Below are 922,746 nucleotides of genomic sequence, written 5' to 3'. Positions count from 1 at the left end.
GATGCCCGCTGGCAGCTGTTGGTCTTCGCTATGCTGATGCTGGTCGCCGCAGTGATGATGTGGCGCAGCAATATTGGCGAGCTTGGCAACGGCAAAGCATTTAAGCCGGTAAAAATTGTTATCGATGGCTTAGCTGTGGGTGCAATAACCGGCTTTGTTGGCGTGGGTGGCGGCTTTTTAATAGTACCTGCCTTAGTGTTACTAGGCGGTTTAACCATGCCGGTTGGTGTGGCAACCAGCCTGGTAATTATTGCCATGAAGTCTTTTGTCGGTTTTGGTAAATACTACTGGGTAATGGCTGCAGACGGCGCCATATTTGACTGGAACACTATCGGCCTGATGATTGTTGCCGGTATTGCCGGTAGCTATGCCGGCGCAGCGGTTGGCAAACGCTTACCCAAACAGCAGCTACAACGTGCCTTTGCCGTATTTTTAGTGATTATGGCGGTCGTCGTCATTTATCAATCTGTTATTTAATTTCAGCAGGCGGGAGTGTCAAATGAAAACAGCACAACAGTTGGTGGCCGAGGCCAAAGCCGTAATTAAGGAAGTGAGTATCAATGAGCTGAGCACAGCGCTTACTGCCGACGCTGAAACCCTGGTGGTTGATGTGCGCGAGCCGGCAGAATTCGCCCAGCAGCATATTAGTGGTGCGGTAAATTATCCGCGTGGCGTACTGGAGATGAATATTCATAATCACCCCAAAGTCGCAGCAAGCGGCTGCGCGGCAGACGTGGCGCTGGCGCAGTTAGCGCAAAGCCCGCTGTATTTAATTTGCCGCTCTGGCGCACGCTCGGCATTGGCAGCAGAATCATTGCAACGTATGGGGTTTACGCAGGTATATTCGGTAGCCGGTGGTATGCAAGCCTGGCTGGACGCAGGTTTGGCTGTTAAATAAGAGCTGGAGCAGACAATGGAAAACTTCACCCCGGTTGAAGCCCTGATTGGCGGCGCCATGATAGGCTTGGGCGCGCTGATTTTATTGGTATTTTATGGCCGTATCGCTGGTATTTCCGGTATTACCAGTTCAGCCTTATTTACCCGCGAAGGCCGCAGTTGGCGGCTGGCATTTTTAGCCGGTATTGTTGCCGGCCCGCTATTAGTTGCGGCAATAATAACGGATTACAGCTACAGCACACCGCAGCTTAGCTGGCAGGTTATTGTTGCCGGTTTATTAGTGGGCGTTGGCACCGGCTGGGGCAGTGGTTGCACTTCGGGCCATGGTATTTGTGGCGTCAGCCGCTTATCACCACGATCCATCACCGCTACTGTGCTGTTTATGTTAAGCGGCATGCTGGTTGCCACCCTGCTGAGTTAAGGAGACTGTCATGCCGATTATTTTCGCTTTTATCGCCGGGCTGCTGATGTCAGTCGGTATTGCTTATTCACACATGATAGACCCAAACAAAGTGCTGGGCTTTTTAACGCTAAATACTAACTGGGACCCAAGTTTAATCCTGGTTATGGCGGCGGCACTTGCCGTGTATAGCTGTGGCTACTGGCTGTTTATCGGCAAAGGCAAACCGGTGTTTGCTCAAAGTTTCAGCTTGCCCACTAAAACAACCCTGGATAAACCGCTGCTTATCGGAGCGTTGCTGTTTGGCGCAGGCTGGGGTTTAGCCGGTTACTGCCCGGGCCCGGCATTAGCGGCTTTAAGCTCGGGTAGCCATGGCACACTGGCGTTTATCATAGCTATGATTACAGGTTGGTTTATTAGCCGTAAACTGGCGATTTAACATAAGTTTGCGCCAGATCAACCGCATTACGGCGCAATGGTCGCAGCGTCTAAAACGCTATGTTATGCTATTTTCTATTATTATATTCTGGCAGGACTTGCGACCTTATGGCTGGTTTTACCTCTCTTTACCTGTTTATTGAACGCACTTTCTTTGGCACTTTAAGCCGTAAAATTGTTGGTAATATCAGCTTTTTAGCGCTGTTTTTCCTGCTGGCGTTGTATCTGGCGTATCCTGCCTCCGGGGCGGACAGCCGCTGGTGGTTATTGCTGGTGCTTGGCGTAACAGCCTTTGTATTTACTATCGGCTATATGCACTACCTGATTGTACGACCGGTGAAAGCTCTGGTATCAGCCCTGCACGACACCAACCGCAAAGGTACCGATCTTAACCACCGCCTGCCTGCTTTTACTTATGATGAATTTCGTACCCTGTCAGAAGAATACAACCAGTTTGTCAGCCAGTTGGGGGTGTTGCTGGGCGATATTCACCAGCAGGCCGGCGAAACCCATTTAGTTAACGAGCAGGTATCCGGTGCAGTAAAAAGTACCCGCAGCCATTTGCAGGATACCGAAAAGCGTAGTGGCCAAATTCGCCGTGAAAGTGATGAAGTGCTGCAATACTTATCCGATATCGTGCAGCATGGCGATCAGGTGGGCCTGGTTTCCGGCGTCGCTGTAGATAAAGCCAGAGTCGCCAGCAATCAGATGCAGCAACTAACCGGCCAGTTATCGGGCATTGTTACACTGCTTAATAGTTTTGGCAGTACTATCAACGGCTTGCACAAAAATTCAGAAAATGTGCGGCAAATTCTGGTGATGGTAGAAAACTTTTCCGATCAAACCAACCTGCTGGCGCTGAATGCCGCAATAGAAGCCGCCCGCGCCGGTGATGCCGGCCGCGGTTTTGCCGTGGTAGCTGATGAGGTGCGTACGCTGGCCGCGAAAGTCAATGACGCCACCAAACAAATTTCCGGCTTTTTAAATGAAATGGAGCAACTGGTTGGTGACACCCGCACCGAATCGCAAAGCCTGAACCAGCAAGCGCAACAAGCGCAGCAGCAAATTGACAGCACCAGCGCCGAATTCAGCCAGTTGCAACAAGAACTGCAACAAGCCAAAAGCGGTATTCAAAACATTAATAACACCGTACTGGAACTGGAGCAACGCTACCAGCAAACGCATCAGCACTTATCAGCTATTGAACAGGTGACCGGTGATGCCTATAACCAAATGGCCTCTATTGATCAGGCAGCAAAAGATCTGTTATCCGGCACCGCCCGTACTCAGCAACAACTGGCACGTTTCGCCCGTAACCAGCAGTAAAACGTTAAGCCGGCTATATTTGCTTACAGTTGCTCACTTGCTGGTATTTATAGCTGCCGGTATATTCCCCTCTAACGCTATACTGCTCTGAGTTTATTGCTGCTGCCAAGGATTTTTCATGTTTAAAAAGCTTTCTTTCTCCCCTGTTGTTATTGCCGTGATCTTAAGTCTGGCGCTTATTTTTTGGCTGTTTAGCGGCGACAATTACAGCGCTAAAGCAGATGCACCTGCTGAGCAGCAAATCCCTGTTGTTGAGTTGTCACAAGTAGAAGCACGCTGGTCAGATGCCGAGCCCTATCAGGCTAAACAAATTGCCCAGGGGCAGGTATTGCCCTGGCGCACGGTAAGTATTAAATCGCAGCAAGCCGGCACAGTTGAAGCCTTACTAAAACAACAAGGCGATACGGTTAAACAAGGTGACAAACTGCTGCGCTTGTCAGACGAAGGCCGCACAGCGCTGCTGGCACAGGCGCAGGCCAATCTGAAACTGCGCAAAAACGAGCTGGAAAGCGCCCGCACACTGGGGGAATCAAAATTTTTATCGGCAACTGAGCTAACCAGGCTGGAAAGCGAAATGGCTACAGCAGAGGCTGAACTGCAAACTGCCCGGCTTGCTGTAATACAAACTGAGCCGGTAGCGCCGTTTAATGGTGTAGTAGATCGCCGCCATATTGAAGTAGGTGATTTAATTCAAACCGGCACCGAACTAATGCAACTGGTACAAATTGACCAGCTTAAAGTAACCGCCCAAATTCCGCAGCAGCATATTTCCGCATTAAAACAGGGCCAGGATGTTACCTTGCGCTTGCTTGAAGGCCGTGAGCTAAGCGGCGAGCTTAGCTTTATCAGCTACGCTGCCGACACCGCCACCCGCAGTTTTTATATTGAAGTCACCGTAGCCAACCCCGAGTTACTGCGTATTGCCGGTGGCAGCGCCACTGTTGAAGTACAACTGGCGCCAGTGCAGGCGCACCGGATATCCCCCGCACTGCTAAGCCTGGATACCAGTGGCCATCTTGGTGTGTCAGTTGTTGATGAACAACAGCAGGTGGTGTTTTATCCGGTGGCGATATTAAGTGCTGATAACGACGGAGCCTGGGTAAGTGGCTTGCCACAACGGGCGCAAATTATCACTCAGGGCGCCGGCTTTGTCCGCGCTGGTGATAAAGTTCTGGTTGCCGGAGCCAAGTCATGAACAGCATCATTCAGGCGGCTATTCAGCGCAGCCGCGCCAGCTTAATGCTACTGCTGTTTTTGTTTATTGCCGGTATTACTGCTTACCAGTCTATTCCCAAAGAAGCCAACCCGGATGTGGCTATCCCGATGATGTACGTGTCGATGTCGCTTGACGGCATCAGCCCGGAAGATGGTGAACGCTTGCTGGTGCGGCCGATGGAACATGAACTGCGCTCATTAGAAGGCATTAAAAAAATGACTTCTACCTCCAGTGAAGGCCATGCCTCGGTAATGCTGGAATTTGATGCCGGTTTTGATGCCGACAAAGCACTGGCCGATGTGCGGGTTAAAGTTGATGCCGCCCGGGCTAAACTACCCAGCGAAGCTGACGAACCCACGGTAAATGAAATTAACGTTGGCTTGTTTCCGGTATTGTCAGTGGGCTTATCCGGACCGATATCAGAAAACCAGTTGGTATTTATCGCCCGCCAGTTACAGGAAAATATAGAGGCTATTCCTGAAGTTCTGGAAGTCGATATTGGCGGCGACCGCGAAGACTTGCTGGAAATAGTGGTAGATCCGCAGGTACTGGAAGGCTACGGCCTGGATTACCAGCAACTGTTCACACTGGTATCAAACAATAACCGCCTGGTTGCTGCTGGTAGCTTAGACACCGGTGCCGGCCGTATGGCGATGAAAGTGCCGGGCGTTATTGAAAATTTAGACGATGTATTGTCGATGCCAATTAAGGTCGACGGCGATACCGTTATCACTTTTGGCGATGTAGCTACCATCAGCCGCAGTTTTAAAGATCCACTCGGTTTTGCCCGTATTAATGGCCAGCCGGCAGTGGTGCTGGAAGTGAAAAAACGTAGCGGCGCAAATATTATTTCCACCATAGAACAGACCAAAGTACTGATTGAACAAGCCAGTGCAGCCTTTCCTGAAGGTATGCAGATTAACTACATTATGGATCAGTCTACTGAAGTGAAAAACATGCTGTCAGATCTGCTGAACAACGTGTTAACTGCTGTGGTGCTGGTACTGATCCTGATTGTAGCCACCATGGGTGTGCGCTCGGCAGTATTGGTTGGTATTACGATTCCGGGTGCGTTTTTTGCCGGTATTTTATTGATTTACGCACTGGGCTATACCATGAATATTATCGTGCTGTTCGCACTGATTTTAGTCGCCGGTATGTTGGTCGACGGCGCTATAGTAGTCAGTGAATTGGCCGATCGTAACCTGGCTGAAGGGCAAAAACCGAAAAAAGCCTGGGCTAATGCCGCCGGACGCATGGCCTGGCCTATTATCGCCTCCACCGCTACCACTGTTGTGGTATTTATGCCGCTGCTGTTCTGGCCCGGTGTGGTAGGTCAATTTATGAAATACCTGCCTGCCACCGTCATTTTGTGTTTGCTGGCATCGTTATTTATGGCGCTGATTTTCTTACCGGTAATGGGTGGGCTCAGTAAAGCGCAGCCCCCTGCACATGAAGTTGCACAAAGCCGGGCGGGTAAAGCCTATCGCGGTCTGCTTTCACGCTTGTTACGCCGTCCAGGCCTGACCTTTGCCGGTATGCTTGGCGCTATGGTATTAATCTTTTTTGCTTACGGTAAATATAACCATGGCCTGGAGTTTTTCCCGTCGGTAGAACCAGAATCAGCCCAGGTTTGGGTGCGCGCCCGTGGTGATATGTCTATTTATGAAAAAGATATTCTGCTGCAAAAGGTAGAGCAGCGCCTGCTGGGGTTATCAGAGGTAAAAGCACTCTATGCCCGCTCACTGGCCAGTAGCAGCGGCGAACTGGCACCCGATGTGGTTGGTACCTTGCAATTTCAGTTTATTGACTGGTACGACAGACGCCGCGCGGCAGATATTCTTAGCGAAATGCGCGAGCTGACCAAAGATATCCCGGGCGTTATTCTGGAGTTTCGTCAGCAGCAGGAAGGTCCGGCGGCAGGCAAACCGATAGAGCTGCAGGTCAGTGCAATGGAAGCTGCCGCAACTGAAGAGGCAGTAACACAAATTATCAGCCAAATGCAGCAAATGGGCGGCTTTGTTGATATAGAAGATGACAGGAGCTTACCCGGTATCGAGTGGCGCATAGAAGTTGACCGCGCTGCAGCTGCCCGTTTTGGTGCCGATGTGCTAACCGTTGGTAATGCCGTGCAGATGATCAGTAATGGTTTGTTGCTGGCTAAGTTTCGCCCGGAATATGCCAGCGATGAAGTCGATATTCGGGTGCGCTTTCCGGAGAATTGGCGCTCTTTAGATCAGTTGGGCCGGTTAACTATTCAAACTCAGCGTGGCCAGGTACCGCTGAGCAACTTTGTTAAACTGGTACCTGCCCCGAAAACCAGTATCATTAAACGTATTGACGGCAACCGTGCTGTAACGATAAAAAGTGATTTGGCACCGGGAAATCAGGTTGGCGAGCGCTTACAAGCACTGCTGGGCAGTGATATTAAGTTACCTGACAATGTGCATATTAAAACCGCCGGTGAAAGTGCGGATCAGCAAGAAGCCATGACCTTTCTGATGGGCGCTTTTGCTACCGCTATCTTCCTGATGCTGATGATTTTACTGGTGCAATTTAACAGCTGGTATCAAAGCCTGCTGATTTTATCAGCCATTATCTTCTCTACGGCCGGTGTTCTGCTCGGCTTGCTGGTTAACGGCCAGAGCTTTGGCATAGTTATGGTGGGTATGGGCATTATCGGCCTGGCCGGTATAGTGGTAAATAACAATATCGTCTTAATTGACACCTATAATCAGCTGCGTGACAGCGGCTTATCGGCTATTGATGCCGCGCTGGAAACCGGCTGCCTGCGCTTACGCCCGGTGCTGCTTACGTCAATTACCACAGTATTGGGTTTAATGCCGATGGTGCTGGCGGTGAATGTTAACCTGCTGGAACCCAGCCTGGGCTTTGGCGCGCCGTCAACCCAGTGGTGGACGCAGTTATCCAGCGCTATTGCCGGCGGGCTAACCTTTGCCACCCTGCTAACCTTGTTTTTAACCCCCTGCATGCTGGTGCTGGGTGAAAAACTGCGGCCACGCAAAACCGAACCAGATGCTGAACCAATCAGTAGCAGTGACGATATTGCGCTATTGCTGAAAAAACGTGCCTGATACTGCAATAATCACGGTGCCGCGGCGGGCATGTTTATTTTCGCCCGGCACCTTCTTATTATTGCCGGCTAACCGTCTGCTACCTCTGTGCCGAGGGTTACTGCACCCGCAACGCCGCAGATAATTGCTGTTCAATATCGCTAAAGCTGGTTGGCCTGGCATATAAATAGCCCTGACCAAACTCGCAGCCAAGCTCAGCCAGTACCTCCTGCTGCTTCGCCGTTTCAATACCTTCCGCTATTACGGCTACACCTATTGCCTGTGCCATCGCCAGCATGGCTTTGACCAAACTCAGGTTGTGGCCGTTTTCAAGCGCCTGGACAAAGGTTTTATCAATCTTAATATAATCAATAGGTAAGGATGTAAGATAAGATAATGAAGAATAGCCAGTACCAAAATCATCAATCGCAACTTTAATACCGGCATTGCGAAAAGCATTCAGGTTTTCCAGAATAGCCGGCGAATTATCCATTGCCACACCTTCGGTAATTTCCAGTTGCAGACACTCTGCCGGTAACTCCATCAGTTGCAGCTTGGTAATAACATAACTGTGTAACGCCTGATCTGAAAAGTGTTTAGCGGTAATATTTACCGCCACAGGTTGCGGCTGCAAACCGGCTTGCCGCCAAAGTTTGATTTGCTGCAACGCTGTTTTAATTACCCAACAATCGAGCTTTTTGCCCAGATTTACTGCCTCGGCCACTGCCACAAAAATGTCTGGTGCAACAAAACCCAGTTCGGCATCGTGCCAGCGCACCAGGGCTTCATAGCCCACCAGCTTTTTACTTAATAAATGGTACTTTGGTTGCAGCACTACGCTGAGTAAATCCTGCTCCAGCGCACGGCGTAAGCCTTGCTCTATCTCCAATTGCCGGGTGAGTGCATTGTGAATATCTTCATGGTACATCCGCAGTGGCAATGCTTGCTGCTTGGCTTCAAACATGGCCGACTCAGCCTGACGGATCAGCACATTTAAATCAGTGTCATCATCCGGATAGCTGCTGATACCAATACATACCGAAGGTGAAATTTTCTGGTTAGCCAGCCAGTAAGGCTCTGTACACTTATCAACCACGCTCTGAGCAAAAGGCAGCAAGCTGCTGTGATCGGCCACCGGCAATAACACTATGTAATCATCTGCCCCCGGTCTGCAGGCAAAAGCCCCATCGGGCAACATACTTTGCAGCCGGTGGGCAGCCTCTATCAGCATTAAATCACCAAAATCATGGCCGTACTTTTCATTGATAAGGCGAAAACGATGGCAATCAATAAACAGTACCGCATAAACCAGAGTTTTGTCCTGCCGCCGGCTAAATTGCTCTATCAAGCCATCGCGGTTTAACAAACCAGTTAAGGCGTCAAAATGGGTAAGAAACTTAGCATGATTTTTCGCTTTTACCTGCTCGGTAATATCAATGCCCACCCCCTGAATTTCATCAGCCGAATCAACCTTCCCAATTAGTGTGCTGAATGTCCAGTCTACCCAGTGCACACTGTTGTCCGGCCCCAGCATGCGCACCAATAACGAAATGGTTTGTGCCAGCTCTGCCTGGCGCAGTTGGTCCAATAGTGACTCAACATTGTAACGCTCGTCTGCATGAATAAATTCAAAGATAGAGATACCCAGCACCTGAATAATCGGCTGATTAAGTTGACGGCAAAATGCGTTGTTGACGAAGGTAAGCCGTGAATTTTTGCTTAAACGACAGATAAATTCTTTTTGGTTTTCAACTATATCGCGATAACGCTGCTCAGCAGACGTTAAACGCTGTAATACCGCTTTAAACTCAGATAAGTCGTGGCATACCCCGACAAACAACCGGCCATGCTCAGTGCGAGACTCTCCCACCGACAAATGCATCGGAAACACTGAGCCATCTTTGCGTTGCGCTGGCACATCCCGGCCAATGCCAATAATTTTGGCCTTACCACCGCCTTTAAAGTTTTGCAGGTAGCTATCATGCTGGTTACCATGCGCCGATGTCATTAGCATGCTGACATTCTGGCCTATCACCTCATGCTTTTTGTAACCAAATAACTGTTCAGCGCCGCGGTTAAAGCTTTGCACTATGCCCCATTCATCAATAGAAATAATGCCATCTACCGCAGCTTCCAGCAGTGCATCCTGCATAGAGCGTAAACTAAGGTGGGCTTTAACACTGGCTTCGTATGCCGTTAAATCATGGCAAATACCAACAAAATAGCGTTTAACGCCTGCTTTGGCTTCGCCAACAGAAAGGTGCATAGGAAAAATACTGTGGTCTTTACGTTTACCCTGTACATTACGGCCAGAGCCAATAATCTTAGCCGCCAAACCGTGCTTTACATAATTAGCCAGATAACCGTCATGCTCACTATGAAACGGCTCTGGCATTAACATACGTACGTTCTGGCCAACACATTCGGCCGGGCTATAACCAAACAGCTTTTCTGCCGAGGGCGAGAAAAAACAAATTAAACCTTGCTGATCAATAACGATAATGGCATCAACAGCAGAATGCGCTATGGCATCCTGCAGCTGGCTTAGCTCAAAAGTATCCATACCTGGCGTAACCTTGTTGTTAAAAGCTAATTCAATAAACTGCTAATCTACGCTGTAGTTTTTTGACAAGTGTTACAACTTTAGAAGTGAAGTGGCTGTTTTTCCACTGTGGCAACAAAAAGAGTGTGTCAGCCCATTTCAGGCCGGGGCTATGCGGGGAAGTTAGCTTTCGCCAGCAGTAATAATTGTGCAGGATGAGATAGTAAAAACGGATTGCCCTGCCGGGCAATCCGCATAACGCGCTTAAATATCGCTGATGTTAGAATGTCCGTTAGTTAAAAAGCGTAGTTAAAACTAACGCTAACATTACGTGGCGTACCATAGCGATACTGGGTGTAAGCACTGCCGAACGCTGTCATGTAGTTGTAGTACTTTTTATCAAACAAGTTGGCAACGTTAAGCTGCAGGTTCATATTGTCGGCAATATCATAGCGCGCCATCAGGTTTGTTAATGAGTAAGCCTGTTGAGTCAACTGCACACCACCGCCTGCAGCAGAGGTTTCGCTTTGCCAGTTAATACCGCCACCAATGGTCAGCTCTGGCAGTAAATCGACAAACTGGTAGGTAGTAAACAGCTTAAACTGCTTACGCGGGCTATCGGTATTCACTTTAGTGCCAAGAGCGTCTTCAGCTTTAAACTGCGAATAACCGGCGCTGATATTCCAGCCTTCCAATGGCTTACCTACCACTTCCAGTTCAAAACCTTTGCTCTGTGTGCCGTCTGCTCCATAGTAAGCGGTTTGCTGCTCGGCTGTTGGTACAAAGTCCGGATCTACTACAGCCAGGTTCTCCTGATCAATCTGAAACAGGGATACAGTAGTGTGCAACAAATCATTTAAGAAGGTGCTTTTCAGCCCCACTTCGTAGCTTTTGCCTTCAACAGGGTCCAATAAACTGTTGCTGGCATCCCTTCTGTCCTGCGCTTTAAAAATCTCTGTATAGCTGGCATATAAACGGTGCTGCTCAGTCAGGTCGTATAATGCACCTACATAAGGTACAAATACGCTATTGTTGCCGTAATCTTCCATCGCGCCATACCAGAGCCCTTCACGGTCCCAGCTGGACATACGGCCACCAACAATAAACTTCAGCGCATCAGTAACAGACAAACGGGTAGCTGCATAAACCCCTTCCTGCTTAATGGTAACGTCTTCGGCTCTTACCGGATTGGCTTCCCATTCTGGCTCTGCCAGACCACTCCACTGGTAAAAATTGCCAACATCAACGCGATCATAACCACCACTCATATCACCACCGATAGGGGTATACGAGTCAGTTGCAATATCCTGTTTGCTGGAAATGGCACCGATAACAAACTCATGTTGCTGGTTAAACAGCTGGTAGTCACCTTTTAGCTGGATGTCAAAACTGTCTTGTTCAGTTTCGCCATAGGCCCAGTAACGTTGAGCATTAAGCCCTTCGCCGGTTTCTTTATCCATGGCACCATAGAAATACAACAGTTTAGAGTCTTTTTCGTATTCCATACGGTTATAGTTGGCTACCAACTGCCAGCCATTGCTAAAAGCATGATTGAGGTTAACAAAATAGTTGGTATTAGATGTGTCCCAGCGGGTCCAGTCGGTGCCGGTGGTTTTCGACACATCCCAGTCGATAAAAGTGCCGTCACTAAAGACAGCAGGTAACGCGCCCCAGGTTGCCGCTTTAGGATCACGATTCTGGTAACTTGCGCCGACCCTTAGCAAGGTTGCAGCAGATAAGTCAGCTTCCAGCACACCGTATAACACGTTGCTGCGCTCTTCATACTGATCCCAGTAAGACTCAGTATTCAGGTATTTACCCACTACACGGCCGCGTATAGTGCCACTGCTGTTAAGCCCACCGGCAACATCAGCCGTAACCTGCTTTTTATCCCAGCTGCCAGCGGCGACATTAACATAACCTGTCAGATCTGTGCTGTTTGCATGCTTTCTTACCAGGTTAATCGAAGCCGACGGATCGCCAGCGCCTGTTAGCAGGCCTGTGGCACCACGCACAAACTCGACCCGCTCGTAAATCGCGACATCCGCTACGGTTTCACCGGAATCACCAGCTAAACTCCAGGCAATGGGTACGCCGTCAATCTGGTAATTGGTAACTTCAAAACCGCGAGATTTAAAAGAGCTGCGCACATTATCCAGTTCGGTAGAGGATACACCAACGGCATTTTTTACCGTTTCCAGCACGGTATTAATATTCTGATCACGCATCCGTTGCTCAGTGATGATACTCACCGACTGTGGCGTTTCACGCAATGTCAGCCCAAGGCCGGTAGCAGTGTCAACCACTTCATTTACTGTGTAAGAACCTTTAACTTCAAGCCTTTCTATTGCTTTGCTGTTTTGTTCTTCAGCAACAGCAACAGAAGATGTGGCCGCGATTGCCAGAGATACCGCTGTTGCGACTGGCAATAACCGGAATTGAATAGTAGACATGGGAACAAACCTTTGACTGCATGAGGAAGTTGCATTTTATTTTAAATAGCAACGATTATCAATAAGGTTTGCATTAATGATCTGAAAGCGGGCATAGCGTTATCAGCAAGCCCCAAAGATACAGGTATCAACGGGGCTCGTTTTTTACTTATAACAGTGTAATACGGGCAAATTTGCGTTTACCCACCTGATAAATTTCAGAGCTGCCTTTAACGATTTCCAGTTTGCTATCATCTATTTTGGTTTCGCCATTCAGTTTTACTGCACCTTGTTTAATCATGCGGATAGCTTCAGAAGTGCTGTCGACCAAACCAGCTTCTTTTAGCAGGTTGGCAATCAACATAGATTCAGCATCACAGCTTACCGTAACGTCGGGAATATCATCCGGCAAGGCATTTTTACTAAAGCGCTGGGTAAAATCCTGATGCGCAGCTTCTGCTGCAGCATCATTGTGAAAGCGGGCAATAATTTCTTTTGCCAGCATAATTTTAATATCACGCGGATTAGCACCGTCAGCAACCTGCTGTTTTAACGCAGTGATTTCTTCAACCGGTTTAAAGCTAAGCAAATCGTAGTAACGCCACATCAGCTCGTCTGAAACAGACATAATTTTGCCAAACATGTCGTTAGGTGCATCGGTAATACCAACATAGTTGCCCAAAGACTTCGACATTTTCTGCACGCCGTCCAGGCCTTCCAGCAACGGCACCATCATTACTGTTTGCGGGCGTTGGCCTTCGTCTTTTTGTAACTCACGCCCCATCAGCAGGTTAAAGCGCTGATCGGTTCCGCCCATTTCAACATCAGCTTGTAACGCCACAGAATCCCAGCCTTGTACCAGCGGGTATAAAAACTCATGAATAGCAATTGACTGATTATTGCCAAAGCGCTTTTTAAAATCATCACGTTCCAGCATACGCGCAACGGTCTGACGCGATGCCAGCTTAATCATACCGGCGGCGCCCAGCTCGCCCATCCACTCTGAGTTAAACGCCACCCTTGTTTTGGCCGGGTCAAGAATTTTAAACACCTGCTCTTTATAGGTTTCAGCATTGGCTAACACATCTTCACGGCTTAACGGCTTGCGGGTGACGTTTTTACCGCTCGGATCGCCAATCATGCCGGTGAAATCACCGATCAGAAAAATCACTTCGTGGCCTAACTGCTGAAAAGCACGCAACTTGTTGATCAAAACGGTATGGCCAAGGTGTAAATCTGGTGCAGTTGGGTCAAAGCCTGCCTTTATTTTCAATGGCTTGCCTTCTTTTAACTTGGCTATTAGCTCTTCTTCCAGCAGAATTTCTTCGCAGCCGCGTTTTAACTCAGCTAAAGCCAGCTCCCAGTCCGCCATTTTAGTCTCCTGATTTTTAACCTGATTGGGCAAAGAAACCGCATTCTATAGCATGTTCAGCCTTGGGGAAACGCACAAAAGTCTGGTGTCAGGCAAAAAAACCGTATATGCTCGGTTTTTGTGCATTTCCTGAGCCAAGACAAGTATTATGCGCCAATTAGTAACCAAAATACCCAAACAACACCGCGTCTTAATTGTCGCCACTTCGGTGTTCTTATCCATTATTTTATTACTGCCATCAGAACAAGCCTCTGCGTCTAAAGGCAGTAAAAGCGAAAGCCTGGAAATAGGTAAACGCTACAGCCTGGATATTCCGCAAAGCGCGGAAGATTTAACCCTTGAGCAAGCTATCTCTGAGTTACCTGCCCTGCCGGAAGAAGATCTGTCGTTAAACTGGTCGGTACTGCAGGTACAGAAAGGTGATGCGCTGTCAGCTTTGTTCAAAAAAGCTAATATCAGCCAACAGGTTATGCTGGACGTTCTGGCACTGGGCAATAGTGTAAAAACCCTGACCCGGCTGTTCCCGGGCGAACAACTTGAATTTGGTTTAAACGAAAACGGTGAGTTACAGGAACTGCGTTATGCGCTGAACCACTTAACCACCTTGCGTGTTAGCCGTAACAGCGACGGCAGTTTTATTGCAGAAGAGCTGAAAAAAGAAGTTGAGCTGCGTAGCCAGTTTGCCAGTGCAGAAATACGTAGCAATTTTTGGAGCGCAGGCATAGAAGCAGGCCTGAGCGAAGCACAAATTATGAGTCTGGCCGGTATTTTCGGCTGGGATATCGACTTTGGTCTGGATATCCGCGGTGGCGACAGCTTCAGTGTGCTGTACGAAACCCAATATGTTGATGGTGAATTTATCAGTAACGGCAATATTGTTGCTGCCCAGTTCCAGAACCAGGGGCATGTGTATCAGGCCGTACGCCATACCGATGGTAACTACTACAAACCCGATGGTGCCAGTATGCGCCAGGCGTTTTTACGCGCACCGGTCAGCTTTCAGTATGTTAGCTCAAACTTTAACCCACGCCGCCTGCACCCTGTGCTGGGCACTGTACGCGCCCATAATGGCGTAGATTACGTGGCGCCGGTAGGTACGCCAATAATGGCAGCAGGTGACGGCCGGGTGATTGCCTCAGCCTACAATAAACTGAACGGCCATTATGTATTTATCCAGCATGCGAATAATATCGTCACTAAATACCTGCACTTATCCAAGCGTTTGGTCGCGAATGGCGCTAAAGTGCGTCAAGGTGAAGCCATTGGCCGCTTAGGTGCCACTGGCCGCGTTACCGGCGCGCATTTACATTATGAATTCTTAGTGTCTGGTGTGCACCGTAACCCCAGAACAGTTAAGTTGCCGCAAGCTACACCGCTGCAAGGCCAGGAAAAACAACTGTTCAGCCAGCAAGCACAGCAAATAATTGCACAGCTGGCGACTAAAGAGCGGGTGTTACTGGCGAAAACTGCAGCTGACGCCACCGCAGCACCTTAATCTGATAACCATTAAAAAGCCCCATTAAAAAAGCCCGGTCAAAAACCGGGCTTTTTTTATCTGCGCTATCCTAACCAACCAGTGCCAATAAAATACCAGCTGCAACGGCAGAGCCTATTACACCTGCCACATTAGGCCCCATCGCATGCATCAGTAAGAAGTTGTGCGGGTTGGCTTCTAACCCTACCTTGTTTACCACCCGCGCTGCCATTGGCACCGCAGATACACCAGCCGCACCAATTAACGGGTTAATTGGCTGCTTGGAAAACTTAGCCATAATCTTTGCCATAATAACGCCCGACGCTGTGCCTATAGCAAAGGCAACCGCGCCCAACACCAGAATGCCCAGTGTTTGCAGCGTTAAGAACTTATCCGCACTAAGCCTGGACCCTACAGCAAGGCCGAGGAAAATGGTCACAATATTAATCAGCTCGTTTTGGGCTGTTTTACTTAAGCGGTCTACCACGCCGGATTCACGCATCAGATTGCCCAGACAGAACATACCAATCAGCGGCGCAGCACTTGGCAGCAATAAAATAGTCAGCAGTAGGACCGCCAGCGGAAAAATAATCTTTTCTTTCTTACTGACAGTACGCAATTGCACCATCTGGATATTGCGCTCGGCCTTAGTGGTTAAAGCCCGCATAATCGGCGGCTGAATAATAGGTACTAGCGCCATATAAGAATAGGCCGCTACTGCAATGGCGCCAAGTAGATCAGGCGCCAGCCTTGAGGCAAGAAAAATGGCAGTAGGGCCATCTGCACCACCAATAATGGCAATGGCAGAGGCTTCTTTCATGGTAAAACTCAAACCTGGTACTGCATTTAGCGCAACAGCACCTAATAAGGTAGCAAAAATACCAAACTGCGCTGCCGCACCTAATAACAGCATTCTGGGGTTAGCAATTAAGGCGCCAAAATCTGTTAATGCACCAACGCCCATAAAAATCAGCAACGGAAAAATACCGGTGCCAATACCCACTTCGTAGATCATATACAGCAAACCACCCGGCTCACCCATACCGGCCAGCGGAATATTTGTCAGTACAGCGCCAAAGCCAATAGGTAACAGCAACAGGGGTTCAAAGCCCCGCGCAATAGCCAGATAGAGTAATAAAAAACCGACCAGCATCATTACTACCTGCCCGGCGGTAAAATGCACTAAACCGGTAGAAGCAATTAAGGTTGCAACAGCGTCCATGAAAATTCCTCAGTTCAGTTTAGTCAAAGCTGATCAGCACATCGCCAGTGCTCACTGCATCACCGGCCGCAACATGAATATTGACTACAGTACCGTCAGACACTGCCCGCACTTCGGTTTCCATTTTCATTGCTTCCATAATAATCACCACATCACCGCGCTTCACCTCTGCGCCAACTTTGGTGACAATTTTCCAGATATTACCCGCCAGTGGTGCGTTTAACGTTGCACTGCCGGTAACAGAGGCGCTGCCGGGGATATTTTCTGACACAACGGGTTTAACTGAGCTCAGCTCACCGGTTGGTGCCACCTCAACTTCATATACCTTGCCATCAACCCGCACGCTGTAGCTGGCAGGGCCACTCTGCACTGTCTTGGCTTTGCTGGCTGGCTTTTTGCTATCAGCACTTTCAGTCTCTGGCGCCGGTTCAAACGCCGCCGGGTTGTCACGGTTTTTCAAAAACTTTAAGCCTACCTGTGGAAATAACGCATAGGTCAGCACATCATCAATCTGTTGATCTGCCAGACGGATATTCTCGCTTTTCGCCAGGCTGCTAAGTTCTTCCTGCAGTTTATCGAGCTCTGGCTGCAGCAAATCAGCCGGACGGCAGGTAATGGCTTTGGCGCCTGCCAATACACGTGCCTGCAGCTCTACATTCATCGGCGCTGGCGTAGCGCCATATTCGCCTTTTAAAACGCCGGCGGTTTCTTTGGTAATACTTTTATAGCGCTCACCGGTAAGCACGTTTAACACCGCCTGGGTGCCGACAATTTGTGATGTTGGCGTAACCAGCGGTAAGAACCCCAGATCTTCGCGCACATGGGGAATTTCTTTTAGCACGGCATCCAGCTTATCGAGTGCGCCCTGCTCTTTTAGCTGGCTTTCCATATTGGTTAGCATGCCACCTGGCACCTGCGCCAGTAAAATACGGGCATCCACGCCTTTTAATGAACCTTCAAACTGAGCATATTTTTTCCGCACATCACGAAAATAAGCGGCAATCTCAGCCAACAGTTCTAAATTCAGCCCGGTGTCGCGCTCGGTCCCTTCCACAATCGCGACCATGGTTTCAGTAGCACTATGACCATAAGTCATACTCATTGACGATATCGCGGTGTCCAGCATATCAATGCCAGCGTCTATCGCTTTTTGGTAAGTGGCTGTGCTTAAACCTGTAGTGGCGTGGCATTGCATGGCTAATGGAATTTTGGTGGCTTCTTTAATTCGGGTAACCAGCTCTTCACACTCGTAGGGTTTAAGCAAACCGGCCATGTCTTTAATGCATACCGAATGACAACCCATGTCTTCCAGTTGCCGCGCCATATCTACCCACATATCAATAGTGTGTACCGGGCTAACCGTGTAAGAGATAGTGCCCTGGGCATGAGCCCCCACTTTAATAGCGGCCTGAACTGCGGTTTGCAGGTTTCGGATGTCGTTCATGGCGTCGAAAATACGAAACACATCAACACCATTTTCATGCGCACGTTCAACAAAGGCTGTTACTACGTCATCAGCATAGTGGCGGTAGCCTAATAAATTTTGCCCACGCAACAGCATTTGCTGTTTGGTATTAGGCATGGCTTTTTTTAATTCGCGGATACGATGCCAGGGGTCTTCACCAAGATAACGGATACAGGCATCAAAGGTAGCGCCGCCCCAGGATTCCATTGACCAATAGCCCACTTTATCCAGCTTGGCTGCAATAGGCAGCATATCGTCCAGCCGTAACCGGGTTGCCAGTAATGACTGGTGCGCGTCACGCAGCACAAGTTCAGTAAGTAATAATGGCTTGCTCATGCCTGAGTCCTCTTATTGTTGTTGGCGATATTGATGTATAGCACCTGAAATAGCGGCAATAACTGCCGGGCTTGGGCCATTGCTGCCACTCTCTGCTCTGGCAGTTTTATCGGTTGGTTTTACCGGGAAATAACGCTGCATAACGCTGCTTATTATCTGTACGACAAACACCAGCAATAATAAGAATGCAAACACTGCCACCATGCCAATTAACATCAGGCTTGCGGCTTCCCATAATAATTCTGCGACCATAGCCGTTTCTCCTTCAGTTGGCTGCACCTTGCTGACAAAACACAGGTATAGTCAGAATAGTTGAACACTGCCGGCTCAGCCTGGTTTTCTGTGGCCGACCCAGCATTATGCGCAGTTAACTTTAGTACGCTAAATAAAACTCAGTGATAGCTGCTATTTATGCTAACAATTTGCATAACATTACTACACTACACGTAAAGACATTCAAATGTCTAGCCATCTGAAAACAATTGATAGCAGTTGCTTACCACGCCAGGGTAATAAGCAACTGTGAATTATGCTGCTCCAGCAAGTTGCCGGCTGATTTGTTGGCTAAGCTGTTGCACTGCCTGCCCCAGCGCTTGCACCAAAGCAGGATAGCCATCATCGGCTAACGCGATACGAATATTAAATGGTTGTGAGCCTGACTGGGCACTGACCGCAAAGCGGCCACTGACAATGGCATGGCCATCAGCCAGGCCATGAAACTGATCCAACTGCACAGAAACACGCACGGTGTCGGGCCGGGCCTGCAGCACTGCAGTATAACCCGAAGCTTGCGCAACTATTCTGTCGCGCAGCTGACGCTGCAATTGCTGATCCAGCGCCTCTGCCCACAAGTGTTGGCGTGCTGTTATCATTTCAACGTCAGATAGCTGCAGCACCAGGCCACGGCCATTGAGGTAGCTGGCTACCTGCACCGGCTCAACATAAAGAGATTTCGCTTCAGCTTCTGCACTACCTGCCATTACCGGCGCCGCGGGCAACTGATAATAGCTGCTGGCAGGCTGACTGGAACAACCCGTTAACAGTAAAAACAGCGCCGCTGTAATATACCTCATTGTTTTGCCCTCTTCGGTTCAGGATCAGTAGGAGTATCAGCTTCAAACACCAGAGCATTACTTTGCTGATTTAACGTATGTAATACCGGTTGCAGCTCACGCAGTACCTGATCTAATGTTTGCAGGTTGCCATTGAGTCTGTCGTAAGCCACTGACCCCGGACTTAACCCGGCCAGCATCTGCTGTAGATCCTGCAGGCTTTGCTGCAACTGTGCCGGTAACTGTTGCACCTGAGGGCTGGACACCAACGCATCAAGCTGAGTAACCATTTTGTTGGCGTTTTGCAGCAACACCTCGGTACTTTGCATAGTTTGTTCACTTTGCACCAGCAACTGTTCAACCGGCAGATTATTAATTTTATCCAGCGCCATCAGGACTTTTTGTTCAATATTACTTAAGCCGCTACGGGCAGTTGGCAGCATCGGGTAACCAGCACTCTGGCTTAGCGCCAGTTGCTGTGCCTGCATGGCCTGTTGCTCAACATCTATTACCGTATCCTGGTTGATATCCAGATCAATATAGAGCGCGCCGGTTAACAGGTTGCCGGTTTTTAATGTCGCATGCATACCTTGTTGTACCGCCTTCTCCAGCTCCTGACGCAGTTGCGCTAAGCTAAGGTTCTCATATAACCGCCCGGCTTCAATGCGAATAAGCACCGGTATACCCTGTTGCAGCGATACCTCAAACGGTTTGTCGATAGAAAAAAAGAATGGCACGCTGGTAACCGTACCCACCCGCACTCCACGGTATTCTACCGGTGCTCCGGTTTTTAAACCCCGCACTGATTCTTCAAAAAATAGCAGATATTCAACAAATTCACTGTACAAACCTTCCTGAATACTTTGTTTATTCGGAAACAGCTGAAATTCGCTGCCATTCTCAACCGCTCCACCGGCAGGCCAGCCCTGCATTAAATCAAAGCTGACGCCGCCACTGAGCAAGGTCGTGGCAGAGCCAACATCAACCTGTAGGCCTTCAGCCGACAAATCTACAGAAAAGCCACTGCTAAGCCAGAAACGCACATTCTCTGATACCAGTACATCAAAAGGTGCGCGGATATATAACTGATATTGTGTACGGCGCAGCGCCAGATCAAATTCACTGTCTTCTACGGTGCCAACCTCATAACCGCGATATAACACCGGATCGCCAACGGCAAGGCCACCGCTGTCGGCTGTACTTAACACCACCCGCACGCCTGGTGCATCGGCCGGAGCAATGGGTGGCGCATCCAGCAAGGGGTACTCAAGCTGCTCTTTTTGCGCATCGCCTGGTTGCAGCTCTATATACACACCCGACAACAGGGTATTGAGCCCGGTAATGCCGCCGCGGCCAACCTGTGGCTTTACCACCCAAAACTGTGAACCAGTATTTAGCAACGGGCTAACATTGGGCTTCATCCGCGCTTTAATGATAACTTGCTTTAAATCATCGCTAAGCTCAACCGACGCCACCTGACCTACATCGACACTGCGGCTTTTGATTTGGGTTTTCCCCGCGACAATACCTTCAGCGTCAGCCGTTAATAAGGTTAGTAAAGCACCTTGCTGCTGATAATGGTTATACAACATCCAGATACCTATCAGCACCGCCGCTATTGGCACTACCCAGATTGGCGACCACTGTTTTATCCGGCTTACCTGTGCACTATGTTGTTGCGTCAAAACGGGCTTCCTCTTGTTCGGGCAATGGGTCCCATAGTAATCTGGGGTCAAAACTCAGTGCCGCCAGCATGGTCAGGATCACCACTGCAGCAAACACTAAAGCCCCGACACCGGGATATACACTCATTAATAAATCAAACCGTACCAATGCCGCCATAATGGCGACAACCAATACATCCACCATAGACCAGCGTCCTACCCAGTCAACCAAACGGTAAATCTGGCTGGAATGGCGCTGGCGGCGTGAAAACGGCAAACGGGTTAAATAGCACAACCAAAACATAATCAGTATTTTAGCTACCGGCACTATGACACTGGCGATCAGTATAATAATGGCGACCGGGTAAGCGCCATCCTGCCACATTAATATCAGGCCACTGATAATAGTAGAATCAATGGTTTCACCAAAAGACACAGTACGCATTATCGGCATTAAATTCGCCGGTATATACAGCAAGGTCGCTGCGATTAACAATGCTAAGGTGTTTTGCACACTGCTGCGGTGGCGTAACCGCACCTTAGTATGGCAACGGCTGCAATGCGTTTGGGTAATCGGGATAATAGCGGTACACACCTGGCACAGCTTTAAATTTTGCTGTAGCCCGGTTTTGCCGGCATGAGCGGCAACCTGCGGCGGCGGACAAGGTGCAATTTTCGACCACAGCTCGCGCCGGTCAATTACCTGAAAAGTGCGTAAATGCAGCAGGCAAAACAGACAAAAAGCCCAAAAACTCGGCCCAAGTGAAATATCGGCATCAGCCACCAGCTTAACAAAACTGATAATCAGCCCCATTAGAAAAATATCGACCATGCTCCACGGCTTTAGCATGTATAGCACCCGAGCCACCCAGGTACGGGCCGGCAGCGAATATAACATACCCAATTTCAAGTACAACACCGCCAACATGCAGGTAGCAGGCACCGCCTGAATTAACAACCAGATCAGAATAGCCAGCCATTGATGATGCTCAGAGAACAATACCGAGGACGTATCGAAAAAACTCATCTCGTTGCTGTTGCCGGCAGCAAACATGCTGACAAAGGGGAAAAAATTGGCCAGCAGTAACATAAATAATGCGCTACCGGCATACAGCACCGGCCGTAATACCGGTTGCGGATGACGCGCGTCCAGATGCAGGCCACAGCGGGAGCAGCAGGCTTCTTCCCCCGGTGCCAACTCAGGCATTACCTGAACCAAATCACAATGCCGGCATAATGCCAGCTCGCCCTGCGACGGTTGCTGCGCTGCCGGTGGTGATAAAGGTACTGCTGCAATATCAGATATCATCACGTGTCAGGCTTACCTGTTATAACGCGGTGACATGGTTCTAGCAAAATAAAGCTGAACTCTGCCTGAGCGAAAACCATATAAATTCGGACACAATTTATAGCATAATCACAAGCACTTAGCGATGCAGCCAATACAGATAAAGTAGGTAAATATTAGGGCGTGTTGACGTTATCTAACAGACAATTCGCATAAAAAGTGGTAGTAGCCGGCCAGTCAGAAAATACCCCCATAACACCGACATCCTGTGCCAACACATGTAACAGCTGCAAAATAACCCCATCGTTGCTGGCCAGTGCAGGCAGCGATTTATAATACCAGTCAGCGCCCTGTATCAGCGGGGGTGAACGCTCCAGACTCCAGGCAATAATCTTAAGCCCTGCGGCCTTTGCGGCAATGGCATAAGGCGTTGGCACTATGTTGCCATTTTGCTCGGTCACCAGCATCCACAGCGGTGGAGCAATAATATTCAGCCCACTGGCTTTAAGCTCTGCCATCGACGGTTGCCAACTGTCGCTTTGCATCGGGTCAAACTGCGGTTGCTCATAACGGCCATCCAGCCATACGGCCTGGCGGCCAAACTCGGGCTCATGCTCCAGCCAGTACAAAATATCCTGCAGATTAAACGATTGCAGGTACACCTGCGAAGGTGCCACACCAGCAGCTTTATATTCATCAACCAGTTGCTGCGCATAGTGTTGCTGGCTGTACTGGCCGTTAAACGGCATCGTGACTTCTGGCTGTTTTAGCTCAGGTGTCATCTTTACACCGTGCTGTTTAAACAGTGCTACCGATTCTTTATGTGTCATCGGCTGGGCGCACTGGCTATATAAATCGGTACGCCAACCTGGCGTACCCTGTACGTAATCTTCAACATTATGCGCCTGAGCATTTACGCCATCCATTTTGGCACAAAGCCCGCTAAATTCCTCTGCAGTAATATCACTGGTACAACACTGAGCACTGGCTGTTTTGCCACTTGCTGCTTCTGCCGGGCTAAAAGGCGCAGTGCATTTTGCTGCCAGTTCCGGCCGTAGCAAAATGTCGGTGGTCTGGTGTAAATCACATTGTGCATGCCGGCATACCAGTTGCTGGTCGGCTGTAAAGGCCACATCGCATTCCACTATGCCAGCGCCCATATCTATCGCAGCCTGGTACGATTGCTTACTGTGTTCAGCAAACATCAGCGGCGCACCGCGATGGCCAATTGAAAAGTCATGCCGGTAAAAAGGCTGCGTTTTACACGCCTGCAGACGCTGCTTTAACTCGCCATCGGGTAAAGCGTTTGACAAATACAGCGGCCTTGGGCCGGGTGACACCTGCTGCTTCGCGTCCGATTCAGGGCTACTAAGTGACTGACAACCAATCAGTAGCACGGCTAAACAAAACAATACTGGTTTCATAAAAACTCCTGCTGTTTGCCAAAGCCTGGCCAAACATTATGACAACCAGATGAAAATTACTGCAGCTATAAATTGGCATAACAGAATTACAGAAATTGAAATAAAAAAAAACCGCTAAGGCGTTAACCGTAGCGGGTTCTTCGTAGATGGTGGACGCAGGAGGATTGCAGGCGGCTATCCTGCCGCCTGCCCTGCGGGCCAGCTAGCGCTGCGCCAATTTGCTCCAGGCAAATTGGTCGAACCTTGCGGAGCTTCTCACCCGCCTGCGTCAAGTTGCATCGTGCCAGAATTAAAAAACCCGCTAAGGCGTTAGCCGTAGCGGGTTCTTCGTATATGGTGGACGCAGGAGGATTCGAACCTCCGACCGCTCGGTTCGTAGCCGAGTACTCTATCCAGCTGAGCTATGCGTCCAGGGTGTAACTATTACAGCACAATTATTTTAAAGCACAGTGCACGATGCTTCCCAAATCAGATGGTGGACGCAGGAGGATTCGAACCTCCGACCGCTCGGTTCGTAGCCGAGTACTCTATCCAGCTGAGCTATGCGTCCGTCTGACAAAAAATGGCGGAGAAAGAGGGATTCGAACCCTCGATAGAGTTTCCCCTATACACCCTTAGCAGGGGTGCGCCTTCAGCCACTCGGCCATTTCTCCGCTCTGTGTTGCGGCGTGTATATTAATGTCTCAGGAAAATAAGTCAAACAATTTTTAGAACTGAAAAGTGCGTTTGCCGACCTTTTAAGCAATTCACCGGAAATGAGTCATAAAACGTACAAAATCGGCAGAATTCGTCGGCAATCAACGGGTATAGCTGGGTTGTTAGTCGTCGTCACCATAATTTGTATCAGGTGAACCTTTCTCGGCCTGTATACGCATATAAATCTCTTCACGGTGCACAGATACTTCTTTTGGTGCATTAACACCAATACGCACCTGATTACCTTTCACACCCAGCACCGTTACTGTTACTTCATCACCGATCATCAGTGTCTCACCAACACGACGAGTAAGAATTAGCATTCGTTTGCTCCTTGTTCCTTTAACCCAGCGTGACTCACACCGGTGTATACGCTAAAGCGAAGTATCATAACTCAGCTGACTGACCTATTAAAAGGCAGCAGATTAAATTAATGATATATGCGCTCAGCAATTTTGCTGCAAAACAGCAGTATTGTAGCAATTTGCCGTTCTGCTACGGCAGATATTCGATATTCCGAAGTCGATTCACGGCAGATAACCATTTTGCCCTGATACGGCTGCACGCTGCGGCAAGATCAGCAAAGAAAGGCGCAAGCGCCCTTCTTTACAACAATTCAAGCAGTTTAGCTTAGTTTTGCCGCGATGTTCGCTTTTGCCTCATTCAGCACCTTCGGCAATGCGGCAACATCTGCACCACCTGCTTGTGCCATATCAGGTCTGCCGCCACCTTTACCACCTAACTGCTCAGCGGCCCAACCAACCAACTGGCCGGCATGTACTTTGGCAGTCAAATCGGCAGTCACACCGGCAATCAGGCTGATCTTGTCATCATTTACTGTCGCCAGCAAAATAATGCCCGAGCTAAGCTTATTTTTTAGCTCATCAAGCATAGTACGTAGTGCTTTGGGATCTGTGGCCGGTAGTTGTGCTACCAGCACAGTAGCGCCTGCTATTTGCTGCGCCTGATCCAACAAGGAGGCTCCGGCATGGCTGGCCAGTTTGGCTTTTAGCTGCTCGATTTCTTTTTCCAGCCCTTTACTGCGTTCCAGCGTTTGCTGCACCCGCTCGCTAATGCTGAATACATCGCCTTTCAGCGCGCTGGCCACACTTTGCGCCTGCTGCTCCAGTTGCTGCACAAAAGCCACAGCACCGGCACCGCTAACGGCTTCAATCCGGCGTACACCGGAGGCGATGCCGCTTTCAGACACTATTTTGCACAAGCCAATATCACCGGTGCGCGTAACGTGCGTACCACCACACAGTTCAATCGAAAATTCGCCCATGCTTAGCACGCGCACTTCATCATCATATTTTTCGCCAAACAGCGCCATAGCACCGGCAGCTTTAGCCTGGTCAATTGGCATTAACCGGGTTTGTAACGCATGATTCTGCTGAATTTGCTCGTTAACCAGCTGTTCAATGCTGCGCAGCTCTTCTGCTTTTACCGCTTCAAAATGGCTGAAATCAAACCGCAGCCGATCGGGGCCAACCAGCGAGCCTTTTTGCGTTACATGCTCACCCAGTACTTTACGCAGTGCCGCATGCAATAAGTGCGTAGCAGAGTGGTTTTGTTTAATAGCGCTGCGGCGCACACTGTCTATCTGTGCATCAACTTTATCGCCGACCGTTAAAGCGCCGCTTATATGGCCTTTATGCGCGAAAGCTTTGGCCAGCTTAATGGTGTCTTGTACGGTAAACACCGCGCCACTAGCCAGCGTTAAGCTGCCGCTATCCCCCATCTGGCCGCCGGATTCAGCATAAAACGGCGTTTTATCCAGAATAACCAATGCCTGATCGCCATCGCTAAGGCTGTCTACTGCCTGGCCATCGCGCAGTATTTCTACTACTACCGCATTACCAAACTCCTGCTCGTAGCCGGTAAAGGTAGTTTGCTGGCTTGAGGTTAAGGTGGCGTTGTAATCTGCACCAAAATTAGACGCCTGCTGCGCGCGTTTGCGCTGCTGCGCCATAGCGGCATCAAAACCGGCCTGATCAATTGTCAGGTTACGCTCACGGGCAACGTCGTTGGTTAAATCAGCCGGGAAACCGTAAGTGTCGTACAGCTTAAATACCAGCTCGCCTGGCAGCTCAGTGCCGGTTAAGCCGGTCAGGGCGTCTTCCAGTATTGTCAGACCACGCTCCAACGTTTTACCAAACTGTTCTTCTTCCAGCTTCAGTACTTTTTCCACTACCGCTTGTTTTGCCACCAGCTCAGGATAGGCTTCGCCCATCTGTGCCACTAAGGCCGCCACCAGCTGATAGAAAAACGCACCTTTAGCGCCCAGCTTATTACCATGGCGCACAGCACGGCGCACAATACGGCGCAGTACATAACCGCGGCCCTCATTGGAAGGCTGTACACCGTCAACAATTAAAAAAGCACAACTGCGAATATGGTCAGCTACTACGCGTAATGACTTATCGGTCAAATCAGTTGCCCCGGTGGCATCTGCGGCCGCTTTAATCAGGGCAACAAAGGTGTCAATTTCATAGTTACTGTGTACGTGCTGCAAAATAGCGGCTATACGCTCCAGCCCCATGCCGGTATCAACACTGGGTTTTGGCAGTTTTTCCATCCGGCCATCACTGTGGCGGTTAAACTGCATAAACACGATGTTCCAGATCTCGATATAACGGTCGCCATCTTCTTCCGGCGAACCCGGTGGGCCGCCCCAGATGTGCGCGCCGTGATCATAAAAAATCTCGGTACAAGGGCCGCAAGGGCCGGTATCACCCATGGCCCAGAAGTTATCTGACGCATAAGGCGCGCCTTTGTTATCGCCAATCCGGATAATCCGCTCAGCCGGCACACCCACTTGTTTTAACCAGATGTCGTAAGCTTCATCGTCGGTTTCATACACGGTAACCCAGAGTTTTTCTTTGGGCAGCTTAACCACGTCGGTTAAAAACTCCCAGGCATAGGCGATGGCTTCCTGTTTAAAATAATCGCCAAAACTGAAGTTACCCAGCATTTCAAAAAAGGTATGGTGGCGGGCGGTATAACCGACGTTTTCCAGATCGTTATGTTTACCACCGGCGCGCACACAGCGCTGGGCTGATACGGCCCGATTGTAGCTGCGCGGGTCCTGGCCGAGAAATACGTCTTTAAACTGCACCATACCGGCATTGGTAAACAGTAAAGTGGCATCGTTACCCGGGATCAGCGAGCTGCTGGCCACCACCTGGTGCTGTTTGCTGGCAAAATAATCTAAAAAGGCGCGCCTGATACTGGCCGATGTCATAGTCATGGAAAAATCCTGTCCGCTTGGGTTTTACTCTGTTTGATTAATGGCAAATTGAATTTGTTCGTTACTAAAACCACGGCGCTGCATATACGCCATGCGTTTAAACTTGTCTTTATATTCGGTTACCGTGCTTTGGCCGTATTTCTTTTGGTACAGCTGCTGCGCCAGCGCAAACCAATCTATTTCCAGTTCTGCTACACATTGCAATACCTGCTCACGGCTGATGTTTTGCTGACGGCATTCCTGCACTATATAGCCCAGGCCATAGCCTTTATTTACCCGGCTACGCACTAACATACTGATAAAACGCTGCTGATCAAGGTAGTTTTCGGCTTTACACCAGGCAATGACCTTTGCAATATCGCCAGCTTCACCGCCCTGGCGGCTTAAGCGCTGGCTTAGCTGCGCTTCGCTGTAGTCGCGCCGGCTTAACCAACTCAGCGCCATGCGTTTTAAATCAGCAATATCGGCCAAGGTTACACTTCCAGCACGGCTTCATCAGTGGGTTTAACCTGCAGCGCAAAGAACTCATTAAACGATAAGAAGAATGCGATATTCAGCAGTGGTATCACCAGCAATAAACCAATAAACAGCGTTGGCATGGTAAGCATTATCAACCCCATACTCAAGAGGCCAAACACCACCAGCGCGGTAATATTACGCCAGCAGGCAATAAAGCTGGCTTGCATAATAGCCAGTAGCCTGCGCTCCTGCAAAAAGTACGCAATGGCTACCGCATAAGCAAATACCATCCAGGTCAGCAGAAAACCAATAACAAACAGCAGCATTAGAGCGCCGCTGACAGCTTGCTGTTGATGCTGCTCTAACAACTCAGCCGCCAGTACACTAAGCGGAATTGACGCCAGCATATTCAGCGCTGCAATACGGATAAATACAGCGCGGCATGCGGTTTCCTGTAGCGGCTGAAATAAATTAACAAACTGAATACTCTGTTTTTGCTGCACTGCCACAACACTTTTATACACGCCTGCGGTTAAAAACGGGTTGAGTAAAATACCCACAATAGCGGTTAGCGGATGTAACTGGCTAAGCATAGCCACCACGCCCAGCGTGATAAACATCAAAACCCACACCAGTGGCGCCTGCATAAAAATAGCCCAGCTTTGTTTAAACCAGCTCAAAGAAGCCAGCGCATTAACCCGGCGTACAATAAGTTTTACCTTAAACTGCTTATCCACGATAACTCCACAAAACAGATAACAGCACAGCTGCTACAAAACTGGCGGCTATGATACTGCAAAATGCGGCAAATTAAGAGGGTATAACGGATAACCGCCCGGATGGGCAGTTATATTCAGAAACTAACAGCCATTTCGTCGAGCAAATGCCGGTTTGTACTACTCTGGCGCAGTTGCCATAACAGATAACGAATATCCAGATGCACCGCCCGGCTGCGCTTAGCATCATAGTGCCAGTTTGCCAGCTGGTTTTCTGCCACCCCGGAAAACATCAGCCCAACCAGTTCACCTTGTGTATTGAAGGTTGGCGCACTGCTGCCCCGCCCGCAAGTATCTATGCTGCTAAGAAAATTAACCGGCAGTGGTGTGTCCGTTGCAGCAAGCGCACTGGCTTGTGGCTGCACCGCCATACCCTGCACTGTACTAAATGGCTGATACCAGACTGCATCAACCGGTTGATAACCTTTCACCTTGCCAAAACTCAGCCGCAGGGTGCCGTTGGCGTCAGCATAGGCCAGTTGACCATTTGCTTCGGCGTAGGCCATATGTATTTCCATCACCAACGGCCGTATTTGTGCTAACTGGCTGGCCAGTTCAAACCGTTGTTGATCCAGCTCTTCGCCCACTTTATGCATGGCAACGGCAAAGCTGAGCAAGGTATCGCGGCTTTTTTCAAACTGCTTTGCACTACGCTGCAACCATAACTCGCGCTGCCCGGCATCGCGCAGGCTGGTGCCACGATACATGGTTTCCAGTTTGTGCCGCACAATCTCCAGGTTAAAACCATCACCCAGCGCAAAATAATGATCTAAAGCGCCAATGCGGGCAGCCGGCGGTAAACTGGCATACTGGCGCAGAAAATGTAGCGCCAGCTCTAAATCGACACGCACATCAAACTGCTCTGGCATTTCACTGATAAGTTGCTGCAGCTGTGCCATTTCAGCAGCGGCCTGTTGCTGCTCGGTGCTGTTTTGCGCCTGTTCTTTTGCCAGTGCCGCTTTATATAAACGCCTGGCCAGAGTGGGCAACTGGGCACGGCTTAGATAGGTTAATACCAGATCACGCTGCGCCATAATGCGCTGCTGCGCACTAAGTTGCTTTAAGCGTGCCAACCGCGGCTGATAAAGCTGCTGGCGTACCGGGCTACCGGCAATCCAGGCTTTCAGTTGCTGGGTTGCCGCATCTTTTTTTTGCTGCAAACTACTTTGCTGGTAACGCTCGATCATATTTTGCTCTTCAAGCAGGCTGTGCTGCAAAGAGCGGACTAAATCCTGATATTGCGTAGCGCGGGCAGACCCCTCCGGCGCCAGTTGTGTAATAAGTGCTAACGCCTGCTGACGGTACTGCACCGACTGCGGATAATATTGTTCAAACAAAAAACGCACTTCATCGGCACTGGCATAACGGGCACTTTGCTGCGGAAACGCGGCGGCCATTACCGTGTCACCCTCGCTAATACCTTTTGTCGACAAAGTTAAATGTGCTGCTGGCTTTAAAGCGGTATTGTCGGCGGTATAAGCGCGTAAAAAAACATAGTCGGCCTGATAACGTGGCCAGCCCCAGTTTGGCGCCTGCTCAGGTGATACAGCCGATAACGGTAAATGCACCAGGCGCAGCTCGGCGATGGGCTCTGACTTAACCAGATAATATTCCAGGCCATCATGCTGGCTGGTCACTTCACACAGGTAGTTGCTGCGCTGCTGGCACTCATCCACCATTTTCTGGCTCAGTTGCTGTAGTGCTATCGCTCGCTCGCTGGCACTGGCGCTGGCATCAAGCTGGCGATTTATTTGTACGGTGACGTTTTGTACCTGCTGTGTCAGTAATGCTCTGACGCCCGGCAGCGCTATTTCAGCAGCTGGATTGGCAGCGGTAAAATCCTGCTGTAGTGCACTAAACCCGGCTTGCTGCAGGCTACTGGCCACACAGGCATAATTAGTCAGCAACAAGCCCGACGCCGACACAAAAGCAGCGCTGCAGTTATTTAACCGCACTAAGGCATTTAAAGGCAGCGCACTAAACGCATCAGCCTGCTGTGGCGCTGTCAGTAAACCTTGCGCGACTAATCTGTGTTTTAACTCAGCTAGCTGCTGTGGTTGCCATAAGCCTTCGTCAGCTGCAGCAGCGCTACAACACAGTGTCAGTAACACAGCGATATAGCGATAAATTTTTCTCATATGGGAACATCTGTAAGCTTCAACGGCGCAACGCTATCATATTCCACCCGGCCCTAAGCCAAGCTTGCGGTAAAGTGCACAAATATGCGGTAACCGACAGCTGAGAAAGCAATGAAATTCAGCACCGGCGTACTTGACCTATCGCCTGATCGCCGCATAATACACGCTGCTAAATTGACTGGAAAAATTATGGAAAATTTTATTGAAAGACTGATGTATGCATCGCGCTGGATCATGGCACCTATTTATCTGGGTTTAAGCCTGGCGTTGCTAGCTCTTGGCATTAAATTTTTTCAGGAAGTGTTTCATATACTGCCGATCATTTTCAGCATGAAAGAAGTAGAACTGATTCTGGTGGTACTGTCATTAATTGATATAGCCCTGGTCGGTGGCCTGATCGTTATGGTGATGTTTTCCGGTTATGAAAACTTTGTCTCGCGGCTGGATCTGGAAGGCAACGATGACAAACTCAGTTGGCTGGGTAAGCTGGATTCCGGCTCGCTAAAAAATAAAGTAGCAGCATCCATTGTTGCGATATCATCTATTCATCTGTTAAAAGTATTTATGAATACCGAAACCATCGCTAACGATAAAATTCAGTGGTATTTGCTGATACATATCACCTTTGTGTTATCCGCCTTTGCCATGGGATATCTGGACAAAGTATTGCGTAAATAAACCAATACGCGCTCAGCCTGTCTGATTAACAGCCTGCTGACTTTTGCCAAGCGTATTCAGCTGTGCGAACAGGAGGGTGAGCATAGTGAAGAGCCAATTTAACCGCTGCCGGGTGCTGCTGTATATAGCGTTGCTGTTATGCAGCTACCCTATGCTGGCATTGTCATCCGGCCAATCTGGCACCCCGCTGCTAAGCAATTTTAAACCGAAAGATTACAACGGCGGTACGCAAAACTGGGCTCTGATTCAGGATCAGCGTGGTCTTATTTATGTTGGCAACAACGTAGGGGTACTGGAATACGACGGTGCCCACTGGCGTATGATCCCCACCCGTAATAAAGCGGTAGTACGCTCGTTAGCACTGGCCAAAGACGGCCGTATTTATGTCGGTTCTAAAGGCGAGATCGGTTATCTTGATACCAGCCACGCCTCTGGCAGCCGCTATATTTCGTTGCTCGACCGTATTGCGCCGGAGCAGCGCAATTTTCAGGATGTACGTCAAACCTTCGCCACAGATGATGGCGTGTACTTTGTCAGCCGCAATTATATCTTTCTGCTTACGCCGCAACACGTCAGAGTTTGGACCAGCAACAGCGCTTTTCTCAAAGCATTCTGGCTGAATAACCGCCTGATAGTGCGTGAAGAAGGCACCGGCCTGCTGGAGCTGAAGCAAGGCGATTTTACCCTGCTGCCCGGCTCTGAACACTTTGCTACTACCAGTGTGTTTATGCTGGAAAGCTATAACGACGACACTCTACTGGCCGGTAGCCGCGAAGAGGGTCTGTTTTTGCTGGATAACACCGGCGCCAGGCACTGGCACACAGAAGTTGACGACGTATTACCCCAGGCCCTACTTTACAGCGGCATTAAATTAACCAATGGTGATTTTGCGCTGGGTACCACCCAAAATGGTTTATATATTCTTAGCGCCGATGGCAGGTTAAAAAGCCACATTACCAAACAGTTTGGTCTGGTAGATCAAAACATCCGGGCGCTTTATCAGGATCATCAGCAGGGCTTATGGTTGGCGTTGGACCACGGCCTGAGCAGAATTGACTTATCATCTGCCCTGTCGTACTACAACAACGCCAGTGGTTTATATGGCAATGTGTTGTCGTTATACCAGCACAACGAGGTGCTGTATGCCGGCACCAGCCTGGGCTTATACCGCCGCAACAGCCAGAATCAGTTTGAAGCCATCAGCGAAGTACAAAAACAAACCTGGGACTTTATCAATTTTGAGCAGCAACTGCTGATTGCCAACAGTAATGGCGTTTATGCATTGCGTCAGCAGGAAATCAAGCTGGTTCGCCCGTCTGAGCTGGCCAGCAAAGTGCTTTATCAGTCGGTGCAAAACCCACAGCGGGTTTTTGTAGGTTTACAGGATGGCCTGGCCAGTATGCGCTATGAGCAGGGCCAGTGGCATAACGAAGGCCGTGTACCCGGCGTTAGCGGCAATCTGAACAGCATATATGAAACCGCCGGTGGCGATTTGTGGCTGGGGACACTGGCACATGGTGTGTATCGCATCACTTTGCCACAAAACTGGCAAGGCGGGAATTCGGTGCCACTGGTGGTAAAACGCTTTAACCGAAGCACTGGCCTGCCCAGCGAAAACCGCAACTCAGTGCATTGGTACAAACAACAACTGCTGTTTGCTACTGTCAGCGGCTTTTACCGTTTTGACAGCCAAAGCGCGCAATTTGTCCCCGACAAGGTGCTGGGCGCAGCCTTTCCGGATACCCAACCCTGGGTGCGTTATCCACAAATCGACCAACACAATAATCTCTGGCTACTAACATGGGACAACATTACCGGCAGCCGTCAGGCCGGAGTATTATTTGCCGACGATAATGGCTTATATCGCTGGCAGGCTTCCTCATTGCTACCACTGCAGGATATTCCGCTCGATACGCTGCTGATTGATCAGCAAAATGTTATTTGGTTTGGCGGCGCAGAAGGCATTTTCCGCTTTGCTATTACAGAGCATCGCAACCTGCCGCCGCGGCTGCCGTTAATACGGCAACTCAGAACACTCGACGGCGATATTTTCTACAGTGGCGGCACTTTACCTAAGCGGCTAAAACTGGATGCAGCCAGCACAGAGCTGCGTTTTGAATACGCCAGCCCCAACTTCAGCCACTTATTTTTGCCGCAGTTTCAGGTGAAATTACAAGGCCACGATAAAAACTGGTCGGGCTGGAGCAACGAGTTATACCGTGATTACACCAACCTGCCCGCCGGCGACTACCAGTTTATGGTACGCAGCCTGGATTATCAGGGTAACCTGCAGTTATCGGCACCGCTGAATATTCATATTGCCCACCCATGGTACGCCAGCCCACTGGCCTGGTTGCTGTACGCGCTGCTGGCTGCGGCTTTAATATATCTGCTGCTAAAATGGCGCACCCATCAGCTAACGGCTGAAAAACAGCAACTTACCACCTTGATAGAGCAACGCACGCTGCACCTGCAACACACTATGCAGCAGTTACAACAAGCTAAACACACGGCAGAGTCGGCTACGGCAGCTAAAAGCGAGTTTCTTGCCAATATGAGCCATGAACTGCGCACACCGCTAAATGCCGTACTCGGTTTTGCCGAACTGGCGCAGCACAGCCAGGATGCTAAAACCCAGCAAAGTTATCTGGCTAAAATTCGTGCTTCCGGCAAAATTTTATTAAGTATTATTAATGACATTCTGGATTTTTCCAAAATAGAAGCCGGTAAGCTGGAGCTGGAGCAAGCACCGTTTAATCTGCAACAAACCATTTTGCAGGTTACCGATATGTTCAGCGCCCAGTTGCAACAAAAGTGGCTGAATTTCTCGCTGGAACTGGATAACAATATCCCACCGGTGCTGAAAGGCGATGCGCTGCGACTCAGCCAGGTATTAATTAACTTACTCAGTAACGCCATTAAATTTACCGAGCGCGGCAGTGTCAGCCTGACAGTAAGCCCGATCGGCAATGCTGATAAATGCCTGTTGCAGTTTACCGTCACCGACACCGGCATTGGCATTAGCGAAACGCAGCAAGCCCGCTTGTTTACCGCTTTTAGCCAGGCTGATAGCTCTATCAGCCGCAAATACGGTGGCACCGGCCTGGGCCTGACCATTTGTCAGCGCCTGCTAACACTAATGGGCAGCAAACTTAATGTTCAGACTGCCGAAGGCCAGGGCAGCAGCTTTAGCTTTGCTGTGCAATTTAGTGCGGCCAGTGCCGACAGCCTGGAACCTGCGGCCCCGTCGCCACTGCAACTGGCTGACGACAAAACATTTCAGCACACAGTGCTACTGGTAGAAGACAATTATTTTAATCAGGCACTGGCGCAAATTATTCTGCAAAAACTCGGACATAAAGTAATTAGCGCCAACAATGGCGGACAGGCATTACAGTTCGCCACGCAACACACCATCAGCTTAGTATTAATGGATATAGAAATGCCGGGGCTTAACGGCTATGACACGGCACGCCAATTACGCCAGCATCATAACTATACACAGACCCCGATTATCGCCATGACAGCGCATCATTCTGAGCATGTGCGCCAGCAATGCCTGCAGGCTGGCATGAATGACATGCTAACTAAACCGATAGACGCCACTATGCTGGCTGCACTGCTGGAGCAATGGCGTTAGCCAGCCGGTTGCTGTGTGCTGACGGCTTGTATGTCGTTGCAATAAAACCGGTTTGGCAGTTCCTGGTTAAGCTGCAACAGGTATTTTAACTGCAGTTGCTCGTACCAGTTATCCAGCAGTACGCTGAGTAACGCCTGATCAAAACGACGCTGCAACACCGGATCACGAAAAGCTGCCCGGTATAAGGTCGAGCCAAACAGCTCGTGAATAACTGCCGGCAGTGCACGTTTTGATTGTTGCTGATGGTAGGTAAAGATATTCCGATCCAGCACTATTGCTTTAACGCGGCCGCTAAACAACATTTCAACCTGAGCTTGCTGATCCACCGTTTCCAGATAGCCCGGCTGTAACGCCATTGCATCGCGGTAGTCAGCTCCAAGCACCACCGTCGCGCCCTGAAACGCAACGGTAGTCAGCAACGCCATATCAGCAGGATGTTGCAGGGTTAACTCATCGCTTTGCCGTGCAACCACCACGTTCTGATAGCGAATATAAGGCTGGGAGAAAAATAATCCGGGTTCATCCGGCTCATTAGGCTGCAAACTGGCAATATCACCAAAGCCACTTTCCAACTGACTGCGAATGCGGGAGTTGGGTAAAAAAGTAAACTTTGCTTCATAGCCCATGCGCCTGACTACTTCACGCAGCAGCTCAATTTCATAACCGCTGACAGTATCCAGCTTAATATACGGCGGTTTATGTTGCCCCACCAACACGTTAAGCGGGGCAGCCCACACAGACTGACATACCAGCAGGCAAGCTACTACCCATCCTTTTCCGGCCATACGCACTCCGCCATACTTTTTATTAAGCTTAGACGGTTTTACCCGACAGCGCGGAGCAAATGCAAGCTATTTGCTATAGCAGAAACAACGATGTTTTATTTTATAACAAACACTTAGCCGCGTTATTGCTGCATGCAGGCTAGCGCACTAGCGCAGGTTAGGCGCTAGCCAGCTTTGCGCCTGCTCAGGGCTCCAGCCTTTTTTCACCGCGTATTCGTTAAGCTGATCAACGTCAATTTTGCTGACGGCAAAGTATTTGCTGTCGGGGTGGCCAAAGTACCAGCCACTTACCGCCGCGCCCGGCCACATGGCGTAGCTTTCGGTTAATACGATGCCGGTTTGCGCTTCTACATCCAGCAGCTGCCACAAGGTGCCTTTTTCAGTGTGCTCCGGGCAGGCCGGGTAACCCGGTGCCGGGCGGATGCCCTGATACAACTCGCGAATAAGCTGCTCGTTATCAAGTGTCTCATCGGCGGCATAGCCCCAATACTCACGCCGAACTTTTAAATGCAGGTATTCGGCCAGCGCTTCAGCTAAACGGTCGGCCAACGCTTTTACCATAATGCTGTTGTAATCATCATGTTCAGCAGCAAATTTGGCGGCGAACTCATCAGCGCCAAAGCCGGTGCTAACGGCAAAGCCACCAATATAATCTTTAACACCACTATCAACCGGCGCAATAAAATCAGCCAGGCTGCAATTGGGTGCATTATTTCTCAGCTGTAACTGCTGGCGCAGGTTATATAAACGGGCTTTTTCAACGCTGCGCGTCTCATCGGTGTACACCACTATATCTTCGCCATCACTATTAGCCGGAAACAAACCAAACACTGCCTTGCCTTTGACATGGCCGCCGTTAATCATGCTGTCAAGCATCGCATTGGCGTCTTTAAACAGCTTACGCGCTTCTATGCCGACTTCAGCATGGTTTAAAATCGCCGGGTATTTGCCGGATAACTGCCAGGTTAAAAAGAACGGTGTCCAGTCGATATAGTCGCGCAAAATATTAAGATCAACATCCGGCCATAAGTGCACGCCCGATTGCTTTGGCGCTGGTGCTACCTTAGTTAAATCAAGCTGGAATTTATTCGCTTTAGCCTCAGCTAAACTAAGCAGCTTTTCACCAGGCCGGCTACGGGCATGTTGCTCGCGCGCCACTACATATTCGTTTTTAATCCGCGCTAAATAATCGGCTTTGCTATCGGGCGTAATTAACGATTGCACCACCGACACACTGCGCGACGCGTTGGGTACATACACCACACCGTTGGCATAATTGGGTTCTATTTTTACTGCAGTGTGGGCTTTTGAGGTGGTGGCGCCGCCAATTAACAGCGGCTGGGTAAAACCCAGGCGCGTCATCTCTTTGGCCACATGCACCATTTCATCCAGTGACGGCGTAATCAGGCCGGATAAACCAATCACATCCACATCACGCTCTTTGGCCACGCGCAACAACTCGGCGCAGGGCACCATTACGCCAAGATCTATCACTTCAAAGTTATTACACTGCAGCACCACACCAACAATGTTTTTGCCGATATCATGCACATCGCCTTTTACCGTGGCCAACAGTACCTTGCCCTGGGCCCGACCGCCTTCTTTTTCCAGCTCAATGTAGGGCTGCAAATAGGCCACAGCCTTTTTCATTACCCGCGCCGATTTCACCACTTGTGGCAGAAACATCTTGCCTTCGCCAAACAAATCGCCGACCACGTTCATGCCGTCCATTAAAGGCCCTTCAATCACATGCAGCGGTTTTTCCGCCTGTTGCCGCGCCTCTTCAGTGTCGATCTCGATAAAGTCGGTAATGCCTTTAACCAGCGCATGCTCCAACCGTTTGTTAACCGGCAGGCTGCGCCAGGCATCATCGATTTTTTCTGCCACGCTGCCATCGCCTTTAAACTGGGCGGCAATCTCCAGCAGCCGCTCGGTGGCATCATCGCGCCGGTTAAGAATAACGTCCTCTACCCGCTCTTTTAATAATGCAGGAATATCGTCATACACGGTAAGCTGGCCGGCATTAACAATGCCCATATCCATACCGGCGCCAATAGCGTGGTATAAAAATACTGAGTGAATGGCTTCGCGCACCGCATCATTGCCGCGAAACGAGAACGACACATTGGATACACCGCCGGAGATTTTCGCATGCGGGCACAAACACTTTATCTCGCGGGTAGCTTCAATAAAGTCGACCGCATAGTTGTTGTGCTCTTCAATACCGGTGGCGACAGCAAAGATATTCGGGTCAAAAATAATGTCTTCTGGCGGAAAACCAATTTGCTCAGTGAGGATTTTATAAGCGCGCTGGCAAATCTCGACTTTGCGCGCTTTGGTATCGGCCTGGCCCTGTTCGTCAAACGCCATCACCACTACTGCAGCCCCATAGCGGCGTAATAAACGTGCCTGGTGTAAAAACGGTACTTCGCCTTCTTTTAGTGAAATAGAGTTAACAACAGCCTTGCCCTGAATGCATTTTAACGCCGCTTCGATAACTTCCCATTTCGACGAGTCGACCATAATCGGCACCCGCGATATATCCGGCTCTGAGGCCAGCAGCTGCAGGTAACGCACCATGGCGGCCTTGCTGTCGAGCATGGCCTCATCCATATTGATATCAATGATTTGCGCGCCGCTTTCAACTTGTTGCCGCGCCACATCAAGCGCCGCCTCGTAGTCGCCGTTTAAAATCAGCTTTTTGAATCTGGCTGAGCCGGTAACGTTAGTCCGCTCGCCAACGTTGATAAATCGGGCCTGTTGTCGCATTACCACTCCAGAGAAAAGGCTTCAAGGCCGGCTAAATGAAAACTATGGTTCGGCGCTTTAGGTTGGCGGGCCGGTGCATCCTTTACTGCCTCGGCGATGGCTTTAATATGCTCCGGCGTGGTGCCGCAGCAACCACCAACAATATTGAGAAAGCCCTGTTTGGCCCAATCGCTAATTTCAGTGGCCATCTCGGTGGCGCCTAAATCGTATTCGCCAAATTCATTTGGCAGGCCGGCGTTAGGGTGCACCGACACATAAGCTTCTGATACACCAGACAGCGTCTCGACATAAGGCCGCAATAAATCCGGCCCTAAAGCGCAGTTAAGGCCAAAACACACCGGCTCAACATGGGCCAGGCTGTGATAAAAGGCTTCGGTAGTCTGGCCGGACAAAGTACGGCCGGAGGCATCGGTAATGGTGCCGGAGATCATCACCGGGAGTTTAAAGCCGACTTCATCAAATACTTTTAGCACCGCAAAAGCCGCCGCCTTGGCATTTAGGGTATCAAAGATAGTTTCCAGCATAATAATGTCGGCGCCACCTTCGATTAAAGCGTGGGTCGATTCGGTATAGGCGTCCACTAACTCATCAAAGCTGACATTGCGAAAGCCCGGGTCATTCACATCCGGCGATATCGACGCGGTGCGGTTAGTTGGCCCTAACACACCGGCAACAAAGCGCGGTTTATGTGGTTCAAGTGCGGTCACTTCATCACAAACTTTCCGCGCCAACGCGGCCGCTTCGTGGTTAATTCGTGCTGACAAGGCTTCCATCTGGTAATCGGCCATCGCAATAGGCGTGGCATTAAAGCTGTTTGTTTCAACAATATCGGCACCGGCCAGCAGGTACTGACGGTGAATATCGGCTATCAGATCCGGCTGACTTAATACCAGTAAATCATTATTGCCTTTTACATCACAGGGCCAGTTAGCAAATTCGCTGCCGCGGTAATCGGCCTCTTCCAGGCGGTGCTGCTGGATCATGGTGCCCATAGCGCCATCAAGAATGAAAATACGCTCAGATAACAGCTTACGAAAATGGTCAGGCGTCAGTCTTGCAGTCATAAAATGCTCGTTTTAATAATCAGTAACTTAGGTGTTACGACCAATCTGGCTTAGCTCAAACGGCGTGGCCTGGTAGACATAATAGTTCAGCCAGTTGCTAAACAGTAAAAAGGCGTGACTTTGCCACAGCTTTTGCGGCCCCTGCAAGGGGTCATTGTGGCGGTAATAATTTTCCGGTAATTTGGCCGCGACACCGGCAGCGACATCGCGCTGATACTCTTCGTCCAGCGTACTTAAATCATACTCCGGGTGGCCGGTAACAAATACCCGACTGCCACTGCTGTTTTGCAATAAATAAGCGCCGGTGACATCGGCCTCGGCCAGGATATGTAAGTCAGCGTGCTGCTGGTACTTTTGCTTCGGCACCTGAGCATAACGCGAGTGCGGCACTAAAAACTCGTCATCAAAACCGCGCACCAATGGGCACAACGGCTGGCTGACCTGTTGCCAGTACACGCCGGATAATTTTTCACCGCGGATTTCGCGCTGTAAACCATAATACTGATACAAGGCGGCATGCGCCGCCCAGCATAAAAACAAGGTGGAGGTAACATTGTTATCGGCCCAGCGCAGAATATCGCCAAACTGCGCCCAGTAGGTAACGTCTTCATAATCGACCAGCCCCAGCGGCGCGCCGGTAATAATTAAGCCATCATATTTTTGCTGTTGTACTTCAGAGAAATAGCGATAAAAGCAATTTAAATGGCTTGGTGGCGTGTTTTTGCTGACATGATCGTCAATGCGCAGCAAATCGACATCTACCTGCAGCGGGCTGTTGGCCAGCAAACGCAATAGCTGAATTTCAGTGGCAATTTTATTTGGCATTAAATTTAAAATAGCAATTTTCAGCGGCCGGATATCCTGCGACTGCGCCCGGCTTTCGGTCATTACAAACACATTTTCGGCCGACAAGGCTTCCACCGCCGGCAACTGATCGATCACTTTAATAGGCATAGCCACACCCGGTTAACTGACATAGCCGCTACTTTGCGTAAAATGCACTGCAAAGTCAACTTCTATACGTTTAGATGGCTAAATAATAAGGACTGATTGTCAGTTTTGCGCTACAGCCAATCATGGTGATGGCTGCTAAACGATTGCTGAAAAAGGCGTTACCGGCTATTTTGAGTAAAATGCTTTTGGCGTGGCAACTTATCAGGGTAACTTATGGCAATACAATTTATTCCACTTATCAAAGCACTTGCGCCCTATCTGACAACAATAGCCACTAGCGCTATTCCGGCTTTTACCTCTAAATCTGAAGTGGCCAAATCAGACCCGGTGGTGGCACAGCAAATTACAGAGTTACAGGATGCGGTAACGAAAAATGCGCAATCACTGCATATTATTGCCGAGCAATTGCAAAAGGTTATTACCTCTGCCGAAGAGGCATCAGTAGAAGCACAGCGGCAGGTTGCTACTTATAAAACGCTGGTGCTGGGCAGCAGCATGGTGTCTGTTATTGCTATTGTTGTAGCGATTTATGGCCTTATCGTCTGAGGCCAGTCAATGCTGGTCTATGCCTTGCTGAAATATAGTCTGTTACTTCGCTCGGTTTTATAACTGCGCCCAATCATTCAGGTATTCTGCTAACTCGCGGGGCTTTTCCAGTGGCAGCATATGGCCTGAACCTGCGGTGCTTATAACTGACAGTTTGGGGTTTGCTTTGCTAATCTCATTAAGCCACTGAGCACTTACTAAGCTGTCGCCAACGCTGTAGTAAAAACATGTATGGCGTGGTAGCTCATTTACCCTGGCAGACAAATCCATTCTGTTTGAAGTGTATTGGTACTGGCTGATAAACTCAGCTTCACCTAGGTCGTTGTCCATTTCTAAGATGATATCTGTAAGGCGATCTATTTGGCTGCCAGCATCCAGTAATGTTTTAGCCCTGTGCCTGCTAATACCTTTATAGCCATATTTCTTCACCAACTGTAGGGTGTCTTTTCGCTGATTTAGCTCTGCTGAGGACAAGCTGGTAGGGCTATTGGATATGACAAATAACTTGTTTACGCGCTGCGGGTACCGCAACGAGAAATAGGTTGCGATATAGCCACCAAGCGAAAAGCCAACCAGATTTACGCTATCGCCAGCAAATAACTTGTTAAAGTGCTCAGCCAGCTCGTCGAAGTTCTTTTCCCGCGGGATGTTCAGATAAACCAGCTCAACTGAGCTATGCAAGTAAGACAGCACTTGCGCCCATAACTTTTCGTTGCACATTGTGCCAGGTATTAAATAAAGCTTACAGGTCAAAAGCCCCTCCGAAAGTTATAGCGTAGCCAGCAGCAAGTTTTAATTTTTATCTGCCCCCAATTATCATTACTCCAAAGAAAAACTACACCAAGCTTTCGGGCGATGACATAGCGGCACAATCGCGAAGTGCCGCTGCGTTACTATCTAAGTTACCGAATGGAGCGAGTTTGTGATGTGAGTGTTTATTTCAGACTCCATGTTTTGGAGTTTTCGTCAATGTAATCAACGATGGCATTAAACAATGGGTACCAAGTATTTTGGTCATTAACTCCAGCCCAAACGTAGTCGAGATGTTTTTCAACGACGAAAATATCCTCCAAAGTATCTGGCTTCGTAAGAATAAACTGGGCGTACTCCTTGCCATTTTCTCTTCTGGTATCAAATCTCAGCCATAAAAAAGGTTTATATGCTTTATACGCTTTGTTGATTCCTATTTTTTCACGCACAGATGGAACTTCTTCAGTTAGATCGTTTTGAATGATCAGCGTTTCTAAATCATCTAAAGTAATTGTTGCATTAAAATAATTAATATTTCCGATCTGGCCTTTGACGAAGTCATTGTCTGGCAACAACAGTAATGACTTCATCGAGTCAAGATCGACAGGGGAACTTTTAACTATAGTAGCTTGATTTTTCGTCGGAAAGCGCCCAGTGGTTGGATCCAGTTGAGCAACTTTCATACTGCTACAAGCAGTTAAAAGCAAGGCTGATATAACTAAAAAATATTTTTTTAACACTTAAAACTCTCCATATTGTTGATTTAATTCAGTACATAACGCCAACTGTAATGTTTTCATACTCGTTGAACCTATCCCCCAGCCCAACCAGATTAACTAAATTGGAAGGCGTCGAAAACAAAAAGGAAAAGATTCAATGAATTTTATACTACACAATATTCATACTATTTTGGAATGGATTTTATTCTTGACAGTACTGTTTATGACAAATTTTTTCCGAAAGAATTTGTACAGCGATAGCTGGCACGAGGTGATAAGTACTGGATGTGCTTTTCAGGGCGATTAATGGTGGCAAAGCTAAGACCGACTCCACCTGTGCTGAGCCTGAAACTAACTGGCTTTAAGCCCAACGCCCTGAATAATGCCAGCAACAGTTTAACCGATGAATGTCTGGTGCCCCTGCTGTGGGCAAGGATGCTGAAATCAGCAGGCGCTCATTGAGCATGAGATAAGAGAGCCCCGATATGTATTTGTTGCAAGCTATCGCCTGGCAACCATGATGACAGATGAAGCAGTCTATCTTGCTGATGGACAAGAGCCTGGCCGTTAACGCGGCCAGAAGAGCGGTTTTACCTATTGACTCCGAGAAGGCTCATATGTGTTAGGTGCTTTCACTCATAGCAGATATCGGAAATTCAATTATTTTTATAAGCGATCTCATTTTTACAACAGGGACATCTCTTTTTTTATCATCAGACTACAAACACTTAATCGCCTTCATCCATTTCTCTGGGTCCGCCTCCAGGTTCTATAACTAAAGTTTTTCCAGATACACCGCCACCCCGTTCTTGTTCACGATCTGTCATTCGGTGAGAGTATCCGAACGGTCCAAGTTCGCTTTGATTTTCTGGTCCAGGTCTGACCTGAGATACATTTTGCCCTTGCTGCCTCATAGTTTCTTCGAATCTCTTTGCACCATATAGACTATTACGGGTTGCTGCTCGCCCACCATACATAGCTGGAGTAGGTATCGCCAATTCCCCCTGGCCAGTTTCTGCCACCCTATCTACATAGCTGCTAGTTATATCTGCCGTACTGGGTCGAGTTCCTCGATTTGTTCTAGGATACCTAAACCTCAAATCTGTCGTGTTAAAAGGTAAAGTAGACTCTTCAGCCAACGGCGATTCTTGTACATCCACACCTGTAAGAGCTTCCCCTCCCCGTTTTTCCAGCTCCTCTCTTGCCATTCTGGACTCTTCATCTGCAGGGAATTCAGCGCTTGGTGTTGTAGCTATATACCTGTTTCCCCTCCTTGATAGACTGGGATCTCTCCTTACTTCTGCGAGTGCCCCCCTGCAAGATTCTTCTCCGTAGGCAAGCGTTACGGTTGGGGGACCTGGGCCACCCAAAAGCTCATCTTCCGTTATTTCATTTCCTAAACAATCTTCCATCGCACTATCGGCTTTCAATATAGTTTCGTAAGACTCGTGAAAATTCTCAACAAGCCATGTATTGATATCTACAGGTTCGGAACCAGTTTTTATCGTTTGAAAATTCTCGACGAAGGAAGGGTGAAATTTTCCTACCCATCTCTCAATTGGCCCCAAGTGTCTTGCTCCCATTGGGCCACTACTCAAAGTGAATTGACCTTGAATGCATTCATTTGAACCAGCCGATGCCATTAATTTATTCGTTTTAGTGTTATTATTCGACATATCCTGAAAAGCTCTTAATTGCTGAACCTGAGGGCGATTATTCGCGAGCTCTATCAACTTTCTTTGAGCAATGGTTTCATCACGATTATCCATAAACTGGAATGTAGAGCCACCACCACGATGCTTTTGAGATACCTCATTTGCAACTGATTGGTTTTTATTTTTTTGCGTTTTGTCAGCGTAAGTATTCATGTTCTGTCCTTTTGGATTTTATCTTATCGCCCGATTTTGCACATAACGCTCAAAGCAGCTGCGCGGTACGCGTCGGCTGGCTTTGCTTGTTATATGCGATTGCATTAAATTTTGAACCTTTGAAACGTTTTTTTGGCGATAAATAGCATCAAGCCAAAAAGCACTAACATGACAAGGCCAAAAGCACCAAAAAACATGGTTATTTCTATACCTGATAACTCACTGCTGCGAATAGGTTCATTGATATCGAATTTCATCAAGTTACCCAACACATAGATAATTCCTGTGCTTAATCCGGTAAATAATGGCAATAAGACAAGATAAACGCATACCCTAAAAAAGCGTTTCTTTTCACTAAATGGAGCATCAATTCGGTAGTTGAAATTTGAACTCAATATCTACTCCCATTGCAGCATATAACAGCTTATTCAAAGGATCTAAACCCGCAAGTTACAACATTTCATCCAGTCTAGGGCGCTAGCTGAATGTAAATCAAGCATTTTTATCTTGTAGCAATTTATGTTGCTGCAACTTGCGATTTTTGTACCCGCGAGTTGCTGATAAAAAACTCAAAGACCAAACTGTATTTTTGAACAGGTATTTCAGCTGGCTTGATGCCAGGTTCGTTAAACCCTGCAAGTTTTACAATTCTTACCCTATACCATGAATACCTTACCGGGCCGGGCAAAGGGCGTTGTTGCTAAAACGCCCTGCTGGCGCGCTCTTGCCGGTGTGGAACAGCTCTTGCTGCTGTATGGGTAGCTTAACCGCGCGGATACCATTCGCGTTGTCGACAACACCACTTACCAACTAAGGAGCACCACATGGCTATTATCAAATGGGCTACTGCAAAATATGAAGGTCTTGGCAAAGACGGTAAAGGACATGTTTCTACTGAATCGGGCGCTTTGAAAGATCAGCCTTATGGCTTTAATACACGGTTTGAAGACAAAGCAGGTACCAACCCGGAAGAGCAAGTCGCTGCGGCGCATGCGTCGTGTTTTACGATGGCGCTGTCTTTTGGCCTGGCAAAGCTCGGTTTTAGCAAAGGCAGTTTAGCGTCTAAGGTAGCTATTACACTGGTAAAAGAAGGTGACGGTTTTACCATCTCAAAATCTGAAATCTGGTTAGATGCCAAAGTACCGGGTATGAGCGGTGAGGATTTTGAAAAAGCAGCGGTAGAGGCCAAACTAACCTGCCCGATATCCAGGTTATTAACGTGTGACGTTACCTTAGATATTACCTCGTTTGAAGGTAGTTAATTGAGCTGAGCTAGTTAGCTATCTCAGAGTAACTAATAAGGCCCGTTTTAATAACGTTAAAACGGGCCGCTTTAAACACAATGGAGCCTGATTAATGACAACTGAGCAACCTGAAGAAGAGTCACGTAGTTTTATGCACTATGCGGCACTGAAAACCGCCATTGTTAATAATGAAGAGCAGCGGGTAAAAGAGCTGCTGGCAAACCAAAGTATGCAAGCGCTGGAAAAAGGCTACCTGCTTGATTTAGCCGGGTTAAACAATAACAGCACTATTGTGGCGCTATTGGAAGCGGTGCCAGTCACGCCATAAATTCAGCAAGAAATGCTTTTGCCTCTGGCTGCCGTTACTGGTATTTCCCACGATAAGGCTACTGCAGTAACTTAAGTATTTACTAAGTTCTGGTACATCTGCGCCAGCGCTTGCGCTACCTGCGCTTGCTGCTCTGTAGTTAGGCCAACCAGCATTTTGCCGGCTATCTGGCGTTTTTTTGCCTTTACCTCTGCGGCCAATTGCTGGCCTTGTGCCGACAATACCAGTAGCTGGCGCCTGCCATCTGCAGGATCGTTTTGGCGCTGTAATAAAGCAGCTTGCTGTAAGTCATTTAACAACCGGGTAATTTGCGCTTTATCCCGCCTTAAAAGCTCTGTTAGTTGCTGCGCTGTGCTGCCTGGTTTTACAGCCAGCATCAGCAGCAGGCGGCCATGCATTGCTGTTAGCCCCGGTAATTCTGGGGCCAGTTGCTGAAAAAACTGGCCGCGTAATTCCGCAGTTAGCTGTTGCAGTTGGTCGAGCAAATCCCGCTTTTCATCCATAACGCTGCCTTAAACACCATCAACAAGTTGACATTATCAACTAAAAACCCAACAATTAAGTTGATTATATCAACCAATACAACAAAAACCAGTTAGGAGTTAATAATGTCTGACGTACACAGCTGCCCCACCTGTAATGCCCGAGCGAAAAAGATCATCGACCCACAAAGCGGCGAGCCACGGCTTAAAGCGTTGCAAGATGATGAGGTTGCAGCCAAAGTAGTGCAGCTGAAGCTGATGCTGCAAAAAGAAAAACAGCGTAATGAGCAGTTAAAAGCCAGGCTGGCTGAGCTGGAACAACGCAACTCAGCGCAATAACTGCTGCAGTTCAGCGCTATGATGATAGTAGCCCGTAGCATTAAATGCCTGTGATGCCGGGTTCATAAAACCATGCGCAAATGGCGTTGCAACAGCGCCTACACCCGGTTTTTGCTGCAACTGCGCGCAGATGTCGGCTAGCGCAAAATGCGGCTCGCTAGCGCCAAAAATTATCTGCGTTGGCACTTGCGGCGTCACAAACAGATGCCGGTGAATTTGACCGGGGTAAAATAATACTGCCTGTTTTACTGTGCTGGTTTCTATGTCCGCCAAAGCACGCCACAGCGCACTGGCACCGGCGCTAAAACCAATAGCAAGCTCAAACGGCTGCAGCACTGTTTGCAGTGCCTGCAAAACCTGCCCGGCATATATATCATGGCCACACTGGGCGCTGTAGGCGGCATAAGCCTGTTGCTCATCGGCAAAGTGTTGCGCCGCGCCCTGATAGGGATCGATAAGCTGCATCTGCACAGCTGCAGTGGCGGCCAAATCCTGTGCCAGCCGGTTAAACCCGGCACAAAGGCCAAAAATATCGCTTACGATAACCAGATGCTGCATATAACCTCTGCTTAATTAATTCTCACAACTTTGCTGCCATTGCTGCATATTTACGCCTTTAATTATCATCCATAAGCTTAACGACAGCTCGGCCAGCAATACCGGCAACATGATCCAGGGAAACAACAGCGCGGCTAAGTCATCTGCCAGCAGCAACGCCAGGCTGTTTAGCAAATAACAGACACCGGCCAGGCCGAGCATAGCGCCCAGCAGACGCGGGAAATAAGCCGATTTCATAATAAGATAACCACGGATAATACAGGCCAGCGCAAAAAACAGCAGGCCGATAGCAAAACCATAGCTATGCAACCGGATAGCGACATACGACAGCGCATCCAGTTGCGGTTGGGAAAACGCACTGAGATAAGCCGCGCCGCCCAATAGTAGCAGAGGCACCAGCAGTGTAAGCTTGTTCGCGACTAATACGGCGGTCTGGATCAGATTGAAAAAGGTGGCCGTTAAATTCAGCCCGGCATTAACACGTTTAAACAGCAGATAAAACAGCACGATAACCGGAATATCCAACAGTTGCATGCAAAGATCTGCCACTATGCCAAAGCTCCACAATGACGGCGCACCGGCGATGTACTGCGCCGTTGCCGCCGCATCAGCAGACACTACCAGCGAGCCGCGCACCGCCAGCTCAGCAAACAGGCCCAAACAAATAATGGCCAGGTAACAAACCCCGGCAAAACGCACATAACGCTGCGGCGAGCGATCAAAACAGGAAGTCATAGCGGGCCTTTTCAGTAAGGTGTTAACAAGCTGCAATTATGCTAGCGGCAAAAATAGGCTTTATCCTGCGCCATCAAAACGTTATTACCTACAGCTTTATTGTTACAAGCCATTACAGCAATTAATAACCGGGCACACAGATACAATACGCGCGCAAGCACGTAGTATCGGTATCTTCCCTTTTTGTTTGAAGGATTTTTATGAAAACTCTGCTTAGTATTGCCCTGTTGCTCGGCAGCTGCCTTAGCCTGCAAAGCTGTACCGGCGTGCCGGATGGTGTTACGCCGGTAACACCATTTGAACTTAACCGCTATTTGGGGCAGTGGCATGAAATTGCCAGGCTGGACCACCGCTTTGAGCGTGGTTTAACTGACGTAACGGCTAACTACTCCTTGCGCGATGATGGCGGTGTTAAAGTGATTAACCGCGGTTTTAATAGCGAGGATAACGAATGGCAACAGGCAGAGGGCAAGGCGTACTTTGTTGGCGACAGCGATACCGGCGCGCTTAAGGTGTCGTTTTTTGGCCCGTTTTACGGTGGTTACAATGTGGCTAAACTTAGCGCTGACTACAGCATTGTTTTGGTTGTAGGCCCGTCAACAGATTTCGCCTGGTTACTGGCGCGTAGCAAAACACCAGACAAAGACCTGTGCGACGACTATATGGCCTTTGCTGAGCGCCTTGGCATTACTGCTCAGCAATGGATTTGGCTGCAATCATGTGTTTGATTTAATATGCGCTTTACATAGATAAGTAAAAGGGCAAAGCCCTGAATGGCCAAAGTTTGTACATTGTGCATTGCATTAGTAGCGCGCTGTGTTTAAAGTAATTTTAATCAGCCAGTTAGAGCCACCTAAACCATGAGCACACTCCCCCCTGCCGACAACGCCGTGATTTCTGAAGTGGCGCCCGACACCTTTGTTGACAGCAGCGGCCAGCAACTGACTGATCGCCAGGTTCGGGGTGTGGTTACGCCACATGTATTTGCCGTAGCACCGGAGTTAATTGGCCAGCCATTGGCCAGGCCCGCGCGCCGTGGTGTGGCGATACTGATTGACGGTTTTTTTATTGCCGCCCTTACTTCCGGCAGCCTGATTTTTCTGTTGCCTATGCTGGCTTATCTGGCGTGGTCGCGCTGGCAGGTAGGTAAAACCGGACAGGTGGCTATTCTGGCCTGTACGGCACTGGTGCTGTTTACCAGCAATAACTGGACTGCATCGCTGCCCTCAGACACCACTATTAAACGTATTACAGACAGCACCGCCGTATCGGCGAATGCCCTGCGCTTAAGCCAGGCTGACTGCGATGCAAGCTGTGCACAAGCACAGCTACAGGCGGTGATACAACAACTGCAAAAAACCCAACTGAGCATTGCCGAGCGGGAAGAAATGCTCAGCGATTTGCTGGATATCAGCCAGCTGTCTGCCAGCGAAAAAGCTTCAGTGATGACAGAAGCGATTACCAGCCTCAAAGTTGGCGCGACTGTGGAACAAATGAGCGCGACAGTACAAGGCAGCACCAGCTCGCCCGAGCCGGCAGCTTCGATTACCGGCGCTTCGCTGTGGCAAAGGCTGCAGGAATCGGATCACAGTGTACTGAAATGGGTGCAAGGTATTTTAGCTGATTTAGGTATCGGTTTTGGCTGGGCTATCGGCTATTTTACGCTGTTTATTGCCTGGAATAATGGCCAGACTATTGGCAAAAAGCTATGCGGTATTCGCGTAGTGCAACTGGACAACAAACCCATCTCCCTGTGGGGCGCCTTTGGCCGCCAGGGCGGTTATAGCGCCGGCTTTGCCACCGGCTTACTGGGCTTTTTACAAATCTACTGGGACCCAAACCGCCAGGCCATTCAGGACAAACTGGCTGATACCCTGGTACTGCGGATAAAAAGCTAAACCGGGCGATGTTTTAATGCCCACTCAAAAGGCCAACTTATAACAAAAATCGGCAATATTGAAAAAATACCGAACTTTATACTGTAAAAATACACATAAACCATGTGAATTATGGTTTTTTAGCCAAAATACACTAGCCTATTTTGCCATATTTTCATTAGTATGCGCATAGTAGATTAATGTTAACCGGGCGTTGCCAGCACCATGGCGCAGCGCCGAGCTATAGGCTGATTTATGTTATTTGATGCAGATTTAACCACCGCTTGCCCGCTGCGACAAAAGATCCGTAATTATTACCGCATCGACGAAAATACTGTTATTGACCATTTATTACCCCTGGCAGAAGTGGGCGTTAAAGCCCGCAGCCGTGCCTGGGAGCGTGCCAGACAAATTGTACTTACTATTCGCAAAGAGCAGGACGGCCAGGGTGGTATTGATGCATTATTAAATGAATTCTCCCTGTCGAGCGAAGAAGGCGTAGTGCTGATGTGCCTGGCTGAAGCATTATTGCGGGTGCCGGATAAAAGCACCCAGGAAGCGCTTATTCGCGACAAACTGGCCAAAGGCGACTGGAGCGCACATTTGGGCAGCAGCGACTCGTTGTTTGTTAATGCGTCGTCATGGGGCTTGTTAGTTACCGGTAAAATGGTGAACTACTCGGATCAAAACAAAGCGCATCAGTTTGGTATTCTGAAAAAAACGCTTGGCCGCCTGGGCGAGCCGGTGATCCGCAAGTCGGTTAACTTTGCCATGAAAATTATGGGCAAACAGTTTGTGATGGGGCGCGACATTGATGAAGCGATAGAGCGTGCGGCAGACACCGAGAAAAAAGGTTATGTGTATTCCTACGATATGCTGGGCGAAGGTGCCCGCACTATGGCCGATGCCGAGCGTTACTACCAAAGCTATTTAACCGCCATTCATGCTATTGGCAAAGCTGCCAACGGCCGCGGCCCGATTAAAAGCCCCGGAATTTCCGTTAAGTTGTCGGCTATCCATCCGCGCTACGAGTTTAGCCACCGCGAACGGGTTATGGCCGAATTGCTACCTAAGCTCAAAGCCCTGGTGCTGTTAGCCAAAAACTACGATATTGGCTTTACCGTGGATGCCGAAGAAGCCGATCGCTTAGATATTTCGCTGGATATTATTGCAGCCGTGTTCAGCGATGAAGACCTGGGCGACTGGACAGGCTTTGGCCTGGCAGTACAGGCATATCAGAAACGGGCCATTTTTGTGATTGAATGGCTGGCTGAATTAGCCCGCAAAGTTAACCGCAAAATGATGGTGCGGCTGGTAAAAGGTGCCTACTGGGATACTGAAATTAAAACCACCCAGCAAGATGGCCTGGAACACTTTCCGGTATTTACCCGCAAGGCCTCTACCGACGTATCTTACAAAGCCTGTGCGATTAAATTACTGGAAGCACGCGATGTGTTATATCCGCAATTTGCCACCCACAATGCTTACACCGCCGCCACCATTTTAGAGGTGGCCAAAGGCAACAACACTGGCTTTGAGTTTCAGCGTTTGCACGGCATGGGCGAATCATTGTTCGACCAGATCGTTACTGAAGAGAAAATTCAGTGCCGGGTGTATGCCCCGGTTGGCGAGCATGAAAACCTGCTGGCTTACTTAGTGCGGCGTTTGCTGGAAAACGGCGCTAATTCGTCTTTTGTCAATGCTATTGTTGATACCACCCAACCGGTAGAAGCATTGCTGCCCGATCCGGTAGAAACCCTGCAGGGCCTGCGCAACAAATACAACAGCCAGATAAAAATGCCGCTAGATTTATACGGCGCCGAACGGGAAAATTCCCGCGGGCTGGATTTAACTGATGTTAATGCCCTGATGCCGTTTAAAGCGAATTTAGACAAATGGTTTAATGAGCACAGAATCACTGCCGACACTCTGCCAACAGGTGTGTTAGCGGTAATAAACCCGGCCAATCACCGGGAAATAATAGGCCATGTTAGCCTGCACAGTACTGAACAAATGCAGCAGTTGCTAACGAACGCCGATAAGGCATTTAGCAGTTGGTCACAAGTGCCTATTACACAGCGGGCCAACTTACTGCGCCGGATAGCCGATATTTTAGAGCGCCACAACGACGAGCTGGTGGCCATCTGTATTAAAGAAGCCGGTAAAGTGGCGCAGGATGGTATCGACGAAGTGCGTGAAGCGGTCGACTTTTGCCGCTATTACGCCGCACGGGCAGAAGAGCTGGCCAAAGATGAGCGCTTTGAACCACGCGGGGTAATTTTATGTATCAGCCCGTGGAACTTCCCGCTGGCAATTTTCCTGGGCCAGGTAGCCGCCGCTATTGTTACCGGTAATACCGTTATCGCCAAACCTGCCGAACAAACCAGCCTGATTGCGCTGCGTACCATTGAGCTGATGCACACCGTTGGCTTGCCTGAGCATGTGGTGCAGGCTGTGCTTGCCCGCGGCAGTGATGTAGGTAAAACCATAGTGCCGGACAGCCGCATTCAGGCAGTGATGTTTACCGGTTCTACCGATACCGGCAACCTTATTGCACAAACACTGGCCGGACGCAGTGATATTCAGGTGCCACTGATAGCCGAAACCGGTGGCCAGAACTGTATGATTGTCGACTCGACAGCGCTGCCGGAACAGGTGGTTGACGATGTCATCAGCTCGGGCTTTCAAAGTGCAGGCCAGCGCTGCTCGGCACTGCGGGTGCTGTTTATTCAGGAAGACGTGGCCGACAACATTATTACCATGCTAAAGGGCGCTTTAAAAGAGCTGCATGTTGGCGATCCGGCACTGCTTAGCACTGATGTTGGCCCGGTTATTGATGCAAAAGCACTGAAAAATCTGCAGCAGCATGTCGAGTATCTGCAGGATAAGGCCACACTGCACTACCAGTGCGATATTCCGGATAACGACAGCAACGGAGCTTACTTCTTTGCTCCGCGTTTATATGAAATTAAAGATTTGTCTGTGTTAAAGCGCGAAGTATTTGGCCCTTGCGTACATATTGTCCGCTTTAAAGCGAAAGATCTGGATAAAGTTATCGATCAGATCAACGGTACCGGTTTTGGCCTGACCATGGGTATTCATTCACGGATTGAAGAGCGCTGCGATTATCTGGCTAAAATGTCACGCGCGGGCAATGTGTATGTTAACCGCAATATGATTGGTGCCATTGTCGGCTCTCAGCCCTTTGGCGGCCGTGGCTTGTCAGGCACCGGCCCCAAAGCAGGCGGCCCGAACTACTTAGTGCGGCTGGTAAAAGAAAAGGCCTCGCCGGACAATATACAAATGACGAACCTATCACCCGACGAGCTGGATTTACACCATGCACCCGACGCTGAAGCGCAGGTGCAGCAACTGATGGAAAACTCGCTGCGCGATGAAAAAATCTGGCGTTCAACCGCATTAAATGATCGTATTTCCGCAGTACGGCAATTGTTGGCCAAAATAGCCACCGTTGACATTATTGACGAGCTGGCTGACGATTTAGGCTCTACTCTGGCCGATGCCCGCGCGCAGCTAAACCGGCTGGAAAAACATATGCGCAAAGCCATCGAATTACCCGGGCCTACCGGTGAATCGAATACGCTGCGTTATGAACCACGTGGCTGCGTGGTGTGTTATGCCGATAAGAGCACCTCGTTTAACTTCTGGACCCTGTCTATTATTACCGCACTGGCTGCGGGCAATACTGTCATTACGGTAGCGTCCGAGCTGTTTTATGAAGAAGCACAGACGTTCAGAGAAAAGTTTATCGCCACAGGTGTTGCCAAAGGCGTGTTTCAGGTGGCGAAATCTAACCAGTTGCAGGCTATTCTGGCTCATCCGCATTTGGCCGGTGCGGTTGTTGCTGCACGCTCGTCGCGTTTGGGGTATTTCAGCCAGCAGTTGGCCAAGCGCGAGGGCGCTATTTTGCCGGTGATCAGCGCCGAGTATTACGACACCCTGATCAAACGGCTGATAACGGAAAAAACCATCAGTATTGATACCACCGCCTCGGGTGGTAACACCTCGCTAATGACGATGGTGGAAGACGACGAGTAACCTGCCAGCCATAAGTTACACCATAAAAAGCCAGGCGGTGACACCCTGGCTTTTTTGTCTGCCAAAGCGCAGCCGTTGCCTATGCCAGCGCTGCTGCAGCTGTGTGTAAGCCTTTTGGCCTGTGGCAGGTTTGTGATGCAGCCCTTGTTAGGGTAGACTCCCCCGGTTTTTAAACATAACAATATCGCGCAAAGCGCGTCTTTTCAGACCAAGGGAAACTTATGGGGAGCATAATCTATGGCAAGATTTAAAGTGCCGCACACCCTTACCTTATTGTTTAGCATGATGGTGCTGGCAATGATTGCCACCTGGATAGTACCGCAAGGCTTTTTTGAAACCCAAACCCTGGCCAATGGCCGATCGGCAGTGGTGCCCGGCACCTTTGCCTTAGTAGAAGAGCGCCAGTATTTAAGCCCGTGGCAGCTGTTAACGGCCATACCGCGCGCTTTTGCCAGCGCTCAGGATGTGATTTTCTTTGTGATGATTCTCGGTGGCGTATTGTCTATCGCCCGCGCTACCGGCACGGTAGATGCGCTGATCGGCCGCTTGCTAACCCGCTTTGGTGAAAAGCCGCATATGCTGATCTTTATGGTGGTGTTCTGCTTTGCTATGGCGTCCAGCGCTATTGGTACCGCCGGTGAATATATTCCCTTTGTGCTGATTTTAGTCGCGCTGTGTAAAGCCATGCGGCTGGATGCGATGACAGCTGTGGGCATGACAGTGGCCGGTTATGGTATTGGCTATGGTGTATCGGCTATTAACCCTTTTACGGTGATTATTGCCCAGCAAATTGCTGAAGTGCCGGTACTGTCTGGCATTGAACTGCGCCTGGCGATTTTTATTCCCTTTGTGCTGATTGGCTTTCACCATGTCTGGAGCTATGCCAAAAAAGTACTGGCCGATCCGGCCAGCTCCATGGTAGCCGATTTACCCTGCCCGCTGGGTGATAAACAAACCAGCACTTACCCGCAACTGGCGTTAAACCATAAACTGATTTTAGCCAGCTTTGTCGGTACCATAGCGGTGGTGGCCTATGGCATCCGGGTGCATGGCTGGTACCTGTATGAACTAAGCGCCTGCTTTGTTGCCTGGGGCCTGTTTACTGCAGTGGTTGGCCGTATTTCTGCTGATACTACCGCGCAAAAGTTTATCGATGGCGCTATGGAACTGACCACCACAGCGATGCTGATTGGCGTGGCGCGCGGTATTTCACTGATTATGGAAGATGGCCAGATTTTACACTCGCTGGTGCATGGTATGTCGCTGCCGTTGTCTTATGTTGGCGCTGAAGCGGCGGCTGTGGGTATGCTGATTATTCAAACCCTGCTGAATTTCTTTATTCCCTCCGGCAGTGGCCAGGCCTATGTCACTATGCCGTTAATGGTGCCGCTGAGCGACTTACTCGACATTCCGCGTCAGGTAGCGGTACTGGCGTATCAGTTTGGTGATGGTTTCTCCAATATGCTCATCCCCACCAATGCCGTACTAATGGGCATTATCGGTATTGCCGGTATTCCTTACGGCCACTGGTTCCGCTTTTGTGCGCCGCTGCTGTTAAAGCTGATGCTGGCAGCCTCGGTGGTTTTAGTGCTGGCAGTAGTATTTGACTATGGCGATAGCGTACAACCCCAGGCAGCCGCTGACACCAACCTGAGCCAGCAGGAATAAGCAGTGTGTAACATTGCCGGTAACAGCGTTACCGGCAATGTTACTGGTAATTCAATAGTTTCCTGATTAAAGTACGTTAATCAGGCAACAGCCTCCCTTAACCGCAGGCCGCTATATGAGTCAGGCGAAACAAATTGCTGAAATTATCTTAAAAGGCTTTCGCCGCCACTTTAGTTTATTTCAGGCCATTACGGCCAAAGCGAAACAACGTTTTGAGCTGGCCGACTGGCGCGCCTTTCAGCAGGACAGTTCAGATCGCATTTCGTTTTACGATCAGCGTGTTACCGAAGCCATTGCCCATCTGGCCACTGAGTTGCCAACCCAGTGCTTAAATGAAACACTGTGGCAGCAGGTAAAGCAGCACTATATGGAGTTTCTGGCGTTTCACCCTCAGGCAGAGCTGGCAGAAACCTTTTATAACTCAGTGTTTTGCCAGTTATTTGAGCGTAAGTATTTTCATAATAAGAATATTTTTGTTGAGTCGACGCTAAGCAAACAGCATTTACCGGCGCCGGTGGCATCGGTGTACGACAGCTACTTTCCGGCCCAGGATGGCTTAAAACAAACTATCCGTAATATTGTCTCCGGCTTTGGTTTTATTACCCCCTTTATTAACCTCGACCGGGATATCCGTCTGATTGTAAAAAGCTTTATGGCGCAGTCCAGCCATGGCCGCCATCCGGTGTACCAAATTCGTTTTGATATTTTAAGGTCAGTGTTTTACCGCAATAAAGCCGCTTATATTGTTGGCCGCGCGGTAACGCCGGATGGCCAGCAGCCGTTCATTATTCCGCTGCTGCACCGCGAAGGCGCCGGCTTGTATATCGATACTCTGGTAACAGACGCCAAGCAGATGACGATTATTTTCGGCTTCTCGCGTGCTTATTTTATGGTGGCCAGCCAGGTACCCTCGGCGCTGGTGCATTTTTTACGCGAGCTGCTGCCGCATAAAACCCTGGCCGAGCTGTATGCCAGCATCGGCTTACATAAACAGGGCAAAACCGAGTTTTACCGCGAGCTGTTAAGCCACCTGGACAAAAGCAATGATCAATTTGTTGCCGCGCCGGGTATTCGCGGCATGGTAATGATGGTATTTACCCTGCCCTCTTTCCCTTATGTGTTTAAGGTTATTCGCGACAAGTTTGCGCCCAGCAAAGAATTTGGCCGCGACACGGTAAAAGCGCGCTACCTGCTGGTAAAAAAACATGACCGCGTTGGCCGTATGGCCGATACGCTGGAATACTCTTATGTCGCCTTACCGAAAAACCGTTTTTCTGTTGAGTTACTCGAAGAATTACAGCAGGTTATTGGCGACTCACTTAGCTTTGAAGATGAGCTGGTGGTGATTAAGCACCTGTATATTGAACGGCGGATGATCCCGCTGAATATCTATCTGGAAACTGCCTCGTTGGCGGAGAAAAGCCATATTATGGACGACTACGGCCAGGCGATTAAACAGATGCTGGCCGCCAATATTTTCCCGGGTGATATGCTGCTGAAAAACTTTGGCGTAACACGGCATAAACGCGTGGTGTTTTACGACTACGACGAAGTGCAGTATATGCTGGATGTGAATTTCCGAAGCTTTCCGAAAACCGATAACTACGAAGATGCACTGTTTGCCGAAGGCACTGTGTGCGCTGCGCCGGGTGATGTATTCCCCGAGCAGATGGCCACCTTTGTTACGCCGCAGCCGCAAATCCGCGAGCTGTTGTTTAGCAAACACCCTGAACTGCTTGATGCCGCTTACTGGCGGCAGAAACAACAAAATATCCGCAATGGCGTGGTAGAAGATATTTTTCCCTACCCCGACAGCATGCGGTTTTATCACTATTATCAGGATGACAGCAGTAACGAAGCGCACTAACTTTAGTACTATAACGTCGCTACACAGGACAGTTAATGATGAGCGCAAGCACTATTCAGCCGGTTTCAGCACAGTGGCTAACACGCCTGTTGCCCGCCAGATCGCCACAGGCGCATAAAGGCGACTTTGGCCATGTACTGGTGCTCGGTGGCGACCACGGCTACGGCGGCGCGGCCATAATGGCGGCACAAAGCGCAGTGCACTGCGGCGCTGGTTTAGTTAGCCTGTTCACCCGGCCGGAGCATGTCAGCGCTATGCTGAGCCGCCAGCCGGAAGTGATGGTAAGCCACCAGCATTTCAGCGACATGCTGACGCGCGCCAGCGTGCTGCTGGCTGGCCCGGGGCTGGGCCTGTACAGCTGGGGCACCGCTTTACTGGCTCAGGCATTGGCATCTGACAAGCCGCTGTTACTGGACGCCGATGCGCTGAATTATCTGGCAGCACTAACACAGGCAGAGCAACAGCAATTAAAACGCGACAACTGGCTGCTGACACCACACCCGGGCGAAGCCGCACGTTTGCTCGGTTGCAGCAGCGCTGATATTCAACACGACAGAGTCGCTGCTGTACAGCAACTGCAGCAGCGCTTTGGCGGCACTGTACTGCTAAAGGGCCATGCCAGCCTGATTGCCGGGCCACAGCAGCTGGCCCGGCTTGATTGCGGCAACCCCGGCATGGCCATCGGGGGTATGGGCGATGTGTTGTCCGGCATTATTGCCGCGCTGCTGGCACAAGGCTTAAACAGCTTTAACGCGGCTGCACTGGGCGGTTACCTGCATGGGACTGCGGCAGACCAGTTGGCAGCCATACAGGGCGAGCGCGGCCTGCTGCCAACTGCTATACTGCCGCGCCTGCAACCGCTGCTAAACGGAAAATCCTGATTGATGAAAATATACGTCGACGCTGATGCTTGCCCCGTGGTGATTAAAGACATTATCTTTCGCGCCGCAGAGCGCAAACAGATCGAAACGCTGTTGGTGGCGAATCAGCCGATCCGGGTACCGCCTTCAAAGTTTATCTCGGCCATTACCGTATCCAGCGGCTTTGATGAAGCCGACAACGAAATAGTACGCCGCTGTGAAGCCGGTGATTTAGTTGTCACCGCCGATATTCCGCTGGCAGCCGACGTGTTGGCCAAGGGCGGCTATGCGCTAAACCCGCGCGGCGAGCTGTACAGTAACGACACCATTAAACAAAAACTGACGATGCGTGATTTTATGGACACCCTGCGTGGCAGCGGCGTGCATACCGGCGGCCCGCCACCGCTAAACCAAAGCGATCGCCAGGCCTTTGCCAATCAGCTGGATAAGCTGTTACAGCAGCATGCGAAAGGTTAACCCGGCCATGCCGACAGCTGCTGCTTACTGCTGAATTGTTGCGGTTGCTGTGTTAGCGGATCAGTAAAACTTAACTGTTTTGCCAGTAATTGCAGCGGCTTTTCAAACTGCGGCGCCTGCTTCGGTTTAAGTTCAGGGTAATAATTATCATGCAAAATCGGCATCGCCAAACTGAGCATATGCAAGCGTAGCTGATGGGTTTTGCCGCTGTGCGGTGTCAGTTCAAACAGCCCGAGTTCGCCGCTTTTCGCCACCAGGCTGATAGTTGATTGCGCATTTGCCTCACCGGCCACTATGGCGTTAATAAAACGCGGTGTGCTTTTCTCAATCCGGTTTGCAATATGCCAGTGCTGTGGTAACGCAGCTGTGGCAGCCTGCTGTGTTAACCGGGCCACTGCCTGATATTGCTTATTGATAGTGCCCTCACTAAACAGCTGGTAATAAGCCGCCCGGCTTTGGGCATTAACAGAAAACAACACCAGGCCGGCGGTATCACGGTCCAGCCGGTGCAGCGGTGCAATGTCGCTTAAGCCGGTGTCGCGCTTTAAGCGCGCCAGTAAGCACTCATTAACGTATTCACCGCCTGGCGTTACCGGCAAAAAATGCGGCTTGTCGGCCACCAGTATATGCTCGTCCTGATAGACAATTTGGTGCGCAAATGGGATCACAGGCTCGGCTGTTACTTCACGGTAGTAGCACAGCCGTTTGCTTGGCATAAAAGGTGTATCTGCGCTAATAGCCGCGCCGTTAAACCAGTGCACTTTGCCTGCCGCAATACGCTGACGCCAGATAGCCTCGCTGATAAACGGAAACTGGCTGCACAGAAACTGCAGCACCGTATGCCAGCCGTCATTAACAGCAGGCAGGGTAATTTCAGAGGCTTGGCGGGCTATCGACACTGTGTATTCCGGCAGAAAAATCAGCGCGCAGTGTAGCATAAAAGCGGCTACAATAGCCGCCCGTTGCCGTTCAGATGCTGTTGGAACCTGCATGTCGCATATTAATTCTGTCCTCAGGCTCCGCGCCCAGGAGCTGGCAAAAGCCACAAGGGTGTTTAACGCCCGCGGCAGCAAAGTGAAACGCTGTCAGCAGTGCCTGCTACCGGCCACCGACTGCATCTGCGCCAGCAAACCCGGCGTCAGCAGTAACAGTGCCTTTTGTTTTATTATGTACACCGGCGAGTGCTATAAACCCAGCAACACCGGCCGCATTATTGCCGATGTTATCGCCGACAATCATGCCTATGTCTGGGACAGAACCCGACCCGATGCAGCTATGCTGGCATTGCTGGCCGATGCGCGTTATGCGCCGATAGTGGTATTTCCGCAGCAATACGCTGAAGCGCAGCGTTGTATCAACAGCCCGCTTGAACTTGGCACAGTGCAAAACGGCAAAATACCGCTGTTTATTATGCTGGACGGCACCTGGCGCGAAGCCAAAAAAATGTTTAAAAGCACTTATCTGGCAAACTTACCCGTGCTGGGTATTCAGCCAGAGCAAGGCTCAAGTTATCAGCTGCGCGAAGCGGCCCATTTGCATCAACTATGCACTGCCGAGGTCGCTATAGAAGTATTAAAACTGGCGAATGACACCGCCGCTGCAGTAGCGTTGGCCGAATACTTTGCCGTATTTCGCCGCGCTTACATTGTCGGCAAACCCCACCTTAATTTTACTGAATTAGCAGAGTAGTCTGCCAAGGATCTGACATGCGTGATGTAATACTGAGTAAACCCGCGGTAGAGCTGTATAAAATACTCAAATTTGAGGGCCTGCTTAGCAGTGGCGGCGAAGCAAAAGCAGCCATAGACAGCGGTTTGGTAAAAGTGAATGGCGAAGTAGAAACCCGCAAACGCCGGCAAATTAACGCCGGCGATATTATTGAAATTGGCGGCGATAAACTGCAAATGCGCTTGGGTTAACATCAAGGTTAAACCAAGTGATTGGGGTGAATGGGAGTTGCCATTGAAGAACTGAAGCTGGCGAACGATAATAGCGCTGCCACAGCATTGCAATACTACTTTGATACCTTTCGCTGTGCGTATATTGCCGGTAAACCTCATCTGAGTTTTGCCTTGTAACACAGCAGAGACAACAGCAGGAATACTATGATCCAGGCAGTTATTTTTGATATGGACGGCGTACTGATTGATTCAGAGCCTATGTGGCATCAGGCTGAGCTTGAGGTATTTGGCAGCCTTGGCGTAACGATTTGCCCACAGCGTCAGCAGCAAACCGTAGGCATGACCACCAAGGCCGTTACTGCGCACTGGTACCAGCAGTCGCCGTGGTCTTCTATGTCACTGGATGAAGCCGAGCAAGCTGTATTGCAACATGTTGCCACGCAGATACAGCAGCAAGGTGTAGCAAAAAAAGGCTTGTTGCCGTTACTAAACCGGCTAAAGCAAGCGGCAATACCTACTGGCCTTGCGACTAACTCTCCCGGTTTTTTAATGGACACCACCTTAGAAAAACTGCAGATCCGCCATTATTTTAACACCCACTGCTCGGTAGAGATGGTAAAGCAAGGCAAACCGGCACCGGATATTTATTTGCTGGCAGCAGAAAACCTTGGCGTAGCGCCACAGCACTGTCTGGTATTTGAAGACTCGTACACCGGGCTAAGCGCAGCAAAAGCAGCCGGGATGCAAGTAATAGCCTTGCCCGCGGTGCACGACTGGCACCTGGAAAAATTTGATCTGGCCGAGCTGAAACTACGCTGCCTCAGTGAGTTTGACTTAAATCAGCTTAACAGCACCCCCTTTTCGGTGGCGCAGTTTAACGCCCAGCCTGCCTGATAGCAGTAAGGTGCTGTTGGTATTGTGCTACAAGCCAGGGTGCGTCATCCAGCGCTAAATCGTGCCCGGCCCAGGGGTGCTGAATATGTGCCGACTGCCAGTAGCGGGCTAAATCAAGCGAGCATTGCGGGCTAACCAGCGTATCACCCAGGCTGCTAAGCAATAATGTTGGGTATTGCGGCGCGGGTGTTACCGCAAAACGACTGGCCGCCCACAATTGGCGCAGGGCATTTACTTTACTTACCGGCCTTTGCTGCTGCCATAACTGCCAGCTGGCAACTATGTCGGTATGTTCTGCAGGCCTGGCGCTGGTTAACTGCAAAATAGACTGTTCGCGCTGCGCGGCCCCCACGACGATACTGCGTAAAATAGCCGGGTAATTACGCCAGCATAAACGGCGGTAAAACGGCGACAACGGCTTGGCACTGCTGTTAATCAGCGTGACCGAGGCTACTTCATGCGGATATTGCGCCGCCCAGTCGGCCGCCAGCATTCCGCCCAGTGAAATAGCCAGCAGATGCACCCTGCCGTTGTATTGTGGCGCCTGCAACCATTGCTGGCGCACTGACTGGCGCAAACCGCTGATGCTGCAAGGCGAACGCTGCTGGTATAGCTGGCCTGTGCCGGCAAAATCAAAGCTCAGCACCGGGTTGGTTATCGCCTTAGCCAGCAAAGGTTTGAATTCGCCCCAATGGCGCTGCTCACGGGTTAAACCACGGATCAGCAGTACCGGTGTGGCATCGGCTAATACCATAAGGCTTTGGCCTGTGCCTGCAACTGCTCGCGGTTAAGCTGCGGCAGCCAGTTTTGATATGACATAGTGCTGTTAATAAGAAAATTAATCAGAATAAGGTGGCTGCGTAGCACCCTTTTTACCCGGTGCGGCTTTACCGGATGAAACATACCCAGGCTGGATAACAGCTGAAACGGGTTTTTTCGCACCCAGTTCCACGAGCCCATTTCCAGTGTTAACGGCAACATAGTGGTGTTGTGCGCCAGTGATAAATCATACAGGTAGTCCCATAAATCACCATGACAAAGATAATGTTGCGATTGCGGCTCAAAAATATAATTCTGGTGCGGGTAGGTTTGAAACAACAGTTCACGCAGCCGGTACATTTCAGCCAGGTGTGCGATAGGTTGACGCTTGCTTTTAGCATAAGGAAACCATAAGCGGTCAGTAGTGCCGAAGCCGGAGTGGCAATCCAGCACCAGCGAAAAGGGCCGGTTAAACAGCTCGCGCTGAATAAAATCGGCTACGGCCTGGCTTTCTGTTTCCATTTTGTCGGTGCGGCCGCGATGCCACGGAATGGTACGGCTGATACGCTGGCCGCCAACCAGCCAGGCGGCGCCTTCGGCGCACTCCACCGGGGCATTGCGCATTAAATCAACACTGTTACCATTGGCACGCCAGCCATTGGCCATGCCGGCCGGGTTTACCAGCGGGATAAAATAAATACAACAATGTGCCAGCGTATGTTGCAGGCAAAGATCCCAGGGCAAGCGGTTTAGTAAAGTTTGCAGATAGGCCAACACCACTTGTGTGCCAATACGCTCCAAGCCATGAATGCCGCCTACCAGCACGACTGCTGGGGCTGATGCGCTGCGGTTGCCAAGAGCCAGACCATATAACGGCAGGCGCTCTGCCATATGCGGTATGCTGGCAAGTAATTCAACCTGTAATTGTGGCGGGGCCGTATCAATTAACTGCTGCAGCTGAGCCAGCTCGGGCAGCATGGTATCAGTATCAACCAACAGCTCACTCCGTTAGTGAAAGTTATATGACAGCATACCTGATGCCCGTCAGACGAAAATGGCAGTTTTATGAAGATTAACAGTAAAACGCCGCCAGAGCGGCGGCGTGGTTAGCTTAGCAAAAAGCTAAGGTTAGTTGGCGGCTGTATCAAGCGGAGCAAAACTTTTTACTAAGTCATCTACTGCTTTCATTTGCAGTAAATAATCTTCCAGCTTGGCCAACGGCAAGGCACAGGGGCCGTCACATTTAGCCTGGTTTGGATCCGGGTGCGCTTCAATAAACAACCCCGCCAGCCCCAATGCCATGCCAGAGCGCGCTAACTGTGCTGCCTGGGCACGGCGACCATCGGCCGAGCTTTCGCGGCCACCGGGTTTTTGTAATGCGTGGGTGGCATCAAAAATAACCGGTCCGTAGTTTTTCATTTCATCCATACCCAGCATGTCTACCACCAGGTTATTGTAACCAAAACAACTGCCTCGCTCGCACAGGATCACCTGTTCATTACCGGCTTCTTTAAACTTGGTAATAATATGGCGCATTTCATGCGGCGCTAAAAACTGCGGTTTTTTTACATTAATTACCGCGCCGGTTTTTGCCATTGCCACCACTAAATCGGTTTGCCGCGCTAAAAACGCTGGTAATTGGATCACATCTACCACTTCTGCGACCGGTGCGGCCTGGTATGGCTCGTGTACATCGGTAATTAAAGGCACGTTAAAAGTACGCTTAATTTCTTCAAAAATTCTTAAGCCCTCTTCCATACCCGGGCCCCGGTAAGAATGCACTGACGAGCGGTTAGCCTTGTCAAACGAGGCTTTAAATACATAGGGAATGCCCAGCTTAGTGGTGACTTCCACATAGTGCTCGGCAATACGCATGGCCAGATCGCGTGATTCCAGCACATTCATGCCGCCAAACAGCACGAAAGGTAAATGGTTAGCCACTTGCGTGCTGCCAACCTGAATAATTTGCGCAGTCATAGTTTTTCCTAAAAACACAGGCGCAACGCCTGTGATGTTCTTATCAGAATGCAGTTAAAAACACCGGCTGTTTGGTCATGGCTACCCGCAGTACCAGGCCCAGCCAACCCAGCGCACCTAAAAAGCAAATCCAGCGAATGGCAGCAGTGCGGCCTTTAAATGCCATTACACCCAGCCCGATATAGGCCAGCACGGCAAGAAACTTTTCTGTCAGCCAGGCATGCACAAACGGATATTGCTGCAGTGTGATCATTAGCAGCACGGCACTTACCAGCAGCAGTGTATCAATAACATGTGGCGCTATTTTAAAAAACTTAGTTTGTAACATTGCTGCCGGCTTTAGGCTCATGGCATAACGCACTAACAGAAAACTAACACTGAGCACCACCATTAACAGGTGAAAATGCTTATAAGCCATATACATAACGCTTGTCCTTTCTTTATTAATAAAACAGCCAGCATAAGCTGGCTGCAGTTACTCGTTGCTGTCCGGGTATTTTTGCAGTATTGCTTCCAGTTTGTCGACCCGGCTTTTAAATATTTCTACCAGTTTGGGGTCAAATTGCTTACCGGCTTCTGCTTCTATTGTTGCCATTACCTGATCCAGCGGCCAGGCTGACTTATAACAGCGCCGGTGGCGCAATGCATCATAAACATCGGCCAAGGCAGCAATACGGCCGTAAATATGAATATCTTCGCCTTTTTTACCGGCCGGGTAGCCTGTGCCGTCCCATTTTTCGTGGTGATCCTGCGCGATAACTGCACCGGCCTGAATAATACTGCGTTTGGAATTTTTTAATATGTCATAGCCAATGCTGGTATGGGTTTTCATTACTTCCCATTCCTGCGCTTGTAGTTTAGCCGGTTTATTCAGAATGCCATCCGGAATACCTACCTTACCGACATCATGCAGCGGCGCAGCAAACATTAAACGTTCGGCTTCTTCTTCAGGCATGCCATAAGCTTTGGCCAGATCATAACAAATAAAAGCCACTCGTTTCACATGATTACCGGTTTCAATAGAGCGATGTTCTACCGCTTCACTTAGGCGATAAACAATTTCGCGTTGGGTGTCTTCTATTTCATGCTGCAGCTGCACATTTTCATAAGCTATTTGCACATTTTGTGAAAATAGCTCAATCAGCTTTTTCTGATTATCGGTAATGATGCCCGGCAAGCCAGAAATATACAGCAAAGAGCCATGGGTAAATTTACTGGTGCAGTAGGCCACCAGATAGTTGTCGCGATACACAATACCGCGTGATTTAAGGGCGGTATCAAAGGCGTCCATTAACTCGGGCGCCAATACCTCCTGCACCGGTTTACCTTCTTTGCTCTCAAACTCGCCCTGGCCGGCAAATACCACTAAGTTGTGTGGATCTGTTACTTCACCGGCAACATTACCCGCCACCAGCGATGAGCTGACCAGCAAAGCGTCCTCGTTACAGCCAAGAATAGAGGTGAGCTGCTGTAATACGCCATCGATAAACTGCTCCATCGAGTGCGATGAAAATAAGTCGGCCGAGGCATTAATGATTTTTTCCAGGCCCTGACGGCTTTGCTCCAGTGACATAATATCGCGGTAGGAACGCAGGCTGGACATAATAACGGTAAATAGTTTTTGCGCGGTAAGCTCGGTTTTAGATTTATAGTCGTTAATATCGTAGTTAATAATTACCTGTCGCTCTGGCGCCTGCCCCGGCTGGCCGGTGCGTAAAATAATGCGCACATGTTCATTGTGCAGCTCTTCACGGATATAGCGTGCTACCAGCAAACCGGCATCGTCGGTTTCCATCACTACATCCAGCAAGATAATGGCGGTATCGGGGTGTTGTTTAATCAGTTCTTTAGCTTCACTGCCAGAGTAAGCACTGAAAAAGCTCAGGTTTTTACTTTGAAAGGTAAAATCACTCAGCGCCAGTTTGGTAACGGCATGCACTTCAGGTTCATCGTCAACAATCAGTACTTTCCAGCTGCCGTTAAGCACTGCGATTATGGGTTCTGGCTCTTCGGCAAATAAAAAATCATCGCTCATCCGCTTTTCCTTTAGCTTGCTTTAGTCTGAGTAATTGCTGAATTAGTTATATGCTGTATCCAGAGCAGGGTCAAAGGAAATGGATAAAAACAACCGCTTAACCTGGTAAACAACCACCACTGATACGCCAGTTATTACCATAATCACGCTTTGACTCAACCTGGGTAAAACCGGCTTGTTGCAGCAATAACCGCACAGCATCAGCCTGATTATAGCCATGTTCCAGATAAAGCCAGCCATTGGCATTCAGGTGCTGCGGCGCCTGGCATATGATCTGGCTAATATCAGCCAGCCCTTGTTGCGCGGCAGTCAGTGCGGTAACCGGCTCATATTGCAGGGTGGCTAAATGTGGGTCCTGCGGGTCGATATACGGCGGGTTGCTGACAATCAGATCAAACTTTGCGCTGCCCAGTGCGCTAAACCAGTTACTTTGCACCACGCTGCAATTTTTTATCTGCAGTCTTTTCCGGTTGCGTTCGGCCAGTGCAGCCGCTTCGGTAATATAGTCTACCGCGGTTAGCTGCCACTGCGGTTTATTATGTGCCAGTGCCAGCGCAATAGCGCCGGTGCCTGTGCCTAAATCCAGCACAGTTGCCTGTGCTGGTAGTGGCAGCGCCAAGGCTTGTTCTACCAGCAGTTCGGTATCTGGCCGCGGGATCAAGGTGCTGGGGGCGACTTCAAGCTGTAAGTCAAAAAAGTGCCAGTAACCAAACAAATAAGCCAGTGGCTGGCCCTGCAAGCGCGCGCTTAGCAGCTCAGTTAGCTGTGCCAGCTCTGCACTGTTAAGTTCGCGCTCGGGGTAGCTGTATAAATAGCTGTTGCTAACATTAAGCACATGGCACAGGCATAACCGGGCTTCAATATCAGCTGTTGGGCTGATTTCTACGAGTTGTTGCTGCGCCTGTTTTTGCCACTGTGCCAGTGTTTGCTGCACTGTTTGTTGCACTTAGCGGTTCTCGTCGGCCAGGGCAGCTAATAAGTCGGCCTGATGCTCGTGTTTCAGCGGCTCTAATACCTGGTCTAAATCGCCTTCCATTACTTCGTTTAAGCGGTAAATGGTCAGGTTAATCCGGTGATCGGTTAGGCGGCCCTGCGGGAAGTTATAAGTGCGGATACGCTCTGAACGATCGCCACTGCCCACTAGCGAGCGGCGGGTAGATTCTTCCACTAAACGGCGTTTTTCATCTTCTGCTGCCTGAATACGTGATTGCAGCACGCTCATGGCCCGGGCGCGGTTTTTATGTTGCGAGCGTTCGTCCTGACACTCTACCACTATGCCGGTAGGTAAGTGGGTAATGCGAATGGCCGAGTCGGTACGGTTAACGTGCTGGCCACCGGCACCGGAGGCGCGGAACGTATCTACTTTTAAATCGGCCGGATTAATTTCTATCGCTTCGCTTTCCGGCACTTCCGGCATAATAGCCACGGTACAGGCTGAGGTATGCACCCGGCCCTGTGATTCAGTGGCCGGTACCCGCTGCACGCGGTGGCCGCCAGATTCAAACTTCAGCGTACCGTAAGCCCCCTCGCCCTGCACACTGGCAATGATTTCTTTATAACCGCCATGCTCGCCATCACTGGCGCTGACAACTTCGAGCTTCCAGCGGCGTTTTTCGGCAAAACGGCTGTACATACGAAATACATCACCGGCAAAAATAGCCGCTTCATCGCCGCCGGCGCCGGCACGAATTTCTAAAAAGCAGCTGCTGTTGTCGTTCGGATCTTTGGGCAGCAATAAAATTTGCAGGTGTTGATCCAGTTGTTCAATCCGTTCTTTGGCTGCTTTATATTCTTCCTGCGCCATTTCACGCATATCAGGATCGCTGTCTTTTTGCATGTCTTCAGCCGAGGCTAAATCCTGCTGCGCCTGCTGGTAGTCGGCAAAAGCTTTGCTGATATCTTCCAGTTGGCTGTATTCTTTTGACAGCTCGCGGAATTTGCTTTGATCGCTTATTACGCCAGCATCACTTAATAATGCCTGCACTTCTTCGTAGCGCTCAGCCAGGCCTTCCAGCTTGCGGTATACCGATTCTTTCATGGTGTTTTATTTGCCTGATTACAGATCTAACAAAGTGTTGATCAATGTTTGTTTGTTCGGTTCATCATCCTGCACTAACTGGCGGATGGCTTTGGTTGGGCTATGCATCAGCCGGTTACTCAGTTTAGTTGACAGCTCAGCCAGCACTTTTTCGGCATCTTGCCCGGCGGCCAGCTGGTTAGCAGCTTTGGCCAGTAATTCTGTACGCACCTGCTCGCAGCGCTGGCGATAATCGCGCACCCAGTCGACACTACCTTGCAGCGTTAACCACTGGGCAAACTCAGCTGCGCCAATCGATATCATTTGCTTGGCCTGTTCGGCGGCCTGCAGGCGGTTATTCAGGTTTTGCGCCACTATCGACTGTAAATCATCTACGGTATACAGGTAAGCATCCTCCAGCTCTGCCACTTGCTGCTCAATATCACGCGGCACGGCTAAATCAACCAGAAACATCGGTTTGTGCTTGCGCTGTTTAAGCGCCTGTTCAACCATACCTTTACCAACAATAGGCAAGGTACTGGCGGTAGAACTGATAACAATATCTGCATCTGCTAAAGTTGACGGCACCTGCGCCAATGTAATGGCTGAGGCAGAAAACTGCTCAGCCAAATGCACCGCCCGCTCATAAGTGCGGTTAGCTACCGTTAGCTGTCCGGCGCCCTGCTCTTGCAAGTGCTTAGCTACCAGCTCAATGGTTTCACCGGCGCCAATCAGCAGCACCCGTACTTTGGCCAGGTTACCGAAAATTTGCTTGGCCAGGCTTACCGCCGCATAAGCGACAGATACCGCATTGGCACCAATATCAGTCTCGGTGCGCACCTGTTTGGCCACCGCGAAGGTTTTTTGGAATAAACGTTCAAACTGCGGGTTAACGGTGCCGGCACTGCGCGCCTGATTATAAGCCTGTTTTACCTGGCCGAGAATTTGCGGCTCGCCCAGCACTAATGAATCCAGGCCGGAGGCCACTTGCATCAGATGCTCGGCGGCAGCATTGTCCTGATGTAAATACAAGTGCGGTTGCAATTCACTGCCATCAATCGCATGAAATTGTGCCAGCCAGGCAATTACCTGTTCCGCTTGGGTGGCAGTACCGTTAAAATACAGTTCAGTGCGGTTACAGGTAGATAAAATCACCGCATCGGAAATACTGGTTAAGGTAGTCAGTTCGCGCAAGGCTTCAGGCAACTGCTCAGGCGCAAAAGCAACTTGCTCGCGCAGGGCAACCGGTGCCGTTTTATGATTAATGCCGAGTGCGAAAATGGCTGTCACCTGTATCATCAGAATTGTCAGGGGGCGAATTGTACAAAAAGCCCCAACTTAATAAAAGCGAAGAAAGCTCAGTGAAGGACTTTAGTGTGGTGCATCCGTTTATTCGTCCGTTATTTATCAGCATTGTTATTTTATTGCTAAGTGCCTGTACCGTATTTCAGCGCCCGGCGCCGGCTGAAACGCCGCTGAGCACCAACGAGCGCGAACAACACATACTGGCTATGCAGCAATTTTCATTGCAGGCCAGTGTTGGTATTAAAACACCCGAAGAATCACTGAGCGGTAATTTACACTGGCAGCAGGACAGCGCAACTTATAACGCCCGTTTAAGTAATTTTCTTGGTATCAGCCTGTTTGAGCTGAGCGAAACCGAACAAGGCAGCGCTATTACTATTAAAGGTGAAACCTACCGCGCCGTAGATAGCAGTACCTTATTGCTGCAACTCTCGGGCTGGTCAATGCCGTTGCATGATATGCCGCTTTGGCTGCGAGGCTTACCCGGCAGTAAAGGCCGCGACATAATGCGTGACGAATTTGGTAGGGTTACAGCGTTTAATTTAACTGACAGCACCGGTATTGTCTGGCGGCTGCAGTATCAGGGCTTTTTCCCCGACAGTCTGGCGCTGCCCAGACGCATGCTGCTGCAAAGCAGCGACAGCCAAATTAAAATTGTTATCCGGAGCTGGCAATGAAGCGCCTTACCCTGCCAGCAGTGGCAAAACTGAATTTATTTTTACATATTACCGGCCGCCGCCCGGATGGCTACCATAACCTGCAAACCTTGTTTCAATTGCTGGACGTGGGCGATGAACTGACATTTACGCTGCGCCAGGACGATGAAATCCGGCTTGATTGCAATAACAGCGAACTGATCAACGAACAAAACCTGGTACTGCGGGCTGCCCGCCTGTTGCAGCAATACAGCAACTGCACACAAGGCTGTGATATTTATCTGGCTAAACGCCTGCCAATGGGTGGAGGTTTAGGCGGTGGCTCATCTGATGCCGCCACTACCTTGCTGGGGTTAAATAAATTATGGCAACTTAATTTAACCACCGATACGCTGGCCGGGCTGGGGTTGAAACTGGGTGCCGATGTGCCCTTGTTTGTCCGCGGTTACACTGCTTTTGCTGAAGGCGTAGGGGAAAAATTACAACCACTGCCCATGGCTGAGAAAGTTTACCTGGTGGTTACACCAGATTGTCATATCAGCACAGCAGAGATTTTCCAACACCCTGATTTAATACGTAATACACCATCTATAGGCTTTGAACAGGTGTTAACAGCACCCTGGCGCAATGACTGCCAGCCTTTGGTAGAACAGCTCTACCCTATTGTTGCAATAACCTTACAGTGGTTGGTAGAATACGCGCCGTGTCAAATGACGGGTACTGGCGCCAGTGTGTTCGCCGCATTCCCGGACCAGACCAGTGCTCAGCATGCTCTTGCGCAATTACCGCCGTCCTGGCGTGGTTTTATTGCCAAAGGGGTCAACCAGTCGCCTGTGTGGGCTGCGTTGGCAGATACCGAATAAGTAACCGCAGCGGTGCTTTTGCCGCTGTTAATTGATAAACCGGACTCACCACCGCCCTGAGGATCCTACCGTGCCTGACATGAAGGTTTTCGCTGGTAACGCCATACCAGAACTCGCAAGTAAAATCGCCAGCCGTCTGTATATTAAACTTGGAGATGCCGAAGTCGGCCGTTTCAGTGATGGGGAAGTTAGTGTCCAGATCAATGAAAATGTGCGTGGTTCTGATGTGTTTATTATCCAATCTACCTGCGCTCCGACCAACGATAACCTGATGGAACTGATAGTCATGGTAGACGCCCTGCGTCGTGCCTCTGCCGGCCGTATTACCGCAGTAATGCCGTACTTCGGTTATGCGCGGCAAGACCGCCGCGTACGTTCTGCGCGGGTGCCTATTACTGCCAAGGTAGTAGCCGACTTTTTATCCAGCGTAGGCGTAGACCGCGTATTAACGGTAGATTTGCACGCCGAGCAAATTCAGGGTTTCTTCGATGTGCCGGTAGATAACGTGTTCGCCAGCCCGGTGCTGCTGGACGATATGCGTAAAAAAGGCTTCACTTCTCCGGTAGTGGTATCACCGGATATTGGTGGTGTGGTGCGTGCCCGTGCTATTGCCAAACTGCTGAACGATGCCGATTTAGCCATTATCGACAAACGCCGGCCTAAAGCTAACATTGCCCAGGTAATGCATATTATCGGTGATGTGAAAGATCGCGACTGTATTATTGTTGATGACATGATCGACACCGGCGGCACCTTATGTAAAGCCGCTGAAGCATTAAAAGAGCAAGGCGCAAAGCGCGTATTTGCTTATGCCACCCACCCGGTATTTTCCGGTGGTGCAGCAGAAAATATTGCCAATTCTGTCATCGATGAGCTGATTATCACCGACACCATTCCGCTAAGTGCTGAAATGAGGGCGGTGTCTAAAGTACGCCAACTGACGTTGAGCGAAATGCTGGCCGAGTGTATCCGCCGTATCAGCAATGAAGAATCTATCTCGTCGATGTTCGATTAAGTTTTTCAGCTAAAAAACAGCGCTCACGGGGCGCTGTTTTTTTATCTGCCGAAGATAAAAGCCCGATGCAATCAGGGCATGACTTTAATAAAACGCCGGAATTGGACGCGGGCCTTGATTAGCCAACCGGGTGTCCCTGCACCACTGCCTGCAAGCTGCAATTGGGGATGGCGGCGCATGGTACGGTTTAGGATAGCCTCATCTTGTAAATCAACATCAACAAATAACACATGCTTACCTTGTTTAAGAATGTCTTTAAACTGCTTAAAGTGAGTATTGGGCTCCTGAATGCCAATAAATCCGCCTTCCCAGGTACAAAACCCCAGCACCACAATAGCCAGAAAGATAAACGGGATCCAGCCAGCTGCCGTGCCAGTCCAGCCCAATGCATATGCGATAAGCAATACCAGTAAGGCGCCTATGACCCCAATTATTGCGCCCCGTTCTGTAGCGTGAACCACATCACTTTTTAATACCGGCGAAACCTCTGGTAACTGATGCAGCTCGATATTGGCATCCTGTTCACTTAGGACATGTATTTGTTCAGTATTAATACCCTGCTGTTCCAATTCATGCTCAACTGTTTTGAGCTCGGTCAGATCTTCACTGACAAAATACCGTCTTAACATAACATCCTCCGCAAAACCCTGGTGGATACGCCACTTCCTGATTACATGCCGGCTATTAGCTAAAATGACAGTATTGCAACCATACCACTGCGCAGCTGATTATTTTTTAAACAACGCATCGAGTATAGCTGCTATCAGGCATTAGGGTAAATTTGCCATCACTTTACAATTGCAGCCGTCAGGGTCCGGTGGTAATATGTCGCGCCCCTGAAAAGGGCATCCAGCCTGAGACTGGTCGCGAGTCTTGGGAAACCTTAATTTTTGGAGTACACCATGTCTGATGCAATTTTTACATTAAATGCAGAAGTCCGTACTGACGCGGGGAAAGGTGCGAGCCGCCGCCTGCGTCACGAAGACAAAGTACCAGCTATCATCTACGGTGGTAGCAAAGCCCCGGTTTCTATCACTTTAGAGCATTCTAAACTGTTAAAAGCACAAAGCTTTGAAGCGTTTTACTCTCACATTCTGACTATCAAAGTTGGCAAAGAAGACGTAAAAGCTATCGTTAAAGCGATGCAACGTCACCCGTTCAAGCCGAAAATCATGCACGTTGACTTCCAACGCGTTGAAGCTGGCCACGAGCTGCACACTATTGTTCCGATCCACTTCTTAAACGAAGATGCACCGGTCAAGAAAGGCGGCGTAGTAGTACACGGCGCGAACGAAATCGAAATCTCTTGTCTGCCAAAAGACTTACCAGAGTTTATCGAAGTTGACATGAGCAACGTTGAAGTTGGCACTACCCTGCACTTATCTGATCTGAAAGCGCCTAAAGGCGTTACTTTCGTTCAGTTAACTAAAGGTGCCGGCCATGACTTAGCCGTTGTATCTGTGAACAAACCAGCTGGTAAAGCAGCTGATGCAGAAGAAACTGAAACTGCTGAGTAATGTCTGACACTACTCAATCAGCCATTCAGTTGATTGTGGGCCTGGGTAATCCGGGCCCGGAATACAGCCAGACACGGCACAATGCCGGTGTCTGGTTTGTTCAGCAGCTGACCCACGCCTTTAAGGTCAGCTTAAAAAACGAGCCGAAGTTTTTCGGTTATACCGGCAAGTTTGTCTGCGCCGGGCAAGAATTCAAGTTACTTATTCCCTCTACTTATATGAATTTAAGCGGTAAAGCCGTGCTAGCTATGGCACAGTTTTACAAGCTGACACCTGAACAAATTCTGGTGGCGCATGATGAAATGGCGCTGGAACCGGGTGTGGCAAAATTTAAACTCGGTGGTGGCCATGCTGGTCATAATGGCCTGCGCGATATTATCTCCCGCCTGGGTAATAACCAGAACTTTTATCGCCTGCGCTTAGGTATTGGCCATCCGGGCCATAAAGATCAGGTTACCGGTTATGTGCTGGGCAAAGCCCCTGCCAGTGAACAAAACCTGATTGAACAAACAATAGATGAAGCAGCGCGTTGTTTTGATATTCTGGCCCGTGACGGCCTGGTTAAAGCACAAAACCGCCTGCACAGTTTTAAAGCCGGCTAAAGCAGCAGGCGCAGCAATTTCCAGCACGTAAAGGATACTAATTATGGGTTTCAAATGTGGCATCGTCGGCTTACCTAACGTAGGCAAATCCACCCTGTTTAATGCGTTAACCAAGGCAGGCATTGAAGCGGCTAACTTTCCGTTCTGTACTATTGAACCGAATACCGGCGTAGTACCGGTACCGGATCTGCGACTGGATAAGCTGGCGCAAATTGTTAACCCACAGCGCGTGCTGCCTACCACCATGGAATTTGTTGATATCGCCGGTTTGGTAAAAGGCGCATCGCGGGGCGAAGGCCTGGGCAATAAATTTTTGGCTAATATCCGCGAAACTGATGCTATTGGCCATGTTGTACGCTGCTTTGACGACGAAAATATTATTCACGTAGCGGGAAAAATTGACCCGGCCGACGATATCGACACCATTAATATGGAATTGGTATTGTCTGATATGGACAGCGCCGAGCGCGCTATTTTCCGTGTCAGCAAAAAAGCCAAAGGCGGCGACAAAGACGCCAAAGCTGAAATGGCGGTGCTGGAAAAAGTAAAAGTGCATTTAGAGCAAGGCCACACATTGCGCCAGCTCGAGCTGGATAAAGAAGAAAAGGCCTTAATTGCCTATATGAACTTCTTAACCATTAAACCGACGATGTATATCGCCAACGTAATGGACGATGGCTTCGAGAATAACCCTTACTTAGACATAGTACAGGCTATTGCTGACAAAGAAGGCGCTATAGTGGTGCCGGTATGCGCCGCTATTGAATCTGAAATTGCAGAGCTGGACGATGACGAGAAAGCCGAGTTTATGGCCGATATGGGCTTAGAAGAACCCGGCTTAAACCGCGTGATCCGTGGCGGTTACTCACTGCTTAACCTGCACACCTATTTTACTGCTGGTGTTAAAGAAGTACGCGCCTGGACAGTTGCAGTAGGTGCCACAGCACCACAAGCGGCAGGCGTTATTCACACCGACTTTGAGAAAGGCTTTATCCGCGCTGAAGTGGTCGCCTATAACGACTTTGTCCAATTTAACGGCGAAGCCGGTGCCAAAGAAGCCGGTAAGTGGCGTTTAGAAGGTAAAGACTACATCGTAAAAGATGGCGATGTAATGCATTTCCGTTTTAACGTTTAACTACGTTTTAGCGTCAAAAAAGCCGTTGTTTGCCGACAGCGGCTTTTTTATTGCTTGTGAAACCAGCGTTTTGCGTATTAATTCGGCAAACGAACCAACATTGATTTTTAAACGCAAAAAAACGGTTGACGCTATAGGGGCAGTTCTGGATAATACGCGCCACTTGCTTAGGTCAAGTTAGCGTGGCTACATAGCTCAGCTGGTTAGAGCACAGCACTCATAATGCTGGGGTCGCAGGTTCGATTCCCGCTGTAGCCACCACTTAACTTTACCTGTGCATGCGGGGATGGCGGAATTGGTAGACGCACTGGATTTAGGTTCCAGCGCCGCAAGGTGTGAGAGTTCGAGTCTCTCTCTCCGCACCACTTATAAAGTGGTTGCACACAAGTTTTTGCAGGGGCGTAGCCAAGCGGTAAGGCAGCGGGTTTTGATCCCGCCATGCGTTGGTTCGAATCCAGCCGCCCCTGCCATTAAACAGAAAAACCCAGCTTAGGCTGGGTTTTTGCTTTCTGGTTTGATCTCACTTTTCCGGTTACAACATCTTTTGGGCTCGCCGCAGCAACTATTCCGGGCATCCTGCCCTACACCCTTCGGGCCAGCTGAAGCTGTTCAAACTCGTTCCAGACGAGTTTGTCACCCACGCTTCGCATTTGCGAAGACACTCTGCGGCTGCGCCAAAAGAGTTCTAACCTGCTTAGCTGAGAGGTTGGAACCCTGCAGCGCACAGCCACAGAGTGTCTGAGTCCTGCCGTAGGCATAAGGACGAGTTGCTGTGGCGAGCACTGTAGGTGTTGCAACCGTATCGCTGAGCAAAAGTTCCAATCTACTTTGACAATCAGTTATTCAGAACCAACTGCATAACGTGCTACTAAGGTTTTTAGCATAGTACTGCGCGCCGCCACACTTAATACCAACTGGCGCAATTTACGTACTGGCGGAATGTCATTGCCAAACACCTGATAAAAGCCATCCATCGCGCTCATCATTAATAAATTCGCCGGCTTACGCTTACGCTGATAGCTTTGCAGCAGTTGCGCACTGCCAATATCGTTGTTATGCCGTCTGGCGTCGATAATCAGCTCTGTCAGCAGTTTAGCATCAGCAAACCCCAGGTTAACCCCCTGCCCCGCCAGTGGGTTAATGGTATGGGCGGCGTCGCCCGCCAATACCACACGGCCGGCGTAATAGCGGTTCGCATCCATCCGTGCCAATGGGAACCAGGAGCTGGCGACTACTTCTACCTCGCCTATTTGTGGCGGGAAGGCTTTAAGCAGCTGCTGCGTTAACTGTGCCGGACTAAGTGCCGCCAGCTGTTTTACTTTGGTAGCTTCCTCATACCATACCACTGAGCCTTGCTGGCCGCTTAGCGGTAAAAAGGCTTTTGGCCCGCTTGGGGTAAATTGCTGCCAGGTCACATCTTGCTGCGGGTAAGGCGTATTCACTAAGGCGACCAAGCATGCCTGACGGTATTGCCAGCCATTGCTGCCAATGCCGGCTAACTGGCGCAGTTGTGAGTTACCGCCATCGGCGGCTACCACCAGCTTACTGCTAAGCTGCTCGCCACTGTCGAGCGTTACTATGGCGCTATCTGCCGTTTGCTCAAGTGCCGTTACTGAGGATGGGCAAAACAGCCGCACATTCGCGCCGAACTGCTGCCACAGCGCCAACTGCAGCAGATTGTTTTCCACGATATGGCCCAAATGGCTGCGTTTAATATCTGCCGCATTAAAGGTGACAATGCTGTGCGGTTGTTCAAACGCTTGCAGGCGCTGATACGGACATAACCGCATTCGCTCTAAGACTGGCCAGGCTCCCAGCGTTGCCAGCCAGGCTTCGCTGGCCAAATTAATTGAGGATACACGCAAATCCGGTGCGCTATCTGGCTCAAACTCCGGCGGCGCCTGCTTTTCTATTAACGCTACCTGCAACCCCGCCTGGCTAAGTGCCACAGCAATAGCCGCGCCGACCATGCCGCCACCGACGATACTGATATCAAACTGTTGTACTGTTTTCTCGTTGGTCATAGATAAGAGTCTTATTAACTGATAAAGCATTGTACGCCAGCGCCGCACAAAAACGAAAACCGGCTTTTTTTCTGCCGCTGAAAGCAAAACCGGTTTAACCCTGTCTTTGTTAGGCAAACAACTCAACCTGACAAGGAACCGCTATGAAAATTTACCTTATTCCGTTTGCTGCTATGTTGTTCAGCATCAAACTTTTGGCCGCTCCCGCTATTGCTCCCTCACCTGAGCAGGTAACACCGCTGCTGAACGGCTTAACCATTCCGGCAGTCACCTTAACCGATGCAGATAACAACCCAGTTGCCTTGCAGCAGCTTGTACAGCAAAAACCTGCTGTGCTGGTATTTTACCGTGGCGGTTGGTGCCCGTATTGCAATGCGCAGCTATCTGCCCTGCGCGATATCATGCCGCAGCTTAATAAGCTAGGCTATCAGTTAATTGCCATCACGCCGGATAGCGTAGCGTCGATCAATAAAAGCTTAACCGACACCGGCGGCCAAAAGCTGAACTATACGCTGTTGTCTGATGCCAATTTCGCTGCCAGCAGCGCCTTTGGCCTGGCCTATTATCTGGATGATAAAACTGCTGCCGCTTATAAAGGTAAGCTCGGCAGCCTGATCACCACTGAAGCCGGCACTGAAAAAGTGGTGCTACCGGTACCGGCGGTGTACATCGTCAACACTAAAGGCGAAGCGCTGTTTAACTATGTACATATCAACTACAAAACCCGGTTGGAAAGTGAATTACTGCTAAAAGCAGCACAACTGGCGTTGCAATAAAGCTCTCTTTTTTCAGGTCGTCTCTCACCTGTTTACAGCAGCGGACAAAGTAGTATTTTTCGCTGCTGTTTTTTTATTAAAAAGCGTTGACGACAGGGCAAAAATACGGCATTTTTCGCGCCCTGTTTGGCAAGTATCTGAAGGGATGCTAGCCTGTTGGTTTTACCCTCTGCCGGAGATAACTGATGCGTAAAGTAACCGTTGCTGCAACCCAAATGATTGGCGGCTGGAATGTGGATGAAAACATTGCCCGTGGCGAGCGTTTAGTACGCGATGCTGCAGCCAAAGGCGCACAGATCATCCTGCTGCAGGAGCTGTTTGAGCGCAATTATTTCTGCCAGAAACAAAAACCGGATTATTTAGCCTTTGCCACCACAGTGGCAGAGAACAAAGCCGTGGCGCACTTTACTAAGATTGCCAAAGAGCTGAACGTAGTGCTGCCAATCAGCATTTACGAGCGCGCCGGCAACTGCCTGTACAACAGCGTAGTAATTATCGATGCCGACGGCGAGAACCTGGGTACTTATCGTAAAAGCCATATTCCGGATGGCCCTGGTTACAGCGAGAAGTACTATTTCACGCCAGGCGACACCGGCTTTAAAGTGTTTGCCACCAAATACGCTAAAATTGGTGTCGGCATATGTTGGGATCAATGGTTTCCTGAGTGCGCGCGTAGCATGGCATTAATGGGCGCCGAGCTGCTATTCTACCCAACCGCTATCGGCAGCGAGCCGCATGATCCGACCATCAGCTCACGCGATCACTGGCAACGCACCCAGCAAGGCCACGCCGCTGCTAACTTAATGCCGTTAATTGCCTCTAACCGTATCGGTACCGAGACCGAAGGCGATTACCATATTACCTTCTACGGCAGCTCCTTCATTGCTGATGAAACCGGTGCCAAGGTGCAGGAAGCCAATGAAACCGACGAAGCCGTGCTGGTGCACAGCTTTGATTTAGACGCTGTTGCCGCTACCCGCCGTGCCTGGGGTATTTTCCGTGACCGTCGTATCGATATCTACGGTGCTGTTATGACTAAAGATGGCGAAACCAAACAACCTGTTAAACAAGGTGGTAACTAAGTGGCCTCTACAACCCTGAACAGTACACCACGCGCCGATGGTTTTAGCATGCCAGCCGAATGGGCAGCGCATAAACAAACCTGGATGGTGTGGCCCGAGCGTACCGACAGCTGGCGTTTAGGCGCCAAGCCGGCACAACATGCCTTTGTTGCGGTAATAAAAGCTATTGCCGGCTTTGAGCCGGTAACGGTAGGCGTATCAGCTAATCAATATGCTAATGCATTAGTACAACTGTCTGACGCTGGCACGAAATTCCCTATCCGGGTGGTAGAGATTTCCAACAACGACGCCTGGTGTCGTGACACCGGCCCTACTTTTGTTATTAACGCACAGGGTGAAGTGCGTGGTATCGACTGGACCTTTAATGCCTGGGGCGGTTTAAACGGTGGTTTGTATTTCCCATGGGATAAAGATGATCAGGTTGCCAGCAAAGTGTTGGGCATAGAACAGCTACCGCGCTACCGCACTGAAGGCTTTGTGCTCGAAGGCGGTGCTATTCATGTTGATGGCGAAGGCACACTGCTAACTACCGAAGAGTGCTTACTAAACAGCAACCGTAACCCGCATTTAAGCCGTGAGCAGATTGAACAGCAGATGCGCGATTATTTGGGCATCGACAAAGTGCTGTGGTTAGAAGACGGTATCTTTAACGACGAAACCGATGGCCACATTGATAATATGGCCTGTTTTGTTAAGCCAGGCGAAGTAGTACTGGCGTGGACTGACGATACAACCGATCCGCAGTATGCCCGCAGCAAAGCGGCTTTGGATTACTTAGAAGCAGCCACCGATGCGAAAGGCCGTAAAATAAAGGTGCATAAGCTGCCGGTACCGGCGCCTATTATCGCCAAAGCGGAAGAGTACGCCACCGTAGATGCCACCATGAGCGCCATTCCACGCGAAGCGAATGCCCGTTTGGCCGGCTCTTACATTAACTTTTATTTGTGTAACGGCGGTTTAATATTGCCAACTTTTGATGACCCGAACGATAAAGTAGCCGCAGAGATCCTGCAAAGCCTGTATCCGCAGCATAAAGTGGTAACAGTGCCAGGCCGTGAGATCTTGCTTGGCGGCGGTAATATTCACTGTATAACCCAGCAACAGCCTCGCTAATTAAAGTACTCTGCTGACGTGAATAGCAGATGCGAAGTAGTCTTTTCTTCGACCGTTGAACGCCTGGACGGCGTGAGACGAGCCCCCAGGGATGGGTTCACGGCGTGTCGAAGAAAAGATCTACGTAGTAGCTGCGGTATCGCTGAGCTGGTTCATTGAGCGAGCAAGCTCCGATTGCAACACCCGCCCCGGCTCGTCACAGCAACTCGCGAGTGTTAACACACTCACTCAGACACTCTGTGACGACCGAAACGGGGTTCCAATCTACGTATAGCCAACTCTATTGAGGATTCATGAATGTCCAAAGCCTGCGCTTTACATATACTGGTAAAAACCCGTGAAGAAGCGGAAAAACTCAAACAGCAACTGGCCAAAGGCGCTGATTTTGGCAAGCTGGCCAAGCAGCATTCGCTGTGTCCGTCGGGTAAAAAAGGCGGCGATTTAGGTGAGTTTCGTAAAGGTCAGATGGTAAAAGCCTTTGATGATGTTGTATTTAAAGGCCCGCTATTAGAAGTACAGGGGCCGGTAAAAACCCAGTTTGGTTTTCACCTGATTAAAACGCTGTATCGCAGCTAGATTAGCTAAAACTGAAGCAGGATGGCTATGCGCAACTGACTATCTGATTAACAGCGCTGATACTGCCGTTTTGCCAGATCATCTCATAATGGCCGCACTGGACAATTTGCCTGACATACTGTGGGCTAAATAAGCCCCAACAAACAGCACCGCTGTTGCGCACAGAGTAATACTGCACACCGGCACTGCCCTGCTCGCGCAAATGGATCCCAAGCGCACGGGCCGCACTGTAATCCTCTTTCGCATAAACAGCATGCTCTGGCGACAAAGCAGTTAAATCTGCCAGGCTAACATCAGCAAACTGACAACTTAAGGCCCGAAACACAAAACGCTCATAGGCCAGCCCGGATACTTTGGCCCAGTAACGGCCCTGATGATAAGCCACTTCGCTAATAGCTGTTTGCACACTATCGGCCAGATATAACACACCAAAACGACCATCAGAAAAACGGCTGCCTGCCGGGTTTACATGAGTAAAAGGCGCTACCGCATAAGAGCAACCAGCAATGCCAAACGGGATCTCAGCGCGTGGCAGCAAACTTAGGTTACCTGCCTGCGCCTTTAACCTGGGATTGGTTAATGCCTGCAGTGCAAATAAGGCGTCAAACTCATCGACGTCGGCTACGTCGTCAAACACCGACTGCGGCGGGTATTTTGAATTAATCAGCCGGTAGCTTTGCTGCTGATGCAATTTAACCTGAGATAAATTATCCTGCCCCACACTCACCTTTACTACCACATGCCACCACGCAAGGCATCGATATGTTTAAATGTTTCGTACAATGCAGCAAACTGGCCACTGCTGATCACATCCAGCGGGCTCTTGCCGTTAAAATACGGGTTATGATTGGGCAACGCCATAAAACCATACAGGTTTTGCGGGTTATCAAACAACAACCGTAAGCTGCTGTGAATATTCAGCAGGTAGCTTATGCGCTCGATTTGGTCCTGCGTTAAGCTGGCGCAGTAAGGGTCGTTACGGTATTTGTAATACGCCGCTTTGGAGATCTGTAAGATACGTTGGACCTGCTCTGGTGAGCATTGCCATTTATCCAGAATAGTAAATACCGCTTTAAGCCCTATAGCAGCAGCTTGCCGCTGGCTTTGTCTGTCTAGCTGGACCGCCTGCATAATACCCTCGTATCTGGCTAAATTGGTATTAATATAGACTATTAATATAAATATGTCCACATAGAGACAAATATACGCCTAAAAAAGCAGACACTATGGTCTGCTTCGTTTTATGCTTTGCGCCTTTATGCTTTACCCAGCGCCTTAGCGCGTAGCTTGGCTTTAAGCATACCTTTCTTTGCTGGCTTTTTCGGCCCGTCACCGTGGCGAGCCTGTGCATGCTCTGGCGACACATAGGTAGGGTCGTGCTCGTAGCCCGGCAATATTTTAGCCGTAATCACCTGCTGAATAAGCCGCTCTATCTCTTGCAGCGCTTTAATTTCTTCCGGTGTGATTAATGTTAACGCCACACCACTGTTACCGGCACGGCCGGTGCGGCCGATACGGTGCACATAGTCTTCCGACACTTGCGGCAAATCGTAATTCACTACATAGGGTAGTTCGTTAATATCCAGACCACGGGCGGCGATATCAGTGGCAACCAGAATCCGTACTGCTCCGGCTTTAAAATCGGCCAGGGCTTTGGTGCGGGCGCCCTGGCTTTTATCGCCATGAATGGCTGCGCTTTTTAAACCGTCTTTTGCCAGTTGCTTAGCCAGGCGGTCAGCGCCATGCTTGGTACGGACAAACACCAGCACCTGCGGCCAGTTATTTTTACCAATTACATGCGATAACAGCTCGCGCTTACGGTGCCGGTCAACTAAATACGCCAGCTGCTCTACCCGATCAGCTGTGGCGTTGGTTGCAGCTACTTCAATCAGTTGCGGAGCGTTTAACAGCTCATCGGCCAGCTGTTTTATCTCATTGGAATAGGTAGCAGAGAACAGCAGCGTTTGCCGTTTGGCCGGTAGCTTGGCCATAATGCGTTTGATATCAACAATAAAGCCCATGTCCAGCATGCGGTCGGCTTCGTCCAGCACCAGTACTTCCAGCGCAGATAAATCAAGCGTTTTCTGATGCAGATGATCAATAAGGCGGCCTGGGGTGGCAACCAGGATATCCAGCCCCTGCTCTGCCTCATCATACTGCGGCCGAATAGACACGCCGCCATAAAACACCGCTGAGCGTGTGTTCAGGTACTGGCTATATTTACGTACATTGTCATACACTTGCTGCGCCAGTTCACGGGTTGGCGTTAACACCAACACCCGCACCTGGTTTGGTGCTACGACCTTAGGCGCATTGAGCATTTGCTGCAGCAACGGTAAAGTGAAAGCCGCGGTTTTACCTGTACCTGTCTGCGCACCAGCCAGCACATCTTTACCGGCCAGAATCACCGGTATACTTTGCAATTGCACCGGCGTAGCAGCAGCATAGCCTTGCTCTGTCAGCACGCGTAAAATAGGCGCGGCCAACGCGAGAGATTGAAATGACATTAAAATTCCTGTTTTGCCAAGCATTACCAGCGCCCGTTACTGTGTTAATACAACACGCCGCGCAGCATAAAGCGCGTATTATAACAGAACAGTCCCCGGCGGAGTTAGCGCAGTGAACAACTGGTATTTGTATATGGTGCAAACCAGCAATGGCTTGCTTTACACCGGTATCAGCACTGATCCGCAGCGTCGCTTGCGCCAGCACAGTGGCGAGCTGGCTGGCGGTGCTAAAGCGCTACGCGGTAAAGGGCCGTTGACGCTGGTATATCAGCAGCCTGTTGCTGATAAAAGCGCTGCAGCCAAGGCAGAGTATCAACTTAAACAACTACCCAGAAGTGCAAAACTGGCGCTTGCCGCCAGCTATAACCCAAGTGAGATTTAATGGACAACTTTCTGCTTATCCTGGCTTATCTGTGCATCGGCGTTATGTTGCGCCGTTTACCTGCCATGCCACAAAACAGCGGTATTGCGCTGAATATGTATGTGCTTTATGTCGCACTGCCTGCGCTGATCCTGAAAAACGTACCGCAGTTACAATTTTCTGCTGAATTGCTTATTCCGGCCGTTACACCCTGGCTGTTGCTGCTGGCGGTAGTAGCAACAGTATTACTGCTCAGTAAACTATTGCACTGGCCACGTGAGGTGACCGGCGCCTTGTTAATCGTGCTACCGCTGGGCAATACCTCGTTTTTAGGCTTTCCAATGACGGAAGCGTTATTTGGCAGCGACGCTATGCCTTATGCCGTGGTGTACGATCAGTTGGGGTCATTTATTGCGCTGGCAAGTTATGTCACGGTTATTGCTGCGTTGTACAGCCCAACCGCAGCCAAACCTACTGTTAAAGGCATCATTGTTAAAATTATTACCTTTCCGTCTTTTGTGGCTCTGGCACTGGGTTTACTGCTGCGCGGTACTGAATATCCGCCTTTTGCCACACAGTTAATTGATAATTTAGCGGCAACTCTGGTGCCAGTGGTGATGGTGGCGGTAGGCTTTGCCCTGACTATCAAGTTTAGTAAAAGCGAAATATCCCCGCTTATTTGTGCGTTGCTGATTAAACTGGCGCTGATGCCTGCGCTAGTGGCTGCGCTGTGGTTTAGTGTTGGCCAACGCGGCACTGCAGTGGATGTCAGTATTTTTCAGGCGGCAATGCCACCGATGATCTCCGCCGGTGCTATTGCCATTATGGCGGGGCTGGCGCCGCGCCTGGTTAGCGGCATTATCGGTATTGGTATACTGCTGGGCTTGGTTAGCTTACCGGTAGTGTTCTGGTTATTGCATTAATCATCTTCAGGCTGATCTTTTGCAGGTTTTAACCGGCCGGCTTTTTTCAGCGCATCGTTAAGTAAAAACTCAATCTGGCCATTAACACTACGAAACTCATCATCTGCCCAGCGCTGCAAAGCGCTGAGCATTTTTTCGTCAATACGTAAGGCAAAGGCTTTTTTAGCCACAACAACCCCTATTGATACAGGCTGCCGGTATTAATTACCGGCTGCACATGATGATCTCCACACAATACCACCAGTAAATTACTGACCATTGCGGCTTTGCGCTCATCATCCAGTTGTACTACGTTACGCGCAGACAACCTTTCCAGTGCTGTTTCTACCATGCCCACGGCGCCTTCAACAATTTGCTGACGTGCAGCCACTATTGCTGCTGCCTGCTGGCGCTGTAACATGGCGCTGGCAATTTCCGGTGCATAGGCTAAATGGCTAATTCGGGCTTCCAGCACCTGCACACCGGCTTTATTTAGCCGGGCCTGAATTTCGCTTTTAAGCAGCTCTGTTATGTCGTCAGTGCTGCTGCGCAGGCTGATAGCCTCATCGTTGCCGGCATCATAAGCATAACTGGAGGCTAAATGGCGGATAGCCGACTCGCTTTGAATACTGACAAAGTTCTCGTAATTATCCACTTCAAATACCGCTTCAGCGCTGTCTACTACTTTCCATACTACTACAGCAGCAATTTCCACCGGGTTACCGGCATTATCGTTTACCTTCATTTTGCTGCTTTCAAAGTTACGCACCCGTAACGATACCTTTTGTTTACTGTACAAAGGGTTAGACCAGCGCAAGCCATTATTAAGATCGGTACCAACATAACGGCCAAACAACTGCAGCACCGCCGACTGGTTCGGGTGCACCATATAAAAACCAAACCAACAGATAAACACCACTATTGCCAGCAATAAAGCCACAACTTTTACAGCCCCCGGCAACACCACTACCCCTGCTAATGTCAGTAACTGCGCCAATAGCAAGACCCCAATCATGCCAAAACCGCCCTTACTGTTAATCATGCGTTCCTGCAACATAGCCAGCCCTCTTAAATTGATATTATTTTGATATCAATTTAGCGCAACTGCAGAAAAATGCAACTGTTTAGTATTGTGCAAGCAAACCTTACAGAGTAATGGGCGGCAACGTGCTTTTCTGCTAAGGTAAAACAACAACTTACTTAGCTGAATAACTTATATGACCGAAAAGCTTTTAGTATGGTGGCAACATGTTGTGATTCAGCTGCAGCAAGCAGAACTGTGGTACCAGTTAACTGCAATAGCCTGCTGTATTATGCTGGCAGCTATTATTAATCGTCTGGTGGGCAGGTTCCTGATTGACAGTGGTGGCGAAGGTTTACGCCATGTAGCTATGCGCAGCTCTCACCGCATTTTACTGCCTTTTAGCCTGGCGGCATTGCTGGCAATAAGTAGTGAACTCTTCAGCCTTTATCAGCTAAAGAACAATCTTATACAGCTGTTTATTCCCATTGCACTGGCGTTGGGCATGATCCGCCTGCTGATCTATATCCTGCGTAAAGCGTTTTCATCCGGCCCTTTGATGAAATCTGTCGAACCGGCTGTTGCGGTAATTATCTGGTTAGTAGTGGTGCTGCATTTGGCAGGCTGGCTAACGCCGGTGCTGAACGTTATGGATTCACTGGCTTTTACGCTGGGCGAAAGCCGGTTTTCATTATTAAGTGCGGTAAAACTAACGCTGGTGATTATTCTGGCGTTTACTCTGGCGCTATGGCTGGCTGAACTGTTAAACCAGCAAATGAAAAAAGCCCAGCATATCAGCCCCAGTATGCAGGTGGGTTTTAGCAAGTTCAGTAAATTTCTGCTTATTACCATCGCGTTTTTAATTGCGCTAAATGCTGTGGGTATTAACCTCAGCTCGCTGGCAGTGTTTGGTGGCGCACTGGGCGTGGGGTTAGGTTTTGGCTTACAACGTATCGCCTCAAATTTTATCAGCGGCTTTATTCTGGTGCTGGATCGCAGCATTAAACCCGGTGATGTTATTTCAGTCGGCCAAAACTTTGGCTGGGTACACGAACTTAAAGCCCGCTATGTAGTGGTGCGTAACCGTGAAGGTGTCGATACGCTGATCCCAAATGAAAACCTGATCACATCAGAGGTAATTAACTGGAGTTATGAAGACCGTAATGTACGGGTAAAAATTGTCGTGCAGATAAGCTACGAGGACGATCCGGAACAAGCCATGGCGCTGATGTTACTGTGTGCCAAAAAATCAAAACGGGTGCTGGATACGCCAGAGCCAACAGTAATGTTAAAGAACTTTGCCGACAATGGCATTGAACTGGAACTACGGGTGTGGATAGCCGATCCGGAATACGGTGCCGACACAGTAAAGTCTGATGTCAATGTGGCAATATGGCGTGCCTTTCAGCAGGAAGGCATTACCATACCTTACCCCCAGCGCGACTTACATATTAAATCGGGCCAGTTACCGCCCTCATCTGAGCTGTAGTACAGTAAAAAGCGCCTGCTATTCGTGACAGGCGCTTGCAACTGTTACCGTTTTTACGCCTCGCCTATCATCCTGCGCAGCACGTAATGCAAAATACCACCATGCTGGTAATAGGCCAGCTCGTTGCCGGTATCAATGCGGCAAATAACGTCCAACTCCTGCTTGGCACCATCAGCGTAAGTAATAATCAGCTGCAGCTTTTGCCGTGGTTTCAGGCTATTTAAGCCGCGCAGCGTAAAGCTTTCTTCCCCGGTTAGTTTCAGGGTTTTACGATCTGCCCCGGATGGAAACTGCAACGGCAGCACGCCCATACCAATTAAGTTAGAACGGTGAATACGTTCAAACGATTCTGCCAAAACCGCCCGCACCCCCAGCATCAGCGTGCCTTTTGCAGCCCAGTCACGTGATGAACCGGTGCCGTACTCTTTGCCGGCCACCACGATCAATGGCAGCTCCTGCTGCTGATAACGCATGGCGGCATCGAAAATTGGCAGGGTTTCACCAGACGGATAATGCTTAGTTACACCACCTTCAGTGCCCGGCACCATTTCGTTACGAATACGCACATTGGCAAAGGTGCCACGCACCATCACCTCGTGGTTACCCCGGCGCGAACCGTAAGAGTTAAAGTCGGCTTTATCAATATCATGGTCAAGCAAATACTGGCCGGCAGGGCTACTTTGCTTGATTGAACCAGCCGGTGAAATATGATCGGTCGTCACCGAATCCCCCAGCACAGCCAACAAACGGGCATTAACAATATCGGCTATTGGTTTTGGCTGGCGCGTCATACCACGAAAAAAGTCCGGCTGGCGAATATAGGTCGACTCCGGCCAGGTATAAGTTTTTGCCTGCGATACATCAATAGCGCGCCAGCTTTCGTCACCATCAAACACCTGGGCATATTCTTTACTGAACATGCCGCTGTTTACCTGCGCTACCGCAGCAGCAACGTCTTTACTGTCGGGCCAGATATCTTTTAAGTATACGTCTTTACCATCTTTACCCTGCCCCAGCGGCTGAGTACTTAAATCAATATTGATGGTGCCGGCCAGAGCAAACGCTACCACCAATGGCGGTGAAGCCAGCCAGTTTGATTTAATTAACGGATGTATACGACCTTCAAAATTACGATTGCCTGACAATACCGCCGAAACATTTAAATCTGCACTGCTAATGGCATTTTCTATCGGTTTTGCCAGCGGGCCGGAGTTACCGATACAGGTAGTACAACCATACCCCACCAGATTAAAACCCAGTTGCTCAAGCGGTTGCATTAAGCCGGCCTGCTGCAGATAGCGGGTAACCACTTTAGAGCCTGGCGCCAGTGACGTTTTTACCCAAGGTTTACGCGTAAGCCCTTTAGCAACCGCATTTTGGGCCAGTAAGCCTGCAGCCATTAGCACACTGGGGTTTGATGTGTTGGTACAAGAGGTAATTGCTGCAATAACCACGGCATGGTTGTCCAGCTGTATCCGGTGGCCATCAAGCTCAAAGCTGCGATCCGGTTGTTTTGCATCTGTCTGTGCCGCCCCCTCATTTACCATTTCAGCATCACGCTCTTTGCTTACTTTTGGCTCAAGTGTCAGCGCATCATCACAGTGTTGTTTAAGCCCGCTTAGTGTCACTTTATCCTGTGGTCTTTTCGGGCCGGCCAGTGATGCCACAACCGTATTTAAATCCAGATGCAGCGTATCGGTAAATACTGGCGTAACCCCTTTTTGCCGCCACAAGCCCTGTTCCTGGCTGTAGGCTTTAACTCTGGCAATAACGGCTTCGTCACGGCCGGTAAGCTGCAAATAATCCAGCGTTACCTGATCAACAGGGAAAAAGCCGCAGGTAGCACCATATTCCGGTGCCATATTGGCAATAGTGGCACGATCAGCCAGTGCTAACTGATCCAGCCCATCACCGAAAAACTCGACAAATTTCCCCACCACACCGTGCTTACGCAGCATTTGCGTAACGGTAAGCACCAAATCGGTTGCTGTGATACCAGCGTTTAACTTACCGGTAAATTCAAAACCGATAACCTCGGGGATAATCATCGACACGGGCTGGCCCAGCATGGCGGCTTCAGCTTCAATACCGCCAACACCCCAGCCCAGAATACCCAGCGCATTAATCATAGTGGTGTGAGAATCGGTGCCCACCAGTGTATCAGGGTAAGCTAACTGGCCGTCAGCAGTTTGCTCTGCCCAAACTGTCTGGCCCAGATATTCCAGGTTCACCTGATGGCAAATACCGGTACCCGGCGGCACTACACGAAAATTGGCAAAAGCTTTAGCGCCCCAACGTAAAAACGCATAGCGCTCGTAATTGCGCTGCATTTCAATATCGACATTTTGCGTAAAGGCTTGCTCTGTAGCGTAGCGGTCTACCATTACTGAGTGGTCAATCACCAAATCCACCGGCGATAACGGGTTTACTTTGTCCGGGTCTTCACCCAGCGCAGCTACTGCGGCACGCATAGCAGCTAAATCGACCACCGCCGGCACGCCGGTAAAATCCTGCATTAACACCCGGGCCGGGCGAAAAGCAATTTCGCGCTCAGAAGTGCCGGTTTTTTGCCAGTCGACCAATGCCTGAATATCAGCATCGGTTACGGTATCACCATCAAGGTTACGTAACAGATTCTCCAGCAAAACCTTAAGTGAAAACGGTAAACGGCTGATATCACCAAACTGGGTCGCGGCCTTATTCAGACTGAAAATACGGTACTGCTGTTTATCTACCGTAAGTTTGTCGGCGTAGGGGTTGGGAGTGGTCATAACATACCTCATACTGATTACTGTTAACTAAGTGTAGCTCATCAGCATTACAGTACGAGGATGAAACGGTGAGCGGGGTAGCAAAAGAGATAGCACACAGCGCGGCAGATAAATTAAAGACAAAGTAACTTTACCCATTGCGTGCCATTCGTCGCACAGCCTGCGGCGGTATACCAAAACCCCGGATAAAAACTTCGCGCAGATGACGCCGGTCCCGAAAGCCGCTTTCCCGCGCAATAACGTCCAGCGAATGCCGGCTTTGCTCAATCATCAACCGCGCAGCTTCCAGCCTTAATTGTTCTATGGCTTTGGCTGGCGATTGCCCGGTTTCAGCGCTGAACACCCGGCTAAACTGACGGGGGCTAAGATGCGCTACTTCGGCCAGCTCTTCTACGCTAAGCGCTTTATGCAGATGCTGCCGGGCATAACTCAGCGCATTTTGAATGCGATCCGACTTTGGTGCCAGTTCCAACATTTCCGAATGCTGTGACTGGCCGCCCGCACGGCGCTGATGCATTACCAGTTTATGCGCTACTGAGCGCGCGACTTCAGCGCCCAGATCCTGCTCGACAATTCCCAGCGCCAGATCAAACCCGGCTGTCATACCGGCGGATGTCCAGATTGGCCCGTCAACAACAAAAATACGATCCTGCTCTACCTGCACGCCGGGGTAGTTAGCCTGCAACTGCCGGGTATAGGCCCAGTGCGTGGTAACGCGCCGGCCATCAAGCAAACCGGCCTGTGCCAGCACAAAACCGCCGGTACACAGCCCGACGATACGTCTGGCTTTTGATGCTTCGTATCTGAGAAAGGTGGTAATTGCCGGATCCTCTGCCGTTAGCAACGGATTATTAATGCCGGCTACAATCCAGCTGTCGGTGGCAACAGCCGACGACAGCTGCTGAGTGGCAACAGCGAAACCCAGCGAAGATGACACCAGACCACCTGATGCGGAGAATAAACCCAAAGTGTAGAAGTCTGCTCCGCTCACCCGGTTAGCGTATTCAAATACCGTTTGCGTGCCCAACGTCAGCAACTGAAAACCTTCTGTCACCAGATAACCAATACGATGCATTGCTTCAGCCTCAATGTCACAAAATATGACTATATATGTCATTTGAGACACCGTCAAATTGGCGCATTATGTAACGACTTACTCAGCAGGAGATAAAAAATGACGCAAGTAAATAAAGGTACGGCGCTAATCACCGGCGCATCAGGTGGCATTGGCGCGGTGTATGCCGAACAACTGGCACAACGCGGTTACGATTTAATTCTCGTGGCACGCAACACACAGCGGCTGCACGATGTGGCACAGCGTATTCGTAGCAACAGCGGGCAACGGGTTGATTTAATCGCAGCCGACTTAACGTCAGATGCCGGACTGGCTGATGTCGAAGCCCGGCTGCGCGACGACAGTGGCATTACCTTGCTGGTAAATAATGCCGGCACCGGTACCCATACCACCCTGCTGGATAGTGATATTACGCAAATGAGCAAGATGATTACGCTTAATATCAGCGCCCTGACCAGATTGACTTACGCCGCCGTACCCGGTTTTGTCGCCCGCGGCCACGGCAGCATTATCAATATATCGTCAATTGTCAGCATAGCGCCGGAGATCCTCAATGGTGTTTACGGTGCCAGCAAAGCCTTTGTAACGGCGTTTAGCCAATCACTGCATCATGAATTGGCTGATAAAGGGCTGCGTATCCAGGCAGTACTGCCAGGAGCCACAGCAACGGAGTTCTGGGAAAATGGCGGCCTGCCGCTGGCACATCTGGACCCGGACATTGTCATGTCGGCAACGGATCTGGTTAGCGCAGCATTACTGGACTTTGACCGTGGCGAACTGATCTCTATCCCATCCCTGCAGGATCTCAGCCAATGGCAGGTGCTGGAAGCGCAGCGCAAATCGCTGGCCGGTAAGTTATCCGGCAACCGGCCTGCTGCACGCTATAACCTGACCAGATAATTATCTGGCTGCAACAGCAATTGAACTGGCGGAGAGCATAATGAACATGCAACTGAAACGTAAAATAGCCTTTGCCCTGTCAATGGGGGTAGTCACTACCGGCATTATCTCGTTTGTGCTGATTGCCCTGAACCTGGGGTTTGTGCAGGGCTTTGTATTAACCTGGCTCAAGTCGTGGGGCATGGCATATCTGATTGTAATACCAGCCATTTTGCTAATCGGACCCCGCCTGCAGGCGAAAATTGAGCAGATAATTCACTGAAAACAGCATACAGCGCTGGCTGCCGCTAAGCGGAAATTGGCCGCAATACCAAACCGGCAGCTACTGTTTGAGTACCAGGGATTGTTCAGATAAACTCAGTGCAGCTCAGCAAACAAGGCCCGTCATGCAGCATATGGAACATATTTTGGTCGTCGATGACGATAGAGAAATCCGTGAATTGGTAGGCAGCTACCTGACAAAAAACGGCATGCGGGTCAGCCTGGCAGCCGATGGCCGGCAAATGCGCGCTTTTCTCGACGCCAATACTGTGGATTTTATCGTACTGGACATTATGATGCCGGGTGATGATGGCTTACGGCTTTGCCGTGAATTGCGCAGCAGCAAACATAAAGCCATTCCGGTATTGCTGCTGACCGCCCGCAGCGACGAAACCGATCGCATCGTCGGGTTGGAAATGGGTGCCGATGACTATCTGACCAAACCCTTTTCGGCCCGTGAGCTGCTGGCACGGATCAATGCGGTACTGCGGCGCACCCGCATGTTGCCGCCAAACCTGCAAATCACCGAAAGCAGCCGGTTAATTGGCTTTGGCAATTGGCGGCTGGATACGAGTGCCAGGCATCTGCTTGATACAGCAAACACTATCGTTTCGTTAAGCGGCGCAGAGTACCGGTTATTGCGGGTGTTTCTCGATCATCCGCAGCGGGTGCTCAGCCGTGAGCAATTACTGAACCTGACTCAAGGGCGTGAAGCTGACATTTTTGACCGTTCCATCGATCTACTGGTCAGCCGCTTACGTCAGCGTTTGCGTGACGATGCCCGGGAAGCAGCTTGTATAAAAACAGTGCGTAACGAAGGTTATGTTTTTACCTTACCGTTGCAACTGCTTGAAACAGATTGATCGCCATGCGATTACTTATGCCGCAGAGTCTGGCCGCCCGTCTGTCATTAATTTTACTTGTTGGTTTGGTGCTGGCGTATGGTTTGTCGTTCAGCTCGCAATTTTACGAGCGCTACCAAACCGGCCGTAACGTGATGCTGAATAATTTGTCGACAGATGTCAGTACTGCAGTGGCACTGCTTGACAGATTACCGGCAGAAGAAAGAGCGAACTGGTTACCTTTAGTGGAAAGAGGAAACTATCGCTATTTGCTGGATCAGCCCATCACCGGCGAGCCTATGGATATGCAACAGCCCCCTATGGCAGCTCTGACTATTGCTCAAACCGTTGCCAATCGATTCGAACCTGTATTTCAGACGATGCCTGGATCACGGCCCCACTTTCAGGTGCATATGACATTAAGTGACGGCAAGTTATTAACGTTGGATGTCACTCCCGGGGCCATACCTGTAGCACAGTGGTTGCCTGTGGTGCTGATTCTGCAACTGCTGGTGTTATTGGGTTGCATCTGGCTGGCTGTGCATATGGCCATTCGGCCGCTAACCCGTCTGGCACAGGCTGTTGATCAACTGGCCCCCGATGCGCCAGGTCCGGAACTGGATGAAAAAGGTCCCAGTGAGGTGGTGTATGCCGCCAGGGCTTTTAATACGCTGCAAGGCCGTATCGGCACTTATCTGAAAGAACGGATGCAGTTATTAGCCGCTATTTCTCATGATCTGCAAACGCCTATCACGCGGATGAAATTGCGGGTAGAGCAAATGGATAACCCGGAGGAAAAAGACAAGTTGTGGAGTGATTTAAGTGAAATGCAACATCTGGTCAGAGAAGGTGTAGCCTACGCCCGCAGTATAGATACAACGGCTGAACCGGCATGCCGGATTGACCTTGATGCGTTTCTCGACAGTTTAGTTTGTGATTATCAGGACAGCGGCCAGGCCGTCAGCCTCAATGGCAGCACAGCAGCAGTGATCAACACCAGACCCCATGCGCTACGCCGTATTCTGACCAATCTGACAGATAACGCGCTGAAATTTGGCGGCAGTGCCGAATTAACGGTGCAAAGCACCGCGTCCGGCATCCAGCTGCAGGTGCTGGATAACGGACCTGGTATACCAGAAGCTGAACTGGAACAGGTGCTGCAACCTTTTTACCGCGTCGAAAGTTCACGTAACCGTGATACCGGCGGCACCGGTTTGGGGCTGGCGATAGCGCAGCAACTCAGCCAGGCACTTGGCGGTCGTCTGACCTTATACAACCGTGCAGAAGGCGGGCTGTGCGCAAATTTAGTGTTGCCTCACAACAGGTGATACAAAAACGCAGATACACAAAGATACAAAAGACCGGATCACAGACACACTGAGGATACAGCCGACAGACAAAATGGACAGTGAAGCAGCTGCTGCATCCCGCCGGCCGCGCTTAACCTGAAGGATCCTGTCCATGACTTATCCCAACTCCGGGGCCGGCCTGCGTGGCTGGACGTTATTTTCGCTGCTGTCTTTAACTGTGCTGTTGTTTGCGACCAGTACCATGCTGTGGCATAGCGAGTTAGTGGAGGCATTACGCAGCGCTATTCGTGTCACCGCCCGAACCTCCTTTGCACTGTTTTTACTAACATTTTTAGCCTCTTCGCTGGCAACGCTGGTGCCAACCGGCCGCACCAAAGCGTTACTCCGGGAACGGCGGTTTCTCGGCTTGTCTTTCGCGTTTTCTCATCTGGTGCACGGCATTCTGATCCTGATTTATGCCAATATGTTTCCTGAAACCTTCTGGAATGGCCGCACCGCTGCCGCCAATATTCCCGGCTCTGTCGGCTATCTGTTTATTTTGTTGCTTGCCGTGACCTCTTTCCCTGTGATGGTCCGGCTATTGGGTTTCAGCGCCTGGAAACTGCTGCACTCAACCGGTAGCTGGGTTATCGCCGCTCTGTTTTGTTACTCGTTTTATAAACGTATTCCGCTGCACCCGTGGTACCTGATTGCGTTCAGCATCATGGTGTCGGCCATTGTGTTAAAGCTCACGGCAAAAGTAGCAGTACGTGCCCGTAAATCAGCAAAAATTGGAGCTGTGTGATGATTTATTCTGTGAATTCCCTGACAAAAACTTTATCTGCTTCGCTGAATTCAGTGGGGCTGTGGCTGGCCGATATTCCACTACGCCTGTTTCTGGTCTGGGAGTTTTTTGATGCAGGTCTTGAGAAATGGAATGGCGAGAACTGGTTTGCTCAAATCCAGTCAAACTTTCCTCTGCCGTTTAATCTGTTGCCGGTCAACCTGAACTGGCAGTTGTCGATGTGGGCGGAGTTAATAGCACCGGTTTTGATACTGCTTGGCTTTGGTACCCGTCTGGCAAGCCTCGTACTTATCGTACTGACTATAGTCGCGACCGCTGCCGTGCACTGGCCGGCGGAGTGGTCCAGCTTGTCAGAGCTGGCTATGGGCTACTCCATCAGCAATAAAGGCTATGGCAACTACAAATTACCGTTGATTTATATGGTCGGGTTATTTTTCCTGCTGCTCAAAGGCTCAGGCCGGTTAAGTGTGGATGCCCTGCTGCGTAAGCGCAGTTGATACTCAATTAATTGCTGTACTGCAGGTCGCAAAAGGGCTGAAATTATCTTCAGCCCTTTTTTATGCTTCAGTGTCTAGCCCGAAATAACTGCCTGCTGATGCAGCTGTTCCAGCAGCGCTTTGCCTGCAGGTAAAACCGCTTCCAGTGCGACCCCCATGCTATCTGCCAGTGCGGCCAGATGCTGTCGCCCTGTCCACTGCTGTTGCTGCACAGATATCAGCAGAGTATAAGCCAGAGGAGCCAAGCGGGAGAAGTGAACTTTATGGTCCGCTTTGCGCTGTGCCAGCAGCAAAGTTGGCTCTGGCAAAGGCGGCTCTGACAAATAACCAAGACCAATATCACAGACCGGCCACTGGTACGCTAAAGGCCAGGCCAATTCAGAGAGCACAAGCACAGTATCCAGCAGTTCAGTCTCTGGATTAACTGCAGAGTGCTGAGCATTGCTAAGCAGCAACACCGTCTCGACCTGCTCATAATGCGCAAGCTCGGCCAGCCACAGCGGTAGTTTTAAACGCTCAGCGACACCTTGTTCAGTCACACCCGGCTCCAGATAGAGCGCAAACTCAGAGGCAAGTTCGGTGAATAAAGGCGTTTGACTGCAGTAATGGGCATAAAAATCCTGCACCAGCCGATGCCAGTCGGCAGAGCCAAGGCTGGCACACAGCACCGGAAAGCCTGAGGCCAGCATGGCTTCGATGTTGCCATAAAACAAGCGGCGGTAAACCGCCAGACGCCGTGGCTCCATCCCTGGCGGGGCGGCAGAACCTGCAGGGTCGCGCACATAATGCGCCAGACAAAGTAATTGCTGCTCTAAGGTCTTATTCATGGCGGACTCCCTGCTGTTGCAACTGACGTATCTGTGATACCTCGCCCAATAGCTCTGACAAGGGCGGAAAGTTAAAGTCCCGTTCCAGCAACGACGGCACAGCCCCAAAGCGCTGATAAGCCTGACGCAGTAAACTCCAGACATCGTTTTTTACAGGCGCACCATGAGTGTCTATCTTCAAATCAGCTGCTTCGTCATAGTGACCCGCCACATGCATATACACCACCCGTTCAGCCGGAAGCGCCGCCAGATAAGCCGATGCGTCATAACGATGGTTGATGGAGTTCACATATAAATTATTGATATCAAGTAGCAAGTCACAATCGGCTTCGCTCATCACCGCCTTTAAGAACTCAATTTCAGCCAAAGCCTGAAAAGGCGCACCATAATAAGAGATATTCTCCACCGCAATACGTCGCCCAAGCACCTCCTGCACCTGACGAATACGCGCAGCCACATGCAAAACGGCTTCGTCCGTAAAGGGCAAGGGCAGTAAATCGTATAAATGGCCTTCATCGGAGCAATAGCTCAGATGCTCACTGAACAGAGGCACCTGATAACGGTCAAGAAAAGCACGGGTGCGTTGCAGTAACTGCATATCCAGTGGCGCAGGCCCCCCTAAGGACAAAGACAAGCCATGACAGCTCAGTGGAAAACGCTCCGCAAGGCTCATCAGCTGCTGGCCATAGGCACCACCGACATCTATCCAGTTCTCCGGCGCACATTCAAGAAAATCAACCGCATGGGTATCCATAGTCAGTAATTCAGGCAATAAACCCCGGCGTAAACCAAGGCCAGCACCTTGTAAAGCAGGACGTGTAGTCATCCGTTCTCTCCTCAAATAAAAAAGCCCCCGACAGCACAAGCATGGCGGAGGCCGTTCGCAGAACAACTGTTGAATTAGTTGGTCTGATTCAGGCTGGTAAACAAGTCTTTTGGCACTGCTTTGCCATTGCTCTCATACACAGTTTTCAGGTAGTTGTAGGCTTCCAGTTCAGAGATAAAGCCATCTTTATCGGTATCAATGGTATTAAAATCGCTGGCGCGGGTTGGGGCTACTGCCAGGAACTCTTTGCGTGAAACAAGAGCGTCACCATCGGTATCGGTGCTTGCAAAAGAGGCATCACCACATTTACCTTCGCCGCACTTTCCTTCCGTTGCCGCTACTTTAGTGTTGCTTTCTGCTGCACCACATTTGCCTTCGCCACATTTACCTTCACCCACTTTCACTAAAGTCGTCAGTTGGTAACCTTGAGGTAAAGAGTCCATTGCAAAAGCAGCGGAGCTCAGATTCACAGCACCCACTAAGGCAACTGCCATAAATCCTAAACGAGTTGTTTTTAAAGAGTGATTACGAGACATGTTGTTTCTCCAGATATGTAACGCGGCATGTCCGCGTGCTGATGCCAAGATGGCGTGTTGCCGAACAAACTCTGCTTGTTCGGGTAGAGCTATTAAGCCCTACGCTTGTATCCGCAACGTATCGGAGAAGCAGTGGATTTGTATCACTCTGTATCTGTAAGGCTGGCAACTACAAAACATTACATCAGAGCCTGATCGGGACATATCGCAAGTACATTGAAATGAAAAACTAACTCCTATCGGGTTGTGACAACCCGACAGCGCTTTTAATGCGCAAGCCACTCACCACTGAAAGGAAAGAATGATGATTACTGCAATTGAAAAAGTTGTTTACACCGGCAAAACGCACACCACCGGCGGTCGCAATGGCGAGTCTCACAGCTCTGATGGCCGCTTAGCGGTTAAACTGTCGGCCCCGGGCTCAGCAGGCCCCGGTACTAATCCGGAGCAGTTGTTGGCCGCTGGCTGGTCTGCCTGTTTTATTGGCGCCATGAGCAAAGCTGCAGCGGAGCTTAATCTTACGCTGCCTGCAGATACGGCTGTTGATGCAGAAATTGATTTGGGTTTAACAAACAATGCCTTCTTTTTGCAAGTACGGCTCAATATTAGCCTACCGGGGTTAGATCCTCTGCTGGCAAACCAACTCACCGAAAAAGCTCATCAGATTTGCCCCTACTCTAAAGCCACCCGCGATAATGTTGCTGTGACCCTGCGACTGCTTTAAGTCAACAAAGGCCCGGGCTACATCAGACGGGCCTTACACTCACTCGCCATCACGTGATGCTTATTGCTGTTGTAGCCGTGCCAACAGGAAATCAATAAACACCCGCAGCCTGAGCGGCACATGCCGGGCATGCGGATATAACAGATACACCGGCCGCGATGTGCCACTGTGCTGTGACAGCAACTCAACCAATTCGCCTTGCGCCAGCTCGCGTTCAAACATAAAACGGTATGTCTGAATAATACCGCCCCCTTGTTTTGCTAAAGTTACCACGCCCAATAAATCGTCACTGCAGTGATAACTGCCGCGGGTTTCTATCTCTACCTGCCGGCCGTTTTGCATAAATGGCCAGTTGATGGCTTTACCGGTGCTGGGTAACTCAAATTGCAGACAGTCATGTTGTTGTAACTCGTCCAGCCGGGTTGGCGTGCCGGCCCGGCGCAAGTACGACGGTGCTGCCACAGTTGCCAGTTCGGCATCTTCCAGTTTACGGGCGATCAGGCCGGAGTCTTTCGGATCGCGCATCCGAATGGCCAGATCAATATTGTCGGCTGCAAAATCAATATTGCGGTTACCCAGATGCAGATGAAACTGCACATCGGGATAAAGCAGCCTGAACTGCGGCAATAACGGCAGCAAGCGAAAATGCGCATAGGGCGTCGGCGCACTGAGCCGCAACATCCCAGCTGGCGCGACCTGCCCACCGCTGACTTCGCGCTCAGCTTCTGCCAACTGCGCCAGTGCATCGCGGCATTGCAGATAATAGCGCTGGCCGTTATCCGTTAGCCGGATTTGCCGGGTGGTACGGACAAACAGCCTGACGCCCAGCCGGTCTTCCAGCCTGGATATCGACCGGCTTACGGCGGCCGGTGTGATACCGGCATGAAGTGCCGCCTTAGTAAAACTGCCCGCCTCTACCGCCAGACAAAACAGCTCAATACCACTGTATTGTTTATCATCGAATATATGTGTCATCAGAGCGCTCCGCCCGCACCATTAGTTACATTATGTATCAAGTGATTCAACCATACCGATATTTATCGCGCCTTAAGTTAAAAGTAAAGTGGCGTTGCTGACCGGTTTTCGGTGCCAACATTTCAGCTACGAGGAGCAAAATATGCGCAACAGCAAACAGACCGTTATAGTAACAGGCGCTTCCAGCGGCATTGGTTTTGCCATTGCCCAAGCTTACTTACAACGTGGTGATAACGTGGTAGGCAATGCCCGCACGGCAGAGCGCTTAGCAGAGGCCGCAACCAGGCTGGGTAACCCGGCCAACTTTCTGGCCGTGGCCGGTGATATTGCCAAACCTGAGACAGCCAAAGCGTTATTCGACCAGGCGATTAAACACTTCGGCGGTGTCGATGTGCTGATTAATAATGCCGGTGTATTTATCGCCAAGCCGGTTAATCACTACACTGAAACCGACCTTAACGCCTTAGTTGCGACCAACCTGCAGGGCTTTTTCTACCCGGTGCAGCAAGCCGTCACCCATATGCAAGCTCATGGCGGCGGCCATATTGTTAGTATCACCGCCAATATCGGGCTGCAGCCTACCGCCAAACTGCCTGCTACCTTGCCGGTACTGATTAAAGGCGGTATTAATGCCGCCACACGCCATCTGGCGGTGGAGCTGGCACCGGCCAATATCCGCGTTAATGCGGTTGCGCCCGGCATTATTCAAACGCCGCTGCATGGCAGCTTTGCTGACTCTGAAGCGTTCTTGAATCAGCTGTCACCCAGCGGTAAAACCGGCACTGTGCAGGACATTGTCGCAGCCGTGTTGTACCTGACCGATTCTGCCTATGTCAGTGGTACTATTATGGCGGTTGACGGCGGCGCCGCGGCCGGTGTCTGGTAATTCATGGTTAAAGGAGCACAGCTATGCCATACGTTAATATCCGTGTCACTGAAGAAGGCGTAACAGCAGAGCAGAAACTGCAGTTAATTGAAGGTGTAACAGACTTACTCAGCGACGTGCTGGGTAAAGACCCGGCCACCACCTTTGTCATTATCGATGAGGTAAATACCGACAATTGGGGCCTGAACCGGGAAAACATCACCAGCCGCCGTCAGCGCGAAGCGGCGAAAAAAAACTGAGCAATAAGTAATTGCAATAAAAAGCCCGGCGTTGCAGCCGGGCTATATCATTCACCATGCCTGTACCGCTGCAGAATATCAGTTTGGCGCGCCATTTCAGCTACTCGGCCACGAGTATGAAGCGCACCAGACTCCGGCAGGTCATATACAAAAATTTGTTTACTGCTTTTGCAAAAAGCTAAGCTAGTTTGTCTAAAGTCGACTATCACACTGCAATAACACCTTTTTCAACAGCATTAACTATTGCGTTGTAGTTATTTTTAATAAAAGACTGCACACCAGCAGGTAGAGCTTCAAACTTAAATTTTATCTGCTGCTTTGATTTCTTATTTTTCCCCGGACCGACATTGCCAACTATATCGGTACCACTCCCTTCGAAATAGTAATGTGTTCTCCCGTCGGTATCACATGTAACATGTTTCGGTTCATTTTCATCTATATGATATTTTTTGCCATCGTAAGCAAAACATGGGTAGCCTCCCTCATTTACAACCAAAGTGCCGGCAACGACTTCTCTTTGTGCTACACAACCTGGCACCAGCCTACTGTGGACAGCAGACGATAATTGTGTGGTTACCTGAGCAGCGTTCAGCGCCTTTGCCCCCATCACATCAGCTTCATGCTCCAGGCCAGGATCGTCATTTATTGCTTCACCTTTTAGCTGGGTGGTGGCTTGTACCCGGCCCTGCTTTTGCTGCACTACATGCCAGGCTTCGTGTGGCAGATGTTGTTCCTGCCCCGGCGCTATATGGATATCGGAGCCCTGCGCATAGGCATGTGCCTGCATTTGTGCCGGTTTAGCCGAGTTGTAGTGCACTTTTACATCGTCCATCACGTAGCCGGACAAACTTTCAATGCCACTTTTTAACTGATCCGGCATACCGGTGTTATTAGCTGGTGCCGCATCTGCCTGACGCTGATTAACAGCGCCAGGCTCAAACTTTCCCTGTAACGGCTCCTCTTCATCCGGCTGCCGTTGCACTGTCGCATCAAACTTGCCTTGCATTAGCTCTTCGTCTTCCAGGCCCATCTTTTGCGCTGTTTCAAACTTGCCCTGCATAGGCTCTTCATCTTCCAGCGCAGCTTGCTGGCTTACCGTGCTTTCATCTGGCTTGTGCTGAATCAAAGCAGCTTTACTGTGTTTTAGCGCCTGCAGCTGGCGGGCCTGTTGTTGTTGCCGGCTACTTTGCTGTAAAGCAGCGCTGGCAGCACTGCCAGGCGCTGCAGCTACCGGTTGTTGTGATTGTGAGGTACGGCCAACAGCAAATTTCATGGTGGTTTCCTTAAGTTTGCAAAGCCTGTACTGCGGCTGCAGGTTAATAAAGTGTAGACGCTAATATTGTACGTTAGGGATAATGTTCCCGCTTTTGCTGTAAGCGGCGATATAACATCAGACCCAGCACGACAAATGCCAGCACAGCCACTAAAATCAGTGCCTGAAATTGATGCCAGTATGGGTCACAGGACAAAATCAGTAGTAATCCGATAGTAAATACACCGGGTACGCCATACAGCATAGCCGGATGCTCCAGCCAGCGTTGCAACGGGTAGTAAAACAACGTAGCCAGCAGATATAGCGCTGCCACCGCCAGCAGCAATAGCACCAGCACCAAACGCCAGAACCAGCGTTTAGGGCATACCCGGTCACATATCTGTTGCATATATTGCTGATAACCATAACTGTCCTGGATGGCAAAAGCTCGCTGCACTTCGGCATATTGGCTGCTGGTCAGCGGTAGGGTCCAAAAAGCCGCGCCGCTGAAATTCCAGTTGGCATAGGTTAAGTCATTGCGCAGATCCTGTGTGGCCAACTGGCCGCTTTGCTGTAGCGGTAAAACCTCAAACAGCGGCAGTATTTTTTCCAGCAGTAAGTTAGCTTTGTCGGTATCGGGCATTGCATCTATTGCGCTTTTTAACAACTTCATTTCACGGCGAAACGGATATTTGTCCTGCCCACTGGGCACGTGACTGCTTAATTTGGCTTCTATGCTATGGTCAAACTGCACCAGCAACAGGTTTACCAATGGCGCCAGTGCGGTTAGTTTGTCTGGTGCGTACAGCGTATCTGAGTTGTATAAGGTTAGTGCCGGCATGCTGTTGGCTATTTCTTCCGGTAACTTAGCACCGCTTAATACCGCTTTGGCCGGTACCTTTAAGTTAATAAAATACCCATCGGTATTGGTAGCCTGTGGCGGCAGCTTAAGATCAAGGCGCAGTTCACGTAAGAAAGTAATGAAATTTAACTGCTCTGCTGCCGTTAGCGCGGTTAAATCCAGATTAAAGGTAATGCCATCGGCCAGAGTGCGGCGCGAACTGGCACCAAAGCTCAGCCAGGGCTGCAGGTTATTCAGCGCAAAACCGGCCATCGGTGTGGTAAGTTCAGTCACTAATTGCTGACGCAAACGGTGCAGATCAACTTCCCGATAGCTGATACGGTCAAAAGCGGTAATCACGATATCCAGATAAGTATTGTGGGCCTGAGCGGTGTTGATAAAGTCATTAAAATGGCGGTTGTTGCGCCAGTTAGGTGGGCTTAACAGCTGATTGTCATCGCCCAGGGTAAACGAGTATAAGCCAATGCGGTTAAAAGCACTGAATGTAATCTGATTAGTGCCACTTTGCCAGTAAGGCACAAAACCATAGCTGAAATTGGTAAAGCGTTCCTGTTTAACAATTTCCGGCGCACAGCCACAGCGGGACGAGGGTTGTAAATTCAGCGGCAACGGTGCTTGCTCAGGCCAGTGGCCAGCTTTAAAGCTGTTGTTAAATACCAACTGGCGTAACTTTGCCTGCTCTGCAGCGTCAGGCGGCAAAGCGGTTTTATCAATGCTTGCAGCAAAACCGATGCTATCGAGCGCTACTGACATAATGCGCTGATTGCGAAAAATCTGCTGCTGTAACGTTTTCAGCTGCGCAAACTGAGCAGGTGGCAGACTGGCAAATTCGGCTTGCTGCTGCAAACGTGCCAAATCCTGCTCTGTCAGCTGGTAGTAACCAATAGCACTGACCGGAGCCGGGGTAGCTGCAGCCATAGCCGCACTTACCGGCAACACTAAGCTGCATACCACCAGCCATACAACAGTAAACAGGCGCAGTAACTGTGTCATACCATCATGCCCTCTTTGCGCCGCTCGCGGCTTATGCCTTGCAGTAAATCAGCTTGCGTCAGGGCTTTATCGTTGCGTAATAACGCAGCCACTGCGGCGTAACGCACTACGTTGGTCATAGCGCCGCCAGCCAGCTCAAATTCATGGGCCAGGTAATTCAGATCGACATCGCTGCTCAGTGCAACATGCTCTCCCAGAATATGCTGCCAAAGCCTTAAACGCTCAGAGATATCCGGTAACGGAAAGTACACCATCGATTGAAAACGGCGGGCAAAAGCTTCATCAATATTGGCTTTAAGGTTGCTGGCCAGCAGCACTACGCCCGGAAAGTCTTCAATGCGCTGCAGCAGGTAAGATACTTCCTGATTGGCGTATCTGTCGTTACTGCTGCTGGTTTGCGTACGTTTGCCAAATAACGCATCGGCCTCGTCGAAAAACAAAATCCAGTGTCGCGCCTGCGCCTGATCAAACACTGTGGCAAGGTTTTTTTCGGTTTCACCAATAAACTTGGATACCACGGCAGATAAATCTATCCGGTAAACATCGGCACCGGTTTGCTGGCCAATTAAGGTAGCGGTAAGGGTTTTACCGGTACCGGGCGGGCCATAAAACAACGCCCGGTAACCGGGTTTTATACTGCGGCCCAGTTGCCATTGCTGCATTACCGTATGCTGATGCTCTGCCCAGCCGATAACATGCTGCACCTCAGCCATTACTGCGGCCGGTAATACCAAATCCTGCCAGTTTAACGGCGTGGTAAGCAGCTTGGCCGGAAAGTGAATGTTGTAATCGGGCTTTTGTCTGGTACCACTACAAAACAGCTGCAAATATTCTGCACTAACCGTTAGCTGAGCGCTTAAAAAAGGCTCTTCTGCCACGTCGTGGCGCAGGCGGATAATATTTTCCCGGCACAGCAGTTGGTCTGGCTGCAGCAGTTGTATTACCTCCAACCGGGCAGATAAATCATTAGCGGCCAGCAAAAATGCTGCCGTTTGCGCACTGGGCAAAAACCCCTGATGCTGCTTACTGTTGCAGCCGCCAAATTCACTGAAATTACGCGCCAGGTTCTCATTACGGACAAAAAAGGTATCCAGTAATTGCGGCTGTAAATGTGGTGCCAGCGCCAGCAATAAGATCAGCCGCTGCGCCGCGCTCAGCTGTTGTTTAATAACAAAAGCGGCATAACTGCCCTGCGCAGCGTCCAGTTGTGGGGTTGGGGCCTGTTGCAGCATATTCAGCGGCTGTTGCTGAAAATAACTATGCAACCTAAGCTCAATACAACGCGCCAGCCAGTCCAGCTCCTGCTGCATGCAGGCGGCGTTATCAGGCGTTACGTCGTTTCTTAGTTTAACCGCGCCAGTGAACATACACTTCTCCTTGCATCCACGGATAACGGATCAGCGAATAGGACCACGGCAAGCCGTCGAGCAGCATATCGTAAGGCCCGCTGTCGAGTTGCAGTTGCCAGCCGGAGCCATTGCCAGCGCGCTCCAGTGTACCGCCACGCTGTAAAAAACATTCGCGCAACGTGGTTACTGAGCTGCTGGCCAGCTTTGGCCACTGTGCCAGTATGCCTGCCAGCAGGCTATCAGCCATGGCAAGTGCTTCGCCGTTCAGCTGTGGCACAAACCCTACCGGACAAGGCGGCTGTACGCCGCTTAGCAACATAGGCAACGGCCATTGCTGCCAGTAGTCCGGTACAAGTTCCGCCTGCCAGTGTCCTGTGGTCATATAGTGTAATAAAGCGCACGCCTGCCAGGCCTGTTCCGTGCTGGTAAACCGTTGCGCCGATACCCAACCCAGCCGCTGCAGTAACATCGGTATATAAGGCGCTGCCAGCACTATACCGGCGTTGGCAACCCAGTGTGTTTGTGCCTGTGCTTGCCCGCCAGTGGTATGCTCTTGTACTACACCCTCTACTACTACCGGTGGCAATGCCGATAACACCGCCAGGCCAGATGCCGCAGCCTTTGGCGCTAAGGCTAAAGCCGGCTGCGCTGCCGAAGTAGTTGTAGCGGCCATGCCAGCAAGTTGTACCTTTAACTGCTGTAGCAATTGTGGCCTGCTGCCCTGTGCCGAATTAGCGGTGTAATGTTGCAGTTGCTGCGCCAGTTGCTGCAACAGCGTGCGGCTGGCAGCACTGCCGGTTTCAGCCTCTAACCACTGCTGTAATTGGCTTATTAACAATGGCAATGTCAGTGGCTGGCGCTGCAGACTACATTGCAACAGTGGCTGCCAGCGCGCCTGTCGATATAATGGCAACGGCAGGCTGATACCACCTAACCCCCACTGCAGCAGGCTGGTATAAGGCTGCATACTGGCAAAGCTGGCAGGTTGTAACTGCTGAAACAACCGCTGCAAATGATCGTCAGACGCATACTGCACCAGGCGCGCTAATAACGAACTGCCAGACAACTGCTGGCGTAAACCGTCCAGCCACAGGGCATTGGGTTGCTGCAATAATTGGCGCAGCAGCAGGTTAAACTGCCGCTGCTGCGCCAGTGTAAGCTGGCCAAGTAATAACAACTGCTGCCACTGCCGCCATCGTCTGGCCTGATGCTGTAACGCGCTGCGCTGTGCTGGCCGCGCTGTGCCAACCTGAGGTAAGGCGGTTACCGGCTGTGCCAAACGATAACTAAAGTAACCCGGTAAGGCACTAAAGCTGTCGGCCAGGCCATCGGTTGCCAAAGATGCAGGCTCTGCAATACCCGCCAGCAACTCAGTCAGTTGCAGCAATAACGGGCTGTGCCAGGAAAACAGCTGGCGGCTGCGCTGTAATACCCGTTGCATATGCTGCACCAGGCTTTGTACCGACAAGTTGTCATGCGCGGCCATTTTGCGCAGCAAATAATGCAGGTAGCTGCGCCGGTTAAACTGGCTGCCACGCTCTACCAGCAAATAACTCAGGCTAAGCTGCCATAAATGGCGCTGGCGTTGCTGCAATGCTGCTGGCGGCAATGGCGCTGATTGAGATTGAGGCTGAGTTTTAACACTGCTTTGTACCACACTGAATAACTGCGGTTGTGCCATAAGTTGCAGCATAAACCGCTGCTCAGACGGCGCCAGAAGTTGCAACAGCTGCGCCAGCATGGCATGGTTTAAACCAAAGGCCAGCACCTGACATAAGTCGCTATGGCTGGCCAGTTGCCGCAGTATGGTTAGCAATTCAGCGCTATGTTGCAGGTACAAGGCCCAGTTTCGCTGCAAGGCTGTGTTGTCTGCCAAACGTAATGCCAATAGGAGTTGCTGATGCTGAGATACTGTTAAACCACCTTGTAGAACCTCTTTAGCAGAGGCTATTTTAATTACCCCCGGCGGCTGTAACGGAGCATCTGCCATACCGGTTAGTAACTCTGTCAGTTGCAGTAATAACGGGCTATGACGGGCAAACAGCTGACGGCTGTGCTGCAAAGTCAGCAACATATGCTGCACCAGGCTTTGCAGCGATAAATTGTCATGTGCGGCCATTTTACGCAGTAAATAATGCAGGTAACTGCGCCGGTTAAACTGGCTGCCGCGCTCTACCAGCAGGTAACTGAGGCTAAACTGCCATAAATGCCGCTGCCGTTGCTGCAGTGCCGGCGGTGGTAACGGTGCGGGCTGATATCGAAAATCCGCTTTGCTGCTGCCCGGCACCACACTGAATAACTGCGGCTGAGCCATCAGCTGCAGCATAAAGCGTTGCTCTGACGGCGCCAGCAACTGCAGCAGTTGCGCCAGCATGGCATCCGTTAAACCAAATGCCAGGGCCTGGCATACATTACTGTGGCTGGCCAGATACCGCAGTATGCTTAGCAATTGTGCCGCGTGCTGCAAATACAACGGCCAGTGTTGCTGTAATGCTTTACTGTCGGCCTGCTGTAACACCATGATCAGTTGCTGTTGTTGCGCAGCAGTTAAACCTGGCTGTTTCGTTACATCTGGCTGCGGCACAGCCGCTGGCAATAACAACCATAATTGCTGGCGCAGTGCTTCGCGAAAGCAATGCTGCAAAACATAGCGATCAGCAGGCAAATGCAGCGGCGGCAATTGCAGCTGAATTTCATCCAGCCGCACAGCCATACCGGTGTCAAACTCATCTAGTACCTGCTGGGCCAAAGGCAGCAGCTCGTCAACAAACAGCTGCTCGCCAGCTGCGTTAAACCACTGTGCCATCGTTGTTGAATGGCACTGAAAATCAAGCTCAACCTGCATCAGCTGGTGCATCGGCATCCTCCACAGGCTGGTTTAAGCGGTAAATAAACTGCGCCAGTGCCCGGCGTTGTTTATCCGCACCTTGCCGATCAGCTTTTAGCGCCGAGCGCCAGTATTTAAACAAGCGCTCAAACCGGTTCATTTGGGCAAAATCAAGAAAAAACACCCGGCAGTTTAAATGCGCCGGGCAGTTCATTTGCAGCGTTTCGCACACCAGTTGCTGAAAACCGGCATCGGCAAAACGTGCGGTCCAGGCCGGGCATAAGATACTGATATTGCCTGCATAAAATGGAGCAGGCAGTTCCGCATCGCTGTTTGCTGGCGGCAGCAATAACAGGTGTTCCATTACGTGCAGGCCTTCAGATGCACGGCTGACATAAGATAAAAACATCACCAGGCTGTTGGCCATAATTAATGCCCGGCGATAATAACGGTAACTGCCGACCAGCCACCATTCATCCTGCCTGCTATGTGGCACCTTAAGTAACACCTGATAGCGGTTTTGCTGCAGCAAAATACGGTAGTTGCTTAGCTGAATACCCGTTTGCAGCAAGATCTCAGGCAGGCAGTTACCATCAAAACAACAGGCGTCGTCCAGTTTACGCCGCAGCGCCTGGCTATCCGCGGCGTAGCGTAAACGCAGCGGTGGCACTTGCTGCAGCACCAGGGCGCTGCTGCTGGTTTCATCCAGATAAAGCTGCTGCAGCTGATCAGTATCACTACGCAGCCGCAACTTATGTTGCAGCACTGCCGTGGTTAATGACTGGGCCGTTTGCGCCAGATCCAGCACCAATGCCTGCTTGCGCACAAAGCCGCCCACTGCATCACGCCACAACGGCGCATGATGATCCGGCGCGGCTACACGATCCCGCGTCATCAGCACAATCTGCTGTAAATAACTGACTTTTTGCTGCAACCGCCTAAGTGCCGCTGACTGCGCTGTGTGGTAGTAATCAAAATGCTGCAGACTGTGCTGATGCAGGCTTTCACCATACAGCGCCAGCAAATAATCCAGCAGCCGGTGTTTACGCTGCAGCACATTGTCCAGCCGTTGGTAAAGTTGCGCCTGGGTGGTGTCCATTTGCTGGTATAACAACGCATCCAGATCGCGGATACCGGCATCTTGCAACGACTGATAATAATAACTTTGTGTAATATGCTGCGGTGAAAACAGTGCAGGCAACTGCTGCAACTGCGCGAGAAAATTAGCCAGTAACTGTTCAAATAACACTAAGTAGCCTTTTAGCTGCAACTGCCGCGGCGAACTTTGCGCCAGCGGCCGTTGCAAGCCGTAATTTTGCGGCAGCAGTGTCTGCAAGGAATGATAGCGCCCTAACGCCCGGTAACGGCCAGCCGGTGGCGGACACAGCGCTGCGATATCTGTTTGCCAGCGGCTGTATTGATGAAAACGCTTTTGCTGGTAACGCTGCACCACTGCCGGCCAGTCAATATTGATGCTCTTATTGCCCATACTCAGGCGTACCTGCGGTGGATGCGTAGCATCAGGCAAGGATAAATAATATACCGGTAAGCCTTGTTGCAATGGCAAATTATCGTAACAAGGGTTGCCCCCGCAGCGCAGATGAAACTGCCGCAGTTGCACTACGCCATCAATATGCTGCAGTGGCTGAAAAAAGTCGGTGATATGCAACTGGCGCTGTTCACTTTCACTATATTCCAGCACGCCGCCTGCGGTTAGCGGCCCGGTAAACAGCTGTTCATAATCAGCGCCCTGTGCCAGCAAATCGGTATAACTGCGCCGGGCACTGCTGCGCTGCAACAGCTGCTGGCAGCGGTAGTAAAATTCTGCCAGCAGCTCTACCGCATCTGCAGATGATTGCACATCCAGCTCTGCCACCGGCTCACAGTACAGCGGAGCAATAATATCTATCTGCCCCAGTTGCTCACCTAAATTGCGTTGTGCGCTGTAACAGCGCCTGATAGCGGCAATAAGGGGGGCCGTTGGCTCATCAGGTTGGGCTGCCACGGCAACAGCGCGGTATAAGCCCAATACAGCGCCGGGCAGTAAATAAATGTCGGCCAGCTGCGGCAGCTGATCCAACAGATAACGGCGGTAATCGGCAGCGGTGGTTGGCCTGCTGCTGAGAATTTGTTCTGGCGATACCAGGCCCAGGGCGGCAAAGTCTATTTTGCCATCCGGGCCACTGAGCAAATCAGCCATAGAAAAATTACAGCGGTACTGCAGCTCTGTCAGGCTGAAACATAATTGCTCCAGCAAGGTAATACCGGGGTCATGCAGGTTGTAGTCGGTCCAGCGTTTACCGGCCAGTTGCTGAATATCGGCCAGCGCTTGCTGTTTTAAGGCTGTAAAGCTGTCTTTCTCGTGCGTCTGGCGCCGCTTAATACTGTACTCAGCCACCGGTGCCTCCGCGGCCACTGGCAGGATCCTGCCAGCACTGGCTCATATCGGCGTCAAACCAGAGCTGGGTCAGGTAGTAGCTGATGCGAATATTAGCTCCCAGATCCGTGCGCGAGCGCAACTGCAAACAATAACCCTGCTCCAGCGCCTGCCAGCGTAAATCCAGCTTGCTGCTGCGTGACAAATAATACGCCTGCTGCACACGAATACGTTTTTTACGGTTGAGAAAATTAAACCACCAGCCACCCGGGTTATGCGTGTTAAGTGCCACTGCCTGCAACAAGGCATACTTGCCCGTGCCTTTATTACCGGTACCAGCCATTATTTCAAACGCCTGACAGCCCTGCAAAGGGCCACTGATATCATGCCACTGCCCGTTGGCCAGCACCTGGCGTTTACCGGTGGGTTGATACCCCTGCCGCCCCTGCTGCGTGATCACACCGGCAACCTCAAGCGTGCTGGCAGGATTAGCGGTGCCAATCCCCAGCCGTTGCTGGGGTGTCAGGGTTAGCAGGGCTTGATCAACATGCTTAAATTGCAGCGCATTGCTGCGCTCGTCAAAGCTGATACTCCACACCGGCTGCTCGCTGAGGTTATCGCGGAAAAAACTGAGTAACTCGGTGTGTTTACCCAGCACCGTGATTTCAAAACCATAACGGGCCGATTTATCAAAACCGTCTTCCAGTGTATTTAATGACGAGTCAATCAGATCAGAAAATTCCTGCGCCGAAGGCATAGCGCCATCGCGGAAAAAGTTTTTCAGCGTATTACGGTTACGTTTAGCCATCGCGTGCTTCCTGCTGAATAATAAAGGTATGGCCAATTTCCAGTTCGCTAACTCCGGTGCGCTGCGCCAGTTCAGGTTTAGGCACTGCCAGCACGCGTAAACTGTGCTGCCGCGCCGGTGTTAGTAAATTCCAGGGCCGCACCGGCTGTAATACCAGTTGTTCGGTATGCTGGTAGCTGGCACTGTCCTGTAACTGATACTGACGGCTGCCATACTGGCTGATATGCAGCAGAGAAAAGTCTGTCACGTAGTCAACGTAAGGTTGTTGCTGAATAAAAGATTGCACTAACTGTGGCCTTAACTGCCAGCCAAAGCGCGCATCCAGCCCCTGTTCATGCCACGGGCAAAGATAGTCAGAAAGGGCCTGCTGCAGGCGCTGCAAGCCGTCGCCACTGTGTAAGGACTGATTAAGCTGCACAGCACAGCGTACCTGTAACTGTTCAAAACCGGGATTCGCCACTTCGATGCTGGCAAAAGGCGATGCCAGCGCTGCGACATAGTGTTTAATCTGGCGTAGCAACTCGCCACTAACCAGGCTGCGCTGGCAAGCCTGATGCTGACAGCCCGGCGGTTTTGCCACCACAATAAGCAACAGCCGGCCGCTCATAAGGCTGTTTTGCTCCAGCGCGGCATTAGGGAAACACTTTACCTTAGCCAACTGCGGAAAAGCCTGCAGCACCAGGCGTTCAAAATCCCATGCTGTGCTGGCGCGTTGCTTGTGGCTTAAGCGTTCGGCAATACGCTGCACTCTGGCTACGCTGCTTTCCTCACGCGGGGTTTGTTGTAAAACGGGCAAATAACCGCTAACCGTAATACCTGCCTGCTTGCTTTGCAGCGCCCACTGCAAGGCACTGTGGCTTAGCATAGCGGCATCGGGCAATGGCTCTGTTGCCAGTAATTGCACGGCATTTGGCATAATGCGCCTCAGGTTGCCATAGCGCCGGCTTTGCCCGGCGCAGCACAGCCGTAACCAGGCCTGTCCCGAGGGCATTAACTGATGCTGTTGTTGCAGGGCATGCGGCAATTGCAATATCACAGCACCACTTGATGTCAGGCCACGGCTGCTATCTGTCAGCAGCGCCTGATCGGTGAAATCCAGCCATTCATCATCATGCAGATACTGCCAGCGCAGCGCATTTTCCGGTACGGTATTGCTGCTGCCGCTGGCGGGTTCAATATCAAATAACAAACTAAGCTGGCCGCTAACACTGGCCCCGGTTAAACCAATAAACACATAAGCCTGATGCGCAAAATGTGGCAATAGCCGCACAGCATCACGCCGGGCGCTGGGGTAGCTTTGGCGCTGGCCAAACGGATACAACTGCAGCAAGCGATCACGGTTGCCACTGGCGGGATCACGGCTGGTATGAATATCGCAATAAGCGCTGTAACTTACACTTAGCAGTTGCAACAGCGGCGCATAGGGCGGCTGCGGCAATGGCCGCGGTTTTTTGTGCTTAGCGTTATAAAGCAGGGTTTCACTCAGGGCTGTGCTATAACGGCCATGGCCAAAACCGCTGACCGGCTGGCTAAGGCTAAGGCGGAAAAAGCCCTGACTGGCGGCAGGATGATACGGTTGGGCAGCCTGTGCCGCCGTTAACCTGAAACCACTGACAGCACTGAAAACCAGTTGCTGCTTAGGCTGCACCGGAGCATGGCTGTGCGCTGCAGCAAACAGGCAAAACTCGGCCTGGTGTTGATAATCTTCAGTTACCTCTTGCCAGCGGCCCTGATCCAACAACGCCAGCCGGGCCTTAAAACTGTAGTTGCTGATATCTTCACCGTATGCCACATAATGGCCGGCCAGCCCTTCGCTGGCAACCGGCAGTTCAGCCCAGTCCAGTTCAAGTTCAAGCTGCTGTAAATGTTTGTGTTGCCAGTCACTGTGGTTAAACAACAGATAACTGCCTGGCAGTGGTACCGGGCCAAACGGCCAAAACGGTTTAGTGGCATCCAGTGGCCCCAGCTGATTACTCAGGTTAAGGCTGCGGGCATTTTTTACGCTTACTTCAAGCCGGCATTGCGCAATGTCAAACTGGCTGCACAGCGAGTAACCGCACAGCTTCGCCATGGGGTTTAATGTCAGACGCATACTGGCGTCAGTGTCGTTAAAAGCACATATCGCGGCAAAGCTGCTGCTAAGCTGACAACGTAACTGCAGCCCCAGTGTAGCCGGGCCCAGCGGCTGGATAGAATATTCAGCCACACTGACAAAACCAGTGGCGGTAGATAGCGATAATAAAAATAAGTCGCTGCAGTAACGGTAAAACACCGTCATCCTGTCGTCACTCAGCAATTGCTGCACACACTGGTAACTTTGCACATTGCCATTTTGCAGTGCCAGCAGCTCAGCTTTCGCCAACACCGCCTGGCTGTCTTTTGCGCTTAACCAGTTGTCGGGGCCAAACAGATAGTAACTAAACAACATCCCGAACAAGCGGCTGAACTCTGGCTGTTGTTCGGTACGCAGCAGCAACAGCAGCAGTACCTGCTGATAAAACGCCAGCCAGCGCGCTGCCACCGGCATTACCGGTAAATCTGGCAGGCTGCTGGCAAGCACAGTAGCATCCTGCTGCAACTGTGATGGCAATATTGCATAGTCCAGCGTGGTTAAAATTATCGCCAACGCCTGCTGTAAACGTTGCGGCCAGCTGTAATCTGCCCGCTGCAGCAACTCAGTTAACCTGGCAGCCAGTTGCTGCGGCGGCGTTAAGCGCAGTTGCAGCTCTATACAGCGCTCGCCCTCGCTCAGCTGCAAAGTAGGCGACACTATGGCGAACCCCGGCATACGGGGTATGTCGTCATTCGCCACAAACAGCGCCCGCCCGCCGGATGCATCAATACTGGCGCCACTGCTGTAAATACGGCTGACAAAACCCAGTTCCTGTTCGGGTGAAATACGTTTACTGCTGAGCAAACTCAAACTGTATAGCTGTTGCACCTGCACGGCCTGCAGGTATTGTGGAGCGGTAGTATGAAACAACAGCGGCGTACCGTCGGCTGTTTTACCGGCACTAAAACGGGTGTTGGCTGGCAATAATACTGCAGTTGCCGCAGGTTGCAGGCTAAGCCAGATACTTTGCGCTATCGGTTTACGCCAGGGCATTTTCAGGCAGTCATCATAGTAAAATGCCAGATGACGCTCAGTTAACTGGTTTAGCTGGTGCTGGTTGCCCTGATACAAGCGTAAAAATGCCAGAAACAGTGCCAACGCCGGCTCATTTTGCTGTGAACGCAATAACTGGTTAAGTTGCCCGGCGGTTTCCTGCTGCAAATAGCGGCATAGTTGCAAGCTACCTGCCGCACTGCGTTGTAGCGCTTCATCCACACTGCATGTTGCAGCACTTGCCGGCGCAAACTGCAGCAACGCAGTAAAGTCTGCCGTGCCGGGCAGGCTTGCTGTGGCTTGCTGTAACAACGGCAAATAAGGCGCCAATTGGGTTTGCCAGCTGCTGTGTAATTTGTCGGCCAGTATCACGGCAGATTCAGAGCCCAGTTGCAGCAATTGGTGATACCACTGGTGATATTGCTGTAGCAGCGTCATTACAAAATTAAATTGCCTCAGCGGCGTTTGTTGCTGCAGTATTTCCAAGTCCTGTTGCAGCCGGTTTGCATCCAGTGCGGCTATCTGTGCCAGAATGGCCGGTTCGCTGCGGCTAAATAGTTGGCGCCAGTTGCCCTGCGTACTGCCGTCCAGATCAACAAAGCGAATATTCTCTGCCAGCCCGGCGGCAAGGCTCAGCAACTGGTTAAAATTCAGCGTGTCGGGCTGAAAATAATCGCTTTGCAGCGGCGCATAACGCTGCTCACTTTGTGCCGTGCCATCAGCATGAAACAATGCCGGCCAGTGTGCATATGAGCTTAGGCCGACTGTCACTGCGCCACCTCTGTGCCTTCAAGTAAGTAAAACGGATACACCATATTGTGCCGGCTGTTAGTGCCGCGGATCTGATAACTTAGCTGCAGCATTAACACACCATCAAAAATCTGCTGCAAATCTGGCGTTACCTGCAGTAGCTGAATACGCGGCTCAAAAAACAGCACCGCATGGCTGATGGCATCAATAATATTGGCCAGTGCATGCTCATCCAGAGTGCTAAATACATAGCGCTGCAAGGAACAGCCATATTCCGGCTGCATTACCCGCTCACCGGGGCGGGTAGAAAACAAAATGCGCAGGCTTTGCTCTATATCCTGCTGATCTGTCACCATTTCGCTGTGGCAACTGCCACGGCCAAAACCGGGCGGAAAAGCCCAGCCAATGCCTAAAAATGCGTTATCCGGTTGCTCGGCGCTCATTTAGCCTCCTATCATCACGGTGGGCGCACCCATGATTACTGCACCGCCATGAGCACAGGTATCACCGAGCCGGGCGGCCGGTTTACCGCCAATCATTACTGTGGCAGAACCTTTAATAATGCTATCTGGCGGGCCCACGCACACGCAGCTGTCACCCAATACGGCTGCGGGCAGTTTTTCAATCAGCACTGTGGGTACTCCTGGCCCAATCACCGGGCCACCGACATGCGGGATCGGCGGCAGGCCGGGCGTTTGCATCGGGCACTGGTGCATATCGGTTAAACGCGCTGCTGGTGGCATACAAAGCTCCTAGTTAATCATTACCATGGCACCTTTCACCGTGGTCTGGCCGCTGGCAGATAATTCGGCGCTGGCATTACCTTTAGCGGTAAAACCGACATTGGCCTGCTGGCTGATATTAAGCGCTTCGGCCTTAAAATCGGCTTTGGCGGCCAGTTCAATATTAGACACCGCCTGCAAACTGATTTTGCCTTTAGCGTTTAAGCTGATGTCTTTGGGGCTATCAAGCAAAATGCCGCTGTCAGACAGCTCAACCTTGTTGCCATGCTGGTCTTGCAGCAAAATGGTTTTACTGTCGTCGTCCAGCACGGCTTTATTACCTGCCGGAGTCCAGATACTGATTTTTTTCTTCTCTTCGTCGTACTCCAATGTCAGCTTGGTGCGGCTGACAAAAGCTTTAATGTTGTTATCTGCTGCTGCGGCATAAGGCGGCTGTTTATTGCTGCTGTAAACACTGCCGAGGATCACCGGATAACCGGGGTCATTATTCAGATAGCCCAGGATCACTTCGTCCCCCACTTCCGGCAGGCAAAACTGGCCAAAGCCGTTTGAGGCATAAAAACTCAGTAAACGGGCCCAGATGCCTTCGGTTTCAGCCTCCAGTAACGGTACTTTGACCTGAATGCGGCATTCGCCCGCCGGATCGCTGTCCAGTTGCTGCACGACACCAATTTGCAAGCCACTGACGCCGGGTAACACGCCGCCAGCTAAGGGGGCGCTGATATCGGTATTTTGCGCAAACCACTGCGCCGACATACCAAAACTCACCTGAGATATCCAATCGCCATCTGCAATAATATGCCGCACCTGAGACACAAAAACGTCACCGTTAAAACGCTCGCCTACACCACTGACTGTAATTAATACGCCGGGTTTTAGCAGCGCAGAGCCCTGACAGCGCAATTCACCGCGAATTCGCGCCAGTGCGGATTTCAGCTGCTGCGCTTTCGCCCAGCTGGTTAAACTGGCATCAGTAAGCGGGGCATTACTTTGCAAACGAAATTCTTTTACTGCTGCGACATCGGCCAGCGTGCCGGCAGCTATATTTCCCTGCGCAGTAAGGGTTGCACTGGCGGCTTCTTCGCTTTGGATCTGCTGGTTGGCAGGGTTCCAGCTAACTGTTTTAACCGAGCTAAACTGCTGGCTGGCATCCAGGCTGGCGTTAAAGCTGAGTAAATCATCACCGTAAGTTACGCAAAGTACCGCTGCTGCAGTGGTATCCGGCGGCGCTATACTCAGCTTGCCGTCATCGGCGCACAGCAACATGCCGTTTACTTCAGCACGCAGCAGCATAAAATCCCAGTCAGTGCTGTAGTATTGCACCAGCTCGGCATGGCTTTCAGCGGTTGCCGTAGCATTGCAGCTAACAGCATACTTACCGGCCAGTTGCTGCCAGATATCACTGTCGGTCATGTTGGTATAATTGGCATTAGTACGCGCCAGCGTGGCAGCAAAAACAGGGTCGCGGCACTCAACAATAAGCTGCGCCTGATTATTACCACTAATCGCCAGGCTGTGCTTTACCACTACGCCGCTAAAGATTTGTTGTTCATCATCACTATAACCGGCACTGACCACCAGTTTGGCGCCCGGCACCAACGACGCCTGATTAGACAGTGGAAAATCTTTCGCCGGCATATCGCCGTCACTGAATGTCAGCACAGCCAGCGGCACCCGGTTTAGCGCCTTGGTAATATCGACACTGATAATACTGATGCTGTCGGCCAGCGCAGTGCCATCGCTGGTTATGCTAAGCCTTACCGGTCCGTCGGCACCTTGTAACGGGGAATTGGCCATAACTTACCTCAGTGGTGGAAAATACAACTGGCGGCCGGGCGTAAGCACGCTGACACTGTCCAATTGATTAAATTCAGCGACGGCCAGGTAGTAACTGCTGTCACGGTAGATGCGGTAACACAGGTTAGGCAGGGTATCACCAGCTTTTACCAGTACCTGATGCGTCAGATCCGGCGATTGCCTGTCGGCTTTTAGTGCCTCTTGTTTGTTTGACATGTAGCTGCCGAAATTCAGCTTAATTTTTGCACGTAGCGGGTCGCCACCGGGTTTGAACAGGGTGTAATCCACTGTCATGCTATTTAAGCGGCCGACAAAACTGAAGCTCTGGCCCCACTGCAGCTTTACGATGCTGGGTTCGTGTTTTTCCCCAACATAGTGATACACCACGTTTTTCAGCTGTTTTATCTGCTTGCTGACATCGGGCTCCTGTTGCGCTGAAACCGGCACCACGCCGGTGCCATCCAGCACCAGATCAAAGCTGAGTTTTTCTTGCTGGTACTGGCTAAGTTTGCTTTCTACTGCCGACTTACCCACCGGCAGATTGTTGCTGTTATCGGTGTTATAACTAATACCCAACTGATGATTCAGGCTGGCCGGGTTAATCATGGCCTGAAACTGCCCTTCGCCCGTGGGCTGGCCATTGTTGTCACAACAGCTGATGGTTAACAGCGACTTACTGCCACTCATCAGCGCGGCCTCTGCTCATACTGCGCCTGTTGCAGTAGCCGCTGGCATTCCTGCAGGATGTCCTGCTTTAATTGTTGTAAATCCTGTGCCGGGTAAGGTGGGCGTGCCGGGCTGTCGCTTGGCGGCTCCAGCAGAGTAGATTTTACAATCAGTTTGGTGACTTCAATCGGCATAGTGTTAGCGCTCCCGGTTTACGTACTGATAACTGAATTCCAGCTTTTCTATGGCCACCTCGTTTTTACTGGCGTTAAAGCCTTCTACCTGCCAGCTAACGGGGTAAGCGTTAACAAAAGACCAGCTGCGGGCGGGTTGCCCGGTTTCATCCAACAATTCCACGGTGATTGTCATCGGTGTAATGGCTATATCCACCCCTTGTTCAAACACCTTAATGCACCATTGCACCAGCAAAGAGCTGTTTGGTGCTATGCCGCGTTTTAATACCAGATTGCCGTGCTTGACCGCTTTGGGCAGTTTATGCACAAAACGGTTTTCACCGCCCTCCACCACATCTTCGGTATCCAGTTGTGCACCTATACCCGACACTTCCTGAAATGCCGTGTCGGCGCTATCACCGGATGAAGCAAACTTCACCCGGAAATAAAACGCCGGTAACGGATAATCTGACGTGGCCAGTTCACTCATACTGCGTATTACCTGTTACGGGTTATCAATGGTGATACCTTCATGCACAATTTCAATGGTTTCTATTGCCACCTCATTGCCGTCTGACTTCAGATCAGTGCCGGTGATTTTAGTTGGCCAGGCGTTGGTTAAGGTCCACACCATCGTGGTGCCGCCTGCTTCATCCAGCAAACTGATGGTGATGGGCAGACGCTTGATGGTGTTCATCTTGATCTGGCTAAACCAGGCCCAGAATTTGTTATCCGATTTATACACGCCTTTTTTCATCGTCACGTTGCCGGACTTTTTCAGCCCCGGCATTTTGGTGGCAGAAAACACCGGGTTATCACCGGCGCGGTATTCAATAATTTGCGCCTCGACATCCAGGCCGGATACCTCCTGAAACGACATTACTTCAGAGTCCCATTTCACCTGGAAATAAAACTTCGGTAAGGGCCATACCGAAGTGGATTGGGTTGAACCGTCATCAGCCATTGTTAAGCTCCTTGTATTCGTTTAATAAACCGGTTAGTTAATTAAGATTTCTGCATCTGCTGCTGGAACGTAATTTCAATAAACTCGGCCGGGCGGATCAGCGCCACTAACACCGTGACACGCAAAATGCCTTCAAGAATATCTTCTGATGTCATGGTTTCACCCAAACCCACGCTGACACTAAACGCATCTTCCGGTGACGCACCGGCTAAACCGCCACGTTTCCAGATACCGGTAAGAAAATTACGGATCATGCTTTTAACGGTAACCCAGGTGCTGGCAGTATTGTTTTCAAATACATAGGCTTTGGTGCCAAGCCGGATAGATTCTTCCAGCATGATCATGGTGCGCCGCACACTAATGTAGCGCCAATCCAGGCTGTTACCATCCAGCGTGCGGGCGCCCCACACCAGAGTGCCTTCGCCAATAAAGGTACGAATGGCATTAACCGACTTACCCTGGGTGCTAACGTTTAAATCTTCCTGCTCATCGTGGGTAATATTTACCGCCGGTGATACCACAGCACTTAAACTGACATTAGCCGGGGCTTTCCACACACCTTTGGTGTTATCCACCATGGTGTAAATACCGGCCATTGCGGCAGCGGGCGGCAGCAGGTTTAACACATCACGCATTTGCCCCAGTAACTGGCTGTACAGCGGGCTGATAGCTTTTAAGCTTTTGTGCAATAACATCTGGCTGGCAACCATTTCAGCTTGATCCAGCTTGCTCCAGTCTTTGCTGATATCGTTAATGGCATCCAGTTGTTGTTGTAGTTTTAGCTGGGCTGCTTTATCAGCAGCGGTGGCTTTCTCATCCAATGCGGGCAGTTCGTCTGGCAGGTTCCGCTCCGTTTTAAGCAACTGCTGTAGCAGATCGGCGGGAGTCAGGTTCAGATAGCTCAGATCACGTTCCTGCACTATGGTGGTGTTGAGCCAGGGGTAATAAGCGCTGGCAAAATCCAGATAGTTAATGCCCAGCTTACCGCGGAAATTATCAATGCAATCGCCGTCCGGGTGCTGGCGTGGCTTATACCCCTGCCATACATCCAAAATAGCAATACGGTTGCGCATTTTGCCGCCACAGTGTGCCAGTGCCGCTTGTTGTACTGCGATACAATCGTCTTCGGCCAGTAGCACCGCCTCGGGGATCACCAGCATGGTCGGTTCCTGCTCTTTGATCAGTTGATCAATACCGGCCATTAATTTCGCCCCTTCAACATCGTCTGCGTAGTTGCCTACCGACACAATGTAACAAGGGCCTCCACCGTTTTGATAAAACAGCATCATGGCGTAGTACAGCAGGTTTTTACCGCTGTCGTGGCTGAGCTGATACGACTTACCGCCAACAATGAAGGTGTTGTCGCCCGGCGCCTTGGCTTCGGCCAAACCAAACATCGGTGTCGGTGCAAAACCAAAGTAATTATGAAACTCTGACATTGAACTGATACGCATAGGCTGGTTAGTCAGTGACTTATTGCCGTTCAGTGCTTTTTCGGTATAGCCGATAAAAGCCGGCACGGCCGTTGCCACTTCCACCACCGAATTGGGAAAGGCATTTTTCTCTACGATATAAACGCCTGGCGTTTTCATCTGCCCCATGATGTGTTCCTTTCTGGTTAATAGTTAAGGTAAATTTCCGACACGTTGCTTGCTACTCCATTGACTACTGCTTTATCGATTTGCCCGGCCACTGCAACCGGCAGCCGTTTGATCAGAATTTTCTCACTACCATGTGTTGTGGTTATTAGTTGAAACCGGTACGGGCTGAATTGCTGCAGCTTTAAAGGCTGGGCAGAATCAAATACCTGCGCCACAAGGCCATTGGCCAAACGGGTATCGTTTTGCTGTATAAAATGGGTTTGCTGCGCCATATCCTGAATGCGCAGCGGTTGCGCAAAGGCTGTGCCACAGAGGTAATAGCGCCAGACACTTTGCCTGCTGCCAAACCGCAACAGATAAGATATTGCGTTATCCGCTGTAAGTTGCGTTATGTGCAAAGCGGTTATATCAAGGGCCAGCAGCATTACAGGTAAGGGTTTGCCTTTTGGCGGCAGTACATCGGCCACTGGCGCATCATTAGCACTTATTACCTCTGCGCTGCCAAGCTCCGGTTTGGCATGTAAACGTAAGGCCGCATCATCCGGCACCGGTGCCCGGTTATCGCAGTACAACAATTGTTGTGCCTCTAACACTGGCAGGCTGTAACTGCCAAACTGCGGGTCGTCGCTGTACAACAAAAAATATAATGTCAAAATTGGCTCACAACAGGCAGCAGCTATGTCGCGACGGCTGGTATCCAGCAGCAACACGGCGCCCTGTTTTGTCGGCTTAACCAGCAACTGGGCATTTTGTAAGTGGCGCTGTGTTTGAGCTGCAGGTACCAGACGTAGCTGCTGCGCCAAACCATCACTAAAATATTGATGCTGCAGCACAATATGACATAAAGGCAGGTAACTCATGACTGAGTTCCAACATCAGTGGCCGGTTTGCGCAATAAGCTGCTTTGGCTGTAAATATCCGCGCCGTCAAAGCTAATCATCCGCACTTTGTATAGTACCGATGGCAGGTATTTACCGCTTAACATGCCCCACAGGTTACTGGCATCCTGAATGCTCAGGTTTTCCATATCCAGCGCCAGCCGTTCAATAGAGGGGTCAAGATCAGGCAGGTTTTGATGAGTAAACAGCGGATTGCGCTGAAAAAAACTGATACTGGCCGACAGTAATGTCAGCGCATCGCTGTAGTTAGTGCCATTAAAATTGGCGGCCAGCATGACATACAAATTCAGATGCAGTGGCGGGGCACTGTTAGCACTGCGGGCAAAGCCGGTATCCAGCAATGTTGTTTTACTGCGCGAAGCGGCTTCTTTTTCGATGCCAACTAAAAATAGCACCAGTTTGTTATTAACCTGGGTCAATACGGTGCCATCGGCCTCATTTAAGTTCGACACCAGCACCACATCTTCTTCCAGTTTGAAGTTATGCCGCAAAAAACGGTTTAATTGCACCGCCAACTGTGACAACGTCTTTGCTATCATGTTGTGTTTCCAGCCAAACGAACACCACACAGCCTTCTTGGCTGTGAACGATACTTCAGATTAACAGTGAATACCGGCAGCGCTTTTAACTGCGCTTTTAGTCCCCAACAACAGTAAAAACAAATAACAAAAACAAACAGCGGGTTATTTATACAAGGAGCATTTACATAATGCGATTAAAGATAGTGATTGTTTAGCGCTTTGCAAACATATAATAAATTTATCAAATAAATTGATATTTTCATTAGAAATACATTTAATATCTGCATTAGCTATATTAGGCCTGGCTGATGAATTACATAAGGTGATACAGTGAATTGCAGTGATTTTCGTTTAGATATTGGCAGATATTATTTATGACTTTTTTAATGAAACCATGCCGCCAGCCCGCTCTGTTCTGTTTTGTTATTGCTGTGTTTTTGCTGCAGTTCACAGCCACTGCTAATGCGCAGTGGCAACAAAAGTCGTTTCAGACACTGGGTACTCAGGCCTATATTGAGCTGTGGAGTGAAGACAGCAAACAAGCAGAACAGCTGATCAGTGAAGTGCAGGCCGAGTTTGAGCGGATAAACCAGCTGATGAGCCCTTACATTGCCAGCAGTGAACTCAGCCTGTTAAACCGCGAAGCGGCAAAAAAACCGGTGCAGGTATCTGCTGAGATGTATCAGTTATTGCAGCGCGCCAAGCAGATTTCACAGCAAAGCAACGGTGCTTTTGATATTACCTTTGCTTCAGTCGGTTTTTACTACGATTACCGTAACCATAAAAAGCCTGACGCTACAGAGCTACAAAAAGCCAGACAATATGTTAATTATCAGAGCGTTGAACTACTAAAAAATAACACCGTCCGCTTTGCCCAGCCTGGCGTTAAAATTGATCTGGGCGGCATAGCCAAAGGTTATGCGGTTGAGCGCAGCATTGCCTTACTGGCACAGCATGGCATCAGCAATGCGTTGCTTACTGCCGGTGGTGATACCCGCCTGTTGGGCGATAAAAGAGGCAAACCCTGGCTGGTAGCCATTAAACACCCGCGCCAGGACGATAAATACGCCGCCCAGTTACCACTGGAAAACAGTGCTATCAGCACATCAGGCGATTATGAACGTTACTTTATTGAAGATGGTGTGCGCTACCATCATATTCTGGACCCTAAAACCGGCCAAAGTGCTACCGGCCTGCTTAGCGTAACAGTGACCGGTGCTGACACCACCCAAACCGATGCATTATCTACCACATTATTTGTATTGGGATTAAAGCAGGGTATGGCACTGATTGAACAAATCGATGGTTATGACGCCATATTTATTACCGCAGAGCGGCAAATGCATTTTTCCAGCGGCCTGAGCCAACCCTGAGTTGCCTGCTGGTTTATTCTGTTGCAGGCAATAAAGAAGCGGGTTTGGGCAGTTTAATCTGATAACCGGACAGCGGATAACGCTGCACAATAGCGGCCAGAGTGCCGTCTGCGTACAGTTTTTGCCAGGCCTGCGCTAATTGTTGTAACTGTATGCTGCTAATGGTGCGAAGGTTAAAGCCAAAATACACCATGCTCTGATGCACCTGAAACAACGGTATGTAATCTGCCGTGGGTAAACCTGGCTGTACTTTCCAGTAATGGTAAGCCGCAATGTCTTCCAGCACACCGTGCACCCGGCCATTGAGTAATAATGCCTGCTTATCTTCGTTACCGCGGATAAACACAAAACGGGTGCGGTTTTTTGCATCATTTAAAATGCTGTCCAGCTTGTCACCGTAATAAGCCCCATTTAGCAGCGCGATAATGCCGGTGGTGCCGCTGTTTTGTAATTGCTCTACCGCAGTAAGGCCGGGGAAAGCACGCGGCAAACCTACCAGATAAATGGTTTCCTGCTGATGCGGGCCAATAAAAGCAAACTGTTTGCTGCGTTCAGCGTTATAGCTAAGGTGGCTTAACACATCCAGCTCGCCCTGCTCGATTAGCTTTAACGAACGCAGCCAGGGGCTGTGAATAAACTCAAGCTCGCAGCCTATCTCTTGCACCAACCGTTGCAGCAGCTCAACATTCATACCTCGCCAGCTGTCGCCGTGCTGCATGATGTAAGGTGCGAAGCTGGTTTCAATGCCCATACGTAAAGTGCAGCTGTATACCGGCTGGCTAAGAATGCAGCTAACAATAAGCGCCAGAAACCCTTTCATTATGCACCCTGCAATAAAACGCACAGACATCAACTATAAGCCCGGCGAAGCCACTTTGCCTGCCGCTGCAAAAAAATAGCTAAACAATAGGCTCAAATGCTGTAAGGCGGTCAATACTGGCAGCATTACCTAAACCATGAAACGGTGCCACTTCGGCCAGACGGTTTTGCTCACCGCTTAGTGCCAGATAGTTTAACAGCACTGTTTGCACCAGCAGGTTAACGTTGTTCGCTGCCACCGATGAGCCGGTTTCTACCGACGCATCCGGCCGCATAAAGCCAATTTGCTGATGTCTGGCCTGCTCCGCCGTGGTACCACCCAGCAAAGAGGGGCGGCCATTGGGGCTGTATACCAGCAGAAAAGAGGCAGCAGTGGAGGAGTTATCGCCAGTCCACTCGCCTTTACCCCGACCTGCTTCTGAATCGTCAATACGGCCGTTGCTGTCTACCGAGCCATCACTGTACACATAAATCATCAGCGGCTGGTTCATTCTTGCGGCATATTCCAGGCAGGCGCCAATACAACGGCCGGCGCGTAAATCGCGCAGCTCACCGGTACCGCGTTCACCGGTGTGGTAGTCGTAACCCCCAATGGTGATGGAACCCGCACCGGCAAAGCCATTTACCACCAGCTTCATTACCGAAGCGGTTTTACGAAACTCGGCATCGCCGTTAAATTCTGCCGCGCTAAAAATACCGGCCGCACCGACAATATCCACATCAGCGGCCGGATCCAGTGTCGCCGGGTTACCAAAGCGATCGGCCAGATCAGCACTTTTTACATAACCACAGCGGATCAGATCTTTAATCACCGCATCGCGGCTGATATTGGTATTAACCCGGCTTAGTTTGCTGTCGCTGATGCGCTGCACAGATTCCATCACCGCCACGGCATCATTTTGGTTTAACAGGCCGAACAAATCGCCAACATCAACCAGGCCGGTAACATCACTTGGCCGGTCAATTTTGGTCGGCCGCAGTTCGGCATTATAAAACTCCATTGGTGCCATAGAGTTAGCGCCGGAATCTGAATTGCGCGACCCTACCAATGGCATTAATGAACCGCTGGCACCGGCTTTGGCAATAGCGTACATCGGGTTATGCGGGTTATTGCCGGTATCGTTTTCCGAGCGTGACGGTAACACAGCGCCATTGGTCATGGCTTGGGTAGCCAAAGTGGTACGCTCTAAAATGCCGGCCAGCATTTGTGAATCGCTGTGAAACGCCAACCCCAGCTGATTATTAACAAAGCCCCCGGCCGGGTTAGCGGCATTAACTGCTGTTGGCACCATATCCGGCGGCAGGCCCAGTTTACTGTAGCCCTGCACCGATAAAAAATCGAGCTGGCCCCCTGCACCGCCCACCAACACATTAGAACCGGCAATATTGGCGCCACCGGCTAAGTCGAAGCAAATAAACGGAATTTTACCAGCGCCCTGCACATTAATACCGCACAGCTGTTTTAGCGCTTCTAAATCAGGTGATAACTGCGCCTGTGCTTTACCGGGGTTAGCAAACATGCCAAATACCGAGCCAGTGGTTAGCACTGCAGCGCCGTAACTTAAACCACAGGCGATAAAGTCGCGTCGGCTTACCGGTTTACTGTGGCAGGCATGCAGCAACGGGCTGTCGGGGTGCAAAGGTTTTGCTCTTTTCATCTTTTATCTCCTACTGCACCAGCAGTTCTGCACTGGCCAGTACCGCAGTACAGGCCGCTTTGGCAATGGTAAGGCTGCGGTCACTGCTACAAGCGCCGCTGCAGGTGCTTAAGCGGGTGATCAGCGCATCCAGTTCAGCTTCAACATCGGCCGGCGATGCTGAGCTTGCCGGTGACAACGGCATTAACCGGTTAAGTAGCGGCTGCACAACCAACGGCCGGTTAGCCAGGCTGTAGGTGATAGCCGGGCTGGCACTAAAATCTGCCGCCGGGAACCAGCTTTGGCGCAAACTGGTATCTTCAATAGCGGCATTACAGTAAGCGATAGCTAACTGCGTGATCGCCATCTGCTGCGCCGAGACAAAGGTATCGATAGCCTCAGCTGCCGGTAACTGCCGCTGTATGGTCTGGTAAATGTCTGCTACCGCGCTTTGTTCTTGTGCTACGCCGGTCAGCGCGCTCATACTGGCATGAATTTCTGCAAAGGTTCTCAGGCCAATATCACTACTCTCTCTGGTGCTGGCGGTAATCTGTTGCACCGGCACACTGATGCCGGTGCGCACATTTTCCAGCTCGCCAATACGGCCGAACGATAAAAAGAACTCGTCGCTGGCCGCGCCTTGCTCAGCAGCAATAATAGTGCCCTGCGCCGACAACTCGGCCCCTTCTGACAGTGGCGTGCCGGATGCCAGGTTAAAACGTTGTTTTAGCCAGCTCTGGCCGGTTACCGCTTCTTGACCGTTAATGCCTATCGCCATGCCGCTAATCGTCAGTGCCTGTGGCAGGCTGCGCCCCTCCAGATTTACCAGATAGGGCGAGTTAAACAGATAAGAGTAATTATCAAACTGGGCTACCTCAAACACAATATAACTGTCGGGCAGGTTAATCAGCTCGCCAACGCCAAATAACAGGTAAAACTTCTGCCCGACACCAACATTATAGTTTTGCTGAATTTGCGCTGCAGTTAAGGCTTTATTGTGAATAGCCAGCAAGCGCATGGTGCCCTGCCATTGGCGGTTGCCGTTGGCTTCGTTACCGACAATCAGCGCATAGCTGTCATCCCAGTTACGGATAGCATCTGCGGTGTCGCGCGCACCGCTGTCCTGGCCATTGATATAAATGCGCCGGCCGTTTACCGGGTCTTGTGTCAGCACCACATGCTGCAATGTAGCCTGCAGCAGTTGATCGGCATCTGCTGTGCTTAATGCCGGCAAACCGGCAAAATCCGTGGCGGCAGAGCGCAGTAAAAAGTTGTAGTTGTACTGTGTCTGGCCCAGCGTAAAGTTACGCTCGGTGCTGCTGCCAGCATAGCTGACAATAGCGGCCGGGCCTTCCTGCGTCACATTAGCCGGCACTACCCAGGCTTCTACCGTCATTTCACCGGTGGCGCTGATAAGCCGGGCCAGCTTGTTGCTATTTTGCGTGCTGGCCTGCGCCCGGCCACTGTTAATCTGAATACCCCAGCCGGTTACCCAGCCAATATCACCCTGCAGGCTTAAATTTGCCGCTGGCTCTACGCCTGAGGTGTCGTAGGCAATAGCGCCACTGCCGGTTTTAAACTGATAAAACGCAATCTGGTTAGCTTCAAAGCGGCCACCACTGGAGGCCACCACACCATCGTCCAGCCGCAAAGCCTTAGACGGCACTAATGCCGGGTCAAGTTCAGTTAGCTCAACACTGTCGGCTATCTGGCGCACCGCTGCCAGCATAGTGGCCGCATCATCGTCACAGTTTGACCAGCAGTTATGAAACTCTCCCGCCAGCCGGGCAACAAAGCGCGACAGTTCTGGGCTGTCGAGGTTAATCAGTTTACGGCTGGCCTGATAGGCCGCGGCAAGATCGCTGTCGGCAAAAAATGGCGACTGGGTTTGTGGTGCATCCGGCGCGTGGCAGTTTACACAGTGCTGGCGCAGCAGCGGATACACCGAACCGCCAAACAAGGTGGCATCGTCCGGCAACGCTTTGCTGGCACCGGGCTCGCGCACCGGCGGCGCAACCAGGGTTACGGTAGCGCTTTGGGTGTCGGTGCTGTTAGCCCAGTTACGCACCCACTGCGCCATAGTGTCGGCACAGGCACTGTCGCTGGCCTGCCAGCAATTATGGCCACCGGCCAGTTTAGTTACCAGCAGCGATTGCGCCGGATCGGCCAGATTAACCAGCGGGGTGGCAGCAGCATAGGCCAGGTTAATATCGTCGTTACGGGCAAAAAATGGCGCGGTATTACCGGCAACATGACAGGCACCGCAGCGGTTACCGGCGGCGATATTATCCCACAGCGTAAGTTTAAACAGCTGGATATCAGCCGTTTGCGGTGCAGGCCCGGTGTAATTAACATTGTCTTCCTGTACCGGTGGTGGCGGGTTTTGCTCTACTTCTGCCCCACCGCAACCGGCTAACAACAGGCTTAACGCCAGTAATGGGAGTAAAAATAACTTCATCGGTTAGTCTCCCATACAATAAGTAGCGGTGTCGGCAAACACCTGTTTCAGGCGGTAACCGCCACTGCGAAAACTGTCGGTAATGCTGTGCAGTGCAGCCACATCACTGAGGTTTTCCGGCTCGCGCAGGCACACCGTACGAAATACCTTTTTTACCTGGCACTGAGCAAAAGCAGCGCTGTTGGCCAGCTCCTGACCCAGGCTTCTGGCGCCGTTACCTTCACCCGGCAGGCTGTTATCCCAGCCCAGCGCCTGGTTTTGTCCTTCGCGCCAGTAGTTAGTCCAGCTGTCGTCCTGTGTGCGAAAGCCATAAGGGAAGGTGCCGGCATTGATATGGTATTTGGGTTGCACCCGGCTTTGGGTGCTTTCATTTTGCGTGCCGCTTTGCTGATAAAAAACCCGGCCGTTGCTGCCGCTTTCATCAGTAAACTGATAATCGTAATAGGCAAAGGCTTGCGCCAACGAGTCCATGCCGGCGTGACAGCCGACACAGCGGTTGTTAAAAATACGGCTGTCACCACCGGGGCTGCGGCTGACATCCTGCCGGATCCGGTCGGTTGGCGTGGTGATATCCTGCAGCGGCTCTAAGTCGGTGCACAGTTGGCTCATCAGCGTAAAACGAAACATGGCGCGGTTAGTGCCAAGGTAAAAAAATGCCTTCGCGGCGGCGCGACTGGTCATTACCCCCGCGGCTGCATCTGCCGGAATACCATTTAACGTGCTTTGCGCCCGAGGCTGTAAGTGCTGGGCTAAATCGACGGCTTCGCGCTCCAGCGCCAGATAGTGTTCGTTATTGTTACTTTGATACTGCGGTAAACCCAGGCTGTCGGCACCGACATATAAAATGTCGGTTTGCAGCAACTGGCGAAAATCTACATCATCTCGCACCAGACCGATCACGGTGGCGCTGTAATCGTTCAGCGGCTCGAACACATCCAGCTCGCGGTTGGTTGCCGCTGAGGCAAATAACTTCAGCGTTGTGCGGTAAAAATCCGGGTGCTGCATGGCCAGCTCCGCTGCCGCCGTGGCATTACCGCCATCAATCAGCGCCTGCATCTGGCTTAAGGTGGCGGCATCTGCCGGTACACCTGCGATACGGTCATGCAGCCTTTTTGCCTGCTCCAGTGAACCGGCCTGCGCCATCGCAGCAAAGAGCAAACTGCCAAAAACCATTACTCTGACATAGCCTAGATAACGCATTTTTATCACCTCCGGCTGTGTTATCAGCCCGGTAAAAATTCTACTGTCCACCGTGAACGGGTTAAAGCTACAGCTTCAGCACCAAAATTAACGGAACCTAAGCGCAGCACCAACTGCCGCTCCAGCTTGCTGTCGTTAAGCTCACTTTGCACTATGGTAACTTCTGCCAGGCTACCGTCTGGCTTAATAACCAGCTCAAACACCACCTTGCCTTTTAGTAAAGGGTTAGCACGTAAAGCCCGGCTGTACAGCGTGTACAAGCTGCTTTTATTTGCTTCCAGCACCCGACGGATAGCCGCTTCTGAGCGGCCCTGCCCGGCGCTGTTAGTGCTGGCATTGGCATTGCTGCGGCTTTGCTGCTCAGCGCTGCCGGTGGCCGATAAGCCCTTTAGTTCAGCTTCGGCCAGCGCGGTCGTGCCGGTATCAGCCAGTTCAGAACGTGCTATATCGCCAGCCACTGCAGCCGCCTGCGCCGCCGCAAATTGTTTACTGGCGTCATTGCGCAGCAGCTTACGCTCTACCTGGGTAGCTTGTTGTTCACCGCTGCTTTTTACCTGTGGTGCGGTATTGTTCAGCAGAAAGCTTTGCCTAAGCTCTGCCAAATCATCTTTCATTGCCAGCAAACCGGCCTGCTGCGCCTGTTCACGCGCACGTTGTGGGTCCGGCTTTACCGGTTCAGCGACGGCGGGCACAGGTTCGGTTACGGCAACCGGCTCGGGTTTTGGCTGTGGCAACGGTTCCTGCACGGGTGGCGGCTCTGGTGGCGGTGGGGCTTTGCGCTCTTCCAGCACTACCCGCGCCAGCTGCGGCGGCAGTTGCTCCTGTACTTGCCGGCTACGCTCTGGCACTGTCAGCGCGGGTATCAGTACCGCAAATATCAGCCATAGCGCAAAACCCAGCCATAACAGCCGGTAAAAGCGCTTATCTTCAAATTGCCAACTGCTGTCAGTCAGGATCGCTGCTGTCATGGCGCCTCCACAGCTGGCGCCATAGCTTCCACCGCCAGCGATAAATCGCGGTATTCGGTAGCAGCACAAATAGCCATTAACTGGCGCAGCAGCGCATAAGGCGTAGCAGCATCACCCAGTATCGTCAGCGCCCGGCCAACCGGCTGTTGCTCTGGCGCTAAAGGCCCGGCCCGGTTGGCCAGATAATTCAGCTCGACAGTTAACGCCTCAGTAAGCTCAGGCAGCCAGTTGTTGCTGTCTTGCTGCCAATCGCCCTGCCACACCGGTTTACCCTGCACCAGCACACCGTTGGTGGTAATGGTTAACATCACTTTTTCGCTGGGTAACTGCTCAGATACTGAACGCGGTAAGTTGATCTCTTTATTGCTTTGCAGCACTTTAACTTCAGACTGGTTCACCATTAAAAAGAATACCAGTATGGTGAAAATATCCATCAGCGCGACCAGGTTCAGTTTACCAGCCTGCGCCAAACGTTGGTTCTGCCGCTCTAAGCGTTTGGCGCGAAATGACATTTTCATTCACTGCCCTCCGCTTTGGGTAACTCGCCCAGTGATATTTGCGGAAATAGCTCTGCATCTACCAACTGCGCGGCTACCACGGCTTTAAACGAGCGCACGGTGTCCATTGCCGTTACCAGCGTCTGGTAGTCCAGATCGTCGGGTGCCAGAATGGTAATATCTTGTTTTTTTATCTGTTTTTGCGAAAAGGTTAGCTTTAAATCCTGTAAATACAGGCTAAGCGCGGCAAAATCCAGCCTGCCTTGCTCTGTCAGTTCAAATACCCGCAGCGGTTCACCGGCCGGATAATTCAGCCGCAGCCTGTCGGCGTGAATTTCCAGTTCCAGTTGCTGCGGCTGTTCTTGCTCTTGCTGCAGTTGCTGTTCGCTTAATGGCGGCAGCTGAATATTCAGCACGCGAATTTGCGCAAACACCAGGCTTAGCAGTAATACCGGCACCAGCACGATCATCAGGTTCATAAAGGACGTGATATCAAGCTCGGCATCGGCAAGGGGTGCTTTACGCCTTTTTATCATCCGCGCCACCATCAGTTTGTTTGGCAATACTGTTCATCAGCTTAATGCCGACCATTTCCATGGTATCGATAATGCTGGCTGTTTTGCCCTGCAGTAAGGCATGGACAAACACCAGTGGAATGGCGGTAATAAGGCCAAAGGCGGTGGTGTTCATTGCTACCGAAATACTCGATGACAGCAAGCTGGCTTTCTCTGAAGGATCAGCATTGGCTACCGCCGAAAACGCGGCAATTAAACCCATAATGGTCCCCAGCAGGCCAAGCAAAGTGGCTACGTTGGCCAGGGTGGCCAGAAAAGGTGTGCGTTTTTGCAGACGCAGACTGTATTCCAGTACCACTTCTTCCATCGCGTACTCCATATCTTCACGCTTGGACGATGAGCGCAGCCGGTGTACGCCACTGGCCAGCATCGCCAGAATTGGAGCACTACTGCTGGCGGCCAGTTGTACAATGCGGCTGGTGTCGGCCTGTGCTACTGCACTTTGTACCTGCGCCATAGCGCGCTGGTTTACGCCATACACACTGCGTAAAAACCACCAGCGTTCAACGGCAATAACGATGCCAAGCACCAGGATAAAGGCGATAGGGTAAATAAATACGCCGCCTTCCTGTAAAAACCGAACCATGCCGTTTAACAACTCCATGAAAAATGTCCTCTTATTGCTTTTGTGGATTAACTGTTGGGGTAGCCGCGCCAGCCTGGTTGCCCTGCTGTACAGCGATAAAACGTAAAAATTGCTGCCGATCCAGTGGCGACAGTGCCGGTGCCTGCTGGGTTAATGGCTCACCGGGAATGCGGATCACGCTAACCGGGCTTTGCCACGGCAGCACATAAATGGTTTTCGGTTGCTCCTGATTACCACTAATAGTGCTTTCCACCTGTACCTGCTGCGTGCGCTGTTGCGCCAGCAGGCTAAAACTGGCCACTAACACTATGCCAACTAACATCAGCCTATTCATTCGCTGCCTCCTGATCCAATTGTTGTTCCAGCAGTGCCAGCCAGGCTTTCGCCTGCTCATCTTGCGTCATGGCATAGTATTGCTGGTAGTGGTAATGCGCCGCTAGCGGCTGGCCGAGGTACAGCTCATATAAAAATGCCAGATTTTTATGCACTATGGCGTAATCTGGTTGTGCCTGTAACGCCCGCTGAAAATGCCGCTCAGCCTGGCGAAAGTTACCTTGCTGGCGGGCCAAAATACCTAGCAAATTATGGCTGGCACTGTGAGCGGCAGAGGCATGCACCGCCTGTTGCAGGCTGCTTTGTGCGCTGGCAGCATCACCACTGTGCCACTGGCTTAACGCCAGGTTATACCAGATACCGGCAAAGCTGCTTTGCTGCGTTGCCAGCGCACTGAAGATGTTTTGCGCCGCACTATACTGGCCGGCGACTAACAACGCTTTGCCCTCATCAAACTGTTGCTGCTGTAAAGCGCTTAACTGCGGTGCTGCAACAACAGGTGTTACAGGGGCAGTATTTACCGGCAACTGGCTGCAAGCGGCCAGGCTGCATAAGGCTGCTGCCAGAAAATACTTAACCAAAGCAGGCTTAATCAGCGGCATCGGCTACTCCGGTATAGGCTTCGGTTTTATTAAATTTGGCCGGCAGCAACTGCGCCAACCGGATAAAACTTTGCTGCACCCAACTGTCCCATACCTGCTGTTGAGTCAGGCGGGTATTTTGCTGGTAAATAGCAATGGCTTGCTCTTCAAACGGAAACGCCTGCTCTTCCAGCAATAGCTCGTATTCTTCCAGCGCCAGCTCGTCCAGCCCTTTGGGCCGGTCTGACTGCAGCAAAGCCGTGGCCATTTGCTGATATAACTCCGCTACTCTGAACTGGGCTTCACTAACCATTGAGGCCACGCCATAGCTAATGGCTTGCTCATAGTGCTTAATAGCACCACTCATATGCTGACGTTTTTGTTGTAAGCTTTGCCGCAGCGGATGGCTAAGCCTGATTGCGGCAAATAAACTGCTTTCGTGCTGCCCCAGTTGCAGCAACGCCTGCGCCGCTAACTGCTGGGTACGCTCGTTTCCTTCGCTGGCAAACTGTTGCTCAAAGCTGGCAATTTTTTCCCGCCAGAAATTTTGCCGCGACAGATCCCGCTGCGCCTGATACAGCTGCACCAGTTGATAACGCGCTTCCTGCGCCAACAGATGCGGCTGCGGATAACGGTTGGCATAGCTGCGCCAGGCATCAAGCGCTTTGTCGTTACTGTTAGCGCGCTGATAATACTGTGCAGCCAGGTACAGGGCTTCGCGCTGTTGCTGCACATCACCTTCGCTGCTCAGTGCTATTAGCTGAGCGGCGGCTTTGTCCCATTGCTCTGCTTGCTCGTAACTGTCCAGCAGCAGTGCTTTGGCGGCCACCGTGCGCTCAGTACCAGGATAACGCTGAATAAAAGCACTTAGCAGCGTAATTGCTGCCGGATAATCCCTGGCCGCCAGCTGTAATTCTATTTGCTGATAAGCCGCGGCTTCGTGATATTCCGACTGCGGCAATGCGCTTAACAAACGCTGTAAATGTGCCTGCACTGCTACTAAAGTTGCATCTTTTTGCTGTGCCTGCTGATAAATACTGGACGCCAGTTGTGCCGTTAACAGTTCGCGGCGATCTGCTGACAAGGTTTGCTGTAATAGCGAGTTAATACTCTGCTCTGCAGCGGCATATTGCTTTAGTGCCAGCTCGCTCTGGCTTTGTAAAAACTGCGCTTCCTGCACTAATGCGCGCTGGCTTGGCGCTGCTGAGTTTTGCGTAGCTGAGTTATTCGTAGCTGAGCTTTGCAGATTATCGCCCCAGTTAATCACATCAGCGCTGTGTAGCAGTACGGCATGGTAATCCTGCTCGCTATAACGTTGTTGCAGCTGTTGCAACGCCACTTGCTGTGCTGCAGGGTGCTGGCGGTGCTGCGCCACAAAACGGCTTTGCTGTTGCCACAGAGCCAGTGCTGCTGCGTCACTTTGAGACGATAACTGCTCGCTGAGCAGTAAAGCTTTATAAGCGGCATCCTGCGCACTAAACAAGCTGGCATCGGTTAATGGCGCTTGGTAGCCAAGCCAGGTATAAAGCTCAAGCGCGGCATCATACTGGCCAGCACCGGCATAAGATTCTGCCAGCAGGTAGCTTAAGTCCGCCTGCGGGTAGCTAGTATCCGCAGGCGGGTGCGCGCTGTTTGGCGTTTGCTGCAGTACTGTCAGCATGGCTTGCCAAAGCGGTATGGCCGCGGCAAAGCCGGTTATTCTCTCCCCGCCCTGCAACGCCGTGGCGCGGGCATAATGGGCGCGGGCAAAGTAATCCAGATACTGCAGCAATAATGGTTGCACTTGCGCCAGCTCGGCGCTGCGGGCCTGCTGCCAGAATGCTGAGCCGGGGCCAAACAGGCTGATATATTCCTGCTGCGCGCTAAGGGCTAAATCGGCTTCACCTGACGCCAGATAATGTTCAATCAGCAGCAGCTGAAATTCTGCTGCGGTGATGGTTGCCGGGTAATGCTGAATAAACAGCCGGTAACTTTGCAGGCTTTCGCTCAGCAATTGTTTTTCTGCTAAAAAACGCGCCAGTGTCTGATACAGCTCGGCCACATACACCACTGAGCGCTCACCACTGCGATAAGGCACCCGTTGTAATAGTGCCTGCAGGCTTTGGCCTTGTTGCTGATAACTGAGTGAAATGCTTAAGGTCCGCAGTACTTCACTGCGCAGGCTTTGCTGTGGCTGGGTGTTTTCTGTCAGCAGTAATTCAGTATAGGTATCATCCAGCAGATGCAAAAACTGCTCATCGGCCTGTTCAAACTGCTGTAATTTAAAGTAACTCCAGCCAGCCATATAACGGGCGTGCTGCTTTAAGGTCAGGTCGGTGCCGTTCAGCACGGCTAAATAGGCAGCTAAGGCGGCCTCGTAATCAGCAAAGCTGTAGTGAATATCGGCTTTACGAAACCATACTTCGCTGGCAAAGGGTGAAGATGGGTAATCGCGCAGCAAAATATCCAACTGCTGCAGGCAGGCGTTTTGCTCGGCCAGTAAATCGTAACTGCGCGCCAGCTGATAGCGGATAAGCTCGTTGTTTGGTTCTTGCGGATAATCACGCAGCAGTTGCTCGTAGCGCTGCACTAAAGCACGCAGTGCAGTTTGCTCCTGTGCCGTTGGCAGCTCAGATTGTTCCAGTTGGCTGGTGTGCATTTGCGATAAGCGATACAAAATACGCTTACGCGTTTGTTCGGCTGGCTGCATGCTGAGTATCTGCTGGTATATCAGATCCAGTTGTTGCTCGCTTACGCTAAGATCAGCAGACAGCATGCTGCGATCAAACGCCGGTAAATCCGCCAGTCGCGGCCGTTTGTTTTGCTCGGGCACTGAACTACAGCTTTGTAGCAGTAAACTACAGGCTGCGGCCAGCACACTAATGCGTAACAGGCTCATGGCTGGCCTCCGCTGTTAGCGGCACGCTTTAGCAATACCAGTTCCATCACCCGGGCCAGTGATTCTTTATTGTGCCGCTGCAACTGTTGCAACCGCGCGATATCTTGCTGGCGGTGCTGTTGTAACCGCTGATTCAGCTGCGCCAGTAATTGCTGTTGCTGGCTTAACAGCGCCAGGTTCAGCTGTTGCTGCTGCGCGCTTAATTCGGTTAAGCGTTGCTGTTGCCGACGCAGCCGGTCAGTTTGTGTGCCTTGCCGGCGCAGTGCCTGTAAGCGGTTATCCAGCTCAGTAAGCGCCATGCTGATTTGCTGCTGCAACCGGCTAAGCTGATATTGCTGCGCGGCGCTATCTTCATAATATTGCCACTGCAACAAACCACGCAGCCGGGTCAGGCGCTGACTGTAAGTGTCGGCCTGCTCAGGCGGTAACTGCTGTAAATGTTGCCCGGCACGCTGCAGCCTGCTTACCTGCTGGTACAGCTTGCCCTGTGTCAGAGCCAGCGGCAGGCTATTGTCTGTTAATGCGCTGATTTGCTGCTGTACTGCCGCAAACTCACCCTGCAATTGCTGGCGCCGTGCACTAAGCTGTGGCAACTGGCTGCTGAGTAATTGTTGTTGCTGGTTTAACTTAAACTCAGCCGTTTGCTGCAAGCTCGTCAGCCGCTGCTGGCGCTCTGGTGCAGCCGTAAGCTGTTGCTGTAGCGCAATAATATCCTGCTGTAGCCGGTACAGATTGTTGTCGTTAGTTAACTGTAATTGCTGCCACTGGCTGGCACCTTGCACCACTTGCTGCACCTGAAGCGGATTCGCCTGCTGATTAATCAGCTGGTATTGCTGCTGATAGTAATTGTCGGCCCAGTTGTAAGCGGCCAGCGCATCATCGGGCTGCAATGCCCGCTCTAACTGCTCGCCGATGCGGGTTGCCGCTTGCCAGGCCGTGTTGCTAAACGGTTGCTGACGGATCTGTTGCTGCAATACTGCCAGCAAAGCCGGAATATGCCGCTGCTCGGTAAGAATATAGCTATATAGCTCCAGCGCATTGCTGCTAAGCACACTGTCGCGGCCAAAGTTAGCCAGAATAGCATCGGCTGCGGCATAATCCTGCAGCTGAATATGCAGCTGGGCCTGAGTAAGCTGTAGGTAATCATCCAGCGCCTGCTTTTCGTCATCAGGATAAACAAAACCATCAGGCCGGCTAAGTAAACTCCAGCGTCCGGAAAACAGCTGTTGCCAGAAGCCTTGCTCAGCTGGCGTGACAAATTGCTGCTGCAACCCGGCCAGCCAGTTAAGCGCCTGTTCTGGCTGCTGCTTTGCCAGCACCAGCGCCTGATTACTGATGACATAAGGCATTTCTGGCTGATCTGCCAGTGAGACAAAATCCGGCTGGGGCGGCACACTGATATCCGGCCAGTGAATAAGCTGGCTTAGCAGTTGCTGCTGGCCGCGCCAGGCACCATCGGCGGTAATATTCACCTGCTCCAGATACTGGCGGGCAGCGGTTTTATTGCCCAGTTCTAACTGATAACGGGCAAACTGCAATAAGGCAATATTTTTCAGAGCCTGAGGTACGGCGTTATCATCTGCAGGCTGTGCCAACACCTGTTCCAGCGCAGTAGCAGCATGTTGCGGCATAGCCAGTTGCAAATACAAACCGGCTTCCAGTAAGCGGATGCGGCCATCCTGCTGCGGCGCCAGTTGCAGCGCTTCAAGCGCGCTGGCAGGTTGTTGCTGATAAAAGGCCCACGCCGCCTGGCGATAATGTTTTTCGCTAAGCGATACCGGCTCTGCCATCACAAAAACAGATAGCAATACCAGGCTGACGGGCACTATCAGTCGTTTGACCATGGCTGCACAATAAATTCAGGTTGATAATCACTGCTGCGATCTTTTACCTGCAGCTCCAGCAATACGGCATCTTCTGCTTTATTAAAGCGGTAACTTACTGCACGGCGGTAGTCGCGGTTGTCCGGCCCTTTGCCAACAAATACCGCCGTCAGGTTATGCTCTCCGGCTTTAACATTGCCTTTGTACAACGGCTGGATAGCACCACGTTTTAGCGCATCCCACTGCTGAGCAGTGTATAAATGGCCCTCTACCGGTTTGTCGTTCAGCATTAGCTCAACACTGTCGAGCTGGAAAAACTGGCCGCTGTCTACCGACAAAAACACAGCAAGTTGAGTTTGCGGTGGAAATAACAATTCTTCCTCCAGCAAAAACAGCTCGCGGTTTAACTGAATAACCTGCTGTTTCAGCTGCTCCAGCTGATCACTGGCGGGCGTATTGGCACCTGCCTGGGCGCTTAGCAACAGCAAACAACTTAGTAGTAGCGCTCTCATTATTTTGTCCTGTTAAAAAGTAAGCCCGGTTAAAAATACAGACTAAAAAACGCCCGCAACACATTGGCGTCCAGCCGGTACAGTGGCTCCAGGCCAACGTCGGTGTCGGTGGCGGTTACATCACGAAAATTGTTATAGCTAAAGCGGATGTGGTCCCACTGCAGGTTAAGTTCGGGTTTGGCCAGTGGCCAAAAGTCCCAGCCCGGCAGGCGGTAACTGGCCCCGACGCCAAAAGTCCAGTTGGTAAAGTCGCTCAGCTCTTTGTCACGCGCCATAAAGTTTTGCTGGCTGGCAAAATCAAATAAGTCACGGTAAAACTCGGCCTGGCTTTGGCTGTACCAGCGTATTTTCGCGTCCAGCGTCCAGCGCTGGCTAAGCGGGTGCACATATTCCAGCTCGGCATCCAGTGCACGGATATCCCAACTGTCCTGATAATGGCGCAGGTTAAAGCTAAGTGCAGCGCGATAGGGCAAATACACTTTGTTTACCACGGCAACTGCCAGTGAATTACGGGTAGAGGGATACACCTCGCTTTGATAGCCATAGCCGAGCGGCTCGGTATTATCACGGTAACGCACACTGCGATAAGGGTTATTTAAAAAGCCTTCGTCTAAATCAACCTGCACATTCAGGGCGCTGATCCAGTTGCTGCTTAGCACCTGGGTCCAGCCCAGTTTGTAGTTGTAGCGTTTTACGCTTTCGCTAAAACTTTCATCGCCGTTGCGGCCGACGTCGTCATCGCCAAGACCAGCCTCCAGGCTAAGGGTGGTCATGCCGCCAAAGGTGTCATGAGCTATAGCAAAAGACACCGATTTAGCCTTGTAATCATCTTCGTCGCTTTGGGCGTAGTTGGCGCTTAAAATGCTGTTACCTGCCAAATAATCAATGCCAACACGCTTTTCATGGCGTGTTTCGCTATAAGCCGACGCTGTGGCTACCACATCAATAGAGGCGCCGGATACGGTATCAATATAGTAATAGGCCGATAACGACACCGCCTGACCGGCTTTTTTACGCAGCATCACCGCCGGGCCATCAATAGACACACCACCGCCCTGATAGCTGTGGTACATCAGATCAGCCCTGTCTTCCGGCAATACTGCCGCCTGCGCTACTGAACACATAAAGCACAGTAATGCTAACAGCCTAGTTACAGCCACAACCACCGCCTCCGCTGCCATTTGCGCCTTTGGCGGCTTCACGTGAGTCCTGCACGTGGGCAACATGCTGCAATGCCACCGGATGGCGGCCGAACGCCATGATCGGATCGGCCAGTTTGTCGCGCTCGTAGGGTTTTACCCAAGGCTCCATACCGGCACAGCCACTGAGTAACAGTAGCACCGCTGCGGCGCTTAGCAGATGTTTATTCACGTAATAAACCTTTGATGTCGTCTTCATATTTTTTTTCATACCCCGGCTTATATCCGCGGTGCACACTGCGCACCTTACCGTCTTTATCCAATATCACTGTGGTGGGCATCGCCTCTACGCGATAATCTTTCGACACACTGTTATCAACATCAAACAGAATAGGAAACGCCACCTGCACCTTGCTCAGGTAGGCTTTGGCGGCGGAGTTGTCACTTTCGACATTCACGCCCCAAACCTGCACCCCCAGCATCTGGTATTTTTGCGCCAGTTTGTCCAGCGCCGGCATTTCCTGAATACAGGGGCCGCACCAACTGGCCCAGAAATTAATAAGCATAATGTCGCCACGTTGCTCGGCTAAACGCAGGTTATTGCCATCCAGTGCCTTTAAGGTGAAATCGGGTGCGGTTTGCGCCTGCACCGTAGCTGACAACCCCAGTGCCAGTAGCAGCATGCTGCTTTGTATTAATCGTTTCATTACTACCTCTGTATCAACAACTAGAAATACACCGCCATACCCAAAGCCAGGCTAAGGTTATGTGTGGTTTTGCTGCGCGCCAGTATGGTGGTTTCAAAAATATAGTCGCTAAAGGTCAGCTCAAGCGCCAGCCAGTCTGTGGCGTATAGTTTGAACTGGCTGCCCAGTTGCAGCGCGAATACCTTATCTCCGGCAAAATCGACATTTCCACCACCGGCAAATACCGACAGGCCGCTGTTCATCGCGTAGTTACGGTTTAAAAACACTTCGCCCGGTAACAGCACATAGCCGATATGAGCGCCGTAATAACGCCACTCGCGTTCGCTGTCGGTCAGCAGTGGCGCCGCGCCGCTCAGCTCTTCAAACGAGGTGCGCCCAGCTTTAGCCATGGCGTACTCGGCGCTCAGGTAAAAGTCTTCGTTAATGTGGTAACTAAGCTGCAATGCACCCAGTGCACTGCTGCCAAAATCTTCAATATTGATCATGCCGCCATGCAGGCCCAGCAACCAGTTTTCGCTATCCAGCACGTTTTCGCTGATACTGCTTTGGTTGATATCCGGCTCAACCTGCTGTGCATAAGCCAGAGCGGGTGCCAGACCCAGCACTAAAAAAATACGCTGAAACCAAGTTTCCATGTGTCTATCTCTTCGTTGTCATTGCGATCGGTAACGATAATACTGCGCCGGTAACCGGCACGGGCGATAAAATTACGGCGAAGGTAATAACGTACCCCCAACTCAGCACTGGCCAGGCTGTTATTACGATCCGGCGTTTGCACCAGCACCGTTCGCGGCGTGGTACGCAGCACACCACCGCCGATGCCAAAATAAGGTGACCAGCGCCAGTGTGGCATCGGGCTTAAATACACGCTTAGCTCGGCTGACAGGTTGTCAGCCTGATCTCCATTAGCCTGCCCTACCGCCAGCTCGGTTTGCACATAGGGGCTAAACAAATACGCCAGCGACAGCTGATAAAAACTGCTGCCGTTAAAGTCGCCAAACATAAAGCCCGCTTCAAGCGAACGCTGCTCATACAATGCTATGCGCTCATCCGACACAGTGAATGTCTGCTGTTGTAGCGTAACCAATTGCGTCAGATCAGCTCGCGCCAGCCAGTACTGCTGTTGTTTAAACTCTACCTGTACCCAGTCGGTCCGGCGTTTATTGAGTACTAACGCCTCACCTTTAATGGCTACCTGCACGATGGGGTAACCGCGGCCGGGGCCGGAATGCAAATTGACAAAGTCGCCGCTTACTTTAACAGCGACTGTTTCAGCCATTAACTGCAGGCTTAATACACTAAGAAGTAACATTAATAGCCGTATCATTTATTGCTCCGGCACGGCAAAAGGCGAGTTGTAATACTGTGCACCAATATCCAGCCAGTCGGCCAGCAGTTTAAGCTCGGTGGCTGTTAAATAACCCTGATGGCTGCCAGTATTACCAAATAAACTGAAAAATGCGCCACTGCCCACAGCGCTGCCAGCGCGCATGGCGGGGGTAACCGCCACTGTTACCATCACAGGAATGGGATTGCCGTTGTCATCAAGTACCAGATTGCCGGCGCCGTCGGTAACAAACAGCAAATTACCGTCAGCATCGGTAGCCTGCACCAGGCGATCAACCAGCACAGCGCCCACCAGCTCCTGCTCGTTATCGGCACTTAACAGTTCGCGGTAACTGCGATAATGCTCAGCTTGCAGATCTGACGGCTCTGCATCCAGTTCCAGTTGTGCCAAAGGTACCCGGCTATCGCCGTTAGCATCGGTTCTGCTATGGCAACTGACACAGGTATGATCGGCAATCAGTTCGTTACTATCCGGATCAAAGCGGCGCCGATCTTCCTGCCACAGTGGTTGAATATGGGTTGGGTAATCTATGCGTAACCGGCAACTGGCCAGCCACTGCGAAAAGCACTCCAGCCCGGCCGGTAAAGTTGTGGTCAGATCCTGCAGGCTGATCTGCACAGCTGCATCCGGCGCACGCCTGGCCGGATCGGTCCAGATATCTAAATACTGCAATGCTTCGCTAAGCTCTGGTATGCCATTTAACCTGGCGGCGGTTTGCGCCATGGTTTCACCGGGCTGCGCCAGCAATTGCGGATTAGCATTAGGGAAGGCAGCCAAACCTGCTGCTCCGGCATTAGCACTGGCCGCTTCACCTTCGCCGTTTACTCTGCCATGCGGCGCGGTACTTTGCGGCGTATGGCAGCCATTGCAGCTAAGCGTTTCGCCGGGGCGCAGTGTTATCCATTGCTGGTGCAATGCAGAAACAGCCTGGCCTTCGCCATTAAGCACCGCCAGATTAAATGGCACATTGGCGGGTACTTTTACCTGCACAGAGCCATCGGGCTCAATGGCAACAGTACCCAGAATCTCGCGCATCAACTGACGGCGGCTAACGCCAAAGGCAAAGTCTGGTGTGTCCAGCACCTCTTCTGGCGGCAAAGGCACACCGCGTGCCAGCCGTAAAAACCGCGCGGGGCGCTGCGTAGCATTGCTTTGCATCGGATCAGACAACCGGGCAATATCCACCTCAGCCACACCGGCAAAATCATATACGCTACGAATATCCAGCACGGCGGCATTTTGCGCAGCCAGCTCTGCGTCCAGCAATGGATTTGCCGGTAAAAAAGCGCCGGCAGTGTAAGGTTGCAACACGACAGGCTCTGTTACCAATACCCCTTCCTGGCCGGGCCGCACCGGCACCTGAGTTTGCTTTTGTGTATCAAACAACCATAAACCGTACAAAGGTTCTGCCAGTTCCAGCCCGGCATCTTCTGCCACCTGAGCACAACTTAAGATGGTTTCTTCCTGCACCACGCGACACGGTGACCAACTCACCAGATAACGGCCAGTGCCATCTTTCAGTGCAGCGTAGCTATTAACTGCCCCGGCACGCTCGGCGCGGCTGGTATTGTCAAACGCCCAGGCAAATAATGGTGTCTGCGCTGGCATATTCAGTGTTTCACCTGCCAGGGCTTGCTCATTGTCACTGGCAAGATCCAGTGCCACACGTTGTGGCCAGCTGTTGTAATAAGGTGCATCTACCCCGGCCAGAGCCAGAGACACAGCGCCATCATCCAGCACTGTCGCCTTAGCAAACTCCACTGCCGATTGCTCCGCCCCGCTGTTATGCGAATGCCAGCCATACACCAGTTGGTTCTCGCTGCCATCGGGCCGCATACGATACCAGTTAAGCATTGAGCGATCGCTCTGGTTGTCCCAGCGGCTATATAAAATATGGCCATCGTCCAGTACTACCGGATAGAGGTCGTGGCTCAGGTTAAAACTCAGTTGGCTAATATTGCTGCCATCGGCATTCATAACATGCAGGTTAAACGCTGGCGAGTTTATGTCTTCATCCAACGCCGTATATTGCGGCTTAAACTCATCTAATAAAATTTGCCGGGAAATAATCTGCCGGGTAGAACTGAAAATAATACGGCCATCAGGTAAAAATGCCGGGCTGATATCATGGCCGCGCTGGGCCAGTTGTGTATCGGCAATTAACGGGCTAACCGTTTTACTGGCAACGTCGTAACGCCATAAATCCCACTTCGGCTGCAGCTCATCGGCAACATTGGGTAATTGCGGCGCGCGCAGGGCAAACAACAAGGTAGTGCCATCTGGCGAAGCGGCTAAATCTTTTACATCGTATAGGGAATTTTCGGTAAACAGGCTGGCAGTAAGATCGGTTTCAGCTGACTGGGCAAACGCATTTTGCTTAAGTACTAACCGTGCACCGGGATTAAAGGCTGAAGGGTCAAACAAATTGCTTTGATAGCGTTCGTCGTCAACCAGTAACGGGCGTTCAACAAAAGCGAGGGCAATTTCCTGCACTACCGGATCGGTGGGTTCATCCTGTACGCTGATATCTGCTTTGCATGCTACCAGTACAATACAAACTGCGATAAGGCATAGCCTTGTTATTATTATCATTATTCTGATACCGGCTACCGTTTACTGCTTGTTTACGTTTTGGGAGCAACAAAACTGGCTAAGTCAACAGCTTATCGCTGCATGAACAACAGAGCAAGTTAAAATTTATCACAAAAAAAGCCAGCTTAAGCTGGCTTTATTAACGGCAGATGAACACGACTTATAAGTCGGCTTCAAACGCCTCTGGTATGCTTTCTTCAATCGGTTTTTCACCCGGCTTTAACAACAGGCGCGAACGCAGCTCTTTTTCAATTTCGTCAGCAACAGGTTGGTTATCTGCCAAAAACTTCATCGCATTTGCCTTACCCTGGCCAATTTTATTGCCCTGATACGCATACCAGGCACCGGCTTTATCTACTAAGCCCTGGGCTACACCTAAATCAATCAGTTCGCCCAGCTTATTAATGCCGGCACCGTACTGAATAATAAACTCGGCTTGTTTAAACGGTGGCGCCACTTTGTTTTTCACTACTTTAACGCGGGTTTCGTTACCGGTAATTTCATCACCGTCTTTTACCGAGCCAATACGGCGGATATCTAAGCGCACAGAAGCGTAGAATTTCAGCGCATTACCACCGGTAGTGGTTTCCGGGTTACCGAACATGACACCGATCTTCATGCGGATTTGGTTGATAAAAATACACAAAGTATTAGAGCGTTTAATATTACCGGTTAGCTTACGCAGTGCCTGTGACATTAAGCGGGCTTGCAGGCCCATATGGCTGTCGCCCATGTCACCTTCAATTTCAGCTTTTGGCGTTAAAGCAGCTACCGAGTCGACTACTACAACATCTACTGCAGCAGAGCGCACTAACATGTCACAAATTTCCAGTGCCTGCTCACCGGTATCCGGCTGCGATACCAGCAGGTCTTCTACCTTAACACCCAGCTTTTTGGCATAAACCGGGTCCAGCGCATGCTCGGCATCGATAAAAGCACAGGTTTTACCGGCTTTTTGCGCTTCAGCAATAACCTGTAAGGTTAAGGTAGTTTTACCAGACGACTCCGGGCCATAAATTTCGACGATACGGCCATAAGGTAAACCGCCGATGCCCAGTGCAATATCCAGCCCCAGTGAACCGGTAGATACGGCAGCAATATCCAGCGCGGTGCTATCACCCAAACGCATAATAGAACCTTTACCGAACTGACGTTCAATTTGACCTAAGGCGGCAGTGAGCGCTTTTTGTTTGTTGTCGTCCATTTTTATATCCATGGTTGAGCCGGGCTTGCCGGACAATTAACACTGTATGCTCGTACAGTAGTCTAGTTTGCTAAAGCTGTCAACAGCTCAATGCTTTGTTTGAGGGCGTAATCGATGGCTTGCTGGCGTACCTGTTGGCGATCACCGGCAAATACCAAATGGCTGCTGGCTACATTACCATTAAGGTAAAAGCCAAAACACACAGTGCCCACCGGCTTATATACTGAGCCGCCATCCGGGCCGGCAATACCGGACACGGCAATGGCCATATTCGCATTGGCAGCTTTGGCAGCGCCTTCGGCCATTTCACGTACGGTTTCTTCACTCACCGCACCAAACTGTAGCAAAGTTGCGCTGCGCACAGCCAGTAATTGCTGCTTGGCTTTGTTGCTATAGGTAATAAAGCCGCGGTCAACATAAGCTGAACTGCCGGGTACTGCGGTTAACCAGTAACCTATACCACCGCCGGTACAGGATTCAGCAGTGGTGATAGTCCATTTTTTCTGCACCAGTAACTGCCCAAGCTGTGCTGCCAGTGTCATACTGTCTGCGGTCGCCATAATTCACCTACATCGTAATAAGTGCCTGCTATTATGCCGCCAGAACCGAAAACGGAGCAAGTACCGCTTGGCCACGCTGTAAAACCGTCAGCCTTGCTATATTCGCCACAAAAATGTAACGCATTACATTCAAGACTAGCCAGCCATACCAGACTAAATTGGCCTGGTTACCGGCTAATTATGCCGCAGCACTGTAGCAAATATCGAGTTTTTGCACTAAAAAAGCGCCGTCTGTTTATCGAATTACTCTTTTATTTTGTAGCTGTTTGCACTATAACAGCAAACACAATGATATCGGTTACATTGAAACAGTGCCTATAACAACAATCACTGCAACAACAGGAGAACGACCTTGAAAATCAGACACCAACTTTACGCCCTGCTGCTAGCGCTTGGTAGCTTTGGCGCACTCGCCGCGGATAATCAGTTAACCGCGCAAGAGCAACAGGATGGCTGGCAACTGCTGTTTAATGGCAAAGACCTGTCGCAGTGGCGTAACTTTAAACAGCAAGGGTTAAGCGATAAGTGGGTCATTGAAGATGGCGCTATTAAGCTAACCGGTAAAGGCGGCGGCGACATTCTAACTAAAGCCCAATATCAGGATTTTGACCTTAAGCTGGATTGGAAAATTGCCGAAGGCGGCAATAGCGGCATTTTTATTCTGGTAGACGAAACCGGCAGCCAGATTTATTCGCATGCCCCGGAAATTCAGATCCTGGATAACGAACGCCACCCCGACAACAAACTGGCAAACCATTTATCCGGCTCTTTATACGACATGATCGCCTCGCCTGCGGCTTCGCACAAAATAGCCGGTGAGTGGAATCAGGTACGCATCCGGCTGCAGAAAAACCAGTTAACCATTTGGCAGAACGATGTGCAGGCAGTATCGGTGGAGCTCCACAGCCCAGAGTGGCAGCAACTGGTGGCCGCCAGCAAGTTTGCCAACTGGCAAGGGTTTGCCGCCAACAGCAGCGGCCATATCGGTTTGCAGGATCATGGCGATGTGGTGTGGTTTAAAAATCTGAAAATTAATGAGCTGAAATGATGAACGATTTTGCTTATGACGTATTGGTTGTCGGCTCAGGCGCCGGTGGCGCCATGGCCGCTTATGAGTTAACCCGGCAAGGCCACAAAGTGCTACTGCTGGAAGCTGGCCGTAATTACGACCCTAAAACAGAAACTCCGATGTTCAGGCCTAACTCAGCCGCACCGCTGATGGGCACCTCCACACCAGATAAAGACTTCGGTTTTTATGACTCCACCGTAGACGGTGGCTGGCAGGTACCAAACGAACCCTATACCACAGCCGAAGGTTCAGACTTTTTATGGTGGCGTGCCCGCATGCTGGGTGGCCGCACCAACCACTGGGGCCGCTATTCGCTGCGTTTTAGCGAGCATGATTTTAAAGGCAAAAGCCGCGATGGTCTGGGCGCCGACTGGCCCTTTAACTACGACGACATCGCCCCCTGGTACGACAAAACCGAAGCTTTAGTAGGCGTTTGCGGCACCAATACCGGCCTGGATGATATGCCACCGTCACCGGAAGGGGTGTTACAGCCGCCACCCGCACCACGGGTACCAGAATTACTGATAGCCGCTGCGGCAAAAAAACACGGTATTACAGCGGTGCCTATGCACCGTGCTGTGCTGACCAAACCGCTGGATAACCGCGCAGCCTGTTTTTATACCACGCCCTGCGGCTACGGCTGCTCAATTGGTGCCGCTTTTCAAACCACCACGTCATTGCTGCCGATGGCACAGGCTACCGGTAATTTGCGTATTATTACCGACGCTATGGTTAAAGCAGTTACCACTGATGATCAAGGCAAGGTTACCGGCATCAGCTATATCGATAAAAAAACCGCCACTGAACAACAGCTCAGTGCCAAAGTGGTGATCCTGGCCGCCAGTGCCTGTGAGTCAGCACGTATTTTGCTTAATTCAAAAAGCGCCAGTCATCCTAACGGCCTGGCCAACTCCAGCGGCCAGGTTGGCCGCAACCTGATGGACTCTACCGGCGCTGGCCTGTCAGCACTGGTACCAGCACTAATGGACCGGCCGCGCTATAACGAAGACGGCCACACCGCCAACCATCTGTTTATTCCCTGGTGGGGCCACAAAGCGCAAGCCAATAAAGAACTGGATTTCCCGCGTGGTTATCACTTTGAGCTTGGCGGGCGCTTTGGTGAACCAGGCGCTTATGTCAGCGGTAACCTGCAAGGTTACGGCACGTCGCTAAAACAGCAGGTACGCTCCCATTACGGCTCTTATGTTTCGTTTGCGCTACGCGGTGAAATGCTGCCAAACGAGCACTGCTACATGGATATAGACCCCCAGGTAACAGACAAATGGGGTATTCCGGTAGCACGTTTTCATTGGAAATGGTCCGAGCACGAGCTTAAACAAGTCGAGCATGGCCTGAAAACCGCCAAAGCCATTTTGGAAACGATGGGCGCGACAGTTAACGAGTTACCGTCAGCCGAAGATGCCATTAGAAAAGGCGGCGAAATTATTCACGAAGTGGGCACCACCCGGATGGGTAGCTCAAGCAAAGACTCAGTAACTAACCAATGGGGCCAAAGCTGGGATTGTCCGAACCTGTTTGTCATGGACGGCGGCGTTTTTGCCTCCAACCCACATAAAAACTGCACCCTGACCATTATGACACTGGCAATGCGTAACAGCGCCTGGCTGGCAGATCAATTAACAGCGGGGAAACTGTAATGCAAAAACCAACCATAATACCAAACCCAAACACCACTGAGCACGCCGACGGCCTGACACCGGCTTACACCAACCATTTAAGCCGGCGTGATTCGTTAAAACTGCTGGCCGCACTGGCCGCCAGTGCTATGCTGCCTTCGCTGTCAGGTTGTGAGCCAACACCTACGGCAAAAACAGCCAGCGGCACAACAAGCGCAGAGCACTGGCCAGAACTAAAGCTGCAACCTGTCACCGCCAAAGGTTACGGTAAAGATCCCAATCTGATTATGCCACCCGAAGCCCCCTGGCCTTTAACCTTAACAGCCGCGCAATTATCACTGGTAGCTTTGCTGTCTGACATTATCGTGCCGCAGGAAGGCCAATCGCCGTCGGCTTCTGCCGTGCAGGTACCAACGGTGATCGATGAATGGGTTAGCGCGCCCTATCCCAGCCAACAGCGGGACAGGCTGACTATTCTATCGGCACTGGCTTGGCTGGACGACGAAGCGGCTCTGCGCTTCTCGCAGCAATTTACGGCACTTGGCACAACGCAACAGCTGGCAATTATTGACGATATTGCCTACGACAACGAGCAAACCCCGCAACAATTCCAGCGCGTAGCCAAAGCCTTTGGCCGACTGCGCAATCTGGTACTGGCAGCTTATTTCTGTACGCCGGAAGGCATTAAAGATATCGGCTATCTGGGTAATGTTCCCATCGCCGGCGCCTACCCCGGCCCCACGCCGGAGGCATACAGCCACTTAAATAAAACACTGGCAGAACTGGGGTTGAGTGACTTTGCTTATCCGGTGAGTTAAGCCTTAGCCAGCATTTTTTATTAAGCTCCCTGATCGCAGAGACAGGGAGCTTTTTTATTTTCATCCTGCAGTGCCACAAGTGAATGGTCTGTAATTATCAGCTGAGCCAAAAAACACTTGTACCTGGAAGTTAATTTAGATTTATTTAAATAGTCGTAGCCAAACTACGATAATTACAACTTTTCTAAATATTCACCACCTGTACCTAGCGATCACACGCGCTAAAAAACTTCTGTTATAATCCCCGGCTTTATCAACGCTAACGGCCGCGGATAAGAACATCTGTATGACTATTATCAAAGACCTGTCTTCTCATACACCCATGATGCAGCAGTATCTGGGGTTAAAAAGTGAACACCCTGACATTCTGCTGTTTTATCGTATGGGTGACTTTTACGAACTATTTTATGACGACGCTAAACGCGCAGCGGCACTGCTGGATATTTCGCTGACCAAGCGCGGCCAGAGCGCCGGTACACCGATCCCGATGGCGGGCGTGCCTTATCACGCGGTTGAAGGCTATCTTGCCCGTTTGGTACAGCTGGGCGAATCGGTGGCGATTTGTGAGCAAATTGGCGATCCGGCCACCAGCAAAGGCCCGGTTGAGCGCAAAGTAGTACGCATTGTTACCCCCGGCACTGTTACCGATGAAGCCCTGTTAAATGAGCGGCAGGATAATTTACTTTGTGCTATCAGCCAGTTGCGTGGCCAATACGGCCTGGCACAGTTAGATTTAAGCAGCGGCCGTTTTTTGCTGAATCAGGTAGACAATATAGATGATTTAACTGCGCTGTTGCAGCGGCTAAACCCGGCAGAGCTACTGTACCCGGAAGATTTCGCCGACAGTTATCTGGTAGAAAAACGCAAAGGCGCGCGCCGTCGCCCGGTGTGGGAATTTGAGCTGGCCACCGCTAAGCGTTTACTGTGCCAGCAGTTTGCTACTAAAGACTTGCTGAGCTTTGGTGTAGATGAAGCACCGGTAGCGCTAATGGCGGCCGGTTGCGTAATGCAATATGTTAAAGACACCCAACGCGCCGCCCTGCCGCATATCCGTGCAGTGGCGCTGGAACGCTCACAAGACAATATTGTGCTCGACGCCGCCACCCGCCGTAATCTGGAATTAACGCAAAACTTAGCCGGCAACTACGAACATACGCTGGCTGCCGTGCTGGACCGCAGCCAGACAGCAATGGGTTCGCGCCAGTTAAAACGCTGGATCCATGCACCGCTGCGTAATCAGGCACAGGTTAACGCTAGGCTGGATGCCGTAACAGAACTGAATACAGAATATGAGCAGCTGCAACCCCTATTAAAACAGATTGGCGATATTGAACGGGTTATCGCCCGTTTAGCGCTGCGCAGTGCCCGCCCGCGTGACTTTGCCCGCCTGCGCCAGGCACTGCAGCAATTGCCGGTACTAGCACCGCAGCTGTCACCACTTAGCAGTGCTTTACTGCAACAAATCAGCCTGGCTGCCCAGCCATTGCCGCAGCTATGCACGCTGTTAGAGCAGGCAATTGTAGAAACACCACCGGTATTGATCCGCGATGGTGGTGTTATTGCCAGTAGTTACAATGCCGAGCTGGACCAATGGCGGGCTTTGGCTACCGGTGCCACCGATTATTTAGAACAACTGGAACAGCGCGAGCGCGAGCGCACCGGTATTGCTTCACTAAAAGTAGGCTTTAACCGTATTCATGGTTATTACATTGAAACAGGCCGCAGCGCCGACACCAAGGTTCCACCGGAATATGTACGGCGCCAAACACTGAAAAACAACGAGCGCTATATTATTCCCGAGCTTAAAGAGTACGAAGACAAAGTACTTGGCAGCCAGAGCAAAGCACTGGCGCTGGAAAAGCAGTTATACGAACAGCTGTTTGAACTAACAGCACCGTTCCTGGCACCGTTGCAACAGCTGGCGCAGGCACTGGCCGAGCTGGATGTATTGTGTACTTTTGCCGAGCGGGCCGACAGCCTGAACTACTGCCGGCCACAGCTTAGCAGCCAAACAGGCATAGTGTTGCAGCAAGCGCGTCACCCGGTGGTAGAGCAGGTATTAACCGAACCCTTTATTGCCAACCCGCTGCATTTACACCAGCAACGCCGCATGCTGATGATTACCGGGCCAAATATGGGCGGTAAATCTACCTATATGCGCCAAACCGCACTGATTGTGCTAATGGCCTATATCGGCTGTTTTGTACCAGCCGACAGCGCCCAAATTGGCCCGATAGACCGTATCTTTACCCGTATTGGCGCTTCAGATGATCTGGCCTCCGGCCGCTCTACCTTTATGGTAGAGATGACCGAAACTGCCACTATTTTGCATCACGCCACCGAGCACAGCCTGGTGCTGATGGACGAAATTGGCCGTGGTACCAGTACTTACGATGGTTTAAGTTTAGCCTGGGCCTGTGCCGATTATCTGGCAACTAAAATTAAAGCCTTAACCTTGTTTGCCACCCATTACTTTGAACTGACTGAACTGGCAGAGCAATTGCCGGGGCTGGCTAATGTGCATCTGGACGCAGTAGAGCATGGCGACAGCATAGTGTTTATGCACCACGTGCAGGACGGCGCCGCCAGCAAAAGCTTTGGCTTACAGGTAGCACAACTGGCCGGTGTGCCTAAAGCCGTTATTAAGCAGGCACGATATAAACTCAGTGAGCTGGAGCAGCACAGCAGCACAGCATCGGTAAAAACAGCGATACAACCGCAACTTAGCCTGCTGGAAACCGAACATCCGGTAGTAGAGCAACTGCGCGATATTAATCCGGATGATTTAACCGCCCGTCAGGCACTGGAGTTGTTATATCAATTAAAGCAACATCTGTAGCTCAGATGTATAACCCAGCCAGAATCGGTTTGTTCTAAACTGACCGTTGCAGGCCGGGATGGCCGAATCGAGCCTACAGGGATGTATTTACGGCGTGTCAGTGTGGACAAACCGGTTCGGGCCGCCACACCAATCTGCATTCCTCTCACTGTAATTACTTGACAAAAAATGTATACATTTTAAATTAGGTATACTTTTTCAAGTTTGGGTTAGCTTATGCGGATTAACGATCTTAGCCTCTCGGCCATAGTCGCTGGCTTTGTTGCGGTGCTGGTCGGCTTTGCCAGCTCGGTAGCGATAGTGCTGCAAGCTGCAGCTGCTGCCGGTGCCACTCAGGAGATAATGGCATCCTGGCTGTTGGCGCTGGGCCTGGGTATGGCTGCTACCTGTATTGGTTTGTCCTGGTATTACAAAGCGCCGATTATTACCGCCTGGTCTACTCCCGGCGCGGCCCTTTTAGCAACCAGCCTGCAGGGCTTAACCATCAACGAAGCGGTAGGTGTATTTATATTTACCGCGGCACTTGGCGTTATTATCGGCCTTAGCGGTTGGTTTGATAAGTTAACCCGGCTTATTCCGTTGCCACTGGCCAGTGCCATGCTGGCGGGTATTTTGCTGCAGTTTGGCTTAAGTATTTTTACCTCACTTCAAAACCAGTTATTACTGGTTGGCCTGATGTGCTTAAGCTACTTGCTGGCCAAACGCCTTATGCCGCGCTATGCCATTTTGTGGGTACTGTTAACAGGGCTGCTGTGTGTAGTGGCACAGGGCCAGTTTAATTACAGCGCCGTTACGCTAAGTTTAACCACACCGGTATGGGTAACACCGCATTGGTCACTCAGCGCCTTACTCGGTGTTGGCCTGCCACTGCTGCTGGTTACCATGGCATCACAGAATATCCCCGGTGTTGCGGTGATCCGTACCAGCGGTTATCAAACGCCGGTGTCACCGCTTATCAGCAGCACTGCCCTATCAACCTTACTGCTGGCCCCCTGGGGCGCTTTCTCCATTAACCTGGCTGCTATTACTGCGGCTATTTGCACCGGCACTGAAGCACACCCCGACAAAGATAAACGTTATATTGCCGGTATAGCGGCCGGTGTATTTTACCTGCTGGCAGGTTTAGCCGGTGCCACTGTAGTGGCGCTATTTGCCGCTTTCCCTAAAGAAATGATTGCTGCGCTGGCTGGCCTGGCGTTGCTTGGCACCATTGGTGCAAACCTGGCCGTAGCTACTGCTGAAGGCGAGCACCGCGAAGCGGCTGTCGTAACCTTGCTGGTTACAGCAAGCGGCGTGAGTTTCTTCGGTGTTGCAGCCGCGTTCTGGGGCATTATTGCCGGTGGTTTAATCCTGCTGATAATCAATGGCTTGCGCCGGAGCCACTGATGCTGAAAAAGCAACAGCTTTACAACCAGCTAAAAAAGCATATTCAGCTGCAGCACTGGCCACCAGGTACCGTGCTTACCCAGCAACAACTGGCAGAGCATTATGGCGTAAGCCGTATTGTTGTGCGCGATGTACAACAGGCACTATTAAGCGATGGCTGGCTGGAGCCACATGGCAAAGCCGGTATGCAGGTGCCGGGTTTTAGCGCTACTGAAGCACAAGAGCTGTGTTTGTTGCGTTTACAATTGGAGCCGCTGGCACTGCAATTGGCTGCAGCCAATATGAGTTTCAGCCAATTGGGCCAGGCTGAAGACTTACTGGCCTATATTGCGGCGCATAAACATCTGGCGCCTTATCAGCGCGGAGAATTAAACTGGCAGTTCCACCGCATATTGTATCAAAGCTGCGCTAAGCCACATTTACTGCGCTTGCTGGACCAACTGCATCAGCAGGTATCACGCTATCTGGGGTATCAGGAGCAAGCCTTGGCCTATGCCGATACCAGTGCCGCTGAGCATGCAGAATTACTCACTTTGTTGCGCCACGGCGACACAGAACAAGCCGGTAAACTGCTGGTGCGCCATATTACTGAGGCCGGTAATTTGCTGGTGCAGTTGCTACAAAAACAACAAGGCGCCAGATAGCGCCTTGTTTGGTTTCAGCTAGTTTTAGCCACGTTTTAACATGGGTTAATCCTGAAACAGGGTTTCTATGTTTAGTCCCTGATGGGTAACAATTTCCCGTAAACGCCGCAGCGCTTCAACCTGAATTTGCCGCACCCGTTCCCGGGTTAAACCAATTTCATGGCCAACATCTTCCAATGTCGAAGGCTCATAGCCAAGCAAACCAAAACGCCGTGCCAGTACTTCACGCTGTTTTGGATTCAGCTCATTTAGCCATACTACTAAGTGCTGGCGAATATCTTCATCCTGCAGTTCAGTTTCCGGCCCCAACTCTTTTTCATCAGCGATAACATCAAGCAACTGCTTTTCTGATGAGCCTGCTACCGGCGTATCTACCGAGGTTATTTTTTCATTTAACTTCAGCATTTTGCGCACTTCTTCTACCGGCCTGTCCAGCGCACTGGCAATTTCTTCCGGTGTCGGTTCGTGATCCAGCTTTTGTGACAATTCCCGCGCAGCACGCAGGTATATATTCAGCTCTTTCACGACATGAATGGGCAGGCGGATGGTGCGGGTTTGGTTCATAATAGCGCGTTCTATGGTCTGGCGGATCCACCAGGTGGCATAGGTTGAGAAGCGGAAACCGCGTTCAGGATCAAATTTTTCTACCGCGCGGATCAGGCCAAGGTTACCTTCTTCGATTAAATCCAGTAACGCTAAACCACGGTTAATATAGCGGCGGGCAATTTTAACTACTAAGCGTAAATTGCTTTCTATCATACGCTTACGTGCTGCCTGATCGCCTTTTAATGCCAAACGGGAAAAATATACTTCTTCTTCAGCAGACAATAATGGCGAAAACCCTATTTCACCCAGATAAATTTGTGTTGCATCCATAGTTTTATGGCTGTCATCACGGGCAAAAACATCTTCAGTCACACTTTCTTCAGCCGCTAAATCAGCCACATCCGGCTCTGCATCGTCTTCCAGCAAGGCAGCTTCGTCTATCAGTTCATCTTCTTTAAAATCTAAAACGTCATCGTCACTCTTTTGTCCCATATCCTTTCTCCCACGTCTACAGGGTCAGGAGCCAACTAAGGCATATCGCGTCCATTCCTGATATTACTTGTGTTTTTGATCTTATTATTTTGGTAAATATTTTAATGGGTCTACGGAGGTGCCACGAAAGCGGATCTCGAAGTGCAAACGTGGATCCGTAGCATCAGTACTGCCCATTTCGGCTATCTGCTGCCCGGCAGTAACCATTTGTCTTTCTGTTACCAACAATTTACGGTTATGCGCGTAAGCACTTAAGTAATCATCGTTGTGCTTGATAATAATTAAATTACCATAACCTCTTAACGCACTACCGGCATAAACCACTTGGCCGCTGGCTGCTGCATTTATTCTGTTACCTTCACGCCCGGCAATATCCACCCCTTTGTTGCCTTGTTGCTGATGCGAAAAACCGGAAATTATTTTGCCTTTTACCGGCCATTGCCATTGCACCACGTTCCCACTTAGGGTAGGATTTTGCGCCTTTTTTTCCGGCGCTGTTCTGTTCTGAACATAACCCGTTTGATTTTTCGGTGCAACAGGTTTAGCCGGTTTTACCGAACTATTTGATTTTGCTTGGCTTGAATTATTCTTATTTGTATTTTTTACAGCCTTTGGCGCGGGCTTAGCCACGGTTTTAGCAACCCGGCGGGCCGCAGTTCCGGTAAGTTTAAGCTGTTGTCCGGGGTAAATAGTGTAAGGGCTGGCAATGGCATTCAGCCGTGCCACTTCGCGCACATCTTTACCGGCCCGAAAAGCAATAGAATAGAGGGTATCGCCGCGTTTAACGGTATAACTGCTGGCAGACAATGAACCACGGTTGCGCTGTTGATAGAAATTCTCCCGCAGCTCCAGCGTGCTGACCGGTGCCGGTGTGGAGCGGGAAGAACAGCCACTTAGCACCATTATCAACAGTATTAACCACAGCCAAAAGGCACGCGCCAAAAACCAGACCGGACGTGTTGTTGCGCTTTGCAGGTAGCTGTGGCTAGTACAACGAATAAAAACCTCCTTTAGTCTTTCGTCGTCGCATTTTCCGCCGTAGCAGGCAGAGTAAACCATTTTTCCAGATTTAACAGCAGTAACATAATGCCTATGCCAGCAATCAGGCACACCAATGCCATACCAATATCTGCATCACCCACCTGCCTGGCATACTGCCATGGCAGATACATTTTTTGCTCGGCCTGCCAGGGCCAAATCCGGTAAAAAGCGCCAATTACCACCCCAATTAACAGCGCCAGCGTGGCGTCATGGTAATGCTGCAGCAGCCAGTTTAGTAAACGGGAAAAACTCAGTAAACCAAAAATGCAGCCTGCCAGAAACAGCGCCAGCACACCAAGCTGTAATTCCGTTACCGCCAACAGTACCGGCGCATACATACCTGAAATCAGCAGGATAAAACTGCCGGAAATACCGGGCAGGATCATTGCACATATTGCTATCGCACCGGCAATAAAGAACAACCAGGGTGCAGGCTTAAGTTCATGAGGCGCCAGCATGCCAACCGATACAGCGAAAGCCACTCCCAACAGACACAACCCGACACGCAGTAAGTTCCAGCGCAGGCTTTTTATCAGCGTGGGTAATGCCGCCAGAATCAGGCCATTAAATAGCGCCCACAACGGAATGGGCCGATACTCGAGAAAATAGCTTATTACCCCAGCCAGAGAGAAAATGCTGATGAAAATGCCGCCAAACAAGCAAAGTAAAAATGTGCCATCAATATGCTGCCACAATGCAGCAATTTTGCCTCGCCCAAGCAAGCGCAATGCCTGCACATTGCAGTTGCTGATGGCGGCCAGCAAACGCTCATAGATGCCCAAAATAAAGGCCAAAGTACCGCCTGACACACCCGGCACCACATCAGCAGCCCCCATCGCCAGCCCTTTGATAATCCACTGAATATATTGCATTAATTTTCCTTAATCAGGCCAGTGCACCCGGCACAAGAGGCACAAAACGCACCGCTTCAATGTCCGTGCTGCTAAAATCATCGCCATTACGCTGGTACACCCGCAACACCTGATCATGTAACCCCACCGGGATCACTAACCGGCCGCCCTCAGTCAGTTGTTGCAACAAGGCTACAGGCACTTCAACCGGGGCCGCAGTAACAATAATACTGTCAAACGGGGCTTTACTGGGCCAGCCCTGCCAGCCATCGCCATGTTTCATCGATACATTGTGTAAATCCAGCTGTTGCAAGCGCCGCTTAGCCTGAAACTGCAGCGCTTTAATGCGCTCAACACTGCATACATGCGAAAATAGCCTGGCCAGTATTGCAGTTTGATAACCTGAGCCGGTACCAATTTCCAATACCTTACCCGGCGCTTTGTCCTGCAATAATAATTCTGTCATGCGGGCAACAATATAAGGCTGAGAAATAGTCTGGCCCTGCCCAATCGGCAGGGCGGTATTTTCATAGGCTTTGTGTGCCAGGACCGCCTCAACAAACAGATGGCGTGGTGTGTGTGCTATAGCCGCCAGAACCTGTGGGTTGCGGATGCCTTCAGCCTGAAGTTTTTGCGCCAATACCGCGGCGCTGCGTGATGTTGCTACTGCCATGTTACAAACTGATCCCCTCTAACCACTGACGTAATGTGTCCATGCTTTTATAAGCTGACATGTCAATTTGCAGTGGTGTTACAGACGCATAACCATTAGCTATGGCATGAAAGTCGGTGCCCTCGCCAGCATCCAGCTCCGGCCCCAGTGAGCCATACCAGTAAATTTTCCGACCCCAAGGATCGGTAGCACTGGTCATGGTTTCGGCTTTATGGCGCCGGCCCAGACGGGTTACCTGAATGCCTTTTAGCTGCTCTATTGATACCGCCGGTACATTAATATTTAAAATCTGATCTGCCGGTAACGGGTGTGACTTTAGCTTTTTAATAACCTGCACAGTAACATAGGCGGCTGTAGCAAAATGCTCTTCATCACGCCCGGCCAGTGAAACCGCAATGGCAGGTAAACCTAAGTGCCGCCCTTCTGTGGCTGCAGCGACAGTACCCGAGTACAGTACGTCATCCCCCAGGTTAGCGCCATGGTTAATACCGGCTACTACTAAGTCTGGCGTAAAATCCAGCAGCTGGCTGATAGCTAAATGCACGCAGTCTGTCGGTGTGCCGTTTACCGACAAAAAGCCGTTATCCATCTGCTGCACCCGTAACGGGTTTATCAGCGTTAATGAATTGCTGGCACCGCTACAGTTGCGATCGGGCCCGACTGTTGTTACTTCAGCTATCTGGCTCAGCGCCTGTTGCAGCACCTGCATACCTTTAGCATGCACACCATCATCATTACTTAATAAAATTCGCATCTGGCTACTCCATATCAACGGTTTTACGGCCGCAATCCTGATACTTCAGCAGCTCTCTGAGCACGCTGGTAGCAAAACAACCTGCGGGTAACGCAAAGCTTAGCGTTATATCATTACCCTGTTGTTGCACTGTTAACTGTTGTGGTAACAGCCGTATCGCCCGCCGTTCGGCTTTTAAGCGATAATCTTCCAGTCCCTGCACCAGGCCACTGTGCTGTGCAAGCACCTGCTGCTCAAATTCTGCTGCTGTACCGCTGACCATTGGCTCGCCAATGCCCGCCAGCACCGCGGTAATATGCAGGTCCTGCTGTTGCAGGCGCTGCTGCAATTTGGCATCAGCCTCGGGCGCCCGAAACACCGAGCCAGAGCCATTTAACTGCAGCACATCACCATGTTGCACGGTATTAAATAAACCCGCACTGATGCGGGCACAAACCTGCTGATTAAACACATAAGATCGGGCGGCCGATAATGCCAGGCCACGCAGTTTACGATCAGTAATACTCTGGCCATTAAACAGTTGTTGCGCTAACGCCAGATTGCCACCGTTAATACCAAAACGCTGCTCACCATAATAATTAGGTACGCCCTGGCTTAGCAACTCAGCACGGCTAAGCACATCGTTAATATCTGATACCTGGCGCAAGCGGATCTGAAACAGATTAGCTTTAAGTGCGCCTAAACGCAGTTTGCGATAATGGCGCTGCATATCCAGCACAGTGCAACCTTCCAGCTGCCAGCTTTGCCAGTCAAGCGGCTGCTTAATTGGCCACTTGAAACAAAACCACTGCCGGGTAACCGCATGGCGGTCTTTTAAGCCGGCATAACTGATATCGCGGGCACGCAAGCCGGTAAGCTCTGCCAGTTGCTTGGCAACATACTGGGTGTTCTGGCCGGTTTTTTCGATATGCAGCAAAATATGCTCACCGGCGCCACTCGGGCTGAAATTAAGCTGCTCTTCAACAATAAAATCATCACTGTGCTGGCGTAATAACGCTGTAGCTGCAGGTTCACCGTACAGATAACTCAGGGGCTGTGCAGCGGTCATGCGCCAACCAGCAGTACCACGGCCTCTGCCGCTATACCCTCTTTGCGGCCAACAAAACCGAGCTTTTCTGTGGTAGTGGCTTTTACATTTACCTGTGACAACTGACAAGCTAAATCATCGGCAATACACTGGCGCATGGCATCAATATGCGGCGCCATTTTAGGCGCTTGCGCCATAATAGTGATATCAAGATTACCGACTTTATAACCGGCTGCACTAACATCAGCAAACACCTTACGCAGTAGTATCCGGCTATCAATACCTTTAAAAGCAGCGTCAGTGTCAGGAAAATGATGGCCGATATCACCAAGCGCTACTGCACCAAGTAAAGCATCGGATAATGCATGCAACACAACATCACCATCAGAATGTGCCAGCAGGCCCTGCGTATATTCAATTTTAACGCCACCCAGCGTTACCGGACCTTCGCCACCAAAGGCATGTACATCAAAGCCGTGACCAATACGCATATTCATTAACTACTTTGCTCCAGATAAAACGCAGCCAGGGCTAAATCGGCTGGCTGGGTAATTTTAATATTGTCGCTGTGGCCTTCCACCAGCAGCACACTGTGGCCGGCCCATTCCATCGCGGATGCTTCATCAGTAATATGAACTCCGGCGCTGATAGCGTCCTGCAAGGCGGCTTTTAACAAGCCGGTAGGAAAAAACTGCGGTGTCAGAGCATGCCACAAATGCTCGCGGCTCACTGTTTCAGCTACTATTAATTCACCGCGTTTCATGGTGTCGCGCACACGGCAGGCCAAAATGCCGCCCTCGCCACTGGCTAAACAACGCTGAATTAGCTGTTCAATATCAGATTGGCGCACCAACGGCCGGGCTGCGTCATGCACCAGCACCCAGGGGTATTGATGTTCATCTACAAAATTCAGTGCATTGAGCACCGAATGCATACGCTCTTCACCACCTTTAACCCGGATAACATTACTGTGGCTTAACGCAGTAGCATCAAAATAGGGATCATCTGCTGCCAGCGCCAGCCAGATTTGTTCAACACCAGCAACCGCCTGCAACCTGGCAACACTGTGTTCCAAAATGGTTTTACCATGCAAAACCAGATATTGCTTGGGCCGATCAGCCTGCATGCGTGCACCAACGCCAGCGGCAGGCACTATGGCGGCAATAGCAGGATAATTAAGGTTAGTCATTAATTGTTTTACCCGGCTCTGCCTGGCTGAATAAACGGAAGAATATTTCGTCTTGCTTAATTAACCCAAGCTCATTGCGGGCGCGCTCTTCAATCGCTTCCAGCCCCTGTTGCAAGTCGGTCACATCGGCTTTTAATAAGCGGTTACGCTTTTCCAGCTCCAGATTGCTGGCCTGCTGGGTACGCAGCTCTTCTTGCAAACGAAAGTAATCGGCAATACTGTGCTGGCCCAACCACAAACGGTATTGCAGCAAGCCCAGCACAATTACCAACAGTAAAGTGAGTATTCGCATAATACAGCTTCATTAAACAGACTGCGGTTATTATGAAGCCTCTGCCTCAGATTGCAAAGCAGGAAAACCAACATCAGGCTAACAATGCCGGTAAAGGTTTGGCAAAGTTTTGCCAGTTTAACCGACTCGCCAGCAACAATTCGCGCAGGCTAAGCAAACGCGGTGGCTTTTTGTCACCATTTAACCACTGATGGCCACAGCAGGCGGCAGTCATAATAGCTTTGGCGGGTTTCAGCACAAACTTATCGCTGTTTTCCTGTGCCAGCGGTGTGCCGGAAAAACTAAACCAGCCGTGCTCATTGCAATGCAGGCGCTGCCCGGTGAGGTCAACTTCATCTACGCTATCAAGCACTATCTGCTCGTGCGTCAGTTGAGTTATGTACACCGGCACTATCAGGCCGGGTTTGGCATATTTGTTGTAAAACGCATCTATCGGATCGGCCTGCTGTTTACGTGCCGGGCAACTTGCTGCCTGTTTGTGATACCAGGACGCATTTTGGCTATCCAGCTGCAACGCGTTATTTTGCTGCAATATATTACTGGCCGCCCGGCGGATATAAAACGGCAAGCTGGCTAAACGGTTTGGCAGACGTAGTAATTGCTCCGTACTAAGCTGCGACAAACGTAGCAGTTCACGCTCATACAAAGCATTACACAGCTCAGTATAAGTCTGGTTGTCTCTGGACACCTGCCAGAAGTGGGGTTGGTTGCTACCGGCGTCAATCATGGCCAGATGTTAGCCAATCGCCCGGCGCTTGTAAAAGCAAACATGCACTTATTCCATATCCGTTTTTTTATGCAGTTTTACTGTTTCATGCTGGTTTTTCTTGCGTACTTTAAGGTTGATAAGTTCAACACACATTGAAAATGCCATAGCAAAATAGATATAACCTTTGGGTACATGCACATCCAGCCCTTCTGCCACCAGTGCAAAACCAATCAGCATTAAAAACGACAACGCCAGTACTTTTATAGTGGGGTGTTGATCGACAAATTCACCTATCGGTTTAGCCGCAAATAACATCACCAGTACCGAAGCTACAACAGCAATAACCATAATTGACAGGTGCTCAACCAGCCCTACTGCGGTAATAACCGAATCGAGCGAGAACACGATATCCAACAGCATAATTTGTACTAAAATTGCCAGATAACCCGTTGCCGCTTTCGTTGCGCTGATCTGGCTGGCGCCTTCCAGGCTGTCGTGAATTTCATGAGTAGATTTTGCCAACAGAAAAAAGCCACCGACAATCAGTACAAAATCACGGCCGGAGATATCAAAACCAAACACACTAAACCACGGCTCTGTCAGGCCAATAACCCAGGCCAGGCTGAATAACAGCAACAGACGCGATAACATTGCCAGGCCAAGGCCAATACGCCGGGCTGAATCGCGCTGCTCTGGCGGTAATTTCCCTACCAGAATAGAAATAAAAATAATATTGTCGATCCCCAGCACAATCTCAAGTGCCATTAAAGTGCCTAACGCCACCCAGGCTTCCGGGCTGTAGATCCAGTCAAACATGATGTGTCCTTCGCTAATCTGGTTGCGACAATATCGTTATGCCATGCTACTCAGGTTTGCAGATATTTACATCAGCCAAATCAGCTTAATTTAGTGGCAGCTTGAATATAAACAAGCTAACGTAAGCAAAAAATAACCTGATACCCGATTTTGGCATGAACCGACGCAAATTTCTTTTAACCGCAGTTGGCGCACCTTTGGCAGTGGCATTTGGCACTAAAATGGTGGCTATGGCACGGCACTACCCGCTGGATGAACTGTTGGCGCAATTAAAACGCTTACCGGCAGCTACACTAACCAGCCACGGCAACTGGAGCGTTAGCAAAGTGTTTCAGCATCTTGCGCAAAGTATCCGCTACTCGCGCCTTGGCTACCCGCAGGCAAAATCAGCTTTGTTTCAGTACACCGCAGGTGCGGCTGCATTAAATGTATTCTCAGCCAGCGGCACCATGTCGCATCCACTGGATGAACCCATTCCCGGCGCAGCAAAATTGGTTGATGCTGTGCCTAACGACGTAGCGCTGGCTGAACTAGTAACCGAAATTGAATTATTTATTGCCTGGCAAGGCGATTTAGCGCCGCATTTTGCTTATGGTAAGCTGACCAAAGCACAATATTACAGCGCTCATTACCTGCATGTGCAAAATCATCTGCAGGAAATAACACTAAGCTAATGCTATACCCGGCGGGCGACTGCGCCGGGTAAGTGTTCGTATTACAGATACTGATAGGCTTTATCGCCCCAGCCGCTAAGCTTGTTTTGTTTAAAAATAAGCGGCGTACATTCATCTTTGGTGGTTTTACCATCACTTTTTATATGATGCGTGCGATAAAACAATACCTGTACCGTTTCACCGTCTTTATTAAACGACTCAGTAAAATCGGGCGTACCCAATAAGGTGCGTACGTCTTCTGCGCTGCTATTCAGGGCCAGCCGGTTAATCTGTTCCTGATTATACTGCTGAGTTTTCTTCCAACTGCTGTCATCATCTAATTCGTGCTTGCCCCCTACTGCAATCACACATCCTGATAACGTAACTGCTAAGGCAGCGGCCACAAATACTTTTGCTAACATAATGATTTTCCTGTGTTGTTTTAATAATCAGCTGCAGTAGCAGCCTGCCATTAGCTCAGCAAATGCCATGCCACAGATTAAAACAATGTAAAACAGTAACTTATAAAATTATCGCTACTATCTGTAAGCACTTAGTGGTAAATTTCGCTATTAGTTAGTCAAACAGGCAAAAGCCATGACAGATCCCATACAACTGTTACAACAAGTTGCTGCACAACTGCAACGTGAGGGCAAAACGCCCAGCCTGGCGTTGTTCCGTGCCCGCTTAGCCGGGCGTATCGCGCCACAACAGTTATTTGCAGCCTACCAGCAGTGGCGAAATAACCCGGTATTTGACGAAACAGCCCCAAGCACAGACCCCTTACCTGCGCTGGCCGCTCCTGAATGCCCAGACTCCACCCTGGCGCAAACTCTGGCACGCATTGAAGCTAAACTGGATTTGCTGCTCAGCAAGCTGGATAAATAGCCATGTATCTGGCAGAGCTGCAGTTTAAGGTTATTGCTGATACCGACTTTAATAGCGCCGAAAGCGCTATTCGCCGCTATATTGAAACCTTGATATTTAATGGCCAGGTGTTGGGGCGGGAATTTCCAACCGCCTGGCAACAGGACAGCTTTAACAGCCGTATAGTGCTGCCGGATGAGCAGGCTTTACAACAAAAACACCACAGCGCCAAAGGCTTGGATGCACTGCAGCAATTAGCTCCGGCAGGCCTGGCTTATCCGCAAGTCCATATCCTGGGTATGGATCTGATGTCGCAGCATACCGATCCCTGCCACAGCGCAGATTTTTATATTCTGTACAGCCGTTTTAATGACACTTGCTCGCCGGTACGCTGCGGCGAACATCTTGCGCCAGTGCCGTTATATCAGCTAAATGCCGAAACGACAGATCATGAAAAACTTATTCGCTGGCAGTTGCAGTACCAGGCGCTGGACGAGATACAAATGCAGCAAACACGGGTACTGGTTAAAAGTGCAGAACGCAGTTTGCAGCAGCTAAATAGCAGATTAAACAAACAGGGCCGGCAGCTGGCGCGCCAGTTGGAGCAGGCCAATAACACGCCGGTGTACTATGCGTTGTACAGTGGCAGCAGTAATAACTGCGAAAAAGAAGCAGATAAGCCCTGCCCCGGCTGCGGCGGAAACTGGCGTTTAAAGCAGCCATTACAGCAGTTATTCGACTTTAAATGCGATAACTGCCGCTTGCTGGGTAATATTGCCTGGGATTGTCAAAGCCCGTCGTAACTACAAGGTGCCAGCTGGCTGATAAAATCAGCCAGGTTGTCGGCCAGCTTTTCTTTTACTTCCTGCCCTACATGCTCTACAAACACTTCACCTGTGCTGTTAAGTACCGACAGCAAAATATCATCATCTTCAGTGGTGGCAAAAAACACTGTCTCGCGCTGCTTTAACCGCCGCTTCATAATAATATGGCCGATAATGTTCTCCTGTAGCCGCTTTACATCATCGCTGTTCCATACCATTAGCAGCAGCAGCTTGCCGCGGCTATGCTCAGCGGCCAGGCCCGCACCATACTGTAACTGATAAAAGCTTTTTATATCCGGGTGTAACTCCAGCTCAAGTGCCTGCTCAACATTAGAAAAATCAGCAGGCGGTTGCTGCAATACCGGCTGCCATTGCACCTTGTCGTCAACAGCTTCTGCCACCTGACAGGGTGACGGGCTTTTGGGATCGGCCCAGGTCGTTAATGCCAGCTGTTGCTGCTGATGCCACAGTACTGCACGCTGAATAAATTGACTGTAATTCGTTGCCAGAGCCACGCGACCTTCCATCAAACTTTATGATAAACTTGCACCATTGTAACGCTAACTACGCCGTGATGACAAAAACAGACATGACCAGCAACCACTCAGAACTTCTTGCCGGATTAAGCCTTGGTAAAGTAACCGCCTATGCCGATCAGTATGATGCCAGTTTATTGCAGGCAGTACCCCGCAGCCTGGGCCGGGATGATATTGGTCTGGCGGCAACAGCCTTACCCTTTGTAGGTCAGGACATCTGGCACGGTTACGAGTTATCCTGGCTTAATGCCAAAGGTAAACCTATGGTAGCGCTGGCTACCTTTGTGGTGCCTTACAACTCGGCAAATTTAATTGAGTCCAAGTCATTTAAGTTATACCTCAACAGTTTTAACCAAAGCCGCTTTGCTGATCTGGGCCAGGTGTATCAGCATTTGCAGCGCGATTTATCAGCCTGTGCCGGTAAAGAAGTAAAAGTCAGCCTGCATAACGTTAATGAGATTATGGCGTTTCAGCCTACCTGGATCCCAGGGCGCTGTATTGATGATCTGGATATTGAAATTACCCAGTACCACTATGATGCCAGCTTACTGCAAACCCAGACTGATGCCGATATCGTTGAAGAGAAGCTGCACTCTCACTTACTTAAATCGAATTGTTTAATTACCTCTCAACCCGATTGGGCCAGTGTTTATATCCATTACCGTGGCAAAGCGCTGGATCACGCAGCGCTGTTACGTTATTTGATCAGCTTTCGCAGCCACAACGAGTTTCATGAACAATGTGTTGAACGTATTTTCAGCGACATCTGGTCACATTGTCAGCCCAGCTTTTTGTGTGTTTACGCCCGCTATACCCGTCGCGGTGGGCTGGATATCAACCCCTGGCGCGCCAGTGAGCCCTGCACCCCACCGGCAATTCGCTTAAGCCGACAGTAAACATGTAACATTACAAAAAGACTTTCAAAATCAAAAACACCCAATAAATAAATACCAACTAAATCAGTGAAATATAAATCTGTAAATTTAAATTAACAGCAAAAGGTTTATAAAATCTGAAATAAGCACAGAAACATTACATACCAACTTTCAAAAACCAATTTTTTCTGTTTAAATATGCAGCGTCTGGCAGATGGACTGCCGGACAGTAGTTCCAACAAGGGATGCTGATTATGCAACACCTGACCTCTGCTGAAGAACAAACCTGGTTACCTTATTACCTGTGTAAAAAGTAAACCGGACAATAATAAAGATAAATCCCCTGCTACAGCAGGCCTTAGGGCCTGCTGTTTTTTTATCTGCTAATACATTTTGCTTAAAACAGTGATCGCATTTATTACTTTTGCCGATATACTTAAATCTAAACATAGATTTAACAGCGAACCCTCAGGTGGTGGTCTTGCAAGACGACACACAAAAACAACTGGCTAGCGCACTTAAAGCACGTAAAGCGCTTGAAGACACTTATGAAACCCAGTTTAAAATTCTGGCCCAGTTTGTCTCGCGGCTGTCTCTGGCGTGCAAAGGGGGGGATGTCGATTTAGATAACCGGCTGGCAAAGTTGCGAACCGAACTAAACCGCGGCACCGATCTGGAAAAACTGCTACCGTTTATTGAGGCCACCAGCGACAATCTTAAACTGTTAGAATCAAGGCACCAGGCCGACATTCAAAGCATGCAGCAGGGCCTGGCAGACGCCGGTAAGCTGTTGCAGCAACAAAAAGGTTTGCCCGACCAGCTACGCCGCGATTTACGCCTGTTATTGGGAAAAGTCGGCCAACCCTCTGCTACGGTGCATGCATTTTTACCGCACTTAACTGAACTGGCCAAACTGTATCAAAACGTACTGCAAGCCAAACAGTACCTGGCCGACAGCGATGACGATGATGACGTACGCTACGGCCATATTTGCCGCCAAATCAGTGTCGAGTTAACCAACTTGCTGAGCGAGCTGGCGTTTGCCGAAGAAAGTGCTGCCGAAATTGATGCCATCCGGCTGAGTTTGCTGGGCAAACTGCCCATTGATGCTTTGCTGGAAGCTTGCTTAAAAACCATCGGCATTATTATCAGCAGTATTAACCGCGAGCGTCAGTCGGCTGAACATTTTTTATTAAAACTCAATGATGCCCTGACCAGCGTGCAACAATCAGTGGTATCGTCGTTAAGTGCATCGACCGATCTGAAACAAAAAATGCTGGTGCTAAATCAGCAAATTGAGTTGCAAATTGATCATCTTAGCCATGTCAGCCAAAAGGCCACGTCGCTGGAACAGTTAAAATTACTGGTCAGTGATAAGTTAACTGCTATTACCGGATCGTTACGTGAAAAAGAGCAGCTGGAACAGCAGGAACGGCAGCAATTGCTGTTAACACTTGGCAATATGGAACAACGCCTCGGCGAGCTGGAAACAGATGCCGGCACTTTTAAAAAGCGCATTGCCGAGCAAAATTTCCGCAGCCTGCAAGATGCACTCACAGAAATACCCAACCGCGCGGCTTTTGATGAGCGCTACCAATTAGAAATTAAACGCTGGCAACGCTATAAAAAACCACTTTGCGTGGTGCTGGCAGATGTTGATCATTTTAAAAACATTAATGATAGCTACGGCCACAGTGCCGGTGATAAAACGCTCAAAGTGATTGCTAAAACGCTGAAACTCAACCTGCGCGAAACCGATTTTATCGCCCGTTACGGTGGTGAAGAGTTTATTATGCTATTTCCGGAAACTGAGTTAGCCGAACTGGAAAAGCGGCTTAACGCCTTAAGGGAGAAAATTGGTAAAATCCCTTTTAAATTCAAAAATGTAAATGTGCCTATTACCATTTCATTTGGCGCGACCCGATTTACAGAACAAGACACCAATCGCAGTGCTTTTGATCGTGCCGATGAAGCGCTGTACGAAGCCAAAAAAGCAGGCCGTGATAAAGTTATTCTTAAACCTGCCTCCTGACACGGCATTAACCTAATGTATAAAGGAGCACATATGCATGTGCAGTTAAACCCACTTGGGTCTATGGATTTATTATCACAGCTGGAAGTTGACCATTTAAAGCAAAATACCCAGCAAGAAGCCTTCCGTTTATTTCGTAACTGCTGTTTGGCAGTGCTGAATGTGGGTAGCCACACCGACAGCTCAGCCGAAATTTATGAGCAGTTCAGCGATTTTGCCGTTAATCTAATCAGCCGTGAACGCGGCATTAAAATTGAATTATTTAATCCGCCGCACAGCGCCTTTGTTGACGGTAAGATTATCAAAGGTATACACGAGCACCTGTTTGCCGTACTGCGCGATATTCTGTTTTACCACAGTCGCTTACAAAGCAGTAAAAGTTGGCTGGATCTAAACAACAGCGATCATATTACTCACACCGTATTTGATATTTTGCGCAACGCCCGTGTAATTGATGCCAGTAACGAGCCTAATATGATTGTTTGCTGGGGTGGCCACTCTATTAATGAAGTGGAATATAAATACACCAAAGAAGTAGGCTATGAACTTGGGCTGCGTGGCATGGATATTTGCACCGGCTGTGGCCCTGGCGCTATGAAAGGCCCGATGAAAGGCGCCACCATCGGCCACAATAAACAACGCATTAGCACTGGCCGCTACCTTGGCCTGACAGAGCCGAGCATTATTGCTGCCGAACCACCAAACCCTATCGTGAATGAGCTGGTGATCCTGCCGGATATCGAAAAACGGCTGGAAGCTTTTGTCCGGGTAGCGCACGGCATTATTATTTTTCCTGGCGGCGCAGGTACCGCAGAAGAACTGCTATATCTGCTTGGCATTATGCTGCACGAAGAGAACCAGCAGCAGACATTACCTATTATTTTAACCGGGCCAAAGCAAAGCGAGGCTTACTTTGGCGAAATTGCCAGTTTTATCGAAAATACCCTGGGTAGTGCAGCATTAGAACTGATTGAAATTATTATTGATGATGCCCCAGCAGTAGCGCGTAAGCTTAAGCTGGCTGCTGCCGAGGTACGGCATTACCGCAAATCTGTCGGCGATGCCTACCACTTTAACTGGACACTGCAGATAGAACCTGACTTTCAGCAGCCTTTTATCCCGAATCATCAGAATATGGCCGCACTGGACTTGCACCTGGATCAGGACAGCGCAACACTGGCAGCCAACCTGCGCCGTGCATTCTCCGGCATTGTTGCCGGTAATGTCAAAGACGAAGGTATTAAAGCCATTCGCCAACATGGTCCGTTCCAGATAAGTGGTGAGCCCAAACTGATGCAAATGATGGATACACTATTACAGGCTTTTGTGGACCAGGGCAGAATGAAGCTACCTGGCAGCAAATATGAACCCTGTTACAAGGTAGTACGCTAACATGGCACACTTGCTGTTAATTGATGCGCTTAACCTGATACGCCGGCTTTACGCCGTGCAGGAGCGGCCATACTTGCCTGTAACCGACGATGTTGCTGAGGGCACCAAAACTCAGATCATTCGTAATACAGAAAATATGCTGCGTCAGGCACTGGCAAGATTACAGCAAGAATTAGCACCAAGCCACGCTGTACTGGTATTTGACGGACGCAACAGCCTGTGGCGTAAAACGCTGTACGCTGAATACAAAGCTAACCGTAAACCAATGCCAACCATTCTGGCAGATGCCCTGCCCGGCTTGCAGCAGTGCGCCAAAACGCTTGGCTTTGACAGCGTGCAACAAGATGAATATGAAGCCGATGATATTATTGCCTCTATCGCAGTAAAACTGGCGCAACACGGCCAGCAGGTTACCATAGTGTCAACAGACAAAGGTTTTTTACCCTTACTAAGCCCGCACATTCAAATTTACGATGCCTTTGCCCGCCAGCACCAAACCGAAGAAGCGGTGCAGCAAAAGTTTGGGGTTAGTACAGCTCAGCTGGTGCGTTACTGGAGCCTGGTGGGTGATAGCACCAACAATATTCCCGGTGTAAATGGCATTGGCCCCAAAGGTGCCCATGATCTGCTGGCGCTTGGGGCTACGCTGACCGAAGCACTAGAACACCCGGATTGCCATAAAAAATTGCGCGAAAAGATTCTGCAGCATAAAGAACAAATTAAAGTTTTTATGCAAATTCTGGCATTAAAAACCGATGTACAGCTGGGGCTAAACTTGCAGGATATGCGGATCCAGCCGGTGGTAGCCCCCTGATATGATGCAAAAAGCCACTTCAATGTTTCAGCTGAAACTACGTAAATGGACCTGGCTCAGTATCGGGCTGGTAGTGTATCTGTTGCTCACGGCTACAGTATTTTTCTGCTATCAGGATGATGTCGACCAAATGACCTGGGTAGACCGGGAAGCCTTTAACTATAAACTGATCAACCAATATAAATTGACTGACAACCTGACACAGGACGACGTTATGCGCCGCCTTGGCACACCAGATATTACTGAGGCAGTGTTGCAGGGCAAAGATCTGTATCAGGTATTGTATTACCGCACCCACCGCAGCGTTTCAGATGGCATAACGACTGCTGATGAATGCACAGCCTTGCTGTTTAAAAACCGCAACCTGCAAGCCATAGGCGAAGAGGCGGTGCAGCGCTACACTGTTATTAGCGGCCATGCAAACTGACCCAGGCCCATGGCAGCGTTATCAGCAACTTTACCAACACTGCGTTAGCCAGGATGACACCACTGCCACAGCTGAGGCGCTGTATAAAACAGCAATACGGCTAAGCAAACAGCGCGAAGCACTTGATACTACAATCACTTATGACGGCATTAACCAGCCAATCCACCAACTGCCAGCATCACTGTGGCGTATTGAGGTATTGTTATATCTTGCCGGTTGCTATCAGCTACAACCGATTAACCGGCGTTTACTGCTTCTTGCCGGCTGCTGCAGCGCTTTAGTGTCTGCAGTGCAAACATCGCCATTGCCGTACCCTGCCCTGACAGCCGCCAGGCAGCTTAAAGCGCTGCCGCAAGCTGCCAGCGTAGTGAAAGTGTTAAGTGGCTGCTATGCCACTGAGCGCAAACAACCGCAATGGCAACAAACATTGTTGAGCCTGCTGCTAACACAAAGTGAGTATCTGTCTAACCGCAGCGAATGGCAGGGGCAGTTAGCCACGCGCCTGATGCTAAGCCAAAGTGACTATGAATTAGATATTTTGCACCAGCTACTGCAGCAGCCAGTTACAGAGCTAACACCACAACCGGATACCTTTGCCCATTTGCTGCAACATTCCCGCTTTAGCGAACTGCGCCATTATGACAACAAAACCTTAGAGCATTACCTGACAACCAGCCCGGAGCGCTCAGCACCCTTGCTGGCACTGGCAAGCCAGTTAAACCGCCAGCAGCAAAGTGTGCATAGCGTAAAGCTGGCTATTGGCATTATCGGCCGTGATGCCTTGCCTGCAGCGCTGGCTCAGGCAGAGCTGCAGCATTATCTTAGTGCCCTGCATCACCCGTGGCAGGACGTGTTTAGTCAGTTTTGTCATGTGCTTGCACAAGCGCTGCAACTGTTTATGCCCAAGCTGCAAAGCACCGATAGCCGCTTGCTGGCACTGTGTTGCTGCGCCCCGCTATGGCTTAACCCACTTTACCAGCGCACTGCGCTGGTTAATCGTACTACCACCGGTTACCAAAGCGCTTTTACTCCGGCGCTAAATTGCCAAAGTGAAACTTACCTGCCACAGCTTATTGAACTGCTGCAGCTATACCAGCTGGATCATTACAGCGCCGCGGTTACGGCCTGGCTACAACCCAGTACAAGCCAGCGTTTAACAGTAGTTGCGGTTAATCTGCAACTGGCATGGCATAGCAGCCTGGTGCTGTACTGCGCAGCATCAGCCCAATCCTTTAACGCTCTGCTGAGTAAAACTGCAACGGCTGGCAATACAGCGGTTGCAGCAGATGTGTGGCTGCAACAACTGATACAACGCAGCCAATGCTATTACCCCATCAGCCTTAAATTGTAGTTTTATTACAACATTCACCAGCCTTATAGCGTATATAACACAGATAACTGCGCTAAACTGGCACCAAACTGGCGTAATGTGCCGAAAAATGCTATATTCTGCGCCGTTTTCAGGCCCGCCAGAGGCCCTCTTTCCTAATAAATACGACAGCTAAGGATCCCCCATGAGCAAGCAAATTATTACTGTCATTAAAGGCGATGGCATAGGCCCAAGTATCGTTGAAGCCGCCATTCAGGTACTGGATAAAGTGGGCTGCAACTTCGATTATGAATATGTCGATGCCGGTTTAACTGCGCTGGAAAAAACCGGTGAGCTGTTACCACAGGCCACGCTGGATGCCATTGCCCGCAATAAAATCACCTTAAAAGGCCCTCTGACCACGCCGGTGGGTGAAGGTTTTACCTCTATTAATGTAACGCTGCGCAAGAAATTTAACCTGTACTCTAACGTGCGCCCGGTTATTTCATTTAAAGGCACTAAAGCCCGTTACGAAAACATCGACATCATCACTATCCGTGAAAACACGGAAGGTATGTACTCTGGCCATGGCCAGGTCGTGTCTGCCGACGGCCTGGTAGCAGAAGCAACCAGTATTGTGACTAAAGACGGTGCCGAGCGTATTGCAGTATTTGCCTTTGAAACGGCACGGCGCGAAAAGCGCAAGAAAGTGACTATTGTACACAAGGCCAATATTCTGAAATCCACCTCAGGTTTATTTCTGAAAACAGCACGTGAAGTAGCTACCCGCTACCCGGATATTGAAGCACAGGAAATGATTGTTGATAACGCCTGTATGCAGCTGGTAATGAACCCGCAGCAGTTCGACGTTATTGTTACTACTAACCTGTTTGGCGATATTTTGTCAGATTTATGCGCCGGTTTAGTCGGTGGCTTAGGTATGGCACCAGGCGCGAACATTGGTACAGATTGCGCTATTTTTGAAGCAGTACACGGCAGCGCGCCGGATATTGCCGGTAAAAACCTGGCGAACCCAAGCTCAGTGATCCTGGCCTCTATTCAGATGCTGGAATATTTAGGTATGCAGGATAAAGCGGAGAAAATCCGTAGCGCACTGGCAGATGTTATCGCCACCGGCGATCGCACTACCCGTGATTTAGGCGGCAGCTTCGGCACCACCGACTTTACCGCTGCGATGTTAGAGCGTTTATAAACCTGGACTGTATGCAGCCGGTTCAGGCATGAACCGGCTTGCTCACGCCAACACGCCGTAAACCCCTCCCTGGGGGCTCGACTCAGGCATCCATGCCTTCAACGGTTGACTTAGAGCAAGTCGATTCCTGCGTGAAATTATTAAGTGGCTATTTTTTTCCGTCAACAACAGAGGACTCTATATGTCTCAACCGAAGAACCCGCTGCATGGCGTTACGCTGGAGCAAGTTGTCACCGCACTGGTTGATCACTTTGGCTGGCCGGGCCTGGCAAAACAGATTGATATCAACTGCTTTAAAACAGATCCATCGGTAAAAAGCAGTTTGAAGTTTTTACGTAAGACGCCCTGGGCAAGGCAGAAAGTAGAAGAGTTATATGTAGCAACCAAGCTGTATCAGTAACGCTGATCCAGCTTTGGTTTGTTTAGCCGTTAAACCCTAGCCATTATAAATGGCACCACCGCTACCAATATAATTCTGCAATACGCTATTGGCTGCATCACGCTGTACCAATTGCACCACTTCTACGCCAGCGTCGCGTAAATACTGATAACTTTGCGCAAATACCGGGCCTTCATCAAAACCGATAGCACGGGCATCTGCTGCCGTGGCAGCGCATACTAGGCGCTTTACACCACTCCACAAAGTGCCGCCTAAACACATGGCGCAGGGTTCACACGAGGTAAATAGCTCACGCTTAACACCATCGGCCGATAAGCTAAAGCTCTGCACATTTTGCTCTGCCAGCATTATCGCCATCATCTCACCATGCGCAGTAGAGTTATGCAGTGGCACTACCCGGTTTACACCAACGCTAACCAGTTTGCCGCTGTCGCAGTCGAAAATAGCACTACCAAATGGGCCACCGGTGCCGCGCAGCACGTTTTGTTTTGACAGCTCGACCGCCAGCGCCATTTTTTCATCGTCGTTCTGATACACTTTTTGCCAGTCGACTACGTCGTTAATCCAGTCCGGCAAGTGCAGATTTAATTGTTGTACTGCGGTCATAGTTACTTCTCAGCCAACGGCTTGCTGTAGGCCAGTTCCATATCCCATGGCAGCTGGATCCAGGTGTCCTGCTCGATATCTGTTACGTATTTATCCACCAATGGCTTACCTTGCGGCTTGGCATACACAGTCACAAAACAGGCTTTAGGGAAGTGTTCGCGCAGGGCTTTGGCCGTTTCACCGGTGTCCACCAGATCATCCACAATCAGCAGTTTGTCAGAATCAGCCAGGCTGGCGTCTTTTAAAATGCTCAGGCTGCCTTGTTTATCATGGTCGTAACTGGCAACACAAATGCTGTCTACCACACGGATATTCAGCTCGCGGGCCAAAATAGCGGCTGGCACCAGGCCACCACGGCTTACAGCTACTATAGCGTTATAGTCCTGCCCCAGCAGCTGATGTGCCAGCTCTTTGGTGGCGCGGTGAAACGCTTCCCACGATACATAAAACATTTTATTGCTTGATAATGACATCTGTCTGTCCTGCAAAATCGGTTAAACGAAAATTATAAGCAGCCCAGTGCCACTTCAACCATTTCATTAAAGCTGGTCTGGCGCAGCTCAGCACTTAGTGCTTCACCGGTACGGATATGGTCGCTTACCGTAAAAATAGCCAACGCATTAATGCCGTATTCTGCTGCCACGCCATATAAACCGGCCGCTTCCATTTCTACCGCCAGCACGCCGTATTTTTCCAGGGTGTCGAATAAGGTTTCGTCCGGGTTGTAGAACAAATCTGAGGTAAAGACATTACCTACTTTTACATTGATATTTTTTGCCCGCGCAGCAGCTACGGCTTTTTCCAGCAGGTCAAAACTGGCAATAGCGGCAAAATCCATGCCGGCTAAACGGTTACGGTTTACGCTGGAATCGGTGCTGGCGCCCATACCAATCACCACATCACGTACTTTTACGTCCAGCGGCAAACCGCCACAAGAGCCAATACGGATAATGTTTTTAACACCATAAAACTTTACCAGCTCGGTGGCATAAATAGACATAGACGGTACGCCCATACCCGAGCCCAGCACGCTTACCGGTTTACCTTTATAGGTTCCAGTGTAGCCAAACATATTACGTACGGTATTGACACATACCGCGTCGGTTAAAAAAGTTTCTGCGATATGCTTGGCCCTTAGCGGGTCGCCCGGCATTAATACTGTTGCTGCAAAAGCGCCCTCTGGCGCATTGATGTGCGGAGTTGCCATAAAAATCTCTTAGTTAATTTTATCTAAAAAGGAGTCGCCGTAGGCCATGGCCTCCAGCTCAAAATAACCTGCCAGAGTCTGGCCGATGTCAGCAAAGCTCATGCGCTCGCCTAAATTAATGTCTTGCATACCGTTTTTGTAGGCCAGCACCGGAATATACTCACGGGTATGTTCTGTACCATGCCAGGTTGGATCGCAACCATGGTCTGCCGTCAGAAGCATTAGGGTGTCATCACCACAGGCTGCCATCAACTCAGGCAGGCGGCTGTCAAAGTATTCCAGCGCTTCGCCATAGCCGATAGGATCACGGCGGTGGCCAAAGTTCTGATCAAAATCGACCAGGTTAGTAAAAATAATGCTGTTATCAGCCTGTTGGGCCATTTGCGCCAGCGTTTTGTCTACCAGTGCTTCAAGGCCGGTGGCTTTTAAACTTTCACTAATGCCCTGATGAGCATAAATATCAGCAATTTTACCAATGCTGATCACCTTACCACCGGCATCTGTCAGCTTATCCAATACGGTTGGTGCCGGTGGCAATACTGAATAATCGCGGCGGTTACCGGTGCGGGCATAGTTATTGGCGTGATCACCCAGAAACGGCCGGGCAATAACACGGCCAATGTTGTACTTATCTAACAACTCACGGGCTACCAGGCAAAAATCCAGCAGTTTCTGCAGGCCAAAATGTTCTTCATGCGCCGCTACCTGAAACACGCTGTCGGCCGAGGTATAACAAATCGGCTTACCGGTTTTAATATGCTCATCCCCCAGCTTTACCAGAATATCAGTGCCTGAAGCATGGCAATTGCCCAAAATACCGGGCACGCCGGTACGCTGGCATAGCTCGTTAATCAATTCTGGCGGAAAACTGTCGGTTTTATCATGGAAATAACCCCAGTCGAACAGTACCGGCACACCGGCAATTTCCCAGTGGCCGCTTGGCGTGTCTTTGCCACTGCTTAACTCACGCGCATAGCCATAAGCGCCGGTTATCGCCCTGGCACCGGCTATATCGGCCTGCACACCATTTGAGGCCGCGGTGGCAGCCTTAACCAAGCCCAGCTGCGCCAGATTAGGCAGCGCCAACTGGCGGCCTTTTTGCGCATGAAAGGCTTTTGCGATACTGGCAAAAGTATTAGCGCCAACATCACCAAACTTATCGGCATCCGGTGCATAGCCAATACCAAAGCTATCTAATACCAGGATCACTGCTTTTTTTGCCATTGTCCTGCTCCTGATCTTTTGTTGTCCATCTGTGACAAACCAGTTGTGATAAAACCAGTTGTGATAAAACCAGACCAGCATAACCGTTACACGGCTGGCATAACAGGCTGGCGTGCACATTTAAAAAAGGGCACGCAGTGTAAAACGAAGCGCTAATCTTTACAATATCAACCTTAGTTAAACACTAAACTGTCTGAAACAGTATTGGGTAACTGTAGTAAAAACAAAGAACCCGCTATCACAGCGGGTTCTTATCATCGCTCAGCCGGTTAAGGCAGTTGCTTATAGCCCATGTTATACAGTGTAAAGCTGACCATATCGGCCGTTTGCTCAATCTGCTTTGATACCGGTGTGCCAGCACCGTGGCCGGCGTTGGTTTCAATGCGGATAAGCTGCGGGTTAACACCGGCATCTTTTGCCTGTAACTCAGCAGCAAACTTAAACGAGTGTGCCGGTACTACGCGGTCATCATGATCGGCAGTGGTTACCATCGTTGCCGGGTACGCCACGCCTGCTTTTACATTATGTACCGGTGAATAAGCGAGCAGGTAATCAAACATTTCTTTACTTTGCTCACTGGTGCCGTAGTCGTATGCCCAGCCGGCACCGGCAGTGAAGGTGTGGTAACGCAGCATATCCAGCACACCAACCGCAGGCAACGCCACTTTAATCAGCTCGGGCTGTTGTGTCATTACTGCGCCAACTAACAAGCCGCCATTAGAGCCGCCACGAATTGCCAGCTTGTCTTTCGAGGTATAGCCCTCTTTTTGCAGATACTCTGCGGCTGCAATAAAGTCGTCAAACACATTCTGCTTTTGCAACTGCGTACCGGCTTGATGCCAGGCTTTACCGTACTCACCGCCGCCGCGTAGGCTTGGCACCGCATATACGCCACCCAGATCCATCCACACCGCATTGGGAATGTTAAACGCCGGGGTCAAACTCACATTAAAACCACCGTAGCCATACAACATGGTTGGGTTGCTGCCATCGCGTTTCAGGCCTTTTTTGTAGCTGATAATCATCGGTACTTTAGTGCCATCTTTTGAGCTGTAAAATACCTGCTCTGACACATAATTATCGCTGTCAAACTTCGCGCCTGATTTGCTGTAAACTGCTGAGTTACCATCAGTTGGGCTAAAATCATAAATAGTTTGCGCCGTAATATAGTTGGTAAAGGTGTAATACAGCTTTTGGTCATCTTTTTTACCACTAAAACCACCGACACTGCCCACACCCGGCAGCGTAATATCACGTACCAGTTTGCCGCTGTAATCGTACTGCTGCACTTTGGCAATGGCATCAACCATATACTCAGCAAAGATATAACCGGCGCCGGTTGAGGCGCTAAGCACATTATCTGTTTGCGGGATAAGATCCTGCCAGTTTTCCGGTTGCGGTTTGGTAGCATCAACCGTAACCACTTTTTTATTTGGTGCATTTAAGTTGGTCACCAGAAACAGCTTGCTGCCGTCGTTATCCAGTAAGTCGGTATCCGAATCGGTATGACCCAAAATGGTCACCAACGGGCTGTCCGGGTTGGCTAAATCTTTTAAAAATAACTTATTGCCAGAGGTCGATACCGCAGCAGAAATCAGCAGGTAACGATCATCCTCAGTTACCGTAGCGCCAACATAGCGGTGCTTTTGTGCTTCAGTGCCGCCAAAAATAACGGCGTCATCTTTTTGTGCACTACCCAACTTGTGGTAGTACAGCTTATGTTGATCCGTTTTTGCCGACAGTTCACTGCCATCTGGCTTGTCGTAACTGGAATAGTAAAAACCTTCGTTGCCAAACCAGCTGATGCCGCTGAATTTAACATCTGTCAGCTCTGATTCCAGCGGCTTTTTCGTCTCAACATCGATAATGATAATTTTACGCCAGTCGCTGCCGCCTTCAGAAATAGAATACGCCAACATAGAGCCATCTTTAGAAAAACTAACTTCAGCCAACGATGTTGTGCCGTCACTGCTAAAGGTGTTGGGATCTAAAAACACCTCACTGCTGCCATCTTCCAGTTGACGGTACAATACATACTGGTTTTGCAGGCCATCATTTTTATAGAAGTAGGTGTATTTACCTTCTTTGAATGGCGCTGTAACTTTTTCGTAGTTCCACGATGCCGCCAGCTTTTGCTTCACCTGCTCACGGTATGGAATTTGCTCCAGATAATCAAAAGTAACTTTATTCTGTGCTGTCACCCAGGCTTCCGTTTCGCTGCTGCGATCATCTTCCAGCCAGCGGTACGGGTCGGCAATTTTTTGTTCAAAATAGCTATCTACCACATCGCCTTTAGCGGTTTGCGGATAGGTAAAGGTGGTTTTTGCAGCTTCTGTCATGGTTACACTATTGGGTTGGGTTGCAATATCAGTTTTTGATTCGCTGCCACAGGCAGCCAGTAAGGAAACGGCCAGGATACTTAAAACGTGCTTCATCGTGAGGAACTCCCTGATTCTTGTTGTTATAGCCCGCCTGAGCTTAACAAAGAAGCCGGTGTTTGCCTATTTCAGCTCAGCAGATTTTCAACGCTGTTAAACGAAAAAACCCTAACCAAATGGTTAGGGTTTTTAAAGATGGTGCCCAGAGGCGGAATCGAACCACCGACACGCGGATTTTCAATCCGCTGCTCTACCGACTGAGCTATCTGGGCAAAACTGGCTGACGCAAAATGGTGCCGCTTATCCGAGTCGAACGGATGACCTACTGATTACAAGTCAGTTGCTCTACCAACTGAGCTAAAGCGGCTGCGACAACGTGACACAAGTTGAATAACTCTGTTACTTTAGTACAACTTGAGCACCGAAAACTGATGGTGCCCAGAGGCGGAATCGAACCACCGACACGCGGATTTTCAATCCGCTGCTCTACCGACTGAGCTATCTGGGCAACGCGGGTCGTATTAAACGGATTTTACGATCTTAAGTCAACAGATATTTTAATGCTGCTGGTGCGTTAGCCTATTAGTTGAACAACCCGCTACAATAAGCAGCAAAAACCAAGACTGCTACCTAAATTATGAAAAGTTGTTAAAATGCCCGCCACTGCATAAAGTCTGCTGAGCTGGCAGCAAAATATTGGATAACTAATGGAAAACACGTCGTTTAGTAAACCGATTTTTAAGCGCCTGACTGTACTGTCTCTGCTGATTTTATTTGCTCAGGCAGCGCTGTTTGCCTGGCTAAACCAACCTGAGCCTAGCCTAAATGAACAGCAACTAAACCGGCTAACAGCTGACAGCCGCTTGCTAAGCCGCGTTTTACAGCCGCTGCTGGCAGAAAACAATACCGCGGCTACTGAGCAAATGCTGTTTCAAACCCGGGATGGTAATACCGACCGTGCACTTTATGTATACCGGACACTGCCCAACCAACAGACAGAACTTATTGCCAATACCAGTAATGTGCAGGGTTTTGTACCCCAGCCTGTATGGCAAGACAGTGCTCAGCAGCAGGATAACTATCTGATCGTCAATCAGCTGATTAATTTACCACAGCAGCAAAGCGCTATTCTGATCTACGTACAACAGTTAAAACTGCGCCCAAGCTGGCCTTTTTTTGCTGCTTTTGGCGTAAGTTTAGTATTGGCACTAACACTAAGCGCAGTATTTGCTGCCACTATTTCAGGCTTTTTCAGCCGCCGTATTAAGCCTTTATTAGTTAGCACCCGCCAGGCGCTGGATAAAGATCAATACGACAGCAGCGTCGACAGCCACGCACAAGACAGCTACGGCACTCTTGGTAGTTATATTAACCAGCTGTTCCGCCGGATAGAACATGCACAGGGAGCGCTGGCAGCATCGGAGCAGAACATTAAAAACCTGAAGCTGGAAGTAGAAACCCGCATAAAAGAGCGCACCGATGCGCTGGAAACCGCCAAGCTCACCGCAGAAAAAGCCAACGAAGCCAAATCGACTTTTCTTGCTACCATGAGCCATGAAATCCGCACACCAATGAATGGCATTATCGGTACTATTGATTTACTGCGTAAGACTCAGCTATCCACCTCGCAGTTTCGCATGACAGACACGGTACGTGAGTCGTCATTTTCATTGCTGCGCATTCTGGACGATATTCTCGACTTTTCAAAAATTGAAGCCGGTAAACTGCAACTGGAAACTATACCATTGTCGCTGGTGGATATTATTGAAGCTGTCGGCCGTATTCTGGTATCGGTAGCGCATCAGCGGCAAATTGACTTAAAACTGTTTATTGACCCCCGCATTCCCGACGGTCTGATTGGCGACCCGGTACGGTTGCGGCAAATTCTGTATAACCTGGCCGGTAATGCAATTAAGTTTACCCAGACCACGCCGGAGAAAACCGGACTGGTCATTATTAAAGCTGAGCTGCTGGAAGAAAATATGGATTTCAGCCAGATCCAGTTTAGTGTGACAGACAACGGCAAAGGCATGACGCAGCGCCAAATTAACTATGTATTTCAGCCTTTTAACCAGGCAGAGGGTTCAATTACCCGTAAATTTGGTGGTACCGGCCTTGGTTTATCTATTTGCCAGCGCTTAACCACACTGATGTACGGTGATATCAGCGTGAACAGTCAGGTTGATCAGGGCACCGAATTTATTGTGCGTATACCAATGCGCCGCTCGGATGAAATTCAATATCCGGATAAAGAACTACTGCGTGATATTTATGTATGCCTGTTCAGCGCAGACGTACACAATATGGCGCATTTACATGATTACCTCAGCTATACCGGTGCCGAACTTGATGTTGCCACCCATTTTGACACTCTGCTGCAAAAAGCACAGGCTCTGAAGCCATTACCTCCCAAACAGGCTGCAGTATGGGTGCTGGATGCAACCTATGAGCAGATCTCGGCAAATGAAATAGATCAATTGCTGCAGTTACCCACTATGGCCCAGGTACAGTTTGTGGTGATCACCAATCAGGTTGAATTGTCAGAGCGCAGCACCGACAGGGTGTATTATCTGCACAGCTCACCGATATGTCGCAGCCATTTATTTGATGCCGTGTTAATAGCCGCAAAGCGCAAAAGCAAACCGGTTTATACCAGCAGCGAACCACAACAAAACCGTCTGGTGCCCTCGCTTGAAGACGCACGTAAACAGCGCCGTCTGGTATTGCTGGCTGAAGATAATTTAATGAACCAGCGTGTAATTGTTGATCAGTTAAATGCGCTGGGTTACGCCGTAGAGGTTGCCGATGACGGCGCGATAGCGCTGGAAAAATGGCGCCAGTACCACTACCCGCTGCTGCTGACAGATTTGCATATGCCCAATATGAGTGGCTACGACCTGACCAGCGCGATCCGCAAAGAAAGCCTGCATTTAAGCGAAGGCGCCGAATTCACCCGTATCGTTGCGGTAACCGCCAATGCACTCAAAGGTGAAGAGCAAAAATGTCTGAGTGTAGGCATGGACGGCTATATCACCAAACCGATTGAACTGGCAGCGCTGGAAACCATGCTCACCCGCTGGCTACCGCACGCGGCTGAACTGAAAAAAACCACTGTATCAGCTACCGAAAACAATCAGAACAATTCGCCGATATGCTTTACCACTATTGCTAATTTCCTTGGCAATAACCCGGCCAAGCATGAAGAATACCTGAACTACTTTGTAAAACATGCCGCTGAGCTACTCAGTAATATGGCCACTGCAGTGCAGAATCAGGATCGCAGTACAGTGCGCTCAGTAGCACATCAATTTAAGTCGGTCGCAAAAAGTGTCGGTGCGCTTGGCTTATCCGATGACGCGCTAAAACTGGAAAAAGCAGCCGAAGAAAGTGACTGGCCGGTAATTAACGAGTATATCCGCCTGATGCAGGAGAAATATCAGGACGTAGTCAGCTACGTAAAACAGCGTTATTGAGCGTAAAACAACAGCGTCGGCAATAAGCCGACGCTGTCTTATTTTAGTTACCCCAGATAGCGCTGACAAATTGCGGATGATCAATAAAAGGGTTACGGTTACCCTGATACTGATATGCCGCATCGTTGCGATCACGCTCTTTCTGGCTAACCGGATCTTGCTGGTGCCATTGTTTCAGCAACTGCAACAACCAGTTTTCAAATACCTGAGTGGTCGTGCCGTTTAACGCTGCATTGGCTTCTGTGCTGTTGTTTTGCCAGTTTGCCAGCTGACTCTGATACCGGGTTGCCATATAAAAATATGCCCTGGCTATATCACCTTTAAACTCATCTATCGGTTCAAATACAGTGCCACTATAACCGCTACCGGCGATGGCGCTACCCAGTTTAGATCCGTTGGTTGAAGTGAAACTGGCGCTGCCTACTTTACCAAACGGATAGCTACCGCGTTTTGAGTTAACAAAACCGTCAGTGGCGAAAATATGATGGATATCGGAGTTCATCGGCTCTATGGCACCACCAAACCAGCTGCGCGGAAAGCTGTGCTCACGGTTATAGCAATCCGCTTCGCTGTTATAGCTACCACATTGATCGCTACCTGCAGCATATACATAGCTGTCTGTCGCAGAGGGTTTTTCCGAGTAGATATCCAAAATAGAGCCATCGTTCTCGTAGTAGTTATCCAGCTCATAAACATTGTAAAAACCCCAGATAGCGCTATATCCGCGCGCAGTGTGGTTATTAATGATGTTATGCAACGCTGTTTTCAGGTTGTAGCCGGTTAAGCCTGCAGCATCCGCGTAGTAGCTGCCTAAATCAACATCGCCACCACCAGCGCTGCCAAGCGTAAAACTATGACTTTGCTGAGCGCCGAAGCTGCTGCCGCTGAACACGGGCTGGTTGTTAAGTGTCAGGCTATAACTGCCATTACCGTAACTACAGCAAATACCATCACCATAGCTGTCAAAAATGGTAAAGCTGTATTCGCCATCGGCCAGACACCACTGCTCGCTGTAGCTGGTGTTACCGGCATAGCCTGAGCCGGCATATTGTTGCTGGTTTTGCGCATTAGTTAACTGCCAGCTGGTTTCTGCACCGTAGTTATCGGTGTTCAGTGCAAAGCTCAGGCTGGTATTGCTGCAGCCTGTCGCGGGTGGCTCTGTTGTGCTGGCCGGTTTAAACTCGTCAACATATACCAGCTCGGAGCCATCAAAGCCTGCTACATCATAAAAACGTAAACCGACTTCTATATTGCCACTGCTGGGTGCGGTGTAACTGTGGCTAAGTGTTTGCCATTGCCCGGTTAGTTGCTCATTGGAATAGCCCTGATAGCCGTTTACATAAAGCCGGGCTCTGACATTGCCTTCAGTATGATAAACCGCTGTACTGAAGGTATAAGTCTGACCGGCCGTTACGCCAACCAGCTGGCGAAAGTCAGTGTTAGCCTGATCTGCCGTATTAACACTGATGGCTGCGGCGCTACTACCGCTGAGTTTTATTGTGTTTGACTGACTAACGCTAATACCGCTGTCAATTAAGCTCCATGCCGTAGGCTGGCCCTGAGCCCATTGCTCAAAACCACCGTTAACTACGGTAGCCTGCGCCGGTGTTGCCAGCGCAGTAAGTACACCAAGTAAGAAGGTTGTTCTTTTCATCGTATTAGTCCTGTGGCTAAAAGCTGCCAGCCCAACGGTCAGCAGTGCCACTACACTATTGCAAATAAGCTGCATAAAAATAAAGCAATTATTAATTATTGATGAATTTATCAATAAAAAAGGCAGCTCAAGGCTGCCAACACTGTCAGTTTCCTGACCACGTAGTGTAAAACTAAAATTAACTCAAAACTTAACACTCAGCAGTTAAAACTGATTCATAGTGTTATGCGTACCACCGGCTTTTAACGCGGCTTCGCCGGAGAAATATTCTTTATGGTCATCACCCACATCAGAGCCGGACATATTCTGGTGTTTAACACAGGCAATACCCTGGCGGATTTCTTTACGCTGCACCCCTTCAACATAACCCAGCATACCAGCCGCACCGAAGTACTCTTTCGCCAGATTGTCGGTAGACAACGCTGCCGTATGGTAGGTTGGCAAGGTGATCAGGTGATGGAAAATACCAGCCTCCTGCGCTGCATCAGCCTGGAAAGTACGAATACGGTTATCGGCTTCCAGCGCCAGTTCGGTTGCATCGTAATCGGCACTCATCAGCAGAGCGCGGTCATAAGCGGATACGTCTTTACCGGCAGTTTTCCAGGCATCAAATACCTGCTGGCGGAAGTTTAACGTCCAGTTAAAGCTTGGGCTATTGTTGTACACCAACTTGGCGTTGGGTACCACTTCACGAATGCGGTTTACCATTTCGGCAATCTGGCCTACGTGTGGTTTTTCCGTTTCAATCCACAGTAAGTCAGCGCCATGCTGTAACGAGGTAATACAATCCAGCACTACCCGGTCAACGCCACTGCCCTGTTTAAACTGGAACAAACCACTGGCCAGGCGTTTTGGTTTCAGTAATTTGCCGTTGGCTTTTACCACCACATCGCCGTTGGCAATATCCTCAGCGCCGCTGATCACATCACCATCTAAAAAGCTGTTGTATAAGTCGCCCAGATCGCCCGGTTTATTGGTAACGGCAATTTGTTTGGTTAAACCGGCACCTAACGAGTCGGTACGGGCGACAATAATACCGTCATCCACGCCAAGCTCTAAAAAGGCGTAACGCACGGCGTTAATTTTCGCTAAAAAGTCAGCATGTGGCACGGTAACCTTACCGTCCTGGTGGCCGCATTGTTTTTCGTCCGACACCTGGTTTTCAATCTGAATAGCGCAGGCACCGGCTTCAATCATTTTCTTTGCCAGTAAATAAGTGGCTTCTTCGTTACCAAAGCCGGCGTCGATATCGGCGATAATCGGCACCACATGAGTTTCAAAGTTATCAATTTTGCTTTGTACTGCAGCAGTTTTGGCACTATCACCGGCAGCTTTGGCGGCATCCAGCTCACGGAATAAGCCACCCAACTCACGGGCATCGGCTTGCTTTAAAAAGGTATACAGCTCTTCAATTAAAGCAGGTACTGCGGTTTTCTCATGCATGGATTGATCTGGCAAGGGGCCAAACTCAGAGCGCAGCGCTGCTATCATCCAGCCAGACAAATACAGGTATTTACGTTTGGTAGTACCGAAATGTTTCTTAATAGCGATCAGTTTTTGCTGACCAACGAAGCCGTGCCAGCATCCCAGTGACTGTGTGTACTGGCTGCTGTCAGCATCATAGGCGGCCATATCGGCGCGCATAATTTTGGCAGTGTATTTGGCAATATCTAGTCCGGTATGAAACCGGTTTTGCGCCCGCATTCTGGCAGCTGACTCAGGGTTTATCGCACTCCAGGCCTCGCCATTGTGTTGGCGTAGCTGGGCGATGTGTTGTATTGCATCTTGGTAAGCTGACATAGCAGTATCCTCTTTTGCTTATTGCCCGGCTTGCCGGACGCTGACTGTTCCCAGGCTGATGTGCTACCTGTTGCATTACACTATAGGTTTCATTTTTGTAATTCATAAAGGTGATTTTTGTGATGCTGACCATTCATAAAACTAATACCAAAGTCAGCTTGACGCTGGCCACTGTGCTAATGCTATGATTCAGTTCAGTTATGGAATATCGCCGGGTTATTTAACTAATGAATATTAATAAAATGGATTTAAATTTGCTGGTGTACCTGGATGTACTGCTGCGCGAAAAAAATGTTACCCGTGCCGCCGGCAGGCTTAATATCACCCAGCCAGCCATGAGCAACGGCTTAAAACGGCTGCGCGACTTACTTAATGATCCGATACTGGTACGCACGTCTGACGGTATGGTACCAACAGAGCGGGCGCGTGAACTGGCACCGATAGTACGCGGCGTATTGTTAACGCTGGAAGAAACCTTGCAGCCGAATAAAGACTTTGAGCCGCTTAACAGCCAGCGGGTATTCCGTATTATGGCCAGCGATTACGCGGCATCTACGTTAATACCGGCATTACTGAAAAAAATGCGCGTGCAGGCACCACACACCAGCCTGGATATTATGACGCCATCAGACGTTACTTTTCATGATGTCGAAAACGGCAAGGTAGATATGGCGATTAACCGTTTTGATCAGCTACCGCAGTCGTTTCACCAAAAAACGGTATGGCGCGACAGCTTTTCCTGTCTGATCAACACACAAAACCCGGTGCTAAAAAACTTTAATTTAGACAGTTACTTAAAAGCGCAGCATATTTGGGTAAGTAAAACCGGCTTTGGCGTGGGTGTGGGCATGGACCCAAAAGACGTGCAAAAACTGGGCTGGGTAGATGAGGCCTTGGCTAAGTTGGGTAAACAACGCAGTATCTCGGTATTTACCCGCAACTACCATGTAGCAATGCATTTAGCGGTAGGCATAGATTTAATTGCCACTTTACCCAGCCGTGCAGCCCGCCTGTACGAAAATGATAGCGCAATGGCCATCATGGACCCACCGTTTGCTATTCCATCGATTGAGCTGAAGATGATCTGGAGCCCATTGCTGCATCAGGACGCCAGCCATATCTGGTTCCGCCGCTTAATTGTCGAAACCGCAGATGAGTTAAACTAACAACAAGCGAAGGCTGGAATCACGATTTGGTCGACACAGAGTGTCTGAGTGAGTGCGTAAGCGCGAGCGAGTTGCTGTGGCGAGCCAAAGCGGGAGTTGCAGCCGAAGCCTTGCTGCTGGCTTAGTAAAACACCCAGCCTCACTCGCCGGGGCAACTCGCCCTAATGCCTACGGCAGGGCTCAGACACTCCCCGGCTCCTTCAACAGGGTCTTTTCCACGCTGCGGAACAAGGGTGTTCTTCCTAACAGACGGGAACCACAATTTTGTCGGCACAGAGTGTCTGAGCCGCAGGCGAGTTGCCGTGACGAGCCAAATTGTGTGTTGCAGTTTGTTGAGGCTTCAAAACAAATCCACATAAAAAAGGCGCTGTCAGCAAGTCAGCGCCTTTTGCATTGGTGGTTTACTCAGGTTAATCAAGTAACTGATAAGCTGGCAGGGTCAGAAAATCTACCAGTTGATCAGAAGTCGTGATATCAAGCAATAAAGTTTGCGCTTTGGCAAAATTTTGTTCTGCCCATAACGTTTCACCTACTTCTGCCCGTACCACTTTTGCCTCCTCCTCTAACATAGAAGCAAATAAAGCTTTGGTAATCAGCTTGCCGTTACTTAAGCTTTTACCGTGTTTAATCCACTGCCAGATAGAGGTGCGGGAAATCTCTGCCGTGGCAGCATCTTCCATCAAACCATAAATCGGCACACAGCCTTTGCCGCTGATCCAGGCGGCAATATATTGCAGTGCCACCCGAATATTGGTGCGCATGCCCTCTTCAGTGCGCTCACCGTCACAGGGCTCTAACAGCTGTGCTGCAGTGATATCTTCATCTTCTGCGCGGCTGATATCCAGCTGGTTTTGCTTGCCGCCGGGCAGATACTTAGCAAATACTGCATTGGCCGTAGCCGCAAGGCCAGGGTGGGCCACCCAGGTGCCGTCGTGGCCGTTAACTGCTTCCAGCTCTTTATCTGCGGTTACTTTTGCCAGTATAGCGGCGTTTTCTGCACCATCTTTGGCTGGTATAAATGCGGCCATACCACCCATCGCCAGTGCTCCGCGTTTATGGCAAGTTTTTACCAATAAACGCGAATAGGCATTTAAAAACGGTTGCTTCATGGTAACTATCTGGCGGTCCGGCAGTACACGGTCAGCATGATTTTTTAACGTTTTGATATAGCTAAAAATATAATCCCAGCGGCCGCAGTTAAGCGCTACGATGTGATCGCGTAACATATACAGAATTTCATCCATCTCAAACACGGCCGGCAGCGTTTCAATTAATACTGTGGCGCGAATGGTGCCAATGGGCTGGCTGAACTTTTGCTCGGTGTAGCGAAACACATCGTCCCACCATTTGGCTTCCAAGTGGCTTTGCAGCTTTGGCAGGTAATAGTACACACCGCTGCCATTGGCTAAGCGCGTTTGGTAGTTGTGCAAAAAATACAGCGCAAAATCAACCAGAGAGCCCGGCACCTGCTCACCATCTACCAGCAAATGTTTCTCCCATAAATGCAAACCGCGCACACGGGCAATCAACAAGGCCGGATTATCCTTTAATGCATAGTGCTTACCGCTTTGCGGATCGGTATAGCTGATGGTGCCCAGATTAGCATCGCGCAGGTTGATCTGGCCTTCAATAACGCCAGCCCAGCTAGGCGCCTGCGAGTCTTCAAAGTCGGCCATAAACACTTTTACATCGGCGTTTAGCGCATTAATGATCATCTTACGGTCGACCGGGCCGGTAATTTCCACCCTTCGGTCCTGCAAATCGGCCGGTATTGGCGCCACGCGCCAGTCAGACTGGCGGATATTCGCCGTTTGTGGCAGAAAATCCGGCAAAGCTCCCGCATCATATAGCTGTTGTATTGTCTGGCGTGCGGCCAATAGCTCTTTTAAACGCGGACTAAACTCGCGGCTTAACGCTACCAGCAAGGCACAGGCCTGCTCTGTCAGAATAGTGTCGTAATCGGCATTTAACGGTGCATTTATGCTTAAACCGGCACGGCTGATGCTTGTTGTCATAAGTCTGTCCTTTTTTGCTGCCTGTACGCTATTTGCTGGTAAGGCTGTCGGGTATCAGGGGTAGGCATTAACTATAAGCGCTTTTCAACTATAAAATGTATTAATGCAGACAATGCCAGCCATTCGCAACATAAATAGTAAAAGCATGAATACATAAGAAAATATGGCACAACTTATGCTTTATCTATCACAGTCTTATGATGTGTCAGACATTGAGTCAATTTTCTGTCGGAGGTATGCATGGAATTTGTCCTGCTGTTAATTTTACTGTTAGTCATTGTTGTGGCTATGGTAGCCAGCCGCTTTATTGACAGTGGCAACCCTTTTCCGGTGCAGAAGAAAAACAGTTTATTCAGCCCGGTAGAGCGCTCTTTTATGCAACTGCTGGAAAAAGCCGTGGCTAACGATTACAAAGTAATGAACCGGGTAAAGCTGGCCGATATTATGGAGCTTAAAAATGGCACCAGCGATAAGACCCGTGCCAGCACCATGCTGAAGTTAAATACCAAGTACCTGGATTTTGTTTTATGTGATCCGCAGGATTTTAGCGTCATAGCAGTGCTGGATTTAGTTAACAACAGCAGCAAAGAAGGCCACAAGGCTGTACCCGACTGGTTTGTTAACGGCGCATTGGATGCGGCAGGCGTACCTTACCTGCGGATGAAAATAAAAGCCGGTTACACCGCCGCCGATATTCAGGCAGCCATTGCAGCCCGTTTAGGTAAAACGGTAGCCAAACCTGAACCGATGTTTAAAGGTTTAGTGAAAAAAGGCCCTACCCGGCCAGTACGCTCACTAAAACCGGCAACAACTGGCGGCAATACTTTGCCGGTGCCAGCTTTGTCGCACTCACAAATTAAGGCGCAGCAAACTGCGCTGATACAGGCTTCTTAACGCACTTGGAGAAATGAGTCACTCCGCGCTAAGTTGGAATGCCGCCCGCTGCAACGGGCGGCATTTTTTTATGCTTAAAAAAATTTTAAATAAACGCTAAAGATATTTATCTTCCAGCCGTTACAGTCTTGAGGAATTGGCATAGGAGGTAACTATGAGTCAATCCGTTGGCGCTGCGACGTCAAACCAGGGCTTTGAAGTACTGGGCGCCGTTATGGCGAAAAAGCAACAAAACCAGGAAGCTAAAATGGCAACCATGCTGGTACAAAGTGCTATGCAATCGGTTGAGCAGGTACAGGCTTCATCCCCTGTAGGCAACCTGGGACAAAATATAAATATTACGGTGTAAGTAATATTGTATGTAACAAAAACAAAGGCCAGCATTCGCTGGCCTTTTTATTAATACTACCTGGCAAACCGTACTACCAGCTCATGCAGTTCATTGGATACCAGCTGCAGCTGTTTAATACTGTCAGCAGAATTACCTGCTTCTATCAAAGTGTTATTGGCCAGGCTGGAAATATTCACCACCTGCTGATTCACTTCTTCAGCGACATTTGCCTGTTGCTCTACCGCCGCTGCCATTTGGATAGACATATTGGCTATGCTGCCCACAGCATCTGAAATACCATTTAGCATTTCTTCCGTCTCTTTCACGCGGATAAGCCCGGCCTCTGCGCCACTGGTGCCGTTTTGGGCAACCCGCACTGCAGTGTCGGCTCTGGTGGTTAAATCACTGATAATCTGATGAATTTCTTTAGTAGACTCTTGTGTACGCCGCGCCAGATTGCGCACTTCGTCGGCCACAACGGCAAAGCCGCGCCCTTGCTCACCGGCCCGCGCGGCCTCAATAGCAGCGTTTAGTGCCAGCAAGTTAGTTTGTTCAGCAATTTGTTCAATCATCTGCGCAACAGTAGCGATTTTCTTGGTTTGTTCGGACACTTCCGTTACAGAGCTGCTAATTTCGTTTACTGTGTGGCGCAGTTCTTCAATAGCCTTGCGGGTAACCGCTGCTGTTTGCCTGCTGCGCCCGGCCAGTTCGTTTGATTGTTCAGCACGCTCTGCCGTTTCCTGTACATGCTTTGATACTTCAGCGATAGTAGTGGTCATTTCGTGCATTGCTGTGGCGGCTTGCTCGGTTTCCTGCTGCTGGCGCTGGATCAGCTTCATAGAAGATTGCGCCAGCTCCAGGCCAAGATCCGATTGTTCCGATACGCTTTTCGCGGCATCTTCCATCCGGCTTAATACCGCACCTAAATGCGCTTTTGAGCTCATAACTGCCACTTTAAGCTCACCGACGGCAAGCCCATCATCAGTAAAGGTTTTCACCGCCAGCTCATGGCGGAACGAATTTGCCAGCAACATTTTGACGCTGTCTAACGCGTTTTTCTTACTAAAATTGGCCCACACCACATAACCAATTAACGCCGCCAGAATCAGCAGCTCAGATAAACCAGCAAAGCCGGAAAAATACAAAGCAGCGGCTATCGCCAACACCACAGCTAATACCACATTGGCCGCGCCAAGATGAAAATGCCTGCCGCGGAACTTCCCCTTATTAATGGCATCGTACAGCTTTTCTGCCCGCTTAATATCACTCCGTGCCGGGCAAGATCTCACCGACTCATAACCTATAACCCTGCCATTTTCCGTAACAGGTGTTACATAAGCATCAACCCAATAATAGTCACCATTTTTACTACGATTTTTCACCAGCCCCATCCAGGGCTTACCAGCCTTTAAATGCTCCCACATTATTTTATATGCCAGCGGCGGCATATCAGGATGGCGTACTATATTGTGCGGCTGACCGATTAACTCTTCTTTGCTAAAACCGCTGATAGCGATAAAGGCGTCGTTGCAGTGTCGGATATTACCGTTAAGGTCTGTGTTGGAAATCAGTTTCTGATTTTGCGGGAAAGTTCTTTCGGTATTTGTAACCGGCGTGTTACGGCGCATAACAGTGTATTCCTTACTGAAAATAGAAGAGTCCGAGTCCTAAAAATAGCAATACTTCACAATAAGGCAATGAAGGTTAAATAATAAACTCTAAAAACGGTTAATACCTTAAAAAAACCAAACGTTAAGATAGGTTAAGCAAGGTAAAGCTGGGTAAAACTATGAACTGAATAAAATAATAACCTTCTTAGCGCTGTTAAGAACTTACTTTTATGAGGCGTTATGCGTATTTTTTTATTACTTTCTCTGCTGTTGGGCACTACTACATTAACCGGGTGTGGTGGCAGCAGCTCTGATGATACTTCTGCCACTTACACCAGCAGTTATATTCAGCTATATAATGGCTCAGCCAACAGTACTTCAACCAGGTTAATACTGACAGACAGCGATGACAGCAGTGTGCTGGCCGGGGCTGCAACTTATACCGATGCAACTTCTTTGGTAACTTATACCCCCGCGACTTACGATATTAAACTAAGCCGCCTTAACAGTGATGGTGATGATATTAGTGCGCTGGAAACCAGCATTACTTTGCGTCAGAGCTACAAACATCTGTTGCTGCTCACTGGTGATTACAATAGCCCTGAATTGCTGACACTGGAGTTTCTGCGTGATGACAGCCTGACAGACACTTTTAAGCTGTATGTGGTGAGTTTACTTCCGGACGACGCCTATGACGTATATTTAAGTAAGTCAGATACCACCTTTGACGACGCCACCCTGGCGGCAACACTGAACTACAGCCAAGTCAGCTCTGCAGTGGAGTTTGATAGTGGCAACTATATTATTTATGTTACTGCCGCAGGCAGCCGTGACATATTATTTCAGTCATCCAAATATAACTTTGAATATCTGACCGAATATGTGCTGGTGCCGCGTATCGCCTCCGGCCCGCTAGCAGGCAATATAGCCGTAGACGTAATTAACAACACCACGACAGTAGGTAACCTGACAGATTTAACAGCCCAGGCCCAGTTCCGGTTGTATAACAGTATCGACAGCATCGGCAATAGCGATATTTATCTGAACGACAGCGTGGCCTTTACTTCATTAGCTGCCGATAGCTTGTCAGACTATGTTGAATTAGCAGCGAAAGATTATCGTTTGTCAGCATCAGACGAACAAGGGCTGTTTTATTTAAACAGCGCCTTAATGACATTAAACCAGGGCCAAAGCAAAGCAGTGGTACTGTATCAAAATGCCAGCGCCAACACTGCAGCTGTCGTGGTAGAAGAAAGTAATGCGCCACAGATTTATGATTTTGATATAAACGTGGTAAACACCATCACCTCTTATAGCTCTTTAAGCGTCTATTTTGTGCCACCCAATGAAACCATTGATACAGCAGAGTACTATATTACGTCGCTAAACAGTGGAGCCCAAAAAGAGATTAACGTGCCTGACGGCGAATATACGGTTTTTCTGCTTTATACCGACAGCAATAAGAACCAAACCCTGTTAGCTGAGTCTGAAGTGCAGCAATTTGTTGCCGGAAGCAATTATTTATTGATAGCCGAACCCGACAACAGCAGCAACAGTGGCTACAAACTAAGCGTGTTACGTTAACTTTTCCGCGCCAGAGGTAGATGTGATCCGGTTATTATTAATTGATGATGATGTAACACTAACCACTTTATTGGCAGAGTATCTGCAAAAAGATGGTTTTCATCTTACCGTTATAAATGATGGTATAATCGGATTACGCAGTTGCCAGCAGCAACAGTTTGACTTGATTATTCTGGATGTGATGATGCCGCAACTGGATGGCATTTCGGTGTTAAAACAGCTACGGCATTTCAGCAATGTCCCGGTGATCATGCTAACTGCGCGTGGGGAGGATCTGGACAAAGTGATTGGCCTGGAATTGGGAGCGGATGATTACATTGCCAAGCCTTGTTTACCGCGGGAGCTTAGTGCCCGTATTAAAGCAATATTGCGCCGCGTACAGCAAAACAACAGCCAAACTGAATTGAAGCTTGGCGCTTTACACATTAAGCCGGTTAACCGCAGCGTATCGCTACACCAACAGATAATTGAATTAACCGGTGCAGAGTTCAACATTCTGTACTTACTGACACAGTACGCTGGTACCATTGTCAGCAAAGCTGAGTTGTCGCAACAGGCCCTTGGCAAACCTTTAGGCAGCTATGACCGTAATATTGATGTGCATATCAGTCATATCAGGCAAAAATTAGGCAAGCCACCTGCCGGGCAACAATGGATCACCTCAGTCCGGGGTAAAGGTTATCAGTTCACTTACCCGTTTGGCGGTGGGGCTTAACAATATGCACAAATTGTTCTGGCGCTTTTTCCTTGTGTTTTGGGCCACACTGTTAATGGCTGTTATTCTGGTACGCTTAACCTTTACCTGGGACAACTCGTCACGCTTGCTACCGCCAGAGAATATGTTGCCAGCCGGCGCGTTTTTTTTTGCCACACCATCAATACCGGCAACACCATTGATAGCCGCACAGAGTATAAATCCCACCGACTTACCTGCGTCAATCGATATATCAAGACACCCTGTACCGCCATTCTGGCGCCATCCGCTGTTACACTTGTCGGTGTTGCTGGCTGCCAGTATCTTGTTCAGTTGGGTACTGGCACGCAATATTGCCGCACCGGTTGGTCAGCTAAAGCTTGCTTTGGCGGGGCTGGCAGCGAATAACTGGCGTACCCAGTTAGGCCCGGAACTGATAACCAGACGGGACGAATTTGGTAGCCTGAGCCGGAACTTCAACCAAATGGCTGGTCAGGCGGCAGAGGCGATTGCCTCGCAACGTCGCCTTCTGCACGATGTATCACACGAGCTACGATCCCCCCTGGCCAGGATGCAAATTCTCACCGGGCTGGCGGCGCAATCGCCGTCTTATGCCGCCATAGCGATGGAAAAAATAGAGCAGGAAGCCAGTAAGCTGGATGAACTTGTCACTGAAATCCTGACCTTTTCCAGGCTGGAGAGCGGCGCAGTCAGCGCCGAACATATTGATATAAACCTGGCGGAACTGGTTTCCTCAGTTTGTGATGATGCACGGTTGGAAGCTGATAGCAGCAACAAGTCGCTTTGGCTACATCTGGAAAATGTACCATTAATTAAAGGCGACCCGTCGCTGTTGTACAGCGCAATAGAAAATGTGATCCGTAACGCGGTGAAATACACACCACCTTATTCTGAGGTAAGTGTTTGCTTACGACAACATCAACACCAGTTAAGTTTGCAAGTTCGCGATCAAGGCCCGGGCGTACCGCCGCAATATCTGTCTAAGTTATTTACCCCCTTCTTTCGGGCACAAAGTAACCACAACGGCATAGGCCTGGGATTAAGTATTGCCAAACGCGCTACAGAGGCTTGCAACGGCAGCATAGTTGTAGCCAATATTATGACAAATAATGAAATTACCGGCTTTAGCGTAGTGATCAGCTTGCCACTCAATTCATCTTTAATTCAGCTACCCTGAGTATATTGAAAAAAATTTTCCCAATTCAGTTAAAGGTCAGCCATACTGTGTAGATTGGCTAACAGCTACAGGCAAGGATCGCTATGACGCAACAGCAATGTTCAGTACTTATTATTGATGACGCCTACACGGTACGGGAATACCTGCGCCAAACACTGCTTCATCTTGGCATTAGCAATGTGCAGGAAGCGGCCAACGGCAAGCGCGGGCTATCAGCTTTTGCTGAGCAACAGCATGATTTAGTATTTCTTGATATTGAACTGCCTGACATTAACGGCCAGCAGTTACTGCAACAAATTAAAACCCAGGCTGATAAGACCCATGTTGTGATGGTTACAGCCCACAATTCAGTTGATAATGTGCGTAACAGCATAGCCTCGGGAGCCAGTGGTTTTATCGCCAAGCCCTTTTCGCCACAAAAAATCAAAAACATTGTTGAACGCTGTTTATCAGCCAAACTAAATTAAACATTTGCAATATTCAGCCTGAATTCAGCCGCTTTAAAGTACGGTATTGGTACTGATTTTTATTAACTAGGAGTGTCAAGATGAAATTGAGCCTGAAAACATTGTTACTCACTGCAACAGTATCAGCGATTTCACTTTCTGTGCAAGCAGATGATATGGAAGGTAAAATTGATGCTATCAATGCTGAAGCCCAGTCTTTTGTTGTGCAAGGCATAACTTTCTTTACCGAGACAACAACCGATTATGATGATGGCCTCAGAACCTTTGCCGATTTAAAAGTCGGACAAAACGTTGAGGTAGATTTTGAATATCGCGATAAACGTCACATTGCTACAGAAATAGAACTCGAGAAATAAAGCGTTCTGCTTCTGAAAAGGCTGCCCCTTTTATGGTGCAGCCTTTTTTATTGCTAGTTGTTGTTTACAGCTACTTTAATTGCTGCAAAATATGCTGCCACGGCACCAGCTTCAGGTTTTGTCCCTGCTCCGGCATACGGTTGCGGCCATCCTGCACTATTAATGCCCCCTGCTCAAACCCTGGCCCCAACGAGCGCGTGGTTACCTCAAGGCCATCGGTTTCAGAAGCACCGTCGATACCCAGCTGCGGGTTAGTGCTGATACGAAAGTGTAAGCGTTGTGCATAAGGCGCAGTTGCATCAAATACCAGGTAACTATCATTACCCTGGCTTGATACCAGTAAATAACTACTACCGTTATGCTCTGCCAAAGCAATGCCTTCAATATCATCTACCAACTGCTCGCCATCAACGCGGATTACCGCTTCACCCGTTGTCGCTGCATCTGCTTCAGCGGCAAAACGCCAGATGGCTTCATCTTCTTCGCCGACAAATAACACACCACGTTTATCATCCGCCACACAACCTTCAGGCTGCGAAGGCACCTGCAATGAGCGCACTAAAGTGCCCTGCCAACCTGTGCCAGCGGTATCGATACGATACTGCTCAATTAAACCGGACTTATCATTAACAAACACATAGTGCTTATTGTTTTGTGCACTGTGATACATGCACAGGCCGTAAATCTCGCTCATACTGGTTGTAACGTTACCGGCATTATGCAGCTTGCCACTGTTATCAATAGCAAACAGTTGCAGGCTGTTGTCGTCACGCAAACTGGCTGCGGCGATATCGTGCGGTGCACCTTGCCACTGCAAGCCATAGCGCACATCAACATTATTTAGCCGCCCCACGCTAAGCTGCTGCACGCGTTTACCCTGCATATTGTATGCATCCAGCCCGGCGCGTTTGTCGGTGCCAAGCAGCAGGCTAAGCTCCGGTCTCGTCGGATGATGCCACACTGCCGGGTCGTCCATCACATCGCCACGCTGACTGGCCGCTTCGGTCTGCAGTGTTGGTTGCAGCTGCGTTATCGCCGCTTTAGGGCTACGCTCATTTGCCGGCGGCAGTGTTAGAGATAACTGCTGCACCGCTTCGGCATCTTCGCTGCTGATATAGGCTGTCGCGGTGTTGTTCTGCACACTAACAGCTAAACCACTGGCTTCAGCCAGTACCGCAACCTTGACAGCCTGCGCTATCTGGCCATCACTATTAATATGTAGCAACCTGGCAGGCTCTTCTTCCAGCGCCAGCACACTGCCATCACTTAATACCCGCAAAGCTTTAACTTCGCCCTGCAGTGCACCAAAAGGCTTATTTACCTGCACTAAACTGCGCCCCTCATCAGCTTCGGGTTCAGCCTGATAACGCCAAATGGCGCGATCTGCTTCTGCGATATACAGCGCACCAGCGGTTTGATCCACCGCACAGGCGGTGCTGTCGTAAGGCACATTCAGCTCACGTATTACCACCGGCTGGGCCAGCCATTGTTGTTGCTGTTGCAGCAGTAACTGATCGGCACCGCCGCGGCCACCGAGCAAAAACAGGCTTAACTGCTGGTTTTCGCTACTGTGGTAAAAACACAGATCGTCTACTACCCGGCTGCTGATCAGCTGCTGGTGCAACAGCTGCAACGGCATTGACTCTGCCGGGGCAAAACGCCATATGTACAGGCTGTTACTGTTGTCTTCGATCGCGGCCAGTAGCACACTATCGTCGCTAAGCGGCTGCACTGTCAGCCGGATAAAAGCACCGCTGTAATGGCTAAGCACCGTAGTGCCCTGTTGCACCTTTAGCCCTGTTGGGTCAGTAAACAGCTGATATTCCGTGCCAGCCAACTGCACATCTTGATAATGGCTGGCATTAACAGCCAGCGCCTGTGGCACCGGCATGTGTAAGCCCGGCTTATCGGCCTGGCAGGCACTTAACAAGCCTGCCAGCGCCAGACTAACGACGCTGAGTTTAAACATATTTTTATTGTTTAACATTGTGCTTTCCTTGCTTACCAGTTGGTGATCTGTACGCCCAGCACAAAGGTGCGGCCATATTGCTCATACTGGAAGTTATAAGGCTTGCGCCCGGTGTAGGCATAGTAAGGTTCGTCATTCAAATTGACCACGTTAAAGTACAGTTGCATGCCACGCCGGATGGTCCACTTACCGGTAAAATCGAGCTGCATATGGTCATCAGAATACACATCATAAGCCGCATCGGTAACATCGCCCACTTCAGCCAGGTACTTAGACTTATAGTTAGCTGCCAAACGCAGGCTGATTACATCAGTTTCATAACCCAGGCTCAGGTTAGCGGTTTTGTCTGACTGGCTGGGCAGCGCCACTTCGCGGCTAAACAAAGCGCCATCGTCAAACCATTCAATATCGGCGGCAGAATCTGTTAATGTCAGGTTGGCGGATAACAGCAGGTTATCCAGCCAATTACCGAAACCCGATACCTTATGAATAGCGTTCAGCTCCAGGCCATATAAATCGGCCTTACCACCGTTAACATAGGTTTCGGCCACCGCAAAATCGGCATACGCGCCGCGGCCGGCTAAATCGGCTTCATAGATAAAATTATCAATTTGCTTGTAAAACAACATGGCAGAGAGCACGCCAAGTTTATCGGCGTAGTGCTCAATACCCAGGTCAAAGTTATTTGACGTCAGCGCCTTTAACTCCGGGTTACCAAAGGCAGCCTCGAACTCATCGTCATCTTCTTCCAGAATAAAAGCCGGCGATAGCTGCTCAAAGTTAGGCCTTACCAAACCAGTGCTGAACGCCGCCCGCACTATACTTTGCTCCGACAGGTTATAGCGCCCTACTACGGCCGGTAACCAGTAGCCTTCAGAGCTGTTCACCTGATTGGCACTGAATACTTCTTCAATAGCATCATAGCGGCTACCTGTTGCTTCACGTTTCTCGTGCTCATAGCGTACACCGGTGATCAGCTGCCAGTTATCACGCTCCCACTGCGCCATAAAGTACGCCGCGCTGATATCTTCATCTACCTGATAGTCGTTAATTTGTGACTCAACTTCATCAATAAAATCGTCACGCTCTAAGCTGCTAACCAGCTGATAAATACTGCCGCTGTTAATGGCCGCGCCCATATTACCCAAGCCGTAATCCACCGTGCCGCTGGCATAATCACTCAGGCTTAGCGCGCTAATGCCCAGATCAGCAAAGTCTTCAAACAGCCAAACATCCTCTTCGGCGCTTTTCTCGCGCTGGCTGAACTTAGCACCGCTTTTCAGTAGCAGGCTGCCGTGGCGCTGAATAATTTCGCGGCTGAGATCAAACTTAATATTGCGTTCGGTTTCTTTGGCGTAGGTATCGCCCATTTCGACTTCTTTTAGCTCATAACCGTCGGCCAGAAATGCTTCTGCCGGAGCGGTTAAACGCAAAATATTGCTGCCGGTAAAGCCGACACCGTCGTCAAACTCCTGTTCAAAATCTGCCGCGCCGATATTAAACGGCGTATCTTCATCGGCTTTACTGGCGCCCGCTTCCAAAAGCCATTCCCAGCTGCCGGAAGTTTGTTTGGTACCAATCACCAGCGCGCTGATACTTTGGGTTTCGTCACGCTGCTTCAGTGAGCGGATCAGCGCCGCTTCGCCACTGCTACCGGCAAATTGCGCATCGGCCAGCTCTACTATCATGCCCTGGCGCGTTTCGGTGTCACTAAAGCGGCTGTAAAGGCTACGCAGGTAATACTCGTTGTTGTTACCCGGCCGGTAATCCATGTTCAGCGCCAGGCCGATGCGTTCGCGGCTGATAACATAATCGCGTAGTTCAAACTCTTCCAGTCCTTCGTCAAAATCCCAGCTGCCGCCGGTTTCAACGTTTTCAGAGCCGAATTTACGCTCGGCGTAACTGGCTGCTATGGCAATGCCTAAACTATCGGTTTCACCACCGGCATCCAATATTTTACTGAACACGCCGGAGACCTTCGGACTGGTTTTACTTTGCTGCTCGTTATAGCCGGCTTCTGCAGTAAAGGAATAGAAGTCGTTGCTGCGATCAAAAGCCGACAAGCTTTTAATTTCAACGGTACCGCCTAAGGACCCGGCCGGCATATCCGGTGTCAGGGTTTTGTTTACTTCTACTGATTCGAGCAGATCCGATGGGATCACGTCCAACGCTACTGCGCGACGGCCGGCTTCGGGCGCGGCTAACTGAGTACCGTTGTAGGTTACTGCGTTGTAATCCGGTGCCAAACCGCGCACACGGACAAAACGGCCTTCGCCCTGGTCACGCTCTACTGATAAGCCGGCAAGACGTTGCAAGGCTTCGCTGACATTGCTGTCCGGGAACTGACCCATTTCATCGGTACTGGCTACGGTAACAATACCGCCGGCATTACGCTGGCGATTCAGCGCTTTACTTACTGCGCCGGATTGCCCCACCACTTCTATATGCTCTACATCTTCACTGGCAGATAGCAGCTTAATGTCGCCCAGACGCTGTTCGGTATCGGCTACCACCAGCACCCGGGTTTCCGGCACAGCACCAAGGTAATTAACCAGCAGAGTGTAAGTGCCGGACGGCAGCTGATTAAACTGAAAGCGGCCGTCCGCTGCGGTGGTACGGCTTAGCTTCAGCTCAGGAATACTGACTTGTGCACCGGTCAGCAGGTTGCTGCGGTTGTCAGTAATACGGCCCTGCACGTCGGCATCGGCTAATACCTGGGTGGATAAAGTGGCAAACGCCAGGCTTATGGCACAGGCCAGCGCGCTGCGTGAAGTATGTTTATGATGGGTGGGTTTCATCGGTTACTCTCAGATCACGGCTAATAATTGCGCTAAAGTTTGCCGGGTCTGTGTGACAAAACGCCGTTTGTTAACAGTACGCGCTGAGCCGATATGACCCGGGTCTTAACGGTGCAATGCAATGCCGTAAGCAGCAAAGCTTGTCATCCGGCTGTCATACAGGGCGCGGAAAATTGAGTTTATTTGTGCGGATAACCTGACTATGTGGCGACAACACCGCTATAAAATACTGTTCAGCCTGCTATTGCTGTTAAGCGGCCTGCTGCTGGCTATTGATACCGGCGATGCCAAACAAAATAATGAATTTGACGCTCTGGACATTCTGGGTGAGGGCACTACCTTATTGGTGGCCTGTGGCTGGCTGGGGCTGATTATCAGCAGCCGGCCAACCGGAAGGGTAACTGAATGGTTGTACTATGGCAGCCTGCTGTTGGTGTATTCATACTTTCTTGACCTGCTGGACGAATTTATCCGCTACCCGGATCATATCCGGCTGATGAGCTGGCTGGAATCGTTACCGGCGCCGGTTGGCATGCTGGTATTAACCTATGGCCTGATAGGCTGGCACCGTGAACAACGGGCTATTAACCGCCAGTTGCGTGGCCGCGAGCTGTTTTTACGCGACCACCAGCTTATTGATCCGCTGACCCAGCTGTACGGCATTGAGTATCTGCAAGCGGTATTGCAACGCGAAATAGAGCTACACCAAAGCCAGCATAAAACCTTAAGTTTACTGGTGCTGGATATTGATAATTTTGCCGCTGTTAACCGCCGCCATGGCATGGCCGCCGGTGATGCTTACCTTAGCCAGCTAAGTGAGTTGCTTAGCAGTCAGCTGCGATACAGTGATGTGGTGTGCCGCTACGCCGGTGACCGTTTTATTGCGCTATTGCCCAACACCGCTCTGCCACAGGCACAAATTATGGCACAGCATTTACGCCAGCAGCTATCACAACTGTCGGTTGCAAACACCGGGCCGCAACTGACATTGGTAGAAATGGCCGTTCAGCAAGACAGTGCGAAAAGTGCTTTACACGCTGCTGACCAGGCTATGGCACTGGCGAAGAAAACCACCGCACTTAAGTTGCAGCCAATCTGATGAGTATGCGCCACTTCGGCTATCAGGATAAAATCCTGCTGTTGCAACATGGCAGCACTGAGCTGCTCTCGCTGGCACAGCGGCGTGGCGCCCTGTTGCATAAGCTGCTAAGTGGCACCGGCATTTTTGAACAGGATTTACACAAACCGCATGGCAGGTTGCACCATAACGACTGGCTGAAACTGCTGCAAAATTGCCAGCAACAGCTAAACAGCCCTGAGCTGCCCTATTTGCTGGGCGGCGCTTTACTGAACAGCCGTTATATTTCGCTGTGTCAAAGCCTGCAATATGCGCAAAACCTGCGCCAGGCAATGGCCCAGCTGTACTACTTCCGCCATCAGCTGTTTCCTTGTTTTTATGTGCGGCTTTACCAACAACAGCATTGCATCTTGATCGAGTTTAAACCGGCGCTGGGTTTAGCTAATCAGCAGGGGTTTATGCAGACCGTCGTTTTTTCGCTGCTGCTGGGGTTAATAAAACAACAGCTTGGTAGCGTTTGTGGCATCAGCCTGCAGTTGCAGCAGGCGGCATCACATCAGTTACAGCACCAGCTGCATTGGGGTGTAGATGTCAGCTTTAATCAAAGCGCTGACAGCATCAGTATTCCGCTTGCTTTGTGGCAACAATGCTTTACTGATGCTGACGCGCAAAAATTCAGCGCTACCCGCCGCACCTGTCGCCAGCTTAACCGCGTGCTGAACAAGCAGCGGGCTTTGCCGGAGAGCATTTGCCGGCTGCAACGCAAGGCCCTGCCGCAACTGCTGAATCAGGATCAGGTTGCCTCCGCGCTGGGGTTAAGCAGTAGCAGCTTAAAGCGCCAGCTTAGCCAACATAACACCAACTTTGCCAGCCTGCTTGACGAGGTACGCCGCGATGCGGCCCGACAACTGTTACAACAGGGCCATTATTCTAACCGCCAACTGGCGCAAAAGCTGGGTTACTCCGACGAGCATAACTTTCGCCGTGCCTTTAAACGCTGGACCGGGTTAATCCCCAGCAGCTTTAAAGGCATGTTTAATTTCAACTAACCTCAACTTCACTACCAGGGATTTTTAATGAAACTGTTTACTACTGTCAGCCTGGCGCTGCTAAGCACTTTGCTCATCGCCTGCTCACCGGCCGATACAACGAAAACCGGCCAGACACCTGCCGCCGCCGCAACAACAGAAAATGTAGTGCTGCGCTTTGCTGTGCTGGGTGATGCCGAACCCAAACCTGAGCCGCAATTTCCGCATCTGGCGGCAGCGGTAGCCGACGTAAACCGGCTGGCAACGCAAACTAAACTGGATTTCGTTGTTGGTGTCGGCGATATTGCTCACAAAGGCACCTTAGTGCAATACGACAATGCCACGCCGGTACTGCAACAGCTAACGCTGCCGTTTTACCCGATTATGGGCAATGAAGAACATGGCAGTACTGTTGAGCGCTTTATGCAGTACGCTAACAGCTGGAATGCCGGCAAGATTACGCTGGATTCACCGAGCTACGTACTGGAATTTGACACTGTGGCGCTGGTATTCGCCTCGCCCGATCATGGCCGCGATTTTAATGACAGCGGCATAGCCTGGATGCTAAACCAGCTAAAACAGTTGCAGCCAAAGCCGGTGTTATTAATCGTGCACGGTGCGCAAACCGGTGTATATCCGGAAAACGCCGATAAAGGCATTAAGCACCCGGGGTTTGCCGACGTGATTGCTCAGCCCAACCTGGCCGCCGTGATCTCCGGCGATTTACATATGGATATGAACCGCGTTGAGCATTCAAAACAACTTGGCAAAGTGCATTACCTGCATATCCCGGCACTGGAACGCACTAAAATTCCGGATGAAACACAACACACTGCCATGTTTCGCGTATTTAGCCTCAACAACAACGGTGTAATGCAGGTAGATACCTACCAAACCGGCAACGCTACCCCGCTGGCACAACATAGTTATAGTTTTAACATCAGCCGCCAGCCATAACTGTCCATACCTGAAGCAAGGCTTGCTTGTAACATAGTTTGCAGCTATGTTACGCAGCTTTATTAAAGCTGCCGTTTGCGTGCGCCCTGCTTATATCCAAGGATGTTATGAAGTTACTCTCTGCCTCTGCTAAAACACTTTCTGTTGTTACTATATTGCTGGCGCTGCTCCTGAGCGGCGCGGCAAAAGCGGAGATATCCGCGCTGGAGCAGCTGTTTGAACAACAGCAATATGACGCCTTCTTGCAACAAGCACAGCAGCAGGCCAGCGAAAACAATGCTGATGCATTATTTTTACTCGGTAAAGCTTATGATCTCGGCCGCGGCGTTACAGCAAACCCCGGCACTGCCAGTCAATATTACCGGCAAGCCAGAGCATTAGGCTCTGCCCGCGCCAGCCATAACCTTGGCAATATGGCACTGGGCAACCGTAAAAAAGCTGAGGCAATAAAGTTGTTTGAAGAAGCTTTAGCAGGTGGCCTTACATTACCCACTTTATACAACCTGGGGCTGGCACACAGCCCGGCAGATCCAACGTCAATATTTAATCTGGCACCCACAATAGAAGCCGCGCAGCGGGCTGGCAGTTACTTTGGCCAAGCCTATGAACTGGACGAAGACAGTTTATATCTGGATAAAGCATCACGCGAATACTTGCGCGCCTATTTAATTGCTATGCAAAGCTACGGCAGCGAAAGAGAGCAGTTCGACATGGCGCAGTTGCGCCAGCAAGCAGTGCACTGGCTGGAGCGTGGTATGGCTGCGGATCAGGGCACAGCCTGGACAAACTATGGCGCCCTGCTACTGAACGAGAAAGACTACAGCGGCGCTAAAGCGGCCTTTTTACAAGGTGCACAGCGCAATATTGCTGTGGCAAACTATCATCTGGCCACCATGGCAGACAAAGGCCTGGGCGGGCAAGCCGATAAAGCACAGGCACTGGCGTATTATGAAAAAGCGGCCTTAGCCGGGATGGAGCAAGCCAAAGTTCCGGCTTACCGGCTGCTTAAAGATCAGCTTGAGTACGAAGACGACATAGTAGTGCTGGAGCAGGGTATTGCCCGTTTTGATGCGCTAAAACAGCAAGAAAAATATACCCCCATTTCGTTGGACGCCGCCATTCGCCGGCTGGCATGGGGCAAGTTTTTGGCGCAACAACGCCAGCAAAAAATAGACTTGCCCACTTCAGGCGACACACAATTAGTCCTGCAGGCCTGTGGCTTAGATCTTGGCCAACAGCATGGTGCAGCATACAACCTGGGAGTCAATTCGCACTGGCGTATGGCAGCCTATCTGACGCTGGCAGACAGAGTCGCTTTACCGCTCGAAGGCAGAGTTGACGCGCAAGGCTGCGCCCGCTTTACCACCGCAATAACAGAGCAACTGCAAAGCTTGTTACAACAAGGTGCAGTATTTGGCTTGCGCTTTCCTAACTATACCCTGCCACTGGCACTAAGCCGGCAAGGCAATATGCTGCAGCTATCGCTGTTGCCTGTAGGCACGCCATTACCGGCCAATTAAAAGCTGCAGGAGCGATGATGAGCGAACATGAAATTATTATTCTGCTGCAGGACCCGCAACTGCAGCCAAACGCGGACATTATTGCTGCCACTAAGGCATTTATTGCCGGGCTGTTTCCGGCGGCGGAACATATAGACGTTACCTGCACGGACGAAGTACGTTATTACGACTGCGGTGGCAATTTTGAGCATATTCACTGTCCGGCCTGCCAGACAGAGCTTAGCGTGGAACAATGGCATAGCCTGATGGAGGCAGACTACAATGCTGAGCACAACAGCTTTGCTATGCGGCAGCTGGCATTGCCGTGCTGTGGCAAACTATGTAATTTAAATCAGCTGCAGTATGCTTTTGAGCAAGGCTTTGGCCGTTTTGCCATCATTATGGATAACAGTGTCGGTGTAGTTGATGGGGCCACTCAGGCAGCCATAGAGGTATTTTTAGGCAACCAGCCGGTAAAAATTATCTACCGGCATTAGTTGAGTAAGCGCTATAAGCAGGCTTTAGCCCTGCTTAGCTTTTATCCTGTTTTTCCAGAAAGTCTCTAAACTCAATGGTGTAAAGCTTAATCAATACATGGGTTAGCGCAAATATAATCGGGCCGTAGATCAAGCCAATAACGCCAAATAACTGCAAACCACCAATAAGTGATAGGAAAAGCACTAGTGTGCTCATATTAGACGTACCCTGCATCAGAATCGGCCGTAAAAAGTTATCAATAGAGCCAACCAGTATCGCGCCCCACAAGGTTAAAAATAATGCCCAGGGCCAGTCACCCGTGAGTAATAAATATAAACTGGCAGGAACCCAGATTAACGCCGCGCCAACCAACGGGATTAATGACGCAAACACCATCATTGTTCCCCAGAACAAGCCCGGCATACCGACAATTGCCATACCAATACCGCCTGCGGCCCCCTGAGCTAAGGCAGTCAAAAAGGTTCCCATTACTGCAGAGCGCGCAACAGTGTTGGCTTCAGTGAGTAATTTCTCTTCCTGTGAGCGGGCTAGCGGTAATATCCAGAACAGGCTTTCGATAATTTTTTTATGGTCGCGCAGCAAAAAGAACAGCACAAATAACATCAGGAAAAAACTGACAATTATTCCGGTTACGTTACCAACCACTTTAGTACTTAAATCAAGCAGTTCTGTACTAAAGCCTGAGGCAAACTCGGTTAATCTATCAATAATGTCTCTGATACTGAAATCACCAACGGGTAGAAATTCGTTTATTCTTTCAATGCCATTCTTAATAAACGGCTGTTGCAACAGTGCTTCAGCTTTGCCATCTTCAACCCATTGGTAACTTTGTTTAGCAAACGTAATACTTTGCTGAACTATCGCCATTAACACAACAGTAGCCGGTACCAGAATCACTACCACCAGCAAAGAACAGGTTATGGTCGATGCCAGGTTAGGTTTATCAGGAAATTTACGCACAATTTTCTGATGCACAGGAAAACATAGTAACGACAGTACGAATGCCAATACTACCGGACCAATAAAGGGCGCTATTAGCAGATAACTGGCATACAGCGCCAGTAATAAGAAGATAATCAACACCCAATGACCAGGCTCGATTTTAACTTGGTTACTCACAGGTAAAACTCCCTTTTCTGATTACTGCACGGCTATTTTTTGTTACGGCTGTTTTATATTACGGCGCCACCTGTTGCATAATCAGGCCGCAAATATAAGCACCATAAGTACCAAGGCCATACCCCAGCACTGCCAGTAATACACCAACCGGCGCTAAGGATGGATGAAACGCTGCAGCGACCACAGGTGCCGAAGCGGCCCCACCGACATTTGCCTGGCTACCCACCGCCATATAAAACATCGGTGCTTTTATCAGCCGGGCTACAACCAACAACAATACCGCGTGCACCAACATCCAGATTATACCGACTAAAAACATCAGCTTATTACTAAAAATAGCCGTAACATCCATATGCATACCTATGGTGGCTACCAGGATATATAAAAACGCCGAGCCCACTTTGGATGCGCCTACCGCCTCCAGTTTACGTACCCGGGTAGTAGACAAATAAAGCCCTACAGTAGTGGCAATAACCACCAGCCAGAAGAAGGTGCTGGTTAAGCTGTACATAGCCAGCTGCGGCGCTACACGCTCAATCCAGGGTGCGATAATATCGGCCAGAGCATGAGACAACCCGGTTACGCCAAACGCTACTGCAACAATCAGCATAATATCGTTTAAATTAGGAATACGGGCATTTTGCGCCTGATATTGCTCAATTTTCTGCCGCAGGTTCATAATGCCACGGGTATCAGCACCGTTTTTGCGATCAAAAAACTCGGCCCGGCTGGCAATAAACAGTAACACTGCCATCCAGACATTGGCGACCAGCACATCCACGGTGATCATGACGGAAAAAATATTGCCATCAACATTAAACACCTCTTTCATTGCCGCCTGATTCGCGCCACCGCCAATCCAGCTACCGGCAATGGTTGTCATGCCGCGCCAGACATCACCACCCAGTTCCTGCGGAAAAAAGTAGCCGACACTCATCAGTGCGATGGGCCCGCCAATAACAATGCCTAAAGTACCGGTTAAAAACATGATTAGCGCTTTAGGGCCAAGGCCAAGAATGGCTTTAAAATCAACACTAAGAGTTAACAGCACCAGACTGGCAGGCAGCAAGTAGCGTGACGCCATTTTATAGAGTGATGAGCCTTCGCCGTCAATCACGCCAAAGCTGTTAAACAGCGAAGGGATGAAATAACACAATAACAGTGCCGGCACATATTTATAGAAGGCTTTAAAGAAGCGGTTATCGCTATGGCTGGTATAAAACACGGCACCCAAAATGGTGGCCATTAAACCAAGTACCACTGCATCGTTAGTGATAAGTACGCTGGATTCTTGCATCGGATACCCTGAAAATAGTTAGTAATTAGCTGAGGTTTTATGACATCGCTTTTTGCGCAAACATACCACAGCGCTACGGCTTAACAAAGCTGTAGCCGTTGTTTTGCCGCAATACTGCGGCAATCCGACAACAGAAACTAGAGCTTCGGCAGATTTTATGCTGTTATGTTGCGGCAAAACACACCATAAAACGCATGGAGGAAGAATGCGAAACCTTACCGGGAGCATCACACTACTGCTGGCATTTGCCTGCACAGCTGTTGCAGCTAAACCTATTACGCTGGAACAAACTGTCAGCATACAACATGTCACTCAACTGGTTGTAAGCAACGATGGTAACTACACCGCCTTTGTCCGTAACCGGCCACGTAACCCCTACAGCGAGAATGATGGCTCCAGCCATCATGAATTATTTCTACTCGACAAAAACGGCAAAGAAACCCCCTTTGTCACCGGCGATGGCCGGGTTGGTAATATTAAGTTCAGCGCCGACAATACGCAGCTGTATTTCACCGCTAAAAGAGGCGATGACAAATTTACCAGCCTGTACCGCATAGCCGTTAGTGGTGGCGAGGCACAAAAAGTACTGAGCCTGCAAAACAATATCAGCAGTTACGATATCAGTGCCGATGGCAAATATCTGGCGTTGCTGGCCAGGCCGGCGGAAGCAAAACAGCTGGCTGACTTAAAAAAGAAAGGCTTTAAAGCCGAAGTGTATGAAGAAGATTTAATCAATACCCAGCTATGGCTGGCACAACTGCAACAGCAGCCATTAAAAGCTGAAACCGTGCCGGTTGAAGGCAATGTGTTGTCGGTAGCCTTTGCACCAAAACAACAGCAATTACTGGTGCGTGTAGCGCCGACAGCATTGATTGACGATAACTACATGGCCAGCCAGTATCAGTTGGTTGATTTTAGCGGCAAGGTGCAACAACGTTTTGCCACTGTCGGTAAACTGGACAAAGCCGAACTGTCGCCGGACGGCAGCAAACTGGCGCTAATTGGCAGCGAAGATATCCACGACCCTTCAGCCGGGCGCTTAATGCTGGCCGATGTAAAAACTGCCAACCTGAGCGAGTTGCTGCCCAACTACGCAGGCCACGTGCAGGACATTGCCTGGCGCAGCAATAATGAACTGCTTTATGTCGGCCATATTGGTACCGAAGCAGAACTGGGTGCTGTAAATGTGCGTAGTGGCAAAACCAGCCAACTGGTAAAACCCGGTTCAGGCATTATTACCCGCGTAGCACAGCCGGAAAATGCCAAACACAGTGCGCTGCTCGTTAACACTGCTGCTCACCCGGGTGAAGTTTATCGCCTCAGTGGCAACAAGCTTAACCGGCAAACGCAATCTAACCCCTGGCTGGCCGACATTAGTATGCCAAAACAGGAAACCATCAGGCACACAGCCAGCGACGGTGTTGAGCTGGAGGGCATTCTGGTCTACCCGCTGGATTATCAGCAAGGCCAGCGCTACCCGCTGATCATGGTGGTGCATGGCGGACCGGAAGCGCATATGTCTAACGGCTGGCTCGACCGCTACGCCAGCCCGGTTAAACTGGCCGCCAGTGAAGGTTATATGCAGTTTTTCCCTAACTACCGTGGCAGTACCGGCCGGGGTGTGGCATTTTCCAAACTGGGACAAAATGATTACGCTGGCAAAGAATTTGATGATTTAGTCGATGCTAAAAATTATCTGGTTGCGCAAGGGCTGGTTGATACCGCCAAAGTGGGTATTACCGGTGGCTCTTATGGTGGTTATGCGTCGGCCTGGGCCGCCACCAAGCAAACAGAGCACTTTGCCGCCAGCGTGATGTTTGTTGGGATCAGTAATAATTTATCTAAATTTGGCACCACTGATATCGCCAATGAAATGCATTTGGTACATGCCCGCAGTTACCCGTGGCAAAAATGGCAATGGTATTTAGAGCGCAGCCCGATTTACCATGCAGAACAAGCCAAAACCCCCATTTTGATTATGCATGGCAAAGAAGATACCCGTGTACACCCCAGCCAATCAATGGAGTTATACCGCTACTTAAAAACCCACGGCAAAGTGCCGGTACGTTTAGTGCTGTATCCGGGTGAAGGCCACGGCAACCAGAAAGCAGCAGCCCAGCTGGATTACGGTATGCGCCTGATGCGCTGGATGGATCATTTTTTAAAGCAGAGTAATAAAGATTTGCCACCGCACGAGCTGCCACACGCTGACAATATAAAAGCAGCCACTAAAGAAAAAGACGCGGCCTAAAAGCCGGATAACGGAAGATGCCCGGCTTGCCGGGCATTTTTTTACTCAGCTGCTTTAGCACTTAGTGCTGGCGCTGCAAACGCCACACCATCCCAGCCGGTACGGATAAAATTACGGATATTCTGGTGATCGGTGCCCTTGGGAGTATCCAGTACAGTGCGGTAGTAATCACCAAATAAAAATAACGTTTGCGGTGCCGATAACTGGTGCAGCAAACCAAAAGCCAATATTTTGCATGAACCGTTGTTTTCACCGGCAACGTTGTGCAACTCGCCATTTTTAAACGCTACCGGCGTAAACTGGTACAGCGTATCGATCAGCACAATACTTTGCTCAAAGCTGATACTGTCGGGTTCAGTACTCAGCTGAATAAAAAAATGCTCTAGCATAGGAACTCCTGTTCGTTATGGCCAAGCGGGCCTGCAGCAATCTGCTGATACTAAGCGTTGCCTTTAAGCTTAGCAATAACACAAATAACGAAGTAACACATCTTTACTATTGAGTACCGGATCCGGCTAACGTCACGGTTATTGCCTGATATACTCTGGCCATTATCCGTAAGCCGGACCACATTATGTTAAGCACCGATATCTGCCAGCAGGCTCGCCTGGCAAGAGATGCCCGCTTTGATGGCCTGTTTTTTACTGCAGTAAAAAGCACCGGTATTTATTGCCGCCCTGTTTGCCCGGCAAAAGCACCGGCCGAGGCCCAGGTTAGCTATTATTTTTCATCTGCTGCTGCCTGCGCAGCCGGTTACCGGCCATGTCTGCGTTGCCGGCCAGACAGTGCACCCGGCTCTGCCGCCTGGCAAGGCACAGATACGACCTTACAACGTGCCTTAACACTGATTGATGCAGGTGGGTTACAACAACAAAACCAGACACAATTGGCAGAACGGCTGGGTATTAGTCAGCGTTACTTACGTAAAATGTTTCAGCAGCAACTGGGGCTGGCGCCAAAGCAATATGCCATTACCCAACAGGTGTTATTTGCCAAAAAGCTACTGCACGAAACGGCTCTGCCTATCAGCGCTATTGCTTATCAGGCTGGCTTTAACAGTGTTCGGCGCTTTAACGATGCCTTTAAACAACAACTACAACTTAGCCCCGGCGCTATCCGCCGGCGCCATGACAACACTGAACCAGACGTGATTCGGCTTGAGCTGAGTTATCGCCCGCCACTGGCTTGGCACACTATGCTGCAGTTCTGGCAGGCCCGTACGCTGGACGGTATTGATTGGGTAAATCAGCAAAGCTATGGCCGCACGTTCAGCTATCAGCAAAGCGTGGGCTGGTTTGAAGTAACGCCAAAAACGGACAGCAGTTTACAGCTGAGCCTGCACTGGGCCGGCAAGCAAGGTCTGTTTGGCCTGGTGCAGCAGCTGCGCCGCCTGCTGGATCTGGATGCCAATATGTTGCAGATAGAACAGCAACTGCAGCAGCATGCTTTGTTTAGTAACGGCATTATCAGTGGCCTGCGTATACCCGGTTTATGGTGCAGCTGGGAAGCAGGTGTCAGGGCCATACTGGGACAGCAAGTCAGTGTTGCCGGTGCCCGCACTCAGCTTAACCGTTTGGTACAGGCGTTGGCCGAGTCCGTAAACGGTGACAAAAAGTTGTTTCCGACACCGCAGGCGGTAGCGCAAAGCAGCCTGGAAATGATAAAAGTACCGCAGGCACGGCGTGACACGCTAAAAGCCCTGGCGCATTTTGTGATGGCAACCCCTGACGCATCACCGCAGCAATGGCTCAGCATTAAAGGTATCGGCCCCTGGACGGTAAACTACGCCTGCCTGCGCGGTTTGTCTGCCAGTGATATCTGGCTGGCCGGCGATCTTGGTGTACAAAAAGCGCTGGCCCGTAATGGCCATACTGCCGCAGATACCAGTAGCCTGGCGCCATGGCGCAGCTATGCCACCTTTCAGTTATGGTTTAGTCCCGGAGAATAATATGTTTAGCCAATATATCGACAGCCCGCTGGGGCCGGTACATATTTTAGCAAGCGCCAGTGGTATCAGTGCCATCAGCTTTGTAACAACGCGTCTGACAGCAGAGCAACCTTCAGCGCTTACAGCTTTGGCCGCGCAGCAGCTCAGCGCCTATTTTGCCGGCACCTTAAGCCATTTCAGCTTACCGCTGGCAGCCAGTGGCACTGTGTTTCAGCAACAAGTATGGCGCCAGCTGTGTGCTATACCTTTTGGCCAAACCTGCAGCTATGCCGATATCGCCCGCGGCATCAACAATGTTAAAGCAGTAAGAGCGGTAGGTGCCGCTAATGGCCGTAACCCTGTGGCGATAGTGGTACCGTGTCATCGAGTAATAGGCGCCAATGGCACCTTAACCGGTTATGCCGGCGGGCTGGATAAAAAAGACTGGCTGCTAAAACACGAACAGCGCCAAAAGGCGCTGTTCGGTTAAACGGTTGTGCAGTTAAAAAACCGGCACATATTAGAACTGGTAAGACACACCGAAACGGAATTCGTTTTTAGTATCGCCGCTATTTAGCGCCACATTGCTGCGAATGGCCCAGTCCGGGCTCAGGTGATAAGCGATACCACCGGCAAAACTGCCATAATTATCGCCGATAGAGTGGTAACTGGCTTCAGAGTAAAGCTCTACCTGCGGTGTTAACGGGTGACGTACGCCCACACCACCATAACCACCGCTGTCATCTGCATCACCGGATGCATTCTGAAAACCGGCCAGAATATAAGTTTGGGTATTGGGTGAAAAATCCAATTTAAAGCCGGTTAAGTAATTTACACCCAACTTCAGCATGTTAGCGTCAAACGGGCCTTGCGATACGCGGGCAAACTCGGCGTCCAGTACCCAGTTTCCGTCCAGGCGGTATGAAGCTTCAACATAAGGGCCATCCGGTCCGATATCAGTGTAACCTGCACCAACATAATCCCAGTTGATGTTAGCCTGTGCACCGGCGGTAAAAACAGCGGCAATGATACTTGCTGATACGATTGATTTTTTCATCTTATACTCCTAGGTTTCTCACACTGAGTCACACTTCGTTGCGACGTGAGACTTATTTTTATTAAGGCACAGCTTAGCCTCAGCGTCTTAACGCTGGCTGAACCCACCAAGATGGTGCAAACATTCTACTTTTTAGAATGTTTTAGCGTGAATAATGTAATTTTCTTTCCATTAACACTAAGCTTTAATAGCAGGCATTATTTCTGGAGAAATCATAATGACAACTCGCACAGTGCAACGCCTGATCCCTGCCATACAGGCATCGGATGGCGCCGGGGTAAAAATTAAGCGCAGCCTGGGGCAAAACCAGCACACCCGGCTGGACCCGTTCTTAATGCTGGATTTTTTTGGCTCGGACCAGGCCGGAGATTACATTAAAGGTTTCCCGCCCCACCCTCACCGCGGCTTTGAAACGGTAACCTACATGCTGGCAGGCCACATGCTGCACGAAGATCATCTGGGTAATCAGGGTCATCTTAAAAGCGGTGGCGTACAATGGATGACCGCAGGTCGGGGTATTATTCATTCAGAAATGCCGCAACAGGATGCCGGCTTAATGCAAGGGTTTCAGTTATGGCTAAACCTGCCTGCGGCGGAAAAAATGAAACCGGCTGCTTATGTTGATATCAGCCCGGAGCTGATCCCAAAAATCACATTAGCCCAGGGCACAGCCAAAGTGATTGCCGGCACTTTGCAAACCAATGATATCCAGCAAAGCGGGCCAATACAGGGCTTAACCACTGAACCACAGTATTATGATCTACACCTGACAGCCGGGCAGACAATAACGCTGCAACTGGCGCTGACCCACAGTGCTTTTGTCTACCCCTATGCCGGCGATATAAAAGTGGTTGATGATAAAGAACAGCGCAAAGTGCCCGAGCATCATGCCGGTGTTTTAACCAACGGTACTGCGGTCACTTTGTATGCCGAGCACGATTGCCGTTTATTAGTATTGGCAGCCGCGCCTATTGGCGAGCCGATCGTGCAGTATGGCCCTTTTGTAATGAACTCTATGGCCGAAATTGAACAGGCCATCAGTGATTATCAGCAAGGCCGCCTGACTGACAATAAAGCGGCCAACAGCATTGTACTGGCACGATAAAGGGTTTAAACAACGCTTTAGCTAATGAAAAGCGGGATTTTGTCAGCACAGCGTTTTATACTAACGCCTTTGTCATGACAGAGACTGCAGTATGCAATTAATCGGTATTATCGGCGCCATGGAGCCGGAAGTGGCGCTGTTGCGCCAGCAAATCGTTGATGTAGAAACCACAGAACTGGGCTCCTATGTATTTTACAGCGGCCGTCTCAATGGCGTAGCTGTTGTGCTGGTGCAATCCGGTATCGGTAAAGTCGCCGCCGCAGTTGCCACTACTTTGATGATCCAGCACTTTAAACCAGACGCCGTTATTAATACCGGTTCAGCCGGCGGCTTTGACCCGCAATTAAGTGTTGGTGATGTGGTTATCAGCACCGAAGTACGCCACCACGATGTTGACGTTACCGCTTTTGGCTATGAAATTGGCCAGGTACCGCAAATGCCAGCCGCTTTTACACCGCACCCGGCGCTGGTAGCCGCTGCCGAGCAAAGTATTAAAATGCTGGGCTATTGCAAAACCAAACAAGGACTTATTGCTACCGGTGACAGCTTTATCTGTGATCCGGCGCGTATTGCCGTTATCCGCCAGCAGTTTCCCACCATGCTGGCAGTAGAAATGGAAGGCGCCGCTATTGCTCAGGTATGTCATATGCTGCACACACCTTTTGTGGTGATCAGAAGCTTAAGCGATATAGCCGGTAAAGAATCGCCACAATCTTTCGAAGCGTATCTGGAGGTCGCCTCAAAAAACAGTTCCGCCATGGTTGCTGAACTGATTAGCAGCCTGGCCGGTGTACGCCTGTAACGTGCTGCCTCAAGGGCTCTGGTATGCGCCGTTAATACTGCTGGCCGTGGTGCTGGCAGCAAACTGGTTTAGCTTACCTGCGGCCTATCATCCGTTAACATTGTTTCGTTATTATGCCCGGCAACTGGCAAAAAAAGTACACCCTGATCCTGGCCGGCCAGCACAGCAACAATTCACGTCCGGTAGCCTGGCAGTAGTGGTCGCTGCGGCACCGCCGTTACTGTTGTGCTATAGCCTGTATCAATTCTCAGAACTGCCGCAACTGCTGGATGCCTTGCTGTTGTATATCAGCCTGGACTGGCAACAACAACGTAAACACATGCTGGGCATTAGCGATAGCCTCAAACGCGGCCAGCTAACGCTGGCAAAAGAACAAGCGACAAAATTACTGCTGCGCGACACCAGCCGCCTGACGGCAATGGGCGTAAGTAAAGCCATAGTGGAAAGCACTGTACTACGCAATACCAGGCTGATGCTGGGTGTGTGGTGCTGGTTTTTAGTTGGCGGCGGTATTGCCGCACTGGCATACCGGCTGTTACAGGAACTGGCTCAGCAATGGAACAGTAAACTGCCGCTAAACCGCCACTTTGGCATACCTGCTGCCTGGCTGGCCACTATTACTGCGGCCCCGGCGGTACTGATTAGCAGTGTTATTCTGGCATTGCAGCATGGGATCAGCCGCTGCTACAGGCAAATTCGCCAGATCCCACGGCTTAATCTCAACTACCTGTCTTTTTTACTGCTGTGCTGTGCCAGTGTGGCCGTGCGCTGCAATCTTGGCGGCCCGGCTTATTATGGCAACCGTAAACTGCTGCGCAGCCGTATACCGTATCAGCGAGACCCAGCCTGGCAAGATATTGGCAACGGTGTAAGGGTTGTGCATTTTGTTCAGCTGTATTTTATGCTGCTGGCGCTGAGTGCAACCTTAGTGCAATTTGCTCTGCTTTGGTTGAAATAACAGCGATAACAAGTGCTGTCGTCAGAAAACTGGACAAGCTATTCACTCTCAGTATATGTTCTGCACAATAACGCAGATGTAGCAGCAATAATAATAATCACGCTACAGTGAACGGGAGTTTCAGTGAATTTTGTGCAGCCTTTGATGCGTATTGCAGCCCTGTTTCTGGTGTTGGCTGTGTTCAACTTAGCTGCGGCCCCGCTATTACGCCCTCTGACACCGGATCAGGGGCTGACACAGGGTTCAGTTAATGATTTGCTGCTGGACCAGGAAGGCTTTCTCTGGCTGGCTACCGAGGGCGGCCTTAACCGTTTTGACAGTAATCAGGTGGTGCAGGTTGGTACTGAGCTGGCCAGTTTAAAAGAAATTTCATTTACCCGCTTACTGCAGGACAGCACCGGCAGTATTTTTGCGGCAACCGCCACAGGCGATCTGTACCGTTTTAACCGCGCCAGTGGTTATATCGAACTGGCGGGCAGTTTACGCCAGCAGAACGACCAACCCAACAGCACTTTTATCTCAGACGCTTTTATCTCCGGTATGGTGTCGTACAACAGCGATACGTTATTGCTGAGCACCCATCACGCTGTATTTCGTTTATCGTTAATTGATGGCAGCCATGAGAAGCTATTTGATATCCGCGAAGCGGGTTATAGCGATGGCTGGCTGCGCAATATCCAATATTATCAGGGCTACGCACTGCTAGCCGCGTTTAACGGTGTTATTGCCGTTAACCTTAGCAACAATCAACACCAGTACCTGCCTTACTTAGACAGTAGTACGGTATCAATTGACCGGCTGCACAGCAAAGTGCTGAGTATTAAGCATAACCGTTTGTGGATAGGTACTGTCGATGGCCTTTACAGCGTTAACCTTGACGATATGCTGGCCTACTTACAACACCAGACGCCCTATCAAGCTAAAACAGAGCTGGCCGCACTGAATGTCTGGCAGGTAAAGTGGGTTGATGATCACGCCCTGATACCGACCGAGCGCGGGCTATACCGCTTTTATCCGCAACAGCAAAATACAGAATTTGTGCTGCGCTTTAGCGATGCTAATCTGGGCTTATTTGAAAACACCATCATAGATATAGTGGCCGATAAAGCCGGGGGTTACTGGCTGGCATCGCGCGACAATGGTGCTTATTACTGGCATCCACGCAGCCAGGCTTTCAGCCAGATTATCCGCACCGATAACGATAACACCACGCTTAGCAGTAATGTGGTTTATAGCCTGCTGGCCAGCGACAACCAGACACTGTGGATAGGCACTGCCAATGGCCTGAATAAAAACCAGCTGCATAACGGCAGCAATACCAGTTATCTGGTAAACCCGGACCCCAAAGCTATTGAACATGATGGCACTATTTATGCTATTTATCCGGCAGATAACGGCAACCTGTGGCTGGTTAATGCCAATGGCTTGCGATTATTTAACACCAGCACGGGCAAACTGCAGTTGCCTGCCAATATTAAAGACAGTGACAAACACTATTTAGACGCCAGAAACAACAGCTATTTTCTGTATCAGCAGCAGTGGTACTTCTTTTACGATACCAAACTGATGCGTTACACACCGGCCACCGGCACAGTTGAAGACATCAGTAATGATTTCAGCGCGTCCGGCGACAGCCGCGGTACTATTTTGGGTGTTTATACCGGTAAAAATATGGGCTTGTTAGTGGCAAAACCGGATGAGATCTGGTTATGGCAGCCACAGAATAACAGCCGCCGTCTGATTTATCAGGCGCCTGGCTACCAGCCTATGCTGGGCCGTATTGCCAACTCTATGCAACAGGATAAACAGGGCCGGTTGTGGATCAGTATGTCGGGTGTAGGCTTACTGGGCTTTGCCGCAGACACGCTGGAGCTGCTGCATTTTTACAGCATAGACGACACCTTATTGTCAGATGCGGTATATAACCTGCAACTGGATGCACATGACGATATCTGGTTTTCCAGCCATTATGGCCTGGCCCGGCTTGATGCCGATACTCTGCAAATTGAGTTTTTTACCCGCGATGACGGTATTTATACTCATGAATATAACGGCGGTGCAGTAGCAACACTGGCCGACAACCGGCTTGCCTTTGGCAGTATGCGTGGCGTAACACTGGTAGAGCCCGCACGGCTGCAGGAGCAAACCGCCGAGCCAAACGCCATTATTACCGGCCTCAGTGTGTTGTCTGGCAATTTAAAGCCGGTAAATGCCAATTTAAATGAACGCCATTTTACGTTATCGCATAAAGATCTCGGTATTACCCTGCAATTTAGCGCGATGAATTTTAGCAACCAGCACAAAATGCGTTATCGTTACTGGCTGGAGGGCAAACAAAATATCAGTTACCCGCCGCAGCGTGGCAACAGCGTTATTTTCCCGCAGCTAAGCAGTGGTGATTACACCTTTAACGTGGTGGCTATTTCCCCCGAAAGCGGCACTGAAAGCGCACCGGCAAAAATTCATTTACACATAAAACCCGCTCTCTGGTTATCCGGCTGGGCATTGCTAAGCTACGCCGCCCTGCTAACCCTATTGTTGTATAAATTTTACCGGTTACGCCGCCATCAGCATGCGCTGCTGCGCAGCATACATACCAAAGCCCTGCAAAGTGAGCAGCGCCTGAAACAGGCTCTGGCCTCGGTAAACAGCGGTGCCTGGGAATGGCAGGCTGACACTAACCTGCTGTTCGCATCACGCATTCACAGCATGCTCGGTTACAATGAAGCCATGAACCCGCTGACGTTACAGCAACACCAAACGCTGATCCATCCTGACGACCGGGAGGGTTTCAATGCGCAGTGGTTACGTTTCTTACAGCAGCCAGAGCTGGGATTTGATTTTACCTATCGTATGCAGCACCAAAGCGGTAACTGGCTATGGTTTCGCGATCTGGGCAAAGCCACTGAATATGATAACGACAAAAGCGTAAGCAAAGTTATTGGCACCTTTAGTAATATCACCGAAACCCGCGCCAATCAGGAAAAAGCCCGGCTATTTGGCGAAGCCTTCCAGCAAACCCGCGACTGGGTGGTTATTCTGGACAACAACCAGCGGGTCATTGCTGCCAATCAATCTTTTGCCGATGCCTTTGGCAGCGTGGAGCAATACCTTGACCAGCCCCGTACCCACCATTTGGGTATTAGCCTGATGCGAAGGCGTTTTTACACCAAGCTGTTAAAAGAAATGAAACCAGGCCAGCACTGGCAAGGTGAAGAGCTGGTTATTACCCCGGATGGCCGTGAGCGTCCTACGCTGATTAACATCAGTGCCATTGGCGAACAGCAGGAACTGGCATTTTTTGTCTTGGTATTTACCGATATTACCGCGCAAAAAATGGCCGAAGATGAACTGCGTTACCTGGCCAACTATGATGCCCTGACCGGCCTGCCCAACCGGGCTTTATTAATGGACCGTATTTACCACGGCATTGATCAAGCCAAGCGTGACAAGCGCTCCTTGGCGCTGTGCTTTATCGATCTGGACAAATTTAAGCAGATTAATGACTCACTCGGCCACGATGTCGGCGATTTATTACTTAAAGAAGTAGCCCGGCGTTTAACGCTGACGCTGCGGGACAGCGACACCGTGGCGCGCTTAGGCGGCGATGAATTTATTGTGCTGCTTGAAGGCTATAAAACCGCAGACAATATCAGCCATGTCGCCCGTAAGATGCTAACCGTTGTCAGTGAACCTATGCAGTTAGGTACTCATACCGTTGGCGTATCCCCCAGTATTGGTATAGCCATATATCCTGACGATGCCATTAATGCTATCGAACTGCTAAAGCACGCTGATGTGGCGATGTACCATGCCAAAGAAGCCGGGCGTAACAACTTTCAGTTTTTTACCGCCGAAATGAACGAAAAAGCCCATATGCGGCTGGCGCGGGAAACCCGTTTACGTAAAGCACTGCAGAATGATGAGTTTGTTAACTTTTATCAGCCCATCGTTAACAGTCAGACCCGTCAGGTGGTGGGGGCTGAAGTGCTGATCCGCTGGCAAAGCAGCGAAGGGTTAATTTCTCCGGCTGAGTTTATTCCGCTGGCTGAAGAGCTGCGGCTTATTATTAATATGACACACCAGTTACTGGAAAGAGCCTTAAACGACTTACGCCAATGGCATCTGGACGGCTATCAGCTGTATTTGTCTGTTAATTTATCCACCCAGCATCTGGAACAACCGGCACTGGTAGAACATACCCGGTTTTTGTTGCAAAAATATCAGGTGCCTGCCAATTGCCTGCGGTTTGAAGTTACCGAAAGTGCACTGATGCGCGACCATCAAAGCGCTATTGATACCATGCTGGCGCTTAGCGAGCTTGGCGTACAACTGGCACTGGATGACTTTGGCACGGGTTACTCATCACTAAAATACCTGAAAGAGCTGCCGATTGATGGCATTAAAATTGACCGCAGCTTCGTGCAGGATATCGGCATCGACAGCAGCGATGAAACCATTATTGAAGCCATGCTCAGTATGGCCAACAGCCTGGGCATGTATTGTGTGGCAGAGGGCGTAGAAACCGAGCAACAACTGGCGTTTTTCAACCGCCGCCAATGCTACCTGATCCAGGGTTATTTATTCGCCAAACCCATGCCAGCAGCCGATATTCCGGCATTTTTACAAACCGAACTGTGACAAACGCCAGGCTGCTGCTGTGCTGCGATATATTCTGTCAGCAGCGGCTAATGCAGCTACCGGCTCTGATATACTAGTCAGCCTTATCACCCACGCTGCAGGCTGTTATATTGTCGCCGTTAGCCAAAGGAGCCTTGCTACTGCTGCTGGCCGAAGCATGCTTCGCTGGTATTGGCGCTATTGTTAAATTTACCAGCGGCACCGCGTCAGAAGTGCAGGTGGTGTTTTTCCGTAACTTTTTTGCCCTGCTGCTAATGCTGCCGTTTTTATACAAACACGGTTTTAGCCTGCTAAAAACCCAACGCTGGTACCTGCATCTTAGCCGCGCATTAACCGGGCTTATTTCGATGTACTGCTTTTTCTATGTGCTGGCGCGCTTGCCATTAGCACAGGGTATGCTGGTGCTGCTGCTCTCACCCTTTATTGTGCCTATTATCGCCAGATTCTGGTTAAAAGAGCGCCCCAGCCGCCTGACACTGTTTGCCATAGCACTGGGTTTTGTTGGCGTAATGCTGGCACTACCCGGCACCGCTGGCACTATTGATGCCATTATGCTGGTGGCGCTGGTATCTGCTGTGTTGGTAGCCGTGACCAAAACCACTATCCGTTATATGTCTGATACCGAGCCTGCGGTGCGTATTGTGTTTTACTTTTCGCTGCTGACTGCCATTTTATCTGCGGTGCCGCTGCCGTTTTACTGGCAGCCGCTAAACAATGAGGTATGGCTGGCTTTTATTGGTATGGGCGTACTGGCAGCCATCGGCCAACTGGCGATGACGCGCGCTTATGCCGTGGCGCCAGCCAGTGATATTGGTATGTGGACTTACAGCAGCGTAATTTTTGCCGGTTTATTTGGTTATTTATTCTGGCAGGAGCCGGTAACCATGGCCTGGTTTGGCGGTGTATTGGTGATTTTCTACGCCGGTTATATCACAACCCGGCAAAGGCTGTTATAGCGATTCTGCAAACTCATTATGAACAGGCAGGGATCGGTTTACTCTAAGTCAACCGTTGAAGGCATGGATGCCTGAGTCGAGCCCCCACGGATGGGTTTACGGCGCGTTGACGTGGGTAAACCGATCTCGGCCCTACTTCGAAGTAGCCATTTTACGCCAGTGCTGGCAACGCGGGCCCGAACAGGCTAAAATACGCTCCCTTTTTTCCAAGTGACAATACAGGTAACGACACACAATGGGCAAAAAACTGCACATTAAAACCTGGGGCTGCCAGATGAACGAATACGATTCATCCAAAATGGCCGACCTGCTGGATGCTACCCACGGCTTTACGCTGACCGAAGAGGCAGAAGAGGCAGATGTTATTCTGCTAAACACCTGCTCTATCCGCGAAAAAGCACAGGAGAAAGTATTCCATCAGCTGGGTCGCTGGCGTCCGCTGAAGGAGAAAAACCCGAATTTAGTGATCGGTGTCGGTGGCTGCGTAGCCTCACAGGAAGGCGCAGCCATTCGTGAGCGCGCACCCTATGTTGATATCGTCTTTGGCCCGCAAACCCTGCACCGGCTGCCCGAAATGATCAACGCCGTACGCGGCAACAGATCGCCGGTGGTGGATGTGTCCTTCCCGGAAATTGAAAAATTCGACCGCCTGCCTGAGCCTAAAGCCGATGGCCCAACCGCCTTTGTCTCGGTAATGGAAGGCTGCTCAAAATACTGTACCTTCTGCGTAGTGCCTTATACCCGCGGTGAAGAAGTCAGCCGGCCGTTGGATGATGTGTTATTTGAAATTGCCCAGTTAGCCGAACAAGGCGTGCGCGAAGTCAACCTGTTGGGCCAAAACGTTAACGGCTACCGCGGTGAAAAATTCGACGGCACTATCTGTCATTTCTCGGAATTACTGCGTTTAGTCGCCGCGATTGACGGTATCGACCGTATTCGCTACACCACCTCGCACCCGGTGGAATTTACTGACGATATTATCGAAGTATACCGCGACGTACCTGAGCTGGTTGATCACCTGCACCTGCCGGTACAAAGCGGCTCTGACCGCATTTTAAACCTGATGAAACGCGGCCATACCGCGCTGGAATATAAATCGCAAATTCGTAAGCTGAAGAAAATCCGGCCGAATTTAAGCATGTCGTCTGATTTTATTATCGGTTTCCCCGGTGAAGACGATGCCGATTTCCAGGCCACGATGGATTTAATTGCCGCAATCAATTTTGATATGAGCTTCAGCTTTATTTACAGCGCCCGCCCAGGCACACCAGCTGCAGACTTGCCGGATGATGTCAGTGAAGAAGCGAAAAAACAGCGGTTGTATATATTGCAAGATCGCATTAACCAGCAGGCGCTGAAAATTGCCCGTGGCATGCTCGGTACCGAGCAGCGTATTTTGGTAGAAGGGCCATCGAAAAAAGATATTATGGAACTGACTGGCCGCACCGAAAATAACCGTGTGGTGAATTTTGAAGGCTCGCCAGACATGATAGGCTGCTTTGTCGATGTGAAAATTACTGATGTATTCAGTAATTCATTGCGTGGTACGCTAATCCGCACTGAGCAGGATATGGGCTTGCGCCGTGAAATAGCACCGCAGCAAATTCTGGCACGGCAAAAAGCCGCGCCGGTAGCAGACGTACTTGGCGTAACCACTTTTACACCTTAACTGATCCGGGGGCATTAATGCCCCCTTTTACACTGAGGCAGGCATTTGAGCACAACTTTACATACTGCAGATTTAACGCTGGAAGGTGCTGACAACCGGCGGTTAACGCTGTTATGTGGCCCCTTTGACGATAACCTAAAACACGTTGAACGCCGTTTACTGGTTGAGATCAGCCAACGCGACAACCAGCTGAAAATAGCTGGCCCGGCCGATAACGTTGCCGCTGCTTTAGATGTACTGCAGCAGTTGTATGCTGCCACGGCTTTGCCGACGGCAGAGTTAACGCCCGAGCAGGTGCATTTGCTGATCAGCGAAAACTACGATATTCAGTACCAGCAACATGACGACGAGCCGCGCGATTTCAGCCTGAAAACCAAAAAAGGCCTGATCAAACCGCGCAACCCGAATCAGGCGGCTTATGTTGGCAATGTGCTTAAACATGATGTCTGTTTTGGTATTGGCCCGGCCGGTACCGGTAAAACCTATTTAGCCGTAGCCTGTGCGGTAGACGCGCTGGAGCGTAACCTGGTGCGGCGCATTGTATTAACGCGCCCGGCGGTAGAGGCCGGTGAAAAACTGGGCTTTTTACCCGGCGACTTAGCACAAAAAGTCGACCCGTACCTGCGGCCTTTGTACGATGCCCTGTTTGAAATGCTTGGCTTTGAAAAGGTTGAAAAGTACCTTGAACGCGGCATTATTGAAATCGCGCCGCTGGCTTATATGCGCGGCCGCACGCTGAACGACGCCTTTATTATTCTCGATGAAAGCCAGAACACCACGGTTGAACAGATGAAAATGTTTTTAACCCGCATTGGCTTTAGCTCAAAGGCGGTGATCACCGGCGATATTACCCAGGTAGATTTACCCCGCGGCCAGTATTCCGGGTTAAAACACGCCATCGATGTACTGAGCGAAGTAGACGAAATCAGCTTTAACCACTTTACCGCCAAAGACGTGGTGCGCCACCCGATAGTGCAGCGCATTGTTATGGCTTATGAAGCCTTTGAAGCGGCCAAAGCGGCAGCAGATAACGCAGCTAAAGGCCAATAATGGCAATTACTCTCGATTTACAGCTGGCCAGCACAGCAGATAACTTACCCACCGAAGCACAGGTTCAGCAGTGGCTGGATGCGGCCATACTGCCTTTTCATGCTGAAGCCGAAGTAACCGTGCGGATTGTTGATGACGCCGAAAGCCAGCAGCTGAATTTTGATTATCGCAGCAAAGATAAACCCACCAATGTGCTGAGCTTTCCGTTTCAGTGTCCGCCGGGCATCGAGCTGCCACTATTGGGCGACTTAGTGATTTGTGCTCCGGTTGTGGCTGCAGAAGCGGCAGAGCAACATAAAAGCCTGCAGGCCCACTGGGCACATATGGTAGTACACGGATGCTTGCATTTATTGGGCTTTGACCATATAAATGACGACGATGCCGAGCAAATGGAAGCCAAAGAAGTCACCATATTGCAGCAACTTGGCATTACTAACCCCTATTTGTTGGATAACGAATAGGTTTTTTTTGTTTTTTGGAGCAACAGTTCACCCATGAGTGACGACAATCCCCACTCTAGTCGCGGTTCTGCCGGTAAATCCTGGTTAGATCGGATCGCCAGTATCTTTAGTGCAGAACCACAAGATATATCTGACTTACAAGACATCATCAGCGAAGCGCAAGCGCGTAACCTGATCGATGCCGATACCAAAAGTATGCTGGACGGCGTGCTTGATGTTTCCAGTATGCGGGCCCGTGACATTATGGTACCGCGCTCCCAGATGGCCACCATCGACATTGACGACTCTGTCGCTGATATGCTGCCCATCCTGATGGAAAACAATCACAGCCGTTATCCTGTCGTCAATGAAGACAAAGACCATATAGAAGGCATACTGCTGGTGAAAGACCTGCTGCAGTACGCGCTGGACCCCAATGTTAACGACTGGCACCTGCGCGATTTACTGCGCCCGGCGGTGATTATCCCCGAGAGTAAGCGGGTTGATGCGCTGCTAAAAGAATTCCGCCAGAAACGTTACCATATGGCCATAGTGGTGGATGAATACGGCGGTGTATCCGGCCTGGTAACCATTGAAGATATTCTGGAACAAATTGTCGGCGAAATTGAAGATGAGCACGACGATGAAGAAGAAAACGATATCAAGAAAATGGCATCCCGGGTGTTTCAGGTTAGCGCCCTAACACCGCTGGATGAATTTAACGAATCATTTAACACCACCTTTGATGAAGAAGACGCCGACACCATAGGTGGCATAGTGCTGCATGCGTTTGGCCATATGCCTGCCAAAGGTGAAAGTATCGAGCTTGAAGGTTTAACCTTTAAAGTCAGCAAAGCGAACAGCCGCCGTTTAGTGCAGCTGCAAGTGATCCGCGCTAAAGAGCCTGCCGAGACAGAGGAAAACTAACTATCTTGCGTCCTGTTGTCGCCAGGCTGTCACAAGCCCTGCCCCATCTGCTGCTTATTGCTGCCGGTGGGGTTACTACTCTGGCCTTTGCGCCTTACACACTCTGGTGGCTGCCACTGCTTAGTCTGGCGCTGCTGGTGTTTTTATTGCAGCGTGCAGCAACAGCAAAGCAGGCAGCACTAAGAGGTTTCAGTTTTGGCCTGGGCTGGTTTGGTGTCGGCATCAGTTGGGTGCATGTCAGTATTGACCAGTTTGGTGGCTTGCCACTGGCAGGCAGTTTGGGGCTAATGGCCTTGCTGGTTAGTTATCTGGCATTGTTTCCGGCTCTGGCCAGTTGGCTTAGCTATAAATTGCAACGCCCGGCTTTTACGCCACTGTTATTTGCCGCCTGCTGGACAATGACAGAATGGCTGCGTAGCTGGTTATTTACCGGTTTTCCCTGGTTATCTATGGGCTACAGCCAAACCAGCCAGGGCCTGCGTGATTTCGCCCCACTGATTGGCGAAACCGGCATCAGCTTTTTGCTGGTGTTTTCTGCCGCAGCACTGGCGCAGCTTTTTTTGCAGCAGCGCGCTATCAGCCGTTACAGCTATATGTTTATTGCCGGCTTGTTATTTGTGCTAAGCCCGCATCTGGTAAAGTTCAACGGCTGGCAGTACAGCGATAAACAACTGTCTGTCGCGCTGGTGCAGGGCAACATAAAACAAGACTTACGCTGGGCGCCGGAGCAGGAATGGCCCACCATGCTTAAATATATGGATATGACACGGCCAAATTTCCAGGCCGATTTAATTATCTGGCCGGAAGCGGCGATCCCCCGGCTGGAGCCTGTAGCACAGGATTTTCTTGATAACCTCAACCGTGCTGCACTGTATCAAAATACCGCAGTCATCAGCGGCATTCTCGATTACAACAGCCAAACCGAACAAGCCTGGAACAACCTGATTGTGCTGGGTAAACGCCATACCGACTCCACCGATGGCGATTATTTTTACGGCCACGGCAACCGCTACAGCAAGCACCATTTGCTGCCAATCGGCGAGTTTGTGCCACTGGAGGGCTTATTACGCAAACTGGCTCCTATTTTTGATTTGCCGATGAGCTCGTTTACCCGTGGTGCTTATGTACAACCGAATCTGGTAGCCAACAGCTACCATTTACTGCCTGCCATTTGTTTTGAAATTGCCTTTCCAGCCCAGATAGCGGCCAATATGACCGACGCAACGCAACTGCTGCTAACGGTAAGCAATGACGCCTGGTTTGGTGACAGCATAGGCCCGCACCAGCATTTGCAAATTGCCCAAATGCGTGCGCTGGAGTTTGGCCGGCCGGTATTGCGGGCAACGAACAACGGCGTAACAGCCACCATTAATGCCAGCGGTAATATTAGTGCCACCGTACCTCAGTTTACCGAAGCGGTGTTAAAAGACGAGCTACGCCTGAGCACAGGCACCACGCCCTACAGCCGTATTGGTGATAAGCCATTGTGGTTAATATGCGGTTTTTTCCTGTTTTTGTTCAGTACTATTAAATGGCGCAGTGCAAAAATGGTTGTTAAAGCTATTTAGTCATTAACATTTAACTTGAGAAGCCATCTCAGTCAGGTAGACTGTCAGCACGCTTTTGTTTTGCCGGCCCCTGGTATGACCCTACTGCACAATATCAGCCGCACCCTGCAGCGCCGCCGTAACAGCACCTGGCATGCACTGGGTTATGACACTACAGTGCGCGCTGAAACCCCGGCTGACTACGAGGCAATAGCCAGCCTTACCCGCTCTGCGTTTAATAATGAAGCTGAAGTCAACCTGATCACGGCATTGCGCCAGCAGGCAACTGACTGCATAGCCTTAGTGGCTGAACAACATGGTCAGCTTGTCGGCCATATCCTGTTCTCAGCCGCTACGCTGGATAAAGCACCACAAACCCGGTTAATGGCGTTAGCGCCAATGGCGGTAAGCAATGTATTGCAGCATCAGGGCATAGGTTCGGCACTGGTGCGGGCCGGGCTGGAGCAATGCAAAAAACAGGGCGTTGCGGCAGTAGTCGTGCTGGGCCATCCGGCGTACTATCCGCGATTTGGCTTTATCCCGGCCAGCCGGTTTACTATTAGCTGCCCGTGGCAAGCACCGGACAACGCCTTTATGTTGTTAGAGCTGACACCCGGCGCGCTTAAAGGTAAAAGCGGCCAGGTGCTGTATCATCCGGCTTTTGCAGCGCTTTAATCCGTGGATATAACACGAACCGGTTTACCCACGCTAACACGCCGTGAATACGTCCCTGTAGGCTCGACTATAAACTTCATCCATGAAGTTTATCCTGCGGACCAGCATAGCTGTTCAAATTCGCTCCCGGCGAATTTGTCAGTATCCATGCCTTCAACGGTTAGCTTAGGGTAAACCGATTCTCATATGGAAGTGTTAACTAATCCTCATCCATACTGCCATTTACTATTTCAGCAATCTCTGCCAGCCGCACCAAAGCGCGGCCATTAACTGATTTTTTTGGATACTGGCCGCGGCTGTTTTTCTCGCCGGCTTCTACACCGGTTAACAGGGTTAACGCCTCATCCACGGTTTTTACTACATACAGATGAAACTTCTGCTGTTTTACTGCAGTAATAACATCGTCATTCAGTACTAAATTCAGCTGATTACTGGCCGGAATAATCACGCCCTGCTCGCCGGTTAAACCGCGGCTTTGGCATAAGCGGAAGTAGCCTTCTATTTTTTCATTTACCCCGCCAATGGCCTGCACCTGGCCATGCTGGTTAATAGATCCGGTTACCGCCAGGCTTTGCTTAATTGGAATATCGGTAATGGCCGATAACAGCGCACACACTTCGGCCAGCGAGGCGCTGTCGCCGTCAATATGGCCATAGCTTTGTTCCATGGCAATATTGGCCGACAGTGTCAACGGAAACTGGCGGGCATATTTAGCGCCAAGGTAGCCGGTTAACAGCAGTACGCCTTTAGAGTGAATAGCTTTGCCCAGCTCAACCTCGCGTTCAATATCGACTACACCGCTGGAGCCGGCAAATACCGTAGCACTAATACGTGCCGGTGTACCAAAGGCGGTATCACCAATTTCCAGTACCGTCAGGCCATTAATTTTGCCCACGGCCAGGCCGTCGGTATCAATTAAAATCTGGCCTTCCTGAATATCTTCCAAAAAGCCCTCGCTAATACGGCCGGTGCGATGCTGCTTACCTTTAAGAGCCTGCTGAATATGCTCTGCCGTTAAGCTGCTGCTATGCTGCTGACCAGCGTAATAACAGGCTTCACGCACCAACTCTAATACATCGGCAAAGCGGGCCGACAACTTACGTTGGTGTTCGGCCTGGCGAAAACTAAAAGTCAGCAGTTGTTTAAAACCGCTGGCGGTCAGCTCGTCAATATTCAGCAAGCGCATTTGCTCACGAATTTGCATCGCCATATAAGTGATGGTTTCAGCGGTATTAGGCAGGTAATGCTCAAAGTCGGCCAATACCCGGAACAGCTCGTTAAACTCATCGTCAACGTCCTGGATCAGGTAATACAGGTCGCGCGAGCCCAACAGCACCACTTTGACATTCAGCGGTATCGCCCGTGGCGTAATAATGGTTGAGTTGGTAACCGCATGCTCCGACAGCGTATCAATTAACAGCTCGCCGGATTTTAGCGCCAGCTTAAGCGCATCCCACAGTTGCGGTTGTGTCAGCAGCCGGTCAGCATCCAGGATCAGATAACCACCATTGGCGCGGTGCAAAGCACCGGGGCGGATCATGCGGTAGTTGGTATATAAGTTACCGCTACTGGAGTTGTATTCTACCCGGCCAAACAGGTTGCCGTAGCTGGGGTTAGGTTCAAAAATAATCGGCGCGCCCGACATGCTCTCGTAATGCACCAAGACGTTGGGCACAAATTCTTCAATAAAAATTTCGCGGTTGTCGGCCTCTTCTTGCTTCTCCGCTTCAGATTCATCCGGCATCAGTTCCAGCACAGCCTTTACCAGATGGCTGCGCATTTCGCGAATGTAGCGCAGTACACCCAGCTCAGCAGCATAGTCATGCTCCAGCTGCTTCAGCAGCGGTTTAATCGCCTGTTCTATGGTGTCTTTACGCAAAGCGCGCAGGCTTTCTGACAGCTCACGTTTCCACTGTGGCAGCTCAAGCAACTGCTCATTCAGTATGGTTTCCAGCTCGCTGACCAGACCATAAAAATATTGCCGCTGCTCTTCGGTTAACTTAGAAAACTCCTGATCGTCCAGCGGCTTGCCGTCGATAATTGGCGAAAAGCTTACTGCGCCGTTTTCTTCATACAGCACAACATTTTTTTCCAGCGCCTTGCTCTCTACCAGCTCAATAGCATTTTCGTATTTATCGTCAAAAGCACGGGCGATGGCTTTTTTCTTACGCTGATAACCGGGGTTATCAAAAGCGGCCGGAAAGGTATCCAGCAGTTCGTCGATCAGGGCTTCAATTTTTTTAACCAGGATTTTGCCTTCACCCGGCAGTAAACGCAGGGTGTTGGGTACACGCTCATCATCAAAGTTATTCAGGTAACACCACTCTTCCGGCGTGGCTTTTTCACTGGCAGCCTGCTGCAGTATGTCCTGCACCAGCGTAAAGCGCCCCAATGCCGGCTCACCCATTACGTACAGGTTGTAACCGGGCATATCCATGCCAATGGCAAAAGCCAGTGCCGATTTAGCCCTGTCCTGGCCAATAAATGCCGGGATCAGTTGCTTAACATCCAGCGCCTGTTTAATCAGCTTGCTGTCCAGATGCGGCCCGAGTTGTTGTACCGTCAGTGCCAGAGGATTGAGGTGTTGTGTCATGTATTACCTTAGCTTAACCAGCTGTTATAGCGGCTATACTAGCAAAAAGCAGCCCTGCTGTGCTGGTCAATTTCATTGTTTAGCTAAAGAAATTGCCGTTGTTGTCGATACAGTATTTATCAAGGCAAACAGTACACGGAGCCAGTTATGAACGAGACTTACCGCTTACAAAAAATCCGCAACCTGGGCGTACGCTTACAGGAGCTGGAATTAGTGTCATTAACACCGGGTAAATCTTACACTTCGGCTGCACTTAACTTTCTGTTTGCTGACCACGAATTAGAACGCCCTGCCGGCGTGCCACTGGAGCACACGCTAAAAACACTGGGCGATGCCATAGTAAGCAAACGTAAAGTGCGCTTTACCAACCTTGACGCCGATGCGGTGATTGATTTTTTCTGTCGGCTTTACCGCGTACACTAACCTCTTACTGCGCAGCAAATTATCGCTGCGCTGAAATACATCTGCCTGCCAGCCGTTCTTATACCTCAGTTAATCTGATTACGGGGCCCGCAGATGCAAGCGGCACTATCGTTCTATCATCACACCATTACACAAAGCCAGCGGCTATCAGGTCTGGCACCGCTATTGCTCAGGTTATATCTGGCGCCGGTGCTGTTGCAGGCGGGCTGGAATAAATATCAGCATTTTGACAATACCGTCGCCTGGTTTGCCAATACTGACTGGGGTTTAGGCTTACCGGCTCCGGCGCTGTTGGCCGCGTTGGCAATTGCGGCAGAAACCCTGGGGGCAGTGTTTTTATTACTGGGCTTATTTACCCGCCTGGTAAGCATTCCACTGCTCATTACCATGCTGGTGGCTATTTTTGCCGTGCACTGGCCCAACGGCTGGCTGGCCATCGCCGATAACAGCAGTTGGCTGGCCAACGAGCGGGTTATCAATTCGGCCGAACAACTAAGCAAAGCCAAAGAGCTGTTACAGCAACACGGCAATTATGACTGGCTTACCAGCAACGGTAATGTGGTTATTCTGAACAACGGTATCGAGTTTGCGGCCACTTACGTTGTCATGTTAGTCAGCCTGTTTTTTAGCGGTGGCGGCCGTTACACCAGCCTTGATTATTGGTTATGCCGCCAGAGCCCCGCAAAAATGCAGCAAAGGTCAGCCTATGAATAACATTCATTTTTTGCCAGCGAAGCACAATAGCGCTAGGCTATCAGCCAATTCAGCAGCTATTAAAGCCAGTGCTATGCCAGAGCAATCAACCACGCCACCAGACAATTCGGTAACACCAGTGCCGCATGTTGCGCTGCTTAAACCCAGCGGCAGTAAAAATAAGCGCTATGAACAGTTGGTACAGCTTTACCATGCTGATATCTACCGCTATGGCTACTGGCTGTGCAAAGACCCCGATATCGCCCAGGATTTAGTGCAGGAAACCTTTTTGCGCGCCTGGAAACACCTGGACAGCCTGCTGGATGCCGCTGCAGCTAAATCCTGGTTAATTACCATACTGCGCCGCGAAAATGCCCGCCGCTTTGAGCGTAAACAATTTGACTACGACGATGCCGCCGAACAAGACAGCCTGCCGGACACCCAGCAAAGCAGTGCTGAACAGGATTGTGACAATAATAAGTTACGTAATTATATGGCGGCTTTGCCGGAAGAGTACCGTGAGCCACTGGTAATGCAGGTTATTGGTGGCTTTAGCAGTGATGAAATAGCCAAGCTGTTGCAGCTGAATGTCAATACGGTCAACACCCGCTTGTTTCGTGCCCGCAAGCTATTGCGTGAACAACTGAATATTAACCAGCATGGGGAGACTCACCATGAATAACACTGAAGTGCGCCGTATTTTACTGGTTGATCCCTTTAGCCAGGAACCTGCGGTACGCGATGCCTTAGCGCGGGATACTGCTCTGCAGCAATTTGCCCTTGAACTGCAACAACAGCAGCGTGATCTGGAAGATGCCTTACAGGTGCCGGTACCGCCGATGCTGGCCGAACGCCTGCTGCAAATACCGGCACAGCAGCAACGTAAACCGCTACGCCGCTGGTTTACGCCACTGGCGCTGGCTGCCAGTATTGCGCTGGTATCGGTGCTGAGTGTACAGCTTTATCAAAACAGTTTTGCCACGGATCTTGGCAGCCACGCGCTGGCGCATGTGTACCACGAGCATAACCGCTTGTTGCAGCATACTAAAAGCCAGCCGCTTAGCGAGGTAAACCTGAAACTGGCCGATTTCAGCGCCAGCCTGCAGGATTGGCAGGATGAGATAATTTATGCCCGTTATTGCACCTTTCAGGGCGTACGGTCGTTACACCTGGCTGTGAAAACCGCCACCGGTTACGCCACAGTGTTTATTGTGCCCAAAGAAGCTGAACTGGATTTTGTCGCCAGCTTTGCTGATAACCGTTATCAGGGCTTAACCATGGCGATGTCTAAAGCTAATGTTGTAGTGGTAAGTGACAACGCAACAGACTTAAAGCAACTGCCGCAGAAACTCAGTAACAAACTTATTTTTTCAGCATAAAAAAACGGCCCGCAGAGGCCGTTTTTAACCGCGCTTAAACGCTATATCAGTTGCTGTAGCGCATACGCATGCGTAAACCCGCTAAGCCTGCTGCAAACAGTAAAATGCTGGCAGGTGCCGGAATATCATTTACCGGATCAACCTGATCACCAATAAAGCCGATCAGGTTTTTGGTTAATTCCTGTGAATTGGGTAAATCAAACTGATTCATCATAAAATTCACATCCAGGATCGTGGTTAACGCGCCAGCCATTGCATTACTCAGGCTGCCGACACCAAAAGCCACACCCGAGCCCATAGAACCGTCAGCACGTGACGTGATCCACTGGCCAGTACCGTTATCCATAAAACAGCCAGAGGCAGCATAGGTTACTTCGCTTACTGCATTAGGGCCGGTAAACGGCGCATGTACCATCTGAGTACCGTCGAAACAGCCATCGAAGCCAAGAGCCCCGCCACCTAACAGCTCGATAAGCTCCAGTACCGAATTATTCCGGTCCATAAAGCTTGAATTTTCACCCATTAAAAATAAACCGCCACCACCACCGAGGTAGTCCATGTAGGTATTTTGTGCTGCAGAATCCAGTGCAGCAGCATTAAAAAAACGCACATCCCACACCTGGCTATAGCCAGAAATATCGGCCAGCAGGCTATCAACAATAGTAACTGTATTGCCTACAGCTAAATGCAGTGCCTGTAAGTTCGCCGTTAATGCACTGGTAGTACCCGATTCTGTAGTTTGATCTGCACCATTTATAATAAGGATCGGGCCAGCTGACACTGTGCCAGACAGGGCAAGGCCCGCCACACACAGTAAATGTTTTAATGTTTTCATGCTTCACTCCGTGAATTAGTCTTGCCTGATATGGCAAAGGCACAGAGCAACATTCGAGCCACTAAATATAATATTTCAAAAACATCAGCTTATATTCTAAATTGCTTAATAACGCAGAACCAACGTAAAAAAAGCCGACAAGCCAGGCCCTTAAACAGCTGGCAATTTACTTAAACGGCGCCATAAATACAGGCCATACCAGGCGTTAAACCAAAAGCCGGTATACACAATAGCGGTAAGCTCCAATTCGCGCGAAAAATACAGCGGCACCGCCAGCGTATTTACAATCAGCCAAAACCACCAGGTTTCCAGCTTACGGTTCATCAGTAAAAACTGGGCAATAACACTGAACATTAAAATGGCCGAGTCAACAAAAGGCGCGTAGGCATCAGTAAAGCGGTGCAATACAAAGCCATACAGCAACGTAACCAGCAGCGCCAGTGCTGCATAAGCCAGCAACCGGACAAGCGGGGCTGAGGTTACTGCTTTAACACCGCTGGCACGGCCCCACTGATACCAGCCAATAAAGTTAGTGGCGATAAAAAACAGCATCAGCACCACTTCGGCATACAGCTTTACCTGATAAAACAACACAGCAAACAAGGCACAGCCAATAACGCCCAGCCACCAGGTATGAATGCTGTTACGGGCAGCCAGAAACACCGCCAGCAAATAAAAGCCGTTGGCGCCATATTCCAGATAGGTGGGGTTCATCAGGGTTTCCTGCAATTAAAAACGATCATTACCGCCAATACCAAGGTTGTTAATCTTGCGTTTGCTCAGTAGTTTCAGCAGCAGATTACGGAAGAAGCGTAACAGCGGATACAGCCACTTTGCCAGCCGTTTTGATTTAAACAAATGATAATTCAGCCGGTTAAATAGCCCGCTGCGGCTACTAAGCAGCGACAGCATATAAATAGCGTCGCTGCCGTAGTACCAGTTGTCACCCATTTTCAGCACCATACCCTGATCAATATCCAGCCCCTGTGCGGTAATTTGCTGCATTACCTCTGTGTCTTCACGGGCGTTAATCAGTTTAAGCTCGCCGACACTCTGGCGAATACGTACCATCTGGCAATAAGCATTACAGGCCGGGCAGTCTTTGTCGTAAATCAGCAGTATAGGGTTTTCAGCCATTAGGGTGCTTTGTCGGCGTTTAGGTTATCAGTTAGTGCCAGTCTAACAGCTGCAGCGGCGTGGATCACCGTAGTATCAAACAGCGGCACGGCGGCATCAGCTTTGCCCACCAGCAAACCAATTTCGGTGCAACCCAGAATAATGCCATCCACGCCTTGCCAGGCAAGGCCGGCCATCATCTTACGCACGGCTTGTTTAGATTCCGGTGTAATTATCCCCAGGCATAGTTCCTGATAAATAATCTGGTGCAGACTGTCTTGTTCGGCTTCATTCGGCAACAGCACTTCAATGCCGTGTAACTCAGTTAGCCGCTCGCGGTAAAATGGCTGCTGCATGGTAAATTTAGTGCCAAGCAGCCCTACACGGCTGCAACCTGCATGTTTTATTGCAGCGGCAGTAGCATCGGCAATATGCAGCAGCGGAATACTCACTGCAGTTTCAATGCTGCTGGCCACTTTATGCATGGTGTTGGTGCAAAGCACAATAAAATCGGCGCCAGCCGCCTCAAGCGAGCGCGCAGCATCGGCCAACATAACACCAGCGCCGTCCCAGTCGCCGGCATGTTGTAGGCGTTCAATTTCATAAAAATCGACGCTGACTAAAATACATTTAGCAGAGTGCAGCCCACCCAGTTGTTGTTTTACACCTTCGTTAAGCAGGCGGTAGTAAGGAATGGTAGACTCCCAGCTCATACCGCCGATAAGGCCAATGGTTTTCATCGTAAAACTCTCTTTAATCTTCAGGCAGATAACATGGCGTAAAAACCCATCGTCTGCAATATCAACGCAGTAGTGCCGATCAGTTCAGTAAAGCTCATGCCTATTCGTTTGTGCTGCCAGCTGTTTGATATCTAATCACTGATACGAGATACAACCACCGATAAGAATGGCTTCGAAATATCGCTGCCATATAAATAATTTACTGATACTTCGATGTTTTTATCTGGCATAGCTAAATCTGTTGCAGAGTACGAGGCGCTGTTCTGAGTGTAAGAAAACGTACTGTAAACAGCTTGATGTCCGGTTAAGCATTGCTCAAGACCAGCCACAGTATTCCCCATAAACTCCTTCGAGCTATTTTGAACCAGCCAGGCACAAAACTGCTTTTCAGATTTCAGTTGGTTGTGAATACAAGAGATACTCATATTGCCCCAGTCACTTTCCAGTTTAAACATGACTGGTTGTTCCAATGTCGAAGACTGCGCAAAAATTCTGAATTTTTCGCAGAGCATTTCGGTTGCACTGCCATTGAATGCGACAAGAACCAGAATTAATAATAGTGACTTTGTTTTCATAAGAAATAGCGCCGACGATAGTGGCCGCACGTAGCAAGGTCCGGCCCCAAAGGAGCGATGCTGCTTAGCTTTGTCAGCAGTGGATTAGGGATCCATGACTTGATGAACAATTTCATGCATGCGCTCCATTGTAATCACTGTGGTCAGAGAAAAAGTAAACTCATGCTTTTAAGCAACTTAATTGTTATCTGACCAGTTAATTCATGAGCAATAGTCGCTCAGTTTCCAGTGATGGAAATACCATCGGAATTACTCCATGAAGTTAACGCCCAGCCCGCAGGGCGATGATGCCTTTGCTATGTGTTTCACTTTACTAAGCACTTACCAAGGAGTGTATGAGTAGTAGTTATTTGGGAGCGAATCAACGATGCCTTATACCACCCATTTAGACCTTTTGAACTTTCGCCTAATTTATGCTCAATTGTGAGCAATTCACCAAAATCACCCGCATAAGTAGTTGAATACGCCTCCCAACCCTTTTGCTCTAAAAGCACCCATTTAATGCTATTTGTACCCCGCTTTTTACCGTCGAGTTTCAATGTTTTATCCGATGTAGTGCCTGCCACAATTTCAACGCTTTGATCGATGGCAGTATATCCCGTCATTTCAGGTACTTCGTGATTGACTTGATGATACTTATCAAAATGGCAATTGATAGTTTCTGTTGCATAGCTCCAACAAGGTAGAAACAAAATTACTAGAAAAATAGTTCGCACGTTCAGGTTTCCTTACACATCACGCTTATTCAGCGGGTCACGCGCAGTTAAGCAGGGTCGCCCCGTACTTGTAAGTATGATGTTTTCCAGAGTAATGATCATTTATAAAAAATACAATAACTTGAGCTTACGCTGCCTTGTACAAAGTGCCGGGCATAAAAAAACCTGCTTACGCAGGTTTTTTCGGGTCTGTTAATTACTCCGGTAATTACACCAGCTTTGGTGCGTCGAAATTGGCTGGTTCGTCGCTGTAAATACACACATTCCAATCTACTGCCAAGCCGGTTTCAGCAACGCAGTAAGTTTCAAAGAAGTGTTTTATTTCTGCACGCTGGCAGTGTGCTTCAAAGCTTGGCAAGTCGGCCCAGATTTCGTTAAAGGCAATAGCGAAGCTTTTGCCTTCTGCAAACGGGCTGGCTATATGCCGGGTTACGATATACTGCAGGCAGCCGTCTTCGCGCAGGGTGTTTGGCTCCAGGCCTTGCAGCACTTTAAACAGCTCGTCTGCCTTGCCCGCTTTGGGCTGAAACTGGGCAACGCAATATACTTTTTTTGACATGGTAAGTCCTTAATAAGTGCTAGTGCCCGGCGGCGCTGCTGGCTACATCGCCGACTATATGAAACAAGTCGGCGTTTAAATATAAATGCGTTATTACGCTGGCGATATAACCCAGCAAAATAACCGGTGCCCATTTTAAATGGCCGGCAAAGGTGTAATACCCACGCGCCTGGCCCATTAACGCTACACCGGCGGCCGAACCTATTGATAACAGGCTGCCACCAACACCGGCGGTTAAGGTGATCAGTAACCACTGGCCGTGTGACATAACCGGGTCCATGGTTAGTACGGCGAACATCACCGGTATGTTATCGACTACAGACGACATCAGGCCCAGCGCTACGTTAGCGTAGGTTGGGTCGAAGTTACCGTACAGGCCATTAGATAACAGCTCCAGATACCCAAGGAAGCCCAGGCCGCCGACACACACCACTACGCCGTAGAAAAACAACAACGTATCCCACTCGGCGCGCGCTACCCGGTTAAATACATCAAACGGTACTACCTGGCCCAAAGCGCGGATGCGTTCCATATCACCTTCACGCTCGGCTAGTGCGCGTTTGCGTGCCAGAGAACCGGGTAACGTCATCCGTAAAAAGTAACCAAAGAATTGTAATAAACCCAAACCTGTCATCATGCCCAGCACCGGCGGCAGGCCCAGCACAGAATGGAACACAACCGATAAGGCAATGGTGCAGATAAACAGCGTAAGAATGCGCAGCGCACCGCGCTTTAGCTCAACCACTTCTTCATCACCATCGTGCTTGCCGGGGTAACGGTTCTCGACAAAAAAGCTCATGATGGCGGCAGGCACTAAAAAGTTAACCACAGCGGGAATAAACAACACGAAAAACTCAGCAAAGGTGACTTTTTCTGCCTGCCACACCATCAGAGTGGTAATGTCACCAAAGGGGATAAAAGCGCCACCGGCGTTGGCGGCCACCACCACACTAACACAGCACAGGCTGATAAAGCGTTTATCACCTTCGGCCACTTTCATTACCACCGCACACATCAGCATTGCCGTGGCCATATTGTTAGAGAACGTCGAAATACAAAACGCCAGCACGCCACAAATCCAGAACAGGCTGCGATAGCTAAAGCCCTTGCGGATTAACCAGCTGCGCAGCGCATCAAACAGCCGCCGTTCTTCCAACGCGCTGATGTAGGTCATGGCTACCAGCAAAAACAGCATTAACTCGGCGTATTCGAGCAAGGTATGACGAAATGAATCCTGAGCAATATCAGACATGCCCTGCTGGGTATAATGCCAGCCAATCATGCCCCAGATAATACCGGCAGCCACCAGCACCGGCTTGGATTTACGCAGATGAATTTTTTCCTCTGCCATCACCAGCATATAAGCAAAGATAAATAAGCCCAGGGCAACGATGCCCAACATAGAGCCGGTAAGATCAATTGGCCCGGTATCGGCCAAAGCAGAGGCTGGCAACAAAGCCAGTACAGCGATAAAAGCGGTGATAAGTTTCATGTTTAACATCTTTATTTCTGCGCAAGTAAAGTGTGTTGTTACACGGGTTGATAAAAAACAACCCGGCCAGGCCGGGTTGCAGTAACTAACGTAAAATAAGCAGGGAGCATTTAGCTTTGCAAATCATGGCAGTGGTGGTACTACCAACAATAAATTGCCGGATGCGGGAATGGCCATAAGCCCCCATCACCATTAAATCTATAACATGCTCTTGCTGGTACTGGTGCAGCACCGTTTCCGGCTCGCCGGCCACTATTGCGACTTTGGTATCAAAACCAGCGTTGCGTAGTATTTGTGCCGCGCTGTCCATTTGCGCCCGTGTGGCTTCTGTGTCGGCACCGGCCATTACCAGATGCACAGGCAAACCACGGCCCAGCGGGCTGCCTGCCAGCATTTCCAGGCCTTTTAGTGCCGTGGCGCTGCCATCATAGGCCAGCATAATACGCTGTGGCGCTTTATAACTTTGCTGCGTAAGCAAAATGGGCTTGTGTAAACTGCGGATCACCCGTTCAACATGCAGGCCCATATGGCCGTGTGCTTCAGCGCTGCTAAAACCGCGTTTGCCCATCACCAGCAGCCGGGTTTCCTCTTCCAGTTCGGTTAAGGTTTCTACCAGCTGGCCGTGGCGTAAGCGCTCATCTACTGCTTTCACACCAGCTTGTTCAGCACGCGCTTTGGCGGCGTCTAAAATGCTGCGGCCGCGCTCCATTGCCAGCTTGCTGTGTTTTTCATCCAGCTCGGCCAGCTGCTGTAATAATAATTCCTGCGATCCCAGGCCAATACTGCCGCTAAGATCCGGTGTCTGGGTGTGTTGCGCTTTGTCCAGCACATGCACTACCGACATCGCCACATCGAGTTTTTTGGCTGCCCATACAGCGTAGTCGCATACCGCTTCGGCATAAGGTGAGGCATCAATACACGCCAGTACTTTTTTAGTCATTGTTGTGCTCCTCGGTAAAATTAGTGACCCATCAGCTTTTCAACCGCATCTGGCCGGTTATGCACGCCAAACTTATCTACTAGCGTAGCGCTGGCTTCATTTAAGCCAATCAGTTCTACTTCGGTGCCTTCGCGGCGAAACTTAATTACTACCTTATCCAACGAGCTAATGGCGGTGATATCCCAAAAATGCGCCCGGCTTAAATCAATGCGTACCTTTTCTACCGCCTCTTTAAAATCGAAGGCGGCAACAAATTGCTCAGCTGAGGTAAAAAATACCTGTCCTACTACCTGATACTGGCGCTGATGGCCATCGGCAGACAGTGTAGAGCCGATATACAGAATTTTGCCCACTTTGCTGGCAAAAAACAGTGCGCTAAATAACACCCCCACCAACACGCCATAGGCCAGGTTATGGGTAAATACCGTTACCAACACCGTGGCTATCATAACCACGCTGGAACTTTTCGGGTTTTTGCGTAAGTCTTTCACCGAGCCCCAGCTAAAAGTACCAATAGACACCATAATCATAATGGCCACCAGCGCCGCCATAGGTATCAGCCCAACCCAGGCATCTAAAAACACCACCATAATCAACAGAAATACACCGGCCAGCAAGGTGGATAAGCGTGTACGGCCACCGGATTTTACATTAATAATGGATTGACCAATCATGGCACAACCCGCCATACCGCCAATTAAACCCGAGCCGATATTCGCCACGCCTTGGCCCACACATTCGCGGTTTTTATCGCTACTGGTATCGGTTAAATCATCCACAATGGTGGCTGTCATTAGCGATTCCAGAATACCCACCACGGCCAACGCTAAAGCATACGGCAAAATAATTATCAGGGTATTCCACGTCAGTGGTACGTCAGGCCATAAAAATATCGGCAGGCTGTCAGGCAACTCGCCCATATCAGCCACTGTACGGATATCAAAACCAAAGTACACAGCCAGTGAGGTTAGCACTACTATACATACCAGCGGTGAAGGTATGGCTTTGGTGATATAAGGAAACAAATAAATAATGGCCAGGCCCAGTGCCGTCATGCCGTACACCAGAGTTGTGCCATGCTGGCCACTTAATTCGGGCAGTTGCGCCATAAAAATCAGGATCGCCAGCGCATTAACAAAACCGGTGACCACAGAACGTGATACAAAGCGCATTAGATCGCCAAGCTTAAACAGGCCAAAAATAATTTGCAGCACCCCGGTTAGCAAGGTGGCAGCAAGCAGGTATTCCAGCCCGTGGTCGCGGACCAGTGTTACCATCAGCAGTGCCATCGCACCGGTAGCGGCAGAGATCATGCCCGGCCGGCCACCGGCAAAGGCGGTAATTACCGCAATACAAAATGAGGCATACAGGCCAACTTTGGGGTCAACGCCAGCAATAATAGAAAAAGCAATGGCTTCAGGTATCAGCGCCAGGGCCACTACAATAGCAGCAAGCACATCTCCACGCAGGTTGGAAAACCAGTGTTGTTTTAAATAGGTTGTCATTTAACAGTCCGGATCAGGTAACAGGTTATCCGCCAGGCAAACTGCATTAGCGGTATTAAGTACTATCAGCTATCGGCAATCTGTTACATTGGCCCGGGTATCCTGCACGATGAAAAGAAAAGGTGTCTGGTGTTACGGCGGCGCAGTTTAGCAAAAAAACACTATGCTGCCCACCGCTGAAACAGGAATTAGCTGGAAAAATGCGTGTGGCTATACCGGCAGGCCTTCACGGAAAAACTGTACGCCACCGCATTCACCGCAAGCCAGCAGCTCTGCCGGATGGGTGTAATCAATATGTTGTAAGCAGTGGCTGCAACGATAGCGCCCCATGCCGACAATTTCGCCCTGATAATAGATGCCTTTGTGCTTAAAATCCTGTGCCAGCTCCTGCCACTCTAACTGGCTTTTATCGGTAATGCTGCTTAGCTCCTGCCATAGCGCTTCCGGCCATAGCGATGGTGCTTCTGTGCTGTTTTTAGCGGCCTCATCCGCTTCGTGATCCTGCCACTGGCGCTTTAGCGTTTCAACAAACAGCGCTGCTTCATAGGCGCTCAGCTCTTTACCAGCTTTAACATAGGCTTTTAACTGGTCTACAAACTCCAGCATATTGTCCAGTTGCTGCCGTTCTGTCTCACGCAGGGCTTGGCTAAATTCGCTTAACCAAACCTTGTACCTGTTTTTTATGTCACTCATAATTTCTATAAGCTGCGTTTAGGTCGTGTGGAGATAACACCTACAACGGGCAGGATGTATCCAACGTTATGCTCTCAGCTTCTGCAACTAGCTTTTGGATACCCTGATCAGAAGTTGATTCACTACCTAAAAGCATACTCCTCTTTTGCTGATAATTCTGTAAATCACATTTTAGCAGCTGTCTTAGCACAAGTGAGCGTTGTTCTTCCGTTGTAGCATTAGAAAAACGTTGATACACTCCATAGCTTTCTTTTAACTTTGCACTAACATGAGTTGATAATTGGTAATTGGTAAGGAGTAAAGCAGCCGCTGCAGCACCTGCAAAAATGCCTAGCACAAATATTAGACTAATTAGCAGTACTTTCTTCATGACTTAACTCTCCACCCAAAAGCAAATTAGACTAGATACGAACTTGGTTCCAATACCTGAGTTAGTAAATCCCAGACGGCACCGATAGACCAACCCACCACTGCTGGCTGAGTTATGATTGACAAAATACTCACCTCCGCCAAAAGACAAATGATTATTATTGGACATTTCAATTAATTTGCAATTTGAATCCATAGCCGTGTCAGGAAGCATTATAAATGGTAGCGTCCCTAACAGGTCCCCTGTCTGCCATTGAATTGAAGAACCATCATTAAAGGATGTAGTTACAAGCAACGGTCGCTTCAGAAAAAATTGTGATATCGCCGCTTTCACTGCAGTATTTGTTAAGCCAAATATATTAGACAAATAGGTGTTCCTTAACATCTCGCGGACTAATCTCTGCTTGTTGTCTATATCACCATCCAAATCTTTGACAGAATTTGCAATATACGGTGGCACAGGGTTACTAACACCACTTATTTCACAAGAGAAATCACTTGAAATATTTGCACCTCCATTCGGATAACTGGCTATTGAGAGATGTTGTGGAATTTTGGAATACATCATAGAGCCATCATTTTTTATTGCAGCTTTTACTTCGTTATAAAGATGAACTGACTCAACTATCTCAGATGGAATGGAAGAGGAAAACGCCTTTTTAAAAACTCGCACAGGCTCATATTCAACCAACATGTTAAAAGCATAAGATATCGATTGATTAATATTAACAACAACTACTTTAGTGTAATATCTTGCATCTATTTTATCTAACGCAACTTGCTCGAAATCACTTTTAACAGTACAAAGATCACAAATTTCTATTTGATAGTTCAACTCTTCAGCCCAACTAAAATGACCAGCCAGAAGCAAAAACAAAAAAATAAACAACTTGCGCATAAAACACTCATTAAATTAAACCTATACGCACACAATTAACATCACATTTCAGAAACGTCAATGCTTATTTGAAACATCGATTTGACTTTACAGTTAAAGACTCCTGTCGAATTGTTGTTGTCAAAACGCCGCTGCGGTATGCTATAGCCACTTTTTTGCCGCTTTAGCGGCGCTTGTACTAACCCCCTTTTCGGAAGACCTTAATGCAAGAACAATATAACCCGCAGCAGATTGAAACCGTACTGCAGCAGCAATGGGAACAAACCAACGCTTTTAAAGTGACAGAAGACGCCAATAAAGAGAAATTCTACTGCCTGTCTATGTTCCCTTACCCCAGCGGGCGCTTGCATATGGGCCATGTGCGTAACTATACCATTGGTGACGTGGTCAGCCGTTTTCAACGGATGCAGGGTAAAAATGTAATGCAGCCTATGGGGTGGGATGCGTTTGGTTTACCAGCCGAAAACGCCGCTATTAATAACAAAACCGCACCGGCGAAATGGACTTACGAAAATATCGATTACATGCGTACTCAGCTAAAACGCTTAGGTTTTGGTTATGACTGGAGCCGTGAAGTCGCCACGTGCAAGCCTGAGTACTACAAGTGGGAGCAGTGGTTTTTCACCAAGCTGTATGAAAAAGGCCTGGTGTATAAAAAAATGGCCACCGTTAACTGGGACCCGGTAGATCAGTGCGTGCTGGCTAACGAGCAGGTTATCGATGGCCGTGGTTGGCGCTCTGGCGCTTTGGTTGAGCAACGCGAGTTAGCCCAGTGGTTTATTAAAATTACCGCCTACGCCGAAGAGCTGCTGCAAGATTTAGATCAGTTAGATGGCTGGCCGGAACAAGTTAAAACCATGCAGAAAAACTGGATTGGCCGCTCTGAGGGCGTTGAGATCCGTTTTGATATTGCCGGCTCAAGCCAAAGTTTAAGCGTATACACCACCCGCCCGGATACGTTGTACGGCGTAACCTATGTTGCCGTTGCGGCCCAGCACCCACTGGCACAGCAGGCTGCTGCCACTAACCCAGCACTGGCTGCGTTTATTGAAGACTGCAAAGGCGGCAAAATGGCCGAGGCCGAACTGGCCACGATGGAGAAAAAAGGCTGCGCTACCGGTATTTATGCCGTGCACCCGTTAACCGGCGAACAAGTGCCGGTATGGGTAGCCAACTTTGTGCTGATGGATTACGGCTCAGGCGCCGTAATGGCCGTACCGGGCCATGATCAGCGCGATTATGAATTTGCCACTAAATACAGCCTGCCAATTAAACAGGTTGTCGCGCCGGTTGATGGCGCAGCGCAACAATGCGATTTAAGCCAGGCTGCCTACACTGAAAAAGGTGTGCTGATCAACTCTGCCGAGTTTGACGGTTTAGCTTTTGAACAGGCCTTTAATGCCATTGCCACCAAGCTGGCAGCAATCGGCCGCGGCGAAGTAAAAGTAAATTACCGCCTGCGTGATTGGGGTGTATCGCGCCAGCGTTACTGGGGCACCCCCATACCTATGCTGAATCTGGCGGATGGCTCAGTCGTGCCGGTGCCGGAAGATCAACTGCCGGTACGTTTGCCGGAAGATGTAGTGATGGATGGTGTAACCTCGCCGATTAAAGCCGATCCAGAGTGGGCTAAAACCACTTACAACGGCAGCGACGCCTTCCATGAAACCGATACCTTCGACACCTTTATGGAATCCAGCTGGTACTATGCCCGCTATTGCAGCCCGGATCATGACAAAGCCATGCTGGACCCGGCCAAAGCCAATTACTGGCTGCCGGTCGATCAGTATATCGGCGGTATTGAACACGCCATTTTGCACCTGCTGTATGCGCGCTTTTTCCACAAGCTGCTGCGTGATGTGGGCCTGGTAAGCACCGACGAGCCATTTAAGCGTTTATTGTGTCAGGGCATGGTATTGGCTGAAACCTTCTACCGCGATACCGATAACGGCGGCAAACAGTGGTTTTCACCGGCCGATGTTACCGTACAGCGTGATGATAAAGGCCGGATTTTAACCGCCATACTAAATACCGACGGCCTGCCGGTGATAGCGTCCGGTATGAGCAAGATGTCGAAGTCGAAGAATAACGGCATCGACCCGCAAAAAGTGATCGACCAATACGGTGCCGATACCGTACGCTTGTTTATGATGTTTACTGCCCCGCCAGAGCAAACGCTGGAGTGGTCAGATTCTGCCGTGGAAGGCGCCCACCGCTTTATTAAACGTATTTATACGCTGATCAGCGACTTTGCTGCGGCAGGCTCTGTCGGCCCGCTGGATATTTCAGCTTTGAATAACGAGCAAAAAACCCTGCGCCGCGAGCTGCATAAAACCATTGCTAAGGTATCAGACGATATCGGCCGGCGTTATACCTTTAATACCGCTATTGCCGCCGTTATGGAGCTGAGCAACAAGTTGCAAAAAGCCAGCCTGGCCACTGAGCTGGACCGCGCTGTAATGCAAGAAGCGGTGCTAGCACTGCTGCAGTTACTCAACCCTATTACGCCGCACGTTGCCCAGTATCTGTGGTCGCAACTGGGCCAAAGCCAGAGCATTGAGCAAACGCCATGGCCGGTGGCAGATGAAGCCGCGATGGTTGAAGATGAAAAACTGGTTGTGGTACAGGTTAACGGCAAAGTGCGTGGCAAGGTAACCGTAGCTGCCGATGCAACAGAAGATGCTGTACTGGCGATGGCCAAAACGGATGACAACGTTAGCCGCCATTTAGAAGGCGTAAGCGTGCGTAAAGTGATTTACGTCCCGGGCAAATTGCTAAACCTGGTGGTGGGCTAAGATGGCCCGCCTTAGCCTGCTGGTTGCTCTGCTAAGCAGTATGCTGCTTAGCGGCTGCGGCTTTCATTTACGCGGCGATTTGCCGCTTAGCCATTTTCCGGCCATGTATATTCAAAGTGATCGCCACTCTGAACTGGCGGCACTGGTAAGCAACCGGCTGGAGCACAATAAGGTAGAACTGCTGGACTCCTATCAGCAATCAACCCCTATGTTGCAACTGCTTAGCGATTCGCTGGAGCGGCGCACGCTATCGCTGTTCCCTAATGGCCAGGTGGCAGAATATGAGCTGATTTACAAAGTAAGCTACGCGCTGACCATGCCGGATGGCGAACCGCAGCAATATCAGTTTGAGCTGTTCCGCGATTATCAGGACGACCCAAACCAGGCCGCCGCCAAAGCCAAAGAGCTGGAACTGATGCTGGGCGAGCTACGCCAGCAGGCCGCCAACCGTATTGTGCGCCAGCTGTCGCGGTTGCATTAATGCCAACCGGGCTGCACTGATGCAAAAACTCTATGCCAATCAGTTGGGGCAGCACTTAGCCGGGCAACTGGCCCCCTGCTACCTGCTGTTTGGCGAAGAACCGCTGCAAAAACTTGAAGCCATAGATGCCATCCGCGCCGCGGCAAAGCAGCAGGGCTACCTTGAGCGCATCAGCTTAGCCGCTGACGCCCAGTTTGACTGGAATGAACTGAGTAACGAGTTGCAGGCCATGTCATTGTTTGCCGAGCGGCGCTTAATTGAATTAGAGCTGGTGCAGCAAAAGCTTTCTGCTGTGGCCAATGACCAGTTAAAAAACCTGCCGCAACAGTTACACAGCGATATTATTTTGCTGATCCACGGCGAGCGCAGCCACAGCGATGTCAGCAAACTGGCCTGGTTTAAGCAGTTACAAACCCAGGCAGTACAAATACCTATTTATGCTCTGGACGAACGCCAAAGCCAGCAATGGTTAAGCCAGCGCGCGCGCCAGTTACAGTTACAGCTAAGCAGTGACGCCCTGGCGTTACTACAGCAGCATTGTGCCGGTAATTTACTGGCCGCACGGCAAGAGCTGGAAAAGCTGGCGCTAAGCAATTTACCCCAGCCACTGGATGCCAATGCGTTAAGCAGCTTTTTGGCTGACCATTCCAGCTTTACCGTGTTTCAGTTGGTTGACGCTATTTTACAGGGCCAGACCGACGAGGCGCTGCACCGTCTGCAACGCTTATGTCAGCAGGACACAGAGCCGGTTATTATTGCCTGGCAGCTGCAAAAAGAAGTGCTGCAACTGCGTCAGTTACAACAGGCACCGCAGCACAGCCTGAACGACAGCTTTAAAAGCCTGGCTATCTGGCCCAAACGCCAGCCGCTGTACCAAAGCGCGCTGAAGCGTTTATCGGCGAACTGGCTGGATTATCTGCTGCAGGAACTGGCCGCATTCGACCGGCTGTACAAAAGCGGCCAGCTAACTAACAGCGAAGTGGCACTGGCGCACCTGGTTACGTTATTTATTAAACCGGTGCCCAAAGCGTTTTCGCTACAACAACACGCCAGCTATGACTAAGCGCGTATGATAAAACACATCGGTATTCTGGGCGGCACCTTTGACCCTGTGCACAGCGGCCACATTCGCTGCGCCCATTATGTTCAGCAGCACTGTGCCCTGGATGAAGTACGGCTAATGCCCTGCCATCTGCCGCCACATCGGGCCTCGCCAGGTGTAAGCAGTGAGCAGCGCGCCGCCATGGTACAGCTTGCTATTAGCCACTACCCGCAGCTGAAGCTGGAACGGCTGGAGCTGAATAAGCCCAGCGCCTCCTACACTGCAGACAGCCTGCAATTGCTGAGCGAGCAAGAGCCCGACAGCCGGTTTTACTTTATTATCGGTATGGATTCGCTGTGTTATTTTCGTAGCTGGAAAAACTGGCCAAGCATATTAGAACGTGCCCATTTACTGGTATGTCAGCGCCCCGGTTACAGCCAGCAAGACGGCGACGCCCCGGCGTTATTGCAGCAGTTTGGCGTAACCGACCTGGCGACAATGCGCCAACGCCACAGCGGCTGCATTATGCTGCTGGCAAACCCGTTAACAGACATCAGCGCCAGCGAAATCCGCCGGCAATTGCAGCAACAGCAAAGCCCGGTAAAAACTTTAGATCCCGCCGTATTGAACTATATTCAAACACAGCAACTCTATCAGGCTTAAGCGCTATATCCGCGTTTAAACTGTGCTAAAATGCCGCTTTTTTAACGCGCAGAGGAATCAGGGTGCAAACAGCCGAACTGGTAAGTTTTATTCAGGACAAAATTGACGACATGAAAGGCCGCGATATCGTGACTTTAGACGTACGCGGCAAATCCAGTGTCACTGAGTTTATGATAGTGTGCTCCGGCACATCAAACCGTCACACTAAATCTATTGCTGATTATGTGGCTGGCGAAGCCAAAAAAGCCGGCTTGCCAACGCTAGGCATTGAAGGCCAGGCATCCGGCGAATGGGTATTACTGGATTTAGACGACGTGGTAGTGCATGTGATGCTGGAAGAAACCCGCAGTTTTTACCAGTTGGAAAAGCTTTGGAGCGCCTAGGCTGACATGAAGTTAGTGCTGATTGCTGTAGGCAACAAAATGCCCGCCTGGGTACAAACCGGTTTTGACGAATATGCCAGACGCTTTCCGCGTGATATGCCGCTGGAGTTAATTGAAATTCCGGCCGGCAAACGCGGTAAAAATGCCGACATTAAGCGTATTCTGGAACAGGAAGGCGAAAAAATGCTGGCAGCAATACCGCGCGGCAGCAAAATAGTTACGCTGGAGGTAACCGGCGATAACTGGAGCAGCCCCACCCTTGCCGCCAAGCTTACCGACTGGCAGCGTGATGGCCGCGATGTATACTTACTGGTTGGCGGCCCTGAAGGCCTGGCACCAGCCTGTATTAGCGCCAGTGAAGCGAAATGGTCGCTGTCAGCACTGACCTTACCGCACCCACTGGTGCGGGTGGTACTGGCCGAAAGCCTGTACCGGGCCTGGAGTATCTGTACTAACCATCCTTATCATCGCGAGTAAAGATGTTTAAAAAGCGCGTTGCCATTCAGGATTTTGCCGCCGAAAGCCGTTTGTTTAATCAACGGGCGGTGTTTGCCATTCTGTTTGTCGTGCTGATGTTTAGCATTATTGTGTTTAACCAATATCAACTGCAGGTTGTGTCTTACCAGGATTACCAAACCCGCTCTGAAGGTAACCGCATTAAAGTGGTGCCGCTGGCACCGAATCGCGGTCTTATTTATGACCGCAGCGGTATTTTGCTGGCAGAAAACCGGCCGGTATTTTCACTGGAGCTGGTGCCAGAGCAAATTAAAGATATGACGGCCACGCTGGCTGAACTGGCAGCATTAATTGAGTTTAGCGCCGAGCAGCAAGATGCTTTTTTAAAACAGGTCAGAGCGCAGCGACGCTTTAACAGCATCACGCTGAAAGAACAGCTTAATGATCAGGAAGTGGCCATTCTGGCGGCGAACCAGCATCGTTTTCCTGGTGTCACTGTAGAAGCCCGTTTAAGCCGGCATTATCCGTTTGGCGATCTGTTTACTCATGCCTTGGGTTATATCGGCAAAATAAACACCCGTGAATTACAGCAACTGGAACTGGATGGCGAAGCAGCAAACTATGCCGCCAGCCGCGATATCGGTAAAATTGGCCTGGAGCGCTTTTACCAGCGCGAGTTGCACGGCACCATGGGCTACCAGGAAGTTGAAGTGAACAACCGCGGCCGGTTAATCCGGGTGCTGCGCTCGGTGCCAGCTGTTTCTGGCCAGAATATCCATCTTGGGCTGGATGTCGGGCTGCAGCTAACCGCGCAACAGATCCTAAAACAGCACCGCGGCGCAATAGTGGCTATAGATCCACGCGATGGCGCAGTATTGGCGTTTTACAGCAACCCCAGTTACGACGCTAATTTGTTTGTGCATGGCATCAGCTCGGCTAATTACAACGAATTGCTGAACTCACGTGACAGGCCACTAATTAACCGCGTGACTCAGGGTGTTTACCCGCCAGCGTCTACCATTAAGCCGCATCTGGCCTTGCTGGGGCTGGAAACCCGCACCATTACAACCAGCACCAAAATCTGGGACCCCGGCTATTATACGTTGCCTAACAGCGACCACCGTTTTCGTGACCATATCCGCTGGGGCCATGGCTGGGTTGATATTTACACCGCCATTACCAAAAGCTGCGACACCTTCTTTTATGATATGGGCATTAAGCTGGGTATTGACCGCATTTCCGAATATATGAGCAAAATGGGCTTTGGCGAAAAAACCGGCATAGATATTCTGGAAGAAAGCAGCGCTAACATGCCATCCCGCGGCTGGAAACGGGCACGGCACAACCAACCCTGGTATCCCGGTGATACGGTGCCCCTGAGCATAGGCCAGAGCTACTGGACCACCACACCATTACAGCTTGCGGTTGCCACTACGCCTTTGCTTAACCGCGGCAAATTAGTTACACCGCATATGGTTACTGCCTTTAGTAATGGTGAAACCACCGCTGCCAATAATTTACCGCCAAGGCAGGTGCTGGAGGTTGAAAATGAGCAAAACTATGCCGTTGTTATGGACACCATGCACCAGACAGTAAGTATACTGGGCGGCACCGCACACAGAGCCTTTATTGGTGCACAATACAGCTCAGCCGGTAAAACCGGTACCGCGCAGCTGGCCGCCATAGCACAAGATGCTAAATATGATGCTGATGCCATTGACGAGCGCCTGCGCGACAACGCTATGTATCTGGGTTATGCCCCGCATGACAAACCCACAATATTGGTGGTTGTGGCTTTGGAAAATGCCGGTGGTGGTGGTAGTACTGCCGCACCGCTGGCCCGCCAGTTGATGGATTACTATTTTACTGCCGGAGTAAACCGCGATGAATGATGATTTCACCGGCAACGCCCGGCACAGCCGGCTGGCACAGTTTCATATCGATACGCCTTTATTATTGGGTTTACTGGCGCTGATAGGCTTTGGTTTAATGGTGTTATACAGCGCCTCTGGCCAAAGCATTGTGATGATGGAGCGGCAGATGATCCGCCTGGGCATAGCACTGGCCGTGATGGTTGCTTTCGCTCAGATAAAACCCCAGACATTAAAACGCTGGTCTTTTCCGCTGTTTTTAGTTGGCGTGGCGTTACTGGTAGCCGTAATGCTGGTGGGCAGTGTTGGTAAAGGCGCGCAGCGCTGGCTGGATCTGGGCTTTATGATGTTCCAGCCTTCAGAGGTGATGAAACTTGCTGTGCCTATGGCGGTTGCCTGGTTTATTTCATCGCACAGCTTACCCCCCCGCATCTGGCACCTGCTTGGCGGGGCGCTGCTATGTGTTGTTCCTACCTTGCTTATTGCCCAGCAACCGGATTTGGGTACATCCATTCTGATAGCCACGGCCGGTGTTTTTGTGCTGTTTTTATCCGGTATGAGCTGGCGTCTTATTGCTGTAGTAGCAGGCTTAATTTCGGCATTTTTGCCCATATTGTGGCTGTTTTTAATGCGTGAATATCAGCGCCAGCGTGTGCTGACATTCCTGAACCCGGAAAGCGATCCGCTGGGCTCCGGTTACCATATTATTCAGTCGAAAATTGCCATCGGTTCCGGCGGCTTTGACGGCAAAGGCTGGCTGCATGGTACACAATCGCAGCTGGAGTTTTTACCCGAGCGCCATACCGATTTTATTTTTGCCGTACTCAGTGAAGAGTTTGGCATGCTGGGTGTGTTAATATTGCTGGCAATTTACTTGTTTATCATTGTGCGCTGCATGATTATTTCCAGCCGGGCACAGGATAACTACAGCAAGCTGGTAGCCGGCAGCTTTACGCTGACATTTTTTGTTTATGTATTTGTTAATATAGGCATGGTATCCGGCCTGTTACCGGTGGTAGGTGTGCCTTTACCCTTAGTCAGTTTTGGCGGCACGTCGATGGTGACACTGATGGCCGCCTTTGGTGTAATAATGTCGGTAGGAACTCATAAACGCATGTTGGCGGCGCCTTAATGAAATATTTAATGTTAACTCTTTCAGTACTTGCTTTACTCAGCGCCTGTAGCAGTAAACGCAGCAGTACAACAACCACAACAGAGCCCGAGCCGAACGCCGGACGCTATCAGCAAAAAAAAGACAGCATTCCACCGCGCCTGCCTACCATGCTGGAAATGACTGATCCTGTACCCCAGGCAGAACCCCTTAGCCGCGGCGGCAACCGGCCCTACAGTTTGTTTGGCCAGCATTATACGCCGCTGGTGCAAAGTACAGATCATCGTGAAATTGGTATCGCCTCCTGGTACGGCAATAAGTTTCATGGCCACCTGACATCCAACGGCGAAACCTACAATATGTTTGCCATGAGCGCGGCACATAAAACCCTGCCTTTGCCGTCTTATGTTAAAGTAACCAATCTGGACAACAATAAGTCGGCCATAGTACGGGTTAACGATCGCGGCCCGTTTCACCGTGACCGGGTTATTGATTTATCCTACTCAGCCGCACATAAAATAGGCATGCTGCAGCAGGGTACAGCCAGAGTTCAGCTGGAACTGCTACAGTCGCCCGCCATGTATGCGCAGGCTGCTGTGCCAGGAGCTTTGCCATCTCAAACCAGCAGCTGCTTTATTCAGGTGCTGGCCAGTTCAGACAGCAACCGCCTTAGCCAGTTGCAGCAAAAACTGCAACGCGAGCAAGCACTGCCCAGTGAAATACAGCCGGGTAGCGGAATTTTTCGCTTATTAGTCGGTCCTACTGCCAGTAAGCAGCAAGCGCAGCAATGGCTGCAACAGTTAAAGTCCGGGCCTTTCCCGGATGCATATTTTTTTGATAGCCGTCAGTGCAGCTGACATCTGATTAAACATAACGATTAAAAAAGAACAGGTCTCATGAAAAGTTATTGCCATATTTTTGCCGTCGCCGCCGTTTCCCTTGCCAGTGCCAGCTTCAGCTTGTCTGCTATTGCCCAGACGGTTATTCCGCAGCCACCTGAAGTTGCAGCCAAAGGCCATATTCTGATCGATTTTGATACCGGCAAGGTGTTATCCGAGCAAAATGCCGACATGTCACTGGCCCCGGCCAGTTTAACCAAGATGATGACCAGCTACGTTATTGGCACCGAGCTGAAAAATGGCAATATCACCAACGAAGATATGGTGACCATCAGTGAAAATGCCTGGGCGAAAAACTTCCCTGGTTCATCGTTAATGTTTATTGAAGTAGGCACTAAAGTATCGGTAGCCGACTTAAACAAAGGCATTATTATTCAATCTGGTAACGACGCCTGTGTGGCACTGGCAGAACATATTGCCGGTAGCGAAAGCGCCTTTGTTGACTTAATGAACGCCCATGCCCAGCGCCTGGGCATGACCAGCAGCCGCTTTGGCAACAGCCACGGCCTGCCAAGTGCCGAGAACTACTCTACCCCGCGCGACATGGCCAAATTGTCAGCCGCGTTAATCCGCGATGTACCGGATGAATACGCTTTATATGCCGAAAAAGAATTTACCTACAACAACATTAAACAGTACAACCGTAACTCGCTGTTGTGGGATCGCAGCCTGGAAGTAGACGGCATTAAAACCGGCCACACCAGCGAAGCCGGCTTTAGCTTAATTACCTCGGCCACCCGTGACGGTATGCGTTTAGTGTCTGTTGTTATGGGCACTAACAGCGAACGCGCGCGCCAGACCGAAAATAAAAAGCTGCTTACTTACGGTTTTCGCTTTTTTGAAACCTTTTCACCTTATCAGGCCGGGGAAAAATTTGCTGAACAACGTATCTGGCAAGGCGACAAAGAAAATATTCAGTTAGGCATACTGCAATCAGCGCAGGTTACTATTCCACGCGGCCAGCGTAAAAACCTGCAGGCCGATTTTACCTTGAATCAGCAACTGCTTGCCCCCATAACCAAAGGCCAGCAGGTGGGTACTATTTACCTGAAGCTTAATGGTGAAGATATTGCAACTTATCCGCTGGTGGCGCTGGAAGACGTAGCCGAAGGCGGTTTCTTCAGCCGGATGATTGATTATATTAAAATGCAGTTTAATTAATTCGCCCAGATTATAGCGTTCTAAGTCCCGGCAATAGCCGGGATTTTTTGTTACAATCAGGCCAAAATGGTAAGGCAACGGCAAACGCCGTGATAGTGAGACAAAAATGGCGCACGAAGTTAAAGACACTAAGTTTGATGAATATCTGGAATTCCCCTGTCAGTTCAGTTTTAAAGTACTGGGCGTGGCCGATGACGCCCTGGTAGACCATGTAATGGCCGTTGTGCGCCAGCACACTGACGCCGGTGACTACAGCCCGGCCGTTAAACCCAGCAGCAAAGGCACTTATCATGCGGTTTCGGTTAGCGTAACAGTTACCAGCAAGCAGCATATTGAACTGCTGTACACCGAGCTTGGCAAAATTGAACTGGTGCGTTACGTACTGTAAGCCAGTACCTGCAACTCAGCCATTCGTATTGCGCGCATAAGGCGGTATAATGCACAGCGTTTCACAGCAGGCCGGACAACAGGTGACAACACAGCCAACGGTAGCAGAGCAACTGATCATCAGAGAGATTGGCGTGCAGGACTACACCACAGTGTGGCAGGCCATGCAGCAATTTACTGATCAGCGTAATAGCGACACCGCCGATGAGCTATGGCTGCTGGAGCACCACCCCGTATTTACCCAGGGCCAGGCCGGTAAAGCAGAACACTTGCTGTTCCCCGGTGATATTCCGGTGGTAAAAGTAGACCGTGGCGGCCAGGTAACTTATCACGGCCCGGGCCAGTTAATGGTGTACGTGCTGCTGGATTTAAAGCGGCGTAATATGGGTGTACGCCAGTTGGTAACACTGCTGGAACAGGTGCTTATTCAGTTACTGACGCCTTATGGCATTAATGCCTACGCCAAGCCTGATGCGCCCGGTGTTTATGTTGACGGTGGTAAAATTGCCTCTTTAGGGCTGCGGGTACGCAAAGGTTGCACCTTTCACGGCCTGGCACTGAATGTAGATATGGATTTAAGCCCGTTTTCACGCATTAACCCCTGTGGTTATGCCGGATTACAAATGATCCAAAGTAAAGATTTAGGCGGCCCGCAAAGCATTGCAGAGGCCAAACAACGAATAGTGCAGTGTTTTTCGCAGCAACTGAATGTAGCCACACTGCAGCACACTACAGGGTTAGATTGGCAAAATGACTAAAACTGCACGTATGGAACCGGGCGTTAAACTGCGCGACGCTGACAAAATGGCCTTAATTCCTATTAAGGTGCTGCCAACCGAGCCAGAACAAATGCTGCGTAAACCTGAGTGGCTGAAGATCAAACTGCCAAAAAGCTCAGAGCGCATCGATCAGATTAAAGGCGCCCTGCGCAAGCACGGCCTGCATTCTGTATGTGAAGAAGCCGCCTGCCCTAACCTGACCGAATGCTTTAACCACGGCACTGCTACCTTTATGATTTTGGGTGCCATCTGCACCCGCCGCTGCCCGTTTTGTGACGTTGCCCATGGCCGGCCATTGCCACCAAGTGCCGAAGAGCCGGAAAAACTGGCTTTAACCATCCGCGATATGAAGTTAAAATACGTGGTAATCACTTCGGTTGACCGCGATGACTTACGTGACGGCGGCGCCCAGCATTTTGCCGACTGTATCAGCGAAATCCGCAAACATAACCCAACCATTAAAATTGAAGTACTGGTACCTGACTTCCGTGGCCGTATGGACACCGCGCTGGATATTTTAACCCAGACACCACCAGACGTATTTAACCACAACCTGGAAACAGCGCCGAGGCTGTACAAGCTGGCCCGTCCGGGTGCCGACTACAAGTGGTCACTGCAGCTGTTAAAACGCTTTAAAGCCGCCCATCCTGAAGTGTCGACCAAATCCGGTTTAATGGTCGGCCTGGGTGAAACCACCGAAGAGCTGATCGAAGTATTAAAAGACCTGCGCGAGCACGATGTTGATATGTTGACCGTAGGCCAGTACCTGCAACCGAGTAAGCACCACTTACCGGTAAAAAGGTACATGCCCCCGGCCGAATTTGACGAAATTAAACGTATTGCTTATGAACTCGGCTTTAAACACGTCGCCAGCGGCCCCTTTGTGCGATCTTCATATCATGCAGATCGCCAGGCAGCCGGTGAAGATATTAGCTAACCATCAGCAGGCCTGTTGTTGTGCAAAAAAATGCGTTTTATAGCGCATTTTTTTATTGCTGTGTCGCCTGTGATTACAGCGCTAATCTATTACACTGATGCACACTTTTATATCCGCAAGCACCCGCTTTAACTTACTCAGCTTTTACCAACAACAACTTGCAGCACTTTCGTTGCTGCGATAGCAGGTTTATACTGGCCGGCACTGCATGCTGTTGTTTCGGTGAAAAGCCGCTATGCTTCTTTACAACTTTAAGGGGAAAACCATGGAACACAGACGATTTAGCCGGGTGAGCTTTCAGGGTAAAGCCCATCTGGATATTGGCAGCCATAGCCTGGCCACTGAAGTGCTGGATTTGTCATTGCAGGGCGCTTTGATTAAAAAGCCTGCCGATTGGCCCCCCTCGTTGCCCAAGCTGATGTTACTGCGCATTCTGCTTAATGAGCTGCCGATAGAATTAAGTATGAAAGTTAGTGTGGCGCATGCATCTGATACTGTAGTGGGCTTACATTGCGAGAAAATTGATATTGAAAGCGTATCGCACCTGCGCCGCTTACTGGAGCTTAATCTGGGTGACGCTGAGCTGTTAAGCCGTGAGTTGTCTGAGCTAAGCGCCGGCTGATCAGGGTGCCAGCGCTTGTTGGGCTTCGCTGTAGCCCAGCTCTGAGGCCTGCTGCATATAATGCTGCCAGCGTTGCCAGTTTTGTTGCTGCCGGGCCAGATAGGCAAAGTAATACTGCACCGGCATCAGCTCTTGCGGTTGTTTCAGGATTTGCTGTGCCAGCTGAAAATACAGCGGCGGCATCTGCAGCTCAAAAGAGCGCATCAGATTACTTTCTGCCACCACCCGATATGCCTGCCAAGACGTATGTTTGCAGCTCTCTACCGCCGTTAAGGTGATATCCTCTGCACCGAGCTGCCATTGCTGCAAATAGGCTGCAACGTCTGCATTAGCCGATTCTGTAACAATAATATTAGGGTAAAACTTTCCGCTTCTACACAGCTGCTGTGCTGTGGCTTCAGGCAGCTGATATTCGTCGATAAAACCGAGTATATGCATAAATTCATGACGCAACAGCGCCAGGCTGGCGTTATCTGGAAGTTGCAAAATACCGTTGTTATAACTGGCTTTACCCCGCCCGGCCACCACCACTAACTGGCTGAAATCGCCATTAGCGACCAGTTGTTCCAGCGCCTGATAACGGCATTGCAGCAGGCTGTTGCTGTCTTCTGAGCACTGCAGTGAGGTGCTGTTGATGGTATGCAGGGGTAAAAAACATACTGCTAATTGCGACAACTGGGCGTCATTTTGCCATTGCTGCAATAGTTGCTGCCAGGTATCCACCCCGGCTTGCTGGCTGGCAACAGGTTGCAAGGTTAACTGACAGCCTTGCGGGTGCTGATAACCAACAGAGCTTGCGTTATTACCCTGCCACAGCCCCAACTCTGCGCGCTGGGCAGCCGAAACAGCGCTTACTGCCATGGTGTTACTATCAAGCTGCTGTTGTAGCCACTGTGCTGTAGCAAGCCGCCCTTGCTGGCGCTGCTGTAATTGCAATGCATGTTGCAAAGCCTGGCTATCACCTAAATGCGCCGCCTGGCGCATCCAGTGCAGTGCGGCGTCATACTCGGCGTTGGCTAACCGCTGGCGCGCTAATGTCATGGCCGCGCCAGCGTCTGTTTGCGCCTGTTGCATCAGCACTGCCTCACCATCAGGCGCGGGTTGGCAGGCGCTGAGTAATATAAATGCAAAAAAGCCAGCAAGCTGGCTTTTAATTCGCGTACTGATAAACCACTTAAGGTTCATCGAAACCTTCAGGGCTGGTGTTTTCACCACGCAACCTTGCCATTTCTAACCGGGCATAACGGTGTTCAACAAACTCGAATACATTGGTTGCCAGTACTTTTTTATAGTACTCCAGCGCTTGCTCGGGTTGTTGCTTGCTTTCATGCCACTTGGCCAGATAGAAATACACTTCACATAAGCGCTCTGCCAGTAACTGCGGGCCAGATAAATCCTGCATTACCGAGTCCAGTAAAGCGCTTTCTGTCATCTCCCCGGCTAGAAACCGCACAATATTAGTAGACCATTCGGCCTGATCCAATATCAGTGCACGCTGCTGCAATTGCTGCTGCGCCTGCTCTGCAGATAGTTCGCTTTGCGCCAGATATAGCCATATTACACGATATGCATCGGTCGGTTTTAACGCCAGAAAGCGTTCAAAATCGCCTACGGCTAATTCTGTTTTACCGGCATAATACAATGCTATGCCACGGTTTAAATAAGCAAACTCGTGCTCAGGTGCCAGCTCCAGCGCAGAATCAAAAGCTTCGTATGCTGAGTCAAAATCACCGCTAACGGTATGATGAATGCCAACAAAGTTGTATGCATCTGCCATATCGGGTTTTAACCGCAACGCTCTTAAAAAATCCAGCCGGGCCAGCGATCGCAGGCCCACACTGTCATACATTACACCGCGATCGTAATACAGCTGAGCAGATTGCTCTTCTGATAGCTCGGCGCGGTACAGAATTTCAGTTAAGCGGGCGATAGCCAGTTCAGTACGGTAAGATACCGCCAGAGGCTCTGGCGTTAGCCAGCCTCCAGTAGTAGCCGACTGAGTGGTTGCACAACCACCCAGTAATGTTACCAGCAGCGCCAGAGGCGCTGCACGGCGTAACAGCCTATCAGGCATTTTCTTCAACATTAGCAGACTCAGTAGCAGGTTTAGCGGTGGCTTCCTTGATACTCAGGCGTACGCGACCTTGCTTGTCAACTTCAAGTACCTTAACAGCCACTTTCTGGCCAACTGTTAAGTGCTCAGATACATTGTTTACGCGCTCATCAGAGATTTGCGAAATATGTACTAAACCATCTTTGCCAGGCAGTACGTTAACAAAAGCACCGAAGTCAACGATACGTACTACTTCACCTTCATAAATGGTACCCACTTCAATCTCGGCGGTAATAGCGTTGATCTTGTCGATAGCGATTTGTGCGGCTTTAGCAGTAGTTGCGGCAATTTTAATGCTGCCGTCATCTTCCAGCTCGATAGTAGTACCTGATTCTTCTGTGATTTGACGAATTACCGCACCACCTTTACCGATAACTTCGCGGATTTTCTCCGGGTTAATCTTCATGGTGTAAATACGCGGGGCGTATTCAGACATCTCTTCGCGGTGACCGCTGATGGCTTGGTCCATTACGTTCAGAATATGCAAACGGGCAGCTTTAGCTTGCTTCAGTGCAATTTGCATAATTTCTTTGGTAATACCGTCGATCTTAATGTCCATTTGCAGTGCGGTAATACCTTCGGTAGTACCGGCTACTTTAAAGTCCATATCGCCTAAGTGATCTTCATCACCTAAGATGTCAGACAGTACAACGAAATCGTCGCCTTCTTTAACGAGGCCCATAGCAATACCTGCCACAGAGGCTTTAATAGGTACGCCGGCGTCCATCAGGGCTAAAGAAGAACCACATACTGATGCCATAGAGCTTGAACCGTTAGATTCAGTGATTTCTGACACTATACGTACTGTGTACGGGAAGTCATTGAAATCAGGCATTACCGCTAATACACCACGCTTGGCTAAACGGCCGTGGCCGATTTCGCGACGCTTAGGTGAACCTACCATGCCGGTTTCACCCACACAGTACGGCGGGAAGTTGTAGTGCAGCATAAAGGTGTCGGTTTTAGCACTTAACAAATCGTCGATGTTTTGTGCATCACGCGCTGTACCTAAAGTGGCTGTTACCAGCGCCTGAGTTTCACCGCGGGTAAACAGTGCTGAACCGTGGGTACGTGGTAATACGCCAGTCATTACGCTTAAGCCACGGATCATTTCCGGGTCACGGCCGTCGATACGTGGTTCACCTTTGGTGATACGGCCACGTACTACTTTAGATTCCAGCTCGTGGAAAATCTCGCCTACTTCGTTTTTATTCAGCTCTTCGCCTTCGGCCAGCTCAGCAGTCAGTTTTTCTACTAACGCGGCTTTGATCTCACCGATACGCTCATAACGCTTGGCTTTTTCAGTGATCTGATAAGCTTCACCCAGTTGCGCGCGCGCCAGGCCGTCAATTTTTTCAATTAACGGCAGGTTTTTCGCCGGTGATTGCCAGTTCCACTTCGGCTTAGCGCCTTCAGCAGCAAATTCGTTAATGGCATTGATGGCGGTTTGCATCTGCTCATGGCCATACATTACTGCACCGAGCATTACGTCTTCAGACAGAATACCTGCTTCGGATTCAACCATTAATACCGCACCGGCAGTACCGGCTACTACTAAATCCAGCTTAGAGCTTTTCAGCTCTTCTTCTGACGGGTTCAGTACGTACTGGTTATTGATATAACCAACACGGGCAGCACCGATAGGGCCGGCAAACGGAATGCCTGACAACGCCAGCGCAGCAGAAGTACCGATTAACGCCACGATGTCTGGCTGAATTTCCGGCTGTACTGACACAACAGTGGCAATAACCTGAACTTCATTGTTAAAGCCTTCAGGGAACAGCGGACGAATAGGCCGGTCGATTAAACGTGAAGTTAAGGTTTCACCTTCTGACGGGCGACCTTCGCGTTTAAAGAAACCACCCGGGATACGGCCGGCCGCGTACATTTTTTCCTGGTAATTTACCGTTAACGGGAAGAAATCCTGGCCTGGTTTGGCCTCTTTCTTGCCCACTACCGTTACTAAAACTGACGTATCACCCAGGCTGGCCAGCACTGCGGCATCTGCCTGACGGGCGATAACGCCGGTTTCTAAGGTGAAAGTATGTTGGCCGAACGGGAATGATTTTACGATGGGAGTCACGTGTTTGTTTCCTTTACTTAATCGCCTAATTGCGATGTCATTTTTGTCGTTTAATTCTTACGTAGTATACTCTGTAACCAAAGCACAAAGATAGTTCAGTCAATCGTTAACTTTAGAGAAAAATAGTCTGCACGCTGGCAAGCTGAATTAAAAAAAGGGGCTTAAAAGCCCCTTTTTTACTTAAACCGATTAACGGCGTAAGCCTAAACGCTCAATCAGTGTGGCGTAACGGCTCTGGTCTTTACCTTTTAAGTAATCCAGTAACTTACGACGCTGGCTAACCATACGCAGCAAACCACGACGTGAGTGGAAGTCATGCTTGTGCTCGGCGAAGTGGCCTTGCAGGTGGTTAATAGAAGCAGTTAACAGTGCTACCTGTACTTCTGGTGAACCTGTGTCGCCTTGCTTAACAGCGTAGTCAGCAACGATTTTTGCTTTATCAGCAGCGCTTAAAGACATATTTAACTCCAAATGTGAGTGAACTATAGTCAGGGAATCGCCGATCACTCATCCAGCAGACCCCAAAAAATCCGCCGTATAATAGCATTTTACTGCTTTTTTACAAGGCGTTTCTGCTACAACACCCTTAGGGTAATGTGGCGGTATTTAATAAGCGCCGCGAGCTCAGCACGCCTTGTTCAACCTGGCCAATACCAAAGAAGTTATCGCCAGCGCCATGTAGTTTAATGGCGGCAATATCAGCTATTGTTACCTGACAGTTCTGGCCATGCTGTAGCCGGTGTTGCTCCTGCTCTGTCAGGACCAGCTTAGGCATATTTACAATACCGGCGTCCAGTGGTAACAGCAGCGCATCCATATTGCTAAAATCGCCACTGGCATGGCATTGCTCTGCCAGTGCATCCAGCTGCGGCGGCGTAACCATTTGCGCAGCACTAAAAGGCCCAACCTGCGTGCGGTGCAAGGCACCAACATGGGCACCGCAACCAAGCGCTTCGCCCAGGTCATCTATTAGCGTACGGATATAAGTACCTTTAGAGCAATGCACAATAAAATCGGCGGTGCTGCCGCTGAATTTCAGCAACTCAAAGCGAAAAATACTAATTGGTCTGGCTTCACGCGGTACGGTAATCCCCTGGCGGGCATAGCGGTATAACGGCTGGCCCTGATATTTAAGTGCCGAAAACATCGTAGGCACCTGCAAAATATCACCGCGAAACGCCGTCAGCGCTTGCTCCAGCTCAGCCTGGCTAAATTGCACCGGTTTTTCGCTTATTACTTCGCCTTCAACATCGCTGGTGCTGGTACGAATACCAAAGTTAGCCGTAACCAGATAGGTTTTATCGGTATCAAGTAAAAACTGGCTGAACTTGGTGGCTTCGCCAAAACAGATTGGCAGCAAACCGGATGCCATAGGATCCAGTGCACCGGTATGGCCGGCTTTTTGTGCCTGAAACAGCCAGCGCACGCGCTGTAAAATACCGTTGCTGCTAACTTCCAGCGGCTTGTCTAACAATAAAATGCCATTAACGGCCCGGGCATTTTTCCGTGCCATTAGTTTGCCGGCTCGTCGCTGCTGTTATCGGTGCTGTCGGCAGCGTCAGCCACATCATCCAGTGCCTGGCCTGACTGCAGTCTGCGACGGTCATCTTCAGCCCGTGCAGTGCTAACTAAGGTTGCCATGCGAATGCCTTCGTTTAATGATTCATCAAAGGCAAAGCGGATATGCGGCACGATACGCGCCTGAATACGTTTACCGATTAAGCTGCGGACAAAACCAGAGGCATCGTTAAGGATCTTAAGATTGTCCTCAACCTTATCATCGGCCAGGCCTAAAAAGGTCACAAACACTTTGGCGTGAGATAAGTCGCGAGATACCTCAACGTCTGACACCGTAATCATACTGTGCAGGCGCGGGTCTTTAATTTCGCGTTGCAGGATCACCGCCATTTCTTTTTTCATTTGCTGCGACAGTCTGTCGACGCGCGAGAATTCTTTCATAACTGTATTTCCACTGTCTGTTGCAGACAAAACAGGGGCCAAAGGCCCCTGTTTTATTGCTGCGTTGCCTGTTACAGGGTGCGTTCAACCTGTATTACTTCAAACACTTCGATCTGATCGCCTTCGCGCACATCGTTGTAGTTCTTCACGCCGATACCACATTCAAAGCCGTTACGTACTTCACTAACGTCATCTTTAAAGCGACGTAGCGATTCCAGTTCGCCTTCAAAAATAACCACGTTGTCACGCAGTACACGGATAGGTGCATTACGTTTAATCACACCTTCCGTTACCATACAGCCGGCTATAGCGCCAAACTTAGGTGAACGGAACACATCACGTACCTGTGCCAGGCCGATAATTTGTTGTTTAAACTCAGGCGCTAACATACCGGTCATGGCGGCGCGCACTTCATCTAACAACTCATAAATGATGCCGTAGTAACGTAAGTCGAGGCCTTCATCTTCTACCAGTTTACGCGCTGTGCCATCGGCACGGACGTTAAAGCCGATAACAATCGCAGATGAAGCTGCTGCCAGCGTAACGTCGGTTTCAGTAATTCCACCCACGCCGCTACCAACAATTTTCACTTTCACTTCGTCGGTAGATAACTTCATCAATGATTCAATGATAGCTTCAACAGAACCTTGTACGTCTGCTTTAAGTACAATGTTCAGCTCTGACACATCGCCTTCAGTCATATTAGCGAACATGTTTTCCAGCTTAGACTTCTGCTGACGCGCTAACTTAACATCACGGAATTTACCCTGACGATACAGTGCTACTTCACGTGCTTTACGCTCGTCTTTAACCACGGTTACTTCGTCACCGGCTTGTGGTACACCGGATAAACCTAAGATTTCTACCGGAATAGACGGGCCGGCCGTTTTGATTTCTTTACCGTTTTCGTCACGCATCGCACGAACCCGGCCGTATTCAAAACCACACAGTACGATTTCGCCCTGTTTCAGCGTACCTTCCTGTACCAGGATAGACGCTACCGGGCCGCGGCCTTTGTCCAGACGTGATTCAATAACCACACCGCGGGCCAAACCTTCTTTAACCGCTTTTAATTCCAGCAGCTCAGATTGGTTCAGAATGGCTTCAAGTAAATCATCAATACCCATGCCGGATTTTGCCGACACTGGTACAAACTGCGTATCACCGCCCCACTCTTCAGAAATAACATCGAATTGCGACAGTTCGTTACGTACACGATCCGGATCAGCTTCTGGCTTATCCATTTTGTTCACAGCAACCACGATTGGCACACCGGCGGCTTTCGCATGCTGGATAGCTTCTTTGGTTTGTGGCATTACGCCATCATCGGCTGCAACAACCAGAATAACGATATCGGTTGCCTTGGCACCACGGGCACGCATTGACGTAAATGCCGCGTGGCCTGGTGTGTCAAGGAAAGTCACCATACCTCGGTCAGTTTCAACATGATAAGCACCGATATGCTGGGTAATACCACCGGCTTCACCGGCTGCTACTTTAGCTTTACGGATATAATCCAGTAGTGAGGTTTTACCATGGTCAACGTGGCCCATAACCGTGACTACCGGCGCACGAGGCTCCAGAGCACCCTCACCCTGGCGGTCAGACATTACCGCTTCTTCCAGCTCGTTTTCTTTGGTCAGGGTAAACTTGTGGCCCATTTCTTCACAGACAATAGCCGCAGTTTCCTGATCAATCACCTGGTTAATGGTCGCCATAGCGCCCATTTTCATCATCACTTTAATCACTTCAGACGCTTTAACGGCCATTTTGGCAGCCAGCTCAGCTACAGTGATGGTTTCGCCAATTTTTACTTCGCGCTCAACCGGCTGAGCAGGTTTATTAAAACCATGCTGCATACTGGTTGGGGTTTTCTTTTTCTTTGAATGACGGTTAGCACGGTTAAAAGCTTCTTTGTCATTGGCATCGTCTTTTTTCTTGCCTTTAACAACCGGCGCCTTTTTACCGGCACCGCGACGGCCTGCCCGCTCTTCTTTAGCGTCTACTTCGTCTTCTGCCTGTTTGGCAAATTCGTTGCTGGTCAGGTGATAATCGTCGGTATCCGCTGGTTTGGCTTTTTCTTCCTGTGCCCAGCGCTCGCCGTTTTCTTCGGCCAGTTTACGCGCAGCTTCTGCCTGCTTAGCGGCTTCTTCTTCCAGCTTACGCAGTGCTTCAGCTTCTTGTTGCTGACGAATACGATCAGCTTCTTTACGCGCCTCTTCTTTCGCTGCACGACGCGCCGCTTCTTCCGGATCGTCTTTTAACAGCTGGGCCTGCTTAGCATCTTCGCGACGTTTCGCCTCGGCAGCTTTGCGCTCGGCTTCTTCTTTTGCTTTAGCTGCAGCAATTTCTTTCGCTTTACGATCTGCTTCAGCACGGGCCTGATCAGCTTCGGCGCGGGCTTTTTCTTCTGCCACGCGCGCTTCTTCCTGCGCTTTTAAAGTCGCTTCGTCAATCATCGGCTTTTTCACGTAAGTTTTTTGCTTACGCACTTCAACCTGAATTTCGCGGTTACGACCTGCACCACCTGCTACGCTTAGTGTGGTTTTTTCTTTGCGTTTTAATGTTAAACGCGCAGGTTCTGCCGACTTACCACCATGCTGAGCACTTAAATGTTCCAGCAGGGATTTTTTCTCATCTTCGCTGACTACCTGACCGGCTGCTTTACTGATACCGGCATCAGCGAATTGCTGCACTAACCGCTCAACAGTAGTACCGACATCACTGGCTAGCTTTTCTATAGTGACTTCTGCCATTTGTGTTGTTACCTCCGTTGACTACTTATTTTCTTCGCTAAACCAAACGATATTACGGGCTGCCATAATCAGGTCGGCGGCTTGTTGTTCCGACATGGGGGCTATTTCCAGTAAATCGTCTACACCCAGCTCTGCCAGGTCGTCTAACGTTGTTACCCCTTTACTGGCCAGAACATAGGCCGTGTGGGTATCTAATTCTTTCAGCGCTAACAGCGCTTCAGTGGGTTGCGCATCTTCCAGTGATTCCTCACTAGCCAGAGCGCGGGTGGTTAATACTGCTTTGGCACGGCCACGCAGCTCTTCCACGGTCGCTTCGTCCAGACCATCGATGCTTAACAGCTCGCTGATTGGTACATAAGCAATTTCTTCCAGTGTAGCGAAACCTTCATCTACCAGCACATCGGCAAAGTCTTCGTCAATTTCCAGTGCATCAACAAATACCTGACGTACCTTGGCGGTTTCTTCCTGGTGTTTTTGTTTCATGGCGCTAACCGACATAACGTTCAGTTCCCAGCCGGTAAGCTGGCTGGCTAAACGTACGTTTTGGCCGTTACGGCCAATGGCCATTGCCAGGTTGGCATCTTCTACCGCGATATCCATTGAGTGCGTATCTTCATCAACGATGATCGAGGCCACTTCAGCCGGAGCCATGGCATTGATAACAAACTGCGCATCGTTATCGTCATACAACACAATATCAACGCGCTCACCGGCCAATTCGTTCGATACGGCCTGCACACGTGAACCACGCATACCCACGCAAGCGCCTACCGGGTCAATACGACGGTCGTTGCTTTTAACGGCAATTTTGGCACGGGCGCCCGGGTCACGGGCAGCACCACGCAGTTCGATCATTTCTTCACCGATTTCCGGCACTTCAATGCGGAACAATTCCAGCAGCATTTCCGGCCGTGAACGGCTTAAAAACAGCTGAGCACCACGCGCTTCCGGTTTTACTTCAAACAACAACGCACGAATACGATCGCCCGGGCGGTAGGTTTCACGCGGTAACATTTCATCACGGCCTAACATCGCCTCGGCGTTGTTACCTAAATCAACAATGATGCTGTCACGGTTTACTTTTTTCACCACGCCGGTAACTAATTCACCCACCTGGTCAATATAAGCTTCTACTACCTGTGAACGCTCGGCTTCGCGTACTTTCTGTACGATTACCTGCTTGGCCATCTGGGTAGTAATACGGTCAAACTCGATAGAGTCAATTTGCTCTTCGTAGTAATCGCCAATCTTTACCGAAGGGTCGTCGTACTGCGCCGCCGATAACGTCATTTCGCGGTATGGGTGCTCTTGCACCTGATCGTCCGGAATAACCTCCCAACGACGGAACGTTTCATAAGATCCGGTTTTACGGTCAATGCTAACGCGAACTTCAATATCGCCTTCATTCTTTTTCTTGGTGGCCGCTGCCAGTGCAAACTCCAGTGCCTGGAAAATCTTTTCCCGTGGCACAGATTTTTCGTTTGAAACTGCATCAACAACTAATAATATTTCTTTTGCCATTGTGTGTTGCCTCGCTTTGCCCCGATACCTTAAAACACCGGTACCACGTTTGCTTTATCTACATTATCCATCAGCAAACGATAGGGTTTGCCATCTACTTCCACTATCAACATATCGTCTTCAATAGCTGTTAGTATGCCTTTAAACTTACGCCGGCCATCCTGTGGAATAGCCAGTTTTACTTCAATTTTTTGCCCTACTACCGCCAGAAAATGTGCGGGTGTAAACAATGGCCGATCCAGACCAGGTGAAGATACCTCAAGCAGGTATTCATTGGTGATTGGATCTTCCACATCTAAAATGGCACTCACTTCGCGGCTAACCAGCGCGCAATCGTCAACATTGATGCCATCCGCATGATCAATATACAGCCGTAAAGTTGAGTGACGACCAGCCTGCACCAGTTCGAGCCCCAACAACTCAAAGCCTGCGGCTTCAACGGTCGGCAGCAATAACTCTGTCAGTGTCTGTTCTTGCTTAGTCAACGAGACCTCCGGAAATTCTGCTGTAACCCGCTACTTTGTCAGTAACAGTGGCAACAACAGTAAATAAAAAAAGGGCGTTTAGCCCATTACTGCGTAAAACTGAGTCTGCAGATACGAAAACGCCCCGAACTAGCGGGGCGAATGGGCATCCAATCAACTAACATATCGCCAATGTTAATTGAAAATCTAATCACTTCATAAGAAGTTGGTTGCGGGAGCCGGATTTGAACCGACGACCTTCGGGTTATGAGCCCGACGAGCTACCAGGCTGCTCCATCCCGCGTCCGTAATTGGCGCTTATTATATAGCGCTGACTGGCTTATCGCAAGCATTGCCTTGGCAAACTGCTGATAAATTTGGTGCCGAGAGCGGGACTTGAACCCGCACGTCCGAAGACACTACCCCCTCAAGATAGCGTGTCTACCAATTTCACCACCTCGGCTAAATTAAGAGGATTAGTTACCTACAGGAATATCGCTGGTATCGTCTTTTTTCGGTTCAACTTGCTCAGTAACTGGTACTGACAAATCGTCCCAGGCATCAACTTTTTTGCTGCCAGCGCTGTAGTTACCCAGCACAATACTTAACACAAAAAAGATAGTGGCCAATACAGTGGTGGTTTTGGTAAGAAAATTACCCGTGCCTGAAGAACCGAATACGGTAGCAGAAGCGCCAGCACCAAAAGCAGCACCCATGTCAGCACCTTTACCGTGCTGAATTAACACCAAGCCAATTAAAGCTATGGCAACTAACAAATAAACTACTATCAAAACTTCGTACATGCTTATTCCTTTGCACCTTTTGTAACTGCAAGGCAAATTTGCGCAAATTCTGCTGGTTTGAGGCTTGCGCCGCCTACCAGAGCACCGTCTATATCAGCTTGGCGAAATAATGCAGCAAAATTGTCTGCATTAACACTGCCGCCATACAATAATTTTACCCTTACTGCTGACTGCGTATTGTACCTGGCCAGATGCTGCCTGATAAATGCATGTGTCGTTTGCGCCTGTTCTGGCGTTGCCGACTCACCTGTGCCAATCGCCCAGATGGGTTCATACGCAATCACTGATTTCGCCAGTAATTCGGGCTGCGAAGCATACACCGCATCAAGTTGCCGTGCAAGAACCTGCTGCGTTTTTTCTTGCTGCCGCTCGGCTGCAGATTCACCAACACACAGTATCGGTGTTAAACCTGCTCCAACAGCTCGAGCCAATTTAGCCGCGATAAGTTCATTACCTTCGCCATTTAGCGCACGTCGCTCTGAATGTCCGACAATTACATAACTGGCTCCGGCTTCCTGCAGCAAATCAGCACTGAGTTCACCGGTAAAAGCACCGCTTATTTCATGGCTTAATGTCTGCCCGCCAAGAGCAAAATTACACAGTGCAGGGAAGCGTGTTAACAACGTGGCTGGTGGACACACCACAACAGCTTGCTCTGCTAACGGTAGCGCCGTTAACACCTCGACCATTTCCTCAACCAGTGCGGCTGAACCGTTCATTTTCCAGTTCGCTGCGATCAGTGGTGTGCGTTGCATGGTGCTGTTTCCCTGTAATTAGACGGGCGCGATATTAACCAACCACGCCGGTGCAAACAAGCTTTAATGGCGCCTTCGGACAATCAACTGGCGATTTTTACTGCAGCAGCAATCTGCTCGGCATACTGTTGTACGTCAGTGGCATCTTCACCTTCTACCATTACCCGGATCAATGGTTCGGTGCCACTTTTACGGATCAGCACCCTGCCTGAACCATTCAGCTTGGCCTCAACATCGGCAATCACTTGCTTCACATGTTGTTTTTCCAACGGGGCGGTGCCTTTTTCAAATTTTACGTTCACCAGCACTTGTGGCAGCTTATGCATACCCTGGCTAAATTCAGCCAGCGTCATACCCGCCTCAATCATTGCCGTAAGCACTTGTAGTGACGCAATAATACCGTCACCGGTGCAGGTATGGTCTAAATTCAATACATGGCCTGAGTTTTCACCACCAATACGCCAGTTATTCTCGCGTAGCAGCTCCATTACGTAGCGGTCGCCCACTGCACTGCGGGCAAACGGGATACCTAACTCTTTAAGTGCCAACTCCAGTCCCAGGTTACTCATTAAAGTACCGACTACGCCGCCTTGCAGTTTATTCTGCTCTTTGGCAGCACGGGCAATAATATAAACAATTTCATCGCCATCAATAACCCGGCCGGTATGATCAACCATCATGACACGGTCACCATCGCCGTCATAAGCAATACCGAGGTCGGCTTCACGCTCCACAACAGTTTTCTGCAGCAATTCAGTATGGGTGGCACCACAATGATCGTTAATATTTAATCCATCCGGGCTGGCACCAATTACAATGACTTCAGCACCCAATTCTTTAAACACTGCAGGTGCTATGTGATAAGTGGCACCGTGGGCACAGTCGATAACAATTGTCATGCCGCTTAGTGATAAATGGTTAGGTAAGTGGCTTTTACAAAACTCGATATAACGCCCGGCAGCATCATCAATACGCTGAGCTTTGCCCAGCTTTTCCGATGACTCGCACACCATCGGCTGTTCCAGCTCGTATTCAATCGCCAGTTCAACTTCATCCGGTAATTTTGTGCCATCAGCGGAGAAAAACTTAATGCCGTTGTCGTAATAGGGATTGTGCGAGGCACTGATCACAATACCGGCCTCAGCTCTGAATGTGCGGGTTAAATAAGCTACCGCAGGTGTAGGCATCGGCCCCAGCAAACGCACGTTGATACCAGCTGCAATTAAACCGGCTTCCAATGCTGTTTCTAATAAATAACCAGAGATACGCGTATCTTTGCCAATTAATACTTTACGGGTGCCACGCTGTGACAACACACGGCCGGCGGCCCAGCCTAACTTCATCGCAAACTCTGGCGTAATAGGAAACTCGCCGACACGGCCACGCACGCCATCAGTTCCAAAATATTTTCTGCTCATCCTTTATGCTCCATACTGCATTGCCGTCACAACCCTGACCGCCTGCACGGTTTCTTTAACATCATGCACCCGGATTATCCGGGCCCCTTGTAATGCTGCAATAGTAGCGCAGGCTACACTAGCTGCCAAACGCTCATTCACCGGTATGTTCAGTAATTGACCAATCATTGATTTACGCGACATACCTGCCAGTACCGGATAGTCAGAATCGGTAAATTGTGTCAGTTGCTGCAACAGTAAATAGTTATGGCTCAGGCTTTTGCCAAAACCAAAACCGGGATCCAAAATAATATGCTGCCTTGGCATGCCTGCCTGTTCACAGACAGTGGCACGCTCCAATAAGAACTGCTTAACTTCTGCCACAACATGCTGATATTGCGGTAAATGCTGCATACTGCGCGGCGCGCCCTGCATATGCATCAGGCATACCGGCAGATCTGCTGCAATAGCAACTTTTAAAGCACCAGGTTCCAGCAAGGCCCTGACATCATTGATAATATCGGCACCAGCCTGAACCGCAGCTGACATAACGGCAGCCTTGCTGGTGTCAACCGAGATGGCACAGTCAAAACGTTGGCGGATGGCTTCAATAACAGGTATTACGCGGTTTAACTCGTCCTGCTCTGCTACATCAGCGGCGCCGGGGCGGGTAGATTCACCGCCAATATCTAAAATTGCTGCACCGTCTGACAGCATCTGCTCGGCCTGACGCAGAGCGGCGTCCAACTGCTGGTGTTTACCGCCATCAGAGAAAGAGTCCGGTGTAACATTTAAAATCCCCATAACCAGTGGGCGGCTTAAATCCAGCGTGCGCTGACGCGGCAAGGACAACAACATAATTGCTCCTGTAGCAGATATTTTGGCTCTGACAATAAAAATAAACCCCGGCATAACCGGGGCTTTCGTTTAATTAAATGCAGCAGATTTAGTGCAGATTACCTTCTGATGGCTTACCGGGTGCGGCAGCATCATCATCCTGGCTCACTTTGCTATCCGGCTTGTCATCTGAGCCTGGCTTATCACGTGGTTCCCAGTTCTCTGGCTGGCGAACTTCGCGACGGGCCATCAGGTCATCAATCTGTTTAGCGTCTATGGTTTCATACTTCATCAATGCATCTTTCATTGCATGCAGGATGTCCATATTTTCTTCAATCAGCTTTTTCGCGCGGTCATAATTACGGTCAATAAAGTCACGAATTTCTGCATCAATGGCTTTAACGGTATCTTCCGACATATGCTTGTTTTTGCTGACAGAGCGGCCAAGGAACACTTCACCTTCTTCATCGGCATACAGCAACGGGCCCAGTTTCTCTGAGAAACCCCACTGGGTAACCATCTTACGCGCCAAATCTGTAGCCCGCTCAATATCGTTCGACGCACCGGTAGTGACATATTCAAAACCGTAAATCACTTCTTCGGCAATACGGCCACCGAACAACGAGCTGATCATACTCTCTAGTAAACGTTTGCTGTGCGATACACGGTCACGTTCTGGTAAGTACATGGTGACACCTAAAGCCCGTCCACGCGGAATAATACTGACTTTATACACCGGGTCATGATCAGGCACCAAGCGGCCAACAATGGCATGGCCAGCTTCGTGGTAGGCTGTCATTTCTTTTTCTTTCTCTGTCATCACCATAGAGCGGCGTTCTGCGCCCATCATGATTTTGTCTTTGGCTTTTTCAAACTCGTCCATCGACACCACGCGGCGATTACCACGGGCAGCAAACAATGCCGCTTCGTTAACCAGGTTGGCTAAGTCGGCACCAGAAAAGCCCGGCGTACCGCGTGCAATAACTGACGGCTCTACACCTTCAGCCAGTGGCACTTTACGCATATGCACTTTTAAAATTTGCTCGCGGCCTTTTACATCCGGCAAACCTACCACTACCTGGCGGTCAAAACGGCCGGGGCGCAATAGCGCAGGGTCCAGTACGTCAGGACGGTTAGTTGCAGCGATAACAATAATGCCCTCGTTACCATCGAAGCCATCCATCTCTACCAGCATCTGGTTTAAGGTTTGCTCACGTTCATCATGGCCACCGCCTAAACCGGCACCACGCTGACGGCCTACTGCATCAATCTCATCGATAAAGATAATACAAGGTGCAGCTTTTTTGGCTTGTTCAAACATGTCGCGCACACGGGATGCACCCACACCGACAAACATTTCCACAAAGTCTGAACCGGAAATGGTAAAGAAAGGCACTTTGGCTTCACCGGCAATGGCTTTGGCTAACAGTGTTTTACCTGTGCCTGGCGGGCCAACCATTAAAATACCGGTTGGAATTTTACCGCCCAATTTTTGGAAACGGGATGGATCGCGCAGGTAATCAACCAGTTCAGATACCTCTTCTTTAGCTTCGTCGCAACCTGCAACATCAGCAAAAGTGGTTTTGATCTGATCTTCACCCATCAGGCGCGCTTTGCTTTTGCCAAACGACATGGCACCTTTGCCACCGCCGCCTTGCATCTGGCGCATAAAGAAAATCCACACGCCGATAAGCAATAACATCGGGCCCCAGGACAGCAAAATAGTGCCCAGCAAGCTGCTTTCTTCCGGCTTACTGCCTAAAGTTCTGACGTCATTTTTGATCAGGTCGTCCAGCAGCTTTTCATCATAGCCACCCGGAATAACTGTTTCGAAGCTGTCACCGCTGCGTTTTACACCGGTAATCACACCAGAGCGCTCAACTTTCACCTCGCGGATCTGGCCCTGATTTACCTCGTTGATAAACTGGGTATAGCTGGTTTGCCGGTCGGTACTGTCGCCGGGGCCAAAGCTATTAAACACCGACATTAATACGACGGCGATCACTAACCAGACAATCAGATTCTTTGCCATGTCACTCAAGGTTATAACCTCTTCTTACCGATAAATAGATAATTACCCGGCTACTTTACTAGACTTTGAAGCCGGTCGCCACGATATATGTCTCACGTGAACGCGCACGGGACGAATCGGGCTTACGAATTTTTACAGTGGTAAAGGCGGCGCGCACATCTTTTAAAAATTGCTCGAAGCCATCACCCTGAAATACTTTGACCACAAAACTGCCATTTTGCTTCAGTACTTTGTGACACATATCCAACGCCAGCTCTACCAGATACACCGACCTTGCCTGATCAGTAGTATCATTGCCACTCATATTCGGTGCCATGTCAGACAATACCACATCTACGTTCTGACCACCGATCCGGCTCAGTAATGCATCTAATACTGCTTCATCACGAAAGTCTCCCTGCAGGAAACTGACACCGTTAATCGGGTCCATTGGCAGAATGTCGCAGGCTATCACGGTACCTTTGTCACCGACAAGCCCCACACAGAACTGTGACCAACTACCCGGCGCAGAGCCTAAATCAACCACAGTCATCGCCGGTTTTATCAGTTTGTCCTGCTGGTTTATCTCTTCCAGTTTAAACGCTGCACGTGAACGCAGGCCTAATTTTTGTGCTTTTTGTACAAATTGATCATCGAAATGCTCTTTCAACCAGCGGGTGGAACTGGCGGAGCGTTTTTTCTTGGTCATGCTTTCACTCTTGATTAGTGTTATGCGTTAGATGGCGCTACAATAACGCAAATTCAAGCGTTATCTGCGGAAATAGTCATTTTATGAGTTTAACCAACAAACAGAAACAATTTTTAAAAGCAAAAGCCCATGAGCTTAAGCCAGTAATTTTACTCGGTGGCAATGGCCTGACCGAAGGTGTGGTAGCAGAGATTGAAGTAGCACTAAACTTTCACGAATTGATTAAAGTAAAAGTACCAACGGAAGACCGCGAGCAAAAAGTACTGATTATGGATGCCATCATCCGCGAAACCAAAGCAGATAAAGTTCAGGTTATAGGTAAAACCCTGGTGTTATTCCGCCAAAGTGAAGCGAAAAAAATTCAGCTGCCACGTGGCTAAATATTTATTAAACATAAAAAAAGCGCCGTCAGGCGCTTTTTTGTTAGGCTAAAATTCAGATATATTGCACTGCGGTAATTTCAAACTCAACTACACCTTTGGGCGTAGTGATATTTACCACATCATCGGCAGCTTTGCCGATTAAGCCACGCGCAATCGGCGAATTAACTGAAATCAGGTTATTTTTAATATCCGCTTCATCATCACCAACGATGCGGTAAGTCACTTCTTCGTCGCTATCCAGATTCAGAATAGTAACAGTACTGCCAAAGATAACCTTGCCGGTATTGGGTAGCTTGCTGATATCAATGATCTGCGCATTAGACAGCTTGGCTTCAATATCCTGAATGCGGCCTTCGCAAAAGCCCTGTTGCTCACGGGCAGCATGATATTCAGCGTTTTCTTTTAAATCGCCGTGCTCACGTGCTGTGGCAATGGCCTGGATAATCGCAGGCCGTTTTACTGATTTAAGTTCATGCAGCTCAGCGCGCAGTCGTTCTGCGCCCTGCACTGTCATCGGGATTGCACTCATCCGTTAACTCTCTTATGTAGTTCCTGCACTGAGGCTACGTTTTCAAACGCACTGGCGGCGTTTGATTTTACCGTAGCAAAGGCAGCATTTAATGTCGTGGTGTAGTTGGCTTTGTACTGCAGCGCACCACGGCGAATGACTTTAGAGTCTTCAATCGCCTGGCGACCATCGGTCGTATTGACGATATAGCTGTATTCACCGTTTTTAATGCGATCCAGAATATGTGGACGGCCTTCAGACACCTTATTTACCGTGCGGCATGTAATACCTGCGGCCTGTAATGCCTTGGCGGTACCGCCGGTAGCATCCAGCTCAAAGCCTTTTTCAACCATACGTTTTGCCAGTTCAACAACGCGCACTTTATCGCTGTCACGCACGGAAAGCAAGGCGCGACCACCGGTTGGAATTAACGTGCTGGCACCCAGCTGGCCTTTAGCGAAAGCTTCCTCAAAGGTATCACCCACGCCCATCACTTCACCGGTAGAACGCATTTCAGGGCCAAGGATCGGATCCACACCCGGGAATTTGTTAAACGGAATAACCACTTCTTTTACCGAGAAGAACGGTGGGATAATTTCTTTGGTTATGCCCTGCGCAGCCAGCGATTTACCAGCCATACAACGAGCACCCACTTTAGCTACAGCAACACCTGTGGCCTTAGAGACAAACGGCACAGTACGGGCGGCACGCGGGTTAACTTCAATTAAGTACACTTCGTTATCTTTTACTGCAAACTGGGTGTTCATCAGGCCAACTACACCTAACTCCATCGCCAGCTTACGTACCTGCTCACGCATTACGTCCTGGATTTCTTTGCTCAGGCTATAGGGTGGTAAAGAACAGGCTGAGTCACCGGAGTGCACACCGGCTTGTTCGATGTGTTCCATAATGCCGCCAATCACCACCTCTTTGCCATCACAGATAGCGTCGATATCTACTTCAATCGCATCATCAAGGAAGTTATCCAGCAGTACCGGTGAATCGTTCGATACGCTAACCGCATCGGTCATATAACGGCGCAGGTCCTGCTCGTCATAGACGATTTCCATCGCGCGGCCACCCAGTACGTAAGATGGGCGTACTACCATCGGGAAACCAATTTCCGGAGCCTTGGCAATCGCTTCTTCCATGCTGGTTACGGTGGCGTTTTTCGGCTGCTTTAAGCCTAAACGCTCTACCGCTTGCTGGAAACGCTCGCGGTCTTCTGCACGGTCAATGGCATCCGGCGAAGTGCCAATAATGGGCACGCCGTTGGCTTCCAGTGCGCGGGCTAATTTCAGTGGCGTTTGGCCACCGTATTGCACGATCACACCTTTTGGCTGCTCTTTACGCACAATTTCCAGCACGTCTTCCAGCGTGATGGGCTCGAAGTACAGACGGTCTGACGTATCGTAATCGGTAGACACCGTTTCAGGGTTACAGTTAACCATAATGGTTTCAAAGCCGTCTTCGCGCAGTGCCAGTGAGGCGTGCACACAGCAGTAATCGAACTCGATACCCTGACCGATACGGTTCGGCCCGCCGCCAATAATCATAATTTTATCGCGGTTGGTTGGCGCCGCTTCACACTCTTCATCATAAGTGCTGTACATGTAAGCGGTGTTAGAGGCAAATTCTGCCGCACAGGTATCAACCCGCTTGTACACCGGGTGCAACTTGTAGCCGTAACGCTTTTTTCGTACTTCATTTTCGCTGACACCTAACACGTCGGCGATACGTTTATCGGCAAAGCCTTTGCGTTTTAAGCGTTTTAACCGGGCTTCATCCAGTGCGGCAAAGCCGTCTTTACCCAATGCCAGCTCTTCTTTTACCAAATCTTCGATTTGCACCAGGAACCAGCGGTCGATATTGGTTAAGGTGAAAATCTCATCCATGCTCATGCCAAAGCGGAACGCATCGGCGATATACCAAATGCGGTGTGAGCCCGGCTCTTTTAATTCACGGACAATTTTATCTTTGGCTTCCGGCAGCGTGATATCGATAACAGGGTCTAAACCACAAACGCCAATTTCAAGGCTGCGCAGTGCTTTTTGCAGCGACTCCTGCTGGTTGCGGCCAATGGACATCACCTCCCCGACTGACTTCATCTGGGTAGTAAGGCGGTCATTGGCACCGGCAAATTTTTCAAAGTTAAAGCGTGGCACCTTAGTCACCACGTAGTCGATACTCGGCTCAAACGACGCCGGGGTTTTACCGCCGGTAATGTCGTTGGCCAGCTCGTCCAGTGTATAACCAATCGCCAGTTTGGCGGCTACTTTGGCAATCGGGAAGCCGGTAGCTTTAGAAGCCAGTGCAGATGAACGCGACACACGCGGGTTCATCTCAATAATAACCATACGGCCATCAACCGGGTTAATACCAAACTGTACGTTTGAGCCACCGGTTTCAACGCCGATTTCACGCAGTACCGCCAACGAGGCATTACGCATGATTTGGTATTCTTTGTCGGTCAGGGTTTGCGCAGGAGCTACAGTGATAGAGTCACCAGTATGCACGCCCATAGGGTCGAAGTTTTCAATGGCACAAACGATAATGCAGTTATCGTTTTTATCGCGAACCACTTCCATTTCGTACTCTTTCCAGCCGATTAACGACTCGTCAATCAGCAACTCTTTGGTAGGCGATAGATCCAGGCCGCGGGTACAAATCTCTTCAAACTCTTCGCGGTTGTAAGCAATACCACCACCTGAGCCGCCCATGGTGAACGACGGCCGGATAATACACGGAAAGCCAATGTCTTCCAGTACCTGGTAGGCTTCGTCCATAGAATGCGCAAAACCGGCACGTGGGCAAGCCAGGCCGATAGAACGCATGGCTTTATCAAAGCGACCACGATCTTCTGCCTTATCAATGGCATCGGCGGTAGCACCAATCATCTCAACATTATATTTAGCCAGCACCCCCTGACGTTCTAATTCCAGTGCACAGTTCAGTGCAGTCTGGCCGCCCATGGTAGGCAGAACGGCACAAGGGCGCTCTTTTTCAATAATTTTTTCCACTACCTGCCAGTGAATTGGCTCAATGTAGGTGGCATCGGCCATTTCCGGGTCGGTCATAATGGTGGCCGGGTTCGAGTTCACCAGAATAACGCGGTAGCCTTCTTCTTTTAATGCTTTACAGGCTTGGGCACCTGAATAGTCAAATTCACAGGCCTGGCCAATCACGATCGGGCCGGCGCCTAAAATCAGAATGCTTTTTAAATCTGTACGTTTTGGCATTGCTGCTATATCTCCGTAATTCGTGTTTGCTTATACCCTTCGTCTGTCATCATGCACGGGTGTTGCCTGCGCCCGTTACCCCCAATCACTTAGTATAACTAAGCTCATGGGGAGTACCGGTCTTGCCGCCTACGTGCATTTCGACATTCATTGGGTAGCGGCGTTATGCTGTTGCATCAGCGCAATAAAATGGTCGAACAGCTCAGAGGCTTCGTGCGGACCCGGACTGGCTTCAGGGTGACCCTGAAAGCTGAACGCCGGTTTGTCGGTACGATGTATGCCCTGTAAGGTGCCGTCAAACAACGATTTATGGGTGGCGCGTAAATTCGCCGGTAAACTGACTTCATCGACAGCGAAACCGTGGTTTTGCGCCGTAATAAGTACCCGTTTGGTATCCAGATTCTGCACCGGGTGATTACCACCATGGTGACCAACCGTCATCTTCACCGTTTGCGCGCCACTGGCCAGTGCCAGCAACTGATGGCCTAAACAGATACCAAACACCGGAATGTCGGTCTCAAGGAAGGTTTTAATCGCGTCGATTGCATAGGTACACGGTGCCGGGTCGCCAGGGCCATTGGATAAGAAAATACCGTCCGGATTCATGGCTAATACTTCACTGGCCGGCGTTTGTGCCGGCACTACCGTTAGCTTGCAGCCGCGATCCGCCAGCATGCGCAGAATATTGCGCTTTACACCAAAATCATAGGCTACCACATGAAACTGCTGTGGCGCTGCAGCGCGATGGCCTTCGCCCAATGCCCAGCCGCCTTCAGTCCATTGATAAGCTTTTTTCACGCTAACTTCTTTGGCTAAATCCATACCTGATAAGCCGGGAAAGCCTTTAGCTAACTCAAGTGCTTTGGCTTCATCCAGATCATCGCCAGCCATTAAGCAGCCATTCTGGGCGCCTTTCTCGCGTAAAATACGGGTTAACTTGCGGGTATCGATATCGGCGATGCCGAGAATATTGTGTTGTGTTAAATACTGACTAAGAGAGAGTTGGTTACGGAAATTACTGGCAAGAAGCGGAAGGTCACGGATTATCAGGCCCCTGGCCCAAATTTGTCCGGATTCTTCATCCTCTGGGTTAGTACCGGTATTGCCAATGTGTGGATAAGTGAGAGTAACGATTTGTTCTGCGTATGAGGGATCAGTTAATATTTCCTGATACCCGGTCATGGAAGTGTTAAACACCACTTCACCTACAGAAACTCCTTCAGCGCCAATGGCTGTACCGCGAAATACGGTGCCGTCTTCCAGTACGAGCAGGGCGGACTTAGTCAAGATAACCTCCAAACAGCAAAAAACGGGCGAAAACCTGACACTGTTTTACAACCCGTTTTGACCCAAAATGTGATACCCGATTTGCCTTAGGCAAACCTGACTATTTTAGGCGATCAGCGCTGGATAAGCTACGCTTTTTTTGATTTTTATTACAAATGACAACTCTAGCCTGTTTTTAACCTTAATAGCGCAAAAAGCTAGCTTAAATCAGCTAAACCTAACACTTGTTGCATAGAATAAAGTCCGCTCTGTTTACTTTGCAACCACAGAGCAGCGCGCAGTGCGCCTTGGGCAAAGGTGTTACGACTGGAAGCTTTGTGGCTTATTTCCAGCCTTTCGCCTAAATCAGCGAATAAGGCGGTATGGTCGCCAATAATGTCACCGCCACGCACAGTGGCGAAGCCGATAGTTTGCTGCTCTCGTTCGCCGGTAATGCCCTCACGGCCATACACTGCAACCTTAGCTAAATCGCGATCCAGCGCTTTGGCAATGCTGGCGCCGATAGCCATAGCCGTGCCCGACGGTGCATCTTTTTTAAAGCGGTGATGCGCTTCAATAATTTCAATATCGGCGGTTTGCCCCATCACTTTGGCAGCGGTTTGTACCAGATGCAGCAGCAGATTTACGCCAACGCTCATATTCGGCGCCCAGACAATTGGAATATGCTCGCTGGCCTGCTGCACCTGCTGGTATTGCGCATCGGTTAAACCGGTAACACCTATTACCATGGCTTTTTTTGCTGCTACCGCCAGTTGTAAGTGCGCCAGCATCGCTTCAGGCATAGTGAAATCAACCCAGATATCGGCGTTATTAATACTGTCAGGGCCGGTGGCGCTAAGTGGTAAAGCCAGCTTACCGACACCGGCCAGCTCGCCGGCATCGACGCCTATAAGGTCTGATCCGCTACGTACTGTGGCAGCCGTAAGATTTAGCTGTTGCTCTTTGGCAACGGTAATTAACGCCCGGCCCATGCGGCCGTTAGCACCAAAGATCCCGATAGATGGCATAATCTGGTTCTGTGTAAAAGTAATAATGGCGGCTATTAGAGCAAAAGCCGCCAGCAGGGGGAAGTAAAATAGCCATTAAGATGGCTATTTTTTACTACGACGCCCGACGTTACAGTTAAAGGTCGTGGCAACTGATGGGGCGACACAGAGTGTCTGAGCGAACGCGCCAGCGGTAGCGAGTTGCTGTGGCGAGCCCAGCAGATGTTACGACCTTTGCTGTCCGGCTCCATACCTGAATCTAAACCGCCCGTTGTAGGATCTGTCGCGATATGTCCGGAGTAATATCACCATGCTCACCTAACTTCAGCATACCGTTCGCTTGCAGCGCTGCTACCAGCTTATCGACTGCATCGGCTTTAATGCCGTAGTCGGCTAAGCGGGTCGGCACGCCCATTTGCTCGAAAAAGGCACGGGTATGGTTAATTGCATCGTCAATTAAGCGCTCTTCATCCTGATGCTGTAATTGCCAAACACGGCGGCCATACTGCAATAGCTTGTCGCGCTTTTGTACGCGTTGTTGTTGCAACAGGGATGGCAATACTATTGCCAGTGTTTGCGCATGATCGAGGCCATACAGCGCGGTGATCTCGTGGCCAATCATATGAGTAGCCCAATCCTGCGGCACGCCCTGGCCAATCAGGCCGTTCAGTGCCATGGTTGCCGCCCACATTACGTTGGCGCGCACGTCGTAGTTATCCGGCTGGCTCAGCGCTTTGGGGCCTTCTTCTATCAGGGTTTGCAGTAAGCCCTCAGCAAAACGGTCCTGTACCGGTGCATTGACCGGATAAGTCATATACTGCTCCATCACATGCACGAAGGCATCCACTACGCCATTGGCCACTTGTTTTGGCGGCAGGCTAAAGGTGACGGTAGGGTCTAAAATAGCAAACTGCGGATACACCAGCGCGCTGGAGAACGATAGTTTCTGCTGCGTTTCATAACGGGTGACAACTGAGTTGCCATTACTTTCAGTGCCTGTAGCGGGTAAGGTAAGCACACAACCCAGCGGAATAGCAGCGCTTACTTTGGCGCCTTTGGCCAGAATATCCCAGGCATCACCGTCAAATACCGCAGCGGCGGCAATAAACTTAGTACCGTCAATAACACTGCCGCCGCCAACCGGCAACAGAAAATCAATTTTCTCGCGGCGCACCAGATCTGCCGCCCGCATCAGAGTTTCAAAGCTCGGGTTTGGCTCTATGCCACTAAATTCCTGCCAGTTAAAACCGTCTAATGCTTTCACTACCTGATCGTACACACCGTTCTTTTTAATAGAGCCGCCGCCATAAGTCAGCAGCACTTTACTGCCCGGTGGGATAAGTTTGGCTAACTGTGCCAGCTGATCTTTACCAAATACAATACGGGTGGGGTTTTGAAATGAAAAATTAAACATCTTGCCTCCGGGACTTTGGCATTCGCCAACGCTAGACAGCGGTTATGCGGCCAGCCAGCTTTGAGTTCAAGGCCGACCGCGCCCGTTGCGCCAAACGTCGCTATGTTTAAGTTAAATTGCTGCCTTTTAAGTAAAATCGCCGCGTAACAGCCGCACCTGCCGTTCCAGCTCAGTTGCACTGGCTTGCTCTGCAGGTACAGGGGCGCTGGCTGTCAGCATAATTTTAGACCAGAAGCGACCTTTAAACTTAAAAGCGCCATTGCCATGATGGCTGAAAAACGAGCCCCATAAGCCCTGCAACGCCATTGGCACTACTGGTACCGGTGTTTCTGCCAGAATACGCTCAATACCGGGACGAAAGCTGTCGATATCACCGCTTTTGGTTAAACGCCCCTCCGGGAAAATACATACCAGATTACCCTCAGCCAGCTCACGCTTAATGGCAGCAAAAGCGGCTTCATATACCGCTTCATTTTTCTGCTTTGAGCAAATAGGAATAGTGCGTGCGGCTTTAAACAGCCAGTTGGCCACCGGCAAATCATAAATACCTTTTTCCATTACAAAACGCACCGGCCGGCGCACTGCCCCCCCAATCAGCAAGGCATCAACATAGCTGACATGGTTAGCTACCAGCACAGCCGCACCTTCGGCCGGAATATGTTCCAGCCCGATACTTCTGACCCGGTACATGGTGTGGCTAAGCAGATAAATAACAAAACGCAGTACAAACTCCGGTACTGTGCTGTACACATACAGCGCCACCACCGCGTTCATAATAGCCAAAACTAAAAAATACTCCGGGATGGATATACCCAGCACGGTTAAAAATACGATACCGGCAATGGCGCTAACCACCATAAACAGCGCATTAAAGATATTGTTGGCGGCTATCACCCTCGCCCGTTGTTGTGGCTCGGCGCGCTGCTGCAACAGTGCATACAGCGGCACAATAAACAAACCACCAAATACACCTATTAATGTTAAGTCTATCAATACCCACCAGCCAAAGGCCGTAGCCAGAAACTGCGACAGGCCAAGCAGCTCAGCCGGTAGCTGTGCCGGGCTGCTAAAAAATAAACTGATACCAAACACGGTTAAACCGATAGAACCAATTGGCACTATACCAAGCTCTACCCTGTCGCCGGATAAACGTTCACACAGCATTGAGCCTATACCCACGCCGACAGAGAACGCCACCAGCAACGCTGTGACGACGGTGTTATCACCACCGAGCACCGTTTTGGTAAAATTAGGAAACTGCGTTAAATAGCTGGCGCCTAAAAACCAAAACCAACTAATCGCCATAATAGCGAGATATAAAGTACGGTTCTGGTAACTGATACTGATAGTGGCCTTGGTTTGCTGCCAGGGAGCAAAGCGGAATTTTTCAGCCTTATGTACCTCACCCACAGCAGGAATATATCGGCTTACCAGATAACCCAGTACAGAAAATACCACAACAACAAGTGCAACCCACACCGGCGCATCCGCAAACCCCACCAACAAACCGCCTGTAATGGTGCCCAGCAAAATAGCAACAAAAGTGCCCATTTCTACCCAGGCGTTGCCGGCTAATAACTCTTTGTCACTGAGTAACTGCGGCAAAATAGCGTATTTTACCGGGCCAAAAAATGCTGATTGGCTACCCATTAGAAACAGCAGCCCCAGCAACATCAGATATTGTTGAAAATAAAATGCTACGGCAGCCAGCAACATCAGGCCTATTTCCAGCAGCTTTAACGCGCGAATCAACTTAGTTTTGCACACGGCATCAGCCAAAGTACCGGCAGTGGCAGAAAACAACAGAAATGGCAGAATAAATAACCCTGCAGCCAGGTTCATGGTTAAATCGGTATCCCATGGCAACGCATTGGCGGCAGTAAAGGCCAGCATTAACATTAACGCATTTTTAAACACATTATCATTAAATGCGCCGCTGGCTTGAGTGAGGAAAAATGGCAAAAAGCGTTTGCTGCTGATTAAGCGGTTTTGTGACATATCCACTCCATCGGAAAAAGAGATAGTAATAAATAAGTTGCCAGCATAATCAACTCAGGTAGCTTATACCAGTAGATAAAAACACCTGCCGAAATTGACAGGACGTCTAGCCATCTATATATTGCGCAACCAATAAGGCTGTTACACAGCCTGCGTATTTATAAGGTAAACCTATGAACGATACTACGCTGGTACCAGCGGGTGCTAAACGCTCACTGCTGCCACTGCTGTTTTTTGTTGCGCTGTTTCTTGGCACTGGCCTGTACCTGCAAAGTCAGGAGGTGGCTTATGCGTTTTACCAGTTGCCAGGCCATGTCGCTATTATCCCTGCCCTTATATTGGCTATCTGGCTGCATAAAGCGCCGCTACAACAATCTATCGATGTGATGATCAAAGGCGCAGGTAACAGCAATATTATTACCATGTGTATTATTTATTTGCTGGCTGGCGCCTTTGCCAGCGTAGCCACCGCCACCGGCGGTGTTGATGCTGCAGTTAACGCTGGCCTGAGTTTAGTGCCGGCGCCCTGGTTACTGCCGGGTTTATTTGTGATAGCAGCACTGGTATCTACTGCAATGGGTACCTCTATGGGCACTATAGGTGCTCTGGCTCCTATTGCAGTGGGTTTGGCTAATCAGGCCGGGTTGGATCAGGCGTTAGTAGCGGGTGTGCTGCTTAGCGGAGCTATGTTTGGTGACAACCTGTCGATTATTTCCGATACCACTATTGCCTCTACCCGTACTCAGGGCGCAAAAATGGCAGATAAATTTCGCGAGAACATTAAAATTGCGCTGCCGGCTGCCGCGTTAACACTGCTGTTGTATATCGTGCTGGCCACAGATGGAGCTCCGGTACAGATTGACGCCGTAAACTGGAGTGGCGTAGTACCTTATGCGGCAATACTGGTGCTGGCCGTAATGGGATTGAATGTATTTGTCGTGCTGCTGCTGGGCATAGTGCTGGCGGCGCTGCAAGGCGCCTTCTTTGCCGATTACGCTATCGCTAACCTCGGTAAAGATATCGCCAGCGGTTTTGCCAGCGTGCAGGAAATTTTCCTGCTGGCAATGCTGGTAAGTGCACTAAGCGAGTTTATAAAGCAGCAAGGTGGCTTACAGTGGATCGCCGGTAAAATCCAGCAAGCGGCAAACAGGCTTAAGCTGGCAGGCAATAAAGCCCAGCAATTGGCAATCGCAGCATTAGCGTTTAGCAGTAACCTGTGTATCGCCAATAATACCGTGGCGATAGTGCTTACCGGTGAGATCAGTAAAACGCTGGCCCAACAACATCAAATAACCCCCAAACGCAGCGCCAGCCTGCTGGATATTTTTGCCTGTATCAGTCAGGGGTTAGTACCTTATGGTGCTCAGGCATTGTTGTTGGGTGCCAGCTTTGGTATATCGCCATGGCAGGTAGTAACACAAAGCTACTATTGCCTGATTTTGCTACTGGTGGCTGTACTTACCATTTTACTAAGGCCGGTAAAGTCGCTAACAGCGGCAGCGGTTTAAGATTTATGTCCTGGTAGCCAGCGCCGCAACCAGCGTTGCATGCCGCTGGCAGGTTTAGCCAGGCTATGATAAACCAACACCTGCCAACGCATTTTCAGGCTGTGGCCGCGTACAAACCAGAGCTGGCGGGCAAACCAGGCCCGGGCAGGCTGGTCCTGTAACATAGTCAGCAACAAATTACACACCAACGGTTGAGGCCGCGGCAGCGCAGAACTTTGCAATACCACCTGCGCAGCGCCATTATTAAACAATCTGCTCAGTACCCAGCACGCATTGATCACAGCAGATTGCACCGACATCCCGACAGCTTGCTCAAGCATAAAATCCAGTTGCTGCTGACTCTGTACTTCAAGCAGTAAGTCATTTAAATCAATCACATCTTTAGTTAGTTTATGTGTTTCTTCCTGATAAAACAGGTGCACCGCCGCATGAATAAACAAATGCGCGCTAGCAGGCACTTTAAACGCTGATCCAGGCACATTAACGGCATAGGTAAACAACGGTGTGATATCTATAGTTCTGGCGGATGCTGTTGGGTAAATATGATGGTGTAAATCGATCACTGTGCCACGCTGATAATGCTGTAATGGCGGGTTTTGATGTGACCAGTTCAGATAATAATCACGATCGTAATCGGTCATTTCACCTTCACGAAAGCCATAAAAAAACAGTCTGTCACGCACATGCCGCAGTTGCACAGCAGGTACCAGAATATCGATATCGGAAAACAACCGGCCAAAACTCACCGTTAAAGCTTGTGTTCTGTAAGCTGCGCCTTTTAACAACAAGCACGGGTAATCGGCAACAGCAAATAACGACTCTAACTGCTGTAACTCAGAGTATAAACTGTGTTGCTGCTTCTGGGCGTAGCGCGCACCCGATTCGCCATGCAGCTTAACCTGCAGCGGCACCTGGTCAAGTAATTGCTTTGTCTGCAGTACATAGTAAAACCGGGCAGTAAGGCCTTGTTGGCGGGCTTGCTGTAAAAATGTGGTCCATTGCTGCGGCGTAGCCTGCTGCACAAATTCGGCCGGAGAGGCAAAAAACGCCAGCAATTGCGACCTTAACATAACTTATTTAACTCGCTTAAGGCTTGCTCAATGCAGGCATATTCCAGCCGATACGCATCAATTTGTTCAGTCAGTCTGCTCAGGCTGATAAAGCCCTGCTCTGCCAATACCGCGTAATTAAATGAATTATTGGCCAAATGCATAAATGCATCAGCCTGGCTCACCTTCGACAGCGTAAGTTGTTGCTGGGCGGCATTATACTGCGGGAAAATAACCCAGGCTGCCGTTGCCGTTTGTTGCATACCAGACCAGCTTAATGCCGACGGCAGCATATAGCCTACTGTACCTTTGGTCGTGCCAGCGGTAATCTGCCGGATCTGTGCCTGCGGATACCAGCTTTGTAATAACGTCAGTGATTGATTTTTCAGGCTTACCGGCCGGACATAAGGCACGATTGCGCCACTGACTAAATCGACCAGACACATTTCATCTGACAGTAAACGCCAGCCTTCCTGCATTAATACCGCACACAAGGTACTTTTGCCCGAGCCTGGTGGTGCAGGCATAATGAGTGCTTTGCCATCACGCTCAAGCACTGCTGCATGAATGGCCAGAAACTGGTGCTGATAAGAGGCCACACACCAGTTAACGCCCCACTCAAAAACCGGTACCAGCTGAGCTGAGTCCGTCATTCTGAAATGCTGATCTCCGGATGAAACGTGAAACGGCCGTCCCCAACCCGCCCATTTACGCTGTACTTGCAGACAAAAATCGTAAATAAGTTGTGGATTTGGGCGTGTTATCAGTTCTGCCGGATATAATTCAGCAAGCGCAGCAGTAAGCTTGTTACTGTGATTGGCAACGAGTACAGAAAAAGGTGCCGTATGAATAGCAAAATCAGTCAACGTCAGGCTCTTTTGCCTCAGTTGCTGTGCCAACCAGATGCGTTTCGTGGTCTTGTTTTGAAAACAACACACTGCTGGCATCGTCAAATATTGCCGTCAATGTGTTGTTATCTGTAGCTTGCTGAGATAGCCAGGCAGCATAACTCAGGGTTACGTCCATCAGGTTACCCCATGTAACCGTCTATATAGTAAACCAGTAAAGCCGATAGTTGATCTTTCTGCTCCTGAGTAACAGCGCCCTGATAGGCATTTACTATTTCGTCAGGCGTAGGAATACTGGTGCTGACACCTTCTAACTGATAGTACAACGCATGCAGGAAAATTGCGGCAATATTACGGATCAGCGCATTGCTGCCACCAAGGTTAACTGCTTCGCGCAGCGTGCCACTATAGCCATACTGAAAAATGGTATTAAACTTAGTGTTTTGGTTAATGTCGATACCATGCCACTTTTTATACCACTTACTACCCGATTTATAGAAGTAACCGCCTTTACCACCACCAATACCCGGCTTTTTAGTCTCAAAGTACAGTTTAGCACTGCCATGAGAATCATAACTTTTTTGACACTGTTCAAACTTATCGGGCTGCACCGACTGCATCTGTGATGCATTTTCACTTAACGAACAGTTAAGCGTGCTAGTACCCCAGGCGGATTTACTTTTTAGTGTCAGCAACACCGGCAAACTACCCAAGCCTGCGCGCATTAAAAACTTTCTGCGACCAGACTGCGTTGCCTTCATTTCCTTGTCATTAACAGGTTCCATAGCTACATTCCATAAAGCAAACTGCGTAAAGTGTAATGCCAGTTACATGCAAGATCAAATCCAACAATATAACTTCATAACAGGCATAAGAAAATTCTTAAACCTGAACTTACGGCATCATAAGTTGTAAAGCAAGCTGACGCTAAAATCAGACTTTACAGTTAGGCAAAGCGCCAGTGGCTTTGCGGTCGTTATACGTTTTCATTGCTTGCGGCATATTATCGCGTAAATCTTTAATCCGTGTTCCCGCCAATGGATGGGTAGACATGAATTCAGGTATGTTATTGCCACCCAACGCCGCCATATTTTGCCACAAATTAACAGATTCACGTGGCTCAAAACCAGCTTTGGCCATCAAATCTAAACCAATCGTATCTGATTCTGACTCGTGTGCACGACTGTAAGGCAACTCAATGCCATAGTGAGCACCAACGCCCATCACGGCCATGATTTCTTGTCGATATTGCACACCTTTCGTTTCTAACCAAGCACTACTCACGGCAAGCACCATATCTTTCCCTTGAGTGGTTGATAAACGCTCGTTACTGTGGCCGGCAATAACGTGGCCTATTTCATGGCCAACTACTGCAGCCAGCTGGTGCTGGTTTGCAGCTAATTTTAACATGCCGGTATATACGCCTATTTTTCCACCGGGCAACGCAAAGGCATTGACCTGGTCAGAATCAAATACCACAATTTCCCAGCTTTGCGCCCGCATACTGTCCGGTGTTACAGCCAGCAGGCTGTTTGCCACGCATTTAACATAGTTGTTGGTTTTTACATCTTTAACAATCGGTGTTTCCGCTTTCATGGTATCGAAGGTTTGCGTACCCATTTTACCTAAATCAGCATCACTAAACAGCATGAGTTGAGACCGCCCGGTGGGCGATTGCGCGCAGGCCACAATCAGTAAAGAACAGGTGGTAAGCAGTAATAACTTTTTCAACATGAGCATATCCTTATTTGACACTTTTACCGCAGCTGGCGCCGCAATGTCTTGTTATTGTATCTGTTGAGCAATAAAAAACCACCCGCAGGTGGTTTTTCATTACAACTTAACTGGTTAAATCATCAAAGAACTTCTTCACACCATCAAAGAAGCCTTTCGATTTAGGCCGGTGTTTAGCCTCACCATCACCCGCCATGCTGTCATCCAGCTGACGCAGTAAATCTTTTTGCTTATCACTCAGGTTAACCGGAGTTTCGATCACAACCTTACAGACCAGATCTCCCACGCCGCCACCACGTACCGATTGCACGCCTTTACCACGCAGGCGGAACATTTTTTCGGTTTGTGTTTCTGCCGGAATTTTCAGCTTAACGCGGCCATCCAGCGTTGGTACATCAATTTCACCACCCAGCGCAGCAATAGTGAAACTCAGTGGTACATCGCAGTACAGGTTGTTGCCATCGCGCACGAAAATCGGGTGCTCTTTAACATGCACCTGCACGTACAGGTCGCCTGCCGGTGCACCATGCATGCCAGCTTCACCTTCACCGGTTAAACGGATGCGATCACCAGTGTCAACGCCGGCCGGAATTTTCACCGACAGCGTTTTGGTTTTCTCTACGCGGCCTTCGCCATGACACTTAGTGCACGGTTCAGGAATAATTTTGCCACGGCCATTACAGGTTGGGCAGGTTTGCTGCACGGCAAAAAAGCCCTGACGCATAGTAACCTGGCCGGCACCATGACAAGTTGGGCAGCTTTTCGCTGAGGTGCCTTTTTTCGCACCCGAGCCATCGCAGATATCACAACCGACCATAGTCGGTACTTTAATATCGACTGATTTGCCGCGTACCGCCTCTTCCAGACTCAGTTCGAGGTTGTAGCGTAAATCTGAACCGCGTTGTGCCCGTGACTGGCCCCGACGGCCACCGCCACCGAAGATATCACCGAATACATCACCAAAAATATCGCCAAAATCAGCATTGCCTGCACCAGCGCCACCGCGGTTTGGATCTACCCCGGCATGGCCATAACGGTCATAGGCTGCGCGTTTTTGCTCATCCGACAACACCTCATAGGCTTCCTGGACTTCTTTAAACTTCTCTTCCATGGCTTTGTCACCCTGAGTTCTGTCCGGGTGAAATTTCATGGCGAGGCGTTTATAAGCCTTTTTGATGTCTTTATCGTCGGCGCCTTTAGCGACACCTAGTACTTCATAATAGTCACGCTTCGACATAGCTTAGTGCTAACTTCTCATGTTAAAGGGGCTGCAGTTTACTACAGCCCGGTTAAACCTTAATTATTTTTTGTCGTCTTTCACTTCTTCAAACTCAGCATCAACCACGTCGTCGTTGCCGCCAGCCTGCTGCCCTGCGTCACTGCCGCCTTGCTGGGCTTTGGCCTGAGCCGCTTCCATCAGCTTTTGTGATGCCTGAATAAGTGCCTGAGACTTCTCATCAATTGCCGCTTTGTCGCTGCCTTTTAATACAGCTTCCAGCTCTTTGATTGCCGTTTCAATGGCTTCTTTATCATTTGCTGCCAGTGCTGTGCCCACTTCTTCCAGTTGTTTGCGGGTGGCGTGAACCATCGCATCGGCCTGGTTACGGGTTTGCACTAACTCTTCAAACTTTTTATCGTCTTCAGCGTGCGCTTCAGCATCGCGTACCATGGCCTGAATTTCTTCGTCACTCAAACCTGAGTTGGCCTTGATGGTGATTTTTTGCTCTTTACCGGTATCTTTATCTTTAGCAGACACATGCAAAATACCGTCGGCGTCTAAATCGAATACTACTTCGATTTGTGGCTCGCCACGACGACCGCCGCGAATGCCCTCTAAGTTAAACTGACCCAGTGACTTATTGTCAGAAGCGCGCTTACGCTCGCCCTGCAGCACGTGAATCGTTACTGCAGACTGGTTGTCTTCAGCAGTTGAGAACACCTGCGATTTCTTCGTTGGGATCGTGGTGTTTTTCTCAATCAACGCTGTCATTACGCTGCCCATGGTTTCAATACCCAGTGACAGTGGAGTAACGTCAAGCAGCAATACGTCTTTAACATCACCTGACAGTACCGCGCCCTGAATAGCCGCACCTACTGCTACCGCTTCATCCGGGTTAACGTCTTTACGCGGTTCTTTGCCAAAGAAAGCCGTTACCGCTTCCTGTACTTTTGGCATCCGTGTTTGGCCGCCCACCAGAATGATGTCGTTAATTTCACCTACGCTTAAATCAGCGTCTTTCAATGCTTGCTTCAGCGGCTCGATAGTGCGCTGAATTAAGTCTTCTACTAAAGATTCCAGCTTGGCACGGGTTACTTTGATGTTCAGGTGTTTCGGGCCTGAGGCATCAGCAGTAATGTACGGCAGGTTCACTTCAGTTTGTGATGCTGACGACAGCTCAATCTTAGCTTTTTCAGCAGACTCTTTTAAGCGCTGCATCGCCAATGGGTCGTTACGCAGGTCAATGCCCTGCTCTTTTTTAAATTCTTCAACTAAATAGTTGATTAAACGGTTATCAAAGTCTTCACCACCTAAGTGAGTGTCACCGTTAGTGGCCAGTACTTCAAAGGTTTGCTCGCCGTCTACATCGTCAATTTCAATGATAGAAATATCGAAAGTACCACCACCTAAGTCATATACCGCAACCTTGGTGTCGCCTTTCTTCTTATCCATACCATAAGCCAGCGCCGCTGCGGTTGGCTCGTTGATAATACGTTTTACGTCTAAGCCTGCAATGCGGCCGGCATCTTTGGTTGCCTGGCGCTGTGCATCGTTAAAGTATGCTGGTACCGTAATTACTGCTGCAGTTACCGCTTCACCTAAGAAATCTTCTGCAGTTTTCTTCATCTTTTTCAGCACTTCAGCTGAAATTTGTGGCGCGGCTAACTTTTTGCCTTTAACTTCAACCCAGGCATCGCCATTATCTGCTTTTACGATAGCGTAAGGCATAATTTTAATGTCGCGTTGTACTTCTTCATCTTCAAAGCGACGGCCAATTAAACGCTTAATCGCGAATAAGGTATTTTTCGGGTTGGTAACTGCCTGGCGTTTTGCCGGTTGGCCAACTAATACTTCGCCATCTTCAGCGTAAGCAATAATAGAGGGCGTGGTACGGGTACCTTCAGCGTTTTCTAATACGCGTGGTTTGTCGCCATCTAAAACCGCAACACAAGAGTTGGTTGTACCTAAGTCAATACCGATAATTCTGCCCATAACTACACTCCACTTAATATTCTGAACAATCACAAATTGCGTTGAGCGATTAATGGGGATTAGCCCTGATCCATTCAAGGTTATTAGATTAAAAATTTTGCCATCTGCGCAGTTAATCCGGTTTTAGCGCCGGTTTAACGCTGTTATCTGCCGATAACGGTTAACTTATCCGGTGTTACCTGCCTATAATAGCCGCCATCTGTAGCATTTATTTTGAGGGTGTTATTATGCCATTACTCGACAGTTTCACCGTAGACCATACCATTATGAAAGCCCCCGCTGTGCGCGTAGCAAAGAAAATGAATACGCCAAAGGGCGATGCCATCACGGTATTTGATTTGCGTTTTTGCGTACCAAATGAAGAAATTCTGTCAGAAAAAGGTATTCATACGCTGGAGCATTTATTTGCCGGTTTTATGCGCGATCATTTAAATGGCAATGACGTAGAAATTATCGACATTTCGCCGATGGGCTGTCGTACCGGCTTTTATATGAGCTTAATTGGCACACCGGACGAGCAACGTGTCGCCAAAGCCTGGCAAGCGGCGATGGACGATGTGCTGCATGTTGCCAGCCAGAGCGATATCCCGGAGCTGAATATTTACCAGTGCGGCACGGCGCAAATGCACTCGCTGGAAGAAGCTAAGCAGATTGCCAAGAATATTCTTAACCGTGGTGTCGGCGTAAACCGCAATGACGAGCTGGCCTTGCCGGCTGAAATTTTAAATAAGCTGTAATACTTAGCGGCGTCTGACCGGTATCGCATGTTGGCTTCAATTGCCAACAACACGAAAAGACGCGGTGAGGCAACTGACAATTAAGAAAAGCGTCTGTGGCAGGGATGCCACAGAGGAGCCTACAGGGAGGTATCTACGGCGTCTTTTCGTGTTGTCAGTTGTCGACCCGAAGCTCGATCCCGATGACTCACTTCAGTTAAAAACCCGCTAAGAGCATTTATCCAGCAAATACACCAGATGCTGATACTCAATACCACTATGCCGTGATAAGCCTATCTCACAAGTACGGCTGGTTGACACCCCTTGCGAGCACTCACTTACCTGCTGCTTTAAGCCAGACAACGCCGAGGCATTTAGCTCTGGCAAGACAAAACCTTTATCGCCGGCAAAGCCACAGCAACTGATGCCTTCGGGGATCACGACAGTATTACTGCAAGCCTTAAGCAACTGTTTTAGTTTATCTGCCTGGCCCAGCTGGCTGGCGCTGCAGGTAATATGCAGTGCTACCGGCTCATTAAGCGGCGTAATATTCAGCTTAGGCAGCACCTTATCATGCAAAAAATCGACGCTGTCGAAAATACTGAGCCTGTCATCAAGTTTGCCCTGTAGGGTTAAGCTGCACGGGCTGGTATCGGATAAAATAGGGATTTCACCATTATTACTTACGTCGAGTAGCCACTGCTCCAGCTCACGCTGTTTTTGCGTGGCAACAGCAAACTGGCCCTTCGATTGAAACGGCATGCCGCAGCACTGGCTGCCAAGACCCTCAGGCATTATCAGCTGATAACCGGCTTTAGCCAGTAAGTGGGCGCTTACCTGCTGCAAACTACGTTTATCTTTGCTATTAGCCTGGGGCGCCATAACCCGGCCAGAGCAGCTGGCTAAATAAATAACGGGTTTCAGCTGGGTATCTGCATGGGCCATTGGCAGCACATTGTTATAGTTCGCAGTTGGCATAGCGCTATGCCACAACGCACGTAGCGGCAGCAATTTAGCCAGCGTACTGCCTATTCCCAGGCCAGCACGGGCCATAGCCGATACCGCCGTAAAATGCCGGGCCATAAAAGCCGCCAGCCCCTGCCAGGGGCGATTATGTTCCGCCCGTAATTGCCGGGTAAGGTCGCCGGTATTAATGCCCACCGGGCAGGCAGTGCTGCACATACCGCAGGCGGCACAGGTGTCGTTACCGGCATACTGATAAGCGTTGCTAAGTTCAGCTAACCGCTCTGGCTCATCACCACTGCGTTGTAAATGCGAAATCTCGCGCTGGGTAACAATACGCTGGCGTGGCGTGAGCGTTAGTTTGCGTGACGGGCACACCGGCTCACAAAAGCCGCATTCAATACATTTATCTACCAGCGGGTTAGTGGCAGGTAAGGGTTTAAGGTTTTGCAAATGCAACTGGCTGTTGTAACTTAGCACGACGTCCGGGTTTAAAATATGCTGCGGATCCAGCAGCTTTTTAATCTGCCACATCAGTGTATAGGCCTCTGTGCCCCACTCCAGCTCAACAAAAGGTGCCATATTACGGCCAGTGCCATGTTCAGCTTTAAGTGAGCCACCAAACTCTACCGCCACCAGTTGCGCCACCTCCTGCATAAAGGCATCGTAACGTGCAACCTGGGTGGCATCATCAAAGCCCTGCGTAAAAACAAAATGCAGGTTGCCCTCTAAGGCGTGGCCAAAAATAATCGCTTCATGGTAGTAGTACTTATCAAACAACTGCTGTAGCCGCGATACCCCTTCAGCCAGTTGCTCAACCGGAAAAGTAACATCTTCAATAATCACTGTCGTGCCAGTTTTACGCACCGCTCCTACTGCCGGGAAAGTACCTTTGCGGATAGCCCATAGCTGGTTGTATACGGCTGCGTCAGTACTAAAATCGACCTGCTGCTCCAGCGCAAAAGCGGTTAAAGCACTTCGTACCTGTGCCAGTTGCTGTTGCAATATGGTGCCGTTTATCGCCGTACTTTCTATCAGCAAAGCACAGGCATTATCAGACAAACCCTTTACCCAGGCTGGCATGCCCGGCTTATGTTCTACCGAGCGCAGGCTGCGCCGATCCAGCAGCTCTACCGCCGATACCGGCTGTTGCTTTAATACCGTAACGGCACGGCAGCAGCTTTCCACTGACGGAAACACCAGCAACGCGCTGGCCCGGTGTGGATAATCCGGCACGGTGTTGTACGTCACAGCGCTGATAAAACCCAGGCAGCCTTCAGAGCCGACCATTAAATGGGTCAGGATATCGATAGGGTCGGTAAATTCGGTTAGCGCATTGAGTGAAAAACCGGTGGTATTTTTTAAGCGGTACTTATGACGAATTCTTGCACTAAGTTCAGGGTTATCCTGAGTTTGTTTGCCCAGCAGCGCCAGCTCGGCTAAAAGTTTGGCATGTGTCTGGCGAAACGCCGCTACGCTTTGCGTATCTTCAGTATCCAGCACGGTGCCGTCAAACAATACCAGCCGCATTGCTGAGAGCGTATTAAAACTGTTATGCGCCGTGCCGCAGCACATACCGCTGGCGTTATTTGCGACAATACCGCCGATTTTGCAGCTGTTAATTGACGCCGGATCAGGGCCGATTTTGCGCTGAAACTTTGTCAGTACATTGTTAGCCGCAGCGCCGATAACACCGGGCTGCAGCCGTATTTGCTCACCTAAACCGCGCACTTCACGCTGTTGCCAGTTTTCGCCCAGCACCAGCAGCACAGAATCGGTTACCGCCTGGCCGGATAAACTGGTGCCGGCGGCGCGAAAGGTTAGCGCAACCTTAAAGTCGTTTGCCAGTTTTAGCAGCGCCACCACTTCAGCTTCGCTTTCAATGCGCAGCACTAATTTAGGCAGCATACGGTAAAAGCTGGCGTCAGTGCCAAAGGCAAGCGTAGCGATAGGGTCGTCAAAATAACGCTCAGCCGGAATAAGCTGTTTAACGGCCTGAATAAACTGCGGTTGCATGCAAACCTCTGGCGCTGAAAAACTAAACCTAGATTAACCGATAATACGGTATTCGCGCGCCGCTTGCATAAATTTTTTGCTATATAAATTCATATATGAATAATTTATTCATAACTAATGTAGTTTCAACCGCTATAACACACTGTTTTACCTGCCAGCACCGCGCCGGCACAGTTGCAGTGCTAAGCCCCAGGGGTCGCGCAACATGGCCAGGTGTGAACCGTCGTTCAGGTGTACATCGGTAACATGGCTGGCGCCGGCGGCGATTAAGCGGGCGCTGTCGGCGACCGGATCGGCTGATACCAGCGCCAGGTGTAAAATCAGCGGGTCCATACTGGCATAATCAGGCACCTGATCGGCCGGGTTGCAGTAAATTTCTATCATCATTACACCGCTGTCATCAGCGAGAAAATGCGTTTGTGCTGCATCGTTTAATGCGCGTTTTAAGCTAAAGCCCAGATGCTGCCTATACCAGTTGGCCATTTGTTGCGGTTGGGCAACATTAAAAGCGACATGTTCGATACGCATAACTTAAGGTTCCTGTGGTTTGTTACCGGCCGGAATAAAGCTGTCCAGCCAGGCCTTGATATTGTCTGTTGGCACGTCCAGCGGCCGGTACACCGGCTTAATTTGGGGATAGCCACCCACTTGCTGTTGGCTGTCGATAATACGGCCGTTACGGTTAACGTAACTTTGCACTATGCGCCGCTCAATAGCGTCGCGCTGCCAGTATCGTGCTCCAACAACAGGTAACAGCTGGTGTTCAACCTCTTTCGCTGCCATAACGCGAACGCCTTTCGGCCATACCGGTGCTGCAGCTAAAGGCGTGATAACCCCAGCAGTGTCGTACATGGCTTTGTCATCGAGGTTAAAGGTCAGGTTATCCTGCAGGTAAGCATCGCCATGATAGGACACCAGGGCTAAATCTGAATACGAATCGCGGCCATAGCGCAGCACATTACCGACAACTGCCACCTGCGGGTTCTCAGGTGTATAAGCAGTATGCGCCCATTCAGCATCAATAAAACCCAGCTTTACGGCATTGGCGTCGGCGTTGTAAATAATATTGTTCAGCACCACGCCTGTGGTATGGGCTTTAAAGTATGGGTTACGCCGTGCGTTATGGGCAAACAGGTTACCGATAAAGGCAATGTGGCGGCTAAAATCGTGCACCAACGCGCCTTTGCTGTGTTTGCCTTTAATGTGAGTAGCGTAGTCCAGTGCTTCTGCCAGAATATTGTAGCGAAAGGTAATGTGCTTCGACGTTGCCTGCGGCCCTTTATCACGCGGACCTGACGCCGACACCAGCTCGTCGGTGGCCCAGCTTATCGAATTATGCTCAACCAACACATTGCAGGCATTGCTGCCGGTTACCGCTATGCCGTCGGTGTCCCAGCCGGCACGCTTGGGCAAACCGGCATCACCCGGCCGGATATGTAAATGCCGCACTATCACATCATGACTGATAATACGCAGGCCGCCTTTAATCAGCGTAATGCCGGGTGCTGGTGCGGTTTCACCGGCGATGGTCAGGTACGGCTGGTTTATTTCCAGATTAGTACGCTGAAGATCTATCACCCCAGCCACTTCAAATACCACGATGCGCGGCCCGCTGTGTGCCAGGGCTGCTGCCAGAGAGCCCGGCCCGTTAGGGTTCAGGTTAGTGACCTTTAACACCGCACCGCCTGTGCCGCCTGGTGTATCGAGGCCAAAGTTAGTGCAGTGCTTATCTGCTGCAGCCTGGTCATATTCTGCCAAAAACTCTGCGGCAACGCTTTGATACCAGCCATAACCGCGTTGGCGTTCCAGCGATATCTGGCTGACATCGCTGTACGTTTGACCGTCGCGGTCGAAAAATACCGGCTGGCCAGTTTTCAGATCATAAAACCGTGACCAGATCACACTGCCGGGGCTGTCGATTAATAACAAACGGCCATCAGCGTCGCGGTGACGGTCTTTATCGTTTATCTGCTTTTGCCGCAGCCAGTTAGCAGCATCCGCCAGGCTTTGCGCTACGCCGGGGTAATCTGGCGCATAACGTAGCAACAACTGCAGAATTTTTCCACTTTCACTACTAACCAGCGAAGCTTTCTCATACTTACGCGCCGTTACCGGCTCACCCGTTAACGGATGATGCTGTGCGCCCCACACAGTGCGCTTGCCATCGACGACGACCTGATTAGCCAGTAACCAATCGACCGCACGATAAAAGGCTGCGGCGGCCTCGGTTTTAGTACTGTCGGCCAACATAGCAAAGCGCGGTTCATTTGCCACTTGCCACAATAACTGCATCAGTTGATACAGTGCATTATCGTTCAGCGTTATCGCATCATGATAACCGCCACGCAGCGGATAAGACTGCGGAAAACCGCCATTGGGATACTGCGCTTTTAGCACCAACGCCACACCACGCTCTATACCCTGCACTATATGTTGTTGCAGTTGCGGCGTTGCTTGCGGGTAAAAATCGGCCAGCCAGTGCAACTGCGTGCTGGTGGCGTCATTATCAAAAGTCGGCACATAATTGGCTTCAGAGCCAAACTGTTGGCCGCTTAGCCTGGCAATACGCATATCAGTGCGTTTGCTCCAGCCGCCTGAAGGTGTTTGAAAGCTCAGCACCGCTTGCGCCTCAGCGGCATTACTAATGCCGGTTAAACCAAACTGATTATGCCTGGTTGCCGCAGTTAGCGCTCCACCCTGTTGCTCAGCGGCCAGCACCGCCGCATCCTGCTGTAGCAGCTGTGCTGATTGAGCTAAATACTGCTGCCACTGTGCAGGTAGCTGCTGATCCTGCCAGTAATTTGCGCTGGCAACACAGGAAAACAACAAACCAACCAATAGCAGCAGATGGCGCAGCCGGTAAGGCATCAGAACAAAAAATCCGTCGATAAAAAGCGCGAATGTCGCTCTTTCACCATCTGTTTCACAAAGTCGACATCACTATCCTGATATTTAGCGGCCACTAAGGTCGGGGTTGAGAATTGCCGCAGCGCATCCACCACCGACAGCGTACCTTCAGCAGAATCTTTGCGGCCGTTAAACGGAAAGCTGTCCGGCCCGCGCTGACACTGGCTGTTGATATTAATCCGCCCCACCTGGTTGGCAAAAATATCTACCAACTCACCCACCTGCTGTGGGTTTTGGCCAAAGATACTCAGTTGCTGGCCAAAGTTAGAGTTCACCACATAATCAATCACTTCATTAATATCGTTATAAGGCACCACCGGCACCAGCGGGCCGAATTGCTCTTCGTTGTACAGCCGCATACTGCTGTTTACCGGATACAACAGCGCCGGGGTAAAGAGCGAGGCCGTAGTTTGGCCGCCTCCGGGGTTTTGCAGCTTAGCGCCTTTGCTTAGCGCATCTTCTAACAGCTCTGTTAGAAATTGTGTTTTGCCAGGCTCCGGCAGCGGTGTTATCGCTACGCCCTGTTGCCACGGCATACCGGCTTTTAACTCACTAATGGCATTTGAGAGTTTCTCCACCAGCTCGGCGGCGCGGCTGTTATGGACAAACAGAATTTTTAACGCAGTGCAGCGCTGGCCGTTAAACGACAAACTACCAGCCACACATTCTTTTACCGTGCGATTCATATCGGCGTCGGGCAAAATAATCGCCGGGTTCTTGGCATCCAGCCCCAGCACAGCGCGCAGCCGGTGCGGCTTGGGGTGCATACGCTTTAAATCACTGGCGCCTTTATTGGTGCCGATAAAGGCAAACAGGTCAATTTTGCCGCTTTCCATCAGCACACCAACGGTTTCGCGGCCGCGACCATAAATAATGTTGATGACCCCGGCCGGGAAGCTTTGTAAAAACGCCTGCAGCAGTGGCTGAATAAGCAGTACGCCATATTTTGCCGGCTTAAAAATTACGGTGTTGCCCATAATCAGCGCCGGAATTAGCGTGGTAAAGGTTTCATTTAACGGGTAGTTAAAAGGCCCCATACACAGTGCCACGCCTACCGGCACGCGGCGGATTTTACCTAAACTGCCCTGCTCGATAATAAAGTGGCTGGCATCTCTGTCCTGCTGTTTTAACGCTTCGATGGTGTCGCGGATATAATCACAGGTACGGTCGAATTCTTTCGCCGCATCGGGGTAGGTTTTACCGATTTCCCACATCAGCAGCCGGATCACTTCAGCGCGCTGCAATTGCATTAAACCGAGGAATTTCTCCACATGCTGAATACGTTCCAGCACCGCCATGGTTGGCCAGGCCCCACGGCCTAAGTCGTAGGCTTTTACCGCACTGTCGAGCGCTTTTAATGCAGTGTCGGCGTCCAATAATGGCGTATGGCCCAGCACTACTTGCTGTAAGCTATCGCTATTTCGTATATAAATTGGACTTACCACCGGGCTAAGTTCGCCCTGCCACTGCACCAGCTCGCCGTTTAATAAATAGTCGCGCTGGGTTATCTCGCCCTTATGGGCAAACTCTGCCGGTATATCAGCCGCTTGCGGAAAAACTGTTGCTAAACTCATGCCTTGCTCCTTCTAACAAAATTGACTTGGTTGTTAGTCAGGGTCAGATGCGACGCTTGCCCGGCTTAAGCCAGATCTTGTTATGTTGCTTTGTACTGGTACCGATGCTGGCTTCACAGTTAAGGGAACGCAAAGACGTCGTGAATACCTCCCTGTAGACTCCTCTGCCGCATCCCTGCGGCAGACGCTTTGCTATACCCTTGACTGTTTCGCTTTGTTATTTCGGTGATACATCAATCGTTAGCTGTGCGCTTCGGGGTTCCAACCTGCTTTTGACGTTTTGCCACAGCGAGAATCGGTTTGCTGTAAGCTGACCGTTGAAGGCATGGATGCCTGACAAATTCGTCCGGAACGAATTTGAACAGCTCCGCTGGTCCAACGGACAAACTTCACGGATGAAGTTTGTAATCGAGCCTACAGGGACGTATTCACGGCGTGTCAGCGTGAGCAAACCGGTTCGTGCCGAAGCCACTGACCCCTTGGCTACTTCACAAACACTGAAGGCCGGTTCTGCGCCCAAAAGCCGTTAAAGTGATCCTTGCCGACAATAGCGCCGGTATGCTCAACAACAAAACCGGCTAAGCGAGCAGCAAACTTCACTGCATGCTGCGGTGCTATACCACCTAAACGTGCGGCCAGATAACCGCCGTTAAACGAATCGCCGGCTGCTGTGGTATCTACCACCTTCTTTACCGGGTGCGCCAGTGCGGTAAAACCCTGCTGCTGATAACGACCGTTAATACCGTTTTTGCCATCTTTAACAATAATTTCCGCCACCCCCAGTTGTGTTAACTGCTCAACCACATCATTGGTGGTTTGTGCATCAAATAACACGCGATGATCATCCAGGCCAGGCAGCGCCATATCAGCCTGGCTGTAAGCCTGAATAAAGGCCGCTTTGGCCACTTCAGCATTAGGCCACAGCGCCGGGCGATAATTGGGGTCGAAGATAATCTGGCTGCCATCGGCTTTTAACCGGCTGACCAGTTCGAACAATTGGGCTCTGTCGGCATCAGATAAAATCGCCAGCGTAATGCCGGAGAAATAAAACATATCGCAGCCTTTAATGGCGTCGTAATTTAATTGCGCATTAAAACACTGCAATACCTGCTTGGCCGCCGAGCTGTCGCGCCAGTAGACAAAACTGCGCTCGCCAAACGCATCGGTATTGATCATATACAGGCCGGGCCGGGCGGTTTTTGTGCGCAGCATCAGGCTGGTGTCAATTTTCTCCCGCTCTACCGCCCGCACCAGCTTGTCGCTGATAAGATCGGTACCGACTGCAGTAAAAAACTGTACATCGACCGGGTTCTCACAAGTGCGTTTTAAATACACCGCAGTATTAAACACATCACCGGCAAAATTCTGGTGATAGACATTGTCGACCAGCTGATACAGCTCGACCATGCACTCACCCATAATGACAATACGCTTGCTCATGCCGATGCTCCTTAAGCTGCTGTTTTAATCTGTCTGGCAATAGCGGTCGCTTCAGCAGCCAGTGCGGTGATCTGGCTCCACTGCTGTGCTTTCACCAGATTAGTCGGCGTTAACCAGGAACCGCCCACCACAAACACATTTTTCAGCGCTAAAAAGTCGGCCAGATTATGCTGGCCAATACCGCCTGTGGGGCAAAATTTAACCTGCTGGAATACTCCGCTGAGGGCTTTTAGCATCTCAATGCCGCCGGATAAATGCGCCGGGAAAAACTTAACCTCGCGCAAACCATATTCATACGCCATGGCAATTTCCGACGGTGTTGCCACACCGGGCGCCAGTGGCAGGCCGGTGTCGATCATCGCTTCAAGCAACTTTGGCGTGCTGGCCGGGCTGACCAGAAACTGCGCGCCGGCATCTTTACAGGCGTTGGCATCTGCCGCTGACAATATAGTACCGGCACCTACCAATAAGTCTGGCAAAGCAGTGCGAATGGCAGTAATCGCCGCTAAGGCCTGACGGGTGCGCAGCACCACTTCAACCGAGCCAACGCCGCCATCCTGCAAAGCTTTGGCAATCAATACCGCTTCATGCGGCGTCTCAGCCTGAATAATGGGTAATAATGCCGGCCCCTTGACCAGTGACGACAAAAACTGAGGTAAAGACGACATCAAACGACTCCCGTAAAAGCCGCCAGCGCTGCGGCTGGGCGGGAAACTAATTGCTGATAAGCAGTATGTACTGCACTAAAGAAGGTTTTGTTTAAACTCAGTTCTGCCGGGAACACGGCATCCACCGCTAAAAACAGCGCCACATCGGTATCGGCATTGCCACTGCACTGGGCTGCTACAGCCAGCAGTTGCTCTGCTAACGGGTCGACTAATTTTTCATTATCGCTATAACGCTTAACAATAAAGCGGCACCAGACAGCGATGGCAAAAGCCAGTTTGTCTATCGGTTTACCTGTGGCTAAGTTGTCGCTAATAGCAGGCAAAATACGCATTGGCAGCTTTTGCGAGCCGTCCCAGGCAATTTGCGCCAGCAAATGGCGGATAGCCGGGTTGCGAAACCGCGCTAATATATCGTTACTGTACTGCTTAACATCCAGCTCGGCCGGCGGTGTGAACGACGGCATAATCTCGTCGCTTATCATCTGCTGAATAAACTGTGTCAGCACTTCATCCTGCATCGCATCGAATACGGTTTCATAGCCAAGCAGACAGCCAACATAGGCCAGGGTGGAATGCGGCGCGTTGAGTAAACGTAGCTTGGCTTTTTCAAAGGCGGTGACGTCCTGGGCGTAAATTACCCCGGCTTGCTGCCAGGCTGGCCGGTCGGCCGGTAAAATATCTTCAATCACCCACTGCACAAAGGCTTCGCGTTTAATTGGCCAGTTATCCTGTACTCCCAGTACCTCTGCAACCTGCGCTTTAATAGCGTCGTCGGTAGCCGGTGTAATGCTGTCGACCATAGTACAGGGGCTGATCAGCTGCTGGCTTAACCAGTTAGCAATAGTAGGGTCTTTTTGCTCCGCAAAGGCGATGAGTGCGTTACGCAGCTTATGGCCGTTGTCGGTCAGGTTGTCACAGCTGATCACGCAAAACGGCGCTATATTGGCCTGATAACGCGCGGCCAGTGCGGTAAACAGCAGGCCAATTGCCGTTATCGGTTGGCCGCTACCGCTTAAGTCTTGTTGAATTTGGCTATGGTTTAAATCCAGCTTACCACTGCCGTTTAAGCAATAGCCTTTTTCGGTAATAGTCATGGTCACGTATTTGGTGCTGGCGGCAGTTAAACGCGCCAATACCTGGCCGTACTGCTCGCTGGCGATTAACACTTCCTGCACAGAGCCGATAACCTGATAGCTTTGCACGGCATCCAGCACGGCCAGCGTATACAAACCATCTTGCGGTGATAATGCCTGGCTGACATCGGGTGATCGCATTGATACGGCGCTGATGGCCCAATCGCCGCCAAATTGCAGTGCCTGTTCGGTATACCAGGCCTGATGGCCGCGGAAAAAGGCGCCGGGGCCTAAATGCACTATGCCGATTTGCGGCTTTTGCTCTGCCAGCCGGTAGGCCGGAATTGGCAGCTTGCCGTTTAGACCCGCCAGAGTCTGATTACTAAGATTTGCCATTTATGATTCCTGCTATTTTCTGCAGTGTAGGCTTGGGCAGTTTGTTACACGCAGAGACGTCGTAAATACATCCTTGTAGACTCCTCTCCAGCATCCCTGCTGGAGACGCTCTGCTTAGTAACAATCTGCCCCGCTGTTAGATTACGCTTAGCATCATTTCAACTGATACGCTTTTTTTACCAGGCCATAGGTCAGCTCGTAAGCTAACTCGCCGGCGTCTTCTTCGGTTAAGCGGTGCTCGGCCACTAAGCCTGCCAGGAAGCGGCAGTCGATGCGCCTTGCTACGTCGTGCCGTGCCGGTATTGATAAAAACGCCCGTGTATCGTCGTTAAAGCCCACAGTGTTATAAAAACCGGCGGTTTCAGTTACCTGATGGCGAAAACGCAGCATGCCTTCCGGACTATCATGGAACCACCAGGCCGGGCCGAGTTTTAATGCCGGGTAATGGCCTGCCAGCGGCGCCAGTTCACGGGCATAAGTGGTTTCGTCCAGTGTAAACAGAATGATGTTTAAGCTCGCTTCGTTGCCGTATTTCTGCAGCAAAGGTTTCAGGTTTTGTACATACTCGGTCGGGCTGGGAATATCCGCGCCTTTATCAGCACCAAAACGCTCAAAAATCACCTGATTGTGGTTACGGTGTGCACCGGGGTGAATTTGCATCGTCATGCCATCTTCCAGGCTCATGCCGGCCATTTCGGTCAACATCTGGCCGCGGAACAGCTCTGTTTCTGCCGGCGTGGCTTTACCGCTTAAACAGCGTTGAAATAATGCCGCGGCATCTTTCATGGCTAAGTCTGCGGTAATGGCGGTTGGGTGGCCGTGATCGGTCGCCGTAGCGCCATGCTCACGAAACACCTTACGGCGCTTACGCAATGCGGCCAGATAACCCTGCCAGCTCTTGGTATCTTCGCCGGTAATTTCGCCCAGTTTAGCCACGTTAGCGGCAAAATCGGCGCGGTCAGCATCTACCACGTCATCCGGGCGGAAGGTGGTAATAACGCGGGTTTCAAAGCCGGTGCCTTTTAGTTTGGCGTGGTGTTTTAAGTCGTTTAACGCACCTTCGGTGGTGGCAATCAGCTCGATATTAAAACGCTCTAACAAAGCACGCGGTTTAAATTCCGGCTTGGCCAGCTGGGCGTTAATGCTGTCATAATAATGATCGGCGGTTTCTTCACACAAAGTTTCGGTTAAACCGAATACATCGTGAAATACCGTGTCAAGCCAAATGCGTGAAGGTGTGCCGCGAAACAGGTAATAGTGCTTGGCAAAAATATGGAAGATTTTGCGGTAGTCACTCTCAACTACGGCACCGTCTTTACGGCGGATGCCGAGCTCTTCGAGCTTAATGCCCTGGCTGTATAACATACGAAACACATAGTGATCCGGCAGCAGCAATAACGCAGTGGCATTGTCCCAGTTGGCGTCTTCAGCGAACCAGCGCGGATCGGTATGGCCATGCGGGCTAACGATCGGCAAGTCTTTAATTTGCTGATATAAACGCCGGGCGATATCACGCACCACCGGATCTGACGGAAATAAGCGGTCTGGGTGCAGTTCTAAGCGACGACTCTGTGCCATTTTCAAGTCCTGTTATAAAAAGTGTTTAAATTCAATATTTCATTAATTTCACGCATCAGAGCGTCACGCCGTTTTTCCAGATGGCAATTTCGCGGTTATCTGACTGCTCATTGCGTGTGGCTTTGCCGGAAGCAACATCGATCAGATAACGGAAAAAGTCATGGCTGAACTGCTCGGCGTCCTGGCCTTTTTGCAACAGGCCGCCGGCATCAAAATCAATCCACTGCGGCTTGCGTGAGGCCAAAGAGGAGTTTGACGAAATTTTTACTGTCGGCGCAGGAAAGCCCAGCGGTGTACCACGGCCGGTGGTAAATAACAGTAAGGTAGCACCGGCAGCGGTTAAGGCGGTGGATGACACCGCATCATTGCCCGGCCCTTCGAGCAAGGTTAAGCCACTTTGGCTGGCCATATCGCCGTAGCGGATCACCTGATTTACTACCGCTGAGCCACCTTTTTGAATAGCGCCAAGCGATTTCTCTTCCAACGTGGTTAAGCCGCCGTCTTTGTTGCCCGGGCTCGGGTTTTCGTACACCGGCTGTTTGTTGTCGATAAAGTACTGCTTAAAGTCATTTACCAGCGTCACAATATCGCCAAACACCTGTTCGTTTTGCGCGCGGGCCATAAACACCTGCTCGGCGCCGAACATTTCCGGCGTTTCGGTCAGTACTACCTTGCCGTTACCGGCAGCGACTAAATCGGCAATGCGGCCCACCAACGGGTTAGCGGTTAAGCCGCTTAAGCCATCAGAGCCACCGCATTTCATGCCCATGACTAAATCTGACACAGGGCGCGGCGTGCGCTTATCATCGCGCATTTTTGCTACCAGCTCTTCCACTGCAGCTAAGCCCTGCTCTATTTCATCTTCCACCTGTTGGGCGTTAAAAGAGCGGATCCGGCTTAAATCGACGCCTTCGCTGGCTGCCAGTAATTTGCTTAGCTGATTGTTTTCACAGCCTAAACCCATCACCAGCACACCACCGGCATTAGGGTGTTGAATAAGGCCAGCCAGTAAACGGCGGGTATGATCTAAATCGTCACCGAGCTGCGAGCAACCAAACGGATGGGTAAAAGCATAAATACCGTCGATATCATCGCTATAAAGCTTACGCGCCTGCTCGGCCACCCGCATCGCGGCGCGATTAACGCAGCCAACGGTATTGATAATCCACAGCTCGTTACGGGTACCTACTTTGCCATTACCGCGGCGGTAGCCCATAAATTCGGTTGGCAAACCGGCCGGAAACGCCAACGGTTGCGCCTGACAGCCGCTATAACGGTAATCGACCTGGCCGCTTAACAGCGTAGCAAGATTATGCGAGTGAATATGCTCGCCGGCTTTAATATCAGTAGTAGCGGCACCGATGGCAAAGCCGTATTTAATGACACTCTCGCCTTTGGCAATATTAGTTAGCGCCACTTTATGCCCGGCCGGTACGGCCTGCTGTGCAGTTAACTGCGCAAACGGCTCTGGCAGTGCCACGCCCTGCGCTAATGGTTGCAATGCCACTACCACGTTGTCGCGCGGGTGTACCTGCAACACCTGTAATTGCTCGCCGATATCTGACGGTGTATTCAGTTTGGTACTGCAACCGGGTTTTAGCTCTGTGCTCATGTTCAGCCTTCCTGCACCTTGTCTAGCGGTGGCAAACTGTGATTAAAAAAAACGTGTCTGACTATTGTGTTTTGCTCGAACCGACTTGCCCACACCAACACGCCGTAAATACATCCCTGTAGGCTCGATTCAGGCATCCATGCCTTCAACGGTTGGTTTAGGGCAAGTCGATTCTCCCCTCTCAGCACCGCAGTACTTCAGGTAAAAGCTAAAGCTGCAGCGCCTCACCATTTAAGGTCAGATCGACCTGATCAATCTTTGCGACATTCTCCAGCACGCCAATGCTGGCGGTCTGATTAAACTGCACATGGTGCAAACTAACACCGCTGATCGGCGCCCGCTCAAAACCGCGCAGTTCAAAGGCACGCTGCGCTTTTTGTACGCGTAAATTACTGATATGCAAATTCTTTACCTGTGGCAGGTGCTGGCCAGCATCGCCCTCTTCATAGAAGAAGTTAATCACGATAGCGTCTTTTACTTCGCCGATATCAATATCACGGATATAGATATTTTCAATTAAGCCGCCACGTACCGAGTTGGTTTTAATACGGATACCACGATCTAAATCCGGGCTGCTCATACGGCAGCGGCGGGCAAAAATATTGCGCGCACCGCCGGAGATTTCACTGCCCAGCACCACACCACCGTGGCCGGCACGCATCATACAGTCCTGGATCACCACATTCTGTACCGGCGTAGCCAAACGGCGGCCGTCGTTATTACGGCCGGATTTCAGCGCAATACAATCATCACCGGTATCAAATAAGCAGTTTTCAATTAACACCCGGTTACTGGATTCCGGGTTGCAACCATCAGAGTTAGGCCCGTGGCTAACACAGTTTACACCGCGCACAATCACATCTTCTGACAGCACAGGATTAATCAGCCAAAATGGCGAGTTACGAATGGTAATTCCTTCAATCAGCACCCGTTTACAGCGGTATGGCTGAATAAACGGCGGCCGTAAGTAATTTTGCGCAAAAACACGCTCTGCTACCGGCACACCGGCTTCGGCCATACCAAATAACGGTGTACGGGTGTTAGCCTGATCAGTTTTCGCGTCCAGCTGCCAGGGGGTATGTTTCCATTTACCTTTCCACGGCCACCATTGGGTGTTGCTGCCGTTGCCTTCAACGATACCTTCACCGGTAACTGCGATGTTTTCCTGCTCAAAGGCATAAATCAGCGGCGAGTAGCCCATCAGCTCTACGCCTTCCCAACGGGTGAATACTGCCGGTAAATAGCGCTCTGGTTCAGCGTAAAACGATAATACGGCATCTTTTTGCAGGTGCAGGTTAACGTTAGATTTTAAATGCACCGGCCCGGTGTTAAAGCGCCCGGCTGGCACTACCACACGGCCACCGCCAGCAGAAGCACACTTAGCAATAGCTGCGTTAATGGCGTCACTGCTATCAATGCCAACTTTGGCGCCAAATTCAGTAATAACAAAATCGCGTTTGGCAAAAGACGTGGGTGCAATACTGGCAATAATGGCATCGGCTTGCTGCCACAGTACATCGTCGGCGGCATCACTGGATGAGGTTGCCACAGCAGAGACAGACGAACAGCCGTTTAATGACCATAAAGATAAGCCTGCACCAGCCAGGCCTAAGGTTTTTAAATGTTGTCGCTTCTGTTTATCTGTCATGAGTAACCTCTTTTTATGGCCGCAGTTATTATTTTCAGCGGCGCCTTTACCCTGTTTACAGCTTAATTAAGTTGGCTATTGATACTATAATAACCAATTTGCCACCGGTGGCAAGTAAATCGGCAAACTTTTTGCCAGCGGTAGCAAAAAAGTGTGCTTTAGTTAAAAGCCAAATTAAACAGCTTAGTTGCTACTTTCAATTACACGGGCGGTAGACTCGCGCACTACCAAGGTTGGTGCTACTTTGGCAGCCACGTTAGATGCAGCTTTATCGTTGTTTTCTATCGACATAATCAGCTTACTGGTGGCCAGCAATGCCATTTGCCGCACCGGCCGTTTTATAGTGGTTAACGCCGGTATCACCCGCGAGGCCAGCATATTGTCGTCAAAACCGGCTACCGACAGCTGCTCCGGTACTTTAATACCCAGGCTGTGCGCTACCTTTAGTACGCCAGCGGCCATCTGGTCATTATTGGCAAAAATAGCAGTCGGCTTTTCCTCTGCCTGCAGCAACTGGCGCGCACATTCGATACCGGTTTCGTAGGTGTTATTACCTTCAATAATCCAGTCTGGCCGCAGTTTAATACCATAGGCCGATAGCCCCAGCTGAAAACCTTCCATCCGCTCGGTTGACGATTTATAACGCTGTGGCCCGCTGATAAAGGCAATATGTTCATGCCCCAACTGAGCAAAATAACGCGCCATTTCGGCAGCTGCAGCTCTGTCGTCTGACACTACAATATGCTTGGCGTCATCCAGCGCTACTGAGCTTAAGCGCACATAAGCACTGCCGGATTCTTTTAGCGCCTGCGCCAGAGTTTCAGATTCCGACACCGGCGGCAGCACAATAACGCCATCCAGCTTAGAGCGCTGCATAAAGCGCAGGCAGTCCTGTACCAGGGTTTCACTGCGGTAGCGGCACGGATGCACTACCAGCTCGTAACCCAGGTTAGAACATACTTCCAGCACACCACGTTGCACATCATCCAGATAGAGTGCATCGGGGTTGTCGTAAATAAGGCCGAGTAGATATGAGCGGCTGGATGCCAGGCCTCTGGCCTGAGTGTTGGGCGAATACTTTAATTCGCTGATCACCTTTTCTACCCGGGTACGGGTAGTGTCACCGACACTAAGCGAACCATTAATAACCCTTGAGACCGTGCGTTTGGATACGCCGGCAATACGGGCAACATCATTTATCGTGGCTTGTTTTTGCATAAGTCTCATCTTATTGACCACGCGCACTGTTAGCGACCAGCTGCGGCCTGTAGGTACAAAGTGCAATATCGATCGCCGTTTGTTTTACGCTGGCGATAAGATCGGTTTGGGCTTTTTTAGCAAACAGCACCAGCGGACCGGTAATGCCAACTGCCGCCACTACAGCACCCTGGCTGTCGCGAATTGGCACCGCCAGACAGCGCACGTCGTCATGGTATTCCATATCGTCGCTAGCATAACCGCGTGCCAGTATCCGCTGCAACTCTGTTGTTAACTCATTTGGCTGCACCAGGCTGTGCGAAGTGCGCCGCTTAAACAAACCCGCTTCGGCTAATGCCGCTAACCTGTCAAAATGATGAAATGCTAAAAACACCTTGCCCGCAGCAGAGCAGTTAAAATCGGCTATGGTGCCCGGCCTAGCCGCTAAACGTTGCGGATTAGGACTGTCGCATACTTCTACCAGCAAAGCGCCTTTGGCATGTGGCAATGCCAAATGGCAGCTTAAACCGGTAGTCAGCGCCAGTTGCTGCAGCATTGGTAAAGCCTGCTGCTGCAAACGCTGAGAACTTAATAAACTCAGGCCCATTTTAAACAGCTGCGCCCCTACCAGGTAGCGCTTGCCGTGTTTTTCCAACACCTGCTCCTGGCACAGGGTTTGTAAAATGCGAAACGCTGTGGTGCGTGGCACTGCTAAACGCTGTTCCAGCTCGGTTAAACTCAGGCCCTGATCCGACTCTGTCACCAGCGACAGAATACGGCAGGCATTGGCCAGATTGGGGATCACGTAGCTTACCATCGGTTAACTCCTGAGTTTAACAGCATTAAAAGCCAAACTGCGCCGGTAACCATTCGCTGATCGCCGGCACATAGGTTACCAGCATCAGCACCACAAACATGGCCAGATATAACGGCATTAACGGCCGTAAAATGGCTTCAAGCTTGGTTTTGGCAATGGCACAGCTGACAAACAACACACTACCCACCGGCGGTGATACCAGGCCGATAGATAAATTAAGTACCATCATAATGCCAAAATGCAGCGGGCTCATGCCCAGCTCTACCGCTACCGGCAGAAAAATCGGCGTAAAAATCAGCACCGCCGGGGTCATATCCATAAAGGCGCCCACCAGCAGTAAAATCAGGTTAATCATCAGCAGAATTAATAGCGGGTTTTCACTGATTGTCAGCATCCCGGCACTAATGGCTTGCGGAATTTGCTCGTAAGATAAAATCCATGACATAGCCGATGAGGTAGCAATAAGCGCCAGCACGATAGCCGTGGTTTCTGCCGATTTCATTAAAATGCCCGGCAGTTCAGTGGTTTTTACTTCACGGTAAATACCTACCGCCAGGATCAGCGAATACACCACAGCAATAGCGCCAGCCTCAGTGGCAGTAAATACACCGCTGACAATACCGCCAATCACCAGGAATATCATAAACAAGCTGGGTACGGCTGCTGCCACTTTTTGTACCACCAACTTTAATGGTAAGCGCGCGCCTACCGGGTAGCCTTTTATTTTGGCGTAACCGGCACAGACAATCATTAACGACAGGCCAAGCAAAATACCAGGCAAATAACCGGCGATAAACAGTGCCGCAATAGATACGCCACCGCTGGCAATGGCGTACACAATAAGAATATTACTCGGCGGAATAAGCATACCGGTGGTTGCCGCCGCCGCTGTTACGGCAGCGCTGTAGTTTACGTCGTAGCCCTGTTTTTTCATTTCCGGCAGCATAAAACTGCCAATGGCCGAGGTTGCCGCCACAGCAGAGCCTGAGATCGCGCCGAAAAACATACAGGACATCACATTAACCAGTGCCAGGCCACCCGGCAACATGCCCACCAGCGCCATCGCGCATTCAATCAGCCGTTTGGCAATACCGCCGCGGCCCATAATCAGCCCCGACAGTACAAAAAACGGAATAGCCAGCAGTGCAAAGCTGTTAATACCACCGGCCATACGCTGCGCCATGGTAGTAACCGCCGGCATAAAGTCGACGCTAAGCAGCATAGTGGCCAGCGTTGCCAGGCCAATACAAAATGAAATAGGTACGTTAAGCAGCAATAAGCCGAAAAACACCAGCAGTAAAACCAGAATTGCCATTTCCATTATTGCATCCCCTCTACTACCGGTGTCGGTTTGTTACAGGCCATAAAGTACAGCTGGCAAATACCATAAAACGCAATCAGCACACCGGATAACGGTACCGCAACGTAGATATAGGCCATTTTAATATCCAGTGCGGCTGACATCTGGTTCAGCTCGTAAGTCAGCGCAACTAAGTTACCGCCGCCAATCACCATTACGGCAATGGCAAAAATAACGACCGATGCGGTCAGCACCATTGCCAACTTACGTTGTAACGCAGCATTAAACCGGCGGGTAACAATATCCAGCCCCAAATGCACACCGGTACGATAGGCAAAAGCCGCCCCTACCATACCAATCCAGATTAAAAAGGTGCGTGACAACTCTTCAGTAATTGAGCTGGGCGCATTTAATATGTAACGCGACACAACCTGCCAGCACACCACCAGCACTATGCCGCCCATTAGCCCGGCCAGAAACCACTTAAGCAAGCTATCAACGACGTGGATTAACTTAGTCATTTTTTGCCTCCATTTGCGCGCCTACATCTGCAATTTGCTGCAGTAAGGGGCCAATATCGGTTTGTTGCAGGCTTTGATGAAACGGCGCTACCGCATCGCGAAACGGCTGTTTATCCGGGTAAATAACTTTTACGCCGGCGGCTTTCACAGCAGCCAGTGCTTCATCAGAAGATTGCTGCCAGGCCTCGCGCTGGTAGGCGATAGAATCATTAGCGGCACGCTGCAGCCATTCCTGTTGCTGGGGTGTCAGATCCTGCCACACCGGCAGACTGACAATCAGTACATCCGGCACTGCGGTATGTTCGTCCAGGGTGTAGTATTTGCTTAATTCATAATGGCGCGACAAGTAAAAGCTCGGCGGGTTATTTTCTGCACCATCCACGACGCCTTGCTGCAGGGCAGTATACAGCTCGCCCCAATCTACCGGTGTGGCGGCGCCACCTAACTCCTCAACCATCCGTACGGCGGTTTGGCTGGCCAACACGCGAAACTTTTTGCCACGTAAATCAGCCGGGGTATTAATTTCAGTATTGGTAGAGTAAAAACTGCGGCTACCGGCGTCATAGTAGCCCAGGCCGCGTAAGCGTGCCGGTTGCAGTGCCATCAGCAATTCAGTGCCGGTTTTACCGTTTAACACCTGCCATAAATGGGCGTTGTCATTAAAAATATAGGGCACACTAAATACACGCATTTGCGGTACAAAGCTTTCTACTGAACTGGCCGACACCTTTGTCATCGCCAGGCTGCCAATTTGCAGCAGTTCAACTAATTCGCGTTCATTACCAAGCTGGCCGCCGCTGTAAATATCAACCTGCATAGTGCCGTTAGAGTAATACTCAAGGCGCTCGCCCATTAATACCATGGCTTTGTGTACAACATGTTCCTGATCCAGCGCGTGCGCCAGTCTTAAGGTGGTAACGTCCTGCTGAGGCTTACAGCCAATCAGCAGAGCAGCCGCCACCAACAGCAGGCCGCTGGCCCGCCGGGTGATAGTTCTCATAACTCGTCCTACCCTGTTGCTAGGAGTGGCATGTCTTAATGCATGCCTTACTCGGTACGATTGCTGCTATTGGCAGCGAAAGGCCAGTTGCTACTTCATTGCACTGGCAGGAAATTTATCCATATCGTGGTAATCCAGGTTTTCCCCGGCCATACCCCAGATAAAGGCATAATTACTGGTGCCACAACCACTGTGAATAGACCACGCCGGTGACACTACCGCCTGCTCATTGGCCACCCAAATATGCCGGGTTTCCTGCGGCTGGCCCATAAAGTGGCACACACGCTGATCATCACCGAGGTTGAAATAGAAATAGGCTTCCATGCGCCGATCATGTTGGTGCGCTGGCATGGTGTTCCATACGCTGCCGGGTTTGAGCACCGTTAAGCCCATTTGTAACTGGCAGGTTTGCACCACATCGTTAATCATCAACTGGTGAATAGCCCGCTCGTTCGATGTTTCCAGCGCGCCCATTTGCAGCACAGTGCAGTTATCCATCGTCAGGTGTTTGGTGGGGTAAGCATGATGCGCCGGGGCCGAATTTAAATAGAATTTTGCCGGCGTTGCGCTGTCGCTACTATGAAAGCTCACATCACGTGCGCCCATGCCAACGTACAATGCTTCGGTGTTTTTCAGCTCGTAATCGGTGCCATCGACAGACACTTTACCGGTACCGCCAACGTTGATAATACCCAGCTCACGGCGCTGCAGAAAAAACTGCGCTTTAAGCGGCTCTGGCGCGTCAAGCTTTACCGCGGCTTTTACCGGTACAGCACTACCAACAATAACGCGCTCGTAATGGGTGTAACATAATACCAGCTTGTCGGCTTGCATCAGGTTATCTACCAGAAAATGCTGGCGCAGTTCGTCAGTGTCATAGTGCTTTACGTCATCCGGATGTGTCGGGTAACGGCTTTCAAATAAAACAGTCATAAAAACCTCAGTTGAAAAGTAAAGTGTTTAGCGCGCCAGCCAGCCGCCATCTACCGCCAGTACATGGCCATTAACATAATTACTGGCGTTTGACGCCAGAAATACCGCGGCACCGGCTAAATCTTCCGGTTCGCCCCAGCGTGCTGCCGGGATACGCGCAGTAATAGCAGCGTTACGCTCGGTATCGGCTTGCAACGCAGCAGTGTTGTCGGTACGGAAATAACCCGGCGCAATAGCATTAACCTGAATATTGTGCTGCGCCCATTCGTTGGCCAGTGCTTTAGTTATACCGGCAATAGCATGTTTGCTGGCGGTGTACGCCGGCACGGTAATACCGCCGCTGTAGGATAACATTGAGGCGATATTAATAATTTTACCCTGCTGGCGTTTAATCATTTCTGCACCCAAACGCTGGCTTAGCAAAAAGGCCGCATCTAAGTTTACTGCAATCACTTTGTGCCACTCGTTCATCGGGAACTGATGTGCCGGGGCACGGAAAATAGTCCCGCCGCAGTTCACCAGAATATCAACTACGCCTTGCGCCAGCGCCTGCTGTGCTAACTGCTCTACTGCAGCTTCATTACTTAAATCTGCCGCTAAACCAATGGCCTCGCCGCCCTGTTCGATAATCATTGCGACTGTATCGCGGCTGCCTGCAACGGTTGAACTGGCACACAGCACTTTGGCACCGGCCTGTGCCAGCGCTACAGCAATAGCCTGGCCCAAACCACGGCTGGCGCCAGTAACCAAAGCGGTCTGCCCGGCGAGAGAAAATAATGCAGCCATAATGGCCTCCTGCGTTTAAATAAACTTTGTCATCACGATATTTCGTTCATATATGGAACAAAATTAAAATTCGAAACAACTCTAAAATATCAAAAAATCAATCAGTTAAGCCATGTTGGCGTGTTTTACTTACAAATTCGGCTGATTTTATTATCGCCAATAATTGACAGATTTTAGTTGATGGTGTTAGCTTTTTGCCATCGGTGGCACAAAATTGCAAGTTTTTTTTGCCACCGGTAGACAAAGCATATAGGCTGAATACGAAACAAGCAAATCAACAGGGAGCAAAGTCACTTTGCTCCTGAAAAAACACAAAAAGCCGGGGCATGACTCAGGCTAAAACTACAAGTCAATTCAGGACGAGGTATAAAAAATGGCTTATCGCAACACGCAATTCCGCCCCACTAAGCTGGTGCGCGCGCTTACGCTGGCCGGCTTAGCTACCGTGCTTGGCGTTGCTCCGGCACTGCAGGCACAACAGGCCGAAGAGCAACCAGCAGCACAAGTACAGGAAGAAGACATTGAAGTTATTACCGTAACCGGTGGCTTTCGTGGCAGCCTGGCCAGCGCTTTAAACCAGAAGCGCTTTGAAACCGGATCTACTGACACCATCAAAGCTGAAGATATCGCCGATTTCCCGGATCTTAACTTAGCAGAATCTTTACAGCGTATTCCTGGTGTGGCAATTAGCCGAGCCGCCGGTGAAGGCCGCCAAATTTCAGTTCGTGGCTTAGGCCCGGATTTTACCCGCGTACGTATCAACGGTATGGAAGCACAATCTACCAGCGGCGGTACTGACCAGATTGGTGGCGCTAACCGTGGCCGTGGCTTTGACTTTAACACCTTTTCATCTGATTTATTCAGCGAGCTGACGGTACGTAAAACAGCCTCTGCCAACGTAGAAGAAGGCTCTCTTGGCGCCACGGTAGACCTGCGCACCGCGCGGCCTTTTGATTATGACGGCTTAACCTTTGCCGCCAATATACAAGGTGGCTATAACGATTTATCAGAAGAGGTCGATCCAAAAGCCTCTTTCCTCGTCAGTAACATTTTTGCCGATGGCAAATTCGGTGCACTATTTTCATTGGCGATGTCCGAACGTAATGTAAAAGATGAAGGCGCCAGTACAGTACGTTGGAATAATGTTAATGACTTTGGCAGCTATCAGGGCATTACCGACGCAGAAAATGAAGATTTAGTCGCTATAAACGAAGGTTTCCGCCCGCGTTTACCGCGTTATGACTCGTACACACACAATGTAAAACGCACCGGTGCTGCGGCAGCTTTTGAATTCCGTCCCACTCAGGAAACACGCTTTAATCTGGATATTTTGTACTCCAAAGACGATTCAACCCGTAATGAGGTGTTCACTCAGGGCATACTGAACGGCAACGGTCAGACCGGACGGATGAATGTGTTAGATTACGAAATAGATGACACCAACACAGTAACCTACGCTGCATTTGAAAATGCTACCGTGCGTAACGAAAACCGTTACGACGAGCTCGGCACCGAGTTTTTGCAATTTAGTTTAAGCGGCCAGCATCAGCTGACCGACAATCTTAAAATTGATGGCATGATTGGCCGGGCTAAATCTGAATTTGATAACCCGATCCAAACAACAGTTGTTATGGAAAAAACCGGTGTCGATTTCAGTTATGATTACCGCGGTGGCAACCGTCAGTCGCCAGATCTGCGATTTGGTGACGGCGTATACGACAGTGCAGGCTGGGAAATTAACAGCCTACGTTTGCGTCCGCTTGGCGCAGAAAACACCTTTGATAACGCCGCTCTGAACCTGGAGTATGTGCTTAACGACAACCTGACACTGCGCGGCGGCTTACATTATAAAACTTTTGAATTTGAAACCCGTGAAGCGCGGTTAGAACGTGAAGGCGGCTTGGCTGGTACTCCGGGTATCGCTATGCCAGAAGAGCTGATCACCAGCTATGATTCCGGTTTAGGTTCACAAGGTGCCTGGCTGATACCTGACCTAAATGCCTTTGCTAACGAATACGATATTTACAGCAATACCGGTAATTTTACTGTTAGCTCTGACTTCCGCCGTGTAGATAACTACTCCGCTGAAGAAAAAACCTTAGGCGCTTATCTGCAACTGGCATTTGAAACTGAGGTGGGCGATACCACCATTCGTGGTGATGTAGGTGGCCGTTATGTTAAAACCGATCAGTCATCTACTGCTTGGGCAACCTTGGGTGGCACCAATGAGCTGATTACTGCCGAGCATGATTACAATGAGTTCCTGCCATCGCTGAATCTGGTATTTGAACCATTAGAAGATGTGATTATCCGTTTTGGTTATGCCGAAGTAATGGCCCGTGCCGGTTTAGGCAGTTTACGGCCTAACGTATCGGTATCGGTATCTGGTGGTTCGCGCAGTGTTAGCGGTGGTAACCCAACGCTGGAACCAACCAAAGCCAAAACCTATGACTTAGGCTTAGAGCTGTACTTTGATAATGAATCTTTGTTAGGTGTGGCGGTATTCCGTAAAGATATCGACAGCTATGTGCAGGGCCTGCGTGAAACCAAGCCATTTACTGAAACCGGTTTACCGATTCAGGCAGCCATTGATGCCTGTAATGCTGGCCCGGGCTATGGTGAAGACTGTAATGAAAACGTAGAGTGGCAAACCAATACGCCATTAAATGGCCCTGGTGGCAACCTGTATGGCTTTGAAGTGCAATATCAGATGCCGTTTAGCTTCCTGCCAGAATTCTGGGACCGTTTTGGCTTTGTGGGTAACTACACTTACGTAAAAGCGCAGATGGATTACATCAATGCTGATGGCCAGATTCTGGCAACCCGTGACTTACAGGGTTTATCAGAATCTACCCGTAGCGCCACGCTGTACTATGAAGATGAAACGTTCAGCGCCCGTGTGTCACTGACAGATCGTTCTAAGTACCTGACTAACGCTATCGGCCGCGACAACAATGATATGGAAGGCACCAACGCTACCCGTAATATTGACGCCGCTATGTCTTACCAGTTAACTGATAGCTGGCGGATCAGCTTTGAAGCACTTAACCTGACCGATGAAGTGGATGATCAATGGGTAGACTCAAGCGGCAACCGCTTAACCTACTACCACAGCACTGGTCGTCAGTACTACTTAGGCGCACAGTACAAGTTCTGATATCGCCTCGATGCACTACCCGCTATGCTCCGGCATAGCGGTTTTAGTTTCTCCCGGTAAACGCTGAGCCACGGAAGGCCCGTTTTACTAAGCATGGACGTACGAATTGTAATAACAGGTACCCTATGGCCCGCATTCTTTTTGGCAAAACCTTGTTAAGTATCAGCATTGCCACAGTTGTCAGCGCTTGCTCGCCACAACCTTCTGCTACGACTCCACAGTCGGTTAGCAGCAACGACAGTAGCATTGCCACTCTTAGCGTCAACAACCCTTCTACCTTTGAACGCAAAGAGCAAAACCTGCTGCTGCCATTTACTGATCTTGGCGTAACAGCAAGCCAGGCACAGGCGTTAGTAGCGCTGGATGGCGGCAATACAGTGCCGTCACAACTGATTGATCACAACGGTGATGGCAGTAAAGACAGCCTGTTATTACAGTTTGATTTTGCCGCCGTTGAGACAAAGCAACTGCAGATTATTAACGATACTGCGCTGTTTAATGCCCAGCAGTTAGCCAAACGTACGCAGGCAGAAATTTCGCATAAAACCGGCGGCCAGTGGCAAGATGCTAAATATATTGGCGGCAGCTTTGAAAATGTCGCCGAGCTTACCCCACCTGCGCAATATACCGATCATTCCGAGTGGATCCGCTACGAAGGCCCGGGCATAGAGTCAGATAAAGTCGGCTATCGTATTTATCTGGACTGGCGCAACGGCTTTGATGTATTTGGCAATAAAACCGGCAAGCCGGTGCTGCATCAGGTAGGGCTGGACGGCTATAAGTCGTACCATGAAATGGCCGACTGGGGCATGGATTTACTTAAAGTAGGTAAATCGCTTGGCGCCGGCGGTTTCGGCTACTGGGACGGTGAAAAGGTGCAACTGGTATCCACTGTCAGCGGCCACACCGCCAAAGTAATTGAAAACGGCGCTTTATATTCTGCACTGCAAATTCAGTATAAAGACTGGCAAATTGCCGGTAAAACCACCAACTTAACCGCTAACCTGTCCATGACTGCCGGTAGCCGCCTGGTGCATACCCGCTTGTCTTTAACCGAGCCGCTGGACAATATCGCCATCGGTTTAGTGCGCTTGCCTGACACCAAGGTTTTGCATGGTAAATCAGAAGTGACCGGCCACAGCTGGACCTATCTGGCCACCTGGGGCGAGCAAACCCTGACCGGTGGCAACGATAAGCTGGGCATGGCCATTTTGTATAAGCGTGGCGCTAATAAACAACTGACTGGCGATGAGAACAGCCATGTCGCAGTAATGACGCCATCAGGCACCGAGCTGGAATATTATTTCCTTTCAGCCTGGGATGGTGAGCCAGGCGGTATTAAAACCGAAGCCGAGTTTGTTGAATACCTTGAACAGGAAGTAGAAAAACTTACGCTAACCCCCAGGTTATCGCTTAAAACCGCACTGTCTGAGCAGCAAAAAGCCGGAGCGTTAACTGCCGACGTAGCATTAAACTGGAGCGAGCGTTTAGCCGCCAGCGAAATGGTACGGCAAACCCCTCACTATGCTTATGGTGGCTGGGATTACGAGCGCCAGCGCCCAAGCAAATGGGAATACACTACCGGTTTACAGCTGCAAGCCTATGACGACCTGCTTAAAGTTAAACCTAATGCCCAGTGGCAACAGGTGCTGACGGATGTTATCGACTCTTTTATTACCAGCGATGGTGATATCCGCACGTACAAAATCAGTAACCATAATATCGATAGTTTAAATACCGGCAATATGCTGCTGCGTGAATACCAGCGTAACCCCAAGCCAGAGTATAAACAGGCGCTGGATTTATTACGCAAACAGTTAGCTGAACACCCACGCACTTCTGAGGGCGCCTTCTGGCATAAACAAATTTACCCGCACCAGCTATGGCTGGACGGCGTATACATGGGTATGCCCTTTCTGGCCAACTACAGCAAAGCGTTTGAGCAAGGCCATGCTTTTGACGAAGTGGTAAAAGAATTTACCATCAGCCGTGAAAAACTGCGCGACCCTAACACCGGCTTGTATTACCACGCCTGGGATGAAGCCCGCCAGCAGGATTGGGCCGATAAAGACACCGGCCTGGCCAGCCAGTTCTGGGGCCGTGGTTTAGGCTGGTTAGCTATGGCACTGGTCGATGTACTGGACATTATCCCTGCAGATCAAACCGAATTACGCCAACCACTATTGGATATGACAGCAGAACTGGCCGACGCGCTGGTAAAAGTACAGCATGACAGCGGCACCTGGTATCAGATCCTGGATAAACCCAACGCACCGGGTAATTATTTAGAATCGTCCGCCAGCGGCATGTTTACTTACTTCTTTGCTAAAGGCGTAAATAACGGTTATCTGGATGCACGCTATAAAGCTACCGCAGTAAAAGCTTACGAAGGCCTGGTAAATGAATTTATTCTGGTACACCCGGATAACAGCATAAGCTTAGTCAATACCTGTCAGGTTGCCGGTTTAGGTTTTGGCCGTGATGGCAGCTATGAATACTATATGAGTGAACCGGTATTTCGTAACGACGCTAAAGCCAACGGCCCCTTTATTATGGCCGGTGTGCAAGTAGCCAAACTGCTTGGTACTAACTAAGTTTCTTCCTGTGTTTAGCCGGTGCTAAGCAGCATCCACCTGAGTGAGAACCGGCTTACCCTAAACTAACCGTTGAAGGCATGGATGCTGACAAATTCGCCAGGAGCGAATTTGAACAGCTCTGCTGGCCCACCGGGCAAACTTCAAGGATGAAGTTTGTAATCGAGCCTACAAGGACGTATTCACGGCGTGTTAGTGTGGGTAAACCGGTTCGTGTCAGATGCTTAAAACTTGCAGCCGGCTGCTTTTTTTGGAACCTGATACTATGAAACTACCCCCCTGGCTTTTGCTCTTTCTGCTGTTTAGTACAACCAGCTTCGCCGATATCATCCGCCTGCAAGTGGCACAAAGCGGTGATGCGCCGTTTCGCAGTATTCAGCAAGCGATAAACAGCCTGCCGGATAACGATACTCAGGCCATTATTCAGATTGGCCCCGGTGTATATGCCGAGAAAATTTACCTCACCCGCAATAAAGTGGCGCTGATTGGTGCAGGTGCAGATAAAACCGAAATTCGCGTCGCCGAACTGCGCACTAACTGGCTAAAGCAGCACCCGTCAGACTGGGGCGCGGCGGTGGTAAATATCCGTTCCAGCGACATAGCATTGTTAAATATCAGTATTGTAAACAGCTATGGCGAGCTAACCGGTGATAATGAGCATCAGTTCGCGGTGCGTGGCTTTGAGCAGGCCACCCGCATTATTACCGCTAACTGCCACATTATTGCCGGCGGTGCCGATACCTTAAGCCTGTGGAATAAAACCGACGGCATGTATTACCACGACAACTGCTACTTTGAAGGCCATACCGATATGGTGTGCCCGCGCGGCTGGGCGTTTTTTAGCAACAGTACCTTTATCAATAAAAAAGCTTACGCCACCTTATGGCATGACGGCGAGTTAAACGAGCAGCAAAAAATGGTGGTGCGCGACTCGCACTTTGACGGCGTGCCGGGCTTTATGCTGGGCCGGCGGCATTATGATGCGCAGTTCTACCTGATTAATAATCAATACAGCACCAATATGTCCGACAAGCCGATATTCCGCCATACCTATCCGGCCGAGCCAGAACGCGACCGCGCTAACCTGTGGGGCGATCGCTACTATTTTAGCCACAGCGATAACAAGCAGGTGGTTTATCCCTGGCTTAAAGCTAATTTGGCCGAGCATCCATCACAACTATCGCCGGAGCAAATCACCGCTAAGTGGACCTTTGCCGGCCGCTGGGATCCGGAGCAACAGGTAAAAATGCTGCTGCAACTAAATAAGGAGTAATAAATGAAGTATCTGCTTATTTTGGCTTTATGCAGCGGCTTTGGCTTGAGCCAGGCGCAAGCCGCTGAAATGCAACCGGTAAAACTGCACCTGGTCGGCGATTCTACCATGTCGGATAAACCCAACCTGGCTTACCCTGAGCGCGGCTGGGGCCAGTTGCTACCACAGTTTTTATTGCCACAGCTAACGGTAGTGAACCATGCCGCTAATGGCCGCAGCACCCGGCGTTTTTTAACTGAAGGCCGCTGGCAATTACTGTTAAGCGAGCTTGGCAACGGCGATTATGTGCTAATCCAATTTGGCCATAACGATTCAAAAGAGTCAGACCCGGCGCGTTATGCCGCTTTTAACAGTGATTATCAGACATTTTTAACGCAATTTATTGCTGATGTACGTGAGCGTGGCGCCACGCCAATGCTGGCAAGCTCAATTTGCCGGCGTAACTTTGCTGAAGATGGCAGCTTAAAACGTGATCTGGCCGATTATGCCAGTGCCGCTGCCAAAGTAGCCAAGGAAACAAAAGTCAGCTTTTTTGACTTACAGCAGCTAAGTTGTGATTTCTGGCAACAGCAGGGTAAAGATAACAGCCAGCCATATTTTATTCAGGTACCGGCAGGGTTGTATCAAAAATTCCCCGACGGCAAAGTGGATAACACCCACCTGACACTGCAAGGTGCCAGCAAAATAGCGCAGTTTTTTGTGCAGGATTTAAAACAACAGCAGCATCCGCTGGCAGCTTATATCTACCGGGAATTATTGTAAAAAAACCGGCGTAAAGCCGGTTTTTCTGCTGAACTGCTGCCGTTTTAATCCGGTGCTTTAGATACACCTACCATTGCCGGGCGTAATAAACGGCCGTTTAACTCGTAGCCCTTTTGCATTACAAAGGTAACGGTATTAGGTGCAACATCAGCAGATGGCTGAATACTCATCGCCTGATGATGCTCAGGGTTAAATGGCTGGCCTTGCGGGTCAATTTGGTTAACACCATATTTGGCTACCGTATCCAGAAAGCTTTTCAGGGTCAGCTCAACGCCTTCAACCACCCCTTTTAATGCTTCATCTTCACGGTTAATAAAGCCCAGCGCCCGCTCCAGGTTATCGACTACCGGTAACAAGTCACCGGCAAATTTTTCCAGGGCAAACTTATGGGCTTTTTCTACGTCCATCGTGGCACGGCGGCGCACGTTTTCAGATTCGGCTTTAATGCGCAGCATTAAATCCTGCTGCTCTGCCACACGGGCGTTAGCGTCGGCCAATTCGGCTTCAAGTTTGGCAATAATTGCCTGCTCACCCGACAGCTCTACTGTGTCGGCATGCTCGTTGGCTTGCTCTGGCGCATTGTCGTTTGGCTGGTGTTGCTCTGTCATGTGTTACTACTCCCAAATTAAGTAGGTGTATTATGGGGATACCTGGCGCCGATTCAAGTTTAAATTTAATTGGCGCGCACAGGCTTCCACTAACGGGATCAGCCGGGCGTAATTCATTCTGCGCGGCCCCAGTAAAGCAATAAAACGTTTTGGCTGTTGCTGATAACGCTGCACGATGACACTGACATTAGCCAGTTCGATAAAACCAGACTCTTTACCCAACAATAATTTTGGCTGATCATCCTGCGTTACGGTTTGTAACAGGCGGATCAAGCCGTCGGGCTGTTCCAGCATCTGCATTACCTGCTGCAGCGCAGGGTTTTGCTGGTATTCTGGCGCCAGTAATAACTGATGCTGACCGTAAATTAATGGCTGATGCTGCTGCAGCTCATCCAGGCTCAGTTGCCCCAGCACTTTTTGCAATAATTGCTGGCACAAGCCGGTTTCATTACGCACTATGCTGCCAAGCCGTTCAATACCATCCTGCCACTGCCCACCGCCGCCTAAAGCGGCGTTTAATAAACACAGCACTTTGCTTAATGTATTGCTGTCTATCGCGCTTTCACAGTGCAGCACGCGGTGCAAAATATCACCGTCTTCATCTATTACCACCAGCAGTAATCTGTCACTGGCCAGGCGCACTAAATCAATCTGCCGCACAATACGGCCGTCGGCTTTAGGCGCACTGACAATAGCGACAAAGCCGGTAAGGTTAGTCAGTAACTGCCCGGCTTGCTGGCACAATAAAGACACCGGTAACTGTGGCGTAAGCCTGCGCTGTAACTCATTATTCCACATGCTGGTAAGCGGCTGCAGTTGCAGCATTTTATCGATAAATAAACGAATACCGGCAGTAGTGGGAATGCGCCCGGCAGAGGTATGCGGCGAGCGGATTAAGCCCTGCTGCTCCAGTGCCATCATGGTGTTGCGCACCGTAGCCGAACTCACGGCCAGCTGAGCATGATCCGCCAGCAGCTTTGATGATACAGGCTGGCCATCCAGCAGATACTGTTCAACAATCAGCTTTAAAATCAACTCAGATCGGTTTAGGGCTAACGTCATGCGACATACTCACTTCATCATTGAGCTTGGATATGGGGGCAATAAGTACCAATTCAAGTAAAACACGGCCTAGTGTCCAACGCGTGCTGCCGTTATACTGCGCTAACGCATTGAAAGGAAACTGCTATGCAACATGCCTTTACCACCGTTGGCCTGATTGGCAAACCACACCATCAGGGCGCGAATAATACGCTGATCAGCCTGTACAGTTTTTTACAACAACAAGGCCTGAAAGTTTACGTTGAAGAACGCGTAGCCCAATCGCTGACGCTGCCGGATGTAGAAATACTCGATCTGGTTGAACTGGGTAAAAAATGCGATCTGGCCATAGTGGTAGGCGGCGACGGCAATATGCTCGGAGCAGCCAGGGTATTGGCGCGCTTTGATGTGGCGGTACTGGGCGTAAACCGCGGTAATTTAGGGTTTTTAACCGATTTAGCGCCGGAAGATTTTCAACAGCCATTAAGCGAGGTGCTGGCAGGTAACTTTGTTACTGAAAAACGTAACCTGCTGGAAATATCCGTACACCGCCATGGCACGGTAAAAAGCAGCAACAGTGCCGTAAACGAAGCCGTGCTACACGCCGATAAAGTGGCGCATATGATTGAGTTTGAAGCCTACATCAATGACGAATTTGTATACAGCCAACGCTCCGATGGCCTTATTATCAGCACCCCTACCGGCTCTACCGCTTATTCACTCTCTGGCGGCGGCCCGATCCTGACACCCGATTTAGACGCCGTCAGCCTGGTGCCAATGTTCCCACACACCTTAAGCAGCAGGCCGCTGGTGGTGTCTGGCAATAGCGAAATCAGGCTTAAAGTGGCCAGCACTAACGATGCTCACCTGCAAATCAGCTGCGACAGCCACGTTATTCTGGCGGTAATGCCAGGTGATGATATTTATATCCGTAAACACCCTACGCCACTTCGGTTAGTGCATCCGCCGGGTTATAGCTACTTTCATGTGCTGCGCAATAAGTTGGGCTGGGGCAGCAAACTTTATTAAACCGCTGCTTGCCTATTGTACAATTCCTGTATAAAGTTACTGTATAAATAAACACTGTTATTTTTCACAGTTGTTCTGTAGCGTAACTTTATTCAGGTTGGAGCATCGCATGCTGTGTCATCTGCATATCAGTAATTTTGCCATTGTCCGCGCGCTGGAAATTGATTGGGCCAGTGGTATGTCTACCATTACCGGTGAAACCGGTGCCGGTAAATCTATTGCTATTGATGCTTTATCATTGTGTTTGGGCGAACGCGCCGATGCCAGCGTCGTGCGCCCCGGTGCAGATAAAGCCGATATCGTCGCCAGCTTTGATATCAGCGAACTTAAAGCCGCACAGCACTGGCTGACAGAACAAGACCTTGCCATGGGCAACGAGTGCATTGTACGGCGCGTAGTTAGCAGCGAGGGTCGCTCACGTGGTTACATTAATGGTGTGCAGGTACCGGCACAGCAACTTAAAGCCTTAGGCCAGTATTTACTCAGTATTCATGGCCAGCACGCGCACCAGCAACTGCTAAAAAGCGACTACCAGCGCCAATTACTGGATGCGTTTGCCGCCAACAGTGCAACATTGGATGCCACCCGCCAGGCCTGGCGCAACTGGCAGCAATTACAACGCGAATACGGCGATTTACAACAATCGCAACAGCAACGTGATGCCCAGCGCCAGTTGCTGGAATATCAGGTAGCCGAGCTGGACAACTTTGCCCCGCAGGAAAATGAATACCCCGATCTGGAAGCCGAACACAGCCGCCTAAGCCACGGCAATACATTGTTAAGCCAGAGCCAGCAATGCCTGCAGCTGTTGTATGATGACGAACAGCAGAATATTTATCAGGCATTATCTGTCGCCACTGCCCAGTTAGAACAGCTGGCAACATTAGACCCGGCACTGAATAACATAGCCCAGATGCTGAACGATGCGCTGGTACAAACCGAAGAAGCCAGCCGCGAACTGCGCCGTTATGCCGATAAAGTTGAGCTGGACCCGGAACGTTTAGCACAGGTAGATGAGCGCCTTGGCCTGTGGCTGAACTTATCGCGTAAACATCAGGTAGCCCATGAGGCCCTACCCGCACTGCATCAGCAACTGTCTGCGCAGTTGGCAACCCTTACCGGCAACGACAAACGCCTGCTGCAACTGGCTGCCGACATTGAGCAGGCCGAGTTAGACTATATGGCACAGGCAGAGCAGTTAAGTGAGCAACGCCGCCAGGCCGCCAGTGCACTTAGTAGTCAGGTCAGTAAAAGCATGCATGAACTTAGCATGGCAAATGCCCGCTTTGAAATACAGCTAACCACTATGGCTGCCGAGCAGGCCAGCGCCAGCGGCATTGACGCTGTTGAATTTCAGGTATCTACTAACCCAGGGCAGCCGTTACAAGCCATGCATAAAGTGGCATCGGGCGGCGAGTTATCACGCATCAGCCTGGCAATTCAGGTAATATTGGCTGACAAAGTAACCACCCCTACACTTATTTTCGATGAAGTAGACGTAGGTATCAGCGGCCCGGTTGCAGCAGGTGTCGGCCGTTTACTGCGCCAGTTGGGCGAAAGCACGCAAATTATTTGTGTTACCCACTTGCCACAGGTAGCCAGCCAGGGGCATCAGCAACTGTATGTAGAAAAGTATACCGACGGTATCGCCACAGAAACCCGCATGCGCACTCTGGCCGACGAAGAACGTATTAGTGAAATTGCGCGCTTGCTGGCAGGCGAGAATATCAGCGCCAGCGCGCTGGCAAATGCCCGAGAACTTTTATGTGCACCGGCAGTCTGAAAGAAGGTTTTTCACAAGGCTTGTCATAGGGTATGATAAAGCCAATCAGATTAAGCAGAAGTGACAGATGAAAGCAGTAATTAAAACCTTATGCCTGGTAGTTGGCATACTTAGCCTTGGTGCCTGCAGCAGCTGGATTTACCGTATTGATATTCCACAGGGCAACTTTTTAGAACAAAAAGATGTAGATAAGCTGCGTGTGGCTATGACCAAAGAGCAGGTAACTTATGTCTTAGGCAGCCCGGTAGCCAGCAATGCATTTGACAACGACACCTGGCACTATTTTTATGCCCTTAAAAGTGGCCGTGGTAATAACTTTGAAAAGCAGCTGATTGTTGAGTTTAAAGACGACAAATTGCAGGATATAAAAGGCGATTTTGATAAATCGGCCGAGTTTAGCACGCCGCTGGATATTTAAACTCTGGCGCAGATAAAAGCAGATCACAAAAAAACCAGCTATTAAGCTGGTTTTTTATTCAGTGGCGCTTTTAACTTCGTGTGGCCGGCCACCGGTTACTTTGTCTGCCCGGCCTTCTTCTTTGGCTTTCTCGGCCCGGCGACGGCGTAAATCTTTTGGATCGGCAATCAGCGGCCGGTAAATTTCAATTCTGTCGCCTGCTTTTACCGCATCATCAAGCTTTACCGGCCGGCTCCAGATCCCGACCTTTTGCACTGCCAGGTCAATTTCAGCAAACTGCTGTAAAATGCCTGAACGCTCAATAACCTGTTGCACGGTGCTGTTACGGTTAACCGATAATGTCATCAGGCTTTGCCGATCTGGCAGCGCATAGGCAACCTCTATCATGATCTGCTCAGACATGGTTTTCTCCGTATACTTGTTTTGCCCGTTGGGTAAAAGCATTCACCATGGCCGCGGTCAGCTCGCCAAAAATTTTACCAAAGGCAAATTGAATAAGCCGGCTGGAAAATTCAAACTCCAGCCTTAAAATAACCTTACAGGCTGTTTCACTTAATGGCTGAAACTCCCAGCCGCCGTATAATTGCTTAAACGGGCCGTCTACCAATTGCATAGCAATACGATGATGCGGGTACAAGGTATTAAGGGTGGTAAAAGAATGGCCAATACCAGCCTTGGAAACCGTAAGCGATGCCACCATCTCTGTTTCAGACTGGCTGACAATACGGGCAGAGGTGCAGCCAGGCAGGAATTGCGGATAGTCAGGTACAGCGTTGACTAAGTCAAACATCTGCTGTGCACTGTAAAAAACCAGCGCACTGCGCTCAATTTGTGGCATACTCTTTCCCCTTTAAACCCGCCGCCGATTGTAACAGAATAACGCGCTGCAACAAGGCTTGAGCCATCGCTGACCCATAAAACAGAGCTGCGACAAATAACGAATTATGAGTAAAAAACAAGTTAGTAAAAACAAAAACGGCACCATAGCGCAAAACAGAAAGGCACGGCACGAGTACTTTCTGGAAGACCGCTATGAAGCGGGTATGGCCCTGCAGGGCTGGGAGCTGAAAAGCATCCGCGAAGGTAAAGTTAACCTGTCAGATTCTTATGTCATTTTGCACAATGGCGAAGCTTTCTTACTCGGTGCGCAAATTCAGCCGCTAAACAGCGCTTCCAGCCATGTGATATGCGACCCTGAGCGCAGCCGCAAGTTATTGCTGCACAAACGCGAACTGGATAAGTTAGTTGGCTTAAAAGAGCGCGACGGCTTTACGCTGGTAGCCACTGCCATGTACTGGAAAGCCTGCTGGGTTAAGCTGGAGTTTCATTTAGCCAAAGGTAAAAAAACCTTTGATAAGCGTGACGATATTAAAGACAGAGACTGGTCACGCGAAAAAGAACGCATGATGAAGCACTCCAAGCGTTAACAGTAAACGTAAAATAATACTTGAAACTTCTGCTGCCTAACCCCATCTAAGTAAGGCGACAGGAAATAACGGCAAAGGTGCAATGCTTGCTTGTGTAACAACAGTCAGCTGCGTACAATAGCCAAACACTATGGTGTGTAAGTGTTCCATACAGAATTCGGGGCTGATTCTGGATTCGACGGGATTCACGAACTCCTAGGTGCATGCCGAGGTGCGGTAGGCCTCGTAAAAAAACCGCAAAAAACTAGTCGCAAACGACGAAACATACGCAATCGCTGCTTAATAGGCAGTAGATAGCTCTTCCCCTCACGCATGTCTGTAAGCTGAGACTCTGGAAGATCACCCCTAACAGAATCGCGTCGCGTCTTCGCCTGGAGACAACACGTTAAAACCAATCAGGCTCGCCCGACGATAGCCTGCCATTCGGCGCTCATAGGGTTAACTAAATGAATGTGCTAAGCATGTAGTACCGAAGATGTAGGTTTTTCGGACGCGGGTTCAACTCCCGCCAGCTCCACCAAATAGCAACAGGCCAGCAGAAATGCTGGCCTTTTGTTTTTCTGCAAACAGTACCTCGCATTACCGCGCCAATTGCCAATACCCTGCTACTTCTTCACGCTGCTCCAACCCGGGGATACGCTTTTGTTATACGCTTGCGGGAACATCCTCATCCGGCTTTAAGTTGACATGATGCTGCTCTTCTAGCAGGATAAGCCTTATGAATCTAAATCTTACGCACAAAGTATCTCGAATTATCATCATTCCATAGGAATGGTGGGAGTTTTGATGCGTCTATAATTTATCAAACCCACCCCATAGAGGTGGGTTTTCTGTTTCTGCCTTATGGGAATAATTTATATAAAAGAGGCAGTATGAAAAAAATAGCAGTTTTTGGTAAGCCCGGAAGCGGTAAATCTACTTTAAGCAAAGCACTGGCGTTGGCAACTGGTATACCGTTGCATCAGCTGGATTCGATTGTGTACAAACCGAATGGGGAGCTGGTAGATAGCAGTTCATTCGATGAAGCACATAAGCGTATCTTATCGTCTGAAAGTTGGATCATTGATGGGTTTGGGCCAATAAATTCATTTCACCAGCGTTTAGAAGCAGCTGATACATTGGTTTATGTTGATCTGCCATACTTAACAAGCTACTGGTTTGTAACTAAGAGACTGCTAAAAGGGCTTGTCGTAAAACCTGAAGGTTGGCCTGATGGCAGTTCGGTACTAAAAGGCACTCTTCAGAGCTATAAAGTTTTACGGCTATGTCCAAAATTCTGGAATGAGGATTTCATCACCAGATTAGAAGCATTGTCAGATAGAAAGTCAGTGTACATTGTTAAGTCGGTTTCTGAGCTGGATAACTTCGTAAACCGAAATATCAAATAAATGCATATAACAGTCAAAGGCAGCGGGCAATATTTTGCTTCGCTGCGTTGCCCAGTCAACGGAGGTGTGTATGACAACCGGCAAGGTGATAAACCATAACAACTCCCAAATAGTTGAACTTCCGCTTGAAGTACACTTTCCGGATGACATTGCGCAAGTAACCGTGCGGGCGAATGGTACAGACCGAATACTCTCCCCTGCTGCCAACTGGACTTCCCCTAATCTAATAGACACTCATTAACCTCCGACACTAGTCGGGCTAGTATTTGATTTGGGTCGCTTCTAGCACTGACGCTTTTCCCATTTATGAACCAAAAGCCCCAAAAAGAGCAGAAAAATCCCGGATATGAGAAAAATTCTCTCAAAATGAGACTTTCCTCTTGATATAAAGCCAGAAATGCGTAATAAAAGAGAAAATTTCTCTTAAACAGAGTAAAGCATGTTAATTAGATTCACAGTCTCAAACTTTAATTCATTTCTTGATGAAGTTGAGTTGTCGATGATCCCTTCGAAAGAACGGGCACACCCAAGTCAGGTATATAAAACTAAGCAGACGAACCTCGTGAACATTTTGCGTGGAGCAATTATTTATGGTGCAAATGCCTCAGGAAAAAGCAATCTGGTCAAAGCAATCGAATTTGCCAGAAATTTAATACTACGAGGTAAAGGGCCAAATAAAAAGTTTGATTTACCATTGTTCAAGCTTTGTAAGCAAGAAACTAATCCATCATCAAGATTCGAATTCGAAATTTTGGTGCAGGGTAATATATATGCTTATGGTTTTGAACTTAAAAATAGTTATGTTGAATCGGAATGGCTTTTTAGATTAACAAAAGACAAAGAGACACTAATTTTTTCTAGAGCACATGGCACCTCAAATCACGACGAATTCACATTTGGTAAAACACTACAAGAAAAATCTACCGATGAGCAATCGTTCTTGCAATTTACATCAAGAGGCACTCGTCAAAATCAACTGTTTCTAACGGAATCTATTGAGCGAAACATTGAAGACTTTTCTGACGTATTTAACTGGTTTGACCGGACTCTAAAAGTAATTTCGCCTTCAACCATGCATAGTGGTATTGAGTTTAAAATTAGTCAGGACTCTACCTTTAAAGACTACCTTCAAAAGGTGTTACATTTAGCTGACACCGGTATAGATGCAATAAGAACGGAACAGTTGGATTCCATCAAATCTGCCGGTCTTCCGCCTCAAATACTTGATAGACTTAAAGAGGACCTTGACAACGATGAAGCTGCACTTGCAACAGATCCTGATGCAGGACGTCGTCTAGTGATAAAGAAGCAAGATGGCGAACTAGTTGCGTTTAAGCTATCAACAACACACAAATGTCAAACTCAAGACTTAAACGTGTCGTTCGATCTAGAAGAAGAATCTGATGGTACAAGGAGGTTAATTGAATTAACTCCATCTTTGTACGAAATGGCATATTCTAAAGAGCCGAGTGTATACATAATTGATGAAATTGACCGAAGCTTACACCCACATATAACTCGTCTACTTGTGCGTGAACATCTAGAGTCAGAAAAAAACACCCAGTCACAATTGATTGTTACGACACATGAGACTTCTTTACTCGATGTTTCATTAGTAAGAAGAGACGAAATTTGGTTTGTTCAAAAGAGCGAAAGCGGTATTTCTTCTTTGTATTCGCTTAATAATTTTCAGCCGCGGTATGATAAAGACATAAGAAAGGATTATTTACTTGGTCGTTATGGTGCTATTCCATTTGTAGGTGATTTCAAGAGACTTAATAGGTAATAGCTTGGGCAGAAGACAAAAACCGTTAGTCAGAGAAAAAACATTATGGAGCGTCAAACCTCTATATGTTATTGCAACTGAAGGGCAGATAACAGAAAAGTTATATTTTACTGACCTTTTTGGCAGAAAAAATATAAGAATGCCAGTTCTTGAAACCAAGAGGGGTCAATCATCTCCTGATAAAGTTTTCGAACGCTTACAAAAGTACAAGACTGAAAATAATGCTCAAAACAAAGAGTTATGGTTAGTAATTGATAGAGACTCGTGGCCTCGCGAAACACTAGTTGCAATTCAGGCTGAGTGTCAAAGAAAAGAGATCAATTTTATTCTCAGTAATCCATGCTTTGAATTTTGGTTGCTGCTACATCAAGCACAAAAAAAAGCACCATTAAACAAGCAAATTTGCGACGCTGAATTGAAAAAGATGATGCCTACATACAGTAAAGCAAGGTATGACACGGATTACTTTAAACAGAATGTGCATTTGGCAGTCGCACATGGCAACGTATTAAACACAGATACACCTATAGATACAGTCCCAACGACTAGTGTGCACTTGCTTGTCGCGCAACTTTTATCAGAAGATGACAGATAACGCCTCAAATCATTGAAGATATTGAAAATCTTGTCAGTTCAACTCCCGCCAGCTCAGCCAAATAGCAACAGCCCAGCAGAAATGCTGGCCTTTTATTTTTAGTTCTACTATCACACCTGCATTGCAGCAAAATTTACAAAATTGCAGGTAAATAATCCGCGAAATTTTGTCTTGCCTTGGTTAGCTAGCTTAGTGAATTTTAGTAAAGTTATTTAAATTCAGCATCTTGAGCATTCCAAGCTACGTGGCTTGATCTTTGCTATTGTCTTAGCATTTCTGTATTCACCTTAAACAGCGCTTACCCATGAGATTATCTAACAGTGTAAAAATCATGCTGGCTGTGGTTTTAGTATTACTAGCAGTAAGAGTAGCCCTGCCACCTGTGATGGTATGGTATGTCAATTCGCTACTGGAACAGCAGGAAGGTATTAGCGGCCAGGTGCGGGATATCGATTTGGCGCTTTGGCGTGGTGGTTATGTTATTAAACAGATAGAAATTAATCAGCTTAACGACAAAGGCGAGCTGCCGCTGTTTTCAGCCGAGCGCATTGATATTCAGTTGTCCTGGGCGGCGCTGGCCGATGGTGAAATAGTTAGCACTATGGCATTTCACCAGCCTGTAATAATGGCACAGGACCGAGCCGGGCAGGAAGACATCACCGAGGATGCGGTGCTGGATGAGCGCACCTGGATTGGTCTGGCAAATAACTTAACCCTGTTCTCCATTGATAAGTTGTCAATCCATGATGGCAAAATCGAGTTTAATGCTATTGCCAAAGATGTGCTTGGTGAGCTGATTTTGAGCCAGGTAGAAGGCGAGATTGTTAACCTGCACAATGACGCAAAGTCAGAATTGCTGACGGAAGTCGATTTTAGCGGTATGGTGGCCACGCAGACCCCTTTTATCATCCAAGGTAAGTTTAATCCGAATGTAAAGTTACCGATGTTTGATATCAATCTGAAAATGGACAGAATGCCTACTGCCGAGACAGCCAATATTATTAAAATATATGCCCCGTTTGACGTAGAAGCCGGCGAGTTTGAACTGGCAACTGAGCTGGCCAGCGATAACGGCCGGCTAAATGGTTATGTAAAGTTTGGCATTTACAACCTGGAAATTTTCTCCTGGAAAGAAGACGTGGTAAAAGATGTGATAGAAGGCGACGAGAATACCCTGCAGATATTTGTTGAGGGTGTTTCGGCCATGTTCGCCACACTGCTGGAGAACAGTGAACAAAACCTGATCGCGACCCGGATTCCTGTCAGCGGTAATTTTAGCGAGCCGGATGTCTCCAGATTAAAAGCCTTGGCAGGGCTGCTGAGAAACGCTTTTATCGAAGCTTACAAATTGAATCTTGAAGATATTATCGATTTTTCATCGATGGCTGATGAGAAACAGGAAGCTGAAAAAAATTAAAATAAACTGCTGGCTACATTAGGTGTCAGGGTACTTACATTGGAGTTCTGCATGAAAACAGCCACCGTTATTGCTGCCTTTTTTTTATTTACCCTTAGCGGTTGTGCCAGTAAGCCTGCACCACCCGATAGTACAGCTACCGAAACAGCGCAACAAACCACCGAAGCTGCTGCAGAATCAGAAACCGCTGTAGAATCAGAAGCCGCCGCAGAAGCAATAACTGCAACAGAACAACTTAGCAGCGGTAAAACCACCACCATTAAAACCTCACAGGGCAATATTGAAATTCAGCCTACAGTGGTGGATATGGCCAGCCGTGACGACCCCGCAACACCGGAAGATGAAGCGGCAGAGCAGTATAATGATCCGCTGGAAGGCTGGAACCGCGCCATATTTGGCTTTAACCATGTCGCCTACTCTTATGCGCTTATTCCGCTGGTTAAAGGCTACGAATATGTGTTGCCGGATGTGGTACGCAGCAAAATAGGTAATGCTTTTAGTAATATCCGCGAGCCACTTAGCCTGCTTAATAACCTTGCCGCCGGTGAAGTAAAAGACGCCGGCACCAACCTGGGCCGCTTTTTAATTAACAGTACTGTGGGTATTCTTGGCTTGTTTGACCCCGCCACAGCCTGGTTTGATTTGCCATCAGCGAAGCAATCATTAGCCGATACGCTGGCCGGTTATAACGTCAGCCCCGGCCCCTATCTGGTACTGCCTATACTGGGGCAGAATAATGTGCGTGGTTCTACCTCAGTAGTCAGTGAAGTGCTGCTTGACCCGCTGCGGCAAATAACGTCGCCACCTGATACCTATTATTTGCAGGGTGTTGGTGCCGTTGATACCTTTTCAGATCGCGCCAGAGTATATGAAAAACTCTATCAGCAGGCTGAAGACCCTTACCTGTATTTCCGTAACCAGTTTTTACAGGGAGTAAAGCGCGATGACGCCTTCAACAACCAGCCAGAATAACAACGGGTTTAGCATGTGGCTGGCGCAAAGCATTGTGCAGGCACGCTTTGTTATATTAGCGTTATTTGTCTTCCTGCTTGGCGCAGCCGCATTTTTTGTCCAGCAGTTTCGTATTGATGCCTCGGCCGAAACCCTGCTGGTAAAAAACAACGCGCTATACATTAAAACCCAGCAGGCAAACCAGCGTTTTTCACCGGATGAGTTTATTCTGGTGGCGTATAAACCACGCAACGGCGAGTTGTTTACTGACACTACCTTTGCCGACTTAACTGCACTAAGTGAGCAATACAGCAAGCTGGAACGGGTGCAAAGCGTTACGTCGATGCTTAACGTACCGCTGATTGCCGATGCATCAGCGCTGACCACAGACGTTGATGTATCTGCGCTTACCTGGCAGAAACAGCAATACTCAGCGGCGCAGATGCAACAGCTGCTCAGTGATCACCCTATTTTTACCGATCTTTTGCTAAATACCGCCCAAACCGCTGCAGCAATTCAAATTGTGTTTAAGCCAGACGCGAAGTTAACCGCGCTGGAAAGCGATATGCTGGCAATTGAGCGCCACACGCTGCAACGCGAACTGAGTGCGGAAGAACAAACAGCACTGACGGAACTGCAGGATCAGGCTGATCCGTTACGCCAGGCGCTGGTTAAACAGCGCCAGCAGGAAATTGCGCAGATAGAACACATTAACCAACAGGTGCAGCAACGGGCCCAAACCTTTACCGGTGGTGGCTATGTGGTGGCGCAGCATCTGGTGGATATTATCAGCAGGGATCTCACCGTGTTTGGTAGCGCCATCGCTGGCATTATCGCCCTGCTGTTGTTACTGCTGTACCGTAGCATACGCTGGGTAGTGTTTCCGGTGTTAGCCTGCGGAGCAAGCGTTTGGCTTACGCTTGGCCTGTTTGCCTTTCTGGATATACGCGCCACCGTTATTTCGGCCAATTTTATTGCCTTGCAGCTTATTTTAACGCTGGCGGTGATGATCCACCTTATCGGCGCTTATCGCGATATCGCCCGTAACAATGCCACCACTACCCAACAGCAGCGCGTGGCAATGACATTACAACAAAAACTGGCACCGTGCTTTTATGCCACAGTCACCACCTCTGTCGGTTTTGGCTCGTTAATCTTCAGCGGTATTCAGCCGGTGGTTGATTTTGGTTTTATGATGTTAATTGCCATGCTGATTACCATGAGTGTCAGCCTGCTACTGTTTCCTGCCCTGCTTAGCCTGCTGAAAAGCAAAGCAGAAACCGCCGACTACGCCATACTCAGCACCAGCTTACAAGCTATCCGCCGTTTGGTAGAACGGGCGCCTTTACGCACGGTTTTTGCCTGCCTGCTATTGTTTGCGCTACTGTTACCGGGCATTGCGCGGCTGAATGTGGAAAACAGCTTTATTAATTATTTTGCCACAGACACCCAGGTGTACCAGGAGCTTAAGTTTATTGATCAGGAATTTGGTGGCTCTACGCCATTGGATATTGTTATTACCCTTGATCCGGCAAAAACCAAGGCAGATTTACTGCTAAGTGCCGAGCAATTTAATCAGCTACATGTAGCGCACGCCGTGGTGGCAGAGTTTGCCGCTACCGGTAATGTTACCTCGCTGGTTAACTTTACCACCCTGGCTACCCAGCTTAACGATGGCAAACCACTGACAGAGTATGAATTAAATTCTATATATCAGTTGCTGGATCAAAAGGTCGTTAACCAGCTGGTGGGCGCTTATCTGACTGAAGATCCGCTGCAGGTACGCATTGCCACCCGCATTCAGGACACCACAGAGGGGCTTAACCGCGAGCTGCTGATGCAACAGCTAAATCAGGATTTACAATCGGTGGGCCTTAAAGCCGAAGATTACAGCCTTACCAACCTGTTTGTGTTGTATCAGGATATTTTATCGCGGCTGTTTGATTCGCAAATAATGACCTTAGGCCTGGTTTACCTTGGCATGGCGGTTATTTTGCTGCTGATTTTCCGCTCATTAAAAATTGCGCTGATAGCGCTGGTACCCAATGTGTGCACCACGCTTGGCATTTTAGGCCTTATTGGCTGGCTGGGCATTCCATTGGACATTATGACTATTACCATTGCTGCCATTGCGATGGGTATCGCGATTGACGACACCATTCACTTTGTTCACAGTTATTTGCAGGCCCCTGCTGATACTGCACTGAAAAACGCCTTTGCCCATACCGGCATGGCAATGTTGTTTACCTCAGTGGTTATTGCCGCAGGTTTTGCCGTGTTTGGTTTTTCCAGCTTTTTACCCAGTGTCTATTTTGGCTTGCTAACAGCCGCGGCCATGATAATGGCGCTGGCAGCCGATTTAACTATATTGCCGGCCCTGCTTAGCCGTTTTGTTAAACGTGCATAATGCAAAAAGCCGGCGAAAGCCGGCTTTTCGTTGCACCAACGCGGTTATACGCTAACGTGTAAACGCACGTCGATATTACCGCGGGTTGCATTTGAATACGGACAAACATGGTGCGCTTTTTCTACCAGTTGCTGTGCTGCAGCTTTGTCCATACCCGGCAGGCTGATAAACAAATCAACATCCAGACCAAAGCCACCTTCAATTTTACCAATACCTACTTCAGCACGCAGGCTCACATCGGCAGGCAGTGCCTGTTTGCTCTGGCCAGCGACAAACTTCATTGCACCGATAAAGCAGGCAGAATAACCGGCAGCAAATAACTGCTCAGGGTTGGTTGCCCCGCCGCCGCCACCTAATTCTTTTGGCGCGGCCAGTTTAACTTCTAATAAACCATCGCTTGATTTAGCTGCGCCATCACGGCCGCCGGTTGACGTTACTACTGCTTTATAAAGAATATCCATCGTTATTTCCTCAGTTAGGTTAGTTGCCATTAGCGAACACCTGCATAATAGAACCAATTAATCTTGTATGCAAGATATTTGTATATAACTTTTTTGCCTCAAATATAATTACTAAAGCTATAAGGCCGCCAGCTAAGTTTGGTACACTTGAATAAAATTGCCGGATTAAAACAGATGAATAAAACTTTACCACTGGAACAGCAGCTGTGCTTTGCGCTTTATAGCGCCTCTAATGCTGTGGTGCGGCTGTACCGGCCATTATTGCAGCCCTTTGATCTCACCTACCCGCAGTATGTGGTAATGCTGGCTTTATGGCAGCAAGACAATATCAGCCTGGGTGAACTGGGTAGCAAAACGCTGTTTGATTCAGGCACCCTAACGCCACTGGTAAAAAAGCTTGAACAAAAAGGCTGGCTAAAACGCATGCCATCTTCTGTGGATGAGCGGGTAAAACATGTTGTACTGACCAGCAGCGGCACAGCACTACAAACGGCTGTAGCGGGTGTGATGCCTGCATTGCGCTGTCAAATATCACTGACCGATGACCGGTTAATCCAGTTAAGAGCATTGGCGCGGCAAGTTCAGTCGGATATTCAACAACTTGAACGTTGTTCTGTTGACTAATAGCCATATACTTCATGCTGTTAGTACATGTTTAAGATGAACTTAAGCTGAATTACATTTAATAACATTAGTTAAATAACAATATTTTTTTACTTTCGTTAAATCATAATCTTAGTTTCAATTGGCTGATTTACTTTATAAAAGTACCGATCTGGCATTTGACGCAAACCCGAATCAACTGCATAGTAATTCCGGCCTTAGTGCCCTGCAATGGAATTGTCAGCATTTACACCGCACGGAAAGCTAATTTCACGCGCAATTAATACAACTATAAAATCAGATAATGCGCAGACAATGACTTTTTGGGGCATCATTATGAGTTCTCTGGCAGCAGTTGCAGATACTGCTTTTTCACCATCAGCAAACACATTAGCAGCACCTTTTAACTGTACCTCTTTGTACAGCCCTTTGTCGCATTTTCCTGACTTTTATCAGGCGCGGGTGGCAAGTATGCAAGAGCACCGCAATGAAACTTTTCGCTTACGCCATAAGGTGTATTGTGAAGAACTGCGCTACGAACCGCCACGGCCAAATAAATTGGAGTATGATCAGTTTGATCACCGGGCGATCCACTGCGCCATTAAACACACTGATTCTGATACTCTGGCTGGCACCGTGCGCCTGATCACGTCAGCAGCACCAGAGCAATTGCTGCCGGTGGAGTGTTATTTTGCCAATAGCTTTACCAATGCAGCACTGGCGCCGGCTAATTTCTCCCGGCGTAATATCTGTGAAATATCACGCCTTGCGGTGCCAAAAGATATTCGCCACAGCCAGGTTATTGAAGCAACAGATGAATATTCCGGTTTAACCAGTGTACAGGGCCAATGCCGCAAGCTGGTATCTGTTGCGCTGTATTTGCTGGCCACCCTGATGTGCGTGCGTGACGAGCGTTACCACGCCTATGTGATGATTGAACCTTCACTGGCCAGAATATTAAAAAGAGTAGGCATTCATTTTGTGCAGATTGCCGAAGCTATAGACTTTAACGGCAAACGCGCGCCCTATTACCTGGATATGCGCACCACCAGAGCCACGCTGAAATCCGATTACCTGAAGTTGCGTAATGCCCTTGATGAACAGTTATTTGAACAAAGCGACGAGTATTTTCATGCCGCCCGGCCACAGTTGGCTTATCGCTGACATCTGTTAAAATGCCGGCCTGATTCTACGCACGGGTACCTGACAGCAGTATGGATTCATTAACACAACTTGCATTGGGTGCGGCCGTTGCCGCCACGGTAATGGGCAAAACGCCGGGCTCCCGGCTGAAAACCGTACTTACCGGAGCGGTGCTGGGCACTTTGCCTGATTTAGATGTGGTAATAGATTATGGCGATGTCGTAAGCAACATGGTGTTGCACCGTACGGAAAGCCATGCGTTTTTGTATCAGACACTGATATCCCCTGTACTGGCCTGGCTGGCAGCAATGTTATGCCAGCAGCGGCAGTATTACTGGCGCTGGCTGCTGGCAACCTGGCTTATTCTGCTAACCCACACTGCAATAGATGCGATGACGGTGTATGGTACCCAGTTCGGTTTACCCTTTACCAATACTCCTTTTGCCGTTGGCAGCATCTTTATTATTGATCCCCTGTATACCCTGCCACTGCTACTGGGGCTGGGGTATTACCTGCTGGGTAAAACACGCGGCCTGGCAGTAAATGCCGCGGCAGTGGCGGTTTCCAGTGCTTATATGTTGTGGTCTGTGGCAGCACAGCAGCATGTCAGCAACGTTGCGCAAAACAGCCTGCGTCAGCAGCAGCTGGATTATCAGCAAATGCTGGTTACGCCAGCGCCGCTGACTACAGTATTGTGGCGCATTGTTGTCATAACCGAGCAGGGCTACGCAGAAGGGTTTTATTCATTATTCGACAGCACTACAGAGATTAGTTTTACGCATGTAGTGCGGGATCACTCGCTTAAACAACAATATGCCTGGCTTAAACCGGTGCAGCAATTACACTGGTTCAGCCGGGGCTTTTACACTATGCAGCAACAAGGTGACACCTTGCTGCTTACCGATCTGCGGATGGGGCAGGAAGGCAGTTATGCCTTTGAGTTTGTGGTAGACCCGAAAAACAGCGCCCCCGTGCAGCAGTTACCGATGCGCCGTGATATGGCAGTGGCATTGCCGTGGCTGTGGCAGCGCATGTGGGGGCAGCAGTTGCCCTCACCTTACTTACCACTTAACCAATAATCTGATAACCAGACCAGTCGGGCCGCATTGGTTGGCTTTGCCCACTGCTGTGCAGGTGAATATATAAGCCCTGCAGCTGTTCCAGCGCAAAGCAGTCGTCCAGTTGCAGTAAATCATCTTTGTGCTGGCTGTCGGCATCGGTTAACAGTTGTTGTTTTGCTTTAGCCTTAGCTTCTGCTGCGGAAGTTGCAACGCAAAGCATAAAGTCATGCTGCTCGGCAATTTTATCAGGGTAATAACCACCAAAGTTAACAAAATACAGTTTGTTGCTGCCGGGCTGTGGCTCGTTGTGTAAGCTGACGCTGTAGCCATCAATATGGTTAATTTGCATATAGCTATCTATATGCAGGCCTTTAACGGTGCCAAACCATTGCTGGCATAACAGGCTGTAAGTGTCTTCGATACGTTGCGCTGCGACAAAACGCACATCATGTAATTCAATATTGGCCCCAGGCGCTGTACCGCCTATATACACCAAAAACAGCTGCATTGTTTTCTCCGGTTATCATAAAAAACGCAGTATAACGGCACGCGGATATGGCTACCAGTGCAGCGGGTGTGTCAGATGAATAATGCTTAAAAACGCCATGTCAGCCAGACAGCATAGTCCGGTTACGGCCCGAACTTTTGGCGCGGTATAACGCCTGATCAGCTTTGTCGATAACTAAATCGGCATGCTCCAACGTGGCAGCACAGATGCCGGCACTGAAACTACAGAAAAACCGCTGCTCAGCTGCGGTAAAAGGTAAAGCAGCAAACAACTCGCGAACCTGCTCTACCACGGTAAAAGCCCGCTGAACACTGCAATCGGGCAGCACCAGTAAAAACTCTTCACCACCATAACGCCCTACCAGATCAGTTTTACGTAATTGTTGCTTTAATAGGTTAGCTAAATTGGCTATGACCTGATCACCAATTAAATGGCCGTAGTTATCGTTAACCTTTTTAAAGTGATCAATGTCCAGCATTACCACACTGACTGACTGGCTGCTGCGTACAGCGCGCAACATCTCCAACCCCAGCCGCTCTTTAATATGGGCGTGCTGCAGCAAGCCGGTAAGGCTATCGCGCGTCATAATATCAGCCAACTGCCTGGCCCGTTGCGCCCGGGCAAATACCGCAACCAGCAAGGCGGTATCGGTAATAGGCTTGGTAATAAAATCGTCACCGGCTTTAATCAGTGCTGCCAGTTGCTGTTCGCCATCGGTTTCAGACGATAAATAAATAATCGGCACTCCCAGCCAGGCTTGCTGTAACCGCACCAGTTGCGCCAGCTCCGGGCCAGAGCAAAACGGCATATTCACATCCAGTAAAATGACATCCGGGTGGAACTGCTTAAGAGATTCAAAAATCAGTGCGGGCTCTGACAACACCTCTACCAGTAAGCCGCCCTGACGCAATACCAAGGCATAGTGCTCTGCCAGCAGTTGGTCGTCATCTACCAGCATTACCCGAAACGGTTCACGTTCGTTACGCGATAGTTGCTGCCTTAAGCGGGCCTCCAGTTCAGTAGAGTTCAGTGGTTTTACAAAATAGCCGATAGCGCCTACGCGTATAGCGTTCAAATAGCTGCCAAAGTCGCTCTGGTGGCTTAGCAGCAACACCGGAATGGCTGAGCTTTGCTTCGCCTGTAAATCGGCGATGCCCTGCATACATTGCCCGGGGGTTTGGTGCATATCCAGATCAACAATGAGTACTTCGGGGGGGGTATTGGCAATCGCCTGCACTAAGTCATCCACACTGCTGAAATGACGGTAACTGTAGCCAAAAATATCCAGCATGGTGCTGATTTGCTCTGTTAAAGCAGGCTCATTGCATAACAGATAAACACCGGCCCGCTCTGCTGCTGTTACCTCTGCCGTTGCAGGTGCTGCAGGATAATCTGCCACTGCCGTTGGCAGCTTAAGCTGTTGTATATCATCAATCAGCTGCTGTTGTTCTGCCGCGGTAACGACAGCGCCAGGCACCAGCCAGGGTTTTAGTTGCTGCTCAAACTGCCGGGCCTGTTCGCCCAGTTCTGGTAAACCAAAAGTACCGGCAGAGCCTGCCAGAGTATGCAGTTTGACAGACAAATCCTCTACCTGGGCATGCCAGGCCACGTCAGACAACTGATACAGCAACATCGCGCCTTGCTGTAACTGCGGCAACTCTTGCACCAGCCGCATCACATAGGTATGGCGCAACTGTGCAAGCTGCTGCTCTAAATCTATTTTTGACTCTGTCATGCTACCCTGATCACTGCGCTGCTCATAAGTTTAATGCTGGCGTCGATACGATCCTGCGCCCGGCACTGCCCAGGCTGCTACAACATCAAGTTAATGAAAAATCTGCTGTAAATTTAGCGCATAACCGTTAAAGATGCTATACATTGGTGCTAAGGCATAACAGGTTGACGTACCGTCCGAAGCCGATACGGAGAGCTCTGCGTAGTAATGCAAATTGAACTGCAGCATATTCTGGCCCAAATCAGCCGTAATCCAAATATCGACAAAGGCGATTTATCCGCAGCTAACAGCTTGATTTTAGAGGCCATTACTCAAGGGCTGGCTGTTGATCGCGCCAGCGTCTGGCTATTTTCTGACAATAATCAATTAATGTACTGTGCCTATCAGCTCGATGGTAAGCAGCACAGCACCCCTGATCTGACGCTAAGCCGGCAAGACTTTCCCAGCTATTTTAATGCCTTGGACGATGAGCGTAACATTGTTGCTGCCGATGCACATCATCACCCGCAAACTGCTGAATTTTCAGATATCTACCTGTCACCTTCTGGTATTTGCTCTATGCTGGATACGCCGATCCGCCATCATGGCGTTATGGTGGGTATTATCTGTATTGAGCACCGCCAGATTAAACAATGGCAAACAGACGAAATTGTGTTTGCCGGTTTTCTGGCCGATATTTATGGCCGGGCATTAAGTGCATCGGAACGCATGCGTTATCAGTGCGAGTTAGAACAGCTAAACAGCGGCTTAGAGCAAATTATCAGCCAGCGTACACAAGAACTGACCCAGTCACTGGAGCAACTGCAGCAAACCCAGCACAGATTAATTGAAGTAGAAAAAATGGCCAGCCTCGGCCGTTTAGTGGCCGGTATCGCCCATGAGATAAATACCCCGCTGGGCGTTGCTGTTACTGCTATCAGCCATGCCGAAGTAACGCTACTGGAACTGGAAAAGCTATTTTTGGCAGGCCAGCTTACCCGGCAAAAATTTGGCCAGAGTGGCGCTGCAATTAAGCACAGTATTGCCATGGTGCAGGCAAACCTGCATCGCACTGTTGATCTGGTAAACAGCTTTAAACAAACCGCCGCGGCAAACCCGGATCAGCAGGCAGAATGGTTGGTATTAAGCGAGTTTATTCCCAAAGTGCTGTGTAGTGTGGAGTCGCTGTTAAAGCAGCATCAGGTGAGTGTGCAGTTAGAGGTGCCTGCAACGTTAAAAATTCAGAGCTTTGCCAGCCCGCTAACCACCATTCTGACCCGGCTTATAGAGAATGCCTGCCAGCACGCCTTTGATAAACAACCGTCACGCCAGATTGTGATCCGTGCCAGCCAAACCCCTTACAGCTGGCAGCTGGAAATAGCCGATAATGGCCGCGGAATGAATACAGACGAATTGGCCCGCGCCTTTGAGCTATTTTTTACTACACGCCGCAGTAAGGGCGCCAAAGGCCTGGGCATGACGCTGGTGTTTAATCTGGTTACTCATCTGCTACAGGGTGATGTTAGCCTGCACAATACTGATACAGGCTGTGTAGTAACCCTTATCTGCCCGCTTAACCTCAGTACTACAACCTGATTGTCAGGCCATCAGCCAGCGCTTTGCGGTAAGCCAACACGCCCGGTATTGTTGCCAGCACGGCAGACAACAGCAAAATAGCCCCAGCCCAGTATAAGCTGGTCAGTTTGACAATTTGCAGGCTGATAAATAAACCAAAATCAGCGGCCAGTTTATCCTGCAACAGATAAAGGCTGATAAACAGCAAGGCTGCAGCAGATAACATTGATAGCAGCGTTACCAGTAATACCTCAAGCTGAATAAGCACAAACAAATACCAGGGGTGCGCCCCGGCTGCGCGTAAAATGGCCATTTCGCGTTGCCGCTCTTTCATTGATGCCAGCAAGGTAGTGATCATCCCCACCAGCGCCGCCAGCAGCACCAGTAAACTTATCAGCAACAACAGGTTTTCTACCATACCCAGCATCTGCCACAGCTCTGCCAATGCGACACCCGGCAATATGGCAGTTAGTGGCTCATTTTTAAATTCGTTAATCTGCCGCTGCAGCGTAAACGTTGCCATGCGTGACTTTAGCCCCACCATAAAGGCAGTGATAGATTTGGGTGTTAAATCCTGCGCCAGCGTCTGCTCACTGGTTAGCTGTCTGCCGGGTATGGGTGCGCCCTGCTGCCAGTCCAGATGAATAGCTTCTATTGCTTCCAGGCTGACATGCACAGTTTGATCTACCGGCGTACCGGTGCGTGCCAGAATGCCCACTACAGTGAAAGGTTTGTCTTTATGCTGGCTGAAACTTACCGCGCCGACACCATGCGACAGTTCAATTTGTTCGTTTAGTTTATAGCCCAGCTTTTGCGCTACCTCAGCACCAAGTACAGTGTCAAATACCCGCTCAAATGCTTTACCCTGCGCCAGCACCAGTGGCTGGCTGTTGGCATAGCGGTAATGGCTGAAGTAATCGGTATTAGTGCCCATTACCCGGTAACCACGGTGCGAATCGCCCAGTGATATGGGAATGGCCCAGTCTATTTGCGGGTGTTTAATAATACGCTGATAACTGGGCCAGCTGATATTGGCGGTAGCATTGCCAATACGAAATACCGAATACAACAGCAGGTTAAGCTGGCCAGAGCGGGCCCCTACGATCAGATCAGTGCCTGACACTGTGCTGGTAAAACTGTTTTTTGCCTCGGTGCGCAAGTGATCAATGCCCAGCAGCAACGCAATACTTATGGTTAGTGATAACCAGGTCATCAGCACTGTACCGCGCCGGTTCCATAAACTTAACCGGGCTAATTTCATCAGCATGGCTGTACTCCTTTAACTAACTGCTGCATATCCAGCTGATAATGAAAATACTGCGTCAGGCTTTGATCATGGCTGACAAAAATCACTGTGCAGCCGTTGGCATCGGCTTCGGCCAGCATTACCCGCATAAACGCATCGCGGTTATCGCTATCCAGTGCTGACGTGGGCTCATCGGCAATCAGTAAGGTAGGTTTGGGCAGCAAAGCCCGGGCAATCGCCACCCGTTGTTGCTGGCCGACACTGAGGTTAGTGGCCGGTTTATGCCATAAATCCTGTTGTAACCCCAGGCGCTGCAACAGCGTTTTTGCCCGGCTTACCGAGTCGGTTTTATTCTGGCTGGCAAAGTGGCTGCTAAGCAGCGCGTTATCCAGCACCGACAAATAAGGAATAAGATTAAGCTGCTGAAATACTACACCAATATGCTTTGCCCGCAGGCTGTCACGCGCACTGCTGGAGAGTTGATGCAGCGGCTGGCCATTGACATACAGCTCACCACTGACCGGGCGGGTGATACCACAGAGTAAATTTAATAAGGTTGTTTTGCCGCTGCCCGAAGCACCACGAACAAATAAATGCTGGCCACAGTGTAAAGTCAGCTCAGGCAGGTGCAATTGCCAGCCACCACTTTGGTAATAAAACTGCAGCTGTTTGAGATCAATAGCGGGAATTTTCGGCTTGTCGGTCACAGGAGCCCTCAGTGTCATGTTATGATATCGGCGTTTTTTGTCATTATGCCAACTTAGGGGGGCGAGCTCCAATGCTACGGACGTTATCTGTTGCGTTATATCTGACACTGGTCGCATGTTTTGCTGGCGGGCTCAGTGCAAGTGAAGTCAAAACCATTGAATGGACTGACTTAATGCCGGAAGAAGATTTAAAGCTGCTAGAGCAAATGCCTGAAGTGCAGCACGATTATAACCAGCCATCACCGTTTGACGATGACTACCAGGGTGATGATCCAGCCGCGCAGCAATGGCAGCAAATTCTTAAATCAGCCAAAGTACGCTCTGAGTTTAACAATACCAAAGTGCGGGTACCCGGCTTTATTGTGCCACTGGAGTTTGACAGTGCCCAAAACGTGACCAGCTTCTTTTTAGTGCCTTATTTTGGTGCCTGTATTCACGTACCGCCACCACCACCGAACCAGATTATCTATGTGACCGGGGCGAAAGATTTAAAAGCCGATATGATTTATTCACCCTTTTGGATCAGCGGCACCTTAACCACCGAAACCATGACCCACGATTTGGGCCAGGCGGCTTACAGCCTAAAAGTGGATAAAGTAGAAGAATACACCTACTAAAAAACGGCAGCTTAAGCTGCCGTTATCATTTTATCGTTACTGAAAACGTACTGTACTGCTACTAAGTGCAGCCTGTGATGCACCTTGCTGGCCATTGATAATCCACTGAATATCCATATGCTCCAGTGCTGGCAACAGCTCGAAAATACGCAATTGCAATTCAGTCAACCGTGCCGGACGCTGGCATAACAGCTGATAGTTAGCGTAAAAATCAGCATGGCCTTCATTGGCCTGTAGTTCAGTCAAATCAGTACTGGCCTCTGCCATGGCCAGCTCGCAGTTGGCATCATTGTTAAAGCTGAACCATTCACCCTGATTAAACACCTCAATAGCAGCGGCGACTTCCTGCTTTTGCTCAGCCGTGCTGGGTTTATGCTCAAAGCCCACTATGCTTTGCGCTGCTGATTGAAATGCTAGTTGCATTTCGTTGCCTTCCAGCACCAGAGTTAACACCGCATGGCCATGCACATGAGCCCCCAGCGCGACCACGTCGTCGTCATGTTCGTCGTGTTCATGTTTGTGTTCAGCATGATCGTGTTTATGTTCGGCAGCACTCTGCTCTTGCGCTACTGCAGGTGTATTTAACGCCATTAAGCTACAAACAAGCAGGCTGGCGACTAAAGAGAGCTTCATAGCATGGTTCCTGTATTAATTTAAGTTATGTGACAATATAACATAAAGAACTTTCTGTACACCAGACGATGATCTTCCCCGCCAGGCACAGCGTAAAGGCACTATTGTTGTCGTAATATAGCCCGGTTATGGCCAGACTTATTGTAATTTTAGGCGATCAGCTAAGCCCGGCGCTGTCGAGCTTGCAAAACATAACAGCAGATGACGTGCTGCTGCTGGCAGAAGTAGCAGCAGAGGCCAGTTATGTGCAACACCACAAACACAAAATTATTCTGATTTTCAGCGCTATGCGCCACTTTGCCGCGGTGCTGCGACAGCAAGGCCATACTGTTTGTTATATCCATTATGATAGCCAAAGCCAGATAAAATGCATCGGCGATGCCGTGCAGCATGCTTTGGCGCAACACCCTCACTTGCAAAGCATCCTGATAACACAGTGTGGTGAATACCGCCTGCAGCAGGAAATTAACAGCTGGCAACAGCATTTTCCTGTGCCAACAGAAATACTGTCTGATGACCGTTTTATCTGTGACTTACCGCGTTTTGCGCGCTGGGCCCAGGGTAAAAAGCAACTACGGATGGAATACTTTTACCGCGAAATGCGCCGCTATACCGGCTTGCTAATGCAAGGCGATACACCCGAAGGAGGCAAATGGAACTATGACGCCGATAACCGTAAAGCCTGCCCGCAAGATTTACAGCAAATTGTGCCACTGCACTTTATACCCGACGATATCACGGCAGAGGTAATGGCGCTGGTTAACCAGCATTTTGCCGCAAATATGGGCGATGCTGATAACTTTAGCTATGCCGTTACCGGCAAAGATGCAAGGCATGCCTTTTTACATTTTGTGCAACAGCAACTGCCCCGGTTTGGCGATTACCAGGATGCCATGCTGCTTGACCAACCGTTTTTGTTTCATAGCATTTGCTCGGTATATCTAAATTGTGGCCTGCTGGATGTGCGCTGGATGTGTAATAAAGTGCAATTGGCCTATCAGCAGGGCTTAGTGCCGCTTAATGCCGCAGAGGGTTTTATCCGCCAGCTGATTGGCTGGCGAGAATATGTGCGCGGCCTGTACTGGCTGCTGATGCCGGACTACAAGCAACACAACAGTTTAAACGCTGAACGCGCTTTACCGGGCTTTTACTGGCATGGCAACACGCAAATGCGCTGTATGCAGCAGGCCGTAAAAAGCACTATTGATCATGCTTACTCGCACCATATTCACCGCTTAATGATCACCGGTAATTTCGCGCTGCTGGCCGGCCTGTCGGTTGAGCAGGTTACCGACTGGTATCTGGCCGTTTATGCCGACGCCTACGAATGGGTGGAATTGCCCAACACCCTTGGTATGGCATTATTTGCCGATGGTGGTGTAATGGCATCCAAGCCCTATGCCGCCAGTGGTGCTTACATCAACCGGATGAGCAATTATTGCAAAAACTGCGCATACGAGGTTAAACATACCACGCAAACCGATGCCTGTCCGTTTAATGCACTGTACTGGGACTTTCTTCACCGCCATCAGCAGCAATTTGGCGCTAACCCGCGCCTGGCACTGGCCTTTGCTAACTGGCAAAAACGCAGTGACAGCGACAAAACCGCCATTCTGGCCAAAGCTGCCGACACGTTAAACCGTCTGGAGCAGCTATGAGTATCAGCCTGATACTGCTAAACAATACATTGCGCTGGCACGATAACCCGCTGTTAAACGCCTGTGAAGGCCGCAAAGCAGCCGTAATTGTGCTGAATAAAGCCGCATTTTTTGGCCGCCAGTATGGTTTACCCAGAGCCAATTTGCAGCGTTTACAACAACAGATAGCTGTTATTGCTGCGCTAAAAAATACTCTGGCGGCAAAGCATATTGGCCTTATCACCCTGGTTGGCGATACTGTCAGCTGTATCCGCACTCTGGCCGATGAATTAAAAGCAGAACAGCTGTACTGTGCAGAGCCGGTTGCTTCTTACGAATATGCCGCCATTAACCGCCTGAAGCAGACTCTTAACGTTACTCAACTCGACTCTAACTCTTTACTGAGTGATGGTTTAAGGCCCAACCTTGCCAAGATGCCCGACAGCTTTACGCCGTTTCGTAAACAGCGCGAGCCGCTGCTGCAGGTAAGTGAGCCAGCAATGCAGGCACCCGACCAAAACTGGCTGTTACCGGCACAAACCGGGGCTTATAACAGTGCTTTTATACAGCTAAGCCAGCAATACCATACTCATTTAACAGCAGGCACTGGCAGCGAGGCTTCTGCTTTGGCAAGGCTGCAGCATTATATCTGGCAACAGCAACATATTTTGCACTACAAACAAACCCGCAATCAGCTGATGGGCGGGAATTACGCCAGTTTTTTCTCAGTGCCGCTGTCACTTGGCAGTTTGTCTGTACGTTTTTTATGGCAGCAGATTGTCAGCTTTGAGCAGCAAGTGCAGGCTAACGACTCTACTTACTGGCTTAAATTTGAGCTGTTGTGGCGTGAGTTTTTCCGCTGGCAATTTCGCAAATATGGCAGTCTTTGGTTTAGTAAAGATGCCATAAAAGGCCGCGCCGATTTTAGCCAGCCACAGCTTAGCAAAGCTCAGCTTAAGCAATTTAACCTCTGGTGCCAGGGCAATACCGGTGAGCCCTTTATTGATGCCAATATGCGCCTGCTAAACCAAACCGGTTTAATGAGCAACCGTGGCAGGCAGAATGTTGCCAGCTATTTGCTGCATAATCTTGATATCGACTGGCGTTTGGGTGCCGCTTATTTTGAGCAGCGCCTGCTCGATTATGACTGCGCCAGCAACTGGGGAAACTGGGCCTATATTGCCGGCACCGGCAATAGCGCCCAGCGGCAGTTTAATATCAGCAAACAAGCGCAAATGTACGATCCGCAAGGCGCATTCGTCAAAGCTATGCTGCCATCAACGCTGTCATGAACACTTTGGTGTGGTTTAAACGCGATTTACGCATTGATGATCATCAGCCGTTGTATCAGGCGGCCAAAGCAGGTGCAGTATTACCGGTTTACATTATTGAACCGGATTACTGGCAACAAAGCGATGTATCGCTGCGCCATTGGCAATTTATCGCCCCGGCACTGCAGCAACTTAACCAACAATTAACTGCACTTGGCCAACCTTTGCTGATAGTGAAAGGCCCGGCAACTTTAGTGCTGCGCCAACTCTGCCAGCAATTTGCCATTAGCCGCGTATGCAGCCATGAAGAAACCGGCAACCTCTGGACTTATCAGCGTGATCTGGCAGTAGCACGGCTATTACACGAGCTGAATATACCCTGGCAGCAGTACCGCCAGTTCGCTGTATTTCGAAAACTGAAAGACCGGGATAACTGGTTTAACCTGGCCGATAGCTGGCTAAAGTCATCTCTGGCACCAACAGTAACAGCACTGCCATTTTTAACTGCCGTACAGTGGAACCTGGCGGAACTGGCACCGTCCCGTAAAATCGATTTACCGCTTTGCTCTACCCTGCAAGACGCGACTGCAGCAAACCACACTTTTGACAGCTTTATCAGCACACGCTGTATGCACTACCGCCAGCACATTTCACTGCCGGTAAAAGCGCTAAGCAGCTGCTCCAGGCTCAGCCCTTATATCAGCTACGGCCAGCTTAGCCTGCGCCAGTTGCAACAACACAGCTTTATGGCGCTAAAGCGCAGCACAGAACAACGCAAACAGCAGGGCTTGCAGGCATTTTTCAGCCGGTTACGCTGGCATTGCCACTTCATCCAGAAACTGGAAGATGAGCCCGCCATTGAGTTTTTTAATATGCACCGTGGTTTTGACGGCTTGCGGGAGCACGACTTTAACCCTGCGCTGTTTCAGGCCTGGCAAAGCGGCCAAACCGGCTACCCGCTGATCGATGCTGCTATGCGCAGTTTGCTGGCAACCGGCTGGCTGCATTTTCGCGCGCGCGCAATGTTAGTGGCCTTTGCCAGCTATCACTTATGGTTACATTGGCGGCCAGTGGCATTGCATCTGGCTCAGTGCTTTATCGATTACGAGCCGGGCATTCATTACCCCCAAATACAAATGCAGGCCGGTACCACCGGGATAAACCCAAACCGGATGTATAACCCGGTAAAACAAAGCCAGCAAAAAGATGCCGATGGCCGCTTTATCCGCCAGTGGTTGCCCGAACTGCGTCAGGTGCCGGATAGTTGGCTGCATACGCCCTGGCTAATGCCAGCCGCACTACAACAACGTTATAGTTGTGTTATAGCGCGGGATTATCCGGCACCAATAGTCGATTTACAGCAGGCACAACAACAAGCCAGAGCACGGCTAAGCCAATGGTTGCAGCAACATAATAAACCAGACTGGCAACAGCAAAAACAAGCCGTGTTTGTACGCCATGCCAGCCGCAAAAGGCCCGCAACGCAACAAAAGATAGCTTGCCGGGATCAGCTTAGCTTTGACTGGGAGTGAGTTTGAACGGCTGGTTAGTGCGAATCCGGCCGCAGTGCCTGTGGGGGTTGTTGCTCCAGCCACTGCACTGTCTGCCAGATAGCCTGCATTGCCATATCCAGAAATACCGGCTCAATACGCTGCCAGGTATCTTGCACCGTATGGTAATACGCATGCTCCTGACCGCCGAAAAATAAATAAGGAATGCCGACACGATGAAAGGGGCCGTGATCGCTGGCATTAGGCCAGTTATAACGCGGGTTATCGCGTGCCATACGGCCCGGGCCGCGATGATGTAGAAACTGCAGCGTGCTAAAAGTGGCATCTAATTGCGCTGCCAGTGCCGGATAACGTCTGGCGCCGGTCAGGTAAAGCTTGCCACGCCGATCAGGCTGGCTAATCATATCCAGATTCAGGTTCATTACTATGCTGCCAAGCGACACCGGTGGTTTGGCGATAAAAGCTTTGCTGCCATGTAAGCCGCTTTCTTCAGCATCGGTGGCAAGAAAAATATAAGAATACGCCGGGCAAAAGTGGTTTAGCCTGGCGGCCAGTTCCAGCATAGCGGCAACACCGGAAGCATTATCATCAGCCCCATGGAAAATTTTTCTGCCCTGTATGCCAAGATGATCATAATGTGCTGTAACAACAATATAGTGATTCGGGTAAGTGCACCCACGGCGCCAGGCCAGCACATTAATACCGGTTTTTTCAGGCCAGGATGAATAGACAAAAGGTTGCTGATAGCTGTTGTTAAACCTGTCTAATCGCAAATGGACAAAACGCTCAGAAATCAGTTCGCGGGCAAGACCGGCACCTGCAGTGCCGGTTTTACGCCCCTGCATATCTGCAGCGCTTAACTGCTGAATATCTGTCAGCAGATTTGCCTGTGCACAAAATACTTGGATCAGCAGTAATGCAGCAACAGGCAGCCTGAGCATAATCAGTGCGTAGACTGACGCAGTTTTAACGCTTCAAGTTTTGCATGATAGCGTTGTTGTGTATTGTTATCGACGACCAGCTCAGCCGCTTTGCTAAGCACCTGCAGTGCTCTGCCAGTCTGATTGTTACGGTAATATGCCAACGCCAACTCCAGTTGTAACTGATGCATATAAGGCGCTTGCTCTGCTGCTTTGTACAAATAAGTTACGGCCTCCTGATACTGGTTTTTCTGTTGTGCGTTTTTCCCCAGCACATACCACAGGTATGGGTCATACTCGTTAAATGACGACAAGGATTGTAGCATCTCCTGAGCAGTATCCGGGTCTCCCTGACTTTGCTTTAGCACTGCATAGTTCGTAAGCAATGTGACCTTACTTGCTGAAACATCAAGACCATATTGATAAAACTGCTCAGCCAATTGCATCTCATCCATACGCCGGTGAACTACTGCTGTCAGATTAATAACTGCACTGTAATCGGGAGCGTATTGCAATGCAGTTTTCAGCAGTGCCAGAGCCTGGTCATATTGCTCAGCCAGCAGTGCATCTGCGGCCAGGTTACGATAAAACATAGCAATAAAGGTTTGCTGAGTAATTCGGGGGCCAGTTATATCCGCTGATGATGGCAGATAATCCACTACCAATGAGGGCTTTATAAAATAAAATGTATCTTTTTCGGGAATAAACGCCGGATCATAAAGAAAAGTTCTAACATGGTCTGAGGACACCATCAGATCACTCTCAAAACTCAGCACAGGTGCAGAGATAATACTTTGGAACTCTATTTGCACGCCTGCCAAATCTGCCAGAGCTTTGGTCAGTACGGCCAGAGAAATACAGTTTCCACTTTTAAGTGCGTAAGCCTTTGTTGCAGTGTAGTTTTTGCCCTGGTAGTCAAAACCAGATAAATGTTGCGCCAGAAACTGATATACCCGCCGATGGGCTGCAACATCCTGACGCTCGGGGGCATTAAAATACGCCAGAAACTCGGCTTGCTGTGACGCTGACAACTGAAAAATATCATCGACCGTCGGCGTATTAGCATTAGCGCTTTCTAACAACGCTGAATAAGGTAAAACAGCTGTATTACTTACTTGCGCCGGAGCAGAACTACAAGCAATAAGGCTCAGGCAGCTGAGCCCAACAACCACAAGATAAAACTGCTTGTATACGAGCATAACATTCTCAGGTTAAATAATTATTAACCTTGTTATATCGCATCCTCGTCTTCTTCGCCAGTGCGAATACGTACTACACGTTCAACATCAAACACAAAAATCTTGCCATCGCCGATACGACCGGTTTGTGCGGTTTTCATAATAGCTTCAACACAGCGTTCTACCTGATCGTCGGTAACCACAATATCCAGTTTTACTTTAGGCAAAAAATCGACCATATACTCTGCGCCACGATACAGCTCTGTATGGCCTTTTTGCCGGCCAAAACCTTTAACTTCAGTAACTGTCATACCGGTAATACTGATATCTGCCAGCGCTTCACGCACGTCATCCAGCTTAAAAGGTTTAATAATGGCTTCAATTTTTTTCATCACAATTTCCGTCAGTTAAGCGTCGGTGGTATTGGCAGTATAATACAAGGCCGGAAGCTGTTCAGCAGTTAATCACTAAGAATCACTTGATCTGCTGAGGGTAAAACACGATAAGATAGACTGGTATTTTCAGCAGAGGCCAAAATAGTATGAATGCAGCACAGATTATTGCCGAAATGCGGGTGCTACCGCAGATAGATCCGCAATTTGAGATCCGCCGCCGGGTCGATTTTATTAAGCAACGTCTTAGCGCCTCAGGCATGAAAACACTGGTACTGGGCATCAGCGGTGGTATCGACTCTACTACTTGTGGCCGTTTAGCCCAGTTGGCTATAGATGAGCTGAACGAAACCGGTAGTGGTTATCAGTTTATTGCTGTGCGCCTGCCATACGCTACGCAAAAAGATGAAGCCGAAGCCCAGATGGCAGTTGATTTTATTCAGCCAAGTAAAGCGTTATCGGTAAATGTACAACCGGGTGCAGATGCCATTCATCAGGCAACCTTTAGTGCTATGGCTGCTGATGGCCTGGCTACCGCCAGTGAGGCTCAGGCCGACTTTGCCAGAGGTAATGTAAAGGCCCGCACCCGTATGGTGATTCAGTATCATATCGCAGCCCTGCTTGGAGGCTTAGTGCTGGGTACCGATCATTCCGCTGAAAACATTACCGGTTTTTATACCAAATGGGGCGATGGCGCCTGCGATTTAGCACCGCTGTTTGGCTTAAGTAAACGCCAGGTGCGTTTAGTGGGTAAAACACTGGGGGCACCAGATGTGCTGGTAAGCAAAACGCCAACTGCCGATTTAGAATGTTTAGCACCACAAAAAGCAGATGAGGCAGCACTTGGCTTAACTTACGAGCAAATTGATGATTTCCTTGAAGGTAAAACCGTATCTGCTGAGGTTAGTGAAAAACTGATTGGCATTTATCTGAAAACCCAGCATAAACGCCAGCCGATCCCGACAATATACGATTAGAAGCAATTATTTTACATTAAAATAATAAATGCTACGCTTTTTGCAGGGCAATAGTTGCAAGGAGCGTTGTATGTCATTAAAGACAAGCCGGGGATTTAGCTTACCAGAGCTGATGATTACGCTGGCCATTCTGATCATTTTTGTCACTGTTGCAGTACCGGCAATGGCTGAATTTATCGATCGCCAGCGGGCTACCGCTTATGTCCGCCAGTTTAGCCAGCATCTGGCTTTTGCCCGTGTTGCAGCCACCAGCAGTAACTTACCAGTACAACTATGCCCCGCCGTTGAGGGGAAATGTGAAGCACAGTGGCAAACTGTACCAGTACAATTATCAATGCTTTATCCAGATACTAACGAGCGCACCCTATTGCGCGAAATACCCGCAATTGATCCGCGTCATAAACTAATCTATAACCGCGAAGCCATAACATTCCGGCGGGATGGTAGTTTAAATGGTTTTGAAAACGGTACTTTTTACTATTGCCCGCAACAAAGCTATAAGTGGCATTACCGGCTTACCGTAAATCAAGCTGGCCGTAGCAGGTTAACTGAGGTCGCCACACCTTGCCCGGCCTGACTAATTCCAGCAAGCCTGTGCTTGCAGATCCTCACCGTTACGTTGTCCAAGGTGGTTCAATGTAAACAGTTGGCATTCGCTATCGGCCTGTTGCTGCCCCTGAGCCTGAGCTGTCAGCTCAAATTCCTGCTGCGCTGCAAACAGGTTAATATTAAATGTATAGCGCTCTGACGCCTTAACACCGAGTACAGCTAAATCTGCCGAGTATGCACCGTAGTCGGCTAAATGCTGCTCTTGAGCATTTGCCAGTTGCAATAACTGTGATATTGCTTCTGCGCGATAGCTTCGCAACACATACTGCTGATAAGACGGGTAGCATATCGCCGCCAGAATACCCACTATGGCCAGTACTATTAATAACTCGATTAAACTAAAACCAGGCTTAACAGTTTGCATTTAGTGGCCATCCTGCTCTGCCTGGAAGGTTGCCAGCCGGCTGATCCGGGGAAACTGATCAGCCGTCAATGCTACAACACAATTGGCGCAATCCGGGGTAATTGCCAACAAATCTGCCTGTACGCTTTGCTGTTGCTGTTCGTTATGCAAACTTAATTCAAGCTCGCCTTGCGGGTTTTTCTGCAACACCAGCTTGCCCCGCTCCAGCGCCGCTATTTGCCAGTGCCTTCTGGCATACACTGCCCCGGCATGATGCAAGTGTAATGCATGGATCTCCAGTTCAGTATTTTCTGCCAGACTGCAGTCTGGCTGCACCGCAGCTACCTCGGCAGAGCTAAGGTACACTACCCCGGCATAAACCTGCGGCACGGCAGTAATACGTTTATCCATGCTGACATACCAGCCAGCGCCCAGTTGTACCTGCTGCCAAAGCTGTTCGGCAATACCTGACACCGCTTCAGCATCGCTCAGATAGGTTCTGTCTGTCAGATCACTAAGCTGTATAACGACGCGCTGCGGCGATAGATGCTTTACTACCAACAAGGTGTCACCTCCTGCCGCCATACTGGCAATAATCAACAGCATGGTCTGGCGTTGTAACGTGCCAACGCCAACGGGCGCTAATGTTTGCAAAAGTTGTAACGGTTGGCGAAACTCAGCCGCAATGTCGCTAAAATCAGCTATCAGTTCAGGCTCGGCAAAACCACTGCGGGTGAGCGGGATAAACCACAGACGACCACTGGAATCAATAGTATAAACAGCATCAGCTATACCATCATAGTTCTGGTCCAGCACTACCGGTTGCGCTTTAATACTACTAGTCTGGCCTGTTTCAGTTGGCCAGTTTGTCAGTTGATCCAGCAGTACTAAGCTGTCAGCACTGTGCATCCTCAGCACGCCTTCAGCGTCCGGTATATCCAGCTGAACATTATTACTCAGGCTGATTTTTCTTGGCGGGCCATCATCTAACAATGATGGTAAAGTTGCAGCAACGGCAGTAGTATCGTTTAAGTCACAGCTGTGGCTAACGGCGCTGACAACAGAAAATATAATGCAAATAAACCTGTGCTTTAGCATTTTAATCTGGCTCCTGTATCAGTGTCGTTTTCAATACCAGGCTACTGTAACCGGCATAAAAAAGCCTGCTGTCTGAGTAAGCTGCAGTGTCAACCTGTATCATTTCACACTGCACAGCACCACCAGACCAGGCAGCATAGCTTGCCGGACAAGCTGTCATTGTTCGGCTGACGGCAGCAGCCTCGTCGGTCAGCGTATTAAGCACAGCTATATGTTGTGCTAATGCTTCTTGTGCAGTTTGCAACTGTTGTTGCCCGGCATAAGCTGTTTTGTGGCTTAACTGGCTAACCAATAGCATGGCTGAGATCAGCAAGCTCATCACCAACAGAAACACCAGCGCCATAATAAGCACCATGCCCTTGTGTGTTGTCATGAGCCCTCCTGCAGTGCAGCGTTCTGGAAAAAGATACTACTGCTAACCAACAACCTGCGGTAATGATCACCTGGCGCAATAAACTCTGAGCCCCCCATATCGTAGTGCTGATTATTGATATAACCGGGATCAGGCTGGCGGGCGCGAAGCAGCACATAATAGCGGATGCTGATAATACGGCTGTTTTTTTGCCACCAGAAATCTGCAGCCATCTGCTGAGTTGGCAAAAAATAATTCAACTGGCCATTCAGGTTAGTGTCAACACCGAACTCAAAATGCATACGTTCAACACCATCGAGTACAGAGTCAGTACTGATAGTGGCGCTACCAGCCTGGTTTCTGGCCAAACGCTTGCGCATCAGCACAGGCACGGTATTACCGTCTACACGCTGCAACTGCAGATAAAACACCAGATGCTGATAAGGAAAATAATCATAGGCGGCGTTAAGCCCGTGGCTGCTGCTGTCAACAAAGCGGCTGTGTTGCCAGTCTGTCTCCAGATAAAATCGGTTTTGTCGCATTTCTGTTGGCATGGCCAGTTGGCCAACAAGCCGCTTTACCTGTAATAGTTCACTATCAGGTATGGTTTGGGTAATACAATTCAGCTGGCGCCCGGCAGCAGTGCGGCTGGCATACAAAGTAACAAAGTTGCGCCCGGCCTGAGGAAAACTACCACTATCAAGTGTATCTTCAACACAATCGGGTGCCGGAGAGGCCGGCATTGGTGACGCAACAGCCAGCATAGGGTCGGCTCTGCCGCCCCAGAAACCGGTATTGGTCAATTCATTCTGAAACAAGCTCATTACCAGTTGCGCATTCTGTTGCAATTCAGATAATTGCTGGGCCTGTCTGACAGAGCGACTTAAACTGCTAAAGGCGGTTAGCACCATGCTGAGTAAAAACAGTGCCAGCAGCATAGCAATAGTTAACGTAAAACCCGAAGTCCGGCGCACAGTTACCTCCAGCGGCTTTGTACTGTAAAGCCACTTCTGCCAGCACCCGCAGCACAAGACTGGCCGGTTGGCTCGGCAGAATATGCCCGTTGCTGCCAGCTAACGTCCAGCCTTACGGCAGCCCCTTGTGACTGCAGACAAAATTCAGCCTCATAAAGGCCAGCACCATGTTGTGGTTGCAATTGGGAAAACAAATGATGTAACTGCGCATCTGCCAGTTGTTCTGCAGAGCAAGGTGTTGGAGGGGTGCATACGGGAATCACAGGTAGCTCGGTATATCGGGTAACGCGCTGGCCAACTGTAGTACTCAAACTCTGATTAGCTCTTAACTCATTGAGTAAACCATAACTCAGCGCTACAGCCTGGGTTCGCTGTGTAGCATCCTGCACCTGACGTAATGCCACCGTCTGCGCGGCCAGTATACCTAACAGGCCAACCTTTAAAACCAACAGCGTAACTAATACTTCAACCAGACTGAATCCATGTTGTAACCGCATATCCATATGCCCAAGGCCAATAAACTTAACCTTAAAGTTACAACATTATTTCAAAAGATCAAATTTAATTCTAAATTACCAGCATTGCCTTACATCTGCTACCACAAAACCACCATTAGCGCCCTTACGTCCGGCTTGATTGAGTATAAGTACACCACAATCATCTGTAGCCTGACTGCCAATTGGCGTAGCATTCAGAGTGTATGTTCTGGCGGCCTGATCTGACACAGCAAAAGTGTAGCGCGTGTCAATGTCGTTTATGCACTGCAAAGCCGGTATCTCAATCCCGCCATAGCTGAAAGACGCGGTATAACTGCGCTCCATAAACTGAGAAAGCTCGGTCAGGCAGGCTACAGCCGCTGCTCTGTTTGAACGCTGCACGTAGCCCTGATAGGAGGGGTAGGCAATTGCAGCGAGAATACCAACAATAGCAACTACCACCATTAGCTCAATCAGAGTTACGCCTTTTTGTCCGAGTGTTATCTTCATATATTTGCTCATTGGTTTGTAAGCTCACGCCAGGATACCCTACCCTGTAAAAAGCCGGGGGCTACATTAACATCCGCGATTCGGGTATCAGCCAAACCAATTATCAGACTGGCGGTGCCATCATTATTATCAAACACAACCGGTTCGCTGGGCATGCCATCAAAGCGCATGCCAGAAACAGGTGTATTAGCTCCGTTAACACTCAACCCATCATCGCCGTCAATATCTCCATCACCATTGCGGTCGAAAAACATATAGTTAAGTCTGCTGCCGGTATAAGGGCTTACAGCCATCACCCAGCCGCTTCCTTGTGGGTTACAATCGTTGTCGCCTGGCGATATTGTGTTTACAATCAAGCTATTACCTACAACCTGAGGTCTATTTACAATACGTTCCCGTGCGTCACTAAGGTCAATATACCAGCCTCGTGCTCCGGCCATATCATGTGGCGCGCCGGGTTCAACCACCCGTGCATTGTCCTGCTGAGCAATAATCTCGCGCTGTTTTAGATCAGCTCGGTTGTTAATAACCTGACCATCACGGATACCGTACCAGGTGTTTGCATCACTGCGTAACGGATCCTCAGCAGAAAGCATTTTGCCGGTACCAAAAAATATCCATAAATAACCTGTTTCAGGCTCGGAAGACAACGACACGCCGCCGGTAACAGACTGTGGGTTACCATTATCATCTACGGCCGTAAACAAAGGGGCACCGTTGTATGCCACATTCCACATGGCCGGGTTATCTGAGGACAAATCGAATTTCCATATATTGCCGAGAATATCTCCGGCAAAGAACCAATCCATATTGCCATCGCCATTGCGATCCCAGCCTTCTACCTGCCCAAGACCATTAGGCCCCCCACTGTTTGCTTCCAGCCGCTTAATAACATTGCCATTTTCCAGATCAATAACCAGCAAACCTGCTTTGTTACTGCTGTTATTATAACCATAACCGGCTATTGCAACCCATTTGCCGTTATTCAGCCGGGCAATAACAGGTTTATTGGTGGTAATGCCTAACTCAGGATAACGTTTATCCCACAGAACTTTTGTGGCGCCATCACTGACTAACCCTTGCGGGCTAGATACATCAATGGCAAATAAGCTGTCTCCACCACGGCCAAGAGAGCCAAGCAAAATTGAACGCCAACTGCCGTTAATGTAAGCATCAAATACCACTGATGAGCCATCAACATAATACTTATGCTGATAGTCCGTGCTGGCAAAATCGGCTAAATCTGCACTCTCAGTTAACATTTGTCTTGGCACATACGCCATAATTTCAGTGCCGTTATTACCATTAAACGCATGCAGCATACCGTCGTTAGCGCCAACATAAACAACCGGCGTCCTGCTGTTATTTGCAATAAGGAAAGCTCTGTAACTACTTGCTCCATCCCAGTTATAACGCTGATAATTTCGATTTACCGGCACGCCGACATACGCAGGTGAAGAATTAGCGATATCGCCTAGCAAAGACACTCTGCGACGGAACTGTGCATTTTCGCCAACTTCCAGGCTCTGATTCCCGCGTAAATAATCAACTAAATTACCTTTACCACTTAACGCATTACCATCAGCCGTTACATTTTCTGGGGTAAACGCAGCCGTGGTTCCGTTTGTTTTACCAAATAAAATATTGCGGGCACCCCATGCCGGGAAATTTGACTCCCACACTGGTGTATTTACATCATCGATATTAAAAGACTTAAGTGAGCCACTCCATTCCCCAGAGTTAAAGCTACCCTGATAAACAAAGTTATCTGCTTGCAATGATGTTGTAGTGCCAGCCAAATTAGATGCAGACGCGACCCGCTCGATGATTGCATTAAGTGTGCGCTCCAGTTGAGTAGCAAAATCATCTGGTTTATCTGCGGTAAAAAATCCACCACGGCTATTTACCGAAGCGTGTAACAGATCATCAATCTTCGCACTGTTTTTCGCAGCTTCAGTCCCGGCAAAAGGGCTTGCCCAACTTACACTTGCGTTACTATTAATGGCCGCAAAAGCCGTTACCGGATCAACATTACCAATCACGCCTAAACCAATACCAAAAGTAACCATATGCTGCCAAAAAGCAGGATTAATAGTGCTGGTCGGTACACGGTTATCTAAGTCCGTACGTAAGTCATTCTTCCAGTATTTCATGGCAACGTCAGCCAGGGTGGTACTGTGTCCATCAGTAAAGGGCGCTGTGGCCGTATATCGGTAACTGGCTCCGGTATCGCCTGTCGGCCGTAAGATCGTATTGCCTGCCGAACCATCCTGATTACCAACACCTGAAGCGGTGTCACCGTCAGACCAATATCCATCTGTCATTAATATCGTAAAGCTTTGCCGGCACGATATATGGTCTATCGATTGCTCATTACCGGCACCAGGGTTAATCCCCCAGGGGCCACGGCTATCTGCCCGGGAAAAATAACGCCCGGCAGCATCAAGTGCGGTAAGTAGTGGAGTACCCGCAGCCGGGATATCTCTGCCATAAAGATCAGAGTAAAAATTGCTCTTGGCAGAGTCTTTAAACTCGCGCACACCTCTGACAATTACGCCGGTGTTTACCCCGTCAATAGATGAGCTACTTTTGTTTAATGCACCAAAACCCACACGCATTTTTTCAGATTGGCCAACAAAAGCACGGCCTATACCTGCCCGGCTGGTTAAAATGCGCGAGCGGTGATAGGTGTACCAGTTGGCAAAATTTTGCATCTCCTGGTTATAATTACACACCCCGTTGGAGCAGTCTGTGCGTTTAGCACGGCCATGGCCGCTGTACGAGGCTGTAGTACTTTTAATTTCAACCTTTGTATAGTTGCTCCATTGCCAGGCACTACCGCTATTAAGGTAAAAATAAGTTGCCGGCCAAAAACTACGGTTATTGGTGTCATAGCTACAGCTGCCAGCGGAGTTACATTTATACCAGCGGTTACTGTTGTAACGGCCATTATTCCGGGTTAAATCCCGGGCAACTGAGTTCGCGGTATCCGCCGAAGGACAGGTGCCAGTGGCCATAGGGTTATGCCAGGCACAAGCCGGCGATGCATTAGGGAAGCTGGTACCATCAGCCCTGACCCAGGGTTTATAAGTTACGGCAGGATCATAGTAGCTTTTATTGTTTTGAGCAGAGCGGGTAAATGCATTGTACGCTTCGCCATTTTCCACCGTGGGGACATAGTTATTGTAGTCACTTGAGCCGTATACACCATTTGCCCGCGGAAAAATATAACGTTTATCCGAAAACATAATTTCATCTGGCAACAGTTCAAATTGCATTGAGCCTGAATCATCAATAATAAACATAATATTAGGCGGCACCGCACTGCCTGTTTGCAATGGCGTGTTAGAAATCTCAATAGCAGCGTGAGCTGTTGCAGAGCCAAACAGTAAGCCTGCAACAAAGGCAAACCTGAACGACGGGTTAAATCTGAACATATTCATGGATATTTCCTCAACGACGCCAAATTGTCTGCAAGGTTACCTCTGCCCGCCCCTGCGTTGCAGGGACTCTGGCAGTGATGCGAAAAGTAGGCTCCAAACATCCGGCGGGAGGGGTTGTTGCCCTGTCGCATTCAGGAGGAAAAATCCAGTCTCCCATATACTCAATAATATAATTGGCAGGATTCGCCAGGCCATCATTCATCGCAGGAGCCGGTACCCAGGTTATAGCCTGGCCCGGAGCCCAACGATCCGGTAATAATGGATCTGGTATGTCATAAACTCCGGCATTATTAATCAGGGCTACAGGGCCTCCCGGTAAAGGTGCAGCGGTAAGTAAACGCTCGGCCACCAACAAGGCGGCTTCTGCCTGCTGCAGCGCTAACTGCCTGTCATGCAGGTTACCAGTCATTTGCTCCTGTACCGTAGTGCGCTTCATATTACTAACGGCTAACAGCGTAATAGCCAGCAAAAGTAGCAAACTTACGACCAGAGCAACCCCTTGCTGCTTATATAAGCTACTTTGCATAATCACCCCAGCCTATTACGTAATGACACCAAAAACGTGATGGTTCTGACATTATCCGGCACGTTTTGCCCCTGCAATACTGAATCATCAAGTGTAACACTGACATTTACTGCAGTTATGCGCCCCCACTGCCCGGCAGCGGCTACAGCAGCTGCCTGTTGAAACAATCCGGTATCACCATTAAGGTAAGCAAACTGCAAATTAGCAACACCATATAACACTTCTTCATTAACCTGAGAGTCGCCCACTAGCGATGCTCTGTACAAAGACATAACACCAGCGTTATCACGGCTGGGGGCAACAAACCAGGCAATAGACTCAAAACGCATTAACATAGCGTTATTACTAAACCCTCGCGCCGGGCTGAGCCCACATGCCCAATCATCTTCTCCCATAAAGCCAAGATTGGCCTCACAGTTCAAACCGGCAGCGGCATGGGTAACAGACATTGCACCAGCTTCATTAACCTGAAAAATACTTGCCAGACTCTCATCACAAGCAATGGCGACTTCTCCGGCAGACAATACCGGATTAGTGTTTAAGCTGATAACTGAGCCATCATAATTACTAATAGAATTGTTGGCGCCAGAGCCAAACATCAGCCTTAAAGCCTGAGTGCCATTTGCTGGTGACAATCCGTTAATCTGAGCAACCGGAGCGGCAAGCCCCTGTATGCCACCGCCAGTGCTCCAGTCAGCCCACGCCGGCCTTACACCTGCTATAGCAATAACATTTGATACTCGCATACTGTTATTACAGCCAGAAAAACCAGCATTGCGAATGTCATGCGACATAAGCTGAAAACTCAGTCTGGCAATGCTCTGCATGTCACTTAGTGCGGCATTAGCTCTGCTGGTGGTCTGATTGGCTATAAAGACCCCTATAGCACCGCCTAACACTAACAGGCCAAGTACCATAGCAATCATCAGTTCAACGAGCGAAAATCCCCGCGAGCGAATATTCATGGCATCACCTGAGTTACAATAGAGTTTTCAGTATTTAACCGCTCGTCACCCCAGGTAATCGTCACGGTATATCTATCACCTTCCCAAGTGACAACCGGGCAGGCATCTTCACGGGTTGCCTGTTGCACATCCTGCACCCAGCCTGCAGTTCCTAATTCAACACTGCCGACACAGTCGCTAAAGGCATAGTTTCCCAGTCTGGCCGCTTGCGGATTTGCTCTTAACAGCTCAGCTAATGTATCTGTCAGTATTACAGCCATGGTTTTTTCCAGCGAGCTGTTAGTATTGCGCATACTTGAAGTTTGTAATGCCGCAACACCTAATAAACCAATTCCCAGTACCAGCACAGATACCAGCACTTCCAGCAGAGAAACGCCCTGCTGTTTATTAAAAGTGTGAACACCATTGTTCATATTATTTTCCCCTTACGCCGGATTTGCTGGTACAGGACAATTCTGCCCTTCGCTGATGCTAACAACTCTGGTTCGTCCTCCGGAGCGCATCTCAATATCACGGGTATTTTGAGATATCTGCATATTGGGTAAACAAATGCGTAAAGCACCATTTAGCGGATTATTACCATTACCACTTCGGAGCAACCCCTGAGGGCTAAAACGCACAGAATGTCCAACACCATCTATGGCAGCATTGGCCACATTACTGCTGGACAACATAACCAACCGATCAGACTGAATGATACCTGTTGCGACTACGGTAACATCTGTAGTGCCCCTCACCAGCCAGCCCTGCCAACCCGCAGCAGGCGGGGCTGAACAATTTTCTCCGTCTGTTGTATGGCAAAACACTATACTTTCATTTCGCTTGATGGCTTCAGTACGCGCCAAAATAAGCCCGGCCAGCACCTCATTAGCTTGGGCTGTTAAACGATTACTGTTTATAAGATTGGTAAAAGATGGCACAGCAACAGCCATAACGATGGCAAGCACCGCTACAGTTACCATCAGCTCGACGAGCGTGAAGCCGTGCTGTAGCTGTAGCTGTAGCGATAAAATAGTATCGGGATGTTTTTTTCTTTCAGCAGTTATCATTAGGGTAAAGTCTCTGCGAAATACCAGGCGCACTTTGATATTTAAACTTTACGCTAACAATTAAACAACGGGCATGATTTTCACGACAGGCGGTGTCATTGCCAGACCAACGGCAAACTGATAATTAAGACATATTGCTACGGATATTAGCCACTTCTCGCCGGCTGACCTCCAGCTTTTCACTGCGCCCTGCCAGCACCACCCAATGTTTACCATTGGCACTAATTAAGCGCTGAAAGTGAGCTTTATTGATCATGGTACTACGGTGAATTCGTAACAGCTTGTCTGGGTACAATTGTTGCAGCTGCACCAGGCTCTGCTCAATTATTGCCTCACCCTTGCCAAATACCATCCGCACATATTTATCTTCAGCACTGAAGTAAAGCACGTCTTTGAGGTCTATCTGACGTTTTATCCCTGCTTGTATGTAACTTAACTTTGGCTCGGCGGTTTTGCGCTCCAGATGAGCCCGGGTCTGAGTGCCTAAACGTTGCAGCGCCTGTGCCAACCGCTCTGGCGATACCGGCTTTAGTATGTAGTCAGCCGGGCCAGCCTGGTATGCGTCCAGCGCGTGTTGCGGATGGGCAGTCACAAAAATAACCGCCGGCGGTGTCGCCAGCGCCAGAATATCTGTTGCCAGAGAAATACCATCCGCCCCTGGCATGGCAATATCCAGTAATAGCAAGTCAGGCTGTAAGGCATGGATAAGCCGCATAGCCTGTGTCGCATTTTCCGCCTCGCCGACGCAATGATATCCGGCTTGTTGTGCCAGTAAACGCTGTAATCTGGCACGGGCCAGAGGCTCATCATCAACAATAAGCACTTTCATCAGCTGCCCTCCTTAGGTAGCACCAGTTTTACCCTGAATCGCCCCTCGCTGGTTGCACTGTGTAGCTGCGCACCGCTGCCATAATGTAATTGCAAGCGCTGGCGAATATTGTCCAGCGCCATGCCATTCCCGGCCTTTTGGCTGTCAGGCTGCCCAAGTGGATTAGTAATGACAATACTGACAGATTGCCTGCTTTCTACCAGTGTAAGATGCAGCCTGGCTTGTTCAGCACAATTTTCCACCCCGTGGCGCACGGCATTTTCCAGCAACGGCTGAATAGTAAGAGCCGGCAAGCTAAGCTCAGGAATATGTTCGGGTACATCCCATTGCACTACCATACGCTGGCCTAAACGCCATTGCTCAAGCGACAAGTATTGCTCAGACAACCTTAATTCATCGGCCAGAGATACGGTTTGGCCGGCATTTAGAGCTGCCCGGAACAAAGCTGATAAATTGAGCAGCGCCTGCTCTGCTGCGTTGGGGTCAACCTGTGTAAGCTCTGCTACGGTGTTCAGGCTGTTAAATAAAAAGTGCGGTTCTATGCGGGCTTGTAAGGCGTTTAATTCGGCACGGCTTTGCGCCCGGACCTGTTGGTTTCGCTCTGTATGAATAATAAAAAACTGTATGGCGATAATCGCAATAATCAGGCTGATCATCATATTTGCCAGTACAAATGCCGGTAAACTCTGCGACATATGCGGGCTTTGGCTGGCAAGCCAGGAATGGGCAATGACACTGACAAGGATAGTGGCAACTTCAAACAGCGCAATGCAGCTAATCAGCATGGCTGCCGGCTGCAGGCGGTTAAGTTGCCGTCTTAGCTGGCAAAAACATACGGTGGTAAGTAAGGCAACCCAATGCACAAACACACTGATAAGCCCAAGCCTATGCCAGGGATCAGCGGCTATACCGGGAGCAAATGCTAAAACCACCGACACAGCCTGCGCCATTACCAGCAACCGCAATACAAAACGGCCATGGCACAGATAGGGAAATTCCAGCGCGGGTAAAGCCCGGTTTATTTGCATAAGGTTGCCTGCCTGTTTAACTGTCAAGCAGCATACTATAACAACACGGGCAAACAAATAAGGCTGAGCACGCTAGGCGTCAGCCTGGTATTAACGCAGCTCTGCGGGGATAGCAAACACCACATTCTCTTCGCGGCCGGGGTTTTCGCTTACTGTTTTACCGCCCCATTGCTGCAGCTGTTTAACCACCTGTTGCACCAGCACTTCAGGCGCCGAGGCGCCGGCCGTTACGCCTACCGATTTGATACCATCAAGCCAGGCTTGCTGAATATCGTTGGCGGTATCAATTAAATAGGCGGTGCAGCCCATTTTGTCAGCCAGTTCGCGCAAGCGGTTAGAGTTACTACTGTTTTTCGCCCCCACTACCAGCAGTAAATCGGCTTTAGCAGCTAAATCTCGTACAGCGTCCTGGCGGTTCTGCGTGGCGTAACAAATATCATCTTTGCGCGGGCCTTCAATATCCGGGAAACGCTCACGCAGCGCATCAATTACATCCGCAGTGTCATCCACCGATAACGTCGTCTGACTGCTGAAACACAGCTGGGCCGGGTTTTTCACCTTCAGCGCCGCCACATCATCAACCGACTCGACCAGATAAATACCGCCGTCGGCGTTATCATACTGGCCCATGGTGCCTTCCACTTCGGGATGGCCAGCATGGCCAATCAGAATGCACTCGATGCCTTTGCGGCTGGCGCGGGTGACTTCCATATGCACTTTGGTAACCAGCGGACAGGTGGCGTCAAATACTTTCAAACCGCGCTGTTTGGCATTTTCCCGCACCGCTTGCGATACACCATGCGCACTGAAAATAACGATATTGCCATCAGGCACTTCGTTCAGCTCATCAACAAACACCGCGCCACGGCGGCGCAGGCCGTCTACGACAAACTTGTTGTGTACCACTTCATGGCGCACATAAATCGGTGGCTCGTACAGCTCCAGTGCGCGCTCAACAATGCTGATGGCGCGGTCTACGCCAGCACAAAAACCGCGCGGATTGGCTAATAAAATATCCATAACTCAGCTTACCTGTACTATTTCAACGCTGAAGGTCAGCGTCTGCCCGGCCAGCGGGTGATTAAAATCTATCGTCACCGACTCGCCTACCACTTCACGCACCAGGCCTGGCATTTCAGAGCCATCCGGCATGGTAAAACCGATAATCATGCCGGCTTTAGCCGGTGCATCGGCAGAGAACTTACTGCGGTCAACATAATAAATATTATCCGGGTTTGGCATACCGTAGGCATCCTCCGGCGCCAGCGTAAAGGTTTTTTTATCACCCGCTGTCAGGCCATTTAGCTGCGCTTCAAACGCAGGAGAAATACTGCCATCGCCCATCTGCAGTTTGGCTGGCTTGTTATGCACCCGAGTGCTTTCTGCTGCGCTGCCATCTGATAACTTAATATCAAAGTGAAAAATTACGCTGCTGTTGGCGCCTATTACTGCGTTTGTCACTTTTTCACCTCGTTATTACTAAAGCTGTCCCAAATAAGTAAGGCGGCACCAATACAAATGGCCGAGTCGGCAATATTAAACGCCGGATAATGCCAGTTCTGATAGTACAAGTGGAAAAAGTCTATTACGTAACCATAGATACTGCGATCAATCAGGTTACCAATAGCCCCCGCCAACACCAAACTCAGCGCCAGGTTCAGCTTTAACTGCGTTTTACTGTTGCGTGCCAGCCATACCGCCAGCACGCAGCTGATAGCTACGGCAATAAAGGTAAAAAACCAGCGCTGCCAGCCACCAGCATCACTTAAAAACGAGAAGGCCGCGCCATAATTACGTACATAGGTAAAGTTAAAAAACGGCAACAGTTCAATCGAATCAAACAGCTGCATATTGGCAATTACCACCTGCTTACTGATCTGGTCCGCCACCAGCACCAACAGCATTAACCACCACAGCCGCCAACCGCTATCTTTAAATAATGTCATTATGCAAATGCCCGCTGTTCGCCTTCACCTTCTACGTTGCTAACGCAGCGCAGACACAACTCAGCATGCGCTGCATTGGCACCGACATCATGGCGGTGATGCCAGCAACGGCCACATTTGGCTGCGGTGGAAGCAGCAACATACACGCTTAAGCCGGCTAATTCGGTTTGCACCGCATCGGCAGGTACGGCTTCGATGCTGACCTGCGCCGTAGAAGTGATCAGCACAAAACGCAGCTCGTCACCCAGTTTGGCTAAATCGGCCGCCAGTGCTTCTGATGCATATAACGTTACTTCAGCTTGTAGTGAAGCACCGATTTTATCTTCGCGGCGCGCCGCTTCCAGCACCTTGTTAACTTCGTCACGCACCTGCAGCAATTGCTGCCAGAAGGCATCGTCAAACTTACCGCCGGTGACACCGCTAAAACCGGTATACCAAACATCAGTAAACACGAACTCTTGCTGCTGGCCCGGTAATTCCTGCCAGATCTCCTGAGCAGTAAAGCTCATTACCGGCGCCATCCAGCGCACCATCGCCTGGGCAATATGGTACAACGCGGTTTGGCACGAGCGCCGCGCCACGCCTTCGCTGTGCGCGGTATACTGGCGATCTTTAATCACATCCAGATAGAAACTACCCAGCTCAACGGTGCAGAAGTTCATCAGCTTCTGGCTTACCTGATGGAACTGATAGTTATCGTAGGCATCGATAATCTCCTGCTGCAACTTAGAGGCGCGGTTCACTACCCATAAATCCAGCTCAACCATCTTATCAAACGGCACTAAATCGGTAGCCGGATTAAAGCCGTTTAAGTTTGCCAGTAAAAAACGCGCGGTGTTACGGATACGGCGGTATTTGTCGGCAGCACGGTTTAATATTTCATCCGACACCGTCATCTCTGACGTGTAATCGGTAGTGGCCACCCATAAGCGCAAAATGTCGGCGCCTAATTTGTTCATCACGTCCTGCGGTGATACCACATTGCCTAAAGACTTCGACATCTTGCGGCCATCACCGTCTACGGTAAAGCCATGTGTCAGCACTTGCTTGTACGGCGCTTTATGTTTAATGCTAACCCCGGTCATCAGGGACGACATAAACCAGCCACGGTGCTGATCAGAGCCTTCCAGATATAAATCAGCCTGATCAGCGCCACCAAATTCCGGCCGCTCTTCCACTACGCAGGCATGGGTTACACCAGAGTCGAACCAAACATCCAGGGTGTCAGTTACCTTAACGTATTGTTTTGCATCATCACCGAGCAGAGTTTCAGCCGTTAAATCAAACCAGGCCTGAATGCCGTTTTGCTCAACCAGCTTGGCAACCTGTTCCATTAATGCCTGGGTATCCGGGTGCAATGCGCCGCTGTCTTTATCAACAAACAGTGCTATTGGCACACCCCAGGTGCGCTGACGTGAGATACACCAGTCTGGCCGGCCTTCAACCATTTTTTCAATCCGTTGTTGGCCCCAATCCGGGATCCAACGGGTTTGCTCAATTTGCTCAAGCGACGTAGCACGCAGGCCCTGCTGTTCCATGCTGATAAACCACTGCGGCGTAGCCCGGAAAATTATCGGCGTTTTATGCCGCCAGCAGTGCGGGTAGCTGTGCTTATAAGCTTTATGCACCAGCAGTGCGCCAGCTTCTTTTAATGCTTCTACTACGCTGTCGTTGGCTTTAAATACATGCTGGCCGGCAAACAGCGGCGTATCCGGCAGATAAACGCCGTTCGCGCCCACTGGGTTGGCTACTTCGAGGTTATATTGTTTACCGACAATAAAGTCTTCCTGACCGTGGCCAGGCGCGGTGTGCACGCAACCGGTACCGGATTCAGTAGTAACGTGCTCCCCCATAATCAGCGGTACGGTAAAGTTGTACAACGGGTGCTGTAATTGTACTAATTCCAGCGCTGCCCCCTTAGCAAAACCCAGAGCGTGGTAATGCTCAATACCGGCTCGCGCCATCACGTCTTTTACCAAATCTGTAGCAATAATTAAACGCTCGGCGCCCAACGGGCCCTGCTCTACCTGCACCAGGCTGTAATCGAGCTTGGCGTTTAATGCCACCGCACGGTTAGCCGGAATAGTCCAGGGCGTGGTGGTCCAGATCACGACCGATACTTTGCCACTGCCACGTTTACCTTCAGGATGATCAAAGCGGTCTACGGCAGCGTCATCTACCACAGCAAAACGTACATCAATCGCCGGAGATATTTTATCCTGATATTCCACTTCCGCTTCAGCCAGCGCTGAGCCACAGTCGGTACACCAGTGCACCGGCTTAAAGCCCTGCTGTAAATGGCCGTTAGCAATAATTCTGCCCAGTGAGCGGATTATATTGGCTTCAAAGCCATAATCCATGGTGCGGTACGGGTTTTGCCAATCGCCCAGCACACCTAAACGGATAAAATCGGTGCGCTGTGCATCAATTTGTGTGGCGGCATATTCGCGGCACTTTTGCCTGAATTCTGCCGGTGTCAGCTTAGCACCCGGCTTGCCGTATTTTTTTTCCACTACCAGTTCAATCGGCAGGCCGTGACAGTCCCAACCCGGTACATAGGGCGCGTCAAAATCGTCCAGCGTTTTCGCTTTAACGATAATGTCTTTCAGAATTTTGTTAACCGCATGCCCGATATGAATATTGCCGTTAGCGTAGGGTGGGCCGTCGTGCAGAATAAAGGTTTTTTTACCTTTTTTCGCTGCACGGATTTTGCCGTACAAATCGGCTTCGGTCCATTTGGCCAGCATTTGCGGCTCACGCTGCGCCAGATTGGCGCGCATCGCAAAAGCCGTTTCCGGCAAATTCAGGGTATGCTTGTAGTCGCTCATCCGTTGGGTTCCGTCTTATAAGTAGTGGCATGCGCTGGAGTTAAAGCGTCATGCTGAAAAAATGCTTTTGCTGCTATCACATCAGCAGCAATTTGTTGTTGTAACGCGGCCAAACCGTCGAAGCGTTGTTCGTTACGCAACTTATGCTGCAATAACACTTCTATTTGGCTGCCGTATAAATCGCCTTTAAAATCAAACAAATGTGCTTCAAGCTGCTGCCTCTGGCCCTGTACAGTCGGCCGGTTACCAATATTAGCTACACCATAATAGGTGCCAAATACCGTGTTAGCCGTAATAGCATACACACCGGCTACCGGTAGCTTACGCCGGTATAAAAATACATTGGCAGTAGGAAAACCCAGATCGCGGCCTAATTTGCGACCATGCCGCACACGGCCGGTTAAAGCAAAAGGCCGGCCCAGCATCTCTGCCGCCAGCGTTAAATTGTCATCAGCCAGTGCCTGACGGATCAAAGTACTGCTGATGCGCTGCTGGCCCAATACTAAACTGGAGGTGCTGCACAAGCTGAACAGGTATTGCTCAGACGCTGATGCCAATAACTCAAAATTACCGCTGCGGTTAATGCCAAAGCGAAAATCATCACCGACAATTAAATGCTCTACGCCCAGCTGCTTTAACAACAACTGCTGAACAAACTGCTCTGGCGCCTGGGCGGCAAAAGCGGGTGTAAAATTAACACATAGCAAGCGGTCTATACCCAACTGCGCCAGCGCAGCGTATTTTTCCCGAAACCGCGTTAAGCGCGCAGGTGCTGCGGTACCGGCAAACAATTCCAGCGGTTGCGGTTCAAACAGCATCACGCAGGAGGGCAGCTGCATTTGTTTGGCAATAGCCACTACTTTATGCAACACAGCCTGATGGCCCAAATGCACACCATCAAAATTACCAATGGTAAGTACACAACCGCGATGCCGGGACTGAATATTGTGTAAGCCGCGAATTAACTCCATGCCTGCCGTTTCTGAATACTGATTATAAACCGCGCATTATAGCCACTTAATCATTTGCTTTCAGCAACAGAATTGGCTTTAAAATGCCGCAAACGCACACCAAGCAACCATAACAACAGAAAATATCCTGCAACTGCCAACCCACACAAGGTAATTAAACGCCACAATTGCACAGTAAAACTAAGTTGCACCCACTGCGCCAGTGTTGGTGTTTGCCAATAGAGCAACGCCGCCATCAGGCTACTGGCAATAACCAGTTTCAGCAAAAATATTGTGCTGGTTTTACTTAATTGGTATACCCCGGCCAGTTTTAAACCGCGATACAGTAAATAGGCATTTAAACTGGCCGACATCGCCGTCGCCAGTGCCAGACCGACATAGCTTAAAAAGGGTGCCAGCATCAGGTTAAACACCATATTGGCTACCATGGCAATAATGCCAATACGCACCGGTGTTTTAATGTCCTGACGCGCGTAAAAACCGGGCGCCAGCACTTTTATTAACATATAGCTAAGCAAACCGGTACTGTAGGCAATTAAGCTGTACGACACCATCAACACATCGTTCTGGGTAAACTCACCGCGCATAAACAACAGCGCAATAATCGGCTGCGCCAATACCATTAGTCCTGCCATGGCCGGTATACCAAACAAGGCGACAAAACGCAGTGACCAGTCCAGCGTCTGGCTAAAACGTTCTGTGTTGGCGCTGGCATGATGGCGGGATAAATTCGGCAAAATTACCGTTGCGATGGCAATACCAAATAAACCCAACGGGAATTCAATTAACCGGTCAGAATAATACAGCCAGCTTACAGCGCCGGTAAGTAAAAACGAGGCGATAACAGTATCAAGCAGTAAATTTATCTGACTTACCGACACGCCAAATAAAGCCGGTAGCATAAGTTTGCGGATTTTTACTACGTTTTCATCGCGCCAGCCCCACCTGGGCCGCACCAGCAAACCGGCTTTGGCTAAAAACGGCAACTGAAATAATAGCTGCACAACACCGCCAATAAATACGCCCCAGGCCAGCGCCATTGCCGGTTCATCCAATGTTGGCGCCATGTACACCGCACAGGCAATAATAGCGATATTTAAAAATACCGGTGTAAAAGCAGCCACGGCAAAGCGGTTATAGGTATTAAGTACAGCACCTGATAGCGCCACCAGGCTGATAAACCATAAATACGGAAAAGTAATTTTCAGCATCGTGCTGGCCAGTTCAAACTTATGCGCGTCCGGGCCATCGTTCAGCCATTCGACAAACCAACCCATGCCAAACAGCATGGCAACCAGCGGCGAAGCAATAACCCCCAGCAGTGTAACAACAGTTACAACCATACCCAGGCTACCGGTTACCCGTGCCAGCAATAACCGTACAGCGTCATCGCCATGTTTGGCTTTTACCTCAGCTAATACCGGCACAAATGCCTGCGAAAAAGCGCCTTCAGCAAATAAGCGGCGCAAAAAATTAGGAATGCGGTTGGCAAAAAAGAATACGTCGGCAGCAGCACCGGCCCCGATAAAGTTAGCCACTACTACATCGCGAACCAGCCCCAACACCCGCGAAATTAACGTCATAAAACTAACGATGAGGCCTGATTTTAATAACTTTGCAGACACTTAAACTTCCTTCTTCTGGCAGGCTGCTATTTTGCCCCTTTATTAACACAGATTACCAGTAGGCCGCCGGATTAAAATCTGCGTCTTTACCGTTAAAGCATTTGACAACGGGCCATTAAATAGGCATATTATGCGGCCTTTGATGGGTCCGGTTTAGTTTTTTAGGAGTGTTACCTTGGCTAACATTAAGTCTGCTAAGAAGCGCGCAATTCAATCAGAAAAACGTCGTCAGCAAAATGCTTCGCAACGTTCTATGATGCGTACTTTCATAAAGAAAACCTACGCAGCGGTATTAACTGCTGACGTAACTGCTTCAACTGAAGCATTCAAGAAAATGGTGCCTGTTCTGGATCGTATGGCTGCTAAAGGCCTGATTCACAAGAACAAAGCAGCACGTCATAAAGCTCGTTTAAATGCACATGTTAAAGCATTAAGCGTTGCTTAAGACACAGTTCCAACAAAAAAGCCGGCTAATGCCGGCTTTTTTGTTTTTGCTGCACAGCGATTAAGAGCAATATAGCTTGTGCAGCAAGGCAATCAGCGCTTCAGCTTCTTTGCTGTTGAGGCTATAAAATACTGTTTGCGCTTCTTTACGGGTTTTTACCAGCTTATGCCGGCGCAATAACGCCAGATGCTGCGACAAAGCTGACTGACTCAGCTCCAGCTTTTGATTCATCTCTCCGACTGACAACTCCCCTTCCAGTAAATGGCAGAGGATCAATAAACGCCGCTCATTGGATACTGCTTTTAACAGCTTTACTGCTTTAGCAGAATTTTTCAGCATATCCTGTAAATTCATTTCGTGTACCTGTATGTCTGGACGGCCCGATATTACCGCCTTCCTTATAAAGCGACAATATAATCATTCTTATTTAACAAAGAATAACACTTTCTGCTTTACCTCAGCGGCAAACGCCAGCTTTTAGCGTGCATCACTTCGGCAGCGAAAAAAAAGGTGCTACAGTCTGCACACTACAATAACAAAGGGAACAAGCAACGATGAAATTATGGTTAACCACGCTGGCTACCGCACTTAGCCTGCAAATCTCAGCTCAGGAACTCACACTGGATAACACCCTGGCTTACCAGTTGACAGAATCGATCACGGTAGAAGTGGGCCAGCGACTGGCCGGCAGCGAAGCCGATGCCCGGGCAGTCGCCTGGGCCGAGCAGAAATTTAAGCAACTGGGCTATGACAAAGTCTGGACCGAACCATTTACCATGCAATACTGGGAGCGTGGCAATGCCAGCCTGAGTGTTAGCGCGCCTTTTCATCAAAATCTGGTGGTTACCGCTTTGGGTGGTTCTGTCGCCACTCCGTTTGACGGCATTAATGCCCAGGTAGTGATGTTTGACAGCCTGGAGCAGCTAAAACAAGCCGATGCCACGCTGGTAAAAGATAAAATTGTGTTCATTAATAAAAGTATGGGTAAAGACAAACTGGGTACCTTTTATGGATCAGTGGTTGGCGCGCGCGCTCAGGGTGCGGTAGAAGCAGCAAAATTGGGCGCCAAAGCTATTATTATCCGCTCGGTAGGCACCAGTATTAACCGTTTTGCCCATACCGGCATTATGCGTTACAACGATGAAGTAGCACGGATCCCGGCAGCGGCTGTCTCCGTACCCGACGCCATGCAACTGGCTAAAATGCTCAGCCGTCAGCCAGAACTGACACTGCACTTACAAATGCAAAACAAATTACCCGGCGAAGTGGTAAGCTATAACGTTATTGCCGAGATCACCGGCAGCAAATACCCGGATGAAATTGTATTGATAAGCGCCCACATTGATTCGTGGGATGAAGGTACAGGCGCACTGGATGATGGTGCAGGCGTAGGTATTGTTATGGCCACCGGCGCTTTGCTAAAACAACAAGGCCGATCAGAACGCACGGTACGGGTAGTGTTATTTGGCAATGAAGAAGGCGGCTTAGTCGGTGCCCGTGCTTATGCTGCCAAACACGCCGCAAACCTTAACAAGCACGTATTTGCTTCAGAGTCTGACTTCGGTGCAGGCCGGATCTGGCGACTGGATACCGGCTTTGGTGAAAAAGCACTGACCTTTGGTAAAACACTGCAGCAAAAACTGGCGCCGCTGGGTATAGAAATGGGTGATAATACCGCCTCTGGTGGCCCGGATGTATCTGTTTTAAAAGCGCAAGGTGTACCGGTTGCCAGTTTACAACAAGACGGTACAGATTATTTTGACTACCACCATACCCCTAACGATACGCTGGATAAAATTGATCCAGCCGCGATGCAGCAAAACCTGGAAGCCTGGTTAATTACCACTAAAGCTATCGCAAACAGCCGTATTGATTTAAGGCAGTAAGCTAACCGCGTAAACGCAGTGGTCTGGCTTTAACCGGCACAGGCCGCTGATGTTTACGATAACTACTGCGTAATAGCCATAACTGTATACCCACTACCAGCATGATCATTGCTGAAGGATAAAAGTACACATTGTCACTGCCGGTAAACAGCAACAATGCCACTATGCTGTAGTTAAAAGGCAGCATCTCGTAGAACCAGAACGGTAGTGCCCCGCCGTACTTATTTCTGGCATCTTTAATATCTGAGCGACGGTTATCTGAGCGCAATACCCAGATCACAGCACCGGCAAACACGATAAGTAAGCCAGAAACAACGGCCAGCCACGAGTTTATTCCCAGTAAAATTGCACTACCAATAGCAATATATGCATAAGGTATCGTTTCATATAATTTTGCCGGCAGCATCAGTGAACCCCCTCCTTGTTCAGCTGAAATTAAGTGTAGAACAACTTTTAGTTTCTGTATGACAATGCCATTACAACCATTAATTAAACTAATCTGAAAACAGCAAAATTCCTCAGTTGAGTAACACTACACTGAACAGCATAATGCGCACAAATTATAGTCAGCCAGATACGCAGGAAAACGTTATGGAAAACATTATGTTCGATATCATCAGCTGGGTTGGCTTAACAATCTGTATTGGCGCGTTTTTTATTAAAGACGTGTTCTGGTTACGTTTAGCCACACTAATTGGTTGCAGCCTGTTGTTTGTTTACTACAGCCATATTGCCATTCCACAGGGTGTTATCTCTAATTTATTAGTATTATTAATTAATGCTTACTACTTGCTGCGCTTTGCCAAAGCCCGCAAAGCCGAGAAGGCCGCCCAGCAAAATCCGGCTACTGCGCCACTGGCTACTCAGGCCGAATAACAACACACTACTTTTGTCTGGCGGCAGTGCGGGCTATAATTGCCGACCGATCAGACAGGAGTACCCGCTATGCAAAACGATGAATCAGACTTGTTTCTGCAGGAGATGTCTGGTGTAACGCCATTATCTCAGGACGCCGTATTGCTTGAGAACGGCGAGTTCAGCCCTACGTTGGCACAACAAGCAAGGCGTAAAGCGGCTGAACAGGAAATGGAGTACGATGCTAACTATCTCAGCATGGAATATGTTGATCTGGTAAAGCCGGACGAGCCCTTCACTTACAAAAAAGATGGCGTGCAGGATGGTGTATACCGCAATTTGCGCTTAGGTAAATATCAGCTGGACGCCACATTAAACCTGCTGGGCAAAAGCCTGAGCGATGCCCGCCGCGAGCTGTTTTTCTTTATTGAAGATTGCCATAAACGTGGCATCCGCACTTTGCTTATTCACCACGGCATGGGCCGCAATAGTAAACCGCACCCGGCAATATTGCGCAGCTACGTGTTTAAATGGTTACCACAAATAGCAACAGTGCTGGCCTGTAATACCGCACAAAAGCAACACGGTGGTTATTCCGCCACTTATGTTTTACTGCAAAAGAATGCTGAACAAAAACGTGAAAACAGAGAGTTGCATAGCAAACGCGGCGCACAGAAATAACTAACCCCCGGCAAGCCGGGGGTTAGATTTAGTCAATCCTTATGACTGTATTCGATTCCTGCTATCCGCCACACAACAGACAGACAGCTTCGGCTTTGGTCAAAAATGCCGATAACGCCATTAAACACACCACAATGGCGATTGCGGTAAAGCCAAAACCCCGACTGGACGCTTTACTCATAACTAACCTCGGTAACGCATTTTATTATTTTAATTAGCAACTTGGCCTAAGTTTCCTTAAGCCGTCACTGAGTGTAGTTAAGTTGTAACAAAGTTACAATAACTGTGTATTTAACCAGCCTTTTCAACGTGATGCGCTAACGCTGAATAGACAAAATCTGCCGCCAGCAAACGGCTGTCATTCAGCTGCGGTAAAGCTTCCGTACTGTGTTCAATATGGGTAATAACAAAACCGGCTTGCTGGTAATTTTTCAGCGCTGACGGGTGATCGGCACTGCAGGTATGCAGCCATATTTTACTGGCTTGCCACTGTGCCGCCTGCACTATAGCGGCTTGTGCCAGCTTTAGCCCCAGGCCCTGGCCGATAAATTGCGGCAATAAGCCAAAAAACTTAATCTCCACACTATGATCAGCGTGCTTCAATAACTCAATGTAACCTGCCGGTGTACCTTTTACCCACAGCAGCCAGGTACGTACCTGCTGTTGTGTCAGATAATCCAGCCACTGCTGATAATTCCAGCTTAAGCGGCTAAACCAGCGCCAGGGCCCGCCCACTGTTCTAAACATAAACTGGCTGAGCTCGGGGCTGATAACCTCAGCCTCTGCCAACTGTGCGCCATCCGGCCATTTTGGTGGCTGTGGCGCTGGCGCATCAAACTGCAAAAACCAGGTGGTAATGTCTGTGGTGTGCATTTTAATATCCCCTGCCAATATCTACCGGATTTAGCAAAGCTTCACCGCGCTGGCTACGCCGGTAATTATCAGCAATTTGTTCAACGACAGCACTAACATCTGTCACGGCTGAAACGTGCGGTGTAATAAGCACAGCCGGATGGCTCCACAATGGATGTTCTGCCGGTAACGGCTCCTGGCAAAATACGTCCAGGCACGCAGCCTGCAATTGGCCGTTGTCCAGCGCGGCCAACAATGCGGTTTCATCAACAATATCGCCACGCGCCACATTAATAAAAATGGCGCCAGGCTTTAAACTGCTGAAAAACCCCTCTGAAAGCATCTGCTGCGTTGCCGGCGTTAGCGGTAGTAAGCAAATGATAATATCAGCATCAGCTACAGCCTTAGTAAAGCCTTCTGCACCATAAAAATAGCTGACATGCTCAAGCTGCTTCGGCGTTCTGGCCCAGCCAGTCACGCTATAACCCAGGCTGGTAAAATGCGTGGCGGCAGCGGCTCCCAGCTCGCCTAGGCCAAGCACAGCAATATGCGCAATGCGTCTTGGGCTTTTCGGCTTCCACTGTTTTTGTTGCTGCTGCGCGCTGAACACATCTAAGCGTAAGCGGTAGTAACTGACCACACCATCAAGATAGCGCACCATGGTATCTGTCAGCGTAGGGTCAACAATACGGGCGATAGGTAAGGCGGGCAAAGTGGGGTCAGCCAGTATGGCGTCAACCCCGGCGCCAAAACACTGCACCGCTTGTAAAGCAGGCAGGCTGGCCAGGCTACCATGCGGTTGCTTCCATACCACGGCAAATTCAACGGCTGCCGGGTTACGGATCTGCGGCCAAACTTCAATCTCGGTATCAGGCAAAGCCTGTGCTAAGCGTTGTTGTAAATCGTCAAGTTTACGATCTGGAATAATCAGAGCTAGGGTCATAATTTACCTTAGGTTTTAATTGCTGCTTTATACTTGTGGCTAACACGCAATGAAGTTAACATTTGCATCACCTTATAAAAACATCGTTATCCAAAATGCCAAAAAATATCTTTTTGCCTGTACTGTGGCTAACTATGCTCCTTTACGTTATCAGCGCCGCAGGCATGTCACATGCAGCGGTGCCTGTTACACCACAGCAAACTGCTAAGGCATTACCGCAGGAGACACCTGATAGTATGTCAGCCCATTTTAATTTGCTCTTTATGGGCAATAGTCACACTTCGAGTCACAACCTGCCGCAGTTAGTAGCCCAACTGCTTCAGTCCGGCATATCAGGTGCAAAAGTCGAAACCCGGCTAGCATCTGGTTACCATTTTTTGGATGAACGTCTGCAGCATCAGGCCAGTACTAAACTACTAAGTGACGGTAACTGGAGCCATGTGATCCTGCAGGCACAAAAATACAGCACAACAGGACGCTATTTCTACCCCACTGATGCTGCAGAAGAGTGGATAAGACGTATTAATGCTAAAAATGCCCGCGCTATAATGTTTCCGGAGTGGCCCAGACGAGGTAACAAAGAAGAGGGCCACCGCATACATCAGCTGCATCAAAGTATTGCCAAAGCTGAACCTGCCTGTGTTGCTCCTATCGGCTTAGCATGGGAACAAGCATTACAAGATAACCCCAGGTTAAAACTCCATTCCAGTGATGGTAATCATGCCGCTTTTGAAGGTGCATTTTTGACGGCTCTGGTGTTGTATGGAACTATCAGTACACAAGATCCCGCTAACTTAGGCGAAATCAGTGGTATTAAGATCAGCCGGGATACCCAGGCTGAACTCAGGCAGGCAGCCTCAGCCACATTACGCCAGCACGCGCCCTGCGCAAAAAAATGATATCCGCGCAACACATTACTGCCAATGTATTCGGGCCAGTGGCACCTGTCCGGTTTAATCTGCAACCGGAAGTTCTGGCTGTCCGCTGTCCGTTCGATGTCAGCCGCTATGATGATGCGCTATTTGGTCACTATGGTATTAGTATGCCAAGTCAGCTGTGGCAGGCTGTGCCTAAACGCCGCTGCGAGTATCTGGCCGGCAGAATGCTGTTTCAGCAATTATTACATCACTACCAGTTGCCTTCTTGCCAGCTACTCAATACCTTATCAGGCGCACCAAGCTGGCCTGCGGGTTATATTGGTTCAGTCAGTCATGCTGATGGCAATGCTATTTGCTGCATGATGCCGGATAAAATATACCAGGCGATAGGAATAGACATTGAAACGATACTTGGCGCCAACAGCGACACTGAGCTTGCATCGCACATTGTTCAACCAAAAGAGCAACACTTATTACTCGGGACCGCTGCTGTTACTTATGCCGAAGCGTTAACCATTGCTTTTTCTGCCAAAGAGAGTCTGTATAAGGCGCTATACCCTAAGGTACAACGTTTCTTTGGTTTTGAAGACGCTGAATTAATTAAGATACTGACAGACAAACAACAATTTACCCTACGATTAACCACTGACCTAACCCCGCAGCTCACGATGGGCATGTTATTTCATGGACATTACTGTTTTGTTGAACAGCAAGTAATCAGCCTGATAGCACTGCCTTCGTGTTAGCTATTGTGGCTTTCGCCTGTTGACAGTGCGGCAACAGCGCAAGCTCAATAACATGTGCCATTTTAGTTAAGTGTGTATTTATAAAGAAATGATCGCCATCAATGATATGGTGCTGGCAACTACCTGCAAACAGCTGCTGCCATGCCAGCACATTTTCTGCTGGTACATCTTTGTCAAAACGCCCTGCCATACTGGTCAGATCTATTGCGGGGGGATTAACTGGCGGACATTGATAGTCGTAGCCCAGTTTAAAATCAGCCCGTAATGTGGGTAACATCAGTTCCATCAATTCATCATAAGCCAGCAGCTCCTGTGGTGTACCACCAAGCAAAGCCAACTCTTGCCGGAATTGCTGATCAGCCAGTAAATGTATAGGCTCACGTTGTATACCCAGCTGCGGCGCAGAACGTGCAGCCATAAACACATGCCGTACATCTGCCTGCTGCAGGCGATGAGCAACCTCATATGCTTGCAGGCAACCATTACTGTAGCCGAGCAGGGCAAAAGGTTTATCAGCGCAGGCCTGGATCTGCGGCGCCACCGCCTTGGCAATATCTTGCGCCGAGGTCAGTGCAGGCTCAAACATTCGGTTACCCCTGCCGGGTAACTGCACCGCTACCAGCTCAATTTGCTCTGACAGCAATCTGGCTAACGGAAAATAAATCGCGGCCTGGCCGCCGGCATAGGGAAAGCAGAACAATCGCAACTTCGCTGCCGGCTTGGACTTAGGCACTATAAACCATTCATTTTTATACATATTGCACTCCATCTGCACAGCGGCTATAGCCAGCCGCTCTCCACTACAGGTGCGGCATGTTCGTCAATATAAACGGCCAGTTGCTGCACATTACTATGTTCGAACAGTACACGGACGCTAAGCTCCAGCCCCATGCGGCTGTTCAATTCGGTGATCAACCGCATGGCCAGCAATGAGTGACCACCCAGCGCAAAGAAGTCGCTGCTGGCACTGACCTGCTCCAGCTGCAACACCTCACACCACAGCGCCGCCAGCTGCTGCTCCGTTTCTGTCGCCGGTGCAACATAATCACTGCTTTGCACCGCCTCATCCGGCAAGGCCAGCAGCGCCCGTTTATCCAGCTTGCCATTTGCCGTCAACGGCAGTGCTGTCAGCAACACATAACGCCCCGGCATCATATAGGCCGGTAATTGCCCTGCGGCTGCGCTAAACACCTCGCCTAATGCGCCCTCATCTGCCATCACCAGGTAAGCCACCAACTGCTGCTCTTCCTGCGTCTGTCCGCTTACCAGCACTACCGCATCGCTTACCGCTGCGTGCGACAGCAAAACCCGGCTTATTTCCGACAGCTCTATCCTGAAACCCCTGAGCTTAACCTGCTCATCCAGTCGACCATAAAAAACATACTCGCCGTCTTCTCTTTGTCGCACCAGGTCGCCACTGCGGTAATAGCGCTCATCGCTGTCAACATCACGCATAAAGGCCGTATCGGCCTGCGCATTATTATGATACCCCTGCGCCAAGCCACAGCCACTGATACACAACTCACCAATAAATCCGGCCGGCAATACTGCGCCTGCCCGGTTGCGTACACTTAGCCCCGTGCCCCACACCGCCTGCCCTATCGGCAGACGGTGCGTGACATCGAAGCCTCGCGGCACGGCGTAACAGGTTGTCATCACGCTGTTTTCTGTCGGACCATACGCATTCACCAGTTGTACCTGACTATTGTGCTGATACAACACGGCCGCTGCCTGGTTCGGGAACACATCGCCCCCTACCAGCACGTGACGCAGCGCATTGTTGGCAATACCCTCACCCTGCTTCACCCACTGCTCGAACAGCGCCGGCGTCATCAGCGCCGTGCTGATGTGCTCGCGGTTGATAAGCTCCCCAAGTGCGCTGGCATCAATAAAGCTATCCGGATACAACACTAACGCACCGCCGTTGACCAGCGGCCCCCATATTTCGAACACCGCACCGTCAAACGCCATCGATAACAGCTGTACACTGCGACTGCCCGGCATAAAACCAAACAGCGACTGATTATGCCGTAACAGACGCATTATCGCCTGATGACTCACCGCCACGCCCTTGGGCTTGCCTGTCGTGCCGGAGGTGTAAATCAGATAAGCCAGCTCATCGGCCCTCCCCGTTTCAGCGATATCCGCAGGCCAGTGATAGCCGCTTTCATCCAGCGTGCTAAGCTCCGTGCTGGCAGCGGCACAGTCTACGTCTTGCAGTTGAGCACTGTGCTGACATAACACATGGCTTACCCCGGCATCCTGCAGGATGTAACTTATCCGGGCGGGCGGATAATTCGCCGCCACAGGCACATACACCGCGCCCAGTTTCAACACGGCCAACAGGGCACTGATAAGCTCGACAGAGCGCTCGGCGACCACGGCAACTTTATCCAGCCGTTTAACCCCCTGCGCAGCTAAATACCCGGCCAGGCGTGATGCGCGCTTATCCAGTTCACGATAGCTTAAACGCTGTTCGCCATAACACAGCGCTTCTTGCTCCGGCGTCCGTGCTACCCAATGTGCAAAGCCCTGCTCTAAACGCTCGGCCGGCGCACTCAGTAACGCGACGTTTTGCTCAGCCGTGCAAAGCCTATAATGACTCAGCTTCTTAGCTGGCTGGGCCGCGATTTGCTCCAGCAACTGCATAAAGGCAGCCGCTACGGTGCGGATACTGCGCTCACTGAACAAGTCCGTGCAATAACCCCAACTAAAGTACAGCCCGTCAGTGTCGGTTATTGCCGTCAGCGTCAGGTCGAATTTGACGCTGCTCTGCCGGTCCCGCTGGTAAGGCGTAATCGCCAGCTCCGGCAACTCCAGGGCAACCTGCTCGTTGTTCTGCAACACAAACAGTACCTGGAATAACGGGCTATGGGCTAAGCTGCGCTCAGGTTTTACCGCCTCAACCACCAACTCAAACGGCACATCCTGATTACTCTGCGCCGCCAGGTGCATACCCCGGTTACGCTGCAATAATTCACTGAAGCTCGGGTCATCGCTTAAATCCGTTCGCAGCACCAGGGTATTAACGAAGAAGCCTATCAGCGCTTCGGTCTGCTGCTGGGTACGGTTTGCTACTACCGTGCCCATCACAATGTCCTGCTCATTGCTCCAACTGCCCAGCAAGGCCGCAAAGGCACTTTGTAATGTCATAAACAAGGTGGCGCTGTGAGCCTGGCCAATTTGCTGCAACCGGTTCAGAACATCCAACGACACTTCACTGCCAATAAAGTGGCCGCGCAGGCTTTGTACCGCCGGACGCACTTTATCGGTGGGCAGGTTATGCCGCTGTGGTGCCCCCGCCAGTTGCTGCTGCCAATAACCCAGCTGGCGGTCAAACTCCTGCTCAGCCAGTTGCTGTCGCTGCCAGCGCGCATAGTCACTGTATTGAATAGCCAGCGCCGCAGGCACCAGTGCATGCCCTTCATAACGCTGACGGTAAGCAGTAATCAGCTCGCGCAGCCACAGCCCCATCGACCAGCCATCACTGGCAATATGGTGCATTAACACCAGCAGTAAATGTTTATCATCCGCCAACTTAGCCACATACAGCCGGCACAAGACATCCTGTTGTAAATTAAAGTGATACTGGCTGGCCTGCTTCAGCCAGGCATTTGCCGCCTCAACCTGGGCCTCTCCACTTAGCAGACTCAAGTCTGTCAGTTCCAGGTTGAAGCCGTCGCTGCTCATCAGCTGCTGCATCTGCCCCTGCGCTGTCTCAACAAAGCAGGTGCGCAAACTGTGGTGCCGCTCAATAATATGCCGCGCCGCCTCATGCAGCAGTGTCAGATTAAGCTGGCCTTCCAGTGCATAACAATACGGCATGTTATACAGCGCAGGCGCATTCTCCAGATGACTGACAAACAGAATGCGCTGCTGGGCATAAGACACCGGCTGTAACTGCTGGTAGTCTTCTGCCGGTATAATACTGCCCAGCGTACTGCCTTGCGCTTGCAATAAGCGCTGCGCCATCTCGCTCAGCACCGGGGCCTCAAACACCAATCGTACCGGTAACTCCAGCGCCAGTTGCTGCCGGATTGCCGCTATCAACCGCATGGCCAGCAAGGAATGACCACCCAGCGCAAAGAACTGCGCCTGGCGTGACACCTTGTCCAGCTTCAGCACCTGACACCAGATCTGGGCCAGGGCTTGCTCCATTGGCGTCTGCGGCGCGGCATAGTCCTCTGTCGCTGCCAACTGGGGCAGTGGCAGGGCCTTACGGTCTACCTTGCCACTGACCGACAGGGCAAACTGCCCGACTTCGATAATATGTTGCGGCAGCAAGTATTGTGGCAGCGCGCTCACTAACTGACGCTGTAGCGCTTCAATACGCCCTGCACACCCCGCTGCCGGCACAATATAGGCCACCAGCACCTCGCTGCCCGCGCGATCTTCCTTCACCGCCGCCACGGCTTGCGCCACACCATCCAGTTGCAGCAAGGCCGCTTCGAGCTCACCCAGCTCTATCCGGTAACCGCGCAGTTTAACCTGGTGATCACCCCGCCCCAGAAACAGCAAGCTGCCATCACTGAGCCAACGCACCAAGTCGCCGGTACGGTACATCCGGCTGCCTGTTGGGGCATTACCCCACTCCGCGCTGAAGCGCTCTGCCGTTTGCTCCGCCCGGTTCAGATAACCGGCGGCCACACCCGCACCGGCCACATACAGCTCACCGATAGCGCCCACCGGACTGAGCTGTTGTGTACTGTCCAGCACGTAGAAGCGGGTGTTGCTTATCGGCTTACCAATAGCAATGCTGCTCCCCTGAGGGGTTTCTGATAAGGGGTTAACACTACAGCCGATGGTCGTTTCGGTCGGGCCATAATGGTTAAAGATCTTCGCCGCAGGCATCTGCTCGCGCATTTGCTGATACAGGCTGGTCTTAAATTCCTCACCGCCCAGCATCAGGCTGTGCGCGGCGCTGACCGGGCCTTCCAGCTCTGCCAGCAACGCCTGCATTTGCGTGGGGGTGACTTTAATATATAACCGCTTACTGCCAGACAGGTGTAGCGCCGCACTGCGGTACAAGTTGTCTTCATCGGCAATGTACAAACAACCACCGGTCAGTAACGGTAAATACAGATTCGGAATAGTGCCATCGAAGCTAAAAGAGCTCAGCAGAATCGCACCCGCCAGCGAAGCATCATAATAATGCGCTTTGGCATGCTGCAGATAATTGCTCAGGTTGCCATGAGTAATGGCCACACCTTTGGGCTGCCCCGTTGAGCCTGAGGTATAAATTACATACGCCAGTTGCGTCGCACTCACCTGCGGCCAGCTCATAGCGCTCAGCCCTGTAAGCCCGGCAAGCTCAGCCTGCACCTCTGCCGTATCCAGCGCGACCAGGGCGACGCCCTCAGGTAAGCGCTGCGCCACCGCCTGATGGCCCAGCACCAGCACCGCGCCGGAGTCCGACAACACATAGTGCAACCGCTCATCCGGGTAGGTCACATCGACCGGCAGATAGGCCGCACCGGCACGCAGCACCGCCAGCATCGATACCACCAGATCAATCGACTTCTCCAGACAAATCGCCACCACATCATTGGCCACCACTCCGCGCTTAAGCAACAGCGCAGCTACCTGATCAACCCGGGCCGTTAACTGCTGATAGCTCAACTGGCCTTCACGGCTATGCACCGCCAGTGCCGTCGGTACCGCGGCCATTGCCTCACTGAGCAACTGGTTAACCAACGCCGGGCCGAAGTCCTGTGCGGTGGCATTCCACTGACGAAGTAAACTGCGGTCCTGTGTGGTCAGTAAATCATAACCTGCCAGCGCCAACTGTGGCTGCGCCACCAGTTGACTTAGCAACTGCTGGTAACTGCCGGCCAAACGCTCAATGCTCTGGCGCAGGAACAAGTCGGTGTTGTATTCAAAGCTCAGGTGCAACTCACCGTCAAACTCTACCGCCGACAGCTTTAAATCAAACTTGGCGCTGTCACGGCTTTGTGCCACACCGCTGACGCTAAGGCCACTGAACTCAACATCCGTCTGCTCGTTGTTCTGCAAGGTAAACAACACCTGGAACACCGGGCTGTAGCTTAAGCTACGCTCCGGCTGCAACTGCTCAACCAGCAGCTCAAATGGCAACTCCTGATGCTCAAACGCATTGAGCACCATGTCGCGACTGTGACTTAGCTGCTCGGTGAAACTGCGCTGCCAGTCCAGCTGATGGCGCAGTACCAGGGTATTAACAAAGAAGCCAATCAGCGGCTCTACTTCTTTCACCGTTCGTCCCGCCACCGGTGTGCCAATGACAATATCGGTTTCATTACTGTAGCGGCTGAGCACCAGAGCAAAGGCGGTATGCAACAGCATAAACAACGACGACTGTTGCTGCTGCGCCAGTTGCGTTACTTCATTGAGCGTCGCTGCATCCAGCACCAGGTTAACCCGGCTGCCGCGGAAGCGCTGCACCGCAGGGCGCGGCTTATCCAGCGGCAGGTTATGCACTTGCGGCAAGCCTTGCAGTTGCTTGTGCCAGTATTGCGTTAACCGCGTAAAGGCCTCTCCCTGCAGTTGCTCACTCTGCCAGCGGGCAAAGTCGCTGTACTGCACGCTCAGCGCACTCAGTTGCACAGCCTGACCACTTGCCAGCACGTTATAGCTCTGGGCTAACTCCCGCTCCAGTATGCCAAACGACCAACCGTCACAGGCAATATGGTGCAGGCACAGCGACAGAATATGCCGCTTGGGTGCCAGGCGAATAACACAACCGCGTAGCATCAGCGCTGAACTGAGCGCAAACGGCGTCGCCGTATCACGGGCCAGCCACTGCTCCAGTGCGCTCTGCTGCTCTGCCTCTGTCAGCGCCGATAAATCCAGTTGCGATAAACTAAATTCGGCATCGCTCAGCACCTGCTGATACGGCCCGTCACCGTCATCACGGAACACCGTACGTAACGTATGGTGGCGCGCTACCAGTAATTGCAGGGCCTGCTCCAGCGCGTCAACATCCAGCTCACCATCAAACTGATAGCGGGCCGGCACGTTGTAGTTAGCGCTGCCTTGTTCCAACTGATCAATAAACCACAACCGCTGCTGCGAGAACGACAACGCGACCTTATCACCCACCGCCGTGCTGGCACTCAGGGCATGACTACTCACCTGACGGCCCTTGGTTATCAGCTGCGCCATCGCACTTAATACCGGGGCTTCAAACACCTGCCGGATACTGAACTCCACGGTAAACTGCGTACGCACCGCCGTTACCAACCGCATAGCCAGCAATGAGTGACCACCCAGCGCAAAGAAGTCACTGTGGCGCAGTACCACCGCAGCTGGCAACAACGACTGCCACAACTGGGCTAACTCAATTTCGGTATCGCTCTGCGCTTGTTCACCCTCAATCTCCGTGTGCCACACTATAGCTGGCAACGCAGCTTTGTTGACCTTGCCATTGCCGGTGAGTGGGATAGCGCTTAACTGCATCCAACCTTTGGGCCACATATAGTCCGGCAATTTACCGGCCAGATGCTGCTGTAACAGCGCGGGGTCAACGGCTTCATTTGCTGCACTGACAAAATACGCCACCAGTTGCTCGCCATGGGCAGAGCTCTGTAACAATACCGTCGCATCACTGATCTGCGGATAATTCAAAATACAGTGTTCTATTTCACCCGGCTCGACCCGGAAGCCGCGGATTTTCAGCTGCTGATCGGCACGCCCCCGATAATCATACTGGCCCTGGTGGTTTAGCCGCACTAAATCGCCGCTACGATACCAGCGTGCTGTGCGGCCATTCAGTTGCAACTGCACAAAGCGCTCAGCTGTTAATTCAGCAGCACCGACATAACCGATGGCCAGGCAATCGCCGCCCAGATACAGCTCGCCTACGGCACCCGCCGGCACCGGTTGTTGGTGTTGATCCAGCACACAGATACTGGTGCCGGCAACTGCCGCACCAATGGGCGGTAATAATGGCCACTCAGCTGCTGCTGAACTAAGCACGCATTCAGTTGTGACATGCGTTTCTGACGGGCCATAATGATTTACCAGCCATGCCTGGGGTTGCTGTTGGAATAATTGCCGGATCTCGGGTGTTATACGCAGTTGCTCGCCGGCCGTAACCAGTACCTGCAAGTCACTGAGTTGGCTGTTACTGCTAAGTACCGCATGCGCCAATACCTGTAGCACTGCATACGGCATAAAGATCCGGCCGATATGATATTGCTGCAACAGGTTGATCAACCTGGGCATATCCAGCCGGCTCTCTTCATCTGCCAGCACCAGAGTGCTGCCAGTGGTCAATGCTGTCACCATTTCCTGTACCGACACATCAAATTGCAATGACGAGAACATCAAGGTCGGCACAGCTGTAGCCAACCGGGCCGCGCCCTGCTGCTGGTGAACCAGCAGCGCCAATAAGGTTCGGTGCGGTACCAGCACGCCTTTGGGCGTGCCGGTAGATCCGGAGGTGTGGATCAAATAGGCGGCGTGCTCCGCACTATGGTGAACATCTTGCAAAGCAGCGGATGCAAATGCCTGCAACTGGCTGATACTGAAGCTCAACTGCTGCACATTACTAATGTCAGGCTGGCTAAGCTCAGGCCGCTGCAGTTCTGCCGTGGTAAGCAAGCGTTTTATGCCGGCATTACCAATAATCTGCTGTAAACGCTCTGCCGGCGCTTTAGCATCAAGCGGCGTGTAGACGGCGCCAAGCTTTAACAGCGCTACGAATACCAGCACCACCTCAGCGCTGCGTGGCCACATAACGCCGACCGGATCGCCTGAGCTGACGCCTTGCTGTCGCAACCAGCGTGCCAGTTGGTTCGACAGGTGATCCAATTCCAGATAACTGTATTGCTGTTGCCCGGCAATCAGTGCAGTGGCGGTTGGCGTACGTACAGCCTGCAGCTCAATCCACTGGCTGACACTGTCGATACCCGCTGGCAATGCCGAAGGCGCTTGCTCGATCAACACGTCGCTGGCCAGCGCCAGTCTTGATACTGCGCAGGCCGGGTTCTCAATAATGCTGTGCAACAAGTGCATGAAACAGCGGCTAAAACGGGTGATACTTTGCCCGGCAAATAAGTCGGTGTTGTATTCCCAGTTAAACTGCAGGCCGGTATCTGTTTCTGTGGCGATCAGCGTAAGGTCAAATTTGGCCAGTGCTGCCCGGCTACGCTGGGCTTCAATATCCAGCTGTTGCGAGTCGGCCTCGACCTGCTGGTTATTGTGTAACACAAACATCAGTTGAAATAACGGGCTGTAGCTCATGCTACGTTGCGGATTCAGCTGTTCCACCAGCAGTTCAAACGGCACATCCTGATTGCTTTGTGCATTCAGATGCGTCTGACGCGCCTGTTGCAGAGCGCTGCTGAACGTCGGATCTGCAGCAAAATCATTCCGCAGCACCAGGGTGTTAACAAAGAAGCCGACCAGATGATTCAACTCATCCCGCCGCCGGTTAGCTACAGGGCTGGCCATAACAATATCAGTTTCATTACTTAACCGGCTAACCAGCACGGCAAACGCGGTTTGCAACAGCATAAACAAGGTCACATCGTGCTGCTGTGCCAGTTGCTTTAACTGCTCAGTAGTCGCCAGATCCAGGCTGGCATCGAGCCAGGCTCCGTTGTAGGTCTGGCTGACGGGCCGGGCATTGTCTAACGGCAGATTATGCACCGCCGGCGCCCCTGCCAGTGCCTGACGCCAGAAATTAACCTGTTGCTGCAGCATGTCGCCAGCCAGCCATTCACGCTGCCAGACAGCAAAATCAGCATATTGTACCGGCAACGCCGCTAACGGGTTGGCCATGCCCTGACTAAAGGCGTCATACAACCGGACAAACTCTTCTGCCAGTAAGCCCATCGACCAGCCATCGGCAACGATATGGTGTACTGTCATCAGCAATAGATGCTCGTCATCAGCTATTTTCAGCAGTTTTACCCTGAGCATCAGGTCGTGCTGCAAATCAAAGGCCGTATTCGCTTCAGCCAGCGCAAGCTGTTGTTGCTGTTGTTGCCGCACTGCCTCAGGCTGACCGGTTAAATCCGTTACGGCCAAGACAAAATCAGCATCCGGCTGCAGCCATTGCAGCGGTACGCCATCCTGCTCAATAAAGCGGGTGCGTAACGTGGCATGGCGGGCAAAAATGGTGCTGAATACCTGTTGCAGACAGTTGTAATCCAGCGCACCGCGTAGCTGATACACCATCGGAATATTATAGTTACCACTGTCGCCATCCAGCTGATGCATAAACCACATCCGCTGCTGGGCGTAGGATAACACCGCCTTATTATCCGGGTGCTGCAGTGCTCGCAGTACCGCTTGCTGCTGTGCAGGTTGCGTCTGTTCTATAGCAATAGCGAGCAAGGCCACTGTATTGGCTTCAAAGATGGTTTTAACCGTTAGTTCGGTGGCAAATTCGGCAAAAACCGCATTAACCAAACGGGTCGCCAGCAAGGAGTGACCACCAATGCGGAAGAAGTTATCGTCCCGGCCGACTTGTTCCAGCCGCAGTAACCGCGCCCATATCGTCGCCAGCCGCTGCTCTGTGTCCCCCTGCGGGGCCTGATACGAGTGGCTTTGCTGCCAATTCACCTCAGGTAACTGGTGCCGGTCCACTTTACCGTTTGGTCGCAAGGCAAACTGCGCCATACAGTGGTAATACACCGGCTGCATATAGTCGGGCAGTTGCTGTGATAACTGCTGGCGTAACCGCACTATCAGCTGTTCCTGCTCGGAACTGTCGGTTAACAGATAAGCGATAAGCTGTTTATCCTCAGCACTGCCAACCACTTTTACCACCGCATTGCGTACGTCGTCGTCCTGCAGTAATTGCGCTTCAATTTCGCCCAGCTCTATGCGGTAGCCACGGATTTTTATTTGATCATCCATCCGGCCCAGACAGTGCAATTGCCCCAGCCAGTCGAACCGGCCCAAATCACCGGTACGGTAAACCCGGCCCACCGGCGTCTGGATAAACTTTTCTGCCGTTTGCTCTGGCAGTGCCAGATAGCCCAGCGCCAGGTTGCTGCCGCTGACCACAATTTCACCAATAGCCCCAGCAGCTACCGGTTGTTGTTGCTGATCCAGTAACAGCAGCTGAGTATTACTGATGGCCTGTCCTATAGGGACATACATGCTGTCCGCGGTGCCACGGCGACTGACATTGTAATAACTGATATCTGACATAACTTCAGTAGAGCCGTACAAGTTAATCAGCTCTGCCGGTGCCAAATCAGCAATGGCCTGACTGGCCAGTGAAGCCGGCAACGGTTCACCACTGACAAACCAGTAACGCAGTGCGTTCAGCGTCAGGCCTTTTTGTTGTTGATACTCCAACATACTGCGCAGTAATGATGGCGCCGTAACCAGACGGGAGATCTGCTGTTGTTGCAAACGGGCAAACAGTGCTGCCGGCTCTTTAACGTCAGCGCGATCAATCAGGTGCAGGGTCTGGCCAGATAACAGTGGCAGCCACAACTCCCACACGGCACGGGTAAACGCCATAGAAGTAATGTGACAACATTGCTCGTCCTGGCTAAACGGATAGTGCCCGCTCATCCACAACACGCGGTTAACAGTAGCAAGATGCGTACCGGCAACCCCCTTCGGCTGGCCGGTTGAACCCGAAGTGAAAATAACATGGGCTACGCTATCGGCAGTGATTTGGCTGTAATCCGGCATTTGGCTGTCACACTGCGTCACAGCCTGAATAAAATCAGCGTTATCAGTAATTAATTGCGGCACTTGCGCCGGCCACTGGTAGGCAGCGGCCAGTGCTGAGCTGCTCAGCACTAAACTGACATCAGCTGCTTGCGTCATATAGTTAACGCGCGCAGCCGGTAATTCAGTCGACAACGGCACATAGGCAGCGCCACATTTTACCACTGCCAGAATGGCCACTATGCGCTGCAGATCACGCGGCATCGCTATTGCCACCCGGCAACCTGCGCTTAGCGCATACTGTTGCTGCAGGTAGGCGGCCCACTGGTTACTCAGCTGTTCAAGCGCCTCGTAGCTCATTTGCTGGCCACCGTGTTGCAAGGCGGTGCGCTGCGCGTTTTGCTCGGCAATAACACTGAATAACGCCGGTATTGACGATGCCGCTAACGGTTGCCCCGCTTCAGGCTGCGGCCAGGAGGTACCCCAACTGTGAGACAGCACCGGCGTTTCCGGCGCTTGCTGCACCTGGTTCAGTAAATGACCAAACTGGGTGGCTGCCAGCTGGATCGACGATAACTCGAACAAATTCGCATCATATACCCAGTTTAAAACCAGCTCACCGCTACTGTCATCGGCGTACAGAGTAAGGTCGTACTTGTTTTGCACTTCGCCCAGGTTGAGCATTTCTACCTCAGTTTGATACAAACTGAACGGTTGTTGCTCATTATTGTTATAGTTCAGCATGATCTGAAACAGCGGCGTATGGGTCAGGCTGCGCTGTGGATTGAGCATTTCTACCAGCTTTTCAAATGGCATGGCGGCATGCTGATGCGCATCAAGTTGCACCGCTTTAACCTGCTGCAGTAGCTGCACCAGGCTTGGGTTGGCAGACAAATCAAGCCGCAGCACCAGCGTATTGAGAAACACGCCCATTAACCGGCTTAATTCCGGCTGGTTGCGTTGCGCCAGCGGCGTACCTATTACCACATCGCTGTCGTTGCCAAGCCGTGCCAGCAACACACTGAATACGGCATGCAACAGCATAAAATCAGATATCTGATATCGTCTGGCCAGCTGCTTTAATAAACTCAGTTCCGCCGCAGGGATCACCTGTGACCAGACCCCACCACGGTAGTTATGTTGCGCCGAGCGGGGCCGGTCCAGTGGTAAACTGTGTACCGCAGCAATACCCTGCAGCTGCTGACGCCAGTACTGCTGCGTCTGTTGCAGTTGCACGGCTGCATTGAGCCGTTGCCAGCTGGCATAGTCACGGTACTGCACTTGGTATGGCTCAAGTGTTAGCGTCTGTTGCTGACAAGCGGCCTGATAAAGTTGCTGCAGCTCCTGCAGGAAAATACCCAGTGACGCACCGTCAGTCGCAATATGGTGCATGCACAGCAACAATACATGATCGGTTGCCCCAAGCGATAACAGCTCTGCGCGCAGTAATATATCGGTATCTAACGCGAAGGGCTTAGCAGCTAGTTGATCGATCGCGTGCGTAATCGCCTGCGCGTGATCTGGCGCCAACTCAGTGTAGTCGCGCCGCACCAAGCTAATAGTTTTGCCCGGCATCACTTGTTGCCAGACCTGGCCGTCTTGTTCCAGGTAGCGGGTGCGCAATGACTGGTGCCGTTGCAGTAAGGTATCCAGCGCCTGCTGCAAAGCAGGCAGTTGCAATGGGCCGCGAATGCGCATTGCCAGCGGCATATTGTACTGACTGGCCTGCGGCGACATTTGCTGCATAAACCACAGACGTTCCTGAGCGAAGGACAGCTCAACCAACTGCTGCTCTTTGGTACAGACGCTCAGAGCGGGTAGCGCCGTTTCTGGCTGGCTTTGGCCAATGACGCGTGCCAAACGCCTGATACTGTCATGCTCAAACACTGTGCGCAGCGCCAGTTCAATGCCAAAGGCACGCTGGATCAGCATCAGCAACCGGGTAGCCAGTAACGAATGCCCACCCAGGGCAAAAAAGCTGCTGTCTACGCTAATTTCCTCTGCTGGCAGTTTTAGCAACTCTGCCCACAGTTGCTGCAATTGCAGCTCAATATCACCTGCTGCGGCGACAGTGTCGGTGCTGTGTTGGGTAAACTGCGGCAACGGTAACGCCCGTTTATCGACCTTGCCGTTAGCGGTTAATGGTAATGCCGGCAGCGACATAAATGCCGCCGGGATCATATACGCCGGTAGCAAGGTTTTCAGCTGCGCCCGCAGATTACTGGCAGAGTCTGTACGCCACTCACTATCAGCTGCCAGTACCAGATAGGCCACTAACTGCTGATGCTGTGCCGCATCCGGCAGGCAAATAACACAGGCTTGCTCCACTTGCGGTAGTTGGTTTAGCGCAACAGTGACATCAGACAGCTCAACACGGAAACCACGGATTTTTACCTGATCGTCACTACGCCCGAAATACTGCAATTTATTGTCGCCACGCCAACGCACTAAATCGCCTGTTTTATAAAATATGCCGGCATGGCCAGCAAGACGGACAAAACGTTCGGCACTCAACTGGGGTAAATTAAGATAACCACGCGCCACGCCTGGCCCGGCAACATACAGTTCGCCTATAGCCCCACGCGGCAGCAATTGTTGCCGTTCATCCAGGATCAGACAGTGGCTCTGCCCCAGCGGCAAACCGATAGCAGCATATTGGCCGGCGTGCAGTTGGCTTACCCGCTCGACAGTGACCACATGGGTTTCTGTCGGACCATAATGGTTCCATAACTGACAGCTGGCATGTTGTTGCATGAAGAGGCTGATGGCCTCATTGATAAACAAGGCTTCACCGGCAACGATAACCTGTTGCAGTGCCGGTAACGGTAATTGCTGGCTAAGTGCCTGCTCAGCCAGCAGGGCAAATACCGCTGGCGGGCAAAACAGCCGTTCAATATCAAGCTGTTGCACCAATTGCGCCAGCTGCACCAAATCACTTTTCTGCTCTGCGTTGATCAATTGCAAACAGCTGCCGGTCGCCCAGGCGGTTGCCAGCTCCTGCGCCGATACATCAAAGGTAAGTGGGGTAAACTGCAGCGTATTCAGCGCCTGTGCCTGGCCCAGTTGTTTTTGCGCCTGTACCAGATGCAATAAGGTGCCTTGCGTTTGACACACCCCTTTAGGCTGGCCGGTGGTACCTGAAGTGTACAGAATATAGGCCAGATCAGTTGTGGCAATGGCGCGGTTAAGCTGTGGTGGTGTCGACAGCTGGGCGGCAATCTGCGCCTGTACGCTACTGTCGTCCAGTAACTGCATGGCGCTATCCACTCTGAAGCGGTGGCTAAACTGCTGCTCTGTTAGCAGTAATACCGGTTTAGCATCCTGTAATATGTACACCAGGCGCTCTGGTGGTAATTCTGCATCCAATGGCAAATAGGCGGCGCCAAGCTTTAACACCGCCAGCACAGTCAGTATCTGGCTGATACTGCGATCCAGACATAAGGCAACGATATCACCCTGAGCCACGCCTTGTTGCGTCAGCCAGTGAGCATAGCGGTTGGCCCACTGTTCCAGTTCACGGTAAGTCAGCTGCTCCGCGCCCATTCGCAGCGCAGCCTGTTCAGGCCGCTGCTGTACCTGTTGCCGTACCAGGGCGGCAATGTCTGTGCTCACGTCAGTCGGCATGCCCTGAGCCAGTTGCAACAACTGCTGTTGCTGCTCGTCGCCCAGCAGTGGTATCTGTGGCAGTAACTGCATACTGTGCTGTGTTACCTGTTGCAGTAGATGCAGCAAACTGTCAGCCCAGGCAGTAATAGTGGCTGGGGCAAAAATATCGCTGTTGTATTCCCAGATAATGTCTAAGCCATCGGCGTGTTCTGCAACCGACAGCAGCAAATCAAACTTGCTGTGCGATAACAGCTGTTCCTGCTCGCTTAGTTGCAGCCCGGCTAACTGCCAGTCGCCATGCTGCTGGGTGTGTAATACCAGCATGATCTGGAATAAAGGCGCATAGGCTGCGCTGCGTTCTTTTTGCAGTTGTGCTACCAGCTGATCAAATGGTAACTGCTGGTGCTGATAGGCATCCAGCGCTACCTGACGACTGTGCTGCAGCAACTGGCTAAAACTCATCTCGTTGTCACATTGCAGTCGCATCACCAACGTATTGGCAAAGAACCCCAGCATCTGTTCCAGTTCAGGTTGTTCGCGGTTCGCCACTGGCGTGCCAATAACAATATCACTCTGCTGACTTAAGCGGGCCAGCAGTAATGCCAGTGCCGCCTGCAAGCCCATATACAAACTGGCGCCGTGCTGCTGACATAACGCATTAAAACGCTGCAGATCTGCAGTTGCCAAACTGCGCTGACAGCTGCTGCCGGCAAAAGCCGGTTTGTCTGGCCGGTTATAATCGAGCGGTAAACTATGCAGTTGTGGCATGCCATCGAGCTGAGTAAGCCAGTATTGCTGCTGCAGCTGCAGTCGTTCAGGCGTCAGCCACAACTGCTCCCAATGGGCAAAATCAGCGTATTGCAGCGCAGTATCATCCGCTAACGTGACCTCCCCCTGGCAATATTGCAGATACAAGGATGCCAGTTGCTGCTGCAACAGGCCGACCGACCAGCCATCAGCGGCAATATGGTGCAGCGTAAACGCCAGCACATGCGACTCATCCGCCAGTTGGATAATGCCGCTGCGCAGCAGATAATCTGAGCCCAGATCAAACGGCAAGCTGGCATAACGTTGCAGTGTCTGCACCAGAGTGCGATCCGCGTCAGGATCCCGGCTCAAGTCGATAACTTCAGTCTGATAATGCTCTGCACTAAAACGGCGTTGCAGCGGTCCTTCTGCCGTCTTTATTATGCTGGTGCGCAAAATGGCATGCCGTTCCACCAGTTGCATGAACACGGCTTGTAGCGCGGCAATATTCAGCTTGCCCTGCAGGCGGTACGCAAAAGGCATATTGTAGTGCGCACTGCTGCCCTCCAGCTGATCAACCAGCCACAAGCGCTGCTGGGCGTAAGACAAGGGCACTAATGCCTCCGCCGGTTGACGCTGTAATGCTGTTATCGCTGCCGTTTTTGGCAAACGCTCAACTATAGCGGCCAGCTCGGATAACAGCGGGGTTTTAAATACTTGCGCGACACTAAGCTGACAACCGGCATGCCGGCTGATAGCCGCAACCATTCTGGCGGCCAGTAACGAATGCCCGCCTAAGCGGAAGAAGTTCGCATCCCGGCTGATACTTCCCGCCTCACGCTGCAGCAACTGCGACCACAGCTGCACCAGGTACTGCTCTGTCTCACCCTCCGGTGCACTATACTCTGCTACGTCAGCCTGCTCGGGTAAGGGCAACGCCTTACGGTCAACTTTACCGTTCACATTCACCGGTAAACTGTCCAGTACCAACACATGCGACGGTACCATATATTCCGGTAACACCTGCAGCAGCGCTGTGCGCAGCGCCGTAACATCTATTGCCGCTGCGCTGACAACATACCCCACCAGCACCTGCTGATGCACCAGCACCAGTGCCTGCTGCACGCCCGCCGCTTTACACAGCTGGGCTTCAATCTCGGCCGGCTCTATCCGGTAGCCACGCACCTTGACCTGGTCATCCCGACGCTGTAAATACTCCAGTTCCCCTATGCTGCTGTAACGCACCATATCGCCACTTTTGTACAACATCCCTGCGCCAAACGGGTTGGCAATAAAACTCGCGCCACTAAGCTCAGGCTGGCCCAGATATCCCTGGCCCACACCCGCTCCAGCTATATACAACTCGCCCCGCGCACCCACCGGCACCGGTTGCAGTGCATTGTCCAGCACATATAAGCTGACGCCGCTTAGCGGCGCGCCCAACTGCGGCCGCTCGCCTGCTATCAGGCAGGCGCTGCTGTTAACCGTACATTCGGTTGGGCCATACAGGTTATACGCCACCCGGTTATGCCGGCTATTATGTGCCACCAGATTACGCCACAGCTCGGCGCGAATGGCTTCGCCCCCTATCAGTTGATTCGGCAGCGCTTGCTCTGCCGCGCATTGCTCCAGCAACACCTCACTCAGCGAGGGAGTCGTATCCACCCAGTCTATTTGCTCGGCAGCGAAGTAAGACAACATCTGCTGCGGGTCTTTACGTTGCTCATCTGACAACACGTGTAAGCAGATACCCTCGCCCAGCAACGCCAGTGCCTGCACCGACGCATCAAACACTACCGGTGCACGCCAGGCAAACCGGCTGCCGGCCAGCGGGTACGCTGACAGTAACTCTGCCATACCATCACACAGATGACTCAGGTTACCCTGGCTGATAACCACGCCTTTGGGCTCACCCGTCGAGCCTGAGGTAAACAAGACATACGCCGCCTGCTCTGCCAGCAATACCGGCAGTTGCACCGCGTCGCTGCCTTCGCCTGTCAGGGCCAGTAAGGTCACACCGTCAAGCTCCACCCTGGTGTCGGTCAGTAAAAAGCCGACCTTGGCCTGGCGCACTATCTGCGCTACCCGGCCAACCGGTGTGCTCTCGTCAAACGGCAGGTACGCCCCGCCAGCCTGCTGGATTGCCAGCAAATTGACCACCAGCCCCGCATCCCGTTTTTGCCATACGCCAACAATATCGCCCGGTTTAACCCCCTGCTCTACCAGATAACGTGCCCGGCTGGCCACCGCGTCAACCAGTTGCTGATAGCTCAGCCGCTGCCCGCCGCTTACCAACGCCAGCGCGTCGCCTTGCTGCGCGGCATACGCCGATAACCTCGACGTCAGGCTGTGATAAGGACGCTCAGGCTGCTCACTGTTCTGATCTTCTGCTGTGCTTTTTACTACTGATTGCCGGGCCCATAGCTGTTGCACACTTTGCGTTGGCTGTTGCAATAATCCTTCGGTATAACGGCAGAAACATTGCAGTATCCTGGCAACACTTTGCTGACGTAGCAGCGCCGTATCGTATTCTAACTCCAGTAACAAGGCGCCATTGGCTTGCTCTGCCACCGTCAGCGATAAATCAAACTTCGCTACCAGTTCGTCACTGTGCCTGACGCTAACCTTATTTTGCGGCAGCGTTAATGCAGGTTCAGCCCAATTTTTATCCAGATAATTAAACATGATCTGAAACAGCGGATGGTAACTCAGGCTACGCTCTGGGTTGAACACCTCAACCAGCTGTTCAAACGGTAAATTCTGTCTGGCAAAAGACTGCTCTGCCTGCTGCTGTTGCTGTTGTAATAACGTCGTCAGCGCGACAGAACTATCAATACGGGTTCGTAGCAGTAAGGAGTTAACAAACAACCCCAGCATCTGCTCTGTTTCCGGCCGCTGCCGGTTAGCAACCGGACTACCGATGACAATATCGGTTTCTGCACTAAAACGGGCCAGCGTTAAGGCAAATATGGTTTGCAGTATCACGAAAGGCGTAGTGCGCTGCTGGCGGGCAAATTGCTGCAAAGTGCCGTTTAGTTCTGGCGTCAGTTCACTTTGCACGGCACTGCCGGCAAATTGCTGTTCAGCCGGCCGGGTATAATCCAGCGGCAGGTTGTGTACCTGCGGTAAGTCCTGTAGCAGCTGGCTCCAATACTGTTGCTCTGCACCCAGTTTCTGTTGTTGCTCAGGCTGTTGCAAATAGCAGGTGTAGTCCAGATATTGCAATGTCTGCGGCTTCTGTTCTGGTTGCTGGCTTTGCAGCAATTGCTGATACAGTTCAGACAATTCGGCAAAAAGCAGGTCCATTGACCAGCCATCAGCAGCAATATGATGCAGACACAACAGCAACTGATATTGCTCTGGCGCCAATTGCACCAATTCGGCCCGCAGCATCAGATCAGTACTCAGATCAAAGGCTTTGGCGGCGTTATCCCGGCTAATGCTCTGCAACTGCGTCTGACGTTCGTTCAGGGCCACAGCACTCAAATCGGTATACCGACAAACACCTGCAGTGGCTGCACTGATATGCATATACAGCTCGCTGTTATCGTCCTGACGATACTGGCTGCGCAAAATCTCATGTCGTTCAACTAACAGATCAATCGCCTGACACAGTAGTGTCGGCACTAACTGACCCTGAATATCAAATTGTGCCGGGATCAGATAACTGCCCCCTGCCTGCGCAAACTGACAGACAAACCACAGCCGCTTTTGAGCTGGCGACACCGGATTACGTTGATGGCGCGGTGCACTGACTATTGCTGCGTGATGCCGCACAGGTTTGGCATCGATCAAAGCTGCCAGTTGTCGGATACTGCTATGCTCAAACAGATCGCGCAGTGTAAGTGCCAGTTGCCACTGCTGACTGATGCGGCCGAGCAATTTACCCGCAAGCAAAGAGTGACCACCTAAAGCAAAGAAATTGGCCTCAACACACAGCTCAGCGCAGTCTAACTGTAACGCGTCTGCCCAAAGCAGTTGCAGCTGTTGTTCTGTCGCAGTAGCTGGCATCAGCGCCGCTATAGCCGTTTCTGCGACAGTAGGCAAAGCTCGGCGATCGATTTTACCGTTCGCAGTGAGCGGCAACTGCTCGAGCAATATAAAATGTGCAGGCACCATATACGACGGTACCCTAGCCGCCAGACCGGTACGGATTTTTGCCAGATCCGGCGTAGCGCTATTACACACCAGATAAGCCACCAGCTCTTTTTGCTGCAGCCGGTTAACGCGGCTCAGCACTACTGCCTGCACCACGTCGGCACAGTGCAGCAGTTGCTGTTCAATTTCGCCGGTCTCAATGCGAAAGCCACGGATCTTCAGTTGCTGATCATCACGACCAACAAAATGCAGTAAACCGCTGCTACAGCGGTAAACTAAATCGCCGGTGCGGTACCAACGTCCGGCCAGAGCTGCATGATCAAGCTGAACAAACTTCTCTGTGGTTAATGCCCTCTGTTGCCAGTAGCCTTGTGCCAAACCCAGACCCCGGCAGTACAACTCACCAATAGCACCTACCGGCTGCACGTTGCCGTATTGATCCACTACGATAACTTCATCGCCCGGCACTGGCCAGCCCAGTGGTACCGTGGTGGCATTGAACTGGCGCGGGATTGGATAACATAGGGTAAAGGTCGTGTTTTCGGTAGGACCATAGCCATTGATAATACTCAGCTCAGGTTGACGCCGATACATTGCCGCTACCGCTTGTGCCGATACCACATCACCACCGGTAAGCAAATATCGCAGCGTGGGTAACGGTTGAACACTATGCAAGGCGAAGTGTTCAAACACCGCAGCAGTAAGCCACAGGCTGTTAACCTGATATGTTGCTACCGCCTGCTCAATGCCACTTACCGAGATCATTGCATCCGGATACAGCACCAAAGTGCCGCCATTGAGTAATGGCCCCCATATTTCCAGCGTCGCAGCATCAAAAGCAACCGAACCAGCCTGCAGAAACACCGTTTCCTGATTCAGCGGCATATAATCAGCCAGCTTCACCAGCCGCAGTATTGCTTGCTGCGGTACTGCCACCCCTTTGGGTTGGCCGGTAGAACCAGAGGTATACATGATGTACGCCAGATCGTCGGCTTGACGTTTAACACTGGCAAAAGCCTGGCTAGCGGGTGCCAGCTGTTCCAGCACCAATACCGGCAGGCTAATGTCGGGCAACTGCTGCGCCAGAGTATGGTTGCTTAACAGCACACTGGCCTGGCTATCCTGCAGAATAAAGCTGTTACGAGACGCTGGGGCATCGGGGTCTAACGGCACATAGACCGCACCCGCTTTGTTAATTGCCAACAGTGCAATAATCAGATCAACAGAACGCGGTAACAATAACGCCACCCGGTCCGCAGCAGACACTCCGGCTTGCTGCAGCTGCGCCGCCAAAGACTCAGCGGCCTGCGCCAGATCGGCATAACTTAACTGCCGCTGTTGATAACGCAGGGCAATCTTGTCCGGGGTATGTTGCAGCCAATAAGCAAAACTCTGGTGCAGACTTTGCTGGCATAGTGCCAGCTGTTCAGCTGATACTATGCGGCTTATAGGCTCTGCTGTATCCAGGTGAATACCGCTTTGTGCCGCCTGGGGCTGTTGCAATAAGGTGGTTAGCGCCCGCTGGTAGCTATTTAGTATGCGCTCGGCTGTGGCAGCACTAAACAGATCGGTGGCATATTCAAGCTCCAGCAGCACGCTGCCGTCAGTTTGTTCTGCCACGGTTAGCGACAAATCAAACTTGGCTTTATTAAGCTCAGCTTCCTGCAACTGTACATCCAGTTGCTGCCAGTGTTCCGTTGCCTGCAAATCGGCGCCAACATAGTTAAACATCAGCTGGAATAACGGATGGTGGCTAAGGCTGCGTAGCGGATTGAGCAGCTCAACTAACTGTTCAAAACTGATATTGTGGCTGAGCAGCTGCGACAGCTGCCGCTGGCACTGCTGCATTTGCGTAACAAAACTATGAGATAAATCAACGTGATGCACTACAACCAGTGTATTAACAAAGAAGCCGATCATTTCATCCAGCCCGGCTTGCTCACGGTTGGCAAGTGCGACAGCAGTCACCACCCGACGCTCGTTGCTTAAGCGTGCAATCAGCGCGGCAAATACAGAGTGGTACAAATTAAAACTACTGCACTGAGCATCGCTGGCAAATTGCTGCAATGGCTTAGCCAGTTGTGCAGTAAGACGCAGACGGCACACCGCGCCGTTATAGCTTGGCGTCGCCGGCCGGGGGTAATCCAGCGGCAGGCTGTGCAGTGCAGGCGCGTCCTGCAACTCTTGCAACCAGAACGCATTATGCTGCTCTACATCAGTACTTTGCTGCGCCACAGCATAATCACTGTACTGCAAAGTATCGGCAGCCGCTATTGGCAGTGTTGAGCCCTGACACGCAGCGTTGTAGCTGGCAGCCAGTTGTTGCAACAGCAATTTAACTGACCAGCCATCGCCAGCAATATGGTGCAGGTTCAGCAACAAGCAGTGCTGCTGGACAGATAACCGTACCAGCTGCAGCTGCAGCATTAAATCTTTAGTTAAATCAAATTGATAGCTAGCATGTTGTTGTTGCAACCTGTCCAGTGTCTGCTGCTGCTCTGCACCCGCCAGCGCAGATAGATCTGTGCTATGCCATAAAATCGCCGGTACCGCAGTCAATTGCTGATATACACCGGTATCATTCTGACGGTACACAGTACGCAGAATATGCTGACGCTGAAACAGCGCCGTTACCGCAGCAGCAAACGCAGTGTAGTCCAGCTCACCCGTTAAAGTCAGCTGGAGCGGCATATTGTAAATACTGCTGTCTTGTTGAATTTGACACTGGTGCCAGATACTGGCCTGTGCCGCTGACAGCGGATAATAGTCAGCCGCTTCAGCCTTAACCAGCAGCCGCGGTGCGGCGTTGGCCTGTTGTTGCGTAATCAGCTGAGCCAGTTGCTGCAGCTGAGAAAACTCAAATACATGTTTTAATTTCAGCGCTGTCTGTAACGTCTGATTTACCGCCGCAACCATTCTGGCAGCCAGTAACGAATGCCCGCCTAAGCGGAAGAAGTTCGCATCCCGGCTGATACTTCCCGCCTCACGCTGCAGCAACTGCGACCACAGCTGCACCAGGTACTGCTCTGTCTCACCCTCCGGTGCACTATACTCTGCTACGTCAGCCTGCTCGGGTAAGGGCAACGCCTTACGGTCAACTTTACCGTTCACATTCACCGGTAAACTGTCCAGTACCAACACATGCGACGGTACCATATATTCCGGTAACACCTGCAGCAGCGCTGTGCGCAGCGCCGTAACATCTATTGCCGCTGCGCTGACAACATACCCCACCAGCACCTGCTGATGCACCAGCACCAGTGCCTGCTGCACGCCCGCCGCTTTACACAGCTGGGCTTCAATCTCGGCCGGCTCTATCCGGTAGCCACGCACCTTGACCTGGTCATCCCGACGCTGTAAATACTCCAGTTCCCCTATGCTGCTGTAACGCACCATATCGCCACTTTTGTACAACATCCCTGCGCCAAACGGGTTGGCAATAAAACTCGCGCCACTAAGCTCAGGCTGGCCCAGATATCCCTGGCCCACACCCGCTCCAGCTATATACAACTCGCCCCGCGCACCCACCGGCACCGGTTGCAGTGCATTGTCCAGCACATATAAGCTGACGCCGCTTAGCGGCGCGCCCAACTGCGGCCGCTCGCCTGCTATCAGGCAGGCGCTGCTGTTAACCGTACATTCGGTTGGGCCATACAGGTTATACGCCACCCGGTTATGCCGGCTATTATGTGCCACCAGATTACGCCACAGCTCGGCGCGAATGGCTTCGCCCCCTATCAGTTGATTCGGCAGCGCTTGCTCTGCCGCGCATTGCTCCAGCAACACCTCACTCAGCGAGGGAGTCGTATCCACCCAGTCTATTTGCTCGGCAGCGAAGTAAGACAACATCTGCTGCGGGTCTTTACGTTGCTCATCTGACAACACGTGTAAGCAGATACCCTCGCCCAGCAACGCCAGTGCCTGCACCGACGCATCAAACACTACCGGTGCACGCCAGGCAAACCGGCTGCCGGCCAGCGGGTACGCTGACAGTAACTCTGCCATACCATCACACAGATGACTCAGGTTACCCTGGCTGATAACCACGCCTTTGGGCTCACCCGTCGAGCCTGAGGTAAACAAGACATACGCCGCCTGCTCTGCCAGCAATACCGGCAGTTGCACCGCGTCGCTGCCTTCGCCTGTCAGGGCCAGTAAGGTCACACCGTCAAGCTCCACCCTGGTGTCGGTCAGTAAAAAGCCGACCTTGGCCTGGCGCACTATCTGCGCTACCCGGCCAACCGGTGTGCTCTCGTCAAACGGCAGGTACGCCCCGCCAGCCTGCTGGATTGCCAGCAAATTGACCACCAGCCCCGCATCCCGTTTTTGCCATACGCCAACAATATCGCCCGGTTTAACCCCCTGCTCTACCAGATAACGTGCCCGGCTGGCCACCGCGTCAACCAGTTGCTGATAGCTCAGCCGCTGCCCGCCGCTTACCAACGCCAGCGCGTCGCCTTGCTGCGCGGCATACGCCGATAACCTCGACGTCAGGCTGTGATAAGGACGGCCAGAGATCTGCTTTGTATCGGGTTGAGTGCTAATGTCAGCCAGCTGAAGCGAGGCCAGACTATGCTGCGGCTTTTCTACCAGTTGTTGCAACAACACATGAAATGCCTGACTAAGCTGCGCAACAGTGGCCGGGCGAAATAGCGCACTGTCAAACTCCCAATTCAACTGCAGCCAGTCGTCGTGCTGTACCGCATCCAGCGTTAGATCAAATTTGGCAATGCCCGGCGGACTGTCTTGCAAAGCACACTCCAGCTGGTTAAAGCATAGGCCAGAGCCGGTCTGCTGACGGAAACTAAACATGATTTGAAACAGCGGATGGTAGCTCAGGCTGCGCTCTGGATTGAGCACCTCGACCAGTTGTTCAAACGGATACTGCTGGTTCACCAGCATAGCAGCATGTTGCTGTTTATCCTCAGTCAATTGCTCAATAAAACTGCGGGATAAATCAACATGGCTACGCACAACAACCGTATTAACCAAATAACCCACCAACGATTGTTGCCACTCTTCTGTGCGGTTTGCCACCGGCGAGCCGATAACGATATCGCTGTACTGACTATACCGCGCCAGCAAAATAGCAAAACTGCTTTGCAGTAGCTGATACAGCGTAGTGTGTTGCTCTGCCGCCAGCTTGCTCAGCGCTGACAGTAACGAGGAGCCAAGCTGCGAGTGCAGCAGATCGCCACGATACTGCTGCTGTGCCGGCCGGATAAAATCGGTGGGTAGCTGATGCAAAACGGGTAACTCTGCCAACTGCTGCTGCCAGTATATACTTTGCTGTTGCATAGCTGTAACAACGTCATCCTGTTGCAGCCACGCGGTATACTGGCCGTAGTTGATAGCCGCCGGTTCAAGGCTGGCACCATTATAAAGCGCCGCCAGTTCGTCAAGCAGCAAACTGACGGCATGGCCATCGGCCGCAATATGATGCAGACATAAAAGCAATTGATAATACTGAGGGCTGATACGCAGTACTTTAGCTCTGATCGGATAATCTGCAGCCAGGTCAAAAGGCGCCAATGCCATAGTGTTAACTTCTGCTGCCAGCCACGTCGTCGCATCCTGCTCTGCGCCGGGTTCGCTGTACTGCAGCAGTGTTGTCGGTACCGGCAATGTGACCACAGCCAATTGATCCTGTTGTTGCCGGTACACAGTACGTAAAATATCATGCCGCTCAATTAGTTGTATTAAAGCACTGTCAAGCTTGGCGCTATCTAACTCACCGTTAAACTCGATAGTCAGCGGGATATGGTAAGCTGCAGCCTGTTGCTCTAATTGGCATAGCAGCCACATCTGCCGTTGTGCGGCTGAGGCCACACCGGCGGCAGTTAGTAACGTCGGCGAAGCGAATACAGTAGTGCTGCGGTGCTGATCCAGCCAGGCAGACAACTGCATGATAGTGGGGTGTTCAAATATCTGACGAATACTGCACTGCCCGTAGCCTTGTTGCACTATGGCGCTAACGACTCGGGCTGCCAGCAGAGAATGCCCCCCTAACGCGAAAAAGTTAGCGTCTACAGAGGTTTGCTCAATATTCAGCTGCAAAAACTCAGCCCAGATTTTCTGCACACAGCACTCAGTTGCCGTTGTCGCTGGCTTAAACACCGCATCAGTCAGCTGCCAGTCTGGTAGCGGCAAAGCTTGACGATCAAGCTTACCATTGACGCTACGGGGTAACGATGACATTGCAATAAAGTGTGCTGGCACCATAAAGGCTGGCAATTGTGCTGCCAATGCCTCACGCAGCTGCTGCGCTGTTACTGCCATGTCTGCTGTACCAGTGTCTTGTTGCACATAATATGCAACCAGTGCCGGTTGTGCCGCTTTGTCCTGTTGCAACAGCACTGCCGCTTCACGAATTTGTGGCAACCTGCTAAGACAGGCTTCAATTTCTCCCAGCTCTACCCGGTAACCCCGTAGTTTTATCTGATGATCTCTGCGGCCAATAAACTGATGTTCCAGCTGCGGCGTCAGGCGCACCAAATCGCCGGTTTTATACAAACGTTCACTGGCATTAAATGGACTGTTTATAAAGCTCTGTGCGGTTAGCTCTGGCCGGTTCAGGTAACCCCGGCCGACTGCCAGCCCCCCGATATACAGCTCGCCCACTGCGCCTACAGGTAAAGGTTGCAAGGCGTCATCCAGCACATATAGCCGGGCAGTCGGTAATACTTGCCCCAACGTAATACGCTGCTGCGGCAAAATTGGTCCTAAAGTTACGGCGATAGTACATTCAGAAGGGCCATAAGCATTAAACAACGCATACCGCTCAGCCCAGCGCCACGCCTGTTGTTCATTGCAGGCCTCACCCGCCACCATCAACGCCTGCAGTGCGTAGTCGTCACGGCAATTTAAATGCGCCAGCAGTGCAGGCGGCAACACCGCATGGGTAATATGTTCTTGCAACAGTTTTTGTTCCAGCGCCAGCATATCCAAACGCTGGGTTTCGTCACACACATGCAGCGATGCGCCGCTGCAAAATGCCATAATCCACTCGAAAGTGGCGGCATCAAAACTGACAGTGGCATATTGCAGCACGCGGGACTGCGGACTCAGTTGCAGCGGAGACTGCAGCGACAACGCCAGTTCCAGCAAAGCACCACGCTGTAACAACGTCCCCTTGGGTTTACCGGTAGAGCCTGAGGTGTAGATCACATAGGCCAGTTGCTCTGGCTGCAGCACTATATCCGGCAGGGTATGCGGATAATCTGCTAAACAAATGTGCTCCAGCACGATTACTGCATTATGGTTGTGTAATCTGGACAACAGTTTTTGCTGCGTCAGCACTAACTGACAACCGCTGTCACTGAGCATATGCCCGATGCGCTCATCCGGATAGGCCGGGTCGACTGGCAAGTATGCAGCGCCAGTTTTAAGCACCGCTAAAATAGCAATCAGACTGCTCGCAGATCGTTCAGTACACACAGCGATAATTTGCTCTGGCAACACTCCCTGAGCTAACAAATAATGTGCCAGCTGAGACGACTGCTGGTCCAGCTCGCGGTAACTGAGCTGTTCAGTGTTAAATTGTAATGCCAACTTGTCGGCATATTTTTCCGCAACCCTTGCCAGCTGTTGACCCAGTTCAGTGCCGTTGGCGACCTGCCCTAATAGGCCCAGCTCCGCCAAGCTTTCACTTGATGTCAATGCTAACTCTGCCAGGGGCCGGTGCAATTGTTCGGTTAAGGTTTCCAGTAGATAGCAATAACTGTCAGCCAGTGCCTGTATGGTTGCCGTGTCAAAAAGCTCTGTTGCGTAGATCCAATTGCACTGGAAGCCTGCAGGAGTAGACACAACTTCCAATGTCAGATCGAATTTTGCTTCTACACTGGCACTTTCGGCCAGCGTGGCGTTCACGCCATTGAACAGGGTCAACTCACCACTAAAGCCAGCATCACGGAAACTAAACATCAGTTGGAACAACGGATGATAGCTTAAGCTGCGTTCTGGCTTTATCAGATCTACAATGTCGTCAAAGGGTAAATCCTGATGATCCTGCACAGCGAGTATATATTGTCTGGCACGTTGTAACGTATCCGCTAAGCTTTGCTGCATTGACAACGGTAACCGCAGAGGCAGGCTGTTGACGAAAAAGCCGGCTATCTCTTCAAACTCAGGTAGACGACGGTTTGCCACCGGCGTGCCCAGTACCACATCATCGGTGGCACTGAATCTGGCAATCAAGACGGTAAACAGGGTTTGTAGCAGGCTAAAGCAACTGGCGTGCAGTTCATGACACAGTTGCCGGACGGTCTCGGACACCTCGCCAGGCAACACCACCTGCAGCTGACTGCCGGCAAAACTCTGGCGCTGCGGCCGGGCATAATCGGTAGTTAAACTATGTAGTGACGGGGCACCTTGTAATTGCTGTTGCCAAAACTTGCGCTGACGCTCAGCCGCGTCTGAATGCAGCCACTGATGCTGCCACTGTACATAATTCGCGTAATGCCAGCTTGTGTCTAACGCTGCTTTAGCGCCACCACAATACTGATTATAAAACGCCGCCAGTTGCTCCAGCAGCAAATCCATACTCCAACCATCAGTAATAATGTGATGGCAGGTCAGGATCAATACCCGCTGCTTTGGCAAACAAACCAGCTCAGCATCAAACAGAGTACCAGCTGCAAGATCAAAACACCGGCGACTTTTTGCCAGTATGTAATCGTTTAGCTGCGCGCTGGCACTCTCAGTTGTGGACCAGTCCTGCAGACTTAGTATGTCCGCAGGCGCAGGCAGGGTTTCCTGCCATAAATTATTGCTTGCAGCGTCCATAATAAAACGGGTGCGCAATTGAGGCTGTACCTGAACTAAGCTGGTCAGCGCTTGTTGCAACGCCGTGACTTGCAATGAGTCACTAAAATAGATCACCGACTGCACAGTATTCGTTTCTTGTTGCGAAGACAAACTGTTGCTCAGCCACATCCGTTGCTGGCCTGCCGACGGTGCAAACCGCTGCGGCAACGGCATCGGCTGTAATACAGCTTGCCGCTGTTGCTGTTGCTGCGCCAGCCAGATGGCAAGTTTACGCACAGTGCTATGTTCGGCAAACTGCGCAAAACTCAGCTCAACACCATACAGTTGCGCCAGGCGCGCCAACATCCGCGTTAACTGAATAGAATGCCCACCCAACTCGGTAAAACTATGCACAACACTGATCGGACCAGAGTTTAGTATGTCCCGCCATAACTGTGCCAACTCACTTTCCAGCGCCGTAGCTGCAAAATGTTGTTCAGCCAGCACAGACGCTGACAGCTTAGTAGCCAACAGCTGCCGACGATCCACTTTACCACTACTTAATAACGGCAAGCTATCTAACCAGCAGCCGTTTGAAGGCACCATAAAACGGGGTAACTTCGACGCTAACCAATCACTAAGCTCAGACCATCCAGGCTGCAAATTACCGGCCGCCCGCATAAAAGCGACCAGGCTATCCTGTTCAGCCAGTTTAACAACCACCGCCTCGGCAACCGCAGGATGTGCATTGAGCTGATTTTCAACCTCACTGAGTTCAACCCTGAATCCCCTCACTTTTACCTGCTGGTCACGCCGGCAGACAAATCGCAGCAGTCCGGACGCATCGCGGGTTACAATGTCTCCGGTGCGATACCAACGCCCCTGCTCGTTCTGATAAAAAGCTTCAGCAGTTTGTTCTGGATTGTTGATATACCCTTCGGCCAGACAACTACCACCAATATGCAATTCACCTTCATGCGCAGCAAACCCCTCTACCGGCTCAACTTTATACAACCGCGGGGCGAGCACTTTGCCTATTGCCACAGACGTTCCCTGTAAATCTGCGACACTCAAGAGATGATAGCAGGCCGAGATCACCGTTTCTGTCGGACCATAGGCGTTAAATAAGCGGCAACGACCAAATAACTTGTATTCCTGCCACCGCTCGATGACCTGCCGCGGTAACACATCGCCACCAACAACCACTGTATGTAGCGTACTGTTATGCCAATACGTTTTAGCTGTAGTCCCCTCAAGTAACAGCATCAGATAAGCAGGCGGTACATCTGTTGCCGTGATCTGGTGCTTGAGGGTATAGCGATAAAACTCAGAAATGCTAAGCTGCTTAATTTGTTTTAAATGTAAACAACAACCATGCATCAAGCTAAGCCACAGTAGTTCCAGCGCAGCATCAAACGTAAAAGCATTAATATGCAACAGGATATCGGTGGCAGATAACGAAAAATGGGTAGACACTTGTTTCAGGTGAGCTGCTAGCGCTTGGTTAGTTACCAGCACACCTTTTGGTTGCCCTGTACTACCTGAGGTGTAAATAATATAGCCATCAACAACATAATTTTTATAATTTACATTAAAATCAAAAAGATAAAAATCATCAAACAGGTTAGTACAACTGACACTAAAGAGTTCCGCATACTGTTTTACCTCGTCGGTCACCAGTAATACCAGGCCAGTATCTTCGACCATATAGCGGGTGCGCTCAGTAGGTGCTTGGGGATCTAACGGAACAAATATCGCGTTTAACTTACACACTGCCAGATAAACAGTTAGGTACCGAGCAGATTTCTCCAATAGCACGCCAACGGCATCCCCCGGCTTGACGCCGAATCTGGCAAGTTTAACGGCACAAAAATCAACCTCTTTAGTTAATTTTTCGTAACTTACCATTTCTGTTTCAGATACAATTGCGATACTCGTCGGGAAGGTAGCTGAAGACGCCAAAAATGCAGAGTAAATAGCTGATTTTGTTTCATTAATCACAAATAAATCCTTTTATAATACTATTTTATAGTTGTTATTATCCTCACATCATCAGCTAATACAGCAATTTTTTCAATCCACAAGTTAAATGCAAGAGAACACAAAAACCGTAAAGCACCACTTACAGCAACAAAAAGTTAAATTTAATGTACCGATTAACATTTGTTGACTATGAAATTATTTTAGTTAAAGTCTCCAACCTAAAATATAAAAACAAATACAAATTAGAGTAACAACTCACTTTTTGTTTCTATTTTGACACAAAAGTATCAGCAGACAGGGAGCACACGGTACGTAAGTACTGCAGTAAGTGATTACTATGAATATTGAGCATCTGATCGGCAAAGCAGAACAGCATGATATTGAATTGTTTCTGGAAAATGGAAAATTGGGCTACCGGGCTTACCAATCCCAACCCAACAGGGGGCTTTTGGCTCAGTTATCGGAGCACAAGGATGCTATTCTTCACTATCTGCAGCAACAAGCTGCAAATATGCCGGATTACTGCAAGCCCCTGCCAGTATCAACCAGTCAACAACGTATCTGGACCATTGATCAGTTAGAACATGGCAGTACTGAGTTTCATATCCCTGTCGCACTGTTGCTGCCGCGTTCAGTAGATCTGTTAACATTGACAGAGCGGCTAAAAAAATTGGTCGAACGGCACTATGTGCTGCGTTGTGTCTTTACAGAGAAAGAAGGTCAGCTTTATCAGAGAGTAGATAGCCCTGACAAATTGCAGCTCAGTGTTGAAGATCTGACATATCTGCCTTACCAAAACGCCATCGCTCAGGCTCAAGCCAGAATAGCGCTGGATAATCAACAAGCATTCAATCTGGCCGAAGATCTGCCACTGCGGGCGATCCTTTTCCGTTTGCCGCAACAGCATGCCGTTATTTACCTTAATATTCACCACATTGCTGTAGATGAAAGTTCGGTAACCCAAATACTTGAAGAGTTATTGGCCGAAAACAACGTACTGCAAACCGCAGCGCCGGTGCAATACGCTGATTATGTATATTGGCAGCAGGCGTATTTACGTTCCTATGCATTTAAGCAACATCTGGCTGCCTATGTGCAATTACTTACCGACGCTCCAGCGCTGCACAGTCTGCCACTGGATTTTCCCTACAGCCCACTTACCAGTAATGCCGCGGCTCAATATAAAATCGACCTGGAGCCAGATTTAGCAGCAGCCGCTTTTGCATTATGCCAACAACAGCAATTGACACCTTTTATGCTGTTTCAGGGGGCACTGTCTGCTTTTCTCAGCATCTGGACTCGTAGTGATGACATAGTTCTCGGCACACCAAGTATTTTGCGGCCTCAAGACAAGTTTAAACAGGTGGTTGGCTGTTTCCTTAACCTGTCCGTATTGCGTAGCCAGTTTACTGCCGGTATGACGGGACTAGACGTGATGAAACAAGCTCGTCAGCTCAGCCTGAATTTACTCGACTGGCAGTCTGTGCCGTTTGAAACCCTGTTAGAGAAACTAAAACCTGAACGCAGCCCACTGTATAGCCCTTTGTTTCAAATATTATTTTCCATGCATATGCAGGGGCAACAGAATACGGATAGCAAACAAGACAGCGCAACCGCGCTAACAATTAGTAGAAATACAACCAAGTATGATCTGACGGTTCACGCCAGTGTCAGCAATCAGCATATTGCATTTAATTTTGACTACAAAACAGATTTATTTCTGCCCAGTAGCATCGAACAACTGGCTCAGGCATTCTGCCAGTTTCTGCATACTTTTATTTTGGCACCAGCAACTGACCTGGCTCAAATCAGCCTTGTTACTGAGCGGGACTCTGCCCGGCTAAAACAGTATAACGCGACAATGTTCGACTATCCGAAGAGTCTGCGTTTAGATCAACTTATTACGCAACAAGCCGAAGCGACACCTGACAATATTGCCATAGAAGCAGAGCAGTGCCTGACTTATCGTCAATTGGAACTGTACAGCGAACGTATAGCAATATCATTAGCTCATCACGGAGTGAAATCAGGTGATCACGTCGGCATTATGCTTGAACGCTCTGCGCTGATGGTCTGCACTATGCTGGCGTTAATGAAACTTGAAGCGGCCTATGTACCCCTTGATCCAGCGTACCCGCTGCAGCGGTTAAAATATATTTATCAGCGGGCTAATTGCACATTGTTAATTAGTGACACTATCGAATCAGCAACAGAATTAGGCGCCAAACATAGCTTTTCGCCTGAAACCTTATTACAGCACGCACAAACGTCAAGACCAGCAGCCACCCATTTAGGCGCAGCAGCAACGGCTTATCTGATTTTTACCTCAGGCTCTACAGGTCAACCGAAAGGCATAGCAATACAACACTGCAATGTCGTGAATTTTCTACTGTCGATGCAAAAACAGCCCGGCATTACCAGCCAGGATAAACTGCTTGCAGTAACTCCGATTTCGTTTGATATCTCAGTTCTGGAGCTCTTTTTACCACTGATTAGCGGCGCTTGCCTGGTTATTGCAGCCCAGGAACAAAGAGACGGCTTTAGTTTGTGCCAACGGTTGGAACAAGGGGATATCAGTCTGATGCAAGCCACACCTGCTGGCTGGCAAAGTGTGCTTGATGCAGGCTGGAAAGGTCAGCCAGGCTTAAAAGCGCTAAGCGGCGGTGAAATATTGCCAGCACAATTGGCTACCCAACTGACACAAAAAACAGCCGCACTGTGGAATATGTATGGGCCAACCGAAACCACCGTATGGTCTAGCATGGCTGCAGTAAATAACACGGCACAAAGCAAGATCACTATTGGCCGGCCGATCGCTAATACTGAGATCTACGTACTCACACCGAACCAGCAACTATGTGCATTTGGCCAAACCGGCGAGATCGCGATTGCAGGAGATGGTGTCAGTTCAGGCTACTACGGTCAACCCGAATTAACACTAAGCCGTTTTATCAGGATTAAAACGGCTGAGGGTGAAAAACGGGTATATCTGACCGGCGATTTAGGCCGTCTTACTTCTGATGGCCAGTTGCAGTGCCTCGGCCGTACTGATGAGCAAATCAAACTACGTGGTTTTAGAATAGAGCTGACAGAAATTGACGCTGTAATGCTGACGCTGCCGAATATTAAACAAGTTGCAACAGTGCTGCATAAACACAGCGCGGGTTCCACACTGGTTAGCTATTACTGCTCAAAACAGCCCGATACTCAGGATAACGAACTGCAATTACTGTTGCAGCTCAGGCAGCAACTACCAGCTTATATGCTGCCAGAGCGCTTGGTCATGTTGCCGCAATTTCCATTGACACCAAGCGGGAAAATTGATCGAAAAGCCCTGGCAGCATTAGCGTTGAACCAACACCGTCATAGTCATGTAGCACCTAAAACTGACCTGCAATGTCAGCTGGTTGAGTTGTGGCACAAACTTACCGGCCAAACCGATATTGGTATTACGGACAATTTTTTTGCCCTCGGAGGAGATTCTATTTCCGCAGTCAAAATTGTGCGTTTCTTGCGTGAGCAAGGCTATGACATGAATAACAAACTGTTATTTAGCCATCAGACTATTGAAGATCTGACGACTCACTTACCCCAGCTCCTTACACCTTTGACTGGAAACGTCACTGAGATACAAGTCGACGGGATCGACATGTTGCTGACAGGAGATGGCGACAACAACGACCTGACAGCCATATTAAAAGAGTTTTCAGCCCGTTGATATAAGAATAAAAATAATAACCAGGACCAATGACATGAAGTCTACAGAAAACATCGCGGCTATTTATCCTTTGTCACCGACCCAGTCAGGATTGCTGTTTTATTTGCTAAATGCAAACAAAGGTGACCTGAGTTACCGCGAACAGCTGAAATTTACTGTCGATAAAACCTTGTGTTTAGCCAATCTAAAACAAGCATGGCAACATGTCGTCAATCGTCACCCGGTGTTACGGTCAATATACAGCTGGCAGGACAAATCCCAGCCGTTTCAGATCGTTCTCAAGCATGCACCTCTGCACTGGCAAGAGCACGATCTTAGTCATCTGAATTACGACGATTGCCGTCAATGTATCAAAGAGTTGTCATTGCGTGCGCGGCAATATGAACTCCAACTCGACCAGCAACCACCGTTGCAAATAGATTATTTTAAACTGCCCGATGGCAGCGCTGAACTAGTCTTCAGTTTTACTCATCTGCAACTTGATGGCTGGTCGATGGCGCTGATCAGCAATGAGGTTGAAGCGATTTTACATCAGCTATTAACTGCAGACCCTCTGGCTCTGCCACCAGCCGGTGACTACAAAGAATACGTAAAATGGCTGCTGGCACGCGATCATGCCGCCTCTTTGCAATACTGGCAACAGCAGTTGCAAGACTGTGATCCGACACCGCCATTACATTTAAAGCAGCAAGCTACCCAAAGCAACAGCAGCAACCATGAGCAAACGGTATTGCGTCAACAGATTAACGTTGAAAATAGCCAAAAAATACAGCTGTTCTGCCGCCAAAATGGCATGACGTTAAACGCTTTTATGTTAGGTGTGTTTGGTTATCTGAACAACCTTGCGAGTAACCAGACACATAGCATTATTGGCGCAGTAGTATCAGGCCGGCCGGCAGAAATTGACAGTATCGAGCGTACTGCCGGATTCTTTAGCAATGCAGTGCCAACTGCGATTAAATCGGTACCCGGATTAAGTTTTATTAACTGGTTACAGCAGTTGCAACAGCAATTGGCAGAAGGCCGGGAGCATGCATTTGTTTCGCTTGAGCAAATCAAAGCAGGTATCAACATTGCGGTTACTGAACCTTTGTTCTCTACCTTGTTTATATTTCAGAACTATCCGAAAAAAATAATCACCGGTGATAACAACCGCTCTGTGGTTATGCAACAACAGCAAGGTGTTGAACAGAGCCACTATCCTTTAACGCTGTATATCAGTGTCAAAGACACCATCAGCATCTGGGCCAGCTACGACAACCTGCATTATGATCACACTGAGGTGCAGCTATTACTGAATTATTACCACGAGTTAATGTTGCTGTGCATGACACAGGCAACAACACCGTTGTCGGAACTGAATTTACTCACGGATGCCCGGCGCGAACAGCTGGAGCGGATTGCCAAAGGCCCATGCAAGCCAGAGTTAATCCAGCAACATTTGTCATCACAGCTACACCAATTAACAACCGCCTCAGATCGGTTGGCGCTTGTCGATGGCAAACGGCAGTTTAGCTATTTGCAGTTGGCCCGGTATGTCGAAACACTGCGAAAAAACTTACAGGCTCAGAATATTGGCCCGGGGCAACGGGTAGCGTTACGGTTAACCCGCTCAGCTGAGTTTATTATTGCCAGCCTGGCTTGCTTACAAGCTGGCGCCAGCTACGTACCCATTGATCCCGCCATGCCACTGGAACGGCAACAATTTATTTTACAAGATGCCGCTGTGGTATTAATTATCAGTGAAAGCAGCACCGAGGCAGATCAAGTGCCGGTTTGGTCAACAGATTCTCTGCTAGATGGGCCACTAAGCGCGGCCCCCAGCTCAGAGCATATTTTTGACAATCAACTTGAAGCCTATGTGATCTATACATCCGGATCTACCGGCACGCCCAAAGGTGTTGCAGTATCACGCGGTGCTTTATGTCACTACGCCTTATCTGCAGCTCAGTATTACCATCTACAGCCTAGCGATCATGCGCTGCAGTTTGCCTCGGTTAGCTTTGATACGGCTATTGAAGAAATTTATCCGACGTTATTTAGTCAGGCCAGTCTGGTGATAAGAGATGATAACGTGCTTGGCTCGGCGGCCAGTTTTAACCAATTTTTACAGCAACAGCAGATCTCCATACTGAACCTGCCTACCGCCTACTGGATGCATTTGGTGACCATGCTCGAAGAAGAGCAGGTGAAATTGAGCCCACAGATCAGGAGCGTTATTATCGGCGGTGAAGAAGCATTGCCCGGTGTACTCAAAAAGTGGCAACAATATTGTCTGCAGTATCAGTTAAATCCAGCGTTGTACAACACTTACGGCCCCACTGAAACCACTGTGATTACCAGCCGTACCGAATTAAGTCAGTACCGGGTAAACAACACCGCCTTGCCTATCGGCCGTGCTATTGATAACAGCGCCTTGTATATCGTCAATCAACATTTGCAATTACTTAGCCCTGGCTGTGTTGGCGAAATAGCAATAAGTGGCCCGGGCTTGGCGCTTGGCTATCTGAATCAGATAGCGTTGACAGCAGAAAAATTCGTCCAATTGCCGCAAGCGGGCAAAGCCTACCTCAGCGGCGATTTGGGTTACTACCAGGACGATCAGCTGTTTTATCTGGGACGTAAAGATTTTCAAGTGAAGATCCGCGGCTATCGCGTAGAGCTGGGTGAAATTGAGCAACTGCTGTCGACTCATCCGGACATCAGTGAATGCGTTGTGGCAAGTTTTACCAATGAAGACAACGCCAGACAGCTGGCAGCATACTATGTCGCAGCCGTGCCATTATCACATCAGCAGATCAGACAGTTTCTGGCAGCAGTATTACCCGACTACATGCTGCCGTCAGCGTCAGTACAACTGAATCAACTGCCGAAAACTCTGACAGGAAAGTATGATCGCAAACACTTACCCATCCCTCAGTTCGAACTGACGCAGGTTAGCTGTTTCTCTGACCCTTATCAGGATTTACTGGCACAAATCTGGTTAAAACTGCTGGGTGACCAGCCACTGACAACAGAAAGCCACTTCTTCCGCCTTGGCGGACATTCCATTCTGGTAACAAAGCTGATTGCTGAAGTAAGAAAAAACCTACAACTGAACCTGAGTTTTACAGAAGTATTTCAGCAGCCGGAATTGGCTAAGCTTGCAGCTTTACTACAACAAAAGCAAGCTCAGGAGCAGCAGGCGTTTACCCTACCGGCAATCAAACCCTACCCACCACAGCGTGATATCCCGCTGTCATTCCAACAGGAACGGGTGTGGTTTTTACAGCAACTGCAGCCAGGAAATACAGCCTATAATTTTCAGTTAACTTTCTGGTTAAAAGGTCCTTTACAGCCCGAAATTCTGGCACAGAGCTTAACGGAAATCGTTGCCAGACAGCATTTGTGGCACACCAGTTTCCATCAGCAAGACGGCATCCCTTTTCAACGGATTGGCAAGCCTTTCGATGTTGAGTTACAACTAGAATCCTTGATGCATTTAAATGCCCAGGATAAAAAAACCTATGCACAATGCTTACTTGATGAACTTAGCCAAACTGCTTTTGACGTCAGTCAGTTGCCACTGATTAGGTGGAAATTGCTGCAACTGGACACCGACTATTATCAACTTATCCAGGTTGAGCACCATTTAGTGCACGATGGTTGGTCAGTGGGTTTATTTTTAAAAGAGCTGCAAAGTATTTATCAGGCCAAACTGGCCGGCACTGCCCATGCCTTACCGGCGCTACACATAAGCTATGCCGATTTTTGTTTGTGGCAACGGGAAGTCTTAGCGGGACCTTATTTTAGCCAGATGGAGCAGTACTGGTTAACGCAGCTGGCCGATTGCCCAACCCAATTGGCGCTACCGTATGATTATGCCCGCCCTGCTGTACCAAGCTTCCGCGGTGATTCAGAAATGTTTCATCTGCCAGACGCGCTTTACAGCCAGTTACGTCAATTCAGTAAGCAACAAGGTTACACCTTGTATATGACGATGCTGGCTGCCTATTACGTGATGTTGTCCCGTTACTCACAGCAAACGGATATTTGTGTTGGCGCAGGCGCGGCATCACGCAGTTTGCCAGAGCTGCAACCCATTATCGGCATGATGGTTAACAGCATAGTGCTACGCACAGATCTGAGCGGCAACCCTAACTTTTTGCAGTTACTCGACAGAGTCAAAACCACCTGCCTTGGGGGCTACTCACATCAGGATATGCCATTTGAGCAGTTGGTGAAAAAGCTCTGCCCCAGTCGCACAGGGCATGCAAACCCATTATTTCAAACTATGTTCAGCTTCCATGATGCAGAAGTGCCTGATCTTAACTTCGGCGGACTGGAAGTCACGGCTCAGGTAAAAACCAATAAATCGGCCAAGCTTGATTTAAACATCATTGTTGCACCACAGGCAGAACAGCGGGTTGGTAAAGTAAGCACCCGCCCTGCCTATGCCGTAGTCACCTGGGAGTACAGCACTGAACTGTTTAACCGTAAAACCATTCTGGATATGATTGATACCTACCTGCAACTGCTGGACAATCTGACCAAGCAGCCGGAGCAGCCAATCAGTCAGCTCAGTGCCGTAAGCCCTGAGTCGATGCAGGAGCAGTTATTTGCGCTAAATAATACTGCCCAGCCACTGCCAGACGCTTCAATACCTGCGTTGTTCGACCAACAAGTCTTACAGCATTCAGATCGTGTTGCCGTAGTTTGCCCGGCAGCAGGCGATATAACGTATCGGCAGTTACAGCAACGCTCACTGCAACTGGCAACTTACTTACAACAGCAAAATGTTGAGCCAGGCCAGATTGTCGGTCTGGCCTTGCCGGCCAGCATGGAATTGTATGCCGCTATGCTGGCATGTTTGCGCCTAGGCGCCAGTTACATGCCGCTGGATTTGACGGCAGGTGAGCACCGGCTTGGTGCAATGTACAGCGACTTGCAATTGCAAAGCCGGCCGATCATTCTGGCACAGCAACCGTTATTAGCGCACTGCCCTGCCAGTATCCGCGTACTGCCGTTACCGGCACCAACAGCACAGGCACTAGCCTGCTTTAACCATTCCCGCGCACTGCAACAGGCGTATGTACTTTATACCTCTGGCACCACCGGCCGGCCAAAAGGTGTCTGCGTGCCGCAGCAGGCTGTTATTCGGTTGGTTAAAAGTAATCAGTTCCTGACAATTACCGAACAAGATCGCCTGTTGCAACACTCTTCAGTCTATTTTGATGCTTCAGTATTGGAAATATGGGGTGCCTTATTAAACGGTGCCTGCCTGATTGTTCCTGACCAAACCAAGCTAACACTGGACGCACTGGACCACACCCTGGAGCAACATCGCATCAGTATCCTCTGGCTGACAGCCGGTTTATTCCATGCATTTGCTGATTACTTTACAGGGCGACCGTTGCATAACCTGCATACGCTACTAGCAGGCGGCGATGTGTTATCGATGGAAAAAGTACGTACTGTGCTGCTGCACTACCCGCACTTAACGCTTATTAATGGCTATGGCCCGACCGAAAACACCACGTTTTCCTATTGCTACCCGATGCGCGCCGACACGCTGTCACAGTGGCAGCACTTAGCCTCGGTGCCACTTGGCTATGCCATCAGTAACAGCCGTGGTTATATTCTGGATCAACATCAGCAGTTATTACCCTATGGTGCCACCGGCGAGCTGTATCTGGCAGGCCTGGGGCTGGCGACAGAATATCTGGGGCTTGACGGGCCAACGGCAGACAGTTTTATTGAACTGACATTGGGTGAGGGTGGCTTTAAACGCACGGAGCGCTTATATCGTACCGGTGACTTAGTCCGTTACAGCCAGGATGGTTTACTGTGCTTTGTCGGCAGACGTGACAGCCAGATTAAAATCCGCGGCTTTCGGGTTGAAATACTTGAGATCGAAGAGATCCTGCGTCAGCATCCGCAAGTTCAGCAGGCTGCCGTCGTTGTTGATGATGATCCGCAACTGAGTAAGACCCTGTTTGCTTTTGTCAGTATTGACGGCAATATCAGCAGTGCAGAACTAATGCGCTATTGTCAGCAGACCTTACAGCCTTTCCAGCAACCCGCCAGTATCAGCTTGCTACCACAGCTACCTTTAACCGCAGTAGGGAAAGTCGATAAAACAGCCTTGCTGAACCAACGCACCACAGAATTGCCCGTTGATGAGACTCAGGTTCCGGCGACAGAAACCGAGATCCGTCTGCAGCAAATCTGGAGTCAGGTGCTGGGCAAAACTAATATCACCGTACAGCAGAACTTCTTCAGTTTAGGTGGCCATTCTCTGGTCGCAGTGAAGGTTATCGCTGACATTCATCAACATTTTGGGGTGCGACTGAGCTTACTGGACTTCTTCCACAGACCCACTATCGCGGCCCTGGCGGTGTTAATAGAACAACAGCCCATCGCCGCCACTGCTGAACTGGTTAGTCCGTTGTCAGCGACAAGTTCGAACGCTGAGGAGTTAGAGAACTTATCTGACGAAGAGCTTGACGCTATGCTCGCAGTGCTGGCAGAGCAGGACTGAATCATGACGGCGACGATGACCCGCGCAGAGAAACTGCAAAAGCTGGCCCAAGCCAAACAACAGCTGGGAGCATTGCTGCCATTGTCAGCGGCTCAGCAACGATTCTGGTTTATTGAGCAACTAGAGCACAGCAGCGGCCTGAACAATATTTTTAAAGCGCTGCTGATTACTGAGCCGCTGGACCAGGCGGCTTTGCAGCAGGCGCTTTACACGTTGACGCAGCGCCACCCGACAATGTGCAGCCGCTTTATCAATACCCGTAATGGCCCAAGGCAGCACACCGTACCTGCGACATCACCACTGATCGTACTGACTGACGTGACAACCCTAGCCGAAGCCAAAGCGCTGGCCAGCGCCGATGCACAGCGAGGTTTTGCTTTGTCATCAGAACTGCCATTTCGCTGTACGCTGTACCAGATGCCACAGCAGCAGTTTCTGTTAACACTGTGCATTCATCATATTGTCGCCGATGGTTACGCGTTAAACTTGATCCTGGCAGAGTTACACACGCTTTACCGTCAGTTGCTGGGACACGTGGTACCAGCGTTAGCGCTACCGGCTATAGATATGCAACAGTACCTGCAGCAACAACAACCGGCAGAGCTTGCACAGTTACAACAGTTCTGGCAAAACACGCTGCAAGATTGCGAACCGCAATTACAGTTGAGCCGTAAAACTGCTGCACTGAGCAATGACGGCGATTATTATTATTTCAGCTTACCGGCTGATGTCTCTGCGCAAATCAGCCAGTTTTGCCAGCAACAACACATCACCCCTTTTAATCTGCTGCTGGCTGTGTTTAATATTTTGTTACATAAGCTCAGCGACCAACGCAATTTCATTGTCGCCACTCCGGTGTTAAACCGGGATCAACCGCAGCTAAAGCATTTTGTTGCCGCGGTGGCCAATACATTATTGTTACCAGCCATTATAGACAGCAAGATGGCCGCAGGGCAGTACGTGCAGCAGTTGCGACAGCAGTTTTATCAATGCCTGGCACATCAGCAACTGGGCTACTCACAGATCCTGGACTTGTTACAACCAGAGCGCGATATTAATCGTAATCCTCTGTTTCAGGTTATGTTTTCGTATAATGTACTGCAGGATGCCGTAGCGGCACCCGGCAACAACTGGCAGAGCTGTGCGATACAACGACACTATGCCAAGCTGGATCTAACGCTGGAGCTGACATATCAGCACAGTGGTTTCCATGGCTATTTTGAATATAACAAAGCCTTATTCAGCGAACGTGATATCAGTCGTTATGCCGAATTTTATGTCGAATTGGTGCAACAGGTTATTCAGCAGCCAGAACGCCCATTGGCACAAATTGCGCTAACGTCTTTAGCTCAACAACAACAGCTGCTAAGCCATGCGCCAATCGCTGGTTCGGCAGAACAAGATATTTTGTCGGCGCTGCTAAAGACGGTTAATCGGATACCGCAACAAAGCGCGCTGACACAAACCAATGCCGCTCAGCAATTAAGCTACAGTCAGCTGTGGCTGCTGGTAAAGCACTATAATGCCCTATTGCAGCAACATGGCATGGAACCCGGTCAGGTGGTAGCTATTAGTTGCCAGCACAGATTAACCGCCATTGTTGCCATGCTGTCAGTGCTGGCAGCTGGCGGCTGTTTTGTGATTGTCGACCGTGATATCAACGTCGAGCGCAAGCAATTTTTATATCAGGATAGTCAGGCATGTCTGACCATGACTGATCAGCCAGACGCTGGCGCTATTGAGATAACATTAACACCTGAGCTACTGCAACAATCCGCTGCAGTAGAAATCCAGTCCACCCAACCGGCTTATCTGGTGTATACCTCCGGCACCACCGGCACGCCTAAGGGCGTAGTTGTTAGCCGGCAGGCACTGAGCAACCACGCCAGCAGCATGGCCCAGCATTATCAGCTCAGTCAGTGTCGCACCAGTTTGCAAAGCTCAGCATTATCTTTTGATTTGGCTCTGGAAGAAATTTTCCCGCCATTAATTGCCGGCGGCCACCTGCTGTTGCCCGCTCAGCAACAGACGTTAACCTTCGCCGAGCTGCAACAATTGATTACCCAGTACCAGATTGAACATCTGAGTCTATCGACTGCCTACTGGCAAAGTTGGATTAGCAGCTTGCTACAGGCACAGCAGCCGCTGCCAGCCTGTATCCGGCAAATTGTTATCGGCACAGAACAATTAACCGGTGCTGCCGTAAAAAGCTGGTTCAGTTTAACACCAGCGCCTCAGGCCGTATTGTTTAATGCCTATGGCCCCAGTGAAGCCACCATCAGCTGTAGCTTACATCGGGTAGCACCGCAGGATCAGTCTCTGCCTGAAGTACCGATAGGCAAAGCGATATTACCGAACCGGCTTTATGTGCTGGATGCAGATCTGATGCCGGTCCCTGCCGATGTTACCGGCCAGCTATATATTGCCGGTGATAATCTGGCTCTGGGTTATCATAACCAGCCCGAACTTAGCGCCAGCAAATTTATTTATCATCCATCAAGCGGTGAACGACTATATGCCACTGGCGATCGTGTCTACTTCAGAGACGATGGCAATATCTGCTTTGCCGGTCGTAACGATCAACAAATTAAGCTACGTGGTTACCGCATTGAGCTTGAAGGTATTCGTCAGCAAATACTGCAATACGCTGCTATCGCTCAGTGCTATGTCATGATCGTCGAGCCACAACAGCTAGTCGCTTATCTGGTGGCTGCCGACAATACTCTGCAACTGACTGGGCTGCGCCAGTATTTGCAGTCGCAGTTAGCCGAATATATGCTGCCACAGCATTTAGTCTTGCTGGATGCCTTACCTCTTACCAACAGAGGCAAAGTTGATCAGGCCAAACTGCCACGTCCGGATACAAGCTTCAGTTCAGCTGCAGAGCAAGATAGCCACGATGTTATAGAGCTTGCTTTGCTGGAAATCTGGCAACAGCTTTTACCCGATAAGTTGCTGCAGATGACACAAAACTTTTTTAGCGCCGGTGGTCATTCACTGCTGGCGCTGTCTATGTTGGCGCGGATTAAAGACAGCCTGCACAGTACTATCAGCCTGCGGCAGTTTTTCCAGCAGCCTACTATCCGGGCGCTGGCGCAGTTAGTACGTCAGCAAACCGGTGTACAGCCTGCTATCCCGTTATTACGTCAGCCAGAGCAAAACCTGTTTCCGCTGACAGCGGGCCAGCAGCAAATGTGGGTGCTACACCAGTTAGACGGCAGTGGAGCGGCCTACAACATGCCGATGCTGCTGCTACTGAACGGCGAATTAGATACGCTCAGTTTGCGCCTAGTGTTGCAGCAAATAGCGCAGCAACAGGGCGCATTTCACACCACTTATGTTGAAGATAACGGCACGGTACTTCAGCGTCTGCATCGCAATACAGAACTACAGTTTAGCGAGCGGGATCTCTGCAGCGCAGCCGATACCCTGGCTCAGTGTTTTGCCGCGGATGCTAACGTTCCCTTTGATCTGACAACCACGCCAGCATACCGGTTTGTGCTGTATAAACTAGCACCACAGCGTCATGCGCTGGGCGTAGTGATGCACCATATTAATGCCGACGGCAGCAGCTTCCAGTTACTGTTGCGTCAGCTTGCTCACGGCTATCGGCAGTTGGTGCAGCAACAGCCCTGGCAAGCAGTCCTCCCCCAATTGCAAATGGCAGACCTGGCATTGTGGCAACAGCATGCTGATTATCAACAATGGCAACAACAGCAACTGGCTTACTGGCAGCAACAGTTAAAAGATGTACCTCAACTGCTGGAACTGGCTACAGACTTTTCTCGTCCGCCACAGCCGAGCTTCCGCGGTGGCCGTTGCCGTTTTCAGCTTACTGCAGATTGCGTCAACGCCTTAAAGCAACAAGCAGAACAACGTGGCGCATCGCTGTACATGCTCAGCTTCGCCATTTGCGCTCAGCTATTACATGAGTTTTCCCGCCAGGACGATTTTGTTATTGGTATCCCGGTATCCGGCCGCGACAACACGCAATACAGTGAACTGATGGGGCTGCTGCTGAACACTTTACCTATCCGGCTGCAATGGCAACCGGACATGACCTGTAGCCAACTGATTGCACAGGCAAAGCAGCAAATTTTATCAGGCTTCGAGCATCAACAGTTGCAGTTACCACAACTGCTGCAACGGCTGAATATTGCGCGCAGCACCAGCCATAATCCGTTATTTCAGGTACTGTTTAACTTCAACCACAGTACTGCTGCCAGCAATAGTGAACAGGCCATTACAGAACAGCTGTCGCTGGCTATGCCTGATAGTGATAACCACAGCGCCCGCTTTGATTTAAGTTTCAGTCTGACCTTACAAGGCGATAACTTAAGTGGCTTTATTGAGTACAGCGAAGATTTATTTCTGCCTGCCTCAGTTGAGCTGATGGTAACGCGGCTACAACAGTTATTTTGCCAGTTTGCTGAAAATACGGCTAGGCCACTGGCGACGCTGGAACAACAGCAACAAGCGGCGTTTATGGCGCAGTTACCTGAAACCGGCTGCAATAGTGTGCCCGCATTTGACAACCTGAGCTATTGGTTTGCAGATACCGCGGCACGCTTCGCCGATAACCAGGCACTGATAAGTGCTGATCGTCAGCTGAGCTACCGGCAACTGCAGGTTGAAGTTGACACCTTAGCGGCTCAGCTTTATCAAGCGGGTATTCGCCCTGGCGATTTGATCGGCGTTTGTTTACCCCGAGACAGTCAGTTGATCATCACGTTACTGGCTATTTTCCGCTGCCAGGCGGCTTACCTGCCACTGGATCCCGAGTATCCTAAAGACCGCCTGCAGTATATTGTCACTGACGCTGCAGTGCGCGCCATTATCAGTAGCGATGAATTGCAAAGCGTACTGGCGTTACAAGACGCGCCAGTCTGGCTGCTATCACAGCTGCAGCAGATGTCGACAGAGCCACTACCCGGGTTATCGGGCCAACCACAACAACTGGCATACTGTATCTATACATCAGGCAGTACGGGTCAGCCTAAAGGGGTGGAGATAGGCCAGCACAGCATGCTGAACTTCCTGCAGGCCATGGCAACCGAACCCGGTATCACTGCCACCGATAAATTACTGGCAGTGACGCCAGTCTCATTTGATATTTCAGTATTAGAACTGTTTCTACCCTTGCTACATGGCGCCTGCCTGGTGTTATTGCCACATCAGCAAAACCGCGACGGGCATAGTATTTCCCGCCAGTTACATCAACATCAGATCAGTATTATGCAGGCAACGCCGGCTGGCTGGCGCTTATTGCTGGAATCTGGCTGGACCGGACAAGCTAACTTAACCATGCTGACCGGCGGTGAAGCACTGCCAAAAGTACTGGCACAACGGCTGCTGGGTAAAGGCCGGCAGTTGTGGAATATGTATGGCCCAACCGAAGCCACGGTATGGGTATCATGTCAGCAAATAACCGCGGATAACCTGAATTTAATCAGTACCGGTCTGGCAATCAGCAACAACCGGCTGTATGTCATGAATGCCGATACTGAACTGGCCACTATTGGCAGCAAAGGCGAGTTGTATATTGCCGGTGACAACCTGGCACTGGGCTATCGGGGCAAAGCCGAACTGACTGCCGAACGATTTATTACCAAACAGTGGCACAACGGTAAACAGGAACGTCTGTATCGTACCGGCGATTTAGTAAAACAATTGGCAGATGGCCGCTTGCTATATCTGCAACGGCTTGATGAGCAGGTCAAACTGCATGGTTATCGCATTGAGCTGACAGAAATAGAAGCTGTCGCTGAACGTTACACCGACGTTACCGCCTGCGCTGTGGTGCTGAGTCAGGCCAGTAATGGCGAGCCATTACTGGTGGCCTTTTTTACCGCGCAACGACAAATAGATACCAGTGTTCTGGCAGCATATGCCTCCAACTGGTTACCTTCTTATATGGTGCCAACACTGTGGCAGCAGTTGGACATTCTGCCTACAACCCCAAGCGGCAAGGTTGACAAGAAACAACTGCGCCAGCGCGAACTCACTGAACAACTGCCGCAGCAAGCCCTGATAACCGCTACTGAACAGCAATTAGCCACGTTATGGCAAAAACTGCTGGGCATTGATGTGAACAACCGTAACAGTAACTTTTTCCGTTTAGGCGGCAACTCAGTGCTGGCGATGAAACTGCTGGCGTTAATCCGTCGTCAGTTCGGCGAGCATCTGCCGCTGGCGCTCGGTGATTTATTTGCCTATCAGCAGCTGGACCAACTAGCAAACCGGCTGGACGAGCTGCAGTTACAAACGGTAGATGAAGATGAACTGTTAGCCATGATGGCTGAGATAACCGGATAAATATAACAATAATGGATATCCCGATGGACATAGAAGAAAAGCTTAAGGCACTGTCACCCGAGCAAAAAGCGCTACTAATGCAGCGTCTGGCACAACGCCAGGGCAGCTCACCCGCTGCGGCCTCACAGCTGCCCAAAGCCGGGCTTGCAGCACATTACCCTCTGTCCCATGAACAGCAGCGTATCTGGTTTATGTCACAGTTTGACCCAGCCAGCCCGGAATACAATATACCGATGGTTTATGCGGTAAAAGGCGTGGTGGACACCGCACGGCTGACGAAGGCTGTGATCCAGACGCTGGAATTTCACCCAATCCTGCGCAGTCAATATCGCGAAGTGGATGGCACAGCACGGCAGAATATTCTTAGTCTGGCAGATTTCATCAGCAATAAAGGCCACACCATTCTGCCCGTAGTCGACTTCACCGAACGGGGTGAAGAACAAGCCAAAAGTGACGCGCTGCGCGAAATTAAAGAAGATGGCCATACGCCGTTCGATCTGCAGCGTGACGGTGTTTTCCGCAGCCGTTTGTTCCATATCAGCAACGAGCACTATCTGTGGTATATCAATGTGCATCATATTGCCTTTGACGCCTGGTCACACGCCTTACTGATCCAGCAAATTTTTCAATGCTACGATCAACTGGCTGATACTCAGCCCACAAGCGGTATTACCGACTATAGCTATATCGATTATGCCTGCTGGCAGCGCTCTGATGCTCAGGAAAAACTGTTGCAAAAAAAGCTGGCTTACTGGAAGGATAAACTGACCGACGTTGCTCCGCTGGAGCTGTATACCGACAAACCAAGGCCGTCAGAGCGCACCTATAATGGCAACTCCGTCGCTATTAATATTGCACCAGAGCTAAGCAGTCAACTAAGACAACTCAGCTACAACACCGGTGCCACTCCTTTTACCCTGATGCTTGCCACACTGCGCATACTGCTGCACAAGTATAGCCGTCAGGATGACTTTGCCATTGGCACGTTAATCGCTAACCGCAACCGTACCGAACTGGAAAATGTTATCGGATTCTTTACCAATACACTGGCATTTCGAACCTACGTCGACCCGCAACTCAACTTTATGCAACAGCTGGAGCAGGAAAAGACCACTGTTTTTAATGCATTCGCCAATCAGGATGTATCGTTTGAAAAGTTGGTAGAAGAGCTGAACCCGCCACGCGACATGAGCCGGGCCGCTATTTTTCAGGTAATGCTGATCCTGAACAATACGCAGAGCACTACCGATAGTGAGCAAACTACCGCCGCGCCGGTAAATCAGGCATTGCAGCTACAAGCACTGACCACCGAGAATCAGACAGCCAAATATGACCTGACGTTTTATTTTAATGATACCGGTGAGCTGAGCGGCTTTATTGAGTACAACACCGATTTATTTAACCACGATACGATAAGCAGGATGGCAGAACACCTGACCCTATTGCTGCAACGGTTGCTTGCCCAGCCCCAGCAAAAACTGGCAAACGTTAGTCTGCTCAGTGAACAGGAAAAACACCAAATTTTGCAGCATTGGAGTATAGGTGAGGTGTTGCCTGCCAGTCAGGACACCTTGGACCAAATGGTGCAGCGGCAGGCGCAAACGACACCGGATCTCGCCGCGGTAATTAGCCGCGAAACCACCTTAAGCTACCAGCAACTGGATACACTTAGTACGGAGCTGGCGCAACACCTGCTGGTGCAACGTGTTGGTCGTGGCAGCTATGTTGCCATTGCGACAGAACGCAATGCCGCCATGATTGTCGCCATGCTTGGTACGCTGAAAGCTGGTGCCGCTTACATTCCGATTGACCTTAGCTACCCGCAGGACAGGGTGCAGTATATGTTTGACACCGCCAACATCGCGGCAGTGATTACACAACCCTGTCTGGTCGCCAAGGTGCCTGCCGGTAACTGGCCAGCATTGCAACTTAGTGCTGACGGCAAGCTACAGCATGGTAGCGGCCTCCCCGTTTCTGTACACGTTGCTAAGACGCAGCCAACCGATCAGGCCTATGTCATTTTCACTTCAGGCTCAACCGGTTTACCCAAGGGCGTGATGATCCGCCATCAGACCGTGGTGAACTTTTTACAGGCGATGAGTCGTGCGCCGGGCGTAAAAGCCGGCGAAAAGCTGCTGGCCGTTACCACTATCAGCTTTGATATCGCCGTATTAGAGATTTTCCTGCCGCTGATTAATGGTGGCACTGTCGTACTGGCTGACAAAGAACAGTTACAGGACGCCAACTGCATTTTGCAGTTGATACAACAACATAATATCAGCGTTATGCAGGCTACACCGTCTATGTGGCGCATGCTGTTGGACATGGGCTGGCAGGGTAAACGCGATATGCGCATACTTTGCGGCGGCGAAGCTTTACCGCCTGAACTGGCAGAAACGTTACTGCTGCGATCATCGTCATTCTGGAACCTGTATGGCCCAACCGAGGCAACAGTGTGGTGCAGCCGGCATCGTATTGAAAGCGGGGATGGCGAAAACGGCGCCGTCACCATTGGCAAACCGATTGAAAACTCCCGGATGTATCTGCTGGATGAGCAAATGCAGCCGGTTCCTGTTGGCGTACCCGGTGAAATTTTTATTGGTGGTCACTGTTTAGCCGACGGCTATATGGCGAGGCCAGACCTGACCGCAGATGCGTTTGTGGCTGACCCGATAAATGGCCAAGGCGTGCTGTACCGCACCCGAGATTTAGCCCGCTACAACAGCGCAGGTAATGTTATTTTTCTCGGTCGGGCTGATTCGCAGGTAAAAGTACGGGGTTTCCGGATTGAACTGGGAGAGATTGATACCACGCTGAACAAACACCCTCAGCTACAGCAAGCCGTATCGGTTGTGCATGAAATCAAACCCGGTGATAAACGCATTGTCTGTTACTTTACTGCCACCGTGGCCGCACTGGGGCATGACACTTTACGGCTCTATTTGAAAAAACATATTCCAGAATATATGGTTCCCGCCATTTTTATTCAGCTTGATAAACTGCCTCAGACGCCAAACGGTAAAATTAACCGGCGCGCGCTGCCAAAGCCTTCAGCAGACCTGATCCAAAGTGGTGTGCCTTATGTTGCGCCGACAAACGATATAGAAACGGCATTATGTCAGTTGTATCAGCAAATTCTGCGAACTGAACGCGTTGGCATTGAAGATGATTTTTTCAGCCTGGGTGGCGATTCCTTACTGGTAATTCAGTTAGTATCAAAGGCCAAATTATGCCATATCAGCCTGACTGCGCGGCAAGTGTTTCAGCATAAAACGCCGCGTTTATTGGCACAGGCATCATTAACAACACAAATACTGCGCCAGCTAACCCCTGTTGAAGGCCCGGTAGCTATGACACCGGCTCAACGTCATTTTCTCAGCCTGCAGCATACTAACCCGCAGTTTCATACACTTGGGGTTTATCTGCAACCACGTGACAACGACTTTGACCTGGACGCCATTGAACGTGCATTGCAGCATGTATTAACCCGGCATGACAGCCTGCGAATGCGCCTGTCTGATGCAGACTCAAACCCACCCAGCCTGATTTGTGACAGTCCTCCAGACAAGGTGAAGCTAAACCAGGTTATCCTGGATGCTGAAGATCAAGCTGACTATGAACGCCAATTAGGCAGACGGATCTATTACAGTGTTACCGCGCTGGACTTACAGCAAGGGCCATTATTTCAGGCCTGTTTATATCGTTGTAACCTGGACCTAAAGCCGACTCTGTTTTTGTTTGGTCATTTTATGCTGGCTGATATCGGCTCCTGGCACATCATTATCGACGATTTTGAGACCTGCTATCGCCAATACAGCCGTAATGAGCCGTTACAGCTGCCAGAAAAAGCCACCTCCTTTAAGCAGTGGGTCGAAAAACTGTCAGCCTGGGGCTACAGCGATGAAATGAAAAACCAGCGACCATACTGGCTGTTGCCGGAGCGGAAATATGCCGCTGAACTGAGCAAGGATTTTCCTGCTGGCGAAAACCTGATGTCCAGCTCGCAGAGCGTCTATGTCCAGTTAGATCAACAACAAACCACTATATTGCTCGATGAAGTCCCCAAGATAACCGGCGCCAAAATTGATGCCATCTTACTGACTAGCATTGTTTATGCCTTCAAACAAAGCTGTAGATCAAACAGTCTGATGATAGATCTGTTGGGGCATGGTAAAGAAGCGCTGTTTGACGATGTTGATTTGTCCCGCACAGTTGGCTGGTTTAACACGATTTACCCTGCCTTCCTCGACTATGGCAATAACAGCAATCCTGTGGCCGCTATTAAAGCTATCAACGAGCAGCTGCGGGCTATTCCTAACGGCGGCATTGGCTATGGTGTACTGCGCTATTTGAACCAGGATCAGGAATTAATTGAACATTTTAACCAAACCCCTGAGCCACAGGTGTTTTTCAATTATTTTGGCCATGATAACCAAGCCGACTTACGCGTGTTACGCAAGGTCGATGGCTTTGGCGGCTATGGTTTGGATCACCAGACTAAACGGCTAAGACCTTTGGCGGTAGGGGTGTACATCAAAGAAGGGGTTATGGCTATTCGTTGGGAGTTTAGCAACACCATTTATCGTGTCGAACGAATTGAGCAGCTGGCTGCAGACTGCAAGCAATGCATATTAGAAATATTAAATAATTACAACAAGTTATAAGAGGATAATTTCAATGTTACTGCAATTTAAGGGCGCCAGCGATGGCATGAAAAAATACCAGTTGATGTGGACTGGTCAGCTGTTTTCTATTCTCGGTTCTGGCTTAACCAGCTTTGCACTGGGGCTGTGGATCCTGGGGCAAACCGATTCTGTTACCTCTTTTACCATGATAGCGGTGATTGCGGGCTTACCCGCGGTGCTGCTGGCGCCCTGGATAGGGGCCATTGTTGATCGCTATGACCGAAAATTGATCCTGATTCTTACCGACACTATTTCGGCACTGGTAACACTTTACATTGCAATCCAGTACATGAACGATAATTTAGTGTTCTGGCATATCTATGTCTGTGTACTTATTAGTTCAGTGGCTACTGCGTTTCAGGCTCCAGCCAACATTGCTGCTATTACCTCACTGGTAGAGCGTAAAGATTATGGCCGGGTCTCCGGCTTGATGCAATTTGCTGACTCCAGCAGCATGATCATCGCACCATTAGCTGCGGGGGCCTTACTAGCTTTTACTGACCTGACAACTATTTTACTGATTGACCTTGGTACTTATGCCATCGCCATGGTTACGTTAATTCTGGTTAAAATCCCCAAAGCTAAAGCCTTCAAGGGTGACAAAAAAGGCTCCAGTATGTGGCAGGAGTTTAAACTGGGCTGGGCTTATCTGTTTCAACACAAAGATCTGGTTTATTTACTGGTATTTTTCTGCCTGATCAACTTCGTCGTCAGTATGGGTACAATATCAGTACTGCCGATGCTGCATTTCTTCGCCGATAAGTCTGAAATTGGTATGGTGTTGTCGGTCGGTGGTATCGGTATGTTATTGGGTTCATTTTATCTGGCGTCAACCGGAGGCCCCGACAAAAAGATCCACGGTATCTTGGGTAGCGGCTTTTTAATGGGTTTTTGCTTGCTGTTACTGGGTATTTACCCGTCAATCTGGCTAATCATGCTCGGCTTATTCTGCTTCAAATTCTTATTACCGATGATTAATGGCTGCAGTCAGGCAATCTGGCAAGGGCGCATTCCTCCAGGTGTACAGGGTCGGGTGTTTGCACTGCGCCGTATGTTTGCTCAGTTTACCATTCCACTTGGCGATTTCCTCGCCGGTCCGTTGGCAGACTTTGTGTTTGAGCCAGTAATGCGTGGTAACAATATCGTTTCCAACACTGTTGGACCAATAATTGGCACTGGACCGGGCCGGGGTATCGCCCTGATGTTAATTTGTTTATCTATATTGCCAATGCTGTTTGCTTTGTGGGGTTACAGCAATAAACAAATCCGCCATATCAGCGATGAGCCAGATCCAGAGCATGAAGACGCTGATAGTCAAGAGCAGACAGGCACTGCTGCGGCAACAAACAGCTAATTATGTCTGTTCAATTTCAAACTTACAGGAGCCGTATATGGACGTGGTAAAACAAAAATCTGCCCACGCCAACTATAAACAAAAAGCGATGTTGCTGTTTTGCATAGTCCTGGTGATTGTTGTAGCCATCTTGCTGATGGGAAAAGAGTCTCACCGGCAGATCAACCGCAACCAGTTGGTGCTAAGTACGGTAAAACAAGGAGATCTGCGTGTACAAGTGCAGGGCTATGGCGTGCTCAGATCGCACAGGCAGAAGCTGTTAACCTCCCTCACGTCTGCCACCGTAGAAGAAATCATCCTGCGTCCTGGGGCGCAGGTTACGCCCGATAGCATCATAATGAAGCTGAATAACCCTGAGCTGTACGAAGAAACAGAACGCGCCAGAATGCAGTTAAATCAGGAGAAAGCTAATTTGCGCAAGTTGGAGCTGAACAATCAGCGTGAGTTGTTAGCGGAGGAGTCTAATCTGGCAGAGATGGTGGCGAAGTTCAACATGGTTAAATTGCGTCGAGAAGCAGAACAAGAGCTGGTTGATAAAGGTGTGGTATCTCAACTTACCTATAAAACTACAGTACTGGAGCAAGAGCAACTGCATGACAGCATGCGCATCCAGCAAAATCGCATAGCGCAATTAAAGTTGGTTAATCAGGAAGCACTGAATATTCAGCAAGAGCAGATTAACCAAGCCGAAGCACTATACTTCACTGTCAAAAACCGCGTTGATGCTTTGGCTGTTAAAGCTGGTATTAACGGCATATTACAAAGGCTCCCGGTAGAGTTAGGCCAAAGTATTGCTGCAGGACAAGAGTTGGCATTGGTAGGTAGCGAACAAGACCTGCTTGCACTAATCCGTGTACCTCAAGCTCAGGCAGAAAGAATCAGTGTAGGTCAATTGGCTGAAGTGACGACCCGCCGGGATCTGCTCCCTGGCAAAGTCAGCCGCATTACCCCTGAAGTACAAGAAGGCACGGTAACGATAGAAATCCAGTTCACAGCAGCACACTTACCTGCATCAGCAAGACCTGAACTTAGCGTTGATGCGGTTATTTACACTGCTGAGCTTAAAAACACCCTGTACATAGACCGGCCGGTAAATGTGCGGGTTAACTCCAGCAACAGTCTGTACAAACTGGATCATACACGACAACTGGCGGAGTACTCGGAGGTTCGCTACGGCGAAGATGCCGGAAAATACATCCAGTTGCTTGAAGGTGCGGCTGTCAATGACACCTTTATTGTGTCGGATATGACAGGCTTTACTGACAGCAAACGCATAAGTATTACAAACTAAATGAAAAGGAAACGGTTATGCGCGAATTAAGAATTAAAATGGCGGGAATTACCAAGATTTTCAGTACTGATGAAATGGATACTCATGCTCTCAGAGGAATAGATCTGGAGATTTACAGTGGCGACTTTGTCTCCATTTGTGGCCCGTCTGGTTGTGGTAAATCTACTCTGCTATCTATTCTGGGGTTACTTGATATGCCCAGCAATGGCCAGTATCTGATTGAAGATAAAGACGTCAGCCGTCTTTCGCTTACAGAGGCTGCAGAAATCCGTAACGCCAAAATTGGTTTTATCTTTCAGTCCTTTAATCTGATAGATGAACTAAGCGTATTTGATAACGTTGCCTTGCCATTACGCTATGCACAGCACGCTCCGAAGCAAGACGAAATTGAGAAACGGGTGATGCAATGTCTGGAAAAGGTTGATATGGCACACCGTGCCAAACATAAACCTAACCAGTTATCTGGTGGGCAGCAACAGCGAGTAGCAATCGCCAGAGCACTGATCGCCAACCCTGCCATTTTGTTGGTTGACGAACCTACCGGTAACCTTGATTCAAAAAATGGTGATGCCGTTATGGCTATGCTGATGCAACTCAATAAAGAGGGGACAACTTTGTGTATGGTGACACATGACCCTCGTTACGCAGAGATGGCGAACCGTAAACTACATCTGCTGGATGGCCAGATAACCGACAAGGCCGGTATATTAGCGGAGGCTAGTTAATATGTTCAGCTACTTTATCAGAACGGCTGCTAATAGTTTAAAACATGTGCCCGGTTATGTGTCGACGATAGTACTGACTTTTGGTCTGACGCTCGGCGCTCTGGTTTGCATGTTTAACCTAAACTATTTACTACTGTATAAACCGCTCCCCTATCCTGATCAACAACAGCTGTATGTCACCAACTGGACACACCACGACGATGGCCGCCTCAGATTCAATAATGCCCAGAACTACCCTGGTCTAATGGAGTTATATCAACAGACTGATCAGTTCGAACAGCGTGCTTTTATCAAATATAGTGAAGCAGTACTAACAAATGATGACGCCAAACCGAAATTAAAAGCTAATTTTATCACGCCTGATTATTTCTCAATGTTAGGCACACAGTATGTGCTGGGGCGCGGATTCTCAGCAGAAGAGGGTTTGCACTCCAAGGTGCCAGTTGCCGTAATAAGTTATCAGCTATGGCAGGATTTGTATAAAGGCAAGCCAGATATCCTGTCCGAAAAAATGATGTTCAACGGCACCAGTTTCAATATTGTTGGCGTTACAGCAAGAAACTTTGTCGAGCCACAACTACATGAAACAGGCCGCAATACCCAGGTATGGTTGCCATGGGACTTTAACCCACTTCCACCTGGAGACGATACTGCCTGGGGTATGTTTTTTATTGAGATTTATCTGGTTGCTAAACTGAACGAAGGTCAGTCTGTCAGCCAAACAGAACATAACCTTTCTACACTGATTAATAAAAGATTCCGTGAAGAAGTAACCGGTGTGCCTTATTTTGATAGCCGGAAAATCACTGTTAGTTTGCGTAGCTTTGAAAACGTTATTATGGGCGACTCTCGCTCCAGAGCCTTACTGATGTTCGCAGGAGTATTGGTGCTGGTATTAATAGCAGCAGTCAATATCATCAATCTTATTCTGGCTCGCGCAGCAAACAACCACCGTAAAATCGTGATCCAGATTGCCCTGGGAGCAAAACGTCAGCATATCTTCGGCGTAATTTTTGCCGAAATTCTGATGCTGATGCTAGCTGCCAGCACACTGGCGATTGTGATCGCTCACCTTGGTAATACCCTGCTGATATCCGTAGCGCAAACACAGCTACCCAGAGTAGCAGAGTTATCGCTGAATTTGCCTACTGTCTTGTTCTCTTGGACCATAGGTATCGTGCTGGCAGCTATTTTCTCTCTGATCACTACCAGCCAGCTCAACTATCGAGAACTGAATAAAACATTACAGGCCAGCGGTAAAGGTGCAGGTTTACAAATATCCTCTCGCATCCGTAATCTCCTGATTATCAGCCAGGTTACTCTGTGTGGTGTATTAATCAGCTGTAACCTTCAAGTATTCAGCTCTGCTGTCAAAGCAATACAAGCACCCCTGGGTTTTACTACTGAATCGAAAACATTTCTTGATTTTGACCTCGGTGAGCTGGTGATGGCACCGGCAGAAGAACGGCGAAACTACATTGAGGCGATAGCAAGGCAGCTGGAGCAACACAATGCGATAGAAACAGTCAGCCTTGCGAGTAATGCTCCAATGGCCAGAACGGTAAATATTGAGTGGACCACCGCAGTTACATCAGAGCTTGGTGGTGGCATATCTATAGGTCCCGGCATCGGAACTATAGATGAAAACTATATGCCATTAGTGGGACTACCTTTTATTGCAGGTCGTAATGTTACAGCCGAAGAAGTTACTGCACGTGACAAAGTAGCGGTGATTAATGAAACGATGGCACAAATGTTGTCGCCAGACAGCCCTGCCCTTGGCAAACCGTTTTATTTCAACAATCAGTCCGTGCCTTACCACGTGGTAGGTATCGTAAAAGATTTAACTATCCCAAACCAGCTTAATATGCCACGCATCTATGTGCCTATGCTACGTGGCGCAACCTATATGGTGTCGTATAAACCTAATCAGCAGTTGTCTGCCGCACAGTTAAATCAGTTGGCAGCTGAAGTCAGCTCACAAATTTATCTGTACGATATGTATTCGATGAATGATGTTCATCAGTTGAAAATATCTATGGATAAAATATCTGCCTGGGTGACGGCGATACTGGGTTTATTATCTCTGTTTTTAGCAGCAGTGGGAGTATACGGTGTATTAAGTTACAGCATGACCTTACGTAAATTTGAGTTGGGTATTCGTTTGGCCATTGGCGCCACACCAAAACGGATCATGACATTGGTTTGCAAGGACACTATGGTACCCGTTTTAATAGGCCTAACCTGCAGCACCGCCCTATTACTAGCGCTATTGAGTTACGTGAAGAACAAACCCTGGTTCACTGTATCAGTTGAACTGTCATCGTTTATTATTCCTGTTGGGCTAATCTGTACTATCGCCATCGCAACTGCCATTCTGGCAGTTTGGGGCGTTGCCAGTAAACCTGCAATTCACTCTCTGCGTAGCAACTAATCCGGCAGCGGATGAAAGCAAACTGCTTTCATCCGCGCTGTTATTACCATACCAAATAACCAAAGCTTCATAAATTGGTCATATCACTGACACAGCCCTCGCTGATGCTGGCTGCGCCTAAAGATAACATGGTACAGACTGATGCTGAACTGCCGCACTATCTTTTTATCTGACGTTCATCTGGGGTGCAAAGACTGCCAGGCAGATTACCTGCTGAGTTTTCTTGAGCATACTCAGGCTCAAACCATTTATCTGCTGGGTGATATTGTTGATTTATGGGCGATGCGCAAACAGGTGCACTGGACCCCAAGCCAGAACAAAGTGCTGCGCTGCCTGCTGGATAAAGCCGAACAAGGTGTAGAGGTAATATACATCCCCGGCAACCACGACGAAGCTATGCGGCTGTATGCCGGTAAAAGCTTTGGTAATATCCGCATTGCCCTGCGCGCCAGCCATACCACAGCACAGGGCAAAAAATTGTTGCTGCTGCACGGTGACGAGTTTGATAAAGAAGTTAACTTTGGCCGCTTGCATGCCTGGCTTGGCGACAACTTGTATGACTTGTTACTATTTTTAAATCGCTGGTACAACCGCCTGCGCCGGTTAACCGGTGGCGGCTACTTTAGCCTGGCTGCCTACATAAAAAGTAAGGTACCGGGCGCACAAAAAGCCATCGCCCGTTATCGCGAAGCTGCAATTGCCAAAGCCAGACGCGGTGGTTTTGACGGCATAGTATGCGGCCATATCCATCATGCCGAAATCCGCCTGGAGCAAGGCATTATTTATTGTAACGATGGCGACTGGATTGACAGCTGCACAGCGCTGATTGAACAGCCCGATGGCAGCCTGGCGTTGTATCACTGGACTGAGCAAGCAGAAAAAATTGCTGCCTTGCCACTTGCTGCCAGCAATAAAAAAGCTGCCTGAAATTTCAGCAAACTGCCATAAATCCGACACTGAATTGTCATACAACCGCTTTAGCCTGAGCGCAGCCTACTGCAGTGCTATCGGAGCGAACCATGATCAGTGTCGAACAAGTGCTTGCACAAAACCTGCCTCAGCTGTCAAACAAGCCGTGGCTGTATAAGCCGGTAAAAGGCGCCTTGCGCCGTTTGCTGCATGAGCAGGATTTTATTGCCTTTGCCAGCCGTTATCCGCATTTACAAGGGCTGGAATTTGTTGAACAGGTACTGGACTACTTTAACTTTCGCTATTCGGTGCGCGACAACGAAATGGAGCGCATCCCCACCTCCGGCCGCATTGTTATTATTGCCAACCACCCTATCGGCTCGCTGGATGGTCTGGCGCTGTTAAAGCTGGTCAGTGATATTCGCCCCGATGTTAAAGTAGTTGCCAACCAGCTACTGATGGCACTGGAGCCGCTGCATAACTTATTACTGCCGGTAAATAATATGAGCGGCGGCACAGAGCGGCGGGCACTGGACAATATTCAGCGACATTTAGCCGCTGAGGGCGCCCTGATCTTGTTTCCGTCGGGGGAGGTATCGCGCCTGCGCCCGGAAGGCATCCGCGATGGCAAATGGCACAATGGCTTTTTACGTTTTGCCAGCAATGCCAAAGCACCAATATTGCCTATTTTTATTGATGGTCGTAACTCTGCGCTGTTTTATGGCGCATCTATGCTGTACAAGCCACTGGCAACCATGCTGCTGGTAAAAGAAATGTTTAAGCAGCAACGTAAAAAGCTGGAAATGCGCATTGGCGAGCAGATCCCTTACGAAGCCTTTGCCAATATGGCGCTGGAAACTCAGGCCAAAGTAAAGTTGTTTAAAAAACACCTGTACCGGCTGGCCAAAGATAAGGCACCGCTGTTTATTACCCAAAGCGCCATTGCTCATCCGGAAGACCGTATTACGCTGAAAAAAGCCGTCGAAAGCTGTGAATTACTCGGCCAAACCGGTGATGGTAAGCAAATTTACCTGTATTGCCACCAGCAAAGCTCGCCGGTGTTACGCGAAATTGGCCGGCTGCGCGAATTTGCCTTTCGGGCCGTCGGTGAAGGCAGTGGCCTGCGCCGCGATATCGACCGCTTTGACAGCCACTACGAGCAGTTGATCCTGTGGGATAAAGACGATCTGGAAATTGTCGGCGCCTACCGCTTTGCCAACACCCGCAAAGTGCTGGCTGAATACGGCGAAAATGGCCTATACACCGCATCGTTATTTCAATTTGATGCCAAGATGCAGCCGTATCTTGATGCCGGGCTTGAACTGGGCCGCAGCTTTGTGCAGCCTCGTTACTGGGGTAAACGCAGCCTGGAATATTTATGGTACGGTATTGGCGCTTACTTAAAACGTAACCCGGATATTCGCTATCTGTTTGGCGGTGTCAGCCTGTCGAACAGCTACCCGCAGGCAGCGCGCGACCTTATGGTGTATTTTTACAGCCTGTACTTTAGCGACGCAGCCTGCGCTGCGGTGTCAAAACAACCTTATCAGCTGCCACAGGCTATTTTATCTGAATTACAGCAGCACTTTAGCGGCGATAACTACCTAGAGGATTTTACCCAGCTAAAACACTTGCTGGCCAATATGGGTGTTAGCGTACCCACACTGTATAAACAGTACAGCGAACTGTGTGAGCCGGGCGGCGTGAAGTTCCTCGCTTTTGGTACCGATCCTGATTTTGCCAACTGTGTTGACGGCCTGGTACTGGTAGATATGACCATGCTAAAAGCCAGTAAAAAAGCGCGCTATATCGACGCTGAATAACCCGGCTAAAACACCACAGAAACTGGCAGCTTCGGCTGCCAGTTTTGCTATGTAAAGGTTCAGTAAAGTTCAGTTTCAATTCAGCCAAATCCCCCTATAAGCTATACACTGTACAAAAAGCCGTCAGTGCAGTAATTTGCTAACGGTGAAACTGAGGATAGCAAGATGAAAAACCTGATGCTGCAACTAAGCCGGATACTGGCGGTGTGCGTGCTGCTGGTTAGCCAGTCGTTTGATGTGCGGGCTGAAGAAGAAACCTTGTCGCAGGCGCAGCTGGATCAAATGCTGGCGCCGGTAGCTCTGTATCCCGATACCGTATTAACCCATGTGCTGATTGCCTCAACCTATCCGCTGGAAGTGGTGCAGGCAGCCCGCTGGGTAAAAGATAACCCTAAACTTACCGGCGAAGCAGCGGTCGACGCCGTAGAACAGCAAAGCTGGGATCCAAGCGTAAAAGCCCTGGTGGCCTTTCCACAATTACTGGAACGGCTAAGCAATGATCTGGACTGGACACAGGAGCTTGGCGAGGCGTTTTTAGCCGATGAAGCGCAGGTCATGGCCAGCATTCAGAACCTGCGGCAAAAAGCCTATGCCAATGGCTCGCTAAACGACACTAAACACGTGGTAGTAGAGCGCGAGCGTGAGATTATTATTATTGAGCCGGCGCGCAAAGAAGTCGTCTATGTGCCGGTATACGACACCCGTGTAGTGTATGGCGACTGGTGGTGGCCATCACACCCGCCGGTATACTGGCATACCGCCGGAGTATATTACCGTAACAGCCCGTTTCACTGGGGTATCAGTGTCAATGTGCGGCCGTGGTTTTATTTTGGTATCTTCGACTGGCATCATCGCCATGTGGTAGTACACCACCACTATTACCACAAACCACCGCGCTATTATCCGGTGCGCCACAGACACTACGTAGATGCGCGCCGCTGGCACCACAACACCGAGCACCGTCGCGGCGTGCATTACCGCCATGAGCGCCTGAACCGTGATTACAACTCAGGTTATGGTTATCGCCAGCCAACACGCGAAATTAAAGGCCAGCCGGTGCGTCATACCCGTGTTGACAGCAATGTTACGGTGCGCGAGAACAAACCGCATTATCAGCGTAAAACAGCTGAGCAGGTCAGAATGCCTAACCGTGAATGGCAGGCGAACGATAACAACCAACGCCAGCAACGTAATGTCTCTACAGAGCAACGGCTGCGGCCAACCGAAGTTAACCGTAATGAACGCCGCCAACAGCAGCTTAACCAGCAATTAAAAGAACAGCGCCAGCCTGCGGTGCAGCGTGAGCGTTCTGAGCGGGTATTAAGTACTGAGCAGCTGCGCCAGCGCGAGCCACAACGGCATCAGCGGGCAGAGCAACCTCAGCTCAGAACAGAGCAGCGTCAGGTACAGCAGCCTAAGCAGTACCAGCAGCCCACGGTGCAGCAACGCCAGCCACAACAAGCGCATATACAGCAGCGGCAAGCAGCGCCGGTTGTGCGCCAGCAAAGTCAGCCGGCACGTGAACACCGCCAGCAGCCAACGCGGCAAACTACTGTGCAACGGCAAGATCGCCCGGCCAGACAAATCGAGTAACCAGCGCTTTATTTGATATAAAACAAACTACGGGGCTGAATTCACATCAGCCCCATTTTTTATTGATCCAGCCCAATATTCTCTGCTGAGCAAAGCGGACAATTGGCCACAGAACTTATCTGTGGAGATCACTATGAAAACAACCCTGTCCGTTATCACTCTTGCCTCACTGTTAGCCGCTGCACCTGCCTCTGCCGACTTTGCGATTAACGTAGGTGTCATTACTGTAGCGCCGGACGACAGCAGCTCCAGCTTAAACGTTATTGAGCAGGTAGCCGGTTTACCATCAGGTTCCACTGCTGTTGGTGTTAATACTAATACCCAGTTAGGTCTGACATTTGACTACCGTATTAACCCGAACTGGGCAGTACAACTGATTGCCGCTACCCCGTTCAGCCATGATATTACTGTGAAAGGCTCAGCGATTGATGGCTTAAAAGTAGGTAAAACCAAGCATTTACCACCAACTTTGCTGGCACAGTATCATTTTATGCCGCAGCATCAGATGTTTGATCCCTTCGTTGGTGTCGGCTTAAATTACACTGAGTTTTTTAACGAAAAAGCAGATGCCCAATTGGTAGGCGCACTAAACGCACTGGAAGTCGCTGGCGCTGACGACAATGTCGGGCTAAAACTAAAAAGCTCTTTTGGCCTGGCACTACAGGCTGGCGTCAATATTAAACTCAGTGATACCTTGGGCCTGCACCTGATGCTAAGCAAAATGGATATCGACACTACCGGCCGGGTCCAGGTAAATGGCACTACAGTGCAAAGCGTTGATGTTGACATAGACCCTTATGTTGCCATGGTTGGCCTGCGCTGGATGTTATAAAGCAATAACTTAGACTAAAGGCGACTGCGCGCCAGTTGCCTTTTAACCTAAACTGTTATCCTATAGCTTTATCACACTACACGGAGCATAACAGTGGCTAAAGCCCCCGCTAAGCTGAACTGGCAACAGCTGTTAAAATCCGGCGACCGTATTTTTATTGGCTCGCATGCTGGTACGCCCGCCGCCCTGATTGATGATCTGATAGCCAACGCCAAACAGCTGCACGATATTGAAATAGTGCAGGTTTATACGCTGGCAGACAACAAGTGGGTAGAGCCGCAGCATCAGCAACTGTTTAAAGTAAATGCACTGTTTATTGGTGGCGACAAAGTACGCCAGGCCGTTGCCGAAGGCCGGGCCGATTACACCCCCTGCTTTATGTCAGACATTCCATCATTATTCAGCGACGGCGTATTGCCGCTGGATGCCGCATTAATTATGGTAAGCCCGGCCGACCAGCACGGTTATCACTCGCTTGGCGTATCGGTAGATGTGGTATCGGCGGCAGCCAAATCGGCCAAAAAAGTGATTGCTCAGGTAAACCCGGCTATGCCTGTCACCTACGGCCAGGCTTTTATTCACCGCGATCAGATTGACAGTTTTTTCTATGCCGACCAGCCACTGCCAGAAATGCCGGCGCCCGAACTTGACGCCATTACTGAGCGGATTGGCCAGTATGTGTCTTTGCTGATAGAAGATGGCGCTACCATTCAGATTGGTATCGGCAAAATTTGTGACGCCGTGCTGCGTTATCTGGGTAACCACAAAGATCTTGGCGTGCACAGCGAGCTGATTACTGACGGCGTAATGGATCTGATTAAAAAAGGTGTAGTGAATAACCGCAAAAAAACCTTTCATCCGGGTAAAACGGTAACCAGTTTTTGTGTCGGTAGCCGGGCTCTGTACGATTTTGTCCATGCCAACCCGCATCTGGGTTTTTACCCCAGCGAATATGTGAACTCGCCAACTAATATCGCCCGTAATGACAATATGGTGGCCATTAACAGCGCAATTGAAGTTGATTTAACCGGCCAGATTGTTTCCGACTCTATCGGCCATTTATTTTACAGCGGCATTGGCGGCCAGGTAGATTTTAGCCGCGGCGCATCCATGAGCAGCGGCGGTAAACCCATTATCGCCCTGCCCTCAACTGCGCAAAACGGCACTATATCACGCATAGTACCCTTTATTTCTGAAGGTGCCGGTGTGGTAACCTCGCGCGGCCATGTGCATTATGTGGTTACCGAGTTTGGCGTGGCATCACTACGTGGTAAAAGTATCCGCGAACGCTCACTGGAGCTGATCCGGGTCGCACACCCGAAGTTTCGCCAGCAGCTGCTGGAAGAAGTACGCAAGCATTACTGGGTACCGCATTACCAGCTGCACACACCTATGGAAGTACCAGAGCTGGGTGATGTGGGTTTTAAAGAGCTATTAATTGACGGCGAAGAGTTTGATCTGCGGCCATTAAACCCATCTGACGAGCGCCGCCTGCAGGAGTTTTTCTACTCGCACACCAAAGAAACGCTGCAGCTACGCTACAGCGCCGTGCCAACGCAAATGAGCCGGGAGAAATCCTGTACCCTGGTTGGCGTTGATCAATCCCGCGATTTAGCACTGTGTATTGTGAAACAAAAAGGCTCAGCGGTACAAATTCAGGCTGTGGGCCGCTATTACCTGCTAAACGACAACCAAAGCTGCGAAGTAGCTTTTGTTACGCGAGAAAAACATCAGGGCAAAGGCATGGCAAAACGCCTGTTGCAGGAGATGATCACCATTGCTGAACTACGCGGCTTAACCAGCATGTCGGCTTATGTACGCTCAGAAAACAAAGCCATGCTGGCAGTATTCCAAAAAGCCGGTTTTAGCCGCCTGCCAGGGGACGAGCCAACGGAAGTTAACCTGCAACTGCGCCTTCCCCGCTCAGCCGGCAGCAAACCAGCGGAGCATAACTGATGGCAATTACCCTGTTTAGCCACCCCAGCTGTTATTTACATCTGGCCGGGGACGATCACCCGGAGCAACCTGCCCGGTTAAGTGCGATAAATGATCAGTTAATCCGCTCTGGCCTGGAGTTTATTGTGCAACAGCGCGATGCCACACCGGCCAGTGCGGAAGATTTATATCATGTACACGATAAGCTATATGTTGATGAAATTTACAACAAAACCCCTGAAGATGGCCATATCTGGCTAGACCCAGATACCCAGATAATGAAACACAGCCTCAATGCCGCCCTGCATGCCGCAGGCGCTACCATTAATGCCGTAGACCAGGTTATGAGTGACACCAACCAGCAGGCATTTTGCAATGTGCGCCCGCCGGGCCACCATGCTACACGTAGCCAGGCTATGGGCTTTTGTATTTTTAACAATATCGCAGTTGCAGCCGCTTACGCGCTTGAACACTACCAGCTTAGCCGGGTGGCAATAGTTGATTTTGACGTGCACCACGGCAACGGTACCGAAGATATTTTCGCCGCTGATGAGCGGGTGTTGTTTTGTTCATCCTTTCAGTATCCGCTTTACCCCAATACCGGTGAACACCCCAGCGCCAGTAATATTGAAAACTTACCGCTACCAGCTCTGTGTAAACCAGCCATCTGGCGCGAGCAAATTCTGCAGCACTGGCTGCCACGCATTAACGAATTTAAACCGCAGCTTATTTTAGTATCCGCCGGTTTTGATGGCCACCGCGAAGATGATATGGCGCAATTTCTGCTAACCGAAGCCGATTACCAGTGGATAGCCCAGCAGCTAAAACAACTGGCCCACCAACACTGCCAGGGCCGGATGGTGGCCGCACTGGAAGGCGGCTACGCCCTAAGCGCACTGGGGCGCAGTGTAGTAGCATTTTTAAAGGGCTTGATGTAGGTAAACACCGCCGCAATAACAACCGCTGATGCTTTTATCTTTTAGCTAGCCATAAAAAAACCTGCCGCAGCAGGTTTTTTCGTTATTACAGCTTAGTTAGCTTAACCTAACCAAACCCGCGAGTTGCGGAACATACGCATCCACGGGCTGTCTTCCTGCCAGCCGTCTGGCTGCCATGAATTAGCTACTGCGCGGAACACACGCTCCGGGTGTGGCATCATTATCGTTACCCGGCCATCAGTGGTGGTAAGCGACGTAATACCGGCTGGCGAGCCGTTCGGGTTTTGCGGGTATTGCTCAGTGGCTTTACCGTAGTGATCCACAAAGCGCATGGCAACCGTGCCGCTGTGGTTGGCTTTGGCGAATGCTTCTGATGAAGCAAACTCAGCATGGCCTTCACCGTGTGACACAGCAATGGGCATACGTGAACCGGCCATACCGTTAAAAAACAACGACGGGCTTTGCTGTATTTCTACCAGGCTAAAACGGGCTTCAAAGCGCTCAGATTTATTGCGCACAAAGTGTGGCCACAGCTCAGCACCCGGGATCAGGCTCTTGAGGTTAGACATCATCTGACAGCCGTTACACACACCCAGCGAGAAGGTGCTTTGGCGCTCAAAGAACTCAGCAAACTGCTTACGCGCAATGTCGTTAAACAATACTGATTTAGCCCAGCCTTCACCGGCACCCAGTACGTCACCGTAAGAGAAACCACCACAGGCGACTAAACCGTTGAAGTCGGCTAACTTAGCCCGGCCTGCCAGTATATCGCTCATATGCACATCAACGGCGGTGAAACCGGCACGGTTAAAGGCGGCAGCCATTTCTACATGCGAGTTAACGCCTTGTTCGCGCAAAATAGCCACTTTAGGTGCAGCACCTTTTAAAATAAACGGCGCGGCAACATCGGCATTTAAATCAAAGCTAAGTTTTACATTAAGGCCCGGATCGGCAACGTCAGCTTTGGCGTCAAACTCTTGCTTGGCGCCAGCCGGGTTGTCACGCAGTGCCTGCATCTGATAAGTGGTTTCGGCCCAGATACAACGTAAACGGGTGCGGCTGTCGCTTAATACCACTTTATCGCCACGGCTGAATACCAGCTCATCCTTCGCGTTTACGCTGCCAATAACATGGCTGCAGTTACCCAGCTGATGCTGCGCCAGTAGCTGCTTAACGTAATCCAGATCCGCTGCGGCAACCTGTATAATGGCGCCTGGCTCTTCAGAGAACAGCACCGCCATATCATCGTTACCCAGTGCGCTGATATCGGCACGTACGCCAGCTTTACCGGCAAAGGCCATTTCGGCCAGTGTAACAAATAAACCACCGTCTGAACGGTCATGGTAGGCCAGCAGTTTTTGCTCGCGGGTTAATTGCTGCACGGCGTTAAAGAAGTTAATCAACAGTTCAGGGCTGTCCAGGTCAACCGGTGTCTGGCCCAGCTGTTTATACACCTGAGCTAAACAGGAAGCGCCTAAGCGGTTTTGGCCCAGGCCTAAATCAATTACCAGCAGGCTGGTATCGCCTTTGTCGGTGCGCAGCTGCGGCGTAACCGTTTTGCGGATATCTTCTACGCGGGCAAACGCAGTGATCACTAAAGATAATGGCGCGGTAACGGCTTTATCTTCACCGTTTTGCTGCCATTTGGTTTTCATTGACATAGAGTCTTTACCCACCGGAATGGTCACTTCCAGTGCCGGGCACAGCTCTTCACCAATAGCTTTTACTGCCTCGTATAAACCGGCGTCTTCACCCGGGTGGCCGGCGGCTGCCATCCAGTTGGCAGATAATTTAATCCGTTTTAGCTCACCAATATCAGTGGCAGCTATATTGGTAATGGCTTCTGCTACCGCTAACCGGGCAGAAGCGGCAAAATCAAGCAGTGCCACAGGCGTGCGCTCGCCCATTGCCATCGCTTCGCCGTGGTAGGTGTCGTAACTGGCCGCGGTAACACCGCAGTTAGCTACCGGCACCTGCCAGGGGCCAACCATCTGGTCACGCGCAACTAAACCGGTTACCGTGCGATCACCAATAGTTACCAGAAAGGTTTTTTCTGCAATAGCCGGTAAACGCAATAAACGCTCTGCCGCGTCTTTTACTGTTACGCCGGTTAAGTCCAGTGCTTTACCCACGGTTTGTGCGCTTTGCACGTCACGGTGCATTTTCGGCGCTTTGCCCAGTAACACATTTAACGGTAGATCAATTGGCGTGCTGCCAAAATGGGTATCGGTCAGCGTTAAGTGTTGCTCTGCTGTAGCTTCGCCTACTACGGCAAAAGGTGCGCGCTCACGTTTACAAATTTGCTCGAATACCGGCATTTTGTCGGCCGGTATCGCCATCACATAACGCTCTTGCGATTCGTTACACCAGATTTGCAGTGGCGACATGCCAGGCTCGTCGTTTGGTACATTACGCAGCTCAAACTTACCGCCCACGCCACCGTCGTTCACCAGCTCTGGAAAGGCGTTGGATAAACCACCGGCGCCAACATCATGAATAAATACGATAGGGTTTTCGCTTCCCAGCTGCCAGCAGCGGTCAATGACTTCCTGACAACGGCGTTCAATTTCCGGGTTTTCACGTTGCACTGAGGCAAAGTCTAAATCCTCGGCTGACTGGCCTGATGCCATCGAAGATGCCGCACCGCCGCCCAGACCGATATTCATCGCCGGGCCGCCTAATACCACCAGTTTTGCGCCAACCGGTAAATCGCCTTTTTGTACATGATCTGCACGGATATTGCCCAAACCACCGGCAATCATAATCGGCTTATGGTAACCGCGTACTTCGTCGCCGTTATGGCTGGGTACCTTTTCTTCATAGGTACGGAAATAACCATTAATCGCCGGCCGGCCAAATTCGTTATTAAACGCCGCACCGCCTAATGGGCCTTCCAGCATAATATCCAGCGCCGATACAATACGCTCCGGCTTACCAAAATCGGTTTCCCATGGCTGCTCAAAACCCGGAATACGTAAGTTCGACACCGAAAAACCTACCAGACCGGCTTTAGGCTTAGAACCGACACCTGTGGCGCCTTCATCACGAATTTCACCACCTGAACCGGTGGCTGCCCCCGGGTATGGCGAAATAGCCGTTGGATGGTTGTGAGTTTCTACTTTCATCAGTATATGAATAGGTTCATGGTGATACTGATAAGTTAGATTACCAGGCTGGGCAAAAAAGCGGCCAGCGGTAGAGCCTTCCATTACAGCAGCATTGTCTTTGTAGGCAGACAACACATAGTCCGGTGTTTGCTCAAAAGTGTTTTTAATCATTTTAAACAGCGATTTAGGCTGTTGTACGCCGTCTATTGTCCAGTCAGCGTTAAAAATTTTGTGCCGGCAATGCTCTGAGTTCGCCTGGGCGAACATATACAGCTCGATGTCGTTCGGGTTACGGCCAAGCGCGGTGAAGTTATCAAACAGATAATCAATTTCGTCATCGGCCAGTGCCAGGCCCATATCGGTATTGGCTTTGGCCAGCGCAGCACGCCCACCGTTTTTAATATCCACCGAGCTAAGCTCTGCAGGCTCAGCTTTGGTAAACAGTGCCTGCGCTTGGGTAAACTCGCTAAACACCGCTTCCATCATGCGGTCATGCAATAAGGCAGCAACCTGCTTTAGCTGCTCAGCCGTTAAGGCTGTAGAGGCTTCTACATAATAGGCAATACCGCGCTCTAAGCGCGAAACCGGCGTTAAACCACAGTTACGGGCAATATCTGTCGCTTTAGATGACCAGGGCGAAATAGTGCCCGGCCGTGGCGTTACCAGCACTAACTGGCCGCGTGGTTCATGGCTGGCAATAGCCGGGCCATAGGTTAACAATTTATCCAGTGTTTGCTGCTGGGCTTCAGTCAATGCGCTGCTAACGTCAGCAAAGTGCATAAACTCAGCATAAATACCGCTGATGGTTAAGCCACTCTGGGCGCATTGGTCTAGTAACTTCTGAATTCTGAAATCGGACAGTGCTGGCGCACCACGCAGGATCAACATAGGCTTTTTTTCCCGTGGATTGAACGACGATGGAACCTAAAACAGGCGCGCCATTATAAAGAAATTTCTGCTCAAGTGGTATGAGTAAACACTGACGCGGCGACAGAAGTTTGTTATAACAGCGCAGAACGTGACATTGCAGGTTAGCAAAGATGTGGAAAAGACAGGCCTGGTTGCTGTTGTTACTGTGTTTAGCAGGGTGCAGCCCCGAGCCATCACAAAGCCAGCTTTACCAGATATATCAGCGTGATAGCTTAAAAGTTGGCATTTTGCACGGCCCTACCAGCTATTATGTTGGTATTGACGGCCCAACCGGTTTCGAGCTGGAACTAAGCCAGGCACTGGCTGATAAACTTGGTGTGAAACTGGAGTTATTTCCCAGCTACCAACTGGACGAATTGCTGCAAAAGCTACAAAGCGGCCAGGTTGACTATATTGCCGGTGGCCTGACCCTAACAGAACTGCGCAAAGGCAAGTATCGCTCATCACCGGCTTATCGCTGGATAAATGAAGTATTAGTATTTAAACAAGGCAATACCTGGCCCCGCTCGCTGGACGACCTGACCGACACTGTCGTAGTAGTAAAAGACAGCAGCCATGCCGAAACACTGCAACAGCTAAGCCTGGATAAACCGGATTTACAATGGCTACAACACCCGACACTGGATGCCGACGAGATTTTACAGCAGGTGGTTGACGGCAATATTGCTTACACCCTGACCGACTCAAACCAACTGGCACTGAACCGGCGCTTTTACCCCAATCTCAGTATTGCCTTTACTGTGCGCGACAATTTACCGGTTAGCTGGCTACTGGCAGATAACAGCGATGATTCACTCTATGCCGTGTTAATTGAGTTCTTTGGTGCTATGTATCAGGGCGGCGAACTTATTGCACTGGAAGACCGCTATTTTGGCCATGTACAGCTGTTCGATTACGTCGATACGCTGGTGTATATCGACGCAATAGAGCAACAATTGCCGAAGTTTAAAGCCTGGTTTATGCAATATGCCGGTGAACTTGACTGGCGCTTACTGGCAGCGCTCAGTTATCAGGAATCGCACTGGGACCCGAAAGCAAAAAGCCCGACCGGTGTGCGCGGCTTAATGATGCTAACCTTACCCACAGCGCAGCAGATGGGTGTGACCAGCCGGCTTGATCCTGAACAAAGCATACTGGGAGGCAGCCGTTATCTGCATCGGATGGTTACCCGGATACCAGAGCGTATTACCATGCCTGACCGGCTCTGGTTTGCGCTGGCGTCTTATAATGTCGGTTGGGGCCATGTTGAAGATGCGCGCATTATTACCCAGCGCCAGGGCGCCGATCCGGATAAATGGCTGGATGTAAAACAGCGCCTGCCGTTGCTGCGGCAAAAAAATGTCTATCAAACCACTAAATATGGTTATGCCCGCGGTGATGAAGCAGTAACGTACGTCGAAAATATCCGCCGCTATTACGACACCTTGTTGTGGGTAGATGAGCGCCAGCAGGCAGAGCAACGGCTAGAGCAACAAAAACAGCGTTTAACCGAGCAGCTGAGTATAGAAATATTGCCAGAGCCACCTCAGGACAACAATTAAAGCGACTATTGAAACCGGGCCAATACGCATCCATAGTATGCATATTAAACCCAAATAAGTGTTAGTTATGTTAAAACGCAAAAAACCTCAGGTCAGAGCCAGGCGCAGGCGCCTGGTTGATGTAGCCTCCAGCAGGCGCCGTATTAAACGCAATATTGCTGTAGCAAAACTGCATCAGCGCCGACGCCATTATCTGAGCTTTTTTAATCAGGCAAACGAAGTTGTTTAGCTGCTTTGTGCTCCTGCCTGCGGCGTTGAAAAAACGCCGATAACTGTGTGGCACATTCTGTTGCCAACACCCCGGACACCACTTCCAGTTGATGATTAAACCGGCCATGTTGCACTAAATTAAGCACCGAGCCCGCCGCACCGGTTTTTAAATCTGTCGCGCCAAACACCAACCGCTTAATCCGGCTATGCACCATTACCCCCGCGCACATGCTGCATGGTTCCAACGTTACATACAAGGTGCAGTCCGGCAGGCGGTAGTTAGCCATAACGGCCGATGCTGCGCGTATTGCCTGCATCTCAGCATGGGCTGATGGGTCATTGAGGCTGATCATCTGGTTCCAGCCTTCGGCAATCATGTTACCGTCTTTAACCAGCACAGCGCCAACCGGCACTTCACCCTGCTGCTCGGCGTTAGCTGCCAGCACAATAGCACGGCGCATCCAGTCTTCATCAGTCATAATGCTTTACAATTAATTGCTAGATTGGTGGCGGAGTTTACCACTATATTATGGTGAAATTGGCTAAACTTTTGTGTGCTTACCATTGTTATCAATTAGATTACCAGCACATCCAACTGATATATATACATATTATTAGTTGGCATCTGATTTGCACACAATGCCATTAAACTATTACAGAGAATAACAGGAGCATACAATGGGACCTTTCGAAATAGCGGCACTGGCCATTATTGGCGGTATAGGATTATCAGCCTTTAAGGTATATCACGATAATAAAGGCAAAGCGGGTAGCGCAGAATTGGATCAACTCAGAGCCGAGCAAGAAAAATTGAAGCAACGTATAGCCACACTGGAAAGCATTGTTACAGACAAAAGTTACCAGTTAAAAGAGCAAATAAACCGGTTATAAACAACTACATTTTCATTCTGTTGCACTGCATGGCAGTGCGTGGCAGTTAAGCTTTGTTATGGTACACTGCCAGCAACTGCTGACAGGAGCTGAAAATGTCGACGGAAACTCTGGTTAACCGGGCGCGCACAATTTGCGAACAAAATGGTGCCCGCTTTACATCTATCCGCGAAAAAGTGTTTCGCCTGCTAGCCGGCCTTAACGGCGGCATTGGCGCCTATGAACTGCTTGAGCAGTTAAAACAAACTGAGCCCAGCGCAAAGCCCGCTACAGTGTACCGGGCAATAGAGTTTCTTACCGAGCAGGGCTTTATTCATAAAATTGAATCCAGTAATGCGTTTATGCTGTGCCATCATTTCGGCCAGCATCATCCTGCACAGCTGCTAATTTGCGATCAATGTGGTAATGTCACTGAGCTGCATTCCAGTTTACTGCAAGACGAGTTTAACCGTCAGGCGGTATCTCAGGGGTTTGTTATCAAACACCAGACCATTGAAGCCCATGGTTTGTGCAAAATATGTAAAGCCAAACAATAAAACTTATCTATATCAAGGATCTGGCTTGTGCATTTACAAAAAGGTTTCTAATCTTAAACAAGCTTTCGCTTTAGTTCTGTTTTCTGATAGGCATTGACATGAATGTTGAATTTATAAATCCGTTTTTATCGTCTTTAGTCAATGTGCTAAGCACTATGGCCAATACCACCATTACACCCGGACAACCACGTATTAAAAAAGACGAAGTTGCCCGTGGCGATGTGTCTGGCTTAATTGGTATGGTTAGTCCGCAAACCAAAGGCTCATTTTCTATTACTTTTGAAGAATCCTTAGCGGTGGAAATTATGTTTCGCATGCTGGGCGAGCGACCCAAAGGCATTACAGAAGATGTTACCGACATGGTAGGTGAAATAACCAATATGGTTACCGGCGGTGCCAAGCGTATTTTAGGTGAAAAAGGCTATGACTTTACCATGGCAACCCCTGTGGTGGTGTCTGGTAAAAACCACACTATTTCGCATAAGTCTGAAGGTGCAAAGGTATTAATGCCATTCGACTCAGATTTTGGCAAAGTGCATATCGAAGTTAGTTTTGATAAATAACCTGCCATCCTTTACTGTATAACGCCAGCTAATGCTGGCGTTGTTGTTTAAGATATTCGGTTTGCGTGCACCAAGAGTAATTGAAGTTGCAGCTTTAAGTACCGCAGGTATAACTAAACTGTACGCGGCTGGTGATATTGCACAGCAGTTCATAAGGAATAGTGTCAACACAAAGCGCGAGCTGTTCTACCGGTAAGTCGATACCCCAAAGGATCACTTTATCGCCAACGGCCACTGCTTCGTCGCCGATATCAACGGTAATCATGTCCATAGATACCCGGCCAACAATCGGCAAACGCTTACCGTTAATCAGCACATTAGCATTATTACCGGCTGCGCGCGGGTAACCATCGCCATAGCCCATCGCCACTACCGCTAAGCGGGTGTTATGCGCCGCTATCCAGCTGCCGCCGTAACCTACGGCATCACCGGCGTTTACCTCGCGTACCGCGATAACGCTGCTGCTGAGCGTCATGACTGGCTTTAAACCGTGATCAGTGCCCACAGCGTCAGCCATGGGCGATACACCGTACAGCATTAAGCCGGGCCGCACCCAGTCACCATGGCTTTGTGGCCAGTTTAATACGGCGCCGGAGTTTGCCAGCGAATGCTCACCGGCACTGCCCTGAGTAATTTGTTGAAATAACGCCAGCTGATTAGCGGTAGCAGGCTTATCCAACTCATCTGAGCTGGCAAAATGACTCATCAACCGCATTGGCCCCTGCACATTGCGGCTTTGGCTTAAGCTCTGATACAACTGGTTAAATTCGTGTGGGTAAATACCCAGCCGGTGCATCCCGGAATCAACTTTTAACCACACCCGTACCGGCGCATCCAGCTGTGCTGTCAATAAGGCTTGTGCCTGCTCGCGATGGTGTATGACCAGTTGCAGGTTAGAGGCAACCACTTGCGCCAGTTCATCCGGGTGAAAAAAACCTTCCAACAGCACTATCGGCCTGGCGATACCACCGGCACGCAGTGCTAAAGCTTCATCGAGGCGCGCTACGCCCAGAGCATCGGCCTGCTTTAACGCCTGGGCTATTGGCAACATACCATGGCCATAAGCATTGGCTTTTAGCACCGCCAGTATTTTGCTGTTTGGCGCCAGCTGCTTTACGCACGCGAAGTTATGCTCAAGCGCAGCTAAGTCGATGGTGGCCTGAGGCCGGCGGCTAAGCATTAATCGTCCTCGAACCGCGCACTACCGGCGTAGTTATCAAAACGCGAATAACGGCCATGAAAGGTTAGCCGCACACGGCCAATCGGGCCGTTCCGCTGCTTACCTATGATCACTTCTGCTGTACCTTTATCAGGGCTGTCGTCGTTATATACTTCATCGCGGTAGATAAACATAATTAAATCGGCATCCTGCTCAATAGAGCCGGACTCCCGTAAGTCGGAGTTTACCGGGCGTTTATCGGCACGCTGCTCCAACGACCGGTTAAGCTGCGACAGCGCCACTACCGGTACTTTCAGCTCTTTGGCCAATGCTTTAAGTGAACGCGAAATTTCGGCAATTTCTAAGGTACGGTTATCACTCATGCCAGGCACGGTCATTAGCTGTAAGTAGTCGACCATAATCATGCTTAAGCCGCCATGTTCGCGCGCAACCCGCCGCGCCCGCGAGCGTACCTCGGTCGGCGTTAAGCCCGAGCCGTCGTCGATATACATTTTACCTTTGGTGTTCAGAAGCTCAATGGCAGAAGACAGCCTCGCCCAGTCTTCATCTTCCAACTGGCCGGTACGGACCTTGGTTTGGTCAATGCGGCCTAAGGACGCCAGCATACGCATCATAATTTGTTCAGACGGCATCTCTAAGCTGAAAATCAACACCGGCTTATCCGAGGTAATGGCCGCATGCTCGCAGAGGTTCATCGCGAAGGTGGTTTTACCCATCGATGGCCGCGCCGCAACAATGATCAGGTCTGAAGGCTGCATACCATTGGTCATTTTATCTAAATCGACATAGCCGGTAGATACCCCGGTAACACCGTCATACGGCGAGCGAAACAGCTCGTCAATTTTCTCAATGGTTTTGGCCAGTATGCTGTTAATCGGCTCGGGGCCTTCATTGGCATTGGTGCGCTGTTCGGCAATTTTAAATACTTTGGTCTCAGCAAAGTCCAGCAGCTCGGCTGAGGTGCGCCCCTGAGTGTCGTAACCGGCGTCGGCAATATCGTGTGCCACCGAAATCATATCGCGCACTACGGCGCGCTCACGCACGATTTCGGCATAAGCCAGAATGTTAGCCGCGCTGGGGGTGTTCTTGGCTATTTCACCCAAATAAGCAAAACCGCCGACATCGTCCAGCTGCAGGTTGGCTTCTAAATCTTCCGATACGGTAATAATATCAATCGGCTGGGTAGCTTCAGCCAGACGCGACATGGCAGCGAAAATAAAGCGGTGCGCGCGCAGGTAAAAATCCTGTTCAACAACTTTTTCCGCAACGCGGTCCCAAGCTTCGTTATCCAGCATTAAGCCGCCAAGTACCGACTGCTCAGCTTCTATCGAATGGGGCGGCATTTTTACCGCAGCAACCTGTTTGTCTTTAATACTACTCATAACACCTGTTTCAGTTGGCGAAAACAGCATAATGCTAACCCGCCGCAGGCAGATCACAAAGCGAAGTGTCAGATATTTTTATCGGCTTAACTAAACAAACGGGATAAACAACAACGGGGAAAACAGAGGAAAAAGCGCACTGCAGATACAGTGCGCTTTAAAGCTTATTAAGCTTCTGCGATTACTACAATTTTTACAGTTGCAGTAACTTCAGCGTGTAACTGTACGTCGATTTCGTACTCGCCAGTTTCACGTAAAGTACCTGTAGGCAGTTTAACTTCTGCTTTAGATACTTTAACGCCAGCTTCAGTGATCGCATCAGCGATATCACGGGTGCCTACTGAACCGAACAGCTTGCCTTCATCACCGGCTTTAGAAGCGATAGTCACTTCACCCAGCGCAGCAATTTTAGCAGCACGGTCGTTTGCAGCTGTTAAATCATCAGCTAATTTAGCTTCTAATTCAGCGCGACGGGCTTCGAATTTCTCGATGTTAGCCTTGGTAGCCGGAACTGCTTTACCCTGTGGGAATAAGAAGTTACGAGCATAACCTGACTTAACAGCTACATTGTCACCTAAACCACCAAGGTTAGCGACTTTGTCTAACAGAATAATTTGCATTGCTTATACCCCTTCTGTATTAACTGTGTGAGTCGCTGTAAGGCAGCAGAGCCAGGTAGCGTGCGCGCTTGATAGCACGAGCCAGTTGGCGCTGATACTTAGCGCTGGTACCAGTAATACGGCTAGGTACGATCTTACCGCTTTCTGTAACGTAGTTTTTCAGAACAACGGTATCTTTGTAATCAATCTCTACAGTGCCTTCTGCAGAAAAACGGCAGAATTTACGGCGACGGAAAAAACGTGACATTTGCCTGTCTCCTAACTTATTTGTTCAATTTGTTGCGCATGCAGCACCAGCTTAGCTTGTCCGCTGCGGCTTTGGTGGCGGTTTAAAAAACCTGTCACCTTTACCATGTTGCCCAACGTTAACTGTCGGGTATGTTGTGTTAGTGCGGCTCCGGTAAGTACTACCTGTATCCTGACATAGGCTTGGCGGTTTAAGCCGGCTTCCATCTGGTTACTGCGGTGTTCTAACACCAAAACCGTATGCGGTATGCCCGCAGGACTTTCGCTATACTCCGGTTGACGGCAGATACTGCCAACCAGTACGGTGCTATTGTCCATTAACAACAACTTACTCTTCGTTTGCTACTTGCTCTTCATGTTCGCGAGGAGCACGCTCACGACGTTCATCACGTACTTTTGCCATTGGTGATGGCTCAACTACGGCACTGTCAGTGCGCATAATCAGGTTACGTAATACCGCGTCGTTGTAGCGGAAGTTAGTTTCCAGCTCATCAATCACAGTTTGTGGTGCTTCTACGTTCATCAGAACATAGTGAGCTTTATGCAACTTCTGGATTGGGTAAGCCAGTTGACGACGGCCCCAATCTTCCAGACGGTGAATAGAACCACCCGCTTCTTTGATTGCGCCAGTGTAACGCTCAATCATGCCAGGTACTTGTTCACTCTGATCAGGGTGAACCATAAAAACGATTTCGTAATGACGCATTGTAGCTCCTTACGGTTAGTAAGCCTCGGGGGAACTCGGCCGGGGTTCTCATGGAGGCAAGGAACGTTAGGTGTATGGCCGAAGGTCGCGTATTTTACAGACTTAGCGGGTAAATAACAAGCAGAAAGCAATCAATTTGAAAGATTAAGCAGGTAAAAGCGAGTGATAGCGCAGCCACAAACCCATTTCGCGTAAGCGAAGGCGGCGGACAAATTCGTCGGGAACGAATTTGGTAAGCTTAGCTGAGCCGCCGCACTGAGGGCAGGATTGCCCGAAGTGTCGTTGTGGCGAGCATAACACTCACTTTTACCGGCAACTTCAAAGCAAGGCTAGCTATTTCGCTGTGCTCGCCACAGCAACTCGTTCGCTGCTTGCGCGCTCACTCAGACACTCTGTGGCTGCGCAATCGAAACACCTAACCTTTGCTATCGCCCAAAAGCAATCGGGGGAGGAGTTTACTGGCGCTGGCGCACGGCTTCAAATAAGCAGATACCGGCAGCAACCGAAACGTTAAGACTAGACACAGTGCCAAACATCGGAATTTTTACCAGGCTGTCGCAGGTTTCGCGGGTTAAGCGGCGCAGGCCTTCGCCTTCGGCGCCCAGTACCAGCGCCAACGGGCCTTTAAAATCAGCCTGATAAATACTGGTATCGGTATCACCGGCCGTGCCTACCACCCAAACACCGGCTTCCTGCAGTTCACGCAAGGTACGGGCTAAGTTGGTTACGGTAATAAAAGGCACGCTCTCTGCTGCACCACAGGCGACTTTACGTACTACTGAGGTGAGCTTTACTGAACGGTCTTTTGGCGACACCACAGCATGCACACCGGCCGCATCGGCGCTGCGTAAAATAGCGCCTAAATTGTGCGGGTCGGTTACACCATCCAGGATCAGAATAAATGGCTTTTCCTGCTGCTCAACAATGGCGGCTAAATCGGCTTCGCTGCCACTGCTTTGTAAGCGGGCTTTAGCAATAATACCCTGATGCTGGCCGCCAACCATATCGTCCATGGTTTTGCGGTTACAAAACTGCACCGACACACCGTTTTGCCGTGCCTGCTGGATTAACGGCTGCATGCGCTTGTCGTCGCGATCTTTCATCACAAACAACTCCAGCACATCCTGCGGTGCGCGTTGTAATAATGCTCCTACCGCATGAATACCAAAGACCAGATCTGCGCTCATTGTTAACCCTTAATGCCGACACTTAAAAAAGGCCGGCAGTTTACCTGAATTTATTGTATTAACGAACCGGTTTGCCCACGCCAACACGCCGTGAATATGTCCCTATAGGCTCGACTCAGGCATCCATGCCTTCAACGGTTGGCTTAGGGCAAGCCGATTCTCATTTAGACAAAGCTATTTACTTAGCTTTACGCCGTGGCTTTTTGCGTGCGGTAATATTACGCGCGCCTTTGGGTTTAGCTTCTGCACCTTTTGCTGCCGGAGCAGTTGGCTTGCCGGTAGCACGTTTGCCGCCTTTGGCTGCACCTTGCTTTGACGCTTTAATTTGTTCTTTGCTGACAACACGCGTCGGCTCGCCGACTAAGACTAAATCAATCTTGCGTGCTTCCAGGTTAACCGCAGCCACTTTCACTTTTAGCAAATCGCCCATGCGATAGGTTACTTTGCCATGTTCACCGCTTAGGGTATGGCGCTCAGCATCAAAGTGGTAGTAGTCGTTTTGCAGCGAGGTTACATGCACCAGGCCTTCGATATACAACTCGGTTAAACGCACGAACAAGCCAAAGCTGGTTACCGTAGATACTACGCCGTCAAACTCTGCGCCTAAATGATCCTGCATATATTCGCATTTTAACCAGTCGGCGACTTCACGCGTGGCATCATCGGCACGGCGTTCAGTCATTGAGCACTGCTCGCCCAGTGGCGTAATTTCTGCTTCAGTGTATTCACGGGCACCAGTGACTTTCTGGCCTTGTTTGGCCAGTAAAGCTTTAATGCCGCGGTGCAACACTAAATCCGGGTAACGCCGGATGGGCGAGGTAAAGTGGGCATAAGCCTCCAACGCCAAACCAAAGTGGCCCTGGTTATCGCCTTGATACACCGCTTGCTTCATTGAACGCAGCATGGTGGTTTCGATCAGTTCGCGGTCTGGCCGGTCGCCGATTTTTTCCAGCGTTTGCGTTAGCTCAAGCGGTGTCGGTTCAGCCGATAAATTCGCTTCTATGCCAAGCTCTGCGAGGAAGCGACGGAAGTTATCAAAGCGGTCGGCATCCGGCCGTTCGTGCACACGGAACAGCGTATGGGCTTCGTGTTTTTCAATAAAGCGTGCGGCGGCCACGTTGGCCATGATCATGCACTCTTCGATGATCTTATGCGATTCAACCCGGTGCACCGGAACAATTTGCTCAATTTTACGGTGGCTGTTAAACACAAAGCGGGTTTCAACCGTTTCAAACTCTATAGCGCCGCGTTGGCCGCGCACTTTGGCCAGCTTTTTATACAGGCTGTTCAGCGTTTCGATATTGGTCAGGTTGGCGGCATATTGCTGACGCAGCTCAGGGTCGCCCTGCAGTATTTTATGCACCTTGTTATAGGTTAAGCGTGCACTGGAGTGCATTACCGCTTCATAAAACTGATAGCTATCGAGTTTGCCGCTGGCGCTGATATGCATATCGGCGACTAAACATAAACGGTCAGTATGCGGGTTAAGTGAACACAGGCCGTTAGATAATGCCTCCGGCAACATCGGCACTACGTGATCGGGGAAATACACCGAATTGCCGCGCTCTATTGCCGTGTTATCCAGCACCGTGTAAGGCAGTACGTAAGCACTGACATCGGCTATGGCGACCCACAAACGCCAACCACCGTTTTCTTTGGCTTCAGCGTAAACGGCATCGTCAAAGTCACGGGCATCTTCACCATCAATGGTGATCAAACCTAATTTAGTTAAATCGACGCGGCCTTGCTTGGCTGCTTCCGGCACTTCTTCGCCGTATTTAGCCACTTGTTTTAGTACAGCATCAGAAAACACATGCGGAATTTGATGGTTGCGAATAGCAATTTCAATTTCCATCCCGGGCGCCATATGCTCGCCCAGTACTTCAGTTACTTTACCCACCGCATTAACACGTTTTGACGGCCGTTGGGTTATCTCGACCAACACCACCTGACCATGCCGGGCTGCGCCCTGCTCACCGTCGGGGATAACAATATCCTGGGTAATGCGCGGGTCGTCCGGCACTACCACTCCTAAAGCGAAATCTTTATAATAGCGGCCCACTATCGGCTCGGCGCGCGACTCTAATACCCGCACTACGCGGGCTTCAATTTTATCTTTACTGTTTACGCTTTGCGCTGTCGCCAGCACAATGTCGCCGTGCAGCAAGCGCTGCATTTCAAAATTGGGAATAAACCAGTCTGGCCCGCCTTGTTCCAGCTTTAAAAAGCCGAACCCTTCGCGGTGGCCCAATACCGTGCCTTTAACCAGGTCCATATTATCGACCAGGCCATAGCGGCGATTTTTGGTATAAATTAGCTGGCCATCACGCTCCATGGCGCGCAGGCGTTTTTTCAGCGCGAAAATAGCATCGTCATCGGTTAAGCCCAGCTCTGCAACTAATTCTTCAAAATAAGCGGGGCTCTGGCGTTTTTCGATATGCTCGAGAATAAATTCACGGCTGGGGATAGGGTTGTCGTATTTTTCCTGCTCACGCGCAAGATGCGGATCATTTACCGTCATTAAGTTATCTTTTGTTGCCTAAATTGTGTTAAGTGTAACAGCTAAACCGGGTTATGAGTATGAACTTCATTTTACCGGCCGTTTGGCATTGGCCACTACCCGTGCGGGCATTTTTTGGCTCAGCTTGCCAAGCAACTGTTGTATTTGTTTATGTGTACCGGCATCTGCCGTTACCGCATTATGCAACCAACGGTAACTTTGTTCAAAATCTACCGGGCTGCCATGGCCTTCTGTCAGTATTTGCGCCAAACGTAACTGCGCTTTTAAATTACCCAGTGCCGAGGCTTCACGCAAATAAATGATTGCTTTATCGGTATCGGGCTGCACAAAGCGGCCAATATGATAATAACGGCCTACTTGTTCTAAACCCTCAGGTAAGCCTTGCCCTGCAGCTTGTAACATCAGATCCCAGCCACGCTCCACATTGCGTGGCACGCAAACCGCATAAGCCAGCATATCGCCATACAGAAACTGATACGCTGGCAACTGCATAATATCCGCCCGGGCTTCTATATCACGAACCAGTTGGCATTCATCGGCCCGCACGCGCTTAAGATGGCTATTGGTGCGGATCAATGCCAACAGTTCATCCTGAGAATATAACTGTACGGCTTCAAGTTCCTGCGCCTGGGTTAACGGCGTTTGCAGCATCAGAACGGCCAGCACCAGCCATAGTGTTTTAATCATAATATGCGCCTGAAAATTGTCATCTTAGGCTTTATCGGCCAGAAGTGGCTTTTTTTAAGCAACTTCTGCGCCTTTATTGCTCGTTATTTAATATCCACGGAGCTGCAAGCCGTGGTTTTACTACCTCAGCACGCTCTGTCGCGCTACTTACGGCTACATCGCTGCAGCTGCCACTGGCAATGTAATTAACGGCCTCTGCATAAAGTGGGTCAGTAACAATGCCCCAGTCACCGGTAATGTTGTCAGTAACCGGACAATTAGGTTGCAGGCCATTAAAATACTCACCTTGATCCAATGCGTTTACCGTCTGGAAGTTAATCGCAAACAACACATAATTGCCTATAATCTCTGGTTGCTGCCCTACAGGTTTGCCGCAAGTTGCGCTGCCAATTTGCACAACATCAACAAAAGGCGCCAGAGAATTAATCACCAGTTCACTGGACGAGCAACTGCCTTCGGTTGTCAGTACAAATACCCGCGGCAAGTTCAGCACACTTCGCCCGGCGCCAAGCGCAAACAATGTAGAATTATTCTTGGCGGTATTTTTGTCATTAAACTGATATTTTACAAACACTTCGCTCTGGACGAAGTTTCGGGCAATTTGTGTACTAAGCTGGTTTGCCACCCGGATCAGGCCACCGCCGTTGTATCGTACATCCAACACCAGCTCATTAACTCCTTGCGCAACAAAATAGGCAAAGGCTTGTTCCAGCTCAGACTCTGATAATTCGATAAAAGTATTAAATACCAGATAACCAATACGTTTGCTGCCTTGTGTCGTCACAGAGCGATGCAGCACAGTATTGGTAGTGACTTCTGTTTTAATAAAATCAGCGGCCAGCTCAGAGGCATCTGGCTTGCGCCAGACAAAGTTACGCATTACGCCATCTTCATTCGGGCCGTAAATATCGTCATTGGTTGCCGTGCCTGCATCAAGCTGGCTTAGCAACTGCGCAACACTAACACCTTCAATTTCAATTATTTTATCGCCACGGCGCAGTCCGTTTTGTGCTGCAGAACCATCATCATACACATAGGCAATTTGCAACGCGGTATCATTATCTGCTCTGATACTGGAGAAACCGTAACCGAAGAAAGTGGCGTTAATATAACGATCTTCATATTCCTGGCGGGTAATTATAAAGCTATAACGATCCTGAGGCGCCGCGACAGCCTGTATTAATTCGTCAGGAGAACTGTAGCTATCAGGGTTTACTGAGGCCGGTAAGTCACGGTACCACAAGTAATCTTGCTGCAAAACGCAGAACACCTGAGAGTTAATATCAGTGCGCTGGCAAATACTGGTTTGTCCTGTGCTGTCGGTGTCTATATTACCACCGCCACCACAAGCGGTAAGTGTTGTTAACGCTGCTAATAATATAAAAATGCGCATAACCGTAACTCCATGTTTTGCTTTTTATCAGCATAAACAAAAACGCTGCCAGGTGGCAGCGTTTTTTATACGGTACAACTTAACAAACAGATGCCTCAGGCAAAAGGATGGCGCAGTACAATAGTCTGAACACGATCAGGGCCGGTTGACACTATATCAACAGGCACACCGGTCAGTTGCTCTAAACGGCTGATATAGTTACGCGCTGCCTGCGGTAAGTTCTCCAGTTGCTGCACACCAAAGGTGCTTTCGCTCCAGCCCGGCATTTCTTCATATACCGGTGTTACCAAATCGAAGCCTTCTGCAGCCATAGGCGGAACATCAGTCACATTACCTGCCGCATCTTTGTATCCGGTACAGATGTGTATTGTCTCTAGGCCGTCTAATACATCCAGCTTGGTTAAGCAAAAACCAGAGATACTATTCAATTGCACGGCACGCTTAACGGCAACGGCATCGAACCAACCACAACGACGTTTACGGCCGGTAGTTGCACCAAACTCATGGCCTTTCACGCCTAGATGCTCGCCTACTGCACAGCCCAGTTCTGTCGGGAACGGGCCTGAGCCAACACGGGTAGTATAAGCTTTAACAATGCCCAGCACGTAATCCAGGTAACGCGGGCCAAAACCAGCACCGGTTGCTACACCACCGGCAGTAGTGTTAGACGAGGTAACATAAGGGTAAGTACCGTGGTCAATATCCAGCAGTGTGCCCTGAGCACCTTCAAACATAATTTCCTGGCCGGCTTTACGCGCTTTGTCCAGCAAATCAGTAACATCTACTACCAACGGCTTTAAGATGTCGGCAATAGCCAGTGCATTGTCCAGCGTGGTCTGATAATCCACTGCCGGCACTTTGTAGTATTGTGTCAGAGTAAAATTATGCAGATCCATCAGCGTTTTCAGCTTCTCAGCAAACAGTGTTGGGTTAAACAAATCCCCCACACGTAAGCCACGGCGGGCAACTTTGTCTTCGTATGCCGGGCCAATACCACGGCCGGTAGTACCGATAGGCTTGTCGCCACGGGCCAGTTCACGCGCTTTATCCAGTTCAACATGGAACGGCAGAATCAGTGGGCAGGCTTCGCTTAACAGTAAACGCTCTTTCACTGGCACGCCACGCTGCTCCAGCATGGCCATTTCCTTTAAGAACGCTTCAGGGGACAGCACTACACCATTACCAATAACGCATTTCACGTTGGCACGTAAAATACCTGACGGAATTAAATGTAATACGGTTTTCTCACCGTCGATAACCAAAGTATGTCCGGCATTATGGCCGCCTTGATAGCGCACCACATAGCTGGCTTTATCTGTTAATAAATCGACGATTTTACCTTTACCTTCGTCACCCCATTGGGTGCCGAGCACTACGACGTTTTTGGCCATGGTTCCTACATCATGGAAAAAATTAGGCGGGGATTCTACCAAATTGGCAACCAAGTTTCAGCCGTCTGGAGGAAAAAAAGCCGCTTTTTTCTCAGCGGCTTAATTAATGGTTTTTATTCAGTCAGTTAAGAATGTTCACGGGTTAGACAAGTTAAATCATACTGCGCACTGTTATGGTATAAGGCGAAACCAAACCGCAACCGATCTGCGCGATAGTCTGTTTCGATACCCGCTCGTTTTAACTCTGCTGCCAGTTCGGCAACTTGCGCCGCACTACCCAGGCGGAAGGTTAAAAAGTGGCCGTGGTGTGCTAAATCCTGTTGCAGCAGCGACTGCATATTTAACTTTGTATGCTTTAACTCTGCTACTTTGGCTAAAAACGCTTGCTGTAACTGCTGCACATAATGATGGATACGGCCGACACTGATGCCCTGCTGTTTAAATAACCGCAACACGGCATTAAGGCGATATAAAGCGGAGAAATCCATCGTTGAGCCGGCAAACCGATAACCGTCTTCACTGTACAGCACCGTGGCAGATTTTTCGCCTGCCAAAGTACCAAATTCGGCAAACCAGCCGGTATATAATGGCCGTGCAGTGCTACCCAGCGGTACTGTCATAAAACAGCAGCCCTCACCGCCCTGGGCGTATTTATAACTGCCGGCCAAGTAGAAAATACGTTCTGCAATTGCCGATAAATCCGTTGGCAAGGCCATAAAGCCATGGTAACCGTCGATCACGATCATTGCATCGCTGCTGGCGGCCATTTGCTGCACAAAGCCGGTTAAGTCGGCAATAGCAAAACCTGAATTGAAAAATACCTGGCTGCAAAAAATTAGTTGATAGTTGTTTGCTGCAGCAGCGTCAGTAAAACGCTGGGCAAAGCTGGCAAAAGGTTCGGTTGGGATAACATCCAGCTGCACGTTATCATATTCAACCAGACGCTTTACCTGGCGCGAAAAGCTATGAAACTCACTGTCGGTTGTTAAAATCCTCAGTGGTTGGCGTAAATCAAAGCAACTGAGCAAACGCATAACCAGCTCGTGGGTATTAGGCGCGAACACAATTTGCTCAGCCTGAGGCAACTGTAATATATCAGCGATAAGCTGCTGGGTTTGCGGCACTTTTTCACCAAAAATATAACGCCATTTATCATCTACCAATCTGGCGGTGTCGTCCCAGTATTCCAGCATGGCATCACGGGTAACATCTGGCCAGTAGTGATGCGAATGGCTGGCAAAGTGTTGCTTGCCCTGATTCGCCTGCAAAAAACGCTGATAAAACTGTTGGTACATAACTCCCCCTATGACCATCTCAGAGACAAAAAAGGCCCTGAACGGGCCTTTTTCTTAAACATTACAATCAGTTTTGTACTTGATCTGATTTCATGTATTTGAAGAATTCATTATCCGGCTGTACCACCAAAATATCGTCTTTACTGCTAAAGCTTTTGCGATAGGCTTCCATACTGCGCACGAAGGAAAAGAACTCAGCATTTTTGTTATAGGCTTCGGCATATACATTGGCTGCTAATGCATCACCTTCACCGCGTACAGTACGCGAGTTACGCTCTGCATCGGCCACCATAACGGTAACCCGGGCATCAACATCGGCACGAATGATCTCCGCTTCTTCCATACCACGTGAGCGGTGCTCACGCGCCACAGCATGACGCTCGGCTTCCATCCGGGCAAAAATCGAGCTACTGACTTCCTGCGGCAGGTTAATCTGCTTCACACGGACGTCAACAACTTCAATACCCAGCTCCTTTGACGCAGCGCCAGCCTGTTGCAAGGCGCCCTGCATCAGCTCGGTACGCTCGCCGGATACAATTTCCTGAATGGTACGGGTACCAAACTCTGTGCGTAATCCGTTATTAATATACTGTTTTAACAACACTTCTGCTTGTGCCGTATTACCGCCGGTTGCCAGAAAATAGGCACCAAAATCGTTAATACGCCATTTTACATAGCTGTCTACCAGTAAGTCTTTTTTCTCTGCAGTTACAAAACGATCCTGTGCATCGTCCAGTGTCTGTACCCGTGCATCTAACTTACGCACAGTTTCAATAAATGGCAGCTTAAAATGCAACCCAGGTTCATACACAGTCACATTCTGCTCTGCATCACGCTGAATTTTACCAAACTGGATCACAATGGCGCGCTGACCTTCTGGCACTACAAATAAGGCAGATACAAAGATAAACGCAATAATAACGATAATGGCTATAGTAAAGTTCTTCATATATTACCCCCGGCCACTGCGTGTTGTTGTACTACGCGAACTGTCAGTGCGGTTTGAACTGCTACTACTGTCGGTGCTGCTACGCGATGGAATTAACGGCAGGCTATTTGACGGTGTTGAACTGCCTGAGCCCTGATTAATCATCTTATCAAGAGGTAAATACATAATATTATTACCATTTTTAACATCAACAAGCACTTTAGATGTATTGCTGTATACCTGTTCCATCGTTTCGATGTACATACGATCACGGGTTACTTTAGGTGCGGCAAGATATTCCGGTAATAGCTTTTCAAACCGGGCTACTTCACCCTGTGCTTTTAACACAATTTGTTGTTTGTAGGCATCAGCTTCCTGCATTACACGGTTAACCTGACCACGGGCACGTGGTTCAATTTCACGGGCATATGCCTGAGCTTCCTGTACAAAGCGCTCCTGATCTTCCTGTGCTTTAATCGCATCATCAAAGGCGTCACGTACTTCTTCCGGTGGCCGTGCATCACGGAAGTTAACATCAACCAGAGCTATACCCATTTTATAAGGCTCAATAATACCCTCCAGTTCCTGCCGGGTGTTCTGGCGCACAACTTCACGGCCACGGGTTAATACGTCATCCATAATAGAGTGACCGATAACATAGCGCAGTGCTGCATCGGTTGCCTGATGTAAACTGCTGTCAGCATCTACCACTGAAAATTTATATAGCCTAGCGTTGAATACACGATACTGAATTTCAAACGTTACCCGTACCAGATTCTGGTCCTGCGTAAGCATAAAACCATCGCTGCGCAAAGAACGTACGCTGGTTACATCAACCGGCAGCACGTTGTCAATAAAGGTTGGCTTCCAGTGAATACCTGGCCCGACTTCATCGTGGTACTGGCCGAAACGCAGCACAACTCCACGCTCAGATTCTTTAATGGTATAAAAGCCACTGAAGGCCCACACCAATGCTGCGACAATCAGTATTAGTACTAACGCAGCTGAAGCGCCACCGCCGCTACTACCACCTGTTGACTTGCCACCGCCGAAGATACCTCCTAACTTTTTGCCAAAGTTACGAAACACTTCATCTAAATCGGGCGGGCCCTGATCACGACCACCCTGTTTCCAGGGGTCGTTATTCTTGCCGTTATTGCCCGGCTCATTCCAAGCCATGGTTTACTCCATTCTAAGTTGCAAAATAAGGGTTAATGTATCAAATAACCGGCTGACTGACGACATAGTTTTCTAATTGTCCGTGCGACTGCTTCACGCTGCGGTTCCACACCGACTCGCTTAACCGCAGTTGCAGATGACAATTGCCCTCAGCGTCAAACTGTTCTTGCTCAATACTGTGTTGCTGGTGAAACCTGGCACGCCATTGCATTTGCTCCGGTGGCAATAGCAAAGTTATGTCCAGATAACGTTCTGACAACAACTGGCTTACTGCCTGCGCCAGCAAGTCTACCCCTGCGCCGCTAACGGCAGATAAATATACCGCTACCGGTTGTTTGTATTCGTTGTACTCAATACGCGGCAATTGCTGCAACAGGTCAATTTTGTTGTACACCACCAGTTGCGGTAACTGATCGGCATCAATTTCCTGCAATACCAAGTCAACCTGCTGCATATTGTCATCTTTACGCGGATCTGACAGATCCACCACATGCAACTGCAAGTCGGCATCACGGGTTTCCTGCAATGTCGATTTAAAAGCAGCGACTAAGTCGTGCGGCAAATGCCTGATAAAACCAACGGTATCAGCCAGAATAATCTCGCCAACACCTTTTAGTTTCAGTTTACGTAAGGTGGGATCCAGTGTGGCAAACAGCTGATCAGCTGCGTACACATCGGCTTTGGTAATGCGGTTAAATAACGTCGATTTACCGGCGTTGGTATAACCCACTACCGACACTACCGGCACTTCAGAACGTTGCCGGGCGCGGCGGCCCTGCTCACGCTGCTTAGTCAGCTTTGCCAGCCTGGTTTGTAATGCTTTTACCCGCTCACGCAGTAAACGCCGATCGGTTTCCAGCTGAGTTTCACCGGGGCCGCGCAAGCCAATACCACCTTTTTGCCGGTCAAGACTGTCCCAGCCGCGTACCAACCTTGAGGCCAAATGCTGCAGCTGTGCCAGTTCTACCTGCAATTTACCTTCAAAGGTGCGGGCGCGCTGGGCAAAGATATCCAGAATCAACGTGGTGCGATCAATAACCCTGGTCAGACACAAACGTTCCAGATTACGTGTTTGTGCCGGGCTCAGTGCATGGTTAAAAATAACCACATCAGCACCGGTTTCTTCTACCAGTGCTGCTATTTCATCTGCCTTACCGGAGCCAACAAAAAATTTAGCATCAGGCGCACTTCTGCTTGCAGTAACAACCTGCACAGTTTGCACACCGGCTGAAGAAACCAGCAATTTCAGTTCGGTTAGATCCTCACTGACATGCTGCTGCGAAAAGTTTACATGGACAAGGATCGCTTGTTCCGGTACCACGCTAATGTCAGACAAGCGAGTAACCCCTGAAATTATTCCACGTCCTCTTCATCATCACCCTGACCATTGCTGTGAGTTACCATGGTATTGACCGCGCGGGCCGGCACCACAGTTGAAATGGCATGCTTATATACCATCTGACTCACAGTATTTTTCAGCAGAATAACGAACTGATCGAAAGATTCGATCTGACCCTGAAGTTTAATGCCATTCACCAGATAAATTGATACCGGAATACGCTCCCGTCTCAAGGTGTTTAAAAATGGGTCTTGTAAAGATTGGCCCTTTGCCATGTGCCGCTTTCCTTTTTTAATTAGTCCGACTTATATTGGTATTATTTTTTTTATTTCAAGTTGTTAAAACGTCTTTTTCTATATCTTCTTTAGCTTAGCGAAGATAAAACGGCTTGCAAGTTTTCAGCTACCGGCGCGTCACTTTTCAGCCATGTCAGATCTGGCCAGCCTCGCAACCAGGTTAACTGCCGCTTTGCCAGTTGCCGGGTTGCCGCGATACCGCGCTCACTCATCTGTTGATAGCTACCATTGCCAGACAGATAATCCCACATTTGCCGGTAACCTACGCAGCGCATAGAGGGTAAATCCGGGTGTAAATCCGGCCGGGCTTTAAGTGCCGCAACTTCCTGTTCAAAACCGGCAGCCAGCATCTGCTCAAACCTCAGCGCAATACGCTGGTGCAACACGGCACGATCCTCCGGCGCTATCGCAAATTGGTGTGCAGGAAAGGCAAAAGGTTCCCCTTTTTCTGCAGTTAAATCTGTCAAACTACGCCCGGTAAGACGGTAAACTTCCAATGCCCGGTTAATACGCTGCGGGTCATTCGGGTGAATACGCTGTGCAGATACAGGATCAATCTGCGCTAACTCGTCGTGTAATCTGGCCCAGCCTTTTACTGCTGCTTCCTGCTCCAACTGCTGTCGCACTGCTTCGTTGGCCTCTGGTAGCGGTGAAATACCTTCAAGCAGGGCTTTAAAGTACAGCATAGTACCACCAACCAGGATGGGGATGTTACCACGATGTTGAATTTCAGCAATCAAACGCAACGCATCTGTACGGAAGTCTGCCGCAGAATAGCTTTGTGCCGGGTCACGAATGTCGATCAGGTGATGCGGCGTTACTGCCAGTTCCTGCGAAGTGGGTTTGGCAGTGCCTATATCCATGCCGCGATAAACCAGGGCACTGTCAACACTGATAAGCTCTGTAGGTAACTGTTGGTATAGCTCTGTTGCCAGCGCCGTTTTACCAGAAGCGGTTGGCCCCATCAGAAAAATTACATCGTGCTTTACCTGACTCATGGTTGTTGCCTTGTTAACAAACCCAATGTGGTATCAAGTTGCAACGGTGCATAGCTCCAGTACTCGGGCAGAGACAATACCGGAGGCGCAGAGTTTAATACTGTGGCCGCAGCAACCCCATTAGCGTTGAGTAACATCGACAATAAAGCACCTATCACATCATCACTGTTATTTTGCGCTAACTGCTCAAACCATAATGGTAACCACTGCCCCAGCACAGTTTGTCGCAGCCAATCGGGCACCGCCCGCACTATCACGGTGTTGTCAGTAAGCAGCATATCAAAACCAGCGCGGCTGAAACTGTCAGCCAGTTGGGTAAGTTTGCGTAGCTGCGCAGCATTGACACTGATACGCAGCGGTAGCAATAACGGCACGGCTGGTAAGCTGTTGGCAGTAAAATATGCCGATAAGGTGGGCACAAGATCAATCAACAGTACATCGTCAGCATGTTGTTTAAGCAAATACCGGTTACGTACAATCAACGGAGCATCTATTATTTGAGTTTGCGCAGGCGGGCTTAATGCAGCAGTTGCAGGTTGCAGTTCTGCCGGTGCTTCTGTTTGTGCATCTGCCGCTTTATGGCTGTGCTGCCAGTATGACAGCTCACGTTTTACTGCTGCGGCTCCCGGCTGACGGGGCGCATAACCGCTGCTACGGCCTGCCTGGTTGCTGACAGGTTGCTCTGGCTGGTAGTTATAGGCTGATGTTTCCTGTACCCGGTGCACTATATCTGCGGCAGCTGGCTGTGGTGTAGCCAACTGCACTAACGCATCACCCAGGGCTGATACCACAAAATCGTGTATTAGCCTGGCCTGATGAAAACGCACCTCATGCTTAGCCGGATGCACATTTACATCTACCTGGCGCGGGTCAAGCTGCAGATATAATACAAAAGCAGGTTGTTGCTCGGTGGTTAGCATGTCGCCATAGGCCTGACGGATAGCATGATTTAACAGCTTATCGCGCATCATCCGACCATTAACGTAGCTGTACTGGCATTGCAACTGGTTACTGCACGCTTGCGGCTGCACTATCCAGCCCCAGATCCGCACATCGCCATACTGATTCTCAATAAAAGCAGCATTCTCTGCAAACACGCGGCCACACAGGGCTGCCACCCGTTTTTGCCGTTGCTCATCCGTTGTTGCGGCTTTTAACCGGCGCACCGTCTGGCCGTTGTGGCTCAATTGCCAGGTCACATCATAACGGCTTAACGCCAGCCGTTTTATCAGTTCATCAATATGGCTGAATTCTGTTTTGTCAGTCCGCAAAAACTTACGCCGCGCCGGTGTATTAAAAAATAAGTCCAGTACTTCAATGCTGGTACCCACCGGGTGCGCTGCCGGACGCACCTCCACCTGCATATCACGCCCGGCGGCACTGGCCTGCCAGGCTGCGCTTTGCTCAAGGGTTTTTGAGGTTAATGTCAGCCGTGATACCGAACTGATACTGGCCAATGCCTCGCCGCGAAAGCCCAGGCTGGTAATGGCTTCCAAATCATCCAAATCAGTAATTTTACTGGTGGCATGCCGGCTTAACGCCAATACCAGCTCTTGCTCTGCAATACCGCTGCCGTTGTCACGCACCCGGATCAGCTTGCTGCCACCTTTTTCAATATCTATTTCTATCTGATCAGCTCCGGCGTCTAGGCTGTTTTCTACCAGTTCTTTCACTACAGATGCAGGACGCTCAACAACTTCACCCGCCGCAATCTGGTTAGCCAGCTGTGGCGGTAAAATACGAATAGGCATAGTTAGGGGATCCGCAGTGTCTGGCCAACGCGGATGCTGTCAGTGGTAAGTTGATTAAGGTTGCGTAACTCATCAATAGACACATTGTAGCGCTGCGCCAGCAACGACAAAGACTCGCCTGCACTGACCCGGTGTTCACGGGCGCGCTGCTGAGCAAACAAAGAATCCGCTGGCGGTGATTTCTCAAAGTGCCGTTTTAGCGCGCTGAACAAAGATTGCGCCAGTTTGGTTTGATGCGTAGCTGAGCGTAATTGCCGCTCTTCCTGTGGGTTAGAAATAAAACCAACTTCCACCAGAATGGACGGAATATCCGGAGCCTTAAGCACACCAAGGCTGGCAGCCTGCGGCTCTTTTTTATGCAAATGCGCAACTTTATCCAGCTCTTGCAACACTTCACCGGCAACCTGATAGGCGGTTACCATCGAGTGGTTCATTGATAAATCCAGCACCGTTTGCGCCAGATAACGTTCATTGGCAGAATCTTTAATAATCTCGGCCACACCGCCCAGCAGTTCAGAGTGCCGTTCTGTCTGCTCCAGCATACGCCCCACTTCGGTTGTAGCGCGACGCAAAGACAATACCCAGACGGAAGCACCGCGTGGCTGCGGCGTGGTAAATGCATCAGCATGAATAGAAACCAGCAGATCGGCTTGTTGGCCACGGGCAATTTCGGTACGGCGGTTAACGTGAATATAGTAATCGTTAGTGCGCACCATCATGGCTTTCATACCCGGCTGACGGTCGATTAGCTGCGCCAATTGCTTCGCAATAGGCAAGGTGATGTTTTTTTCATAAAAACCACTGGGGCCTATTGAACCCGGGTCCTCACCGCCGTGGCCTGCGTCTATTGCAATAACAATGTCGCGTGCGGCCCGTATTGCTGGTGGAGGTAAATTCTGTGCTGGCTGGTCGTCCGGTAAATCTACCACTAAACGGTGACCGTATGGTGGTGTGGGTGACAAAGCAAACACGTTGGCTTTGGTCGATTTGGCTAAATCCAGCACGATGCGCATACTATTGGCATCACCACTGCTACGGATAGCTTTAATTAACGGCGACTCTCCTGACACTGCCGGTAAATTGCTTCCACCTTTAATATTACTCAGGTCAATAACCAGCCTATCCGGTTTATCCAGCGTGAAATATTTGTGATCCGGAGCACCAGATAAGTCGAATACCACCCGGGTATTGTCCGGCGATGGCCAAATTCTTACACCCTGCACCTGATTAGCGGCTACGCCAGCGACGCTGAACAATGCCAGCAGCAACAGCAATAAAACGTGTAACGTATTGTAATTATTCGTTTTCATTATTTAGTGCATTCAGCATTTTGGCTCCGGCTGGGGTATTAGCGCTTATCCTTACCCGCCGTTGCTCTTGTTCGAATAATAAGTGTATGTCCAGATCCGCCACAGGTAAATAACCCATGCCCTGCAGAGGCCATTCAATCAGGCATATACTGTCGCTGCGAAAATAATCGCGGATGCCCATAAACTCCAGCTCTTCAGCATCACGTAAACGGTACAGATCAAAATGAAACACCGTTAAGTTTTCCAACTGGTAAGGCTCAACCAGAGTATAAGTTGGGCTTTTAACCGTCCCTTTATGGCCAAGAGCATGCAGCAGCCCCCGGCTGAAAGTCGTTTTGCCTGCCCCTAAATCACCATGCAGAAATAAGGTGTGCCCGCCTGAAACCAGAGTTGCCATACGCGATGCTAACGCTAATGTTGCTTGTTCATCCTTTAACACACTTTCAAATTGCTGCACTGGCATTTTCTCTGTTGTCGCATAAAAACCGCACCATGTTAACAAATTAGTTGCCTGCTGGGCCAGCAAAACCGCTTGTCGCGACTATGACTTAATCTGCTACTACCAAGTTCCCGCCCGGCTAGGCGCAACAGCCCATTTTATGCTAAATTGCGCTGTGTTTTCTTACCGGCTTTTTGCATGACAACAGATTATGCCGCACTGGCATTGCAGATAAAACGCTGGGCGCAGGAACTGGGCTTTGCGCAGCTAGGTATAACCGGGGTTTCCTTGCCGGATGCTGAACGGCAACTGCAAAAATGGCTGGATGCAGGCTATCACGGCGAAATGGATTATATGGCCAGCCACGGTATGCTGCGGGCAAGGCCGGCAGAACTGGTGCCCGGCACGTTGCGGGTACTTAGTGTACGGATGAACTATTTACCCAAAGGCGCAGGTTTTGCCACTAACCTGGCCGACCCTACTCAGGCTTATATCAGCCGCTATGCTCTGGGGCGTGACTACCATAAGCTGATCCGCAACCGGCTTAAACACCTGGGCGAACGTATTAATCAGCATGTGGCTGAGTTGGGCTATCGGCCTTTTACCGATTCAGCCCCCATTCTAGAGCGGCCACTGGCCCAACAAGCCGGGCTTGGCTGGATAGGCAAACATAGCTTGTTGCTAAATCAGGAGGCTGGCTCATGGTTTTTTCTCGGTGAGCTGCTGGTTAACTTGCCTTTACCCATCGATACGCCACATGAAGGTGATTGCGTTAGCTGTGTTGCCTGCATCACCAGTTGCCCCACCGGCGCAATTGTTGAACCCTACGTGGTCGATGCCCGCCGCTGTATTTCTTATCTGACTATTGAACTTAAAGGCGCGATTCCGGAAGAATTCCGCTCACTGCTGGGCAACCGTATATACGGTTGTGACGACTGTCAGTTGGTCTGCCCGGAAAACCGCGCCGCGCCGCTCAGTATTGAAGGCGACTTTCAGCGTCGGCCTCAGTGGCAAAGCCAAAGCCTGCTCAGTTTATTTGTCTGGCAGGAAGATGAATTTTTAAGCCATACCGAAGGTAGCGCTATCCGCCGTATTGGTTATGAACGCTGGCAACGCAACATTGCTGTAGCACTGGGCAACGCGCCTTATCAGGCTGACATTGTGCAGGCATTAAGCGCTAAGCTTGATAGCGCCAGCGAATTGGTAGCAGAACATATTCACTGGGCATTAGCACAACAAAAGCGTAAAAGCTGGCAGGCAGAATCACTCTTACCGCGCAGCACTGAGCGTTTAGTCAGGATTATTCAGAAGGGTCTGCCGCGGGATGCTTGAGTGCATATAACTGTTGGCGCTGTGTCAGACGCTGTGCAGCCAGCTCCAGGATCGTATCACGCCGTATACTGTCTGCACTGTGCCACTCTATAATTTCGTTTAATAACCGGCCGCACCCCAGACAGCAATCATGCTGATCCAGGCAACAGTTACGCACGCAGGGCGATTCAGACATAACAGCCAGATGATAAGCTAAACAAGCACTCACTATATCGCAGAAAACAAAAAACCGCACTGTGCTTGCGCAAGGTGCGGTTTTTCATCGAATTTGGAGCGAGTAACGAGGTTCGAACTCGTGACCTCGACCTTGGCAAGGTCGCGCTCTACCAGCTGAGCTATACTCGCATCAACTGACGTTGTTACGTCGTGATGGCGCGCATTTTACAAAATCAGTTAGCTTATGCAAGCACTTTATTGCGGTAATTTGAAAAAATGCTCGCGATAGGTTACTAATTCAGCAATTGACTCACGAATATCATCCAGTGCCAGATGGCTGCCAGCTTTTTGTACTTTCTTCAGCACCTCCGGGTGCCAACGCCGTGCCAGCTCTTTGACTGTACTGACATCCAGATTACGGTAATGAAAAAACGCTTCCAGTGTTGGCGCATACTCTGCCAGAAAGCGTCGGTCCTGCCCTATGCTGTTACCACACATTGGCGATTTACCTGCCGCCACATACTGGCGTAAAAACGCGATGGTTTGTTGTTCAGCATCTGCCAGGGTGGTTGTACTTGCCCGGCAACGCGCCGTTAAACCGCTTTTACCGTGTTGCTCAACACACCAGGCGCTCATATTATCCAGCACATCATCCGGTTGTTTAATGGCAAATACCGGCCCTTCAGCCAGGATATTCAACTGGCTGTCGGTCACTATGGTGGCCATTTCCAGAATGACATCGGTTTTTGGCTCCAGGCCAGTCATTTCCAAATCAAGCCAAATCAGATTATTGTCATTTACACTCATCAAAAACCCTTACACTCGTTGCTGCTTTGTTCATTAACAGATTGCAGGTATCATACACGCCCTAAGCTTAGCAGTAATAGCATCCTTTACATCAGAGCGATAAAAGCAGCAGTGACAAAGAAAAAACATCTTACCCAGCGCCAGCAGCAACGTATTGCCGACAATGCCAGCAAACGGTTGCGCGCGCCAAAAAATAAAGGTGTCGAATCAGTTGATGACGACAGCTTTGCCGCCACCGAAACCGGCCTGATATTAAGCCGTTTTGGCCAGCATGCTGATGTCGAAGACACCAACGGTGCCGTGGTGCGCTGTAATATGCGCCGCTCTGTTGCCTCTTTGGTTACCGGTGATCGCGTAGTGTGGCGCCGCTCTTTGCAACCCACTGGTGGCATTGATGGCGTAATAGATGCGGTAGAAGAGCGTAGCTCTGTGCTGCTGCGGCCGGATTTTTACGACGGCTTAAAACCGGTGGCCGCCAATATTGATTTAATGATTATCGTCTCTGCTATTTTACCTGCGCTATCGCTCAATATTATTGACCGCTATCTTGTGGCAGCAGAGATCACCGGCATTAAACCGCTGCTGGTGATTAACAAAGCCGATTTGCTCAGCGCTGATGAGTTTATTGCTACAGAGCAGCAACTGGCATTGTACCAACAGCTGGGGTATAACTTTTTACTGGTCAGCGCCAAAAGTTGTGTGGGTATGGCGCAATTGCTCAGTTACCTGCACAGCGGCACCAGCATCTTTGTTGGCCAGTCTGGCGTGGGTAAATCGTCGTTAATGAACAACTTAATGCCAGGTCTTGAAGCGTTAACTCAGGAAGTATCGACCAACTCCGGCCTGGGCCAGCACACCACTACAGTGTCACGCTTGTATCATTTGCCTGATGGCGGCGATTTAATCGACTCGCCCGGTATTCGTGAATTTGCGCTGTGGCATTTAACAGCAGAAGAAGTTACCCGCGGCTTTACTGAATTTACCCCCTGGCTTGGGCGCTGTAAATTCCGTGACTGCAAGCATATTTCCGACCCCGGCTGCGCTATTCAGCATGCAGTAGAAACCGGAGACATCAGTCAGGAACGCTATGACAGCTATTTAAAAATCCTTGCCAGTATGGCGCAGGACAAACCGAATCACTTTTAACTTTATACAGAGAACATAATGGATAATTTAAAAATTACCCTGCAATATTTGTTGCCTAAACACTTAATTTCGCGCCTTGTTGGCAAACTAGCGGCGGCAAAACTGGGCTGGTTTAGCCACTTTTTAATTAACCGTTTTATTAAAGCCTACGGCATTAATATGGCGGAAGCTAAGTTTGAACAAGCTAAAGACTACGCCAGTTTTAATGAGTTTTTTACCCGGCCATTAAAAGATGGCGTCCGCCCGCTGGCCACAGAGGCTAATATTGTTGCGCATCCGGTAGATGGCACTATCAGTCAGCTTGGGCCTATCGTTGATGGCAAACTTATTCAGGCAAAAAACCACAATTATTCGCTACAGGCTCTGTTAGGCGGGGATAGCGCCACGGCATTGCCGTTTCAAAACGGCCATTTTGCGACTGTTTATCTGGCACCAAAAGATTATCACCGTATTCATATGCCTGTTCGGGGCACTTTGCGCCAGATGATTTACGTACCAGGAGAACTCTTCTCCGTTAACCCATTAACCGCAGAGTGCGTAAAGGATTTATTTGCGCTGAACGAGCGCGTAGTCACCATTTTTGACACTGAACTTGGCCCTATGGCACTGGTATTGGTGGGTGCAACGATAGTAGCCAGTATTGAAACGGTTTGGGCTGGCACGGTAACGCCACCGGCGGGTAAAAATGTGTTTCGCTGGAGCTATCCGGCACATGGTAAAAATGCCATTACGCTGGAAAAAGGTGCCGAGATGGGCCGCTTTAAACTGGGCTCAACAATAGTGCTGGCTTTCCCGGCGAATAAACTACAGTTTTTAGCCGATCAGCAACCAGGCACCGTTACCCGCATGGGTGCGCCTTTTGCTAATACAGCAATTTAAAGCTAATCTTCAGCTACGGCGCTTCGAAAACGTGAATGCGCCGTATATTTTTTCTGCAACACGCCGTGAACCCATCCATGGGGGCTCGATTATAAACTTCATCCATGAAGTTTATCCTACGGACCAGCGCAGCTGTTCAAATTCGCTCCAGGCGAATTTGTCAGCATCCTGGCCTGCAACGGTCGCCGAAAAAAATACTCTGCATTCACTTCTGCCAGTTTTATCCCTAACTCTTCTGAACAGGACCGAACATGCAAATCATCGCCCATCGTGGTGCCAGTGGTGAATACCCGGAAAACACCCTGTTGGCTATTGGCCAAGCCATAGCCCAAGGTGCTGACGCTATAGAAATAGACGTATTCGCTGTACGAGGCGAGTTAATTGTTATTCATGATCATCACTTAACCCGCACCACTAACGGCACAGGCAGTATCTATCAATACTCTGTAGAGCAACTGATGCAACTGGACGCAGGCCGGGGTGAGCGCATTCCTACGCTATGGCAGGTATTACAGTTACTGCAAAATACCAGGCTGTGGCTAAACATTGAATTAAAAGGCGAAAACACCGTAGCACCGCTGCTGGCCTTGCTGGATAAAGCCAAGCAAGAGCTACAGTTTGACAGCCAGCGGCTGCTTGTCTCATCTTTTAACCACCATTTACTCGCCGCTCTTAAACTGGCGCGGCCAGAGCTAAAGCTGGGAGCACTTACTGCCAGCCTGCCACTGGATTACGCCGCTTTTGCAAAGCAATTGCAAGCGCTCTCGGTAAACTGCGATGTCAGCTTTATTAATCAGGCTTTTGTTGATGATGCTAAAGCGCGCGGTTTAAAAGTGTATGTGTATACCGTGGATCAAGCTGATGATATTGCCCGCATGCAGCAATACGGCGTAGACGGCATTTTCAGCAATTTCCCTGCCAGAAGCCGACAGCAGTTGGCAGAAAAACGCTAACGCTACAAAGCAAAAATCCCGCCGTAGCGGGATTTTTTTATACATTTTGATACCTAGTGATCATGACAGCTTTTGCAGCTATTACACAAGCGCATATTCATCACATGCGCCAACACCACCAAGGATGCACCCACGATCAAAACAGCGTGTTCATATTCATGGCCCCATACATCCCGTTGCCAATATATAAACACACCTAAAAACAATGAATAAAACGGGTATAGCTTGCGGTGATAACGATGAAAACCAATAAACAAAGCAATAAAGCCAAGCACTATAGTAACCAGCAACATCACGCGCTCAAAAGCATGATTATGGCCAACGCTGAGGCCCAGTAACGGTAAAACCGGCAGAATGATCGGCAGCATAATGCAGTGAATGGCGCAAAGCGACGTCACTGTAATACCTACTTTATCAAATACGTTTCTTACTGTTGCTAACACGTGGCTTACTCTGACAGCTGAAAATAAAGAAACGAGATAATATAACAAAACGTTTGCTAAAGAAATGCCCACTGAAAAAAATACCTGCTAAAACGGGCTTTCACTGCAAGGCTGCTGAAGCTGCGCCGGGCTTATGGCATAATGGCGCCACTTTTTTCAGCTAAGCCGTATTATGGATACTTTACTTAATCAACTCGATGACAACTTAAAAGAGCTGTACCGCAAAGCGCTGGACGCCGATGCCCTGCTGGATAACCTGCAGCAGCAAGGTCATGCTAAACACCAGCGTATTTTTGCCGACAATAAGCTATTTAAGGCCTCCAGCAACCGCTTTATGCCTTATCTGGCAGAAACAGCTGAACAGGTTGCTGCTATGCGACAAAGCCAGCAGTTTAATACAGCAACATTACAGCGCGTAGTGCAGCAACTAAAGCAGCTGCACACTACGCTGGCTGAATTTCGCACTCTGGTAGCAAAGTAAAATCACCACGCTTACAAGGTAAACGCCAGCTTAGCTGTACCGGTATTTATCGCAGTAAAGCCGGTGTAGCCTGAACTCAGTTTGTGCTTACCTTGGGTAGCGCTAACGCGTACTGCTCAACTTTAGGCTGTAATTCTTTGCTAAACCAGTTACTCAGCATCTGCTTTTCATAGCGAAACTCTTCGTTGTCATTGGCTGAACGTAACGACTGCATAAAGCCCATATCACGCAGGCGCTCTTCACCACTGACAACCTCTTCACCGTGTTTATCCCGCAGCACATGGGTAAAACGGACAGCTGGTGAGTAAATATCTTTCACCACGCGTAAAGCATTGCCGGCACCACCAATAAAATAATCCACATCACCGGCCAAGTCGACGTCAGTTACTGTGACTTCCCATTTATAGCCTTCAGGTAACTGGGTGGCCATATCATTGAAAAAGCCATCAAACTTTTTAATCACTCTTTCGCGAAACGCTTTACGGTTGTCATTCGCCGGGCGAATATCGGTGAATTTTTCCGGATCTTGCCATTTGATCTGTACTTCACCTGCCTGCACAGCCCCCGTGCCAAGCACCATAGCTAAACTGCATAGTAATATTGTTGTACGCATAGTCCGTCTCCTGTACCTATGGCCAGCTTTAACCACTCTGGTTAGAGCTACCCGCCGCTAATAAGTTTACCTAACGCTATTCACTATAGCCTTGATCAGGGCCAGAATGCTGTAGCCTTTTGTATAAAAATGTAGCCAGCTGCTATAAAAGCCACACCGTAAAAAAGCAAAACCCCGGCATTAAGCCGGGGTTTTAGTGTAAGTGGGCACTTACATTTTTATCACATCATGCCGCCCATTCCACCCATGCCGCCCATATCAGGCATTGCAGGAGAATCATTCTTTGGTAACTCAGTTACCATCGCTTCGGTGGTAATCATCAGTGAGCCAACAGAGGCAGCAAACTGCAGAGCTGAACGTGTTACTTTGGTTGGGTCCAGAATACCCATTTCCAGCATATCGCCGTACTCGCCGCTGGCAGCGTTATAACCGTAGTTACCCGTGCCTGATTTCACCTGGTTAACCACTACTGATGGCTCGTCACCGGCGTTATCAACGATTTGACGCAGTGGCGATTCCATTGCGCGCAGCGCAATTTTAATACCGTGGTTCTGATCTTCGTTAGCACCGCGCAGGTCAACCAGTTTGGCTGCTACACGTACCAGTGCTACACCACCGCCAGGCACAACGCCTTCTTCTACTGCTGCACGGGTTGCGTGCAGAGCATCTTCAACGCGGTGTTTTTTCTCTTTCATTTCAATTTCAGTAGCTGCGCCAACTTTGATCACCGCCACACCGCCAGCCAGTTTGGCTAAGCGCTCTTGCAGTTTCTCTTTGTCGTAGTCTGACGTTGCTTCTTCGATTTGCTGACGAATTTGCTTTACACGGCCATCAATAACGCTTTGCTCACCGGCGCCATCAATAATAGTGGTGTTGTCTTTAGTGATCACCACGCGCTTAGCAGTACCTAATTCTTCCAGGCCGGCTTTTTCCAGCTCCATACCAATTTCTTCAGAAATTACGGTACCGCCGGTTAAGGTAGCAATATCTTGCAGCATGGCTTTACGACGATCGCCAAAGCCCGGAGCTTTAACAGCAGAGATTTTCACGATACCACGCATGTTGTTTACGACCAGCGTTGCTAACGCTTCGCCTTCAACATCTTCAGCAACAATCAGCAATGGCTTGCCTGATTTAGCCACGCCTTCCAGCACTGGCAGCAATTCGCGGATGTTAGAAATTTTCTTATCCACAGTCAGGATGTACGGGTTGTCCAGTTCTACCTGGCCAGCTTCCTGGTTGTTGATGAAATAAGGAGACAGGTAGCCGCGGTCAAACTGCATACCTTCAACCACGTCCAGCTCGTTGGCTAAACCCTGGCCTTCTTCAACAGTGATCACGCCTTCTTTGCCTACTTTGTCCATCGCGCTGGCAATGATCTGGCCGATTTCGTCATCAGAGTTAGCAGAAATAGTACCTACCTGAGCAATAGCTTTGCTGTCGGCACAAGGCTGCGACAGTAACTTTAACTCAGCTACCGCAGCGATAACCGCTTTGTCGATACCGCGTTTTAAATCCATCGGGTTCATACCAGCAGCAACGGCTTTAACACCTTCATTGATGATATTTTGTGCCAGCACTGTTGCAGTGGTAGTACCGTCACCGGCTTCGTCATTGGCTTTAGAAGCAACTTCTTTCACCATCTGCGCGCCCATATTTTCGAACTTGTCTTCCAGCTCGATTTCTTTGGCTACAGATACACCGTCTTTGGTGATCATCGGTGCACCGAACGACTTATCCAGAATTACGTGGCGGCCCTTCGGCCCCAGCGTTACGCGCACGGCGTTCGCTAAAATATTGACGCCTTTAAGCATCTTGTTACGGGCTTCATCGCCAAAACGTACGTCTTTTGCTGCCATTTTCTTAATCCTTAAATTCAGTTAATCGTTGTAAGGTTTACAGGAAAATTAATCCAGAATTACACCTAAGATATTGTCTTCTTTGGTGATCACGTATTCCTGACCATCAATTTTTTCTGTGCGCTCTACATAAGCACCAAACAGCACCTTGTCACCAACTTTAACGTCTAGTGGCTTAACATCGCCGTTATCCAATACGCGGCCCAAGCCAACTGCAACCACTTCACCACGGGTAGATTTTTCCGCTGAAGCGCCCGTTAATACGATGCCACCAGCTGATTTGCTTTCAGCTTCTAAACGTTTGATGATGACACGATCATGTAATGGACGAATATTCATGCTCTATCTCCTAAAGCTATTTTGTGTTTTAACATGGGTGTTAAATTGTCTGCCCGGTATATGGGGCACTACGGAAAAAAATCCAAGGGGTAAAGCGAAAATTTCTTAATTACTGCTTAAGGCAAACAGATTAAATTTACCGCTATTGAAATAAACCCGCCCCGCCGCAGGTCTGTACTGAGGTGATGATTCTGAGGTGATGGTGGTCGCATTGATAAAGCCACCCTGCGGCTATCAGCGTATAGTAAGCTCATGTTAGTGTAATACGATAACAACGCTATGGCGTTTAAGAGGAAGTATAAGCTGATGTATAACGTGTTTTTTCTGCCATTTTTACTCTGGTTTGTTCTGCTGGCACCGGCTGCTGCTCAGCAAAACTCGGTGCTCAACAGCCTGCTCAATACTAATGATAGTTTTTTGCCGGTAGAGCAGGCATTCGAGTTTGATTTTGTGCAAAAGCAAAATGAGCTGATTGTCAGCTGGACGATCGCCGATGGCTATTATCTGTATAAAGATAAAATAAAACTGGGCGGTATTGCTGTCAGTTTTTCTCACCCCAGCTACCCGGCCAGCATGCAGATAGAAGACGAGTTTTTCGGCGTGTCAGAGGTGTATTTTCATCAGTTAACCCTGCGTATTCCGTTAACAGATATCAGCGAAGATGCGGTATTTAAAATTCAATATATGGGCTGTGCCGAAGCCGGTTTATGCTACCCGCCGGTAACCAAAGAGCTGCCACTCATTCCTCTTAACACCGATCAAGACACAGCAGCTAACCCAGGCAGCGCAACTAACCAGAGCACAGTTCCGGTATCCAGCCAGAATACACTGGCAGCAAAGCTTAGCGATGGCGCAGGTTTAGCCACACTGGCTGGTTTCTTTTTGCTGGGTTTGGGTCTGGCGTTTACACCGTGCGTGTTTCCAATGTACCCCATTTTAACCAGCATTATTGTCGGCCAGGGCAAGCAATTATCTAACAAACGCGCCTTTACGCTGTCATTTTCTTATGTGCAGGGTATGGCTATTACCTATTCGGCATTAGGGTTAGTAGTAGCCAGTTTAGGTGTGCGGTTTCAGGGCTATATGCAGCACCCGGCGGTATTAATTGTTGCCAGTATCATTTTTGTGCTGCTGGCACTGGCGATGTTCGGTGTATTTAATCTGACATTGCCGTCCAGCTGGCAGGAAAAAATCAGCAAAGTCAGCAATAACCAACAAGGTGGCTCGCACAAAGGTGCCTTTACCATGGGCGCGCTGTCTGGCCTTATCGCCTCACCCTGCACCACGGCACCGTTATCGGCGGCGCTGCTGTATGTAGCCCAAAGCGGTGACTTACTGCTGGGCGCGGTTACGTTGTATATCTTAAGTTTGGGTATGGGCCTGCCGCTGCTTATTCTGGGTAGCTCCGGCGGTAAACTGCTGCCTAAAGCCGGAAACTGGATGAATGCGGTAAAAGCCACGTTCGGCTTCCTGCTGTTGGCGGTACCGCTTATTTTGCTGGAGCGGATGCTGCCGTTCAGTTATATCCTGGCTATCGGTTCTTTGCTGTTACTTAGCTTTATTATTTACCTGTACCGCATGATGTTCAGCCTGCAAAACAACAGCGCCAAAGCGGTTATTTTAATACTGGCTCAATTACTGCTTAGCGCAGCACTATACCTGAACCTGAAACATTGGTGGCCGGCTACAGAACAAACAGCCGCAGTTACCCAGCAACAACAGGCAGGTTTTGAACTGGTGAGCTCACTGGAAGAGCTGCAGCAAAAAATTGCTGCCAGCGAAGGACGCTACACCCTGGTAGATTTGTATGCTGAGTGGTGTATTGCCTGCAAAGAGTTTGAGCATTTAACCTTTCCCAAAGCCGAAGTGCAGGCACAAATGCAGAAGATGCAGCTGATTAAAGTAGACGTAACCAAGATGACCCGCAAAGATCAGGCACTACTGGATAATTATCAGGTGCTGGGCTTACCTACCCTGCTATTTTTCAGCCCGCAGGGTGAAGAACTCAGCACTGCCCGGGTGACCGGTTTTATGAACGCAACCGACTTTGCCGCCCATCTGACACAACTGCAACAGTAACTTCAGAGCGGCGCTTTTAACCGGCGCCGCCTACTGCCACCGGCTTTCTGGCTGATAAGACCAGTATTTTGCTGCCATTTGTCACGATTTCACTATAATAAGGCGCTATTGTTAGGCCAACGGCGCTGCTTGCAACAGAATTCTGGCAAACAGATGCAATTAGTCGTTAGCTTTGGCAAGATAGGGCCGGATCAAAACAATTAGCGGGAATAACGCACAAATGGCGGCAACTTATCGAATTTTAGTGTTGAATGGTCCTAACCTGAATATGCTGGGTGTGCGCGAGCCGACAGTATATGGCAGTGCCACCTTGCAGGATATTATTACCGGTCTGACGGAACAGGCAGCGGCAAAAGGTGTCGAATTGGCACATTTACAAACGAATGCCGAGCACGAACTGGTGACTGCTATTCAACAAAGCCTGGGCAAGCAAGATTATATTCTGATTAATCCCGGTGCTTTTACCCATACCAGTATTGCTATTCGTGACGCACTGCTGGCGGTGGCCATTCCTTTTATTGAAGTGCATTTGTCTAATGTGCACGCGCGCGAAAGTTTTCGCCGGCACTCATATTTATCTGATATCGCCAAAGGGGTGATCTGTGGCCTTGGTGCCAAAGGTTACCTCTACGCACTTGATGCGGCGTTAGCAGCGTTACAAACAACCAAACAGTAATAACTAATCAGGCTAAAAAGACATGGATATTAGAAAGATTAAAAAATTGATCGAGCTGTTAGAAGAATCTGGCATTAACGAGCTTGAAATCACCGAAGGTGAGGAGTCGGTACGCATTAGCCGTAACGGCCCTACCCCGCAATATGCACCTATGCAGCACTATGCTCCGGCGCCACAATACGCCCCGGCACCTGCTCCGGCTGCCGCTGCACCAGCAGCTGTGGAAGCACCCAAGGCTGCCAGTGGCCATCTTATGAAATCGCCAATGGTCGGTTCTTTCTACCGCGCAGCATCGCCAACAGCGAAAGCCTTTGTTGAAGTAGGCCAAAGCGTTAAAGTTGGCGATACTTTATGTATTGTTGAAGCGATGAAAATGATGAACCAGATCCAGTCTGACAAGGCCGGTGTGATCAAAGAAATTCTGGTAGAAAACGGCGAGCCGGTTGAATTCGACCAGCCACTCTTTGTGATTGAATAACGCAAAAGGCAGACTGATGCTAGAAAAAGTACTGATTGCCAACCGCGGCGAAATTGCACTGCGTATCTTGCGCGCGTGTAAAGAGCTGGGCATTAAAACGGTGGCCGTGCACTCTACGGTAGACCGTAATTTAAAACATGTGCTGCTGGCCGATGAAACCATTTGTATTGGCCCGGCGGCATCCACGCAAAGCTATTTAAATATACCGGCGCTGATTGCTGCCGCTGAAGTTACCAATGCCCAGGCTATTCACCCTGGCTACGGCTTTTTAGCCGAGCGCGCTGATTTTGCCCAACAGGTAGAAGAAAGCGGCCTGGTGTTTATTGGCCCGCACCCGGACTCTATCCGCTTAATGGGCGATAAAGTATCCGCGATTGAAGCAATGAAAAAAGCCGGTGTACCTTGTGTACCGGGCTCTGACGGCGCTGTCGGCGACGATCCGGCCACTAATATGGTTATTGCCAAGCGTATTGGCTACCCGATCATTGTTAAAGCCGCTGGCGGCGGTGGTGGCCGCGGTATGCGCGTGGTGCGCAGCGAAGAAGAACTGGTCAGCTCTATCGAGATGACCAAAGCCGAAGCTAAAGCCGCTTTTGGTAACGATATGGTGTACATGGAGAAATTCCTGGAAAACCCACGCCATATTGAAATTCAGGTTTTAGCTGATGGCCAGGGCAACGCTATTCACTTAGGTGAACGTGATTGCTCTATGCAGCGTCGCCACCAAAAAGTGGTAGAAGAAGCACCGGCACCGGGCATTACGCCGGAACTACGCGCCTTTATCGGCGGCCGTTGTGTTGATGCATGTAAGGTAATGAATTACCGCGGTGCCGGTACTTTTGAATTCCTGTTTGAAAACGGCGAGTTCTTCTTTATTGAAATGAACACCCGTATTCAGGTAGAGCACCCTGTTACCGAGATGATCACCGGCGTTGACCTGATTAAAGAGCAATTGCGCATTGCCTCTGGCATGCCAATGACACTTAAGCAGGAAGATATTGTTATTCGCGGCCATGCCGTAGAGTGCCGTATCAACGCTGAAGATCCGGTTAGCTTTATCCCGTCACCGGGTAAAATTACCCGCTTCCATCCGGCCGGCGGTAATGGTATCCGCTGGGATTCCCATATTTACGCTGATTACACCGTACCGCCTAACTATGACTCTATGGTAGGTAAGCTGATCACCTACGGTGAAACCCGCGATATCGCTATTGCCCGGATGCGTAACGCACTGGACGAACTGCTGGTAGACGGCATTAAAACCAACATCCCACTGCATAAAGACATTATGCGTGATGCGGGCTTCTGTAAAGGTGGTACTAATATCCACTATTTAGAGAAGAAGCTGGGTATTAAGTAAGCCTGAGCTTACACAGATTAAAGGCCGCTTTTGCGGCCTTTTTGCTATAATGCGGCAAATTTTTATAAGCGAGACTAATTATGCCCTGGATCCAACTGCGCGTGAGTACCAATGAAGAAAAAGCCGAACAAGTCAGCGATATGCTGATGGGCTGGGGCGCTCAGGCCGTTAGTTTTGTCGACGCACAGGACACCCCGATTTACGAACCAATGCCAGGCGAAGTGATTTACTGGACCAATACCGTGGTAGTTGGCCTGTTTGACGCTGAGCACCCGATGGATAAGGTAGTAAAGCAGCTGGAGCAGGTGTCATTTTTTAAAGACGGTGTCGATTACAAGCTGGAGCAGTTAGAAGATAAAGACTGGGAACGCGAGTGGATGGATAACTTTCACCCGATTAAATTTGGCACCAGGCTTTGGGTATGCCCCAGCTGGCGTGATATCCCGGACCCGACAGCAGTAAACGTAATGTTAGACCCGGGCCTGGCCTTTGGCACCGGCACCCACCCTACTACTGCGCTATGTATGCAGTGGCTGGACGCCACCATAGAACCACAGCAAACCGTAGTTGATTTTGGCTGTGGCTCCGGAATTTTGGGCATCGCAGCGTTAAAGCTGGGCGCCAAACGGGTGATTGGTGTCGACATTGACCCACAGGCAATAGAAGCCAGCACAGCTAACGCCAGACGTAATAATGTCGAAGGCCAGATAGAGCTGTATTTACCTAAAGATCAGCCAAGTGATTTTCAGGCTGATGTTGTAGTAGCCAATATCCTCGCCGGGCCGTTGGCCGAATTAAAACAAGTGATAAGCAGCTACGTAAAACCCGGTGGTAAACTGGCCCTGTCAGGCATCTTAGAAAGCCAGGCACAAAGTGTGATTGACGCTTACAGTGACGAGTTCAGCTTTGACCCCATCGCCATGCAGGAAGAATGGGTGCGCCTGAGCGCACGCAAGCACGGTTAACAGCTAAAGCGCCGCAAAAAAACGCTCGCTGCGCGGCAAGTAGTAGTTATCATAGTCCAGCGAAAACAACACCTTGCCAGCACGACCGACAATTTCATTGCGTGGCACAAAGCCGATTACACGCGAGTCGGCACTGTTATCGCGGTTATCGCCCAATACCAGATAGTGGCCGGCAGGTACTTTTACGGCGTTAAAACTGTCGCGGCCAGTAGCAAAGGAGGCCAGCTTTACCGTATGGGTAATATTGCCCAGTTGTTCGCTTAGCAGCTGGCTGCCCTCGTCAGAGCCTGAATACGCCTTTACCGCAACATCCGGCTGGTTATACACCAGTTGCTCGCCATTAATACTCAGCACGTTGTGTTGCATCGCCACGACATCGCCCGGAACACCGATAACACGTTTTACCAGCCGGTTGCCGGCAGCTTCAGACAGAAAAATAACTATATCACCGCGCTGTGGATCAGCGCGCTTTATCAGCGACACTGTGGTAAAGGGCAGGCGTAAATCATAGGCCATTTTATTAACCAGAATACGATCGCCAATCTCAATCGTTGGCTGCATCGAGCCCGATGGCACATCATTCCAATCGGCTACCGCACTTCTGAAGACAAACATTAAACTTAAAAACACCAGTATGCCGCGGTTATCACGCCACAGCTGTAATACTTTACCCATCGCCTGACTGCGCCCCATTCCCTGACTCCGCTAAATTACTAAATAAGTATAAACCTACTGTCAGACCTATGGCCGAAAACAAAGTTCAGCCATGCTAATCAGGCTAAGTCCCAAATGCAGACAGCCGGGCTGTTATACCCGGCTGTGCTGATTTTAATCAGTGCGACCAGCTTAAAAGGTGTACTGAATACCGATACTGGCGTAATCCACTTTAGTGTCAAAGTTATCAATCTCGGCCAGGATACCAATTTCATCACGGTCAAATTCTACATCAAAGCGGGTGTAATCCAGACGCAGATCCAGGTTCTGCGTCAGTGCAAAGGATACCCCTACACCATAAAATATATCTGAACCGTCAACATCGTCGCTGTCATCAGTGGCATTAATGTCAGCTTTCCACCAGACATTACCGCCCTGCGCATACACAGTAAAACGCTCTGTCACCGGTAAGCCGGCTTTTAACGCCAGAGTGTACCCATCTAAATCTGTGTTAAAAACGCTGTTGCCATAGTTACCAAAATCGATATAGCCGCCCTCTAAAGACAGCATCTGATTAAACTGGGCGCCGACAAAGTACCGGCTGGCGTTATCTTCATCGTCAAAATCCTCATCATCACCGTCCACTTTCAGCAAGCCATAAGCGGCGCCAACGTAGATACCCATGTGATCAATATCGTCTTCTGGTGTAACAGCATAAGCCGAGGTAGCGATAAGAGAAGATGCAGTTAATATAGCTAAAAATGACTTTTTCATAATAGACTCCGTTAAGTCAGCTAGTAGTAATCGGCACTTTGGCCTTAGTTCGCTGTAACGGTTACAAGCTTTGTACCACTTTTGAAAATAAAAATAAGACATTAAAAATCAAATACTTAAGCTATGATGATTTTTCCGGGCCGATTTTAAGCCGTTATAAAATTGTAATACTAACATCGCAATGTGCAGAATTTACAATGTTTAAATGGCAAATTCAGGGTAGAGACCGAAATTAATAGACTGATTTATATACAAATAATAAACATCACTCCCTGAAGAAACCTTAACGGCACATTAACACCAGGTTATTTAGTGCCTGTTTAGTGATAGGTTTTAACAGGCTGTGCTGGGCGATAGCACTGCCAGATGCAGCAACATCATGCTCATGTCCACTTACCACAATCACAATATTGTCAGGATAGTTATGCTCAATCCGCTCGATAAGCTGCAGTCCATCACTATCTGGCAGCCCCAGATCAAGCAAAATTCTGTCAAACCGGTGCAGTAAGGCCAGTTCGCGCATACACTCTTCTGCGCTGTGTGCCAGTGTGGTTTTCACCCCCAGGCTTTCTAATAATATCTGCATTAATTGTGCAGCTTCAGTATCATCCTCTACCACCAGAAAATGCAGCGGCAGACTATCTGCTGCGCTGTTGTCTACCGATGCAGCATTGCCCGTTAAATAACAGCGTAATGCACGGTACAGCTGATTCTTCGTGATCGGTTTGGACAGCACGTCGTTAAAACCCAACGCCGTTAGCTGCTGGCGGATCCCCTTCGCCATTGCTGCTGTAAGCGCGACCACAGGATACTGATAGCCCGTTTCACGGATAGCTACCGTCGCTTCTCTGCCACCCATGCCTGGCATGTGTAAATCCATCAGGATCAGATCGTAATAGCTGCCTGATGCTATTTTGTGTTTTACCTTTGCGAGCGCTTCGGCGCCGTTTTCAGCAAAGTCTACTGACGCGCCTGTAGCCTGGATCCAATGTGCAGACAGCTTGCGTAAGTCAGCCAAATCATCGACGATAAGCACTTCGCCTGTTAAAGCCAGCTTATTGTGTGCACCACCGGTATTACTAATTGACGGTTCCAGGCTCAATGGTTTGCGCTGGGTATCCGTTATATCGCCCGGGTCCAGCGAAAAGGTAAATACACTGCCCTTTCCCTCTTCAGAGGTCACATCAATGCTGCCCCCCATACGCTGAATAAGCTCGGAGGAAATAGCCAGCCCCAGGCCTGCGCCGCCTTTTTTCCGGGTAAGATAATCTTCTATCTGGGTAAAGGGCGCAAAAATATCTTTAAGTTGCCCCTGCGCAATACCCACGCCGGTATCGGTTATGCGGAACAACAACATCTCTTTTGCTGCGTCTTGCTGCGTCCACAGATCAACGGTGATACTGCCGGCATCAGTAAATTTGATAGCGTTGTAAATCAAATTTATCAATACCTGGCGTAAGCGCGTGCCATCGACAGTAATAAGCACCGGTAACGGAGTTAACGAATTAATGGTTAAATCCAGGCCGTTATCAATAGCGGTAACTTTAAGCAGGGTATAAATATCCAGCATCAGGTGGCGTAAACTGGTAGGCTCAGGCCGTAATTCCAGCTTATTTGCCGTAATTCTGGACAGATCGAGAATATCGTTTAACAAGCTCAGCAAATGCTTGCCATTATTCAGGATGATATTCAGCTCTGGCCATGCGTCTTCGGTATGGTTTGATTCAAGCAGTAACTCGGTGTAGCCCAAAATTGAAGACAACGGCGTTCTGAGCTCGTGGCTAAGGTGGGCTAAAAACCGATCTTTTGACCGGTTATCCGCTTCAAGGCGAAGCCGGTTTAAACGTTCCAGTTCAAATTCCCGGCGGCTTAATGCATAGCGTATTGCTCTGGCAAACCTTGCTTCACTCAGTTCGCTTTTTACTAAAAAGTCTGCCGCACCGTATTCCAGTGCCTGTAAATCAAGCTGCTTATCCGGTTGGCCGGTAAGCATAATAATGGGCGTAGATATGCCACTGTCTACTGCCTGTTTTAACAATGATAAACCGGTTTCAGCGCCTAGCTGGTAATCCAGCAGACAGACATCAAAGTTGCCTTCGGTTAGCTTTTGCAATCCTTCGAGTGAGTTTGTTACCCACGTCAGTTGGCTGTCAAACGAGGTTAAGTCTTCCAGATGACTACGGGTAATGATGTAGTCATCTTCATCGTCTTCTACCAGAAGGATTTTTGCCTGTATAACCGGCTTTAACTGTTTAGTCATTGTCTTGCGCAGGTAGCTCAACAAACTCTACCCAATACTTACCAAGGGTGCGCATTAGCTCTACCAAGCCATCAAAGTTCACCGGCTTGGTGATATACGACGCCGCGCCTAAATTATAACCCCGCACCATGTCTTCTTCTTGTTTTGACGTGGTAAGAATAACGATAGGAATACCCCGCAAATTATCGTCATTTTTAATATTATGCAGTGCTTCACGGCCATCCATCCGTGGCATATTTAAATCGAGTAATATCAGGCTGGGCCGCGGACAGGGTACGCCGGTGGCATACTTACCTTCTTTGCGCAGATATTCCAGTAACTCTACGCCGTCTTCGACACAATACAATGAGTTAAGCACCCGGCTTTCGCGCAGTGCATCTTGTGTTAGTAATCGATCATCTTCATCATCATCAGCCATTAAAATAGTAATTGGCCGTGTCTTGGTAAGTGGCATTATTCAGTTTCTCCCCTGCTGCCAAACGGTGTGCCGTCGGCAGGCAAAATTAATGTAAAAGTGGCGCCAACACCCGGCTCACCCGATGCGTAAATTAACCCTCTGTGTCTTTCTACAATCCGCCGGCATACCGCCAGACCAATGCCGGTTCCTTTATATTCCGAACGCCCATGCAGGCGTTGAAACGGTGTAAAAATTTTCTCGGCATACTCTATTGCAAAGCCGATGCCGTTGTCTGTTAGCGTTATTACATGCCAATCCGGGCAAATGGCCTGCTGCATAATATTAGGCTGGTGCACTGCAGCAGTAATAGTAATAACCGGTGTTCTGTCCGGTAGGCGGAACTTCAGCGAATTTGATAACAGATTAAGAAACAACTGACTAAGCTGACTGCTATCGGCCTGTATGACCGGTAAATTCTCTATATTGATTTGGGCGTTACTTTCCTGAACTGCAATTTCAAGATCGTCCAGTGCGTAATTAACAACGTCAGTTAAATTGGTGGGTACAAAATCCCGGCCGCGGGTATTGATGCGGGAGAAATCCAGCAAATCGTTGATTAATAGTGACATTCTTTGCGCAGCGTTACGCATGCGTTTCATATAGTCCAGGCCTTTCTCGCCCAGCTCCTGACTAAATGACGCCTCCAGGCGATCACCAAAGGCCTGAATTTTCCGCAACGGCTCCTGTAAGTCATGGGATGCAACAAAGGCAAAATCCTCCAGCTCCCGGTTGCTTCGGCTTAATTCCTCCGAATACAAGCGTAACTCCTGTGTGCGCTCTTCCACTTTCAGCGCTAGTTCCTCGTTCTTGCTTTCCAGTGCAGCCAGATACTTTCGCTCTTTCTTTACATTAATAGATGACAGGATCAACATCAGTATCACCAGCACACTGCTTAATATGCCAGATAAAATAAAGTTAAGCTGGGCGTCGTCCCGCCCTTTAGTCAGGCGCAGAAATAAGCTTTGCCGGTAGGATTGCTCTACCTGGCGGGTGATATCAAATAATGCCCGGAACTCCAGATAAATGTTCTTGCCGCGGTCAGTTTTTAGTAATCTGAGCGCCAGCGCATCTTTATTTTGCTGTGCCAGCCCGACTATTTCAGTTAGCTCAGCAATTTTGGCGTCTGCTAACCGGATAATCTCATTGATGCGCAGTTGCTGCTCCGGTATCTCAGACTCAATAGCCTGAACTTCAGTAATTTGCGCTTTTACCTGGCTTAATGCCGCCTGATAGGGTTCCAGATAGATAATATTATCTGTCAGTAGGTAGCCACGCTGGCCAGATTCGGCCGACAATACCGACAAATGCAAATCATCAAGTTTGACAATATTATCCCCGGTGTTGGTCAGGCTGGTTTGCGTAGCGGTTAACTCTTTAATCGAACTGATTGCCAGATAAGCATTGAAGCCAATCAGGCACATCATCACCGCCCCCAGTAAAAACCAGCTGGTACGGGCACTGTTTAACAGATTGCCTGACATCTATGCTTCCCTTTTAATTGCGTCACGCTGATGGATCTGACAAGTTTTCCAGTAACTGACTACAGTCCTGGCAGGACTGCAGTATTTTATCCACAGCTTCAATCGCTTTTTGCGGCGGCAAATTGTTTTCCAGTACCAGCTTAATTAACTCCGCCTGCATCGAGATCCGATTCAGCGGCTTGCGAATATCATGTACTTGCTTAGCTAACTCAGCCACTTTTGCGTCAGACATTATATTCTCCCAGTTAATAACTAGCTAAATTCCCCTAAGCCACCATAGGCACTTAACCGGTTGTACAAGGTTTTCACACTTACCCCCAACATATCGGCAGCCATAGCTTTGTTTCCGCTAACTTTTTTCAATGTCAGGTAAATTAACTCTCTCTCGACTTCATCAATGGTTTTGCCCGCAGTCAGGCCGGTTTTTTCTTTCTGTACGGCAGAAAAAGGAGATGCAAACGAGGCGGGTAATTCAATTTCATCCTTGGCAGGATCACTCATAATGTAAGCGCGGTGCACAGTGTGGCGCAGCTCTCTGACGTTACCCGGCCAGTCAAAGCTGGCCAGCCGCTGCAGCTGTGCGTTGCTAAATTGGTAGTTTGTGCCATTCTCGTCATTTAAGCTGGCTAAAAACGCTTTCGCTAACAGCGGGATATCTGCAGCACGCTCTCTGAGCGGAGGAATTTCAATCGGGAATACCGCCAGACGAAAATAAATATCTTCACGCAGAATATTTTTACCGGCAATATCTTCCAGGCTTCGGTTAGTCGCCGATACTACCCGGCAATCTACAGCAATTTCTTTACTGCCACCTACCCGCACGATTTTTTTCGTCTCTAATACCCGCAATAAGTGCGGTTGCATATCGAGCGGCATTTCGGTCACTTCATCTAAAAATAATGTGCCACCTTGAGCGCGCTCAAAAACACCGGTTTTTTGCGCAACGGCACCGGTAAAGGCGCCTTTTTCATGGCCAAACAGCTCGCTACTGATCAGCTCTTTCGATAAACCACCACAGTTTGTGGCAACTAAGGCACCAGCTGTCTTGCTGGCATAATGAATGGCTGAGGCAACCAGTTCCTTACCAACACCACTTTCGCCCAACAACATCACGTTAGCATTCGATGCAGCGACACGCTCAATCATGGTGTACAGCGCTTGCATCGGCGCAGATTCACCAATCAGACAACCAAAATGCAGCTCAGACTGAGCAGCAGAAGACTTTTTCGCTTTTTGCCTGGCCGGGTTAAGCACCCGTTCTAAACACTCACGCTGTATCGGCTTTAGCAAATAATCTACTTTGGGCCCACACAGCTCAGCAATAATGGATTTAACGGACGGGTGTCCGGTAATAAAGGTGACTTTGGGAACAGGAAACAGGTGCTGAACTCTATCCATCAAATGGATACCGCTGCCGTCTGGCAGCATAAAGTCGAGCAGAATATGGTCAAAACTATTGTGCTCAAGCCACTCATTCGCTTCGGCTAAACTGCCAGCGACAGACACGGTATGCCCCAGAAAATCTATAATGTGGGAGGCAACTTCGGTGAATTCGTGGTCATCATCTACAAGTAATATCGATAGCAAAGCTCAAATCTCATATCAGTCGATTAACAATTATCAGTTTCATGCACTATCAGGTGGCAATACACTGCAATAACACGCCAATACTAAGTGTTTAGCACCCAGCTGAATAGTGATTTATTAATTATTTGTTCAAATTTGCCTGTTATCGCTGATGTGAAAAAGTGCAATGCAATTGTGATTCTAAAGCACTACTTTAGCGCTAATTCAGCATTTAGCTTTGCTCACATAACAGCTTTAGTTTTTGCAGTGCCTTGGGCCAGGTATCCTGCATATATTGCTCATACTCGGGCGCAATATCCTGCTCTATGCTAACTTCTGTACCGCTTTCTACTACCAGAAACCGGTAGTTCTCGAACGCCGGTGCCCAGCTGGTTACCTGTTCGCTATCAAAATCATCTTGGCCATTAACGATAAAACCCAGGTGTTTAATCGAGATAAACTCCAGTGGTTTATGCTCAGCAATAGTCGCCACCATGCCATCACCGGAGGGCGATAAAAACCGTATGGTCTCCCCCTGCTGCCAGCTGCCTTTAAAATACGAGCCTTCGCAAAATGCCGACGTCCAGTTACGGTAACCAACGTCAGACAACATCCGCTGCCACACCGTTTGCACCGGCGCATTAATCACAATACTGAAGTGAAGTTGTTTTACATTACGCATTATCCGCTCTCCGCTGTTAGCGTTTTTCTTCCATCAGGCCAACCAGATTCGCATCCGGGTCACGCACAAACCCCAGCCACAGCTCATGATCCGGCATTTTCGCCGCCAATTGCGGCGCACGCTCCGGCGTAGCACCTTTAGCAACTATCGCCTCGTAGGTTGCACCGATATCCGCAACACTGAAATACACTACCGAATTAGCGCCCACTACACCAGCGCCCTGCGGCGTACTGAGCATCAGCCTGGTAGCGCCGGCCTGTAAAAACGCCAGCTGCGGTGAGGGTTGAAATAAAAACGGCAAACCTAAGATATCGCGATAAAAGCTCAGCGCAGTATCGACATCGCTGACCGTCAGCGCAATCTGGCCAATTTGGCCGCTTAATTCAGACATGATGTTCTCTCTGCCAAAAGCAAAATAACCTCAGCTGTTATAGCAAAAAGGCCAGCATTGCGCTGGCCTTTTTTATTTAGCTGGACGGGGTTACCCACTCGATTATAAATAACTGTAATTTTCTTTTATTTTTCAACAAACTGTAGACCACAGAAAGGGAGATGCCATGAAAAATGCCATGCGCGCTCCTTTATCACTAACGGCCTGAGGGAAAAACTGTGCGTTCGATATGGACGTTAGTCCGAGCAGCGTGGCGGAGTGAAGATCAGTCCTTGAACAAATGAGTTGCATGGGTGATGGCGCCGCCAGCGCGGTTCGCTGCCAGACGCTGGACGATCGATGCGCCGATAGACCTCGAGCCACCGATGACAACCGCGGCCTTGCCGCTCAGCGGGAGGGATCGGGAAGAGATTGCGTCAGTCATTCTTCACTCCATTTTCGTACCTAGTGCTTCTGTGGAGTGATATTTGTGCATTCCTTCCCTAAGCTATTAGCGGCACATCAGTTGGATCATATTCAAGCATCTGTTGAATATGGAATAATTGATAAGGTTCAGGTGCCGCGGTTTTCCAGAAGTCTGCAATTGTGCTTGCACCCGTATGACGGCGGAAGCGATCGAAGCTTGCAAGGACGCGTTGGCACTATATGAGGTTGCCTGCGAACCGGGTGCTGAGACGCTCGCGGCGGAAGTATTCAGTATAAAAATCAATGAAGGCGCGTGTCTTCAACGGCTGGAACACGCGGCTTGAATAGTAGAGCGAGATCGATCCGGCATCGGCATACCACTTCGGGAGGACACGTTCGAGCGCACCGCTTTCCAGATCCGGCAACACATCGGGCACAGCCAGCAACGCAATGCCGAGTCCCGCGATCGCCGCTTGCGCCATGGGGACGGCGTCGCTCATCACGATCGTCTCGTTGAGCAGCGCCTGCTCTTCGCGCCCCTGGGCGTCACGCATCATCCATTGCCTGATCCGACCCGAGTTCGAGGACCGCCTCAATATCCCCGCATGATCGACCAGATCGGCAGGACTTGTCGGTCGCCGACGCTCGTCAAAATAGCTGGGCGATGCGACCGCGATAACGTGCACCGGTGCCAGCGTCGTCGCAACGATGCCTGGACTGAGGTCGAAGCCACCACCGATCGCGGCGTCGAAGCCTTCCGCAATCAGGTCGACCCTGCGGCTATCGAAATGCCAGTCAGGCCTAACGCCCGGATAGCGCGCCAGAAAATCGGGCAATGCGGGAAGAACGTATCCCATGGCGAACGACAAACTCATGCTGACCTTCAGAACGCCGACAGCCTCACCCTTCGTTTGTGATGCCCCATCAATAGCCCCCTGAAGGTGGTTCAGGCTTTCTCCGATGCTTGCCAGAAAAGACTCCCCCGCTTCGGTCAATGTTAACTTCCGCGTCGAGCGGTGAAACAGCCGAATGCCGAGGTTCCGCTCCAGCATCGCAACATTGCGGCTGACGGCAGCCGGAGTGACCGAGAGACGCCGCGCAGCCCCGGAAAAGCTGCTTGCTTCTGCGCTTCGGACGAACGCCTCAAGGTTTGCAAGGGTTTCCATAATCACCAGCCTTCAAGTATTGATTGAAACTAAAACAACCCAATCATGACTTATGCTGAACCTATTTTCCAGCAATACTCGGTTCAACAGCAACATCGGATTTCTGCGACGCCAGCGGCATCAGGCCAAGGATGCAGCAGAAGGACCGCTAACTGGCCTGGAAGGACTGGATCATGACCGTTGGAATCATCGGAGCCGACAATATCGGAGGTGCGTTTGCCATGGCGCTCGGTAAGGCAGGCAACGAAGCCGTGATCGAGCTCAGCTCCCTCTCGATCGGCGGCCAACTGATTCAGTTCCCCCGGCGGTCCGTTGCCTGCTCTCAACCTCGCCAAGTTCAACTGAGCATCGCTGCGCCAACCTCTTATTTCATCGGAAGTGCCGCGCGGCGTCCGAGCCCGGAGACAATATCGTGACAAAAATCATTCAGATGCGGTCGATCGGCGGTCCCTCCGTCCTGCAGATCATCGAGAGGGACCTCAGCGCGCCGCGCGCCGGCGAGGTGAGGCTCGCACAAGACGCGATAGGCCTCAACTTCGTCGATACGATGATACGAAAGGGCCAATATCCGATGGCGTTGCCGGCGGCCCCCGGTTTCGAAGCGGCTGGAACGGTCACCGAGGTCGGACCCGGCGTGGAGGGGCTGTCGGTCGGTGACCGCGTTGCTTATTTCTTTGCTGAAGGCGCATATGCCACCGAGAGGATCATCTCGACCGCACCGCTCATTCGCCTGCCTGCCGATATCTCGAACGAGACAGCGGCGACGTTTCTGGCAAAGGGTGGAACGGCATGGATGGGCCTGCGCGGGCTCCACGATATCAAATCCACTGACACGGTGCTGGTACTGGGCGCATCCGGAAACGTGGGCGCCATCCTGTCTCGCTGGGCGAAGTCACTCGGCGCAACGGTTATCGGTGTGGCCGGATCGCCTGACAAGTTCAACAAGGTCGCGGCAGGTGCTACCCATGCCTTCCATACTGGAGAGCCGGACATCGCCAGCAGGATCCGTGCGATCGCACCAGACGGTGTCGATGTGGTCTATGACTTTGTGGGGCAGGCAACTTTCGCGCTCGGCGCGGCCAGCGTCCGCGACGGTGGCGTGATTGCTGCGATTGGAGCCGCGTCAGGCCAGCCCGCGCCGTCCTACGATCTCGCGCGACGCGGCGTGGATGTCCGCAGCGGCGGTGCACCGCAATATGTCCGCGGACCGTCGGTCGAAATCGCGACCTCGCAGCTATGGGATGCGATGCGCTCCGGCATTTTCAGCGATCTCGAAACGGCCCGCTATCCGTTCGACGAGATAGCCCGCGCACATGACGACATGGACAACCGCCGCCTGAGCGGTCTGCCCGTCCTGATCGCCTGACCCGGAAAATCGTGCGGCGGCAGGCCGCACGGACGCCCGCCGCGTCGCGGCGGGGCGAAACATGTCCCCTGTCGACACAAAGAGGAATGATTGATGAGTGAACTAACTGGTAAACGCGCTCTAGTGACCGGCGCGTCGCGCGGCATCGGAGCGGCGATCGCGATCGCGCTGGCTGAAAAGGGAGCGGATGTCGCGATTACATACGAACGCGCCGCCGATCGGGCAGCGCAAGTCGTGGCGACAATCGAGGGCAAAGGGCGCAAGGCGTTGGCGATCCAGGCCGACAGCATGGACCCCGAGGCGGTCAAGCGGTCGGTCGATGAAGCCGCCCAGGCCTTGGGCGGTCTCGACATCCTGGTGAACAACGCGGCGATCGCGATTTACAAGGACGTGGCGGACTTCACCGTCGCCGAGATCGACGCACTTTTCGCTGTCAATGCGCGCTCACCGATCTTGGCATCTCAAGCCGCCATGCCTTACCTCAGCCAGGGCGGCCGGATTGTCACAATTGGTTCAGCAGGCGCTGAGCGGATCGTCGGACCGTCGACGGTCTATTCGATGACCAAATCGGCGCTTCAATCCTTCACCCGCGGTCTGGCGCGAGAGCTTGGGCCCCGCGACATCACCGTCAACCTCATTCAGCCAGGATCGACCAACACGGAGATGAACCCGGCCGAGGGCGAGTTCGGCGATTTCCAGCGCGCTTTAATACCGCTCGGCCGCTACGGTGAGCCGGAGGATATCGCCGCTGCAGTGGCATTCCTCGCTTCTGGTGCGGCTAGGCAAATCACCGGAACCATCTTGACCGTTGATGGCGGTACGCTGACCTGAGCGCCGACTAAGACATAGTGAGAAGCGGACAGCTACTTTGCCGGTTGATGTCCGCTTAACATTCCCTGACCAGATCAGCGCTGTTGTAGGTCAAGTTGATAAGAACGACCTATTCGCCGATTGGATATGCATAGCTGACGCCAGAAGGGAAGTGTAATTCTCAAAACACACCTCTAATTTAGTATCGTTGAGAGGCGCTAGCGCCCTTCTGCTAGATCAGCGCATGCCATACAAAAAAGCCCATTAAAACATGGGCTTAAGCATCATTTAATGCCAGTCACTGCCAGCCAGCGCCTGACGTGTGATCATTCCCACTCAATCGTCGCCGGTGGTTTACCGCTGATATCATATACCACGCGGGATATACCGTTGATTTCATTGATAATACGGTTAGATACTTTACCCAACAGCTCGTAAGGCAGGTGTGCCCAGTGCGCTGTCATAAAGTCGATAGTTTCTACGGCACGCAGTGATACTACCCAATCGTACTTACGCGCATCGCCCATTACGCCTACCGATTTTACCGGCAGGAAGACGGCAAAGGCCTGGCTTACTTTGTGGTATAGCTCGGCTTTGTGCAGTTCTTCGATAAAAATCGCATCGGCGCGGCGCAAAATATCGCAGTATTCTTTTTTAATCTCGCCCAGTACGCGCACACCTAAACCCGGGCCCGGGAACGGGTGACGGTACAGCATGTCGTATGGCAGGCCCAGCTCTAAACCTACTTTGCGCACTTCGTCTTTAAACAGCTCACGCAGTGGCTCTACCAGGCCCATCTTCATATGCGCCGGTAAGCCGCCCACGTTATGGTGCGATTTAATTACATGGGCTTTACCGGTAGCCGAGCCGGCAGACTCGATCACGTCCGGGTAAATAGTACCCTGCGCCAGCCACTTGGCGTTTTCCAGCTTTTGCGCCTGCTCGTCGAACACTTCAACAAACACGCGACCGATAATTTTGCGTTTGGCTTCCGGCTCGTTTTCGCCGGCTAAAGCATCAAGGAAGCGCTGCTCGGCTTCAACCTTGATAATGTTCAGGCCGAAATGGTCACCAAACATATCCATGACCTGCTTGCCTTCGTTTAAACGCAGCAGGCCGTTATCCACAAATACGCAGGTCAGGTTTTTGCCAATGGCGCGGTGCAGCAACATGGCCACGACTGAGCTGTCGACACCGCCGGACAAGCCTAAAATAACCTGGTCATTACCAATCTGCTGCTTTAAGCGGATAATGGCATCTTCAATAATTGTCGCCGGTGTCCACAGTTTGTCGCAGCCGCAGATGTCGGCAACAAAATGCTCCAGCATACGCTGGCCCTGGCGGGTGTGGGTTACTTCCGGGTGGAACTGTACGCCGTAGAACTGGCGCGCTTCATCTACCATACCGGCATGCGGGCAGGTGGTGGTGCTGGCACAGGTAATAAAGCCTTCCGGCACCTGTACGACTTTATCGCCGTGGCTCATCCACACATCTAACAGCGCATTGCCGCTGCTGCCGACATGGTCTTCAATTTTGGCGAATAAATCGTTGGCTGCTACCACTTCTACCTGGGCATAACCAAACTCGCGCATATCCGAGCCCTGCACCTTGCCGCCTAATTGCTCGGCCATGGTTTGCATGCCGTAACAAATGCCCAGCACCGGTACACCGGCTTCAAACACATATTGTGGCGCGCGTGGTGAGTTGGCTTCGTGTACGCTTTCCGGGCCGCCGGATAAAATAATACCGGTGGGGTTAAAGTCACGAATTTGCGCTTCGGTAACGTCCCAGGCCCACAGCTCACAGTACACGCCAATTTCGCGCACGCGGCGGGCAATCAGCTGGGTATATTGCGAACCAAAATCGAGAATTAAGATGCGGTGGTGATGAATGTTTTTGTTCATAGCGACCTTTAAAAAGTAAAGCGGCTGGGGTTAGCCAGCCGATAAAACAGTAAACAGTTTAGCCTAAGCGGTAGTTGGGTGCTTCTTTGGTGATCTGCACATCATGCACGTGCGACTCGCCCATACCGGCAGAAGTTACCCGGACAAACTCCGGCTTGGTGCGCAGCTCGTCAATGGTTGGGCAACCGGTTAAGCCCATGGCGCTACGCAGGCCGCCCATTTGCTGGTGAATAATATTTTCCATCGGGCCTTTGTACGCTACACGGCCTTCAATGCCTTCCGGTACCAGTTTCTCGGCATTGTTGCTGCCCTGGAAATAACGGTCTGACGAGCCGTTACGCTGCGCCATAGCACCCAATGAACCCATACCACGGTAAGATTTATAGTAGCGGCCCTGGTACAGTTCTACCTCGCCCGGTGCTTCTTCGGTACCGGCAAACATCGAACCCACCATCACCAGGTTAGCACCGGCCACTAAGGCTTTGGCGATGTCACCGGAGAAACGGATACCGCCATCGGCAATAATGGTGACATCCGTGCCGGCCACGCCCATCGCCGCTTCAGAGATCGCAGTAATTTGTGGTACACCACAGCCGGTGACAATGCGGGTAGTACAGATAGAGCCAGGACCTATGCCCACTTTCACCGCGTTAGCACCGGCTTCAGCCAGCGCTTTAGCGCCGGCGGCGGTAGCCACGTTACCGGCAACAATTTGTAAATCCGGGTACTGGGCACGGGTTTGTTTTACGCGGTCAATCACGCCCTGCGAGTGGCCGTGTGAGGTATCGATCAGCAGAATATCCACACCGGCTTCTACCAGCGCAGCAATGCGCTCGTCAGTGCCCGGGCCTACGCCTACGGCAGCGCCTACGCGCAAGCGGCCTAACTCGTCTTTACAGGCGTTAGGCTTACTGGCAGCTTTGTAGTAATCACGTACAGTGATCAGGCCTTTTAATTTGAATTCACTGTCGACTACCAGCACTTTTTCAATCCGGTGCTGGTGCATCTTTTTAAAGGCTTCTTCGCGTGGCGCCGTTTCCAGCACCGTGACTAAACGCTCGCGTGGCGTCATCAGGCTGGAGACGATTTCATTGTTGTTGGCTTCAAAGCTCATATCGCGGCTGGTCAGCATGCCCACCAGATTATTGCTGGCATCTACCACCGGGAAACCGGAGAAGCCACACTGCTGTGCCAGGGCCTGCACTTCGCGGATACTCATATCCGGCGTTACCGTTACCGGGTCTGACACCACACCGCTTTCGTATTTTTTAACCTTACGAACGTTAGCGGCCTGCTCTTCGATGGTCATGTTTTTATGAATAAAACCTAAGCCACCTTCCTGCGCCAGCGCTATGGCTAAGCGGGCTTCGGTTACTGTGTCCATAGACGCAGAAACCATAGGAATATTCAGCGTGATGCTTTTAGTCAGTCGGGTGCGTAAATCGGCTGTATGAGGTAGAACACTGGAGTGCGCCGGTACCAATAACACGTCGTCAAAGGTAAGGGCTTCTTGTTTGATCCTGAGCATTGCAACAATCTCGCTGTGGCTGAAAAGATAGGGAATGTTGCGGCGCAATTTTAACGGTTTTGCGTGCGTATCACAAAGCTTTTTTTGTTTTATGTTACTCTAGCGTTTTCGTTGTCAGGCCAGCTGCTGGTACGTTTTTTATGCAAAACCCCGATATCTATAGCGTTTCCCGGTTAAACAGTGAAGTACGCCTTACGCTGGAGCTGCAGTTTCAAACGCTGTGGCTGCAGGGCGAAGTGTCTAATTTTGTCGCTGCCGCCAGCGGCCACTGGTACTTTTCATTGAAAGACAGCGCCGCCCAGGTTAAATGCGCCATGTTTAAACAGGCCAACCGCAATAGCAGCTTCCGGCCACAAAATGGCCAACAGGTGCTTATTCGTGCCCGCATCAGCGTGTACGAGCCACGCGGCGAATATCAGCTGCTGGCTGAATTTATTGAAACCGCCGGCGCCGGCTTATTAAAGCAGCAGTTCGAGCAGCTAAAAGCACAATTGCAAGCTGAAGGCTTATTTGACCCGGCGCGGAAAAAACCTCTGCCGGCACAGGTGCAGCGTGTTGGCGTGATTACCTCGCCCACCGGCGCCGCCGTGCGCGATATTGTTACCGTGCTAAACCGCCGCGCGCCGGGTATTGAAGTTATTGTGTATCCCTCCCAGGTGCAGGGCGAAACCGCAGCGGCACAGCTTAGAAATATGCTTAGCAGCGCGATACGGCGCAATGAAGTAGATGTATTAATTATCGGCCGCGGCGGTGGCTCGTTAGAAGACTTATGGTGTTTTAACGATGAAGCCTTATGCCGTGCAGTAGCCGCCTGCGCTATTCCGATTGTCAGCGCCGTCGGCCATGAAATCGACTTTGCGCTTACCGACTTTGTTGCCGATATGCGCGCAGCTACGCCCTCTGCGGCAGCAGAATTAGTCTCGCCGGATCAGTCGCATGTGCTAGATCGCATATTGCAGCTAAAAAACCGCCTGCTACAAGCACAGCGCAGCCGCATGCAACAGGTCGCGCCAAAGCTGCTAAACCTGAGCCAGCGCCTGTTAGCCTTGCACCCGAAACGCCGCTTGCAGCAACAGCAACAACGCCTCGACGAGCTGCAACTGCGCTTAAGCGCCAGCGCCAAACGGGCTGTGCAGGCTGCGCAGCAACAGCAGCAATATCTGGATAAAAGCCTGCGCCAGCTATCGCCGGCTAAAACCTTATTGGCGCATACCCAGCATATCAACCAGCTGGAACGCCGGCTCGTTAACGCCCAGCAGTTGCAGTTAAAGCAAAGCAAACAACAACTGGCACAGTTAAGCAGCCAGCTGAACACCGTTAGCCCACTGGCTACCTTAGCGCGCGGTTACAGTATTACCTTTGATGATAAACAGCAGGTGGTGACCAACAGCAGCCAGCTAAAAGCCGGGGATAAGGTAGCAATTAAACTGGCAGAGGGCGGCTTTGATGCGCAAGTGACAAAGCTGAATGAGCTTAAGTAATAAAAGTGCGCCAATAAGATCTACTGACAACAGTTATACGTAAACTGCAACTGAACACTTTACTCTCGCTGCATTCTGTCCTGCTGATACAGGTAAGGTTTTATATGAAAAAGTTTACCGGTTTACTGTTGGCCATTTTAATACATGGTTTTTTCCCTCAAACCGCATTAGCGCAAGACGGCAAAACCGCGCTGGTACCTTTGCCTTCAGTTGATGACTTTACTAAAGGTAAAGATGGCTGGGCTTTCGGGCTGGGCTTGGGCATTGAATATGAAACCGCCTACGAAGGCTCAGACGAATTTGGTGTTGAAATACAGCCAGCGGGCGCGGTGCAATGGCGCCGCGGTGATGATATTTTCTACTTTGCCGGCGAAGCACTGGGCTGGCGTGGTCTGCGTGCAGACACCTGGTTACTCGAAGCCTTAATAGGCTTTGATGAGGGCCGCGAAGAAAACGACTCTGACGATGGCCGCCTGGACGGGCTGGGTGATAACGAAGAGGGCTTTGAAGTAGTACTGCAGGCACGGCGGGCATTTAGCAACGACTGGCGTTATTGGTTGGTAAGCCGTCTGGTGAGTGGCGACAACGGCAACCTTGGCCTGTTTGGTGTAGGGCGGCGCTTCGGCGATAAAACCGACGGTTCCGGTTCTGAAATTAATGTCGTGGCGGTGTTTCACGACAGCAAATATGCCAATACAGGTTTCGGCATTACCGCACAGCAGTCGCTGGCATCCGGTTTAGATGAAACCAGGCTGAGTGGCGGTTTACGCTCCATCGGGATTGATTACAACTACCGGCATAATATCAACGACAACTGGCAGATTTTCGGCGAGGCACTTTATGAGCATTTCAGCAGCGACGTGCGCAATAGCCCCATCGTCCGCAGCAACTATGAAGCCGAAGTTGGCATAGGGTTTATTTATATCTTTTAGATTCACTTTGCTGCAATTGACGGAGGTATTCTTTTGCAGCATATTTCGGCAAAACTACGCCAATGACGCACAAATTGATGAAAGATAAACTGTTCGACCAACTACTGGAAAGCGTTGAAGAAATGGGTGAGATTGTTCGCGGTGAACGCCAGCCATCGCGTGAAACTTTCGTTGCGGCTGTAAAAGTGAAAGAAATTCGCCAGAAAACGAACCTGACACAAGCCGCTTTTGCCGATCTGATTGATGTACAGCTGGGTACGCTGCGCAACCGGGAACAAGGACGCCGCGAGCCTACCGGCCCGGCTAAAGCTTTGTTGCGTGCTATTGAGCGTGATCCAGAGAACGTACTGGCGGCACTGAATTAATACTGTAGCCTTTGAGCTACCAAATGGTCGCTTACGTTGCTAAATAGCAAAAGCCGAGCCGTAACGAAATTCATTGATTCTGGTTTTGGTTGCTAAGACTTCAGACACTTTCCAGCATATAAAATGTACTGGATATCGCTATCATTTATACTGTTGTCAGTATCCCACATCATAAACACTGAGAACTGATCGTTATCTCGACGAACAAAATTGCCCATATATCCACTAATTCTTGCACATATATAGCCAGTCTCGTTACAACTATCAAAAGCAATTTGAGTAGAGCCCTTTTCTTTGACCATCCAATTATTCTCTGTTTTGAACAGAACGAACTTCGTGTCAACCTTCATAACTCCACCTCTATGTTCATTATTTGAGGATTGAATTATCGTGGTTGCTTTTTCAGGCGTGCATTCGTAACTACTAGCTTGCGCGAATATAGAAGTAGCCATAAGCAGTGTTAGTACTATCACTTTCATGTTTTCTCTCCGTTGATAACTCCAGCCAGGAAAAGACAACTGTTAAATAGCAGGAAAAGTGCTCCAACCATTCTGTTAATTTTTATCTGACCCGGTTAACGCTGTGACCCGGCTAACGTCGCATTCAATGGCTTGTCCGCTGCAATGCTTTGTTAGCCAAGGCAATCATCTTTTCTTATCTCTGCTAATTAACTCTTTTTCAATCATATTTACGGCCCATTGATTGTTAATAGTCTTATTAATTTTTACACTTTCGAGCATCAATCTTCGCCCCTCAACTGGATTTTTATCCCATATTAACTTTCCTAGTGTAAATAGGATCATTGCCTGTCCATTTTTAGTTTTATCCAGTGAATAGCTTTCTCGAAGCACCGTTTCGGCTTCTTTGGCTCTACTGCGGTCTTTTCCTAGCAGTTGGCCTAGGGTGTGAAGCGCCTGAGCTTGTCCGTGTTTGTCATTGACTTGAACGAGCAACTCAATACTGCGGCGAAGCAGTTCTTCGGCTTCTTTGGCTCTACTGCGATCTTTTCCTAGCAGTTGGCCTAGCGTGTGAAGCGCCTGAGCTTGTCCGTGTTTATCATTGACTTGCACGAGTAACTCAACACTGCGGCGAAGCAGTTCTTCGGCTTCCGTAAAACCTCCGGCCTTCCTTCCTATTTGCCGACCTACAATATGGCAGGCGATGGCAACCTCAATTCTAATTTCCTTACTTAAAATAACTCGCCGAAATAGTTTCTCGGCATCTTCGTATCTTTGCTCTTTATAAAATGTCATTCCTCGAATAAAAGAGGGCTCAATTGCACTGGCGGGTAATATTCCTCGACTTTGCTGCTCTATTGCTAATTTACCTAAGAGCCATTGAGAGCCGCCAGCTAATTTACTTGCAACTTGTGAATAATATTCCAAGCCTTCTTCTGGTGAACTTGGCGATTTGTGGTAAGCCCTGCCGACACCGGAAACCAAATACCTTGGAATTGTTTTTCCGGCACTTTTGATATCACCTTTAATAGCGATTTCAAATAGCGTTTTATGTGCTTTTTGAACGATTTCACTATGAACATCAATTCGCTTATTTAAGAACTCCAAAATATTCTGTGAAAAATGCCACTCACTATTTCTTTCCACAACAAAATCGCAGAAATGCAAAGCCTTAACGAACTGGATAGCTTTTTTCTCAGATAAGCCCGTCAACATAATGAGTTTTGTAGCAACTTCATCAGTCAACGACTCTGCAACGCCCAATATAGAGAACGGTTTAATAAATACGTTTCCCGCCGCAGCGAAGAATTGTTGCAACTCATTCGGCAACCCACGGATGTCCTTAATCGGCATTGCGAACCTCAGCTAATATGCCAGCAAAATTTGCATGCAAATTTTTTGGCAAAGGATTGGAAGCTACAATCCCTTTTGCGATGCCCTCCGCTTCACCCTCATTGGTTGCATATGCCTGCTCAAGTAAAAACCTTGCAATATCTTCCCTGGCATTTGCTTTCGACTCGGAGCAGTAGCTACTTGGCAGATTGAGTACATCATCAGGCTCTGGTAACCAATCAAGGGTGTCGCTTTCACTGTGTGAAAAAGCAATTAACAGAACTCCTTTTTCTACCAATTTTTCTAGCCGATTGTCCCACAACTGGTTTTTGAATCGTTTCAGCTCTTTCTGATCTGTATTATTGGAGCCAGTATTGAACAAAAATAACGCAACCCTTTGTTCATCGGCCTTGTTTTCAATGTGTTGTATTATCCTTTTTATCCTTTCCTGAAATGAATTAGCACCCACAATGGAAACATTTATATTGCTAATTTCTATATTTCCTCCCGCAATATTATTGTTGCCAATGTTTATTTCATGAGCTGGCAAAACAGTTTGAAATTCATCTAATTCAAGAGAAACTTCCAGCTGCGAAATCATATCGGATAGATAATGAGTTGCAGCGTTATCGCCATCAAATTGAACGGTAACCCACCTTCTATCCCAAGTGTTATTCTCCATGACATTGCGTATGGACTTACTGAAAGCAGACGACGGCGAGTCCGGAGTGGTTTTGATATGTAGAACACCCCCTTCCGATTTAATATACCGATTCAATATCTTTAGTTCTTTTCGCCAATTGATTGTTGGGATTTTAGGTCTGGCCATTAACTATCCTACTTTCCGTTTACTTTGACACCAGTGATTTTTACGCTTTTTTCTGACTTGATGTCTGAACCTACTTTTAGTCTTTCTAGAGATGAGGAATCGACCTCAACATCTGACACTTCTACTTCCTCTTTAGCTTCGATGCTTGTTCCAACTTCTGTAACATTAGTGCCCTTTGATTTTTCCGCTGGGTGTGTATTTTTTTCGCGTCCAGTAAAGTACGCAACAGCAAAAGACGCAACACCTACGACAAAAATCATAGTTTCTTTCATGTACGGAAATAATTCTGCTTTTACACACTCAAGCAAGAGATAAGTGATAATTCCCGCGACAATTGAACTAGCAATACTATGCCATACTAGATTTTTTCTCATACATTTCCTATTGATGGCTAACGCTTATTCGGCGGAAAAATCCGTATTTAAACACGGACTTTTCCGTCTTTGTAAACTCTGTGTTTATGACATTACGCCGGTTTTAGAGTATTTACAACAGCTTATAGGTACAGCTTAGCTTAGTCATACTGGCAAATACGGAAATCTCCGTCTAATAAAGACTTTCGCTGGTCGCTGCATAAAAATACAATGCTATTTTTGGCTAAGCAGAGTGTTATGTCGCACAACACTATTTCCCTGAATAAACAGCGCCAGCCGCTGGATCACCTGGATTCAGTGTGGTTGTTTGGTTATGGCTCACTGATCTACAAAACCGACTTTGATTATCTTGACGCTAAACCAGCCTGCATTTATGGCTGGCAGCGGCGGTTTTGGCAGGGCTCGCATGATCATCGTGGTACGCCGGAAGCCCCCGGAAGAGTGTTGACGTTGATTGAAGCAGCCGGTGCGCGCTGTGTGGGCATGGCGTATCAGGTGACGCCGGATACCTTTGAGTATTTAGACCATCGCGAGAAAAACGGTTACCTGCGCGTATTTACCCCTCTACATTGGCTAAACGATTCTGACAACAGCGGGCAAGGCGAAACAGAAGGCGTGGTGTATTTAGCCAGTGCCGATAACGAGGCTTATTTAGGCCCTGCCAGTGACGCTGAAATTGCAGCCCATATTGCCCGAAGCCGTGGCCCAAGTGGCCCGAATAGTGAATACCTGCTAAAGCTGGCGCAGGCACTGCGCGATATGAATGAGCAGGATGAGCATGTATTTGCTATTGAACGCGAGTTATTAAGGCTGTTAGTTCGGAAATAAGGTGCGAGCCGGTTTCAAATTGCAGGGTGCTGTATATTGGACGATAACACAGCGCCCTTTATGCAGGGCGCTTGATAAGACGATTGTGGTACAAATCTTCAACCGGAAATATCATTGTATAATCATCCCAGTTCAGGTTTCCATCTTCCAGTTTGTAGGCCAGAAAGTTGTCCAGCTTTTTATACGGCTCGTAGTCCGGATGACCGACTGAGAAGATAAAGGGCGCAAAGTCGACAACAGAGTTGTGACCATCGCTAAACGTGATGTCCAGAATATGTCCCGTTATATGCTGTGCATTAACTACCGATAGTGCGGACATTTTTCACCTTTTGTGTAATAAGTTGCGGGCTAATGTGCTTTTTCTTCACGAAATAGTCTACCCATTTATTTACTATGTCGTCAGCATAAGCATGCACAAATTCTTCAAACTCTTTGCGTTTTTTGCTTTCCAGGCCGATGCCTTTGTCTTTAATTACAATTCTGTGAATACGGCCATTTAGCATATGAATTTCAGCTTTAGACTCAGCCCCCTGAAACTTGCCGTGGATGTGAATTGGCTCATGCTCATTACTGTAAAAGAAAAGTATTATTCCCAGATATTCATAGATTTTAGGCATGTTGCAGTCCTTTTCGTTTTGCTAACCAGCCGAAACAATACCTAAAAAAACACCATAAATAAACATTATTTTTACACAAAATACTATATGCCAAATAAACGATATGGTCGATACGCTTGGCGCGAGTAGCCCGAATAGTGAATACCTGCTAAAGCTGGCGCAGGCACTGCGTGATATGAATGAGCATGACGAGCATGTGTTTGCCATAGAGCGGCAGTTGTTAGCGCTGTCGCCTTAACAGCATTGGCGTCAGCATTAAAAAAATGCCCCGGCAAAAATTCTGACACTTACATAACAATTCATAATTCTAACAATGCCTCGCTAAGCAAGCTACAAACAAGTTTGGCTCCCCGTTGCTTAGCGCCGTCTGATACTTGCGGTAAAAACGCGTGATTAGCAAGCGTAACGACATTGCTAGCAAGGTCGTCTAGTTGCTTGACTTAGTAAGTTGGTGGAACTAGGATAATACGCATTAACAATGCGCACCATATATGTTCGGAGAATATCGGATGCAACCTTTAGTGAGTAACACAGCCGCAAAAAAAGCGACAAATCTCACCATAAACAGAGAGTTATTGGCAGAGGCTCGTCGTCTGAACATAAACCTGTCGGCCACTCTGGAATGGGCGCTGACAGAAAAAATCCGTCAGGAAAAACGCATTCAGTGGCTGCAAGAAAACCGTGAATCCATTGCAACCTGTAATGAACTTGCTGAACAAAATGGTCTTTTCTCTGACAATCATCGCGTATTCTGATGGCACAGTTCGACCTGTACGTTAACACTGATCAAAACACCAATAAGGTTTATCCCTACTTTATTGATATTCAAAACGATCTACTCGATAGCCTTAATAGCAGGGTAGTAATACCATTAACGCCCTTGCAGCAATCTGACAAAAGCTACCCCAAGAATCTTTGTCCTGTCGTTGAAATTGAGGGCAAAAAATTTGCTCTGTTAACTTACCAACTGACGACTGTCTCTGTTAGCTTTTTGCAAGAGAAGGAAACTTCACTAGCTGCCCACAGAGCACATATTATCGCCGCAATAGATTTTTTAGTTACCGGCATTTAGCGCACGGTACAGCAGATTTTAACAGTCCCGGCTTTAATTACTGCCAGAAGCAAGTCCCATGCTAATGATAACTATTATCACTTGCCGCACTGTGGCATAATTGCGCTCAGGGCCACTAAGTAAGGACTGTTATGCGTAATACTATCAATGCCATTGTTACCGATGTTCATCACTGGAATGACACGCTGTTTAGCTTTAAAACGACGCGCGAGTCGTCTTTTCGCTTTGAAAACGGTCAGTTTGTTATGATTGGGCTGGAAGTTGGTGGTCGCCCTTTAATGCGCGCATACAGTATTGCCAGCCCTAATTATGATGAAGAGCTTGAGTTCTTCAGCATCAAGGTGCCAGACGGCGCGCTGACATCGAGGCTGCAGAATATCAAAGCCGGCGACCAGATTATGCTAACGGTAAGGCCTGCCGGAACCCTGGTGCCGGGCTACCTTATTCCCGGTAAACATTTGTATTTATTAAGCACCGGCACCGGGCTTGCGCCTTTTATGAGCATCATACGCGATCCGTTTATTTACGAAAGTTTTGAGAAAATTATCCTGGTGCATGGCACGCGCTGGCGCTCAGAGCTGGCTTACCAGCATGAAATTGAAAATGTGTTACCGGCTAACCCCTATTTTGGTGATGAAATTCGCGCCAAGCTGATTTATTACCCCACAGTGACACGGGAAGACTATGTTAGAAACGGCGTGCCACACCAAGGCCGAATTACCGATCTGCTGGACAGTGGTAAGTTACTTGCAGATATTGGCATGCCTGCACTTAACCCGCAGCACGACAGATTTATGTTATGTGGCAACGATGCCATGTTGCAGCAGCTAATGGGTATGCTGGATCAGCGCGGCTTTTTAAAAGCCAATTCACGCACTATGGGCCATTACGTGATTGAACAAGCCTTTATCGAAAAGTAAAGGTGCTGTACGTCAGACGACAGCCGGAATAGAAAAGTTACAGTTGTCGTATTTGAGCGAGCAGGATGAGAATGTATTTGCTATTGAACGCGAACTGTTAAAGCTATTACATCAACACTAAGTTGATAAATAACAATGCATTGCTAATTCTATACTCGATATTTACTTCTTATAGCCCCAAAAATCTGTTTTACCATACTCGCAGAGAAGTAAATAACAAAGTAAATAATTAATCCATGCCATAGCAGCTGGGCTAGAGAAATAGTTAGCTCTGTTAAATCAAATTTATGAACAAATGCAGCATTCGAGACATCATAAAAAACCTTTAGTGAAGTTGGGAAAAGAGACGAGTAAACATAATAGCTGAACCAGATGTAAAACAGCACCATCGCCATTGCGTAAAAAAACACCGTTCTTTGCAGATTTCCGCGGTTAATCCTCATATCCTGAATAAGCTGAAACGGGGTGGTGAAAAGCTTTTTTATAACACCAAAAGCTGTTGTTCGCAGGTTTGTGATTTTCATCAGATCACTGGCAATCCAGTAACCGTCCATGCGAAAAAAAGGATTGAGATTGAATACGCTATAAAGCGCCAGCAGTGCCGCTGCAGACATAAAAACAAACTGTTCAGTATAAATAAATGCAAGCCATAGAATAGCGCCAAAAATTGACTGAAAATAACCACCCGCACAATCAATAATCAGACGCTTTTCAGGTTTCAGTCGCCAAGCTTCAGACAGCTCTGCATAAAATACAATGAAGTAAATATACCACCCTACCCCAATTTCAACTTTACGACACCCGTACTTATAAGCCGCTGTAGCGTGCCCCAGTTCGTGAAATATCAACCCTGCACCAATAAGTGCTATTACGGCAATACTGTCACTCCAATTTAGTACTGCCGATTGACGAGAAAAATCACCATTATAGATATAAACACCGATGTGTATCAGGCTAGTCAAAAAAACCAACGCTAATATAACTGCCGCATTGATACTAAATAGGCCAACCAAAGGTTTAACTAAGAAATTTACTACTACGGGGGACAATAACCTGAGCTTTATTTTCAGGAGAGGGCTGCTTAAAATCAGCGTCTCTTTTACAGAAGAGTCCTTGATAATCCCTTTTTTTAACAAAAATTCAGAGAAAAAATTGTCAAACTGATTTTCGCTAATTGCGCCAGATTGGAGGGAGAAACACTTTATCTCCTCTTTAGTTCTTGGTTCATAACAGAATTTAATGACGTCAAAAACGTTTCTCTCTATTAAGTAACTCTTCCTGCTTTTTACATAATCCACGCTGCAGATATAACGATCGGTTGAACCTTCAACCAATACAACCTGCATAGTAGAACTTGACTGAAATTGCACTTAAGTTCCTTTTTAATAGTATAAAGAGCCTCTACGGGCTCTTTATACTCTCATTTATTACAGAGTATTTTTATACCCAATATATTATATTATTGCTCTTGGCATTGAGCTCCGTCGCCACAGCCATCGTTACCGCCGGGGCCTTCACCACCACCATCACCACCGCCACCACCTGAACCACCGCATAAACCGAACTCCACGCGCTCTTCTAACTCAGTAATTTTTAACTCTTGTAAAATATTATTATTTTCCATTACATGTTCCTTTTTAAGAAAACTAAAGTAAATTTCGTTCTGAGATATCCTCAAAAGTTAAAACTCAAGGTTCAAGCTCTGGTGGAAACTCAACATCACAAAATAATCCTGAGCAATCATCGCCTGGAAGACCGCCACCACCGCCTGAACCACCACATAAACCAAACTCCACACGCTCTTCTAACTCAGTAATTTGTAACTCTTGTAAAATATTATTATTTTCCATTACATGTTCCTTTCTTGTTTTATATTCCCGCAATGGGGGCTATCAGTTACGAAACTTGTCACATTAAAGCCGTAACCAATTCCTTGCTAATCAACTCATTGATAAGTTTAATTTTAAGTTGATTTTCATCATCTTGCTCAAGCCACTGCTGCACATCATTTGCAGTGCAGCCGTTAGAAAGAAGGTGGTTCAGTTCACCTGACCATGTGGGTAGCCTAACGGCTATCTGCCTCTGTAAATTGAATAGCAAGACATCATCCCCTTGCTTAACCAATCTGGCATTTTGTCGATTTAATTGCAGCCCTGTGTTTTTATAAGACTCATACATATCATTAGCAAAAGTGCCTATATGCTGCTGGATCCATCTATGGCAGCATGTAATATATTCCCATTCTTGCGGCTGTTGCTTGATATGTCTCTCTAACTGAGAGTATAAGCCTTGCATCACATCTGAGTTTGTTGGCAGTAATTCACCCGCACTAATCTGATAGCAATTTTCGGAATTTGGTTTTGCAAGGCTAAATAGGGGCAAAACTGGCATTTTGAATGTTGATGCTAATCGTGCAATTCCTGCTTTTACATGAATTTTTTTGTTAAAAAAACAAACCTCAACACCACCTTCGGATACGTGGACGCCATCGGGCCCCATATTTCCATCAACATAGATAGTGACTATATGCCCCTTTCTCATTTGCTTAACAAGTTGCTTGCCTACAGAAGGATTATCTACTTCAATCAAGTTAAAACAATTTGCAAACTCGGCGGGGGCAATATGTTTTTGCTGATAGAAGTCCCAATATGCTTTTCCTGCAACGGGCGAAACTACTGGAATACCATTACAAGCTAAATCTACCAAGATGCTACGGTGTAATCCAAAGTGGAATAGTGCAAGAATAACTCCACCATATTGTTGCTGGATTGATGTAATTTCTCTGCAAACATGCACCCACCCTGAATGCTCTGCTTCGGGTATACCAGTACATTTTTGATCAGCAAAGTGCTTAACTAAAAATGCTAACCGTTTGTCAAATTTATCAATACAAAATGAGCGATACTCATAATTTTCAATGCTAAGCTGGTCTGCCGCTTGCTCAGAAATATTCAGTAAAGTCTGATAGTTAATCGATGAAAAGAACTTTCTATCAAATTCCATTTTTATAATATAACCAGATAATGTGCTTGGACCTGTTATGTCAAAAAGAACAACGCCAATCAATTAAAAATAACACTTATCACATTTTTATAAACTAAAAATAGAAAAAAGGTACTGAGGTGGAGAAAATAAAAGCTTGATAACGCGGGATGAAAAAAAGCGCTCGCGATTATCGCGAGCGCTTTAAAATATTAAACAAAGATACCAATCAAATAACGGTAATTAACTATTCCTTCACCACATCAATAAAGTACTTCAACTCGCCATCTACCATTTCGCGCACCAAACCGTGTACGTCGGTTTCAAAGCCCGGGAAGGCACCGTTAAAGGCGCGGGTAAATTGCAGGTAGCTGATAATAATTTTATTAAAGCGCTCGCCCGGTACCATCAGCGGTATGCCCGGCGGATACGGCGTTACCAGCATGGCAGTAACCCGGCCTTCAATCTCGTCAATCGATACCCGCTCAATATCGCGGTGCGCCATTCTGGCCCAGGCATCGGCCGGCGTCATCGCGGTTTCAATATGAGACAAGTACATTTCGGTGGTGACTTTGGCCACGTCAAACTTGCGGTACATATTGTGAATTTGCTGGCATAAATCACGCAGGCCAACTTTTTCATAGCGCGGATGCTTTTTGGCAAACTCCGGCATAATGCGCCACATCGGCTGGTTTTGATCGTAGTCGTCTTTAAACTGCTGCAGTTCGGTAACCATAGAGTTCCAGCGGCCTTTGGTTATACCGATGGTAAACATAATAAAGAACGAGTACAGGCCGGTTTTTTCAATAATAATACCGTGCTCAGCCAGGTACTTACTGACAATAGCCGCAGGTATACCCTGCTCATCAAACTGACCGTGCAGGTTTAAGCCCGGCGTAATAATAGTGGCTTTAATCGGGTCGAGAATATTAAAGCCCGACTCTATCGCGCCAAAACCATGCCAGCTGTCTTTAGCATGCAAGGTCCAGTTATCGCGCGTGCCCAGGCCTTCTTCCGGTAATTCATCCGGGCCCCAGACACGGAACCACCAGTCGTCGTCACCAAATTCGGCGTCAACCTTGCGCATAGCACGGCGAAAATCGATGGCTTCCATTAAGCTTTCTTCTACCAACGCCGTGCCACCCGGTGCTTCCATCATCGCAGCGGCGACGTCACAGCTGGCAATAATGGCATATTGCGGGCTGGTAGAGCTGTGCATCAGGTACGACTCGTTAAAACGGTGCGTATCCAGGTTACGGTTCTGCGCATTTTGCACCAGAATTTGCGACGCCTGCGATAAACCGGCTAACAACTTATGCGTCGACTGGGTGGCAAACACCAGGGTGTCTTCTGAGCGCGGCCGGTCTTTACCTATCGCATGCATATTTTTGTAAAAATCGTGGAAACTGGCGTGCGGCAGCCAGGCTTCGTCAAAATGCAGCGTGTCGATGGTCGAGCCCAGCTCCTGCTTAATTTCTTCCACGTTATACAAGATACCGTCGTAGGTACTTTGCGTAATGGTTAAAATGCGCGGCTTTTTGTTTTTGGCATTGCGGGCAAAGGGGTTGGCTTCTATCTTCTTGGCGATAGCTTCTGGTGAGAACTCGCTTTTCGGAATAGGGCCGATAATGCCGTAATGGTTACGTGTAGGCATTAAAAACACTGGTATAGCGCCGGTCATAATAATCGAGTGCAGTATCGATTTATGGCAGTTACGGTCTACCACGACGATATCACCCGGTGCTACCACTGAGTGCCATACCATTTTATTCGACGTAGAAGTACCGTTGGTAACAAAGAACAAGTGGTCGCAGCTGAAAATACGCGCCGCGTTGGCCTCACTTTCAGCTACCGGGCCGGTGTGATCCAGCAACTGGCCTAATTCATCTACCGCGTTGCAGACATCAGCACGCAGCATATTTTCACCAAAGAACTGATGAAACATCTGGCCGACCGGGCTTTTTAAAAACGCTACCCCGCCGGAGTGGCCAGGGCAGTGCCAGGAGTAAGAGCCGTCAGAGGCGTAATCCATTAAGGCATTAAAAAATGGCGGTGCTAAGGCATCAAGGTACTTTTTCGCCTCGCGGATAATATGCTTGGCCACAAACTCCGGCGTATCTTCAAACATATGGATAAAGCCGTGCAGCTCGCGCAGTACGTCGTTTGGTACATGGCGTGTGGTGCGGGTTTCACCATAGAGGAAAATAGGAATGTCGGCGTTGCGCTTGCGCACCTCTTTGATAAAAGTACGCAGCTCGCTTAATGCTTTGGCCACTTCTTCGGCGCTGCCGGTGCCGAATTCTTCATCGTCTATCGATAAAATAAAGCACGACGCACGGCTAGCCTGCTGAGCAAAGGCGCTTAAATCAACATAGCTGGTATAACCTACTACCTCAAAGCCGTGGCTGCTGATGGCCTGAGCTAAATCACGAATGCCAGAACCAGAGATATTCTCTGAGCGAAAGTCTTCATCGATAACAATAACCGGGAAACGAAAATTCATGCCGTTGGTCCTTATTGGTCCAGTTTTTTACGCGCTTTCATTAACCGCTCGCGTTTGTACTTTTGCAGCGGCGTTTCAGTGTTCTTTTTCGTTGGTGCAAACGGGTTTTCGCCTTCGCGGAACTCAATGCGAATCGGCGTGCCCATCATTTGCAATGCCTTACGATAGTAATTCATCAGATAACGTTTATAGGAATCTGGCAGGTCGTCTACCTGATTACCGTGAATCACGATCAGCGGCGGGTTATAACCACCGGCATGGGCGTATTTCAGTTTTACCCGACGGCCATGCACCAAAGGTGGCTGGTGATCTTCCTGCGCCATTTTCATAATACGGGTTAATAAGGCGGTGCTGTGACGCTTGGTGGCTGAATCAAAGGCTTCTTCAACCGATTCAAACAGGTTACCGACACCCGAACCGTGCAAAGCAGAAATAAAATGCAGCCGGGCAAAGTCGATAAAACCTAAGCGGCGGTCCAGCTCACGTTTTATTTCCTCTTTGATGCTGTCATTTAAGCCATCCCATTTATTCACCGCAATAACCAGTGAGCGGCCGGCGTTAAGCACAAAGCCTAAAATACTTAAATCCTGATCGGAAATACCTAAGCGGGCATCCAGCACTAAAATCACCACGTTGGCGTCTTCAATGGCCTGCAGCGTTTTAACTACCGAGAACTTTTCTACCATATCGTCAATTCTGCCGCGGCGGCGTACACCGGCGGTGTCTATCAGGGTATATTCGCGCTCATTGCGCTGCATAGGAATATAAATAGAATCACGCGTAGTGCCGGGCATATCGAACACTACTACCCGCTCTTCACCCAAAATACGGTTGGTCAGCGTTGACTTACCGACATTGGGTCGGCCGACTATGGCCAGTTTAATATGTTCACTGCGCAGCCGTGCCGCTTCAGCATCGGCTTCTTCTTCGGTCAGAGTTTCCAATACTAAGCCTTCTTCCGGCTCAACTTCGCCGGCCAGCAGCTTTTGCTGCTCTTCGCTTAATAACGGTATCAGGGCTTGATTTAACAGCACTGACACGCCACGGCCATGGGCAGCAGCAATGGCATATACCTCGCCCAAACCTAAACTGTAAAAATCGGCAACGGCGGTATCGGCATCCAGACCATCGGTTTTGTTGGCAACAACAAACACCTTTTTCTCTACTTTGCGAATATGCGCAGCAATGGCTTCATCACCTACGGTGGCGCCAACACGGGCGTCTACCATAAACAATACTACGTCAGCTTCATCTATGGCTTTAAGCGACTGCTCAGCCATTTCTACTTCAATACCCTGCTCGTTGCCATCAATACCACCGGTATCGACCACAATAAATTCCAGCCCTTCATACTTCACCGAGCCGTATTTACGGTCGCGGGTCAGGCCGGGAAAATCTGCTACCAGCGCATCACGGGTGCGGGTTAAGCGGTTAAAAAGTGTCGACTTACCGACATTGGCTCGCCCTACCAGGGCAACGACAGGCAACATTATGTGAACCTCAAAAATAACAAAACAGGCCCGGTACAGGCCTGTTTAAAAACTTCAACCGCTGTTAACGGTTTAAGGCGTTTGTAATAAGACTAGCTCACCATTACGGCTTTGCACCAACAGATAGGTGCCGTTACTGACCGCTTCAGTGTAAAAACCAGAACCGTCCATACTTTGGCGCGCAACAAAATCACCGGTTTCACGATTTACCCAGTGCAAATTACCTTTGTTATCGCCAATAACCAGATAGTCTTTATATACCGCAGGGCCGGTCAGATAATGCTTGTTAAGGCCAAACTGAGACCATTTTTCAGAGCCGCTGCGCGCATCCAGTGCATAAATGCGGCCAACAGAATCCACCAGATATAAAGTGTCGCCTGCCACAGCCATATTGCGGAAACTGGCGTAATCACGTTTCCATAGCTGACGGCCGGTGCGCAGTTCCAGCGCGACCAACTCACCGTTAAAAGCAATGCTGTACACAGTGCCGCCAACTACTAATGGCGTCGCGTCAACATCAACCAGACGGGATAAATCGGTGCTGCCTTTGGGCACGGCAACCGTTTCTTCCCATGCCTGATAGCCGCGCTCAGCAATCAGTACACCAATATGGCCATTGCCAGAGCCGTATATTACACCGCCGCCTTCAATGATCGGATCGCTGACGCCGCGTAACGTTAGAGCAGGTTGTTCATTCTCAAACTGCCAACGCTCTTCACCGGTATCCGGGTGCAGTGCAACCAGGGTTCCGGCGCCGGTAGCCACTACCACCAAACCATCACCAACAGCCGGTTTAGCCAATACTTCGCCTTTTACTTCAGAGCGCCATAACAATTCGCCCTCGGCAGACAAAGCAACCACATCACCGTTTTCAGTACCAAAATAGATTTTGTCGTAGCCGTAACTCAGGCCACCGGCAATACGGGCGTTGTCACCAGACCATACATCGCTGATGCCCTGCCAAAATGAACTGCCGGCAGGTTTACGCAAATCAAACTGCCATTTACGCTTGCCGCTATCCAGATTGTAAGCAGCAACCAGCCCTTCACGGCTGGCAGCGTATACGGTATCACCGACAATAATTGGCGTTAGTGACGATTCATAGTGAGCGACACCTGAACCTATGCTGGTGCTCCATACTACATCAGGATCGATGCTGTTTTGTACCGGTGGCAGTACCAGCTTTTCTTTGCTGGAACATCCGGCCAGTATAACTGCGCTAAGCAGCAAGACCTGTTTTAACTGTAATTTCACGCTTACCTCTTTACACTGCAGTGACGTGCGCCAGCTCGTCCAGCTTGATCTGAAGCAACTGCTGATTTTGTCCTGCAGTTGCCAGCGCTTGTTGATAGGCTGCTTTTGCTTCTGGCAGTTTTTCTGCCAGTACTAAAATGTCACCTTTGAGTTCAGCTTGCAAAGAAGCAAAGCTCTCTGGCATGGCTTTTTCCAGTGTTGCCAGCGCAGCATCATAGCTGCCCTGCTCCTGTTGTAATTTCGCCAGGCGCAGTTGAGTTACCGCCAGCAATGCCGGCTCTTTGGCGTTAGCCAGTACCCAGTTCAGTTGCTCTGTTGCCAGCTCGTAGTTTTTAGCTGTTACGGCTTCTTTTGCTGTTATCAGTGCAGCCAGCACAGCGTAGTTATCACCTTTAGAGGCGCTAACAAAGCTTTGCGCCTGGGTTAACCATTCTTCACTGCTGCCAGCTTCACGTTGTTGCAGTAACTGGTTATATTCCGTTGACGCCTGTTCAGCAGTGTTGCGCTGCTCTGCCTGATAGTAACGAAAACCATATAACGCCGCCAGGCCCAGTACCACACCGGCGAGGATCGCTTTGCCGTACTCGTGCCAAAAACGTTTAATTGCTTCTACCTGTTGTTCTTCACTGCTGTAAATTTCCACTGCATTGCTCCGTTTTACGTCTAAGGCCCGTTATGCTGCAAAGGCCAGCGTATTCGCCAGTTCTGTTAATAAAATTGTTTGTTGCGGTTTGTCTTCACGTAGCCATTTTACCGTGATTTCACCGCGTGCCAGTTCATCTTCGCCGATGATTAATCCAATTGCCGCGCCAGATTTATCAGCCCGCTTAATTTGTTTTTTCAGGTTGCCGCCGCCACAATGCACCATAATGCGTTTATCCGGCAAGCTGGCACGCAGCCTTTCGGCAACAGAAAGTACCGCAAGTTCAGCCTGTTCGCCAAGTGCCATCAGGTAAATATCGGCAACGGCGGGCAGCACCGGCAGTAACTGCAGCGTTTGCAGTAATAACACCAGCCGCTCCAGCCCCAGCGCAAAGCCTACCGCAGGTGTGGCTTTACCACCCAATTGCTCAACTAAACCATCGTAACGGCCACCGGCACAAACTGTACCTTGTGCGCCGAGCTCTGTGGTTACCCACTCAAACACGGTTTTGTTGTAGTAATCCAATCCGCGCACTAAACGCGGGTTTACCGTAAATTCAATGCCAGCCTGCGTCAGTAACTGCTTTAAACGGGCAAAATGTTCTGCTGAATCCTTATCCAGATAATCTGCCAGTTTAGGCGCAGCCGCTAATATCTCTGCCAGTGCCGGATTTTTACTATCCAGCACCCGCAATGGGTTGCTGTACATACGGCGCAGGCTGTCTTCATCCAGCGCCGCTTTATGTTGTTCTAAATACGCCACTAAAGCGTCGCGGTAAGCGGCGCGGGCTTCACTTGAACCCAGCGAGTTCAGCTCTAGTTTCACATAAGGTGTTAAGCCCAGTTGCTGCCACAGCCGTGCGCTTAGCATAATCACTTCAGCATCAATATCAGCCGAGGCAATGCCGAAGGCTTCCAGGCCAAACTGATGAAATTGCCGGTAGCGGCCTTTTTGCGGCCGTTCATGGCGAAACATCGGCCCGGTGTACCACAGCCGTTGTTCCTGATTGTACAGCAAACCATGTTCATTACCGGCGCGCACACAGCAGGCGGTGCCTTCCGGGCGCAGGGTTAAGCTGTCACCATTGCGATCGGCAAAGGTGTACATCTCTTTTTCTACTATGTCGGTTACTTCGCCAATTGAGCGCTTAAACAGCTCGGTCATCTCAACAATAGGAAAGCGAATTTCGCTGTAACCATAGCTGGCCACTGTCTGGCGCAGTGTCTGTTCAACATATTGCCAGGCTACAGTATCCTGCGGCAGGCAATCGTTCATACCGCGAATGGCCTGAATTTGCTTCGACAAAATTAAACTTCCATCGGTTTGAGTTAAAAAACAGCCGCGATTATAGGCGTAACAGGGCTAAACACCAAGCCTGTTGCCCGGCTTAATCCAGCTGACGCACCGCAATTTTTTGCTGCAGGTATTCACGTACCTGCTGTTCAAGCTGATCAGCCACCTGTTCATTGTCCAGCCGCAGCTTTTGCCGCTGACCGTTAATGTAAAAACCACTTTTTTTACTGGCGCCAGCCACACCTAAATCAGACACCAGTGCTTCGCCCGGGCCGTTTACTACGCAACCTATCACCGACACCGTTAGCGGTTCGGTAATGTCTTCCAGCCGCTCTTCGAGCTGGTTCATGGTTTTGATCACATCAAATTCCTGCCGCGAGCAGCTGGGGCAGGCAATAAAATTAATACCACGTGAGCGAATGCGCAGCGATTTTAAAATATCAAAGGCAACTTTTACCTCTTCTACCGGATCGGCCGCCAGCGATATCCGCAGCGTGTCACCAATACCCTCGGCCAGTAACATACCCAGGCCAATCGCCGATTTTACTGCACCGGCGCGGGCGCCACCGGCTTCGGTAATACCCAAATGCAGCGGCTGCTTTATTTGCTGCGCCAATATACGGTAGGCCCCTACTGCCAAAAATACGTCTGACGCTTTAACGCTGACTTTAAACTGATCAAAATTCAGCCGGTCGAGAATATCGACATGCCGCATTGCTGATTCTACTAAAGCCTGAGGCGTGGGTTCGCCGTATTTTTCCTGAATGTCGGCTTCAAGCGAACCACCATTTACGCCAATACGGATCGGGATATTGTAGTCCCGTGCGCAATCTACTACGGCACGAATGCGGTCTTCGCGGCCAATATTGCCCGGGTTAATGCGCAGGCAATCCACGCCATATTCAGCGACTTTTAGGGCAATGCGGTAATCAAAATGAATATCTGCCACCAGCGGTATTGGCGACTGCTGTTTAATCAGCTTAAAGGCTTCTGCTGCCTCCATGGTCGGTACCGATACCCGCACTAAGTCGGCACCGGCTTTGGCAATAGCCTGAATTTGCGCAACGGTAGCCGCAACATCGGTGGTGCGGGTGTTAGTCATAGACTGCACCGCTATTGGCGCATCACCGCCAATTAATACGTTGCCCACCCGGATTTGCGTACTTTGACGGCGTTTAATTGGATTTTCTGCAAACATGCTTATTCTGACTCAGGAATAGTAAATTTGGCCACTCTGCCACCAGGAAAGGCTGACATATCAAAGGCTTGCTGATTAAAGTTAATTGTTACTACGCTGGGGTTACCCAAGGTAATAACAAAAGGTGCCGTGCCGGTAAGCTGCATAATATAACCTGCCTGCTTGGTACCATAAGCCACGCGGTTGCCGTCAGCGTCAACGACATCGATCCAGCAATTTTCGCTAAAGCGCATTTCCAGCGTATCCAGCTGTGGCACTTCTGCTACCGGTGCCAGCTCTGCTGATTGTGGCACCAGTTGCTGTAACATTTCATTTAGCTGCTGCTCAGTAATGGCATTGTCGGCTGAACTACCCATGCTAACGTCTTGTTCATCAGTGGCCGGTGCGGCGGGTAATTCAGTTTGGGGTTCAGGTGTCACGGGTGCTTGCTGTGACGGTACCTCAGTGGCTTGATTGGTTGTGGTTGGAGCGCTATCTGCGGTATTTTCACGCGCGCTTTGCCACCACCAAACAAATAACAGCACCAGCAACAACACGATAATGGCGTAGGTTAGCCACATAAAACGGTTTTCTGTTGCCTGATGAGCAGTGCGGTTAGAAAAGGTGCGCATGGGTTTGGTTGTAGATGCAACAGAGCCGGTCTGGCGGCTAAGCGCAGCCATCAATTCAGTTTCTGGCAGTTTCAGCAGGCGACCATAAGCGCGGACATAACCACGGGCGAAAGTTTCCAGGGTACGGCCGTCTGGCTGATCCTGCTCCAGCCGCTCTACCTGCTCAGCTTTCAGGTTCAGCTGTAACGCTACCTGCTGCACAGTTAACTTACGCTGCTCACGCGCCTGGCGCAGCAATTGGCCTACGCTAAGTTCGGCTACAGCTTCATTTTCGGGTTCTTTATTCATTGTTCAATACTGTCCGGGTCGACAATATACACCTGCTGCCCAACCTTAAGCCTGCTTTGCTCGGTCAGATTATTCCAGCTGAGAAATCTGTCCAGCCGGATATTATAGCGATAAGAAATAGCAAACATGGTTTCACCGGTTGCGACCTGATGATAAGGCGAGCTGATATCCTGCTGTACCACAGCTGGTCTGCTGGCGGGTTGTGCCGCCTGCAGTTGTTCATTGCTGACTTCGGCCAGCCATATTTTTTGCCCGGCTTTAATTACCGAAGCGGGTGTCAGCTGATTCCACTGCATCAGGCGCTGCAGCAGGATATTGTGCTGCACAGAGATGGCATATAACGACTCAGCTTCTTTTACAATATGAAACGGCGCACTGCTTTCTGATATTTCTCGCGAAGCCGGTGCAGCGGTAGTAGCTGGTGCAGTTTCCGGCTCTGGCCGAGCTGTCTGCTCTGACTGAGTCTCTTGCACTACTGTAGTTGCCTGCTCTGGCTGAGCAGCCTGACTTGCCTCAGCAACAGCTGTGGTTGCCGTAACAACAGGTTCTGCCGCTGTTTCAGTAGCAACGGCTTGCGCCGGCGCCGGTATTGTTTCTTGCGGTAAGCTTACTGGCAACGGTGCTGCTGTTGTTAGCGCAGCGCTATTTTGCGTCAGACTACCGGCAATAGCACTGGTACTGTTATTTAGTGGCTGGGCTGGATGGGCTGGAGCTACCGCTGGTGCCGGCACTGCGGCAGAGGGCTCTGGCGTGGCTTTTTTTACTGGTTTTTGCGCAGCCACAGCAACAACCTGAGTATCAGCTTCAGCCACTTTGCGTTTGACTATTCTCAGCTTCGGGTTATCTACCGGCTGTGCCGGTACTTGTTGCCTGGCATTGTCATCGGGCAACACAATATTGGCCATCAGGCTGTCTTTATAGCGCTCACGCAGTTGCTCAAACTCGCTGTCAATCAAGCGGCCCTGCAACAATAACCGCGTTTCCGGCGTGTCAGTGTAAAGCGTCAGCAATAACTGCTCCGCGCTTTGCATGGTGTCACGGTCACCGTTTTTCTCAGCGATCAGGTAACTAAGCAATACTGTGCGGGCAGAAACCCGTCCAAGGCGCGAGATACGGTCAAGCTGGTTCTTGGCAGCACGGTTATCTCCCATAGCGTAGGACAGCCCGGCCTGCATCGTCAGCGAGGTAATACGGGTTGTATTGTGACTTACCGAGCTTTCCAGGTAGCTTTTGGCTTTGCTGAAGTTATTTTGCTGCAACTGACACAACGCCAGGTTTTCATAGCTCTCCGCAACCCGGATGTAGCCGGGGCGGCTAATGGCCTTTAACAATAATTGCTCGGCTTCATCATAGCGATTCAACTGACATAAAAAGGCACCGTAGTTGTTGTAAGCATCAGCGTAATTCGCGTCTTTCTGAATGGCCAGGCGAAAATACTCTTCCGCTTGTTTTTCTTCACCAACGCTCTGATAGTAATACGCCAGAGCACTGTGCACTTCAGCGGAATTAGGCGCAAAGCTACGGGCGCGCTCCAGATTATATTTAGCTTGCGAGGTGTCGCCACGGCGCAGGTAGTTAAGGCCAAGTGAAATGCGGGTACGGGCGGCTTCTATATTATCAAAGGAGCGATCTGACACTGGCTTATCGCTACCGACATAGCTTTGCTCTGACACACATCCGGTCAGGGCTAATACACTACTCAGTGCGATACCAATGAAAAACTTCTGCTTTAACACGCGCCCTTCCTTGTTTTATGGCAGCATTTTTACTGCTATAGGCTGGCCTTTTTGCTGCTTTTTGATCAATCGTTTTGTTCTGTCGATAACATCGCCAACCAGTTGGCCACAAGCGGCATCAATATCGTCGCCGCGGGTTTTACGTACAATAACAGTAAAGCCGTATTCTTGTAAGACTTTGTTAAATCTGTCAATCCGTGAGTTACTCGAACGTTTGTACGGCGACCCCGGATAAGGGTTAAACGGGATCAGGTTAATCTTCGATGGTGTATCTTTCAGTGCATGCGCTAATTCATGCGCCTGCTCCATACTGTCGTTCACGCCGTCCAGCATCACATACTCTACTGTGACCTTATCATTGGCCTTAGAGTTCGCTACATAACGTCTTGACGCAGCTAAAAATTCTTCCATCGGATATTTACGGTTTACCGGTACCAGCTCATTACGCAGTTCATTGTTTGGGGCGTGCAGAGAAATAGCCAGCGCTACGTCAATTTTATCGCGCAGTAAGTCCAGCGCTGGCACTACGCCTGAGGTACTTAAGGTTACTCGGCGCTTGGATAAGCCAAAACCGAAGTCTTCCAGCATCAGCTCCATTGCCGGTACCACGTTGTTCAGGTTAAGCAAAGGTTCGCCCATGCCCATCATTACTACGTTAGTGACCGGTTTGTCGCCGGTATCGCCATAACTGCCAATAATTTGCGCCACACGCCATACCTGGCCGATAATTTCTGCCACGCTAAGGTTACGGTTAAAGCCTTGCTGCGCCGTTGAGCAGAACGAACAATCCAGCGCGCAACCCACCTGGGATGACACACACAAAGTGCGGCGATCTTTCTCCGGGATCCACACAGTTTCTACTTCCTGGCCGCCGCTTAAGCCCATGACAAACTTAATGGTGCCATCACTGCTGTCTTGCCGTGTAACTACCACCGGCGCCTCAATAACACAGCGTGCTTTGAGCTTTTCCCGCAATACTTTATTGATATTGCTCATCTTATCGAAATCATCGATACAGAAGTGGTAAATCCATTTCATTACCTGATCGGCACGAAACGGCTTTTCGCCCATATCGACGAAAAACTGCTGCATTTGTGCACGGGTTAAATCAAGTAAATTAATTTTGTTTTGCTGCTCAGTCATTTGCAGAGCGCTCCTTACCACAATAAACAATAGCCATAAAACACTGTACCAACATGCACTAAGGGGGCTGTTGCCCCCTTAGTCCGTTACCGCAGGCGATTAACGCTTAACGGGTACGGGCACACAATTCTGCTTCAGTGAAGAAGTAAGCAATTTCACGCGCGGCAGAAGCCGCTGCGTCTGAACCGTGCACAGCATTTTCGTCGATGCTGGCGGCGTAATCAGCACGTAAAGTACCGGCTAACGCATCTTTCGGGTTAGTAGCACCCATGATTTCACGGTTTTTACGCACGGCGTCTTCACCTTCCAGCACTTGTACCATTACCGGGCCTGAAGTCATAAAAGACACCAAAGCACCAAAGAATGGACGCGCGCTGTGTTCAGCGTAGAAACCTTCAGCTTGCTCTTTGCTTAAGTGTAGCATTTTAGCGGCAACGATACGTAAACCGGCAGACTCAAAACGGTTGTAAATAGCACCGATTACGTTCTTGGCAACAGCATCCGGCTTGATAATTGAAAAAGTGCGTTCTAACGCCATAACAGGCTCCTGATTAAGTGGGTAATTAAACTGAATGATTCAAATTTAAGGCGGCAAATTATACGCTAGTTGCAAAAAAAAACCTATTTTTGCTGACAAAAAAGCCGCTAACTTAGGTATTGAACCCTCAGTATCGCGGCTGATTATGACAATCAGGTGTTTAGAAGCTGGCAACCACTTTCACGCTGCTATCCACACTGCCACTACTGATATAGCCAATAGCACCGCTGTCGGCAGCGACAGCGGCTTTAACCGCTGCATCATCGGCCAGTTCTTTCGGTGGTGTGCCCTTACCGGTAAACACCAGCTTTGACCAATAGGCTTTTAGCTGGGCAGCTGAGCGGTTCAGCACTTTGCTGTCAAATTCATCACGTGCTGCCGTACCTTCCGCCATATTCAACGGTGTGGCTTTACTGCCATCAGCGAAGCTGCTGGCCCGGCCTAAAAACAGCCGGTTTAAATCATCTGCTGACACCGCATTGGCATTAGCCGGGTTAACCACTACAGCAATATCTGCAACGGCGGCACCGGATAACAGGGCTGCCAGCAACAAGACTGTTTTAATTGTGCGCATAAGGCCCCCTTAAAATACCAAATCTACGCCAAACGCCAGTACATCCTGACGCAGATCAGCGATTTCATTATCTTCAGAGCTGTATTGCAGTTTAAACGCCGCTGAAGGATGGAAGTCGTAACGTAAACCCAGATTGTAAGTGGTTGCCTTACGGGCCTGGCTTTGCACTATGCCCGCTACCGGCAGTAACAACTGGGGTGGCAGTGTTGCCAGATAAGGGGTATAAATTTCCGTTTTGGCTTCATTATCTTCTTTTTCATAAGAGATATATGGCGTTATGCTATCAAAACGATGACCAACCGATACGTAGAAATTTTTCTGATCGGCGATAAAACTGTTGTCTACTGTTACCGTGGTGTATTCCGCTACTAACAGCCAGTCATTTTTGTCGGCAGTAAAACCCAGGCCAAAAAAGCACCGTCTTCTTCGTTAATATCGATTTCGTTTACCAGAGCAGCAAAACCTGCGCCGGACAAACCTGTAAAAAAATCACCAAAAGTAACACCGGGCTGTAACTGAGCGCTTTGGGCATCAATGGTTACTTTGCCTCTTAAATAGGCAGCGCGCAGGCTATACCAGTCGCGCCCCAACTCCCAGGCTACGCCCAGTACGTTCTTTATCTCGGCATCAACACTATTGCCGCTGACTGTGGCATCGCCATCATAGGCACCGGCAATTAACTGCAGGTTGGAATCAAAGCTGCCTAGCTGCGTGGTGTGATAAAAAGATATACCTTCAATATTGTCAAAACCTAAGCCATAAACGCTTTGTGGCACCCGCAACCAGTCGTAGGCGTAACCCACATCACGAAAGTCAGAGTATTTATAAAACGGTGTGCGTAAACGGCCAGCATTAATACGTATTTCGTCTGTCAGCTGATAACTGATAAAAGCCCATTCAAATTCAACATCAAAATCTTCTGCGCCACGCCCCATCAGTTGTGCCGTAACCGACAGCTTTTCACCCAAATCCGACATTAGCTGTACAGCAAATAAACTCTCATTTTTAAAGTCCAGGCTGTCATCATAACCATATAGTGTGTCGTCGCCATCCAACGTTACACCGGCTTTAATTGACGCAAAGCCATTTATAGTCAGATCAGCATACGCCGGTGCGGCCAGTAAGCTTGATAACGTCGCCGCTATCAGAGATTTTTTTAACATAGTTACTCCGTCTGTTATCTTTGTCTTCCAGATCCTAGCCTAACCTTCATTAATCACCAGCAAAGCACCGGTTTTATTGAGTAACAACAGATTATTGGCAAAAAAAAACGGCCCAGCAGGCCGTTTCGTCACCAAGGCAGGTAAATCAGTGGCCTTCGCTGACCATATTGACGGTGTACTTTGGAATTTCTACCACCAGGTCTTCATCAGCAATACGCGCCTGACAGCCCAGGCGTGATTCCGGTTCCAGGCCCCAGGCTTTATCCAGCATATCGTCTTCGAGTTCTTCACTTTCATTTAGTGAATAAAACCCTTCGCGCACGATAACGTGGCAGGTGGTGCAGGCGCAGGATTTCTCACAGGCATGCTCTATCGAAATGCCGCTGCGCAGCGCCACATCCAATACCGTTTCACCAGCTTTGGCTTCAACTGCGGCGCCATCGGGGCACAGCTCGGCATGGGGTAAAAATACGATTTGTGGCATTTGTTATACCTCGTCCACGTTATGGCCTGTTAACGCATTGCGGATTGATTGATCCATGCGCCGGGCGGCAAAGTCATCAGTTAATGTGTTGGTATGCTCAATCGCCGCTTTGATAGCGGCGGTATCGTCGCCTTGTTTTACCTCTGCGAGGGTTGTCAGCGCCTGGTTAATATTGGTCAGCTCCTGCGCACTTAATAAGGCCGCATCGGCTTTAAGCGCTTGTGACACCGCTTCCAGTACCCGTTCGGCCTCTACCTGCTGCTCACGTAATAACCGCAACTGCATATCCTGCCGCGCATACTGCATTGAGCCTTTTAGCATAGTGGCAACCTGATCATCACTTAAACCATAAGACGGTTTAACCTGAATATTAGCCTGCACACCGGTAGATTTTTCCTGTGCGGTAACACTTAATAAACCGTCGGCATCTACCTGAAAAGTGACGCGGATATGGGCGCCACCGGCTGGCAGCGGCGGTATGCCACGCAGTTCAAACCGGGCCAGTGAGCGGCAGTCTTCTACCAGCTCACGCTCGCCCTGCACCACATGCAGCGCCATCGCGGTTTGGCCATCTTTAAAGGTGGTAAATTCCTGCGCCCGCGCTACCGGTATTACGGTGTTACGCGGGATAATTTTTTCGGTTAAGCCGCCCATGGTTTCAAGGCCGAGGGATAACGGGATTACATCCAGCAGCAGCGTATCACCGTCGGCTTTATTGCCTACCAGCACGTTGGCCTGAATAGCCGCACCAATTGCGACCACTTTATCCGGGTCGATGGAGGTAAGTGGCTCAGTGGCAAAAAATGTGGCCACTTCAGTGCGCACCAACGGCACGCGGGTAGAACCACCAACCATCACCACTTTAACAATTTCATCGCTGGTTAAACCGGCGTCGCGCAGCACCTGGCGGCAAGCGCGAATGGTTTTTTTAACCAGCGGTGCTACTAGCTGTTCAAATTCTGTTTTGCTTAGCGTACCACTGAATTGGCTGCCTGCCACAGGCAGAGAAAAATTGACCATATCGCTGTCGGTTAACTGCTCTTTAATACTGCGCGCTGTGGTTAAATACTGCCGCATTGCCTGGTGCGATAACTCAGCTTCACCGGTATGTTGCTGCAAATAGCCGACAATAGCATGGTCGAAATCATCACCACCAAGGGCTGAGTCACCGCCGGTAGCCAGCACTTCAAATACACCGCGGCGCAGGCGCAGGATAGAGATATCAAAAGTGCCGCCGCCTAAATCATATACGGCAATCACACCTTCCTGGCCGGAATCAAGACCGTAGGCCAGTGCTGCTGCTGTCGGTTCATTTAGCAAACGCATGACATTTAAACCGGCCAGTTTGGCGGCATCTTTAGTGGCCTGGCGCTGGGCATCATCAAAGTAGGCTGGTACGGTAATTACTACGCCGTTTAATTCACCGCCTAAGGTTTCACTGGCGGTGTTGGCCAGCGTAGCCAGAATTTCGGCCGATACTTCTACCGGGTTTTTTACGCCCTGCACGGTATTAATGGCAACTAAACCTTGTTGATCAATCAGCTGGTACGGCACTTTATCTTTTAATGCTAGGGTTTCGTTATAACCTTTACCCATCAGGCGCTTTACTGACACTATGGTGTTTTCAGCGTCATTTACCGCTGATGCCATGGCGGCATCACCTACCACCACGCTATCAGCCGTATAACGCACCACCGACGGCAGCATATCGCGCCCCTGGCTGTTAATCAGCGTTTTGGCTTCGCCGCTACGTACTGTTGCCACCAATGAATTGGTGGTGCCAAGGTCAATACCGGCCGCCAGCTTGTGCTGATGCGGCGCAGCGCTTTGTCCGGGCTCTGCGATTTGTAATAGCATAGTGTTGTTTAGTCTTGTAGTTGCTGTTCTATCAGCTCCAGCTCTTGCTGCAGCTTAAAGAAGAATTTTAGTTTACGGATCAGGTCTGCTGCCTGTTGATCCTGCTCAGCGGTTTCACTGTCTAATGCCGTTGCCAACTGCTGTAACAACTGTTTTTTCTGCTGCTGCAACTGGCGCTCTATAGTGTCAATAACCGCGTCGGGATCTGCGCTCTGGTCTATTTCAGCCAGTTGCTCGCGCAGTTCCATTTGCTGCATTAAAAACAGCGGATCAGTAAAGCTGCGCTGCTCATGGCTTATTTTTAAACCGCGCAGTGCCAGCAAATGTTCTGCCCGCATTAATGGCTGCTTTAAGCTGTGATAAGCATCGTTAATATTGGCAGTTTGTTGCACTGCCAATAGTTTGTCCCGCTCCGAACCGCTACTGTGCTGATCCGGGTGGAACTGCTTTTGCAGCTTAAGATAGCGCGATCCCAGCTCAGTTAAGTCGAGATCGAACTTCGCCGGCAGATTAAACAGCTGAAAGTAATTCATCCGGCCCTTAGATGTTTAAATTAATTACTTGAATTAAATACTTAAACAGTAAAGCTTTCGCCACAACCACATTCGCCGTTAACGTTCGGGTTGTTAAACTGGAAACCTTCATTCAGGCCTTCTTTAACAAAGTCCAGCTGGGTGCCGTCTATATATACCAGGCTTTTGCCGTCAACAATCAGCTTCAGGTCGTCTTGTTCAAACACCTGATCATCGTCGTTAAGCGTATCGACAAACTCCAGTACATAAGCCAGGCCCGAGCAACCGGTAGTTTTAACACCTACCCGTAAACCCACGCCTTTACCACGGTTTTGCAAAAAGCTGCGTACCCGCTCGGCGGCTGCCGTTGTCATCGAAATAGCCATAGTATTTAGCCTCCGTGTTTTTGCTTATAATCAGCAATCGCTGCTTTAATGGCATCTTCTGCCAGAATAGAGCAGTGAATTTTTACCGGCGGCAGCGCCAGCTCCTGAGCAATGTCAGTATTTTTAATTTGCTGCGCTTCATCCAGGCTTTTGCCTTTTACCCACTCTGTTACCAGCGAGCTGGAAGCAATAGCACTGCCACAGCCGTAGGTTTTAAATTTTGCATCTTCGATGATGCCAGCAGCATTAACTTTGATTTGCAGCTTCATTACGTCGCCACATGCTGGTGCACCTACCATACCGGTGGCAACGGTGTCGTCATCTTTATCAAATGAGCCAACATTGCGCGGGTTTTCGTAGTGATCGATTACTTTATTACTGTATGCCATGATAGTTACCTCAATGTGCAGCCAGTGCGCTTAGTGCGCAACCCAGGCCACAGTGTTTAAATCGACGCCGTCTTTGTACATGTCCCACAGTGGTGACATTGCACGCAGTTTTTCAATCGCCTGATGCACAATTTTAATGGTGTGATCAATCTGCTCTTCAGTGGTGTAACGGCCGATACTGAAACGGATAGAACTGTGTGCCAGTTCATCGCTCATGCCCAGGGCGCGCAGCACATAAGATGGCTCCAGGCTGGCAGAAGTACAGGCAGAGCCTGACGATACGGCGATGTCTTTTAATGCCATAATCAGCGACTCACCTTCAACATAGTTAAAGCTGATATTGGTAATATGTGGCACCCGGTGTTCACGGTTACCGTTTAGAAACACCTGCTCAATATCTTTTACGCCGTTTAACAGCCGATCGCGCAGCGCAGTAATACGCTTAATTTCGTCGTGCATTTCCAGCTTAGCTAAACGGAAGGCTTCGCCCATAGCGACAATCTGGTGCGTTGGTAAAGTGCCTGAACGCATACCTCGTTCATGGCCGCCACCGTGCATCTGCGCTTCTAAGCGAATACGTGGTTTACGCCGTACAAACAAAGCACCAATACCTTTGGGGCCATAAGCTTTGTGGCCGGAGAACGACATTAAATCAACTTTCAGCGCTTGTAAGTCAATATCCAGCTTGCCTGCAGCTTGTGCCGCATCAACATGAAAAATAATACCTTTGCTGCGACACAGCTCGCCAATGGCAGCAATATCCTGCACCACACCAATTTCGTTATTAACAAACATTACGCTAATTACTGATGTATCCGGGCGGATAGCCGCTTCGAGCATAGCAACGGTGACCATGCCATCGGTTTGCGGCTCAAGGTAAGTTACCTCGTAGCCTTCACGCTCCAACTGGCGCATGGTGTCCAGCGTGGCTTTATGTTCGGTTTTTACCGTAATCAGGTGCTTACCTTTTTTACGGTAAAAATCGGCAGCGCCTTTAATGGCCAGGTTATTGGATTCGGTAGCACCTGAGGTGAATACAATTTCGCGTGGATCAGCATTTACCAGCTCTGCAATCTGGCTGCGGGCAATTTCTACCGCTTCTTCTGCCTGCCAGCCAAAACGATGCGAACGCGACGCCGGGTTACCAAACTCGCCGTCCATTGTTAAAAACTGCATCATTTTCTCTGCTACCCGGGCGTCGACCGGGGTAGTTGCAGCGTAATCCAGATAAATAGGTAGCTTCATTATTTGCTCCGTGTTGCCTACAGCTGGCAGCTGACTTCGATATCAGTTGCCGGATTCTTTACAATACGGCTGTTTTGCCGTTTTGCCAGGTATTGTACATCTTGCTTATTTACCAACTCGCCCAGCGTAATGCCGGTAAGAAAATCTTCAATGCGGTGACTTAAATCACTCCACAGAGTATGGGTTAAACAACGGGTACCGCTGTGGCAGTCAGATTTCCCCTGACAGCGGGTGGCATCTACCGACTCATCCACCGCGCTTATCACATCTGATACCGAAATACTGCCAGCCTCACGGCCCAGCTGATAACCGCCGCCCGGCCCGCGCACACTGCTAACCAAACCCTGTTTACGTAAGCGGGCAAATAATTGCTCAAGATATGACAACGAAATACCCTGACGCTCTGAAATATCAGCCAGTGGCACCGGCCCGGTTGCTGTGTGTAAGGCTACATCCAGCATAGCCGTTACCGCGTAGCGGCCTTTCGATGTTAATCTCATGCTTTGCTCCCTGAAAACAATGGCGCCATTGTACATTCCCGACTGTTTTAGTCAAGTATTAATAACCTACTGCATTAGTCAGGTATTCAGGATTAAGGTTCCATTAAATGGTTGGATCAAAGGCCTCTACGTCACGTTTGCGCTCTTGCGCCGCGCGCTGTTCCGCTAACTTAAAGTCTTCTTCGTCAATATTCACTGTCGGTACTTCTTCACAGACATTACCACCCAGCTGATTGACACTGTGGCACAGCTCACCGACTTTGGTATCCAGCAGTTGAATATGGTCCAGCATACGGCCGATGGCATTGGCCACCGGATCGGGGTTATCTGCCGCCACCGCATAGGCATCAAAACCAAACTTTTGTGCCAGTTGCTTACGCTGCGCGCTTACTTCAACATCGGCTTTTGCCACAATACGGCCAGGAATACCAATAACTGTCGCGCCGGCCGGTACATCTTTTACCACCACGGCATTAGAGCCAATGCGGGCATTTTCACCGACATAAAGCGGGCCCAGCACTTTAGCACCGGCACCAATAACAACACCATTGCCTAAAGTAGGGTGACGTTTACCCGGATTCCAGCTGGTACCGCCCAGTGTTACGCCATGATACAGGGTAACGTCATCGCCAATTTCCGCGGTTTCGCCAATCACCACACCCATACCGTGATCGATAAAAAAGCGCCGGCCGATTTTGGCACCAGGGTGAATTTCCACACCGGTTAGCCAGCGGGCAATAGTGCTTAAAAAACGTGCCAGCCATTTCCAGTTGCCACGCCACAATTTATGACAAACACGATGCCACCAAATGGCATGCAAACCAGGGTAAGTGGTTAATATCTCAAAGCTGCTGCGTGCAGCCGGGTCGCGTTCAAACACACTTTTGATATCTTCTTTGATACCAGCAAACATGCGTTACTCCTTCTCGCCCTGTGCCTTGCGGCCATAACGCTGCACTGAGGTTAAAATGCCGCGCAATATATTGTATTCGGCTTCTTCCGGCCGGGCCCGGGTAAATAAGCGTTTCAGTTTGGTCATCACCACGCCCGGATGCTGTTTGATAATAAAGCCGGTTTCATTCAGGGTATCTTCCAGATGCTGATAGAAGTTGCTCATTTGCTCACTGCTCGGGTAAGCCGCCTCATCAGCCGTTGGCGCAGCGGCTTGCTGCTGCGCCGCTTGTTGCAACCAGGCCATACGCACTTCATAAGTCACAATTTGCACTGCCATCGCCAGGTTTAGCGAGCTGTATTCCGGGTTAGCCGGAATACAAACGTGGTAGTTACACAGTTGCAGCTCTTCGTTAGTTAAACCACTGCTTTCGCGGCCAAACACCAGCGCTACCGGCTGTTTTTCTGCCTCCTGCACCGCTTTAACACCGCACTCACGCGGCTCCAGCATTGGCCAGCTTAAGGTGCGCGAGCGGGCACTGCTACCCACCACCAGGGCGCAGTCGCTTATTGCCTGTTGCAACGTATCGAACACTTTGGCATGGGCTAAAATATCGCTGGCTCCGGCAGAGAGTGCATAGGCCTGACCATCGGGCAGCTCTTTTGGCGCTACTAAATACAGCTCTGATAAGCCCATGGTTTTCATGGCGCGGGCCACCGAACCAATATTGCCGGTATGGGTTGTGCCCACAAGAATGATACGGATCTGGTTTAACATAAGGCTTCCCGCGTAAAAGGGCTGGCATTCTAGCATAGCCTTGCGCATTTGTTGACGAGAAAATAGCAGTCTGGCCATCTGAATAATGCAGATTAATGCGCCAGTGTAACCTGCTTTTTGCCTATTGTTTTGCTACACTAGCGCCACTTTTACAACAGGGAACCACGAAGATGAAAACAATAAAACTTGCTCTTGCGCTGTCCGCTGTTCTGTTAAGCCCACTGGCGAATGCTGATAGCAGTAAAGGTGATCACACTGAAGCCTTACAACTGGCGGTAGATCATCAAACACGTAGCCCGGCAAATGTCGCCCGCGATAAATACCGTAATCCGGTTGCTACCTTAGCGTTTTTTGAGGTTAAACCCGACAGCACTGTGGTAGAAATATCCCCAGGTGGTGGCTGGTACACTGAAATTCTGGCACCGTTACTGGCAGCGCACGGCACTTACTATGCTGCGCATTTTCCTGCCGACAGTACCTCCGACTACGCGAAACGCAACCGCGCCGCCTTTGTCGAAAAACTGGCTGCCAGCCCCATATACAACCGCGTGCAGTTAACCGACTTTGCTCCGGGTAACACTGCGGCCATTGCCCCGGCAGGCAGTGCTGATGTGGTATTAACCTTCCGTAATCTGCATAACTGGTATAGCAATGGCGGAGATGATGGCATGGTTGCCATTTTTAAAGACTTTTATAAAGCATTAAAACCCGGTGGCGTGCTGGGCGTGGTAGAACACCGCTTACCGGCAGATAAAATGACCGGCGAGTGGATGAAATCAGGCTATTTCCCGCAGCAGTTAACCATTACGCTGGCAGAAAAAGCCGGTTTTGTTTTTGACAGCAGCAGCGAAATAAACGCCAACCCGAAAGATACCGCAGATCATCCGGGCGGCGTCTGGACGTTGCCTCCTGTACTGCGCTTAAAAGAGCAGGATAAGGAAAAATATCTGGCCATCGGCGAAAGTGACCGCATGACTCTGAAGTTTCGCAAACCTGTCGCTGAATAAGCGGGTATTGAATAACCTTTATTGCACACTTTTTTTGAACAACTAACGGAAAGCTAAATGAAAGTATTGGTAATTGGCGGCGGTGGCCGCGAGCATGCACTGGCCTGGAAAGCAGCGCAGTCACCTTTGGCAAGCAAGGTATTTGTTGCGCCGGGTAACGCCGGCACCGCCCGCGAAAGCAGCCTGATCAACGTCGCCATTGCAGCAGATGATGTGCCAGCCCTGCTCGCCTTTGCCCAACAAGAAAACATTGAGCTTACCATTGTTGGCCCTGAAGCACCGCTGGCGAAAGGCGTGGTTGACGTCTTTCGCGCTGCCGGGTTAGCTATTTTTGGCCCAACCAAAGCCGCCGCACAACTGGAAAGCTCTAAAGCTTTTGCTAAAGACTTTTTAGCCAGGCATAGCATCCCCACTGCGGCTTACCAAAACTTTACCGAAACGGCTCCGGCTAAAGCCTTTGCGCAAAAGCTGGGCACGCCGGTAGTGATTAAAGCCGACGGTTTAGCGGCCGGTAAAGGCGTGATTATTGCGCAAACGCAGGACGAAGCCGCCGCCGCAATTGACGATATGTTATCCGGCAACAAATTTGGCGATGCCGGCAGCCGTGTTGTGGTAGAAGAGTTTTTAACCGGCGAAGAAGCCTCGTTTATTGTGATGGTTGATGGCACTACAGCACTGCCGTTTGCTTCATCGCAAGACCATAAAGCGCGTGATAACGCCGACAAAGGCCCGAATACCGGCGGCATGGGCGCCTATTCGCCAGCACCTGTGGTAACACCTGCCGTGCACGATTGGGTAATGCAACACGTGATTTACCCCACTGTAAACGGTATGGCGGCAGAAGGTACGGTATTTACCGGCTTTTTATATGCCGGTTTGATGATAGCTGAGGACGGCAGTGCCAAAGTGCTGGAATTTAACTGCCGCTTTGGCGACCCTGAAACCCAGCCGATTATGCTGCGGCTGGAGTCTGATTTAGTTGAGCTGTGTCTGGCCGCAACCAAAACTGAACTTGCCGGTAAAGCTATTCAGTTTACCTCCCAAGCAGCAGTAGGTGTGGTGTTGGCGGCCGGTGGTTATCCGGACGCCTATGCCAAAGGCAACGTTATCAGTGGCCTGGATGGCGCTGACAGCAGCACAGCCAAAGTATTTCATGCCGGCACTGAGCTGAAAGACAGTAATGTAGTCACAAACGGCGGTCGCGTACTCTGTGCCACAGCCTTAGGCGCCAATGTTACGGCGGCGCAACAGGCGGCATATCAGCTGGCAGATAAAATCAGCTGGGATGGCATGTTCTGCCGCACCGATATAGGTTACCGCGCCATTGCCCGCGAGCAAAAGTAGTGATGAAAGTTAACTCGTTTTTTCTGTCAGGCGCGGTACTGCTAAATACCGCCCTGCCCTTAAGTGCCGCACTGCCAAACACTGCAGCTATTACAGCCTGTGCATCGCAGTTTACGCCAATTCACCATATCCAGGGCACTGGTGACAGCAGCCCCCTGGCTGGCCAGCAGTTAACTACCCGTGGCGTAGTTACCGCTGTGGTATACCCCAATAGCAAAGCTGCCGGCATTGTGCTGCGGGGCGCTGAGCGCGGAGATACCGCTGCCTCTGGGAGCCTGTTTATTGCCGATAAAGCCGCTGCAGCCACTTATCGGCCAGGCCAGCCGCTACAAATAACCGGCACTGTGGCAGAAGTTAACCAGTTAACCCGCCTGATCCAGCTCACCGACATCAGGCTTTGTGGCGAGGCAACCAAAGTGCAGCCAGTAACGCTGCGGTTGCCACTAACCGCGCAGCAAAGCTGGGAGCAACTGGAAGGTGAATTATTGCAATTTAGCCAGCCGCTTACCGTTAACGACACTTACAGCCTGGGCCGCTACGGTGAAATAACACTGGCTGATAAACGCCTGATGACAGCAACTGAAGTAATGCTGCCTGGCAAAGACGCTATTGCCCTGACTACTGCTCAGCAAGAGCGGCATATGCTGGTACTGGACGATGGCCTGTATCAGCAAAACCCGGATCCGCTGTTATTCCCGGCTGGCGGTTTAACGGCAGACAATACCTTACGTATTGGTGACAGCCTAAGTGCTGTTGAAGGCGTGTTACTGCAAGACGAGCGGGGCTACCGGTTACTGCCAACAAAAATGCCGCAGTTTAAAGCACAAAACCCACGCCCGGCAAAACCCGAGCCTAAACCAGCCAAAGCGCTGCGCATAGCCAGCTTTAATGTGCTTAATTACTTTAACGGTGCTACAGAGCAGCAGGCATTTCCGACCCGGCGCGGTGCCAGTACCGCAGCAGAGCTGGAACGACAACAGGCAAAACTGATAACCGCACTGGCAGCGCTGGACGCTGACATCATTGGCCTGCTGGAAGTAGAAAACAACGGCTACAACCAAAAAGGCGCTTTAGCCGGCCTGACAGCTGCACTTAATAAAGTGGCCAGTAAACCTTACCGCTTTATTATTACTAAACAGCAGCCTGGCTCTGATGCCATTAAAGTTGCTTTGCTTTACCGTCCCTCTGCCGTTAGTGTTGAAGGTAAAGCTGCCATGCTGCTAAATAAACCTTTCGACTGGGGCAGCCGGCCGCCACTGGCACAAAGTTTCCGCCATTTACTGTCAAATGAGCTGGTTACTGTCAGTATCAACCACTTTAAATCCAAAGGTAGTTGCCCGAAAGACGCCACCTCCAAAGATGCCGATCAGCATGATGGCCAGGCTTGCTGGAATGCGCTGCGCAAAACATCTGCCCGTGCACTTAGCGACTGGCTGGCTAAGCAACCTACCGGTGTAAAAACCGACCAGCAGATTATTCTCGGCGATTTAAACGCATACCGGATGGAAGATCCGGTACGGATGCTGGAGCAGCAAGGCTGGACATACCTCAAAGCTGCAACAGGCCCGCAGTATTCTTATGTCTATCGCGGCCGCACCGGTTCGCTTGATCATGCGCTGGCCAGCCCGGCACTGGCAAAAAAACTGGCCGCTATGCAGCACTGGGCTATTAACGCCGATGAGCCGGTATTGCTGGATTACAACATGGAATTTAAAAGCGACAACCTGCAGCAGTTGCTTTATGCGCCCACGCCATACCGCTCGTCAGATCATGATCCTCTAATCGCCACCTTTCAGTTCTGATCGCCACCGACAAGCACCGCTGAGTTAATTCAATAACTTAGCGGTGGTTGTATGCTTAACACAGCAATAAACAGTTGCACCAGCTTAACGGGATGCTTTAAGGTGACGTTCAGTTAACTTAGCGGGCCGCGCCTATGTCACATAAAAATCCCATTATTGCTATTACCGGTTCTTCCGGCGCCGGCACCAGCACTACCTCTACCGCCTTTCAGCATATTTTCCGTACGCTGGATATAGATGCAGCCTTTGTTGAGGGTGACAGCTTTCACCGTTTTAGCCGGCCGGAAATGGAAGTAGAGATCCGTAAAGCCAAAGAAGCAGGCAAGTACATTAGCTACTTTGGTCCTGAAGCCAACGATTTCGGCGCGCTGGAAAACTTCTTTGCCAGCTATGGCGAAACTGGCTGCGGCAAAATACGTCATTATCTGCATACTTTTGATGAAGCAGTGCCATACAACCAGTTACCCGGCACTTTCACCCCCTGGCAGGATTTACGCGCCAATACAGATTTATTATTTTACGAAGGCCTGCACGGTGGCGCCGTGACCGAGCAACATAATGTTGCCCAGCATGTTGATTTACTGATCGGCATGGTGCCGATAGTTAACTTAGAGTGGATCCAAAAAATTATCCGTGACACCTCTGAGCGTGGCCATAGCCGTGAGGCCGTGCAGGCCAGCATAGTGCGCAGTATGGATGACTACATTAACCATATCACGCCGCAGTTCTCGCGCACCCATATCAACTTTCAGCGTGTGCCAACTGTTGATACATCCAACCCGTTTAGCGCCAAAGATATACCGTCACTGGATGAAAGCTTTGTCGTGATCCGCTTTCGCGGCATTAAGCACGTTGATTTCCCCTACTATCTGCAAATGATTAACGGCTCTTTTATGTCACGGGTAAATACGCTGGTCGTACCAGGTGGCAAAATGGGCCTGGCAATGGAGCTGATTTTAACGCCGCTGATTGAAGAGCTAATGATAAAACGGCGCCAGGCACGCGGCCAGGTAGACTGGCTGGGTACCTGATCTGCGTTACTTAATTTGGCCAAACCGTTTTACCCACACCAACACGCCGTGAATACATCCTTGTAGGCTCGATTATGAACTGCTTCCTACAGTTCACCCTGCGGGCCATCTACGATGTTCAAATGTGTTCCAGACACATTTGTCAGGCATCCATGCCTTCAACGGTTGGTTTAGGGTAAAGCGGTTCGTCCTGTCTCACTGTTGTTTCAGCTCTGCCCGGCTGGTGATAAAACCAACAGCGTTACAATTTTCCTTTTCGCCACCCCGCATACTACTGTTGCCTCAGCTTTACAAAACACCAATTTTCAGCCGTTTAGCGAATGTCAAGACCGCAAAGGCCGGTAAATTTACACTTTTGTTTAAATAATAGCCTTTGCTTTGCCGGAAAAAATCCGTAAACTTAGCGCCCCTTACGGGTAGAGCCTTGGATTCAGTGGTGCGCATAGGTCCATATCAATTAGCGAACAAGGTAATTTGTGCTCCGATGGCCGGAGTAACCGATCACACTTTTCGTGAGCTCTGCCGGCGTTTTGGTGCAGCTTTAGCTGTGTCGGAAATGCTGTCGAGCAATCCGTTGGTATGGCAAAGCGAAAAATCACAAAATCGCATGGGCCACCGGCAGGAATCAGGTATCCGCTCGGTACAAATTGCCGGTGCTGACCCACAGCAAATGGCTGAGGCCGCGCAATACAATGTTGATATTGGTGCCGATATTATCGACATCAACATGGGTTGTCCGGCGAAAAAAGTGAACAAGAAACTGGCGGGTTCTGCACTACTGCAGTATCCGGAGTTAGTGGAACAAATTGTACGTGCTGTGGTCGATGCAGTTAAGGTGCCGGTTACCTTAAAAATACGCACCGGCTGGGATCCTGAGCACAGAAACGGTATCCAGATCGCCCGTATTGCGCAAGATAATGGCATACAGGCGTTGGCAGTACATGGCAGGACACGCGCCTGTATGTACAAAGGTGAAGCGGAATATGACACCATCCGCGCCATTAAACAAAGTGTCTCTATCCCGGTAATTGCCAACGGCGATATTACCGGAGCGGAAAAAGCGCGCCATGTGCTGGACTACACCGGCGCCGACGCCATTATGATTGGCCGCGCGGCACAAGGAAGGCCATGGATTTTCCGCGAAGTGGTGCATTACCTGGCCACTGGCGACAAACTGGCGCCCCCCGGCATCGCCGAGGTACGTCAGATCATGCTGGAACATGTGCAGGGTTTACACCAACTTTATGGTGAGCTGGCCGGTTCCCGTATTGCCCGCAAACATGTGGGCTGGTATTTAGCCGAGCATGACACGCTCGGACAGTTTCGTAGTGAATTCAATGGTATTGAGTGTGCTAAGCAGCAGCTTGACACCTTAAATGACTATTTTCATCAACTAGCAGCAACCTAACGTAAAAGAGAAAAGCAATGTTTAATTCGAACGTTACTTCGCCATTTATTACTAACGCCCACGTACAAACGCAGGAAAAGCCACAAGCTTTAAGTAACGCCGCGCAAAAAGCCGTGGCTAACTACCTGCAGCAATTAAACGGTCAGGACGTTAACGACTTGTATGAACTGGTATTATCTGAATTAGAGCGTCCGTTACTGGAAGAAGTGATGAAATATACCCGCGGTAACCAAACCCGCGCCGCTAACCTGATGGGCATCAACCGCGGTACGCTGCGTAAGAAGCTGAAACAGTACGGCATGAGTTAATGCCACTGCGGGGCCAGCGCCCCGCCACTAAGCACCTTCGGGTGCTTTTTTATTGGTTAGGTTAAAATCTGATTTCTGCAAGCTACAAGAGAGTCTAAGCATGACGACATTAAGACCCATCCGCCGCGCACTGCTGAGTGTGTCAGACAAAACCGGTATTGTAGAGTTCGCCCGCGCGCTGGCCGCGCAACAGGTAGACATACTCTCTACCGGCGGTACTGCTAAACTTTTGGCCGAACAAGGCATTAAGGTTACAGAAGTATCTGACTATACCGGCCACCCGGAAATTATGGACGGCCGGGTAAAAACCCTGCATCCGAAAATTCATGGCGGTATTTTAGCCCGTCGCGGCGTAGATGAAAGCGTAATGGCGGCCAACAACATTGGCCCCATCGACTTAGTGGTAGTAAACCTGTATCCGTTTGCCAGCACCGTTGCCAAGCCCGGCTGTACGCTGGAAGATGCGGTTGAAAATATCGACATCGGCGGCCCGACTATGGTGCGCGCCGCGGCGAAAAACCACAAAGATGTGACCATTGTTGTTAATGCGAAAGACTACGACAGCGTACTGGCAGAAATGCAGGCCAACGGCGGCGCGACTACCCACGCCACCCGCTTTAGCCTGGCCATCAGTGCCTTTGAACACACCGCACAGTACGATGGCATGATAGCCAATTACTTTGGCGCCATGTTACCGGCCTATGATACCCCCGGCGAACCGGCTACTAAGTTCCCGCGCACTTTTAATAGCCAGTTCGTCAAAAAACAAGACTTACGCTACGGCGAAAACAGCCACCAAAGTGCCGCCTTTTATGTGCAGGACGGCGCCACCGAAGCTTCGGTGTCTACCGCCACACAGCTGCAGGGCAAGGCATTATCGTACAACAATATCGCCGATACCGATGCAGCACTGGAATGTGTAAAAGAATTCAGCGAACCGGCCTGTGTTATCGTTAAACACGCTAACCCTTGCGGTGTGGCTATAGGTGAGTCTATCCTGGCGGCCTATAACCGTGCCTACCAGACCGACCCAACCTCAGCTTTTGGCGGCATTATTGCCTTTAACCGCGAGTTGGATGAAACCACAGCAAAAGAAATTGTCAGCCGTCAGTTTGTTGAAGTGATTATTGCACCTTCCGCTACCGCCGCTGCAGTTGCCGTAGTTGGCACTAAGCCGAACGTGCGCCTGCTGGTATGTGGTGAATTCAGCGCTGCCGCTACTGCGCTGGATATTAAACAAGTTAACGGTGGCATGCTGCTGCAAGACCGCGACCAGGCCAAAGTTACGGCTGCGGACTTAAAAGTAGTCACCAAGCGCCAGCCAACTGAACAAGAGTTAAAAGACTTACTGTTCTGCTGGAAAGTAGCTAAGTTTGTTAAATCCAACGCTATCGTTTACGTAAAAGACAGCATGACCATCGGCGTCGGCGCAGGCCAGATGAGCCGCGTCTACAGCGCGAAAATCGCTGGCATCAAGGCAGCTGACGAGAAGCTGGAAGTAAAAGGCTCAGTAATGGCCTCAGACGCCTTCTTCCCGTTCCGCGACGGTATCGACGCTGCAGCCGCCGCCGGTATTACCGCCGTTATTCAGCCGGGTGGCTCAATGCGTGACGCCGAAGTGATCGCCGCCGCAGACGAGCACGGCATGGCAATGGTGTTTACCGGCGTAAGACACTTCCGTCATTAACAGCAAGCGCCATTAAGCATTTGCTTTAGTTAAGAAAAAGGCCGCTCTGCGGCCTTTTTTATCAACACAATTCCTCAAGCATTTCCTACATGCTTATCACATTCCCCCAGCATACCCGGTTGATGCCTATACTGTTTTACCACAAGCACTATTTCAACTGAGGCCGACATGAACGATGTTGTTATGCTGCAACTAAGCAGCTCTATTTTCTGGTTGATAATCGTTGGGTTAATTATCTTTATTTTTCATAATGAAATCAGGGCATTGCTAAAGTCGGTTGCCAGTTTAAAAATAGCTGGCTCTAGCTTTGAGTTCAGTGACAAAAATGACACTATTAAATGCAATATTATATTGGCCGAAACTTTAATAGATATGTTGTCGCGTGACGACAAAATTGAACACCTTAAATCGATTCTCACCGCACATCAGATCGAAAAAATAGCCGCCTTTGCTTTTAAGTACTTAGAAGAAATCGACAGCAGTAAATTAAATGAACAGATGCTAACTAATATTGCCTATCTACTGCTGCGTTTTGGCCGCTACGAACAAGCTGTAAAACTGTGCGATGCCTTACTAAAGCGCGTACCAGACCACCGGCATTTACTTAATACCAAAGCGTTGGCACTGATCACTACCAGGTTGGATGACAAAGTGGCTGAAGCGCTACCAATACTGCAAAATTTACTAACCCGCTATCCTGAAACCGGTTATATTCGCCTTAATTACGCGCTGGCCAACTCTTTATTGCTTAAGCATGACGAAGCCTTTGAACATATGCTGCAACTGGTTAAATCAGAAAATTATATGCGTAATGAGCATAACCCTATTGATGACCCTCTGTTTCATCGCACGCGCACGCAACGGCCAGATTTACTGGCCAAACTTGAAGATGAAAACGTGTTACGCCGACAGTAGCAAAACTAACGCTTGCCAACACGCTCTGCGGCCTTTTTCTTTTAAACACTCAATATGATTGATGAGCGCTACTGTTTGATTTACTTTAGCTCTATCAGCAAATCTTATGATGACTTATGGCAACTTTAATATTACTCGGCGCCGGTGCCAGTTTTGGTAGTGTAGATGTAATACCAGAACAGCCACCGTTAGGTACCCAACTGTTCAAGAGATTGGAAAGATTAGACGGTATTGCCTCTAAACTGCCACAAGAGTTAAAAGATCTATTCAATCAGAATTTTGAAGAGGGTATGGCTGAGTTTTATCGTTCTAGCGGTGGCAACATTATGAGATTCCAACGCGAACTTGCACATTACTTAGCGTTATTTTCACCAGGTCCAAATAATGTTTACCTGAAACTCATCGAATCAATTGGCTCAGACAGGGCTATTTTCAGTAGCTTGAACTACGATTTACTTTTTGAATTATCTGCTGCAAAGAAAGGCTTTTTCACGGTGTATGATAATACACCACAAAAAGGAGGTGTCAGATTATTAAAAATTCATGGCTCATGTAATTTTTGGCCAGATTTCCCCTCAGGAACGTTTAAGAACTGTACCTTCGCTGGCAATAAGATAGATGTTCAAGCTCCTATCAGGCCGGTCAATCAGCAAGATACTATTCATCGTTGCGTTACTGAAGATAGCCTGGCGCCTGCTCTGGCGATGTTTGCCGTTGGTAAAGAAGTAAAGATCAGCCCTGATTATACTGAAAGGCAGTATGCTTTGTGGAAACAGGCTGCTTTGAGTTCCAGTAAAATTATTATCATAGGTGTTAAAGTTCATGAGGTCGATGAGCATATATGGAATATCATTGGGCAATCAAAAGCATGGACAGGGTACTTTGGTTTTGAAACTGACCGGGATGCATTTCTTAGATGGCAGAAAAACCACGATAAGAAGAACGCTTATTTTTTTCAGCATGATTTTGAAAGTTCAATCAGTAAAATTAAGAAAATCATCAAAGGTTGATGTCCGCATCTTCTAATTTTTGTTGGCTCTCGCCCAACCAATACTCAGCAAATAGCGGCTGCCCTGCTCTACTTTGCTTACCGCATGCTCGCACAAGTCCGGCCGGAAGAATTTAATGCGGGAGTTCTGATAAATCGGTGTGGCGCAGATAAAGTCGCCGCCTTTCTTTGCCTGTTTCAACACGATATTCAGCCGGTAATGCCTGCCACTGCTTACGCTATCTTTATGCGGTGGTACTTCGCAGCCTTGCGGAAAGCGCAGCAAGTAGCAGTCGAATTTAAGTGGCCAATATGCGCCTGCCAGCAGCATTTTATCGTAACCACTTTGCTGGCGGCCTTTTTGCCAACGAAACAGCTGTTTTAGTATGCTCAAGACATCCGCCTAATCATAACGTTCAGGCAGCGCTGTTCAGTATCAATTTTTCAACTACCGGCTGCTCGCCATGCTCCGCCTGCCAGGCATCATAATTAGCCTGCAGATTAATCCATAACCCAACATTGCTGTCCGTCGCCAGCGCGATGCGCTGCGCTAAATCAGCTGAGCATGGTATGTGCCCATGGCAAAAATTACTCATGGTAGTACGGGACACGCCCAGTGCTTTAGCTGCTTTGGTCACTGAAATGCCATGTTCTTCCAGGATCTGAATACGAAAAATCAGCCCCGGATGCGTGGGACAACGCGTCATTTTTTCCATAGCACTGGTCTTAAACTTTTAAATATACTCGTGGAGTGTAAAGAACTACTTTACACTTTTCAAATAAGCATGGAATTTACTGCGCGATTTTATCAGCCAGAAAATCGCCGCTTTGAATTAACGTCAGCCCTTTAGTGCTGCGGTTATATACATAGACCCATGCAACAACACTATTGCCATTCTCCAGCATTACGCTTTGTTGTTCACGCCGATACTCGTGTGGCTGTGCAAATTGAGGACTGCATTCTTCGTAGTTATCCAAGGCAGGCAGCAGAAGTTCTGGCTGTATCAGTTGATACAACTCCCCCACTACCTGATCGGCTGAATTATTCGAGGGTACTGCGCCAGGGTAATAATCTACCTGATACAACCTGGCCTGATAACGTGCCATAGCGCCAAAACAGCTATGTTCGGCCAGTAGCTGGTGCATAGGATGGTTGGCGTTTTGCCGCAGGGTGCCGTAAACAAATAAATAATGCTGCATAACCGCAAGTAGAAGAAGTTTTACTTACTTTGCCGCACTGCGTTGCCAATGGCAATACAGCTTGCTATTACAGCTTTGTTACTACATAAAGCGCGCGGGTACTGACCACTGCAATTCAAAGCGGCCGCTTTCACTGCAAAAACCAATACAGGTTAACGACGATTTACGGATATTAAGCAATAGCTTGTCACTGCCCAGCAACCGGCTTATCAGGGCGGAGAAATCTGGCTCATGCCCGACCAGCAAGCTATGTGCCGGTAAAGTGGCAAGTTGCTCTGTTAGCCGGGCATAAGCAATATCGGTTGGCGTTTCCAGCGCCAGCCAGGCTTGCTCGCTGGCGGCGGCAAACCCTGCTTCTTTGCAGGCAATAGCTGCCGTTTGCACGGCCCGTGGGTAAGGGCTGCTTAGCACTGTTTCAGCAGTAATGCCGTGGCGCTGCATAAAAGCAGCCACGCGGCGTGCCTGTAAACGGCCTTTTTCTATCAGGCAGCGGTCTATGTCCAGCTGATTGGGCCGGATCACCTCTGCGGTAGCATGACGTAAGAAATATAAGTATTTATCCATAGCGGGCGCAGTTATAACACGACTGTAAGGCAAATTTATGACATTGAGCTTGTTAGCTCAACAGATTAAAAAAACCAAGAAAAATGCTGCGGCAACTTAGCACCGCCTGTTTTGGCATCTACACTGCATTATGTGACGACCAGCTACGCTGCTGTTAATTGCCGCAGCACCAGCGTTACGAATCAACCTTAGCCAAACCAGGAGGCTTAATGCAGCCACTAAGCAAAAAAATCGCACAGCTTATATTACTCTGCAGCATATTTACTGTTGCGCCACAGCAAGCCGTAGCAGAGGATATCCTGCTGCGCGACGTGCGCATTTTTGACGGCAAAAGCAATAAGCTGTCTGCGCCTTCTAACGTGCTGCTCAGCGGTAACCTTATTGCGCAAATCAGTACAGAAACAATTACTGCGGAAGCTGGCACTAGTGTTATTGATGCAGGTGGCCGCACCTTAATGCCGGGGCTGATAGATGCGCATTTTCATATGATGATGACAGCAACACCGCTGCATGTAGCATTAAACGGGCCAGAGGGTTACGTTAACCTGGTGGCCGCGCGTGAAGCGAAAAACGCACTGCTACGCGGCTTTACCAGTGTACGCGATCTGGCTGGGCCAGTGTTCAGTATTAAACGCGGCATAGACGAAGGCTTAATTGTTGGGCCGCGCATTTGGCCCTCCGGTGCGATGATCTCTCAAACCAGTGGCCATGGCGACTACCGCCAGTTACACGAATTGCCGCGCGCAGCCTCTGATCACTTGCACTACTCAGAAATTATTGGCGGTGCAGCCATTGCCGATGGCGCCGATGAAGTACTAAAACGGGTGCGTGAGCAGTTGATGCTGGGGGCATCGCAAATAAAACTGGCCGCCGGTGGCGGGGTGTCATCCAATTATGACCCGCTGGATGTGGCCCAATACACCGAAGCAGAATTTAAAGCGGCGGTTGACGCAGCAGAAAACTGGGGCACTTATGTAACCGTGCATGCCTATACGCCACGGGCAATACAAACTGCCATTAAAGCCGGCGTTAAGGTAATAGATCATGGCCAGTTAATTGATGAAGCCACAGCAAAACTGATGGCGAAAACCGATACCTGGCTTAGCATTCAGCCATTTTTAGATGATGAAGATGCCAACCCTTTCCCAGCAGGCTCCGAAAACCGCATAAAACAACTGCAAATGACCAAGGGTACCGAAAACGCTATCGCACTGGCGAAAAAATACAAACTGAAAACAGCCTGGGGTACCGACTCACTGTTCGACGCCAAACTTACAACCCGCCAGGGTGCTCAGCTGGCAAAAATGACACGCTGGTACACCCCGGCCGAAGTATTAACAATGGCCACCAGCGTTAATGCCCAACTGCTAGCACTATCCGGCCAGCGCAGCCCTTACAAAGGCAAACTGGGCGTAGTTGAGCAAGGCGCCCTGGCCGATTTACTGCTAGTAGACGGCGATCCGCTGGCTAATATCAATTTGCTTGCAACACCAGAGCAAAGCCTGAAGCTGATTATCAAAGACGGCAAGATTTACAAAAACAGCCTTTAACGCGCCGCAGCAAATATTCTGATGTTAACTGCCGGGCCAGCCCGGCAGTTTTGCCGTTTAGACTGATTCCCAACGCAATAACGGTGCCGGCTCAGGCCACTGATCGCAGAAAATGGCCAGTTGCAGCACGACTGAGGTGGCTAGCACAATGATAGATTAGGACCGGATAAAACCATACCTACCACATTTGCAAATAGGTAAACCCGCAAAAAACACGCCCTACGCTTTTTTTTCCTGTCACAACAGAAATTTTATCCATAAACTACGGCCTGCTGATATTTAGTATCGGAGCATGAGTGACAGACTTTCATTGATCGATGTTTAATGAAGAATGATTAGACGACACTGCAATAAAAATAATTGAAGGTTTAGTATGGCTGTAGAGTGGTTATTGGCATTTTTATTACTAGGTAGTTTTGCCGGTTTTATGGCAGGGCTGTTGGGTATTGGTGGTGGTGGCATTATGGTACCGCTGCTTACCAGCATTTTTCTGGCACAGGGTATAGCGGCAGAGCATGTGGTGCACCTGGCGCTGGGTACGTCAATGGCGGCTATTGTTATGACATCGGTCTCCAGCATGCGCGCGCACCATGCCAGAGGCGGCGTGCTATGGCCGCTGGTAAAGACGATGGCACCGGGTGTCATTATTGGCACCTTCTTAGCCACATTTCTGGCAGCACAGGTAAGCTCGTTGTATCTGGCCATTTTTTTCGCGCTGTTTATGGGCTATGTCGCTATTAATATGCTACGCAATAAAAAACCCAGCGGTGGTGAAAAGCACGCCTCCAACGCCGAGCTGGTTAGTGTTGGCGCCGGTATTGGTGCCGTATCTGCCATAGTGTCTATTGGCGGGGGCTCGCTAACGGTGCCCTACCTTACCTCACGCAGTATTGATATTAAAAAAGCCATTGGTACCTCCGCTGCTGTAGGCTTACCTATTTCAATTGCCGGTACCGCAGGCTATATGCTTAACAGCCAGCCGGGGCTGGATCTGCCCTATGCTGTTGGCCTGGTGTATTTACCCGGCGTGCTGTTAATGTCGGCAGCCAGTTTTATCAGTGCCCCGCTTGGTGCCAAACTGGCGCATAAACTGCCGGTAGCAACCTTAAAACGGGCATTTGGTGTATTGCTGATGTTGCTTAGCGTTAAAATGCTCTGGTCTGTGCTGGCACACTGACAGGGTTAATCTTTATATCTTATGCGGAGTATTTAAATGCATTTTTCTCAGGTAATGCAGCAGTTTGGCGCGGATAAACCCGATAGCGTTATCATTGAGATACCAACACAATGGGGCCAGGGCCGGGCGGTATTTGGCGGTATGGCCGCAGCACTGGCCATGGCGCACTTACTGCCGGTGATACCAGAGGCAATGCCGCTGCGTTCGGTGTCGGTGTCTTTTGTTGCACCGTTAGATGCCGGTAAAGCCAGGGTACAGCGGCGTATATTACGCCAGGGTAAGTCGGTTATTCAGGCTCAGGTTGAAATTGAACAGGATGGCCAGGTTGCACTGATGCTGCTGGCCAGCTTTGGCGCCGCGCGCCCATCGGCACATCAGCTTGCGGCAGACACCGCGCCGCAGTGGCCGACACAGCCGGTACAGGTATTGCCAAAACAAGGCCCGGCACCGGAATTTACCCTGCACTTTGATTACCATATAGCGCAGGGCCAATTGCCGTTTAGTGCCAGCCCGGTTCGCCAGCTGGGTGGCGATATTCGTATGGCCGGCAATGAGAGCAAGCAGGCCGGTGTTCTGGAGTTGCTGGCTCTGGTTGATGCCTGGCCACCGGTAAGCCTGACGCTGCTTAACCAACCAGCGCCTGCCAGCTCACTGACCTGGACTATTGAATTTATTGCCCATGACTTGCCGTTTAACAATACCGACTGGTGGCGTTATCTGGCAGAAATTGAATATGGCGCCGATGGCTACCATCATATTGCCGCAAAATTATGGCAACCAGACGGTAAGCTGGCAGCCATCAGCCGCCAGACTGTGACTGTGTTTGCTTAACAACTGGCATTAATACAATCACGGCCATCTGCCTTGGCGCGGTACAAGGCAGTATCGGCAGCACACAGCAGTGCCATGCTGGTACGATACTGGCCGTTAATTTCCGTAGCAATACCCTGGCTTACTGACACACTTAGCGTGGCAGGTAAGCCTGCATCAGTAAACTGCAGCTGGCGTACCGCCTGTTGTACTTCTCGGGCTACCTGCAGCGCCATTATTTCGTTGTGATGTGGCAATATCAGCGCAAACTCTTCACCACCGTAACGGGCTGCCAGCTTGGCATCTACCGGCATCGCCTGCACTATGGCGCCGGCCACTTTACGCAGACAGGCATCGCCCTGAATATGGCCGTAGCGATCGTTAAACTGTTTAAAAAAGTCGATATCGATAATCACCACACTCAGTGGCCGCCTGGCAGCGGTGCACTGTTGCCACTGCTGTTGTAACTGCTCATCAAAAGCACGGCGGTTAGCCAGGCCGGTTAAGGCATCGGTTGAAGCCTGCAGGCGCAGTTTTTCGTATTCGGCTTTGTAGCGCGTAAGGTCACGCATTACCAGCACAAGGTGCGCCTCTGGTTCAGGCAAAAACGATACCGACAGCTCAATATCTTTTACCTCACCATCGGCACAGCGCAGTGCCATTTCAGTAGGGCCAGCCTGTAGCGACAATACCCGTTTAGCTACCATTTTTACAAGGCCCTGATACTGCTGCTGGCAGCGGCCCATTAAAAACTCTGGCCATTGCTGGCCAATCAGCGGTTTATCTACGCAGTTAAGTAATAACGCTGCCTTGGCATTAGCACACTCAATAACACCGTCCGGGCTAACTACCAGCACAGCTTCCGCCAGGTACTGAATAAAACTGCCTACTTCCATTCCTGGCGACAAATCTTTGCAGCCGTCATCAGACCATAAACTGTCATCATTCAGTGCCAAAGGCCGAAGTTCGTTTTTGCGCTGTGAATTTGTCATCAGGTTATCCCGCTACAGTTGGCTTATCTGCAGCAAACTTTAACCTTTAGCTATATAAACAACCTTCTGACAACCTTCTGATTTAATCTATTGATTTTAAAAGACTAAAAAGCCCCTTGCGGGGCTTAAACTAAAGTACAGAGCCTTTGAGCAACTGCAGTTATCCTATTATTTAGGAACATTGATCACTTGAGGATCTGGACTTAGGACCAACAGTGTATTCGCAGTGTTACTCAATACGAATTGAAATTCGGTACAACCTGGTAGCCTATCCAAATCAATAATTTGTATTAATTGGCCGTCAGAACTTAACGTTACCGCATCAACAATACCATCAAAAGGCGTATTAAAACCCACACCAACAAACTTTAAACCCTTACCTGTGCGGTCGTTCAGTTGATAGGTAACTGTGCCAGCGTCTGTAAAAGTGATATCGCCAGTAACAGGGGTATCATCAGCATCTGTATAACTAAATACAGGCTCACCATTTTCCAGCATTACAGTAACTTTAAAAAATGTTGCGGTACCATTTGTATCTAACATCGTATATTTCCTTATGGTTGTGGTTAAAATTCAATATTTTCTATGCCATTTCGCTGCAACATAGCAATAAGCTCTGGATACGCATGAAGCTCTCCGAGGCAATCCAGCGCTTTGGCGTAAGCAATACTGTAACGAGGATCTTTATTAATTATCGCTATTATAGATAAACGCCCCTGAACCTGCTGGCAAAGGGACTTTGCAACATCACGCTGATTAGCTGCAACTAAAGCTTTTGCCTGCAACAGCTGACTGTCTGCTAAAAATGCGGTATAGCTGATATTCTGAGAGTATTGTTCTACCAGCTCATCATAAGCCGCTTGTGCTAAGTCTGCATATTTTTTGCTCTGCACAAACTGTTTTATGTTTTGCAGGTGCTCCGCCGCAGTAAGCCAATGTCTGGCAATGTTCTCCTTGCGATTTGCATCAGAGAGCACTGATTGTTCTGCATGCATAGCTTCAGTTAACGAAGCTAGATTATGCTCAACTTGTGTTACATTTAAGTCAGTTGAAAACTTAAATGACTGAAAATAATAGTAGTATTTTCTTTTTTGCAAGTTAGTATTTTTCGGATCTTGCTCTATTGCTTTAGCTAATGCTGCATAACCCAGCTCTGTATATGATAAAGCCTCTGCTATTCTCCCTTGATAACTGAGCAAATCAGCCAGAATCTGATAACTAGCGGTCAATCTGTGTAGTAAATAAAGCTCTTGAATAATTTCGGTCTTTTCAAGATCACCCTGTAACTGTTTATGGATACTGATCGCCAAAGATACATTGCCTTCAGCCTGAGCTGCGCTGGCCAGCCAGGAGCGTGTATCCGCAATATCAGCCATCAACTGCCCACTATCCGGTTGTTTTGTTTGCGCCAATAATTTAAGCCGCAGCGATTCTTCGAAATTTTTACGCGCCACATCAAACTGCTGCAGTTCCATCGCCAGTGAACCCAGCGAGTTGGTAGCATAAGACAGCTCCATAATGGCGTCTAAATCGTCTGGTGCTAACTGATACATCCGCTCGCTGTATTGGTAATACAACTCAAACTCTGGCTTCGCCGCCTGCCAGTTACTGGCATCATATTGAATTTGCGCCAGCCAGAAGGCATTGGCACCTAAGGTTTTTAATAACTCTAAATTATCGGGTTGCTCCGCTAACACCGAAAGCAGTTTAACTCTGGCCGCTTGCAGTGCCGCCACGGCTTCGTCGGTTTTACCGCGCGAATAAGCCACTTCGCCCATCGCTTCCAGAGTTTGGCCATGTTTAAAGCGGGCTTCGGCAGTTAGATGATCGTTGGCGGAAGAGAAATCACTAAAATATTCCAGTGCTTTATTGCTGATACCATCGAGTAAGTCCATCCGGCCTATGCTGCGCAATTTATCGGCGAACTCGCCCACCATAAAACCGAGCAGGTTTTCCGCCGCCAGCCGCTTTTGCTGGGCTTGTTGCTCGGCTTCAAAGCTTTTAATGCTCATAATTACAGCGGTAAAGGTTAGTACACACAACAACGCGACCGTCATTCGCCGGCCCCAGCGTAACATGCAGGCTTTTTTGGCTGACGCCTGAATAAAGCCACTTTCTTCTGCATCGAGTTGAAATAAACTGTTGTTTGCCAACAACAGGGCCTCCTGCAGCGGTTTACCTTCGGCCAGCAGATAGGCGCTGTTTTTGCTCTCGGCCTGCCAGCGGTTGGTTAAGTGATGCAAACGGCTTTTTACGCTTAAACTGTCGTGGTGCTCGGTGATCCAGGCGGTAGCCCTCGGCCAGCGCCGCAGCAGCGCTTCGTGCGCGATGCTAAAACAGGGTTCGCCGTTTTGCAGGTGTGACACAAATAAGCGGTGCTCTACCATGGTTTGTACCAGCATGCGCTCGTCGCCGGTTTGTAGTTGCTGAGCGCGCCCGCTACGGCTGGTAATAGTTTGCTCGTCTTCACGCAGGGTTACCAGCAACGACAATACCCGCGGTAAGCTGGCTTTTTGTGCTGTTGTCAGCCCTTTAATCGCCTGTTCGGCATTTTTACCAATGGCACCTTCAATACCGCCCAGCGCTTTGTACACCGACACCAGCAAACGGTTATCTTTGCTGCGTTGCAAATACAGTTCCTGCAGCGTGTACTGCAGCATCGGCAGGGCATCCGGATTACTGGCCGCTTCACTGCAGAGCATTTCATCCAGTGGTATCGCAGTATCAGGATCGGTATCCCAGCTTAAATTTGCTGCCAGTGCAGGTAACCGGATCATCTGCAGCAGCTCAGCACGGCCCGGTGGGGCTAAGTCGAAATGCGCGCCACGGCCCTTGCCTGCCATCAGGCTGGGGTAAGCCACCAGAGAGGGGTAAAACTCATTGCGACAGGCACTTAATACCAGCACCACACCGGAGTTGGCAAACTGCTCGAGTAAATCGACAAAGGTGTTACGCTCATCGGTGCTAAACAGCGGAGATGACAGCAGCACTTCCAACCGGTCAACAAACAGCGCAAAGCGCTGGCGGGTCTGCTTTTGCTGCGCCAACACGGCATGGCACTGCTGTAAAACCTGCTCCGGGTTTTGTAACAGCCGCTGTGCCAGGCTGTCGGCGCTGTCGCCGGCAAATACCGGCGTATCGTTGAGCTCCCAGTCCAACAATGCACTGGCCAGGCTGCTAAATAACTGTTGCTGCGCGACGTCGGCTAAATCCAGACTGGTGCAGTCCATTACCTGGATACCGTTGTAACCACCACTTTGCATCAGGTTGGGCATAACACCGGCATTAATTAATGACGATTTACCGCTGCCACTGGGGCCAAGCAATAAGCAAAAGGCACGGCCATACTGAACTTGCTGTGAAATACGCTGTAATAAGGTGTCAATTTGCGCACCACGGCCAAAAAATACTTTGGCGTAACGTGCATCATAGGCCTGTAAGCCCGGAAATGGTGAACCGCCCTGCCAGCTTTGCGGCTGGGCACTTTGCTCCTGCCCCAGCGGAAAACGCACTTCAGCCAGAGTGCGGTAACCGCGTTTACGAATGGTTTCGATATAGCTGGAGCTGGTAGCCGTATCACCCAGCGCCCGGCGTAGCTGGTTAATGGTTTTATGCAGCGGGTTATCGCCGGTGTCGGTATCGGGCCAGCACTGGCTGACAATATCATCACTGCTAAGCACTTCACCGCTGTGCTGACATAACAATACCAGTACATCCATAGCCTTGGGTTCAAGCTGCTGCAGCTGCTTGCCACGACGTAATGTATTGGCTGCAGGCTCAACCTGCCATTCGCCGAAGAAAAAGGTGCTGCTCATAGTAACTGCTGTGCTATTAAACATTGGCAATAACATAGCATGCAGCGCAGCATTAGTTTAGCGGTTTTGCATACACCACCAGCGTGCCGGCAAACAAAAAGGTAGTTGAGTAACCCTCTGTTGTTAGCTAGGCTAAAGCAGGGCTTAATTTAAGGAAACTAATTATGGCGCAATGGCTTAGCGGCACGGTAACGGCGAATCATCACTGGCACGCCAACCTGTTCAGCATTAAGGTGCAAACACCAGCGTTTGACTTTATTGCCGGCCAGTTTGTCCGCCTGGCTATCGATACACCGGATGGCCGGGTACAACGCGCTTACTCGCTGGTAAACAGCCCGGGCAACCTCGAGCTGGAGTTTTTAGTCAGCACGGTGGCCGACGGCCTGTTGTCGCCGCTATTACAGCAACTGAAGATGGGCGACAAACTGGATGTCAGCCAGCCAGCATCAGGCTTTTTTATTCTGGATGAAGTGCCGGACGGCGATAACCTGTGGCTGATCTCCAGCGGCACCGGCATCGGGCCCTATTTATCGATGCTGGGCACTCATACGATATGGCAGCGTTTTAAGCATATTGTGCTGGTACATACTGTGCGCACCATCGCCGATTTAGCCTACCGCGATTACATTCATCACTGGCAGCACCAGTACCCGAATCAGTTGCATTATCAACCTGTGGTAACCCGGGAAGCGATGTCAGGCGCTTTAGATCTACGCCTGCCACAGCTGATACAAACGGGTGCATTACAGCGCTCGTGCAAGCAACCGCTTAACGAGCGTTCGCAGGTTATGTTGTGTGGTAACCCGCAAATGATTACCGACACTAAAGCTCTGCTACAAAGCATGGGCCTGAAGAAAAACCTGCGCCGCGATCCGGGTAATATTACTGTTGAGCAATACTGGAAGTAGGCTGCTGCGCCACGTTTAGCGCCGGTGGCAGCACACCTACCGTGGTAATACGTGGCCCTACCATGTCACGCACCGTTAGCAACACGCCGCCGGATTCTGCCGTAGCATCCGGTTGCGGCTTTTCAGCCAGTGCCTGGCGCAGTACTTCATCCAGTGTTGCTTCAGGCGCTGCTGCCAGCGCAATGCCGTAAGAATGCAGTACATCCTCTACCCGGGTTGTGCCTTTAAGTTTAAGTTCAGTTTGTGGCAGTTCATGGCGCCCGGCTTCTGCCGTAGCTGAAAATACGCTGTCAACAAAACTGCGTGTTTCTGGTTTTAACACAATAAACAGATGATCGCCGGCATACAGCCAGGTTGAACCGCGTGGTGGTATCACCTGATTATTACGGGTAATCATGGCAACCACAGTACCGTCTGGCAGCGCGGCCTGCGACAGGCGCCGCTCTACCGCACGGGAGTTTTCGCCCAGCGTATATTCGACAATATCGGCATCAACTTTACCCAGCGCAGTAATTTCCAGCGTTGCTGCCGGTGTGGCAGGTGGTGGCTCGGTTAACCCCAGCTTGCGTGCGACCAGCGGCAACGTAGAGCCCTGCACCGTGGCAGATATCAACACCACGAAAAACACCACGTTAAAAATAAGCGCAGCGCCGGGCAGGCCGAAAATCAGCGGAAAAATAGCCAGAATAATCGGCACCGAGCCACGTAACCCCACCCAGGACACCAGCGTAATTTCGCGCAGGTTAAAGCCAAACAGTTTTAACAGCGGCACCACCGCCAGTGGCCTGGCAACCAGTGTCAGCACCAGTGCTATCAGCAAACCTTCAAACCAGACATCCAATAACGACGATGGGTTAATCAGTAAGCCCAGCACCACGAACATGGTGATCTGGCTTAACCAGGCCAGCCCGTCGTGAAATAAGAAGGTACTGCGCTGAAACACAAAACGGCTGTTGCCAATAACCACCCCGGTAAGGAATATAGCTAAAAAGCCACTGCCATCCAGGTTAGCGGCAATACCAAACGACAACAAACCACAGGCCGCAACCATTACCGGATAAAGCCCGGTAGCCACCAGATGAATACGGTTAATAATGTTCACCGACATCCAGCCCACGGCCAGGCCGACAGCTGCACCAATGCCCATTTGTGACACAAACAGCATCAGCAGCCCGGTGCCGGGTTTCATGTCATTAACCAGTATTTCCAGCAAGCCTACGGTAAGGAAAATTGCCATAGGGTCATTCGACGCGCTTTCAATTTCCAGTGTCGATTTAAGCCGTTTATTGATATGAATACCGGCATTGCGCAGTAATGAAAATACCGCTGCGGCATCGGTAGAGCCAACTATAGCCCCCAGTAACATGCCCTGTAGCAACGGAATATTCAGAATATAGGCCGCTGCAACCCCCGTTACCATAGCGGTAACAAGCACCCCCAGCGTAGCCAGCGCCGATGCGGGTTTCCAGACTAACTTTATTGACGAGAATGGTGTTTGCAAACCACCGTCAAACAAAATAAGCGCCAATGCCAACGTGCCCAACGCATGAGCGGTTTCGGCGTTATTAAAGATAATACCGCCGGGGCCGTCTTCACCTGCCAGCATGCCGACTAATAAAAACAATACCAGCACCGGCAGCCCCAGCCGAGCTGACACCTTACTGGAGATAATACCCAGCAGGATCAATACCGCTGCCAATAAAATAAACTGGTCAATCACAAACATACTTCAATTCTCTATAAAGGCTAAACCGCTATCTTTTGTGTCACTTCAGCAAGGCTAGTCCTGATAATCGCTACTGTCGTTATCAATCAGCCACTCGCGCCATATGGCCACCAACAAGGCCATTAGCACCGGGCCAACAAATAAACCTACCAGCCCCATCGTTTTTACGCCGCCAATCAGGCCAAAAAATGTGGGTAAAAACGGCAGCTTAATTGGCCCGCCCACCAAATTAGGCCGGATAGTTTTATCCACTATAAACAGCTCGATGCTGCCCCATAAAAACAACCCCACACCCGCAGCCATGTCGCCGGTACCTACCAGATATAGCGACAACAGCGTAAACGCCAGCGGCGCACCGCCAGGGATCAGTGCCATAAAGGCTGTAAGTACACCAAAAGCCACCGGCGAAGGCACTCCGGCTATCCAGTATGCCACACCCAACACCACACCTTCGCCGATGGCAATGATTGTCATACCAATAACAGTAGAACTAACGGTAGCCGGCACCACTCGGGAAAAACGCTGCCAGCGGCTGGGCAAAATACGCTCGCCTACCCGATCCAACTGCGACGATAAGCTGTCGCCATCTTTATACAAAAAGAACAGGGTGATCAGCATAAACAGTAACGTCAGCACAAAGCCAACGGTATTCCAGCCAAACATTAGTACCCAGCGCGAAATGCCACTGAGGTGCTGGCCGCTTACAACAGTGATAATATGCCCCAACTCACCCGGCTCAGATAAATATAACTGCCATTGCTCAGCCAGCCAGCTGCCGGCAAAGGGCAGTTCGGCAATCCACAGCGGCACCGGTGCCCCAAACTGATTTGCATGCAATAACCAACCGATCCAGGCTCGGATTTCCTGCATAGCATAAGAAAATACCAATACCAGCGGGATCACCAGACCAAGAATAATGGCGCAAATGGCGATGCTGGCAGCCAGTGCCGATCTGTTGTTGCAAGAGTGCAGCAGACGGCTATATAACGGCCAACTGGCAAAGCAAATAATCAACGCAGCCAGTACCGGTACCAGAAAACCGATAAAGAAAAAAACCCCGGCGCAGAGGATCAAAATTAATAAGGTACGGCTAACTGCCACATTGCTGAATATTTGTGCCATTCAGGTGAACTCCGTCATTAAACCGACCAAAAAATATCAGCCATGCTAACATCCGCCGGGTTGACCCGCCAGATGGCAGTTAATATAATCGCGACGGCATGACTAATAAAAACAATAACTTTATGCAAATTACCCTGACAAAACCCGGTTAAATAACAACACTTTCGCCTGCTATCTCCCGATCCTATGGCTGTTGTACCGGACACATTACTCAGCCCCATATGCCGCACCGCCCGGCATATTATTGATTTCGGAGAACTATGACACTACTTCTGCTACTGTTGCCTTTTGCCGGTTGTGTTATTGCCGCCTGCATGCCTGCGTATGCACGCAATCGTGAAGCCTGGTTTGCTGCGTTTATTGCGCTTTGCGGCCTGCTGTTGACACTTAGCCTGTATCCCGAAGTCAGTAGCGGTATCGTTATAAAACATGAACTGGCCTGGTTGCCCATGTTCGACCTTAACCTGGTATTGCGCATGGACGGCCTGGCCTGGTTGTTCTCAGTGCTTATTCAGGGTATTTGTCTGCTGGTGGTGCTGTATGCCCGCTACTATATGTCGCCCAAAGATCCGGTACCGCGTTTTTTCGCCTTTTTACTCGCCTTTATGGGCGCGATGCAAGGCGTGGTTATTTCCGGCAATCTGATCCAACTGGTGATGTTTTGGGAGCTCACCAGCCTGACGTCGTTTTTACTGATTGGTTACTGGCACCACCGTGCCGATGCCCGCCGCGGCGCGCGAATGGCCTTTACCGTCACCTCGATTGGCGGCCTGTGTTTACTGGCTGGTGTACTGTTACTGGGTTATATTGCCGGCAGCTACGACTTAGATGCCGTGCTGGCATCTGCCGATATTATTCGCGCCCATAAGGCCTATTTACCGGCGCTGGTGCTGATTGCACTGGGTGCCCTGACCAAGAGCGCGCAATTCCCGTTTCATTTCTGGTTACCCCATGCCATGGCAGCACCGACACCGGTATCGGCTTATCTGCATTCTGCAACGATGGTAAAAGCCGGTATTTTTCTGCTGATGCGGTTATGGCCGGTATTGGCCGGTACACCGGAGTGGACCTGGATCATCGGCACTGCCGGTGTCTGTACTATGCTGATTGGTGCCTATCTGGCTATTTTTCAGCACGATTTAAAAGGCTTGCTGGCTTACTCTACTATCAGCCATCTGGGCCTGATTACCTGCCTGCTTGGCATAGGTACGCCGCTGGCAATGGTTGCCGCTATTTTTCACACGCTTAACCACGCCATTTTTAAAGCCTCGCTGTTTATGGCAGTGGGCATTATCGACCATGAATCCGGCACCCGCGACATGCGAAAATTATCCGGGTTATCGCGCTTAATGCCTTACACCGCCACGCTGGCGATTGTCGCCAGTGCAGCAATGGCGGGCGTACCGTTATTAAATGGCTTTTTATCAAAAGAAATGTTTTTTGCCGAGGCACTGCAGGTGGGCCCCAGTTCTAACTGGTGGATGTCTGCCGCGGCGGTGCTAATGGGTGTTTTTGGCGTGGCTTATTCTATGCGGTTTATCAGCGTGTTTTTTGGCGCCAAAGCAACGGAATTACCCAAGCAGCCACACGAGCCACCGCGCTGGATGCGGTTTCCGGTGGAATTGTTAGTATTGTGCTGCCTGATTGTAGGCGTAGCCCCTCAGCTGAGCATTGGTGTGCCGTTACAAACGGCTGCCGCCTCGGTGCTGGGCGAGCGCCTGCCCGATTACAACCTGGCCATATGGCATGGCATAAATGCACCGCTTGTGATGAGCATACTGGCTTTTGCTTTGGGCATACTGCTGTTTAAAGTGCTGAAATACCGGTTTAACTTGCTGCAAAGTGCGCATATTCCCATGCTGTATCGCTTTAACGGCAAGCAAGCTTACGAAAGCAGTATGTTAATACTGGCGTCGTCGGCGGCGAGGCTGGAGCGGCTGTTTAGTAGCCGGCGGTTACAGTCACAGTTGCTGCTGCTGGTGCTGGCCGGGTTATTTGCCTCGGCATTAATGCTGCAGGCGATGCCTGATTTTAACCCTGTCTGGTCGGTTGAGCATTTTAACCTGCCCTTTGCGTTGCTATGGCTGATAGGCTGCACCTGTGCGGTATGTGCCGCCTGGCAGGCTAAGTACCACCGGCTGGCAGCTTTAATGCTGGTAGGCGGCACCGGCATTGTTACCAGCCTGACATTTTTATGGTTGTCTGCCCCCGATCTGGCCCTGACCCAATTAATGGTAGAAACCGTCACCACGGTACTGCTGTTGCTGGGCCTGCGCTGGCTGCCATCGCGGATTTCAGCCCGCAAAATGAACCTGGTGGCCAGTAGCCGCGACAAATTACGCCGCAGCCGCGATCTGGTTATCGCCATTATTGCCGGTAGTGTCATGTTTGTGATCAGCTACTTTGTACTATTGCACCCGGCTAACTTTACCATCAGTAACTTTTTCCTCGACAACGCCGTACCCGGTGGTGGCGGCACTAATGTGGTGAATGTACTGCTGGTGGATTTTCGTAACTTCGACACCCTGGGTGAAATTACCGTGCTAAGCATAGTGGCGCTTACCGTGTATGCACTGCTGCGACGCTTTCGCCCGGCGCCGGAGAGCATCGGCATACCGGCACAGCAGGCAAACCAGGTAGACCCGGCCAGCCGGCAAACACCGGCTCAGCAAGCCAATAGCGGCTATTTGCTGATCCCCGGTATTTACCTGCGGCTGTTACTGCCGGTAATTGGCATCAGCGCGGCTTATTTCTTTATGCGCGGCCATAACTTACCCGGCGGCGGTTTTATTGCCGGTTTAGTTTTCGCCGTTGGTATGATTATTCAGTATATGCTGGCCGGTACCGTCTGGATTGAATCACGCCTTAAGCTTAACCCGCACCGCTGGATAGCCGTGGGTATTGGCCTGGCTTGTTTTACCGGTTTGGGTTCGCTGGCGTTTGGTTATCCATTTCTTACCACCCACACGGCCCATTTAACCTTGCCAGTACTGGGTGAGTTACATTTACCCAGCGCCTTTATTTTCGACCTGGGTGTGTTTGCCGTTGTCGTCGGCACCACCATGTTAATTCTGGTAGCGCTGGCGCACCAGTCTGTGCGCAGCCACCGGGTGCCGGGTGCACCGGTGGACAACAACGCCACAACCAGCAGGGAGATCCGCTAATGGAATTAACCATAGCTTTATCTATCGGTGTGCTGTTTGGCTCTGGCATCTGGCTTATTCTGCGTCCGCGCAGCTTTCAGGTGATTACCGGCTTATTGCTGCTGTCTTATGCGGTTAACCTGTTTATTTTTATTACCGGCCGCTTGTCGGTAAATAAACCCCCGCTTATTGTACAAGGCGAAGTAGTAGACCCTTCGCTGTACGCCGACCCGTTACCGCAGGCTTTGGTGCTTACCGCTATTGTTATTGGCTTTGCCACTACCGCACTTTATCTGGTGGTGTTGCTCGGTTCGCGCGGCTTAACCGGCACTGACCACGTTGACGGCAAAGAGAGAGATTCAGAAGAATGATGTATCTGAACCCGCATTTAATCATGTTGCCGATACTATTGCCGCTGATTGCCGGTGCGCTGATGGTGTTAATTAATGAACGCCATCACCGGCTGAAGTTTTTAATTAACCTGTTTAGTACCGCTGTGATGCTGTTAACAGCAATACAGTTGCTGATGCAGGCCGAGAGCGGCTTGTGGCCTGCCGATATGGCGGTATATCTGGCGGCAAACTGGTCTGCACCTTTTGGTATAGTGCTGGTGGCAGATCGTCTGGCAGCGATAATGCTGCTGCTCACCGCTACCCTTGGTACTGCTACGCTGGTATTTTCTTATAGCCGCTGGTCTAAAACCGGGGTGCACTTTCACACCTTGTTCCAGCTACTGTTAATGGGCATTAACGGCGCCATTTTAACGGCTGATTTATTTAACCTGTTTGTCTTTTTTGAAGTGATGCTGGCCGCCTCTTACGGCTTACTGCTGCATGGTTATAACATCAGCCGCATTCGGGCCGGTATGCAATATATTGTTGTTAATCTGGTTGCGTCGTTGTTTTTCCTGATTGGTATTGCACTGGTATATGCTGCCACCGGCACACTGAACTTTGCTGATCTGGCGTTAAAAATTGCCACGCTGGACAGCACCGACCGTTTTATTCTGCAAACCGGTGCTGCCATTCTGGCGGTGGCATTTTTAACCAAAAGTGCCATGTGGCCGCTGGGCTTCTGGCTGCCTGTTACTTATTCAGCGGCCTGTGCGCCGGTTGCCGCCATGCTGGTGTTGCTAACCAAAATAGGCGTGTACGTTATTTTACGGCTGTGGTGGCTGCTGTTTTCAGAACATGCCGGTGCTTCAGCCGGTTTTGGCGGTTCCGTTTTGCTGTGTGGCGGTTTGTTAACACTGGCATTTGGCGCTGTCGGTTTACTGGCCAGCCAGGAACCCCGTCGCATCGCCAGCTTTAGCGCGGTAATTTCGTCTGGTACCTTGCTGGCACTGATTGGTTATGGTGACGCTACTTTACTTAGCTCGGCGCTGTTTTATCTCATCAGCTCCACGCTGGCTGTCGCTGCTTTTATTATGCTGACTGAACTGACAGATCGCATTTACACCCCGGCGGCCAGTGTGCTGGCACTGAGTATGGAAGCTTTTGCCGTAGAAGAAGATACCCAGCAAAGCGCCGGTGTGGTGATACCGGCGGCGATGGCATTTCTTGGCCTGGCGTTTGCGGCCTGCGCGTTAATTATGGCTGGTTTACCGCCGTTATCCGGCTTTGTTGCCAAGTTCAGTATTTTACATGGCTTACTGGACAGCGGCGCCGCCCATGCTCCGCTTTGGGTGCGCTGGATTATTCTTACCTTGCTGCTGGTAGCGGGCCTTAGCGCCATTATTGCGCTGATGCGCTTTGGCGTACGCACATTCTGGACCTTGTACAACAGCGCACCGCTGCGGCTGCACCCGACAGAAGCTCTGCCAATACTGGCAATACTGCTGCTGGGTGTCAGCATGGTATTTACTGCGGGCCCACTGTTTAACCTGTTAAGCCGCGCCAGCACCGATTTACAACAAACACCGGCTTATATTGAACGGGTGCTGCAACATCCGGTTGTTACAACCCAGGAGGGACTATGATCCGCAGGCTTATGACCCACAGGCTTATAACCCGCTGGCTGCCCTCGCCATTATTGTCACTGGCACTGCTGCTGTTATGGCTAATGCTGAACCAGACTCTGCAGCCAGCACACCTGTTACTTGGCAGCGCACTGGCTATTGCCGCGCCGTTACTAACGGCGCCACTGCGGCCATTTAAAGCCAGAATAGGTAAACCTGCTGCCATATTGCGCTTATTCAGCTGGGCCTTGCTGGAGGTTATCCGCTCTTGCTTTAATGTCAGCCGGATTATTTTGTTTCGCAAAACCGATAACCTTAATTCGCAGTTTATCAAAGTGCCACTGGATTTAAGCGACCCAACCGGCCTGGCAGTGTTATCCTGCCTGATTAACTGCACACCCGGTACGGTGTGGGTAGAAATTCTACAAGACACCCATGAATTATCGTTGCATGTATTTGACTTACACGACGAAAACTGGTGGATAGACACCATTAAACAACGCTATGAAAACCCGCTGATGGCTATTTTTAGCCGGGAGACATCATGAAGCTTCTACTGGAAATCGTGCTGTATTTTTCCCAGTTCTGTGTGGTGCTGGCCATGCTGCTGTGTATGTTGCGCCTGCTAAAAGGCCCCACCGCACAGGACCGGGTGCTGGCACTGGATACTTTGTGGATCTGTGCCATGTTGTTTGCGCTATTGCTGGGCATCAGCTTTGCCAGCCTGGTGTACTTTGAATGGGCCATGCTGATAGCACTGACCGGCTTTGTGTCGTCTGTAGCACTGGCGAAATTTCTGATGCGTGGCGAGATTATCGAATGATGCAAATTCCTGCCGATATTTCGCCCTGGTTAGCTATACCAGTAGCCCTGCTGCTGATTTGCGGCAGCATTATTACGCTGGTCGGTACTTTAGGTTTACTGCGGCTGCCGCATTTTTATCAGCGCATTCACGGCCCTGCCATTACCATCACCTTTGGTGCCGGCAGTTTTTTACTGGCGTCTATGCTGTATTTCACGGTACTGCAACAACGGCTTGTTATTCATGAACTACTTATTAGTGCCTTTATTATGTTAACCGCCCCGGTAACAGCAATGTTGCTGATGCGCACAGCAGTATACCGTGACTTACGCAACGGCCGGCAACGCCCCGATACCAAACCCGAACCACCCGCAGCCAGCGGACAAGCAACAACTGCCGAGGTTAAACAACACCGGCCTGACGGAGAAAACGCGTGACAGAAACCCTGAATAATATCACGGTATGGTTTGAACAATACCCACAGTGGCAACTTGGCATTTCGCTTTGCATTATTCTGCTGTTGTCCTGGCTGGGTAATTTTATTGTTAAACGCATCCTGATTGGCGGCATTATCCGCGCGCTTAAAACCACCAGCTTTAACTCACACCATCTGGTTAAAGATTTCCGCTTTATTTCCAGGCTGGCCAATATAGTACCGGCACTGATTATTTCTATTGGTGTCAAGCTAATACCCAATGTGCCCGAAGGGCTGGTAACAGTGGTAGTTAACGTTTGCAACGCCTTTGTTATTCTGACCATAGCGCTGGCCATCGCCAGTATTCTGAACCTGGTTAATACCGTATACGAACAACGGCCAGATGCCAGAACCAAGCCGATAAAAGGCTATATCCAGGTAGTGACTATTGCCCTGTATGCTGTAGCTTTGGTGCTGATTATTGCTGCGTTATTTGACCGCTCACCGCTACTGTTGCTGTCTGGCCTGGGCGCTATGGCTGCGGTGCTGATGCTGGTATTTCAGGACACTATTTTGTCACTGGTAGCCAGCGTGCAAATTTCCTCTAACGACGTTTTGCGCGTAGGCGACTGGGTTGAAATGCCACAGTTAAATGCCGATGGCGATGTTATCGACATTGCACTGCACACGGTAAAAATTCAGAACTGGGATAAAACCATCACCACTATTCCAACCCGCCGCTTTATGACAGATCCGTTTAAAAACTGGCGCGGTATGCAGGAATCAGGCGGCAGGCGTATTAAACGCAGCATTATGCTGGATCAGCAAAGCGTGCATTTTCTTGATAAAGAACAAATTACCCGGCTGGGACGGTTTCGCTTATTACAGGATTACTTACCAGCCAAACAGCAGGAAATTGACGACTGGAACCAACAGCTGGCCGAGCAGGGTAAAGAGCCGGTTAATACCCGCCGCATTACCAACCTGGGTTCGTTCCGGGCCTATGTTTTACATTACCTGAAAAACCACGCCGGCATTCATCAACGCATGACCACCATGGTGCGGCAGTTATCGCCGGGGGCAGACGGCCTGCCACTGGAGCTTTACTGTTTTACCAATACTACAGACTGGCTGGCTTACGAAGGTATTCAGTCAGATATCTTTGACCACTTATTGTCGATTATGCCGGAGTTTGGTTTACGGGTATATCAACATCCCAGTGGCATGGATGTGCGGGCGCTGGTGAGAACACTTAATCCGGTAGAAAGCCCAGTCAAGAGCTCTGAGTAGCACTGAGCACAGTGGAACAAGTTAACCACAGCCGCGGTTTTACCTTTACTTTTTCCTGTTAGCCGTTACAATGTGCGCCGCTCTTTTGACCGAAATTTACACAGCTCTTTTCAAAATAAGGTAATTGCTATGCATCCGATGTTAAACATCGCGGTTCGCGCTGCCCGCAGCGCCGGTAACGTGATCGCTCGTGCCTGTGGCCAGCTTGATATGGTTCAGAAAGTACAAAAAGGCACTAACGACTTTGTGACCAATGTCGACAGAGAAGCCGAACAAGCTATTGTTCAGGTGTTACAAAAATCGTTCCCGACCCACGGTATTGTCGGTGAAGAGCATGGTGATTACGGCAATAACGACAGTGAGTTTCAATGGATCATTGACCCACTGGACGGCACCACCAACTTTATTAAAGGCATTCCGCACTTTGCGGTGTCTATCGCACTAAAACATCAGGGTAAATTAGACCAGGCAGTGATCTTTGATCCACTGCGCGGTGAGTTATTTACCGCATCCCGTGGCCGTGGCGCCCAGTTAAACGGTACCCGTATTCGTGTTGCTAACCTGGCCGATATGCAGGGCACTATTCTGGCTACCGGTTTTCCGTTTAAAAACAAAACGCATATGCCTGCGCATGGCGCCATGCTGGCGTCATTGTTGACAGACGCTGCCGATATCCGTCGTACTGGCTCTGCTGCACTGGATTTAGCCTATGTTGCTGCTGGCCGGTTTGATGGTTTCTTTGAAATTGGTTTAAAGCCGTGGGATATTGCTGCAGGTGAGTTAATTGTGCGCGAAGCCGGTGGTTTGGTGTGTGATTTTGTCGGTGGCAATAACCAGCTACGCAGTGGCAATGTGGTAGCGGCCAGCCCGAAAGTGCTGGCAGCTATGTTAAAAGGTATTCGCCCACACCTGACAGAATCGCTGTCTCGTTAAGCTTGGTAACATCAGCATAATTTGCCGCAGAGAACCTGCTTACCCTAAGCTAACCGTTGAAGGCATGGATGCCTGAGTCGAGCCCCCATGGATGGGTTCACGGCGTGTTAGCGTGGGTAATCAGGTTCCTTGCCAGCCAGAGCTACAACTGCGTAATGTTGTAGCCCTGCTCACGCAGTAACTGCAATACATTGGCCTCACCTGCCAGATGCAAAGCCCCCACTAACACCAGCTCTACCTCCGGCGTGGCCAGCATTTTCTCCAACTGCGGCAGCCAGTTTTTATTGCGCTGCACTAACAATGCATCATAAAACAGCTTACCTTCCGGCGTATCGGTAAAGGCCATTGCCAGTGCAGCCATAGTGTCGGTGTCGCCACTGCGCCAGGCTGCGATAATTTTCGTTAATTCGCTTTCAAGCTCAGATAATTGCTGCAGGTTTTGCGCAACAAAAGCATCTTCGTTTTCTGCCGAGATATTCAGCAACATCGCCAGTTGCTGCTCCACGGTTTCCAGAAACAGCATGGGTTTATTGTCGGTTACCGCCTGCTTAAGAAAATGCATATCTACCCCCTCGCCTGCCATACCGGCTTTTTGCAGGGCAACCTGCATTAACGTCAGTAGCACAAAATCGGGTTTAAAGTTGTTTAGCGGTGCTAAATCAACGCCCTGGGTTTTAGCGTACTGCTGTAACTGCTGATAAGTAGTAGCAGACAACACCTGCGACAAACTGCGGCCATCGCTGTACATAGCATGCTGCATCAGCAATTGCATACCCTTAGCGGTTTCAAGCTCGCGCACGTCGGTTTCAAATACCAGCGTATCAGCCTGGCTGTACGCCTGGCTAAATTCCTGCGGCAGCGGAAACTGCTCGGGCGGCAATAAATGCACCGTACCGGCAATATATAAGCGCTGATCGCCCTTGGTTACCTGCCATACCGACGTATCGGCCTGTACCGTCGAAACACTTAGCAGCAGTGCTGCTGATAATAGCGTTAATAGTTTTTTCATCTGTTAACCCTTACTGGCAACGGGTACTTCAAGCGGTAATTTACGCTCACACCAGTCACGAAAACCACCCGCTAAACTAAACACATTCTGGTAGCCCATTTGCTGTAACGTTTGCGCAGATAACGCTGAGCGAAAGCCGCCGCCGCAGTACAACACCAGCTTTTGCTTTTTGTCCGGCACGGTTTGCTCAATATCACGTTCAATAATGCCTTTACCCAGATGCATTGCCTCAGGTAAATGACCTTGCGCCCATTCGTGATCTTCGCGGATATCCAGCAGTACATAAGGCTGATTATGCTCAAGCAGCTCGCTAATGCTAATTTCTTTAATCTGGGCTTTGGCCTGCTCTACCAGTGCCAGAAAAGCCGGCGCATGTTGTTTACTCATAATGCTTTTATCCTTAATGTGGCGGCGTTAAAAACAAAAATGCCGGTCAGTGACCGGCATTTTTAGCATGTTTAACGGCGCAATTACAGTACAGCAGTACAGTAAAGCAGTTACAGTCAAGCAACTACAGTAAGGCGTCGGTATTTTCACCTTCTTTTTCTATAGGTGGTGGTGGCAGCATATCTTCACGGCTGATGCCGAGAATTTCTGCAATGGCACTGGCCACATAGATAGAAGAATAAGTACCAATGGCAATACCAAACAGTAATGCCGTGGCAAAACCGTGTATCAGCGCGCCGCCCATATAAAACAACACCACTAATACCAACACCGTAGTTAATGACGTAATTACCGTACGGTTTAACGTAGAGGTAATAGCATCATTAATAGTGTCGTCGACGCTGGTATCACGTAATTTACGGAAACTCTCACGGATACGGTCAAACACTACGATGGTATCGTTAATCGAATAACCTATCAGCGCCAGTATCGCGGCCAGCACCGTTAAATCAAATTCCAGCTGCAGTACAGAAAACAGGCCCATGGTTAAAATCACGTCATGCGCCAGTGATGCCACAGCACCCACCGACAAACGCCATTCAAAACGCATGGTGACGTAGAGCAAAATACCAATCAGCGCCACCAGCATCGCCAGGCCGCCGTCTTCTTTTAGCTCGGCGCCTACGCTTGGGCCGACAAACTCAACCCGGCGCATGGTAACCGGTTCGGCTTGCTGGGCATTAAGCGCTTTAATCACGCTGTCGCCCACTGCAGCCTGCTCAACGTCAGTACGCAGCGGAATACGGATCAGCACATCACGGCTGGTGCCGAATAACTGCACTACCGCATCGCCGTAACCGGCGTCGGTCAGGGTTTGCCTTACTGCGGTTAAATCTGCCGGGTCAGCAAAACCTACCTCGATAACAGTACCACCGGTAAAATCCAGACCCCAGTTAATGCCTTTAGTGGCAATAGAAAAAAACGAGCCCAGAATTAACAGTGTAGACAGTATGATTGCCGGCCATTTTAACCGCATAAAATTAAGCGGCTGGCTAAAGGAAAATATTCTCATGCCGTACTCCTTATATTGGCAATGACTGCACGCGGCGGCCACCCCAGAATAAATTCACTAATAAGCGAGTACCTACTACCGCCGTAAAAATCGACGTCAGAATGCCTATCGCCAGCGTTACCGCAAAGCCTTTTACCGGCCCGGTACCAATACCGAACAGGATCAGTGCCACTAACAAAGTAGTAATGTTAGAGTCGGCAATGGTAGCAAAAGCACGGTCATAGCCATGATGAATAGCCTGCTGCACTGAGCGGCCATCTAACAGCTCTTCGCGGATGCGCTCAAATATAAGCACGTTGGCATCTACCGCCATACCTACTGTAAGCACGATACCGGCCATACCAGGTAAGGTTAGTGTCGCGCCCGGGATCATCGACATAATGCCGACGATCAGTACCAGATTGGCTACCAGTGCCAGGTTAGCGACCAGACCAAAGGCTTTATAGTAAATCACCATAAAGATCAGCACGCATACCATGCCCCACTGAATAGCCGTGACACCCAGATCAATATTTTCTTTACCTAAGCTTGGGCCTATGGTGCGCTCTTCAATGATCTGGATTGGCGCAATCAAAGCACCAGCACGCAGTAAGGTAGACAGGTTTTGCGCTTCACCCGGTGAAGAAATACCAGTAATGCGAAAATCCCGGCCTAAACGGGCCTGAATGGTGGCGTCATTAATCACTTCCTGCTGTTTAATCAGTACCGGGTTGCCATCTTCACCAATTTCGGTGCCAGGCTTGTACTCAATAAACACTGAAGCCATACGCCGGCCAATGGCATCGCGCGTGGCAGCAGACAACATATTGCCGCCTTTGGCATCCAGCTTAATGCTAACCTGCGGCCGGCTGTATTCGTCAAACGCAGAGCTGGCGCCGGTAATATGCTCACCGGTAAGCATGATGCGTTTTTCCAGCAACAACGGGCGGCCATCACGGGTGTAATACAGCTCTGCATTAGGCGGTACCCTGCCTTCCAGCGCGGCAGCTAAATCGCCCTGCTCGTCTACCAGACGAAACTCCAGTGATGCCGTAGCACCCAGAATTTCTTTCGCCGAAGCAGTATCTTGCACCCCTGGCAGCTGTACGACGATGCGATCAGCACCCTGACGCTGCACTAACGGCTCAGCCACACCAATTTCATTTACCCGGTTACGGATAATGGTGATGTTTTGCTCCAGCGCATATTCGCGGATTTCTTTTAGGCGGATTTCGCTGATGCTAACCAGTAAGGTCAGGTTGTCGCTGCCGGTGCTGAACACCAGTTCACGATCGCGATTTCTCAGCGCAGTTTCAGCGGCAGCGACATCTTCTTCAGTGCGAAAACTTATCTGCACCTGGCCACGGCCAATATCAGCCTGGACATTACGGTAACGGATCTTGTCTTCGCGTAAGTCAGTGCGGAAGGTTTGCACCATGTCGTTCAGGTTTTTATCCAGCGCGGCTTTCATGTCCACTGCCATCAGGAAGTGCACACCACCACGCAGGTCCAAACCTAAGTTCATTGGTGTCGCACCAATGGCGGTTAACCAGTCGGGTGTCGCTGGAGCCAGATTAAGTGCCGTAACAAAGTTGTCACCCAGTTGCTGGCTGGCAATTTCACGCGCCTGCAGCTGATCTTCAGTGCTGTTAAAGCGGGCCAGAATTTGGCCTTCTTCCAGCACGACCGATTTTGCCGCAATATTGGCTGAGCGGAAGCTTTGCTCCAGTTGCAAGCGGGTTTCTTCTGCTACAGTACCGCCGCGGGTGGCGCTGATATTCAGCGCCGGATCTTCCGGATATAAGTTTGGCAATGCATATACCAGCGCCAGCAGCAGCATGCCGATAACGACGATATAGCGCCAAAGTGGGTTTTGATTTAACACCTGGTTATCCTTTCTTCGCTCTTACAGTGATTTCAGTGTGCCTTTTGGCAATACCGCACTGATCGCTGCTTTTTGTACCGTTACTTCCGTGGTGTCGTTCAGCGCAATAACCACAAAGTCTTTATCTTCAGCAATTTTGCTGATACGGCCAATCAGGCCACCCTGGGTTAATACTTCATCGCCTTTACCTAAGGCGGCCATCAGGTTGCGATGTTCTTTCACACGTTTAGCCTGTGGGCGGTAGATCAGAAAATAAAAAATCAGACCAAACGCCACCAGCATAATAATAAGGTCCCAACCGCCGCCCTGAGCTGGCTGGCTGGCTACGTCGGCGTATGCATTGCTGATAAATAAACTCATAAGTGTCCCCTAATTGTGATTAATGTTGTTCTGTATTGGTATCAATTGCTTGCAGTGCCGGAACCGGCAAACCGCGCTTAGTGTAAAACTGTTCAACAAACTGCTCCAAGTTACCAGCGGCTATAGCTGCGCGCAATCCTTGCATTAGCTTTTGGTAATGATGCAGGTTGTGCATAGTATTAAGCCGTGCACCCTGAATTTCGTTACAACGGTCCAGATGGTGTAAATAGGCACGGGAATAATTTTTACAAGTGTAACAGTCGCATTCGGCATCCAGCGGGCCAATATCATCTTTGTATTTAGCATTGCGGATTTTTACCACACCGGTGCTGACAAACAGATGACCATTACGCGCATTGCGGGTTGGCATGACGCAGTCAAACATATCGATTCCACGGCGTACCGCTTCAACGATGTCTTCCGGCTTGCCCACACCCATTAAATAGCGCGGCTTGTGTGCCGGCATTTTGTCGGTAGTGTGGTTTAAAATGCGGATCATATCGGCTTTGGGCTCACCTACCGACAAACCGCCAATGGCATAACCATCAAAGCCAATATCTTCCAGGCCATTAAGTGATACATCACGCAAGTTCGGATACATGCCGCCCTGAATAATACCAAATAATGCTGCAGGGTTATCGCCGTGTGCATCTTTACTGCGTTTGGCCCAGCGCAATGACATTTCCATCGACTTTTTCGCTTCCTGCTCGGTGGCCGGATACGGCGTACATTCATCGAAAATCATCACGATATCTGAACCTAAATCGCGCTGCACTTCCATTGAACGTTCCGGTGTTAACATAATGCGCTCGCCATTTAACGGTGAACGGAATTTAACGCCTTCTTCAGTAATTTTCCGCAACTCGCCCAGGCTGAATACCTGAAAGCCGCCGGAATCGGTCAAAATAGGCTTATGCCAGTGCATAAAGTCGTGCAGATCACCGTGTTTTTTGATGATCTCCGTGCCAGGGCGCAGCATTAAGTGAAAGGTGTTGCCAAGGCAGATTTGCGCACCGGTAGCGTCGAGCTCTTCCGGCGTCATGCCTTTTACCGTGCCGTAAGTACCCACCGGCATAAAGGCCGGCGTTTCTACTACACCACGCTCAAAAATAAGCCGGCCACGGCGGGCCTTGCCATCTGTGGTATCTAATTCAAATTTCATTACTATCCTCATACGCCGGAAAAACAGTCCGGCTTTTTTGCGCCGCCGATTATAGCAGCTTAAGTGACAGAAGCTAAGCTGAACCCGCCTGCTGATGACTCAACTGACTGTCAAGGCTTTGGCAGGGTGTTGTTGTGCAAAGGCAGGTGCCGGGAAATTCTTATTTCGCCGCCGTCAACAGCACATCCCTGTGCTGTCTCAGCCTCCGCGGCATCCCTGCCGCTGCTACATAAGAACACCCGGCCCCTGCCCTGGCAGCAATGTGCTAAACGTATGTAGGCCTCTGCATTCAACCAGCGTTTACAACGTTAGCGGATAAACATCGCATCGCCATAAGAGTAAAACCGGTATTGCTCGGCAATAGCAGTGTTATAGGCGTTCATCACATAATCGCGGCTGCTAAACGCCGATACCAGCATAATCAGCGTAGATTCCGGCAAGTGGAAATTAGTGATCAGCGCGTCAATCACCTTAAATTCATAACCCGGATAGATAAAAATCTGCGTATCGCCGTTATAAGCCACCAAATTACCATCGCCTTGCGCCGCTGCCGACTCTAACGAGCGCACCGACGTTGTACCCACGGCTACCACCCGGTTACCTCGCGCTTTGCAGGCGGCCACGGCGTCTACCACTTGCTGCGACACCTCAATATATTCGGCGTGCATCTTGTGCTCCAGTACATTGGCCACCCGCACCGGCTGAAAAGTACCGGCGCCAACGTGCAGAGTCACATAAGCAAATTCAACACCTTTAGCTTTAAGCTTATCCAGCAGTGGCTGGTCAAAATGCAGGCCAGCCGTGGGCGCGGCGACGGCGCCCGGTTTTTCGTTATATACCGTTTGATAGCGCGCTTTATCTTCAGCATTATCGGGCCGGTCGATATAAGGCGGCAGCGGCATATGGCCTAAGCGCTCCAGCATTTCAAGCACCGGCTCATCGCCTGTTACTTCCAGCTCAAACAGTTCATCGTGGCGTTGGTTCATCAGCACTGTCGCACTGTTTTCCAGTATCAGCTCGGTGCCGGGCTTGGGCGCTTTACTGGCGCGCACGTGGGCTAAAAAGCGCTTATCGTCCAGCATGCGCTCTACCAGCACTTCTACTTTGCCACCCGAGGCTTTCTGGCCGAACAACCGCGCCGGTATCACCTTGGTATTGTTAAATACCAGCAGGTCACCGGGCTGTAAAAAATCGGCCAGATCTTTAAAAATGTGGTGTTGCAGCGCTCCGCTATGTTTGTCCATGGCCAGTAAGCGGCTGGATGAGCGTTCGGCTTTAGGAAAGCGGGCAATAAGCTGCTCGGGCAGCTCGAATGAAAAATCACTGACTTGCATACTTTCAGCTGGGACAGAAGTAACTGGCATAGAAGTAACTGACATAGAAGGTTCCTTGGCTTTACCGACCAGAGGGCACGGCTGTAAAAAAACAGCCGGCATTTTAGCAGAACAACCGCCTTAACGGCACTTTTGTTGCAGCACTTCAGTAATCAAATCAGCCATTAGCCGGTAGCTGCGGGCCTTGGTTGACGTTGGCCGCCAGGCTACGCCGATATCACGATAAGCATTGCCGGTTGTGGGTGCCTGCGTAACCAACTCGGTGCCGTCCAGCAATCCGCTGTTAATCGCCATCTGCGGCATAAACGTCACCCCCAGCTTATTGTTTACCATCTGGGTTAAGGTGTGCAGGCTGGTGGCAAAAAACGGATTTACCTTACGGCTGTCTTCCAGCTCGCAGGCTTTTACCGCGTGGTTAGTCAGGCAATGCTCACGCTCCAGCAGAAAAATACTTTCATCCGGCCATTGGCTGATATCCTGGTTAAAGCCGCGGTTTAACCAGTCTTTATGCAGCACCAGTTTAAAGGCGTCCTGCGATAACACTTCAGTGTGAAAAGCGCCGGTTTCATATGGCAGCGCCAGCAGCACCATATCCAGCCGCCCTTCAGCTAAAGCATGCAACGAATTTTCAGAGGTGTCTTCGCGTAGCAACAACTGTAAATCAGGGTAACGTTCGCGACACAACGCCATCACTTCACTAAGGACAAAAGGCGCTATGGTGGGAATGCAACCTAAGCGGAACGGCCCTGTCATCGGCTTGCCCTGACATTTGGCAAACTCAGTTAACTCACCGCACTGCTCAATAATATGCCGCGCCTGGCGCACCACATCTTCGCCCAGCGGGGTAAAAATAAAGGTTTTATGATCGCGCTCCAGCAATTGCGCATTCATCGTTTCTTCTAAATTGGCAATAGCAGCACTAAGCGTTGACTGGCCAATAAAGCAAGCCTCGGCGGCACGGCCAAAGTGCTGATGCTCATGTAACGCCAGCAGGTATTGCAATTGTTTAATACTGGGCAAACGTTTCATTATTTATTCCGATGAAAAACATACATATCATTCTGCAAAAGTGCTTAAACTTTACGCCTGATAGCAGCGCTATGCAAGCGGCGCCCGGCAATTTAGCCGCGCACACAAAATTACAACTGATAAAAATTAGTAAACATAAATTCAACACCTTAAGTGATATTTCCCACTTTCATGTAAACATGAGTTTGAATAACCGTATTATTTGTTATAGCGTAAACAGCGAATTGTATTAGATCAGTCAAACTGGCAGGTAACAGCCCTGTAGCGACTACTGAGTTAAATGCAATAGTTCCCCGTTTGCGAGTTTTGCCGTCCGCGTTGTATCGGGTTCTGACAGTTTAAAAACTATAAAAATCACCTGGAGGGTGAACATGTCCAGATCACATCAAACCGTATTACTGATCGGCGTTAGCTTATTAGCCAGCGCAGTATCCAATGCTATGGCCGCATCAACAGACTCGTTGCGCCAGGCGGCAGAGCAAGCCAGCAGCGAGCGTTATATCGTTAAATATAAAGACAGTAACTTAAGTAAAGACCCGCTGCTTAACCGCAGCAAAGCTGCTAAAGACAACGCATTGTCGACCTTAAACAGCAGCAGTGAACGCTTAAGCCGTCAGGGTGCACGTATTCACCATGTACTGGCCAAACGTAATGCCATTGCAGCCGAACTAAGCCCGGCCACGGTAAAAGCATTAAAAGCAGATCCTAACGTGGAATATGTCGAGCGCGATTTACCGCGTTTCCCTATGTCACAGCAAGTGCCTTATGGTTACACCATGGTGCAGGCCGATCAGGTTAGTGACCAGCTTTCCTCTAATCAGACGGTATGTGTTATCGACTCTGGCCTGGGTTTACCGCATGAAGACTTTAACGATGCCAATATTACCGGTACCAATGATATCGGCACCGGTAACTGGTTTGACGCCGGCGGCCCGCACGGTACTCACGTAGCCGGCACTATAGCGGCGCTGAATAACGACGTCGGTATTGTGGGTGTGCTGCCCGATGGCAACGTAAAACTGCATATTGTTAAAGTGTTTAATGACGATGGTTGGGGTTATTCCTCTACGCTGGCACAGGCGGTAGATACCTGTGTGCAAAACGGTTCTACCGTAATTAATATGAGTTTGGGTGGACCAGGCTCCAACATCACTGAAAGCAATGCTATGCAAGCTGCCTACAACGCCGGCGTACTGCTGATAGCAGCTGCCGGTAATGACGGCAACACCGCACTGTCTTACCCGGCATCTTATGATTCGGTGGTTTCTGTTGCGGCAGTAGATGACACAAAAGCCCATGCTGATTTCTCCCAGCGCAATACGCAGGTAGAACTGGCAGGCCCGGGTGTCGCCGTAATGAGTACTTACCCAACTGGTACTGCACTGGAAACCAGCCTGACAGTAGACGGCACCAGTTACAGCACTAATCCGTTTGAAGGTTCAGCTATGGCAAGTTTTAATGCCGAGCTTGCCGGTTGCGGCCTGGCAACGACAACCTGTACTGATGTGACTGATAAAATCTGTCTGATTGCACGTGGCGAAGTCGCTTTTTCACAAAAAGTAGAGTCTTGTCAGGCCGGTGGCGGCATTGGTGCCATCATCTATAACAATGAGCCCGGCAATTTCAGCGGCACTTTAGGTGACGCCCCCACCACCAATATTGTGGCATTAAGCGTATCTCAGGAAGACGGCCAGCTGCTGCTTGCTGAACTGGGTAACGAAGCAAGTTTATTCGCAGGCCCGTCTAACTATGGCCTTATGGACGGTACTTCTATGGCCTCGCCGCATGTGGCCGGGGTAGCGGCACTGGTATGGAGCCATTACCCGGATTGTAGCAATGCGCAAATCCGCAGTGCTTTAGCGGCAACAGCAGAAGATTTAGGTGCGCCGGGCCGTGATACGTCTTACGGCCATGGTTTGGTACAAACCAAAGCGGCAGTAGATTATCTGGCAGAGTTTGGCTGTGACGGCGATGGTGATGATAACGAGCCACCACCACCTACCGGTACTGAACTGAGCAACGGTGTAACCGTAACAGAGCTAAGTGCTGCTGCCGGTGAAGAGCTGCTGTATACCCTGGCCGTACCTGCTGGCGCCAGCAATCTGTCGTTTGTGATGAACGGCGGCACCGGTGATGCCGATATGTACGTTAAGTTTGGCGGTGAGCCAACAGCATCTGACTGGGACTGCCGGCCTTACCTGTTTGGCAACAACGAAAGTTGCGCTATTGATCCGGCACAAACCGGCACTTACTTCGTTAAACTGGTGGCTTACAGCGCCTTTACCGGCGTAAACCTGACCGGCAGCTTTACCGCACCGGATTTACCGGATGCCGGTGGCGAAACTATTACCGATATCAACATCGCCCGCCGTGCCTGGCAGCATTACACGCTGGAAGTACCGGAGGGCATGGCGCAGCTAACTGTTGAAATTAGTGGTGGCCGTGGTGATGCCGATCTGTACGTGAAGCATGGCAGCCAGCCTACCAGCGGCAGCTATGATTGCCGGCCAAATAAAAACGGCAACAGCGAAACCTGTGTTATTAACAACCCGCAAGCCGGCGTCTGGCACTTCTCTGTATATGCCTTCCGTGCGGTAAGCGGCTTAACACTGGTAAGTGAATACCAACCGTAAGCGTGATAGCTTAGCCAATAAAAAAGCCCTCGCGATGAGGGCTTTTTTTGCTTATCAGCTGCGCATTACACGCTGAAAATAGCTTTAAGAATATAGAAAAATATAATTGCCAGGCCCGCACCTACCGGTAACGTAATAACCCAGGAAATAAAGATATTACGCACCACGCCTAAGTTAAGCGCTGCAATACCGCGGGCTAAACCTACACCTAACACTGCACCTACCAGCGTTTGCGTAGTTGAAATAGGCAACCCTGCACCGGAGGCAATAACGACAGTAGAAGCTGCCGATAACTCAGCGGCAAAACCACGGCTGGGTGTTAAATGCGTAATGGCCGTACCTACGGTTTTAATAACCCGCGCACCTAAGGTTGCCAAACCGACAACTATACCTATACCACCCAGAGGCAATATCCACCACGCCAATGTTGCCTTGCTGGCAATTTCACCACCAGACGTTACAACACTCACTACCGCAGCTAAAGGGCCTATAGCGTTAGCTACATCGTTAGAACCATGGGCAAACGCCATACAGCAGGCGGTGGTGATCATTAACACACCAAAAATGCGCTCAACGTTATTAAACTGCATTTTTTTGTCGGCAGCAGCGTCAAACTTCAATCTACCGATCACGACTTTACCAATTAAACCCACCACGACGGCTATAGCGAATGAAATGTAATAGCCCTCAGCCGTACTAATGTTCAAACCTACATGCGTTAAACCTTTTTGCACGGTTACCAGCGTCATCATGAAGGCAGCAAACATCATGTAAAACGGTACATATTTTTTTGCATTAGCTAATGGCGCATCAGTATCAAAAATTAATTTTTGCGCACTCATAAAGAATAAGTAAGCCAACACCCCGGCTAGCATGGGTGTCACCACCCAGCTACCGACAATACCGCCCACCTTATCCCAGTGCACAGCATCCATGCCTACGCCTACTGCCGCAAAACCGATAATGGCGCCAACAATAGAATGCGTGGTAGATACCGGCCAGCCGAAGTATGACGCGACAATAAGCCAGGTGGCGGCAGCTAATAACGCTGCTATCATGCCGTACACCATTAACTCCGGGGTATCGACAAAGAACGACGCATCGGTGATACCACCGCGAATAGTAGAAGTAACAGAGCCACCGGCCAGATAGGCACCGGCAAACTCAAAAATAGCGGCAATAAAAATAGCTTGTTTAATTGTCAGCGCTTTAGAGCCAACCGAGGTACCCATGGCGTTAGCAACGTCGTTAGCACCAACACCATAAGCCATTAAAAAACCGAACACGGCGGCGATAATGATCAGGATCAAACCGTATGATTGAATAATATCCATCAGGGAAACCTTTTAAAATTAACGGGCGAGCATAATTTCAAGACGCGAACCAACTTTCAGCGCGACATCGGCTAAATCACCTACCCACTCCAGCGTGCGATAAAGGAACATCACATCGATTGGGTTTAACTCTGTTTCTGCCAGGCGCAAAGCCTTGCGCAACTTGATCTGCATATCGTCGGTGTCACCTTCAATGGTATCCAGTTGCTCTACCATCTTAATAACCAGATCAACTTCACGGCCACGGAAGCCGGTTTCAAGCAGCTCATCCAGCTCGTTAATCACTTCACTGGCCAGTGCGGTAGCGTCAATGCAGCGCTGTACATAGGCTTTAAAACCATCCTGCAGGCTAACCGGAATAAGCAACTCACGGCCCAGCACCCGGCCGGTAATATCTTTGGTTTTGTTAGCAATTTTGTCCTGTTGCGACACCAGCTCTAAAATGTCGGTGCGGTCTACCGGCAAAAACAGCCCACGCGGCAGATTAACGCGGATTTCGCGTTTTAATTTGTCGGCTTCCTTTTCCAACGCCACGATGTTTTTGCGTACATCCGCAGCTGTTTGCCAGTCCTGCAAATACACTGCATCAAAAAACGGCAACAACAATTCGCTGGCCTGATGCACCTTGCGAATATGTTCTTCTATTGGCTTAATCGGTGATTTGGCAAACACGGATAAAAAAGTACTAGCTGGCATAGCCTGGCCTCGTATGTTGGTTTGACGATAGTCGGCGCGCATTGTAACGACATTCAAAGCGCATGAAAAACGAAAAATGAATACACAATGAAAACGCCCTGAGCAGAAGTCTAGTCAGGGCGTTGGCGATGTACAGTAAAAACAGAGGAAAATCAGCTGCGTGCATCTTGCTCCAGCTGTTCGGCGCTGCTGTGGCGCACTACCTTACCTTTAACGAAAAAGATAATGTACTCAGCCAGGTTTTTACAACGATCGCCAATGCGCTCCAGTGAGCGGGCCGACCAGAGTACATTCATAATTTTTGGAATAGAGCGTGGATCTTCAATCATGTAAGTCATTAGCTGACGGGTAATAGCCTCGTACTCGCGGTCAACTTTTTTATCTTCTTTGTGTACCAGCAGAGCCGTTTCTACGTCCATGCGGGCAAAAGCATCCAGCACGTCATGCAGCATCTGGCCAACATGGCGGCCTAAATTATCCAGGTTTACCAGCAGGCCTTGTTGCTCGGAATTAAACGACTCCAACGCTACCCGGGCAATACGCCGGGTCTCATCGCCAATGCGCTCTAAATCGGCGATAGTTTTCATAATGGCCATAATAAGGCGTAAATCGCTGGCTGCTGGCTGGCGGCGCACAATAATACGGGTGCACTCTTTATCAATCTGCAGTTCCCAGTCATTTACCTTTAAATCGGTGTCTATCACCTTTTGCGCCAGCTCGGCGTCGGCATTGGCAATGGCCATCAGTGCGTTATTCAGCTGTTGTTCGATTAAGCCGCCCATTGCCATCACATGGTTGCGCACTTCATCAATTTCTTCATTAAAAGAACTGGAAATATGTTTGGTTAAATTGAGTTTATCCACTGCGAACTCCGTGCATGTGTCTGATAAGGTGAAAGGCAACTGGTTTAACAATCGCGAAAACTGCTTAAGTATAGTCAGAAAGGCAACTGTAGTGCCAGCAAAGCTGCAAACCAGCAGGCTTAACTTACTAAATTTACAAATAATGTTATGGGTTACATTTAAAAAATCAGTGGCAAGCGCTACACTCAGGTCGTGTAAGCGGCAAACTACGGTGTTTATGGCCGACACGCTAATTTAAGTCTGACAGGAAAATAGCGCATGAAGCAGTTAGTACTGACATTAATTGGTAAAGATAAAGCAGGTTTGGTCGAGACTCTGGCAACAGTAGTCAGCACTCATAATGGCAATTGGATGGCCAGCAACCTCAGCCATCTGGCAGGTTATTTTGCCGGTATCTTGCAAGTAGAAGTTGCCGAGCAGGATTTAGCCGAGCTTACCGCCGCACTGGAAAAAATCACTGATCTGGATATTAAAATTCAGCACGGTATTGCCAGCAGCCTGAACGAGCAGCAACATCTGAAATTTGTTATTACCGGCAACGATCGCCCTGGTATAGTGCGCGAGCTGTCATCGGTTATTAAGCATAAAGGTACCAACATAGTACACTTTGAAAGCAGTAAACAAAGTGCGCCAAACTGGGGAGTGCCGTTGTTTAATGCCGTAGCAACAGTAGAGCTGCCCTCCAGCGTTAGCCGTGATGAAGTGGTGCGGGCACTTGAAGCTATCGCCACTGATATTGTTGTAGATATTGAAACTCAGATCTGACATTTGTACCGCAGCTGCACCGCGGCTGCGTTCATCTTACTGTCATAAAACTGCCATAGAGTAATAGCCAGTTGTAGTCAGGAGCTGGATCATGGAACACACCGACGCTGCCAACAGCGATTTTCCGCTTTACCCCCGCGAGCTTAGCTGGTTATCTTTTAACGGCCGGGTGCTGCAGGAAGCCGCCGACGAGCGCAACCCACCGATAGAGCGTTTACGTTTTCTCGGCATTTATTCCAATAATATGGACGAATTTTTCCGCGTGCGGGTAGCCGACGTTAAACGCCGCATTCTGCTGAAAAAGTATCACCAAAGCGAACAGGAAGATGCTGAAGAGCTAATGCAGGAAATTCAGCAACGGGTATTACAGCTGGGCCAGCGTTTTAACGCTATTTATCTGGATATTCAGCTGGAGCTTCGCAAGCATAATATTGAATTAATAGATAATTTCAAACTCACTGAACTGCAGTCCGGCTGGGTGCGCAGTTATTTTCGCGACGAAGTAATCAAACATATTTCGCCGATGATCCTGTCAGGTGACGAAGTTAGTTTGCCCAAGGCGCTGGAAGATAACACTACTTATCTGATGGTAGAAATGACCGGCAATGGCAAACCGGAATATGCCATAGTGCAGGTGCCTACCAATGAATTATCGCGTTTTATTGAGCTGCCACTGCATTTAAATACCCGCAAGAAAAACGGCCACTACCGGCGGCAAATATTGCTGCTGGACGATGTTATTGTGCACTGCATTGCCGACTTATTTGCCGGCTTTTTTGAGTTTGACCATATTCAGGCCTACTCGTTAAAACTGACCCGCGACGCCGAATACAATATCAGTGACACACTGGATCAAAGCCTGCTGGATAAAATGTCTAAAGGTATTCGCCAGCGCCTAAAATCTGAGCCGGTGCGGCTGGTGTATGATGCCGCCATGCCCGAGCAAATGCTGAAAGTACTGAGCAAACAGCTGGGCACCAGTTCAACTGACTCGTTAATTCCCGGCAGCAGGTACCGCAATTTTAAAGACTTTATCAGCTTTCCGAATATCGGCCATCAAAGCACCGAATTTCCGCCGCTGCCGCCGCTGAAAAGCCCGGAGTTTGAGCAGTACGCCACCAGTTTTGACGCCATCCGGGCCGGTGATATTCTGCTGCACTACCCCTACCATAACTTTGGCTATTTTACCGAATGGGTACGTCAGGCCTCGTTCGACCCCAAAGTAACGCATATTAAAATGACCATGTACCGGGTGGCTAAGCATTCCCGCGTTATTCATTCCTTGCTGGATGCCGTGCGCAACGGCAAAAAAGTTACCGTAGTGGTTGAGCTTAAAGCGCGGTTTGATGAAGAAAATAATATTAACTGGGCGCGCAAAATGACCGAAGCCGGCATCCAGGTAGTATTTGGCTTAACCACCCTGAAAATTCATTCTAAGTTGTGCCTGATCAGCCGGATGGAAAAAGGCAAACTGATGCATTATGGCCATATCGGCACCGGTAACTTTAACGAGAAAACCGCGCGTATTTACACCGATATGAGCTTATTTACCTGCCATCAGGAAATTACTGCAGAAGTTGCCCAGGTATTCGAGTTTATTGAATACAGCTACCGGCCTTATAAATTCAATCACCTGATTGTCTCGCCCACCTGGAGCAGGCCACGGCTGATACAGCTGATTCAGCGTGAAATCGATTTTGCTGTTAGTGGCCGCAAAGCGGAAATTTTCCTTAAGGTGAACAACCTGGTTGATCAGCAAATTGTCGACCTGTTATACCGTGCCAGCCAGGCCGGGGTAAAAATTCGCATGATTATCCGCGGTATGTGCTCGCTTGTTCCCGGTTTGCCAGGTAAAAGCCAGAATATCCGGGTTATTTCGGTGCTGGACCGCTTCTTAGAGCATTCGCGTATTTATGTGTTTCACAACGGCGGTGAAACCGATGTTTACCTCTCGTCAGCCGACTGGATGACCCGCAATATCGACCAGCGGGTAGAAGTGGGTGTACCGATATACGATGTGCGTTTAAAGCAACAAGTATTAGACACTTTAGATATTCAGTGGCGGGACAACGTAAAGGCACGTATTATTGATGCCAAACAAAGTAATGCCTACGTTAAACGCGGCAATAAACGCAGTATCCGCTCACAGCAGCAGATCTACGAATATCTGGCCCGCCAGCAAGGGCAACTGATCAATACCGAGACGGAATGAACGACAACCAGCCAAGTAAAGACCGCCCGGACGACCACGCCTACATGGCAGCGGTCGATCTGGGCTCAAACTCTTTTCATATGGTAATAGCACGGGTAATAGATGGCGATATCCAGCTGTTACACCGCGAAAAACAAAAAGTACAACTTGCCGAAGGCTTAAACGAGCAACTGGTACTCAGTGAAGAGGCTATAGAGCGCGGCCTGAGTGTGCTGGCACAATTTGCCGATACCTTAATTCCTTTTGCGCCGCAATCCGTAAGGGTTATTGCAACCTACACACTGCGCCGGGCGAGGAATTCAGCCACTTTTTTACGCCGTGCCAAAGCGGTGTTTCCGTTTCCGATAGAAGTGATTTCCGGCCAGGAAGAAGCGCGTTTTATTTATCAGGGTGTGGCGCATTTTGAGCACTTTTCCGGCCGGCGGCTGGTAATAGATATTGGCGGTGGCAGCACCGAGTTTGCCATTGGCGAGGGTGTACAACCACTTCGGCTAAGCAGCCGTAACATGGGCTGTGTCAGCTACGCGCTGCAGCATTTTGCTCAGGGCCGTATCAGCGATAAGCGCTTTAGCCGCGCTATTTTACAGGCCGAGCAAGAGCTGGAGCCGATTGTCAGCAGCTTTAAAGCAGCAGGCTGGCAGCAGGCGGTAGGTACCTCCGGCACGGTAAAAACCATCCGCGATATTATTGTCGGCATGGGGTTGAGCAGCAACGCACTGGAGCTGCCACACCTGCTGGCGTTAAAAGAGCATCTGGTACAGCAGGAAAACAGTTATCAGCTGGATTTACCCGGCCTGACAGATGATCGCAAACTGCTGATTTGCTCTGGCCTGGCTATTCTGATCGCCGCCTTTAATTTACTGCAAATAGAACAGCTGGTTTATATTGACGCCGCCTTACGCGAAGGTGTGCTGTACGAAATGAGTGACCGCCTGCAGCACCTGGATATACGCGAACACAGCGTGGCCAGCCTGCAACGCCGTTACGATGTTGATATGGCGCAGGCAGAGCGTGTTAGCCAAACCGCACTGCTGTTGTTTAGCCAGGTTCGCAGCCAGTGGCAACTGACCGATGAAGACGCTATGTTGCTGGGCTGGGCCGCCACCTTATACGAAGTGGGCCTGCACATTAACTCGTCCGGTGTGCAAAAACACTCTGCCTATATATTGCAAAATGCCAACCTGCCCGGTTTTAACCAGGAACAACAGCAGCTTATCGCCACTTTGGTGCGGTTTCACCGCCGTAAAATCCGCGCCGATGAAATACCGGCCTTTAGTCTGTATCAACTGCCGCAAGTTGTATGCCTGCTGGTGCTGTTGCGCCTGGCAGTGCTGCTAAACCAAAAACGCCGCGACGACCTGCTGCCAGAGTTACAAGCCGAAGGCGGCAGCCAGTATCTACAACTTAAACTCGGCGCAGACTGGCTGGCACAACAAAGCTTGCTGGCAGCCGATTTAATGCTGGAGCAAAAATCGTTGAAAAAAATTGCTTTTGTGCTCGATTGCCCAGGGTTAGTAGATGTGGTGCCGGGGTAAAACCCGCCCAGCATTTGTTGCCTGAGCTGGAAGCGGAATAGCTGCTCCCCATATTAAAGGGAACATTAGCAGCATAAATATTAATGACAGCGCCCAGCCACAAAGCCAATGTGAGTTGAATTTGAGCATTTTTCATACTACACTTCAATCGTTACGTTACAGGTAACACTTTAAAGCTAAGGACAGCTCTTGATAAACAGTTTTAAATCAAAGGTACTGCAACAATTATGGCAAAGCGGCGATGTAACCCTGCTGCCGAATACCTATGTTTATCAGGTAATTGAAATACTGGATGATTTAGATGATGCCGCGTCGGTTAAAGACTTAGAACTACTCGGCGGTTTTGAAATTAGCCAGAGCACACCAGGCTTTTGGGCAGTTACCGTAACAGTAAATAATGTTGAGCCTATTGGTTCAGTGACCTGCCTGTTTAGCAAAAGCAATGTGTATGATGTTGACTTAAATGAGTTTCAGTGAGGCTGATATGACAGTTTTAACACGTAGTACCAAGTTAACTGTACAACATCCCGGACAGGTATTGCTGCAGCGTTGCCTGCAACCGCATAAGCTGAGCATTGCAGAGGCTGCGGCCAAACTGCATATCAGCCGTAAGCAGTTATCGTTGTTTGTTAACGGCCATAGCTCAGTATCAGTATTGCTGGCAAAAAAGCTGGAGCTTGGCACCGGCATCAGTGCGCAGTTTTGGCTAAACCGCCAGCAAAAATATGATCTGCATAAAGCGGCCACGCTCAATGTGGTAGCAGAGCCGCTGTACCAATATGGCTAAGCAATACAAATAGCCACGGGCTAAAGCGTTTAAATCACTTTTAAAAACAGACTTATAGAGCTACCTTTAGCCACATCTTTGCATAAATACCCCCCACTACAGGATCTGCCCATGCTAACTAAGCTATTGCGTGTAAGTTTGTTTTTGCTGGCAAGCCATGCCAGCTTTACCGCCAGTGCCGATATCAACCAGGCCTTGCAACATGAAGCCCGTACTGAAGCCAATAAACTACGCGATGCTGCGCGAAAACCCGAACAAACTCTGACGTTTTTTGAAGTGACACCGCAAAGTACCGTGGTTGAAATATGGCCGGGCTCGGGCTGGTATACCGAAGTGCTGGCGCCGTTACTGGCCGAAAAGGGCAAGCTGTATGCCGCGCATTTCTCTCACAAGTTCAGCCTGCTACCCGCCGACTATATGCAAAAAGGCCGTGCTGAATACACTAAAAAACTGGCATCGCACCCGGTGTATAGAAACGTAACGGTTACTGAGTTTGCCCCGCTGGCCGATATCGCTATTGCACCACCCGCCAGTGCGGATGTGGTGCTGTCTATCCGCAATCAGTTTTATATCTTTGACGGCGAAACTTCGTTAAAGCACGCCTTGGCCAACTTTTATCACGCCCTTAAACCCGGTGGCGTATTAGGCGTAGTGGCGCCGCGCTTGCCGGATCACTTACTGGATACCGACTGGAAAGAATCGGGTTATGTGCCCGAGCAGTTATGGTTAGACCTGGCTAAAGAAGCAGGCTTTAGCTTTGAAGCGCGCAACGATATGCTGCTTAACCCGAAAGATACCGCTCAGCATCCGGCAGGCGTTTGGTCTTTGCCGCCTACATTGGCGGGAAATGAAACAGAAAAGGCAAAGCACCTGGCCATTGGCGAGGTTAACCAGATGGTGCTGAAGTTCAGAAAGCCGCGTAGTTAGTGCGAGTTGGTTTGCCAGCCCAGCGTATGCAAAATGCGGTTGCGCATCGAATGCCAGTGGTTTTTTGGCAGGGTTGGCGCTTGCGACAGAATATCGTCAAAATTAATGCTGCAGCCCTCACGCGGTGGCAGATGGGCAAAATACAGCCGACTCGGTTGCAACGCACTAACGCGCTTAAGTGATTGTTTATATTGGTTAGGATGGCAAACCGGGTAAGGTGGCACCAGGCGTTTTTTAACCGACACAATTAAATCGGCAATATACAGCTGCTTGCTGGGTTGGTGCATAAGCGATAAATCATGATCGGTATGGCCGGGGGTATAAATCACCTGCCAGTTTGGAAAATCAGGCAGGTGCTGCTCGTCGGCCAATACCATATCTGCTTTTAATATCGGGTTATACCAGATATGGCGTTTGGGTTTACCCAGCCGGTTGGCTACCCACCAGGTTAAGCTAACATCAATGATATGCGCCGTGCGCCCCAAAACCCCTGAGTACCAAAGGCACGCCTTGGGGTGACAAGCAATGCGGGCACCTGTTTTACGGCGCAGCAGATGAGCCCCACCGGCATGATCCGGGTGCATATGTGTTACCACCACCAGCTTAAGCGCAGTTAGCGGCAAAGCTAACTTTTGTCTGATAAAGTCGCACACTGTGGATACATCGGCACGGCTGCAACCATCGAGCAATAGTAAGCCGGCCGTGTCCTGCACCAGATAAATGTTCTGAATATATCCCGGAATAATATGTAACTGCATTGGCCTGCGTCTGTTTTTGAAGCAACTGGTCCGACATTACCTAAGCTAGCAGCAATTTTCCAGCAACAATTGCCATTTTCATCAGTGGCGCTTAAGGTAGTAGCACTATATAAAAATGATGGAGTTACTATGCGCTGGTCACTGTTAAGTCTGGCTTTACTGCCGTTGTTACATACCCCGATAGCTGCTGCCGAGCAGCGGCCGCAGTTAGCTAAGCAAATTGAACAGGTCATGCCCAAGGTTATAGAGTGGCGCCGTGATATTCACCAACACCCGGAGTTATCTAACCGTGAAGTACGCACGGCCGCCAAAGTAGCAGCGCATCTGAAAAAGCTTGGTTTAGAAGTACGCACCGGCATAGCCCATACCGGCGTAGTGGGTATTTTAACAGGTGCCAAACCCGGCCCGGTAGTAGCACTGCGCGCGGATATGGACGCACTGCCGGTAACCGAACAAACCGGTTTGTCGTTTGCGTCAAAAGTTGTCAGTGAGTTTAACGGCCAGCAAACCGGCGTAATGCATGCCTGTGGCCACGATGCCCATGTGGCGATGCTGATGGGCGCCGCCGAAGTATTAAGCAAACAAAAAGCCGATATAGCCGGTACCATTATGTTTGTGTTTCAGCCCGCAGAAGAAGGCCCGCCAGCCGGGGAAGAAGGCGGCGCCAAGATGATGCTGGCCGAAGGCTTATTTGCTAACCCCAGCCCTAGCGCCATTTTTGGCCTGCATGTCTGGCCCGGAGAGCCCGGCCAGCTACAGGTAAAAACCGAAGGTATTATGGCTGCCGCTGACAGCTTTCAGATTACCGTTAAAGGCAAACAAGTACATGGCTCATCGCCGTGGCGTGGCATCGACCCGATAAACGTTACCGGCCAGCTGATTAACGCGATAAACCTTATTCCGGCACGGCAAATTGATGTGACCAAAGCGCCGGCTGTAGTGTCATTTGGCCAGGTACATGGCGGTATTCGCTGGAATATTATTCCCGATGACGTAAAGCTGGAAGGTACCATTCGCACCTTTGACAGTGAAATGCGCGAAGATTTAATCGCCCGCATGGCGCACACCAGCGAGCATATTGCCAAAGCCAGCGGCGCTGAGGCTGATTTTCACGTACATAACTTTGCTGCTGTAACCTGGAATGACCCGGCACTAACTAACTGGGCCATGCCAAGCCTTAAATGGGCGGCAGGTGACAAAGGCGTAGCCTCAATTAAACCAATTACCGGCGCCGAAGACTTCTCGTTTTACCAACAGCAAATTCCGGGCGTGTTTTTCTTTTTAGGCATCTCACCTGAAGATAAACCGCTTAGCGAGGTGCCACCAAACCACTCACCGATGTTTGATGTTAACGAAGACGCGCTGGTAAACGGTGTGCGGGCACTAACCGGCCTGGCGCTGGATTATCTGGCCCAGCCACCCAAGCTGGAAAAATAAGGAACTAAAGATGAACACACCGTGCCGCTGCCACTGGGTAGATTTAACCAAGCCGGATTATGTTGCCTACCACGATACCGAATGGGGCGTGCCGGTGTATGACGACAACAAGCTGTTTGAATTTTTAACCTTAGAAGCTGCCCAGGCCGGGCTTAGCTGGTATACGGTGCTGAAAAAGCGCGACAGCTACCGCGCGGCTTTTGCCAATTTTGACCCGGTTAAAGTAGCTGCTTTTGATGAGGTTAAAGCCGCAGAGCTGCTGCAAAACCCCGGCATTATTCGCAACCGGTTAAAGGTAGCGGCCGCCATTAACAACGCCGCGCGGTTTTTAGAGGTACAAGCCGAATTTGGTAGTTTTAGCAACTATCAGTGGCGCTTTGCAAATGGCGCACCGCAGCAAAACAGCATCGCTGGCCCGGCCGATTACCGCGCTACCAGCCCAGAGTCGGATGCCTTTAGTAAAGACTTAAAAAAGCGCGGCTTTAAGTTTGTCGGCTCAACCATCATTTACGCCCATATGCAGGCTTGCGGTATGGTGAATGACCATCACAATAATTGCTTTCGTAAAGCACAGGTAGTAGCAAACTAAGATACAACCGGCTGAGATAAAAATACCTGCGGCGAATACTCAGAGGCTCCAAACAGCGCGCCAGCTTAGTCTGGCGCTTTACGATAGAAGTTAGTGTAAATCGGCCTCGGCTGCCAGCGGGGCTTATGAAAGTTTTACGTTTTACGCCGGTAAGATGTTCAGCCGCGGCTCAATTCCTACTCCCGTTTTCCCGATCACTCACCAGCCACTAACAACCTTTCTGCCTGATTCAACTACGCTATTCGTTAGTCTGGCCGTATAGGCACAAAACCTGCTTACCTTGCTCATACCCCTAGTATCGTTCTGTGTAACTCAACCGGAGGTACCTAATGAAGACGCAAAACCAGTGCAGCATGCAAGATCCCCGCAAGCAGTATCCGATAGGCAACACCCACTACGACGAAGCCCAGCCAGACCCGGGGCTTGACGCAATATTATCGCCCAAAGCGGATCACGGTGAAAACAGCTACCAGGGTAGTGGCAGATTAAAAGGCCGAAAAGCACTGATTACCGGCGGTGATTCCGGCATTGGCCGCGCCGTGGCAATTGCCTTTGCCCGCGAAGGCGCTGATGTAATGATTAATTATCTACCTTCTGAAGAACAAGATGCTAATACCGTGCTAAAAGAATTGCAGGCAGCTGATGTAAAAGCCTTTGCTGTAGCCGGCGATATTTCAGATGAGAAATTCTGCCAAAGTCTGGTGCAGCAAGCAGCTGAGAAGCTGGGCGGTATCGATATACTGGTGAATAACGCCGGTAAGCAGCAGTTTGTTGAGGAATTAGCCGATCTAAGCACTGAGCAGTTTCAGCAAACCTATGCTACCAATGTATTTGCCATGTTTTGGATCACCAAAGCCGCGCTGCCGCATATGCCTGCCGGTGCCAGTATTATTAATACCACCTCTATCCAATCTTATCAGCCTTCGCCCGGCCTGCTGGATTATGCGTCGAGCAAAAGCGCTATTACCGGTTTTACCAAAAGTTTGGCTAAGATGCTGATTAAAAAAGGTATCCGCGTAAATGCCGTCGCGCCAGGCCCAATCTGGACACCGCTGCAACAAAGTGGCGGCCAGCCGGCAGATAAACTGGAACAGTTTGGTCAGCATACGCCTATGGGTCGCCCCGGCCAGCCTGCTGAATTAGCACCGGCTTACGTCTATCTGGCGTCGCAGGAATCCAGTTATGTTACCGCAGAGGTGCTTGGCGTCACCGGCGGTGAGCATTTGCCTTAAGATGAAAACTGCATCAGGTACGTCGGTGAATATTACGTTGCAGGATACTAAAGCTGAACCGGCAGACTCAGCCATGGGTAAAATTAATCAGCTATTTCATCTGCAGTATGCCAAAAGAAAACAGCATTTCGCCAATACCATCAGCCAGGGGCATGTGCTGCTGGTTGTGCGCATGGATAGCCGTCTGATTGCCTGTTGTGGTGACTGTATTCGGGAGTATACCGTTAATGGCCCAGGCTACCATCGGCTGAAAGGACTGAGCCATAGCACTATGGCGGTTTACTACACGCTGTTGCAAACGCCACAGCCGGATGCAGCAGCATTACTACACAACCTTCTGGCACAACTTAAACGTGAGGCCGATAACGTCGTTGGCCAGCAGCTGTTTACAGCCACACAGCAGTTGCTCGGAGCAGTAGCTTACGATGGCACGCTGGACCAACGCCTGATACTGCAATACAGCCATAAACTGGAGCCCGTTTTTGCGCAGCTGATGCTGCAAAGTGCCGTAGATGAAACAACACAGTTACTGCTGCATTTACATAAAATAACTGAGCAATTCGGTAAGACTATCGCAGAGACATTTTTTGTCGTATTTGGCGGACCCCAAGCCCGTTACCGGCAACTGGCGAAACTAGTGTTTGAAAAGTGGTGTCAGGAGTCTGATGATTTGGTGGTGGATACCAGCCATCACATCAGATATTACGAGCATGGCACCACGCTGGACGATGCGATAAACCTGATAGCAACAGCGCTAGCGGATCGTGAACTGGGGCAGACCTTTTTAGGCCATGCTGATGCACTGGAGCAGGATGTGCTGGGAATGGTGGCAGAACAGGCCATTGATCGCTGTTGGCAGCGCAGCAAAAAACCAGCGCAATAACCTTTGGTTGTTATTGCAGCGGTTTTTCTTCGCGTTTTTTTGTTTTCTGTCCCAGCACCAGTTCTGCCGGTATAGAGAAAGAAAAACTACTACCTTTGCCCGGCTCACTGAAGATCATTAGCCGGCTGTTATGGCGCGACAATACGTGCTTTACAATAGCCAGCCCGAGGCCAGTGCCGCCGGTATTGCGGGCGCGGGCCTGGTCTACCCGGTAAAAACGCTCGGTAAGGCGCTTTACATGGTGTGCCGCTATACCTTCGCCATTATCATTAACAGCAAACAGTGCTTTTAAATGCTGGCGTTGCCAGCTAACGTTAATTTCGCCCCCGGCCGGGGTGTATTTAATAGCGTTAGTTACCAGATTAGAAAAAGCACTGCGTAACTCTTCGGTAACGCCGGTAACCTTCAGGTTGTCGTCAATATCAAAACGGATACTGTGCTGTTTATCGCGGTTCAGTGTTTGGGCTTCCTGCTCCAGTTGGTGCAGCATGGCAGGTACATCTACTACAGGTTCAAACTGCACCCGGGCTGACGCTTCAATACGCGATAGCGTTAACAATTGTTGTACCAGCGCATCCATACGTTTGGTTTGGTCCAGCATAACGTTGTGGGCTTTTTTCCAGATCACTTTATCGGGCAGATGTTCATCGTCCATCACTTCCAGATAGCCCTGCAGTACAGTAAGCGGAGTGCGCAGTTCATGCGATACGTTGGCAACAAAGTCTTTGCGGATTTGCTCCAGCTGCTTAAGTTGGGTGATATCACGCACTATCAGTAAGTATTGCTCTGCCCCATAAGACATAATATTAAATTCAAGCGTTAGCTCATCATTAACCGGTGAAGCCAGCTCAAGTGGCTGCTCGAATTTGGCTTGTTTTAAATAGTGCAGAAAATCCGGGTGACGGATCAGGTTATCCAGCCGCTGGCCTTCATCAGCCGGCCAGTGCAGGCCCACCAGAATTTGCGCCAGCTTGTTGCTCCAGATAATGCTCCAGTCGTCAGTTAACACCACTACCGCCTCAGGTAAAGCTTCGGCACCATCACGAAACCGCCGCACTACATTGCGCAGCTCACGCTTTTTGCGTCTGTCACGCCGCTGCAGGTAGTAAATACCTTCGAATAAATGGCCCCAGATCCCTTCGCTGATCGGCGGCGACAACTTGCGATCACGCCATAACCATTTGTCCATTATAAATAAATGGTGGTAATGCCACAGCAACAGCGCCACGGTAAAAATAAGCAGCGCCAGCAGCAGGCTGTTAGAAATAAGGCCAACCAGAGCAATAAAACAGTAAAAAAGGAAGAGTTTAGTGTAGACCTTCCTTTGTGATAACAGTTGGCGCATAGCGGTAGCGGTAAGCCTTTATTTAGCGGAGAAACGGTAGCCAGAGCCACGCACGGTTTGTACTAATCTATCATGCCCGGCGATAGAAATCGCCTTGCGTAAGCGGCGGATATGCACATCTACTGTGCGGTCTTCCACATACACATTGGTGCCCCATACATGGTCCAACAGTTGTTCACGGCTGTACACGCGCTCGGGGTGGGTCATAAAAAAATGCAGTAAGCGAAACTCAGTTGGCCCCATATCGAGCGCCTGATCCGAGGCCATTACACGGTGTGATACCGGGTCCAGTTTTAACCCCTGCACTTCTATTACTTCATCCAGGCTGGTCGGCGCTACACGGCGGATCACCGCTTTAATACGTGCCATCAGTTCTTTGGGGGAGAACGGCTTGGTAACATAATCATCGGCGCCCACTTCCAGCCCGCGTACTTTATCTTCTTCTTCACCGCGGGCGGTGATCATAATAATCGGGATATTGCGGGTAAGGTCATGCTGCTTCATTTTCTTTGCGATCTGGATACCACTGCCACCGGGCAACATCCAATCTAGCAGGACTAAATCCGGGTAGGGTTCTACCAGCGCATTAATGGCTGAGTCGTAATCTTCTGCTGTTGCAGCCTGATAACCGTTTTGCTCCAGCACAAAACACAGCATATCGCGAATTGGTGCTTCATCTTCCACCACCAGGATTTTTCTTGCCATAGCATCCACCACGTTCTGTTAAACGGCACAGGGCCGGATTATTCTAACTGTTTATGCTGCATAGTATTGCCGCAGTTTATGACATTTTTATGAAAACACGAGGTTAATCTTTGTTCATTGGTCCCCACGGCCAAAAACACACAAATAAAAAACAATATTCACAAAATTAAAACCCTGATGACTAGCGACATTCATGACATTAAGATGAATTTTTTTTGACAACCATACTACCAGCCCAATGTTAACAGCCATCACCGTGACCGTAATATGACAGCCGCAAAACTGTAATAAAAGCGTAATTTCTCTGCTGTAGGGTGCTTGCAACTTATTGGCAAGACCTATAACAACTCAATGGAGAGATGGTAATGGCTTTACGCAAACTATTAAAACTAAGCGCAATAGCGTCAGCGCTGATACTGGCAGGCTGTGGTGGCGACTTAGTCGTTAACGCCGGCAATGGCGATGACAACGGTAATGGCGGCGGCACTCCACCACCAACTGCAGACTGCCCTGCTTTTGCCACTGAAGGCAGCAGTCTGGCTGGTGTAGACAAAACCGTATGTGAAATCAGCGGTACCATTACCAGTGATACCCGCTTAACTGCCGATATCGCCTGGTCATTAAGCGGCAAGGTTACTGTAGGTAACGACAACGCCGATAGCGCCACCTTAACTATTGAGCCGGGCACCACAGTGTTTGGCAAAAGCGGTGCAGATTATCTGGTTATCGCCCGTGGTTCACAAATTCAGGCAGTGGGCACAGTAAATGCGCCTATCGTGATGACATCGGTTAACGACATGCTGGGTCTGTCGGACGAAGAATCTGCCGCAGAATGGGGCGGCCTGGTATTACTGGGTAATGCACCAAGCAATAAATGTGACCAGGCTGCACTGGAAAGCTGTGAAATTCAGGCTGAAGGCGAAGCCGGTCCATACGGCGGCGCAGATGAAGATGATGACAGCGGAGCCTTACGCTATGTGCAAGTACGTTATGCCGGTTTCGAAGTTATCCCGGATAACGAATTAAACGGTATTACCTTTGCTGGTGTTGGTCGTGGTACCGAAGTGGAATATATCCAGGTACACAACAACCTGGATGACGGTGTGGAATTTTTCGGCGGTACAGTAGATGCCAAATATGTGGTACTAACCGGTAATCGCGACGATTCTTTAGACTGGGCTGATGGCTGGACTGGCCGTATGCAGCATGTATTAGTGCGTCATAACCCGAACGATACTAAAGCTAACCGTGGTATTGAAGCCGATAACCAGTCAGGTAACTTTACTGCCGAGCCGGTATCCAAGCCACGTATCGCCAATATGACCATTATTGGTAATAACTTTGACGGCGAAGATGACTCTGAGGGTATCTTACTGCGTGCCGGCACTGCTGGTGAACTGTACAACATTATTATCACCGGCCCGGCGGGTATGGGCGAGTGCTTTGAGATCAACAATGACGAGTCAGTTGCCAATGCCGGCAACGGTGAAATTATCTTCCGTAACTCGATTATCGATTGTGCAGAACCATTTAAAAACTCTGTCGACGACAATGATGTAGAAACCCTGGATGCTGAAGCCTGGTTCCGTGCTCAGCCAGGCAACTTTGTTGGTGATGCGTTATTAGGTGGCTACGTACCGGCACCAAACTCTCCGGCAATGGGCAATGGCTATAACGTAGCCAATAACGTTGACGCCTGGTTTGATGATGTTGACTACGTAGGCGCTTTTGACGGCACCACCGACTGGACAGTAGGCTGGACTACCGCTATTCACGCAGAAGACGACCTTGCTGCCTGCCCTGCCGGCACCAACGAAGTAAACAGCTTAACCGGCCGGTTAAACTGCGAACTAACAGGTGACATTACCACTAACGTAACCCTGGCAGCCGGTGCAGACTATGTGCTGAATGGCCGCGTGCGTATTGGCGCTGATAACACTACAGCCGCAACCTTAACTGTGCAGCCTGGTGTAACTATCTACGGTAAATCGGGTGCAGATTTCCTTGCTATCACCCGCGGTTCAAAAATTGAAGCCAATGGTACCGCGACTAACCCTATCGTCATGACGTCGGTGCAAGATGTGATTGGTTCACCTACCGCTGCCGGCCAATGGGGCGGTCTGGTATTATTGGGTAAGGCGCCAAGCACCAAGTGTGCTGATCAGGCCGATTTAGACAGCTGCTTAGTGCAGGCTGAAGGTAATGCCGGACCATATGGCGGTGGCGACTGGGAAGATAGCAGCGGCACATTAAACTACGTAGTAGTAAAACATGCTGGCTTTGAAGTTATCCCGGACAACGAGTTAAACGGTATTACTTTTGCCGGTGTTGGCTCAGGCACTCAATGTTCAAACATTCAGGTTCACCAGAACGTGGATGACGGCATTGAAATGTTTGGTGGCGCAGTAAACTGTAAAAACGTAGTACTGACTTCTAACGGCGATGACTCAGTAGACTGGGCTGATGGCTGGCGCGGCAAACTGCAATTTGTGCTGGTAAAACACGGTGCGGATGATTCCAAAGCCAACCGCGGTATTGAAGCAGACAACCAATCAGATAACTTCACTGCCACGCCGGTATCTAACCCGACTATCGCCAATATGACCATTATCGGTAATAACTTTAACGGTGATGATGACTCAGAGGGCGTAATACTGCGCGCCGGTACTAATGCCAAGCTGTACAACTTTGTTATCACGGGCCCTGCCGGTATGGGTGAATGTCTGGAACTGGATACAGACGAAACTAAAGCTTTTGCTATCAGTGGCGAGCTGGAATTCACCAACTCAGTGTTGGCTTGTAACGAGCCGACAGTAGGTGACCTGGGTAACGGCACTACTACTGAGCAATGGTTCCTGGGTCAGGCAGGCAACAGCCTGGCTGCTAACCAGGCAGCGGTGTTAGACGGTATCTTTACCATCGATGCTACTGCGCCAAAAGATATGACTGCAGTTGATGATTTCTTTGAAGCGGTAGACTTTATCGGCGCAGTAGATGCCGCTAATGACTGGACTGCAGGCTGGGCCGTCGGCTTAGACGACTAACAGCAACAAACACTGCCGGGTTTTGCCTGGCAGTGTTTTTTTATTCCACTGCATTGAACCGGCACATTAATGTTCAGTGCAACGCAGACGTAACAGTACAAGCTGATAGGACAAAGTTCAGATGAGCAGCATGCAAAAGTTTAATTTCAGTCGTGTTGGCCGCAGTGTGTTGCTGGCCCTTAGCACGGCAACCGCGCTGGTTTCACTGAGCGCAGTAGCGCAAGAAACCCAGCAACCGGCACAGAATGAAGAAGATGTTGAACGTATTTCTGTATCCGGCCGTCTGATGAGCTCTGCCGCTTCTGCCGCTGCGGAGCGTCGCGAGCAACCTTACGTTGCTGAACTGCTCGGCATGGAGCAAATTTCCCGCGCCGGTGACAGCAATGCCGCCACCGCACTGCGTCGGGTAACTGGCTTAACGCTGGTAAAAGACAAGTTTATTTATGTGCGTGGTTTAGGCGAGCGCTACTCCAGCACCTTGCTTAACGGCGCCCTGGTGCCAAGCCCGGATCCAACGCGCAATGTTATTCCGCTGGATATGTTTCCGGCCGGCATTATTGAAAGTTTAGTGGTACAAAAAGCCTACTCACCAGAGCTACCTGCCGCCTTTGGTGGTGGTAACGTTAATATCCGTACCGCTGCTATTCCGCTGCAAACCACGTTTAACGTATCAGTGGGAACAGGTTACAACAGCCTGAACAGCGACGATGGTTTTGACTATGCCGGTGGTGGCGATGACTGGCGCGGTAAAGATGATGGCCTGCGTGGTATTTCACCCGAGTTGGCTGCAGCTCAGGCGCAGTATGGTCTGTTAACCCCTGTTAGCATTGCAGAAGATCTGGGCGGTATTACTGCAGGCAATCTGGAACAAGCGAATGAAATTTTGCGTGAATTGGGCACAGCCTTCAACCGCGATATTGATATCAGCCGCAAAAGTGTAAAGCCCGATTTTGATGGCAGCGCCTCGTTTGGCAGCCGCTTTGAGCTGGCACAAAATGTAGTGTTTGGTGTGATGAGCGGCGTAAGTTATGACCGTTCAACACAGAATATCGAAGAGCAGGAACGTTACTACTCGGTATCAGGTGAAAACCTGGTGCCGTTAAACCGCTATGACGACATCAAGGGTACCGAACATCAGGTTAAACTGTCGGGTATGCTGAATTTTGGTTTAGAACTGGGTGTAGATCACCGTATTGAAACCTCAACCATTTACCTGCGGGACACCAAAGATGAAATAAAAATTAAAAATGGCGACAGTATTGAGACGATAAACGAAAGTAACCGCTCAAATACCGACACCTCCATTTTATATGAAGAACGCAGTATGCTGAGTAATCAGCTGCGGGGCAAGCATAACTTCCCGTTCCTGATGGACCTGGCGGTTGACTGGCAATACACCGATGCTAAAGCACGCCGCTATGCACCGGGCGAAGTTGAATACCGTTACCTGAACGAAACTCAAGCTGACGGTTCAGTGTTCTCTTTCCTGCGTCGCAACCAGAATGCAGTAAATTACAGTTTCGGCGATATGAACGATAACACCGAAAACTTAAGCTGGAATGCCAAACTGCCGCTAACGCTGGGCAAAGCCGAAATGACGCTGAGCGGCGGCTACAGCTACTTCGAGCGTAACCGTAATGCACAAACTGATCGCTTTAACTTTGATACTGTAGGCTACAGCCTGCAGCAATTGTCTGGCAGTTTCTCGGAAATTTTCTCTGACGAAAATATTTTAGATGCCGCCAACGGCTTTAAAATTTCCAACGTGACCACTCAGGCAGATGATTATTTGGCAGCGCAGATGATTGATGCCGGCTATGCGGCTCTTGAGCTTAACTATGATTACAAGTTCCGCTTAAATCTGGGTGTACGTTATGAAGACTTTAAGCAAGTTTCACTACCGTTAAACGCCAATGGCGACATCAGTGGCGAGATCACCGATTCGGTACTGCTGGAAGACGGCTTCTACCCGGCGCTGTCATTAACCTGGTTTGTTAATGACGATTTACAAGCCCGTTTTGGTTACAGCCAAACCGTTGTGCGGCCAGATCTGCGTGAAGTTACACCGGTACTGTACGTTGACCCGCTTACCGACTTTAAAATAACCGGTTTTGCCGGGTTGCAAAGCACCGATATTACCAGTGTAGATGCCCGCTTAGAGTGGTATTACGATAACAGTAACTACAGCGTTGGCGTATTCTACAAAGATTTGGATAACCCGATTGAAGCGATAGAGTTATCCGGCTCTGACGGTAACCTGTTGATGTCGTTCCGTAACGCAGAAAGTGGCAACCTGTACGGTATTGAAGCAGAGTTTCTGCAACAGCTGAATATGTTTGGTGGTACTTTTGGCAAGATTGCTGACAACTTCTTTGTGGCCGGTAACCTTACGGTCAGCGAATCAGAAATTAAGATCCAGTCCTTTCCTGGCGCGGATTTAACTAATTCTGAACGAGGCTTAAGTGGCCATTCCAAATATGTTGCTAACCTGCAACTGGGGTACGACTCAGACAACAACCAGCACAATGCTACGCTAACCTATAACGTGTTTGGTAAGCGTATCGCTTTTGCCGGGGTGAATGACAAAGACGACGCCTTTGAGCAACCGTTTAACTCTCTGGACTTTACCTACAGCTACAATCCACTGGAAAGTATGACAGTAAAACTGGGGCTGAAAAACCTGCTGGACGAAGATGTAGAAATTCTGCAGCAAGGTGAAATACTGCAAAAGCGTGTTGAAGGCCAAAGCTACAGCTTAAGCTTCTCGTACAAGTACTAAAAGTACCTGAATAACAAAAGGCCTGCCAAGCGGCAGGCCTTTTTATTGGGCTAAATTACGTAACCTTACTGGAAGCTGTACCGCACACCCAACGCATAGCGCGTACCATATTGGCGGGCAAACAGGAACTGCTCTTCATAACGGCCATAGCCTTGCTCGGTTTCATTGTTCAGGTTAATACCTTCGATAAATACCGTCAGGTTGTCGTTAATATCGTAGTTAATGCTCATATCCCACTGGCCAAACGTTTTAGCAAACTGCGGCGGTGCATCTGACGACCCCTGCGACTGGCCAACGCCGATTAAATAAGCATCACGCCAGGCGTAAGTCACCTTCACTGATAAACCATTGTTTTCATAAAACGCCTGGAAGTTTGCTGAATCACCCAGACCATTCAGCGGTGATTGCACTTCGAGGCTGTTCACATCAAACTTTACATCACCGTCAACAAAGGTGGCGTTGGCGCCAACACCAAAACCACTGCTACCGAACAAATGCTGTACAGCCACTTCAAAGCCATCGACTGATTTATCGTCACTGTTATACGGCCGGGTCACCAGCCAGGTGATTAAAGGGTCATTGGCCGTCGGTTCAATTACGCCGTTGGCATTACCATGGCCATTGTCCAGCATTTGCTGGTAAACCAGGCCAATATCAGGATTATCATCACCGGCATCAATTAGCTGTTGCTGGGCCTCCAAAAAACGGGGGCCCAGATAAATATCATGCAATCCTTCGAATTGAGTTTCGATAGTTTCGTTGGCAATAAAGTTTTTCACATCCTTTCTAAAATACCCCACCGACGCATAACTGCCCTCGGCATAGTAATATTCCAGGCTAAGATCTAAATTTTTTGATTCAAACGGCTGTAGATTAGTATTGCCTTCACCGCCGGTACGCGAGCCAATTTTCGGGCTGCCACTTAAGCTGCGCCCGCCAGCCAGGTTCCCCAGCGGTGCTCTGGCGATAGTTTTACCCCAGGAAAAACGCGCAACAAGTTCGTCGGTCAAATCGATACGGAAGTCAAACATTGGCAGCAGTACATCATGCTTACCTGTCATCGTTAAAAATGTATCCTCACCTTGCAGGTACTGCATAATCCACTCTGACGCTGATGCCCAGACAACTTGCTGCGGTACTGTCTGGCGTACAGTGCTGGTAACATCAGTCTCTTCATAGCGGACACTGGCATTAAACCGGGCCGGAAAACGGCCAATATCAAACTGCCAGTCTGACTGCAAATACACGCTGAGCGTTTCTTCCTGCACATAGCTTTCACTGTCGATACCGTCGTAATAGGCATCCGGTACATAAGCATCCGCTCCCATTACCGCTTCAGTCAGGTAAGCTTGCTGGCGTGCCACTGCTTCATCAAAGCTATAGGTATAGTAATAGGGCGATGCCATATTTAAACCACCACCGCTAAACTCATCTAAAAAGTTCGCAGTACTATGTCGGATAAACATGCTGTCAGGAAAGATCTCCGTAAAACTGGGGTTAAACCCCGCGCCACCGCGCAGACCACTCCAGGCACTGTAGCCACCCATAGTCTGGTCGGTATACGCCACACCCGCTTTAATGCTGGCAAGCGGGATATCAAACACCGAGTTATACCAGGTAGAGTCAATTTGCAGCTGTTTGATTGCCGACTCGCCAGGCGAGTGAGTAAACTGGCTAAAGTTAGAATCCATTTCTCCGGGCATTAACTCATTTGTACCATTGCGCCATAAAATAGAAGCCTGCGGGATATCACCAGTACGATAATCGTAAATTTTAGTGGTTAGCTGGTCAGAACCAATAATGACCTGGCCGTCACTACCTAAGCCTTTATCCGCGCCATTATCGATTTTGTTATCTGAGTCATGGTAATCCAGGCTCATATGAAAATCGGCCGTGATTTGCCAGTCCAGATTTAAACCTACCGAACGCGCCAGTACTTCTGTAGTGCTGCGGCTTGCCGTAAAAGAACCATCATTGCCGCTGATATCAGCATATAACGCTGTACCGTTAGCATCGAGCTCGTACGCATTAATATTACCGCCAAATTCGTTCCAGATACCCCAGCCAATAGTATTGACACCGGTAATGGCCTGCGACGCGGTATAATCCAAGGTTGCGACAAAATTATCCACCGGAGCAAACTGCAGCGTAACCTGGCCATTGCTGCGCTCACGTTCTACATCATCAATGCCGTAGTTCATATCTTTAGCAAAAAACGCAGGCCCGATTTTATTGCCTTCGGCATCTTCCGGCCGGGCATCTACCACATTAGCGGCATCAAGCGTTGGCAAACTGGTTTGTGCCTGCCAGCCCTGAATATTAGCGTACTGACGCTGGAAATCGCGCTGTTGGTGCGACACCGATACCGCCACACCAAATTTTTCATCGGCAAAGGTATTACTGTACATCGCCGACAGTTCAGGAGTGATATCATCTCCCTCTTCGTTGGATGAGTCATAAATGCCTTTTGCTGATACCGAATAACGCTGTCCCGGGCTTTGCAGCGGCTTGGCAGTAATAATATTAACAGTTGCACCTAAGCCGCCACTGGGGTTTTCTGCCCGGGCGGTTTTATACACTTCAAGCGCACTTACACCATCTGAGGCCAGATTTTCCAAATTATAGGAGCGGGTATTACCGGTGCCCGGCATTTGCCGGCCATTCAGGGTGATCAGGTTAAATTCCGGGCCAAAACCGCGTACCGTGATCTGGCTGCCTTCACCATTAGCACGGCTAACCGATACGCCGGTAATACGCTGTAATGACTCAGCCAGGTTGGTGTCTGGAAACTTACCCATTTCCTCCGCGGATATGGCATCAACTACACCGCTGGCATCACGTTTTACGTCCATTGAACGGATCAAACTGCCACGAATACCACTGACTTGAATCACTTCTATCTCTTCGCTCGCTGCGGCGTTGTCAGCGGCAGTATTGTCCTGTGCCTGTACCAGAGTTGTTGTCATTAACATGGCAATAGCGGTAGCAAGGCGACTTTTAGTAAATGTTATATTTTTCATAATGACCTACTGAGCTCTATTCGTTATTTCCGGCCGGGCTCCAACGCCCGGCATATGCTTATCTGAATACGGATATCCGGGTTAAGGTTGCGTAATGACCACATTATCTAAGCGGTACACTGCCCCATTTCCGGTGCCCCAGGCAGGGAACACCATCAGTACATCAATAGCACTGATATCCAGACCAGCGTCGAACAGATCTTGTAAGCTAAATGTATAGGTTTGCCATTGTCCAACCACCGGCGCCAGCCCTTCAAGACTGCTGCTTAACGGCAACTCTGCAAAACTGGACGCACCATCAGCCTCAATTTTAAACAGCCAGGTTGCAGATGCGTCGCTCGGTGCAGATATGACTTTCATCTCAAAACGCACAACCCCATCAGCCAGCAGAGCCGATGCATCGAAATACACATCATCATCAGCCAGTATGCCCATTACTGTTGGTGTAGCACCAATGATAAACTGAGCGGTGGCACCGTGTTGATCATCGTCCTGTTCAACAGTAGGCGTTGTACCACCGCAACAATCCCAAATTGACCATTGTTCAGCAGCTTCATTTGCGAACAAGGTTAAACCCGGCCCCTGATTTGCTCCCGGCAAATGAATTTTGGCATTGTCTACCCGGTATACCGCACCTTCTCCTGTACCCCATGCCGGATAAATCATAATGACATCGATAGCACTAACATCCAGACCAGCCGCAGCCAAAGCTGCCAGACTAAAGCTATATGTTTGCCATTGCCCGGTCACCGGCGCCTGGCCCTCAATACTGGCGGTTAAATCCAGTTCCACTGCACTGGAAGCGTTATCGGCTTCTGCTTTAAATTTCCAGCTGGCATCAGGGCTGCCGGGAGCATTAACCACTTTCATTTCAAACTGTATCAGACCACCGTCAAGCAAAGCAGTAGCATCAAAAGGTGTATCACTGCCGCCATTCGCGCTGCGGGTAATAAAGCCCATTACTGTTGGCGTAGCACCAATACTGAACTGCGCTACAGTACCATGCTCGGCATCATCCATTTCCTCGGTTGGGCTTGAACCAGCGCAACAGTCCCACATTGGCCAATCCGGATTTTGCTGATCGGCAAACAATACCAACTCAGGAAAACTGATATCAGCACTGATCTTCACATTGTCTACCCGATATACAGCGCCCTCACCAGAACCCCAGACAGGGAAAATCATCAATACGTCAATCGCAGACAGATCCAAACCAGCATCGGCCAGCATCTGTAATGGGAAAGTATAGGTTTGCCATTGACCGGTAACCGGCGCTACGCCTTCACTGCTTGCAGTGATATCCAACTCTACTGCTGTGCTTGCGCCAACACTTTCTACTTTAAATTTCCACACAGACGCAGCATCATTCGGGGCCGATACCACTTGCATATCAAAACTGATAGTACCGGTTTCAATAATTGGTGAAGCGTCAAATGGTGAAGGCTGGCCTTGCTCATCGGTAATAAATTCCTCGCGGCTGGTGAAACCATTCACCGTAGGTGTAGCAGCGACACTGAACTCATATACATCACCTCTGTCTGCATCGGCAACCAGAGTAGGTGTTGTACCACCACAGCAATCCCATGCTGCCCAGTTCGGGTTTGGCGTACCGCCGAAAATAGTCAGATTTTGCGGGATACCGCTAGATGGCGGTGAAGGAATAGGTGCAGCACCGATAACCAGGGCATCGGCTTCATCTTCATAACCTGGCCTTATTGTCTCGCAACCTTTACCGGTATCCGGGTTAGCCGCACACTGATAAACGCGCACGTAATCTACAACAAAGCTTTGCCCTTCAGCAAAAGCTGAGGCATCTATACCCAGGTTATTGACGTTTTCGGGCCAGTTACCACCAACAGCCAGATTCAGGATCATAAAAAATTCCTGATCGAATGGCGCGCTGTCCCAATGAGTTTGCAGCTCACCGCTGGACTGATCAAAGTACTCAGCAAACCAGCCACGATGTGACAAGCCGATAGCTTCGTCTCTGCTATTGTAACGCACTACAGACTGGCGCTGTGTGGCATAAAGATAGCCATCTACATACCAGCGAATTTCACCTTCCTGCCATTCAATGGCATAGGTATGGAAATCGTCTGCCGGGTTTACACCATCGGGTAATTGGTAGGATTTACCTGAACTGGCGTTGTTCGGCCATTCGCGGCCATAGTGCAGCGTACCGTGTACGTTTGATTCGGCAACTCCGTCCTCACCCACTACTTTGAGGTTAACCGCCTCCAGAATGTCAATTTCGCCTGATCTCGGCCAGCCACCGTACACACTGTCTGTAGGCATCATCCAAAATGCCGGCCAGCTGCCCTGCCCATACGGCAGTTTGGCGCGCATTTCAAAGCGACCATATTTAAAGTCAGCTTTGTGCTGTGTAGTTAACCGGGTAGAAGTATAGGGTTTTTCAGCACCTTCAGCGGCAGGCAGAGCAACAATATTAAGCATGCCATCTTTAATAAAGGCATTATCACTGCTGTCGGTATAGCATTGCTTTTCGTTATTGCCGCCGCCCGAACAATTAATTTCATAGTTCCATTTTGTACTACTGATGGTTGTACCATCAAACTCGTCACTCCAGACCAACTGCCAGTCAGTTACCGGCTGAGTTACATCCACATTATCAAAGTCTGACTGAGTTTCGGCACCTCCGCCACACCCCGATAAAGTTGATACAAGCAAGCCTGCGCCAACAAGCGCAGCCAAATTTGCTGATTTTTTCATGCTATCCTTCCCCGTGTTATCAGTTTTTAGTGATGGCTTTAAGTAAGTATTTTTTTACCATCAATGTAAGCGCTTTCATAAGTTAAGACACAATACTGAAAACGTCAATGCGACACAGCGCATTTTTTGCACAAAAAAGCGAAGTAAGGTGTAAGAGGAAAATAGGCTTATTTAAAAACAACAGGTTATATGTGTTTAACCCTACTAAAGAAAACGCCAGCAATATGGCTGGCGTTTGAAGCAATAAACAGAACTGTTATGAGTTTTAAAATCTATGTTTAATACCCACAGCCAGATAATCGCGATCGGGTTCTGGAGTATCTAAATTGAAGCTGCTGTACCAGGCAAATAATGTGGTGTTTTTGCCGGCTTTGTAATCCACCCCTACACTGACGGAGTTATCGTCCTCCAGTGTTTGATATTGTGCTTTCAGCTCAGTTTTACCCATAGGATAAGCCGCACTTACCAGCCAGCCGTCTTGCTCTAGCCCGGTTTCAATTTCTTCCTGACGTTGCACTATAGCGCCCAGTTTAACGCCGCCGATTTTAGTTTGCGTGCTTAACCGCATGGCGTCATAGCCATCAACTTCAGCATCCAGCGCCACAGAGGCATAAAAGTTGATACTTTTAAGCTCCTCGTCGCCGTAAAACAGCGCAGCAGAGTAAGCATCTTCAGCGTCGGCTGAATCTTCCAGAATGTAGGTCAGTTGGGCGCCAAAGCCGTTGATAACCGGTGTAAAGTAACTGATAGAATTATTGGCGCGCACTTCGGCTTCCCACAAAGCGCCCAAATCACCTTCAAAATCGTTAAATTGATCAATTTTAGCCTGCGACATTTTCAGTGCGGTATCGTGCCGCCCCAACCGTACTTCACCAAAGCCACCTGCCAGGCCAATATATTGGTTACGGGCGGTAACATTGCTACTGCTGCTGTCAGATACATTGACACCCCACTCCAGCTGATATACCAGCGTAAGGCCGTCATCCAACGCATAGTCGCCTTTTAAACCAAAGCGTGAGTTATTACTTTTAAGCTCAGAAAAACGCCCTTCACCTTCATCACCAGACTGTGCAGATACATTAATCAGGCCATAAATGGTAATCGGTTCAGCATTTACTGCTGCTGTTGCTGTAATCATCATTGCCACTGCTATCGCTGTTTTATTCATCTTCACATCCGGGTTAGTTTAGCTGCTGGCACGCGGTACCAGATTCTGACGGCGACTATCATATGAATCTTTTATGACAAAAAAATGACAGTATGACATTTTTACTACTTTAAAATGATTCTTTTATGACTAAGAACTTCTGCTCTATTTGACACCAAGTATTTATCAAAATCTGGCAAAAGCCAGCCAACTTAGCTTGCGACAACAAAAAAGGGCCAACAGGCCCTTTTTAAAGTGGTTTAAAAATGATTTTTCAGGGCTTTTTCGTGACAACCTGCGTTAGTTCATCATCACTCAGATATGCAACATTGCGCCCTCTGGCCAGAAAAATAGCATGCTGACAAATATTCCGGCTGTGATCGCCGACTCTTTCCAATGCCTTAGCTACATTAGACACCTGCAAACTCACCCCGATCTGCTGGGCATCGTTCATCATGCTGTTAAGACTGTGCTGAATGATGCGGTCGTAATCTTCATCTATCGCTTTATCTTCATGCAACACATGCAAAGCGGCTTCAGCATCCATATTTTTGAAAGCATCTAAAGCGCGCTGCAGCATTAGCTGGGCTTTTGCTGCCATGCTGGTTAATTCGTGCAGTTGTGTATCGTCTGGCCGCCCTTCCGTGATATTTTTCAGCAGTGCTTTAGCAATACGCTTTGCCATATCGCCAATACGTTCTACATCATTAATGCTTTTGAGCACAGCCAGTACTAGGCGCAGATCTGTAGCGGCAGGCTGACGGCGGGCCAGAATATCCAGGCAGTGCTCATCGATATCAACTTCAAAGTCGTTTACTTTGCGATCAAAGTCTTTTACCTGCTGCGCCAGTGCTATGTCACCACTGGCAAAAGCCGATAACGCATCACTTAGCTGCTGCTGAACCAGCGATGCCATCTGCATCAGACGGTCTACCGCTTGTTGTAACTCTGCATCATAGGCCTGCGAGTAATGGCCGCCCATTTTACTATTTGGCATAACAGCGTGCTCCTGAATATTGCCCTGACTTAGCCATAACGACCGGTAATATAGTCTTCGGTACGTTTTTGCTGTGGGTTGGTAAATACATCATTGGTATTACCAATTTCAATAAGATTACCCAAGTGAAAAAATGCGGTGCGATCAGATACCCGGGCCGCCTGCTGCATATTGTGTGTAACGATAACGATGGTGAAGTTTTGCTTCAGCTCGTCTATCAGCTCTTCAATTATAGACGTTGCAATGGGATCAAGTGCCGAACAGGGTTCATCCATCAGGATAACCTCAGGGCTGACAGCTATGCTACGGGCGATACACAAACGCTGCTGCTGGCCACCTGACAACCCTGTACCGGGTTGATCCAGCCGGTCTTTCACTTCATTCCATAAACCGGCACGGCGCAAGCTGGACTCAACAATGTCATCCAGATCGGCTTTACGCTCTGCCAAGCCATGTAATCTTGGGCCATAGGCAATATTTTCATAAATTGACTTGGGAAACGGGTTTGGCTTTTGAAATACCATCCCCACCTGTGCACGCAGTTGCACCACATCCAGTGATGGCTCATAAACGTCGCGACCATCCAGTGCAATACTGCCAGTTACACGGCAATTTTCAATGGTGTCGTTCATACGGTTCATACAGCGCAAAAACGTCGATTTGCCGCAGCCTGACGGGCCGATAAACGAAATCACTTCGTTCTGATATACGTCCATGCTGATACCATGCAGCGCTTCGTTATCGCCGTAAAATACCTTCACATCTTTGGCTCTGATTTTTAGCGGGGCTATGTTTGTCATGCGTTTATCCGTTAGCTAAAACTGAAACTGTTACAACATGCTGGTTAATATAGTCTTACCAGCGTTTTTCGTATTTCTTTCTCAACCAGATAGCCATGCCATTGAGACTGATCATCATCATAAGCAACACGATAATCGCGGCAGATGTACGGGCCTCGAAGAAGTTACGCAACTCGTTGCCCTGCCACAGATAAATTTGTACCGGCAAGGCCGTAGCCTGATCAAAAGGTGAGGCAGGCACAGATGCAACAAAAGACTTCATACCAATCAGCAGCAGTGGTGCTGTTTCCCCCAGCGCCTGTGCTACCCCAAGAATAGCACCGGTTAAAATACCCGGAATGGCCAGTGGCAGCACATGGTGAAAAATAGCCTGCATTTTGGACGCGCCAAGCCCCAGTGCTGCCTGGCGGATAGACGGTGGTATCGCTTTTAAGGTAGAGCGGGTGGCAATAATTACTGTAGGCAACGTCATTAATGATAATACCAGGCCGCCGACAATGGGCGCCGACATCGGCAGATTAAACCAGCCAATCAGTACCGATGCCCCCAGTAAACCGAACACGATAGAAGGCACCGCGGCCAGGTTGTTGATATTCACTTCAACCAGATCTGTCAGTCTATTGCGTGGTGCAAACTCTTCCAGATAGATAGCCGCCGCAACGCCCATCGGTACCGCCAGCACTATCACCACCAGCATCATATAAAATGAGCCCATAAAGGCACCGGCTAAGCCGGCTGAAGCCAGAGAGCTGCGGGAATCCGCATTCATAAACAGGGCTAAACTAAAACGGTTTTGAATAATTCCCTGCTCTGATAACGACTGTACCCATTCGCGCATTTTAGGACTTAATTGCTGCTGGTTATCAGGCAGGCTGCGATCGATATTACCTTTTAACCACACATCAATGTTGGCGTCGGTCAGTAAATGTAAAGTATGGGTTTGGCCGATCACCGAAGGATCAGCCACCACCATATCACGCAATGCGAAACGCTCACCTGAGGTAACAACACGGCCAAGATCACGCCGGTGCTTGGCAGCATCAGGCAACACTTTTTGCAGGCTGTCGGCGATCAGGCGATTAAAGTTAACAAAACCAACCTGATTTTGCCATGCCAGGTCGCGCTGGCGAAAATCATTGTCTGACTCATCAGCCTGCTGCACCGGCTTTTGCGGAACATTGATTATTTTCGGGTCAAAATAAATATCCAGCGTAATAGCAGACTGCCAGAAAGCAGGTATGCCTTTAGCGAAAATATTAATAAACAGCAATGCCACCAGCGCCAGACTGATTAACACTGCGCTTAAACCGAGCGAGCGGAACAGCTTTTCTTTGCGATGACGCTTGCGCAAAGAAGCAATAACTTTTTGCTGTACCTGCGACGGTGCAGCTACTGATTTAATCGGGTTTTCTGCAATTATGGTCATAACTTACTCGTATTGCTCGCGGTACTTACGCACTATTACCAGTGCCATCACGTTTAATAACAGGGTAATGACAAACAGCGTCAATCCCAGAGCAAAGGCTACCAGCGACTGTGGGCTGGAGAAGTCATTATCGCCGGTTAACTGGTTAACAATGGTTACCGTTACCGTAGAGACTGCCTCAAACGGATTGGCGGTAAGCGCCGGGCTGTTGCCGGCTGCCAGTACCACTATCATGGTTTCACCTATCGCACGGCTGGCTGCCAGCAAAACAGCACCAACAATACCGGGTAATGCCGCAGGCAAAACCACTTTGATAATAGTTTCAGATTTGGTAGCACCAAGTCCAAGCGAGCCATCGCGCATGGTTTTTGGCACCTGAGTAATAATGTCGTCAGATAAAGACGAGATAAACGGGATAATCATAATGCCCATTACCACACCCGCGGTAAGAGCAGAGGTCGCACTAATAGTCAGGCCAAACGTATTACCCAGATCGCGTAAAAACGGCCCAACGGTAACCAGAGCAAAAAAGCCGTACACTATAGTTGGAATACCTGCCAGTACTTCAATAGCCGGCTTAGCGATATTACGTAGCCTATAAGGTGCATATTCCGCCAGATAAACCGCCACCATCAGGCCAAGTGGAATGGCAACCAACATCGCAATAGCAGAAATCATCATAGTACCAGCCAGCAACGGTACTAAACCAAAGCTACCTTGCTCACCCACACCAACAGTAGAGAACCGAGGGTTCCAGGTGGTACCAAAGAAAAACTCTGTTGGCGGGATATAACTGAAAAACTTCAGTGTTTCTCCAACCATCGACAGCACTATGCCAATAGTGGTTAAAATGGCAACCGTAGAACACAGTACCAACAAGCTTTTTACCACACGTTCTACCTGATGGCGTGCTTTTAAGGCCGGGGTAATTTTCAACAAGCCAAACAGCATACCAACAGCTGCAATAACAGCGATTAAAGCGGTCAGCACCAAAGCACTATTGGCTTTAAGCTGACGAAAATGCTCAGCTGCCTGTAACTCCCACGGAGCCGCATCCGCAACCACCCCAAAATTATTCGCCAGATTATTAATACGCTGTGTCACTACCCGCAGTTGTTCTGTGCTTTGTGCACTAATATCTGTCGGTAAAGCACTAATCATCATGGCATTAATTACAGCAGGAGATAGCCACAACCATAGCAGAAGAATAAAAAAAGCAGGTAGCACAGCCCACAAACCTACCATCATACCGTAATGATGTGGCCTTGAGTGCATGCGCAAATTGGGGTTAACTGTAGCAATACTTCGGCTGCGACGGGTACCAAACTGATAGCCCAGTGCCAGCAGAACAAGCAGCACTACAATTAACGACAGGTTACTCATGATTACTCCGTAAACAGCTTGGCGCCAGTTCAGATGGCAGTGTAAGCGGTTTATATTTCAATTTTATGACAGCCAAAAGCAGATAAGAGAACCTCATAGGCTCTCTTATCTGGCAAACACTGTATTACAGCGATTTTTTCTGGGTAATAGCCTGCATGATCTCAGCACGCTCATCATCTGCCAGCGGAATTAGACCAGCACTTTCCAGCACACTGCCAAAACCTGACATGCCGTCACTAATATGAAATTGGGCATATTCCTGCAGCCCTGGGATCACACCAATATGTGCGCCTTTAACATAAATATATAGCGGGCGAGATACAGGGTATTCACCCGAAATAATCGTATCCTGATTTGGCTCTACGCCAGACATGGTTGCTACTTTAATGCGGTCACGGTTAGCTTCATAAAAGCTCAGACCAAATACACCCATAGCATCTTTTTGCGCCTGCAGACGTGCTAGCGTTTCAGTGTAATCACCGGCAATTTCAACTACCCGGCCGTCGGTACGCATAGCGGTACACACTTTATGCGCCGCATCTTTATCCATGGCTTTAATTTCAGCAAGCGTCTGGCAGCCCGGAATAACGGCTTTTTCTTCATATACTTCACGGGTACCGTGGTTAGAGCCCGGTATAGCCAGCAAAATTTCCTGATCTGGCAGGCTGGCGTCTATCTGTGACCAACGGCTGTATGGGTTAGCAACCATTTTACCGTTTTGCGGCACCTGAGCAGCCTGAGCTAAAAATACGTGCTTTGGCTCTAACGTAGTGAAGGTTGCAGCGTCAGTGCGTGAAGCAAATACAATACCGTCATAGCCAATTTTTACTTCAATAATTTCTTTTACGCCATTAGCTTTACAGGCTTCAACTTCATTGGGTCGCATTTTGCGTGAGGCGTTGGCAATATCTATAGTATTGGCACCCACACCCTGACAAAACTGGCGCAAACCGCCTGACGAACCGCCAGAACCTACAACAGGCGTACGAAACTGTGCAAAGTTATTACCAAACTCTTCAGCAACCACAGAAGAAAATGGTAACACCGTTGATGAGCCAGCAATTTGAATAGTGTCACGGCTGCTTTGAGCCTGTGCAGAACAGGTAACGACGCCAACAGCTAACAGCACGGCAGTAAGAGTATTCAGTTTCATGGTAATTCCTCGGTTGTCCGATGTTGAACTGGTACTAGTTTGCTGCATTTTTATTTCAGTAATATGACAGCGAGCATTTTTTTATCTGGTTTCTAAACACCTGTTTGCACGGCACAGCGATTACGCCCCTGATGCTTGGCCTGATACAACGCCTGATCAGCCCTTAATAGCAGCTTGTCCAAATCGTCACGCTCTGGCAGGTACATGGCAATGCCAATACTGCAACTAAGATGCAGCACTGTACCGCTTGTAAGGGTAAAATTATATTGTGCCACTGTCATGCGGATCCGCTCGGCTGACAAAATAGCGGTTTGCAAATCAATTTCGGGCAGTACCAGAATAAACTCCTCACCACCGTAACGGCCGAGTAAATCTGTGTCGCGGATACTCTGCTGGCATAGCAAGGCAAAATCACGCAGCACTTTGTCACCGGCAGCATGACCATACTGGTCATTAATCTGTTTAAAGTGATCGATATCCAGCATCAGCACAGCTAAATCTTTCTGGTACCGCTTAGCACGGCGCAGTTCACTTAGTGCTTGCTGCATAACCGCGCGCCGATTTAATAAGCCGGTAAGAAGATCGGTGCTGGCCAATTGCAGCAACTCTTTATTACGTTCAATCAGTTGCTGTTCGGTTTGTGCATGGCGGGCTATTTCGGCTCGTAAGGCAGCAGCCATGCGGCGAGACCTGAGGGTAATAAAGCCTAATAACGCGATAACCAGCAACAGCAGTAGCGACATAAAAATCAGCTTGTAATCAGCAGGCCCTGTCATCGTATTACGGGGCAAGGTATCAGCACGTACACAAGCACTTAATAAGGCAGCCATTAGTAGCAGTAAGTTAAGCCACAATAGTTGCCGCGGTTGACTACATCTAGCTGTCAGCACAACAAGCTCCCAGCCGTTCCCGGGCGTTATAAGTCGCTTATTCAGTATAGGCCAGCTTATTAAGCCTTACAGCGGCAGTTTTAGTTAAAAAAAAGCCCGGTTTTTCAACCGGGCCCTTTCAATTACCATACGATCAGTTTGCTGTTACTTCCAGCAAGGTTGTTGCCTGCTCAAGGCCATCAGCACCTTTAAACGATACCACACCCAGATATGGGAACGGGCTGGCAGTCAGGTTAGACGTTTGCACAGTAACATTGTTAGAACGACCTTCAATTGCCCTGGTACTGGCGGCAACTCTGGTATTACCTGCATTGGTGCCCACTATCCATAATGGCATAGTGTAGTCAACCGTCGCCTGACCTAACAGGTCGTATGCATGCACGAATACCAGATAGAAGTCACCGGCAGCGCCATTAGCAGCAGGTGCTGGATCCAATAACATCACCTGCTCATTACCACCACTGGCGGCTGAAGAACCTACCGCGGTACAAGAAGACGCAATACAACGGTATACGTACATATCTAAATCAGCACCTGGCACACTGGCCAAAGCCTCATACAAGCTGAAACGTAATACTCTGGTACCAGCCGGTACTTCGAACGTATGTAAACCTAAGCCTGGTTCATTGAAACTGAAATTACTATCAGGATCCTGCGGAATGGTACGGCTGGAACCTGCTGGTGCATTCAGGCCGACAATGCTGGCGCTGGTCGAACCGGTGTAATTCATTGCCACCGGGAAGCTAATACGGCCTGCTTTAGCCACTACTGAAGCGGCAATAGTTGCCGGCGCATCAATCAGTTCTGGTGGTACTACTCTGACCGCGATCGGGCTGCGCACACTGTGCACACCGTCAGACCAGGTAATAGCACCAAACACCCATTGCCCGATAACAGCGCTTTGGTTCGGCGTAAAGGTTAAACCATACGCAGCAGTACCATTGGCAGGCACTGCCATGCTATTGCCACCTACTACGGTAACATTCACACCGGCCGGTGCTTCAATTGTTGCCGTATAAACCGAGGCTGAACCGCTAACATCCGTTACTTCACGGTATAAAGTTTCTGTACCAGACAACTCGCCAATAGCCAGTGATGGCAGGTTTAGCTGGCTTGGATCAGTGTCGTAATTAGCCGCTTCAAACGCATCACAGGAGAAACCACTTGCGCTCAGTACAAAAGAACGGTTGCCAATACCACACAGGAAGGCAAAGTAGTCCAGATTGCTGATGTCGTAAGTTAAACCTGGGTTAGTCGCTTTGTTTGGTACCGCATGGCCTGCACCAAAATCAAACGGATCTGCTGGTGTAACACCGTTTTCTTTGGTTAAATCCTGACGTGCTGTAGTCATCAGCGCAGATTTAATCATCGCAGGTGTCCAGCTTGGGTTAGCTTCTTTTACCAGAGCAGCCATACCTGCAATATGCGGGCTGGACATAGAAGTCCCCTGCAGATAGGTAAAGCTGTTACCGTGCGCAGCTAACATAGGCTCAGATGATGCACCAGCCAGAATTTTAACGCCCGGTGCAGTAATATCAGGCTTGATAACATCAGACGTTGCCAAGTTAGGGCCGCGTGACGAGAAACCCGCCATCAGGTTGCCAACTTCAACTACATCAGTAACAAACACAGACGGGCTCATTGTTACACTAACAGTACCACCAGCGGTAACTTCAGCATTAAACGCATTACCTGCAGCCAGCGTAGTCATTACCGCTGGAATAGCAAAACTACTTGAGCCACCCATAACAGATGGAGAAGCAGTAGTATTGTTATATACAATAACCCCTACAGCACCGGCAGCTTCTGCAGCGGCCAGTTTAACGTCAAAGTTACAGGTGCCGCGCTGAATCAGCGCAAACTTACCAGCCAGCTCAACCGCATTACTTAGCGGTGTACAAGCTTCAATCGGAGAAGCAACCGCAATGTCGGCAGTAATATTGCCAGTTTCGCTCAAAGGCTTAGAAGTACCGCCTTCAACGGCAATATAAGTACCCTGCAGCGGACCTGCTGTTACCTCAATACCATTGGCAATACTGGTACCATCATACGTCGATGCCGCAACCGTGGTTACCCATGGCGCCGGCGTACCAATAGTACCTGCACCCGGGCCATCATTACCTGCCGACACAGCAACAAATACACCGGCCTGAGTAGCACGCAGCTTGGCCGCTACAGCTAAGGTGGTTAAATCGGTTAAACTACCACCGATAGAATAGTTAATAACATCAACACCATCAGCTACGGCCTGATCAATAGCGGCCATGGTATCGCCATAGAAACAGCCACGCTCGTTTACACCTTCAGGGCTAACATAGCTACTGTTCCAACAGGCTTTATACATAGCGATACGTGCGCGCGGCGCGATACCAGATACGGTCGCAACAGGAGTACCATTAAATACAGCCGTTACACCTTCGTTACCACCAGCGGTTGACGCAACGTGAGTACCATGGTTATCAGCATCACGTGGCGACACAAACTCACCCGGTTGTAACTGATACACGCTTTCAAAAGAGCTTTTATAGTAGCGTGCGCCAATCAGCTTATTGCTACAGCTAAAATCAGCATCTTCACCGGTATCACACACTCCGGTCCAGCCAGCCAGTGGGCCGTATGAACCATCGTCAGCGAAACTTGGATGTTCTGGCCAAATACCGCTGTCAACAATACCAATAACAACATCTTCGCCTTTCACACCCAGAGTGTGTAAACCTTCAGGCGAGCCTGTCAGTTCAAGAAACGCCGGGGTATTTGATGTGGTCAGTTGCTGAGCTTCATCACGCCATACGCCAATAACATTTGGCAAACTGCGCATTGCTTCGGCTTGTGCTGCCGTCATTTTCGCAGAGAAACCATTGAACGTGTGTGTGTAGGAATAAATAACCTGTACTGCACCGGTTTGTGCCGCCAGTTCCTGGTGGAACGCTTTTAAGCTGTTAGTATAACTTTGCATTTTAGCTGAGCCGGCATTATAGCGGTTCAGCGCCCGGGCAACTGATTGTCTGGCGGGCAGCAGCTCACCAAGCTCTTCTGCTCTTTCTACGCCACTTTTGCCTTTCACCTGAACGATATAAGGCACTGCGTCTGTGCTATCGTCGGCTACCTGACGCAGTTGGCTTGGGTCGATGGTCACTTCATATTGGTTTGCCAGTGCATTGGCGTGGACCGCGCCGACAGCTACTGCAACTGCTAGCGCAGTTCTGGACATAATTCTGTTAAATCGCATGTAATATCTCCGTTTATTTTTATTACCCATCAGAGCTGTGCAAACACACAATCAGGTTTTGTTAAACCAAGGCTGTGAACTTGTCACGGCATCTGACGATATTTATTCGAGCACTATTTTTTTAACCTGGATTTCTTCAACCTGACTTGCTTTTTATCTCTACCGACAACATGGCCAAATGTAAAAGCCGCCTGACAGACATGTATAAAAAGCAGACACTTAAATATGGGTTACTACCCCAATCATGGCAACCATGTTGCCCCTGACAGCAGGGACAACATGTGTGAACAAGCCGCCATAGTTGTTAATTACAAATAATTTCACTGATAAAAAAGCTGACACTTAACCTTGACGGCGACGCAGTAATAAACCACCAATCGCACCCAACATCAGAAATACTGTTGCTGGTTCAGACACTAAAGTGGCGTTGCTTAAAGAAAAGGTACCAGCATCAAGGAACTCGCCATCTGTGCTGAAAATATCCATGAAACCTTCACCAAAAGCGCCGTCCCAGAAGCCCTGAAAAGCAAATGAGTTGGAGATATCATTTACGTCAAAGTTTAAGAAGCTAAAACCTGCAGCCAGGTTGAACGGGTCATATTCAGCCAGAAACAGAAAGCTCTCACCGATGGTAAAACCGAACAGTTCAAACGCTTCCCACTCAAGTACATTACCGAACTCGTCAATGTTATCCAGATCAACAGACAGCACACCAAAACTGGTGCCATCTTCAAACAGGAATTCTTGTGTCATGATAGGCGCGGCCTGCACGGTCTGCGGTAACGCCAGACTGCTCAGTACCAAAGCTGATAGAGCAAACAATATAGACTTCAACATGGATATACCTCTGAATTTTGTTATTGGTTGTAGTAAATGCAATAGCTTGCATCAGGACAATGCATAAACCAATCCAACTAATTATTTTGATAAAAATCAACAAGATAATAAAATCACACTCAAAGATACACCTGTAACTTTATGTTACTGACAAAAAAGCGGACATAAAAAAAGCGAACTTCAGTTCGCTTTCTTCGTTGTGATCACGGCACTACATTAAGACCAGTTCAATACCACTTTACCGGATTGGCCGGAGCACATAATGTCGAAGCCTTCCTGAAAGCGCTCCATTGGCAGCTCATGGGTGACCATTGGCGTTAAATCCAGCCCAGACTGAATTAAGCTGGCCATCTTGTACCAGGTTTCAAACATCTCACGGCCATAAATGCCTTTAATTACCAAGCCTTTAAAAATCACCTTGTTCCAATCTACCGCCATATCAGAAGGCGGAATACCCAGCATGGCAATTTTGCCGCCGTGGTTCATCGTATCCAGCATGGCGCGAAACGCTGCCGGCACACCAGACATTTCCAGGCCAACGTCAAAGCCCTCTGTCATGCCTAGCTCTTTCATCACGTCTTTTAAATTTTGCTTGCTGACATCTACCGCACGGGTGGCACCCATTTTCAATGCCAGTTCCAGCCGGTAAGGGTTAACATCGGTGATCACCACATGGCGGGCACCCACGTGGCGCGCCACAGCCGCAGCCATAATGCCGATGGGACCGGCACCGGTGATCAGCACATCTTCACCAACTAAATCAAACGACAAGGCGGTATGTACAGCATTACCGAACGGGTCGAAAATAGCAGCGATATTATCCGGAATATTATCTGCCAGTTTAAAGGCGTTATACGCCGGAATAACCAGATACTCAGCAAAAGAGCCGGCACGGTTTACACCAACACCAATAGTGTTGCGGCACAAATGCACCCTACCGGCACGGCAGTTACGGCAGTAGCCGCAGGTAATATGGCCTTCGCCGGAAACGCGATCGCCAATGTTGAAGCCGCGCACCTCCGAACCCATACCTTCTATTACGCCCACATATTCGTGGCCTACCACCATACCGTGCGGAATAGTGTTTTGCGCCCACTCATCCCACTTATAGATATGTACATCGGTACCACAAATAGCGGTTTTTTTAATACGGATTAACACATCATTCGGGCCCACTTCTGGTTTGTCGACCTCGGTTTGCCAGATGCCCGGTTCTGCTTTTAACTTTGCTAATGCTTTCATTTTCACGCCCCGCCCTTATGCGATCACGCCCATGTCTTTACCAATACGGATAAAGGCATCAATTGCCTTATCCAGTTGCTCTGTTGTATGTGCTGCTGAAATTTGTGTGCGAATGCGCGCCTGGCCTTTTGGTACTACCGGGAAAGAGAAACCCACTACGTAAATGCCTTCGGCCAGCATGCGTTTAGCCATTTCTGCCGCTACTTTGGCATCGCCCAGCATTACCGGAATAATGGCGTGGTCTTTACCGGCCAGCGTAAAGCCGGCAGCAGACATTTTTTCACGAAAGTAATTGGCGTTATCCCAAAGCTTAGCCCGCAGTGCATCACCCTGTGCCAGCATATCCAGCACCTTTATAGAGGCGGTAACAATAGACGGCGCCAGCGAGTTAGAGAACAAATATGGCCGTGAACGCTGCCGCAGCCATTCAATTACTTCTTTTTTGCCCGAGGTATAACCGCCGGACGCACCGCCAAGGGCCTTGCCCAGGGTACCGGTAATAATGTCAACGCGGTTCATCACATCGCAGTATTCATGGGTACCGCGGCCGTTCTTGCCGACAAAACCTACCGCATGGCTGTCGTCTACCATTACCATGGCGCCGTATTTGTCGGCCAGGTCGCACACGGATTTTAAGTCGGCGATTACGCCATCCATTGAGAACACACCATCGGTGGCAATCAGTTTAAAACGGGCGCCATCGGCATCCGCTTGTTTTAACTGCACTTCGAGTTCCTGCATATCGTTATTGGCATAACGGTAACGTTTGGCTTTACACAGGCGCACACCGTCAATAATAGAAGCATGGTTTAACGCATCAGATATTACTGCATCTTCAGCGCCTAAGATGGTTTCAAACAAGCCGCCGTTAGCATCAAAGCAGGAAGAGTACAAAATGGTGTCTTCGGTGCCTAAAAACGCACTGATATTTTGCTCCAGCGTTTTATGAATATCCTGAGTGCCACAGATAAAGCGCACCGACGCCACACCAAAACCATGGCTTTGTAAGCCCTGCTGTGCAGCAGCAATTAAATCCGGGTGATTGGCCAGGCCTAAATAGTTGTTAGCACAAAAATTCAGTACCTGTTGGCCACCAACGGTAACGTCGGCACTTTGTTGAGACGTAATAATACGTTCTGCTTTGTACAAACCTTCTGCTTTCACATCGTCTATTTGTTGTTGTAGATGTTGCAGAAAAGCGCCATTGCGCATAAAGCCTCCTGTTGCGGGGGGTAAGAAAACAGAAAAAACGGCGCCATTGTAAAGCTTATAGCGCTGTCCTGCAGCGCTTTTCACTCATCTGCAGTGCTGCTCAGACCTGCAGATGTAAAGCTTAAGCTACAAAGGTATTATTGTGCCAACGCTTCATAATGCTGCTGCAAACGGGCGATACGGGGCCGGGCCTGCTCGGTGGCATAAGGTTTAAATAGTAGCAATACCTTAAGCACTCCCTGATATACGCTGGCTTGATCAATAGCCTGATCCGGCGCCTGGGTTTTCAGATAGCTGATCCAGAATGTCACCAGTAGTTTTATGCTGTGCGCCAGATCGGTAATGTCGTCATCGTCAATCTGAATTACCGCAGATTGCTTCAGCGCTTTAAGCACGGCAATAACCCGTGTCAACACACCTTGCTGTACCTGCAGGTAATCTTGTTGCAAGGCGGGATCACGCGATAAAATATCCGGCAAATTGGCATAAAAGAAATGAAAGCGCCACATCAGCTCAAACACCGCGTCCAGATAACACGCCAGTGCATCCAGAGCCTCGGCTTTATCCGATGGTGGCTTAATGCGGGTTTCCAGCAACTTGGCATATTCTTTAAAAATCTGCCGGACGATATCTTCTTTATTACGGAAGTGGTAATACAGATTACCCGGGCTAATTCCAAGGTGGGCAGCAATATGATTGGTAGTGACCTGACGCTCACCCACCTGATTAAACAGCTCTATGCTGGCTTGCAGAATTTTATCTTTAGTTCTTAACTTCTTTTCCATCTGCGAAACAGGCTTATTGTTAGCTAAATTAATTTGCTATAGTAACGCCAAATTGACTAAAAACTCTAGTCGCAGGACAGCCACTGCTGTGCCCTTGCCAAGGAAAGCTTACAACCCAATGAAAATAAAAGCTATTTATCCAGGCACCTTTGACCCACTTACCAATGGGCATGCCGATTTGGTGCTGCGGGCAGCCCGTATATTCGACCAGGTAATAGTGGCAGTAGCAGCCAACCCCAGCAAACAACCACTGTTTAGTCTGGATGATCGGGTGTCGCTGGCACAACAGGCCTTTACCGGTATCAGCAATGTCAGTGTTATCGGCTTTTCGGGTTTACTGGCTAAATTTGCTGAAGATCAATCAGCACAGGTGCTGATCCGCGGTGTGCGTGCTGTCGCCGATTTTGAGTATGAGTTTCAGCTGGCCAGTATGAACCGCCAGTTAAACCCGGCGCTGGACAGCATTTTTATGACGCCGTCAGAAAAAAACACCTTTATATCCTCTACGCTGGTAAAAGAAGTGTGCCGCCATGGCGGTGATGTCTCCAGTTTCGTGCCCTGCCATGTTGAACAGGCGTTAAAAGCTAAATTTAAATTATGACCTTTAAACCCTCTTTATTAAGTTTACTGCTGTTTGCCGTGCCAGCTGCGGCTGCGCCCTGGGTAGATACTACCGACAACTATTTGCGCCAGTCACTGCAAACGCTGTCTCATGCCGGTGTTATTACCGGCCCGGTAAATACCTACCCGCTAATGTGGAAAAACATTGTTGCCGATTTAGCGGCTGCGCAGGAGCAACCCACAGAAGAGCTGCGCTTTGCGCTGGCCCATGTGCGTTCAGCCTTAAATGCGAACCAGCACAGCTATATAGCCGGTATTAAACTTAAAGCCAGCTCAGATCCCTCTTTGTACCAAAGCTTTGGTGAAACTTATTTTGATAAAGCCAGTGCCAGTGTATTTAAAGAGTATCTGGGCGATAACTGGGCAGCAAAAACCCAAGTGAATTACCGCAAACTGGAAGATGGCAGCAACGAGCAAGAGCTGACGTATGACGGCAGCTATATGGCCGTTATTGCCGGAAACTGGGTGCTGGCACTGGAGCAACAGCCGTTATGGTGGGGGCCGGGCCAGCAAACCTCGCTGCTGGTAACCAATAATGCCCGCCCGATCCCGTCATTGCGCTTAAGCCGCCACAGCTGGCAAAAAAGTGACGCTTTATTGTTTAGTTGGTTAGGCCCGTGGAGCTTCACTACCTTTATTGGTCAGGGCGAGCACAGCAGCATGCCCCGGCAGATTAAACATTTTGGCGCCCGTTTCAGCGCCCGGCCATTGCCGCAACTGGAACTTGGCTTATCGCGGGTAAGCCAGTGGGGCGGCGATACGTTGGATAACGGTCTGGATGCTTTCGGCGATATGTTGTTACTAAACGATGACAACAACGCCGATAACCTGGCTGCAGTGGATATGACTTTTCATACCAATCTGTTTAACCGCCCCTTCAGCTTTTATACCGAGCTGGCAGACGATAACGGTGGCCGCAAGTTAGGCAAACCCATGCAGCTGTATGGCGTGCGTACTTTTTTCGGCAGTGAAACTGCGGTGCATACACTGAATCTGGAATGGTCTGACACCTATATTCGCTGTGAAGAGCAAATGATGGCCGGTGATTGTGCCTACGAAGGCGACATTTATCCGCAAGGCTATCGCCGCTATGGCCGGGTGATAGGCAGCGGTTATGGAGCCGATGCAAGGGTATTGTCGGCGGGTTACCGCTATCAGACATTTGACGGTTACAGCTGGGCGGTTAGTGTGCTGCGTGGTGAGTTCCTTGCTGCCAGTTCAGAGCTGAAAAACTGGCAGTTAAGGCTGGAGTACCGCCAGCCGTTATTCAACGGCTTGCTAAGCATTGAAGGCCGGGCATTTGATAAATCGCCAGAGCCAGAACTGCGCGTTAAACGCGGCAGCCTGGCAGTAACCTGGGAATACCGCTTTTAAGCTACCGCGCTATCTAGCTGGCCTTAGTCTAGCGCCAGCTGGTTAATTTGTGGCCTTTAAGCGCATAAAACAGAATAAACAGGTAACAGGGCAGCATCACGATATAAGCGCCCTGTTGACCTAGCCCGCTGCCGCTTGCCAGCCCCCAAAACAACGGGCCAAAAGCACCACCGGCAATGCCCATAATCAGCAACGCCGAGCCGATGCTGGTAAGTGAACCCAAACCAGACAGTGCCAAAGGCCACACTGCCGGCCAGACGATAGCATTTGCCAATCCTAATACAGCAATAAGCAGCAAGGTGTCCGGTAACGCTGTACCACCAAAAGGTACCAACAGCGTATTGGCAATAACATAGGATGATGTATCACCCAACACTATTGCCAGCGTAAGCACTACGCCCAATACAGCTGATACCGCCAGCGCCGCCTGCTGCGACAGCACTCTTGGGATCAGCACTATGCCCAAAATATAACCCAGCACCATACAACCCATGGTATAGGATGTCATTACGGTATAACGCTCAACCCCCAGCGATAATGCAAACAAGCCTATGGTGTCACCGGCGATCACTTCTACCGCAACATAAACAAACAGTGCCAGCACACCCAGTGCCAGGCTGGGCCTTGCCAGCGCGGCTTTTATCTGGCCGGCTTTGTTACCTTCTCCGGTTTCTTTTTCCAGTTCAGGTAACGGTGAAAACTTCACCGCCAGGGCCAGTAAGCCCAAAAAGGCGGCAAGCCCGAGATAAGGCAACACTAAACTTGCCGCCATAGCATCAATTTGTCCTGCAGTTAATTCAGTGCCGGCAGGCGCAACAAAGCTGCTGGCGATCAGCGCTGTAAAAACAATAGGCGCCACAACACCGGCAGTTTTATTTAAAATACCCATAATGCTGATACGCACTGCAGCGGTTTCTTCCGGGCCAATTTTAACTACATAAGGGTTTACTGCAGTTTGCAACAAGGTTTGGCCGGTACCAATAACCAGCTGCGCTAACAAAAATAACGCAAACGTCTGGGTTTGGGCTGCCGGAATATACAGCAGGCCAGCCAGCATCATGGTGGCCATACCCAGTGCCATACCGTTTTTATAACCTACTTTGCGGATAAGCCAGGCAGAGGGCAGCGCGGTAAAGGTTACGGCAATATAAAATGAAAACAATACCAGTGATGCCTGAAACGGTGTAAGTAGCAACATCTGCTTCAGATAAGGCATTAACGAGCCATTAAGCCAGGTAGCAAACCCCAGCACAAAAAACAGCATCGCCACTATGATCATTGGCAGTATGCTGCTGCGCTTTTTTGCCTGCTCAGCTGTCATTTCCATATTTATTCCCCGCTATTATTATTGTGCTATTATTGTGTTATTAATATGTTTGTTAGTATGTTATTGGGCAGTAAATACCGGCTGACCGTTAATCCAGTTAGCCTGCACCTGCCAGTTATTATTCAGTAACACTAAATCTGCCTGCGCCCCGGCCACTATCCGGCCTTTATTATGTTGTGCTAAAAACTGCGCAGGATACAACGACGCCATGCGTAAGGCTTCTGCGGCACTAACATCAAGCTGTTCCACCGCATACTGCACGGCGGCGGCCATATCCAGCACCGAGCCTGCCAACGCACCAGCTTCATTGGTCAGTTTGTTGCCATCGCGTATTACTTTGCCGTCGAAAAAGGCAAATTCGCTATCTGAAGTGCCAACCGGTGACATGGCATCGGTTACGATTATCAGTTTGCCTTTAGGCTTCGCCGCCAACGCCACTTTGGCAGCCACCGGGTGCATATGATGGCCGTCAAAAATCACGCCGCACCAGCTGTTGGTATCTGCCAGCGCTACCCCCACCATACCCGGCTCACGCGAGGTCAGCGGCGACATAGCATTATAAAGATGGGTAAAACCGGTGGCACCGGCTGCAAGTGCCGCTTGTACGGTGGTGGCGTCGGCATTGGAGTGGCCAAGGCAAACAATCACATTCAGCGCTACCAACTGCTGTATTTGCTGCGGGCTGATATTTTCCGGCGCTACCGTAACCAGCTTAATGCCAAGATCAGTACGACCATATATTGCCAATTCAGCCTCACTTAACTGCCGGATATGCTGCTGCGGATGCACGCCTTTTTTCGGCACCGATAAATGCGGCCCTTCAAAATGTACACCGATAATACCGGGCTCGGCATCGGCAATAGCGCCGGCAACAGTGTCGGCTGCCTGCTGCATAACACTCACGCTGTCGGTAATTACCGTGGGCAGCATAGCTGTGGTACCAAAACGGGCATGCGCCTGCAACATAGTGCGCAGTGTCTGCCGGCTGGGGGCGGTATTAAATAAAGCCCCGCCGCCGCCATTAACCTGTACATCAATAAAGCCAGGCACCAGCAACCCCTGCTGCACTGCACCGGTTGCCGGAGTTACTGCCTGAATAACGCCGTCTTTAATAACGACACTGACATTATCAAACCATTTTTCGCCGTCAAACAGGCGGCTGACACTTAACTGCTGCATGTACTTATTACCGTTAGGTTGGGTTATACCGTTTTGGTCACTTTATTCAGGCCAGGCGGTGCATCGGGGTTAATGCCTCTGCTACGCGCCACCACTTCAACATCCAGATAAAAGCGCTGCAATACCAGTAAGGGTAACACCCGCGCATCGGCGTTTACACCACGGTGATGCAGCTGCACTATGGCAGCGCCACGACTGCGCACATCTTCTATCTGGCTGCGGTGTGCACTTAAGCTTTCATCTTCTATAGTGACATCGACAATAGCAAACTGATTTTTTACCAGCGTAACCGGGCCATGTAAAAATTCAGCACTGGAGAAAGCTTCGGCATGAATACCACATACTTCCTTTAGCTTTAGCGCAATTTCGCGCGAAATGGCATAACCCAGACCACGGCCTAATACCACCAGATGCGCCACATTCTCTAACGCCTGTGCTGTTAACTGCTGCGGCAAGTCGATAGCTGCCTGCAAACTTTGCGGCAATTGCTGCACGGCTTGTTGCAATGCCTGATTACCCGACCATACCGACACCAGCTGTAAAATAGCACTTAAGGTAGCCAGATAGCTTTTAGTGGCGGCCACGGCCTTTTCGGCACCGACATGCAGCGGCAGCGTGTAATGCGCCTGCTCAGCCAAAGGTGAGGTAGTGTCGTTTACCAATGCCACTACCATAGCGCCGCTGCGTTTGGCCATCTCCACCTGCGCCAGAATATCCGGGCTGCGGCCCGATTGTGAAATAACCAGCACCAGCGCGTCGGCCAGTTGCAATGATTTGTTGTATACACTGGCGATAGACGGGGCAGCTGCAGCCACTGGCAGGCCGACTTCTATTTCAATTAAATATTTAGCAAACACCCCGGCATGATCAGAAGATCCGCGGCCCACCATATAAACAAATTTGGGTGAACGCTGGCGGATGTGTTCTACCACCTGTTGCACGGTAGCAGCATTAGCTGCCAGTTGTTCTGCAATACGTTGTGGCGCTTCTGTGGCTTCCAGAGCCATAATACTGTTGCTCATTTTTACTTCTTACCTATAACGACATAACGGAAGATGGCAGCTGGCCGCGCTGACGGGCAAACCACACTGCACCGAGTTCCGGCGGTTGTAATGCCGGTGTAACCTGTTGCTGAATATGTTCTGGCAGATACGGCAGCAGTTTATGCGCCAAACCGCCGATAAAAGATAACCTGGGTGGCGCTATGCTCAGCAACCTGTCGGCAATAGCACTGATAAATTCTGCGCCCTGGCGCACCAGCTGCATTGCCGTTGCATCGCCTGCTTCTGCCGCAATAAACACTAGAGGCGCATATTTGGCATAAGTGGTTGGCGTTGCCTGCATAAAATGCGACACCACTTCAATACTGTTGCTGGCGGCCAGCTCTTGTAGCAGCAAGGTTGTCATTTGCGTAGGCGGTGCCAGCTGATCCAGGCTTAGTAACACCTTATGCAGCAGTTGCATACCAAACCAGGCACCACTGCCATTATCGCCATAAGGAAAGCCATGGCCGCCCACCTCTATCAATTGGCCGTTTACTTCTGCCAGGCCACAAGAACCGGTACCAACAATAATTACTGCACCATCAAGCCCCTGATGCGCACCCATACAGGCAATATGCAAGTCACTGGTAAGATGCAGTGTTTTAAACGGATGCTGCCAGTCAGAAAAAAGCCGGAAATACTGCGGCATATTGACACCTGCCAAACCGGCACCGGCAATTAAACGCGACATATCATTAAATGCCAGGCCCGCACTGGTAAGCGCTTGCTGGGTCGCCGTTAAAATAGAGTCTGTTGCCACTTTCATACCACGCAACGGGTTAGCCGGGCCGGATAAACCTTCGCCTAAAATGTGCTGTTCTGACGATACAATAACAGCGCGGCATTTGCTGCCACCACCGTCTATCCCTAAATATAAAGGCGTATCGGCCTTCAGCGCTGAACTCATCCTGTTAACCTCATTGCAAGTTGTATTAATACCGCTGGCTGTCATCACTGTTGCTGTCTGTTATTACTTGCGGTTTGCCTGTTGGCAAAGCAAATTGACAGCGTTGTCATTTTTAAAAATCAGCATATAATAAATCTGGCAAATAACAAGTGTCTTGTTTGAAAAACAAACGGGCATTTTACGGTGCTGACCGCATTAAATTTAAAATTAACAATATAATCATAAATTTACCTAAGAAATTTAAGTTGTTTGCTAACATACTAAAATAACAAGCTGGTGCAAATTGCATAGCACCCGCTATAACAGGGGAATTTTTTATGCGCGTTATTATGTTTTTACTGATGCTAAGTGCAGCTCCGGCATCGGCGGCATGGACCCAGCAACAACTGGCAGAATTTGCCCAAAACAGCAGCTTGCAATTTAGTGTGCAGTCAAACAAGCTGGATACACCTTCCCGTTTTAGCGCTGCTATAACACTGCAGAATAACTCTGCACATGCCCTGCCTGCAGGCGAAGCAGACTGGCAAATTTACTTTCATTTGATCCGCCGCATAGAGCCTACCCGGCAACAGGGTTTACAAGTTGAACACGTACAAGGCGACCTGCACCGTATCCGCCCGATAGCGGGCTTTGCCGGCCTTAAGCCCTCGCAACAATTGACGCTGCCGTTTGAATCTGCACCCTGGATGGTAAGCTACAGTGATTTTATGCCACGCGCTTTTATTGCCTTTGCTAAGCTGCAAGCCGAAGTTTTTACCAATACTGATACTGAAGACTTCAGCCAGTTTGTGCGGCCTATTAGTGCACCAAAGCAACAGCTGCGCAATATGGGCGAGCCGGATCAGGTGCCGGTGGTCGACACAGCATTACGCTTTAACCACAACACACAGCTAAACAGTGCCCGTATAAGCGATGATGTCAGCACCCGCATTATACCTACGCCACTTCAGGCCGAATTTAGTAAGCGCCGTGTTACGCTAGATAACAGCTGGCACATTCATTTTAGTGGCCGCCTGACACAAGAGGTAAAATACCTGCAACAGCAGTTACAGCAAATGGGCTTATCGGTGCCCGGCAGCAGCGGCGCGGCAGATAAAAAAACCAGCGTGATTACACTACAGGTAGATAGCGACTTAGCTGTTACTGCTGAGGGCTACCAGCTTGATATCAGCGATCAAGCTATCAGCATTACCGGTAAAGACAACGCCGGCGCCTTTTATGCTGTGCAGACATTACTGGCGCTGCTACAACAGCAAGACAATAAACTGCTGCTACCTGCAGGCAAAATAACCGATCAGCCACGCGCTACCTGGCGCGGCATGCACTACGATATGGCGCGTAACTTTCACGGTAAAGATGTGACTCTGCGGCTAATTGATAATATGGCGCGCTACAAACTGAACAAGCTGCACCTGCACCTGACAGAAGACGAAGGCTGGCGGCTGGAAATTCCCGGTCTGCCGGAGCTAACCGATATCGGTGCCAAACGTTGCTTTGATTTAACCGAGCAGCACTGCCTGCTTACTCAACTTGGCACCGGGCCGCACCCGGATGGCTCTGGTAATGGTTATTACAGCACAACCGATTTCATTGAAATTTTGCAATACGCCGCAGAGCGTCATATTGAAGTCATACCGGAAATTGACCTGCCTGGCCACGCCCGTGCCGCTATTGTGGCCATGAAAGCCCGCTATAGCCGTTTAATGGCCGCAGGCCAACCAGAGGCAGCCAGACAGTATTTGCTGTCTGATCCGAATGACAGCTCCAGTTACCTTAGCGTGCAAAACTACAACGACAATTCAGCTAATGTCTGCATGGCATCTACCTATGCCTTTGTCGATAAAGTGGTGTATGAGCTACAACAAATGTACCGCCAGGCCGGTATTAAACTGAATATTTTTCATATGGGCGGTGATGAGGTAGCCAACGGCTCCTGGACCGGTTCTGCCGCCTGTCAGCAGTTGTTTAACGACGCGGGTAATGGTGTAACAGGAGTAGCCGATTTAAAACCCTATTTTGTCAGCCAGCTGGCAGATATCACCCAACAGCGCGGCCTTGCACTGGCAGGCTGGGAAGACGGTTTAATGTACGATCGGCAAAATACCTTTAACCGCAGTCAGTTTGCTAACGAACGGGTAATAGCCAACGCCTGGGACAATATCTGGGAATGGGGTGTGGGCGATCGCGCTTATCGACTGGCCAATAACGGTTATCAGGTGATCCTGTCACCCGGCACCCATTTGTATTTTGATCACCCGCACGAAGCCAACCCGGCCGAGCGCGGTTATTACTGGGCCACCCGCTTTAGCGGTATCGACAAAGTGTTTGGCTTTATGCCAGACAATTTGTACGCCAATGCCGACACTACGCGCAGCGGCGCACTTATTACCGATTTAGAAGCGCTGGTGGGCCGCGAAATGCCGGCACTTAAACAAGCTGAAAACATTCTTGGCATTCAGGGCCAGGTGTGGAGCGAAACCATACGTACAGCAGAGCAGCTGGAACAAATGATCTACCCCCGCCTGCTGGCATTGGCCGAGCGTGCCTGGCATAAAGCCGGCTGGGAGGCCAATAACAACAGCATTCAGCGTAGCCAGGACTGGCAGCGGTTTGCTTTGCGGTTAAGCCAGGTTGAGCTGGGCCGGTTGGCTGCGAATAACAGCAGTTTTTACCTGCCACCACCGGGCGTAAAACTCAGTGCTGAGCAACTGCAGGTCAATACGGCGCTGCCGTTGTTAACTACCGAGTGTAGTACCGATCAGGGCCAGAACTGGCACCCCTGCCCAGCTACCACGCCAGCACAACCGGCTACGCTTTGGCTGCGCAGCCGTCTGGGCAATACCGTAAGCCGTACAGTAATACCCGAACTTTGAAGATAAAAAAAGCCAGCTAACTTAAGTTAGCTGGCTTTCAGGCAACACTACAAATAAAGCTAATCGCATCAATCTATTAGCTTTATTAATTAACCGGCGTCAGCGATTTTCTTTACCAGTTTCTGCGTATGCTGCAGCGACATTAAAAGAGCATAAATAGCGGTTAAGTAACCGTTTTTACGCAGCTCAAGGAACACTTCATCGCTCAGCTCGTTCAGTTTTGGCTCGTCAATCAGGTAAATACCGTTAATACGGCGCTCTTCACCTTTAATTGTCAGTGTTAATACCTGTTCTTTAATCAGTTCCAGGCTTTGTAATTTTTCCACAAAATTACGGGTAATCATGCCCATATCGACATATTCAGCCATTTGCTGTTTACGCTGGGTTAAAAACTCGCTCTCGCTGCCATCGTCATTAAACAGGGCATTACCTTCAACCTGGCCAACACGGGCCGAGCTTTCATCCAGGCCCACCATCAGACGATCGCCATCCGGCTTATCTTTAACCAGCACCAGTGGGTAATTACGCGCCGCTCGTGGCACATACAGCGCCTGCCATTGATCATTTTGCATAAACAGGTTTTGCTGCGCAGCCAGGCCCAGCATAGCTACCGGCTGAAAAGTGTCGTTGGCTTTTACAAATACAATGGGGAACTCAGCACCGGCCACAACAAATTCGTGTACCACTACCGGTAATAAATGCTCGCTGCTGATATGAGAAAAAGCGTTGTTATTATTGATTTTAGTTGCGGCGTGCTGTTCTTTATTTAACGGCACAATCTTAGGTGTTGAAGTCATAAACTGCTCTTTATTCTGTTCATGGATTTGAGAAGTACTGATGGCAAAGATGTTGTTATAAATCGCCTACCCCGAACGCCACCAGCAGTGCGGTGTTATCATGCGCTAAGTCGCCGATAGGATCAACAGCCTTTGCAGCAGCAAACTATAGCTGAAGCACTAATAGACTCTCTGCCATCAGTTTTTTTATTGTTACTCCAAGTCAGTGTCACTGTTATTACGCACAATTTTTTCTTAAAGCGGTGTGTAAGCTGTGTTATCTGTGGCAAAACAGCAGAGAAACCGATATAACACCACATCAATTTCTACTGACACAGCTTTGATAAATGCAGCAAAAACTGAAACAACATTTGTGGATATGGTTACTCTGGCTGGCAGGTTTTTATGCCGTATGGCTGTATTTGGTTATCGGCCTTGGCTACTGGCCTGAAGCAAAAGCACACTGGCCAATCGCTGTTGCAATGGCTATTGGCAGTTATGCTGCGGGCTCCACGCCTATGGGCGGCGGCACTGTTGGTTTTCCGGTATTAGTACTGTTGTTTGAACTGCCTGCCACACTGGGGCGAGATTTCAGTTTCGCGGTACAAGCAATCGGCATGACCAGCGCCAGTATTTTTATTCTGGCCCGCCGTCAGCCAATTGCCTGGGCCATGCTCAAAGGCGCCATGCTGGGTAGCTTAATTGGCACGCCGTTGGGCATTTGGTTAATAGCCCCTTATATTCCTGGTCTGTGGATAAAATTGGTGTTTGCAGTAGTCTGGGCCAGCTTTGGCATTTTACACCTGTATCGTGTTAACGAAATTGCCGGCCACAGCGGTATGACTGAATTTAACGAAAAATGGGATTTTAAAGTTGGCTGCTGGATTGGTTTATTATCCGGCGCAGCCGTTGCCTCCGTTACGGGTGTCGGCATCGACATGGTGCTGTATACCGCTTTGGTGCTGTATACCGCTTTGGTGCTGTATACCGCTTTGGTGCTGTTGTGCCGTACCGATCTGAAAATTGCCATTCCAACTTCTGTCATTATTATGGCATTCACTTCTGTACTGGGTGTAGTGGTAAAAAACCTGACCACCGGCATGCAACCCGGCGTATTTGAAAACTGGCTGGCCGCCGCCCCCGTTGTCGCCCTGGGCGCGCCGTTGGGGGTATTTATCGTTGCACTGATTGGCCGTAAACCAACATTGTTAGTCGTGGCGTTTTTATGTGTGCTGCAGTTTTTCTGGACTATGCATTCTGAACGCGCCAGTTTGGGTTTAACGGGCATGCTGTTATCTGCGTTAGCAGTAGTTATATGTTTGCTGGGTTTTGAGCAACTGCGCCGCCTGGGTAATAAACTGGTAGCAAAACGCTGTGCATTGCAGCAAAACACTACAGCGGAAACTCCGCAGGTTAAAGCAGGATAAAAAAACGCCCCGGTACTCGGGGCGTTTTAGCAGTGATATAGCTTAAAACCTTACGTTTACACCAGCTGTAAAGCGACGACCATTTTCATACAGCGACGTTGGACGGGCTTTATCAATATGGTATTGATATAAATCCTCATCCAACAAATTTACTGCTTCAACTACGAATGAAACTGTTTCGCTGAAGTTGTATGTCAGGCTCGCATCTAATTGGCCGAAGTCATCGGTGTATACTTCATTACCGAACTCACCGACCCCGTTGAAAAACTCCGTGCGGTAGTTGTAACTTAAACGGGCACTGATAAGGTCGTTTTCATAGTAACCTGTAACGTTGGCCATATGTTTTGAATTACCCGAAATCAACCCTGAACCGGGGTTATTCACGGCATCACGCTCCTGATCACTTTCTGCATCAGTGTAGGTGTAATTAGTAATCACGCCAAAATCACCAAATGCCTGCTGATAGGACAATTCCAGCCCCTGCACGCGACCACCTAAACCATTCTTTGGCTCAGTAATTGTCACTTCAACATTCTCATTGTTGATTTCATCAAAGGCGATTTCTGTGCTTACAGAGTTCAGCACTGAACCTTCAATATCTTTATGGAACAATGTAACTGCTATCAGAGAGCTTGGGTTGAAATACCACTCATACGAAATATCAAACTGGTTTGCGCGCACAGGCTCCAGATATGGGTTGCCGCGGCTGCCACTACGGGTAGGAATATTGACTGATTGCTGGTTGGCAATGTTGATGTAATCAGGACGCGCCATCACCCGCGCTGCCGAGAAACGCAATAAGCTGTCTTCAGATAAGTCAAATACCAGATTGATATTTGGCAATACATCGGTGTAACTGTGTTTCAAAGTATTGTACTGAATGTTCCAATCACCATTGCGGCCCGCTTCCACTGCGTCAGCCAGCAGGTCATAGCCATCCAGCATCGAAATCGATGCAGCAACCCAATCGCCGTCCCAGCTGTAGCCTGATGAGGATACATCTGTTTTAACTACCCGCACACCAATATCACCACGAACAGATTCACCGGAAAAATCCCCTTTTACATAAAAGGCAGATATTTTCTCATTGACTTCCCAGGTGTTAGGTAAAAATAAAAACCTGGCGGTTGGCGCAGCATAGGCGGCTTCCGGGAAAGCCAATTCAGCAGATTTTCCGCTGCTCATTAGCGGGTAATACGCATAGTTTTCACCACTGGAAAAAGATGAAAATGGCGTGGTTCCCCAGCTGGAAGACCAGCTTGTTTCACCAGGGCGCACAGTACCATAAGGTCCGTTCACCGGATCGATGTGCTGAGAATCTGCCAGCCAGTGGAAACGGGTACCATCCTGGCGTTGTCCTTTATCATGATCCTGATACAAGACACCGGTTTTCACCGTAGTAAAAATACCTTTGTTTACATCAAACTTCAGATCCAGACCGGCATAAACTTCCTCATCGGTCATCAGACGGGAGCCCTCTTGCGCATAATCAAGCGTACGGGCAGCAATATCTTCCATGGTTTCCAATTCGCCATCGACATAATTTTGTATGTTCAGATTCGAATCGTAGGTAGAGCGGGTATAGCTACCGTTAAACTGATGGTAGCGGTCACGTGATGTGCCACCTTCAGCTTCTGTCGTACCAAGCTTACCGGTAATCACCATGCCGTTGTCCAGCGTATGGTTAATTTCCAGATCATAAGCCTTAGAATCGCTGAAAGAGACCCGGTCAATAACAGCAAATTCCGAGCTGGTCGCGCCGGTCTCACCGGAGATAACCCCTGAGCCTGAAATAACAGCAGCACTTTGATCAAAGTTATTGTTGAAGTAGGTGTACAGGTTATGGTTGATATTGTTGGCATCAAGCTTAGTGTCAAGAATATTCAAGACGACATCTGTACTGTCTGCTGGCTGCCACTGTGCGGTAACCAGTGCGGTAGTTCTTTCGCGTTGTTGTTGGAAATAAGCATCACCAATCAAACGCGGAGCCCAGTAGTCGGTGCCATTAACTTCCTGACGGTAAAAACCCAGAACCTCTTTACCTTTTCGTGCCAGAGAGCGTTCCTGGCGGGTTAGTGATACCAACACACCGAAGGTTTCATTGTCATTTTTCCATGAATACAAGCCTGACAACTGCGGATCCCACTCTTCGGACACATCGCTATACTGCGCCTGTGCCTGTAGGGATACCGTGTTAGCATCAAGATCCAGTGGTTTACGCGTTTTCAGGTACACCGTGCCGCCTAAAGAACCCTCCTGAATATCTGCCTGCGGTGTTTTATACACTTCTAAATCGGATACTACATTTGATGGTAACAAAGTGAAGTTAAAAGCGCGGGATGGATTATCCAGCACAAACCAATCAGCAGACGCTACCGATGCACCATTAAGTAAGGTACGGTTTTGAGAAGGGTCTGTACCACGTACTGCGATTTTTTCGCCTTCACCAAAACCACGGGTAACGGACACCCCGGTAATACGTGACAACGACTCGGCGACGTTTTTATCAGGAAACTTACCAATGTCTTCTGCCGTAACGACATCAACCACTGCACCTGAATAACGCTTGGCGTTTAAGTTAGCCTCTTGTGAGGCGCGTATACCGCGGATTTCTATAACTTCAACCTGTTCTGTTGCTTCAACCTGATCGGCGGCAAATGCTGGCATTGTTAATGCGGCACTTCCTACCAACAAGCTGAGCTTCACTGCTAAGGCACATTTATTAATTTTATTGTGCTGCATATGCTTCTCCCGTTCCTGTTTTAATTTTACTGTTTTACTGCATCCCGGACACTCAATGACAACGCTGTCATTGAAAGTGAACATACACAAAAAATTTTGCCTTTGCAAACCAAATACGACGAAAATTTAACCGCATTATCAAACTTAGTCTATTTGCTTATTTACCAGTCTCTTCCCTATTCGTAAAAATCCAGCATCACAAAAAATATCGCGGCATGTGTAATTTTCAAAACTAATTCATAATGTTAAACCTATCCAGCATTAGCTAAGGCAGTATCGTTCTTAACGCAATAGCAATTAACATTTGCCGTTTCGCAAAAAAAGAGGTATCCATTAGTTTAATTTGATCTAATAAATGACCAGCGCTGTCATTTCTATACTAAACATTACTGCAAATGGCGATATAATAGGCAGCCTTAACGTAGTAAAACCGTGGGATAAACCATGAAAGTAACCATTAATGATGTTGCCAGCCATGCTGGGGTATCCATTAAAACCGTATCCCGGGTAATGAACAATGAACCGTCGGTGCGAAAAGACACCTATGACAAAGTGATGGCAGCTATTACTGCGCTACAATATCAGCCTAATGCCGCGGCTCGTAATCTGGCCAGTAACCGCTCATTTAGCATTGGCTATATCTACGACAACCCTAATGCCTATTATGTAATTGATATGCAACGTGGTTTACTTGATGCGTGCCGCAAGCACGGCTATGAGCTGCTTATTCACCCCACCAATGCCAAATCACCGGATATTGTGCAGGAAGTAATAGATTTAGTGCAGCAATCACGCTTAGCAGGCCTGGTGCTAACGCCGCCATTCTCTGAAATGCCACATATTGCCGAAGCGCTGGAAAAAATCGGCGTGCATTTTGTCAGAATCATCTCTGGCTCTACCCCGTCACCTAAGTTAAGTAACTGTGTGCTGGTAGATGACTTTACCGCCGCTTTTAAAATTACTAATCACCTGTTGGAGCTTGGCCACACTGATATCGCTTTTTTATGCGGTGACGAAGAACACAGCTCAAGCGGCGAGCGCCTGGCAGGTTATCAGGCCGCGCTGACTAAACGCGGCATTACCCCCAACCCTAAGTTTATTGTGCCGGGCAGTTACTCATTTGAATCGGGTGTAAAAGGCGCAAAACAGCTGATGAACCTGAGCAAAAAACCCAGTGCTATTTTTGCCTGTAATGATGAAATTGCCGCTGGTGCCTTATTTAGTGCACGCTTGATGAATATTGCTATTCCACAGCAGCTGGCGATTGCCGGCTTTGAAAACAGCCCGTTTTCGCGCCAAACCTGGCCGCCGTTAACCACAGCACATCAGCCCAACGTTACCATAGCGCAGCAAGCGGCAGAGTTGTTATTCCGCCATGCCAAGCCTAATGCCAGTAAGATGCTGTCAGACAAACAGCCGGTATTTATTCCTGAGCTGCTGGTACGTGAATCTACTGCTGTTAGTGAATAAAAAAGCCAGCATTTAAGTGCTGGCTTTTCGTCGGAATAAAGGCGGTTAACCACCAAACTGATAGTAGGTTGGTGAGCCCGGCCCTACCGGCAAGCCCAGCACAAATACCCAGATATAAAACAGCAAGGTCCAGCCGACAAAAAACACCATGGTGTATGGCAACATAGTGGCAATCAGCGTACCTATGCCCAAATCTTTTTTGTAGCGCGCCGCTACCGCCAGTATTAAACCAAAGTAGCTCATCATCGGCGTGATAAGGTTGGTAACAGAATCACCTATCCGGTAAGCCGCCTGTATTACCTCAGGTGAATAGCCAACAATCATCAGCATAGGCACGAAAATAGGCGCGAAAATAGCCCACTGCGCCGATGCAGACCCCAGCGATAAATTCACCAGCGCGCACATGCCAATAAAAAAGAAGAATAACCCCGGGCCGGTTAAGCCAATATCCTGCAGCAAGGTTGCACCTTTTACTGCCAGAATCGACCCCAGATTTGACCAGCCAAAAAAGGCAACAAACTGGGCCGCGAAAAACACCAGTACAATATAAAGCCCCATCGAGCTGATGCTTTTTGCCATAGCATTAATTACATCACGGTCGGTTTTCATGGTGCCAACAATACGGCCGTAGATATAACCCGGTATCGCAAAGCTGATAAAGATAAATACCACTATGCCTTGTAAAAACGGCGAGCCCGCTACCAACCCAGTTTCCGGGTGGCGTAATGGCCCCCACTGCGGCACTACACTTAATGCGAGCAAAACACCTAACGCAAAAAAAGCCAGCCCGGCAGCTTTTAAGCCACGTTTTTCCTCTGCGGTCAGCTTGTCCAGTTGCGGCTTGCCTAATTCAACTGCCGCTTCACTGGCGTCGTATTTGCCCAGTTTCGGCTCGACTATTTTTTCAGTAACAAAAGCGCCCAACGCTGCAATAAAGAAAGTGCTGGCAATCATAAAAAACCAGTTAGCTTCTGGCCCTACGGTGTAGTTGGGGTCAATTAAATTGGCGGCTGATTGGGTAAAACCCGCCAACAGTGGGTCAACAGTGCCTATAAACAAATTAGCACTATAACCACCAGATACACCGGCAAAAGCTGCTGCCAAACCCGCCAGCGGGTGCCGCCCCAGCGAGTGAAAGATCACTGCAGCCATGGGTATTAACACCACATAACCCAGCTCAGATGCCGTATTAGAAATAATACCGGCAAACACGATAGTCACAGTAACCATGCGCTTAGACGCGCCCATTACCAGGCCACGCATTGCGGCAGAAATCAGCCCGGAGTGCTCGGCAATACTCACGCCCAGCAAAGCTACCAGCACCACTCCCAAGGGCGGAAAGCTGGTAAAGTTAGTAACCAGGTTAGACACTATGCGTTGCAGGCCATCGACACTAACCAGGTTAACCACGCGGATCACGCCATCTGCCGCGCGCCCTGCAGTACCTTCCGGCCGCGGGTCTATCGCGCTAACATCAAAGTATGCTGCTATACCGCTGCCCAGCACCACGGCTACCGCGAACATCGCAAACAAGGTGACAGGGTGCGGCAACAGGTTACCAAACCACTCTACCGTATCAAGAAAACGGGTAAACCAACCACGTTTGCCGTTATCGGCAGTGTTATTGTCAGAAGCTGACATAAAGTATCCTCAACGTAAGACTTTATCCGGTGCTACAACCACCTGGGTTAGCACTCTGATTATGCCGCTTTATGCCATACAGAGCGTAATAAGCTATTAAAACGCTGAAAAATAACATTTATGACGGCCAAAACCACCCTGGAAGCGGATGTAGTTTTGTTATAAGCCGGCAAATTTAGCACAACTGGCGGGCATCACAAAACCTCAATACCTTATTCCGCCAATTAGCCATCCAGATGACGTTGTACTGCGCTGTTTTAGCGCAACATAAACTGCGACGTGCTTATAGCACTAAAGTAGCGTTGTCCTACGTTTGTGCAGCTTCTAGCATGGCAGATATCAGCTAAGTGCAATCTCACTACGGAGTAAACAGCATGCAGGTTCTTGTAACAGGGGGTACCGGCGGTATAGGTTTTGCCATTGCCAGCCATTTCGCCGCTCAGGGCCACAAGGTTATTCTTGCCGATCTGCAGCAAAGCAGTATCGACAACAAAGTGGCAGAGCTTCAACAACAGGGTTTTGCTGCAGAGGGCATTGTGCTTGATGTGACCGATGCTACCTCAATAGCCAACTGTGCGGCACAATACCCGGCAGATGTCCTGATTAACAATGCCGGCATTCAGCACGTGGCTAGGCTGGAAGATTTTCCGCCGGAAAAATGGCAGCTATTGCTTAATGTCATGCTTACCGGCCCGGCTATGCTAAGCCGCGCCATGCTGCCCGGCATGCGTGAGCGTAATTTTGGCCGCATTATTAATATTGGTTCTATTCATGCGCTCGTGGCATCGCCATTTAAATCGGCTTATGTTGCTGCCAAGCATGGTTTACTCGGCTTTAGTAAAGTAGTCGCGCTGGAGAACGCCGACATCAACTTTACTATTAATACTGTCTGCCCGGCTTATGTAAAAACCCCGCTGGTAGAGCAGCAAATTGCGGCCCAGGCAAAAGAGCATAATCTGACCGAACAGCAGGTAATAGAGCAGATTATGCTGGCGCCTATGCCACAAAAAGCCTTTATTGGTGTTGATGAAATTGCCGCTACTGCAGCTTTTTTATGTAGTGATGCCGCCCGGCATATGACAGCGCAAACCCTGGTGCTTGATGGCGGCTGGACAGCACGCTAGCTCAATGCTGAAAACTCGGGCACAATCCGTACATTATGTTATCTGATGACAGCGCCTGAACTTATGATGCTAAACGGCAGCAGTATTGGGCTTGGTACCATTGCTGCGCTTTCGTTGGTTTACCTGTTAATTTTATTCAGCGTGGGCCGCTTTGGTAGGCGCATTAACAGTAAACACCCGTTGGCCCCCTGGGTGTTCAGCTTTGCGTTATCTATTTACTGTACGTCCTGGGCGTTTTATGGTGTTACCGCGCAGGCCGCCGTAAACGGCTGGTGGATGCCCCCTACCTATATCGGCTCTTTTATTCTGTTCTGGTTTGGTTTTAAGCTTATTGCCCGCATAGCTATTGCCTGCCGCCGTTACCGTATCACCTCGGTTGCCGACTTTATTGCCACCCGTTTTGGCCATTCGCGCAGCCTGGCGGTGATCACCACACTTATTCTGTTAATGTCCACCGTGCCCTATATTGCGCTGCAGCTGCATGCGGTATCCACCAGTATTAATACGCTGGTTGGCAGCGCGCCCGGCCTGGCCTGGTACAGCGATACCGGGCTGTATGTCAGCTTATGGATGGCGGTATTTGCCTTGTTGTTTGTCAGCAAAAGCGCCAAAGCCCACCAACCTAACCCCGGCCTGATGACCGCCATCGCCTTTGAATCGCTGGTTAAATTGCTGGCGCTGCTAGCCATTGGCGCCTTTGTGTTTTGGGGCATGTACGACGGTATCGGCCAGATATTCCAGTTGGCCGCGCTCAGCCCGGCAGTACAACAGGTGCAGCAACAAGCCCTGCCGGCCCATACCTATTGGCTGCATGTATTGCTGGGGTTTGCCGCTACCTTATGTTTGCCACGACAGTTTCACGTCACCTTTGTCGAAAACCAGCATCTGGGGCATTTACGCAGCGCACGCTGGATTTTTCCGCTTTATCTGCTGTTAATGGGTATGTTTACCCTGCCGCTGGCGCTGGCAGGCGTAATGTTGCTGGGCAGCAATGCCAATATCGATCTGGTGGTACTGCAACTGCCACTTGCAGCACAGCGTACTGATATCGCCCTGCTGGCTTATCTGGGTGGCTTTTCTGCCGCAACCAGTATGGTGGTAGTGGCCACGGTGGTGCTGGGCATTATGATCACCAACGAACTGCTGGCACCGCTGCTTTACCGCACACCGGCACGCCAGGCTGCGGCGTCAGGCCATATCAAGATTTCAACACTGCGCCGTATTGCCATGCTGACGGTAATGGCGCTGGGTTATGTTTACTACCGCTGGATTGGCACCGAAACCGGCCTGGCTCAGCTGGGTTTAACCGCCTTTGCCCTGGTGGCACAACTGGCGCCGGCGCTAATTCTTGGCCTGCTCAGCCGCAATATTAACCGTCAGGGCGCTATTGCCGGTTTATGTGGCGGCGCGCTGGTGTGGGCTTATATTATTTTACTGCCTGAACTTAGCCGGGCTGGTTTACTGGGCAATCAGTGGTTAACGCAGGGGCCTTTTGGTATCGGCCTGCTGGCGCCGCAAAAACTACTTGGCTTAAACATAGATATGATTAGCCTTGGCGTGCTGGTAAGCCTGACAGTAAATTGTTTATTGGTGCTGTTAGTCAGCCGTTTTAGCACCACCCGGGTGGGCGAATGGCTGGAAAGTGGCCGCTTTTTACGTACCCAGCTTACCCAGCATAACGCCAGGCCACTGAACCTCAGCGTGCAGGATTGCTACCTGTTGGTAAAACGCTTTGCCGGAGAAAAAGAAGCCCGCCGCCTGCTGCAACGTAATTTAAAAGACCCACACGAGCTGCAACAACTGGCCCCGGCTAATCTGCTGCAAGCCGCCGAACGCAGTTTAGCCGCCGTAGTAGGTGGCGCCTCTATGCGGCTGATTATGGAAGCCAGCGGCCGCCATGCCGCGCTGCCGCTGGAGTCGGTCGCCCGTTTTGTTGACGAAGCCAGCCAGGTATTTCAGTTTAATCAGGCGCTGCTACGATCCACCATCGACAATATCAGCCAGGGCATCAGCGTAGTAGATGCCGATTTGCGCCTGATAGCCTGGAACCAACGCTACATTGATATGTTCAGCTACCCTCCGGCACTGGTTGAAGTGGGTCGGCCGGTAGCCGATGTTATTCGCTTTAACCTGCAGCGCGGCCTGATCGACAGCCACGACATAGAAGCCGAAATTAACAAACGGCTTAGCTACCTAAAGCAAGGCAGCGCCTATAAATTTCAGCGCCGCCAGCAGGATGGCCGCGTACTGGAAATGCAGGGTAATCCGCTGCCCGGCGGTGGCTTTGTTACTACTTACAGCGATGTCAGTGCTTTTATCGACACCCAGCAGCAATTAGAGCAGCGCGTAACAGAACGCACCCAGGCCCTGCAACAACTTAATCAGCAGTTACAGCAGGCTCAGCAAAAAATTGAAGCCGCTACGCAGGCGAAAACCCGCTTTTTTGCCGCCGCCAGCCACGACTTAATGCAGCCGTTTAATGCCTCAGCTCTGTTTGCCAGCCTGCTGCGCGATAAACAAACCGAGCCGGAGCTTAAACAGCTGAGCCAGAATCTGATCAGTTCTTTAAATTCTGCCGAAGAGTTGCTCGGTGCCATTTTGGAGCTGACTAAACTTGATTCGGGCGTGATCAGCGCACATCACCAGCCGGTGAGTATACAGGCGCTGCTGGATGACATCGCCAAAGACGCCAGCGTTCTGGCACAGGAAAAAGGCCTGTTACTGCACTACCTGCCATCAAAACTGGCGGTAAGTACCGACCGTAAACTACTAAAACGGGTGGTGCAAAACATGTTATCTAATGCCATTCGTTATACCCAAAGCGGCAAAGTACTATTGGGCGTGAAGCGGCGCGGCAGCGATGTGCAAATTTGTGTTATCGATACCGGTGTCGGCATTGCGATACAAGATCAGCAACGTATTTTTGAAGAGTTTCAGCAAGGTGAACAGCAGGATCAAAAAGGCCTCGGGTTGGGCCTGGCGATAGCACGGCGTATCAGCACTATTTTAGGCCACCCGTTAACACTGCAATCGGTGCCGGGCAAAGGCAGTTGTTTTAGCCTGACAGTACCGGTTACCCGGGCGCCGGTTACCGTTATTGCCGCTAAAAACCAGCATGAGATCAGCGCCAGCTTTGCCGGTAAAACCGTATTACTGCTGGATAACGAACCTCAGTTACGCTCAGCAGTAGCAGAGCTGCTGCGTAGCTGGGATATTGCTGTTAGTGCAATCGGCCAGCCGGCCGAAGCGCTGCAGGCATTGCAACAAGGCCTGAAACCCGACTTACTGCTGTTTGATTATCATCTGGACAATAACGCCACCGGCGTTGAAGTAGCAGAACAACTGGCGGCACATTTTGCCGTTAATGTACCGGTGATTATTCATTCGGCGGATCATAATGAACAGATTCGCGAAACAGCGTTAAACGCCGGTTATTACTTTTTACTTAAGCCACTTAAACCGGTAGCACTGAAAAAACTATTTCAGCGTTTATTGCGTTAAACACTCTCCGGCAGTTTCAGTTTTTCAAACATAATACCGGCCAGGGTGCGGTTATTAACGTTCAGTTTGCGCAAAATGGCTGATACATGCTGCTTAATGGTGGTTTCCTGCACGTTCATCTCATAAGCGATTTGCTTATTCAGCAGGCCGTCGGCAATCATCTTAAGTACACGAAACTGCTGCGGGGTAAGTTGCTCCAGGCGGTGGGCAAAATCTTCATCAATAAGCGGTTTGGCATTACGTACATCCTGCTCCAGTTCGGCTGGCAGCCAGCTGTCGCCGTTTAATACTGCAGCTATGGCTTCAGATAACAGCTCCAGCGGTGCTGATTTGGGAATATAGGCCGCAGCCCCCAATGTTAGTGCCTGGCGGATAATTACCGGGTTTTCTTCTGCCGACACCATAATAACCGGTACGTCGGGGTATTCAGTGCGCAGTGCGCTTAAACCGGTAAAACCGTCTGAGCCGGGCATTTTTAAGTCGAGAAAAATAAAGTTGGTATCAGGGTGCGCCCGTAGCAAAGGCCAGAGTTGTTGCATGTTTTGCGCTTGCAGCAGCAGGGCGTCACTGCCAAGAATATTGGCGCAAGCCTGCGATAACGCTACGCGAAACAGCGGGTGGTCGTCAGCAATTAAAGCAATCATAAATCCGGTTCAGAGCCTTTTGGCCCATAATGTACCGGGGCCTTCGCCCCGGCAAGCACTTTGTTAATTAGAAACGGTAACCCACACTCAGGCTAACGGTACGCGGGTCAATATAAAAACCCAGTACTGAGTTATCCAGCACCGCACCGGCAAAGTTATAACCGGCGATACGCGCTTGTTTGTCACCCAGGTTTTTACCCTGCAGCGACACATCCCAGTGGCCATCGTTTGAATACCAGTTCACGCCGGCATTAAACACGGTGTAACCGCCGTAGTCCAGCACTGACGGTACTTCAAAGATTTGGGTTTCGCTGCGGTGCGCCATATTGGCTGTCAGCACAAATTCGCCCATTTCGGTCGCAATACTGTATTTACCGGCCAGTGTCGCTGTCAGCTCCGGAGTATTGGCAAAAGCCCAAACGTCGGACACATCCACCACCTGCTGCTGGTTCGGGTCAAAAAATTCCACTTTATTAAAGCTGGCATCAACGTAACCAACTATCATGCTTACATCAAAATCACGGCTTACCGCAAACTGCGCTTCCAGTTCTACACCATTTAGATCAGCGCTGGCCGCGTTTAGTACCTGTGAGGCTACCGTAACTACGCCGGGCGCCGTTTCAACCGAGCGCTGTACGGTAACCTGCATATCATCGTAAGACGACATAAACACCGCAGCATTTAAGCGTAAACGCTGATTAAACCACTCGCTTTTCATACCCAGTTCATAGGTATCAACGGTTTCTTCCTGATACGGCTCGTCGGCATCGGGGTTAATAGCCTGGTTAGCCCGCATATCAAAACCACCAGATTTAAAACCGTTGGTATAGCTGCCGTATAACATCAGATCGCGGCTGTACTGATATTCTGCGCCCACACGTGGCGAGAAATGGCTGAAGCTTTCACTGCCGCTAAATTCGGTCTGGGTAGACAGGTAAACACCGTCAGTGTCACGCGGGAACTTATAACCGGCATAAACGTAGCGGTACACGCTGGCGTCTTTATCATCTTTGGTATAACGGCCACCAAAGGTTAAAGACCATTTGTCATCCAACTGATAAGTACCCTGGGCATAAGCGGCGATACTGTCTGTTTGCACACAACCGCCGTTCTCGGTGGTGCTGGCACCGTAAACTACCTGGCCAAAAGCACCGCAGGCTTCGCCGTCGTAGTAGTAAAGGCCTGACGCCACTTTGAGTTTATCGTCGCTGTACAACAACTGCAGCTCTTGCGATACCTGAGTGTCTTCATAAAACGCCGGAATATCCAGCGTTGGAAAACTGGTAGAGTCAAAATCGATATTGGTATCGGTTACCCCTTCGCGCCGCGCAGTAACCGACTTAAGCGTCCAGTTATCAGACAAATCCAGCGTCATGGTAATTGACTGGCCTTCCGTTTCTACCTTATTGGTTACCGGCATGCTGATATTGGCATCATACACACTGCCCGGCACGGCATCTGTTGGTGCCAGTGCACTGGGGAACAGCCTAAAACCTCCGCGCGGGTTGGAATCATCTACCGTTTTATCCGCGTTTAGCAGCATGCTAAAACTATCCGTAACATTCCACTGCAGGCTTACCCGGCCTGTCATCAGCTCTTTGTTGTAGTTGTCATCACCGGTATTTAAAAACTTACCAAAGCCATCGCGGTTAAAGGTGGCAAAAGCACCGCTGATAAACACATTGTCGCTCAGGCCAGTCTGGCCGGAAATTTTTAAATCGCGCTGGTTTTTTGTGCCTACGGTGCCGCGCACTGCAAATTCGTTATCACCGGTCAGTTGTTTGGTAACATACTTTACTGCACCGCCAATGGTATTGCGGCCATACAGCGTGCCCTGCGGGCCACGCAGTACTTCTATCCGTTCAACGTCGTATACATCCAGCGCTGCGCCTTGTGGCCGCGCCATGTATACGTCATCAATATAAATACCTACGCCGGGTTCAAAGCCCCACAGCGGATCCTGCTGGCCAATACCACGGATATAAGCGGTAAGGGTGCTGTTGGTGCCGCGCGATACCTGCAGTGTGGTGTTAGGTGAAAATTGCGCCACGGCAGTAATGTTATCCATACCGCGTTGTGCCAGCTCTTCCTCCCCCAAAGAGGTTACCGCAACCGGCACTGTCTGCAAATTCTCGATAGTGCGCCGGGCGGTAACCTCAATGCGTTCCAGTTTAATTTCAGCATCGGCCTCAGTGGCCGTTTCCTGCGCCAGGGCGCCAGTGGCAAAACAGCTGCTGATCGCCAGTGCAACTAAGCTGGGTTTAAGTAGGGTACGGCTAAACTTGTGCTGTGCATCGCTATTATAGTTATTGGCCATCTTGGCTCTCCTGCTGTTTGATTTCACATCATCTTGTAATTATTTATGCAGCTTTACTGTAGGCCTAAACGCAGAATTTTTAACCTGTACCTTAGTACTATGGTGATGCCCGCTGTCCTGTATCAGACTAACTGAAACTGATAATAAGGATAACAAGATGTTGAGTCTTATCGGATTGCTGGCCGGGCTTGGCCTGCTGATAGTACTGACGATGCGCGGCTTTAACCTGTTTATTACCGCACCTTTGTGCGCATTACTGGTGGCAATAACCAATGGCATTCCGTTCTGGCAACTGGCCGATAAAGCCGATTTTGTCCACGGTTATATGTCTGGTTTTGCCGGTTTTGTTGCCGCCTGGTTTCTGATGTTTTTATTAGGCTCTATCTTCGGCAAATTAATGGAGCACACCGGCGCTGCAGACGCTGTAGCACTGGCAATTGTTAAACGGCTGGGCCATACCCGGGCAGTGCTGGCTATAGTACTGGCATGTGCGGTATTAACCTACGGTGGCGTCAGCTTATTTGTGGTGGCATTTTCTGCCTATCCTATGGCGGTAAGCCTGTTTAAAGGCGCTAACCTGCCACGGCGCTTTATTCCTGCCGCACTGGCGCTGGGTTCAGTTACCTTTACCATGACGTCGGCCGGCTCACCGGAAATACAAAACTGGATCCCCATTCCCTACCTTGGCACCACGCCTTACGCCGGCTGGCAGGTAAGTATTATTGTGGCGCTGTTTATGGCGGTTGGCGGTTACTTTACGCTAATGTGGATGATTAAATCAGCTGTGCGCAAGGGCGAGCAGTTTACTGCCCGCAGCAGCGATCCGCTATTAAGTGATAAACCCTTACCGCACTGGCTAACCGGTTTGCTACCCTTGCTGGTGGTGCTGGTAACCTCCTTTTTACTGCACGACAACCTGCAACAAGCTGCGTTAATTATTGCTTTGGCCGGTGGTGTAATTACGTTGTATTTATTAAATTTCCGCTTTTTGTCCAACCCGGCAGCCGCCACTAACGAAGGCGTACTGGGTGCTCTGTTGGCCATTGGTAATACAGCTGCAGTAGTGGGCTTTGGTGCCGTAGCAAAATTAACACCGGCATTTAGCAGCGTAGTAGATTACATGACTCACCTGCCCGGGCCCGAGCTGCTGGGTGCTGCCGTAGCAGTAAGCGCTATCGCCGGATTAACCGGTTCAGCTTCCGGCGGCCAGGTTATTGCCCTGCCGGAAATTGCGCCGCATTATCTGGAGCGCGGCGTAGACCCCGAGCAACTGCACCGGGTGGTGGCTATTTCATCCGGCGCGCTCGATTCTCTGCCGCATAACGGCTATGTGGTTACCACCATCCGTGCTATCTGTGGTGAAAGCCATCAAAATGCCTACTGGCCGGTTGCGGTTGTCAGCGTACTGATGCCGGTGCTGGGCACTATGCTGGCCATAGCGCTGTTTCAGTGGTTTTAACCGGAGGTAACACCATGTTTATCAGGCTTATTTTACTCTGCTGCGTTATGCTATCGGCCAGCGCTCATGCCATGCTGGTGCAAAAGCAGCGCTTTACACTGGACAACTTCAGCACAGAAAATGGCCACACTATTACGCAGGTAAATATCGGCTGGGAAGCTTATGGCCAGCTTAATGCCGATAAATCTAACGTGATCTTAATTACCCATTTTTTCTCCGGCACCAGCCATGCTGCCGGTAAATACCACAAAGACGACAGCGCCGCCGGTTACTGGGACGCTATTATCGGCCCCGGTAAAGCGATAGACACCACTAAGTTTTACGTGATCAGCAGCGATACACTGGTAAACGCCAATGTGTTTGACCCAAACGTGATTACCACAGGCCCGGCCACCATCAACCCCGCTACCGGTAAACCCTATGCGTTAAGCTTTCCGGTGGTCACTATCGGTGATTTTGTTGAAGTGCAAAAAGCCCTGCTCGACAGCCTGGGCATTGGCAAATTGCATGCGGTTATCGGCCCATCGATGGGCTCGTTTCAGGCCATTGAATGGGCAGTACGCTACCCCGACAGAGTTGAGCGCTTAATTCCGGTTATCGGCAGCGCTTATATCGATGCTTACGCCGCGGTAAAACTGGAACGCTGGGCTTACCCGATCAAAACCGATCCAAACTGGCATAACGGCAACTACTATGACAAAGGCCAGCCAATACAAGGGCTAAGCACCGCGCTGGCCTATATTACCCAGGATGCACTGTACCCTACCGGTTTTAACCAGCGTTACCCGGCACCACAACTGGATAAAGCCCCACGGCAAGACATCCGTGCAACATTTTCGGCTTGGGATCAACTGCTGCAACAGGCTAAAGCGCGGGCAGCGTATCAGGACGCCAACCATATATTGTATTTAGTGCGCGCATCGCAATTATGGCGTGCAGGCATGGGCGATAACTGGCAACAGGCCCTTAGCCGGGTAAAAGCCAAAACGCTGTTTTTACCGGCCAGCGGCGATTTACTGCTGCCACCGGCCTTAAGCCAGCACAGCGCTGCCGCCATGACAGCTGGCGGTAATACGCCGCACTATGCCGAAATTCCCGGCATTTGGGGCCATCTTGATGGCGTGGTGGGCATTAGCGCAGTAGCAGAGCAAATTGCTGAATTTTTAAACTAGTTTTTCCTGGCGGGTGCTGCGGGTATCGGGCATCCTTTTCATTTTTCACTCATGCCTTACTTCCACGCCGCATTACTTAACCGGCACCTGACATAATTAACTCGCACTCAAACGCATTTTGGGCTAAAACTAACCGGCGAAGCATTGCAAAAAAGTCGCCGTCAGGCAAGATAGTCTCTTTTTCAACAAACTGATTTATAAAAGGAAGTAACCATGGCTTATGATTATGGTAGTGAGTCGTTAGGGATCCGAAACCCGTTCAAAGCCGAAGGCTTGCTGCGGGCAGTACGGGGTTTAGTGGTCAGTTTGCTTGGTATTTACCCGCTGCTGCAAGTGGTAAGCCTGGTACAGCAGGACAAAGCTCTGGCCTGGTTTTATGCTGCTATTGGTTTTATGTTACTGGCAGGTGGCTTACGCGCGCTGGGTGGCGGTATTTTTCAGATGCTGCGCTTCTTTGTTGGCCGCAGCGTACCTACCTCACTGGCACCGAATTACAGTAAATCCGAGCGTGAAACTGCCAAGCTAGAACAGCCGCATTATAAAAGCGTCGACTTAGAAGAAATGCTGATGGGTCGCAAAAACAAAACCTTCGTTGAGCCGGTCGGTTTTATCTCCCGCCTGGTGCACACGCTGGTGCCCAAACTTATTTTTCTGCCCTACCCGCTGCGTAATCTGGCACAACGTTTTTCCGGCGCCTTAATTGCCACCGTTATTGCACTGGTGGCTTATGCGTTAACTGCCTTTGTTTGCTTAACCGGCCTGGCCGGCAACACCGGCGATATTCTGCTGCCGTTTTTCTCGTTTGTGCTGGTGGTGTATTTAATTATCAGCTGGCGCAGTGCCAGTACGGTATACCGTAAAGCCGAAAAAACCATTGAAACCCAGGGCAACCTGCAGCTGGCCAAAATTATGGCCTTTGCCATACTGGCGCCAGTGCTGCTGGGTTTATTAATCAGCTATCTGCTGCAACAGCGTGACATTCAGCAGTTTGTGGCTGATTTACAGCAGTCTGAGCTGGAAAGCTTCGCCGTAGCGCCACAACTGTTGCTGGTGCTGTTATTTGCCGCCATCAGCGGCACTTTTATCTTTTTACTGTTAAAACAACGTACTGCGCAGGTAAAGGCACAAACCAAAGTATCGGAATACCGCGCCAACTGGCAGGAAAACATTCACCCGCGCGAGCTGTTTGTTAATATCGACAATATTGTTATGGCTAACCGGCGCTACAAAGAAATACCTAACCGGATCTACCGCGAGCTAAACCCGCAGTTAAATGAGCAATCGGAAAGCAAAGGCGATTTTAGCGGCGAAGTGATTATAGAAACCCAGCCCGCCTATGCCCCTATGGAACACAGCGCGCTGTTTAAGCAATTGCGGCTATTGGCTACCATTAGCGGCCAGATATTGCTGTTAATCGGGCCTTTTATTCTGTTTTACTTACTGTTTGAAGCCGAAACCGTGCTGCAGCTGATACGGGAATACAGCGCGTTAGCCCGCCCGTCTGATGCGGTAACACAGGGCTTTGCTGTTAACCTGTTTAATGAAAGCCAGTTTATTTTAAGCCTGATTTTCAGCTGGCTTATTTGCCACAGCTTTGGCCGCCTGCTCGAAACCTACAGCCACACCTTCTGGGCCGAGCTGAATTTTGACTCCTTACTGGTGTATTTAAAATGCGAAGGCACCTACACCCAAAGCAAGTTGACCACAGGTAAGGGCATTTACGATTCTACCGCGTCAGAAAACTACGTTATGCGCTCATCGTTAACACCGTGGATTATTACCTCACGCATTATGAGTAGCACCTTTGCCGACAGCGGTGCCAAAAATGTCGAACACCCGCGGCATATTCTGGAAATGCAGGACAACCCACAGGAACTGCAGGCGATACTGGACGATATTCAGGGCTTCCTGTCTGATCGCGAAACCATTGCCAGCATTAAGAACCAGCAGGATTTATCCAATACTGAGCAAATTTACCAGATTAACCAGCAATCACGCGCCATGCCGGTAACCTCAGATCAGGCCACACTGGCCAGCCCGCAGCAAGACGCCGAAGCCAGCACCAGCCTGCCACCAGAGCAGCCACAAAACCCATAACACCTGCCAGAACACCCTTGCGCCAGTTGGCGCAAGGTCTTACTGCAGTAATGGCTTTGCTGCGACAATTTGCCGCATCCCCTGCGCAACGCCTTTTTGTTACCTTATCTCATTAAAATCATATATATAAAATGAGCATAGGGCATGACACAACACAAAACCGCACGGGCATTTATCTGCCTGCCGTTACTGGTATTACCGTTACAAACATTGGCCCAGCAGGCCGCTGTTGCAGAGCAGGATATTGAAGTGATGGTGGTTACCAGCAGCCGCCAGGCGCAGGCCCTGGTTAACCTGGCCGAAGCCGTAGCGGTAATAGATGAAGATACTATTAAAAATATCAGCCCCGGCCACCCATCTGAGTTATTAAACCGGGTATCAGGCGTGCATGTTAATGATTTGGGCGGCGAAGGCCATATGACAGCTATCCGCCAGCCTATTTCTACCGGCGGCGTTTACCTGTTTTTAAAGGACGGCCTGCCCACACGGCCCACCGGCTTTTTTAATCACAACGGCCTGTATGAAATAGATATTCCCAACTCTGGCCGGGTAGAGGTAACCAAAGGCCCCGGCTCAGCGCTTTACGGCAGCGATGCCATTGGCGGAATTTTTAATATTTTAACCCCTGAGCCAACAGCCCAGTTCAGTGGCAAAGCCCAGGCTGAACTGGGTAGCGATGGCTGGCAACGTGGCTTACTAAGCCTGAGCAGCCCGTTAAACGATACCCACAGCTTTTACTGGCAACTAAACAGCACCCAAAGCGACGGTTTCAGGGAGCAGTCTGACTACCAGCGCTTGTCCAGCAACCTGCGGCTGGACAGCGAATTGGGTAGCAATACCCGGATAAAATCGTTACTCAGCTTTGGCAAAGTAGACCAAAGCGGCACCTCGGGTTTATCGTTAACCGATTTTCAGCAAAACCCGGCGCGTAACTACTATCATGGCGATATAGGTGCTCGTGATGTACAGGCACTGCGTTTCTCGGCCGAGCTGCGCCATCAGCTGTCTGATAACAGCGAGCTGATGCTGACACCGTTCTTCCGTGACAACCGCTCAGACTTAATGCCCAGCTGGATGCTCAGTTACGATCCGGTAATGCAGCAAACCCGCTTTAAATCATATGGCCTGCTGGCACAGTACAGCCAGCATACCCATAACAGCGTTAACTGGAGCGCCGGTATTGATGTCGATTACACCCCGGCCAGCTTCGCCGAGCAGCAAATAAGCGTAACGCAGCAAAACGGCATTTACACCGATTACGCGCTTACCGGCCGCACTAACTATCACTACGATGCGGATCAGACGGTACTGTCGCCCTACGCCCAGTTGCAGTGGTTTGCTACCGAGCAGCTGATTATCAGCCTGGGCGCGCGTTATGACTACTTTAGTGTCGATTACACTGATCTTTTGCCAGAGGATGTGCCGCAGCAAGTCGGCCGCAGCAGCTGGCTTAGGCCAGCGTCGCAAAAATTAAGCTACAACCAACTTAGCCCCAAAGCCGGTATTGTCTGGAAATTTGCCACCAATCAGCAGCTGTACGCCAACCGCCGCCATGCTTTCAGGGTACCCTCTGTAGGCCAGGTATTCCGCCCTGGCAGCAGCAACGACACCACCGCACTTGAGCCGGTAACCGCGGTTAACCACGAACTGGGCTGGCGCGGACAGTTTGGCGCCATTCAGCTGGATGCCAGCTTGTATGATTTAACCATTAAAGATGATGTGGTCACTTACATAGACGCCAACAACCGTAAAGTCACTAACGCTGGTGAAACCACTCACCGAGGTGTTGAACTGATGCTGCAATGGGCACTGACCGACGAGCTGAAGCTACAAAGCAGTGGCACCCTTACCCGGCAAAAGTATGAAGATTTTCAGTACCTGTTTAGCTGCTTCCCGCCGGTTTGTGTGCCGCCGGTGAACGAAACCCGCAATTTTGCCGGCTTTGATGTAGGTAAAGCGCCAAAACAACTGTGGCAAAGCAGCCTGAGCTATCAGCCCCGGGCACTATCTGGCCTGTGGCTGGAACTGGAGTGGCAAAAAGTAGGCCGTTACTTTACCGACGAAACCAATACCAATACCTACAACGGCCACGACCTGTGGCACCTGCGTGCCCGCTACCCGCTAACAGACAATATTACCCTGGCAGCCCGATTGATGAATATCACCGACAAAACCTACTCTACCTACACCAGCAACCAGGTAGGTTCCAGTGCTATTGAATACCGCCCCGGCATGCCGCGCAGTGTGTTTGTCAGTGCCACGGTGAACTTTTAACGCTTAACTCTGTTTTAAAGGTCAAATGCATGAGAATTTCTACACTGATCAGGTGGCACCGTATTTTGCTGTGGCTAGGCGGCATTACGTTAATGATTTTTGCCTTAACCGGCATTTCGCACCCCATTATGAGCTGGACCGGGCCGCAAGCCGTTACCATGCGCCCACCCAGCCTGCAGCTTTCCAGCAACACATTGCAACAGGCCATGCAACAGCTGGCCGCCCGGCCACTACCGGCGCAGGCACTGGCAAAGCTGGTGCCCTACCGCGAACACACCGTGCTGCAACTTAGCCGCGATTTAACCTCGCCGCGCCAGTATCTGGCGCTGGATAACACAGCGCCACCAACCGATGAAGCTATGGCTATTTGGCTAGCCGGCCATTACAGCGGCCAAGCTGAGCAGGATGTAAGCAGCGTAACCCTGGTTAGCGCTTTTAATAACGCCTACCAGGCGGTTAACCGCCTGCTGCCGGTATATCAGGTGGATTACCACAACGGCCTCAGCCTGTATATTCACACCGAAAGCCTGAGCATGGCCGGTATAACTAACCCCTACAAAACCAGCATACAGGCAGTATTTCGTCAGTTTCACAGCTGGCAATGGCTGGACACTACACCCAGGTTGAAAATGGTGATTATGGCCATACTACTTGGCAGCGCGCTGTTACTTACCCTCAGCGGTGCCTGGTTGCTGCTTAAACTGCCCTTTAATGCCAAACGCCGCGGCCTGCGCCGCTGGCATTATGCGTTATCCTGGCTGTTGTTTATGCCGGTTACGCTGTATCTGCTTAGCGGTATTTACCACTTTAGCTATAAACAGGTGGCCGCTGAAACAGCCGGTTTAACCCTGCCTGCCATGCAGCAACTGCCGGTTGCGGTTGACACGGTTCAAAGCATTGATGCCACCGCTATGTATAACAGCGCCAGTTTGGTGCTGGCTAACGGCGCCAACTGGTACTGGCGTTTGTCAGAGTTTAACCCGCAGCAGCAGGCCGATCGCACCAGCCGCTTTAGCGGCCAGCAAAGTGAAAAAGGCGCGCAGTTTATCGGCCTTAGCACCGATGCCCCGCCACTGGATGACAAGCATTATGCCCAACTGCTGGCACAGCAATTTACCGGCTTAAGTGCGACAGAGCTAACCAAACAAAGCCTGGTTACCCGCTTTGGCCCCGACTACGACTTTCGCAATAAACGCCTGCCGGTATGGCAATTTGACTACGCCAACGGCCGGGTATTTATCGACGCCGTAAGCGGCCAGTTAATTGAGCAGCAAAGCCGCGCCAGCCAGTGGGAACGGTACAGTTTTTCTTTTGTGCATAAATGGGGCATGTTGCAGCCATTACTCGGCCGCGAAGGCCGCGATATGCTGGTAGTAGGCTTTATGGTATTGCTGCTAACAATGGCAGTAATGGGCTTTGCCATGCGGCTAAGGCGTTAGGTGGCCCATTGTTTTATAACACATAAATATCCTACCTTACTGATGAAAAACAGACTAACTGTTAGCACTCAAAGCAGCTATTCCACTCGAGTTAGCTACCTTTGTTTGATAAAACGATCTTACATGTTGTAATACTTGGTTCCAAAACTCACAGAAAGTGGAGCTCCTTCATATAAGCAACTAGCAGTCACTTTCATTCGCTTTTTGTGATCAAAATAAGTATGGAAATTAGTTTTTTTCCTGACAAGCTCTAATTCATGAACCCCTATACTTAAAGCACCTAATAAAGCCTCACTGTTGAATTCTGCATTTTGAGAGTGAGGTGCTGTTTTTAATAAATCTACCTCAACAAAACTTACAAAATTCCCTTCCCCCCAGAGCACCATTTTACAATGTTCACTTTCAACAATTATATTCCGAGCTTCATTTGCTTTTACACCAACAATTTTTTCTACGTCAGGTATAGCCATACCAAGATACTGATAAGGCCTATGAAATGGCGACGACATAATAGGTAAGCCAATCATAATTGCCGAGTCTAAAGACTGCGCTAAGCTTGCACTATCCCTGGGAGATACAACATTTTTATTAAAGGCTATCCCCATGCTGGTTATTAGTTTTTTCAGTTCAATGTTGTACGATTCTATTTTAGAAAAATCACTATAAAACTTACCGGGCAAGAAACTAGGTAGCTCAACCTCTTCAAGAATTATGGGTAGTATTTTTATTTTTCCCGCAATCTGATAATTCATGGCAACATCAAGTTCATTTTCGACCCAAGGCGCTTTGACTGAGTTATTTGATAGGATTACCGCAAAATAATTAACGTTATCAATACCCTCTCTAATTTTTTGAATTAGGGAATCGCCAACTTTCATTTCCGCTTCATCTAACCAAACTCTAATTCCATGACTTTCAATATCTGTGGCAAGCCGCCTAACAAAATCCTTGTCTTTGTGATTATGGCTTAAAAACACACTAACGCTCATAGACACTCCTTATTGGTATCACAGCTAATTTCAAGGATCAGAATCCGCGAGATGCGTATTAAAGATCCCGCAAGTTCCAGAATTTTATCCAGTCTAGGCTGCTAATTGAATGTAAATCAAGGATTTTTATGATGTAGGAATTTTGCTGCAACAAACTACTGCTTTTAATCCACTACACCGCTGCGACAATTTTCCACTGCACTGATAAACGTCTGCAGTTTCTGCTGTAGGGATGCAGGCTTACTTCAGTAGTAACTCATGCTATTACTTCAAGGCCTTTTTTTTCTGCCAGAGATAGCATTTTTAAAGCAGCGCCTTTAGGTTTACTTTCGCCTTGTTCCCATTTTTTTACGAGTTTGTCACTCACATTAAAGTAGCGAGCAAATACAGGTTGTGAAAGGTTATATTTAAGCCGCAAAGTACGCACTTGATCTGGTGTAAATTCATGCACGCTGGTTAAACACAGTGCATCAAATTTTCTCATGGTGGTCTTGTCAATAACCCCTGATTTATGTAAGCCTTTCGCAGTTTTATGCACCGCTTTTAAAATATCACTCATACATTACCTACCTCTACAAGCTCACCCTCTTTGACGAGTTGGTTAAGCTCATCCGCGCTCAATGCCAGAAACTCTTTTGCTAATTCTTTTAGTGCTAATTTCTCTTTTGAGTTGATATTAGCCCTGTCGCTTTTAGCAAAAGCGTACAGGAAAAAATACTTGCTGCCGATAACAGTGCCAACGATAGTGCGATAGCCGCCACTTTTACCTTTGTTACCGGATGCAATGCGCTTTTTATAAACATTGCCGCCTAAATCTGCATCAAACAGCCCTTCGCTCAATTCCTTACACGCCTTGATAAGATCAGCGTCAGATAACGGCTCTTTCTTAGTTAAAGTCGCAAACACCTTGGTTTTATAAATCATAGTATACTCCAATAGGGTACATTTTCAACATTTGAAAAATTGAAATGCAGCTTTAGGCTACGCACCCACAATATAGGTCTGGCATGTCGTTTGGTAAAGCCATGCTTAATACCTCCGCTACTGCGACAATTTGCCACAGCGACGTAAACTGCTGGCGGGGTTACACTAAAAGCTCAGACATGACATTACCGCTGCAATGGTTTAGTCTTTTCTGACATTTTGCAAACGGCTGCCTGGCAGCCGTCTTTTTATCTGAAGCCGATGTAAAGCTATGGCCCAAAAACTGATTATCTCCACCGAATTATCACCGCGCCACCAGCTGCAGCAATTTGCTAATTTTCGCTGGGGGCTTATTGGCTTTGAAGCAACCGCCGCTGTGGCCGGTTGGTTATTTGACTACCCTGTCAGCTCCTGGCCGCTTATTTGGCTGTTACTACTTACGCACATTTCTACCAATGTTATTCCAAGGCTATTTGCCGGTGCACAAAGCCACCTGGCGCGTATTTATGCCATTAGCTGCTGCCTGGACGTATTGCTGCTGGGCTGCCTGCTGTTATTAAGCGGCGGCGTAAGTAACGGTCTGGTGGCGTTGTTATTGCTGCCGGTAGCGGTTGCAGCAGTCATGCTGCCGGGCCGGGTTTGTTATATTATCGCCATGCTGGCCATCATGGCTTATAGCCTGCTGTTGCTGATTGGCGATTTAACCATTCCCGATGTAGATCAACTGCTGCAACAGGCAGAGCACGCCCAGCACAACCACATGCATAGCAGCGATGATGGCAGTGCTTTTAACCAGCATATGCTGCAAATGTGGTGGGCTTTTGCTTTGTCGGCCATTCTGATTAGCTGGTTTATTAATGCCCAGGCCAATTTAATCCGGCTAAAGTCACGTAAAATCAGTGAGCTGCAACAACAACAAGTGCGCCATGAGCAAATGCTGGCGCTGGCCACCTTTGCCGCCAATGCCGCCCACGATTTAGCCAGCCCAATTCAAACGATGAATTTGCTCTGCGACGAAATTGCTGTTGATAACAGTAGCCCGGCGTTAACCGATTTACGCCTGCAATTAAACCGCTGCCAGCAAATTGTGCAGCAACTACGCCAGGACGCCGGCAGTTTACGCCGCGACGACGCGCCACAACCACTGCTTGTGCTAACAGAGCAGCATATAGACCGCTGGCTGAACAGCCGGCCCGACATTGGTTTAGCTATTGATAAAACCATTGCCGCTGCTGACTTTACCCTGCCCGACAGCCAGGGTTTTGGTGCGGCGCTGATTAATATTCTCGATAACGCCGCCGATGCCAGTGTGGCCAATGGTTGTGCTGAGCTAAAGGTGGCGATTGCCCTGCAGGACAGTGGCTTTAGTATTAGTATTTATGATTTTGGTGAAGGCTTATCCGACAACCGCCTGGCCGAGCTGGGTAAATTGCCACAACAAAGTGAGCAGGGGCTGGGTATTGGTCAGTTTTTGGCGAATGTGTCTATTGAACGGCTGGGCGGCACGGTGCGCCGGCGTAACCTGGATAACGGCACGCTAACGCGGATTGATATTCCGCGGCCAAAAGTTGAGCACAACTGATGCACCTGGTTATTGTCGATGATGACAGCGTATTGCTTGGTGCCCTGGCCCGGCGCTTTGGCCAGCGCGGTTTTAGTGTTACTACTTACGCCGATGCCATCACCGCAGAGCAGTTAATCGCCCAACAAGCGCAGGCCTATTTGCTGGATTTACGCTTTGCCAGCCAGTCGGGCTTAAGCTTTATTGCCCCGCTTAGGGCCGCATTACCACAATGCCGTATTATTTTGCTTACCGGTTATGCCAGCATTGCCAATGCGATTCAGGCCGTAAAGCTGGGGGCCGACGACTACCTGACCAAACCGGTCGATTTTTTACAACTGGAACAGGCTATAACCGGCAAGGCGCAAAACGGCACAGCCGCTGACACTGCCGTACTGTTATCGCCCGAGCAACTGGAGTGGGAGCATATTCACCGTGTACTGGCCGAGCACGGCGGTAATATCAGCCGCACCGCAGAATTGCTGGGGATGCACCGGCGCACTCTGCAGCGTAAGCTAAGTAAACACCGGCCTTAAATGCGTTATTACTGCCCGGCCATCTGCTGTAAAAACTGCAGGCGCTGCAACTCTTCAGCATCAGGTTGCCAGGGTTCGTCGGTTAGCTGGCTTAACGCAAAGTAATCCAGCTTATATTCTGCTTTTTCACTGTCGCCATATTGGGTTAATTCGCCAGGCACGGCCGGGCGCTTTTCCAGCACAAAGGTGCCTAAAATATAAGGCCCGCTTTGCTGTTGCAGCACCGCTTTAAAGGCCCGTAAGGTTATTTCACCCTGGCCTTCGCTTAGCTTGGCGTTGCCGGTTAGCAGGGCTAACGGCTGGCGTTGTTCGGTAAATAAATTGGCCCGTAAGCGGTAATAACCGGCTTGGTGTACGGTTACTTTTACCGGAATTAGCATATCACTACCTACGGCATGGCTATCACCCACGCCGGTAATAGTGGCTACCGGGTGGCTGTATTCAATACCGGTTTTTAGCACTTGCTGCTGGCCGTTGGCGCTAAAGTTCACGATGATTTCAAAAGCGCCGTTCCAGTCATCTTGTGCATCTAAGGTAGCAGACCAGTTAGCCGCTGTACCGCGCAGTTCGTCAGTGGCCACTACTGTGTTTGAGCTTTCTGCACTAAGCGCCACACTAACATCTAAAACCTGAATACCACTTACCTGCAGCGTTACCGGTATGTCCTCGGGGTAGCTAAAGCGGAATTTTGGCAGCACTATCGTTGCGCTGGCACCGCCCTCAAGGGGCACGGTTTGTGGAATATAGCGGTTTGGCGCCAGCAAGTGTTCATCATCCGCGCTTAGCGGCCGGGAATACGGCGGTAGCTCAAGCTCTGTGGCATAAGCGCTGGCCAGTAATTTAAAGCTTTCGCTTACCGGCTGGGGGATTTTTTCAGTTACGTTAATTTGCTGCGGCTTAGCTGCCGGCGTATTAGCCGGCTCAACGACCTCGGGCGGCGTTATAATTTTCGGCGCTGTTTTTGGCACCACCGTTGCCGGTTGTGGCCAGAAAAACCATAAGCCTGCCAGCACCGCTGACAGGCTTAATAATAACCACTTTTTCATTAATGCTAGTTCGCTGCCTGATACACCAGGGCCGACATACTGGTGTTATTCGAGTTACGCACTATGCGATAACGCGAGCTAAACACCCACCAGCCACGGTTTTCGTCAAAAGTATTAAATTGCAGCCGCTCGCCATTTAAATAATTTACGCTATTGCTGGCGGCTGTCACTTCATCAGTGGCGCTATTGGCAATAACATCGCTGTGACTGTAGCCTTCGCTCATTAACATCGGGTAATGGTACGGCATAAAGCTGGCTGGCCCGCTAACCGATGCCAACTTGCCGTCAAAGGCCACGCTGCGTGAACAACTGTTAAAGCTGCCAGCGCTGGCCGCACCGCAGCTGGAATGGCTGGCCACTACGCCGTCATCCTCACCTGGCAAAAATGCACCGGTGGCACCTAAAAAGTCAGATCCGGCGCCAACAAAACGTAAGCGCGGCACCCGGCTGTCGGGGAAAGCGGCTAACTGGCGTGCAGTGTTTACCCGTAAATCGTTTAACACACCAATGTTAGACGGTGACGGTATTTGCCCCAGCCACAAAGATATGGCCAGCCGCAGCGCGCCATCAATCAGGCCGGAGCCACCGGCGACATTGACTGCTAAATCGGCCAGTTCTACCCCGCCGCCAGCACCGGCGAAATCAAACGTCGCGACAATATTCAGCGGTTGTAAGCCCGCGTTTTGCAGCCACAGCGCCTGGTTATCAATAATGTAACGGGTAACTAAATCACCGGTAGAGTGCGACACAAAAATACAGCCGCTGGCGCAGATGCCATTTTGTGACAGCTGTTGCAACTTAGGCCAGACATAGTCACTGGCAATTTTACCGGCCACCCGTTCTTGCGATGGCCAGTCAATACGCACATCGGCGCGGTCGCGCCAGTACTCGGCCCAATACTCTGCACCATTAGTGCTTACCTGGCTGCCGGTAGGCCGGCTGGCTAAATTATCTGGCTGAAAACCGTGTACCAATACCACCGGATAACCGCCCACAGCAGCCTGCGCCGCGCCGCTAAACAGGCCCGCCAGTAAAAGCAGGGTAGATTTTTTCATTTGGGTTGTCCTCGTCTTTTCTCTGCTGAAACAGGGTTCTTGCTAAGATTATCGTTATTATTCTGCCGCCCTTTCCGTCAGGCTCATTACAACTCCACCAACAAGATAGACCAGTTCACTTTGAATGCAATACACTGATTTTGCTGCCAGCAAGCTGCCAGACCAGCTAAACCGGTACCGGTGTTTGAATTTTCTTAAACAGAGAAAAATGTGAATAGCGCCACAGCAGCCTTACACCGGCGGTATGCTTTTTAGGTAGATAAAAAGCAGCTAAAACACTGTTTAAAGTGATTGCTCAAACTATTTTTGTTTTTGTGCCATGCCCAGACAACTTAATGGCTTTTAAATACAGTCAGGCCACAAATTACCAGGTTAATCTGCAGTGTGCAGCCTGATGCTTTGCATAATGCTGTGCTCTGCCGCACGTGCGTTGGCATGCCAGTAGTGAAAATAGGCCGGTAAATTTGCTTTGTACGCAAAACGGATTTTTAGGTAAAACTGCTCTGACAGCGGGTAACAATAGTAGTAATACTGCCGGGTAAAAGCCCGGCTGGCGTGCGTGTAATGCAGCCATTGCTGGCTGCCAAAATGTTTAATGCTATAACACTGCGGTAGTTGCTCTTTATGCCGTAACGCAGCGTATTGCTGTGTTTGCCCGGCAAGTAATTTATTGCTGTGCCTACAGGCCTCGTAGTGTTGTAAAGCGTGTTTTAGCTGCGCAGCACTACCAGAAATAGTGCTGCCGCTTGAATCTTTGCTCTGCCCGCTCAGATAGTGGCCTAACCGCTCAATATTATGCCGTGCAATATATTTACCCTCTGTAACCTGCTTTAGCCAGATCGATAGCATTAACTGCCCCAGCGGCTCGCCGTGCGTTCTTAAAAAATGCCCGCTATACCAATATTGCTGCTGGTTTATACAGACAAAACGATGCTGCTGCCGGTGATCGGTATGCAACTCAAACCAGCCCGGAGTTTTATACGGAAACAACAGCGGAAATGCCATTGGGCTGGCGCAAGGCACGCAAAACGCTAACAGATCATTATCTAGCAGCACTTTGTAGTTAAAGCGTGCATAGGCATCTGGCCCACCATGAAAGCTACGGCCTGTAATGCGTTTTAAAAAGTTCTTTATCATACCAGCGCCAGCACTGTGCAATTTACGCTGTTATGTTGTTAGTTTGTGCGGCATCACTACAGGTAAACTTACGCTGCTTACACCACGCCAAAGCCAGTTCGTCCATCAGCTCGGCTTTAATGGCCAAAGTCAGCCAGATCCCGGTTTTATCCTGCTCCAGAATACATTCAGTTGGGTTTCGTAAGTCAATGTAAGCACAAGGAATATTGTCACCGTGTACGGTTTTCTCACTAAACACGATATGCGCCACCGACTTTGCGTTAACATTGCGGTTCATAACAGAGATCTCCCTGTATGTTATTGGGTGCCAAGAGCAAATATGCCGCCAACAACACTCTTCGCTTTTACGTTTTTTTCACATTATTGCGCATTACGCAAATTTATCAAGTTAATTTTGCAGCAACCGCTTTGTGCATCTGTGCCAATGCACCGAGAATCGCACAGATGAAAATTGGCAACATATTGAGACATAGAAGAAAACTGCTAGGGAAAACCCTGGAGGATGTTGCTTATGCCGCAGAAACTGATGCAGGAAATTTGTCACGCATAGAGCGCGACGAGCAGCGCCCGTCGCTGGATTTACTGGAAGCTATCGCCCACGCCCTAGATACGCAGGTGTCGGCGCTGTACCAAAGTGCCGAGGCACAAAACCATACTCAGGTAATGGAGCAAAGCAACAATTACAACCCTTCTGCTACTGCGGTAGACGCGCAATTGGCTTTGTTACTTAAGCATTACCATAGCCTGACCGACGAAGGCCGAGCATTGGCGGTTAACCTTATTAGCACACTGAAAAAACCCCATAGCGCTGGCAAGTAAGCAACCTTGGTTCAGGCGCTATAGCCCACAGAGAACAAACGAAAAACGCAGCCGAAGCTGCGTTTTTTTACGGTAAAGCTTACTGCTTTTTCATCTGCTGATGAAAAGCGGCCACGTCGGTTACCTTAGTCTGGCCGGGTAGATCGGCAAACGGCTGGTCGCGGAATTTAGTACCGCGCATTTGCACCGAAATTCGTGCTGCGTTGTCATTTAGCATTGTTTCGCGATAAAAGGCTTTTACCTGCTCCAGAGTGACCTGCTCTACAGCGGCAATTAACTGCTGTTTGCTGTCGAAACTGAATTTCTCGCGGTACCAGTCGGTAATTAATGGCCCTACTTCGTCCTGCAGGTTTTTCGCCGGCTCTTTTAGCGTTATCAGTGTGCTGGCTTTAAGCTGGGCAAAAGCATCTTCGGTTAACTTATCCAGCTCGGCGGCATATTGCTGCTTAAAGCTGTCAAAGCGTGCCTGCATATCAGCGACACCTTTTACCGGCGTTTGAATATACATGGCAAAACCAGTGTAGTTTTCTATTTGCATAGCTGTGCCACCCACGGCATAGGCCAGTTGCTCTTCGGTACGCAGTTTGTCAAAGGCCACATTGCTAAAATGACTGTTCAGCACTGTTGCCCGTGCCAGCTGGGTATAGGAAGGATCCGGGTGTATATGCACATCTACCAGGCCAACGTCGGCTACATCGATATCTTTTTGCAGTACCAGTTTTTCACCGGCAGCTGGTTGCCAGTAAGCTGTGCGGCTGTATGGCTGCTCGTTACGCTGCGCTGGCAGTGCCTGCTGCACAGTAGCAACCACCTGCGCTATGGCGGCTTTATCATAGTTACCAAAGGCGAATACCCGCAGTTGATTATTCGCCAGCGTATCGGCAATAAAGCTTTGCAGCTGGGCAATGGTTAAACTGTTGGCAGCAGCAATTAACTGCTCTGGCTCATAGTTACCATTGCGCACCAGGGTGTTGTAGCCATTAAATGCCTGATAAAACGGGAATTGCTTACCCTGGTTTTGTAAGCCGCGGATATAGCGATCTTTAGCCTGGGCAAAGCTTTGCTCGTCAGTAGTCACCACCACACCTGCCAGGGCCTGTTGCAACAACTCCGGCTGTTTGTCAGTAAAACCGGCTACCGTCAGCGCCATACCGCTGCCTGCGGTTAACCGCAGCTGCATACCGGCAATATCAGCTTCGGTGGCCAGCACGCTTTGTTGCAGACTGAAAATGTCGCGCCACAGTGCCAGGGCTACTCTGGCTTTAATATCCTGTTGTGGTGCCGGCGTATTGATAAAAATTTCCAGCACGCCACGCGGCTGGCTGGCAAACTGCTGGCTGGGGTACAACCAGGCGGTAATGCCGTTTTGCTGCAGCACAATTTCTGGTTTAGCTTGCTGTACCGGTGCTACCAGCTCAAAGTTTTCCGGTAACAGCCGGTTTACTGCCGGTAAGTTCAGGGCCAGCTGCGGGCTTTGTTGCCAGCTTTGCTGCTCTTCGCTACTGATATCGGTAATTTTATATTTGCCGTCGTAAAAATGCAGGCTGCTATCATGCGGCTCTTGCTTGCTGACATACCATACGCGCAGGCGCTGCGGCGTTAACTGCGCCAGCACATCTTTAATGGCTTTGGCGTCAAAACGCTGGTAGTAAAACGGCGCATTTACTGCATTGCGGGCCGGTACTTTTTGCATAGCATCGGCCAGGTTAGATACATAGCCAAATTCGTCACCTTTTTCCAGAAAACGGAATTGGTTGTTCAGGCTGGTTTGAATTTCACTGAAGTATTTGCTGTCTACACCCTGCTGTTTTACCAGCTCAATGTACTGCATGATAGTAGCCACTATGCCTTCACGGTTTTGCATACCGGCGTCGGTGAGCTCTACGTCTATGCTTAGCGAGCCGTAATTGCCATATAAGTCGGGCGAGGCGCTAACGTTTAGCTTAGAAATAAGCCCCATTGCTTTTAGCTGCGCCGCCGGTGTGCCGGGCATTTCGGAGCCCAGCAGGTAGCTGATAAATTCATTTGGTTTAACGGCAAACTGTTCGCTGTTGTTGCTGATGGTAAAATCCAGCCGTAACTGTTTTACATCGTTATTCGGCACATAGTGAATGCGTTTGCCCCCCAGCTGGCTAAAATCCAGCTCTGCAGTTACAGCAGGTTTTTCAATGTTCTTATTAACAATACTGCTAAAGTGTTTGCTGGCCAGTTGCTCCATTTCGCTTAGCGGTAAATTACTTAGCAGGGCCACTTTCATAATATTGGCCGAGTAATACTGGTTATAAAACGCTACGGTTTCAGGATGCAGTTTACTGTCGTCTTTATCGCCGAGCGTTTCCAGGTTGCCAATTAAAAACCGGTTCGCCGGGTGGCTGCCCATCATACCGCGTGACAAATTGTACTGGCCAAAGTAGTCCATTTCGCGGCGCATTGACCACTCTGCATTAACGGCATTTTTCTCTTTATCGGTGTATTCAGGGTATAGCTTGGGGGCTTTAAAAAAATCGGAAAAACGGTCCAGCGCTTCGTCGTAAGCGTTGTTATTTACCTTAAACATATAGTTGGTAATATCAAGCCAGGTGTAAGCGTTTTGTGCGCCGCCGTTGGCAGTCATAAATTCGCTGTAGCCTTTGGTATCAGGGTAACGCTCGGTGCCTAAAAACAGCATATGCTCTAAATAATGTGCCATACCCTGCTGGCTCTTTGGATCTTGCAGTAAACCTACGCCGACACTTAACGCCGCAGCCGATTTTTCCGCTGTAGGATCTGATACCAGCAGCACTTCCAGTTTATTCGGCAGTACCAGGGTTTTGTAAGCACGGCTGTCGTTCGGGCTTACCACTACCTGGCCCTGCACCTGTTGCTGTGCAGCACGCGTATCGGCAGATAAACTACGCTCACCGGCACAACCGGTTAATACAGCCAGCGCTATTGCACTGATAACGAATATTTTTTTCATTGAACCACCACGATTAGACAACTTGTTACTTTTTGTGAAGGTCAATGTAATGAAAACAACTAGCCACTGCCAGCGCCAACCACAATTGGATTGTAATAAATTGTGTCGGCATGCTTATTGGGTCAGGTTATCAGCCCAGAGCGGTATCCAATAACATCATCAATACAAAGCCCAGCATTAGGCCGTTGGTAGCGGCCAGTTCGTGGCCCTGCCGGTGCGATTCAGGGATCATTTCATGGCTGATCACAAACAACATAGCACCTGCCGCCACTGCCAGGCCCCAGGGCAGCAACAGGCTGGACTCACCCAGCACCGCCGCGCCGACAATAGCCATAACCGGCTCGGTTAAGCCAGACAATATCGCAATACCCACTGCCAGTGCTCGGCTGTAACCCACTGCCAGCAGTGCCATTGCCACTACCAGCCCTTCAGGAATATCCTGCACCGATATGCCGGTAGCCAATGCGGTGGCAGCTGCCGTGTCGCCACCGGCAAAAGACGCACCGATAGCCAACCCTTCAGGGATATTATGCAGCGCTATAGCAAACACAAATAACCAGCTGCGGCGCAGGGTTTGGCCGCGCAGCCGGTCTTCGTCTTTAATAAAATGCTCATGTGGCACCAGCCGCTCCAGCATTAGCATAAAAGCACCGCCAAGCAAAATGGCCAGCGCCACACTGCCAGAGCTGCGCCATGGCGAAGCGCCACTGTCGGTTAGCAAAGCCAGTGCCGGTACGATTAGAGAAAACATACAGGCAGCCAGCATCACCCCGGCACCAAAGCCCAGCATTACATCAAGCAACTTTTGCTGTAACCGGCGCATAAACAACGCCGGTATTGCGCCAGCTGCCGTTGCGGTAGCCGCCACCATACCGGCATAAAAGGCATAGCGCACATTTGCTTGCTGTTGCATTAATACCACCAGTTGCTGCACCCCATAGCCTGCACCGGCCAGCACTATCAGCAAGCCCGCCAGTTTACGCAGCCCCAGCGCGGGCCATTGCAACAACATCTGCTTCATTGTTTCTCCTGATACAACCCCGCCACATAGGGCCAGTTAATCACATTAAAAAATGCTGCCACATAATCTGGCCGCTTATTCTGATACTGCAGGTAGTATGCATGTTCCCACACGTCCAGCCCCAGTATTGGTGTTAGCCCTTCCATTAACGGGCTGTCCTGGTTCGCACTGCTGCTTACCTGCAAGTTACCGTGCTGATCTTTTACCAGCCAGGCCCAGCCACTGCCAAACCGACTGAGTGCCGCCTGAATAAATTGCTGCTTAAATTGGACAAAGCTACCAAAGTGCTGCGTTATGGCTTCGGCCAGTTCGCCGGTAGGTTCGCTACCACCTTGCGGTGACATAACCTGCCAGAACAAACTGTGGTTAGCATGGCCACCACCATGGTTACGTACCGCCTGTTGTAACGGTTGTGGCAGTGCTGCTATTTCCTTAAGTAAACGCTGCAGTGGCCAGTCAGTATAGGCGCTGCCTTCAAGTGCTGCATTTAAACCGTTAACATAAGTTTGATGGTGCCGGCTATGGTGTATTTCCATAGTCAGTGCATCCAGGTGCGGTTCCAGCGCGTTGTAGTTATAAGGTAGTTCGGGTAACGTAAAGTTCATATCAACCTCCAATTAATGATAACCATTATCATTTGCATTTAGTCGAAAAACAAGCCATATTTTCAGTCAGGTTCCCGACAAGGTGAGTGATATGGATACGATAGAACACTGGAAACACATTATCCGCCAGGCCAACAGTGCTTTTGCGCACGACCACTATGTGCTGGCGGCCGACTTATACCAGCAGGCCGCGGTGTTGCTAACACAGGCCTGGCCAGAGTATGAAGCCAGATCGGCCGACAATTTTATACCCGGTGCGCCCGATGGCGCCGCATTGCTGATTATTTGCTTGTCGATCAGCGTGCAGAATTTGGCCGAAACCTATGCCAGACAACAACGCTGGCGCCGCTGTCTTGCCACGTTAAACCGCGCCTTACAGCAAGTGCTGCAACTGCAGGCGCAGTTACCTGATACCCACCCGGCCAATGTGGCACTGCTGCGTGAAAGCTGCAGCCTGCGCCGTGAACTGTGCCGCTTTTCGCAGTTAGCACCCATTACACAAACGGCAACGCAGCCCGCCTCTGCCACACTGCATTAAGGAGCCCATTATGCTGATACAAAGTTCATTGTGGCAGGATTTCAGCCGCCTGAGCCGGCAACTAAAAGCAGGAACGATCATGCCAGATGATCATCACCGGCTGGTATCTGATTACAGCTGTCGCTGCTGTCAGTTGGCCACTATGTTGGAGCGGCAAAACAGCAGTTTATTGCAGGAATGGTGCTTGCGCTATGCGCTATTTACACTGGCAGAAGGCGCCGTTAATCCGCAACAAACTGCGGCGCAGCGCCAGGCGTGTATGGATATGTTGTATATGCCGTTAATTGCACTAACCCGGCTATACCAGCGCCAGCCACAAGGTCAGGCCGAGCTGGCGGCACTGCATGCAAAACTAAAATATTGTTTTGCATGCCATTAGGCGCCGCTATTACATCTGGGGATGCAGCAAGCAGTTACATCTGCGACTGCAAATAGTTGGGCAGGCCCAGCAGTTTAATCAAGTTTAGCTGCTGCTCCAGCCAGTGGGCGTGGTCTACCTCGGTGTCGTCCAGCAACTGTTGCAACATAGCACGGGTAACGTAGTCTTGCTCTTGCTCGCACAGCGCCATCGTTTGCTTTAACAGCTTTTGCACGGTGTATTCTACGTTTAAATCGTTTTGCAGCATGGCAGGTACATCTTTACCCACGTGAATGGCGTCTCGCTTGCTCATATCCGGCACACCTTCTAAGAAGATAATGCGTTCAATCAGCTTGGAGGCATGGCCTTTTTCATCGTCAAACTCGTGATCAATGCGTTCAAACAGCTTGTGCAGGCCCCAGTCGTGATACATGCGCGAGTGAATAAAGTACTGATCCATCGCGGCCAGTTCATTAGCCAGCAGTACGTTTAGTGCATCGATAATTTTGCTGTTGCCTTTCATTTACTCGCCTCCCAGCTGTGCCTGCAGGTAATTTGCCAGCCCCATAGTGCTGATTTGGTGCTGCTGCGTTTCCAGCCAGTCCAGATGTTCTTCTTCATATTCCAGAATTTCAGTCAGAATATCGCGGCTAACGTAGTCTTGCTCGGTTTCGCACAATGCTATGGTGTCGCGCAGCAGCGGCAGTTGTTCTACCTGAAACTCCATATCGCACTGCAGCATTTCTGGCGTGTCTTCACCAATGCGCAATTTACCCAGCGCCTGTAAATTAGGCAGGCCTTCCAGCATTAAAATACGTTCGATCAGCTCATCGGCCTGCTTCATATCTTTAATCGACTTTTTGTAGCACACATCGTTGAGTGCTTTTAAGCCCCAGTTTTTATAAATGCGGGCATGCAGAAAGTACTGATTAATAGAGGTTAATTCAGCTGTCAGTATTTCATTTAGCTTAGACAGCACCTGCGGATTGCCTTTCATGTAATGTACCTTTTCTGTCGCGACAAGAATTGCTGCACAGTGTAGACCAAAATCACCCTTCACGCAAAATTATGTTTATAATCAATAACATATTACTGATAACCATTCGTATTATTAACTCGTTTAGCTTAACGTTTAATTAGCGCATTAAAGCTTAAGCCGGATTTCAGGGCGCTTGTCTCAAGCCTTTTGAATTGTCTGGCATTTTACGGTAAACAGAGAGTGGTATTACTTACCTATAATAATAATCCGGGGGTCCGATGAAACTGTTCCAACCTATAGCCTTGCTGCTACTGCTGTGCAGCACTGTGGTACTGGCAACTGAACGCCAGATTGAAATTGACAGCAATGTGAGCACAGAGCATAAAACCGAAGTTAACGGCAAGCGCTTTAGCTATACCGCCACTACCGGCACCCAGCCGGTGTGGGATGAAGACGGTGTACCTACCGCCACCTTGTTTTATACCTATTATCAGCGCAGCGATATTAAAGACCGTAGCAAACGCCCGTTGTTAATTTCCTTTAATGGCGGTCCGGGCTCTGCCTCAGTATGGATGCACGTTGCCTACACTGGCCCTAAAGCGCTGGTTATTGATGAAGAAGGCTATCCGGTACAACCGTATGGCGTTAAAACCAACCCGTATTCTGTGCTCGATGTTGCCGATATTGTGTTTGTTAACCCGGTAAATACCGGTTACTCACGCGTATTGCCGGGTAAAGACGGTAAAATGCCGTCCAAAGATCAGCAGCAAAAAATGTTCTTCGGTGTTAATGCCGACGTTAAATACCTGGCCGAGTGGTTAAATACTTTTGTTACCCGCAATGAGCGCTGGCAGTCACCGAAGTTTTTAATTGGCGAAAGCTACGGCACTACCCGGGTATCCGGCCTGGCGCTGGCGCTGCAAAACCAGCAGTGGATGTACTTAAACGGCGTGGTACTGGTGTCACCTACAGACATTGGTATAGAACGCAACGGCCCGGTAAAAGCCGCCAACCGCCTGCCGTATTTTGCCGCCGCAGCCTGGTACCATAAAGCACTTAACAGTGACCTGCAGCAAAAAGACTTATACGACATACTGCCGGAAGTAGAAGACTTTACCCTTAACCAATATCTGCCGGCCCTGGCTAAAGGTAATGCTATAAGCAACGAAGAAAAACAACGCATAGCCCAGCAGGTCGCCAGTTACTCCGGCTTATCGCTGCAAGCGGTGCTGCAAAACAACCTGGATATTCCTACCAGCTATTTCTGGAAAGAACTGCTGCGTGACCGTGGCCAAACCATCGGCCGGCTGGATTCACGTTATTTAGGTATTGATAAGCGCGATGCCGGCGACCGGCCAGACTACAATGCCGAGCTAACCTCCTGGCTGCACTCGTTTACCCCGGCCATTAACCATTATCTGCGTAATGATCTGAACTACAAAACCGACATTAAATACAATATGTTTGGCCCGGTACACCCGTGGGACAGATCTGATGACAGCACCGGCGAAAACCTGCGCCAGGCCATGGCACAAAACCCGTATCTGAAAGTGATGACGCAATCAGGCTACTTTGACGGCGCCACCAATTATTTCGATGCCAAATACAATATGTGGCAGCTGGATCCAAGTGGCAAAATGAAAGATCGCATGAGTTTTAAAGGCTACCGCAGCGGCCATATGATGTACCTGCGTTATGAAGATTTGAAGAAATCGAACGACGACCTGCGCGAGTTTATCTTAGATGCTTTACCGGCTGACGGTGTAGCAGCGAAGTATTAATACTGCTGCAAAACGCTATCAGACAAATCCCTGCTTCGGCGGGGATTTTGCTTTAAAGCTAACGTGATGGCTGTGTACGGTTTGCAGCTAACACTACCAGTGCGATACCGCCCAGAATAGCCAATGACGCCAGCAACAAGCGCAGGGTTAGCGGCTCCTGCAATAACAATACACCACCCAGCGCTGCCAGCACCGGAACACTTAGCTGCACCGTGGCAGCTGTTGTTGCTTTTAGTAACGGTAAAGCGGTGTACCAGATGGCATAACCGATACCAGAGGTTAAAACACCGGATAGCAGCGCATACCCTACCCCTGCACTGTCTAACGACGCCTGTTTTATTAACAATACACTTAGCAACAGCGCCATCGGCACTGCCCGGATAAAGTTACCGCTGGTTACCGCAAGCGGATCGCCTGCACCTTTGCCGCGCAGCGAGTACACGCCCCAGGCCACACCGGCAGCTAACATCAGCAAAGCCCCTGACAGCGGCGGTGCCGACAACCCCGGCAGCAACAAACCAATAAGCCCCGAGCAGGCCAGCAACAAACCCAGCCACTGCACCAGACTAAAGCGTTCACCACACCACAGGCCGTAAGCTATCATGCTGGTTTGCACTGCCCCGAACAGTATCAGTGCGCCAATACCGGTGTTCAGCTGAATATAAGCAAAGGAAAACCCGGCAGCATAAACAAACAGCGCCAGCGCTGATAGCCAGTTACCACGGCCGCTATATTCACTCCGGCGCAATACTACTAACGCCCATAATGCCACAGCGCCGGATATCAGCCGGATACTGGTAAAACTGGCAGCATCTATCTGGGTATGCGCCAGTGCCGCACGGCATAGCAGCGAATTACCGGCAAAGGCGACAAGCGCCAGCAGGGTTAACAGCACAACACGGGTATAAGGCATGGTAAGGCCTCAGAAAACAATATAGTTTGCAGCAGGCTAGCATTAAAACCGACCCGATAATATCGAGACAAAAGTTGTAGTTAAAGAATATAACGCCAGAGTTAATGTATCGGCTCGGTAACAAAACCTAATTGCGTAATGCCCAGTTGCTGCGCCAGTGCCATTACGTTAAGCACATGCTGGTATTCCACCGCTTTATCGGCCATTAGCTGCAACAGCGGTTGCTGAGGTAACTGCGCTATGTGTGCCAGCTTGTGTTGCAGTTGCTCTGCTGTAACCACTTCGCTATTCCATTGCACGCTGCCGTCGCGCAGTACACTGATGGCAATGCTGTCGGGTGTTGCAGCTGCAGGCTTTGCACTGGCTTTTGGCAACTCTACCAGCACTGTCTGAGTTAATACCGGCATGGTGATCATAAAAATAATCAGCAGTACCAACATTACATCAACTAGCGGTGTCATATTGATTTCGCTGATAATTTCATCATCCTGCGAGTCTGTGGCGAAGGCCATTTAGGCACTCTCCTCGTTACTGGCCTGCTTAGTGTTTAACACACTGACACTGGCTTTAGGCGCAGCACCAGTGAGAAAATACGCATGTAGTTGATGGGCAAAGCGGTTAAGACGGGTAATAACACCTTTATTGGCCCGTTGCAGTGCGTTGTAGCCCAGCACTGCCGGTATGGCCACCGCCAAACCAACGGCAGTCATAATTAATGCCTCACCTACCGGGCCGGCTACTTTATCAATACCTGCCTGGCCGGATACCCCTATGCTAACCAGCGCATGATAAATACCCCACACCGTGCCAAACAGGCCGATAAAAGGTGCGGTAGACCCCACTGACGCCAGCACCGGCAGGCCACGCTGCAGTTGTTGTACGTTATCGTCAATGGCATTACGCAAACAGGCTCTTAGCCAGTCATTTAAACTTAGCTGGCCGTGTAAGTCGGCTTTATGCAGGCTGTGATGATCAACCGCCGCCTGGCCTTCTTCGGCCAGCATACGGTATGGGCTGGCGCTGTTGTGCGGTTGCAGCAGCTGCAAACCCTGGGCAAAGCTTTGCGCATGCCAGAAATCCCGCGAGGCTTTATTGGCCGGGCGCAGGCGCCACAGCATCAGGCTACGCCAGATGATCACACTCCAACTGGCAACCGACATTAACAGTAGCAACAGCGCCACGCCTTTTATTACCCAGTCGCCCTGCGCCCAAAGCGCGGCCAAGCCATAAGGGTTGTCTGTTAGTTGCGTCATTAGTTAACTCCTTCGGTTAAGGAAAAGGCTACCCGCTGGCGGTAACGGTAATCTATTGCTGTGTCGCCACGGCGTGCCGCCTGATAACGCCAGTGCTGCACTGCACTGAGCGCAGCCTGATCTAATCTTGGATAGCCACTACTTTGCAGCACGATAATATTGGCTACGGTGCCATTAACCAGCACGGTAAGTTCCAGCACTACTGTGCCCTGCTCGCGCAGTTTGCGCGATAACTGTGGGTATACCGGCGGCGCGTTATAGTGCGCTGTAGCATTTAACACCGGCGCTGATACCGGCACGGCTGTGGCGGCGTGGTTGTGTTTTACGCCCGGGTTACTTTGCTCAGTTAGCTGCTGCGCAGTTGCTGTAGCAACAGGTGTCGGCTGAGCAGCTGTGTTGGGCTGAGCGGTTGCTTTTGTTAAAGGCCGGGCCGGCTGGTTTTCTGCCTGGGTTTGCTTAAGCGCACGCTTAGCTGCCGGTTTAACTACAGGCTTAATTTCTTGTTTCACTACCGGTTGCGCTTCTGCTGTAGCTACAGGTTTTTGTTCAGGTGGTGGCGCAGCAGCTTGTTGCGAAGCCGGCTGCGCCACTAATACCCCGGTTAATACTGGTGGCTGTATTGCTACTGTGCTTGGATCTGCAGCCAGATGCCAAACCAGTGGCAGCAGGTGCGCACTGAGTACCGCGCCCAGCGTAAACAAAAAGCCCCCTGCTTTAACAGTAGGGGGAAGGCTTTGCGCCAGCGGTTGCATAGCGGCGGGAGAAAACATCAGAAGCTATAACTAATGGCCAGTTTGGCGTAACGGCCAGGCTCGCTGTAACGCTGCAGGCCGGTACCGTCAGGCAGCACACCACCGCGCACACCACTACCTACCCAGTTGGTAACAAAACGTACCCGCTGCCATTGGTAATATTCTTCGTCGAACAGGTTATAAATACCGGCTCTTAGCTGCCAGTTTGGCGTAAGGTCCAGTGTGCCCATCAGATCAACCACGGTGTAGCTGTCGGTCAGATAAGGCTTTGCTTCAAAATCACTTTCTGTTGAGTCATAGGCGTCTTTGGCTTTTTTAGCCGCACTGTGGGTTACATTCGCGGTAATATTCCAGTTAGCACCGTCGTAGCGAAAGCCCAGCACTGCCGAAGCCGGGTTAATGCTGCGCAGCGGGTCGCCGTTTTCTTTCTCACCCTCGTTATATGAATAAGCCAAACGCGAGCTAAAGGCGCGGCTAATGCGCCAGGCGGCTTCCAGTTCCACGCCTTTTACGTCAGCTTCACCAATATTATCAATGGTGTTGTACTGGTTACCCTGCGCCTCGGTGCAAACGCCACGGGTACAGGTTTCATACACCACATCGGGGTTTTGTATCCGGGTAACAGTATCAATCATATCGCTGTACTGATCTTTAAACAGTGATACACCCAATAACAGATTATCGGTTTGATAGCGGTACCCCACTTCCAGATTAAGGCTGCGCTCAGCTTTTAAATCCGGGTTAGCGATGCTGCTCCATAGATCATCTACTACAGTGCCAGTGGCCTGTTCGGTGCGGCTGATTAGCGAGGTGGGTGAATACATTTCTGCTACTGTCGGCGCCCGAAAACCGCGTCCGGCCTGAGCCCATACCTGATGCGCCTTGGTTATCTGGTAGGTCAGGTTGGTTTGCCAGGTAAAGGCGGTGAAATCGACGTCGGTTACGGTTTGGCTGTCATCGCTAAATTGCTCGTTTAACTCAGGGCTGTATTTTAGTGAGTCAAAGCGGCCGCCAAGGCGTAATGTCCAGCGTGGGTCAAACTTGATCACGTCGCGGGCATACAGGCTAAGTGCGGTTACATCGGTTTTTGGCACCTGATCCGGGTCAATTACCGCTGGGCTTGCCAGCTCATCTGTCTGGCCAATATAACGGCTGTCGATAGCTGAATATTCCACACTGCGCCGTTCAGCCGAACCACCATACAACCACTGCTGGTGTAAGGTATTGCCGAACAGTTCTTTATCCAGCGCCACGGCCAGCTTAAGTTGTTGCTGCTTAAAATCACGATCTTCACTGCGCAGGCAAGGTGATACTTCACCATTTACTGCACCACTGCAGCCGGTAGTTAGCATGGTGGTTAAACCATTAGTGTAATTTGACTGGTAATCTACCGTTGCATTTACGCTATCAGCAAAGGCCTGGGCAGCCAGCCACTCGTATTGCAGACCAAAGCGTTTGCGCTCAATTTCATCATCACCCAGCCGGGATAAATAAGTGCTGTCCAGCCTGGATTGGTTGTCCAGCTCGCTTTGTTGTTTAAAGTATTCGCCGGTCCAGCCCAGACGCTGACTATCCGTTAGCTGATATTGCAGCTTGGCCAGAATATTATTGCTGCTGTAATCCAGTGGATCGGCAATAGTGCGCCCGGCACCGCTAATATTGTCGCCAGAACGGGCCGTTTCAGTTTCACTGCCATCACGGCGGGTATACACCAGTAAAGATTCCAGCTTGCCGCTGCGGTTAGCCACAGTGCCACTGAACGAGGTTTCGTCATTTGAGCCGCTAAAACCGGCAGACAAACCAATATGGCTGTCATCACCTTCTGCAGTTAAATAGTCGGCCGGATCTTTGGTAACAAACAGCACTGCCCCGCCTAAAGCACCGCTGCCGGCGGCGATAGCATCAGCACCTTTTACAATTTCAATTTGCTTGAGTGCATCGATATCAACTCCGCCTCTGGCGGAGCGGAAAAACTCATAAGCAACAAAAGTGGGTGGGTCCAGCGTTTCACCCAGTGACAAACCATCTACGGTAATGGCTACCCTATCACCATCTAAACCACGTATATTAAAGCCATTGCTGCCAAAGCGGCCCATATCGGTAGTGGTAACCCCAGGCACAAAGCGCACTGCATCAGCAATATTTTGTGCCTGCTGTTGTTGTAGCTGCTGTGCGCTGAGTTGCTCAGTTTGTTTGCTGTTAGCCTGGGTTTGCACCGCCTGCGCGGTTACCGATACGGTATCCAGCTCTGGTGCTGCGTTATCCGCCAGTGCTTGGGTGGCAAAGCCCCCCGTTACCGCCAGTGCCAATAAAGTGTACTGCATAGCCATGTTACTGTTCTCCTGAGTGCGGCTTAGTCGGCTTTTTTGCCGGTCTGGCTTATTTGCTGGTCGAGCCGGCCGGCAAATTCTGTAACGTATTCGTCGTAGCTCAGCTGGCCATCGCCATTGGCATCGGTAGCCGCAAACTGTGCTGCACGGCCTTTGGCATATTCTTCGCGGCTGATTACGCCATCTTTATTGCTGTCGTACATAGCCAACATACCGTCAACAGAATGGGTGGTTGGCATTTTTAACAGGCGTTCTCGTCTTGGCTGTTCAGTGCCCTGCGCTTGCTGCTGACGGGTTTGCTCTGAGCGCGTGTCTTGGCCACGCGGTTCTGGTTTAGGATCGGCAGCAGATAACACGCCGTCTTTATTGGTATCCATCCGCTCAAAGGCTAAATCACCAGAGCGGTTAAATTCAGCACGGCTGATATAGCCATCTTCGTCTTTATCAAGCGCATTAAAGCGCACATGCGTCTGGCGCAAGTGGCCGGCACGTTCGCTTGCCAGCTGCTTTTGCTGCGCCTCGCTTAAACGTGGCATGTCGGAGGCCGAAGTGCTGCAGGCACTCAGGTAAGCACTGCTTAGCGCCAAAAATAAGGTGGTGTATAAATGTTGTTTGTTCATGGGTAAAACTCCTGCGCTAACGGGTGGGCGCTATTGGGTAACTTCCAGCACAACGCTGTAGCTATAACTGTATTGCGGCACTTTGGCGCTGGCCGGAGCATCAGCGCGATAGCGGCTTAGCAGCAAATAAGTACCGGCTTTTTCGGGTTTAAAGCTGATAATACCGGCGGCATCAGTTGTCAGTTGCTGCGTCACTTTTTCGTCATTGGCACCGGTTTCAACGAAATACGCATTTACCGCCTGCTGCGCCAGCGGCTTGCCGTTAAACAGCACACGGGCTCTTAAGGTGCTGTCGGTGTAGAGATCATTCGGGTGGCTGAGAAACTCCAGCTCCAGTGCTTCGCCACCGGGTTTTAAGGCGTTATGGTCTGGTGCACCTTTGCTGACATAGGTTTCAGCCCGGGTTACCGCCTGAAAATGCGCAATAGATTTGGCCCCGGCCGGTAATTTGAAGTTTTCATCGCGGCTGTTTTTCCGCTCGCCGTCTTGCTCATAGGTATGAAATACCGCGCCGTAGCGCAGGCCGGTGCTAAAGCGGTAAGTGCCGTCGTCGGTTAACTGGTGCTCTGCCGTAGTGCGGGTATGGCTGTATTGCACCAGTGCCGGTTTAACTGCAGTACCAGCCGGTGTCAGCACACTAAACTGACTGTTATCAAAGGCCACTTCGGGAATAAAAAAGCGGTCGGCAAAGGCGGCATCCAGGCTTACCCAGCCGCCGCGGATCGGCTCAAAACTGGCGGGCTGTAAATACGGCACATGGGCTTGTACAGCAAAAGGGGCGGCAAAGCTGCCCGACAATAGCGCAGCAGCAAAAATAGCCCGGTTAAGTGGCAACAACATAACGGCTCCTTTAATGATAATAATTCTTATTTAACTTGCGAGCCGAACTTTAATCTAACTGAGAATCATTTGCAAATGATAATTGATCTTATTTACATAGCTTAACGACATCAGCAAAACAATAAACCTTAACAAACGGGCAGAAAAAAGCCGGGCTATTTAGCCCGGCTTAGTATGGTGTTACAGCGGTTTATTCAGTTTGCCCCAGCAGGTTAAGAATAAACGCATACTCCTGTGCGTACTCAGTTAAGCGTGAAAAGCGGCCTGATTTACCACCGTGGCCAGCCTCCATATTGGTTTTAAACAATAATGGCTGGTTGTCGGTTTTAAGCGTACGTAATTTAGCTACCCATTTGGCCGGTTCAAAATACTGCACCTGGGAATCATGTAAGCCGGTGGTGACCAGCAATGCCGGGTAAGCCTGCTTGCTTAGTTGATCATACGGCGAGTATGACAGCATATAATCGTAATAAGCTTTTTGCTTTGGGTTGCCCCACTCGTCAAACTCGTTGGTGGTAAGCGGAATACTTTCATCCAGCATGGTGGTAACCACATCAACAAAAGGTACATGTGCTACCAGCGCGCGGTATTTTTCTGGCGCCATGTTTGCCACAGCGCCCATCAGCAAGCCGCCGGCGCTGCCCCCCATGCCAAACACCTTATTTTTGGCTGCGTATTTATTGGCTACCAGATAATCGGTTACGGCGATGTAATCGGTAAAAGTATTAATTTTTTTCAGCAGTTTGCCATCTTCATACCAGTGGCGGCCCATTTCCTGGCCACCGCGAATATGGGCAATAGCATAAACAAAACCCCGGTCAACCAACGAGAACACGGTAGAGCGGAATGATGGATCAGACGAGCTGCCATAAGAGCCGTAAGCATACTGGTACAAAGGTGCAGTACCATCGGCTTTAAAGCCTTTTTTATACAATAAAGACACCGGTATTTTTACGCCATCGGCGGCGGTGGCCCATACGCGATCAGTCGCGTAATTATTTTTATCGAAACCGCCCAATACTTCGGTTTCTTTAAGCAGCTGTTTTTCACCGGTTTTCATATTCAGCTGATAGACACTTTGCGGTGTGGTCAGTGATGTATAGGTGTAGCGCAACCAGTCGGTATTTTGCTCCGGGTTGGTTTCAAAGGTGGTGACATAGGCTGCTTCGTCTGATGCGACATAAAAGGCTTTATCAGGTGCGTTCCATGGCATCACTTTAATACGGCGCAAACCGTCGCTACGCTCGCTGATGGCCAGGTAATTGTCGAACGCTTCAAAGCCATCAATAAACACTTTTTCATCGTGCGCTACCAGCGGCTGCCAGTTATTGCGATCGCCCAGCTTAGCGGTTTCTACTGTCATCAAGCGAAAATTAGGTGCATCCCAGTCAGTGTTGATAATCCAGCGGCCATTAAGATGCTCGGCCGTATACTGAAAATCACGCTGGCGTGGTGCTATAACTTTAAACTCACTTTGTGGCTTGCTGGCATCCTGCACCCGTATTTCGCCAGACACTGTGCTGCTGGAATAAATCATTACATATTTGTCGTCCAGCGTGTTGCCCACGCCCATGTAGAAGCTGTTGTCTTTTTCTTCATATACCTGACGGGCACTGGACGGATCATTGCCCAGCGTATGCTGCAATACCTTAGTACTAAGCAGGGTTACCGGGTCGTTTTTAATCACGTACAGCGTTTTATTGTCCTGTGCCCAGGCCAGGCTGCCGGATAAACCGGTAAGTTGATCGGGTAAATCCTGCCCGGTGCGTAAATCGCGCACTTTAAGGGTAAACTGACGCCGGCCATTACTGTCTTCCATGTAGGCCAGCAGGTTTTGGTCCGGGCTTACCTGCCAGTTAGCCACCTGATAAAAATCTTTCCCCTGCGCCAGCTGGTTAACATCCAGCATAATTTGCTCGGTGCCGTCTTTTAACGATTTACGCGCATAAATCGGATATTCCTGGCCCGTTTCAAAACGACGGTAGTAGCTGTAATCGCCTTTGTTATAAGGTACTGAGCTGTCGTCCTGCTTTATACGGCCGATAATTTCATCTGTCAGTTTGGTCGTTAGCGGCTGATATTTGCTGGCGTATCCGGCAAAGTATTCATTTTCCTGCTGCAAATAGTCCAGCACGGTTGGCGAGGTGCGGCTGTCGTCGCGCAGCCAGTAAAAAGGGTCTTGCCGGTCACCATTGGGTGACTTAACGGTATACGGCTGTTGCACGGCCACCGGTGCCGCCGGCTGGGCAGCATGGGCCAGGCCGCTACTAATCAGGGCAGTAAATAATAATGAATAGAATGTTGTTTTCATGGTTAGGCTCTTTATAACGGTAACAAATGAAATTAGCACGCTGTACCGGGCAACACTATTAGCGGCAGTTTAAAAAAGTGTAACCGGGTGTGACATTGCTTTGCGCCAAGCAGGCTTTATCAGTTGGCTATTCACAAACGCCTGATTTTAGGCTATTACTTGTAAGTTTTTTAATCAACAGGATCAGGTTATGGCACTAATGACAGTTGAGCAGGTTGCAACCTTGCTTGGCGTACAAACAATAAGAGTAGAGCGGTTAGCGCGGGAAAATTTGCTGATTGCGGCTGAAACAGACAGTGAAGGAAAACCGCTGTTTAATGAAGAGGATGTAAAGCGTTACAAAACGCTGGCTGAACGTTTAGGGGGTTTGTAACGACACAGCCGCTAAACCTTGTACCTGCTGCTGCCAATAGTTTGCCTCTGTCTGGCAATCTGGCAGCGCCAGATACCACCGCCAGCAAAAACCACTGTATAACAACTTTGCTGCAGGCAGTTTTTCGGCCAGTAGTTTTTCAGCTGACAGTGCATCAAGTTCATTACACTGCCGTAAGCGGGCATAATCTGCCAGCATTTGTGCTTCTGCTGTTTTATCTAAGCTAAAATGTAAACTTATGGCGGCTAAATCCAGGCTGCTGTCGGCCTGCTGACTGTACTCAAAATCAAGTAACCACAGTGTATCTGCGGCCCAAAGCAAATTACCCTGATGTAAGTCCATATGACATAACACTAAATCAGGCTCCAGGCTGCTAAGTTGCTGCGCAGCCTGTCGCAATGCTGCCTGCAGGGTTTTATCGGCACGGCTATCGGCCGGTAGCGCTGCCTGTAATTGCGGTAAATAGGTGGCATAATCCAGCGTGGCAGTTTGCACCTGCAACTGATGAAACTGCGCCAGTACAGATAGCAAGGTACTACCGCCATGGCGTGCATAATCGAAAGGTTCGGCGCCGCGGATATATTCGCTTAACATCACCTGATAGTGGTTATTTAAACACAGAGGCGTAGCGGCCAGCCCCTTAGCGGCGGCGGCATGCTGGCAGCGCAATTCCTGCTGGCGGCATACGGTAGATTCCGCCGGATAACAGCGCAGTACATATTCGCCCTGTGCTGTTTTTACATAGTAACTTTGGTTACTGGCGCCATGAGACAGCGCCCGCACTTGTACAGGCGGCTGATCGACAAAAAACTCCAGCCGCTGGCATAAGCGGGTTACATGCTCAATCTCACTGCCGGTTGTTGCTGATAATGACTGCGCCAAATAAAGTACCCTGCAATAGCGATAACCGTATACAGCATAAACAAGCCGGTAAGGAAATACAGATGTTTTTGTGCATAAACGAAAATTGATACAGCGTCTATCACCACCCAGTACAACCAGTTTGACACCAGTTTACGTGCTACCAGCCAGGTTGCCATTACGCTGAACACTGTGGTTTGGGCATCAAGATAGGCAAAATCGGCCTGAGTATAATTTGCCATAAAAGCCCCAAGTACCACACCGGCTATAGCAGTAACGCCAATTAATACCGCATGCCGCTGCCAGGCCCACTCGTATACCGGGCCACGCTGATCCGGGGCGCTTTGGCGCAGTTGCTGCCAGCGCCACCAGCCATACAGCGCCATAGCAGCGTAATATAGCTGTAGCAATGCATCAGACAACAATGCCGACTGCCACATAACGTGGGTAAACAACACCGTACTTAACAGCGCAGCCGGCCAGCACCACAGGCTTTGTTTTAATGCCAGAATCACATAAGCCAGCGCCAGCAGCGTTGCCGCCAGCTCAAGGCTGTGCATCAGCTGCCACTGCGCCATAGCCTGTGTGATCAGCTCATTCATGGCCGTAAATCACCGTGAATAAACTTACAGACAAATACTACTTTGCCGTACTGCTCAAATGACCATTTAATACAGGCCTGCAAGGCCTGCATTACTGCATCGTAATCACCAAATAACTGGGTGCTCATGGTGTTGGTTAACACGGTTACGTCCGGGTATTTATTCAGCTGCTCAATAAAGCCTTTTATCGGGCCGATATAATCGTCGGCTAACGGGTACTTACTGATTTCAACAGATAATTGCATAACGTTCTCCTCAAACATCACTGGCCTTAAAACTGGTAGCTTGCAGTTACGCCAAAACGGCGTGGCTCAGCAAATTGCTCATACACATGTGGCTCGTAGCCATCTCTGGGGTCGTTACCAAAATAGAAGCCGCGCACACCGATATCCTGATCCAGCGCGTTGCGGGTCCATACTGCCAGTTCCCAGTTTGTTAGCTGGTAGCTTAAACGCGCGCCCAACAGCTCGTAGCGTGACGATCGGGCATTGTGGCCGTCAGAGTAAAAGAAGGCATCTTTACCCTGCAGGCTGACATTAAAGGTAAGGGCTTCGGTGATATACCAGTCAGTGGCTACACTGTACTGAAAGCGTGGCGCCTGGGCCTGCTCGCGACCGCTGAAATTTTCTTCGTCCAGCGTGACATAATTACCCAGCTTGGTTTTGAGCCAGCTGGCAGATAAAAATACTGCAAACTGCGGATGCAGTTGCAGGCGGTTTTCCATTTCAATACCGTAGTTACGGCCGCTACCGGCATTATCAATAAAACCGGCAAATTGCGGGCCGCTGTCGGGGTTAAGCCAGCCTTTTACCTGCATATCGTCACGCCACATATAAAATGCCGCCACCCTTGCGGTAATGCTTTGATCCAACGCACTGCCTTTTACGCCAAACTCGGCGTTGTACAGCGTTTCAGGCTGGAAACTGGCTTTGCTGTTGAGCTCGCTTAAGCTGTCATCGGCGGCTTTGGCCAGCGCATCGCCGTTTACACCACCGGCTTTATAGCCACGCGACGCCAGCAGGTATATTAACGCCTGGCTATTTACCTGATAATTCAGGCTTAAATTGGCGCCCCACATAGTGTCGTGGTTTTTAATATTGTTACCGCTGATATCGCTGTAGTCATCGTCATACCGCTCCAGGCGCAGGCCCGACACCAGGCTCCAACCGCTACCTAATGGCGTGCTTAGCTCACCATACACTGCGGCATTGCTACGGCTGAGCTCGCTGACAAACTCATCGTCCTGTGACAAATCCCAGCTCCAGAACTGCCGCGTTAAATCAAAATTCTTGCTGGCGGCATAGAGGCCAAATACCCAGTCGCTGTTGCCCAGTTTACCCTCGGGTGTAGAGACAAACCGGTAATCCAGCGTAAATTGATCGCGGCTGCGTAAGTACCGGTCGGTAGTGGCATATTCATCCGGGTGAATACCGACATAGCTCCAGTCTTCGTCAAAACCGTAGTCGCTGTCGGCGGTTAAATAACTCAGTTGCGCCAGCACTGTAGCAAAGGGCAAACCACGGTAATCAGCCTGCAGTGCTACCGCTTTGCTACGGATCTTATCCTGCCCGGGCTCGTCTGACAGCGTGGTGCGGTTGCGATCCAGCGAAAAGGCATCATAGCCGTTATCCTGATCGGTAAAGTGCGTAACCAGTTGCAGCGTCAGGGCATCTGATGGCTGATAACGCAGTTTAAAACGGCCGGTAAATTCGTCGATGTTGTTGGTATCGTCGCGGTTTAAATAGGCGTTATTGATAAAGCCATCCGAGTTTTGCTGTTCTAGCGAAAAACTGTAACCCAGTTGCTCATTAATGCTATTGCTAAACTGGCCTGCCAGTTGGCGGCTGTTGTAGTTAGCCAGCGTAGCACTGAACTTAGCTTCCGGCGTCGCCGTTGGGCCTTTGGTAGTCAGGTTTAGCATACCGGCCAGCGCATTGGCGCCAAAGCGGGTAGCCTCGGGGCCACGAAATACTTCCAGTTGGGCTAAGTCACTGATGCCGCTGATCCCCATACCGGAATAATCAATACCGTCAATCAGTATGCCCACTGATGGGTTTATCGTATCAACAAACTCGCTACGCTCGCCGATGCCGCGCATCTGAATATAGCGGCCGCGTGATGCGCCGGAGGTAAAGTTAACATTGGCAAACTGGTTAAGTAAGTCATCCAGATGTTGCGCTGAGGTGCGCTTAACATCCTGCTCACTGACCAGCGCAATACTACCGGCAACCTGCTGTACTGCCTGCTGGCGAAAATCGCCTTGTACACGAATCCGCTCTATAGCCGTATCGACCGGCTCTGGGGCAGTTTCAGCTGCATTAATTTGAATAGAAAAACTGCTGCATACCGCAACAGCGATTAACGATGGGAAAAAACGCATTTTTGTATGAATCTCCATAAAAACACAGAGATCACACCAGCTTGAGGAGTTAGCACCATCCCTCCGCCGGTATAATCCGGATCAGGTTCTAAGGGTTCGCCTTGCGGCATCTCAGCTATTGCACCCCTTGGTTGCGCGGCAAGTGTAAAGCGTTTTATTTGTACATGCAATGTGCAAAAGCCGCCCGGACGCCTATAGTTGAAACGGAATTATGTTGTATCCGCCGGCTCATACGCTGACAAGGACACATGATGAAAAGCTATATCGAGCGCGTTATTGCTGAAATTCCATTATTTTTTAACCACTTCAGTCAGTGTTTATTCCGCCCCAAACGTTTTATCCAGCAGCAATCGGCGCTTCCTGAACAGCCCGATGAGATCAGCAAAGGCGTCGAGTTTTTAATTCTGTCGTTTCTTATTGCGCTGTTTATCAGTCAGTTGCTGCCCGAAGCGGTGAACCCTGTCGCGTTACCCGCCGACGATGCAGCTTTTACGCGCCTGGCCAGTAGCGCGCTGTTTGATTTATTTCTGTTGTTTTTCGCCGCAGCTATCGCCTTTGGCTGTCTGAGAATGGTGGGCGTTGCCAGCAGCTTCTCTGCCTTTTTCCGCCTGTTCGCCTTTTTTTGCGGCATTACTATGGTGTTGTTGGTATTTGCCAATGCGCTGACCAATATCGCCATGATAGATCCGGTCGTTGCCAAAAGCTGGATCCAACTGGAACAAAGCGCTCAGGCCTTACAGCCAATGACAGCGCGTTTACTGTGCAATACCGATGCTACCGGTGAGTTAGTGGCCGACACTGCAACCAGCAACGCGCTGCAACAGCAACTGCAGCAGGCACAAGTGGTATATCAACAGGCGACAGAGCGGACATTGTTTTTGCTGGGAGCTGGCTTACAAGCCCTAATGCAGTTGATTCTGCTTTGCTGGCTGTTTATTGCCTGGTTTGCCTACGGCAAACAGCAACAGCTGAGCAGCGGCAAAATTGTATTATCTGCGCTGCTGAGCCTCGGATTGATTTATGTAGCCAGCATACTGCTAAGCCTGATGCAAACCGGCAGCCAAATGATGGCGCTGTACCGTTCTTGTCCGACTAGTTAAACTTGCTTAGCAACAGCATTGAATACCTGCCAGTCGTTATTTAGCTGGGCGGCCAGTTGGGTTAGTTGCTCACTGGCGCTGGCTGAGCGGCTAGCTTCGTTGCTTAACTGGCTTACCTCGTCGTTTAACTGATGTATAGTTGCGGCGATATTTTCTGAAACCACTTGTTGCTGCGCTGTGGCCGTGTGTATTTGTGCATTTGCGCTGCTGATATGCTCAACTGCGCTGGCCAGTTGATTAAAGCGGCTGCCGGTATCCTGCGCTAACTGCACATTGGTATTGGCCTGCGTATGCGCCTGCTGCATTACCTGTACGGCATTAGCAGCTTGCTGCTGCAACTGTGAAATCATGCCATTTATTGACTCTGTAGCCTGCTTGGTATTAGCAGACAAGGTACGCACTTCGTCGGCGACTACAGAAAAACCGCGCCCGGCCTCACCTGCCCTGGCTGCTTCAATAGCGGCATTTAACGCCAGTAAATTGGTTTGCTCAGAAATTTTACGGATCACCTCCAGCACACTGGAAATCTGGCCGGAGCCCTGCTGTAAACCACTGACCACCTCTACACTGTGTTGCAACTGTACCGCCAGTGCCGTAATACCTGCTGCACTTTTATCTGCTGCCGTATGGCCATTTTGGCACAACTGCTCTGCGTGCACTGCTGCTTGCGCAGCCACTCCGGCGTTTTGCGCGACTTGCTGCACACTGCTGCTCATTTGCTCAGCAGCTGCGGCAAGTTGCTGTGCCTGGCGCGCCTGTACGGCAGCGCTTTGGTTTACCTCGGTACTGATATCGTACACTTGCCCTGCCTGCTGGTTTAACGCCACAGCGCTGTGGCCCAGCTTGGCAACCAGTTGCTCAAAATGCTGCATCATCTGATTTAGTGCGCTGGCAGCTTGTGCCAGTTCGTCTTTGCCATTGTCGTTTGCCCGCAGGCTAAGATCGGAGCGGGTAACCACCTGTATCAGCAAATCACGCAGCGCCAGTAATGGCCGGCACACTGAGCGCTGTATTGCCCAAATAAGCCCACTAACCAGCAATACCAATGCCAGACCACCCAATAAATAGGCCTGCACCAGTTGTCCGGTAAAATGCTGCGCTCTGTCACGTACTGTTACCGCGGCACTGAGTTGCTGCTGAATAAAAGCCTCAGTCAGCTGGGTAAAGCCGGTGATCCTAAGCTCAATTTCGCTATTAACGGTAGACTCATTCAAAATGCGCACCAGCAGTGCGTCACTGCCGGCATAGCTAATCCACTCGCCATAATGCTTAATCGCTTTGGCAAAAGCCTGATCCAGTTCGGTATAGAATTCGCTGTCGTCCTGCAGTGGCCTGCTTTGTACAAAACCCTGCCAGTGCTGCTGTGCCTGCGCCATATGTTGTTTAACCACTTGCTCGGTGGCTTCGGCTGAAGCCCAGCCGGTGCGGTATTTGCGGATATCCTGCAGTGCGGTTTGCTGCAAAATCTGCTGCACCGCCATAACGTCAGACAAAATCGCCAGATGATCATCGTATAGCTGATTAAACAGCTTATCTTTTTGCTGTGCCGACCAAAAAGCCCCGGCCAGCACCAATAACAACATTAATAGAGGCAGTACACCCAGTATCAGTACCCTGCTGGAAATTTTCAGCTTCGACAACATAACCGCTCCCAACGTCCGGCTTAAAACTGGCGGCAGTGTAAAACGGCCAGATGACAACTATGTGAATTTTAACCGCTGCCGTTGACATGCATAAATATAGATATATGATAATTCGCATATTACAAAAAAGGTAATTAGCATGAATAAAAAATCCGTGATTTTTATCTGCACCGGCAACTCGGCCCGCTCGCAACTTGCTGAAGCCTTGTTCCGGCATATGGCTATCGATCAGTTTGACGTGTTCAGTGCCGGTACTGCGCCAGAACCAATAGACCCGCGGGTATTTACAGTTTTGGATGCACGGCATATTTCGGGTGAAAACCTGCGTAGTAAGGACTTAACCAGCCTGAATGAGCGCTATTTCGACTACGCCATTACCTTGTGTGACAAAGCCCATCAAAGCTGCATTACTCAGGTAAAAGCGGCGCAAATTCTGGCCTGGGATTTTGCCGACCCTAAACCCAAAGCCGGAACTAAAGCCTTTGATGTAGTGTTAAACGAGTTAAGCGAGCGGATTAAATACTTCTTACTGTTTAGCCAGAAATACCGTGCTAAACCCGAGCAGCTAAGCGATGCCTTAAGTTTTTATAAAGCCCTGGCCGACGATACCCGGTTAAAAACTCTGTTACTTATTCAGCAGCAACAAGAGCTGTGCGTCTGTGAGCTAACTGCCGCACTTACTGAAACCCAGCCGAAAATTTCACGCCATTTGGCTCAGCTGCGTAAAGCCGCCATTTTGCAGGACCGCCGCCACGGCCAGTGGGTGTTTTACCGCTTAGCCGATAACCTACCCGATTGGGCTCTAGAGGTGTTGCGGCTTACCGCGGCAAATAATAGCGCCCTTATTGCGGATAACCTTAGCAAACTTAATCAGATGGGCGACAGGCCGCAACGTGCCGCGCTATGTAACTGAGCTCGCGATGCAACTGGTTACGCCACCGAACAATGTAACTAAGTAATATCGTTAACATACAGGATTAACAAGATGAGAATTAAAGTAGGTATTAATGGCTTTGGCCGTATTGGCCGTTTAGCACTGCGCGCGGCGTTTGACTGGCCCGAGCTGGAATTTGTACAAATTAACGACCCGGCTGCCGATGCGGCTACCTTTGCCCACTTACTGAACTTTGACTCAGTACACGGTATCTGGCGCCACAATGCTGTGGCCGAGGGCGATAACATCGTGATCAATGGTAAAACCCTTGCTGTTAGCAGCAATAAAGCCATTAATGATACCGACTGGTCACAGTGTGATGTCGTCATTGAGGCGTCTGGCAAGATGAAAAGCAAAGCTTTATTAGAGGCTTACTTGGCGCAAGGCGTAAAACGGGTAGTAGTAAGCGCGCCGGTAAAAGAGCCGGGTGTATTAAACGTGGTAATGGGCGTAAACCAGCAGCTATATAATAAAGACATGCACCGCATTGTTACCGCCGCCAGTTGCACAACTAACTGCCTGGCACCGGTGGTAAAAGTAATACACGAACAACTGGGCATTAAGCATGGCAGCATTACCACTATTCACGATTTAACCAACACCCAGAGCATTTTAGACACACCGCACAAAGATTTACGCCGTGCCCGCGCCTGTGGCAGCAGTTTAATCCCCACTACCACCGGCTCGGCTACCGCCATTACCGAAATATTCCCAGAACTTAAAGGCCGCTTAAATGGCCATGCCGTGCGCGTGCCGCTGGCCAATGCCTCATTAACTGACTGCGTATTTGAAGTAGAGCGCACCACCACAAGCGATGAAGTTAACGCTCTGCTAAAAGCCGCCGCAGAGGGCGAGTTAAAAGATATTCTCGGTTATGAAACCCGGCCTTTGGTGTCGGTAGATTATAAAACCGACCCGCGCTCCAGCATTATTGATGCGCTATCCACTATGGTGGTTAACGGCACTCAGGTAAAAATTTATGCCTGGTACGACAATGAGTGGGGCTACGCCAACCGTACGGTTGAACTGGCCAAACTGGTTGGCCTGCAGGATAAAGCCTAAACGATGCTAACCGGAACAAGTCTATGCTAAGTACGCTAAGCCCACAGCTACGCCAATATATGCTGGTAACAGCGAATTACTGGGCCTTTACCTTAACCGACGGCGCACTGCGCATGTTGGTGGTGCTGCATTTTTATAGCCTGGGTTACAGCGGCCTGGCCATTGCCATGCTGTTTTTGTTTTATGAAATTTTTGGCGTTATTACCAACCTGGTTGGCGGCTGGCTGGGTGCCCGCATCGGCCTGAATAAAACCATGAATATCGGCCTGTTGCTGCAAATACTGGCACTGGGTATGTTGTTGCTACCGGCCCAGTATTTAATTGTGTCCTGGGTTATGGCAGCGCAGGCGCTGTCAGGCATTGCCAAAGACTTAAATAAAATGAGCGCCAAAAGCAGCATCAAACTGCTGGTGGCAGACAACGCCCAAAACACTTTGTTTAAATGGGTAGCTATTCTTACCGGTTCAAAAAATGCGCTTAAAGGTGTGGGCTTTTTTATCGGTGGTTTACTGCTGAGCCTGTATGGTTTTAGCACAGCGATACTGCTTATGTTGCTGATGCTAAGCGTAGTCTGGTTGCTAAGCTTATGGCGCCTGAAAGCCGATTTGGGTAAAAGCAAAACCAAGCCCAAATTTACTGAGCTGTTGTCAAAAAGCCGGGCAATTAATTTATTGTCAGCCGCGCGTATGCTGTTGTTTGGCGCCCGCGATGTCTGGTTTGTTATTGCCCTACCACTAACGCTGGCCAGCCAGTTTGGCTGGAGCCACTGGGCCGTGGGCAGCTTTCTGGCCTTATGGGTTATTGGCTATGGCGCGGTGCAAAGTATGGCCCCCCTGCTTACCGGTAAAGCCCGTCTGCCTGACGGTGGCACCTTAACATTGTGGGCACTGCTATTGTGTGCCATCCCAGCCGCAATTGCGGTAGCACTTGAGCAACAGTGGCAGGCAGAAACTGCCCTGCTCGGCGGTCTGCTGCTGTTTGGTGCCGTGTTTGCTATTAATTCATCCTTACACAGTTATATGATTGTCAGCATGGCGAAAAGTGATGGCGTGTCACTGGATGTCGGCTTTTACTATATGGCCAACGCCATGGGCCGCCTGATTGGCACGGTGTTATCCGGTTGGGTATATCAGCTGGCAGGCTTAACGGCATGTTTGTGGATCTCATCAGGCATGCTGGTGGCTACCGTGCTGGTATCGTTGTTTTTACCCAAACGCAGCGCGTGACAGCACATGGCTCCATATGACAGTGCATGACACTACATGACATCGGGCTGCGGCTACTCTACACTGCAGTAAGCCGCTGATAAATTATGAAATACACCATGTTAAAACTACGCCCGCGCCAGTTACTGCTACTGTCTTTAGTGGGTGCCTTCGCCACTATGGCGCTTAAGTCACTGGCTTGGCAACTTACCGGCTCGGTCGGCTTTTTATCTGACGCGGTAGAATCTCTGGTTAACGTTGCCGGGGCAGGTTTTGCCCTGGCTATGGTCAGTATTGCCCGCCGCCCGGCTGATAACAGCCACCCTTATGGCCACAGCAAAGCAGAATATTTATCAGCTGCCTTTGAAGGCGGCATGATTTTTCTCGCCGCACTGGTAATTCTTGCCACAGCTATTGAACGGCTGTTTAACCCGCAACCTATTTCTACGCTGGGTATAGGCACTTTGCTTACAGTACTGGCCAGCCTGATTAACCTGGCTATTGCCATGTTATTGTTAAAAGGTGGTAAGCAGTATAATTCTCCCGCCCTCGAAGGCGATGGCAAGCACCTGCTAACCGATGTCTGGACCACCGCCGGCGTGGTTATCGGCGTTGGCCTTGCTGTACTCACCGGCCACAACTGGTTAGACGCTGCTGTTGCCATTGCCGTTGCGCTGCATATTCTGCATGAAGGTGGTGGCATCCTTTATCGTGCAGTAAACGGCCTGATGGACAAAGCCCTGCCTGACAGTCGCATCAGTGAAATAGCGCAGGCGCTGGATCATTTTGCCAGCGGTAAAGTGCAGTTTATTAACCTGCGCACCCGCTCTGCCGCCACCCTGCAGTTTGCTCAGGTAGATATGCAGGTGCCCGGCCACTGGACAGTAGAGCAGGCGCACCAATTAGCTGACGACGCCGAACTGGCCATGCAGCAGCTGGGTGTTGAACTTAGTGTACATATAGAGCCGCAGCACGCGCATGGCGCACCAACCAATCCTGTAACGGAATATAAAGGAACTTAGCATGACCGCACGTACCCAATCTGAATGGCTCTGCCTGCAACAAAGTTACGACAAAATGGATATGCAGGCGCTGTGGTTAAAACTGCTTTGCCTTGTCGTCTGGTTTTGGTTGCTGCATAACGGCGACAGTTTACGTATTCAGTTCACAGCAATAGCCTTGTTCTGGCTGCATGAAGCTTTGCTGCGCACAGTACAACAGCGCACCGCCGAACGACTGCTACAGCTAGAGCAAGCACTGATACAAAACCAGGACATTGGTATGCAATGGCACAGCACCTGGCAGCAACAACGCGGCGGTGTCACCACTCTGGCCATGTCTTACCTGCGCCAGGCGTTAAAGCCAACTGTAGCCATCACCTATATTGTTCTCATAGTACTAAGCGTAATCCGGGTGAGTGTTATGTTTAATTAGTGACATAAACCGGGGGCAGTGATTTTTCCGCCCCGGCAGATAAGTAAAACAGCAACCTCTCTCTGCCGCCCGTTTATTGCCCGGCTATACTTCATACCAGCCGCAGGCTGCGGCTAACCCGGCAACACCGGGGTAACGGAGGAGCTTTTACTATGGCCAGAGATATGGTGATGGAACACCTGCATCCGACTTTCCGGCAAAAAGTCGAGTTGCTGTTGCAGGAACTTGCCCGCGCAAACTTACCTTTCAGATTATTTGAGGGCTTTCGCTCGCCACAGCGCCAGCGCGAGCTATACAACCAGGGCCGCACAAAACCCGGCGCAAAAGTGACTAATGCCGATGCGTGGAGCTCTTTACACCAGTACGGTGTTGCTGCCGATTTTGTACTCTATATTGACGGTAAATGGAGCTGGGATGACAGCGGCGAGCGCAAAGGCTGGTGGAAACAGCTGCATAAGCTGGCACAGTTGCAGCAACTGGAACCGTTAAGCTGGGAGTTACCGCACTTACAAATGCAGGGCATGCAACTGGCGCAGCTGCGCAGTGGCAGTTACCCGCCAAATGGCGATACAGATTGGGCAGAAAACCTGCAACAAGCTATTGCTAGCTGGCATGGCACACCGGCGGCACCACCGTTGCCGACTGCGCAATTTGGCCGGCCACCATTACCGGCTAATGCGCCGGTGCTGGAAACGAACAACTTGCCAGCCCACGACGCCAGACGTGCCACAGTAATAGCCCGCGATGGTTTACGCCTGCGGGCTGGCCCCGGCACAAGCTTTGATGTTAAAACCACCCTGCGCAGCGGCCAACTTATTACAGTAATACAAACCAGTGGTGACTGGAGCCAGATAGATATTCAGGGTGATGGTTTTGCCGACGGTTACTGCCACAGCGGTTATCTGGCATTTTCGTAACAACTGTTTAATAACCCCCTAGTGAGCAGCACTGCGCCAGATACGCCGTGCTGTTTTGTTAAAGCCCCAGATACCAGGTAGCAATAGAAAAATACAGCACCACACCGGCGACGTCGGCAATAGAGGTAATTAACGGGCCGCTGGCGGTAGCAGGGTCCAGGTTAAAACGGCTGAGTAAAAATGGCAGTGACAAACCAATTAAACTGCCCGCCAGTACCACCAGCATCATTGTTAGCGACACCACCACAGCAATATCATAGCCTCCGCGCCACCAGCCCAGCCCTACTACAGCGGTCGCCATCGTCAGGCCTAATAAACCGGCTACCAGACATTCTTTGCCAAGCAAATAGCCCCAGTCACGCAGTTTAATTTCACCGGTAGCCAGCGCACGCACCATTAATGTACCCGATTGCGCCCCGGCATTACCGCTGCTACCAATTAATAACGGTAAAAAGAATAGCAGCGCAATATGGCTGGCAATAATACCTTCAAAATGGGCAATGCCGGCGCCGGAGAAGATATTGCCAAACACTAAAATAACCAACCAGAACACCCGCTTGCGATACAGTAAACCAATACCTGCCTGTTTAACGCTGGTTTCCAGCTTGCCGATGGTGGCAGTTTTGTGAAAGTCTTCTGTCGCTTCGGCTGCGGCAACGTCCATGGCGTCATCGTAGGTTACAATACCGACCATCTGGTGTTCGCTGTTAACAATAGGCAGGGCCAGTAAGTCGTACTTGGCAATCAGTGACGCCACTTCTTCCTGCGGCATATCGACACTGGCATAGATAGGATCGTGGTTAATCAGCTCTTCTATCGGCATATGCAGCGGCGCCAGAATAAGATCGCGCAACGACACTACGCCAATTAATTTACGGGCAGCATCTACCACGTAGGCTGAATAAATGGTTTCTTTGTCCGGCGCTTCACGGCGCAGTGAATCCAGCGCTTGTGCCACAGTCAGCTCGGCGGCAAGAATGGCGTAGTCAGACGTCATAATGGCACCGGCTGTGCCTTCTTCATGCGATGTCAAACGCAGTAAGTCTTCACGCTCGGCTTGCGCCAGTGCTGGCAGCAGAGTTTCGCGTTGCTCGTCACTTAAGCGGTTAAATAAATCGGCGCGTTCATCAGAAGACATCTGGCGGATAATAGGTGCCAGCTTACGACGGCTGATATTTATGGATAAATTTACCTGCTCTTCTGCCGGTAAATAGCCAAATACTTCCGCTTGCTCTGAGCGCGGCAGCACGGTTAGCAGGGTCCATAGATCCTGGGCGGCAAACTCAACCAGCGCGCTGGCCAGGTCGGCGGGGTGCACGTCGTCCAGCCGCTCACGCAGCAAATGTACAGTATCTGATTCCAGCGCGGTGCGCAGTGTGCTGATCAGCGCAGGTAATTCCATAGCAACCTCTTACTAAACAAGCTTAGTAAGGGCTGAAAACTACCTTACTAAGCGGCACAATTGGCGAAACAATTGCAGAAAATGGGTGTTGGCAGGCTGGGCCTGCTACTGGGCACGTCCATAAGGGTGATAAATCTCCGGCTAAGTTAATTAACCTGTTGCTGGATAAGCAAAATATGGCGCTATTTTATAAAGCATAGCAGTGAATCTCAACTGAATATTGCCAAAACGCCAATAGGACTTATACGGCCTTCTTGTTAAGATTGCTGCAGCATCGTGATTGAGCAGACTATATGACACAAAAACACTCAGCAGATAACGCCTGGTGGCGACCGGTTGAACTGGAAGCAGACAGTTGCTGGAGCTTCAACATAGGCCCGTTAAGTATTTATGTTAAACGCCAGGCGCAACAGTGGCTGCTGGCGTATGAACGCACCAGCGCCGTTGACGGGCGCGAATTACTCAGCAGCTCAGCGGCAATATGTATGCCGCCACAACTAAAAGCCGAACGTTATATGTTTCGTCAAAGCCCGGCGGCATTGTGCCTGAAACCTGTGCTGATGGACAGACCGGTCGTAGTGAAAACACTGCAACCTGTGCATATTCCGCCAGCTGAACAAACCACCTTGTATATCAGCTCACCGGTAAGTGTGCAGGTGTCTTTGCAACAGCCGGAATACCTGTTGCAGGAAATTGCCATTGCGCGTTTATCCGACACCTGGTTTGGCCCCTCTACTCAGGTAGGCGAATTATGCTACGCCGACAAAACCCATGCCCGCTACAATAAAAACGAGCTGCCACTGCGGCCACATCGCGCCATTACGCCGGTGGTGATTCAAAACACTTCAAAGCAAATGCTGTCATTGAGTAAAATCAGTATTCCTGTACCCTATCTGGCCGTTTACAGTTCGGCCGATGGCAATTTATGGACCGACCCGATAACCTTGCAACATGAAGGCGCAAACAGCCTGGCCCGCTTTAAAACCGGCACCTTGTCGGCTGCTGATACTAACGGCGCAATGCTGATCAGCCCGGCGCGGGCCGTGCCGGAAAAACACAGCCTGATCCGCGCCTTTACGCATATTTTTACTGAATAACCCAGAGGCAATATGACTGAACAACTCCTGCACTGGCTGCAATCAGAACAAGCCAGCCATATATTAAAAGCCAGCATTTTACTGCTGGCCGGTTTTGTTGTCGCAGGCCTTGCATCGCGGGCTATCGGCCGTATTCTGATAAACAACTTCTCGCAGCATCATGTAGTACTGTTTAAACGTTTGGTGTACTGGCTACTGCTGGCGTTGTTTATTGCCTCTGCGCTAAAACAACTCGGGTTTTCACTCAGTGTATTGCTGGGTGCTGCCGGTGTGTTATCGGTTGCACTGGGGTTTGCTTCACAAACCTCGGCATCTAACCTGATCAGCGGCTTATTTTTAATTGGTGAGCAACCCTTTCAGTTGGGTGACACCATTAAAGTAGGTAATACCACCGGTGAGGTGTTATCTATAGATTTATTGTCAGTAAAGCTGCGTACCTTTGATAACCTTTATGTGCGCATTCCAAATGAAAGCCTGATTAAAAGCGAAATGACTAACCTGACACGCTTTCCGATCCGGCGCTTTGATTTATTAATCGGGGTGGCTTACAAAGAAAATATCTCGCAAGTTCGCCAGGTGATGCTGAAAGTCGCTGACAATAACCCGTTGTGCCTGGATGAACCAGACCCGATGTTTTTATTCCTCGGCTTTGGTGATTCATCACTGAATATTCAATTTTCAGTATGGAGTAAACGGGAAAACTTCCGCGACTTACGCAACAGCCTGCAGGAAGAAATTAAACAGGCGTTTGACCAAGCAGGTATCGAAATACCGTTTCCGCAGCGCACGGTTTATCTGGCGCAACAAGCTACACCCACACCAACCGAAGCGGCAGATGCAACAACACAAAACCACAGCGTATAGGCTTTACTTGCTAAGTACGCCGAAATAACGTTAACTGGTAACACTATTGCTACAGACACCCCTTTACCGTCAGCCAGGAGGGCAGGCTTATGTTTCGCAGTCTAAGCTGCTTATTTACCGCTGTTTTTTGCTGTGCAAGCTGGGCTGACTGCACTGAAGTCAGCCCGCAAAGCAATACCGTGCTACCCAAAGGCGTTAAAGTGGGTAATATCCAGTATCAACGTAATAATGTATTCGACCTGAGTGAGAAAGGCACATTCTGGCTGCACCGTTTTGCTAACTACAGCCACATTATCACCAAAGAACCCACAGTACAGGACGACCTGCTGTTTCTTCCCGGGGAGCCACTTAACTTAAATGATCTGGAAGAAACTGAGCGCTTATTGCGCAGCCGCGCCTATATCCGTGAAGCTGCTGTCAGGGTGATTCGCTATTGCGAAGACACACAAAGCGCCGACGTGCTGGTAGAAACCTGGGATAACTGGTCTTTACTACCCAAAATAGATTTTAGCAGCGAAGGCGGTGAAACCGACTACTCTGTCGGCATTGCCGACGACAACCTGCTGGGTACAGGTAATCAACTGCAGCTGGACTACGCCAAAGACAGTGAACGTAGCGGCTATCTGGTCAGTTTCGCTTCGCCGAATATCTTCGGCACACATTGGAATACCCTCACCCGCTATGCCGATAACTCAGACGGCGAAAGCTATCACTTTGCGCTAACCCGGCCTTTTTACCGGCTGTCATCAAACTGGGCATTCAGTTTAGATATAGAGCAGAAAAAAGAAGAAATTAAAGACTACCTGCTGGGCGATGAAATTAACCTGTATGACCGTAAGCAAAAATGGTTTGAAACCTACGCCGGTTTTAAAATTGCCGAACGGGGAAACCGCATTCACCGGCTTAATGTGGGTATAACGCTGGACGACACCAAGTTTCAGCATATTGATGAAACCCAGTTCTCCGCGCCGGAAGATCGCAATTTGTCTTCTGTCTGGCTAGAATACCAGATGCTGCAAACCAACTACAAAAAGCTGTTTAACATTAACCAGTTTAACCGGGTAGAAGATATTAACCTTGGCTGGCAGGCGCGGTTACGCATTGGCCGTTTGCAGTCATGGCTTAGCGCAGACAACCCTGGCTGGCAACTGGATTCTGAGCTGGCTAAGGTATGGCAGCTAAGCAGTGACACTTTTTTACTCGGTAACAGCCGTTATCAGGCGCTGTGGTTAAAAGAGATTAACCAGCATTTGTTTAGCAATCAGCTGCAACTGGTGCATCAGTTAAACAATAGTAGTAGTGCTGTTGGTATTATTAACGCTGAATTTGGCCGCCAGCTGTTTCAGGATAACGCCCTGTATTTAGGCGGCGACACCGGCCTGCGCGCTTTTCCACTGTATTATCAACGTGGTGACAGCCGTGTAGTCGCCACTGCTGAGTACCGCTACTTTACCGACTGGTCAATATTGCAATTGCTGGATGTAGGCTTTGCCAGCTTTGTTGATGCCGGCCGTAGCTGGGGCGCCGAGCAGGATTTTGACAGCAATATCGATGATGGTGTGTTGTTTGGCGTGGGTGGTGGTATACGCTTACTGTCGTCGCATTCCAGCCGCGGTACCATGATCCATATTGATCTAACCCATCCTTTTAGCGACAACCCTGAGCTGGATGCCTGGCAGTGGCGGGTTACTGCGAAAAAACGGTTTTAGTTCTGACACTTCGGACAAAACACCGTACTGCGCTGGCCAAGACGAATTTCACTTAACACCGTATCACAGGTTAAACAAGGCTGGCCGCCGCGGCCATACACCAGCAATTGCTGGGCAAAGTAGCCCGGTTTACCATCGGCCTGGCTAAAATCTTTTAACGTAGTACCGCCCTGCTTAATGGCTGCGGCCAGCGTATCTTTGATCACCGGCAACAGTTTTTTCAGTTGTTGTGCTGTTACCGCTTTGGCCGGTTTGGACGGCAAAATACCCGCTTTAAACAAGGCTTCGTTGGCGTAAATGTTACCCACGCCTACCACCACGTGGTTGTCCATCAGCACCAGTTTTACCGCACTGCCGCGCTTGGCAAAAGCCGCCGTTAAATGCGCCAGATTAAAATTATCACTCAGTGGCTCCGGCCCCAGGCTGGCCAGTAATGGGTGGGTTTCCCCCTTATGCTGCCACAGCACAGCACCAAAACGGCGGGTATCGTTTAACCTGAGCGCCATACCGCTGGCTAATACCAGATCAATATGATCATGTTTAGTCGCTGGCGTATCAGAGGGTATAACCTTTAAATGGCCCGACATGCCCAGGTGCAAAATAATATCGCCCTGCGGCAGCTGAATAAGCAAATACTTGGCACGGCGCGTTACCGATAAAACAGGCTGGTTCAGCTGCGCCAGCACCTCATCAGGTACCCACCAGCGTAGCTGACGTTGGCGAGCCACTACTTTGACTAACTGTTGGTTTTCCAGATAAGGGCTGATGCCCTGGCGCGATACTTCTACTTCAGGTAATTCCGGCACTGTTACTCCGCCATATCGATTAAAAACAACTGCGCCGCCTGTGCAGCAGTTAACTGGTAAAACTGACTCTGCCCGGCTTGCTGTAATAAGAACTGCTCGCCATCAGTATCAGCAGCCGGATACAGCAACCAAATTAGCGGCGCAGTTTGCCCAACCAGCTGCACACTGGCCTGTGCTACCGGCACGCGGCTTTTATCTGCAATCACCTCAACCGGCGTAAGTAAACTATGCTGCCAGGCCACTGCCAGTTGTGCTGCATCTACCGGTTTCTGGCGCTGGGGTTGCAACTGCCACTGTGGGCCGGCTTTAATAAGCCGCGTATTAGCAAAAGCTACCATCAGTAATTCACTATCAGCGGGGATCAAGCGATGTTCAGGCGCATTAAACTGCGATAAACGCTGCGGAATGCCATACAGCGCAAACATCAGCACCAGCACGGCAAAAATCAGTACATTATTCCAGTTACGGCGGGACAGTTTTAACATAACCATACCTGTCGGCAAAAGCATTGCGGCATAGTAACTTAGGCGGGCTTTAAAAAGCAAAAACCCGGCGTTGGCCGGGTTTCTGTGTTCGATTACTTGATTTTCGCTTCTTTGAAAATCACATGCTTGCGCACTTTAGGATCAAACTTTTTGATTTCCATCTTTTCTGGCATGGTGCGCTTGTTCTTCGTAGTTGTATAGAAGAAACCAGTGCCTGCAGAAGAGACTAAACGGATTTTATCGCGCATTTTTTATTTCCTTACACCTTGTGACCGTTAGCACGCACTTCGGCTAATACCGCATCGATACCTTTCTTATCGATGATGCGCATACCACGGGTAGAAGTACGTAATGTAACAAAACGGTTTTCACTTTCAACCCAGAAACGGTGAGTTTGCAGGTTAGGCAGGAAACGGCGCTTAGTAGCATTGTTGGCGTGTGAACGACGGTTACCCACCATCGGACCTTTACCAGTTACTTGGCACACTCTAGACATGTCAATAGTTCTCCAAAATTACATCAGCTCGAGCTGTCATCACCCTTCTGGCCAAGAAGGTTGCCCCAAAACAAGAGGGCGCAATTTATACACGAATAAGCCGCCTTATTCAAGCGAAATCTTTCGCCCGCGCGCAGAGATCCGGCAAGGATCTCTGCAGATCTTCACAGCCAGCCACGCTCTGCAAAGGAGATTACATCGGCATCGCCCACAATAAAGTGATCCAATACCTTGATATCTACCAACATTAACGCCTGAATTAATCGTTCAGTAATCGCTCTGTCCGCCCGGCTTGGTTCAGCCACGCCAGAGGGATGATTGTGCGCCAGAATAACAGCGGCGGCATTATGCGCTAAAGCCTGCTGAACTACAATACGCGGATACACCGGGGAGGCATCTATAGTACCGGCAAATAACGGCTCGGCTTTAATTAGCCGGTGCTGGCTATCTAAATACAGTAAAAGAAAGACTTCGCGCTGCTCGCCACTGATAGCGTGTTGCAGATAACGCTTTACGGTGGCCGGTTCAGTAAACACGGTATCGCGCTGCATTTGCTGCTGTAAATAGCGTTTGCTCAGCTCCAGTACTGCCTGAAGCTGCACAAACTTGGCCTCGCCCAACCCTTTGGCCGAGCAAAAATCAGCCTGGCTGGCGCCAAGTAAACGCCTTAGCGAACCAAACTGACTTAACAACTGCCGCGCCAGCGTTACAGCGTCAGTACCGGCAATACCGGTGCGTAGAAATATAGCCAGTAACTCGGCGTCTGACAGTGCTGTCGCGCCTCTGTCGAGCAGTTTTTCCCGTGGCCGCTCGGTGGCGGGCCAGTGACGAATACTCATGCTATCCCTCCCTGAATTGATGCTGAATTTGTGTTTCCATGCTATCTTATCGCCAGTTTTTTCCGGTTCTGGTGTCTCTGTCATGTTGCAAACCCTTGCCCAAAAACACATTTTGCTAGGTATCAGCGGCGGTATTGCCGCCTATAAAAGTGCAGACTTAGTACGCCGTTTAAAAGAGCGTGGCGCAGATGTGCGGGTTATTTTAACCGACGCCGCCCAGCACTTTATTACTCCGCTGACACTGCAGGCCGTATCAGGTAACCCGGTAAGCACAAGCTTGCTAGACCCGGCAGCAGAAGCCGCCATGGGCCATATCGAGCTGGCAAAATGGGCTGACATAGTGTTAATTGCCCCCGCCAGCGCCGATATTATCGCCCGCATGGCGCACGGCTTAGCCAACGATTTGCTGACTACCTGTGTATTAGCCACCGCGGCACCTGTTGCTGTAGCGCCTGCAATGAACCAGCAGATGTATAAAAACATAGCTACCCAGCATAATTTAGCCACTTTAAAAGCACATAATTTTTACATTTATGGCCCGGGAGTGGGTGAACAAGCCTGCGGCGACGTCGGCTCAGGCCGCATGCTGGAGCCTTTAGAGCTGGTTAGCGCATTAGAAAAACATTTTTCAGCTGAACAGCAACTTAATAACATTAAAATCACAATTACCGCAGGCCCAACGCGCGAAGCTATTGATCCGGTGCGTTATATCTCTAACCACAGCTCAGGCAAAATGGGCTTTGCCTTAGCGCAAGCCGCCGCGGCTATGGGCGCACAGGTCACCCTGATTAGCGGCCCGGTGCAGTTAGCTACACCTGCAGGGGTAACACGCATTGACGTTACTACCGCAGAGCAAATGCACGAAGCTGCATTGGCTCAGGCGAAACAAAACGATATTTTTATCGGCTGCGCAGCGGTGGCAGATTATCGTGTAGCACAGGTTGCCAGTGAAAAGATGAAGAAAACCGCCAGCGACAGCATTGAGCTCAAGCTGGTAAAAAACCCGGATATTATTGCCGCCGTTGCAGCACTAACCACACAGCGCCCCTTTACCGTAGGTTTTGCCGCGGAAACACAAAACGTAGTGCAATACGCCAAAGATAAACTGGCACGCAAGAAGCTGGATTTAATTTGCGCTAATGATGTATCGGGCACTGAACTGGGTTTTAACAGCGATCATAATGCTGTCACTCTGGTGTGGCAGCATGGCGAGCAGGCATTACCGGCCCAGCCCAAAGCTGAGTTAGCCAAAGCCATACTGCAGCATATCTATGCTCAATTTTCCGCCAGCTAGTTACCATTAAAATACTAATTATCAATAAAATAAGAGTTAAGCCGTAAATGAAAAAAGCCATTGATTTAAAAATCCTTGACCCCCGAATTGGTACAGAATTTCCGTTGCCGGCCTACGCCACACCGGGCTCTGCCGGGTTAGATTTACGCGCCTGTCTGGATAGCACACTGACACTGGCACCGGGTGAAACTACGTTAATTCCTACCGGTCTATCTATTTTCATTGGTGATGCTAATTTATGCGCCACTATCCTGCCCCGCTCTGGCCTGGGCCATAAGCACGGCATTGTATTGGGTAATCTGGTGGGCTTAATTGACTCGGATTATCAGGGCCCGTTAATGGTGTCTATGTGGAACCGCGGTAAAGACAGCTTCAACATTGAGCCGGGTGATCGCATTGCCCAACTGGTATTTATGCCAGTAGTGCAGGCTGAATTTAATATTGTCGACAGCTTTGAACAAACAGCGCGCGGCGAAGGCGGTTTTGGCCATTCTGGTAAAGCATAATTAGCTTAAAGCACAATGCTTTAGGTTGCGCCGAAGGCCGGCGTACTTATGCAGCAGCGGCATGGATGCCGCGGAGCCTGAGAGGGCACAGGGACGTGATCCTTGAAGGCGGCGAAATAAGTATTTCCGGCTGTAGGCGCCTGCACCAGACTCTAAGTTACTTTTTTTACAGGACACGCAATGCCGGCACCCCGTCGCAGTAATCGTAAAGAAGACATTTTGCAGGCCCTTGCGGCCATGCTGCAAAGTAATAACGGCCAGCGCATAACCACCGCTGCACTTGCAGAGAAAGTTGGTGTGTCTGAAGCAGCGCTATACCGGCATTTTCCCAGTAAAGCGCGGATGTTTGAAGGCTTAATTGAGTTTATTGAAGATACACTGCTATCACGCATCAATGGCATTCTGGACGAGCACAAAGACACCGCCAGCCGCACCGAGCTTATTTTACAGCTGATATTGGTATTCGCCGAACGTAACCCGGGCATTTGCCGTATTCTCACCGGAGATGCACTGCAGGGTGAGCAGGAACGCCTGCAAGAACGCGTTGCTCAGTTATTTGAAAAACTGGAAACCCAGTTAAAGCAATGCCTGCGCGAGCGTAAGCTGCGTGAAGGTAAAGGCTTTAGTATCGACGAAGGCGAGCTGGCAAACCTGTTGCTGGCTACGGTAGAAGGTAAACTGAGCCAGTTTGTCCGCTCCGGTTTTACCCGGCTGCCAACCCAGTACTGGGCTAACCAGTGGGCACAACTACAAACTGCTCTGTTTAGCTAAATCATAACGTGAGAGCAGCGTGGCTGGTGTGCTTTCGTAGCAGCGGCAACTAAGGTAGTAACGTCAGGGATTAGGAAATGCTTTCTTCGCCGGCTTCAAGGATCACATCCCTGTGCCCTCTCAGCCTGCGCGGCATCCATGCCGCTGCTACGAAAGCACACCTAATCCCTTCCTTAACCAGAATCAGAAGATTCGGCTGGTCAACAACAGCTAAGCGAAGCGCTCATAAATCGCCGCGCCCCATATCAACGCCACTATTACTAAGCTGACAAACACTGCAGCCGAGCCCATATCTTTGGCACGGCCCGACAGTTCATGCCGCTCCAGACTTACCCGGTCAGTCAGTGATTCAATCGCTGAGTTTAATAGTTCTACCACCAGTACCAAACACCAAACACTCACCAACAAGGCAAACTGGCTGACTGACGTGGCCAACCAGGCGGCCAGCGGAATAGAAATAACAGCTAAGATGGTTTCCTGACGAAAGGCAGACTCAAACTTCCAACTGGCAGCAAAGCCCTGCATCGAACATTTTGCAGCCCTGATAATTCGGCCTAAACCAACGCCGTTTGGCTTTAACATCTTTGCTGTCCTTCATTGCTGTTGTGTATCGGGCTAAGGTCGAAGCGTCAGGTACAGGGTCAGGTGTGCTTTCGGAACAGCGGCAAGGATGCCGCGCAGGCTGAGAGGGCACAAGGATGTGATCCTTGAAGCCGGTGCAGAAAGCATTTCCTGACACTGTACCCTACTCTAAAGCCCGATTTTCCTTAAGTGTTAACACCATATTGTGCGCGATAAGCTTTTACCGCATCAAGATGCTGTGCCATCTCCGGTTTATTGGCCAAATAGCTGATTAAATCCGGCAGACTGATAATAGAAATCACTTTGGTATTAAAGTCGCGCTCCACTTCCTGGATCGCCGACAACTCACCCTTGCCGCGCTCTTGCCGGTCCAGTGCTATTAACACCCCGGTCAGCTCAGCGCCCTGTGCCTGAATTAACTGCATCGATTCACGGATCGCAGTGCCAGCGGTAATCACATCATCCACCAGCATAATGCGGCCTTTTAGCGGCGACCCCACTAAGTTACCGCCTTCACCATGGGTTTTCGCTTCTTTGCGGTTAAAGCAGTACGGCACATCACGGTTATAATGATCCGCCAGTGCTACAGCTGTAGTAGTGGCAATAGGAATACCTTTATAAGCCGGGCCAAACAGTACGTCGAACTGCAGGCCGCTATCCTGCAACGCAGCGGCATAAAAGCGGCCTAATTTGGCCAGATCACCGCCGGTATTAAACAACCCGGCATTAAAAAAATACGGGCTGGTACGGCCGGATTTCAGCGTAAAGCTGCCAAACTTTAATACCTGACGCGACAGCGCAAACTCAATAAATTCACGTTGAAACGGCTTGATCATGCTGTTGTATCCTTTGCTTGTTATGCCAGAACGCGCTTTTGCTCGTCGATAATTTCACGGATGGCGTGCTTGCCTAAATCCATCATCTGTTGCATTTCTTCAAAGCTAAACGGCGCTTCTTCGGCGGTGCCCTGAATTTCAATCACTTTGCCGGTTTCGGTCATCACGATATTCATATCAGTTTCCGCGTTAGAATCTTCGGCGTAATCTAAATCGGCCACGGCAGTGCCTTTATAAATACCTACCGAGACAGCAGCCACCATAAAATTCAGCGGGTTAGTTTTAATAATGCCTTTAGCGCGCATAAAGTTCAGCGCATCTACCAGCGCCACACAAGCACCGGTAATGGAGGCAGTGCGGGTGCCGCCATCGGCCTGAATCACATCACAGTCGATAGTAATGGTATTTTCGCCCAACAGTTTTAAATCTACTGCGGTACGCAGCGCACGGCCAATCAGACGCTGAATTTCCATAGTGCGGCCACCTTGCTTACCGCGTGCCGCTTCGCGGTCATTACGGGTATGGGTAGCGCGTGGCAGCATGCCGTATTCGGCGGTAATCCAGCCTTTGCCCTGGCCTTTCATAAAGCGTGGCACACCTTCAATTACGCTGGCGGTACAAATTACCTTGGTATTACCAAATTCAACCAATACTGAGCCTTCAGCATGAGCGGTAAATTGACGGGTAAAAGTAAGGGGACGGATCTGACTGGCGGTTCTGCCACTTGGACGCATAGCTGCACTCCTGAAATTAACAATGGCGGTTATTATAGGGGCTAACGTTACTCAGAGCCATCAATTCGCCAAATTCGATTGCCCTGCGGTATACTCTGGTTTTATTTGTCGCCAGAGAGCCTTTTATGATCCACAGCATGACCGCCTTCGCCCGTCACGAAACCAAAGCCAGCTGGGGCACAGCCCAGTGGGAGATCCGCTCGGTAAACCAGCGTTACCTGGAATCCTACTTTCGCCTGCCGGAGCAGTTTCGCGGTTTAGAAAGCCTGCTGCGCGACAAACTACGCAACAGCCTGCAGCGCGGCAAAATAGAAGTGAACCTGCGCTACCATGCTAACCAAGCCGCCGGCGAACTAACGTTAAATGAAGTGTTCGCCGAGCAATTGCTGCAAAAGGCGCAGCAGTTACTGCAAAAAGCACCGCAAGCGCAATTAAACATTGCCGACATTCTGCGCTGGCCGGGTGTAATGGAAACCCCGACTGAAGACTTAGACGCGCTGCAAGGCGAACTGCTGGCCGGTTTCGACGCTGCCTTACAAGACTTCTTAGCCGGCCGTGGCCGCGAAGGTGATGCCATCGAGCAGATGATCCAGCAGCGCCTAACCGCGATTGGCGAGCAAGTGGCCTTTGTGCGCACACACTTGCCGCAAGCGATGCAGTGGCAGCGTGATCGCATTGTAAACCGCTTAAACGAGATTAAAGCCGATATAGAGCAAGGCCGTTTAGAGCAGGAAATGGCGTTTTTAGCCTCTAAGTCTGACGTCGCCGAAGAGCTCGACCGCTTAGATGCCCACATTAAAGAAACCCGCCATACGCTGAAAAAAGGCGGCGCCTGCGGCCGGCGCTTAGATTTTATGATGCAGGAATTTAACCGCGAAGCGAACACGCTGTCGTCGAAAGCCATCAGCACCGAGATCACCAATTCAGCGGTAGAGCTTAAGGTGTTAATTGAGCAGATGAGAGAGCAGATCCAGAACGTGGAATAGCTTTTCCACCTTTTAAAGATTAACTAAAAAGCCCTGTTATTTGCCTGCAAATACAGGGCTTCTTTCTAATACGATGCAGCAAATATTCACCACTATCGGTTAATTATTGAGGAATTCATTGATTAACTACATATAATCACCATTATCAGTGATTATATTTGAAATTTCTCAGCACCCCTCTATAATCACCAAATATGGTGATTAATAGCTAAAGCAGAGCCAACATCATGGCAAAAAAAGTAACGGTTTCAGATATGCCTGATTCAGTATTTATCGATAACGCCGGAATACTGGGACAACTGATTAAAGCGAAGCGGACAGAACTCGGTATTAAATTAGCCGACTGTGCGGCGCTATGCGGGATCGGCATTAACACCCTGTCACGTATTGAAAACGGCAACGCAAATTGCACCTTAGCAGCGGTGTTCTCTGTGTTAAACGGCTTGGGCATTAAACTGACTTCGAAAGAGCTGACGTCGGCAGCGATTCCCACCTCAGGTGGAAGGAAGTGGATTTGATGATGGCGAAAATCGACGCCTACCAACTAAAGGTAACTTATGGTGATGATGTCATAGGAACATTGGTACTGGATAACAGCACTAACCTATTAAGACTTAGCTATGCACCGCATTGGCAGCAACAGGGTTTTGCCATTTCACCGCATTTGCCACTTAATAATCAGCATACAGCGGAAGTTGCCTACAACTATCTTGATAACGCCCTGCCGGAGGGTGAAGCGCGAAGACTGCTAGCTGAAAACTTAGGTGTTTCGGAAAAAAACGTCTATTCGCAAGTGCTTGCTATTGGTAAAGATTTAGCGGGTGCAGTTGTCTTTAGACCAGATCAAGAGGAGCAGATAGATGAGACGCAACCCAGCTTTAGGCTACTTGAAGAAGCAGAGTTAATTGAAAGGCTTAATATCAAAGAAGAGTTTGGTTTACTGACATGGGATGACAAACTCCGGCTCAGTGTGGCTGGCGTGCAGGATAAATTAAATGTCTTTATTGATGAAGCCGGCAACCTTGGCTTTGGTGACGGCTCACTTTGCTCTACGCATATCCTGAAATTTGAAAAGAAAAACTGTCCAAACCTGGTATTAAACGAGTTCTTCTGCATGAGGCTTGCAACTGCGATTGGCTTACCGACAGCCGAGGTGGCGTTTAGGCGGTTCGGTCCTCATCCGGCACTTATCGTTAAGCGTTTTGATCGCAAATACGTAAGGGACAATCACAAAGTGATGAGACGTCATGTGATAGATGGCTGCCAGGCGCTTAACTTGTCCAGAGATCACAAATATGAGCGCAACCTTGGCGATGGCCGGGACGTTAAGCACATCCGTGATGGCGCGAGTTTAGCAAAGCTATTTGGGTTTTGTCGGAAAATGTCTTCGCCGGTAGAAAGCACACAATGGTTGATCCACTGGCAGTTGTTCAATTTAATGATCAGCAATTACGACAGTCACGGCAAAAACGTGTCGCTGTATTTCGATGAGAGCACTGCCCGTTTTACCCCTGCTTATGATTTAGTTAACGTCTCGATGTTCCCACAATTCAAGCATGTGTTGGCAATGGCGATGGGGGATGAATTTGAACCTGACTCCATACACGCCTATCAACTGGCTGACTTTGCAGAAACCTGCAATATCGATAAAAAGCTATTGTCGAGACTGTTAGTTGGGTTAGCGGATAAAGTCCTCAACCAGCTTTCCGGTGGATTACTTATCAACAACCTGAAACAACAATCCTATATTACCGCTGACGATATTGCCTATTTTCAGGCATTGAGTGACAACATAGTCGCGAAAACAGCCTACTTAAAAGCGCAGGCAGCTGATATTCCCTTTATCAGGGTATAGACACATGGTTGGGGCACTGAAACATATGGATTTTTTGCAACCATTATCAAGTTAGGTCCAAAACGTGGAATAACGTCAAATTCCCTGGTTGAGCGCTGCCTAAACCACAACACCGCGCAAGTCCGATGCTATTACCCGATTTTGCCCATCGCAAAGATGGGCAAAAGGCAACCAGAACTAACTAACTTTTGCTACTGACAGGCAAGCCTGCTGCTACATCTTTAAAGGCCAATAATGCCGCTTCTAAATGATCGATAATTTCTTGCTGTAAAATATCAGGAGGTGGCAAGTTATCTAAATTATCCAGGCTGTCATCTTTAAGCCAGAACACGTCAAGGCTGGCTTTATCGCGGTTTATTAACTCGTCATAACTGTAGTATTTGAATCGCTCAGTCTCTTTGCGCTCATGGCGATTCTCAGGGTTATAGCACTGAATAAATTCTTTAAGATCGCTCAACATCATTGGGCGCTGCTTAAGCGTAAAGTGCTTATTGGTTCTTAAATCGTAAAACCAAATACCTTTGGTATGTACTTTTTCATCACGAGCCGCGTTATCAAAAAATACTACGTTCGCTTTTACGCCATTGGCATAAAAAATACCGGTTGGTAGGCGCAAAATAGTGTGCACGTCGCAGTTGTTCAGCCATTTACGGCGAATGCGCTCACCTGCACCGCCTTCAAATAAAACGTTATCAGGTAATACTACTGCCGCTTTGCCGTTGTCTTTTAAGCTCGCGACAATATGCTGCAAAAAGTTAAGTTGCTTGTTGGTGGTGGTGGCCCAAAAGTCTTGCCGCTCATAGGTTAAGGCTTCTTTGTCTTCGCCACCTTCGGCATTGGTAATGGTCATGCTGCTTTTCTTACCAAATGGCGGGTTGGCCAATACGTAATCAACCTTATCTTCGCCTTTTATTGCCGTTAGCAACGCATCGGCGCGGGCAACTTTGGGCTCGCCATCAATACTGCCAATATTGTGTAAAAACAAATTCATTAAACACATACGACGGGTTGACGGCACTATTTCATTACCAAAGAAGGTCTCATCACGTAAAAATTTTACCTGGTCTTTATTAAGCTTGGATTTGGCAATTGTGCTGGCATTATCTTTAGCTGGGTTCCAGTGGCTCATACCTTTTTCAATCCATTGCGCATCACCATAGGTGATCCAGTCACTGGCACTTAAAAAGAAACCGCCGGTACCACAGGCTGGGTCCATAATGGTTTTTTTAGCTTCCGGGCGTACACAAGCCAGCATGGCATCAATTAATGGCCGTGGGGTAAAGTACTGGCCAGCCCCACTTTTGGTATCTTCAGCATTTTTTTGCAGCAAGCCTTCGTATAAATCGCCTTTGGCATCGGCATCAAGGCTGATCCAGCTCTCTTCATCAATCATTTTAACAATGCGTGACAACTTAGCAGGATCGGGGATTTTGTTTTCTGACTTGTAAAAAATAGCGCCCAGCATGCCAGGAGCATCGGCAAGCTTTTTTAAAACTCTACGGTATTGGTTTTCTAACGCTTCCCCCGTTAGGCCAGTTAACGAATCCCAGTTGTAGTCGCCAGGTACTTTGGTATCGCGTAAGTACGGCGGCTGCGAGTATTCGTGGGCCATTTTTAAAAACAGCAAGTAAGTTAACTGCTCTAAATAATCTCCATAGCCAACACCGTCATCACGTAAGGTATGACAATAATTCCAAACTTTTTGTACTAATGCGGGGGCGTTCATTTTTTACTGTCCAAACCTGATTGACTGCACTCAGGTGTGCTGCTGTCTAAAAGCGTGGGATTATAGCGATTTTTGGCAGAATTAATCGCCTCTTGTAAGCGTTGATGCAGTATTTCCCGTTTCGGCAACACAGCCAGGTACTCTGCCACGTGAATACCGGCATCATCCATTTCCAGCAATTCGATTTGCTCTTGGTTTTTTTGCGCACACAAAATAATACCAAGCGGTGCTTGCTCACCCGCTTGTCGCTCGTGTTTATCCAGCCAGCGCAAGTACAGCTCCATTTGGCCTTTGTAGTGGGGTTTGAATTTCCCCAGCTTTAAATCAATGGCCACTAAGCGTTTGAGCTGGCGATTATAAAACAATAAATCGATGTAAAAATCATCGCCATCAAGCTGAATGCGCTTTTGCCGCGCAATAAACGAAAAGCCGGCGCCAAGCTCAAGCAGAAATTGTTCAAGCTCACGTAAAATGGCATCTTCTAAATCTTTTTCCAGGTAGTGATCATTCAGCCCCAAGAAATCCAGCACATAGGGGTCTTTCAGTATCAGGTTAGCTGATACTTGCTTGTGCTCAGCTAATTGCTGCAATTCAAGCTTAATGGTTTCAGCGGGCTTTTTTGACAGCGCTGTGCGCTCAAACAACATACTATCGATACGCTCATTCAGTGTGCGCACACTCCAAGTCTGGGTTACGCACATCTGGGCATAAAACTCGCGGGCCAGCGGCTCTTTTAAACTGATCAGCAGCCTAAAATGGCTCCAGCTCAATTTTGCACACAGTGAGTGCAAAATCTGTTGCTCTGGGAATTGCTCATTAAGCTGCATCATGTAAGCGATGTTGCGTGCACTCCAGCCTTTGCCAAAGCTTTGGGTAAGCTGCCGGGCTAAATTGGCCACTATTTGTTTGCCATATTCGGCTCGCTCACCCTTTAACAACTCTTGATTAATGCGCTGACCAATTTGCCAATACATCATGGTTAGCGCGGAATTAACTGCCACCGCCGTTTGTTGTTTGGTTTGGATTATTAGGGTTTGGATATCTGAATACAGCTCAGGTGCGGCAGTAAGTGTTGGCATTAGGCGCACTCCAATAAATCTTCGGTATAACTATCAACTGATGTCGCCAAACCAAACATGTCGCTGGTAATAATACCCGCGTAGCCCATGCCTCTGGGGTCAAAGCTCGGCTTATGTGACTCAATGCTGCAAGTCTCATTATCACGGCTTAAAATTTGCACCTGATCGCGGGTTAATTCGGCGATAGCAATCGGGTTGTGGGTGGTTAACACTTCGAGCAAGGTATTCATCAGCTCATCTTTTTTTAGGTTTACTCGGCTTACGAGGTTTAGGCATCTTTGCCAAGGCTTCGCGCTCACGTTTGATTTTTTCAAGCAATACCGAAGCCGGTTCGTCATTAGGGTCTTGCGATACCAATTGGCCTGAAAACGCTGACTTTAAGATATTTTTACGTTGGGCTTCAGATTGTTTTAAACCAAGATAGATGCTGTCGAGTTGCCTTGTAATAAGTTCTAGGTCTTCACTCAACTTAGTGATTATTAATTTCTGCTCAGATAGACTTGGGATTGGAACAGCGAAAAATGAAAATCGACCAAGACTCACTTTTTTTTGGGCAACTCCTTTCGTCATTGGCCGTATTTGTTGCCTACCAATTAAAGAATTTATTGTAGCCTTAAGAAACGCAGGCAGGATTAATTTCTCATTACAGCTTACTTTAATGCAATCAGCTGTAACTATTGAATCAGGCTGATTTAAAGGGTAGATATCTGCATCACCCGGCGGCTCTCCCATTTTTGTTATTATGACATCACCTCCCACGGCCTTATGTGCAGCCAACTCAATTGCTTTTTCTTCACTTATAAATTTAGTGAACTCACCACCATAATTGCCACTACGTATATTCCGAACAAATATTAGTGGTACGCCTTCATTCCTATAGTCACTAACTTTTAGGTTGCTACCAAAGGGACCTATAGCAAGGCTGTACGGCAGGTCCGAAGCTACTTGCGCAACACTCGCCCACACCCAACCTTCTGGCAGCTTTGGTAAATCGGTAGTATCTGGCTGAACCGGTTCGGGGTATGCGTCTTGCCAGTTTTTAGGCGGAGTTTTGCCTTTTTCGGCAAACTCGGCGAGTTTTTGTTGCTGCCACTGCTCGCGGCGCTGTTTTAGAATACGCGCTAATAGTTGCGCGCCGGTTTCTTGCACTTTGCCGCTATTTTCTGCACGCCATTGCTGAGTTAATGAACCTTCAACGGCACTTTTTAATAGCGATTGGCGGTATTGGCTAAGTTTGGTTTGTGCGGCTTTAAGTTCTTTAACACCTGCGTCGAGTTCGGAGAAAAGTTCTTCGAGTTTGTCAACGATGCGATCTTGTTCACCTCTTGGCGGTAATGGGAGTTCAATTTTAGATAAGTTTCCTTTGGATATCCGCTTGCGAGTCGAGCCGCTTTGTAATGCTGCTATTTTTCCCCTAAATTCAGGAGAGTTAATAAAATGCATTAACCATGAAGTACTAAAATGCTCAACTTTGCCAGGACGAATAACGCAAACATCAACAACGGTGACTGAAGCCTGATTCGTCTTCGGCATTAAACATGCTCTACCTAGAGGGTCTGGCATTCGGGCAACAAGGACATCGTTTGGTTTTAGATATGTACAGTTTAAGTAATTAGCAGTCTCTTCATTAAGAAATCTATTGGATTTATTAATAAAAAAGCCATCGCCTATATCTGCCAATTGCAACAAACGGACGGAGCCTTTTGGATCTTGATCTTTACTTTCAACCCAATCACCATCAGTGAACAATCCCCCCGAGATTAGCGAAGGGATTGTTGTCAACACCCACCCATTAGGTAATTTTTCTACTTCACTCACGCAATTAATTCCTGATTCATTTCAGCCAATAGGCTATCTAATTCGTTATTTTGGCTGGTGTTGTTTGGGTTGTTAACAGCAAATAAGCTCCAGGCTTTTTGCAGCCCGCCGTGGTCTGAAAAGGGGCTGTAGTCAAAGTCATCCCGCTCGATGGCGCAGCTGGCGGCAATATGATCTTTGATCAACCGTAGCCACTGGGTTTGCTGCTCGGTAAATGCAGTTGAGCGCTGGGCATTATGACGGAAAATCCACTTTTTAAACTTGGCATCAACGTGTTCGGCAAAGGGTTTGAGCTCGGTATCTAAACCAATGGCAAACCGGATAAGCGAGATGATATCGGTCAACTGCCTTTGGCTGTTCACTTTCTTGTTTTTACTATTACCTGCTGCTTGCTGATTACCTTGATTGTTGCTGTGGCTACTACTGTGATTAATACGTTCATAGGCGTTCCACAATTTTTCGGTGGTCAGTAATAATGGTGGCTTGCTTAGCGCTTGGTACAAATCTTCTAACATGGCAAAGGTTAAACCCCTGCGCTGGTAAGGCTGCTGGTAAAAAAAGCTTAAAGCTTGAATATCGTCTTTATGCTGCTCGATAAAGTCTTTAAAGCTTTGAATAACTTTTGCTGCATTGTCGGCGGCTTGGCTACTGTAACCCGAATAGATCACCGTATCTAAGTTGATATGGTCGATAAGCTGCTCACGCAGCCTGCGGGCAGATTCTATGCCTTCCCGTGTGGCGGGGTTATCAAGAGTTTGGCAAGCCTGATCAATCAACTGCTCTTTAGCAGTTTGACGCTCGCTATCGGTTAAAGACTCTTCGCTGCGGGTAATACCTGCGGCTTTGGCATTAGCAAGAGCTTGTTTATTTATCGTATCGGGGTTGAGTGCAGTTAGCAGCTCTCTCGCTACTTCCGGCAGTGATTTACCGGTTAGCTTTTCAACCTCGGCTAGCCCGCGCTTATCTAACTGCTTACTTAAGCGAGTTAAACGGTTGGCCAGGCTTTGAATGGTGTCATCATCGCGATGGCCCATGGCCACGCCTTGCAATAAGTCTTTCAGTGATAAGTTTGGGCTACGCTCTAACGGCCGGCTTTCGGTTTTTAGCGACTTTTCCACGCCGACAGCGTCAATCAGCACAAAGCGGTCTTTGTCGCTGGTGGCGCTTTTGCTGACATTGTGCAGGTCCTCATAGCTTAAACTGCGCACGCCACGGCCTTTCATTTGTTCGTAATAACCTTTGCTGCGTACATCACGCATAAATAGCAGTATTTCCAGTGGTTTTACGTCTGTGCCTGTGGCAATCATATCCACAGTTACGGCAATGCGCGGATTAAAGTCGATACGAAAATCATTCAAAATGCCATCAGGATCTTTGGCGCTATAGGTGATCTTTTTGCAAAACTCATTACCTTGACCGTATTCTTCACGCACAATTTGAATAATATCGTCGGCGTGGCTGTCGGTTTTAGCGAAAATCAGCGTTTTGGGCACTTCTTTACGCTCTGGATAAATCTGAGTTTCAACCGCTTTTTTCATCGCCTTAATCACCTGGCGAATTTGGCTAACGTTAACCACAGAGCGGTCGAGCTCTTTATTGGTGTAGCTGTTGTCTTCTTCGGCCTGCGCCCAACGTTTTTTGCGGGTGAGTTTGTCACGGTGATCAAGCCATTCTTTGGCTTTTAACTCAGCGCCTTTATTGCCAATTTCAGTTTCTATTTCATAGACGTCATAACCTACGTTAACGCCATCCAGCACTGAGTCTTCATAGCTGTATTCAGCAACGATATTTTCATTAAAAAAACCAAAAGTGCGCTTATCAGGCGTAGCGGTTAAACCTATGATAAAGGCATCAAAGTAGTCGAGCACTTGCTTCCACAGGTTATAAATAGAGCGGTGGCATTCATCGACAATAATAAAATCAAAGGTTTCAACCGGCACGGCTGGGTTGTATTTAACCAATTTGGCTTGCTGCTGGTTTTGCTTAATTTCGTGCAGCGAGATGTCTTCGGCGCTTTCATCAATGGGCTTGCCGCTTAAAATAGAATACATGCGCTGAATGGTACAAATGCATACCTCTGCAGCGCTGTCGATAGTGCTGCTGGTTAAGCGCTGAACGATGTGATTCTCATGAAAAAAGCTTTGCTTGCCTTGCGGTTTAAAGGCATGAAATTCTTGCTGTGCTTGTTTACCCAGGTTGCGGGTATCAACCAAAAAAAGAATGCGTTTTGCACCGCCATGATTAAGCAAGCGATAGACGGCATTAATAGCAGTAAAGGTTTTACCTGCGCCTGTTGCCATATGAATAAGTGAGCGTGGTCGGTTTGCTGCCAGCGATTTTTCAAGCCCAATGATGGCGCTAATTTGGCAGTCACGTAGGTTTGCTTTAGGCAATTCCGGTATCTGGTATTTTAAGCGTTTGCGCAGTGAGCTTTCTTGCTTCATCCACTCTTGTAGGGTTTCAGGCTTAAAAAAATGAAAAATCTCCCGCGCTCTTGGGGCTGGGTCTCTTAAGTCTGTAAACTGAATAACTTTGCCAGTAGCTTCAAACAGAAACGATAAGGGCGCTTCATCTTTGCGAAATTTAATTTTACTTGTGGCATAGCGCAAGGTTTGGTCTTCAACACTAGATAAGATGGTTTCATCTTTTTTGGCTTCAATAACGCCAACTGCTTTACGATTCACAAACAGGATATAGTCGGCAGGGCCTGAATCTGTGGGATATTCACGAATTGCAATTCCTAAGCCTTCACCTAGATTCACTGCTGGCCAAGTTTGTACTTTCCAACCTGCCAGCTTAAGCTGCTCATCAATTGATAAACGAGCCTGCGTTTCTGGTTTTAATCCATCAATATCCATAATTCATCTCAAGCTAATTTTCGAAAAATTCTTCGTCAATTTTTTCAGATGCAGCACCTGCTCATCTCTGCAGCCAATGTTGTAACGTAGCATGAGTTTGGCCAATTCAGTACCACTAATCAAAACAATTCGAGTACCTATGTTTTGGGCGGTTTCGATGGCCATTAGTGCTTCGCTGCAGACCGGATTTCTCATTTAACATGAATCTTTTTCCGCTACTTCATTTAACTTAGTATTTAGCTCGCTTAGCTCGGCAAAATACTGATGCACTATGGCATCAACTACTTGCCGGGTAATCGCATCGTTGTATGTCTGCGAGGTTAAATTGCGGTTTTTAATCATATCCAGCCACAGCTCACCGTTTTTAATAAGACCCACTTCAAAAGCTTTTTTTGCAACGTCTTTAACGCAAAACAGCCCGGTAAAACCCTGATCCTGCAAAAAGTCTTTCTGGGTATTCCAGGCCAGCTCATGGTTATATTCAAAGCTGTGAATAAGCCCCAGCTCCTCAAGCTCGTTTAGCGCATCACGTTGCATAAACTTAGTCAGCTGCGCCAACGCCCGGTTCCAGTTTTGCAGCCGTTGCTTCCAGCGAATATCGTCAGTCATAAAGGGCTCCTGTTATACAAACATCTGCTGTAAAAGACCTTGTTTAACCCGCTCCAGCTTCTCTTTTATCTTCACATTAGGTATTACTGCATCGGCTCAGGCTTGCTGAACCCTGATAGTCTGGCCGATTCGATTTGCCGCTTATGGTATAGCGATATGCACCTATAGCCAATGCTTTAAATGCACAGTTTCCAACACTATGGCGGTGAAACTTGCTTAAAACCAGGTTGTCACATAGATTGATAGTTGCAGTGTATAATTTCGTGTATAATTTTATGCCGCTATTAGCTAAACCAAAAGGATAACGGGTGTGACTGAATACAGAAAGCTTGAGAATCAACCGCTTAAACTGGTGCTTGTCGAGTTTCGTTTTTCTCAGATCCTGCAAATTGAGCAGTATATTCCGCAACTGCAGGAAGCGTTGCGCAGGCAGTACCCTACGTTTCGAAAAAGTACTGAGCAATCTATCCACGTGCAAGCGGATCAGTTTGAGATTTCGTCGAGCCATCGCTGGTCATTTATCTCCGGCGATAAAAAACATGCGATAGATATTAGCCAGGATAAGCTGGTGTATTTTACCAATGACTATCCGCGCTTTGATGGTTTTGCCGATGCGTGCAGAAATGCGCTGCAAACAGTGATTGAAATAGTGGAGCCCTCATTACTTTTACGTATCGGCCTGCGCTACTGCGATTTAGTCACCACAGAAAACAACGAGCAGTTTTCTCAGTTGGTTGATGAAAAATTTATTCCAACTACAACAACGCAAAGCCTTGGCAGCACCCGTCATTTAAAAACGGAAAATTATATTAAAACCCATACCGGAACCCTGTGTATTCGCTCTTGGTTTGGTGTAATGCCGCTGACTTGCCCACCCGATATTGACAATGTTCCGGTGCAAATTGTTCGTGATCAGGCTGCTACCGAACGGTTGATTCTAGATTTTGATCACATCTGGGAAGCAGGCGAGGAGTCGGTAACATTTGAGCTTGAACAAGCACTGACAAGATTAGATGCCCTGCATGAAGCATCAAGGGCCGCGTTTTGGCAGGTAACCACGGACTATGCGAGGGAAACGAAATGGTCGTAACCGCAGAATGGAATAATGATTGTCCAGACTGGCAACAATTAAACACCAGCTACCGACGCATGCCGACGTCAATTAATTTGATTAAGGATGAGGTTGGTTACGCTATACCCGGTGTACTAAAAGGCTCTGGTGGTACTGCCACCGTTAGTTACAGCCAGTCGCCCAGTGGTTCAAATGTGTCTTTTGTGATCAGCAAAGGTAATTCGCTTGCTGTAGCTATTGAAACCATAAGTGCTACCTTCGGTTTAACCAAAGAGCAATTGGCTGAGGTCATTGGTAGCACGCGTAAGAGCATTTACAACTGGATAGATGGCAGCGCGGCCCCGCGTGTTACCACACTCAATCGCATCCATGAGTTACAGCTTACGGCAAATGAGTGGGCCAAAAGTGGTTTACCAAAACCAACAGAACAGCTGAATACCCAGGTATTAGAGGGACAATCGCTGTTTGAGCTACTGCGAAACGGTGCAAACCAAAATACATTGTTGTTTGCCGGCACACGACTGAACCTGCAACACAAGCCTGCCAGGTCGCTGGCTGATCCCTTTGCGTAAAGGAGACACATGGCATGATTGGCAGCGCGCTGGAGCAAAATGGATGGCAGCAAGGCACACTATTTAGCGACGCTGACGCAATCAGGATTTGTACAGAAATTGGTGCGACAATCAAACAGCCCTTTGTGTTGATTGTCGCCTCGCAGTCTTGTGATATTGCCAACAATAACCTGGAACTGGACCCGCATGTTGAAGTGTATGCGGCAAGGTTAATTGAAAAACCTGAAGGTAACTATCAGCACAATAAAAACGCTCGCCTTCTTCACACCAAATTTATTCAGCGTCAGCCCGGCGCGGGTATGTCCTCTGAAAAATACATTGAAATAAAGGCATTCGAAAAGCACTTCGTGCCCAAAGCGCTTCTGCAAAGGTTCGTTCCTGATACAGATAAACAGATGGAAGAGTACGACGTGCGCAACTTTGCTGATTGGCTGGCCGCGCGTTATTCCCGCCCTGCACTACCCACTGCATTTAATAACAGAATTGATGCTGCAGACCCAAGGGGTGCGCTTCGAGAAAAGGTAAAAAAGGCCAATAACGTGTTGTCGGGTATGTATGTTGAGATTCTGCCATTTGCAGAACTTAAAGATACAGAGCAATATCACGTCAATCTGTTGGGCACCATACCCGCCGATTTTGACGGCGACTTAGCCAAAGCAGAAACTGCACTGACAAAACACGCAGAAATACTGCGCGCAGCCAACATGGACGTTACGCAACGTTTAGTTAAAGAAGATGAAATATCGCTGGCGTTAATCAGGAGATTTAAACGGTTTTATTACGATGACCTCTCATACCGCACTGAAGCACCATTGCCTGCAGAAGTAACAGGTTAACGAAATCGACGGAACCAACACTGTGTGTGAAATCATTACAACGTCAAAAGTATCAGCAGATTTACCTACTCAAGTTGCAATAGTTAGAAACATTACTTCAATGCCAGTTTAAACCAGTCGAGTTGGCTTTCGTTGATATTACTGGCCTGGCCCAGCATATTCAGTACTGCGATCAAGTCCTGGTTTTCTTCGTTATCGAGTAATTTTTTCACCCCCAGACTCCAGCGGGAAAAGTCCCGCTGTTGTATCGGTTTACGCAGTAATAGCCGCACATTGTTGTGCCTTTTGTCGCGGCAGATACTGGCATAGAGTGCATCAACTACCGCGGCTTCGCCTTCCAGATATTGCAAAAAATAATGCTCGGTAAATAATAAAGCGCCGGTAATATTACGCCGCAGGTTATTCGGCTCGGCCCGCAGCTTTATTTTATTAATAGCTACATCATCCGTGCTGGCGCAACGATCACTGATATAAACCAGTTGGATCTCGTTTTGAATTATTGCCTGGCTCGTCACGGTACTTACTCTTTAGCATACCAGCGTCTGTTATAGCGCTGGCGCTGATACAAAGCAATGGCTTCATCAATCGCAATATCTTAACCCAATCCCGATTGTAACAGCGCCCGCTACAGCCCACCCAAACACAGGTATTTTATATCTGTGTAATCATCCAAACCGTATTTAGAACCTTCGCGGCCGTAGCCGGATTGCTTGATGCCACCAAAAGGTGCAGCGGCGTTAGAGACTATGCCCTCGTTAATACCCACCATGCCAAACTGCAACGCTTGCGCCACACGAAACACCCGGCCGATATCGCGGCTGTAAAAGTACGCCGCTAAGCCATATTCGGTGCTGTTGGCCAACTCTATTGCTTGTTGCTCGGTATCAAACGCCATTAACGGCGCCACCGGGCCGAAAATTTCCTCGCGGCTGATGGCCATATCCGCGCTGACATCACTCAGCAAAGTGGGCTGAAAAAATTGCTTACCTGCGCTGTGGCTTTTGCCACCCAGCAGTACTTTGGCACCATCATCCAACGCACTTTGCAGCAGTTTTTCTACTTTCTCTAACGCTTTGCCATCAATTAACGGCCCAATTTGGCTATCGCCGTTTAAGCCATCGCCTACCTTCAGTTGAGTAACAGCAATAGCCAGCTTGTCAGCAAAAGCCTGATATACACTGCGCTGCACTAAAATGCGGTTGGCACAAACACAGGTTTGGCCAGCATTACGAAACTTAGCCGCCATCAGGCCCTGCACTGCCGCGTCAAGGTCGGCGTCGTCAAATACAATAAAGGGTGCATTGCCGCCCAGCTCCATTGTTACGCGTTTTACGCTGTCGGCGCATTGTTTTGCCAACTGTTTACCCACGGCTGTGGAGCCGGTAAAGCTGAATTTGGCGACTTTAGCGTGCCCGGTAAATACCTCGCCAATGGCTTTGGCATCGGTGCCCACTACCACATTAAATACCCCGGCCGGAATACCGGCCTGGTGGGCTAATTCAGCCAGCGCCAGCGCCGATAAAGGCGTTTGCTGTGCCGGTTTCACTACAAAGGTACAGCCGGCAGCCAGCGCTGCAGCGGCTTTACGCGCCAGCATGGCATTAGGGAAGTTCCACGGTGTTATGGCTGCCACCACGCCGACCGGCTGGCGCTGCACAATAATGCGTTTATCGTTCGAGGGCGCCGGTATGGTATCGCCGTATAAGCGTTTGGCTTCTTCGGCAAACCATTGCAAATATGAGGCGCCATAAGCAATTTCACCTTTGGCTTCGCTAAGTGGTTTACCTTGTTCCAATGTGAGTAAGCGGGCTAAATCATCCTGATGCTGCATTACCAACTGATACCAACTTTGCAGCAGCTGTGCGCGCTCTGCCGCCGGTTTAGCAGCCCAGCCGGCAAAGGCTTTGTCTGCCGCCAACACCGCTTGCTGCGCTTCGTTGGCTCCGGCGATGGCAACTGTAGTAAGTAATTGCTGGTTGGCCGGGTTAACCACATCAAAGGTTTCAGTGTGCTGTAACCAGTTGCCGTTGATGTAGGAGCCCTGTTTAATCAGGGTTTTATTTATCTGCTGCATACGTTCCTCCGCTAAGCTGAGACTGTAACTGCATGTTAGCATACTGAAGTGAACCGCAAATTAAACCAACTCCGGGTACGGGCGCGAAAAAGCAGCGTCAGTGCAGTTAGACGCCACTTCGCAACCATAGAGTTAAAGGCCACTGCTACGTGCTACGCGCCTTGCTATGGATTGCTGTAATAACGCCGGGTTGGTGCATAACAATGTAAACTGCTGCTTAGCCCGCGTAATGCCGGTGTACAGCAACTCGCGACTTAGCAGCGGGCTGTTATCCGCTGGCAGCACTAAACAGCAATGAGTAAACTCAGAGCCCTGCGATTTATGCACTGTGATGGCAAAGGCGGTTTCTACCTCAGTTAAACGGCTGGGCAGCACCCACTTTAAGCTGCCGTCAGCAAGCTGAAATACCACCCGTAACTGGCCGCTTTGCGGGTCGAACAGCGTAATACCGATATCGCCGTTCATTAAACCTAAGCTGTAATTATTGCGCTGCATCATTACCGGCCGGCCGGCGTACCAGTGCTGGCGCGCATCAATTAAGCCAGCGCTGCTCAGCCACTGGCTGATTTGCTGGTTTAAACCCTCCACACCCCAATCACCGCTGCGCAGCGCGCACAGCAACTGAAAACGGCTGTAGCCGCCCAGTACCGCAGTTGCCCAGTGTTCACGGTCCGTTGCCGGCTGTTGCATCAGTTGCAGATACTGGCGGTATCCGGCTACTACTGTGGCTTTTAATGCCTGCGACGAATTACCTTCTAACAGCGTAATATCGTCAAACCGGGCAAATAATGCCGGCGCACTGGTGCCCCCCCGATTGACCGCAGCAGCCAACTGGCCAATGCCAGAGCTGGCATCGAAACGATGACTATGGCGCAGCATTACCGTGGCCTGATTAAGCACAGTGCCGTCGCCCTGCCATTTTCCTAGCGGTAACGCACTAAAAGGCGTAAGCAGTGCCAGCGTATCACTGCTGTAACCACCAAGATCAGCGCCACGGCATAAATCACCCAATACTGAACCTGCCTCCACCGACGACAGCTGATCTTTATCACCCAGCAGCACCAGTTGTGCCCGCTCCGGCAGGGCAGCCAGCAGCGCCGCCATCATTTCCAAATCGACCATCGAGGCTTCATCGACCACCAGCACATCCAGTTGCAGCGGGTTATCGCTGTTGTGCTTAAAGCTGCGCCGGTTTGGCACCGCACCCAGCAAGCGGTGCAAAGTGGTGACGTCGGTAGGAATGCGTTCCAACTGCTCCGGCGAGAGTTGTTCAGAAAGTTTAACCCGCGCGCCGCTGATAGACTCAGTTAAGCGCACTGCGGCCTTGCCGGTTGGCGCCGCTAATTTGATCGTCAGGCTGGCCGCCGTGCTTTGTTGCAGCAGCGCCAGCAGTTTTACCACTGTGGTGGTTTTACCGGTGCCCGGGCCGCCGGTAATAATGGCAAAGCGCCGCTGCAGCGCCATAGCGCAGGCCAGTTTTTGCCAGTCAGGATCAGTTTTTTCGGTTGGCGGGAATAACGCCTCAAGCTGCTCAGCAATATTAACGGGCAGCGGTAGCACTGTGCTGACCCGGCGGTTGATCTGCTGCTTTACCTGCTGCTCAGCCTGATACAACCGGTGCAAATACAGGCGTTCGTCGGCCAATACCAGGGGCGCGCCGCCCTCACCTTGCAGCCAACTGCTTTGTGCCAGCGCAGTGCGATAATCCTGTAATGTTAAACCCTGCAAAATGGCCGAGGGCCTATCGCTAAAGCGTTGTAAAAACTGGTTTTGCGGCGGCAGGCTAAGCAGACCGTCCGGATCATTCAGTAAATCCTGCAGCAAAATACAGCTGTGGCCACGGCCATACTGATGACACAACAAAGCAGTAAGCAGCCAGACCAGTGGGTTGGGCTCAGCGGCAAGCTGATGCAGAGTCTGCGGTAACTGTGCATCTAAAGCGCGCAGCCAGCGCCGCTCAGTCCAGCGCTGCAGCAGCGCCTGCATCTGGCTTAAATCTGTCAGGGCGCTGTTCGTGATGCCTGGTGCGGTGAATAAATCAAACTGCATTGTCAGCCTCCAAGATTACAGGCTCACCGGCAAATAAGGTATCTAATTGCTGCAGCAGCGTGATATCGGCATTAAGCAGCAACTGGCCCTGCTCTGGCGCGCGGATAAACCAGTACAGCGCACCGCCGATATAGTTTTGCGGTGCCTGCAGATAACCGGGCTGGCGCAGTTTTAGCAGCCGGTGCAGTGCCAACATATACAGCGCCGCCTGCACATCGTAGCGTTTATCCAGCACGGTATGCTGCATGGCTTCCGGGCTGTAGTCGGCGTCTGCCGAGCCTAACCAGTTTGATTTATAATCCAGCACCCAGTAGCGGCCATCTGCGCCTTGTAAGGTTAGGTCGATAAAGCCTTTAAGCATGCCGTTCAGGGTGTCGGGCAATAGTGGCGGGCGCGGCATACCCGGTAACACGGCAGTTGTAATTAGCCTGTCCAGTTTAAGCACATTAACCGCACAGCTTTGCAGCCAGAATTCCAGCTCGGCCCGCACCTTGTGTAGCTGTGTCAGGTTAAGCCCAACCTGCTGCAGCGGCGCGTGTAACATTTGCGTAAGCCAGCTTTGCAACACGTTTTGCCACTGCAACCAATGATGTTGCGTTAAATTTTGTTCAAGCAGCTGGCTGATAAAAGCACTATCGCACTGAGCAAAGCCCTGCTGCTGCGCATCTTCGAGTAATTGATGTAAAAAGGTGCCGGGTACGGCACCGCGCGGAAAATCGTGTATCGATAACTGCTGCTCGCTGTGCGCTACCGGCTCGGTTGCTTCTTCCTGCAGCAGTGCATCCAGCGCGGTATCAACGGCCAGTGCGGCGCTATTTGTTTCAGTTACCGGCTTATTGCCGGTGCGCAGCGCAGAGTAGCTGGCTATCCACCAATGTTCGCGCTTTAACGGTGCGCTAAGTTTAACTGCCTCTGTCAGCTGCATTAGTTGCGCATCCGGCGTGAACTTACACAACTGCGGCAACGGCTGTTGCTGCCACGGCAGTGTTGCCAAAGCGGTTTGCAGATCGCTAAGGGCCGGTTCCTCCGGCACGCCAAGCAAATACCCTATGGCACTTTGCGCCAGCTTGCTTTTTTTCGCTGCGCCTTCACTAAATAGCGCTAACCCCAGCCAGCAAGCATATACCGGCCGCGTTAGTGCCACATAGAGCAGGCGGATATCTTCGAGTAAGCGTTCGTGTTCGGCCTGTGCCAGCGCGGTATCGTCCGGGGTTAAATCCAACACCATTTGGCTGCCATCAAAATAGCGCTGCGGCTGGCCTTTTTTTACATTTTTAAAGCCACAGATAAAAGGCAAAAATACCAGGTTATATTGCAGGCCCTTACTTTTATGAATAGTGACCACCTGCACCAGTTGCTGATCGCTCTCCAGCCGAAGTTGCTGCTCGTCGGCGCTTTTCGGGTTATCCAGCTGTTCAGCCAGCCAGCGCAGCAAACCGCTTTCGCCATCCCGCTGCTGGCTTTCACTTTGTAACAGCTCGGCCAAATGCAGCACATTGGTTAAGCGCCGCTCGCCCTGCTCTTGCGCCAGCCATTTCGCCGGTAACGCAAAATAATGCAGCCAGGCACTTAACATCGCCAGTACGCCTTTAAAGCGCCAGATTTGGCGAAACTCGCGCACCTGCTCGGTAAGTTGCTCCCAGGCCAGCTCGTCATTCAGCCAGTGGTGAAGCTGTGCATCGCTGTTATTGGCCAGTGGCAATGCCAGCGCCGCGCGCAGCAGGCTTTCATCTTCCGGTTGCTGGCAAGCCCGCAGCCAGCCAAGCACGGCTATGGCTTCCCGGCTTTGGAAAATAGATTCGTTATCAGATAAATACACCGAGCGCACATTGCGTGTGCTCAGCTCGCGCCGCACCAGAGCCGCTTCGTTTCTGTCGCGCACTAAAATAGCAATATCTGCCGGTTGTACCGGCTTAAGCGTTTCACCGCTGGCAGCAAAACCGGCGTTGCCAAGCTGCGCTTGCAGCAATAGCCCGGCCACTTCATCGGCGCAGGCTTTTGCCATTAAGCTTTGGTAGCCGCCTTTTTTCAGCCCGGCAGGCTCCAGATCACTTAGCCAGTAATTCAGTGCCGCTACGGCGTTGCCGTTGCGTTGTAACTGCTCAGCTTTACCTTTGGCTTTAACCGGTAAAAACGGCAGCGCTGTAGTATCGGCACTACCAAAACCAAAAGCACCGCGCTGCTGCTCGGCACGGGCAAACAGCTGATTAACACTGTCTACCAGCGCGCCGGTAGAGCGAAAGTTAGTGCCCAGGCTGTAATGGCGCCCGGCAGTTAAACTACGGGCATTTAAATAAGTGTGTAAATCAGCGCCGCGAAAGCTGTAAATGGCTTGCTTAGGATCGCCCACCATAATCAGAGCGTTGTCACTGCTGTTAACGTCGGGGTAAATGGCACGAAAAATGGCAAACTGTAGCGGATCGGTGTCCTGAAACTCATCTACCATAGCAAATGGGTACTGCTCGCGGATACGGGCAGCCAATACTTCTGCACCTTCGCCCTTTAGCGCCTGGTAAAGTTGCAGCAGTAAGTCGTTAAAATCCAGCTCGGCCTGCTGCTTTTTATGCCGGGCAAACTCAGCAGCCAACCACAACGCAGCATGATGGCGCACACTTAACGCCAGTGCCGGTTTGTTATCCAGCAAGGCGGTGGTGTGCTCAAATAAGTCAAATAGCGGGTGGCTAACTGGCGGCTGGCCTTTTTTCTGCGCATCGGCCAGCCTGGCAGCGCTGAATTTTTGCACCATTTTGGCAAAGTCGGCTTCGCGGTTATTTAGCAGCGCTGGCTCTGCCAGCATGGCCTGCCACCACTGCCGCTCGGCTGGCCAACTGGCTGCGCGGTATTTGTTGCCGTTTAACCAGCCGTTGGCGTAGGCGTCATCCAGTAACTGCAAAGCGTTAGGGCTTAGCGCCTGCTGCAATTGTTTACAGTGGCTATCGAGTGCTTCCTGCCAATGCAGCAACGGCATTGCCGCCTGCTGCGGGCTTAATGGTTGTGGCAGGGGCATACCGGCCGCATTAAAGCGCAGGTTTATGGCATCGGCCTGTAGCCAGGGCCTTACGTCATCCAGTAAAGCTTGTGGTGTTTTGGCCACATTACCCAGCTCGTGCAATATGGCGGCGTCGGTTAACGGATACAAAAAACGGCGCCAATAATCACAGGCCAGCGTATGCAGCAGTTGCTGATTGTCATCGCTAAGCGCTTCGCCAAAACTCATGCCAGAATCAAAGGCATGCTCGGCCAGCATGCGCTGACACCAGCCGTGAATAGTAAAAATAGCCGCTTCATCCATCCATTCAGCCGCGCTGCTTAAACGCGACGCACAGGCGGCAAACTGCTGTGGCTGATATTCTGCCAGTAAGCCGGCGAGAAACTGCTCTTCAGCACTGCCCTGACGAAACGCTGCAGCGGCCTCCACCAGACGGCTGCGGATCCTATCGCGCAGCTCGGCTGTGGCGGCGCGGGTAAAGGTAACCACCAGAATTTCCGGCGGTAACAGCGGCCGGTTAAAACCGCTGGCTGCTTGCTGTGTATTGGCGCTGCCGTCTGCTACGCTAGCGCCATGGCCCAGCACTAAGCGTAAATACAGCGCAGCCAGCGTATAGGTTTTGCCGGTACCGGCGCTGGCTTCAATTAAGCGGCTGCCATGCAGTGGAAAGGTTAACGCATCCAGCTTGATTACCGTACTCATGCGTTGCTCCGCTGGCTTTGGTTGCTATCGTCACCGGCTATCTGGGTTTGCAGCAGCGGGCCATACAGTTTTTGCGCCCAGTCGGCAAAACCGGCCTGCAGTAAACTGGCAAAATCGGGGTAATAGCGTTGCAGCTCGGGGGCTGTTTCTACCTCGCCACTAAAGTTATAGCCGCCTTCAAACAGCTCACGGCATTTGGCTTCGTCCTGCGTTTGCACAAAGCACAGCGCGGTTTTCGGCATTACCGGCAAGGGTTGCGTAAGGCCCTGCTGCCAGTATTGCACCAGTGCAGTTAACTGCGCAGCCGCCTGCTGCTGATTATGGGGTAAAAGCTGCACGGCATCGTCCAGCCCGAACTGCCAGGTACTTACCGCCTCACCCTGGGCATTGGCGGCCAGTTGCTGCAACCAGGCGCTGCGCAGTGTATGCCAGCGCAGCTCGCCCTTATTGCGGATAGCCGTTGGCCGCAGCAGCAACAGCGCCTGCTGGCCGGCCGGGCTTTGGTAGACATTGGTCAGGTTGTCATTCAGCGCTATGCTGCCGCTATGCAGATCCAGCTTAAGTGCCAGTTTCAGCGGCGTGCTTTTGCGTTGCAAGTCAATACCGGCGGCACGATAGCGGGCAAATACCACTTTGGCTTCGCGACCAATATCAGCACCGCTAAGGGTGCCGAATAGCGCCAGCGGCAGCTTTGCCTCGCGTGCCAGCTGGGCAATAGCCGCGTCGACATCCAGCTGCGGATCGGCCAGTAACTGCTGCAGCAACTGCTGTTTTAGCTGATATAACTCAAGCGCATTGAGCACAAAAGGTTCGGCATCATCGCTGGCCAGCTCGCTGGAATAAAAGCGGGTTTTAAAGCGCTGCGCCAGATAATGTCGGCAGGGGTTGGCTAAAAAGTCGTCCAGCAGGCGGATACTCAGCAGTGGCAGCTCGTCGCTCTGGTTACTCCTCTGGTTGCTGGTCGCCGTAATAGCAGGCGCTGCCTGATGCGCCGTTTGCCACTCATAAGCATAGGTGGCATAGTTGCCGTTAAAATATTGCCGCGAAAAGGGCTGCAACGGGTAGCTATGCAACAATGCCTGTGACACTTGCTGCCCCGTCGGATGCTGCCAGCCGCTATCGAGTAAGTCCATCAGCTGGCTTAGCAACACACTGGGCGGTAATTCGCTGTTATTGCGGATATCGCGGCCAACCCAGCTTAAATACAGCGCTTCACGGGCACTTAGCAGCGCTTCTAAAAACAGGTAGCGGTCATCGTCACGGCGCGAACGATCGCCGGGGCGGTAATCGGCGGCCATTAAGTCAAAGTCATCACGCATACGCGAGCGCGGGTAATCGCCGTCGTTCAGGCCAAGCAGGTATATGCGCTTAAACGGAATAGCCCGCATGGGCATTAAGGTAGAAAATGTCAGGCTGCCTGCTAAAAAGCGCTGGCTTAAGCCGCTGCTGCTGGCTTGTTCCAGCCAGGCTTCGCGTAGCACAGCCAGTTGCACCTCGCCGTTAAAATCACCACTTTGCGCCGCACTGACTAACTGCGCCAGGCCCTGGCTTAAGCGGGCGTAAATAAGCTGGTCCTGCTCGTCGGTAAAATCAAATAAGCTGTTTAGCAGGCCTTCTTCACTAAGCAGCAGTTGCTGCCAACCGGCCAGGCCATGTGTAGCTTTACCGCTAAGCAGCAAGTGCCAGCGCTTTAACTGCTGGATAAACTGCAGCAGCGGGCCAAGTTCGGCGGCCGCTAACCCGGCTACTTCGGCATAGGGTGCGCGGCCCTGCCACAAAGGCACATCGCCGATGGCAAAGCCCAGCAGCATACGCTCTATGGCAAACATCCAGCTGTAACTGTTACCCGGCGTAGCTAAATCGAGGCTGGCACGCTGTTCCATATCCAGCCCCCAGCGCACACCGGCTTCACTGAGCCACAGCCGTAACTGCGGCAACGCCTCGCTGTTAATAGCAAAGCGCCGCTGAATGGCGGGTACGTCCAGCAGATCGCAGACTTCGGTCAGGGTAAAACGCTGGCTGGGTAAGTCCAGCAGATACTCCAGCGCCACCATTAATGGCTGGCTGCCACGCAGGCTCTGGTCTGCTAAGGTGTAAGGTAAAAAACGTGCATCGTCGTGTGTCAGGCGGCCAAACACGGCATGCACATGGCTTTGGTACAGGCTGATATCCGGCGTCATAATGATCACATCGCGCGGCTTGAGTGTCGGGTCGGCAGCAAAGGCTGCTATCAGGTTGTCCTGCAAAATTTCGACTTCGCGCTGGCGGCTGTGGGCAATATGAAAGCTGATACTGCTGTCATTCGCCACCAGCACACGCTTAGGCACCGGAGTAGGCTCCAGCTCCAGCATGCCTTGCTGCAATTGCGCCAGTACCGGCAGTGCGCTGACGTCGGCTAGCGGTTCTGAAAATAAATCAATACGGCCATTAAACCAGTGCTGATAACGCTCACTCTGATCAAATGCATCCAGCAGGCTGATATAATCGCGCCCTTGTTTACCCAGGCTGGCCAGCAGCACCGGTGCATGTAAATACAGTGCGTCTGTATCCAGCACCGGCGGTAAGCCCGGTTTGCGGCCGTGGCGTTTTTGCGCGGCGCGCATTTCATCTTTAGCGTGGGTAATATCGCCCCAAAAATGGCGGCACGGGTTAAGCACCGTTAGCAGCACCTGGCGCTGCGCGCCCAGTGCGGCCAGCAGCTCTACCGTTTGCTGTGGCAGTGACGACACGCCAAACACTACTATGCGATCGGGCAGCAAATCGGGGCGCGCCAGTTGGCCCTGCTGTAGCGCGGCCAGTGCCATACTGTGCACATCGGCCCGGCTGGAAAAAGCCGAATCCCCTACCACACCGGCTAACTGGCTTTGCAATAAGCGCCACAATGCTGGTTGCCATAACTGATCGGGCGGCACCTGCTGTTTTTTGCTGTTGGGTAACGCATTGCTGCCACTGCGCCAGCTTTGCAGCCAGTCGGCACGGTATACCTGATATTGATCGAATAAATCGGCCAGCCGCAGCGCCAGCTGGTAGCTTTTACGGCCATCGCTGTCATCGTGTAAATAGCGTTTTAGTGGCGCATATTCTTCATCGGTTAACTGTGGTAACAGGCCAAGTAAACGCCAGCTTAGGTTAATTTTGTCATACGGCAGGCTTTTCGGAATAGTATCGCCCAGCACCGCACGGTACAGCTGCCAGACAAACTGATTGGGCAGCTCAACCTGCAAACCGGCGGCAATACCGGGGTGGCCGTTGGCAGTTTCGGCCAGCGCCATTTTCAGCCACTGCGCTATACCATTGCTTTGTACCAGAATTTCTTCTGTGCCCAGCACCGGCACCGGGTGTGCACTTAACCATTGCACCAGTAGCTCGCGCAGCGTTTCCAGCTGATTGGCATGGATCACAACAAAACCGGGCTCTGGCATGCGAATTCTCTGGTAAAACAATATGCTGGCAGGTTAGCACAGCGGCCCGCTTTTGAGAATGCGGGGTTGTAACGGCAACACGTCCGGTGCCTGCAATTTTTGCATCCGCCGGCATCTGGCATTAGTATTGGCCGATTATGCCCGCCAAACAGCGTGGCCCTGCGGAGAAAACATGCATTTGACAGCCACATCACGCAAAACCCTGGTTATTATTTTAGTACTCGTTTGTGTTGGCTGTGCTGCCTTGGCCAGCCGGCAATTAGATGCACAATACGGCAAGGCCGCAGTAACTAACCGTGCAGCACCTGCCAGCGACAATCTGCTGAGCGATCATTACAACAAGCATATTAAACCGGTTATCGAGGCCCGTTGTGTGGTATGCCATGCCTGTTACGACTCGCCCTGCCAGCTAAATATGACGTCAGTTGCTGGCATTGAGCGCGGAGCCAGCAAAGAAAAAGTATACGAAGGCTCGCGTTTACTGGCAGCACAACCTAACCGCTTGTTTATCGATGCGGTTACGCCACAACAATGGCGCGAACGTGGTTTTTATCCGGTATTAAATGAGCGCCAACAAAGCTCCGAAGCCAATACGCAGGCATCGGTATTGGCGCAGTTACTGCTACTTAAACAACAACACCCACTACCCGACAGCAAAATTTTGCCGCAACAGTTTGATTTTAGCCTTAACCGCGAGCAGCATTGCCCAACCACCGAAGAGTTCGAGCATTACGCTGCCAGCCAGCCACTTGCCGGTATGCCCTACGGCCTGCCGGGGCTAAGCACAGAAGAACACCAACTGCTGCTTAACTGGCTGGCACAAGGCGCCGCTATGCCTGACACCGCAGCACTACCCGACGACCAACTGGCTGAAGTCAATAAGCTTGAACAGTGGTTAAATGCCGATAACCTGAACATGCAACTTAGCGCACGGTATATCTACGAGCATTTATTTACCTCGCATCTGTATTTCAGTGCACTGCACACTGAGCAACAAAGGCCACAGTTTTATAATTTGGTGCGCTCAAAAACACCGCCCGGTAAGCCGGTAGAGGTTATTGCCGCTCGTCGCCCGTTTGATGCCCCTGGCGTAAAACGGGTGTATTACCGTTTGCAGCCGGTTGTTTCTACCCTTGTTAATAAAACCCATCAGCCTTACGACATTAACGCCGATTTGCTGGCCAAGTGGCAGCAATGGTTTGTTGAGGCCGACTATCAGGTTAGTGCATTACCGGGCTATGAGCCTGAAGTTGCCGCCAACCCGCTTACGGCTTTTGTGCAACTGCCGGTTAATGCGCGCTACCGTTTTATGCTGGAACGGGCCGAAAACACCATTATGGGTTATATCAAAGGCCCGGTGTGCCGTGGCCAGGTAGCGTTGAACGTGATAAACGATCACTTTTGGGTGTACTTTGTTGATCCGGAACTGGCCACCGCAAGCGACGTAGAAGCATTTTACCTGTCGCAGCAGAATAATTTGCGCCTGCCGGCAGAAGATAACAGCAGCGCCATGGCAGCAAACTGGCTGGCCTACGCCAAGCGCCAGGGCAATTACTTAAGAGCCCGCAGCAATTTTATGAATAACGCCCTAAAAGATGGCCAGCACCTTACCACCGACGGTATCTGGAATGGCGACGGTAATAACCACAATGCCAGCCTGACGGTATTCCGCCATTTTGATAACGCTACCGTGGTAAAAGGCCTGATAGGCGAGCCACCGAAAACCGCCTGGGTTATCGACTATGTGCTGCTGGAGCGTATTCACTACTTACTGGTGGCCGGTTTTGACGTATACGGCAATTATGGCCACCAACTGATGACACGGCTGTATATGGACTTTTTACGCATGGAGGGCGAGTCGAACTTTCTGGCCTTTTTACCGCCAGACATACGCCGCAGCGAATTTAAAGACTGGTACCAGAAATCCGGCCCTGAGCTGACTAAATTTATTGAAGGCGATATAAACCCCTTTAACCAACCAAGCGGTATCCGCTTTAAAACGGATACACCTAAAGCCGAACTGTACCAGTTGCTGCAACAGCATTTAGCTGACGTACAGCCACAGCGCTACCAGTTGCAAAACAGCACGCTTAGTAATAAAAGCAAAGCACTATTACAACGCCTTGGCCAGATTAAGGGCCAAAGCGCCGCCATACTGCCGGAACTGACCATGATCATGCTGCAGCCGGAAAATGGCAAAGACGCCGAACTGTTTACCCTTGTACGCAATAGTGCCCATTTTAATGTAAACAGCCTGTTTGCCGAAGAAAACAACCGCAACCCGGCACAGGATAATATGACCTTAGTGCACGGCCTGTTGGGCAGTTACCCCAATGCATTCTGGCGGGTACAAGAAGCTGATTTAGCCCAACTGGTAGCGCAGGCAGAACAAATAAGCAGCGAGCAGGATTACACCAAACTGCTGGATAACTTTGGTGTAAGGCGCAGCGCAGCCGATTTTTGGGCCTTTAGCGATAAACTTAACCAACTGTTTATGCGCCGGCATCCGGTAGACAGCGGCTGGCTGGACTACAACCGGCTGGAAAACAGGTAGCCGGTTGAGCAAACAGAGCCCGGTTAACCTAACATCAGATAACGATGCGCCGCCGCACCGGCTTTAACCCCGGCGGCTGCGGCCAGCATACCGTTATGCATCGGGCTGGCCATATCACCGGCAGCAAATAAACCGGCTACCGAACTTAGCTGCATGGCATCGGTTTTAATGTAAGCGCCAGCCGGCCCTTGCTCCAGCTCACAGCCCAGTTGCTGCGCCAACGTATGGCCAAAGGCCGTTTTCGGTGCCACATACACTACCTTTGCCGGCACACGGCGGCCATCTGCCAACAGCATATAGCTGATATCAAAGCCTTCACCTTCTACCGCCGTGACGGCAGTATGCTCCAGCGTTACGCCACGGCGCTTCAGCAACGCCAGTTGCTCAGCGTCTGGCATAAACTTACCCTGGCTAAAATAAGTTACCGGGCCCCAGTCCGGCAAAATAGCCGCCTGATGTATCGATCCCTCGCCGGCGGCAATAACAGCTATAGGTTGCTGGCGAAACTCATAACCATGACAGTACGGACAATGAATAACCGACTTACCCCAGCGCGGCGCCAAACCCGGTATATCCGGCAAGGTGTCAGTAAGCCCGGTTGCCAGGATCAACGCCTTGCCCTGATATTGCTGCTTAGTTTCATCCTTGATACAAAAGTTGTCGTCGGCCAGCTTTTGCGCACTGCTAACCCGGCTTTGCCGGAATTGCACCGTGGGGTACGCCAGCAGCTGTTGCCAGGCCCGGCCGCGTAACTCACCGGGTTCAGCGCCATCGGCAGCAAAAAAACCATGCGCCTGCGCCGCAAAGCGGTTACGCGGCTCACCGGCGTCAATCAGCAACACCTGGCGCTGGCCGCGCGCCAGTTGCATAGCCGCCGAAAGCCCTGCAAAACTGCCACCTATCACTATTGCATCCCATATCATCTGTGTACCTCACTTTTGTATTAAGCAGCGCCTTTATTAAACGACGAGTGTATTAAGCGGCAATGCCTTAAGCCGCAACCTTAAGAAACATCATAAGTTACATAAGATATAAAAACAACTTTTGTAACACTAAAAGTATCTTAAAACTGCGGTAGAATAGCCGCCATTACAGCGCTTAAAGAGTAACTAATGAGAAAAGACAGCCGTTTATCGCGCATGCTGCATGTGCTGGTGCATTTGCATCAGCTGCAACAGGCCGTTACATCAGACCAACTGGCGCTAATGCTGCACACCAACCCGGTAGTGGTGCGCCGCACTATGTCTTTGCTGCGCGAGCAAGGTTATGTCAGCGCCGTAAAAGGCCATGGCGGTGGCTGGACGTTAGCCAAACCGCTACACGAGATCACGCTGCTGGATATTCACCGCTCGCTAAGTGAAAGCTCGTTATTTACCATAGGCTTAACTGACGAGCACAATAACTGCCCGATAGAAAAAGCGGTAAACCTGGCAATTGATGATGTATTACAAGAAGCAGAAGCCCTGGTGCTGCAACGCTTTGGCGAGGTAACACTGGATAAACTGGCAGCAGGTTATACGCCAAGATAATACCCGTGCTGGCGCAGCGCTTTGCATAACTGTTATGCTGCAACCACGTTGTTTAGCTGCACTACTAAAACCTGATAAGAACCTGATGAAAATCATTGTTAAAAGTTTATTTAAAGGCCTGGCAATTGTTCTGCCACTGGTTATCACTATCGAGCTACTACGCTGGTTGCTGTTAACGGTTGAAACGGTATTGAACCCGGTGTTGCAAGTGGTATTGCCGGGTGAATGGTATCTGCCGGGCATGGCAATACTGGGTTTTTTACTAGTATGCACTGCCATTGGCTACAGTTCACGCTGGCCAAGCTTTAACTGGCTGTGGCAGGTGCCCGGCAAAATTTTAATGAAGCTGCCCGGCACCAAGCAGGTGTATGGCATGCTGCAGGACATTATTGATGTGATGTCAGGCAAAAACTTTACCGACGGCTCGGTGGTAATGGTGAAGTTACCTTCGTCTGAAATTGAGTTAATTGGCATTGTTACCAAGCAAGGCGGCCAGCCGCATGATCGAATGTCTTCGCTGATGCAGGAAGAGCAACTGGCGGTATTTATTCCAATGGCATACAACGTTGGTGGCTATACCATTATCATACCCCGTAGCTGCACGCGGAACATTGACATGAAACCCGCTGAAGCCTTGCAGCTTGTGCTCAGTGGCGGTTTGGGCAGCGCTAAAGCGCCAGGCTCATCAACACGTTAAAAACGCTTCCTGTCAGGGTTAGCCCAACAACATCCACAGCGCCACGCCAAACATCAGGCTGGCGCCAATACGGTTTAAATACTGCACCCGGTTTGCTTTGCCAAAAAACAGTGCCAGCGCTTTACCGCCGCTGGCGTATAGCAGCATAGATAAAAATTCCAGCAGCACAATAATAGCCACCAGCACTAATAACTGCGGCCAAAACGCCAGTTGAGTATCAATAAACGGCGGCAACAGCGCCATATGAAAAGCCCAGCCTTTGGGGTTCGACACCGCAGTAATAAAACCCTGGCTAAATAAGGTACGCCGCGCCATCAGTGGCGGCAACTCGCCCGGTTTAGGCAACGCCAGCTTGCCCTTAGCGCGCCACATTTGCAGGCCAATATAGCCAAGGTAGCAAGCACCAATAACTTTAAACCACTGAAACACAGCCGGAAACTGCAGCATTACCGCCGCTACGCCGCACACGGCCAGCACGGCTACCAATGCCACGCCAAGCATTTCGCCCCACATCATCCAAAAGGTACGCCGCACGCCCTGGCTCATGCCCAATGTCATCGCCAGTGTCATACACATACCCGGTGTTACCGAGACAAATAAAAATGTCGGAATAAAAGCACCCAGCAGGGCCAGATTAACCATAACCACCTCAACAGCAAAGTAGCGCTATTCTGGCTGGTTGTATCAGCGCCAGCAATAGGGTTAGGCAGGGTTTTTAGTCAACTTAGCGCAGTTGATCAGGTAGTTCATTGCACATGTTCACAGCGCTGCTAATCTACACAAAGCAAACACTAATACAATTTAATAAATTTAAATTAACAAAAACACATGACAACAGCGCCTCATTTGGTTGTCACTTGACAACCAAATGAGGCGCAACTAGAATCAACGAGGATTACACGTGCCACGGAAAAAGCATCCTAAAAAAGACATTGAAGACGCTTTGCAATATGCAGAACAGCACGGCTGGGTTATTGATGTAGGGGGCAGCCATGCCTGGGGGAGAATGTATTGCCCTTATAACGACACCAACTGCCGCTGTGGTGAATTTTGTATTGCCAGCATCTGGAGTACACCAAAAAATCCAGCTAACCATGCCAGGCAAGTTAAACGGGTGGTAGATAACTGCACCGCACAACGAACCCAAAACTTTGAAGATTAAGCAGATGACATTATATGAGTTTACCTTAAAGTTTGCCTTGCCCGATGCTAATCAGGATCCAGCAAATTACATCGAGCAATTGGCACAGGCAGGCTGTGACGACGCCCTCATTGGTATCGGCCAGCAAGGCCGTATCGCGCTGCAATTTAGCCGCGAAGCCAACAGTGCTTTTGCGGCGATAACCTCTGCGATTAAAGACGTTAAAACTGCCATTCCAAACGCAGCCATAATTGAAGCCACACCTGATTTAGTTGGCTTAAGCGACATCGCCGATCTACTCGGCTTTAGCCGGCAAAATATGCGTAAACTTATGCTAAATCATACTCAAAGCTTTCCTGCTCCACTGCACAGCGGCAGCAGCAGTATCTGGCATTTGGCCAAGGTGCTTAACTGGTTTGCCAAGCAGCAAAATAAAACAGTACCAACAGAAATTGCAGAAGTCGCGCAAGTAACCATGCAGGTCAATATCGCCAGAGCATTGAGCGAGCTGCAACCCAACACCCGCCAGGAGTTTATGCAAATTCAGGAAGAGCTTGCGCAATATCGTTGAACACAAAAATTGCGGCCCCGCATATAAATGCTGTTTACCAGTTGCTCATGCTACGTAAAGTTGCGCATCTACAGGTTATGTTCTAGATTGGGTACTCGATGCATCCAAATAAACAATAAGAACTTCAATTACTTTTGAAAGAAGCTCTTCATTTGGCAAAACAACAAGAAAAGGAAGTCTTATGAAGTTGAGTCATGTCCTGTCTGTACTAAACCAAATAGAAAAATCTAAGTTCATCACCTGCCTGGATAAGCTTTGTTCATCTGCGGCCCCGGAGATGAAGTGCTCTCACAAGCGTTGGGCAAAGTAAACCGCCAGATTAAAGATGCTTCAGGCAGCGAGATTACTCACCTTTTCAATGCTGTTGCTACACAATATAAAAACTCCGTGCGAGAAAAGCTGGCTCTGTGTGACGCATCAATGGCGCTACTGGTAAATATCCTCACCCGTGATGGCAATGGCATAGCGCGTATTTCATGGATTGAACAACTTTATGCGCGCGAGTGGGAAACATTAGATACGCTGGCACGGCAAATTCAGGTGGATATCGAGAGTAATCTGGCTGAGGACTATGGTCATGCCCATCGATTAAAGATTTTCCGCGACTGCCTGCACATCGCCTATAAAAACGATGAGAAAATTAATCGCCAAGCCAATATCACTGATGATGAGCGCAGTATTCTGAATACCTTGGCGCACCACCTGAAAATTTCCCACGATGAACTGGTTGCAATTGAACACCTGTCAGAGCCAATTAAAGCTGTCAAGCAGACCGTGGACAACTGCTTACAGGAGCTACGTGATATGGGTGTCATATTCATAAATCGCAAAAGCTCGGAAGTCTTTATCCCAGACGAAGTGGTAGCCGTGTTAAATCAAATCCAGGGCAAAGAGCTGGCCGATAAGCACTTGTTGCGGATCTTACGGGTGCTGTCTGATGCGGAACTATCTAACATTTTAAAAAGCTACGGTAAGCGGATCCGTGGCGTTAGCCGGGGCGAAAAAATCAGCACTATTCTGCATTCCGGCATCGCTGTGAGGGATATGCTATCGCGTGATCTATATGACGACGCCGACAACCAGAATAAACGTAAAGAGCGTTTGAAGCAGTTAATAGCGGATTTAGATATCGACGCAGAAAGAATCGGCTTCACGGTGGATGAGCGTATTGACGTGATTCTGGAAAGCCTGAACACTGCAGCCGACCGTGAGTTTGATGCCATTAGCGCAACCGGTTATAAAGAGATGTTCGACTCTCTGGTGCAGAACTTCCAGGGGCTGGATGCAGCAGGCAACCCGGAAACACTGACCCAGCGCATCAGGCAAGAGTATGAGCTGGAGGAAAACGAGGAGCTCAATGTCGAGCGGCTAAGGGCTCTTAGTATCACACCACACGATGTGCTGTACCTGCTGACTAATGACGAAGTAAAGGAGTTACGAGACAATCTGAAATTGCCTAAAAAAGGCAATCCGAGGTCCAATATTCTGGAAGCCTTTGCCAACGCCAACGATAAACTGATCGAAAATTATGCCGCGCTGGCTAAGCGTGACCTGCTCACTCTTAAAGCTGTCGGCATTGAAATTAATGAAACTGACGTTGGTGTGAAATTTGAAGAAGCAACGAAAACGATTCTGGAACAGCTTGATCTGGTCGTTGATGAAGAGCTGCGAAAATCAATTAACACAGCGAAAGACAAAGCCGACATTATTATTTCTATTAGCGACGATGACATTATTATCGGCGAAGCCAAGACCTGTAAAAATGGTGACTTTGCCAAATACTCCACGACATCCAGACAAATAAAAGCTTATGTAAATCGCTGCGAAAATCAGGGAAAGCGTGTGGCACAGGTTCTTATCATCGCGCCCAGCTTCTCGCAGGACTTTATCGAATCTGCAGAGATGGATACCGAAGTGAATATTTCACTGTTAACAGCTGAAGGCTTAAAGCAAATTTACGATGCTTACAAAGCCAAACGCCGCCCCAACTTCTCAGCCAAGCTGCTAACCAAAGGTGGACTGCTAAAGGCCGAGTTGATAGCTAAGAGCATTTAACGTTGGTTTACACTCGAAAAATTGGGTTTAAAGAAAGCTATATGAAGGAAAAGATAGTTGAGCAAGTTTGACTCAAAACGTGTTACGAAATCGGTTTTGTTAATTGCTGCTATCGGTTCATTGCTAGCACTTACGGTACTCTCATTCTATTTTCTCTGGTTTCAGGGTGAATTATCAGATAAACAAGATGTTTGGGGCTCGTTTGGTGATTTTGTCGGCGGCACTTTAAATCCGCTGTTCAGCTTTCTAGCACTCATAGCTCTGCTTCTAACCATCGTATTGCAAACAAGGCAGTTGGAGATGTCTTCAGAGGAACTTGCACTTTCGCGCCAAGAATTGGCACTAACTCGAAATGAGGTTAGCCGGTCAGCTGATGCCCTCACCTCTCAGGATAAAAACCTCGCACTACAACGGTTTGAGAATACTTTTTTTAACTTACTCAAACATTTAGAGGCATGTAGAAAGGAAGTGTCACATGGTAGTAAAGACAGGCTTGTCCTCGGCAGACATGCGATGGAGAAAAAGTACGACCATTTCGTAAGTTTTTATCTTATGCAAGGATCTGGGCGAAGTAGCCAACTACCCGATTTTTCTTTCAAACCAAGTTGCCATGAGATTGGTGGAATTAAACAGGAGTATAAAAAATTCTATGAGAGTCAAAATGGTGATGACTTGGGGCAATATTTCCGCGTACTGTACCACGTTATTAAACTTGTCGATGAAACTGCGCAAATTGAAAATAAAGTCTTTTACGCCAACCTTCTGCGCGCGCAGCTATCTAGATTCGAGCTTTGCCTGATTTTTTACAATTCCGTTAGCCAATTCGGTGAAGAAAAAATGGCACCCTTGGTCAAGAAATATAACATTCTAAAACACATTGAAAAATCTAAAATAAAAAAAGAAAACCATCATATCTTGGAAGAGTTTATGGGTGGCTCGTCTTTTTAGTCTGGAGGGCTTGAAAAGGATAGCAAAATGATTGAAATTTCAAATGCCGCAGCACCTTTGTTGGTGCAAGCGCTGCGTGATGCGGTAAGGTATAACGAACAACTACTGACCAATGAAACCTTACGTGACCGTGCTGATTACGAAGAGTATTTAATGGAAGTAAGTCAGCTTTATGCTGAAGTTAAAGCGCAGTACAAACGCATTGAAGCCGATGTTGGCATAGCGCTCGATGATATTGTGTAACTAGTTTCAGCTTCCATACAAAAGCCGGATTTTTCCGGCTTTTGTATAACGCCCAGATCCTCTGCATTTAATTTACCGGTAAACAAATTTCTCCCCACCTGTCGAAATCATCCCTGCTACTTCGACTAAGCTGTGATACGTCAAACTAATGCGTTAAACACAGGGGGTTAATTATGTCAGGCAATACCGTAATACTGCACCGGGTTATAAAAACCACACCAGAGCGGTTGTACCGCGCCTTTTTAGATGCCGATGCGCTGGCGAAATGGATACCGCCGCATGGTTTTACCGGCAAGGTGCATAGCATGGATGCGCGGGTGGGCGGCGGTTATAAAATGAGTTTTACCAATTTTAATACCGGCCAGAGCCACAGCTTTGGTGGCACTTATCTTGAGCTGAAACCAAACGAGCTGATCCGCTATAACGATCAGTTTGATGACCCAAGCCTACCCGGCCAGATGCTGGTTACCATCCGGTTAAAGCCGGTACTGTGTGGCACTGAACTGAATATTGAACAAAGCGGCATACCCGAGGCAATACCGCTGGAGTTTTGCTATGCTGGCTGGCAGGAGTCATTGCAATTGCTGGCGCTTTTAACTGAGCCGGAAATACCGGAGCAAGACTTTAACTAACTGCCAGGCAGCACTATTGCTGTTGCAGCCACTCTCTGGGGCTGGCGCCGGTTTTACGCCTGAATGCCCGCGCCAGCGCGGATGGGCTTTCGTAGCCCACTTCATCGGCAATCAGCGCAATAGGCCGCCCTTCGCGCAGGCGCTTTTGTGTCAGGCTCACGCGCCAGCTTAGCAGGTAGTCGGCCGGGGTTTTGCCTACCACTTTATGAAACTGCGCCGCAAAGCTGGCGCGCGACATACTGGCCGCGCTGGCCAGTTCGCCCACCGACCACGGCTTGGCCGGCTGGTCGTGCATTAGCGTAACCGCGCGGGCTAAGCGTAAATCGGCCAGGCCAGCCATCATACCGGATGACATGCTGCTATTGGCCATAACATGGCGTAGCAACTGGATCATCACCAGCTCAAACAGCCGGTTTAATACCGCATTTTTACCGCAGTTTTGCTCTGCAGCTTCGCTAAATAACCACAATACGCTGTCGGTCAGAATGGGTAATTCACTGACAGGCAGCAACATATAATCGGGTAAAGCCGTGGTTAACGGGTTATCCAGGCCACCATCAAAACTTACCGCCGCACTAACAAGCTGGGTATTGTCTGTCGCCGACGCACTCAACTGGTGTTTACAGGGCCGGGGAATAAACAGCAGGCTCGGCTGGCTGATAACAATCTCCTGCTTGGCTATATGCAAGCGTGCCTTGCCGGTATTAAACAAATACAACTTGCCACTGCGTTCCTGTGCGTCAAAGGCCAGCTCACCACTAAAAGTGCCGGCATAAAATGTTGTTGCGTGCATACCAAATTGCGCCAATAAGGTTGAAAGCCTGTCCATACCCAGCTCCATTTAGACTATCTGCAGCATAATTTAGACAATATGACGCCAAAAGACAAGATTAACCGCCTAATATACTCCCAACGCTTGCAACTGAATGCAGCTAAGCAGTACGCCACTTTAGGCATGACGTTAACCAACGAAAACATTATTAACTGAACAGGAATACATTATGACTAAGTTCAAATTTCGCCACATCGCCGCTGCTGTTGCTACTACAGCTTTAACATTAAGCAGTGCCGCCTTTGCCGCAGAAAAACCCACTGTAGTACTGGTACATGGCGCCTTTGCTGAATCATCCAGTTGGAATGGCGTAGCCGCTAACCTGCTGCAACAAGGCTACCCGGTGGTTGCCGTTGCTAACCCGCTGCGCAGTTTAAGTGGCGATGCCGACTATGTTGCCAGCCTGGTAAAACAAACCAGCGGCCCGGTTGTACTGGTTGGTCACTCGTACGGTGGTGCGGTGATCAGCAACGCTGTACAGGACAACACTAATGTTACCGCCCTGGTATATGTTGCCGCCTTTGCCCCGGAGCAAGGCGAAACAGTACTGGAATTGTCTGGCCGTTACCCAGGCAGCACGTTAGGCCCGACCCTGGCAGCGCCGGTGATACTAAAAGACGGCAATAAAGACTTATACATCCAACAAGACAAATTCGGTGAGCAGTTTGCTGCCGATGTACCGGCGGCCGACGCCGTGCTGATGGCCGCTACCCAGCGCCCTATTACTGAATTGGCATTAACCGAAGCTGCCGGCAAGCCGGCCTGGCACACAGTACCGTCATGGGCCATTTATGGCACTGCCGATAAGAATATTCCGGCGGTAGCAATGAAATTTATGGCACAGCGGGCTAAGGCGAAAAAAATCGTTGAAGTGCCGGATGCGTCTCATGTGGTGATGACATCTCACCCGGATAAAGTCGCCGCGCTGATTGTTGAAGCAGCCACGGCCACCACGAAATAACTGCCGCTAATACGGCACACTGAACCGATATTGATACTAAACGAACATAAACGAACTGAATAGATTGAGGGCTCTACCATGAAAACATTAAACACAGTTATCACAGCCAGCCTGTTAGCCTTAAGTATCGGCAATGCGTTTGCCGCCGGCTCACCGGGTGTTGAAACTCAGACCCAGGGCTTTTTAAATGCCTTAGCCCAGGGCGGCGGTAAGCCACTGGAGCAGTTATCAGTAGCCGATGCCCGTGCTGTGCTGGTGGGGGCGCAACAAGGTGCTACTTTGCCAGCGGCAGATGTCAGCGAAAAAACCATTAAAGTCGATGGCCAGAGCATTAAACTGGTGATTGTAAAACCAAAAGGCACTAAAGGTACGTTACCGGCCTTTATGTTCTTCCACGGTGGTGGCTGGGTATTGGGCGATTTTCCCACGCACGAGCGTTTAATCCGTGACTTAGTACAGCGCTCGGGTGCCGTAGCGGTGTATGTCGATTACACCCCGTCACCGGAAGCGAAATACCCAACCGCGATTAACCAGGCTTATGCGGCAACCCAATGGGTGGCAAAGAATGGTAAAGAGATTGGCGTCGATGGCAGCCGTTTAGCGGTAGCGGGGAATAGCGTGGGCGGTAATATGGCGGCAGTAGTGGCGTTAAAGGCCAAAGCAGAAGGTACGCCAGCGCTGAAGTTCCAACTGCTGCTGTGGCCGGTAACCGATGCCAGCTTTAACAATACCTCGTATCAAACTTATGCTGAGGGCCATTTCTTAACCCGCAATATGATGCAGTGGTTTTGGGATAACTACACCACCAGTCAGGAAGAGCGTAACGACATTTATGCTTCACCACTGCGTGCTACCCCTGAGCAGTTAAAGGGCTTACCACCGGCATTAATCCAAACAGCAGAAATGGACGTGCTGCGTGATGAAGGCGAAGCTTATGGCCGCCATCTGAATGCCGCCGGTGTAACCGTAACCACAGTGCGCTACAACGGCATGATCCACGACTTTGGTTTGCTGAATGTGTTAAGCGATGTACCGGCAGTACAGGATGCTTTAGACCAGGCCGGCCGCGAGTTAAAAGACCATCTTAAATAAGTAAACAGCCCGCAGAAAAGACCCCGCCCGGGGTCTTTTTGTTTTATAGCGTCAGCCCATAAACCGCTAGGTTTGCAGCCGCGTAGCGCTAAAGCGGTTGAGTAAATGGTGCATAAGATACACGGCAATTAAGGTACAGATCACCGAAATAGCCACCGAGCTAAAGCGATACAGCGCGCTGTATACCAAATCTTTTTCTGGCGTAAGATACTGGCCAAATAAAATGCCCATGGTGGTCATAGCGCCAAAACCGGCACCGGCCTGGCCGCCTTCAAACATATGATGCCGGGCAAACAGCATGATGCTAAGCCACATTGCCAGCGCGACAAACAGCAGCACACCGGCATGGTTATACAGCAGCAGTTGGATCAACAACCCAACATTACAGCCCACTAACGTGCCGATTGCCCGGTTCCAGCCGGCTTTACCGGCACCGTGCCAGTTTAGCGGAAACAATACCAGCACCGATGCCACCTGCGCTGACAGCGAATCTACCAGATCAAAGCTTTGAAATACCAAAAACGATAAGGTCGCCACAGTGGTAGCCAGGATCACCTCATGGCGCTGGTTACTTAGCGGTTTAACCGGCAATTGCCGCCCTTGCCGTGCTGTGGTGTCCGGAAACAGGGTATACATTAAAAAGGTAATAAGCAGGGTTACCACACCGGCCACCAGGTTAGACATCACAATATCGCTGACCTGGGTAACAGGCGCCGGATAACTGGCAAAGTGCAGCTGCATGGATAAGCCCACCATGGTCATGGCGCCAAACAGAAAATTGACACCACGTGTCATGCAGCGAAATAAAAAGCCAAACTGCAAAATAACCAGCAGTGTCATCGCCAGTGGCTTGTCACCAAACAGGCCCTGCAATAGCAAAATGCTGACACTGACAAACAACGTACTGGCAATAAACTGGCGCAGTATATGGGTATTAAGCACCGGCACCAGCCCCAGCAATAACATGGGGTTAACGACAAAAAAAGTACCGTAACTCCAGCCCATTAGCTTGCACAGCACAAACCCCAAAGTACCGGCAAAAGCAATACGCAAACACTGGCGCAGATCGTTACTGCTTAGCTGCAATTTTTGTGGCGTAATGCTCAGGGGCGAAGACATAGCCGCTACCTTAATAGATATAATGCAGCAGGCTGATAAACCGCGCCTGCATCTGCCCCAACCAACTGGCCGGGCCATCAGCCGGATACAACTGCACCGTGGCACGCGCGCCGCTGGGTAAAGCTGCCAGCACCTGATCATTATCATTTAACCCAAGGTGCAAACGCAGGTACTGCGCATCGCGCACCCAGCGATCAGAATTTTCCGGGTTAGCCAGGCTGCCATCGGCCGGCAACTGGCCGTCTTTTACCCCTGCATCAACCGACACTACCGTTGCCGCAAACACCTGGCCTGGCAGGCTGTCAAACATGATGCTGGCTGTAGTACCGACGCTAACCTTCATCAGCGATTTTTCACGAAAATCGGCAATAATATCGGCTTTCGCTGCCACCAACGCAGCCAGCGTTTTACCGGCAGTAGCATAGTTGCCGGGTACCAGTTGCAGGTTGCTTATAACGCCATCTACTTTGGCCTGTACAGCGGTGTACTGCAGGTTTAGCCTGGCATTGGCTAAATTATTGCTGGCCTGGCGCAGCAACAGGTTGTCATCACCACTGGCCCCGCGGCGCACCACCAGCTCGTTTACCTGGGCTTTAGCGGCCTCTACCTGTGCCAAAGCACCGGTGTAATTGGCGCGGGTTTGATCAACCAACTGCTGCGATACGCTTTTGCTGCCAATAAGCTGCCCCAGCCGCTTTACTTCCAACGCCAGCTCATCGGCACTGGCCTGATACGCCGCTACACTGGCGCGGGCTGCGGCAATAGCGGCCTCCAGTTGGGCGTTTTCCTGCTTTGCCGCTTCCAGCGCCAGTTCGGCTTTGTCTACCGCCAGCACGTAAGCGCGCTGATCCAACGTAAACAACGTATCACCGGCTTTTACCGGCTGGTTGTTTTGCACCAGCACTTGCGTTACCTGGCCGCTCACGTCGGGCGCTATGCCCACCACAGGGTGCATTACCCGCGCCTGGGTGCTTAGCGGCATCCAGATATCTGCACAAATAAAATAGGCAAAGGCCATAACAAATACGGCTAACGCACCCTGTACCCAGCGTTTAAAAATCTGATCCGGTGTCATGCTTTATTCTCTGTAGCAGTAGCAAGCAGCAAAGTACGGGCGTTACGCTCCATAATGTCTAACGACTGCATCAACTGCTGTACCGCAGCCGGGGTTAAATCCTGGTACAGCGCCTGGCGGATTTGCATAGTGCGCTCAATCAGCTTCGCCAGCATCTGCTGTCCGGTTGCGGTGAAATACAAACACTGCGCTCTTTTATCGCTAGGGTGTGGCTGGCGCTGCAGCATATCCTGCTCTACCAGCTGGCTAAGAGTGCGGCTTAGCGACGGCATTTCTATACCCAGCTCCTGCGCCAGTGCTTGTTGGGTAGCGCCTTCGCCCAACATTTTCAGGTGCAACATCGCTGTCCAGCGCGCTTCGGTCATATCCAGCGATTGCACCGATGCAGTAATAGCACTGCGCCATAAGCGATGCACCCGCCCTATCTGGTTACCCAGCGGCACTTTCAGCATGGCTTTCATTTCAGTCAGGTTGGTGATATCAGTCATTACATGCCTATAAATTAGTTAGCATGCTAAGCATTGTATGGCTGATAATATACTTAGCAAGCTAACTATATTAATACTGCGGTAAACGGCGTTTTGAACAAGTTAAATGCAGCGGTAATGGCCGTTGTGGCAGCATCAATGGTATAGTTGTGCCATGTTTTACGCTGCCGCCGGCAGCCTTTATTACAGGAATACGCATGAACACTATTTACCATATTGGCACTGTCGGCCAGGCTTGGGGCGCAGCAGAAACGGCGCAATGGCTTAGCGAACAACAGATAAAACGCAGTTTCTTCGACGATGTATTACCGGCGATTACAGCACTGCAAAACGAGTTTGATGTTGAGCAATACGGCGAGCTGAATTATCAGCAGGTTTGCGGCAAAACCTACCCGATGTATGCGGTAAAAAGCCGCAATTGGCAAAGCGATAAACCCACTATTTTAGTGAGCGGTGGTGTGCATGGTTATGAAACCAGTGGTGTGCATGGTGCGCTGCGGTTTTTACAAACCAAGGCCAAAGCTTACAGCGACAAAGTAAACGTATTGGTGTTGCCCTGTATCAGCCCCTGGGGTTATGAAACTATCAACCGCTGGAACCCACAGGCGATAGATCCAAACCGCAGTTTCAGTCCTGATGGCAAGGCAATAGAAGCACAACAGGTAAGGCAGTATCTGGCCAGCCTGAACACCCGCTTTGCGCTGCATATCGATTTACATGAAACCACAGACTCGGATAACAGCGAGTTTCGCCCGGCCAAAGCGGCCCGCGATGGCACGGTGAACAACAACTGGAATATCCCGGATGGTTATTACACGGTAGATGATGCCGAACACCCCTGCCCGGCGCTGCAAAAAGCCATTATCGACAGCGTAGCCAAGGTGACTCATATCGCCGAAGCTGATGAAAACGGCGAGTTAATCGGCGAGAAAATTGCGCAGTTTGGTGTGATTAACTATGCCAAAGCCAGCCTGGGTTTATGCGGCAGCGTAACCGATGCGCCCCTGGTAAGCACTACAGAAGTATACCCGGATAGCCCAAGCGCCACGCCAGAGCAATGTATTCAGGCCCAGGTAGCCGCTATTATTGGCGCGCTGGATTATTTGCTGCAGTCGCCTCAACGATGAACACCGGTTTAAGATTGAAGCAGCGCTAGTTCTGTTGTTTATCAGCAAATGCTTTTGCCCGGCGTAGATACTTTATTACCCGGGCTTCTTCTTCGTTAATCGGATCCTTGCCAATATAAGTCGACTCACGCTCAAGCTTTTGCTGCGTTTCAATATTTTCCTTAAATAACAACATTTCAGCTTCAGATAATTGCGCCCACATGCCGGTGCGGTCAGAAGCCAGTTCACACTTTCTCGGTATGGATTCTAATACCAGAATAGACCCCAGCGAATAAAAACGGCTGTCGTAAATACAGCCCAGCAATTTCCCGCGGTCGACAAACAACTCCCACGGAATGCCGCCGTTACCTATGGCAGCCCCCTCTTCTTTCTCTACAAAAGCCTGCGAAAATGCGTTAAAGCTAACAAGAGCAATCAACAAATATCTGAGTTTCAAATTTAATTATCCTGAATAAGGGACACATACTCACCATGTAAAACTAATACGCTGAAATTTACAATTAAATGTTACTAATACTCTGCCGGTGCGGCTTGCAGTAGATATTCAATAAGCAAACGCAGGCGCAGGGGTTGGTTATCGCGGTCGCGGTATAACAGATAGGTTTTACGCAGCGGCCCCAGCCAGTCTGTGGCCAGCGCAACCAGCCTGCCCTGCTGCATATGCTCCTGCACCACCCGGCGCGGCAAATAACCAATACCTACGCCGGCTTCAACTGCTTGCATGGCAATATTCATATCATCAACAAACAGCCGGACATTGCCCTGCGGGCGAAAGTCAAAGGACTCGCGGCGTTGCTGATGCTCAAAACGCCAGACATTAATCGGGCTGCTGACAACCAGCGGATAGTTTATCAGCTCAGACGGGTGCTGAATGTGATGCCACTGCGTGGCCTGGCTGCCGGCACACAGTAACGATTGCACATTGGTTAGTGGCCTGGCGATCCAGCCTTGCAGTGCCGGCTCGCCTACGCGGATCGCCAAATCAATCGCATGTTCGCTAACATCAATAACCCAGTTTGACATGCGAATGTCTAAATCAATCTTGGGATAGCGTAACTGAAACTGATTCAATGCGCCCGCCAGCCAGCGGTAAGTGGTATTTACCGGTACTGCAATACGCAGCAAACCGGCAGGCTCATGTTTCTCCGCCTGCAAGTCACCGGAAATATCATTCAGCTCGTTAAACAAAGGGCCGCAGCGCTGTAAATATTGCTGGCCGGTGCCGGTCAGGTTAATACGATGCGCATCGCGGTGCAGCAAACGTAATCCCAGCGCTTGTTCCAGCGCATTAATGCGCCGGCTTAGTGTAGACGGCGGAATACCTACCTGCTCTGCCGCCTGGCGAAAACTTCCGGCTTGTGCCACCAGCCAAAACAGCCGCATATCATCCAAAGAGTAGTTAGGTTTCATTTTTGGTATTTAACCTGCTATTAGTTGATATTTATTTTATTTATGAAACAAATAAACTATACGGCAAGTTAAACTGCCAGAGCAATAGCATGAGCCGCCAATCGCCATTCGTTACCATTTTATTATTGTTAATCAGTATCTTTTGCTGGGGCAGCGTGTTTCCTGTATCAAAACTGGTGCTGGACCAGATGTCGCAAAACTCTTTGGTGGTATGGCGTTTCAGCATTGCCGCGCTGTGTTTAGTAGCCTGCCTGCTGGTTAAGCGTGAGCGCTGGCCGATGCTGAGTTTTAAGCAATATGCCTGGCTGTTGTTTATCAGCCTGATAGGCGTAGGTGGTTTTAATTTATTGCTGTTTACCGGCGTTAAACACACTGCAGCCACTAACGGCGCTTTAGTTATGGCTTTAAGCCCGTTAGTCACCGCGTTGATGGTTGCCGCACTGTCACGGAAATGGTTAAGCAGAACGCAAGCGCTTAGTTTAAGCATTGGTCTGGCCGGCGTACTGCTGGTTATTACCAAAGGCAGCTGGCAGACACTGGCGCAATTCCAGTTTAATCAGGGCGACCTGACCATTATCATCGCGATGTTGTTATGGTCAGCCTACACCACTGCATCGCAAAAGGTGACCGGATGGTTACCCCTGCTGCCATTTACGCTGGTGAGCATGCTGGCGGGTGATGCCTTTATTCTTGCGTTCAATAGCATACAGGGCGGTATTCACCCGGTTACAGAATTACTACAGTTGCCACTGCAGGGGATCATGGCGGTTATCTATATTGGAGTCTTTGGCACTGTGGTGGGTTATGTGTTTTTTCTCAACGCAGTACAACGGTTGGGCTCAGCACCGGCGGCATTGTTTTTTAACTTAATTCCGGTGTGTGCCGCTCTGACAGCAATCATAATGGGCCAAACCGTCACTCCGGTACAAATCAGCGGTATGGCCATAGTGCTATGTGGCTTAATGTTGCCACAGTTGATGAAACTGCTGCGGCCACGCACGGCAGAGCAGCCTTGTCAGAGCTAACCTGACACCAATAAAGCTGGCAAATGAATGAATGTAAAAAGGGCAAAGCAGGCATTCCGCTTCGCCCTTTACAGTAGCACAGCTTAACTAAAAGCTGATAGTTTAGCTGCGCTCAGGAATGCGCTCCAGCACTGCCAGCAGCAGTTCCCAGTACTGGCCTACAGTAGTGATATTAACCATTTCATCCGGGCCGTGCGGGAAGCGGATGGTGGGGCCTATCGACACCATATCCATATCCGGGTACGGCTTTTTAAACAGGCCGCATTCTAAACCGGCATGAATCACCATAATGACCGGGTCTTTGTGGTAAATGTCTTTGTAGGTTTGGTTTACTATCGCCATTACCGGTGAATCCGGGTTGGGTTTCCAGCCAGGGTAGGCACCGCTGAATTTCACTTCTGCGCCGGCTAATTGTGCCAGTGAGCCAAGCATGCTTTGCACCTGTTCACGGCCGGAATCAATTAACGAGCGGATTAAACACAAAACCTGCACGCTGTTATCTTTAGTGGTGATCACGCCCATATTCAGCGAGGTTTCGGTAACACCGGCCACTTCATCGCTCATGCGCATTACGCCGTTGGGGCAGACATTTAACAGGTTGATAAGCGTGCTTTGCGCTGCTGGCGTTAATACCTGCGCCGGTGTGGTCACTTCAACCAGGCTTAGTTTTAATGCCGGCTCTACGGCGGCCAGTTCAAACTGTAACAGAGCTTCAAACTCTGCTACGGCCTGTTGTAACTGCGCCAGCTTTGCCGCTGGTACCGTTAAGGTAACACTGGCTTCGCGCGGAATGGCATTGCGCAATGAGCCGCCGTTAAAGGCCGCTACGGCCAATTGCAGTGCTGCAGTGTGATCGGCTAAAAAGCGCGCTAACAGTTTATTGGCATTACCGCGGCCCAAATGAATATTTACCCCCGAATGGCCGCCTTTTAAGCCGGTCAGGCTCAAGGTAAACGCCGTTACGTCGTTCGCGGGCGTTTGCCACTGCGCTGGTACGGTAAATTCAGCGTCTACGCCACCGGCGCAGCCCATATAAATTTCGCCTTCCTGCTCCGAATCGGTATTGATCAGAATTTCGGCTTGCAGCATGCCTGGTTCTACACCAAAGGCACCGGTCATACCGGCCTCTTCATCTATTGTCAGCAGCACTTCCAGCGGGCCGTGTTTAATATCACTGCTGCCTAAAATAGCCAGCGCTGATGCCATACCAATACCATTGTCGGCGCCTAAGGTAGTGCCGTTGGCTTTTACCCAATCGCCGTCAAGATAAGCTTCAATCGGGTCTTTGGTAAAATCATGCACTTTGTCGGCGTTTTTCTGCGGCACCATATCCAGGTGCGCCTGAATCACCACAGTTTTGCGGTTTTCAAAGCCGGCGGTTGCTGGCTTTTTAATAATCAGGTTACCGACTTTGTCTTCCAGCACGCTTAAGCCTTTATCGCGCGCCCAGGCCTGAATATGTTGGCTTAAGGCTTGCTCGTGCTTGGACGGGTGCGGGATGGCGCAAATTTGTGCGAACCATTGCCATAATGGCTGCGGATATAAATTTGATAATGCTGACACTACAGGCTCCTGTATTACTGGCGCGGCAAAAAGCTTACCGGCGAAAAGGCAGCTATTTTAGCACAGCGGGCAGCCGGCTTCACAGTGTCGGCGCTAACGCGAAGATATCAGCCTGGCTGCGTAGTAAAGTCTTTGTTACTGATGGCGTGCAGTTTACCTTCGGCCAGTAAACTGGTTATGGAAGCGGTGTCTGTCAGCATATCGGCTGGCAGCGGAGCAACAGCCAGCAACAGCATATAGCCATCGCGGCCATGCTCTTTTACCCAGTACAGCGCCTGATCAGCCAGACGCAGGCTATGCTGCCAGTTCCAGTCTGTTAGCTGCGCCACCGCACCAATTGAGCAGGTTAACGGTTGTTGCAGGGCCATATTTTTTTGCCAGGGGTATTGGCGTATAGCATCCTGAATACGCTGCAACACTAACTCGGCGTCTTCACTGTGTTCGAGGATCAATAAAAACTCCTCCCCGCCCCAGCGAATTGCGTGATCAGAACCCCGGCTGTTCTGGCGCAGAATATCGGCCACCACCATTAATATATTGTCACCGGTTTGATGGCCGAGGCTGTCATTGATGCGTTTAAAGTAATCCAGATCGAGCAAAACCCAGATCAGCGGTTCGGCGTGGCGGTTTGCACGCGCTAATATCTGCTGGATATTACTGTCCAGGTAATGCCTGTTGTGCAAGCCTGTCAGGGCATCCTGCATACTCATGAGTTTTAGTTTTTCATTGGCCTGGTGTAACTCCTGGGTACGAGCGGCCACCAATTTGGCTAGCTGGCGCTGCGAACGGGCCAACGCCAGCAGGCGCCAGCGGTACAGGCCCCACAATAGCAATATAAACAATACGGTTAATACACCGCGTGCCCAGGTGGTTTCATGCCAGTAGGGCGTTAAGCGTATGTCCATGGTTACTGTGTCACTCCAGCGGTAATCGGCCGCCACCCGTACCTGTACGTTAAAGCTGTAATGGCCGGGCGGCAGGTTGGTATAAAAGGCCTCGCGCCGGTTGCCCGCATCAATCCACTGGGCGTCGTAACCTTGCAACTGGTAACGAAACTGCACTGATGACGCCTGCACATAGTAAGGTGCGGTAAAACGAAAATGCCAGTCGCGCTGCTCTGGCGGTAATCTGGCTTCACTGTTGCGGTAGTGTTGATCGTCAGCAGATAGACTTTCCAGTACGGGCAGAGGCAAAGGGCCATGTTGGATTAACTGCTGCAGCGGCAGAGATACCACGCCGTCCAGTGTCGGATACCATACCCGCCCCTGATGCACCGCACCTTTGCTGCTGCCTGCGCCATTGCAGCAACGGTGTGAATCGGTGGCAGCTTCCGGCCTGCGGTCATCCACCAACATATATAACTGCTCTACGCGGCCTTCTTGCAAACTACGGTAATTTACGCGGTAAAATCCCTGAAAATTGCTGATCAACAATTGATTTTCGACCAGCTCAGCATGCAGGGCTCCGCTGCCGGGTAAACCATTTTGCTGATTAAACCATTGCCACTGCCCCGGCTGCCCCAGCACAAACCCCTGATCAAGGCCGCCAACCAATATAGTGCCATCGGCAAATTCTTTAATGGTACTAACAAAACTGCCCGACAACGGCATATCGTCAACCCGGTTAAAACCTTTGTCATCACGTAAGTACAAGCCATTTTCGGTGCCTACCCATAGCCGTTGCTGGCTGTCCGGAAACACTATCCGCACTTTGGCCTGGCGCAGTGCTTCTGGCACTTCGTGCTGCTGCAGTTCATCCTGCTGCAAATAAAACAAACCACCGTTGGTACCAACCCAAATGCGCTCATCTTCCTGCGCCAGCGTGGTTACCAGCAAATGGGCTATAGCCGCATAGTTACGCTGCCAGGCCAGTGTTGTGCCATCAAGCTGGCTTAAACCGGCGCGGGTGCCTACCCATAGCCGCAGCTGCGTGTCCAGCATCAGGCTATACACAAAGTTGTTTGGCAGGTACTGATTGGCGGTTAATGGCTGAAACTGGCCGTATTGCAGCAAAGCCAAACCATTACTGGTACCTACCAGCAAATGCTGCTGCCAGGGTATCAGAGCCCAGACATAAGGGTCGGGTATACCCTGCGCCCGGCTAAACCGCTGCGTGGATGCGCGGCGTAACCGCTTCAGACCATGAGAATGACTGCCCAGCCACAAATTGCCGTGCTTGTCCTGCAACATACTTTCAACCCAGACAAAGTTGCCCTGCTTGTCGCTGACAAAATCAGTTTCAACTAAGACACCTTTGTGCATGTTGTAAAGCTTGTCATAGGTGGTTACCCACAGTTGTTGCTGTGGGTCCCGGTAGAGTAACTCTATGCGGGTATCCGTTGGCTGCCCCGGTAAAGCTAACTTTTGCCACTGTTTGTTTTGCCAGCTAAATAACCCCAGGTTTGATCCCAGATATACATCAGTACCCTGTACGGCTATCTCAGAAATTTGCAGGGCCGACACCTGCTCGGGTGCCGGATACCACTGATAACCATCGGCATTAAGTGTGGCAAAGCCGTTTAGTGCGCCAATCCATACCGTGTCATGCTGCTGATACAGTTGAAATACCTGGCCATGGTGTTCCGCTACCGGCTGTAATTGTTCTAATTGCTCATGCCAACGGAATAACCGGGTAGCGCCAATCAGCATAGTGCCGTCTGCCAGCTCAGCAAAACTGCTTACTGCCCCCAGAGCATCCTGTTGTTGATCCAAACGGCTGAATTCATGTTGCTGCAACCGTACCAGGCCATTAACAGTGCCAACCCATAGCCGTTGCTGCGTATCTATGTGTAGTGCTGAGATCAGGTTAGAGGGTAACGCCGGAGTATTGGCGGTGTTGTATATCTTAAAGTTCAGGCCATCAAAACGGGCCAGGCCATTTTGTGTACCCAGCCAGATAAAGCCCTGGGCATCCTGTGCTATTGCCGTAACTGAAATTTGTGGCAGCCCGGCCTCTACCGACCAGATACGGTATAAGTAATCATCCTGTGTCAGCACCAAAGCTGTTGCCTGTGGCACACTCAGACAGCTTAGTAAGAGGGAAAAAAGTAACACCAGATGACAACAACGCACGTTATTAATATCCGCTACCTGCAAAAGTTAATTTCAATCCGACTTTACTATAGCTTGCTTTAACGCAGACAACAGAAACCTGACGAATGGTATTTTTTGCAGCATCAACGGTCAGGTTGCAGCAATGGTCATACCAGTGTAAGCTCAAGCCAAATTTCAATACAGGAGCCATGCTATGGCTATTTCCCTGCGCAAAGCCAACTGGGGCTTAAAATTATTCGCCTGGCGCTATATTCCGTTGATTGGCTTTTGTTCACCAAAAATTGTGCGAATGAACAGCACAACGCTGGAAGTCACCATGCCACACAGCTGGCGCACCAAAAACCATTTAGGCAGTATCTACTTTGGTGCCCTTGCTATAGGTGCTGATTTAGCTGGCGCTTTTTTAGTGTTCAGCAAAGCCAAAGCGCGTGGTGTAAATGCCAATTTTGCCTTTAAAGATGTACAAGGCCAGTTTTTAAAGCGGCCAGAAGCCACAGTGCACTTTACCAGCCATGATGGCGATGTTATTGATGCGATGATTGACGAATCGTTAGCCACAGGCGAGCGCATTAATAAGCCGGTGTCGGTAGTCATAACCTGCCCGACACTGCATGGCGACGAGCCGATGGCAACTTTTACGCTGACCTTATCCGTTAAAGCAAAAGCGAAGAAATAAAGAAAGTTACCAACAGACTATTAAGCGGGAATCGGCTTGCTCTAAATCAACCGTTGAAGGCATGGATGCCTGAGTCGAGCCTACAAGGACGTATTCACGGCGTGTTGATGTGAGCAAACCGATTTTCGCCTGCAGCCTGATGTTGAGCAATTATCTTAATTTGCAGCAACAGCCAACAGCGTCTAAAATCCGCATTCTTTCATTTTCAGGCGTCAACCCCATGCAGGAACTTGCCGGTAATCTGTTTATTATTTCGGCGCCAAGCGGCGCCGGCAAATCCAGCCTGATCCAGGCACTGTTAAAAAACCACCACGATATGCAGGTCAGCGTATCGCACACCACCCGCGCGCCACGTCCGGGCGAGCAAGATGGCGTGCACTATCACTTTATCAGCGTTGAGCAGTTTAAAGCGCTGATTGCCCAGGGTGAATTTTTAGAATGGGCCGAAGTGTTTGGTAATTACTATGGCACGTCAAAAAGCACTATTCGCGCTAGCTTAAGCCAGGGCATAGACGTTTTTCTGGACATTGACTGGCAGGGCGCGCGGCAAATCCGCCAACAGGCACCGTCGGCTAAAGGCATTTTTATTCTGCCGCCCAGCCTGGCTGAGCTGGAACAACGGTTAAACCAGCGCGGCCAGGACTCAAACGAGGTTATTGCTAAACGTATGGCGCAGGCACACAACGAAATGAGCCATGCAGACGAATACGAATACTTAATTATTAACGATAACTTTGACACCGCCTTAGCCGAGTTTGAACGCATTGTACTGGCACAGCGCAACGGCTATGGCAGCCAGGCCAGTAAGCATAACCGGTTGCTTAACCAACTGTTGGCGAAAACAGCAAATTAGCGTAAACTAGTCGGTCTTGTGATGGCCCGAACACTGGAGTGGTAAATGGCACGCGTAACTGTTCAAGATGCAGTAGATAAAATTGGTAACCGTTTTGACTTAATTCTGGTGGCCGCACGCCGTGCCCGTCAGTTAGCGGTAGAAGGCAAAGAGCCGATGGTAGATGTTGAAAACGACAAGCCTACCGTAGTTGCCCTGCGCGAAATTGAAAAAGGTTTCATTACGAATTCCGTACTGGATGAGCAGGAACGTCGCGACCAGATCCAGCAGGAAGCGTCAGAAATGGCTGCTGTAGCTGCCATTATTGGTTCAGACCACTAAAAACCCCTCCATCTGCAGGCCAGCGGCGTTTAGCCGTTGGCAACTGTGATAAATAGACGTATATTCATAATAAATCCCGCGCTTAACGGCGTGTTTTATTTGCTGTCGCAGTTTGGGAGCACAGGTGTATTTATTTGAAGGTCTGAAAAACCAGATTAGTGCCTATTTGCCGCCAGAGCAGGTTGCCTTAGTGCAACAAGCCTATGTAGTGGCAAGGGATGCGCACGCGCCACAAACCCGATCCAGCGGCGAGCCCTACATAACCCACCCTGTTGCCGTAAGCAGTATTCTGGCCGATATGCACATGGACCACGAAACCTTAATGGCTGCCCTGCTGCATGATGTCATTGAAGATACCCCGGTAAGCAAAGAAGACTTAACCCGGCTGTTTGGTAACACCGTAGCAGAGCTGGTGCAGGGGGTAAGTAAGCTGGATAAGGTAAAGTTCAAAGACTATCAGGAATTTGAAGTTACCAACCTGCAAAAAATGTTTATGGCGATGACGCAGGATATCCGCGTTATTTTAATTAAACTGGCCGATCGTACCCACAATATGCGCACTTTAGGTGCCCTGCGACCAGAAAAACGCCGCCGCATTGCCAAAGAAACCCTCGAACTGTACGCCCCCATCGCTAACCGCCTGGGTATTCACAATATTAAAAACGAGCTGGAAGACTGGGGTTTTCAGGCACTGTACCCTATGCGTTACCGTGCGTTATCTACAGCGGTAAAGCAGGCACGCGGCAACCGGCGCGAGCTGCTGGAAAAAATTCAGCATGAAATTTTAGGCCGTTTAGAGCAAGCCGGCATTAATGCCGATGTTAGCGGCCGGGAAAAACACCTGTACAGCATCTACCGCAAAATGAAAAACAAAGAGCTGATGTTCAACGACGTAATGGACATTTATGCCTTTCGCGTAGTGGTAGACAGCGTTGATCACTGCTACCGCACTTTGGGTGTCGTGCATAACCTGTACAAGCCGATTGAAATTCGTTTTAAAGACTATATCGCTATTCCAAAGCAAAACGGTTATCAGTCGCTGCATACCTCGCTAATTGGCCCGCACGGTATCCCGGTAGAAATACAAATGCGTACCCGCGAAATGGACGAAATGGCCGACAAAGGTATTGCCGCGCACTGGATGTATAAAGCCAACGGCCAGCATCAGGACACTACAGCGCAAATTCGTGCCAGAAGGTGGATTCAAAGCCTGCTGGAATTACAGCAAAATGCCGGCAACAGCGCTGAGTTTGTCGAAAATGTAAAATCAGAGCTGTACCCGGACGAGCTGTATGTGTTCTCCCCCAAAGGTAAAATTGTTGAGCTGCCTATTGGCGCCACAGCAGTAGATTTTGCCTACGCCGTACATACCGACATTGGTAACCGCTGTGTAGGTGCTAAAGTAGACAGGCGTCCCTACCCGCTGAACAAACCACTGGAAACCGGCCAGACGGTAGAAATTGTCACCAGCCCGGGCGGTAAACCCAATGCCAACTGGCTAAACTACGTAGTTACCAGCCGGGCTATTTTGGGCATTCGTAACTACCTGAAAAAACAGCAGCAAAATGAATCTATTAGCCTGGGCCGGCGCTTGTTAAGCTCGGCGTTAGGTGAAGTTAAACTGGAAGATATCGCCCCGGAGCGGATAGAACAGGTACTGCAAAACACCAAACAAAAATCGTTAGACGAGCTTTGCAGTGAAATTGGCCTGGGTAATCAGCTGGCCATCGCCGTAGCACGGCGCCTGCTGGGCGAGTTTGATTCTGATGAATCCAGCAGTAAAGACAACAATGGCCCGATGCCGAAAAGCAAAGCCTTTATTATTGGCTCTGAAGGCATGTTGCTGACATTCGGCAAATGCTGCCGGCCGATACCGGGCGACGACATTGTCGCTAACGCCACGCCAGGCAAAGGCCTGAACGTACACCGGGCCGATTGCCGTAATATTAAAGGCTGGGACAAAGAGCCAGGTAAGTTTTTCCCGGTACGCTGGGACAAAACCGGCGACAAACAGTTCCTGTGTGATATCCGCGTGTTTATTGTTAACCGTCAGGGCGTGTTGGCTAAACTTACCACCCTGATTGCCTCGCAAGGCTCCAATATTCAGGACTTAGCCACCGACGATCGCGACACCGGTGAATACGTAATTAAAATTACGCTGTCGGTGCGTGACAGGGTGCATCTGGCTAATGTAATGCGCAAAATCCGCGTAATGCCAGACGTACAAAAAGTTTACAGAAGGAAATAAACAGCATGTCTAAAGTTATTATCCGTACCAGCGATGCCCCGGCCGCTATTGGCACTTACAGCCAGGCGGTAAAAATTGGTACTACAGTATATTTATCCGGCCAGATCCCTTTAGTACCGGCTACTATGCAGTTGGTATCAGAGAACTTTGGCGAGCAAACCCATCAGGTATTTAAAAACCTGGCAGCGGTGTGCGACGCAGCAGGTGGCAGCCTGAACGACATGGTAAAGGTGAATATTTTTCTTACCGATCTTGGCCAGTTTGCCACGGTAAATGAAATTATGAGCCAGTACTTTGCCGAACCTTACCCGGCCCGCGCCGCTGTCCAGGTATCGGCCCTGCCGCGCGCCAGCCAAATTGAAATAGATGGCGTGATGGAAGTGCCCTCTACGCATTAGGCCGACAATGACCAAAGCCCGTCTGCTCTGCCTTACTGTTACCGTTGTGCTGGCCAGTTGGCTGGCAACTGCAACAGTGCAGGCAGAAGAACCACTGCCGGGCGAAAGCGAGCCGCAGCTGCTTTGGTGTCTGGATCATTTTTCCCGCTTTCATCATTATGAAGATGTCACCACACCTTACGGCCCGTCGGTTGATTTAATGCAGGAGTTAGCCCGCCGCGCTGGCTTTAAGCTGATTTTTACACCACAAACGCCGGTAGCCCGTTGCCTGCGGCTCATGGCAGAAGGCGAAGTAGATTTAATGTCTAACCTGAAATTCAGTGCCGAGCGTGACGCCATCATGCACCTTTTGCCCTACAATAAAACGGTGCCGGAAAGCCTGTTTGTCCGCCAGGATGACAGGCGTCAAGTGGAAACCGAAGCACAATTGCAGCAACTAACACTGGTAAGTATCCGCAGCTATGTTTATTCACCGGCGCTAATGGCATTACTAAAGCAAAAACAACGTCAGATTGTTGAAGTAGACTCGATTGAAGCCGGGCTGGAAATGGTAATACGGGGCCGGGTAGATGGTTTAGTCGCACCTACCGTCAGTACATCTGAAGCTATTAATAGTGTCAGCAGTTACCATAACAAATTCCGTAATGCAGGTATCGATTTCAGCCGCGGCCAGTCTGGCTTTATTCATATTGGTTTGTCACGGCTAAGCCCTTATGCAGCAATGGAGCCTATACTGCGCCAACATCTGGCCACAATGTTAAACGACGGCACGGTAGAGCGTTTATATGCAGAGCCCACCAGACCTGCCCCCCAGTTGAATACACAGCCCTGATGACGTTAGCCGATTCTGTTGCCAGACAACCTGTTTCTGCCATTAAAGGCGTCGGCGCCAAAGTGGCCGAGCGGCTGGAAAAACTGGGCATACAAAGCGTACAGGATATTCTGTTTCACCTGCCGCTACGTTATGAAGACCGCACCCGCATTTATGCTATCGCCGATTTAATGCCACTGATGCATGGCACTGTGCTGGGCGAGGTTACCAGCAGTGAAATACAAATGGGTAAAAGGCGCAGCTGGTTGGTAAAAATCAAAGACGGTAGCGGCTTTCTTACCCTGCGTTTTTTTCATTTTAGTGCCGCACAGAAGAACGCTGTTACCCCAGGCGTGCTGCTACGCTGCTTTGGTGAAGCCAAACGCGGCCCGCGCGGGCTGGAAATGCTGCACCCGGAATACCGTGTACACAGCGACGAACTGCTGACCGAAGTAAGTGAAACCTTAACCCCCATTTATCCCACTACGGAAGGTTTACGCCAGGCCACCTGGCGCAGCCTTACCGATGCTGCGCTGCAGTATTTACAACGCAGCCAGCCAGATGAATATCTGCCAGCAACCATGCTGCGTCAGCCTTGGTCACTTACTGAAGCCTTAACCTATATTCACCGGCCACCGCCGGACGCCAGCCTGCAATTACTTGAACTGGGTAAACACCCGGCGCAGCAACGGCTGATTATTGAAGAGTTAGTGGCGCAGCAACTGAGCATGCACAAGCTGCGTAGCCAAAGCCAGCAACAACAGGCTATAGCGCTGCATATTGACAACAGCCTGCAGCAGCGTTTTTTAGCCGCACTGCCGTTTTCGCCCACTAAAGCCCAGCAGCGGGTAACCGATGAAATACGCCACGACTTAAGCCAAACCCTGCCAATGTTACGCTTAGTACAAGGCGATGTAGGCTCAGGCAAAACCCTGGTGGCAGCATTAGCTGCCCTGACAGCGATAGGTAATGGTTATCAGGTGGCGTTAATGGCGCCCACTGAATTGCTAGCCGAACAACACGCGGTTAACTTTGCCCGCTGGTTTGAACCTTTGAGTATTAGCGTGGCCTGGCTGGGCGGTAAAACCAAGGGTAAGGCGCGGCAAACCACACTGGCGGCAATAGCTGACGGCAGCGCGCAAATGGTGGTGGGTACACATGCGCTGTTTCAGCAACAGGTAGAATTTCATGCCTTAACGCTGATTATTATCGATGAGCAACACCGCTTTGGTGTGCACCAGCGCTTAGCGCTGCGTGAAAAAGGCGGTATCGAAGGTAAGTATCCACATCAGCTGGTCATGACAGCCACCCCTATACCGCGCACGCTGGCGATGACTGCTTATGCCGATTTAGACACTTCTATAATTGACGAGCTGCCGCCCGGCCGCACACCGGTAACCACAGTGGCGATACCGGATACGCGGCGCGATGATATTATTGAGCGGGTGCGCAGCGCCGTGCAAAGCGAACAGCGCCAGGCGTACTGGGTATGCACCTTAATTGAAGAGTCTGAAACGCTGCAGAGTCAGGCCGCCGAAGATACGCTGGTATTGCTACAACAGGCACTACCCGACTTACGCATTGGCCTGATCCACGGCCGGTTAAAAGCTGCCGAAAAACAAGCGGTAATGCAGCAGTTCAGCAGTGGCGAATTAGACCTGCTGGTGGCCACCACGGTAATTGAAGTCGGCGTAGATGTACCCAATGCCAGTTTAATGATTATTGAAAACCCCGAGCGGCTGGGTTTAGCCCAACTGCACCAGCTACGTGGCCGCGTGGGCCGTGGCAGCACCGCTTCGCACTGCGTATTGCTGTACCATGCGCCACTGTCACGCACCGCGCAATCGCGGCTTGGCGTACTGCGCGATTCTAACGACGGCTTTGTTATTGCCCAGCGTGACCTGGAAATTCGCGGTCCAGGCGAACTGCTCGGCACCCGCCAAACGGGTATTTTACAGTTTAAAATTGCCGCTCTAGCCCGCGACGCCGACTTACTGCCACAGGCACAACAACTGGCCGTGCAGTTATGGCAACACAACCGCCCCGCCAGCCTGGCGCTAATCAAACGCTGGCTGGCTAATAAAGAAATTTATGGGAATGCCTGAGATAACAAAACTGGCTATAAATTACTGCACCCTGCCGTATTGCGCTGGACGACAGATGCTGTGCTGCGCAATATAACAGCGGTATTTCGCCAAAGGACATTCGTATGACAGCTCTAACCCCTTACCAGTTACGCCTGCAGTGTCGCAGTGGTGCCTTTAGCGGCAATACCTCTGGTTTTGCGCCGGGTTTTGTTCAGGCCAATATGGCGATATTACCCAAACAGTACGCCGCCGATTTTCTGCAGTTTTGCCACTTTAACCCCAAGCCCTGCCCGTTGCTGGGCATGGCGGCAACACCTGCCGCTATTGATATGCCCTCTTTGGCACAGGATCTGGATATCCGCACTGATCTGCCAAAGTACCGCATTTTCCGCAACGGCCAGCTCACAGATGAAGTAACCGATGTGCGTGATGTGTGGCGTGATGATTTAGTCACCTTTTTAATTGGCTGCTCGTTCTCGTTTGAAGAGTCGTTATTGGCTGATGGCCTGGAAATCCGTAATATCACAGAGAAAGTAAACGTGCCGATGTACCGCACTACTATCGCCTGCACGCCAGCCGGAGTATTCCACGGCGGTATGGTGGTGAGTATGCGGCCAATGAAACCGGCCGATGCGATACGGGCAATACAAATTTGTTCGCGCTTTCCGCAGGTACACGGCGCGCCGGTGCATTTTGGCGACCCGGCCGCCATTGGCATTACTGATATCAATAAGCCGGACTTTGGCGATGCGGTAACAATAAAGCCCGGCGAAGTGCCGGTATTCTGGGCCTGCGGTGTTACCCCCCAGGTGGCGATAGCCAATGCCAAAGTGGATTTTTGTATTACCCACAGCCCGGGCCATATGCTGGTCACCGACTTAACTAACAGTAAATTGTCGGTGTTTTAACTAAAGCAAACTACAACTCTGTCACAAAAGGGTGTGCCAGTATCCGTGAGCGCTGCTCTGAGGTGAGCCCGGTGGCCGTGGCGGCTAACGGAACGCGGTGCATTAAATTGTGAGTACTTGTGCTGGCTAAGTCATCTTTGCTGCCATCAAGTTCTTCCGGATGCGCCAACCCGAGATAATGGCCGATTTCGTGGGCCGCTAAGCGCGCTATTTCGTTAACAGTGCCGGGTGGTGCCCCGGCAAAACCACAACTGGTCCGGGCAACAAAAACACCATCGGCGGGCCCTGCGCCACCCGGAATTCGCGGTGTAAAGCCGGCCAACTGTTGCAAGCCAAACGATGTTTGTTGCAACAGACAGGGCCCGATAACCAGATCAATAGTGTCTTGCGCTTTCGTTGGCAACAAAGCCAATATAGCGGCTAACGGTGAGAAATCAGCCTGACTTTGCATAATCAGATCGGTATCGGCAATAACCTCTACACCTGTGATGGCCATGTCCAGCTGCAATTCAAAACCGATCAGTTGTGCCAATAATTCCGCATCTAACTCAGCGCTTATCGCCTGGCTCAACACCAGCCGTAGTTTAAGCCCCGGATTAGTGGGCAGTTCGGATAAACGTGATTCAACCCTAACGCTGGTTGGCAGCATACCGGTAGCAGCTGTATCGCACGGCACAGCTGCAAAGCTAATATGGCTCAGCTCTGCGGCTACGCCTTCTAACACCAATAAACCGGCTTGATGCAATTTAGTGGTGCGCCAGATATCGGCATCAGATGCTGCCGGGTCGGCAATCAGCTCCTCACCGGTAACACTAATAGCAGAAGATACCTGCAAGCAGCCTTGCGGTTGAGCGCTGACCCGAAGGGCGCGGCGCAAGTTATCCAACGGTACTGCTACGGCAGAAGTGCTACCCGGCCCGCTATCTACCGAGACCGACGCCAGCGGTGTCCACAGCACTGGCTCACTGGCGTGTTCGCTATTGCAGCCGGCAATAGCGGCTGCAATAACTGCGCACAAAAACGCTGATGATGGTTTCATCTTAGCGCCCTGGCCGGCACATAGCGGCCAATCTGCATTTTAAGCTGAGCATCGGTTTCGCGTTTATATTGCGCGATTAGCAGTTGCTGTGCCCTTTCAGTTTGTTGGCTGCCCAGTAAATCGATGGTAGCGGCACGTTGGTTGGCATCTGACGAGTTGATGCGTTTTTCCAGCACATCCACCAGCTCCGGCGAGGTAGCACCGGCATGTTTTAATGCATCGATCAATGCAGTGCTCACCTGCGGATCGCTTTCCAGCACCAGCGCATCCAACAACGCAGGTCGGGCCTGCTCCGCCGGTAAGCGTGATATGGCATCAGCAGCCCGGCGACGGGTTGCAGTCGACTGCGCGCTAAGCTCCGTGCTTAATACATCGACAAAGGCAGCATCACCGGTATTACCCATGCTGTCAATTAAGATTAGCCGTTCACTTTGGTCGGCGGCGCCGACAAGCTGTTGTTGCAGCGATTGCATAATGTACTGGCGTAAAACCGGGTCTTCTGATCGGGCAACCATACTGCCTGCGCCCAACAAGCTGGCATTGCCGGCAAGATCTTTGATCATAGAGCGTGACAGCAACAGCTCGGCGACGTCCTGGCTTGGCGTGCCAACGTCGGCCAGTGCGGAAGCGGCTCGGGATTGATCGCCCTGGCTCATCGTAGTGTCAAACACCATATCTGACAGCGCTTCGCGGGCGTTATTCAGGCCGGATAACTGCAAGGCTAAAAAAGCCGTCGGCCGGGCATCATCAGTCATCTGTCCGCGCAGCTCTGCCACTAACAAGTCGACATCTTCCGGGTGTTTCTTCAACCAGGCGGCCATTTCCAGTGCGGCATCAAAATAACGTGGCGGCGAGTCTGTGATCGCACTGACAAAGGCAGTATAAGTTTCCGTGTAACTTTGCTGCTGCGTTATAAACTCGTCAAATTCCGGTGCTAAATCATAAGGGACAGATTTTTCAGCCAACGCCCAATCGGTTTGTGGAATGGCAGCAAACAGTTGATCATCGCGTTGCAATGAAAAGCGTTGCTGCATAATCACTTCCGGCTGACCAGCAACCTGCAAGCTCATTATTTCTTCACCGCTGATAGCTTGCCACCACAGTGGTTGTGCCGGGTTAAACATGGCAGTGGCTTGCGATTTCTGCACCGAGATCTTAATACCAAAACTGTCGGCGGCACCACGTATCAGATGATCTGTTTTTTGCCGCTGAATTTGCAGTGGTGCCTGGTTAAGCACACTAAAGTTCGCGGTGTAATCGCCCAGCCCGTCTAACGCAGCACTCTGCCATTGCGTTGCACCTGCTTGCGGCAGCAAAAAGGTGAAATTATCCAGTTGGGTGGCCACCAACAAGCGGCTTTTCGGCTGCCATTGCGGTGCAAAGGCAGTACCGCTAATGGCGCAGTTGCTGTCCACTTGCAGAAAAAACGGCAAGCCTTGCGGTGATTCTGCGCGCTCTGCCGCTAAGGTCATATCCTGGCTAAGGTTAACCTTGCTGAAGCTTGCCCGCACCCGCGCAACACCGGCATTAAGCGCTTCAACCTGCCAGCTCATCACACCCTCAAAGGTATCGCTTTGCCCCTCTGCGGTAACCGTTGAGCTAAAGCGGAACGCCGCAGTTTGGCCTGCACTCAGGCGGCAACTTGCCGCCTGCGATGCTTCTGCTGCAAGCTCTGCCTGCGCGGAGCCGGAGCCCCGCCAGGGGTTGAACGCTATTACCGCCGCAACAACAGCAGCAGCGGCGGCTAACAACGATACTGTTTTAATCTTCAAACCTGTCATATTCAAGTCTCTCCTGTATAACGCCCACGCCGGTACTACAGTAATTCCAGCGTGCCTCCGGTACTGCGTGTTAACAGGTTCTGCGTAACAGGTTTAGACGAGAAACTGACCAGCGTAACGGATTTACTGCGGCGGAAACGGAACACTTTAATGGTACCAACCAGCTTAACTTTGCCGCTGATGGTCTGCAGAGTATGATCCAGCGTAACATCACCGCGTACTAAAATACGGTCGTCATCCGTCAAGCCAAAACTTAATACCCCCGTTAATGGGAACTTATTTTCCAGGAAGCGTAAGTTGGCATCAACACCGGCTTTAACGATGCGTAAATCCAGACCACCGAAGATACGGCCGGTAAAACTGAAGTTTGGCGCCACGGTACGGGTTAAGTAACCGCAAGTGTTAACCGCTTCTGCAGATACCAGCAATAGTTGGCACTCTGGCAGGTCAGTAAGCAGGTCCATGTCATCGTCAACATCAATACCCACACGGCCGCCAGCGCTGATTTTAAAACCCAGCCGCACCGGGCCAAAACCAAAACCTAAACCGGCAACTTCCTGCGCTTTGTCCTGCTTGAATTCATTCTTCAGTTTCAGGTGTTCTTTGCCTTCTTTGGTATCGCCGGCTACCACTTTGTTGAAGGCTTTAATTTGATGAAAATAGGACGATTTATCTTTCGTTACTATGGCTTCAGCTATGGCTTCAGCAATTGTAAAATCAAAGCTTTTGCCAATATTGCCGCGTAGTGCCACTTCGCCGGTGGCACGGCTTAAAATACCGTTGCGGCTTAGGGTGTTGTCGACATCCATTTCAGATTCAATGGCAATGCGGGAGTTACCGGCGTTGCGCTTTTGGTTCTTTTTAAAGGCCGTATTACTCGCCGCAGTAACGGCGGTCGCACTTTCACGCTCTAAGTTAATGTCCACATCTTTACAGTCGTTAGTAAGATCGCCATCGTTACCATTCTGAGAGAAGCTGGTTACCACACAGCCCCGCAAAATAAAGTGCGTTTCGTTTGCCAGATCTCCGTCTTGTACTGCAGCGAGATCCGCGCCTTCCAGATACAGGTCATGGGTAACCTCATCAGCAATGCCCGGTTGAATTTCATTAAAACTGTAAGATGCTACTGTGCTGTCATCTTCCTGACCAATCATTAACGGCAAGATGATACCCGGTGCACTTTCAGGAATTAATACATAAGTCAGCGTAACAGACGCCGGCAATTTGCCTAATTGGTCTAATTGCGCTTCGGTCATGCCATAGGTTAACTCCTGCTGGATGCTCAGGCCGGTTTCAGCGTCTACCACTTGTAAATCTTCCGGAATTTCAGACGCATCAATTTTAGAAAAATAAGGATCGGCACCATTGAACACAAAACCGGATTGTACCGACAATACCGGCGTGGCAGATTCGCCTGCTTCGGTGATAGCCAGCAAGGCTACGGATGATTCAGTGGTTAATTCATACTCTACATCTGTGCCACCTTCGCGCAATGTCAGAGTTGGTAAGGTGGCTGTTACGTTACCTTTAAGCTCTTCTTCATCGCGAAAAAAACCAACTTGCAGTTCTACTTCGCGTCCGGCTTCGGCCAGGATTTGGCATTCGCTGACAGGCCAGATAAACTCGTTTGCTACCACAACCGGCTCACCGCCAGCCGGTAACTCTACATCAATAGCATTAGAGCTACATACGATCGGTGCCGCCGGGTTGGCCGGGTTTTTCTCGACAAAACTAAAACTAACCGGAATATTTGTCACTTCCGTTATGCTGGCGTCAGTGCCGCGAATGGTAAATGAAACCGGGATCCGGTGATTAAGTGCAAAAGCTTGGTTGGTATCAAAATCCATTGAAAAATCAGACATTTCGATATCAAATTCAACAACAACCGGCTCTTCGACTGCTGAGTCACTGCCACCGCAAGCGGTTAAGGTTGTCAGCAATACCAACGCCAACAGTGGTGTTTTTATGGTTAACATAACAAAGTTCTTCCCTAACAAAAATTAAACCAGCAGACAGCCTAACCAGCTACCGTGGTAGCCAGCGTGGTCATAAGCGTGGTATTTCCGGCGTTAAGGCGTGGTATTTCAGAGTTGTTAATGCAGTTTCAACTTGAGTTGTTGATTTTAAAGCATTCCCGTTGCACAATTTGCACATTAAAACTGAAATAAATACTTATGCCGTATAAATGCATAAGTATTTTAAAAGAACCTAATGTAACAAATTGCCTAAAATAGCAGCATGTCACAACACCCTGCGGCACATGGGCTGGTTTACTTAGCAATATAGTCTTGCAATGGCTATGTTCTAAAAGAATAGACCGCATAAGATTACGCAATATTAAATTAATAACTGTCAGGTAACGTGTTGTGCAAATTTCGATAAGAATGCTGGGTGAACTACAGGTTTTCCACAATAACCTGCTTGTTCGGCTGCCGGCGTCGAAACGTAGCCGCGCCCTGCTGGCGTATCTGGCATTTACTGCCCGGCCACACCGCCGCGACAGATTATGTGAAGTATTCTGGGAAGTACCGGATGACCCTAAAGGCGCATTACGCTGGTCACTAAGTAAGATCCGGCCACTGGTGAATGACGCTGACACAGAACGGCTGCAGGCAGACCGCGAGCGGGTATCGCTGGTGAGTAGCGATATCAGTATCGACCTGCACCAGCTAAAAGCCGACAGCCAGCGCAACGATTTATCCATTGCCGAACTGGAAAGCCTGCTACAACAAAGCCAGCAGCCTTTTTTACAGGGGCTGGATTTACCCGATCAGAGCCTGTTTCAAGATTGGTTAACGGCAGAGCGTAATGAGCTACAGCAACTCACCGGCAAGTTGCAAGCCCGTTTAGCCTCGCACACCACGCTGAGCAGCCCGGATAACTGGCATACCATAGAGCCACCCGCCAGCCGCGAGTTGCTCGCGCGACAAAAAGTACAATTTTGTACCGCGCATGATGGTGTCCGTATTGCTTATGCGTCTGTAGGCAAAGGCCCTACCATTGTCAAAGCTGCTAATTGGCTTAGTCATTTAGAACATGATTGGAATGCGCCAATCTGGAGCCCACTGTTCCGCGATTTAGCAGCAGATCATCATTTTGTCCGCTACGATGAGCGCGGCAATGGTTTATCAGACTGGGACGTGGCGGATATTTCCTTCAGCGCCTTTGTAACCGATCTGGAGACCGTGGTAGACGCTAACAAGCTGGATAAATTTGCGCTGCTGGGTATATCACAAGGCGCGGCGGTATCTATCGAGTATGCTATTCGTTATCCGGAAAAAGTGTCACATCTTATTCTGTTTGGTGGTTACGCCGCCGGCTGGCGTATTGGTGCCACGGAGGCCTTAACCAAAGAGCGCGAAGCGGTGATGACATTAACAGCCGTAGGCTGGGGTACAGATAATCCGGCATACCGGCAGATATTTTCCTCTACCTTTATGCCGGATGCCAACGAAGCGGAGTTCAACTGGTTTAATGATTTTCAGCGCTTAACCACCTCAGCCGAAAACGCAGTAAGATTTTTATCGGTGTTTGCCGACATCGACGTACGCCACCGCCTGGCGCAGGTAAAAGTACCCACTTTAGTGATTCATGCCATGGGCGACCAGCGCATACCAATAAGCGTAGGCCGCGATATTGCTGCAGCTATTCCTAATGCCGAATTTGTTGGCCTGGAAAGCAATGGCCATTTATTGCTCGGGCGCGAGCCAGCATCAAAAACCTTTGTGCAAGCCATACGCGATTTTATGGCCCGTCATCAGTAAGGGTACCTACGTTAAAGTAGATTTTTGCACAACTCACAGGCCGGACCATATGCTGGTAACCGATTTAGCCAACAGTAAATTGCCGATGTTATGATGCAAAAAACTACAGCAGTAGCTGAATGATGATACCCGCCACGGCCGAACATGCCAGCACCCGCATTATGCCCTGGTTATAGCGAAATAAAGCGATGCCGGCGGCGATACCCAGCAGTAAAGCCAGCCAGTCGATACTGCCACCCAACCCCTGCGGCAGCAGCACATGGTAGCCAAAAAACAACGCCAGATTAACAATAACCCCCACTACAGCCGCCGTAATGGCGGTAAGTGGCGCAGTAAAGGCGGCTTGCTTACGGCTGCTTTCTACCAGCGGTGCGCCGACTAAAATAAACAGGAATGACGGCAAAAAGGTAAAGAAGGTGACAATGGCAGCTGCCAGTATACCGGCCAGTGGCAGCATGTTTGGCCCGAACAGCTGCTCTGCCCAGCCGGCAATAAAGCCGACAAAGGCCACCACCATAATCAGCGGCCCTGGGGTGCTTTCGCCCAGCGCCAGCGCGTCTATCATTTGCAGTGCAGTCAGCCAGCTGTAGTGCTCTACCGCGCCCTGATACACATAGGGTAATACCGCATAAGCACCACCAAAGGTTAGCAGCGCTGCCTTGGTAAAAAACCAGCCCAGTTGCACTTGCGGGCTATGCCAGCCATACAGCGCAACCAGCACGCCAAGTGATACAGCCCAGATCCCCAGCCCCAGAGCAATACCCAACACAAATTTGCGCCAGCTAAATAACTGCCACTTTGGTAATACGGTATTGTCGTTGATTACCGCAGCACCGGCTTTAACGCTGCCATGCGTTGCCGGTGGTACTGTAAGCTGCGCCGGCCACCAGCGCATCAGCAGCAGACCAATAAGCGCAGCAGCAACCACGATATACGGAAACGGCAGCTTAAATAGCGCTATAGCAATCAATGCCGCCAGCGCCAGCAGTTTAAGCGCAGTAGTATGTAAGGTTTTTTTACCGATACGCCAGGCGGCAAACAGCACTATGGCGGTAACCGCCGGTTTTACGCCATACAACAAGCCCTGCACCAGCGACATCTCGCCATGCGCCAGATACAACCAGGCCAGCAGGCTTAAGATAAAAAACGACGGCAAAATAAACAACAAACCAGCGATTAAAGCGCCTTTAGCACCGTGTAATAACCAGCCAATATAGGTGGCCAACTGCTGCGCCTCTGGCCCTGGCAGCAGCATGCAGTAGTTTAGCGCATGTAAAAACCGCGCTTCGGAGATCCAGCGGCGTTTTTCTACCAGCTCCTGATGCATCATACCCAGCTGGCCCGCCGGGCCGCCAAAGCTGATAAAACCCAGTTTCAGCCAGTAGCTAAATGCTTCTCGCAGGCTAACGGTTGTGGCCGCAGAAGATAAGGGCTGTGGCATAATTAAGTTATCCTGCTCTGGTGAATAGGGTTGTCAATCTGACCGGCAAAGTATGCCCAAATAATATGACAGCAGCATAGCCAGCACGCAAAGCAGTTCTGTGCTCATCGGCTATGGGCTCCGCTTAACGTTAAAAGCGTGATAGTAAGATAAATACATGCCCACTATTTAGCGCATGGCACAATAAAATCAACATGATAGTGTTCATCATGCCTTACCCAGGAGCGCTTTTTCGACAACTCAAGGTTAGCTTTTATATAAGCACCATACTGCGTTTCAAACAGGCCAGGTTGTAATTGCGGGTCAAATATTACCCGCCATATTGTATGGTCGCGGGCTTTAGCGGCTTTATCAAGTGCCACGATATGCGCCGCCAGCGCGTCGTAGTCAATGCTAAAGTCGCCATACTGGCCATTGTTATCAAATTCTATATCGTAACCAAATCTGTTCCATGGGTAGGTTGGTAAATGAACTGATTCGCCCTGCTTATTTTTTACCGGTGTCATAAAATCGACCGACAGGCCATTACGATGGGTTTTATGCGGCTTAAACTGGCCGCCGTCTTTAAAGCCGGTTTCCGCATATTTATACACAGCGTCCGGCCGCTCTTTCGCCAAAGAGTGGTAAGCAGCCGTTACTATTTCTTTTACCTCTGAATGCACATAGGTACGCCCCGCCAACATGGCAATTTCACTGTAAGCAACAAAATTAGCGCCGCTGCCAGGCAGTGCTGCGCCATGCTCCAGGCGCCCATCTGCTGTGGTGCCATAGCAAATACTGTCAGCCGCCCAGGCGGTGCCAGATAACATTATGCTAAAAAGAAAAACGTATTTCATACTAAAAAAACCTGTGCTGCGGGCTGTACGCAAAGTTTACCGCCATTGCATTTTATATGTCGGCAGATAGCCCTATTGCAACATGTATTGGTTTTATTAACACTACTCAGGACCAGGGTCTGGCTTCTATGCGTAATGCGCCCCGCAGGCCAGGGCGGGTTTTCTGCTCTATCGGAATATTAAACACAAAACCCTGGCTCGCATCGCCTTTGCTCAACAAACGCACGTCTGCGTCTACGCCGGGTTTACCGGGGTTGATATCCTGATAACCATATTTAACCCGCCAGCCCCCCAGCGCCTTTTCATCAGGGAAAGCTTCAACCAGAATTAACTGACGGAAGATAAAACCGCCCTCATAATGCCGTTTCATAAACAGCACACCGTCCACTTCGTAATCAGGCACCAGCACTTTTAAATCGAAGGCAAAACTGACAGATTTCGACGTTTTCACACTCTTTTTTGGATCGAGAAATACGGAAAACAGGTGTGGGCTCATCGCACGGTCCGGCTTGCGTTCAGTACCGTCCCTGCCGGGAAAAAGCTGACCATAGCTGCGAAAAATGGCAGAGTTTTCACGCACCTCGCGCCGGGTTATTTGCCACTGACAACCGCGCACACTGGCGGCAATTTCAAACTGGTATGACGCGCGTATCGTTTTGCCATCTTTCAGGGCTTTCTGCACCTCCATCGGTAAAGTGATATCGTCAACATCCAGGATGCCATCGACACGCAGTGTACCAAACAAGAAACGGGTGAGGTTCTGATACCCTTCTTCAGAGTTTACAATGCCATAGTGCCCGGAATGGCTGCGGTGCACAAAAGCGCGTGGTGAGGCGACATCCTTGCCATCAAAGCCCGGCCCGTGGGTGGTGGCGTTTTCAATACGCACCAGCCCGTCACTGGCGTCACCTGCCGCCCAAGCCGAAATACCACCAGCAACGTTGTAGTCACGCGGGTTGGTGCCAACAAGGTTAAAGATGCGCTCAGGGGGGAAGTTTTTTACCAGGCTTACGTCATCGTCTCTGGGTACATCAAGGTATGCCGCCATCTTCTCGCGGTTAAAGTTGTTAACATCACCGAATGAAAGCCAGCCAGGTATGTTGCGTACAATACGCATATCAATACCATTATGGGGCGTGGCATAGGTAAAAACCTTATCTACCGCCGAGCGCGCGGTTGCCGAGCCTAGTTTGGTATTTTGCAAAAAGGCGCGGCAAACCAAACCGCCCATAGAATGCGCCACCAAATGCACGCGGAAGTCTGCCGCTGTCATATTGTTTGCCTTATTGGCACACACTTTATCCCGCAAGCGCAGGATAAGTTGATCCAGCCCTTTGGCAAAGTGCTCAATCGGTGGCGTTTCACCGGTGCCAAAATCTTTAGAGGCTTCGTCGTAGTAGCGGTAAATAATGATACTGCGATACGGCACCGGGTGATTATTGCGCTCGGCCGCCACCAGATCATCACCGTCAACAAAAACATCCTCGTACTTGTGATCACTCATCAGGCGCACCAATGGTGACTCGAAGTAAAAGCGTTTGACATCACCGGTCCAGGCTACGCGCGACTTAGTGGAACCAACATTAAAGCCCATATAAGGGTCGGCGACCGTTTCCTCAATCTCGCCCTGAGTAGCAGCAAAGCCGCGGACATAGATGATCGGATGATAAGGATGCTGTGAATTTGTGGCCATAGCAGAGGCTCCGTGTTGAGTGAAATTGGGTCAGGGTTTGTAATCACAATCAATGACACCCGAGCTAACACTGCTGAGCTGTTAAAGTGCGCTGATGTTGAGCATTTATTAATCAAAAACTTTAGTTTAAAAACTAATAAAACGTGAGGCATTAGACACATGATTAAAAATGGTATATTTCTACTTATAAATGAATATTAATCATACATCGTAACCAAGGTAGCAGCATGATTGAAAAAATTCACCTAAGTATTTTGCGCGAAATCGCCCGCCAGGGCTCACTAACAGCGGCAGCCAGCAGCCTGAATCTGACCCAGTCGGCATTAAGCCACACCATGAAAAAGCTGGAGCGGCAGGGCAATATCAATTTGTGGCTAAAGGATGGCCGTAATATCCGGTTAACCGAAGCCGGTAACTACCTGTTAGAACAAGCCAACCGGCTGTTGCCGCAGTTTGAGCGCATAGATGATACGCTGCGCCAGTTTGCCGATAATGAAAAAGGTAGCCTGGGTGTTGGTATGGAATGCCACCCTTGTTATCAGTGGCTACTCAAGGTCGTACAGCCGTTTTTGGCGCAATCGCCGGGGGTAGATATCGACGTAAAGCAGCGCTTTCAGTTTGGTGGCATGGCGGCGTTATTTAACTACGATATAGATTTACTGATAACACCCGACCCAATCAACAAAGAAAGCATAGTGTTTGAACCGGTGTTTCCGTACGAGCTGGTATTGGTGGTAAGCCAGCACAGCAAACTGAGTGGTTTAAGCCAGGTAGCGCCGGCACAACTAAGCGACCAGGTATTGCTAACCTATCCGGTAGAAACGGCGCGGCTGGATATTTTTCAGCAGTTTTTACTACCGGCGCAATGCATGCCCAAATTACATAAAACACTGGAAGCCACCGACATTATTCTGCAAATGGTGGCGGCTAACCGCGGCGTGGCTGCTATGCCAAAATGGCTGGCACTGGAGTATGCCACCAGCCTGCCGATTCATCTGATCCGCTTAGGCAACAGCGGTATTCATAAACATATTTATGTCGGTTACCGTAAGCAGGAAAAACTGAATAAACATATCCAAACTTTTATTACCCTGGCCAAAAGCAGCGGTGCGGCATTATCGGCACCGGTTTAAGCATCACCCGCCAAAGCAGTAAAACACAGCCATGCCACAGCGTTTTTACTTTGCATTTGCAGCACATAATAAAAAAAGCAAGAAGGTAACGCATTTTGACAACTTCCCCGAAGTGACAAGATTACTACAATGATTGTCGGGGGTTGGCTATTCGGCATGGATGTGCAGGAAGCCGTTAGGTCAGCGCCTGCACAAATGAACATGCTGGCAGTTGCTGACACCTGAAGTAAATAACAGCGTCACTGCCCTATTGTTTGATTTGAATGACTTATAACAAATCACGAGGGGATGTAGACAAAATGGAAAACAGGAAAAAATTTAGCCGGACAGCATTGGCAAAAGCTATGTCATTGCTGCTTGGCAGTACCGCTGGTATGCCGTTATACGCACAGCAAGCCCCGCAGACCGACGCTGTCACACCGGCAGACATTGAAGTAATTCAAGTGAAAGGCGTACGGTCAAGCATGCAGGAAGCCGCTGATATTAAACGTAATTCAATGGGTGTGGTAGATGCCATCTCTGCTGAAGATATCGGTAAATTTCCCGACACCAACCTGGCAGAGTCACTGCAGCGTATTACCGGTGTGTCTATCAGCCGCACCAATGGTGAAGGCTCTGAAGTAACAGTACGCGGCTTTGGCGGCGACAATAATATGGTTACCCTGAACGGCCGTACCATGCCCTCTGCCACCACTTATGGTGCAGGCTCAGGTGCTGACGGCACCACCCGCGGCGGTAGCGCCCGGGCTTTTGATTTCTCAAATCTGGCGTCGGAAAGTATCCGCGCGGTAGAAGTATATAAAACCGGTAAAGCCAATATTGCTACCGGCGGTATTGGCGCCACGCTTAACGTTAAAACAGCCCGCCCGCTGGACACCGGCGAAACCGTAGCCAGTGTTGGTGTTAAAGCAGCACACGACACCACCAACCGCAGCGGAGATGATATAACACCGGAGATATCCGGTATTTTCAGTCATGTGCTGGATAATGACAAATTCGGTGTCAGCATTTCTGCCAGCCACCAACAGCGTGATTCCGGTTATACCGGCGCCACCGTAAACGACTGGCAAGTAGATTACTGGGACGATATCGTCGATGCCGACCGGCTGTGGAACAACGAGGCCACCGACGTAGTCAATGCGCCAGAGCAAGGCCAGCTATATACCCGGCCGAATGATATCCGCTATGCGTTTTCCAATACTCAGCGCAAACGTGATAACGCTCAGCTTACGCTACAGTTCAGGCCAGTGGATAACTTTACCGCAACGGCAGACTATACCTTTGCTGAAAACAATCTGGTTGAACACCGTGGCGAAATTACCAACTGGATCCAGGCAGGCAGCAACACTCAGATAGTAGAATTTGACAATAATGCGGTTAAAACGCCGTCTTATATTCAGGAAACCTATGCCAGCGCCGTAGATGAAGGCTATGAGCAGCAATGGCGTGAACAAACCAATACACTGAAATCTGCCGGTTTAAATCTGGAATATCAGGTTAATGATGCACTAACTCTGATGTTGGATGCGCACAGTTCGGAAATGTTTAGCCGCGGTACCGGGCCACGTAACTCCGGCGAACTGGCCGTGGGTCTAGGCGCGCCTATTGTTACCTCGCGTGAATGGTTCTGGGGCGCAGACTTACCCACTTACCTGAACGTGTATGACGACACCTTGCCGGATAAAGGCGCCAACGCCAATGGCGTGGTAGATGCCGGTGATGTCGGCTCATCGATTGCCCGTATTCGTAACGCCAGCCAGGAAAGCAAAATTAAACAGCTTAAACTGGATGGTATGTACGAACTGGCCGATGGCCGCTTTGATTTTGGCGTAGAAATGCGCAACATGGAGTCACGTTCTATCCAGACCGCCGGTAACAATATCGCGCTGGGTAACTGGAACGTAGGCAACCCCGGCGAGTTTGGCGATTTAATTCAACCGTTCGACTTACCCGGCGAGTTTGATGACTACAGCCCGCTGTCTGGCGGCTATGGTTTTATTGCCGATCCGCGCGCGCTGTACACCGCCGCGCTGGATTTATATCCCGGCATTCCAACTACTGTAGAAAGTGCGCTGTCGTATGACAATATCGTCAAAGAAGACACCAAAGCCGTATACTTTCAGGTGGCATTAGGCGGTGAACTCGGTGGTATGCCGTTTGATATATTAACCGGCTTGCGCTATGAGAAAACCGAATCGGAATCCAGCTCGCTGGTTAGCCGGGTATATTTCCAGTGGGAAGATAACAACGATATTTTCTCCTACGTAGACTCAACCGTACCACCAGAGCCGGCCTTTGCCGAGAATGATTACGACTACCTGCTACCCAGCCTGGACGTTACATTGAACCTGACAGATGACCTTGTCAGCCGCTTCTCGTACAGCAAAACCATCGCCCGCGCCGGTTTGGGCAGCCTTGGTGTATCGGCGTCTAACTTTGGCGGCGGCGGTGGCTCTACCCTGTTAGGTGCCCAGCCTACTGCCGATGCCTCTAACCCGGCGCTGTTGCCGCTGGAATCAAGTAACTACGACCTGTCGCTGGAATGGTACTACAACCCGTTCAGTTATATGTCGGCCGGTGTCTTCCAGAAAAACGTCATTAACTTTATCGGTAGCCGCCAGGTTGATCAGCCACTGCTGGACATTCGCGACGTAACTGCTGGCCCGCGTGCTTTAGCGGCAGCGCAGGCGGTGCAGGATGCCGGCTTCCCGCTGGACGATACCTATCTGTACGCCATGATGGTATTTAATGAGTACCGCACCCATCCGGATATGATTGCCGAATTTGGCGCTAATCCGCAATTTACCGGCACACCGGCACAACTGGATTTCCTCGCCAATAACCCAGGCTTTGATTTACGTGCCACCGATGAAGATCCTGAAGTAATCTTCCGCACCAATACACCAGACAACAACCGTGCAGCCAAAATTTATGGTGCTGAATTTGCTATCCAGCATTTCTTTGGTGAAAGCGGCTTTGGCGTACAAGCCAACTACACCATAGTGCGCGGCGATATTGGCTTTAATAACACGGCAAACCCTAATGAATCGCAGTTTGCTCTGGTTGGCCTCAGTGACACCGCCAACCTGATTGGTATTTACGAAAAAGACAGCTGGCAAGCGCGGATAGCCTGGAACTGGCGTGATAAATATCTGGCTGAAGTAAACAAAGGTGGCTCAAATAACCCCAGGTATGAAGAAGCCTACTGGCAAATCGATGTGAATGTCAGCTACGACATTAACGAGCAACTGACTGTATTTGCCGAAGCATTAAACCTGACCGGCGAAAACAGCCGTTCTCATGCCAGGAATGAAGCCATGCTGTGGTATTTAACTGATCTGGGGCCACGCTATCAGATTGGGGTACGTTACGACTTCTAGCCGCTGATCCCGCCAGCACCGCTGGCGGGAATCCGGTATCGGTTGTACATTAATAACCAGGCCGCTATTGCAGCGGCCTTTCCTGACCAACGGGAGTGATTGCTAAACAGCAGACACAGGATGTAAAAATGCCCCGACATGCACTGTTAAACAATATCAACCACCAGCATACCCGCGTACTGCACCGCTTTAGCGCAGAATACGGCGACAACGTTGCCAGCACTCTGGTGTTTCCTACCGAATTTACCGAACTGCAAAAAGAGTACCCCATTTTGCTGCGCCGTGACGCTGATGATAATCAGTATCAGGCCATCGCCTTGTTAGGCTTTGCTGCAGATGAAAATTTATACCTGAATAACCAGCAGCCGTCTGGCTGGGACGCACGTTATATTCCGGCCAGTATTGAAAAAGGCCCGTTTCTGATTGGTTTTCAACGCCAGGGCAATGACCCGGACGACGCACCCAACCCGGTAGTGCATATTGATATGGACCACCCGAAAATCAGCGAGCAATACGGCCAGCAACTGTTTTTACCGCAAGGCGGCAACAGCCCTTATCTGGAGCATATTTCGGCCCGGTTGCAGGCGATTCATCAGGGCTTGGCTATAGCACCGGCGATGTTCGCTGCTTTTAGCGAACTGGAGCTGATAGAGCCGGTCAATATTGAGTTCAGCCTTAACAATGGCGAAAAATACCGCTTAACCGGCAACTACTGCATTAATGCTGCCAGTCTGGCCGCGCTGCGTGGCGCACAGCTAGAGCAACTGCATCAGGCCGGTTTTTTACAGCTGGCATATGCCATCGTTAATTCAATGAGTAATATCCGCAGCTTAATTGAGCGCAAAAATCATCTGAGCCAGGCGCCATCTGCCACGGTAAGCGATAAACCGCTATGAGCAAGGCGCTATGCTGAATATTACCGGCCGCAGCCGCATTATTGACACCTGCCAGAGCGGTGTTTTACCGGCGGAAATCGTCAACGCCAAACAGCCCGTAGTGCTAAAAGGCCTGGTAAAACACTGGCCTATGGTGCAACTGGGGCAGCAAAACCCGGCACTGGTGGCCGATTACCTTAACAGCCACTACAACGGCAAACCCACTCAGGTATATTACGGCGAGCCCGGCCTGAATGGCCGCTATTTTTATGATGACAGCGACAGCAAACTCAATTACCAAACCCGGATGGGGCGGGTAGATGAGGTACTGCAGCAAATTCTGGCCTGGCAGGAGCAAACACAGCCACCGTCTGTTTACATTGCGTCTAACCTGCTGCAGAGCCATTTTCCTACCCTGCCAGACCAGCACAATATGCAGTTACCCAAAGCCGAGCTGGGCTATGACACCGAGCCAGACCGCGTCAGTATCTGGCTGGGCAACCGCTCGCTGGCAGCCTGTCATTATGATGCTTCAGAGAATCTGGCTTGCTGTGTGCTGGGTAAGCGGCGTTTTACGTTATTTCCGCCAGAGCAGGTCAGCAATTTGTATCCGGGGCCACTGGAACCGACACCGGGCGGCCAAGCCATCAGTATGGTCGATTTTAGCAAGCCGGATTTACAGCGTTTTCCTAAGTTCCCCGCTGCCGTAGCAGCCGGCCAGATAGCCGAGTTAGAACCCGGTGATGCCCTGTATTTACCCAGCATGTGGTGGCATCAGGTAGAGGCACCGGGCACATTTAATATTTTAATTAATTACTGGTGGAGCACAGCCCCGCGTTATACCGGCTCGGGTATGAACCTGTTGTACCACGCCCTGCTGTGCCTGCGCGATAAGCCCGAGCATGAACGCCGCGCCTGGCAGGCGCTGTTAAATTACTATGTCTTTGATGACCCCAAACAGGCCGGGCAACATTTGCCTGAAGCCGCCCGCGGTATACTGGGCGAGCTGGATGAGATGCAGGCGCGCCAACTCAGAGCCATGCTGCTAAACCGGTTAAATCGCTAAAAAATATTATAAAAATCACAGGGAGCAGACAATGCAAAGCAATACAGTTAAAAAAGTAGTGATAGCCGGTGGTGGCACCGCCGGTTGGGTAGCTGCAGCCGCCCTGTCAAAACGGTTAAAAGGCTTAATTGATGTAGTGCTGATAGAGTCAGAAGAGATAGGCACAGTCGGCGTGGGCGAATCTACCGTACCACCGGTGCAGCTGTTTCATAATTTGCTCGGTATCAACGAGCAGGAGTTTATGCAGGCTACCGATGCCACCTTTAAACTGGCCATTTCGTTTGAAAACTGGGGCCAGCAGGGCGACCATTATTTCCACCCTTTTGGCGTAACCGGCAAAGGCAGCTTTCTTACCGATTTTCAGCACTACTATTTACACGGTTTAAACCAGGGTATAGCCGCACCTTTTGGCGACTATTGTTACGAGTTACAGGCGGCCAAACAGCATAAGTTTGCTAAAACTGAGCAATCTACCATTAACTATGCCTACCATCTGGATGCCGGCCGGTATGCCCGTTTTTTACGCCGCTTTAGTGAAGACTTAGGGGCGGTGCGCATTGAAGGCAAAATTGCCCAGGTGCAGCAGCATGTGAACGGCGATATCCGCGCTTTGGTGCTGGAGTCTGGCCAGGAAATAATCGGCGATTTGTTTATCGACTGCACCGGCTTTCGCGCCTTGTTAATTGAGCAAACATTAAAAACCGGTTACGAGCGCTGGGATCACTGGTTACCGTGCAACAAAGCGGTAGTAGTGCAAACCGAGCCCGGCCCCACTGTACCGCCTTATACCCGGGCTATTGCCCATGACAGCGGCTGGCAGTGGAAAATACCGCTGCAGCACCGGGTCGGCAATGGTTTGGTGTATGCCAGCGATTATTTATCCGACGACAAAGCCAGACAGCGTTTACTGGATGGCCTGGAAGCACCGGCCATTATGGAGCCCCGCGTACTGAGTTATCAAACCGGCCGGCGTAAAAAACTGTGGCATAAAAACTGTGTTGCTATTGGTTTATCCAGTGGTTTTATTGAACCGCTGGAATCGACCAGTATTTTTCTGTTTATGAGCGGCATTATCCGCTTACTGCGGCTGTTTCCTTTTAACGGCGTTACACCGGCCTTAACCGATGAATATAACCAGCAATCTATTACTGAAGTAGAAAAAATCCGCGACTTTATTATTCTGCATTACCACCAGACCGAACGTACCGACAGTCCGTTCTGGGACTATTGCCGCACAATGACGATCCCGGATTCGCTGGCACACCGCATAGCGTTATTCCGCGAAAGTGCCCACGCCTTTCAAACCGGCGATGAGATGTTCCGGCTCGAATCCTGGAGCCATGTGATGCTGGGTCAGCGGTTACAACCGCAAAGTTATCATCAGTTGGTGGCTGGCCTGGGCAGCGGCGAATTAAGCCGCCATTTACAACAGATCCGCGAAACGATTAACAGCGCCGTACACCGCCTACCGTCGCACCGGGACTTTTTGCGCCAGTACTGCCCGTCTAACCTGACATAGCACCTGACCGAGCATAAACGCAGATGCAGATCACCCGGCTGACGACAGGCAAAGAGCACTCACCGCTGTTGGTGGTAGATAATTTTATACCACAGCCTGAAGCGTTAGTTGAATACGCCTGTGGCCAGCAATATGTTGCCAACTCGCCTTATTATCCGGGCGTACGCTCAGCAGCGCCTGAAAGCTATCGCCAGTTTATGCTGCAAAACCTGCAGGCTGCGTTAATAGATTACTTTGCCCTACCGGCAACGGCGCTGGGCTTTTCGGTGTGCCATTTTTCGCTGGTAACTACACCACCGGCACAACTCAAACTGCTGCAACGTATTCCGCATTTTGACACTACTGAAAAACACGCGCTGGCGGCGGTGCATTACTTATTTCAGGGTGATCAGGGCGGTACTGCCTTTTACCGCCACCGTAAAACCGGTTTTGAAACTATTGATGACAGCCGCACTATGGCGTATTACCGCGCGCTGGAAGCCGAAAACGACGGCCCCAACCTGCCCAAAGCCAGCGATGGTTATATTGGCGGCGATACCGCATTATTTGAGCAAATTGGCGCGCAGCAAGGCATCTTTAACCGGCTGATTATCTACCGCCGCCATGCGTTGCACAGCGGCATTATTACCCCAAACACCAGCTTATCCGCCAACCCGCGTCTGGGCCGGCTAACCATTAGCAGCTTTATTGATATGCAGCCAGAGCGCTTCTAAGAACTACCAATACTTGGTCAGACGGGTTAACCCGTATTTGTCGCCAGCATAACTATCAGCTGTACCTATAAGTTATTGTAAGTTCTAAAGCAGCGGTGTAGTGTTCTGGATATTATCTTTACTAAGACCGAAAAGTCCGTGTTTAAATAAGGACTTCTCCGCCGAAATAAGTATTAACTCACGCTACATAGGAAGTTATTAGATGGAATTTAAAGCTCGAAAAGTTCTCATAGACCCCGCCAGACCATTTGAAAACGACTGTCTATCGCGTAGCGGTGATGTTGAGAATCTATCTTTGCTTCTAAGAAACATGACGTCACCTATTGTAATGTCCGTTAATGCTCCATGGGGCCATGGAAAAACAACCTTTCTAGAAATGCTACATGCAGATCTGAAACTAAATAACTGTAAGTCAGTGTTTTTCAGCGCTTGGGAAACAGACTTTGCTAGCGACCCACTATTGGCTTTCCTCGGAGAAATCAATCAGGAGATCAAACGGTTAATAAATGGAGATAAAGTAAAGAACAAGGCATGGGAGAGTGCAAAAAAGGCTGGGGTCCACATACTTAAAAAGGGAATACCAGCGCTAGTGAAACTAGGTACTGCAGGCGTAATAGATGCTGAGAAAATATTAGGAGATGAAGCGGCAAATTTATCTGAATCGTTATCAAAAGACCTAATTGATGAATATTCTAAAAACAAAAGCGCCATCGTTGAGTTCAAAGAAAACCTAAAAAAAATACTAGCTTGTGAAACTGGTGAGTCTGAAAACCTATATATATTTGTCGACGAACTAGATAGGTGTAGGCCAACCTATGCTATTGAGCTTCTCGAACGAATAAAACACTTACTTGATGTAGATGGCTTGGTGTTTATACTGGCAATGGATAAAGAGCAATTATCACACAGTGTTAAAGCAATATATGGTAATGACTTTGAGTCTAAAGGCTACCTAAAAAGGTTTATCGATATTGAATATGAATTACCGAATTCAGAGCTAGACGCATTTATTGATAAGTTCTACAAGAGATTTGGGTTTGATCAGTTCTTTGAAAAAAGGAAAAAATACCGAGCATTCCAGTATGATTATGATCACTTGAAAAATGTCTTTAAGCTTATAGCCAAGGCAAAAAGTTATTCCCTAAGGGAAATAGAACAACTTATCGCTCGTATCAATTTGGTCATTCATTCTACAAATGAAAATACATACATATACCCGGCACTTCTAACATTTTTAATAACAGCAAAGGATTCAAGCTCAGAGCTATATCGAGACTTCATCAATCCAAGCTCAACGCCAGAGAGAGCCATTGATTATTTGTACTCTATAGTTCCTGAACAGGAACGCCTTGAGTCCTTCGAGTGCGCGTTGATTGAAGGTTTTTTGCTGGCGGCAAAGAGTAGTCATTTTAGAGCCAACCTTGGTGATTGTTTAGATAAGCACAAGCGAAATCTAAAAGATGAAAAGTGTGAGGAAAAATTGCGACATTATTCTGATAGGGTAGTTCGTATAGCACAAAGGCCTGTTGAAGATGATAATAGTGTCGCACTAGATAGCTTGATCTCAAGGATAGAACTATCGGACAAATTTAAATTTGGCGGAGACGAGAGCTAACAAACAAAGGCAGCCGACACTTAACGTACGGCGGCTTTGGGCGTTGTAAATAGGAGGAGTAATGATCAAAGATATCTGGGAATGGATACAACACGTGAATTCTTCGCATAGAAAATTACGTCTATCTTGCTCCGTCTTTGCCGAACATTTCAACGGTTTTTACTCGCCTGACTTTCTCAAGACAGCATTTTTCGTTGTTACGGACGAAATTCCGAAGCCTAATTTTCCACAACTTCGGGAAGCAGGTTTAGGAGACTTCATCGACATGGATGTTGGAGGTATTACTTACAACGATACCTATTACGTAAAGAAAGAAGCCGCAAACAATCTTCGGCTTCACTTCCATGAATTGGTTCATGTGTTGCAATGGCGAGAGCTAGCCCCTCAAGGTTTCATAGAACGCTATATTCAAGAAATTCAAAGTTTTGGGTATGACAACGCACCCCTAGAAAAAATGGCTTATGCGTTAGATGGGCACTATCAAAGCAAGGGGCGGCACCTCAGCGTTGAGCAATTTGTTCGAGAAAATTTATAACTATTCGCATCACTCTGGCGCACTAAAGTGCGCCAGAGAGGAGGTTATAAAGTCTTTGGTGTAACTAGAAAATTTCGCTGTGAGAACCAATTCTGGCAAGTTGCAAGGTGTTATTAGCAATTCTGTAGATTAAAACGAGGTCTGGCTTGATGTGGCAATCTCTAAAGCCGAGCCAATTTCCACTAAGGGGATGATCAACATTTTTTGCGGCAAGCGCTTCGCCGCGCTGCAGCCGGGAGATTATATTCCCAACTTCCAGAATGTCGGGAATAGGCATCTTAGCAATTTTTTTGAAATCCTTTTTAAACTGAGTTGAATACTCAAGGGTGAGCACTTTGTACTTTGCCTTCGGTTAACTCATCTAACATGGCATCAACAGATTTGCTTTGCTGGCCTTTACCTGCTGCCAGTTCTTGCATTGCAGCTACAGTGGTTTCATTTGGCTGGCGTGCTTTAATCGCAAAAGGTATACCGCCATGATTGATCACAGCACGCGCAAATAGCTTGATTGCCTGAGACGGGCTTAGGCCGACATCATCACAAATGTTGGTAAATGCGACTTTTGTGTCATGATCGATGCGTGTGCTAAGCATTTCACTTTTCATGATAACTATTCCAAAGTGTGTTGCAATGTCAGACATTGTAGCACATGGTTAGACTATCAGATAACAAACGGCCGTTCGCGCTCACTTACCACCCTGCTACAGCTGTAATTACTTTGGCTGGTAAATAAACGGCGATGCCGGTAGGCCTGCGCTGTTGTACAGCACCGCATCCGGGTTATCGGCCCAGGCGTAGCGTACTTGTACCGGCGCGGTAATATCAGCATGCGACAGCACTAATTGTTTACCCTGTAGCTGTACCTGCGCCCAGCGATATTCGCCGTCGCTGCCGGCGATAGCAAAGCTCTGCCCGGGTTTTAGTACCAGTTGCTGATCAAAGCTAAGCAGCAATTTATTGCCCTGCACCTGTACTGACAACAACTGCGGCCCCTGATACGGCACGTCTTCACCCAGTACCACCGCCCTCGCGGCTAAAGCCAGGCGCTGGCCTAAGGTTTTTTTATCTACCGGATGAATATCGTTCCATTCGCCAACATCAATCGCCACCACCATAGCGGTATCAGGTTCGGTTAAGCTCTGGCGCTGCGCTTCGCGTAACCCGGCCCAGTGGCTGTCGGTCGGCTCTGGCGTTTTTTCCAGATAGTTGGCCAGTTGGACAAATAAAAACGGCAACGGCTGTTGTTGGCCGCTGTTTTGCGCCCATTTTGCCCGCCAATCGCGGATCATCGCGCTAAAACGCGGCTGATACTGCTCATACTGGCCAACATTAGATTCACCCTGATACCAGATCACGCCTTTAACCGGCAGATAGGTTAACGGCGCGGTTAAGCCATTAAATAAGCCCAGCGGTTTCCAGCGGATAAAGGTATCACTGGGCAAAGGCTCTGCCTCAGCTGAGCTGTGCATTTTCCACGGTCCGCTTAAATCCAGCTTATTGTTATCTGTGCCGAGCCAATAGGGTTTATCCGGCATTAAGCCGGTTTTACCATTGGTGGCGGTAATACGCACTGCCAGCAGGTTGTTACCGGCTTTAAGCAGATTTTCAGGTACGGCATAACGGCGCGGCGGGTACTGATAGGTAGTATTGCCCACCAAGGTGCCATTGATATACACCTCATCGGCATCGACGATAGAGCCAAGCCGTAAGGTATTTGCCTCTGCCGCCTGTTTGGCAGTTAGCTGCACCGTTTTACGCAACCACCAGACACCGGTAAAGGGTTCAGGCCGAAAACCCGGCACGCTAAAGCTGGCCCAGTTGCTGTCGTCCAACGCGGTGCTATACCAGGGCGTTTTGCTGGTTAAGCCCGCATCACGCTGCTGTAAATCACCATACCACTTGGCATTTTTTGCCTTGTCGGCCTCAGTCACCGCCTGGATCAGCTTATCATCGCGAAAACGGATAGCTTCGGCCAGCGCATCAGGAAATGGCTGCAGCGCCTGCTCGCTCATCCAGGCTTCAACCGGTGAGCCACCCAGCGCATTATTTAAAATGCCGATGGCTACGCCGTCATCTGCGGCAACAGAATGTTCAAACAGCTCGCGGGCAAAATAAAATGCCAGTGCAGAAAATTCGGCAATAGTATCCGGGCTGGCGGCAACCCAGTGGCCGCTGCTGAAATCCTGCTGCGGTGTTTTAAAATTGTAATGTTGCGGCACTTTAAACTGGCGGATTAACGGATAGCTGGCGGCGGTTAAATCCTGCGGATAGGCCTCGGCTAGCCGTGCCATCTCCATTTCCATATTAGACTGGCCCGATGCCACCCAGACATCACCAAAATAGATATCCTGCAGCGTCATCTGATTATGGCCGTGAAAGCTCAGCTGATAAGGCCCACCGGCAGCTTGTGCTGGCAGCTTAAGCTGCCAGCGGCCGTTGGCAGGCTTTGCCTGCCCCACGGCTTTGCCATTAAAGCGCACTTCAACAGTTTCGTCAGCAGCAGCCCAGCCCCACAGCGTAATAACAGTGTCGCGCTGCAACACCATACCATCGCTAATCAGTTTTGGCAGGCTGACATCGGCAGTTGCCAGCGGGCTAAGCAGCAGTGCAATACACAAACTGGCTTGCCTGAGCCCTGCCCTACTGTTGCCGGGCTTTAGTTGCCACATGTGGCGTTGCCTTCGTTTTGCGCCAGCCGCACATTGGCCAGTTGCAATACCAGGCCAGCGCCACCTTGCAGCACCATCGGCCGGGTAACTTTACTGATATCAAAGGTGCTGTCGGCTTCACTAAAGCAGCGCAGTGCAATTTTCATACTCTGCCAGCCCTTACCCTGCATTTGCGCCAGTTGGCCGCTGATATCAATATTGGCACTGCAGTTGTCGCCGCATTGCATGCCAAGCGTGGCGTTGCTGTTGCCCAGTGCCAGCACCTGGTATTCCAGCTCCAGCGCCATATCGCCGTTAGACTGGCGGGCTAAATCCAGCACCACACCATCGGCATGGGTTAGCAGCACTGTACCGGGTTGCACAAAGCTGAGCGTCACCGAGTCTTCCTGCTGCAGCCGATCTGTGGCAGTGGCCGTTAAGGCGCCACGGGCCGAGGTATGCAGGGCGTCTGTTACCCGCGTGATCTGGCCCTGATCGAGCAATTGCAACTGCCAGGGTGTTACGGCTTTACCGGCATGCAGATAACGGCTGGCATTGAGCATTTGATCAGCGCTGATACCGGCGTTTTCATGCAGAGGCCCCAGCACTGTGTTGTCAGCGTAGTTCAATCCATAGCCGTAGGCAAACAGCGGCTTGTAGCCCACATCGCCCACGTTAAGCGGCTCGCCTTTGGCGTTATCCGGCCAGGAGAATGACAGTTTGCCCTGAAAATCATGCTGCACTTCACCTGCAGGCGCGCGGAACAGCACATCGGCCACAGCTGCGCCTTCAGTGCCGGGTAAAAATGCCGCAACAAAAGCATCAGACTGATTCAGCTCAGGGTTAACCCACAACGGCCGGCCGGATAAAAACACCGCCACGGTGGGAATACCCTGGCTTTTTAGTTGGGTAAGAATTTGCAGCCCGCGGTTATCGTCAAACGCCAGATGGCTGCGATCGCCAATAAACTCGGCATAGGGCTCTTCACCAAATACCACTATGGCGACGTCAGGGCGCTGGCTGTAACGGCCGTTTTCGCTAAGCTCAACACTGCCGCCCCCGGCAGTAACGGTTTGCAGAATACCGGCATAAACAGACTCGCCATTAGGAAAATCGCTGTTGGCATTGCCAGAGCCCTGCCAGCTGAGTGTCCAGCCGCCGCTTTGCTTACCGATATTATCGGCACCATCGCCCGCCACCAGCACCCGGCCTGTGGTGTTTAACGGCAACAACTGTTGATTATTTTTCAGCAATACCAGTGATTTACGCGCAGCCTCACGTGCCAGTGCCCGGTGCTGTGCATTACCCAGCAGTTCATAACGCCCGGCCAGTGGCCGCTCAGAGGGTTTTACCTGCTCAAATAAGCCCATTTCTGCCTTAATACGCAGTATGCGCAGTACGGCCTCGTCCAGCCGGGCCATCGGCAGGCGGCCGTCTTTTACCTGTGCCAGCGTATTGGCATACAATGCCTGCCAGCTATCCGGCGCCATATACATATCCAGCCCGGCAATAACCGAGGCCGCACAATCTGTTGGTGTACAACCGCTTATCTGGCCGTGGCCGTTCCAGTCGCCTACCACAAAGCCGTCAAAGCCCATCCGGCCAACCAAAACGTCGGTCAGCATAGGGGCAAAACCGTGCATTTTATCACCATGCCAGCTGTTGTAAGACGCCATTACCACGCGCGCACCGGCCTTAATGGCACTGTAGTAAGGTGGTGCATGTATGTCGCGCAGGCCGGTTTCAGTATCAATATTGTCGCCCTGATCTTTGCCGCCTACGGTACCGCCATCACCCAAAAAGTGTTTTACCGTCGCCAGCATATGCTCACCGCGCAAAAAGTCTGCAGCGCCCGGCATACCCTGAATACCCTGCAGAATATGCGGCGCATAGCTGGCGACCAATGCCGGATCTTCACTGTACGATTCATAAGTGCGGCCCCAGCGGTCATCGCGCGCTACCGCGATAGTTGGCGCAAAGGTCCAGTCCAGCCCGGTTACCTGCATTTCAACGGCGGTAGCACGGCCAATAGCATGCAATAGCTGGGGTTCGCGCATGGCGCCCAGGCCAATATTATGCGGAAAAATCGTCGCACCTTTCACATTGCTGTGGCCGTGCACGGCATCGGTCCCCCAGATCACCGGAATATAAGGCCGGCCATCGCTGGTGTCAGTGCTGGCCTGCCAGAAAGCATCGGCCAGTTGCAACCAGGCCGCGGCACCAACACGGTTATCGCGCCCCGGTGCCGAGTTGCCACCGTTTAGCACCGAGCCCAGATAATAATCGCGCACCTGCTGTGGTGTAACCGAGGCAATATCAGCCTGAATAATCTGGCCGACTTTCTGCTCCGGCGTCATCTGGCTGAGCAAAGCGGTAATTTTGTCTTCTATCTGCTGGTTACGCGCAATCGGCGCACTTTGCAGTGGCCAGTTTTGCGGCTGGATCAGCGGTTTTTCTGCGCCCGGGCTGCTGCCATCAGGCGCTTGCCCGGCACAACCAACCAGCGCCAAACTGCAGGCTAATGCCAGTGTCAGCATGGCCGATAGCTGGCCACTGCCGTGATATTGCTTGCTTTGTTGCATAATTCCTCCCGCCAGTGCGGTTAGTTATGTTGTGATATGCCCACCGCGGTTATTAATTGCTGATCACGGCCTGGCTCAGATACGCCTTATTGTTAGCTACCTCAGTCACGTCACCTTTGATAACAAAACTGCCTTTTAAGCGGATGTCTGCCGACGAGCTACCCAGCATCAGGCGGATTTCGCCCGGTTCCACTACCCAGCGCATGTGCTGATCAAAAAACGCCAGCAGGTTAACCGGCACGGTAAACCGCAGTGTGGCCTGCTCGCCGGGCTGCAGCGGCACCCGTTTAAAACCGGTTAACTGCTGCACCGGCCGGGTGACACTGGCCAGCGGATCATTAATATACAACTGCACCACTTCAGTACCCTGGCGCTGGCCGTTGTTTTGCACGGTCAGGCTGATCTGCACTTCACCATTGGCGCGGGCGTCGCTGGCGTCAATTTGCAAATCGCTGTAGGTAAAGCTGGTGTAGCTTAGGCCATGACCAAACGGGTATAACGGGCTCATGTCGTCAAATAAATAGCCGCGTTTGGCAGAGGCTTTATGGTTGTAATAGCTGGGAATATGGCCGGCACTGCGCGGGAATGTCAGCGGTAACTTGCCAGACGGGTTAACATCGCCAAACAGCACATTGGCTACAGCAGCACCGGTTTCCTGCCCCAGATACCAGGCTTCAATAATTGCCGGTGCTGTTTCGGCCAACTCGCCCAGCGCCAGCGGCCGGCCGTTAGTCAGCAGCAGTACTACCGGTTTGCCGGTGGCCAGAACCGCCTGTGCCAGTTGCAGCTGGTTACCTACCAGTTCTAAACTGGTGCGGTCGCCCAAATGGCTTTCGGCCCAGGCTTCGCGCGATAAACCTTCGTTTTCACCTAACACCAGCACCACCGCATCGGCGGTTTTTGCCAGCGCAACAGCTTCGTCCAGCAAGCCTTTACGATCATTGTCGGTCGCCAGTGCTATAGGATCGTAGTTCCAGCGCTGCATAGAAAACGTACCTGCCGCCTGGCTGCGCTGGCGGATATCTGAGGTAATAAAGGCCTGATTCTCTTCCTGCGCTGTGGCAGCGGTTACTGCTTTGGTAAGCTGCTTTGTAAGAACCGTACCGCGGGCAAACTGCACCTTTGCCTTGCCCTGCAGTTTTTGTTTTAAGCCCTGATAAATGCTAACAGTCTGGCGCGGAATACTGCTGTAACCGCCCAGCAACACTTCATCGGCATGCGGGCCAATGACCGCCAGCTTGCTGATTTTTGCTGCATTTAGCGGCAAGATGCCGTTATTTTTTAGCAACACCATCGATTTTTCGGCCACCCGCCGGGCAAAATCGCGCTCTGTGACAGCGCCTACCAACGCATTGGCCTGGCTGGCATCAACATAGGGATTGTCAAACAAGCCAAGGCGGAATTTCAGCGCCAGTACGCGGCGCACTGCGGTGTCTATCGCGCTTTCGTCTAACTGGCCACTTTGCACCAGTGCCGTTAAATGCGGGAAAGTTTTCGGATCCGGCGTTTCCATATCCACCCCGGCCAGCAAAGCGGCTTTGGCAGCTGCGGCCTCGGTGTCGTACAAACTATGGCGGCTGTTCAGCTCTTCAATAGCAAAATAATCGCTGACAATAACGCCGTTAAAACCCCATTCCTTGCGCACTATATCTTGCAATAAGGCGCGGTTAACATGCGATGGAATACCATCAATTTCATTGTACGACGCCATAATACTGGCGGCATGTGCCAGCTTTACTGCTGCTTCAAACGGCGGTAAAAACACCTCATGCAGCTCACGCGGGGCTATATGTGCCGGGGCAATATTTAACCCGGCCTGCGGCTGACCATGGCCGGTAAGATGCTTTAATGTGGCGACGACTTTATCTGGCGCAAACTGGCCGGTTTTACCGGTTTTGCCCTGAAAGCCTTGTACTGCTGCGACCCCCATGGCCGACATCAGGTATGGATCTTCGCCCATGGTTTCTTCAATCCGGCCCCAGCGCGGGTCGCGGGCAATATCCAGAATGGGCGTTAAGGCCCAGTGTGCGCCGGTAGCGCGCATCTCGCGGGCGGCCAGTGCATACACATCGTGCATATCGTCTGGCGACCAGCTACTGGCCAGCGCTATTGCCTGCGGAAAGCTGGTGGCATCAAAGGCGGCATAGCCATGCAGTGCTTCTTCGTGCATCAGCGCCGGAATACCCAGCCGGGTATTTTCCTTTAGCCAGCGCTGCAGTGCGTTGTTAAATTCTGCCGTTTGCTGTGGCGTTTTAAATTCACTCGGCCGGCCAATATGGCCAATGCCAAGCGGGATAATTTGTGCCGCTTTGTTGGCTAAAAACTGCTGTTGCTGGTTTTCCATACCTCGGCGCTGTTGCCAAACCGTTTGCAGCTGGGCGACTTTTTCTTCCAGCGTCATCCGTGCCAGTAAATCGTCCACCCGTTGTTCGGTGCTCAGGCTGGCGTTTTGATAAGGCTGTTGTGCTAACACAGTAAATACTGCGCTAACCCCTAATAGTGCTACAAGCAGTTGCCTGGCCATGCGGTGCCTCCTGTTTAGTCGCGGTACGGTGTTAAGGTACGGATCCGGCCCTGGGCGTCATGCTGCAGTTCAGCCATTTTTACCGAGCGCAAATGGGTTACCCCTTCAGACAGCACCGAGTCGTGGTAAAACAGATACCATTTGCCGTTAAATTCGCAGATAGAATGATGGGTAGTCCAGCCGATTACCGGTTCCAGAATGCGCCCCTGATAAGTAAAGGGGCCATAGGGGCTGTCGCCGGTGGCGTAGCAAAGAAAGTGCGTATCGCCGGTAGAATAAGAAAAGTAGTATTTACCGTTATATTTATGCAGCCAGGACGCTTCAAAAAAGCGCCGCTCAGTATCACCGGCCAGTAATGGCTGGCCGTGTTCGTCCAGAATCAAAATTTCGCGCGGTGCTTCGGCAAATTCCAGCATATTGTCGGTCAGCCGGGCCACTTCCGGCCCCAGTGCCGGCTCATCGGCAGCCGGTTCGGCATATTGTGCATCATAGCGGTTATTGCGGTACTGCTGTAACTGGCCGCCCCAGATGCCGCCAAAGTACAGATAATAGCTGCCGTCATCGTCGGCAAATACAGCCGGGTCTATCGAGTAACTGCCCTGTATCGGTTGTGGCTGTGCCGTAAAAGGCCCGGCTGGGCTATCACCGGTTGCTACGCCCAGCTGAAAGCGGCCATCGGCTTTTTTCGCCGGAAAATAAAAATAATATTTATCGCCTTTTTTTGCCGCATCCGGTGCCCACATTTGCCGCTCGGCCCAGGGTACGTCGTTAATATGCAGTGCTACGCCGTGATCCACAGCAAGGGCATCCGGGCCGTCCAGCGACAGCACGTGGTAATCCTGCATAGCAAAATGATCGCCGTTGTCGTTAAACGGGATGCCGGCATCAATATCATGCGACGGGTAAATATAAATACGGCCGTCAAATACATGCGCTGACGGGTCGGCAGTATAAATATGCTCTACCAGTGGCTGCGAAATTGCTTTGGCTTTTAGTGCTTTATAATCGGTCTCGGACATTAGCGTTATTCCCCCTGCAGCAAACCGGCCGCGGCGCGCCGCTGGCTTAGCTCTTGTTCAATCTGAATTTCTTTATGTTTATTAATTTCATAAACAAACATGCAAGCCACACCGAGTAAAAACGGCAGCGCCGCATATAAACTGACCGACAGTTTAATGCCGTTAATGGTGTCTTCTGCCTGGGTGGCTAACAGGGCGTCATAACCGTAGTGCGCCAGAATGCCGGCTACCAGAGCGCCGCCAATGCTCAGCCCCAGTTTAAGGCCAAAAATCATCGCTGAAAAAATAATGGCAGTGGCACGGCGATGGTTTTTCCACTCGGAATAATCGGCTACGTCGGCAATCATGGCCCACAGCAGCGGAATAGTAATGCCGTAAAAAAAGCCGTGCAGCAGCTGCGATAAAAACACCAGACCAATGGCATCGGGCGGCAGCAAATAAAACAGCAGAATAAACAGCGTAGAAATAAACAGCGCCACAGCAAACACATCACGCTTGCCAAACCTGTCGGCCAGTGGCTTGGCAAAGCTAATGCCGATAATCATGCAGATAATGCCACCGGCATTAAACAGGCTAAAACCGGAAGTAGGCGCGTCTTTCGGCCAGAGAAACTCGTTTAAGCCCATGTCGGTAAGCATACTGTTAAGCCCGGCAATAAAGCGGTTAAAGCCGATGTCATCGAGAAAACCGGCAATATGGGCTTCACTAAGATAATGTTCAAAATAAAAAATATACATGCCGCCTTTTAGCGCCAGCGTAATAAACACCAGCACGGTTAACAGCAGCAGAATAAACCAGGGCTTGTTGTGTATCAGATCGCCTAAGTCATCACGGATACTGGAGGCACCGCTGCTAAGGGTAAGCACCCGCTCTTTGGTGGTAATAAAGGTGATCAGAAAAAAAGCGATGCCAACACAGGCAAACAGCGTCATGGTGTTTTCAAAGCCCACCGCTTTATCGCCATCACCAAGGATCAGCACCAGCGGCAGCAACAACGCCTGAATAATAAACTGCGCCACCATTACAGCCACAAAGCGGTAGGCCGACAGGCTGTTACGTTCGGCCATATTGCCGGTAAGTACGCCGCTTAATGCCGAATACGGCAGGTTATTGGCTGAATACACCAGCACCAGCAACACATAAGTAGTAAAAGCATAAATAATTTTACCCTGCGGGCTAAAATCGGGCGTGCTGAACGCCAGCAACGCAATAACGCCAAACGGCACGGCTGTCCATAAGATCCAGGGCCTGAACTTACCCCAGCGGGTTTGCGTGCGGTCGGCAATCAGCCCCATCACCGGGTTAAAGCAGGCGCCAATCACTCCGCCGAAAAAGATAATCGCCGCCGCCGAGCCGGCCGGGATCTGATAAACGTCGGTATAGAAAAAAGCCAGAAAGGTCATCAGTGTCTGAAAGATCAGATTAGCCGCCAAGTCACCGAGGCTATAGCCAATTTTTTCTGTCACACTGAGTTTTTCTGTCGTGCTGAGTTTTGCTGTAGCACCTGGGCTAGCTGTTTGCATCTTTGTCTGCCTGTTGATTATCGTTGTTTTTATTCTGTTTTATCTGTTTGTTGTGCGGGTAACCAGGCCTGAAACTGCCCGCTTACATGCAACAATGCCAGCATATACAACATGCCATCATAGTAACGGTAATGGCCCTCTGGCACTGGCAGCTGCCACAGGGCCTGCACAAATTTACCGGCATCCGGCCCTGTAGCCGCCAGGCTGGCCACAGCATTCATTGCCACTAAGCCACTTTGCTGGGTGTTATCCAGCTTTTTGCCGTCCAGGCTGTACTGGCTGCTGTAACGGCTTAAACCTTCGCTAACAAAAAACGCCTGCAGCCGGTTGCTTAGCTCTACTGCTCTGGCATCCATGCGCCACCAGTTCCAGTCAAACGACCAGTTCATCGCTGTGCGCCAGGCATCAAAACGAAAATCGGCCGACTCGGGCCGCCATGACGCTGCCCAGGGGCTGCCATCAAAATTGCCGTAATCTGGTGTCAGGCCGGTTGCCGGGTGCGCTGCCTTGCTGAAATAATCGCGGCTAACTTGCGCAGCCTTTTGCCAGAATGCCCGGTCGGCTTCTGGCCCCATTCTGGCCCACACTTCATAAAAAGCCGGTAAATGGTATGAGGCATCGGTATGGTCGGCATTGGCTAAATCGGGTGTAAAGCGCACCATGGCATACTCAGGATGAAACAGGTTAGTGGCGGTTTGGCTGCCGCGCTGGGTCTGGCCGGTGATAAGGTTGCGATGGCGCATATGCTGCAGCAATTCATCGGCCTTGGCCTTGTACTGGTAAATACCGGCCCCGTCACCCCAGCGCACTGAGGCAAAATATAACGCCGTGGCAAAGTATTCTTCGCCATCGGGCGCAGGCATTTCATCCAGCGCTACACCGTCGGTACCTACAGACCAGGCAAAGTAGCCATAAGCCGGGTGTGCCGGGTTGGCCTGAAACATATGGCTGACAGCCCAGTTCCACAGCGCATTAAATTCGGCCTGTTTGTTCAGCTGTACCGCTATCATCATGCCGTACGACATACCCTCAGAGCGCACATCATTATTATTAATATCTGCGATATACGCCTTGGCACCCTGGGCATTACTGCCATCAGCAAAGTACAGCGCCTGGCTATCTGGTGCGCCATAAAACAGCTGGTTAAAAGCCTGGTTAATTTTGGCGTTAATGGCCTGTTGGCTATAGCCCTGCTCAGCAAATAAATTAGCGTAACGGCCACTAACAGCACTGCCCTGTTCTGGCTGCTTTGCCTCAACATTCACTGCCTGCCGGTTAGCCGTACAGCCCGGCAATACCGATAGCACCGATAACAAAAACAGGCTGCAGGCCAGCATCAGCGGCTTAGTTAACGGCAGTATTTTTGCTGCAGGCATCATGGATATTGCTACTTTTATAATGACAATCTGACCTTACCATACAATGCCAGACCACTTAGCGGATTAACGAAATGTACTGAAAGAATTATGTTTTTTAACAAGCACACTGCTTAAGTACAGATTAAACTTTATGCTGCTTGCAGATAACTACAATAACAGGAGTCACAATTTTGCAGCCTAACTCAGTCACCGCAGCGCTCACTGCGACAGAAGCCGATAACCGCGGTTTTATTTTATTTATTACTATAGTCGCCACCTTAGGTGGCTTTTTGTTTGGCTACGACAGCGGGGTAATTAACGGCACCGTTGATGGCCTGCAGCAGGCGTTTAACTCGCAAAGTGCCGGTACCGGCTTTAACGTCGCCAGTATGCTGCTGGGCTGCGCCGTTGGGGCTTTCTTTGCCGGGCGTCTCGCCGATGTCAGCGGCCGGCGTACCTTACTGCAGGTAGCGGCAGTGTTTTTTGTTATCAGCGCCTGGGGCTCGGGCGTGGCAGACAGTTCGCTGGAGTTTGTGTTTTACCGTATTCTCGGCGGTTTAGCCGTGGGTGCTGCCTCGGTGATGGCACCGGCTTATATCTCTGAAGTGGCGCCGGCGCGTTATCGTGGCATGCTCACCACAGTGCAACAAATTGCCATTATCTTTGGCCTGTTTATGGCCTTTATCAGCAACTATCTGCTGGCAAAATTCGCCGGCGCCTCCACCGCTGTGCTGTGGCTGGATTTTGCCGCCTGGCGCTGGATGTTCTGGATGGAGCTTATTCCGGCAGTGCTGTTTTTACTGATGCTGTTGTTTATACCGGAAAGCCCGCGTTTTCTGGTACTAAAAGGCAAAACGGCGCTGGCGAAAACGGTGTTAACCCGGTTGTATGGCGACACGGCAGCAACGCGCAAATTAACCGAGATCCAGCAGTCGCTGGAGGGCAATCATCAACCACAGCTGCGCGATTTATTCGATAAGCAAAGCGGTAAATTACGCCGTATTGTCTGGGTTGGTATTGGCCTGGCGACCTTCCAGCAGTTAGTTGGTATTAATGTGGTGTTTTATTACGGCGCTGTGCTGTGGCAGGCGGTGGGCTTTTCCGAATCAGACGCGCTGCTAATTAACGTGATCAGCGGCGCACTAAGCATTGCCGCCTGCGTTATTACGCTGTTGGTTATTGATAAAATTGGCCGCAAGCCGTTGCTGAAATGGGGTTCGGTGGGTATGGCCATTACGCTGGCGCTGATGGTGCTGGCGTTTGCCAATGCCGATCAGGACGCCAACGGTCGGCTGTTACTTGGCGATTGGGGTATAGTGGCGCTGATTAGTGCCAATGCTTATGTGTTCTTTTTTAATATGTCCTGGGGCCCGGTAATGTGGGTGATGCTGGGCGAGATGTTCCCCAACCAGATCCGCGGCTCAGGCCTGGCGGTAAGTGGCCTGGCGCAGTGGAGCAGTAACTTCCTTATTACCATGACCTTTCCGCTGTTATTAAGCGGCATAGGCTTAGCCGGTGCTTACGGTTTATATACGCTGGGCGCGTTTTGCTCAATATTCTTTGTCGCCAAAATGGTGCATGAAACCAAAGGTACAGAGCTGGAAGATATGCAGGGTTAAAGCGGTGTGCACCAGATGCAATGGCACTGCAGTTACAGTAGACGGCTGCAGTGCCAAAAAGCGGGCATTCTTTCATGCACCTGCCAAAGCGCTTGTCAGGTCGTCATTTTGCCTAACATATCGGGAATCTCCCTTCAATGAGCACTGCATTTAAGCTAAAGCGGGCTTCAACACCGGTATCTTCATGGACATACCAACCGGAAAAGGGCTGGTGCTCTGCCAGCTTCACCACGAAAGACGGGCGACTACACGCTTTTCATCAGCGCGCAGCGAAAACGACCAGCCATTGCGCTCACACAACCGTTGCACTATGCCGAGCCCCAGACCATAGCCGTGAGACGACGCCTCGGTCGGTGAGTGCTGCTGATCAGTGTCACTGCTCAGCTGATTGGTGACTAACAGTTCGTGTTCTTCAATACGGATCTTGACCGGCCCCTGCCCGGCGAGCGTGTGCTCGAACGCATTTCGCACCAGATTATTAACCGCAATAGCAAAAGCCTGTGGATGGCCGCAGACGCTGGGGTTGGCGAGTTGGGCTATTTCAACATCGACCAACTTGCGGCTTAAAAGATGGCGCTGCAGTTCTATCGCGTTACTTACCAGCGGCGTCACTAAAAACTGCTCGCCATACAAGCCGTCGTCGGTTTCGCGGGCGAGGCATAAGAACATTTCAATGGTGGTTTTCATATCAAGCGTGGCACGCCGCACCCGATCCAGCGCCTTTACATCTGCCGCTGACAACTCGCTTTGTTCCAGCAGCTCAAGCGCACCTGTAATTACCGTGATTGGCGTGCGCAGCTCATGACTGGCTGAACTGGTAAAATAGCGTTCTCTGGCAACAAAGGCGCTGATACGCTCAAGCGTCTTTTCAATGGTGCCGGCAAGCACACCAACCTCATCATCACCAAACCGGCTGGATGCTATGCGTTTATAATCATCCATCGACAGGTGTTCTACGTCGATGTCTGCCACCGCTTTGGCCAGTTGCGCTACAGGGGCAATAGCTTTGCGCATCACCAACACACCCAGCCCGAAACCCAGCACACCGAGCGTACCGACAACACCGGTAATAACCAGCAGCAACCACCAGTCCTCTGACGATGCCGCCTCAATCCCGGCAACGTCGAACACCACAAAGGCGTGTTGCTGTTGATTGCCGGTAGCTGGCTTTTCATTCTCGACAAATAGCACTGCGACATGTAACTCTTCGGCTTCGAATTCGTACAATCCCTCAGCGGGGTTGGTCTGTGCCCACTGCCGCAGTGATTCCGGCAAGCTGGCAACCGTATCGTAGCTGCGCAGGTTCACCGGCATAACAGGATAGCTTTTGGCGGCAACCTGCAGCTGTTGCGTCAGCACACGATCTTCGCTGAGCCTGATCGCTCCGAAGAAGGCAAGCCCCCAGGCGATGCTGAGTACAGCAACGCAGATCGCAAAGGCAATGGCGACACGCTTGCGTAAACTGTGGCGGTACATCACTCTGCACCCTCTGCGTCCTTTGCATCCTCTGCAATGCGGTAGCCGATGCGATGCACCGTATGAATTAGCGGGCTATCAAACGGCCTGTCGATGGCCTGGCGCAGCTTGTACATATGCGAGCGAAGCGCATCACCATCGGGGCGCTCGTCGGCCCACAACAAGGTTTCAAGCTCATCACGCATCACAACAGACGGCGCCTGTTCCATCAAGCGTTGCAGTAGTTTCATGCCAGCCGGGTTGAGATCGACTCGTCTTCCGGCGCGATGCACCTGCAGCGTGGACCGGTTCAGCGTTAGATCTGCCACCGTTAACAGGTTGTCGGTTTTGCCGTGACTACGTTTGTACAGCGCCTGCAACCTGGCATGCAGCTCCTGTAATGCGAATGGCTTGACCAGATAGTCGTCGGCTCCCGCCGCGAACCCCTGCAGTTTATCGTCAAGCGTGTCTCTCGCCGTTAGCATCAGCACCGGCGTTTCCAGTTTGGCATCTGTGCGCAGCTTCTGGCAGAAACTCAGGCCATCCATGCCCGGCAGCATCAGGTCCAGTACAATAACGTCGAACGGATTCGTCAACGCCAGGTACATTGCGCTGATGCCGTCATAGGCAAAATCCATCACATAGCTGTGCTTTTCAAGATAGGCAGCAATGTTCTCGCAGATGTCGTGGTTGTCTTCGACAATCAACACCCTAACCGGCACCGCACCAAGCGCGTGAACCATATGCTGCTCCCTCTTACCAGTTTTTACCAGGCACGATTTACCATGCCCGTTCTACCACGCATAGTCCAGTCGCAGACCAATCAGTGGCTCTGCTTCGCTATCGTCTTGCACCAGAACGCCGCGGCGGTAGTCAAACTCGGTGTCGTCGCTGGACGACGCAGCCGTTACGTTGATGACATCAAGAAAAGCTGTTACATCTATCGGGCCAAATGCGCACCGATAGTCAACCCGAACATTCAACAAACCGGAACTGTCTTTGCGACCGACATTACGCTCAGTGATTTCTTTTGAGTAGCGTAGCGGTTGCCCAGGCCCCAATACGTCTGAGTGAATAATAAAGTTGTCATCTGGCCGGCCGGAAAGGTATTTGTAGCGCGCCGCGACCTTCCAGCGGTTGCTGATTTCCCAGGTCAGGCCCAGCGTTGCGACATGCTTGCGGTTGAATTCAGCGGCTACGTCACCACGGCCGTCTTTGCGGTCGACCACGGCATCGTTGTAAGAATAGGTTGCGCTGGCGTAAAGACCTTCAAAAATTGTACCGTTCACTACTATATCAACGCCATACGAGCTGCCATCACCAATATTAGCAAAGGTACCGCTGGCCCGGTCAAGGTCTACCACCAGATCGTCGAGGCTTTGATAATACGCCTCGGTTAACACCGACCAATTGCTGTGCGGGAAATATTTTAAACCGACGCTGGTATGGCTGATTTTTTCCATTTTTAGGTCGTTAGACTCGTTAGCGGCAAGTTCTAAATACCGTGGTGACTGATGAAACAGCCCTGCGGTGGCAAAATATCTGACTTTTTTACCCGGCTGCCAGTTGATGCTGAATCTGGGCGCAGCGACGCTTTCGTCGGCAAAACCATCGCGCTCAAGCCGTAAGCCAGTGCCAAAATCCCAATCACCGAATTGAAAAACCTGCTCTACGTAGCCAGCATAGCTGGTTTCTTGCTGATTTATTGCAGAGTTGATGTTCTCGGGCTCAAGCACAATATAACGCTGCTGTGGATCTGGCCTGAAATCATCGTCGTCGTAAACAAAGCGGATCCAATCGCCATCTAACACCGTGTTGTAATCCAGTTCAATTTGCGTTACCCGCACACCGGCACTGAACAGCCCCCATTGATTCACTGTCTCAAAATCGCTGCGCCAGCCAATCTCCGTTTCATCTTCACCTATGGTAATAATATCCTCCCGCAGCGGAAAATCAGACGCGGGTGAGCCTTCTGGTACCAGATCAGGAAAGGCTTCGCCTTCTGAGCTGAGCTTGTCGCTGTTGCGGTAGTAAAGCTTATTATTCCAGACCGCTGTTTCACCGATTAATGAGCGCAATGTAATACCGTACAAATCACTATCCTGTTCAGAATATTGCAGCGCAGCATCTTCGAAATTGGGCGATTCGAAAACGTGAGTCACGTCGCGGCTATAGTCTTCGTGTGTATCCATCAGTAAAATTTCGAAGCTGTGGTTCTGGTTGATAGGTATAACCGACTTTATGATGATATCTCTTAACACCGGCTCGCCAATGTCCAGCTCGTCAATCGTTTCAAACAAAGCGCCGAAGTCCAGTCGCCGGGCAGAAACCAGCATAGTTGCGTCATCAGCGATACCGGCAGGGCCGTCGTAACCTACTTCATAACCGGCAAGGTCGAGGCGCAGACTGGCTGACGGGCTTGGATTGCCATCGGCGACGTCCAGTTTCAGTAGCGATGCCGCACGGCCACCATAAGCCGCCCCCCAGCCTCCGGGGGAGAATTCTGCTCCACTGATAACATTCGGCGCAAAAATCGAGAAACGGCCACCACCACCAACATCTTCCTCTTCACCCAGGGTCGCATCAAAATGCACCGCTTTATCAAACGGAAAGTCATCAACGAATAACAAATTATCTCTTGGGCCACGGCCGCGTACGCTAAAACTGGCGAATTCACTGGCGGATGCCAAGCCAGGTAAACCGTCCAGCGATAGCAGAGGATCGGCACCACCGCCGACAGCACTTCGCAGCGCTTCCCGATCGAGATAAGTGCTGGAACCTGATGCAAAGGTATCAGCTTGCTGAGCTCTAACCTCCACTACCTCAATGGGTTGCGGTTTAAGTTCGAATACTATCCTGATATTTTTGCGCGTAACCACGCGTGCGCTTGGCTCGTACACTGACGCGAACCCGCTTTTGGCCAGGTTCACCGAGTAAAGACCGGGGTCGAGCTGCGAAGCATTGACACGACCTTGTGCGTCGGTTGCTAAAGTTTGCGTGATATTGGTTTCCCGTGCCGTAATCGTGATCTGCACGCCTGAGACTGGCCGCGCAGTAATCTGATCCTTAACAATAACGGTCAGCGCACCGGGCGCCTCGGCTGCGAGGCTAAAAAGTGGCAAGCCAAACAGCAGCGCCCACAGAGTCAACCACGATACTTGTCTCAAATGCCGGCTCATATTGCTATCCCTCCAACAGTTAACCACGATACCTGTCTCAAATGCCTGCTCATATGCTTTCCTCCAACAGTCCGCTGTATTTTTTGATGGAACGCTGCAAAGTTAGCAAAGCCATTGTGACTAAAATGTCGCTGAAACGTGAAAGCTTCATCAGGGAGTGGATGCCTGCAGCCGCGTTAATTGATAGGAAATACCGGCACCTCGACATCTAACCCGGCGAAAACATATTTCGGTAGCAATGTATAAGCAAAAAAAAGCCCGGCAAGCCGGGCAATAACAACGGGGTAGCACAACCTTAGCGGTACAGCACCAAGTTAACCTGATTCTCTAACCTTTCCTGCTGGCCGCTTACAGCTTGCGGGTCCAACTGCTCGCGCGCAACCATATCAGCCAATGATTGCAGGCTGTGCTCACCGCCCTGAATAGCTTTACCCAGGGTGTTACTCCAGCCGGCGTAACGTTTGGCTACAGCGGCACTGAGGAAGTCTTTTTCCAGCAAGGTGGCGGCGCGTTTTAATGCCATGGCCAGATGGTCCATGCCGCCGATATGGCCATAAAACAGATCATAACGGTCCAGGCTTTGGCGGCGTAGCTTGGCGTCGAAATTAAAACCACCGGTAGATAAACCGCCCGATTTTAAAATTTCGTACATCACCAGGCTTAGTTCTTCCACGTTGATCGGAAACTGATCAGTATCCCAGCCGTTTTGTGCATCACCGCGGTTGGCGTCGATGCTGCCAAAAATGCCCAGCGAAATAGCGGTTGCCACTTCATGGTGGAAAGAATGGCCGGCTAGGGTGGCATGGTTGGCTTCGATATTGACTCTGAACTCTTTTTCCAGGCCATACTGCTTTAAAAAGCCGTACACGGTTGCTGAGTCATAATCGTACTGGTGTTTAGTTGGCTCTTGCGGTTTAGGCTCGATTAGTAAGGTGCCTTTAAAACCAATTTTATGCTTATGCTCTACCACCATTTGCATAAAACGCCCCAACTGGGCGCGCTCCTGGCGCAGGTCAGTGTTAAGCAGAGTTTCGTAGCCCTCACGGCCGCCCCACAGTACATAGTTATCACCGCCCAAGCGTTTGGTGGCGTTCATGGCGTGAAATACCTGTGTAGCGCCGTAACTGAATACTTCAGGATCGGGGTTAGACGCGGCACCGGCGGCATAGCGCGGGTTGCTGAATAAATTGGCGGTACCCCACAACAGCTTAACGCCGGTTTCGGCTTGCTTTTGCTCCAGCACATCTACCATGGCAGCAAAATTATTAACGTACTCTTTAATGCTGTTGCCTTCGGGCGCTACGTCGATGTCATGGAAACAATAATACGGAATGCCTAACTTTTGGAAAAACTCAAAAGCGACATCGGCTTTGTGTTTTGCTTGTTGCATAGCATCACCGGCTGCCAGCCAGGGACGGTTAAATGTGGGCTGGCCAAACACATCCTGGCCGTTCCAGCAGAAGTTATGCCAGTAACAGGCCGCCATACGCAGATGTTCTGCCATGGTTTTACCGAGGATTTTTTCACTGGCGTTGTAATGTTTAAATGCGAGGGGATTGGTGCTATCAGCACCTTCATAGGCGATTTTATCTACTTGATCGAAATACTGAGCCACGCTGCTCTCCTTGGTTTTGCACATAATGCTGCTGGTGTAATGTTGGGCAATGATGCGGTTTATCACAATTATGTTTTTTCAGAGCCATCTTGTGCTTTTCAACATATTGCCGTCATCATTGCAGCTGTAGCGTTGTTGGCTGCGTGTATTCGCTCCAATCACATAGTTTACTATGCTCATGGGGCTCATCCACTTGCCGCCTGGCTACAACAGCAATGACTTAGGCAATATTGCTTTGGCCCAAAGGCTGTAGCTTAAAAATGTCCGGCCAGGCTCTGGTATAGTGCTTTGAATTTGTTGTAGCGCGGCAATAGCGCTGCATGGCGCTGGCTGTCGGGCAGATGCCGGCTTACCAGTTCAGGTTGCGGGCAAATATCGACCATTGGCGTGTGCGGCTCCATTGCCAGCTGGGCTAGCCTGGCAGCGCCCAGTGCAGGCCCCACTTCACCGCTTTGGCGAAAGCTAAGTGGCAGGTTTAGTATGTCGGCCAGTAGCTGGCGCCAATAGACACTGCGGGCGCCACCGCCAATAAGGTTAATCTCTGTCGGCTGCAAGCCGCTGGCATGCACGGCATCGGCGCCCTGCGCCAATGCAAAGCTCACGCCCTCTAATACCGAGTAGGTAAGCGCTTTGCGATCTGTGCCGTGGCTTAAACCAAACCAGACGCCTTTGGCATTAGGGTTATTGTGTGGTGTGCGCTCGCCAGACAGATAAGGCAAAAACAGTGGTAATTCAGTGATATCCGCACTTATATCCGCACCGGGCTGCTCCAGCTCAGCTAACAGCTCAGCCACCGGGGCATGCGCCACCTGATCGGCGTACCATTGCAGGCAACTGGCGGCACTTAAGGTTACCGACATTAAATGCCAGCTATTGGGCAGCGCATGGCAGAAACTATGCACCGCCGACTGCGGGTTAGCCATAAAACCATCGCTGACCGCAAAATACACACCCGAGGTGCCAAGCGACAACATTGCCTGGCCGGCACTGACAATACCGGCGCCAACAGCACCGGCGGCGTTATCACCACCACCGGCAACCAGTGGCACCTCGGCCATGCCCCAGCGCTGCGCCAGTTCAGGCAGTAAAGTACCAGTGATCTGGTTGCCCTCATACAATTGCGGCATTTGGCCCTGCTGCAAACCACAGGCCTGCAGCAGGGCGTCGCTCCAGTCGCGCTTGGCCATATCCAGCCATAAAGTACCGGCCGAATCTGACATATCAGAGGCAAAATCACCACTTAAGCAAAAGCGCAGGTAATCTTTTGGCAATAACACTTTTGCGACACGGGCGAAGTGCTCTGGCTCATTTTGATGCAGCCATAACAATTTTGGTGCAGTAAAACCGGGCATGGCCAGATTACCGGTAAGCTGTTGCAATTGCGGCACCTGTTGCTCCAGCTGCTGGCACTGGGCAAAAGCGCGGCCATCGTTCCACAGTATCGCCGGGCGGATCACTTGGTTGCTGCTATCCAGCATGGTGGCACCATGCATTTGCCCCGCCAGCCCGATGGCTTTTACCCCGGCTAACGACTGGCGCTGGCTTAGTTGTGCCATGCATTGCTGCAGGCCTGCCCACCAGTGTTGTGGATCTTGCTCTGACCATAACGGATAAGGCCGGCTTACTGAAAGCTCGCTACTACTGCTGTCGATAACGCTGCCGGTGCTGCTAAGTAAAATAACCTTTATCCCGGATGTGCCTAAGTCTATGCCTATATACATTTGCAATAATTATCCGAATGTTAGCGCTGATAGATGCATCTTTGATGAGCCTGCTACCAGCAGCAATTACGAAAATTCATAATTAATGGCTGAATTATGTTTTCTCATTTGCCAGCCGCGCTGGCTGGTCTAATATTGAACACGCTTGCACTATTTTAGTTAAAAATAAAAAACAAAAATAATAATCAGATAAACCAGACGGGGCGGGGATATGTTTAAAGCAAAACACAGCATTACGTTGTTGTTTAATGCGAATAAAGTTTACGATCGACAGGTTATTGAGGGTATAGGGCACTATTTACAGTCATCTAAAGTGGATTGGGATCTGTATCTGGAAGAGGATTTTCTCTGCCGGCTGGAGCATATTCACGAATGGAGCGGCGACGGCATTATTGCCGATTTTGATGATATGAATATTCAGCGCGCCCTGGCAGGCTCAGTTAAACCGCTGGTCGGCGTGGGTGGCTCATACAGCAATGCCGCCGATTATCCGGCAGTACCCTATGTGGCTACTGATAACTACGCTTTAGTACAAAGCGCCTATGAGCATTTAAAACGCAAAGGGCTGGACCGGTTTGCATTTTACAGTGTACCTGTCGATGAACAGCATCGCTGGGCCAAAGAGCGCGAAAATGCGGTGCGCACGCTAACGGCACAGGATGGCTACGACTGCCAGGTGTATCAGGGACACTGTACACGGCCAGAAACCTGGCAATATGCCATGAACCGCCTGACCGACTGGATCCAGGGGCTGCCCAAACCCATAGGCATTATTGCTGTAACCGACTCACGCGCGCGCCATTTACTGCAGGCCTGCGAACATGTTGGCATTATTGTGCCGGACAATATTGCCATTATCGGTATCGACGACGATGACATTGCCCGTTACCTCAGCCGCATCAGTTTAAGCTCGGTAACCCAGGGCTGTTTTGAAATGGGTTACAAAGCCGCCAAGCTACTGCATATGCAGCTGAATAATATTGACGTGGGTAATAAGCGTATTCTGGTGCCACCGGTGGGTGTGGCTTCGCGCCAGTCTACCGACTTTAAAGCATTGCGCGACCCTTATGTTATTCAGGCTATGCATTACATTCGCCGCCACGCCACCCGTGGCGCCAAGGTTGAGCAGGTGACTGACTTTGTTGGTATTTCGCGATCTAACTTAGAACAACGCTTCCGCTCAGAGCGTGGCCATTCTATTCACACAGAATTGCATAACCAAAAGCTGAGCAAAGCCTGCAAAATGCTGAAAGAAACCCAGGTTAACCCCACTGAAATTGCCAAAATGTGCGGCTACCCGTCGTTACAATATATGTATGCCGTTTTTCAGCGCCATTTCAGCCAGACACCAAAAGAGTACCGCACTGAGCGCACTGATACCTTTAATGGCATGGCGGTAAATGATTAACTTTTAACGCCGCTGCCATTTGCCGCGTTAGCGGCCATGCGCAAAAAACGCACAGCACAGACGTATTTTCATAACACTAAGGCCATTGATGAATATGGCCTTTTTTCTTTTAATGACACTACCTTTTATGTAATGGGCCAGCACACAAGCTGGCACGGCATTGACAGCGGGAGTGTTACACATGACAAACAATTATCGGGCGGTGTTACAACAATCGGTGCTGGGGCTGATATTTTGCTTAAGCGCCTGCCAACCCGCTGTTGATACAGCGGCGAACCACACCACTGCAACTGAACCTGCACCAGCACCAGCAGCCGCACAATTTAACTGGTTTGAATATCAGGGGCTTGACCCGCTGTTTGCTGAGCCCTTGCCGCAGGGTACCTATCAGAATCCGGTGCTGGCGGGGTTTTTCCCCGATCCCAGCATTACCCGCAATGGTGATGACTATTATATGACGGTGTCGTCTTTTACCTACACGCCGGGGCTGCCCATTTTACACAGCCGCGATCTGGTAAACTGGCAGCTTATTGGTTATGCACTAACGCGCCAGTCGCAGATGGAAATGGCCGGTTTGCAGGTGTCACGCGGCATTTTCGCCCCTACGCTGCGCTATCATGACGGCACTTACTATATTATCACCACCGTAGTAGACAGAGGCGGCAACTTTATTCTTACTGCCACCGATCCGGCTGGCCCCTGGTCTGATCCAATCTGGCTGCCTGAAGTAGAAGGTATCGACCCGGATATCTTCTTTGATGACGATGGCAAGGTGTATATTGCCCACAATGGCGACCCTGTCGAATCACTGTACGAAGGCCATAAAGCCATTTGGCTGTGGCAGTACGACCCACAAAGCCAAAAAATTGTAGCGGATTCACAACGGCTGCTGGTTAATGGCGGTGTTGACTTAAGCACTAAGCCCATCTGGATTGAAGCGCCGCACCTGTATAAGCATGATGGCTGGTATTATTTATTGTGCGCCGAAGGCGGTACGGCAGATCAGCATTCGGCGGTCATTTTCCGCAGCCGCAGCCTGGCAGAACCCTTTGTACCTTATAGCGGCAACCCTATTCTGACCCAGCGCGATCTGGCACCTGAACGGCCGGATCCCATTACTACCGCCGGCCATGCCGACTTTGTACAACTGCCCGATGGCAGTTGGTGGGCGGTATTTCTGGCCAGCCGCGCTTATCAGGAGCGCTATTTTAATACCGGCCGCGAAACCTTCTTATTGCCGGTGAGCTGGCAGGATGGCTGGCCGCATATTTTACCTGCCGGTGAAGCTATACCTTACCGCCCTGCCGCCCCGGCCAGCCTCGCCGCGACAACTACCCAACAGCCACTGACCGGCAATTTTACCTGGCGTGACGATTTTAGCGCTGACACACTGGATTTAAACTGGAATACCTTACGTAAATATGACCAGAGCTGGCTTAGCCTGAACAACAAGCAACTTACGCTGCAAGCTGGTGCCAGCGGGCTGGATTCGTCAGAACAACCCGCTTTTATCGGCCGGCGCCAGCAACACACCCATTTTGATGCCAGCACCAGCTTAGCGCTGCCCGCCGGCCAGGCTTCTGCTGGATCATCTTCAGCCGGAATAGTCGCGTTTCAGAACGAGCAATATCACTACTATCTGGGTGTTAAAACCCAGGGTGAGCAGGTGATCATTTTTCTGGAACAGGCCAACGGCGGCGCACCACAGCAAATAGCCAGCCAGCCGCTAACCAAGGCCACTGAGCAAATCCGCCTGAAAATAAGCGGCCGTGCCGGCAGCATCAGCTTTTACTACGCACCTGGCAACGATGACTGGCAACCACTGGCGGGCACCCAGGACGCCACACTGCTAAGCACGCAGGTAGCCGGTGGTTTTGTTGGCACCATGCTGGGTTTACATAGCCGACAGGAAACCGGGGGCAACTGATGAAACCGTGCTTATTACTGCGCTGTGTATTACTGCACTGTTTACTGCTGTGGTGCGTGTTGTTTAGCCTGCCAACCCTGGCGTTACCGGGTAATTATCTGGCACTGACACCCGCTAAAGCTGACTTTGCGCTGGTAGGCAAAAACAGCCAGGCCACTATTGTGGTAGCAGAGCAGGACCATAAAGGCTTATTGCGGGCAGTTAACAGCCTGCAACAAGATATCGCCAATGTCAGTGGTAAACAGCTGAACATCAGCCACAACGTGGGAAATGAGCCAACCGGGCAAGTGCTGATTATCGGCACCCTGGGTAATAACCCGCTGCTGGATCAGCTGGCAGCAGCGGGTAAGCTGGATACCAGCGCTATTGCCGGCAAGTGGGAAGCCTATCTTATTCAAGTGGTAGAGCAACCGATGCCGGGCATAGCGCAAGCTCTGGTTATCGCCGGCAGTGACAAACGCGGCGCGATTTACGGCGTATTTGATCTGGCCGAAACCCTTGGTGTTTCACCGTGGCACTGGTGGGCCGATGTGCCGGTAATTAAGCGCGAGCAGCTGTATATTAAAGCGGGCACCACTATTAGTGATGCACCAAAGGTAAAGTATCGCGGCATTTTTCTGAACGACGAGCACCCGGCATTAACAAACTGGGTAACGGAGAAATTCGGCGGCTATAACAGCCAGTTTTACATCCATGTATTTGAGCTGTTACAAAGGCTTAAAGCCAACTTTTTATGGCCGGCAATGTGGAACAACGCCTTTGCCGATGATGACTGGCGAAATGCTATTCTGGCCGATGAAATGGGCATAGTGATGAGCAACAGCCACCACGAGCCGATGATGCGCGCCGACAAAGAGTGGAACCGTTACGGCGAAGGGCCATGGGAGTACTCTACCAACCGCGACAATATCTATAAGTTCTGGCAGCACGGCGCAAAGCGGCATAAAAACCTGGAAAGTATTTTTACGCTGGGTATGCGCGGCCAGGAAGACGAACCGATGAGCGAAGGTGACAATATTGAGTTACTGCAACAGATAGTGGCCGATCAGCGCACTATTTTGCGGGAAACCTTTACCGACCGCCCGGTTGAAACTGTGCCGCAGGTATGGGCGCTGTATAAAGAAGTACAGGGCTTTTACGAGCGCGGCATGCGGGTACCGGACGATGTAACCCTGCTGTGGGCCGACGATAACTATGGCAATATCCGCCGCTTACCTACCGCCAGCGAGCGCAACCGCACCGGTGGTGCCGGGGTGTATTATCATTTCGACTATGTTGGCAGCCCCCGCTCCTATCGCTGGATTAATACCGTGCCGATGACAAAAATATGGGAGCAAATGCAGCTGGCCTGGCACTATCAGGCTGACCGAATCTGGATAGTGAATGTCGGCGACCTAAAACCGATGGAATTTCCTATCGACTTTTTCTTACGTATGGCCTGGAACCCGGATGCCTTTAACGCCAACAATTTGCAGCAATTTGCCACTGACTGGGCAACTCAGCAATTTGGCACAGCCCATGCTGCAACTATCGCTGAATTAATTCAGGGCTATACCCGGCATAATGGCCGCCGTAAGCCTGAAGCGGCAGAGCCCGCTACTTACAGCATTTTTCACTACAGTGAAGCGCAGCGTATCAGCGACGAACTGGCGCAACTGGTGGCGACATCAGATCAGGTGCAACAGCAATTAGCCCCCGCTATGCAGGACGCTTACATTCAGTTGGTTGCCCACCCGCTAAAAGCCAGCCAGGCGGTGTTTGAGCTAAACCGCGCGGTGGCGATAAACCAGCTGCATGGCGCACAGGGCCGGGTAAGCACCAACTACTGGGCGCAGCAGGTACGGTTTTGGTTTAACCGCGATGCCGAACTGACAGCGCAATACCATAGCCTGGGCAATGGCCGCTGGAACCATATGATGTCGCAGCCGCATATCGGTTTTACTTACTGGCGTAACCCACCGGCTAACCTGATGCCTGTGGTTTCGGTAGCTGAACCTATGGCGGTGGCGGATATGGGCGTCGCCGCCGAAGGTTCGCCCCTGTCGTGGCCGATAAGCGAGTATCAGGGCCAGCAACTGGCACTGGATAGCTTTTACCCGTATGGCCAGCAACAACGTGTAATTGAAGTGTTTAATAAAGGCACAGAACCGTTTGAGTTTAGCGCTAAAGCCTCAGCAGACTGGGTAAAACTGAGCCACAGCAGCGGCAAAATCGGCGTTGAGCAGCAAATTGCAGTATCCGTTGACTGGAGCAAAGCCCAAACCGGGCTGAATAACGCCGAAGTGCATATTCAGGGTACCGGCTGGGGCGGTGCCAAAATACAGCTGGCCGCAGTAAAACCCGCCACAACAGCCACACAGGGTTTTGTTGAAGCTGATGGTTATATTGCTATCGAAGCCGCCAGTGGCAAAACGGTTGCCAATAACAAGCAAGCCTGGTGGCAGGAAATTCCGGGCCATGGCCGCACGCACTCTTCAATGTCGGCTATGACAGTGCCGGATTATCAACCCGGCGCGCTAACACAGGCGCCTTATCTGGAGTATCCGCTGTTTTTTCATAGCACCGGCAGTTTTACCCTGCACAGCATAGTGGCGCCAACGCTGGACTTAGTGCCGGGGCGCGGCCTGCGCTTTGCCGTGGCACTGAATAATGACCCACCGCAACTGGTTGATACACTGGCCGATAACAGCCAGCAGGTGTGGGAGAAGTCGGTACTGGATGGTGTGCGTATTATCAACAGCACGCTGCAGGTAACTAAACCCGGTGCCCATACACTGCGTATTTATCTGGTAGATCCGGCGCTGGTGCTGCAAAAACTGCTGATAGACACCGGCGGCCTTAAACCCAGTTATCTTGGCCCACAAGAGAGCAAACGGCTGCGTTAGCAGCTGTTTGCTGCCAGGTTACACCAGCTTTGTCCACCTATTTACTGTGCTGGGGCGAAAGCAGCAAACATCTCGTCACAGGTCATAGTAGGGGTGTGTTCAGCAAAGTTGTAATAACCCGGTTTGCTGTCGATACACACCTGATGATCGAGCACTAAATCATCGCTGTTATCAAACAGCCCTGCAGGCATAATATATTGGCCATTCTGGCTTAAGCGATAAAACAAATGCGTGCCACATTCAGCGCAAAAGCCCCGCTCGGCCCAGTCGGATGAACGAAAAGCACGGATAAATTGCTCACCGCTAAACTTAACGTCTGTACCGCAATCAATCGCCAGCAGTGGCCCGCCACCCCAGCGTCTGCACATATCACAGTGGCAGGCGCCTATCTTACCTTCAGCTTTTGCCTCACTGATGATGACTTTGCCACACAGGCAACTGCCTTTACGTTGAACTGACATGTTATGCTCCCTTCTGGTTAATGCTACCTAGTTAATGCTACAAGCAATGCTACAAACTTTAGCACAGCACTATTTTATTCGCGTCCAGCCCTGAACATTGCGACAATAATTGTGTGCCCAATTACACCTGACAACCGCTTAAGAGAGGCTGTTATTCCAGTTACCATTTACCAACAACATGTTGCCACAGCAGCGCTAAGTTATGACGAAAACCAGTATCAACTGCTGCAACGCTTAGCGCTGCTGGCACAAAAGCTAAGTAGCCGCCATAGCACCGGTGATCAGTCTGCGCTGCGCGGTTTATATATTCAGGGGCCGGTTGGCCGTGGCAAAACCCTGCTGATGGATCTGTTCTACCAACAGCTGCAAACACCGCAGAAGATCCGGCTGCATTTTCATCATTTTATGGCACGTATCCACCAGGAGCTGCACCAGCTAAGCGGCCAGCCAGATCCGCTGCAGCATATTGCTGCACAGTGGGCTGCACAGTACCGGGTATTGTGTTTTGATGAGTTTTTTGTCAACGATATCGGCGATGCCATGTTACTCGGTACGCTGTGGCGCCATTTGTTTAATGCTGGCGTGGTATTGGTTACTACTTCGAATGCTTTGCCAGAGCAACTATACGCCAACGGCCTGCAAAGGCAGCGTTTTTTACCCACTATCGCCTTACTGCAGCAACACTGCGAAGTGGTGACTCTGGACAGTGGCGAAGATTACCGCCTGCGCCAGCAGCAAAGCTGGCCGTATTATCTGCAGGGTGCCAGCCTGACAACACTGCAGCAAAAGGCAGAGCAGCTCAGTGGCCCGCTGACAGCATTACCGGCTATTAACTTGCTAAACCGCACTGTACCGGCACTGTGGCATAACCAACAGCTTATTGGTTTTAACTTTAACGCCCTGTGCGCCGGGCCGCGCAGCCAACTGGATTATATGGCGCTGTGTGACCAATACGCCGCCATTGCCGTGCACGGCGTGCCCCAATTTAGCTACCTGGCCGATAAACCAATAGTGCACGGCGTTGAAGACAGTTATCAGCGTGAGCACAAAGAATATTACGTAAGCAAACTGGATAACGAAGCGCGCCGCTTTATCGCCCTGGTAGATGAATGCTACGACAGAGGCACCTTGCTAATGCTTAGCGCCGACGTGCCGGTTAACGAATTGTACCAGGCAAAACAATTGGCGTTCGCCTTCGCCCGTTGCAGCTCGCGGCTGCATGAAATGCAAAACCGGGTGTTAAAACACAACACCGCCATCACATAAAGCAGTTTTTGCCAACAACAGGGCATACTTGCTACCCTGCTTATAAACTTATGCGACCAGCGGATAGCAGTAACTGGTCGCATACGACTAGACTATTACTAAAATTGAACGCAATATGAATAAATTATTTTTCCATTGCGGAGGGAAGATGAAACTTAACTGTGATCTGGGTGAAAGCTTTGGCAGCTGGCAAATGGGGCTGGACAGCGATGTTATGCCACATATTGATATGGCCAATATTGCTTGTGGTTTTCATGCCGGTGATGCCGATGTAATAGCAAAAACCTTGCAACTGGCAAAACAGCACAGTGTTGTTATCGGCGCACACCCATCTTACCCCGATTTGCAAGGCTTTGGCAGGCGCAGTATGGCCTTGTCGCACAGCGAAATTGTGAACTGCCTGCATTATCAGATTGCCGCACTGGATGGTATGGCACAAAGCGCGGGATTAAGCCTTAGCTATGTCAAACCGCATGGTGCTTTATACAATGATATGATGAGCAACCCAGCCGTATTTGACGCTGTGCTGGACGCCATTGGCCGCTACTATAAACCGCTTAAACTAATGATTTTAGCCACAGCAGAGCAGCAACAATACTGCGATTTAGCTGCCGCCAAAGGTATTAACCTGTTGTTTGAAGCCTTCGCCGACCGCCGTTACACCGACGACGGCAAGCTGACACCACGCAACCAGCCTGGCGCGGTATTACACGCTGATGAGATGCTGACACAGGTTACCCAGCTGGTTAAACATGGCACTGTCACCACCGCAACCGGCAAACAACTGGCACTGGCTGCCGATACGTTATGTGTGCATGGCGATAACCAGGCCGCTATTGCCCAGGTGCAGCAAATAAGGGCTCTGTTAAAATGAGTATGGGCATGAGCAAGCCGCAGTATCAGCTGACTGTAGCCGGTGAAAATGCACTAATGCTGTATTTTGACCAGCGCATTGACCCGGGCATATCTGCTCTGGTACATCAGGCTTGCGCGCTGATCCGGGCTGAACTGGCAGCCGAGCTTATCGATGTATTACCCTCTTATGCTTCAGTGCTGGTGATGTTTAACCCGCTGCGTACCGATCACTTTCGCGTACAGGCACAATTGAAGCTCTGCCTGGCACAGCTGCAAAACAACGATAGCCAAAGCGGCAAACGGGTAGAGCTGCCGGTGTATTACAGCGAAGAAAGCGGGCCTGATTTAGCTCTTATCGCCCAGACAAAAAATATCAGTATTGATGAGGTTATTCAGCGTCATCAGGCTATCAGTTACCGTGTTTATGCCATCGGCTTTGCGCCCGGTTTTGCCTATTTAGGCGAGGTAGACCCACTATTACAAATGCCACGTTTAGCCACACCACGCGCCAAAGTACCACGCGGTGCCGTCGCCATTGCCGACCGGCAAACAGCGGTATATCCGGCGCAATCGCCCGGCGGCTGGAATTTAATCGGCCTGTGTCCAACGCGGATGTTTAACCCTGAGCAAACACCGGCTATGCCTGTATCGGTAGGCGATGAAGTACGCTTTGTCACGATAGATAAAGCGGAATTTTTACGCCTGGGCGGTGAACTACAAGGTGCTGAGCTATGAGCAGCTTTGAAGTCATAGCTGCCGGTGTATTAAGCCTGTTGCAGGATAACGGCCGTTTTGGCCAGAGCGCGCTGGGCCTGACGACCGGCGGCGCTATGGATGCCCCTTCTGCCCGTTGGGCTAACCGGCTACTGGGCAACGACAATAACGCCACCCTGATAGAGTGCAGTGTTGGTGGCCTGCAACTGCGCGCTAATACCAGCAGCTATATTGCCGTTACCGGCGCAGAGCTACCGCTTAGCATTAATGACAAACCGGCTGAGCTTTGGGCAGTGCATAAAGTGCAGCCAGGCGATGTTATAGAGCTGGGTATGGTAAGCCAGGGCCTGCGAGCTTATCTGGCCGTCGCCGGAGGTTTTGCTGTAACGCCACAGTTTGGCAGCGTGTCTACCGTGCTGCGCGAAGGTATTGGCGGCTTAAATGGCAATAAACTGCAAACCGGCGATTTGTTGGCAGTACAAAAGGTTAAACAACTACCAAGACTAAGCCTGCCGCAGGCCTACCGGCCACAGTTTAACCGCATCCTGACACTACGTTTGGTTGAAGGTTATCAGGCAGAACGCTTTTCTGTTACAGAGCGCCAGCGTTTTTACCTTAACAGTTATAAAGTGACACCACAGGCCGATCGCATGGGTTACAAACTCAAAGGCGCAGCCATTAGTTGTCAGCAAAGCCAGTTGTTATCTGAAGGCATCTGTTACGGCGCAGTGCAAATACCGCCCGATGGCCAACCGATAGTATTGCTAAATGACCGCCAGACGCTGGGCGGCTATCCGAAAATAGGCTCAGTGCTGTCTTTAGACTGTGCGCTGCTGGCGCAGGCTGTGGCCGGTACAGAACTGTACTTTACCGCCATCAGCCCTGAACAGGCACACAATGCACTCTGTTTAGCCAAAGTACGTACTGATGCAATAACAAGCCAACTGGTGAGCCTGTAATGACAGCACTGAACCCCGATTATCTGGCGTTAAGCCAACAGATAGAACAGCTGTTAGTGCGGCAAAACCTGCGCGGTATGGCGGCACTAAAACCGCATTTACGCCCTGGCTATGTTCTGCGCGCGGCGCGGTTGATTAACCAATGCCGTGGTACTGTGCTGATCGGCACCGGTTTTCCGGTGCTGGATACCTTTGAAACCGACGGACCGGCAGGCGCTATTGCTTTATATCAGTTGCTTACGCAGTTAGGGGCAAAGCCGGTTATTGTCTGTGGCAACCCGCTATACAGCGCATTAAAAGCCGATTACCAGTGCTACCAAATTACGGTAAATCAGTATGAAGCACTGCCTGCCATCGCCAGTAAAGCGCTGGCAGAATTACAGCCGCAGCTAGTGATATCCATCGAACGGCCCGGTTTTAATGCACAGCAGCGTTACGCCAATATGCGCGGTGAAGATATCAGCGCCCGCTGTGCCAGCTTTGATTATTTTTTAACTCAGGCGCCCTGCCCGACGATTGGCATTGGCGATGGCGGCAATGAAATTGGCATGGGTAATCTGTTGCAGGCCGTTAGTGCACTGAATATTACCCCGGCGGTAACTGAATGCGACGAATTGATTGTCGCCGATGTGTCGAACTGGGCAGCCTGGGGTCTGGCGGCTATGGTGTCCTTGCTGCGCAATGAAAACCTGCTTGCCGGTGCCAACCCGCTGGCAATTTTGCAGTATTTATCGGCCAAAGGCAGTGTAGATGGCGTTACCCGGTTAAATACCCTGACCGAAGACGGCCTGGCACATACTGAAGGCGAGCAACTGATTACGGATTTTAAGTTACTGATTAAGTGAGAATCGGTGTAGCCGCCGAACCGATATACCCACACCAACACGCCGTGAATACGTCCTTGTAGGCTCGGTTATGAACTTCATCCATGAAGTTCACCCTGACGGGCCAGCGGAGCTGTTCAAATTCGTTCCTGACGAATTTGTCCGCATCCATGCCGTCAACGGTTGGCTTAGGGTATATCGATTCTGCTTTATGAATTTCTGGTAACATCTTAAAGAGAACCGCAATGACAACAGTATATTTAAACGGCGCCTTTGTACCGGCCAGCGAAGCGAAAATATCGCCGATGGACCGTGGTTTTTTATTTGGCGACGGCATTTATGAAGTGATCCCGAGTTATGGCGGCCGCTTTGTTGGTTTTGGCCCGCATATTGACCGCATGCACAGCGGTCTGGCACAACTGTCGATTGACCCCAAGCTAAGCCTGACCGACTGGCAACATATAGCTGATAAACTACTGGCAGATAACCGTACAGAACTGGGCGATAACCTCGGCGTGTACTTTCAGGTTAGCCGCGGCACCGATACCAAGCGCGGCCATGCCTTTCCGGCCAATATAGCGCCAACGGTGTTTGGCTTTGCCTTTGCCATCCCACCCGAGCCGGTGGCCGATAAAGCCAAAGCCACCACCTATGCCGTGGTGACCGGCCAGGATTTACGCTGGCAACGCTGCCATATTAAATCGACATCACTATTGGGTAATGTGCTGCATTACCAGCAAAGCTACAGCCAGGGCGCGCAGGAGATATTACTGTTTGATAAAGATGGTAATTTAACCGAAGGCGCAGCAGTAAACGTGTTTATCGTAAAAGACGGTGTTATTGCCACACCGCCGTTAAGCCATAAATTACTGCCTGGTATTACCCGGCAACTATTGCTGGCCATTTTAGCCAAACACAGCAGCATCAAAGTGCAAGAACGCGATATCAGCGAAGCAGAAGTACTGGCCGCCGATGAGATCTGGCTTACCAGTTCCAGCAAAGAAATTGCGCCAGTGCTATATGTTAACGACAAGCCAGTAGCTGATGGTAAAGTAGGCGATGTCTGGCTTACAGTACAACAGCTTTTCAGCGCACATAAATTCGATTATTAACCTCATGCTAGTCAGCGCGCTGCCAATCCAGGCAGCGCCATCTTTTATCTTCTTTTTACCCCACTTTCACAAATAATTAATTTACAAAATTGCATTATTTATATATCTTTTAGCAACGTCATTTCAGCCGGAGCCCGGATGCGTATTTCTAACGTCTGGCAAAAGCCGTTGCCACTGTTGGTAGCAGCATTGAGCTTTTTAGTATTTATTGTTTTCTCACAACAGGTTAACGCAGATATGTTTAGCTGGTTTAAAAAAACAGAGTTGGAGTTATCTCCCGAAGTTAATGGCACTGTCACTTTTAACGGCAAACCGATTGCTGGTGCAAAGGTCCTGCGCCTTTTAACTTACAGCGACAAAAAATTTAATGACAGTACTACTACTGACGAGCAAGGCCACTTTCAGTTACCGGTTAAAACAGTAAAGCTGAGAGTGTCCTCAATGTTTGATACAGCAGTAACCCAAAACTTAGTTGTTGAACACGCGAATAAGCAAACGGATGTTTGGACTGCAGGAACAACTAACACTTTGAACTATGAAAGTGTTCAGAAATTATTATCCAGCATGAAGTGTGAATTGACCTCACCTGAGATGAGGTTAGAAATTCCCAGGGGAAACCCTCAATCCCCCCCCCTAGGCGTTGCCAGTATATGCACTTTTGAGCACGACGAAGTCATACTAGAAAAGGAATTATGGAAATGAATGAACTGACACCGTTAATGGCCGCATCGTTAGCTAACTCGGTCTATTTACTGAAAGAAAATGGTAGGGAGAAAGAGTTTTCGCTAGAACTAAATACTCAAGTAACCAAAAATTTTGACTTTGATTTGAACAACCACCGCCTAACAGGTGTATCCGGCAGTATTGTTTCCCGATTATTTAATCGAAGAACGGGGTTTGCCGCCATTGGTAAAGGTAAAGCCTCTTATGCAGGCGATCACGTGGTAGCCATTAGGGGCACAGACGGGCTACGGGATATTATTACAGATTTACATATTGGCCTAGCAGGCGGCGATAACAATTCTCTTGTACATGCGGGGTTCAACAAAGTATTTCAAAGCTTGAAACCAGCTTTAGAGCAAAGCCTTACACCCATCTTAACTGCCAATGGCCGCGGCACAGTGCACTGCGTTGGCCATAGTCTTGGTGGTGCATTAGCACATATAACCGCTGATTGGGTAAAAAGGCGCTATAAAAACCGCGTATGTTTATATACTTTTGGCTCACCGCGGGTTGGTTTAGATGGTTTTGCCATTAAAACCACCGGTAATATTGATAAAATTTTCCGCTGCACCCATGCCAGTGATCCTATCCCATTGATTCCATTATGGCCTTTTATGCATGCACCATATCAGTCACGTGAAATATTACTTAGTTCAGCTCAAGGATTGCGCGCATCCGGGCATAGCATGGGAGAAAATGGTACGCCGGGCTACTTAAATACCGCAAATAGTAATAGTTGGGGCGCGTTGCAAAACCAATCAACTGAACTTTTCAAAGAAATTGAATTAAAATACCCGGAACGACACCAAGTTACTTTCACTACATATTGGGCACATCGCATCAACAATGCTTTAATTACACTTTTGAGAAAAGCAGGTTTGTTAACGCTGATATATGCTCAGGCTCGTATTGGTACCTATTTGACATTTTATGACATGCTGGCTTCCTCTGTTGAGAAAATTGCCAAACTCTCTGGTGAATTTGCCGAACAAACTCGTGGGCTTCTAGGGCATATGCTGGTATTCGCAGGTAAAGGCGCAACTAAGGTAGCTGACTTATCTTATCAATTCATTCGCTGGGTTTTCGAAGTTACTATCGGTGCTTTACATCGTATTGCCAGACAAGCACTAGATTTGGTTAACTAATCAGTCAAACATGTTGCTCTATAACCGGATAGGCCTATTCTGGCTGTCCGGTAAACCTCGTCTACTTATTTACCGGCAAAAAATGACTTCAATCCGTCTTGTCACCAGAAACATTGTTTTAGGAATCATCGTCATTTTAGTTTTTTCATCACAAGTCATGGCAGATATGTTTAGCTGGTTAAAAAACAAAGAATCACAACTATCACCTGTAGTGCAAGGACAGATTTTATCGAATGGCGAGCCAGTTCGTGGAATTGCAGTGATCCGTGACTTAAATTATGGTGACAAACTATTTACAGACAAGTGCACAACTGATGCGGACGGACGCTTCAGCTTCTCGCGTAAAATTATTAAAGCCAGAGAGTCTATGTTTGATACCGATGTGAGGCACGGTTTATATGTAGAGCAAGGTTCTGAAGTAATAAGAATTTTTAGCATCTCCAGCTTAAACACACTTGATTTCAAAAGTTTTAATACGCTGCTCAAAAATATGACGTGTGAACTGAACAACCCCGAACTTGGTTACGATCTGGAACCTGATCCGGCAAAACCAGGTGTTTATTTAGGCGCAATCAGCAAATGCCGTTTCGCTGATGAAAGCGTTGTTATAAATAAGGCAATTGTAGAATGAATACCTTGACTCACCACATGGCTTATCAATTGGCGAATACAAACTAATATGTTCAATCGAAAGCTATTCCTGCAGTTGTCAGCAGCGTTGAGCTTTTTGTTGCTTATTATTTTTCCACAGCAGGTTAACGCAGATATGTTTAGTTGGTTTAAAAAATACGATGTGCATTTATCGCCTGCGGTGCAGGGTCAGGTGTTACTTAACGGCCAGCCATTAGTGGGTGCAGTGGTATCGCGTGAGCTTAACTATGACAAAGAATTTGTTGATAAAACTACCACCGATGCTAAAGGCCATTTTAGCTTTACGGAGAAAAATATCCGCTCCCGAAAACCCGGTAGTCTTTGGGAAATGCGAACCCGCCAGGTTATTGTTGTCCACCATAACCAACAACCCTATCTGCTCTGGTATCTGACAACGTCTAGCATTAAGCCGCAACAAGCCGTGGTGCAGCGCTTAGCTGCGCTAAACTGCGATCTTAAAGACGAAGAGCAGGATCAAGTATTCGCAAACGTTGAAACACCCCACTTTCCTCACGGCGTGGTAAGCATTTGCCGTTGGCCTGATTAAAACCCATTACAACGCTAATTTATGGCGAGCGCTTATAAGGATTAAACTATGGGCATACTTCTTTTACCTGCTTTTTTAGCATATGTCGCAGCCGTTATTTATGGTGCGATTAGAAGCTATAAAATTATTGAAGTGCATGGCGTAAGCCTTTGGCTTGGGCTATTGCTGGCTGCTGCGTTTATTTGTGCCATAGTGCCCACGCTCAACGTATATTTGCGCTTTAAAGATGCCACCAGTTTATGGGCTTTTGATGTACCTATCAGCTTGCTATTTAACCCCATAGCCGCGGTATTACTTGTTGCCAGTTTTGCCGTGTTAAAAAGCCATTGGCTAATCAGCCAGCCGCTGCCATTGCCGCTTAGTGTTGCGGCAACCGGCGTGCTGCTTGGCATTTCTGTTGGTACGGTGCTTGGTTTGTTTTTTGCCGAACAGCTGGCGGGGTTAGACCAGCTACCGCGCACGCATTAGCCCCCGGCTGCGGCTGAAACTCTGGTAACTGTTTACAAGTAATTATGCTAACGCTGCGATAGCATCATTTGCCATACTGTGGCTGGCTGCTCAGTTTGCTGCAAATAAGCCACTACCGCTTGCTGCTCTGCAGGCGTTTTGTTTTGCGATAACTTAAAACGGCCCGTGACACTACTCAGGTTAATCTCAACGCCGACTATGGCGTTAACTAATTTTTGTTGGTAGTCAGCGGCTTGCGCCATATCAGGTGCGCTGTGCGCTTCCTGTTTTCTGACCAATGCCAGCGTTTGCTCTGCATCTAACAACCGTGCTGTGCCTTTTAGTTCAGCCAGGGCGTAATTCCAGGTAGATACCGCCGGTTGCAGCTGGTAACAACTGGCAGCAATAAAAGCATGTGGCCCCTGAATAACAATAGTAACCGACGCGCCGTCTAACTGGCTTAGCTGCGGATTATTGCGCGCTAAATGGCAGTACGCTTTATCAGCCGTGCTGTGCCAGGCAAATAAAAACGGTAGTGGTGTGTAGCTCAAGCTGCCGTTATTACTAAGCAGCAAACCAAAATAATGTTGCTGCAAAAACGTCTGCAGTTGTATGCGGTCATCGCTGTAATAAAAAGCTGGTGGATACACTGCTGGCTCCCGGTTAGTACTGGCGCTGAATATGAAAGGCATTATCTATCGCGGTAAAACCCACCTGAGGATAATACTGCATGGCAGAAGGCGCGCTGCGCAGTAATTGTTGCACCTGCGGCCCGGTGGCCTGCTGTACCGCAGCCAGCAGCGCTTTACCTATACCCTGCTGCTGGTAAGCTTTATCTACCAGCAGATCACAGATATACACCACATAGGCTTTATCGGTTAAACAGCGCGCCAGCCCCAGTAGCTGGCCATTTTGCCTGGCGGTGATCAGCAAATTGCTACTTGCCAGCATAATGGCCATTCTTGCGCCATCGTCTGTTGGCCGGTTAATGCCTGATGCGCGATATAGCACCTGCATTTCGTCCAGATTAAAACTGCTTTCCTGTTGGTATACGATGGTCATTAGTTCTCTCCCTCTTGTGTTGCAGTTAGCATAGCGACTAAACTGGTATTGAAAAAAGTACCGGTTTTAACAAAATGAGAGATCCAGTTGCGCCTACTAACCGATAACCTGCAGCTTAGCGGCCAGGGCAGCCTGCAACTGCAGCTATACCAGTTGTTACAACACCAAATGCTGCAAGGGCTCTGGCCCAATGGCGCCTTACTGCCATCCAGCCGTCAGTTGGCCGCAGACTTAAAGCTAAGCCGCAACACGGTGAATCAGGTGCTGCAGCAATTGGTAGCAGAGGGTTATATCGAAGGTCAGCCAGGCCGCGGCTATCAGATTATTGCAGTGCCAGAGCAGTACTTTCAACCCGAGCCTGCCCGGGTTTTAACACTTAACCACTATGATTTACCGCAAAAACAGGGAATGGTAACTGGCTTGCTGCAGCCCGGTGTACCGGCTTTGCAGCAGTTTCCTTATGCGTTATGGCAGCGTCTGCTGTCGCGCCATAGCAGCCGTGAGCAGTTAAGCGGCTTTGCTGAGCCTCTGGGTTACCTGCCGCTGCGTCAGGCACTGGCTGTTTATCTGCGTCAGTCGCGCCAGGTGGTGTGTGACGAGCACAGCATACTGATCACCGCCGGAGCACAGCAGGCACTGTTTATTGCCGCCAAACTGGTGGCAAAGGCAGGCCAGCAGGTATTGATGGAAACTCCCGGTTACCCGCGCCTAAAGCAGGCGTTACAGCTGTGCGAGTTGCAGGTGCAGCATCTGGATGCCAGCTCTGCTAGTGGCCTTGATATCAAAACACTGCCCGACAAAACTGAGGCAAAAGCATTGTTTTTAACTCCTGGGCATCAGTATCCGCTGGGAGGCATTATGCCACTGGCAAACCGGCTGGCCGTGTTGCAATGGGCGCGCCAACACAACTGCTGGCTGGTAGAAGATGATTACGACAGCGAGTTTCAGTATCAACACCGGCCTGTTGCCAGCTTACAGGGGCTGGCGGGGGGTGAAGGTGTGTTGTTTGCCGGTTCGTGCAGCAAAACCCTGTTTCCAGCGCTGCGCCTCGGTTATCTGGTCGCACCCAAAGCGGTTATCGCTCAGGCCGCCAGCATTTTACAGGCGCTGCATGGCGATGTACCACTACTGCCGCAAGCCGCATTGGCCGATTTTATCAGTGAAGGCCATTTTGGCCGCCACCTGCGCAAAATGCGCCGCTATTACCAACAGCAAAAGCAGTTTGCGGCACAACTGCTGCAACAAAATTTGCCGCAGTGCCGCTTATATGCGCTGGACGCCGGCTTACATTTAGTGCTGGAATTTCCTGAACGGCTTGATGATGTCAGCTTACAGCAACAACTTGCGGCGCAAGGTATTAAGGCACAACCGCTTAGCCGCTACCTGTTTAATGCTGAGCCGCGCAGTGGCCTGGTGCTGGGCATTGGCCATAACACAGTGGCGCAGTTAACCAACGCTTTGGCTGCGTTAATAACCCTCTGCCGTAATACATTGCAAGGTTAGCAGGTTAGTTTTGCATTTCATGGCGCTGGCGATAGCGGGTAATAAAACTGGTTTGCGGCATCGGCTCACCAAAAAAATACCCCTGAAACTGCTGGCAGCCCAGGTGCAACAATTTACTATATTGTGCTTCGGTTTCTACCCCTTCGGCAATAACCGACAGTTCCAGGCTTTGCCCCAGCGCCAGTATGGTTTTAATAATGGCTTTATCGTTAGGGTCGGTGAGTAAATCACGCACGAAAGAGCGGTCAATTTTCAGCTGCTTTAATGGCAGTAGTTTCAGATAACTGAGTGATGAGTAGCCGGTGCCAAAATCATCCAGTGAAAAGCGTACCCCCAGAGTATTAAGTTGCTGCATCTTATCAATAATGGTATCGATATCCTGCAGTAACTGGCTTTCTGTCAGCTCCAGTACCAGTTTTTCCGGCGCCGCTCCGCTTTGCTCCAGAGCGCTGATCACCTCCTGCACAAACGCCGAAGAATGTAACTGGCGGGCACTGATATTCACCGCCAGATACCAGTGGGCAGTATCCTTATGTCTTGCCCATTCAGCCAACTGCAGGCAACTTTTTTCCAGCACCCAGCGGCCTATTTGCAGGATCTGGCCACTGCTTTCGGCCACAGGTATAAAGCTGGCAGGCACTATCATGCCGTGCTCTGGATGCTGCCAGCGTAGCAATACTTCCGCACCTACCACGCCAAGATTTCGCTCCAGCTGTGGCTGAAAATACAAGACAAATTCATCCTGCAACAGTGCCTGGCGTAAACCGGTGGCAATATCAGAGCGGGCGCTGACATCTGCCTGCATCTGCTGGTTAAAAAACCGCACGCTATTACGGCCGCGCTCTTTGGCATCATACATTGCCAAATCAGCATGCTGCAGTAATTCGTCGCTGTTGCAGCCATCAGAAAACATAGCCACACCCACACTGGCAGAAATAGAGTATGGCCGTTGCTGCAACATAAATGGCTCAGATAACAGCTGCACCACTTTTTCAGCAATTAGCCCGGCTTTCTGGCTCGACAGTTCTGGATCCGGATGCAAATCGGTCAGCAGCACCACAAACTCATCGCCTCCCAGGCGCGCCAGTGTATCGACCTTTCTCAGGCTAGCCTGCAACCGCTGGGCAACTTGTTGCAGTAGCTGATCGCCCATGGCATGGCCTAAGGTATCGTTTAGATCTTTAAAGTGATCCAGGTCGATAAACAGCAATGCACCTTGTGCTGTATTGTTGTGTCGCAAGCCCAATTGCACAGCCTGTTGCAGCCGGTCAAGCAGCATACGGCGGTTGGGTAAACCGGTTAGCGCATCATAAAATGCCAGCTGATGAATTTCCTGCTGATGCTGTTTATGTTCGGTAATATCAGTGGAGATACCACATAACGCATAAATATTGCCATTGCTATCGCGTAAAGGTAACTTCACTGACAGGTATGTACGTGTTTGCTGGCCGTCCAGTGAGCTGTTGGTTTCTTCCTCTACCAGCCGTACACCTTGTTGCAGCACTTTTAAATCATTCTGCTGTAAATTGGCGCTGCTTGACTGGTCAAAAAAAGCGTCATCACGCCGCCCTATTGCCTGGCAAGGTTCACAGCCAAACAGCTCAGCGGTTTTACGGTTAAGATACTGATAACGTAGTTTATTATCTTTAATATAAATATGCGCATCTACGCTGTTTAATATTGTACTCAGCCGCTCTTCACTGGCCCGCAGGTGGCGGGTTTTATCGGCGACTTGCCGTTTCAACCACCAGGCACCGCATAGCGCCAGTAACAGTAAGCTGCTAAGCATTGCCAGCAACAGCCAGACTTTTTCCGGTAGTGTTTGCTCGGGTACCTCCGTACCCCAACGCTGCAGGATTTGGTAGTAAGGTGAGCTGATATTGGTTTGCCACTGCGCCAGACGGGTTTCGATAACCGCAAGTAAATCCTGATTGTGTTGCTTTTTGGTGGCATAAAAAAACTGTAACGGCTGGAAGATGACATTACTTTGCTCTAACTGGTACTTTGCCAGCTGAAAATGGCCGGAATAATGATTCGCCGCTACCGCATCAGCCTGACCAGCCGATGCCATCGCAAAAGCCTCAGGCATTGAGCGGGCCCGCAGTAACACCACGTCCATACCCGATTGCGAAATCATATTTTGCAGATACTGCTGTTGCACAGATTCCTGCAATACTATGATCCGCTTGCCATCCAGTTCAGCCAGTGACTGCAGCTGCACTCCTTGCGCGGTATATAACTGTGACCAGCTGTAAAGCGCCGGAGTCTGGTGAAAATCCAGTTGTAAACTACGCAGTTCGGTAAAGGCAACATCGGGCAACAGATCTATTTCGCCGGACTGCAGCATTTGCAGGCAATAAGCCCAATCACATTGCACCGCTTTAATCCGCCAGTTTTGCTCTGCTGCTATTACTTGCAGTAAGTCGCCGAAAATACCTGATGGGCTGCCATCTGCGGCAGCCACAATTTTCGGAGTATTCTGATACACACCCACAACAACTTCACGGCCCTGCGCTGCAGCAAGCTCGCCGCATATCAAAGCGGCAAGTAGCGCTGCGTAACATCTAATCATCTAATCTCCGGCAAATTTTGCCTTAGCATTCTCTCATCAGCTTAAGCCAGCGTCTGTTAAATGCCAAGGTTGATGCCGAATTAGATAAAGCGCGGTGTTTATCCGCTTAACAATGCCGTTGCGGCGTACAGCTTACTTTCGCCTTGGTGCTGCACGGCATAATTAAAACCCGGCTGCAGACAATAGCTGCCATATTCACCGTTTTTATTCAGCGCAATAAAGCCAATTTGGGTGTCGGCTATATTGCCCTTGCGCAGTTGCAGCTTGTGATAAATACGCTGTACCGCCTGCTCACACGCCTGCTGTGGGCTGTAGCCCTGGCGCATCAGCTCTACCACCAGAAAAGAGCCCGTTACCCGGATCACTTCTTCACCATGGCCGGTGGCGGTGGCGGCGCCCACTTCGTTATCGACATAGAGCCCGGCGCCGATAATCGGCGAATCACCCACCCGGCCGTGCATTTTAAACGCCATGCCACTGGTGGTGCAGGCACCTGCCAAATTGCCGTGGCTGTCCAGCGCCAGCATGCCTATGGTGTCATGGTTTTCAATATTAACGATTGGCCGGTAATTGGCATCTTTTAGCCACTGCCGCCATTCCTGCTCTGACTCCGCCGTGAGTAAATTCTCGGCAACAAAGCCCTGCGCCAGCGCAAAATCGAGCGCGCCCTGTCCTACAAGCATCACATGCGGTGTCTGCTCCATCACCGCCCGCGCCACCGCCACCGGGTGTTTAATTTGCTGCAACGCGGCCACCGCGCCGATATTGGCAAATTCATCCATAATGCAGGCATCCAGTGTAACCTTGCCATCCCGATCCGGCCGGCCGCCATAACCAACACTGCGCTCGCTTGGATCGGCCTCAGTCACCATTACGCCTTGTTGCACCGCATCGACGGCGCGCTCCCCCTGCTGCAATAAATTAAACGCCACCTTGTTCGCCTGCATGCCAAAATCCCAGGTGCTGATCACCACAGGTTTACGTACCGGCGCTACCCCTGCCGCACAACCCGGTAACAAGGCTGAAGCTGTTGCTCCGGCGCCCAACATAGCGCTGAGTTTTAAAAAATAACGCCGATTAAGCATGTGGCTCTCCTTTTTGTGGGTTTGACCCAGCCCGTTCAGTTAGGCAAAGTTGTAGTTGCTCAAGCTTAGCGCTATCGACTTTATCTTCGGTAAGTACCGCCGAATGCAAATGCCAGCACAGCTGCGTATTGTCGTGAAGTGTTTGCTGCAACTGCGGCAAATTAGTCAGCGTAACCCCACCACCGGCCACCAGCACCAGCCGCCCGGCAATATATTGCTGCAAGGTTGCCAACTGGCGTACGCCCTGCGTTATGCTTTGTTGTTGCTGCCAGGGCGTACCGTTGCTTAATAGCCGCTGTACGCCTAATGCCAGCAGTTGCTCTACCGCTTCTGCCGGGCTGGTGCAGGCGTCAAAAGCGCGGTGAAAAGTACAAGCCAGGCCCAGTTGCCGGCACTGTTGCAGCAACAGAGTTAAAAATAGCAGATCCGGCTGCGCATCTGTTGTTAATGCACCCACCACTATGCCATCAGCACCCAGTTTTGCTGCCTGCAGTAACTGCGCCTGTATTTGCTGCTGCTCTGGCTGCGAATAGACAAAATTACCGGCTCTGGGCCTGAGCATAACCCGCAGCTGCGTATGCGAATTACAGGCCGCCCGCGCCTGACGCAACGCGTCGGCACTGACAGATAAGCCCTGCTGCGCCATCTGGCTGCACAGCTCAATGCTGTCAATACCGGCTGCGCAAACGGTGCGGATATTCTGCGTAAGGTAGCGGCTGTCGCTATCAAGACAAATTTCAATTTGCGCCATACGGCTTAGCCTCCTGTGCTGCAACGACCAGTTGGCGGCGGGCATAATAAATAGCCCCTACCGTTGCCGGGGCCAGCGGCGCACTAAAGCGGCTATGTTGTGCTGGCGGCAGGTAAGTTAGTAAACGCTGCCCCACACCACCAAGCAGGCAACAACGGCCTTGCGGCAGCTGCTGGTTAAGCCTGGTGATAAAATTGAATGCCTGTTGCAGCATAGCCAGCGCAACCGCATCACCGCTATCTGCCGCCTGAAAAACCAGAGGCGCCAGCTCAGCATATTGCTGCGGTGTCGCCTGCAGCAGTTGCTCTGCCATTAGCGCTGCACCGCCGTTAAAATGGAGCTGCAGTAAGGCAGTCAGCTTTGTTTCCGGTGCCAGAGCATCCAGTGCCAGCAATACCGCCTGCACGGCCTGTAAACCCAAACCGGAACCACTGCAGACAGCGTTGATTGGAAAGCCGTAGCCACCGAGCAGGGTTTCGCCATGTTCAGTCAGCCCGATCGCACTAAAACCGGTGCCAAGAATAATCACGCTACCGGGCTCGCCGCCGTGAGCGCCGTAACAGGCAGCGTGTAAATCGGTGGTGACATGCCAGCTGGCAAAAGGGTGCTGCCACTTTAGCGCTGTGGCTTTTAATCCGGCCAGATGAGCGCCGGCAAAACCGGCACCAATATGCAAACGCGCATAAGCAGTGCTGTCCAGCCTGGCCTGCAACAAAGCGGCATTTAGCGCTTGCCAGACATTGGCTTCAACCTGTGCCCAGCCCAGCCCCAGGTTCGCCGCGCCGGAATGGCCTTCGCCAAGCAGATTGCCACTCTCATCTTCCAGCCGTACCCGGCAATGGCTACCGCCAGCATCGATACCGGCAAACAGTGCAGAGCTTACAGTTAACATCGATCAGATTACCTTTATGATAAAAGGCGCAGACTTAGCTGCGCCTTTTGTATGACAACAACGCTTTAGCTTATAGCACCGGCCCAATCAGCTCAAATTCTGCCACCTGCATTAAATTGGTATCACCTTTGTTTTTTGTGATCTCAATGCGGTAATGGCTGAAGCTGCGGCCATTTAACAGGCTGAAGCTGCGCCGCTCGGCACGGGCTGCGAAACTTTCACCTGCCCAGTCACCCAGTACCTGCCAGCTTTCACCATCATTTGAGCCAAGCAGACGGAAGTTCTCCGGATCGCGGTCCGGCGCATCGTTTGCACTGGTCATAGCAAAGGTATTAACAATCACCGCTTCTGGCAAGCTGATTTCCAGCCAGGATGGCGCTTCAACCGACGGTACACCGCCGTTATCCAGCCATTTGGTTGCCGGGTCATTATCAAATGCCATAGTACCCGCTTCGCCATCACTGATAGCCGCACGCTCAGTAACCTGGGCTGCACCGTTATCACTGTGCTCCTGCGCCTGTACCTGCGGGCCTATCAGCTCAATTTCTGCTACCTGCATTAAGGCGCTATTACCTTTGTTTTTAGTGATATTCAGCCGGTAATGGCTGTAGCCCAATGCATTGGCGATGGCAAACGTTTGCCGCTCGGCGCGCTCGCTAAAACTGATACCGGCCCATTGGCCCAGGTTTACCCAGGATTCGCCATCATTAGATGCTAACAGGCTGAAGTTTTCCGGATCGCGATCCGGCGCGTCATTAGCACTGACCAGCGCCAGCATATTTACTGCCTGCGGCTCTGGCAGGGCAACACTGGCCCAGGCCGGTGCATCGACAGTTGGCACTGCTGTGTTATCCAGCCACTTAGTCTGGCTGTCACCGTCAAAGGCATAGTCGGCCGCTTCGGCGTCACTGATAGCACCGCTGGAGGTTACCGCTGTGGCGGTTAAAGCATGGTTCAGCGCCGGCACTGCGGGCCCGATAAGCTCAATTTCAGCAATTTGCATTAAGCTGTTGTCACCTTTGTTTTTGCTGATATTAAGCCGGTAGTAGTTATAAGCCAGGCTATTACTGGTGCTGAATAAACGGCGCTGGCCACGACTATCGAAACTCTCACCGGCCCACTCGCCTACAGTCAGCCAATTGACGCCATCATTAGAGGCCTGCAGGTTAAAGTTCTCCGGATCGCGCTCAGGTGCATCATTGGCGCTGCTGATTGCAATGCTGCTAACAGCTTTTGCTTCGCTAAACTGCACCTGCACCCAGGCTGGCTGCTCTGCCGTTGGCACCGCAGTGTTATCCAGCCATTTTGTGCTTAGCAAACCGTCAAATGCCATATCGGCGCTTTCTGCATCGCCAATGGCACCGCTGGCGCTGATGCTGCCGCCTTGCTGAACTTGGTCGGGATACACCGGGCCAAATAACTGCACTTCAGCCAGTTGCATTAAGTTAGTGTCGCCTTTATTTTTCGTAATGTTCAGCCGGTAATAGCTGTACGGCAAGCTGTTATTAAAGGCAAAATCCTGCGCCGTTAAGCGCTGCTCAAAGCTGATACCAGCCCACTGCCCCAATGTAAACCAGCTTTCACCATCGTTAGAAGCTTGCAGATTAAAGTTTTCCGGGTCACGGTCCGGCGCATCGTTGGCGCTGGTAATTGACAACACACTGATAGCCTGCGGCTGCGCAAACTGTAGCGTTAACCAGGCGGGTGCTTCTGCGCTGGGCACGCCGGTGTTATCCAGCCATTTAGTGTCAACACTGCCGTCAAAGGCCTGGTCACCACTTTCGCCATCACTGATAGCGCCGCGGAAGCTTATTTGCGCACCGGCTAAATAGGCCGCAGTGGTGTATTCACGAATAGGCCCGCTGCTGTTATCAGCCAGTACTAATGGCAGTTCAATATCAATAATGCTGTCCGGGGTTAAACCCAGCTCTGCCAGTACAGGATGGCCCTGCAATGCATCAAGTAACTGCTGGCGCAGCGCTATGGCTGCCGCCTCATCGCCCTCAGCCGCCAGCGCAACCTGTGCTGCTGCGGCAGCGAACGTATCGGCCAGGGTTGCCTCAGCACCAATGTGGGCAAAGGCTGCATTAACAAAGGACAACCGAATCAACTGGTTGCTGATTTGGGCAAAGTTTTCCGCGCTATCGGCACTTTGCAGCGGTTGCTGCATCAGGTTTATTGCCGGCATGTCAACGCCGAGAATACGTAGCAGCTGCGCGGAATATTCCAGCTGTGCTGGCTCCAGCGTAGCCAGAGCCGACACATTACGCCCACCGGTAATGGCGGCCTCCAGCAACTGGCTGGCAAAAGTGGTTAGGGCATTAACCTGCACCGTAGCATCAGCGGTGCCGTCGGCAGCAGCACCAAGCGGCGCTTTTAACCAGAACAGGTTAGTTAATGTCACCGTTCCCAGCGCGTCTGCACTGACTGCAGCACCTAAGGCTGTTTCGCCGCATAGGCTAAGATCACACAACATGCTGCTATCGCCGCTAGTGGTAACTGCCAACTTGTGCACTGCGCTAAAAGCATAGCCCGGTGCTGATGTCAGGGTGGTAGCGGCCATACCGCTGCTGTCAGTTTGCGCGGCTGTGCTGTTTACCGCTGTGCCATTTAACGCACTGACACTGACAGCGGCGCCGGTTAAAATACCTTTTACTGCACTGGCGTTGATCTCGACTGAGGTTGATACCGGTGTTGGTGCATTATCTACATCCGGTGTTTCACCACTATCGCAGCCGGTTAACACGGCTAATGCCGCTGCCATGGCGCACAGCAGCTGACGTTGTTGTATTGTTTTCATTATATATTCTGCCTCTTTGTGTGCCTGGTTCAGAAATTAAACGTGATACCTGCGTAGTAACGCCGGCCAGAGTAGCTATTGTTTAAAAAGCGCGCATCGGTGTCGTTACCTAACCTGGACGTTGATTCAGATTTAGTCAGGTTGATAACTGATGCGCTTAGCAGCCAACGCTCTGTCAGGGCATAGGAGGCATTTACATCTATTTGATCGTACGGGTCCTGATACACGTTTAAGCCACTGTTAATACCCAATACCGTTTCACCGCGTTTGTTATAAGACGCACGGATACTGTAATCGTCTGTTTCGTAAAACGCCGACAGGTTGTACTGGTACTTGGCACTGCCCACCAAAGGTGATTCGCCAAACTTTTCGCCATCGACATTAACGTCGGCCTGGTTAGTTTTGTTGTAGGTATAGTTGGCATTAAGGCCAAAGCCATTGGCAAAGGCATGCTGGATAAACAGCTCCACGCCCTGCGACTTGGCATTAGAGCCATTACCTACCGTGCTGTAGGGGCTAATAGTAATTTGACCCGGTTCTACCACACCCGGCTCGCCGGCAAAATCGCGCACCGAATCAATGATCAGCGGCACGACAAAGTTATCAACGTCTTTATAAAACAATGCCATGCCCACTGCTGAGCCCGTGCCGTAGTAGTACTCGATTGACAGATCCGCCTGCATCGATTCAAACGGTTTCAGGTTTTTATTACCGCCACTACCGCTAAAACCCGGTTGAGTATTAAAGGCGGCGCGATCATCTGCCCATTCATCTGAAACAAAGCTGATACGCTCCTGGCTGCCCAAATCACCGTAGCCTGGCGGTGACATCACTTTAGCCAGTGCCCCGCGCACGACCAGATTGTCACCAGCATCCCACACCAGGTTCAGGCTGGGTAGCACATAGGTTTCTTCGGTGGTTTGCGATATTAACTGCCAGTTTTCGACAAAACGGTCATCGCCGGTAACAGGTAAACCGGTTACATCGTCGGTATGATCAAGAAAGTAGGTATATAAATCGGTCGACTCGCCGGTGGTTTTGGTTTTTACTACCCGCACACCGGTGTTACCACGGAAATCACCAAAGCTGAAATCGCCCTGCAGGTAAAATGCCTGGCCTTGCTCGCGGATGTTATAGACAAAATTATCTTCAATCCGGGTATAGGGTTTATAGTTGCTTAAAATAATGTCGCGGTACTTATCCCAATCCACTACCGGCATCAGGTTAATATCAAAGCCACCGGCAATATTGCCTTCGCCATTCGCTTTTAGTACGTCTTTTGCCAGTGGCATACCACCGTTCCACTGATAGCTGTCAAACTGGTCTATACCGCGACCACTGGCCAGCGCACCTTCAACATCAAAATCAGGCGCCAGAAAAAAGTTATTACCGGTTTCGCGATGCAGTTTGGCATCACGGAATTTCAGGCCGGTACGAACCAGTGTAAAAATGCCCCAATCGACATCAAAATCAAGATCCATCTGATAGTAACGCTCTTCCAGCGTGCTGCGTACAAAACTGGAGTTAGACGAGCCCGGGTCACGGCCGCCGCCAACACCATTTAGTAAGTTGGTCAGGGTGTTAGGATCAATATACATCGACATACGATCGCCCAGCGACCAGCCGGCAAATTGTGCAGCGTTTTCAATAAAGGGTTGGTTTTCGCCCCAGTTTGAACTTTTATACGCCACATCCCAGCTTTCTGTTGGCCCGCCTTTGGCCTCGGTGTTACCGGCAACCAGTTTCAACCGGTAGCTATCACCCTCGTAACTGAAGTTAAAATCAAAAGTATCTGAGGTAGACTCTTCCCTGACATAGCTGCCATTCATCCAGGGAAATTGCAGGTCGTTTTCTGCCCCACCGGCACCGACGGTATAATCCATGCCGGTAATAATGGTGCCGGACTCATCCAGCGTCACACCGGTAAGAAAATTAGGGTTTAATGACCATTCCGGCATCGACACCACTGAGCTGGTTCTGTTCTGGCCTAAGGTAAAACCAAAATAGTTAAATCCCAGCTCCAGCCGGTCGGTTGGCCGCCATTGCCCGGTAAGCTGCAGGCCTTCGCGCTCACGCTCTTCTTTGGTTACGCCAACCCGGGCTACCTGCGGAAACCAGACCCCGTTATAAACATTGCCCTGCGCATCGGTCAGCTCTGCCCAGTTATTGTTGTTATCTACCGGGTTGCCGTTAACATCCACCGCGGTATCGTCCTCGCCGCTCCAGCGCCAGATACTTGAATCGGTGCCTCCCGACAACACGCGGCTGGTGCGGTTTTGCCGGGTATAACCCACCAGCAGGCCCAGACTCTCAGCGTCGTTTTTCCACGAATACACCCCGGTAAACTGCGGTTCATGCTTGTCGGTGACATCAGCATAGGTCGACTCAATATTTAACACGCCGGAATTGGCGTCCATATCAAATGGCTTACGTGTATGCAGCAATACGGTACCACCAACCCCACCGGCATCCAGCCGGGCTTCCGGCGATTTAAACACTTCTACCGTCTGGATCATTGCCGACGGCAGCAGGGTGTAATCAAAGGAGCGTGATGGTTCACCGGGTGACGACGCAATAAAGTTGCCATTTAGCTGGGTAAAGGTCAGATCAGACGATAAACCACGGATACTCACGGTTGAGCCCTCACCGCCGTCGCGCTGGATCACTACACCAGGCACACGCTGCAAGGAATCGGCAACGTTTTTATCCGGAAACTTACCGATATCCTCAGCGGTAATGGCATCCACCACCGCGCTGGATAAGCGTTTGATCGCCATATTCTCGGCCATACTGGCACGGATACCCCGCACCTGTACTACTTCAATTTCAGCTTCGGCTTTGGCTTCTGTCGCTGGCTCAGCTTCCTGTGCCAGAGCAGTATTACAGCCGGCCGTTAATAGTAGGCTCAGGCTTACTGCCTGTGCCAGCCGGTGTTTACGCAACCTTGCAGGCTGCGTGGTATTCCCCGTTTCGTTGTACCTATTTTTACTGTACATAGTGTGTTGCTCTCATTTTTTTAGTTTTAACTATTGTTCTGAGCAATGAGTTTCTCTTACCGCCTAAACGCAGTCAGAACCCTGTTTTTTCACTTGTGTCATTGTCGAGCGGCCCCACTTAACACAGGGCTTTGGTTTAACTTTTTAGTTTCAGTTTGCGCAGCACCTCATCAGACGGGCCGTCGAAACTGGCCATAGGTTTATTACCGATATAGCCGATGTCGGCCATACCGGGTTCAGTGGTGTAAAAGGCTGTGGCAGTTAAATCGCGTACTTTGGCAAAGAAGCGGGCACCATGCTTTAAGTTGGCGGCGGCTTTGGGTTCAAAACAGATATCGTCACAAATTTGCCGCTGCTCAGTAGCGCTGAGTTTGGCGAACGCTTTACCAAAGCGTTTTTTTGCTTCGCCGTTTAACCACACCAAACCGCCACGTACCAGCACCAGATCGGCTTTTTGTTGCGGATAAGGCGCACTCACCCATTCATTAATAAAGTGCTGCGCCCCCAGGCTGGCAGCCGAAGGTGACTGTGCATCAGCCGGAATAATAATGTCTGCCAGCACCGCCAAATCATCCAGCTCGGCCTGAGTCAGTGTCATTGACCAGGGTATTACCGGCTTTAGCATATCCGGATCGGTGGGCCGGTAAATCAGCTCGGCGCCCTTGGTTTTAGCCGTCACCGCCGCGGCATGGCCAGCCATACCCAGTACCGGCATAGCTACGGCGGCTGTTGCCAGCAGCTTTAATGCATCCCGGCGTTTTAAGTTGGTATTGCTACTGTCGTTATAGTTATGATCTGCCATGTTAAATATTCCTTTGCTTGAACTGTTCAACAATGTAATCACTGGTGCGCCAGGCCAGCGCCAGAATAGTCAGAGTGGGGTTTTTATCGGCGTTGGACGCAAAAGGTGCGCCGTCGGTGACAAACAGGTTGGGTACATCCCAAGCCTGACAATACTGATTCAGCACCGATTTTTTGCGGTCGGCGCCCATAATGGTGCCGCCGACTTCGTGAATAATGGCGCCGCCGTTCATGATGGCTTTGCGGCCGTCAGTTTCTATGTTGCTGGTTACCTTTCCACCCATACCGGTAATAATGTCGGCGAAGGTTTTCTGCATATGCGCCGCCTGATTTATCTCATGCTCGGACCATTGCCAGTGAAACTTCAGCACCGGTATACCCCACTGGTCCACCACTGTCGGGTCCAGTTCGGCATAGCTGTTTTCGTTCGGGATCATCTCGCCACGGCCATCAAAGTGCACAAAGGTACCGTAATAGCGCCGGCACGCCTGTTTAAAATCGGCACCGTATGCACCTTCAGTAAAACTTTGCAGGCCACCAAAAGCACCGGCCCCCGGCATACCACGGCCACCGCTCATTTCAATGTGATAACCACGGGCAAAATTCAGCTTGCCGGCCTTTTGCTGCTTGTACAGCCACCATGGTTGATATAGGTGCATACCAGACGAGCCGTCTTCATTCATCGGCGGCAGGTTTTCCAGCGCCGGAATTTGCCCGCCGACGCCAGCACCGACAGTATCCATCAGGTATTTACCCACCAGACCGGAACTGTTGGCAATGCCGTCCGGAAATAGTGGGCTGCGCGAGTTAAGGAAAATCCGCGCCGTTTCTGCCGCACTGGCGGCTACCACAACTGCACGGCCTTTTACTTTCACTTCTTCGCGGCTGTTTTTATCAATATAAATTACGCCATCTGCTTTACCGGCCTTATTCAGCGTTACTTCGCGCACCATGGCATCGGTAATAATGGTCAGATTGCCGGTGGCCAGTGCAGGTGGAATTAACACCGTAGTGGACTGGAAATTGGCTTTAATAGAGCAACCACGGCCACACGGTGTGGCCCAGAAGCAGGCAGCGCGGGATTGCATAGAATCGGCCACCACTTTTTGCCCCAGTTCACTGTTAGGAAACAGCTTTGCCGGCAGCCGGGTGTGGTCCTGGCGCTGGCTTAAAATCGCCAGATGCGCCGGGATCACCGGAATATTCAGTTCATCACAGGATTTTTTTGCCAGCAGCTCATAAGCGCGCGGCTTGGGCGCTGGTTGTAAAATGCCTTCGGGCGAATCCGGCGTGTTTTCCAGGCCGTGGCCGGTTTCACCATACACGCCAATTAACATTTCGGTTTTATCGTAATAGGGCGCTAAATCGGCATAGTTTATTGGCCAGTCAAAGCCCAGGCCATCGCGGCTGTAGGGTTTAAAATCATACTCGCCGTTACGCAGTGAAATACGGCCCCAGTGGTTGGTACGCCCGCCCAGCATGCGGGCCCGCCACCAGTCAAAACGTTGCTGTGGCTCACGGCTGGCCTGGGTATAAGGTTCACCCGGCACCTGCCAGCCACCGTCGATGGTGGCATCATAAAAACCAAAGGGTTTATCCGGTGTACTGGCACCGCGTAGCGGCGCCTCTTTGGGCAGATTAAACATCGGCGTTTCTGTTACTGGGTCATAATGCCGCCCTGCTTCAAGCATTAACACCTTTAAGCCGGCGATGCTTAATATTAATGCTGACATACCGCCGCCGGCCCCAGAGCCAACTACGATTACGTCATATTCCTGCTGTCCGGATGCTCCTGACATCTTGCACTCTCCTCGTCTGCACACTTTGTAACCATGTGCCTTGTTATAATAATTATGCTGGCCCGGCTGCTAACGGCCTGCTAGCTTGGAACCACTCACTCAAACGCCACTCTGTAACCGGTTACACTGCCAGGCAAAAAAACCGGGCATTAAATTTAACCTCAACGCCCGGCGTGATTGGCCACGGCCAGCAGTAAATCGCGCGTTGCACGGATCCCTGCATCTTCATCAGCATTTTCACCTTCATACTCAATACCGATATAGCCCTGATAACCCGCGTTTTGGATCAATTGCCACATGCGCTGATAATCGATACTGCTCTCAGCGCCGTTGTCATCAAAGGCATAAGTTTTAGCACTGATACCTTTGGCAAACGGCAGCAGTAATTGTGTGCCTTGGTATTTATCGCCGCTAAAGTTACCAAAATCCGGCAGGCTGCCAACATTACCGGCCTGCTGCAATACCGTGGCCAGCCAGTTGGCGTCCATAGAGTGGCCCATATGGTTTTCGACAATAATGCTGATCCCAAAGGGCGCGGCAAAAGCAGCCAATTGTTGCAGGCCCAGTACTGCCGCCGGTTGCATTTCTAAGGCGTCGGTTTTGGCGTTATCAGCAATACTGACACGGATAGCATGGCAGCCTAAAAACGCTGCGGCTTCAACCCACTTATAATGGTTTTCTACCGCCTGCTGTCGTTGCTTTGCCTCCAGTGCCGCCAGGTCGCCTTCAGCGTCGACCATAATCAGTAAGCTGCTGACACCGCTGTCATCGGCGCGCTGTTTTAACTGGCGTAAAAAAGCTTGATCCTGCGCCTTGTCGGCAAAAAACTGATTTACGTATTCGACAGCGCCGAGTTGAAAATCGCGCCGGGTTTTTACAGCAAAATCCAGTACCTTTAGCTGACCGGAGCGCAGCTGACGGTGCAATGACCACTGTGCCAGTGAAATTTTTGGCTGTAACGGGCTGGCCGCAAACACCGACCAGCTTAGCGGTAACTGGCTGGCTAAACCGGCAACAGCAGCCCCGGCAAAGGTACGACATAAAAAATGGCGACGGTTAATAGCCATAACATGCTCCTGTTATAAGGCACGGATCCGGATCTGACGAAAAGCTATTTTGTCATTATGGTCTTGCAGCATAATATGCCCGGGCTCAGCTGTAGCAATATCATGCTTAGGGGCAAAATTGCTGTTGGCAGCGCGCTGCTGCCAGTCGGCGGAGCCCAACTCAAACTGCAGCACCAGTTTGCCATTAAGCCAGTGCTCAACCTGCGGGTGGCGCACAACAATGCGGGTATGATTCCAGCTACCGGCAGGTAAATGGGCATCAACTTGCGGTGCGTAAATATCAAACAACGAAGCGGTAAAATGAATAGGGTTGTCATGGCCGGGATAATTATCATCGTCAAGTAGCTGATACTCTAAACCACCAGACCACCCTTCACTGTTAACCTTGTAGAAGATACCACTGTTGCCGGATGCGGCAATTTGCCACTCCAGTTCCAGTTCAAAATCGGTAAAGCTTTGCTTGCTGACAATATCACCGCCACCAGCGGCGGTAAGCACCAGCGCCTTGTCGATAATTTGCCATTGCTCGCCAATCGGTTTGCCGCTTTTGTCAGTCCAGCCTTCGGCAGATTCGCCACTAAACAGCCATTGCCAGCCAGCAGATACTTCTGCAGTGGTTTTATCAGGTGTAGCAGCACCAGAGATGCCTTCGGAGGTAGTTGGTGCAGGTTTACAGCCGGTAACAGCTGCTAGCAACAGCAGGCTGATCGCTGCTGTACGACAAAACGCACCCGAGTTAACTCTGATCACGTTGACGCTCCCCTTGTTTTAGCCAGCGCTATTGCTGGCCGGTACCGCTCGTTATAATTATTTTGTTGGCGTGATTCTTTGAACACTGCCAATGAAACCGGTTACATAATTTAAGTTAAATCCGGCTTGGAATTTTGTCAAGCCAGATTGATTATTTTTTGTCTGTTTTTGCAGCGGCGCTGTTATGCGCCGCTTGTAAGGGCTTACATTGTCAGCCTTAGTCAGCTAAACCCAGAATCCGCCGGTTACGGCCTGCATCGGTGGCACCACCGGCAAAATCGTCAAAGGGCCGCTCGGCCACACAGATCAGCTGTTTGGTTATAAAAGGTGCGCCTTCTGCGGCACCTTGTTGCGGGTGCTTTAAACAGCATTCCCACTCCAGCACTGCCCAGCCGGTGTAGCCGTATTGTGTCAGTTTGCTGAAAATAGCGTTGAAATCTATCTGACCATCACCAAGCGAACGGAATCGGCCCGGCCGTTCCAACCAGCTGCTGTAGCCGCCATAAACACCGGCTTTACCGGAGGGGCGAAACTCGGCATCTTTAACATGAAACGCACGAATGCGCTGATGATAAAAATCAATAAATTGCAGGTAATCCATCTGCTGTAGCAGAAAGTGGCTTGGATCATACAAAATACAAGCGCGCGGGTGCTGCCCGGTGGCGTTAAGAAAACGTTCAAATGATAAGCCATCGTGTAAATCTTCGCCCGGGTGCAGCTCAAAGCACACATCAATGCCTGCTGCATCGAAAGCATCCAGCACCGGTAACCAGCGCCGCGCCAGTTCAGCAAAGCCCTGCTCTACCAGGCCGGCCGGGCGCTGTGGCCAGGGATAAACGGTATGCCACAGCAAAGCACCGGAGAAAGTGACATGACAGCTGAGGCCGAGGCGTTTTGACGCCTGCGCCGCCAGTAATAGCTGTTCAGTGGCCCACTGTTGTTTCTGCGCTTCGGTTTGCACCTGCGCCGGGGCAAAGCCCTGATACAGCTCATTGTATGCCGGATGCACTGCCATTAACTGGCCCTGCAAATGGGTCGACAATTCGGTAATGTGTAACTGATAACGCTGACACAATGCCAATAGCTCATCGCAATATTGCTGGCTATGCGCGGCTTGCTCTAAATCAAAAATACGCTTGTCCCAGGTTGGCAATTGCACGCCTTTGTATCCCAGCTCTGCCGCCCAGCGTAATAATGACTCTAATGTACAGGCCTCACCGGCCGGTGGCAGATACTGTGCCAGAAATATCGCTGGCCCTTTAATTTTGCTTGTCAGCATAAATTTATTATCCTGTAAAAGTGTATTGCCCGGCGATGCTCACCCAAGCTGTATTTTGCCTGCTGCTTACCACCGCGGCCTGCACAAAGGCCATGCCGCGCACCGCCTGCTCAATACCTGCTGCGAGGTTGCTGGTTGTCGGTTGGCGTAACGCCAGCGCAAAGTCACGATAAATATTGGCAAAAGCCTCCAGATAGCCCTCGGGGTGCCCCGCTGGCGTGCGGCACCAGGCCCGTACCTGCTCAGCCAGATAGGCTTTATCCGTGCCCGCCTGCCAGGTTTGCTGCGGCTGCCCGCGCAGTTGCACTATCAGTTGATCCGGCTGCTCCTGCTGCCAACTGAGCGAACCCAGCTCGCCATACACACTAATTTGCAAACCATTACCCATGCCGGCACAGACCTGGCTGGCCAGCAAGGTGCCGCGGGCACCATTATTAAAGCGCAGTAAGGCGCTACCATCATCGTCCAGCTGCCGGCCGTCTATCACTGTGGCCAGATCGGCGCACAGCTCTGTTACCTCAAGCACACTGATAAACTCCGCCAGCTGAAAAGCGTGGGTACCAATATCAGCAAAGCAACCACTGACGCCGGAGCGGGCCGGATCTAAGCGCCACTGCGCCTGAGCACTGCCATCGCTGTCGGTTTTGTTTGCCAACCAGCCCTGCGGATAGCTAACAGCAACACGACGCACCGCACCTAAATGGCCCTGCTGCACTAATAATCTGGCTTGTAGTGCCATCGGGTAAGCAGCATAAGTGTGGGTTAAACCATAATGCAGGCCCGTTTGCTGCACCAGCGCCTGTAATTGCAGCGCTTCGTCTAATGACAAGGTTGCAGGTTTGTCAGACAACACATGAAAACCGGCCAGCAAGGCTGCTTTAGCCACCGGGAAATGCAGATGATTCGGCGTCACTATAGTAACAAACTCTATCCGTTGCTCTGGCGGCAGCTGGGCTTCTGCAGCAAACAACTGCTGATAGGAATCATAGCAACGCGCTGTGCTGATACCTAGCTGTGCCGCCATAGCGGCGCTGCGCTCAGCCTTACTGCTAAAGCAGCCCGCTACCAGCTCGATCTGATTATCCAGCCGGGCAGCAATGCGGTGTATAGCACCGATAAAAGCGCCTTCTCCGCCACCTACCATCGCCATTCTAACTTTTGTTTGTGCCATTACCACCCCTTGAAACCGGTTACAACACCGAAAAGATTTTACGCTGTTTTACTGTAGCAGCACCGTTGCGGCTAAACCGGCAATCGGCGCTGCTTTGGAAAGCTTAATACAAATACCACTAATACCAGCGCCGCTATACCAGCCGGAATTAACCAAATTTGCCACCACTGGTAACCGCTGTCCAGGTGATGTAAATCGGTGATATAACCGGCCAGGCGGAACCCCAGCAACATACCTACGCCATAGGTTGCCAGTGTGATCAGCCCTTGTGCCGCCGCTTTTATCTCACGGCCGGCTTTTTGCTCGGTGTAAATCTGGCCGCTGACAAAGAAAAAGTCATAACAAATACCGTGCAGCAAAATACCAAAAAACAGCATCCATAACTGCTCGCCGCTGTTGCCATAGGCAAACAGCACATAACGTAGCACCCAGGCCAGCATACCTACCAGCAAGGTGGCTTTAATGCCGTAACGGCGCAAAAATAACGGTAGCAATAACATAAAGGCAATTTCAGACATCTGCCCTAGTGACATTTTTGCCGCTGCGCCGCTGATGCCCAAATCGTTCAGATACAGGTTGGCATTCTGATAATAAAACGCCAGCGGAATACAGATCAGTACCGAGGCCAGAAAAAATACCAGATAAGCCCTATCTTTTAGTAAAGCCAGCGCATCCAGCCCTAATAGCTGCCGTATGGTAGGCCGCTGCTGCGTGGCCTGCGGCGGTGTGTCGGGCAAAGTCAGGCTAAACACGCCAAGCGCTAACGATGCACCGGCCGCCAGCATAAAGGTAAACTGCAACTTCTGGCTGCCTTCCCAGCCAAACCAGCCAATCAACAACCCGGCGGTGATCCAGCCGACAGTGCCTAACACACGGATATGAGCAAACTGCGCGGTTTTTTCTGCCAACTGGCGAAAGCTAATGGCATTAACCAGCGCCAGCGTGGGCATATACACCACCATATACAACAAAATATAGGGGTAAAAGCTGCTAAAACTGCCACTGTAGGCCGCACTGAACAGCAAAGCAGCACCTACCAGATGCAACAACGCCAGAATTTTCTGTGCGGCAAAGTAACGGTCGGCAATCAGGCCAATAATAAAAGGCGCGATAATGGCGCCGATAGACTGCGTTTCATACGCCATGCCCATTTGCGCACCGGAGGCAGAGAAACGCTGTGACAGATAGGTGCCCATGGTAACAAACCAGGCGCCCCAGATAAAAAACTGCAGAAACATCATTAGCGACAATTTAAGTCGGATGCTGATAGGCATGGCGGTGTTTTTCCCTGTTGATTTTATTGTCATTGGTGGCGGCTAGCTCTGCTGGCTAGCATACTTTTTATCCACAACAGAAATAACTGTAACCGGTTACACCAAAAATTACAAGCTGGCACACAGCAGAAAAAATCGCCGCTAGCTACTTAAACTTTAAAGATATAACCGCGTTTATAACACCAGTGCATTAACAGGTAGGAAAGCAGCAAAAAGCTAAGCGCAAAAGCCAGTGAGCCATTGTAGTCGCCAAACAGTGGCTGATACACAGTGCTGAATAACCAGCCGTGTAAAGAGGTATCGCCGACAGATATCATCATCAGTATGCGCGCCGCCACTCCGGCAAACATAAAAAACAAAATGGCATTGGCACCAAACACTACAAAAGGTGCGCTCCAGCGCCGCCAGCGTTTAACATCACATAACCACAGGCAGGCCGCCAGTGCGATAGCGCAGTAACCACTGCTTAGCAGCACAAAACTTGGGGTCCACAGGCTTTTATTAATCGGCAGGCCCATATGCCACAGTTCGGCCAGCCATACTGCCACTACGCCGAATAACAATAAGCCACGAATTTTTTGCACCAGGCTGCGCTCGCTTTGCAGATACTGCGCCATTAACACTCCGGCTAAACAACTGCTGATCGCCGGTAAGGTAGACCAAAGCCCCTCCGGATCAAAGGCAAACGGCATGGCGCTGCGGTAATACACATGGCTGGCGCCCAGCACAGCATGATCCAGCCAGGCGGCAAAACTGTTGCCAAATTCCAGCAAACCACGGAACTGATTGCCCTGCGCATCCTGATACGGCAGATACAACATGCCCACCAGATATAAAGCACAAAGGCCTATTAGCCAGCCGATACGGCCACGGGTACCGCAATACAGCACAATAAGCACGGTAAAAAAGTACACCAGGCCAATGCGTTGCAATACCCCCAGCCAGCGCAGCGTAAGCAGTTTCTGCTCAATATAGTTGTAAGCCGGGTCGCGGAAATTGTAATAAAACAGCGCTAAAAACAACCCCAGAACAAACAGCTTTATGCTGCGCACTGCGGCATGTTTTATCACAGCAATATTGCCACTGCTGTTTTGACGCTGCAGGCTTAGCTGCAGCGACATACCGACAATAACAATAAAAAACGGGAAGATCAGATCAGTTACCGTCCAGCCATGCCACTGCGCATGCAGCAACGGGCTGTAAACATGGTTCCAGCTGCCGGGGTTGTTAACCAGTATCATAGCGGTAATCGTTAGCCCGCGTAGCGCATCAAGCGCCAGCAGGCGCTTGGCCGGTAACACAGAAAGTATTGCTTCGGCGTAACGCTGATACCAGTTAAACATAGTGTTAATACCCGCTAACAGTAACTGGCAGCTTACCGGTTAAACGGTATTGGCCAAGTAAAGCCTGAGCCAGCGCTTCATATACCGCATTCCCGGCACCCATAGCGGTTGGCTGCTCTGAAGTGTTATAGGCATAGCTTGCCAGCACTACGTCGGCATACTGGCCATAACGGCTAATATCATAAGGCGCACGCAGGCTTAAAAACACGTGTGGTTTTTTCTTCGCTTTAATCTGCGGCAGTAACGTTTCAAATTGCAGGCTTTGGCGCTCATAAGCGGCAGCTATATTGGCAATGCCGGTTAAATCGTCCATGCCGCCAATATCGGCCAGGCTTTGCATAGGCGCAATAAAGCCACTGATCACCAGATCAGCGGCGCCAATTTGTGCACTGGCTTTGGCTAAATCGGTTTGTTGCAGGCTAATGCTGTCGATCACGAAATGATCGTTGCTGTAATGCTGCAGCGCGGCAGCTAAGGCCTGAGCTTTGGTTTGATCCGGCATAATCAGCAACAGTTTTTTTGTATCGCTGAGTTTAAATGGCCAATAAGACGTAGCCGGCTTTACCTGTGTTATCGCCGCTTTGGCTAATGCCAGCTCGCTTTGCCGGTGTGCAGCACTACCAAGCAGTTTGCCGGCCAGTTTGGTTTGTTCAGCAGCCGATTTAACCGCCGGCAATAAAGGATACTGCTGCTTTAATGCCACTATGCGCTGATAAGATTCTGCCAGTTCAGTTTTGGCAATATCGCCTTTGTTTACCGCGGCTTCGAGCTCATTAAGCAGTGCTGCCAGCGCTTTTAGCTCGCCCGGGTGTTGCAACTTTACCGGCATCAGGGCGATATCGGCACCGGCGGCAAAGGTTTGTACTACCGCTTCAGTGTGGGTAAAAAATTTGCTGATACCGGCCATATCCAAAGCATCAGTCACTATCACGCCTTTGTAGCCCATTTCCTGGCGCAGTACGTCATGCAAAATGGTGCGCGACAGCGTGGCCGGTTTCAGCATTTCTTCGCCGTTTTTGGAAACAAAGGTGCTGCTGTCCAGCGCCGGAAATTGAATATGCGCCGTCATTATCATACCGGGAGTTTGCTGCTTAATAATGTGCGCAAACGGATATAAATCTACCTGACGGATTTGCTCGCTGCTGTGCTCTACCCGTGGCAAGCCTAAATGGCTGTCTACTTCAGTATCGCCATGGCCGGGGAAATGCTTTAGCGCTGCTATCATGCCGCGCTGCTGCATGGCACTGGTCATGGCATTACCCAGTTCAGCCACTTGCTGCGGGTTTTCGCCAAAAGCCCGTACGTTAATCACCGGGTTTTGCGGATTAACGTTAACATCTATTGTCGGGGCAAAGTTAACGTTAATACCCAGTGCCAGTAATTCATCTGCCAGCACCTTACCTACTTCAGTGGCAAACGTAGTGCCGTGTTCAGCATAAGTTGCACCTATGGCCATATTACCGGCAAAGGACGTAGCTAAGCTGCGTGGCAGGCGCGCTACCCGGCCGCCTTCCTGATCGATACTGATAAACAACGGTAATTTAAGTTTTGATGCGGCCGCAGCACTTTGTAAATCACGGTTAAGCTGCACGGTTTGGCCGACATCGGCCAGGTTTTCGGCAAACAGGATCACTCCGCCAATATCATAATCGCGCACCAGCGTGGCAAGCTCAGGTGGCAGTTTTGTCATCGCTGTACGGCACTGACCATTTATCGGCGCTTGTTCGCAATAGTAGCGCAGGTCCAGCATCAGTTTTTGCCCCAGCATTTGTTTTACACTGGCAGCAGGCGTAGCAGATTTAACCGGCATAGCGGCAGCCGACAGAGTAAAGCTGCAGGCACTGAGCAGCAGTAACGAAGCACGGGTCAAGCATGACATAGAGTTCCCAAGAGATAAAACAACCACGGCGGTATCCTGTTATTTTGGCAAAAGCTGCAGGCAGTACAACAAAAATAAATTATTCATTCAAGTAAAATTTAAATGAATACTTTACCCACCCACTATACATTATGGTATGGTTAAGTACTTTTTCACTGTTAAGAGCCGCGCATGCAACTGACATTACTGGACTGGACGGTATTTTTTGGCTACTTCGCCATACTGGCACTGACGGGCTGGTATGTAAACCGGCGCAAGGCCGGCAACAGTAATGACTACTTTTTAGCAGCTAACAGCATGCCGGTATGGGTGGTGGCAGTGTCGGTGCTGGCCACTTCGCAATCGGCAGCCACCTTTCTTGGCGGCCCTGATATGGGCTTTCGCGGTAACTTAAGCTATATCGCCACCAATATTGGTGCCCTTATTGCCACCTTTATCGTGATTAAATTTTTACTGCCGCGCTACTATCAGCTTAAAGTCACCACCGTGTATGAGCTGTTAGAACAGCGCTTTGGTGCCAGTGCCAAAGATCACGCCGGTAAAATGTATTTGTTTGGCCGGGTGTTTGCCAGCGGCGCGCGGCTTTATATGGCGGCCATAGCCGTAGCCATGTTGCTGTTTAATGATATTCAGGCCAGCAGCGTGCTGGCGGCCGTGGTGTTGCTGGCTTTAATTGGCCTGGCCTGCACCGTTGCCGGCGGTATCCGCTCGGTTATTTATACCGACGCGCTGCAATGCGGCGTTTATGTGCTCGCAGCGTTGCTGGTGCTGGGTTACCTGTATCACAGCATAGGGCTGGATTTACCCACACTGATACAGGCGCTTAGCTCGCCGGCAGAGGGCGGCCCGTCTAAATTATTACTGTTCGACTGGCGGTTTGATGTCAGCTCTGACGGGGTATTTAATATGTGGTCGGCATTAACCGGTTTTATTTTGCTGAATATTGCCGCTTTTGGTTTAGATCAGGATATGACGCAACGCGTGCTTACCTGCAAAGACAGTAAAGCCGGTGCCAGAGCGCTGCTAAGCTCGGCACTGATGGTGATCCCCACTATGCTGGTGTTTATCCTGATTGGCTTTTTGTTGTATATCTTTTATCAACGGCCAGATTTATACCAGCCGGCACAGGGCTTTGCCGACAGTTTCGGTGGGGAAAAAGTCACGGTATTTATGTACTACGTATTAAATGAAATGCCATCGGGCCTGCGCGGCCTGGTAGTGGTGGGCGTAATAGCGGCGGCGTTATCCACTATTACCTCGGGCTTAAATTCTATGTCTTCAGTGCTGGTAGCCGATATGTATAAACCCTGGCGGTTAAAGCGCCAGCCGGCAACAGAGGATCGGCATTTTGTCCGCGCGGGCCAGTTGGGTATGTTGTTTACCGCTATTACGCTGTCGGCCATGGCTATTCTGTGTTTTTACTGGCAGCAGTATTCTGATATGCCTTTGCTGGCGTTTGCACTTAGCGTAATGGTGTTTTCTTACAGCGGTCTGCTGGGGGTGTTTTTTACTGCATTATTCAGCAAACGCGGCAACCGCTACTCGGTAACCGCGGCACTGTTAAGCGGATTTTGCGTGACCCTGCTATTGCAACCTTATATTCTGCACCAACTTAGCTCGCAACTGGCGGCACTCGACTTAGGTTTTACCTGGCAACTGTGTATCGGCACTCTGGTGGCAACACTGGTGTGCCTGGCCGGCAAACCGGTTAGGCAGCACACTGCCATGGAAGGAGTTAATTAATGTGGATTTTGGCAGTTGATGGTGGCGGCAGTAAAACGCTGGCCCGCCTGACCAATACCAGCACCGGCCAGCACTGGCAGCAACAGGGCGGCCCGGCCTCACTGACGAATGATTTTTCGTTGGCACTGAGTAATATTAATTTACTCAGTGCCAACCTGTGCCAGCAAGCCGGTGTAAGCAGCCAGCAAGTAGTGGCAGTAATGGGGCTGGCCGGTGCAGGCAACCCGCAGCAACATCAGCAGGCTTGCCAGCAGTTGGCCCGGCATTATGCGTGTTTTTTACTGACCACCGATGCTAAAACCTCATTGTATGGCGCTAATCTGGGCCGGCCGGTGCTGGTAGTTGCGCTCGGTACAGGCTCGGTTGCTATGCGCCTGTTGGCCGACGGCACTGAGCAACAGGTCGGCGGCTGGGGCTTTAATATTGGCGATGAAGGCGGTGGTGCCTGGTTAGGTAAGCAGGCGGTACGCGAACTGCTATGGCAGGTAGACAGCCTGGCCGGTATTAAAAGCCCGTTATTGCAGGCCGTGGCACAACAAATTGGCGATGATGCCACTGTGTTGCTGCCCTGGCTGAAAACCGCCAGCCCGAATGATTATGCGGCTTTGGCGCCACTGGTGTTTAATTATGCCGGGCGCTGTGACATTGCCGACACGCTGTTACAACGCCACAGTACAGCGGTGCACCAGCTGCTGTGGAGCGCCCGCGAGCAATTTGAACTGCCGGTAGTATTGTTAGGCGGTCTGGCCGATATTACCGCCCCGCTGCTAAGTACCGAGTGCCGCGCTTTGCTGCAACCGGCGCGCGGCAGCGCACTGGATGGTGCTTATATTCTTGCAACACAACTGACAAACTCTTTACCCCTTTCAGGAAACGGCGATGACAAATAACCAACAGGATTCTTTACTACAACAACTGGATGCCATGAGCTCAGAAGCACGCAATCCCGACAGTTGGGATATCGATTTGTTGTCGAGCCTGGAAATCGTAAAACGCATTAACGCTGAAGATCAAACCGTGGCGCAAAGTATTGCCAGTTGCCTCGGACAGGTTGCAGCAGTGGCCGATCGCATTGTAGAAGCCTTTGATGCCGGTGGCCGTCTGGTGTATTTGGGTGCTGGCACCAGTGGCCGCCTGGGTATTCTCGATGCAGTAGAATGCCCGCCAACCTACAGCGTGCCATCTTCACAAGTAGTGGCGTTAATTGCCGGTGGTAATGGCGCCGTATACAAAGCGGTAGAAGGTGCTGAAGATAACCCGCAACTGGCCGTAGAAGATTTACAAGGTATAAAGCTGCAGCCCAACGATATTCTGGTCGGTATTGCCGCCAGCGGCCGCACACCTTATGTGCTGGGCGGCCTGGCCTATGCCCGCAGTATCGGCTGTTTTACCGCAGCCATCAGCTGCAACGCCAATGCACCGGTGCTAAGCGCGGCAGACATCGGCATTGGTGCTGTGGTCGGGCCGGAAGTGGTTACCGGTTCTACCCGGATGAAAGCCGGTACAGCACAAAAGCTGATTTTAAATATGCTCACCACCACGGCCATGATCCGCAGCGGCAAGGTGTATCAGAACCTGATGGTAGATTTACACGCCAGCAACGAAAAGCTGGTGGCGCGTGCAGTACGTATTGTTATGCAGGCCACCGACTGCGCACCAGAAATCGCGCGTGAAGCGTTAAAAGCCGCCGATATGAGCGCCAAACTGGCTATTTTGCATATTCTCAGCGGCCAGAACATTGAACACTGCCGCCAGCAATTGCAGCAACAACATGGCTTTATCCGTAAAGTACTCCAGCAAGGTACCGCACAATGAAACCACTACTGTTACTGCTGCTAAGCTGTTGTCTGCTGGCCTGCCAGCCAGATGCAGATCGTTCTGGCGCGCAGCAGCAGGCAGAAGCTGAGCTGCAAACCGGTGCCGAGCAGTTGCAACAGTACCTGCCGCTGCTGCAGGGCAAGCGTGTTGGTGTGCTGGTAAACCAAACGTCGTTGGTAGGCGGGCAACATCTGGTTGATGTACTGCTGGCCAACAAGGTGAATATTGTCAGTATTTTTGCGCCTGAGCATGGCTTTCGCGGCGATTATGACGCCGGCGCCAGTGTAAAAAACAGCACCGATAGCAAAACCGGTTTACCACTGCTGTCGTTATACGGTGCCAGCAAAAAGCCGTCAGCCCAGCAAATGCAGCAACTGGATATCGTTATTTTTGATATTCAGGATGTCGGTGTGCGCTACTACACCTATATCAGTTCTATGCACTATATGATGGAGGCCGCAGCCGAGTACAACGTCGCCATGCTGGTGCTGGACCGGCCAAACCCGAACGGCGCTTATGTAGACGGCCCGGTGCTGGACAGCGCCTTTCAGTCTTTTGTTGGTATGCATCCTATTCCGCTGCTGCACGGTATGACAGTGGCCGAGCTGGCACAGATGATTAAAGGCGAGCGCTGGATTACCAACGCTGATAAATTGCAACTGCATGTGGTGCCGCTAAGCGGTTATCAGCGCAGCCAACCTTATTCGTTACCAGTAAAACCCAGCCCGAACCTGCCCAATGATCAGGCCATAGCGCTGTATCCATCACTGGGCTTTTTTGAAGCCACGCCACTGAGTATCGGCCGTGGCACGGAATTTCCGTTTCAGGTAATTGGTTATGACAAATTTGGCCCATCTGGCTTTCAGTTTATGCCAGTATCCACGCCCGGTGCTGCGTTAACGCCCCCGTTGATGGATAAAGTACTGTTAGGCGAAGATTTACGTCAGGCCAAAGCACAAGGGCTGAATTTACAGTACCTGTTGCAATGGCATGCGTTATTTAAGCAGCACAATGAAGTGTTTTTTACCTCGGCCAACTTTATGGACAAACTGGCCGGCACTGATCAGTTACGCCTGCAAATTGAACAGGGGCAAACCGAACAGCAAATCCGTGCCAGCTGGCAAAGCGCACTGCAGCAGTTTAAACAGCAGCGCCAGCCTTATTTACTGTATCCATAAGCCTTAATTAAGATGGCGCAATACCGCTTGTTGCACCGCGCCACTTTGCTGTTGCTGCAAAATAAACTGGTTGAGTGCCGGTAATAACGCCCGCCATTTAGGGTGCAGGCACAAACTGATACTGGCTTTGGCAACGGCCTGCTCTAACGGGTATAGCGTGGCTTGCTGCGACTGCTGCTGCATTAGCCAGCGCGCAATAATGTCGTTCATATAGGCTAAGTCGCAACGTTCATTCAGCAACATCTTTAGCTGCGCTTCCTGGCTGGAAGCATCTACCCTGATAAAGCCCTGCTGGCTGAAATACGGCTCAAGCTCAGGGTATATATAATGCTCACGGGTACAGATCCGCAGTTGGCGCGCCGTCGTTAAATCCATTACCGCATCTTCAGGGTTTAAACTAAACAGGTAATCGTCGTAACTAAGTACCGCTTCTGAAAATATCAATGCATCAGGCTGGCTTAGCCAGGCGGGGTTAACAAACATCGCATCAATATCGCCCTGATATAACGCCTGCTCGGCGCGCAGTGGGTTATTAAAAACATAGCGGCTGGTTATTTTCTGCTGGCGGAAGAAAGGCTCGAACAACTCAGGCAAAATACCGCTTACCTGCTCTGAGCGCCCGTTAAGATAAATAAAAGGTGGAAACTGAGGGTGATGAATAATCAGTTTTCCTGTCTTTGGCTGTGCTATTGCCACGTCAATACTTAATACTGCAAACAGTAATAACAGCCCAAACTTCATTCTTTACTCCGTTAATTTCTGCAGGCGATAGCGTGCTGCCAACTCACCTTCAATGCGCTTTCCTTGCTTATCAAGCATAAATAACTGATTTTCCGCAACAAAAAACTGTACTGGCTGCTCAGCTTCCAACAAAATGGTGCTACCGATGTCACTCCAGTTAAACACCCCCTGCTCAGTAAATACCTGTGCAGATTTGCCTACATACACCCGTTCCAGCTGATAGCTGCCATCGGCATGTAACGTTACCGTGGTATTAATGGCCTCGCAGTCAGCGCAGGGCAACATGCCCTGATAAGTACCCGCCCAATCCAGGCTGGTACGCGCATTGTGTGTAGTATCGGCCGGCTGTGTGACATTTTGCGCAGGTTCGCTATTGTCCGTCTGCTTAGCGGCATTATCACAACCTGCAACCAGCAGTATTGCGGCCATTACTGCCAAACCTTTAGTTAAATTTCTAGTCAAACTCTGCTTTAACATTAATGTGTTCCTAATGTGTTAGGCAATGTTGACCGCCAGCATATAACTTAGCTAATCAACAGCGCTTTACCAGTACTAAAACGCAATATTGCACTACTCAGGCTTTATAGCGGCTGAATAATCAACACAAAAGGGATATGCATCATCATGTTATTGTTAGAGGCCAATAACAAAAATAAATGGCTTGCTCACTGCAGAATAAAACAATGAGCAAGCCAGGCTGGTGGTTAAATAACTAACGGTTTAAGGCAGGTCGAAAATCAGCGCCTTGGCGGCGTTGGTGGCAGTAAGTTGCAGCGCAGTTTGCTCACTGATCTTTATACCGTCACCGCGTTGCAGTTTATGCCCGGCTATGTCCAGCTCACCGGTTATCAGGTGAATATACACTTTGCGGCCAGGCGCAATATCCAGTTGTTGCTGTGCCGCTGTTGGCAAAATCAGCTGATATAACAGTGCATCCTGCAGCACGGTTAAACTGCCATCACGGCCATCCGGTGATAATATCAGCGTGAGGCCCGGCTGTTGGCCAAAGTCTTTTTGCTGATAACCCGGCTCGCCGCCAAACTGGTTTGGCTGCAACCATATTTGCAAAAAGGTCAGCTCGTCGTGCTTACTGGCATTAAACTCGCTGTGGTAAATACCTTTACCGGCGCTCATCAGCTGAAACTCGCCGGCGGGCAATATTTCGGTATTACCGGCCGAGTCTTTGTGCGCAATCTGGCCTGTCAGCACCAGGCTGAGAATTTCCATATCTTTATGGCCGTGGGTATCAAACCCGGCACCGGGCGCCACCCGGTCGTCGTTAATTACCCTTAGTGCCGAAAAACCCATCTGCGCCGGATCATAGTAACTGCCAAACGAAAATGTATGCTGGCTTTGTAACCAGCCAAAATCGGCTTTACCGCGTTCTGCTGCGTAACGTATATCAAACATTGTCTTTCTCCCGCTTATGTCTTTAGTTGGGCCTAGCTTATCGCCGACACCCTGGCGACAAAAGCGGAATAATTTGGACTCAATATTCAGTTTTTTTGAACCAAAGCCTGGCAATGCCACCATAAGCTACACTAACGTTGAACGACACCACTAAAACACTTACTTACGGAGCTGATTATGAGTATTAATGTGCTGGCCATTTGCGGCAGTTTACGGGCGAAATCCACTAACCGCGGGCTGTTGCGTTATGCCCAGGCGCACGCGCCTGACGGCATGAAAATTCATCTGGCCGATCTGCTGGAAGTACCGTTTTACAATGCTGATCTGGCCGAAAAACCCGCCGCAGTAAAACAGCTGTTAAAACAAATTGCCGAAGCCGATGCCTTGCTGTTTGGCTGCCCGGAATACAATTACTCGCTGGCTCCGGCACTGAAAAACGCCATTGACTGGGCCTCGCGCGAGCCAGACAACCAGCTGTTAACTGGCAAACCTGTCGCCATTATGGGCTCCGGCGGCGGCATGGGCACCAGCCGGGCGCAATACCATCTGCGTCAGGTATGTGTGTATGTGAATTTGCATCCATTAAACCAACCCGAGGTATTTGCCAACGCCTTTACCGGCAGCTTTGACAACGATGGCAATCTGACCGATGAAAAAATACAGGGCATGGTGCGCAAGCAACTGGACGCACTTGCCAAATGGCAACAACAACTGGCGCGTTAACCCATTCCGGCCCGGCTAAACTAAGCTAAGCGCAGGGCCGGTTTTGCTATCTGCTTTATTTTCAGCTGTAGGTTGTTTGGTGGCTTTGGGCTAAAATAAGTCACCTTCAACTGCTGTCTGCTCTGCCGCCATGAAACTTCTTGCGCTGTTATTATTTATTTTAAGTTGCTCTGCTTTTGCCAAACTGCCCAAAGTCAGCTCGGGCAGTATTGAGCGGCTGGAAAACTATCATTCTGAGTTTGTACCGCCACGCCACATTGATATCTGGCTGCCAGAAGGCTACAACGGCAAGCAAAAGTACGCCGTAGTGTATATGCATGACGGCCAGATGCTGTTTGACGGCAGCAACAGCTGGAACCAGCAGGAATGGCGGGTAGATGAAGCCGCCGCCAAACTGATAGCAGCAGGTAAAACCCGGCCCTTTATTGTGGTCGGTATTTTTAACGCCGGCCCGCACCGGCACAGTGAATATTTTCCGCAGCAACCGTTTATGGCCTTAACGGCAGAGCAACAGCAGGCGTTGTATCAACATAACCAGGCGCAGCAAGCCCCGCTGTTTAGCCAGCCGGTGTACTCAGACAACTATCTTAAGTTTTTGGTGCAGGAGCTAAAACCCTATATCGACAGCCGTTATGCCGTGCATACCGATGCCGCCAATACGTTTGTTATGGGCTCCAGCATGGGTGGGTTAATTTCGCTGTATGCCATTAGCGAATACCCACAGGTATTTGGCGGTGCGGCCTGCTTATCTACCCATTGGCCCGGCAGCTTTGCGCAACAGGACAACCCGGTACCGGCACAGTTTTTTGCCTATATGCGCAACAAATTACCCGAGGCCGGTAAGCACAAACTGTATTTTGACTATGGCACTGCTACGCTGGATGCCTGGTACCCGCCGCTGCAGGCTCAGGCCGATGCCATTATTGCCAGCAAAGGTTACAACAATGCCAACTGGCAAACACTGCGTTTTGACGGCGCCGAACACAGCGAAAACGCCTGGGCAGAGCGCTTGCACCTGCCACTGACCTTTTTGCTGGGTAGCACCGCAGCCAAATAACACTGCTGTGTTTGGCAGCGAAAGCTGGCTACTGCCCTGCCGTGCGCAGCTGAATAAACACCGGGTTACTGTAAAACCATAAGTCATGCCAGGGGTTTTCGCCTCTGGCATCGGCTTCGGGTTCAAGCTCATCTTTGTTATTAGTGCCACGCAGGCGCAGGTAACCGCTTTGGCTGACTTTACCCAGCACCAGCTCAAACTCGCTGTAGCCGTGTTTAGTTTGCCAGTCGCCAGCGTAAAAACGTTTTGTTACTTTGGTATCAGGCGCTTCATCGCTACTGCGGTTTTGCACCGGCCCGCTAATGACACCTTGTATTACATCTACCCGCTGCACCTGCGGCTTAAAACCGCCGCCATTAGGGCTATCAGGATCGCTGAATCGTACACGTAGTACTAACTCATCTTCAGCCGACACCAGCAGAGTCTCGCCTAAGGTGGCCTTTTTATCTGTATTTTTTACCACCACGTCAACATAGAGGGCGTCAATTAAATCGCCGGTGGTGACAAACATATTGCCGGCTTTTAGCGCGGCAAAAATACTCTGGTAGTCTTTTTCCGCATAAACATAGGTTTTAGCATACTGCCCTGGCCAGAAATCGGCCCAGCCATCGGTGTAATGGCCATGACTGTCTGACACTCCTGTTACCCACCAGCGCCGGCCTTCGCTAAGCAGGCTGTCCCATACACCGCCTAAGCGTGCTGTCATTTGATCATAGCCACCCATAGTCGGGTAATGCGGGTATTCGGCGCGAATAGCACTGGCATCGATACTGCCATCCGGGTTTAATGTGGCGGCCTGATGGCCTTCAGCGCCGGTCATGCCAATTACCACATCCGGCGCAGTATCTTGCCAGTCGCGCAATTGTTGCGGGGTAATTTTATGATACTGGCGAAAGCCGGTGGCTAAACGCGAAGGATGATTTGCCAGCAGTAAAGGTTTATCCGGCAGCGCATCCATCGCCTTAAGCGCCAATAGCATAAAAGCATCTTCGGCCTTTTCCGGCCCCGGCGGTACACCCTGGCGGCCATTGTAGCGGTGTTCTATCTGGTACAGCTGCTGCGCTTCAGTTGCGCTGTACGGCATAATAAAACTGGCATGGCGGCCACCGGGGCTGTTGCCCGGCACGTCAAACTCCATACCATAAAATTGCAAAATATGCGGCAAGGCTTTGCGCGACGCCAACAGCTCCGGATAGGCTTGCTCCAGCGCTAATTTGGCGCGGTTCGGGCCGCCGTGGTCTGTTATTACCATCCAGCTTAAGCCATAGTGCGCCGCCATTTGCGCATTCAACGGAATAGAATATTTCGCATCACCGCCAATAATCGGCGCCGGCGGGAATACCGAGCTATCCCACTTTACGCTGTAATGGGTGTGCACATGGTGATCACCGGCCAGCCAGCGCTTACCGTCATCCGGCTTTTTAACCTGAGGCATCTGCTGGCAAGACGCCAGCGCCAACAAAAACAGACCACATAAGCCCTTGTACTTATTACTAAAACAATAACGCTTCACTCAAATCGCCTTTCTGTTGATTTTACCTGCTGCAAAAACAGCCCCGGCGCAGCTGAGCCGGGGCTATGCGCGACTTTAAAACTGCACAGTGATGCCAGCCATATAGGTACGGCCACTGTAAGTGGTGTTGTACGCTCTGTTGCTGGAGTCGCTGTACAACTCATCGCGTACATTGGTCAGGTTTATCGCTTCCAGGTTTAGCTTTATGTTGTCAGTTAAACGATAAAAGGCGGAGAAATCGACGTTGGTCGTGGCATGGTAGCCTCGCTCGTCATCGTCAATCGAACCGCTCTCTACCCCGGTGATGTAATCACTGCGATAAGCCGCAGCAATACGGGCGCCCCACTGCTCGGTTTCATAATATACAGTCAGGTTGTAGCTTTGTTTTGATAACCCCGGGAAGGCTTTAAACTGGTCTTCGCCTGAGTTTTCTACGTTGCGATATAAGGTATTAGCATCGGCCCAGGTGTAGTTTGCTATAACGCCCAGGTTATTAAACGGCGCTGGCAAAAAGTCGAGATCACGCTGTACAGCCAGCTCAAAACCCTTGATGGTTGAGGAGTCTGAGTTTTGCGGTGAAGACACATTAAAAATATCATCTACCGTTTTGCCCACCGGCAATAACGCGGCAGGTAAGCCCAATTCGCTGTAGACAATTTGCTGGGTTTCAGTAACGATAAAGTTGTCGATATCTTTATAAAACAGCGCTATTGACGCCAAACCAACATCTTCAAAATACCATTCCAGCGCCGTATCAAAGTTGGTTGACTCAAAAGGCTGCAGGTTCGGGTTACCGACAGAAATCTGGCCGATATCATTTTCACCCAACGAGGTCTGGCTGACATTGGCCGAAAACGCCATAGCGCCTAACGATGGCCGGGTCATATTTTTGCTGATGCCAGTGCGCCAGATCACATCGTCGATAAACTCATAGGCAATATTCAGGCTGGGCAGATAATCAGAGTAGTCCCGTACCAATTGCGTGGGCACGCCTTTGGATAAGCCTGCTGAGGTGATCTCAGTGTTAAAATAACGCACGCCCAGGTTCAACCGCAGTGGCGCACCGGCCACGTCGTACTCAGTGTCATACACTAAATAGGCGGCGCGGGTTTCTTCGGTTAAATCATAAGCCGAACTTTCTACCGTGTACTCGTCGGTTAAAGCAAAATCTGTCAGGCCGTAAAATGCCTGCAACGCCGCCATATCCCCCTGCAACCAGCTTTTATCCGGGTGGCCGCTAAACAGCTGCGCTTGCTCTGCTGTCAGTGTTAACACACCCTGATTTTGTGGTGTGTCGGGGTTAGTCGGAAAGTTTTGCGCTACCCGCTGAAAGCCGGTGTTGCTGAACTTTTTATAGTTAGCACCAAATTTTAAACTGGAGCTGTCTGTCAGGTAGTAATCAAAATCCAGCCTGGCGTTATCAAAGTCGGAGTAGATAAAATTCGATTGAAAGTACAAATCTTTTACCGTGTAACCTTCCACAGCAGTAACATCAAAATCCGGTGAATAGCTGTGGCCGTAAAACGCATCCTGGGTAAAGTCGGTAATAATATTGACGCTTTTTTTCGCTTCAATATTCAGCTTATTTACCCGTGGCTGCTCATAATCTGATGAGCTGTGGCCCAGCATGGCGCGCATTTTCAGCGCATCGCTCAGCGTCCAGTCGGCTGTCAGGCTAATTTGGTTAAACACCGATTCGTTATAGTCCTGACGGTTTTCATTACGCCAGGTAGCATTTTCATAATCGGCGTAAATCACCTCTTTATCACCGTTATTCTCACGCCACACCAGTTCATTCACCACGCTGTTATCTTTTACCGCGTGATGATGCTCAGACAGGGTGTTTTCCAGCTTGCCATGCATCAAATCCAGCACCAGGCTGAAATCCTGGCCGGGTTTATATTGCAGCGCTGCGGTAACACCAAGCCGCTTTTGCTCATTTTCCCACATTGAATAGCGATGGCCGCGCGGGAACCATAATTCCCCGGAATCCAGCTCGGCTTGTAATGCGGTATCGCTGGCATCGGCGGCGGTTTTGCCGCCTTCACGCCGCCAGCGCGTAGTGTTGGTGCCATATTCCATCGTTTCTCTGTCGCTGTAAGCTACCGATACCAGAGCGCCAAAGTCAGACCAGGTGTTTGACAATAACGCCGCAATCCGCGGATCGGTGCTGTCGGTGTTGCTGTTGGTACCCAGCTGGCCAGATACAGCAGCCTGAGCGCCGTCATAGTCAAAAGGTTTGGCAGTCCGTAGGTTTACAGTACCGGCAATGCCGCCTTCTTCCTGATCGGCCGAGTAAGATTTTTTCACATCAATCTGATTAAACAGCTCAGAGGCGAAAATATTAAAATCAAAAGCCCGGCTACGTGACACCCCGCCGCGCGCATCCATTGGCGATGACGACGTACCCAGCGCTTCCATGCCGTTTACCTGCACCCGGGTAAAATCCGGGCCCAGGCCGCGCAAAGAAATCTGCCGGCCTTCGCCACCTTCACGGGTAATGGTTACGCCAGGCACGCGCTGCAGTGAGTCGGCCAGGTTTAAATCCGGAAAGTCGGCAATGTCTTCAGCCACTATCGAATCCTGCGCTATCATCGCTTCGCGTTTTAAGTCTTTTGCTTTGATAATGGCGCTGCGAAAGCCCTTTACTTCAATCACTTCGGTTTCTGCTGCCGCTACAGATTGAGCCTGCAGAGGATTGCTGCATAAAGCCGGAATTGCAGCCAGTACAGCCAGGGCCAGATGGCTCTTGCAAAGATTCGTCTTCATAATGTGTCCGTTAATCCTGATTAGTTAAGCTAATTGGTGGAGTAAATCTGCCAGCGCAATTGCGCAGCAGTCCCCCTAAAGAGCAACAACCAGTGATTTTTGGACAGAAAAAAATATTAAGCTTTTTTGACAGCGGGTTTTAGCGCACTAATGGGCATTGAGGCAAATACAAAACCAGCGGGTACAAAAAAAACAGCCAACTAGTTGCTGGCTGTTTGAGGGTATAAGCTTTATCAGCCCGGAATTCGGGCTATCACCTTAATCTCAAAATCAAAACCCGATAACCAGGTGACCCCCACTGCGGTCCAATTTGGATAAGGCGGTGCGCCAAAAATCTTTTGTTTTACTTTCATAATGGTGCCGAATTGATGTTGTGGATCGGTATGAAAGGTGGTGACATCGACAATATCGTCAAAGCCGCAACCTGCTGCAGCCAAAGTGGCTTTAAGGTTCTCAAAGGCTAACTCAACCTGAAGTTCAAAATCTGCTTCAGGGCTGCCGTCTGCCCGACTGCCGACCTGGCCGGAAACAAACAGTAAATCGCCTGAGCGAATTGCTGCGGAATAACCATGCTCTTCATAAAGTGCATGTCTGTTGGCTGGGAAAATGGCTTCTCTTTTCGTCATGGTATGGCTCTCTTTGTGAAGGTTAGATTGGCAGTGCTGCTGATATCAGCTGTAGCGCTGCGCAATTTGGATAGTTTTAATGGTCCTGCATGTCGAATTGGTTTAACATACGAGGCGTATGTAGAATATATGGCATACGGCTCGTATGTCAAGTGGCATACATACCGTATGTGACAGGAGTATCGAATGAGTACCCGATTAACCAAGATGGCAGAAAACCGTGAAAAACTGATTGCCTCTGCAAGGCGCGCCTTTGCTCAGCACGGTTATGCTGCCGCCTCTATGGATAGTTTAACGGCTGAAGCCGGGCTAACCCGGGGCGCGCTGTATCATAACTTTGGCGACAAACGAGGTTTGTTAGCTGCTGTTGTCGATCAGATAGATTCTGAAATGGCGGCATATGCGAAATCTGTCGGAGCCAAAGCCGGCGATGCCTGGCTAGGTTTACTGGCTGAAGGTGCTGCCTATATAGAAAAGGCACTAGACCCGGAAGTGCAGCGCATTGTGTTGCTGGATGGCCCCTCAGTACTGGGTGACCCGTCGCAATGGCCAAGCCAGAATAAATGCCTGCAATCAACCAGAAACACTATTGAACAGTTGATTAAAGATGGCACTTTAAAGCCGGTAGATCCTGAAGCAGCCGCAATGCTGTTAAATGGCGCAGCGTTAAATGCTGCCCTCTGGATAGCGTCCAGTGCTAATCCTCAGGCTATGCTGCCAAAAACGCTGGAGGCATTTAATTTGCTGGCTTCAGGGTTTCTTGTGAAGGACTGATGTGAAGGCTTGATCAGTGAGAGCTGCGCATTGGGGGCCATGCATTGGGCCCGCCCCCGAGGCTTGCATTCTTTATTGGATCTCAAATAATTCCACATCAAAAATCAGTACAGAACCTGCCGGAATTTTGCCGGTGCTGCGGTCGCCGTAGCCCAGACCTGACGGAATATAAAAGCGAAATTTATCGCCAACTTTCATCAGCTGTAAACCTTCGGTCCAGCCGGGAATAACACGGTTTAGCGGGAAAGAAATAGTTTCGTCGCGCTCAACTGAAGAATCGAATACTGTGCCGTCAATCAGAGTGCCGTGGTAATGCACCCGCACTGTGCTGCTGGCCGTTGGCTGACTTTCACCGTTGCCGCTTTGTAACACTTCATATTGCAGGCCTGAAGCAGTAGTTTTTACGCCGTCTTTTTTACTGTTTTCAGCTAAAAATGCACTGCCTTTTTCATGGTTCAGCGCAGCGGATTTTTGGTTGTTGGCGTTGTTGTAGAAGTAATAAGCAATGCAAGCAAGAATAATGATAATCAAAGCAATTTTCATAGTGAACTCTGTTAGTTGAGTTAGGTAGCGGCTATCTTATGGTGCATAGTGGTTTTGGTCAAAGGTTGGTAGCAGACACAGGGCTACCAGCCCCATTTTCTTTGTTTCTTACCGCCGCACTTGAGCAGCCTGCCGACCTTGCCTACAGTGCACACAGGGTCAGGCTAATGTGATGGATCGCCTCCCATCCCGTCTTAGGATGCAGGTGACCTACATGCTCGGTGTATTTAAAATTGAGCCTTCTTTATAAATTGCTTTGTGAGAATAACGATATCAGGAATACACCCGCCATCTTCCGCATAGATCGAAATTTCATTTTCATCGGGATAAGGGGAATGTTCAGACTCAACTATCTTTACTCCTGCACCTTGAAATTTCTCTACATCCAGCGTGTACATATACCCATCACATGTATTCCCCCTTGTCGCAAAATGCCTGGCGACTTCAAAGCTGGTCGATGTAGAGATAAAACCCAAATTTTTCATTCCAGAATCTACTTGATGTGCTAATACTCCATTTTCTAACGATTCTCCCCATGTATAGCCAGCTCTAAAAGCAGCACCTTCTTGACCGAAGTCGACGCTACTACTGACTGTATTACCATAAGGTTTGAGAATTCCCTGATTAAGGGCATCAAGTTCGGCTGACACCCCTCTGTATAACTTTTTCATAAATAAAAGTGCCTCCAAATGCACATGTCATACACTTCTCAGGTTTGTAGCTCCCAATAACTATGGCTTTCACGGTACACCTCAAACAACAAGTTTAACGTAAAACAAAAATACTTCGCGTGTCGAATCAAACTCAAAGAAATTTTAAATTTATTTTCTTACCATTGTTCTCATAAAATTTGTAACGTCTTCAAACTCAGGAAACTCAGTGCTTTGCCGTCCCCAAGAGTCACCAACATCAACATACAACAGGTAAAGATAAAAGTGATATTTCTCGTAGAAATTGGTTAAATTGAAGTTTTTCGTACGTTCATATGATGCATGCCCTGCTAATTTGTTGCGGTGGACTCTGAAGTCTAAAGCAAATAATTCAGGAATAGGTAGCAACTGCTCGTAATGAGAAATATCGTTCTCATGACTTGGTGCCCTGCCTTGCTTAATACGGTCGATTCTTGCTTTGACTACCCTATAGGTATCTTCAGTAATTAAGCTATCTAAAAATTCAATTCGTTCAGGGCCCTTTTTATTAGTAATGTTTGAGTTTTCATAATCTCGAGCATGACATGCCAATAGAAATTCATATAAGTGATGGATAAAGTATGAATACGAGTTGTATGCGCGATACGACTTTTGTTTTTCATAGCCTGAAAGTATCAAACTTTCAGCTGACTTTCTAAATTGCTCAAATGCGTCTCGACATTTGAAGTACTCATGTTTAATTGCTATGCAGTGGTGATAGTCTTCGGCAGTACCCATTTCTATTTTCAAACGGTGGCCTCATAGTAAACTTGATGCTCATTCAACTGGCTCCTCCGTACTTTAATACAGGCTAACCCGCGAATATAAATAGTAGAAAACACTACGCCGTTTTTCTATGGCTGACAATACCTTACAGGTACATGTAGTTTTGCCTTGAGCACAATGCCTGCTTTGCCTACAATGGCGCATATTTTATTTACCATAGGCCGAAGCCATGAACGACACTGTAAAAAACGACACTGCACGCCCGGAGTTACCGGATCGCCTTTCAGTTAACCCGCGCAGCAAGCATTATGTGGCAGCAATTTTCGAGCATGACATTGGTATTAAGCTAAACGGCAAAGAGCGTTTTGATGTGGAAGAATATTGCATCAGCGAAGGTTGGGTGAAAGTGGCTGCTGCCAAAGCGCTGGACCGCCGTGGCCAGCCGCTGTTAATGACACTAAAAGGCACTGTTGAAGCGTTTTATCGGTAAGTTACACCGGTAAACCCGCGCGTTAACAGCTAACTTGCCGCTTTGCTTAAAAACCTGCGAAGCGGCTTTCTCTGCTAACACTAGCTTAGCCAACACTGGCTTAGTCAGCCGCAGCAAAACCTCCATTAAAACTCTGCCGTAACCCCCAACATATAAGTGCGGCCGCTATAGGTGCTGTTATAGGCTCTGTCGCTGGAATCGCTATACAACTCTTCGCGCAGATTAGTCAGGTTAAGCGCTTCAATATTCAGTTTTATATAGTCGTTTAAGCGGTAAAACGCTGAGAAATCGATATTAGTGCTGGCGTGATAACCGCGCTCGTCGTCATCAATAGAACCGCTTTCTACTGCGGCAATATAACGGCTGCGATAGACCGTAGTTAGCCGTGCGCCCCAGCGCGGGGTGTCGTAGTACAGCGCCAGGTTGTAGCTGTGTCTGGATAAACCGGCAAAAGCTTTAACTTGATCTTCGCCAGAGTTTTGCACATTACGGTACAGCGTATTACCGTCGGCCCAGGTGTAGTTGGCCGTTACGCCAAACTGATTAAACGGCGTCGGCAGAAAATCCAGATTACGCTGCAGTGCCAGTTCAACGCCTTTAATTGACGAGGGGCCGCCATTTTGCGGTGAGGATAAATTAAACACATCATCTACCGTTTTGCCCTCTGGCAATAAGGCGCCGGGCAAACCCAGTTCGCGGTAGATAACCGGCCGGGTTTCAATGGCAATAAAGTGCTCAATATCTTTATAAAACAGCGCGGCAGAAAACAGCCCGCCATCGGCAAAATACCATTCCAGCGCGGTATCCAGGTTGTTAGCGCTAAACGGCTTTAGCTGCGGGTTGCCGGTGTTGATTTGGCCAATATCGGTTTCGCCAAGCGAGGTTTGGGTGACATTGGTAAACAGCGCTAAATCACTTAATGATGGCCGGGTGATATTTTTACTCAGGCCTAAGCGCCATAGCATGTCGTCGGCAAATTCATAGGATATATCCAGCCCCGGCAGGTAACCACTGTAATGCCGCACAAAGTTGGCTGGCTCGGCGCTGGCCGGGCCGCTGTTAGCTAAACTCTGCGCCGGCGTTTGGCTGGCAAGCTGGGTATTAAAGTAGCGCAGGCCCAGGCTGGCCCGCAGCGGCGCACCGGCCACAGCAAATTCTTGCTGATATTGCAGGTAGCCAGCATTGGTTTGCTCAGTTAACCGGTACACCGAACTGGCAATGGTATCGGCTTCGGTTAAAGCAAAACCGCTCAGGCCATAAAACGCCTGCAAAGCGGCGATATCGCCTTGCAACCAGCGTTGGTCAGGGTGGCCGCTATAAAGCTGTACTTGTTTAGCATTCAGACTAACCATGCCCTGATTTAACGGCGTAGCACTACTGTGCGGAAAGCCGCTGGCCTCTTGCTGAAAACCAGAATTGTTAAAGGTTTTATGGTGCAAACCAAAGGTTAGTACGCTGCTGTCGCTAAGCTGCCAGGTAAAATCCAGCCTGGCATTGTCAAAGTCGGAATAGGTAAAGTTAGACTGAAAAAATAGATCCCTTACGGTGTAGCCCGCCGGTGCCGTAACATCAAAGTTGTTGGAATAGCTGCGGCCATAAAAGGTATCCCGGCTAAAATCAGTAACGATATCGGCTTGTTGTTTTGCCTCAATATTCAGCTTGCTTAGCAGCGGCTGGCGGTAGTCGGATGAACTGTGGCCCAACATAGCGCGCAGTTGCAGATTGTGGCTAAGTGCCCAATCGGCGCTCAGGCTGATTTGGCTAAACACCGACTCGTTATAGTCTTGCCGGTTTTCATTGCGCCAGCTGGCATTTTTATAGCGGGCATACAGCACTTCTTTATCACCTGTGCCATCACCGTTGCTGTCGCGCCAAATTAAATCCTGCACCAGATTATTATCTTTTACCGCATGGTGATGCTCAGACAGCTGGTTTTGCAGCTTGCCGTGCATTACATCCAATAACAGATTTAACTGCGCCACGGGCTGATACTGTAACGCTGCCGTTATACCTAAGCGCTGTTGCTGATTTTCCCACACCGACAAGCGCTGACCGCGTGGAAACCATAAGTCGCCGGAATCTAACAGGCTTTGTAAGGCGCTATTGTTGGGATCTGCCGCCTGTTTGCCGCTTTCCCGGCGCCAGCGCGTGGTGTTGCTGCCGTATTCGTTAGTGGCACGGCTGCTGTAAGTAAGCGAAATAAGGGCGCCAAGATCAGACCAGCGCTTTGATACCAGCGCAGAAAAACGCGGATCAGCTCGGCTTAAATTGCTATTGGCGTTGCTGTTGCTGCCAAGCTGGGCAGAAATACTGGCTTTGTGGGCGGCATAATCAAAAGGTTTGGCGGTGCGCAAATTTACCGTACCGGCAATGCCGCCTTCTTCTTGCTCAGCAGAGTAGGATTTTTTTACATCAATCTGGTTAAACAGCTCGGCAGCAAAAATGTTGAAGTCAAAGGCGCGGCTACGCGACAGAGCGCCGCGCGCATCCATTGGTGACGATGAGGTGCCCAGTGTTTCCATACCGTTTACCTGCACCCGGGTAAAATCAGGGCCTAAACCGCGCAGTGAAATCTGCCGGCCTTCGCCCCACTCGCGGGTAATACTAATGCCCGGCACCCGCGATATGGCATTGGCGACATTCAGTGCCGGGAAGTCGGTAATGTCTTCTGCTACCAGCGAGTCTTGCGCAATCATCGCCTGCCGCTTTAGGGTTTCAGCTATGGGCAACAGCGTGGTGGCGCTGTTATGCCGATGCACGCCACCATTAGCCCGCACGGCTATAACTTCCATCGCCGGTGCGCTAGCTGTGGGTTTAGCTGCCGGGGCAGCAGGCGTTGCAGCTGGCACTTTAGCTTCAGCTTTAATTAACCAGCCTGAGCCTCGGGGTATGGCCTCCAGCGGCTGCTGTGCCAGCAGTTGCTGTAATACTTCGTCAGCGGTAAAGTCCCCCGCCACTGCGGGCGCCTGTAGGCCGGCAAGTTGGGCCGGGTTATACAATAAGGGTTTATTTACCTGGCGGGCAAATTGCAATAATGCCGCCGACAGCGGTTGCGCTGGCAGAGCATAACGCTGGCGATCAGCCGCCTTTTGCTGCGGTTCAGGATTATGCTGCGCTGCGGGCCACACAGCAGGGCTAAATAACAGTAACAACACCAGATAAAACACAGGCTGCACTGGCACAAGCCCGGCCATGCTACTGCAGTGACGGGTGCGGCGACCGGCTTAACCGGATACCGCTGCTGTGTTGTTGCAACGTCAGGCCATAGGCTTCTGTTAATGCCTGTAACGTCTGCTGCGTATTGGCCAGCTCAAAGCGACCGGCCACTCTTAAGCCCGCGACTTCAGCACTGGCACTCACAGGTACATCAGTTGAACGGTTTAACCGGTGCAGCAAATAGGCTAAGGGTTCGTTTTCAATTTCTATCCAGCCCGAGCGCCAGTCAACCAATTGCTGCAGGTCGACTTTTTCTACCTTTGATAACTTATTCTGCCTGATGCGCACCCGCTCACCGGCTTTAAGCAGCTGCCGTGGGCCGGTGGCAGTGGCCTGTACCTGCACTGCCCCTTCGTACACCGTGATATCTATCAGATCCGGGTCACGGTCGATATTAAATTCCGTGCCTACCGCTACCACCGTAGCTTGATCCAGCCGTACTTCAAATGGCCGTTGTTTATCTTTGGCTACGGCAAAATAGGCAGCGCCCAGCCCCTGCACTACCTGGCGTTTATCTGCGCTAAAAAGCACCGTTAGCTGGCTGGCGGCGGCCATATCTACCACCGAGCCATCGCCCAGCGTCTGGTGCATAGTGCTGGCCTGCGCTGTTTTTAATTCATAAGGCGCAGCGGTATGAAACAAGCTGCCATGGCCCAGATACAGCGCCACTGCCAGCACAGCGCTGCATGCGACTGCAGTTAAAGACAGCGCCCGGGGAAATATAGCTGCGCCGGTTAAATGAGAGCGCGATAATGCAAGCCGCCAGCGTTTTAGCGGATGTGGCTGATAGGCGGCCAATGCTTTGGTTAACGCCGGATCCTGCCAGGTTTGCAGCATCGACAATAACAGCTCGCGGTGGCGCGGATCGGCATCCAGCCAATGGCTAAACCGCCTTTTGCTCAGGTTATCCAGCTCACCGGCGGCGAGCTTTTCTACCCAGGCTGCGGCCTGTAAATACAGATCCTGTTCTGTTTGTTCTGCTGTACTCAAGGTGCTGTACTCAAAATCCTGTAATAAAAAGAGGGTATTCACTTAACGGGTTTTATTTACCCAGCGCTAATGTTACACCGCGCGCTGCCGATCGATTTGACGCTGAATATCTGCCAGAGCGCGGCTGACATGCTTAGATACCGCTTCTTCACTGATTTGCAGTAAAGCAGCAATACAGCTGCGGCTTTTGCCCTCCATGCGGTACAACACAAATACCTGACGCCGTAACGCAGGCATAGCTTCCAGCGCCTGACTAAACAGAGTAACCGTTTGCTGCAAACTGGCCATTTCTTCCGGGTTGGCGCTTTGGCAGGCCAGCTCGTCTGGTTGTTCTGCCGGTAGCGGTTTTAGCCGCATCAGCATATGGCGGGCCACGGTAAAGGCATAAGCCAGCGGATTAAGCACAGGCTTTTGCCTGGCCTGCTCCAGCACTCTGGCGATAGACTCCTGAAAAATATCGGCTGCATCGGCACTACTGGCATTTTTTTCCAGATAACGTGCCAGTGGCGCGGCATTTTTCAGTGCCTGATGCAGCTCTGGCTCTGACTGATTTACGCCAGACACTGATTTACTAAACATAATGCCCTGCCCTGTTATTGCATCGCTGCACCATAGCGCACAATACCGCACAGATATGACACTATGTTGACAACGATGTCAGCGGGGCAAGGCAACAGCTTGCCGGCTAGCTTGCGCCAGCCGGCTTAGCACTATTTGTTAAGATCCAGCAGTGTAGCGTTGTTAAGATCCAGCAACTGGCCGTTTAACAGCGCCAGCTGCACGCCTTTGTCATTGCGCAGTAAAAAAGTGGCCAAACGGTGGCGCTGTGGCGTTGTTGTAGCCAAACCTTTGGGGTTTATCACCACCGGGAAATCTGAGTTATTGCTTAGCAATGCAGCATCACCGCTAAAATGGCTGTAACCCTGGCGCAGCAGTGCAATATAGCCGGCGTTATCCAGCGTTAAGGCTTGGCTAAGCGCATAGGCTTTGGGCGCCTGATACTGCAGGCCGCTGGCGTCAAACTGCTGGTAACCAGCATAAATAGATAAATCGCCAATATCCCGCACCCTGCCCTGACCGCCGCTGGTATCCAGCTCTAACGCCAGATCGACCTGAGCCTTGTTGCCGTTAACACTGATACCCAGGTTATTAATCAACACATCTTTAATGCCGCCATCGCGGTTAAACGGAATAGCCTGATACGCACTTAGTGGCTGTTGCTGATAAGCGCCGCTGCCGATACTTTCAATGCTCATTACCAGCAACTGGGCATTAAGTTTGCGTGCTACCTGACGGTTGTCATCGCGCGGGTGGCCACCCGATTCAATCAGCACGGTGCTGATGCCCATACCGGCAAAGGTGTCGCCAAAGGAGCGCCATGAAAAAGTGTCGTTGTATTTCGCCAGATAGCCCGGCAGCTCACTCTCCAGCAAATCCCGCATATCGCCAATTAGTTGCATGGCTTTTTTACGGGCGTCGTCGATGTCTTTTGCTTCGTTAAACGCCGGCGCCAGCAACGAGATAGTCGCTTGTTTGTTAGTGTCGCCTACGGCATAAAAGCGGTTTTGGTCATGCAGGTTAAGGCCAAAATCCGGTTTAAACTCTTTGGCGGCCTGCATTAGCAAACGGCCTTCCGGGCTTTGTAACGCTTTGGCGTCGCGGTTAATATCGATGCCCATGCTGTTAAAGCGTGAACCGGCAGCGGCACCATCGGGGTTTACCATCGGTATTAAGCGGATACTCACTTTACTTAACCAGGTGTCACGCCAGCTTTTTTGCCGCTCTGCAGCAATAAAATTCAGTAAATCCATCAGCGCCGCAGTAGCGGTAGACTCATTGCCGTGCATTTGTGACCAGGCCAGAATTTTTACCGGCCCGCTGCCAATGTCTATTTGCCAGATTGGTGTACCCAGTGCCGACTGCCCCAACTGCGTAAAACGAAATAACGGGTTTTGCTGGTGCTGCATCAGCAGCGGCGCAATGTCGTCATACACTAGTTGCGGTTTATCCAAAGCGCTTTGTTTAATCTCGTTATACTGCGTTGGGGATAAACTATTCATCGTCATTGCCTGTACCGCCATGGTTAAACTAAATACGCTGACCAAAAACCCACTGGCCAAAAGTTTACGAAGAGCACTTTGCATGTTACACCTCTGCTTAACTGCCTGAGCCTGCTAGCATGGCGTAGTTCTGTTAACAAATGCAAGTTAATCACAAACCAGCAAACCGGTGAATAGCACCTACTGTCGCAATCGGCTGCAATGGCCGCTTTATCGCAAAAGCCACGGCAAAGCTTGCGACACTGTGGCACAACCGGTATAAATTATTCAGCAGCACAGCAAAACACAATAATAATAACAGGAGGCCATTTTGGCTGATTGGTTAACCTTAGTTCCGGCGCTGGTCGCCATTGTCATTGTACTGTGGCGTAAAGAAGTGATACTGGCCCTGCTGCTATCGTTATGCAGCGCTGAGTTACTGATTTTTTTGCAGGCCGGCCAGGGCGCCGGGCCGGGCCTGTTGCTGGATGGCAGCATTCAAACGCTGGAGCGCATTGTTGCGGTAACCAAAGACAGCGATAACGCCCGTATTTTGATGTTTTCGTTGCTGGTAGGCGGCCTGCTGGCCTATATGCGAGACTCTGGCGGGGTGTCGGCCACGGTAAAAATGCTGGTCGAAAAAGGCGTGGCGAAAACCCCGCGGCAGGCAGGCTTACTCACCTTTTTTATCAGCTCAGTGACCTTTATCGAATCTAACCTTAGCTCACTTACCGCCGGTATCAGCTCACGCGGCTTATTCGACAAGTTTAAAATGAGCCGTGCCCGGTTGGCCTATATTATCGACAGTACCAGCGCACCCATTTGCATTATTATTCTGCTTAACGGCTGGGGCGCTTATATTCTGGGCCTGCTTAGCAACTATTCACTGGGCGATAACGCTGTAAGTGTGCTAATTGGCACTATACCGCTGAATTTTTATGCGCTGTTTACCTTAACGGTAGTGCTGTACACCATTATTACCGGCAAGGTTTATGGACCGATGCGTAAGTCAGAGCAAGAATTGCATACGCTGTCAGCCCATACCGAAATTGATATTAAACCCAGCCACCCGTCTTTTATGCTGGTGCCATTACTCACGCTGGTCGCCTCAATGCTGGGCTTTATGCTGATGACCGGCAATGGCAGATTGGTGTCGGGTTCGGGCTCGCAATCGGTGCTGTATGCCACCACACTGGCGTGTTTAGTAGCGTATTGCATGATGCTGTTTAGCAAACGCTTTAAACATCAGCAACTGGTCGATATCGGCTTTAAAGGTATGAGCGAACTGCTGCCACTGGTAACCATAGTGCTGTTATCGCTGGCGCTGGGCAGTAGTTTAAAACTACTGGGCACCGGTACTTTTATTGCTTCTATCGTTAATGACAGCCTGCCGCTGGTGCTGATCCCGGCGTTATTATTCCTTTCCGGGGCACTAATTTCGTTTACCACCGGCACCAGTTGGGGCACCTTTGCTATTTTGATCCCCATCGGCATGCCGATGGTAGAACTGCTCGGTTTGCCGCCGTCTTTGGTGCTGGCAGCGATACTCAGCGGTGGGGTGTTTGGCGATCACTGCTCGCCGATATCCGACAGCACAGCGGTAAGTTCAGTCGCCTCGGGCTGTGATTTACTCGAACACGTTAAAACCCAACTGCCCTATGCATTGTTTTGCGGTGTGCTGGCGCTGCTGGCGTTCTTACTAGCCGGAGTGCTGATGATATGAAAACACTGACACTAACGGCATTACTGCTCACCGGTTGCGCAGCAGTTACGCAGACTGCAACAGTGGCTACACCGCCACCAGCTGAGATACCGGCTGACTTTATCGATATCGCCACTTTAGTGCCGCAGGCGCAGGTACGCATGGCCTACCTTGGTACAGAGAATTTTGTTGGCAGTAAAGTAGACGGTTACCAGGCTAACAAATGCTATTTGCAACAAAATGCGGCTCAGGCGCTGGTGCAGGTGCAGCAAGCCGCTGCAGCCCAAGGTTATACGCTGTGGATATTTGACTGCTACCGGCCACAACGGGCGGTAAACCATTTTATGCGCTGGGCCAGCGATTTAAGCGATACCCGCACCAAAGCACAGTACTATCCGAATCTGGGCAAAGATAAACTGGTGGGTGAATATATTGCCGAAAAATCCGGCCACAGCCGTGGCAGCACGATAGATTTAACACTGGCGGCGAAAGATAACAGCGGCAACTGGCGGCCGCTGGATATGGGCTCAGCGTTTGATATGTTTGATCCGGTATCCAATGTTGGTGCGCCCGGCATTACAGCCGCACAACAAGCCAACCGGCAGCTGCTGGAAAACCTGATGCACGACGCCGGTTTTAAGGTATACAGCATGGAATGGTGGCACTTTACCCACCAGCCACCGGTATATACCGAGCAATATTTTGATTTTATTGTGAAATAGTCAGCTCAGCCGGTTACGCGCTGGCGCAGATACATTTGCATTGCCAGTTCGTCCTGCTGTTTTTGTTCGCGCCGCTGCTGTTGCAATACCTGGCGCTGGCGGCGTTTTTCCAACACCTGCTCTATGGCCAGGTTGTAAGCTGCCTGCTTGCTGCAGGCCTGCTGTTGCATGGTCACTTCCTGCTGCGCCAAATCGCTGCGGTGCTGCTGTTGCTGTGCCATGTCCTGCATAATGACTTTTAAGCCAGACAAGTTTTGCAGGCTAAGGCTGCATACCATCTGGCGGCTGGTTTCCATACTATCGATATGTTGTGCCAGCAGGCTGCTGCGCTGTTGTTCGTGCTCGGCCTGACGCTGCAACTGGCTGTGCCGGCTGCGCATGACATCGAAGTTGTCCTGTTGCGTTTGCAGATATTTTTTAAGCATGCTGCGCCACCAAAGTTGCCAGTTGTTGTTCGGTTTGGCTGAAATCGACCTGTTCATTTAAGCCCTGACAGAGGAACTGCTCTATCTTCGGGTACAGTGCCACGGCGCGATCCAGCTCGCTGTCTTTACCAGCCTGATAAGCCCCCAGCGGGATCAGCTCCTGCACCTGCTGATAACGGCTATATAAACGTTTTAAGCTGTAACAGCTTTTCAGCTGCTGCTCGGAAACAATATTCGGCATTACCCGGCTGATGGAAGCGCCAATATCTATCGCCGGATAATGGCCGCGCTCGGCCAGTTCGCGGCTTAATACCACATGACCATCCAGAATAGCGCGGGCAGAATCGGCTATCGGGTCTTGCTGATCGTCGCCTTCGGCCAGCACGGTGTAAATGGCTGTCATGCTACCACTGCTATCGCTGCTGTTACCGGCGCGCTCGACCAACTGAGTGAGTTTGCTAAACACCGACGGCGGATAACCCCGGGTAGCTGGCGGCTCACCAACTGACAACGCAATTTCGCGCTGTGCCTGGGCGTAACGGGTTAACGAATCAACCAGTAACAGTACATGCAAACCCTGATCGCGAAACCAGGCCGCTAAGCGGTGCGCCAGCTCGGCACTGCGCATCCGCAGCAACGGCGACTGATCGGCCGGTGCTGCCACCACGATGGCTTTTTTCATACCATCCGGGCCGAGGCTATGTTCAATAAAGTCTTTTACTTCCCAGCCGCGTTCGCCCACTAAGCCAACGATCACCACATCGGCACTGGTAAAGCGTGTCATCATGCCAAGCAATTTACTTTTACCCACGCCAGAGCCGGCAAATAAGCCCAGCCGCTGGCCCTGGCCAACAGTAAATAAGCCATTAATAGCTTTTATGCCGACATCCAGCGGCGTACTGACGCCCTTTTTCTGCATTGGGTTTACCGCCGCCAACTGGCTGCTGATATGCTCACCTTTGGTTAAGGCCGGGCCGCCGTCCAGCGGTTGCATCAGGCCATCAACTACCCGCCCCAGCAGTGCCCGGCTTACGATAAGCGCACCGGCACTTAGCAGCGGCTTTACTCTGGCGCCGGTTGTCAGCGCACTGGCATTGGTAAGTGGCATTAAAAACGCCTGCTCGCGGTCAAAACCTACCACTTCAGCTTCAACCCACTGGCCGTCCTGCATTTCTACCTGATAACGTTGCCCTAATGTGTACTGGCCACCGGCTACGGTAAGCACCATGCCATTTACCCTTACCAGAGTACCAAAGCTCTGATATAAGGCACCGGCATCTAACTGACCGCCTGCCTGTTGCAAGCGGTCAAGCAGGTTCATTGATGCTCTCCAGTTGCTGTTTTAACTGCGGCAGCATTTGCGCCAGACGCTGGCGAAAGTCGAGTAGATGTAACTGAGATAAACCGACAAATTCAGCGCTACCTGCCACCAGCCGGGCATCGGGTTGTAGCTTTATATTGCCAAGGGCGGCAATGTCCATCTGCTGCCACAGCGCAAAGTCTGTCGGGGACAGCCGGATAGTGTCGATCTGTTCGTTTACCTGCAATAAGGCTAATACGCTGGCGATAGCCTGCTGCAAATGTGCCGGCTGCAGGCTAAGTTCAGCCTCCAGCGTTAATGTCGCCAGTTTGCTAACCAGTTCAAATATGGCCTGTGCCAGTTGTTTTTCCTGTTGCTGCTGTTGTTGCTGCAATTGCTGTTGTAGCTGCTGCAATTGTTGCTCAAACTGCTGCCGCAGTTGCTGTATCGCTTGTTGCTGGCGGGCATCAGCCTGTTGCAGCGCCTGTTGCTCGGCCTGCTGTTGTGCCTGCAACCGCCCTTGCTCTGCGCCCTGTAGCCGGCCTTCCTGCACGCCGCGCTCATAAGCTTGTTGCAGTTGCTGCTCCGGGCTTTGTCGGCTCAGGTCGCGCTGTACACCGGGGAAACGATACAGATCTGCCATAATTATCCCAGTGTTGCTTCTTCGTACAAACGGTAATCCACTTCGCCTTTGGCCATCATCTGGCGGATCATGCGCATTATTTCGGCCCGGGCGGCTTCAACTTTGGAAACAGTTTGTGCTTTGGTGCCTTCAATTTGCTGGCGGTAAACCTGCGCCAGCCGTTTTGGCAGGGCCGACATAATGCTGTCCAGCATCGCCGGTTCACAGCCTTTTAGCGCCACTACCCATAGCTCATCCGGTATTTCGTTCAGCAGATGAGCCAGCACATCTTCGCTTTGGCGCGCCAGTGAGCCAAAGTCATACATTTTATCCTGTACTGCTTCGGCCGTTTCGGCATTATGTTGTTTTAGCAGCTCCATTACCTCGGCTTTATTGCCGTTGTAGCGGTTCATAATTTCAGCCACTTTTTCCACGCCATTAACGCGGGCACCAACCTGTTCGCCAACAAATTCAATGCAGGCTTCCAGTGTATGGCGCAAGTCGTCCATTACGTGTTCGCTGACTTCACGCAGGCTGGCAATGCGAAACAGAATGTCGTCATGTTTTTGTTTGGGAAATAATGCGATGACGGCTGAGGCTTGCTCGGGCGGTAAAAAAGCCAGCAACAGTGCCTGCATTTGCGCATGCTCCTGCTCTAAAAAGCGTGCCAGCAGCTCAGGGGGTACCCACTCCAACCGGCGTAAATCGTCCGCCAGTGCGCCGCCGTAGATATCATCCAGCATGCCGCGCGCCAGTTTACGGCCTACGGCTTTGTCCAGCGCCCGCTCAAGGTACAACCTTGAGGCACCGCTAACACCGCTTTCACTGCGGTAGCAGTCAAAAAAGTCGTTTAAAATTAATGCCACATCGTCTTGCGTTACGTTGGTGATCTTTGCCATACGTTCTGACAAGGCTTTAACTTCATGCCGGCTGAGCTTTTTTATAATGCCGGCTGCATTTTCTTCACCCATGCTGAGCAGCAAAATGGCCGCCCGATCTAAATCGGTAATAGTGCGGCTATGTTCAGACCTTAGTTGATTCAATGCTGACTCCTCGCTCTACCCAATATTTAATCACTGCGGTTACTCTGTCAGATTCTTTACTGGCCAAGAGCTGCATATGGCTGATTTGCTCAGCAAATTCAGAACCAATCTTGGGCAGGTTCATAGCGTTAAAACCCGCTTGCGGCATATCAGCCTGAGCTGCATCTGCGCTGTTATCTGGGGCGTTTTTGGCATTAGGCTGCGCATTTAGTGCTGAAAGTGGTTGATCCGACAAGGCGGTATAGGCGCTGTCGGCTTCAGGCTCGCGCTGTTTTTTTCCACTGATCAGATGGTTAACCAAAGGCCGTACACCAAACAGGATCAGCGCCAGCGCAATTAAGCTGCCAAATACATAGCGGGCATATTCTTTCACCTCAGGCAGTTGCCACCACGGCAAACCGGCCTGCGGCGCACTTGACAGCTCGGCGGCGACAAAACCAAAACTGGTGATATTAAACTGATCGCCACGTTCAGCCTGAAAACCGGTCGCCGTTTTTACCATTTCGCCCAATTGCTGCAGCTGCGGCTGAGTCCAGCCAGCATCACCTGCGGCAGCTTCATTTACCAGCACTGACACACTCATCGACTTTAACCGGCCCACTTCAAAGCGGGTGTGGGTAACAGCGCGGCCATTGTCAAACTGACGGCTGCTTTCATTGCGCTCGGAGGTACGCTGGTTATTGTCATCAGCTTGTTGATCCGCCGGCAACGGAGGTTGGTTTGCCAACGCCCCCGGAATGCCCATTGCCAGTTGATCGAGGGTAGTATCGGTTTTTACTGATTCAGACCGCATTACCGAGGCAGGGTCCACTGCTTCGCGGGTTTCTTCTACCACACTGAAATCCACGTCAGATGAAATCTGAATGCGGAAATTGCCATCGCCCAGCACCGGCAACAGCATAATGGCGGCACGCTGCTCAATATTGCGCTCCAGTTTCTGGATAAAGGCCAGTTTTTTGTCGGTTTCTTTGCCAATCGGGGCGTCGTCGTACAACTCGCCAGTAAGTAATTTACCGCGCTGATCAACCACCGATACTTTGCGTGGGTCCAGCCCCGGCACACTGCCGGTGATCAGGCTGACGATTGCTTCAACCTGAGTCGGTTTAAGCTCATAGCCCGGTGCTAAATCTACCATCACAGAAGCGGCAGATTTCTCTTCCTGGCGGCCAACAAATAAATTACGTTTTGGCACGGCCAGATGCACCCGGCTGTTACGCACGCCGTCCATAGTGATGATAGTGCGCGCCAGTTCACCCTCCAGCGCATGCTGGTATTGCATGGACTCCATAAACTGGCTGGTGCCCATGGTTACTTTTTCACCAATGGTGGACAGCCCTTCGGGCATGGCGGCTTTAATACCACGTGCAGCCAATGTAATACGGGCATCGGCCAGGCGGTCTTGCGCCACCATAATATTGCCGGTATCGGTATCAATACGAAAGGCGACTTTTTCTTTATCCAGAATTTCCAGAATACTGGCTTTGTCGTAATGCTCCTGATTGCCATACAAGGGCACGTAGTTTTTTGCTGAAGTCCACAAAATCAGCACTATCGTTGCCGCCACCAGCGTAGCCAGCAGCGCGATTGACGCTATGCTACGATCACCACCCGGCAGCCGGTTAAACCGGCTGGACAAATTAATGACTTTCTCGCGAAAGTTACCCTCGATATGTGCCGGGGGCATTTGTTTTACCACTTCGCCTTTCATTACATTGTCCTTACAGTGACATCCGCATTACATCATCAATGCCGCTCAGAACTTTATTACGCGCCTGCAGCAACATAGAGAAACTTAAACTGGCTTTCTGGCTGGCAACCATAGCACCTACCACATCGTCAGACTGGCCGGTGTCTACTGCCGTCATCATGTCGGCAGCGATATTCTGCTGCTGATTGATTGACCGGATCACCTGGGAAAAGTCGCTGCCGATGCCGCTGTCATTGTTAGCCGGTGCAACGCGCTCATTGCTGGCAACCTGTTGCAGTGCAGTCATCATATCCAGCATCTGGCTTTGGCTGTTTATTGGTGAAATCATCATAAATTCCTTAAGAAGCTAATGCGTCTATGTCGACACCATGCTCACGCATGGCGGCTAATTTGTAGCGCAGGGCACGGGTACTCACCCCCAGTGCCTGTGCGGTGCGGGTGCGATGGCCATTACATTTGTTCAGTACATCGAGAATATAATCAAACTCGGCATTTTTCTTACTTTGCTTAAGCAGGCTGGCACAAATAGCGGCGGCCTGCGGGTGGCATTGCGGTAAATTCAGATCGGCAACCTGTAGTTCAATGCCGCGCGCCATAACCAGGGCCCGCTGCATTACATTTTCCAGCTCACGCACATTGCCCGGCCAGTTGTATTGCAGCATCACGTCGGCTGCGCCGCGGCTTAAACGGTATTTGCCGTTGCCGTACTTGTTAATAAAGAACTCTGCCAGTGGCAAAATATCATCACGCCGCTCGCGCAGCGCTGGCCAGCTTAGTGGTAAAACATCCAGCCGGTAGAATAAGTCTTCGCGAAATAGCCCTTGCTCTACCTGAGTGCGCAGGTTTTTATTACTGGCGGCAATAACACGGATATCCAGCTTAATACGGTTGTTACTGCCAAGCCGTTCCAGTTCACGCTCTTGCAGCACCCGCAATAATTTGGCCTGCAAAGCCAGTGGCAACTCAGAAATTTCATCCAGCAAAATACTGCCGCCGTTGGCCGCTTCAAATTTACCAATTTGCTGGCTGACAGCGCCGGTAAAAGCGCCTTTGTTGTAGCCAAACAACATGGCTTCAAGCATATGTTCCGGTATAGCCGCGCAATTAACGGCAATAAAAGGTTTATCTGCACGATCTGAAGCCTGATGAATAAACTGCGCCAACCGTTCTTTACCGGTACCCGATTCGCCCAGTATCAATACACTGGCCTCAGTTTGCGCGGCCCGGTTAGCCAGTTGCAGGATCTGACGGCTGGCATGCGACACTGCCACTAAATCTTTCAGCCCCTTGCTCATGGCTGTAGCGTTACGGATTGAGGTTTTTAACTGCGAGGCAAAAAAAGGTTTAAGTAAATAATCGATAGCGCCGCTTTGTAAGGTATCGGACGCCAATTCGCTTTGATCATTATTGACCATACTGATAATTTGCGCGGCAGGTAGCTTGCGGTATACCAGCGTGACCACATCCGGTAACGTCATTTGCGGCATACCACTGTCAATAAATACCAGCGCCGGCTGGTAGTCATGACACAGGCTGATAATCTCTGTCACGCTATGGGTGTGTAATAAGCGGTAACCTTCAGCGCTGATACATTGCTGCGCCTCGGCACTAGGTTTTTGTTGGTCGATCCATAACACGTAGGGTGAATTCATGGTTAGTCAGATCCTGCTCAGGAAGTGGTTCGGATTAACCGGATAGACACCCGGCGATTAGATTGCTCAGCCTTGCCCTGGCTTTGCAATAACGGATAACGGTTACCATGGGCACGTACTTCCAGCATGCTGGCTTTTACCCCCAGCTCAATCAGTTGCGCTGCCACTTCATCGGCTCTTTCTTTTGATAGCTGCCGGTTAGCCAATACCGTGCCAACGTCGTCGGTATGGCCGTCAATAAGAATTTTGTGCACTGCAGGGTCAAGTTGGAGATAGCGTGCCAGCTTTTGCAATACCGGCAATTGCGTGCGGTCAACCAGGCGCTGGCCTGAGGCGAAAACAATGTCGGTATCACGCGCCTGCTGCCATGACAGTGGCGACATTTTCGCCACACAGCCGCGAAACTGCTCTACTGCCTCGTGGCCACGCACGCTGGTAAGTAACAGCTGTTGCTGCAGCCGGCCATTTCTAAGATCAAACTGCAACCAGGCCCCCGCCTGCACTTGCTGAAACAACGGCAACGCCGCCTGCAAGAAACTTATCTGGCTATCATGATATAACTCGGCAATATAGGGTGAGCTTTGTGGTTGGATAACATCAGGCTGCCAATCAGCACTGCGCGCAGCAACGGTGGCTTGCTCTAAAGCGGGATAAGGCTGCGCCAGTTCAAGATCCAGCTGCAACGGCTGGCCGGGTTGCTGGGAAAAACTCACCTGGCCCAACCCGCTAACCCGCTGTTGCAAACGGCAATGAAAGGCGCTGCTGTCAAGCTGCCACTGCGCCTGCTCGGCTGGCTGGATCAGCACTGAGCCTGCAATGGCAGTGCCAATTGCAGAGGTGCTAAACCACAAGCTAAGAGAAAACAAAGACACATTGATACCCTTTTATTTAACCGCAACCGGCATCGCAACGCGATACGCCACTGGCTAAGAAAATAAAAGGAAAACTGCATAGAAAGCGCTCAGCACTGACACGGGCAGCCGTGCAGGCAGAGACACATCACGAGGATGTCGCCAAGCTAATGCAACCCCGCTATCGTAACGTTTTTAAACGCCGTAGACCGGTGGCTTTGCGTCCTGCCCTTTCGGTGCAGTTTGCCTTTTAATTATCTTAACCGGCTCACAAACCTTAAAGTGATTTATGAACCTAAACTGAATAACTTTAAAGATATCTAAATTACTATTATCTGGCAAGTCAAACTTTAAAAAGATCTTTCATGATCTTAAAGATCATATAGTTAAAACTACATATTGTTACATATTCGGTCACATTTCAGCGCTAACTGCTCAGACCAGAGCCAGTTTAAAACTGACTAACTATTTACCAAGCCTGCACAACTATCTAAATACACCATTTAGCATAACGTAGTGCTGTGACAGCGCGATGACAGGCCAGCAAAACACCTCACATTAGCCCAAAGCGCCGATTACATTTACCCGTAATGTTTCCGGGATTTCGTTATAAGACAGCACTGCCAGCGAATTTTGCGTAAAAGTGCGGGCATAGCGCGCCAGCAACGGCCGTAATTGCGGCACCACCACTAATGCCGGGGTATAGCCTTGTTGTTGCATCTGGCTGCAGATCAACGGCATATTGCGCTGAAACTGGCTTAGCAGATTAGGCGCTACCGGAAAGCTGTCTAACGCAACTTTGCCTGCCTGCATTGCCTGATTCAGCGCACTTTGTAAGGTTTGCTCCAGCTTTTCATCCAGTGTAAAGGCGGCCAGCTCGTCTTTATCGCCACTGATTTGCCTTACCAGTGCCCGCTGCAGTGCACAACGTACATCAGAGGTAAGTAAAATAGGATCTTTGGTCACTTCGCTGCTGTCGAGCAAGGTGCTGGCAATGGTCAGAATATCACCCAGGCTTACCTGCTCACGTAGCATCAGCCGGTATACTTTTAGTTGCACTGTTGCGCTGAGCGCTTTATCCAGCGCTTCGGCCAGTACCGGCGCGACGGCAGCTAGCCGCTTATTTAGCTGCTTTACATCTTCATAGACAAACAGCTCAGATAAATTTTCTTTAATGATTTTGCCGGCATGGGTGGCAATAATGGTCGCCAGATCAACCACCGAATACCCCAGGTTCAGCGCTTTGGCACGGGTATTATTGTCAACCCATACTGCTTCGAGGCCATAAGCCGGGTCACGGGTAATTTCACCGTCAAGCTGGCCATAAATTTCGCCGGTGTTAAGCGCCAGCAATTGCTGCGGGTTTAACCGCCCGCTGGCTAAAGGCACCCCGGCCAGTTTAATGCGGTATTCCTGCGGGTTAAGCTGCAAATTATCGCGTACCCGCACTTCAGGTAATAAAAAGCCGCTTTGCTCTGACAGAGTTTTACGAATACCGCGTAAGGTTTGCACCAGCTCTTCGCCTTTATCTTTGTCGGCCAGATACACCAGCCGAAACCCCAGCTCTATTGATAAACGGTCAATATGTGGAATATCGTCCCACGCCAATGCTTTTGGGGTTTGCGCTATGCTTTCGGTTAACAGTTCCGCCTGGACCAACTCGCCTTTGTCTACCTGCTGTTGTAAGCGCCAGGCAACGTATACCAGTGGCAGGCCGAAACTGATAAAAGCCAGAGCCGGCATACCCGGCACCAGCCCCAGGATCAGCATAATACCGCCGGTAGTCAGCAACACTCTGGGTGATGCCAGCAGCTGTTTGCCGACCTCATCAGACATCTCACCCTCGTCGTTCATCCGGGTAACGATAATCGCTGCCGCTACGGCCAGCAGTAAAGACGGAATTTGGGCGACCAGGCCATCACCTATGGTAAGCAGGGCAAAACGTTGAAAGGCTTCGCCCATGCCCAGGCCGTGCTGGAATACCCCGATGCTGATACCACCAAGCAGGTTAATCACCAGAATAATTAAACCGGCAATAGCATCGCCACGAACAAACTTAGACGCACCGTCCATAGAACCGTAGAAGTCTGCTTCGCGGGCCACTTCATTACGCCGCTCTTTGGCTTGTTCCGGGCCAATCAGGCCGGCATTCATATCCGCATCTATGGCCATTTGCTTGCCGGGCAAAGCGTCCAGCGTAAAGCGGGCAGCCACTTCGGAAATACGCTCGCCGCCTTTGGTGATAACCACAAAGTTAATCACCATCAGAATGATAAACACCACCATACCGACAACATAGTTGCCGCCAATCACCACTTCACCAAAAGCCTGGATCACCCGGCCTGCAACATCTGAGCCTTCATGGCCGTGCAACAACACCACCCGGGTAGAGGCGATATTCAGCGTTAACCGCATTAAGGTAGCCACCAGTAACACCGTGGGGAATACCGAAAAATCCAGTGGCTTTTTGCTTGATACAGCCACTAACAGCACGATCACCGACAGCACTATGTTGAAAGTAAACAACGCGTCCAGCATCCAGGCCGGTAGCGGCAATACCACCATCGCCAGAATGGCCAGCAGTAATACGGGAATAGCGGTATAAGGTTGGGTAAGAGTACGCCAGTTCACTGTTTAACTACCTCGGACATTAGCTTTGTCTAACAACGATTTTGGAATATCCAGCGCCGGCAATGGTGCCGGTTGCTGGCCACGGCCCTGCTTGTAGGCTTTTAATTGCATAACATAAGTCAGTACATAGGCGACTGCCGTATACAAACCTTTGGGTACTTCCTGGTCAACACGGGTGGAGTAATAGATGGCCCGTGCCAGTACCGGCACTTCTAACACTTCTATCTGATGGCGTTGGCCTACAGCCCTGATTCGCAGTGCCATTTCATCTATGCCCTTAGCCACTATATAGGGCGCTTTGGCATCTTTTTCGCTGTAGCGGATCGCCACAGCATAGTGTGTTGGGTTCATCACGATAACATCGGCTTTAGGCACCCGCTCTTCAATGCGCCGGTTGGCCATCTGAAACTGGATCTGGCGGATACGGCCTTTTATCTCCGGGCTGCCATCAGAGGATTTACGCTCTTCTTTGACTTCCTGCTTAGTCATCTTGATCTTGGAGGAAATGGTGTACTGCTGATAGGGTACATCTATCGCCGCAACCAGCAGCAGCAATGTGACTGTAATCATCAGGCTCAGTGATAACAGGCCAAATCCTTCCTGTAAGGCTGTTGCCAGATCCAACCGCTGTAAAAACAACAGGCGGGTCCATAATTGACTGAGAAAGCCATACAGACAACCACCCAACAACAGCACTTTAATGATTGATTTGGCCAGCTCTACTAACGCGTTCATGCTGAACATCCGCGCTAAGCCGGTTAGCGGATTTAACTTATTAAACTTAGGCCCGAGCAAGCTGCCGGAAAAGATAAAGCCACCGGGCATGGCACCAATAATCCACATCGCCAGAAACAACAACAATAAGAACGGCATTATGGCGCCAAGCATATCTAAAAACGCCTGGCCTATTGCCAGCGGCATCAGCTTATTATTCGCCAGCATTTCTTTGTTTAACTGCATGCTGCTGTGCATCAGCTGCATAAACAACGTAAACAGCAACTGGGCAAACCACAGCAAGCCCGCCACGCCCAGCATCAGCAACACAGCTGTGTTCAGCTCTTTTGAGCGCGCAACCTGGCCGTCTTTACGGGTTTTTTTTAGCCGTTTCTCGGTGGGCTGTTCGGTTTTTTCCTGCGCGCTGTTTTGTTCACTCATGGCTTACTCCATCAGTAAACGCATATTGTCCAGCACATGGCTGGTTAGTGCAGCAAACTGCACGCCGGTTTGGCTTAAGGTTAGAAATACACAAACAAACCCTAGCAGCAGCGTCATCGGAAAGCCCAGCACAAATAAGTTTAACGATGGCGCAGAGCGCGTAGCCACACCAAAGGTAAGGTTAACCAGCAGCATGGCAATAATAGCGGGCAAAGCCACCAGCAAAGCGGCACCAAACATCCAGCCGAACAACTGCAACAGCACGGTAAGGTTTAACTGGTACAAACCACTACCCACCGGCCACAGCGTAAAGCTGTCTATCAGCACTGCCAGTGTCAGTAAATGGCCATTTAAAGAGAAGAATAGCAGCGCCGACATTATCCAGAACAAATGCCCCAGCAACGAGGTAGAGTCACCGCTGCCTGGGTCCATCATCATCGCCATCGATAAGCCCATTTGCATCGACAACATTAGCCCTGTCATTGCCAGCACTTCAAACAAAATGCGTACTGCCAGGCCCATCATAATGCCAAAGCCTATTTGCTCGAAGGTGATAACCGCTGCATCCAGTGAGAAGGGATCAACCTGCGGCATGGCCGGTAACGTGGGGCCAACCAGAAAGCTTAAAAACACCGCCAGCAAAATACGCGCCCGCGGCGTAACAGCCGGGTTATCAAATACCGGCATCGCCCACAATAACGCTGACAAGCGGACAAAAGGCCACCAGACGGTGCCAATCCAGCTCATCAGTTCGCCACTTGTCAGCGAAATTAACGAATTCACCCGAATACTCCGGGGATAATCTGTGCCAGATTAGTAAACCACGCCAGCAGGGTTTTAATTAGCCAGTGGCCGGCAAACACCACCATTAACAGCGTCAGCAACATACGCGGTAAAAACGTCAGTGTTTGCTCCTGAATAGACGTTGCCGCCTGAAACACCGCCACAACAATACCCAGAATTAGCCCAGGTACAATCAGCACCAGCAACATCTTGATGATGGTATATACCGCCTGAGCGATAAGCTCGGTGGCCTGTTCCGGGCTCATGGTGATGCTCCAAAGGTCGCAGCTAAAGTCCCGGCAACCATAGACCAGCCATCGGCCAGTACAAAAATCATTAACTTAAACGGCAGGCTGATAATAAGCGGTGACAACATCATCATACCCATCGACATCAGCACACTGGCCACCACCAGATCGATAATCAGAAACGGAATAAACAGCATAAAACCAATCTGAAATGCTGTGGTCAGCTCGCTTAACACAAAGGCCGGCATCAACACTTCCAGCGGTACGTCAGCGGCAGCCATGGTGGTGGGCTCTTTGGCAATCAGCAATACCTGATGCAATTCGTTCTCGCGCGTTTGCGCCAGCATAAACTGTCGTAGTGGTTGCTCTGCACGGGCCAGCGCCTGCTCCAACGTCATTTCTTCTGCCTGATAAGGCTTAAACGCGTTTTGATATACGTCCTGCCACACCGGGCGCATAATCAGCAGTGTCAGCATCAGTGAGATACCAATCAGCACACGGTTCGGTGGGCTTTGTTGTAACCCCAGCGCCTGGCGCAAAATGGCAAGTACAATAACAATGCGGGTGAACGAGGTCAGCACCATCAGCATGCCGGGGATCAGGCTTAATGCGGTCATCAACAGCATAATCTGCAGTTTTACGCTGTAATCCTGGCCGCCGTCGGTGTCGCGCACCGATAACAGTGTTAAATCATTTGCCATTGCTGTACCGCTAAGCAACATAGCCGCCAGCAGTATCAACAGGGTTAGCAACAGCTTACTCATGATGCTCAGGTGCCGCCTTACGGTTGACAAACTTAAGGCCATATTTGCCATCGATCATCACCACTTCCGCTTTGGCAAACAGCACACCGTTTACTTTTACATCCAGCGCTTCGCCTACGGCTTTATCCAGCGGCAGCACGTCGCCGACACTGGCCCGGCTCAGTTCACCTAACGTAACCTCAGCGCTGGCCACTTCTAACGTGACGGTCAGCGGCACATCACGAAACATCGACAAGCCATCCCCCGGGGCCGTGCTGCCATCGCTGCCTTGCTCGAAGATATCGTCCATCTCCATCATATCCAGCCCGGCTAAAGCCGCATCCAGACCTTTGCTGTTATTCAGGTTTTCGCTCATGCTTGTTTCTCTTTGTTAACGATATCAGTAATCTGGAATACCAGGCTGTTGGCTTCTTCTGCCACTTTGCCCAGAAATAACGCAGTCTGGTTAAGCTGTAATGTCATAGCACTGCCGAATTCTATTGGCAGTACAGCACCATCCAGGCAAGCCTGTAGCTGGCGCAAACTCACTTTTTTGCGCATCATCTCAACCCGGCACTGCACCGGCACCTGCGGCCAGGGTGATATATCTACTGCACTGGCGCTGATAGCACTGTGATATTGCGGTGCGATAAAGAACTCCAGCGGCAACCATAGAAACCAGCTAATCACATCGCTGCCGAGCAACAAGCGCACCTTTAGCGGCAGGTACTGAAACCGGGTAGGTTCCATTTGTTGTTTTATGGCACTGGCCGGTAAAGCCGACTGTTCTTTAAACAACAGTTGTTGCATGGCCTGTAACTGACGCTGGGCGATACGGCTGCAAATGCGCAGCTCTGAAGCACTTAGCTCAGTTTTTTCATCGCCTGGCAGCACTTTACTAAGCTGGCCACCCAGCGATAAATCAGCCAGATGGTGTACGCTGGTGTAGTCCAGCGCCAGATAACAGTTAGTATCAGTTGGCACCAACACCGGACACTGCAATAACAGCCGCCCCGGCTCTGCCAGCCAGCTGTCAAGCGCACTGCCCTGGCATAACGTCAGTTCAATATTAAATTCGACATCGGTCAGCAATTTGCTCAGTTCTATCTCTACTGCCTGCGCTAAATCAGGTAAGCGCTGTTTCGCCTGTTTACTGGCAGCGCTGAAACGGCGTTGGTCCAGTGTCAATGCAAAAGGCTGGCAGTGGGCGGCCTGATCAGCCGGGATCAGCAAAGTGGGAGTTTTCATCTTATTCATCTGCAGTTACGTTATCCGTCGCACCGGTATCGCGTGATGCCCGGTAGGCTTTTTTACTTAAGCGGCGCAGTAAATTCAGCCGCTGTTCGCGCTTGGCGTCCAGCCAGCTGATACCAAGAAACTCCAGCTTGTCGCTGACCTGACGGCGGTATACCACCTCAGCTTTAATCTTAAATTGGTTGTCATATTCAACCATGACGATATCCGGTACCGTTTTTGCCAGCGGCACCAGCAAACCGGCACCGCCAAGGCTCATGTCTTTTACCACTGCCTGACATATCTGGCTGCCAAATAAGCCGCTCTGCCACAGTTTTACCGCTATACCTTTGGATTGAATAGCCACAGGCTGACTTTGGGCGCTAAAGTACCAGCGTAAATACTTGCGCGAAGCATCAGGTTTAGTTGCTACCATCGGTTATCCTTATTCCTGAACGGCCAACGGGTTGGTTGCGCTGTGCTTCTTCTGCTGCCTGCTGTACGGCGTTGTTCTGGTTATCGGGGGAAAACAACTGGTTGAGTTCAGCTTCAGCGGCACTGGTTAAAATCAGCAATTCAATGCGCCGGTTGGCGCTGTCGCCACGGTCTTGCTCGTTTAGCGGCCGGGTAGCCGAAAACGCAGCTACCTGCGCTACCCGCTCAACCGGCATGCCACCGGCGGCCAACACCTGGCGGGCCTGCAAAGCACGATCGCCCGACAATTCCCAGTTGCTGTACTGGCTGCCACTAAACGCTGTGCTGTCGGTATGGCCAGAAATAATCAGTTTGTTTTGTACTTTTTTAAACACCGGGCCCAGACTCAGCAGCAAGTCTTCAAAAAACGGCGTCATGCGCATTTGCCCACGGATAAACATTTGCTGCTTTTTATTGTCGCGAATAATAACCCGCAAGCCTGACGGTACTATGTCCAGCTGGATATGCTCCTGCGCCATCAGCTCGGCCGCTACCTGTTCAAAGGCTTGCAGCAACAAGCTCAGTTCAGCCGGGCTGTCGAACTGGCCATCAATCAGTGAATTTAACTTATCGCCCTTGCCTGCAAGTGGCCTGTCGTCGCCTGAGGGCACCTGCAAATATTCCGACATGCCCGGCAGCGGGTTATCCGGCGGCAAGGTGTTGGCAGAATTCTGATCTACCACCGAGGGTGTGCCGCCTAAATCGACCGGAAACGGGCTGTTACCCGGTTCAAACGGCGCCGGGCTGCCCTCGAAAATGGAATGGGTGCGCATATAGTTGGCAATCTCGGCGCGCTCTTTCATATTGGAGACTTCTAGAATCCACAACACCATAAAGAACGCCATCATTGCCAGCGTAAAATCGGCAAAGGCGACTTTCCAGGCACCGCCGGATTTGGCTTTGGCGGCGCTGCGCTGACTGCGCTTAATAATAACCGGCGAGCTGGAGCTGTTCATCAGGCGGCCTTATCGTTAATCCACTGTTCCATCGTGGTAAACGACGGCTTCTGCTCTTCGTTAATCATCCGACGGCCAGAGTCGGTTGCTACTATTGCCACATGGCCTTTAGCATGAGCCACCAAGATAGCGCGTACACATTCAAGCAGGGCAACCTGCTTTTTCACATACTGTTCCATCGCTGAGCTCAACGGCGCCATCAGACAATAGCAGCCAAAAATACCGATAAAGGTGCCCACCAGTGCAGCCGCAACGTGATAACCAATATTGCTTAGCGGGCCATCCAGATGCTGCATGGTAATGATAATGCCGCCCACCGCAGCCAAAATGCCAAAACCCGGCATAGCTTCAGCAATAGTGGCCATGGCGGATGAAGGCTTTAATTTTTGCTGTTCAATGGTATAAATTTCCTGCTCCAGCAGGCTGTCAAAGTCATGCGCGTTTAGTTTGCCCATGCTCATCAGCCGTAAATTATCGCAAACAAACACCACCAGCGCCTCATGCTCCAGCACTAAAGGGTAAGCGAGAAAAACCGAACTGGTATGCGGGTTTTCGACATGTTCGTCCAACTCTCTTAAGCCTTTACTTTTGGCCAGATCCAGCAATGAATACATTAATAACAACAGCTCGCGGTACAGTGCGCTGCTGTCTTTATGCTTTACAAACTGCGACTTAAGCTGAGACCACATTTCTTTTAGTACATAACCGGAATTACCTACTACCAAAGCACCAAAACCGGCACCAAAAATAATAAGAAATTCAGCAGGTTGCCACAGTGTTGCTACATTGCCACCGGCAAACATATAACCACCGACAACGGCGCCCAGTACGATAATAAAACCTACAATTTTTTGCATTGTTCTGCTTCCTGTGCCTTTACCATTGCGCCAGCTTTTTGCTGAGCATTTCCACCGATTGCTTGTGCAACTGGCAAACCCTGGACTCGGTTAACTCCAGTACCAGCGCAATCTCTTTCATATTCAACTCATGGGTGTAATACAGCTGTAGCAACAATTTATTGCGTTCAGGCAATGACGCCATAGCCTTTGTCAGTGACAGCTTAAGCTCGAACTGGCTTAAACTGCTGCTGCCAAGCTGAGCCTCGGCTTGTTGCTCCAGTAATAAATCCAGGCTTTCCATCGCCTCTGCCTGGCCAACATATTGCAGCTCAAGCAAAGTCTTTTGATCAATATCCAGCGCCTGACACAGCTCGTCGTCGGTGGGAACACGCCCCAGTTGCCGGGTAAGGTCACGGCTTTTATCCCGTAATTGATGCGACTGCTGGCGTAACTGACGCGGCCGCCAGTCGGTGCGGCGAAACTCATCCAACATGGCGCCCCGCACACGCTTAAAGGCATAAGACTCAAACTGTTCATCAACATCACGGCCGTAGCGGCGCAATGCACTTAGCAGGCCCATCAGGCCAATTTGTTGTAAGTCATCTTTGTCTACCATACTGCCAACCAGGCTGCGTAAATGCGCCGCCGCCCGTTTTACCAGATAGCCGTAACGGTTCAGCAAGGCACTTTCCTGCGCCGGGCTGAATTTAAAACTGCTCGGTTGTTCCGGATCAGACCATTGGGTTGTTGCCAGCATAAAACGGCCTTACTGAATAAACACGTTGGTAACCAGTACCTGTTCAATCTGATAACTGAACGTGTTCTGGCGCAGGGTCTGGTTAAATTTATCCAACAGTGCAGCCTGAACCTGTGGAATATCTTTAAAGGCGTCTTTCGCATCGGCATGGCTGATATTGCTAAAATGCGCCACCAGAGTGTTGCGCAGTAACGGCGAGGCATCAGGCAGCTGCGCCATTACCTGGCTGTCATGGCTAAGCAATGTCAGCTCAAGCACCAGATAACGTGAATGCTGGGCATGGTCGACGCTGATAACAAAGCGTTCCAGCGGGTAAAAAAGTGGCTTGTTTTGCTCTGTTACCTGGCTTTGCTCCTGCCCAAACCAAAAGTAAGCTGCGCCACCACCAACGGCCAGCAGCAACACTGCTGCAATCACTAACACTATAACTTTCATGTCTTACTGTTCTCCTATACCAGCCGGTTAAGCCAGCCAGTGGTTAGCCGTGTTGACGGTGTACTGTTTATTTCTGTCGCGTCATCGGTAAAATGGCCAGCAATATGTTCAGACGCAGCATGTTGCTGGCCGGACTGCTGTTGTGATTGTTGACGTACATCGATATCAAGCAGTTGTTCACTACCCAGCCGCTGAGCCAGTTGCTGGCGTAATTGATCCAAATTTTGCTGCATAGCTTCACGCATCTGATTATTGCTGGCATATAACTGCACCGTAGTGCGATCGCCATCAACACTGACATTCAGCTCAATTAACCCCAGTTGCGGCGGGTCCAGCCGGATTTGGGCACGTTGTATTTGCTGACCCAGCTGTAAATTAATTTTGTCGGATAATAAATACACCAGCTTCTGGCCCCATTGGCTGCTTTGCAAACCGAGCTGATCGGCCTTCCACTGAAACGCGGGTTCCGTAGCCGCCGCGCTAATGCCTGATGGCTGCGTAGCCGATATACCGCTAAGCAGATTGCTGTCAGAGCCTTGCGGGCGCAGCTGCTCGGTAGCCTGGCGGATAAAGTGTTGCAAAGATACCGGTGTAACAGGCAAGGCCGTGTCTGCGCCTGGCAACGGCAAGCCTTTTCCATTGCTGTAGGCACTGCTGCTGTTTAGCACCACAGCGTTATATTCTGCGTCAGTAAAGCCGGGTAAGCCGGTAGCGCTTTGCTGCATGGCCTCGGTACGCAGCTGATTTAGTACAGGCAGCGGCAGAAAATTAAGTGCAGATAATAGCGACGGGTTCAGCAATATATCCGCAGTATCCTTAGTCAGCGCTGGAATGTCAGGTATGATGTCAGCGTCTGTCTCTGCGCTATTCTCTGCCACCTTGGCTTGCGCGGTATCTGTTGGCGCACTGATTTCAGCCGCCGGGCTGGTTGTTGCCACAACTGCCGCTACTATTTGCGGCAGTACGCTGGCATCAATCTGCATTTCAACTGGCGCCAGCAGCATATCCGCAGCGTTCGTTAATGTGGTATCGGTGGTATCTGTACTGCCAGCCTGAAGTAACTGTGCCATCAGCTCTGTATAGCCGTTTAAAGATGGCGCTGTGTCTGGCTGGGTTAACATAAATACTGTGCTGTCTGCTTTATGCTCAGCACTGTCGCCGACGTTGTGGTTTGGCAATACCCCTGCAGTTGCACTGCCGGTGTTAGCGATTGGCTGGCCTACCTGTAGCTGGCTCATAAGCCTTCACCCTCGCTGGTTTGCCGGTACGCCAGCACGCCAGGCCGGTTTTGGTTAAACTGTCTCATCTGAGCCTCAGTGCTGTGCAGTTCATTTTTGGCCAGAGTTAGCACCTGCTGATAATTCTGCCGCAGGGCGCCCAGCTGGGTTGAGAATTGCTCGCGGGCATCGGCCAGGTCTAACTGGCAGATCAACTGCATTAACTGGCGATCCAGGCTGCGCAATAACTGCCAATCCTGTGCCTTTGCTGCCTGCAACAAGTTTTGCTGCAGCTTTAATAGCTGTTTTGCCATATCAACTGCCTGTAAATGGTTTAACGGCACATTCAGCCCCTGTTCAACTTTGCTAAGCAGAATGATTTAGCAACTGTCAGGCCACAATTCAAGATTATGATTTATAAGTATTTTTAAGATTAGGACTTAAATAGGCGGAAGTAATACTTCCGCTGATCGGAAGCAAGCCACTACCGCTTGCCGCCAGCTTCCGGGTAGATCAGGCACAAAAAACCGCAGTCAAAGCTGCGGTTCTGAGTTAAGCCGGATACTAATAGCACCAGATTGCGCTATACAGCTGTCAGGCAGCGTTTTGTGCCAAACCTTGCCAGCCTTCTTGCAGGTTGGTCATTATCACCCGCACGGTATCGAGCGAGGTTAAATCGTTTTTCAGGCTGGCATTAAGTAGGGCCTGGCCACAGTGCTGATACAGCTTTTGCATATTAGCTGCTATTTCGCCGCCATTTTGCTGGTCCAGCGACGCATCCAGCCCACCAAGAATTTTCAGCATCCGTTCAATGCCAGCGGCTTTTTTATCAAAACGTTTGGCCTGAATATGGCCTTCAACCCGGGCTAACTCATCTAGGAAACCATCAAATAGCATCAATACCAGTTTATGAATATCGGCCCCGGCGGCTTTGCCTTCAACTGAAGTATTCTGGTACGCCTGATAACCATTGGCAAAATCTAACATAAGCTGTCTCTCACTAATTAAAACTGACCCATAGAGCTTTCAAGCTGCGCTATGGTAATTTGCATCTGGGTAAACTGGCTCAGATAGCGCTTAAAGGTTAACTCCATGGAATAATCATGCCGCTTTTGCTTTTCGGTAACTAAATCCAGACTGGCCTGCAGCGTTTTTTGCTTATCACCTAATAAACCAAAGTTTTTACTGTAAGGCTCTACCGACTTTTCCAACTTTGCCAGCACACCGGTGTCAGAAGTCAGCATCGCTTCCAGCGCAGCGGGATCATCCTCCAGCGCCTTTTCCAGCCGGTCGCTGTTAATACTGAGTTTGCCATTGCGATCAAATTCAAGCCCCACGCTGTACAGTGTTTTGCCATCGATTTCGCCCTGAAAAGCGGCACGAAACTGATTTTGTACACTGCGCGCCATACTGTCATTCTTCAGGTTGGTATCGGCATTGATACTGTTAACAATGCCGTTGTAACCATCTACAAACTTTTGCAGGTTATCTTTAATCGCCTGCTGATCCTGGCCAATTTTGATATTAACCGGGCCGTCATCAGCGGCCTGTGCTTTAACTAAATCAATAGTTACACCTTCAATAACATCGGTTAAGCTGTTACTGGCACTGGTAACACTAATGGCAGTATCACTACCCAGCCGCACTATGGCATCCTGAGCAGCTTTTAGCTCCTGCTTCGCAGCTAAAGCCGCGGTAATATCGGCACCAGCAGCATCAGCTCCTGGTGTAAAACCCAGTGTCAGCTGATTGGCTGCACCACTTTCTTCACTGGAAATCACTAAAAAGGTTTCAGTACCACTGCGCATTAAGGTGGCTTTAACCCCTTCATTGTCGGCATGGTTATTAATGGCAGCAGCCAGATCACTTAATTTGGCATTGGCGGGTAAACCAGCCATGTCGACAGAAAAACTACTGCCACCCAAATCAATATTGAACTCACCGTCTGTCGCCAGCGCGGCTGTAGGGTCAAATGACATGGCCAGTTGATGATTTTGCGCCAGCTGCTGGACAAAAATATCGTAACTACCCGCCACGGCTTTGCCGCTGGCTTTAACGACTAAAGTCGACTCGCTGCTGCTACTGGCGGTATTGGCCAGCATGCTGCTGTCGGCTTTACGAAAATCTTTTAACTGGGTAAGAAAGCTACCCATAGAAGTTTGTAGTTTTTTAATGGCATTAAGCTGGTCGGTAAACTGTTTTGACTTTGCCGACAGTAAATTATCTTTACCGGCACGATCAATTTGCGTGTACTGGCTCGCCAGAGTCTGGGGGTCAATACTTAAATAAGACGACATAATGCTTACCTTCTGCCAGTTAATGACGCTTTAAAAATACCCCGCCAGCTAATGCCAGCAGGGTTATGACACTATCGTTACTGTTGACGTTAAAATTAACGCAGCAGTGAACCAATCATTTGTGTCGTGCTGTTAGATGCGCTCAGTACAGAAATACCTGAGTTCATCAGCAACTGCTGTTTAGTCATGTTTGAGGTTTCTTTAGCGAAATCTGCATCCATTAACTGGCCAGCAGCGCCCTGGGTATTTTCCATCATATTGGTCACGTTATTAATGGTGTGATCCAGACGGTTCATGGTAGCACCCAGTGAAGCACGGGCAGCACCGATGTCATTGATCAGGGTGTCAATTTCATCCATAGTGGTGGTTGAATCAGCTTGATCCGCTAAACCAGTAAGGGCTGTAATTGAAGCGTCAACCGCGGTAATGTCAGCAGAAATATCTACTTGTAATGTTTCAGCAGATGAAGAGCCTATTTGCAAATCTACTGCTGCTGAAAATTTACCGGTAGTAGCATCAAGCAACGTGGTGCCTGAACCGTAAGAGGTGTTGGTCATGATGTTGGTTAATTCGGCAGACAGTGCATCGAACTCTGCACCCATTGCAGTATATTCAGAAGTGTTATTCGTGCCGTTGGCACCTTGCGTTGCCAGCTCTTTCATCCGGTAAGCAATGTTTGTCATCTCTTCAAACGCACCTTCCGCGGTTTGCAGCATAGAGTTGGCATTGTTAGCGTTATAAATAGCCGCTTCCTGACCACGTACCTGCGCATTTAAGCGGTTGGCAATTTGTAAACCTGCTGCATCATCTTTAGCAGAGTTAATGCGGAAACCAGAACCTAAACGCTCTAACGCTACTGATAAATCGTTATTGGTACGACCCAGTTGGTTTTGGATCGATTTTGACGCCATATTGGATTGAATTGATAAAGCCATCGTGAAATCTCCTGTGATTGATGCTCACAGGATTAAAGCGACAGCGACAAAGCGGAACTAAAATTTTTTTAATGGAATTTTTTATCGTCTCTGTAAGCTGAGGCCAAAAGCTTTGCTGTGGCTAAAATGCCAGCCCGACAAAAGCACCACGATTGCGCTTTGCTACCGCCTGCATAAAGGCGGCAAACTGCATGGCATCACCACCTGATGGCCGGTAAAAACCGATACCGTGAATGCGAAAACGCGGCTCGCCACCGGTACCGGCATTCTTGCTGGTAATAGCGCCAACAATGGCATCCAGGCTGGCTGAGCGGTAGTCATCACCAAATACATACAGGCTCACTTTGCCGCGTGTTTTACTGTACAGGTCCAGCGCACGTATAATACCAACCTCCGGCGCACTGCCACCGCCGGTAAAGCGTTTCATCCGATCCATAGCGCGCTGGCGCATGCTGGTTGAATCACTCAGCCACTGGCCTTCCTGGCCGGGATACAAAAAGGTGCCGTCGGCGGCCATCACCTGAAAGCCTTTCATTTGCGGGTGATTAACTAAAATATCATTCACCACATTAATCACCTGATTCCACTTACTGCCAGACACCATTGAGCCGGAGTTATCAATAACAAAGATCACATAATCCGCATCGGTTGGAATGCCCCCCACTTCATCTGACGGTTTATCGGTGGATTTAGGCACATTCAGCATCGCCGTGGCCTGGCGTAATTCATTACGCAGCGAGCTGGCCTGATCCTGCAATTGTTGCAACGTCTGCTGCGCACGGGGAATGGAAGACTCCAGCGATTTTAGCTGTTCAGTTACAGAGGCAGAACGGGCCTGAGCGGCAGCAAGTTGCTGCTGTTTGTCTGATACCGCACCTTTTAGCAGCTCAACGTTAAGCTGGGCCGCCAACACCTGCTCTACCATGGTGCTTAAATTATCCGGCCCCAGTTCAGTGTCGCTTTCACCATTTTTTGCCAGCAGTACCAGCAATACCACAGCACCAAAAGCACAGGAAATAATGTCAAGAAACGACAGGGTAAAAATTTCTACCGGCGGCCGTTTTATCCTGCGCATGCGTCTTGCCACTATGGCCACTCCTTTGCCGGGGCCAAAAAGGTACCCTGTGTTACCTGCGACCAGCTCCAGTACATCGCCGACGCATAAGGATCACCTTCAATCGGCAACAAAATCACATTCATCCGCAGTCCCTGGCCGGCACGTTTAATGGTTTCAACCAGCAGCTCCTGCCGGCACTGTGACGAAATAGACTTTTTACTGGTTAGCAAACCGCGACAGCGCACACTAAGGCCGTCACCCAACGTTGGTAAACCATCGGTAATCAGATATACATCAGCGACATTCGGGTGCAACTCACGCAGTTTTTGCAGGCCAATTTGCAAATTGGTACCGCCGTTTGGCACCAGCTTGCCAATATCCCGCACTATGGCGTTCATTGAATCGGATACCTTCGCAGAGCTGGCCGCACGCTGGCCCAACATAGTAGCGTCTTCAGAAAAAGCCACTACTGTTACTTTGGCGTTTTTTGGCAAGCGGGCTAAAAGCCACTGTGCGGCGCGCCGGCTGCGTTGCCATTTGGGCAGCGCCAGCTTTTGGTTATCGGGCAATGCCATATAGCGCAGCACTTCCAGCAGGTTTTCGCCCATCATCGACGCTGATTTATCCAGCAAAATGCCAATTTCCTCGCCTTCAACTTTCAGGCCGGTAATATAATTTTGCTGGCCACTGCCGCTTAGCTGCACATTAGCATCCGGCACCGGCAAGCGGGCGATAGCGGCAAGTTGTTTTTCCAGATCGGCCACTACAGCCAGTTCGGTGGAAATTTGTTGCAGTAACTTGCTTTGATCACTGCTGGTATCGCTTTGCGACAGCTTAACATCCTGCTGGCTGGAGGATTCCAGTGCAATTTTGTTATTCAACTCATCAATCGATTTTTGCAGTTGCTCGCGTTGCTGCTGGGCGGCGTTTAGTTCCTGCTGCAGCTTGTTGGTTTCATCGGTCGGCTCTGGTACAAAGGCGTTAAAATCAACCAGAATAAGGATCAGAATAACAGCGCCCAGCCCGCATGCCATCACATCCAGGAATGACATATTAAAACCATCTTCAGCGCGCCGCTTTAATCTCATAGCGTACTAATCAGTTATGCAAATGCGCTAACAGGTGTTTCTCACAGGATTGTTGTGTATTTAACACCATCGTATCCTGCCTGCCATTAAGAATGTGCATAAAGTACATTAAAATCAGCGAGATAAATAAAGCTACCAGGGTTGAATTAAAGGCAACCCCCAGCGAGGCTGTCATACCGGCGATGTCGCCGGCCAGAGCTTTATCTGCCTGCGCCAGTGCCTGGCCAATACCGCGCACGGTACCGACAAAGCCGATACTGGGAATGGCCCAGATAATATAGCGCACCATACTGTTGCCGCTTTCCAGCTGCGCCGCCAGGCTTTCTACTGAGGATTCAATAGCGTCGGCAGCGTGCTGCACATTGCGGGTATTTTTAAAACGCCGGATACAGTTGATCCAGGTTGCCATAGCCGGGTTATCTTTGTACGACGAGGCCTCCAGCTCTGACAGTGCCAGCTCGACATCAAGCGGCAGGCTTTTATCATAATCACGCAGAAAATCGCGGGTATACAGGGTTTCTTCATCCAACAGGCGCCATAATTTATAACCCATCAGAAACAGGCAAAACAGCAGCAATGAAAAACATACCTGCTGCTCCATATCTTTTAAAATAACCCAGACAGAAAACAAGCCGCTGCTGCCTTCGGCGGCCAGAATAGCCGCCGCAGTTGGCCGTACTATGCCTTCATAAAATAAATGCACCAGAGTGAAACAACCCGCCAGCACCAACACACTGGTAATAATGCCGGGGTTCATTGCGGCAGAATCTTTGTTATGCATAAATGTGCTGCTCCGCTCGTCAGATATTAATAGGGAAATCCTGGGGCGCATCCAGTGACACAAAATAGGCCGCTGCAGATCCCGCCACCGCCAGTAACACTATGGCCAGTAAGATGCGTTTTTTCATGTTTAACTCCTACTATTGATACTATTGATAGCGGGCAATGCGAAAACCGACATCGTCTTGTGGCCCGTTGCCTTCGTTACGGATACTGGCTCTGAGTTCTTTTAAGCGGCCGGATTTATACGACGCCCCTTTGATCACATGCCCCTGGCCACTGGCGGCGCCGCGATAATCAGTATACTGCCTGGAGGTATCAGGCGCAGTTACCGCATAAGCATCGTGCACCCATTCGCGCACATTGCCATCGAGATCATAAAAACCGGCCCGATCAGCACGGAAGCTGCCTACCGGCGCCTTACCGGCAAAGCCATCGTTATAATCGCGGAAAAAGAAGGTTTGCTGGCCCTGTACCGACTTATCGGCAAAATTACCCTGTTTGTCGCGCAGCCGATCTTCGCTGCCCCAAACATAGGTGGTTCTGGCGGCACGCCGGTTGTGCTTGGCAACAAACTCCCACTCGGCTTCTGTTAACAGCCGGTAGCCGGGGCTGTCGGCATTAATACCCACCACCCTGTCGCCCTGCAGGTTATAAAATGGTGCCAGCCCTTCCTGCACACTTAACCAGTTAGTAAATTTAACCGCATCCTGCCAGGATACCTGAGTTACCGGCAGTGCCGAGCCGCCGGTTTGCCCTTTAAAAGCACCATACTGAGCTTCGGTGATCTCATGCGCCGATACCCAGATATTGCGGCTGAAATTAACATTCAGCGGATGCTCGTTACGGCCCCGATCCGCCTCATTGGCAGGCGAGCCCATGGTAAAGGCTTTTAGCTGCACGCCAACAAAGCTGATGCCCAGCGTTTGGGCAAACAAGGGTTTACCTTCGCGGCGGCGGGCGTCGAACTCTGTCAGCAGTTCGGCTTGTACTGTCTGCGTTTGCCGCTGGCTGGGCGTAACAGTGCGGCTTACAGTACGATAACCGGTTTTACGAAACTCAACCTTCTGTGCTAACGCCTGCAACGATAAGGTTAACGGGGTGTGCCCCATGGGTTTGCCATTAATCAGCACTTCGGCTGTTTCATTGGCACTAAAGCGTACCTGGCCCATTTCTGCTTTAAGATCAAAATTCAGTGTACGCTGCTCTGCCGGTTTTAACGTAACGCTTTGCGACTGCGCCAGGTAACCGGCCTTTTCATAACGCACGGTATAGGCTTTACCGGCATCAATACTGGCCGGGCTACTGGCCGGTTTACCATTTAGCAGCAACACGCCATCCTGTGGCTGGGTGGTGATGTTTAGCACTGCCTGGACCGGCTGCAAAAAATAATCTCGCTCAGGCGTGGGCTGGCGATAAGTGATATCGATAGTATCCTGCACCGGCTCGTAGCCCTCCAGATTTACCTGCACCCGATAGCTGCCGCCGTTTTGCGCTAAACGCAATGGCGTTTTGCCCACCGCCTGACCATTTACCGTAACGCTGGCCCCTACCGGGCGCGAGGCCAGTGTTAGTTCGCCCTGTACCGGTGTTAGTGTCAGCGTTTGCGCAATCTCGTCGGCAATAGCAGCGGTCAGTGTCAGGCTTTGTGGCTGAAAATACGGCTGTTCGGCACTGATTTGATACTCACCCGGCGCAAAACGGCCTGTAAGCATAGGGCCCTGGCTGTGTAGCTGGCCATTTACTGTCCAGCTGATATCCGCCACTTCAGGCTTTGTATCCAGCTTAATACTGGCTGGCATTGGCTGCAGCGTAACACTGAGGTTGCTTTGTTCACTGCTTAGCACCAGCCGTTGTAATGGCTCAAACTTATCGGCACTGACCTCAATTTCCGCGCGCGAGCCCAATAAATACAGTTTGTTTTCAAGAAAAAAGCCGCTGCCTGATACCATGGCAAAGCGCTGGGTTTGCGCGGCCTCAGCCGGCAGTACGGTGACGGTAAAACCTTTTAGTAAAAACAGCCAGGCCAGATAGCTGGCCATAACCAGAGCCAGCAGCACAATACTGCTGAGCACTATCCATTTACGTTTGCGTTTATCTGATGCGATAGATGTATCAATCCGACTCACGGCTTATTCCTCTTAAATCCGGGTTTTGCATTGTAATTGCACATCAGGCGCAGTGGTTGCCGGGCTGATTTCAACAGTAATAATTTCAGTACGATAGCCTTTACAGCTAGCTTCAAACTGATAGGTACCCGGCGCCAGATTAATGGTTTTTTCTTTTACTTCGCCAACATTACCCACCCCCAGCACGCGGATAGTAGTGCGGCCGTCGCTTTTCACCAATACCGGCACAGTTTGCGCTTGAACCTGCAGCAATGACTGCAGCTGAGCTAATTGCTGCGCCAACCGGGCGCTTTGCGCTGCCAGCGGTTGTGCTGCGCTAATCGCTTCGTTGGCGCGCTGACGGATATTGGCATCGGTAAGACGTTGCGGGTTAGCGATAAATGACTCCAGCCGCTGTCCGGCCTGAATAATCTGGTTAGCGCTTTGCAGTGCCTGTTGCAACACCGGGTTATCGGCGTTTAACTTCAGGCCATTTTCTGCCACCATTTTCACTGTTGGCCATTCATCCACTTCGCTGAATACTTGCACTTGTTGCTCTGCCTGCGCGGCCGCACCGGCTTTTTCGGCACCATCCAGCCGACGCTGTAAACTTACTAGCTCCGGCCTGTTGCTATCAATGCTACGCGCCCGGGCTAGCGCCTGACGGGCAGTGGCGTAATCGGCCTGATCCAGTGCGGCAACCGCCTGCGCCAACACCTCAGCAAAAGATTGTTGCTGAGCTTGCTGGTTTAACGTGGCTAAACTCTGCGCAGCGCGCTGATCGGCCGGATCTAACTGCCGAATTTGCTCCAGCACGGCTTTTTGCTTACTGACATTGTTTTCCAGCCTGGCTACCCGCTCTTGCTGCCAAAGCTCTTGTACCTGGCTGGCTACATCCAACCGCTGTTTTAGCTGCAATGCCGGCGCATATAAAGGGTTTACTGCCAGCGCCCGGCTGTTGTTAAGCTGGGCCGCCTGCAGGTTGCTATTAGCAAAAGCCGCACTGGCGGTTTGGTAGGCCGTTTCATAAGCCTGGGTATAGTTTTGCTGCAACACGCTGCTTTGCTGCTGAATATCCTGCAACAAGGTGCCAGTTTCACTGTAAAGCTGCTGGCCATACACGCGGTAAGCTTGCTGCATGTTTTGCACTAAGGTATTTACCGCAGCACTTTGCCAGGCAGCAAGGTGTGTATCAGCCGCCAGCTGATTAACCTGATGGTTGGTGTCTGACAGCAGTTGCTGTAACGCTTTACGGGCTTGTTCATCCGGCATGCCTGCCGCTGAAGGTGCAGCAGGCTCTGCGGATGAAGACTCTGCAGATAAAGGTGCCGCCGCTGCAGGCAGCGTATTGCTGCCAGCCGGTGCTAAAGCTGAAAACCAGTTTAGCGCCAGCAACACCAGCGCCAATAACAGCAACACCGCAAAAAAACCAACTATTGCTTTAATATAAAAAGCTTTTTTCGACTGCTTGTCGTGGTTTATTCCATCATCTAACGCTCTGGCCACATCCGGTTCCTTGCCTGAACTAAGATCTACTTACAGTTGCTGATTAGGTGTTGCTTCTAACTGATAAATCTCTAACAACTTTTGTCTTAACTGGGTGTACTGCTCGGTGGCTGTGCCTTTAAGCTCAATACTCTGCTCGTTAAGTTCTACCACCTGAGGGGTAACTTTAATATCCAGGCTTTGCCCCATCTCACTAAGCACATCACGTTGTGCACTCAGCTCGCGGTTTGTTTCTATCGCCTGGCTAAGGCTGTATATGGCTGCTGCACCGGCCGCGATAGCCCCTACTTCGCCGATAGCAGAATTGGAATTTTTCACCAGCATAATACCCAGCACTGCACTACCGGCAGCAACTAATTGCTGAGTGGCCCGCTCGGCTTTTTTCTTGCGGATATCAGCGGCAATCGGCAGGGTTTCGCGCTGATATTTGCTGTAGGCCTCGTCTGACTCGGCATAAAACGCCTCGTAGCTGTCTTGCAGCTGGTCAATAAACTGCTCATCTTTTGCCTGCAGTAAGTTTACCCGCTGCAGCATAGGATCGTTTGCTGCGGGTGCGCCTTTCAGCTCAAATACGGTTTGCCTTGAGGTAAAACCCTTTCTTTTGCTGACAATATAAGGTGAAAAAGCTTCCTGGCTATACATAGCGGCATAGCGCAAATCAGATACCTGCTGAATTTTCTTTTTATCTGCTTCTGATTTTTTAATCAGTAAATCGTAAACGTAAGCGGCAATATCGTTAAATACCGGTGCGTAAGGGTTTTGCTCTTTACGCAGGGCGTCACGGTAAAAGGCTTCACCTACCTGATGTTCAAAGGTTTCCTCACCCCAGATATCATTGGTAGCATCCATTACCCGCACACTGATGCGCACGGTTTCGGTATCGGAATAATTGATTTTGCCAAGTACGTACACATCGGCAGAAACCGACGCATCCGGCGTAACATTAATCGAACCAAACACCTTAGTGGCCGCCAGCGCTTTTTTAGTATCAATAGCAAAACGGTTTGCTTCCAGCCGCCGTACCTGTGGCCAGATATCTTCTTCAGCCACTTTTTTATCATTAATGTTGCCTTTGGCATCCAAAGGAATGCCGGGATCAAATACCGGCACGGCCACATTCAGATAAATTTCCGACTGATACTTAAACTCACGCTGTGCTTTACCCAGCTCCGCTGCTTTTGGTTGGCCGCCAATAGCAGGGCCTACGCTGCTAACATTAGTCTGGGTAGACTGACAACCGCTAATTGCCAGTGCCAGCAGGGCACAGGCCGCCACCAGCCAGTGTTTACTCTGTTGCAAAAAAGAATGAGGTTGCATTACCCGCTCCACTTCTAAATTATTAAAGGCCATTCTAAATTATTCACGGCTATTCTAAATTATTAACGGCCATTCTGTATTATTCGCAGCCATATTGTGTCATCAGCGCGCTAAAATGTTTTTTCTCAGCTTCAGTCGTGGCACCTGCCAGGCCTTGTTTCACCGTTTCACACACGGCAGAGTTACCTTGCTGGGCCTTGCCTTTCTGTGTTGCCTTTGACGGTGAGCTGTCAGACTCTTTCGCACTGTCCGCATTTTGTGTCTGTTCAGTACCGGCCGACTGCGCGGCCTGCTCATTAGTACCCGCGGCAGCCTCTGCCACACCACTAGCCCCGGCACCTGCAGCACTGATCCGCCCGGCACCGCTGTTTATTGCCTCGGCCATACATTTTTCACTTTGATTCAGATTAGCGGCAAAATCAGCGTCCATCCGTTCCAGCAACTCGGCTTTGGTCAGCTCGCTGCCATCAATATCTTTAAAATCAATCAGTGAACAATCGCCATAAGAAGTGATTTCACCAGCAGCAGGTGCCGTCGGTGCCGCTTGCTGGGCACAAGCCGGAAGTGTTAACGAGATTAACGAGAAGCTGAACAACCACAATGGGACGCGGAAAATCGTTTCGCTGGGCATCCTTTACTCCTTACCGGCAAGGCTGAATATATCACTTTGTCAGCTGCGTTTTGGGCCAGCAAACAACGAGATAACACAGCCGGTTAGCTCTGTATTATTACACTATATTAGGGTTAATTTTACTTATTGACCAGCGAAATCAGGCTAAGGTGCCAGCCAGTAGTTGCTGCAGCTCGTACTCAAGGTAATCGGCCAGGCCTAACCAGTCACGGTTTTGCTGGCACTGCAGCACTGCCGTTAACAACTGCTGTAGCTGAGTGCTTTGCTGTGGGGTGGCAGTGGCAAATAAGCTAATAAGTTGCCCGGCAAGCTCTGCCAGTTCAAGTGCCGGTTGCGTAGTGATACCCAGCCGGAATTGCAACGCCAGTGTTTTAGCGTGCTGCTTACATTGCGAAACAGTACGCATTAATTGGTAAGCTCCGCATGATATTGCGTGCCGGCAATGAACGCACCGGCTTTAGAGGTATTAAAAAATGTGACCGCAGGCTGCTTGCTGATGTAACGCTCTAAGCCTGTCAGGTAGGTCAGCAGATTACGTAAAGTCGGAACTTTTTCGCCAAAGCCGTTAATAACCTGCTCGGTAGCGGCCTGATAACCCGGCCCTAAAGCACCGTTTTGCCAGCTGGCATGGGTTTTATTATGGCTAAACGCAAAATCGGCACCAAACAATAACACACGCTTAGCGGCCATTTTTACAGCTAAATCAACAGCAGGATGTATTACGCTACCGTAGCTGAATAACGTTGCGGCAGACAATTGTTTGCGCACCGGGTCAAAAACAGCACTGTCGCTTAAAGCGATATAACGCTTACCGGGGAAATGTTGTAATAACTCCGGGTTAGCCAGCGGAAAATATACCAGACGGCTGGCGGCAGTCAGGCTGTTGCAGGGCAGGTGCCGTAAACCGATTTTATGGTCGCGGCTAACAATAATATCCGGCCGGATATCCTGCGACAGCAAAGCTGCTACTGCAGTATCTACGCAAATAAGCAAAGGTGCGTTGGGCTGTTGCTGTGCTTGCTTGATAAAGCCGTAATGTTGCTCAAGCGAAGGCCCCGCAGCGATGACATAAACGTCTTTATCTGCAGCTAACGAGTTAAATAACGTCTGCACCGGTTGGTCTTGCTGCCAAAAAGGCTGATTTTGTTGCAGGCGCGGCAAAAAAGGACTGATATCCTGTTTTAAGCGCTGCGCAGCATAACCGGCTTCCAGCTCGCTGTATAAGCGATCACGAACTCTCATACTGCTGTCACTGGACAAGACCAATTCCGACGGCAATACAGCAAATGGCAGTTGAATATCACTTTGGCTGGCAGCCAGTTGTAACGTTACCCGGCTATCGCTAAGCCAGTGCCGCTGATCAAGCAATTGCAGCACCAGCGCAAAAACATATTCATTTAAGATACACACATTAAGTTGCTGCAGGCGTTCGCGGCCAAGCAACTGTTGCTGCAGATCGCCAAGGCCGGTGCCGTATAACGTAATATGTGGATAATGTTGCGGCAATTTGCTGATTTGCTGCAAGGCTTCCTGCTGCCGGTTGTGGCGGCTGGTCAGTTGGATGCCGTTAATCAGCAGAGTGTTGTCCTGCCCTTCGATCAGTTGCACTGCCGGGCGGTGTTTTTCAGCGGCGGCCTGTTGTAAAGCAGTGACCAGGTTAGGCCAGCGGCTGGCAATCACGCGCATATTTTGCGCAAAACAGTCGTTAATCATTAATGCGTCAACCCAAACCAAACTCAACCAGACTGCGGGTAATATTGGCTTGCGACATCACCACCGACACCGCGCTTTTACTGCCACTTTGCATTTCTATACGCAGTTGCTGGCTAAGCGCATTCAATTCAGTGTTGTCACTCTGGCTTTGCGAAATTGCCACCAGTTGCGCCTGCAGCGCTGTGCGCTGTGCCTGTACTTTAACAAGAGCATCTTTTAACTGCTGCTGCGCCTGCTGAATTTGCTGGCTGTACGCCTGCACATTGTCGGCTGTCGAGGCCGCTTTACCCAATTGCGCCAGTGTGCTGTCGACAGCCTGCAGTTTTACACTAACCGGGTTACCCGCTGCAACACGCACACCCTGGCCGCTGATTAACCAGGGCTCCTGCAACTTACGAGCATCGCGTGCTTCGGCAGAAAAGTACAGCTGCTGCTGATTATCGCTGCCAACACTAATTTGCTGACGGGCAAAGGCTTGCTGCACAGTATGCAGATTTTGCTCTGCACTCTGGCCAGCCGGTAAGCTGATACTGACAGCATTGCCACTGCGGCCCAGCAGAATACTGACTTGCTCATTTTGACGCCGCTCTGACAGTAAATCTATATTATGGCTAAGGCTGGCTTTTAACGGCGCAGGTTGGGCGCTAACCGGGGTTAAATCGGCATTGAGGCCTGAACTCTTGTGTAACAGCTTTTGCTCCAGCTGCGCTAACTGCTGCTGCGCCTGCTGCTGTTGTTGCACTGACAATTTGCTGTGGCCCGGTGTATTCAGCTGTCGGCGCAGGTTTTCCAGCGCCTGATATGCCTGGCGGATATTACGCTCGGTTTGATCAGTCTGGCTTAGCTGTTTACTAACATCTGCCGCCATTGCCCATTTGCTTAATACCTGAATTTGCCGCGACTGCCGTGATACCGGCACAGTGCGGCCGGCATCATCAGCACGGACAGCTTTGATCACAGCAGCCCGATCCGCCGCATTAAGCGGCGTTAGCGCACTGTTACTGACCTTATCGACTGCACCGGATAGCTGCATAGCGACACCTTAGTTAAACATACGAAAACAGCGTAAGCCGGGATACACTGGAGTAAACTTTCAGCGACGACTCGTATGACGCCATCGCCTGATTCATTTTTACATAGGCTTCCGGGTAATCGACCTCTTTAATGTCATCGCGCAGGGTTTCGGTAAACAGCGCGATATCATCATTACCCAATTCCATTTCATCCAGCGAGGCTAAAGTGCCGCCAATGCGGGTAATTTCGCCGCTAACCGTGGCAAGAAAACCGCTGATATGGTTCAGCATGTCGCGTGATTCGTCGCCGACACCGCCAGCCGGTGCCGTGCTAATCAAATCCAGATATGTTTGCATTTCATTTAAGAAATTTGCGCCCGGGTCCAGCGCGCTGCCAACAATATTGCCCGGCACACTGGAGTTATCTGACACGGCAATCTGACGTACGCGATCATCGCCGTTGTATTGATATACGCCCAGCGCATCGCGCTCAAACGGCATAACGTCGGTTAAACTGCCTGAGAAGTAATAATTACCGTTGCCATCTTTGGCGTTAAGTAAATCGACAATAGCCGGCATCAATACCGACAACTCCTGGCTAAATGCCTCCAGCTCGGCTTGCCCCATAGAACCGTCTGCCGCCGTGGTGACAATCTCCTGCACTGAGTACAGTGTATTGACAATACTGCCCAGCTGGGTTTCCTGCTGGCCCAGATTAAAATGCACCGCATTCATATTCGATTTGTACTGGTCCAGCTTGGTCAGCTCGCTGTTTAACGTAAGCAGCATCACCGACCCCAACGGATCATCTGACGGATTTTGTATACGTTGGTTAGTGGCAAGCTGGGTAGATAACTTGCTGTACTCAGCTGTAGACTGCTGAATATTACGAATAGTGGTTAGATGATACTGATTGCTGCTAACGCGCATAGCCACTGCCTCAGAAGATATTAATCAGGGTTTTAAACAATTGATCAGCAGTGCTGATCACCCGGGCATTAGCATCATATAGTTGCTGGTAATACATCAGATTCGCAGCTTCTTCGTCCAGATTTACCCCACTCACGCTGTCGCGCGCAGCCACAGCATTGTTGTTTAGCACCTGGGCGGTTTTAACACTGCTTTGTACTTGTTTGCTTTGAATCGCCAGATCGCCGATTAACGTATCATAGCCTGCTGTACTGCCAGTTAATGACGATACCAGATTGGCAATATTGCCATTGTCGCCGCGGCCACCTGTCGGGTTGCCAAAACCGTCGTTACCGATAAAAGCCAGATCATCCGGTTGCAAATCAGCGTTAACACTGATGGTGCCCAGCACATCTGCCGGGTTGTACAAAAACAGTGGCTCGCCCGGCTGGCCGTTTAAATCGAAGCCTTCGGCCAGCGCCGTGTTTACTGAGTCAGCAATATTAGTAACAATTTGCTCCAGCTGCAGTTTACTCGGTTGCAGTACGTTTACATCTACATTAAGTAAACCGCCGATACGGCCACCAACAAACTCATTCAGGCCAAAATCCTGGCCATTAAACGTTACCTCAACCGAGGTACCATTAACGCTGACGGCAGCAGACTTAGATCCAACCACCAGTGGTGCGCCGTTTTTACTGCTGATATTAATATTGCCATCGCCCGGGTCGACAATGTCTACACCCACATAGCCAGACAATTCGGTTACCAGCACTTCACGGGCATCAGCCAGTTCAGCGGTAGGCTGGCCCAGCGCCTGTGCTTTGCTGATTTTGCTGTTTAACTCGGAAATTTGCTGTAACAACGAGCTGCTGTTATCTGCCAGATTGCTTAATTCTTTGCTGAGTTTGTCTTGCTGATCTGATAAGGCACCGTTAATTTGCGACAGGTCCTGCACCAGGGCCTGTGCCGATGACAACACCTGCTGGCGGTATGCGTTAGAATCGGGCGCAGACATCGCCGCGTTAAATGCCGCACTGATACCGGCAACGGCATCATTGAGGTTTAACGATTCGGTGCCGAGAATTTGTTCCAGATACCCCAGGTAGCTTTGAAAACCTTCGTAATAGCTTACGTCTGAGCTGGTGCGCCAGATATCGTCGTTAAGAAAATCATTAACGATACGATCTACCTTAGTCACCTTAACGCCGTTTAAACCACCACCAGCAGTTTCCAGATACACCGTTTGGCGGCTATAACCTTTTACAGCAGCATTAGCTACGTTCTGGCCCACTACATTTAGTGCGTTGTTAGCCGCATTCAGGCCAGACACACCGTTTAAAAGCATACTCATAAGCTGGGTTTCCCACCGCTGTCAGCCTGCCATAATGGCTGGCTAAATCCGCTGTTACTGTATTCCGGCGCAACCAGACTAAGCGCCGCCTTATCAGGTAAAGCGACGGCCTCGGCCAGTTGCTTAAATTTATTTTCAGTTTGCTCCAGGCCTTCTCCCAACTGCCGCACTATGGCTTCAGCCAGGCCAAGCTGCTGCTTGGCGGCCAGGTTCTGAGCCATCTGAGCATCATGCATATCGCGAAACGTCTGGGCTTCATTGCTACCAAACAGGCCATTGTCACCGGCAATAGCGTCGGTGCCGGCATGCATGTTTTTTAATACCAGTTGCAAAAATATCGCTTCAAACTGCTCTGCTGCTTTAGTCAGGCGACTGGCCGGATCCTGGTTAGGGTCTATACCTGTGGCTGCACGCGGGTCTATCGCCAGCCCCTCGCCAGATAAAGCGTGGCCGGTTAAAGAGGTTATATTCATTCAGATCACCAGCAAATCAGCATCCAGTGCACCGGCATTATCCAGTGCAATCAGGATCGACATCAGTTCTGCCGGAGTTGCCCCCAGCGCATTAATAGCCTGCACAATGGCATCCAGCGAGCTACCTTCGGGCCACAGCATCATATTGGCGGTGCGCTCCTGCACATCAACCCCGCTATTTTGTACCGGTGTTGTCGTGCCATTACTAAAGGGTAACGGCTGGCTTACGCCCTGTTGCTCGCTGATCGTAATGGTTAAACTGCCATGGCTTACTGCGGCGCGCTTTACCCGTACCACATCATTCATAACCACGGTGCCGGTGCGGCTGTTAAACACCACGCGCGGCCGCTGGCTGCCTTCTTCCACGTTGATATCCTGCAACATCGACATAAAGGTAATGCGGCTGTTGGCGTCTACCGGCGCACTGACCACCAGTTTGCCTTTATGCTCTGCCCTGGCTACTTCTGGCCCGAATACCTGATTAATAGCGGTGACAACGTTGCGCGCGGTCTGATAATTAGGTTGCTTCAGGTTAAGCACCACCTGGGCGGCAGGTTCATACAGTTGCTGTACACTACGTTCAACAATAGCGCCCGACGGAATAATACCGGCAGTGGGCACATTGACGGTAACCGACGAGCCATTCTGGCCAGTAGCATTTAGCCCACCTACCACCAGGTTGCCCTGCGCCAGCGCATACACTTTGCCGTCAACACCACGCAATGGCGTTAGCATTAAACTGCCACCATGCAGGCTTTTGGCATCACCCAGCGACATAATGGTCACGTCCATTGTCTGCCCGGGGCTGGCATTGGCAGGCAAGGTTGCTGTAACCGCTACCGCAGCCACGTTTTTTGACTTCGGCAGGCTATTTTCATCCAGCTGCACACCAAACTGTTTCAACATATTGTTTAATGACTGGGCTGCAAACCTGATCTGCGCCTTGTCGCCAGAGCCCGGCAAACCTACCACCAGACCATAGCCCACCAGTTGGTTATCGCGCACGCCCTGAATATCGACCAAATCCAGCAATGGCCGGGCTTGCAATAGCAACGGGCATAACAGCAACAGCACGGCACTTATACAATGTTTCATAACGCCTCGATTAAAACGGGTTAAGAAAGCGGTTAAATAAACGGGTAAACCAACCTGCCTGGGTGGCGCTGGCTAAATCACCTTTACCGGAATAACTGATACGGGCATCGGCAATGCGCTGCGATGAGATGCGGTTGGTAACATCAATATCTTCCGGCCGTACCAACCCTTGCAGGCGGATATATTCATCGCCCTGATTCAGCTTGATCCACTTTTCGCCACGAATGGCCAGAGCGCCGTTGGCTAACACATCGGTTACCCGCACAGTAATAGAGCCGCGCAGGAAATTCTGCTGGCTGGCTGCGCTTTCGCCATCAAAACGCGAACGTGAATTCAGCTCCATCGCCAGCTCAGCAGTATTAAGGTTACCGGCCAGCGGCACCCCCACATTAATGCCGGTATTTTTATCTATACTGGCATCGGCACTTTTGCTGGACTGAGTACGCTCGTTTAGCTCAACCGTAAGAATATCGCCGACCCTGTAGGCACGTTTATCCTCGTACAAAGTAAACATATAACGGTCACTGTACAGGCTGCCATGTTGCTGGCCCGACAGTGGTTCATCACCACTGCGCTGTGCCACTACCTGCTCCCAGTCGGCTTCATGAGCCAACTCGGGCTGGCTGGCGCAGGCGCTAAGCAGCAGTATCAGTATTAAGGCGCTACAGGCTTTCATCGGCTACAGGCTCTGGTTAATAAAGCGCAGCATCTCATCAGCTGCCGACACCACTTTGGCGTTCATTTCATAGGCACGCTGCACCGCAATCATGCTAACCATTTCATCCACTACACTGACGTTTGAGCCTTCAATGGTGTATTGCTGCAACGCACCCAGCGAATCTTCTCCCGGCACGCCTTCCACCGCTTCACCTGAGGCAACAGTTGCGCGGAATAAGTTACCGCCCAGTGCTTCCAGCCCGGCCGGGTTAACAAAATTAACGGTTAAAATCTGGCCCAGTTCTACCGGTTCGGCTTCTCCGGCTACTACCGCGGTAACAGTGCCATCACGGCCTATGGTTACGCTCATGGCATTTTCCGGTATGGCGATATTTTGCAGTAACGGCAAACCATTGGCGTTTACAATCAGCGAATCACTATTTGGCTGAAACTGGCCGCTGCGGCTGTACAGTATTTCACCGTCGGGGTTTTCGATCTGGAAAAAGCCCTGCCCGGCAATAGCAATATCCAGCGGGTTATCACTTTTTTCAAAGCTGCCTTCAGTAAAAATTTTCTGCGTACCATTAATGCGCACACCGGTACCCACCTGAATACCAGAGGGCACCTGGTTTAGCTCATCAGCCTGGGCGCCGGGCTGGCGCTGTACTTGATAGAACAAGTCTTCAAACACCACACGGTCTTTCTTAAAGCCGGCGGTACTAACGTTAGCCAGGTTGTTAGAGATGGTTGTCATGCGCATATCCTGCGCGGCTAAACCGGTTTTACTAACCCATAAGGCAGAATTCATTTGCTGCTCCTGTTAACTGTTGCCGCTTACCAGCTTGTTACCGGCTACCGCCAGTTCGTCAGCGGTTTTCATCATGCGGATATTCATTTCAAACTGGCGGCTGATATTCATGGTGTTCACCATTTCTTCTACCGCATTCACATTGGCACCTTCCAGCACACCGGTACGCAGTGTAATCGCCAGATCCGGCGGCAGTTGTTCCTGCTGTTGCGGCCGTAATAAGCCATCCAGCCCTTTTACCAGGGTGTCATCACCGGCACTGACCATTTTTAACCGGCCTTCCTCGGCGATAAGCCCACCACCTACCGGCAGCAGGTTAATGGTGCCATCAGCGCTGATATCGATATCACCAAACTCCGGCAGCACTATATCGCCCTGCTCACCCTGTACGGCATAGCCGTTTAGCATTAAGCGGCCATCGGCATCTATCTGCAGGTTACCGGCACGGGTATAGGCTTCGTTACCGTTGGCATCAGCTATGGCTAAAAAACCGCCGTCGCTTAGTACAATGTCAAGGTCACGGCCGGTTTGCTGCACAGGGCCATTGGCCAGATCAGTAAATACCGGCAGTAACTGCGCCTGATAACGGGTACGAAAGCCGTCACCGGCAATCATCATTGCCTGCGCCTGCTCGATATCAGCTTTAAAACCAGGCGTATTAACGTTGGCTAGATTATTGGCACTAACGCGCAGTGCCGTCTGGTTAAGTTCTGCCCCCGATACGGCGGTATAAATTAAGCGTTCCATAACGGCTTACCTTTAGGTGGCACTAAACAGAATTTGCATCATTTCATCAGCGCTGCTGATGGTTTTGGCGTTTGCCTGGTAATTTTGCTGAAATGCCATTAAATCAACCAGTTGTTCGCTAATATCCACGTTAGAGCCAACATAGGCACCGGATAACAAGGCACCAAAGCTGCCGGCATCAGGCGTGCCATACAGCGCGGCGCCAGACTCATTAGTGGCATACCATACGGTTTTATTACCGGTTTCCAGGCCGCTGATATTGGCAAAATTGGCCAGCACTACCTGGCCTTGTAGCTTGGTTTCGCCATTGGTAAAGGTGGCAAATACTTCACCGCTTTCGGCTATCGCTACCCCGGCAAACTCACCGGCGGTAAAGCCGTTAGCGTCGTTTTTATAAATATTAAAACCGCTGCCAAATTGGGTGCTATTGGTTAGGTTAATGCCAAAATTCATCACTGCAGCACCGGTAGCGGGTGTGTAACTTAGCGGTACTGTTGCCGGTACAGCCGGTGCAGTTAGCTGGCCGCTACCGTCAAATGTCAGGTTAGTGGGTGTAGCCAGATCAACGCCATCAACAAAATAATGTGCCTGCCAGGTATTAGGGCCGGTATGGACAAAATACTGCGTCAATGTATGGCTGTTACCCAAAGAATCGAATATTTCACTTGATTGTGAATAGTTGTAGCTGTTGCCCACCGCCGGATCGAACGGCACGGCTATTACATCACTGGCTGAGCTTAAATTTAGCGAGAATTCAACTTCTGTAGAGGCTTCGGCCGGAATATTGGCCGCTTCAATTTTTAAATCTGTCAGTACGCCCGGCACCAGATTGCCTTCGGCATCTATGCCATAGCCCTGCAGCCGGTTGCCGGTTGCGTTAATAATGTTTTGATCTTTATCCAGATCAAACCGGCCGGCCTGGGTGTAAGCCATACGGCCGTTTTCTGCAACGACAAAGAAACCTTTACCGGTGATGGCTAAATCCAGCGCTGAGCCGGTGTTTACCACGCCGCCTTCACGGGTAAAGTTTTCTTTAATATCACTCACATCTACCCCGCCGCGCTGACCGCCGTTATAAACTGAAGCAAATTCAGCGCTGCCGCTTTTAAAACCGGCAGTACCAGAGTTGGCGATATTATGGCTGGTAATTTCCAGCGCTTTTTGTGTGGTTTTTAATCCACTTAAACCGATATTAAACATAGACATGATACTGATTCCTTAACTGTTGCCGCCAAAGGCCAGCTGATTGGTATCTAACAGAGCGTGGTTACCCAGGCCATTGACTTGCAAAATAATGTCGTCTTTATTGCTGCCGACAGACACCCGCTCCACCTCGCCACTTAGCATGGTGGTAAGCGGTTGCGGCTGACCGTCAATATGGGCATCCGCCTGCACGTAATAACCACCGGCGTCTTGCTGGTCAAAGGCAAACCGTATAGTGCCCACACCGCTATAAGGCAAAGTTTGTTTCTGCATTAACTGGCCTTCCGCGTTGTACAGGCGAACCTCAACACTGTCGGCTTCTTTGCCCAGATTTACCGCACCGCTAATTGGCCCGTCTTGTTCCAGCAAAATGGTTTCAGCTGCTACATCAACCTGTTTCCCAATAAGGGCAGTGGCCTGCAGTGCCTGCTGGCTGGCTTGCAGCTGCAGGTTTTTACCCGAGTCAACTTTCAGGCTTTGCAGGCTTTCAACATTGGCAAACTCGGCCAGTTGGCTGACATACTGGGTGCCGTCCATTGGATCTAACGGGTTCTGATGGCTGATTTGCGCCACCAGCAACTCCAGAAACATGGTGGACAAACCTTCAGTGTTGCTGCCATTCGTGGCCACACTGTTACTGTTCTGGGTATTAATATTGTCTGCGAAGCCGCTGATTGCACTCACGCTGTTACTCCTTTACTGGCCAAGGCGCAGCACACTTTGCTGCATACTGGATACCCGGCCCATAACTTCTACTGAGGTTTGATAACTGCGCGACGCAGACATCATGTCAGCCATTTCTTCCAGCACATTGACGTTGGAATAAAATACATAGCCGTCCTGATTCGCCAGCGGGTTATTTGGCTCGTAGCGTTGCTCTACCGGCCGGCTGGACGTGGTAACGCCTAACATTTGCACTTCAGCTGATAAGCTCTGGCTGTCTGCCGTTTGTTTATATAACGCTGCAAATACCGGCTTTAACGCCCGAAACGCACCGGCTTCAGTGGCAGAAGCAGTGTCGGCATTAGCTAAGTTTGAAGCGATAGTATCCAGGCGCATTACCTGAGCGCGCATAGCGCTGCCGCTGACGTCATAAATGCTGTTAAATGACATGCTTACTCTCCTTTAATCGCTTTTTGCAGACCGCTGATTTTCATATTCATAAAGGTCAGGCTGGTTTGAAAGTCCATGCTGTTAGAAGCGAAATTGGCCTGTTCGATATTCAGCTCAGCCGTGTTGCCATCGGCAGACGCCTGATAAGGCGTGCGGTACAGTAACTGGTGGCCGCTTTGCGCCTCCTGATATGGCTTATCGATGCCGCTGCCAATGTTGTAAGCCACGTCCTGCATAATTTGCCTGTAGTTAATATCCCGCGCTTTAAAACCGGGCGTATCGACATTGGCCAGATTGCCTGCAATAATTTCTGCTCTGTCCAGGCGCAGCTGCAATGAAAACGGGTGTACACCAAGCGCTTTATCAAACATGTTCAGGTTGCTCTCTTTAAACAGGTTACCTTTGCTTACCCTGGGTTTTACAAGCTCTGTGCCACAATTAAAAAGCGATATTTATCAATGAATTGCTATATAAAGATGCCTAATTTAACGCCAAAAGCGGAAGTAACACTTCCGCAGCGGAAGTGGGCGTTTTTCCCTGCTGCCGGCGCCATAATGGCACTGTTACTGCTAATTACCTGGCCGCTGCAGGCCAGACAGGAGCTTGAGCCAGAGCAGCAACTTAAACAGCATATTCAACAAGAACTGCAGCAGTATCTAAACCAGTTAGGAGTTAAAGCCAGGCAGCAGGACATTCAGCTTAATTTGCCTTCGTCGCTAAGCGACCGCCGCTGCGACAACCTTGATATCAGCCGCCGCCAGCAGGCAGAACCACCACTGGGCCGGGTAAGTTACACCTTAAGTTGTACTTCGCCGCAGCGCTGGCAAAGCCGGGCGGTGGCGCAGGTAAAACTATATTTGCCATTGGTAGTAGCCAGCCGCACGCTGGAGCGCGATGAAGTGCTAACTGCAGACATGCTTAGCCTGCAGGAGTTGGATATCGGCGGTATACGCCACGGCCTGGAGTTTGAGCCCGGCACACTGCTGGGCATGACAGTAAAACGCCGCATCAGTGCGGGCAGCCCGGTAAGCCGCCATCTTTTACAAGCTGCGTATCTGGTACAAAAAGGCGCGCAAATTACCGTACAGTATCGCGGCGATGGCTTTGCTGTCGCTACCACAGCCATTGCACTGAGTGATGGCCAGTTGGGTGAGCGTATCAGTGTACAAAATATCAGTTCCGGTAAAGTCATCGATGCTATCGTAACAGGTGAAAATAACGCCGAAACCACGCAGAAATAAATTAAAGTTTCGCTATTAT

The 922,746-nt window shown here is 50.1% G+C and carries 794 protein-coding genes, 12 tRNA genes, 1 other RNA gene and 2 riboswitches (1 of these 809 cut by a window edge); of the genes, 317 read left to right on the top strand and 490 right to left on the bottom strand.

What is annotated here, in order from left to right:
* The 7 genes from AR688_RS04235 to AR688_RS04205 form a co-directional block, all read left to right on the top strand.
* A protein-coding gene (locus tag AR688_RS04235) for a sulfite exporter TauE/SafE family protein (protein ID WP_068229550.1) crosses the window boundary here: on the top strand, positions 1-477 show its 3' portion. It extends 273 nt beyond the left edge of the window; 477 of the gene's 750 nt are visible here — the last part of the coding sequence; its start codon lies beyond the left edge, outside the window; its stop codon occupies positions 475-477.
* A gap of 22 nt (positions 478-499) precedes the next feature.
* Positions 500-898 carry a rhodanese-like domain-containing protein gene (locus AR688_RS04230; RefSeq protein ID WP_068229547.1) on the top strand — a complete coding sequence of 133 codons (399 nt, stop codon included), beginning with the start codon at positions 500-502 and terminating at the stop codon, positions 896-898.
* Between the two features lie 15 nt (positions 899-913).
* On the top strand, positions 914-1,318 hold the full coding sequence (locus tag AR688_RS04225) for a YeeE/YedE family protein (RefSeq protein ID WP_068229545.1): 405 nt from the start codon (positions 914-916) through the stop codon (positions 1,316-1,318).
* Between the two features lie 10 nt (positions 1,319-1,328).
* The gene (locus AR688_RS04220; RefSeq protein ID WP_068229542.1) at positions 1,329-1,736 is read left to right on the top strand and encodes a DUF6691 family protein; all 408 of its coding nucleotides are present in this window, start codon (positions 1,329-1,331) and stop codon (positions 1,734-1,736) included.
* A gap of 107 nt (positions 1,737-1,843) precedes the next feature.
* Positions 1,844-3,061: a methyl-accepting chemotaxis protein gene (locus AR688_RS04215; RefSeq protein WP_068229539.1), complete on the top strand. Its 1,218-nt coding sequence runs from the start codon at positions 1,844-1,846 to the stop codon at positions 3,059-3,061.
* A 118-nt stretch (positions 3,062-3,179) separates the two neighbouring features.
* Entirely contained in the window at positions 3,180-4,256 is a 1,077-nt protein-coding gene (locus tag AR688_RS04210; RefSeq protein WP_068229537.1) for an efflux RND transporter periplasmic adaptor subunit, read from the top strand.
* Positions 4,253-7,372: an efflux RND transporter permease subunit gene (locus tag AR688_RS04205; protein ID WP_068229534.1), complete on the top strand. Its 3,120-nt coding sequence runs from the start codon at positions 4,253-4,255 to the stop codon at positions 7,370-7,372. The genes AR688_RS04210 and AR688_RS04205 overlap by 4 nt, the downstream gene beginning before the upstream one ends.
* 97 nt (positions 7,373-7,469) lie before the next feature.
* Here AR688_RS04205 and AR688_RS04200 read toward each other — a convergent pair whose 3' ends face one another.
* The 3 genes from AR688_RS04200 to tyrS form a co-directional block, all read right to left on the bottom strand.
* Positions 7,470-9,914, bottom strand: coding sequence for a sensor domain-containing protein (locus tag AR688_RS04200; protein WP_068229531.1), 2,445 nt, complete (start codon positions 9,912-9,914; stop codon positions 7,470-7,472).
* A 275-nt stretch (positions 9,915-10,189) separates the two neighbouring features.
* A complete protein-coding gene (locus AR688_RS04195; protein WP_068229521.1) occupies positions 10,190-12,346 on the bottom strand; it encodes a TonB-dependent siderophore receptor in 2,157 nt (718 codons plus the stop codon).
* 148 nt (positions 12,347-12,494) lie between these two features.
* Positions 12,495-13,697, bottom strand: coding sequence for a tyrosine--tRNA ligase (gene tyrS, locus AR688_RS04190; protein ID WP_068229520.1), 1,203 nt, complete (start codon positions 13,695-13,697; stop codon positions 12,495-12,497).
* A gap of 148 nt (positions 13,698-13,845) precedes the next feature.
* On the opposite strand from tyrS, the gene AR688_RS04185 reads away from it, so the two are divergent.
* On the top strand, positions 13,846-15,192 hold the full coding sequence (locus AR688_RS04185) for a peptidoglycan DD-metalloendopeptidase family protein (protein ID WP_068229519.1): 1,347 nt from the start codon (positions 13,846-13,848) through the stop codon (positions 15,190-15,192).
* A 70-nt stretch (positions 15,193-15,262) separates the two neighbouring features.
* Here the strand turns inward: AR688_RS04185 and AR688_RS04180 are convergent, their stop codons facing one another.
* From AR688_RS04180 to AR688_RS04110, 15 genes are all read right to left on the bottom strand, one after another.
* Entirely contained in the window at positions 15,263-16,393 is a 1,131-nt protein-coding gene (locus AR688_RS04180; protein ID WP_068229518.1) for a sodium ion-translocating decarboxylase subunit beta, read from the bottom strand.
* A 19-nt stretch (positions 16,394-16,412) separates the two neighbouring features.
* The gene (gene oadA / locus AR688_RS04175; protein WP_068229517.1) at positions 16,413-18,194 is read right to left on the bottom strand and encodes a sodium-extruding oxaloacetate decarboxylase subunit alpha; all 1,782 of its coding nucleotides are present in this window, start codon (positions 18,192-18,194) and stop codon (positions 16,413-16,415) included.
* Between the two features lie 12 nt (positions 18,195-18,206).
* Entirely contained in the window at positions 18,207-18,446 is a 240-nt protein-coding gene (locus AR688_RS04170) for an OadG family protein (RefSeq protein ID WP_068229514.1), read from the bottom strand.
* Positions 18,447-18,721: 275 nt separating this feature from the next.
* The gene (locus AR688_RS04165) at positions 18,722-19,267 is read right to left on the bottom strand and encodes a PqiC family protein (protein WP_068229511.1); all 546 of its coding nucleotides are present in this window, start codon (positions 19,265-19,267) and stop codon (positions 18,722-18,724) included.
* The gene (pqiB, locus tag AR688_RS04160) at positions 19,264-20,931 is read right to left on the bottom strand and encodes an intermembrane transport protein PqiB (protein WP_068229508.1); all 1,668 of its coding nucleotides are present in this window, start codon (positions 20,929-20,931) and stop codon (positions 19,264-19,266) included. Before pqiB ends, AR688_RS04165 begins: the two co-directional genes overlap by 4 nt.
* Entirely contained in the window at positions 20,915-22,219 is a 1,305-nt protein-coding gene (locus AR688_RS04155; protein WP_068229504.1) for a PqiA/YebS family transporter subunit, read from the bottom strand. Before AR688_RS04155 ends, pqiB begins: the two co-directional genes overlap by 17 nt.
* A gap of 155 nt (positions 22,220-22,374) precedes the next feature.
* Positions 22,375-23,622 (bottom strand): glycerophosphodiester phosphodiesterase family protein, encoded by a 1,248-nt coding sequence (locus AR688_RS04150; protein ID WP_068229502.1) that lies wholly within the window; start codon positions 23,620-23,622, stop codon positions 22,375-22,377.
* A gap of 334 nt (positions 23,623-23,956) precedes the next feature.
* Positions 23,957-24,033: transfer RNA gene (locus AR688_RS04145), tRNA-Arg, on the bottom strand.
* A gap of 62 nt (positions 24,034-24,095) precedes the next feature.
* Positions 24,096-24,172 (bottom strand) — tRNA-Arg (locus AR688_RS04140).
* A 13-nt stretch (positions 24,173-24,185) separates the two neighbouring features.
* Positions 24,186-24,275, bottom strand: a tRNA-Ser gene (locus tag AR688_RS04135).
* A 165-nt stretch (positions 24,276-24,440) separates the two neighbouring features.
* Complete coding sequence (csrA, locus tag AR688_RS04130; protein WP_068229500.1) at positions 24,441-24,641, bottom strand: carbon storage regulator CsrA; 201 nt, start codon at positions 24,639-24,641, stop codon at positions 24,441-24,443.
* A gap of 302 nt (positions 24,642-24,943) precedes the next feature.
* Positions 24,944-27,562 (bottom strand): alanine--tRNA ligase, encoded by a 2,619-nt coding sequence (alaS, locus tag AR688_RS04125; RefSeq protein WP_442965986.1) that lies wholly within the window; start codon positions 27,560-27,562, stop codon positions 24,944-24,946.
* A gap of 30 nt (positions 27,563-27,592) precedes the next feature.
* A complete protein-coding gene (locus AR688_RS04120) occupies positions 27,593-28,039 on the bottom strand; it encodes a regulatory protein RecX (RefSeq protein ID WP_231731951.1) in 447 nt (148 codons plus the stop codon).
* A 2-nt stretch (positions 28,040-28,041) separates the two neighbouring features.
* The gene (locus AR688_RS04115; protein ID WP_231731949.1) at positions 28,042-28,764 is read right to left on the bottom strand and encodes a hypothetical protein; all 723 of its coding nucleotides are present in this window, start codon (positions 28,762-28,764) and stop codon (positions 28,042-28,044) included.
* A 116-nt stretch (positions 28,765-28,880) separates the two neighbouring features.
* Entirely contained in the window at positions 28,881-30,941 is a 2,061-nt protein-coding gene (locus tag AR688_RS04110) for a S46 family peptidase (protein ID WP_068229496.1), read from the bottom strand.
* Between the two features lie 189 nt (positions 30,942-31,130).
* On the opposite strand from AR688_RS04110, the gene AR688_RS04105 reads away from it, so the two are divergent.
* Entirely contained in the window at positions 31,131-31,619 is a 489-nt protein-coding gene (locus AR688_RS04105; protein ID WP_068231178.1) for a TIGR00645 family protein, read from the top strand.
* A gap of 85 nt (positions 31,620-31,704) precedes the next feature.
* A complete protein-coding gene (locus AR688_RS04100) occupies positions 31,705-35,259 on the top strand; it encodes a hybrid sensor histidine kinase/response regulator (RefSeq protein ID WP_231731948.1) in 3,555 nt (1,184 codons plus the stop codon).
* Here AR688_RS04100 and AR688_RS04095 read toward each other — a convergent pair.
* From AR688_RS04095 to AR688_RS04080, 4 genes are all read right to left on the bottom strand, one after another.
* Entirely contained in the window at positions 35,256-36,044 is a 789-nt protein-coding gene (locus tag AR688_RS04095) for a substrate-binding periplasmic protein (RefSeq protein WP_068229490.1), read from the bottom strand. The two genes, AR688_RS04100 and AR688_RS04095, sit on opposite strands and share 4 nt — an antisense overlap.
* Before the next feature lie 147 nt (positions 36,045-36,191).
* The gene (gene metH, locus AR688_RS04090) at positions 36,192-38,813 is read right to left on the bottom strand and encodes a methionine synthase (protein ID WP_068229488.1); all 2,622 of its coding nucleotides are present in this window, start codon (positions 38,811-38,813) and stop codon (positions 36,192-36,194) included.
* Positions 38,813-39,877 (bottom strand): homocysteine S-methyltransferase family protein, encoded by a 1,065-nt coding sequence (locus AR688_RS20695; RefSeq protein ID WP_068229486.1) that lies wholly within the window; start codon positions 39,875-39,877, stop codon positions 38,813-38,815. The genes metH and AR688_RS20695 overlap by 1 nt, the downstream gene beginning before the upstream one ends.
* A gap of 27 nt (positions 39,878-39,904) precedes the next feature.
* The gene (locus AR688_RS04080; RefSeq protein ID WP_068229483.1) at positions 39,905-40,831 is read right to left on the bottom strand and encodes a homoserine O-succinyltransferase; all 927 of its coding nucleotides are present in this window, start codon (positions 40,829-40,831) and stop codon (positions 39,905-39,907) included.
* A gap of 213 nt (positions 40,832-41,044) precedes the next feature.
* On the opposite strand from AR688_RS04080, the gene AR688_RS04075 reads away from it, so the two are divergent.
* Positions 41,045-41,377 carry a hypothetical protein gene (locus AR688_RS04075; RefSeq protein ID WP_068229482.1) on the top strand — a complete coding sequence of 111 codons (333 nt, stop codon included), beginning with the start codon at positions 41,045-41,047 and terminating at the stop codon, positions 41,375-41,377.
* A gap of 57 nt (positions 41,378-41,434) precedes the next feature.
* On the opposite strand, the gene AR688_RS04070 is transcribed toward AR688_RS04075, so the two are convergent.
* The 4 genes from AR688_RS04070 to AR688_RS19835 form a co-directional block, all read right to left on the bottom strand.
* On the bottom strand, positions 41,435-42,097 hold the full coding sequence (locus AR688_RS04070; RefSeq protein ID WP_068229476.1) for an alpha/beta fold hydrolase: 663 nt from the start codon (positions 42,095-42,097) through the stop codon (positions 41,435-41,437).
* 215 nt (positions 42,098-42,312) lie between these two features.
* Positions 42,313-42,867, bottom strand: coding sequence for a hypothetical protein (locus AR688_RS04065; RefSeq protein WP_156420201.1), 555 nt, complete (start codon positions 42,865-42,867; stop codon positions 42,313-42,315).
* A 707-nt stretch (positions 42,868-43,574) separates the two neighbouring features.
* Positions 43,575-44,714, bottom strand: a complete 1,140-nt coding sequence (locus tag AR688_RS04060; RefSeq protein ID WP_068229469.1) for a hypothetical protein — start codon at positions 44,712-44,714, stop codon at positions 43,575-43,577.
* Positions 44,715-44,818: 104 nt separating this feature from the next.
* Positions 44,819-45,109: a hypothetical protein gene (locus tag AR688_RS19835; RefSeq protein WP_082694671.1), complete on the bottom strand. Its 291-nt coding sequence runs from the start codon at positions 45,107-45,109 to the stop codon at positions 44,819-44,821.
* A 429-nt stretch (positions 45,110-45,538) separates the two neighbouring features.
* Between AR688_RS19835 and AR688_RS04055 the strand changes: the two genes are divergently transcribed.
* Both AR688_RS04055 and AR688_RS04050 read left to right on the top strand, forming a co-directional pair.
* Positions 45,539-45,976, top strand: coding sequence for an OsmC family protein (locus AR688_RS04055; protein WP_068229467.1), 438 nt, complete (start codon positions 45,539-45,541; stop codon positions 45,974-45,976).
* A gap of 94 nt (positions 45,977-46,070) precedes the next feature.
* Complete coding sequence (locus AR688_RS04050; RefSeq protein ID WP_068229466.1) at positions 46,071-46,286, top strand: hypothetical protein; 216 nt, start codon at positions 46,071-46,073, stop codon at positions 46,284-46,286.
* 71 nt (positions 46,287-46,357) lie between these two features.
* Here AR688_RS04050 and AR688_RS04045 read toward each other — a convergent pair whose 3' ends face one another.
* Positions 46,358-46,789, bottom strand: coding sequence for a MarR family winged helix-turn-helix transcriptional regulator (locus AR688_RS04045; protein ID WP_068229465.1), 432 nt, complete (start codon positions 46,787-46,789; stop codon positions 46,358-46,360).
* A gap of 105 nt (positions 46,790-46,894) precedes the next feature.
* On the opposite strand from AR688_RS04045, the gene AR688_RS04040 reads away from it, so the two are divergent.
* Positions 46,895-47,107 carry a hypothetical protein gene (locus AR688_RS04040; protein WP_068229463.1) on the top strand — a complete coding sequence of 71 codons (213 nt, stop codon included), beginning with the start codon at positions 46,895-46,897 and terminating at the stop codon, positions 47,105-47,107.
* Here the strand turns inward: AR688_RS04040 and AR688_RS04035 are convergent.
* On the bottom strand, positions 47,096-47,665 hold the full coding sequence (locus tag AR688_RS04035) for a hypothetical protein (protein WP_068229460.1): 570 nt from the start codon (positions 47,663-47,665) through the stop codon (positions 47,096-47,098). The genes AR688_RS04040 and AR688_RS04035 overlap by 12 nt on opposite strands.
* A 15-nt stretch (positions 47,666-47,680) precedes the next feature.
* Positions 47,681-48,400 carry a DUF4386 domain-containing protein gene (locus AR688_RS04030; RefSeq protein WP_068231171.1) on the bottom strand — a complete coding sequence of 240 codons (720 nt, stop codon included), beginning with the start codon at positions 48,398-48,400 and terminating at the stop codon, positions 47,681-47,683.
* 200 nt (positions 48,401-48,600) lie between these two features.
* On the opposite strand from AR688_RS04030, the gene AR688_RS04025 reads away from it, so the two are divergent.
* From AR688_RS04025 to AR688_RS03995, 7 genes are all read left to right on the top strand, one after another.
* Positions 48,601-49,128, top strand: a complete 528-nt coding sequence (locus AR688_RS04025; protein WP_082694670.1) for a lipocalin family protein — start codon at positions 48,601-48,603, stop codon at positions 49,126-49,128.
* A gap of 132 nt (positions 49,129-49,260) precedes the next feature.
* A complete protein-coding gene (locus AR688_RS04020; protein ID WP_068229455.1) occupies positions 49,261-50,298 on the top strand; it encodes an RDD family protein in 1,038 nt (345 codons plus the stop codon).
* A gap of 234 nt (positions 50,299-50,532) precedes the next feature.
* Positions 50,533-54,336 (top strand): bifunctional proline dehydrogenase/L-glutamate gamma-semialdehyde dehydrogenase PutA, encoded by a 3,804-nt coding sequence (putA, locus tag AR688_RS04015; protein WP_068229453.1) that lies wholly within the window; start codon positions 50,533-50,535, stop codon positions 54,334-54,336.
* A 237-nt stretch (positions 54,337-54,573) separates the two neighbouring features.
* On the top strand, positions 54,574-56,004 hold the full coding sequence (locus AR688_RS04010) for a YfcC family protein (protein WP_068229449.1): 1,431 nt from the start codon (positions 54,574-54,576) through the stop codon (positions 56,002-56,004).
* Positions 56,005-56,119: 115 nt separating this feature from the next.
* A complete protein-coding gene (gene aceK / locus AR688_RS04005; RefSeq protein WP_068229446.1) occupies positions 56,120-57,871 on the top strand; it encodes a bifunctional isocitrate dehydrogenase kinase/phosphatase in 1,752 nt (583 codons plus the stop codon).
* A gap of 35 nt (positions 57,872-57,906) precedes the next feature.
* Complete coding sequence (locus AR688_RS04000; protein ID WP_082694669.1) at positions 57,907-58,752, top strand: NAD(P)H-hydrate dehydratase; 846 nt, start codon at positions 57,907-57,909, stop codon at positions 58,750-58,752.
* Positions 58,753-58,755: 3 nt separating this feature from the next.
* Positions 58,756-59,208, top strand: a complete 453-nt coding sequence (locus AR688_RS03995; RefSeq protein ID WP_068229440.1) for a YaiI/YqxD family protein — start codon at positions 58,756-58,758, stop codon at positions 59,206-59,208.
* Here the strand turns inward: AR688_RS03995 and AR688_RS03990 are convergent.
* Positions 59,205-60,200, bottom strand: coding sequence for a pseudouridine synthase (locus AR688_RS03990; protein WP_231731942.1), 996 nt, complete (start codon positions 60,198-60,200; stop codon positions 59,205-59,207). The two genes, AR688_RS03995 and AR688_RS03990, sit on opposite strands and share 4 nt — an antisense overlap.
* Between AR688_RS03990 and AR688_RS03985 the strand changes: the two genes are divergently transcribed.
* From AR688_RS03985 to hxpB, 4 genes are read left to right on the top strand one after another with little or no spacing between them, the layout of a single operon-like run.
* Positions 60,199-60,897 (top strand): tRNA-uridine aminocarboxypropyltransferase, encoded by a 699-nt coding sequence (locus AR688_RS03985; RefSeq protein WP_068229437.1) that lies wholly within the window; start codon positions 60,199-60,201, stop codon positions 60,895-60,897. The two genes, AR688_RS03990 and AR688_RS03985, sit on opposite strands and share 2 nt — an antisense overlap.
* A 17-nt stretch (positions 60,898-60,914) precedes the next feature.
* Positions 60,915-61,127 (top strand): RNA-binding S4 domain-containing protein, encoded by a 213-nt coding sequence (locus AR688_RS03980; RefSeq protein ID WP_068229434.1) that lies wholly within the window; start codon positions 60,915-60,917, stop codon positions 61,125-61,127.
* 30 nt (positions 61,128-61,157) lie between these two features.
* Complete coding sequence (locus tag AR688_RS20590) at positions 61,158-61,286, top strand: hypothetical protein (protein WP_269433677.1); 129 nt, start codon at positions 61,158-61,160, stop codon at positions 61,284-61,286.
* 27 nt (positions 61,287-61,313) lie between these two features.
* Entirely contained in the window at positions 61,314-62,003 is a 690-nt protein-coding gene (hxpB, locus tag AR688_RS03975) for a hexitol phosphatase HxpB (protein WP_068229431.1), read from the top strand.
* Here hxpB and AR688_RS03970 read toward each other — a convergent pair.
* The 8 genes from AR688_RS03970 to hemA form a co-directional block, all read right to left on the bottom strand.
* The gene (locus AR688_RS03970; protein WP_068229428.1) at positions 61,984-62,757 is read right to left on the bottom strand and encodes an alpha/beta fold hydrolase; all 774 of its coding nucleotides are present in this window, start codon (positions 62,755-62,757) and stop codon (positions 61,984-61,986) included. The genes hxpB and AR688_RS03970 overlap by 20 nt on opposite strands.
* Positions 62,748-63,758 (bottom strand): M14 family zinc carboxypeptidase, encoded by a 1,011-nt coding sequence (locus tag AR688_RS03965; RefSeq protein WP_231731940.1) that lies wholly within the window; start codon positions 63,756-63,758, stop codon positions 62,748-62,750. Before AR688_RS03965 ends, AR688_RS03970 begins: the two co-directional genes overlap by 10 nt.
* 132 nt (positions 63,759-63,890) lie before the next feature.
* Complete coding sequence (gene kdsA, locus AR688_RS03960; RefSeq protein ID WP_068229426.1) at positions 63,891-64,739, bottom strand: 3-deoxy-8-phosphooctulonate synthase; 849 nt, start codon at positions 64,737-64,739, stop codon at positions 63,891-63,893.
* A gap of 43 nt (positions 64,740-64,782) precedes the next feature.
* Entirely contained in the window at positions 64,783-65,163 is a 381-nt protein-coding gene (locus AR688_RS03955; protein ID WP_068229423.1) for a SirB2 family protein, read from the bottom strand.
* A 51-nt stretch (positions 65,164-65,214) separates the two neighbouring features.
* The gene (locus AR688_RS03950) at positions 65,215-66,774 is read right to left on the bottom strand and encodes a response regulator (RefSeq protein ID WP_068229420.1); all 1,560 of its coding nucleotides are present in this window, start codon (positions 66,772-66,774) and stop codon (positions 65,215-65,217) included.
* 97 nt (positions 66,775-66,871) lie between these two features.
* Entirely contained in the window at positions 66,872-67,720 is an 849-nt protein-coding gene (gene prmC, locus AR688_RS03945) for a peptide chain release factor N(5)-glutamine methyltransferase (protein ID WP_231731938.1), read from the bottom strand.
* Positions 67,721-68,812 (bottom strand): peptide chain release factor 1, encoded by a 1,092-nt coding sequence (prfA, locus tag AR688_RS03940; RefSeq protein ID WP_068229417.1) that lies wholly within the window; start codon positions 68,810-68,812, stop codon positions 67,721-67,723.
* An 18-nt stretch (positions 68,813-68,830) separates the two neighbouring features.
* Positions 68,831-70,090, bottom strand: coding sequence for a glutamyl-tRNA reductase (hemA, locus tag AR688_RS03935; RefSeq protein WP_068229414.1), 1,260 nt, complete (start codon positions 70,088-70,090; stop codon positions 68,831-68,833).
* Between the two features lie 20 nt (positions 70,091-70,110).
* Between hemA and lolB the strand changes: the two genes are divergently transcribed.
* From lolB to AR688_RS03920, 3 genes are all read left to right on the top strand, one after another.
* Positions 70,111-70,773: a lipoprotein insertase outer membrane protein LolB gene (gene lolB, locus AR688_RS03930; protein ID WP_231731931.1), complete on the top strand. Its 663-nt coding sequence runs from the start codon at positions 70,111-70,113 to the stop codon at positions 70,771-70,773.
* Positions 70,770-71,615, top strand: coding sequence for a 4-(cytidine 5'-diphospho)-2-C-methyl-D-erythritol kinase (gene ispE / locus AR688_RS03925; RefSeq protein WP_068229411.1), 846 nt, complete (start codon positions 70,770-70,772; stop codon positions 71,613-71,615). Before lolB ends, ispE begins: the two co-directional genes overlap by 4 nt.
* A 79-nt stretch (positions 71,616-71,694) precedes the next feature.
* Complete coding sequence (locus tag AR688_RS03920) at positions 71,695-72,630, top strand: ribose-phosphate pyrophosphokinase (protein WP_331458820.1); 936 nt, start codon at positions 71,695-71,697, stop codon at positions 72,628-72,630.
* A gap of 71 nt (positions 72,631-72,701) precedes the next feature.
* On the opposite strand, the gene AR688_RS03915 is transcribed toward AR688_RS03920, so the two are convergent.
* A complete protein-coding gene (locus AR688_RS03915; RefSeq protein ID WP_068229405.1) occupies positions 72,702-73,259 on the bottom strand; it encodes an NAD/FAD-utilizing enzyme in 558 nt (185 codons plus the stop codon).
* A 273-nt stretch (positions 73,260-73,532) separates the two neighbouring features.
* Here AR688_RS03915 and AR688_RS03910 point away from each other — a divergent pair, with 273 nt between their 5' ends.
* The 6 genes from AR688_RS03910 (at position 73,533) to AR688_RS03885 (ending at position 76,354) form a co-directional block, all read left to right on the top strand.
* Positions 73,533-74,147 carry a 50S ribosomal protein L25/general stress protein Ctc gene (locus AR688_RS03910; RefSeq protein ID WP_068229401.1) on the top strand — a complete coding sequence of 205 codons (615 nt, stop codon included), beginning with the start codon at positions 73,533-73,535 and terminating at the stop codon, positions 74,145-74,147.
* The gene (pth, locus tag AR688_RS03905) at positions 74,147-74,749 is read left to right on the top strand and encodes an aminoacyl-tRNA hydrolase (RefSeq protein ID WP_068229399.1); all 603 of its coding nucleotides are present in this window, start codon (positions 74,147-74,149) and stop codon (positions 74,747-74,749) included. The genes AR688_RS03910 and pth overlap by 1 nt, the downstream gene beginning before the upstream one ends.
* Positions 74,750-74,792: 43 nt before the next feature.
* Positions 74,793-75,884: a redox-regulated ATPase YchF gene (ychF, locus tag AR688_RS03900; protein ID WP_068229396.1), complete on the top strand. Its 1,092-nt coding sequence runs from the start codon at positions 74,793-74,795 to the stop codon at positions 75,882-75,884.
* A gap of 184 nt (positions 75,885-76,068) precedes the next feature.
* A tRNA-Met gene (locus tag AR688_RS03895) sits at positions 76,069-76,145 on the top strand.
* Positions 76,146-76,164: 19 nt separating this feature from the next.
* Positions 76,165-76,249: transfer RNA gene (locus AR688_RS03890), tRNA-Leu, on the top strand.
* Between the two features lie 30 nt (positions 76,250-76,279).
* A tRNA-Gln gene (locus AR688_RS03885) sits at positions 76,280-76,354 on the top strand.
* A 369-nt stretch (positions 76,355-76,723) separates the two neighbouring features.
* On the opposite strand, the gene AR688_RS03880 is transcribed toward AR688_RS03885, so the two are convergent.
* The gene (locus AR688_RS03880; protein WP_068231154.1) at positions 76,724-77,908 is read right to left on the bottom strand and encodes an FAD-dependent oxidoreductase; all 1,185 of its coding nucleotides are present in this window, start codon (positions 77,906-77,908) and stop codon (positions 76,724-76,726) included.
* Positions 77,909-78,051: 143 nt separating this feature from the next.
* Between AR688_RS03880 and AR688_RS03875 the strand changes: the two genes are divergently transcribed.
* The 4 genes from AR688_RS03875 to ppiC all read left to right on the top strand — a co-directional run bounded on the left by AR688_RS03875 (position 78,052) and on the right by ppiC (position 81,455).
* Positions 78,052-78,684, top strand: coding sequence for a peroxiredoxin-like family protein (locus tag AR688_RS03875; protein WP_068229390.1), 633 nt, complete (start codon positions 78,052-78,054; stop codon positions 78,682-78,684).
* A 185-nt stretch (positions 78,685-78,869) separates the two neighbouring features.
* The gene (gene aguB / locus AR688_RS03870; RefSeq protein WP_068229387.1) at positions 78,870-79,766 is read left to right on the top strand and encodes an N-carbamoylputrescine amidase; all 897 of its coding nucleotides are present in this window, start codon (positions 78,870-78,872) and stop codon (positions 79,764-79,766) included.
* Positions 79,767-80,879, top strand: a complete 1,113-nt coding sequence (aguA, locus tag AR688_RS03865) for an agmatine deiminase (RefSeq protein ID WP_082694668.1) — start codon at positions 79,767-79,769, stop codon at positions 80,877-80,879.
* A gap of 297 nt (positions 80,880-81,176) precedes the next feature.
* Complete coding sequence (gene ppiC / locus AR688_RS03860) at positions 81,177-81,455, top strand: peptidylprolyl isomerase PpiC (RefSeq protein ID WP_068229378.1); 279 nt, start codon at positions 81,177-81,179, stop codon at positions 81,453-81,455.
* A 25-nt stretch (positions 81,456-81,480) separates the two neighbouring features.
* Here ppiC and AR688_RS03855 read toward each other — a convergent pair whose 3' ends face one another.
* The 3 genes from AR688_RS03855 to AR688_RS03845 form a co-directional block, all read right to left on the bottom strand.
* On the bottom strand, positions 81,481-82,182 hold the full coding sequence (locus AR688_RS03855) for an RES family NAD+ phosphorylase (RefSeq protein WP_231731923.1): 702 nt from the start codon (positions 82,180-82,182) through the stop codon (positions 81,481-81,483).
* A gap of 5 nt (positions 82,183-82,187) precedes the next feature.
* On the bottom strand, positions 82,188-82,586 hold the full coding sequence (locus AR688_RS03850; RefSeq protein ID WP_068231149.1) for an antitoxin Xre-like helix-turn-helix domain-containing protein: 399 nt from the start codon (positions 82,584-82,586) through the stop codon (positions 82,188-82,190).
* A 125-nt stretch (positions 82,587-82,711) separates the two neighbouring features.
* Entirely contained in the window at positions 82,712-83,962 is a 1,251-nt protein-coding gene (locus AR688_RS03845) for a DEAD/DEAH box helicase (RefSeq protein ID WP_068229371.1), read from the bottom strand.
* Positions 83,963-84,074: 112 nt separating this feature from the next.
* Between AR688_RS03845 and AR688_RS03840 the strand changes: the two genes are divergently transcribed.
* Complete coding sequence (locus AR688_RS03840; protein ID WP_068229368.1) at positions 84,075-84,344, top strand: GIY-YIG nuclease family protein; 270 nt, start codon at positions 84,075-84,077, stop codon at positions 84,342-84,344.
* Entirely contained in the window at positions 84,344-85,246 is a 903-nt protein-coding gene (locus AR688_RS03835; protein WP_068229365.1) for an AEC family transporter, read from the top strand. Before AR688_RS03840 ends, AR688_RS03835 begins: the two co-directional genes overlap by 1 nt.
* Here AR688_RS03835 and AR688_RS19830 read toward each other — a convergent pair.
* On the bottom strand, positions 85,243-85,416 hold the full coding sequence (locus AR688_RS19830; RefSeq protein WP_082694666.1) for an Arc family DNA-binding protein: 174 nt from the start codon (positions 85,414-85,416) through the stop codon (positions 85,243-85,245). The genes AR688_RS03835 and AR688_RS19830 overlap by 4 nt on opposite strands.
* Before the next feature lie 8 nt (positions 85,417-85,424).
* Positions 85,425-86,267: an SPFH domain-containing protein gene (locus AR688_RS03830; RefSeq protein WP_231731921.1), complete on the bottom strand. Its 843-nt coding sequence runs from the start codon at positions 86,265-86,267 to the stop codon at positions 85,425-85,427.
* Between the two features lie 175 nt (positions 86,268-86,442).
* On the opposite strand from AR688_RS03830, the gene AR688_RS03825 reads away from it, so the two are divergent.
* Positions 86,443-87,735, top strand: a complete 1,293-nt coding sequence (locus AR688_RS03825) for a mechanosensitive ion channel family protein (protein ID WP_068229351.1) — start codon at positions 86,443-86,445, stop codon at positions 87,733-87,735.
* A gap of 53 nt (positions 87,736-87,788) precedes the next feature.
* On the opposite strand, the gene acnA is transcribed toward AR688_RS03825, so the two are convergent.
* Complete coding sequence (gene acnA / locus AR688_RS03820; protein WP_068229349.1) at positions 87,789-90,506, bottom strand: aconitate hydratase AcnA; 2,718 nt, start codon at positions 90,504-90,506, stop codon at positions 87,789-87,791.
* A gap of 130 nt (positions 90,507-90,636) precedes the next feature.
* Positions 90,637-91,623, bottom strand: a complete 987-nt coding sequence (locus AR688_RS03815; RefSeq protein WP_197412099.1) for a GlxA family transcriptional regulator — start codon at positions 91,621-91,623, stop codon at positions 90,637-90,639.
* Between the two features lie 57 nt (positions 91,624-91,680).
* Here AR688_RS03815 and AR688_RS03810 point away from each other — a divergent pair, with 57 nt between their 5' ends.
* The 6 genes from AR688_RS03810 to AR688_RS03785 all read left to right on the top strand — a co-directional run bounded on the left by AR688_RS03810 (position 91,681) and on the right by AR688_RS03785 (position 96,175).
* Positions 91,681-92,481 (top strand): SDR family NAD(P)-dependent oxidoreductase, encoded by an 801-nt coding sequence (locus tag AR688_RS03810; RefSeq protein ID WP_068229338.1) that lies wholly within the window; start codon positions 91,681-91,683, stop codon positions 92,479-92,481.
* A 40-nt stretch (positions 92,482-92,521) separates the two neighbouring features.
* The gene (locus AR688_RS03805; RefSeq protein ID WP_068229334.1) at positions 92,522-92,743 is read left to right on the top strand and encodes a DUF2798 domain-containing protein; all 222 of its coding nucleotides are present in this window, start codon (positions 92,522-92,524) and stop codon (positions 92,741-92,743) included.
* Positions 92,744-92,867: 124 nt separating this feature from the next.
* Complete coding sequence (locus AR688_RS03800; RefSeq protein ID WP_068229331.1) at positions 92,868-93,605, top strand: response regulator; 738 nt, start codon at positions 92,868-92,870, stop codon at positions 93,603-93,605.
* Between the two features lie 5 nt (positions 93,606-93,610).
* Positions 93,611-94,912: an ATP-binding protein gene (locus AR688_RS03795; RefSeq protein WP_068229325.1), complete on the top strand. Its 1,302-nt coding sequence runs from the start codon at positions 93,611-93,613 to the stop codon at positions 94,910-94,912.
* A gap of 133 nt (positions 94,913-95,045) precedes the next feature.
* Positions 95,046-95,678 (top strand): ferric reductase-like transmembrane domain-containing protein, encoded by a 633-nt coding sequence (locus tag AR688_RS03790; RefSeq protein WP_068229322.1) that lies wholly within the window; start codon positions 95,046-95,048, stop codon positions 95,676-95,678.
* Positions 95,679-95,689: 11 nt separating this feature from the next.
* Complete coding sequence (locus AR688_RS03785) at positions 95,690-96,175, top strand: HvfX family Cu-binding RiPP maturation protein (protein WP_068231146.1); 486 nt, start codon at positions 95,690-95,692, stop codon at positions 96,173-96,175.
* A 74-nt stretch (positions 96,176-96,249) separates the two neighbouring features.
* Here the strand turns inward: AR688_RS03785 and AR688_RS03780 are convergent, their stop codons facing one another.
* The 3 genes from AR688_RS03780 to AR688_RS03770 all read right to left on the bottom strand — a co-directional run bounded on the left by AR688_RS03780 (position 96,250) and on the right by AR688_RS03770 (position 98,271).
* Entirely contained in the window at positions 96,250-97,002 is a 753-nt protein-coding gene (locus tag AR688_RS03780) for an HvfC family RiPP maturation protein (protein WP_068229319.1), read from the bottom strand.
* Entirely contained in the window at positions 96,995-97,828 is an 834-nt protein-coding gene (locus tag AR688_RS03775) for an HvfB family MNIO-type RiPP peptide maturase (protein ID WP_068229315.1), read from the bottom strand. The genes AR688_RS03780 and AR688_RS03775 overlap by 8 nt, the downstream gene beginning before the upstream one ends.
* Before the next feature lie 74 nt (positions 97,829-97,902).
* Complete coding sequence (locus AR688_RS03770; protein WP_197412097.1) at positions 97,903-98,271, bottom strand: HvfA family oxazolone/thioamide-modified RiPP metallophore; 369 nt, start codon at positions 98,269-98,271, stop codon at positions 97,903-97,905.
* A 394-nt stretch (positions 98,272-98,665) separates the two neighbouring features.
* Here AR688_RS03770 and AR688_RS03765 point away from each other — a divergent pair, with 394 nt between their 5' ends.
* The gene (locus tag AR688_RS03765; protein ID WP_231731919.1) at positions 98,666-99,088 is read left to right on the top strand and encodes an organic hydroperoxide resistance protein; all 423 of its coding nucleotides are present in this window, start codon (positions 98,666-98,668) and stop codon (positions 99,086-99,088) included.
* Between the two features lie 60 nt (positions 99,089-99,148).
* Here AR688_RS03765 and AR688_RS03760 read toward each other — a convergent pair whose 3' ends face one another.
* Positions 99,149-100,063: a LysR family transcriptional regulator gene (locus tag AR688_RS03760; RefSeq protein WP_068229307.1), complete on the bottom strand. Its 915-nt coding sequence runs from the start codon at positions 100,061-100,063 to the stop codon at positions 99,149-99,151.
* 142 nt (positions 100,064-100,205) lie between these two features.
* Here AR688_RS03760 and AR688_RS03755 point away from each other — a divergent pair, with 142 nt between their 5' ends.
* Both AR688_RS03755 and AR688_RS03750 read left to right on the top strand, forming a co-directional pair.
* Positions 100,206-100,949: an SDR family NAD(P)-dependent oxidoreductase gene (locus AR688_RS03755; RefSeq protein WP_068229305.1), complete on the top strand. Its 744-nt coding sequence runs from the start codon at positions 100,206-100,208 to the stop codon at positions 100,947-100,949.
* Between the two features lie 23 nt (positions 100,950-100,972).
* Entirely contained in the window at positions 100,973-101,188 is a 216-nt protein-coding gene (locus AR688_RS03750) for a 2-hydroxymuconate tautomerase family protein (RefSeq protein WP_068229302.1), read from the top strand.
* A 205-nt stretch (positions 101,189-101,393) separates the two neighbouring features.
* Here AR688_RS03750 and AR688_RS19825 read toward each other — a convergent pair whose 3' ends face one another.
* The 17 genes from AR688_RS19825 to AR688_RS03670 form a co-directional block, all read right to left on the bottom strand.
* On the bottom strand, positions 101,394-102,461 hold the full coding sequence (locus AR688_RS19825) for an eCIS core domain-containing protein (RefSeq protein ID WP_082694665.1): 1,068 nt from the start codon (positions 102,459-102,461) through the stop codon (positions 101,394-101,396).
* Positions 102,462-102,534: 73 nt separating this feature from the next.
* On the bottom strand, positions 102,535-104,295 hold the full coding sequence (locus AR688_RS03740; protein WP_068229299.1) for a hypothetical protein: 1,761 nt from the start codon (positions 104,293-104,295) through the stop codon (positions 102,535-102,537).
* Complete coding sequence (locus AR688_RS03735) at positions 104,292-105,662, bottom strand: ATP-binding protein (RefSeq protein WP_068229296.1); 1,371 nt, start codon at positions 105,660-105,662, stop codon at positions 104,292-104,294. Before AR688_RS03735 ends, AR688_RS03740 begins: the two co-directional genes overlap by 4 nt.
* A complete protein-coding gene (locus AR688_RS03730) occupies positions 105,643-108,501 on the bottom strand; it encodes a contractile injection system tape measure protein (protein ID WP_156420200.1) in 2,859 nt (952 codons plus the stop codon). Before AR688_RS03730 ends, AR688_RS03735 begins: the two co-directional genes overlap by 20 nt.
* Positions 108,479-110,887, bottom strand: coding sequence for a hypothetical protein (locus tag AR688_RS03725; RefSeq protein WP_068229291.1), 2,409 nt, complete (start codon positions 110,885-110,887; stop codon positions 108,479-108,481). The genes AR688_RS03730 and AR688_RS03725 overlap by 23 nt, the downstream gene beginning before the upstream one ends.
* Complete coding sequence (locus tag AR688_RS03720; RefSeq protein ID WP_068229285.1) at positions 110,862-111,656, bottom strand: hypothetical protein; 795 nt, start codon at positions 111,654-111,656, stop codon at positions 110,862-110,864. The genes AR688_RS03725 and AR688_RS03720 overlap by 26 nt, the downstream gene beginning before the upstream one ends.
* Positions 111,649-115,533: a hypothetical protein gene (locus AR688_RS03715; protein ID WP_068229282.1), complete on the bottom strand. Its 3,885-nt coding sequence runs from the start codon at positions 115,531-115,533 to the stop codon at positions 111,649-111,651. Before AR688_RS03715 ends, AR688_RS03720 begins: the two co-directional genes overlap by 8 nt.
* Entirely contained in the window at positions 115,530-115,955 is a 426-nt protein-coding gene (locus tag AR688_RS03710; protein WP_068229279.1) for a GPW/gp25 family protein, read from the bottom strand. The genes AR688_RS03715 and AR688_RS03710 overlap by 4 nt, the downstream gene beginning before the upstream one ends.
* Entirely contained in the window at positions 115,956-116,255 is a 300-nt protein-coding gene (locus AR688_RS03705; protein ID WP_068229277.1) for a PAAR domain-containing protein, read from the bottom strand.
* A gap of 9 nt (positions 116,256-116,264) precedes the next feature.
* Complete coding sequence (gene vgrG, locus AR688_RS03700; protein ID WP_068229274.1) at positions 116,265-118,052, bottom strand: type VI secretion system tip protein VgrG; 1,788 nt, start codon at positions 118,050-118,052, stop codon at positions 116,265-116,267.
* A 3-nt stretch (positions 118,053-118,055) separates the two neighbouring features.
* Positions 118,056-118,739 (bottom strand): CIS tube protein, encoded by a 684-nt coding sequence (locus tag AR688_RS03695; protein ID WP_082694664.1) that lies wholly within the window; start codon positions 118,737-118,739, stop codon positions 118,056-118,058.
* Positions 118,739-118,912 (bottom strand): DUF5908 family protein, encoded by a 174-nt coding sequence (locus AR688_RS20105; protein WP_156420199.1) that lies wholly within the window; start codon positions 118,910-118,912, stop codon positions 118,739-118,741. The genes AR688_RS03695 and AR688_RS20105 overlap by 1 nt, the downstream gene beginning before the upstream one ends.
* Positions 118,913-118,916: 4 nt before the next feature.
* Positions 118,917-119,381 (bottom strand): phage tail protein, encoded by a 465-nt coding sequence (locus AR688_RS03690; RefSeq protein ID WP_068229271.1) that lies wholly within the window; start codon positions 119,379-119,381, stop codon positions 118,917-118,919.
* Positions 119,382-119,396: 15 nt separating this feature from the next.
* The gene (locus AR688_RS03685; RefSeq protein WP_068229268.1) at positions 119,397-119,855 is read right to left on the bottom strand and encodes a phage tail protein; all 459 of its coding nucleotides are present in this window, start codon (positions 119,853-119,855) and stop codon (positions 119,397-119,399) included.
* A gap of 41 nt (positions 119,856-119,896) precedes the next feature.
* The gene (locus tag AR688_RS03680; protein WP_068229263.1) at positions 119,897-121,456 is read right to left on the bottom strand and encodes a phage tail sheath family protein; all 1,560 of its coding nucleotides are present in this window, start codon (positions 121,454-121,456) and stop codon (positions 119,897-119,899) included.
* A 17-nt stretch (positions 121,457-121,473) separates the two neighbouring features.
* On the bottom strand, positions 121,474-122,316 hold the full coding sequence (locus AR688_RS03675; RefSeq protein WP_068229260.1) for a hypothetical protein: 843 nt from the start codon (positions 122,314-122,316) through the stop codon (positions 121,474-121,476).
* A complete protein-coding gene (locus tag AR688_RS03670; protein WP_068229258.1) occupies positions 122,313-122,894 on the bottom strand; it encodes a DUF4255 domain-containing protein in 582 nt (193 codons plus the stop codon). The genes AR688_RS03675 and AR688_RS03670 overlap by 4 nt, the downstream gene beginning before the upstream one ends.
* Positions 122,895-123,250: 356 nt before the next feature.
* Here AR688_RS03670 and AR688_RS03665 point away from each other — a divergent pair, with 356 nt between their 5' ends.
* A complete protein-coding gene (locus tag AR688_RS03665) occupies positions 123,251-124,249 on the top strand; it encodes an FAD:protein FMN transferase (RefSeq protein WP_082694663.1) in 999 nt (332 codons plus the stop codon).
* Between the two features lie 13 nt (positions 124,250-124,262).
* Here AR688_RS03665 and AR688_RS03660 read toward each other — a convergent pair whose 3' ends face one another.
* From AR688_RS03660 to AR688_RS03560, 21 genes are all read right to left on the bottom strand, one after another.
* On the bottom strand, positions 124,263-125,069 hold the full coding sequence (locus AR688_RS03660; protein WP_068229256.1) for a substrate-binding periplasmic protein: 807 nt from the start codon (positions 125,067-125,069) through the stop codon (positions 124,263-124,265).
* A 79-nt stretch (positions 125,070-125,148) separates the two neighbouring features.
* Positions 125,149-126,726, bottom strand: a complete 1,578-nt coding sequence (locus AR688_RS03655; RefSeq protein WP_068229250.1) for a general secretion pathway protein GspF — start codon at positions 126,724-126,726, stop codon at positions 125,149-125,151.
* Positions 126,727-126,736: 10 nt separating this feature from the next.
* Positions 126,737-129,163, bottom strand: a complete 2,427-nt coding sequence (locus tag AR688_RS03650; RefSeq protein ID WP_068229247.1) for a LamG domain-containing protein — start codon at positions 129,161-129,163, stop codon at positions 126,737-126,739.
* Between the two features lie 3 nt (positions 129,164-129,166).
* Positions 129,167-130,363 carry a hypothetical protein gene (locus tag AR688_RS03645; RefSeq protein ID WP_068229244.1) on the bottom strand — a complete coding sequence of 399 codons (1,197 nt, stop codon included), beginning with the start codon at positions 130,361-130,363 and terminating at the stop codon, positions 129,167-129,169.
* A 23-nt stretch (positions 130,364-130,386) separates the two neighbouring features.
* A complete protein-coding gene (locus AR688_RS03640) occupies positions 130,387-131,331 on the bottom strand; it encodes an AgmX/PglI C-terminal domain-containing protein (RefSeq protein ID WP_156420198.1) in 945 nt (314 codons plus the stop codon).
* Positions 131,328-131,849, bottom strand: coding sequence for an ExbD/TolR family protein (locus AR688_RS03635; protein WP_068229241.1), 522 nt, complete (start codon positions 131,847-131,849; stop codon positions 131,328-131,330). The genes AR688_RS03640 and AR688_RS03635 overlap by 4 nt, the downstream gene beginning before the upstream one ends.
* Complete coding sequence (locus AR688_RS03630; protein ID WP_082694662.1) at positions 131,846-132,364, bottom strand: biopolymer transporter ExbD; 519 nt, start codon at positions 132,362-132,364, stop codon at positions 131,846-131,848. Before AR688_RS03630 ends, AR688_RS03635 begins: the two co-directional genes overlap by 4 nt.
* Positions 132,348-133,007, bottom strand: a complete 660-nt coding sequence (locus tag AR688_RS03625) for a MotA/TolQ/ExbB proton channel family protein (protein ID WP_068229238.1) — start codon at positions 133,005-133,007, stop codon at positions 132,348-132,350. The genes AR688_RS03630 and AR688_RS03625 overlap by 17 nt, the downstream gene beginning before the upstream one ends.
* Before the next feature lie 13 nt (positions 133,008-133,020).
* Positions 133,021-133,323 (bottom strand): hypothetical protein, encoded by a 303-nt coding sequence (locus tag AR688_RS03620; protein WP_068229235.1) that lies wholly within the window; start codon positions 133,321-133,323, stop codon positions 133,021-133,023.
* A complete protein-coding gene (locus AR688_RS03615) occupies positions 133,316-133,924 on the bottom strand; it encodes a tetratricopeptide repeat protein (RefSeq protein WP_068229232.1) in 609 nt (202 codons plus the stop codon). Before AR688_RS03615 ends, AR688_RS03620 begins: the two co-directional genes overlap by 8 nt.
* The gene (locus AR688_RS03610; protein ID WP_068229229.1) at positions 133,911-136,781 is read right to left on the bottom strand and encodes a tetratricopeptide repeat protein; all 2,871 of its coding nucleotides are present in this window, start codon (positions 136,779-136,781) and stop codon (positions 133,911-133,913) included. The genes AR688_RS03615 and AR688_RS03610 overlap by 14 nt, the downstream gene beginning before the upstream one ends.
* The gene (locus AR688_RS03605; protein ID WP_068229226.1) at positions 136,778-138,625 is read right to left on the bottom strand and encodes a hypothetical protein; all 1,848 of its coding nucleotides are present in this window, start codon (positions 138,623-138,625) and stop codon (positions 136,778-136,780) included. The genes AR688_RS03610 and AR688_RS03605 overlap by 4 nt, the downstream gene beginning before the upstream one ends.
* Positions 138,610-139,116 carry an AraC family transcriptional regulator gene (locus tag AR688_RS03600; RefSeq protein WP_068229223.1) on the bottom strand — a complete coding sequence of 169 codons (507 nt, stop codon included), beginning with the start codon at positions 139,114-139,116 and terminating at the stop codon, positions 138,610-138,612. Before AR688_RS03600 ends, AR688_RS03605 begins: the two co-directional genes overlap by 16 nt.
* Before the next feature lie 29 nt (positions 139,117-139,145).
* Positions 139,146-140,276 carry a DUF3570 domain-containing protein gene (locus AR688_RS03595; protein ID WP_231731912.1) on the bottom strand — a complete coding sequence of 377 codons (1,131 nt, stop codon included), beginning with the start codon at positions 140,274-140,276 and terminating at the stop codon, positions 139,146-139,148.
* Entirely contained in the window at positions 140,263-140,487 is a 225-nt protein-coding gene (locus tag AR688_RS03590; protein WP_231731910.1) for a DUF4266 domain-containing protein, read from the bottom strand. The genes AR688_RS03595 and AR688_RS03590 overlap by 14 nt, the downstream gene beginning before the upstream one ends.
* Entirely contained in the window at positions 140,480-140,962 is a 483-nt protein-coding gene (locus AR688_RS03585; RefSeq protein ID WP_068229217.1) for a TlpA family protein disulfide reductase, read from the bottom strand. Before AR688_RS03585 ends, AR688_RS03590 begins: the two co-directional genes overlap by 8 nt.
* Positions 140,963-140,982: 20 nt before the next feature.
* Positions 140,983-141,597, bottom strand: a complete 615-nt coding sequence (locus AR688_RS03580; protein ID WP_068229214.1) for an outer membrane beta-barrel domain-containing protein — start codon at positions 141,595-141,597, stop codon at positions 140,983-140,985.
* Complete coding sequence (locus AR688_RS03575) at positions 141,567-142,289, bottom strand: outer membrane beta-barrel protein (protein ID WP_068229211.1); 723 nt, start codon at positions 142,287-142,289, stop codon at positions 141,567-141,569. Before AR688_RS03575 ends, AR688_RS03580 begins: the two co-directional genes overlap by 31 nt.
* Positions 142,290-144,902: a hypothetical protein gene (locus tag AR688_RS03570; protein ID WP_231731908.1), complete on the bottom strand. Its 2,613-nt coding sequence runs from the start codon at positions 144,900-144,902 to the stop codon at positions 142,290-142,292.
* 160 nt (positions 144,903-145,062) lie between these two features.
* Positions 145,063-146,106 carry a recombinase RecA gene (gene recA / locus AR688_RS03565; protein WP_068231126.1) on the bottom strand — a complete coding sequence of 348 codons (1,044 nt, stop codon included), beginning with the start codon at positions 146,104-146,106 and terminating at the stop codon, positions 145,063-145,065.
* A gap of 62 nt (positions 146,107-146,168) precedes the next feature.
* Complete coding sequence (locus AR688_RS03560; protein ID WP_068229208.1) at positions 146,169-146,666, bottom strand: CinA family protein; 498 nt, start codon at positions 146,664-146,666, stop codon at positions 146,169-146,171.
* Between the two features lie 352 nt (positions 146,667-147,018).
* Between AR688_RS03560 and AR688_RS03555 the strand changes: the two genes are divergently transcribed.
* The 6 genes from AR688_RS03555 to AR688_RS03530 all read left to right on the top strand — a co-directional run bounded on the left by AR688_RS03555 (position 147,019) and on the right by AR688_RS03530 (position 155,059).
* Entirely contained in the window at positions 147,019-147,714 is a 696-nt protein-coding gene (locus AR688_RS03555; protein WP_068229206.1) for a 3-keto-disaccharide hydrolase, read from the top strand.
* Entirely contained in the window at positions 147,711-149,393 is a 1,683-nt protein-coding gene (locus AR688_RS03550; protein WP_231731906.1) for a GMC family oxidoreductase, read from the top strand. The genes AR688_RS03555 and AR688_RS03550 overlap by 4 nt, the downstream gene beginning before the upstream one ends.
* Complete coding sequence (locus AR688_RS03545; RefSeq protein WP_082694660.1) at positions 149,393-150,190, top strand: gluconate 2-dehydrogenase subunit 3 family protein; 798 nt, start codon at positions 149,393-149,395, stop codon at positions 150,188-150,190. Before AR688_RS03550 ends, AR688_RS03545 begins: the two co-directional genes overlap by 1 nt.
* Positions 150,191-150,476: 286 nt before the next feature.
* A complete protein-coding gene (mutS, locus tag AR688_RS03540; RefSeq protein WP_068229200.1) occupies positions 150,477-153,029 on the top strand; it encodes a DNA mismatch repair protein MutS in 2,553 nt (850 codons plus the stop codon).
* Between the two features lie 216 nt (positions 153,030-153,245).
* Entirely contained in the window at positions 153,246-154,415 is a 1,170-nt protein-coding gene (locus AR688_RS03535) for a benzoate/H(+) symporter BenE family transporter (protein WP_068229198.1), read from the top strand.
* Positions 154,415-155,059 (top strand): GntR family transcriptional regulator, encoded by a 645-nt coding sequence (locus tag AR688_RS03530; protein WP_068229195.1) that lies wholly within the window; start codon positions 154,415-154,417, stop codon positions 155,057-155,059. The genes AR688_RS03535 and AR688_RS03530 overlap by 1 nt, the downstream gene beginning before the upstream one ends.
* A gap of 45 nt (positions 155,060-155,104) precedes the next feature.
* Here AR688_RS03530 and rpoS read toward each other — a convergent pair whose 3' ends face one another.
* From rpoS to AR688_RS03475, 11 genes are all read right to left on the bottom strand, one after another.
* Positions 155,105-156,097, bottom strand: a complete 993-nt coding sequence (rpoS, locus tag AR688_RS03525; RefSeq protein WP_068229192.1) for an RNA polymerase sigma factor RpoS — start codon at positions 156,095-156,097, stop codon at positions 155,105-155,107.
* An 84-nt stretch (positions 156,098-156,181) separates the two neighbouring features.
* Positions 156,182-157,039: a peptidoglycan DD-metalloendopeptidase family protein gene (locus AR688_RS03520; RefSeq protein WP_231731905.1), complete on the bottom strand. Its 858-nt coding sequence runs from the start codon at positions 157,037-157,039 to the stop codon at positions 156,182-156,184.
* 68 nt (positions 157,040-157,107) lie between these two features.
* Positions 157,108-158,010: a DUF368 domain-containing protein gene (locus AR688_RS03515; protein ID WP_068229189.1), complete on the bottom strand. Its 903-nt coding sequence runs from the start codon at positions 158,008-158,010 to the stop codon at positions 157,108-157,110.
* Positions 158,011-158,023: 13 nt separating this feature from the next.
* Complete coding sequence (locus AR688_RS03510; protein WP_068229186.1) at positions 158,024-158,662, bottom strand: protein-L-isoaspartate(D-aspartate) O-methyltransferase; 639 nt, start codon at positions 158,660-158,662, stop codon at positions 158,024-158,026.
* Between the two features lies 1 nt (position 158,663).
* Positions 158,664-159,416, bottom strand: coding sequence for a 5'/3'-nucleotidase SurE (surE, locus tag AR688_RS03505; protein ID WP_068229183.1), 753 nt, complete (start codon positions 159,414-159,416; stop codon positions 158,664-158,666).
* Positions 159,417-159,420: 4 nt separating this feature from the next.
* Entirely contained in the window at positions 159,421-160,464 is a 1,044-nt protein-coding gene (gene truD, locus AR688_RS03500) for a tRNA pseudouridine(13) synthase TruD (protein WP_068229180.1), read from the bottom strand.
* Positions 160,461-160,940, bottom strand: coding sequence for a 2-C-methyl-D-erythritol 2,4-cyclodiphosphate synthase (gene ispF / locus AR688_RS03495; RefSeq protein ID WP_068229177.1), 480 nt, complete (start codon positions 160,938-160,940; stop codon positions 160,461-160,463). The genes truD and ispF overlap by 4 nt, the downstream gene beginning before the upstream one ends.
* Positions 160,940-161,632, bottom strand: a complete 693-nt coding sequence (ispD, locus tag AR688_RS03490; protein ID WP_068229174.1) for a 2-C-methyl-D-erythritol 4-phosphate cytidylyltransferase — start codon at positions 161,630-161,632, stop codon at positions 160,940-160,942. The genes ispF and ispD overlap by 1 nt, the downstream gene beginning before the upstream one ends.
* Entirely contained in the window at positions 161,625-161,924 is a 300-nt protein-coding gene (ftsB, locus tag AR688_RS03485) for a cell division protein FtsB (protein ID WP_068229171.1), read from the bottom strand. Before ftsB ends, ispD begins: the two co-directional genes overlap by 8 nt.
* Positions 161,925-161,997: 73 nt before the next feature.
* Positions 161,998-162,651 carry a hypothetical protein gene (locus tag AR688_RS03480; RefSeq protein ID WP_068229168.1) on the bottom strand — a complete coding sequence of 218 codons (654 nt, stop codon included), beginning with the start codon at positions 162,649-162,651 and terminating at the stop codon, positions 161,998-162,000.
* A 48-nt stretch (positions 162,652-162,699) separates the two neighbouring features.
* Positions 162,700-163,449 (bottom strand): TerC family protein, encoded by a 750-nt coding sequence (locus tag AR688_RS03475; protein ID WP_068229165.1) that lies wholly within the window; start codon positions 163,447-163,449, stop codon positions 162,700-162,702.
* 155 nt (positions 163,450-163,604) lie between these two features.
* Here AR688_RS03475 and AR688_RS03470 point away from each other — a divergent pair, with 155 nt between their 5' ends.
* Positions 163,605-164,123 (top strand): DUF1569 domain-containing protein, encoded by a 519-nt coding sequence (locus AR688_RS03470; protein WP_068229162.1) that lies wholly within the window; start codon positions 163,605-163,607, stop codon positions 164,121-164,123.
* A gap of 41 nt (positions 164,124-164,164) precedes the next feature.
* Here AR688_RS03470 and AR688_RS03465 read toward each other — a convergent pair whose 3' ends face one another.
* Complete coding sequence (locus tag AR688_RS03465) at positions 164,165-164,524, bottom strand: DUF3192 domain-containing protein (protein ID WP_068229159.1); 360 nt, start codon at positions 164,522-164,524, stop codon at positions 164,165-164,167.
* Positions 164,525-164,699: 175 nt separating this feature from the next.
* On the opposite strand from AR688_RS03465, the gene AR688_RS03460 reads away from it, so the two are divergent.
* Both AR688_RS03460 and AR688_RS03455 read left to right on the top strand, forming a co-directional pair.
* Entirely contained in the window at positions 164,700-164,990 is a 291-nt protein-coding gene (locus tag AR688_RS03460) for a hypothetical protein (protein ID WP_068229156.1), read from the top strand.
* A gap of 2 nt (positions 164,991-164,992) precedes the next feature.
* The gene (locus AR688_RS03455; protein WP_068229152.1) at positions 164,993-165,772 is read left to right on the top strand and encodes a Zn-ribbon-containing protein; all 780 of its coding nucleotides are present in this window, start codon (positions 164,993-164,995) and stop codon (positions 165,770-165,772) included.
* Here AR688_RS03455 and syd read toward each other — a convergent pair.
* Complete coding sequence (syd, locus tag AR688_RS03450; protein ID WP_068231118.1) at positions 165,757-166,308, bottom strand: SecY-interacting protein; 552 nt, start codon at positions 166,306-166,308, stop codon at positions 165,757-165,759. The two genes, AR688_RS03455 and syd, sit on opposite strands and share 16 nt — an antisense overlap.
* Positions 166,309-166,328: 20 nt before the next feature.
* On the opposite strand from syd, the gene queF reads away from it, so the two are divergent.
* From queF to AR688_RS03410, 8 genes are all read left to right on the top strand, one after another.
* The gene (gene queF, locus AR688_RS03445) at positions 166,329-167,225 is read left to right on the top strand and encodes an NADPH-dependent 7-cyano-7-deazaguanine reductase QueF (protein ID WP_269433674.1); all 897 of its coding nucleotides are present in this window, start codon (positions 166,329-166,331) and stop codon (positions 167,223-167,225) included.
* Positions 167,226-167,679: 454 nt separating this feature from the next.
* Positions 167,680-169,236 carry a GGDEF domain-containing protein gene (locus tag AR688_RS03440; RefSeq protein ID WP_231732010.1) on the top strand — a complete coding sequence of 519 codons (1,557 nt, stop codon included), beginning with the start codon at positions 167,680-167,682 and terminating at the stop codon, positions 169,234-169,236.
* 33 nt (positions 169,237-169,269) lie between these two features.
* A complete protein-coding gene (ppnN, locus tag AR688_RS03435) occupies positions 169,270-170,628 on the top strand; it encodes a nucleotide 5'-monophosphate nucleosidase PpnN (protein ID WP_068229143.1) in 1,359 nt (452 codons plus the stop codon).
* A 1-nt stretch (position 170,629) separates the two neighbouring features.
* Positions 170,630-171,442, top strand: a complete 813-nt coding sequence (gene xni / locus AR688_RS03430; RefSeq protein WP_068229140.1) for a flap endonuclease Xni — start codon at positions 170,630-170,632, stop codon at positions 171,440-171,442.
* A gap of 1 nt (position 171,443) precedes the next feature.
* Positions 171,444-171,869 (top strand): DUF3192 domain-containing protein, encoded by a 426-nt coding sequence (locus AR688_RS03425; RefSeq protein WP_231731904.1) that lies wholly within the window; start codon positions 171,444-171,446, stop codon positions 171,867-171,869.
* On the top strand, positions 171,859-173,220 hold the full coding sequence (locus tag AR688_RS03420) for a hypothetical protein (RefSeq protein WP_068229137.1): 1,362 nt from the start codon (positions 171,859-171,861) through the stop codon (positions 173,218-173,220). The genes AR688_RS03425 and AR688_RS03420 overlap by 11 nt, the downstream gene beginning before the upstream one ends.
* A 163-nt stretch (positions 173,221-173,383) precedes the next feature.
* The gene (locus AR688_RS03415) at positions 173,384-174,391 is read left to right on the top strand and encodes an isocitrate dehydrogenase (protein WP_068229134.1); all 1,008 of its coding nucleotides are present in this window, start codon (positions 173,384-173,386) and stop codon (positions 174,389-174,391) included.
* A gap of 181 nt (positions 174,392-174,572) precedes the next feature.
* Complete coding sequence (locus tag AR688_RS03410) at positions 174,573-174,791, top strand: VF530 family DNA-binding protein (protein ID WP_068229131.1); 219 nt, start codon at positions 174,573-174,575, stop codon at positions 174,789-174,791.
* A 36-nt stretch (positions 174,792-174,827) separates the two neighbouring features.
* On the opposite strand, the gene AR688_RS03405 is transcribed toward AR688_RS03410, so the two are convergent.
* The 8 genes from AR688_RS03405 to AR688_RS03370 all read right to left on the bottom strand — a co-directional run bounded on the left by AR688_RS03405 (position 174,828) and on the right by AR688_RS03370 (position 180,714).
* Positions 174,828-175,397: a nucleoside deaminase gene (locus AR688_RS03405; RefSeq protein WP_068229128.1), complete on the bottom strand. Its 570-nt coding sequence runs from the start codon at positions 175,395-175,397 to the stop codon at positions 174,828-174,830.
* 2 nt (positions 175,398-175,399) lie between these two features.
* On the bottom strand, positions 175,400-175,870 hold the full coding sequence (gene gpt / locus AR688_RS03400; RefSeq protein ID WP_068229124.1) for a xanthine phosphoribosyltransferase: 471 nt from the start codon (positions 175,868-175,870) through the stop codon (positions 175,400-175,402).
* Between the two features lie 32 nt (positions 175,871-175,902).
* Positions 175,903-176,604, bottom strand: coding sequence for a purine-nucleoside phosphorylase (deoD, locus tag AR688_RS03395; protein ID WP_068229121.1), 702 nt, complete (start codon positions 176,602-176,604; stop codon positions 175,903-175,905).
* Positions 176,605-176,613: 9 nt separating this feature from the next.
* Complete coding sequence (locus AR688_RS03390) at positions 176,614-177,828, bottom strand: phosphopentomutase (RefSeq protein ID WP_068229118.1); 1,215 nt, start codon at positions 177,826-177,828, stop codon at positions 176,614-176,616.
* Between the two features lie 269 nt (positions 177,829-178,097).
* On the bottom strand, positions 178,098-180,263 hold the full coding sequence (locus tag AR688_RS03385; RefSeq protein WP_068229115.1) for a prolyl oligopeptidase family serine peptidase: 2,166 nt from the start codon (positions 180,261-180,263) through the stop codon (positions 178,098-178,100).
* A 139-nt stretch (positions 180,264-180,402) separates the two neighbouring features.
* Positions 180,403-180,478 (bottom strand) — tRNA-Phe (locus AR688_RS03380).
* 19 nt (positions 180,479-180,497) lie between these two features.
* Positions 180,498-180,573 (bottom strand) — tRNA-Thr (locus AR688_RS03375).
* Between the two features lie 65 nt (positions 180,574-180,638).
* Positions 180,639-180,714: transfer RNA gene (locus AR688_RS03370), tRNA-Phe, on the bottom strand.
* Between the two features lie 199 nt (positions 180,715-180,913).
* Here AR688_RS03370 and AR688_RS03365 point away from each other — a divergent pair.
* Positions 180,914-183,679, top strand: a complete 2,766-nt coding sequence (locus AR688_RS03365) for a hybrid sensor histidine kinase/response regulator (RefSeq protein ID WP_068229112.1) — start codon at positions 180,914-180,916, stop codon at positions 183,677-183,679.
* A 43-nt stretch (positions 183,680-183,722) separates the two neighbouring features.
* Here the strand turns inward: AR688_RS03365 and AR688_RS03360 are convergent, their stop codons facing one another.
* Both AR688_RS03360 and AR688_RS03355 read right to left on the bottom strand, forming a co-directional pair.
* Positions 183,723-185,333, bottom strand: a complete 1,611-nt coding sequence (locus AR688_RS03360) for an endonuclease (protein WP_068229109.1) — start codon at positions 185,331-185,333, stop codon at positions 183,723-183,725.
* 204 nt (positions 185,334-185,537) lie between these two features.
* Positions 185,538-187,133 carry an isocitrate lyase gene (locus AR688_RS03355; protein WP_068229106.1) on the bottom strand — a complete coding sequence of 532 codons (1,596 nt, stop codon included), beginning with the start codon at positions 187,131-187,133 and terminating at the stop codon, positions 185,538-185,540.
* A 227-nt stretch (positions 187,134-187,360) separates the two neighbouring features.
* On the opposite strand from AR688_RS03355, the gene AR688_RS03350 reads away from it, so the two are divergent.
* A complete protein-coding gene (locus tag AR688_RS03350; protein WP_068229103.1) occupies positions 187,361-188,299 on the top strand; it encodes a LysR family transcriptional regulator in 939 nt (312 codons plus the stop codon).
* Between the two features lie 410 nt (positions 188,300-188,709).
* Here the strand turns inward: AR688_RS03350 and aceB are convergent, their stop codons facing one another.
* A complete protein-coding gene (gene aceB, locus AR688_RS03345; RefSeq protein WP_068229100.1) occupies positions 188,710-190,314 on the bottom strand; it encodes a malate synthase A in 1,605 nt (534 codons plus the stop codon).
* Positions 190,315-190,554: 240 nt separating this feature from the next.
* Here aceB and AR688_RS03340 point away from each other — a divergent pair, with 240 nt between their 5' ends.
* On the top strand, positions 190,555-191,208 hold the full coding sequence (locus AR688_RS03340; protein ID WP_068229097.1) for a DUF2726 domain-containing protein: 654 nt from the start codon (positions 190,555-190,557) through the stop codon (positions 191,206-191,208).
* Between the two features lie 154 nt (positions 191,209-191,362).
* Positions 191,363-191,557 carry a hypothetical protein gene (locus tag AR688_RS03335; RefSeq protein ID WP_068229094.1) on the top strand — a complete coding sequence of 65 codons (195 nt, stop codon included), beginning with the start codon at positions 191,363-191,365 and terminating at the stop codon, positions 191,555-191,557.
* A 56-nt stretch (positions 191,558-191,613) separates the two neighbouring features.
* Here the strand turns inward: AR688_RS03335 and AR688_RS03330 are convergent, their stop codons facing one another.
* Positions 191,614-193,167 (bottom strand): methyl-accepting chemotaxis protein, encoded by a 1,554-nt coding sequence (locus AR688_RS03330; protein WP_068229091.1) that lies wholly within the window; start codon positions 193,165-193,167, stop codon positions 191,614-191,616.
* A gap of 222 nt (positions 193,168-193,389) precedes the next feature.
* On the opposite strand from AR688_RS03330, the gene AR688_RS03325 reads away from it, so the two are divergent.
* From AR688_RS03325 to AR688_RS03305, 5 genes are all read left to right on the top strand, one after another.
* On the top strand, positions 193,390-194,733 hold the full coding sequence (locus tag AR688_RS03325; RefSeq protein ID WP_068229088.1) for a DUF4397 domain-containing protein: 1,344 nt from the start codon (positions 193,390-193,392) through the stop codon (positions 194,731-194,733).
* Between the two features lie 22 nt (positions 194,734-194,755).
* Positions 194,756-195,448, top strand: coding sequence for a response regulator transcription factor (locus AR688_RS03320; RefSeq protein ID WP_068229085.1), 693 nt, complete (start codon positions 194,756-194,758; stop codon positions 195,446-195,448).
* 4 nt (positions 195,449-195,452) lie between these two features.
* Positions 195,453-196,625: a sensor histidine kinase gene (locus AR688_RS03315; protein ID WP_156420197.1), complete on the top strand. Its 1,173-nt coding sequence runs from the start codon at positions 195,453-195,455 to the stop codon at positions 196,623-196,625.
* A gap of 83 nt (positions 196,626-196,708) precedes the next feature.
* Positions 196,709-197,092: a response regulator gene (locus AR688_RS03310; protein WP_068229078.1), complete on the top strand. Its 384-nt coding sequence runs from the start codon at positions 196,709-196,711 to the stop codon at positions 197,090-197,092.
* Between the two features lie 80 nt (positions 197,093-197,172).
* Positions 197,173-197,448, top strand: a complete 276-nt coding sequence (locus AR688_RS03305; RefSeq protein ID WP_068229075.1) for a DUF5666 domain-containing protein — start codon at positions 197,173-197,175, stop codon at positions 197,446-197,448.
* Positions 197,449-197,518: 70 nt separating this feature from the next.
* Here AR688_RS03305 and AR688_RS03300 read toward each other — a convergent pair whose 3' ends face one another.
* Positions 197,519-199,435 (bottom strand): phytase, encoded by a 1,917-nt coding sequence (locus AR688_RS03300; protein ID WP_068229072.1) that lies wholly within the window; start codon positions 199,433-199,435, stop codon positions 197,519-197,521.
* A gap of 14 nt (positions 199,436-199,449) precedes the next feature.
* A complete protein-coding gene (locus AR688_RS03295; RefSeq protein WP_068229069.1) occupies positions 199,450-202,215 on the bottom strand; it encodes a TonB-dependent receptor in 2,766 nt (921 codons plus the stop codon).
* A 202-nt stretch (positions 202,216-202,417) separates the two neighbouring features.
* On the opposite strand from AR688_RS03295, the gene AR688_RS03290 reads away from it, so the two are divergent.
* From AR688_RS03290 to AR688_RS03270, 5 genes are all read left to right on the top strand, one after another.
* Complete coding sequence (locus AR688_RS03290) at positions 202,418-203,314, top strand: GGDEF domain-containing protein (RefSeq protein ID WP_068229066.1); 897 nt, start codon at positions 202,418-202,420, stop codon at positions 203,312-203,314.
* Positions 203,314-204,342 (top strand): helix-turn-helix transcriptional regulator, encoded by a 1,029-nt coding sequence (locus tag AR688_RS03285; RefSeq protein ID WP_068229064.1) that lies wholly within the window; start codon positions 203,314-203,316, stop codon positions 204,340-204,342. Before AR688_RS03290 ends, AR688_RS03285 begins: the two co-directional genes overlap by 1 nt.
* Positions 204,343-204,369: 27 nt before the next feature.
* Positions 204,370-205,278: a metallophosphoesterase family protein gene (locus AR688_RS03280; RefSeq protein ID WP_068229061.1), complete on the top strand. Its 909-nt coding sequence runs from the start codon at positions 204,370-204,372 to the stop codon at positions 205,276-205,278.
* Between the two features lie 107 nt (positions 205,279-205,385).
* Positions 205,386-206,798, top strand: coding sequence for a tetratricopeptide repeat protein (locus tag AR688_RS03275; protein ID WP_068229058.1), 1,413 nt, complete (start codon positions 205,386-205,388; stop codon positions 206,796-206,798).
* A 17-nt stretch (positions 206,799-206,815) separates the two neighbouring features.
* Positions 206,816-207,274 carry a hypothetical protein gene (locus AR688_RS03270; RefSeq protein WP_068229055.1) on the top strand — a complete coding sequence of 153 codons (459 nt, stop codon included), beginning with the start codon at positions 206,816-206,818 and terminating at the stop codon, positions 207,272-207,274.
* A gap of 34 nt (positions 207,275-207,308) precedes the next feature.
* Here the strand turns inward: AR688_RS03270 and AR688_RS03265 are convergent, their stop codons facing one another.
* Both AR688_RS03265 and AR688_RS03260 read right to left on the bottom strand, forming a co-directional pair.
* Positions 207,309-208,394 carry an AI-2E family transporter gene (locus AR688_RS03265; RefSeq protein WP_068229052.1) on the bottom strand — a complete coding sequence of 362 codons (1,086 nt, stop codon included), beginning with the start codon at positions 208,392-208,394 and terminating at the stop codon, positions 207,309-207,311.
* Positions 208,395-208,452: 58 nt separating this feature from the next.
* Complete coding sequence (locus tag AR688_RS03260; protein ID WP_068229051.1) at positions 208,453-209,691, bottom strand: DUF819 family protein; 1,239 nt, start codon at positions 209,689-209,691, stop codon at positions 208,453-208,455.
* Between the two features lie 205 nt (positions 209,692-209,896).
* On the opposite strand from AR688_RS03260, the gene AR688_RS03255 reads away from it, so the two are divergent.
* Positions 209,897-211,942 (top strand): alpha/beta hydrolase family protein, encoded by a 2,046-nt coding sequence (locus AR688_RS03255; protein ID WP_068229048.1) that lies wholly within the window; start codon positions 209,897-209,899, stop codon positions 211,940-211,942.
* Positions 211,943-211,983: 41 nt separating this feature from the next.
* Here the strand turns inward: AR688_RS03255 and AR688_RS03250 are convergent, their stop codons facing one another.
* On the bottom strand, positions 211,984-212,331 hold the full coding sequence (locus AR688_RS03250) for a HopJ type III effector protein (protein ID WP_068229045.1): 348 nt from the start codon (positions 212,329-212,331) through the stop codon (positions 211,984-211,986).
* Between the two features lie 185 nt (positions 212,332-212,516).
* On the opposite strand from AR688_RS03250, the gene AR688_RS03245 reads away from it, so the two are divergent.
* Both AR688_RS03245 and AR688_RS03240 read left to right on the top strand, forming a co-directional pair.
* Positions 212,517-213,890 (top strand): DNA-3-methyladenine glycosylase 2 family protein, encoded by a 1,374-nt coding sequence (locus tag AR688_RS03245; RefSeq protein ID WP_068229041.1) that lies wholly within the window; start codon positions 212,517-212,519, stop codon positions 213,888-213,890.
* Between the two features lies 1 nt (position 213,891).
* On the top strand, positions 213,892-214,359 hold the full coding sequence (locus AR688_RS03240; protein WP_068229038.1) for a methylated-DNA--[protein]-cysteine S-methyltransferase: 468 nt from the start codon (positions 213,892-213,894) through the stop codon (positions 214,357-214,359).
* A 30-nt stretch (positions 214,360-214,389) separates the two neighbouring features.
* On the opposite strand, the gene AR688_RS03235 is transcribed toward AR688_RS03240, so the two are convergent.
* Positions 214,390-214,926 (bottom strand): outer membrane beta-barrel protein, encoded by a 537-nt coding sequence (locus AR688_RS03235; RefSeq protein ID WP_068229035.1) that lies wholly within the window; start codon positions 214,924-214,926, stop codon positions 214,390-214,392.
* Between the two features lie 217 nt (positions 214,927-215,143).
* On the opposite strand from AR688_RS03235, the gene AR688_RS03230 reads away from it, so the two are divergent.
* The 11 genes from AR688_RS03230 to AR688_RS03180 all read left to right on the top strand — a co-directional run bounded on the left by AR688_RS03230 (position 215,144) and on the right by AR688_RS03180 (position 229,696).
* Complete coding sequence (locus AR688_RS03230; protein ID WP_068229032.1) at positions 215,144-216,031, top strand: pirin family protein; 888 nt, start codon at positions 215,144-215,146, stop codon at positions 216,029-216,031.
* Between the two features lie 91 nt (positions 216,032-216,122).
* A complete protein-coding gene (gene mtnN, locus AR688_RS03225; protein WP_068229029.1) occupies positions 216,123-216,833 on the top strand; it encodes a 5'-methylthioadenosine/S-adenosylhomocysteine nucleosidase in 711 nt (236 codons plus the stop codon).
* Entirely contained in the window at positions 216,820-217,791 is a 972-nt protein-coding gene (locus tag AR688_RS03220) for a cobalamin biosynthesis protein CobD/CbiB (protein ID WP_068229026.1), read from the top strand. Before mtnN ends, AR688_RS03220 begins: the two co-directional genes overlap by 14 nt.
* Positions 217,792-217,914: 123 nt before the next feature.
* Entirely contained in the window at positions 217,915-222,432 is a 4,518-nt protein-coding gene (locus tag AR688_RS03215; protein ID WP_082694658.1) for an EAL domain-containing protein, read from the top strand.
* A 110-nt stretch (positions 222,433-222,542) separates the two neighbouring features.
* A complete protein-coding gene (locus AR688_RS03210) occupies positions 222,543-223,388 on the top strand; it encodes a DMT family transporter (RefSeq protein WP_068229023.1) in 846 nt (281 codons plus the stop codon).
* Between the two features lie 235 nt (positions 223,389-223,623).
* The gene (miaB, locus tag AR688_RS03205; protein ID WP_068229021.1) at positions 223,624-225,057 is read left to right on the top strand and encodes a tRNA (N6-isopentenyl adenosine(37)-C2)-methylthiotransferase MiaB; all 1,434 of its coding nucleotides are present in this window, start codon (positions 223,624-223,626) and stop codon (positions 225,055-225,057) included.
* A gap of 45 nt (positions 225,058-225,102) precedes the next feature.
* Positions 225,103-226,107, top strand: coding sequence for a PhoH family protein (locus AR688_RS03200; RefSeq protein WP_068229019.1), 1,005 nt, complete (start codon positions 225,103-225,105; stop codon positions 226,105-226,107).
* Positions 226,107-226,568 carry an rRNA maturation RNase YbeY gene (gene ybeY / locus AR688_RS03195; protein WP_068229016.1) on the top strand — a complete coding sequence of 154 codons (462 nt, stop codon included), beginning with the start codon at positions 226,107-226,109 and terminating at the stop codon, positions 226,566-226,568. Before AR688_RS03200 ends, ybeY begins: the two co-directional genes overlap by 1 nt.
* Before the next feature lie 33 nt (positions 226,569-226,601).
* Complete coding sequence (locus tag AR688_RS03190; protein WP_068229013.1) at positions 226,602-227,474, top strand: HlyC/CorC family transporter; 873 nt, start codon at positions 226,602-226,604, stop codon at positions 227,472-227,474.
* A gap of 5 nt (positions 227,475-227,479) precedes the next feature.
* On the top strand, positions 227,480-229,042 hold the full coding sequence (gene lnt / locus AR688_RS03185) for an apolipoprotein N-acyltransferase (protein WP_231731903.1): 1,563 nt from the start codon (positions 227,480-227,482) through the stop codon (positions 229,040-229,042).
* A 75-nt stretch (positions 229,043-229,117) separates the two neighbouring features.
* Complete coding sequence (locus AR688_RS03180; protein WP_082694656.1) at positions 229,118-229,696, top strand: GNAT family N-acetyltransferase; 579 nt, start codon at positions 229,118-229,120, stop codon at positions 229,694-229,696.
* A gap of 199 nt (positions 229,697-229,895) precedes the next feature.
* Here the strand turns inward: AR688_RS03180 and AR688_RS03175 are convergent, their stop codons facing one another.
* The gene (locus tag AR688_RS03175; protein ID WP_068229010.1) at positions 229,896-232,289 is read right to left on the bottom strand and encodes a Lon protease family protein; all 2,394 of its coding nucleotides are present in this window, start codon (positions 232,287-232,289) and stop codon (positions 229,896-229,898) included.
* A 147-nt stretch (positions 232,290-232,436) separates the two neighbouring features.
* Here AR688_RS03175 and AR688_RS03170 point away from each other — a divergent pair, with 147 nt between their 5' ends.
* From AR688_RS03170 to AR688_RS03155, 4 genes are all read left to right on the top strand, one after another.
* On the top strand, positions 232,437-232,712 hold the full coding sequence (locus tag AR688_RS03170) for a hypothetical protein (protein WP_068229008.1): 276 nt from the start codon (positions 232,437-232,439) through the stop codon (positions 232,710-232,712).
* A 93-nt stretch (positions 232,713-232,805) separates the two neighbouring features.
* Entirely contained in the window at positions 232,806-233,426 is a 621-nt protein-coding gene (locus AR688_RS03165) for an HvfX family Cu-binding RiPP maturation protein (RefSeq protein WP_068229005.1), read from the top strand.
* A complete protein-coding gene (locus AR688_RS03160; protein ID WP_082694655.1) occupies positions 233,419-234,087 on the top strand; it encodes a sigma-70 family RNA polymerase sigma factor in 669 nt (222 codons plus the stop codon). The genes AR688_RS03165 and AR688_RS03160 overlap by 8 nt, the downstream gene beginning before the upstream one ends.
* On the top strand, positions 234,080-234,784 hold the full coding sequence (locus tag AR688_RS03155) for a DUF3379 family protein (RefSeq protein ID WP_068229001.1): 705 nt from the start codon (positions 234,080-234,082) through the stop codon (positions 234,782-234,784). Before AR688_RS03160 ends, AR688_RS03155 begins: the two co-directional genes overlap by 8 nt.
* 46 nt (positions 234,785-234,830) lie before the next feature.
* Here AR688_RS03155 and AR688_RS03150 read toward each other — a convergent pair whose 3' ends face one another.
* The 13 genes from AR688_RS03150 to AR688_RS03090 all read right to left on the bottom strand — a co-directional run bounded on the left by AR688_RS03150 (position 234,831) and on the right by AR688_RS03090 (position 245,222).
* Positions 234,831-235,619 (bottom strand): PEP-CTERM sorting domain-containing protein, encoded by a 789-nt coding sequence (locus AR688_RS03150; protein WP_068228998.1) that lies wholly within the window; start codon positions 235,617-235,619, stop codon positions 234,831-234,833.
* Positions 235,620-235,769: 150 nt separating this feature from the next.
* The gene (gene pnuC, locus AR688_RS03145; protein ID WP_068228995.1) at positions 235,770-236,333 is read right to left on the bottom strand and encodes a nicotinamide riboside transporter PnuC; all 564 of its coding nucleotides are present in this window, start codon (positions 236,331-236,333) and stop codon (positions 235,770-235,772) included.
* Positions 236,334-236,348: 15 nt separating this feature from the next.
* A complete protein-coding gene (locus AR688_RS03140) occupies positions 236,349-236,756 on the bottom strand; it encodes a DCC1-like thiol-disulfide oxidoreductase family protein (protein WP_068228992.1) in 408 nt (135 codons plus the stop codon).
* Entirely contained in the window at positions 236,756-237,475 is a 720-nt protein-coding gene (locus AR688_RS03135; protein WP_068228989.1) for an aspartate/glutamate racemase family protein, read from the bottom strand. Before AR688_RS03135 ends, AR688_RS03140 begins: the two co-directional genes overlap by 1 nt.
* Positions 237,476-237,606: 131 nt before the next feature.
* Positions 237,607-238,050: a hypothetical protein gene (locus AR688_RS03130; protein WP_068228986.1), complete on the bottom strand. Its 444-nt coding sequence runs from the start codon at positions 238,048-238,050 to the stop codon at positions 237,607-237,609.
* A gap of 305 nt (positions 238,051-238,355) precedes the next feature.
* Positions 238,356-238,766 carry a hypothetical protein gene (locus tag AR688_RS03125; RefSeq protein ID WP_068228983.1) on the bottom strand — a complete coding sequence of 137 codons (411 nt, stop codon included), beginning with the start codon at positions 238,764-238,766 and terminating at the stop codon, positions 238,356-238,358.
* 208 nt (positions 238,767-238,974) lie between these two features.
* Complete coding sequence (locus AR688_RS03120) at positions 238,975-239,325, bottom strand: putative quinol monooxygenase (RefSeq protein ID WP_068228980.1); 351 nt, start codon at positions 239,323-239,325, stop codon at positions 238,975-238,977.
* A gap of 19 nt (positions 239,326-239,344) precedes the next feature.
* A complete protein-coding gene (gene nhaD, locus AR688_RS03115; protein WP_197412093.1) occupies positions 239,345-240,817 on the bottom strand; it encodes a sodium:proton antiporter NhaD in 1,473 nt (490 codons plus the stop codon).
* An 85-nt stretch (positions 240,818-240,902) separates the two neighbouring features.
* Positions 240,903-241,757: a universal stress protein gene (locus AR688_RS03110; RefSeq protein ID WP_068228974.1), complete on the bottom strand. Its 855-nt coding sequence runs from the start codon at positions 241,755-241,757 to the stop codon at positions 240,903-240,905.
* Between the two features lie 20 nt (positions 241,758-241,777).
* Positions 241,778-243,262, bottom strand: coding sequence for a SulP family inorganic anion transporter (locus tag AR688_RS03105; RefSeq protein WP_068228971.1), 1,485 nt, complete (start codon positions 243,260-243,262; stop codon positions 241,778-241,780).
* 210 nt (positions 243,263-243,472) lie between these two features.
* Positions 243,473-243,955, bottom strand: coding sequence for a zinc ribbon-containing protein (locus tag AR688_RS03100; protein WP_068228968.1), 483 nt, complete (start codon positions 243,953-243,955; stop codon positions 243,473-243,475).
* 40 nt (positions 243,956-243,995) lie between these two features.
* Positions 243,996-244,325, bottom strand: coding sequence for a hypothetical protein (locus AR688_RS03095; RefSeq protein ID WP_068228965.1), 330 nt, complete (start codon positions 244,323-244,325; stop codon positions 243,996-243,998).
* A gap of 3 nt (positions 244,326-244,328) precedes the next feature.
* A complete protein-coding gene (locus tag AR688_RS03090; protein ID WP_068228962.1) occupies positions 244,329-245,222 on the bottom strand; it encodes a hypothetical protein in 894 nt (297 codons plus the stop codon).
* A gap of 203 nt (positions 245,223-245,425) precedes the next feature.
* Here AR688_RS03090 and leuS point away from each other — a divergent pair, with 203 nt between their 5' ends.
* From leuS to AR688_RS03020, 14 genes are all read left to right on the top strand, one after another.
* Complete coding sequence (gene leuS, locus AR688_RS03085; protein WP_068228960.1) at positions 245,426-248,017, top strand: leucine--tRNA ligase; 2,592 nt, start codon at positions 245,426-245,428, stop codon at positions 248,015-248,017.
* A 1-nt stretch (position 248,018) separates the two neighbouring features.
* Entirely contained in the window at positions 248,019-248,498 is a 480-nt protein-coding gene (locus tag AR688_RS03080; RefSeq protein ID WP_068228957.1) for an LPS-assembly lipoprotein LptE, read from the top strand.
* 19 nt (positions 248,499-248,517) lie between these two features.
* Entirely contained in the window at positions 248,518-249,561 is a 1,044-nt protein-coding gene (gene holA / locus AR688_RS03075) for a DNA polymerase III subunit delta (RefSeq protein ID WP_068231100.1), read from the top strand.
* 6 nt (positions 249,562-249,567) lie between these two features.
* On the top strand, positions 249,568-250,203 hold the full coding sequence (gene nadD / locus AR688_RS03070) for a nicotinate-nucleotide adenylyltransferase (protein WP_068228954.1): 636 nt from the start codon (positions 249,568-249,570) through the stop codon (positions 250,201-250,203).
* Positions 250,204-250,265: 62 nt separating this feature from the next.
* Positions 250,266-250,586 (top strand): ribosome silencing factor, encoded by a 321-nt coding sequence (rsfS, locus tag AR688_RS03065; protein ID WP_068228951.1) that lies wholly within the window; start codon positions 250,266-250,268, stop codon positions 250,584-250,586.
* A 6-nt stretch (positions 250,587-250,592) separates the two neighbouring features.
* On the top strand, positions 250,593-251,063 hold the full coding sequence (rlmH, locus tag AR688_RS03060) for a 23S rRNA (pseudouridine(1915)-N(3))-methyltransferase RlmH (RefSeq protein ID WP_068228948.1): 471 nt from the start codon (positions 250,593-250,595) through the stop codon (positions 251,061-251,063).
* 2 nt (positions 251,064-251,065) lie between these two features.
* Complete coding sequence (gene mrdA / locus AR688_RS03055) at positions 251,066-252,934, top strand: penicillin-binding protein 2 (protein ID WP_197412092.1); 1,869 nt, start codon at positions 251,066-251,068, stop codon at positions 252,932-252,934.
* Positions 252,927-254,045, top strand: coding sequence for a rod shape-determining protein RodA (rodA, locus tag AR688_RS03050; protein ID WP_068228946.1), 1,119 nt, complete (start codon positions 252,927-252,929; stop codon positions 254,043-254,045). Before mrdA ends, rodA begins: the two co-directional genes overlap by 8 nt.
* Positions 254,045-254,881: a septal ring lytic transglycosylase RlpA family protein gene (locus tag AR688_RS03045; RefSeq protein ID WP_068228943.1), complete on the top strand. Its 837-nt coding sequence runs from the start codon at positions 254,045-254,047 to the stop codon at positions 254,879-254,881. Before rodA ends, AR688_RS03045 begins: the two co-directional genes overlap by 1 nt.
* A gap of 39 nt (positions 254,882-254,920) precedes the next feature.
* On the top strand, positions 254,921-256,084 hold the full coding sequence (locus AR688_RS03040) for a serine hydrolase (RefSeq protein ID WP_068228941.1): 1,164 nt from the start codon (positions 254,921-254,923) through the stop codon (positions 256,082-256,084).
* A gap of 106 nt (positions 256,085-256,190) precedes the next feature.
* Complete coding sequence (gene ybeD / locus AR688_RS03035; protein WP_068228938.1) at positions 256,191-256,472, top strand: DUF493 family protein YbeD; 282 nt, start codon at positions 256,191-256,193, stop codon at positions 256,470-256,472.
* A 49-nt stretch (positions 256,473-256,521) separates the two neighbouring features.
* On the top strand, positions 256,522-257,229 hold the full coding sequence (gene lipB / locus AR688_RS03030) for a lipoyl(octanoyl) transferase LipB (protein WP_068228936.1): 708 nt from the start codon (positions 256,522-256,524) through the stop codon (positions 257,227-257,229).
* On the top strand, positions 257,222-258,187 hold the full coding sequence (lipA, locus tag AR688_RS03025) for a lipoyl synthase (RefSeq protein ID WP_068228933.1): 966 nt from the start codon (positions 257,222-257,224) through the stop codon (positions 258,185-258,187). The genes lipB and lipA overlap by 8 nt, the downstream gene beginning before the upstream one ends.
* 265 nt (positions 258,188-258,452) lie before the next feature.
* Positions 258,453-258,809, top strand: coding sequence for a PilZ domain-containing protein (locus AR688_RS03020; protein ID WP_082694653.1), 357 nt, complete (start codon positions 258,453-258,455; stop codon positions 258,807-258,809).
* Here the strand turns inward: AR688_RS03020 and AR688_RS03015 are convergent, their stop codons facing one another.
* The 17 genes from AR688_RS03015 to rlmE form a co-directional block, all read right to left on the bottom strand.
* The gene (locus tag AR688_RS03015; RefSeq protein ID WP_068228930.1) at positions 258,810-259,994 is read right to left on the bottom strand and encodes a hypothetical protein; all 1,185 of its coding nucleotides are present in this window, start codon (positions 259,992-259,994) and stop codon (positions 258,810-258,812) included.
* Complete coding sequence (gene nlpI / locus AR688_RS03010; RefSeq protein WP_197412091.1) at positions 259,984-260,895, bottom strand: lipoprotein NlpI; 912 nt, start codon at positions 260,893-260,895, stop codon at positions 259,984-259,986. Before nlpI ends, AR688_RS03015 begins: the two co-directional genes overlap by 11 nt.
* Positions 260,876-263,005, bottom strand: coding sequence for a polyribonucleotide nucleotidyltransferase (gene pnp / locus AR688_RS03005; protein ID WP_068228927.1), 2,130 nt, complete (start codon positions 263,003-263,005; stop codon positions 260,876-260,878). Before pnp ends, nlpI begins: the two co-directional genes overlap by 20 nt.
* A gap of 189 nt (positions 263,006-263,194) precedes the next feature.
* Positions 263,195-263,464, bottom strand: coding sequence for a 30S ribosomal protein S15 (rpsO, locus tag AR688_RS03000; RefSeq protein WP_068228924.1), 270 nt, complete (start codon positions 263,462-263,464; stop codon positions 263,195-263,197).
* Positions 263,465-263,591: 127 nt separating this feature from the next.
* Positions 263,592-264,518 (bottom strand): tRNA pseudouridine(55) synthase TruB, encoded by a 927-nt coding sequence (gene truB / locus AR688_RS02995; protein ID WP_068228921.1) that lies wholly within the window; start codon positions 264,516-264,518, stop codon positions 263,592-263,594.
* The gene (gene rbfA, locus AR688_RS02990) at positions 264,518-264,964 is read right to left on the bottom strand and encodes a 30S ribosome-binding factor RbfA (protein ID WP_068228919.1); all 447 of its coding nucleotides are present in this window, start codon (positions 264,962-264,964) and stop codon (positions 264,518-264,520) included. The genes truB and rbfA overlap by 1 nt, the downstream gene beginning before the upstream one ends.
* Before the next feature lie 71 nt (positions 264,965-265,035).
* Positions 265,036-267,720: a translation initiation factor IF-2 gene (gene infB, locus AR688_RS02985; protein ID WP_068228916.1), complete on the bottom strand. Its 2,685-nt coding sequence runs from the start codon at positions 267,718-267,720 to the stop codon at positions 265,036-265,038.
* Positions 267,721-267,741: 21 nt separating this feature from the next.
* Positions 267,742-269,241 (bottom strand): transcription termination factor NusA, encoded by a 1,500-nt coding sequence (nusA, locus tag AR688_RS02980; RefSeq protein WP_068228912.1) that lies wholly within the window; start codon positions 269,239-269,241, stop codon positions 267,742-267,744.
* A gap of 29 nt (positions 269,242-269,270) precedes the next feature.
* Positions 269,271-269,726: a ribosome maturation factor RimP gene (gene rimP / locus AR688_RS02975; protein ID WP_068228908.1), complete on the bottom strand. Its 456-nt coding sequence runs from the start codon at positions 269,724-269,726 to the stop codon at positions 269,271-269,273.
* Between the two features lie 206 nt (positions 269,727-269,932).
* Positions 269,933-270,009: transfer RNA gene (locus AR688_RS02970), tRNA-Met, on the bottom strand.
* 74 nt (positions 270,010-270,083) lie between these two features.
* Positions 270,084-270,168 (bottom strand) — tRNA-Leu (locus tag AR688_RS02965).
* 13 nt (positions 270,169-270,181) lie between these two features.
* Positions 270,182-270,508 carry a preprotein translocase subunit SecG gene (gene secG / locus AR688_RS02960; RefSeq protein ID WP_068228905.1) on the bottom strand — a complete coding sequence of 109 codons (327 nt, stop codon included), beginning with the start codon at positions 270,506-270,508 and terminating at the stop codon, positions 270,182-270,184.
* Between the two features lie 2 nt (positions 270,509-270,510).
* On the bottom strand, positions 270,511-271,263 hold the full coding sequence (gene tpiA, locus AR688_RS02955; RefSeq protein WP_068228902.1) for a triose-phosphate isomerase: 753 nt from the start codon (positions 271,261-271,263) through the stop codon (positions 270,511-270,513).
* A gap of 83 nt (positions 271,264-271,346) precedes the next feature.
* Positions 271,347-272,681, bottom strand: coding sequence for a phosphoglucosamine mutase (gene glmM, locus AR688_RS02950; RefSeq protein ID WP_068228899.1), 1,335 nt, complete (start codon positions 272,679-272,681; stop codon positions 271,347-271,349).
* 3 nt (positions 272,682-272,684) lie between these two features.
* Entirely contained in the window at positions 272,685-273,518 is an 834-nt protein-coding gene (folP, locus tag AR688_RS02945; protein WP_068228897.1) for a dihydropteroate synthase, read from the bottom strand.
* A gap of 88 nt (positions 273,519-273,606) precedes the next feature.
* A complete protein-coding gene (ftsH, locus tag AR688_RS02940) occupies positions 273,607-275,538 on the bottom strand; it encodes an ATP-dependent zinc metalloprotease FtsH (protein WP_068228894.1) in 1,932 nt (643 codons plus the stop codon).
* Between the two features lie 49 nt (positions 275,539-275,587).
* Positions 275,588-276,217, bottom strand: a complete 630-nt coding sequence (gene rlmE, locus AR688_RS02935) for a 23S rRNA (uridine(2552)-2'-O)-methyltransferase RlmE (RefSeq protein ID WP_068228891.1) — start codon at positions 276,215-276,217, stop codon at positions 275,588-275,590.
* Between the two features lie 83 nt (positions 276,218-276,300).
* On the opposite strand from rlmE, the gene yhbY reads away from it, so the two are divergent.
* A complete protein-coding gene (gene yhbY / locus AR688_RS02930) occupies positions 276,301-276,597 on the top strand; it encodes a ribosome assembly RNA-binding protein YhbY (protein WP_068228886.1) in 297 nt (98 codons plus the stop codon).
* 55 nt (positions 276,598-276,652) lie between these two features.
* On the opposite strand, the gene greA is transcribed toward yhbY, so the two are convergent.
* The 6 genes from greA to AR688_RS02900 form a co-directional block, all read right to left on the bottom strand.
* Positions 276,653-277,129 (bottom strand): transcription elongation factor GreA, encoded by a 477-nt coding sequence (gene greA / locus AR688_RS02925; protein WP_068228883.1) that lies wholly within the window; start codon positions 277,127-277,129, stop codon positions 276,653-276,655.
* Entirely contained in the window at positions 277,126-280,347 is a 3,222-nt protein-coding gene (gene carB, locus AR688_RS02920) for a carbamoyl-phosphate synthase large subunit (protein ID WP_068228880.1), read from the bottom strand. The genes greA and carB overlap by 4 nt, the downstream gene beginning before the upstream one ends.
* A gap of 147 nt (positions 280,348-280,494) precedes the next feature.
* The gene (gene carA / locus AR688_RS02915; protein ID WP_068228878.1) at positions 280,495-281,634 is read right to left on the bottom strand and encodes a glutamine-hydrolyzing carbamoyl-phosphate synthase small subunit; all 1,140 of its coding nucleotides are present in this window, start codon (positions 281,632-281,634) and stop codon (positions 280,495-280,497) included.
* A 197-nt stretch (positions 281,635-281,831) separates the two neighbouring features.
* Positions 281,832-282,641 carry a 4-hydroxy-tetrahydrodipicolinate reductase gene (gene dapB, locus AR688_RS02910; RefSeq protein WP_068228874.1) on the bottom strand — a complete coding sequence of 270 codons (810 nt, stop codon included), beginning with the start codon at positions 282,639-282,641 and terminating at the stop codon, positions 281,832-281,834.
* Positions 282,642-282,879: 238 nt separating this feature from the next.
* Positions 282,880-284,034, bottom strand: coding sequence for an iron-containing alcohol dehydrogenase (locus AR688_RS02905; protein WP_068228872.1), 1,155 nt, complete (start codon positions 284,032-284,034; stop codon positions 282,880-282,882).
* A gap of 126 nt (positions 284,035-284,160) precedes the next feature.
* Positions 284,161-286,032, bottom strand: a complete 1,872-nt coding sequence (locus AR688_RS02900) for an MFS transporter (RefSeq protein WP_068228869.1) — start codon at positions 286,030-286,032, stop codon at positions 284,161-284,163.
* Positions 286,033-286,205: 173 nt separating this feature from the next.
* On the opposite strand from AR688_RS02900, the gene AR688_RS02895 reads away from it, so the two are divergent.
* On the top strand, positions 286,206-287,540 hold the full coding sequence (locus AR688_RS02895; protein ID WP_068228866.1) for a Na+/H+ antiporter NhaC family protein: 1,335 nt from the start codon (positions 286,206-286,208) through the stop codon (positions 287,538-287,540).
* On the opposite strand, the gene AR688_RS02890 is transcribed toward AR688_RS02895, so the two are convergent.
* From AR688_RS02890 to dnaK, 7 genes are all read right to left on the bottom strand, one after another.
* On the bottom strand, positions 287,537-288,610 hold the full coding sequence (locus tag AR688_RS02890) for a nucleotidyltransferase domain-containing protein (protein ID WP_068228863.1): 1,074 nt from the start codon (positions 288,608-288,610) through the stop codon (positions 287,537-287,539). The two genes, AR688_RS02895 and AR688_RS02890, sit on opposite strands and share 4 nt — an antisense overlap.
* Positions 288,604-289,527 (bottom strand): HprK-related kinase A, encoded by a 924-nt coding sequence (locus tag AR688_RS02885; protein ID WP_231732007.1) that lies wholly within the window; start codon positions 289,525-289,527, stop codon positions 288,604-288,606. Before AR688_RS02885 ends, AR688_RS02890 begins: the two co-directional genes overlap by 7 nt.
* Positions 289,448-289,615 carry a hypothetical protein gene (locus AR688_RS20100; protein WP_156420196.1) on the bottom strand — a complete coding sequence of 56 codons (168 nt, stop codon included), beginning with the start codon at positions 289,613-289,615 and terminating at the stop codon, positions 289,448-289,450. Before AR688_RS20100 ends, AR688_RS02885 begins: the two co-directional genes overlap by 80 nt.
* Before the next feature lie 4 nt (positions 289,616-289,619).
* Positions 289,620-290,222: a hypothetical protein gene (locus tag AR688_RS02880; protein WP_068228855.1), complete on the bottom strand. Its 603-nt coding sequence runs from the start codon at positions 290,220-290,222 to the stop codon at positions 289,620-289,622.
* 148 nt (positions 290,223-290,370) lie between these two features.
* On the bottom strand, positions 290,371-291,171 hold the full coding sequence (locus AR688_RS02875; RefSeq protein ID WP_068228852.1) for a M48 family metallopeptidase: 801 nt from the start codon (positions 291,169-291,171) through the stop codon (positions 290,371-290,373).
* 106 nt (positions 291,172-291,277) lie between these two features.
* Positions 291,278-292,408 (bottom strand): molecular chaperone DnaJ, encoded by a 1,131-nt coding sequence (gene dnaJ / locus AR688_RS02870; protein ID WP_068228849.1) that lies wholly within the window; start codon positions 292,406-292,408, stop codon positions 291,278-291,280.
* 63 nt (positions 292,409-292,471) lie between these two features.
* A complete protein-coding gene (dnaK, locus tag AR688_RS02865; protein WP_068228846.1) occupies positions 292,472-294,382 on the bottom strand; it encodes a molecular chaperone DnaK in 1,911 nt (636 codons plus the stop codon).
* Positions 294,383-294,609: 227 nt separating this feature from the next.
* Here dnaK and luxS point away from each other — a divergent pair, with 227 nt between their 5' ends.
* Positions 294,610-295,119, top strand: a complete 510-nt coding sequence (gene luxS, locus AR688_RS02860) for an S-ribosylhomocysteine lyase (RefSeq protein ID WP_068228843.1) — start codon at positions 294,610-294,612, stop codon at positions 295,117-295,119.
* A gap of 207 nt (positions 295,120-295,326) precedes the next feature.
* On the opposite strand, the gene AR688_RS02855 is transcribed toward luxS, so the two are convergent.
* The 17 genes from AR688_RS02855 to AR688_RS02775 all read right to left on the bottom strand — a co-directional run bounded on the left by AR688_RS02855 (position 295,327) and on the right by AR688_RS02775 (position 317,527).
* On the bottom strand, positions 295,327-298,077 hold the full coding sequence (locus tag AR688_RS02855; RefSeq protein ID WP_068228839.1) for an FAD-binding and (Fe-S)-binding domain-containing protein: 2,751 nt from the start codon (positions 298,075-298,077) through the stop codon (positions 295,327-295,329).
* Between the two features lie 147 nt (positions 298,078-298,224).
* Positions 298,225-298,605, bottom strand: coding sequence for a VOC family protein (locus AR688_RS02850; protein WP_068228833.1), 381 nt, complete (start codon positions 298,603-298,605; stop codon positions 298,225-298,227).
* A 3-nt stretch (positions 298,606-298,608) separates the two neighbouring features.
* Positions 298,609-300,945, bottom strand: a complete 2,337-nt coding sequence (gene pelA, locus AR688_RS02845) for a pectate lyase (RefSeq protein ID WP_068228831.1) — start codon at positions 300,943-300,945, stop codon at positions 298,609-298,611.
* Positions 300,945-302,558: an NADP-dependent glyceraldehyde-3-phosphate dehydrogenase gene (locus tag AR688_RS02840; RefSeq protein ID WP_068228829.1), complete on the bottom strand. Its 1,614-nt coding sequence runs from the start codon at positions 302,556-302,558 to the stop codon at positions 300,945-300,947. The genes pelA and AR688_RS02840 overlap by 1 nt, the downstream gene beginning before the upstream one ends.
* Before the next feature lie 483 nt (positions 302,559-303,041).
* Positions 303,042-303,998, bottom strand: a complete 957-nt coding sequence (locus AR688_RS02835; protein ID WP_068228824.1) for a sugar kinase — start codon at positions 303,996-303,998, stop codon at positions 303,042-303,044.
* An 11-nt stretch (positions 303,999-304,009) separates the two neighbouring features.
* The gene (gene eda / locus AR688_RS02830) at positions 304,010-304,666 is read right to left on the bottom strand and encodes a bifunctional 4-hydroxy-2-oxoglutarate aldolase/2-dehydro-3-deoxy-phosphogluconate aldolase (protein WP_068228821.1); all 657 of its coding nucleotides are present in this window, start codon (positions 304,664-304,666) and stop codon (positions 304,010-304,012) included.
* The gene (locus AR688_RS02825) at positions 304,666-306,135 is read right to left on the bottom strand and encodes a mannitol dehydrogenase family protein (RefSeq protein WP_068228819.1); all 1,470 of its coding nucleotides are present in this window, start codon (positions 306,133-306,135) and stop codon (positions 304,666-304,668) included. The genes eda and AR688_RS02825 overlap by 1 nt, the downstream gene beginning before the upstream one ends.
* Positions 306,136-306,288: 153 nt before the next feature.
* The gene (uxaC, locus tag AR688_RS02820; protein ID WP_068228816.1) at positions 306,289-307,713 is read right to left on the bottom strand and encodes a glucuronate isomerase; all 1,425 of its coding nucleotides are present in this window, start codon (positions 307,711-307,713) and stop codon (positions 306,289-306,291) included.
* Between the two features lie 55 nt (positions 307,714-307,768).
* Entirely contained in the window at positions 307,769-309,325 is a 1,557-nt protein-coding gene (locus AR688_RS02815; RefSeq protein ID WP_068228813.1) for a UxaA family hydrolase, read from the bottom strand.
* A 208-nt stretch (positions 309,326-309,533) separates the two neighbouring features.
* Positions 309,534-310,973 carry a glycoside hydrolase family 28 protein gene (locus AR688_RS02810; RefSeq protein WP_068228810.1) on the bottom strand — a complete coding sequence of 480 codons (1,440 nt, stop codon included), beginning with the start codon at positions 310,971-310,973 and terminating at the stop codon, positions 309,534-309,536.
* 183 nt (positions 310,974-311,156) lie between these two features.
* The gene (locus AR688_RS02805) at positions 311,157-312,191 is read right to left on the bottom strand and encodes a LacI family DNA-binding transcriptional regulator (protein WP_068231089.1); all 1,035 of its coding nucleotides are present in this window, start codon (positions 312,189-312,191) and stop codon (positions 311,157-311,159) included.
* A gap of 10 nt (positions 312,192-312,201) precedes the next feature.
* A complete protein-coding gene (locus AR688_RS02800) occupies positions 312,202-312,987 on the bottom strand; it encodes an IclR family transcriptional regulator (RefSeq protein ID WP_068228808.1) in 786 nt (261 codons plus the stop codon).
* A gap of 25 nt (positions 312,988-313,012) precedes the next feature.
* Complete coding sequence (locus tag AR688_RS02795; RefSeq protein WP_068228805.1) at positions 313,013-314,308, bottom strand: TRAP transporter large permease; 1,296 nt, start codon at positions 314,306-314,308, stop codon at positions 313,013-313,015.
* Positions 314,308-314,808 carry a TRAP transporter small permease gene (locus tag AR688_RS02790; RefSeq protein WP_068228802.1) on the bottom strand — a complete coding sequence of 167 codons (501 nt, stop codon included), beginning with the start codon at positions 314,806-314,808 and terminating at the stop codon, positions 314,308-314,310. Before AR688_RS02790 ends, AR688_RS02795 begins: the two co-directional genes overlap by 1 nt.
* On the bottom strand, positions 314,801-315,808 hold the full coding sequence (locus tag AR688_RS02785; RefSeq protein WP_068228799.1) for a TRAP transporter substrate-binding protein: 1,008 nt from the start codon (positions 315,806-315,808) through the stop codon (positions 314,801-314,803). Before AR688_RS02785 ends, AR688_RS02790 begins: the two co-directional genes overlap by 8 nt.
* Before the next feature lie 90 nt (positions 315,809-315,898).
* On the bottom strand, positions 315,899-316,741 hold the full coding sequence (gene kduI / locus AR688_RS02780) for a 5-dehydro-4-deoxy-D-glucuronate isomerase (RefSeq protein ID WP_068228797.1): 843 nt from the start codon (positions 316,739-316,741) through the stop codon (positions 315,899-315,901).
* A gap of 27 nt (positions 316,742-316,768) precedes the next feature.
* Positions 316,769-317,527, bottom strand: a complete 759-nt coding sequence (locus AR688_RS02775; RefSeq protein WP_068228794.1) for an SDR family oxidoreductase — start codon at positions 317,525-317,527, stop codon at positions 316,769-316,771.
* A gap of 373 nt (positions 317,528-317,900) precedes the next feature.
* On the opposite strand from AR688_RS02775, the gene AR688_RS02770 reads away from it, so the two are divergent.
* The 4 genes from AR688_RS02770 to AR688_RS02755 all read left to right on the top strand — a co-directional run bounded on the left by AR688_RS02770 (position 317,901) and on the right by AR688_RS02755 (position 325,313).
* Positions 317,901-320,684, top strand: coding sequence for a TonB-dependent receptor (locus tag AR688_RS02770; RefSeq protein WP_068228789.1), 2,784 nt, complete (start codon positions 317,901-317,903; stop codon positions 320,682-320,684).
* A gap of 125 nt (positions 320,685-320,809) precedes the next feature.
* Entirely contained in the window at positions 320,810-323,278 is a 2,469-nt protein-coding gene (locus AR688_RS02765; protein WP_068228786.1) for a glycoside hydrolase family 88 protein, read from the top strand.
* A gap of 265 nt (positions 323,279-323,543) precedes the next feature.
* Positions 323,544-324,551, top strand: coding sequence for a pectinesterase family protein (locus AR688_RS02760; protein WP_068231087.1), 1,008 nt, complete (start codon positions 323,544-323,546; stop codon positions 324,549-324,551).
* Positions 324,552-324,554: 3 nt separating this feature from the next.
* Entirely contained in the window at positions 324,555-325,313 is a 759-nt protein-coding gene (locus AR688_RS02755; protein ID WP_068228783.1) for a rhamnogalacturonan acetylesterase, read from the top strand.
* 44 nt (positions 325,314-325,357) lie between these two features.
* Here the strand turns inward: AR688_RS02755 and grpE are convergent, their stop codons facing one another.
* Both grpE and hrcA read right to left on the bottom strand, forming a co-directional pair.
* A complete protein-coding gene (grpE, locus tag AR688_RS02750) occupies positions 325,358-325,921 on the bottom strand; it encodes a nucleotide exchange factor GrpE (RefSeq protein WP_068228780.1) in 564 nt (187 codons plus the stop codon).
* 30 nt (positions 325,922-325,951) lie between these two features.
* The gene (gene hrcA, locus AR688_RS02745) at positions 325,952-326,983 is read right to left on the bottom strand and encodes a heat-inducible transcriptional repressor HrcA (protein ID WP_068228777.1); all 1,032 of its coding nucleotides are present in this window, start codon (positions 326,981-326,983) and stop codon (positions 325,952-325,954) included.
* 126 nt (positions 326,984-327,109) lie between these two features.
* Between hrcA and nadK the strand changes: the two genes are divergently transcribed.
* The 3 genes from nadK to AR688_RS02730 all read left to right on the top strand — a co-directional run bounded on the left by nadK (position 327,110) and on the right by AR688_RS02730 (position 330,192).
* Positions 327,110-327,991 carry an NAD(+) kinase gene (nadK, locus tag AR688_RS02740; RefSeq protein WP_068228774.1) on the top strand — a complete coding sequence of 294 codons (882 nt, stop codon included), beginning with the start codon at positions 327,110-327,112 and terminating at the stop codon, positions 327,989-327,991.
* Positions 327,992-328,100: 109 nt separating this feature from the next.
* Positions 328,101-329,774 (top strand): DNA repair protein RecN, encoded by a 1,674-nt coding sequence (gene recN, locus AR688_RS02735; protein WP_068228771.1) that lies wholly within the window; start codon positions 328,101-328,103, stop codon positions 329,772-329,774.
* Between the two features lie 67 nt (positions 329,775-329,841).
* Complete coding sequence (locus tag AR688_RS02730; protein WP_068228768.1) at positions 329,842-330,192, top strand: outer membrane protein assembly factor BamE; 351 nt, start codon at positions 329,842-329,844, stop codon at positions 330,190-330,192.
* A gap of 54 nt (positions 330,193-330,246) precedes the next feature.
* Here AR688_RS02730 and AR688_RS02725 read toward each other — a convergent pair whose 3' ends face one another.
* Positions 330,247-330,594, bottom strand: coding sequence for an RnfH family protein (locus AR688_RS02725; protein ID WP_068228764.1), 348 nt, complete (start codon positions 330,592-330,594; stop codon positions 330,247-330,249).
* On the bottom strand, positions 330,587-331,030 hold the full coding sequence (locus AR688_RS02720) for a type II toxin-antitoxin system RatA family toxin (protein ID WP_068228761.1): 444 nt from the start codon (positions 331,028-331,030) through the stop codon (positions 330,587-330,589). The genes AR688_RS02725 and AR688_RS02720 overlap by 8 nt, the downstream gene beginning before the upstream one ends.
* 106 nt (positions 331,031-331,136) lie before the next feature.
* Between AR688_RS02720 and smpB the strand changes: the two genes are divergently transcribed.
* The 8 genes from smpB (at position 331,137) to AR688_RS02680 (ending at position 340,163) form a co-directional block, all read left to right on the top strand.
* A complete protein-coding gene (smpB, locus tag AR688_RS02715; protein ID WP_068228758.1) occupies positions 331,137-331,619 on the top strand; it encodes an SsrA-binding protein SmpB in 483 nt (160 codons plus the stop codon).
* A 159-nt stretch (positions 331,620-331,778) separates the two neighbouring features.
* Positions 331,779-332,139: a transfer-messenger RNA gene (gene ssrA / locus AR688_RS02710) on the top strand.
* Positions 332,140-332,491: 352 nt separating this feature from the next.
* On the top strand, positions 332,492-333,007 hold the full coding sequence (locus tag AR688_RS02705; RefSeq protein WP_068228755.1) for an adenylate kinase: 516 nt from the start codon (positions 332,492-332,494) through the stop codon (positions 333,005-333,007).
* A 439-nt stretch (positions 333,008-333,446) separates the two neighbouring features.
* Positions 333,447-334,793, top strand: coding sequence for an AAA family ATPase (locus AR688_RS02700; RefSeq protein ID WP_068228752.1), 1,347 nt, complete (start codon positions 333,447-333,449; stop codon positions 334,791-334,793).
* 4 nt (positions 334,794-334,797) lie between these two features.
* A complete protein-coding gene (locus AR688_RS02695) occupies positions 334,798-335,388 on the top strand; it encodes an RloB family protein (protein WP_068228750.1) in 591 nt (196 codons plus the stop codon).
* A 304-nt stretch (positions 335,389-335,692) separates the two neighbouring features.
* The gene (locus AR688_RS02690; RefSeq protein WP_068228747.1) at positions 335,693-336,805 is read left to right on the top strand and encodes a DUF748 domain-containing protein; all 1,113 of its coding nucleotides are present in this window, start codon (positions 335,693-335,695) and stop codon (positions 336,803-336,805) included.
* A gap of 51 nt (positions 336,806-336,856) precedes the next feature.
* A complete protein-coding gene (locus tag AR688_RS02685; RefSeq protein WP_068228744.1) occupies positions 336,857-337,777 on the top strand; it encodes an MlaA family lipoprotein in 921 nt (306 codons plus the stop codon).
* Positions 337,749-340,163, top strand: coding sequence for an efflux RND transporter permease subunit (locus tag AR688_RS02680; RefSeq protein WP_068228741.1), 2,415 nt, complete (start codon positions 337,749-337,751; stop codon positions 340,161-340,163). Before AR688_RS02685 ends, AR688_RS02680 begins: the two co-directional genes overlap by 29 nt.
* A 44-nt stretch (positions 340,164-340,207) precedes the next feature.
* On the opposite strand, the gene AR688_RS02675 is transcribed toward AR688_RS02680, so the two are convergent.
* Positions 340,208-340,624, bottom strand: a complete 417-nt coding sequence (locus AR688_RS02675; protein WP_068231084.1) for an organic hydroperoxide resistance protein — start codon at positions 340,622-340,624, stop codon at positions 340,208-340,210.
* A gap of 174 nt (positions 340,625-340,798) precedes the next feature.
* Here AR688_RS02675 and AR688_RS02670 point away from each other — a divergent pair, with 174 nt between their 5' ends.
* From AR688_RS02670 to AR688_RS02660, 3 genes are all read left to right on the top strand, one after another.
* On the top strand, positions 340,799-341,248 hold the full coding sequence (locus tag AR688_RS02670) for a MarR family winged helix-turn-helix transcriptional regulator (RefSeq protein WP_068228738.1): 450 nt from the start codon (positions 340,799-340,801) through the stop codon (positions 341,246-341,248).
* A gap of 315 nt (positions 341,249-341,563) precedes the next feature.
* Positions 341,564-342,391 carry a PEP-CTERM/exosortase system-associated acyltransferase gene (locus tag AR688_RS02665; protein ID WP_197412088.1) on the top strand — a complete coding sequence of 276 codons (828 nt, stop codon included), beginning with the start codon at positions 341,564-341,566 and terminating at the stop codon, positions 342,389-342,391.
* Between the two features lie 50 nt (positions 342,392-342,441).
* Complete coding sequence (locus AR688_RS02660) at positions 342,442-343,449, top strand: metal-dependent hydrolase (RefSeq protein WP_068228730.1); 1,008 nt, start codon at positions 342,442-342,444, stop codon at positions 343,447-343,449.
* On the opposite strand, the gene AR688_RS02655 is transcribed toward AR688_RS02660, so the two are convergent.
* Together AR688_RS02655 and AR688_RS02650 are read right to left on the bottom strand one after the other, a co-directional pair.
* The gene (locus AR688_RS02655; RefSeq protein WP_068228727.1) at positions 343,439-343,939 is read right to left on the bottom strand and encodes a DUF1543 domain-containing protein; all 501 of its coding nucleotides are present in this window, start codon (positions 343,937-343,939) and stop codon (positions 343,439-343,441) included. The genes AR688_RS02660 and AR688_RS02655 overlap by 11 nt on opposite strands.
* A gap of 100 nt (positions 343,940-344,039) precedes the next feature.
* Positions 344,040-345,674 (bottom strand): diguanylate cyclase, encoded by a 1,635-nt coding sequence (locus tag AR688_RS02650; protein WP_068228724.1) that lies wholly within the window; start codon positions 345,672-345,674, stop codon positions 344,040-344,042.
* Between the two features lie 207 nt (positions 345,675-345,881).
* Between AR688_RS02650 and AR688_RS02645 the strand changes: the two genes are divergently transcribed.
* The gene (locus AR688_RS02645) at positions 345,882-347,249 is read left to right on the top strand and encodes a GAF domain-containing sensor histidine kinase (RefSeq protein WP_068228721.1); all 1,368 of its coding nucleotides are present in this window, start codon (positions 345,882-345,884) and stop codon (positions 347,247-347,249) included.
* Here AR688_RS02645 and AR688_RS02640 read toward each other — a convergent pair.
* Both AR688_RS02640 and AR688_RS02635 read right to left on the bottom strand, forming a co-directional pair.
* A complete protein-coding gene (locus AR688_RS02640) occupies positions 347,239-348,495 on the bottom strand; it encodes an ABC transporter permease (protein ID WP_068228718.1) in 1,257 nt (418 codons plus the stop codon). The genes AR688_RS02645 and AR688_RS02640 overlap by 11 nt on opposite strands.
* Complete coding sequence (locus AR688_RS02635; RefSeq protein ID WP_197412087.1) at positions 348,489-349,199, bottom strand: ABC transporter ATP-binding protein; 711 nt, start codon at positions 349,197-349,199, stop codon at positions 348,489-348,491. The genes AR688_RS02640 and AR688_RS02635 overlap by 7 nt, the downstream gene beginning before the upstream one ends.
* Before the next feature lie 53 nt (positions 349,200-349,252).
* On the opposite strand from AR688_RS02635, the gene AR688_RS02630 reads away from it, so the two are divergent.
* Positions 349,253-349,798, top strand: coding sequence for a DUF3299 domain-containing protein (locus AR688_RS02630; RefSeq protein WP_068228712.1), 546 nt, complete (start codon positions 349,253-349,255; stop codon positions 349,796-349,798).
* 36 nt (positions 349,799-349,834) lie between these two features.
* Here the strand turns inward: AR688_RS02630 and AR688_RS02625 are convergent, their stop codons facing one another.
* On the bottom strand, positions 349,835-350,431 hold the full coding sequence (locus AR688_RS02625) for a ZrgA family zinc uptake protein (protein WP_068228709.1): 597 nt from the start codon (positions 350,429-350,431) through the stop codon (positions 349,835-349,837).
* Positions 350,432-350,559: 128 nt separating this feature from the next.
* Between AR688_RS02625 and AR688_RS02620 the strand changes: the two genes are divergently transcribed.
* The 3 genes from AR688_RS02620 to AR688_RS02610 are packed head-to-tail and all read left to right on the top strand — an operon-like array spanning position 350,560 to position 354,871.
* Positions 350,560-352,089 (top strand): cryptochrome/photolyase family protein, encoded by a 1,530-nt coding sequence (locus AR688_RS02620; protein ID WP_068228707.1) that lies wholly within the window; start codon positions 350,560-350,562, stop codon positions 352,087-352,089.
* On the top strand, positions 352,086-353,360 hold the full coding sequence (locus tag AR688_RS02615) for a DASH family cryptochrome (RefSeq protein ID WP_068228704.1): 1,275 nt from the start codon (positions 352,086-352,088) through the stop codon (positions 353,358-353,360). Before AR688_RS02620 ends, AR688_RS02615 begins: the two co-directional genes overlap by 4 nt.
* On the top strand, positions 353,357-354,871 hold the full coding sequence (locus AR688_RS02610; RefSeq protein WP_068228701.1) for an FAD-binding domain-containing protein: 1,515 nt from the start codon (positions 353,357-353,359) through the stop codon (positions 354,869-354,871). Before AR688_RS02615 ends, AR688_RS02610 begins: the two co-directional genes overlap by 4 nt.
* Positions 354,872-354,885: 14 nt before the next feature.
* Here the strand turns inward: AR688_RS02610 and AR688_RS02605 are convergent, their stop codons facing one another.
* From AR688_RS02605 to glnB, 3 genes are read right to left on the bottom strand one after another with little or no spacing between them, the layout of a single operon-like run.
* Positions 354,886-355,791, bottom strand: a complete 906-nt coding sequence (locus tag AR688_RS02605) for a M28 family peptidase (RefSeq protein ID WP_068228698.1) — start codon at positions 355,789-355,791, stop codon at positions 354,886-354,888.
* Between the two features lie 2 nt (positions 355,792-355,793).
* Entirely contained in the window at positions 355,794-356,969 is a 1,176-nt protein-coding gene (locus AR688_RS02600) for a tetratricopeptide repeat protein (RefSeq protein WP_068228695.1), read from the bottom strand.
* A 32-nt stretch (positions 356,970-357,001) separates the two neighbouring features.
* Positions 357,002-357,340: a nitrogen regulatory protein P-II gene (gene glnB / locus AR688_RS02595; protein WP_068228692.1), complete on the bottom strand. Its 339-nt coding sequence runs from the start codon at positions 357,338-357,340 to the stop codon at positions 357,002-357,004.
* A gap of 149 nt (positions 357,341-357,489) precedes the next feature.
* Here glnB and nadE point away from each other — a divergent pair, with 149 nt between their 5' ends.
* Both nadE and AR688_RS02585 read left to right on the top strand, forming a co-directional pair.
* Complete coding sequence (gene nadE, locus AR688_RS02590) at positions 357,490-358,317, top strand: ammonia-dependent NAD(+) synthetase (protein WP_068228689.1); 828 nt, start codon at positions 357,490-357,492, stop codon at positions 358,315-358,317.
* A gap of 70 nt (positions 358,318-358,387) precedes the next feature.
* On the top strand, positions 358,388-358,894 hold the full coding sequence (locus AR688_RS02585; RefSeq protein WP_068228686.1) for a GspH/FimT family pseudopilin: 507 nt from the start codon (positions 358,388-358,390) through the stop codon (positions 358,892-358,894).
* On the opposite strand, the gene AR688_RS02580 is transcribed toward AR688_RS02585, so the two are convergent.
* From AR688_RS02580 to murJ, 19 genes are all read right to left on the bottom strand, one after another.
* Positions 358,895-359,290, bottom strand: a complete 396-nt coding sequence (locus tag AR688_RS02580) for a type IV pilin protein (protein ID WP_068228683.1) — start codon at positions 359,288-359,290, stop codon at positions 358,895-358,897.
* Positions 359,291-360,367, bottom strand: coding sequence for a hypothetical protein (locus AR688_RS02575; protein ID WP_068228680.1), 1,077 nt, complete (start codon positions 360,365-360,367; stop codon positions 359,291-359,293).
* 1 nt (position 360,368) lies between these two features.
* A complete protein-coding gene (locus AR688_RS02570) occupies positions 360,369-360,740 on the bottom strand; it encodes a hypothetical protein (RefSeq protein WP_068228677.1) in 372 nt (123 codons plus the stop codon).
* On the bottom strand, positions 360,737-361,693 hold the full coding sequence (locus AR688_RS02565) for a PilW family protein (protein ID WP_082694651.1): 957 nt from the start codon (positions 361,691-361,693) through the stop codon (positions 360,737-360,739). The genes AR688_RS02570 and AR688_RS02565 overlap by 4 nt, the downstream gene beginning before the upstream one ends.
* 2 nt (positions 361,694-361,695) lie before the next feature.
* The gene (gene pilV / locus AR688_RS02560) at positions 361,696-362,190 is read right to left on the bottom strand and encodes a type IV pilus modification protein PilV (protein ID WP_156420195.1); all 495 of its coding nucleotides are present in this window, start codon (positions 362,188-362,190) and stop codon (positions 361,696-361,698) included.
* A gap of 75 nt (positions 362,191-362,265) precedes the next feature.
* Entirely contained in the window at positions 362,266-362,679 is a 414-nt protein-coding gene (locus tag AR688_RS02555; protein ID WP_068231078.1) for a type IV pilin protein, read from the bottom strand.
* 8 nt (positions 362,680-362,687) lie between these two features.
* Positions 362,688-366,122 (bottom strand): pilus assembly protein, encoded by a 3,435-nt coding sequence (locus tag AR688_RS02550; RefSeq protein ID WP_068228671.1) that lies wholly within the window; start codon positions 366,120-366,122, stop codon positions 362,688-362,690.
* Between the two features lie 10 nt (positions 366,123-366,132).
* Complete coding sequence (locus tag AR688_RS02545) at positions 366,133-366,648, bottom strand: pilus assembly PilX family protein (protein ID WP_068228669.1); 516 nt, start codon at positions 366,646-366,648, stop codon at positions 366,133-366,135.
* 2 nt (positions 366,649-366,650) lie between these two features.
* On the bottom strand, positions 366,651-367,613 hold the full coding sequence (locus AR688_RS02540; protein ID WP_068228666.1) for a PilW family protein: 963 nt from the start codon (positions 367,611-367,613) through the stop codon (positions 366,651-366,653).
* Positions 367,610-368,026 (bottom strand): type IV pilus modification protein PilV, encoded by a 417-nt coding sequence (pilV, locus tag AR688_RS02535; RefSeq protein WP_068228663.1) that lies wholly within the window; start codon positions 368,024-368,026, stop codon positions 367,610-367,612. The genes AR688_RS02540 and pilV (AR688_RS02535) overlap by 4 nt, the downstream gene beginning before the upstream one ends.
* A gap of 12 nt (positions 368,027-368,038) precedes the next feature.
* Positions 368,039-368,662, bottom strand: a complete 624-nt coding sequence (locus AR688_RS02530) for a GspH/FimT family pseudopilin (RefSeq protein ID WP_068228660.1) — start codon at positions 368,660-368,662, stop codon at positions 368,039-368,041.
* A 124-nt stretch (positions 368,663-368,786) separates the two neighbouring features.
* Entirely contained in the window at positions 368,787-369,491 is a 705-nt protein-coding gene (locus AR688_RS02525; protein ID WP_068228657.1) for a LytR/AlgR family response regulator transcription factor, read from the bottom strand.
* Positions 369,491-370,519 carry a sensor histidine kinase gene (locus tag AR688_RS02520; protein ID WP_068228654.1) on the bottom strand — a complete coding sequence of 343 codons (1,029 nt, stop codon included), beginning with the start codon at positions 370,517-370,519 and terminating at the stop codon, positions 369,491-369,493. The genes AR688_RS02525 and AR688_RS02520 overlap by 1 nt, the downstream gene beginning before the upstream one ends.
* A 90-nt stretch (positions 370,520-370,609) precedes the next feature.
* Positions 370,610-371,539 (bottom strand): 4-hydroxy-3-methylbut-2-enyl diphosphate reductase, encoded by a 930-nt coding sequence (gene ispH / locus AR688_RS02515; protein ID WP_068228651.1) that lies wholly within the window; start codon positions 371,537-371,539, stop codon positions 370,610-370,612.
* Between the two features lie 3 nt (positions 371,540-371,542).
* Positions 371,543-371,980, bottom strand: coding sequence for an FKBP-type peptidyl-prolyl cis-trans isomerase (gene fkpB, locus AR688_RS02510; RefSeq protein WP_068228648.1), 438 nt, complete (start codon positions 371,978-371,980; stop codon positions 371,543-371,545).
* Entirely contained in the window at positions 371,977-372,465 is a 489-nt protein-coding gene (gene lspA, locus AR688_RS02505) for a signal peptidase II (protein WP_068228645.1), read from the bottom strand. Before lspA ends, fkpB begins: the two co-directional genes overlap by 4 nt.
* Positions 372,465-375,293: an isoleucine--tRNA ligase gene (ileS, locus tag AR688_RS02500; RefSeq protein ID WP_068228642.1), complete on the bottom strand. Its 2,829-nt coding sequence runs from the start codon at positions 375,291-375,293 to the stop codon at positions 372,465-372,467. The genes lspA and ileS overlap by 1 nt, the downstream gene beginning before the upstream one ends.
* The gene (ribF, locus tag AR688_RS02495) at positions 375,290-376,264 is read right to left on the bottom strand and encodes a bifunctional riboflavin kinase/FAD synthetase (RefSeq protein WP_068228639.1); all 975 of its coding nucleotides are present in this window, start codon (positions 376,262-376,264) and stop codon (positions 375,290-375,292) included. Before ribF ends, ileS begins: the two co-directional genes overlap by 4 nt.
* A gap of 50 nt (positions 376,265-376,314) precedes the next feature.
* Positions 376,315-377,889: a murein biosynthesis integral membrane protein MurJ gene (gene murJ / locus AR688_RS02490; RefSeq protein ID WP_068228636.1), complete on the bottom strand. Its 1,575-nt coding sequence runs from the start codon at positions 377,887-377,889 to the stop codon at positions 376,315-376,317.
* A 175-nt stretch (positions 377,890-378,064) separates the two neighbouring features.
* On the opposite strand from murJ, the gene rpsT reads away from it, so the two are divergent.
* Positions 378,065-378,334 carry a 30S ribosomal protein S20 gene (rpsT, locus tag AR688_RS02485; RefSeq protein ID WP_068228633.1) on the top strand — a complete coding sequence of 90 codons (270 nt, stop codon included), beginning with the start codon at positions 378,065-378,067 and terminating at the stop codon, positions 378,332-378,334.
* Positions 378,335-378,394: 60 nt separating this feature from the next.
* Here the strand turns inward: rpsT and AR688_RS02480 are convergent, their stop codons facing one another.
* On the bottom strand, positions 378,395-378,688 hold the full coding sequence (locus AR688_RS02480) for an ArsR/SmtB family transcription factor (protein WP_068228627.1): 294 nt from the start codon (positions 378,686-378,688) through the stop codon (positions 378,395-378,397).
* A gap of 200 nt (positions 378,689-378,888) precedes the next feature.
* Here AR688_RS02480 and AR688_RS02475 point away from each other — a divergent pair, with 200 nt between their 5' ends.
* On the top strand, positions 378,889-380,220 hold the full coding sequence (locus tag AR688_RS02475; protein ID WP_068228624.1) for a M28 family peptidase: 1,332 nt from the start codon (positions 378,889-378,891) through the stop codon (positions 380,218-380,220).
* A 1-nt stretch (position 380,221) separates the two neighbouring features.
* Here the strand turns inward: AR688_RS02475 and AR688_RS02470 are convergent, their stop codons facing one another.
* Positions 380,222-380,626, bottom strand: coding sequence for a hypothetical protein (locus AR688_RS02470; protein WP_068228618.1), 405 nt, complete (start codon positions 380,624-380,626; stop codon positions 380,222-380,224).
* A gap of 185 nt (positions 380,627-380,811) precedes the next feature.
* Here AR688_RS02470 and AR688_RS02465 point away from each other — a divergent pair, with 185 nt between their 5' ends.
* Together AR688_RS02465 and smrA are read left to right on the top strand one after the other, a co-directional pair.
* Complete coding sequence (locus tag AR688_RS02465; protein WP_068228615.1) at positions 380,812-381,096, top strand: hypothetical protein; 285 nt, start codon at positions 380,812-380,814, stop codon at positions 381,094-381,096.
* Positions 381,097-381,165: 69 nt separating this feature from the next.
* Entirely contained in the window at positions 381,166-381,756 is a 591-nt protein-coding gene (gene smrA / locus AR688_RS02460; RefSeq protein WP_068228612.1) for a DNA endonuclease SmrA, read from the top strand.
* Positions 381,757-382,047: 291 nt separating this feature from the next.
* Here smrA and AR688_RS02455 read toward each other — a convergent pair whose 3' ends face one another.
* Complete coding sequence (locus AR688_RS02455) at positions 382,048-382,629, bottom strand: GNAT family N-acetyltransferase (RefSeq protein WP_068228610.1); 582 nt, start codon at positions 382,627-382,629, stop codon at positions 382,048-382,050.
* Position 382,630: 1 nt separating this feature from the next.
* Positions 382,631-383,551: a 2-hydroxyacid dehydrogenase gene (locus AR688_RS02450; protein WP_068228607.1), complete on the bottom strand. Its 921-nt coding sequence runs from the start codon at positions 383,549-383,551 to the stop codon at positions 382,631-382,633.
* A gap of 377 nt (positions 383,552-383,928) precedes the next feature.
* Here AR688_RS02450 and AR688_RS20095 point away from each other — a divergent pair, with 377 nt between their 5' ends.
* On the top strand, positions 383,929-384,450 hold the full coding sequence (locus AR688_RS20095; protein ID WP_156420194.1) for a hypothetical protein: 522 nt from the start codon (positions 383,929-383,931) through the stop codon (positions 384,448-384,450).
* On the top strand, positions 384,447-385,175 hold the full coding sequence (locus AR688_RS02440; protein ID WP_068228602.1) for a 4'-phosphopantetheinyl transferase family protein: 729 nt from the start codon (positions 384,447-384,449) through the stop codon (positions 385,173-385,175). Before AR688_RS20095 ends, AR688_RS02440 begins: the two co-directional genes overlap by 4 nt.
* On the opposite strand, the gene AR688_RS02435 is transcribed toward AR688_RS02440, so the two are convergent.
* Together AR688_RS02435 and AR688_RS02430 are read right to left on the bottom strand one after the other, a co-directional pair.
* A complete protein-coding gene (locus tag AR688_RS02435; RefSeq protein WP_068228599.1) occupies positions 385,147-385,932 on the bottom strand; it encodes a thioesterase II family protein in 786 nt (261 codons plus the stop codon). The genes AR688_RS02440 and AR688_RS02435 overlap by 29 nt on opposite strands.
* 23 nt (positions 385,933-385,955) lie before the next feature.
* The gene (locus AR688_RS02430; RefSeq protein WP_068228597.1) at positions 385,956-415,988 is read right to left on the bottom strand and encodes a non-ribosomal peptide synthetase; all 30,033 of its coding nucleotides are present in this window, start codon (positions 415,986-415,988) and stop codon (positions 385,956-385,958) included.
* A 319-nt stretch (positions 415,989-416,307) separates the two neighbouring features.
* Here AR688_RS02430 and AR688_RS02425 point away from each other — a divergent pair, with 319 nt between their 5' ends.
* The 14 genes from AR688_RS02425 (at position 416,308) to AR688_RS02360 (ending at position 451,042) form a co-directional block, all read left to right on the top strand.
* Positions 416,308-419,688 carry a non-ribosomal peptide synthetase gene (locus AR688_RS02425; protein WP_068228594.1) on the top strand — a complete coding sequence of 1,127 codons (3,381 nt, stop codon included), beginning with the start codon at positions 416,308-416,310 and terminating at the stop codon, positions 419,686-419,688.
* Between the two features lie 34 nt (positions 419,689-419,722).
* Positions 419,723-426,208 (top strand): non-ribosomal peptide synthetase, encoded by a 6,486-nt coding sequence (locus AR688_RS02420; RefSeq protein ID WP_068228590.1) that lies wholly within the window; start codon positions 419,723-419,725, stop codon positions 426,206-426,208.
* Between the two features lie 3 nt (positions 426,209-426,211).
* Positions 426,212-432,523, top strand: a complete 6,312-nt coding sequence (locus AR688_RS02415; protein WP_082694649.1) for a non-ribosomal peptide synthetase — start codon at positions 426,212-426,214, stop codon at positions 432,521-432,523.
* Between the two features lie 23 nt (positions 432,524-432,546).
* The gene (locus AR688_RS02410) at positions 432,547-437,187 is read left to right on the top strand and encodes a non-ribosomal peptide synthetase (protein WP_068228585.1); all 4,641 of its coding nucleotides are present in this window, start codon (positions 432,547-432,549) and stop codon (positions 437,185-437,187) included.
* 13 nt (positions 437,188-437,200) lie between these two features.
* A complete protein-coding gene (locus AR688_RS02405) occupies positions 437,201-438,562 on the top strand; it encodes an MFS transporter (RefSeq protein WP_068228582.1) in 1,362 nt (453 codons plus the stop codon).
* Between the two features lie 37 nt (positions 438,563-438,599).
* Positions 438,600-439,853: an efflux RND transporter periplasmic adaptor subunit gene (locus tag AR688_RS02400; RefSeq protein ID WP_082694647.1), complete on the top strand. Its 1,254-nt coding sequence runs from the start codon at positions 438,600-438,602 to the stop codon at positions 439,851-439,853.
* A gap of 17 nt (positions 439,854-439,870) precedes the next feature.
* On the top strand, positions 439,871-440,578 hold the full coding sequence (locus tag AR688_RS02395; RefSeq protein ID WP_068228579.1) for an ABC transporter ATP-binding protein: 708 nt from the start codon (positions 439,871-439,873) through the stop codon (positions 440,576-440,578).
* Between the two features lies 1 nt (position 440,579).
* Positions 440,580-443,012: an ABC transporter permease gene (locus tag AR688_RS02390; protein WP_068228575.1), complete on the top strand. Its 2,433-nt coding sequence runs from the start codon at positions 440,580-440,582 to the stop codon at positions 443,010-443,012.
* Positions 443,013-443,153: 141 nt separating this feature from the next.
* Positions 443,154-443,939: a UDP-2,3-diacylglucosamine diphosphatase gene (locus tag AR688_RS02385; RefSeq protein ID WP_068228573.1), complete on the top strand. Its 786-nt coding sequence runs from the start codon at positions 443,154-443,156 to the stop codon at positions 443,937-443,939.
* 92 nt (positions 443,940-444,031) lie between these two features.
* A complete protein-coding gene (locus AR688_RS02380) occupies positions 444,032-445,744 on the top strand; it encodes a GNAT family N-acyltransferase (protein WP_068228570.1) in 1,713 nt (570 codons plus the stop codon).
* Positions 445,745-445,909: 165 nt separating this feature from the next.
* On the top strand, positions 445,910-447,337 hold the full coding sequence (locus tag AR688_RS02375) for a DUF3300 domain-containing protein (RefSeq protein WP_068228566.1): 1,428 nt from the start codon (positions 445,910-445,912) through the stop codon (positions 447,335-447,337).
* 133 nt (positions 447,338-447,470) lie between these two features.
* The gene (locus AR688_RS02370; RefSeq protein ID WP_068228563.1) at positions 447,471-448,169 is read left to right on the top strand and encodes an OmpW/AlkL family protein; all 699 of its coding nucleotides are present in this window, start codon (positions 447,471-447,473) and stop codon (positions 448,167-448,169) included.
* A gap of 93 nt (positions 448,170-448,262) precedes the next feature.
* The gene (locus AR688_RS02365; RefSeq protein ID WP_068228561.1) at positions 448,263-450,125 is read left to right on the top strand and encodes a bifunctional acetyl-CoA hydrolase/transferase family protein/GNAT family N-acetyltransferase; all 1,863 of its coding nucleotides are present in this window, start codon (positions 448,263-448,265) and stop codon (positions 450,123-450,125) included.
* The gene (locus tag AR688_RS02360) at positions 450,125-451,042 is read left to right on the top strand and encodes a histone deacetylase family protein (protein ID WP_068228558.1); all 918 of its coding nucleotides are present in this window, start codon (positions 450,125-450,127) and stop codon (positions 451,040-451,042) included. Before AR688_RS02365 ends, AR688_RS02360 begins: the two co-directional genes overlap by 1 nt.
* Positions 451,043-451,143: 101 nt before the next feature.
* Here AR688_RS02360 and purL read toward each other — a convergent pair whose 3' ends face one another.
* A complete protein-coding gene (gene purL / locus AR688_RS02355; RefSeq protein ID WP_068228556.1) occupies positions 451,144-455,037 on the bottom strand; it encodes a phosphoribosylformylglycinamidine synthase in 3,894 nt (1,297 codons plus the stop codon).
* 152 nt (positions 455,038-455,189) lie between these two features.
* On the opposite strand from purL, the gene mltF reads away from it, so the two are divergent.
* On the top strand, positions 455,190-456,620 hold the full coding sequence (mltF, locus tag AR688_RS02350) for a membrane-bound lytic murein transglycosylase MltF (RefSeq protein WP_068228553.1): 1,431 nt from the start codon (positions 455,190-455,192) through the stop codon (positions 456,618-456,620).
* Positions 456,621-456,823: 203 nt separating this feature from the next.
* Here the strand turns inward: mltF and tadA are convergent, their stop codons facing one another.
* Positions 456,824-457,309 carry a tRNA adenosine(34) deaminase TadA gene (gene tadA / locus AR688_RS02345; protein WP_068228548.1) on the bottom strand — a complete coding sequence of 162 codons (486 nt, stop codon included), beginning with the start codon at positions 457,307-457,309 and terminating at the stop codon, positions 456,824-456,826.
* A gap of 199 nt (positions 457,310-457,508) precedes the next feature.
* On the opposite strand from tadA, the gene AR688_RS02340 reads away from it, so the two are divergent.
* The 3 genes from AR688_RS02340 to AR688_RS02330 all read left to right on the top strand — a co-directional run bounded on the left by AR688_RS02340 (position 457,509) and on the right by AR688_RS02330 (position 458,820).
* The gene (locus tag AR688_RS02340; protein WP_068228545.1) at positions 457,509-457,721 is read left to right on the top strand and encodes a hypothetical protein; all 213 of its coding nucleotides are present in this window, start codon (positions 457,509-457,511) and stop codon (positions 457,719-457,721) included.
* Between the two features lie 95 nt (positions 457,722-457,816).
* Positions 457,817-458,257 (top strand): transcriptional repressor, encoded by a 441-nt coding sequence (locus AR688_RS02335; RefSeq protein ID WP_068228541.1) that lies wholly within the window; start codon positions 457,817-457,819, stop codon positions 458,255-458,257.
* Positions 458,258-458,355: 98 nt separating this feature from the next.
* Positions 458,356-458,820, top strand: coding sequence for a chemotaxis protein CheX (locus AR688_RS02330; RefSeq protein ID WP_068228539.1), 465 nt, complete (start codon positions 458,356-458,358; stop codon positions 458,818-458,820).
* A gap of 94 nt (positions 458,821-458,914) precedes the next feature.
* On the opposite strand, the gene alr is transcribed toward AR688_RS02330, so the two are convergent.
* The 20 genes from alr to tsaE all read right to left on the bottom strand — a co-directional run bounded on the left by alr (position 458,915) and on the right by tsaE (position 479,731).
* Positions 458,915-460,000, bottom strand: a complete 1,086-nt coding sequence (gene alr / locus AR688_RS02325; RefSeq protein WP_068228534.1) for an alanine racemase — start codon at positions 459,998-460,000, stop codon at positions 458,915-458,917.
* On the bottom strand, positions 460,000-461,382 hold the full coding sequence (gene dnaB / locus AR688_RS02320) for a replicative DNA helicase (RefSeq protein WP_068231071.1): 1,383 nt from the start codon (positions 461,380-461,382) through the stop codon (positions 460,000-460,002). The genes alr and dnaB overlap by 1 nt, the downstream gene beginning before the upstream one ends.
* Positions 461,383-461,549: 167 nt before the next feature.
* Positions 461,550-462,002, bottom strand: coding sequence for a 50S ribosomal protein L9 (gene rplI / locus AR688_RS02315; RefSeq protein ID WP_068228531.1), 453 nt, complete (start codon positions 462,000-462,002; stop codon positions 461,550-461,552).
* Between the two features lie 19 nt (positions 462,003-462,021).
* Complete coding sequence (rpsR, locus tag AR688_RS02310) at positions 462,022-462,249, bottom strand: 30S ribosomal protein S18 (protein WP_068228526.1); 228 nt, start codon at positions 462,247-462,249, stop codon at positions 462,022-462,024.
* Positions 462,250-462,260: 11 nt separating this feature from the next.
* Complete coding sequence (priB, locus tag AR688_RS02305; RefSeq protein ID WP_068228524.1) at positions 462,261-462,566, bottom strand: primosomal replication protein N; 306 nt, start codon at positions 462,564-462,566, stop codon at positions 462,261-462,263.
* A gap of 10 nt (positions 462,567-462,576) precedes the next feature.
* Positions 462,577-462,954, bottom strand: a complete 378-nt coding sequence (gene rpsF, locus AR688_RS02300) for a 30S ribosomal protein S6 (protein WP_027672333.1) — start codon at positions 462,952-462,954, stop codon at positions 462,577-462,579.
* A 455-nt stretch (positions 462,955-463,409) separates the two neighbouring features.
* Positions 463,410-464,141: a 23S rRNA (guanosine(2251)-2'-O)-methyltransferase RlmB gene (gene rlmB / locus AR688_RS02295; RefSeq protein ID WP_068228519.1), complete on the bottom strand. Its 732-nt coding sequence runs from the start codon at positions 464,139-464,141 to the stop codon at positions 463,410-463,412.
* A 178-nt stretch (positions 464,142-464,319) separates the two neighbouring features.
* A complete protein-coding gene (rnr, locus tag AR688_RS02290) occupies positions 464,320-466,662 on the bottom strand; it encodes a ribonuclease R (RefSeq protein WP_068228517.1) in 2,343 nt (780 codons plus the stop codon).
* A gap of 66 nt (positions 466,663-466,728) precedes the next feature.
* Positions 466,729-467,349: a tetratricopeptide repeat protein gene (locus AR688_RS02285; protein ID WP_068228515.1), complete on the bottom strand. Its 621-nt coding sequence runs from the start codon at positions 467,347-467,349 to the stop codon at positions 466,729-466,731.
* Positions 467,350-467,422: 73 nt separating this feature from the next.
* Entirely contained in the window at positions 467,423-468,742 is a 1,320-nt protein-coding gene (locus AR688_RS02280) for a S41 family peptidase (RefSeq protein ID WP_068228512.1), read from the bottom strand.
* 95 nt (positions 468,743-468,837) lie between these two features.
* Positions 468,838-470,133 (bottom strand): adenylosuccinate synthase, encoded by a 1,296-nt coding sequence (locus AR688_RS02275; protein ID WP_068228509.1) that lies wholly within the window; start codon positions 470,131-470,133, stop codon positions 468,838-468,840.
* 125 nt (positions 470,134-470,258) lie between these two features.
* Entirely contained in the window at positions 470,259-471,428 is a 1,170-nt protein-coding gene (locus AR688_RS02270) for an aminotransferase class V-fold PLP-dependent enzyme (protein ID WP_068228507.1), read from the bottom strand.
* Positions 471,429-471,495: 67 nt separating this feature from the next.
* Complete coding sequence (gene hflC / locus AR688_RS02265) at positions 471,496-472,377, bottom strand: protease modulator HflC (protein WP_068228499.1); 882 nt, start codon at positions 472,375-472,377, stop codon at positions 471,496-471,498.
* A gap of 3 nt (positions 472,378-472,380) precedes the next feature.
* Positions 472,381-473,535 carry an FtsH protease activity modulator HflK gene (gene hflK, locus AR688_RS02260; RefSeq protein ID WP_068228492.1) on the bottom strand — a complete coding sequence of 385 codons (1,155 nt, stop codon included), beginning with the start codon at positions 473,533-473,535 and terminating at the stop codon, positions 472,381-472,383.
* 40 nt (positions 473,536-473,575) lie between these two features.
* Positions 473,576-474,871 carry a ribosome rescue GTPase HflX gene (gene hflX, locus AR688_RS02255; RefSeq protein ID WP_068228491.1) on the bottom strand — a complete coding sequence of 432 codons (1,296 nt, stop codon included), beginning with the start codon at positions 474,869-474,871 and terminating at the stop codon, positions 473,576-473,578.
* A gap of 17 nt (positions 474,872-474,888) precedes the next feature.
* Positions 474,889-475,149, bottom strand: a complete 261-nt coding sequence (gene hfq / locus AR688_RS02250; RefSeq protein WP_068228488.1) for an RNA chaperone Hfq — start codon at positions 475,147-475,149, stop codon at positions 474,889-474,891.
* Between the two features lie 89 nt (positions 475,150-475,238).
* Entirely contained in the window at positions 475,239-476,168 is a 930-nt protein-coding gene (gene miaA / locus AR688_RS02245) for a tRNA (adenosine(37)-N6)-dimethylallyltransferase MiaA (protein WP_068228485.1), read from the bottom strand.
* Positions 476,165-477,919 carry a DNA mismatch repair endonuclease MutL gene (mutL, locus tag AR688_RS02240; RefSeq protein ID WP_068228482.1) on the bottom strand — a complete coding sequence of 585 codons (1,755 nt, stop codon included), beginning with the start codon at positions 477,917-477,919 and terminating at the stop codon, positions 476,165-476,167. The genes miaA and mutL overlap by 4 nt, the downstream gene beginning before the upstream one ends.
* A gap of 2 nt (positions 477,920-477,921) precedes the next feature.
* Complete coding sequence (locus AR688_RS02235; protein WP_068228479.1) at positions 477,922-479,229, bottom strand: N-acetylmuramoyl-L-alanine amidase; 1,308 nt, start codon at positions 479,227-479,229, stop codon at positions 477,922-477,924.
* Positions 479,216-479,731: a tRNA (adenosine(37)-N6)-threonylcarbamoyltransferase complex ATPase subunit type 1 TsaE gene (gene tsaE, locus AR688_RS02230; RefSeq protein ID WP_231731902.1), complete on the bottom strand. Its 516-nt coding sequence runs from the start codon at positions 479,729-479,731 to the stop codon at positions 479,216-479,218. Before tsaE ends, AR688_RS02235 begins: the two co-directional genes overlap by 14 nt.
* Before the next feature lie 135 nt (positions 479,732-479,866).
* On the opposite strand from tsaE, the gene queG reads away from it, so the two are divergent.
* Complete coding sequence (gene queG, locus AR688_RS02225) at positions 479,867-481,000, top strand: tRNA epoxyqueuosine(34) reductase QueG (protein ID WP_068228476.1); 1,134 nt, start codon at positions 479,867-479,869, stop codon at positions 480,998-481,000.
* Here the strand turns inward: queG and AR688_RS02220 are convergent.
* The 3 genes from AR688_RS02220 to orn all read right to left on the bottom strand — a co-directional run bounded on the left by AR688_RS02220 (position 480,969) and on the right by orn (position 481,963).
* On the bottom strand, positions 480,969-481,175 hold the full coding sequence (locus tag AR688_RS02220) for a DUF1289 domain-containing protein (RefSeq protein ID WP_082694695.1): 207 nt from the start codon (positions 481,173-481,175) through the stop codon (positions 480,969-480,971). The two genes, queG and AR688_RS02220, sit on opposite strands and share 32 nt — an antisense overlap.
* A gap of 94 nt (positions 481,176-481,269) precedes the next feature.
* Positions 481,270-481,345 (bottom strand) — tRNA-Gly (locus AR688_RS02215).
* A gap of 66 nt (positions 481,346-481,411) precedes the next feature.
* Positions 481,412-481,963 (bottom strand): oligoribonuclease, encoded by a 552-nt coding sequence (orn, locus tag AR688_RS02210; RefSeq protein WP_068228469.1) that lies wholly within the window; start codon positions 481,961-481,963, stop codon positions 481,412-481,414.
* 111 nt (positions 481,964-482,074) lie between these two features.
* Between orn and rsgA the strand changes: the two genes are divergently transcribed.
* From rsgA to AR688_RS02195, 3 genes are all read left to right on the top strand, one after another.
* A complete protein-coding gene (gene rsgA / locus AR688_RS02205; RefSeq protein ID WP_068228467.1) occupies positions 482,075-483,109 on the top strand; it encodes a small ribosomal subunit biogenesis GTPase RsgA in 1,035 nt (344 codons plus the stop codon).
* Positions 483,110-483,127: 18 nt separating this feature from the next.
* Positions 483,128-483,988 (top strand): archaetidylserine decarboxylase, encoded by an 861-nt coding sequence (gene asd / locus AR688_RS02200; RefSeq protein ID WP_068228463.1) that lies wholly within the window; start codon positions 483,128-483,130, stop codon positions 483,986-483,988.
* Positions 483,989-484,239: 251 nt separating this feature from the next.
* The gene (locus tag AR688_RS02195) at positions 484,240-484,941 is read left to right on the top strand and encodes a glycerophosphodiester phosphodiesterase (protein WP_068228462.1); all 702 of its coding nucleotides are present in this window, start codon (positions 484,240-484,242) and stop codon (positions 484,939-484,941) included.
* 53 nt (positions 484,942-484,994) lie between these two features.
* On the opposite strand, the gene AR688_RS02190 is transcribed toward AR688_RS02195, so the two are convergent.
* A complete protein-coding gene (locus tag AR688_RS02190; protein ID WP_231731895.1) occupies positions 484,995-485,456 on the bottom strand; it encodes a MerC domain-containing protein in 462 nt (153 codons plus the stop codon).
* Positions 485,457-485,556: 100 nt separating this feature from the next.
* Here AR688_RS02190 and priC point away from each other — a divergent pair, with 100 nt between their 5' ends.
* Entirely contained in the window at positions 485,557-485,865 is a 309-nt protein-coding gene (priC, locus tag AR688_RS02185; protein ID WP_068228458.1) for a primosomal replication protein PriC, read from the top strand.
* A gap of 76 nt (positions 485,866-485,941) precedes the next feature.
* On the opposite strand, the gene AR688_RS02180 is transcribed toward priC, so the two are convergent.
* From AR688_RS02180 to AR688_RS02170, 3 genes are all read right to left on the bottom strand, one after another.
* On the bottom strand, positions 485,942-486,478 hold the full coding sequence (locus AR688_RS02180) for a DUF3016 domain-containing protein (RefSeq protein ID WP_068228455.1): 537 nt from the start codon (positions 486,476-486,478) through the stop codon (positions 485,942-485,944).
* 221 nt (positions 486,479-486,699) lie between these two features.
* Complete coding sequence (groL, locus tag AR688_RS02175; protein WP_068228454.1) at positions 486,700-488,337, bottom strand: chaperonin GroEL; 1,638 nt, start codon at positions 488,335-488,337, stop codon at positions 486,700-486,702.
* A 48-nt stretch (positions 488,338-488,385) separates the two neighbouring features.
* On the bottom strand, positions 488,386-488,676 hold the full coding sequence (locus tag AR688_RS02170) for a co-chaperone GroES (RefSeq protein ID WP_068228453.1): 291 nt from the start codon (positions 488,674-488,676) through the stop codon (positions 488,386-488,388).
* 306 nt (positions 488,677-488,982) lie between these two features.
* On the opposite strand from AR688_RS02170, the gene AR688_RS02165 reads away from it, so the two are divergent.
* The 5 genes from AR688_RS02165 to prmA all read left to right on the top strand — a co-directional run bounded on the left by AR688_RS02165 (position 488,983) and on the right by prmA (position 494,234).
* Positions 488,983-490,755, top strand: coding sequence for a protein-disulfide reductase DsbD (locus tag AR688_RS02165; RefSeq protein WP_068228451.1), 1,773 nt, complete (start codon positions 488,983-488,985; stop codon positions 490,753-490,755).
* A gap of 220 nt (positions 490,756-490,975) precedes the next feature.
* Positions 490,976-491,431, top strand: coding sequence for a type II 3-dehydroquinate dehydratase (gene aroQ, locus AR688_RS02160; RefSeq protein ID WP_068228448.1), 456 nt, complete (start codon positions 490,976-490,978; stop codon positions 491,429-491,431).
* A 22-nt stretch (positions 491,432-491,453) separates the two neighbouring features.
* Complete coding sequence (accB, locus tag AR688_RS02155) at positions 491,454-491,909, top strand: acetyl-CoA carboxylase biotin carboxyl carrier protein (RefSeq protein WP_068228445.1); 456 nt, start codon at positions 491,454-491,456, stop codon at positions 491,907-491,909.
* A gap of 16 nt (positions 491,910-491,925) precedes the next feature.
* The gene (gene accC, locus AR688_RS02150) at positions 491,926-493,269 is read left to right on the top strand and encodes an acetyl-CoA carboxylase biotin carboxylase subunit (RefSeq protein ID WP_068228440.1); all 1,344 of its coding nucleotides are present in this window, start codon (positions 491,926-491,928) and stop codon (positions 493,267-493,269) included.
* A gap of 80 nt (positions 493,270-493,349) precedes the next feature.
* Positions 493,350-494,234 (top strand): 50S ribosomal protein L11 methyltransferase, encoded by an 885-nt coding sequence (gene prmA, locus AR688_RS02145; protein WP_068228438.1) that lies wholly within the window; start codon positions 493,350-493,352, stop codon positions 494,232-494,234.
* A 3-nt stretch (positions 494,235-494,237) separates the two neighbouring features.
* On the opposite strand, the gene lepB is transcribed toward prmA, so the two are convergent.
* The 11 genes from lepB to AR688_RS02095 all read right to left on the bottom strand — a co-directional run bounded on the left by lepB (position 494,238) and on the right by AR688_RS02095 (position 504,070).
* Positions 494,238-494,927, bottom strand: coding sequence for a signal peptidase I (gene lepB, locus AR688_RS02140; protein ID WP_231731894.1), 690 nt, complete (start codon positions 494,925-494,927; stop codon positions 494,238-494,240).
* 153 nt (positions 494,928-495,080) lie between these two features.
* Positions 495,081-495,662 carry an outer membrane beta-barrel protein gene (locus AR688_RS02135; protein ID WP_068228436.1) on the bottom strand — a complete coding sequence of 194 codons (582 nt, stop codon included), beginning with the start codon at positions 495,660-495,662 and terminating at the stop codon, positions 495,081-495,083.
* 283 nt (positions 495,663-495,945) lie between these two features.
* On the bottom strand, positions 495,946-497,922 hold the full coding sequence (locus AR688_RS02130; RefSeq protein ID WP_068228433.1) for a response regulator: 1,977 nt from the start codon (positions 497,920-497,922) through the stop codon (positions 495,946-495,948).
* Positions 497,915-498,376 (bottom strand): response regulator, encoded by a 462-nt coding sequence (locus AR688_RS02125; RefSeq protein ID WP_068228432.1) that lies wholly within the window; start codon positions 498,374-498,376, stop codon positions 497,915-497,917. The genes AR688_RS02130 and AR688_RS02125 overlap by 8 nt, the downstream gene beginning before the upstream one ends.
* Positions 498,376-499,860: a sensor histidine kinase gene (locus AR688_RS02120; protein WP_068228430.1), complete on the bottom strand. Its 1,485-nt coding sequence runs from the start codon at positions 499,858-499,860 to the stop codon at positions 498,376-498,378. The genes AR688_RS02125 and AR688_RS02120 overlap by 1 nt, the downstream gene beginning before the upstream one ends.
* 22 nt (positions 499,861-499,882) lie before the next feature.
* On the bottom strand, positions 499,883-500,092 hold the full coding sequence (locus AR688_RS02115; RefSeq protein ID WP_068228428.1) for a histidine kinase dimerization/phospho-acceptor domain-containing protein: 210 nt from the start codon (positions 500,090-500,092) through the stop codon (positions 499,883-499,885).
* Positions 500,093-500,112: 20 nt separating this feature from the next.
* A complete protein-coding gene (locus tag AR688_RS02110) occupies positions 500,113-501,447 on the bottom strand; it encodes a sigma-54-dependent transcriptional regulator (RefSeq protein WP_068228426.1) in 1,335 nt (444 codons plus the stop codon).
* Positions 501,448-501,658: 211 nt separating this feature from the next.
* Complete coding sequence (locus AR688_RS02105) at positions 501,659-502,108, bottom strand: ATPase (RefSeq protein ID WP_068228423.1); 450 nt, start codon at positions 502,106-502,108, stop codon at positions 501,659-501,661.
* A gap of 16 nt (positions 502,109-502,124) precedes the next feature.
* The gene (locus AR688_RS02100) at positions 502,125-502,499 is read right to left on the bottom strand and encodes a VOC family protein (RefSeq protein ID WP_068228421.1); all 375 of its coding nucleotides are present in this window, start codon (positions 502,497-502,499) and stop codon (positions 502,125-502,127) included.
* Between the two features lie 265 nt (positions 502,500-502,764).
* Complete coding sequence (locus tag AR688_RS20090; RefSeq protein WP_156420193.1) at positions 502,765-502,923, bottom strand: hypothetical protein; 159 nt, start codon at positions 502,921-502,923, stop codon at positions 502,765-502,767.
* Positions 502,924-503,140: 217 nt separating this feature from the next.
* Positions 503,141-504,070 (bottom strand): LysR family transcriptional regulator, encoded by a 930-nt coding sequence (locus tag AR688_RS02095; protein ID WP_068228419.1) that lies wholly within the window; start codon positions 504,068-504,070, stop codon positions 503,141-503,143.
* Positions 504,071-504,243: 173 nt separating this feature from the next.
* On the opposite strand from AR688_RS02095, the gene AR688_RS20320 reads away from it, so the two are divergent.
* From AR688_RS20320 to AR688_RS02080, 3 genes are all read left to right on the top strand, one after another.
* Positions 504,244-504,486, top strand: a complete 243-nt coding sequence (locus AR688_RS20320; protein ID WP_068228417.1) for a hypothetical protein — start codon at positions 504,244-504,246, stop codon at positions 504,484-504,486.
* A complete protein-coding gene (locus AR688_RS02085) occupies positions 504,483-505,436 on the top strand; it encodes a zinc-binding dehydrogenase (RefSeq protein WP_197412085.1) in 954 nt (317 codons plus the stop codon). The genes AR688_RS20320 and AR688_RS02085 overlap by 4 nt, the downstream gene beginning before the upstream one ends.
* 93 nt (positions 505,437-505,529) lie before the next feature.
* Complete coding sequence (locus AR688_RS02080; RefSeq protein ID WP_068228416.1) at positions 505,530-506,267, top strand: SDR family NAD(P)-dependent oxidoreductase; 738 nt, start codon at positions 505,530-505,532, stop codon at positions 506,265-506,267.
* Between the two features lie 305 nt (positions 506,268-506,572).
* On the opposite strand, the gene guaA is transcribed toward AR688_RS02080, so the two are convergent.
* Both guaA and guaB read right to left on the bottom strand, forming a co-directional pair.
* Positions 506,573-508,150, bottom strand: coding sequence for a glutamine-hydrolyzing GMP synthase (gene guaA, locus AR688_RS02075; protein ID WP_068228413.1), 1,578 nt, complete (start codon positions 508,148-508,150; stop codon positions 506,573-506,575).
* A gap of 58 nt (positions 508,151-508,208) precedes the next feature.
* Positions 508,209-509,678, bottom strand: coding sequence for an IMP dehydrogenase (guaB, locus tag AR688_RS02070; RefSeq protein WP_068228410.1), 1,470 nt, complete (start codon positions 509,676-509,678; stop codon positions 508,209-508,211).
* A 140-nt stretch (positions 509,679-509,818) separates the two neighbouring features.
* On the opposite strand from guaB, the gene xseA reads away from it, so the two are divergent.
* The 3 genes from xseA (at position 509,819) to AR688_RS02055 (ending at position 512,456) form a co-directional block, all read left to right on the top strand.
* Positions 509,819-511,159 carry an exodeoxyribonuclease VII large subunit gene (xseA, locus tag AR688_RS02065; protein ID WP_068228407.1) on the top strand — a complete coding sequence of 447 codons (1,341 nt, stop codon included), beginning with the start codon at positions 509,819-509,821 and terminating at the stop codon, positions 511,157-511,159.
* 104 nt (positions 511,160-511,263) lie between these two features.
* Complete coding sequence (locus AR688_RS02060) at positions 511,264-512,091, top strand: MipA/OmpV family protein (RefSeq protein ID WP_068228404.1); 828 nt, start codon at positions 511,264-511,266, stop codon at positions 512,089-512,091.
* 77 nt (positions 512,092-512,168) lie between these two features.
* Entirely contained in the window at positions 512,169-512,456 is a 288-nt protein-coding gene (locus AR688_RS02055; protein ID WP_068228401.1) for a helix-turn-helix domain-containing protein, read from the top strand.
* A 92-nt stretch (positions 512,457-512,548) separates the two neighbouring features.
* On the opposite strand, the gene AR688_RS02050 is transcribed toward AR688_RS02055, so the two are convergent.
* The 4 genes from AR688_RS02050 to AR688_RS02035 all read right to left on the bottom strand — a co-directional run bounded on the left by AR688_RS02050 (position 512,549) and on the right by AR688_RS02035 (position 515,449).
* Positions 512,549-512,935 carry a hypothetical protein gene (locus tag AR688_RS02050; protein ID WP_068228400.1) on the bottom strand — a complete coding sequence of 129 codons (387 nt, stop codon included), beginning with the start codon at positions 512,933-512,935 and terminating at the stop codon, positions 512,549-512,551.
* Positions 512,936-513,100: 165 nt separating this feature from the next.
* Positions 513,101-514,267, bottom strand: coding sequence for a tetratricopeptide repeat protein (locus AR688_RS02045; protein WP_068228399.1), 1,167 nt, complete (start codon positions 514,265-514,267; stop codon positions 513,101-513,103).
* On the bottom strand, positions 514,257-515,075 hold the full coding sequence (locus AR688_RS02040; RefSeq protein ID WP_068228398.1) for a hypothetical protein: 819 nt from the start codon (positions 515,073-515,075) through the stop codon (positions 514,257-514,259). The genes AR688_RS02045 and AR688_RS02040 overlap by 11 nt, the downstream gene beginning before the upstream one ends.
* Before the next feature lie 8 nt (positions 515,076-515,083).
* Complete coding sequence (locus AR688_RS02035) at positions 515,084-515,449, bottom strand: hypothetical protein (protein WP_068228397.1); 366 nt, start codon at positions 515,447-515,449, stop codon at positions 515,084-515,086.
* 237 nt (positions 515,450-515,686) lie between these two features.
* On the opposite strand from AR688_RS02035, the gene AR688_RS02030 reads away from it, so the two are divergent.
* Positions 515,687-516,277: a gamma-glutamylcyclotransferase gene (locus AR688_RS02030; RefSeq protein WP_068228395.1), complete on the top strand. Its 591-nt coding sequence runs from the start codon at positions 515,687-515,689 to the stop codon at positions 516,275-516,277.
* Between the two features lie 58 nt (positions 516,278-516,335).
* On the opposite strand, the gene AR688_RS02025 is transcribed toward AR688_RS02030, so the two are convergent.
* Together AR688_RS02025 and AR688_RS02020 are read right to left on the bottom strand one after the other, a co-directional pair.
* Entirely contained in the window at positions 516,336-516,596 is a 261-nt protein-coding gene (locus AR688_RS02025) for a DUF2442 domain-containing protein (RefSeq protein WP_068228393.1), read from the bottom strand.
* Positions 516,574-516,894: a DUF4160 domain-containing protein gene (locus tag AR688_RS02020; protein WP_068228391.1), complete on the bottom strand. Its 321-nt coding sequence runs from the start codon at positions 516,892-516,894 to the stop codon at positions 516,574-516,576. Before AR688_RS02020 ends, AR688_RS02025 begins: the two co-directional genes overlap by 23 nt.
* Positions 516,895-516,997: 103 nt before the next feature.
* Between AR688_RS02020 and AR688_RS20080 the strand changes: the two genes are divergently transcribed.
* From AR688_RS20080 to AR688_RS02005, 4 genes are all read left to right on the top strand, one after another.
* On the top strand, positions 516,998-517,132 hold the full coding sequence (locus AR688_RS20080; protein WP_231731893.1) for a gamma-glutamylcyclotransferase: 135 nt from the start codon (positions 516,998-517,000) through the stop codon (positions 517,130-517,132).
* 271 nt (positions 517,133-517,403) lie between these two features.
* Positions 517,404-517,649: a type II toxin-antitoxin system CcdA family antitoxin gene (locus AR688_RS02015; protein WP_068231060.1), complete on the top strand. Its 246-nt coding sequence runs from the start codon at positions 517,404-517,406 to the stop codon at positions 517,647-517,649.
* Positions 517,649-517,966, top strand: coding sequence for a CcdB family protein (locus AR688_RS02010; RefSeq protein WP_068228388.1), 318 nt, complete (start codon positions 517,649-517,651; stop codon positions 517,964-517,966). Before AR688_RS02015 ends, AR688_RS02010 begins: the two co-directional genes overlap by 1 nt.
* Positions 517,967-518,097: 131 nt before the next feature.
* Complete coding sequence (locus tag AR688_RS02005) at positions 518,098-518,886, top strand: ferredoxin--NADP reductase (RefSeq protein ID WP_068228386.1); 789 nt, start codon at positions 518,098-518,100, stop codon at positions 518,884-518,886.
* Between the two features lie 149 nt (positions 518,887-519,035).
* Here AR688_RS02005 and AR688_RS02000 read toward each other — a convergent pair whose 3' ends face one another.
* The 26 genes from AR688_RS02000 to trmJ form a co-directional block, all read right to left on the bottom strand.
* Positions 519,036-520,256 (bottom strand): M50 family metallopeptidase, encoded by a 1,221-nt coding sequence (locus tag AR688_RS02000; protein ID WP_156420192.1) that lies wholly within the window; start codon positions 520,254-520,256, stop codon positions 519,036-519,038.
* Positions 520,257-520,345: 89 nt separating this feature from the next.
* A complete protein-coding gene (locus AR688_RS20075) occupies positions 520,346-520,510 on the bottom strand; it encodes a hypothetical protein (protein ID WP_156420191.1) in 165 nt (54 codons plus the stop codon).
* A 64-nt stretch (positions 520,511-520,574) separates the two neighbouring features.
* The gene (locus AR688_RS20070) at positions 520,575-520,736 is read right to left on the bottom strand and encodes a hypothetical protein (protein ID WP_156420190.1); all 162 of its coding nucleotides are present in this window, start codon (positions 520,734-520,736) and stop codon (positions 520,575-520,577) included.
* Between the two features lie 58 nt (positions 520,737-520,794).
* Positions 520,795-521,952, bottom strand: coding sequence for an LpxL/LpxP family acyltransferase (locus tag AR688_RS01995; RefSeq protein WP_156420189.1), 1,158 nt, complete (start codon positions 521,950-521,952; stop codon positions 520,795-520,797).
* A gap of 163 nt (positions 521,953-522,115) precedes the next feature.
* Positions 522,116-524,371 carry an arginine/lysine/ornithine decarboxylase gene (locus AR688_RS01990; protein WP_068228373.1) on the bottom strand — a complete coding sequence of 752 codons (2,256 nt, stop codon included), beginning with the start codon at positions 524,369-524,371 and terminating at the stop codon, positions 522,116-522,118.
* 11 nt (positions 524,372-524,382) lie between these two features.
* Positions 524,383-525,861 carry a ribosome biogenesis GTPase Der gene (gene der, locus AR688_RS01985; RefSeq protein WP_068228371.1) on the bottom strand — a complete coding sequence of 493 codons (1,479 nt, stop codon included), beginning with the start codon at positions 525,859-525,861 and terminating at the stop codon, positions 524,383-524,385.
* Positions 525,862-525,933: 72 nt separating this feature from the next.
* Positions 525,934-527,115, bottom strand: coding sequence for an outer membrane protein assembly factor BamB (bamB, locus tag AR688_RS01980; RefSeq protein ID WP_068228370.1), 1,182 nt, complete (start codon positions 527,113-527,115; stop codon positions 525,934-525,936).
* A 10-nt stretch (positions 527,116-527,125) separates the two neighbouring features.
* Entirely contained in the window at positions 527,126-527,758 is a 633-nt protein-coding gene (locus AR688_RS01975; RefSeq protein WP_068228368.1) for a YfgM family protein, read from the bottom strand.
* Positions 527,759-527,788: 30 nt separating this feature from the next.
* Positions 527,789-529,063, bottom strand: a complete 1,275-nt coding sequence (gene hisS, locus AR688_RS01970) for a histidine--tRNA ligase (protein ID WP_068228360.1) — start codon at positions 529,061-529,063, stop codon at positions 527,789-527,791.
* 82 nt (positions 529,064-529,145) lie between these two features.
* Complete coding sequence (gene ispG, locus AR688_RS01965) at positions 529,146-530,249, bottom strand: flavodoxin-dependent (E)-4-hydroxy-3-methylbut-2-enyl-diphosphate synthase (RefSeq protein WP_068228357.1); 1,104 nt, start codon at positions 530,247-530,249, stop codon at positions 529,146-529,148.
* Positions 530,250-530,251: 2 nt separating this feature from the next.
* Positions 530,252-531,148 carry a RodZ domain-containing protein gene (locus AR688_RS01960; RefSeq protein ID WP_068228354.1) on the bottom strand — a complete coding sequence of 299 codons (897 nt, stop codon included), beginning with the start codon at positions 531,146-531,148 and terminating at the stop codon, positions 530,252-530,254.
* Positions 531,145-532,884: a type IV pilus biogenesis/stability protein PilW gene (gene pilW, locus AR688_RS01955; protein WP_068228351.1), complete on the bottom strand. Its 1,740-nt coding sequence runs from the start codon at positions 532,882-532,884 to the stop codon at positions 531,145-531,147. The genes AR688_RS01960 and pilW overlap by 4 nt, the downstream gene beginning before the upstream one ends.
* A 15-nt stretch (positions 532,885-532,899) precedes the next feature.
* Positions 532,900-534,027 (bottom strand): bifunctional tRNA (adenosine(37)-C2)-methyltransferase TrmG/ribosomal RNA large subunit methyltransferase RlmN, encoded by a 1,128-nt coding sequence (locus AR688_RS01950; protein WP_068228348.1) that lies wholly within the window; start codon positions 534,025-534,027, stop codon positions 532,900-532,902.
* A 106-nt stretch (positions 534,028-534,133) separates the two neighbouring features.
* A complete protein-coding gene (gene ndk / locus AR688_RS01945) occupies positions 534,134-534,565 on the bottom strand; it encodes a nucleoside-diphosphate kinase (protein ID WP_068228346.1) in 432 nt (143 codons plus the stop codon).
* 160 nt (positions 534,566-534,725) lie between these two features.
* Positions 534,726-535,139, bottom strand: coding sequence for a phosphate ABC transporter substrate-binding protein (locus AR688_RS01940; protein ID WP_082694645.1), 414 nt, complete (start codon positions 535,137-535,139; stop codon positions 534,726-534,728).
* 9 nt (positions 535,140-535,148) lie between these two features.
* On the bottom strand, positions 535,149-535,331 hold the full coding sequence (locus AR688_RS20425) for a hypothetical protein (RefSeq protein WP_231731888.1): 183 nt from the start codon (positions 535,329-535,331) through the stop codon (positions 535,149-535,151).
* A 176-nt stretch (positions 535,332-535,507) separates the two neighbouring features.
* Entirely contained in the window at positions 535,508-536,302 is a 795-nt protein-coding gene (locus tag AR688_RS01935) for a hypothetical protein (RefSeq protein WP_231731886.1), read from the bottom strand.
* 145 nt (positions 536,303-536,447) lie between these two features.
* Positions 536,448-536,786: an ISC system 2Fe-2S type ferredoxin gene (gene fdx / locus AR688_RS01930; RefSeq protein WP_068228343.1), complete on the bottom strand. Its 339-nt coding sequence runs from the start codon at positions 536,784-536,786 to the stop codon at positions 536,448-536,450.
* 3 nt (positions 536,787-536,789) lie between these two features.
* Positions 536,790-538,643 carry a Fe-S protein assembly chaperone HscA gene (gene hscA / locus AR688_RS01925; protein WP_068228340.1) on the bottom strand — a complete coding sequence of 618 codons (1,854 nt, stop codon included), beginning with the start codon at positions 538,641-538,643 and terminating at the stop codon, positions 536,790-536,792.
* An 8-nt stretch (positions 538,644-538,651) separates the two neighbouring features.
* Positions 538,652-539,176 (bottom strand): co-chaperone HscB, encoded by a 525-nt coding sequence (hscB, locus tag AR688_RS01920; protein ID WP_068228337.1) that lies wholly within the window; start codon positions 539,174-539,176, stop codon positions 538,652-538,654.
* Between the two features lie 41 nt (positions 539,177-539,217).
* Positions 539,218-539,541, bottom strand: a complete 324-nt coding sequence (gene iscA / locus AR688_RS01915; protein WP_068228334.1) for an iron-sulfur cluster assembly protein IscA — start codon at positions 539,539-539,541, stop codon at positions 539,218-539,220.
* A gap of 5 nt (positions 539,542-539,546) precedes the next feature.
* Positions 539,547-539,930 (bottom strand): Fe-S cluster assembly scaffold IscU, encoded by a 384-nt coding sequence (gene iscU / locus AR688_RS01910; protein WP_068228332.1) that lies wholly within the window; start codon positions 539,928-539,930, stop codon positions 539,547-539,549.
* A gap of 30 nt (positions 539,931-539,960) precedes the next feature.
* The gene (locus AR688_RS01905) at positions 539,961-541,175 is read right to left on the bottom strand and encodes an IscS subfamily cysteine desulfurase (RefSeq protein ID WP_068228330.1); all 1,215 of its coding nucleotides are present in this window, start codon (positions 541,173-541,175) and stop codon (positions 539,961-539,963) included.
* 17 nt (positions 541,176-541,192) lie between these two features.
* Positions 541,193-541,675: a Fe-S cluster assembly transcriptional regulator IscR gene (iscR, locus tag AR688_RS01900; RefSeq protein ID WP_068228327.1), complete on the bottom strand. Its 483-nt coding sequence runs from the start codon at positions 541,673-541,675 to the stop codon at positions 541,193-541,195.
* A 103-nt stretch (positions 541,676-541,778) separates the two neighbouring features.
* The gene (gene cysE, locus AR688_RS01895) at positions 541,779-542,588 is read right to left on the bottom strand and encodes a serine O-acetyltransferase (protein WP_068228324.1); all 810 of its coding nucleotides are present in this window, start codon (positions 542,586-542,588) and stop codon (positions 541,779-541,781) included.
* Between the two features lie 3 nt (positions 542,589-542,591).
* On the bottom strand, positions 542,592-543,344 hold the full coding sequence (gene trmJ / locus AR688_RS01890; RefSeq protein ID WP_068228322.1) for a tRNA (cytosine(32)/uridine(32)-2'-O)-methyltransferase TrmJ: 753 nt from the start codon (positions 543,342-543,344) through the stop codon (positions 542,592-542,594).
* A 170-nt stretch (positions 543,345-543,514) separates the two neighbouring features.
* On the opposite strand from trmJ, the gene AR688_RS01885 reads away from it, so the two are divergent.
* The 9 genes from AR688_RS01885 (at position 543,515) to AR688_RS01845 (ending at position 553,856) form a co-directional block, all read left to right on the top strand.
* Positions 543,515-544,351, top strand: coding sequence for a class I SAM-dependent methyltransferase (locus tag AR688_RS01885; RefSeq protein ID WP_068228320.1), 837 nt, complete (start codon positions 543,515-543,517; stop codon positions 544,349-544,351).
* Between the two features lie 57 nt (positions 544,352-544,408).
* Positions 544,409-545,695 carry a phosphoribosylamine--glycine ligase gene (gene purD, locus AR688_RS01880; protein WP_068228319.1) on the top strand — a complete coding sequence of 429 codons (1,287 nt, stop codon included), beginning with the start codon at positions 544,409-544,411 and terminating at the stop codon, positions 545,693-545,695.
* A gap of 2 nt (positions 545,696-545,697) precedes the next feature.
* A complete protein-coding gene (locus AR688_RS01875; RefSeq protein WP_068228318.1) occupies positions 545,698-547,497 on the top strand; it encodes an ExeM/NucH family extracellular endonuclease in 1,800 nt (599 codons plus the stop codon).
* A 134-nt stretch (positions 547,498-547,631) separates the two neighbouring features.
* Complete coding sequence (locus tag AR688_RS01870) at positions 547,632-548,528, top strand: phosphoribulokinase (RefSeq protein ID WP_068228315.1); 897 nt, start codon at positions 547,632-547,634, stop codon at positions 548,526-548,528.
* Positions 548,529-548,961: 433 nt separating this feature from the next.
* Positions 548,962-549,936: a tRNA dihydrouridine synthase DusB gene (dusB, locus tag AR688_RS01865; RefSeq protein WP_442965985.1), complete on the top strand. Its 975-nt coding sequence runs from the start codon at positions 548,962-548,964 to the stop codon at positions 549,934-549,936.
* A gap of 17 nt (positions 549,937-549,953) precedes the next feature.
* Positions 549,954-550,244, top strand: a complete 291-nt coding sequence (gene fis, locus AR688_RS01860) for a DNA-binding transcriptional regulator Fis (RefSeq protein WP_068228306.1) — start codon at positions 549,954-549,956, stop codon at positions 550,242-550,244.
* A gap of 100 nt (positions 550,245-550,344) precedes the next feature.
* Positions 550,345-551,931 carry a bifunctional phosphoribosylaminoimidazolecarboxamide formyltransferase/IMP cyclohydrolase gene (gene purH, locus AR688_RS01855; RefSeq protein WP_068228304.1) on the top strand — a complete coding sequence of 529 codons (1,587 nt, stop codon included), beginning with the start codon at positions 550,345-550,347 and terminating at the stop codon, positions 551,929-551,931.
* Between the two features lie 168 nt (positions 551,932-552,099).
* Positions 552,100-552,846 (top strand): tetratricopeptide repeat protein, encoded by a 747-nt coding sequence (locus AR688_RS01850; RefSeq protein WP_068228302.1) that lies wholly within the window; start codon positions 552,100-552,102, stop codon positions 552,844-552,846.
* A gap of 116 nt (positions 552,847-552,962) precedes the next feature.
* Positions 552,963-553,856, top strand: coding sequence for a hypothetical protein (locus AR688_RS01845; protein WP_068228299.1), 894 nt, complete (start codon positions 552,963-552,965; stop codon positions 553,854-553,856).
* Between the two features lie 12 nt (positions 553,857-553,868).
* On the opposite strand, the gene AR688_RS01840 is transcribed toward AR688_RS01845, so the two are convergent.
* The 4 genes from AR688_RS01840 to AR688_RS01825 all read right to left on the bottom strand — a co-directional run bounded on the left by AR688_RS01840 (position 553,869) and on the right by AR688_RS01825 (position 555,598).
* A complete protein-coding gene (locus AR688_RS01840) occupies positions 553,869-554,228 on the bottom strand; it encodes a hypothetical protein (RefSeq protein WP_068228296.1) in 360 nt (119 codons plus the stop codon).
* Positions 554,229-554,250: 22 nt separating this feature from the next.
* The gene (locus AR688_RS01835) at positions 554,251-554,550 is read right to left on the bottom strand and encodes a HigA family addiction module antitoxin (RefSeq protein ID WP_068228293.1); all 300 of its coding nucleotides are present in this window, start codon (positions 554,548-554,550) and stop codon (positions 554,251-554,253) included.
* A 76-nt stretch (positions 554,551-554,626) separates the two neighbouring features.
* A complete protein-coding gene (locus tag AR688_RS01830) occupies positions 554,627-555,034 on the bottom strand; it encodes a gamma-glutamylcyclotransferase family protein (protein ID WP_068228290.1) in 408 nt (135 codons plus the stop codon).
* A gap of 81 nt (positions 555,035-555,115) precedes the next feature.
* Positions 555,116-555,598 carry a SixA phosphatase family protein gene (locus tag AR688_RS01825; protein ID WP_068228287.1) on the bottom strand — a complete coding sequence of 161 codons (483 nt, stop codon included), beginning with the start codon at positions 555,596-555,598 and terminating at the stop codon, positions 555,116-555,118.
* A 209-nt stretch (positions 555,599-555,807) separates the two neighbouring features.
* Here AR688_RS01825 and AR688_RS01820 point away from each other — a divergent pair, with 209 nt between their 5' ends.
* The 3 genes from AR688_RS01820 to AR688_RS01810 all read left to right on the top strand — a co-directional run bounded on the left by AR688_RS01820 (position 555,808) and on the right by AR688_RS01810 (position 559,156).
* Complete coding sequence (locus AR688_RS01820) at positions 555,808-557,148, top strand: metal-dependent hydrolase family protein (protein ID WP_068228285.1); 1,341 nt, start codon at positions 555,808-555,810, stop codon at positions 557,146-557,148.
* 373 nt (positions 557,149-557,521) lie between these two features.
* Positions 557,522-558,325, top strand: coding sequence for a sulfite exporter TauE/SafE family protein (locus AR688_RS01815; protein ID WP_068228280.1), 804 nt, complete (start codon positions 557,522-557,524; stop codon positions 558,323-558,325).
* A 36-nt stretch (positions 558,326-558,361) separates the two neighbouring features.
* Positions 558,362-559,156: an acyl-CoA thioesterase gene (locus tag AR688_RS01810; protein ID WP_068228278.1), complete on the top strand. Its 795-nt coding sequence runs from the start codon at positions 558,362-558,364 to the stop codon at positions 559,154-559,156.
* On the opposite strand, the gene AR688_RS01805 is transcribed toward AR688_RS01810, so the two are convergent.
* The 3 genes from AR688_RS01805 to AR688_RS01795 form a co-directional block, all read right to left on the bottom strand.
* Entirely contained in the window at positions 559,153-560,127 is a 975-nt protein-coding gene (locus AR688_RS01805) for a sensor domain-containing diguanylate cyclase (RefSeq protein WP_068228269.1), read from the bottom strand. The two genes, AR688_RS01810 and AR688_RS01805, sit on opposite strands and share 4 nt — an antisense overlap.
* Before the next feature lie 168 nt (positions 560,128-560,295).
* Positions 560,296-560,670 carry a DP-EP family protein gene (locus AR688_RS01800; protein WP_068228266.1) on the bottom strand — a complete coding sequence of 125 codons (375 nt, stop codon included), beginning with the start codon at positions 560,668-560,670 and terminating at the stop codon, positions 560,296-560,298.
* A gap of 23 nt (positions 560,671-560,693) precedes the next feature.
* A complete protein-coding gene (locus AR688_RS01795) occupies positions 560,694-563,942 on the bottom strand; it encodes an nSTAND1 domain-containing NTPase (RefSeq protein ID WP_068228263.1) in 3,249 nt (1,082 codons plus the stop codon).
* A 164-nt stretch (positions 563,943-564,106) separates the two neighbouring features.
* On the opposite strand from AR688_RS01795, the gene AR688_RS01790 reads away from it, so the two are divergent.
* Positions 564,107-564,850, top strand: coding sequence for a ferredoxin--NADP reductase (locus AR688_RS01790; protein WP_068228260.1), 744 nt, complete (start codon positions 564,107-564,109; stop codon positions 564,848-564,850).
* Here the strand turns inward: AR688_RS01790 and AR688_RS01785 are convergent.
* Together AR688_RS01785 and AR688_RS01780 are read right to left on the bottom strand one after the other, a co-directional pair.
* On the bottom strand, positions 564,825-566,576 hold the full coding sequence (locus tag AR688_RS01785) for a potassium/proton antiporter (RefSeq protein ID WP_068228254.1): 1,752 nt from the start codon (positions 566,574-566,576) through the stop codon (positions 564,825-564,827). The genes AR688_RS01790 and AR688_RS01785 overlap by 26 nt on opposite strands.
* A gap of 54 nt (positions 566,577-566,630) precedes the next feature.
* Positions 566,631-567,698 carry an AI-2E family transporter gene (locus tag AR688_RS01780; protein WP_068228252.1) on the bottom strand — a complete coding sequence of 356 codons (1,068 nt, stop codon included), beginning with the start codon at positions 567,696-567,698 and terminating at the stop codon, positions 566,631-566,633.
* Positions 567,699-567,958: 260 nt separating this feature from the next.
* Between AR688_RS01780 and AR688_RS01775 the strand changes: the two genes are divergently transcribed.
* From AR688_RS01775 to suhB, 8 genes are all read left to right on the top strand, one after another.
* Complete coding sequence (locus AR688_RS01775) at positions 567,959-570,862, top strand: monovalent cation/H+ antiporter subunit A (RefSeq protein ID WP_068228249.1); 2,904 nt, start codon at positions 567,959-567,961, stop codon at positions 570,860-570,862.
* Complete coding sequence (locus AR688_RS01770) at positions 570,862-571,212, top strand: Na+/H+ antiporter subunit C (RefSeq protein WP_068228246.1); 351 nt, start codon at positions 570,862-570,864, stop codon at positions 571,210-571,212. Before AR688_RS01775 ends, AR688_RS01770 begins: the two co-directional genes overlap by 1 nt.
* Positions 571,209-572,819, top strand: coding sequence for a monovalent cation/H+ antiporter subunit D (locus AR688_RS01765; protein ID WP_068228241.1), 1,611 nt, complete (start codon positions 571,209-571,211; stop codon positions 572,817-572,819). Before AR688_RS01770 ends, AR688_RS01765 begins: the two co-directional genes overlap by 4 nt.
* Positions 572,816-573,346 carry a Na+/H+ antiporter subunit E gene (locus AR688_RS01760; RefSeq protein ID WP_197412084.1) on the top strand — a complete coding sequence of 177 codons (531 nt, stop codon included), beginning with the start codon at positions 572,816-572,818 and terminating at the stop codon, positions 573,344-573,346. Before AR688_RS01765 ends, AR688_RS01760 begins: the two co-directional genes overlap by 4 nt.
* Positions 573,343-573,621 (top strand): K+/H+ antiporter subunit F, encoded by a 279-nt coding sequence (locus tag AR688_RS01755; RefSeq protein ID WP_068228236.1) that lies wholly within the window; start codon positions 573,343-573,345, stop codon positions 573,619-573,621. Before AR688_RS01760 ends, AR688_RS01755 begins: the two co-directional genes overlap by 4 nt.
* Entirely contained in the window at positions 573,618-574,037 is a 420-nt protein-coding gene (mnhG, locus tag AR688_RS01750) for a monovalent cation/H(+) antiporter subunit G (protein WP_156420188.1), read from the top strand. The genes AR688_RS01755 and mnhG overlap by 4 nt, the downstream gene beginning before the upstream one ends.
* On the top strand, positions 574,034-575,305 hold the full coding sequence (locus AR688_RS01745) for a mechanosensitive ion channel family protein (RefSeq protein WP_068228233.1): 1,272 nt from the start codon (positions 574,034-574,036) through the stop codon (positions 575,303-575,305). The genes mnhG and AR688_RS01745 overlap by 4 nt, the downstream gene beginning before the upstream one ends.
* A gap of 129 nt (positions 575,306-575,434) precedes the next feature.
* A complete protein-coding gene (suhB, locus tag AR688_RS01740) occupies positions 575,435-576,238 on the top strand; it encodes an inositol-1-monophosphatase (RefSeq protein ID WP_068231051.1) in 804 nt (267 codons plus the stop codon).
* 142 nt (positions 576,239-576,380) lie between these two features.
* Here suhB and AR688_RS01735 read toward each other — a convergent pair whose 3' ends face one another.
* The 8 genes from AR688_RS01735 to AR688_RS01700 all read right to left on the bottom strand — a co-directional run bounded on the left by AR688_RS01735 (position 576,381) and on the right by AR688_RS01700 (position 584,455).
* Positions 576,381-577,247 carry a TraB/GumN family protein gene (locus tag AR688_RS01735; RefSeq protein ID WP_068228232.1) on the bottom strand — a complete coding sequence of 289 codons (867 nt, stop codon included), beginning with the start codon at positions 577,245-577,247 and terminating at the stop codon, positions 576,381-576,383.
* Between the two features lie 3 nt (positions 577,248-577,250).
* Positions 577,251-577,634: a rhodanese-like domain-containing protein gene (locus tag AR688_RS01730; RefSeq protein WP_068228231.1), complete on the bottom strand. Its 384-nt coding sequence runs from the start codon at positions 577,632-577,634 to the stop codon at positions 577,251-577,253.
* Between the two features lie 124 nt (positions 577,635-577,758).
* Positions 577,759-578,706, bottom strand: a complete 948-nt coding sequence (gene secF, locus AR688_RS01725) for a protein translocase subunit SecF (RefSeq protein WP_068228230.1) — start codon at positions 578,704-578,706, stop codon at positions 577,759-577,761.
* 10 nt (positions 578,707-578,716) lie between these two features.
* Positions 578,717-580,570: a protein translocase subunit SecD gene (gene secD, locus AR688_RS01720; protein WP_068228228.1), complete on the bottom strand. Its 1,854-nt coding sequence runs from the start codon at positions 580,568-580,570 to the stop codon at positions 578,717-578,719.
* Between the two features lie 21 nt (positions 580,571-580,591).
* Positions 580,592-580,930 (bottom strand): preprotein translocase subunit YajC, encoded by a 339-nt coding sequence (gene yajC / locus AR688_RS01715; RefSeq protein ID WP_068228223.1) that lies wholly within the window; start codon positions 580,928-580,930, stop codon positions 580,592-580,594.
* Between the two features lie 19 nt (positions 580,931-580,949).
* Positions 580,950-582,092, bottom strand: coding sequence for a tRNA guanosine(34) transglycosylase Tgt (gene tgt, locus AR688_RS01710; RefSeq protein ID WP_068228219.1), 1,143 nt, complete (start codon positions 582,090-582,092; stop codon positions 580,950-580,952).
* A gap of 308 nt (positions 582,093-582,400) precedes the next feature.
* On the bottom strand, positions 582,401-583,426 hold the full coding sequence (gene queA, locus AR688_RS01705) for a tRNA preQ1(34) S-adenosylmethionine ribosyltransferase-isomerase QueA (RefSeq protein ID WP_068231048.1): 1,026 nt from the start codon (positions 583,424-583,426) through the stop codon (positions 582,401-582,403).
* Positions 583,427-583,546: 120 nt separating this feature from the next.
* Positions 583,547-584,455, bottom strand: a complete 909-nt coding sequence (locus AR688_RS01700) for a hydrogen peroxide-inducible genes activator (protein WP_068228217.1) — start codon at positions 584,453-584,455, stop codon at positions 583,547-583,549.
* 371 nt (positions 584,456-584,826) lie between these two features.
* Here AR688_RS01700 and AR688_RS01690 point away from each other — a divergent pair, with 371 nt between their 5' ends.
* Entirely contained in the window at positions 584,827-587,088 is a 2,262-nt protein-coding gene (locus AR688_RS01690; RefSeq protein WP_068228212.1) for a S8 family serine peptidase, read from the top strand.
* Positions 587,089-587,153: 65 nt separating this feature from the next.
* Here AR688_RS01690 and AR688_RS01685 read toward each other — a convergent pair whose 3' ends face one another.
* The 3 genes from AR688_RS01685 to phoU (AR688_RS01675) all read right to left on the bottom strand — a co-directional run bounded on the left by AR688_RS01685 (position 587,154) and on the right by phoU (AR688_RS01675) (position 589,981).
* Positions 587,154-588,422: an inorganic phosphate transporter gene (locus AR688_RS01685; protein WP_068228211.1), complete on the bottom strand. Its 1,269-nt coding sequence runs from the start codon at positions 588,420-588,422 to the stop codon at positions 587,154-587,156.
* Positions 588,423-588,440: 18 nt separating this feature from the next.
* Positions 588,441-589,118 (bottom strand): TIGR00153 family protein, encoded by a 678-nt coding sequence (locus AR688_RS01680; RefSeq protein ID WP_068228210.1) that lies wholly within the window; start codon positions 589,116-589,118, stop codon positions 588,441-588,443.
* A 152-nt stretch (positions 589,119-589,270) separates the two neighbouring features.
* Positions 589,271-589,981 carry a phosphate signaling complex protein PhoU gene (phoU, locus tag AR688_RS01675; RefSeq protein WP_068231045.1) on the bottom strand — a complete coding sequence of 237 codons (711 nt, stop codon included), beginning with the start codon at positions 589,979-589,981 and terminating at the stop codon, positions 589,271-589,273.
* Between the two features lie 258 nt (positions 589,982-590,239).
* Between phoU (AR688_RS01675) and AR688_RS01670 the strand changes: the two genes are divergently transcribed.
* The 6 genes from AR688_RS01670 to AR688_RS01645 all read left to right on the top strand — a co-directional run bounded on the left by AR688_RS01670 (position 590,240) and on the right by AR688_RS01645 (position 596,207).
* The gene (locus AR688_RS01670) at positions 590,240-590,746 is read left to right on the top strand and encodes a glycine cleavage system protein R (protein ID WP_068228208.1); all 507 of its coding nucleotides are present in this window, start codon (positions 590,240-590,242) and stop codon (positions 590,744-590,746) included.
* Positions 590,747-590,837: 91 nt separating this feature from the next.
* Positions 590,838-592,958 carry a polyphosphate kinase 1 gene (gene ppk1 / locus AR688_RS01665; RefSeq protein ID WP_068228206.1) on the top strand — a complete coding sequence of 707 codons (2,121 nt, stop codon included), beginning with the start codon at positions 590,838-590,840 and terminating at the stop codon, positions 592,956-592,958.
* Positions 592,955-594,493 carry a Ppx/GppA phosphatase family protein gene (locus tag AR688_RS01660; protein ID WP_068228204.1) on the top strand — a complete coding sequence of 513 codons (1,539 nt, stop codon included), beginning with the start codon at positions 592,955-592,957 and terminating at the stop codon, positions 594,491-594,493. The genes ppk1 and AR688_RS01660 overlap by 4 nt, the downstream gene beginning before the upstream one ends.
* A gap of 189 nt (positions 594,494-594,682) precedes the next feature.
* The gene (locus tag AR688_RS01655) at positions 594,683-594,970 is read left to right on the top strand and encodes a hypothetical protein (RefSeq protein WP_068228203.1); all 288 of its coding nucleotides are present in this window, start codon (positions 594,683-594,685) and stop codon (positions 594,968-594,970) included.
* 7 nt (positions 594,971-594,977) lie between these two features.
* On the top strand, positions 594,978-595,280 hold the full coding sequence (locus tag AR688_RS01650; RefSeq protein ID WP_068231043.1) for a HigA family addiction module antitoxin: 303 nt from the start codon (positions 594,978-594,980) through the stop codon (positions 595,278-595,280).
* A 111-nt stretch (positions 595,281-595,391) separates the two neighbouring features.
* Positions 595,392-596,207 carry a class I SAM-dependent methyltransferase gene (locus tag AR688_RS01645; RefSeq protein WP_068228202.1) on the top strand — a complete coding sequence of 272 codons (816 nt, stop codon included), beginning with the start codon at positions 595,392-595,394 and terminating at the stop codon, positions 596,205-596,207.
* Here AR688_RS01645 and AR688_RS01640 read toward each other — a convergent pair.
* The gene (locus AR688_RS01640; RefSeq protein WP_068228201.1) at positions 596,204-596,965 is read right to left on the bottom strand and encodes an MBL fold metallo-hydrolase; all 762 of its coding nucleotides are present in this window, start codon (positions 596,963-596,965) and stop codon (positions 596,204-596,206) included. The two genes, AR688_RS01645 and AR688_RS01640, sit on opposite strands and share 4 nt — an antisense overlap.
* Positions 596,966-597,094: 129 nt before the next feature.
* Here AR688_RS01640 and AR688_RS01635 point away from each other — a divergent pair, with 129 nt between their 5' ends.
* The 4 genes from AR688_RS01635 to AR688_RS01620 all read left to right on the top strand — a co-directional run bounded on the left by AR688_RS01635 (position 597,095) and on the right by AR688_RS01620 (position 601,106).
* Positions 597,095-598,402, top strand: a complete 1,308-nt coding sequence (locus AR688_RS01635; protein WP_068228200.1) for an amidohydrolase — start codon at positions 597,095-597,097, stop codon at positions 598,400-598,402.
* A 10-nt stretch (positions 598,403-598,412) separates the two neighbouring features.
* Entirely contained in the window at positions 598,413-598,991 is a 579-nt protein-coding gene (locus tag AR688_RS01630; protein WP_068228198.1) for a DNA-3-methyladenine glycosylase I, read from the top strand.
* A gap of 329 nt (positions 598,992-599,320) precedes the next feature.
* The gene (locus AR688_RS01625) at positions 599,321-600,223 is read left to right on the top strand and encodes an SDR family oxidoreductase (protein ID WP_068228195.1); all 903 of its coding nucleotides are present in this window, start codon (positions 599,321-599,323) and stop codon (positions 600,221-600,223) included.
* A 1-nt stretch (position 600,224) separates the two neighbouring features.
* Positions 600,225-601,106, top strand: coding sequence for a hypothetical protein (locus AR688_RS01620; RefSeq protein ID WP_068228192.1), 882 nt, complete (start codon positions 600,225-600,227; stop codon positions 601,104-601,106).
* A 10-nt stretch (positions 601,107-601,116) separates the two neighbouring features.
* Here AR688_RS01620 and phoR read toward each other — a convergent pair whose 3' ends face one another.
* Both phoR and phoB read right to left on the bottom strand, forming a co-directional pair.
* Positions 601,117-602,451 (bottom strand): phosphate regulon sensor histidine kinase PhoR, encoded by a 1,335-nt coding sequence (phoR, locus tag AR688_RS01615; protein WP_068228189.1) that lies wholly within the window; start codon positions 602,449-602,451, stop codon positions 601,117-601,119.
* A gap of 18 nt (positions 602,452-602,469) precedes the next feature.
* On the bottom strand, positions 602,470-603,156 hold the full coding sequence (gene phoB / locus AR688_RS01610) for a phosphate regulon transcriptional regulator PhoB (protein WP_068228186.1): 687 nt from the start codon (positions 603,154-603,156) through the stop codon (positions 602,470-602,472).
* A 365-nt stretch (positions 603,157-603,521) separates the two neighbouring features.
* On the opposite strand from phoB, the gene AR688_RS01605 reads away from it, so the two are divergent.
* Positions 603,522-606,200 carry a hypothetical protein gene (locus tag AR688_RS01605; protein ID WP_068228183.1) on the top strand — a complete coding sequence of 893 codons (2,679 nt, stop codon included), beginning with the start codon at positions 603,522-603,524 and terminating at the stop codon, positions 606,198-606,200.
* 121 nt (positions 606,201-606,321) lie between these two features.
* Positions 606,322-608,979: a TonB-dependent receptor domain-containing protein gene (locus tag AR688_RS01600; RefSeq protein WP_068228180.1), complete on the top strand. Its 2,658-nt coding sequence runs from the start codon at positions 606,322-606,324 to the stop codon at positions 608,977-608,979.
* Between the two features lie 65 nt (positions 608,980-609,044).
* On the opposite strand, the gene AR688_RS01595 is transcribed toward AR688_RS01600, so the two are convergent.
* The 14 genes from AR688_RS01595 to AR688_RS01530 form a co-directional block, all read right to left on the bottom strand.
* Complete coding sequence (locus AR688_RS01595) at positions 609,045-611,999, bottom strand: TonB-dependent receptor (protein ID WP_068228177.1); 2,955 nt, start codon at positions 611,997-611,999, stop codon at positions 609,045-609,047.
* A gap of 81 nt (positions 612,000-612,080) precedes the next feature.
* A complete protein-coding gene (locus AR688_RS01590; RefSeq protein ID WP_068228174.1) occupies positions 612,081-614,729 on the bottom strand; it encodes a glycoside hydrolase family 16 protein in 2,649 nt (882 codons plus the stop codon).
* A 265-nt stretch (positions 614,730-614,994) separates the two neighbouring features.
* Entirely contained in the window at positions 614,995-615,897 is a 903-nt protein-coding gene (locus AR688_RS01585) for a porin (RefSeq protein ID WP_068228173.1), read from the bottom strand.
* Between the two features lie 253 nt (positions 615,898-616,150).
* Positions 616,151-616,873 (bottom strand): phosphate signaling complex protein PhoU, encoded by a 723-nt coding sequence (gene phoU, locus AR688_RS01580; RefSeq protein ID WP_068228172.1) that lies wholly within the window; start codon positions 616,871-616,873, stop codon positions 616,151-616,153.
* A gap of 29 nt (positions 616,874-616,902) precedes the next feature.
* Positions 616,903-617,673: a phosphate ABC transporter ATP-binding protein PstB gene (gene pstB / locus AR688_RS01575; protein ID WP_068228171.1), complete on the bottom strand. Its 771-nt coding sequence runs from the start codon at positions 617,671-617,673 to the stop codon at positions 616,903-616,905.
* A gap of 55 nt (positions 617,674-617,728) precedes the next feature.
* Entirely contained in the window at positions 617,729-619,099 is a 1,371-nt protein-coding gene (pstA, locus tag AR688_RS01570; RefSeq protein WP_068228170.1) for a phosphate ABC transporter permease PstA, read from the bottom strand.
* Positions 619,100-619,102: 3 nt separating this feature from the next.
* A complete protein-coding gene (pstC, locus tag AR688_RS01565) occupies positions 619,103-620,482 on the bottom strand; it encodes a phosphate ABC transporter permease subunit PstC (protein ID WP_068228169.1) in 1,380 nt (459 codons plus the stop codon).
* Positions 620,483-620,606: 124 nt separating this feature from the next.
* Positions 620,607-621,635 carry a substrate-binding domain-containing protein gene (locus tag AR688_RS01560; RefSeq protein WP_068228168.1) on the bottom strand — a complete coding sequence of 343 codons (1,029 nt, stop codon included), beginning with the start codon at positions 621,633-621,635 and terminating at the stop codon, positions 620,607-620,609.
* A 92-nt stretch (positions 621,636-621,727) separates the two neighbouring features.
* Positions 621,728-622,378 (bottom strand): GGDEF domain-containing protein, encoded by a 651-nt coding sequence (locus AR688_RS01555; protein WP_197412083.1) that lies wholly within the window; start codon positions 622,376-622,378, stop codon positions 621,728-621,730.
* Between the two features lie 280 nt (positions 622,379-622,658).
* Positions 622,659-625,754, bottom strand: a complete 3,096-nt coding sequence (locus tag AR688_RS20585; RefSeq protein WP_068228166.1) for a S8 family serine peptidase — start codon at positions 625,752-625,754, stop codon at positions 622,659-622,661.
* A 342-nt stretch (positions 625,755-626,096) separates the two neighbouring features.
* Complete coding sequence (locus AR688_RS01545; RefSeq protein ID WP_068228165.1) at positions 626,097-626,591, bottom strand: PEP-CTERM sorting domain-containing protein; 495 nt, start codon at positions 626,589-626,591, stop codon at positions 626,097-626,099.
* Positions 626,592-626,807: 216 nt separating this feature from the next.
* Entirely contained in the window at positions 626,808-627,833 is a 1,026-nt protein-coding gene (gene tdh / locus AR688_RS01540; protein WP_068228161.1) for an L-threonine 3-dehydrogenase, read from the bottom strand.
* Between the two features lie 15 nt (positions 627,834-627,848).
* A complete protein-coding gene (locus AR688_RS01535) occupies positions 627,849-629,045 on the bottom strand; it encodes a glycine C-acetyltransferase (RefSeq protein WP_068228160.1) in 1,197 nt (398 codons plus the stop codon).
* A gap of 137 nt (positions 629,046-629,182) precedes the next feature.
* Positions 629,183-629,830 (bottom strand): TetR/AcrR family transcriptional regulator, encoded by a 648-nt coding sequence (locus AR688_RS01530; RefSeq protein ID WP_068228159.1) that lies wholly within the window; start codon positions 629,828-629,830, stop codon positions 629,183-629,185.
* 118 nt (positions 629,831-629,948) lie between these two features.
* Here AR688_RS01530 and coaD point away from each other — a divergent pair, with 118 nt between their 5' ends.
* Together coaD and AR688_RS01520 are read left to right on the top strand one after the other, a co-directional pair.
* Positions 629,949-630,431 (top strand): pantetheine-phosphate adenylyltransferase, encoded by a 483-nt coding sequence (coaD, locus tag AR688_RS01525; protein WP_068228158.1) that lies wholly within the window; start codon positions 629,949-629,951, stop codon positions 630,429-630,431.
* Positions 630,428-631,825, top strand: coding sequence for a capsule assembly Wzi family protein (locus AR688_RS01520; RefSeq protein ID WP_068228157.1), 1,398 nt, complete (start codon positions 630,428-630,430; stop codon positions 631,823-631,825). Before coaD ends, AR688_RS01520 begins: the two co-directional genes overlap by 4 nt.
* Before the next feature lie 28 nt (positions 631,826-631,853).
* Here the strand turns inward: AR688_RS01520 and nagP are convergent, their stop codons facing one another.
* Genes nagP through nagK form a run of 4 tightly spaced genes read right to left on the bottom strand, consistent with a single transcriptional unit; the run spans position 631,854 to position 636,281 of the window.
* Complete coding sequence (nagP, locus tag AR688_RS01515; RefSeq protein ID WP_197412082.1) at positions 631,854-633,152, bottom strand: N-acetylglucosamine MFS transporter NagP; 1,299 nt, start codon at positions 633,150-633,152, stop codon at positions 631,854-631,856.
* Positions 633,153-633,212: 60 nt separating this feature from the next.
* Positions 633,213-634,331, bottom strand: a complete 1,119-nt coding sequence (gene nagA, locus AR688_RS01510; RefSeq protein ID WP_068228156.1) for an N-acetylglucosamine-6-phosphate deacetylase — start codon at positions 634,329-634,331, stop codon at positions 633,213-633,215.
* Between the two features lie 23 nt (positions 634,332-634,354).
* Positions 634,355-635,353 carry a glucosamine-6-phosphate deaminase NagB-II gene (gene nagB-II, locus AR688_RS01505; RefSeq protein WP_068228143.1) on the bottom strand — a complete coding sequence of 333 codons (999 nt, stop codon included), beginning with the start codon at positions 635,351-635,353 and terminating at the stop codon, positions 634,355-634,357.
* A 13-nt stretch (positions 635,354-635,366) separates the two neighbouring features.
* Positions 635,367-636,281 carry an N-acetylglucosamine kinase gene (nagK, locus tag AR688_RS01500; RefSeq protein WP_068231038.1) on the bottom strand — a complete coding sequence of 305 codons (915 nt, stop codon included), beginning with the start codon at positions 636,279-636,281 and terminating at the stop codon, positions 635,367-635,369.
* A 317-nt stretch (positions 636,282-636,598) separates the two neighbouring features.
* On the opposite strand from nagK, the gene AR688_RS01495 reads away from it, so the two are divergent.
* Positions 636,599-639,154 carry a family 20 glycosylhydrolase gene (locus AR688_RS01495; protein WP_068228142.1) on the top strand — a complete coding sequence of 852 codons (2,556 nt, stop codon included), beginning with the start codon at positions 636,599-636,601 and terminating at the stop codon, positions 639,152-639,154.
* Positions 639,155-639,243: 89 nt separating this feature from the next.
* On the opposite strand, the gene AR688_RS01490 is transcribed toward AR688_RS01495, so the two are convergent.
* Positions 639,244-639,951 (bottom strand): SapC family protein, encoded by a 708-nt coding sequence (locus tag AR688_RS01490; protein ID WP_068228141.1) that lies wholly within the window; start codon positions 639,949-639,951, stop codon positions 639,244-639,246.
* Positions 639,952-640,277: 326 nt separating this feature from the next.
* On the opposite strand from AR688_RS01490, the gene AR688_RS01485 reads away from it, so the two are divergent.
* On the top strand, positions 640,278-641,357 hold the full coding sequence (locus tag AR688_RS01485) for a sulfite exporter TauE/SafE family protein (RefSeq protein WP_068228139.1): 1,080 nt from the start codon (positions 640,278-640,280) through the stop codon (positions 641,355-641,357).
* Between the two features lie 42 nt (positions 641,358-641,399).
* Here the strand turns inward: AR688_RS01485 and AR688_RS01480 are convergent, their stop codons facing one another.
* Positions 641,400-644,099, bottom strand: a complete 2,700-nt coding sequence (locus AR688_RS01480) for a TonB-dependent receptor (RefSeq protein WP_068228135.1) — start codon at positions 644,097-644,099, stop codon at positions 641,400-641,402.
* A 444-nt stretch (positions 644,100-644,543) separates the two neighbouring features.
* Between AR688_RS01480 and AR688_RS01475 the strand changes: the two genes are divergently transcribed.
* Positions 644,544-645,569 carry a LacI family DNA-binding transcriptional regulator gene (locus AR688_RS01475; protein ID WP_068228134.1) on the top strand — a complete coding sequence of 342 codons (1,026 nt, stop codon included), beginning with the start codon at positions 644,544-644,546 and terminating at the stop codon, positions 645,567-645,569.
* A 45-nt stretch (positions 645,570-645,614) separates the two neighbouring features.
* On the opposite strand, the gene AR688_RS01470 is transcribed toward AR688_RS01475, so the two are convergent.
* Positions 645,615-647,210 (bottom strand): AbgT family transporter, encoded by a 1,596-nt coding sequence (locus AR688_RS01470; RefSeq protein WP_068228132.1) that lies wholly within the window; start codon positions 647,208-647,210, stop codon positions 645,615-645,617.
* A gap of 374 nt (positions 647,211-647,584) precedes the next feature.
* Here AR688_RS01470 and AR688_RS01465 point away from each other — a divergent pair, with 374 nt between their 5' ends.
* Together AR688_RS01465 and AR688_RS01460 are read left to right on the top strand one after the other, a co-directional pair.
* Positions 647,585-648,334: a 3-hydroxybutyrate dehydrogenase gene (locus AR688_RS01465; RefSeq protein WP_068228130.1), complete on the top strand. Its 750-nt coding sequence runs from the start codon at positions 647,585-647,587 to the stop codon at positions 648,332-648,334.
* A 45-nt stretch (positions 648,335-648,379) separates the two neighbouring features.
* Complete coding sequence (locus tag AR688_RS01460; protein ID WP_068228128.1) at positions 648,380-651,835, top strand: PAS domain-containing hybrid sensor histidine kinase/response regulator; 3,456 nt, start codon at positions 648,380-648,382, stop codon at positions 651,833-651,835.
* On the opposite strand, the gene AR688_RS01455 is transcribed toward AR688_RS01460, so the two are convergent.
* Complete coding sequence (locus AR688_RS01455; protein WP_068228126.1) at positions 651,832-652,479, bottom strand: response regulator transcription factor; 648 nt, start codon at positions 652,477-652,479, stop codon at positions 651,832-651,834. The two genes, AR688_RS01460 and AR688_RS01455, sit on opposite strands and share 4 nt — an antisense overlap.
* A 67-nt stretch (positions 652,480-652,546) precedes the next feature.
* Positions 652,547-654,796, bottom strand: coding sequence for a TonB-dependent receptor (locus tag AR688_RS01450; RefSeq protein ID WP_068228124.1), 2,250 nt, complete (start codon positions 654,794-654,796; stop codon positions 652,547-652,549).
* Positions 654,797-654,953: 157 nt separating this feature from the next.
* Between AR688_RS01450 and AR688_RS01445 the strand changes: the two genes are divergently transcribed.
* The 5 genes from AR688_RS01445 to AR688_RS01425 all read left to right on the top strand — a co-directional run bounded on the left by AR688_RS01445 (position 654,954) and on the right by AR688_RS01425 (position 663,237).
* The gene (locus AR688_RS01445; RefSeq protein ID WP_068228121.1) at positions 654,954-656,255 is read left to right on the top strand and encodes a GntP family permease; all 1,302 of its coding nucleotides are present in this window, start codon (positions 654,954-654,956) and stop codon (positions 656,253-656,255) included.
* Between the two features lie 14 nt (positions 656,256-656,269).
* A complete protein-coding gene (locus AR688_RS01440) occupies positions 656,270-657,427 on the top strand; it encodes an E22 family MetX-like putative esterase (protein WP_068228118.1) in 1,158 nt (385 codons plus the stop codon).
* Positions 657,428-657,640: 213 nt separating this feature from the next.
* Entirely contained in the window at positions 657,641-659,524 is a 1,884-nt protein-coding gene (locus AR688_RS01435) for a hypothetical protein (protein WP_068228115.1), read from the top strand.
* A 144-nt stretch (positions 659,525-659,668) separates the two neighbouring features.
* Positions 659,669-661,798 carry a TonB-dependent receptor gene (locus AR688_RS01430; RefSeq protein WP_068228111.1) on the top strand — a complete coding sequence of 710 codons (2,130 nt, stop codon included), beginning with the start codon at positions 659,669-659,671 and terminating at the stop codon, positions 661,796-661,798.
* A gap of 29 nt (positions 661,799-661,827) precedes the next feature.
* Complete coding sequence (locus AR688_RS01425; RefSeq protein WP_068228110.1) at positions 661,828-663,237, top strand: PepSY domain-containing protein; 1,410 nt, start codon at positions 661,828-661,830, stop codon at positions 663,235-663,237.
* A gap of 119 nt (positions 663,238-663,356) precedes the next feature.
* Here AR688_RS01425 and AR688_RS01420 read toward each other — a convergent pair whose 3' ends face one another.
* The 3 genes from AR688_RS01420 to AR688_RS01410 form a co-directional block, all read right to left on the bottom strand.
* Entirely contained in the window at positions 663,357-664,226 is an 870-nt protein-coding gene (locus AR688_RS01420) for a toll/interleukin-1 receptor domain-containing protein (protein ID WP_068228109.1), read from the bottom strand.
* A 256-nt stretch (positions 664,227-664,482) separates the two neighbouring features.
* Positions 664,483-664,785, bottom strand: coding sequence for a helix-turn-helix domain-containing protein (locus AR688_RS01415; protein WP_068228106.1), 303 nt, complete (start codon positions 664,783-664,785; stop codon positions 664,483-664,485).
* On the bottom strand, positions 664,782-665,150 hold the full coding sequence (locus AR688_RS01410; protein WP_068228105.1) for a type II toxin-antitoxin system RelE/ParE family toxin: 369 nt from the start codon (positions 665,148-665,150) through the stop codon (positions 664,782-664,784). The genes AR688_RS01415 and AR688_RS01410 overlap by 4 nt, the downstream gene beginning before the upstream one ends.
* A gap of 271 nt (positions 665,151-665,421) precedes the next feature.
* Here AR688_RS01410 and AR688_RS01405 point away from each other — a divergent pair, with 271 nt between their 5' ends.
* Both AR688_RS01405 and AR688_RS01400 read left to right on the top strand, forming a co-directional pair.
* On the top strand, positions 665,422-666,732 hold the full coding sequence (locus AR688_RS01405) for a sensor histidine kinase (RefSeq protein WP_068228103.1): 1,311 nt from the start codon (positions 665,422-665,424) through the stop codon (positions 666,730-666,732).
* Entirely contained in the window at positions 666,732-667,247 is a 516-nt protein-coding gene (locus AR688_RS01400) for a response regulator transcription factor (protein ID WP_068228101.1), read from the top strand. Before AR688_RS01405 ends, AR688_RS01400 begins: the two co-directional genes overlap by 1 nt.
* Positions 667,248-667,255: 8 nt before the next feature.
* Here AR688_RS01400 and AR688_RS01395 read toward each other — a convergent pair whose 3' ends face one another.
* From AR688_RS01395 to AR688_RS01380, 4 genes are all read right to left on the bottom strand, one after another.
* The gene (locus tag AR688_RS01395; RefSeq protein WP_068228099.1) at positions 667,256-668,293 is read right to left on the bottom strand and encodes a hypothetical protein; all 1,038 of its coding nucleotides are present in this window, start codon (positions 668,291-668,293) and stop codon (positions 667,256-667,258) included.
* 5 nt (positions 668,294-668,298) lie between these two features.
* Positions 668,299-669,348 (bottom strand): hypothetical protein, encoded by a 1,050-nt coding sequence (locus AR688_RS01390; protein WP_068228096.1) that lies wholly within the window; start codon positions 669,346-669,348, stop codon positions 668,299-668,301.
* Between the two features lie 372 nt (positions 669,349-669,720).
* Positions 669,721-670,485 carry a hypothetical protein gene (locus AR688_RS01385; protein ID WP_068228093.1) on the bottom strand — a complete coding sequence of 255 codons (765 nt, stop codon included), beginning with the start codon at positions 670,483-670,485 and terminating at the stop codon, positions 669,721-669,723.
* 22 nt (positions 670,486-670,507) lie between these two features.
* Complete coding sequence (locus AR688_RS01380; protein ID WP_068228090.1) at positions 670,508-670,762, bottom strand: hypothetical protein; 255 nt, start codon at positions 670,760-670,762, stop codon at positions 670,508-670,510.
* 17 nt (positions 670,763-670,779) lie between these two features.
* Between AR688_RS01380 and AR688_RS01375 the strand changes: the two genes are divergently transcribed.
* Complete coding sequence (locus AR688_RS01375; RefSeq protein WP_068228087.1) at positions 670,780-671,304, top strand: helix-turn-helix domain-containing protein; 525 nt, start codon at positions 670,780-670,782, stop codon at positions 671,302-671,304.
* Between the two features lie 79 nt (positions 671,305-671,383).
* Here the strand turns inward: AR688_RS01375 and AR688_RS01370 are convergent, their stop codons facing one another.
* The 3 genes from AR688_RS01370 to AR688_RS01360 all read right to left on the bottom strand — a co-directional run bounded on the left by AR688_RS01370 (position 671,384) and on the right by AR688_RS01360 (position 675,889).
* The gene (locus tag AR688_RS01370; RefSeq protein ID WP_068228085.1) at positions 671,384-674,263 is read right to left on the bottom strand and encodes an insulinase family protein; all 2,880 of its coding nucleotides are present in this window, start codon (positions 674,261-674,263) and stop codon (positions 671,384-671,386) included.
* A gap of 130 nt (positions 674,264-674,393) precedes the next feature.
* The gene (locus AR688_RS01365) at positions 674,394-675,284 is read right to left on the bottom strand and encodes a ZIP family metal transporter (RefSeq protein ID WP_068228084.1); all 891 of its coding nucleotides are present in this window, start codon (positions 675,282-675,284) and stop codon (positions 674,394-674,396) included.
* A complete protein-coding gene (locus tag AR688_RS01360) occupies positions 675,281-675,889 on the bottom strand; it encodes a superoxide dismutase (protein WP_068228082.1) in 609 nt (202 codons plus the stop codon). Before AR688_RS01360 ends, AR688_RS01365 begins: the two co-directional genes overlap by 4 nt.
* A 91-nt stretch (positions 675,890-675,980) precedes the next feature.
* Between AR688_RS01360 and AR688_RS01355 the strand changes: the two genes are divergently transcribed.
* Entirely contained in the window at positions 675,981-676,427 is a 447-nt protein-coding gene (locus AR688_RS01355) for a hypothetical protein (RefSeq protein ID WP_068228077.1), read from the top strand.
* A 10-nt stretch (positions 676,428-676,437) separates the two neighbouring features.
* Complete coding sequence (locus AR688_RS01350) at positions 676,438-676,806, top strand: hypothetical protein (RefSeq protein WP_068228074.1); 369 nt, start codon at positions 676,438-676,440, stop codon at positions 676,804-676,806.
* 34 nt (positions 676,807-676,840) lie between these two features.
* On the opposite strand, the gene bfr (AR688_RS01345) is transcribed toward AR688_RS01350, so the two are convergent.
* Both bfr (AR688_RS01345) and bfr (AR688_RS01340) read right to left on the bottom strand, forming a co-directional pair.
* The gene (gene bfr / locus AR688_RS01345) at positions 676,841-677,308 is read right to left on the bottom strand and encodes a bacterioferritin (protein WP_068228072.1); all 468 of its coding nucleotides are present in this window, start codon (positions 677,306-677,308) and stop codon (positions 676,841-676,843) included.
* A complete protein-coding gene (gene bfr / locus AR688_RS01340) occupies positions 677,309-677,782 on the bottom strand; it encodes a bacterioferritin (protein WP_068228070.1) in 474 nt (157 codons plus the stop codon).
* Between the two features lie 260 nt (positions 677,783-678,042).
* Here bfr (AR688_RS01340) and AR688_RS01335 point away from each other — a divergent pair, with 260 nt between their 5' ends.
* The gene (locus AR688_RS01335) at positions 678,043-679,545 is read left to right on the top strand and encodes a S10 family peptidase (protein ID WP_068228067.1); all 1,503 of its coding nucleotides are present in this window, start codon (positions 678,043-678,045) and stop codon (positions 679,543-679,545) included.
* A 58-nt stretch (positions 679,546-679,603) separates the two neighbouring features.
* Here the strand turns inward: AR688_RS01335 and AR688_RS01330 are convergent, their stop codons facing one another.
* The 8 genes from AR688_RS01330 to AR688_RS01295 form a co-directional block, all read right to left on the bottom strand.
* A complete protein-coding gene (locus tag AR688_RS01330; RefSeq protein ID WP_068228065.1) occupies positions 679,604-680,458 on the bottom strand; it encodes a DMT family transporter in 855 nt (284 codons plus the stop codon).
* A 101-nt stretch (positions 680,459-680,559) separates the two neighbouring features.
* Positions 680,560-680,970, bottom strand: a complete 411-nt coding sequence (locus tag AR688_RS01325; RefSeq protein WP_068228063.1) for an ExbD/TolR family protein — start codon at positions 680,968-680,970, stop codon at positions 680,560-680,562.
* A complete protein-coding gene (locus AR688_RS01320; protein WP_068228061.1) occupies positions 680,971-681,711 on the bottom strand; it encodes a MotA/TolQ/ExbB proton channel family protein in 741 nt (246 codons plus the stop codon). It abuts the gene before it with no gap.
* Entirely contained in the window at positions 681,711-682,412 is a 702-nt protein-coding gene (locus AR688_RS01315; protein ID WP_197412081.1) for an energy transducer TonB, read from the bottom strand. The genes AR688_RS01320 and AR688_RS01315 overlap by 1 nt, the downstream gene beginning before the upstream one ends.
* A gap of 68 nt (positions 682,413-682,480) precedes the next feature.
* Positions 682,481-684,793, bottom strand: coding sequence for a TonB-dependent hemoglobin/transferrin/lactoferrin family receptor (locus AR688_RS01310; protein WP_068228057.1), 2,313 nt, complete (start codon positions 684,791-684,793; stop codon positions 682,481-682,483).
* A gap of 23 nt (positions 684,794-684,816) precedes the next feature.
* Positions 684,817-685,413, bottom strand: a complete 597-nt coding sequence (locus AR688_RS01305; RefSeq protein WP_068228054.1) for an EF-hand domain-containing protein — start codon at positions 685,411-685,413, stop codon at positions 684,817-684,819.
* 30 nt (positions 685,414-685,443) lie between these two features.
* On the bottom strand, positions 685,444-686,253 hold the full coding sequence (locus AR688_RS01300) for a DUF4198 domain-containing protein (protein WP_068228052.1): 810 nt from the start codon (positions 686,251-686,253) through the stop codon (positions 685,444-685,446).
* A gap of 190 nt (positions 686,254-686,443) precedes the next feature.
* The gene (locus tag AR688_RS01295) at positions 686,444-688,564 is read right to left on the bottom strand and encodes a S9 family peptidase (RefSeq protein WP_068228049.1); all 2,121 of its coding nucleotides are present in this window, start codon (positions 688,562-688,564) and stop codon (positions 686,444-686,446) included.
* Positions 688,565-688,754: 190 nt separating this feature from the next.
* Here AR688_RS01295 and AR688_RS01290 point away from each other — a divergent pair, with 190 nt between their 5' ends.
* Positions 688,755-688,937, top strand: a complete 183-nt coding sequence (locus AR688_RS01290) for a hypothetical protein (RefSeq protein ID WP_068228046.1) — start codon at positions 688,755-688,757, stop codon at positions 688,935-688,937.
* Here the strand turns inward: AR688_RS01290 and AR688_RS01285 are convergent.
* Genes AR688_RS01285 through AR688_RS01270 form a run of 4 tightly spaced genes read right to left on the bottom strand, consistent with a single transcriptional unit; the run spans position 688,923 to position 692,780 of the window.
* Positions 688,923-689,819 carry a phosphotransferase gene (locus tag AR688_RS01285; protein WP_082694642.1) on the bottom strand — a complete coding sequence of 299 codons (897 nt, stop codon included), beginning with the start codon at positions 689,817-689,819 and terminating at the stop codon, positions 688,923-688,925. The two genes, AR688_RS01290 and AR688_RS01285, sit on opposite strands and share 15 nt — an antisense overlap.
* Complete coding sequence (gene pnuC, locus AR688_RS01280; protein WP_068228039.1) at positions 689,771-690,400, bottom strand: nicotinamide riboside transporter PnuC; 630 nt, start codon at positions 690,398-690,400, stop codon at positions 689,771-689,773. The genes AR688_RS01285 and pnuC (AR688_RS01280) overlap by 49 nt, the downstream gene beginning before the upstream one ends.
* On the bottom strand, positions 690,397-690,645 hold the full coding sequence (locus AR688_RS01275) for a YkoF family thiamine/hydroxymethylpyrimidine-binding protein (protein WP_068228036.1): 249 nt from the start codon (positions 690,643-690,645) through the stop codon (positions 690,397-690,399). The genes pnuC (AR688_RS01280) and AR688_RS01275 overlap by 4 nt, the downstream gene beginning before the upstream one ends.
* A gap of 26 nt (positions 690,646-690,671) precedes the next feature.
* A complete protein-coding gene (locus AR688_RS01270) occupies positions 690,672-692,780 on the bottom strand; it encodes a TonB-dependent receptor (RefSeq protein ID WP_068228033.1) in 2,109 nt (702 codons plus the stop codon).
* Positions 692,781-692,821: 41 nt separating this feature from the next.
* A riboswitch (TPP riboswitch) is annotated at positions 692,822-692,918 on the bottom strand.
* Between the two features lie 113 nt (positions 692,919-693,031).
* On the opposite strand from AR688_RS01270, the gene AR688_RS01265 reads away from it, so the two are divergent.
* The gene (locus AR688_RS01265; RefSeq protein WP_068228030.1) at positions 693,032-693,880 is read left to right on the top strand and encodes a hypothetical protein; all 849 of its coding nucleotides are present in this window, start codon (positions 693,032-693,034) and stop codon (positions 693,878-693,880) included.
* Here AR688_RS01265 and AR688_RS01260 read toward each other — a convergent pair.
* The gene (locus AR688_RS01260; RefSeq protein ID WP_068228027.1) at positions 693,877-695,523 is read right to left on the bottom strand and encodes a methyl-accepting chemotaxis protein; all 1,647 of its coding nucleotides are present in this window, start codon (positions 695,521-695,523) and stop codon (positions 693,877-693,879) included. The genes AR688_RS01265 and AR688_RS01260 overlap by 4 nt on opposite strands.
* Before the next feature lie 139 nt (positions 695,524-695,662).
* On the opposite strand from AR688_RS01260, the gene AR688_RS01255 reads away from it, so the two are divergent.
* The 6 genes from AR688_RS01255 (at position 695,663) to AR688_RS01230 (ending at position 701,075) form a co-directional block, all read left to right on the top strand.
* The gene (locus AR688_RS01255; RefSeq protein WP_068228024.1) at positions 695,663-696,436 is read left to right on the top strand and encodes a metalloregulator ArsR/SmtB family transcription factor; all 774 of its coding nucleotides are present in this window, start codon (positions 695,663-695,665) and stop codon (positions 696,434-696,436) included.
* A 72-nt stretch (positions 696,437-696,508) separates the two neighbouring features.
* A complete protein-coding gene (locus tag AR688_RS01250) occupies positions 696,509-697,519 on the top strand; it encodes an ArsJ-associated glyceraldehyde-3-phosphate dehydrogenase (protein WP_068228021.1) in 1,011 nt (336 codons plus the stop codon).
* Positions 697,520-697,542: 23 nt separating this feature from the next.
* Positions 697,543-698,745, top strand: coding sequence for an organoarsenical effux MFS transporter ArsJ (gene arsJ, locus AR688_RS01245; RefSeq protein ID WP_068228018.1), 1,203 nt, complete (start codon positions 697,543-697,545; stop codon positions 698,743-698,745).
* 86 nt (positions 698,746-698,831) lie between these two features.
* Positions 698,832-699,746 (top strand): cation diffusion facilitator family transporter, encoded by a 915-nt coding sequence (locus AR688_RS01240; RefSeq protein WP_231731883.1) that lies wholly within the window; start codon positions 698,832-698,834, stop codon positions 699,744-699,746.
* Position 699,747: 1 nt separating this feature from the next.
* On the top strand, positions 699,748-700,158 hold the full coding sequence (locus tag AR688_RS01235) for a hypothetical protein (protein ID WP_068228015.1): 411 nt from the start codon (positions 699,748-699,750) through the stop codon (positions 700,156-700,158).
* Between the two features lie 152 nt (positions 700,159-700,310).
* Complete coding sequence (locus AR688_RS01230; RefSeq protein WP_068228012.1) at positions 700,311-701,075, top strand: M15 family metallopeptidase; 765 nt, start codon at positions 700,311-700,313, stop codon at positions 701,073-701,075.
* A gap of 58 nt (positions 701,076-701,133) precedes the next feature.
* Here the strand turns inward: AR688_RS01230 and mgtE are convergent, their stop codons facing one another.
* The gene (mgtE, locus tag AR688_RS01225; RefSeq protein ID WP_068228009.1) at positions 701,134-702,477 is read right to left on the bottom strand and encodes a magnesium transporter; all 1,344 of its coding nucleotides are present in this window, start codon (positions 702,475-702,477) and stop codon (positions 701,134-701,136) included.
* A gap of 293 nt (positions 702,478-702,770) precedes the next feature.
* Here mgtE and AR688_RS01220 point away from each other — a divergent pair, with 293 nt between their 5' ends.
* The 3 genes from AR688_RS01220 to AR688_RS01210 all read left to right on the top strand — a co-directional run bounded on the left by AR688_RS01220 (position 702,771) and on the right by AR688_RS01210 (position 706,147).
* Positions 702,771-703,574: a DUF432 domain-containing protein gene (locus AR688_RS01220; protein ID WP_068228006.1), complete on the top strand. Its 804-nt coding sequence runs from the start codon at positions 702,771-702,773 to the stop codon at positions 703,572-703,574.
* A 12-nt stretch (positions 703,575-703,586) separates the two neighbouring features.
* Positions 703,587-704,438 (top strand): mechanosensitive ion channel family protein, encoded by an 852-nt coding sequence (locus tag AR688_RS01215; RefSeq protein WP_068228003.1) that lies wholly within the window; start codon positions 703,587-703,589, stop codon positions 704,436-704,438.
* 89 nt (positions 704,439-704,527) lie between these two features.
* On the top strand, positions 704,528-706,147 hold the full coding sequence (locus AR688_RS01210; RefSeq protein WP_068228000.1) for a BamA/TamA family outer membrane protein: 1,620 nt from the start codon (positions 704,528-704,530) through the stop codon (positions 706,145-706,147).
* On the opposite strand, the gene mutM is transcribed toward AR688_RS01210, so the two are convergent.
* The 5 genes from mutM to radC form a co-directional block, all read right to left on the bottom strand.
* A complete protein-coding gene (mutM, locus tag AR688_RS01205) occupies positions 706,144-706,953 on the bottom strand; it encodes a bifunctional DNA-formamidopyrimidine glycosylase/DNA-(apurinic or apyrimidinic site) lyase (protein WP_068227997.1) in 810 nt (269 codons plus the stop codon). The two genes, AR688_RS01210 and mutM, sit on opposite strands and share 4 nt — an antisense overlap.
* Before the next feature lie 2 nt (positions 706,954-706,955).
* Positions 706,956-707,438 carry a hypothetical protein gene (locus tag AR688_RS01200; RefSeq protein WP_068231030.1) on the bottom strand — a complete coding sequence of 161 codons (483 nt, stop codon included), beginning with the start codon at positions 707,436-707,438 and terminating at the stop codon, positions 706,956-706,958.
* Positions 707,439-707,530: 92 nt separating this feature from the next.
* Complete coding sequence (rpmG, locus tag AR688_RS01195) at positions 707,531-707,686, bottom strand: 50S ribosomal protein L33 (protein WP_008219722.1); 156 nt, start codon at positions 707,684-707,686, stop codon at positions 707,531-707,533.
* Between the two features lie 11 nt (positions 707,687-707,697).
* The gene (gene rpmB / locus AR688_RS01190; RefSeq protein ID WP_040551802.1) at positions 707,698-707,934 is read right to left on the bottom strand and encodes a 50S ribosomal protein L28; all 237 of its coding nucleotides are present in this window, start codon (positions 707,932-707,934) and stop codon (positions 707,698-707,700) included.
* 164 nt (positions 707,935-708,098) lie between these two features.
* Positions 708,099-708,773, bottom strand: a complete 675-nt coding sequence (radC, locus tag AR688_RS01185) for a RadC family protein (protein WP_068227994.1) — start codon at positions 708,771-708,773, stop codon at positions 708,099-708,101.
* Positions 708,774-708,855: 82 nt separating this feature from the next.
* Between radC and coaBC the strand changes: the two genes are divergently transcribed.
* From coaBC to slmA, 3 genes are all read left to right on the top strand, one after another.
* Positions 708,856-710,067, top strand: coding sequence for a bifunctional phosphopantothenoylcysteine decarboxylase/phosphopantothenate--cysteine ligase CoaBC (gene coaBC, locus AR688_RS01180; protein ID WP_197412080.1), 1,212 nt, complete (start codon positions 708,856-708,858; stop codon positions 710,065-710,067).
* A 47-nt stretch (positions 710,068-710,114) separates the two neighbouring features.
* Complete coding sequence (gene dut, locus AR688_RS01175; protein ID WP_068227991.1) at positions 710,115-710,573, top strand: dUTP diphosphatase; 459 nt, start codon at positions 710,115-710,117, stop codon at positions 710,571-710,573.
* A gap of 180 nt (positions 710,574-710,753) precedes the next feature.
* Positions 710,754-711,344 (top strand): nucleoid occlusion factor SlmA, encoded by a 591-nt coding sequence (slmA, locus tag AR688_RS01170; protein WP_068227990.1) that lies wholly within the window; start codon positions 710,754-710,756, stop codon positions 711,342-711,344.
* A gap of 210 nt (positions 711,345-711,554) precedes the next feature.
* On the opposite strand, the gene AR688_RS01165 is transcribed toward slmA, so the two are convergent.
* The 3 genes from AR688_RS01165 to rph all read right to left on the bottom strand — a co-directional run bounded on the left by AR688_RS01165 (position 711,555) and on the right by rph (position 713,496).
* Positions 711,555-711,926, bottom strand: a complete 372-nt coding sequence (locus AR688_RS01165) for a diacylglycerol kinase (RefSeq protein WP_068227987.1) — start codon at positions 711,924-711,926, stop codon at positions 711,555-711,557.
* 185 nt (positions 711,927-712,111) lie between these two features.
* The gene (gene pyrE / locus AR688_RS01160; protein WP_068231024.1) at positions 712,112-712,759 is read right to left on the bottom strand and encodes an orotate phosphoribosyltransferase; all 648 of its coding nucleotides are present in this window, start codon (positions 712,757-712,759) and stop codon (positions 712,112-712,114) included.
* A gap of 23 nt (positions 712,760-712,782) precedes the next feature.
* Positions 712,783-713,496 carry a ribonuclease PH gene (rph, locus tag AR688_RS01155; RefSeq protein ID WP_068227985.1) on the bottom strand — a complete coding sequence of 238 codons (714 nt, stop codon included), beginning with the start codon at positions 713,494-713,496 and terminating at the stop codon, positions 712,783-712,785.
* A gap of 125 nt (positions 713,497-713,621) precedes the next feature.
* Between rph and AR688_RS01150 the strand changes: the two genes are divergently transcribed.
* The 3 genes from AR688_RS01150 to AR688_RS01140 all read left to right on the top strand — a co-directional run bounded on the left by AR688_RS01150 (position 713,622) and on the right by AR688_RS01140 (position 716,337).
* Positions 713,622-714,482, top strand: coding sequence for a YicC/YloC family endoribonuclease (locus AR688_RS01150; protein ID WP_068227982.1), 861 nt, complete (start codon positions 713,622-713,624; stop codon positions 714,480-714,482).
* A 227-nt stretch (positions 714,483-714,709) separates the two neighbouring features.
* Positions 714,710-715,000, top strand: a complete 291-nt coding sequence (locus AR688_RS01145; RefSeq protein WP_068227979.1) for a helix-turn-helix domain-containing protein — start codon at positions 714,710-714,712, stop codon at positions 714,998-715,000.
* The gene (locus AR688_RS01140) at positions 715,000-716,337 is read left to right on the top strand and encodes a HipA domain-containing protein (protein ID WP_068227976.1); all 1,338 of its coding nucleotides are present in this window, start codon (positions 715,000-715,002) and stop codon (positions 716,335-716,337) included. Before AR688_RS01145 ends, AR688_RS01140 begins: the two co-directional genes overlap by 1 nt.
* Positions 716,338-716,518: 181 nt before the next feature.
* Here AR688_RS01140 and AR688_RS01135 read toward each other — a convergent pair whose 3' ends face one another.
* The 6 genes from AR688_RS01135 to AR688_RS01110 form a co-directional block, all read right to left on the bottom strand.
* Positions 716,519-718,063 (bottom strand): class I SAM-dependent DNA methyltransferase, encoded by a 1,545-nt coding sequence (locus AR688_RS01135; protein ID WP_068227973.1) that lies wholly within the window; start codon positions 718,061-718,063, stop codon positions 716,519-716,521.
* Positions 718,060-719,142 (bottom strand): PDDEXK nuclease domain-containing protein, encoded by a 1,083-nt coding sequence (locus AR688_RS01130; RefSeq protein WP_068227970.1) that lies wholly within the window; start codon positions 719,140-719,142, stop codon positions 718,060-718,062. Before AR688_RS01130 ends, AR688_RS01135 begins: the two co-directional genes overlap by 4 nt.
* On the bottom strand, positions 719,142-719,372 hold the full coding sequence (locus tag AR688_RS01125; RefSeq protein ID WP_068227967.1) for a hypothetical protein: 231 nt from the start codon (positions 719,370-719,372) through the stop codon (positions 719,142-719,144). Before AR688_RS01125 ends, AR688_RS01130 begins: the two co-directional genes overlap by 1 nt.
* A gap of 4 nt (positions 719,373-719,376) precedes the next feature.
* On the bottom strand, positions 719,377-720,960 hold the full coding sequence (locus AR688_RS01120) for a restriction endonuclease subunit S (RefSeq protein WP_068227965.1): 1,584 nt from the start codon (positions 720,958-720,960) through the stop codon (positions 719,377-719,379).
* A complete protein-coding gene (locus AR688_RS01115) occupies positions 720,957-723,818 on the bottom strand; it encodes a type I restriction endonuclease subunit R (protein WP_197412078.1) in 2,862 nt (953 codons plus the stop codon). Before AR688_RS01115 ends, AR688_RS01120 begins: the two co-directional genes overlap by 4 nt.
* 195 nt (positions 723,819-724,013) lie before the next feature.
* Complete coding sequence (locus AR688_RS01110) at positions 724,014-724,427, bottom strand: nucleotidyltransferase substrate binding protein (protein WP_068227961.1); 414 nt, start codon at positions 724,425-724,427, stop codon at positions 724,014-724,016.
* Between the two features lie 310 nt (positions 724,428-724,737).
* On the opposite strand from AR688_RS01110, the gene AR688_RS01105 reads away from it, so the two are divergent.
* The 3 genes from AR688_RS01105 to AR688_RS01095 are packed head-to-tail and all read left to right on the top strand — an operon-like array spanning position 724,738 to position 726,907.
* The gene (locus AR688_RS01105) at positions 724,738-725,517 is read left to right on the top strand and encodes a TIGR04255 family protein (protein WP_068227959.1); all 780 of its coding nucleotides are present in this window, start codon (positions 724,738-724,740) and stop codon (positions 725,515-725,517) included.
* Positions 725,508-726,071, top strand: a complete 564-nt coding sequence (locus AR688_RS01100) for a helix-turn-helix domain-containing protein (RefSeq protein WP_068227957.1) — start codon at positions 725,508-725,510, stop codon at positions 726,069-726,071. The genes AR688_RS01105 and AR688_RS01100 overlap by 10 nt, the downstream gene beginning before the upstream one ends.
* A 14-nt stretch (positions 726,072-726,085) precedes the next feature.
* The gene (locus AR688_RS01095; RefSeq protein ID WP_068227954.1) at positions 726,086-726,907 is read left to right on the top strand and encodes a hypothetical protein; all 822 of its coding nucleotides are present in this window, start codon (positions 726,086-726,088) and stop codon (positions 726,905-726,907) included.
* 92 nt (positions 726,908-726,999) lie between these two features.
* Here the strand turns inward: AR688_RS01095 and AR688_RS01090 are convergent, their stop codons facing one another.
* The 5 genes from AR688_RS01090 to recC all read right to left on the bottom strand — a co-directional run bounded on the left by AR688_RS01090 (position 727,000) and on the right by recC (position 738,143).
* Positions 727,000-727,422, bottom strand: coding sequence for a BLUF domain-containing protein (locus AR688_RS01090; protein ID WP_068227952.1), 423 nt, complete (start codon positions 727,420-727,422; stop codon positions 727,000-727,002).
* A gap of 110 nt (positions 727,423-727,532) precedes the next feature.
* On the bottom strand, positions 727,533-728,981 hold the full coding sequence (locus AR688_RS01085) for an NAD-dependent succinate-semialdehyde dehydrogenase (protein WP_068227950.1): 1,449 nt from the start codon (positions 728,979-728,981) through the stop codon (positions 727,533-727,535).
* Positions 728,982-729,113: 132 nt separating this feature from the next.
* A complete protein-coding gene (gene recD, locus AR688_RS01080) occupies positions 729,114-731,030 on the bottom strand; it encodes an exodeoxyribonuclease V subunit alpha (RefSeq protein WP_068227948.1) in 1,917 nt (638 codons plus the stop codon).
* Positions 731,020-734,721, bottom strand: a complete 3,702-nt coding sequence (gene recB / locus AR688_RS01075) for an exodeoxyribonuclease V subunit beta (RefSeq protein ID WP_068227946.1) — start codon at positions 734,719-734,721, stop codon at positions 731,020-731,022. Before recB ends, recD begins: the two co-directional genes overlap by 11 nt.
* Complete coding sequence (gene recC, locus AR688_RS01070; RefSeq protein ID WP_068227944.1) at positions 734,718-738,143, bottom strand: exodeoxyribonuclease V subunit gamma; 3,426 nt, start codon at positions 738,141-738,143, stop codon at positions 734,718-734,720. The genes recB and recC overlap by 4 nt, the downstream gene beginning before the upstream one ends.
* A gap of 172 nt (positions 738,144-738,315) precedes the next feature.
* Between recC and AR688_RS01065 the strand changes: the two genes are divergently transcribed.
* Entirely contained in the window at positions 738,316-740,697 is a 2,382-nt protein-coding gene (locus AR688_RS01065; protein WP_068231022.1) for a fatty acid cis/trans isomerase, read from the top strand.
* Between the two features lie 23 nt (positions 740,698-740,720).
* Here the strand turns inward: AR688_RS01065 and AR688_RS01060 are convergent, their stop codons facing one another.
* On the bottom strand, positions 740,721-741,620 hold the full coding sequence (locus AR688_RS01060; protein ID WP_197412077.1) for an NAD(P)/FAD-dependent oxidoreductase: 900 nt from the start codon (positions 741,618-741,620) through the stop codon (positions 740,721-740,723).
* A 189-nt stretch (positions 741,621-741,809) separates the two neighbouring features.
* Between AR688_RS01060 and AR688_RS01055 the strand changes: the two genes are divergently transcribed.
* Both AR688_RS01055 and AR688_RS01050 read left to right on the top strand, forming a co-directional pair.
* Entirely contained in the window at positions 741,810-742,226 is a 417-nt protein-coding gene (locus AR688_RS01055; protein ID WP_068227942.1) for an RrF2 family transcriptional regulator, read from the top strand.
* Positions 742,227-742,311: 85 nt separating this feature from the next.
* Positions 742,312-742,923 (top strand): DUF502 domain-containing protein, encoded by a 612-nt coding sequence (locus AR688_RS01050; protein ID WP_068231016.1) that lies wholly within the window; start codon positions 742,312-742,314, stop codon positions 742,921-742,923.
* Positions 742,924-742,941: 18 nt separating this feature from the next.
* Here the strand turns inward: AR688_RS01050 and AR688_RS01045 are convergent, their stop codons facing one another.
* The gene (locus tag AR688_RS01045) at positions 742,942-743,565 is read right to left on the bottom strand and encodes a LysE family translocator (RefSeq protein WP_068227940.1); all 624 of its coding nucleotides are present in this window, start codon (positions 743,563-743,565) and stop codon (positions 742,942-742,944) included.
* Positions 743,566-743,824: 259 nt separating this feature from the next.
* Between AR688_RS01045 and AR688_RS01040 the strand changes: the two genes are divergently transcribed.
* The 6 genes from AR688_RS01040 to AR688_RS01015 all read left to right on the top strand — a co-directional run bounded on the left by AR688_RS01040 (position 743,825) and on the right by AR688_RS01015 (position 748,513).
* Positions 743,825-744,085 carry a hypothetical protein gene (locus AR688_RS01040; RefSeq protein ID WP_068227937.1) on the top strand — a complete coding sequence of 87 codons (261 nt, stop codon included), beginning with the start codon at positions 743,825-743,827 and terminating at the stop codon, positions 744,083-744,085.
* 4 nt (positions 744,086-744,089) lie between these two features.
* On the top strand, positions 744,090-744,635 hold the full coding sequence (locus AR688_RS01035) for a helix-turn-helix transcriptional regulator (RefSeq protein ID WP_068227936.1): 546 nt from the start codon (positions 744,090-744,092) through the stop codon (positions 744,633-744,635).
* Between the two features lie 282 nt (positions 744,636-744,917).
* A complete protein-coding gene (locus AR688_RS01030; protein ID WP_197412076.1) occupies positions 744,918-746,690 on the top strand; it encodes a hypothetical protein in 1,773 nt (590 codons plus the stop codon).
* A 57-nt stretch (positions 746,691-746,747) separates the two neighbouring features.
* Entirely contained in the window at positions 746,748-747,638 is an 891-nt protein-coding gene (locus AR688_RS01025) for a putative phage abortive infection protein (RefSeq protein WP_068227934.1), read from the top strand.
* Positions 747,639-747,665: 27 nt separating this feature from the next.
* On the top strand, positions 747,666-747,881 hold the full coding sequence (locus tag AR688_RS01020) for a hypothetical protein (protein WP_068227932.1): 216 nt from the start codon (positions 747,666-747,668) through the stop codon (positions 747,879-747,881).
* Between the two features lie 173 nt (positions 747,882-748,054).
* The gene (locus AR688_RS01015; protein ID WP_068227930.1) at positions 748,055-748,513 is read left to right on the top strand and encodes an SRPBCC family protein; all 459 of its coding nucleotides are present in this window, start codon (positions 748,055-748,057) and stop codon (positions 748,511-748,513) included.
* A 13-nt stretch (positions 748,514-748,526) separates the two neighbouring features.
* Here the strand turns inward: AR688_RS01015 and AR688_RS01010 are convergent, their stop codons facing one another.
* Positions 748,527-749,342, bottom strand: coding sequence for an AraC family transcriptional regulator (locus AR688_RS01010; protein WP_068231013.1), 816 nt, complete (start codon positions 749,340-749,342; stop codon positions 748,527-748,529).
* A 172-nt stretch (positions 749,343-749,514) separates the two neighbouring features.
* Here AR688_RS01010 and AR688_RS01005 point away from each other — a divergent pair, with 172 nt between their 5' ends.
* Both AR688_RS01005 and AR688_RS01000 read left to right on the top strand, forming a co-directional pair.
* The gene (locus AR688_RS01005) at positions 749,515-750,306 is read left to right on the top strand and encodes an alpha/beta fold hydrolase (protein WP_068227928.1); all 792 of its coding nucleotides are present in this window, start codon (positions 749,515-749,517) and stop codon (positions 750,304-750,306) included.
* A gap of 78 nt (positions 750,307-750,384) precedes the next feature.
* Entirely contained in the window at positions 750,385-751,398 is a 1,014-nt protein-coding gene (locus AR688_RS01000; protein ID WP_068227926.1) for an alpha/beta hydrolase, read from the top strand.
* A 66-nt stretch (positions 751,399-751,464) separates the two neighbouring features.
* Here AR688_RS01000 and AR688_RS00995 read toward each other — a convergent pair whose 3' ends face one another.
* Genes AR688_RS00995 through AR688_RS00985 form a run of 3 tightly spaced genes read right to left on the bottom strand, consistent with a single transcriptional unit; the run spans position 751,465 to position 754,080 of the window.
* Entirely contained in the window at positions 751,465-752,517 is a 1,053-nt protein-coding gene (locus AR688_RS00995) for a DUF2955 domain-containing protein (protein ID WP_068227924.1), read from the bottom strand.
* 10 nt (positions 752,518-752,527) lie between these two features.
* Positions 752,528-753,592 carry an HlyD family secretion protein gene (locus AR688_RS00990; protein ID WP_068227922.1) on the bottom strand — a complete coding sequence of 355 codons (1,065 nt, stop codon included), beginning with the start codon at positions 753,590-753,592 and terminating at the stop codon, positions 752,528-752,530.
* The gene (locus tag AR688_RS00985; RefSeq protein ID WP_068227919.1) at positions 753,589-754,080 is read right to left on the bottom strand and encodes a MarR family winged helix-turn-helix transcriptional regulator; all 492 of its coding nucleotides are present in this window, start codon (positions 754,078-754,080) and stop codon (positions 753,589-753,591) included. Before AR688_RS00985 ends, AR688_RS00990 begins: the two co-directional genes overlap by 4 nt.
* 197 nt (positions 754,081-754,277) lie before the next feature.
* Between AR688_RS00985 and AR688_RS00980 the strand changes: the two genes are divergently transcribed.
* Positions 754,278-755,207, top strand: coding sequence for a M14 family metallopeptidase (locus AR688_RS00980; protein ID WP_068227917.1), 930 nt, complete (start codon positions 754,278-754,280; stop codon positions 755,205-755,207).
* A 25-nt stretch (positions 755,208-755,232) separates the two neighbouring features.
* Here the strand turns inward: AR688_RS00980 and AR688_RS00975 are convergent, their stop codons facing one another.
* Together AR688_RS00975 and AR688_RS00970 are read right to left on the bottom strand one after the other, a co-directional pair.
* Entirely contained in the window at positions 755,233-755,643 is a 411-nt protein-coding gene (locus tag AR688_RS00975; protein ID WP_156420186.1) for a hypothetical protein, read from the bottom strand.
* 74 nt (positions 755,644-755,717) lie between these two features.
* Positions 755,718-756,617, bottom strand: coding sequence for a LysR family transcriptional regulator (locus AR688_RS00970; protein ID WP_068227914.1), 900 nt, complete (start codon positions 756,615-756,617; stop codon positions 755,718-755,720).
* A gap of 89 nt (positions 756,618-756,706) precedes the next feature.
* On the opposite strand from AR688_RS00970, the gene AR688_RS00965 reads away from it, so the two are divergent.
* On the top strand, positions 756,707-757,642 hold the full coding sequence (locus AR688_RS00965) for a DMT family transporter (RefSeq protein ID WP_068231010.1): 936 nt from the start codon (positions 756,707-756,709) through the stop codon (positions 757,640-757,642).
* 102 nt (positions 757,643-757,744) lie between these two features.
* On the opposite strand, the gene AR688_RS00960 is transcribed toward AR688_RS00965, so the two are convergent.
* Together AR688_RS00960 and AR688_RS00955 are read right to left on the bottom strand one after the other, a co-directional pair.
* Complete coding sequence (locus AR688_RS00960; protein WP_068227912.1) at positions 757,745-759,205, bottom strand: aminoacyl-histidine dipeptidase; 1,461 nt, start codon at positions 759,203-759,205, stop codon at positions 757,745-757,747.
* 107 nt (positions 759,206-759,312) lie between these two features.
* Positions 759,313-762,222: a ligand-binding sensor domain-containing diguanylate cyclase gene (locus AR688_RS00955; protein WP_231731880.1), complete on the bottom strand. Its 2,910-nt coding sequence runs from the start codon at positions 762,220-762,222 to the stop codon at positions 759,313-759,315.
* A 229-nt stretch (positions 762,223-762,451) separates the two neighbouring features.
* Between AR688_RS00955 and AR688_RS00950 the strand changes: the two genes are divergently transcribed.
* The 8 genes from AR688_RS00950 to AR688_RS00915 all read left to right on the top strand — a co-directional run bounded on the left by AR688_RS00950 (position 762,452) and on the right by AR688_RS00915 (position 770,560).
* Entirely contained in the window at positions 762,452-762,934 is a 483-nt protein-coding gene (locus tag AR688_RS00950) for a DUF4442 domain-containing protein (protein ID WP_068227909.1), read from the top strand.
* 220 nt (positions 762,935-763,154) lie between these two features.
* A complete protein-coding gene (gene gmk, locus AR688_RS00945; protein ID WP_068231004.1) occupies positions 763,155-763,787 on the top strand; it encodes a guanylate kinase in 633 nt (210 codons plus the stop codon).
* Positions 763,788-763,832: 45 nt separating this feature from the next.
* The gene (gene rpoZ / locus AR688_RS00940; RefSeq protein WP_027670380.1) at positions 763,833-764,108 is read left to right on the top strand and encodes a DNA-directed RNA polymerase subunit omega; all 276 of its coding nucleotides are present in this window, start codon (positions 763,833-763,835) and stop codon (positions 764,106-764,108) included.
* Positions 764,109-764,232: 124 nt separating this feature from the next.
* Entirely contained in the window at positions 764,233-766,356 is a 2,124-nt protein-coding gene (gene spoT, locus AR688_RS00935) for a bifunctional GTP diphosphokinase/guanosine-3',5'-bis pyrophosphate 3'-pyrophosphohydrolase (RefSeq protein ID WP_068227906.1), read from the top strand.
* 5 nt (positions 766,357-766,361) lie between these two features.
* Positions 766,362-766,754: a RidA family protein gene (locus tag AR688_RS00930; RefSeq protein WP_068227905.1), complete on the top strand. Its 393-nt coding sequence runs from the start codon at positions 766,362-766,364 to the stop codon at positions 766,752-766,754.
* 7 nt (positions 766,755-766,761) lie between these two features.
* Entirely contained in the window at positions 766,762-767,586 is an 825-nt protein-coding gene (locus tag AR688_RS00925) for a substrate-binding periplasmic protein (protein ID WP_068227902.1), read from the top strand.
* Positions 767,586-769,670 carry an ATP-dependent DNA helicase RecG gene (gene recG, locus AR688_RS00920; RefSeq protein ID WP_068227900.1) on the top strand — a complete coding sequence of 695 codons (2,085 nt, stop codon included), beginning with the start codon at positions 767,586-767,588 and terminating at the stop codon, positions 769,668-769,670. Before AR688_RS00925 ends, recG begins: the two co-directional genes overlap by 1 nt.
* Positions 769,671-769,774: 104 nt before the next feature.
* Entirely contained in the window at positions 769,775-770,560 is a 786-nt protein-coding gene (locus tag AR688_RS00915) for a putative hydro-lyase (protein ID WP_068227898.1), read from the top strand.
* Between the two features lie 10 nt (positions 770,561-770,570).
* On the opposite strand, the gene AR688_RS00910 is transcribed toward AR688_RS00915, so the two are convergent.
* Genes AR688_RS00910 through AR688_RS00900 form a run of 3 tightly spaced genes read right to left on the bottom strand, consistent with a single transcriptional unit; the run spans position 770,571 to position 775,356 of the window.
* The gene (locus AR688_RS00910; RefSeq protein ID WP_068227896.1) at positions 770,571-771,599 is read right to left on the bottom strand and encodes a hypothetical protein; all 1,029 of its coding nucleotides are present in this window, start codon (positions 771,597-771,599) and stop codon (positions 770,571-770,573) included.
* A complete protein-coding gene (locus tag AR688_RS00905; protein ID WP_068227893.1) occupies positions 771,596-773,380 on the bottom strand; it encodes a HEAT repeat domain-containing protein in 1,785 nt (594 codons plus the stop codon). Before AR688_RS00905 ends, AR688_RS00910 begins: the two co-directional genes overlap by 4 nt.
* A 35-nt stretch (positions 773,381-773,415) precedes the next feature.
* Positions 773,416-775,356: a hypothetical protein gene (locus AR688_RS00900; RefSeq protein ID WP_068227890.1), complete on the bottom strand. Its 1,941-nt coding sequence runs from the start codon at positions 775,354-775,356 to the stop codon at positions 773,416-773,418.
* A gap of 390 nt (positions 775,357-775,746) precedes the next feature.
* Between AR688_RS00900 and AR688_RS00895 the strand changes: the two genes are divergently transcribed.
* Positions 775,747-777,144 carry an alpha/beta hydrolase gene (locus AR688_RS00895; protein ID WP_197412075.1) on the top strand — a complete coding sequence of 466 codons (1,398 nt, stop codon included), beginning with the start codon at positions 775,747-775,749 and terminating at the stop codon, positions 777,142-777,144.
* Positions 777,145-777,247: 103 nt separating this feature from the next.
* Here the strand turns inward: AR688_RS00895 and chrA are convergent, their stop codons facing one another.
* From chrA to AR688_RS00880, 3 genes are all read right to left on the bottom strand, one after another.
* Positions 777,248-778,585 (bottom strand): chromate efflux transporter, encoded by a 1,338-nt coding sequence (gene chrA / locus AR688_RS00890; RefSeq protein WP_068227885.1) that lies wholly within the window; start codon positions 778,583-778,585, stop codon positions 777,248-777,250.
* A 164-nt stretch (positions 778,586-778,749) separates the two neighbouring features.
* Positions 778,750-779,421 (bottom strand): penicillin-insensitive murein endopeptidase, encoded by a 672-nt coding sequence (locus AR688_RS00885; RefSeq protein WP_068227883.1) that lies wholly within the window; start codon positions 779,419-779,421, stop codon positions 778,750-778,752.
* A 106-nt stretch (positions 779,422-779,527) separates the two neighbouring features.
* The gene (locus AR688_RS00880; RefSeq protein ID WP_068227881.1) at positions 779,528-781,114 is read right to left on the bottom strand and encodes a PGAP1-like alpha/beta domain-containing protein; all 1,587 of its coding nucleotides are present in this window, start codon (positions 781,112-781,114) and stop codon (positions 779,528-779,530) included.
* A 227-nt stretch (positions 781,115-781,341) separates the two neighbouring features.
* On the opposite strand from AR688_RS00880, the gene AR688_RS00875 reads away from it, so the two are divergent.
* The 8 genes from AR688_RS00875 to AR688_RS00840 all read left to right on the top strand — a co-directional run bounded on the left by AR688_RS00875 (position 781,342) and on the right by AR688_RS00840 (position 791,950).
* Positions 781,342-782,247, top strand: a complete 906-nt coding sequence (locus tag AR688_RS00875) for a LysR family transcriptional regulator (protein ID WP_068227879.1) — start codon at positions 781,342-781,344, stop codon at positions 782,245-782,247.
* 299 nt (positions 782,248-782,546) lie between these two features.
* Positions 782,547-785,627: a TonB-dependent receptor gene (locus AR688_RS00870; RefSeq protein WP_068227877.1), complete on the top strand. Its 3,081-nt coding sequence runs from the start codon at positions 782,547-782,549 to the stop codon at positions 785,625-785,627.
* Positions 785,628-785,755: 128 nt separating this feature from the next.
* Entirely contained in the window at positions 785,756-786,523 is a 768-nt protein-coding gene (locus AR688_RS00865) for a SapC family protein (protein ID WP_068231001.1), read from the top strand.
* Between the two features lie 10 nt (positions 786,524-786,533).
* Positions 786,534-787,568, top strand: coding sequence for a cupin-like domain-containing protein (locus AR688_RS00860; protein WP_068227874.1), 1,035 nt, complete (start codon positions 786,534-786,536; stop codon positions 787,566-787,568).
* A 31-nt stretch (positions 787,569-787,599) separates the two neighbouring features.
* The gene (locus tag AR688_RS00855; RefSeq protein WP_068227872.1) at positions 787,600-789,087 is read left to right on the top strand and encodes a tryptophan halogenase family protein; all 1,488 of its coding nucleotides are present in this window, start codon (positions 787,600-787,602) and stop codon (positions 789,085-789,087) included.
* Between the two features lie 23 nt (positions 789,088-789,110).
* The gene (locus AR688_RS00850) at positions 789,111-789,800 is read left to right on the top strand and encodes a DUF6445 family protein (RefSeq protein ID WP_068227870.1); all 690 of its coding nucleotides are present in this window, start codon (positions 789,111-789,113) and stop codon (positions 789,798-789,800) included.
* Between the two features lie 202 nt (positions 789,801-790,002).
* Positions 790,003-791,415 carry a KAP family P-loop NTPase fold protein gene (locus AR688_RS00845; protein WP_068227868.1) on the top strand — a complete coding sequence of 471 codons (1,413 nt, stop codon included), beginning with the start codon at positions 790,003-790,005 and terminating at the stop codon, positions 791,413-791,415.
* 61 nt (positions 791,416-791,476) lie between these two features.
* Positions 791,477-791,950 carry a hypothetical protein gene (locus AR688_RS00840; protein ID WP_068227866.1) on the top strand — a complete coding sequence of 158 codons (474 nt, stop codon included), beginning with the start codon at positions 791,477-791,479 and terminating at the stop codon, positions 791,948-791,950.
* Between the two features lie 64 nt (positions 791,951-792,014).
* Here AR688_RS00840 and AR688_RS00835 read toward each other — a convergent pair whose 3' ends face one another.
* From AR688_RS00835 to AR688_RS00800, 8 genes are all read right to left on the bottom strand, one after another.
* Positions 792,015-792,284: a type II toxin-antitoxin system RelE/ParE family toxin gene (locus AR688_RS00835; RefSeq protein ID WP_082694641.1), complete on the bottom strand. Its 270-nt coding sequence runs from the start codon at positions 792,282-792,284 to the stop codon at positions 792,015-792,017.
* Positions 792,271-792,591 carry a type II toxin-antitoxin system RelB/DinJ family antitoxin gene (locus AR688_RS00830; RefSeq protein WP_197412074.1) on the bottom strand — a complete coding sequence of 107 codons (321 nt, stop codon included), beginning with the start codon at positions 792,589-792,591 and terminating at the stop codon, positions 792,271-792,273. Before AR688_RS00830 ends, AR688_RS00835 begins: the two co-directional genes overlap by 14 nt.
* Before the next feature lie 72 nt (positions 792,592-792,663).
* Positions 792,664-794,619 carry a sialate O-acetylesterase gene (locus AR688_RS00825; RefSeq protein WP_068227862.1) on the bottom strand — a complete coding sequence of 652 codons (1,956 nt, stop codon included), beginning with the start codon at positions 794,617-794,619 and terminating at the stop codon, positions 792,664-792,666.
* The gene (locus AR688_RS00820) at positions 794,607-797,180 is read right to left on the bottom strand and encodes a glycoside hydrolase family 3 protein (RefSeq protein WP_156420185.1); all 2,574 of its coding nucleotides are present in this window, start codon (positions 797,178-797,180) and stop codon (positions 794,607-794,609) included. Before AR688_RS00820 ends, AR688_RS00825 begins: the two co-directional genes overlap by 13 nt.
* Positions 797,181-797,232: 52 nt before the next feature.
* On the bottom strand, positions 797,233-799,704 hold the full coding sequence (locus AR688_RS00815) for a glycoside hydrolase family 3 N-terminal domain-containing protein (RefSeq protein WP_068227859.1): 2,472 nt from the start codon (positions 799,702-799,704) through the stop codon (positions 797,233-797,235).
* Positions 799,705-799,718: 14 nt separating this feature from the next.
* Entirely contained in the window at positions 799,719-800,723 is a 1,005-nt protein-coding gene (locus tag AR688_RS00810; protein WP_068227857.1) for a glycoside hydrolase family 43 protein, read from the bottom strand.
* 5 nt (positions 800,724-800,728) lie between these two features.
* Positions 800,729-802,246 carry an MFS transporter gene (locus AR688_RS00805; RefSeq protein ID WP_068227855.1) on the bottom strand — a complete coding sequence of 506 codons (1,518 nt, stop codon included), beginning with the start codon at positions 802,244-802,246 and terminating at the stop codon, positions 800,729-800,731.
* A 29-nt stretch (positions 802,247-802,275) separates the two neighbouring features.
* Positions 802,276-803,625, bottom strand: a complete 1,350-nt coding sequence (locus tag AR688_RS00800; RefSeq protein ID WP_197412073.1) for a glycosyl hydrolase family 8 — start codon at positions 803,623-803,625, stop codon at positions 802,276-802,278.
* Positions 803,626-803,762: 137 nt separating this feature from the next.
* Between AR688_RS00800 and AR688_RS00795 the strand changes: the two genes are divergently transcribed.
* The gene (locus AR688_RS00795) at positions 803,763-805,223 is read left to right on the top strand and encodes a sugar porter family MFS transporter (RefSeq protein WP_269433665.1); all 1,461 of its coding nucleotides are present in this window, start codon (positions 803,763-803,765) and stop codon (positions 805,221-805,223) included.
* A 225-nt stretch (positions 805,224-805,448) separates the two neighbouring features.
* Here AR688_RS00795 and AR688_RS00790 read toward each other — a convergent pair whose 3' ends face one another.
* The 4 genes from AR688_RS00790 to xylA form a co-directional block, all read right to left on the bottom strand.
* A complete protein-coding gene (locus tag AR688_RS00790; RefSeq protein WP_197412072.1) occupies positions 805,449-806,699 on the bottom strand; it encodes a sensor histidine kinase in 1,251 nt (416 codons plus the stop codon).
* On the bottom strand, positions 806,699-807,421 hold the full coding sequence (locus AR688_RS00785; protein ID WP_068227849.1) for a response regulator transcription factor: 723 nt from the start codon (positions 807,419-807,421) through the stop codon (positions 806,699-806,701). The genes AR688_RS00790 and AR688_RS00785 overlap by 1 nt, the downstream gene beginning before the upstream one ends.
* Before the next feature lie 51 nt (positions 807,422-807,472).
* Complete coding sequence (locus tag AR688_RS00780) at positions 807,473-809,857, bottom strand: TonB-dependent receptor (protein WP_068227848.1); 2,385 nt, start codon at positions 809,855-809,857, stop codon at positions 807,473-807,475.
* A gap of 295 nt (positions 809,858-810,152) precedes the next feature.
* Entirely contained in the window at positions 810,153-811,442 is a 1,290-nt protein-coding gene (gene xylA / locus AR688_RS00775) for a xylose isomerase (protein ID WP_231732003.1), read from the bottom strand.
* Between xylA and AR688_RS20405 the strand changes: the two genes are divergently transcribed.
* Positions 811,323-811,691: a hypothetical protein gene (locus tag AR688_RS20405; protein ID WP_231732014.1), complete on the top strand. Its 369-nt coding sequence runs from the start codon at positions 811,323-811,325 to the stop codon at positions 811,689-811,691. The two genes, xylA and AR688_RS20405, sit on opposite strands and share 120 nt — an antisense overlap.
* A 35-nt stretch (positions 811,692-811,726) precedes the next feature.
* Here AR688_RS20405 and xylB read toward each other — a convergent pair whose 3' ends face one another.
* A complete protein-coding gene (gene xylB / locus AR688_RS00770; protein WP_068227846.1) occupies positions 811,727-813,193 on the bottom strand; it encodes a xylulokinase in 1,467 nt (488 codons plus the stop codon).
* A 211-nt stretch (positions 813,194-813,404) separates the two neighbouring features.
* On the opposite strand from xylB, the gene AR688_RS00765 reads away from it, so the two are divergent.
* From AR688_RS00765 to AR688_RS00755, 3 genes are all read left to right on the top strand, one after another.
* The gene (locus AR688_RS00765) at positions 813,405-814,601 is read left to right on the top strand and encodes a XylR family transcriptional regulator (RefSeq protein ID WP_068227844.1); all 1,197 of its coding nucleotides are present in this window, start codon (positions 813,405-813,407) and stop codon (positions 814,599-814,601) included.
* A gap of 181 nt (positions 814,602-814,782) precedes the next feature.
* Positions 814,783-816,528, top strand: coding sequence for a glycoside hydrolase family 43 protein (locus AR688_RS00760; RefSeq protein ID WP_068227842.1), 1,746 nt, complete (start codon positions 814,783-814,785; stop codon positions 816,526-816,528).
* Positions 816,528-819,413: a glycosyl hydrolase 115 family protein gene (locus tag AR688_RS00755; protein WP_068227840.1), complete on the top strand. Its 2,886-nt coding sequence runs from the start codon at positions 816,528-816,530 to the stop codon at positions 819,411-819,413. The genes AR688_RS00760 and AR688_RS00755 overlap by 1 nt, the downstream gene beginning before the upstream one ends.
* Before the next feature lie 41 nt (positions 819,414-819,454).
* On the opposite strand, the gene AR688_RS00750 is transcribed toward AR688_RS00755, so the two are convergent.
* On the bottom strand, positions 819,455-819,874 hold the full coding sequence (locus AR688_RS00750; RefSeq protein WP_068227838.1) for a GFA family protein: 420 nt from the start codon (positions 819,872-819,874) through the stop codon (positions 819,455-819,457).
* 111 nt (positions 819,875-819,985) lie between these two features.
* On the opposite strand from AR688_RS00750, the gene zapE reads away from it, so the two are divergent.
* The 11 genes from zapE to AR688_RS00695 all read left to right on the top strand — a co-directional run bounded on the left by zapE (position 819,986) and on the right by AR688_RS00695 (position 829,138).
* Positions 819,986-821,140 (top strand): cell division protein ZapE, encoded by a 1,155-nt coding sequence (zapE, locus tag AR688_RS00745; RefSeq protein ID WP_231731879.1) that lies wholly within the window; start codon positions 819,986-819,988, stop codon positions 821,138-821,140.
* A 148-nt stretch (positions 821,141-821,288) separates the two neighbouring features.
* Positions 821,289-822,014, top strand: coding sequence for a 5-oxoprolinase subunit PxpA (locus AR688_RS00740; protein ID WP_068227836.1), 726 nt, complete (start codon positions 821,289-821,291; stop codon positions 822,012-822,014).
* Positions 822,015-822,022: 8 nt separating this feature from the next.
* Positions 822,023-822,730, top strand: a complete 708-nt coding sequence (gene pxpB / locus AR688_RS00735) for a 5-oxoprolinase subunit PxpB (protein ID WP_231731877.1) — start codon at positions 822,023-822,025, stop codon at positions 822,728-822,730.
* Entirely contained in the window at positions 822,727-823,668 is a 942-nt protein-coding gene (locus AR688_RS00730) for a biotin-dependent carboxyltransferase family protein (RefSeq protein ID WP_068227832.1), read from the top strand. Before pxpB ends, AR688_RS00730 begins: the two co-directional genes overlap by 4 nt.
* Complete coding sequence (locus tag AR688_RS00725) at positions 823,668-824,513, top strand: glutamate cyclase domain-containing protein (protein WP_068227830.1); 846 nt, start codon at positions 823,668-823,670, stop codon at positions 824,511-824,513. The genes AR688_RS00730 and AR688_RS00725 overlap by 1 nt, the downstream gene beginning before the upstream one ends.
* A 224-nt stretch (positions 824,514-824,737) precedes the next feature.
* Complete coding sequence (locus AR688_RS00720; protein WP_068227827.1) at positions 824,738-825,604, top strand: D-amino acid aminotransferase; 867 nt, start codon at positions 824,738-824,740, stop codon at positions 825,602-825,604.
* A gap of 138 nt (positions 825,605-825,742) precedes the next feature.
* Complete coding sequence (locus AR688_RS00715) at positions 825,743-826,306, top strand: carboxypeptidase-like regulatory domain-containing protein (RefSeq protein ID WP_068227825.1); 564 nt, start codon at positions 825,743-825,745, stop codon at positions 826,304-826,306.
* Entirely contained in the window at positions 826,303-827,472 is a 1,170-nt protein-coding gene (locus AR688_RS00710; RefSeq protein ID WP_068227823.1) for a lipase family protein, read from the top strand. The genes AR688_RS00715 and AR688_RS00710 overlap by 4 nt, the downstream gene beginning before the upstream one ends.
* 82 nt (positions 827,473-827,554) lie before the next feature.
* Entirely contained in the window at positions 827,555-828,103 is a 549-nt protein-coding gene (locus AR688_RS00705) for a DUF6795 domain-containing protein (protein WP_156420184.1), read from the top strand.
* A gap of 135 nt (positions 828,104-828,238) precedes the next feature.
* Entirely contained in the window at positions 828,239-828,670 is a 432-nt protein-coding gene (locus AR688_RS00700) for a carboxypeptidase-like regulatory domain-containing protein (RefSeq protein WP_068230985.1), read from the top strand.
* Between the two features lie 48 nt (positions 828,671-828,718).
* Positions 828,719-829,138 carry a hypothetical protein gene (locus AR688_RS00695; RefSeq protein ID WP_068227818.1) on the top strand — a complete coding sequence of 140 codons (420 nt, stop codon included), beginning with the start codon at positions 828,719-828,721 and terminating at the stop codon, positions 829,136-829,138.
* 47 nt (positions 829,139-829,185) lie between these two features.
* Here the strand turns inward: AR688_RS00695 and AR688_RS00690 are convergent, their stop codons facing one another.
* Together AR688_RS00690 and AR688_RS00685 are read right to left on the bottom strand one after the other, a co-directional pair.
* On the bottom strand, positions 829,186-829,767 hold the full coding sequence (locus AR688_RS00690) for an FMN-binding negative transcriptional regulator (protein ID WP_197412070.1): 582 nt from the start codon (positions 829,765-829,767) through the stop codon (positions 829,186-829,188).
* A 13-nt stretch (positions 829,768-829,780) separates the two neighbouring features.
* Positions 829,781-830,179 (bottom strand): GNAT family N-acetyltransferase, encoded by a 399-nt coding sequence (locus tag AR688_RS00685; protein WP_068227813.1) that lies wholly within the window; start codon positions 830,177-830,179, stop codon positions 829,781-829,783.
* An 87-nt stretch (positions 830,180-830,266) separates the two neighbouring features.
* Here AR688_RS00685 and pdxR point away from each other — a divergent pair, with 87 nt between their 5' ends.
* The gene (pdxR, locus tag AR688_RS00680) at positions 830,267-831,682 is read left to right on the top strand and encodes a MocR-like pyridoxine biosynthesis transcription factor PdxR (RefSeq protein ID WP_068227812.1); all 1,416 of its coding nucleotides are present in this window, start codon (positions 830,267-830,269) and stop codon (positions 831,680-831,682) included.
* Between the two features lie 4 nt (positions 831,683-831,686).
* On the opposite strand, the gene AR688_RS00675 is transcribed toward pdxR, so the two are convergent.
* From AR688_RS00675 to nagZ, 15 genes are all read right to left on the bottom strand, one after another.
* Positions 831,687-834,254, bottom strand: a complete 2,568-nt coding sequence (locus tag AR688_RS00675; RefSeq protein ID WP_068227810.1) for an EAL domain-containing protein — start codon at positions 834,252-834,254, stop codon at positions 831,687-831,689.
* Between the two features lie 98 nt (positions 834,255-834,352).
* Complete coding sequence (locus tag AR688_RS00670) at positions 834,353-835,339, bottom strand: isoaspartyl peptidase/L-asparaginase family protein (protein WP_068227807.1); 987 nt, start codon at positions 835,337-835,339, stop codon at positions 834,353-834,355.
* On the bottom strand, positions 835,332-836,090 hold the full coding sequence (locus AR688_RS00665; protein ID WP_068227804.1) for a copper homeostasis protein CutC: 759 nt from the start codon (positions 836,088-836,090) through the stop codon (positions 835,332-835,334). Before AR688_RS00665 ends, AR688_RS00670 begins: the two co-directional genes overlap by 8 nt.
* Positions 836,077-836,982, bottom strand: a complete 906-nt coding sequence (locus tag AR688_RS00660; protein WP_068227801.1) for a BadF/BadG/BcrA/BcrD ATPase family protein — start codon at positions 836,980-836,982, stop codon at positions 836,077-836,079. The genes AR688_RS00665 and AR688_RS00660 overlap by 14 nt, the downstream gene beginning before the upstream one ends.
* 70 nt (positions 836,983-837,052) lie before the next feature.
* Positions 837,053-839,782: a discoidin domain-containing protein gene (locus AR688_RS00655; RefSeq protein WP_068227799.1), complete on the bottom strand. Its 2,730-nt coding sequence runs from the start codon at positions 839,780-839,782 to the stop codon at positions 837,053-837,055.
* Positions 839,783-839,811: 29 nt separating this feature from the next.
* The gene (locus tag AR688_RS00650; RefSeq protein ID WP_082694639.1) at positions 839,812-842,778 is read right to left on the bottom strand and encodes a TonB-dependent receptor; all 2,967 of its coding nucleotides are present in this window, start codon (positions 842,776-842,778) and stop codon (positions 839,812-839,814) included.
* Between the two features lie 136 nt (positions 842,779-842,914).
* Positions 842,915-843,580 carry a gluconate 2-dehydrogenase subunit 3 family protein gene (locus tag AR688_RS00645; protein WP_068227797.1) on the bottom strand — a complete coding sequence of 222 codons (666 nt, stop codon included), beginning with the start codon at positions 843,578-843,580 and terminating at the stop codon, positions 842,915-842,917.
* A gap of 1 nt (position 843,581) precedes the next feature.
* Entirely contained in the window at positions 843,582-845,378 is a 1,797-nt protein-coding gene (locus tag AR688_RS00640) for a GMC oxidoreductase (RefSeq protein ID WP_068227795.1), read from the bottom strand.
* Between the two features lie 161 nt (positions 845,379-845,539).
* A complete protein-coding gene (locus tag AR688_RS00635; RefSeq protein WP_156420183.1) occupies positions 845,540-846,445 on the bottom strand; it encodes a sugar phosphate isomerase/epimerase family protein in 906 nt (301 codons plus the stop codon).
* A gap of 12 nt (positions 846,446-846,457) precedes the next feature.
* Positions 846,458-847,195: a 3-keto-disaccharide hydrolase gene (locus AR688_RS00630; protein WP_082694638.1), complete on the bottom strand. Its 738-nt coding sequence runs from the start codon at positions 847,193-847,195 to the stop codon at positions 846,458-846,460.
* 217 nt (positions 847,196-847,412) lie between these two features.
* Complete coding sequence (locus AR688_RS00625; protein ID WP_068227792.1) at positions 847,413-848,474, bottom strand: sugar phosphate isomerase/epimerase family protein; 1,062 nt, start codon at positions 848,472-848,474, stop codon at positions 847,413-847,415.
* 7 nt (positions 848,475-848,481) lie between these two features.
* The gene (locus AR688_RS00620) at positions 848,482-849,645 is read right to left on the bottom strand and encodes a Gfo/Idh/MocA family protein (protein WP_068227790.1); all 1,164 of its coding nucleotides are present in this window, start codon (positions 849,643-849,645) and stop codon (positions 848,482-848,484) included.
* Positions 849,646-849,716: 71 nt separating this feature from the next.
* Entirely contained in the window at positions 849,717-850,952 is a 1,236-nt protein-coding gene (locus tag AR688_RS00615; RefSeq protein ID WP_231731872.1) for a nucleoside permease, read from the bottom strand.
* 116 nt (positions 850,953-851,068) lie between these two features.
* Positions 851,069-852,262, bottom strand: a complete 1,194-nt coding sequence (locus AR688_RS00610; RefSeq protein WP_068227788.1) for an acyltransferase family protein — start codon at positions 852,260-852,262, stop codon at positions 851,069-851,071.
* A 4-nt stretch (positions 852,263-852,266) separates the two neighbouring features.
* Complete coding sequence (nagZ, locus tag AR688_RS00605; protein ID WP_068227786.1) at positions 852,267-854,141, bottom strand: beta-N-acetylhexosaminidase; 1,875 nt, start codon at positions 854,139-854,141, stop codon at positions 852,267-852,269.
* A 171-nt stretch (positions 854,142-854,312) separates the two neighbouring features.
* Between nagZ and AR688_RS00600 the strand changes: the two genes are divergently transcribed.
* The 4 genes from AR688_RS00600 to AR688_RS00585 are packed head-to-tail and all read left to right on the top strand — an operon-like array spanning position 854,313 to position 858,880.
* A complete protein-coding gene (locus AR688_RS00600) occupies positions 854,313-855,884 on the top strand; it encodes a sodium:solute symporter (protein ID WP_068227784.1) in 1,572 nt (523 codons plus the stop codon).
* The gene (locus AR688_RS00595; RefSeq protein WP_068227782.1) at positions 855,884-856,774 is read left to right on the top strand and encodes a BadF/BadG/BcrA/BcrD ATPase family protein; all 891 of its coding nucleotides are present in this window, start codon (positions 855,884-855,886) and stop codon (positions 856,772-856,774) included. The genes AR688_RS00600 and AR688_RS00595 overlap by 1 nt, the downstream gene beginning before the upstream one ends.
* Entirely contained in the window at positions 856,764-857,699 is a 936-nt protein-coding gene (gene murQ / locus AR688_RS00590; protein ID WP_068227779.1) for an N-acetylmuramic acid 6-phosphate etherase, read from the top strand. Before AR688_RS00595 ends, murQ begins: the two co-directional genes overlap by 11 nt.
* Complete coding sequence (locus tag AR688_RS00585) at positions 857,696-858,880, top strand: exo-beta-N-acetylmuramidase NamZ family protein (protein ID WP_068227777.1); 1,185 nt, start codon at positions 857,696-857,698, stop codon at positions 858,878-858,880. The genes murQ and AR688_RS00585 overlap by 4 nt, the downstream gene beginning before the upstream one ends.
* Before the next feature lie 3 nt (positions 858,881-858,883).
* On the opposite strand, the gene AR688_RS00580 is transcribed toward AR688_RS00585, so the two are convergent.
* The 3 genes from AR688_RS00580 to AR688_RS00570 all read right to left on the bottom strand — a co-directional run bounded on the left by AR688_RS00580 (position 858,884) and on the right by AR688_RS00570 (position 861,031).
* Positions 858,884-859,621, bottom strand: coding sequence for a substrate-binding periplasmic protein (locus AR688_RS00580; protein ID WP_068227774.1), 738 nt, complete (start codon positions 859,619-859,621; stop codon positions 858,884-858,886).
* 3 nt (positions 859,622-859,624) lie between these two features.
* Positions 859,625-860,050, bottom strand: coding sequence for a copper resistance protein NlpE (locus tag AR688_RS00575; RefSeq protein WP_197412069.1), 426 nt, complete (start codon positions 860,048-860,050; stop codon positions 859,625-859,627).
* A 291-nt stretch (positions 860,051-860,341) separates the two neighbouring features.
* Positions 860,342-861,031, bottom strand: coding sequence for a pirin family protein (locus AR688_RS00570; protein WP_068227769.1), 690 nt, complete (start codon positions 861,029-861,031; stop codon positions 860,342-860,344).
* A 177-nt stretch (positions 861,032-861,208) separates the two neighbouring features.
* On the opposite strand from AR688_RS00570, the gene AR688_RS00565 reads away from it, so the two are divergent.
* Positions 861,209-861,754: an NADPH-dependent FMN reductase gene (locus AR688_RS00565; protein WP_068227766.1), complete on the top strand. Its 546-nt coding sequence runs from the start codon at positions 861,209-861,211 to the stop codon at positions 861,752-861,754.
* A gap of 130 nt (positions 861,755-861,884) precedes the next feature.
* On the top strand, positions 861,885-862,811 hold the full coding sequence (locus AR688_RS00560) for an alpha/beta hydrolase (RefSeq protein ID WP_068227763.1): 927 nt from the start codon (positions 861,885-861,887) through the stop codon (positions 862,809-862,811).
* A gap of 28 nt (positions 862,812-862,839) precedes the next feature.
* Here AR688_RS00560 and AR688_RS00555 read toward each other — a convergent pair whose 3' ends face one another.
* The 3 genes from AR688_RS00555 to AR688_RS00545 all read right to left on the bottom strand — a co-directional run bounded on the left by AR688_RS00555 (position 862,840) and on the right by AR688_RS00545 (position 867,719).
* Positions 862,840-864,324 carry a phosphoesterase gene (locus AR688_RS00555; RefSeq protein ID WP_068227760.1) on the bottom strand — a complete coding sequence of 495 codons (1,485 nt, stop codon included), beginning with the start codon at positions 864,322-864,324 and terminating at the stop codon, positions 862,840-862,842.
* Positions 864,325-864,399: 75 nt separating this feature from the next.
* Entirely contained in the window at positions 864,400-867,093 is a 2,694-nt protein-coding gene (locus AR688_RS00550) for a TonB-dependent receptor (protein ID WP_068227757.1), read from the bottom strand.
* A gap of 233 nt (positions 867,094-867,326) precedes the next feature.
* Positions 867,327-867,719 carry a RidA family protein gene (locus tag AR688_RS00545; protein WP_068227754.1) on the bottom strand — a complete coding sequence of 131 codons (393 nt, stop codon included), beginning with the start codon at positions 867,717-867,719 and terminating at the stop codon, positions 867,327-867,329.
* Between the two features lie 186 nt (positions 867,720-867,905).
* Between AR688_RS00545 and AR688_RS00540 the strand changes: the two genes are divergently transcribed.
* Complete coding sequence (locus AR688_RS00540; RefSeq protein ID WP_068227750.1) at positions 867,906-868,493, top strand: TetR/AcrR family transcriptional regulator; 588 nt, start codon at positions 867,906-867,908, stop codon at positions 868,491-868,493.
* Between the two features lie 72 nt (positions 868,494-868,565).
* Here AR688_RS00540 and AR688_RS00535 read toward each other — a convergent pair whose 3' ends face one another.
* From AR688_RS00535 to AR688_RS00525, 3 genes are all read right to left on the bottom strand, one after another.
* Entirely contained in the window at positions 868,566-869,036 is a 471-nt protein-coding gene (locus AR688_RS00535) for an FKBP-type peptidyl-prolyl cis-trans isomerase (RefSeq protein WP_068227747.1), read from the bottom strand.
* A gap of 227 nt (positions 869,037-869,263) precedes the next feature.
* Positions 869,264-869,707: a hypothetical protein gene (locus AR688_RS00530; RefSeq protein WP_068227744.1), complete on the bottom strand. Its 444-nt coding sequence runs from the start codon at positions 869,705-869,707 to the stop codon at positions 869,264-869,266.
* A 150-nt stretch (positions 869,708-869,857) separates the two neighbouring features.
* On the bottom strand, positions 869,858-870,475 hold the full coding sequence (locus AR688_RS00525) for a hypothetical protein (RefSeq protein ID WP_068227741.1): 618 nt from the start codon (positions 870,473-870,475) through the stop codon (positions 869,858-869,860).
* A gap of 205 nt (positions 870,476-870,680) precedes the next feature.
* On the opposite strand from AR688_RS00525, the gene AR688_RS00520 reads away from it, so the two are divergent.
* Complete coding sequence (locus AR688_RS00520) at positions 870,681-870,941, top strand: DUF3297 family protein (protein WP_068227738.1); 261 nt, start codon at positions 870,681-870,683, stop codon at positions 870,939-870,941.
* A 125-nt stretch (positions 870,942-871,066) separates the two neighbouring features.
* Here the strand turns inward: AR688_RS00520 and AR688_RS00515 are convergent, their stop codons facing one another.
* From AR688_RS00515 to AR688_RS00500, 4 genes are all read right to left on the bottom strand, one after another.
* Positions 871,067-874,135 carry a TonB-dependent receptor gene (locus AR688_RS00515; protein WP_082694637.1) on the bottom strand — a complete coding sequence of 1,023 codons (3,069 nt, stop codon included), beginning with the start codon at positions 874,133-874,135 and terminating at the stop codon, positions 871,067-871,069.
* A gap of 1 nt (position 874,136) precedes the next feature.
* Positions 874,137-875,189 (bottom strand): FecR family protein, encoded by a 1,053-nt coding sequence (locus AR688_RS00510; RefSeq protein ID WP_068227735.1) that lies wholly within the window; start codon positions 875,187-875,189, stop codon positions 874,137-874,139.
* A 30-nt stretch (positions 875,190-875,219) separates the two neighbouring features.
* A complete protein-coding gene (locus AR688_RS00505) occupies positions 875,220-875,726 on the bottom strand; it encodes an RNA polymerase sigma factor (RefSeq protein WP_068227732.1) in 507 nt (168 codons plus the stop codon).
* A gap of 131 nt (positions 875,727-875,857) precedes the next feature.
* Complete coding sequence (locus AR688_RS00500; RefSeq protein ID WP_068227727.1) at positions 875,858-877,291, bottom strand: M14 family zinc carboxypeptidase; 1,434 nt, start codon at positions 877,289-877,291, stop codon at positions 875,858-875,860.
* Positions 877,292-877,517: 226 nt separating this feature from the next.
* On the opposite strand from AR688_RS00500, the gene AR688_RS00495 reads away from it, so the two are divergent.
* Positions 877,518-878,909: a Na+/H+ antiporter NhaC family protein gene (locus tag AR688_RS00495; RefSeq protein ID WP_068227721.1), complete on the top strand. Its 1,392-nt coding sequence runs from the start codon at positions 877,518-877,520 to the stop codon at positions 878,907-878,909.
* Complete coding sequence (locus AR688_RS00490; RefSeq protein WP_068227718.1) at positions 878,906-879,610, top strand: M15 family metallopeptidase; 705 nt, start codon at positions 878,906-878,908, stop codon at positions 879,608-879,610. The genes AR688_RS00495 and AR688_RS00490 overlap by 4 nt, the downstream gene beginning before the upstream one ends.
* 5 nt (positions 879,611-879,615) lie before the next feature.
* On the opposite strand, the gene AR688_RS00485 is transcribed toward AR688_RS00490, so the two are convergent.
* From AR688_RS00485 to flgB, 46 genes are all read right to left on the bottom strand, one after another.
* Positions 879,616-880,035 carry a hypothetical protein gene (locus AR688_RS00485; RefSeq protein ID WP_068227716.1) on the bottom strand — a complete coding sequence of 140 codons (420 nt, stop codon included), beginning with the start codon at positions 880,033-880,035 and terminating at the stop codon, positions 879,616-879,618.
* The gene (locus tag AR688_RS00480; RefSeq protein ID WP_082694636.1) at positions 880,028-881,356 is read right to left on the bottom strand and encodes a FliI/YscN family ATPase; all 1,329 of its coding nucleotides are present in this window, start codon (positions 881,354-881,356) and stop codon (positions 880,028-880,030) included. Before AR688_RS00480 ends, AR688_RS00485 begins: the two co-directional genes overlap by 8 nt.
* Positions 881,343-881,978, bottom strand: coding sequence for a FliH/SctL family protein (locus tag AR688_RS00475; protein WP_068227715.1), 636 nt, complete (start codon positions 881,976-881,978; stop codon positions 881,343-881,345). Before AR688_RS00475 ends, AR688_RS00480 begins: the two co-directional genes overlap by 14 nt.
* A gap of 2 nt (positions 881,979-881,980) precedes the next feature.
* Entirely contained in the window at positions 881,981-883,000 is a 1,020-nt protein-coding gene (locus AR688_RS00470) for a FliG C-terminal domain-containing protein (protein ID WP_068227713.1), read from the bottom strand.
* The gene (fliF, locus tag AR688_RS00465) at positions 882,981-884,708 is read right to left on the bottom strand and encodes a flagellar basal-body MS-ring/collar protein FliF (RefSeq protein ID WP_068227711.1); all 1,728 of its coding nucleotides are present in this window, start codon (positions 884,706-884,708) and stop codon (positions 882,981-882,983) included. Before fliF ends, AR688_RS00470 begins: the two co-directional genes overlap by 20 nt.
* A gap of 10 nt (positions 884,709-884,718) precedes the next feature.
* Positions 884,719-885,039, bottom strand: a complete 321-nt coding sequence (locus AR688_RS00460) for a flagellar hook-basal body complex protein FliE (protein ID WP_068227708.1) — start codon at positions 885,037-885,039, stop codon at positions 884,719-884,721.
* A 7-nt stretch (positions 885,040-885,046) separates the two neighbouring features.
* Positions 885,047-886,360 carry a sigma-54-dependent transcriptional regulator gene (locus AR688_RS00455; protein WP_068227706.1) on the bottom strand — a complete coding sequence of 438 codons (1,314 nt, stop codon included), beginning with the start codon at positions 886,358-886,360 and terminating at the stop codon, positions 885,047-885,049.
* Positions 886,361-886,377: 17 nt separating this feature from the next.
* A complete protein-coding gene (locus tag AR688_RS00450) occupies positions 886,378-887,232 on the bottom strand; it encodes an OmpA family protein (protein WP_156420182.1) in 855 nt (284 codons plus the stop codon).
* A gap of 147 nt (positions 887,233-887,379) precedes the next feature.
* Positions 887,380-887,469, bottom strand: a riboswitch (cyclic di-GMP riboswitch).
* 300 nt (positions 887,470-887,769) lie between these two features.
* Positions 887,770-889,842 (bottom strand): flagellar biosynthesis protein FlhA, encoded by a 2,073-nt coding sequence (flhA, locus tag AR688_RS00445; RefSeq protein WP_068227703.1) that lies wholly within the window; start codon positions 889,840-889,842, stop codon positions 887,770-887,772.
* Positions 889,843-889,845: 3 nt separating this feature from the next.
* Positions 889,846-890,997, bottom strand: coding sequence for a flagellar biosynthesis protein FlhB (gene flhB, locus AR688_RS00440; RefSeq protein ID WP_068227701.1), 1,152 nt, complete (start codon positions 890,995-890,997; stop codon positions 889,846-889,848).
* A gap of 3 nt (positions 890,998-891,000) precedes the next feature.
* A complete protein-coding gene (gene fliR, locus AR688_RS00435; RefSeq protein ID WP_068227698.1) occupies positions 891,001-891,780 on the bottom strand; it encodes a flagellar biosynthetic protein FliR in 780 nt (259 codons plus the stop codon).
* On the bottom strand, positions 891,777-892,046 hold the full coding sequence (locus tag AR688_RS00430) for a flagellar biosynthetic protein FliQ (RefSeq protein ID WP_068227696.1): 270 nt from the start codon (positions 892,044-892,046) through the stop codon (positions 891,777-891,779). Before AR688_RS00430 ends, fliR begins: the two co-directional genes overlap by 4 nt.
* Positions 892,043-892,792: a flagellar type III secretion system pore protein FliP gene (gene fliP / locus AR688_RS00425; RefSeq protein ID WP_068227694.1), complete on the bottom strand. Its 750-nt coding sequence runs from the start codon at positions 892,790-892,792 to the stop codon at positions 892,043-892,045. Before fliP ends, AR688_RS00430 begins: the two co-directional genes overlap by 4 nt.
* Complete coding sequence (locus AR688_RS00420; RefSeq protein ID WP_068227692.1) at positions 892,785-893,147, bottom strand: FliM/FliN family flagellar motor switch protein; 363 nt, start codon at positions 893,145-893,147, stop codon at positions 892,785-892,787. Before AR688_RS00420 ends, fliP begins: the two co-directional genes overlap by 8 nt.
* On the bottom strand, positions 893,144-894,019 hold the full coding sequence (locus tag AR688_RS00415) for a FliM/FliN family flagellar motor switch protein (protein WP_068227689.1): 876 nt from the start codon (positions 894,017-894,019) through the stop codon (positions 893,144-893,146). The genes AR688_RS00420 and AR688_RS00415 overlap by 4 nt, the downstream gene beginning before the upstream one ends.
* A 1-nt stretch (position 894,020) precedes the next feature.
* On the bottom strand, positions 894,021-894,440 hold the full coding sequence (locus AR688_RS00410) for a PilZ domain-containing protein (protein ID WP_068227686.1): 420 nt from the start codon (positions 894,438-894,440) through the stop codon (positions 894,021-894,023).
* Positions 894,427-895,434 carry a flagellar motor protein MotB gene (locus AR688_RS00405; protein WP_197412068.1) on the bottom strand — a complete coding sequence of 336 codons (1,008 nt, stop codon included), beginning with the start codon at positions 895,432-895,434 and terminating at the stop codon, positions 894,427-894,429. Before AR688_RS00405 ends, AR688_RS00410 begins: the two co-directional genes overlap by 14 nt.
* Positions 895,434-896,291: a flagellar motor stator protein MotA gene (gene motA / locus AR688_RS00400; protein WP_068227679.1), complete on the bottom strand. Its 858-nt coding sequence runs from the start codon at positions 896,289-896,291 to the stop codon at positions 895,434-895,436. The genes AR688_RS00405 and motA overlap by 1 nt, the downstream gene beginning before the upstream one ends.
* Before the next feature lie 19 nt (positions 896,292-896,310).
* Positions 896,311-897,030, bottom strand: coding sequence for a FliA/WhiG family RNA polymerase sigma factor (locus tag AR688_RS00395; protein ID WP_068227676.1), 720 nt, complete (start codon positions 897,028-897,030; stop codon positions 896,311-896,313).
* A 9-nt stretch (positions 897,031-897,039) separates the two neighbouring features.
* Positions 897,040-897,465, bottom strand: a complete 426-nt coding sequence (locus AR688_RS00390) for a flagellar basal body-associated FliL family protein (RefSeq protein ID WP_068227674.1) — start codon at positions 897,463-897,465, stop codon at positions 897,040-897,042.
* Between the two features lie 14 nt (positions 897,466-897,479).
* Entirely contained in the window at positions 897,480-898,703 is a 1,224-nt protein-coding gene (locus tag AR688_RS00385) for a flagellar hook-length control protein FliK (RefSeq protein ID WP_068227669.1), read from the bottom strand.
* Positions 898,700-898,996: a hypothetical protein gene (locus AR688_RS00380; protein WP_156420181.1), complete on the bottom strand. Its 297-nt coding sequence runs from the start codon at positions 898,994-898,996 to the stop codon at positions 898,700-898,702. The genes AR688_RS00385 and AR688_RS00380 overlap by 4 nt, the downstream gene beginning before the upstream one ends.
* A gap of 280 nt (positions 898,997-899,276) precedes the next feature.
* The gene (gene fliS, locus AR688_RS00375; RefSeq protein ID WP_068227663.1) at positions 899,277-899,669 is read right to left on the bottom strand and encodes a flagellar export chaperone FliS; all 393 of its coding nucleotides are present in this window, start codon (positions 899,667-899,669) and stop codon (positions 899,277-899,279) included.
* A 17-nt stretch (positions 899,670-899,686) separates the two neighbouring features.
* Positions 899,687-900,979, bottom strand: a complete 1,293-nt coding sequence (gene fliD / locus AR688_RS00370; protein WP_068227660.1) for a flagellar filament capping protein FliD — start codon at positions 900,977-900,979, stop codon at positions 899,687-899,689.
* Positions 900,980-901,074: 95 nt separating this feature from the next.
* Positions 901,075-901,914, bottom strand: coding sequence for a flagellin N-terminal helical domain-containing protein (locus AR688_RS00365; RefSeq protein ID WP_068227655.1), 840 nt, complete (start codon positions 901,912-901,914; stop codon positions 901,075-901,077).
* Positions 901,915-902,035: 121 nt separating this feature from the next.
* Positions 902,036-903,001: a vWA domain-containing protein gene (locus AR688_RS00360; protein WP_197412067.1), complete on the bottom strand. Its 966-nt coding sequence runs from the start codon at positions 902,999-903,001 to the stop codon at positions 902,036-902,038.
* Positions 903,001-904,059, bottom strand: a complete 1,059-nt coding sequence (locus AR688_RS00355; protein WP_068227648.1) for a VWA domain-containing protein — start codon at positions 904,057-904,059, stop codon at positions 903,001-903,003. The genes AR688_RS00360 and AR688_RS00355 overlap by 1 nt, the downstream gene beginning before the upstream one ends.
* 10 nt (positions 904,060-904,069) lie before the next feature.
* Entirely contained in the window at positions 904,070-904,840 is a 771-nt protein-coding gene (locus AR688_RS00350; RefSeq protein ID WP_068227645.1) for a MotA/TolQ/ExbB proton channel family protein, read from the bottom strand.
* 148 nt (positions 904,841-904,988) lie between these two features.
* Positions 904,989-906,968: a PEGA domain-containing protein gene (locus tag AR688_RS00345; RefSeq protein WP_068227642.1), complete on the bottom strand. Its 1,980-nt coding sequence runs from the start codon at positions 906,966-906,968 to the stop codon at positions 904,989-904,991.
* Between the two features lie 12 nt (positions 906,969-906,980).
* The gene (locus AR688_RS00340) at positions 906,981-908,453 is read right to left on the bottom strand and encodes a hypothetical protein (protein ID WP_156420180.1); all 1,473 of its coding nucleotides are present in this window, start codon (positions 908,451-908,453) and stop codon (positions 906,981-906,983) included.
* A 30-nt stretch (positions 908,454-908,483) separates the two neighbouring features.
* A complete protein-coding gene (locus AR688_RS00330; protein WP_068230976.1) occupies positions 908,484-909,770 on the bottom strand; it encodes a hypothetical protein in 1,287 nt (428 codons plus the stop codon).
* A 79-nt stretch (positions 909,771-909,849) separates the two neighbouring features.
* Entirely contained in the window at positions 909,850-910,401 is a 552-nt protein-coding gene (locus AR688_RS00325; RefSeq protein ID WP_068227635.1) for a hypothetical protein, read from the bottom strand.
* A 139-nt stretch (positions 910,402-910,540) separates the two neighbouring features.
* On the bottom strand, positions 910,541-910,807 hold the full coding sequence (locus AR688_RS00320) for a hypothetical protein (RefSeq protein WP_068227633.1): 267 nt from the start codon (positions 910,805-910,807) through the stop codon (positions 910,541-910,543).
* The gene (locus AR688_RS00315) at positions 910,807-912,114 is read right to left on the bottom strand and encodes a motility associated factor glycosyltransferase family protein (RefSeq protein ID WP_068227629.1); all 1,308 of its coding nucleotides are present in this window, start codon (positions 912,112-912,114) and stop codon (positions 910,807-910,809) included. Before AR688_RS00315 ends, AR688_RS00320 begins: the two co-directional genes overlap by 1 nt.
* A 7-nt stretch (positions 912,115-912,121) precedes the next feature.
* The gene (locus AR688_RS00310; RefSeq protein ID WP_068227627.1) at positions 912,122-913,147 is read right to left on the bottom strand and encodes a hypothetical protein; all 1,026 of its coding nucleotides are present in this window, start codon (positions 913,145-913,147) and stop codon (positions 912,122-912,124) included.
* A 13-nt stretch (positions 913,148-913,160) separates the two neighbouring features.
* Positions 913,161-914,057 carry a flagellar hook-associated protein FlgL gene (gene flgL / locus AR688_RS00305; RefSeq protein WP_068227625.1) on the bottom strand — a complete coding sequence of 299 codons (897 nt, stop codon included), beginning with the start codon at positions 914,055-914,057 and terminating at the stop codon, positions 913,161-913,163.
* 10 nt (positions 914,058-914,067) lie between these two features.
* Positions 914,068-915,390, bottom strand: a complete 1,323-nt coding sequence (flgK, locus tag AR688_RS00300) for a flagellar hook-associated protein FlgK (RefSeq protein ID WP_068227624.1) — start codon at positions 915,388-915,390, stop codon at positions 914,068-914,070.
* Complete coding sequence (locus AR688_RS00295; RefSeq protein ID WP_068227621.1) at positions 915,387-915,863, bottom strand: rod-binding protein; 477 nt, start codon at positions 915,861-915,863, stop codon at positions 915,387-915,389. The genes flgK and AR688_RS00295 overlap by 4 nt, the downstream gene beginning before the upstream one ends.
* Complete coding sequence (locus tag AR688_RS00290; RefSeq protein ID WP_068227617.1) at positions 915,864-916,958, bottom strand: flagellar basal body P-ring protein FlgI; 1,095 nt, start codon at positions 916,956-916,958, stop codon at positions 915,864-915,866.
* A 10-nt stretch (positions 916,959-916,968) separates the two neighbouring features.
* A complete protein-coding gene (gene flgH, locus AR688_RS00285; protein ID WP_068227614.1) occupies positions 916,969-917,634 on the bottom strand; it encodes a flagellar basal body L-ring protein FlgH in 666 nt (221 codons plus the stop codon).
* Positions 917,635-917,637: 3 nt separating this feature from the next.
* Positions 917,638-918,423, bottom strand: coding sequence for a flagellar basal-body rod protein FlgG (gene flgG, locus AR688_RS00280; protein ID WP_068227611.1), 786 nt, complete (start codon positions 918,421-918,423; stop codon positions 917,638-917,640).
* A gap of 12 nt (positions 918,424-918,435) precedes the next feature.
* The gene (locus AR688_RS00275) at positions 918,436-919,170 is read right to left on the bottom strand and encodes a flagellar basal body rod protein FlgF (protein ID WP_068227609.1); all 735 of its coding nucleotides are present in this window, start codon (positions 919,168-919,170) and stop codon (positions 918,436-918,438) included.
* A gap of 12 nt (positions 919,171-919,182) precedes the next feature.
* On the bottom strand, positions 919,183-920,376 hold the full coding sequence (locus AR688_RS00270) for a flagellar hook protein FlgE (protein WP_068227607.1): 1,194 nt from the start codon (positions 920,374-920,376) through the stop codon (positions 919,183-919,185).
* A 12-nt stretch (positions 920,377-920,388) separates the two neighbouring features.
* Positions 920,389-921,057, bottom strand: a complete 669-nt coding sequence (locus AR688_RS00265; RefSeq protein WP_068227606.1) for a flagellar hook assembly protein FlgD — start codon at positions 921,055-921,057, stop codon at positions 920,389-920,391.
* Positions 921,058-921,069: 12 nt separating this feature from the next.
* Positions 921,070-921,486, bottom strand: a complete 417-nt coding sequence (gene flgC / locus AR688_RS00260; RefSeq protein WP_068227603.1) for a flagellar basal body rod protein FlgC — start codon at positions 921,484-921,486, stop codon at positions 921,070-921,072.
* Between the two features lie 2 nt (positions 921,487-921,488).
* On the bottom strand, positions 921,489-921,857 hold the full coding sequence (gene flgB / locus AR688_RS00255) for a flagellar basal body rod protein FlgB (RefSeq protein ID WP_068227601.1): 369 nt from the start codon (positions 921,855-921,857) through the stop codon (positions 921,489-921,491).
* A gap of 183 nt (positions 921,858-922,040) precedes the next feature.
* Between flgB and flgA the strand changes: the two genes are divergently transcribed.
* Positions 922,041-922,727: a flagellar basal body P-ring formation chaperone FlgA gene (gene flgA / locus AR688_RS00250; RefSeq protein ID WP_197412066.1), complete on the top strand. Its 687-nt coding sequence runs from the start codon at positions 922,041-922,043 to the stop codon at positions 922,725-922,727.
* Positions 922,728-922,746: the final 19 nt, after the last annotated feature.

This window comes from Rheinheimera sp. EpRS3 (genome assembly GCF_001513785.1).
GTDB lineage: Bacteria > Pseudomonadota > Gammaproteobacteria > Enterobacterales > Alteromonadaceae > Alishewanella.
Note: the sequence above shows the minus strand (reverse complement) of the source record. Positions and strands in the feature narration are given on the sequence as shown.

Excerpts from the sequence above, each read along its gene's own strand:
- AR688_RS04230 (WP_068229547.1), top strand. The coding sequence starts at position 500 with ATGAAAACAGCACAACAGTTGGTGGCCGAGGCCAAAGCCGTAATTAAG.
- AR688_RS04225 (WP_068229545.1), top strand. The coding sequence starts at position 914 with ATGGAAAACTTCACCCCGGTTGAAGCCCTGATTGGCGGCGCCATGATA.
- AR688_RS04220 (WP_068229542.1), top strand. The coding sequence starts at position 1,329 with ATGCCGATTATTTTCGCTTTTATCGCCGGGCTGCTGATGTCAGTCGGT.
- AR688_RS04215 (WP_068229539.1), top strand. The coding sequence starts at position 1,844 with ATGGCTGGTTTTACCTCTCTTTACCTGTTTATTGAACGCACTTTCTTT.
- AR688_RS04210 (WP_068229537.1), top strand. The coding sequence starts at position 3,180 with ATGTTTAAAAAGCTTTCTTTCTCCCCTGTTGTTATTGCCGTGATCTTA.
- AR688_RS04205 (WP_068229534.1), top strand. The coding sequence starts at position 4,253 with ATGAACAGCATCATTCAGGCGGCTATTCAGCGCAGCCGCGCCAGCTTA.
- AR688_RS04200 (WP_068229531.1), bottom strand. The coding sequence starts at position 9,914 with ATGGATACTTTTGAGCTAAGCCAGCTGCAGGATGCCATAGCGCATTCT.
- AR688_RS04195 (WP_068229521.1), bottom strand. The coding sequence starts at position 12,346 with ATGTCTACTATTCAATTCCGGTTATTGCCAGTCGCAACAGCGGTATCT.
- tyrS (WP_068229520.1), bottom strand. The coding sequence starts at position 13,697 with ATGGCGGACTGGGAGCTGGCTTTAGCTGAGTTAAAACGCGGCTGCGAA.
- AR688_RS04185 (WP_068229519.1), top strand. The coding sequence starts at position 13,846 with ATGCGCCAATTAGTAACCAAAATACCCAAACAACACCGCGTCTTAATT.
- AR688_RS04180 (WP_068229518.1), bottom strand. The coding sequence starts at position 16,393 with ATGGACGCTGTTGCAACCTTAATTGCTTCTACCGGTTTAGTGCATTTT.
- oadA (WP_068229517.1), bottom strand. The coding sequence starts at position 18,194 with ATGAGCAAGCCATTATTACTTACTGAACTTGTGCTGCGTGACGCGCAC.
- AR688_RS04170 (WP_068229514.1), bottom strand. The coding sequence starts at position 18,446 with ATGGTCGCAGAATTATTATGGGAAGCCGCAAGCCTGATGTTAATTGGC.
- AR688_RS04165 (WP_068229511.1), bottom strand. The coding sequence starts at position 19,267 with ATGAGGTATATTACAGCGGCGCTGTTTTTACTGTTAACGGGTTGTTCC.
- AR688_RS04155 (WP_068229504.1), bottom strand. The coding sequence starts at position 22,219 with ATGATATCTGATATTGCAGCAGTACCTTTATCACCACCGGCAGCGCAG.
- AR688_RS04150 (WP_068229502.1), bottom strand. The coding sequence starts at position 23,622 with ATGAAACCAGTATTGTTTTGTTTAGCCGTGCTACTGATTGGTTGTCAG.
- csrA (WP_068229500.1), bottom strand. The coding sequence starts at position 24,641 with ATGCTAATTCTTACTCGTCGTGTTGGTGAGACACTGATGATCGGTGAT.
- alaS (WP_442965986.1), bottom strand. The coding sequence starts at position 27,562 with ATGACATCGGCCAGTATCAGGCGCGCCTTTTTAGATTATTTTGCCAGC.
- AR688_RS04110 (WP_068229496.1), bottom strand. The coding sequence starts at position 30,941 with ATGAGAAAAATTTATCGCTATATCGCTGTGTTACTGACACTGTGTTGT.
- AR688_RS04105 (WP_068231178.1), top strand. The coding sequence starts at position 31,131 with ATGGAAAATTTTATTGAAAGACTGATGTATGCATCGCGCTGGATCATG.
- AR688_RS04095 (WP_068229490.1), bottom strand. The coding sequence starts at position 36,044 with ATGGCCGGAAAAGGATGGGTAGTAGCTTGCCTGCTGGTATGTCAGTCT.
- metH (WP_068229488.1), bottom strand. The coding sequence starts at position 38,813 with ATGCGACAACAGGCCCGATTTATCAACGTTGGCGAGCGGACTAACGTT.
- AR688_RS20695 (WP_068229486.1), bottom strand. The coding sequence starts at position 39,877 with ATGACTGCAAGACTGACGCCTGACCATTTTCGTAAGCTGTTATCTGAG.
- AR688_RS04080 (WP_068229483.1), bottom strand. The coding sequence starts at position 40,831 with ATGCCTATTAAAGTGATCGATCAGTTGCCGGCGGTGGAAGCCTTGTCG.
- AR688_RS04075 (WP_068229482.1), top strand. The coding sequence starts at position 41,045 with ATGGCAATACAATTTATTCCACTTATCAAAGCACTTGCGCCCTATCTG.
- AR688_RS04070 (WP_068229476.1), bottom strand. The coding sequence starts at position 42,097 with ATGTGCAACGAAAAGTTATGGGCGCAAGTGCTGTCTTACTTGCATAGC.
- AR688_RS04060 (WP_068229469.1), bottom strand. The coding sequence starts at position 44,714 with ATGAATACTTACGCTGACAAAACGCAAAAAAATAAAAACCAATCAGTT.
- AR688_RS04055 (WP_068229467.1), top strand. The coding sequence starts at position 45,539 with ATGGCTATTATCAAATGGGCTACTGCAAAATATGAAGGTCTTGGCAAA.
- AR688_RS04050 (WP_068229466.1), top strand. The coding sequence starts at position 46,071 with ATGACAACTGAGCAACCTGAAGAAGAGTCACGTAGTTTTATGCACTAT.
- AR688_RS04045 (WP_068229465.1), bottom strand. The coding sequence starts at position 46,789 with ATGGATGAAAAGCGGGATTTGCTCGACCAACTGCAACAGCTAACTGCG.
- AR688_RS04040 (WP_068229463.1), top strand. The coding sequence starts at position 46,895 with ATGTCTGACGTACACAGCTGCCCCACCTGTAATGCCCGAGCGAAAAAG.
- AR688_RS04035 (WP_068229460.1), bottom strand. The coding sequence starts at position 47,665 with ATGCAGCATCTGGTTATCGTAAGCGATATTTTTGGCCTTTGTGCCGGG.
- AR688_RS04030 (WP_068231171.1), bottom strand. The coding sequence starts at position 48,400 with ATGACTTCCTGTTTTGATCGCTCGCCGCAGCGTTATGTGCGTTTTGCC.
- AR688_RS04025 (WP_082694670.1), top strand. The coding sequence starts at position 48,601 with ATGAAAACTCTGCTTAGTATTGCCCTGTTGCTCGGCAGCTGCCTTAGC.
- AR688_RS04020 (WP_068229455.1), top strand. The coding sequence starts at position 49,261 with ATGAGCACACTCCCCCCTGCCGACAACGCCGTGATTTCTGAAGTGGCG.
- putA (WP_068229453.1), top strand. The coding sequence starts at position 50,533 with ATGTTATTTGATGCAGATTTAACCACCGCTTGCCCGCTGCGACAAAAG.
- AR688_RS04010 (WP_068229449.1), top strand. The coding sequence starts at position 54,574 with ATGGCAAGATTTAAAGTGCCGCACACCCTTACCTTATTGTTTAGCATG.
- aceK (WP_068229446.1), top strand. The coding sequence starts at position 56,120 with ATGAGTCAGGCGAAACAAATTGCTGAAATTATCTTAAAAGGCTTTCGC.
- AR688_RS04000 (WP_082694669.1), top strand. The coding sequence starts at position 57,907 with ATGATGAGCGCAAGCACTATTCAGCCGGTTTCAGCACAGTGGCTAACA.
- AR688_RS03995 (WP_068229440.1), top strand. The coding sequence starts at position 58,756 with ATGAAAATATACGTCGACGCTGATGCTTGCCCCGTGGTGATTAAAGAC.
- AR688_RS03985 (WP_068229437.1), top strand. The coding sequence starts at position 60,199 with ATGTCGCATATTAATTCTGTCCTCAGGCTCCGCGCCCAGGAGCTGGCA.
- AR688_RS03990 (WP_231731942.1), bottom strand. The coding sequence starts at position 60,200 with ATGCAGGTTCCAACAGCATCTGAACGGCAACGGGCGGCTATTGTAGCC.
- AR688_RS03980 (WP_068229434.1), top strand. The coding sequence starts at position 60,915 with ATGCGTGATGTAATACTGAGTAAACCCGCGGTAGAGCTGTATAAAATA.
- AR688_RS20590 (WP_269433677.1), top strand. The coding sequence starts at position 61,158 with ATGGGAGTTGCCATTGAAGAACTGAAGCTGGCGAACGATAATAGCGCT.
- hxpB (WP_068229431.1), top strand. The coding sequence starts at position 61,314 with ATGATCCAGGCAGTTATTTTTGATATGGACGGCGTACTGATTGATTCA.
- AR688_RS03970 (WP_068229428.1), bottom strand. The coding sequence starts at position 62,757 with ATGGTATTAGCCGATGCCACACCGGTACTGCTGATCCGTGGTTTAACC.
- kdsA (WP_068229426.1), bottom strand. The coding sequence starts at position 64,739 with ATGACTGCGCAAATTATTCAGGTTGGCAGCACGCAAGTGGCTAACCAT.
- AR688_RS03955 (WP_068229423.1), bottom strand. The coding sequence starts at position 65,163 with ATGTATATGGCTTATAAGCATTTTCACCTGTTAATGGTGGTGCTCAGT.
- AR688_RS03950 (WP_068229420.1), bottom strand. The coding sequence starts at position 66,774 with ATGAGCGATGATTTTTTATTTGCCGAAGAGCCAGAACCCATAATCGCA.
- prfA (WP_068229417.1), bottom strand. The coding sequence starts at position 68,812 with ATGAAAGAATCGGTATACCGCAAGCTGGAAGGCCTGGCTGAGCGCTAC.
- hemA (WP_068229414.1), bottom strand. The coding sequence starts at position 70,090 with ATGATACAGGTGACAGCCATTTTCGCACTCGGCATTAATCATAAAACG.
- ispE (WP_068229411.1), top strand. The coding sequence starts at position 70,770 with ATGAAGCGCCTTACCCTGCCAGCAGTGGCAAAACTGAATTTATTTTTA.
- AR688_RS03920 (WP_331458820.1), top strand. The coding sequence starts at position 71,695 with ATGAAGGTTTTCGCTGGTAACGCCATACCAGAACTCGCAAGTAAAATC.
- AR688_RS03915 (WP_068229405.1), bottom strand. The coding sequence starts at position 73,259 with ATGTTAAGACGGTATTTTGTCAGTGAAGATCTGACCGAGCTCAAAACA.
- AR688_RS03910 (WP_068229401.1), top strand. The coding sequence starts at position 73,533 with ATGTCTGATGCAATTTTTACATTAAATGCAGAAGTCCGTACTGACGCG.
- pth (WP_068229399.1), top strand. The coding sequence starts at position 74,147 with ATGTCTGACACTACTCAATCAGCCATTCAGTTGATTGTGGGCCTGGGT.
- ychF (WP_068229396.1), top strand. The coding sequence starts at position 74,793 with ATGGGTTTCAAATGTGGCATCGTCGGCTTACCTAACGTAGGCAAATCC.
- AR688_RS03880 (WP_068231154.1), bottom strand. The coding sequence starts at position 77,908 with ATGACCAACGAGAAAACAGTACAACAGTTTGATATCAGTATCGTCGGT.
- AR688_RS03875 (WP_068229390.1), top strand. The coding sequence starts at position 78,052 with ATGAAAATTTACCTTATTCCGTTTGCTGCTATGTTGTTCAGCATCAAA.
- aguB (WP_068229387.1), top strand. The coding sequence starts at position 78,870 with ATGCGTAAAGTAACCGTTGCTGCAACCCAAATGATTGGCGGCTGGAAT.
- ppiC (WP_068229378.1), top strand. The coding sequence starts at position 81,177 with ATGTCCAAAGCCTGCGCTTTACATATACTGGTAAAAACCCGTGAAGAA.
- AR688_RS03850 (WP_068231149.1), bottom strand. The coding sequence starts at position 82,586 with ATGCAGGCGGTCCAGCTAGACAGACAAAGCCAGCGGCAAGCTGCTGCT.
- AR688_RS03845 (WP_068229371.1), bottom strand. The coding sequence starts at position 83,962 with ATGTCATTTCAATCTCTCGCGTTGGCCGCGCCTATTTTACGCGTGCTG.
- AR688_RS03835 (WP_068229365.1), top strand. The coding sequence starts at position 84,344 with ATGGACAACTTTCTGCTTATCCTGGCTTATCTGTGCATCGGCGTTATG.
- AR688_RS03830 (WP_231731921.1), bottom strand. The coding sequence starts at position 86,267 with ATGATTAACAGTAAGGGCGGTTTTGGCATGATTGGGGTCTTGCTATTG.
- AR688_RS03825 (WP_068229351.1), top strand. The coding sequence starts at position 86,443 with ATGACCGAAAAGCTTTTAGTATGGTGGCAACATGTTGTGATTCAGCTG.
- acnA (WP_068229349.1), bottom strand. The coding sequence starts at position 90,506 with ATGACCACTCCCAACCCCTACGCCGACAAACTTACGGTAGATAAACAG.
- AR688_RS03815 (WP_197412099.1), bottom strand. The coding sequence starts at position 91,623 with ATGACATATATAGTCATATTTTGTGACATTGAGGCTGAAGCAATGCAT.
- AR688_RS03810 (WP_068229338.1), top strand. The coding sequence starts at position 91,681 with ATGACGCAAGTAAATAAAGGTACGGCGCTAATCACCGGCGCATCAGGT.
- AR688_RS03805 (WP_068229334.1), top strand. The coding sequence starts at position 92,522 with ATGAACATGCAACTGAAACGTAAAATAGCCTTTGCCCTGTCAATGGGG.
- AR688_RS03800 (WP_068229331.1), top strand. The coding sequence starts at position 92,868 with ATGCAGCATATGGAACATATTTTGGTCGTCGATGACGATAGAGAAATC.
- AR688_RS03795 (WP_068229325.1), top strand. The coding sequence starts at position 93,611 with ATGCGATTACTTATGCCGCAGAGTCTGGCCGCCCGTCTGTCATTAATT.
- AR688_RS03790 (WP_068229322.1), top strand. The coding sequence starts at position 95,046 with ATGACTTATCCCAACTCCGGGGCCGGCCTGCGTGGCTGGACGTTATTT.
- AR688_RS03780 (WP_068229319.1), bottom strand. The coding sequence starts at position 97,002 with ATGAATAAGACCTTAGAGCAGCAATTACTTTGTCTGGCGCATTATGTG.
- AR688_RS03775 (WP_068229315.1), bottom strand. The coding sequence starts at position 97,828 with ATGACTACACGTCCTGCTTTACAAGGTGCTGGCCTTGGTTTACGCCGG.
- AR688_RS03770 (WP_197412097.1), bottom strand. The coding sequence starts at position 98,271 with ATGGACTCTTTACCTCAAGGTTACCAACTGACGACTTTAGTGAAAGTG.
- AR688_RS03765 (WP_231731919.1), top strand. The coding sequence starts at position 98,666 with ATGATGATTACTGCAATTGAAAAAGTTGTTTACACCGGCAAAACGCAC.
- AR688_RS03760 (WP_068229307.1), bottom strand. The coding sequence starts at position 100,063 with ATGACACATATATTCGATGATAAACAATACAGTGGTATTGAGCTGTTT.
- AR688_RS03755 (WP_068229305.1), top strand. The coding sequence starts at position 100,206 with ATGCGCAACAGCAAACAGACCGTTATAGTAACAGGCGCTTCCAGCGGC.
- AR688_RS03750 (WP_068229302.1), top strand. The coding sequence starts at position 100,973 with ATGCCATACGTTAATATCCGTGTCACTGAAGAAGGCGTAACAGCAGAG.
- AR688_RS19825 (WP_082694665.1), bottom strand. The coding sequence starts at position 102,461 with ATGAAATTTGCTGTTGGCCGTACCTCACAATCACAACAACCGGTAGCT.
- AR688_RS03740 (WP_068229299.1), bottom strand. The coding sequence starts at position 104,295 with ATGACACAGTTACTGCGCCTGTTTACTGTTGTATGGCTGGTGGTATGC.
- AR688_RS03735 (WP_068229296.1), bottom strand. The coding sequence starts at position 105,662 with ATGTTCACTGGCGCGGTTAAACTAAGAAACGACGTAACGCCTGATAAC.
- AR688_RS03730 (WP_156420200.1), bottom strand. The coding sequence starts at position 108,501 with ATGCACCAGCTGATGCAGGTTGAGCTTGATTTTCAGTGCCATTCAACA.
- AR688_RS03720 (WP_068229285.1), bottom strand. The coding sequence starts at position 111,656 with ATGGCTAAACGTAACCGTAATACGCTGAAAAACTTTTTCCGCGATGGC.
- AR688_RS03710 (WP_068229279.1), bottom strand. The coding sequence starts at position 115,955 with ATGAGCGCCGAGCAACCGGATAACGCATTTTTAGGCATTGGCTGGGCT.
- AR688_RS03705 (WP_068229277.1), bottom strand. The coding sequence starts at position 116,255 with ATGCCACCAGCAGCGCGTTTAACCGATATGCACCAGTGCCCGATGCAA.
- vgrG (WP_068229274.1), bottom strand. The coding sequence starts at position 118,052 with ATGGCCAATTCCCCGTTACAAGGTGCCGACGGACCGGTAAGGCTTAGC.
- AR688_RS03695 (WP_082694664.1), bottom strand. The coding sequence starts at position 118,739 with ATGAGTGGCAGTAAGTCGCTGTTAACCATCAGCTGTTGTGACAACAAT.
- AR688_RS20105 (WP_156420199.1), bottom strand. The coding sequence starts at position 118,912 with ATGCCGATTGAAGTCACCAAACTGATTGTAAAATCTACTCTGCTGGAG.
- AR688_RS03690 (WP_068229271.1), bottom strand. The coding sequence starts at position 119,381 with ATGAGTGAACTGGCCACGTCAGATTATCCGTTACCGGCGTTTTATTTC.
- AR688_RS03685 (WP_068229268.1), bottom strand. The coding sequence starts at position 119,855 with ATGGCTGATGACGGTTCAACCCAATCCACTTCGGTATGGCCCTTACCG.
- AR688_RS03680 (WP_068229263.1), bottom strand. The coding sequence starts at position 121,456 with ATGGGGCAGATGAAAACGCCAGGCGTTTATATCGTAGAGAAAAATGCC.
- AR688_RS03675 (WP_068229260.1), bottom strand. The coding sequence starts at position 122,316 with ATGAGTTACCTGCCTTTATGTCATATTGTGCTGCAGCATCAATATTTT.
- AR688_RS03670 (WP_068229258.1), bottom strand. The coding sequence starts at position 122,894 with ATGATAGCAAAGACGTTGTCACAGTTGGCGGTGCAATTAAACCGTTTT.
- AR688_RS03665 (WP_082694663.1), top strand. The coding sequence starts at position 123,251 with ATGACTTTTTTAATGAAACCATGCCGCCAGCCCGCTCTGTTCTGTTTT.
- AR688_RS03660 (WP_068229256.1), bottom strand. The coding sequence starts at position 125,069 with ATGAAAGGGTTTCTGGCGCTTATTGTTAGCTGCATTCTTAGCCAGCCG.
- AR688_RS03655 (WP_068229250.1), bottom strand. The coding sequence starts at position 126,726 with ATGAAAAGAGCAAAACCTTTGCACCCCGACAGCCCGTTGCTGCATGCC.
- AR688_RS03650 (WP_068229247.1), bottom strand. The coding sequence starts at position 129,163 with ATGAAGTTATTTTTACTCCCATTACTGGCGTTAAGCCTGTTGTTAGCC.
- AR688_RS03645 (WP_068229244.1), bottom strand. The coding sequence starts at position 130,363 with ATGCGTTATCTAGGCTATGTCAGAGTAATGGTTTTTGGCAGTTTGCTC.
- AR688_RS03640 (WP_156420198.1), bottom strand. The coding sequence starts at position 131,331 with ATGACAGCAGCGATCCTGACTGACAGCAGTTGGCAATTTGAAGATAAG.
- AR688_RS03635 (WP_068229241.1), bottom strand. The coding sequence starts at position 131,849 with ATGAAAATGTCATTTCGCGCCAAACGCTTAGAGCGGCAGAACCAACGT.
- AR688_RS03630 (WP_082694662.1), bottom strand. The coding sequence starts at position 132,364 with ATGATAAAAAGGCGTAAAGCACCCCTTGCCGATGCCGAGCTTGATATC.
- AR688_RS03625 (WP_068229238.1), bottom strand. The coding sequence starts at position 133,007 with ATGGAGTTGTTAAACGGCATGGTTCGGTTTTTACAGGAAGGCGGCGTA.
- AR688_RS03620 (WP_068229235.1), bottom strand. The coding sequence starts at position 133,323 with ATGAATAGGCTGATGTTAGTTGGCATAGTGTTAGTGGCCAGTTTTAGC.
- AR688_RS03615 (WP_068229232.1), bottom strand. The coding sequence starts at position 133,924 with ATGCCGCTGATTAAGCCTGCTTTGGTTAAGTATTTTCTGGCAGCAGCC.
- AR688_RS03610 (WP_068229229.1), bottom strand. The coding sequence starts at position 136,781 with ATGAGCCTGTTACGCATTAGTGTGCTGGCCGCAGCCTGTAGTTTACTG.
- AR688_RS03605 (WP_068229226.1), bottom strand. The coding sequence starts at position 138,625 with ATGGTCAAACGACTGATAGTGCCCGTCAGCCTGGTATTGCTATCTGTT.
- AR688_RS03600 (WP_068229223.1), bottom strand. The coding sequence starts at position 139,116 with ATGAGAGCGCTACTACTAAGTTGTTTGCTGTTGCTAAGCGCCCAGGCA.
- AR688_RS03585 (WP_068229217.1), bottom strand. The coding sequence starts at position 140,962 with ATGAAACGATTAATACAAAGCAGCATGCTGCTACTGGCACTGGGGTTG.
- AR688_RS03580 (WP_068229214.1), bottom strand. The coding sequence starts at position 141,597 with ATGGAAACTTGGTTTCAGCGTATTTTTTTAGTGCTGGGTCTGGCACCC.
- AR688_RS03575 (WP_068229211.1), bottom strand. The coding sequence starts at position 142,289 with ATGATACGGCTATTAATGTTACTTCTTAGTGTATTAAGCCTGCAGTTA.
- AR688_RS03570 (WP_231731908.1), bottom strand. The coding sequence starts at position 144,902 with ATGATAATAATAACAAGGCTATGCCTTATCGCAGTTTGTATTGTACTG.
- recA (WP_068231126.1), bottom strand. The coding sequence starts at position 146,106 with ATGGACGACAACAAACAAAAAGCGCTCACTGCCGCCTTAGGTCAAATT.
- AR688_RS03560 (WP_068229208.1), bottom strand. The coding sequence starts at position 146,666 with ATGGCGACCGCAGACAGTATGACACTGGCAGCACAGCTTGGGCAGTTA.
- AR688_RS03550 (WP_231731906.1), top strand. The coding sequence starts at position 147,711 with ATGATGAACGATTTTGCTTATGACGTATTGGTTGTCGGCTCAGGCGCC.
- AR688_RS03545 (WP_082694660.1), top strand. The coding sequence starts at position 149,393 with ATGCAAAAACCAACCATAATACCAAACCCAAACACCACTGAGCACGCC.
- mutS (WP_068229200.1), top strand. The coding sequence starts at position 150,477 with ATGACTATTATCAAAGACCTGTCTTCTCATACACCCATGATGCAGCAG.
- AR688_RS03535 (WP_068229198.1), top strand. The coding sequence starts at position 153,246 with ATGCGGATTAACGATCTTAGCCTCTCGGCCATAGTCGCTGGCTTTGTT.
- AR688_RS03530 (WP_068229195.1), top strand. The coding sequence starts at position 154,415 with ATGCTGAAAAAGCAACAGCTTTACAACCAGCTAAAAAAGCATATTCAG.
- rpoS (WP_068229192.1), bottom strand. The coding sequence starts at position 156,097 with ATGGGACAAAAGAGTGACGATGACGTTTTAGATTTTAAAGAAGATGAA.
- AR688_RS03515 (WP_068229189.1), bottom strand. The coding sequence starts at position 158,010 with ATGCAATATATTCAGTGGATTATCAAAGGGCTGGCGATGGGGGCTGCT.
- AR688_RS03510 (WP_068229186.1), bottom strand. The coding sequence starts at position 158,662 with ATGGCAGTAGCAACATCACGCAGCGCCGCGGTATTGGCGCAAAAACTT.
- surE (WP_068229183.1), bottom strand. The coding sequence starts at position 159,416 with ATGCGAATTTTATTAAGTAATGATGATGGTGTGCATGCTAAAGGTATG.
- truD (WP_068229180.1), bottom strand. The coding sequence starts at position 160,464 with ATGACCGCTGCACAGCCCCTGAGTTATCTGTACGGTGAACCTGCAGCT.
- ispF (WP_068229177.1), bottom strand. The coding sequence starts at position 160,940 with ATGAATATGCGTATTGGTCACGGCTTTGATGTACATGCCTTTGGTGGC.
- ispD (WP_068229174.1), bottom strand. The coding sequence starts at position 161,632 with ATGACTAACCTTAATTATCCTGCTATTGCCGCCATAGTGCCTGCCGCT.
- ftsB (WP_068229171.1), bottom strand. The coding sequence starts at position 161,924 with ATGCGAATACTCACTTTACTGTTGGTAATTGTGCTGGGCTTGCTGCAA.
- AR688_RS03480 (WP_068229168.1), bottom strand. The coding sequence starts at position 162,651 with ATGATTGACGCCGGTAGCAACCAACCCCACTTCTGGCAGGTGTCCAGA.
- AR688_RS03475 (WP_068229165.1), bottom strand. The coding sequence starts at position 163,449 with ATGTTTGACTGGATCTACAGCCCGGAAGCCTGGGTGGCGTTAGGCACT.
- AR688_RS03470 (WP_068229162.1), top strand. The coding sequence starts at position 163,605 with ATGAACCGACGCAAATTTCTTTTAACCGCAGTTGGCGCACCTTTGGCA.
- AR688_RS03465 (WP_068229159.1), bottom strand. The coding sequence starts at position 164,524 with ATGTTAGCAAAAGTATTTGTGGCCGCTGCCTTAGCAGTTACGTTATCA.
- AR688_RS03460 (WP_068229156.1), top strand. The coding sequence starts at position 164,700 with ATGACAGATCCCATACAACTGTTACAACAAGTTGCTGCACAACTGCAA.
- AR688_RS03455 (WP_068229152.1), top strand. The coding sequence starts at position 164,993 with ATGTATCTGGCAGAGCTGCAGTTTAAGGTTATTGCTGATACCGACTTT.
- queF (WP_269433674.1), top strand. The coding sequence starts at position 166,329 with ATGATAAACTTGCACCATTGTAACGCTAACTACGCCGTGATGACAAAA.
- ppnN (WP_068229143.1), top strand. The coding sequence starts at position 169,270 with ATGCATGTGCAGTTAAACCCACTTGGGTCTATGGATTTATTATCACAG.
- xni (WP_068229140.1), top strand. The coding sequence starts at position 170,630 with ATGGCACACTTGCTGTTAATTGATGCGCTTAACCTGATACGCCGGCTT.
- AR688_RS03425 (WP_231731904.1), top strand. The coding sequence starts at position 171,444 with ATGATGCAAAAAGCCACTTCAATGTTTCAGCTGAAACTACGTAAATGG.
- AR688_RS03420 (WP_068229137.1), top strand. The coding sequence starts at position 171,859 with ATGCAAACTGACCCAGGCCCATGGCAGCGTTATCAGCAACTTTACCAA.
- AR688_RS03415 (WP_068229134.1), top strand. The coding sequence starts at position 173,384 with ATGAGCAAGCAAATTATTACTGTCATTAAAGGCGATGGCATAGGCCCA.
- AR688_RS03410 (WP_068229131.1), top strand. The coding sequence starts at position 174,573 with ATGTCTCAACCGAAGAACCCGCTGCATGGCGTTACGCTGGAGCAAGTT.
- AR688_RS03405 (WP_068229128.1), bottom strand. The coding sequence starts at position 175,397 with ATGACCGCAGTACAACAATTAAATCTGCACTTGCCGGACTGGATTAAC.
- gpt (WP_068229124.1), bottom strand. The coding sequence starts at position 175,870 with ATGTCATTATCAAGCAATAAAATGTTTTATGTATCGTGGGAAGCGTTT.
- deoD (WP_068229121.1), bottom strand. The coding sequence starts at position 176,604 with ATGGCAACTCCGCACATCAATGCGCCAGAGGGCGCTTTTGCAGCAACA.
- AR688_RS03390 (WP_068229118.1), bottom strand. The coding sequence starts at position 177,828 with ATGGCAAAAAAAGCAGTGATCCTGGTATTAGATAGCTTTGGTATTGGC.
- AR688_RS03385 (WP_068229115.1), bottom strand. The coding sequence starts at position 180,263 with ATGAAGCACGTTTTAAGTATCCTGGCCGTTTCCTTACTGGCTGCCTGT.
- AR688_RS03365 (WP_068229112.1), top strand. The coding sequence starts at position 180,914 with ATGGAAAACACGTCGTTTAGTAAACCGATTTTTAAGCGCCTGACTGTA.
- AR688_RS03360 (WP_068229109.1), bottom strand. The coding sequence starts at position 185,333 with ATGAAAAGAACAACCTTCTTACTTGGTGTACTTACTGCGCTGGCAACA.
- AR688_RS03355 (WP_068229106.1), bottom strand. The coding sequence starts at position 187,133 with ATGTCAGCTTACCAAGATGCAATACAACACATCGCCCAGCTACGCCAA.
- AR688_RS03350 (WP_068229103.1), top strand. The coding sequence starts at position 187,361 with ATGAATATTAATAAAATGGATTTAAATTTGCTGGTGTACCTGGATGTA.
- aceB (WP_068229100.1), bottom strand. The coding sequence starts at position 190,314 with ATGACAACAAGCATCAGCCGTGCCGGTTTAAGCATAAATGCACCGTTA.
- AR688_RS03340 (WP_068229097.1), top strand. The coding sequence starts at position 190,555 with ATGGAATTTGTCCTGCTGTTAATTTTACTGTTAGTCATTGTTGTGGCT.
- AR688_RS03335 (WP_068229094.1), top strand. The coding sequence starts at position 191,363 with ATGAGTCAATCCGTTGGCGCTGCGACGTCAAACCAGGGCTTTGAAGTA.
- AR688_RS03330 (WP_068229091.1), bottom strand. The coding sequence starts at position 193,167 with ATGCGCCGTAACACGCCGGTTACAAATACCGAAAGAACTTTCCCGCAA.
- AR688_RS03325 (WP_068229088.1), top strand. The coding sequence starts at position 193,390 with ATGCGTATTTTTTTATTACTTTCTCTGCTGTTGGGCACTACTACATTA.
- AR688_RS03315 (WP_156420197.1), top strand. The coding sequence starts at position 195,453 with ATGCACAAATTGTTCTGGCGCTTTTTCCTTGTGTTTTGGGCCACACTG.
- AR688_RS03310 (WP_068229078.1), top strand. The coding sequence starts at position 196,709 with ATGACGCAACAGCAATGTTCAGTACTTATTATTGATGACGCCTACACG.
- AR688_RS03305 (WP_068229075.1), top strand. The coding sequence starts at position 197,173 with ATGAAATTGAGCCTGAAAACATTGTTACTCACTGCAACAGTATCAGCG.
- AR688_RS03300 (WP_068229072.1), bottom strand. The coding sequence starts at position 199,435 with ATGTTAAACAATAAAAATATGTTTAAACTCAGCGTCGTTAGTCTGGCG.
- AR688_RS03295 (WP_068229069.1), bottom strand. The coding sequence starts at position 202,215 with ATGAAACCCACCCATCATAAACATACTTCACGCAGCGCGCTGGCCTGT.
- AR688_RS03290 (WP_068229066.1), top strand. The coding sequence starts at position 202,418 with ATGTGGCGACAACACCGCTATAAAATACTGTTCAGCCTGCTATTGCTG.
- AR688_RS03285 (WP_068229064.1), top strand. The coding sequence starts at position 203,314 with ATGAGTATGCGCCACTTCGGCTATCAGGATAAAATCCTGCTGTTGCAA.
- AR688_RS03280 (WP_068229061.1), top strand. The coding sequence starts at position 204,370 with ATGAAACTGTTTACTACTGTCAGCCTGGCGCTGCTAAGCACTTTGCTC.
- AR688_RS03275 (WP_068229058.1), top strand. The coding sequence starts at position 205,386 with ATGAAGTTACTCTCTGCCTCTGCTAAAACACTTTCTGTTGTTACTATA.
- AR688_RS03270 (WP_068229055.1), top strand. The coding sequence starts at position 206,816 with ATGAGCGAACATGAAATTATTATTCTGCTGCAGGACCCGCAACTGCAG.
- AR688_RS03260 (WP_068229051.1), bottom strand. The coding sequence starts at position 209,691 with ATGCAAGAATCCAGCGTACTTATCACTAACGATGCAGTGGTACTTGGT.
- AR688_RS03255 (WP_068229048.1), top strand. The coding sequence starts at position 209,897 with ATGCGAAACCTTACCGGGAGCATCACACTACTGCTGGCATTTGCCTGC.
- AR688_RS03250 (WP_068229045.1), bottom strand. The coding sequence starts at position 212,331 with ATGCTAGAGCATTTTTTTATTCAGCTGAGTACTGAACCCGACAGTATC.
- AR688_RS03245 (WP_068229041.1), top strand. The coding sequence starts at position 212,517 with ATGTTAAGCACCGATATCTGCCAGCAGGCTCGCCTGGCAAGAGATGCC.
- AR688_RS03240 (WP_068229038.1), top strand. The coding sequence starts at position 213,892 with ATGTTTAGCCAATATATCGACAGCCCGCTGGGGCCGGTACATATTTTA.
- AR688_RS03235 (WP_068229035.1), bottom strand. The coding sequence starts at position 214,926 with ATGAAAAAATCAATCGTATCAGCAAGTATCATTGCCGCTGTTTTTACC.
- AR688_RS03230 (WP_068229032.1), top strand. The coding sequence starts at position 215,144 with ATGACAACTCGCACAGTGCAACGCCTGATCCCTGCCATACAGGCATCG.
- mtnN (WP_068229029.1), top strand. The coding sequence starts at position 216,123 with ATGCAATTAATCGGTATTATCGGCGCCATGGAGCCGGAAGTGGCGCTG.
- miaB (WP_068229021.1), top strand. The coding sequence starts at position 223,624 with ATGGGCAAAAAACTGCACATTAAAACCTGGGGCTGCCAGATGAACGAA.
- ybeY (WP_068229016.1), top strand. The coding sequence starts at position 226,107 with ATGGCAATTACTCTCGATTTACAGCTGGCCAGCACAGCAGATAACTTA.
- AR688_RS03190 (WP_068229013.1), top strand. The coding sequence starts at position 226,602 with ATGAGTGACGACAATCCCCACTCTAGTCGCGGTTCTGCCGGTAAATCC.
- AR688_RS03180 (WP_082694656.1), top strand. The coding sequence starts at position 229,118 with ATGACCCTACTGCACAATATCAGCCGCACCCTGCAGCGCCGCCGTAAC.
- AR688_RS03175 (WP_068229010.1), bottom strand. The coding sequence starts at position 232,289 with ATGACACAACACCTCAATCCTCTGGCACTGACGGTACAACAACTCGGG.
- AR688_RS03170 (WP_068229008.1), top strand. The coding sequence starts at position 232,437 with ATGAACGAGACTTACCGCTTACAAAAAATCCGCAACCTGGGCGTACGC.
- AR688_RS03165 (WP_068229005.1), top strand. The coding sequence starts at position 232,806 with ATGCAAGCGGCACTATCGTTCTATCATCACACCATTACACAAAGCCAG.
- AR688_RS03160 (WP_082694655.1), top strand. The coding sequence starts at position 233,419 with ATGAATAACATTCATTTTTTGCCAGCGAAGCACAATAGCGCTAGGCTA.
- AR688_RS03155 (WP_068229001.1), top strand. The coding sequence starts at position 234,080 with ATGAATAACACTGAAGTGCGCCGTATTTTACTGGTTGATCCCTTTAGC.
- AR688_RS03150 (WP_068228998.1), bottom strand. The coding sequence starts at position 235,619 with ATGAAAACATTAAAACATTTACTGTGTGTGGCGGGCCTTGCCCTGTCT.
- pnuC (WP_068228995.1), bottom strand. The coding sequence starts at position 236,333 with ATGAACCCCACCTATCTGGAATATGGCGCCAACGGCTTTTATTTGCTG.
- AR688_RS03140 (WP_068228992.1), bottom strand. The coding sequence starts at position 236,756 with ATGGCTGAAAACCCTATACTGCTGATTTACGACAAAGACTGCCCGGCC.
- AR688_RS03135 (WP_068228989.1), bottom strand. The coding sequence starts at position 237,475 with ATGAAAACCATTGGCCTTATCGGCGGTATGAGCTGGGAGTCTACCATT.
- AR688_RS03130 (WP_068228986.1), bottom strand. The coding sequence starts at position 238,050 with ATGAAAACAAAGTCACTATTATTAATTCTGGTTCTTGTCGCATTCAAT.
- AR688_RS03120 (WP_068228980.1), bottom strand. The coding sequence starts at position 239,325 with ATGTCAAAAAAAGTATATTGCGTTGCCCAGTTTCAGCCCAAAGCGGGC.
- nhaD (WP_197412093.1), bottom strand. The coding sequence starts at position 240,817 with ATGAAACTTATCACCGCTTTTATCGCTGTACTGGCTTTGTTGCCAGCC.
- AR688_RS03110 (WP_068228974.1), bottom strand. The coding sequence starts at position 241,757 with ATGACTAAAAAAGTACTGGCGTGTATTGATGCCTCACCTTATGCCGAA.
- AR688_RS03105 (WP_068228971.1), bottom strand. The coding sequence starts at position 243,262 with ATGACAACCTATTTAAAACAACACTGGTTTTCCAACCTGCGTGGAGAT.
- AR688_RS03100 (WP_068228968.1), bottom strand. The coding sequence starts at position 243,955 with ATGAGTGACATAAAAAACAGGTACAAGGTTTGGTTAAGCGAATTTAGC.
- AR688_RS03095 (WP_068228965.1), bottom strand. The coding sequence starts at position 244,325 with ATGAAGAAAGTACTGCTAATTAGTCTAATATTTGTGCTAGGCATTTTT.
- AR688_RS03090 (WP_068228962.1), bottom strand. The coding sequence starts at position 245,222 with ATGCGCAAGTTGTTTATTTTTTTGTTTTTGCTTCTGGCTGGTCATTTT.
- leuS (WP_068228960.1), top strand. The coding sequence starts at position 245,426 with ATGCAAGAACAATATAACCCGCAGCAGATTGAAACCGTACTGCAGCAG.
- AR688_RS03080 (WP_068228957.1), top strand. The coding sequence starts at position 248,019 with ATGGCCCGCCTTAGCCTGCTGGTTGCTCTGCTAAGCAGTATGCTGCTT.
- holA (WP_068231100.1), top strand. The coding sequence starts at position 248,518 with ATGCAAAAACTCTATGCCAATCAGTTGGGGCAGCACTTAGCCGGGCAA.
- nadD (WP_068228954.1), top strand. The coding sequence starts at position 249,568 with ATGATAAAACACATCGGTATTCTGGGCGGCACCTTTGACCCTGTGCAC.
- rlmH (WP_068228948.1), top strand. The coding sequence starts at position 250,593 with ATGAAGTTAGTGCTGATTGCTGTAGGCAACAAAATGCCCGCCTGGGTA.
- mrdA (WP_197412092.1), top strand. The coding sequence starts at position 251,066 with ATGTTTAAAAAGCGCGTTGCCATTCAGGATTTTGCCGCCGAAAGCCGT.
- rodA (WP_068228946.1), top strand. The coding sequence starts at position 252,927 with ATGAATGATGATTTCACCGGCAACGCCCGGCACAGCCGGCTGGCACAG.
- AR688_RS03045 (WP_068228943.1), top strand. The coding sequence starts at position 254,045 with ATGAAATATTTAATGTTAACTCTTTCAGTACTTGCTTTACTCAGCGCC.
- AR688_RS03040 (WP_068228941.1), top strand. The coding sequence starts at position 254,921 with ATGAAAAGTTATTGCCATATTTTTGCCGTCGCCGCCGTTTCCCTTGCC.
- ybeD (WP_068228938.1), top strand. The coding sequence starts at position 256,191 with ATGGCGCACGAAGTTAAAGACACTAAGTTTGATGAATATCTGGAATTC.
- lipB (WP_068228936.1), top strand. The coding sequence starts at position 256,522 with ATGCACAGCGTTTCACAGCAGGCCGGACAACAGGTGACAACACAGCCA.
- lipA (WP_068228933.1), top strand. The coding sequence starts at position 257,222 with ATGACTAAAACTGCACGTATGGAACCGGGCGTTAAACTGCGCGACGCT.
- AR688_RS03020 (WP_082694653.1), top strand. The coding sequence starts at position 258,453 with ATGGAACACAGACGATTTAGCCGGGTGAGCTTTCAGGGTAAAGCCCAT.
- AR688_RS03015 (WP_068228930.1), bottom strand. The coding sequence starts at position 259,994 with ATGAACCTTAAGTGGTTTATCAGTACGCGAATTAAAAGCCAGCTTGCT.
- nlpI (WP_197412091.1), bottom strand. The coding sequence starts at position 260,895 with ATGTTGAAGAAAATGCCTGATAGGCTGTTACGCCGTGCAGCGCCTCTG.
- rpsO (WP_068228924.1), bottom strand. The coding sequence starts at position 263,464 with ATGTCTTTAAGCGCTGCTGATAAAGCAAAAATCGTTGCTGACTACGCT.
- truB (WP_068228921.1), bottom strand. The coding sequence starts at position 264,518 with ATGGCACGGAAAAATGCCCGGGCCGTTAATGGCATTTTATTGTTAGAC.
- rbfA (WP_068228919.1), bottom strand. The coding sequence starts at position 264,964 with ATGAAAGAATTCTCGCGCGTCGACAGACTGTCGCAGCAAATGAAAAAA.
- infB (WP_068228916.1), bottom strand. The coding sequence starts at position 267,720 with ATGGCAGAAGTCACTATAGAAAAGCTAGCCAGTGATGTCGGTACTACT.
- nusA (WP_068228912.1), bottom strand. The coding sequence starts at position 269,241 with ATGGCAAAAGAAATATTATTAGTTGTTGATGCAGTTTCAAACGAAAAA.
- secG (WP_068228905.1), bottom strand. The coding sequence starts at position 270,508 with ATGTACGAAGTTTTGATAGTAGTTTATTTGTTAGTTGCCATAGCTTTA.
- tpiA (WP_068228902.1), bottom strand. The coding sequence starts at position 271,263 with ATGCAACGCACACCACTGATCGCAGCGAACTGGAAAATGAACGGTTCA.
- glmM (WP_068228899.1), bottom strand. The coding sequence starts at position 272,681 with ATGAGCAGAAAATATTTTGGAACTGATGGCGTGCGTGGCCGTGTCGGC.
- folP (WP_068228897.1), bottom strand. The coding sequence starts at position 273,518 with ATGTTGTTGTCCTTGCCGCGTCAGCGCACGCTGGATTTAAGCCGCCCA.
- rlmE (WP_068228891.1), bottom strand. The coding sequence starts at position 276,217 with ATGACCAAGAAAAAACGCTCCGCCAGTTCCACCCGCTGGTTGAAAGAG.
- yhbY (WP_068228886.1), top strand. The coding sequence starts at position 276,301 with ATGAGTTTAACCAACAAACAGAAACAATTTTTAAAAGCAAAAGCCCAT.
- greA (WP_068228883.1), bottom strand. The coding sequence starts at position 277,129 with ATGAGTGCAATCCCGATGACAGTGCAGGGCGCAGAACGACTGCGCGCT.
- carB (WP_068228880.1), bottom strand. The coding sequence starts at position 280,347 with ATGCCAAAACGTACAGATTTAAAAAGCATTCTGATTTTAGGCGCCGGC.
- dapB (WP_068228874.1), bottom strand. The coding sequence starts at position 282,641 with ATGCCATCTATCGGGATCTTTGGTGCTAACGGCCGCATGGGCCGGGCG.
- AR688_RS02905 (WP_068228872.1), bottom strand. The coding sequence starts at position 284,034 with ATGTTTAATTTTTCATTTCAAAACCCCACCCGTATTGTATTTGGTAAA.
- AR688_RS02900 (WP_068228869.1), bottom strand. The coding sequence starts at position 286,032 with ATGTCACAAAACCGCTTAATCAGCAGCAAACGCTTTTTGCCATTTTTC.
- AR688_RS02895 (WP_068228866.1), top strand. The coding sequence starts at position 286,206 with ATGAACGATACTACGCTGGTACCAGCGGGTGCTAAACGCTCACTGCTG.
- AR688_RS02890 (WP_068228863.1), bottom strand. The coding sequence starts at position 288,610 with ATGTTAAGGTCGCAATTGCTGGCGTTTTTTGCCTCTCCGGCCGAATTT.
- AR688_RS20100 (WP_156420196.1), bottom strand. The coding sequence starts at position 289,615 with ATGGACGTAACCCTGAGTTATGCTGCCTGGCTATCTCAGCAAGCTACA.
- AR688_RS02880 (WP_068228855.1), bottom strand. The coding sequence starts at position 290,222 with ATGGAACCTGTTAATGACAAGGAAATGAAGGCAACGCAGTCTGGTCGC.
- AR688_RS02875 (WP_068228852.1), bottom strand. The coding sequence starts at position 291,171 with ATGTTGAAAAAGTTATTACTGCTTACCACCTGTTCTTTACTGATTGTG.
- dnaJ (WP_068228849.1), bottom strand. The coding sequence starts at position 292,408 with ATGTCGAAGCGTGACTATTATGAAGTACTAGGTGTCGCTAAAGGCGCC.
- dnaK (WP_068228846.1), bottom strand. The coding sequence starts at position 294,382 with ATGGGCAGAATTATCGGTATTGACTTAGGTACAACCAACTCTTGTGTT.
- luxS (WP_068228843.1), top strand. The coding sequence starts at position 294,610 with ATGCCATTACTCGACAGTTTCACCGTAGACCATACCATTATGAAAGCC.
- AR688_RS02855 (WP_068228839.1), bottom strand. The coding sequence starts at position 298,077 with ATGCAACCGCAGTTTATTCAGGCCGTTAAACAGCTTATTCCGGCTGAG.
- AR688_RS02850 (WP_068228833.1), bottom strand. The coding sequence starts at position 298,605 with ATGCGTATCGAACATGTCGCTTTTAATGTTGCCCAACCGCAACAAATG.
- pelA (WP_068228831.1), bottom strand. The coding sequence starts at position 300,945 with ATGCCTTACCGGCTGCGCCATCTGCTGCTATTGGTTGGTTTGTTGTTT.
- AR688_RS02840 (WP_068228829.1), bottom strand. The coding sequence starts at position 302,558 with ATGAGTTTAGCAACAGTTTTTCCGCAAGCGGCTGATATACCGGCAGAG.
- AR688_RS02835 (WP_068228824.1), bottom strand. The coding sequence starts at position 303,998 with ATGAGCAAGCGTATTGTCATTATGGGTGAGTGCATGGTCGAGCTGTAT.
- eda (WP_068228821.1), bottom strand. The coding sequence starts at position 304,666 with ATGTCGTCTTTACCTCAGTTTTTGTCGTCACTGGTCAAGGGGCCGGCA.
- AR688_RS02825 (WP_068228819.1), bottom strand. The coding sequence starts at position 306,135 with ATGGCAAATCTTAGTAATCAGACTCTGGCGGGTCTAAACGGCAAGCTG.
- uxaC (WP_068228816.1), bottom strand. The coding sequence starts at position 307,713 with ATGGCACAGAGTCGTCGCTTAGAACTGCACCCAGACCGCTTATTTCCG.
- AR688_RS02815 (WP_068228813.1), bottom strand. The coding sequence starts at position 309,325 with ATGAGCACAGAGCTAAAACCCGGTTGCAGTACCAAACTGAATACACCG.
- AR688_RS02810 (WP_068228810.1), bottom strand. The coding sequence starts at position 310,973 with ATGACAGATAAACAGAAGCGACAACATTTAAAAACCTTAGGCCTGGCT.
- AR688_RS02805 (WP_068231089.1), bottom strand. The coding sequence starts at position 312,191 with ATGCAAAAACAAGCCACGATAAATGATGTTGCCCGTATTGCCGGCGTA.
- AR688_RS02800 (WP_068228808.1), bottom strand. The coding sequence starts at position 312,987 with ATGGTAAGCTACGTGATCCCCAATCTGGCCAATGCCTGCCGTATTCTG.
- AR688_RS02795 (WP_068228805.1), bottom strand. The coding sequence starts at position 314,308 with ATGGAAATGGCAATTCTGGTTTTACTGCTGGTGTTTTTCGGCTTATTG.
- AR688_RS02790 (WP_068228802.1), bottom strand. The coding sequence starts at position 314,808 with ATGACTAAGTTAATCCACGTCGTTGATAGCTTGCTTAAGTGGTTTCTG.
- AR688_RS02785 (WP_068228799.1), bottom strand. The coding sequence starts at position 315,808 with ATGAGAACTATCACCCGGCGGGCCAGCGGCCTGCTGTTGGTGGCGGCT.
- kduI (WP_068228797.1), bottom strand. The coding sequence starts at position 316,741 with ATGACTGTTTTATTTGAAAGCCGTTACCCGACACATCCGGATGACGTA.
- AR688_RS02775 (WP_068228794.1), bottom strand. The coding sequence starts at position 317,527 with ATGGCTGCATTATTTTCTCTCGCCGGGCAGACCGCTTTGGTTACTGGC.
- AR688_RS02770 (WP_068228789.1), top strand. The coding sequence starts at position 317,901 with ATGGCTTATCGCAACACGCAATTCCGCCCCACTAAGCTGGTGCGCGCG.
- AR688_RS02765 (WP_068228786.1), top strand. The coding sequence starts at position 320,810 with ATGGCCCGCATTCTTTTTGGCAAAACCTTGTTAAGTATCAGCATTGCC.
- AR688_RS02760 (WP_068231087.1), top strand. The coding sequence starts at position 323,544 with ATGAAACTACCCCCCTGGCTTTTGCTCTTTCTGCTGTTTAGTACAACC.
- AR688_RS02755 (WP_068228783.1), top strand. The coding sequence starts at position 324,555 with ATGAAGTATCTGCTTATTTTGGCTTTATGCAGCGGCTTTGGCTTGAGC.
- grpE (WP_068228780.1), bottom strand. The coding sequence starts at position 325,921 with ATGACAGAGCAACACCAGCCAAACGACAATGCGCCAGAGCAAGCCAAC.
- hrcA (WP_068228777.1), bottom strand. The coding sequence starts at position 326,983 with ATGACGTTAGCCCTAAACCGATCTGAGTTGATTTTAAAGCTGATTGTT.
- nadK (WP_068228774.1), top strand. The coding sequence starts at position 327,110 with ATGCAACATGCCTTTACCACCGTTGGCCTGATTGGCAAACCACACCAT.
- recN (WP_068228771.1), top strand. The coding sequence starts at position 328,101 with ATGCTGTGTCATCTGCATATCAGTAATTTTGCCATTGTCCGCGCGCTG.
- AR688_RS02730 (WP_068228768.1), top strand. The coding sequence starts at position 329,842 with ATGAAAGCAGTAATTAAAACCTTATGCCTGGTAGTTGGCATACTTAGC.
- AR688_RS02725 (WP_068228764.1), bottom strand. The coding sequence starts at position 330,594 with ATGTCTGAGCAGATCATGATAGAGGTTGCCTATGCGCTGCCAGATCGG.
- AR688_RS02720 (WP_068228761.1), bottom strand. The coding sequence starts at position 331,030 with ATGCCACAAATTGAGCGCAGTGCGCTGGTTTTTTACAGTGCACAGCAG.
- smpB (WP_068228758.1), top strand. The coding sequence starts at position 331,137 with ATGAGTAAAAAACAAGTTAGTAAAAACAAAAACGGCACCATAGCGCAA.
- AR688_RS02705 (WP_068228755.1), top strand. The coding sequence starts at position 332,492 with ATGAAAAAAATAGCAGTTTTTGGTAAGCCCGGAAGCGGTAAATCTACT.
- AR688_RS02700 (WP_068228752.1), top strand. The coding sequence starts at position 333,447 with ATGTTAATTAGATTCACAGTCTCAAACTTTAATTCATTTCTTGATGAA.
- AR688_RS02690 (WP_068228747.1), top strand. The coding sequence starts at position 335,693 with ATGAGATTATCTAACAGTGTAAAAATCATGCTGGCTGTGGTTTTAGTA.
- AR688_RS02685 (WP_068228744.1), top strand. The coding sequence starts at position 336,857 with ATGAAAACAGCCACCGTTATTGCTGCCTTTTTTTTATTTACCCTTAGC.
- AR688_RS02680 (WP_068228741.1), top strand. The coding sequence starts at position 337,749 with ATGACGCCTTCAACAACCAGCCAGAATAACAACGGGTTTAGCATGTGG.
- AR688_RS02675 (WP_068231084.1), bottom strand. The coding sequence starts at position 340,624 with ATGGATATTCTTTATAAAGCAGTAGTAACGTCAACCGGCGGCCGTGAT.
- AR688_RS02670 (WP_068228738.1), top strand. The coding sequence starts at position 340,799 with ATGAATAAAACTTTACCACTGGAACAGCAGCTGTGCTTTGCGCTTTAT.
- AR688_RS02665 (WP_197412088.1), top strand. The coding sequence starts at position 341,564 with ATGAGTTCTCTGGCAGCAGTTGCAGATACTGCTTTTTCACCATCAGCA.
- AR688_RS02660 (WP_068228730.1), top strand. The coding sequence starts at position 342,442 with ATGGATTCATTAACACAACTTGCATTGGGTGCGGCCGTTGCCGCCACG.
- AR688_RS02655 (WP_068228727.1), bottom strand. The coding sequence starts at position 343,939 with ATGCAGCTGTTTTTGGTGTATATAGGCGGTACAGCGCCTGGGGCCAAT.
- AR688_RS02650 (WP_068228724.1), bottom strand. The coding sequence starts at position 345,674 with ATGACAGAGTCAAAAATAGATTTAGAGCAGCAGCTTGCACAGTTGCGC.
- AR688_RS02645 (WP_068228721.1), top strand. The coding sequence starts at position 345,882 with ATGCAAATTGAACTGCAGCATATTCTGGCCCAAATCAGCCGTAATCCA.
- AR688_RS02640 (WP_068228718.1), bottom strand. The coding sequence starts at position 348,495 with ATGCTGATGAAATTAGCCCGGTTAAGTTTATGGAACCGGCGCGGTACA.
- AR688_RS02635 (WP_197412087.1), bottom strand. The coding sequence starts at position 349,199 with ATGACACTGAGGGCTCCTGTGACCGACAAGCCGAAAATTCCCGCTATT.
- AR688_RS02630 (WP_068228712.1), top strand. The coding sequence starts at position 349,253 with ATGCTACGGACGTTATCTGTTGCGTTATATCTGACACTGGTCGCATGT.
- AR688_RS02625 (WP_068228709.1), bottom strand. The coding sequence starts at position 350,431 with ATGAAGCTCTCTTTAGTCGCCAGCCTGCTTGTTTGTAGCTTAATGGCG.
- AR688_RS02620 (WP_068228707.1), top strand. The coding sequence starts at position 350,560 with ATGGCCAGACTTATTGTAATTTTAGGCGATCAGCTAAGCCCGGCGCTG.
- AR688_RS02615 (WP_068228704.1), top strand. The coding sequence starts at position 352,086 with ATGAGTATCAGCCTGATACTGCTAAACAATACATTGCGCTGGCACGAT.
- AR688_RS02610 (WP_068228701.1), top strand. The coding sequence starts at position 353,357 with ATGAACACTTTGGTGTGGTTTAAACGCGATTTACGCATTGATGATCAT.
- AR688_RS02605 (WP_068228698.1), bottom strand. The coding sequence starts at position 355,791 with ATGCTCAGGCTGCCTGTTGCTGCATTACTGCTGATCCAAGTATTTTGT.
- AR688_RS02600 (WP_068228695.1), bottom strand. The coding sequence starts at position 356,969 with ATGCTCGTATACAAGCAGTTTTATCTTGTGGTTGTTGGGCTCAGCTGC.
- glnB (WP_068228692.1), bottom strand. The coding sequence starts at position 357,340 with ATGAAAAAAATTGAAGCCATTATTAAACCTTTTAAGCTGGATGACGTG.
- nadE (WP_068228689.1), top strand. The coding sequence starts at position 357,490 with ATGAATGCAGCACAGATTATTGCCGAAATGCGGGTGCTACCGCAGATA.
- AR688_RS02585 (WP_068228686.1), top strand. The coding sequence starts at position 358,388 with ATGTCATTAAAGACAAGCCGGGGATTTAGCTTACCAGAGCTGATGATT.
- AR688_RS02580 (WP_068228683.1), bottom strand. The coding sequence starts at position 359,290 with ATGCAAACTGTTAAGCCTGGTTTTAGTTTAATCGAGTTATTAATAGTA.
- AR688_RS02575 (WP_068228680.1), bottom strand. The coding sequence starts at position 360,367 with ATGCTAAAGCACAGGTTTATTTGCATTATATTTTCTGTTGTCAGCGCC.
- AR688_RS02570 (WP_068228677.1), bottom strand. The coding sequence starts at position 360,740 with ATGACAACACACAAGGGCATGGTGCTTATTATGGCGCTGGTGTTTCTG.
- pilV (WP_156420195.1), bottom strand. The coding sequence starts at position 362,190 with ATGCGGTTACAACATGGATTCAGTCTGGTTGAAGTATTAGTTACGCTG.
- AR688_RS02555 (WP_068231078.1), bottom strand. The coding sequence starts at position 362,679 with ATGAAGATAACACTCGGACAAAAAGGCGTAACTCTGATTGAGCTAATG.
- AR688_RS02550 (WP_068228671.1), bottom strand. The coding sequence starts at position 366,122 with ATGAATATGTTCAGATTTAACCCGTCGTTCAGGTTTGCCTTTGTTGCA.
- AR688_RS02545 (WP_068228669.1), bottom strand. The coding sequence starts at position 366,648 with ATGCAAAGTAGCTTATATAAGCAGCAAGGGGTTGCTCTGGTCGTAAGT.
- AR688_RS02540 (WP_068228666.1), bottom strand. The coding sequence starts at position 367,613 with ATGAATATTCGCTCGCGGGGATTTTCGCTCGTTGAACTGATGATTGCT.
- pilV (WP_068228663.1), bottom strand. The coding sequence starts at position 368,026 with ATGAACAATGGTGTTCACACTTTTAATAAACAGCAGGGCGTTTCTCTG.
- AR688_RS02530 (WP_068228660.1), bottom strand. The coding sequence starts at position 368,662 with ATGATAACTGCTGAAAGAAAAAAACATCCCGATACTATTTTATCGCTA.
- AR688_RS02525 (WP_068228657.1), bottom strand. The coding sequence starts at position 369,491 with ATGAAAGTGCTTATTGTTGATGATGAGCCTCTGGCCCGTGCCAGATTA.
- AR688_RS02520 (WP_068228654.1), bottom strand. The coding sequence starts at position 370,519 with ATGCAAATAAACCGGGCTTTACCCGCGCTGGAATTTCCCTATCTGTGC.
- ispH (WP_068228651.1), bottom strand. The coding sequence starts at position 371,539 with ATGGATATTTTATTAGCCAATCCGCGCGGTTTTTGTGCTGGCGTAGAC.
- lspA (WP_068228645.1), bottom strand. The coding sequence starts at position 372,465 with ATGACATTATTTAAAGATAGCGGTTGGCGGCTGTGGTGGTTAATGCTG.
- ileS (WP_068228642.1), bottom strand. The coding sequence starts at position 375,293 with ATGAGCGACTACAAGCATACCCTGAATTTGCCGGAAACGGCTTTTGCG.
- ribF (WP_068228639.1), bottom strand. The coding sequence starts at position 376,264 with ATGGAGTTAATTCGCGGCTTACACAATATTCAGTCCCGGCATCGCGGT.
- AR688_RS02480 (WP_068228627.1), bottom strand. The coding sequence starts at position 378,688 with ATGAATTTACAGGATATGCTGAAAAATTCTGCTAAAGCAGTAAAGCTG.
- AR688_RS02475 (WP_068228624.1), top strand. The coding sequence starts at position 378,889 with ATGAAATTATGGTTAACCACGCTGGCTACCGCACTTAGCCTGCAAATC.
- AR688_RS02470 (WP_068228618.1), bottom strand. The coding sequence starts at position 380,626 with ATGCTGCCGGCAAAATTATATGAAACGATACCTTATGCATATATTGCT.
- AR688_RS02465 (WP_068228615.1), top strand. The coding sequence starts at position 380,812 with ATGGAAAACATTATGTTCGATATCATCAGCTGGGTTGGCTTAACAATC.
- smrA (WP_068228612.1), top strand. The coding sequence starts at position 381,166 with ATGCAAAACGATGAATCAGACTTGTTTCTGCAGGAGATGTCTGGTGTA.
- AR688_RS02455 (WP_068228610.1), bottom strand. The coding sequence starts at position 382,629 with ATGCACACCACAGACATTACCACCTGGTTTTTGCAGTTTGATGCGCCA.
- AR688_RS02450 (WP_068228607.1), bottom strand. The coding sequence starts at position 383,551 with ATGACCCTAGCTCTGATTATTCCAGATCGTAAACTTGACGATTTACAA.
- AR688_RS02440 (WP_068228602.1), top strand. The coding sequence starts at position 384,447 with ATGATATCCGCGCAACACATTACTGCCAATGTATTCGGGCCAGTGGCA.
- AR688_RS02435 (WP_068228599.1), bottom strand. The coding sequence starts at position 385,932 with ATGTATAAAAATGAATGGTTTATAGTGCCTAAGTCCAAGCCGGCAGCG.
- AR688_RS02425 (WP_068228594.1), top strand. The coding sequence starts at position 416,308 with ATGAATATTGAGCATCTGATCGGCAAAGCAGAACAGCATGATATTGAA.
- AR688_RS02420 (WP_068228590.1), top strand. The coding sequence starts at position 419,723 with ATGAAGTCTACAGAAAACATCGCGGCTATTTATCCTTTGTCACCGACC.
- AR688_RS02415 (WP_082694649.1), top strand. The coding sequence starts at position 426,212 with ATGACGGCGACGATGACCCGCGCAGAGAAACTGCAAAAGCTGGCCCAA.
- AR688_RS02410 (WP_068228585.1), top strand. The coding sequence starts at position 432,547 with ATGGACATAGAAGAAAAGCTTAAGGCACTGTCACCCGAGCAAAAAGCG.
- AR688_RS02405 (WP_068228582.1), top strand. The coding sequence starts at position 437,201 with ATGTTACTGCAATTTAAGGGCGCCAGCGATGGCATGAAAAAATACCAG.
- AR688_RS02400 (WP_082694647.1), top strand. The coding sequence starts at position 438,600 with ATGGACGTGGTAAAACAAAAATCTGCCCACGCCAACTATAAACAAAAA.
- AR688_RS02395 (WP_068228579.1), top strand. The coding sequence starts at position 439,871 with ATGCGCGAATTAAGAATTAAAATGGCGGGAATTACCAAGATTTTCAGT.
- AR688_RS02390 (WP_068228575.1), top strand. The coding sequence starts at position 440,580 with ATGTTCAGCTACTTTATCAGAACGGCTGCTAATAGTTTAAAACATGTG.
- AR688_RS02385 (WP_068228573.1), top strand. The coding sequence starts at position 443,154 with ATGCTGAACTGCCGCACTATCTTTTTATCTGACGTTCATCTGGGGTGC.
- AR688_RS02380 (WP_068228570.1), top strand. The coding sequence starts at position 444,032 with ATGATCAGTGTCGAACAAGTGCTTGCACAAAACCTGCCTCAGCTGTCA.
- AR688_RS02375 (WP_068228566.1), top strand. The coding sequence starts at position 445,910 with ATGAAAAACCTGATGCTGCAACTAAGCCGGATACTGGCGGTGTGCGTG.
- AR688_RS02370 (WP_068228563.1), top strand. The coding sequence starts at position 447,471 with ATGAAAACAACCCTGTCCGTTATCACTCTTGCCTCACTGTTAGCCGCT.
- AR688_RS02360 (WP_068228558.1), top strand. The coding sequence starts at position 450,125 with ATGGCAATTACCCTGTTTAGCCACCCCAGCTGTTATTTACATCTGGCC.
- purL (WP_068228556.1), bottom strand. The coding sequence starts at position 455,037 with ATGTTGATCCTGCGTGGTGCGCCAGCACTGTCCGATTTCAGAATTCAG.
- mltF (WP_068228553.1), top strand. The coding sequence starts at position 455,190 with ATGTGGAAAAGACAGGCCTGGTTGCTGTTGTTACTGTGTTTAGCAGGG.
- tadA (WP_068228548.1), bottom strand. The coding sequence starts at position 457,309 with ATGACTGATGAAGACTGGATGCGCCGTGCTATTGTGCTGGCAGCTAAC.
- AR688_RS02340 (WP_068228545.1), top strand. The coding sequence starts at position 457,509 with ATGGGACCTTTCGAAATAGCGGCACTGGCCATTATTGGCGGTATAGGA.
- AR688_RS02335 (WP_068228541.1), top strand. The coding sequence starts at position 457,817 with ATGTCGACGGAAACTCTGGTTAACCGGGCGCGCACAATTTGCGAACAA.
- AR688_RS02330 (WP_068228539.1), top strand. The coding sequence starts at position 458,356 with ATGAATGTTGAATTTATAAATCCGTTTTTATCGTCTTTAGTCAATGTG.
- alr (WP_068228534.1), bottom strand. The coding sequence starts at position 460,000 with ATGCTTAGCCGCCGGCCTCAGGCCACCATCGACTTAGCTGCGCTTGAG.
- dnaB (WP_068231071.1), bottom strand. The coding sequence starts at position 461,382 with ATGAGTAGTATTAAAGACAAACAGGTTGCTGCGGTAAAAATGCCGCCC.
- rplI (WP_068228531.1), bottom strand. The coding sequence starts at position 462,002 with ATGCAAATTATTCTGTTAGACAAAGTCGCTAACCTTGGTGGTTTAGGT.
- rpsR (WP_068228526.1), bottom strand. The coding sequence starts at position 462,249 with ATGTCACGTTTTTTCCGTCGCCGTAAATTCTGCCGTTTTTCTGCAGAA.
- priB (WP_068228524.1), bottom strand. The coding sequence starts at position 462,566 with ATGGACAATAGCACCGTACTGGTTGGCAGTATCTGCCGTCAACCGGAG.
- rpsF (WP_027672333.1), bottom strand. The coding sequence starts at position 462,954 with ATGCGTCATTACGAAATCGTTTTTATGGTTCACCCTGATCAGAGTGAA.
- rlmB (WP_068228519.1), bottom strand. The coding sequence starts at position 464,141 with ATGAGCGCAGATCTGGTCTTTGGTATTCATGCGGTAGGAGCATTATTA.
- rnr (WP_068228517.1), bottom strand. The coding sequence starts at position 466,662 with ATGACGGTAAATGATCCGCATCTTGCGCGTGAGCAGGAAAAATACGAC.
- AR688_RS02285 (WP_068228515.1), bottom strand. The coding sequence starts at position 467,349 with ATGATTAAAACACTATGGCTGGTGCTGGCCGTTCTGATGCTGCAAACG.
- AR688_RS02280 (WP_068228512.1), bottom strand. The coding sequence starts at position 468,742 with ATGCGCATTTTTATATTATTAGCAGCGTTAACAACACTTACCGCTTGT.
- AR688_RS02275 (WP_068228509.1), bottom strand. The coding sequence starts at position 470,133 with ATGGCCAAAAACGTCGTAGTGCTCGGCACCCAATGGGGTGACGAAGGT.
- AR688_RS02270 (WP_068228507.1), bottom strand. The coding sequence starts at position 471,428 with ATGTACCAACAGTTTTATCAGCGTTTTTTGCAGGCGAATCAGGGCAAG.
- hflC (WP_068228499.1), bottom strand. The coding sequence starts at position 472,377 with ATGAAGAACTTTACTATAGCCATTATCGTTATTATTGCGTTTATCTTT.
- hflK (WP_068228492.1), bottom strand. The coding sequence starts at position 473,535 with ATGGCTTGGAATGAGCCGGGCAATAACGGCAAGAATAACGACCCCTGG.
- hfq (WP_068228488.1), bottom strand. The coding sequence starts at position 475,149 with ATGGCAAAGGGCCAATCTTTACAAGACCCATTTTTAAACACCTTGAGA.
- miaA (WP_068228485.1), bottom strand. The coding sequence starts at position 476,168 with ATGAGTCAGGTAAAGCACGATGTAATTTTTCTGATGGGGCCAACCGCT.
- mutL (WP_068228482.1), bottom strand. The coding sequence starts at position 477,919 with ATGCCTATTCGTATTTTACCGCCACAGCTGGCTAACCAGATTGCGGCG.
- AR688_RS02235 (WP_068228479.1), bottom strand. The coding sequence starts at position 479,229 with ATGAAAACGAATAATTACAATACGTTACACGTTTTATTGCTGTTGCTG.
- queG (WP_068228476.1), top strand. The coding sequence starts at position 479,867 with ATGACAACAGATTATGCCGCACTGGCATTGCAGATAAAACGCTGGGCG.
- AR688_RS02220 (WP_082694695.1), bottom strand. The coding sequence starts at position 481,175 with ATGTCTGAATCGCCCTGCGTGCGTAACTGTTGCCTGGATCAGCATGAT.
- orn (WP_068228469.1), bottom strand. The coding sequence starts at position 481,963 with ATGAGTGTAAATGACAATAATCTGATTTGGCTTGATTTGGAAATGACT.
- asd (WP_068228463.1), top strand. The coding sequence starts at position 483,128 with ATGGATAATTTAAAAATTACCCTGCAATATTTGTTGCCTAAACACTTA.
- AR688_RS02195 (WP_068228462.1), top strand. The coding sequence starts at position 484,240 with ATGCAAATCATCGCCCATCGTGGTGCCAGTGGTGAATACCCGGAAAAC.
- priC (WP_068228458.1), top strand. The coding sequence starts at position 485,557 with ATGGATACTTTACTTAATCAACTCGATGACAACTTAAAAGAGCTGTAC.
- AR688_RS02180 (WP_068228455.1), bottom strand. The coding sequence starts at position 486,478 with ATGCGTACAACAATATTACTATGCAGTTTAGCTATGGTGCTTGGCACG.
- groL (WP_068228454.1), bottom strand. The coding sequence starts at position 488,337 with ATGGCAGCAAAAGACGTACGTTTTGGCGATGAAGCCCGTAACAAGATG.
- AR688_RS02170 (WP_068228453.1), bottom strand. The coding sequence starts at position 488,676 with ATGAATATTCGTCCATTACATGATCGTGTCATCATCAAACGTTTAGAA.
- AR688_RS02165 (WP_068228451.1), top strand. The coding sequence starts at position 488,983 with ATGTATAACGTGTTTTTTCTGCCATTTTTACTCTGGTTTGTTCTGCTG.
- aroQ (WP_068228448.1), top strand. The coding sequence starts at position 490,976 with ATGGCGGCAACTTATCGAATTTTAGTGTTGAATGGTCCTAACCTGAAT.
- accB (WP_068228445.1), top strand. The coding sequence starts at position 491,454 with ATGGATATTAGAAAGATTAAAAAATTGATCGAGCTGTTAGAAGAATCT.
- accC (WP_068228440.1), top strand. The coding sequence starts at position 491,926 with ATGCTAGAAAAAGTACTGATTGCCAACCGCGGCGAAATTGCACTGCGT.
- prmA (WP_068228438.1), top strand. The coding sequence starts at position 493,350 with ATGCCCTGGATCCAACTGCGCGTGAGTACCAATGAAGAAAAAGCCGAA.
- lepB (WP_231731894.1), bottom strand. The coding sequence starts at position 494,927 with ATGGGGCGCAGTCAGGCGATGGGTAAAGTATTACAGCTGTGGCGTGAT.
- AR688_RS02135 (WP_068228436.1), bottom strand. The coding sequence starts at position 495,662 with ATGAAAAAGTCATTTTTAGCTATATTAACTGCATCTTCTCTTATCGCT.
- AR688_RS02130 (WP_068228433.1), bottom strand. The coding sequence starts at position 497,922 with ATGACTAAACAGTTAAAGCCGGTTATACAGGCAAAAATCCTTCTGGTA.
- AR688_RS02125 (WP_068228432.1), bottom strand. The coding sequence starts at position 498,376 with ATGCCACTTACCAAGACACGGCCAATTACTATTTTAATGGCTGATGAT.
- AR688_RS02120 (WP_068228430.1), bottom strand. The coding sequence starts at position 499,860 with ATGTCAGGCAATCTGTTAAACAGTGCCCGTACCAGCTGGTTTTTACTG.
- AR688_RS02115 (WP_068228428.1), bottom strand. The coding sequence starts at position 500,092 with ATGTCTGACGCAAAAGTGGCTGAGTTAGCTAAGCAAGTACATGATATT.
- AR688_RS02105 (WP_068228423.1), bottom strand. The coding sequence starts at position 502,108 with ATGCGTAATGTAAAACAACTTCACTTCAGTATTGTGATTAATGCGCCG.
- AR688_RS02100 (WP_068228421.1), bottom strand. The coding sequence starts at position 502,499 with ATGTCTGAATTAAGCGGCCAAATTGGCCAGATTGCGCTGACGGTCAGC.
- AR688_RS20090 (WP_156420193.1), bottom strand. The coding sequence starts at position 502,923 with ATGACTGACGCAATCTCTTCCCGATCCCTCCCGCTGAGCGGCAAGGCC.
- AR688_RS02095 (WP_068228419.1), bottom strand. The coding sequence starts at position 504,070 with ATGGAAACCCTTGCAAACCTTGAGGCGTTCGTCCGAAGCGCAGAAGCA.
- AR688_RS20320 (WP_068228417.1), top strand. The coding sequence starts at position 504,244 with ATGACCGTTGGAATCATCGGAGCCGACAATATCGGAGGTGCGTTTGCC.
- AR688_RS02080 (WP_068228416.1), top strand. The coding sequence starts at position 505,530 with ATGAGTGAACTAACTGGTAAACGCGCTCTAGTGACCGGCGCGTCGCGC.
- guaA (WP_068228413.1), bottom strand. The coding sequence starts at position 508,150 with ATGAACAAAAACATTCATCACCACCGCATCTTAATTCTCGATTTTGGT.
- guaB (WP_068228410.1), bottom strand. The coding sequence starts at position 509,678 with ATGCTCAGGATCAAACAAGAAGCCCTTACCTTTGACGACGTGTTATTG.
- xseA (WP_068228407.1), top strand. The coding sequence starts at position 509,819 with ATGCAAAACCCCGATATCTATAGCGTTTCCCGGTTAAACAGTGAAGTA.
- AR688_RS02060 (WP_068228404.1), top strand. The coding sequence starts at position 511,264 with ATGAAAAAGTTTACCGGTTTACTGTTGGCCATTTTAATACATGGTTTT.
- AR688_RS02055 (WP_068228401.1), top strand. The coding sequence starts at position 512,169 with ATGAAAGATAAACTGTTCGACCAACTACTGGAAAGCGTTGAAGAAATG.
- AR688_RS02050 (WP_068228400.1), bottom strand. The coding sequence starts at position 512,935 with ATGAAAGTGATAGTACTAACACTGCTTATGGCTACTTCTATATTCGCG.
- AR688_RS02045 (WP_068228399.1), bottom strand. The coding sequence starts at position 514,267 with ATGCCGATTAAGGACATCCGTGGGTTGCCGAATGAGTTGCAACAATTC.
- AR688_RS02040 (WP_068228398.1), bottom strand. The coding sequence starts at position 515,075 with ATGGCCAGACCTAAAATCCCAACAATCAATTGGCGAAAAGAACTAAAG.
- AR688_RS02035 (WP_068228397.1), bottom strand. The coding sequence starts at position 515,449 with ATGAGAAAAAATCTAGTATGGCATAGTATTGCTAGTTCAATTGTCGCG.
- AR688_RS02030 (WP_068228395.1), top strand. The coding sequence starts at position 515,687 with ATGTCGCACAACACTATTTCCCTGAATAAACAGCGCCAGCCGCTGGAT.
- AR688_RS02025 (WP_068228393.1), bottom strand. The coding sequence starts at position 516,596 with ATGTCCGCACTATCGGTAGTTAATGCACAGCATATAACGGGACATATT.
- AR688_RS02020 (WP_068228391.1), bottom strand. The coding sequence starts at position 516,894 with ATGCCTAAAATCTATGAATATCTGGGAATAATACTTTTCTTTTACAGT.
- AR688_RS20080 (WP_231731893.1), top strand. The coding sequence starts at position 516,998 with ATGGTCGATACGCTTGGCGCGAGTAGCCCGAATAGTGAATACCTGCTA.
- AR688_RS02015 (WP_068231060.1), top strand. The coding sequence starts at position 517,404 with ATGCAACCTTTAGTGAGTAACACAGCCGCAAAAAAAGCGACAAATCTC.
- AR688_RS02010 (WP_068228388.1), top strand. The coding sequence starts at position 517,649 with ATGGCACAGTTCGACCTGTACGTTAACACTGATCAAAACACCAATAAG.
- AR688_RS02005 (WP_068228386.1), top strand. The coding sequence starts at position 518,098 with ATGCGTAATACTATCAATGCCATTGTTACCGATGTTCATCACTGGAAT.
- AR688_RS20075 (WP_156420191.1), bottom strand. The coding sequence starts at position 520,510 with ATGGAAAATAATAATATTTTACAAGAGTTAAAAATTACTGAGTTAGAA.
- AR688_RS20070 (WP_156420190.1), bottom strand. The coding sequence starts at position 520,736 with ATGGAAAATAATAATATTTTACAAGAGTTACAAATTACTGAGTTAGAA.
- AR688_RS01990 (WP_068228373.1), bottom strand. The coding sequence starts at position 524,371 with ATGAATTTTCGTTTCCCGGTTATTGTTATCGATGAAGACTTTCGCTCA.
- der (WP_068228371.1), bottom strand. The coding sequence starts at position 525,861 with ATGTTGCCTGTCGTTGCCCTGGTAGGGCGAGCCAATGTCGGTAAGTCG.
- ispG (WP_068228357.1), bottom strand. The coding sequence starts at position 530,249 with ATGTTTGCAGAAAATCCAATTAAACGCCGTCAAAGTACGCAAATCCGG.
- AR688_RS01960 (WP_068228354.1), bottom strand. The coding sequence starts at position 531,148 with ATGAATAAAGAACCCGAAAATGAAGCTGTAGCCGAACTTAGCGTAGGC.
- AR688_RS01950 (WP_068228348.1), bottom strand. The coding sequence starts at position 534,027 with ATGACTGAGCAGCAAAACAAAATTAATTTACTTGATTTAACCCGTGCA.
- ndk (WP_068228346.1), bottom strand. The coding sequence starts at position 534,565 with ATGGCGTTAGAACGCACTTTTTCAATTATCAAGCCGGATGCTGTTGCC.
- AR688_RS01940 (WP_082694645.1), bottom strand. The coding sequence starts at position 535,139 with ATGCGCACAATTAAAACAGTCTTGTTGCTGGCAGCCCTGTTATCCGGT.
- AR688_RS01935 (WP_231731886.1), bottom strand. The coding sequence starts at position 536,302 with ATGTTAAAAAAATCTCTGATAGCGGCGACGTTATCAAGCTTACTGGCC.
- fdx (WP_068228343.1), bottom strand. The coding sequence starts at position 536,786 with ATGCCACAAATCGTATTTTTACCCCATGCCGAGCTGTGCCCCGATGGC.
- hscA (WP_068228340.1), bottom strand. The coding sequence starts at position 538,643 with ATGCTATTACAAATCGCAGAGCCCGGACAAAGCGCTGCGCCGCATCAG.
- hscB (WP_068228337.1), bottom strand. The coding sequence starts at position 539,176 with ATGAATTACTTTCAGCTGTTTAATCTGCCGGCGAAGTTCGATCTCGAC.
- iscA (WP_068228334.1), bottom strand. The coding sequence starts at position 539,541 with ATGGCTATTTCGATGACAACGGCAGCCGCCGAGCGGGTACGCAGCTTT.
- iscU (WP_068228332.1), bottom strand. The coding sequence starts at position 539,930 with ATGGCATACAGTAATAAAGTAATCGATCACTACGAAAACCCGCGCAAT.
- AR688_RS01905 (WP_068228330.1), bottom strand. The coding sequence starts at position 541,175 with ATGAAGCTACCTATTTATCTGGATTACGCTGCAACTACCCCGGTCGAC.
- iscR (WP_068228327.1), bottom strand. The coding sequence starts at position 541,675 with ATGAGATTAACATCGAAAGGCCGCTACGCGGTAACGGCTATGCTGGAT.
- cysE (WP_068228324.1), bottom strand. The coding sequence starts at position 542,588 with ATGTTTGCTGGTATCAAAGAAGATATCAAAAGTGTGTTTGAACGCGAC.
- trmJ (WP_068228322.1), bottom strand. The coding sequence starts at position 543,344 with ATGTTAAACCAGATCCGTATCATTCTTGTGGGCACAACCCATACCGGC.
- AR688_RS01885 (WP_068228320.1), top strand. The coding sequence starts at position 543,515 with ATGAAAACAATAAAACTTGCTCTTGCGCTGTCCGCTGTTCTGTTAAGC.
- purD (WP_068228319.1), top strand. The coding sequence starts at position 544,409 with ATGAAAGTATTGGTAATTGGCGGCGGTGGCCGCGAGCATGCACTGGCC.
- AR688_RS01875 (WP_068228318.1), top strand. The coding sequence starts at position 545,698 with ATGAAAGTTAACTCGTTTTTTCTGTCAGGCGCGGTACTGCTAAATACC.
- AR688_RS01870 (WP_068228315.1), top strand. The coding sequence starts at position 547,632 with ATGTCACATAAAAATCCCATTATTGCTATTACCGGTTCTTCCGGCGCC.
- fis (WP_068228306.1), top strand. The coding sequence starts at position 549,954 with ATGTTTAATTCGAACGTTACTTCGCCATTTATTACTAACGCCCACGTA.
- purH (WP_068228304.1), top strand. The coding sequence starts at position 550,345 with ATGACGACATTAAGACCCATCCGCCGCGCACTGCTGAGTGTGTCAGAC.
- AR688_RS01850 (WP_068228302.1), top strand. The coding sequence starts at position 552,100 with ATGAACGATGTTGTTATGCTGCAACTAAGCAGCTCTATTTTCTGGTTG.
- AR688_RS01845 (WP_068228299.1), top strand. The coding sequence starts at position 552,963 with ATGGCAACTTTAATATTACTCGGCGCCGGTGCCAGTTTTGGTAGTGTA.
- AR688_RS01835 (WP_068228293.1), bottom strand. The coding sequence starts at position 554,550 with ATGGAAAAAATGACGCGTTGTCCCACGCATCCGGGGCTGATTTTTCGT.
- AR688_RS01830 (WP_068228290.1), bottom strand. The coding sequence starts at position 555,034 with ATGCAGCATTATTTATTTGTTTACGGCACCCTGCGGCAAAACGCCAAC.
- AR688_RS01825 (WP_068228287.1), bottom strand. The coding sequence starts at position 555,598 with ATGGATAAATACTTATATTTCTTACGTCATGCTACCGCAGAGGTGATC.
- AR688_RS01820 (WP_068228285.1), top strand. The coding sequence starts at position 555,808 with ATGCAGCCACTAAGCAAAAAAATCGCACAGCTTATATTACTCTGCAGC.
- AR688_RS01815 (WP_068228280.1), top strand. The coding sequence starts at position 557,522 with ATGGCTGTAGAGTGGTTATTGGCATTTTTATTACTAGGTAGTTTTGCC.
- AR688_RS01810 (WP_068228278.1), top strand. The coding sequence starts at position 558,362 with ATGCATTTTTCTCAGGTAATGCAGCAGTTTGGCGCGGATAAACCCGAT.
- AR688_RS01805 (WP_068228269.1), bottom strand. The coding sequence starts at position 560,127 with ATGACAAATTCACAGCGCAAAAACGAACTTCGGCCTTTGGCACTGAAT.
- AR688_RS01800 (WP_068228266.1), bottom strand. The coding sequence starts at position 560,670 with ATGTTAGATACAAATGGTACCGCAACATTTTTTAAAGTTACTGTAATG.
- AR688_RS01795 (WP_068228263.1), bottom strand. The coding sequence starts at position 563,942 with ATGAGCAGCACCTTTTTCTTCGGCGAATGGCAGGTTGAGCCTGCAGCC.
- AR688_RS01790 (WP_068228260.1), top strand. The coding sequence starts at position 564,107 with ATGGCGCAATGGCTTAGCGGCACGGTAACGGCGAATCATCACTGGCAC.
- AR688_RS01785 (WP_068228254.1), bottom strand. The coding sequence starts at position 566,576 with ATGTTTGTGATTGACCAGTTTATTTTATTGGCAGCGGTATTGATCCTG.
- AR688_RS01780 (WP_068228252.1), bottom strand. The coding sequence starts at position 567,698 with ATGGCACAAATATTCAGCAATGTGGCAGTTAGCCGTACCTTATTAATT.
- AR688_RS01775 (WP_068228249.1), top strand. The coding sequence starts at position 567,959 with ATGACACTACTTCTGCTACTGTTGCCTTTTGCCGGTTGTGTTATTGCC.
- AR688_RS01770 (WP_068228246.1), top strand. The coding sequence starts at position 570,862 with ATGGAATTAACCATAGCTTTATCTATCGGTGTGCTGTTTGGCTCTGGC.
- AR688_RS01765 (WP_068228241.1), top strand. The coding sequence starts at position 571,209 with ATGATGTATCTGAACCCGCATTTAATCATGTTGCCGATACTATTGCCG.
- AR688_RS01760 (WP_197412084.1), top strand. The coding sequence starts at position 572,816 with ATGATCCGCAGGCTTATGACCCACAGGCTTATAACCCGCTGGCTGCCC.
- AR688_RS01755 (WP_068228236.1), top strand. The coding sequence starts at position 573,343 with ATGAAGCTTCTACTGGAAATCGTGCTGTATTTTTCCCAGTTCTGTGTG.
- mnhG (WP_156420188.1), top strand. The coding sequence starts at position 573,618 with ATGATGCAAATTCCTGCCGATATTTCGCCCTGGTTAGCTATACCAGTA.
- suhB (WP_068231051.1), top strand. The coding sequence starts at position 575,435 with ATGCATCCGATGTTAAACATCGCGGTTCGCGCTGCCCGCAGCGCCGGT.
- AR688_RS01735 (WP_068228232.1), bottom strand. The coding sequence starts at position 577,247 with ATGAAAAAACTATTAACGCTATTATCAGCAGCACTGCTGCTAAGTGTT.
- AR688_RS01730 (WP_068228231.1), bottom strand. The coding sequence starts at position 577,634 with ATGAGTAAACAACATGCGCCGGCTTTTCTGGCACTGGTAGAGCAGGCC.
- secF (WP_068228230.1), bottom strand. The coding sequence starts at position 578,706 with ATGAGAATATTTTCCTTTAGCCAGCCGCTTAATTTTATGCGGTTAAAA.
- yajC (WP_068228223.1), bottom strand. The coding sequence starts at position 580,930 with ATGAGTTTATTTATCAGCAATGCATACGCCGACGTAGCCAGCCAGCCA.
- tgt (WP_068228219.1), bottom strand. The coding sequence starts at position 582,092 with ATGAAATTTGAATTAGATACCACAGATGGCAAGGCCCGCCGTGGCCGG.
- queA (WP_068231048.1), bottom strand. The coding sequence starts at position 583,426 with ATGCAAGTCAGTGATTTTTCATTCGAGCTGCCCGAGCAGCTTATTGCC.
- AR688_RS01700 (WP_068228217.1), bottom strand. The coding sequence starts at position 584,455 with ATGAAACGTTTGCCCAGTATTAAACAATTGCAATACCTGCTGGCGTTA.
- AR688_RS01690 (WP_068228212.1), top strand. The coding sequence starts at position 584,827 with ATGTCCAGATCACATCAAACCGTATTACTGATCGGCGTTAGCTTATTA.
- AR688_RS01685 (WP_068228211.1), bottom strand. The coding sequence starts at position 588,422 with ATGGATATTATTCAATCATACGGTTTGATCCTGATCATTATCGCCGCC.
- AR688_RS01680 (WP_068228210.1), bottom strand. The coding sequence starts at position 589,118 with ATGCCAGCTAGTACTTTTTTATCCGTGTTTGCCAAATCACCGATTAAG.
- AR688_RS01670 (WP_068228208.1), top strand. The coding sequence starts at position 590,240 with ATGAAGCAGTTAGTACTGACATTAATTGGTAAAGATAAAGCAGGTTTG.
- ppk1 (WP_068228206.1), top strand. The coding sequence starts at position 590,838 with ATGGAACACACCGACGCTGCCAACAGCGATTTTCCGCTTTACCCCCGC.
- AR688_RS01660 (WP_068228204.1), top strand. The coding sequence starts at position 592,955 with ATGAACGACAACCAGCCAAGTAAAGACCGCCCGGACGACCACGCCTAC.
- AR688_RS01650 (WP_068231043.1), top strand. The coding sequence starts at position 594,978 with ATGACAGTTTTAACACGTAGTACCAAGTTAACTGTACAACATCCCGGA.
- AR688_RS01645 (WP_068228202.1), top strand. The coding sequence starts at position 595,392 with ATGCTAACTAAGCTATTGCGTGTAAGTTTGTTTTTGCTGGCAAGCCAT.
- AR688_RS01640 (WP_068228201.1), bottom strand. The coding sequence starts at position 596,965 with ATGCAGTTACATATTATTCCGGGATATATTCAGAACATTTATCTGGTG.
- AR688_RS01635 (WP_068228200.1), top strand. The coding sequence starts at position 597,095 with ATGCGCTGGTCACTGTTAAGTCTGGCTTTACTGCCGTTGTTACATACC.
- AR688_RS01630 (WP_068228198.1), top strand. The coding sequence starts at position 598,413 with ATGAACACACCGTGCCGCTGCCACTGGGTAGATTTAACCAAGCCGGAT.
- AR688_RS01625 (WP_068228195.1), top strand. The coding sequence starts at position 599,321 with ATGAAGACGCAAAACCAGTGCAGCATGCAAGATCCCCGCAAGCAGTAT.
- AR688_RS01620 (WP_068228192.1), top strand. The coding sequence starts at position 600,225 with ATGAAAACTGCATCAGGTACGTCGGTGAATATTACGTTGCAGGATACT.
- phoR (WP_068228189.1), bottom strand. The coding sequence starts at position 602,451 with ATGCGCCAACTGTTATCACAAAGGAAGGTCTACACTAAACTCTTCCTT.
- phoB (WP_068228186.1), bottom strand. The coding sequence starts at position 603,156 with ATGGCAAGAAAAATCCTGGTGGTGGAAGATGAAGCACCAATTCGCGAT.
- AR688_RS01605 (WP_068228183.1), top strand. The coding sequence starts at position 603,522 with ATGGCTTTACGCAAACTATTAAAACTAAGCGCAATAGCGTCAGCGCTG.
- AR688_RS01600 (WP_068228180.1), top strand. The coding sequence starts at position 606,322 with ATGAGCAGCATGCAAAAGTTTAATTTCAGTCGTGTTGGCCGCAGTGTG.
- AR688_RS01595 (WP_068228177.1), bottom strand. The coding sequence starts at position 611,999 with ATGAAAAATATAACATTTACTAAAAGTCGCCTTGCTACCGCTATTGCC.
- AR688_RS01590 (WP_068228174.1), bottom strand. The coding sequence starts at position 614,729 with ATGAAAAAATCAGCAAATTTGGCTGCGCTTGTTGGCGCAGGCTTGCTT.
- AR688_RS01585 (WP_068228173.1), bottom strand. The coding sequence starts at position 615,897 with ATGAATAAAACAGCGATAGCAGTGGCAATGATGATTACAGCAACAGCA.
- phoU (WP_068228172.1), bottom strand. The coding sequence starts at position 616,873 with ATGCCAAATAGTAAAATGGGCGGCCATTACTCGCAGGCCTATGATGCA.
- pstB (WP_068228171.1), bottom strand. The coding sequence starts at position 617,673 with ATGACAAACATAGCCCCGCTAAAAATCAGAGCCAAAGATGTGAAGGTA.
- pstA (WP_068228170.1), bottom strand. The coding sequence starts at position 619,099 with ATGACCATAATTGCAGAAAACCCGATTAAATCAGTAGCTGCACCGTCG.
- pstC (WP_068228169.1), bottom strand. The coding sequence starts at position 620,482 with ATGAGTAACCTGTCGTTAATTGTAGTGCTGCTTGTTCTGCTGGCACTG.
- AR688_RS01560 (WP_068228168.1), bottom strand. The coding sequence starts at position 621,635 with ATGAAACTGAATACTCTTACTGCCGTGCTGTTAGCTGTTGGCGTCGTT.
- AR688_RS01555 (WP_197412083.1), bottom strand. The coding sequence starts at position 622,378 with ATGTCGCTACTGCTGTTGCTGGTTATCGCGTTATTAGGCTTTATTACC.
- AR688_RS20585 (WP_068228166.1), bottom strand. The coding sequence starts at position 625,754 with ATGCGATTTAACAGAATTATGTCCAGAACTGCGCTAGCAGTTGCAGTA.
- AR688_RS01545 (WP_068228165.1), bottom strand. The coding sequence starts at position 626,591 with ATGTTGAAGTCTATATTGTTTGCTCTATCAGCTTTGGTACTGAGCAGT.
- tdh (WP_068228161.1), bottom strand. The coding sequence starts at position 627,833 with ATGAAAGCATTAGCAAAGTTAAAAGCAGAACCGGGCATCTGGCAAACC.
- AR688_RS01535 (WP_068228160.1), bottom strand. The coding sequence starts at position 629,045 with ATGCGCAATGGCGCTTTTCTGCAACATCTACAACAACAAATAGACGAT.
- AR688_RS01530 (WP_068228159.1), bottom strand. The coding sequence starts at position 629,830 with ATGGAAAAGAAGTTAAGAACTAAAGATAAAATTCTGCAAGCCAGCATA.
- coaD (WP_068228158.1), top strand. The coding sequence starts at position 629,949 with ATGAAAATAAAAGCTATTTATCCAGGCACCTTTGACCCACTTACCAAT.
- AR688_RS01520 (WP_068228157.1), top strand. The coding sequence starts at position 630,428 with ATGACCTTTAAACCCTCTTTATTAAGTTTACTGCTGTTTGCCGTGCCA.
- nagP (WP_197412082.1), bottom strand. The coding sequence starts at position 633,152 with ATGGAAATGACAGCTGAGCAGGCAAAAAAGCGCAGCAGCATACTGCCA.
- nagA (WP_068228156.1), bottom strand. The coding sequence starts at position 634,331 with ATGCAGCAGTTAAGTGTCAGCCGCCTGTTTGACGGCGAAAAATGGTTT.
- nagB-II (WP_068228143.1), bottom strand. The coding sequence starts at position 635,353 with ATGAGCAACAGTATTATGGCTCTGGAAGCCACAGAAGCGCCACAACGT.
- nagK (WP_068231038.1), bottom strand. The coding sequence starts at position 636,281 with ATGAGTTCAGCGCTGAAGGCCGATACGCCTTTATATTTAGGGATAGAC.
- AR688_RS01495 (WP_068228142.1), top strand. The coding sequence starts at position 636,599 with ATGCGCGTTATTATGTTTTTACTGATGCTAAGTGCAGCTCCGGCATCG.
- AR688_RS01490 (WP_068228141.1), bottom strand. The coding sequence starts at position 639,951 with ATGACTTCAACACCTAAGATTGTGCCGTTAAATAAAGAACAGCACGCC.
- AR688_RS01485 (WP_068228139.1), top strand. The coding sequence starts at position 640,278 with ATGCAGCAAAAACTGAAACAACATTTGTGGATATGGTTACTCTGGCTG.
- AR688_RS01480 (WP_068228135.1), bottom strand. The coding sequence starts at position 644,099 with ATGCAGCACAATAAAATTAATAAATGTGCCTTAGCAGTGAAGCTCAGC.
- AR688_RS01475 (WP_068228134.1), top strand. The coding sequence starts at position 644,544 with ATGAAAGTAACCATTAATGATGTTGCCAGCCATGCTGGGGTATCCATT.
- AR688_RS01470 (WP_068228132.1), bottom strand. The coding sequence starts at position 647,210 with ATGTCAGCTTCTGACAATAACACTGCCGATAACGGCAAACGTGGTTGG.
- AR688_RS01465 (WP_068228130.1), top strand. The coding sequence starts at position 647,585 with ATGCAGGTTCTTGTAACAGGGGGTACCGGCGGTATAGGTTTTGCCATT.
- AR688_RS01460 (WP_068228128.1), top strand. The coding sequence starts at position 648,380 with ATGACAGCGCCTGAACTTATGATGCTAAACGGCAGCAGTATTGGGCTT.
- AR688_RS01455 (WP_068228126.1), bottom strand. The coding sequence starts at position 652,479 with ATGATTGCTTTAATTGCTGACGACCACCCGCTGTTTCGCGTAGCGTTA.
- AR688_RS01450 (WP_068228124.1), bottom strand. The coding sequence starts at position 654,796 with ATGGCCAATAACTATAATAGCGATGCACAGCACAAGTTTAGCCGTACC.
- AR688_RS01445 (WP_068228121.1), top strand. The coding sequence starts at position 654,954 with ATGTTGAGTCTTATCGGATTGCTGGCCGGGCTTGGCCTGCTGATAGTA.
- AR688_RS01440 (WP_068228118.1), top strand. The coding sequence starts at position 656,270 with ATGTTTATCAGGCTTATTTTACTCTGCTGCGTTATGCTATCGGCCAGC.
- AR688_RS01435 (WP_068228115.1), top strand. The coding sequence starts at position 657,641 with ATGGCTTATGATTATGGTAGTGAGTCGTTAGGGATCCGAAACCCGTTC.
- AR688_RS01430 (WP_068228111.1), top strand. The coding sequence starts at position 659,669 with ATGACACAACACAAAACCGCACGGGCATTTATCTGCCTGCCGTTACTG.
- AR688_RS01425 (WP_068228110.1), top strand. The coding sequence starts at position 661,828 with ATGAGAATTTCTACACTGATCAGGTGGCACCGTATTTTGCTGTGGCTA.
- AR688_RS01420 (WP_068228109.1), bottom strand. The coding sequence starts at position 664,226 with ATGAGCGTTAGTGTGTTTTTAAGCCATAATCACAAAGACAAGGATTTT.
- AR688_RS01415 (WP_068228106.1), bottom strand. The coding sequence starts at position 664,785 with ATGAGTGATATTTTAAAAGCGGTGCATAAAACTGCGAAAGGCTTACAT.
- AR688_RS01410 (WP_068228105.1), bottom strand. The coding sequence starts at position 665,150 with ATGATTTATAAAACCAAGGTGTTTGCGACTTTAACTAAGAAAGAGCCG.
- AR688_RS01405 (WP_068228103.1), top strand. The coding sequence starts at position 665,422 with ATGGCCCAAAAACTGATTATCTCCACCGAATTATCACCGCGCCACCAG.
- AR688_RS01400 (WP_068228101.1), top strand. The coding sequence starts at position 666,732 with ATGCACCTGGTTATTGTCGATGATGACAGCGTATTGCTTGGTGCCCTG.
- AR688_RS01395 (WP_068228099.1), bottom strand. The coding sequence starts at position 668,293 with ATGAAAAAGTGGTTATTATTAAGCCTGTCAGCGGTGCTGGCAGGCTTA.
- AR688_RS01390 (WP_068228096.1), bottom strand. The coding sequence starts at position 669,348 with ATGAAAAAATCTACCCTGCTTTTACTGGCGGGCCTGTTTAGCGGCGCG.
- AR688_RS01385 (WP_068228093.1), bottom strand. The coding sequence starts at position 670,485 with ATGATAAAGAACTTTTTAAAACGCATTACAGGCCGTAGCTTTCATGGT.
- AR688_RS01380 (WP_068228090.1), bottom strand. The coding sequence starts at position 670,762 with ATGAACCGCAATGTTAACGCAAAGTCGGTGGCGCATATCGTGTTTAGT.
- AR688_RS01375 (WP_068228087.1), top strand. The coding sequence starts at position 670,780 with ATGTTATTGGGTGCCAAGAGCAAATATGCCGCCAACAACACTCTTCGC.
- AR688_RS01370 (WP_068228085.1), bottom strand. The coding sequence starts at position 674,263 with ATGAAAAAAATATTCGTTATCAGTGCAATAGCGCTGGCTGTATTAACC.
- AR688_RS01365 (WP_068228084.1), bottom strand. The coding sequence starts at position 675,284 with ATGAAGCAGATGTTGTTGCAATGGCCCGCGCTGGGGCTGCGTAAACTG.
- AR688_RS01360 (WP_068228082.1), bottom strand. The coding sequence starts at position 675,889 with ATGAACTTTACGTTACCCGAACTACCTTATAACTACAACGCGCTGGAA.
- AR688_RS01355 (WP_068228077.1), top strand. The coding sequence starts at position 675,981 with ATGGATACGATAGAACACTGGAAACACATTATCCGCCAGGCCAACAGT.
- AR688_RS01350 (WP_068228074.1), top strand. The coding sequence starts at position 676,438 with ATGCTGATACAAAGTTCATTGTGGCAGGATTTCAGCCGCCTGAGCCGG.
- bfr (WP_068228072.1), bottom strand. The coding sequence starts at position 677,308 with ATGAAAGGCAACAGCAAAATTATCGATGCACTAAACGTACTGCTGGCT.
- bfr (WP_068228070.1), bottom strand. The coding sequence starts at position 677,782 with ATGAAAGGCAATCCGCAGGTGCTGTCTAAGCTAAATGAAATACTGACA.
- AR688_RS01335 (WP_068228067.1), top strand. The coding sequence starts at position 678,043 with ATGAAACTGTTCCAACCTATAGCCTTGCTGCTACTGCTGTGCAGCACT.
- AR688_RS01330 (WP_068228065.1), bottom strand. The coding sequence starts at position 680,458 with ATGCCTTATACCCGTGTTGTGCTGTTAACCCTGCTGGCGCTTGTCGCC.
- AR688_RS01325 (WP_068228063.1), bottom strand. The coding sequence starts at position 680,970 with ATGGCCTTCGCCACAGACTCGCAGGATGATGAAATTATCAGCGAAATC.
- AR688_RS01320 (WP_068228061.1), bottom strand. The coding sequence starts at position 681,711 with ATGACGCAACTAACAGACAACCCTTATGGCTTGGCCGCGCTTTGGGCG.
- AR688_RS01310 (WP_068228057.1), bottom strand. The coding sequence starts at position 684,793 with ATGGCTATGCAGTACACTTTATTGGCACTGGCGGTAACGGGGGGCTTT.
- AR688_RS01305 (WP_068228054.1), bottom strand. The coding sequence starts at position 685,413 with ATGAACAAACAACATTTATACACCACCTTATTTTTGGCGCTAAGCAGT.
- AR688_RS01300 (WP_068228052.1), bottom strand. The coding sequence starts at position 686,253 with ATGTTGTTGCCACTTAACCGGGCTATTTTTGCTGCTGCGCTATTGTCG.
- AR688_RS01295 (WP_068228049.1), bottom strand. The coding sequence starts at position 688,564 with ATGAAAACAACATTCTATTCATTATTATTTACTGCCCTGATTAGTAGC.
- AR688_RS01290 (WP_068228046.1), top strand. The coding sequence starts at position 688,755 with ATGGCACTAATGACAGTTGAGCAGGTTGCAACCTTGCTTGGCGTACAA.
- pnuC (WP_068228039.1), bottom strand. The coding sequence starts at position 690,400 with ATGAATGAGCTGATCACACAGGCTATGGCGCAGTGGCAGCTGATGCAC.
- AR688_RS01275 (WP_068228036.1), bottom strand. The coding sequence starts at position 690,645 with ATGCAATTATCTGTTGAAATCAGTAAGTACCCGTTAGCCGACGATTAT.
- AR688_RS01270 (WP_068228033.1), bottom strand. The coding sequence starts at position 692,780 with ATGCGTTTTTTCCCATCGTTAATCGCTGTTGCGGTATGCAGCAGTTTT.
- AR688_RS01265 (WP_068228030.1), top strand. The coding sequence starts at position 693,032 with ATGAAAAGCTATATCGAGCGCGTTATTGCTGAAATTCCATTATTTTTT.
- AR688_RS01260 (WP_068228027.1), bottom strand. The coding sequence starts at position 695,523 with ATGTTGTCGAAGCTGAAAATTTCCAGCAGGGTACTGATACTGGGTGTA.
- AR688_RS01255 (WP_068228024.1), top strand. The coding sequence starts at position 695,663 with ATGAATAAAAAATCCGTGATTTTTATCTGCACCGGCAACTCGGCCCGC.
- AR688_RS01250 (WP_068228021.1), top strand. The coding sequence starts at position 696,509 with ATGAGAATTAAAGTAGGTATTAATGGCTTTGGCCGTATTGGCCGTTTA.
- arsJ (WP_068228018.1), top strand. The coding sequence starts at position 697,543 with ATGCTAAGTACGCTAAGCCCACAGCTACGCCAATATATGCTGGTAACA.
- AR688_RS01240 (WP_231731883.1), top strand. The coding sequence starts at position 698,832 with ATGAAATACACCATGTTAAAACTACGCCCGCGCCAGTTACTGCTACTG.
- AR688_RS01235 (WP_068228015.1), top strand. The coding sequence starts at position 699,748 with ATGACCGCACGTACCCAATCTGAATGGCTCTGCCTGCAACAAAGTTAC.
- AR688_RS01230 (WP_068228012.1), top strand. The coding sequence starts at position 700,311 with ATGGCCAGAGATATGGTGATGGAACACCTGCATCCGACTTTCCGGCAA.
- mgtE (WP_068228009.1), bottom strand. The coding sequence starts at position 702,477 with ATGGAATTACCTGCGCTGATCAGCACACTGCGCACCGCGCTGGAATCA.
- AR688_RS01220 (WP_068228006.1), top strand. The coding sequence starts at position 702,771 with ATGACACAAAAACACTCAGCAGATAACGCCTGGTGGCGACCGGTTGAA.
- AR688_RS01215 (WP_068228003.1), top strand. The coding sequence starts at position 703,587 with ATGACTGAACAACTCCTGCACTGGCTGCAATCAGAACAAGCCAGCCAT.
- AR688_RS01210 (WP_068228000.1), top strand. The coding sequence starts at position 704,528 with ATGTTTCGCAGTCTAAGCTGCTTATTTACCGCTGTTTTTTGCTGTGCA.
- AR688_RS01200 (WP_068231030.1), bottom strand. The coding sequence starts at position 707,438 with ATGTTAAAACTGTCCCGCCGTAACTGGAATAATGTACTGATTTTTGCC.
- rpmG (WP_008219722.1), bottom strand. The coding sequence starts at position 707,686 with ATGCGCGATAAAATCCGTTTAGTCTCTTCTGCAGGCACTGGTTTCTTC.
- rpmB (WP_040551802.1), bottom strand. The coding sequence starts at position 707,934 with ATGTCTAGAGTGTGCCAAGTAACTGGTAAAGGTCCGATGGTGGGTAAC.
- radC (WP_068227994.1), bottom strand. The coding sequence starts at position 708,773 with ATGAGTATTCGTCACTGGCCCGCCACCGAGCGGCCACGGGAAAAACTG.
- coaBC (WP_197412080.1), top strand. The coding sequence starts at position 708,856 with ATGTTGCAAACCCTTGCCCAAAAACACATTTTGCTAGGTATCAGCGGC.
- dut (WP_068227991.1), top strand. The coding sequence starts at position 710,115 with ATGAAAAAAGCCATTGATTTAAAAATCCTTGACCCCCGAATTGGTACA.
- slmA (WP_068227990.1), top strand. The coding sequence starts at position 710,754 with ATGCCGGCACCCCGTCGCAGTAATCGTAAAGAAGACATTTTGCAGGCC.
- AR688_RS01165 (WP_068227987.1), bottom strand. The coding sequence starts at position 711,926 with ATGTTAAAGCCAAACGGCGTTGGTTTAGGCCGAATTATCAGGGCTGCA.
- rph (WP_068227985.1), bottom strand. The coding sequence starts at position 713,496 with ATGCGTCCAAGTGGCAGAACCGCCAGTCAGATCCGTCCCCTTACTTTT.
- AR688_RS01150 (WP_068227982.1), top strand. The coding sequence starts at position 713,622 with ATGATCCACAGCATGACCGCCTTCGCCCGTCACGAAACCAAAGCCAGC.
- AR688_RS01145 (WP_068227979.1), top strand. The coding sequence starts at position 714,710 with ATGGCAAAAAAAGTAACGGTTTCAGATATGCCTGATTCAGTATTTATC.
- AR688_RS01140 (WP_068227976.1), top strand. The coding sequence starts at position 715,000 with ATGATGGCGAAAATCGACGCCTACCAACTAAAGGTAACTTATGGTGAT.
- AR688_RS01135 (WP_068227973.1), bottom strand. The coding sequence starts at position 718,063 with ATGAACGCCCCCGCATTAGTACAAAAAGTTTGGAATTATTGTCATACC.
- AR688_RS01130 (WP_068227970.1), bottom strand. The coding sequence starts at position 719,142 with ATGCCAACACTTACTGCCGCACCTGAGCTGTATTCAGATATCCAAACC.
- AR688_RS01125 (WP_068227967.1), bottom strand. The coding sequence starts at position 719,372 with ATGAATACCTTGCTCGAAGTGTTAACCACCCACAACCCGATTGCTATC.
- AR688_RS01115 (WP_197412078.1), bottom strand. The coding sequence starts at position 723,818 with ATGGATATTGATGGATTAAAACCAGAAACGCAGGCTCGTTTATCAATT.
- AR688_RS01110 (WP_068227961.1), bottom strand. The coding sequence starts at position 724,427 with ATGACTGACGATATTCGCTGGAAGCAACGGCTGCAAAACTGGAACCGG.
- AR688_RS01100 (WP_068227957.1), top strand. The coding sequence starts at position 725,508 with ATGGTCGTAACCGCAGAATGGAATAATGATTGTCCAGACTGGCAACAA.
- AR688_RS01095 (WP_068227954.1), top strand. The coding sequence starts at position 726,086 with ATGATTGGCAGCGCGCTGGAGCAAAATGGATGGCAGCAAGGCACACTA.
- AR688_RS01085 (WP_068227950.1), bottom strand. The coding sequence starts at position 728,981 with ATGCAGCAGATAAATAAAACCCTGATTAAACAGGGCTCCTACATCAAC.
- recD (WP_068227948.1), bottom strand. The coding sequence starts at position 731,030 with ATGCAGTTTGATTTATTCACCGCACCAGGCATCACGAACAGCGCCCTG.
- recB (WP_068227946.1), bottom strand. The coding sequence starts at position 734,721 with ATGAGTACGGTAATCAAGCTGGATGCGTTAACCTTTCCACTGCATGGC.
- recC (WP_068227944.1), bottom strand. The coding sequence starts at position 738,143 with ATGCCAGAGCCCGGTTTTGTTGTGATCCATGCCAATCAGCTGGAAACG.
- AR688_RS01065 (WP_068231022.1), top strand. The coding sequence starts at position 738,316 with ATGCATTTGACAGCCACATCACGCAAAACCCTGGTTATTATTTTAGTA.
- AR688_RS01060 (WP_197412077.1), bottom strand. The coding sequence starts at position 741,620 with ATGATATGGGATGCAATAGTGATAGGTGGCAGTTTTGCAGGGCTTTCG.
- AR688_RS01055 (WP_068227942.1), top strand. The coding sequence starts at position 741,810 with ATGAGAAAAGACAGCCGTTTATCGCGCATGCTGCATGTGCTGGTGCAT.
- AR688_RS01050 (WP_068231016.1), top strand. The coding sequence starts at position 742,312 with ATGAAAATCATTGTTAAAAGTTTATTTAAAGGCCTGGCAATTGTTCTG.
- AR688_RS01045 (WP_068227940.1), bottom strand. The coding sequence starts at position 743,565 with ATGGTTAATCTGGCCCTGCTGGGTGCTTTTATTCCGACATTTTTATTT.
- AR688_RS01035 (WP_068227936.1), top strand. The coding sequence starts at position 744,090 with ATGACATTATATGAGTTTACCTTAAAGTTTGCCTTGCCCGATGCTAAT.
- AR688_RS01020 (WP_068227932.1), top strand. The coding sequence starts at position 747,666 with ATGATTGAAATTTCAAATGCCGCAGCACCTTTGTTGGTGCAAGCGCTG.
- AR688_RS01015 (WP_068227930.1), top strand. The coding sequence starts at position 748,055 with ATGTCAGGCAATACCGTAATACTGCACCGGGTTATAAAAACCACACCA.
- AR688_RS01010 (WP_068231013.1), bottom strand. The coding sequence starts at position 749,342 with ATGGACAGGCTTTCAACCTTATTGGCGCAATTTGGTATGCACGCAACA.
- AR688_RS01005 (WP_068227928.1), top strand. The coding sequence starts at position 749,515 with ATGACTAAGTTCAAATTTCGCCACATCGCCGCTGCTGTTGCTACTACA.
- AR688_RS01000 (WP_068227926.1), top strand. The coding sequence starts at position 750,385 with ATGAAAACATTAAACACAGTTATCACAGCCAGCCTGTTAGCCTTAAGT.
- AR688_RS00995 (WP_068227924.1), bottom strand. The coding sequence starts at position 752,517 with ATGTCTTCGCCCCTGAGCATTACGCCACAAAAATTGCAGCTAAGCAGT.
- AR688_RS00990 (WP_068227922.1), bottom strand. The coding sequence starts at position 753,592 with ATGACACCGGATCAGATTTTTAAACGCTGGGTACAGGGTGCGTTAGCC.
- AR688_RS00985 (WP_068227919.1), bottom strand. The coding sequence starts at position 754,080 with ATGACTGATATCACCAACCTGACTGAAATGAAAGCCATGCTGAAAGTG.
- AR688_RS00980 (WP_068227917.1), top strand. The coding sequence starts at position 754,278 with ATGAACACTATTTACCATATTGGCACTGTCGGCCAGGCTTGGGGCGCA.
- AR688_RS00970 (WP_068227914.1), bottom strand. The coding sequence starts at position 756,617 with ATGAAACCTAACTACTCTTTGGATGATATGCGGCTGTTTTGGCTGGTG.
- AR688_RS00965 (WP_068231010.1), top strand. The coding sequence starts at position 756,707 with ATGAGCCGCCAATCGCCATTCGTTACCATTTTATTATTGTTAATCAGT.
- AR688_RS00950 (WP_068227909.1), top strand. The coding sequence starts at position 762,452 with ATGGCTATTTCCCTGCGCAAAGCCAACTGGGGCTTAAAATTATTCGCC.
- gmk (WP_068231004.1), top strand. The coding sequence starts at position 763,155 with ATGCAGGAACTTGCCGGTAATCTGTTTATTATTTCGGCGCCAAGCGGC.
- rpoZ (WP_027670380.1), top strand. The coding sequence starts at position 763,833 with ATGGCACGCGTAACTGTTCAAGATGCAGTAGATAAAATTGGTAACCGT.
- AR688_RS00930 (WP_068227905.1), top strand. The coding sequence starts at position 766,362 with ATGTCTAAAGTTATTATCCGTACCAGCGATGCCCCGGCCGCTATTGGC.
- AR688_RS00925 (WP_068227902.1), top strand. The coding sequence starts at position 766,762 with ATGACCAAAGCCCGTCTGCTCTGCCTTACTGTTACCGTTGTGCTGGCC.
- recG (WP_068227900.1), top strand. The coding sequence starts at position 767,586 with ATGACGTTAGCCGATTCTGTTGCCAGACAACCTGTTTCTGCCATTAAA.
- AR688_RS00915 (WP_068227898.1), top strand. The coding sequence starts at position 769,775 with ATGACAGCTCTAACCCCTTACCAGTTACGCCTGCAGTGTCGCAGTGGT.
- AR688_RS00910 (WP_068227896.1), bottom strand. The coding sequence starts at position 771,599 with ATGAAACCATCATCAGCGTTTTTGTGCGCAGTTATTGCAGCCGCTATT.
- AR688_RS00905 (WP_068227893.1), bottom strand. The coding sequence starts at position 773,380 with ATGACAGGTTTGAAGATTAAAACAGTATCGTTGTTAGCCGCCGCTGCT.
- AR688_RS00900 (WP_068227890.1), bottom strand. The coding sequence starts at position 775,356 with ATGTTAACCATAAAAACACCACTGTTGGCGTTGGTATTGCTGACAACC.
- chrA (WP_068227885.1), bottom strand. The coding sequence starts at position 778,585 with ATGCCACAGCCCTTATCTTCTGCGGCCACAACCGTTAGCCTGCGAGAA.
- AR688_RS00885 (WP_068227883.1), bottom strand. The coding sequence starts at position 779,421 with ATGAAATACGTTTTTCTTTTTAGCATAATGTTATCTGGCACCGCCTGG.
- AR688_RS00880 (WP_068227881.1), bottom strand. The coding sequence starts at position 781,114 with ATGGCCACAAATTCACAGCATCCTTATCATCCGATCATCTATGTCCGC.
- AR688_RS00875 (WP_068227879.1), top strand. The coding sequence starts at position 781,342 with ATGATTGAAAAAATTCACCTAAGTATTTTGCGCGAAATCGCCCGCCAG.
- AR688_RS00870 (WP_068227877.1), top strand. The coding sequence starts at position 782,547 with ATGGAAAACAGGAAAAAATTTAGCCGGACAGCATTGGCAAAAGCTATG.
- AR688_RS00865 (WP_068231001.1), top strand. The coding sequence starts at position 785,756 with ATGCCCCGACATGCACTGTTAAACAATATCAACCACCAGCATACCCGC.
- AR688_RS00860 (WP_068227874.1), top strand. The coding sequence starts at position 786,534 with ATGCTGAATATTACCGGCCGCAGCCGCATTATTGACACCTGCCAGAGC.
- AR688_RS00855 (WP_068227872.1), top strand. The coding sequence starts at position 787,600 with ATGCAAAGCAATACAGTTAAAAAAGTAGTGATAGCCGGTGGTGGCACC.
- AR688_RS00850 (WP_068227870.1), top strand. The coding sequence starts at position 789,111 with ATGCAGATCACCCGGCTGACGACAGGCAAAGAGCACTCACCGCTGTTG.
- AR688_RS00845 (WP_068227868.1), top strand. The coding sequence starts at position 790,003 with ATGGAATTTAAAGCTCGAAAAGTTCTCATAGACCCCGCCAGACCATTT.
- AR688_RS00840 (WP_068227866.1), top strand. The coding sequence starts at position 791,477 with ATGATCAAAGATATCTGGGAATGGATACAACACGTGAATTCTTCGCAT.
- AR688_RS00830 (WP_197412074.1), bottom strand. The coding sequence starts at position 792,591 with ATGTCTGACATTGCAACACACTTTGGAATAGTTATCATGAAAAGTGAA.
- AR688_RS00825 (WP_068227862.1), bottom strand. The coding sequence starts at position 794,619 with ATGTGGCAACTAAAGCCCGGCAACAGTAGGGCAGGGCTCAGGCAAGCC.
- AR688_RS00820 (WP_156420185.1), bottom strand. The coding sequence starts at position 797,180 with ATGCAACAAAGCAAGCAATATCACGGCAGTGGCCAGCTATCGGCCATG.
- AR688_RS00815 (WP_068227859.1), bottom strand. The coding sequence starts at position 799,704 with ATGGCCAGGCAACTGCTTGTAGCACTATTAGGGGTTAGCGCAGTATTT.
- AR688_RS00810 (WP_068227857.1), bottom strand. The coding sequence starts at position 800,723 with ATGTCCGAGACCGATTATAAAGCACTAAAAGCCAAAGCAATTTCGCAG.
- AR688_RS00805 (WP_068227855.1), bottom strand. The coding sequence starts at position 802,246 with ATGCAAACAGCTAGCCCAGGTGCTACAGCAAAACTCAGCACGACAGAA.
- AR688_RS00800 (WP_197412073.1), bottom strand. The coding sequence starts at position 803,625 with ATGATGCCTGCAGCAAAAATACTGCCGTTAACTAAGCCGCTGATGCTG.
- AR688_RS00790 (WP_197412072.1), bottom strand. The coding sequence starts at position 806,699 with ATGTACCGCCACAGTTTACGCAAGCGTGTCGCCATTGCCTTTGCGATC.
- AR688_RS00785 (WP_068227849.1), bottom strand. The coding sequence starts at position 807,421 with ATGGTTCACGCGCTTGGTGCGGTGCCGGTTAGGGTGTTGATTGTCGAA.
- AR688_RS00780 (WP_068227848.1), bottom strand. The coding sequence starts at position 809,857 with ATGAGCCGGCATTTGAGACAAGTATCGTGGTTGACTCTGTGGGCGCTG.
- AR688_RS20405 (WP_231732014.1), top strand. The coding sequence starts at position 811,323 with ATGCCAGTAACAGGCCGCCATACGCAGATGTTCTGCCATGGTTTTACC.
- xylB (WP_068227846.1), bottom strand. The coding sequence starts at position 813,193 with ATGTATATAGGCATAGACTTAGGCACATCCGGGATAAAGGTTATTTTA.
- AR688_RS00765 (WP_068227844.1), top strand. The coding sequence starts at position 813,405 with ATGTTTAAAGCAAAACACAGCATTACGTTGTTGTTTAATGCGAATAAA.
- AR688_RS00760 (WP_068227842.1), top strand. The coding sequence starts at position 814,783 with ATGACAAACAATTATCGGGCGGTGTTACAACAATCGGTGCTGGGGCTG.
- AR688_RS00755 (WP_068227840.1), top strand. The coding sequence starts at position 816,528 with ATGAAACCGTGCTTATTACTGCGCTGTGTATTACTGCACTGTTTACTG.
- AR688_RS00750 (WP_068227838.1), bottom strand. The coding sequence starts at position 819,874 with ATGTCAGTTCAACGTAAAGGCAGTTGCCTGTGTGGCAAAGTCATCATC.
- AR688_RS00740 (WP_068227836.1), top strand. The coding sequence starts at position 821,289 with ATGAAACTTAACTGTGATCTGGGTGAAAGCTTTGGCAGCTGGCAAATG.
- pxpB (WP_231731877.1), top strand. The coding sequence starts at position 822,023 with ATGAGCAAGCCGCAGTATCAGCTGACTGTAGCCGGTGAAAATGCACTA.
- AR688_RS00730 (WP_068227832.1), top strand. The coding sequence starts at position 822,727 with ATGAGCAGCTTTGAAGTCATAGCTGCCGGTGTATTAAGCCTGTTGCAG.
- AR688_RS00725 (WP_068227830.1), top strand. The coding sequence starts at position 823,668 with ATGACAGCACTGAACCCCGATTATCTGGCGTTAAGCCAACAGATAGAA.
- AR688_RS00720 (WP_068227827.1), top strand. The coding sequence starts at position 824,738 with ATGACAACAGTATATTTAAACGGCGCCTTTGTACCGGCCAGCGAAGCG.
- AR688_RS00715 (WP_068227825.1), top strand. The coding sequence starts at position 825,743 with ATGCGTATTTCTAACGTCTGGCAAAAGCCGTTGCCACTGTTGGTAGCA.
- AR688_RS00710 (WP_068227823.1), top strand. The coding sequence starts at position 826,303 with ATGAATGAACTGACACCGTTAATGGCCGCATCGTTAGCTAACTCGGTC.
- AR688_RS00705 (WP_156420184.1), top strand. The coding sequence starts at position 827,555 with ATGACTTCAATCCGTCTTGTCACCAGAAACATTGTTTTAGGAATCATC.
- AR688_RS00700 (WP_068230985.1), top strand. The coding sequence starts at position 828,239 with ATGTTTAGTTGGTTTAAAAAATACGATGTGCATTTATCGCCTGCGGTG.
- AR688_RS00695 (WP_068227818.1), top strand. The coding sequence starts at position 828,719 with ATGGGCATACTTCTTTTACCTGCTTTTTTAGCATATGTCGCAGCCGTT.
- AR688_RS00685 (WP_068227813.1), bottom strand. The coding sequence starts at position 830,179 with ATGACCATCGTATACCAACAGGAAAGCAGTTTTAATCTGGACGAAATG.
- AR688_RS00675 (WP_068227810.1), bottom strand. The coding sequence starts at position 834,254 with ATGATTAGATGTTACGCAGCGCTACTTGCCGCTTTGATATGCGGCGAG.
- AR688_RS00670 (WP_068227807.1), bottom strand. The coding sequence starts at position 835,339 with ATGCTTAATCGGCGTTATTTTTTAAAACTCAGCGCTATGTTGGGCGCC.
- AR688_RS00665 (WP_068227804.1), bottom strand. The coding sequence starts at position 836,090 with ATGGCGCAAATTGAAATTTGTCTTGATAGCGACAGCCGCTACCTTACG.
- AR688_RS00660 (WP_068227801.1), bottom strand. The coding sequence starts at position 836,982 with ATGTTAACTGTAAGCTCTGCACTGTTTGCCGGTATCGATGCTGGCGGT.
- AR688_RS00655 (WP_068227799.1), bottom strand. The coding sequence starts at position 839,782 with ATGAAAACAATACAACAACGTCAGCTGCTGTGCGCCATGGCAGCGGCA.
- AR688_RS00650 (WP_082694639.1), bottom strand. The coding sequence starts at position 842,778 with ATGTACAGTAAAAATAGGTACAACGAAACGGGGAATACCACGCAGCCT.
- AR688_RS00645 (WP_068227797.1), bottom strand. The coding sequence starts at position 843,580 with ATGGCAGATCATAACTATAACGACAGTAGCAATACCAACTTAAAACGC.
- AR688_RS00640 (WP_068227795.1), bottom strand. The coding sequence starts at position 845,378 with ATGTCAGGAGCATCCGGACAGCAGGAATATGACGTAATCGTAGTTGGC.
- AR688_RS00635 (WP_156420183.1), bottom strand. The coding sequence starts at position 846,445 with ATGGCTATTAACCGTCGCCATTTTTTATGTCGTACCTTTGCCGGGGCT.
- AR688_RS00625 (WP_068227792.1), bottom strand. The coding sequence starts at position 848,474 with ATGCTGACAAGCAAAATTAAAGGGCCAGCGATATTTCTGGCACAGTAT.
- AR688_RS00620 (WP_068227790.1), bottom strand. The coding sequence starts at position 849,645 with ATGGCACAAACAAAAGTTAGAATGGCGATGGTAGGTGGCGGAGAAGGC.
- AR688_RS00615 (WP_231731872.1), bottom strand. The coding sequence starts at position 850,952 with ATGACAATAAAATCAACAGGGAAAAACACCGCCATGCCTATCAGCATC.
- AR688_RS00610 (WP_068227788.1), bottom strand. The coding sequence starts at position 852,262 with ATGTTTAACTGGTATCAGCGTTACGCCGAAGCAATACTTTCTGTGTTA.
- nagZ (WP_068227786.1), bottom strand. The coding sequence starts at position 854,141 with ATGTCATGCTTGACCCGTGCTTCGTTACTGCTGCTCAGTGCCTGCAGC.
- AR688_RS00600 (WP_068227784.1), top strand. The coding sequence starts at position 854,313 with ATGCAACTGACATTACTGGACTGGACGGTATTTTTTGGCTACTTCGCC.
- AR688_RS00595 (WP_068227782.1), top strand. The coding sequence starts at position 855,884 with ATGTGGATTTTGGCAGTTGATGGTGGCGGCAGTAAAACGCTGGCCCGC.
- murQ (WP_068227779.1), top strand. The coding sequence starts at position 856,764 with ATGACAAATAACCAACAGGATTCTTTACTACAACAACTGGATGCCATG.
- AR688_RS00585 (WP_068227777.1), top strand. The coding sequence starts at position 857,696 with ATGAAACCACTACTGTTACTGCTGCTAAGCTGTTGTCTGCTGGCCTGC.
- AR688_RS00580 (WP_068227774.1), bottom strand. The coding sequence starts at position 859,621 with ATGAAGTTTGGGCTGTTATTACTGTTTGCAGTATTAAGTATTGACGTG.
- AR688_RS00575 (WP_197412069.1), bottom strand. The coding sequence starts at position 860,050 with ATGGCCGCAATACTGCTGGTTGCAGGTTGTGATAATGCCGCTAAGCAG.
- AR688_RS00570 (WP_068227769.1), bottom strand. The coding sequence starts at position 861,031 with ATGTTTGATATACGTTACGCAGCAGAACGCGGTAAAGCCGATTTTGGC.
- AR688_RS00565 (WP_068227766.1), top strand. The coding sequence starts at position 861,209 with ATGAGTATTAATGTGCTGGCCATTTGCGGCAGTTTACGGGCGAAATCC.
- AR688_RS00560 (WP_068227763.1), top strand. The coding sequence starts at position 861,885 with ATGAAACTTCTTGCGCTGTTATTATTTATTTTAAGTTGCTCTGCTTTT.
- AR688_RS00550 (WP_068227757.1), bottom strand. The coding sequence starts at position 867,093 with ATGAAGACGAATCTTTGCAAGAGCCATCTGGCCCTGGCTGTACTGGCT.
- AR688_RS00545 (WP_068227754.1), bottom strand. The coding sequence starts at position 867,719 with ATGACGAAAAGAGAAGCCATTTTCCCAGCCAACAGACATGCACTTTAT.
- AR688_RS00540 (WP_068227750.1), top strand. The coding sequence starts at position 867,906 with ATGAGTACCCGATTAACCAAGATGGCAGAAAACCGTGAAAAACTGATT.
- AR688_RS00535 (WP_068227747.1), bottom strand. The coding sequence starts at position 869,036 with ATGAAAATTGCTTTGATTATCATTATTCTTGCTTGCATTGCTTATTAC.
- AR688_RS00530 (WP_068227744.1), bottom strand. The coding sequence starts at position 869,707 with ATGAAAAAGTTATACAGAGGGGTGTCAGCCGAACTTGATGCCCTTAAT.
- AR688_RS00520 (WP_068227738.1), top strand. The coding sequence starts at position 870,681 with ATGAACGACACTGTAAAAAACGACACTGCACGCCCGGAGTTACCGGAT.
- AR688_RS00515 (WP_082694637.1), bottom strand. The coding sequence starts at position 874,135 with ATGGCCGGGCTTGTGCCAGTGCAGCCTGTGTTTTATCTGGTGTTGTTA.
- AR688_RS00505 (WP_068227732.1), bottom strand. The coding sequence starts at position 875,726 with ATGTTTAGTAAATCAGTGTCTGGCGTAAATCAGTCAGAGCCAGAGCTG.
- AR688_RS00500 (WP_068227727.1), bottom strand. The coding sequence starts at position 877,291 with ATGCAAAGTGCTCTTCGTAAACTTTTGGCCAGTGGGTTTTTGGTCAGC.
- AR688_RS00490 (WP_068227718.1), top strand. The coding sequence starts at position 878,906 with ATGAAAACACTGACACTAACGGCATTACTGCTCACCGGTTGCGCAGCA.
- AR688_RS00485 (WP_068227716.1), bottom strand. The coding sequence starts at position 880,035 with ATGCTTAAAAAATATCTGCAAACGCAACAGGACAACTTCGATGTCATG.
- AR688_RS00480 (WP_082694636.1), bottom strand. The coding sequence starts at position 881,356 with ATGAACCTGCTTGACCGCTTGCAACAGGCAGGCGGTCAGTTAGATGCC.
- AR688_RS00475 (WP_068227715.1), bottom strand. The coding sequence starts at position 881,978 with ATGGCAGATCTGTATCGTTTCCCCGGTGTACAGCGCGACCTGAGCCGA.
- fliF (WP_068227711.1), bottom strand. The coding sequence starts at position 884,708 with ATGAAAGGCGAAGTGGTAAAACAAATGCCCCCGGCACATATCGAGGGT.
- AR688_RS00460 (WP_068227708.1), bottom strand. The coding sequence starts at position 885,039 with ATGATGATTTCACCAATAAACAGCCAAAGCCAGATGCTGGATATGATG.
- AR688_RS00455 (WP_068227706.1), bottom strand. The coding sequence starts at position 886,360 with ATGAATTCACCCTACGTGTTATGGATCGACCAACAAAAACCTAGTGCC.
- flhB (WP_068227701.1), bottom strand. The coding sequence starts at position 890,997 with ATGAGTGAACAAAACAGCGCGCAGGAAAAAACCGAACAGCCCACCGAG.
- AR688_RS00430 (WP_068227696.1), bottom strand. The coding sequence starts at position 892,046 with ATGAGCCCGGAACAGGCCACCGAGCTTATCGCTCAGGCGGTATATACC.
- fliP (WP_068227694.1), bottom strand. The coding sequence starts at position 892,792 with ATGAGTAAGCTGTTGCTAACCCTGTTGATACTGCTGGCGGCTATGTTG.
- AR688_RS00420 (WP_068227692.1), bottom strand. The coding sequence starts at position 893,147 with ATGAGCGAAAACCTGAATAACAGCAAAGGTCTGGATGCGGCTTTAGCC.
- AR688_RS00415 (WP_068227689.1), bottom strand. The coding sequence starts at position 894,019 with ATGAAAACTCCCACTTTGCTGATCCCGGCTGATCAGGCCGCCCACTGC.
- AR688_RS00410 (WP_068227686.1), bottom strand. The coding sequence starts at position 894,440 with ATGGTAGCAACTAAACCTGATGCTTCGCGCAAGTATTTACGCTGGTAC.
- AR688_RS00405 (WP_197412068.1), bottom strand. The coding sequence starts at position 895,434 with ATGAACAGCTCCAGCTCGCCGGTTATTATTAAGCGCAGTCAGCGCAGC.
- motA (WP_068227679.1), bottom strand. The coding sequence starts at position 896,291 with ATGCAAAAAATTGTAGGTTTTATTATCGTACTGGGCGCCGTTGTCGGT.
- AR688_RS00395 (WP_068227676.1), bottom strand. The coding sequence starts at position 897,030 with ATGCTGGCAACAACCCAATGGTCTGATCCGGAACAACCGAGCAGTTTT.
- AR688_RS00390 (WP_068227674.1), bottom strand. The coding sequence starts at position 897,465 with ATGAAAGTTATAGTGTTAGTGATTGCAGCAGTGTTGCTGCTGGCCGTT.
- AR688_RS00385 (WP_068227669.1), bottom strand. The coding sequence starts at position 898,703 with ATGAGCCAGCTACAGGTAGGCCAGCCAATCGCTAACACCGGCAGTGCA.
- AR688_RS00380 (WP_156420181.1), bottom strand. The coding sequence starts at position 898,996 with ATGGCAAAACAGCTATTAAAGCTGCAGCAAAACTTGTTGCAGGCAGCA.
- fliS (WP_068227663.1), bottom strand. The coding sequence starts at position 899,669 with ATGTTAGATTTTGCCAATGGTTATCAGGCGTACCAGAATACTTCAGTT.
- fliD (WP_068227660.1), bottom strand. The coding sequence starts at position 900,979 with ATGTCGTCTTATTTAAGTATTGACCCCCAGACTCTGGCGAGCCAGTAC.
- AR688_RS00365 (WP_068227655.1), bottom strand. The coding sequence starts at position 901,914 with ATGGCTTTATCAATTCAATCCAATATGGCGTCAAAATCGATCCAAAAC.
- AR688_RS00355 (WP_068227648.1), bottom strand. The coding sequence starts at position 904,059 with ATGAGATTAAAGCGGCGCGCTGAAGATGGTTTTAATATGTCATTCCTG.
- AR688_RS00350 (WP_068227645.1), bottom strand. The coding sequence starts at position 904,840 with ATGCATAACAAAGATTCTGCCGCAATGAACCCCGGCATTATTACCAGT.
- AR688_RS00330 (WP_068230976.1), bottom strand. The coding sequence starts at position 909,770 with ATGCAACCTCATTCTTTTTTGCAACAGAGTAAACACTGGCTGGTGGCG.
- AR688_RS00325 (WP_068227635.1), bottom strand. The coding sequence starts at position 910,401 with ATGCCCAGCGAAACGATTTTCCGCGTCCCATTGTGGTTGTTCAGCTTC.
- AR688_RS00320 (WP_068227633.1), bottom strand. The coding sequence starts at position 910,807 with ATGCGTACTGTTTCGCAATGTAAGCAGCACGCTAAAACACTGGCGTTG.
- AR688_RS00315 (WP_068227629.1), bottom strand. The coding sequence starts at position 912,114 with ATGATTAACGACTGTTTTGCGCAAAATATGCGCGTGATTGCCAGCCGC.
- AR688_RS00310 (WP_068227627.1), bottom strand. The coding sequence starts at position 913,147 with ATGCAGCTATCCGGTGCAGTCGATAAGGTCAGTAACAGTGCGCTAACG.
- flgL (WP_068227625.1), bottom strand. The coding sequence starts at position 914,057 with ATGCGCGTTAGCAGCAATCAGTATCATCTAACCACTATTCGTAATATT.
- flgK (WP_068227624.1), bottom strand. The coding sequence starts at position 915,390 with ATGAGTATGCTTTTAAACGGTGTGTCTGGCCTGAATGCGGCTAACAAC.
- AR688_RS00295 (WP_068227621.1), bottom strand. The coding sequence starts at position 915,863 with ATGAATATAACCTCTTTAACCGGCCACGCTTTATCTGGCGAGGGGCTG.
- AR688_RS00290 (WP_068227617.1), bottom strand. The coding sequence starts at position 916,958 with ATGAAACATTGTATAAGTGCCGTGCTGTTGCTGTTATGCCCGTTGCTA.
- flgH (WP_068227614.1), bottom strand. The coding sequence starts at position 917,634 with ATGAAAGCCTGTAGCGCCTTAATACTGATACTGCTGCTTAGCGCCTGC.
- flgG (WP_068227611.1), bottom strand. The coding sequence starts at position 918,423 with ATGAATTCTGCCTTATGGGTTAGTAAAACCGGTTTAGCCGCGCAGGAT.
- AR688_RS00275 (WP_068227609.1), bottom strand. The coding sequence starts at position 919,170 with ATGGAACGCTTAATTTATACCGCCGTATCGGGGGCAGAACTTAACCAG.
- AR688_RS00270 (WP_068227607.1), bottom strand. The coding sequence starts at position 920,376 with ATGTCTATGTTTAATATCGGTTTAAGTGGATTAAAAACCACACAAAAA.
- flgC (WP_068227603.1), bottom strand. The coding sequence starts at position 921,486 with ATGTCATTTAACAGCATTTATGACGTCAGCGGCAGCGCTATGCGCGCT.
- flgB (WP_068227601.1), bottom strand. The coding sequence starts at position 921,857 with ATGTTTGATAAAGCGCTTGGTGTACACCCGTTTTCATTGCAGCTGCGC.
- flgA (WP_197412066.1), top strand. The coding sequence starts at position 922,041 with ATGGCACTGTTACTGCTAATTACCTGGCCGCTGCAGGCCAGACAGGAG.